A 922,746-nucleotide genomic window follows, 5' to 3' on the forward strand; every position below is an offset into this window, starting at 1 on the left:
GATACGGCTTTCAAAGCTCACGGTAATTACGGTGTTCACTACTATCTGACTTTACCTCTATATAACAACACTAGCAAAACGCAGCTGGTGGCTTTGAGTATTCAAACCCCAATTAAAGAAGAAAATTATCTCGATCGCTTGTTATTTGTTGAACCTGTCCAGGGACCAGTATTTTTCCGGGGTGCGGTACGCGTTACCTATCGTAACGCCCTGGGACGTACCGAGGAACGTTTTTTCCATCTCGTTCAACGGGAAGGACAACAGGGAGAAGCTTTAGTACAGGTGGAACTTCCCCCCGGCGCCCGACGCGACATTAATCTCGATTTTCTCTATCCCCCCGATGCCACCCCCCCCCAAGTTTTGAGCGTTAAAACTTTGCAATAGATAGTTTTTCTCGAAAAGTTAACGGCTGATTGTCGGTAAAAATAAGTAAGATAAGTAGGTGGGTATTAAAAACTTTCAGATGCCCCCCTTATTAAGGGGGGACTAAGGGGGGATCGAACCTAAAAGCCATTTTAAATTTAATTATAACCAGCTACTTACACTAAAATTAATCTCTCTGTGAATCGGCCGATGAATATTAGCAAAACTTGCTTTATTTTCTGCTTATTATCTCAATTCTTGGGCGATGCAGCCGCGAGTTTAGCCGTGACTAAACTCGATTTTGATGCCGGTCAACCCCTCACAAATCAAGTGGTTAGATCGGGGAAAATTAAGGTACAAGTTAGCTATCAACCTATCGACCTAAACGAGAAAGTTGATGATAATTCTGATATTAATAATGTTTCTTATCAAATCTTTTATAACGGGCAAATTTATCAGCAAAATAGCGGTTATAGTGCCTTTGGTTCCGGCTATGTTGAATTAAGAGATTTAGATAATAATGGCATTGATGAGATTATCGTCTCTACCTATAGCGGCGGCGCGCATTGCTGCACATCCTTGGTAATTTATACTTGGCAAAAAGATAAATTTATTAGAGAAGAAACGGGGTTTTTAGATGGTAGTGGAGGTTCCTTTGAAGATTTAGATGGAGATAATAATTATGAATTTGTTACCGTTGATAATGCTTTTTTATATGCTTTTAGTTCCTACGCTGCCTCTTTTCCTCCCTCGAGAATTTATACTTTTCAACAGGGTAAATTAGCAGATGTCACTAGAAAATATCCCCAAGAATTAAGGAAAACTTTAGCGGCAATGTTGAAAGCCTTGCAGTTAGCTAAAAAAGAAAAAGCCGAAGTTAACGGCATTTTTGCTGGTTATGTCGCCCAAAAAATTCTCCTAGGAGAATACGAAGAAGCTTGGCAATTTCTCCTCGCTAATTACGATAAAAACTCCGATTGGGGTCTCGATATCCATGGCGAAAGTACAGCGCTCGGCAAATATCCAGACTTTCCCGCTGCCCTGAGCGCTTTTCTCCTGAAAAATGGCTACTTAACCCCAGTTCGGGTTAAGTAGGACTTGCTGAATAATGGTAAAACCCTTTGAAAATAAGGCTTTTGACCTGTTAAAATCTGATGTTAGTGCAAGAAAATAGGATTGGGACATTCAAAAACCTTGCATTATTCTCCTCATAGTACATAAACTGGTACAAAAAAAGAGGGCAACAAAGCCTGAAACGACCGACTCCTGACGACCGACTCCTGACTCCTAACCCCACCAACAAACTTTTTGCCGCAAACCCTAAGTAGAGGCGATAAAATACCAGTGGTTGCTTTAATATCACCTGAATAGTCGGTTTCTTGTGTCTTTCCCCCGACTATCGGCTGCTACCACTGGTTTGCTGTTGTTTGTTGTTGTAATCTGAGGAAATATAGTTCTTGCGTTCCCAAGCGCCTGAACTGCATTTGTCTCTCTAGTAAAAATTGTAACAGACAATACCCATTTTGTGTAAAAAAAAGTAAACAATTTGGTAAAAAATTATTTTTTGCGGTAATCCTCAACCCTCTGAGGACAGCCCCAGATTACCGTTTCCTGTTTGTAAACCACCATACCGGGTTTGGCACCCTTGGGTTTATAGACGTATTTGGGACGGGTATAGACGACGGGAACCTGTTCACTATGGCGAGCGCGGCTATAATAAGCGGCGTAATCGGCGGCAAATTGCAGATCGGCGGCTTCTGGAACTGTACCAGGGCTTAAACGCAGTAAAACGTGACTACCGGCGATTTCTTGACTATGAAACCAAATATCGTAATCGCTGGCACTACGGAAAGTTAGCCGATCATTTTGACGGTTATTTCTGCCAATCCATAATTCTATTCCAGAGGGAGTAATAAAGCGCATAGGTTCCGATTCTTTATTATTCGTCCGATTACGCTGGTAATTGCTTTCTAGATACTTCTGTTGAATTAATTCTTCTTGTATCTCGTCTAGAGCCTGTAAATCTTCGCCGCTGCTATAATTTTCTAGTTGACTTACACTTGATCGCACTTGTTCGAGATAATTAATTTCACTGACCACTTCCTCTAATAAAGGTTCCACCGCTAACCGCGCCCTTTTTAATTTCTGATGTTGTTTATAAAAATATTGGGCATTCTGTACGGGATTTCTTTCGGGATCGAGAGGAATAATAACAGGTTTTCCTGTCTGAAAATCCGCCAAACTAATGCTAGTCATTCCCTGCTGTACTTGCTGGAGATTGGCCATTAATAAATCCCCTTGCTCTTTATAGCGATCGGCATGAGCGGATTCTGCTAGTCTTGTTTGAAATCCCGCCGCTTTGGTTTGCAGTTTAGTCAGTAAATAGATGACTTTTTGATTTAATTTTTGCTGTAGTTGTCGAAAGCTTTCTTGATTAATTTGGTCGCTATAATAACGGTTTAATAATTCTTGGACATTTTTAGCCGCTGCCAGCATCTCCCCACCGATCACTGTATAACCTTCGCTTGTCCATCCGGGTTGAAAGGTTTTATTTTCAAGGATTTTTAACCATTCTTGCCAGACTGAAAAAAGCTTTTCCCAATCATTAGTATCTAACTGATCGGTGTTTAATTTCGGGTTAATCTTGGCTTTTTGCAACAGCGATCGAGCGATAACTGGACTAACCCCACGATAGGTACTAACTAACTGTTTTTCGATAGTTTTAGGGATTAAACTAACTCTGGCTTGCCAACTGCTCAAGGATTCTTCTAAACTGGGATCTGTGGCCAATAAAACGGGGGGTAGTTGATAGATTTGTCCCGTTTGTACGGTGCGAACACTAGACTGGGTAGCATTGACTTGATGGGCAACGGTGACAATTTGATTGTCAGCCGCAGTTAAAATCACATTGCTATATTTGCCGATAATTTCTATATACAAATGCCACAGCGCCGGATCATCGGGACGTTTGGCAAATTGCAGATCGATGACTCTTTCCCACGGGGCCACAAATGCTAATTTCGTCAGCGCAAAACCATTGAGTTGATGACGCAATTGATCGCTAAAAGTGAAGGTATCGGGGATTTTCGGCGGCGGATCACCAATATGCAGCCGCGCCCCTTGGGGATGCCAAGAAATAATTAACCATCCCTTGCAATCAAAGGTTCGTAAATAGAGGGCGATCGTTTGGCGATCAATTTGATACACTTGTTCTAGTCTCGCCGGTAGCCAAGTGGCTGCAATTTCGGCACAAGTGGCGCTGAGGGTGGTAAAGTCTACGGATTGCATTTTCAGTTATCAGTTATCAGCTGTAGGGTGGGTTAGGCGACGGTAACTGCTACAGTTTAGTATTGATTTTGTGTTCGCCGTAACCCACCAAATTATTGCTCCTTTTTTCTCGGTGCTTTAGGTTGGTGCGTTACGCTGCGCTAACGCACCCTACTGGACTGTTTCAGCTAAAATAGGGCAATAGATTTCGGCTTAAAGTCTTAGATTATAGAATTTATAGCATTTTTCTAATACACCAAATTAGCTGAAACAAACCACTACTTTTTACTTTTGTAAAAGGGTTTTTTAACGACGGTAGCGGGGTAGGTGGTGCCGCGGATTTCCACTTCGATCGCCTGTCCGATCGAGGCGAAAGGTGTGGGAAGATAGGCTAAAGCGATCGCTGTGTTTAAAGTTGGTGATAAAGTGCCACTGGTAACTTTACCCACCGCTTCCCCGGCAAATACTACCGGATAATCGTGACGAGCGATATGTTTGCCGGACATCTGCAATCCCACCAAGAGGCGATTGACACCATTAAGTTTTTGGTCTTCAAGGACATCACGACCGATAAAATCGCCTTTTTCTGGCAGATGAACCAACCAATTTAAGCCAGCCTCTAGGGGACTCGTGCTATCGTCGATATCCTGTCCATAAAGGGCTAAAGCTGCCTCTAAACGCAGGGTATCCCGGGCCCCTAAACCGCAGGGAGTCACCCCTAAATTTAAGAATTCTGTCCAAAGTTGCTGTCCGATTTCAGGGGAGGCCATAATTTCAAAGCCATCTTCTCCCGTGTAACCGGTCCTAGCGATAAAAACTTTTTCCCCGAAAAGCTGGCTTTCCCAGTGATTAAATAGGCCAAAATCGCTTAATTTTTCCCCGATCAAGGGCTGTAAAATTGTCGCCGCCTTGGGTCCTTGCAGGGCGATTAAGACCCTTTCTCGCGATAAATCTTTTAATTTGACCCCCGACCCCTCTAAATTGCCTAAAATCCATTCTCGATCTTTATCGGTGGTTGAGGCATTAACAATTAATACGCCTTGGTTTTCGCTTTGGTAGTAAAAGATAATATCATCGATTATGCCACCGTCCGGGTTGAGTAAAACGCTATATTGTGCTTTTCCTGCCCTTAAACGGGCTAAATTAGAGGGAACTAGGGTTTGGAGAGATTGAACCAGATTATCGCCAGTTAAGATAAATTTGCCCATGTGGGAAATGTCAAACATCCCGACACCACTGCGGACAGCATTATGTTCGGTTTTTAGGCCGCTAAACTGTATCGGCATCTCCCAACCCGCAAAAGGGGTAAATTTGCTGGTTTGTTGGGCAATTAGCTCGTATAAGGGGGTACGAATAGCGGGGGAAGTTGCTTCTTGGTTAGCCACGGTGTTCTCGATCAAATGGTTTTCTGCCTAGAGTAGCATAGCAGTTATCAGTTATCAGTGACCAGTTATCAGTTATCAGTTATCAGTTATCAGTGACCAGTAAACAGTTATCAGTAACCAGTAAACAGTAAATAAGTAGGTAGGCGTTAAAAATTATCAGACACCACCGTTATCAAGGGGGGACTAAGGGTAGGGTTGATTCATGAATCAACCCTACTATGAATCAACCCTACTATGAATCAACCCTAGGACTAAGGGGGGATCGAACCTAAAATCCATTTTTAATTTAATTATAACCAGCTACTTAAGTAGTCATGCAAAATAAATTTCCTAGTGAAGACAGGCAAGAGGCAATAGGCAAGAGGCAAAAGCTTTATCGAAATGTGTAATTAATTTTGCTTAGGTACTTAGTAAACAGTAAACAGTGATAAATCATACTAAATCCGTTGAGTACAGGCTAGTTATGCGGAGAGGCAGTCATGCAAGAGGCACTCATGCAAAGGGGAATAAATAATCAGTTTTTAATAACCGGATTTAGGATCACTATCCACTGATAACTAATAACAAAGGCCGAAACTAAAACCTAATTTGTTAATCTAAAAGCTTTGATGTACTTAGTTTATAACCTTCTTGTTAGGTAGGAGAATTGCCAGATTCTTTCTTTTGCCTCTTGCCTTCAGAAGCTGATTACTGATTACTGTTCACTGATAACTGAAAAAGTTCCCCACTCCCCAATTCATCATTCATAATTTATAATTTATAATTCATAATTCATAATTCATAATTCATAATTGCCACTCCCTTAACCTTTCTCGCACTCTGTCAATGGGAATCGCGAAACCGCAGCCCAATCTAACGGCATTTTCTAGGGGTTTAGGAGTAGAGGGATTGGCACAAAATAAACTCGCTTGGGAAATCACTCCCACCACTTGATTTTTATCGTTTAAAACTGGACTTCCCGACTGTCCAGAAACGACAAACATGGATAAACTTAAGGATTTTTCGTTATTATCATTAACCGTGCCTTTGCTGACAGTCCAATCTTTTTGATTAAAAGGATTACCGATCGAGATTACTGGTTGATTAGCGGCAATTGGTAGGGGTGCTAAAGCTAAAGGTTTTAAATCTGGGGGGGGATTTTTTACCTCCAATACTGCTAAATCGAGCCAGTCGTCAGCGGGGGTAGTGTGGAGAATTTTAGCTTTTGAACGCTTGCGAATTTTTCCCTGGGGTGGTTGGCTATAATACTCCACAAAAATGCGGGACCCTGCATCGATTTCTTGACGGTAATTCGTCACCACATGGCGGTTAGTCACGATCCAAGCTGTATCTTGATCTCGTTTTAATAACCAACCAGTGCCGATACCATTTTTATTTTTGCCGCGCACGACAATTTTAACAATTGAGCGTTTTAAATTCACCAGAGGATCACTCTTAACACTGGGAATTATCTCTGGCATTTTTAATAATTCGGGATTGTCGTGAATTAATCGCCCCCGTTGAATTTCCTGTAAAATAAATCTAGCTTCTGATAAATTGGGATCAATTTCTACGGCCTGCCGACACCAATTTAGACCCTCATCGATCTGACCGCTATTGATATAGGTATAACAAAGATTTTCGTAAATATTAGCATTCTTGGGGCTAATTTGCCGCGCCTGTTGAAAAACTGCCATGGCTGCCCCTAGTTTTCCCTGTTCCGCTAAAGCTTTGCCCAGATAATTATAAATATCCCCATCTTTAGGAGCGTAAATTAAAGCCTGTCGATATATTTGCTCTGCTTCCTGCCATTTTCCCTGTTTTCCTAGGGCTTCTCCTAATTTTTTGTAGATTTCACCCTGACTAGGTATCAATTCTAGAGCTTGCTCATAGGCATAACTGGCCTCTTGCCAGAGTTGCTGTTCACTGTAGGCCTTTCCCAGATAAAAATAGGCTTTTCCCTGACTAGGATCGAGAAAAACCGCTGCTTGCAGAGCTTTCGCCGCCTCATCCCAACGTTGTAAACTATAAAGGGCTTTTCCTAGCTGAAATTGCGCTTTAAAAGTTGGTTTAATCATAATTGCTTTTTGGTAGGCATCGATCGCCTCTGACCATTTTTCCTCTTGGGCGAAGATATCCCCCAAAGCCACTAAATAATTACTTTGGGAGGGTTCCATCGGTGGTTTATCATTAACGATAAAGCCACGATTATATGCTTCTAAGGCTTCAGAATAGCGTTTTTGACTTTGCAAGACCTGAGCGATTTTTATATGGGCTTGAACTGAATTTTCGTGGAAAGATAAAACGGTTCGGTAAGCAGACAGAGCCGATTCCTTCTCCCCCGCGGCCAAAAGTCGATCGCCTTGCCAAAGATAAGCCAAGGCAATCAGATAAAAAATAGCAAAGGGAGCAGCGGCGACTGAGGCAATAATCACCAATATTTGCCAGGATTTGCCAAAATGGCGGCGACCGATTTTAACATCTTTTCTTTTCATTTCTTGGTTAGGATAGACAACAGGCTAGAGGTGTTTCGATAATCGACCTAGACCAATTTAGATGCGCGGGCCGCTTACACATATTTTTCCCTTTCCTGTTGCCCTTTCCGCAGTTCTGCTCCTCCTTCTTTCTAGGGTATGAAGGTAATTTTGTCCAACTACTTACCGATTACCGCTGCAAGCGCTGGGTAGGATTAACATAGCGTCACCGAAGGAATAGAAACGGAAACGTTCTTGGATAGCTGCTTGATACAATGCCAGTAGTCTTTCCCGTCCGACTAAGGCACTAACTAACATCATCAAACTAGACTTGGGTAGGTGAAAATTAGTGATCATGCCGTCGATAACTCGCCATTGATAACCCGGATAGACAAATAAATTGGTTTTTCCCTGAAAAGCGGTTAATTTCTGGCTCTTAGTTTCTTTGATTGCCCCTTCCAAAGCGCGGGCCACCGTCGTCCCCACGGCAATAACCCGGCCACCTTTGGCCTTTGTTTGGGCGATTTTTTGGGCAGTTTCGGCGGAAATCTGCAAAAATTCTTGGTGCATTATGTGTTCTGCAATATTTTCCACTTCCACGGGACGAAAGGTTCCCACCCCCACATGAAGGGTGATATAGGCGGTATCTATGGCCTTCTGGGCGAGCTTATGGAATAATTCGGGAGTAAAATGTAGTCCGGCCGTGGGAGCGGCCACAGAACCCTGTTTATCAGCGTAAACTGTTTGATAACGGTCTTCTTCTGCTTCCGATTCGGTGACGTAGGGGGGGAAAGGAATATGACCGTACTCTTCCAACATATCCCAAAAACTGCGCCCGGGATGAGGTTGAAATTCCAGCAGACGACCACCGGTATTCAGATCTCGGTCGATTATTTTCGCTAACCATAATTTTGCTTCGTCTTCCGTTCGCCCTGTTTTCGGATAAAAAAGGACTTCTGAACCGACTTTAAAGCGTTTTCCCGGTTTGACTAGGGATAACCAACGATGGTCATCCTGTTCTTCTAGTAGTAATATTTCTACGGGGGCACCCGTGGTTTTACGGCCAAATAAACGGGCCGGAATCACCCGGGTATCGTTGAAAACCAGCAAATCCCCCGACTCTAACCAAGTGGGTAAATCCCGAAAAATAGCCAAATTATGACTATTGGGAGAATCTACCACCAAAAGACGGGAACTGTCTCGGGGTTCTGCGGGATTTTGGGCAATTAACTCCGGAGGAAGGTGATAATCGTAGCTAGAGAGTAGTTGGTCAGGGGTCATCGTCATTGTCATCATAAAGATCTTCGCAAAAGTTGGGTAATCCTACCCAGGCGAACTTCACTAAATCGGGGATTTCTCCCCTTGGTATCGAGAACGGTCTATCGTCAGACTAGAGATATAACACTAATTGTGACTATTAGCCAATAGCCCGGCGGCCACTATGGACTATCTCTATTTTCTTGCTAATGCTAGTTTAACGCTACGAGTCACCGAATACCTGCGATCGATGACTCATCTGCCCTCCTCCGTCATGACGGTTATTCATCAGATTAACGGTTGGGTGGTCAAGATAAAGTTTAATCAAATGCTCACCCCTTGCCAACACGGTGATTTTCGCGCCTACATGAATGAGTTAGGGATTCCCTATCAACCGGAAATGCGTCTCCAGATGGTTTTTTGGAGTTTGGAAACGGGACAATCCCCCATTGATGTCATGCGTCGTTACCAGGTGGCGATCGTGTCCCATGGTACCCCGGATCAGCAAGATATAGAGGCTTTTCGGCAACAATTTACTAAGGGTTTAGGATACTGTCCGGAAACTCTGGCCTAGGGTTTATTTTCTTTCGGGATGCTCTTCGAGAGCAACTACAGGACTCAAATCGTTGATGTGAGCAATTAACTGATACAAGCGTCCGTAACTCTTGCCGTTAAAGTAAAAAACTAGACGGGGTAAATGGTGGCTGGAATCCCGACTCTCTCGTTCTAGAATTTGACTAGGTTCGATTTTCCCCTTAACTAGGATATCGCCGAAGTTTTGGTTAATTTGTTCGATCTGTTCCCCGCTTAGTTCGTGGTTAAGACGAATAACAAAGGATTCTCCCACAAAACGGCTGGAGTGATACACCCGATAGAAGTGGCGAATTGTTTGACAAGCGTAGTCTAGATCGTTGGTAATTGTATAAAAATTCCGATCTTCGGCGGATATCAGTCCTCTTTTTTGCAGATTTTCACTAATTTGTTCTTGCCAAGTTTGCCAGTAGTCCCCATCCGGCTCATCAATCAATACTAGGGGTGCAGGTCCGTATTTACCCGTTTGACAGAGGGTAAGCGTCTCAAAGGCCTCATCTTGGGTGCCGAAACCGCCGGGGAATAAAGCTACTGCGTCACTTTCCCGCAGAAAAAATAGTTTTCTGGTAAAGAAATATTTAAAATCGATTAATTTGGCATCATTTATGATATAGGGATTAGCCCCCTGTTCAAAGGGTAGCTGAATATTTAATCCGAAGGAATTTTCCCGTCCGGCGCCTTCATTCCCTGCCTGCATGATGCCACCCCCAGCGCCAGTTAACACCATAAAACCGTATTGACTGATACAGCGCGCGAATTCTACTGCCAGACGGTATTCACTGCTGTCAGGTTTGATGCGTGCCGAGCCAAAAATGGTCAGTTTACGAATGTGACGGTAGGGGTAAAATACCTGAAATCCCTTTTCTAGATCTTCGATCGCATAGGTTAAAATTTTCCAATCGAGGCGATCGATTTCCTCCCCGGCAATTCTGACTATTGCTTCCAGAGATCTTTGAATCCATTTACTATCTTTCGACTGTGGCAAGCGTTGCAGCAATTTCAGCAAGTCTTCCCTTAATTGAGAATAGGAGTTGTCCATTGGGGGTTGGGTTTTAGGGTGTTGTGGGTTGGGGTGTTGGGGTTTTAGGGTTTTAGGGTTTTAGTTGAAATTCCCCACTTCCCCATTTCCCTGTCCATCTGATAGTTAACTATTCAAATACTTAAAGATCACTATTCAGGATTATTTATTGCTTGATTAATTTGGGTGATTTGGGTTTGAAAATATTGTTCACGATAACGGATAGCTTGGGCTAATTCCGCACCTTTTTGGAAAGCGAGTAAAGCTTGGGGATAATTTTTTCTCTTTAGATAAATTTGACCGATTTGATCGTAGGTATTCATTAAACCGTAGTAATTATAGCCTAATTCATGGACTTTAATTGATTCTTGATAGATTTGTAAAGCATAATCTACCTGTTGATAACTTTTATAAAGTTCTGCCAACTTATTTAAAGCTTCTCCTGCCGTGCCGTACTGTTGTAAAGCCAAAGCGAGAGAATAGGCTTCTTGAAAGTTTTGGCTGGCTTTATTTGCATCTTTTAAAGCTTGGTAATCCAAACCAATTTGAATTTTTAGAGCGGGGATTAACTGTATTTGCTGATTTCTGATCTGGGTTTCAGCTATTTCTTCTTTAATTTTTACTGCGTTAGCTGGTTGTAGAGATTCTCGATAAATTTCTGCTAATCTTTGCAGATAAATTCCTTGCTTGAGCGAGTCATTCCGTGCTTTAGCTACTGCTAATAATTCCTCATAGACTGGGGCTGCTTTTTGATAATCAAAACGGGATAAATGAATTTGACCAAGTTGATTTAAATTTGCTTCTACTGCCAGATTATCCCCAGATTTTCTGGCAGTAGCTAGGATTTTATCATAGATAATTATCGCCTCATTAAAAGCTCGTACCTGTTGATAGGATGTACCTAATAATGCTAATAGTTCCTCCTCCATTGTCTGGTTAGTTTCTGCGGTTTGTTGCAAAGATTTTAAACGAGCAGTAATTAATTTAACATCCTCAGTTCGATCTCGATTCCAAGCTGCTAACCCCACTTTTCCCAAAGATTTTACTTCTTCTTTTGCTCCTAAATAACGATTTAATTTAATCACTTCATACCAGATGGGAAAAGCTTCCTCATTTAATCCCGCATCGTATTTAGCTTGAGCTTCAGCATCGCGTTGATCGATGTATAATAACAGTTGACGATGCTCCAAGGGAGTTAAAGGGCGATCAATTGCGGGTAATAAAGGACTTTTTAGGGGAGTTTCGAGGGGATTGGGTGCAGGGGTTTCTGTTTGTGCTAGGAGAGGAAGGGAAGTACCGATCAAACAGAGCCATAAACTGAGAGAAAAACGTAGCATAATAGATTGATAAGAGCGTAGTAGAGGGTTATATTTTGTGATCGATCGATTCTATAAGAGACTGACTGCCGAAAATTACCGTTTCCCAATTTTGGGTTTAATTGCTAGTTTGATTGTAACCTTTAGTCTGGCTGCCTGTGGTGTCTCCCCGCAAGTTTTGGCAGAACAACGAATGTTTCCACCTCTCTCGGTCGAGTTTCTGGGAGAATATCAATTACCAGAAGCAGATTATCAAGGGACAAGGGTGGGGGGATTATCGGCAATTACCTATGATCGCGCCAATAACCGCTTTTATCTCCTCAGTGATGATCGTTCTCAGAAAGCTCCGGCCCGCTTTTATACGGCTAGTTTGCAGATAAATGATGAAAAAATCGAAAAAGTGAATTTAGAGGCGGTTACGTTCCTAAAAGATGGCAAGGGAGAAACGTTTAAAAAGGGATCGATCGACCCGGAAGGTATCGCTTTTTCGCCCCGACAAACTTTGTTTATTTCCAGTGAAGGTGCGGTTAAAGAGGGAATTGCTCCTTTTGTGGCTGAATTTGATTTGCAGGGACAATTAAAGGAGTCTTTGTTAATTCCTAATCGCTTTTTACCGGATGATAGCAATCAAAAAGGAATCGGGGATAATTTAGGTTTTGAATCCTTAACTTTAGGGATTACCAGCACTCTTAAAGATGATCCTTTTCGTTTGTTTACTGCAACAGAAAGTGCTTTAATTCAAGATAGTCCCACGGGAAAAAGAGCAGAAAATCTCAGAGTGCGACTTCTTCATTATGTTATTGATCCGATTGGTGCGCCGGTGTTAGTATCAGAACAATTGTATGTGTTAGATGAGCCACCCAGTGGTGCGAGATACTACGGTTTAACGGAATTATTAGCTTTAGAAAAAGAGGGTTATTTTCTCAGTTTAGAGCGAACTTTTGGTTTAGAAGGTTTTGGAGCGAAACTCTTTCAGGTAGTTAACGCAAGCGCCACCGATACCTCGAAAATCGCCAGAATACCGGGGGAATTAGAAGCTTTACAGGTGCAACCCTTGCGGAAAAAATTATTACTAGATTTAGGGACTTTGGGGATTGATTTAGATAATTTGGAAGGAATGACTCTCGGTCCAAGATTACCAGATGGTAGTCGCTCTTTGATTTTAATCAGTGATAATAACTTTAATCCCAATCAGGTCAATCAGTTTTTACTATTTCGACTCAAGGAAAAATAAACAAGAGATGGTTAATTGCCTCACCTATCCCCTTCTGGGAGAGGGGTTGGGGTGAGGACTACCAATAAAGAAAAATAGGATAAATAGCTGGTTTAAAGACAAAACGGCCGGTTAATAATCACTTTTTTCGATATCTTTGCGAATATCATTCAGGTCAATATAGCGATCGGTGGCGTTGCGTAATTCCCTAGCGATCATCCCTTCCGTAGAAACTACGGTAATATGAGTATTTTTAGAGCGCAATAGTTCGATCGCTCGTTCAAAATCGCCATCACCGCTAAATAAAATCACTCGATCGTATTGATCGACAGTATTAAACATATCGACGACAATTTCGATGTCTAAATTAGCTTTCTGGGAAAAACGACCGGAACTATCATCATAATATTCTTTCAAAATTTTCGTTCTCACCGTATAACCCAAACTAATTAAAGCATCGCGAAAACCTCTTTGATCTTGGGAATCTTTTAAACCCGTGTACCAAAAGGCATTAATTAACATAATATTCGGGTCGTTGGTGAAGTAATTTAACACCTTGCGCGGGTCAAAAAACCAACCATTTTTTTGTTGAGCATAAAACATATTATTGCCATCCACAAAAATCGAAAGGCGATCTTTCGGACGGGTGCCACCATTACAATGACAAAGACCGGCTTCTGTCATACAAAATACATACCTAATTTTTTATAGAGTTTAACTATAAAATTACCTTTTAGTAATTTTACGGGGGAAAACGACTATTCTTTGGGGAATAGCGGTGATTTGAGAGCAAAAGGATAGCAACTAAAATAAAAATTAGCTTTTTTGTCTAAGTAGGGAGACACAATTATTTGTAGGATGGGTTAGCGGTAGCGTAACCCATGCGGGCGTTGGGTTTCATGCTTCAACCCAACCTACGTTTATCTTATATTTAATTCCACCCACCCACTTAGGAGACAAACTAGATAATAGTTTCGGAATAATTAAAAGTGATAATAGAGGGATTGTACAGTAATTAGGTCATTTTGATAATCTTTCTCGATAGATGGGTATCAATAGGGCCGGTTAGATCAGGTAGGAACACCAATCACTCCAACCTCCAGAATATAGCTTAACATTGTCGTATCCGGCTAGGGTAAGGGAAAGGATATTGACACAGGCTGTCACTCCCGAACCACAGTAGAGGATAATTTCTCGATCGCCTTGCCGCTCTTGCCAACGTTGTTTTTGCTCGGCCAGGGGTTGGGAAAAACCCTGACTATCGGTGACTTCTAACCAGGGATAATTAAGCGCCCCCTCAATGTGGCCGGCGATCGGATCGATCGGTTCCCTTTCGCCCCGATAGCGATCGCTTTCCCTAGCATCAATTAACACCACTCCCGCTTGCTCTTTTTGCCTTTTTAGCTGCTCAATTGTGACTACCCAATCCTCTTGAACTTGGGGGAGAAAAGCGCCGGTTTTTGGCACAGGTATCTGATTAGAGACGGGATAACCGGCATTTAACCAATTTTGCCAACCACCATCGAGAATGCTGACTCGTTCATGGCCCAGATAACGTAATAACCACCAGAGACGACTGGCAAAGGCAAAACGGGAGGCATCGTAGGCGATCACATGGGTTTGACCGGAAATCACCCCTAAAGAGCTTAATTTAGCGGCTATTGTCTGCGGATTCGGTAAAGGATGACGTCCGCCATGACGGGCAACGGGAGCCGATAAATCGCGATCTAGGTGTAAATAGAAGGCATTTTCAATATGATTGGCTAAATACTCTTGATAACCGAGATCGGGATCGTTTAATTGAAAACGACAGTCAATAACCATCAGATCGGGGCGATCGAGATTGTTCACTAACCAACTAGGAGAAACGAGGGGCGCGATCGGATTCATGGCGGGAAAATTGTTTAATAATTAACAGACAGTTGCGCTGATCTTCATTGTGAGTATAACTGAGTTGATCGGCGATTTTTTGCAGGATCGGCAGTCCTTGCCCATGACCTGAGAAACTATGGTCAAGATGGGCATTTTTCTCGATAAAGCCCTCTAAATCGAAGACGGAACCCCGATCCCAGATGCGAAGTTCCATCTGGGATCGGGTAATCTCGATTTCGATCTCGATCGGGATTTCGGGAGGTAGGTGTCGGTGAGCGTGACGGACAGCATTGGTAAAACCTTCGGCAAGAGCAAGCTGACACTGGAGCCAGTCTTTTTGGGCAATGCCCGCCGGTTCAAGTTGCTCAAAATATTTTAAAACGGTATCTAAGGACTTGAGATCGCTATCTACCTGAAAAGAAATCTTCACCCCCGGCTTACCTCTGCAATGCCTTACGCTAGAAGTTATACCATTTTTCCCCAACTATGACTGATGTGTTGGATCGATTCTGGATTTAATTTTTGGTTGAGGGACAAGCAAAGTCATCTGTCAGGGGGTCAGGAGTAGGCAGTAAGATTGAGATAGTCGAGTCACAAAAAAAATGGTACGAATTCTAGTAATTGATGATGATGGAGTAATTCAAACGTTTTTGAGCCGCGCGTTGCAGAAGGAATACGAGGTTTTTATTGCCGGTGATGGGGAAGAAGGATTAAAGCAAGCGGGGCAACTGAACCCGGCGATGATTATTTGTGATTGGATGATGCCGGGGATCGATGGGTTGGAAGTTTGCCGGCAAATTAAGCTCAATCCCCAACTGTCAACGACTTTTTTTATCCTTTTAACTTCTTTGGGATCGGTGGAGGATCGGGTGAGGGGATTGGATGCGGGGGCAGATGATTTTTTATGTAAACCGATCGAGATTAATGAGTTAAGAGCGCGGGTGCGGGCGGGAATACGTTTGTATCAATTAAGTCATGATCTGCAAGCGCAAAAACAATTACTAGAAATGGAGTTAGCGGAGGCTGCGGAATATGTGCGATCGCTGTTACCAGAACCTTTCATTTCTCCAAAACTTGCTATCGATTTTCGCTTCCTTCCTTCTCGTCGATTGGGGGGCGATGGCTTTGATTATTATTGGTTAGATAAGGACCATTTGATGTTATATCTTTTAGATGTGGCTGGCCATGGTTTGCGAGCGGCTTTACCTTCCCTTTCGGTGATTAATTTACTCCGTTCCCGCAGTTTAAGTCAGGTGAATTACTATCAACCTAATCAGGTTTTACAAGGGTTAAATCAAGTTTATCAAATCAGTCCTAAGAATGATAAATATTTTACTATTTGGTACGGAATTTATGATCGGAAACAACAACAGTTAACCTATGCCAGCGCCGGTCATCCCCCAGCAGTTCTCCTGACTCAAAAACCTTTTGGCCAGATGATTGAAACCAGACTGAAAGCCCCCGGTTTTCCCATCGGGATGTTTCCGGAAGCGGAATATATTAATCAGGTTAAATGCCTGAATTTCCCCAGTAGCCTTTATCTTTTTAGCGATGGAATTTACGAGATCGATTGTGCCGATGGTAGGATGTGGGGACTGGAGAACTTTATTCAATCTTTGCGAAATTATCATTGTAATTATGCTAAAAATCTCGATAATTTTATTGAAAAAATTCAAGCTTTACAATTTGATGGCAATTTTAGGGATGATCTTTCGATTATGCAGGTGGATTTTCGTTAAGTACCTAAGTAAAATTAATTACACATTTCGATAAAGCTTTTGCCTTTTGCCTCTTGCCTTTTGCCTATCCCAACCAATAAATTAATTTTTGCACGACTACTTAATTAACTTCCGAGGATTTTTTGTTCTAATTCTTCTCGGTTATTAAAAATTTCAAAAACTCGATCCATATCAGTCAATTCAAATAACATTTTTATCTGCTCATTAATCGAGCAGATTAATAGTTTACCCCCCGCAGAACGCACAGTTTTTAAGGATAAAACTAGCGCCCCTAAACCAGAACTATCCATAAAGGTGACATTCTGGAAATCAACGATAATAACCTCTGAACCTCCCTGCACGGCTTCGGCAATTTCTTGGCGAAATTGGCTGGCTTGGTTGCCATCTAAAATACCCGATGGTTGAATAACTTTAATCGCAGAACTCATAAAAAAAAGAAAAAATTAAAGGTTTTCTACCCGCTCACTGATAACTGCTCACTGAAATCTGCTGACGGCAGCGAATCTTTAACTATTTTTAACATATTAGGGTCAAGAAAAGCGCAAAATTAAAAATAGGAATTTTTGAAACTGCATGGAAAGTTACGATGTCATCCTCATCGGTGCGGGGCATAATGGTTTAGTTTGTGCCGCCTATCTCCTCAAAGCCGGTTATCGCGTCCTCCTTCTGGAACAGCGTAGCGTACCGGGAGGAGCGGCTACCACAGAAGCGGTTATCCCAGATCTAGCCCCCGATTTTAAGTTTAATCTCTGTGCGATCGATCACGAATTTATTTTTTTGGGACCGGTAATTGAGGAATTGGAGCTAAAACGCCACGGATTAGAGTATTTATTCTTCGATCCTACCGTTTTCTGTCCCCATCCCTCCGGCCAATATTTTCTTTCCTATCGCTCTCTGGAAAAAACTCACGCCGCAATTGCCCAGTTTTGTCCGCGAGATGCCGATCGTTACCTTCAGTTTATCGACTATTGGGGACAGTTGATGAATGCGATCGGGCCTTGGTTTAACGCTCCGCCCCAAGATTTGCTCAGAATCGCCCGCAATTATAACTCTAGTGCCTTAGCTAGTGTCTGGAAAGCGATCGGCTCGAAAAAGAAACTGCTCGACTTCATCCGCACGATGATTACTTCCCCCGAAGATGTCCTCAATGAGTGGTTTGAGAGCGAATTTGTCAAAGCACCCCTGGCTCGTCTAGCGGCAGAAATTGGCGCTCCTCCCTCCCAAAAAGGTATTACCTCCGGGATGATGATGATGGCGATGCGTCACTCCCCCGGGGTGGCTCGCCCTCGTGGTGGTACGGGCGCACTAACCGAGGCTCTGGTGAAATGTGTTGTCAGTCTCGGTGGGGTAATTTTAACCGAGCAGAAAGTTAAACAGATTCTAATTGAGGAAGGACAAGCGATCGGGGTTAGGGTGGACTCTGGACAGGAATATCTGGCAAAAGCAGCTGTTATCTCTAATATTGACGCTAGACGAGTCTTTTTACAGTTAGTCGCCCCCGCCGATGTGGATGCCGCTGATCCGGAATTGCGAGAAAGGGTAGAACGGCGAATTGTCAATAACAATGAAACAATTCTTAAAATTGATTGCGCCCTCGCCGAAGCGCCAAGGTTTGAGGCTTACGATCACAAAGAGGAGTATTTACAGGGAACGATTCTCATCGCCGATTCCGTGCGTCACGTTGAACAGGCCCACGCTTTAACGATTTTGGGGCAGATTCCCGACGAAAATCCCTCGATGTACCTAGATGTCCCCACTATTCTCGATCCCTCCATGGCTCCCCAAGGCAAGCATACCCTCTGGATCGAATTTTTTGCCCCCTATCAGATTGCCGGGGCCGAGGGAACGGGATTAAACGGCACGGGATGGACGGAAGAATTAAAAAATCGCGTGGCCGATCGAGTTCTTGATAAACTGGCCGATTATGCCCCGAATCTCAAATCCGCCATTATTGCTCGTCGGGTGGAAAGTCCGGCCGAATTAGCTAATCGTTTGGGTTCCTATAAGGGTAATTACTATCATCTTGATATGACCTTAGATCAGATGATTTTCCTGCGTCCTTTGCCAGAAATAGCTAACTACAAAACCCCCATTAAAAACCTTTATTTAACTGGGGCAGGAACTCACCCCGGCGGCTCAATTTCGGGGATGCCGGGGCGCAATTGCGCTCAGGTTTTCCTGCGGGATCAAAGCACTTTTCTGCAAAGATTATTTAACTAAATCCCGTCCTCCCCAAAATACCGATCCCTCGTGGGGTGACAGAGAGCCTGAAAAGGAGACGGGGTGCGTGGTGTAGGAGGTGGGGGGTAGGTAAAAATTTTTGACTTACCCTTACAGGTCAAAACGATCGATGATTGAGAAAAGAAGGTGATTGTTTTTCTTGATAAAAGTCATCCCGGACAAGATTCAGATCAAAAGCGATCGCTTTTGCTGTTTTAATAGGTTTGAGGTTGAAAATTATCGGGAATATCGAGTTCAAATACTTGGTCATGAATCCGAGCCACATAAAACCCTTCTTGCAGAATTTTTTCGCGTAATTCGTTCGATAAGTCAACCGATGCTAGTATGCCATAGAGTTTTTTATCTTTGTGTTCAGGAAAAAAGCGGCGAAACCGTTGCAAAATACTTTTTAATTGTGTAATAGACTCTTCTCTGGCATGACTTTTAACCTCAACGATATAGGCGGTATTTAGCTCACCATTGGTATAGGCAAGGAGATCAATTTCTAGGTGTTGTCCATCTTTACTGACTCGCACACTGGGACTGATAACTTCCATACCAAACCAGCAATTCTCATTTTGAAAACAAAAGAAGATAAAGTTCTCTATGTGAACAAGAGAACTTCTGTCTAATTATCATTTTTTTTCAAGATAATCATCATAATTAGCTTCAAGAGACAGTTTTAAAATATCTGCCCATAAAAAACTTATCTCAACTCATAAATTTAGCTGAAATTCTGACCTAATTTCTGGTTTTTTTCAATGAATAAAATAATCTTTCCTTCTCTCGAAAAATTGACATTTTTAACTAGAATTTATTTTTTTGAGCGGGACATATTCGGTAAGAATAAACAAGAAAAACTCTGACCAATTCTTAAACCAAAAATATTTTAATAAAGTACGAATATCATTAAAAAAACTGGTGCGAGTAACTAATAACTCACGAATCTTTTGATAAGTATGATTAACTAAATCTAAAACGGTATGAAATAAAAAAGCTAGTAAATTTAAAGACAACAAGAACTCGCATAAATGACTTTGACCATGACCAAAATTATGTTCTAAATTATAACCGTGATTTTTAAGAACGTTATTTCCTTCATTCTCAACTTTCCATCTGCTGCGTCCAGCTTTGACAATTTTTTCAACATTATTTTCAGTAATTTCATGATTGGTAATCCAATTATTTTGATAGATAATTTTCTGTGTTTTTTCATTAATGACCGTGACTTCACACCAATTAACTTCGAGACTTGACTCGACCTCTCTCAGAGGAACTCTAGAAACATAACGATAACGATAAATGAGATTCTTTCCTCCATCCCATTGTTTCTTTTCTACGGCTTTAACTTCTCCACTTTTTTTTAAAAATTCTAGCCATTCATATAAGGTTTTATGAGAAGTTTCAAGACAAACAAAAATAAAATTATAACCTTGTTTTAGAGCTAACTCACAGATAGGTTGGCGAGAGTATAAGTCATCTCCTAACAGGGTTACAGGATAACCATACTTCTTTTGATGATTCTTATCTAACCATCTTTTAACAGCCGCATTTTCACAATCTTGTTTTTGCTGCCCATCTTGTTTTTTAATAAATTCTGGTTCTAAATTAATCACTTGTTTTTGCTCAGGAGAAACCACAATTGGCGTGACGCAACCATGAAAATAAGTTGTCGTTCCATTACGAGCATTGCGGCAATTACAATGGGGACAACTAATTTTCTTTGAAGAAAAATATTCCGTACCATCTAAAGCTATTAAAATTTCCTCATCTAAGTAGAAAAATTTTTTAATAACTCCCTGTTTTTTTAACCATTGATAGACTTGTTGAAAAGAGCCAAATATTGTGGCAGCTGGGATAGGATCTAACAGGTTTCTGATTTGATTATCACAAGGTATTTTTTTGATACCAAATAAACTTGAAGCATTATCTTTTCCCTTACTACTTTTCATCAAACGTTGATGCTCTAAAAAAGAAGGTGACTGAGTAAAAAAAACCGAAAAAGCCGCCTTAACTGCATCTTCTACCTGATATTTGGTATTGTTTCCTGGTTTTCTGTCATCGGGTAAGTCATGTAATTCTTGAACTAAAAATTGTATTAATTCAGGAATTTCTAAAGTCACAGCCTTTTTCGTCATCGCAGAACAGTTTGATTAATTAATATTTCCAACTTAATAATTTTACCTCAACAGACAACAATCATCAATTTTTATTTGGTTCTCTTTCTGATGTAGAGAACTTTTGTTCTAGATTTCTCCCATCTTTCAAATATTTTGAGTATAAATACTCTATATACTCACTTCTCTGCGATGCAGTCGCACTCGCGGGAGCGCATTTTGTAGCTTGCTTAAAGCTTTGTTTCTGTCTGTATCACTTGTTACTTTTTAAAATGAGAATTGCTGATACCAAACCGTTGTCTGAGAATCGTTTCCATTGAAGGGAGAGCAAGTCCTTCGGTAAAGCTGCCGAATTTTGTCCCGAGTCCCCCAATTTGCTGACCTAATTCTTTGAGTTGTTTGTCAGTTTTCTGCTGTTGTCGGTCAGTTTCCTTGATTTGTTGGGCGTTTTCCTTCTGTTGTTGACTGACTTCCTTCAATAGTAGGTCAGTTTCCTTGAGTTGTTTGTCAGTTTCTTTTTGAGCAGCAGTCAATTCGGCTTGAGCAGTCGCTAATTCGGCTAAGAGTCTCCATACGTCTTCGGATGTAGTTGCCATAGATGATTTTTTCTCTCTAATTTGGTCTATTACTATTTTACTGAATTTTGCCGATTAATTAATAATTAATCATTGTTAATTAATGGGACAAGAATCACCGCCACCAGCCACTAACATCCCTAATACTTTGATACACTTCTCTTCAGGCAACCTCCCCCCAAAATGAAGGATTAAAGGGACTAAATTGGGAATAGAATTAACAATTATCTTCATTCTCTTTGATTTTTTGACTAATTCATGACTGGTTCGCTGAACGCTGGAAAATGCTAACGTTGATGGGTTATTCATTTGACAGATCATAGAGTTCTAAGCCTTTAATAAAACAAAAATCTCTCAAATTCAATGTATATAGCTTAATATTCTGCACTAATGCTGTTGAGGCAATGATAGCGTCAGGGATGTTGAGTTTGTGACTGAGGGAGTAGGTTTCCATTAAGTTAATAAATTGATTGGATATTGCGACATCTACAGGAAAGGTATGTAGCAATCCGAGATGTATTTTGATTTTGTTTAGTTCATTTTTATTGATTGCTCCATAATATAATTCGGCTTGAGTAATGGAACTAATGGCTAGTTGATTTAGTCCAATATGGCGAAGCTCTTCGATAATTCTATGGTTGTTTTTATAGAATTAAATGAGGATATTGGTGTCACATAAAATCATCGGTTTTCTTCTCGCCATGCTGCTTCACGGATAGATTTAGGGGTAATATCCCTGTCTTCCCACAATCCTGCTAGGGCAAAAAAATCTTGCTCGTTATCAGATAATGTTGTTTGATCTTCGATGATTTCTACGGAGTCAACAAAATCTAAAGCAGTTAAAATTTTAGAGAGTGTTTCTGCTTTTTCTTGGTCACGAATGTGTACGATTAGTTGTTTCATGGTAGTTTATTTTGTATTGATTTGGTATTAATGATCATTGTCTAATTCTGTTTTTAGCCAATTAAGAATCGGAGAACTAATACGAATTACATAATCAACTAACTGTTGTGATAAATCTAAAATTTCTTGTTTAGATAGATAACCTGCATAAAAACCAACCAAGAGAATTCCTAATGTTCCTTTGACGGTTAATTCCATAGCTTTGGCAACTCTTCTTGCTAATTTCTCATCTATAATTACCCAGTCTGGTTTGATTGAAATTGCCAAGAGAATAACTTCTAATTCTCCTCGATCTAATCCTAGTAATAGCGGTTCAAGAGGAGATGATGATGCAACTTCTTGAACTTGAATCCAATTGGCATTTTTGAGTTCTTTTGCCCCCGGTTTATTATCTCCAGCGATGACAATTTCTTGATAAACTGCCCAAGGAATAATCACTTCATTAAATAGCTGATTAAGAAGATCTAATTGATTAATCAAAGATAAGGCGATGATCGGTGTAGAATTAACAATTATCTTCATTCTCTTGGATTTTTTGGGCTAATTTACGGCTGGTTTGTATTTCTGATTCCCATTCTTCTGCTGTGTAATCAATAATGGAAAAACCATACTCAGAGAGAAGTGTATAAAATGTATATTTATCGCAGCCTAATACTTGTGCGCCGATTCCTGCTGAAATTTTTCCTTCTTGATAAAGATGCCCTAATGTATAAATGATAACTTTACGAGAGAAGGCTTCTTTTTCTTCTCTGGCGGCAATGAGAAGTTCTTCGGGAAATGTTACGTTAATGTTCATGAGTGTTTAAAAATAATTTGTTTTTCTTGATTTTAGCAGGAATAATATCGCTAATTAATTGATGGTTGATAATTAAGATTCTCTATATTTTTCTCTTTAGTTGTTTATAAATTTCATCATCGTTTCGTTTGTCAATCAGCAAGATTTCTAGTGTTTGCTCCTCAACACGATAAACGATTCGATATTCACCAATATCGGCTCTATGATAAGAGTATCCTTTTAACTTTAGAGAATCTTGGGGATAGGGATTTGTTCTCAGTTCGGTTATTTTTGTGGCTACTTGTTTGGCGTGTTTATCTGGCAGTTTTTTTAAGCGTTTAGTTGCCTGTCGAGATAGGTTAATCTTAAGCATTTAAAATTTCTGACAGTAAAGCCTCACTTTCTGTTGTTCCGATAAAACCTTCTTGATGAGCTTTTTCTGCCTGTAAAGCCAAAAGTTGATTTTCTAACTCGGAAAATCTCTCAAATTCCTCGATTGACAGCACGACTGCAACATTACGTCCCTTTTTTGCTATCTTTACTGGTTCTCTTCGAGCCAAGTCTAACAGTTCGCCAAAGCGATTTTTTGCTTCTGAGGCTCCTAATGTTTTCATAACTAACCTTTATAGAAACTAGCCATTATGACCATTTTAGCTATTATAGCAATTATTGACAGGGCAATCACTTCCACCAGCGACTGACATCCCTAATTCCTTGATGGACTTCTCTTAAGGCGACCTCTCCCCCAAAATGAAGGATTAAAGGGACTAAGTTGGGAATAGTTTCGAGGAAATTAGAACGAGTGAGAGTTCCCAAAGCATGAAGGGCATTTTCCCAGAAAGATAAGTCAACATTGGCAGGCGTTAAGGTGGCTGTTAATGCTTTTAATGCCTCTGCACGGTGGTATTCAGACCCAATCCCTCTGGCCGCTTCTAAGGCTTCGGGTAACAAACTTTCCGGTAAATGGGGAGCTAACCTGGTCAATGCCAATGCACGGCTATCTCCATCCCCAATCCCTCTGGCAACCGCTAAAGCTTCGGGTAACACTTCCGGTAAATGGGGAACTAAATTGGTCAATGCTCTTGCACGGTTATCTTCATCCCTAATCCCTCTGGCAACCGCTAAAGCTTCGGGTAACAAACTTTCCGGTAAATGGGGAGCTAATTTTGTCAATGCCAATGCACGTTTATCTTCATCCCCAATCCCTCTGGCAACTCCTAAAGCTTCCGGTAACACTTCCGGTAAATGGGAAACTAACTCGGTCAATGCCCATGCACGGGTGGATTCAGACCTAATCTCTTTGGCAACTTCTAAGGCTTCGGGTAACAAACTTTCTGGTAAATGGGGTGCTAACAAGGTCAATTCGTATGCACGGGTGGATTCAGACCTAATCTCTTTGGCAACTTCTAAGGCTTCGGGTAACAAACTTTCCGGTAAATGGGGAGCTAACTCTGTCAATGCTCTTGTACGGTCCTGTTCATCCCCAATCCCTCTGGCAGCTTCTAAAGCTTCGGGTAACACGGGAGCATCTCACTTATGCAATGAGTATTAATACTTATAGCAGTCAAAAACTAGAAAATCTTCAACTTGATCACAAAGAGAAATGAGATTATAATAGTTATAACTTACAATTCAGAATAGCTCTCGATGGGAGGAATAATTCAATGTTATCAGAAAATGAAAAAAGAATTAAAGAGTTATGTCAAGAGTTAGGGCAATGTCTCTATGAGCAATCCCAAATTAAGAAATTTAATAACTTGGGAGAGATAGAGGAGACAGTCAGAGATTTAATGATTCATTATGTTAACCCAGAAATCGGTATTTTTTTGTCAAAACAAGCACAGAAGAAACTGCCGGTCGGACGAGAAAAGTGAAAAGTATTTTGGGGGAATTACCAATTACAGAAAAACAAGCGAAAAAATTAGAAATAAAGTCTCGGACTCAGATGAGTCCAATGTTAGAGAAGAACTGTTTGCTATTAAGTGGCGATGAATCCTACGAAAAATCGGCGCAGAAAATCAAATCATTGACAGGGATTGCTGTTTCTCACAGTACCCAACAACGCCTCGTACATCGATATGCTTTTGAAGAATTACCGTCTAACCCAGAAGTGGAAGTGGAAGAAATGAGCCTAGATGGCGGTAAGGTACGACTAAGAACTGCCAAGGGAAAAGCCTTAATTTGGCGTGATTATAAAGCAGTGAGTTTTCATCAACTGGGGGTAGCGGCTTTTTTTCAAGATAACTCAGCTTTATTAGATTTGGTTAATTCTCAAGTTTTGGCCAAGCCTTTAATTTGTTTAGGAGATGGACATGATGGTATCTGGAATTTATTTCGTGAGATCGGAGAGAAACAGGAAAGAATTGAAATATTGGATTGGTATCATTTAATCGAAAACCTCTATAAAGTTGGCGGGTCATTCCAGCGAATTGAGGAGGTAAAATGTTTTCTATGGAAGGGGGACGTGGACGCCGCTATCTCTTGTTGTGAAGGATGGTCAGAGCCGCAAGTTGAGAATTTTATTACTTATTTAAACAAGCATAAACATCGAATTGTCAATTATGGTTATTTGCAGGCAGAGGGGATTTCCATTGGCTCTGGCTCCGTCGAATCAAAAATTAAACAAATTGCTCATCGTCTTAAAATTACTGGTGCAAGTTGGCAATCTTGTAATGTACCGCAAGTCCTTCGTCATCGCTGTGCTTATCTAAATGGTTGCCTTTTTTAACTTTTTTATTGATCTCATTAAGCATTTCTACTTATTGCAAAGGTGAGATGCTCCCGGGTAACACTTCCGGTAAATGGGAAACTAACTCGGTCAATACTGATGCACGGTCGGATTCATCCCTAATCCCTCTGGCAATTGCTAAAGCTTCTGGTAACAAACTTTCCGGCAAATGGGAAACTAACTCGGTCAATGCTGATGCACGGTCGGATTCATCCCTAATCCCTCTGGCAATTGCTAAAGCTTCTGGTAACACTTCCGGTAAATGGGAAACTAACTCGGTCAATGCTGATGCACGATAGTATTCATCCCCAATCCCTCTGGCAACTGCTAAAGCTTCGGGTAACACTTCCGGTAAATGGGAAACTAACTCGGTCAATGCTGATGCACGATAGTATTCATCCCCAATCCCTCTAGCAGCTTCTAACCCACATTCCGCACCCTAAGCTGTCACAGAGAGAAATTACGGAGAGAAAAAATCAAAGTGAGCATAAAAATAAACATAAGGAGCGAAAAAAGGCATTTGAGAAACAGTAAAGCACCAAAAATGGCATCAAAACCTATTCTCAATAAGGAGCAATAAGAATTAACACCACCTAGAGGAGTCAACAGATAAATAAAAGAAGAAATCCAAGAGATAAATCATAATTTAGACTAATCAATTAAAGTAAAAAACTAAATTATAGACATAGTAAAGTGGAGCTATAAATCAAAGATATTAGCTCATGTTCACTCATAGAAATTAAATTGATAGAGATAATAATTAGGTGGCTAATTGATAGTAACGTAAACAATCATCTGGTAAAAGACGCAAGATAAAATCTCTGTCCTTATTCCAATTAGAAATATGTTCCTCCTGATTAAGTGTAATCAAATGAATACAATGAAAGCATTGAAAAATCCAGCGTAAAGTAGGGGAATTAGTTGCTTTACCTAATTGATTTTTAATTGTTGATTTAGACTCTTTCAGAGCATTTCTAATTTGACGTTGAGCCAATGTATAAACCAAGAGACATAAACCCATAATCATTCCCATAGACTCTATTCTCTCAGGACTTTTAAGGAAAATACTATCGGCAAAAAATAATGGGTCTTTGAGAAAACCAAACCCCCGTTCACATGATTGTTGAGCTTTATATTCCCTGAGCATAGAATCATCACTAAGTTCCTGTGAATCTAAAACATTCGTAGCAATAATAAAACATCCTGCACTCAGCAATTCTGTATTAATTTTACTTTCATCCTGGCAGACTGTAGCTGATATTTGGTAGGATATTTCATTTAGAGAATCTTTTTTATTAGATTTGGCTGGAGTAACCTTACTTTCGTTAATTTGGTGATATTTGAACTGGGTTGATAATTTTGATAATGCCTTGATAGCATCTGCTTCACAAGCAAATCTCTCTTGTGATAACTTTTTCAAATCAAGAACCGCTTTTGATTCGGCTTTGGTAATTTTTTGGGTTAGTTTACGCAGGTCTGATTCTCTTCTTTCTTGACTTTGTACTACTAACCATCTTTGTTCTATTCCTGCATAATTTTCGGTTTTTGATACTAATTTATATCCTGGTATTGTACTATCAATAAATTCTGATTCTGGTATTGTTGATATTAATGATTTTGCTGCTTTTATGCTTAATGGTACTCGACATAACCACTGTAAATCTGACATCATTTTCAGGTTTGATTCTGTATATAAGGCAGAGTCAGCAACCATGAGACTATTAACTTCTAATTGTTTGTGATATTCTACTGCTATTTGACCAAAACATGATGAGTCTGCTTGGTTTCCTGATGCTAGTTTCAAAAATATTGGGATGTCTCCATCTCCTGAACATATCATTTCTATGATGAACTGTTTTAAGTCCGGCCGATGGTCACGAGAATAACCATAAGTGATGGTTATTTCTTTTGGTGATTTTACTGCTATTTCTTCTAATTCTTGGTTATTTCCTATTTTTTGATTCTCAAATATTACTTCTGGTAAGCTAGTGTTATACTGCCCATGTACGTGGATTGATGATGAGTCTAGATGTGATGTTGATAGTGATACTCCAAATTTTTGGGCGGCTTTTACTGCGATGATGAAAAATATTGTATCTAATCCTTTTATAAATAGTTTATCCATGACTCTCCCCAATTTATCGTCGTTGAGATATTCTGGTTTTACTCCTGTTCCTATTAGATGTTCACAGGCGATTGTTTCAAAATATTCGGGAAACATATATAAGGGTTTGGAAACAAATCCTAACCCGTTGATTATCATGGCTTTTACTACTTGACCTGCATTTACTTTTTCGTCTTTTTCGACTCCTATCAATTCGTTTATTATTTCTACTATTCCGATTGAGTCTATTATTCCTGCCACTATCCCTAGATGGTCTATGTTCTGAATTTCTATTTCTTGGGGTTTTAATTTCACAACAGATTCCTCCACTACTTCTAAGTACCTAAGCAAAATTAATTACACATATCTAACCCCGCTCTTGCCTCTTGCCTATCTTCACTAGGAAATTAATTTTGCACGACTACTTATTGTAATCAATTATTTCTTGTTTTCTGAACAATTATTTTTTTCTCTTGAATTTTCTCTTTCTCGCTCCATACCCCTTTTAATGCTATATATTCTCATTAACCCTTTTAACCTTTGAATTAATTTTAGTTATTATGTACTACTTTAATGGCTTTTTTGATCTGTGACAGTTGAGGGTGCGGAATGTGGGTTCTAAGGCTTCGGGTAACACTTCCGGTAAATGGGAAACTAACCCGGTCAATGCCCATCCACGATAGTATTCACCCCTAATCCCTCTGGCAATTGCTAAAGCTTCTGGTAACAAACTTTCCGGCAAATGGGAAACTAACTTGGTCAATGCTGATGCACGATAGTATTCATCCCCAATCCCTCTAGCAGCTTCTAAGGCTTCGGGTAACACTTCCGGTAAATGGGAAACTAACCCGGTCAATGCCCTTGCACGTTTATCTTCATCCCCAATCCCTCTGGCAACCGCTAAAGCTTCAGGTAACACTTCCGGTAAACGGGAAACGAACCTTGTCAATGCTGATGCACGGTCGAATTCATCCCCAATCCCTCTGGCAACCGCTAAAGCTTCGGGTAACACTTCAGGTAAACGGGAAACGAACCTTGTCAATGCCCATGCACGGTCTGTTTCCTTGCCTATCCCTCTGGCAACTTCTAAGGCTTCGGGTAACACTTCCGGTAAATGAGGAACTAACTCAGTCAATGCCCATGCACGGTCAGATTTATCCCCAATCCCTCTGGCAACCGCTAAAGCTTCGGGTAACACTTCAGGTAAACGGGAAACGAACCTTGTCAATGCCCATGCACGGTCTGTTTCCTTGCCTATCCCTCTGGCAACTTCTAAGGCTTCGGGTAACACTTCAGGTAAATGAGGAACTAACTCAGTCAATGCCCATGCACGGTCAGATTTATCCCCAATCCCTCTGGCAATTTCTAAGGCTTCGGGTAACAAAGTAGGAGTAAGATAGGGACTAATTGCTGTTAATCCTCCGGCTTGCTTCTCAGAATCTGGATTTTGCCGTACATAAGCCAAACCCTGAGCAGGTGTCCAGATTTCATGTTTAATCAGTAAAGCAATTAATTCTGGTGGAATATTGCCCGCCAAACTATTGAGGGAAGTAGTTATTAAGGTATAACGAACCTGTAACCCAATCGACTCACTGGGATTCTCAATAAAATGCTCCTCCGCCAATTGCCACGCCCGGGAAACATCCTTAATAAAAACTGCTGTTTTCCCTTCCCTTTCACACTGACTATACCAACCATTATGACCTTCTGCCGTTTCTTCCCTCAGTAATTGATGAATCTGGGCTATCTGTCCCGCTTTTTCTAAATGCCAGAGCAATTGATTATAAATGTAGCCATCATCCTCTAAACTGTGCCAGTTTGATCCCCCTAAATCCCCCTTAATAAGCTATCCATTAGTCACATCTTTCTTAACATAAAATTTGACAAAAAGAGAAAAGTGTGCCAGATGGCTCAAGGGGGTTCTATGGGGGAACTAATTTGATGAGACAGTTTCCAAGTCTCGCTGATATCATGTAACCTTCGCAGTCCCAACCAAATAGTTTTAACACCTGGTTCACCGTCACCTTTTCTACCTAAAAACCCCCCAAGAGAAGCAATCATTCTGACCGCTTCTCGAAAGGAGGGCGGCTTTTTAGGTGGCGGACTCTTTTTATGAATAGTGGCACACAAAGATTGCCATTCATGTTCTTCCAAAAAACTTTCACAACTCTCCTCTCCGTGTAAGCGTGCTTGATAGGTTAACCAAAGTAATCTCCAAGCTACAATTGAATAGGTAGCTAAGGCCATCTCAATTCTCCGACCCGTTTCTAATTGCAGTTTTTCTAATCCACAACCACTTTTTAAAACAAAATGATAGCGTTCTATTAACCAGCGATAACTATACCAGCGCACACAGGTTATCGCTGATTCAAAGCTACTAATGTCTAGGCTAGTTAAGAGGAGCCAACTGATAGGATTAACTCCAGGACGCGGATTTTCTTCTTCAGCTAAAATTACCTGTAATTTGACCGGTTGACGAGGGTTCGCTTTCGAGTGATGCTTAGGTACTTGTATTTCAAAACTGGCAAATCTAACTGTTAGTTTAGCTAGTCTAGCCTCGTGATTAGGATTGCGTTTTACTTGCACATCTAGGCTACCACAGGCTTTTATTTCTCTGATGGATTGATGTAAATATTTAGTCTCTGGATGCCCTGACCTTTGCTTGTCTTCGAGATAGTTAACTTTTCGGTTATGAGTTCCTCGAATTAATAAATGAGAGTTAGGATTTCTTGACTGGGCAAATAAATCAAATATGTCTGCCTCAGAATCTCCGATTGTTACTACTTGAATTTCTTCGGGTATTTGTTGTTGTGTTTCTGACAAAGAATCTAACCATCTTTGACTTTCTTTTTCTTGAGTTTCTCTTTTTTTTCTTTGCTTGGCAATCCCTAAATTCTTTTCTTCTCTTGCCCAGACATATTGATTAATCAGTCCTAAAGGTACTCCTTGCGCTGAGACTCCTAAGGTGGTATGAACTTTGAGACCAAAGGATGTTTTACAATCTAGATAACCCATTCCTTTTTTGGCTTTTTGCGTCGTAAAGTCTAAACTTGTTGTGTCTTGCACTGCCAAAACTATTGGATGTTCTTTGATTCTTTCTACTGTACTTTTAGCTTGGGCGGCAATTATATCTGAGGGGTGAAAATAGGGGGAATTCCAAAAGTCGTAGGTGGCACTGGCGGCGGCTAGATTTCCCGAAGCTTGTGGCACACTTGTACTAGGTTGGCTGGCCAAGTTTTCTACGATACTGATTAACCTTTTCTTTCTTCTGGTGTCCCCTAGGTCTGCATACTGTAATTCTTGGGCTGCCCATTTCTCCATTTTTTTGCTTACCTCCACCTTAATTCCTTCTTTCAAAACTATACCTATCAATCGTTTCCCCTTTTTTTAAGTTTCTTCTCTTTTTGTTAAGAAAGATCTGACTAATGGATAGCTTAATAAGGGGGACTTCCACCTCTTTTCCCCCCTTTTCAAGGGGGGTTAGGGGGGATCTCTCCTTTTCAAGGGGGACTTCCACCTCTTTTCCCCCCTTTTCAAGGGGGGTTAGGGGGGATCTCTCCTTTTCAAGGGGGACTTCCACCTCTTTTCCCCCCTTTTCAAGGGGGGTTAGGGGGGATCTCTTAATCTGTTTTTGATACCGTTGTAAAAGTTGCCCATGCGCTTCAGAAATCGACAAACCTAACCCCGGTAATTGATAATCCGTTTCAGGATGAGGAGACGCTAGGATCAGATTTCGGGCTAAATCATGTAACAAATCATGGACCCGATAACTCGTTAATAGTTCACTAGAAACCCCCGTTAATAATAAAGCCTTACTCCGTAAATATCTTAAAGTTTGTCTCGCTTTTTTAACCAGACAATCCCATAAAGTCGCCGCCATTTTTTCGGTAATGGTAACATCATCGGGTAACACCCCTAACCAGCTAAATTGTCTCAATCTTTGCCCATTTAACCGCTTTAAACTGAGATTAAAGCAAGCAATTAAACTATAATGTTTTCGTTTTTCTTCATTGGCAGTATCTCCAGCTTCCAAGCGATCTAAAATTTCTAAATGAGCGATTTCTGCTCGTAAATCTTCGATTAATTCAGCCCAAGGAATCCCATCTTCAATTTGTGCCGCCGTTAACTCCAATGCTAAGGGTAAATAACCGACAATTTTGGCTAATATTTTGGCTTGTTTCTGATCTGCTAAATTTAATTCATGCTTTAAATAACCCGTTAATAAGGCTAAAGATTGAGTTTCCGTCATCACATCCAAATCATAACGAATTGCCCCTTTAACGGGAACTTCCCTAGTGGTTACTAATAACTTACATTGATTTACTGCTACTCTAAAAGGATCAATATCTTCTACATTCCAGAGATCATCTACCACTAATAAAGCCTTTTTATCTGCCAATAAAGTCCTCAAGTGTAAGGATGCCGCATCAATACCCGTCGGCTTAAAATCATAATCTCCTAAAGCTTGAATCCAGCCATGAAGAAAGGATAAAATATCTGGTTGTTGTCCTAATGTTGCCCAGAAAATGCCATCAGGAAAAAAAGCTTGGACTTCTTTTTCTTGTGCTAATGCCGCCGCTAAAGTGGATTTACCAATCCCTCCTAATCCATAAATCGCACTAATAACTAATGTTCCAGTTTTTTCCGTTGTTGCTGACAATAAAAGTTTTTTTAACTCAATACTAACCTCTGGACGTTCGACAAAATAACTCGGTTTAGGAGGAGCTTGATTGCGATAGGAAGAAGATTTTAAAGAAGCGGATATAACGGGTTTAGGTTCAGGATCAATATCATGGTTTTCTAATATCTCACACCATTCGGGATTATCATAAACCCTGGCCAAAGATTCAGCTTCTAAAGATGCCGGACGATCTCTAATTGGCTGTTTAGATTGTACCCCAATCACTAACCCATAACAAACAATTGCTGATCCCGATGTTCCTTGCCAAGGTGACTGATCTTCTGCTAATCTTTCTAATTGTTCATCGGTGGGTTGTATGTCTTGACTATCTTTAATATTTAATAACAAACGGTGATGAGGAACACGATTAGCTACATCAATAGTTCCCTCAATATGTAACCCTGTGGCGTATTTTATCTCATCTTCAGCATACCGTAAAAATAAAGGAAAGCCCAAACAGTCAAATTTAACTTTTTTTGTGGTATTAGCATCAGGTAACACCCCAAAAACTACAGGATTACAAGTTTCGATAGTTTCTGGTAATTCAACTAAAGCTATATCGATATTATCGGGAGCTTTCCAAATTACTTTAGCGTCTATATCTTGCTTATCAGAATAGTTTGATGCTGATCTAAGTCGTACCTTACAGTCGTTACTATTATCAAATAGATGCCGACAAGTCAAGAGTAAACGTCCCCCAATTCGATAGGCAGTGCCATACTTAGGGGCAACAATTTCTAAAGCGCGATCGGGTTGGAATTGGGGCATAACTTATCGGATTGATGTAACCTATTCTTCTGGGATGGTGATGGGTTACGCTTCGCTAACCCATCCTACAAATTAACTGCTTTGAGCGCAAACATTGCGCTTCTAGGGGTATAAAATTCTAATCGGGAATATCATCACTTGCTGTCTTGATAGGTCCTCCATCTTTCCCAATGGGTTTAAGGGGAATTTTAATTCTATGGGTTATCGTATCTTTATTGGTGACACCCCCACCCATTTCTACTACCCAAAATTTCAGCCCACCTTTGCCTTCTTTCGACTGCTCAACCACAAATTGAAACTCTAATTCAATTTCACCCACTTCAAAGCGAATCTGCTCACCCTCAGAGGCTAAAATAGATTTACTCAGTTCAACCCGCAATGCTTCTAAGGTTTCTCGAAGTCCAACTTTATTGATGTCCATAATTCTCTAGTTATTTTTGAAGGATGCAGACAAAAACCCTTTCAATTCTATCGTTTTTCTGAAACTTTAGGGCAGAGAGATTGCCTTTCTCAAATGACATAATAGCCCAACCCGATCGCTAAGGTAAGCGCGGGTTGGGAAAAGAAATCGACCTAGTATTATCTCAAGACTAAAATGACAAATTGAATTAGTATCGAGCTATTTTGCCAATACAAGGTGTCAAGATCAAACTAAGGAGCTAAACGTTGCCTTTGCCAACTGCCATCTTCTTGACGATAATAACAGAGACGATCGTGGAGACGACTGGGGCGACCTTGCCAGAACTCGATTAAACTAGGAATTAGGCGAAAACCGCCCCAATGAGGAGGACGGGGAACTTCACGACCCGCATATTCTTCTTTTAGTTCTGCTAGGCGTTTTTCGAGGATATCTCGCCCCGAAATCACTTCACTTTGATTGGAGGCCCAGGCCCCTAAACGAGATTCCCAGGGACGGACAAAAAAGTAATTATCCGATTCCTCCTCGCTGATTTTTTCTACAGTTCCCTCGATCCTAATTTGCCGTTGCAATTCTCCCCACCAAAACACTAGGGCTGCATTGGGATTGGCGATTAATTCCTGTCCTTTGGCGCTTTGGTAGTTGGTAAAGAGAACAAAACCGCGAGGATCGAAGTCTTTTAACAGTACCATGCGGGCCCGGGGTTTACCCTCCGGGGAAATAGTGGCTAAAGTCATAGCGTTGGGTTCCAATCTTCCCGAAGATACCGCCCGTTCTAGCCATTGTTTAAATACAATGAAAGGATCGGCAGATGTTTCTGACTCTAGCAATTCTTCGAGATTGTAGTCCAAGCGCAGGTCAGCGATCGATATGTCCATGGTTTTGCTTGCTAAATTTTATCCTTTGAGATCCTACAAGATTCTACAATCATGACTATCACCTCGGCCAGTGATGCGATCGCCTCTCTTTTAGAAATGGCGGAACAGGGAGAAATTGACCCCTGGGATGTGCAGGTTATCGATGTGATCGATCGCTTTTTGGCAGAATTGGGGTTATTAAATGATCTAGATTTAGCCATGGCCCAGGCTAATTTACCCCAATCGGGACAGGCTTTTTTATGGGCTTCCATGTTAGTTTTATTTAAGGCTGATACCCTAGAAAGATTGTCTTTGGACCAGCAAGAAGAAAGTCTGATTGATGAGGAAATTAGCGAGTTAGAACGGGAATTAAGAACTTTACCCCGTTATCTAGAAAATCATATTCGCCGTCGTACTGCCGCCCCACCACCGCGAAAAAGACGGGTAACTTTGCAGGAGTTAATCACTCAATTACAACAGATTGCCCTAGAGATTGAAGCTTTACCGAAACTGCCTGTAGTTGTCCCGAAACCCCGGCCCCAATCCCGACGGGAAGCGGTACAAATTATCACGGAATTGGCCCACCAAGAAAACCTGACGGAATTGGCAGCGGAACTGGACTTTTTTTTGCAGAGAAAGTTTTTTCAATTAGAGAAAAATGAGATAGAGTTTGAGTATTTATTAGATTTATGGCAAGCGGAAAAGCCTTCTAGTCACTCGGCAACACAGGAAAAGGTGGCGATTTTTTGGGCTTTACTTTTACTGGCTTCTCAATCAAAAGTGGAGTTAAAACAGGAGGATTTTTATCAGGATTTAACTATTTGTTTGATTAGGGTTTGCTGAAAAAGTTTTTTCTAGAGGCAGGGTGTGCGGTGTCGGGTGTGGGGTTTTAAGCTAAGAGGCATTACAGCTTATTGACTCCTATCTCCCTGACTTCTTTAAACATTTCTTTTTTTCTCAAACCATGTTTGTAATAATTCCCCGGATTCCTTGGCTAAAATTCCCGCGATTACCGGTAAACGATGGTTAGAAAAAGGACTATCAATAAAATTAGCCACAGTGCGGATAACTCCTGTTTTGGGATCGTCAGCACCGTACACTAATAATCCTAATCTAGCCTGAATGATTGCCCCAGCACACATGGGACAGGGTTCGAGGGTGACGTAGAGGGTACAATCATTTAAGTGCCAATTGCCTAAAACCTGACTAGCGGCACGAATCGCCAGAATTTCAGCGTGAGCGGTGGGATCATGGTGTTTTTCCTTGCAATTAGCCCCTTGAGCGATTAAATGTCCCTCTTTATCCACGATAACCGCTCCCACAGGTACATCACCCCGATCCCCCGCAGTTGCCGCTAAATTTAAAGCTAACTGCATCCATTGCCGATGTTTCTCATAGGCTTTTTCATCAATAGACTTTAGATAGTCCCACATTTAGCCAGTAAATTATCTAATTTTTTCTGACCATCCAAAGCATACAAATCATCACAACCACCGATATGTTCATTATTGATAAAAATCTGTGGTACACTGCGTTTACCGTTGGACCGTTCGGCCATGGCTTGACGAGCGCTTTCATCCCCATCAATCTTGTATTCGGTGTATTTTACCCCTTTCCAACCCAGCAACCATTTGGCCCGAATACAGTAGGGACAAGTTGCCCAAGTGTAAATTTCCACATTGGCCTTGATATTCTCGTTATAACGCCCAAAAAGCGAGTTAAATAGATTTAGCATCTTGTGACTACAGAAATATTTATCTCTATTTTATGGATTCTGCTACCAAAAAAGCCCGATTACGCAAACAACTAATTGCCCAAAGACGATCGCTTTCTAAGCATATTTGGCAAGAAAATAGTCAGCAACTTTGCAAAAATTTACAATCTTTGCCCCTCTTTCAACACGCTAAAACCATTCTCGCTTACTTCAGTTATCGTCAAGAGCCGGATTTAAGTTCCTTATTTTGCCAACACCATCGCTGGGGTTTTCCTCGTTGTGACGGAGATAGCCTGACTTGGCACTGTTGGACTGCCGACGATCCCCTAGAATTAAATCGTTATGGCATCTATGAACCAACAGCGATCGCTCCTCTCATTTTACCAGCCGAAGTGGACTTACTATTAATTCCCGCCGTCGCTTGCGATCGCCAAGGTTATCGCTTAGGTTACGGGGGAGGTTATTTTGATCGTCTCTTACATTCCCCCGAATGGCAAGCTATCCCCTCGATCGGGATTGTCTTTGACTTTGCCTATCTCGATACCCTTCCCGTCGATACTTGGGACCAAAAATTACAGGCAATCTGTACCGAATCGAGAACCGAAATTTTTTAAGTAGGTAGGTATTAAAAACTTTCAGATCCCCCCGCCTATCGGCACCCCCCTTATCAAGCTATCCCTTATAGGGATCTTTCTTAACAATTTTTTCAGTAAGCACTCCAACCCTTATCCTGACTTGATTTCAGTTTTTTCCTTGTCAGTAAGGGTGTCAACAAGGAATATTACAGATTGTTAACCGAGTCTTGAAAGCCTTGTGCTACAAAGGTTTGAAATGTTAAGAAAGATGTGACTAAAGGACAGCTTATCAAGGGGGGCAGGGGGGATCGAACCTCAAACCCATTTTTAATTTAATTATAACCAGCTACTTAACAATTATTTCCTTTTGTGTGATCGGTTTAACTTATATGGGAGCGATCAATCTTTGTGTCCTTTGTGTCTTTGTGGTTCGTTCTGGTCGTTCGCTGGCACTGTATCTTAGAATACATTTTACCCACCGACTACTCATATATTAAGTTTTATTGAATCCGATCGACCCTTAAGATAGCTTTGCTAGGATGAAATTCACATCAGGAGATGTTTATAGTAATCACTGGAAAAAGTCAACAGGGAAGCAATGAAACACTTTCACGAACCATGGATTCAAGAATGGTGTCAAGAAAACGGCTGGACAGAGCTATTTCTCGAACGCTACAGTAATTATTGGGCATTCCCTCCCAATGCCGTGATGCCAGAACCAATTCCCACCAAAGTGTTACAAAAAATTAAGCGCCAAAAAGGTCTATCCCCTGCCGAAAAACTTTGGTTAGGAATGGCGATCGGATTGACTGTGACAGCCTTAATTCTCTGTATCACCCTCGCTTGTCCTATGCCTATAGTTCTCGCTTTCGCTTTTGATGCTGTCACCGCAGCGCGATTGGAAGTGGAATATTAACCCAGCAAAAATTGAGAAGTAAAAACCCAAAAAGGGGGAGATTTTTCCGAAAGTCTTCCCCTTTGCCGCTTTTTTCTGGACAGGTACGATCGATCTGTTCAACGAAACAGGGTAAAATCGGGCGATAATTTAAGAAAGTAGATTCATCGGCTTTTTAGCCGTCAGGAGTCAGTATTTAGGAGTCAGGAGATTATTTTTATTTATTCTCCCCACTTCCTTCTCCCCACTTCCCTCTCCCCCCACTCCCCAATTGAGCATCTCATTTATGCAAGTGAGTAATTATACTTATCCCTAAAACTGTTTTCTAGCAAGGCTTTCAAAATAGCTTGACATAAAAACCTGATTTAGGGGTTACAAAGGTGAGATGCTCCCCTCCCCAATTCATAATTCATAATTCATAATTCCCATGTCCGAATCTCGTCGCTTACAGTTTACCCCCGATCTGGAAATTTGCCGTATTTTGAACGGAATGTGGCAGGTTTCAGGCGCCCATGGTTCGATCGCACCCCAAAAAGCGATCTCTAGTATGTTCTCCTATCTAGATGCCGGTTTCACCACTTGGGATCTGGCCGATCATTACGGTCCGGCCGAAGATTTTATCGGTGAATTTCGTCGTCAATTAGTCGCCCAAAGGGGCATTGATGCCTTAAATAATCTGCAAGCTTTCACTAAATGGGTTCCCCGTCCGGGTAAAATGACTAAGGAAATAGTCGAAAAAAATATCGCTATTTCCCTACGTCGCATGGATGTGGATAGTCTCGATTTATTGCAGTTTCACTGGTGGGATTATTGCGATAAAAATTATCTAGATGCCTTATATTTTTTAGGAGAATTACAACAGGAAGGCAAAATTAAACACCTGGCCTTGACTAATTTTGACACGGAACATTTAAAAATTATTCTCAGCGCTGGGATTAAAATAGTCTCCAATCAAGTCCAGTTTTCCCTGATTGATCGCCGTCCCCTCGTTAAAATGGCGCAATTTTGCCAAGAACATAACATCTATCTACTCGCCTATGGTACTCTAGCAGGAGGCTTATTAGGGGCAAAATATCTCGGTCATCCTGAACCCAATGCCATGAGTCTCAATACCGCTAGTTTACGGAAATATAAAAACATGATCGATGCTTGGGGAAACTGGCAATTATTCCAAGAATTATTAACCGTTCTTAAAGCGATCGCTGATTCCTATCACGTCACCATTCCTAATGTGGCAGTGCGTTATGTTCTCGAACAAAAAGCAGTAGCCGGGGCAATTATCGGGGCGCGTTTGGGCGTTGCCGAACATATCGCAGAAAATGCCCGTATTTTCGATTTTCAATTATCCCCCCAAGACTATCAAAAAATTGATCATGTCTTGCAAAAATCCCGGGATTTATTGCAGCTAATCGGTGATTGCGGTGATGAGTACCGTCGTTAACTGAAAAGGTGAATAGTTCTATCCCTATTCAATCCCTATCTAGAGGAAAAGTTGTCGGCTCTACCGAAACTGTCATGTAAAACTATCAACAACTCATGCTTGTAAAGCTTGTATACTAAGACTTTAAGTTTTTGTTAGATTGATATTTATCAACTTTAGAGCATTGCTGGGCAGAGAGGGAGCTTGAGGAATTTTATACAGTGTAAGTTCGGAAGAACCAAGTTGTCTATAAGTAGGTAGGTGTTAAAAATTCTCAGCTTTCCCCCCTTATTAAGGGGGGACTAAGGGGGGATCGGCACCCTCCTTGTTAAGGACTGATAACTGATAACTGATAACTGATAACTGATAACTGATAACTGATAACTGATAACTGATAAGTGAAAAGAGGCTAATGATGAGATTTGAACAACCAATACCCGATGATCCCGCTAATCAATGGCGCTATCAATTAGATCAATTTGTGCAAGAAAATCAAAGAGAATTAGCCGGTTTAATGTGGGGGTTACTCTCGGAATGGGGAGAAGATGCTCAAGAAATCTTGGGCATTGATCTTAAACCTCAGCCCCATTTTGTCTGTTGTTCTAGGGAGGCTCTAGAGAAATTAAATCGCAAGGTTAATTGTAAAATTCAAGAGATGCTTGGGATTATCTATCGCTATAATCCCAGCGAAGAAGTGGCTATAGTCGCTATCGGTGATGGTCAGGTAAAATTGATTTATTTTCAACCCGATCTTTCCCCTCCTGAATGTTTTGATCGCCTCGAAGTCAATCTTGATACCCTTATTCAACAGTTAGAGGCCAAAATGCTGGCGGAAATCCAATCTTTCCCAATTTGATGCCGATTGCCAGCGCAAAAAGTTGGCAGGTTGTCCCACCGATAAACCCGCTAATCCGATCGCTTTTCTGGGGGATTCTGTCCCTAGAAGAATCGCCGTTTCTAAATCACATATTCCCCAGTTGACTAAATTGGCTACTCCTTGTAATAAGGGTAACGTTGTTCCCGCTAAAGTACCGTCAAAAAGTCTTGCTGTTCCCTGTTTAACTTCAATTTCTCTCTCGTCCCAAGGATAGACACCATCCCCTAAACCGATCGGCGCTAAAGCATCACTAACTAAGAAAATTCCTTGATCATAATTACTGGCTTTTAGTAATAATTCTATCATGGTTGGATGGATGTGTTGACCATCGGCAATTAACCCACAATACACCTCACAATTGATAATTGCTTCCCCTAATAACCCTGGTTGACGATGGTGTAAAGGAGGCATGGCGTTAAAGGCATGAGTAACCATTTTTGCCCCCTGTAAAAAGGCTTTTTTGGCTATTTCTTGATTCGCTTGCGAATGTCCTAAGCTGATGGTAATCCCTCGATCGCTTAGGTATTTAATCACCGTACCGCTACTATCTAATTCCGGGGCTAGGGTGATAATTTTTACGATCGATAAGTAGTCCCCAAAGAGTTTATCTACTGTTTCTATACTTGGGTTTAAAAGATATTGTCCCGGATGCGCCCCCCTTTTTTCATAGTTTAAAAATGGTCCCTCTAAATGTACTCCCAAAACCTGGGCGCTCGATCGATTTTCCTGTTGCTGTTTTTCGATATATTTGGCAATTACTGAGAGGGATTTTTGAAATTTCTCCACGGAGGTGGTGACTAGGGTGGGAAGATAACCATCAATGCCTTGATTCCCCAGATAATCGCTAATCTTATCTAATTTTTCTAGATCTGTTATTTCTAAGTCGGGAAATGCTAATCCTAACCCTCCGTTGATCTGTAAATCTACTCCTCCCAACGATAGCCAATCCCCTTCCATATCGATGATCTTTTCCCCTCTTGTCTTTCCCCCCATCTCCGTGATCCTCTCAATCTTTCCAGCAGCATTTATCTCTATTTGTTGTCGCTCCTGATGGGCGGGAATTCTAGCGTTAATTAGGGTTATCATAGCAGCAGAAATCTAATTTTTTTTTATTATAATCTCAAAAAAAAACTTTTTTTTTCATGATGCTTGACAAGGGGGCATTTTTTTGATATGCTTTTTTATATAATGGGAATCTTTGCGTTTAGATAAAAGTGCCTACATCCGATTATATAAAAACTGATCATAAAAAAATAATACCATAACCTGACCGCTCCCTGCCCAGAGATTGCCAAAATACTTTACAAAACAATTACAGCCTTTCTCTGGCGGTTCTTAGGGGGGAGTGACTGTCAGAAGGAAAGGCTTGTCCTATAATAAAATCAAGACCTTATAAAAACTACCTTTTTAGGGATAAAAGAGTAGCAATGTCAGTATTGTCGGCGATGAGGGAGGGGTGTGTGTTTTTTAGAAAAATAGGGGAACAGACTCAAGAACCGCGTCGTATTATTATCGGAGATGTCCATGGCAGTTTTCAGGCACTTTTGCGACTATTAAACCGAGTTGCCCCCGATAGTGAGGATGAGGTTTATTTTCTGGGGGATTTAATAGATCGAGGAGAGCAGAGCTTGGAAGTGGTGGATTTTGTCATCAAAAATAACTACCAATGTCTCCTAGGAAATCATGAATATATGCTCTTAAAAGCTCTGGCAGGAAAAGAAGTTTCTGAAAGATGGTTAAACGGTTGGATCGAGAGTGGCGGGGCGGCGACACTACTAAGTTATAATAACAATATACCCGCCGAGCATATCAATTGGTTCCAATCCCTACCCGCTTATTTAGACCTAGGAGATATTTGGTTAGTTCATGCGGGAGTACACCCAGAATATCCCCTTGAACAGCAAACAAACGAGGAGTTTTGTTGGATTAGAAACGAGTTTCATACCATGACCCAACCCTATTTCAAGGATAAACTAATTATCACAGGTCATACTTTAACCTTTACCTTTCCAGGTGTCAAACCAGGGCAACTAGCTTGCGGCAGCGGTTGGCTAGACATTGAAACTGGGGTTTATCATCCGCAAAGTGGTTGGTTAACTGCTTTAGATTGGACAAATCAATTAGTTTATCAAGTGCAGGCTCAAAATAAAAATTGTCGCACGATCCCTTTAAAAAAAGCAGTGGTTAATCTAGATATTGACAAGATTTCTCGTTACTCCTCCAGGGAAAGCTCATCTAAATCGCTGAATCTTTAATGTTGATCGGCAAAGAGAAGCAATAAAATCGTAAGGATCGGTTAAAATAGCTGATAATCTGATTAATACCCTTTTCTAATGACCCTTGAACTCTTATACCAGGCCTTCATCGAAACAATTCAACATCCTGACCCTGAGATAAATCTAGCTCGGGCAGCTCTACAAATAGCCAATTTTGAATATCCGCGCCTCAAGATTGATCACTATTTAAATAGGATAAACTTAATGGCTGAGGAGGTAAAAAAACGCTTACCCGATAGATTATATCCTTTAAAAATAGTCAAGGTTATCAATCAATATTTGTTTGAAGATTTACAATTTACCGGTAATACCCAAGAATACTATGACCCCCGCAATAGCTACTTAAATGACGTAATCGATCGCCGCACGGGTATTCCGCTCACTCTCTCGATTATCTATTTAGAGATTGCCAAACAGATCGATTTTCCCATGGTAGGAATTGGTATGCCGGGGCATTTTATTATCCGTCCCGATTTCGAGGAGGTAGAAATCTTTGTCGATCCCTTTCACGGTGGTGAAATCTTATTTAAACAGGACTGTCAAGAAAGATTAAGTCAAGTGTATCAACAGCCAGTTAAATTAGAAGAACATTTTCTCAATATTGCCACCAATCAGCAAATTTTATTACGTTTGCTGACTAATTTAAAATATATTTACCTGAATCGTCAACAATGGTCTCAGACAATTCGGACACTAGATCTGCTACTTTTGCTCATTCCTAATCATCCCCTAGAGCTACGCGATCGAGGTTTAGTTTACTATCAAATTGGACAACTCAGCCAAGCGCAACAGGATTTAGGCTTCTATCTCGCTCTCCTACCCAACGCCCAAGATGCGGAATCCATTCGACAATTATTGCAAAAAATTAACTCTTAAGTCATCCGTCGTCAGGAGATTATTTTTATTTGTTCTCCCCACATCCCAATTCATAATTCATAATTCCCCCACACCCCACCAACAAACTTTTTCAGCAAACCCTAACTAAAATGACTATTAGCCCTTCCCTAACCACAAAAAAACTCAAAATCGGTCAACTACGAAAAGTCCATCATATCGCTTTCAACGTCAAAGATATGGAGGCTTCTCGTCATTTTTATGGGGAAATATTAGGCTTAGAGGAATTAGTGGGGGAAAAAATTCCCACCACCTTAAAAGAATTAGTTGCCCAGGGAAAAGTGGCCAATTTTATCACCCCCGATGGTACAGTAATTGACCTATTTTGGGAACCAGATTTAAACCCTCCCGACGACAATCCTGAAATCGCTTTTACCCGTGCCAACCATTTAGCCTTCGATATTGCCACCGAAGGCTTCGATTTTGCCCTAGAAGTGCTACAAAGTCAGGGAATTATTATTGCTAGTGGACCCGTGACCCGGCCCACTGGCAGGGGGGTTTACTTCTATGATCCCGATGGCTTTATCGTCGAAATTCGCTGTGATCCTGCATCTTAACGACTCAGAGGACGAAAATTGCCACGAAAAACCAGAAAAGTTAGGGTAATCGCTAATATAATCGCCGTTACCGCAATTAGAGGCAGAGAAATCTGTTTAACAGCGATCGCCAAGAAAGCCCAGATAAACACCCCGATAAAAGCCCGATCTTTTCGGTTTAAACCGACTAAAATCGCGATTATTGCCCCGATAACCAGAATTATTACCGTCCAGATTTGGTCAGTTAGACCCCATCGCTGCCAGTCGATCCAATCTAGCAGCGAAGCGACGTTAACAATCGTGGCCACGGTAATCCAAGCGAAATAGATACTAATAGGAGCATTAACTAATAAACCCTGTTTACGATTGACAATAAAGCGATTAATTTCTAAGCGGAGATAAAGCCGGATGAGAGGAATTAAAATGCCTAGCATTGCCAGTAAAGACAGGGTAAAAAAACGCAATTGAAAGAGAATTACCCAGAGAATCTGACAAGCACTAGCGATGGCTAATTCGTAGCCTAACCGACGCAAACGCGGTTCAGTTTTATTGAAAGCCAAAGCTTGGTAAATTCCCAGACTAATTAAACCCAGATAAATTAATCCCCAGATCGCAAAAGCATAATTAGCGGGAACAATTAAGACATCTTGAAAAACTGTATTCGAGATAGCCCCGATATTTTCGCCCTTGAGAGGGAAAATATTAGCGAAAATATTGGTAATAAAAGCCCCTAGAATAGCAAATAAATTTAGTTCTTGTCGGAGACGATCTCGATCAAAATTCATAGGTCAATCAAAGACAGAAAACATCATTTCACCCTGGGCGGCCAATTGCCCATCGACTCTTGCTTCCCCTTGCATTTTAGCAATTTTATTCATCTTGAAGGATAATAATTCCACCGTCATGATCAATTGATCCCCCGGCACCACGGGACGACGAAAACGGGTTTTATCAATGCCTGCGAAGGCAAAAAATTTCCCTTTCATCCCGGGTAATTGGGTTAAAATCACTCCCCCCACTTGGGCCATAGATTCAACAATTAACACCCCCGGCATCAAGGGACGACTGGGAATATGACCGGGAAAAAAAGGCTCGTTGATCGTGACATTTTTGAGGCCAACGGCTTTTTTACCTGGTACATAGTCAATAATCCGATCGACTAGGGCAAAGGGATAACGATGGGGCAGTAGTTGGCGAATTTCCTCGACGGTGAAGGTAGTTTTTATGACTGGTTCCAACTCGGTTAAGGCTTCGGTAACGATGGTCATGCAAGTCAAAAATTACAAGTGAGATCAGACATTATCTCACAATCAGTTATCAGTTATCAGTTATCAGTTATCAGTGATCACTGATCAGATGAACGTAGGTTGGGTTGAAGCATGAAACCCAACGCCAGCATAGTTTACGCTACCGCTAACCCATCCTACAAATAATTGTGCCTCCCTACTTAGCTTAACCAATTAGGTTTTAGATTCGATCCTTGTTATCAGTTATCAGTTCACTGTTCACTGTTGACTGGAAATGGCTGACAGCCTTTTTAATTGGGCATTTCAGTTAGACGAGCATTTTGATAATAATGGCTGAGAATGCGGTCATAGGTCACCCCTTGGTCGGCGAGGGAAAAAGCGCCCCATTGACTTAAACCGATCCCATGACCGAAACCGCGACCATTAATGGCAAAAGTACCGTTATTAGCTGAAATCGTGAATAGGGTACTACGCAGCTCGAGGAATCGCCGTAATTGGGTATCAGAGATTAATTTAGAGCCTTGATCGCCCACTACACGCATTCTAATCACCCGTCCGTGGGGAGTGATCCTTTCGGGAGATAGCGATCGCACGCGACCGACACCACCGATTAAACGGCCTAATTCCCCGGCGCTAAAGTTTTTTGACCATTGGAATACTGGGGCGACTTGATCGTAATCGACGACACCGCGCAGGTAGGGTAAGGGGGAATTCCAAACATCCTCGACATTTTCCGTATGACCCCCGGAGGAGGAGTGAAACACCGCTAAAATCGGTTTGCCGTTGAAGCTCATAATTTGTCCGGCGGTGGCATTAACTGCCTCGTGGGTGCTAGTAAACTCGCTTTCTAGACCCTTATAAACTTGGGTGCGGGTGGTAGTATCTAGATCGTAGATGCGATTACCAGAAGTATTCATTTGGTAGAGAGCATAGGTGCGCGCCGCCACAGATTGGGCTTTTAAGGCCTCTTGCGGCCAGGAGGGAATCGCCTCCGCACCGACGACACTATAGAGATATTCCTCTAAATCGACTAAATTTAGGGCTGTCACCCCAGAACCTTGCCGAATGATCCTTGTGCGTCCTCGATACCAGCGATCATTAATCCAGACGTAACCATCATTCTCCGGTTCGATGATCAATTGACTGGCCTGCCAATCGGCCAAACCCACCGCTTTTCCTCTGGGATTAGCATTGAGGGCATTCATGGCGGTCAATTCTCCTAAGACTCTGCCGGCCCCATCTTTCACCACAGCATCGGTGGAACTGCCCACGGAGACGGCACTAACACCTTTACTGATGGCAATGCGTAATTCGACAGCAGCTTGGACTGGAGCGATAATCAAAGCCCAAAAAACTAGGACGAGCCAACTATGAGCAGGCAGGCGCTGCAGGTAACTACCCAGCAGCCTTGCTGTGTGTTTATTGGTCATGGGGGTCGGACTCCTCACACAATCGATCGATAATCAATTTTACCCGGACTGGGATTTTTTGGCTACTCTGGTTCGGAAAAATTTTTCCCCTGTCACTTTTTCCCGATTGTCTGACAATTTTTCTCTCCTAGGGACTCTGAATGGGCAAATTGCCCTATTTTGTCCGATTAATCGGGATTTATTCGAGTCATAAAAATCACCAAAAATAAGACCTCTTGTAAAAATCAAAAATTGTTGTTAGGGTTAGGAGTCAGGAGTCAGGAGTCAGTAGTCAGGAGAATTAAGAATGAATAATAATCAATTAAACGGTCTATAGCGTTTCTGATTCACAAGAGGTACATTCCCGATCCTGAACAGCTTAATCAGCAAAGGTTTGAGTGTGCCGCACAGATGCGAGAACCGCTATATGGCTCTTCTGGTTTCTGTGTGGAAATGAGGTCTATACTGATGGGTTTTTCCATAAAATAGTCCTAAAAGTGTTGCCTAGTAAGCATTTCACGATTCCATAAGCAAAAATTATCACACAAAGTCGAGAAGAGCCGCTATATTTACAGATTTTATGTAATTTAATCCTTGTTTTTGCCTTTTTTGAACCCTCAAAAATTAATTATGCAAGAGGTTTATACTTAATTGACTTAAGACAACTAAATAATTGTTTAATCGGTAATTCTTGAGGAAATCTAAAATCATAACCCAACCGGCAAAAAGGGTGAGAGAATAAAAACATAGTTCAGAGAGTAGAGGCTGTCAAGACAAGCTTTCCCGTCGTAAAATCCATAATTACTGCCCGTTGAAGGCTGATAACTAACTTTCAAAAAAGTGGCATTCAATTTAGTAGAAAAAATCGCAACAATCTGTCAATCTACTGAAAAAAGAGAGAAACCTTATGTTTTGTGAACAATGCGAACAAACCGCTAGTGGTAATGGTTGTCATCAGTGGGGGGCCTGTGGAAAAAGTCCCGAAGTCAACGCCGTTCAAGACTTATTAGTTTATTGTCTGCGGGGATTAGCATCGGTGGTTTTAAAAGCCAAAGAAGCGGCGATATCTACTCGCGAAGCTGATATTTTTACCTGTGAGGCCCTTTTCGCCACCATGACCAATGTTAACTTTGATCAACGGCGTTTTACTGATTATATTCAGCGTTGTTTAGAGATGCGGGAAAATTTAAAAGCACAATTGAGATCGCTGGACTGGTCTGCACTTGCTAACTATCAGCCTAATTTTAATGAGAGTCTAGTCAGCCAAGGTCAAGAAGTATCCTTAGAACTAATTGAAAAATTGCAAGACCTCGATATTTTTTCCCTAAAGTTAACCGCTATCTACGGAGTTAAAGGTCTGGCTTCCTATACTTTTCACGCTCAGGAATTAGGTCAAGAGGATGACTCAGTTTATCAGGTTATCCAAGAGACTTTAGCGGCAATTGATCGGGGGGATTTAAACCTGAATGATTGGGTGGCAATCTGTCTAAAAGTCGGGGCGGCAAACCTGCGGGCCATGGAATTATTAGATCAAGGTCATACGGAAACCTACGGTCATCCCATACCGACAAATGTTCCCTTAAATCCGCGTTTAGGTAAAGCCATTTTAGTCTCCGGCCATGATATTAAACAATTAGCGGCTTTACTGGCACAAACTGCCAATACTGGGATAACAGTCTATACCCACGGAGAATTATTACCCGCCCACGGTTATCCAAAACTCAAAGAAAAATATCCCCATCTCTACGGTCATTATGGCACCGCCTGGCAAAATCAAACTAAAGAATTTGCTAAGTTTCCGGGGGCAATAGTTTTAACTACTAATTGTCTCATGCCCCCCCACGAAAACTATGAAAGTAAACTCTTTACCCTCGGACCTGTGGGTTATGCCCATATTAACCGCTTAGAAACAGTTGACGGTGCGATCGATTTTAGTCCCGTGATTGCTAAAGCGCAGTCATTGCCCGGATTTACTGAAACAAGCGAACCTCGGCAGGTAATGGTGGGATTTGCCCACAATACCGTTCTCAGTGTCGCTGATACGGTGGTTGATGCCCTTAAACAGGGTAAAATCCGTCACTTCTTCCTAGTTGGGGGCTGCGATGGGGCAAAACCCGATCGCAATTACTACACCGAATTCGTGGAACAAGTCCCCGAAGATTGCATCGTTTTAACCCTTGCCTGTGGAAAATTCCGCTTTTTCGACAAACAATTAGGTAGCATCGAAGGATTACCCCGGCTAATGGACCTGGGACAATGTAACGATGCCTATAGTGCCATCAAAATCGCCCTAGGATTAGCCAACGCTTTTAACGTCAGCGTCAATGAGATTCCCCTCTCCCTAATTATCTCTTGGTACGAACAAAAAGCGATCGCTGTACTGCTCACCCTGCTACATCTAGGGATGCAAAATATCCGTCTGGGACCAACTTTACCGGCATTTATCTCCCCCAACGTCCTCAAATTCCTCGCCGATACCTATCACCTGCAGCCGATTACTACCCCCGCAAAAGACTTAGCCGATTGTCTAGGTTAAAACTTTCTGTAAAAATCCTACCCTTGGCCACAAACCGTGGCCTATGGAAGGAGAGGGATATTATCCTCAAGGAGAAGAATTTTTATGTCCGTAATCACTTTAAGTATTGATGGTAAAGATGTAGCGATCGAAGCGGGTTCGCGAGTTCTGGCGGCAGCTAGTCAGGTAGGAATAAAAATTCCCGCTCTCTGTCATCTCGATGGGGTTTCCGAAGTGGCCGCCTGTCGCTTATGTTTAGTAGAAATTGAAGGTATTAATAAATTATTACCCGCCTGTGTAACGGAGGTGGCGGAAGGAATGGTGGTTCATACCGACACCCCAAAACTGAAAGAATATCGCCGCATGACAGTGGAATTATTATTCGCTGAAGGCAATCACGTTTGTGCGGTTTGTGTGGCTAATGGTAACTGTGAATTACAAGATTTAGCCATCGAAGTGGGTATGGACCATAGTCGTTTTCCCTACCGTTTTCCCAAGCGAGAAGTGGATATTTCCCATCCTCTTTTTGGTATCGATCACAATCGTTGTGTTCTCTGTACCCGTTGTGTGCGAGTCTGTGATGAAATTGAAGGGGCGCACGTTTGGGATCTGGCTTATCGCGGCGAAAAAGATAAAATTATTGCGGGAATGGATCAGCCTTGGGGCAGCGTTTCTGCCTGTACTTCCTGCGGCAAATGTGTTGCCGCTTGTCCAACCGGGGCGATATTCCGCAAGGGTTCCGCCGTTTCTGAAAAAGAGGAAGATCGATCGAAGTTGGAATTTTTAGTTAACGCCAGGACTCAACACCAATGGACGCGTTAGCGAAAAATGGTAGATTCTCAAAACGCTCGTTGGGGACATCTAGGTATTTATGCCAAGTATCTGCGGGCGGAAATGGCTCTGTATGACGAGATTATGGGGATGAATGAAGATATTCGCTTGATTTCCGATTACTGCGGTATTTCTGCTCGGGAAACTCAACGAGCAAAGGACTACGCTTTCGGTAGCGGTGTCAGTCAGTATGAATTTTGGCCTAGTATTGATATGGCAAAGGCGTGGTTGAGGATGGCGCGAGGACAGGGAACGGCGATTGATCGTGTCTTTTTAGAACACGAAATCTTAGAATCGGATTTAGTGATCAATCAGGGTATGAATCAGCCTTCTGCTCACGAAATCGCTCAAGCTCAATATGGTTGGTCTGTCCTACTGCGTCAAGGGAATCAATAATGTTATGAATGATACAAATCTCGAACAGATCTTTCTGCAAGCCTTGGATCGCTGTCTATCCCTGCTGGATTATCAATCTCAACCAACCAATTTAGCTTGGTCCGCGATCGAACTTTTCGCCGAAGTTGGGCGATTTCCCCAGATGCTTCGCCAATTCTGTGATCAATACCGAGAGCGTGTGGCGGCGGCAGATCGGGCGATCAAAGATTACGCCAGTAGTGTGGATAATTGGACAGTCAAGGGGACTATTTTCGGGGCGCAGGATCAATGTAATATCTTGCATTTTTTTCTCAATGTCCACACGAAAAATTTTAAGTTTTTTAGAGGTGAAAATTGGACACCACAGCTGATCTGTGAATTTTTGCAAGAATGGAAGGGGATCGATCTTTTTTCTTTAATTGCAGATAATCAGGAACTTGTCGAGACAGGCAAAAACCCGCCCCTCGGTAAACAGCCGCTTTTCTATTAGCTAGTAATCACTATTGCCAAAACCTAACAAACAAGGAATTAAAATTATGTCTAAAATTCGCTTCGCTACTGTCTGGTTAGCTGGTTGTTCGGGATGCCATATGTCCTTCCTCGATTTGGATGAATGGCTGTTAGAATTAGCCGAAAAAGTTGACGTGGTTTATAGTCCTGTCGGCTGCGATCTGAAAACCTATCCGGAAAATGTCGATGTCTGTTTAGTGGAAGGAGCGATCGCTAATCAGGATAATTTAGAACTAATTCATCTAGTCCGTCAAAATACCAAAACCGTCGTTTCTTTTGGTGATTGCGCCGTGACTGCTAACGTTCCCGCTATGCGAAATATGTTAGGAACTGCCGATCCCGTGCTAAAAAGAGCTTATTTAGAGTTAGGAGATAACACACCTCAACTACCAGAAGAACCCGGTATCGTTCCCGAATTATTAGATCAAGTGCTGCCCGTCCATCAAGTCATTCCCATCGATATTTTTATGCCGGGTTGTCCCCCCGATGCGGACAGAATTCGCGAGACATTGATTCCGATTTTAAAAGGGGAATTACCGGTGATGGCAGGACGAGAAATGATTAAATTTGGTTAATTGAATCAGTTATCAGTTATCAGTTATCAGTTATCAGTTATCAGTTATCAGTTATCAGTTATCAGTTATCAGTTATCAGTTATCAGTTATCAGTTATCAGTTATCAGTTATCAGTTATCAGTTATCAGTTATCAGTTATCAGTTATCAGTTATCAGTTATCAGTTATCAGTTATCAGTTATCAGTTATCAGTTATCAGTTATCAGTTATCAGTTATCAGTTATCAGTTATCAGTTATCAGTTATCAGTTATCAGTTATCAGTTATCAGTTATAAGATTTGAGTTTTAAGATTTGAGTTTTAAGTTTTGAGTTTTAAGTTTTGAATGAGCAGTATGTATTAGGTGAGCCTGATCAAATGCCAGTTTGCTGCTGTCTTTTCGCTGATTACTGTTTACTGATTATACTAAATCTGCTGAGTATAGGCTACAGATCAGGAGAGGCACTCCTGCAAGCGGAGTGACTCCTAAATTATTACAGATGAGTCAGCGGCTGCGTGTAAGCATCCCACCGAAAAACTAATGCGCGGGGGGTTTGGGGGGTAGAACCCCCCAAAGGCTTGGATTGAGTGATAAAATCGAAAGTAATACTAAATCCGTTGAGTATGGGCCACATATCAAGAGAGGCACTCCTGCAAAACGGAGAATAAATAATCAGTTTTTAATAACTGGATTTAGTATTACTGATCACTGAACATCTAAATCAAGTTAAAATATCCGCTCCTAACATCCGTTGATATTTGGCTTCTAAAGCTTGTTTCAAATTGGGCAAAGTGATTAAATGGGGATCATCTAACATAATTTTTTCGGCGGCATCTCTTGCCAAAACTAACACCTCTTGATCCTCGACTAAACTAGCGAGGGCAAAATCTGGTAAACCCGATTGTCGTTGTCCTAAAACTTCCCCCGGACCGCGAAATCGCATATCCATTTCCGAGATAAAAAAGCCGTCTTGGGATTGTTCCAAAACCGTCAATCTTTGACGAGAATTAGCACTATTAGTGCCACTTAAAAGTAAACAATAGGATTGATGGGAACCTCTGCCTACGCGCCCCCGTAATTGATGTAATTGTGAAAGGCCAAAACGTTCGGCATTTTCAATTAACATCACCGTGGCATTGGGAACATCCACCCCCACTTCGATAACCGTAGTTGAGACAATAATTTGCAGAATATTATCGCGAAAAGCTGTTAAGATTTCCTCTTTTTCGGCGGAACTCATGCGACCATGGAGTAAACCGATATTAAAATTGGGAAAAATCTTTTCTGATAAATTTTGATATTCTTCCACTGCAGCCCTCACATCTAATTTTTCCGATTCTTCAATCAAGGGAAAAATCACATAAGCTTGTCTGCCTTGGGCAATTTCTCGGCGAATTAAATCATAGGCAGCCCTTCTTTGATTCCCATTTAAAGCGGTGGTTTGAATCGGTTGTCTGCCGGGGGGTAATTCGTCAATTTGACTCACATCTAAATCCCCATGTAGGGTTAAAGCTAAAGTACGGGGAATCGGTGTTGCTGTCATGGTTAAAACGTGGGGAGACTCTCCTTTGCTTAATAATCTTGCCCTTTGTTGTACCCCAAAGCGATGCTGTTCATCAATAACAACTAAACCTAATTTGCGGAAATTAACTGCATCTTGAATTAGGGCATGAGTTCCCACTAAAAGTGGTAATTCTCCTGTCTCTAATTGGGCGTGAATTTCTCGCCGTTTAGCGGTTTTTGTGGAACCAGTTAATAATTCTACGGGTAAATGTAAGAGATTAAACCAGCTAACTAACTTACGATAATGTTGTTCCGCTAAAACTTCCGTGGGAGCCATTAATGCCGCTTGATAACCGGATTGTAGGGCCGCTAAAATAGCATAAACTCCGACAATTGTTTTGCCAGAACCCACATCCCCCTGCACCAGACGATTCATCGGGGTGCTAGAATCTAAGTCCTCTAAAATTTCCTCAATAACTCGTTTTTGAGCATTGGTTAATTGAAAGGGAATTATCTGATTAAATTGATCGATTAATTGACCCCTAGCACTAAAAACGGCACTTTTCTGTGTCTGACGATACTGTTGCCGCCGCCGCAGAAAACCCAATTGTAAAAAGAAGAATTCATCAAAGACTAATCGCCGTCGCGCTTGACTGAGGCTCTCGGAATTATTGGGAAAATGAATGTTAGTAATTGCTGTTTTTAAATCGATTAATCCGTATTGTTTTCTTAGACCGAAAGGTAGGGGGTCTTTTATCGCCTCTACTGCCCCAAAAGCGGCGACTACAGCCTTCCTAATTAGGTCGGCTGGTACTCCATCGGTGAGGGGATAAACCGGCAGAATACGCCCGATTTTTAAGGACTCAATACTTGCCCCAGAACTGTCCAATAATTCAAATTCAGGATTTTCTAAAGTTAACCCATATTTTCCCGCTTTGACTAAACCACTAACCGCCACCACCGAACCGACGGGATAGAGTTTTTTTTGTCCTTCCTGCCAAGCACGATTAGTATAGCGAGTTCCCGCATAAAAACGGTTTAATTTTATCTGTCCAGTGCGATCCTGTAAGAGCAATTCAAAGATAGCTAACTTGGTATTTTTGGGGCTAGTAAAACAATTAGAGCGCTTGACATTCCCCACTAAAGTTACCGTTTCCCCCTCGGTTAAATTAGCGATATTGACTTGACGACTGTAATCCACATGATCCCGGGGATAATAATATAATAAATCTTCAACTTTGTGGAGGTTTAATCTTTCTAAAAGACTGGCTTTTCTCTCTCCCACTTCCGCTAGATATTTCAAGGGTTGTTCGAGGGTAACTTGCCGTGGAGAATTAGCCTTTGCCGTGATGGGAGTGGTATTAATAATTTTTGCCGCAGCTGGTTCTTTTGGGGTAGGGGTTGCTTCTAAAGTTTGCCGTAATTGTTGCAAAAAATTGCGAGTTTCGACGACTAATTGTTGTCTTTGTTTGGGATTAAATTGGGAATATTGGGCAAATTTTTGGGCTAATTCTCGCCAGCGATTTCTCTCACTGGTGGCAATTCCCACGGGAGGATTATCCCCGAAACTAAGACACAAAAACTCGCTAAAACGGTATTGATTTCCCTGAAGATCTGGATAACCTTTTTCCGCTTCCACAGATAAGGCTTTTTGTAATCTCACCCAGTCGGGTATTTCCCCTTTCATAATTGCCTCTTGACTCCAAATTTCCTAGTATTATGTTTCCCTAATACCTCTGTTTAATTATAACTGATTAATCATACCAACTACTGCGCCACGCCGCTTCCGCTTGAGCGATAGTATATTCTTTGCGAATACGATGATATTGTTCTCCTAGACGATTTAATTGTTCCCAAAGGGAGCGAATTTGATTTCTTTCGACACTTAAGCGAGCATCAGCAAATTCCAGTTCAGCCATTCGTAGATGAATTGCCGTTACTTTAGTAACTTTGCCGCTTGAAAAATCCTGATCATCCCCATCATTTTCATCTTCATCTTTTTCCTCCTCTGGTTCAGGGTTTTTAGCTTCCACTAGAATGTTTAACATATTATTTCCTCCCCCTAGAGACTGTCTTTCTTCTCCCGCTTCAATTGCCATATCGATAATTTGACTGGGTAGATGAGGGGGAAGAATATAAGCTTTTTGTAGTTGCTGATTAATTTGTTTAGAGAGATGATTGAGAATCTCGATACAGTTTTTTTCCAGCACTCGACAACAATGGAGTAAAATATCGGGGTTATTAATCTCTCCAGTTGCGGCTAGATTTTCCGGTTTGTTTAGAAAAAGTTTCAAGAAATCTGGGGTGTTAACTGTCTCTGCTGGACTTTTTGGCAATCCTACCCCTGAAAATGCCCCTCGATCGAAGCTCCGCTCACCCAATTGCTGTAAACTGGCTTTAGCCTCTTGTCCTAGAGTTTTGATCTCCTCTTGCAGTTTCTGACGATTGCTGTGGGAGAGAGCCAGAAATTCCCCCCCATAGTAACGGGTACAGATATAATACACTGCCCCGATCTCCTGTTTATAGAGAGATTCACCGAGTAAATCAAGATAAATTCGGTATTTTTCTCGCATTTTTTCGGCTAAATTTGCCACTTCCGTTTCTATGTTCTTTAAATCTTGTTGTAGCTTGTTCAGTCTTCCAGTCATAGAGATTTTACCGAGGGAGAAGTTAGCGATCGGCGAACTCTATTATAGCGACTCACTGTCAGCTATAGCGCCCTGACCAGGGGGAGATGTTCAGACGAAAAGAAGGTAAACTGGAATCTGTGCCGCGTTGATCGTCTTTAAATTTCACTAGCGTTTCTGATCAAGATAAAGTCTAACCTAATTTGCTATCGACCAGCGACTCGCCAAAATGAAAACTTCCTACCTCACCTATGACTAGCACTCCTTCAGCTTCTTTAAGATTAAAAAAAACAAAAATTACTGACACAAATATCACTCTCTCCCATGGCAGCGGTGGCAGCGCAATGCGGGATTTAATTAATGAGATATTCGTTAATAACTTTGATAATAACCTACTGGCAACCCTTGAAGATCAAGCCCGATTTGAAATTAAAGATTTAGCTGGAATAGGCGATCGCTTGGCATTTACCACCGATTCCTATGTGGTTTCTCCCCTATTCTTTCCGGGGGGTGATATTGGCAGTTTAGCAGTCAATGGAACTGTTAATGATTTGGCTGTCGGTGGGGCAATTCCTCTCTATCTCAGTTGTAGTTTTATCCTCGAAGAAGGTTTATCTATCGACACCCTAAAAACCATCGTTACCAGCATGAAAATAGCCGCCGAAAAAGCAGCAGTAAAAATCGTCACTGGGGATACAAAAGTCGTTCCCAAGGGACAAGGAGATCAAATATTTATTAATACCTCTGGAGTGGGAGTAATTCCGGCTGGAATCAATTCCGGGGCGAATAATTTACAAGTTGGCGATCGCATTTTGCTGAACGGTTTTCTGGGGGATCACGGAGCCGCCATTCTGATTGCTAGGGGCGAATTAGACCTGCAATGCACAATCGAAAGCGATTGTCAAGCCCTGAATTCTTTAATTTCTGCAATTCTGGCCGTTTGCCCGGAAGTTAAAGCGATGCGGGATGCCACTAGAGGCGGATTAGCCACGGTTTTAAACGAATTTGCCCAAAGTTCAGGGGTGGGAATACAGGTACAGGAAACGGCGATCCCCATCCGGGAAGAAGTGCGAGGAATGTGCGAATTATTGGGCTTAGAACCGCTTTATCTGGCAAATGAGGGCAAATTAGTCCTTGTCGTGCCTCCGGAGGCGGAAAATCGCGTTTTAGCAGTGATGCGTTCCCATCCTGACGGTAAAAATGCCGCTTCTATCGGGGAAGTCGTCGCTTCTCCCCCCAATTTAGTTTACTTAAAAACCCCTTTCGGCACTAAAAGGATTCTCGATATGTTAGTCGGTGAACAATTACCGAGAATATGTTAATTAGGGTTTGCTGAAAAAGTTTGTTGTTAGGGTTAGAAGTCAGGAGTCAGTAGTCAGGAGTCAGTAGTCAGGAGTCAGTAGTCAGGAGTCAGTAGTCAGTAGTCAGGAGTCAGGAGTCAGTAGTCAGTAGTCAGTAGTCAGTAGTCAGGAGTCAGTAGTCAGTAGTCAGTAGTCAGGAGAATTAAAAATGAATAATAATCAATTAAATGGTCTATTTACAGATTTTAGGCAATTTAATCCTTATTTTTGCTGTTTTGAACCCTCAAATAGTTGGGGTTTTGGGGTTTTAGTTGAAATTTCCTTGATAACTGATAACTGATAACTGATAACTGATAACTGATAACTGATAACTGATCACTGATAACTGATAACTGAAAATGCACGAACTAGGAATCACCCAAAATATTATCGAACTTGCCTTAGAACATTCCCGAGGAATGAAAGTTAAGCGCGTGGTGTTAGAGATTGGTAAACTAACGGCAATTATGCCAGAATCGATCGCTTTTTGTTTTGATACCTGTTGTCAAGGTACTAATATAGAGGGGGCAATGTTAGAGATTCTGGAAATTTCTGGTTTAGGACAGTGCCAAGATTGCGGAAATGAGCTAGAACTAGAATATCCCTACGGAATCTGCGATCGATGTGGTAGTCGCAATATAATCATTTTACAGGGACAAGAATTAAATCTCAAATCGTTGGAGACAGAATCCTTATGTGTGTAACCTGTGGTTGTTCTGATAACTCGGAAGTGACGGTAACTAATCCGCAAACGGGAACCCATGAACATATTTTAGCCGATGGTACTGTTATTAGTCATAGCCATCACGATCACGATCATGAGCATCCCCATCATCCCGCGGAAATTCACGCTCAAATTCATGGCAACATTCTCCAAGTTGAGCAAAATCTGCTGGCAAAAAATAATCTGTTAGCGGCACAAAATCGCGGTTGGTTGAAGGGGAGAAAAACTGTTGCTCTTAATCTGGTTTCTTCTCCCGGTTCGGGAAAAACTACCCTGTTAACTCGCACAATTGCCGATTTAAAAACCGCTATTCCTATCAGTGTGATTGAGGGAGATCAAGCAACTGCCAATGATGCCCAAAAAATTAGTGAAACCGGTTGTCAGGTTATCCAAATTAACACCGGAACAGGTTGTCATTTAGAAGCATCAATGGTAGAGAGAGGATTAATCGAACTCGATCCACCGATGAATTCTTTAGTCATGATCGAAAATGTCGGTAATCTAGTTTGTCCTGCTTTATTTGATTTGGGAGAAAATGCCAAAGTCGTCATTCTTTCCGTCACCGAAGGAGAAGATAAACCGATTAAATATCCCTATATGTTCCACGCTTCTCAAGTCATGATCTTGACAAAAATAGACCTACTACCCTACGTTAATTTTAACCTCGATCGCTGTTTAGATTATGCCTATCAAGTTAATCCCAATTTGAAAGTTTTTCAAGTTTCCGCTACCACAGGAGAAGGTTTAGATGCTTGGTACAGTTGGTTAAAATCGCTGGTTTAAGTTAAGCAGTAACACACCCAAAAAGTTCAGTCTAACCGAAAGAAAAATGACTCTAGCACTTGATGACAATATTTATAATCAACTGTTGACTAAATTTCAACCCAAGATTATTGAAAATGAAGAAGAATATGAGCAAGCGCGTCATCTTCTGCTTAATCTAATGAGTAAACAGGATCGACTACCAGAAGAAACCGCGATGGTTAAATTAATGGCGACAATTATTCAGGATTTTGATGTCAAACAACCTCAACCCGAACCAGCTTCACCACAGGAAGTATTATTACACTTAATGTCAGCTAACAACAGGAAACAAGCTGATTTAGTTGGTAAAATTGGTTCTAAGGGTGTGGTTTCAGAAATTGTTAATGGCAAGCGATAGATTAGTAAAGCTTAAGGTAAAATTTTAGGATAGATTTTCAATGTTTCCCCCAGTGTATTCATTTAAGTTGATATTAACTGCCAATGAAAACAATCGTCATTGTTCCACCGATTAAATGTTAAGGTATGAAAACTAAACTGGTATCATCGATCAAAAGTTTTGCTGATTCGCTAAACTTTTATCGCTGGATAGAACCCTTTTGTGGTCTGGGGTTGGTAGCTTTTAATTTACAACCCAAAAAGGCCTTATATTAAATATAGTTATTAAAAACTGATTATTTATTTCCCCTTTTGCCTCTTGCCTATTGCCTGAGTGCCTATCCTAACCAAAAAGTTAATTTTGTTCTAGTACCTAATCATATTCTTTTGCCGCTTGTACTAAGGATAAAAGTTGTCCGGTTTGATCGGTTCCCGATACTCCTAAATCACTGTGACAGAGTATAACTTTTTCGCTTACCCTTGCTAATAAATCCCTTAAAACTCTCTGTAAACGGGACTGATTTTCCTCTAATTCTGCTTCTGTTGTCCAGCGTTGATAGGGACTTTCTCGCCAAAAAATTGGCGCAGCAAAAAGAGTAGCAGCACCTCCTTGTTCCCAGAGTGGAGAGGAACAATCTAGCCAAAAATGCCAACGATGACTAGAACGAAAAGAACGATATTGAAAGATATTGCCTAGGGTAACTGCCGAGGAAGATTTAATAAATTGTCGCACAGGATAGGGATTAGCGGTAATTGTACCACGGCGCAAAAGTTGGATAAACTGACTAATAGTGTCGCTGGGACTTTGAAAAGAGGGTTCACTCTCACGCAAACGGCGATCAATCTCCCAAAAATGTTGGGCAGTTTCCATTAATTCTCGCAAAGCTGCCAAGTGATCGAAGGGCAAATTTTCCCCATCGTTTAATAATTGTTCGATCGCTTGATTTAAGACAAAAATCGGGAAAAGTTTCGCTTCTTGCTGCCGTTTTTTCATCCCTTCGATCCAGTGACAAATTCTTTCGTAGGCAGTACAAGCTTTTTGTCCTAAGCGATCCCAACGGGGAAAAGTTTCGCTCACTAATAAACGGGGATTTTCCGGATGCACTTGATAACAATAATCGGCAATTAATCCAGCGCGGACCGGATCGATATCGGGAATTAACTCTTCTTCATCCCAGCGATAACGGCTGAAAATCACCAGCATTTCCGCTAGGGCCTCTTGGGGGGCTAAACGCCCCAAATTTGGGTAAACAAGGGCGAGAAGGGTCAATAATGCTCGAATCAGAGGACAACTGATCAGGGGTCGTTGTTCGTTGAGGGGTTGAACGGCTATCCCTGCACCGGTTAAAATTTCCATCAGGCTATAACGGGCGATTTCGTCTAAACCGGGGGCAATAACGGCGATTTCTTCGGCTTTTACTGCTCCTTGCTTGACTGCTTGAATAATAGCTGTGGCTGTCTTCCGTAACAATTCAGCGCGAGAGGTGGTTTGCAGGGAGATGAATTGATCGGGAAGATTGCCAAGATAGTTACCGTCGCTGACTAAGGAGAGAATCGTCTCGCTAAACTGAGCAGCTAACCCCTTAGTGGTAGATAATGGCATAATTTGACAGCGTGTTGCTAATTTTTGTAGATAATCGGGATCGGCAGTTAATCCTAAGCGGATTTTTCCCTGGGGATTGTAGGTAAAAACGCTAAAACAATCATGATCGAGGAAAAAACTGAGTAAATCCTTGGCAATAGCCGGATAATCGTCCACATCGTCCGCAAAAACTGCCCGGAAGCGTTTTAATAGTTGCTGTTGATAACGACTATCAGGGAATAAATAGCGCCAATAGAGTTCGTAGATGATACCATAACTTAATAAACCACGTTCTAGAGACCAATCACGCCATTGAATGATTAATTCTCCCACTTTTTCTGGTGTTTCCTGCTCATTAATCGCTAAAACTCGTTTTAAATCTGTTTCTGATAATCCCTCGGCTAATCTTTCCGGTATCTTTTCTGCGGGAACACCACTAGCGCCGGCTAATTGTAACAGATCGAGAACTTGACGGACGAAACGATATTCATTTATGCTAGTAAGCTGGAAGAATTTAGCGATCGCTGGTTGCCAGAGACGGGTGGCGAGTTCCTGCTCCGTTTCTGGGCGTAATCGGCGGGGAAATTGCGCTTTTAGCCCCAAAAACTCGAAAATTAACGGCCAAAACAGGATGACTTCATCGGTGAGAAAACCTAAAGGGGTTTTGCAGAGAATCGGATAGCTACCCTTAACGGCAACGGCTAATTGATCGGCTAATTCCCGTTTATTATCATCGTTGGCAGCGAAAACTAAGATCGATCGGGGAAGGGGGGATGATTTTGAGCGCTCGCGAGACACCCAGCGCCGAAATTCCCCGACTAAAGCGGTGGTTTTTCCTGATCTCGTGCCACCTTCGATCCAAATTGGTATGATTGACATCGTTTTTTCTCGATTGTATTTGTTAAGATGACTGATCGGTACTCTAGCTTTTTTCCTTGTGGAAGTAATTGTTTTCTATGAATCTTAATCGGATTTTGCAAGGTGTTAATCAATGGTTATTACAAACTCCTGAACGTTCTTTAGATGAGGCGTATCATGCAGCTTTGAAGATTAAGGAGATAGAAGACAAGCATTTTCAAGGGCGAAAAGTGGCCAATGGGTTCTCGAATTATGGCACTACCACTAATTCCTATTTTATCGCAGAAGTTAAAGGTTATCTGCAAAAAATTAAAGTCAGATTGACTGAGTTTAAAGCTAGTCGCTCGATCGTTAATACTTTCGGACCCAATCAACCGACAATTAATAATGGGGTGATTACTGTCACCACAGATGTTTGTCTGAAAAAACTTCAGTTTATCGATAGTGTTATCGGAAAATATCAAGGTAATTATTGGCAAGAAGATCTTGAAGATGTCCCCAAAAGTCTCCAGAACCGAAATTTTGAGCAGGAAACAGACAAAAATAAGACTTCCAGAAATCGCTCTTTTTTAGCGGCCGGTAGTCCTGAAGAGGAGGAAATAATCAAAAGTAATAAATCCCAAAAAGCTACGGAAAAACCGGGGGTTTTACCCCGTTCTTTTGTCAATACTTTTAATCGCATTAAACAGGAAATCGATCCGCAAGCGGAGGAATCCGAGGAGGCAGTTTTAAAGAAATTTCGCAATTCTCGTTATAAAACAGCCATTTCTCTCAAGTTTATTTTACTGTTAATTATTGTTCCTTTATTAACCCAACAATTAACCAAAACTTTCCTGATTACCCCCTTGGTTAATAAATATTTCCAACGGCATGAACAGTTTATTTTTATCAATCAGGATTTAGAAGAAGAAGCTTTTTCGGAATTGAGAAGATTTGAAGAAGCTTTACATTTTCGAGGTATGATTGGTTTAGCACCCAAATTATCTAACGAAGAAATCGAGGGAGAAATTACTAAAAAAGCGGCGGTACTAAGTGAAGAATTTCGCCAACGAGGTTTAAATGCGATCGCTAATATTTTCGCCGATATTTGTTCCCTGATTGCCTTTGGTTTTGTTATCGCTTTTAGTCGTCGGGAAATCGAGATTGTCAAGTCTTTTCTTGATGGCATTCTCTACAATCTTAGCGATTCAGCTAAGGCTTTTTTAATTATTCTCTTTACCGATATATTTGTCGGTTTCCACTCTCCCCACGGTTGGGAAGTGATCCTAGAAGGTTTAAGTCGTCATTTCGGTTTGCCGGAAAATCGCGAGTTTAATTTTCTCTTTATCGCCACTTTTCCCGTTATCTTGGATACAGTCTTAAAATATTGGATTTTCCGTTATCTCAATCGCATTTCTCCCTCGGCAGTGGCTACCTATCGTAATATGAATGAATAGGGTAAAATCAGGGAGAAACTTGATAATTTATCCTTCTAATTTGGGGGGGATAATTTGGCTGCCGTCTCTTGTACTTTGGTAGATTCTAATTGCAAAGCAGTGGCAATCTGTTCTATACTTAAACCTAAAGCTAGTAAACCAGCGATCGCTTCAGTTTTAGCTTCTTCACGACCTTCTTCTTTAGCTTCTTGATAAAGTCGAGTCTGTCTGAGATCATCTAATCCGAACATAGCTTCTAACTCCGTGCGACTAAGATTAGTAAATTTATAGGCTAAGGTTCTTTCAATTAATTCTATAACTTTTTGCTGGAAAACTAGATCATCAATTTGAGCGATCGCTTTTTCTAAAAGTGGTTTTCCTCGTTGCTGTGCTAATTGGGGTGTAGCGACGATTAACTGAATAATTCCTAAACCCAGAGACAAATCTGGACTATCGATTAATTCATCTAAATAAATACGTCTGATCTGTCCCGTTATCTCAAATCCCCGCAGTTGATAGGGAAAATTATGATCGAGATCCCTGGAGGCAAATAAAGCTACAGCCATCCAATCCTGAACGGGTTTATACTGATTGAGATAGATGACAATTTCTGTTAAAAACCGCCAATAAAAATCACTTTTATCCTGAAATTGCACTTCAACAAAGTAAATAATTAGTTCCGGTGCTGCTGTGGTCGGTAAAAAAATACCGTCAAAACGACGAGCTAATTCTTTGATTTCTCGGGAGGAGAATTGATAATTTTCAGCTTTCTGGGTTGATTCTCCCAGTAATTCAAAAATTAAACCAGGAAAAGTTTGCAAGAGTTGATAAAAAATTGTATCGGTCTTCACAAGCTTAAAATAATCTAGATATTTACTAACAATTACTTACAAATCATCCAACAAGAGCGTAACTAACACCTTATCGACGCGATTACCGTCCATATCCACCACTTCCAAACGCAACCTTTGCCATTCAAAATGATCGGCAGCCCCCGGAATCCTGCCAAGATGGGTAATAATAAAACCCCCTAAAGTGTGATAATTGCCCTGTTTTTCCCCGGGTAATTCACTGATTTCAAATAATTCTTTAAAATCTTCGATCGCCACTGTGCCATCGATCAACCAAGAACCATCTTCCCGCTGCACGATCTGAGCATCTTCAATATTATCTAATTGGGGTAAATCGCCGACAATTGCCTCTAAAATATCCTTGCGCGTCACCAATCCTTGAATCACCCCGTACTCATCCACTACCAAGGCAATATGATGACCACTTTGCTGCACCAATTCTAAAACCTTTAAACCCCTAGTGCTTTCCGGCACAAAAAGCGGCTGCTGTAAATCCTTCGTTAGGTCGAAACTTTCACCGGTTAAACAATCCGCTAATAAGTCTGTGACTTCAATTACCCCCAAAACCTCATCTAAACTGCCCTGACACACGGGAAAACGGGTATGATTGCTCTCAATCAGCTTCTGGCGGTTAATTTCGGCACCATCTTCCAAATCTAGCCAAACAACATCCGGACGCGTGGTCATAATCTGACTGACTCGGCGATCGCCCAATCCTAACACCCTTTCCACCATATCCTGTTCTGCTTCCTCAAAGGTTCCCGCTTCGGTTCCCTGTTTAAGCATAATTTTCAATTCTTCCTCCGTAATTGGGGAATCATTATTATTACCGCTAATCCCCAACAAACCGAGAATCAGATTAGTCGATTGACTCAAAAGATGGACAACAGGCGAAACAATTTTCGATAAGCGATCGAGAGGACCTGCAACAAGGATAGCGATTTTTTCGGGATTACTTAAACCTAAACGTTTCGGCACTAATTCCCCCACCACCAGGGATAGATAGGTAATAATTAACACCACTAATCCTAATCCCAAAGCTTGATTGTAGGGGGCTAAAACAGGAACTTGCGCTAATAATTTCGCCACACTTGCCGACAAATTCGCTCCTCCGTAGGCCCCGGCAAAGATTCCCACGAGGGTAATGCCAATCTGCACCGTCGATAAAATTTGATTGGGATCATTGGCCAATTTTAAGGCCACCGCCGCCCGTCGATCATCTCTGGCTAATTGTTCCAAACGGATTTTGCGGGCCGAGACAATGGCAATTTCCGAGAGAGCAAAGACTCCATTGAGGAGGATGAGGAAGAAGATAACAAGAATTTCGGTAGTCGCCGAGAACATGGTTAGAATTTACAGGTAAAAGGGCGGATAGTTGTTTGGATCATAGTGCGAGGATCGGTTAAGTTCAGTAAAGAATCATCTTGATTTTTAACGAGTTACGAAGGCTTGTGTCGGGAGGGGGGGTACTCCCAGTATAAATGGGATAGGATAAAGTTCGCGCTCTTAGCTCAGTTAGCAGTGAACAGTCAAGAGTGACCTGTTGCCAGTAAAAAAAAGTTGTCCCTGGGAGAGTGGGGACAAACTATCTCAATCTATTCGCCTGAAAAATTATGATCGCTACACCCGTATCATCGAAATCGAACGCTATGACGGAAATCCGCCCCGGACTACCGACTATTTGCGGTTGGGAACAGGAAATCGCGGCGATTGTCAATCACGATGATCCGATCTTTTTACCGACGACAAATCTCAAATTAGACAATATTGAGGCTGGTTTTGCCTGTGCCTTGCATATGCACCAACCCACCATCCCCGCGGGTGTTAACGGTGAATTAATCTGCAATCTCCAGTATATGTTCGAGCATCAAGGGGATGGTGATAACCATAATGCCAGCGTTTTTGCCTGGTGTTACAGTCGCATGGGCGATTTTATCCCGGAATTGGTGGCGGAAGGCTGTAATCCCCGGATTATGCTCGATTATTCCGGCAATCTCCTCTGGGGTTTGGTACAGATGGGACGGCAGGATATCCTCGATAAACTCAAATTAATCACCTGTAACAGTCAATATCAACCCTATGTGGAATGGTTGGGGACGATGTGGAGTCATGCGGTAGCCCCTTCCACACCGATTCCTGATCTAAAATTACAGATGCAAGCATGGCAAACCTATTTTGCCTCGATTTTTGGCCCGGATGCTCTGAAACGAGTCAAAGGGTTCTCTCCCCCGGAAATGCACCTTCCTAACCATCCTGATACCCTCTACGAGTATATTAAAGCTCTGAAAGAATGCGGCTATCGTTGGTTATTGGTACAGGAACACTCGGTGGAAAATCTCGACGGTTCGGGATTGAGTCAGGAACAAAAATATATTCCTAATCGCCTGGTGGCCCGTAATTCTCGCGGTGAAGTGATTGCGATTACTGCTTTGATTAAAACCCAGGGTTCCGACACCAAATTGGTCGCCCAAATGCAACCCTACCACGAGGCCAAATCCCACGGTAAACAGCAAATCGGCGGCCTTTGGGTTCCTTCCCTTGGTTCCCAGATTGCCGACGGTGAAAATGGTGGCGTGATGATGAATGAATTTCCTCGCGATTTTCCCACTCCTTGGCGGGAAATGCGGGGAGGTTCCAGTGTGGCAGGATTTAACGGCACGGAATATCTGGAGTTAATCGAGGCCGCTGGTGTTAATCCCCAAGATTATCCGCCAATTCAAGCCGTACACCAGCATAAAATCTGGCAGCGAGTTAATCCCGATGCCGCTACCCCGGAAGCAGTGGAACAGGCGATCGCTGAGTTAAAACAGACCGACCACCGTTTTAGCATGGATGGGGCATCTTGGACAAATGATCTCAGTTGGGTGCGCGGTTACGAAAATGTCCTGGAACCGATGAACCAATTAAGCGCTCAATTCCACGAGAAATATGATCCTTTGGTACAGGCGGATTCTAGCTTCACCCGACGACCGGATTATCTGGAGGCACTGCTTTATAATTTGCTCCTGCAAACCAGTTGTTTTCGTTATTGGGGCCAGGGTACTTGGACCGATTATGCCCGCACTTTGTACGAAAGAGGCGCGGCCTTAACCCGCTAAGATGGTAAGGTATCTAGGGTGCAGATTCTGCGCCCTAGTAATACAAAAATATTACTAGGTGATGTTCCCCGATAACGACCGCTACCGGCATTGATCTCAAAAAGCTAGAAGATTTAATTAGGGTTAGCTGAATATAACTGGAAGCATTACTAGACAATGGTTTTGCGCTTTTTTAGCCAAAAAAGTCCCAGAAACAGACGTTATGCCACCATGAGAGGAAAAAAGGTAAGCTGTTCGTAATTTAAATTGCTTGTTGAGACGAGGCAAAAGGCAACAGTAAAGGGATTGGGGGAGGTTCGGCTAATTTAAAAATAAGCGGTTTAAATGCGTCTTAGCTTATCTCTTCTCGAATCTCGAAGATATTGAAACTATCTACCAATCTATCTGAACAGGATATTTTGCTAATATTGAATCATGGCTAATCAGTCTAGCATTTTCAAGATTAGCTTGAGTAACTAACAAGCGGTCAAATGGATCTTTATGGATGTTAGGTAAAGTATTTAAAGCTAAAACATGGCTGACTGTAATTGATAAAAGGCCAATTTGGTTAGTTTCCTGCTGAGTATTAATCATTTCTGCTAAAGGTATCTTGAGTGATAGTTTACCTAGTTGTAGTTTGATTTGCATTTCCCAAATACTTGTAATACTAAGTAATAGCGTATTACTAGGATCTCTACACAGTTCTAAAGCTCTTTGAGAGAGTTTTTCTGGTTCGCTATCCCACCAAATAAATGTATGGGTATCTAAAAGAAATTTCATGATTCACCTGTCCAAAATTCTTCAGGAAGTGGCTCATCAAAATCTTCGCTAGTCCCAATTTTTCCAGCGTGTAGTCCTGGTTGTCGTAACTTAGGAGAAGGAGTTTCAGACGTTGTTTTTTCAGTATCTCCCCAAGGAATTAGACGAGCTACAGGCTTGTTTCCTTCGGTTATAATAATTTCAGTATCTACCTTTATTAAGGCAAGTAGTTCTTGTAAAGTTAACTGTACTTGATTGAGATCAATAGTTTTGTTTGACATGAATAATTTTCTCTCTTTATTTACTTCACAAAATAAAACAGGATTCAGTGATAACTGCCTCACAAGTTAATAAAGGGTTGGCAACTTTTTCCCATTGCTGAATTGCCCAATTGTGATAATTATCACTCCGGTATGTCTTGGAATCGCAGATCTTTTATTTAATTGGGGGTTAAACCACCAAGAATGGCTAGGACTTGCTGAAAAAGTACGGGCGAAGCATTCGGGCAATAACTTATCGCTGAAACCGTAGATTTCCTATCCGAATGCTTCGCCCCTACAGGACGTGATCGATAAACTGTTTGCGTTTCATACAACAATTTTCTCTTCTTGGTAGTTTCCCTTTGTAGCGGCAATTGCTTCCTGTTTATTCAATTCTAATGCTTCGCTAAGAGTAATTTTTAGGGTTTCTAATAACTGATCACGAGATGCTTCTTGACAGTTAACTCCCGGAATTTCTTCTATCCAACCAATCCACCAATCTCCGTCTGGCTGAATGATAGCTGTGTAGGTGTTAGTCATAGAATATCTCCTTAGCTAAAATACAAATATATATTATTATACTCGATTTAGGAAACTCTGAAACCGCTCATCTCCCCGAATCTGCTCAAAATCTTTATCTGTTTTCGCCATATCCTGATATTTGACATCAAGATTGATGGCGCTTTGTAAGTTTTCGATAGCTAATTCCACATTATTTTGTAAGCCATAACAGCAAGCTTTATTGTAGTAAGTATTAGCATAATTTGAATTAATTTCTAAAGCTCGATCGTAGGATGCGATCGCTTGTTCAAATCTGCGTAAATTCCTTAACGCAATCCCTCGGTTGTTCCAAGCTTCATGCAAATCGGGTTTAATTTCTAAAGCTCGATCGTAGGATGCGATCGCTTGTTCAAATCTGCGTAAATTCCTTAACGCAATCCCTCGGTTGTTCCAAGCTTCATGCAAATCGGGTTTAATTTCTAAAGCTCGATCGTAGGATGCGATCGCTTCTGCAAATCTGCCTAAATCATCTAACGCAAACCCTCGGCCGTACCAAGCTTGATGGTAATCGGGTTTAATTTCTAAAGCTTTGTCGTAAGAGGCGATCGCTTCTTCTAATCTGCCTAAATTACCTAACGCAAACCCTCGGCCGTACCAAGCTTGATGGTAATCGGGTTTAATTTCTAAAGCTTGATCGAAGGAGGCGATCGCTTCTGCAAATCTGCCTAAATTACCTAACGCAAACCCTCGGCCGTACCAAGCTTCATGGTCATCGGGTTTAATTTCTAAAGCTTTGTCGTAAGATGCGATCGCTTCTGCAAATCTGCCTAAATTACCTAACGCAAACCCTCGGCCGTACCAAGCTTCATGGTCATCGGGTTTAATTTCTAAAGCTTTGTCGTAAGATGCGATCGCTTCTGCAAATCTGCCTAAATCATCTAACGCAAACCCTCGGTTGTACCAAGCTTCATGGTCATCGGGTTTAATTTCTAAAGCTTTGTCGTAAGATGCGATCGCTTCTGCAAATCTGCCTAAATTACCTAACGCAAACCCTCGGCCGTACCAAGCTTCATGGTCATCGGGTTTAATTTCTAAAGCTTTGTCGTAAGAGGCGATCGCTTGTTCAAATATGCCTAAAATATCTAACGCAACCCCTCGGTTGTTCCAAGCTTCATGCTTATCGGGTTTAATTTCTAAAGCTCGATCGAAGGATGCGATCGCTTGTTCGTATTCTTTTCCCATTGCATGAATTAGTCCTTTTTTATGCCACAATTCAGATGCTCGAACAGGATCGAGAGATGGGGAATCGCTTAAATAGGCCTTAATTTCGGCTAACTTTTCCTGTCGTTGTTGGGGAGTAAATTGCTGATAGGTATCGAGATCGCCGTCTAAATAAACCAGTCTTCTAATTTCTCTTTCCAATATGTCCTTATCCGTCGGAAATTCATAAACTCCCGAATACCAATCAAAAAAATCCGACGCACGACGAATAAAATACCGCAAGGCAAATTCCGGCAATAAGAATACTAAAGTAAAGGGAAATTGCCGCTCAAATCGCTCACGGGATAGGTTTAAATAGCCTAAAATCTTAGGAACTCCGGCCCAGGTTCCCCCATAAACTGGACTTTGACTCGATAAGAAATAGCCTTCACTTTCCGCTTCTTCGTAGCGCAGTAGTGCATTTTCTAAACCGCGCACGAAAAGAATGTTTAGATTGGTATGATTTGGTAGATCGACAATTTTCTCATACAAATTATCGGTTTCTGAATCAAGCTGCAGGACTTGAATATTTTTATTAGGTAAATCTTGACTGATTCCCCGAATAATCTCATCAGCTTGCACGGGAGAACAGCGAACAAAGAGTAAATTAAAGCCATTTTTTCGTCTCAGCGATCGCAGTAATGCTTGATAGGATTCTGCTGCTGTTAGGGGTTGCTCTTCTCGCAATCCTTCAAAATCCGATTCCTGAGAGTTAGTTAAGGGTTTTACTTTTGGGTTTGTCATTATTATATATAGCTGTATTCAGATTTATGAGGTACACTAATTTTCTCACCTGTTCCCTGTTTCCCGCTCCCCATTCATCATTCATAATTCATCATTCATAATTCATAATTCATCATTAAACTCCTTAATTTTGGTAATTAAAGGATGCACATCATACCAACTTTTCAACTCTGCATCTGCATCAAAATAAGCATATTGTAAAATACAACGATTGAATAATAATTTACGATGAGCTTCATCATTTTGAATTTCGTTGGTACGATATACCTTAGCCAGAATTTTCCACTGCTCATGTTCTACTGTTCTCTGATAGACATCTCTAGCTTGAGTTATTGCTCTTTGAGCAGCTTTTGCGGTAATAGGTAAAGCATCCACATGATCTAAAGCGGTTTGCATTAATAAAATTAGGTTTCGTACATGACCTCCAGTCATTAAACATAATCGCTCCAGAACTTCTTGACTTTCAAAAATATCTGTTTCTAGCTTTTTCTTCGGTAAAAATTGCTGCGTTCTTTTCTCAATAATAGCCTTAATTTTTGCCATACCATCAGGATTAATAGTACGATCAAGATTGCGGATCATAATCATCGGTAAAACCATCGGGTCATTATCATAAATATCGCGTAGATCATTGGCCCGATTAGAATAGGCCATTGAAATAGGTATAGTATAAATCAAATGACAATTTAACCCCTTTAATTGATTAGCTCGATCTAAAAAAATCTCATCATGATTAGTTTTATGATCTCGCCGATATATCGGTACAATGCGATCTAAGTTATCAACAATTACCACTAATTTTGTTGAATCATCTAAGACAGTTTTGCTATTATCAATAAACTCATTTAGTGCTGTTAACAGCGTAACAGTATGAGGATTGATTTTATTTCTTATTTCTTGTCTTTGACTGGGAATTGCCCGAATCGCCGCAGACATTTTACCAAAATATTTAATCAAGTCTCCCGTTTCTAATTTGACATCTTCCACTTTAATCTCTGTTAAAGCTAAATCAATTAAATCCTGCCAACGGGATTTTATCCAGTTTTTTAAGGGGGTTGAATTAGCCTGTTTTAGTTGTTCTAACAAATGGCGCGTACAGGCAATGAGAATATCTGTATATTGAGCATCTTCTGGATCGATATCGTCTTCATCTGCCGCAAAATAAACAACAAAACAATTTTTTTGCTCTAGATATTTTTTCAGCCGCAATAATTCCGTGGATTTCCCCCCTCCTCGATGTCCTGTGTAGAGTTGATGGGTGTAGTCTGTTGGCAGCGAACGAATAATTTTTATGCCTAAATCTTGACAAACATCAGCATCCGCTCTCACTGCTTTTAGATCCACATAAAAGGGACTACCAGCAGGTAAAGGAACTGGTTTAAAGGCATTAGCAAGATTAGCGATCAATTGTTCAGACATAGGCGACTATAGCTTAATTGATGTCATTATTATAACAATACTTATTGACAAGATGTTATACCGAATCCGCTTTTAATATTACGACTAACTCTCGATCGAACTTCAAAAACCCAGTTATGGATTTTTTCCCCCTACTCCCCACTCCCCAATTCATAATTCATAATTCATAATTCATAATTTCCCCACTCCCGATTAAAATTGAATTGCACTCATATCTAGGGATAAAAAGCGATCGAGTCCTAAATACATCCAATAAATAGAGTTTGGGGATTCCTGAATAGTTTTTTGAAATCCCAAGGCGGCGGCTAATTTCTCATAATCGGGATGAATAATCAAAGTATGTAAATCGCAGAGATTAGGAAAATCTAAGGTCATTCTCTGGAGAGTTTTTTGGGCATCTTGCAGGAAGATTAAACGATATTTTTCTAAATAATTAGCATCAATCATCCAACTGCGAATAAATACCGAAAGACAATTTTCATCTCCCACAGATGCCATTTTAAAAGGATCCTGTTCGTTGATCGCACTTAGATGTAAACTCTTGTTAGGAGAGGTAAAAAAATTCGCTTCCGACTCGTTTGCGGTGGGATAGAGGAGATAAAAACCGACGGGATTAAGATTATCTACCCGACGCAAAACTCGCATACCTGTGGTGTAATCTTTTGACCAACCCCGCAACAGACGAGAAATGCGATGGGGAATTGCTTCAGCATTGCGATTCATCCAGTTATAATTGCGTGTCAGCAAGTTAGCCACAGGAATCGCATCACAACGGGGATTAAATTGATCTAATTGCAATTCTACAGATGATTCCGAGCTATCAGGCTCTAAAATCCCCGTAATTGGCTTGATTTTAATTCTGGTTGTGTTGCCGTCAAAAATTTTTTCAATTAAACCAAGGGCCGCTAATTTATCTAACATCATACCCGCCGAGCGTTCGCTGCCCTGGTCCTGATCCTGATAAAATAAATCCGATGCTTGCCGATGGGTACATATAATGGCAGTGGTGGGAAAAATTAACTGGGATAAAGGGGGTTTTGCCTGTGCCTCCTTGGCGATCGCATAAATCCAGAGACGCAGAAAACAAGTGGCACGCACCCGGGTTAATCCCACTCTCCCCACTAAGCGCTCGATCATTTGTTCTTGTTTTTCCCAAGAATACCAAATTTTCAGGTGTTTGCTCTCCATCTTTTCGGTCCTAGATTCTGACAACGATTATACTTGATACTTCACCCCACTTCACCCCACTTCACCCCAGTTCTCAACCCTCCCCCTACTAGATAGCGCTCATTGTTGTTGCACCTCTAGAACCGACAAAATGGGTGTAGAAACATTTAGGAGACGATTATGAACGATAAAAAATACGGTACTGCTCCCAGTCATACTCAAGCGTGGATTTTTCAAACTTGGTTATCTTTTATTGTCTCTATTTCTGCCACTTCTTTAGGAGTTATTTATCTACCAGTAGATGCGTGGATTAAAGGTTATTTAGGCATGGGTTTACTATTTAGCGTCGGTTCGACCATTAATTTATCAAAAACTGTCCGCGATGTCGAAGAATCTAAACGCTTAATTAATCGCATTGACGAAGCAAAGTTAGAACGGATATTGAGTCAGTACGATCCCTATAAGGAGTAGTTTTTCCCAGTTATTGGTTATCAGTTTTTTCGATTATTTTCACTCTTTTTTCTGACTTAGGAGAGTTTATATGCTATTCACAACTAATCTACTCAGTGTCACCAAAGGAATAATTTCTCTTTTACAAAATCCCAGTAACATTCTGTCTGTATATGATATTGAAGATGGCTTAAAAGAGAGTTGGTTACAGCGATTATCTTTGCAATATGTTAAAAGCGATCGAGCTACTGCCCAAATGATTGCCCAAAGATATCTAGCCGCTAGTCCCTGTTTAGAAACCCTGCTAAAACTCCCTGAAGATTCCCTGGGTTATCATTATGCTACTCACCTAATTAGTCTCAATTTTGATCCTAATTTTTATCGGTCTATTCAGGTAAATTCTGATACAGATTATCTGCTGCTTCGCCTACGGCAAACTCACGATATCTGGCATATAGTAACGGGTTTTGGTGTCGATGGCATGGGAGAATTGCAACTGAAAGCTTTTGAGTTAAGTCAAACTCGTCGCCCTCTAGCTATTGTCATACTTTTAGGGGGATTATTGGGAGCTTTATTTTCTTCTCCATTTTCCTTACATTCTCTCTGGGAAGAGATTGTCATCGCCTATAATTTGGGCAAAAATACTCGACCTTTTTTGGCGCAAAAATGGGAACTAGCTTGGGAGAAATCCCTGCTAGTTTGGCGGCAAGAATTGGCGATTGTCTCCTCTAAAAACTAAACTAAGAGACAATACAGATAATTATCGGGCTGAAAAAATGGCTCTTCTAGGTTCTGTGTGATAAGTTTAACTTATATAGGATCGATCAATCTTTGTGTCCTTTGTGTCTTTGTGGTTCCTTCCACTCGCTCGCTAGGAAGAATGTATCTTAGAATACATTTTGCCCACCAAACCTAAGAGAGCCAAAAAATTTCAGCCTTTTTTTAGCAAAAGACTTGACAAACTCAAAAATTTTTGCTAACCTTTTAGTATGATGGGAATCCCTGTCAGACTAAGGACTCTCTCCACCATCAGGATTTAAGGCTGAAGCGGACTGAAAATTTAATTGTCTCTCAATCTTTCTAATAGTGCGGAGCGGGATAAATTCGCCAGAGAAAGAATTAACTCGGTGCGTTCCGAGATGGGAAGTTGGGCAATTCGTTCCACCAGAGCGGATAATTCCGAATCTAGAGTTCCGAACCTTCCTTCCAGAAGACTGGCTATCATCGATTGACGTTCTTCTAAAGTGCCTTCTTGTTTTCCTTCTTGTTTTCCCTCTTCTTTCCAATCTTCTCGCTGCTTTAGATAAGCTGGTGATAAGTTCATAATGACCTCCTGTTCCTCTGTACTTAAATTATCCCTCAACTCTAAATTCTTGCGCCAGTTGGCCAAGATTTCTAGTAAATTTTCTCGAAAAGGGTTAGGTTGGGGAAGTTCAACTAACTCTTCTACGGCTCGTTTCTGAGTTCCTCCTTTTCCTAAAACCCTCAACCATAAAGTGTCTTCATTCACCGGTAATTGATGGATGGCGACTATGGCTGTTTTGAGGAAGTCAGCTAAAAAGTAAACCCCTTTCAACCAATTACTCTCATCGCTGTCAGCCCTGAATCCTTGAATCATTCTAGCTGAAAAGGTGGGCGTTAAAATCCATAAAACTGGCAATTCTGCTGCAGTCAGAGCTTTGTTTGAGCGTTTCGCCTTCCTTAGGAGGTCATTATGAACAGTATATAACTTTGATATACAACTGCGAATCTCTATTTCTGAGGGAGAGTTGCGGAAAGGTTCAAACAAGCAGGAAGTCGCCGCCATTTTTCCGAGTAACCCTAAAGGGAGTTTATTCCTTGATGGTGAACTGGCCGGTTCAAACCAGACATCAATTTCTTGAACCTCACTTTTTACTTTCTTGCTCTTTCTAATTGTCCCTAGAGGTGCTAACAATTCCTCTAAATACTCCTTAGCAAATTGGTCGTGAATTTGGCGAGTCATTGCAATTGATAATCGAGCCGAAAAAGGACGGTAATAATCTTATTATATCGTCAATAATGAAAGGTTTAAATCGAACCGGAAGAATTAAGAGGTCTTTGACATCGCTTGAGAACAAAAAAGAAAGGCTGGGGAGAGTTTTTAAAATCCATAATTCCCAGCACCGTATTATCATCTACTTTCCGAAAAGAGTCATTAATCGGCAAATAATCATAAATCATCGTGGCGCTGACTTTGTCCCGATATTCCATCATTCGCAGTCTAGCCTGACTTGTCTCTGTTTTTAGCAAGGAGTTGGTCAGCATCAGTAAAGGTTTCAGAGAATTATTTTTCAGTATCGGCAGCTTAACAATCCAGTTCATGGCCGTGGGATTGGGTGCTACCTTAAAAATTTTTCCCTGACCATCTAAAAATAACAGGGGGTGGACATTCTCGGTATCGACAAACTCTTTACCATACCAATTAGATGCTTCTAATAAACCATCCATGGGGTGATTTGTCTGAAGTCCAGAACCTTGCCAAACACCGAGCATAAAGTCTAAACTCACGGGTTCGAGAGCGTCAAATAATTCTAACGCTCTTTCGGTCGTCGTTTGACCAGCTTTAAGAATCGACTGGCAGCTTTCTAATTCTAATGTTTCCATTGTCTCGCTCTCCTTGTGTCCTGACAATGATATTATAGCTTCTCAGCCAGAGGCTGGGGGATTGCCCCTCGGCTAAAATCACCAAACATCCCACATATCTTCACTCAATGGGTCATCGTATCACTCTAGGGTTTCCAGCCATTCACTCATTTCTTCCTTGATGGTTTCTTTAAGTTCTCGCAAATCATCTTTATCTATTAGGCCTTTTTCCAGTAAGAAAGTGTAGAACTTTTTCAGACTACCTGCGTTAGCCTTGAGGCTTGATTGACTGGCCCACAGGGCCTTTTTGATAAACCAATAACCCAAAAAGTCACCGACCATATCTACCCCGTCTTTAGCTTCTACTGCATCCTCATAGAGTAAATATTCGTTGATATAAAAATCTATATTTGAAATATGATTATTAATGGTTTTTTCCGACAAACCTGACGATTCTAGCCAACTCTCGAAATCCTTTAGTAATTCATGATTGACTTTTCTTATCTTTTGACAGTCAGCCTCATATTTCTGGGAATCATCCATCTCAAATTTCTCTCCTCTAAATCGCTGCTCGATGGTCAATAGGGTAATGAATCAAGTCTTTTTTTCCAAGCGTCTAAAGCCGCCATTTTCTCCTCAGGGTCAAGGTCGGCCAACCGCCTGAATCGCCTTTCTCTTTTCTGCTAAATAGCTTCAACGATGTTAGACTCAATTTGCTCAATGATGGCGGCCACATCTTCTTCTGTATCTCGAGGTTGGGTTAATTCCACATCCGTTGAGAAGAGGCACATTTGAGTCCAGTCTAAGTTTTCCAGTTCACACTGGTCAATCACCGAACTGGGGATGTTTTTCAGGGTGATGCTATCCCATTCAATGCCGATGAGATTGCTCTGCCGCTCAATTGTCACAATTCTTCCTTGCCAACCACCGATGTCAGTCCCCAAATCTGGGTCAAGTACACCCTGTTTGACGATGACCGAGTCGCCGACTTTGAAGGCAAACTCTGACTCGGAAAATTCGGGCGACAAGCTGGAGGCAACCGAGAGATGATACTCGCTTCCTAGCTCTTTTAACTCAAAATCCACAATCATCCGCTTGTTTTCCGAGAAATAACGGTTTTTCCTAGCGATTAGCTCCTCGATTAGCCCTTGAATATCCGCCTTGAGCCTTTTATCTCCTTTAAGAAGGTCTTTATTAAAAACTCGGTCTATCATCTCTTGCCGCTTTGATTCGGGGGACAACGCCAGATTCCAAGCGATTATCCCTATGGTCAGCAGTGTTCGCATAGATCCCTTCGTTTCATTGGATTTGCGGTAAGGCTCGATAAAATCCTCCAGAACTTCCGACATTGTGACTTCCCCAGAAGGAGAGACGACAATTTCCTTGAAAGCCGATGACTTTTCTCTTAATTTCTTCTCAAAGCTTTTCAAGGGTTTTTCGGATCCTTGGGACATTTTCTGCAGCCTGAGCAGTTCACTAAATGCCTTCGATTTTTTAGCCATGATTGAGCCAGAAAATATGTGTTATTAATCCTGTTGGGTTGCTGAACAACATTGGAATAGGGGAATTGTAACTGCTCTCAGGGAGCGATTGCGCTCTCATTATTAAATCTTAAAGTTCTGGTCTGAGTCGTCAGCTGTTGACTGCTATCCGATACTTTTTTGTTAACATAGATTAGCAATGCACTTTCAGAGATTCTCTTAAAACAGAGGATATCTCCTTCCCAAATCCCCCGCAAGGGAAAAATATGTCTCAAAAGCCGATTTATCTAGATTGCCACGCCACGACACCGCTAGAGCCGCAAGTTCTGGCGGCGATGTTGCCCTATTTTACCGAACACTTTGGTAATGCCAGTAGTATTAATCATGTCTATGGTTGGACAGCCGAGGCTGCGGTTAAACAGGCAAGAGAAACAATCGCCGCTGCTATTAATAGTAGTCCCGAAGAAATTATTTTTACCAGTGGAGCAACAGAGGCCAATAACCTGGCTATCAAAGGGGTTGCCGAAGCTTATTTCGCCAAGGGACGGCACATAGTTACGGTGGTGACAGAACATCGCGCCGTTTTAGATCCCTGTCATTATCTGGAAAAATTGGGTTTTGAGGTGACAATTTTACCCGTCGGTGCTGATGGACTAATTGACTTGGAACTACTAGAAAAATCTTTGCGTCCTGACACGATTTTGCTGTCAATTATGGCTGCTAATAACGAGATTGGGGTGATTCAACCTTTAGCGGCAATTGGGGCGATTTGTCGCCAGTATCAGGTGCTTTTTCATACGGATGCGGCCCAAGCAATCGGCAAAATTCCCCTAGATGTGGAGGAAATGAATATAGATATGATGTCCTTAACTGCCCACAAAGTCCACGGACCAAAGGGAATCGGTGCGCTGTACGTCCGGCGCCGAAACCCTAGAGTCCGTCTCGCCGCTCAAATTCAAGGGGGAGGACAGGAAAAAGGACTGCGATCGGGTACACTATTTACACCGCAAATTGTCGGTTTTGCCAAGGCGGTAGAATTGGGCATCAAAGCGATAGAACAAGATAATAGCCACTTAAATCAGTTAAAAGCCCGTTTATGGGAGATTATCAGTCAATTAGACAGAATTTATCTCAATGGTCATCCTAGCCAAAGATTAGCCGGAAATTTGAATATTAGTATTGAAGGGGTGGACGGTGCGGCGTTATTGTTAGGATTACAGCCAATAGTGGCGCTTTCCTCCGGTTCTGCCTGTTCTTCTAGCCATACCGCCCCCTCTCACGTTTTAACTGCCTTGGGTCGCCCCGAATCTCTCGCTTATGCCTCCCTGCGCTTCGGGTTGAGTCGTTTTAATACTTTAGAAGAAATTGAACTGGTGGGGCAACAGGTGGTTTTAACGGTTAATTCCCTCCGCAAGGCCAAAAATTTTTGACGTTTCGGCTCCTATCCACAAGTTAGTTTCGGTCTAGGTTGGAAAAATTCCGGAAAAGCTTTCTATGATTGCCTTTGACTGATTGCCGTGCCAGTTAATAACATTGATGCTTGGTTTTCACTCCAGTGAATCATCCAACTCGGTTGTAATCCCAAAACAATAATAAATAAAGCCAAAGCAATTTCGGGAAATCTTTCGGGCCAGGTACTGCGGGGAATGCGCGATAATTCAGGGGTTAAACGACCAAAGAAAACCCGATTAATCATCAGGAGAAAATATACTGCGGTTAAACCACTAGCGACCAAACATAAGAGCGTTTGTATCGGAAAAATCGGGAAACTGCCACGAAAGACCAAAAATTCGGCGATAAATCCCACCATTCCGGGGATGCCGGCGCTGGCCATGGCCGCTAAAATCATTAACATTCCCGTGATTGGTAAACCTCTTTCTGGATTTAATAAACCGCGTAGATAATCCACATCCCGGCTGCCGGTTTTTTTATACACTACTCCCACCAACAAAAATAACAAAGCGGAAATTAAACCGTGACTAATCATCTGCAAAATCGCCGCGGTGATGCTTAATCTGGTGGTGGCCGCCGCCGCTAGTAAAATATAGGCCATGTGGGAAATGGAAGAATAGGCGACTACTTTTTTCATATCCTTTTGGGCAATAGCGCAACTGGCCCCGTAGAGGGCGCTGATAGCTGCTATCGTTGCTAACCAAGGGGCGATAGTCACCCAAGCGTCAAGAAATAAACCGACTCCAAAGCGCAGCAGTCCATAGGTTCCTAATTTGAGTAATATTCCCGCTAAAAGCACAGAAACGGGGGTAGATGCTTCGACGTGGGCATCCGGTAGCCAAGTATGAAAGGGAAAAATAGGGATTTTGATGGCTAATCCAATCAGAAGGGGGATGAGGAGCAGTAATTGGGTTTTAACGTCTAAATTGTTCGATAAAAGGGGGTTATAGGCGAAATTATTAGCACCGGTTAGCCAAACTAAGCCGAGGAAAGAGATTAGCACTAAAAAGCCTGAAATTGCCGTGTATAATAAAAATTTCATGCCCGCATAACCGCGTCTTTGACCCCCCCAAATGGCAATGAGAAAGTAAAGCGGGACGATTTCTAATTCGTAAAATAGGAAAAATAGCAGTAAATCCTGCGCTAGAAAGGCCCCCGCTACTCCGGCATTGAGTAACAAGAGCAGAGAATAGTAAAATTTCGGTCGGTTAACCTCTGTACCACTAGCATAAAGAGCAATTATTGTCAAGATGCTGTTAAGAAAAAGTAATGAGAATGACAATCCATCAACACCGAGGGCATAATTGAAACCGAGGAAATTAATCCAAGGCAGGTTAACCGTGAACTGCATTTGCGGGTTACTAGGGTCAAATTGCCAGCCAAGGAGAATATTAAGCAGTAAGAGAACGACAGCAAGAGTTAGAGCTAATCCTCGCACTTTTTTCGCCTCTAGAGGCGTGTAGGCAATCAGTATCGCCCCTATAATCGGTAGCCAAATAAAAGCGTTGAGCATTCTTTAATGGGCATGATAAACCTTCCCATTATTGCCTGAGCGGTCAATCTTTAGCAATATAAACTGGTGAACATTTAAGTGGGTGGGTGGAATTAAATATAAAATGAACGTAGGTTGGGTTGAAGCATGAAACCCAACGCCCGCATGGGTTACGCTACCGCTAACCCATCCTACAAATAATTGTGCCTACCTACTTAACTTAACTAACGATGAAACAAGAAAAGATCACTCTCAGTCAACTCGAAGGCTTTCTATTTAAGGCGGCGGACATTCTTCGCGGCAAAATGGACGCTTCCGAGTTCAAAGAATTTATCTTTGGGATGTTGTTCCTCAAACGCTTGTCAGACGAGTTTGAGCGCAAGCAAGCGCAACTCAAGAAACAATATGCACACATCCCAGACCCGTCGCTGCTGGCCGAACTCCTAGAAGGCGAAACCTCCTATGGAGAAACATTTTTCGTACCTCCTCGCGCTCGCTGGCATCAATCTTGGCGCGACGAAAACGGCCAGGAAGTCCCGCCGCTCAAACACCTTAAGCAGGACATCGGCAATATGCTCAATAAGGCATTAGCGGCGGTAGAGGATGCTAACGATGCCTTGGCGGGAGTGCTGAAGAATAACATCGATTTTAATGCCACCAAGGGCAAAACCAAGATACCTGACCAAAAATGGAAGGATTTACTAGATCATTTCAATCAGCCCCAATTTGTGCTGGTCAACGATAATTTTGAGTTTCCCGACCTATTGGGTGCAGCCTACGAGTACCTAATCAAATACTTTGCCGATAGTGCCGGGAAGAAAGGGGGAGAATTTTACACGCCGGCCGAGGTGGTGCGGCTGTTGGTACAGTTGGTTAAACCCCAAGCGGGCCATACTATCTATGACCCTACCGTGGGGTCGGGCGGTTTCCTTATCCAGTCCTATCAATATGTGGAGGAACAGGGGCAAAACCCCCAGAATCTAGCACTCTATGGACAGGATTCTAACGGTACAGTCTGGTCAATTTGTAATATGAATATGATCCTCCACAACATCACCCGCTTCACCATTGAAAACGGGGATACTCTCGAAGATCCGCTCATTTTAGAAAACGGACAGATTCGCAAGTTTGACCGAGTTCTGGCTAATCCGCCCTTTTCCCAGGATTACAGCCGGGCTAATCTCAAGTTTACCAACCGCTTTCGCGAATTCTGCCCGGAAAAGGGGAAAAAGGCGGATCTGATGTTTGTCCAGCACATGATTGCCAGTCTTAAACCCGACGGCCACATGGCCACTATCATGCCCCATGGGGTGCTATTTCGGGGGGGGAAAGAGAAGCTGATTCGAGAGATCTTAATTGAGGATGATCTGATTGAGGCGATTATTAGTTTGCCCCCGGGGTTATTTTATGGCACGGGTATCCCGGCCTGTGTGTTGGTGGTGAATAAAAATAAACCTGATGAATTACGCGATAAAATCCTTTTTATTAATGCCGATCGAGAATATGCTGAGGGAAAGAACCAGAATAAATTGCGCCCCGAAGACATTGAAAAGATCGATTATGTCTTTACCCACAAGCGAGAATATCCCAAATATAGCCGCTTGGTAGATAAGTCGGAAATTGTCGAAAAACACGACTTTAATCTTAATATTCGCCGCTATGTGGATAATACGCCAGACCCGGAACCGGAGGATGTAAAAGCTCACTTGATGGGGGGTATTCCGCAGGCTGAAATTGCCGCACAACAGGATACTTTTGCTAAGTTTGGCATCAACACAAATACCCTATTTAGACCCCTACGCCCCGGCTATGCTAATTTTTGCCCAGAAATTGCCACGAAAGCCGCTATTAAAGAGAATCTGGAAGCTAATCCCGATTTACAAGCAAGGATAAGCGACCACTATACTACGCTTAAAAATTGGTGGCGAGAAGCGCGGGATGATTTTGCCAAACTGGAGGGAAATAATATTATGCCCCAAGTGCGGCAGCAATTACTGAGCAGCCTTAAACAGCAGCTGATTCCTTTGGGGGTTTTAGATGAGTTTAAATCGGCGGGGGTGTTTGTTAACTGGTGGCAGCAGATTCGCTATGATCTAAAGACTATTATTAACACTGGCTGGCATCATACTCTTATCCCTGATCAGTATTTATTAGCGGCATTTTTTCAGGCGGAAGAGGCGGCAATTGAGGAACTAGAAAGTAAGATTAGTGCAGTCCAAGGGGAGTTAAGCGAAGCGGTGGAATCAGCGCAGGAGGTGGCGAATTATGAACCGGAAGAGGAAGAAACTGTTAGCGCCGCATCGATTAAGAAAGGGCTTAAAGAGTTGATAGATGACCTGAAGCAATCCCAGGGCGATTCAGCAGCCAGAGAGCGCCAATATTACCAACAAGAATACAATGTTATTACTGACATTGAGAACCGGATCAAGTTACTTAAGAATACACTTAAGGAACAGCAGAGTCAGCTTGAGTTAAAGCTGCGCTTAAAACGGGTTGGGGATGAGGAATTTAAGGCTGAAACTATTGAATTACTTGAGCAGGTACAAAATCAGCTTATGGGGTTAAATGCAAGTAAAAAGGAAGAAAAGGCCAAGATTAACGCGCTTAATAAGGATAAGAAAGCCTTGGAGATTAAATTATCTTATCCTGAGGGATTACTGACTGAAATAGGAGGACAGTTAAGGGATGAAGAAGCGAAAAAATTGATTCTAAAAAAGCTCTATGATTGGGTATCGGAGCAGCTTACTCGTTACTTGAATGGGGAAAAGCGGGGACTTGTCGCTAAGGTTGAGAATCTTTGGGATAAGTATGCGGTATCAAGTCAGGAAATGGAGGCCCAGCGAGAGCAGACTTTAGGAGAATTAAATGAGTTTTTGGTTAAACTAGGGTATAGGGAATAACTTAAGTCAGTTAGGAGCAGGTTATGCAGTCTATTAAAAAGCAATTTGTCACAGATGAAAATCTGAAGCCAGTGGCGGTAATTATTAATTACCAAGATTGGCAAAAAATTGAGGCATTATTGCAGGAAGGTGAACAGGAAGATAGTACAGAGTCTTTTAAAGCACTCGCAGCTTATGCGGGTAGCATTCAACTAACTATCGATCCTTTAGAATATCAAAGTGAGATAAGGAACTCTTAAGTTTTTAAATGTTTTTTTGATTAAGTTGAGGTATTTGTTATGAATGAGCTTACTGGGCAGTTTCCAGCAGATTGGGAATTATTGAGACTTCCTGAAGTTCTCTTTTTTCAAGAAGGTCCAGGTATCACAAGTGATAAATTCACAAAAGAAGGAATTCCATTCATTAATATTCGTTGTTTTGTTAATGGTCGAATTGATAGAAGTTCATGTCAATTTATATCTCAAAAATTGGGAAATGGTGAGTATAAACACTTTCAATTAGATGTAAATGATTGGGTTTTTTCAAGTTCAGGAACAATAGGAAAAATTGCCCTTATTTTTGATGAAGATTTACCTTTGCTACTTAATACTTCAACTATCCGATTTAGGACTCAAGACGAAAAAAGGTTAGCAAATAATTACATAAAATTTTTTCTGGAGTCTTTTCACTTCAAAATACAGCATCAGCTTCAAACACAAGGAAGTGCTCAAGTTAACGTTGGACCGACGCATTTACAAAAAATGCACATTCCTTTGCCCCCAATTAAAGAACAAACCCAAATCGCCACCATCCTCTCAACAATAGACCGCGCGATTGAGCAAACCGAAGCCCTAATTGCCAAGCAGCAGCGCATCAAAACGGGACTAATGCAGGACTTGCTCACCAAAGGAATTGATGAAAATGGCAATATTCGCAGTGAAGAAACCCATGAATTTAAGGATTCACCGCTTGGGAGGATTCCGGTTGAGTGGGAGGTGAAAACAATTAATGATATTTCGATCAAGATTACAGATGGTGATCACCACACACCTAAGCGAAGTATTGACGGCATTTTTCTATTAAGTGCAAGGAACGTTTTAAATGGAAGTATTGATCTGTCAGATGTTGACTATGTGCCTGAATATGAATATCAGAGAATGATTAGACGATGCTATCCAGAATCAGGAGATATTCTCATTTCTTGTTCAGGAACTATTGGACGTGTGTGTGAGGTTCCCACATGGTTAAAGTGCGTATTGGTGAGAAGTGCAGCATTAGTCAAACTAAATAAGTCCGAGATTCAGCCTCGATTTGCTGAATGGGTTCTACAATCTGATTTGCTTCAAACACAAATACAAATTAGTCAACGTCAAGCGGCACAGCCTAATCTATTTCAAAGTGAAATTGCATCTCTTAATTTTGCAAAGCCAATGTTATATGAACAAGTTAAAATATCTAAAACTTTAGATCAACATCAATCATTAATTAAAAGAGAAACTTTATCTTTAGAGAAATTGAAAATATTAAAAACCGGACTCATGCAAGACCTACTAACTGGCAAAGTTCGAGTTACCGACCTCCTCAACCAAAAAACAGCAGCAAATTGATTCATCGGTCAAACCTATGCAACCAGAGCAAACACCCACAAATCACAAAAACTTAAACATATACCCAGACTTTGCCAAAAAAATGGAAATCGCTCGGCGTGGCATCAAAAAATATCGTAACGCCCTGATTGACCTCGCCAAGTCACCAAACTGCTCAGGCGATCTATATCCCATGATCTCGATATCAGACGATTCGCTAAACTAAACATAACTCCCTTGCCCATAGATTTACCATGCAAGCGATCGAATTTAAAACCATCCTAAAAAACGGCATAGTCACCATTCCCGCCGAATATTCTTCTGAATGGGAAGGTAAACAGATCCGCGTTATCTTGTTGGATAATGCAGAGAAGATATTACCCGTCGAAACCACTGATATCAATCCCCTCAAAGGAAGCGTGACATTTGATGAGTAGAAAACGGGTTTCTCGGAGAAACCCGTTTTCTGTGCGTTACTCAACGGATTTAGTATAAGACATTTAACCCCGTTCTCCATAGATACTTTCTCGGCTAATATCTTGATCAGATAATTGGGAAAAATTCTTATCTCTATGACTTTCTGCCCATTCTTCAAAAGCTTTTATCCATTCTTCAGGGGTAGCCGTTTGACAAAAAGATAATTTTTGATAGTCTTTTATTGCTTCTATTGCTCCATTAGATGTTAATTCTCTTTCTAGTTGTTGTTTTTCTTCTTCAGAAAGGGATATAATAATTTGTGCTAAAGTTTTAACCAGTTGGTTGTTCATATCCGTTAATGCTTAAATATTTTTTATGTATAATAACCTATTATAGCGTTTCTCATAAGTGGCTAGGTGTTAAAAATCATCAGATGCCCCCCTTATTAAGGGGGATCCCCCCGCCTATCGGCACCCCCCTTATCAAGGGGGGCAGGGGGGATCGGCACCCCCCTTATCAAGGGGGCTATCCCTTATAGGGATCTTTCTTAACAATTTTTTCAGTAAGCACTCCAACCCTTATCCTGACTTGATTTCAGTTTTTTCCTTGTCAGTAAGGGTGTCAACAAGGAATATTACAGATTGTTAACCGAGTCTTGAAAGCCTTGTGCTACAAAGGTTTGAAATGTTAAGAAAGATGTGACTAAAGGACAGATCAAGGGGGGAAGGGGGGATCGAACCTAAAATCCATTTTAAATTTAATTATAACCAGCTACTTATCAGAGAAGTACAATTTAACCCTGTTCCCTGTTCCCTCAAGAAGATTTAGACGAAAAACCTCATAAATACAGTTAAATAAAGGTTATCTGGTCATGAACAAAACACCTCAACCTATCAAACTCGATGAGCGCAACGGGGTCGAAAAGCCCTTACTTGATCAACTGTACGGTTTAGATTGGGAAATATTGGATTTAGAGACAAAACAAAAACCACAGGATACTTTTAGAGAAAGCTTTACCGAGGTGGTGATGCTGCCAGTGCTGCGAGAACAGCTTACAATCATCAACCCCTGGCTAGAAACCGACCAAATAGAAGAAGCCATCAAACAACTCACCGCCAACTTCCCCAGCACCAACTTACTGGAAAATAACCGCCACGTCTTTAAACTGCTTCAGGAGAATACCAGCGTCTCAGAGAACCGTAAAACAGGCGAAAAAAGCCCCACCGTCAGGTTTATCGACTTTGACCACCCAACTAACAACCGCTTCATCGCCGTTTGCCAGTTTAAGGTGCGGATTCTAGGCACAGAAAACCACATCATCCCCGATATTGTCCTCTTCCTCAATGGGCTGCCAGTGGTGGTCATTGAATGTAAATCTCCCAAAGTCAAAGAACCCATTGCCGAGGCGATCGAGCAACTCCTCCGCTACAGCGAACAGCGCGGCGCTAAGGGCGAGGGAAATGTCCCCCTCTTCTTCTATAACCAGTTTGTCGTAGCTACCTGCCGCAATCAGGCAAAATTTGGCACTATTACCACCCACACCGAAAAATACTTCTTCCGTTGGGCTGACCCCTATCCCCGCACCCTAGAAGAACTAGAACACGGCATTAGCTCCCCCAATGACCAGCAGCGACTGGTGGCGGGAATGTTTGCCCCCGATAACCTCCTAGAGATTATTCGCAACTTCACCCTTTTCTCCATCAACAACAAGGGAGAAACCATCAAAATCGTCGGGCGTTATCAGCAGTTTCGTGCCGTCAAGAAAGCCGTGGAGCGTCTCCTAGAGGGCAAAACCCCCCGGGAGCGCAGCGGCATCATCTGGCATACCCAGGGGTCGGGTAAGTCCCTTACCATGATGTTTATGGTGCGGGCCATGTACCGCCATAACAACCTTTCCCAGTGGAAAGTGGTATTTATCAGCGATCGCACCCAACTAGAGCAGCAACTCGCCGAGACCGGTCAAAGTGTTGGCTTTACCGTTAAGCCCGCCAATAGCATCGCCAAACTGAAGGAACTACTTCGCAGCGACTCCTCGGATCTGGTCATGGCCATGATCCACAAATTCCAAGAGCGGGAACTGCGGGAGACCTTCCCGGAGCTAAACCGGAGCAGCAACATCCTGGTGATGACCGATGAGGCCCACCGCTCTCAGTACAGCCTGCTGGGGACAAACCTCGACAAAGCTCTCCCCTACGCTTCCCGTATTGGCTACACCGGCACCCCCATCGACAAAACTGAGAAAGTTTTCGGGGACTACATCGACAAGTACACCATGGGCCAGTCCATCGAGGACGGCGTGACCCTAGAAATTGTTTACACCGGGCGCACTCATAACGCCGAGGTGTCTGATCAGACAGCTATGGATGCGGCTTTTGCCGATGTCTTCAGTGAGTACAACCTGCAAGAGCGGCTGCAGATTTTGGGCCATGGTTCGCGGGATGCCTACCTAGAAGCCCATCCCACCATCGCCGCTAAAGCCAAGGATATGGTGCAGCACTATCTCCAGTGCATCTTTCCCAACGGCTACAAGGCCCAGGTGGTGGCGACTTCCCGGGAGGCGGCGGTGCGGTACAAAGAGCATTTAGATGCTGCCCTGGCCGAGGAGATTGCCAAATTGGAGCAGGGGAATCCCCACCGGCTTAACCTCGATCGCCTGAAGCGACTTAAGACCGATGTGGTCATCTCCAGCAGTCATAATGACCTACCCCACCTCAAGCAATACAGCAACTCCACCCGCCACGATACTACTATTAAAAGCTTTAAACTGCCCTTTGACGCAAGGGATGAGGGGATTACTGGAGATGTGGGCATTGTCATCGTCAATAATATGCTACTGACTGGCTTTGATGCCCCAGTAGAGCAGGTGATGTATCTCGATAGGGTCATCCAGGCCCACAACCTCTTACAGGCGGTCGCAACGCGCTCGCTACGCGAGACCGCCCGTGTCAACCGAGTCGGCGGTGCGAACAAGGATAAAGGCTTTGTCGTGGACTATGTAGGCATCGGCCACCACCTGAAGCGAGCTATTGATAACTATGACGAGCGAGAGCAGCAAGAAATCGAGGAAACCTTAAGTTTTCCCCAGGACGAGATCCGTCAGCTTGAGGATGACCACCGCAAAATCCTCGCACTCTTGAAGCAACATGGACTCACCGACCTGAACGATCAAGATGCCTTTTTCGACCTCTTCTATGACGAGGATGTGCGATTCGAGTTCATGCTGGCCTTCAAGAAGCTGACCCGCAGCCTTAACTTGGTCTATCCCGCCAAGGAGGCCTTGAACTATATGAGAGACTACCAATCTCTCACCGCAGTGAATATACTAGCGGGGAAGCACTTCCGCGACGAGCGCCTGAGTATGAAGGGAATCCCACCCAAGCTGCGGGCCCTGACCGACCAGTATCTGCAATCAAGGGGAATCGACGAGAAAGTTAAACCGATCTCGATCTTGGATAAGGACTTTGAGAGTCATGTCCAGAAACACCAGCGAGTCAAAACAAAGGCCGCCGCAATCGAACACGCTCTCCGCCACTATATCGAGATCGATCTGGTGGACGATCCCGAACTGCAAGCCTCCTTTTCTGAAGCACTGAGAGCCATCTTCGAGGAGTTTAAAGACAATTGGGACAAGATTTACCAAGAACTGGAAAAACTACGCCAGAAGGCGAGAGAAGCAAAAAATGAGCCTACCTACGGACTGGACAGGAAAAAGCAGCTGCCCTTCTTTCGGATGTTCAAACGGGAGTGTTTTGGAGAAGCGGCATTAACTGACGATATGGTTTCTCAGATGGTCGCTCTCACTCAACAGGTATTTACCGTTGTTGAGCAGGAGTTACAATTAACTAGCTTTTGGGAGAGCATTCCCGCTCGCAAGAAACTTAGGGCAGAGATTCAAAAAGTGTTACTCTCTCCCGACTTTTTCCAAATTCCCAATCTTATGGACAATCGAGAACAGATTATCTCGCGGGTGATGGAAATAGCAGAGAAAAATAACGACCGAATTTTTTAGGCTGAATCGAGTAAAATTGAGCGACTTTTAATATGAAACTTGACTATAAAATCATTTATTCTTCCAGTCGTAAGACCCTGACCATTACCGTGGAACGTGATCGCTCGATCGTGGTCAGAGCGCCTACTGGTACTCATCCCGATAAGATCCAGCAAATAGTAGAGTCACGCAAGCAGTGGCTCTATGAAAAAATTCACCACGAGCAAAAGTATCGAGTCCCACTTCATCCTCCGGGTAAGGAACTGGTTAATGGCGAGTCGCTTCTTTATTTAGGGCGCTACTATCGTTTAGAATTGGTTGATGATCAGACAGAGATAAAGTTTATTAACAATCGCTTTCGAGTACCAAAGGCACTAACAGAGAATGGTGGCGAGATTTTTCAAGATTGGTATATTCAGAAGGCAAAAGAGAAGATACTTCCTCGTGTCAACCTTTATGCTAAAAAGCTTGGTGTCAGGTTTAATCAGGCTAAAATTACCGACAGCAAATATCGCTGGGGTTCTTGTACACCCCAAGACAATGTTAACTTTAACTGGCGATTGATCAAAGCCCCGATGTTCGTAATTGATTATGTGGTAGTTCATGAGTTAGCGCATCTGATTGAATCGAACCACACTCCACGATTTTGGCAGATTATCAGGTCGCAAATTGCTACTATGGATAAGGCCAAGCAATGGCTTAAAGAACACGGTCAGATGTTGGAACAGTCACTCTAATTTTGGAAAATAAACCTAATTTAAATCTGCTGGGATTAGCACCCATAGCCATTTTACCCGATTATATCGTCTCGGAGTCTCCCCAAAAGGAAAACCTCATAACTCACCATTAAGATAACTGCTATAATTATCGTCCGGGGTTTGACTCGGTGTCAAAACAAGTTTCAGCTAATTTAATTAAATTGGTTCGATTAATCTTACCCTGGGGACTTTTTGGTATCTCTGGTAATTTTATCCAATGTTTCGGCAGCTTATAATTGACTAATTTATCTTTAATCTGAGATTGAATAATTGTCTGGCCTATCTGAGAATTAACGGGGACATAAAAAGCGACAATTACCTGTCCCCATTTGACATCTGGCAACCCTAAAACCACCACATCTTTAACTAAATTAGTTTGTCTAATGGCAGTTTCTACCTCAAGAGGATAAACATTTTCTCCTCCGGTAATTATTTTTTGACTATCCCGACCAATGATATATAAATAACCACTTTCATCCAAGTAACCTAAGTCATCGGTCTCGAAGTAGCTTGCTTGATTAAGATGGGGATAATAGCCTAAAAATAAAGATTTCGCTTCAATAATAATTTTCTGGTTATCGGGATTAATTTTTATCTGAGCATGGGGTAATAGCTGTCCACTACTATTATTGCCTCGTCGAAAATCTTCTGGTTTAAGGGTGACAATTTGTGAGGCAGTTTCCGTCATTCCATAGGTAGGAGACAGAGAAATATTATATTCTCTAGCTTTTTCTAGTAAAGATGGCCATGCAGGGGAACCTCCTAGTAAAACTGTTTTAAAATTGGCTAACCAGCGAGGATCATTTTCTAGAAAAAATTGTAATTGACTGGGGACTAAGGAGATAAAATAATCTTGAAGATTGAGATTATTTACACGCTTTTCTTTGATTTTATGGTAAGGAATAACAGCAAAATCTCCCTCTGTTAAAAAACTTCTGAGAAACTGCATTAAACCACTAACATGATATAAAGGCAGTAGGCAAAAAGAGTTAACCTGCTTGACTTGAAAATATTCAGAGAAACCTTTAACAGAAGCAGTTAAAGTTAACCAGTTATGGATAGCAAAGCGAATTTTTCCCGAGGTTCCCCCTGTGGGTATCATCAGAGAATTAGTCAAAGGATTGACAGGAGGAGAATTATAGTTAAAAACCTTGATATTTTCGCCAAAAATATAATCGGGTTGCATCAGAGAGAAAACCTGTTCCCATTCGTTAGTTTTCCAGTCGGGATTAGCTAAAAATAGGCAACTTTTTGACCTGACGGCAGCCAAGAATATCGCTAAGAATTTAAGGGGATTGCCTTCAGCAAGCAGTATAGTTAATCGAGGATTATCTGCGGCGATAAATTTCTGAGAATAGAACTGATATAATTGATAAAATTTCTGGCTATTGTATCCATATAACCAATCTTTTTGACTGAGATATGCTAATTGTTCGCTGATGTCGTCCACAGTTTTTCTAACCAATCGGGGTCACTATTATTAAACCATTGTTGCACACCAAAACCTAAAGCTCGCTCCTTTTTGGGGTATTCTTGTGCTAGACGTAGAGCGGATTTTCTGCCGATATTAGTTTCTAAAACCGAGGAAAACACTAAATCTAAGGGATATTTTTCCCAGAGATGTCTTAACCCTTGGATTGAACCGGTAATAGCAGGTTTAATCACAAAAATTCCTCGCCATCCCCGTTGATAACATTCCTCTATTTGTCGAAGATTGCCTAGGGATTCATCTAAAGCAATTCCTGTGGTAAAATCTTGACTTAATTGCAACATTTCTAACCATTGAGACGGGGGTAAAGGTTGTTCAATAAATTCAATTATTTGACATTCATCGGCAATTTTTAACCAGATTTTACTCTCAGCAATACTTAATCCCCCATTGGCATCTAAACGCAATTTAATGTTCCTGGGTAATCGGTCAATTAATTTTTCAAATAAGGTTAACTCTTGCTTGAGAGAATTAACTGCAATTTTCCATTTATAAGTATTAGTTTGATTGACGGCTAAAATATCATCCAGACAGGGAAATACTGCCGCACCAGTGGGCAATAAATAACTATAATTTCTCGGTTCTAATTCTCTTGATTTATTCTCGATACTTAAATCTTCTAAAGCTGATTCAAAGGCAAATTGACAAGCGGGAAATTGTTCGGGAATAGAAAAAATTGAAGTTATTGATAGGGGATTTTCGAGACTTTGACAGAATAATATTGCTGCCGATAATGTTTCTGAACCAAATTCAGGTAAAGGAGCAATTTCTCCCCATCCTATACGTCCATCTTCCGCTTCTAAGCGAATAATAATTCCTTCCCTAATTTGCCAGAGTCCGTGATGGGTTTGTAGGGGACGCAGCAAAGGACGCTGATAAACACGAAATTGCCAGAAATACATGATTAACTATAAGTAGTCTTGAAAAGCTTAACATGAGCAGGCGTTGGGTTTCATGCTTCAAACCAACCTACGTTCATCTGATATTTAATTCTACCCACTTAGATAGTGGGACAGGCTTCTGATTCTTTGTATTTTATCTTTAATTGTAACCAGCTACTTAGTTGATAATAGGTAGTGCGTTACTTCAATCATGGTCCATCACACAATCACAGTCGATGATAGGTGGTGCGTTACTCCAATCATAGTCCATCACACAATCACAGTCGATGATAGGTGGTGCGTTACTACGGATTGTCACCTTCCAGTCAAAGCAGCAATTTTTGGCCGTCTAACGCACCCTACTGGACTGTTTCAGCTAATTTGATGTATTAGAAAAATGCTATAAATTGTATAATCTAAGACTTTAAGCCGAAATCTATTGCCCTATTTTAGCTGAAACAATTCACTACAAGCTGTATTAAGATTAAACTAATACAAGTATATCAGATGCGGTAAGAGTGGGTTTAGAACTAAGAGTTGCAATTTGAATAGCTGCTAGTGTACCTGTCCCGTCCCCATCAAAGAATAATCCTCCAGTGATTGTATTATAAATAAAGCGATTGCTGCCATTTAATGCAGTTGTTCCTAACACAAATTGAGCGGCTGTAATCGCAACTCCTGCGGCTAAACCACCGCCAAAACCCGCAGCAGAGACAGCAATTTTATCCCCCTGACTGGAGAGAAAATCAGTAATTGTGTCAATCCCTTCATTGCGGTTGTTGAAGGTGAATTGATCGCCACCCGCACCCCCTGTTATAGTATCATTACCTAAGCCACCAATTAGAATATCATTGTCCAGAGTACCACTGAGAATATTATTTTCTGATGACCCGATAATGGGTAAGGGATTACCAATCTTATTATCACCATTAAAGTCTTGTTTGAAATTGGTTTCTTGGTTGAAAGCTTGGGTTGAGTTTAATCCCCACCCTCCCTGGGAAGATTGCCAATTCCAATTGCTATCTAAATTCCATATATATAGAAGATTTTGTGATGTATTCCTCAAGAGGACTTGGTTAATTCCATTAACGTTTTCTGCTGCTAAGGTTTGCCAACCAGGGTAGGTATTTGTGGTAATCTGAGTGGCACCATTTTTGATGACAGTGGGGTTATTATTGCCAATTTGAGCATAGAGTTTATTAGTCGCATCTTGGACTAATTTGGTGTTACCGAAGGTTTCGATTGGGGTGAAGGGTTGACCGATGAATCCATCGCCATTAAAGTCTTGTTTGAAATTGGTTTCTTGGTTGAAAGCTTGGGTTGAGTTTAATCCCCACCCTCCCTGGGAAGATTGCCAATTCCAATTGTTATCTAAATTCCATATATATAGAAGGTTTTGTGTGGTATTTTTCAGAAGGACTTGGTTAATTCCATTAACGTTTTCTGCTGCTAAGGTTTGCCAACCAGGGTAGGTATTTGTGGTAATCTGAGTGGCACCATTTTTGATGACAGTGGGGTTATTATTGCCAATTTGAGCATAGAGTTTATTAGTCGCATCTTGGACTAATTTGGTGTTACCGAAGGTTTCGATTGGGGTGAAGGGTTGACCGATGAATCCATCGCCATTAAAGTCTTGTTTGAAATTGGTTTCTTGGTTGAAAGCTTGGGTTGAGTTTAATCCCCACCCTCCCTGGGAAGATTGCCAATTCCAATTGTTATCTAAATTCCATATATATAGAAGATTTTGTGATGTATTTTTCAGAAGGACTTGGTTAATTCCATTAACGTTTTCTGCTGCTAAGGTTTGCCAACCAGGGTAGGTATTTGTGGTAATCTGAGTGGCACCATTTTTGATGACAGTGGGGTTATTATTGCCAATTTGAGCATAGAGTTTATTAGTCGCATCTTGGACTAATTTGGTGTTACCGAAGGTTTCGATTGGGGTGAAGGGTTGACCGATGAATCCATCGCCATTAAAGTCTTGTTTGAAATTGGTTTCTTGGTTGAAAGCTTGGGTTGAGTTTAATCCCCACCCTCCCTGGGAAGATTGCCAATTCCAATTGTTATCTAAATTCCATATATATAGAAGGTTTTGTGTGGTATTTTTCAGAAGGACTTGGTTAATTCCATTAACGTTTTCTGCTGCTAAGGTTTGCCAACCAGGGTAGGTATTTGTGGTAATCTGAGTGGCACCATTTTTGATGACAGTGGGGTTATTATTGCCAATTTGAGCATAGAGTTTATTAGTCGCATCTTGGACTAATTTGGTGTTACCGAAGGTTTCGATTGGGGTGAAGGGTTGACCGATGAATCCATCGCCATTAAAGTCTTGTTTGAAATTGGTTTCTTGGTTGAAAGCTTGGGTTGAGTTTAATCCCCACCCTCCCTGGGAAGATTGCCAATTCCAATTGTTATCTAAATTCCATATATATAGAAGGTTTTGTGATGTATTTTTCAAGAGGACTTGGTTAATTCCATTAACGGTTTCTGCGGCTAAGATTTGCCAACCAGGGTAGGTATTTGTGGTAATCTGAGTGGCACCAATTTTAATGGCGATGGGATTGTTATTGCCAATTTGAGCATAGAGGTTATTAGTTGTGTCTTGGACTAATTTGGTGTTACCGAAAGCTTCGATTGGGGTGAAGGGATTACCAATCTGATTATCACCGTTAAAGTCTTGTTGGAAGTTGGTTTCTTGGCTGAAAGCTGGCGTTGAGTTTAATCCCCACCCTCCCTGGGAAGATTGCCAATTCCAATTGCTATCTAAATTCCATATATATAGAAGGTTTTGTGATGTATTTTTCAAGAGGACTTGGTTAATTCCATTAACGGTTTCTGCGGCTAAGATTTGCCAACCAGGATAGGTATTTGTGGTAATCTGAGTGGCACCATTTTTGATGACAGTGGGGTTATTATTGCCAATTTGAGCATAGAGGTTATTAGTCGCATCTTTGACTAATTTGGTGTTACCGAAAGCTTCGATTGGGGTGAAGGGATTACCAATCTGATTATCACCATTAAAGTCTTGTTGGAAGTTGGTTTCTTGGCTGAATGCTGGCGTTGAGTTTAATCCCCACCCTCCCTGGGAAGATTGCCAATTCCAATTGTTATCTAAATTCCATATATATAGAAGGTTTTGTGATGTATTTTTCAAGAGGACTTGGTTAATTCCATTAACGGTTTCTGCGGCTAAGATTTGCCAACCAGGGTAGGTATTTGTGGTAATCTGAGTGGCAGCAATTTTAATGGCGATGGGATTGTTATTGCCAATTTGTGCGTAGAGTTTATTAGTTGTGTCTTTGACTAATTTGGTGTTACCGAAAGCTTCGATTGGGGTGACACTGGTATTATCACCATCATCATTGGTAATTGTTCCTAATCCTTGATTATCTGTAATCAGCGCATTGCTAGGATTAGAAAGGTTAATCAAGAAAGTCTCATCCGGTTCAATTGCAGTATCACCATTGACGGAAATAATAATATCTTGGCTGATTTGTCCGGGGGTAAAGGTGAGAGTCCCTGTTTTGGCTGTATAGTCACTTCCTGCTGTTGCTGTGTCATCAGCAGTGCCATAATTTACGGTAATTGTTTGGGTACTTGTGGTTGACAATGTAACTTTAAATATCAGGTTATTTGTTCCTGAATTGTTTTCTACAATTGTCGGATTTGAGATAGTCAAGAATGGTTTATCCCAATCGGCTGCTGTCCAGGTAGTTGTTGCTTGCCAAGTTTGGGGTGTCCATTCATCAATACTTTTCCAAGCATCTCCTGACCATTTAGTTGTAGCTTGCCAAGCATTATTTCCCCAATCAGGTATGGCATCCCAAAAGTTATCAATTGTCTGTGATGCTGTAGCTGTTGTTGCTATTTGATAGCTATTTGTGTCCAGAAAAGATGATGCAAGCTTTAGCGTTGAATTGCTTTGATTTGCAGTTGATGGAGATAAACCAAGTTTCTTGTCAGACTGTCCAATAATCGCATTCCACGCATCTGAAGTCCAAGATTTAGCTGCGTTGTAAGCGGATGTTACTGCATCGGATATATTTCCAAGACCATCAATGGCACTTCCAATTGCTTTTCGATTCAGTTCAACGGTTCCACGATAAGTTAAAGCAGCACCCAGAATTGGACGTATTGCAGCAACGGCTGCTTGAAGAGCAAAATAATCAGCATCAGGCAAATATGTAAACCAGTAACTACTTAAATCATTAGTATTTCCGTTGGCAACTTTCCGAGTTAAATCTGTCGGTTTTGTATGTATCTTATTGGTTATCGTAACAGCTTGATTTAAGACGGGAACTGTATGTTTTTCAAGGGTAATTGCAGATGTTAGTTTTGAATATTTGTCTAAGTTCCAGACTCCATTTAGGTATGATGAACCTGCCATGCTAACCACATCGGCCGAAGTTATGTAATGAGTGACACCTAAGTTATTAGTAGCGTTGAAATTAATGCCGGGTTGTTGGGAAATACCCGGACTATTGAAAGTAACAATCTTTCCGAGTTGTCCTGTATAACTACCCCCTACCCATTGAGTTAATGCACCGCCTAAACTATATCCAGTAATATTAGGTCGTAGAGTCAATCCGCTTACAGGATTAGTTACTTCTGAAAGCCATTGATTGATTGCGTCTTTATTATTAGTAAATTGATTATAGCCAATTCCTTTAGGATTCAAATCACTTAATAGATCTTTTCCTTGGCTAAATCCACCCCGAATAGCTAAAACAGGAGGTTTAGCGAGGTCATAAATTGTGCCATTAGTAAAGGTATAGGATTGATTGGCGCTGGTGAGTTGGTTGATTAGATTCTGTCCAGCAGTATAGGCGGCGGTATTGTTACCGCCTGAAGTGTTGGCAATATCTTGCAGTAAGTTATTGCTATTGGATGTAAATTCATTGGCATTAAGGGGATTGGCTAAAACCAGAAAGAATTTTTCATCAGAAGTTAAACCAACAGCATCAAATCCTGTGGTAGAATCTTTGAAAACTTTATTGATACGATAGCCTTCGTAACCCAGGTCACTATAGTCATAGATCTTATCTACTTCTTTGCCTTTATCCGTATCTTTCCAAATATCACGAAAAGCAGTGTCTTTGGCAAAAATCTCAAAGGTTTGGTCGGTAGGAGGCGCACTTCCTAAAACGGTAATTTCTATTTGTTTGCTGGTTTGTCCTGGGAAAAAGGAGAGGGTTTGTTTGACAACATTGTTAAAATCTTTTAATTGGTTAGGGTCTATTGAATTGGCACTTCCATCAAGGGTATAGTAATCAACGGTTATGGGTTTATCATAAGCTGAGGACAGTTTAACCTCGAAAATAACCTTCCCTGTGGGAGCATCAAACCGCGCATTACTGACTGATATCGTTGGTTTAGGTGGAGAATCAGGTGTGGGTGGGAGTGCGGTAAAAGTGCCACTATCATATATATTTGGATATTTTGGATCTATTGGATTTGCTATCCATTTACCATTAATCCAGCTGGATTCAGATGTAGTTGAATCTCCATTTGAATCTATATACCAAACTTTGCTCGAAGTATTTCCACTAATAATACTATTTGAACTCCATGTACCATGATTGTAAATACCGCCACCGTAAAAGGCACTATTGCTAGTAATAATGTTATTCGTTAATGTTAATGTTCCCCGGTAGTCGTTGTAAATTCCCCCTCCTACAATATTAGACGTATTACCAGATATTGTATTGTTAGTTAATGTTAATGTTCCATAGTTCTCAATTCCCCCTCCAGAATGAGTAGCCGTATTACCAGATATTGTACTATCAGTTAATGTTAATGTTCCACCGTTGTAAATTCCCCCTCCCTGATGAGCAGTATTACCAGATATTGTACTGTTGGTTAATGTTAATTTTCCCCCGCTAACGCTAAAAATTCCCCCTCCCGTATTACCAGATATTGTACTGTTGGTTATTGTTAATTTTCCCCCGCTAACGCTAAAAATTCCCCTTCCCGTATTACCAGATATTGTACTGTTGGTTATTGTTAACGTTCCCCGAGAGTTGCCAATTCCCGTTCCAGTATTACCAGATACCGTACTGTCGGTTAACGTTAATGTTCCCGAGTTTTCAATTCCCCCTCCAGAATAGCGAGTAGCCGTATTACCAGATATTGTACTGTTGGTTAATGTTAATGTTCCCGAGTTTTCAATTCCCCCTCCGTCATAAGCAGCCGTATTACCAGATATTGTACTGTTGGTTATTGTTAATGTTCCATAGTAGTTGTAAATCCCCCCTCCCCAACTAGCCGCCGTATTACCAGATATTGTACTGTTGGTTAATGTTAATGTTCCCCAGCTATTGTTGTAAATTCCCCCTCCACTAGTAGCCGTATTACCAGATATTGTACTGTTGGTTAATGTTAATGTTCCCCAGTAGTAGTTGTCAATTCCCCTTCCTGCTTTGTTGCTGATATAGAGATTATTTAATGTAACTCCAAGTTTACTAGAGTTGTATATAATATAATTGTTATCATTCTGCCCAGAGATAGGACTAGCATTATTAACAATAGAAGCTAGTGCTGTTCCATCAGTTTCAATGGTAATCGTACCTTGTGTCTTCAAACTGCGATCGCCTGTTGTCGTATTATTAACATAAGTTAAAGCATAAGTCGTTCCTGATTTCAGCTTAATAATATAGGGAGTATTAGGACTTTTATTAGCAATTGCAACAGCATCCCGCAAAGACAAACCACTCCCAATAGTGGCACTACCATCATTCTCATCTATAGTAGTATTGACAATTAAAGTAATTGGTGCTGTTTGTTCAACCCCTATAAATTGTCCCCCTAAATCAATAACAGTACGATCATCTTCTGCTTGAATATAAGTTAACTCAGCCTCAGTTAAATTAACCCCTCTCACCAGATGAGAAAATAATTCTCCCTCATCCCCCACCGTATCCACCCTATTAATTTGAGCATCCAAAAAATGCCCAATTTCTTCCAACATCACCGCAACCAAAGCATCTGAACTAGCAGAAGCAAAAAAGCTTTCAGATAGATATATCTTATTGGTGCTAATCCCATAAGCGCCATTTGCACTACCTAAAACACTGCTGCTAACAACCTCAATCTCAGGAAGTTGACTGAAATTTCGGCTTCGCCACTGCTGTTGTAATTGCGTCGCTTTAACCACATCATAACTTGTGCCAAAAGCGATAGCCAAATTCGCCCAAAAACCATCAGATTGAGCGAAATTGAACAAAACATCGTCAACAGCAGGAAGAATCGGCAACAGTGAAGAAGTCATGACGTTAACTGCAAAGGTTTACTGCTAACAGTTTTAGCCTAACAATCCCCAATCTTTCAAGACCCCTGTAACAGAAATTAATATTTATACAGAAAACGGGTTTCTCAAAGGACAAGAAAACGGGTTTCTCAAAGAAAACGGGTTTTCTAAATAGTTTCTCAAAGAAACCCGTTTTCTCTGACAAATGGCCAAAAGGTGATCACTAACATAAACTAAGCAGTTAAAGTATTTAACCAATTGATTAAATCTTCAACCGTAGAGAAGTCGAATAAAGCTTCTCCTAATACTTCGACATTATCAATACTTAACTGCATGATTTTAGTTTCCAATGAAGGATTAATCTCCCCTAACTTGCGTTTAATTTGACGAAGAATCAATGTCTTTTCGCGTTCAATACCTTGTTCAATACCTTGTTCAATACCTTGACGCATCCAACTGGTGGTAATTTGCATAACTCCCTCCTGTACGGGTTGACTAAATGTGCTAATCTCTTGTTGAAATTGTATCTCTTCGACCGGATTTAGATTGAGATAAGTATCAATAAATCCAGAAATTAATTGCATTTTTGCAGGATTTAACTTTAAAGTAATTAACAAGCGCAGACATTCCGCCTTAACTTTTGCTCGCTCTTTCTCGGCAATGTTCATCTTCGCCATCAAAGCTGAAGCAACCGGATTCGGTTGATTAAGAAAATCTCGCCAATTTAATCGATTTAACTGCACTACTTGATAGTTAAATTCTAAGACCTTAAAATCGGGAAAATCGACTACATATTGACTAATTGCTTCTCTTTTTGGCTTTGAATAAGAAAAAATTACAATCGGATAAATCGGTAAGACAAATTTCTCATGAAAGCGAGCAAAATAAGTAAACATTCGCCGATTAAACCACTTGCGGGAACTTTCCTGCGCCTCGACATGAATCAGAAAAAACGATTCTTTTCCGCGAAACTTAACCTGTGCGACTAAATCGCTTTCATGTCTTTCTCCTTCCGTGACATCGGTAAATACTTCTTTGTCTAAAAAAGTAATCGAGTCCCTATCTAAATAATCGATTAATTGAGGAAAAAATAACTCAATAAATTCGACAAAAAAGGTGGAGATTAACTCCTTAAATAAGCGGTCATGGTCAATATTATTAGTCATGTAATATCATCTTAACTAATCTGAGTGATGAATGACTACTCTTCTGTATTGTATTCTGAAAAGTCGGTTTTGGCAACGGATTGTTATGACCTCACCCCCTTAACCTACAGCTATTGCCAAATTCGCCCAAAATCCATCAGATTGAGAGAAATCGAACAAAACATCGTCAACAGCAGGAAGGCTCGGCAACAGGGTAGAAGTCATGACATTAACTGCAAAAGTTTATTGCTAACAGTTTTAGCCCAACAATCGCCAATTTTTCAATACCCCTGTAACAGAAATTAATATTGCAAGAAAACGGGTTTCTCAAAGGACAAGAAAACGGGTTTCTCAAAGAAAACGGGTTTCTCAAAGAAACCCGTTTTCTCATTTGTTGCCAAGATGCGATCGCTAACATAAACTAGGCAGTTAAAGTATTTAACCAATTGATTAAATCTTCAACCGTAGAGAAGTCGAATAAAGCTTCTCCTAATACTTCGACATCATCAATACTTAACTGCATGATTTTAGTTTCTAATAAAGGATTAATCTCCCCTAACTTTCGTTTAAGTTGACGAAGAATCAATGTCTTTTCGCGTTCAATACCTTGTTCAATACCTTGTTCAATACCGCGTTCAATACCGCGTTCAATACCGCGTTCAATACCTTGTTCAATACCTTGTTCGATACCGCGTTCAATACCTTGTTCGATACCTTGTTCAATACCTAGTTCAATACCTTGACGCATCCAACTGGTGGTAATTTGCATAACTCCCTCCTGTACGGGTTGACTAAATGTGCTAATCTCTTCTTGAAATTGTCTCTCTTCCACTGGATTTAGATTGAGATAAGTATCAATAAATCCAGAAATTAATTGCATTTTCGCAGGATTTAACCTTAAAGTAATTAACAAGCGCAGACATTCCGCTTTTACCTTGGCTCGCTCTTTCTCGGCAATGTTCATCTTCGCCATCAAAGCTGAAGCAACCGGATTCGACTGATTGAGAAAATCTCGCCAATTTAATCGATTTAACTGCACTACTTGATAGTTAAATTCTAAGACTTTTAAATCAGGAAAATCGACTACATATTGACTAATCGCTTCTCTTTTTGGCTTTGAATAAGAAAAAATTACAATCGGATAAATCGGTAAGACAAATTTCTCATGAAAGCGAGCAAAATAAGTAAACATTCGCCGATTAAACCACTGGCGGGAACTTTCCTGCGCCTCCACATGAATCAGAAAAAAAGATTCTTTTCCTCGAAACTTAACTTGTGCGACTAAATCGCTTTCATACCTTTCTCCTTCGGTGACATCGGTAAATACTTCTTTGTCTAAAAAAGTAATCGAGTCCCTATCTAAATAATCTATCAATTGAGGGAAAAACAACTCAATAAATTCGACAAAAAAGGTGGAGATTAACTCCTTAAATAAGCGGTCATGGTCAATATTATTAGTCATGTAATATCATCTTAACTAATCTGAGTGATGAATGACTACTCTTCTGTATTGTATTCTGAAAAGTCGGTTTTGGCAACGGATTGTTATGACCTCACCCCCTTAACCTACGAAAAGAGGGGAATGCTTCCGGCAAAAAACCCCACAGAAAACGGGTTTCTTGAAGAAACCCGTTTTCTCGAGAAAAAAAACTGGAGCGAGCGCTTTTCGCCACCCCAGTGCTGTCACGGAATTCAATTCTGTATCTAAATTAACACATTATTGGCAGCAAGCATGATTAAGGAAATTGGAAATTTTTCCCAAAGGGGTTTCCAAAGGCTGTAACCTTGACTGACAGGGGATTTCGAGCCTGATAAGGCCAAAGTTTTTGGAGTCTATCCTCGAAAATTAAACCTCGGCGCTGAGATGTTCACCCAGATGAACGGTTTTCACCCATTTTAAACGTTTAGGACGCAAAGCCATCCGCAGGCTGACACTGGGAATAATAATAAACCAGTGCATCATATAAATCATGCCGCGAATGGTTTGAGCAAGGATGTCTAAACCGAGAGCGAAAGTGAATTTTCTACCCGTATTGACTCGGATTAATCCTGTCACCATACCCCAGAGAGAAAGGGAAAGAGCCAAACCAGTTAAAGGCGTTAAAATCGGAGCTTGGTGCTGGGTAATTGTGATTAAAAGATCGGGAATAGCGGCCGCAGGTAAGATATATTGAACGAGCAAAAAAGCAATTAAATCAAACTTTTTCGGCCAAGGCATGGGAGACTTTAAAATCGCTTTCCAATAGTCGAGATAACGCTGAAAACCACCTTCGGCCCAACGATTGCGCTGATGCCATAAAGCGATCGCAGTTGTCACCCCTTCTTCCGCTACTGCGGGAAAATTTAAGATATTAATTTTCCAATTATCGATATGGAGACGAATAGTTAAATCAAGATCGTCGGTGATCGTTTGTTCATTCCAACCCCCGCAACGATTTAAGGCACTACGACGGACAAATTGACCATTTCCGCGCAATTCTCCGATCCCTCCCACCGCGATCCGTTGCTGTTGGAAACAGCTATCAAAGATCATTTCTACCGCTTGTCCTTTTGTCCAGAAGTTTTCGGCAGCATTGGCGATCGCTTTTCGCACCTGTACCGCACCCACTTCTCGATCGTCGAACATCGGCACCACATGACGCAGTAAATCGGAGGATAATCCCGCATCGGCATCGAATACGCCAATAATTTCCCCGTTAGTCAGGGATAAAACCTGATTCAAGGCGCCGGATTTGCCACCTCCGGCATTAGCAGGACGATGGAGAATTTTTAATTGGGGATATTCTAAAGCAAGGCGATCGAGAATCGCACCCGTGTTGTCGGTGCTATAGTCATCGACGATCCAGACTTCTAACTTATCTTGGGGATAGTCTAGATGACAGAGATAATTAACCAGTTTCGTGATTACGGTTTCTTCATTTTTGGCCGCTACTAAGAGAGAAACCCTGGGGACAGAGGCTAAATCCTGATCCAGTAAGGGAATTGGCGGCGTTTCCGGTTTGGTGAACAGCAGCCGCAAAGCTTGCCCCGATAGTACCATAGTTAGGGCGATAATTGCCCAATAACCCCAACTAAGCCAATGAAGTCCGATAATTATTGTCCAGACCGCCATGAGGCTAAAAGCTGCTTTCTGTCTGCGTCCCGATCGGCCTTGAAAAATTTCGCTTCTAAATTCGTCCTCCTCGTCTTCGGGATCGGACCAGTCAGATAGGAGGGAACCAATCGGGTCTAATTCTTCATTATCATCCTCTTGCGACCAATAATTTTCTGCCATAATCGACTCAGGTTAAGTAACTTTTCAAGTAGACGCTTGTTTCTTGCTTTATCTTACCGAAAATTGTTAAAATTTTTAACAGAATCTTAAGTTTTTTCGGCAAAGAAACCCTAGTTTTTCAAGCTATTGGTTTTTTTTCCCCATAAATGCGCTTTTTCGGCTAAGATTGCTTTGTTTACATTCGTTGAGAAAATTTAACATTTATCCCCTATGTCAAACCTGCTCCTCTGTGTCGGACTGATTTGTGGCTCAATTATTTGGGTGGAGATCGTGCGTGATTGCTATCATGCCCTAGCTCACCATTGGCAGCCCCTTTATCGTCTGCACGTCTGGCATCATCGGGTTTTTCGTCCCGATCTGTCGGTAATGAGCGAGGAAATTTATCGTCGGGCCCACTGGTACAATGATGTACCAGAGGCCTTGGTGATGTTGGCTGCCAGTGTTTTACCTGTACTACTGGCCTACTCTTGGGGGTTCGATCGCCCTTGGTTAGGTTGGTTAGGTTCCCTTTATACTTTGGCTTTTCTCAGCACGGCGATCGGTCGAGGTTTAGGGATCGCTAATCTGGAGGAATTAACCGATTTAACCCATCGTCCGGGGCAATTTGAGAGTTTACCGGCTCAATGGCGCGTTAATCGTACCTACCACTGGCGACACCATTTTGATAACCAAAAGGCTTATTATTGTGGAACTTTCACCTTTATGGATAAATTGATGGGGACGGCACTTTCTCTCAAGGGCAAAACGATCGCCATTACTGGGGCGAATGGAACTTTAGGGCGATCGCTGTTAAAGTACCTACAACTGAAGGGAGCCAAGGTGATCGCGCTCACTTCTGGGGAGAATGCGATCGCCATTGAAATTAACGGCGAATCAGTACCTGTAAAAACCGTGAAATGGCAAATCGGCGAAGAAACGCAACTTGAGGACCTATTTAAGTCTGTAGATATACTGATTTTAAATCATGGCGTTAATGTCCACGGCCAAAGAACCCCAGAAGCGATCGAATTAGCCTACCAAGTGAATACTTTTTCCGTCTGGCGTTTAATGGAATTATTCTTCAAAACTGTCCGCACTAACGAGCAAATTGCCCGCAAGGAAGTCTGGGTGAATACCTCGGAAGCGGAGGTTAATCCTGCCTTTAGTCCCCTCTACGAACTCAGTAAACGAGCGATCGGTGATATGATTACCCTGCGTCGTTTAGATGCCCCCTGTGTGGTAAGAAAGCTAATTCTTGGTCCTTTTAAGAGTAATTTAAATCCTGTGGGTATTATGTCCGCCGATTGGGTGGCTAAACAGATTATCAAGGCGGTACAAAGAGATAGCCGCAACATTATTATTACTATTAATCCCTTGACTTTTATCACCTTCCCAATTAAGGAATTCTCTGTTTCTACCTACTTAAAACTATTTACTCGTTCCCCAAAAAATCAGGAAAAACCCTAACTATTTATCCTTAATCGGGGATCAGGACTATTTTTCCGCGCACTCTTTCCGATTCACTATAATTATGAGCTTCTACCACCTGGGAAAAAGTATAGGTGCGATCGATTCTAACAGTTAATTTTCCCGATTCGATCGCTTCTTTGAGAAATTGCCAGTCGGACGCTTGTGCTTGAGCAAAAAATATCAGTTTCCCTTTTTGGGGCAACCAAGCACCGAGATAATTTAAGAGGATAATTCCGGGATTTGGGAGGGTGGTTATATAGGTGCCTTGGGGTTTTAAAAGCTGACGACAGTGCCAAAAAGAAGACTTAGCCACAGCATCGAAGATTATATCATATTTCTGCTCAGTTTTTCTCCAATCTTCTTGGGTATAATCGATAACTTTATCGGCTCCTAAAGAGGTGACATAATCGATATTTTTGCTACTACAAACTCCATCTACTTGTGCGGAGAAAATTTTTCCTATCTGCACGGCAAAGCTACCCACTCCTCCCGATGCACCATTAACTAAAATCCGATTTCCTGCTTTAATATTGCCAAAATCGCGCAAGACTTGCAAAGCGGTAGAAGCAGCCAAAGGAGTGGCGGCAGCTTCAATAAAACTCTGATTAGGCGGTTTTTTAACTAATAGGGAAGCGGGAATAATTGCATATTCAGCATAGGTTCTACCCGGTAATTGATTGAGAAAACCAAAAACCTCATCTCCGATCTGGAATTGTTCCACCTGACTACCTTTTTCAACGATAATTCCCCCATAATCAAAACCTAATTGCAGGGGAAATTTATTACCTGTGGCTATTTTGAGCATTCCCCGACGAATCTTCCAATCAATCGGATTAATTCCCGCTGCCATAATCTTAATTAAGACTTCTTTCCCTTGGGGAATTGGCTTTTCTATGTCTGTGTATTGGAGAACATTACTATCGCCATAGCGATTAATGATAATAGCTTTCATAATTAAGAAAAAAGTTGATAAAATAGCAAAGGAGCAAAGGTAATGACCAAGAGAACAAAAATCCAAACTCGTCCCGCTAAAAGATTATAATCTTGACCTAATCTTGCCCAAGATTGACCGGCGATAAAATGGCCGAATAGAAACTCAAAACCCACTGTTAATAGTAACCAAATTAAACCGATAGTAATTGCTTGACCGGACGATTCTAGACCCAAAAAATAGACAAGAGTGCCAATATAAAGACTAAAAAAGAGGATTCCTGTCAGGGTAGAAATTTGATGAGCGCGTAATTCATTGAGATATTTTCCGTAGGTGGTTTCTCGGAGGATACCGTTACTAATTCCTATTACGATCATCGGGAGCCATGCGACAATGTAGCGACTAATCATAAGTTGTTGGTTTAGAACTCGCTCTAATTGGATTATAGCTATATTTGGCTGATAACTTGAGATATTTTGGTAAAAATTAAGATTGTTACTTGCCTAAATTTTCAGCAAGATAATCAACCAGCTTTTTCACTGTTGTAAATTCTTGGCATTTTTCTTCTGAAAGTTCAAGATCGAATTCTTCTTCTAAAGCCATGATTAATTCAATCGTATCAAATTCATCTCCTCCCCAATTTGAGACTAATAAACCATTACTACAAGAACTATAAGAACTATAAAAGCTAGAAGAACTATAACAACTATAAGAACTATAACTACCGACGTTTTCCTTAGATTTTAAATAAAATAGTTCATCATCAATAGGTATCTCAGACTTTTCCACATCTAATTGATCACTAATTATCTCTTGAACTTTGATAAAAATTGCTAATTTTCGTTCATTGTCTTGTGACGTTATTTTCTCGGTATCATCATTTTTTTTATCGTTAATAACAGCATTAGCTTTTTGTTCTGCTATTTTAATAGCTTTCTCTTCATTGATTCTCCTTGATTCCAATAGACTGGATTGACTGAAAAATAACTGATATCTCATAACTTCAATTCTAGAATTAATTAAGTTTCGTATTATATGAAATTCTACTTTATGACCACTTTCCTTGTAAATTCTTGTGGCTAAATCCCAAACAATCTGATCGCGGTTTGCTTCTAGCTGGTTTAATTTTTCTTCACTCAGAGATACCATATCATCCAAATACTGATTGATCATCATTGCCAGAATTTGCATCTCATAATTTTTGCTATCTTCATTCATTCGACTAGATCCTCTGCTGCAAAAAATCTCAACCGTATTATATCTCAAGATAAATACTTTTCTAAAAAATTTAGCTTATCAACACCGATCAAGCAATTTATTGGTTAAAACTATAAGTAGGGAGGCACAATTATTTGTAGGATGGGTTAGCGGTAGCGTAACCCATCGGGGCGTTAGGTTTCATGCTTCAACCCAACCTTGTATATTGAGAGAGGTGGTAGACCGTCCCAACCTTGGTCGGAAAAGACCGCTTCGTAGCAAGGGTCACCACCATAATCTCCCTGACAAAACTCGAACAGTCGCCGGGGTCGTGGCGAAAACAATCAATTGTTAAGCTAAGAGACCGTATCGGGCAAGGATGAGTAAAATCAAGGGGATGCTCTCCAAAAGAACCATTAATCCCGCCAATTTCTCAGGTTTAATCATGGAAAATATCTCTCAATGGGTAGGCATTGACATTAGTAAAGCGACCCTAGATGTTTACCTTCGTCCCCTCAGTAAAGCGATGAAAGTTGCTAACACAAAGGAGGACATATCTAAACTGGTCGAAACCCTAAAATCCTACACTGTCAACCTCATCGTTCTGGAAGCAACAGGAGGTTTAGAAACTGAACTGGTGATTCAATTACAAGAAGCGGATTTACCTGTAGCCTTAATCAATCCCCGTCAAGGAAGAGACTTTGCTAAAGCCACTGGTAAATTAGCCAAAACCGATGCCATTGACGCTCAAATTTTAGCTCATTTTGGCGAAGCAATGCAACCGCAAATATTAGCGGTTGAGTCGGAAGAATCTCGTCAATTGGGCGACTTAATTAGTCGTCGCCGGCAACTTGTCGAGATGCGGACTGCCGAAAAAAACCGACGGGAACGCGCTCGCGGTAAAGCTTTGGTCGATATCGAAGCCCATCTTGAGTATCTCGATAACTGCCTCGAAAAACTCAATCAAGAAATTGAGGAATTGACCCAAGCTAACCAACAATGGCTCGAGAAAGTCAATTTACTCAAAACCGTGCCGGGGATTGGTCAAGTAATTTCTACTACTCTCGTCTCCGACTTACCAGAACTCGGTCAATTAACCGCCAAACAAATCTCTCGCTTAGTCGGTGTCGCACCGATTAATCCTGATAGTGGTCAACATAAAGGTAAGCGAATGATTCAGGGAGGTCGCGCTCAGATTCGGGCGACTCTTTACATGGGAGCGGTGGTAGCTATGCGTCATAATCCGGTGATTAAAACCTTTTACGAACGCCTAGTCGGACGCGGTAAATCAAAAAAACTGGCTCTGACTGCTTGTGTGCGGAAAATCTTAGTTATTCTTAATGCAATGGTTCGCCAAAATCAGCCTTGGCAGCTTGCTGACAATTTACCACCTTGTTCCTAGAGATTCACACTTTTTGTTATCTCTGATCAAGGGTTGCGCTTGCTTTGGTTTAACCTGAGCGACTTAGTTTTTGCTGCGCTTTTTTCTGGCTTGAGATTTTAGGTTCGACAGCAACTCCTTGATTGTTTTTTGAGTTACCCCTTGACAATCAAGACAGTCGCTACGTTCATCTTATATTTAATTCCACCCACCTACTTAAATAGGGCGTTTCTCATAAAGATGAAGTATAAACCGATCGGGTATCGTCTCGGAGTCTCCCCAAAACGAAAACCTCATACCTCACCATTAAGATAACTGCCATAAGTGAGGACAGGGGTGACAGTGGGGTAAATTGTTAATTTTTTTGGGGATTTAGCTACATTATCCGAAAAATGTCACACTAGAGGTAGGGGATCATCAGCGATCGATCATCAGCTTTCAGCAATTTTTGGCTATTTCCCCAGGGTATTGCTGGCAGCCGGTGGGAAAAAAGATTAACTTCAACCCTGACTTTATCTGCTATCGAGGAGGTTAATTCGATGAATAATACGGAAACACTCTCAGTCGATCGAGATACCAACAAACTCTATAATAAAATTCTCGTGGCTGTGGATTATCAAGATGTCACTCCAGAGGTATTAAATGCGGCTATTCTCTTAGCGAAAACCTACGCTAGTGAGTTGCGGATTGTTTATAGTCTGTCTCAACCTTTGACTCCCTACACGGAAACTTTTATTTATGGTAATCTGATCGGTTATGGTGGCGGTTATCCCTCCGATATGGTCGCCTTAGAACAACAAATCACCGAAGAAATGCAGGCGGAATTACAAGCTTGGTTAAACAGTTTAGTCGATCGAGCTAAGGAGGATAATATCATAGCCCGGGCTGATTATTATATCGGTGATCCGGGACAGAAAATTTGTCAAGTTGCCCAGCAAGAGGGGGTAGATTTAATTATTGTGGGTCGTCACGGTCGATCGGGCTTATCTGAGTTAATCTTAGGTAGTGTCAGTAATTATGTGGTACATCATGCTCCCTGTTCAGTTTTGGTGGTACACATCACTCGTTAATTAGAAAGGGTTGAAATCCATTTTTTTCTGTCCATTGAATTGCTCCATCTCTTCCTGTCCAGTAAGTCTTAATCCCGGCCTTTCTCAGTTGATTTCTGACATTACGGGAGAGATTGTTAGTGATAGCGATCGCTGTTTGTGGTCGAATGGACTCTAACCATTGTTTATCTAGATTGCTTCCCTGCCATAATAACACTAGGGGGCTAAATTCTTGGGATAAATTAACGGGATTTTTCGGGTTGATAATCCAGAGCCAAGATTGATTTTTTACCTGAAATTTAAATAAATTTTTCTCGATCAATTGTCCAGTAATTTCGCCGAGATTAAATTTTTCTAACTGGGATAAATTAATAGTTTTTTGGATCGGTATGTCCTCAGTAATAGTTGAGAATTGCGCCGAATTATTAACGGTTATTGCCCCTTGTATTTGATTAATTCCCTCCTGTCGCAAAAAGGGCAAAACTGTATAACGGGCCGTTGCGGGTTCCTCTCCATTAATTAAGAGAGTATTTCCTCGATTTTGAATAATGATTACCGGTTGCGATTTGGTGGCTAAAACTGTCACCTGAGTTAAAGTTAAATGCTGATAAATAATCGGGATTAAAATTACAGCGAGAATAAATAAACCGATTAAATGCCACCGTTGACGAAACCAGATATTAAAGCAGATTAAGGTAAGGCAAATATAAATAATTAACATCACTCCTAAAGATAATTTACCTGTGGAGTAGGTACTAAAAGGAAGCAGACTAAAAAAGGTGGTAATTTGCAGTAATAACTCTAGAGGGTAATAGAGAATACTAGCGCCGATACTGCCCAAAGGGGGATAAATTAAGCCTAAAAAAGCAGTAAAAACTCCTCCTAAACTAATTAGGGTAACTAGGGGGGTTGTGATAATATTAATCGGGATATTATAAAGAGCGATCGAGTTAAATGTAAACATTAATAAAGGCATAGTCCAGAGACTAGCAGCTAGACTAATAGCTATAGGTTCAGTGATTAAATTAGGTAAATAGTCAATTTTATTTTTCAGTAAAGGAACAGTAATAATTAATCCCAAAGTCGCTAAAAAACTTAACTGAAATCCTAAATCCCAAATCCAGAGAGGTTGCCATAATAATAGAATGTTAGCCGCTAGTAACAGGGAACCTAAACTATTAACTTGTCGATTATAAAGCAGACCGATTAATGCCCCAATTCCCATCAAAATCGCTCGCAGGACTGAAGGTTGTAACCCGGTTAAAGTGCCGTAAATTATTAAGACAGTAAGGGCAATAATAAACTGTTGTTTGGGGGATAAATTGCGAGTAATAGTTAAAACAAATCCCAACAAAATAGCCACATGAAAGCCAGAAGCTGCTAAAATGTGAGCTAATCCAGTTTTAATAAATAAATCGGTGATTTTTGCTGGCAAATTAACCGCTTGTCGTCCGAGGGTAATCGAACTTAATAAAGTCCCTTTTTCTTGGCCTAGTCCTTGAATTTGTGCCTCAACAATGCGCTGACGAATCTGCCAAACTCCCCAATTTGGTGACTTTTTGTCGATAATTATTTCCCCTTTTAAACCAGCAAAAGCACCCCGATGCGCTAGATAATTAGCAAAGTCAAAAGCATTGGGATTATTGGCACGACGGGGACGATAAAGTAATCCTTTAACTGTTATTTCTTGTCCGGAATAAACCTGATTTTCTGCTAGATTTGGGAGAGTAACGTAGAGTTTACCTTCGGATTTTTCTGTGGGTAAATTCCTAAGGCTAAATTCCTTTACTTCTAACCAAAATTGTAAATTCTCTCGGCGATTGAGACGAACTTCTGAGCTAATACTCCCCGTGATTTTAATAGAGTTAACTACATTATTTTTTAAAAGATGACTGATATCGTTTGCGGTGGGGTAAGGAGTGCGAATTTCCAGATAAACAACGGCAAATATAGCTATTAATCCCGCTATCAGCCAAATTTTTTTCGGGGGACTTTGCCACCAAAAACGACGGATAAAAATTGTGGTTAACAGGGTAATTAAACCAAGAATAACAATCCTAATTACCACTTCTTGCCATCGGTTTAACTGGGGACTAAAATCTAGCAGACCTGTAGATAATAATCCCAGAATATAGGCTAAACCAAGAATAACGCTATTAGGGCGATTCATAGAAATTTTTGTCGTCAAAGAATTTCAGAATTAGGGAACATTATTTTTACATAATATCAGCGAAAATCGAGATTAAAAAGTAACTTAGCATAAACACTATGGGGATCGTTAAATGTAGGTAACTTCAATAATTCCTGCTGAAAATTTTGCCATTCCTGCGTCAAAGGGTGATTATTTTTAGTGAGAGGAGGAAGATAGGTTTGCAATAAATCAGAAAAAAGTTCTTCTTGCCAACTTTGCGATCGAGGATATTCTTTAAGACTCCAATCATCCCCTAATTTAGCTGTTTTGGCCGCATATTGTACTGCCGCTTCTAGACCACCAATTTGATCAACTAAACCAATTTTAACCGCATCTTTTCCCGTCCAGACGCGACCTTGGGCCACAGTTCTAACCTTGTCTGGGGATAATTTTCGCCCCCGGGCCACCGTCTCGATAAATAAATCATAGAACCGATTAACTGCCGCTTGATAAATTTCTAATTCCTGGGAATTTTTCGGTCTGGTAATAGTAGATATATCGGCCAATTTTCCAGTTTTCACCGTATCCCAATCGATGCCATTATTATTAGCAATTTTCTGAATATTTAACAATAATCCAAACACACCGATCGAACCAGTAATTGTATCACTATCGGCAAAAATTCTTTGACCCCCCATGGCGATCCAATAACCCCCGGAAGCTGCCACATCACCCATAGAAATAATTACTGGTTTTTTCGCATCTAAACGCTTAATTTCCCGCAGAATCACCTCAGAAGCAGTGGCACTTCCCCCCGGACTATTAATTCTCAAAACTACCGCTTTTACCTCTTCTTTCTCCTGTAATTTTCGCAGTTCCTTCGCCAATTTATCCCCACCAATTTCGCCTCTATCTCCCTGACCTTCTACGATTGTCCCTTCTGCATAAACTATCGCTATTTGATTGCTACTATCTTCCTCCTCATCAAGAGAACTAGCATAATTAGCTAAAGAAATCTGCGAAAAAGAGTCAGAATTTACCTCCTCATTAGTTTTATTTTTTGCTTCTCCTGTTAACTCCTTTGCTAAAACAATTACTCGATCTAAATAGGCCACTTCATCGACAAAACCCGCCGTTTTCGCTGTGGTGGCTTCCAGAACACCTTGAGTATCAGAAATAGTTTGCAGCTGTTGGGGGGTTAAATTGCGACTTTTGGCCACTGTGGAACTATAATTAGACCAAATTGTATCGAGTAGGGTTTGCAGCTGCTGACGATTCTGGACACTTAAATCCTGACGCGTATAGGGTTCCACCGCACCTTTAAAAGAACCCACTTTTACCACTTGTACCCCCACACCATATTTTTCTAGTGCATCGGCAAAAAAGGTTTGTTGACTACTTAAACCATTAATTTCCATTCTCCCCACGGGGTTAATAATCACCTTTTCAGCAACGGAAGCGAGATAATATTCCTTTTCCGTCCATTCCACATCGTAGGCGATAATTTTTTTACCTGATTGGCGAAAATTTGCCAAAGCTTGCCGCACTTCCGTCAGGGTAGCATAGCCATATTCACCGACAGTGCCGCGGCCGTAGAGTAACAGACCGACAATATTATCATCAAGGGTGGCCTTTTCGATCGCCGCTATTACCTGTCGTAAATTTAAAGTGGTCGCACTCTCACCGGTCAAACTATCGGCTAAACTGGAACTAGGGGGAGCATCGCTGATATTGGTGGCTAAGTTAAAAACTAAGACCGATTTTTCCTTAACTGAGGAGCTATCGCTAGACATAAGGGAAGAAAGCAGTAAAAATGCTAATCCCCCCACACCTAAGACCGAAAATGCCAATAATCCCAATAAAGTTCCCAAGCAACTAGCGAAAGTTTGTTTAAAAAACTGGCCCATCGGTTTTCATCTGCTACTAATTATCCTGTTTCCTATTGTAGGGATTCCCCGCCCAGAAACAAGTTTTTTATTTACGAACAAATGTACTTAAAGTCTTGGGGATAGTGACTGGAGTTGTGAGATGTCAAGGGATCGGCTAAGATTGTGATAGACAATTTCCAGTCAAAGAGATGAATCAATTAAATTGAAGATAGATTCTGTCTTTGATCCCCCCTTCCCCCCTTGATAAGCTATCCCTTATAGGGATCTTTCTTAACAATTTTTGCAGTAAGCACTCCAACCCTTATCCTGACTTGATTTCAGTTTTTTCTTTGTCAGTAAGGGTGTCAACAAGGAATATTACAAATTGTTAACCGAGTCTTGAAAGCCTTGTGCCACAAAGGTTTGAAATGTTAAGAAAGATGTGACTAAAGGACAGCTTGATAAGGGGGGTGTCTGGCAATTTTTAACACCTACCTACTTAAAAGAGATGAATCAATTAAAACCGAAACTCGTCAATTATCCAGATTGGGAGCGAAAAGAACAAATTAAACGAAATCGTTCGGCTTTGGCTATCTTAGAACAAAGACGACAAAAACGGTCACAAATAACCGATGAGCAAGACCAAGAAATTTCCCAGTGTTTGCTCAATTTTCAGACCGCGATTGATAATGCTCGTCCTTTAGGTTTAAAGCTTTATAGCCTTGGCTAGAAACTCTAAAGATTGGCAAACAAACGGCTGATAATTACAATATTGATGTGGATATTATTAAGTAGCTGGACACAATTAATTAGACATATCTAACTACCTCTTGCATGAGTGCCTTTTGCCTATCCTAACTAAGAAGTTAATTTTGTCCTATTACTTATTCTTGCTCATTGGCAGTTATAAAAAAACAATATCGGCTCTCTTATTCTTTGTGTGATAAGTTTAACTTATATGGTAGCGATCTTTGTGTCCTTTGTGTCTCTGTGGTTCCTTCCACACTACTACTAATGTCAAACATTTTCAGGGATTTGCAGAAGCTTTAAATTGGCAAGATATTAACATATAACAGCTTTAAGCTTGATCATTTTTTCACTTTAACTACTTAATCTTATGCAGTTTATTGATCGCGCCGAAATAGAAGTAGAGGGGGGTAAGGGAGGTGATGGAATTGTCGCTTTCCGTCGGGAAAAATACGTCCCCGCTGGCGGTCCGGCCGGAGGTAATGGGGGAAAAGGTGGTTCGGTGATTTTTGTGGCGACTCAGAACCTGCAAACCCTGCTAGATTTCCAGTATAGTCGCTATTTTAAGGCCGATGACGGTAAACGGGGCGGCCCTAACAACTGCACCGGAGCCAACGGTAGCGATCGCATTATTAAAGTTCCCCGTGGTACCGTGGTTTACGATCTCGATAGCGAGGAAATTATCGGCGATTTGGTCACTCCCGAACAGACTTTAATCGTGGCTGCCGGGGGAAAAGGGGGATTAGGCAACCGCCACTTTTTAAGTAATAATAATCGCGCACCCGAATACGCTTTACCCGGTTTAGACGGAGAAAAACGCCATTTACGCCTAGAATTGAAGTTATTAGCGGAAGTAGGACTGATTGGGCTGCCCAATGCGGGAAAATCGACCCTAATCTCCGCCGTTTCCTCTGCTCGTCCCAAAATCGCCGATTATCCCTTTACGACTCTTATCCCTAACTTGGGAGTGGTACGCAAACCCACGGGAGATGGGACGGTATTCGCCGATATTCCTGGATTAATCGAGGGAGCGCACCGAGGAATCGGCCTAGGACACGAATTTTTGCGCCATATCGAACGCACACGCCTGTTAATTCATCTTGTCTCTTTGACATCAGAGGACCCGATCGCCGATTATCAAATTATCCAAGGGGAATTAGCCGCCTATGGTCGAGGCTTAGAAAAGCGCTCGCAAATACTGGTTTTCAACAAAATTGATGCTGTGGACGAGGAAACGATAGATAACTATCAAAAGCAGTTTGCTAAAATAACCAATGCCGAGATTTTGACTATTTCCGCTGTTACGGGAGCCGGATTAACCACTCTACTCGCCAAAGTTTGGCAGCAATTAGAGCAACTGGAGAGGGTCGAGGTTGAAACCCCTTCCCTGTTTTCCTAAAATCGCTCGTTAGTTGTTGGGTTGCCGGGGTGCGGGTGGTCGGCGATTGCTCGGTCTTCTTTCCGTACCTTCAAAGTTACCATTAGAACGACGGGTGCGGCGCTGTTCGCCTTCATTTTCGGCCGCATAGACTTCTAGATAAACAGAGCGACCCGCACTCGCGGCCGCCATTTCTAGGGTAGTTCTAATCGCCTGTAAATTGCGTCCTCCCCGGCCGTAAACTTTGCCTTTATCGACATCATCGAAGGCTACACGCACCCAAAGACGTTCATTTTCCTTACAGCGCTCGATATCCAATCTCAGACTGGCTGGATCTTCCAAAAACGGCTCGATCATAAATTTCACCAGTTCGAGATAATTGGGGGTACTAGGCATTGATTTTCTCGAAAATTTTCTGTTTGGTGAGAATGCCGCGCACGGTGTCCGTCGGTTGCGCTCCTTGTTGTAAGCGTCGGATGATTCCTTCTTCATCCAGACGCACTTCATCGGTGCGAGGATTGTAAAATCCTAACTCCTCTAGGGGACGACCATCGCGACGACTGGTGCTAACGGCCGCAACGATACGATAACTGGCTTCGCGTTTTTTACCAAAGCGTTTTAGACGTAATTTGATCATGGTTACTCAAAAATTCTCCTTTCCGATTCTAACTCATCCCAGCGGTATTTCCACAAGTGGCGATCGAGGGAACGGTCGGCAGCCATTGGCTATTATTGAAAATAACGCCTATATCTTAATGGTGAGGTACAAAGTTGAAGTGTGTTAAGTAGGGAGGCACAATTATTTGTAGGATGGGTTAGCGGTAGCGTAACATAATCGGGCGTTGAGTTTCATGCTTCAACCCAACCTACGTTCATCCTAGATTTAATTCCACCCACCCACTTAGTTTTGGCTAACACACCCGAAATTATAGCGTTTCTCGCATCTGTGCGGCACAGTTAAACCTTTGCTGATTAAGCTGTTCAGGCTCGGGAATGTACCTCTTGTGAATCAGAAATGCTATAAGATTAAATTAAACCTCTTGCATAATTAATTTTTTGAGGGTTCAAAAACGTCAAAAATAAGGATTAAATCGCACAACATCTGTAAATATAGCGTTTCCTAAGCTAGTGAGGTACACATATTTTTCGGATCTTCTAGGTTCTGTGTGATCAGTTTAACTTACAATATGATCGATCAATCTTTGTGTCCTTTGTGTCTTTGTGGTTCGTTCCACTCACTCGCCAGCAGTACTGTATCCTAGAATACATTTTACCCACCAAACCTGGGAGAGCCTATTTTTCTTCCCTTTTGACTTTTGCCTCTTGCCTTTTGCCTAAAACCCATAACTTTTGTACCTCAGCAGACTGAAAAACGCTATAGACCATTTAACTGATTAATGCTCATTCTTAATTCTCCTGACTACTGACTACTGACTCCTAACCCTAACAACAATTTGTGATTTTTACAAGAGGTCTAGTTTTTACCCTTATCTAACCGTAAACTTTCCCATAATACTCTTGATATTCTTTGGATAACAAAGGTTGCCACCAATCCCGATGATCGAGATACCATTGAATGGTTTTTCTTAATCCCCCCTCTACCGTTTCTTGAGGTTGCCAACCTAATTCGGTGCGAATTTTACTGGCATCAATAGCATACCGGCGATCATGTCCAGGCCGATCCTTAACAAAAGTAATTAAATTCCGAGCGGGTTTCACGGGTAAATCGGTGGCCAATTCATCCATTAACTCACATAACATCCTGACTAAATCGATATTTTTTACCTCATTATTTCCGCCAATATTATAGGTTTCTCCCGCTTTTCCTTTGTGAATAACTGTATCTAAAGCTTGACAATGATCCCGCACATATAACCAATCTCGAACATTTTGACCATCACCATAAACGGGTAAAGGTTTACCCAAAAGAATATTAATACACATCAAAGGAATTAACTTTTCAGGAAAATGATAGGAACCATAATTATTAGAGCAATTAGTAATAATTGTCGGCATTCCGTAGGTATGAAAATAAGCTCTCGCTAGATGATCACTCCCCGCTTTTGAGGCAGAATAGGGACTATTAGGAGCATAGGGAGTAGTTTCGGTAAAAGCCGGATCATCTACTCCTAAACTACCATAAACTTCATCGGTGGAAACGTGCAGAAAACGATAGTTATCGGGTTGATGATTACTTAACCAATGTTGCCGAAAACTTTCTAATAGAGTAAAAGTTCCCACCACATTAGTTTGTACAAAAGCCCCAGGTCCAAGAATCGATCGATCCACATGGGATTCGGCAGCAAAATGAGCAACCGTATCGATATTTTCACCAGCAAATAATTGATCAACTAAAGCTCGATCGCAGATATCCCCTTGCAGAAAACGAAAATTCTTTCTATCTTTCAGTGTCGCTAAATTATTCAAATTGCCCGCGTAGGTAAGAGCATCAAGAACAATGACACGATCCTCAGGATAATTCTCGCACCAATGATGAACAAAATTCGAGCCGATAAATCCTGCTCCACCAGTAATTACTATGTTTCTAGCTTGATTTTCTGTCGCCATGGCCACCTCTAGCAAAAGTTCGCTACTTATTTTAGGCTTTTTTGCCTTACAATTCCTGCTCGAAAGTGATCTGATCGGAGCGATAATCCGGCGGTTCAACGTGAATTAAAATTCTCACAGGGCTAAATTGTTGGGTTAATCTTGCTTCTACCGCTTCCGTGATCCTGTGAGCAGTTTCCACATCTTGAGCGGAGACAACTAGGTGCATTTCTATAAATACCTGTCTTCCCACCACTCCCCGAGACGCGATCGCATGACAATTAAGCACCCCCGGCACCTCCATCACAATTTGATGAATCACTTCAGGAGCGATCGCCATTTCATCCACTAACAAAGGTAAATTCTCCATCAGGACTTTCCAACCACTGCTAAACACCAAAAAAGCGACGGGAAAGGACAAAATCACATCTAACCATTGTAATTGGGGAATATTAGCCGTATTGCCCACCCAAACCCCGACTAAACCCAATAAAACCGTAATTGTCACCCACACATCACTCATGGTATGCCTAGCATCGGCAATCAAAATCGCACTACCGACACGCTGCCCCACGGATCTCTCATAATAGGTGACAAAAATATTCACCCCTAAAACGATAATTAATAGCCATAACTCAGGACCTGCAATCTCGACAGGTTTTCCTCCTTTGATAATACGCATGATCCCCCCTTGCAAGATTTCAAAACAGGCAATCCCCAAAAAGGCGGCGATCGCCAAAGCTCCGATCGCTTCGTATTTTAGATGTCCGTAGGGATGATCTCGATCTGGATAGGGAGAGGAAAACCGCATCGCTACTAATCCCAAGACATTATTGGCACTATCGGTGACACTATGGAGAGCATCCGCTTGCAGACTTAAAGCACCAATCCTCAAACCCACCCCCGCTTTGATCGCCATAACCAAAATGTTCAGCAGCAGGGTGATCCAGAGAACTTTTTGGACGGTAGCCCGATTATCTTTTAAAACAGCCACAGGATTATCAGTTATCAGTTATCAGTTATCAGTTATCAGTTATCAGTTATCAGTTAAGTAGGGAGGCACAATTATTTGTAGGATGGGTTAGCGGTAGCGTAACATAATCGGGCGTTGGGTTTCATGCTTCAACCCAACCTACGTTCATCTTATATTTAATTCTACCCACCCACTTATCAGTGGGTAAGTTATCAGTTATCAGGGAAATTTCAACTAAAACCCCAAAAACCCAACTACTTGAGGGTTGAAAAAGGGCAAAAATAAGGATTAAATTGCCTAAAGTCGGTAAATAGACCATTTAATTGATTATTATTCATTTTTAATTCTCCTGACTCCTGACGACCGGCTACTGACTCCTGACCCTAACAACAATTTTTGATTTTTGCAAGAGGTCTGGTCATCAACAATTGATCAACTCCCGAAATAATAGACTACCATCGGTCAAATTGAGCAGCGGATCGGCGGCCCGCTCGGGATGGGGCATCATTCCTAGCACATTTCCTGCTTTATTGGTAATTCCTGCAATATTATTTAACGATCCGTTGGGATTTCCTGACTCATCAACCTCTCCTGTGGGAGTACAGTAACGAAAGAGAATTTGACCGTTATCCTCCAGAGATTTTAACGTATCTTCTGCGGCATAATAACGCCCTTCCCCGTGGGCAATGGGCAAATTAAGCACCTGTTGCGTTTGATAACCTCGCGTCCAGACAGATTGATTGTTTTCCACTTTTACTGGCACTCGATCGCAGATAAAATGTAAATCCCGATTACGAATTAACGCACCAGGTAGCAGCCCAATTTCCGTTAATACCTGAAAACCGTTACAGATGCCTAAAACTAATTTACCTTTTTCGGCTTCTTCTCGGACAGTTTTCATTGCTGGTGAAAATCTAGCGATCGCACCACAGCGCAAATAATCGCCGTAACTAAATCCCCCCGGCACCACAATCACATCCACATCCCCTAGCTCCGTCTCTTGATGCCAAACATAGCGGGTGGGTTGCTGAAAAATCCCCTCCGTCACCGTTGCCACATCTCGATCGCAATTCGATCCGGGGAAAACAATAATCCCAAACTTCATAATTTTTAACTTGGTTAATTCATTGTGCAGAAAGCTCTCATCAGATGGGTGTTGGGGTATTGGGGTATTGGGTGAATTTCCCCATTTCCCCATTTCCCTATCCCCTAATCTCTATCCCCTATCTACTGACAATGCAAATCAAAGCGATAATTTTCAATCACAGGATTAGCCAATAGTTGATCGCACATTTGATCCAATTGTGCGCGGGCGCTGGTTTCATCCGCTGCTGTCACAGTAAGCTCAATATACTTACCAATTCGCACCCCAGCCACAGTATCATAACCTAATTGCTTTAATCCCGACTCTACCGCCGTACCCGCCGGATCGAGAACCGAAGGGCGCAGGGTAACATAAATACAGCACTGATAATTTTTTGGCATAGAATTAAATTTGATCGCTGACCTTTTTGATATGAAATCCCAACGCACCCGATCGCAAGAGCGCATTATCCACTTACTCAAAACCTTAAATCGGGCAGTATCCGCTCAGGAATTGTTTGTGGAACTCCGTCAGCGTGACCAAAATATGGGGTTAGCCACTGTTTACCGCGCCCTAGAATCCCTAAAGCTACAGGGTGCGGTGCAGGTGAGAACCCTAGCCACAGGAGAATCCCTCTACAGTTCCGTTCAGCAGGACCAACACCATCTTACCTGTATTCATTGCGGCCGGTCTATCGTCTTTAATGAGTGTCCCGTTCATGAATTGGAAGAAAAACTCGAAAAATCCCACCAATTCAAGGTTTATTACCATACTCTCGAATTTTTTGGACTTTGCGATCGCTGTCACCCCAGTTAAGTAAGCTGTACTACATTTAAACTGCCTATCGGGTAAATTTAGTACAAACGCTCGGACTGGCAACTCCAGCCCTGCCAACTCCGGTAAAGTCCTACAGGGATTAAACTGTTGTTTGTCCTTGGGCTGTTTTCAGGGGGATTAACTCCGGTTGACTGTAGTGATGATGACTGTTGAGGGGGGATAACAAGGGAAAAAAGGGCTGATGTAAACTGATTAATTGGGCTAGGGTTTTCTTGAGATGGGGACGGGGAACGATCGCATCGACAAACCCGTGTTTTAACAAGTATTCCGATGTCTGGAAACCTTCTGGCAATTTCTCGCGCAAAGTCTGTTCAATTACCCGTTTACCGGCAAAACCGATGGTAGCCTTCGGTTCAGCGATAATAATATCTCCCAACATGGCAAAACTGGCCGTGACTCCCCCCGTGGTGGGATTAGTCAAGACGGGAATATAGAGTAATTTTGCTTCCCGATGCCGGTTAAGAGCGCCAGAAATCTTGGCCATCTGCATTAAACTTAACATTCCTTCCTGCATTCTCGCCCCGCCAGAAGCGCAGATAATCACCAGGGGTAAACTTTCATCGGTAGCTCGTTCCGTCAAACGACAGAGTTTTTCTCCCACCACCGATCCCATGCTACCCCCCATAAAACGGAAGTCCATCACCCCTAAAGCTAAGGGTAAACCGTCGATTGTCCCCGTTCCCGTTCGCACAGCATCCGTCAGACCCGTTTTTTCTTGGGTTTCTCGCAGGCGATCGCTATAACTTTTCCGATCGCGAAATTTGAGCGGATCCGTCGGTCGAATCTGTTCATCGAGGCAAGTCCAAGTATTAGCATCCACTAACTGGCGAATTCTTTCTTCACTTTCCACCCGATTATGATGACCGCAATCGAGACAAACCAGTTGATTAGCTAATAAATCCTTCGTATAGGCCAAAACGCCGCAATTTGGACATTTTGTCCACAAACCATCGGCTATTTCTCGTTCCTGTTGTTGTTGAACCTTGGGTTCTGTTTTTTGGCGATTTGCAAACCAATCAAATAGAGACATAGTTTAAAATAAAGACAATTTATCGACTTTCCTCTAGAGGACTTAATAACAAAAGTGCTGTCCAGCGATCTTGGGGACGCACTTGTAGGGCGGCCTGATGCCCCTGGCCGCAATAAATACCAAGGCCAATAGCGATAACGCAACTGGGGATGTGGTGAGCTTTGAGCATTTCCTGTAGCCAATCGGCTTACCCTAGACTGGGGGTTGTTCTAATCGTGATCCAAGACACGGAAGACTATTGTATCAAGATTTAATTACAAGATAGCTTTTTTACAACAAAGGGAAAAAAATGCTTTGATAGGCTGAGATGATCTTATCACTCCAAAAGACACTCATCAGAGCGCCGAGGGCAAGAAATGGCCCGAAGGCTATAGATTGTTTTTTGGCCATTTTACCGAGAAAAATGCCCGTCATACCGATCGCCGCCCCGATAGCACAGGCCAGAAAAGCGGTGACTATTAATGCTTGCCATCCTAACCAAGCACCGATCATGGCCGCTAATTTGGCATCTCCTCCCCCCATGGCCTGCTGTCCGAGGGCAAAACTCCCCCCCCACTGGATCAGATCAAATAACCAGACTCCTAAAACCGCACTAGCGATCGCTGAAAAGAGATAGATAACAGTTTGATTATTTTGCCAACCTAGGAAAGTCTGGAAAACTATCCCTAAAACTAATCCCGATTGGGTGAGGGAGTTGGGAAGCGTCATCGTGTCAAAATCGATCAAAGCTAAGGCTAATAACCAACTTAGCAGAATCCAATGGCCGAGGGTCTGCCAAGAAAAGCTAAAATCTCCTAAAACCAGACAAAATAACAAACCGGTCAAAGCTTCGACGGCTGGATAACGCACAGAAATCGGGGTTTTACAGCACCGACAGCGACCCCCTAGCCATAACCAGCCGAAAACGGGTATATTCTCGCTTTTACCTAACCTATGGTGACATTTCGGACAGTGGGAAGGAGGATAAACTAGAGACATCCCTTTAGGTAATCTATAGATGACCACGTTTAAAAAACTGCCCACCGAGGCACCAAAAGTGAAGACAAAGGCAAAAGTAACTAGATGAAAGAGGGTTTCCATCCTTAAACTGGCAGATAATTAATTAGTTTGTCATCGTCCATTATAGGGGATAAAGATGCCCCTGTCTCCCCTCTTAAGCATCCAGTAATAATACTTCAGTCTCATCCCTAAAGGTGAATTCTCTTCTGGGCTTTTTTAGTGGATAATTAGCGGATATCACCCTAGATAATGGGGGTAAAACCCCACTATCAGCCTCAAGGATAAACTGACAAAATTAAATCATCCCAGTCAACGAGGACAAATTAATGAAACCGATTGTTGAATCTTTTTACAACTGGTACAGCAGCAAAATCACCCACCCTAAATATCGTTGGATTATCATTCTGGGAACTATGGTTTATCTTTTTAGCCCCCTCGATATTTCTCCTGACATTTTCCCGATTATTGGTTGGATCGATGATGGTATTGTCCTCACCCTTTTAACTACGGAATTATCGCGATTAGTTCTTGATTATCGCACTCGCCGTCCAGGGAGAGTAAATAATCAAACTGAGGTTTCTTCCCCCACCAATACCGTTGATACCGATGCTGTGGAATTCTGAATTCAGGAGATTGCTTTTATTTATTCTCCCCATCTCCCCTCTCCCTGCTCCAGCACTCCCATCTCCCCCCGCAACGCGCAGGAAGTGGTCTCCCCCACTACCCCACTTCCCCATCTCCCCACTCCCTAATTCATAAGGCTCTTCGGTTTTTGTTATGCAATGGACGGGATTATAAGGAATGAAACCCTTATAGAGACAGACATTGCTGCTATTTTTGTCAACTGTTTTCGCTCTAGAGAGAACTAATCAATTAAATCTCTTGCCAGATAAGGATTGAGTCGATTTATGCCCCCCTATCGAACCATAGCAAGTAACGAAGAGCCAAGAACCATAATTCATAATTCATAATTCATAATTCCTTAAACTTGAATCAAAGAACTATCGACGCTGGCCAACAGTGTTTGCACTTCCTCATCGCTGGTTTGGGAAAAGTCCTCATACCAAAGAGAAATCGATCTCAATTCGTAGGGTTTATGTAGGCAAATTACTCGATCGACTAATTTTTCTAATTGCTCACACACTTCCACTGGCGCAATAGGAACGGCAATAATAATAGCAGCGGGGTTTCTAGCTTTCAGGGTCAGAATCGCCGCTTTGATCGTTGCTCCCGTAGCGATACCATCATCTACTAGAATAATCGTTTTTCCCGTCACGTCTGGAAAGGGTCGCTCCCCTCGATACAAGCGATCCCGTCGCTCTAATTCGATCATTTCTTCCTTTGCTACCCGTTCCATCATCGCCTGCGATAGGTGCAAGTCGTCAACGATACTTTCATTGATTACCCGCACACCATCTTGACCGATCGCCCCAAAAGCTAACTCTTTTCGCTCTGGTACACCTAATTTTCGCACCAAACACAGATCTAGGGGTAAATGTAACCTTTGGGCAATTTCAAAGGCGATCGGAACCCCCCCCCGGGGCAAGGCCAAAACCAGTGCCCTAGCACTATTGGTATATTCTGTCAAGTAAATAGCTAATAGTCTCCCAGCCGACCGCCGATCTTTGAGCAGATAAGTCATAATGCCCTCCTAGGGGTTAATCCCCGTGGGGATCCCTAGTCTCCCCTGCCTTTATTCTATATTTCTCCGCTCATCTCTAGCGGAAATGTTAAGAAATTTAGCGAAGGCTTGACATTTTTTCGGCTAACCGCAGTTTTTCCAGACCGGAGATCGGCTAAAATCTTAGGCAAAAGGGTTTTGTAAAGTTGGGTAACAAACATGAATCAAAGTTTAAGTGATGCGCTAGAGCCGATCGCCGCCGCCTTTCGCAGTCTCGGAACTCCCGAACCGATCGTTCATTGGGGACATCCAGTCATGATGGGAATTGTGGTTTTAGTTATGGGTAGTTATACTGCCTATGCCGGTTGGCAAAGCCGTTTAAGCCAAGATGGGGAAGTAGTGGCCAAAAATCGGGCTGATCACCGCAAACTCGCCCCCTGGCTGTTTTTATTTATCGCTCTCGGTTACACCGGCGGTATTTTATCCCTAGTCATGCAGAAACATCCCATCCTGGAAAGCAGCCATTTCTGGACAGGATCCGCCGCGATCGGTTTATTAGCTTTCAATGGATTATTATCCCTTACTGGCTTCGCTGGCGGCAAAAAAGAACTTTTCCGGACTATTCACGCCTATATCGGCAGTATTGCCCTGATTTTACTGCTAGTTCACGGTGTTTTTGGTCTTCAGTTAGGATTATCTCTCTAGTTGGTTTATGGCTTCGGGTGGGCCAATTCCCACCTGGAAATTTTTCACGGCGGCAGACTGTGGCCAAGGCCAATAATTGAAGAAATTATGACTTTAAGCGCTCTTGTCGGGATTCTGCGTTTAGAATTAACAGGTAATTTACCAAGAAAGTAAAGTATCGTCACGCAACGAGGAGATAGATATTTTGAAGAAAGTAGAAGCGATTATCCGACCCTTTAAACTTGAAGAGGTGAAAATCGCCCTAGTTAACGCGGGCATTGTCGGCATGACCGTCTCCGAAGTTAGAGGTTTCGGTCGTCAGAAAGGTCAATCGGAACGTTATCGCGGTTCCGAGTACACCGTCGAATTTCTCCAAAAACTCAAGATCGAGATCGTCGTCGAAGATAACCAAGTCGATATGGTCGTCGATAAGCTGATTTCGGCGGCGCGTACTGGTGAAATCGGAGACGGTAAAATCTTTGTCTCCCCCGTGGGACAGATCGTCCGCATCCGTACCGGAGAAAAAGACCTCGAAGCGATTTAACCCCCCGACAGGGGATGATAGTACAATGCTGTCATCCCCCCCCATTGACAGTGTTTCCCCTCAAGAATTGTAACCTAATTTGGTATCGACCACTGATTCCCCAAAACGAAAACTTTCTACCTCACTATTAAGATAACTACTATAATTAAATCTCTTGGCTCGGTCTGCTCCCATCGCTGGGGAAGACTGCTCACAGGTAATTTGACCAGACTAGCTCTGATCATTTCAGGTAACTAAAAAAACCTCTTGCCTAAAAAGTCACAAATATTATATAATGTTTGATCGTGGCCAAAATCGGTGTTAGGTGGTGCTAAAGGCACTGCCAAGCAGCGGCGTCTTGGCCAGTCGGTCTTCGCCTGGATACTGAAGATAAACCCTTTAAGTCCCGAAGAAACAAAGACCAGCAACAATCTAGGCAGAACCAGCAAACCTGTCTAGTCTCACTTACGAATTTAACGGGATGCCAGCTTAAATAACTCCAAAAAAGTCATTCAAGTTGGGCAGGCTGATAAAGCGGGAAAGATTTTTCCCGCTCCTATAGCCACGGCCACGTTATTTTTGATTGTCGTCTAGTAAAGATAAAGAGAACAATCCGTGTCTATCGGTATCCTCGGTACAAAACTGGGCATGACCCAAATCTTCGACAACAAAACGGGAGTCGCCATTCCCGTCACCGTCGTTCAAGCCGGTCCGTGTCCCGTCACCCAAGTCAAAACTAAAAAAACCGACGGTTATGAATCCATCCAAGTGGGGTACAAAACCGTCAAAGAAAAAGCCCTCAATAAACCGCTGCTGGGTCATTTAGCCAAAGCCGGTGTCTCCCCCCTGCGGCATTTAATCGAATACCGCCTCGAGGACGCATCCGCTTACACCTTAGGCCAAGAAATTACCGCCGACATCTTCCAAGAGGGGGATTTAGTCGATGTGGCCGGAACCACCATCGGACGGGGTTTCTCCGGCTATCAAAAACGCCATAACTTCAAACGCGGTAACATGACCCACGGTTCCAAAAACCACCGTCTCCCCGGTTCCACCGGTGCCGGTACTACCCCCGGCCGCGTCTTCCCGGGTAAGAGAATGGCCGGACAATACGGAGCCACCCAAGTGACCATCCGCAAATTGTCCGTGGTCAAAATCGATAGCGAACGCAACCTGATCCTGATCAAAGGAGCCGTCCCGGGCAAACCAGGAACCCTGTTAAACATCACCCCCGCCAAGAAATTTGGCAAATAGGGCAAGGAAAGATTAAAGCCATGGTTAACTACACAGTCAAAAATTGGCAAGGGGAAGAAGCGGGAACAGGCACCCTGGAACTGAAAACCGCTAAACCCGAAACCGCCAAACACCTAATTCACCGCGTCGTCATCAGCCATCTAGCGGCGGCCCGCCAAGGTAATGCCTCCAGCAAAACCCGCTCGGAAGTGCGCGGCGGTGGTCGCAAACCCTGGCGGCAAAAAGGCACCGGTCGTGCCAGGGCCGGTTCGATCCGTTCTCCCCTCTGGCGTGGTGGCGGTGTCATCTTCGGACCAAAACCGAGAGATTTTGAGGTTAAGGTCAATCGCAAAGAGAAAAGATTAGCCCTGAGAACCGCTTTGATCAGCCAGGCCGATAACTTTATCGTGGTTGAAAGCTTCGCCGAACAATTCTCCCAACCCAAAACCAAAGAACTCACCGCTGCCTTAAGTCGCTGGGGAGCCAGTCCAGAGGAAAAAATTCTGCTGATTTTGACGGAAATTCCCGAAAATGTCTATTTATCGGGACGTAATATCTGCAATCTCAAAATTATTCGCGCCGATAGTCTCAACGTCTATGATGTCCTCCTAGCCGATCGAGTTATCGCCACCGCCGCAGCCCTAGCCAAAATTGAGGAGGTCTATGGTGCTTAAAACTGAAGCCAGGCAACTCGCCGATCTGATCCTAAAGCCGATCGTGACCGAGAAAGCCACCCTACTCCTAGAACAAAATAAATACGTCTTCGATGTCGCCTTGAAAGCGACTAAGCCGGAAATTCAAGCGGCGATCGAATTGCTGTTTGACGTGAAAGTAACGAAAGTGAACACCAGCCGCCCCTCTCGTCAGAAAAAACGCGTCGGCCGTTTCCTCGGTTACAAACCCCAATACAAACGTGCGATCGTGACCCTAGCCGAAGGCGACTCGATCGCCCTCTATCCCGACGTATAACCACCAAGAAACCCGATAACGGAAAACTAAACTATGGGTATTCGCTCTTTTAGACCTTTAACCCCCGGGACAAGGCAGGCGGCCATCTCCGACTTTAAGGAGATCACCAAAACCGAACCGGAAAAGTCCCTAACTCATCACAAACACAGCAAACAAGGGCGTAATAATCGCGGTGTCGTCACCAGTCGTCACCGGGGCGGTGGCCATAAACGCCTCTACCGGATTATCGATTTTCGTCGCGATAAACGGGATATTCCCGCCACAGTAGCGGCGATCGAATACGATCCTAACCGTAACGCCCGCATTGCCCTGCTTTTCTACAAAGACGGGGAAAAACGCTACATCATCGCCCCCGCCGGTTTAGGCGTTGGTGATACCGTCATCGCTGGAGAAAACGCTCCCTTCGAGGTGGGTAATGCCCTCCCTTTAAGTCGCATCCCCCTAGGGACAGAAGTTCATAACATCGAACTCGTCCCCGGTCGCGGTGGTCAAATGGTGCGGGCCGCCGGTGGTTTCGCCCAAGTGGTAGCCAAAGAAGGCGATTATGTTACCATCCGCCTCCCCTCCAAAGAAGTACGCATGATCCGGCGTGAATGCTACGCCACCATCGGAAAAGTCGGTAACGCCGAAGCTAGAAACATCAGTCTCGGTAAAGCCGGTCGTACCCGTCACCGGGGTCAACGGCCTCATGTTCGGGGTAGCGTCATGAACCCAGTGGATCACCCGCATGGAGGTGGAGAGGGTCGCGCTCCGATCGGACGTTCTGGCCCGATGACTCCCTGGGGTAAACCCGCCCTCGGTCGCAAAACTCGCAACAAGAAAAAACGCAGTAGCGATCTGATCGTGCGCCGTCGTAACCAGGGTTAGAAATTATTACTTTACTTTTGACTGAAAATTATGGGTCGTTCACTGAAAAAGGGGCCGTTTGTCGCCGGCCACCTGATGGAAAAAATCGAAAAACTCAACGCCCAGGGCAGTAAACAAGTGATTAAAACTTGGTCCCGGGCCTCGACAATCATTCCCGATATGGTCGGTCACACGATCGCCGTTCACAACGGCAAACAGCACGTTCCCGTCTATGTTTCCGAGCAGATGGTCGGTCATAAACTCGGTGAATTCGCTCCCACCCGCACCTTCCGCGGCCACGCCAAGAGCGACAAAAAAGCAGGACGGAAATAGATCGGTGGGCGGTTATCTTAAAACCGTCAGCCCCCGGTCAGCGTTCAGATAACCATGAGATGGTGGGTTACGGCGACTAGATAAATTAATAACTAAGTCTTATAAGTTGTCGTCGCCTAACCCACCCTACCTAACTGATAACTGATAACTGAAATGACCATCGATACCTCTAACGAAGTCAAAGCGATCGCCCGCTATATTCGGATGTCACCCCTGAAAGTCAGACGGGTACTCGATCAGATCCGCGGTCGCTCCTATCGGGAAGCCCTAATTATTCTCGAATTCATGCCCTACCGGGCCTGTGACCCGATCCTGAAGGTCCTGCGTTCCGCTGTTGCCAACGCCGAAAATAACGAAGGACTCGATCCCGCCACTTTGGTGGTTAGCCAAGCCTTTGCCGATGGCGGTCCGACCCTAAAACGTTTTCGACCCCGGGCCCAAGGCCGCGCCTACCAAATTCGCAAACCCACCTGTCATATCACCGTCGCCGTCGCTCCTAGCAACAAAGACTAATCACCTTAACTAAAAAAACCACAATGGGACAAAAAATCCATCCCCTCGGTTTTCGTCTCGGCGTTATCAAAGATCACAAATCTTGCTGGTATGCCGACGCGAAACGTTACCCCGAATTAGTGCAAGAAGATCGCCGTATTCGTGATTACGTCGAAAAAAACCTCTCTAATGCAGGTATCGCCGATATTCGCATCGAACGCAAGGCCGATCAAGTAGATATTTCCATCCATACCGCTCGCCCCGGGGTCGTCGTCGGTCGTGGTGGCACGGGAATCGAACAGCTGCGCCTAGGTTTGCAAAAAGCCCTCGGTGGCCAGCGTCAAATTCGCATTAACGTCATCGAAGTGGCTCGCGTTGATGCCGATGCCAACCTGATCGCCGAATACATCGCCCAACAACTAGAAAGACGGGTTTCCTTCCGTCGTGTGGTGCGGCAAGCCATCCAACGGGCGCAAAGGGCCGAAGTCAAAGGGATCAAAATTCAAGTTAGCGGCCGTCTCAACGGGGCAGAAATCGCTCGCACCGAATGGGTGCGGGAAGGACGAGTTCCCCTGCATACCCTGCGGGCCGATATCGATTACTCCTATAAAACCGCCAGCACTATCTACGGGATTCTAGGCGTGAAAGTTTGGATCTTTAAGGGCGAAATTATCCCCGGCCAAGAAGAAATTGCCGCCGCCGTTCCCGCTCAAGCACCGCGCCGTCAACAGCGTCGCCGTCAACAGTTTGAAGATCGCTCTAGTGAGGGCTGATCCCTAATATTTATCAGTGGTAAATAGCTCATGTTAAGTCCCAAAAGAACAAAATTCCGCAAACAACAGCGCGGACGGATGCGCGGGCTGGCCACCGGCGGAAATACGATTAATTTCGGCGATTTCGCCCTGCAAGCCACCGAACCCTGTTGGATTACTTCCCGTCAAATCGAAGCGGCCAGACGGGCAATGACTCGTTATATTCGTCGGGGTGGCAAAATCTGGATCCGCGTTTTTCCCGATAAACCCGTCACCCAACGGGCCGCAGAAACTCGGATGGGTTCCGGGAAAGGTTCCCCCGAATTCTGGGTAGCCGTGGTTAAACCGGGGTTCATTATGTTTGAAATTGCCGGGGTAGCTGAACCAGTAGCCCGGGAAGCCATGCGCCTAGCGGCTCAAAAATTACCAATTAAGACCAAATTTATCACTCGCGAGGAGGATTTTGTCTAATGGCTCTACCAAAAATCGCCGAAGTGAGGAAGATGAGCGATGACGACATCGCCGACGCTATCCTCGATGCCAAAAAGAAACTGTTTGAATTGCGTTTGCAACAGGCCACCCGCCGCTTGGAAAAAACCCACGAATTCAAACACACCCGCCACCGTCTCGGCCAATTATTGACCGTAGAACGAGAGCGCCAACTAGCCCAGTCCACCCCGGAGGCATAACCCGCTATGGCAGTTAAAGAAAGAGTTGGGGTAGTGGTCAGCGACAAAATGGATAAAACCGTAGTGGTAGCCATTGAAAACCGCTCTCCTCACCCTAAATACGGCAAAATCGTCGTAAAAACCCAGAAATTTAAGGCTCACGACGCAGAAAATCAAGCCAAACAAGGCGATCGAGTTCGCATTCGTGAAACCCGCCCCCTCAGTAAAACCAAACGTTGGGAAGTGGCGGAAATATTAACCGATAGTTAAATTTCACCTAGGTAAAAACCGTGATTCAACAACAAACCTACTTAAATGTCGCTGACAATAGCGGGGCGCGGAAACTGATGTGTCTGCGGGTGCTGGGAACAGGTAACTGTACCTACGGTGGCATCGGTGACAAAATTATCGCCGTGGTTAAGGACGCTATCCCCAATATGCCCGTGAAAAAATCCGATGTGGTCACTGCGGTGATTGTGCGAACCCGTCAAACCGTCCGTCGCGATAGTGGCATGAGCATCCGTTTTGATGATAACGCCGCCGTGATTATTAATAATGACGGTAATCCCAAAGGTACTAGGGTTTTTGGTCCAGTCGCCAGGGAATTGCGCGATAAAAACTACACCAAAATTGTTTCCTTAGCCCCAGAAGTTCTCTGATCAAAGTGAAAAGTACCAAGGCAATTGGCTGATGGCTAGTCTAAAACTTTTCACACCTTGAGGTCAAAAAAAATGAGTAAGAAAAACATTCAAACCCCGCCCCAAAGGCAAAAAATGCACGTTAAAAAAGGGGATGTCGTTCAGGTAATCGCCGGTTCCGATAAGGGCAAAGTGGGCGAAATTTTACGGGCTTTACCCCAAGAAAGTACCGTGGTGGTCAAGGGAGTTAATATCCGCACCAAACACACTAAACCCCAACAGGAAGGGGAATCGGGTCAAATCGTTACCTACGAAGCACCGATTCACAGTTCCAAAGTGATGCTTTATTCCGAGAAGAAAAAAATCGCCAGTCGGGTGGGTTATACCTTTACCGAAGACGGTCGGAAAGTGCGGATACTGAAGAAAACTGGCGAAATTATCGATTAGTTTCCTATCAATTCTAGTTCCTGACCAAGCCCAGGAAAAGTAAGCAGCAAAACTATGAGCCAAAGACTAAAAACCACCTATCAAGAAACCATTGTTCCGAAACTGAAAGAACAATTTGGTTATACCAATATCCACCAAGTACCTAAAGTTATCAAAATTACTGTTAACCGCGGTCTTGGAGAAGCTTCACAAAATGCCAAAGCTTTGGAGTCTTCCAAGGAAGAACTGTCCACCATCACCGGACAACAACCAGTAGTGACTAGAGCTAAAAAAGCGATCGCTGGCTTCAAAATTCGCGAAGGAATGCCCGTGGGTGTGATGGTGACACTGCGCGGCGATCGAATGTACGCTTTTTTAGACCGTCTCATTAATCTGGCCTTACCACGCATTCGCGACTTTCGCGGTATCAGCGGTAACAGTTTTGATGGTCGTGGTAACTACAGTTTAGGCATTCGTGAACAGTTGATCTTCCCCGAAATTGAATACGACAAAATCGATCAAATTCGCGGGATGGACATCTCAATCATCACCACCGCTAAAAACGACGAAGAAGGACGCGCCCTCCTCAAAGAGATGGGAATGCCCTTTAGATAAATCAATCAAGAGAAAAGTAAACAGTGACCGGTAAATAAGTGAACAGTGAACAGCAAACAGTAAACAGTGAACAGCAAACAGTAAACAGTGATTCAGTGAAAAGACAGCAGGAAACTGCTATTTAATACTACTCACTTAATACTCAAATCTGATAACTGATAACTGATAACTGATAACTGATAACTGACCACTGATGTTGATCCCAATTTAGGAGAAAAACAGGTAATTCATGTCTGCTAACGATACCATATCGGATATGCTGACCCGCATCCGTAACGCTTGCGCGGTTCGGCAGACCACTACTCAAATTCCCACCACGCGGATGACGCGCAGTATTGCTCAAGTTCTCAAGGACGAAGGCTTTATTGCTGACTTTGAGGAAGTGGGTGAGGGGATTAAATCTCAATTAGTGCTTTCCCTCAAATATAAAGGCAAAAACCGTCAACCGATCATTACTACCCTCACCAGAGTCAGTAAACCCGGTTTACGAGTTTATTCCAACAGTAAAGACTTACCGCGCGTCCTCGGTGGCATTGGCATCGCCATTGTTTCCACCTCTAAAGGCATTATGACCGATCGCGAGGCCCGTAAACAAAACGTTGGCGGCGAAGTCCTTTGCTACATCTGGTAAACAAGGATAAGCTATCAGCCGTCAGCCTTTCCAAGTTTAAACCCGATAGCTGACCCACTGATAACTCTTCCGGGATATCTGACCCACTGATAACTGATAACTGTTATGTCTCGTATTGGCAAACGCCCGATTCCTATTCCCAATCAAGTCACCGTCGATATCGATGGTGCTACCGTGACGGTGAAGGGGCCTAAAGGAACTCTCCAGAGAACCCTACCCACCGCCGTCGCCATCAATAAAGATGGCGAAACCCTGCTCGTTACCCGTCAAGACGATTCCCGTACTGCCAGAGAACGCCACGGACTCTGTAGAACTCTAGTGGCCAACATGGTAGAAGGAGTCGCGACTGGTTTTCAAAAACGCCTCGATATCCAAGGGGTGGGCTACCGCGCCCAGTTGCAGGATGGTAAATTAGTTCTTAACGTCGGCTACAGTAAACCCGTGGAAATGGAGATGCCCGATGGTGTTTCCGTCGCCGTAGAGAACAGCACCCAAGTTATCGTCAGTGGCATCGACAAAGAAGCCGTCGGTAACACCGCCGCTAAAATCCGCGAAGTTCGTCCCCCCGAACCTTATAAAGGAAAAGGGATTCGCTATCTTGGTGAAGTCGTCCGTCGCAAAGTGGGTAAAGCTGGCGGTAAAGGCGGTAAAGGAGGTAAAAAATAAACCATGAAACTTAGTCGCAAAGAATCAGTCCGTCGTCGTCACCAGCGTGTGCGTCGCAAAATTAATGGCACTGCTGAACGGCCCCGTTTATCCGTATTTCGTTCTAATAACCACATCTACGCCCAAATTATCGACGACGTAGCCCAACACACCCTCGCGGCCGCTTCTACCCTAGAGGCCAGCTTGCGCGGGGAATTAGAATCCACCGCTACCCAAGAAGCTTCGGCAGCCGTGGGTAAACTGGTGGCCCAACGGGCCCTAGAAAGAGGCATCGAACAAGTGGTTTTTGATCGCGGTGGCAATCTCTATCACGGTCGCGTCAAAGCCTTAGCAGAAGCGGCTCGGTCAGCCGGTTTAAACTTCTAAAATATCCTTTCAACACTGATAAAACTATGGCAAAACGTCGCAAGGGCAACCGCGAAAAAGAAAAAGAAACCACTTGGCAAGAGCGGGTCATCCAGATTCGCCGGGTTAGTAAAGTGGTTAAGGGTGGTAAAAAACTCAGCTTCCGGGCTATTGTCGTGGTCGGTAATGAAAACGGCCAGGTGGGAGTGGGAGTTGGCAAAGCAGGGGACGTTATCGGGGCTGTCCGTAAAGGCGTGGCCGATGGCAAAAAACAACTAATTGAAGTCTCCTTAACTAAGGCTAGTTCTATCACTCACCTCACCCGGGGGGCTTCCGGTGGCGCTCAGGTGCTTATGCGTCCAGCTGCCCCGGGGACTGGGGTTATTGCCGGGGGTGCTGTCCGTACCGTTTTAGAACTAGCCGGGGTGAAAAATATCCTCGCTAAACAACTCGGTAGCGATAACCCCCTCAATAACGCTAGAGCCGCCGTTAACGCCCTGGAAACTCTCCGTACTTTCTCGGAAGTGGCCAAGGATCGAGGCGTATCTGTAGAACATTTGTACACCTAGAGAAATCACCATGAAACTCCACGAAATCGCCCCCCAACCGGGGTCAACTAAACGCCGTCGTCGTGTGGGCCGGGGTGTCTCGGCCGGCCAGGGCGCTAGTTGCGGTCTGGGAATGCGCGGACAAAAATCTCGCTCTGGGACGGGGACTCGTCCCGGTTTTGAGGGGGGACAAATGCCCCTCTATCGTCGGGTTCCCAAATTAAAGCATTTTCCTTTGGTTAACCCCCGTCAATACACGATTGTTAATCTGAGAAAATTGGCTTCTTTACCCGCTAATACGGAAGTTACCCTGGAAAGTCTGCTAAAAGCTAAAATTCTCACCAGTAATGACGGCCCTTTAAAAGTTTTGGGTGATGGTGAAATTACCGTTCCCCTCAAGGTGAAGGCCGCCGCTTTTAGCAATAGTGCTAAAGAGAAAATTACCGCCGCTCAAGGGACTTGGGAAGAAATTTAACGGAGACAGGAGACAGGAGACAGGAGGCAGGAGACAGGAGATAAAAGGCAAAAGGTAAAGGGCAAAAGGCAAAAGGTAAAAGGTAAAGGGCAAAAGGCAAAAGGCAAAAGGCAAAAGGTAAAAGGTAAAGGGCAGCTCTGTTCTCCCCACACCCTACACCCCACACCCGACACCCCACACCCGACACCCCACACCCTAACACCCAATCCCCAAGACCGGATTGCTATATCATAAGAAAGACAGGGGAAATCTTAAAAAAATCGAGAAAGTTTTCCCCCTCGATTACTTTTTCCCATAAAAAAACTGCACTAGAGGTAACTGTTAATGGTCGTCAGTCGTGATAAGGCTCCCACGGCACAGGAAACGTTTATGCAAATGGCACAGGCGGCTGGTTTACGCGGTCGCTTGTTGATTACATTGGGTTTACTGGTTCTGCTCCGTTTTGGGATGTTTGTACCGATCCCCGGTTTGGATCGGGCAAGATTAGCAGAAATTATTCAAAGTAACGCCGCTTTGGGAATCCTTGACCTGTTTACCGGGGGAGGATTATCGACGTTAGGGATTTTTGCCCTCGGCATTCTTCCCTATATCAACGCCTCAATTATCGTGCAACTGCTCACCGCTGCCCTTCCTTCTTTGGAAGATTTACAGAAAAATGAAGGAGAGGCAGGACGGCGAAAAATTGCCCAAATTACCCGTTATGTTGCCTTTGGTTGGGCAATTATTCAAAGTATCGGTATTACTCTCGGTTTATTGGTGGCTAACGGTGTTGTGGCTGGAACTTTACCCTCGATCGCCGCTACGGTTCTCGCTTTAGTGGCCGGTTCTATGTTCGTGATGTGGATTTCGGAACTGATCACAGAACGCGGTCTGGGAAATGGAGCATCTTTGCTGATTTTTGTCAACATTGTCGCCGTTTTGCCGAAAACCCTCGGTGATACGATTACTTTTGCTCAACAGGGTGGCCGACAAGCGATCGCTCAAGTGGTGATTCTCTTGCTGGTTTTCTTGGTGATGATTATCGGCATTGTTTTTGTTCAGGAAGGAACCCGTCGGATTCCTATTGTTTCTGCCCGTCGTCAGGTGGGTCGTCGTCTCTATCGGGAAAGAACCAGTTATCTACCCCTACGACTCAATCAAGGGGGCGTGATGCCGATTATTTTTGCCTCCGCAGTGTTGGTCTTACCTTTCCAATTGGTGCAAGCTTTACCCACGGATAACCCGGTCGGTCAGGTTTTAGTCCAGTTGGTTAATGCCCTGCGTCCCGATAGTTGGGGTTATGTGGCTTTTTATAGCTTACTAATTCTCGGTTTTAGTTTCTTCTACGCTTCCCTGATCGTTAACCCCAAGGATATGTCCCAAAACCTGAAAAAAATGGGGACCAGTATTCCGGGGATTCGACCGGGGACCGCTACTACTAATTATCTGGAAGGGGTGCTGAATCGTCTCACCCTTTTGGGCGCTCTCTTTTTAAGTTTGGTGGCTACTGTGCCGACTGTAGTAGAAAGCGCCACCGGTGTCACCACTTTTCGCGGTTTGGGGGCAACTTCCCTGTTAATTCTGGTGGGGGTGGCGATCGATACCGCCAAACAAATTCAAACCTATGTCATGTCTCAACGCTATGAGGACATGATTAAAAAGTAGTTAGATAGTTAGCCAGTGACCTTTTACCGGTTACTGGTTATTTTTTTCCTTAAAACCCTATATTTAATCCCATGAGCAAACGGATCGGTGTGATATTTTTGGGACCGCCCGGATCGGGAAAAGGTACTCAAGCGGCAAAATTAGCGGAATCTCTGACGATTCCCCATATTTCTACCGGTGAAATTTTACGTCAAGCAATTACAGAGAAGACAGAACTTGGTCAACAAGCACAAGCTTATGTGGAAAAGGGCGAATTAGTCCCCGATGAGTTGTTATTAGGTTTAATTCAGGAACGTTTAAAACAGCCTGACAGTGCTAAGGGTTGGATTCTTGACGGTTTTCCCCGCACGGTGGCACAGGCGAGCTTTTTAGACGCATTACTGGAGGAATTGGCCGATAGTTACACATTTGTGGTTAATTTGGCTGTACCAGATACGGTCTTAATTGAGCGTCTCATGCAACGCGGTCGTCAAGATGATACTAAAGAAACGATCGCCCGTCGCCTACAGGTTTATATCGACCAAACTGCCCCCGTTTTAGATTATTACGGTCAAAAAGGCACTCTTAACCATATCGACGGTAATCAACCGATGGACGCAGTTACTGCCGCTCTAACAGCAGTTGTGACTCCTGTTTAAAGTTTCTCTCAGATCATCAATTCAGTCATCAGTAATCAGTCATCAGTAATCAGTGATCAGTTATCAGTAATCAGTGATCAGTAGTTGGGTTGAAGCATGAAACCCAACGCCCGCATAGTTTACGCTACCGCTAACCCATCCTACAAATAATTGTGCCTCCCTACTTATACTAAATCCAGTTATTAAAAACTGATTATTTATTCCCTCTTTTGCCTCTTGCATGAGTGCCTGAGTAGAAAACGGGTTTCTCGGAGAAACCCGTTTTCTGTGCGTTACTCAACGGATTTAGTATTATAAGTTTTTTATATCAAACAGCCGTTAATAGTTGAGAATATTTAAATTTATATTTCGCAATATTTGTCTTTTCTTAAGAATTTATTGAAAAAAATTCTCATTTGTTTACGAGTTTGCAATACTTCCAGCGATTATGGTATAATTTCGCAGTATGAAATGATGGGATGTTCTGTGCTTTTTAGGGTTTTAGCTATCTGTTGATCCTGAAAACCCTTGCTAAATCTACACTCACCTATTCAGCAACAGCAATAAATGGCAGTTAAAGAGCCTTTTTTAAGCCAACCCGTTGATCAATTAATTGTGTAGTTTTGTTGCAAAGAGAAAGTTTTTTTGACAAAAAGAACAAAGTGTGCTGCCACTGGATTTAAAATAAACTCAATTGTCCTTCTTGTTTTAAGCGCCAGTTATCATCACCAACTCTCTGGGCAATATCTTCGAGGACGCTTAGAATCGTCTGATTTTCGGGAGTTGTGCCATTTTTTAACAGAGGTAATATATTAAAAACAATATCATCAAAACTAGAGCTTTTATTATCTCTTTCCATCCTTCTCAAATAGCTAATCAAATAGTATTTAATTCTCAATTTAACATCGATTTTTGACTTAAACTTACTGTCTTTTTTGATGGTATATAATTCAGTTTTTTCCTCATAATCAAAATTATCTAACAAAATTGGAGTCAAGTCTGAATACTCCTTGGCTAGTAAATCTAAAAACCCTAATTCCAAACCTTTAATAATCAATTCATCGTTAATTTGTTCTAGGGTTGCCCCATCATTTTTTGCAATAATTCCTTCAACAGTTTGCATGACAATCTCGGTAATATCCATGCCTAAGTTAGCTTTCATTACCGCTTTGGGAGTAGGAACTTTCCGAAAATTAATAATTAACTGTCCTGATAAAACTGTAAAGGGATTTTGCCGCTTTTTAAAGCTCGTTTGTCCATTTTTTTGTGGCACTGCTCCCACATATTCAAATCCGCAACTTTCTGCCGTATCTAAAATTAAATGCCAAAACTCAGGATCTTTGTGAGCAAAGACAAAGGATAACCATCGCTCAAATTTCAAAACCCGATACATTTCTCGAATACTTTGGGCAATTAATTGATTATATTCCTGTTTACTTTTTTGGATTGTTCCACCTTCAATAGCTTCTAATTGATAGTCCTTTTCCGTCACTTCTAAATCTAACCAAGCATTCCACATTATTGATAAATCTAAGTAGGGAATTTTCTTTCCGTAGGGAGGATCGGTATAAATATAATCAACGCTTTCATTTTCAATAAAACTTAAGTCTGTCGCTGTTCCTTTAACAATTGTTGCGTTATCAATAGTTTTTTTATTAAGATAAAACTCCATTTCTTGTTTAGCTGCAACAAGTTTTTTAAATTTAGTTTCAAAAATTTTTATTAAGGGCATTTCTCCAGGTTCATGAGCAATTCTATACCGATAATATCTAAATACAGAACTATCACCCCCCGCCGCACTTCTTGTGTAATGAAAAGTCAAATTATACTTATTGATTGTACTGGAAAAAACTAACAATAAAGACTCTCTAACATTCTCGTTTAGTTCTTGTTTAATCAAATGTTTTAATAAACTTAGTCGAGCTAATTGTTTGTTACTAAATAACTGTTCAACAGTAGCTACATCAGAACCTTTAGGCAGTTTCAAGCCTTCGGGATAGGGATAGGTATTGAGTGCCTTTGTTATTGCTTCTTTGGTTTGCGGTTCTCGCTCTTGGTAGGCTAATTTAACTCGTTCAAAAGCCTGACTTAAATCATCAAAATCAACGGGACTAATTAAAGAATTAACAAGAAAAATAGCCAGAGGGTTAATATCAATACTAATCGCTTTGCGGTTATTCATTAAAGCTTCAATTGCCGTCACTCCACTACCGCCAAAAGGATCAAGAATGACATCTCCCGGTTGACTGAAGTTTTTAATATATTCTGCCACCACATTCCATGCTTGTTTAGTAAAATATCCATGAACACCAAAATGTCTTTTAGCTTGTTGTTTTTTTACCTCAATTGGTTCTAACAAGGGACGACTTGAGTAGTCAAAAGTTTTGCGACTGATTGGGGAATGGCTTTGATAACTAAAACTTTTCCCCACTTGAAATCTATCTTGGGCTAAATACTGGGTCAACTCTTGCCAACTATCGGCAATTGCATCAAGAGAAAAATATAAGATAGGTGTACTGGTATCGAGGGTCTTAAATAAACTAAATTCTAGGCCATTACAAAGAGCAAAATAATTACTTCTGATTTCAGGATGACTCGCATAACTATAGACCTGTTCTACTGAATCACCTTCGTAGATATTTTCCGTTGGTTTTTTAGCCTCTAATACCCAAGCATAACTTTGATTAACTTTGAGAACATAGTCAGGAATTAAATTTATCGGACGTTTTTTACTGCCAACCTTTAAAAAGGGATGCCGTAGGGTTTTACTTCTTTCGATATTATCTTCTCGGTAGCCCAAACTTGTTAAAAGAGGCAAAATAATCACTTCTCTAACGCTGTCTTCCTTAAAGTTAGGGGTATTTTTAATTGCCTGAAAATCAATAGCAGAAAAAATATGATTCATGGGTTAGCATTGTTTGTGATAGTTTCGATAAATCTTCCTTACTCAGGGGAAAATCAGACCGATTAACTTTGAACACTTACCATTAACCTGCCGTGAAGTTGGGTAAGCTAAGACGCATCTTAACCGCCTATCCTTAGATGAGCTACATCTCGCCCACCCCCCCAACCCCGCCCCTGCCCTACCCGATGTCGGGGGGTTGGGGGGGCAGGGGTCTTGCCCCTTGCCTCATCTGAACAAGCAATTTAAATGCGCGGGCAGCTGATGACAGGATTTGACATTTGTTCTGGCGTTGCCCGTTCTGGCGGTTTCTCTAGACAAGGTGGATAGAGTATCTTTGACGATGCCTCAACAATATGAGTTAGACAGGCTTCCTAAAATATATCGTAATCGAGTAGAAGTCCAGTTTCAACCCGCTTCTAGTCATACAAAATCCGTTTTTAATAGTCTGATTAACTCCCAATCCAACTTTAAAAACCCACTTCTCACTCCCCCCACTCTCTTATACTTTTTAAACAGGATTTAGTATTATGATGACAGGCAAAAGTCACTCTTGCAATAGGCACTCTTGCAATAGGGGCAATAGATAATCAGTCTTTAATAACCGGATTTAGTATTAGATCTGCGGGGAGTCGATGAGAGATTCTTGGGGGAAGAACCTAGCTAAAAATACCCCCACGCAATCGGTCAACCCGATTACGTTAAAATCAAAAGCAGGATACTGTGTATGACGGAAAAACTCGATGAACTCAGTGATTAAAGCGGTACAAACTGCCTATTATGGGGATGCAGCCTATCGGACACCACCACCGGACTTAGAATCTCTCCTGCTCAAAGAGAGAATTGTCTATCTGGGGTTGCCCTTATTTTCCTCCGATGATGTCAAGCGCAATGTCGGGGTGGACGTGACGGAATTAATTATCGCCCAACTGCTCTACCTGCAATTTGACGATCCCGAAAAACCGATTTTCTTCTATATCAACTCTACCGGCACATCCTGGTACACTGGCGACGCGATCGGCTACGAAACGGAAGCTTTCGCCATCTGTGACACCCTCAACTACATTAAACCTCCCGTTCATACTATCTGTATCGGACAGGCCATGGGAACTGCAGCGATGATTCTTTCTGCGGGAACCAAGGGTTTTCGCGCCTCCTTGCCCCACGCTACCATTGTTCTCAACCAAAATCGCACCGGGGCCCAGGGACAAGCCACCGATATCCAGATTCGTGCCAAGGAGGTAATCGCCAACAAACAGACGATGTTGGAAATTTTCTCGAAAAATACGGGTCAAACCACCGAAAAACTGGCGAAAGATATGGATCGCACCTTCTATCTCACCCCACAACAGGCGAAAGACTACGGATTAATCGATCGCGTTCTCGAAAGTCGCAAGGAACTACCGAAACCCCTCGCCCAAGTTAGTTAAGATTTATTACAAATTAGCAGGAGTTGTTACCAATTATGCCTATCGGTGTGCCAAAAGTTCCCTACCGTCTGCCGGGTAGCCAATACGAACAGTGGATTAGCATTTACAGCCGTCTTTCGGTGGAACGCATTCTTTTTTTGGGGCAGGAAGTCACCGACGGGTTAGCCAATGCCCTTGTGGCCCAAATGCTTTATCTCGACTCAGAAGACCCCACTAAACCCATCTATCTCTATATCAACTCGCCGGGGGGTTCCGTTACCGCCGGTATGGCCATCTACGACACCATGCAGTACATCAAAGCGGAAGTGGTGACTATTTGTGTGGGATTAGCGGCCTCTATGGGGGCATTTTTACTGGCTTCTGGTAGTCCGGGTAAGCGTCTCGCCCTTCCCCACGCGCGGATTATGATTCACCAACCCATGGGCGGAACCGGGCGCCGGCAAGCGACGGATATCGACATTGAAGCTAAGGAAATCCTGCGTATTCGCCAGCAATTAAACGAAATTATGGCTAATCGCACTGGACAAACCATCGAACGCATCGAAAAAGACACTGACCGCGATTATTTCCTCTCCGCCGAGGAAGCCGTCGCCTACGGTTTAATCGATAAGGTGGTGGAGGGAAGACCGGCTTAAGTCAGTCAGAGGTTAGAACAGGCGAGAAACCTGTTCTAACTCCCAAATGAAGGGCGTACGCTATGGGTCCCTACCAATCACAGCAGCTGCAATGTAGGGGCGCAACGTGGTCAGTCAGTTTATCGAACTGCTTGCGCCCATAATGTGACATTGTGAACATTTTTCAGCCAAGGGCCAAGAGAGGCTCTTTTTTTTTCTGATATTGAGGGAATAAACCTGACTCCCATACTATAAAAAAACTAAAAAATCTGTATCAAAAGTAGCAGAAATTAGAAAAAAATAAACTCGCTTCTGTTGATTTAAGAGGGTATCTGTTGGGTTTCGTTCCAAGAGACCAACTTACTTAGGGTATGCTAAAAAAGTTTTTCAGCAAGCTCTAGATAGTCAACAGCTTATTACTTTCGATCGCCCATTGGGCCAATTCCGTGCGATTATGAAGACCGGTTTTATGAAGCATATTCGACACATGACTTTCGATTGTCCGTTGACTAACATTGAGTTTTGCGGCGATTTCCCGATTAGCCAGTCCTTGGGCGACCAATTGTACTACTTTCAACTCCGTTGGGGTTAATTCCACATTACCCTGGACTTGAACAGGGGTGACATCCGGGGAATGGATGCGGGTGCTGCGTTTCAGCAACCGGCCCGCTTGTTTAAGGGAAGACTCCACCCGGGCCACTAATTCTTCCGGTTCAAAGGGTTTGACCATATAGACATCGGCGGTTACACCTGTTACCTTGTCCTGACTGTCCCCCTCAGGGGAGAGAAAAATCACGGGAATGCCACTAAAACGACTGTCCCGACGAATTTTTTCGAGGAAGGCATAACCGTCCATTTCCGGCATGATCAGATCACAGATAATCATATCGGGGATTTCCGATGCTTTGGCAGTATTTGCCCCGCGTTCGAGGATTTCCAGGGCCTCAAGACCGTTTTCTGCGGTTGTCACCCTATAACCACGAAACTCTAGATAATCTTTCACCAAAAGTATTAAATTTGGGTCATCGTCGATTAATAAAAGTTGTTTATTGTCTTTGTTGGTCTCTTTCATCGCTATTTTCCGGGCTGCAGGGTTGGGGGAATGGAGACGGACAAAGGATCGATAGGCAAGAGGCAACAGGTAGTTAGATATGTGCAATTAATTGTGTCTAGCTACTTATCTTAATCGATCGAATCAGTGATTTCAGTTAGTTTTAACCCTGTTTTCCTCTATTGTTTCGGGTTCTTCTTCTGGACAGTTCAGAGAAATTGCTGGTAAATCGTGGCGAAGGAAAGCATATTCGGTGACGATTTGATTACCGATTAGGTGTTCTTGGATAATTCTTTCGATCGCTTCCTTGTTTACCCTTCCATACCAGACCCCTTCCGGGTACACTAATAAAATCGGTCCTTGGCTACAAACCCGCAAACAGTTGGCTTTAGTGCGAAAAACACAACCCGGACGGTCGGCCCTAGGACGATCGAGTTCTAATTCACTTAACCGCTTCTTTAAATAATCCCACACTTCTAACCCTTCTTGCTTGTCACAACATTTTGGCTTAGTCTGATCGCAGCAGAGAAATAGATGACGCTGGATCTGGGCCAATCCCAACTTAGCCACATTTTCCCCTAAGATATCTCTGGTGTCCGCTTCTTCCATAAATTTTTTTTATCAACTAAACTCTTGACATTGAACAGAAAATGTGCATGGCCGACTAAACTTTCGGTTTGAGGATGTAACGATAGATGAGATAAACGATAGCGGCGAGGATTAAAGCGCTTAAAACTGCGCTAACTAGCCGTAAAATCGCCGTTAAAATCGAAAGAGCCACAAAAACCCCCGCCACTGCCACCACTACCTGTGCCGGTGTGGACAGGCTGCCGTACCAAGTTTTCACTTTTTCGAGGGTGGCAGCGAAACTAACCGGGGTATCAAGGGGGGGAAAATCGTCGGTTTCGATTTCCACTTCCACTTCTTCTGGGGTATATTTAGTATCGAACGGTTCGGGAGACTGCATAAACACTCAAGCTAATTAACACTTCATCCCTATTTTATCGATGATTGGGGTTAACAGGGGTTGGCGCAGAATTAATGTAACATTGACATCCTCACCGCCGTAAACGGACGGCGATTCCCAAACCTCACGATTTGAGTTTCTGCTTCTGTCCCGAAGGATTTTTCGCACCTGCCTTAACAGATTTACTCTGTTCTGGTCTTATGGTCGCTCTACAGACTGACACCGCAAGCCCTGCGGCCAAAATATTTTTACTAGCGTTAACATCTCGGTCATGGTGTGTTCCACAGTCTGGACAGTCCCATTCTCGAACATTTAACGGCATTTTCTCAGCAATATACCCGCAATTACTACACCTTTTAGAGCTAGGAAACCATCTATCTATTTCGATGTAATTTCTGCCATACCAACGGCATTTATAGGCTAATTGTCGGGTGATTTCACCCCAGCTTACATCAGATATTGCCTGAGATAACTTGGGGTTTTTGACCATATTCTTGACGGCTAAATTCTCAACCACAATCGTTTGGTTTTCACGAACTAATTGAGTGGTTAGCTTATGTAAATGGTCTTTTCTGCTATCGGTGATTTGAGCGTGAATTCTGGCTACTTTGATTCTCGCTTTTTCCCGATTCTTTGAGTCTTTCTGTTTTCTAGAAAGGCTTTTTTGGGCCTTTCGCAGTCTCCGATAATGCTTTTTAAAATGCTTGGGATTAGACACTTTGTCACCATCGCTGGTAATCACGAGGCTACTAATTCCTAAGTCAATTCCGATGGCTTTATCTGTTACTGGTAGAGGCTTAATCGTTGGGTCATCAAATCTTATTGAAATATGCCAACGTCCAGAAGGATGTAATCTGACTGTTACTGTACTTGGGTCACAGCTTTCTGGTATTTGTCTTGACCATCGAATAGGTAAGGGTTCTGTGCATTTAGCTAAATAGATTTGTTTGTCTTTAAATTTAAAGGCTGATTTGGTAAATTCGGCACTTCCTCCTTGATGTTTTTTCTTAAAGTTAGGATACTTAGTACGACCAGCAAAGAAGTTAGTAAAAGCTGTTTGTAGGTGTCTTAACCCTTGTTGTAAAGGTACACAGCTTACCTCGTTTAAAAAGTTTAATTCTTCTTGTTTTTTCCAATGGGTTAGCATTGAAGAAGTTTGAGCGTAGCCTACTCTTTCTTGTCTTTCATACCAAGCTTGTGTTCTGAGATGGAGAGCTTTATTGTAAACTAATCTTACACAGCCCAATGTGCGCCGCAATAGCGACTCTTGTGTTGGTGTGGGGTAAAATCGAAACGAGTAGGCTTTTTCCATGTCTCACATTTTAGCATATATTTCGTAAATGTGCTAATATTTAACAGTAAAGCCGTCGTAGAACGACGGGGTTTCAGACCCAAATTTTTCGATGACCGGAATCTATGAGCCTATCGACTCCCACCGTTACCGCCATCAATTATCCCGATGCTACCATCACTAGGGCCGAACGCGCCCTCTGTTGTTCCCCTTTCCGTGTCACCCTATTCGCCGCTATGCTTGAGCAAAGTGTATCACTTTTAAGCATTCCGGGTGCTGGGGGTTTAGAGAAAGGTTATACTTCCCGACTGCTGACGGAAGCAGCAGCGGAAAGCTATCTTCTCTGGTTGATTAAGGTGGGAATTTTGCGGCGCGAAGTAGATGGACAGGGGATAACCGATAGTTTTCGTCTCACTCCTTTAGGGAGAAAATTAATAGAAAAATGGCAACCCCAAGGGGACTTTTTCCCTAAACCCACTTTCTGGCAAAGATTTTTAAATACTCTGCAACGTTGGTTTTCTTTTTAATGCTGTCGGGTGTCAGTTATCAGTTATCAGTTATCAGTTATCAGTTATCAGATGTGAGTTTTCAGTTATTAGCCTCTTGCATGAGTGCCTGTCCTTATAAGTAGCATATACTCAACGGATTTAGTATCAACTGATTACTGTTTACCGATTACTGTTCACTGAAAATACTCAATAAAAAAACTAGATGAAAGCAATTATGGTAGTGGGGACAACCTCCCACGCGGGTAAATCTTTTTTAACTGCGGCTTTATGTCGTTTATTCAACCGGAAAGGCTGGCAAGTAACACCCTTTAAAGGTCAGAATATGGCCCTTAATGCCTATGTTACCGCCGGAGGGGGAGAAATGGGTCACGCTCAGGCGGTGCAAGCATGGGCCGCGGGGACAATCCCCCGGGTAGAAATGAACCCAATTTTATTAAAACCCCAGGGAAATATGACCTCTCAGGTGATTATTAAAGGCAAGGCTGTGGGTGTCACCACGGCAGCGGATTATTATCAGAATTATTTTGACCAAGGTTGGCAAGCAATTAAAGAATCTTTAGCTAAATTATCAACAGAATTTGATCTAGTTGTCTGTGAAGGTGCGGGAAGTCCGGCGGAAATAAATCTCAAACATCGGGATTTAACTAATATGCGGGTGGCTAAATATCTCGATGCCGCTACTATTTTAGTGGTGGATATTGATCGCGGGGGGGCTTTTGCTCACGTCGTCGGTACGTTAGAATTATTAGAACCGGAGGAAAGAGCTTTAATTAAAGGTATTGTGATCAATAAATTTCGCGGACAAAAATCTCTCTTAGATTCGGGGATTACTTGGCTAGAAGATTACACAAAAATTCCCGTTTTGGGAGTTCTTCCCTATAGTGATATCTTTTTAAGTGCCGAGGATTCTCTTAGTTTACTCGATCGACCCGCCCAAAAACCTAAAGCTGAACTAAATATCAGTGTCATTCGTCTGCCTCATATCGCTAATTTTACTGATTTTGACCCTCTCTGTGGTGAAGCAACGGTCAATGTACGTTATCTAGAATTACAGGAATCTTTAGGTGATCCCGATGGGGTAATTATCCCCGGCTCTAAAACCACTGTTGCTGATTTAATTGCTCTTAATCAAAGTGGTATGGCTAATCAATTACAAGCCTATCACCAAAGGGGAGGTATTATCTTTGGCATCTGTGGTGGTTTGCAAATGTTAGGGCGATTAATTCTGGATCCTGACCATCGAGAAGGTCCCGATAGTGAGGCAGCTGGCTTAAATTTACTGCCCTTAAAAACGGTAATTACTGCCGAAAAAATTACCCGTCAACGACAGGTTTTATCTAATTATCCCCAAGCTGGTTTACCAGTAACAGGATACGAAATTCACCAGGGAATAAGCGAATGGGAAAGTCAATCAGGTTATCAAAAAATGTTCGAGGAAGATGCTAGTCTAGGAATTGTCAATGATTCTCTGTCAATTTGGGGCTGTTATTTACATGGTATCTTTGATAATGGTTCTTGGCGAAGAACTTGGTTAAATCATCTACGTCAGCGTCGCGGTTTATTGTCTTTGCCTACGGGAATTGCTAACTATAGTGAACAAAGAGAAATAACCCTCGATACTATGGCTAATTTACTGGAAGAACATTTAAATCTTAAACCTATTTTTTCTCATTTGTAAGGAGAAATTATGACTATTGCAGTGCATTTTTTACCCGATGATATCATCATAGAAGCGGAAACCGGAGAACTATTATTAGATGTGGCCAAAAAAGCAGGAATTGACATTCCTACCGGCTGTTTAATGGGTTCCTGTCACGCCTGTGAAGTAGAATTAGATGATGGCACTCAAATTTGTAGCTGTATTACTGGTATCCCCGGCGATCAAGATTCTTTAACCGTTCATTTATACTCCGATCCGCTCTGGTAATTGTTCGGGTTTTCTGATAACAGAATTCAGCTATTACTGTTAAGTTTCCGACTTCTAACTCGGAGAATACTGACTCGGAGACTTCTCGCCTAGGAGAAGGTTTTTAATTTTTGCACCATGTCCATTGATAATAGTATATGCAATATATTGACATTATAATATAATAGCTCGTATCAATGGGAGGTAAGAATAAATTTTACCAAACCCTTGACAAAAGTTACTTTTTGTAATACCCTGCGATAGTGGTGATACCATAGAAAACACTTACATATTAACTATTTTAGAATATGTCAGATTATTATCATTATCAGAATTCTTGCTGTGGGACTGCCCACGCTTATTTGCTCCCCTCTCTAAGTCAGATTTTTGCCGATCTTGCTCCTCCTGAAAAGCGTATTTTTGATCTCGGTTGTGGCAACGGTTCGATCGCTAATTGGTTATCAGAAAAAGGATTTCAAGTCAGTGGCTGCGATCCTTCCGAATCGGGGATAGCAGAGGCAAAAAAAGCCTATCCTGAGCTTGATCTACACGTTGGCTCGGCCTATGATGATCTGGCTAGTAAATTTGGTACTTTTCCGCTGCTAATTAGTTTGGAAGTGGTAGAACACGTCTATGCCCCGCGCGATTATGCTAAGACCGTTTATCATCTCCTGCAACCCGGAGGATATGCACTGATCTCCACTCCCTATCATGGTTATCTCAAAAATTTGTTCCTAGCGGCTATGGGTAAGATGGACGAGCATTTTACCGCTCTTTGGGATCACGGACATATTAAATTTTGGTCTGTTAAAACCATCACAGAACTGTTAACAGAAGCTAATTTATCGGTAGAAAAAGTCTATCCTATTGGTCGTATTGCTCCCTTAGCAAAGACGATGATTATTCTCGCTCGTCGGGGTCAATAAATCATACTAAATCCTATTTAAAAGGTATAGGAGAGGTGGGATCAGGGAATTTGAGCATTTGTACTAAAATTCCCAATACGCAGTTTAAATACAGTACAGCTTAGTCAAACTTGGGAACAATCCAAGCCGCTATAATAGCCAATAAAATAACAATCTCTAGGACTTTATATAAGTTAAGGGATTGTAGCCACTGCCAAGTATTGGCTAGACGCAAATTTAACCGCCATTGACGTAATTGAGATAACCATAATTTCGGATTATCTTGTTCACGAAAACGCCATTTAAGAATAGATAATAATAGGGGAATCCCTCCCACTTTAGCAGTCATGAGTAGGTGCAGGATCAGAACTACTACCATAATTAACCAACTGAGCAAATGGGCATAATACCAAAAGTGATTTAATTCCCCTTCCGGTAGCCATTCGGAATCCATCATCCGGCCACTATACAAGGCAAAAGTTAGGGCAAAAAGAGTCAAAGTATTGACTAAACGATGGAGACTGTACCACCAAATCGGCCGACCAAATTGGGTTAATTTGTTAAGAGAATCACTCTGAATTAATCTTTTGTTGCCCCGACGAAAAGCATAGATAGCAAAAACGGGAAAAATAATCAGAGTATAGAGGCCAAAAGTGCCATGAATACTTTCAATTTCTCGATATTCTGGTAAGGGCAGTTTTAACCAACGACCGTCAAAAGTATCATAAGTCCAATAGGCCGTAACCATGGCGGCAATGAGAGCAATTCCTGTTAATCCGTGCAGAATTCGCAGTAAAAGAGGTTGATAAGGTTGATTAGTTTTCATCGACTCGATCGATACAATAGGGGAGGTAAACTTTGCCCAGATACTATGTTAACTCATCCTTGGCTCGTCGCTATTCTTCTCAATACCGTCCTCCTCGGAATCGCTGCAATTGCCCCAAAAAAGCTCTTAACTCCGATGGGTTATCTCCATGCTTGGGTTTTAGGGGTAATTGTCTGGGGAAGCTTGGGATGGCGCGGTTATCTAATTGTTTTATTCTATTTCCTCGTCGGTTCTACTGTCACCCGCATCGGTTTAGCGCGCAAGGAAGCGGAGGGAATCGCCGAAAAAAGAGCGGGGGTACGCGGTCCGGAAAATGTCTGGGGTTCCGCTTTAGCGGGGGCAATTTGCGCTATCCTCAGTCTTTTTACCGCTTCTCCCTGGGATTACCTGTTAATACTCGCTTATGTGGCTAGTTTTAGCACTAAATTAGCCGATACTACTGCCAGTGAGGTGGGCAAAGCTTACGGTAAAACCACTTATCTGATTACTAATTTTAAATCCGTCCCCCGGGGAACGGAAGGGGCTGTTAGTTTAGAAGGAACGCTCGCCGGTTTGCTGGCAGCCACGGCTATTTCCCTGTTAGCATGGGGTATCGGTGCGATCGATCTTCTGGGTGTGTTATGGTGCGTAATTGCGGCATTTATCGCTACCAATATCGAAAGTCTCATCGGTGCTACCCTACAAACTCGCTTTCTGTGGTTAACTAATGAATTGGTCAATGTGATCAATACGGTTATCGGTGCGATCGTGGCTATCCTGTTAAGCTTGTTCTGGTCTTTCAGCTAAAATTAAGTGACTAAAGAAATATCTATGCTAAAGTGGCGTTTTTGTGCATTGTCCCTGCTGTTACTGCTAATTACTGCCTGTGGGACGGAAAATCAACCTAATTCTAGTTCTACCACCGCAAATAGTCCCGATGCGGGCCGCTTGCAAACGGTGAAAAATCGCGGTAAGTTAATTTGTGGCATTAACGGAGAAGTGCCGGGGTTTAGCTTTGTTAATGAAAAAGGCGAATATTCGGGCTTAGATGTGCAAATTTGCCGAGCTATTGCGGCGGCTCTCTTTAATGATCCCTCCAAAGTCGAATATCGTAAACTTAGCCCCCAAGAGAGATTTACTGCCGTACAGACGGGAGAAGTGGATATCCTCAGTCGCAACACCACCTGGACGATTAACCGGGATACCGCCCTGGGGATGGAGTTTATCACCCCGGTTTTCTATGATGGTCAGGGAATTATGGCCACGAAAGCCAGTAATATTAAGAAATTAGAAGATTTAAGCGGAAAGTCCATTTGTGTGCTATCGGGAACCACCACAGAACAAAATCTGGCCGATGCCATGGCAAAAGCGGCAGTGCAAGGTTATAAACCGATCGTTTCCGATGATGTGGAGGCCTTATATACAGCTTATCAGGCGGGGCGCTGTCAGGCTGTCACCTCCGATCGCTCCCAATTGGTGGCCCGGCGCTCGGTTTTTCCCCGACCACAGGATCATCAATTATTAGAAGTGGTAATATCAAAGGAACCCTTGGCCCCGGCCGTGGCCGATGGTGATCCCGCTTGGTCGAATGCCGTCCGCTCGATCGTTTTTAGTTTAATTCAAGGGGAAGAATTTGGGATTAACTCCCAAAATATTGCCACTTTTGCCGATAGCAAAGACCCCAGTATTCGGCGCTTTTTGGGTATCGATGAGAAGTTAGGCGAAGATATGGGTTTACCCAATGATTTTGCCCAAAGAGTCTTAAAACAGGTGGGTAATTACGGTGAAATTTATGATCGGGAAATCGGTAAACCCCTGCAACTCGATCGAGGTTTAAATAATCTTTGGACAAAGGGGGGTTTATTGTATTCTCCTCCTTTTCGTTAATTTTAAGATTGTGTTTCCTGACGGGGAATATAGACTCCTAAGGCCGCTGGAATAACTCGAAACATGGCGGGAGTAGTGCTAGTAATTTCGCCATCGGTGTTGATACTATGGGGTTTACGAGTCTGAATTTGAATTTCTTTCCCTTTAAGAGTTCTCACCCAAGATAATAAACCCTGTTGTCCTCGCGGTAATGTCCATAAAAGCGGGAAAATTTGCCACCAGTGTTGAATTTCTAGGCTATATAAATCTAATCTTTGATCGTCGATTTGGGCATCATGAGCGATCGGCATTCCTCCCCCATAATAACGGCCATTTCCGATCGCTATTTGTAGGGTTTTAACTTTGATATTTTGGCCATCAACACGGATCATAGCGGTAAAAGGACGGGTTTTACTTAATACCTGTAGGGCTGTCCAAGCGTAGGCAAAAATTCCCAAGCGTCGCTTTAAACCCTTGCTCAGTTTTTGGGTAATTTTCACACTTAATCCTAAACTAGCCACGTTGAAAAAGTATTTATTATTTACCCAACCTAAATCGATATATTTTAAGTTACCTTCCGCAATAATTCGACAGGCTTCGGCAATAGAATTCGGTATCCCTAAAGTCCGGGCCAAATCATTAGCCGTTCCCAAAGGTATAATACCCAGGGGCAGTTGAGTTTCTACCAACATATCCGCCATAGCATTGAGAGTCCCATCACCACCACCGACGATAACTAAATCAATATCATAGCGATATTTTTCCATCAAAAAAGGTATATCTTCTACCTTTTTCAAAGGGACGCTGATAATTTCAAAATCCCAATGATTGAGCAGATCGACAGTTTGAGCAAAGTTTTCTTTACCCTTGCGCGAGTGACGATTGATTAGTAGTAAAGCTCTTTTAGTCATAGGTAAGTTTCTCAGCAGTGCAGGGATAAAGGTTATGTAATTAAATCAGAAAAAATATCGGGTGATTGTCAATAATTTAGCCCCATTGATCACTAAATTTTAGTTTAATAGCCCTTTCTTGGAGAAAATGTTCTACCATTGCCTCTAGGTGGGGCTGCCTGAATAAATCTAAAAACCTTGTTGGATCAGACTTTTAGACTTTTTTGCCCTCAAAAAGTGCCAGCCATAAAACCCCACACCCCACCAACAAACTTTTTCAGTAAGTCCTATGTATAATAGCAAATTCAGACCCCTCAAGGCCATGAACCGAAGATAATGGCAGACAATTACTTGATTTTACTGATAACGGGCGTTTTTTCGGGCTTATTAGCGGGTTTATTTGGTATTGGGGGTGGCACTATCTCCGTGGCGATCCTGTTAAATTTGGGCTACAGTTACGGGGAATCGGTGGCTACCAGCAGTTTAGCGATCGTTTTCACTTCCCTAGGGGGTACGATCCAAAATTGGCGATTAGGTTCCCTCAAATGGCAGCGAGTTCTCCTCTTAGGTTTACCCGGGATTTTTACGGCATTTATCGGGGTCTATCTGGTCAAATCTAGCCCCAAACACCTCCTAGAAGCGGCTTTTGGTTGTTTTTTACTGCTCAATATCTATTTAACCAATCTCAAGCAAAATTTAAGCCAAAAAGAGCCAGTTTCTGCCCTTAGATTGCATCCTAATCTAGCCTGTCTGCTAACCGGAGGAATCGCTGGATTTCTAGCCGGTATTTTCGGAATTGGCGGTGGGGCGATCATGGTGCCACTACAAATGATTTTTTTGGCAGAAAAGATCAAAATCGCCATTGTCACCAGTTTAGGTGTGGTTTTACTCAATTCGATCGCCGCCTGTTTCGCTCATGCCCAAGCCGGTCATATTCTTTATCAAAAATTTGGGTTAAAACCCCGTCGTTTTACGACGGCTTTTCCTGATCTTTGATGTAGCACTTAAGAACTTCCAGTGGCGCACCTCTCAGTTATCAGTTATCAGTTATCAGTTATCAGTGGGTAAGTTATCAGTTATCAGATGTGAGTTTTTAAGTGTGCAGTATTAAATAGAAGTTTCCTACTGTCTTTTTACTGATTACTGATCACTGATTACTAACCGACTTGGCATTATTGACAGACCTAGTTAAAATATAGTACAAACACACACATCTTAACTCAATGAAAGCAAGGTATCAATACCGCATTTACCAAACAGACCAACAAAAGAGGTTTTTGTCTCAATTGTTCGGGTGTGTGCGCGTTGTCTGGAACGATACCTTATCTTATTGCCAAGAACTCTATCGACAAGGAGAGAAAAAACCTAAATACACTGAGTTATCTAAAAGACTAACTCAAGTCAAAAAAACAGAAGAAAAACAGTGGTTAACCGAGGTTTCTTCTATTCCTTTGCAGCAGTCCTTGAGAGACTTAGAGACTGCTTACTCTAACTTTTTTGCATCTTGTAAGGGAGAAAGGAAGGGAAAGAAAGTCAAACCGCCTAAGTTTAAAAAACGCAAATCTAAGCAATCAGCGAGATTTACCGATAACGGCTTTACCGTTAACCAACACCACGTTACTTTAGCAAAAATCGGTGATTTAAGAATTGTTTGGAGTCGTCCATTACCCTCTAAACCTTCTAGCGTCACCGTGATTAAAGACGCATCAGATCGCTATTTTCTTAGTTTTGTTGTCGAGATTCAGCCCGAAATACTTCCTGATAATGGGGAGTCAGTGGGAATTGATCTAGGGATTGCCACCTTTGCTACCCTCTCAACAGGGGAAAAGATAGACGCACCGAAACCGCTAAAGAAACGATTAAAACGACTAAGAAAAGCACAAAAAAACCTTTCTAGAAAACAGAAAGGAAGTAACCGACGGGAAAAAGCTAGGAAACGAGTAGCTAAAATCCATGCAAAGATTAAAGACACTCGCACTGATTTCTTGCATAAACTATCCACTAGAGTTGTTCGTGAAAATCAAACGATAATTTTAGAGGATTTAAACACATCGGGAATGGTTAAAAATCGTAAGTTATCCCGTGCCATATCAGACTTAGGATGGCGTTCTTTCCGAGATATGCTATCGGCAAAATCTGATAAATATGGGCGTGATTTTCGGATAATTTCCCGATGGGAGCCAACGTCTCAGCGATGTTCCTGTTGTGGGAATATCGGCGGGAAAAAAGCGTTAAATATCCGTGAGTGGGAATGTCTTTTTTGTGGAACTTTCCATGATAGGGACATCAACGCAGCAATTAATATCAAGGTCGCCGGTGGGCAATCGGAGACCTCAAAAAACGGACGTGGAGGAAAGTGTAAGACTTCTGTTAAAGAAGCAGCATCCCGTGAAGCGTCAACCCATCCGAAGATCGTTCAATTAAGTTTGTTCGATCTGCCGGGAATCACCGTCCGGCCCCGGCGGTGAGGATGTCAATTCTTCATCCGCGCTTGCTCTTAGACCGGATCAACGGACTGGTTAATTTCTAACCCTTCCACTCTCTCCCTGATGGGCTTTTTTCCGGATTCATCAATAAAAAACGGAGAATACTTGACAAATTCGGGGGGGGGGGTAGAATTATGATGCTTATTACTATTAAGCAATGATTTATGGGGTATAAATAGCAATTTTTCCCCATTCTTAGCCATGAAATTAACTTGTCAATCAATCAAAAATGACTAATCAACTGCTAAAAGCCCTTTGCCTTCCTGCGGTGACTTGTGCCGTTTTCAGTGCCATTCCCGCCCATGCCGCCATTTTTACCGCTACCTATACGGGTACTGTTTCACAAAACTTTGGTGTCGATAACGTTACTGCCGGTAATACTGCGGTTATTACCTATCAGCTTGACAATGGGGGAACTTCCCTGTTCAACCAAACATGGACCGCGAGTGACATTGTGAGTGTCACCTTCAATTTTGGTAATGGGAACCACGTTACCACCTTTAATCCTAATGCGGGTGATGGGTTGAGTAATAGTACAGGAAGCTTTGTCACCAATGCCTCAGGAACATTAACGGCTGTTCCTTCTAATTGGACCGATTACTCTAATGTCAAAGTCGTCTCAACCAATTCTGCACAAACACCTATCGTATGGGTAGTGAATGGAAGCAATGACGTTTACTTTACTAATAATTCCGGCACCTTTGTCCGTTTGACCAATGGATCAGGTAATATCGTTGCTGCTAACTGGACCATTCAAGGCACCCAGACACAGACAACCCCGGAACCAGGCACCGTTTTAGGTTTATTAGCGGTGGGTTCTCTGGGTGTATTGGCTCGCAAACGGCAATAAATGACCAATTCTATGGTAAGGAAGGTTTAAAAGCCTTCCTTTTTGGTTAGGGTGGCGGTATAGTGTTATCTCCCTTTTTGTATAGCTCTAACCTGTTTAACCTCTAATTCTAAGGCGGATGCGACTTGCTCAACACTTAACCCTAAGGCTAACAAACGGGGGACCGCCTCTAATGCTTTGTTTAGTCTGCCTTGCTCAATGCCTTCCTCGCGACCTTCCTCAATGCCTTCCTGACGACCTTCATGACGCGCTTCCTCGCGCACATCTTGAAAATACTGAGTTTGTTTTAATTCATCTAAACTAAACATAGTTTCTATCTCCCGACGATAGGATTAACAGGACCTCCTAGACATGAGGACAGAAGAAGATTATCTCCCTTTTTGTATAGCTCTAACCTGTTTAACCTCTAATTCTAAGGCGGATGCGACTTGCTCAACACTTAACCCTAAGGCTAACAAACGGGGGACCGCCTCTAATGCTTTGTTTAGTCTGCCTTGCTCAATGCCTTGCTCAATGCCTTGCTCAATCCCTTCCTCGCGACCTTCCTCGCGACCTTCCTGACGCGCTTCTTCGCGCACATCTTGAAAATACTGAGTTTGTTTTAATTCATCTAAACTAAACATAGTTTCTATCTCCCGACGATTGAGAAGCGGTAACTTATAAACGAGAATCGTCTCTATTAATTGTAAGAGTTCTTGCGGTTTTTGGTCGGGGGTTAATTCTTGCCTCACTCTTTGGATTAATTTTCGGGTGCTATCAATCGCTTTTGCTTTAGATAGGGTGATTAATTGCACTGTAGCTAAACCAATCGAAGTTTGAGGAATGTTTTCTAATTCATTCAGATAAATCCGTCTGACTCGCTCGGAGTTGAGGAGTTCCCGATAGCGTTGAACTTTATCGGTTTCTACTTGAGGGTTAGGATAGACAATCACACCCCGCCAATCATTGGTTAAGTCAGTTTTACTGAGATATAAGAATATTTCAGTGAAAAAGCGCTGATAAAAAGCCTCATCTTCTTGAAATTGTACCTCACAGAAGTAGATAGGAGTCTGGGGGTGATTATTTTGAGGCAGAAAGACTCCATCGAGACGAAAGGAAAGTTGTTTGACTTCCACTGAGTCAAAGCGGTAGTTATTGGCTTCGCTGATAGGGAGTTGAATTAATTCAAAGAAGATAGAGGGGAATGATTGAAAGAGTTGATAAAAAATCGTGTCAGTTTTCATGCTTTTATTTTACAAGGCGATCGCATTTTTTTATGTCCCTTTTTGTATAGCTCTAACCTGTTTAACTTCTAACTCTAACGCGGATGCGACTTGCTCAACACTTAACCCTAGGGCTAACAAACGGGGGACCGCCTCTAATGCTTTGTTTAGTCTGCCTTCCTGACGACCTTCCTGACGCGCTTCTTCGCGCACATCTTGAAAATACTGAGGGGGTCTGACAACTTTTAACACCTACCTACTTAAAACTGGCTAGGGGGTGGAACGAACCACAAAGACACAAAGGACACAAAGATTGATCGCTCCTATATAGGGTTTGCTGAATAAATCTAAAAACCTTGTTGGATAATATCTTTAGGCTTTTTTGAAATCAAAAAGTTCCGGGTCTGGGAGTGATCGGGGGGAAAATTTAGGCACTTTTTCCCTGAAAATTAGGTAATTGGCCACCTCAAAACCAGTAAAACCCTACACCCCACACCCTGTCCCCACGAAAAACTTTTTGCCGCAAACCCTACTTATAGCATCATTGGATTTTACTAACATTGAGAATACTTAAACCAATGATTTTATCCCCTTGATAACGAATAATCACATCATTATCTGTTAACTCGCTATCATCCGCCGGTAAAGATGGTTGATGAAAATTAATATACAAAACATCTGCTTTTGCATCATAAGCTGTCCAAAAATCTTGCTGAGGCAGAGCGTGAATCATCTTGGCGAAGTTAAGATAGGATTGAATATTAATGCTAGTTATGGCCATATTTGTTTCCTCTTGGTTAATTCACGAAGACGACGGGTTAAATAAGCAGTAATAATAAATCCCCCATCTAATAATTCTCGATAAACAACGATTAGATATTTTCCAGAAACTATTTGTTTAACTGCCAACAATTCCTGCTGGTTTCCTACTAGGATTTTCTCAGGATAGCGGATGGTTTCCAATATCTCCGCTTGATACGATACTAATTCACTATGTCCACTGATAATGTGTTTCCATCTCTCCTCTGTCAGACGAATTAAAACCCCATTCTGAGAAGTTGCATGAAGATTCATCGGTTCCGATTCAGTGCTAATAGACCTTTAAACCACACTTTTAACCCGATGAACCCTATTCCACCGTGACACTTTTGGCTAAATTGCGCGGCTGATCCACGTCTAAACCACGACGGGCCGCGATATGATAGGAGAGCAATTGTAGGGGAATTACTGTTAAAATTGGCGATAATAATTCCTCAACTTCCGGCACATACAACAAATCATTAAAGACTTTCGGTGCTTCCGTATCGCTGTCGGCAACTACTCCCAATAACCGCGCATCCCTGGCTTTTGCTTCCTGTGCATTGGAGAGAACCTTATCATAAACTATCCCCGGCATCGCAATCGCCACTACGGGAACTTTTGCATCTAAAAGCGCAATCGGTCCGTGTTTCATTTCTCCAGCGGGATAGCCTTCCGCATGAATATAACTGATTTCTTTGAGTTTTAAGGCCCCTTCCAAGGCAATGGGGAAATTAATCCCCCGTCCCAGGAAAATAAAGTCCTGGGTGTCATTAAATTCATGGGCTAATTCTTCGATCGCTTTTTCCTGTTTTTCTAAGACAGTTTCGATCGATCTTGGCAGCGATCGCATTTCATTAATAATTTGCTCGATTCTCTCTAAAGACAGAGTTTGACGACGATAGGACAAATCCAAAGCTAAGAGATAAAAACCCAATAACTGGGCGGTAAAACTCTTAGTTGCCGCCACCCCGATTTCGATCCCCGCTTGGGTATTAATAATCTGATCGACCATTTGTGCTAGGGTACTTTCGGGGCGATTAGTAATCCCGATAATCCGGGCCTGATATTTTTTTCCTAACCCTAAACGACGCTGTTTTTCTGTTTCCAACGCCGCTAAAGTGTCGGCTGTTTCCCCAGATTGTGTCACCCCGATGGTTAAAGTATTGGGCATCAGGGGGGTGGGGGCATAGCGAAATTCCGAGGCGTACTGTACCCTTGTGGGAATACCTGCCAACTGCTCAATCAAGTATTTCCCGACTAAACTGGCGTGCCAACTGGTTCCACAGGCTAAAATCTGAATATGTTCTAAATTTTCGTAAATTTCCTCAGAAAAATTAAGATTTATCGGGTTGACATTATCCCCATTTTGTGCATTCCAATGGGGATGCAGATAGGTCCCTAAACAGTCGCGCACCACTCCCGGTTGCTCGTAGATTTCCTTGAGCATGAAGTGACGATAACCCTGTTTTTCTACGGTGGTCGGACTCCAATCGAGAACTCTGGGGTTTTTACGGACTCTTTTCCCCTCAAAATTATAAATTTCTACTCCCAAGGGTGTTAACCGAGCGATTTCGCCATTATCCAAGGACAGCACCGCCCGGGTATGGGGAACTAAAGCACTGACATCGGAGGCACAGAAAAACTCCCCTTGACCGAAACCGATGATTAAAGGGGCGTGTTGCCGCACGACAATCAATTCATCGGGATAATCGGGACTAATCACCCCTAGGGCAAAGGCTCCCTCTAAACGTTGAATTGCCCTTAAAACTGCCTTGAGGAAAGGACTCACCCCCAAGTCTTCTTCATCGGTAGGTTTGGGTAGATAACTGGCGATTAGATGGGGAATAACTTCTGTGTCGGTTTCCGAGTCAAATATACAGCCTTTTTCCTTTAATTCTGTTCTTAATGCCTGAAAATTTTCGACAATGCCATTCTGTACCACTGCCACCCGTTGATTATTATCGGTGTGGGGATGGGCATTACTTTCTACGGGTTTGCCGTGGGTTGCCCAACGGGTGTGACCGATGCCAATTTGGGAGGGATTAACTTCCTGTTCTAATTTTTCCCGCAGATTGTAGAGTTTTCCCTGGGCGCGGACTCGATGTAATTCACCTTCGAGAATTGTGGCAATCCCTGCCGAATCATAACCCCGATATTCCAAACGTTCCAAACCAGCTAGGAGAATATCGATCGCTGTTTGGGTTCCGATATAGCCAACAATTCCGCACATTCTTTCGCTCACCCCATTTAGGCTAAGTCCGATCTATTCTATCGCAAGCGTGGCGCTTGTTTGCTTAGAGCCTAAAGACGCAGGGGTAAGGGTAAAGTTTCCCCTATAGGAGAGTGGGGTGTGGGGAGAATAAATAAAAGCAATATAGATCACCCAGCAGCATATTCTGTTCTTTTTGTCAAAAAAACTTTCCCTTTGCAACAAAACTACACAATTAATTGATCAACGGGTTGGCTTAAAAAAGGCTGTATAATCCCCAGTTATTGCTGTTGCTGAATAGACCCGTGTAGATTTAGCAAGGGTTTTCAGGATCAACAGACAGCTAAAAAGCCTAAAAAGCACAAAAAGACCCATCATTTCATACTGCGAAATTATACCATAATCGCTGGAAGTATTGCAACCTCGTAAACAAATGAGAAGTATTCTCAATAAATTCTGAAAAAATCATAAATATTGCGAAATGTAAATTTAAATATTCTCAATTATTAAAGCTTGTTTGATATAAAAAACTTATCAAAGGTAATTCAGTCACCGAATCTGCTGGGATGAGTCCAGAAAAGTTTTAATTTTTGCGGGCCTAAGCTAAGACGCATTTTAACCGTCTATCCTGAGATTAGCTGAATCTGACCCCCTTGCCCCCCGACCCCTAGGGTCGTTTCATTCTCTCAAATCCTTATCTGGCAACGTTTTTAGTCGATTTCTCGGAAATATATATCTGAAAATTTTTAAAAACGCCGTGCTTTGCTTGCCTCATAAGCGATTAAAGGTAGCAAAAAAAAGAATTAGATTCGGAGAATGAAACAGCCCTAGGGGTGTGGGGTGTGGGGAAGTGGGGAAGTGGGGTGTGGGGAAGTGGGGAAGTGGGGTGTGGGGTGTGGGGTGTAGGGTGTGGGGAGCTTTTTCAGTAAAAAGGCAGCTCCGAGCTTATGAGAGAAAATAGTGACCGGCAGATTTCTAGTCGATAATTAGGGAGATTTTCCCCGTCACCGAACCAGTTTCTAGCAATTGATGGGCGCTGATAGCTGCCGCTAAAGGGAAGGTTTGGGAGAGATGAATGGTTAACTTTTTCTCGTCAATTAAACGCGCCCCTTGTCTGAGAATTTCTGTGTGATATTTTTGCGCTTCTGGCAGTCCCATCAAAGCCGGGGTTAACATTAATTCTAAACTAATCCGCAAATTGCGATCGCGGGCTTCTTTCCAGCTGCCCGTAGGTTCCAAAATCGTCACCAGATCGCCGTACACTCGCACCGCTCGGCAGGTTTGCCCAAAAGTTTCCCCTCCCACCGTATCAAAAGCGATATCTACCCCTTTCCCTGCGGTTTCTTGAAGTATCGCCGCGACAAAATCGGTTTGTTTGTATAAAATCGGGTAATCTGCCCCTAATTGCCGCACTAAACGCTCTTTATCGCTATTTCCCACCGTCGTATAAACTTTAGCCCCCTTCAATTTCGCCAATTGAATCGCGACATGACCAACACCCCCGGCCCCGCCATGGATAAGGACGCTTTGTCCCGACTGGAGACGGGCGCGATCATAGAGTGCCTCCCAAGCGGTGATTAGAACCAAAGGTACAGCGGCCGCCTCGGCAAAAGAAAGAGATTTCGGCTTGTGGGCTAGATAATCCGCCTCGATTAGGGCATATTCAGCATAATTTCCCGTGCCGGCCCTGCCCAGTCCGCCGCTACAAAAGTACACTTCATCCCCGGGGCGAAAATCCTGCACCGCCGCCCCAACGGCCTCGACAATTCCCGCCCCATCACAGCCCAAAATGGCTGGCATTTGCTCGGGGTAAAAAGTGCCGCGTTTACGAATTTTTGTATCAATAGGGTTGACACCAGCCGCTTTTAATGCCACTAAAACCTGATGCGGTTGACTAATTTTCGGGGTGGCGACTTGCTGAAGCTGCAGCACATCCACGGCAGTCATGAGGATAGCTTTCATTCTATCTATTCGGGATTAACCCACATTAACGTCTGGCCAAATTCTACCGGTTCACCGTTAGCGACGGCGATTTCGACGATTTGCCCGGCCACTTCCGCTTCGATTTCGTTCATCAACTTCATCGCTTCGATGATACAGACCGTTTGCCCCACCCGAACTCGATCGTTTTTTTCCACGAAGGACGGTTCATCGGGAGCGGGAGCGCGATAAAAAGTGCCAACCATGGGAGAGGTAATCGCCAACCATTTTTTATCAATAGCGGCGGCCACGGGTTCGGCAGTGGGGGTTTCTGGGGCCGGGGTAGGACTGGCGGCCACCACTGGAGGGGCGACTGGGGCCGTCACCACCGGCAAGGGAGCGGGGAGAGGACTAAGGGCAGCATTAACGGTTCCTTTACGGATATTTAGCTCTAAATCCGTACTTTTCAGGCTAAATTCACTGATATCCGTTGCTGCCAGTGTTTTGATCAGTTCTCGAATTTCGTTGTAATCAATAGTCACCGCTCTGAAATCCCCCCGCAAATAAAAAGCAACAAATCCAAATTCACACCCACTAAACCGTCGATTTTTCCCATCTAGCGGCTAAGTTTTGGGAAACAGGCTCAGAAACACTGGCTTTAGTCCTAAACCCGTCCCTAATGCCCCATTTCTGGGCTTCTGATCACAATTATTCTCGTCCCAGATAGGAACCATCCCTGGTGTCCACTTTAATCCTTTCACCGATGGAAATAAACAGGGGAACCATCACCTGCGCTCCCGTTTCTACGATCGCCGGTTTGGTGCCACCAGTGGCCGTATCTCCCTTGACTCCTGGGTCCGTATCGGTGATTTCCAAGATTACCGAGGTGGGCAATTCCACATCTAACACTTGCTCATTCCAAAAGAGAATATTGACTTCCATTCCTTCTTTCAGATACTTGGCTCGATCGCCCATCTGTGCCGGGGTGAGAGTTGCTTCCTCAAAAGTCTCCATGTCCATGAAGACAAACTGATCGCCTTCTTTGTAGGTGTGCTGCATGGTCCGCTTTTCGATCGTGGCTGAGGGTAAGGTTTCCCCCGCCCGGAACGTCCGTTCTACCACGTTGCCGGTCTGAACATTTTTTAACTTGGTTCGCACGAAGGCCGATCCCTTACCCGGTTTGACGTGCAGGAATTCCACCACCCGCCAGACAGAGCCATCTATCTCAATGGTCGTGCCACTCCGAAAGTCGTTACTCGAAATCATGAAATGCTGTTTAGGCCAAGAAAGATCAACATTCCATTTTACATACTCGCCGTACCGAAAAAAACTTTTTTGCGGGAATTTGTCCCCATCGAAGCGAGGTGGACTAATACTAAATCCGTTGAGTGTAGGCTATATATCAGGACAGGCAATAGGCACTCTTGCAATAGGCAATAGGGGCAATAGATAATCCGGTTTTAATAACCGGATTTAGGATAGCCTAGGGGCAGCAGCTAAAAGTAAGTTAGAATTAATTGACTGACTGACATCTGAGAAGCGATAGCAACCATGACGGGTGTGGACTTACAGCAATTATTACTAGAAAAATGGGGTCGTTCCTACGATATCCAGCTGCGACGCATCAAAGATAAGGTTCATGTCCAGGTAATGTGGAAATATCTCGAACAAGCTTCTTTTCCCCTCTCCGAGTCTGAATATCTGGAACATCTCAATGCGATCGCTAATTATCTCCACGAATGGGGGGGTTTTAGTCAATTCCAAGCTTTTATCCGCGAAACTCGCGAGCGTCCCCGTCTCGGTAAAGCGGTTAGTCTGGCCTTAGATTTAGGTGAAAGGGCCTCGGAATGGCTGATCAGTGATCAGTGATCAATTTGAGATCAGGCAAGAGGCACTCTTGCAAGAGGCAACACCCCTCCTGGCCCCCCCCGATGTCGGGGGGGTTGGGGGGGCGGGGGAGATTCAGCTAATCTAAGGAGAGGCGGCTACAATGGGTCTTAGCTCACCAAATCCCTTTCTAAGGGTACCGATTAACTGCCAATCCAACCTGAAAAACCCTGTTATGTACTGTTTCTCCCCACTCCCCCACTTCCCACTCCCCCATCCCCTTCTCTAGACACAAAAAAGGCGTTAAGCTTAACCTCAACGCTTGCCTTTAATCTAATGACAGTGACTAGCTCTTGCGACGAACGAAAGCACCAGCACCGGCAACGGCTAAGACACCGAGGATAGCAGAAGGTTCGGGAATGGATTTTTGTCTGAAATCGTTGGTGATACTGTTAAGTGATCCGTTAACACTAGAGACAAAGAAAGTGTCTCTGACGTAAAGTTTCAGGATATTCGGATCAACTGGAACCGTTAGGCCAGGAGAGCCTATGCCACCAATATCAAGGCTTTTAGCCTCCGAGGTTCCGACCAAACTCGACCCGCCGAAAGCATCTGACCAAACCGTCTTGTTCAGAGAGACACCGGAATCAGTCTGGCCAGTTGTGGTATAGCCAGCGCTGAATGCTTCGAACATCTTCGTCAAAAGTTCGTTGACGTTGGGAGTGTCGGGGTCATCAACGATCTCGATCGTGTAATCTATGACATAAGGGCCAGCTAGACTGGTCAGAGGGGTAGCTGGGGTGAAGGTCACGGTGTGCAAATCGCCCAAGGGCAGCACGGTTTCCGTAATGGTCAGAAAATTGGCCGGGTCATTTATACCAATGCCAGTTGAGGAGATGTGTGTAAACAACTTGTCCCCTTTTCGGCAAGGATTGGTCTTGAAATTGTTGAAACTTTGTGGTAAACACACCGCCTGCGCCTGCACGGGGGCAGCACCAGCAAAGCCGAAAGCGGCAACGCTGCCAGCGATAGCAAGAGCGCCAGTGGTTAGTTGTCTAGATATGTTGGTGATCATTTTAAGTTGTTTGTCAATTTATTAATTAGGGCAGTAATGCGGATACCTCCGTAGTCTAGAATAGTTATGACCTGGGAGCATCTGCCCCTTGGCATAAGTAGAAATGCTTAATGAGATCAATAAAAAAGTTAAAAAAGGCAACCATTTAGATAAGCACAGCGATGACGAAGGACTTGCGGTACATTACCAGATTCCCAACTTGCACCAGTCAAGTTAATGAAATGAAAAGAAAGTGAGATGCTCCCCAGTAGGGTGCGTTAGCGTAACTCACCAAAAACCTTTCTTTGTGGTGCGTTACGGCAATATTCAGAGCTTGATTTTTGCCCTAAAAACAAGGGATTGCCTAACGCACCCTACCCAACTTTAAATGCGTCTTAGCTTATCAGTGACCAGTGGGATTGTTAAGTGAACAGTATACTGCATTTAAATTGCGTATTGGATATTTTAATACAAATGCTCGAACTCGCCACTCCCCCACTTCCCCATCCCCTTCTCTAGACACAAAAAAATGCGTTAAGCTTAACCTTAACGCTTGTCTTTGCTCTAATGGCAGTGACTAGCTCTTGCGACGAAGGAAAAAGCCAACACCGGCAACAGCGAAGATACCGAGGATAGCAGAAGGTTCAGGAACGTTAACAGTAAGACCGGATTTTTGGAGAGATAAATTATAGCTTTGGGAAACCTGACCACCAGTAACGCTTCTAGTGAAGCCGATGCTGAAAGTTCCGAAAAGATCAGGATAACCATTAGGCTCATCAAAAGTCATGTCGCCAGTTACCATGTAAGTTGTCGTGCTACCACCTATCCCAGTCATAAATGTACCGTAAGCCATGGTGGAAGTGATATTACCGATCACAATACCAGGACCAGGACCGATGGGATACGCTTGGTTCACCGTTATCTGAATAAAATTAGCTAGAGAAGAGGGAGCAGTAAACATGGACATCATACCACTACCGGTGCCAATTAATGCAAAACTAGCAGGAGTAGTAACGTTAGAAGTTGTCACACCGGTAAATTGACCCGTAGCACCGTTTATTGCGGTGACGTTCAAGGGTTTAAGCATTGGGTTAGGAGTTCCCCACGAGTCGATTTGTGCAGTCCCAGTGAGGGCTAAAGTACCGGAAAGTATTGTCGCAGCCTGAGCAGCACCAGCAAAGCTGAGAGCGGCAACGGTGCCAGCGATAGCAAGAGCGCCAGTGGTTAGTTGTCTAGAGATGTTTGTGATCATTTTGATTTGTAGTTGGTAATAGGGCAAAAAACGGAGATCGTTCAATAACAAACTTGCAAAAGATGGGCTGTAAAATATCACTATTGCACTTTGACAAATAGTAATACGGTATAGATTAGAAGCAGAAAGCAATCGCAATAATGTTATCTACTGCGACTATCATACAGCCCGTATCTAAAGACTTGTGTGATTTCATTTAGTCAAGGAAGTGTTTATGGTCACAGGTAAGCTGCAACGCAGATCATCATTGAACCTCGACATGATATTATGTCAAGACTAAACGTTTTTCTAGTTAAGAAATCTACCCAAATAAAAATGATTTTAATTGCCTGATATTTTTTCTGTGAAATTGAATTAGCAACGATAAGTAGGTGGGTGGAATTAAATATAAAATGAACGTAGGTTGGGTTGAAGCATGAAACCCAACGCCCGCATGGGTTACGCTACCGCTAACCCATCCTACAAATAATTGTGCCTACCTACTTAGATAGACATTTCAGTTATAGAACTATTTTGTTAGTACACAGCCGAAAAGGAAGCTGTGATTGGGTGACAATTTTTGCAGATGCCTATCGGGGTTTGCGGCAAAAAGTTTTTCCTGGGGGCAGGCCTCGGCCGTCGGGTTTTAGCCATTTTCAGGAGGGGAAAAAGCCTAAAAGTCTGATCCAACAAGGTTTTTAGATTTATTCAGTCAGTCCTAGATAAGCTGTTCCTAATTCAAATTGCTTGTTGAGACGAGGCAAGAGGCGCTCTTGCAAAAGGCAACTCTGAATGGGAGGGGAGGTCGGTGACGACCTTCTTCGACCCCTAATCCTCTGGAAATGCGTTGCAAGGGAGACCCTTGCAACGAGGTAAATAAAAACAATTATGACTATAGATAATAGTCTATTCTAGTTCCCGACAATCGGCCGGCAAAGAACTAAGATCAAGATTAAGGAACCCCCTACCGTTAAAGCTGATGAAATTACCCCGTCTTGCCACTTTAATCATTGGTCTGAGCTTTATTTTCGGATTAATGTTGTGGTTAGTCAACTCTATCTATCGTCTTTACATCCAGATCGCCTTTACCGCTCCTATCTTAGCTAATATTCTGCTTTTGCTCATTATCGGACTGCTGGGCTTGCTCATTTACGTTCTTTTATACTACTTTTATCTGCTGCCCCAGCACCAAAAAAGTCGCCGCGGGTTGCATTCTTCCTCCCGTCCACCCCTAAAATTACCAGTAGAAAAAACCGAGGCCGCCGGGGAAACCTTAAAAGCTATCCGGCAACAAGTGGAGCAAATTCAAGATAAAGTAACCCAACAGGTTTTTATTAAGCGTTCCCAAGAAATTGAGCGAAGTTTAGCCAGAAAAGAAGTTAAAATCATTGTTTTCGGCACGGGATCGGCGGGAAAAACCTCCCTAATTAACGCCCTCATCGGTCAAATGGTGGGCAATGTGGAGGCAACCATGGGAACCACGGAAAAAGGGGAAACCTATAGTTTAAAAATGAAAGGTGTGAATCGGGAAATTCAAATTACCGATACCCCCGGCATTCTCGAAATTGGTGCGGCCGGAGGTCAAAGGGAACAGTTAGCGCGACAATTAGCCACGGAAGCAGATTTACTTTTATTTGTCATCGATAACGATATTCGACAATCGGAATACGGCCCTTTATTGCGTTTAATTGATATTGGTAAACGTTCTCTCTTAGTCTTTAATAAAATCGATCTCTATAGCGACGAAGATCGAGAAATGATTTTAAAACAATTACGAGAACGGCTAAAAGGAGTGATCCTTTCCGCCGATATTATTGCCGTTACCGCTAATCCCCAACCAGTACAGTTAACCAGTGGACAAATCATCACACCAGAACCGGATATTTTAGCTTTAATTAAACGTTTAGCTTCAGTTTTACGGGCCGAAGGGGAGGATTTAGTGGCGGATAATATCCTCTTACAATCCCAAAGATTAGGGGAAGAAGCTAGGAAAATTATTGATCGCCAACGTCGTCGCCAAGCTGATAAAATTATCGATCGCTATCAGTGGATCGGTGCGGGAGTGATTGCGGTGACTCCCTTACCAGTGTTCGATCTGTTAGCAACGGCGGCGGTTAATGCTCAAATGGTCAGAGAAATTGGTCAAGTTTATGGCTGTGAAATTAACAGCGATCGAGGCAAGGAATTGGCTCTATCTTTAGGCAAAACTCTAGTTAGTTTGGGAGTAGTGAAAGGAGCAGTAGAATTATTAGCCAGAATCCTACAATTAAATTTTACTACCTATATAGTCGGTAAGGCAATTCAAGGGGTCAGTGCCGCCTATTTAACCCGCATTGCTGGCAAAAGTTTTATTGAATATTTCCGTCAGGATCAAGACTGGGGTGACGGTGGTATGACGGAAGTGGTACAAAGACAATTTCAACTCAGTCGCAAGGAAGAATTTATTAAGTCTTTTGTGGCCGATGCGATCGGTAAAGTGGTACAACCTTTTCAGGATGATTGGCAGCAAGAAGAAGTTTTAGAAGCTACTCGCGAGGATGATTGGTAAAGATCGAACCTTGAAGCGATAGGCAAAATTGTATAGTAATTGTTACAATCGTTTTGGGGTTCCACAAGGGCAAAAAAAGATGCGACAGCAAGTTATCGACTGGTTAAAAGAAAACGTCAACGAACACCGTCTGCGCCATATTCTCGGTGTGGAGACCATGTGTATTGATTTAGCTCGTCATCACGATCTCGATACCGTCCAAGCAGGGCAAGCCGGGTTAATGCACGATCTGGCTAAATTTTTCAAGCCCAAAAAACTGCTAAAAATGGCGGAATCGGCGGGAATAGACGTGGATAATATCTGTGCATCCCATCCCCACTTACTCCACGCCGACGTGAGCGCAATTGTCGCCAAAAAAGAATTTAACGTTACCGACGAGGAAATTCTCGAAGCAATTCGCAATCATACCCTCGGTAAACCCAATATGAGCGATCTTAGCTGTATAGTCTTTATTGCCGATGCCTTGGAACCCAATCGCGGCGATACACCCGAATTAAACGCCCTACGACAACTCAGCTATCAAAATCTCCATAAAAGCGTTCAACAAACCTGCGATTATTCCCTAAAATATCTTTTAAGTAGCCATTGTCCCATTCATCCCCGCACCGTGCTAACGCGCAACTGGGCGTTACAAATTGTTAAAGAACAACCAACAGAAACTAAAACCATTGATTAACATAATCTCAAGACTCGCTTACAACCACCTCAGCCAAAGGATAACCACAACCTGAATGACCAATCCCACTGGAATTATTACCCCCATCGCCGAAAATCTCAAGACCGAAAATTTTCTAGAGACAATTGTTACCGCTGCCGAGGACAAGAAAGCAGGGGACATCGCCATCCTGAAAGTCGCCGATATCTGTTATTTAACCGATTATTTTCTGATTATTACCGGCTATTCTACCACCCAAGTGCGAGCGATCGAGGATGCGATCGAAGCTGCTATGGAACTAGAATGGCAACAATCCCCCCGACAAGTGGAAGGAAAAAGCGAAGGTAGCTGGATCCTGATGGATTATGGCGCTATCATTGTCCATATCTTTTTACCAAAAGAGCGAGAATTTTATAATTTAGAAGCATTTTGGGGTCATGCTCAACGGATTCCTCTACCTAGCGACCATTTGGAGGAGTAGAATCCATGAAATCCTCCCTTGATTTCTGTCCCGTCCCGGAAGAACAGCAACCGGTTAACGAGTACGAACAATTAAAAGAATCTTGGTTTTTCCGTTGGGCGACGCTAGATGTAGCCCCTTATACAAAAAAAATTGTCTGGTTATGGTTATGGACATGGTTAATTGTCGGACCGATTGCCGCCGCTAGTTTTCCCCTCAAAAAAGCCCCTTTTCTCTTCTTCTGTGCGGGGATTTTTGGCTCGACAATTTTGGTAGGATTGGTGTTATTGCGCTTGTATTTAGGCTGGATCTACGTCTATGATCGCTTGCAATCGGAGAAAGTATTTTATGAAGAGTCGGGCTGGTACGATGGCCAAATCTGGACAAAAACCGCCGCCATTTTAACCCGCGATCGTTTAATCGTCTCCTATCAAATCCAGCCCATTCTCCAGCGTTTACAAAAAACCGCCCTGATTTTAGGGGCAATTGTCGCTATCAGTGGTCTTTTCTGGCTATTTTTCACTCACTAACCGCAACCAATCACCAATCTGAATGAATAGGGTAAAACGTTCACCAACCCACCGATTAGAAATTCATCTCCTCCGGGAAGGTATTATTGAATCGGTTCATCATGTCGAGGCCGCTATTTGCGATGACCGCGGCCGGGTATTATCCACCGCCGGCAGCGCCGAAACTAGCGCCTTTATTCGTTCGGCCCTGAAACCTTTTCAAGCACTGGCTGTCATCAGTACCGGCACCCTCGAACGCTACGATCTCAACGATAAGGATCTAGCCATTATCTGTAGTTCTCACCAAGGCACGGTGGAACACGCCCGTCAAGTCTTTAATATTCTCTGGCGCGCCGATATCGATCCCAATGCCCTGCAATGTCCCCTCCCCGAAGGCAAACCCAGTCGCTTGCAGTACAATTGTTCTGGCAAACACGCCGGGATGTTAGCAGTGTGTCAACAGCGTGGCTGGCCGTTAAATACCTATCTGCGGCGTTCTAGTCAGATACAAAAGCTAATTTTAAGCAAAATTGCCGAATTATTGGGAATGCCGGGGGATGAATTAATCAGCGCCCACGATGACTGCGGTGCGCCCACCTATTCAATGCAGTTGGGGCAAATGGCCCATCTCTACGCCCAGTTAGCCTCTGGCAACCGTTTAGACTTAGAAAGAATCGTCCGGGCGATGACCTATCATCCCCGCATGGTAGCAGGAGAAGGGGCTTTTGATACGGAATTAATGCAGGTTAGCCAAGGGGAAATCGTCAGTAAAGCCGGGGCCGAAGGGATTCAATGTATTGGGCGCGTCGGTGAAGGTTTAGGATTAGCAATAAAAGCTTTAGATGGTTCCAAACGGGCTAAATATGCCGCCGCTTTGCAAATTCTCAAACAGTTAGGCTGGATTACTCCCAATGTGGCCGAATCTCTCTCGGAAAAATTCCTTAAAATCGGCAGTTATACCCGCTTGGAAGTGGTGGGAGAAATGGCTTTGTTATAAATAGTGGGTTGACCAAGGGTAACACATCAAAAACTTTTCTTTTTGGTGTGTTAGGGCAGTATTTATCTCTTGATTTTTTTCCTCAAAAACTGAACTTCGGAGTACAATACCTATGACTAAATTAATTCAAGAAACTTTCGAGCAAATTGCACTGCTTTCTGAAGAACAACAAGATAGCCTAGCAACCTATCTAAAAAAACACCTAGCTGAATTTTTAGAAGAAGCGGAAAAAGAACGACGAATTGCAGAAGGGACTTATACCATAAGTGATTTTAACCAAAAAACTTAACAAGCTATTCAGAATATTGAAGAACAAAAAAACTTAACTGTTTGCAAGGATCAAGTTGAACTATATCAGCAGCTAAGAATTTAATGTTATTAACCATTTTTGAAAATCGCTTTAAGAAAGATATTAAACGACTGCAAAAACGGGAAAAAGATATGACCAAACTGAAAAATGTCATTGATAAATTACTTGAAAAGCAAGAACTAGAACCTAAATAGGGTTTGCTGAATAATGGTAAAACCCTTTTAAAATAAGGCTTTTAACAGGTCAAAACCCTTTTCTGCAAACGTTAGGACAGATGAACTTCTTTCTTGCCTTTGATCTCTGTTTTTACAGATAAGACTTAGCATTCGAGATTAGTCAAAAATAGTTTGACTAGAGAAAAAAGAGGTGTGTTAGATTTCATTAACTACCAGGGCGGCGATCGCAATTCAATTTATTTTAACCATACCTCTTGATTCAGGATTAAATCCTTCTGGAAAACCAGTGGAGCAAGGGTAACTCAAGGATAAGCTTTCACACAACTTGGGTGAAGTGCTTGCATCAGTGTATTTCGCATCTTGCAGATTAGCTCTGTATAGTGTTGCCATTTGAAGTTTTGCTCCGGCTAAGTCAGAAGATTGAAGATTGGCTTCAACCAAGCCAGCACTATGGAGGTTTGCTCCCCTCAAGTTTGCACCTCTCAAGTTTGCTCTAAACAAATCAGCTCCTGCAAGATTAGCAATACGTAACCTAGAACCTTGAAGATGCGCTGCTGCTAGGATAGATTTTTGAAGATTCGCTCCCTCCAAACTAGAGTTTTGAAGATTTGCCCCTCGTAAGTTGGCATTTTTGAGATTTGCTTGCCAGAGATCTGCATTAGGCAATTGAATATTTTGCAAAAAAGCGTTCGGAGCTTCTAAGCCTTGTAAACTCTCCGGGTTCCATGTCAACCAGAACCAAGGGAATCTGTGCCGTCCTGGAATGCCTGGAGAGGCATTTAATAACTCAAGGGCTTGAATTCGTCCTCCGCTACCTTTTTGCTCGTAAGCGGCAGTAATAACTGTCCACGCTTGAGTAACGTCGGAGTTACGCTGTTTTTGCTCCCCGTAAGTGAGATAAGTAATAGCGGCAATTAAAACAGCTAGATTTGATATTGGTCCTAACTGTTCTAACAGCTTCAAGGTCTTCTGACACGTCTTCTTAAGATGATCAATCATTTGCGCTTTAGCCATCAAAACTCCCGATTGCTTGAAGATTGCCCCATGAAAGCTTAGAACCTCGACTGCTACAAAAGTTAATTCAAATCAATTCCAATACCTATTCAGAAGTGGACTGAACTGGCATCACCAAAGGGTGAGCAGGCCAAATATCGATTATACAAAAACTTTCTCCATAACACTCCTGAGAGTAAAGATAATTGGAAACTTTCAGCATATCACCCCATTTTAGCACCATCGCAGCGAACTTTTCCGCGTATCATAACCAAAAGCGTATTAGCCAGATTAAACAACCTCTTTTAAGTAGATTCCTAACAACAAGCTGAAATAAAATAGACTTTTCGGGAAGTCTAGCACTAATTGCTTCAGTCCACCCCACAATTACCTAATTTTCGGGGAAAAAGTGCCAAAATTTTGCCTTTGATCGCTATTATGTCTGGCACTTTTTGAGGGCAAAAAAATCTAAAAATCTTAGCCAACAATGTTTTTAGATTTATTCAGCCAACCCTAAGTTAAATTTTGAGTTGATCGATTAAATCGCGCATAATTTTGGCCGAATTATGTAACTGTTCCGTTTCTCTGGGACTAAGAGCAAGATTCAGAGTTTTTATCACTCCTTTCTCGTTAACCACCGAGGGAATACTTAAACACACATCTTTGAGACCGTATTGACCATCGAGGAGAGTGCTAATAGTGAGAATTCTTTCTTGGGAACGTAAAATCGCTTTAACGATATCCGTGGTAGCTAAACCGATCGCATAGCTAGTATAACCCTTGCGTTTGATAATTTCATAGGCGGCGTTTTTAACCTGAAGAAAAATTTCTGTTAAGCTTTCTTGGTCGGTTGCGCTTAAATCCTGCCAATCTCCTTCTAGTAACCTTGCTCCTCCGATATTGGCCGAACTCCACACAGCAAGCTCACTATCCCCGTGTTCACCGATAATATAAGCGTGGACGTTACGCGCATCTACATGGAGTTGGGTGGATAAAAGAGAGCGTAAACGGGCAGAATCTAGCACCGTACCCGAACCAATCACCCTAGAGGGCGGAAAATGGGTGATTTTCAAGGTAACATAGGTCATGATATCGACAGGATTACTCACCACCAAAATCAAAGCACTGGGGCAGTAAACAGCCACATCCTCCAGAATACGGCGAAAAATCGCCACATTTCGCTCAAGAAGATGTAATCTGGTTTCTCCCTCTTTTTGGGCAGCCCCGGCAGTAATAATCACCACATCGGCATTTTGTCCCACATCGGCCACGGTTCCCATTTTCAAGTCTGTGGGTTCAATAAAAGGCATTCCGTGCCTTAAATCCATCACTTCCCCTTCGACTTTATCCGTGGCGATATCTTGCAGAATTAATTCATCAAAACAGTCTTGAATTAACATCGAGTAAGCGCAGGCCATCCCCACCTGACCAACACCGATAATTACCCCCTTGCGAGGACGCAGCGGCGCGGGTTTTTCAGCGTAGGGATTGGGAGTAAATATTTTATCTAGCATAGATTTTGGCAGTTATTGGCTCGGTAAGCCCATTTTAAAGGGAAATGGTTAATATCAGGTAAAAGGAGACTATAAAGAGATTTTGAGGACGTTATCGGCCATTTTTTTCTGGTCAGTGGTCGGACAAATTTCTTGTCTTTGATTCCCTGACCCCTAGTTTAAGAGAATTGAGGGCCGCTGACAGCTTCAGGCTATATCCTAAAATTAGGGATAAAGTGACAGTAGGAGGCGAACCGATGATCTATCACATCACTACAGAAAGAGGTTGGCAAATAGCTCGTGAAATGGGGGAATATCGGGCGTATTCCCTAAAAAATGAGGGATTTATCCATTGCTCCACCTTAGAACAAATTCCGAAAGTTGTGGCCGCTTTTTATCAAAATCAGCCAGATTTGCTGGTTTTAGCCATTTCTCTCGAACAATTGCAGTCCCCATTCAAATGGGAGCAGCCCCAGCATCCTAACCCAGAAAGTGCCACTTTAGAGCTAGAAAAAGAGACCTTTCCCCATATTTACGGTGCTATCAACCTAGAATCGGTGGTTTTTGTCAAACCCTTACAGGAGTTGCTCAATTCCTAAGTAGGGATGCACAATTATTTGTAGGATGGGTTAGCGGTAGCGTAACATGAGCGGGCGTTGGGTTTCATGCTTCAACCCAACCTTGTATATTGAGCTATCCATTAGTCAGATCTTTCTTAACAAAAAGAGAAGAAACTTAAAAAAAGGGGAAACGATTGATAGGTATAGTTTTGAAAGAAGGAATTAAGGTGGAGGTAAGCAAAAAAATGGAGAAATGGGCAGCCCAAGAATTACAGTATGCAGACCTAGGGGACACCAGAAGAAAGAAAAGGTTAATCAGTATCGTAGAAAACTTGGCCAGCCAACCTAGTACAAGTGTGCCACAAGCTTCGGGAAATCTAGCCGCCGCCAGTGCCACCTACGACTTTTGGAATTCCCCCTATTTTCACCCCTCAGATATAATTGCCGCCCAAGCTAAAAGTACAGTAGAAAGAATCAAAGAACATCCAATAGTTTTGGCAGTGCAAGACACAACAAGTTTAGACTTTACGACGCAAAAAGCCAAAAAAGGAATGGGTTATCTAGATTGTAAAACATCCTTTGGTCTCAAAGTTCATACCACCTTAGGAGTCTCAGCGCAAGGAGTACCTTTAGGACTGATTAATCAATATGTCTGGGCAAGAGAAGAAAAGAATTTAGGGATTGCCAAGCAAAGAAAAAAAAGAGAAACTCAAGAAAAAGAAAGTCAAAGATGGTTAGATTCTTTGTCAGAAACACAACAACAAATACCCGAAGAAATTCAAGTCGTAACAATCGGAGATTCTGAGGCAGACATATTTGATTTATTTGCCCAGTCAAGAAATCCTAACTCTCATTTATTAATTCGAGGAACTCATAACCGAAAAGTTAACTATCTCGAAGACAAGCAAAGGTCAGGGCATCCAGAGACTAAATATTTACATCAATCCATCAGAGAAATAAAAGCCTGTGGTAGCCTAGATGTGCAAGTAAAACGCAATCCTAATCACGAGGCTAGACTAGCTAAACTAACAGTTAGATTTGCCAGTTTTGAAATACAAGTACCTAAGCATCACTCGAAAGCGAACCCTCGTCAACCGGTCAAATTACAGGTAATTTTAGCTGAAGAAGAAAATCCGCGTCCTGGAGTTAATCCTATCAGTTGGCTCCTCTTAACTAGCCTAGACATTAGTAGCTTTGAATCAGCGATAACCTGTGTGCGCTGGTATAGTTATCGCTGGTTAATAGAACGCTATCATTTTGTTTTAAAAAGTGGTTGTGGATTAGAAAAACTGCAATTAGAAACGGGTCGGAGAATTGAGATGGCCTTAGCTACCTATTCAATTGTAGCTTGGAGATTACTTTGGTTAACCTATCAAGCACGCTTACACGGAGAGGAGAGTTGTGAAAGTTTTTTGGAAGAACATGAATGGCAATCTTTGTGTGCCACTATTCATAAAAAGAGTCCGCCACCTGAAAAGCCGCCCTCCTTTCGAGAAGCGGTCAGAATGATTGCTTCTCTTGGGGGGTTTTTAGGTAGAAAAGGTGACGGTGAACCAGGTGTTAAAACTATTTGGTTGGGACTGCGAAGGTTACATGATATCAGCCAGACTTGGAAACTATCTCATCAAATTAGTTCCCCCATAGAACCCCCTTGAGCCATCTGGCACACTTTTCTCTTTTTGTCAAATTTTATGTTAAGAAAGATGTGACTAATGGATAGGTATATTGAGAGAGGTGGTAGACCGTCCCAACCTTGGTCGGAAAAGACCGCTTCGTAGCAAGGGTCACCACCATAATCTCCCTGACAAAACTCGAACAGTCGCCGGGGTCGTGGCGAAAACAATCAATTGTTAAGCTAAGAGACCGTATCGGGCAAGGATGAGTAAAATCAAGGGGATGCTCTCCAAAAGAACCATTAATCCCGCCAATTTCTCAGGTTTAATCATGGAAAATATCTCTCAATGGGTAGGCATTGACATTAGTAAAGCGACCCTAGATGTTTACCTTCGTCCCCTCAGTAAAGCGATGAAAGTTGCTAACACAAAGGAGGACATATCTAAACTGGTCGAAACCCTAAAATCCTACACTGTCAACCTCATCGTTCTGGAAGCAACAGGAGGTTTAGAAACTGAACTGGTGATTCAATTACAAGAAGCGGATTTACCTGTAGCCTTAATCAATCCCCGTCAAGGAAGAGACTTTGCTAAAGCCACTGGTAAATTAGCCAAAACCGATGCCATTGACGCTCAAATTTTAGCTCATTTTGGCGAAGCAATGCAACCGCAAATATTAGCGGTTGAGTCGGAAGAATCTCGTCAATTGGGCGACTTAATTAGTCGTCGCCGGCAACTTGTCGAGATGCGGACTGCCGAAAAAAACCGACGGGAACGCGCTCGCGGTAAAGCTTTGGTCGATATCGAAGCCCATCTTGAGTATCTCGATAACTGCCTCGAAAAACTCAATCAAGAAATTGAGGAATTGACCCAAGCTAACCAACAATGGCTCGAGAAAGTCAATTTACTCAAAACCGTGCCGGGGATTGGTCAAGTAATTTCTACTACTCTCGTCTCCGACTTACCAGAACTCGGTCAATTAACCGCCAAACAAATCTCTCGCTTAGTCGGTGTCGCACCGATTAATCATGATAGTGGTCAACATAAAGGTAAGCGAATGATTCAGGGAGGTCGCGCTCAGATTCGGGCGACTCTTTACATGGGAGCGGTGGTAGCTATGCGTCATAATCCGGTGATTAAAACCTTTTACGAACGCCTAGTCGGACGCGGTAAATCAAAAAAACTGGCTCTGACTGCTTGTGTGCGGAAAATCTTAGTTATTCTTAATGCAATGGTTCGCCAAAATCAGCCTTGGCAGCTTGCTGACAATTTACCACCTTGTTCCTAGAGATTCACACTTTTTGTTATCTCTGATCAAGGGTTGCGCTTGCTTTGGTTTAACCTGAGCGACTTAGTTTTTGCTGCGCTTTTTTCTGGCTTGAGATTTTAGGTTCGACAGCAACTCCTTGATTGTTTTTTGAGTTACCCCTTGACAATCAAGACAGTCGCTACGTTCATCTAGAAAAAGAGACCTTTCCCCATATTTACGGTGCTATCAACCTAGAATCGGTGGTTTTTGTCAAACCCTTACAGGAGTTGCTCAATTCCTAGAACTAAATCATCTAACTCTTGGTAATCGGGGAGAGTAGTATCGATGCTCAACCCGCGCCGAATCACGAGGCGATCCCACTGTGGCCGCGATAATAGCTCGCTAAAGTAGCGAGCCTTGAAAATTAACAAATTTGCCTCTAGACCCGTCTTAATGCGCCCTAAATGGGGCAATCCGAGCAGATTTGCTGGGGTGAGGGTGACACTATTTACCCAGTCAGCGTAGGGTGTATCGAGATGAGCAATCCGCACCGCTTGGGTAAAGACTTCTAAACCATCGTGATCCCCAAAACCATAAAAGGGATCGCGACAGTTATCACTGGCAAAAGCAACCGGAATTCCCGCTTTTTTCATCTCTTTTATCTTAGTTGTTCCGCGCCAAAAAGGGGTTTTTTCCTCTTGACGATCCTGTAGGTAGAGATTGCACATCGGCAAGCTAACGATAGCAATGCCCGCATTTTTGACTAAATTTAGGGTTTCTTGGATTATTTCAGGGGATTGTACTGCTAAACTGCAACAGTGGCCACAGATGATTTGTCCAGAAAATTGCTCTTTGATGGCAGTACGCGCGATCGCTGCTAAACAGGTAGAATCGGAATCGCCGTTTTCATCCAGATGAAAATCGAGATTTAAACCCCTTTCTTGGGCTAATTTGAAGGTAATATCAATTTGTGCCTGTAAATCGGGATTTGTGTAGGCTACTCCCCCTAATATGCCCCCAAATTCGGCAATTTTATCGGCTAAGGCCGCTCCCTCGGAGGTTTGATAGTAGTCAAGGGAAACTAGAGAAACCGCTTGCAGGGTGATTTTACCGGCCCATTGTCGTTGCAATTCTGCCAAAGCGGTTAAGCTAATCTGGGCCTGTTGACCAAAAGAGTCGATATGAGTGCGAATAGCGGCGGTTCCGTGGGCATAACTGCATTTAACGCCGAATTCCATGCGACGATACACATCCTCTAAGCGCCACTCCCGTCGGGAATCCTCTAGGGCCATTTTTAAGGCACTGTCAAAAGTGCCATCATGGTTAGGACAACGCTGCCAACTATGACCTTTATCGAGATGGGTGTGCATATCGACAAAGCAAGGAAAAACAATCTTTTTTTTGAGGTCAATAACGGGAATATTATCTTCGGGGGGGATGGTTGAGGTGATGCAATTAATGTTACCGTCATTAATTTCCAGATTAACTAAGGTTAATCCCTCGGCGGTTTGGGGAGAAAACCCCTCATTTTCTAGCAGGGAAACGGGAATATGAGCATTTTTGAGCCAGTAGCGCTCGCTTGAGGGAATCATAAGACCTCTGGTAAAAATCAAAAATTGTTGTTAGGGTTAGGAGTCGGTCGTCGGTGCATCTCACATTTGCAGGAATACCGACAATCAGCAATTATCAGTAACTCTTAGATGATTACAAATGTATCAGCAGCTGCGTGTAAGCATCCCACCGAAAAACTAATGCGCGGGGGGTTTGGGGGCGGCGCCACGCCCCCAACGGGGGGTTTGGGGGGTAGAACCCCCCAAAAGCTTGGATTGAGTGATAAAATTCGGAAGTAATGCCCAATCTTAGCCGAGAGTTTCCCCGTAAAAATCCCAATTGGTAGATTTACAAAAATGAGATGCAGCCTCGGTCGTCGGTCGTTAGGAGAATTAAGAATGAATAATAATCAATTAAGGGGTATTAAGTAAGGAGTGTTCAATGGCATTAACAGTGCTATCTTTTCCCTGATTAATGTTTACTGATAAACCGGTAGGCGTGGCTTTAATTCCCAGCCATAAACTGCTAAAAATTCCTTTAATTTATCGGGGTGTAAATGGAGGTAATCGGGATTAACTTCATCGATAATGCCAATACCGCCTAAATCCCGCGCTCCTGCCGCTAAACAATCCAAGAGAAAAAGAGGATCGGGTACTAAATTCGGGGGAATTTGAATGACAATATCTGGGGGCAAAATTTCCCTAGCTTGTCTAACCAGATCGGGTAATTTTTGCAGCTCAAAAGGATTATTTTGCCACTGTTCTCTTTTGCCCGGATTGTAGGGTTGTAGGATCACTTCTTGAATATGTCCCCAACGTTGATGAAGAGCGGCAATAGTTTCTAAGGTTACTAAGCGATCGCATTCTGTTTCACCAATTCCTAATAATAACCCCGTGGTAAAAGGAATTCCTAATTCTCCCGCCCATTGTAACTGCTCTAAGCGCAGGGATGGCACTTTACTGGGGGCATGACGATGGACAGTATTTAATAAAGTCACCGTCATTTGTTCTAACATTATGCCCATAGATAGATTGACATTTTTTAGTTTTTCCATCTCGGCAAAAGTTAAAATACCTGCATTGGTATGGGGATAAAAACCCATATTTAAAGCCAATTCTCCCAAATTATAAATATGCCGAAACCATGACTCTCGATTGGCTGCTAAAGGATGAACTTCCCCGCTAAGAATTAAAATTTCCGTAATTTCCGAACCCTGCAAAGCAGTTAAAATCTCTTTGGCTTTTTCCAAACTTAACCAGCCATCAGTGCCTAAATCCCTGCGAAAATTACAATAACTGCAACGATTGAAACACTCGTAGGTAGGTACAAGGGTATGAGAGGGACTATAGGTGACAATTCTTGACATTTTTTTCAGAATTGGAGTTCATTACGAGCATTCAAGGCTCTTCTAGGTTCTGTGTGATAAGTTTAATTGACATAGGATCGGTCGATCTTTGTGTCCTTTGTGTCTTTGTGGTTCGTTCCACCCCCTCGCTCTTGAGAAATGTATCTTAGAATACATTTTACCCACCAAAGCTGGGAGAGCCCATTCAAGGGCGATAAAATTTGCTATCGTGGGAAGAATTGCTGTTTTATTGACTCAAAAACGCTCTCCCTTTTCGCTTCCTCCTATGATTTTCGATCCTGCCAGTCTTCCCTCCCATCGTCAAACGATTCGCCCGATTAGCGCCACGGCCCTGCACGGAATTGTATTTCAAGATAACAAATTAATCGCTATCGACGCAAAAAACGGCTATTTATACCAAATTGCCCTCGATACTGGTCATACAACCGTACTTAATTCCCATCGCTGGCAAGAATTCGTCGGGACGACGGGATTGGCAATCGATGATCAAAATCACCTCTGGTTTACCACTCGCGAAAATCTCTACTGCTGCACTCTCGAAGATTTTACCCCGAAATTTTTTACCCGTCTTCCCTACACCGCTAACGGAGTCGCCGTAACTGGTAACACAATTTATGTCACTTGTCAACGTTCTGGACAAATCTTTATATTTGATCGCCAATCGGGACAGGAAATTACTCGTTTGTACGCGCCTGGTATCGGCATCGAAAATATCACCATTCGCGGGGAAGAACTTTGGCTAACGGATACCCTAGAACAAACGGTTTACTGTCTCGATCGCGCCACGGGAGAACAGCTTTTTAGCATGATAACTCCTTTTGAGTCGCCGACGGGATTAGCATTTTATCGCGATGCTAACAGTGGCAAGGATATTCTATATGTGGCCTATGCTTTTCAGGAACCCTATATCCGCGATAATCCCAATTCCGAACAGGTTTACGAACTTAGTTATCGTCCGCGGACTTTTGTCCATCCTCTATATTTTCACTACGATCCCGCTAAAAAATACACCCTTTCTAACGGTTATCTGATTGAATTATCCTACGTCGAGGAATTGGAACCTCTCTATAATGTCGAACTCAAAAATGTGGAATGGCGCATCGCTTTACCCTTAGAAACACCGCGGCAAAAAATTCGCAGCGTCGAAGCGGTGGGATTGCCTTTTATTGAAGAAATTGAGGACGGGCAGCGGGTGGCAGTATTTAAGTTCGAGCAAATAACCGCCAAACAACGTCATATTTTTGGTTGGAAAGTACTATTAGAAGTGTGGGGAATTAAATACCAAATTACTCCCAAAGATTGCGAAGATTTACCCGACTTACCCGCCGATTTTCCCGATCGCTATTTGATCGATAATGATGACCTGGCCATGAATACAGAAATTATCCTCAATGCTGCCGAAGAAGCGACTGGTCGGGAAACCAATCTCCTCCGAAAAGTTTATAGTATTCGTAACTACGTCTATGATCAGCTTTCCTACGGCATCAAACCCCACATCGACACCCCCGATATTGCCCTGCGGCGCGGAGTCGGTTCCTGTGGGGAATATGTGGGTTTATTATTGGCTTTGTGTCGTCTCAATGGTATTGCCTGTCGCACGGTAGGACGCTATAAATGCCCACCCCATCCCCTCGAACGTAATTTACCCCTCGAACCGGATTACAATCACGTCTGGATGGAATTTTATCTGCCCTCTATCGGTTGGGTTCCCATGGAGTCCAATCCCGATGATATTTTTGAAGGCGGTCCCTATCCCAATCGTTTCTTTATGGGTTTAGCTTGGTATCATACGGAAATTGCCAAAGATATCCCCTTTGAACGAATGCTCAGTGAAGGACAACCGGTGTTAAAAACCCAAGTTCCCATCGGCGATTTAGCGATTAATCACGTTCAATTCATCATTCTTGAGGAATTAGCCCCAAAAGACTAGAATTCTGAGCCATCATCTAGGATGCCCATTTCTCTATCTCTTTCTTCTTTGAGTTCTTTGACCATTTGCAAACCCGCACCCACACAGAAGCCCAAGGCTGCCCCAGCACCGGCAAAATAACGTCTATAGATGATTTGATAGTTATAGGGATTTTTATAGTTGACTTGGCTGGGATTGCGTTCAATGCGGCTAATGCCATAACCGATACCTGCTCCGACTAAAGCGGTGACTAGGCCTGAAAATAGAACTAGACGAAGGTTCATGATCTTATCTCCCGATGGACTCTGACTTTAGATTATCGCTGAAAATTAGTTAATGGCAAGCGATCGCAATAATTCGTTATCAAGTGAACCAAATCGCCTACAAAGCTAGAACTGTGGATAGGAAACCATAGGATTTATCGAATCGTCAAAAAACCAATTTTTCCCTATAGGTAGTTATTGGTAAAAGTTAAGGTGATTTATCTATTACCAGACTTTTTTTACTCCTGTAGGTAAACCAACTCGCATAAAAAATCTAGCGAAAGCTTGAGATAAATGTTCACGATAGGGAGGACGTAAACGAAGTCGAGGTTCCTGTTTATTTTGCAAGAAGGATTCCAAAAAAGTTCTCGGTAAAGTGTACACATCATGAAAATCAACTATTCGATGAGTTAATTTTAGGTCGCCGATTTCTCCTTCGTTGAGCATAGAAAGATTCCATATATAACCATTTTTAATATCATCACAATATCTCCCCCACGCCTTGGCCGTAGGATTTTGTTTCATATTGTTCATGGCCTGTTCCCAATTTTCTTGATATTGGCTGAGAGCAAAGTGAGGGCAAAGGATGACATTGTTGACTTTCTTGTTTTCTAAGTCGCAGCCTTGAGTAATGACAACCACATCAATCTCAGCTACTTCCACTAAGGATCGAAGTGTTTCAATTTCTGTTTTATTGCTTACCTCAACAGGTTTAGAAGCCCAACGAACCACAGGACAATTAAGAATAATATCCCCTTGGGTCAACTCAACATTTGCATCTACCGCCTCATACCAAAGGTCATTAGTTATCATCTTCGAGTCGATAATTATCAATTACAACACAAGGTTTCCAAGTGGGTGTTTCCTGAGATTTAATATTCACTTCTTCAGAAAATAAGATTTTCGGTTGATGAGAAACTACAAAAACTCCTCTACAATCCAGTTCATCATCATTATCTTCTGCTGAGTCTATTGAGCAGGATTCTGATGATAAAGCTGTAGGTAATTTTACCACTTCTATCAAGGGTGGTTGTTCGTAGGAGGGTAATTGTTTACTGTCTGTTTCCACTTTCACGTTAACTGCCTCGTTGACTAAGTTGGGCGATTAATTAGGTTATACCTCAATATCTAGGCTAACTCAAGCCGGCGGGCTGATTTGCTCACACTTTACATCCCGTAAAATGGTAGCACTTCCCACCAATGGGGACGTTTTCCCCCTTACCAGCTAAATTGAGAATATCAGGGGCATTGATGCCTAAAGGGAGAGAAAATGTATTAGGCTAAAAACTAAACTATTTTGGCAAGATTTCTTTGAAGACCTCCTCAGCCTACTTATTGGTTTTCCACGGTAGTCGCGATCCGCGTCCAGCCATGGCGGTGACGCAATTAGCAGCCTTAGTTCGGGAAAAAATCAGTCAACCCACCGAAAGATTGGCAAGTAAATCGGAGTTTAGCCCATCTATAGCGGTTCTAGAAGCAGATAATCGTGTATTAGTAGGGACTGCCGCCCTAGAATTAGCGATAACACCGCTCCATCAACAAATAGAAGCTTTTGCCCAACAAGCACAAAGCCAAGGATGTAACCGATTGCAGATTATCCCCCTGTTTCTCCTGTCCGGGGTTCACGTTAAAGAAGATATTCCTGCGGCCGTGGCTAAAGTGCGATCGCCGATTAAGCTAGAGTTAAAGCCCCATTTAGGCAGTTATCAGGGCATACAATCGCTGTTATCCCGACAATTTGCCGATTTAAGCCCCCAAGATCGCATTTTACTGTCCCACGGTAGTCGTCGCCCCGGCGGTAATCGGGAAGTGGAAAATCTAGCGGCGTTTTCTGGAGCAATTACAGCTTATTGGTCGATAGAACCGAGTTTATGCCAACAAATCGAGAGTTTAATTGCTAAAGGTAGCCAAAAAATCGCTATACTGCCCTATTTCCTCTTTACTGGTGGAATTACCGCCGCGATCGAAGCCCAAGTTTTTGAACTATCACAAAAGCATCCAAATGTCAATATATCTTTAGGTAAATCTTTGGGGGCGACGGGGGAATTAGCCGAGATTATTGTTGAGGAAGGATGTGGATGAAGCGGGCAGCGATCGCTCTTGGTAGTAATTTAGGGGATTCGGCGACAATTTTAGGGCAAGCTTTAGGGGAATTAGAGCGAGTCAAAGGAATTAAACTAGAAGCTCATTCCCAATGGTATCAAACCGCGGCCGTCGGGCCGCCTCAGCCAGATTATCTCAACGGTGGCGCCATTGTGCAAGTGGATTTATCGCCCCTAGATTTACTGCATAAGTTATTAGAAATCGAGCGGTTATTCGGGAGAGTCCGACGGGAAAGATGGGGACCGCGTACCCTCGATTTAGACTTAATATTTTATGATGACCTGATCTTAGAAACACCCGAATTACAGATACCCCATCCCCGCTGCCGAGAACGGGCCTTCGTGCTGCTTCCCCTGGCAGAAATTGCCCCCGATTGGCGAGATCCCGTAACCGGAAAAACTATCCTTCAGCTATTGGGGCAATTGGGATTGGCGGAGTAGGATGTTAGGTGTTGGGGTTTTAGTGGAAAACTTCCCTAGTTTCTTTTCACTGATTACTGGTTACTGTTCACTGATCACTGAAAAGTCTTCCCCTAACCCCAGATAACCTCATCTCAGTTACCGCCCCGAAACTCTACAATAAAGGCAGCAGCATCAATAAACAGTTAAAAAATCAACCGTGACCAAGACCCCATCCCTCCAGGAAACTCATTACAATCAGGCTAAAGCTAGTTTACAACAGGCCTTAACTTGGTATGCCAGTTTTCGCCGCCATTGGAATTATCCCCCCGATCCCCAACTTCAGGCCGCCGTTAAAGAGGATTTGCAGTCCTTAAAATCGGCCTTGGATAAACTGGATGAAACGGTGATTCGGGTGGCAGCCTTCGGGTTAGTCAGTCGCGGTAAATCCTCGGTGGTAAATGCTTTAGTCGGTCAAAAAGTCCTGACAACTGGACCCCTGCACGGGGTGACACGCTGGCCGCGATCGGTACGTTGGATACCAGCCACGGGTAAAATTCAGATAGAATTAATCGATACCCCCGGATTGGATGAGATTGAAGGGGAAGCACGGGCGAATATGGCCAGAGAAGTCGCTAAAAGTGCCGATTTGATTTTATTTATCGTTGCGGGGGATATTACCCGCACCGAATACGAGGCCTTAGGAGAATTGCGCCAGGCTAAAAAACCGATTATTTTGGTGTTTAATAAGATTGATCTCTATCCGGAGGCTGATCGCCGTCAGATTTTTCAGCAGTTACAGAGATTAGGAACCAATCGGGACGAAAAAACGTTAGAAGATTTGTTAACTAGCGATGAGATAGTTATGGTAGCCGCCGAACCGCAACCGATTCCCGTCCGGGTGGAATACCCCGATGGGCGCGTGGTGACTGAGTGGGAAACCCCTCCCCCCCAAATTGAGGAGCTGCAAGATAAACTCTTAACGATTTTAAATCGGGAAGGGCGATCGCTGTTAGCCCTCAATGCTTTAGTGCAAGGGCAAGAAGCGGAGGAAAATATCGCTAGAAAAACCCTGGAACTCCGGGACAGTCAAGCGGAGGAAATTATCTGGCAATACGCGAAATATAAGGCTTTAGCGATTGCGGCCAATCCGATCGCTATTTTAGACCTACTAGGGGCTTCAATCGTCGATTTGACTCTAGTTCGGGCTTTAGCTCGTTTGTACGGCTTGCCAATTACCAGTCACCAAGCTGGTCAACTCTGGCGGACGCTACTTTTGAGTAGTGGGGGGTTGCTGGTGGGGGAAATCCTCGGCAGTGTGATTATCGGTTTGGGCAAAACGGCAGCGGCAGCGACGAGTATTTTTGAAAATCCCACCTCTTTAACCCTCTACGGTAGCACCGCTCTCCTACAGGGTGCAATTGCTGCTTATGGAACCTATATAATCGGGAAAGCCGCTAAAATCTATCTAGAACGCGGTTGTAGTTGGGGGGCATCCGGACCGAGTACGGTGATTAATCAAATTCTCGCTCAAGTTCATCCGCAAACTATTTTATATCGTTTACGTCTAGAGCTAGAACAGTGATTTTAAGGTAAAAAGGAAAAAAGGCAACAGTGATCAATTAAATATTTCCTACTGACTCCTGATGACCGACTCCTAATTTTAGAAACTTAATTTTTGACAACGACAACTAGCTAGAAATATTGAGAGAAAATCATGTCTGCTGCCCATAAGTCCTATATTCCCGTTCCCGTTTCTCGCCAAAAAAGCCAAGACAGTCAACACCGTCCCCAGTCACCAGTAAATCAGGCGACCCCAACGGTCAAACCGACAACTAAATCGGTGGTGAGAGTTCCCGTGGCCCCGACACAAAAACAATTAGCCTCGCGTCAATTACGTTCCCTTTGCCTCCTAGAAAGAATAGTGGCCGTGATTACTTTTTGTCTGTTGGGTTCGACTCTGGGAATATATGCTTGGACGGTATATATTCCCAAGGTTTGGGACAAAGAATTTGGTAAACTGGAAACACTGCAACGTCACGAGCGCCATCTTTTGGCCACCAATGAAACCCTTAAACATCAACTAGCTCAACAAGCAGAAAAACCCGAAACGGGATTAACTCATCCCCAACCCTTCCAAACTATCTTTTTACAGCGTAAATCTGCCCCGAATCTGAAACCGTCCCCCGCTTCTCAATCCCAATCTACCGTCATTTCTCGGCCCAGAAGTGCCTATTAACAGTTATCAGTTATCAGTTATCAGTGGGTAAGTTAACAGTTATCAGATGTGAGTTTTTAAGTGTGCAGTATTAAATAGGAGTTTCCTACTGTCTTTTCACTGATTACTGGTTACTGATCACTGCTCACTGGTTACTGCTTACTGCTCACTGATCACTGAAAGATACTGCTCATGACTGACACAAAAAGACCGCGATTTAGAAGCAAAGAAACTCGATCACCCTCCGGCAGGATCCGGGACAGAAAGTCCTATTTAAACGCCAAAAAACGGCAAAAACAGTTAAAAAATTTGCCTTTGGGTAACGGGCGATTGGTGGCGGTGTGGTTGATTTTAGTCATGGGTATTGTCGGGTTAGCTTGGCGACTGTACCAATTACAAATAGTCCAAGCACAGGGATTGCAAAAAAGAGCCAGACAACAGCAAACTACCAGTATTAGACCCTATATTCCCCGACGGGCGATCGTCGATAGTAATGGTAATGTTTTGGCGACCGATCGCTTAATTTATACTCTTTATGTACACCCAAAACTGTTTGCTATTCCGCCGGCAGAAGTGGCTGATAAATTAGCTCCTTTATTAAATATTCCCACGAATCAACTAATTCAAAGATTTAAAGAAAAAGAAACAGGAATTCGTTTAGCCAATCAATTAACCGAATCCGTGGCTAGGGGCTTAAAACAATTATCTCTTGACGGTGTAGAATTAGAGGAAAAATACGCTCGTTATTATCCCCAAGACGATGTGGCTGCCGACGTGATTGGCTATGTAGATAAAGAACATCGTGGCCAGGCAGGATTAGAGAGAGGTTCCAGTCAGTTATTAGAAAGAGATCCTTTTTCTGTCAATACAAGACGCATGGGAGACGGGCGAATTTTACCAGCTTTTGTTCCTGATGGTATCTTTCAGTTTGATGAATTACAGTTAGAAGTAACCCTCGATTTAAAACTACAAAGAGCCGCTCGCACCGCCCTACGAGAACAGCTAAAAAAATTTAATGCCAAACGAGGGGCTGTCATCGTCATGGACTCCCTTGATGGTTCTCTTTTAGCCCTAGTTTGTGAGCCAACTTTTAACCCCAATGAATACTATAAAGCCAATGTAGCCCTATTTAAAAATTGGACCGTAGCCGATCAGTACGAACCGGGGTCAACTTTTAAACCAATTATTGTCGCCTTGGCCATGGAAGCGGGGTCCATTAAAGCTAATACGGTAGTCAATGATCCGGGGGCAATTACCGTCGGTCCCTGGACGATTAAAAATGCCTCTAAACAGGGTTATGGGGCGCTAGATATGGCCCGAGTTCTGCAAACCTCTAGTAACGTGGCCATGGTGCAAATTGCCCAAAAAATGGGGCGAGTTGATTTCTATAAAAGTTTATTAGGATTGGAAATAAATCAAAGGGTTGGCGTAGATTTACCCGGAGAAGTGGCAGGATATCTCAAACCCGAACGAGAATTTCTGGATAATGCCATTGAATCGGCCACCGCTTCCTTTGGTCAAGGTTTATCCCTAACGCCCTTAAAATTAGTACAATTGCACGGTGCGCTGGCCAATGGTGGCACCCTGGTGACTCCCCATGTGATCAAAGGATTAGCCGACGACCGCGGCCGTTTGCACTGGCAGCCCGATTATCCCAGCAAAAAAGTCTTTTCTCCCACCGTGGCCAGGCAAGTGGTGGAAATGATGGAAACCGTCGTCAGCAAGGGGACAGGGGAAGCAGCCCAAATCCCCGGTTATCGCATCGGAGGCAAAACGGGAACAGCACAAAAAGCTAGTCCGACGGGGGGTTATCTACCTAACGCCAAAATTACCAGTTTTGTCGCAATTTTACCGATCGAATCGCCCCGTTATGTGGTTTTGGTGGTGGTGGATGAACCCAAGGGGGCGAATACTTTTGGTTCCACTGTTGCCGCTCCCGTGGCAAAAACGGTGATGAATACGCTCATTTCCCTCAAAGGTATCCCCCCCACCTCCAAGGTCGCTCCGGCGGGTTCTGCGACCAATAAACCCCCGCGGCACGATTAATTTAAGTCTTGAGGAGAAAAGCCGCTAAATTGTCCAGTAACCCCCATTCTACATGGGGCTTAATTATTTTTGGACTTGCCGATTTCAGAGCCGATTGGGGAGTCGGTGGTCGGTCAAAGAGGCCAACTCTAACGCGGTAAACAACCTAAACTCTGGCCAGTATTGGAGCGGGTGTAGGGGTTCCAAGTTCCTAACTCCCGGGAGGAACGACCACAGAGATAAGAGCGTTCTAAATCGCTCAATCCTTCCACCTGACTGAAATCGGCTCCTTCTAAATTCTGGATCTGTTCTAGAATTGCACCGGTTAAGTCCGCACCTCGCAGATCCGCAAACTGTAACTCGACCCCAACTAAACGAGCGTCCCGCAAAAAGGCCCCGGTTAAGGACGCTCTTTGCAAGTTAGCTCCGCTTAAGGCCGCAGCTGCCAGATTTGCTCCGGTTAGGTCGGCCCCGCTTAAATAAGCTCCCCGGAGATTAGCACCACTGAGGTCGGCAAATCTAAGATTAGCATTATTGAGATAAGCACCGGTTAAATTGGCTTTTGGCCCGATTGCTCCCGAATTTTTATAATCATAGCCTTCTGGCCAGCTGGTTGTCCCGTCGTAGACAGAGAGGGAAATTTTCGCACCAGTTAAGTCAGCACCCTGCAAATTAGCTCCACAGAGGATGGCGCGATATAGTAAAGTGTCTCGTAAATTGGCCCCCCAGAGATCGCTACCGCGCAGATTGGCCCGGCGTAGATCCGCAGCCTCTAAATTCGCCCCGGTGAGATTAGCCCCAGCTAAATCGGCCCCCAAGAGGATTGCCCCCGTAAAATCGGCGTTTTTCAAGTCCATTTGACTTAAATCGATCCCTTCGAGATTAGCGGCACTTAAACTTTGTCCTTTATCCCTGGCCTTGCGGACATCATCGGGACTAGGAGAAACAAAATTCAGACGAGCGATGAGGGGGTTCATAGGGGTCTGTACCGATACTCTTTAACTATCATACTTTAACAATGCACTTTTAGAGATTAGACCTCTTGTAAAAATCAAAAATTGTTGTTGGGGTTAGGAGTCAGTAGCCAGTAGTCAGGAGAATTAAGAATGAATAACAATCAATTAAATGGTCTATTTACAAATTTTATCTCATTTAATCCTTATTTTTGCTGTTTTTGAACCATGAAAAATTAATTATGCAAGACAGAGAAATATTATGGGGCTGTCATTGCCATCTGGCTCTATAGTGGGTTCAAATCTCGTATAACTCCTGTAACCATCTCAAAAAAATTGCCGATTGGGGATGGGAGCGATTAAGTATTTTTTGTTTGACTGCATCGTGAAGTTGTTTCCCCGGCGGATCTTGCCAAGCTAAATAGGTATGAATATTAGCCTTATCTCGATGATAATCCCTATAGGTTGCCCCTTGTTGTTTTGCTTCTATCACCTTGTTTTGTGTATATTGCCAAAGATTATTATCGGGAACTAAATAGGCTAAAAAAGTCTCTAACATTCCTCTAGATTGATTGTCAGGCATCATCCACACACCGAATTTTATCGCCGATTCTAGAGTTATAATTAATCCCGCTGCTGGTAAATTTTGAGGTAAGTTAGGTATATTTGGTGAACAGGTATTATATAAACTTTTCTAACGATTATCAGGTTCTTCGTCTGCATCTATAATAATTCCTAAATGAGTTAGTCCGTTAGGAGTTTTTAGTTGTGTAGAGATGTATTTAGGTTTTAGTAAATTTTCAACACCATCACAATTTATGATATTCAATGGCTCTTCCCCTCTATTCCAAGTAACTCCATTTGCTGCCATTAACTGGGGAATAACTCTCAATTCCTCCGCACCTTCCACTAATAACTTTTTTGTCTCTATTTTAGGCATTGTTACCGCACCTCAAGATTACTTGTAGCGGCAATAACAATTTCTTCTGGATCAAAGATTACAGATTGTCTTTTTTCCCTATCTAGGGCTTGCTGAATAAATCTAAAAACCTTGTTGGCTAAGATTTTTAGATTTTTTTGCCCTCAAAAAGTGCCAGACATAAGAGCGATCGAGGGCAAAATTTTGGCACTTTTTCCCCGAAAATTAGGTAATTGTGGGGTGGACTGAAGCAATTAGTCCTAGACTTCCCGAAAAGTCTATTTTATTTCAGCTTGTTGTTAGGGATATGCTCTGGCTAATACGCTTTTAGTTATGATACGCGGAAAAGTTCCGGCGATGGTGCTAAAATGGTGTGATAAGCTTTTACGCATTTAAGTTACATTGACAGCATTACCCTTATTTTTAAGTTTTCTACTCCATTTAATAATCAATCCCCCTTCATTTAAAAGCTGATTGACTACTTTTTCCAGTTCTTCTTTATTTTCAAATTCTCGATTAGCTATGTACTCTTTAGCGGAATGCCACACTAATTCTATTAGGTTGTAATCTGGACTATAAGCTGGTAAAAACTCTAGCCTAATATTGGGCAACTCTTTTTCCACCTGCTCAATAACATCTTTCTTTTTGTGATAACTAGCATTGTCTAATATGATGATAATTTTCGGTCTTTTTTCTCGAAAATCTTCGGGCAGATTTCCCAAGTTTATCCATTCTTGACGAATCTCTTCATGAAGTTTCTTTAATTGTTCATGGAAAGTTTCTGAATTTCCTTTTTTGATCATAAAACAGACTCGTTTTTTGTCATTATATCTTAAGGCTCCCATCACATTCACCCTTCCTCTTTTTCTTTGTCCATTCACTTTTTTTCGCTTTCCTTTTGGCTCTCTTAGGTTTGGTGGGCAAAATGTATTCTAAGATACATTCTTTCTGGCGAGCGAGTGGAAGGAACCACAAAGACACAAAGGACACAAAGATTGATCGATCCTCTGTAAATTAAACTTATCACACAGAACCTAGAAGAACCTCCTTTTTTTGTCCAAGCTCTCCTTCTTATTACTCTCAAACTAAATCCACACTCATGAGGGGAACCCTGTGGCGAACCTGCGTCGCCACCTTGAAAGCCCCGTCCCAAAACCATACCTGAATTGACTCTGGCTTTTCTTTAGCCAACCTTAAATATTCATCTAATTTTTCTTTAAATGCTTTTCTTAATTTCTTGTCTTGCTTATCTTCTAGACTATATTTCGCCCAGATATACACATACTTTTTTCTTCTCAATATTCTTCTCACTTGCGAGCCACTCAGTTTAATTCCTGTTTCCTTTTCTAGATGCTCTGCTAATCTTGCCGCTGTCCATCTCCCGAATTCATATCCAAATTCCTTCGGGTCTTCATCAACTATTTTCAATAGTAAATTAATATATTCCTCTGTGGCTTTTTTATGATTTCCATTTTTTCTACCATCTTCTAGACTTTCTAAATTGTTAGGATCGCCGTGAACACACCAAGGGGCGACCGTTTTGAGTGAACAGCCAATAAAGTCAGCTATTTCTCGTTGAGTTTTTCCGTCGTTTAGCAAGAGAAACATTAAAATTCTTTCCCTAACCTCTGCTCTTTCTTCTTCTTTAAGAGCTTTTTGTAAGTTTTTCTTTTCTTCTAAGTCTAGGAAATCTTTGGCTGGCATAAGTAGGATTTTTCTAAAATTACTATTTCTATTTTAGGTGGTTTAAGTGCGTTTTAGCTTACTAAATCCGTTGAGTATAGGCTACTTATGAGGACAGGCAAAAGGCAAGGTGCAAGAGGCAAAAGGGGAAATAGTCAGGAAATTGACAGTTATTTGGAACAACGCGACCAATAAGCTCAACAACTGAGACAACAACTCGCTAACTCAAAAACACAACTTAGTTGAGAGAATTAAGAATGAAAAATTGTAACCTGATCACTTATCTACTGCTTGCAAGCGCAGCTACCACTTTTTTCCCCTCTGTCGCAGTAGAGATTGACACCTTAGACAAAGGCCACCTAATTGTCCAATCTCGTCGCCAATATGAATGTTCAGAAAATGGAGTCAAACGTAGCATATCAGGTGCTATATATCAAGATGGATATTGCTTTATCCCTATATCAACGGGAAAATGTATCGCCATCCAAAATAAATACACTCGTATTTATTCCCCGCAACAAGGAGGCTGGCAAAAGTGCAGTGATGAGGATGTCGTAACAATTCCGACTACAGGGAAAAAATATTATAGATTTGGCGGCTTAATCAGAACTATATTTGTACTTGATTAATATGATTGTTATTGCATCGCATCCCCTGTAGTGTGATTGACGATATTGTAGAGTACTAGGTTAGGTTGCCGAAAAAACATCTAGCCTAGGATTCCTCTAGCGACTAGATGCCATGATCAAGTCATGTCTGTCCCTGACTAAAATAGAATTAGCGATTTCCCTAAGAGACCTAATTCCATGACGATTATCACTCTTTCACGTTATGTAACCAGAAACAATGAGATTTTAGGTGGAGAGCCAATTATTGAAGGCACTCGCACATCTATTCGCGCAATCGTAGGTCTGTGGCGATTAGGTGTGATGCCAGAGGAAATTCCAACTCATTTACCTCATTTGACCTTAGCACAAGTGTTCGATGCCTTGAGTTTTTATTTGGATCATCAAGCAGAAATTAACGAGTACATTGAACGTAACCAAGTCCCCGATGAGTTGGTGCATCCTTCTGTAAAGGCAGCTTTGGGTAAGCTATGAGCATATTTGCTTCGCTTTACATGGACGAAGATATGTCGGCGTTAGTTGCAACACTTCTGCGTTCTCGTGGTTTAGATGTCACCACTGTTCCTGAGCAGTCAACTTTGGGCAAAACTGACAGCGAACAATTAGAATTTGCAGCTTCTTTAGGTAGGGTTTGCTGAAAAAGTACGGGCGAAGCATTCGGGCAATAACCTATCGGTGAAACCGTAGATTTTTTATCCGAATGCTTCGCCCCTACAGGACGCGGGCCGATGAAGACGCAAGGTTTTGAAGCACGATTCTCTCAAAATCTTGCACCTGTTTCGCGAGAAAAGCCACAAAACCCTTACCTTGCCTACATTTCACCTTTATTCAGCAAGCCCTAGGTAGATGTCTTGTCACCCACAACCGAGTTGATTTTGAACGATTGCATCTTCAATTCATAGAGGAAGGCAGAGAACATTGTGGAATTATTGTTGTCCCTCAGAAAACTGCCTACGAGGTCGTGCAACGGGTTGGTGTTTTAGTCAACACGTTGACTGTTGATAGTATTAATAATCAGTTACTATACGCATGATTTCTCCGCAAACTTACACTCTAAGCACAAGCCAGCTAACACGATGAAGCGGCGATGTTCTAGTTCATTCATCACCGCTGACCATTGCTGTTAGACAGAAATCACAGAAATGTTCAATCTAATCTTTATAGTTCTTCGGTTTGTGTTAGGCCATGGACGGGTTATAAAGGGCGATTTTTGTCAATTGTTTTCGATAACGTTTTTAAAACCCGACACCCCATACCCCGTCCCCAGAAAAAACTTTTTCAGCAGACCCTGGTTATTCTACCGATAGGACGGGTTGGCCGGTAGAAATGGCTTTTTCGACGATATCGGCGGCCATTTTCACTCCTCCAGTCTTCTGTAGCGCTTTTTGCATTCTCAGGGCATTTTCTCGGTAACTGGGGAAGGATAATACCTTTTCAATGGCCTTTTGTAAACGGGGAACTTCTAGACGGGAAATCGGAATCACTTCCCCTGTCCCCGACCATTTTATCCGAGCAGATACCCCCGGTTGGTCGTTAGCGATGGGAATGGCCACCATCGGTACAGCTTGAGCAAGGGATTCTATGGTAGTATTTAAGCCTGCGGGGGTGATAGTCAGAGAGGCTCTGGTTAAAAGCTCTAATTGGGGAGCATAGGGAACAACTAGGGCGTTTTTGGTCGTTATTTGAATGTTAGAGTCGGTATTGCCCAAGGATAAAACTAATTGTACCGGCAAATCGGCACAGGCTTCGGCGATCGCATTAAAGGTCGATTGTAGGCGAGTTTGAATTGTACCGAGGGAAGCGTAAATCAAGGGTTGTCCGGTTAATTTTTCGTAGGGAAAAGGAATCGTTTTTCTGGTGGAGGAATCGTGAAAGGGACCCGTAAAGTGAAAGTGAGCGGGTAAATTTGACCGAGGAAACTCGAATTCGGCAGGTTGTTGGCTAATTTGGGCAAGGGGGGAATAGCGTTGATTGATGTTTTGATAGGGAATTAACCCCCATTCTTGACGCTGCCGGTTGATTAACTCATTCAGAGGACGCGTCAGAGAGTCAAGGAGTTTATAGCCAAATCTATTGCGAATAACCCCGATAAATGAGGGATTATAGTCCCAACTGGTCATAAAGGGCGGAATGAGCGGGTCACGATTTAAAACCAATGCCGAACAAAAACTGATAAAGGGAATAGCCAATTTTTCTGCGATTGTACCCCCTGAGGCGGAAACTTGATCGACAATTAGGGCATCAATTCCCAAGCGACGCATCTCTTGAGGGATAGTTTCAAAGAGGGTCGCTGTAGAATTAGTCACTAATTGTACCGTGCGTCGGACGGCGGCCGTTCCCCGTAATTGACCAATTTCGGCTAAATTTTGGGCTGATGTGCCTTTCGGATATTTGTCGGGTGCAATTGCCTGAAAATCTAACCCGGCTGCTTGCACCATTTCTTCACCATCAAGAGTTAAAAAACAGGTAACTTTATGACCGCGTTTTTGTAACTCTTTTCCTAAAGGTAGGAGAGAATAAATATGTCCAGAAGTTGTAGGACAGAGGAAACCAAAATGAGTCATTAAACACCTCCACAGGTTTTCTTTAATTCTTCTAGATTCCAGAATGCTCCACCCAAGGCAGAGAATTGTATTCCTTCAAAGCAGTTACGCACAGCCCCCAAAGCGAGGGGATTAACTAGATAAATAAACGGGACGTATTCCTGTTGAAGTTGTTGAATTTCATTATAGATAACTTTGCGCTTCTCAAAGTCTAATTCTTGGGAACCTTTGACGTATAAATCGGCGATTTTTTTCTCCCAATCCGCCGCTTGCCAGCCTTGAATTGGCGGGCTGCCGGGTTGAGGTTGTTGGTTAAAAGCGTGGAGATTTCCATCTACATACCAAATATTGGGGGCGTGGGGTTCGTTATCACCGGTAAAACCTAAAATATGGGCCTCCCAATCTAGACTATTACTCAGTTTATCAACTAAATTACTAAAAGCGATCGCTTGAAAATCCACTTGAATTCCTATTGCGGCTAAATCATTTTTAATTTGCGCCCCTATTGCTTCCCGGATTTTGTTACCCGCGTTAGTAATCAGGTTAAATCTAACGGGATTATTATCAGCATCGACTAGCAGATTATCACTATTATACTTAAATCCCGCCTCTAATAATAATTCTTTGGCTTTTTCGGGATTATAATCGTAACCTTTCAGGGTTTTATCGTAAAAAGGAGATTGGATAGAAAGAAAAGAGTTTTGTGCTTCTCCCAATCCTCGATAGATATCATCAATCATTCTTTGACGATTAATGCCGTAGGCAATAGCTTGGCGGAAATTTAAGTTATTAAACCACCTGGATTTAATTGGCTCTACTAGGGGTTTTCCGTCGCGTTTGCCTTGATTGAGATTAAAACCGATAAATTGGGTTCCGTAGGCAGGTCCCCCATTAAAAATAGTGAAATTTCCTCTTTCTTCTTCAGTTTTTAAGAGGGAGAAAAATTCGGGAGTTACCCCAATAGAATCTAAACTTCCCGAACGAAATTGTAGTAAAGTTGTATCCTGAGATTCAACAATTGCCCAAATTACTGAAGTTATATGGGGTAATTGTTGTCCCTGGTCATCTTTTTTCCAATAGTAAGGGTTATTCTCAAAAATAATCCTTTGTCCCGTGATATATTCTTTTAGTTTATAAGCACCATTAAAAACAATTTTATCGGGAGGAGTATCTAACCCCCAAGTGGAGAGAAATTCTAACCTACCATCGGGGCTTTTTTTCTGAATAGTTTTTTCTAAAGCGTGTTTAGGTAAAATCGGTGAACTGACAGCATCTAAAAAAGGAGCAAAAGGTTCGGGTAGTTTAAATTCGATTCTGCGATTATCTAGTTTAGTAATAACTGGAAATTCTTTTTTTAATCCTATTCTTAAACTATCGCGGTAGTTGTTAGGAATATCAGGATTTAGATATAAGTCTTTATAGGTAAAAACCACGTCATCAACGGTTAAGGGTTGACCATCTGACCATTTTAAACCCTCTCTGATAGTAAAAATAATGTTCAAATTATCATCGGAAATTGTCCAAGATTCTGCCAAGACCGGTTCTTTTTTGCCAGTAATGGGATTTTCTGTTAATAGTCCTTCGTAGGTTAAACCAAAAATATTCGGGGATTCGGCCGATAAAACAGCATTAAAGGTTTTTGGGTCACTTAATACCGATATGACCACTTGATTGCGTCTAACTTGATTACCACAAGCAGTTAGGGAAATCAGCAATAAACCAAAAATTAAAAATACCGTTAATCTGCACCAAAATTTCACCATAATCTTTAATATTTTTCTGTCCGACTATCTAGAAGTAAAGACCTTGTCTGGCTATATACACCGAAACTGACCAAGCTGAAAGCCGCTGGACTGTTTCCTTGCCCCATCAATATAACAGGAAATGAGACAAAAAATCTCGCCTAGGAAAGATTGACAAAGGCGAGAAACCGTGTTTCCATCAAGAATGGGAAATAAAATCTAAGAACGTTGTTCGATCGGTGTATAGGGGACTTCGTGTTCTCCAGTGTATATTTGGGTAGGACGGAAAATGCGGTTAGTATTTAATTGTTCTTTCCAGTGGGCCAACCAACCAGCCACCCGGGAGATGGCAAAAATCGGGGTAAATAAATCACTGGGGATGCCTAATTTCCGATAGACCAATCCCGAATAGAAATCCACATTAGGATAGATACCTCTTTCGCCGTAGATATCCACCACTGCCTGTTCTAATTCTAGGGCGATATCGTAGTATTCATCGGAACCTAATTCTGCGAATAATTGTTCGGCAAGATTTTGTAAAATCGTCGCCCGGGGATCCTTAACTTTATATACCCGGTGTCCAAAACCCATAACTTTTTGTTTATTGGCGATACATTTTTCCACATAGGGACGAACATTAGCCACCGAACCGATTTCCTCTAACATTAACAATACTTCCTCGTTTGCCCCACCGTGGAGGGGGCCGGCGAGAGTTCCCACTGCTGAAGCGATGACACCGTAGGGGTCGGTTAAAGTGGAAGCCGTCACCATGGCCGAAAAAGTCGAGGCATTCATGGTATGTTCGGCGTGGAGAGTCAAACAGACATCGAAAACCTTCGCCGCTAAATCCGTCGGTCGTCTTTCCGTCAACATATAGAGGAAATTGGCCGCATAATCAAGACTATCGTTGGGCTGAATGGGATGATTACCTTTGCGAATCAATTGAAACGCCGCCACCATAGTCGGGATTTTCGCTAATAGCCGGACTACTGCCTGACGGATATAGTCGGGATTATCCAGGGCCCGCCTGGCATAGTATAAACCCAAAGCCGCCGCCGAAGTTTGTAGCGCATCCATGGGATGGCCTTTTTCGGGGAAGCATTTCATCATGTCTTCGATACGGTACTTGATGCGTCGATGATAACGGATTTCATCGGCAAATTCTTCCAGTTCCGCCCCCGTGGGCAGAACACCCCAGATAAGGAGATAGGCGGTTTCGAGGAAGGTACTTTTTTCGGCGAGTTCCTCAATCCGAATGCCCCGATACTCTAAGATTCCCTTTTGCCCATCCACAAAGCTGATACTCGATTGGGCGGCGGGAATTCCTTCTAAACCTGGCCGATATTCACAAACTGTCATAGTTCTAACTTTCCGTGGCGAAGATTAAGCCCTAACGCTAACTTACTTGATCTTTCCACCCTTACCGAAATTTTATAGAAATTCTTCGGTTCTGCCTCTCCTGTTCAGGATTGGGGAGAAGTGGACGGAAATTACCCCTATTTAGCGATTGCTTCGTCGATTTAGTCAACCCTGCCCTAGCGCATTTTTTCTGGGCTTACTGTTCCGACTCTAGCTAGAGGACTTGATATTTATCTACTTTCATTGTAGCGAGACTATCTCGATCGATTGAGTAGATCAATAATTTTTTTTAAGTTTCTTCGGGATTAATATTTAACTCCCGCAGTTTTGCCGCCAATCGTTCGGCCCGTTGTCGTTCCGTTTCGGCCCGTTGTCGTTCCGTTTCGGCCCGTTGTCGTTCCGTTTCGGCCCGTTGCCGTTCTTGGTTGTAACTGGTGAAAGGTTGACCATCGGGATAATACAAGATTAACTCTGGTTGGGCCAATTGAAAACGGATGCCCAAGCGAGGACTTACCCAATTATCGAGATTTTCCAGACTTTCGAGCCGATTTTCCCGACGAATACAGCCACCTAAATCATTTTTATCGGGATTATAAATGTAGTATTCTTCCACACCATAACGGTCATAAAACAGTAGTTTTCTGGTCATTTCCGTTTGGGTATTACCCGGAGAGAGAATTTCAAAAACCACTTGCGGGGGGATATTTTCTTCTTTCCACTGTTGATAGGAACCCCTTTCCCCTTTCGGTCTGCCAAAAGCTACCATGACATCGGGTGCTTGTCGAGTCTTATTATCTCCCTCCACGGGATACCAGAGTAAATCACCGGCGACGAAAACATCGGCATTATTGGCAAATAACCAGTCTAAATTCGCTTTTATCGTCGTAATCCAGCGAAATTGTCTTGTATTGTCGGCCATCGGTTTACCGTCGCTATCGGGATAGACGATTGTGGTTTTCGGGCTGTCGTCGAGTTGTCTAACCATTGCTTAACCCTAGAATTTCGTCTTTGCTTCCTTAATAGTATAACCTTACTATAAAAAATCGGAGCAAATATTTAGGGATGGTCATGGTCCTAAATGCTGTTTAACAAGTATAGGAGAGTGGGAAGTGGGAAGCGGGTTTTTAAAGTTCGATTAGGAGTTAATCACACTATGAAAAACAGATTTGGTAGAATTAATCATAGAATTGGCGCTTGGTGCCTGGATTGTTAGTTTTATTTTTTTGACCGAATTACTAACCGCAAACACGCACTCTACAATTTACAATCATTGGTGAGCGCACCAATTAATTAGGAGTCTAACCCATGAGCGGCCCCACCATCGAAGTTCCCGCTTACAAACTCAACTGAAAACCAGAAATAATCAACCCTCATCTAAGAGATTGCTATTCCTAACCCATAAACGAAACTGTCGAGTAGAAAATTATCTACACACAGCCAGTAAAAGAGTAATAGATTGGTGTATTCGACCTCAAATAGGGACGTTAATAATTGGGCATAATGAGCGGATGAAACAATCTCTTAATCTAGGAAAAAGTAATAATCAACAATTGGTCAATATTCTCCATAATAGATTAATAGAAATGTTAACCTATAAAGCTCAATTAAAAGGGATAAAAGTCATAATAACTGAAGAATCCTATACCTCACAATCCAGTGCTTTAGATAGGGGTGAGTTACCTAAATATGGTGAAGAAAAACCATTATTTAAGGGAAAAAGGTTAGCTAGGGGACTTTATAAAATGGGAACAAATCAGTTGTTAAATGCCGATGTCAATGGGGCATTTAACATCATTAGAAAAGTAATTCCTGATGTCATTGACCAGGTAATAAAGGGGTTGCCGTTTAATCCGCTCCGTGCTTGATCCACTAGGAATGACTAAGCTTTCAGGCTTTTAAGTAAGTTTGAGTAAGTTTAGTTGAGCGGTTTGTTAAAAGATACGACGGTGACTTTCATCGGGAAATTTTCTTATGTGAAGTTAGGTTAAGTGAAGCCAAAAGATGCAGCGCACATTCGTACATTCTATTCTTTTTTTTGCCCATTTCTGCTAATTTTAATACAGTTTTTTTGAGTTTTTATGGCAGGGTAGTCAGTTTTATTGCCTCGATAATTGTCCAGATTTGGGACGGAATACCTCGTTGCAAGGGTCTCCGTGGCAACGCATTTCCAGAAGTTTCACCTCTTGCATAACCCATCAGGGAGGGAAGGGATACTCTCCCTTGTATCATTGCAAGGTAGAAGCTTGGAACGAGAAAAGAACCGGTTCCCAATCAATTTAATTTTTAGTCGGTCAAAATTACTTTTTAAGCTAGAGCTAGTAAATATAAATAGCACCCTGTTGATTGATGTTAAAAGTGGTATAACCAGGGGTACTCCCCGGAACTTTGGTGACAGTAATCGTGACTAAATTATCATCATTGACCTCGACGGCATAGATTAAACTAGAAGAATAGGAATCTGCGGCGGCATTAGCCCGATTAATCAGAATATATGCTGGAATTATCAAACCTCTTAGGGTTGTCTCCGCACTGGGAGATAATAATTGGGGAGAGGAATTAATATTGGCCGATAGGTCATAATTGAGGTCAATATCGGTTTGATTGATGATTTTGATCTGCACGGGACGACTGGTATTCACCCTAGCCACCGGCTGCCAAGGACCGGGTTGAAAGGTGGTAGCGGGGGGATTTTGAGCGGGTAGAGAGGGGGGAAAAGCTAATCCCAGACTTAACAGTAGGGAAAGAGTCAAAAAGCGATCGCATTTCATAGATGAATCCTGGTCTAGGGTTTTCATCCTATTTTAGGGGGGTATCTCCAGTGTTTTATACTTGAGTAGAAGCTTTTAAAATTGTCTATAGTGGTGAGTCATCAGCTATCGGGGGAATATCCTAAGCTTGCCCGATTTTGCTCTATAAACAAGGCTAAATACACCTTTTTTTCTCTAGAAGTTTCCCTAGTAACCCCTATCAACGGTTTAATTTAGGTTGAGATTGATTATATGGCAACCATCGACATATCGGGAGTATCCCACAGTTACGAGTTATTTTCGCCCCAAGCGGATAAACCGGTTTTAGTCTTTATACACGGTTGGCTGCTGAGTCGTCACTACTGGCAGCCTTTGGTAGATATTCTCTCCCCGGATTATCCCTGTCTAGTTTACGATCTCCGGGGCTTTGGCGACTCCCAAAAAATCACCTCTAACAGTCCTCCTAGCAGTTATAACCTTGAATCCTACTCCCAAGACGTTATTACCCTTCTTAACCGCTTAAACCTCGATGCTGCTTGGTTAGTCGGTCATTCCCTCGGTGGTAGTGTTGCTTTGTGGGCTGCAGATAGCTGTCCTGAACGGATTAAAGGGGTAATCTGTATGAATGCTGGGGGTGGCATCTATCTAAAGGAGGAATTTGAGCGCTTTCGAGAGGCCGGAAGACAGATTTTACAGAAAAGACCCTCTTGGTTGCCCCGTGTTCCCTTTATTGATCTTTTATTCTCGCGGATGATGGTCAAGCAAACCCTAGGTAAAAAATGGGGCAAACAGCGCGTGATTGATTTTGTCCGGGCCGATTACCAAGCGGCCCTAGGGTCACTTTTGGAAACTACTACTATCAGCGAAGTTCATCTTTTACCCCAGATTGTCTCCCGTCTCCCGCAACCGGTCTATTTTCTGGCGGGGAAAGAGGATACGATTATGGAGGTTAAGTACGTTAACCATCTGGCCAGTTTTCATCCTTTGTTTGAAACTGGCAGCAACGTGATTGAGTTATCCGATTGTGGTCATTTTGCCATGCTGGAACAAACAACTGCGGTAGCTGAAAAGATGATGGCTATTTTAAATCAGCATCGCGGTTAGAACCTGTAGGTAAGCGCATTCTTGAACTTTTCCAACAGTTTCTTAACTCCACAAACAGTGAGTTAAAAACTCAAATCTGATCCCTGATAGCTGTCTCGGAGTCTCCTACTTGGCTCTCCCAGCTTTGGTGGGTAAAATGTATTCTAAGATACATTTCTCAAGAGCGAGGGGGTGGAACGAACCACAAAGACACAAAGGACACAAAGATCGATCGATCCTATGTCAATTAAACTTATCACACAGAACCTAGAAGAGCCCCTACTTAATGTCTTAGTCCATAATTAAAACTCAATAGCTTTAACCAGAGGCGAGGATTGTCCTTTTCTAGCCAACTTTGCGAGTTTTTTAACCATTGGGGAAACCAGGAACCAAAAAGCAGATTTTTGACTCCATCAAGGCTAAAATCGAGATAGGAACCCAACCAACGAATTAAATCCTGACTGCCGGCCATTTCTGCTATCCATAACAGTAAAGCGGGGTTTTTTCTGGCCGCTTTAATTGCTAAACGGCTAAAGGTTAACCAATCGGTTTTATCCTTAATAAAGGTTTCGGAAACCTCCGGCGGTTCGTCGGCCAATAAACCGAAAAATGTGTTTAACATGGCGTTAATTCTTTGGGGTGGTAAGGTTTTTCCTGTGGGAACCATCATTCCTTTAGAAAATAACCAAGTTACCGCCACATTACTTTGATAGGCCCGCACATTTTCTAGGTCTTTAGCTGTTAGTAAATCGTGTTTCAATGCGGTATCCAAAAGATGGGTTAAGCGCTCTAAATTACGCACCAAAGAACCGAATCCAGTAAAGATTAAGGGTGATTGCAGGGAGGCGGCATCACCGATGGCCAAAATGCGGTCAAAGGAGACAATTCGATCTTTTTTTCCTGTGCTGAAATGCCCTGGTATATAACCAAAAGTTGGTTTTTTCCAAGTTAATTTTTCTGGGTCACACTGTCGATATTCTGGCAGAATAGTAAAGAAATCTTCGTACATTTCCAACAGAGAACCGGGGTTATCGGGATGGACTTGATGATAGTGAAATAGATAGAAAGTTAATTCTTTTCCTTCCCCCGGAAACAATTCCCAAATAAGTTGTCTGCCTTTAGAAATATCGCCATGGGAATTTAAGACATCGCCATAGTGAGAATCCCACACCACTGGCTCGAATCCTTCTACTACTGCCCCCACCGTCGGACAGACACTATCAAAGGCACGCACTCCGTTTAATTGCCAAGCGATGGGAGAGGCGGAACCCATAGCATCAATCAATAAACGGCCTTTGATCTGTTGAATTTCTCCACCATGATTGATGGTGATAGTAACACTATTGGCGGTAATATCAGCCTTGATAAATTCCGTTTGATCGAGAATTTTACCGCCATGATTCTGTATTTTTTTACCGCAGGATTGCAGCAATTGATCGGAATTAATGGCGATATTTAAAACCGTGGGAGTATGGAGAATTTGGGCTTTTAGATGGGGGGGATTATTGCCATCAAAAAACTTATTAAAGCCATCGAGGTATTCTTGGAAGATTAATTCCTCGAATTCCTCGGCGGTAAATAGGCCTAAATTAATTAAACTTTGAAACTCCGATCGAGAGATATTCCATTCCCGATTCATCCGTCCGAAAGGCAGTCTTTCTACTAGGAGGACTCGATAACCTAATTTGGCCATCTGTGCCGCATGAATTGCCCCCAAGGCACCACCAATATAAATTAAGTCGTAGGCGATGGGATGCTCATTTTCCTCACTGCTGGAGAAAATTACCGGCTGCGGTTGTTGGGGATTTTTGGCACTGTCGCGCCAACGTTTTTCCCACCAGTACAAGCGTCCTAAGTCCGCCTCCCCTTGGGGCATTTTGCGGAAGTAGTGAACCGTTAGGGGGTAGTCCGCTTCTAAATCTGTAAAAATTGAGTGATTTTTTTGATCGATGTTTGGTATCGTGTTATACTGCGGCGGGAAACGCTTTTGTAAAGCTCGATCAAGCTGCTGAGTCAGGGATGTTTCTTGATTATGCGATCGCTGACCCCAGCGGAAAACTTTTAAATAAGTAGTCCGTTGCAGCGTCCAGACAAAGATCGACAATTCGATCGCCTCCGATAAGCGCAATCTCACCCCGTTAGGTGTATTTGTCTTGACACCGCTGGCAGGTTGCCAATCGGATTGTAACCACTGACAAACGGCGATCGAGTCGGGAGTCGGAATTTCTCTGTAAAGGATTTCTCTCATCTTGATTTAGCTATTACACCCAAAAATCGTCTGATTACGCTAGACTACACAAAAAGTTTTCTGAAAAAAGTTAAAAAAACTTTACATATCTAGATTAATACACAGCCAGGACCATCTGATTATGAATTATCCTATCCCGACTACCCCCGAAGAAATTGCCGCCCTCCGACAGCGTCCCGTCGATGAGGAGATGATCGCTGCTGTGATTGCGGGAATTATTAGAATGGCCCGCGCTCAGGGTCAATCTCTAGATGATCTGACTGAAGAAATTCTCGCAGAAGACCCGATTTTAGATCAAGTGCAGCGACGTTGGTTAAGTCAGCTTTTGACTAATGCTTGGCAAAATTTAGCCGGATGGATGTAGTTGAGCGATGGAATGGCTAACAATCACTCTCGCTAGTGTTTTGACCCTGTTAACTCCCGCAGGGGCAATTATCGATCGGGTTTTAGCCGATACCCTTCGCTCGCAAGTGGAAAAAGTGGAACAATTAGCCGTGAGAGTCGATAACACTCCCAATTATCAGGCTCTGCAAGGCAAAATCGATCGAGTTCGCATTTCTGCACGGGGAATTTATCCCCTTGCTGATGTTCGCATTGAGAAGATCGAGCTAGAAACTGAGCCAATTAGCCTCGATTTGCGGCGATTACAGCAAAAAAACGGCAATTTAGCCGCCGCTCTGCGCCGACCGGCTGCGGGGGCGTTGCATCTTGTCCTCACGGAAACTAATGTTAATCAAGCTTTACAATCGGCAGCGGTCAAAGAACCAATTCAGACCCTGATTAATAATCTGATTCCCTCTAGGGAAGAATTGGGCAGCACAAAATATCAATTTAGTCAAGCAAATTTTAACTTTCTTAATAATAATCGAGTTGCCCTCAGCCTGCAGCTGGAGACCCAAAGACCGGACGGCCCGGCAGCCAGCCTCGATCTTAGCCTAGAAGTGGGATTTAAGCTAGTGCAGGGGCGAAAAATCGAGCTTATTGACCCCACAGCCACTCTTAATGGTCGTCGCATCTCCTCGCGCCTTCTCAAAGGGTTTGCCGAGGGTATATCCACTCAGTTAGATTTAAAAAACTTCGAGAAACAAGGAATTATCGCCCGCCTTCTACAATTGCAGATCGACGATGATAAGCTGAGTATAGCCGCCTTTGGCAGAATTGAACCTCGATCGGGGAACCCCAATTAAATTTAACGGTCGGAAAACAGGAGATCCGAAGTGGGAATTATGAATTATGAATTATGAAGTGGGGTGGTGGGGAAGTAGGGAGACCACTTCGTGCGCGTTGCGGGGGGAGAATAAAAGCGTTCGACTGATAACTGATAACTGATAACTGATAACTGATAACTGATAACTGATAACTGATAACTGATAACTGATAACTGATAACTGATAACTGATAACTGATAACTGATAACTGATAACTGATAACTGAATTATGCCTAGTTCTCGCTCTAGTGATAAAATCTCTTTGCCTTGGATAATTGGTATCGGCCTCGCTTTATTTACTGCTGGTGGGGCCACTGCTTGGTTTGCCGTCCATCACCTATCTTCCTCCCAGAAAACCAGTGAAAACCCGATTGAATCTCCCAGTCCGGTGCCGATAAGTCAATCACCAATTGTTGAACCGCTTTCTCCTGGTCCAGTGAAGACAAGTCCGACAGCAACTCCTGCAGCTATTCCTGTTAGGGAAACTCGACAGGTTTATTGGTTAAAAGTGACCGATACGGGTAATCAATTAGTCAGCCAAGAAATTACCGTTCAAAAAGCGGATAGCCGCGAGGGAGAGTTAACAGCAGTATTGAAGATTCTATTAGCTGGTCCAAGCAATCCTCAGGATATGACTACTATTCCCCCCGGGACTAAATTACTTGATTTAAAAGTAGATAAAACGGGAATTAAGATTAATCTCTCGCGGGAGTTTGGCAATGATGATGGACCTGATATGTTGATCGGTCGTTTGGCACAAATCATCTATACTACTACCGGCAAAGATCCCAATGCTAAAGTCTGGATTCAAGTGGAAGGAAAACCCCTAGAATTGCTAGGAGAAGGCCACGGTCTTGAAGTTGCTCAACCGATGACCCGTAAGTTTTTTGAGGAGAATTATCAGTTATAAGCTGCCCGGGCATTGAAATTTTTGGTTGCCATAGCAAATTGAGATTAACTAGGGGGATTAGTGGGGGGATAGGGAAAAAAAATCGGATAGGGAATTTTAATTCCTTCTTGCTGATAGCGTCGGTGTAGGAGTTTAATAAATTCGTGTTTAATGGTGAGGTGTTGAAAAAACTCCTCTTCTACCACCTTGAGATAAACCGTCAGCACAATGCTATAGTAATCGAATTTATGATAACGAATAAAGGGTTGATAGTCACCGAGTTGAGGTTGCAATAACTGGGCGATTTCTTGCATAACTTCTAGGGTAACTTTTTCGACTTTTTCTAAGTCACTATCGTAACTAATGCCCACTTCCACGGGAATCAGTAGGGAGTTATCCGGTAAACTATAGTTACGGAAACTAGAAGAAATGATCTGAGCATTGGGAATAACTAAAAGATTATTGGTAATTTCTTCGATGACTGTGCATCTTAAATCCACATCTCGCACATAACCAGCTTCTCCAGTTCTCAGTTCAATATAATCTCCCGGTCTAACTTTTTTAGAAGTGATAATATTAATCCCTGACATTAAATTAGCTAGGGTATTTTGGAGAGCTAAACCGAGGGAGACGCCCCCAATACCAAAGGCAGTAAGCATCGGAGTGATCGAAATGCCAATCGAGCTTAAAATAAGCAAAAAACCGCAGCTAAAAATCAGAACTTTGGCGAGAAATTCAAATAGGGAAGTTAGGGAAGAAATGCCATCATCTCCCGTGGTATAAAATCGTAATATTTCCACGGATAATTGAGCAATAACCCAAGTAGCCGAAGCTAAAAAAGCCACTAGCAGCAATTTTTTGCTCAGGAGAATCAGGTAGGGAAAGAGGGGAAGATTGGGAAGGGAGAGGGCAATATTTAAACCCAAAAGTCCGAACCAAAGTATGCTTAATCCACGAAGGGAACGTAAAACCCCTTCCGAGAAACGCAGGTTTTTTTCTCTGGCAATCGATAAAAGTTGACTGACAACGCGCTTTTCTACGAGCCATCCCAACAGCAGGAAACTGAGGACGATGGTGATAGGTAGGATAATATAGGGCCAATCTTCCAGTCTGGTTAATAGGTTCATTGCTAGAGGGTTAGAAAAAGATGTACTTTTGCCTTATATTATTCCCCATTTCCCTATCTCTAGCAGCGGTGGTGGAATTTTCGGGCAAAAAGTTGCAAAATGTAAAGAGAAACTCATCTTTCCTTTGGCGGCCTTCGTGAATAGTCAGTTACTTAAACCAAAATTCGGGCTTTATCGATTCTCAATGGTTATAATCGTGGTTTTGTTCCTGATTAGCACCTATTTAATCACCTTTAATCTGGCTAAGATGTCGGATCCCTACATTAAAGAGGTGTTATCCCTACAAGGTAATGTCAGTCGCGGTTACGAAATCTTTCAAATTAACTGTGCTGCTTGTCACGGTCAGTTTGCTGATGGTATCGTTGGACCAAGTTTAGAGGACGTTTCCCATCGAAAATCGAGAATTAGTCTGATTGAACAGGTAATTAGCGGTAAAACCCCGCCAATGCCGAAATTTCAGCCTGATCCTCAAGCTATGGCCGATTTATTGGTTTATTTAGAAAATCTTTCAAAAAACTGACTCTTGGCTGAGATTGATGGTAAGCTGGGACGCGTTGAAACTGGGTAGAGAGTGGGAAGTGGGGGAAGTGGGGAAGTGGGGACGGGGGGGGGACGTGGGGGAATGGGGGAATGGGGAATTTCAACTAAAATCCGAACACCCCAAAACCCTAACACCCCAAAACCCCCCGCGCAACGCGCACGCAGTGACCACCCCAAAACCCAACCCCTGAGCAACTGATAAATTTTACTTATATAGAAAAATTTTGCTTCTATTTGGGTACGCTAGTAGAGACACTTAAGGATAAATACTTATGTCTTGGCATTCCCAAGTTGAATCGGCAATTATCCAAGGGGATTTCTGGCAAGTTAGCCAGTTTTACGAAGAACTGATAGAAAGAGAACCCCTAGAAATTAGTCATTATTGGTATTAATGCCGGCATTAGTCAGGGTATAGCTTGGAGTGATGAAGAATATGTGCAGTGGGGAATTAAGTTAGGATTAGATCAAAATTTGCGGGAAGAAATTCGTTATCAATTACGTCAATCTCGTCATACATCTCCCCTCTGGAATGCCAAAAAATTTACCATAGATATGGAAAAAGCCTACAAAGAAATTTGGCAAAATAATCACGATAACTAGCTTATCTATAAATGAGCAAATTTATCGGTAGCCTCAATTAAAGCACTACGAATTCCCACTTCTGTCATCGAATGTCCCGCATCGGCAACAATGATCAATTCCGCTTCCGGCCAAGCTTGATGTAATTCCCAAGCAGAAATAATCGGACAAACAATGTCATAACGTCCTTGCACGATAACCGCGGGAATATGGCGGATTTTATCAACATTTTCGATCAGTTGGTTATCCGTTTCTAAAAAACCCTTATTGACAAAATAATGGCATTCAATGCGTGCAAAAGCTTCGGCAAAATTATCCTGACCGAATCTCTCGATTAAATTGTCCGCAGGAATTAATTTGCTGGTACTTCCCTCCCAAATTGACCAAGCTTTGGCAGCTTCTAGACGGATTTGGGGGTTATCGCTAGTCAGGCGCCGATAATAAGCTGTCAGCAAATCTCCCCTTTCCTCCGGGGGAATAGGTGCTAAATAATTCTGCCAAATATCGGGAAAAATATAACTGGTTCCCTCTTGATAAAACCATTTTAATTCTTTTTCTCGCAGTAGAAAAATTCCGCGCAAAATTAAGCCTAAACAGCGTTCGGGATGGGTTTGACTGTAGGCTAAAGATAGGGTACTTCCCCAACTACCGCCAAAAACTACCCAGCGCTCGATTTTTAATAATTCTCGTAGTTTTTCGATATCTGCCACTAACAGCCAGGTGTTATTTTCTCTTAACTCAGCGTGAGGGGTACTTTTACCGCAACCCCGTTGATCAAAAAGGACAATTCTCCATTTCTGCGGATCGAAATACTGACGATAAATCCCCTCAATACCACCTCCGGGCCCGCCATGGAGAAATACTACCGGTTTACCCTGGGGATTGCCCACTTCTTCATAATAAATTGTGTGGAGAGCCGATACTTTTAAGTAACCAGTACCATAGGGATCGATCGCTGGATATAATTCTCTAGTCATATTTACAGTCTTTCTCATTAAGATGAAGTCTAACCTAATTTGCCATCTCCCCACACCCCACACCCCACACCCCACACCCCGCTCCCCTGGTATTAGGCCCAGAGAGACCCTAATAGCTAAAGAAACTGCGCGATTAGATACCAAAGTCCCTCACAGATAGAAGATAATCAATATTTATCAGTATTGGAAGCCTTCAGCATGGTTCATTTAACGCCCAATCCTAGCTATAGTTTAAGTCTCAAGATAGAAATCCCCAATCAAGCGGGAACCTTCGCTTCTGTCCTCAATGCGATCGCCGATGTGGGGGGGAATTTAGGGCAAATTTCTCTAATCGAACGCAATTTAAAGATTAGCACCCGCGAGATTATGGTTGATGCCGCTAGTACCGACCAAGCGGAACAGATTATCGCCGCAGTTAAAGCTCTACCGGATGTTAAACTCCTGAAAGTTTCCGATCGCACCTTCGATCTCCATCGTCGGGGTAAAATCTCCATTGAAAGTCGTATTCCCCTCACCTCCCAAGATGACCTGGCCATGGCCTACACCCCCGGAGTTGGTCGCATCTGCACCGCTATCGCCCATGACCCCGAACAAGTGTACTCATTGACCATCAAGGGCAACACCGTCGCTGTAGTTACCGATGGTAGCGCGGTATTAGGATTAGGAAATCTCGGGCCAGAGGCTGCCTTGCCAGTCATGGAAGGGAAAGCGATGTTATTCAAGGAATTCGCCGGAATTGATGCTTTTCCCATCTGTTTAGCCACCCAGGACCCCGAAGAAATCATCGCAACCGTCAAAAGAATCGCTCCGGTTTTTGGGGGTATTAACCTAGAGGATATCGGCGCTCCACGCTGTTTTGAAATCGAGAAACGTCTGCGAGCGGAATTAAATATTCCCGTTTTCCACGATGATCAACACGGTACAGCGATCGTTTCCCTGGCTGCCCTGATTAATGCCCTCAAATTTGTCAAAAAATCGCTTGATACAGTCAAAATCGTCATTAATGGTGCAGGTGCAGCGGGAATCGCCATCGCTACCCTCTTTAAAACCGCAGGAGCCACAGATATAATCCTCTGTGATTCCCATGGTATCCTCTCCCAAAACCGGGACGATTTAACCCCAGAAAAACAAGCTTGGGCCGTGGCCGCCAGTGGTAAGCTAGGGGATGCTCTCAAAGGCGCTGATGTCTTCCTGGGGGTGAGCGCACCGGGGGTATTGACTCCCGAAATGGTTAAGGGAATGGCTAAAAATGCGATCGTGTTTGCCATGGCTAATCCCATTCCCGAAATTCAACCGGAATTAATCAATGATTTAGTGGCCGTGGTGGCTACCGGACGCAGCGATTATCCCAATCAGATCAACAATGTTCTCGCTTTCCCCGGATTATTTCGCGGGGCCCTGGACTGTCGCGCTAGGGCAATCACCGATAATATGTATCTGGAAGCGGCCAAAGCGATCGCTTCTTTGATCACTCCTGCTAATCTCGATCGAGAGAATATTATTCCCTCGGTTTTTGATGGTCGTGTAGTTACGGCTGTGGCCGCCGCCGTTCAACAGGCTGCTCGTCAAGATGGAGTGGCCGGGGAATAATGTAATTATCGTGCAGGAGGGCAAGTAAACCGTGAAACCGATCGATGATATTCCCGAAGCTTTGCGGGACAACCAGTACAGAAAAACTACTAATCCTAATGGTCTCATAGCGATCGCAAGCGGTTTACTTGCTCTGGTGGGAACTGGCCTAATTGCCATAGCAGTCTTGAATCGTCCCCCTGCTACCGTAAAAAAACCGGTTAACCCCTCCCCCCTGATTAAAGCCACTCCTAGCCCCATTGAGAACATTCTAGGTCATTTACCCTATCAAGAGGCCCCGGAGACGGAATTAGCCCCTATTACTGGGGATGGTGGTATGCGTTTAAGGAAGGCAGCAGCCAAGGCTTTTATCCAGATGCAGAGTGACGCGAGAAGGTCGGGGGTGATTTTAATGCCGATTTCCGCATTTCGATCGAAAGCAACCCAAGAAAAGCTCTTTTTTGAAGTTAAAAAACAACGCAATCAGCAAACCCGCAAACGAGCAGAAGTGAGCGCACCTCCGGGTTACAGCGAACATCATACCGGTTATGCGATCGATATTGGCGATGGTCGCGCTCCCGCAACTAATTTAAGTAGCAGTTTTGCTAATACTGCCGCTTTTCGTTGGTTGCAAAATAACGCTGCCCAGTATAGTTTCGAGTTATCTTTCCCTGAAAATAATCCCCAGGGTATTAATTATGAACCTTGGCACTGGCGTTTTGTCGGGGATAGTCACAGTTTAGAAACTTTTTATAAGGCCCAACAATTAGGAAAACAAAAATAGGATAACCTTATCGGCAATTGCGTCCTGTAGGGGCGAAGCATTCGGACAATAACCTATCGCTGAAACCAGAGATTTTCTATCCGAATGCTTCGCCCGTACTTTTTCAACTTTTTAGAAAAGCCAACAATTAGGAAAACAAAAATAAGATAACCTTATCGGCGATCGATGGCATTTTCTGGAATTAATTACTAAAATAGGATTATATTGTATTGTGAGTGTTTCTAATATGTCCAAGCCAGTAGAATACTTAACAAATGAGCAAGGGGAACGAGTTGGGGTTTTATTAGACTGGAACACCTATTCTCGATTTGCCAATTCATTAGGACTCGATGAAGATTGTTTGATTGGTTTGAGTGTGGATGAATTAAAAGCGCTGGCAAGTTGTCAATTGTCCCTAGTAGAGCAAACCCGTTTAGATGATTTAGTGACGAGAAATGCAGAATCTTTACTCTGCGCTGATGAAGTAGCTGAGTTAGATGAGTTGTTGGCAAAAACAGATCAATTAACAATTCTTAAAACTCGTGCCAGATATACGCTAAAGTGCTTGGAACAAGGTACGACAGCAGCGTGAGTGTTTATATTCGGATGGGGTTACAGCGACAAATTCGCACTCGCTTTGGTGATTGCTGTGCCTATTGCCGGACAGCAGAATTCCTAACGGCGATGACGTTTGAATTTGAACATATTCGCCCTCTTGCAGCAGCTGGGGAGACGGTGTTTGAGAATCTTTGTTTTGCCTGTCCATCTTGTAATCGTTATAAGGGCGATCGCCAGACTGCTATCGATCCAGAAAGTGAAGAAATAGTTGCATTGTTTCATCCCCAGTCGCAAGTTTGGGGGGAACATTTTGCTTGGAGTGAGAGCGGGACGGAAATGAGGGGATTAACAGCGATTGGTCGAGCTACAATCGCAGCCTTACAGATGAATCGTACCGCCTTGGTTCGGGCTAGGGTAATGTGGGTTAAACTGGGTGAACACCCGCCAGATTTCCCTTGATTGCAGGGGGTTCGCTACAAGATAAATGATTGACTGGACTCCCTATCTCAAATCAATCTCGGAAAAGTACGCCCAGTGGGAGACATTTTACACCCTCACGGACGTAGAGAGAAAAACACGCCCGTCGAAAACTGCACCTTTAATGGATTTGTGGGTACAGACGATTGAAAAAGAACCACAAAACCCACAAGAAAGACCAGAAAGACCGGAAAAAACCGAAAGATTCACGGTTTTAGCAAGATAAATGATTGACTGGACTCCCTATCTCAAATCAATCTCGGACTCGGAAAAGTACGCCCAGTGGGAGACATTTTACACCCTCACGGACGTAGAGAGAAAAACACGCCCGTCGAAAACTGCACCTTTGCTAAGGGATTTGTGGGTACAGACGATTGAAAAAGAACCACAAAACCGACAAGAAAGACCAGAAAGACCAGAAAAAAACGAAAGATTCACTGTTTTAGATGGTTTACGCAAGTATGCAACTAATCACGTTCTTTTAAAAGGTCGTCCCGGTTCAGGAAAATCGACCGCTTTAGCCAGATTATTATTAGAAGAATCCGTAGCGGTGCAAAGCTTGCGCCTAAATCAACAAAATCAAGCTAAAATCATTCAAATTCCCATTCTCATCGAATTACGCTTGTATGAAACCTCAATTCTTGATTTAATTTTACAATTCCTGAAACGCCATAAATTAATTATTGATAGTAATACCCTAGAAAGTTGGCTGTTAGAAAATCAGAATTTTAGACCATTATTATTATTTGATGGTATCAATGAATTGCCCTCAGATACTGCACGACAGAATTTAAAAAACTTTCGCCAGCAGTATGCAGAAATTTCGATGATTTTCACCACAAGGGATTTAGGCAGCGACGACTTAAACATTGAAAAAAAGCTGGAAATGCTCCCCCTGACTGGACGACAGATGGAAGATTTTGTCAAGACCTATTTGCCTGAAAAAGGCGAAGAAATGCTTAAACAGTTGGGAAATCGTCTCAAGGAATTGGGAGAAACCCCCCTGCTTTTGTGGATGTTATGTGAAGTTTTTAATGAGAAAAGCCAAATTCCTGCTAATTTAGGCTTAGTTTTTCGACATTTTACTGAAAAAGTTTATCACCACAAATTAAAAGCAGATGTTTCTACTTACCAAGAATCCCGGGATTGGTGGCGAGAATTGCTGCAAGTGTTAGCTTGGAAAATGACCCAAGGGGAGTCAAAAACTGAGATTCAGGTGGCTATTTCCCGAACAGAAGCAGAGGAAGAATTAAGCAAATTTATCAAAAATAAAGGATTCCCAGAATATTACAGTAAGCAGTGGTTAAAGGATTTACTGAAATATCATCTAATTCACCTAGAAGGTAATGATAAAATCGCTTTTCGCCACCAACTGATTCAAGAATATTACACGGCTGAGGAATTAAAGAAAAAGTTACCCCATCTCAGTGATGAGCAGTTACAGTGGGACTATTTGAATTATCTCAAATGGACGGAACCTATGGCGTTGCTGTTGGGGTTATTGGATAATGAAACCCAAGCAAAACGGGTGGTTAAGTTAGGGTTAGAGATTGATTTAAAATTAGGAGCGAGGTTAGCAGGAGAAGTCAACTTTGAGTTTCAAAAGCAGACAGTGGGGTTAGTGCTTGGGTTGGATGTACCAAAACGGTTTAAGGTGGAGTTATTGGGATTAACAAAGTCTAATGAAGTTGTTAATCAGTTAAGTCAAGCTTTAAAAGACTCTGATGGGGTTGTTCGTAGGAACGCAGCCTCCGTTTTAGGTAATATTAGCCCAGAAACAGCCATTGCGGAGTTACTCAAGGCTTTAGAAGACTCTAATAGCGATGTTCGTAGGCGCGCAGCCTTAGCTTTGGGTAAAATTGGCTCGGAAACAGCGATTCTGGGGTTACTCAAAGCTTTAGAAGACTCTGATGAGTATGTTCGTAGGAACGCAGCCTTAGCTTTGGGTAATATTGGCTCAGAAACAGCCATTGCGGGGTTACTCAAGGCTTTAAAAGATTCTGATGAGTCTGTTCGTGGGAACGCAGCCTTCGCTTTGGCTAAGATTGGCTCGGAAACAGCCATTGCGGAGTTACTCAAGGCTTTAGAACACTCTGATAACGCACTCGAGGCCTTGACTGAGATTGAGACAGAAACAGCCATTGCGGGGTTACTCAAGGCTTTAGAACACTCTGATGAGGGTGTTCGTGGGAACGCAGCCTTCGCTTTGGGTAAAATTGGCTCAGAAACAGCCATTGCGGGGTTACTCAAGGCTTTAGAACACTCTGATGAGGATGTTCGTTGGTACGCAGCCTTCGCTTTGGGTAAAATTGGCTCGGAAACAGCTATTCCGGGGTTACTCAAGGCTTTGGAAGACTCTGATGAGTATGTTCGTAGGAACGCAGCCGCATCCTTGGGTAATATTGGCACAGAAACAGCGATGACTGAACTTATCAAATGCCTGAAAAATCCTGATTTTGTCACATTAAATAATGGCAATACTCTCTTTAAAGCTATAGAAGCACTAGACACAATTCAAAACAAACTTAAATACTATCACCCCCTCTCCCAACCCATGAATCAACAAGTTTACATCTCCTACAACTGGCAGGAAGACAGCAACGAAATGGCTAATCAACTCGTCCAAGCATTTGCCGCTAAAGGAATTGAGATTATTCGGGATAAAACCCACACCAGCTATAAAGACTCCATCAAAAACTTTATGCGGCAAATTGGACAGGGGAAATGTGTCGTCGCCGTCATCAGCGATAGATACTTAAAATCAGAAAACTGTATGTTTGAATTAGTAGAAATTGCCAGAAATGGTGACTTTTATCAAAGAATATTCCCGATTATTTTACCAGATGCCAGAATTCATAAAGACTTGGAGCGCATAGACTACCTGAAATATTGGGAAGACGAAAAAGCAAAACTACAAGCCAAATACAAACAAATTGATTTAGCTAAAACTAATAGTATCCTAGAGACAGTAAACTTATATGATGAAATCAGGGGCAATATTGATAATCTAACTAACATTCTTAAAGATATGAATACTCTCAATATCGACTTACACCGCCAATCGGAATTTGCAGCTATGATTGAAGCAGTAGAAACTAAACTTGCAGAGGATGGTCAAAAATTATCTAATCAATCTCCAGTCAAGTCAGAATCTAAATATACTATCCATGCCAAAAACGTCCAGATTATTGAAAAAGGTGATGGACAGATTCAGGATTCTAGTTCGTAGTTGTGCTTAAGCGGGTGCGTCTCGCATTTGCAGAAATACCGAAAACTTTTCGCCTTAAAAGGCGAGGTTTTAAACCCGATTTTTTTGATAACTTTTAATTGCTGACATGACTAAATATCTAAACATTACTGAAACAGGACAAAAGCTGGTTGAATGGTCTGAGCAAATGACTGACGAACCTATTATTATTACCAAAGAAGGTCAACCCATTATGGTTGCCCTGAATTACGCTCAAATTGAATCTTGGTTGGAAACTCTTGATATTTTAGAAGACAAAGAGTTTGCCGAAATCCTATCTGAAGCGATTCAACAGGATCAATCAGGACAAAGAATTACTTGGGAAGATGCTAAAAAACAACTCGGTTAGTAACTGCTAAATCAATAGGTTTTTGCTGAATCGTGAGATATACACCTATTACTTTTTCAGAGATAGCCAGTTTTGGAGAGGATAGTCAAAATATTCCTAACTCTACTACAAAAACCTCGTCCTCATCATCTACTCAATCTCAAGGACTGTAGGATGCTATACTTCTCACAGGGATAAACTGGTAAATTGGAGGAAAAATCCATCAATAATGATACCCACCCCCCCAACAGATGCTTACTTGCCTTAGAATGTGTTAAACCCTGTCTAATTTCTATACCGATATTCATCTATTTCGCTGTGATGAAAAACGCAAGGAGATTTATATACTAGCAGGTGAAACTCTTAGCTTTATCATATTAACTAACGGAAATGTGGAGTTTGAAGATGAATCATCAACCTGATTTTTGCCAAATGTCTCGCCCCGAATTAAGAAAATATGTCCTCTCCCATCGAGAAGATGATGAAGCCTTAAGAATTTATATGGATAGAATGCGAACTGAACCAGGTGTAACTCGATTTACCCTGACTCCTAGTCCGGAAGATATGAAGAAATTAGAAGAATTTCTCAGGGCAAAAATTGATAAATAAAATCAATTTTTTTAACAACTAATCACCAAATAGAAAACAATATGATTAAAATTAATGAATATACCAAAATCGCCGTTAATTCCCTCTCTAAAAAACTAGATGATAACCACCCCGAAATTCGCGCTAAAGCGGCTGAATCTTTGGGGAGAATTGGCTCGGAAACAGCCATTCCGGGGTTACTCAAGGCTTTAGAAGACTCTGATGGGTTTGTTCGTATCAAAGCAGCCGAGGCTTTGGGTAATATTGGCTCGGAAACAGCCATTGCGGGGTTACTCAAGGCTTTAGAAGACTCTTATTTTGAGGTTTGTGGGTACGCAGCCGAGGCTTTGGGTAAGATTGGTTCAGAAACAGCGATTGCGGGGTTACTCAAGGCTTTAGAAGACTCTCATTGGAATGTTCGTATCAAAGCAGCCGAGGCTTTGGGTAAGATTGGCTCAGAAATAGCCATTCCGGGGTTACTCAAGGCTTTAGAAGACTCTGATGAGTATGTTCGTATGTACGCAGCCGAGGCTTTGGGTAAGATTGGCTCAGAAATAGCCATTCCGGGGTTACTCAAGGCTTTAGAAGACTCTGATGAGTATGTTCGTATGTACGCAGCCGAGGCTTTGGGTAAAATTGGCTCGGAAGCAGCGATTGCAGAGTTACTCAAGGCTTTAGAAGACTCTAATAAAGATGTTCGTAGGAACGCAGCCGAGGCTTTAGGTGAAATTGGACTAGAAGAAGCTATTCCCGCTTTAATCAATGCCTTATCCGATGAAGAAGATAGCGTTCGTTTCAGTGCCACCGATGCAATCGGTAAAATTGGTTCTCGTTATGCCTTAACCTAAAATGGCACTCAAGCCTGACTATTTACAGCTAGTTATTGAAGCCTTTTCCAAAAGGCTAAAACATTCCGATGCTCAAATGCGAATAAAAGCCGCTCAATGTCTCGGAAAAATGGGTGATGAATCAATAATTCCTCTCCTATGTCAGGCCTTAGAAGCAGAAAATGATCTCGCTGTTCAATTCTCTATTATGGATGCTATAGTCTTAATAGATAACTTAACTTCAGAAACACCTATGTCAGAAAATACTCAAGGCTCTAAATACAACATTGTTCAACCCCAAAACGTCCAGATTATTGAACAAGGTGATGGCATTATTCATAATTACGCCACACCCCAAAATTTAGCCGAAGCCGCCCAAGAAATCCAACAACTTATCAGCCAAATCACCCAAACTTATTCCACTAATACCGAAATTGAAAAACAAACTTTTGTCGCACAAGTTGACGCAGAAATCAAGAAAAATTCTCACCTAAGAAACATTTTAATCACGGGAGGAATTGAATTAATTAAAATTCTCTGTCCTCCCCTCGGTATTCCCATTGAAATGGGTAAAAAATGGCTAGAAACTGCTAATTTAAGTGATTAAACCTAGAGGTTTAATAATCTTCTAATGATACAAATCCCGAAGTCCGCCGCTGATGCGTTTCATTTTTGAATTAGCACAATTATAACCATAAGTCAAGCTTTTTTGATGATAATTAACTTTTTTGTTGGTGATATTTTGACCTTGTTCTGGTATTGGAGACAACCAGTATTTCTATTCTAATAAAGCATCTTTAATTGTTGTTAAAACTTTGCTATCTTTGACCATCCAAGCATGGAGCAATACGGGAATCGAAATTTCTTTACCCACCGATAAACGGGAACTATGGGCAGGAAATATCATTAAATCGTAGGGAGTCCAGATAATTGTGGTTTTAATTTTATTTAAAATTTGTTGACAATCTTGATTTAAATCCTCTAGAAATTGACTCCCGGGCTGCATTTGTCTAATCCCATCTAAGGGTAAACTATACGCGGTTAACGTGCCTCGATTCGGTGCAGAAATATTTAGGTAACGTTGCACTCTTGCCACTCCTCCCAATCTTTGCAGGTAGTAGCGGGTAATTAATCCTCCCATACTAAACCCAATCAGATCTACTTTCTGCTCTTTAGCAAAGTTTTTCTCGATATAATTCTCCACTTGACCAGCTAAAACTTCTAACTTTTTGTAACCATGATTGGGAATTAGGTTAAAACTATGCACCTGCCAACCATGATAGTTTAAATACTCGCTCATCGGTTTAAAAACAGCAGTAGTGTCCAGAAAACCATGCACCAAAACAACGGGATTCATAGATGAGATTTTATCCTTGAATTCTGAATCTATTCTAACGAATGATCGGGGTAATGAGCGAAAAATTTTGGGGAAGAGCCTATCTACTAGGTACGGCTACCGGCAACTTCTAAGGATTAGGGAAAAAACCAAAAAGTTTAGCGGCACCTCCTAAAATAGCGACCACCAATGCTATCAGAATTCCTCGATCGGTGAATTCCTGATAGGCAACCCTTGCAGTTAATCCATTGATTTTTTCGTCTAAAGCTTTAATATCTCCCTTGAGTTCGGCCTGTCCTATTTCTACTTTAGTTAACCGGTCTTCTACCTTGTCAAATCTCTCATCAATACGGTTTTCCAGAGAGTCGATTTTCTCATCAATACGTTTTTCCAGAGAGTCGATTTTCTCATCAATACGTTTTTCCAGAGAGTCGATTTTCTCGTCGAGGCGTTTTTCCAGAGAGTCGATTTTCCCCTCAATCCTTGTCAGGACAGCTTCTAGGGAATAAGTGACAGTTTCGTTAGACATTTTAAGCAACTCCAAAAGTCAAATCTTCAGGGGTAAATGCTGGAGGCTATATTTTACGGAAAAATCAGGGGTCTATAGGCGCACACGGATTCCCATTATAAGAAAATTATAAGTCAAGACTTGAGTTTTTGTCAAGCTTTTTTTTGACGGCAATCAATGGCAAGAATTTCGGGGAAGTATTTAGCCACCGATGCCTAACCGTCCCGCTAAACTAGGGCTTAAAGGAATCAGAGTCGCCAACATTAAAAAGAGTAGTAATAAACCCCAACCGGCGCGGGTGTCATCGGGTTCGGTTAACTCGTTTAAACTCGGTCTTTCCAACTCTCTTTGTAAAAAAGCGACTAAAATTGTCCAATAGAGAGGAATCGGATTACTGGGATTAACTAAGGAAATAATGCCCAAAATGACCAAAGTTGCCACAGTGGTGCGGCGGGCAATTTTGCGACCATAAATAGCCTGAACAATTCTGCCACCATCTAACTGTCCGGCGGGCAGTAAATTAAGGGCGGTAATCACCAATCCTAACCAACCGATAACAGTTAAAGGATGCACGGAGATAACAGCATTTCGTAACTCGTCGCCCAAAACTATCCGCGCTAAAGAACCCACTAAAATTGAACTTTGGAAAAAGTTACTAGGGATTTGAAAAAGGCTGGCCGAATTAGATAAAGTCAGTCCAACGATTAACAAGATTAAAGAAACCAAACCTCCCAAAGCAGGACCAGCGAAAGCTATATCAAATAGGACACTGCGGTTAGGTAATAAAGATTCAAAACGAGTAATCGCCCCAAAAGAACCAATCTGCCAAGTGGGAAGAAAATAGGGTAAACTGAGACGAACATTATGGCGTTTAGCGATAATTAGATGACCGATTTCGTGGGCAATTAATACCGACCATAAACCCAAACTCAGGGGAATTGCTTCTCGATATCTCTGCCAATTACCAAACAAATCAAAACCCAATAAAATTCCAGCCGCTTCTAAGCTGGTGACAATAGTGGCTACTAACAAAACTAAAGAGAGATTTTTTTGAGCAAGAGTGGCAGGACTAGGATCGTTAGTTTTGGGAAGGATAATTACCACAGGTTTTTCCTCGGTTCCTTCCACCAGAAATAAACGATATTTGTCGCCAAAATGATTAGTTAATTTCTGGGTTAAGCGAGAGTGAACGCTATCTGGTTCTCCCCGTAAATTGCCTTTAAAAATTGCCCCTTCCTGAAAAGAGATAGTCTCGGTGGCAAAAAAAGTATCTATCCCAAAAATACTCTGAATAACTTTTAGATCCTGTTCGGGAATTGGCATCACATCCGGCACAATTGCTGTCACCGCTGCCTGGATTTCTAGAGGAGTAACGGACTGGCTAACTGCCTGGTTAACTTTCGGTTCAATTATCTGATTGGTTTTGAGTAAGCGTAAACGGTTGCCCAAATAAATATAGATAATGGTGGAAGCAACCAGTAAAAAGAGAATTACCGCTAGATTGAGATAAATTCCCGCCGCAAATAGCCCGAAAAAAATTAACCAAGGAGCGATTAGTACCAAGGATTGTAACCAAGGTAAAATTCCCAGTTGGCCGTAGGGTTTAGCTCGATAAAAACTCCAAGTTAAGATAGCACCAGCGAAGAGGAAAATAACAGCGACCGCAGCAATTTCCGAAGAAATATTAACCATAGGAAAGTCAAAATCAATAGGTTTTTATCAATCAATTTGATTATAAGCTTGCAGGGCAGCCCGTAATTGCCCTCGATGCTTTTGTAACAATTCTTGTCCTGCCGCCGCCGAAAGTCCCGTTTTCTGCATTAACAAAGCCAGTTTAACCCGGCGGCCACTTTTTTCCAGCAAAATAGCCGCTTCCTCACGACTAATATCGCTAAGGTTACAGATAATCCGCAGGGCGCGGTCATGGAGTTTATGATTAGTAACAGCCACATCGACCATCTGGTTGCCGTACACCTTGCCTAACATTACCATTGTCCCTGTGGAAAGGATATTTAAAGCCATTTTCGTCACCGTTCCCGCTTTCAGACGGGTGGAGCCGGCCAGAAGTTCTGGTCCGGTCAATAAGCGGATATCCACATCCACCGCGATTTCCACCTGTTCGGCGGGGACACAACTAATGGCAATCGTCGTCGCACCTCGCTGTTTTGCCGCCTGTAAAGCCCCGTGAACGTAGGGGGTAGTACCCCCGGCGGTAATCCCCACTACCACGTCTAATTCGTGAATTTCTCGCTGGGCAATCACGGCCGCCCCATCTTCCGCTTTATCCTCCAAATCTTCGGAACTACGCACCAGCGCCGCCGCTCCACCGGCAATAATTCCCTGTACCAATTCCGGGGGAGTGCAGAAGGTGGGAGGACATTCGGCCGCGTCCAAAACCCCCAGCCGGCCACTGGTTCCCGCCCCAATGTAAAAGAGTCTGCCACCTTTAGCCAGAGCTTGACCGGTCAGGGAGATTGCTAGGGCCAATTCTTGCCGGGCCATGGCGATCGCTTTTAGGGTTTGGGCATCCTCGCGATTGAACAGATCCACCAATTCGAGCGGGTTTAATTGGTCTAAATTTAGGCTGTTTGGGTTAATTTGTTCGGTTAACAGGTGTCCTCTGCTTTCCCACTGTTCCATAACGGTTTAATTGAGCTTTTTGTAAGATTATTTTTAGTATATAGCGAATCGGTGGGCTAAAAGCTTGACAATTGCCCCCCGAATATTAGATGATAGTAAATTGTGTCAATTCCTGCTCGGATCAGGTGAAGACATTAGCACAAAAGCTGGAATTTTTTTCAGCTACCTGTACGGCAAAACGAGCGCAGAAAATTCATGAGTTACGCAATTATTGAGACCGGTGGCAAACAGATTCGGGTGGAACCAGGTCGCTATTACGATATCGAACTTCTTCCCGTCGATGAACAAAGTACCCATACCATCGACAAAGTGCTGTTAATCCATGATGAGGATGATATTAGCATCGGTCAGCCCTTTATCGAAGGGGCCACCGTCGAAGGCACTGTCATACAACATCGTCGGGGCAAAAAAGTTATTGTCTATAAAATGCGCCCGAAAAAGAAAACCCGTAAAAAACGCGGTCATCGTCAAGAAATTACCCGTTTTATGATTGATTCAATCAATTATAACGGTAAAACCCTAGTCGCCACTGCTGCTACCTCCGTCGCTGAAGTTGTAGAAAATAGTAGCGATGAAGAAGAATAACTTTTAGAATCAAAAAAGCATTTGGAGAGAAATTATGGCTCATAAGAAAGGTACGGGTAGTACCCGCAACGGACGCGATTCTCGTTCCCAACGCCTAGGCGTTAAGCGCTACGGTGGTCAAGTGGTAAAAGCGGGAAATATTCTCATCCGTCAACGGGGTACTAAAGTTCACCCGGGTAAAAATGTTGGTCGTGGTGGTGATGATACTTTATTCGCTTTAATTGATGGTGTGGTCAAATTTGAATACAAGGATAAAAGTCGCCGTCAAGTTAGCGTTTATCCTGCTGAAGTTAGCGCCAGTTAATCCCATCAACCCTGATTAATTTTTTCCCTGTAACCTCCTAACTCATACTAGGGGGTTTTTTCAGATAATTTATATCTGTTGACAGACTAGACCGAACACTCATAGATTAGAATAGTCCGAAAGTAGCTCGGAAAAGATGGACTCACCATGATTCTTAAAATTGCCGATATCTTAAAAAATTTTCCCTGGTCTTTCAATTCTACTGCCGAATTACCCTGGTTAGATCGATCGCGAGCCGAAAAATCCCTGCAAAAAGCTCGTCAACAACGGCGAATTTCCGAACGAGAATATCAACTCCTTGACCATTGGCGAGAATTGGGTTATTGTATTGTCAAAGATTTAATTCCCGCAACGGCGATCGATAATTTAGTAGCAGAATTAGCCGATTTATTTTTCCTAGAATCGGCTATCCCTGGATTAAGAATTGAAGGCATTCAAGCAGAAAATCTACCGGCGAGTTTAAGTCACGAGCAAGTTTTAGCCCTAGATATCGAGCAAAGAAAAGCCTTAGTCAATTCTATTTGGCGACTCCATGGCTTTCATGAGATTTCCCCCGCCGCTCAAGCAATTTTTGACAATCAAAATCTGAGAGATTTAGTTAATTTAATTATTGGCAAATCCTGCGAACCGAGATATTCCATCAACTTCCTGCACGGTACAGAGCAAGGACTGCACGAGGATATGGCAGTTTTTTATGTTCATCCTGCTAATCATTTAGTTGGTGTTTGGATTGCCTTGGAAGATATTTCCGCAGATGCTGGCCCGCTAATTTTTTATCCTAAATCTCATAAAAATATCAAAGTAACTGACTTTTTTCCAGACTATCCCGCCGTCAATCTTAAAAATATTACTGCCGCTCAAATTCCCCAATACCAAGATTATGTTAACCAGCGCGCTCAGAATTATGACTGTCAATCATTTACTGCTAAAAAAGGAGAGATTCTTCTCTGGCACGGAATGTTAATTCATGGTGGTGGGAAGATTAATAATACCCTGCTAACCCGTAAATCGATGGTCATTCATTTTATTGCCGAGGGTGGCGATTACAACGATCGGGCTTTGGGACCTTTTAATTGGTAGGATTAATTTACTACTAATAACTCGGAAATAATCGGACTAATACTAAATCCGTTTAGTATAGGCTACTTATGAGGAGAGGCAATAGGGGTAATAGATAATCCGTCTTTAATAACTGGATTTAGTATAACATCGGATTTTAACAGGTCAAAAGTCTTATTTTCAAAGGGTTTTACCATCATTCAGCCAGCCCTAAATATGACAAATGCCCCGCAACTATTCTGTTTTTTTTTCCCTTGACAATACTTCTTGTAGTTGTGGTACTAAGGTCGGCAAATCTTCTCGAATTGTTGCCCAAATTCTACTTAAATTAACTTGAAAATATTCGTGAGTTGCAACATTTCTCATTCCTGCCATTAAACGCCAAGGAATAAGAGGATAGCGAGACTGAATTTCCTTCGGTACATTTCTAGTTGCTTCTCCGATAATAATAAAATCATAGAGAACCGCTTTGATATTTGTTTGATTCTTGGCAAATTCCTCAAACGTCATTGCCTTTGTTCGCTGTTCAATTTCACTGATAGATTCTAAAATGTCTTGAAGGCGAAGTCGCCAATCTCTAGAAGGCATTGATCAGATCCTCAAGCACAGGTTCCCGTAAATGTTCTCTTAAGGCATCCTGAGTTCCTAAATCCACAGAGCATCCCAGAATATCTTCTAAATAATACTGTACTTGCAGAAGTTGAAAAAAACCACCTTGTCGATCGAATTCTACTAACAAATCTACATCACTATCGGCATCAGCTTCATCCCTGGCCACTGAACCAAATAAAGACAAAGATTTCACCCCTAGTTTTTGTAACTGTTCTCGGTGTGCCTCTAGAATTGCCAGCACCTCGTCCCGTTTCATTTGGTGTGTCTTTGAACCTGCCATCAATATTATAGCTTTGTCGGTGCAACCCTTAAACTGAAGCTGAAATCTTCCAAATCTACAAAACAAACTAATCACTGAAAACTCACATCTGATAACTGCTCACCGATCACTGATTAAGCTGTAGCCTCTAAAAATACGCCTAAATTGCGGAATTTTTGATAACGAGATTCGCGCCGTTGTTGGGGTGTTAACAAAGATAAAGTCTCTAAATTGTCACTAATAGCGGCTTTTAAATTGGCTGCCGCTTTAATCGGATCAGCATGGGCTCCTCTGGAGGGTTCAGGAACGATCTGATCGATAATATTTAACTCTTTTAAATCTTTTGAGGTAATTTTGAGGGCAACTGCCGCTTTATCGGATTTTTTGGCATCTTTCCAGAGAATGGCGGCACAAGCTTCGGGAGTCGCCACGGTATAGACAGAATGCTCTAACATTAATAGGCGATCGCCAACACCAATACCCAAAGCACCGCCGGAACCACCTTCGCCAATAACAGTACAAATGATCGGCACATCTAAACGGAACATTTCCCGAAGATTATAGGCGATCGCTTCTCCTTGACCTAATTTTTCCGCTTCCACCCCCGCCCAGGCGCCGGGGGTGTCAATAAAGGTTAAAATTGGCTGATTAAACTGATGGGCGTGTTCCATTAAACGCATGGCTTTACGATAACCACCGGGGGCAGCCATGCCGAAATTTCTAGCCACATTATCCTTAGTATCCCGGCCTTTTTGATGTCCGATAATCACCACGGGACGACCGTTAAGACGGGCAACACCACCCACAAGGGCAGGATCGTCGTAACCACAGCGATCACCGTGTAACTCGAACCATTCATCGGTGATGGCTTGAATATAGTCTAGGGTACTGGGGCGCCGGGGATGACGGGCTAATTGTAGCCTTTGGGAAGGGGTAAGATTGCTAAAAATTTCACGACGTAATTGATTAGCTCGTTCGTCTAGTTGACCAATTTGTTCCGAGACATCCACGCCATTTTCTTGGGCTAATTCTTTAATCTGTTCGATGCGAGATTCTAATTCGTAGAGGGGTTTCTCAAAATCTAGGAGAAAAATCTTTTTCTCGGTAGTCTCGTTTTTGCTCATAGGTTAGTGGCTAGAAGTTTACTGTTTGCTAATCTTTTCTAGCTTACCGTTTTTCAGCGATCGATTATCGGCAGCTTCGGGATTACCCGGAGATAATTTCAGGTTATCGATCGAATTTTGTCAATTGTTGTATAATGATGGATCGTGCCTTTTTCACCCCAAGGAGGATTAGTTATGGCAGGAAGTGAACTAAAAGCGGATCTATGGGTTAACGAATATATTACCCCCTGGGACATTTATAGTCATGGGGTTTCCAGGATTTTAGCCTACAAAAAAACCGCTTTTCAGGAGATGTATATTGTTGAATCGGGGGCCTATGGAAAAGCCTTGGTACTGGATGGGAAATGGCAATCTTGTACGGGGGATGAATTTATTTATCATGAAGCATTAGTGCAACCGGCAATGATTGCCCACCAAGAACCAAAAACTGCTTTAATTCTGGGGGGTGGTGAAGGTGCGACAACGCGGGAGTTATTGCGTTGGAAAACCATCGAAAAAGTGATGATGATCGATATCGATGGGGATGTGGTAGCAGCTTGTAAGGAACATCTTCCCGAAATGCACCAAGGCACTTTTGATGATCCTCGTTTTGAGTTAGTTGTGGCCGATGCTTTAGAAGTTTTAGACACCACTAACGATAAATGGGATATTATTATTTCTGATCTGGTTGATCCCATCGGAGAGGGTCCTTCTTTCCCCCTATTCACGAAAGAATACTTTGAAAAACTACAAAGAGTTTTGGCCGAAAATGGCATTGTTGTTGTCCAATCTGGCCCAGTTTCTCCTCCTTCGGTGATGTATCATGCGCGTTTGGTGAATACTTTAAAAGCAGTTTTTCCCTACGTTCATTCCTATTGCGCTCCTACTCCTAGTTATGGTTCCCCTTGGGGTTTTACTCTCTGTGCTAATCATCCTTTAAATACTCGTCCCGATCCCGAGGTGGTGGATGAATTAATCAGCGATACAACTACAGGAGGATTACGTTTAATTGATGGCATGACTTTGCTCGGAATGTTACAAACTCCTCTCTATATTCGTCAAGCAATCGCACAAAATACGGAAGTTTATACCCTGGCAAAACCTCCGAAATTCTTCGGTCAAGGAGTAATCAGTAATCAGTAATCAGTTATCAGTTATCAGTTATCAGTTATCAGTAAATAAGGGTTATAACTAGAAATCGATCGAGTCTTCATGATTGAGAATTGTTTGCAGTATTTCTAGGGGAACAGTAGCAAAGTATTGCTGGAGAAAGTTCTCTAGGGCTACCGCTTCTAGAAATTGCTCAATCTTATTAATTTTTGCCTCATAATTGACTAATTCAAAGGATAAATTTTCTTGATTTTTCTTGACTTTAAAGCCATTTGCTCCTAGGGAAATTAATCCTAATTCTAGGGTATGATAACTGAGGTTTAAGCGGTTTTGTAATTGTTGACGGGAAATACTGGTTTTAGTTCTAGCTAAATATTTCCCAATCCCCACAAGGTTTATCCATGTGGTGTGAGCGGATTTTTTTAAAGGACTAGCATAAGCAAGAACTAACTTTTTATCCTGTAAAATTGCCTGTTGATATTCCCTGGAAAGTTTTGTCCAATCCCGGGGACATTCCCAGAGAAAAAGGGGATTTAATTGGCTAACTTCTTGACTAATTTCTCGATGGCGATTGTCGATTAAAAAATCTTTTTTATTACTATAGCTTAAGTATTCTTGTTGATAGGTTTGCAGGGCAATTAAGCGCACTTCATAGCGATTTTTGTAGGTATTAAAATCTAATTCAACTACGGCATCATAACGGGTATCAGCAGCAATTTCGTCTTTGTGATGACCCCACCACATACCGGGGAAACCCTGCTCGATTGAACTATCCCAAATCTCAAAAGTTGTCCGGGGATAAGCGATTTTTTTGCCTTTGAAATCCTCAAGATTTTTATGCCAAAGATTGTGAAAATAACAATTTTGAATTAATAGCTTCGGTGTCGGATTACCCATCCCGCAGGGTTCCAGTAATTTTAATTCTCTAAATAGACTTTTTCCCAATTGGGAAACCGTCACCACCGCATCCACTTCTATCTGGGAAGAAAGGGAAGTTAAATCAATTCCTGTGCGTCGCAACTGTTGATTAATTCCCTCAATAAATAGTGGTAAATTTTCTATAGTTAAACTTAAACCCGCAGCCAAAGGATGACCACCAAAACGATGTAAAAGATGGGATTGAGAGGATACTAATTGATAAAGATCGATCTCGCGAATTGACCTAGCGGAACCCTTAGCAAAAGGTGGTTCACTGGTACTTAATAAAATTGTTGGTCGTTGGTATTCTTGGGCAATTTGTCCCGCAACTAATCCTAAAATTCCCGCCATCCATTGGGGATCATCTAAAATAATTACATTAGTGGTAGAAAGATCAATTTTCTCTAGTTTTTTCTGAACTTGTTTAATAATATCCCGTTGAATTTCTTGGCGACGAATGTTGGCTAATTCCGCTTGTTCAGCTAATTCGTGACAACGTTTTTCATCTTCACTGGTAAGTAATTCCACACAAAATCTAGCATCGCCATAAATGCGACTGACGGCATTAATGCGCGGTCCAATACCGAAGGATATATCCATCGGTCTATCTCCGGTTTTGTTACATAAATCGAGTAATTTTTTAACTCCCAAACGCTGAGTATTTTGCAGTTTTTGCATACCTTTTTGGGCTAAATAACGACATTCTCCCGTTAATTTGACTAAATCGGCAATTAAACCAATCGCAACTAAATCCAGTAAATTTTCTAGGGGTTTTCTGGGAATATCTGCCAGGGTTAAATACATCGCTTCCACTAATTTATAAGCAACGGCAACCCCAGAAAGATGATAGAAAGGATGGGTTTCCACAAAGTAGCGGGGATTAATCAGGGCAATCACCTCGGGGCGCTCGTCGGGTAGGGTATGATGATCGGTGATGATAATATCGATGCCTAGACTGTTTGCATAGTCAATTTCGGCGATATTCGTGCTTCCCGTGTCACAGGTGACGATTAAACTGGTTCCTTGATGCGCTAGTTTCTCGATACCAGGAGAATTGAGGCCGTGGGATTCTTTTTGGCGATCGGGTATGTAATAATCTAACTGTTGATAGGGTGGGAAAAACTGTCCCAATCCTTCCCAGAGGACACTGGTAGCGGTGACACCATCGGCATCGAAATCACCCCAAATAGTCACTTTTTCGCCTTTATTTAGGGCTTTTTCCAGTCTTTTGACGGCGAAGTTCATTTCTTGCCCAAAATCAAAGGGAGTTTTTGACTGATAAGCTTTCTCATCCAGAAACGTCCGCAGAGTCGCCTCATCTTGGACACCGCGATGCCATAATATTTGTGCGACGACGCTGCCATTCGACTCTGGGGTGTAGTCTTGGACTATTTTTAAAAACTCTTGGGGAAGAGACACCGATGGGGGAATTTGCCAGTTAGACACGGGATATCAGGGAAAAAGTAAAAAAGGTGGCAGTTTTTGTGATTTTCCCTATCTCCATTTAGGGCTTGCTGAATAAATGTGAAATGTAGGCAAGGTAAGGGTTTTGTGGCTTTTCTCGCTCCCACAGGTGCAAGATTTTGAGAGAATCGTGCTTCAAAACCTTGCGTCTTCATCAGCCCGCGTCCTGTAGGGGCGAAGCATTCGGACAATAACCTATCGGTGAAACCGTAGATTTTCTATCCGAATGCTTCGCCCGTACTTTTTCCGCAAACCCCATTTAGCCACCACTAACGGGGGGAATTAAAACTATCTCATCGCCATTTTCGAGGATTTTCTCTCCCGAAACAAACTGAAGATTAACTCCAAAACGAGTAACGTCGCGCCATCTTTCTAATTGGGGATAGGGGGCTATAATATAGTTTAACACTGCTGCCACGGAAGTGTGGGCAGGAAATTCGAGGTTTAATTGTGAAGTTTGATAGACTTCTTGATAAATAGCAAATAGTTTTACTGTGATCGTAATCTTTTCCATCTTTACATCAATATTTTTTCTAGGATAATAACATTAATTGAGAACCCTGTTCGGTTTTGCGGACTTCGATGCGGTGTTGAAAAGCTTCTTTAAATTGGGGCATATGAGTTACCGTCAAAATACAGGCAAAATCGGCGGATATAGCGTTAATTGCCGCAATTAAGCGCTCGCATCCCTCCGCATCCTGAGTTCCGAATCCCTCGTCAACAATGAGCATTTGTAAGGCTGTTCCGGCTCTTTGTGCCAATAATCTCGCTAAAGCTAATCGAATCGAGAAATTAATCCGAAAAGCTTCCCCTCCTGAATAGGTTTCGTAGGGACGGGATCCCCGGGTATCACCAATAATAATATCTAAAGTATCGATTAACTTTTGTTGCTGTTTCTTAGTACCTTTACCGCTTTTTTGGGTTAAAAACTGTACATGAAATTGATTACCAGTTAAGCGAGCTAAAATATGATTAGTTTGTGCTTCTAACTCTGGTAAAACATTCTCAATCATCAGAGTTTGTAAACCATTTTTGCCGAAAGCTAGGGCTAACTCTTTATAAACTCTATATTGTTGTTTAACTTTAGCTAAATCGCCCTCTTTTTCTGTCAGTTGTTTACCTAAAGTTTCTAGTTGATGTAATTTCTCCTCAACCCGACCTTTTTGGGAGAGTAATCCATCAATTATCTGTCTTCGCTGTTGAATATTAGTCGATAATGCGGCTATTTCTTGGCGATAGTCGGTCAAAGTACCAATCTTTTGACTAATATTTGCTAACTCCTGATTCAGCTTCTGGCGATCCTCATTTCGCACCTGTAATCTTTGCTCAATGTCAGCGATTTTAGCGGCTATTTCTGGATAATTTTTTTCTGCTTGTTGCCAGTCTTGATACTGTAATCTTACCCCCTGTAATTGTCGGATCAGATTTTGAATATTCTGATGTTCACCGCGATCATAATTCAAGTTTTGAATAAGCTTTTCTAAGCGTTCAATTTCCTGTTTAAGTGGGGAGTTTTGACCTAGTTCTTGTTTCTCCTGTTCTAGTCTAGCTAATCGATTAATTAAATTAGGTTTCTCGGCCTTGATATTAGCTAAACGACGGTTTGCTTGCTTAAGTTCTGATTCTTGAATTTCTGCCCAACGCCATCTTTTTTCTTCTCCTCTGACTAAAGCGTGACTTTGTTCATCATAGTTTAATAGGGCGATTTCTTGATTGACAATTTGCAATTCTTGCTGTAATTCTAGGGCATAATTGCCACTGCTTAAAAGTGCTTCTAACTGGACAAGTATCTCCTCGGTTTTTTCTAGTTCTATTTCCTTTTCTTCAATAGTTTCTAACTTAACTTCTAACTGCACATATTTTTGTTGTAGGCTCGATCTTGCTGGCAATTCTTGTTTAATTTGGGCTAATTCCTCCCGTAAACGTTTTAAATCTCGATCGCAGTCTGCCATCCTTTCCTGTAGGGACCAGATTTGCTCTTGAATTTGTTCTTGATGCTGATGGGTTTTTCTGATTACTTGATGACGGTGATGACTGTCTAAATTCTGTTCACACAAAGGACAAACCGAATCGGGAATATTTAATTTTTCCAATTTATCAGTTAACTCTAAAAGTTGTTCTTCATATCTTTTTTGTTGCTCCAATAAACTTTTTTTATCCACTTGTTTAAGAGTTTCCTTTTCTTCAACTCGTTCACAATAGGTTTGTTTTTTATCCAGTTCCTTAATCCGTTTGGCTAAATTGAGAGCTTCCTCTCTTAGTACAGGAATACGAGCGATTTCTGTCTCTAATTGTTGCCGATTTCTTTGCAGTTGTTCCCGACGAGCATTAATCCTGGCTTTTTCCCGTTCCAACTGCATATTTAAATCAGCTTTCCGGCTATTTAAAGGAGCATATTTTAAAGCTAATCTATCCAATTCCTGAAGACGTTGACGATGATAATTTAACTTCTCTAATCCTGCTTGAATATCCCCCGCTTGCTCGATAATTTTTTGAGTTTCTTGTTCCTGTCTTCCCAATTCTTCTAAACGAGCGCTCGTTTGTTGGATGGGAAGGGTAAATTCGTTAATTTTTTGCTGTAATTTCTGTTCTAATTGTTGTTTATCATACTGGGCCTGTTGCCAAGCTTGTAATTGACTTGACAAACTGGCCTCTTTCTGGTCTAAATTGATTAGGCGCTCGTGTGCGGTAATAATCTCATTTTTGCGATGAAGAATAGTCCTTATTTGATTTAATTGATTGTCTAGACTAACTTTTTCCCGGTCTAATCTCTCGATTTCTGCTAATAAAGCTCGCTCCTGTTCTCTTTGCCACTGCAGCTGTTTTTCCCAATTCTGACGCTGATTTTCTTCCCCCTGTAGTTGCTGTAAACGGCGATTATTTACCTCTTGTTCTTGATTAATTTGGTCAATTTGGGTGCTTAACTCTTGCAGCTGTTGCTGATAAGAATTTTTCTCCTGAAGACGGAGTTTGATAGTTTCTACCTGCTGCTCGATCTGGAGGGACTGTCCATCAAATTGTTTCGATATATCCTTAGCTTTATTCGCTAAAATTTCATAGCGATCGAGTTGTAATAATTCTGCTAAAATCTGTTTACGACCACTGGGAGGCTGTTTCATAAACTCGTCCGCTTGTCCCTGTCGTAAATAAGCAGAATTAATAAAAGTTTTATGGTCTATTTTTAGATAAGTATTAATCTGTGCTTGGGTATCTTTAATACTTTTACCCGATAAAGGACGAAAACTCTGATCATTGATCACCTGAAAATCTAAACCAGAAGCTTTTCCCCCCCGGTGACGACTACGGATAATTTTATAGATTTCTCCCCCATAACTAAACTCGAAATCTACCCGCGCATAATCGCTGCCCCCATGAATCACATCATCACCAATCGAGACGCGACTCTCTCCCCAAATTGCCCAAGTAATTGCTTCGAGTAAAGAGGATTTTCCTGCACCATTGGCACCACAAATACAGGCAGTATGTAATCCGCGAAAATCTAGCACTGCCTCGCGATAACTGAGAAAATTTTTCAGGGTTAATTGTAGGGGAATCATAAGCTGGGAGGAATTATGAATTATGAATTATGAATTATCAAGTGGGAGGTGGGGAAGTGGGGAAGTGAGGAAGTGGGGAAGTGGGGAAGTGGGGAGAATGCAGTACAAGGCATAATTAGCGGAAATTCTGTCACTCAGCCTCAGCAAAATATTGGTATCAAATAGATATTTAGCCATTAGTCATAGATAGTTTCACGCCCTAAGGCTTCATCGGGTAATCCGGGGGTATCCTTGGGTTGACTTTCCAGAAATTTTAGCCAATCTTCTGCTTTTTCGTGGGAGGTCATCTCTGCAATTTTTGGCGAAGTTATCTGAGTTAGAAATTGGCTGAAGTTTAAGACTTCTTGTTGTTTTTCTAAAGGAAGTTTTCGCAAGTTTTCGATAACGGCTTGTTCAATATTCATCGAAATTCAGCTTGTCGATTAATCGGCGTACTAAAAAGCATCAATGTCTTCAATACCTGCCCGTTCCCCATTATATCACCCCCCCCGCTCTGGCACTGACCAAATCCCCCCACTTGGCTGGGATATTATTCCTACGCAAGTACCTAACCGCTCAGGGTCCCTCGATTTGCTACTCTAAAGGAAAGATAACCGATTCTTAAGACCAAATCTATGAGCATTCCCGAAATTAGCGTCCATGAACTCGCTCTCCGTTTAGCCGATCATGATCCTAATTTACAACTTATTGATGTGCGCGAACCGGAGGAAGTTGCCATGGCATCTGTAGCCAATTTTACCATTTTACCCTTGAGTCAATACCAAGAATGGTCGCCCACTATTGCCAGCCAATTCAACCCCCAAGCGGAAACCCTGGTTATCTGTCACCATGGCATGAGATCCCTGCAAATGTGCCAATGGCTACAAAGTCAGGGTTTTACTAATGTTAAAAATATTAACGGCGGCATCGATGCTTATTCCCTCCTCGTCGATCCTAATATTCCCCGTTACTAATTTTGATCGCCTCCATCGGGAAAAGAGCGGGGTAAACTATCCCCCTTCTCCCCATTGATTACGGTCCTTCGGTTTGTCTTCTGCAATGGACGGGGTTATAAGGAATGAAACCCTTATAGAGACAGACATTGCCGCGATTTTTGTCAATTGTTTTTGATCTAGAGCGAACTAATCAATTAAATCTCTGGCCAGATAAGGATATAGTCGATTTATGCCACCCGATCGAACCATACCAAGTAACGAAGAACCTTGATGACTGATAACTGATAACTGATAACTGATAACTGATAACTGATAACTGATAACTGATAACTGATAACTGATTAAGCGTTATACTGTCTAAAAAAATGTTATAAATCTTTTGTTAAGATTATCCCCCTATGTCCGCTAGAAACCATCTCAGCGATCGCTATCAACATATCTTAAAGGCCACAATCCAACATTATATCGCCACGGCCGAACCGGTTGGCTCGAAAACTCTGCTGGAGGAGTACAAATTTACTGTTAGTTCCGCCACGATTCGCAATGCTCTCGGTAAACTGGAAAAAGAAGGTTTACTCTATCAACCCCACACTTCCTCCGGACGCATTCCCTCCGATTGGGGTTATCGTCTCTACGTCGATGAGTTAATGACTCCCGATGACCGTATCGGCGAAAAAATCGGCTATTATCTGCATCAAAAGGCTAAATCTCCCGCTTGGAGTCTCGAAAGTCTGCTGCAACGGGCCACCCAACTTTTAGCCGGTTTAAGCGGTTATATCGCTATCGTTACCCTCCCCCACACCCTCACCAATACCCTGCGTCATCTGCAATTAGTCCCCGTCTCGGACCGGCAGATCATGTTAATTATTGTTACAGATAGTTTACAAACACGCTCGGTTATGATAGAGATTCCTGAGTCTATGGCAACGGACAAGAAGGATGGATTAGCAGAAGAATTACAAATCCTCTCTAATTTTCTCGGGGAAAAATTAAAAGGTTATTGCTTGGCAGATTTAATTAACCTCGATTGGCAGCAAATCGAGCGAGAATTTACCCGTTATACCCATTTTCTCCAACAATTAAGCCAAGAAATCGGCGCTAGTCTCCAATCCACTGCCACGCCGGAGATTATCGTCCATGGTGTCGCTGAAGTCATTCGACAGCCAGAATTCGCCCAATGGCAACAAGTACAAATGTTACTGCATCTATTGGAAGCAGAACAGGATCGCCTTTTACCCCTGATTTTACAAAGACCAGAACCAGAAAAATCAGCTAAAAAAGTCAAAATCACCATTGGTTCCGAAAATCCTCTGGAATCCATGCGCCCTTGTACTCTTATCTCCGCTTTTTATAAACAGGGAGATACTCCCGTCGGTAGTGTTGGCATTATCGGACCGACGCGAATGTTATACGAAAATACTATTCCCCTGGTGGAATCCACCGCTAACTATCTCAGTGAAGCTATAAGTAAGTAGATATCCCCCGCAAAGGTTCGGGAATGGGACAATCGACAGTAAACTCTAAAATTGTCTCACCATCCCCCAAATAGCCAGAATTGGCAAAACAGAGCAACATCCGCACCAGCGCCACCCACACCTCCGCATCGAACTCCCAATCCTGTCCCCGACGCGCTCCACAGGCGATCGATTTTAGCGCCCAAAAATAACTATTTCTCACCACTGAACCGCCTTTTTTGTAAACCGGCACATCCTCATGGTGAATATAAAGAATATCATCTTTAGCGATCGCTCTCATTGGTGGCTAGGAAAGTTGCAGAAATTTTCAGTTGACTGTCCTAGATAATAACATCTTTAGCGATCGCTTGCGTCGCGCCAGAAAACCCACTAAGCTAAGACGCATCTTAACCGCCTATCCTTAGATTAGCTGAATCTCCCCTTGCCCCCCCGATGTCGGTAGGTTGGGGAGTTGCCCCCCGATGTCGGTGGGTGAGTTGCCCCCCCGATGTCGGTAGGTTGGGGAGTTGCCCCCCGATGTCGGTGGGTGAGTTGCCCCCCCGATGTCGGTAGGTTGGGGAGTTGCCCCCCGATGTCGGTAGGTTGGGGAGTTGCCCCCCGATGTCGGTAGGTTGGGGAGTTGCCCCCCGATGTCGGTGGGTGAGTTGCCCCCCCGATGTCGGTAGGTTGGGGAGTTGCCCCCCCCGATGTCGGTAGGTTGGGGAGTTGCCCCCCCGATGTCGGTAGGTTGGGGAGTTGCCCCCCCGATGTCGGTAGGTTGGGGAGTTGCCCCCCCCGATGTCGGTGGGTGAGTTGCCCCCCCGATGTCGGGGGGGTTGGGGGGGTAGGGTTGCCTCGTCTCAATTTTCTTTCTTTCTCACAAATATGAAGTATAATGTCATTGATAGCTAAACCGCACTAAAAATGAAATCCTATCCAGTAGAGTTCCGTCAGAAAATCCTCGACTGTTATTATAACGAACCCATCTCTCAAAGACAATTAGCGAAAAGATTCTGCGTAACCCTAAGTTTTGTACAAAAGCTTTTGAAACAATATCGAGACACAGGAGATGTTCGACCAAAGACTTATCGATGTGGACGTCATTTAAAACTCACGCCAGAACAAATGCTCGTCCTCGGTACGTTAATTGAGGAAAATAATGACGCAACTCTTGCTCAACTATCGAAACTATTCCTAGAAAGAACTGGTATAGTGTTAAGTGTGGCGACAGTGGCAAGAATAGCCGAACGCTTGGGAATAACCCGCAAAAAAAACTATACAACCACCCGCAAAAGAGACAGAAAAACTACAACAACTTAGACAATGATAAAAAGTAAGTGGGTGGGTGGAATTAAATATAAGATGAACGTAGGTTGGGTTGAAGCATGAAACCCAACGCCTGCTCATGTTACGCTACCGCTAACCCATCCTACAAATAATTGTGCCTCCCTACTTAGGGTTTGCGGCAAAAAGTTTTTCTTGGAGGCAGGGTGTAGAATGTAGAATAAGATTTCCCGGAAGCAATCTTTTTAATGTCTCATCGCTTCTATTATTTTCATGGTTTCGACGCTGACAGTACAGACTCGTTGTAATAAGTCAATTACTGTTTCTTTATAATCGACGAAGCGATAATTATTAAATCTTTCGGCGATGGTTTGATCTTTGGGTTTCTTTTCCTTATATTGATCTAAAATCCATTCTAAGGCCGAACGATTACCGAGTTTATATTCCCAGGCAATTTTGGGAATATCTTGTAGGAAAGTGACATCATCGAGGTTGATGGAATTTTTTTCTCGGTCAGCTTTTAGTTTAGTTTTCGGTTTGAGGTTATTATTAGTATCAATGCGGGTTAGTGGGTAGGGTGCGACGGTTTCATAGTTGATGTGTAATTCCATTAGTTTGCTTCCCCATTCTACCCATTGAGAGAAGTTATCATAAAAGGGAAGCCGGGGAAATTCTCGCTTGAGGTTTAATTCATATTTACTGCGATATTCTGGGTAGTGAAGGACTGCATAAGTGTAGTGGAAGATATCGAGTTTGGTGATGGTTTTATCGTTGTAATGTTTTTGGAATTGTTGCAATCCCCAATCGGTGATATTATCGATGCGGTTTCCTTCTTTGTCGTAGTAGTAGAGGGGGAGACATTGGGTACTACCCCCACTAACTAGCAAACAAGCAAGATCAATAATATGATTTGATACAAGAGATACAAATTTGTCTGAACCGACATTTAAGCCAATTATGATATTATTAAATTCATTGTTAAAAATATTAAACCATTGATAAGTCATTCCGTTGAAATGCTTGTCAAAATAGAGCCATTGTTTTGTATATGGACGATAATAACTCATCAACATATTAGCATCGTTAAATACCTTTGATATTCTTTTAGAAAGATACTTAGTTAATTCTCGATCCCATTTAATCTGATTTCGTTCTTGATAATTTTCATCTTTAAAAGTTCTCTGATAAACATCTACAAAAAACCTCATCTTTGCTTCGAGCGTATCTCTTGAAAAGTCATAAACCCACTCATCTCGCTGAGTTTTAAGTCCTGACGAAAACAACTTAAACACAGCTTTCTCAGACTTACCACTTTTTACCTCCTTATCAACCAAGGGTAGCAGTTGATCAAAGTCATTATCTGATTGATTGAGCCAATTATGTTTTTTATCTGGGATGATATGCTCAAAATCAAGCTGATTAAGTTTTGTCGATGACAAAAACTCTAATTTTTGCGCTGCTGTATCCAATTCAGGACGGCGAGTATATAAAATTTGACAAGGAAGATTATTACTTTCTCGCTTCACAATCAAACTAATCGCCACCCCCGTCTGAATACCGAAAACATTATGAGTTGTCCCTGAAAGTTTAGGATTTTTCCTGACATTACCACCTAAATCAATGATATAAATTTCACTAAACTCATTCTCTACTACTTTTCTAAATCCATCATAAGCCAACGCATCGATAAAAGAAGAGTTAGTAATAAACGCTATTATACCATTTTTATTTAACCGATCAGAAGCCCAACGAATAAAACGAGTGTACATATCATAGACGACAATTTGATTCTGTGCCTTACCTTCTTTGACATAACTATATTTAATGCGCTTGTCAATCGCTTCATAACTTCGATTTGCGGTAATGATTCGGTAGTAGTGGCGTAGCTCTCTTGCTTACCTGGTATGAATTGTGTAAAATATTTATTAATAAAAATAATTGGCTCGAATCAGTCTTTAAACCTCTAGCTTGATCATGACTTTTCTGATAAATATCTTTTTCTGGCTCCTGTCTGGCTTACTGAAATATCAGTCTAGCACCGAACAAAGTCCCCCCCCTAGTTCACCTCCGTTCCCCTGTCCTAATTGTGGTTCTCACCATACGATCAAGAATGGTTCTATTCATAATGGAAAACCCAAACGTCAATGTAAAGAATGTGGTCGTCAGTTTGTGATCAATCCCACTAATAAAACCGTCTCTGACGAAACCAAACAATTAATTGATAAACTCTTGCTCGAACGAATTTCCTTACGAGGAATTGCTAGAGTAACAGGGGTAAGTTGGTCATGGTTACAAAATTATGTCAACAATAAACTGGCGGCTGTCCCCCGTCAAATAAAGGTTTCAGACAAACCAAAAGGTAAATTGGTTATAGAATGTGATGAAATGTGGTCTTTTGTTTTTTCTAAGACGATAAAGGTCTATATTTGGCTGGCAATTGATAGAAATACAAGAGAAATTATTGGTTGCTATTTAGGAGATAGGAGTCGTCAATCAGCCAAAAAACTTTGGGCTAGTTTACCAGGTGTTTACCGACAATGTGCAGTTGCTTACACAGACTTTTGGGAGTCATATAAGACAGTAATTCCCAGTAAACGTCATCGACCAGTCGGGAAAGAAACTGGTCAAACTAATCATATTGAAAGATTAAATAATACCTTTCGACAAAGGATTTCTCGGTTGGTGAGAGAGAGTCTATCTTTCTCTAAAAAAATGGAGAATCACGTTGGGGCTGTTTGGTATTTTATCCATGACTACAATGCACAACTGGCAAAGGATTAAGCCGCCATCACTACTACAGAATCACCACCCGATTTGCATTATCTTGATTAAAATTTTCCTGCTTGGCATTATAAGGAGGATTACCAATAATTACAGAAATATTGCGGTCATTTTGATTTTGAATGCGTTGGGTATTCTCCACCGACATGGCAAACAAATCCATCTGCTTGAGATGAAAAGCAGCATGGTCCAGGGTATCCACAAAACAGATATGCTCAAACTCCTCATACTCACCCATCTTCTGCTTGTAGGTGAACTCAATATTCAAATTAGCAATATAATAAGGCAGAATTGCCACCTCATTACAGTGCATCTCATGCTTATACTTGTACCGTAACTTATCCTTCGGTAAATACTCAATCAACTCCGTTACAAAAGTTCCTGTCCCCGTCGCCGGATCTAAAATTTCTACTCCTGGATCCGCCAACAACTTACCAAAATGCTTGTGGACTAAATAATCGACACTTTCAATCATAAAACGGACAATTTCATTGGGTGTATAGACAATTCCCAACCGGTCCGCCGCTTTCGGATTGTATGCTTTATAAAAATTCTCATAAATCGCCTTGAGAAACTTCTGCTTTTCGTGGTGGTTATAAATATTCGCCGCTGTCCGCCGAATTACCGCATAATAACGTTCAATAGTCCCTAAAGTATTGCGCTTGGTATTACCAGTAAAGAAAGTTTCAATCACTCCCTGTAATTCCCTAGCGATATTATTTTCCCGGTGAAACTGGGACTCATTAAAAATATTGATAAAAATATCCTCTGTCAGGATGTGCTGAATAATCATCTCCCGCACATCTTCCAGACTAATTTCTGGATTGATTGACTTGCGACAAATCTCTAAAAAATTGTCCCGCGCTGTCACAAAATTCCGATTCGTCTCCGACTGCAACGCAATTAAATCCCGCAACGCTTCTAAAATTGTTGGTAAATCTTCCTTAAAACTATCAATCGCCTCTCGAAAATCGTTAACTTCTGGACGTACATAATTAATAAAAGCATTAATAATCCCATCCAAAGCCTCATCATCGCGCATCGAGACGCGCAGTCTTTCTTCTCCTCCTTGAATTAAAACCGCCGTCTGGGAATCTTCAAATAAAATATTGTCATTAGGGTAGCCTTTCGCTAACTTTTTCTCAATTTCTTCGTCTAAATTATCGTATTGATCCTTACTTTCCCAATATCCCCAATCTAACCGTAAAGCATCCTTAACCGTCCCGTCAGGATAGACAACTTTTCCCGACTTAGTGCGATAATCCAACTCCGGAATTAACAAAAAATCCTGCGCCTTGCAATAGTCATTTAATAAATTCTGAAAAGCGACTCTAATCGAAGTTTCCTTGCGACTGCCGCCATATTGGACAATCTTCTCAACTTCCGCCTGATACTGGCTGATTAATAATCTAGACATGGGCTTAGAGGAGGTAAATTAAGTAGTTAAGTAGGTAGGCACAATTATTTGTAGGATGGGTTAGCGGTAGCGTAACCCATGCGGGCGTTGGGTTTCATGCTTCAACCCAACCTACGTTCTACTCTAATCGAAGTTTCCTTGCGACTGCCGCCATATTGGACAATCTTCTCAACTTCCGCCTGATACTGGCTGATTAATAATCTAGACATGGGCTTAGAGGAGGTAAATAAGTAGTTATAATCAAAGAGAAGATAGATTTTGGACTCTCTTATTCTTGGTGTGATCAGTTTAACCCATATAGGAGCGATCGATCTTTGTGTCCTCTGTGTCTGGAGTGGTTCTTTCCACTCCCTCGCCAGCAGGACTATATCCTAGAATACATTTTACCCAGCAAACCCAAGAGAGCCTATTTTGCCTCTCCCCTTGATTGTCTTTAATCGGGATGACAGGATTCGAACCTGCGGCCCCTTCGTCCCGAACGAAGTGCGCTACCAAGCTGCGCTACATCCCGAAAGTTTTTAGCTAAATTATCATAGCATATTCGGCCTTGATTGGGTCGAGACTTGCTAGGATATTAGGGATATAGGCAAAAATTATCGGAGTAGTTCAGGCGTGACGGTCAAACCAGAGTGGTTACGGGTAAAAGCACCGCAATGGCAGCGAGTCGGCAGTGTTAAGGAGGTTTTACGCGATTTAGGCTTAAATACCGTTTGTGAGGAGGCTTCCTGTCCCAATATCGGCGAATGTTTCCACGCGGGGACGGCTACCTTTTTAATTATGGGTCCTGCTTGCACTCGCGCCTGTCCTTACTGTGATATCGATTTTGAGAAAAAACCGCAACCTTTAGACTCCACGGAACCCCTGCGACTAGCGGCAGCCGTGCAACGTCTTGATCTTAATCATGTAGTGATCACTTCTGTCAATCGCGATGATTTGGCCGATGGAGGCGCTAGTCAATTTGTCCGTTGTATCGAGGAAATTCGCCGCATTTCCCCAAAAACCACCATCGAAGTGCTGATTCCCGATCTTTGCGGCAATTGGGAGGCTTTAGCTTTAATTCTTGCCGCTAAACCTGAAGTTTTAAACCACAATACCGAAACTGTTCCCCGTCTCTACCGTCGTGTGCGTCCCCAGGGTGATTACCAGCGTTCTCTGGAATTATTGCAGCGCGCTCGCGCCATTGTTCCCGCTACCTACACAAAATCGGGCATTATGGTGGGATTGGGGGAAACCGACGAGGAAGTGCGCCAAGTAATGCGCGATTTACGGGCCGTTGATTGTGATATTCTCACCATCGGGCAGTATCTGCAACCATCGCCAAAACATCTCGGTGTGCAGGAATTTGTCACCCCCGAACAGTTCCACGCTTGGCGCGAATATGGGGAATCTCTGGGATTTTTACAAATTGTTGCGAGTCCCTTGACAAGAAGCTCTTATCATGCTGAACAAGTCAGAGCCTTAATGAATTTGTACCCGCGAGAGTCTTGAGATGGGGCAGCAATTGCTCAAAAGCTCGTCCTCGGTGGCTAATTTTTCTTTTTAATTCGGGAGGCATTTCCGCAAAGGTTAAAGCGTATTCGGGGACATAAAAAATCGGATCGTAACCAAAACCACCCTCACCCCTAGGACTGGTGAGAATTTCTCCCGTGCAGATTCCTGTGGCGCTCAAGGCAATCTCACCATCGGGACGGGCGATCGCAATTACACAGACAAAACGGGCCGAACGATCTTGATTATCTCCTAATTCTCTGACGAGGCGATCGATTCTTTCTCGATCATTTTCACCGTAGCGGGCCGAGTAAATCCCCGGGGCATTTCCTAACCCGGTTACTTCCAATCCCGAATCATCAGCGATCGACCATTCTCCCAAAGTTAGGGCAATTTGAGCAGCTTTTAAATAGGCATTTTCGGCAAAAGTCGCCCCGGTTTCCTCTATCTCTAAATCATCGGGTTTTAACTGCAATTCTAGGTCGATATCGGTTAAGTATTCCCCTATCTCTGCTAATTTACCCGGGTTACTCGTGGCTAGAATTAATTTTTTCATCGAAAATAATCGGTTTGAAACCCCGGCCTTTTAGGACGGCTTGACGTTGAGAATATTTCACTATACACTAAAGCTACAGTAAAAACTTTTAACTCCCTGACTGCTTTGGATCGGACGGACATTTCCCCCTGATTATTGCCAGGATTAAAGTTAAGTAGGGAGGCACAATTATTTGTAGGATGGGTTAGCGGTAGCGTAACATAATCGGGCGTTGGGTTTCATGCTTCAACCCAACCTACGTTCTGCTTTGGATCGGACGGACATTTCCCCCTGATTATTGCCAGGATTAAAGTTAAGGATGGGTTCCTTAAAATTCCCATTGACTGAAAGACTCAAAGACAAACAGATCAAGGAAGTACAAATACATCCAAAATACTCGGCTCGCTGGTTTGACAGCAATTGTCTTCTTGAAAAAATTTTCACCACCAGAGATGAAAGAGGTTTCCTTCCCCACACCCTACACCCCACACCCCACACCCTACACCCCACTTCCCCACTTCCCCCCCCCCAATTCATAATTCATAATTCATAATTCATAATTCCCATCTCCCCACCCCCCAATTCATAATTCATAATTCATAATTCCCATCTCCCCACCCCCCAATTCATAATTCATAATTCATAATTCCCATCTCCCCACCCCCCAATTCATAATTCATAATTCATAATTCCCATCTCCCCACCCCCCAATTCATAATTCATAATTCATAATTCCCATCTCCCCACCCCCCAATTCATAATTCATAATTCATAATTCGGCTCTTCTAGGTTCTGTGTGATAAGTTTAATTGACATAGGATCGATCGATCTTTGTGTCCTTTGTGTCTTTGTGGTTCGTTCCACCCCCTCGCTCTTGAGAAATGTATCTTAGAATACATTTTACCCACCAAAGCTGGGAGAGCCATAATTCCCATCTCCCCACCCCCCATTCATAATTCATAATTCATAATTCCCATCTCCCCACCCCCCAATTCATAATTCATAATTCATAATTCCCATCTCCCCACCCCCCCCACTTCCCCACTCCCCGATCCCCTCATCCATGACACCAGATAGTTTTCGCGTCAGTTTTGCTCCCTTATCTTTGCAGGAAGTATATCAATTAGCCGATGATGGGGCTAATGGTGCTGTTGTACTAATGAGTGGCACTGTACGGGAGCAAACCGACGGTAAACCGGTTATTTGTCTTGATTATCAGGCCTACGAACCCATGGCGATCGAGGTTTTCCGGCAAATTGCTCGGCAAATTCGGCAAACTTGGCCCGATACCAATCGAGTTGTCATTCACCATCGCACTGGTAAGCTACAAATCGGGGAAATTAGCGTCTTAGTAGCGGTGGGTTGTCCCCATCGCGGGGAAGCTTTCGCAGCCTGTCGTTATGCTATTGATACTCTCAAGCATAATGCCCCCATCTGGAAAAAAGAATACTGGTCTGATGGTTCTAGTCAATGGGTTAGTATTGGAGCTTGTGAAACGGCCCATTAGGTCTAATAACGCAAAATTAAGGCAATTTTTTGGTAATCGTTCAAGGAATCTTCATCGACTAAAGCTACACGTCCTCCCTTGGCCAATACCACTTCGATAATTTCATCCACTGCATCATCGATTACCTCCGTACCACCGACGTTTTCCACCAGTATCAAATCACCGTTTTCGCTTAAAACTGCGGGTACATGGTAATTTTTATCCACTAATAACAATTTTCCTCGACCTTCCTGCGCTAAACGCCACACTTCTCCCAGGGTAGAGATAACTTTTTGAGCGCTGACTGCCGCGTCCAAAGCTTGCAGGGCTTCAGTTTTTTGAGTCTGACGCACTGAATGCATAATCGGCAATACTTGCGGAATTAATTCTGGCAGTGAGGTTTTGTCAAAATTGCCGGTTAAAGTGCCAACAATTGCTGATGTGTACTGTGAAACTTCTTGAAAGAAGGAAATTTGACGAACCACTCCACCCACAATCAAAGGGGAAGAATCATCAATGTCAATGTATTCACCCAGAGCATTATCTACCTGCTGGAAAAATCGCCGGATTCTATCATCTAGATAACTGGTATCGGCATCAAAGGGCAGTGGTGCGGTGGCCCCCGGTCCAGTCATTTCTAAGGGAAAATTCTGATCGCGAATTTCTTCGAGAGTTTCTCCTGTAGCTGAGATTAAACGAGTAGAACCCTGACTTAATAGTAACAGCCAATAGGGTTGTTCTCGATGTAATCCATAAACTAAATCCCGTGTGGCAAAGGTTTTATCGATGACAACTCTTGCCTGGACAGAAAAAGGCAAGTTATAAAGCTTGGCAATATCCGGACCAATATAGAGAGCTAATCCATCTAGAGTATAAGGATAATCTATTTCAGCCACGAGACTATCGAGGCGCTCGAACAAAGGTTCGATTTCACGTTTAGAGAATTCTGCCGATAATCGGTGCTTTGCTTCATCGACCAAATTTTTAACGAGAATAGGGTCTTGTTTGTTATCCGGTGAGGTGCGATGGGTAGGTAAGAGAATGGAAAGGGCGGGTATTTGAGTTAGGGATTGTAGTTTCTTAAGTTCTTGACGAGTAATCATTGATTTTAGCTTGATTGATAGGGTTAAGGAGCTAAAAATACTGGCTTTATCCAGATTTTCTCGATTTACTCAGTATTCCAGCTAACATTTTAGGGAAAAAATGTAATTATATCTAGAAAATTAAGAATTTATACTGAATTGCTTTGGCAGAGATTGAGGGAATTTTTAACCAGAAAACTAGGAATATTATTGATTTATTGATCGTCCACCATCAGGACAGAAAATGTTCAGGATGGGTAAATAACCCATCCTCGGAATAATTAGGCCGCTATGGCGGTTTTTTCCGCTATTAATGCCTCTTGGCGTTGGAATTCGGCTAATTGTGCCGTAATTTCATCCCGGACAATCTGACGGTATTCCAGGAAATGCTCGTTGTGGGCGCAGACAGTGATATAGTGTTCGGCGTTGGCGGGATTATGGCGCAAAATACCGAATAAATTCTGCCAGAATTTCCAGCGCGTGGAACGTTTAAAGCCCTGTCGCCAGATAATTACCGCTAGGGCATAGAGATCGGCCCGTCGAGGCAGTTTAAAGGCTGGTTTCGCTTTAGGTGCGCCTAATTTCAGGAAACAGCGATAGGTGCGATCGAGAAATACCTCCGGATCGTACAATTTCCAGAAGGCTTCAATATATTCTGTGGCAATATCTTCGATCGGCCGGGTGGGAACGAAATTCATCAGGGTACTTTGGTTAATGTCCTGTTTCCCCGTTAATCGTAGTCGTCCTTCTTTTTCCAAGCGAGTCCATAGAGCGGTATTGGGTAAAGCTTGTAACATTCCAAATAGAGCCGTGGGAATGGCTGCTTCTTCGACAAAATTAATAATGCGATCGGCCGCTCCTTTTTTCTCGCCATCAAAACCGATGATAAATCCCGCCATGGGGCGCAATCCTGCTTTAATAATCTTTTCTACCGTCTCGGTTAACGAACTACGGGTATTTTGGAATTTTTTGGTTAATTGTAAACTTTCTTCGTCGGGGGTTTCAATACCTAAAAAGACCGCATCAAAGTAACAATCAACCATCATAGCCATTAATTCGGGATCGGCGGCTAAATCCACCGACGCTTCCGTGTTAAACCGGAAAGGGTACTGGTGTTCTTCTTGCCAAACCTTTAATTCTTTGAGGAGTAATTTAACGTTGCGCTTGTTGCCAATAAAATTATCATCCACCATGAACACGCCCCGACGCCAACCTAATTCGTAGAGATAATCTAATTCTTTTAATAATTGTGCGGGGGTTTTGGTGCGGGGTTTACGACCATAGAGAACGATAATATCGCAAAATTCGCACTGGAAGGGACATCCCCGCGAAAACTGCACCGACATGGAATCATAAGCTTCAAAATCGAGCAGATCGTAGCGTGGAACTGGGGTAATTGTCACATCGGGTTTTTCTGTGGTGCGGAAAACACCTTTGGTTTCTCCTCTTGCCAATGCTTCCACAAACATCGGAATGGTGATTTCTCCCTCATCGAGAATCAGAAAATCGGCCTCAGCCACTTCGTGGGGGATAGAAGTGGGATAGGGACCACCCACAGCCACCAGTTTACCCCGTTGCTTGGCTTCGTGAATTTGCTCGATTAAATCTTGACGTTGCACAATCATGCCGGAAAGAATCACTATTTCGGCCCAGTCCCATTCTGCTTCTGTCACCGCCCGAATATTGCGATCGACCAGTTTAAATTCCCATTCCTGCGGTAAAATCGCCGCCACCGTCACCATACCCAGGGGGGGAAGTAAGACTTTGCGATCAACTAATTCCAGAATTTTGTTATAGGACCAGAAAGTCGGCGGAAAAACGGGATAAATCAGTAAGGCGCGCATATTCACTCCTCGCTCGATGGCGATCGATTCTTGACCTTTCGCTTGATTGTAATCTTTTTCGGTCAGGGATGGGAAAACGGTTATTTAGTCCTACAACTGAGATCAGGCTTGATTTTTGGCCGCCATTGCCTACCCTTGACCCTACCCCCATAAAAGTTTATGGTTAACATCAATAAAATTTATGTAAAGAAATGTTGCATAGTCTGAAAAGTTATGTTACATTAAATATCAAGCACTTGACTTAAACGCAATTTTCTTATAGGAAGGCAATTCACCATGGATAAGCAAGAAAACAAACTCGGCTTCACCGCTTTCGCTGAAAACTGGAATGGTCGTTTAGCCATGCTCGGTTTCGTTATTGGCGTAGCTACGGAATACTTAACCCACAAAGGCATCCTTGCTCAATTAGGCTTGATGTAATTTCAGCCTCGATTGCTGTGCATCTACAATCAACTTGAATAAATTATCAAAAAAGGGAGGAGCATCGCTCTTTCCCTTTTTTAGTTGCAGGTTGGGGATGGGGGAGTGGGGTGATAGGGAAGTGGGGTGTGGGGTGTAGGGTGTAGGGTGTACGGTAGATGATGTGCGGGAAAATCTCTCAAGTAACCTTGGTTGAGAACAATTGTCGGCAATCCCTGTCCATGGTTAATTAAGAAAAATAAACTGTAGCGAAATATACTGTTTTTCCCGTGTTCTAATGGGGATAGATAGGGGGAAAAAAATCATGTCGAAATCACTCTTTACCGATGCCAGCAGTCGCCTAGAACGGGCCCTTAAGTATGTCTCCATTTCCGATGATGCGATCGAGCGGTTAAAATATCCCAAAGCTAGTCTCAGCGTCTCCATACCCGTCCGTATGGACAACGGCACTCTGAGAATCTTCCAAGGCTACCGCGTCCGCTACGATGACACCCGCGGCCCCGGCAAAGGAGGGGTGCGCTATCATCCCAACGTCAACATCGATGAGGTGCAGTCCCTAGCCTTTTGGATGACCTTTAAATGCGCCCTGCTGGATTTGCCCTTTGGTGGGGCTAAGGGCGGCATTACCCTCAATCCGAAAGAATTGTCAAAAGCCGAGTTAGAACGTCTTAGCCGGGGCTATATCGAGGGTATAGCCGACTTTATCGGTCCCGATATCGATATTCTTGCCCCCGATGTCTATACCAACGAGATGATCATGGGTTGGATGATGGACCAGTACAGCATCATTCAGCGTAAAATTAGTCCGGCGGTGGTGACGGGGAAACCTTTAACCATGGGAGGCAGTCGTGGCCGCGATACGGCGACGGGAACGGGAGCTTTTCATGTTATTCATTCTCTTTTGCCGAAATTAGACAAAAAACCCGCTAATACTACCGTAGCCGTTCAGGGATTCGGTAACGCCGGGGCCGTAGTGGCGGATCTCCTCGCCAAAGCCGGTTATCAAGTGGTGGCGGTAAGTGATTCCCAGGGCGGCATTTATCGGGAAAAAGGCCTAGATATTGCCAGCATTCGTGAGTATAAACAGGAACATCGCGGGATTACTGCTATTTACTGTGAGGGTACTGTGTGTAATATCGTCGAACACGAGGCGATTAGTAATGAAGAATTATTAGCCCTAGATGTGGATGTTTTGATTCCAGCTGCCCTAGAAAACCAAATTACCGCCGAAAATGCCGATCGCGTGCGGGCAAAATATATCTTTGAAGTGGCCAATGGTCCAACTACCTCAGAAGCCGATCGCATTTTAGAATCAAAAGGGATTCTCGTTTTCCCCGATATTTTGGTTAACGCCGGTGGGGTAACGGTGAGTTATTTTGAATGGGTGCAAAATCGCAGCGGTCTTTATTGGCGATTAAACGAGATAAATGAGCGCTTAAAAGAAAGAATGGTGACAGAAGCGGAAAAAGTCTGGTCTTTCGCCCAGGAGTTCGATATATCTCTGCGTAACGCCGCCTACGCCCAGGCCATTGCTCGTCTCGGTGAGGCCCTAGATGCCAAGGGAACCCGCGATTATTATCAAAATAAGACGAGAGCTTAAGGTCGTCAGTCGTCGGTCGTCGGTCGTCTGGAAATAAATAGGGTGATAGGGTTTTGGGGTGATAGGGTGATGAGACAGCTTCCCCACCCCCCAATTCATAATTCATAATTCATAATTCATAATTCCCACCCCCCCACTTCCCCACTTCCCCAATTCATAATTCATAATTCATAATTCATAATTCCCTAAATATTGGAGAGCATGATGCCAGTTCAATTATCATTGCCCTTGTATCATCAACTTTCTCAACCAGAGGTGATTGAATACTTGACCAGCGATGGGTCAGCGGGCTTATCAGCAGAAGAAGTGGCCAGTCGCTACGAAAAATATGGCCCGAATGAACTGCGATTTAAGCCGGGGAAACCAGCTTGGTTGAGGTTTTTGCAGCAATTTCATCAGCCACTACTCTATATTCTCTTGCTTGCGGGTACTATTAAGGCATTTTTAGGGTCTTGGACGAATGCCTCGGTGATTTGGGGAGTTACCCTGATCAATGCCATTATTGGCTATGTGCAGGAAGCTAAGGCGGAAGGTGCGATCGCTTCCCTAGCCAAAGCCGTAACCACAGAAGCGACCGTGTTGCGAGAGGGACAAACCCTGCGGATTCCATCTCAGGATTTGGTGCCAGGAGATATCGTTTTATTGGCATCGGGGGATAAAGTGCCGGCGGACTTGAGGCTGCTGAAAGTCCGCAATTTGCAGGTGGATGAGTCTGCCTTGACCGGGGAATCCTTGCCCGGGTCAAAAGCGATCGAACCCTTACCCGGGGATACGCCCCTAGCAGAAAGGACAAACATGGCCTACGCAGGGAGTTTTGTTACCTTTGGACAGGGCAAAGGGATTGTTGTCTCTACGGCCAATGCCACCGAAGTGGGGCAGATTTCCCAGTCGATGGAAAGCCGAGTCAGCCTTAGCACACCCCTGACCCGTAAATTTGCCCAATTTAGCCGCACCCTACTCTACGCAATTTTGACCCTAGCAACCTTGACCTTTGCCATCGGGTTAGGACGGGGGAAATCTTGGATCGATATGTTTGAAGCTGCCGTTGCCCTCGCAGTGAGTGCGATTCCAGAAGGGCTGCCGGCAGTGGTAACGATTACCTTGGCCATTGGGGTCAACCGCATGGCCCGTCGTCATGCGATTATTCGTAAACTGCCCGCAGTGGAAGCATTGGGGAGTGCGACCGTCATTTGTTCCGACAAAACCGGAACCCTGACCGAAAATCAAATGACTGTACAGTCCATTTATACTGAAGGGCAATATTACGCCGTTAGTGGTGGTGGCTATAGTCCCAAGGGCGAAATTAGTCTGATCACCGATGGCAACCCTGGCAGCCCCTTTGCAGAGGAATTACCGCCGGCCCTAGGGGATTGTCTGGTAGCTGGTTTGCTTTGTAATGACTCCGGGCTAAAACAAACGGGAGAAGATTGGTCAGTGGTGGGGGATCCTACGGAAGGGGCGCTGATTGCGGCCGCCGCCAAAGCAGGTCTCAGTCAATTGGGGCTATTGTCTTTAACCCCACGATTAGATGCAATTCCCTTTGAATCTGAGTACCAATACATGGCAACCCTGCATGATGGCATACCTCGCCTGATCTATGTCAAGGGATCGGTTGAGTCGCTAATGCGTCGTTGTTCCCAGATGATCGATCGCTATGGTCAGATGACCGCGCTGAACGCCCAACAGATCGAGCAAGCGGTAGAAACGATGGCAGAGCAGGGTTTACGGGTGCTTGCCTTCGCCAAAAAAGCAGCCGCGACCCATCAGCATTCTATCGACCATGAGGATATCGAAACAGGCTTGGTGTTTCTAGGATTACAGGGCATGATTGACCCGCCTCGTCCAGAGGCGATCGCTGCTGTTCATGCCTGTCAAAGTGCTGGGATTCGCGTCAAGATGATTACTGGTGATCATCTTGTCACGGCGCGGGCGATCGCGGAACGGATGGGCATTAAAACGGCAGCACAAGTCTTAGCATTTGAGGGAAAACAATTAGCGCAAATGGATAATCATCAACTGGCCCAAGCGGTGGTCGATGGATCGGTATTTGCCAGGGTTGCCCCTACCCAAAAACTGCAACTGGTGGAAGTACTCCAGTCCCAAGGAGAAATCGTGGCGATGACGGGCGATGGTGTTAATGATGCGCCGGCTCTCAAGCAGGCCGATATCGGCATTGCCATGGGGAAAGGAGGAACGGAAGTCGCCCGGGAATCTGCTGATATGCTCCTCACTGATGATAACTTTGCCTCGATCAAGGCTGCTGTCGAAGAAGGACGCACCGTTTATCAAAATTTACGCAAGGCAATCTCCTTTCTCTTACCTGTCAATGGTGGCGAATCGATGACGATTCTGATCAGTACTTTACTGGCGCGAGATTTACCCATCCTCTCCCTACAAGTACTCTGGTTGAACATGATCAACTCGGTCACGATGACTGTTCCCCTGGCCTTTGAAGCAAAATCCCCCGGCATTATGCAGTCACCACCACGCAATCCCAATGAACCTTTGATCACCAAAAAACTATTGCGCCGAATTTTGGCTGTTTCATTGTTTAACTGGATTCTGATTTTTGGTATGTTTGAGTGGGCTAAATCGACCACAGGAGATATTGCCGTTGCCCGCACAATGGCAATTCAATCCCTTGTGGCAGCACGGGTTATCTATCTGCTCAGTATCAGTCAATTAGGGATGAGCCTAGTTAACTACCTGCGTCGTCAGTCAACCTCGATTACTAATGCACCGATCCTAATTTTGGGGATTGTGGCTGCTGTTGCCCTACAAATTTTGTTTAGTCAATGGGGGGTGATGAACAGTCTGTTTGCAACGGCGACCCTAACCGGTCATCAATGGCTAATCTGTTTGTTGCCGATGCCGCTCATGGTACTTTGGGCAATTTTTGCCAATGTTATCGATCCTCCTCATTGTCATGGGAAATAACTAATCTTGAATTCTTGACCGCAACTACCAAGACTCGCGGTTTTTATTCCCCTAATTGCCAGCTTATCTCTTCACCCGCTCGTAACGGCACCAGTCCGGATTCGGGAAATGGCAATTCATCGGGAATACGCCAAGGGGTTTTGTTTAATGTGATTTGTTCGGTATTTCGGGGGAGTTGATAGAAATCTGGCCCGTGCAAGCTGGCGAACCCTTCTAGTTGCTCAAGCGCATCGACACTCTCAAAGGCTTCTGCGTACAACTCTAGGGCGTGCAGGGCTGAATAACAACCCGCACAGCCACAGGAACTTTCCTTGCTGTAGCGAGAATGGGGTGCGCTATCGGTCCCTAGAAAAAACTTGGGATTCCCCGATGTTGCCGCTTGCAAAAGTGCCAAACGATGATCCTCTCGTTTCAAAATCGGCAGGCAATAAAAATGAGGACGAATGCCACCGGTAAAGAGAATGTTTCGGCTAAACAATAAATGTTGGGGCGTAATTGTGGCGGCGACATTGTTGTTAGCAGATAGAACAAACTTGACCGCGTCGGCAGTGGTAATGTGTTCAAATACGACACGCAGTTTGGGAAATCTTGTTATCAGTGGGATTAAGTGCTTCTCAATGAACACTTTCTCTCGATCGAACACATCAATATCACCATCGGTAACTTCTCCGTGCAGTAGTAGCGGCATATCTACCTGCTCCATCGCTGCCAAAACGCCATCGCACCTACGAAGGTCCGTCACCCCCAAGTCGGAATTAGTTGTCGCACCGGCCGGGTAGTATTTCACCGCTTTGACAAACTGGGAGGCTTTCGCTGCCACGATTTCTTCGGGACTGGTATTATCGGTGAGATAGAGGGTCATCAGTGGCTCGAACTGTTGACCCTCTGGAACTGCTGCCAGAATGCGCTCGCGATAGGAGGCAGCATCAGCCACCGAGCGCACTGGGGGCTTTAAATTCGGCATGATAATGGCACGGGCAAACTGACGCACCGTATGGGGTAGAACCGCTTTCATTGCCGCACCATCGCGCAGATGAAGGTGCCAGTCGTCGGGTCGAGTTATTGTGATTCTTCGCATTGTTCAATCATACTACGGTTAGGGTTCCCACCTCACCCAAGATAACGGAGGCAGGGGGCAGGAGGCAGGAGGCAACCCTACCCCCTTGCCCCCCCGATGTCGGGGGGGTTGGGGGGGGAAATTCAGCTAATCTAAGGATAGGCAGTTTAAATGCGTCTTAAGTAGGGAGGCAAAATTATTTGTAGGATGGGTTAGCGGTAGCGTAACCCATGCAGGCGTTGGGTTTCATGCTTCAACCCAACCTACGTTCATCTTATATTTAATTCCACCCACCCACTTAGCTTAGTTTTAGTTGATTGGAAAGAACCTTTGATTTTAGCGGCGAAATTAATTTGACGGTGACGATAATTCCTCTTGACAAAATCCCAGCACTTGACATATACTTATTTATATAATGGGAATCCGTGCCTGCCTGCGACCCCCTCATTTTCAGGCAAGATGGACTTAAGAAAATTAAATTTTGAGCGCACAGGATGCGCTTGTTGTAATTAGTACAATCATATTATTCTCTGGAGCGATTGCATTCGTCCTCTTTAAGGGGGAATAATAATACAATTGAGAATGCAGTCAATCCCCCCAATCTCTATGGTCAATAAACTATACTACGGTGATAACCTAGAAGTGCTGCGGAAATATATCAAAGATGAGTCGATCGATCTTTGTTATATCGATCCACCCTTTAATTCTAAACGCAATTACAACCAAATTTATAACAACTTAGGTAAGGAAGATCAAGCACAAGCACAAGCGTTTGTAGATACCTGGACATGGGATAATCACGCTAACGAAGCTTTAGAAGAAATTCAAAGCAACTATCAGGGTAAATTTACCAGTCAGACTATTGATTTAATTGACGGTTTAACTAAAGTTTTAGGTAAAGGCAGTCTTCTCGCTTATCTGGTGAGTATGACTCTGAGGATCGTGGAAATCCATCGAGTTTTAAAATCTACTGGTAGCTTTTATCTCCACTGCGATCCTACTGCTAGTCATTATTTAAAAATAGTTTTAGATACTGTTTTTTGCTCTCAGGGGGGTGATTTTAAAAATGAGATTAGCTGGAAAAGACAATCGGCCCATAGTGACGCAAAAAAGAAATTTTGTGATATTGTCGATATAATTTTTTATTATGTTAAATCTTCTCAAGCTAGTTTCTATCCTCAATACGGAGAACACGATAGTAATTATGTTGATAAATTTTATAGACATGATGATAATGATGGGAGAGGAATGTATAGATTAAGTGATATGGCTAGTCCGAATCCACGGCCAAATATGATGTATGAATGGATGGGGTTTCCTTATCCTAGTAAAGGCTGGCGTTACCAAAAAGAAACGATGCAACAGTTACACGATCAGGGTAGAATATATTATCCTCGTCATTCCGATGGTCAATTTAACACAAAAAAACGGCCACAGTTAAAAAGATATATTAATGAGCAAGAAGGCTCTATTATTACCAATTTATGGACTGACATTCAATCTTTAAGTCCTCATGCTGCCGAAAAACTCGGTTATCCCACGCAAAAACCGGAGGCATTGTTAGAAAGAATAATCAAAGCAAGTAGTAATAAAGGAGACATAATTTTAGATGCCTATTGTGGGTGTGGAACGACTATCGCTGTAGCGGAGAGATTAGAGAGAAACTGGATTGGAATTGATATAACCTATCAGAGTATTAGCTTAATGTTAAAGCGATTAGAGGACTCCTTCGGTAAAAATGTTTTAGATAAAATTGAACTAAATGGTATTCCCAAAGATCTAGAATCAGCCAAAGCATTAGCCACTAAACCCGATGATCGTACCCGCAAAGAATTTGAGAAATGGGCGGTTTTAACCTATAGTAATAACCGGGCTGTGATTAATGACAAAAAAGGGGCAGATAAAGGAGTCGATGCTATTGCCTATTTTCAGGGAGATAAGGACAATCGGGAGAAAATTATTTTTCAAGTAAAATCCGGTAATGTCAAATCGGGAGACATCAGAGATCTACAGGGAACCATGACACTACAAGGGGCAGCCCTGGGTATATTTATCACCTTGAAACCCCCTAGCAAAGATATGATCCAAACAGCCAAATCTGCGGGAATTTATCGCGGTCGTTATATGAGTCAAAGTGTCGATAAAATTGAGATTGTGACGGTACAAGAAATCCTTGAACAAAAAAAACGTCTCGATGTTATCCTCACCTTTGAAGTCCTGAAAGCTGCCGAAAAACAAAGGGAAACCCAAGGACAACAAATGAGTTTAGATATACCCTTCCCCGAATAAAAATCCTTTGTTTAAGTAGCTAGGTATTAAGTAGCTGGTTATAATTAAATTGAAGATAGATTTTGGGTTCGATCCCCCCTACCCCCCTTGATAAGGGGGGATTGAGGGGGAATAGGGTGATAATTTTGTTAAAATATAGGTCAGCCTTAACCTATAATTGAATTGAAAATGTATGATTCTACCTGTAAATTTATCGCTCTTGAATATTCGAGAGACTTGGCCACTTGGTTACTGGGTAAACCCTTAGAATTAACAGAAATTAAACCCTCGGAATTATCCCTAGAGCCAATTAGAGCCGATACTTTAATCTTTTTAGAGTCGGAAGAATTAATCTTACATATCGAGTTCCAAACCGACCCTAAAGAAGATATTCCCTATAGAATGCTAGATTATGCCACCAGACTCTATCGACGCTATCCGCGTAAACCTATCCATCAAGTGGTTATTTATCTAAGGAAAAGTGATTCCCCCAAAGTCCGACAGAATGATTATAAACAAGGGAAAACCTCTCATCAATTTGAAGTGATTAGACTTTGGGAACAACCCTCGGAACCCTTATTAAAGGCCTCCGGACTGTTTCCCTTTGCCATACTCGCTCAAGCTGAGAAACAAGAAAACTTACTGCGGCAAATTGCCCAAGAAATCGAGCAAATCAGCGATAGTCGAGAACAAAGTAATCTGGCTGCATCTACCGCAATTCTAGCCGGGTTAGTATTAAAGAAAGACATCATCCAACGATTATTGAGGAAAGACATCATGAAAGAATCCGTTATCTATCAAGAAATCTGGTCCGAGGGTTTACAAGAGGGACGACAAGAGGGAGAAGCTAACCTAGTTTTACGTCAATTAAATCGGCGTGTAGGGGACATTTCTCCCGAATTATTGCCCAATATCCGCAGTCTTGACCTAGAACAGTTAGAAAACTTGGGAGAAGCTTTGTTAGATTTTCAGTCACTACAAGATTTAGAAGAATGGCTGGAAAATTGCCGAGCTAGTTAGTACAAGTAAACTAAATGCTGTCTATCCATTCCCATGGAAGCAGCAAGCTCTCAACTCCCTTGAGAGTAGTTCACATTTTAATCTATTCCCCGGTAGAGATCGGCGATGGCTAACTCTAGGTTAATACTTGACAGGATTACGCGATCGCCTGTCTCGTAAATAGTCGTTTCCCATGTCCCCAGAGAATTACGGCGACGGCATTCCACGCGCTGGATTTCTTGGGAAATTAATACATATTCTTCTAAAGTTTCTATCTGTTGATAATCTTGGAATTTTTCGCCCTTGTCAAAAGCCTTCGTGTTGGGGGAAAGCACTTCCGCAATTAGTTTCGGATAGCGTTTCAGATAACGATCTTGGCGATCGCGCGGATCGCAGGTAACAAAAGCATCGGGATAGTAATAAAACTGATCTTGATAGTTAACCTTGACATTACCCGAGTGAAACCGACAGTCTGTAGAGTCGCCGAAATGTTCGTCAATGACTTTGAGAAAATTGAAGGCGATGCGACCATGATTATCTGTACCGCCGGCCATCGCATAAACCAAACCACGTCGGTATTCATGACGGATCTGACTCTGGCGCTCGATAGCGAGATATTCTTGGGGACTGATGTAGTTGGGAACTGCGATCATAATCTCTAGGGGAAAGCCTACTATTAATCATAGTACGAGAATGGCTAAGGCTCTCCTATTCTTTGTGTGATCTCGCGTAGCGAGCGCGTTGCGACCAGTTTAACTTACATATCAGCGATCGATCTTTGTGTCCTTCGTGTCTTTGTGGTTCCTGACCCAGAGAGCCGATAAACCAGCGCAAGAGGGCAAAATCTTGATAAACTGAGGGGATAACTATCCCAGACAATCCCCATGACCACTCACTTTATTAGTGCCGAAATCGACCTACAGGAAACCCCGCAACAACTGGAGCAAGAAATCGAAAAAGAATTAGCCAAACGCGGTGAACCCTTGCGTTGGGCAATCACAGAAGTGGATACCGAGAATAATCAAGTCAAAGTCGAAGCGATTGTCACCACTGCCTCGTGAATTCCCGTCCCTATACCGCCGTACTAATTATTCCCACCGGCATCGGGGCAGCGATTGGCGGTTATGCTGGGGATGGCATTCCCGTGGCCAGAGCGATCGCCCAAGTTTGCGATCGCCTAATTACCCATCCCAATGTCCTCAATGGCGCCCAATTGTACTGGCCCCTAGCCAACACCTATTATGTGGAGGGTTACGCTTTAGATCGTTTTGCCCGGGGGGATTGGGGATTAAGTCCCGTCCATCAAAATCGCATCGGGTTACTATTCGATCGCGCCATTGAATTTGACCTCTTGCAAAGACACCTTCAGGCTGCCGATGCTGTCCGGGCTACCCTAGGCTTAGATCTCACCGATTACCTTGTCACCGATGCCCCCTTAAATGTGCAGTTGCGAGAGGCAGCCTCCGGGGCCAGTTGGGGAACAATTGGCAATCCCGACAGCTTGCTGCGGGGGGCAGAAAAACTGATTAAGCAAGGCCGAGCGGAAGCGATCGCCATTGTTGCCCGTTTTCCCGACGATCCCGATAGCATTGCCCTGGCTAATTATCGCCATGGTCAGGGGGTGGATCCCCTTGCCGGGGCCGAAGCGGTAATTTCCCATCTGGTGGTGCGACAATTCCAAATACCGGCGGCCCACGCTCCCGCTTTAAGTCCGCTGCCCCTCGATCCGCAACTTTCCCCCAAGGCCGCAGCCGAAGAAATCGGTTATACTTTTTTACCCTGCGTTTTGGTGGGTTTAAGTCGCGCCCCCCAATTGGTCAAGCAGCCCAGTCCCGATGCTATTTGGGGCCGGGAGGTGGACGCGCTGATCGTTCCCGCCAGTGCCTGCGGCTCTAGCACAGTTCTAAGTTTTTGTCAAGAAAAAACTGTACTAATTTCCGTACAGGAAAATAGTACAAGAATGAAGGTGGCCCCAGAACCTCTAGGGGTGAAAGCAATTAGGGTACACTCGTATATGGAGGCGATCGGTGCGATCGTTTGTCAACGGGCAGGGGTTAGCCTCGCATCTCTTCGCCCTAATTTAAACTCTTTACGCTGTTTATCCGAGAATCCGTGACTAATTCCCCTAATTCCGAATTTGATTCCCTGACACGCACACAAGTCCTCACCATTATGGCGGTAACGGCGATTATCCTGCTGGTAGTCGCCAAAGTTTGGCAATATTTCGGTGCGATCGCTATTCCCGCCATTCGCTGGACTCTCCCGGATTTCCTGTTCGGATTAGCCTTAGCGGGGGCAATTAGTGGAATTAGTGGGCTTCTCTATCGTTTTTGGTCTAGTTATCGCCATAGTGCTAACTCTTACTTAGAATTAGTCATTAAACCTTTAGCATGGCCCGATTTAATTTGGATTGGATTACTGCCGGGGTTAAGTGAAGAATTATTATTTCGCGGGGTGATTTTGCCAGCTTTGGGCTTAAATATCTTTGGTTTAACCGTTTCTAGTCTGATTTTTGGCATCCTCCATTTTAGCGGTTCCCAACAATGGCCCTATGTTATCTGGGCAACTGTTGTCGGTTTTGCCCTCGGTTATACCGTCATCATCACCGGTAATTTATTAATCCCGATCCTCGCTCATATTATCACCAATCTCCTCGCTAGTTTTCTCTGGAAATTACAGCATAGTAATCAGTAATCAGTTATCAGTGGGGAAGTTATCAGTTATCAGTTATCAGTTATCAGTGACTACTCCTGTCTCCTATAAAAAAAATGGAAGTGCAATTTCGCGAATTTAATCCTTTTGATGTCTGGTTTTGGCTGGAATTTTCGACGGTTCCCTCGAATATAGAACAGCAATATGTAGAAGAAGTTTTTGCCTCTTGGTTTTATTTGGGTAAATTAGGGGCTTTCAATGCCGAAAACCTACAGGTACAGGAGGTGGGAGTCGATATTAGTTATATGGAATACGATCCAGATATGGCCGAAAATGCCTTTATGTCACCGATGCACAATATGACCGATTTTGAATACTTAGGTACTTGGGGACGTTGTTGGTTTGATCTCGGTACTAGCGATCTTATTGCTTTGGATATTTTAATCAATGCCTTGACCCAATTAAGTAAGGATTTTGTCGATATTAAACGTTTAATTATCGGTGGAGAAAATCAAGATTGGCCTGTCAGTGATCGCAGCAATTATCTCTTTAGCGAATAATTAGGGTTTACTGAAAAAGTTTCTTGGTTGAGTCAGAATTATGAATTATGAATTATGAATTATGAATTATGAATTATGGTTCTTCCGAACTTACACTGTAGAAGATTCCTCAAGCTACCTCTCTACCCAGCAATGCTCTAAAGTTGATAAGTAGGTAGGCACAATTATTTGTAGGATGGGTTAGCGGTAGCGTAACCCATGCGGGCGTTGGGTTTCATGCTTCAACCCAACCTACGTTCATTTTATATTTAATTCCACCCACCTACTTAAATATCAATCTAACAAAAACTCAAAGCCTTAGTATACAAGCTTTACAAGCACGAGTTGTTGATAGTTTTACATGACAGGTTCGGTAGAGTCTGAATTCAGGATATTATTTTTATTTATTCTCTCTTTTCCCCTTTCCCCTTTCCCCTCTCCCTTATCCCCTCTCCCATCTCCCTTATCCCTTATCCCCTCTCCCTTATCCCTTATCCCTTCTCCCTTCTCCCCAATTCCTAATTCATAATTCATAATTCATAATTCCCACTTAAATCTATGCTTAATCTCGTCTCCCTTCCAGAAATTCCCGCCGCTGCTTGGAAACGTCCTCTGGGCAAAGGTTGGGAAAAACCCTACAGCGTCCGCTACGCCAGCAATTTAGATGATGGTCCTTGGCATGGGATGCCTCTGGGGGGATTTGGGGCCGGTTGCATCGGACGTTCCCCCAAAGGTGACTTTAACCTCTGGCATCTGGACGGCGGTGAACACAGTTTTAATAGCCTTGCGGCCTGTCAATTTAGCATTTTTGAACAAACAGAAGACGGAAGCGCCCAAGCCTACGCTATGGCGACGGAAAGCCCGACGGATGGAACGTTATCGCGCTGGTCGTGGTATCCAGCCGAAAAGGGAACATATTCTGCCCTTTATCCCCGCAGTTGGTACGAGTACAAAGATGTTTTTCAGACTCAATTAATTTGCGAACAATTCTCACCGGTTTGGGCGCATAATTATCAAGAAAGTAGTTATCCTATTGCCCTATTTGAATGGACGGCTCATAATCCCACCGATAAACCGATTACTATTAGTATTATGCTGACTTGGCAAAATACAATCGGTTGGTTTACTAACGCAATTAAATCCCCAGTGGTTAAGGTGAGAGATGATGGTAGTCCCGTCTATGAATATCAATCAAAATGGGGGGAAAGTGAGGGTAATTATAATCAATGGATTGTCGATAATTTCCGCGTTGGCTGTCTAATGCGTCGGGATTACGAAAACCCCGGGGAAGGGGATGGACAGATGGCGATTGCCACTATCACTAATCCGAGTCTAGAGGTATTTTATCGGGGTAAATGGAACCCTGCCGGCGATGGGGGCGAAGTTTGGGACTATTTCGCCATGAATGGCTCTTTACCGGATATTGAGGACGAAACCCCCGCCCAAAAAGGGGAACAAACGGCCACGGCTATGGCGATTCGTTTTACCATTCGTCCGGGGAAAACTCGCAAAATTCCTTTTATTTTAGCTTGGGATTTACCCGTTACCGAATTTGCCCAAGGAATTAACTATTATCGTCGTTATACGGACTTTTTCGGTCGAAATGGTCAAAATGCTTGGGCGATGGTACGCACGGCTTTAAAACACGGCGATACATGGCGAGAAAATATTATTAACTGGCAAAAACCGATCCTAGAACGCAGCGATCTGGCCGATTGGTTTAAAATGGCTTTATTTAACGAATTATACCTCCTAACTGACGGCGGCACTCTCTGGACGGCCGCCACGGAACAGGATCCGATCGGTCAATTCGGAGTGTTAGAATGTATTGATTATCGTTGGTATGAAAGTCTTGATGTGCGTCTCTATGGTTCCTTTGGGTTATTGATGTTATGGCCGCGCTTAGAAAAGGCCGTCATGGAAGCTTTTGCCAGGGCAATTCCCAGCAGTGACGACACTCCTCGAATTATCGGTTATAACCAAGCTAGTGCCATTCGTAAGGCTAAAAATGCCACTCCCCACGATTTAGGCGCACCCAATGAACATCCTTGGCAAAAGAGCAATTACACCAGTTATCAAGATTGTAATCTCTGGAAAGATTTAGGCAGTGATTTTGTTTTATTAGTCTATCGGGATTATTTATTAACGGGGGCTAAAGATGAGGATTTTCTGCGGGAATGTTGGCCGTCAATTGTTCTGACTTTGCAATATTTAAAAACTTTTGACCTTGATAACGATGGCATCCCCGAAAATTCCGGCGCACCAGACCAAACCTTTGATGATTGGCGTTTACAGGGAATTAGTGCCTATTGTGGTGGTTTGTGGATAGCAGCCCTAGAAGCGACGCTTAAAATTGGGGCAATTCTTGGAGAAGATACAGCAATTTTTGCTGGTTGGTTACAGCAATCTCGCGCTATTTATCATCAGACTCTCTGGAATGGAGAATATTATAATTTAGATAGTGGCAGTGGTTCCGATGTGGTGATGACTGACCAATTATGCGGTCAATTTTATGCCCGTTTATTGGCTTTACCGGATGTGGTAGAAAATCAATACACGCAATCAGCTTTAAGTAAGATTTATCAGGCTTGTTTTCTCAAGTTTCATGAGGGAAAATTTGGGGCAGCAAATGGGTTAAAACCCGATGGTACTCCCGAAAATCCCGAGGCAACTCATCCCTTGGAAGTTTGGGTAGGAATTAATTTTGGGTTGGTGGCTTTTTTGATGCAAATGGGAATGGAAAAGCAAGGATGGCAAATTACGGAAGCGGTGGTGAAACAAGTCTATGAAAATGGCCTACAATTTCGCACCCCGGAAGCGATTACATCGGTGGGAACTTTTCGCGCTTGTCATTATTTACGCGCCATGGCTATCTGGGCTATCTATGGGGTTTTGACGGAATTTCAGGGATAAGTAGGTAGGCGTTAAAAATTATCAGACACCCCCCTTATCAAGCTGTCCTTTAGTCACATCTTTCTTAACATTTCAAACCTTTGTGGCACAAGGCTTTCAAGACTCGGTTAACAATTTGTAATATTCCTTGTTGACACCCTTACTGACAAAGAAAAAACTGAAATCAAGTCAGGATAAGGGTTGGAGTGCTTACTGCAAAAATTGTTAAGAAAGATCCCTATAAGGGATAGATCAAGGGGGGCAGGGGGGATCGAACCTAAAATCCATTTTTAATTTAATTATAACCAGCTACTTAGTCTAAACGCTGTAGGCTGGAGAAACCTGACTCGATCGATGAGCGTCAGCTATACCATGAAAAGAACGATTTCCCGGATTGTCTGGATACTTCTCTCGCTGGCGGCGATCGCTCTAGCGGTTTTTCTGTTCAGTCCGCGCCCCGTGGAAGAAGCCAAGGCTGACTACTGGATCATGAGTCGGTTAGCGGTCAATCAACCGGGCTATTTTCCCCTAGAGCAATCCCTCGATCCGCGATGGTATCGCCCGATCGCCCCTTGGATCGGTCGCCTGATTTTGCCAAAACCGGAGGAATATTCCGCCACACCGGGGGAAGATTGGACTTGGTTGCAGGTTTACCAAGCACCGCAGCCAGATTTAGTCGGTCAAAAAGTTCGTTTAGGTTGGCGGCAATCCCCGGCACTGGCTCGATATTTAGGACTGGTTACTAAGGATATTCGCTTCACTCCAGAGGCGATCGAGAGTGAAAAACAGGGAAATATCCTACCGACTCGCTTGAATGGTCGTTCAGGGGTCGGACCACTGCAAGCGCTGGCCGGATCGCGACCGCTCGATGATGTGGTGGTCAGCTTTCCCGATGCAGAAATCGGGGAAACGTCATTACAAGTGGAGCGAATGCCCTTGATCGTTACTGGGCGCTTTGTGGCATTGGTGAAAATTATCGGCGAAGCTCCCCCCCGAACCCCCAGCGACATCCCCAAGGTTTGCCCCGGTTCACCCCCCTGTGGGAGCGAACTTTTCCGAGTGCAACACTATAACCGCGACAGTGGACAATTCGACGGCAGCTCGGAAGTGATCCGCATTCCCCAACAACCCTTAGTTTCCGGAGGACGTTTTATCTCGACCCCCCGAGAGTTAGCAGCGGCGAGGGAAGGAAAGGAGGGCTGGTATATCTACGGTGCGCGGGGACGCGATAACCTCTTTACCGTTCAAGCAATCAAACCTCGATCGCTGTTTCAACTGCAACCGACGGCAACCCTGACCGGGGTGCAATCGGGCCAAGATTACATCGCCCGCAGCACTTGGAACGATACCCCATCCCGCAAAGGAACCGCCAGTCGGGTAACAGTCCTGCCGGAGGGTGAAAAAAAATCATGGAAAGAGGGCGATAAAGGCATAGGAATTCATCTTTTCGGCGGAATCGGCGGTAAAAAAGGCGAATCAATACAATTGGGAACGGTAACGGGTCATTTTTCCTATTTTCTCTACGAAGTGATTCGGGATGCCCTGACGGGAGAGCTGCAGTGGCAGCTCGATTATGATCAGGTGTACGCTCACAATCCCCAGGGGATTTTATCGGGATATCAGAGTTGGGCGAACTATACGGGTAGTTTAGAGCGGGGATGGCTTAATTCCCGACCCCTATCCGATGCGATCGTGAAATTAGACCTCTTGGAGGATTACAACTTTGGCAGGGTTTCTCTGTCCCCCCTGACAGAATTCCACAAGCAGTTAGAGATCATGATGGCTCGCTACCGGATCGGGGACGGGACCGGGGTTTCTAGTGTTACCCCCGCGACTTCCTGCGTGCAGGACTCGAATCAGGCCCTTTATATCACGATCGCTACCCTGCGCCACCAGTTTGAAACCGATCCGCAGATCGCCGCTTGGTTGACAACCCATGCCGACGATCCGGAAACCTTGCGTTTTCAACGTTTGGGACAATTGGGCGATCGTTTAGAACAAGTATTAGCTCCCCGGGGGGTGATCCGGGCCGATTGGCGGCAAAACGCCGAAATTCTCGCCGGTATCACCGATAGTCGCGGAAAAGGCTTGATTCGGGAAAATACACTGGCCAACGCTCTACTAAGCTGGCGATCGATGTTACCGCGAGGCAGCAATGACGTGATCGGTGAGATTTTCTTGCGGTCAGGAGCAACTCTCTGGTTCCTCCGTACTAATCAGGTTGGGGGAGCGATGCCGGAGATTTTACCCCTCGCACCGACCAAGTTATTCGGGGAAATGCCGATGATCGCACCGATGCTCCGTCGCACTTTGGGCGCGCTCGTGCTGCCCCTTACCGGTCGGGATTGGGGGGTGACGGCGATCGGATTGGGATTATACGCCGCGATCGCCCTGACCATCGGTTTCCGGTCGGGTTTTTTACGTTGGCACTTCCCCGAACGGAGACCGTTAGAGATACTGAAAATGCTCGTCTTTTGTTTTTTCTTCCCGGCATTCTGGGAGGAATTCGTCTTTCGGGTGCTGTTAATTCCCCATCCGGAAACGGCAACTTCCACAGCTAACCTGATCCTCTCTGCTTTGGTCAGCATCACGCTTTTTACCGTCTATCATCCCCTCAATGCAATTATTTTTTACAAAAAGGGCAATCCGACTTTTTTTCAGCCTATTTTCTTGATTTTAGCGGCTTTATTGGGATTAACTTGCACCGTTGTCTATTGGCTGACTGGTTCTCTCTGGACGATCTCGGTGCTGCATTGGTTGGTGGTGGTGGTTTGGTTGCTGTTTTTGAACGGTCTATCTCGACTGACAAGGCGATCGAAGCAAGGCAGTTTTTAAATTTGCTCTCGGTCTAAAGTGGGAAAAACCATTTAAAATTGAAAATCAACAGGGATAGGGAAGCTCTGTAACCGCACGATCATGGCTAAAATTGTCGGTGTTCACGGTATCGCGCAAGAATTTAGGGGTAGCCACACGATTTGTGCTGAGTGGTTGCCAAGTCTCAAGGATGGATTGAAACTCGCAGGAACCGAGTTAAAGTCCGATACCGATTTTCGTTGCGCGTTTTACGGAGATATTTTTCGGGGAAAACCGAAAGCGCTCGGCATTCCGAACTACGATGTTAATGATATCGATTCCGATTGGGAAAAAGAATTACTCCAGTTGTGGTGGCAAGAAACGGAACGAGTGGAAAATAATCATCCCAATGCGGATAGCCTTTTGAGAGAAAAATCTACCCCAAAAATTATCCAGAGAGCTTTGTCGGGGTTAAGTGAATCTCGGTTTTTCGGTAGCATTGCCGAGAAATTGGTTATTTCTTATCTTAAGCAAGTGGGGAGCTATTTACACGATCAAGAGCTAAAACAGCAGATTCAAGAGCGAGTAATAAAATGTATCGATGAAGAAGATCCGCGGGTACTTGTAGCTCATTCTCTCGGTTCGATCGTCTGTTACGAAACTTTATGTCAGCATCCAGAATGGCCGATTAAAGTCTTTGTCACTCTCGGTTCTCCTTTGGGGATAAGACAATTAATTTTCGATCGACTGCAACCATCCCCCCGCAATAACCTGGGGTTCTGGCCCGGAAATGTGAAAAGATGGGTGAATATCGCAGACAATGGCGATGTGGTGGCGTTGACAAAGCAACTCAACCCTTTATTTGAGGGAACTATCGAGGATAAGCTAGTTTATAATGGTTGCGAGGCTCACGATGCCAAAAGGTATCTGACGGCGGTTGAAACTGGGGAAGCGATTCGATCGGGGTTAATCGATTGATGGGTAATGGTATGGATGAAGAAATCAAGTATTATCTAATCGCTTGTGGGACAAAGGATTACAAGAACTTAGACCCTGACAAGCAATTACCCAGCGTCGAGACGGATTTAGAACTGGTAGTCGATCTGTTTACTCGTGATTTTGGATACCAGCGAGTGTTAACCGATTTAGATATTAATCCGAAAAAAGACGAAATTCCTCTCAAATTTGCTCAATGGCTTCAACAAAATTGCCGTGAAACCGATATTGTCATTTTTTATTATTCCGGTCACGGCGAGTATATACTGGGGGATAGACATTATCTTTTACTGGAGGATACCGATCCTAAACTAATTGGACAAACGGCTCTATCGACCGAAGATTTAGTTCGTCCTCTCAATAATGATGGGGTTCGGATAGCGCAGATACTGTATATTATCGATACCTGTTGCTCGCAAATGGGAGCGGTGGAAGTTACAAAATTCGCTGCTGGCTCGATCGGGATATATCGATCGAGCAAAGAAAAAAATATTGCCGTTCACACGATCGCCGCTTGTCGTGCCAAACAAGAGGCTAAAGAGAGTGTATTCTCTACCGTTTTGGCAGCAGTTTTGAAAGATTTTTGTCAACAGTCTCGTAATCGATATATTTCCCCCGGTGAAATTGTAGGCAAAGTTAATGAAAAAATTCCCGACTCAATGCCACAAGACGTTGTACATAACCTGACGGGATCTGAAACGGTTGCAAAATTTTTTCCAGTTATTCCTAAAACGATACGAACTTGGGAAGAAAAACGCCTTGAATTGACAGAAGAATTATTGAATGAATTTAAAAAACATTTATCAAAAAATTTACTTTTTATCAATTCATTTTTATTAAATAGTAAATTTTTAGAAGAGTTTATTCTGAACGATCTAGAACTTAAAGAACAATTAAAAAAATTATCAAACAAGCCGGTTATAGAGGGTATCTGTCCTCTCATAGCTTGTTCCGAGTGGTGTCGAACTAGGTTATTAGAAGAAGATAGGAGTAACCCGTCGATTGATGCTATCGAAGCTTGGCAGTCTAGGGTTATTAAGTATCGAGAAAATGCGGATTTAGATAAAATACAAAATGAGGTGAGGCAGTCCTGGGAAAAATTCAAGGAACGTATTAATCGAGAAGAGCTGAGACTTCAAATTGAAATAGAACAGGATCTCGATAAAGATAATAATACTGGAAGGGTGTTCAACTCATTTCACTTAAGAATGAATCTTTGGATTAAAAGTCAACATCGCCCCTTAGGAAGATTTGCTGAAAACGAAAAAATTGAATTAAATAGCGAAATAGAATCTTGTCCAGAAAGCCAGACATTTCTCGCTAATTTAATTCGCAAAGCTCGTTATAGTTTGCCGAACAAAGTAAAGCTAAATCTCGAAATTTTTCTGCCAATAAAAGTTTTAAAATACCCTCTGGAAGAATTTCAATTTAAGCGGGGTACAATGTGGAGATCCCTAGGATACGAGTATCCTGTTTTTATTAACTCCTTCGATCGCTATTTTGATGAAGATTTCCGAGAGATACGCGACGAGATCGAGGAGATCAAGAGAGCTTTATGGGAAAATAATAGCGATCTTGACCAGAAAGATTACTACATCGGAACCGAACCATCGATCGCCGATCTGGAATATATCGTCGAATCCCTGCCGATCGCCGTCTGGAGTCGAAACGCCAACCAACCGATGACAGATAACGATCTAAAACCCTCGGAATGGAGAAACTGGCCCGATAATATCAAAGAATTACGCAGAAACAAGCGAAAAATCGCCCTTTTCTGGGACGATCTATACCCCAAACCCTCCCCGATACCAAGACCTCTAAACACGAGAGTGGTGGAATCCAATGGCCAATAAACCAGTTACCAAAGCAGAAGACCTTCGCATCTATCGGGGTTTGACCCTGAGCGCCGATAGTTTACCCACACCCAAAGAACAAAGAAAACACCTCGATCGCATCCCACCGCCACCCCCTTGGCGCAGTTTTAGCCTGTCCCCGGAAGAATGGACAAAAACGGCAAAATCGCAGAAAATACCGCCCGAACAGGGAAAAATCGACCCTAGGGCTTTAGGATTCGTCGCGGATAAGAAAGCGGTGGAATTGGTGAATGCTGCCCTCTGCTTGCGTCGTCCCCTACTGATCGAGGGCAACCCCGGCGCCGGCAAGACTTCCCTGGCCTACGCAGTGGCGCGGGAATTGGGACTACCCGGCCCCTACCGTTGGTCGATCGTTTCCCGCACCACCCTTAAAGAGGGTCTTTATGCCTACGATGCGATCGGACGGTTACAGGAAGCTTCCCTACAAAGACAGAAAGTGGGAGAGGGGGGAGAGTACGAGGAGCCGGATATCGGCAGCTATCTAAGATTAGGTCCCATGGGGATGGCTTTTTATCAATCCCTTCCCGGACGACCGGCGGTGCTGCTAATTGATGAGATCGATAAAAGCGACATCGATATGCCTAACGATCTCCTCCATATTTTCGAGGAGGGATTTTTTGAGATCCCAGAATTGACACGATTAAAAACCGGCGACCAATCCGTTCTTCCCTATCGCGGTCAACAGGATGACAGCGAGGAAAAAATCCCGATCGATCGAGGTTGTGTGTCTTGTCAGGAGTTCCCCCTAGTATTCATGACCAGTAACGAGGCCCGGGAGTTTCCCCCCGCTTTCCTGCGTCGATGTTTGCGTTTAAGACTAGAACAACCCAATAACGAGGATGATTTCTATCGGATACTAGAGCAACGTTTCCCCCCAGAGAGCCTAAATCAATTGGAAGAACCGGCCAGAGAACTGATCCAGAAATTTCTCGATCGAATCAAACGCAAAGACAAACTAGCCACCGATCAACTGCTCAACGCGGTCTATCTGTTACTACAGGGAAACGACCTCACCGACCCCGATAGCAAGCTGCTAGACACCATCTTTAAATCCTTGCAAGGGTAGGGGGAGAGATGGAAGGGAAAAAAGCCATCTGGTGGGAAGACGAGAGGGAAATGGCAGAACTGATCTGGTGCGCTGCTTACCTCGATCGAATTATCGCGCCTTGGTCGATCGAGCAGCCTGAACAGTCGGAAGCAACCTCATCTAATGATCAGGAGGATAACCAGTCATCCGGCAGCGGTGAAGAAACCCCTCCCCCCGGAGCGATCGAGCCAACGCTCCCCGTTGCCTATCCCGAAAACATCGATCGCCCGATGCAGACCTCCCGGAAGCGCGATTCGGTCGAGAGCGATCGTTCTTCTCCCGTTCGTGTCCCCGATCCCTTTCCAATACCCGAACCCACCGCCATCAGTAAGGCAATTCTCCCCCTAGCGCGTCGCGTGCCTGGATTACGGGCCGACGAGTTGGATATCGAGGTTACGGTGGAACGGACGGCCGAAGCGGGGGGATTACCGATGCTCGCTTTCCGTCCCCCCCTAGAACGTTGGTTAGAGGTTCACCTGTTGATCGATCGCTCTCCCCCGATGGAATTTTGGGGAGATCTAGCGGGGGGAATGACCACTCTCTTCCGTTGGCAAGGCTTTTTTAGGGACGTGCGGGTTTGGTGGTTCGAGACGGGTGAAAATGAAGCTCGTTTGCTTTCCGGCGCTGGGCAAATCGAACGGAACCCTCGCAGTCTGGTTGCACCCTCTGGAAATCGACTTTTTATTGTCCTAACCGATACTTTGGGGAAAGCTTGGCGATCGGGGTCTGCCTTCGCCACCCTAGCGGATCTGGGCAAAGAACACCCCGTCACCATTGCTCACATTTTCCCGCAGGAGCTATGGCAACGAACCGCTTTAGAGGGGGCGATCCTCCGGCCTTTGATCGCACCGGGTCCCGCTTCTGCCAATGCAATACTGCAAGTGGGGGAAAGACTCCGCACGAAGCAGATTCTCTATCGGTTCCCTATTTTCAATCTATCCCCCGCTCACTTTGCAACCTGGGCGAAATTTATCGCTGGGAGCGGTGGTAATTCCATTCAGGGGGTTTTAATGGGAGCAACCACTGCGGGGGTGAATATGGGTGAAACCGGAGAAGAAGAGGCAGCCGCTCCGGAAGCGGAACCCCCGGAAGAGTTATTGAGAGGCTTTTTAATCGATGCCAGTCCCTTGGCCCGAGAACTGGCTAAAGTGCTGGCGGCCGTTCCCCTGATTCCTCCGGTGATGCGATTGGCACAGCGGCGATTTTTACCCGATAGTAAACATTGGCATCTAGCGGAGGTCTTTTTTAGCGGACTGGTCGAAAAATCTACCTTTAGTCCGGAGGGAGCGACGGTTCCGGATGCTTGGTACGATTTTTACCCCGGCATTCGTCAGCTACTGTTGGCAGATAGTGCCAACCGGCGCACGATCGATATTTGGCGCGGCATCGGCGATTATATTCGTGACCATTACGGTGAATTTCGCGATTTTTCGGCTCTAATCCCCAATCCACAGGGTTCTCTAGCGGATGCAGTCAGCGATCGCTCTCTCTATTTCGCTGAGGTGGACGCGGCTGTTCTCCGCACTTGGGGGGGAGAGTACGCCGATATCGCCCAAAACATCGAGGAGAGAGTGAGGCAGCGAAAACAGGAAATCTTGACCCCGGAAAAACTCCTAAAATTCACCTTCGAGACCCTATACGTCGATAAACGGGGAGAAATTACCAAAAGAGAACCCCTGGAGGCCTACTACTACCAAGAACCCCTAGGCAAGGGAATCGAACCCCTGACCATGGTTGCTATCCCGGGGGGCGAATTCCTGATGGGTTCACCGGGAGAAAAGGAGGATAACGAGGATGAAAAACCCCAACACCCCGTGAGCGTCAGTGCTTTCTACCTGAGCCAGACTCCGATTACCCGGGCGCAATGGCGGTTCGTGGCCCACCTACCGAGGGAGGGAAAAGACCTCGATCCAGACCCCGCGCGCTTTAAGGAAAGCGATAATAACCCCGTCGAGCGCGTGAGTTGGTACGATGCGATCGAATTCTGCGCCCGTCTGTCCCGTCACACGGGAAAAAATTACCGTTTACCAAGCGAGGCCGAGTGGGAATACGCTTGTAGAGCGGGAACAACCACCCCCTTCCACTTTGGCGAGACGATCACGGCAGAACTGGCGAATTACGATAGTTCAAGCGTCTATCAACAAGAAAAGGCGAAAAAATCCCCAAACAGAACCACTCCCGTCCGCTCCTATCCCCCCAACGCCTTCGGGCTGTACGATATGCACGGGAACGTTTGGGAGTGGTGTTTAGATCCGTGGCACAGAGATTATCAAGGCGCACCGCCCACAGACGGGAGCGTTTGGGACGAAAAAAATATTGATAATCGTTATGAAAACTTATTAAATAGTATAAATAAACTATTGACAGATGACCGAGAATGTGTATTGCGGGGCGGTTCTTGGTTCAGCAATCCGAAGGGCTGCCGTTCCGCTTTCCGCAACGGTCGCAACCGCCGCGACGACTTCAGCGGCAGCCTCGGTTTTCGGGTGGTGTGCGGTGCTGGGAGGACTTTGTAACCCTTTTCCCCTTTTTTTCCTTTTTTTCCCTCATTCCCTTTTCTGGAATTTTTTTAGGCAGGCTATAGAACAAGTGTATTAGTTTAGGGGGTCAATTACCTGGGGGGTTTGATCCCCCCTGCCCCCCTTGATAAGCTATCCATTAGTCACATCTTTCTTAACATAAAATTTGACAAAAAGAGAAAAGTGTGCCAGATGGCTCAAGGGGGTTCTATGGGGGAACTAATTTGATGAGACAGTTTCCAAGTCTGGCTGATATCATGTAACCTTCGCAGTCCCAACCAAATAGTTTTAACACCTGGTTCACCGTCACCTTTTCTACCTAAAAACCCCCCAAGAGAAGCAATCATTCTGACCGCTTCTCGAAAGGAGGGCGGCTTTTTAGGTGGCGGACTCTTTTTATGAATAGTGGCACACAAAGATTGCCATTCATGTTCTTCCAAAAAACTTTCACAACTCTCCTCTCCGTGTAAGCGTGCTTGATAGGTTAACCAAAGTAATCTCCAAGCTACAATTGAATAGGTAGCTAAGGCCATCTCAATTCTCCGACCCGTTTCTAATTGCAGTTTTTCTAATCCACAACCACTTTTTAAAACAAAATGATAGCGTTCTATTAACCAGCGATAACTATACCAGCGCACACAGGTTATCGCTGATTCAAAGCTACTAATGTCTAGGCTAGTTAAGAGGAGCCAACTGATAGGATTAACTCCAGGACGCGGATTTTCTTCTTCAGCTAAAATTACCTGTAATTTGACCGGTTGACGAGGGTTCGCTTTCGAGTGATGCTTAGGTACTTGTATTTCAAAACTGGCAAATCTAACTGTTAGTTTAGCTAGTCTAGCCTCGTGATTAGGATTGCGTTTTACTTGCACATCTAGGCTACCACAGGCTTTTATTTCTCTGATGGATTGATGTAAATATTTAGTCTCTGGATGCCCTGACCTTTGCTTGTCTTCGAGATAGTTAACTTTTCGGTTATGAGTTCCTCGAATTAATAAATGAGAGTTAGGATTTCTTGACTGGGCAAATAAATCAAATATGTCTGCCTCAGAATCTCCGATTGTTACTACTTGAATTTCTTCGGGTATTTGTTGTTGTGTTTCTGACAAAGAATCTAACCATCTTTGACTTTCTTTTTCTTGAGTTTCTCTTTTTTTTCTTTGCTTGGCAATCCCTAAATTCTTTTCTTCTCTTGCCCAGACATATTGATTAATCAGTCCTAAAGGTACTCCTTGCGCTGAGACTCCTAAGGTGGTATGAACTTTGAGACCAAAGGATGTTTTACAATCTAGATAACCCATTCCTTTTTTGGCTTTTTGCGTCGTAAAGTCTAAACTTGTTGTGTCTTGCACTGCCAAAACTATTGGATGTTCTTTGATTCTTTCTACTGTACTTTTGGCTTGGGCGGCAATTATATCTGAGGGGTGAAAATAGGGGGAATTCCAAAAGTCGTAGGTGGCACTGGCGGCGGCTAGATTTCCCGAAGCTTGTGGCACACTTGTACTAGGTTGACTGGCCAAGTTTTCTACGATACTGATTAACCTTTTCTTTCTTCTGGTGTCCCCTAGGTCTGCATACTGTAATTCTTGGGCTGCCCATTTCTCCATTTTTTTGCTTACCTCCACCTTAATTCCTTCTTTCAAAACTATACCTATCAATCGTTTCCCCTTTTTTTAAGTTTCTTCTCTTTTTGTTAAGAAAGATCTGACTAATGGATAGCTTGATAAGGGGGGTGCCGATAGGCGGGGGGATCTCCCTTGATAAGGGGGGTTTGATCCCCCCTGCCCCCCTTGATAAGGGGGGTTTGATCCCCCCTGCCCCCCTTGATAAGGGGGGTGCCGATAGGCGGGGGGATCTCCCTTGATAAGGGGGGTTTGATCCCCCCTTAGTCCCCCCTTGATAAGGGGGGATCAAACCCCCCTTAGTCCCCCCTTGATAAGGGGGGCATCTGATAATTTTTAACGCCTACCTAGTTAGCGTCAGAACATCTATTGCTGCCGCAAAAGTCGTTCGAGTAGGCTGGGTGCAACCCAAAAGCCAGCTTCTTGGAGACGTTCAAAGGTTACTCTTAAATCGAGCAATCCGAATTGGGCAGCATCTTTGACAATGCCCAAAAGTCCAATAATTCTTAAGCCACGCTCCGAAGCAATTTGCCTCCCTGCTTTGTCATCTAAAATAATCAATTCAGCTTCAATTTGCTCTGCTAGTAAAATCGCTTCTTGCTCACCCGGATCGAGTTTTTCCAATCCTGACCTTGAGGATGTCCTAACAATTTCAATCCGGAGCCAATCAGGGGGGTTAGCAATCCAATTGCGAACGATAGATGGAGATTCTGAGGCCTTTAATTCATCAGCTACAGCTTCAGGAATGACCACAAGCTCATACAGTTCTTGTAGGATCATAATTTGGTCAATTAAGAGCAGGTAGCAAATCGGAGAAGTGTCAGAAACAACTATCATTTCGCTCTGAGTTCTTTGAGAGTTTGCAAATCGCGTTCTAGTTCAGTTTCATCATAATTCAGATAGACTCCCATCCGCTTTAAAAAGGCATGAGTTTCTAACCGAGAAGGTAATTGAAGGATGCGTCCAACTTCGGCCGTACTCAAGATACCGGCACGGTAAGCATCAGCAATAACCATTTCTAGCAGTTTATGAGCCAAATTATCGCCTGTTTGACCTAATCTCTGGGCGATTTCGTCGGGAATATCAACAGTGATTTGCATAAAATTATCGGAGTCGCTACCAGTTAGTTTTATCATAGGTGAAATAGATGGCTCTTCCAGTTTTTGTGTGGAAGGAAGAAGAATAGGGATAATTTGGGTGCATCTCTATTTGGTCGAATCTGAGATTAACCCTAGCCAAACTCATCCAACGCTCGCAAAGTTGGGAAGCGCACCTAGTCCAGGGAGATACCCACGGACTACGGCGGGATATCTTCGATTCTTACGAATTCACCAGAATATCGGATATTGTTGTGATCGCCGTCGTTCACTCACCGAAATACAGGTGAACCCGATTGCTCGTCCAGGTTGCCACGCCCGTGCCGAAAAAATCCGCGTCTTCCGTCCAGATCGGGCATTCCAGCAATAAAGCCAGCGCCACGACTGGCCAATCGTCCACATCCCGCGCGGCGATGCGTTTTCTAGCCTCCCCCTCGTAAGAAGCGTACAGGCTGTTATCCACGATCCGCACCCAACCGGTCAAACCTTCCAAGACTGCCATCGCGTCCTCGCTTCCTAGGTCGCGTTTCTCGAAAAGAATCGGTAAATATCGCCTTGCGTCGGCGTAACAGCGATCGGTCGTAAAAAAATCTACCGTGGGAGCGAACCGAGCGATCATCGGAAATTTTGGGTCTGAAACCCCGCCGTTCTAGGTTGGCTTTACGTTAGAATTAAAAGGCCAGTCTCGAAAACCAAGTGGACGGCGCAGCACCTTGAAAACTCGGCTTAGGGGGTTCCGACCAGAAAAGCTTGGCCGGGTAAAAAGTCGCGCGCAACAAGTACAAGAAGCTATAGGCGGTCAACGTACCGTGGGACACACGGAATCGGGCTTCTGAAATGGGGCGAAAGTCTGTGGACTCTGTGTAAGACAGTACATGGTTTTTTAACTGTGGTATGCGACGGTGGTGGAAGCAGAAACTTAAATCGTGAGGTTTAGGAATCGCCGCACTTTTAGGGCGGCGAGGATGTCAACTCCCGTACCTTTTTCCCCAACACGGCACGGATGAGAATATTGGCATCCAGAACGATTCTTTTCGTCATGGCAGAAAGCCTAACGCTCACCTTCGCGGAGTTGACGGAATTCGCGAACGAGCGCATCTTCAGAAAGTCCCTGTTCGCGTAAAAGCGCATCCAACCTCTCGGCGGCGCGTTTTAACCCGTCGATCTCCGCTTCCGATGGCTCCGGTCGTGCCGGTAAGAAATAACCCACCGTCTGACCCTGGCAAGTGACGGCGATGGGAGTAGTAGAACTCAAATATTTGGCGAGATGATCCCGGAATTCTCCCATTCCGATTTTTTCTAGCATAGACTATTGCTTTTCCCGCTTGTGTACTGTTGTGTAGATAATTTTAGCAGAAAAATCTTAGGTTGGGGACGTGCTAACTCGCTGATAATGTTAGTATCACACAGGAATGTCATTTAAGCTTTTTGCAAATGGATTAGAACGATCTTGGCGAGTAGGAACTTCTATAGTATAGTTTTCTTCAGCACAAATTTGTCGCAATTCTGCTAAAGCTTGGGATAGGTTATCAAAATTTGTTTGAGTTTCATGGGCAGCTAATTTCTTTTCTAAGAGCAATCTTTCTTCTTCAGAAAGGTATTGGATAATTTGGACGAGAGATTCAATCAATTTGGCATTCATGGTTTTTTCCTCTTTCCACTCATATTTCTGTTACCCAAAACGAAAAGATAACTGCTGTATTCAAATTTTTACAGTTTATTTTAAATAAATCAAGAGATTTAACCCCGGAATCGTGCGCGAGAGAGTCCAGATAAGGAGAGTAATATAAAAGATGCCGATACCCCATTGATACCAAACTAAAAAAGAAATAATAGCGGGTAATTCTCGATCGCGAACTCGCCAATCATTAAAGCCTAATTTTAGCAAATTATTGAGACTTAAATCGTAATAATTTAACCAATTCCAACGCTTTTGCCAAGGAATGGGAGTATAACGATCGCGAAAGAGGGGAAATTCAGGAACTACGGGTAAACGGGTGATTAATAAGCGTAATTGTCGCATACTGCCATCTTGCAGAAAATAGGAACTATCCATTAAATCGTGATAGCGTCCCCGACGATAAAGTTCGATAATTAAAATTAAGGGTAAGGGGACAAGAATTAGGGCAATAGCTGTTAAAGTTAGTAGGGGACGACTGGCAGATTGCAGGATATTAAACACACCAGAAAGGGTGAGAATAATATAGCTAGTTACCATACAAAAGATTTCATAACGACTAGGAATTACTGGTTTAGGAGTGAGACGACGCACGCGATCAATTAACCAAAATAAACAGCCAAAATAGGCAAAAATTATGATTCCTGTCCCGAAAACTAAACTAAAATTTGTACCATCTTGACTTAAGAGTAATAGTAAAGCAAGGAAAGAAGTATGCAGAAAATCAGCTACCCAAGTGAGGTTAATTAGGCGAATAACTGAGATATTATTCAGTTTTTGTTTTAACTGTTGTAATCGCAATTTTTCGGTTTTGTATTCAATTTGATTAGCATCGGCAATTTGTTCTAGGGAGCGAAAATTACGAACTAAATTTCTTAAAACTGTCTCATTTCCTGCTAGGTTTGGTAAATAAATTGCCTGACCAATTACTCCTCTATCTCCTAGGATTTTCGCTTTATCGGAATCAAAAGCTAATCCTGATACACTCAAATAACTATTGTTAGTAAAAGTGGAATTACTAAAATCTACCTGATCTAAAAGTTTCACATCTTGAAAACTAACCACACCATTAAAGTAACTAGACCGGAAAGCGCCTGATTTTTCAAAAGTGGCATTTCTAAAGGTTAATAAATTTAAAAATCTACTCTTAGAAAATAGCGGACGATCTCGCCATTGACTTTGGGAAAAATTGGCCTCTTTTTCCCAGAAAGTACGGGTAAAATCTGCGAGTTTATCGTATTTAGTTTGATCAAAATAAGCTTCGGCAGTAAAATGACTGCGATGGAAGTTAGTAATACTTTTAAAATGGGCCGTGCGAAAGATGGCTTTATTTAAAAATTGACTTTGACTAAAATTTACATCTCCCATAAAATTGGCTTTGGTAAATTTTGCCACCCTAGCAAAACGCGATTCTACCCAATTACTTTCACGACTAAATTTTGCTGCCATTGCTTCGACAATTTGCAGAAAAAAAGTCTTAGAAAAGTCCACTTCTCCCATAAATACCGTTCCCTGCAACTTCACCGGTCCACGAAATACTGTGACATTAAAAACCGGTTCATCGCTATCGAATAAAAAATTTTCGTCCTGTTGTAATAACTGTTCTTCCGTGGGTGATAACAAGGTAGCAAGGGCCACTTTTGTTAAAGGAGTCGGTAAACCCAGACGGGAAGCGATAAAATTGCCTTGAATTAAGGAATTACTAAAATCTAAACCTAGGGGTTGTTTAGCGCGATTAATTTGACCTTGAATCTGTTGATAAAATTGTTCTTGCAGTTCCTTATTTTCATCGCGGATATCGATAACTAAATTGGCTAAATCGATAGTAGTCATCCCTTCTTTAAGGACGGGTGCGCTTAAACGTTCCTGCAATAAAGTTACTGTTAAAGGAACCCTATCCATTACTGCCAAACTAGGGAGAGAATGTAAACAGAAAAACAGAAAAACAATGATTAGTAACCAGCAGCCTTTCAACAACGCACCCACGACAGTTATTTTCCTAAACAAGCTTGGATAGCCATTTCTAAATCCTCTTGGTTTAAATCGGTAATAACAAAGACTTCCTGAACACTTTTTCCTGTCCTCGCAATCAGCTTAAAACCACCACGAATTGGCACTGATATCCGCAATTGTAACCGCGGACAATGACCTTTTGAGCGAGAAAGTACCCCGGGGGTGACAGTGGTGATTCCCTGATAAGTAATTAACTTTTCTAATACCGCAATCAACCCCGGTATATGAGTAGAATGATTCCAAACTAAGCGACCATTATTCATAATTATGCGGCCTCTAGGGGAGCCATGGTTAATCCTTCCCGTCGCAATTGTTGGTGATAAAGTTCCGCTTGTTCTTGGGGACCTGTCCAGACAATTGCCTGTCCTTGGTAGTGAACTTGATTAGTTAATTCCCAAGCTCGATCGGTGGTCATATCCGGGATATATTTAATTAAACAATTGGCCACATGATCGAAGGTGTTAAAGTCATCGTTGAGAACAATAACTTTATAGTTGGGATAAGTCTTTTTCACCCCTTGGGTGGACTTATCTAAGGTGGTACTGGGTGCGCTGGCCATAAAAGTTACAATAGGTCAAAGTTTTTGCGGTTAAATTCGAGCATTTTGACAACAATTAAGCGGCAAAAGCCACAGAATTATTATTCAAAACTTGGTGATAGTAATTTAATAACTGTTTGGTGGCCGCTTGCCATGCCCATTTTTCCGCTTCTAGACGCGCATTCCGTCGTAATTCCTCTCTTTCTGCCTTGGCGGTTAGTAATCTTTGGGTGGCACTAATTAAACCTTTTTCATCCCTAGGATCGAAGAGATGACCATTAACTCCATCGGTGACAATATCGGGAATTCCCCCCGAATTTGCTGCCACTACCGGACAACCGGCAGCCATGGATTCTAAGAGTACCAAACCGAGGGTTTCTGTGCGTGAGGGAAAAAGAAAAGCATCTGCGGAAGCAAAAGCGGAGGCTAATTCTAACCCCTGTAAATAACCGACAAAATGGGTATTTGTGTCGGCAAAATGACTTGTTAAAGCTTCCCGATGGGGACCATCTCCCACAATGGCAAATCTTGCTTCGGGAATCGCTTCTAAGACTGGTTTAATGCGATCGATTTCTTTTTCGGCCGACACTCGACCAACGTATAATAAGAGAGGACTATCGGGGTTATTTTGGGATAATTTCAGTCTCATGGCCGGGGATTTTAAATGAGGTTGAAATAATTCCGTATCGACTCCCCTTTGCCAAAGCTCGACCTTTTCAATGCCACGACTAGATAATTCTTGTACCATAGCGGTGGAAGTGCAGAGATTTAAACTTGCTTGATTGTGGGCCAGTTTTAATAATTCCCAGAGTAATCCTTCTAGGGAACCTAATCCATAGTGTTGTAGGTATTGGGGGAGATGGGTATGATAGGAAGCGACGAGGGGAATGTTCATAGTTTTGGCAAAATAAATGCCTCCCACCCCTAAAATAGCCGGGTTAACCACATGAATAATATCAGGTTTAAACCTCTCTAAAGCTTGACCGACGGAAGGCCGGGGGAAAGCCATTTTTAATTCCGGATATAGGGGTAAGGGAATCCCTGTAACTCCATGAATTTTAGCACCTTTGTACTCCTTTAAACCGCCATCGGGAGAGAAAACTAATACCTGATGACCTAATCTTTGTAGGTGTTCCACGGTATGTTTAAGACGGGTGACAATGCCATCGATTTTCGGTAAGAAAGTTTCTGTAAAAAGAGCAATTCGCATAGAGAAAACAAGGTTAAGTAATAATTAAGGACAAGCTTTTTTTGAGATAGCTAGGAATAATTACTGAATTTCTCAAGGCAATTAACTCCCCAATTAATCATAGATCAGAAAGGCCAAAGGTTTTAATCACTCGATCGCTACCTTCGATAACCACCGTCGCTCGATAATTATCGCCGATTGCCGCTGTCCATAATTGCCATTCCCCCGCCACATTGTCTAATTTTAAGGGATTGAGGCCCACTTCCACTCGATCGAGTCCCCCGCTAATTCCCGTTCCCAGTGCCTTTAAATAAGCCTCTTTTGCCGTCCATAACTGAAAAAATAGCTTTTCCTTCTCTGCGGACTTTTCAACAAGCTCGTGTTCCCTAGCACAAAAAAACCTTTTTGTCAAGCTATCTAAATCTTTCACCTCGCGCATTTTCTCTAAATCTACCCCGATGCGAGCGGTTAAAGTCAAGCCACAGATGGCCATCTCCTCGGAATGGGAGAGATTAAACTGCAATTGGTAGTTAATACTCGGTTTTCCCCGTTCGCTGTAGATAAACTCGATTTTTTCGGGACTTATCGCCAAATATGACCCTAAAATCTCCCGTAAACAACCCCTCGCCACCAAAAAACGCCGCTTGTGTTGGGGAAAATGGTAACGATTAGCTCTAATTATTTCATCTTCCGAGAGCAAAGAAGCCAGTTTTTCTAGTCTATCCCCAGAGGGATCGAGACTGATAAAATAGAGATGAACCTCATCGGTAGATATAAACATTAAACTCAGAAGCGATCAAATAATTAATTATCGGTAAATTTTACCGTAAAATGAGAATTGCCGACTCAAGAATTTATCCACCTTCTAACTCTTGACTTTGCAGCACACCTATGAACTTTTTTCATACTGAAGACCATCTCCAACAGTTCGGTACAGATATTTTAGAAACAACTTGGCGAGCATTTCCCCAATTAGCTCAAGAACAAATTGCCCTAACTTGGATAGTATATGATCCTCCCGTTGTCGTCAACACGGGGGGAGCAATTTCTCACGAAGAATTCTGGAAATATTCCCCCCGTGGATTTAGTTATCGCGGACAAGAAAGAACCTATCCCGCTAGTTTAGTGAAATTGTTTTATCTGGTAGCAATTCATGAGTGGTTAGAGGGGGGAATGATTGCCGAAAGCAGCGAATTAAATCGCGCCATTCGTGACATGATTGTTGACTCTAGTAATGATGCTGCCAGTTTAGTTGTAGATCTGGTTACAGGAACCACTAGCGGTCCAGAAATTGCCGCCGGTCCCTTTGAAACTTGGAAGCAACAACGCAACATAGTTAATCGTTATTTTCAATCCTTGAATTGGCCAGAATTAGCGACAATTAACGTTAATCAAAAAACTTGGTCTGATGGTCCCTATGGACGTGAACGCGCTTTTTTAGGGGAATTAATGGAGAATCGCAATATGTTAACTAGCAATGCAGTGGCGCGTTTAATTCATACTATTATCGGGGGGATTGCGGTTTCTTCCCAACGTTCCCAGATGATGATGTCTTTACTAAAACGAAGTCTTAATCCTGCTGATTGGACAAGTCAAGGAGATGAGACACAAATTTTAGGATTTTTGGGACAGGGATTACCAGAAAATAGTCAAATTTGGTCAAAAGCTGGTTGGACAAGTCAAGTACGTCACGATGCAGCCTATATTGAAATTCCCCATCATACTCCCTATCTCTTGGTGGTATTTACCGAGGGAAAAGATAACAGTCAAAATCGCTCAATTTTACCTTTTATTTCCCAGAAAGTAGCCGAGAAAATTATGCAGCTCCATTAATTTAACCTGTGGGTAGGATGGTTTTCTCTGTCATTGTCAAAAGTGCTAGATAAACATCCTACTGCCATAGATATGTATATGTAAATTTACTCATGTGCATCTCAATATACAGCTTTTCTGGGATAGATTGGGTTTGTTCTTGCAGCTGAAATACTTGATTAAGTTTACTCTGTGCTTTACCTTGACGGGAAGGGCTGTCATCATTTAAACTAACAATAAGTTATTTTTAAGTATTTCCTCAAATATGTGACTTTCAATCCTCGCCATTGTCATAACGAAAGGGAAGTGGAGAGTAAACTAATTGTTCAGTATTTACTCCCCAAACTAGGCTACAATGCCGAACATTGGTATCAACAAGTTAGCTTCGGTAAAGTCCGCTTAGATTTCCTTGTTTCCGCTCAAAAACCTATCAATAAAAGGCAGTTTTTTGCCTCTCACTGTCTAATTATCGAGGCTAAAAACCCCAGAGAAAAGCTCATCAATCATCGTCACCGTTTAGGCTATTATCTCAACTACTTTAAAGTGCAGTGGGGATTATTAACCAACGGTGATGAGATTCAACTTTATCGAAGAAAACCCGATAAAATTTATTTAGTTTTTAGATGTTCTGGGTTAGAAATTGCCTCTCACTTAGAACAGTTAAAATCTCTGATTGGCTACGAAACTTTATCCCTGGGTATTCCACCGCTTAATTCTCCAACAATCAACAACAAAAATCCCATGAAAACCATCGCAATTTATCATCATAAAGGTGGTGTTGGTAAAACCACCGTCGCTACCAATCTAGCGGCAGCCTTGAGTAAAAAAGGCAAGCGAGTATTATTAATTGATATTGATGCTCAAGCTAATAGTACCTTTGCCGTTGGTTTAATTAAGTTTCAATTCGATGATGACGATGATTTAAAAGATAAAAATGTCTTTCATTTACTAGATAACAGTAACCGCATTTTTATTGAGAATATTGTCAGAAAGTCTCAAGGATTCAATCATCCAGAAATTGATGTTATTCCCTCTCACATATCTTTAATTGCTAACCAAGCTAAAATTAAAGATAATGCGGCGGTATTTGCTAGATTGGCCAGAAAATTAGAGAAAGTAAAGGATCAATATGATATTGTAATTATTGATGCACCTCCCGCACTTGATTTATATGCACGCATTGCTTTAATTGCAGCTGATTATCTGATAATTCCTTCAGATCTTAAACCATTTTCTAATCAAGGATTAGATAGCGTTAAAAACTTTGTTCAAGAAGAAATCAATGAAAGTCGTGGAGATTTGGGTAAACCAACCCTACAAATTTTAGGCGTTTTACCTTCCAAAATTTCCACCCATGCTCAATACTTAAGATTTAATTTTCCCAAACAAAAACAAGTGATTCCAGACAAATATAATTTACCCTTGATGGAATCAACTATCTCGGAAAGAATGCCTTTATCTCGCTGTATAAATCAATACGTTACCGTGGGAGATTTAGAAATTCCTGCTCCCCAATCTATAATTGATTATGCTGAACATAAAAGCGATGCGGGAGTATCAGCATCAGAATTTGAAGCCTTAGCAATCGAAGTTTTAGCGAAAATAGGAGTTAAATAAATGTGTAAATTTTTACGAGTCGATATTACTGATATTAATCCTTCTGTTCCCAGAGAAACCTTCTCTGAAACTGAATTAGAAAATTTAGCCAATCTTATTATTGAAATGGGTGGACTTATTCGCCCTGTTATTCTCAAAAAAGCTGATAATAAAAAAGTTGATGAACGTTATAATATTATCAGTGGAGATTTAGAATATTATGCTTCTGTCATCGCTAATCAGAAAGTTCCTGACATCGAGATGATTAACGCTTTTGTAGTTGATAAAGAAGCGGAGAATATCGCTTTACAGCAAATCCAGTTATTATCTCCTTCTCCTAGGTTAATTACCACGCCTGAAAAAACAGATAATCCTCTAGAATTGAGGATGAGTAATCTTGAAAAACGATTAGAAACCCAGTTACAAGCAATCCGAGAGGAGTACCAAAAAGAAATCAAAAGACTGGAAGAAAAAATTATTATTTCTCCTCCTCCTCCTGCTTCTCCTCCTTCTAAATCGATTTTAGAGCTTTTGAATAGCTGTGACGCTAATCAACTTAAAAAAGGGAGAATTCCACCTGCATCTGTTAATGACTTTCTGAAAAAACGTTCAGAAAAGCCCTTTGATTCTTTGGAAGATGTCCTAAATCGCCCGGTGTCAGGAGTTAAAGAGAAAAGATTAATTAAGCTTATAGATTATTTGTTAATTTCTAATTGATTTTTGTGGGTGTGTTGAGCTACTTTAACACACCCTACCGATGGGTGTTATAATAATGGAATATCAGGAGAAATTGCTGATCCGATAGCGGGCAAAGATTAACTAGAAGACGGGTGAAAAGAGAAAACTTATGACAACTACCCCAGTAATAGCTGCTTCTTTAACAATTCCTCCCCTAGAAAACGGCGATAAATTAACTCGATGGGAATTTGAACGACGTTATCAAGAGATGCCCCATCTCAAAAAAGCGGAATTAATTGAAGGAATTGTTTATATGGCATCTCCCCTCAGATTTGAAAGTCACGCCGAGCCTCATGCTAATATTATCGGATGGTTAGCTCTCTATAAAGCGGCGACTCCAGGTGTTAGATTGGGTGATAATGCCACCGTGAGATTAGATATTGATAACGAACCCCAACCGGATGCCCTATTAAGAATTGACAAGGGAGGACAATCAACAATTAGTCAAGATGATTATGTAGAAGGCGCGCCGGAATTAATTGTCGAAATTGCCGCTTCTAGTGCTTCCTACGATGTTCATCAAAAATTAAATGTTTACCGTCGCAATCAAGTCCAAGAATATCTAGTCTGGAGGTTTTATGAACAAGAAATTGATTGGTTTCGACTACAGGCAGGAGAATATATTAAACTAGAACCCGATAGTGATGGCATAATGCGCTCTCAAATCTTCCCCGGTTTATGGCTAGATAAAAACGCTTTATTAATGGGCGACTTAGGAAAAGTTTTAGTGATTTTGCAGCGGGGGTTAGAAACAGCAGAACATCGAGATTTTGTCAATAAATTAACTGCCAATCACAGCTAGATTGTAAAATTAGATAATTATTCTTGATCCACTGTCCTATAATTACAGAAAGAGTATTTTTGACTTGAATTTGTTCTTAACTGTACCCCCGTTTTACCCCAATAATCTCGCCCCTGATAATCTTCTCATCACCTTACTTTATGTCAAATCTAATCCTTTTCTGGCATCGTCGCGATTTACGTCTCTCGGATAATATTGGACTGAGTAAAGCTAGGGAGCGCAGTCCGAAAATTATCGGGGTTTTCTGCCTCGATCCTGCTATTTTAGAAGGGGATGATATCGCCCCGGCTAGGGTTGCCTATCTCCTCGGTTGTCTAGAGGAATTAGAAAAAAATTATCGCCAAAAAGGTAGTCAATTACTGATTATTCGCGGCAACCCCAGTCAAACACTGGTCAATTTAGCCAGCAATTTATCGGCAAAAGCAGTTTTTTTTAACCTCGATATCGAACCCTACGCGCGTCAACGGGATCAACAGGTAATCGCCGCTTTACAAACAAAAGGAATTGAAGTAGAAACTTTCTGGGATCAACTTCTCCACGCCCCCGGACAAGTCCTCACCCTCTCAAAAAGTCCCTACACCGTATATACTCCTTTTTGGAAAAATTGGAGCCAATTAGCCAAAGCCAGCCCCAAAACCCTAGAAAACCTGCAAGGATTAGACGAAAATGAGGGGGAGAAACTCGCAGAAACTATTAACTTACCAACCCTAGAAAATTTAGGTTTTACTTGGCAAAATCCCTTACCCCTCACCCCCGGAGAAAAAGCCGCTACTAGCAGATTAGAAGAATTTTGTCAAGGGGTTATTAACAATTATCAAGAAGATCGTAACTTCCCCGCTTTCGATGGGACCTCGCGCTTGAGTGCCGCTTTAAAATTTGGGGCGATTGGCATCCGCACAATTTGGACGGCAACCCTAGAATTATTAGAAAATTGCCGGGCAGAGGAAGCAAAAAATAGTATTATCACTTGGCAGCAAGAGTTAGCTTGGCGGGAATTTTACCAGCATTGTCTCTATTTTTTCCCAGAATTGGCGGTCGGTGCTTATAGAAAAGAATTTCGTCATTTTCCTTGGCAGGATAACGAAGAACATTTTCAAGCTTGGTGCCAGGGAAAAACCGGCTATCCGATCGTTGACGCGGCCATGCGACAATTAAATGAAACGGGATGGATGCACAATCGTTGTCGCATGATCGTGGCGAGTTTTTTAACCAAAGATTTAATTATTAACTGGCAAAAAGGCGAAAAATACTTCATGCAGAAACTTTTTGATGGCGATTTAGCCGCTAATAATGGTGGTTGGCAGTGGAGTGCGTCTAGTGGCATGGATCCGAAACCTTTAAGAATTTTTAATCCCGCTAGTCAGACACAAAAATTCGATCTGGAAGGGGAATATATTCGTCAGTGGTTGCCGGAATTAGCCTCCGTAGATACGGAATATCTAGTAACTGGGAAAATCCCCCGTTTAGAAAGACATCGTTGTGGTTATCCTGAGCCAATTGTCGATCATAATCAACAACAAAAAGAGTTCAAACGACTCTATAGTAATCAGAAGCCAAAACAATAACTAGGGTTTGTGGCAAAAAGTTTTTAGTGGGGACAGGGTGACAGGGTAACCATAAGGGTGCATCTCATTTTTGTAAATCTACTAATTTGGGATTTTTCAGGGGAAACTTTCTCCTAAAATTGGGGGTTACTTTCGGTTTTATTACTCAATCCAAGCTTTTGGGGGGTTCTACCCCCCAAACCCCCCGCACATTAGCTTTTCGGTGGGATGCTTACACGCGATTGTTCATATTTTTATACTAATTTAAGAGTCACTGATAATTGCTGATTCTCGGTATTTCTGCAAATGTGGGATGCACCCAACCCTAACTAAAGGGACGGTAAAACTAGCTACTTTTGACCGGCTTTAATCCGGTTCCAAACATCCTCTAAACTTAGATATAACACAGGCACAACAATTAAACTCAACAGGGAAGAAGTGACTAAACCTCCCACAATTACCATCGCCATGGGTTGCCGCAATTCCGCACCAGTACCCAATCCCAAAGCGATCGGAATCATGCCTAAAATTGTCGAACAAGTGGTCATTAAAATCGGTCTTAACCTAATCATTCCCGTTTCTAACACCGCTTCCTCCCGACTCCAACCCTGTTGACGCAATTGGTTAGTATAATCCAGCAATAACACAGCGTTTTTATCGAGTAATCCCAAGAGGAAGATAAACCCGATCAGAGAAATCATACTAAACTCACTACCCGTTATCAATAACCCCAACATTGCCCCCACAATCGCTAAAGGTAAACATAAAGCGATGACGATAGTTTCTAGCAGTCTTCTGAATAATAACCATAAAACTCCTAACATTAAAATCGTCGCTAGGATTAAAGTGCGACCAAAACTGCCCAAAACATCGCTACTTTGAGAAGAAGTACCCCAACGCTGTAAAGTTATCCCTTCCGGTAAAGGAATCCCTTCAATTTTAATCGCCGCATCTTCTAAGCCTAAATCCGGACTGAGATTAGCACTGAGAAAAATCGCCTGTTGACCATTTAAACGCTCGATCGCCAAAAAATCCCCCCGATCATTTAATCTAGATGATAGGGAAATATCCTTCAAACCGGCGATTTTAGCGGCCTCAACCCGCAATTTCTCGGCACTATCGCGCAATAGTGGCAAATTATCGCTTTTAATCGCAATTTGGATCGGCTTTTCCGCTTCCGTCTGCACAAAAGGAATGTCCTCGACACTGACATTCACCCCTCTAATTGTCGGTAAAATTTGCCGAATCCGTTGCTGCACGGCGCTGGTGTGAGATTTACGATCGCCCTTCAGTTTAACGTGAATTTTGCCACGATTCGGCTCACCGCGTAAACCGGCGATCAGAAAAGTCGATTCCACTTCCCCATCCCCCAAAATCGGCGCTTCTAATTTGCTGCCATCCCGGACAGTGCGACGCAGGAGAAAACTTTCGGGAGAACTCGCTAACTGAGAAATCCAAGCGAAACTATCAGTAGAACTCTTAGCCGTCGGTTTATTAGGGCTAATTTGCGTTATTTTCGGCAAAGGAGACGTATAAACTAGATTAAACTCGCCGCGATCGAGTCGGGGAATAAATCCCCTAGAAATAAAAGGAATCAGGGCAATACCCGCCAAAAAGGTAATTAGGGCAATAGCAATGACCAGCAAACGATGACGCAATGACCAGTTTAAGAGCCGTCGGTAGGTGTTCTCAATCGGTCGCTTTTGTTTCGTCATTTTTGCCCGTGACTGCGGTTTCAGCCAATATAATGCCAAAACTGGCGATAAAGTTCTGGCGATCAACAGAGAAAAAATCACCGCAGCCGAGACAGTTAAACCGAAGGGTTGGAAAAACTGCCCCACCGCACCCCCCATAAAAGCGACGGGTATAAACACGGCAACAATGGTTAAGGTGGAGGCGGTGACAGCTAATCCGATCTCCCTTGTCCCCTTGAGTGCCGCATTTTTCGGGGTTTCCCCCGCATCGATTAAACGGGAAATATTCTCCACATCAACGATCGCATCATCCACGACAATGCCAATCACCAAAGCGAGAGCCAGCAGTGTCAGGGTTTCCAGATTAAACCCATAGATGGCCATGATAATGAAAGTCCCCAAAAGAGATAGGGGGATAACCAGAGCAGAAATGACCGTAGCGGCGAAACTGCCTAAAAATATCAATATAACCAGCACTGACAGCAAAACTGCCAAAAGTAAATCATCGATCGTGCCTTGTAGGGCAGCGCGAATATATTCCGCTTGGGTTTCAGCTAAAATTATCTTGACATCGGGCAGTTTTTGTGCTATGTCTTTAACCAGTTTTTCTGCTTGAGCGGCCAGATCGAGACTATTGGCTGCACCTTTTTTGATTACCTGCACTGCGATCGCCTCTTGGCCGTTAAAGCGCACCAGCGTGGGCAATGGTCGGGTTAAGCTTTTATGGGGATTATCTTCTCTAACTGTACCTTGACCGAGTAAATTAACTTTAGCCGTACCTGGGAGAGCTTTTAAGGGCGGAATTAAATTATCTTGGGCGATTTGGCTTAATTCTTCTAGGGTTTTCTGCTCACTCACCAGCGTATATGTAACTGTTGCCGACTCATTTAAATCAACGGGGATAACTTCCGTAGTAGCTTGAGGGGGTAAAGGGACTTGCGAGATAGTCTGTTTAACTGCTGCGGTGGCTTTGTCTAAATTTGTGCCAATTTTAAAGAAAATGCTGATTACTGACTGTCCGGGGCCAGTAGTCGAGGAAACATCGCGACAACCGGGGAGAGAGAAAAGGGGATTTTCTAGGGGTTTAGTTAATTGCTGTTCCGTGGTGATAGCAGTAGCTAAATCCGCTTGAGCGTTAATTATTACGACTGGAAAGCTGATATCGGGGAAAAGAGCGTATTTTAGGGAACTAAAAGCCAAAATTCCCGCCACGGCCACCGCTAACCAGAAAGCAATGGTTAACCTCGGCGCATTAATCGCTATTCGAGAGATATTCAGACGTTCTCGCCATGATTCTTTCATCTTTTGATCATCTCTCATAAGTGGGGAGTGGGGAGTGGGGAGTGGGGTGTGGGGTGTAGGGTTTTAGGGTTTTAGGGTTTTAGGGTTTTAGTGGAAATTACTCTATCTCCCCATTACCCTATTCCCCCATTTTCCTATCCCCTTCTCACTGATAACTGATAACTGATAACTGATAACTGATAACTGATAACTGATAACTGATAACTGATAACTGATAACTGATAACTGACTCCTAACCCAATGGTAGATGTTGGATTTTTGCAGAAGTTCTATTTTCCGACAAAGATAAGCAAAAATTATTCATTGACTGCAAAAACTTGAGAATATTTAAATTAACATTCCGCAATATTTATAAATTCTTAAGAATTAATTGAGAAAGATTTTTATTTAACAACGATGTTATCATAGTTACAGCGATTTTACTGAATTTCACAATGGGTTATTCTGTGCTTTTTTGGGCAGCAATGCTTGAAACCCTTGCCACACCTAGAAGGTGATCCTAATTAAAACGGGTAAATCAGTCAATTTCACCCCTAACGATGATCTTTTTTTTATGTAGTTTTATTGCAAAAAAAAAGTTTTTTTGACAAAAAGCACAAAGTATGATATACACCAACCTATTTCTGGCTGGGAGTAATTATTGCAGAGTGGGGGAGTGGGGAAGTGGGGAGATAGGGAGAATAAATAAAAGCAATCTCCTGTCTCGGAGTCTCCTGACTTGAAAGAGGGTGTGGGGTGTGGGGTGTAGGGAAGGAAACCTCTTTCATCTGTGGGGGTGAAAATTTTTTCATCGAGACTAACCCCTGTGAACTGTACTAGGCGAGAAACTTAACCAACTCCTCTAATTTTTGCCAAGCTAACCCACTGGCTAAAATGTCGCGAGCGAGGGCGAAACCGGCGGCATGATCGCCAAAAGTGACCTTTTCTGCCACCTGTAGGGCAAGAGAGGCATTAATCGCCACAGCATCCCGTTGAGCCGGCGTTCCCCCTCCTTGCAGGACATTTTTGAGGATTTCGGCATTTTCTGGCACTTCCCCACCTTTAAGGGCATTTAAACTGGCTCTGGGGATAGCAATTGACAAGGGATCGATCGCCGCAGAAATCACCTCGCCATTATTTAATAAAGCCATATCGGTCAGGTCTCCTAACCCCACCTCGTCGAGTTTTTCCCGGCCGTGAACAATAATCGCCTTTGGGGTTCCCATTTGTGCTAAAGCCGTGGCCATGGGGGTGAGAAATTGCCGGTCATAAACCCCGATAACTTGACCTGTGGGACGGAGAGGATTAACTAGAGGGCCCAGAAGATTAAAAACCGTGCGAACTTTCAGGGTTTTGCGGAGATTAGCCACACTTTTCAGGGCTGGATGCCAACCGGGGGCAAAAAGAAAAGTCACTCCCACCCCATCTAGGGCCGCCGCCACCTTCTCGCTAGGGGCGCTCAAATTAACCCCAAGATATTCTAGAACATCGGCCGAACCGACCTTGCTGGAGGCAGAGCGATTGCCGTGTTTAGCCACTTTTACGCCCCCAGCGGCCGCCACAAAGGCCACGGCAGTGGAAATATTAAAGGTTGAGGCCCCGTCACCGCCGGTGCCACAGGTATCGATAACGGGAGTAGTATGGGGTTTAGGGTCTTCTAAGCGAGACTGTTGCCGTAAAACTCCGGCCATTCCCGCTAATTCCGCGGCCGAGACTCCTTTTGCTTGCAAAGCCGCTAAAATCGCCCCCGATAAAACTTCTGGAATCTGACCGTTTAACCATCCGGTCATTAATTCTTCAGCTTGGTTAAGGGAAAGGGATTTTCGATCGAGTAGTTGCTGCAGTAGGTTTGGCCAGTCTGGAGTGGTCATCGCTGTTCCATTGCTGTGGGGAGGGGGCGATATAATATCATAGCGGTTTGTCTGGGGAATCGATCGCTCCTAGTCATTTTTACTTTAAATCGAGCAAACCCTGTTCTTTTAACTTAGGATTAAAACGAATTTCCATCTGGACTCCCCGTTTTTCTAGGGTTGATAAAATATCATTTTCTACTCGTCTGGATACCTGTTTTAATAACTTCATTTTCCCTAATTCGTCAGCACTTTGATAAATTTCTTTTTCTATGTCAGTCATGGCTAATTTAGCATCAATTGGTTCTGTCCAGATTTTTTCATTGCCGATTACTGCCTGACTTTCTCTTAGCCAAGCTTGTTTAATCGATTCGAGAATAGTTCGATTAGGACGCTCAATCACCTGGATTTTTAGCCAATAACAAGCTTGAGGCTGTCGGGCAAGATGTTGTTTTAAACTGAGATAAATATCACGAGAATAGCCAACAAACTCTAGGACTTGCTCTCGATTAAAAATGGCATAAACCCCGATTTTTCCCTGGAAATCAACACAGATATTACCGGTGGCATCTAGGTAGGGAATATATTCTAATTGTTCGAGATTAGCAAAAGTATCAGGCTCGTTCATAATTAACTGTCGATAATTGGTTGGAGATAAGTAGGTAGGTGTTAAAAACTTTCAGATACCCCGCTGATCAAGTAGGGTTGATTCAAGGTAGGGTTGATTCATGAATCAACCCTACCCGTTTAAAATTGTACCAAAAAGTCTTAGGCTAAATTAGTCCCCAAAAATAATCAATTCTCAATGCCTACTGCTTCTCTTAACGAAATTGTTCACGCAGCTCTCAGTGGTCAAGTGGTTTCTTTTCCCACGGACACAGTTCCCGCTTTAGCGGTTTCTCCCCCCTATGCTGCCTTAATTTTTGCCGCTAAAAAACGGACTTTTGATAAACCCTTAATTCTCATGGCGGCCTCAGCAGCAGATTTATGGGATTATGTCAAGGGAAATCAGGAAGAAAGGGAAATTTGGCGGCAAATGACCGAAAAATACTGGCCTGGCTCCTTAACTTTGGTTTTACCCGCTTCTGAAAAAGTACCAAAAGTTCTTAACCCTAAAGATCCTAGCACGATCGGGATCCGAGTTCCCGCTCATGCGATCGCAAGAGAAATTCTCGGTCGAACTGGTGTTTTAGCGACCACAAGTGCTAATCTGTCAGGACAAGAGCCTTTATTAACTCCAGAAGCGATTATGACTACTTTTCCCTCGGTGACGGTGTTAGCGCCCACAGAAAGGCAAGCATGGGGAATAATCAATAGTGGACAACCCTCCACTGTCGCGCGTTGGCAATGTCAAGGATGGGATATCTTACGACAAGGGGCAGTTTTTCTGTAAATATGGACGATATTGACGCTTTAAAACGGGAATTACAGCAAACTCGCCTCGCTTATCAGATGGCCGTGGCAATTAATCACCTCAAAAGCAGTTTTTTGGGACGGGTTGCCCACGAATTGCGATCGCCATTGAGCAGTATGATCAGTCTCCATCAAATGATTCTCGCCGATCTTTGTGAAAGTCCGGCCGAAGAAAGGGAATTTATCGCCCAGGGGCAACTGGCGGGCTGTAAACTGATGGCAATGCTGGATGAGATGATTAATCTTTCTAAACTAGAGTCGGGTACTATACCCCTCGAGCAAGAAATTTTTTCTTTAACTAAACTTTGGGAAGATTGGGCAAGTTTAACCCATTTACAGGCAGCTAATCGCAATATTAAGCTTAAATTTAGCCCTTTAACCGATGATATTGCTATTATTGCCGATTATCAGCGTTTATTTTCTGCTCTTGTCCTTCTCGTCGATGCAGCGATCGCCAATCTAAGGAGCGGCTCTATTTGTATATCCGTAAGCGCTCTTGACGAAAAAAAAGTCACTATTACCCTAGAATTTACGGGGGAAATGGCTCTCTGGCCAATGCCAGAAATTTCATCCTTGAGTTTAGAATCAAAGCCAGAAGAAGTTAAACAATTTACTCAAGCTCTCGGTCTTTCTCCCGGTCTTAAATTCCAGTTAGCGAAGGGAATTATCGAAGTATCGGAGGGGGAAATGAGCTTAGATCAAATCGATAACAATAGTCAGGACAAGCTCACACGGATCGTTTTTTCTTTACCTCGATCGCCGGATAGGAAAAATCCTCGGGATAACGATTAAATAATACCATCGTCGTGGTGGCGTTGCTTTGGAAACCAATGCGCTGGTAAAAATTTTCTTGATTAGTAGTCATCAAATAGACTCTTTCCACCCGATTTATTCGGGGATGGGCCAAGACTGTTTCTACTAATTTACGCCCTAAACCCGCTCCCTGATAATCGGGATGAACGATCACATCCCAAATAGTGGCCCGATAAATGCCGTCAGAAGTGGCCCGAGCAAAACCAATTAATTGCCGCTCATTCCACACCGTCACCACCGGATCACTATAGTCAATTGCGGTTTCTAAATCTTCTAAACGGCGATCTATTGCCCAAAATGCGGTTAAATTAAATAATTCTCGTAGTTGCAATAGATCTATCTTGCTTTTATCCTCGTCAAACTGAATCTGACTACAATCAATCATGATATTTGCTTAGTCTACGACTAAAAAATAGGGAAAGATATTTGGCCGAGAAAGAGGATTCACGCTCGATCGGGCTGATTTATGAGCAATTTCCCCTAATCTATGTGTTTGATTATACTAAATGTCTAAGATAATCTCTAGTTGATTTATCGTGATTTCTTGACAAGCTATTAATCAGTAATCAGGAGTCAACAGTCAGGAGATAGGAGTCAGCAGTCAGGAGGAGATAGGGTGATAGGGTTTTGGGGTGATAGGGTGATGATACAGCTACCCCACTACCCCACTACCCTAGGGCTGATTCATTCTCTCAAATGTCATTCTCTCAAATCCTTATCTGGCAAAGTTTTTAGTCGATTTCTCGGAAATATATATCTGAAAATTTTTAAAAACGTCGTGCTTTGCTTACCTGATAAGCGATTAAGGGTAACAAAAAAAAGAATTAGATTCGGAGAATGAAACGACCCTACCCACTACCCCACTTCATAATTCATAATTCATAATTCATAATTCCCACACCAATGCTTAACAATCAAAGATCTTCGCCGGTGTCTGTCATTTGTTTAGGGGAAATCCTCTATGATCTAATTGCCGATCAAAGCGATCGCGCTATAGAGCAAGTGACTTCTTGGACAACCTACGCGGGGGGGGCGCCGGCAAACGTGGCCTGTGGATTGCGAAAATTGGGCATAAATTCGGCTTTTATTGGTTGTGTGGGCAAAGATCAAGAAGGAGAACAGTTAATCGCCTTGCTAGACGCTCTCGGAGTCGATACTACTGGTGTGCAGTATCATGCCACCCTACCCACCCGACAAGTTTATGTCACCCGCGATGCTGGGGGAGACAGACATTTTGCGGGTTTTGGCGGCAGAAAAACAACTGATTTTGCTGATACTGCCCTTAATGCTGACCTATTACCCGAAAATCTCTGGAAAAATGCCGATTATCTCGTGATGGGAACCCTAGGGTTAGCCTATCCCCCGGCGATGGCGGCGATGATGCGCGCCCTGCAATTGGCTAAAATTTACGCGGTGAAAGTATTGGTCGATATCAACTGGCGGCCGGTTTTTTGGCCTAATCTTGAGGCCGCTCCTGATATCATTCGAGATTTTATCGTCCAGGCCGATTTGCTCAAATGTAGCGAGGAAGAAGCAAGCTGGTTATTTGGCACTGATACCCCCGTCAGAATATCATCACAATACCCCAATTTAGGGGCAATTCTGGTTACTGGCGGCGCAAAAGGTTGTAAATATCATTTAGGCGAAAATAGCGGCACTGTCAAGGCTTTTCCTGGGGAAGTAGTGGATACAACCGGGGCGGGGGATGGCTTTGTGGCCGGTTTTTTAGCTCGTGCCGCTCTGGGAGGCGATCAAATCGGTAAAAACGCCGATTTAGCCCGTAAGGCGGTGATTTATGCCTGTGGGGTGGGGGCAATGGTGACAAGGGGAGCAGGAGCGATCGCATCCCAACCGACTCGGCAGCAGCTGGAGGAGTTTCTAGCGGCCTTTGACTCCTAGAAACTATACTAGGGTTTGCGGCAAAAAGTTTTTCGTGAGGGCAGGGTGTGGCCCCCGACATCGGGGGGGGCAGGGGGGTGTGGGGTTTTACCCATTTTCAGGGGGTCAATTACCTAATTTTCAGGGAAAAAGTGCCTAAATTTCCCCCCGATCACCCCAATGTCTGGCACTTTTTGATGGGAAAAAAGTCTAAAAGTCTTATACAACAAGGTTTTTAGATTTATTCAGCCAACCCTATACTAAATCCAGTTATTAAAAACTGATTATCTATTCCTCTCTTTTGCCTTTTGCCTATCCTGATATGTAACCTATACTCAACGGATTTAGTATTATTTTCCCGTTTTTTGGTCAAACCAGTCTAAAACCCGATTCCATGCCCACCAGCGATCGCTATCGCCCCACTGACGCTGACAGGATAAACTGCTGATATAACCCACATGACCGCCATGGTGGGTTAAGAGTAGATCCACGTGGGGATTATCGGCGATCGCTGCTTGCAGATCGGGAATAACTGCCGGGGAAAAGAGGGGATCATCGGCCGCGTAGAGGATAAAAGTGGGTTTAGTTAAATAGGGTTGAAAGGGCAAGGGACTACTAGCGGCATAATAGTCATAGACTGTCTCAAATCCTAGCTTTTTAATCACTAATTCTCGATCGAATCCTGCAATCGTGGTGGCGCGAGTAATTGCTTCGGGATCGATATGATCGGGATGAGCCTTATGGATGCGTTTGGCTAACTTGCGTAGTTCCCTGGCGATCGCTTTTTCCAAGTGTTTCCCCCAAGGATCCTGGACGAGATAGGATAAAGAACGATTAGAGTCTAAATTAGGGCAAATTACCGCACCACCGCCGATATGGGTGGGATCGATCCCCAGATCTTCCCGATTATCTGCCGATTTAATTCCCCAGAGGGCCAATTGCCCCCCCAGAGAGTAACCCGTGAACCAAAAAGGGGCAGGACAGCCCATTTTTTGAGCTTGGGCGGCAATATGAAGGAAATCTAGCCCTTCATAGATGCCATCGGAGGTGAGAGTCGGGGATAATTCGGCTGTCTTACCGTGGGCCCGCCAATCGAAGAGGACGACCGCGTAGTTTCTCGCTACGGCTTTTCTGCCTAAAATTCTTAAAAACCATTGATTATCTAAGTCTCCCGTGATGCCGTAGGTGCCGATAATGGTTCCTTTTGCTTGCGGGGGGATGGAAACAATCCCGTAGATGGGGACGGCATTGGCCCCGGTGAAAATGGTTTCTTGATAGACTGGTTCGGGAATAGCGATCGTATTTTGCCAGGTTTCTCGCGCTTTTAGGGACACATAGAGAGTCATGGCAAAACCGTTTTTCAGCAATGGGGGCGGGGTGTAGGTGAGATTATCGGTCTTCGTCCTCGGATGGGCAATCATGGCAGCACAGGGGAATCTAAAAGTCAAGAGTGGGAAACAAAAATTAACTTATGCCCACCGCTTTCTTAAAAATTGTAAAGCAAATTGTCCCAAGCGGCGAGCAACTCTGACAGGGCAGTGGCCGACCAATTGCCCTCACAACCGCGACCTTGATAGAGAATCAATCGCAGGGAATAATTATCGGGAAATCCTGCCGCTTCTAACCATAAAAGCTCGCTTTCCGCTTCACAAGCAATACTTTCTTCATCCATTAATTCTGTGGCCATGGCTGCCATAGTTGCGGTCAATTGTGATAGTAACCGACGCAAATCTTGCCACTCAGCCTCGGTTAATTCCATTGCCCAATCATCGCCACCAATTAATCCTTTATAAACGGCTGCCTTAGGATTCCAACCCAGGCGCCAACCCGAACCATATTTGAGAATTTTTTCCATAATTTTCTAGAATTTTAATAGGTCAGCATCTCCCGGTTTTGATAAGGAGGGACGAGGGGGAGAGGGACTAGGAGAAGGGTTAGGAGTGGGGGTTTCTTGGGGGAGAATAGCGGGGTTATAAATTTCGACTAGAAGGGTGACTAACTGCTGCCGTTGACGACGATTAAGGCTGTTCATCGCTTTGATATCGGCAGCCATGGGATTAACGGTAAGGGTTGCTTGTCCGGGATAGTTTTCTTCGCTGATTTTCTCGTTCACTCCTAGGTAATCCCCTAGGGTTAATTGCCAATCAAAACGGATGAGAGTAAATCTTTTTTTGGTATCTTGATGATAACGAAGAAAGCGACTGATTAAAGTATTATTCGGATCGATCACTCCTGTATCTCGACGGGTATAGTTGTTTTCTTTCGGTAAATCTGGCATTGCTTGGTAAATTTGTTGAGCAACTGTTTCGGGACGTTGAATTTGGCTCATCCCCAGGGATTGCCAGGATAACCACCAGAAAAATATCCCTATTACTAGGCAGAATAATAATAATATTATTCGCTGAATTTTCAGCTTTTGAGGGAATTTTAAGAGCATATTAATCAAGAAAAGATTGAAGTTAATTATCTAGCAACAGTGGGAATTTTTCAGGAACATTTCCAGAGGTTGGGAATGTTATAATTATCTAACAATCCCTAGATTAATCTAACTGTAGGAGCTAGGATCAAAATTACCCCAGTCATCCCCATCATAGCAAAGAGCGGACACGATCGAGAGGCCAGTAAACTTTATATGCTTGACCAAAGACATGACTTTCGGGCAAAAAACCCCAATCACGGGAATCAAAACTATAGTTACGATTATCTCCCAAAACAAACAGGGTTTTTGGGGGTACAGTCATCAATTCTATTTCATAATTGGTTAACTCGGCGATGTAGGGTTCCTCGATAACTTGCCGGTTGAGATAAACTTTACCCCTGCGGATTTCTAGGGTATCCCCAGCAACGGCGATGACTCGTTTGATAAAAAAATCTCCAGAAATAGGCTCTAGTTGCTTAAGTTTTTCGGGAGTTCTAAAAACAATTATATCGCCTCTTTTCGCTTGATAAGTACTGGATTGACTGACGAAAATGCGATCACCGACTGCGAGGGTAGGTAGCATGGATTCGCTCGGAATCTCGAAAAATTCTATTTTTTGATGTAACCAATCGGGAAAATAATTACAGATAATTCCCCAAGTAAAAATCACTGCCACCATCAGCGCCAAAATGGAACGATAGGTGTGACGATGGGGATGAAATTGATGGGGGAAAGTGTGGTAAACATGATAAATAGCACTCGCTGTAATTAAAGGGGTAAGAAAGAGGATATTGGCAAAAAAATCATCCATTCTCAGGGTAATTAGGGATATGGTCAGAAAAATTATCCCTAAGCTCACCTTATCGGCGTACAATTGCCCTAACCCCGGTATAATCCGGTTAGCGAAGACGGCAAACCAGGGGTTTTTTTGTTTCCGGGGAATTTTCTCTAAGCTGTTATTCTGTCTGGAATAATAAACAGTCCAGTGAGCATCAAAAATACTGCTGATGTAAACGATAACCAGCGCAACTATTCCCCCTAATCCCCAGCTTACAGGGCCATTGGGGCTAAAAATTGCCCAAATTGTCACAATTATTAATATTACTTGAGCGATCGCCCAAATGGTGGCTTTTTGGTTTTTGTTGGCATACCATTGTCCCAAACCGGGGAAGAACATCGAGAGATTGACAGCTAACCAGGGATCTTTTGCTGGGGAATTAGTCGCACAAAGACGAGAAACGGCCGAAAAAAGGGGGGGTTTGCCCATAGTATAGACCTATTGCCAATTCAGTAATCAGTAAACAGTAAACAGTAAACAGTGAAAACACATTAGTAATAATACTGCTCGCGTAATACATACTGCTCACTTAAAACTCACATCTGATAACTGGTAACTGATAAATGATGACTGATAACTGATAACTACTATAGCAACCAACAACACTTAATGCTTTTACTTCAATTTAGCACCTCTCATTACTGTCGCAAAGCTCGTTTAGCCCTAGGTTATAAGGGGATTGATTACCAAGTAGAAAATCTCACCCCCGGACTACATATTCTCAAACTCAGTCCCCTAACCAAAGGGTTAACCACTGTCCCGGTTTTAATGGCAGCGGATGAGATTATTGCCGATTCTACTGCCATTTTCAGATATTTAGAAAAAGTAGTTCCTTTCCCCTCTTTTATTCCCGCTGGAGAAAAGGAGCAAAATCAAGCTTGGTTACTAGAGGATTGGTTAGATGAAAGTATTGGAGTAGCCACTAGATTTGTCTATTATGATTATCGCGCTGGAGAGGGAAAAGCGATCGATCCTTCCCTGAGTAGTCAAATAATTATTAATATCGTGCGACAACAATATAAAATCAACCCAGCCAGGGTAAAATTAGCGGAGGAACGACTAGAAAATGCCCTAAAGATTCTAGAATACTGGCAAAATCAGCCCTATTTAGTGGCAGATAAATTAAGTGTAGCCGATATTGCCGCCACTGCCCTATTCAGTCCTCTGGCGCTAATTCCCAGTTATCGTCAAAAATATCCCTGGTTGTTTGTTAGAATCGGGGAAATTCATCAACAGTGTCGAGAAAAATTGCCCCCCGGTTTAAATTAAATGCAGCGAACGACAAAAATTATCATCCTCATCTTGATGGGTTTATTATCACCCCTAAAAGCCCTCGCTTTGCCCGCTCCTGAAGATATTCCCGAAGAAGTTTTACGAGCAGAAATTATCACTTCGGCTCGCTCGCCCCTTGATAATCAACCCCTAACTGCGGCCGAATATGCTTTACTAGAAGAACAATTAGCCACCAGCATTTATCCCCCCCAAATTAATCCCAAAATTCGACAATTAATTGCTCTGAGAAGATTGCAAAAACTTCTCCAGATATTGATACCTTTCTATCGTTAATATCAAAATGGTCAATCTTTTTAGTTAAGACTGATTAAGTCTTGACAAAATTAATGACACCAACGTTTAAAAAACCAGGATTTAGGATTAATCTTTGCAGAGAATTAAATGATTTTTCTCCGTTAATTTGGCCATCCAACCCGGTTCAATCACAATCGTGCTAATTTTTTCGATAATAATTGCCGGTCCTGCTAGACAATCAAAAGGTTGCAGATCTGAACGCTGATAAATTGGCGTTTCCCGCCATTGATTAGCCATAAAAACTGCTACTCGATCGAGCATAGTAGGTAATTCTCCCATCGGACGGGTGCGAGTTAAAATTGCTTCTTGGGGACTGTCCATAGTCTGGATCAATTCCACGGCAATCGACTCAACAATTAAAGCTTTTTGTTCTTGTTTAAACCCATAACGTCTTTGATGTTCCCGTTCAAAATCCTGACGCATTTGATCGCTAAAATTAACCGCTAAAGTAGCATCACTGCCTTGATATTTTAAACTGACTTGCTGCCGCACCTGATTATAAACCTCTAATTCCCGACCCGCTAAAACTTCTAATTCCTTCATTTCCGTGAGTAACTGCCCGATTAAATCGGCATTTAACGGCTGTTCGATCGCTTTTTCTTTAATTACCCTCAAATCAGCCAAACCCATGCCGTAGGCGCTTAAAACCCCAGCGTAGGGATGAAGAAAAATACTTTTCATTCCCAGAGTATCGGCAATTAAACAGGCCACTTGACCCCCGGCACCGCCAAAGGTACAAAGAGTATAATCACTGAGATCATAACCCTTTTGTAGAGAGATTTTTTTAATCGCATTAGCCATATTTTCCACGGCAATTTGAATAAACCCTGCAGCCAACATTTCAGGACTATTATTACCCCCCATTGTTGCCGCCAATTCTTGAAACTTGGTCAGCACAATCTCTCTATCTAGGGTTAAATTTTCCTCCTGTCCAAAAATAGCGGGAAAATAGGCGGCTTGAATTTTTCCTAACAAAACATTAGCATCGGTAATTGTTAAGGGTCCACCCCGTCGATAACAGGCAGGTCCCGGATTAGCTCCGGCACTTTCTGGCCCAACCCGAAAACGATAACCATCATAGACTAAAATTGAACCCCCACCAGCGGCCACGGTGTGAATACTTAACATCGGCGCTCGCATTCTTACGCCAGCAATTTCGTTATCTGTTTGGCGCTCGTATTCCCCTTGAAAATGAGAAACATCGGTGCTAGTTCCTCCCATATCAAAACTGATAATTTTGCTAAATCCTGCCCTTAAACTGGTTTGTACTGCCCCAACTATTCCCCCCGCAGGACCGGATAAAATGCTATCTTTACCCTGAAATTTATCGGCAGTGACTAAACCGCCATCGGATTTCATAAATAACAAGCTAGTTTTCGGTAATTGCTGGCTAATACTATCAACATAGCGGCGTAAAATTGGTGATAGATAGGCAGAAACTACTGTGGTATCTCCCCGGGATACCAGTTTCATTAAAGGACTGACTTGATGGGAAATGGCTAGATGAGTAAAGCCGATTTCTTCGGCAATAGCTGCCACTTGTTTTTCGTGGTTGGGATAACGATAGCTGTGCATAAAAACAATCGCACAACTGCGGATACCCGCTTGATAAACTGGTATTAAATCGGCTTTAACTTGGGCGGGATTAACGGCGATTAATTCTTGTCCTTGACTATCGTAGCGTTCGGCCACTTCGATAACTTGTTCGTATAATAAAGAAGGAAGAATAATTTGACGGGCAAAAATATCGGGGCGATTTTGATAGCCAATTCTCAAGGCATCTTTAAAACCTTTGGTGATTAACAAAACCGTGCGCTCTCCTTTTCTTTCTAACAGCGCATTGGTGGCTACCGTTGTTCCCATTTTGATCACTTCGATGTTATCTAGGGAACCGCTAATATCTTTGATCCCTTGAATGACTGCATCTGGGTATTTTTCGGGATTTTCCGAGAGCAGTTTATAGAGAACAATCCACTGTTGATCGGCAATGGGAACAATCAGAAATCTAGCGGCATCTCTAGCTAGTCTTTCCATAATTTCTGGTCGATCGATTATCGCCACGATATCGGTAAAAGTTCCCCCTCGATCGATAAAAAATTTTAACATAATCCCTTCCAGTTCTCAGAATCAATGAACAATTGCGCCTAATTCTTTTAAGATAAACTAGATTGATTTATCTGAGTAAGCAAAATGTCCACAGGAATCGCTATCTTAGGGGTAGGACGTTGGGGAGTCCATTTCGTCCGTCATTTTTCTCAACATCCCTCAGCACAAGTAGTGGCGATCGTTGATCCCTCCCCTGAAAAACTCCGTCTCTGTCGCGATCAATTTAATCTCGATACTAATAAAGTTATTTTAGCCAATGACTGGGAATCTATTCGCAATCACCCCGAAATCTCGGCTGTAGTCGTCGTTACTCCCGCCATCAGCCATTATCCCCTGATTAAAGATGCTCTTAATTTAGGTTATCACGTCCTCGCCGAAAAACCCTTAACCCTCAATCCCCAAGAATGTGCCGAATTAACAGCATTAGCGGCTAAAAAACAGCGTATTTTATTAGTTGATCATACCTATCTTTTTCATCCCGCCGTTATCACTGGACAAAAAGTCCTGCAATCCGGGGGTATCGGTAAACCTCTTTATGGTTATGCCACTCGTACCCACCTGGGGCCGGTCCGTCAGGATGTGTCCGCTTTGTGGGATTTAGCTATTCACGATATCTCGATTTTTAATCATTGGTTAAATAGTACACCAGTATTTGTGCAGGCGCGAGGAACGGTTTGGCTACAACCTAATCTAGCTGATTTGGTCTGGTTAACCCTGATCTATGGCGATGGTTTTCAAGCGACTATTCACCTTTGTTGGTTGAATCCCGATAAACAGCGACGCTTAGGAATAGTTGGCAGCGAAGGGACTTTAATTTTTAATGAATTAGACTCTCGATCGCCTTTAACCCGACAAAAAGGCCATTTTGAGCGTCAGGAAGCCTATTTTATTCCCCGGGGACAGGAGACGGAATCTATCCCTATTGCCGATGGTGAACCCCTAAAAGCATTATGCGAACATTTTTTAGAGTCAGTGGCTACGGGTGTCGATTCTCCTGTATCTTCGGGATCGGTAGGGACGGAATTAGTCAAAATTCTCCAGGCAGCAGAATTATCTCTAGCCAGAGGTGGAGAAATCCTGCGCTTAGAATAGGGATATCCAATCATTGTTTCTTCCCTATTATCCCACTATTACGCAACAAGTCTATTGTTTTAAGTCCGTAGTCTGATCGTGGGTGGGGTTGAACGATAGAGAAACCCAACATTTTTAAATAATTGGGTTGGGTTTCGTTCCTCAAACCAGCCTACTTATTGCTAAATTTGTTGGTGTAATTTCGGGTGTGGCTGTGACAGAAAACTATCAGAAAAAGGTTTTTCTGGCTTTTCCCCACGCTCGGCACAAAAAGCTAGGTAATCTTCCACTGAATCAGCAAAAGCCTGCTGCAATTCCGCTACACTCTCTCCCTGAAAAGTGATAACATCTCGGACGTTGGCCACCTCACCGTAAAAGATACCCGCCTCGTCATCAAAAAAAACTACTGCTTCGTAACCTTTACAATTCATTCTAAGTGATAATTGTTTACTGTTCACTGCTAAAGGGTAATTCCGAGAAATCTATCTCACCTATTTGATCGATTCCCCAGAGAGGATAGCAGTCATAATCTGCCATTAACTTAATTTTTTAAATTATTATCATTGGGGCAATGGTGGCAATAGAGACTGCAATTGTTCTAGCAAAGGAGAAAGTCTTACTGTAATAATATTCCAGACAATTTCTGGTTGAACCTGATCGTACTGATGGCTAATAATATTTCTGAGTCCAATAATTCCCCTCCAATCAATTTTGGTGTGTTTTTGTTGAAAAGTCTCAGGAATTCTACGGGCTGCTTCTCCTAAAATTTCTAATTGTCTTTCCACAGCACTTTGTAACAAAAGACTCTTGGAATATTCTTCCAAAGAAACATCTTTGAATAAATTCTTGGATATTAGTAATAGCTTCGACCATATCCCAAAGATATCCAGCCTCACGACTGTTCATGACGATAAATTAGCTGATGAGTTTTTAAAATTTCGTAACGACGATAGGGGTTTTTCAGTCCCTCTTGATTAACCAAGTCAACTTTGCGTCCGAATATCTCCTCTAATTCTTCTTTCATCTGAACAATATCAAACAAATCCCAGCCATGATTGGGAGCAAACCTATAAAGAACATCAATATCACTATCAACTCGAAAGTCTTCCCTTAATACTGAACCAAATAAAGACATTTCAAGAATTTTCCAATGTTGACAAAAATTAGTAACTTTGCTTAAGATAACTTGAGCTTGTTTTTTGTTAAAACCAGAATTTAACAAGATTTTTTCGGCCTTGTTGGTGGTTATTTTAACAACCTTCGCTGTAATAGCTTGTTTCATTGGTGAGCAAAATCCCCCAAATTATCCTTGACAAAACACTTGAGATCGTTAAGGTTACAGTAACCCGCCATGTAAAGTCGGCTGGTAGGCTACACCCACATTAACACACCCTAGGAGATCGGCGCTCACTTTTTCGTCCGTAGTCTGATCGTAGGTTAGGCCAAACGATAGTGAAACCCAACATTTTTAAATCATTGGGTTGGGTTTCGTTCCTCAACCCAACCCACGGCTTTTTAACAACCGATAACTGTTTCATTTTTTATTGTCCTTAACAAAATTTAACACTACCTCAATTTTTTCAAAAAAATCGACCCGCCGCTAGGCGGGAAAAAGAGAAAAATTGAAAAAAGTAAAAAAGGGTAAAAAGGGTAAAAAGAAAATAAGGGTTACAGAGTCCTCCCAGCACCGCACACCACCCGAAAACCGTCGTAGTCGTTGAAGTCGTCGCGGCGGGCGTTGACGCCGCGGTAAGCAGAACGGCAGCCATAAGGATCGTCGTACCAAGAACCGCCCCGCACTATTTGATAATCATTATCATTTGTCAGCCAAGCACTGCCATCCTTTGGCGCTCCGATATAGTTATCGTGCCAATCGTCTTCGCACCACTCCCAAACATTGCCACTCATGTCATAGAGTCCCCAAGCATTGGGCTTTTTCTGGCCCACAGGATGAGTTGTCCCCCGAGAATTTCCGTAATACCAAGCGTAATCTCCTAACTGATTAGCATCATCACCGAAATAAAAGCGAGTAGTAGTCCCCGCACGACAAGCATATTCCCATTCCGCTTCTGTGGGGAGACGATAGGTTTTCCCTGTTATCTGACTCAATTTCCGACAAAAGGCTTGAGCGTCATTCCAACTAACCTTTTCTACCGGATTTTGGGGATTATTTTTAAACCAATTTTTAAACCGAGAGGGATTGGTTCCCATTACCGCTTGATATTGTGCCTGAGTCACTGGATATTTCCCAATCGCAAAACTGTTGACTTTAACTTGGTGTTGAGGCTTTTCATGACTTTTAGCATCGCGATCGCTGTCAGGAGATCCCATGAGAAATTGACCTGCTGGTAAGCCTACCATTTCCAGTGTTATTCCCTTGGGTAGGTTTTCGGTAAATAGAGTTAGCTTTGCTGGGGGAGGTGGTGGCGAAGAGGGCGGTGGTGGCGCTACTTTAGATGACGGTGTAGATGTCACAGTAGCAATAGGTAACGGTGTAGATGTCACAGTGGGGACGCACACCACCCGAAAACCGACGTTGCCGAGGTTGAGGTCGTCGACGCGGCGGTCGCTGCGGTTGCGGAAAGCAGAACGGCAGCTAACTGGATTGAAGGACCAAGAACCGCCCCGCACTATTTGATAATCATTATCATTTGTCAGCCAAGCACTGCCATCCTTTGGCGCTCCGATATAGTTATCGTGCCAATCGTCTTCGCACCACTCCCAAACATTGCCACTCATGTCATGGAGTCCCCAAGCATTGGGCTTTTTCTTGCCCACAGGATGAGTTGTCTGCTGAGAATTTCCGTCATACCAAGCGTAATCTTCTAACTGATTGGCATCATCACCGAAATAAAAGCGAGTAGTAGTCCCCCCACGACAAGCATATTCCCATTCCGCTTCCGTCGGTAGGCGATAGGTTTTCCCAGTTATTTGACTCAATTTCTGACAAAAGGCTTGAGCGTCATTCCAACTAACATCTTCTACCGGATTTTGCGGATTATTTTTAAACCAATTTTTAAACCGAGAGGGATTTTTTCCCATTACTGCTTCATATTGTGCCTGAGTCACTGGATATTTCCCAATCGCAAAACTGTTTACTTGAACTTGGTGTGGAGGCTTTTCGTTCTGGTAAGCATCGGGATCGCTGTCAGGAGAGCCCATGAGAAATTGACCTGCTGGTAAGCTCACCATCTCCAGTGTTATTCCCTTGGGTAGGTTTTCGGTAAATATAGTTAGCTTTGCTGGGGGAGGTGGTGGCGAAGAGGGCGGTGGTGGCGCTACTTTAGGTAGGGGTGTAGATGTCACAGTAGCGATACTTTTACCCGGAAAAATATCAAAATTTAAATCACTAAATCGCTCACACCAATAACACTTTCCGTAACTGCGGTTGTAGTAATGATTATCAATTTTGCCACAGCGTATAACCTCTTTTAGTGCAGCTTCCAAAGTACCGCGCCATTCCTCAGCCGTCGGTCGTCTGTCGGGGAATTTATGTCCCTCATTGAAACAGCGCAAAAATAAGGCGTGTAAGTCGGGATGTAAAATATTTAATGGGATTGTCGTATTACTAGGTACAAGCAATTTATCCCCAGAAAAAGGCCAGAGTCCCCGTCGAATTAGTTCCGACTGTTCCAGGGAATCCCCTCCTCCTTGCCACAATCCCCGAAACGGCGGCCCGCCAAATAGTAGATAATAAATAACAACTCCTAATCGAAAGCGATCATGCACTTCTGTTTGATCTACATCTGCTAGATTCACTCCGATTAATTCCGCCGGTGTAAATCCTTCTGAGCCAACTAAACACCGATATATTTTACCGCTATAGGGATCTGGTACTTGAAATGAATCTGTATCAATAATTGTAGGCAACGCCCGATTATTCACTAAGATATTTTCTAGCTTGATATCTCCCAAAACATAACCTTTAAGGTGAATTGCTTGGATAATAGCGGCTATATTCCGCGCTACTACATGAAGAAAATACCAATTAGTTTCTAACTTGTATTTTCTTCTCATTATGGGCGTACAAAGCTTTAATAACGTTTCTGAACCCACCACTTCTGGCATTAAAAAACCAACGACTTTTCCCTGGTTATCTTCCAAGATAGAATAGGGCCAAGCGAAGGAAATATGGTTAAGATGAGCATTAGGATCCCCAGGACGATTTCTCACCATTAACTGTAATTTATCAACCCTTTCATTATGGGGATTGTGGTAGATTTTCGCTAAGTACCCATTAAAGTTAGTGTGCCATACTTTCGCCTCGCCACTGTTCGCCAGTTCTTGCGTCAGTGTAATCCAGCGATTCTGTAGTTGACAGCGATAAGTTAAAGACATCAAAAAATCTCCGAGTATTTGTGCTGTTCAGAAAAATTTATATAAGTAGCCTGTGAAAAATAATATTTATATCAATACCTTGTTGTTCATGGGAACTAGAGTTGGTAGTCAGGAACTGACCACTGATTCAAAAGGATTGATTATAGGAACTCCTGTGCCAGCGAAGTCACTCACATTACGGGTGACTAGGATTAAGCCGTAGGTGAGTGCAGTAGCGGCGATCATTTTATCTAGAGCATTATGAGGATTGGGAACGCGCAATTTGCCCCAAACTTGGGCTTCAAGTGCTGTGAAATCTAGAATATGGTCGGTGTAGTCTTCCAAAACAGTCTGCAACCAGGTTTCTAACAGTTCGGCTTGGTGTTGGTCGCCACGATGTCGAATCAGGTCAACTCCTCGCCGCAGTTCGCCAATAGTGATAACGCTAAGATAAAGCGGCGCGGATTGCTCGACAGCTTGCTGGAAAAATTGCAGGACACCGGGGTTGGCTGTGCTTTTTTTACGCAATTCGCTAATAATATTAGTATCAATCAAATACTGGTTTAGCTGTGTCATCTTGAACGCGATCAAAGTCTGAATCGTTGCCAACGTTGGGAATCTGGCGTAGCACCTCTGCTAGGGATTTTCGTTGCGGTTGCAGCAAGGCTTTTTCTAAGATTTGGCGGTGTTCGGCTTCGGCACTGATCCCGTGTTGGCTGGCTCGCTTTTTGAGAGCTTTGACGATGGCTTGATCGATATTGCGGACGATTAAATCTGCCATAGACGACATCCGTTTGAGAGTGGTATTGTATTCTCAACCATTTAAATGATAGCAATGATAGTCAATGATCTTATCCTAGGTTGGGTTGAACGATAGTGAAACCCAACATTTTTTAATAATTGAGTTGGGTTTCGTTCCTCAACCCAACCTACAGATTACTTTTGATAGATTTTTTGCTCACGATTGTTTGAGGTAGATGTAATCAAATCAGGTTCATTGTTTTTTACTGCTGCTGCTGTTCCATCACTTCCCGCAAAATGTAGTTAATTTGTGTCTCATATCCTTTCCCTTGAGCTTTTAACCATTCTAAGATATCTTGATCTAGTTGGATGGTTAATTGCTGCTTTGATGGCGAAAAAGATACTGTTTCTTGGGTAAGGAATTCATCACCTAACGGCGGAATATCAGAATAATCGATATTCTCATCCGTCATCGCATCAATTCTCTTCAAGTCGCTTTTGATAGATTTTTTGCTCACGATTGTTTTACCTAGGAACGCTATGATCCAGAAACCCGGTTTCTTAAACCCCTCAGCCTTAGTCCCATCGTAGGTTGGGTTGAACGATAGTGAAACCCAACACTTTTTAATAATTGAGTTGGGTTTCGTTCCTCAACCCAACCTACAGATTACTTTTGATAGATTTTTTGCTCACGATTGTTTTACCTGGGAACGCTATGATCCAGAAACTGGGTTTGTCAAACAAACCCGGTTTCTTAAACCCCTCAGTCCCATCGTAGGTTGGGTTGAACGATAGTGAAACCCAACACTTTTTAATAATTGAGTTGGGTTTCGTTCCTCAACCCAACCTACAGATTACTTTTGATAGATTTTTTGCTCACGATTGTTTTACCTAGGAACGCTATGATCCAGAAACCCGGTTTCTTAAACCCCTCAGCCTTAGTCCCATCGTAGGTTGGGTTGAACGATAGTGAAACCCAACACTTTTTAATAATTGAGTTGGGTTTCGTTCCTCAACCCAACCTACAGATTACTTTTGATAGATTTTCTGCTCACGATTGTTTTACCTGGGAACGCTATGATCCAGAAACTGGGTTTGTCAAACAAACCCGGTTTCTTAAACCCCTCAGTTTCTTAAACAAAAAGCTAGGAGTAAGGTTTTATCATCGGTTGTTAACTTATTTAAATCCTCCCGCTCTAAAAATTCTTTGAGGTCTTCTTGCAATGGCGTTTCTGTCTGTTGTAAATATTCCTCTAATGGCTGAAAAAAAGGCGGAAAAGGCTGCCAATTTTTATAATTGATCGATACCTTTTCCACTCCATCCGTCGCCACACAAATAAAGGCAACTGGCTCGGTTAAAATTTTTATTTGCATATCCTCCAAAGCATTACTAGAAGTAACAAAAGTGGTTTCATTGATGTATTCCCCCTTGTCAGGCTGAAACAATAACTGATAATTTCCTCCCAGAGGTTTGAACACAATAAAACCGTCTCCTATCTGCATCGCCGCTAATCGTTTTGAAGTAACCAAAACAACCAGTAAAGTTGTCGCCAGATCATTAATATCTAACTGTTCTTTTTCGGCTTCTTCTTGGAGAATTTGCTGAACATAAGCCAACAGTTGCCGGAATATTTCCTCTAATTCGGCTTCAGTTCCAGTGGCAGCTAATGCTGTTTTTTTGAGCTTATCCTCTAAAAATTGCAGCGCTGCTTTAACTGTTATTTTCGCCCCTAAATCCGAATGTTTGGCACTACCGGCCCCATCGGCTACGGCTCCAATCAAAACATCCTGACCCAATAATTTATAATCACCATAATCTTGACAGGGTAATCCCGTTTGGACGTGAAAACTACCGACCACCGACTGACATAATGTTCTCCACATAATTAACTGTCCTCTAGGTGGTGATTTGTCCCCAATTCACTGGTGGTAAAGCGATCGCCGCTCCAATTTTACCACCAGAAACTCGTTTCATTGAGTTACTTAACCACTGAAATAATTCCCGAAAATCTAAACCATTGAGTAACACGGGGGGATTATTAGAAATCTGTTTAAGCGTCTCCATATCAGCACCCTGAACACCTACAGAAAAAAATAAAACTCGATTTTCGGCTTCGGCTTGTTTTACCCGTTGCGCCGCCAGACTCCATTGATCCGTAGGCGCACCATCAGTAATTAAAAATATCCAAGGGCGATAATATTGGATACCATTATTTCTATAAATCGCTTTACGATCTTCGATTAAATCTAAGGCCAATTCAATCGCTTGTCCCATGGGGGTTAAGTCTCCTGCGCTTAAAGTAGGTGGCGTAAATTGGTCAATCCCGACAAAATCTTGCACGGTTTTAACCCCTCCCTTACCAAAGGTAACAATGGCGGTTTCTACGCTCAACGTCGCTTGGATATCCCGCATCACGTCCTTCTGAAAGGTTTTGATACCATCATTGAGAGCCTTAATCGGTTCTCCCTGCATTGAACCAGAGGTATCTAGTAGTAGTACCACAGGACAGCGATTTTCCTGATTTTCGACAAATTCAGCCACACCAATCGGCATTTTTTTCAAGCCTCCTAATTTTTTGAACTGGGGGAACTATGGGAGTTTTAGGAATTGGGATTATCTACTTTTTGTCCTATTATATTATCTCTGCCAGTCCCATCAGAGGCTCTCTTATTCTTTGTGTGATAAGTTTAACTTACTATAAGAGCGATCAATCTTTGTGTCCTCTGTGTCTGGAGTGGTTCGTTCCACTCACCCACCGGCCTTACCGTATCTTAGAATACATTTTAACCACAGAACCCATCAGAAAAGATATCTTTCCCTTAAGCTGAACGCGGGATTTGATTTTTGACTATTAGTCGCAGGGTTTGTTGCAATTCCTCGCGACTGTGAATTTCCTCCAGACGGTGAACCGGAACACCTCGATCGAAGAGAATTAAAGTAGGCAGACTACGCAGACGAAAACTATTAGCTAATTTAAAATTATTATCGGCATTGACACCGACTAATTGAATCGCATCTTGACAGTCATTTTGCCAAGACAAGAGGGTGGGTTGGATTAAACGACATAAACCACACCAAGGCGCCCAAAAATACACGAGAACCGGACGAGAAGACTCTAAAACTAGCTTAGGGAAGCTCTTTTCGTTGACAGATAGTATCATGTCTAAACGTATTTTATGAAAACTTTATTTTGATATATAAACCATTCTACACCAATCGGGATCAACAGGAAAGGGGTTGGGAGCAAAATCACCAATAAATTTTACTTGTTGCTTGCATTAGCCAAGGATGCGCCCACCAGAGGAGTAAAATAAACCCTGTTACTCCTAGATAGGCAGGACGAAGGAATTCTTGCCATTTCAGGCTTTGCCGACCATCGATAATCGCTAAAAAGGGGACCACTGAGGTGCGTTCTTTGATCTTTAAAAATGCCTCTCCGTAACGGTCTTCTAACCGGCGATCGCCATGCCAGACGGCAAAAAGATGATGAGCAATTAAACCCAGGGAAGTTAATAGGGTAAAGCTTGTCCCTAACCAGAGGGTGTGAGCAATACACCAGATCACCTGTCCTACCATCTGGGGATGACGGGTAACGCGCAGGATGCCGGTTTCGTAGAGATGAACCTGGGGTTTTTGGATAGCGGCGATCTCCAGCAGGTTAAAGGTGGCAGGATAGAGAAAGAAAAAAGAAATGGCCGAAAGTATCCAAACTAGGGTTTTTACTCCGGTTACTCCCTGTACTTGCCAGAGAAGCAAACCATCATAACGATGATTGAAGAAATAAACTACTAAAATTACGGCTAGAGGGATACTAACAAGGGCAAATAATACCCGATACAGTCGCGCACCGATGATGGCTTCTCCCCCCATTCGTAAACTGGCTAATCCGCTATGGGCAACAGCAAAACCCAATAATAAACCTAACATGATCCAATGACTAGCGAATGCCACTTTTACCCTCTTGATTGACTAAATTTCTCTCCGACCTCTATTTTAAGGATTGATGGTTAATTTTTCAGCCCCCTTTTTTGTAAGTACCTAAGCAAAATTAATTACACATCCAAGCCGTCACCCGTCAGCCAAAAGCTTTTTGCTGTGAGTAAACAGTGAACTAAAAATTCAAATCTGATCCCTGATAGCTGTCCCGGAGTCCCCCGTCTCCTGTCTCCTGTCTCGACTAGGAAATTAATTTTGCACGACTACTTATTGCCAGTATCGGGGATTCGGGGCAAAATAAAACTATGCTTCCCCAAAGCCACTCCCAGGAATATACCCGGGGAACTGTCTAATTTGGCCACTTTTTAGGTAATATGTCTTATCCCCAAAAGCGATTTGTGATGGTCTGTCAGCATTCTTCCTGTTTGGTGCAGGGTGCGTCCGAGCTTCTTTTAGCATGGCAAACGGCAGCTCTCCCAGAAGATGTCATCGTTATGACCAGTGGTTGTCAAGGACAGTGTAGCACTAGCCCGACGGTGAGGATTATTCCCGAGGAAACCTGGTACTGTCATGTTAAACCAGAGGATGTCAGTCAGATTGTCGAGGAACATTTAAAAAACGGTCAACCGGTCGAGCGTTTACTCCATCCACGCCTTCACGCTCAATGGCAGTAAACTTGATCATCAATTTTTAAGTGATGCTTCACTTGACGACTTAACAGAAAACCCCCAGCGAGCGCCTAATCGGTAGAACAAGACTTCGAGATAGCGGGTGCTAGATGGTGATTTTGTCCTTGCGTTTCCCAAAGATGGGCGTACTATGAAAGTAGGGGAAAAAAGATAATTTTAGCGATCGATTAACAATGACTAGGGATCTCTGTAGGATTTTATTGATAGAGGATGAACCGACGACTGTTAAATTAATCCAGAGATTGCTGTTAAAGGCCCCCCAATGTTCCCTGGCCGGGGGGTTGACTTTCACCCTCACCCAAGCTCAGGATCTACAGGAAACTGCCGAAAAACTGGCAGGGGAGAAATTTGATCTTATCCTCTTAAGCTTGGAAATCTCTGTCCCCCCCGGCTTAAATATTCTAGTCAAAACCAGAGAATTAGCCTCTGATATACCGATAGTGGTTCAAACTACTAGCAATGATGAGAAATTAGTCGTTAAAGCCTTTCAACTGGGTGCTGACGGTTATATTCAGTTAAATAATATCGATAGTAGTCTTTTAGTCTATCAAATTCGTGTGGCGATCGAGCGTCAGCAATATATTCTCAATCTTAAACATCAACAACAGGAACAGGAATTTCGCGAACTGGAACAGTTAATCAAGGGAGGACACACTAGCATTACGGCGAAAATGTTCGGTTCTGAGGCAATAAGGCAGAGTATCCCCGATATTTTTCAAGAATTAGTCCAAAATTACGGAGAGTTATTAGATTTAGCTTTAGAAGAACAAGCATACAAAGTGGAACATAATCTATCGGAACGACTGCGAAGCTTGGCCGATAAGTTAGGATTCTTAAAAGCTAGTCCTCGCGATGTGGTGGATATTCATACCACCACCCTACGCCAAAAAAATCAGGATGTCACCCTGGCCAAAGCGCAGGCCTACGTTAGCGAAGGTCGTCTCATGGTCCTGGAATTGATGGGTTATCTCGTCTCTTTCTATCGTAAATACTATATCGGTCTCAGCAACATTAAACTGTTCAATAACACGCAATCATGAGTCAATATCTTCTCAAACTCTATATTATGGGCGATTCAAGTAAATCCCAGAGGGCGATCGCTAATATTTTTCGTATCTGTCGTGAGGAATTATCTGATCTTTATACAGTAGAAATAATTGATGTTCTCGAACAGCCGCAATTAGCGGAACGGGATAAAATTCTCGTAACTCCTACTTTAGTCAAACAACTTCCCCCACCCCTACAAAGAATTATCGGCGATATGTCCAATACCCAAAAGGTTCTCCTCGGTTTGGATGTTATTCCCAAAGACTCCCATCTCAATTAGGATTCACCTAAAAATTCTTTTGGTTAGGTTTTTCCTCGCTAATAAGTAGGTAGATAGCCCCCTTATTAAGGGGGGATTAAGGGGGGATCGAAGGTAAAATCTATCTTCTACTTAATTAGAACCACTTACTTAATTTCTAATCTTGATTTTATTCAATCGCCTCAGCGATGTGTTTTAAAATCTGCAAAACCTTATATATTTCTTCTCTGGAAATAAAGGGAGCAAATACCCTAGATAGGGCATAATGATGGACATTAGCTCTCAATTTGACAAATAAAAGATCATCTCCATTGGTGACGAGAGCAAAGCTAGGTTTTTCTGGCCGGGGATTAGCCATCAAATAGGCCAGGGTTTGCGGTAAGGCAGTCCAAACCGATAGGGCGGTTTTTTTGGATTCTACAATTACCACCCAAAACTGATTTAACCAGACTAAAACATCGATTCTACCCGATAGTATTTCTTCCCCATCATCGACGGTTAAGCTTACCGATTCCTCTGCGCGTACTCGAAAAGGCGGATCGTAAAAACCCGCAATCGCTAGTAAGGGAGAAACTAACAATAAAGTCACGGTTCCTTCTAATAACTGTCCTGCCGATCTTTGGTATAAATATCTTTGTCTTAGTTCATCTAAACTCTTTTTTTCATGGCTAGATAGAGACAGTAAATCACTTTGCCATTCGGGAAAAAATGCCCTATCTTCTGTTAAGGAGAGATTAAATCTTGTCTCAGCTAGGGCAATAGTCGTGATAACATCAGTAATAGCACTCGACATAAAAATTAGCTCACCAATCTAGATAAAATTTCTCGATGAATTAAAGCTCGATCGATTAAAAAATATTTGCGATCGCTGGTTAATGCCTCTCCATTGGCATAAAAATTAATCCAAGTGTTACTAATATCATTAACTGCCTCTGGTAACTGATCTAATTCCCAACCCGGCATCGGTACTTCGGCAATTAATCGCGACACTTTCGGATCATAACTAAGGGCAAAACAACGACAATCTTCTGCCGCGGCCATAATCAAACTATGAAAGCGCATTCCGATCACCATTTCTACCCCACGAAATACGCCTTTTAACTGTCTTGGGTCCTCTAAACTAATGATTTGATAATTTTCCCTTAATTGACGGGCTACAGCTTCACAGAGGGGCAAATCCCGCGACTTTTGAAAAGGGACTAGGAGAATAAACGCTCCCGTACTGGTTTGTAAATCAATTAAAGCTTGGGTTAATTTATCTAATTTTGCCGGGGTTAATAGGGGATGGGGACGTAAATTGACGGCGATTCTTGGGGCAGGTAAATCCGATAATCCCTTGACTGATTGAGCTTCTAAGGCCCATACTGGATCGGGGGCAACAATGGGACTAATACCCCAATTGGCGACTAAATGAGCCGAAGTATCATCGCGCACACTAACTAAACTACATTGTTTTAAGACTTTTTTGGTTAACCAACGGGTAAAAGGTCTATTTAATGGTCCAATTCCCTGGCCCCAAGCAATAGTTTTTAAGCCCAATAATTGAGCAAGAGCCATTAAACCACCGTAATACATTGGACTGGCAAAACTGGTGACATCCTGCATTAAACTGCCGCCACCCCAGATAAATATATCCGCTTTTTTCATAGTTTGAAAAACTTGCCACCAATCCCGACTAGGACAGGTTTCCACTCCATAACGTTGACTGGTTTCTCTGGGATTATTTGACAAAACAATAGGTTTAATTTCTGACGGCAGCATCTGCAATAGAGACACTAATAATGCCTCATCTCCTCCGTTTCCTCTCCCATAATATCCACAAATTACTGCACGCATATATCAGTTATCAGTTATCAGTTATCAGTTATCAGTTGTCAGTCAGAAAAAGGCAAAAGTCAAAAGGCAAAAGGCAAAAGTATGGTAAATTTGTCTCCTGTCTCCTGTCTCCTGTCTCCTTTGTCCTCTTTGTTACTTTTTTCTTGAAAAATGTCTCTTAGTTTCTTAAGTTATGCTGTCAGCTACAAGTTAGCAGTGACCAGTTTTATTGGATTGCAGTTATCAGTTTATCTATTTTATTATTCCCACTCATAACTAATAGCTTAAACCTGATCAGTGATCACTGATCACTGATTTAGTCGTCCATTTGCCAGGGTTCGGTGATGTTTTTTTCATCGAGGATATTTTTTGCTCTTAAAATCAAGACCAATTCACCTAGTATGGTGACATCGGGGGAACTATCAAACCATTGTAAAAAGACGGAATTATCCCTCTCTACTAGATAATAATTGTTTACGTCCCATTCGGCAAAAACTCGATCGATCACTAATAACACTTCCTCGGATCTGGTGGCAATCGATCGAGGTAATTGATCACTGGGCCATAAAATAGCTACAGGATCGATCGCCTTGAGAATTGCTTGCCAACCGGGGAGAGGCACGATTGTTTGTTTATCCCCCACCGTTACCAGTCGAAAAGGTTCCTCGACGCTCAAACTTTCTGTGTGTTTTATATCAGTTACCGTCACCGGAAATCTTCCTACTAAAGGAATAATTCTGGCTAATTCGTCCTCATCCTGTAAACGATGGACGGGTAGCAACGGTGCGCTACGGGTGGGAGTAACGGTAAAATCTTGTAGTAAGGACTCGATCGCCTGTCTGGCCGAGTCAGAATGGGCAAATTTCAAACCTTTAGCGATTAATTTCGCTCTTTCGGCTAAATCCCGCTTTTGTTTGCCCCGTTTCCAACACTGGTAAGCGATCGCATCTCCAGGATGACGGGTAAATTCACTGGGAATCTGGGATAAACGGGAAAAATCTTGGATAGCTTTGGCGATATCGTGTGCTTCGGCCACCTCAATCCTTTTTTCTGCCGCTAATTTCGCTGCCCCCAATCTTTGTTCTTGGTTGAGAATACGCAATTCATATAGCACATCACTGCGCGGCCCGATGTAGTAACTTAACAAATCTTCATCTGCTCCCGCTTTGATTAAACTCTCAAAAACTTGGGCAGCGACAATAATTAAATTTTGTTGGGCATTTTGAAAACCGGTTTGTTCAAAAATTAACTGGGAATCGTAGCCAGCTTTTTGCAGTTTTTGACATTTTTGCCCCCAATTCACCCAATTTCCTTCCTTATGAAGCAGCGAGCGCATTAATTCGGTCGCTTCCGTTTCGCTGATTCGATCATCTGTACTGCGAGGCTGTTCTGTCATAGACAACTTGATCAAGCTACAATAACTAAAATTTATCTAATCCCTCAAAAATCTTCAATAGCAATTAAGGTTAACAGGATAGACTAGATAGTAACAGGATAGCTGACAATCACCCCCTTCGTACCTGTTAGGGCAAGTTTATCTTCAATGTCTAGATTAAGAGTTAATGGAAGCATTCCCCCCTCGTCCACAACTAACCCCAGTCAAAGGACGATGAAAACCAAGCGTCACCCCAAAGATAGTGCCTTGGGTTTAGTCTCTACCCTCAGCTTTCCGGCGATCGTCGGGACAGCGGATATGATGCTAAAATCGGCAGAAGTTACCCTCGTGGGTTACGAAAAAATTGGCGGTGGTCACTGTACGGCGATCGTGCGTGGTAATATTGCCGATGTGCGGTTAGCAGTGGAAGAAGGGGCAAAAACCGCCGCACAGTTCGGACAATTGGTATCTAAATCGGTTATTCCCCGACCGATGCCCAATTTAGAGGTAATTTTCCCCATTGGTAGCCGTTTAGCCGAAATTGCCCAAAGTCAACGGGGTTTCAGCAAACTGAGCAATATGTCGATCGGTCTCTTGGAAACCAGGGGTTTTCCCGCTATGGTGGGGGCAGCCGATGCCATGTTAAAATCGGCCGATGTGCAGTTAGCTTCCTACGAAACAATTGGGGATGGTTTGTGTACGGCCATTATCCGGGGTTCCGTCGCTAATGTGGCCGTAGCCATTGATGCGGGAATGCGGGAAGCAGAGAAAATCGGTGAACTGCACGCGGTGATGATTATTCCCCGTTTATTGGAAGATTTAGAACATACTCTACCGGTGGCCAGCTACTGGTTAGAAACCCCCGAACCTTTACCGATGTTGTTACCCAATACTGTCCGGGAAAAACAACGGGAATTGGTCGCGTTACCTGAATTGGAAAAAACCAAAATACCGATTCGTCGTCAAGAAATGCAGGAGAAAGTGTTAGAAGAAGTGATTCCCGTGGAAGTTATCACCGATGAGGACAGTTATTAATTTTTATTTTCAACTTTGCTCCTGTGCTGCTAAAAGTACAGGAGCAAAGGTTTGAATTAGGGTTTGCGGCAAAAAGTTTGTTGGTGGGTGTGGATTTCCAGGTAAAAAATCTTTACAGAAGACCCCGACAATTAAACGAATCGAATAATTATAAATTTTTGTCAAGAGGTGCGGTCAGATCAAATAATCGTCGCTAGAATCAGCCTAAATTGTCAGAAATTTATAGCGGTTCTCGCATCTGTGCGGCACACTTAAACCTTTGCTGATTAAGCTGTTTAGGATCGGGAATGTACCTCTTGCGAATCAGAAACGCTATAGTAAACAAAGAAGAACTAAAGACTGCTTCTTAAAAAGTTAAAAATGTGGAAAATGTGGAGAAAAGAGTTAGATGTATCCCACTGAACATGAAAAGTATCTGGCAGCTAGAGAAAAATGGGTTCATGAAGATAACCTAATAAACTATAGACTGTCTTGGCTTCTATTGTCACAAACCATATTATTTGCAACATATGCTGTTCTTTTGGCTGCCCAAAATACTGTTCCACAGTTTGAGCGAATTAATAAGCTACTTGTTATACTGCCTTGGATTGGTGTGGTAAATTTAATAATCGCCTACATATCAATTTTAGCAGCTCTCTCTGCTCAATATAAGCTCAAAGAAGCTATTGGACGCGAATTTGAAGTTACTCTTGGTACACTTACATTGGGTGGTTTTATTTTGGGTCATTTAGCTGCAATATTGTTGCCAGGGGTGTTTTTTGTAGCTTGGTTTGTTCTAATTATTCCTTGAAGGCCGTAGGGTGCGTTCCCTAAGGTGGCTTCTACTGCTCCATCGATCGATTTTGGGGAACGCACCATGCACATTGATTCAAGCTGTGGGTTAAAGTGCGATGTGGGCTAATCTGGCTAACAGGCTTTTGGGCGTGATATAGGGAAAAGTTCTGGTGATTGCTCCTAGATGGGGTGATATACCGAAAGTTGACCCATATCGTTACTCTGAGGAGTGTTATCCAGAAATTTTCCGTATAATTTTTAGTTATACATACATTATCTGTAGCTGAAAGTGGAAGATTTAAGTAAAGAAAAGGCACAATATGACTAAAAAGAATCAATCAAAAAGATTAACGAATCAACATAAAGAGTCCAAAGGTGTAGTTGGTATATTTGGAGATGAAGCAAAATCACACGACATAACTGTTGGAAAAATTTCACTTTTTGTAATTGAACAGCTTGAAAAGGAGTTTCCTCAATTATCTTTTCAATACAAAACGAGCATAAAAAAAGAAGAAATAAACGAAGCATTAAAGAAAATTGACCCAGAATTAGGACAAACACTTTTTGTATCAAATTCAAGTATTATACCCGATGGTGGAATAATAGAAGTAAAAGATGATAACGGTAATTGGAGAATCGTTTTAGTTTCGGAAGCTAAACATCAGGGGAAAGACATTGAAAACATCAAAGCAGGAAAACTTGTAGGAGCAAAAAATGATCAAGATTTGATGGCTGCCGGTAATGCGATAGAAAGATCGCATAAAAACATATCTGAAATCGCTAATTTGATGTTATCTGAATCTCATTTTCCCTATGTATTATTTCTGGAAGGCTCAAATTTTTTAACAGAAACTATTTCAATTAAAAGACCCGATGGAAGGGTTGTGACGCTTGAATACAATTCAGGAATGCTAAATAGATTAGATAGGTTAACTTCTGCAAATTATGGAATGCTCATTAATACCAATTTGTGTAAAAATAAGTTTGTCAAGCATAAAGATAAAACAATTATGCTTCAAGCAACTTCTATATACACACAAGGAAATAGCGAAAAATGGGATCTCAAAAAAATGTTTGATATTATGCTTGAAATTTCTAAAACCTCTCTTAAAGTATTAGGCAGTGAGATATTTAATCAGATAACCAAAAGTAAATAACTAAAACAAAGATTTATTAAATCAAAATAGGTTGAAAATGGCAAGAAATGCAACAAACGAATTATTACAAAAAGCTAAAAAATCAAAAAGTGATGAGTTTTATACACAGCTTTCAGATATAGAAAGCGAATTACAGCATTATAAAAGTCATTTTGAAAATCAAGTAGTTTATTGCAATTGCGATGACCCCCGAATTAGTAACTTTTTTAATTATTTTACCTCAAATTTTAATGAATTAGGTCTTAAAAAAATAATAACATCTTGTTATAGAGAGCAAGTAAAAAATTTATTTAATACAGAAGAAGATGAAAAAGGGTTTTTCTTTGAATATACAGGTACAGAAGGCGAAAAAAACAAACCAAGTTCAACTGACCTAGTTTACTTTAATGGAGATGGTGATTTTCGTAGTTCGGAAAGCATTGAACTATTAAAGCAGTCCGATATTGTTGTTACCAATCCCCCATTTTCATTATTCAGAGAGTATGTAGCTCAATTGGTTAAATACGATAAAAAGTTTTTGATAATTGGAAATATTAATGCAATAACCTATAAAGAAATTTTCAAACTTATTAAAGAAAACAAGGCGTGGTTAGGAATAAATCTTGGTAGAGGTATTTCAGGTTTTATTGTACCTGAAAACTATGAACTATATGGAACAGAAACTCGAATAGATAACTCTGGTAATAGAATAATCTCACCGAACAATTGTTTATGGCTTACTAATTTAGATAATTTTAAGCGGCACGAAGATATAAAACTTACAAAAAGATATTTTGGCAACGAACTTCAATATCCAAAATATGACAATTATGATGGAATTAATGTTAATAAAACACAAGAAATACCAATAGATTATAAGGGATATATGGGGGTGCCAATAACATTTTTACATAAATTTAATCCCGACCAATTTGAAATAATTAAATTCAGGAAAGGGAATGATGATAAAGATTTATCAGTAAATGGGAAATGTCCGTATTTTAGAATACTAATCAAGAATAAACGAATACAAACTGAATATATTGATTTAACTGACAAAGAAAGATAAGGTATAACAAATCGTTGTACCTGACATTGTTCCGCTACGATCCAAAATGTCGGTGAAATCGATCGTTATGCTCCAAAGCTAGTGCGATACCGAAGGCACTGGGTAGCCCCTCTAGATGGGGTTGGAGGGCTTGCTTTAGGGCGCGATACTGGGTTATAGGGGTTTTCAAGATTAGTGCTATTTCTCATCAAATCCTATGCTAGACTGGTGGTAGATTAGTTATCAACTACTACAAAAAGTTGAATTGGTAAAATACATGAGTACATCAGCAAAATCACTAGAAGAACTGGTGAGACAATTACCGCCCCAGTTAAAGGTTGAAGTACAAACGTTTGTAGAGTCACTTTTAAGTAAATCTAACCAACCTATAAAACGTAAACTCCGTCAAGACTGGGCAGGGATGCTTAAAACCGATTACACATCAATTGAGTTACAGCATCTTGCAGTTGAATGGAGAAATGGCTAGTGTTTCTTCTGGATACGAATATTTGGCTAGAACGCTTATTAGGACAAGGACAGGCTGAGGTTGTTGCGGAGCTACTTGATACGCTCTCACTCTCTGATATGTGTATGACTGATTTTACTTTACATTCTATCGGGGTGATCTGTAATCGGCTGAATCAACGAGAGGTTTTTATCAAATTTGTGGATGACGTTTTGATTGATGCTGGTTTTGTACTGGTCAGTATTCCTGCTAACCAAATGAAGAGAGTCGTAGAAATAATAGATCTCTTTCGCTTGGATTTTGATGATGCTTACCAATATGTTGCTGCCGAGCTTGAAAAAGCTACTATTGTGAGTTTTGATCAAGATTTTGACAGGACAGAGCAAAGACGTTTGACTCCTATGCAAGTGCTTAAAATTAGAAATTAATTGCTTGCTCCCGTCAGTGCGATGCCGAACGCAATCTTGTAGGGTGCGTTCCCTAATATGGCTACTGCTGCTCCACTAATAGATTTTTGGGGAACGCACCATGCACATTGATTGAAACTGTGGGTTAAAGTGCGATGTCGAAGGCACTGCCTAGAAGTACGCTGACGAGTGTAGGGTACGCTAATCAAATGTAATGCGCCATATTTTCATTGGTGAGGCCAGCAGAGTTGGGGGTGATATGATGGGAAAAGAGCGGCCACTCAATACCATTTGTAGCTAATCAAAACTATGTCACTGTATCCTGATAAGGAACCCGCAATAACTCGAACAGAGCGTGGTTTAACAATTTCGGCTCTTCGGGAATTGTTATGCAAATAATTAACTTATAGCAATTCCCCTAGTTGTGGGGTACAGAGTCTTAGGTTTTGAGGAGTCAGTAGCCGGTCGTCAGGAGTTAAGATTTTGGGGTACCTCATGAGATTGGGAAACGCTATATTCAGGTATAAACGTTTATTCAGTAAACAGTAAACAGTTATCAGTTAGATTGAAACAAGCGAAATCCAAAATCAAATTAGGTGTTTTTTTGATTTCAATAATATGTCCTTTAGATGTACGGCAGCTTATAGCGCTTTTCACGTTAGTGAGGTATCGACAAATTGTAGAAACTACTATTGAGAACATTTTCAATAATTAATTTTTTTCTCAGAAAAAAATTATAATTGTTCACCTTGATCAAAATCAATCATTCTAGTTATAGTAATTACTGACAATGGGTAGCAATATATTAGTAAAAATTATCAATTGAATGTTAAGCGGAAACTGGGATAGAGACCTTAATAATAAGGTCTCTAGATTCTCTAGAAAATGCTAGATTTACCAGCTAATTACTTTAACCGTTTCGTTAAATAAATTTGCTTCTAGGGAATCGGGGGAACTTGTCACCACACCCGCAATTAGATCTTGGGGTTTTATGGCTGCTTGTTTCATACAGGAGGGACAAATTAAGACTTTTCCCCCTTGACTGATGAAATCTACTAACATTGCTTGCAGGGTTTTACCAGTGATACCGTTAGTGTGTTGAGGAATGGTCGTCGCTGCTAGGTGTACCCCTGTAATATTCAAAAAAATGGTGGTTGAGTGACCTTTTTTCAGCATATTGGTAGCGACACCAATGGCCATTGCAGCTCGCCAAGGATCATCAGTGGTTAAATTAACAAATAAATCGGATTTTTGTTGACCGACTGCAATTATTGCTTCGTTAGTTTGTACTGGAGAAACGGAAGGATTAGCTAAGACTGGGACTGATGTAACTAAGGATAATCCGACAAGGGAACCAAGGGCTAAAGATTTTAATAACATTTTCTTGTCCTCTTGCTGCTGGGTGCAATGAAAACATTTTCATTATGATAACTTCTGGAAAATCTTGTCAACAGACAGCCTGTCAAACTTTAATTTTTGTTGCGGATAACAAAAACCATCTACTAATAAAAATGATAATTATTTACTTATCTAACATTTTATCTAATCTTTCCTGAATCAATAAAACCAGGGAAGAACGCAGAAAAAATAAACCAAATAACCCCGCTAGACTGAAGGGAATAATGGCTAGTTTGCTATAGTTACTGTCTAATAAAAATATGGCTGAGATAATGCTAAATCCCAATAAACAGACATTAATTAATACTTTAATTGCCAGATAAATTTTTTTCAGAAGTCGTTCATTTTCCCGTGACTTAACTTGAAAAACTAAATTTCCTCGCTCGATTTTTTCCTCTAATTGACGGATCATTCTCTCGTTTTTATTCCCTTTTTGCCATTGTTGTTTAAGAAAAGTGCGAGCTTGATTAGCTAGGGTAAGCATGGTGTTGCTAGTTCCTCCCGATACCGCTAGACTTTTCACAAAAGGTTGACTAGCTGCTAATAAATTATACTGGGGATCTAAAGAGCGGGCAATCCCATCCAAAGTGGTGACAGATTTAATAATAAAAGTCATTTGGGGAGGTAAGCGAAAGGGTTGCTGTTTAAACATTAAATACACTTGATCGCTAATTTGTTCAAAAGCCCTCACATCTACCGGTTTATCGCGAAATTCCTCTAGGAGAAACTCCAGGATATTTCGCACGGGTTGCAGCTCTCTAACAGGTTCAATTAACCCCATATAGATCAAGGTTTTTAAGACTGTTTCCGTATCCTTTCTCAAGACAGCAAAAAAGGTTTCGATCATTTGATCTTTAGCAACAGATTTTACCTCGAACATCGTGCCAAAATCGTAGAAAATTAACTCCCCTTCCTGACTAACTGCCATATTACCCGGATGGGGATCCGATTGGAAAAAACCATCCTGTAATAGTTGTTTGAGATAGGAACAGATCCCCAGTTCAATAATCCCATCTACGTTAATACCATTAGCTAGTAAAGTCTCTCGATCATCGACTTTAATCCCCGGTACATACTCCAAAGTTAATACCTTGCGGGTGGTATATTGCCAGTAAACTAAAGGGACTTTTACCTGGGGATAATTCTTAAAATTTTCCCGAAAGCGATCGGCATTTTTGCCCTCATGGATATAATCGATTTCTTGAAAGAGTAGTTCAAAGAATTCTTGATAGATAGCTTCTAAATTATATTTTTTCACCACGGGGAAAATATTTAACCAACGGGTGAGACGATGCAACACTTCAAAATCGAGATTAAATAGTCCTTCTAGATTCGGTCTTTGTACCTTAATAACGACTTCTTCCCCACTTAATAACCGCGCTCGATGCACTTGTCCTAAACTGGCACAAGCGAGGGGAGATAGGGTAAAACTTGCAAATAAATTATCTAGGGGTTGTCCTAATTCTGTTTCAATAACTCGGAGCGCTTCTTGACTATTAAATTCGGGAACTCGATCCTGTAATTGGCTTAATTGTTCGATATATTCGAGCGGAATTAAATCTGCTCGCGTCGATAAAGATTGTCCAATTTTAATAAAAGTTGGTCCCAAATTAATGAGGCGATCAACTAACCATTTCGCTCTCCTTTGCCGTTTTTTGCCCCTATTAGCCCCCGTTAAACGATCCCAGAGCAAAAAAGTCAAAAACTGCATTGTAAAGCTAAATATCTCCAATTGACGAACAATCGGCGCTCGCAAGCTTTGCTGCCAATGTAAAGATTTGGGGGAATCAAAGGGAGTAACCATCAGTTATCAGTCATCGGTTATCAGTTATCAGTTATCAGTTATCAGTCATCAGCAAAACCGATCTACAGCGTTTCTCATCAAGGTGAAGTATAAATTAAACCTTGCCGAAGTAAAAACTCCAGTCGCAAAAACGCGCTTCATCCATCTGAGAAACGCTGTCAAGTATTCCTTTCCGGTTTAAGAATTCGCCGGTAAAAATCCTAATTTTCAGCTTTTAATCTCTGGGACGGGGTAAACCCAGATCTACCGCTAGACGATGACTGCAAGCAAAACCAGAAAAGGCCACCGCGTTTAATCCTTGACCGGGGAAGGTACTATCTCCCACACAATAAAGATTAGGAATAGCTGTACGATTAAAGGGCATTCCTAATAAGCCTAACAGTTTTCTTCGCGGTATTGGGCCGTAAGTGCCATCGATTCTATTCAAAAAGCGGCGATGGGTGCGGGCTGTGCCAATTTCGATATAATCTAATCCTGTATCTAGTTTGGGAAAGAGTTTTTTCAGGCGCTCGATGAGACGATGAGCAGCGGCCTCTTTTTTATGTTGATATTCTTGGGGGGGCAGTTTTTGCCATTGATCAATCCAGCTAGGGGTGAAAGTATGAATGATATGATGGTCCGGGGGTGCTAGGGAGGGATCGAGTAAGGTAGGAATAGAAACAAAGATAGTTCCCTGTTCTGCTTCCATATTTTCCCAATCTTCTAGTAAAATATGGTGACATTCGCTTCCTGAGGGTAACACATCGGCCTTAACTCCCAGATGCAAACTCAGGAAACTGGGGGATTTTTGATAGCGTTTTTGCCATTTTTTTTCGCTGCCGGGGAGCGATTCCGGGGGGAGTAGTTTCTCGAAGGTATCCCAACGGGTGGCATTAGAAACAATCTTTTTCGCGTAATATTCCTTACCATTGGTCAATTTTACCCCGATCGCCCGTCCTGCATCTAAAATAATCTTAGTCACTCTCGCTTGATACTGGATTTCACCACCAGCTTTTTCCAATCCCTCGACTAACTTGAGAGCAATCTGTCCTACTCCCCCCCGGGGATAGTTAATTCCCCCGTAATGGCGATCGCTAAAGACCATTCCCGCATTAATCATCGGAGTGCGATCGGCGGGTACTACCGACCAACAATAACATTCCATGTCGATAAATTTCAATAATTTCGGGTCTTTAATATATTTTCTGGCCACATCTCCCGCATTTTGGGGTAAATACTTGACCAATCCCAAACAGGATAAAGGATGCTGGAAAAAAACCCTAGTCAGATAGCGGGGTTCTTCCAATGATAGTAAATCCATACTATTGAGGCAATTAAACACCTGCCAGCATTCATCGTAAAAGCGCCGGATACCAGTTTTTTCTGCGGGAAAATGGCTAATTAATTCCTGTAAAAATTGTTCGTAGTCACGATGAACTTTTAGGTCTAATCCGTCCGGGAGATGATAGTGGATCTGGACGGGATCGGCAATGGTTTCGATACTCATATCCACCGCTGCCAAAGCCTTGGTTAAGAGGTTAGTCGTCCCCTTTTTGCCAAAACCAAAAATCATCGAAGCACCCACATCAAAACGATAACCCTCTCGTTCAAAATAACTCGCGCTGCCCCCCGGAATCAGATAACTCTCTAAAACTAGGACTTTTGCCCCTTTTGCCACTAATTGCGTCGCTGTCACTAATCCCCCGATTCCCGACCCAATCACGATCGCATCGTACTGATTACTCATAACTTTAGTTGATAAATTTTTGTGTCAATTCTTGATTGTAACCTTGACTAGCGGTGATTTATCGGCTAGATATTTGGGAGCAGAAAATTTTTGGGGAGCGATGAAAAGTTGCTAAAAGGAAAAAAGTCCGGCTCTCTTATTCTTTGTGTGATCAGTTTAACTTACTATAGAAGCGATCAATCTTTGTGTCCTCTGTGTCTGGAGTGGTTCCTTCCACTCCCTCGCCAGCAAGACTGTATCTTAGAATACATTTTACCCACCAAACCGAAGAGAGCCAAAGTCCTGACAAATCGAGCCACTTGACATATTTAGACTTGGGTGATATCATCTGCGGAAAGACGAGCGGCACTACTGTTATAAAAAACATTGGTTCTTCTCACTTCTGTGTGGAAGCAAGAAGAATAGGGGTAATTTTCTGGAAAGATAGTCTTCAAAGCCTTGCTTAGGAAGACTCCTAATAACCATAAACACTGAGTACCAGACAAAGTCGAGAGAGGCCAAGTATTTACCTTAAGATTAATTAATCAATTGGATGATGTATAGAAAACTGGCGAACAATATCCTTAAATTGGCTAATTCCCTATCTAGGTCATCGAAGCGATCTCTTTTAATTGTCACCGATTGCCTGATTTTTAGTCTAACCATCTATCTAGCCTTCTCTCTCAGGTTGAATCTGAGCCTCGAATATCAGCAAATTAGAGCTTTTTTAGGGCAAATATTGGGATTAATTGCCATTAAAACTCTAGTTTTCTCTCTCAAAGGTATTTACAGTCCCGTAGTACGTTATACAGGATTAGAGTTTCTTTCGTCCGTACTGCAAGCGGTTCTCTATAGTTCAGGGGTTTTAATCAGTCTTGCCTACTTTCAAGGGGATGCCTTTTTGCCGCGTTCAGTCCTGATTATCGACGCATTGTTAACCCTAGTATTGGTTATCGGGGTGAGATTGTTGATTCGTTCTGTCTTTCACCGTCTGAATATTTACGTCAGTAGTGTCGATAGAGAACCGAGAATTGTTATCTATGGTGCGGGAATTGTGGGTTGTCAATTAGCACGTTCCCTACAAAATGACCCCCACTATCGTTTATTGGCCTTTGTTGATGATAATCCCAATTTGCAGCAGCGAGTTATCCAAGGCATTAGGGTTTATCCCCCCTCTCAATTGGCACCACTGCACCAAAAACGGGCCTTTGACTGGGTTGTTCTGGCTATTCCGAACCTAGACAAGGCCAGAAAGCGGCAAATCATCGAAAGTCTAGAAATTTTACCCATCGACATTAAAACCGTCCCTCCCATCTCAAAAATTTTATCGGGAGAAGCGACCATCAATCAGATTCGCAGTGTCGATGTCTCGGAATTATTAGGACGGGAAGAAATCCTACCCCATCCCGAACTTTTGGGAAAAAATGTCACCGGTAAAGCGGTGTTAGTTACCGGGGGTGGCGGTTCCATCGGTTCGGAATTATGCCGACAAATCGCTTTCCTCAAGCCAAAATGCTTGGTAATCTACGAATTAAATGAGTTTTCCCTCTACAAAATTGATCTCGATTTAAGTGAAAATTATAGGGATTTACGCAAGTATGCCTATCTAGGCAATGTTCTCGACCGCAATCATCTAGACCGGGTCATCCAACAACACCAAATTGAGACAATTTATCACACTGCCGCCTATAAGCACGTTCCCCTTGTGGAAGCCAATGCTAGTCAGGGGGTTTACACTAATGTTTGGGGCAGTTTAAATGTCGCTCAGACCGCGATCGAGAATTCGGTTAGTAATTTAGTTCTCATTTCCACCGATAAGGCCGTCAGACCGACTAACATTATGGGGGCCAGCAAACGCTGTGCTGAGTTAGTTATACAAGCTTTGGCCGCTTTACCCGACACTTCCACCTGTTGCGCTATCGTCCGCTTTGGCAATGTTCTCGATAGTAGCGGTTCCGTGGTGCCGCGTTTCCGGGAACAAATCGCCCAACGTAAGAATATTACCCTCACCCATCGCGATATTATTCGCTATTTTATGTCTATTCCGGAGGCGGTGCGTTTGGTTATACAAGCAGGAGCCATGGCTAAGGGGGGTGAGGTATTCCTGTTAGATATGGGTGAACCGGTAAGAATTTACGATTTGGCCCTACAGATGATTCGTTTAAGTGGCTTAGAATTAGGGCAAGATATCGATATTGAAATCACAGGATTAAGACCCGGGGAAAAACTCTACGAAGAATTATTAATCGATACCGATAAAGCTCTTCCCACCGCTCACCCAAAGATTTTTTGCGCTCATGAACACTTTCTTGCTTGGGAAAAATTGCAAATCAAATTAGAACAACTGCTTAATTATATTCAACTTAATGACCGTCAGGGCCTAGTTAAGTCCCTACAAGATTTAGTTCCCGAATACCGGCCCCCGCAGCAAATAGCCAGTAGTTTGTCAAGTCAAAAGTAAAGAAGAGGAGTTTTACCTCTCCTCTTGTTGCCAAAATTTATTAATCTAATTGAACCGAATGCTCTTGTTTTAACTGCTTTTGGATAGTTTTTACCGTCTGCTCAATTTTATTGATTCCGCGAGAAGAAGGGCGATTTACTCTATCAGCTAGAGGAGAAGTTTGTTGAATAGCAATGCTTAAATAAAGGGGAAAAGCGAGGGTAAAGGCTAAAAAAAGACGTTGTAACATGATCCACTCCCACAAAAGTTCTTCAGCGATTATTTTAGCTGGCTGAAACTTTTACCAGAATAACGACTAACTAGGAAAATTTCAGCTAGTTTGTGACAGTCCGGCAATTGGTGGGGCAATCCTAAAGAATTAGTGCTGAAACCCTCAACCCTAGACCGAGATTCTGATACATTGATCTAGAAACATGATCGATCGCTCTATCTATGCACAAAATTCCAGTTACTGTGATCACGGGTTTTCTGGGTGCGGGAAAAACTACCCTCATCCGTCATCTACTGCAAAATAATCAAGGCCGACGGGTGGCCGTTATGGTCAATGAATTCGGAGAAGTGGGCATTGATGGTGATTTATTGAAAAGTTGTCAGACCTGCGACGACAACCCCAACGATAATATTGTGGAATTGACCAACGGTTGTCTGTGCTGCACAGTACAGGAAGAGTTTCTCCCCACCATGCAGAAATTGCTGGAGCGACGGCAACAGTTGGATTGTATGCTGATCGAAACTTCCGGATTAGCTTTACCTAAACCTCTGGTTCAAGCTTTTCGCTGGCCGGAAATCCGCAACGGTGCCACGGTGGACGGGGTAATCACGGTGGTGGATGGTTTTGCTATCGCTAGGGGTCGTCTGGTGGCGGATTTGGAGGCTTTAACGGCACAAAGGCAAGCAGACCCCAATTTAGAACACGAAACCCCCATTGAGGAGTTATTTGAGGATCAGTTGGCCTGCGCTGACCTGGTACTCTTAACTAAAACCGATCTCATCAGCGAAATAGAATTAGAAAAAATTATTAATTGGCTGAAAACGCAACTGCGATCGACGGTAAAAATAGTTACTTGTGCTGATGGACAAATTAGCCCCGATGTGCTATTGGGATTTAATGCCGCCGTCGAGGATAATTTAGCTAGTCGTCCTAGTCATCATGATCACGAGGAAGAACACGATCACGATGAGGAGATCAATTCTGTGCAGTTTTGCCTCGATTCTCCCGTAGATGCCCAAATTTTGACCCAACGGATCAAAGAATTGGTGGCCCGAGAAGAAATCTATCGGGTCAAGGGATTTGTTAACGTGGCCCATAAACCCATGCGTATGGTGTTACAGGGAGTCGGCGATCGCTTTGATTCTTTCTTCGACCGACCCTGGCAATCCACAGAAATGCGGCAAACCCGCTTGGTCTTTATCGGCCGCTCCCTCGATAGTCAGAGAATCGAGCAGGCCTTAACTAGGGTTTGCTGAAGAAGTTTTTCCCAGGGACAGGGTGTGGGGTGTGGGAATTATGAATTATGAATTATGAAGTGGGGTAGATAGGGAAGTGGGGTGATGGGGTGTGGGCTTCGGCCGTGAGACTTCGGCGTGAGCTCAGTCTCACGGCCGAACCCTGCCCCCTGCCTGACCCCACCAACAAACTTTTTGCCGCAAACCCTATTTATTCTCCCCCCTCCCTTCTCCCTTCTCCCTTCTCTCCCTCTACAATAATTACTCGCAGCCAGAAATACGTTATGACACATCATACTTTGTACTTTTTGTCAAAAAAACTTTTTTTTTGCAATAAAACTACACAAAAAAAAGATCATCGTTATGGGTGAAATTAACTGATTTGACCGTCCTAATTAGGAACACCTTCTAGGTGTGGCAAGGGTTTTAACTATTGCTGCCCAAAAAAGCACAGAATAACCCACTATGAAATTCTATCAAATCGCTGTAACCCTTGTAACATCGTTGTTAAATAAAAATCTTTCTCAATTAATTCTTAAGAATTTGTAAATATTGCGGAATGTTAATTTAAATATTCTCAATCTTTTGCAGTCAATAGATAATTTTTGCTTATCTTTGCCCCACATTGGGTTAGGAGTCGGTCGTCAGGAGTCAGGTTTTAGGTGTTGGAGTTTTAGGGTTTTGGGGTTTTAGTTCAATTTCCCCACTTCCCCACCTCCCCACTTCCCACACCCCACACCCCACACCCCACTGATCACTGAAAAAGCTCCGGCAATCGATCGCCTGAATAGATGGTCAGGGATTTAGGTTAGGGTAGTAAAAGATACAGATTACTCACCCTTGCAGACCAACAATTATGACGAACACCAGTAACCCGCTGCTTGCCGGTCAAGGATTACCGGCTTTTGACCAAATCCAACCCGGCCTGATTGTCCCTGGCATAACGCAACTTTTGCAGGAACTGGCCAGAGAATTAACCGATCTAGAAGCGCAGATTGCCCCCACTTGGGAAAAATTAGTCGAACCCCTCACCCGGATCGAAGAACGTTTAAGCTGGAGTTGGGGGATTATCGGTCATCTGATGGGGGTAAAAAATAGCCCAGAATTGCGTCAAGCTTACGAAAGCGTACAACCGCAGGTGGTCGAGTTTATTAGCCGTTTAAGCCAAAGTAAACCCATTTATGAGGCATTTTTGTCCCTGCGCCAAGGAGAAAGCTGGGGGCAATTAGACGAGGCACAACAGCGCATTGTCGAAGCTTCCCTGCGGGATGCTCAATTGGCTGGGGTGGGATTGGTAGGGGAGAAAAAAGACAGATTTAACGCGATTCAACTGGAATTAGCGGAAATCACCACGAAATTTTCTAATAACATCCTCGATGCCACCAAAGCTTTTCAACTGAAACTAACAACCCCAGAAGATATCGCCGGTTTACCCCCTAGTCTCCTTAGTTTAGCCGCCCAAACCGCCCGGGGCCAAGGGGAAACTAACGCCAGCACCGAAACTGGCCCCTGGGTGATTACCCTCGATTTTCCCAGTTATTTCCCCTTTATGAAGTACAGCGATAATCGGGAATTGCGCGAAAAACTGTATAAGGCCTACGTTAGTCGGGCTGATCTGGGAGAATTGGATAATAATCCCTTAATCGATCGCATTTTGCAACTTCGTCAGGAACAGGCCCATCTTTTAGGTTATAGTACCTACGCCGAGGTCAGTCTTGCCAGGAAAATGGCCAATTCTGTGGATGAAATCGAGAAATTGCTTGACAATTTGCGCCAAGTCAGCTATGAAGCGGCAAAACAGGATTTAGAGGCCCTAAAAACTTTTGCCGGAACCGACGATCTCAAGCATTGGGATATAGCCTATTGGTCAGAAAAACAGCGTCAGGCCAAGTTTAACTTTAGTGCCGAGGAATTACGCCCCTATTTCCCCCTACCACGGGTTTTAGAAGGCATATTTAGCCTCGCTAAACGGATTTTTGGGGTAGAAATTATCGCTGCCGACGGTAAAGCACCTATCTGGCATCCCGATGTGCGTTATTTCCAGATTAACGACGAAAAGGGCGAAAAAATCGCCTATTTCTACCTCGATGCCTACAGTCGTCCCGCCGAAAAACGCGGCGGTGCTTGGATGGATGTCTGTATCGGTCGCGCCAAAACCGGCACCGAGGTGCGTTTACCTGTGGCTTATTTAATCTGCAATCAAACGCCTCCAGTGGACGGAAACCCCAGTTTAATGACCTTTGAGGAGGTAACTACCCTATTTCACGAATTTGGCCACGGTTTACAGCATATGTTAACCACTGTGGACTATTCCGGGGCTGCGGGTATTAATAACGTTGAGTGGGACGCGGTGGAATTGCCCAGTCAATTTATGGAAAATTGGTGTTATGATCGCCCTACTTTAATGAGTATGGCCAAACACTACCAAACCGGTGAAACTCTCCCCGAACATTACTATCAAAAACTGCTTCTAGCTAAGAATTATATGAGCGGTTCGGCTATGCTGCGTCAGCTACATTTGTCTTTAGTAGATTTGGAATTACACCATCGTTATCAACCGAATGGCGGCGAAACCCCTAAACAAGTTAGACAGCGTTTAGCGGCGACGACGACGATCATTCCTCCCCTACCAGAAGATGCTTTCTTGTGTTCTTTTGGACATATTTTCGCCGGCGGTTATGCGGCGGGTTACTATAGTTATAAATGGGCAGAAGTTCTCAGCGCCGATGCTTTTGCCGCTTTCGAGGAAGTGGGATTAGATAACGAAGAAGCAGTGAAAGCGATCGGTCGCCGTTTTCGCGATACTGTCTTAGCTATGGGGGGAAGTTCCCATCCTATGAATGTTTTTAAAGCTTTCCGCGGTCGCGAACCTAGTACCGAGCCTCTCCTCCGTCATAGCGGCTTATAAAAGTAGGGTGTGTTAGCGTAGCGTAACGCACCAAACACTTTTCTTTGTGGTGCGTTACGGCAATATTTAGCTCTTGATTTTTTCCCTAAAAACAAGGGATTGTCTGACGCACCCTACTTGAATATATGGTGATAAGTAGGTAGGAGTTAAAAGTTGTCAGATCCCCCCGCCTATCGGCACCCCCCTTATCAAGGGGGGCAGGGGGGATCGAACCTAAAATCCATTTTTAATTTATAGCAATTCTCTGACTCATGAGGTACAGTAGCAACAGTGAGTAAACCAATTGCGAATATCTTTTTGAGTAACTTCTAACATAGCTAATTCAATCCCTTCTATTAAGTCTTTGTAAGTTCTCGCCTTCAGTTTTCTTAATATCGCTTTGACTTTTGACCAAAAGTTTTCAATAGGAGAGAATTCGGGAGAATAAGGAGGTAAATAGATGAGTCTAGCTTTTTCTTGTTCAATTATTTCTCTGACCATTTCTCCGAGATGAATCTTGGCGTTATCCATGAGCAAACAGTCTCCTTCTTTAATTTTTGGCAGCACTTCCTTCAGAATAAATCCTTCAAATGTTACCGCATCCACTGCACCGTATATGTTGACTGATGCCACAACTTTTTCTAAGCTTATAGCACTAATTATTGAAATATTTCTCCCTCTTTTTTGTGGTTTTCTTCCCCGAGCTCTTTGGCCAATTAAGGCTCTAGCATAGAGTCTCAAAAGGGCTAAATTTACCCCCGATTCATCGATGAAAATTAGTTTTGATGCCTCAATTTCCCTAACTTCTGACCAGTATTCCACTCTTTTTTGCTGCACCCTGTCACTTTCTTTTTCCGCCGCGTGTAGTGTTTTTTTTTGAAACTGTAATTGAGTTTTTGCGTAAGCCGCCCCAGGGTGGCTCTACTGACTTTCACCTGTGTCTTTTCATATAGTAAGTCCGATAATTCTTCGAGAGTTGCATCATTGTTAGATTCGATGATTTCTATTAAAATTATCAGTTGTTCACTATTTAACTTGGTTGGCGGACTTCCCCCTTGTGGACGAGGACGGATATCCCCTGTTTCTTTATGTTGCTTCAATAACTTCTGAATAAAGCTTTTAGCCACGTCAAATCTCTGGGCTAGTCCTCGAATAGAAATTTTTTCTTTCTTCCAGACATCGATAATTTTTTGGCGAAAATCTACGGAATAGGGTCTCATAGGAAGCTGGCGAGTTCTATTATTTGTCTATTTGCTTTTCATTGTACCTCATAGCTCCAAGAAGTGCTATAATTATAACCAGCTACTTAGCATATCAGGAAAAAAAAGTTAACTAACAGGAGGAAACTGTAATGAGTATCGCATTTTTTCAAGATCTGATCGAATCGGTAGAGAGTCTATCCATTGAAGACCAAGATTATTTGTTTGAGCTAATTCGTAAAAGACGTATTGAGAAACGCCGGGAGGAGATGGCTAAAAATGGCGAAGAAACCTTAAAATCTTTAGCGATGGGAACAGCAAAAAAAGGCAGCGCTGAAGAGATAATGGCTTATTTGTTAGAGGATGAAGAATGAAATTAGTTGCTGACAAAAGCTTTAAAAGAGCTTTTCAACGCTTAATCAGCAAAAATCCTCAACTACAAAGCAAGATATCAGAGGTTCTACATTTGTTAGCAGATAACCCTTTCACCCCTTCTTTAAAATCTCATAAGCTGACAGGTAGATTAGAAGGTTATTGGTCATGTTCTGTTAGTTATGATTGCCGTATTATTTTTACTTTTCGTCAAGATACTGATTCAGGAGAAACTTTAATTGTTATAGTTGATATTGGCAAACACGATCAAGTTTACTAATTTATCTCTTGAATTTGTTCTTTCTTATCAATTGTATAATCATAGTCAGTCCAGTAGGGTGCGTTACGCTACGCTAACGCACCAAAAACCTTTCTTTGTGGTGCGTTACGGCAATATTTAGCTCTTGATTTTTTCCCTGAAAACAAGGGATTGCCTAATGCACCCTACTGGACTGCTTAACATTTTTGGTTCTTCGTTACTTGGTATGGTTCGATAGGGTAACATAAATCGACTCAATCCTTATCTGGCAATAGATTTAATTGATTAGTTCGCTCTAGATCGAAAACAGTTGACAAAAATCGCAGCAACGCCTGTCTCTATAAGGGTTTCATTCCTTATAACCCCCTCCATTGCATAGGACAAACCGAAGAACCACATTTTTTTCATAAATAGGCTCTCAAACTTGCTGTAAAAATAGAAATGATAAGTTACAATACTATTGTTCTATATATAACCAATCTAGCCTTTGATAAAATTTATGGAATCATCTCCTCTACCGATTCATAATCCAGCCGAACGTTTATTAATTATCCTACAAAGATGTTCTCAAGACGAAACTAACGAATCAGTTCAAGCAGTTTTAGCAAGAGCAATGGAAGTGAAAAATGACACTGATTCTGTTCAGAAAGGGTTGATTCAATTACTACAGCTTATTTATCACATAGAAGATCAACTACAATATTTTCCTTCAAGAAAACAGTCTTCCTATAAAAAACTTATGGAAAAAATTAAGTATAAATTAATTAGTTTATTGTCAAGAGTTCACGAGAATTGGTTAGGTTTCGGAGAGCCACTAAACTCTCCTGACTGGGAAGCTCTATATTGGCTTCCTTCTTGTGTAGAAGATTTTGAGGAAATATGTTTAAGCAAAGAGGATTTGAACAGGTTAAGGGAAGAAATATTAGGTTTAATTCAAATGATTGAAGATAGCAAAATTACGCAAGAGTTTAAACAATTTCTGCTGATTAAATTAAATGAAGTCCTGGAAGCTCTTAACAAATTTTACATCGTTGGCTATAATGGTCTTCGCAAGGAAATTTTGGCTACCCTCACCGAGGTGGGAATTAATGAAGTCGAAGGTGAAGATAAGGAAACCAAGAACAATATATCCCAAAAGTTATGGGAATTTTTCACAAAAATAGTTCCAGAAAAAGCACAAAAGATTAATCCGCCAATTAGTCTCCTTGTAAATAGTTATAAGCTTGCAGAAATGTTCAAAATTTTACCTCCAGGTAATTAACAAAAAAGGGTTGCTATCGTATTTAAATCTTAGATTTTGGTGTGTTACGCTTCGCTAACACACCCTACCATATATTTTTATTAAGAATTATCTGTCCATTGTAACATTAACTTTTAATTCTTAACAAATTACCATAGATTCTCAGAGAAAACCTGATTATAATAAAGGGAACTGAACAGAACTGCTCGATCAGTAGATAACTGATTAATTAAAGTTTTATTACTTTTGATGGCCTAGTATTAAGAGAAGTAAATTTATTCTCGATCGCCCCCCGAAAGTGAGAAGAAATAGTTTTAATAAACAAAGAGTTTTCAACTTGGCAAAAATCCTCTGGGGGCAATACACATGGAAGTTATAACCGAGACAATTAACCCAACTTCGATCGAACGGGAACCGATCCATCTCTATAACCGAATTCAACCGCACGGGGTGCTTTTAGTTCTCAGCGAACCGGAGCTAAAAGTCAGCCAAACCAGCAGTAATAGCCGCAGTTTATTGGGTATTTCTCCGGGGGAAATTATCGGTAAAACCCTAGAGGAAATCTTCGATCCCTTTCAGATCGATCCTCTAAAATCAGCCATAGAAAATAACGATTTTGATGCTATCAATCCCTCCAAAATTTGGGCGCGGGTTAAAGGGGATGATTTTGCCGTCTTTGATGCTATTTTTCACCGCAACGCCGAACAAATGCTGATTTTAGAGTTAGAACCAGCTATTTCCTATGAAAACATTCCTTTCCTGAGTTTCTATCACCTAGCCAAAACTTCGATCGATAAACTTGAAGCCACCCGTAGCCTGAAAGATTTCTGTAATATCATCGTTAAAGAAGTCAGAAAAATGACAGGATTCGATCGAGTTATGTTATACAAATTCGACGAAGAAGATAACGGTGATGTGATAGCAGAAGACAAAATAGAGCAACTAGAACCCTATCTCGGTTTACGTTATCCCGCTTCCGATATCCCTCTCCCGGCACGAAATTTATTAAGTGCTAATTGGATTCGACAGATTCCCGATGCTACCTCTGAACCCGTCGATCTAGTGCCTGTTCTTCATCCCGAAACCCAACAACCCTTAAATTTAACCCTGTCCAGTCTTAGAAGTGCTTCTCCCTGTCATTTAGAATACCTGCATAATATGGGAGTGGGAGCATCTCTAACCATTTCTCTGATTGAAAATAAACGTCTCTGGGGCATTATTGCCTGTCATCACCGTACCCCCAAATATGTACCCTACGAACTCCGTAAAGCTTGTGAGTTTTTAGGAAGAGTAATTTTTTCGGAAATATCGGCACGGGAAGAAACCGAGGATTATGACTATCGAGTGAAATTAAACTTTGTGCAATCGCAATTAATCGATTATATGGCGGAAGCTAATAACTTTATTGATGGATTAATTGCCCATAAACCGAATCTGCTCGATCTAACTAAAGCCACAGGATCCGCTATTTGTTTAGGCGGCAATTATACCTTAATTGGAGTAACACCGAGCGAAGAAGAACTAAATTATCTGATTACTTGGCTAGAAAAAAACGTCCATGAAGATGTTTACTATACCAATTCCTTACCGCGAATTTATGCCGATGGGGGTAAGTTTAAAGACATTGCCAGTGGTTTACTAGCAATTCCCATTTCTAAACGTAATTATCTCCTCTGGTTTCGTCCAGAAGTAATTCAAACCGTGAACTGGGGTGGTGATCCGGGTAAAGCGATCGAAACGACTGCCATAGATGGTGATATTCGTCTCTGTCCGCGTAAATCTTTCTCCCTCTGGAAAGAAACCGTTCGTCTCAAATCTTTACCCTGGAAAGCAGTAGAAATCAACGCCGCACTAGAATTACGAAAAGCGATCGTCAATATCATCTTAAAACAAGCCGATGAATTGGCCCGTTTGGCGCGGGATTTGGAACTATCAAACGCCGAATTAAAAAAATTCGCCTACGTCGCTTCCCACGATTTACAGGAACCCCTCAATCAAGTCGCCAACTATGTGCAGTTGCTAGAAATGCGCTACACCGAAGAACTGGACGAAGATGCTAAAGAATTTATTACTTTTGCCGTCGAAGGTGTCAGTTTGATGCAAACATTAATAGATGATGTGCTGGCTTACTCGAAAGTGGATATGCAGGCGGTAGAGTTTAATACCATTGATGCTAATCTGGCACTGGAAAAAGCTCTCGCTAACCTGAAAGGGAGAATTCAGGAAAGTCAAGCTATAATCACCGTTGATCCTTTGCCAATTGTCATGGCAGATAAAACCCAGTTAATGCAATTGTTCCAAAATCTCATCGGTAATGCCATTAAATTCCGGGGAAAAGCAACCCCCACTATTCATATTGCTGCCCAACGTCAAGAGGAGGAATGGCTGTTCTCTGTCACCGATAATGGAATTGGTATCGATCCCCGATTTTCCGAACGCATTTTCGTGATTTTCCAACGACTGCACACCCGCGACGAGTACCCCGGCACAGGTATGGGTTTGGCGATTTGTAAAAAAATTATCGAGTGTCATCGCGGACGAATTTGGGTAGAATCCCAATTAGGCAAAGGAGCGGTTTTCTATTTTACAATTCCCCTAGGAGGTAACGAGCGTGAGCGCTGGCGAGGACGTGCCACACAAAATTATCTTATTAGTGGAGGACAGCAAAGCTGATATTCGCCTCATCCAAGAGGCATTAAAAACTAGCACCGTCCCGCATGAATTAGTTATCGTTAGGGATGGTGTCAACGCCATGGATTATCTGCGTCGAGAAGGGGAGTATCTCGATTCTCCCCGTCCTAATCTGATTCTTCTCGATCTGAATTTACCAAGAAAAGACGGACGGGAGGTATTAGCGGAAATCAAAAACGATCCCAGTTTAAAAAGAATTCCTGTGGTGGTTTTAACCACTTCTCGCAACGAGGAGGATATTTTTTATAGCTATGAACTGCACGTTAATTGTTATATAACCAAGTCGCGCAATCTCAACGATTTGTTCAAAATTGTCAAAAATATCGAGGCTTTTTGGTTAGAAACCGCTACTTTACCCGGGGAGTGAATCGTTATCAGTTATCAGTTATCAGGAGTCAGGAGTCAGGAGTCAGGAGTCAGGAGTCAGGAGATAGGAGATAGGAGTCAGGGATCAGTGATCAGGAGATAGGATTCAGGAGTCAGGAGTCAGGAGATTATTTCTATTTATTCTCCCCACACCCCACACCCCACTTCATAATTCATAATTCATAATTCATAATTCCCCCTCCCCACACCCTACACCCCACACCCCACACCCCACCTCCCCACTTCCCAATCCCTAACCTCCCAAATCCCTAACCTCCCAAATCTCTTTAACTCTTGATTAAAAAATGGGACTCTCGCAGGATATAAAAGTTCTTTTAATCGAGGATAATTTAGCCGAAGCTCGATTATTAAAGGAAATTCTTAAGGGTAATGAAAAAAAAGAATTTCATCTGGTTAATGTGTCAAGACTGTCCGAGGCGATTTCTCTATTACAACAAACAAATTTTGATGTAATTTTATTAGATTTAACTTTACCAGATAGTCAGGGTTTGGAATCCTTAGCTCCCCTTTTGATTACGGCTCCGAAATTGCCAATCGTGGTTTTAACTAATACTAATGATGATAATTTAGCTTTGGCAGCACTACGTCAGGGAGCGCAGGATTATTTAATTAAAAGAGAAGTAAGTTTAGAAATTTTAACTCGATCGCTATGTTATGCGATCGAGCGAAAACAGATGGAGGAAGCTTTACGAGAATCCAACAAAGCTTTAAAAATGAGCGTGATTGAACGCACTAATCAACTGGAAAAAGCTCAGGAATTAAATCAGTTAAAAACTGAATTTGTTTCCATGTTATCCCACGATTTTCGCAATCCTTTAAATAAAATTTTACTCTCGGCTGGATTATTAGAAGAAAGTCGCGATCGGTTGACAAAAGATCAGCAAGTTAGCTATTTTCGCATGATTCGATCGGCCATTAAAGACATGGATCAATTGCTCACAGAAGTGTTATTAATTGGCCGGGCCGATTCCGGGAGATTATACTGTCAATTTGATCCGGTGGATTTACTGGATTATTGTCAGAAATTGGTAGAATCTTTTATTGTTAAGCCAGAGCTGCAATCAGCAATTATTTTTCAAGTTGAGGGCAGCTTAGAAAGAGGACTTTGGGATATTAATTTAATTAAACATATCTTGACAAATTTACTAGGAAATGCTCTCAAATATTCACCCGAAGGAAACCCCATAGAATTTAAGATTATCGTCGAATCTGAGCAGGTAGTCTTTCAAATTATCGATCGAGGAATTGGTATTCCCAGCAAAGATCAAGAAAATTTATTTAAACCTTTTTATCGCGGTAGCAATGTCGATAATATTCAAGGAACGGGATTAGGATTAGCCATTGTCGGACGCTGTGTGGAAGCGCACAAAGGACAAATTTACCTGGAAAGTGAGGAAGGAAAAGGCACAAAGATCACGGTAATTTTACCGATTATTACCGACATTGAACACCTAAATTGAGATGAACAAGAGGGTGGGGTCATAATTTTTTTTCTGCTGCTCTCGCTCCCTATCTACCTATTTCTTGGATCAAGGGAACGAACGACAAAAATACCGATGGCTTTGTCCACTTTAGTGATATATTTTTCTAGGTCTTTAGCAATGGTAACTTGACCAGCAGGAGAGGCATGAATTAAGCCAATTTTGCCATCGGGAAAGCGATAAACTAGACCGGTATGGGTGGTATCTAAACCAGGGATATTAGTCACGACACCGATAATATCGCCAGCTTGTAGTTGTGGGTAAATACCTTTAATATTAACGGTGGGAATATAGGTTAAGGATAAACTTTCTAATCCTCGTTCTACCTGTTGAATACAATCGTAATTACTTTGAGTTTTTAACTGGGGATATAGAGGGCAATTTTTGCTCATAAAATTGAGCTTTTTGTCAAGAGTAATTCCACCTAATTTTTGAGTAATATTTTCTAGATTGCCTCGTTTTTGGTTGTCATTAATCCAATCGGAAAAGTAGTGAAGACGACTACAATAACCATCGAGAATACCGTGGCGATAACGCTGATTTAAAACCTGTTGACTAAAAGCAGAATACTGATAATTTTTTAAAGCAAAATTGTGACTCAAAGCGAGAACTGTTTCCACAAAGAGGACACAATCAAACTCTTTTAAAGAGATAAATAATTTTTCTGTAGGAGAGCGATCGAGTAATCCTGCTTGATATTTTGCTCCTAAAAATTGAGCGGCGATATTCTGAATTATATCGGCCATGGCTAGGCGATCAAGTTGTTGATTTTGAGCGTACTGCACCAGTTTTTGATAATTAGGATCGCTGACTTCTCGAACAAGAACAGTTTCCGATCGAGCTATACTCAAGGGAATTAAAACAGGATTAATTAATAAATAGGGTAAAGTTAAGTAGGTAGGCACAATTATTTGTAGGATGGGTTAGCGGTAGCGTAACCCATGCGGGCGTTGGGTTTCATGCTTCAACCCAACCTACGTTCATTTTATATTTAATTCCACCCACCTACTTATCCAATTAAAAAACATTGTCGATCGATTACTGAAAATAATAGGATCTACGCCGATAAATTCCGTTATTTTAGTCCTAAAGGTCAGTTAATCCCAACACCGGTCGAAGCCGCTATTCTGGAGAAACACGCGAAAGAATCTGAACGTCAACAAAAAGAACTGGCTTTACAGCAAAAGGAACATGAAAGACAACAAAAAGAACTGGCTTTACAAAAAATTGAGCAATTAACGGCAAGATTAAGAGAATTAGGCATTAATCCCGATGAAACCCTCTAGGGGTGCAAGGTGGTCAGTGAGTTTATCGAACTGCTTGCACCCTCACCTCTCATTAACCCCGTTTCTTACCTCTAGAAGCCAAGGCACCCAACCCTAACCCCAATAGGGCCACAACGCCACCCGGTTCAGGGGTGGATTGTACCGGTACCGGACCGGGAGTACCCAGCGTGATGTCATACTCTGATACACCTGATAGGGGGTCTATAAGCCCAGCGTATAAAGCGCCAAGAGGCTCTAATTTATAACCATCAGCATTGACACTGCTCCGAAAGTTAGCATCAATAATTGTTCCTGTCCCGTCGGTGCGAAAGGCCCAATCGTTTAAATTAGCTAGGGTAAAGGTGGTTGTCGAGGGACTAGAGGCTAAACCCGTAAAGGTGAGGGAAAACCCTTGCAGGCCATTGACGTTACCAGGAAAATTGATATTTGTATTCGGTGCTAACAAACTATCATCGATGTCAAAATAACCAGTTCCCGCAGAACCGTAGGTCAAAGGAACACGAACGGTAGCGGCTTGGGCAGCCAAGGAAAGAGTACTTAAACCGATGGCGGTAGCGGCAACAGCTACAGAGGTTTTTAAGGACATACAAAACAAAGAAAAAAACATTATCAGTTGCGAAAAATAACATAGGGGGGGGTAATGTCAAGTATTTTCAAGAAAATTAATATAATTTAATTAATTACAGAGAATTATCAGATCCTAACCCTGATCATCTTTGAACAGGGACATCTCCTCCGAGTTGCTATTTGTTACCACTTTTTATTAAAAAAGTCAATAGATTAAATATTAATTTTTGTAAAGAAAAGCCTGAGCAGTTACTCAGAAAGCTCTTTACCATCTGTTACAAAATATGGCAAGATATTTATCAAATTGTGTCAAAACCCAGAGTAAATGCTCATTGGGGTGACATTTTCTGATACAAAACAGAAACATATATATCTAAATACCTTAAACAAAGGGCGATCGTCATCTGATGACGAAAATCACTTCATACCAGACTCAGCAATCCTAAGGAGAACCATCATATATGTTCACTCACGTCAAGTCCACCATTCGTCACATAGTTCCCGACGCGTTGAATGGTCGATCGCTGGTCAAGGTGGTCTATGTCGTGCTAGAACCTCAGTACCAAAGTGCGCTGAGTAGTGCGGTCAGGGAAATCAACGCTAACAACCGGAAACTAGCGATCGAAATTAGTGGTTATTTAATCGAAGAACTGCGCGATGGGGAAAATTATCGCAATTTTCAAGAGGATGTAGCCAAAGCTAATATTTTCATTGCTTCTCTCATCTTTATCGAAGATTTAGCCGATAAAGTTGTGGCCGCTGTCAGTCCCCATCGGGATAAATTAGACGCAGCGATCGTCTTTCCCTCTATGCCCCAGGTAATGCGCTTAAATAAATTAGGCAGCTTTTCCATGGCCCAATTGGGACAGTCTAAGAGTGTCATCGCTAATTTTATGAAAAAGCGCAGGTCAAACTCTGGCGCTGGTTTCCAAGATGCGATGTTAAAGTTATTGCGAACTTTACCGCAAGTCCTGAAATACCTCCCCATGGAAAAAGCTCAGGACGCACGCAACTTTATGTTAAGTTTCCAGTATTGGCTAGGGGGTTCGGCAGAAAATTTAGAGAATTTCCTGTTAATGTTGGCCGATAAGTACGTCTTTGATAACAAGGATGACAGTGTAGTTTACAAAGAACCGGTAGTTTATCCAGATCTGGGTATCTGGCATCCTTTATCCATGAAAATGTTCGAGGATGTCAAGGAATACTTCGCTTGGTACAATAACCGCAGTGATATTGCCGATGACCTCAAAGACCCCTTAGCTCCCTGTGTTGGCTTAATTTTACAGAGAACTCACCTCGTTACTGGTGATGACGCTCATTATGTCGCTCTCGTGCAGGAATTCGAGTCTATGGGTGCGCGAGTCCTTCCCGTTTTTGCTGGAGGATTAGACTTTTCCAAACCCGTAGAAGAATACTTCTGGGATAAAAGCTTAAAAGGAGTAGAAGCGGTTGCCATCGTTGATACGGTAATTTCCCTGACGGGATTTGCTTTAGTGGGAGGTCCAGCGCGACAAGATCATCCGAAAGCGATAGAATCCTTAAAACGTCTCAATCGTCCCTATATGTGCGCGTTACCGCTAGTTTTCCAAACCACTCAGGAATGGGAAGAAAGCGATTTAGGTTTACACCCGATTCAAGTGGCGCTACAGATTGCTATTCCGGAATTAGACGGTGCGATCGAACCTATTATATTATCAGGCCGGGATGGGGCTACGGGTAAAGCGATCGCTTTACAGGACCGGGTGGAAGCGATCGCTCAACGGGCGCTAAAATGGGCTAACCTAAGAAAGAAACCGAAACTAAACAAAAAAGTCGCCATCACCGTCTTTAGTTTCCCCCCCGATAAAGGGAATGTGGGAACCGCAGCCTATCTAGATGTGTTCGGTTCTATCTACGAAGTGATGCAAGCGTTACAAAATAATGGTTATGACTTGCAGGACTTACCCGCATCTCCCCGAGAACTGATGGAAGCGGTAATCCATGATGCCACCGCACAGTACCATAGTCCGGAGCTAAATATCGCCTATCGGATGTCTGTACCTGAATACGAACGTTTAACCCCCTATTCCGTCCGTTTGGAGGAAAATTGGGGACCACCACCTGGACATCTCAACAGTGATGGACAAAATCTATTAATCTACGGGAAAGAATTCGGTAATGTCTTTATCGGGGTTCAACCCACCTTCGGTTATGAAGGGGATCCGATGCGTCTGCTCTTTTCTCGTTCTGCTAGTCCCCACCACGGTTTTGCAGCCTACTATACCTATCTCAATCAAGTCTGGAAAGCAGACGCGGTTCTCCATTTTGGCACCCACGGTTCTCTAGAATTTATGCCGGGGAAACAGATGGGAATGTCTGGGGAATGCTACCCGGATAACCTCATCGGAATGATTCCCAATCTCTACTATTATGCCGCTAATAATCCGAGCGAAGCGACGATCGCTAAACGTCGTAGTTATGCGGAAACTATTTCCTATCTTACTCCTCCCGCAGAAAATGCTGGACTTTACAAAGGGTTAAAAGAACTGAGCGAGTTGATCGGTTCCTACCAAACCCTGAAAGATAGTGGGCGTGGGGTGCAAATTGTCAATACTATTGTTGATAAATGTCGCTTAGTCAATCTCGACAAAGATATAAGTTTACCTGATGGTGATACTGCCCATCTCAGTCAAGAGGAACGGGATAATATCGTCGGTTCAGTCTATCGTAAACTGATGGAAATTGAATCGCGCTTACTTCCCTGCGGACTTCACGTTATTGGGAAACCCCCCTCGGCGCTCGAAGCGGTGGCAACTTTGGTCAATATTGCCAGTTTAGACCGGGAAGAGGACGATTTACTTTCCTTACCCCGAATTATTGCCAACAGCATCGGCCGGGATCTAGAGGAAGTTTATCGCAATAGCGATCGAGGTGTGTTAGAGGATGTGGAATTACTGCAAAACATCACCCTAGCGACTCGCGCTGCTGTTGCCGCTTTAGTCAAGTCCCAAACCGACGCGGAAGGTCGAGTATCGATGCTTTCTAAGCTGAATTTCTTGAATATAGGCAAGAAATCGCCTTGGATCGAAACTTTACAGGAGATGGGTTATCCAAAAGTTGATCCGGTCGCGTTAAAACCCCTGTTTGAATACCTAGAATTCTGTTTAGAACAGGTCTGTGCCGATAATGAATTAGGGGCCCTATTAAAAGCATTAGAAGGAGAATATGTTCTTCCCGGTCCCGGTGGCGACCCCATCCGTAACCCCGGAGTTTTACCAACGGGTAAAAATATCCACGCTTTAGATCCCCAGTCTATCCCGACCCTAGCGGCGGTAAAATCGGCTAAAATCGTGGTGGATCGTCTGTTAGAGCGGCAAAAACTGGATAATGGCGGTAAATATCCTGAAACCATCGCTTGTGTTCTCTGGGGAACTGATAATATCAAAACATACGGGGAATCCCTAGCACAAATTCTCTGGATGGTGGGGGTTCGTCCTGTTCCCGATGCTTTGGGACGGGTGAATAAATTGGAATTGATCCCCCTAGAGGAGTTAGGAAGACCGCGCATTGATGTGGTGGTCAACTGTTCTGGTGTTTTCCGGGATTTATTTATCAATCAGATGAACTTGCTTGACCAAGGCGTAAAAATGGCCGCGGAAGCAAACGAACCGATGGAGATGAATTATGTCCGTAAACACGCTATTGAACAAGCAAAAGAAATGGGTTTAACGGTTCGACAGGCAGCCACCCGCATCTTTTCTAATGCTTCCGGTTCCTATTCTTCTAACATCAATCTCGCGGTGGAAAATAGCAGTTGGGAAGACGAAAAAGAGTTACAGAATATGTATCTCAACCGCAAGGGTTTTGCTTTCGACTCTGATAACCCCGGGATGATGGCCGATAATCGTCAGTTGTTTGAAGCATCTTTAAAAACTGCGGAGGCAACTTTCCAAAACTTGGATTCTAGCGAGATTAGTTTAACCGATGTTTCCCACTATTTCGACTCAGACCCGACAAAAGTTGTGGCTAGTTTACGCGATGATGGCAAAAAACCGGCGGCCTATATTGCTGATACTACCACCGCTAATGCTCAGGTGCGTACTTTATCGGAAACCGTGCGCTTAGATACCCGCACCAAGTTACTCAATCCCAAATGGTACGAGGGAATGTTAAGTCACGGTTACGAAGGAGTCCGCGAATTATCGAAGCGTTTGGTTAATACCATGGGATGGTCTGCAACTGCTGATGCGGTGGATAATTGGGTTTATGAGGATGTGAACACCACCTTTATTCAAGATGAGGAAATGTGTCAGCGTCTGATGAATCTCAATCCTAATTCTTTCCGCAAGATGGTGGGAACCCTGCTAGAAGTTAATGGTCGCGGTTACTGGGAAACTTCTCAAGAGAATTTAGACCGCTTACAGGAACTTTATCAAGAAGTGGAGGACCGTATCGAAGGAATCGAGTAGAATAGATAAATAAGACTTGAGAGACTGGCTAATCACCGGTCTCTTGAGTTTTGAACAAACATGAAAAATAACTTTTGGGGGTTAATTTGGTCTAGTTTTAACGAAATTCAAGGGGTTTTACTCGGTCTTCTTGGATTTTTAGGAGGTATTGCTTTAATTCGTTATCCCTTCAATACTTCTATTCCTCTAGATATAGTAATTGTTGTCAGTTTCTTCACCTTGCTGTTAATCGCTACTTTGTTAAGCGCTGTTAACACACTTCTTAGACAGAAACAAAAATTAGAGGCAGAAGTTAAGCAACTTCAGGAGGTAAACCAAAATTTAGAAAATATTATTAAACAGGGAATTACTCCCAGGATTTTGAGGTCTCAAAAGCAAGGAAATAATAATATTTTATGCCTTCTTGATTCCTCTAGTCTGTTTACGATCGAGTTACTTGTCTCTTTTTATTATACCGATGAAGATGGGTTGGAAAGATTAATAGGAGAGGGTTTTGTTGAATATATTAATCCAAAGGACGGCAAGATACACGCGATCATTGACAAACCTCAAACAATCTATCAGGTAATTCTAGATCGATTGGCGAGTAACGATTTAAAAATTATTCAAGAAACCAGAGTCAGACCTGGCGTTCTTAGAAAACATAGTTCACCATAGAGGAAAATATGGAAAATGTAGCCGAAAAACCCATTTTATCTCCTAAAGGAACCTTTCCCGCCAAAGTTGTCAAAGTTATTGACGACTATAAATTAGTGATCAATAGAGGTGAAATTAGTGGAATTCGAGAAGGTCAAAGAATGTTAGTTTACAATACCAGCGAAGAAGAAATAACAGATCCTCAGACTGGTGAGTCTTTAGGCTATCTTGACTTAGTGAGAGGGACGGGGACAATTACTTTTGTTCAAGAAAAAATATCGATTTTACAATCGGATAGAACCAATAATAAAGGATCTAGATTGCTGGAGTTATTGCTTAAAGAACAAGAAACCCCGTCCGATTTGATAGGAAAATTCTTAACAAGAGCCGTAGGAGCGAATTCTAAGAACGATAAAAAGCCAATATCCGAGCTAATAAATCGTGAGTTGTTAAATAAACTGCTAGTATGGGAATTATCTGAAACGTTACCTTTTGAAAACCCTCAAATTGGCGACTCGGTTAGACCTATTTAGACCTATCGATGGAACAACAAATATTAGAATACTTTTTATCTCTTAAATATCCGATTTCAATTTATCCCGAAGAAGAAGGAGGATACACGGCGTTAATTCCAGATTTAGATGGTTGTATTACTCAGGGGGAAACTTTAGAGGAAGTGATGATTAATATTGAAGAAGCGAGAGAATTATGGATAGAGACGGTTTATTTTAGTGGTAAAAAAGAAATTACCATGCCTTCTAAAAGATAACTCAAAAAATACCAGAAACTTTCGTTCTTTCGAGTATTGTACCCCGCTCTTGATCGGATTTATCGCTCTTTTTGCGTAGGCTGGATTGAACAAAGTGAAACCCAACAACTGAGGGTTTCTGTCGGGTTTCGTAGCCTCAACCTGACCGACGAATTTACCCCTAGTATGTTTATACGGGGGAAGTGCAGATATTAGACATTCGCATTACATACATAGCGGTAAATGTCAATTAAATTTTACAAATCTATACAAATCAACAGACAATTTATCTGGGGTTTGCTGAATAATGGTAAAAACCTTGTGGGGTGAGACTCTTCGACCTTTTTGTCAATCCAAAAGTACCTGGCATGGGAGTGATCGGGGGAAAATTCAGGGACTTTTTCCCTGAAAATTAGGTAATTGACCCCCTCAAAATCGGTAAAACCCTACACCCCACCTGCCCCCCCGATGTCGGGGGGGTTGGGGGGGCCACACCCTGCCCGCACGAAAAACTTTTTGCCGCAAACCCTAATTACTGTCGCGGTTGTACGGGGAAACCTTGACGCTGAAGCATTTCCGCCGCATCTTGGCCCGGTTGATAGTTGATGCCGAGGGTAGAGGTGGCCGTATCTTCGATGATTTTGGGAGTGAGGAGAATAATCACCTCCGAGCGATCATTGCGATTGGTACGACTGCGGAATAAAGCCCCTAAAATGGGAATATCGCCTAAAACTGGCACTTTTGTCTCAGAACTCTGTTGGCGCTCTTGGATAATCCCGGAAAGAATTAAACTCTGTCCATCCCGGAGACGAATTAAACCAGAAGTTAATTCCCGACGAATCAGAGGGGTAAGGGTGTTGACCGTGAGACCACCGCTATCAAATCGAATTGGAGACCCCGGAGAGGCGATGGTAGGGCTAACCGACAGGGAAATAAAACCGTTATCATCCACCTGATCGACGTTTACCGCTAAAGTTAATCCAGCATCGGCCAGTACAGGGACAGTGGTGCGTTCGCCACTGAGAGGATCTACCTTTGTCTCGACACTTTCTAGCACTTTCTCGGTGAGCTTAACGGTGGCCTGTTGACCTTCCTGCACCACCAGCGAGGGATCAGTAAGAATCTTGGCATTTCCTGTCTGAATTGATGCTTGCAGGGTCATCAGGAATTTTTGGGGATATTGGAATAGGGTCGGGGGTTCGTAGGTGAAGACATCTGGTTTACCAGGTGTAGTGACTCCGGTGATGGGATTGAACGTGGCTGGCTCGCCTGGTGTAAATTCACTCAATCCGGGCTGAAAAGGGTTATTAAAGCGGCCAAAGCTGGGGCGGGTGTAAGGACTTATACTTTGGCTAAATTGATTAAAACCTTGCACAATATTGCTAAAGGGTGCATTCTGAATGTCAAGAAAAGGTTGAATTTCTGCTGTCCCCGTACCCGATATGATATCGAAAATCGGCACAACAGGCTGTGCAAAAGCCCCCGGTTTGCTTACGGTCCCGGCACCTGGTGGGTTCATATTACCAAAGTTCAGCACTGCCGCCCCGTTATCTTGAACGAAGAAACCATCGTTAAACCCGAAGGAAAAACTACTGTTAAAACGGTCTGTATTGAGTAGGTTGATATCGATAACTTTGACATTAACCACCACCTGACGGCGACGGGCATCCAGTTGGGTTAATAGAGATGTGGCAATTTGGACTTGCCGCGCTTCGCCGATTAAATTGATAGAATTAAGGCGATCATCGGCGGCAATTCTTAAACCGGTTAAAAGTAGGGCAGCCCTTGAGCCTTCTGTATTTTGGGGTTTCAGTGCCTCTAGGGTGGCGGGAACATCCCGGCGACCGATGACTCGTCCGGTGAGGGGATCGACGATATCCTCGGTTTTGGTAACTAAACGCTGGTATTCTGCCCCTTGGGTGGCGAGGAAAGTGGCGGCATTAACGGCCTTAACTTGGTTGAGACGCAGGGTGCGGCTAATCAAATTACGAGCGCCTTGGGGTAATTGCGCCCCGACAAAGATAGTTGTCCCCTGACGGTTGGCCTGGAGTCCGGAAATTAACAGCACGGCGTTAAAAATATTTTCCACCGATTCGTTAGTAAATTCCAAGGAAACTGTCTGAGAAGTGGCGTTAGTTTCCCCCTGGGCGCTGGTGAAAACGACGTTATAACCGGCATAGTTAGCAAGGGTCATTAACACTTCTCTAGCGGAAGCTTCCCGCAATAAAACACGAGGTACAGTGATATTACGCTCGAATTTGACCTTTTCGGCACTAGCATCGATGTTAGAGATGGCAATGTCTCCCACCGGTGGGGCGACAGCCCGAGGCAGGGTGGGAACACCGGGGGCTTGGGGTGCGCCCTGAATGATAATTTCGGGGTTGGGGACAAGGGGCGCACTTTGGGCGAGCAGTTTTTCCCTGGCTAAAATGCGATCGCTGATTTCCTTTTCTACGGCCGCACTGGAAGGGACAAGCTGATTTGGCGATTTTTGTAAATTTTCTTGACTAAGCCCTTGGGAAAATTCAATTTTTGATGTATCCGATTTTAATTCTGAACCATGGAAGGATTCTGGGGTTGCGGCCAGGGCGCTCAGGGGAGCCATCAATAAAAACGAGGCAATTTGGGGGATAAACAGGGCATAACGGGACGGATTCACTTTAACTTCACTCCTCAACGATTAGGGGATTCAACGGACAAAAAACGCAATACTCACACCGGATTGAAGACTATTATGGGGACGGACTAGCGGGGGGTTTACCTTTGGCGGGGGGTTTACCTTTGGCGGGGGGTTTACCTTCAGCAGCTGGGGGTGGTACTAATTTCGCCAGTTCTTTGGCACTGAGAGGAATAATCACATCGAGAAGAAAAGTCGTGGTCACGGGTTGATCCGGTTCGGGGACGATAGTGGCTTTATTGTTACCGGTACTAACCACTTTAACCGCCGCTCCTTGCTTTTCCATCTGGGTATTGAGACTGTTTAGCAAAATCAGTGGCTGTAATCTTTCTAAATCCCGAATCACCTCTTGAGTGTTAGTATAGTTCCCCTCCATCTTGACGTTAAAAGTTTGACGTTTGAGCTTATTATTAGCCGCACTACCGAGGGAACCATCGGAGACCACCACCGGCTCTAGTCGTTGGGGTTGAAAACTAATCAGCTTAACATTGCGAGACTTAAAGATATTACTAATATCTAAGAGAATAGTGCTTAAGTCCTTTTCTTTAGCAAAAAGCGACAGTATTTGCCCTTTAATAGCTTCTTTTTCTTGCAACTGACTCTCTATTTTTTGGAATTCTGCGGCACTGAGACCGGTTTTTTGTTGATCTACCTGTTGTTGTTTGTCGGCTGCATCGTTTTGCAACTGTTGCAAGGCATTATAAGCAGGCATCACCCAGTTAAAAAGCAGATAGAAAGAGCCAAGTAAACCCACCACAGCGACAGCGATGCCACTATTGCGGGGAGTAAAAGTTATCCCGAAAGCGACGGGATACTCGTCAAATTCCTCTAATTCCCGATCCTCAAATTCTTCGGTAAAGGTCATGGTTGAATGGCTCCTTGGCGTTTGAGAGTATTAATCCTAGTGATAACTCCGATCGCTCCATTCCTGGCGAGATTGGGCAGTTGTTCAGTGGTGGGACTATCACTTAATTGGGCGATGATCACAAATTGAACCACTTGGGGGAAAGTAACATTAATATTTTTGTACTGATTGTCCACCTCTACGGGTAAATCGGCCAGGGCAGCACTTTCGATCACCGTTTGCCTACCCTGTAAAAAAGGAGAAGCTTGTAGGGTTAAGAGATAATCATTGACTGCTTCGTAATTACTGGCAAAACCACTGATTTTTAAGCGCGTAGCCAGATTCGGTTGCCCTTGATTGCGGACTGAGGGAAACTCCACCTGTTGCACACTGGTTAGCTGGACAGTAGGGGGAGTTTGTTGACGAATTTCTTGGAGAATGGCTGACCAAGGCCTAATCTGATTAAATACACCTACCAGAGCTTTATTGTCTCCTTCCACCGCCTTTAATTGCGCTCTCAGGTCTTCTAGCTTTTTACTTTGGACTTGCAGTTGACCTAATTCCCTGTCCAGTTGCTGAATTTTGGCCTGAGTTTCGCTGGTTTGCCAACCGACGATTAAACCGAGTGATCCCGTCAGTGCCAATAATCCGGCCCCCACTCCCACACCGATCAACAGGGGTGTTTGTTTACGCAGATTAATAGTGGTGGAAATCTTGGCCGCAGCGGTTTCTTTGCCCGTTTGGTTAAGATGGCGATCCTTAAGAAAATTAACGTCAAGACTATACATAATTTTTCTCTATAACTCCCGTAATCCTAAACCGAGAACTGTTCCTAATCCTGGTCTTTCGGTATTAGGAATCTCTTGAGTTGTGTCTAAGTTCAGTGATGCGATCGGATCGATGGCCATGGTGGGGACGCTGAGACGTTGAGTAAAATATTCGTCTAGTTGTGCTAAACCGCCCCCGGGACCGGCTAAAAGTAACTGGACGATTTCCAGTTCATCACTTTGGTTAAGATAGAAATTAATCGATCGCCGCAATTCATCGGTTAATTCCCCTAAAACCCGCATCAGTGCCGTCATCCCGGCGTTAGTAGCCGCTCCGGAAGTGCCGGTATTGCTGCTCAGACTATCAAAGGCAGTAATCGGGATTGTCATACCCAAAAGCACCTCAGGACTGCGGGAGGTGGGCAAATTCATCGCCCTAGAGAGGGCATTTTGTAGCTGGAAAGTGCCAATGGGGACAGTGCGGGAAAATTGGGGAACGCCGTCCACCACGATGGCAATTTCCGTGTTATCAAATTCTATATCAACAATAACGGCAGCTTCATTGGAACTAAACTGTCGCAAATGTTCGCGAATCGTCCGAATTAGGGCAAAACTATTAATTTCTAGCACATCTACCTGTAATCCCGCCTGTTGGAAGGTTTCCATATAGGCATCGGTAATCTCCCGACGAGTGGCTACCAGCAAAACCTGCACTTTTTCGATCCCGTCTTCATCCTGAAAGTAGCCCAGTTTTTGGTAGTCGAGATCCACTTCCTCGCGAGGATAGGGAAGGTATAAACTAGCCTCATGATTTAAGACCAGATCGCGCAATTCCTGATCGTCCAATTCCGAGGGAATCGGGATAATCCGGATAATTGACTCGCGCATCGGCACACCAGTGGCGACTCGTTTGCTGTTAATTTTATTTTCCTTGAGGACTTCTTGGATTAATTCCGCTAAAGCGGGAGAATCGACGATTTTTCCCGCCTCAAAGATGCCTTCCGGGATATCCGACCAGCAATATTTAACTAATTGATAATTTTGTCCCTGTTTGGCGATCTGAGCGACGTTAATCCGTTCTGGGGTAATCTCTAACCCAACACCTTGATTTTTTTTTGTCAATAGCTTCTTTAAAAAACTTACCATAGATTTTCTGGGGCAGACCTAAGGGGATTGGTGATTAACAAAGCCAATAATTTTTTGACCTGATTTTATCTAGGGTCGATCAAGGCAGTAAATCAGTCTATAAACGATCCTAACTGGGTAAATCAGCCAGAAAAGGTGAAAATCGAGGAGGAGAGCCGCTATTTCTGCACTAATATTAACCCGATTATCTCTGTTCCGATCGAGGTTAATCTTAACTGGATAGGAGAAGGGGAAGTGCTTAATGATAGTGATATTGTAATCAATTTTGCTGAAAGAACCAAGTCCACGTCAAAATTTTGCCATCATACCCCCCCTTTCCCTAGGGCTGATTCATTCTCCGAATCTAATTCTTTGGTTCTTCTGGTTTCTGTGTGGAAACGAGGTCTATACTGATAGAATATCTGCCAAATAGCGATTAAAGTCTTGCCCGATAAGCATTTCACCTTACATAAGCAAAAATTATCACACAAAGTCGAGAAGAGCCATTCTCTTCTTTATTTTTGCTACCTTTAATCGCTTATGAGGCAAGCAAAGCACGGCGTTTTTAAAAATTTTCAGATATATATTTCCGAGAAATCGACTAAAAACGTTGTCAGATAAGGATTTGAGAGAATGACATTTGAGAGAATGAAACGACCCTACCCCTTCTCCACACCCTGACTGGAAAGAGGTGTCGGGTGTGGGGTGTGGGGTGTAGGGAAAGAAACCTCTTTCATCTGTGGGGGTGAAAATTTTTTCATCGGGACTGCCTCCAGGAAAAACTTTTTCGGCAAATCCCTGGTTAGATTAGCCAATTATCTCGAGAAAATTGCCATTTTTCTAGGCACTATTTTTTCCTGACTCCTGGAAACCGGCGATCAAATGCTTCTGACGAGCGTGATTTTCCCGTATAATTAGGAGTTTGCACAGTGACAAAAGAAGTTAAGGAGCGAGTTCAATGGCACGAATGTACTATGACGAGGATGCCAATTTAGATTTATTAGCGGGAAAAACGATCGCTATTATTGGTTATGGTTCCCAGGGTCATGCCCACGCATTAAATCTCAAGGATAGTGGCGTTAATGTGATTGTTGGTCTATATCCAGGCAGTAAATCGGCCATCAAAGCCAAAGAAGCCGGTATTCCGGTTTATGATGTGGCCGAAGCCGCTAAAATTGCCGACTGGATCATGATCCTCTTACCGGATGAAGTGCAGAAAACGATTTATCTCAACGAAATTGCTCCCAATTTAAGCGCAGGCAAGGTGTTATCTTTTGCCCACGGCTTTAATATTCATTTTGGTCAAGTGGTTCCCCCGGCTAACGTCGATGTGGTTATGGTCGCCCCCAAAGGACCGGGCCATCTCGTCCGTCGCACCTACGAACAAGGTCAAGGAGTCCCCTGTTTATTTGCCGTCTATCAAGATGCTACCGGGCAAGCACGCGATCGGGCGATGGCCTACGCTAAAGGTATCGGTGGCGCTCGGGCCGGGGTTTTGGAAACCACTTTCCGCGAGGAAACAGAAACCGACCTTTTTGGCGAACAAGCAGTATTATGCGGCGGTTTAAGCGCTCTAATTAAAGCCGGCTTTGAAACCCTCGTAGAAGCCGGTTATCAGCCCGAATTAGCCTATTTTGAGTGTTTACACGAAGTGAAACTGATCGTCGATCTGATCGTCGAGGGCGGTTTGGCCAAAATGCGCGATAGTATTTCCAATACAGCCGAGTACGGTGACTATACTCGCGGTCCGCGGGTGGTGACGGAAGCGACTAAGGCCGAAATGCGAAAAATCCTCCTGGAAATTCAATCGGGACAATTTGCCAGAGAGTTTGTCCTCGAAAATCAAGCAGGTAAACCGGGGTTCACCGCTATGCGTCGTCAAGAAGCAGAACATTCCATCGAAGAAGTCGGCCAAGATCTGCGGGCGATGATGAGTTGGCTAAAACGCTAGTTCTCTTTTTTTTCCCTGGAGGTTGGGACGCAACCAGGCAATTCTTGCCCTTGCGTCCCTCCCGACACCCGATCCCCCAATCCCCAAAAGGAAAACTTCCTATTTAGTAGATCGCCTCCCGTGATTTGACCAGACCGATCGCCCGTAAACCGGCAATGACACCACAACCGATCACCATACCGACAAAGGAACGAATCAGATTTTCTACGGGAATGATCGGAATTAAAGCGATCCAGACTTCTTCGGGCCAGTTAAAAATCGAGTAGGTAATGGCCACGGCCCCTAAATGGGAGAGGCCGCTGGCGGTCCAAGTCCCCCCAAAAATTCCCGCCGCTACTAGGGCAAAATTGCTACCTTTGATCCAATGGGTAAACAGAGTCCGGGTTGGTAGGATAAATAATACCAAGGCCGACCAATCGACGAAAGCCCCAGCGATAAAGACTCGTGGCGAAATGCCATTCAGTCCGATCGCTCGGTTAGCGTAGATAAACAGGGGAATCAGAAAAATTAACGTTAATCCTAACCACCAATAACGGCGTTTTTTGCCGAAAACCATTGTTCCCGCCACAAAACTAGACAAAATCGCCCCAAAGACCGAAATAGCGGGGATTCCTGCCGTGTAGGGGGCAAGGAAAGCCCCAATTAAAGCCCCGATGCCACTAGCGATCGCCCCAGCGATCGGGCCGAGTAACCAACCCAAAAGGGGAAAAACCGCTTGACTGAGGGGCATACTACCGCCGGAAGCGAGGACAATGGAGAAGGGAATAAAAGAAAGGGTAGTGACAATGGCCGCTAAGACGACAATATAGGCGATCGGAGCCCCATCAATAGCGGCACTACTGACAGCTTCTACTTTGCGTTCTTCCCCTTCGGGGATAATATCTAAGGTCATAAGCTGTTAAGAATTTAAATTGCTTGTTGGGATCAGGCAAGAGGCAAGAGGCAACCCCCCCCGACGTCGGGGGGGGTTGGGGGGGCAGATTTCAGCCTATCAACCTCTGGTTTGATTTTCTTCGGGCAATGCTTGATTTTTTCGATAACAGCGCACGGTAATGTGATAGGGATGAAAAATCTCTAGGAAATCTTTTTGTAGGGTTTGAAAAAAGCTCTCAATAATTTTGGGATCGTCGAGATGAAAGGGATATTCTTGATTAAAACCTTTGAAAAAATACCAGTTAATAATTAGCTTTCCTCCCGGGTTTAACCAGTCATAAAACTTTTTAAGTTGGGCTGTAGGTGAGGGCAAATGCTCGATGACATCTAAACAGATAATCGTGTCAAATTTTAGCTGATCGGGAATTTCTGTATAGAATGAGAGCTTATTAGCATCGAGATTTAATTGCTTGGCACGAAAGCGAACAAATTCATGATGTAGGGGATTAAGATCGCAATAGATCACCTGTTCAACCCTAGAATTCATCGCAGCAGCTAGGGCATGAGTACCGATTCCGCCACCAAAATCTAAGACTTTTCCGCTACCGTAATCATCAATTAATCTCAGGGTTTCCCCGATATATTCTTGACTGGATAAATGCCAAGCGGATAATTCAAATAAATAGGTTTCTTTGACTTTTTCCTGATAGAAATAATCTGGATTTGTCCAAGAAAAGTCTTGATGAGCTAAGGCCGCTAAGGCATCTTTTGCTATGGCTAATTTTGTTTGTAAAATTTCTTGGTCTAATTGTAAAAAGTTTTGTAGATGTGACTCCAAATCAAAGGAATTGCGCTTGAATTCCGCCACCGAGGGGGATGATAGCAGGGAAGAATCTCGATTCATATATAAAGTGAGGCCGGGGAGAATTAACTAAAAAACAGTCTCTTATTATCCCACAATTTGCCCAAATTATACTGGCAAGTTTTCCTTAAAACAGTAGAGCCAGCTTTTGGCCTATCAGCCATTTAGGTTAATCCTGTCCCTTCTAAACAAGCTCGCTCGAAAATTGCCCCCGTGGTTACTGCCGAGGCTAAACTAGCACAAAGAAGATTGGCATCAGTAAAATTTGTTCCCCGTAAAACCGCCCCGAAAAAAATTGCTTCCTCTAAATCGGTGGCCGATAGATCTGCCCCAGACAGATTAGCGCTAGTAAAATCCGCTTGGGTTAAAATCGCCCCGACAAAACTCACTCCCCGGCCATCGACCCCGCGAAAATCCGCCCCGGACAAATCTAGATGATTAAAAACCGCCCCGGCTAAAAAAGCACCGGCCAAACTTGCCCCAGTTATGATCGCATCGAGGAGAATTGCCCCGCGTAAATCGGCATTCCGAAAATCTGCTCCCCTTAAATTTGCTCCTGTCAGGTCAGCACCGCGTAAATTTGCCCGTAAATTCGCCCCTGCTAGGTCTGCACCCGCTAAATCAGCCCCTGCCAAATTCATACCCGCTAAATCTTTTATCTGACCCTGACGAATTGCTAATAAATCAATACTGGGAAAAGTCATCTTCAGCCACGGTTAAACACTGTAAAAATATCTTAGAATATTCGTAAACCTTTGTTAAGAAAGCGCTCCATGTCCCTAGAGCTATTATCCCTAGAAAATATTGAAGAAATCGCCCACCAATACGGATACTGGGCAGTATTTATCGGCATCACCCTCGAAAATACGGGGATTCCCATCCCGGGAGAAACCATCACCATTGTCGGCGGCTTCCTTGCCGGCAGCGGTGATTTAAATTATTGGTTAGTTTTAGTCAGCGCAATTACAGGAGCAGTTTTAGGCGATAATTTTGGCTATTGGCTCGGTCGCGCCGGGGGTTGGCCGTTTTTGTTAAAAGTTGGCAAATTCTTTCGGATTCCCCCCCAAAAACTAGAATTAGCCAAGGATCAATTTAGTAAAAATGCACCCCGGGCGGTCTTTTTCGGTCGCTTCGTCGCCCTGTTAAGAATCTTTGCAGGTCCCATGGCGGGAATTGCCCGAATGCCCTACGGTCGCTTTTTTCTCTGTAATCTTGGTGGGGCGACGGTGTGGGCGACGATTATGGTGACATTATCTTTCTTTTTAGGACGTTTGTTCCCCTTGCACCAGTTAGTTAGTTCTATGGCTCGTTTTGGTATCTTGGCTTTAATTATCGTCCTTGCCTGGACAATCATCCACCCCATCCTTGAGTCACGGAAAACGGCGGTTTAAGGCCAGAAGAGAGCGGTTATTTCCGATAACCGCTTCTGGAATTTTCCAAGAATCTCTTTAACGTTCGCGGCGGCCGAAGTTTTTGCGCTCACCACCGCCACCACCGCCAAAATTATCTTCTTTGGGACGGGCTTTGTTGACCCTCATCTTTCGTCCCATCCATTCGGCCTCGTTCAGAGTTTCGATCGCTTTTGCTTCTTCCTCATCGGAGGACATTTCCACAAAACCAAAACCGCGCATTTTACCAGTTTCCCGATCTACGGGCAAGTAAACGCGAATAACCGTGCCATATTCAGCGAATACATCGTGCAAGTCCTCTTTCGTGACTTCATAAACCAGATTACCAACGTAAATCGTCATGGATTGTCTCCCAAGATCACAGCCATTTTGAGAAGGAGATCGGACACAACCCAGTCAAGGCCATCAGGGAAAAACCGCTTCTGTTTGAAACCAATGCTGCTACCGAACCTAACTACTCTCTTTAAACTAGCATAGCTGATCAGTGGGAGTATGGAGTATTAATAGCATTTTTCTTTATTCGTCGCCCTCCCCCTCTCCCTCTCCCTCTCCCTTTCTGGGAGAGGGAGAGGGCAATTAACCATCTCTGCCATTGCTTGCTTGTGAAAAATCGCGTTAGGCGGCATTATCTTGGGAATCTTTCATCCCTAAAGGCTGAGATTTTTTCTTGAATGTGGCCATGGCACCTCCAAGAGTTAAAATTGCCAACACTGTGCTAGGCTCTGGTATAGCTTGTGAACTGATACCGATACTTATTTCGTTTAAATTAGGTTCAAAGGCTTGTGAAGCGATACCTATACTTCTTGCGTTTAAATTAGGTTCAAAGGCTTGTGAAGCGATACCGATATTTCCTATAACGTTTAAATCAGGTTTAAATACTTGTGAACCAATGCTTTTTCCGTTTAAATTAAGAGAAGCAACAAACCCATCCCCTGCAACTAAACCATCTGTGTCCAATGACAAGGATAAATAGGCAGCTAGTATATCTGAACGGGTAATTTTGAAGTTAAAGGGTACAAAGCCATTGGTTATAGCAAAAGCATTGGAACCAGCTAAGGTCAGATCAATACCATCTGCTGGGATCGCGCCAGGGGGAGTTGTAAATTTAGAAGAGGATTGTGATGACAATTTTTCAAAGAACAATGTAATTATTATCTTCCCCCGAGGAGTCAGAACAATATATATGATCTTGTGAATACGAATTGGTCTCGGTCTTCGAGAATTATCAATTCTGAAACTTAAATCAAAAGTATCGCCAGGCTTAAAAGTAGAGGGCAAAAAGCGAGAAAACTCACTTTCGTAACTGACGATAGCCGCATCTGCTTTGGCACTATTAAGCAATGCTAAACTGACGCCCAATGCAACACCTAATGCAGGGAGTTTTTTCATGCTGATATGAAGTTTTTGTAAGTTGACGTGAAACGATGATAGGTATTTTTACTTGATCTGTCAAGCAATTTTTAGTAAGTTCAATATTTCTGATTGAATATCATTCTATTGATAAGATATATGGCATTGAAATTTTAATAGCAATTTCAGCGAGAAGATAGCCTGCGAGCCTGAATCTGAAGCGGCAGCCAAGCTTTTAGCTATCAGCCGTCAGCTTTTTTCTCCCCAACTTCCCCACTCCCCACTGATCACTGTTTACTGATCACTGTTTACTGCTCACTGATTAGGGTAGCCAAGGATATTGACTAAAATCGGGGGGACGTTTTTCCAGGAAAGCCTGTTTACCTTCGGCTCCTTCGGCGGTCATATAGTAGAGTAAAGTGGCATTGCCCGCTAACTCCTGTAAACCCGCTTGACCATCACAATCAGCATTAAAAGCCGATTTTAGGCAGCGAATCGCCAAGGGACTTTTTTCGAGGATTTCTAGAGACCATTTAATCCCCTCCTGCTCTAATTCCTCTACCGGGACGACATGGTTAACCAAACCCATTTCTAAAGCTTGTTGGGCGTTATACTGCCGACAAAGAAACCAAATCTCGCGAGCTTTTTTCTGACCCACTACCCGGGCCAGATAACTAGAGCCAAAACCGCCGTCAAAACTACCCACTTTCGGACCGGTCTGACCAAAAACGGCGTTATCCGCTGCTAAGGTTAAATCACAAACCAAGTGTAAAACATGACCGCCCCCGACCGCATAACCCGCCACCAGCGCGATAACTACCTTGGGGATGGAGCGAATTAATTTCTGTAAATCCAGCACATTGAGCCGGGGTACGCCATCATCGCCAATATAACCCGCCTGACCGCGCACCGTCTGATCGCCGCCAGAACAAAAAGCATATTTGCCGTCGTTGTGGGGACCAGCACCCGTGAGCAATACTACCCCAATGCGGGCATCCTCGCGAGCATCACAGAAAGCGTCGTAAAGCTCAAAAACTGTCTTCGGACGGAAGGCATTACGCTTATGGGGGCGATTGATGGTAATTTTGGCGATTCCCCCCCATTTATGGTAAAGAATATCCTCGTAGGTTTTGACGGATTGCCATTCAACGCTCATAGTCTCGGTTATAGGCACAGCTTTTTTACCTTACCTCATTTTGTCCCCCACTTTGAAGCCTGGAGCGCCCGAAGAGGGGAATGGATAGTTGACCGACAAGGTTTAAAGCTGATTCTCTTATTGATATTTTCTGAGTATTGATTGAAAATATATTGATACTATTTGCTAACTTTAAAGAGCTACAAATATGAGTACAATTAATAAAACTAAGCTTGAATCATTAGAGTTTTATTTGGAATTAAAATATCCAATAACAATTTATCCTTATGATGACGAGGGATATGTATCAGAAATTAAGGATATTCCAGGATGTTTCACTCAGGGAGAAACCCTAGAGGAAACCTTAATCAGTAAACAGTAATCAGTGAACTGAAAACTTACATCTGATAACCGATAACTGATAACTGATAACTGAATTAAAGCCATTCGATTTCTTTAGCTTTTTCGGGTAATTTAGCCGTGGACTGTCCTTGGCTGCGGGACTGAAACCCAATTAAATCGAGGGGAGTAGCCAATAAATCTACTATATCAGCCTTGCCAAACAGTAACTTGAGGGTATTTTTTGGTAGATCTTTTAATAACCAACGACCGAGACTAAAAAATAACTGTTGATTGGTTAAAGGTCGCATCAATTCGACCCCGTGCAATTCGTGAAGATAGCGATTTGATCGTCCGTAACGTTTTAATTGACTTCTTAAGTCCTCTAGGGTGGAACGATGACGATGATAAATAATTGCCTCCGGTGCGTAGGTTAATTGCCAGTCGGTTTGTTGTTGAATCCGCCAACAGATATCGGCATCACCACCAGTAGTTAAATAAGGACGAAATAAACCAACTTTTTGAAAAGCTTCTCGACGAATAGCGAGGTTAGCAGTTTGACCATAGGGACAAAAAGAATGTTCTAAAAGAAATTTTGGTGACATAAATTGACGACGTTCTGCATACTTTTCCAACCAAGTGGAACCAGTTAAGGCGGCAATTTCTCCCGCTACCAGACCGATTCTATTATCTTTAAAGGGTTGAACCAGTTCTGTCAACCATTGGGGTGCGGGACGACAATCGGCATCGGTGAAGGCCAGAAAAGGATAACGAGCGCTTTTGATCCCTTTGTTACGCGCGGCGTAGGAGCTTTGTATGTGATTTTCGCTTAAAATGATCAGGTTGAGTACCCGGTGTTCTTCTGCTGCCTTTCCTAATAATTCTGCCGTGCGATCGCTACTATTATTATCAACTAAAATATATTCAACTAATTGACGGGGATAGGTCTGTTTGGCTAAACAATCGATGAGAGGGGGTAGATCTTTTTCTCCGTTATAAATTGGCACGATCACGGATACTTCGGGTAAGAACTGTAAGGTAGTTGACATCGTTGGAGTCCAATAGGCGAAGGTTGAACTATTCGCTACAATACTACTATAATCAAGAGCAACCAAAAGTAAGTCTATTGTCATTTATTTTAGACCAACGATGAAAAGTTTCTTCCGAAAATTATTTTTCTATGCGGGTATTCTTTGGCTCTCCCCTTTAATCATTGCTTTTCAGGTAGCTAATAATCGAGAACTTATCTTAGGTGATGTGCGGCGTTGGGTGGAGTTATTAGGCTGGGAAAAAAGAGCAGATTGGTTACAATTATTAGCTCTGTGTCTGGAGGCAAAAGAATTTAGAAATTTATATTATTGTCGTCTTTTTCAAGGTGGCTCATTCAGCCGTTTTTTGATGTATATTCTTAGGTTTTTCTATCGAGAAAGTTCCTATTTATTTCTAGATTCTTCCTGTTCGATTGGCAAAGGATTATTTATTCAACACGGTTTTAGTACGATTGTTATGGCGGATTTGGGCGATAACTGTTGGATTAATCAACAGGTAACAATTGGCCATAAAGATAAAAGCGGCCGTCCCAAAATTGGCAATAATGTCAGGATTACCGCCGGCGCTAAAGTCTTAGGAAACATTACCATCGGCGATAATGTCACCGTGGGCGCAAATTCAGTGGTAGTCAAGGATGTTCCACCTAATTGTGTGGTGGTGGGTATTCCCGCTCGTATTATTAAACGGGACGGCGTTAAAGTAGATGAAAAATTATAAACGTTGACTTAAAATATATTCGGCAATTGCCAGATCCCCCGGGGTAGTAATTTTTAAGTTAGTTTCTTCACCGACGACAATTTTCACGGGAAAACCACATTTTTCTAATAAGGCAGCATCGTCGGTGACTTCCCAATCTAATTTTCGCCCCTGTTCATGACATTCTTTTAATAATTTTACCTGAAAACCCTGGGGCGTTTGGGCCGCCCACAACCGCGATCGATCCGGTGTATCCTCAATCCAGCCCTTGCTATCGACAATTTTAATCGTATCTTTTACCGGAATGGCCGCAATAAAACCCTGACAAGTGGCTAAAGCGGCCGCACAGCGATCGAATAATTCGGGAGTGGCTAAACATCGCGCCCCATCGTGAATTAAAACCGTCTCAGCCCCCTCTGGTAGGGCTTGTAAGCCATTATAAACTGATTTTTGTCTGGTTTCGCCTCCTTGGATGATTTGCACGGGTTTAAGGGCATTTATGGCGGTGATAATTGCTCGGATCTCCTCAAAGTCTTCTGGTTGTGCCATGATACCAATCCAGATAATTGCCCTGGATTGCATGGCAGCCAGTAAAGTCCAAGCGAGGAGCGGTTTTCCGTGCAGGGTGAGCAGTAACTTATTGCGATCGCTGCCCATCCGTTTACCCATTCCCGCTGCTGGAATTAACAAATACATATTTTTTTCAGGTAAAATTATTAAAAGAGTCAGGAAAGAGAAGGTCAGTGGATAGGAGTGGTTAACTTTTTGCTTGTTATTAGTAAACAGTAAAAACTATCCCTCTTAAGAAAATAAATCGAGGGGAAAGTGACCATAAGTACCGACTAATTGATCATTTTCTGATTGACAAGAAACCAGGACACCGCGATAGGTCCCCGTATAGGAATCGAGATAGGAAGCTTGTCTTTGGGTATTGTATTTAATATACACCGCTCCCTGTTCTGGTTGGTCTTCTGGGAGACTATTAGGTAGGGGATATCCTAGGGCTTGTAGATAACTTTTCAGGGCTTTAAATCCCTCTTCATTGTTATCGGCACAGATACCTAAATTAATTGATTCCGAACCTTGGTTAACTAATAAAATTGCCTGTCTTAGAGCTTCTTCTTCTTCGGGGGATTGGGCAATTTTTAGTTTAATACATCCATATTCTTTTAGGAGTTTCAAGGCTTCTTCCATAGACATGAGCGGTTAGATAGACGGGGCTAAAGATCAAAAATAAGCTGGTGCTGCTGTCCTTAACGACAAATTGCCAAGAAAAAAAGCCCTAAATCATTGAGATTTGGAGATAGGAAAATTCTGCATTGGTTTTAATCGTAAGCGGGGCAATTCCGATCATATCAGGTTGGGGACAGGAAAATTTATCGGGGTTGTTCGATCGCTCCGGGTTGTGCGTACATTTTACTCACTGCTTTTTGATAGCCGAAGTAAGCACCTATAATAATTCCAGCACCAAAACCAATCGCTAGGTAAGACAAAATTATACTGAGGGGACAAGGGGAATCTCTCCGATGAGATAGGGAAAATCCCTCACCAGTAGCCACAATATCCTCAGCAGCTTCAGGGAACTCCTCTGGTTTCTCTAGGGCTTTTTCTTCGGTTGTTTCAGAGTCTTCCAAAGCTTTTGGGTCGTCTTCTCGGTCATTTTCGGCGATTTCTGCGGTTATTATCGGCAAAGAGTTTAATTTGGTGACATGATTGACGATTAAATCATCTTGACTCAGGGTTATCGATTCTTGCCAAGCGGGGATATCGGATTCCTCGGTCATACCGTAAACGATCACTTGTTCTAATCCATCGATGCCCAAGCTTTTGATTTCTGCCGACAAAAAAGGCAATAATTTGTGTTGATTGGGTATCCTTTTGGATTGAACTTTGAGAGTCAGGGCATTTTCTTGTGAGGTGGCTTCAATAACCTCTATTTTTCTGGTTAAGAGACTTTGGTTAAGTAGGACAATAATAGCGGCTGCATCTTGCTGTTTAGCGGCATGGATAAGTTGTACCTGATTCATGGCCTTGAGGGACTAAAGAGAGGATATTATACTAAATACTTGGCCGAGTGGGAAGTAGGTTTTTACAGTCGGATTGGGGGTTAATCACACTATTAAAAGCGGATTTAGTATCGGTCTGTCCATCTCTCCCCCCTATGCCACTTAAATTTCCGCCACGGCTCTTTCGATTAAACGACGAGCCAGGGTTTGAATGCCAGTATGTTCATAGTAATTAGTCGTCATATCGAGGAATGCCCCGACATATACCAATTTATCGGCAGAAAAGTCGATAAATCCCTGGATTTTGCTCAATAATCCCTGCTGGCTCAAACTGCGCTCGCTGACAAAACCACTCATCCAACCTTTAGTGGAGTCGAAACTTTGACCGATAAAGTCTAATTTTCTGGCAGTATTTCCCCCCGGAATCAATTCTTTAATACTGCCGAAAGTGGAGTTAGATTCTAATTCTTCTGGCCTGAGAATGCTGAGGCCCGATTCCACTTTGCGGATAAAACTGCCCCCCAGGGGAATTAAACCATCCAAACAAACTAACGCCGCCATCCGCATCAGGGATTCGCCGCTATAATCTCCCAGAGAAGCGACGAAATCATCGATACTATCCCCCGGAATGCCATTAATTTGACAAAAAGCGATTAATTCTGTCACTAATTTCAGGGTTAGATCGATGGTTTGCGCTTTTTCGGGGGCAGGAGTTAATCTTTCGATTAAACCGCCCATGAGGGGAATTTTACCACCGACGGCATTGGCAAGAGAGGCGGTGGCTAGGGCATTATCGGCGCTGTCGATGGTTTGGTAGAGCCAGAGCGCCCGTTGATAGCCCTGGGATTTATCATTAAACAACCAAACGGCTCGATCGCCAATCTGTTGAATCATGCTTTCGTCGGTTTCGCCGGTGACTTTGATAATTGTATTTTTAAACCCGACTAGGTTATCCCACTGTCCCGGCACCACATAATCAAGGGTTTTGAGAACTTTGACGGTGAGATTATTCGTCGGTAATTCGTCCACCAGTTGAAAAATTGGCTTACTCACGGATGTCTCCTTACTTTAACTTTGCTAAACCATCTAAATCGAACTTAGCTAACCAAGTTTGGCGATCGCTGGCGGTAAAATCCGGCTCCCGCGATAAAACCTTGACTTGATAGCGATTATTGACTAAAACGGCGGTGGCGGTTGCACCCTGTTCGACAGAGGGAAAACCTTTAATTGTGGTTTGACTGTCTTGGAATTTATTGGCTGCGGCGGGATTATTGCTAATGTCAGATATGGCTAACATAGCCAGAACTTTGCCATCTTGCTTCAGTTTTGCCTCGGCAAAGCCTTTTTTCTCCTGGGTATAGACGCGCTCGTATCCTCCCCCAGAAGGCGGGAAAAACCGATTAAAACTGCCGCCAGAGGTGGATTCTTTCACCACTGCCGCCGCCCCGCGAGCGGTACTTTCTTGTTGCGCTTGGTCAAATTGCGAGGGAGCTTTAGCACAGGAAGTTACTAGCAAAAGTGTCGCTAATACCCCTGCTATCAAGATTTTGCCCAATCGAAAGCTCATAGTTATCTTAATTAAAACTTGCTCATGTTTGTTTGTAGTATATCTCTCGCTTATTGCTGATTATTGTTAAGTTTTTCTAGATGCTGTCACACTGGACCGAAAAAAAACAGAAAATCAGCAAAATACAAGTCATTAACGACGGCAGGAGGCAGTCCCGATGAAAAAATTTTCACCCCCACAGATGAAAGAGGTTTCCTTCCCTACACCCCACACCCTGCCCCCCGATGTCGGGGGGGTTGGGGGGGCTACACCCTGCCCCCAGGAAAAACTTTTTTGGCAAACCCTAGCTACAGTCCCGCAATTGCCCCTCGCGCCATAGATGCGATCGCTTGTTCCGTGGCCCGGGGTAGATGATAATACTTACCCCCGGCTTTTAGGGCTAATTCTTTGGCAAAACCAGTGGAGACGAATTTTTTCTCCGTATCGATAACCAGCAGTTTAATGCCTAAAGAGCGAATTTTAGCGGCAATATCGAGCAGTTCTGCCTTAATATCCGGTTTTTCCCCCTCTGGAATCGGTTCGCCTAGAGATTTCGCCAAAGGAATATTACTTCTCCCGTCGGTAATCGCCACAATCACCACTTGACCGATATCTCCCGATAAACGGGCATTCATCCCCACATGAACCGCTTGGGTTAAACCGTGAGCTAAGGGGGAACCACCGCCACAGGGCAGGGTTTCTAGACGTTTTTTCGCTAGGGTAATCGATTTGGTCGGCGGCAATAGTACATCTGCTCGCTCACCCCGGAAAGGAATCAGGGCAATCTGGTCGCGATTTTCGTAAGCTTCCGTTAACAGACGCATAACCGCACCTTTGGCCGACTGCATCCGATTCAGGGCCATGGAACCGGAGGCATCAACGACAAAGACAATTAAAGAACCGGCCTTGCGGGCCAGCCGTTTTGAGCGCAGATCCCCCTCTTCTATAATCACATGACGTTCGGGATTCCTTAAGCGACGGGCTTTTTGATAGGGGGCAGCCGCCCGGAGAGTGGCATCGACGGCGACTCTTTTTACCTTGCCCCGGGGTAACATCGGCTTAATATAACGTCCCCTATCTTCCGAGAAAATCAGGTTACGCGCCCCCGATTTCCCCTGACGCTGGGCCATCTGGGCAAAATACAACACACTGGGATCCAGTAAAACCCCTTCTGGGTCGAAAACAAATTCTTCCGGCAAATTATCGGGCTGTTCCGGTTCTTTTTCCTCCTCTTTCTCCTCCTCTTTTTCTTCCTGTTCCTGCTGGTTTTCGTCTTGGGGCGGTTCCGGTGGTGGCGGTGGTGGCGGTGGCTGTTGTTCCTGTTCTGGGGGTGGCGGCGTAATCAGCGATCGAGGTACAATAACTAATTCGACGGCTCTTTTTAAGTCATCGGCACTGACTAAATCCCGACCTTCTAAAGCGGCGGCGGCCTTGGCTACTCTCACGGCAAAAATCTCAGCGCGATGACCTTCTACCTTACCTCGCACTGCTTCCTCCACTAGATAACTAATTTGTTCGGGTTTAATTTTTACCTCTTTTAACCATTCCCTCGCCAGGATAATTTCGGTTTTTAGATCATCGATTTCTTGGGCATATTGGGCGATAAAAGCGGTGGGAGAAACAGCATACTCGATCGCCTGATTGACGGCGGTGACTCGTTGGTCTAAACTGAGGACACCATCGGCGGAAAGCGCAATGGCAATTCTATCTAATAAATGGGGTCGTAAATCCCCCTCTTCCGGGTTATAAGTAGCGATCAGGAGCGGTTTACAGGGATGTTGAAAACTGATGCCTTCCCGTTCGATTTGGTTGCGTCCTTCGCTTAAAACCGTTAGTAATTGGTTAGCAATTTGGTCATCAAGTAGATTAATTTCATCGACGTAGAGAATTCCCCGATGAGCGCTGGCTAATAAACCGGGTTGAAAGACTGGTTCCCCCCGTTTCACCGATTCTTCCACATCGACGGAACCCAATAAACGATCCTCGGTGACTCCTAGTGGAATCTGCACGAAAGGGGCCCGGATAACTTCCGTGGCGACCTCTCCACTGCTATATTCTTCTTTAGTGCGATCGTCCCATTCGTCGGGACTGTTGGGATCACAATTAAAGACATTACCTGCAATAATTTCGATCGGTGGCAGTAGGGAATGTATCGCTCGCGCCATGACTGATTTGGCGGTTCCCCGACGACCGGCAATTACCACACCCCCTAGGGCGGGATCCACGGCGGCTAAGAGTAGGGCTAATTTAATCGCTTCTTGGCCGACAACGGCAGTTAGGGGAAAATTGAGGGTCAGAGTGGGCATAGATCTAGATTCAGGCGGCCAAATTCTAGTGTAAAACAGAAGCTCCCAGGCCCGGCACTTTTCCTCTTTTGATTCCCGAACTCAGATTTTAGCTGCATCTCGATGGATTTCTTCATCCCCGAACCGATCGAGAAGTTACCGGGTTAATCTAGGATTAGCTCCTGATAACGGCTGTAGAGAGGAAAGAAATATGATAACGACAATAATCGATCGCCTTACGGAAACCAACCCGCAAATTATGCGAGAATGGCAAGGAAGATTAACCCCGAAAAATATCTCGATCGCCTCGGTTATCTCCCTAGTTGGTCAATTATTAGTTTACCTGTACTACAAGAATCTCTTGCCGGTAGGGGCGGGATTTAGTCGTTACTGTACTGCTAATCCCCCCAATAACAACGATTATTACCCCTATAGTGGACTTAAATACTGTATCCAAGACCTAAATGGTCAATGGATGATTATCTCCCGGTTATGGTGGTTAGATATCTTCACTTTTCTGAGCATTACCGGCATTTTCGCTCTTTTAGTGGTGGGAACCTATCAATTAATCGCCGATCTTTCCGGGGAAGAGCGCCGAGGTACACTTAATTTTATCCGTCTGAGTCCCCAACCCGCCAGAACAATTTTTATCGGCAAAATTTTCGGGGTTCCCATTCTCCTCTATCTCGTCTGTCTTCTCGCTTTACCCTTTCACTTGGGAGCGGGTTTATTAGCAGGTATTCCCTTTTCGTTAATTTTAGCCTTCTACGGGGTTCTAATCGCTAGTTGTGCCTTTTTCTATCATGCTGCCCTGAGTTTCGCTTTGGCCACGCCATGGTTAGGGGGATTTCAACCCTGGTTAGGCAGTGCTACAGTCTTAATCTTTGTGTTTTATAGCACTATTTTTACTTTATCGGGCTATGGCGGTTCCCGTACCCCCTTTGATTGGTTAATTCTCTTTAATCCTAGTTTTGTCCTTCCCTATCTAGTTAAATCTACTTTTCTCCCCCCCGATGCGGTACGCTATCTAGGAATCTCACAAATCTTTGATCTGCGTTGGTACGGTCAATCTCTCTGGCAATCGGTTATAATGGGTATTAGCTTAATTTTGCTCAATTTTGCCCTCTGCACCTGCGGTTTAACCAGAATTATCCAGCGTCGCTTCCATAATCCCCTCGCTACTCTTGTTAGTAAACCCCAAAGTTATTGGATTATGGGCTGTTTTAGTGCCATTAGCCTAGGTTTTGTCTTCCAAACTCTGGAACCGAGCTATCTTTTCGATAATTTTGCGATTCTTAGCGTTTTTGTGGCAATTTTCGGCTTGTTAATCCTTTTTGCCCTCACTCCTCCTCGTCAAACTCTTCAAGATTGGGCGCGCTATCGTCATTTGCAAGGAAAAACGGGCATTAGTCTGGGAAAAGCTTTAATCTTTGGCGAAAAAAGTCCTTCTACTCTAGCCATGGCTATTAACGTCGCCATTGCCATTTTATTCATTTTTCCCGCTATTTTTATCGCCCCTCTCCATCAATATAAACTAGCCACTGCAGCCGGGTTTCTCTTGGGAATGAACATGATTTTAGTCTATGCCGCTATCACCCAGTTATTGATGTTAGTCAGGACAAATAAACGCGCTTTGCTGGCAGTCACTAGCATCGGCATTTTGATTATTTTCCCCTTCCTCTGTTTCGCTGTCTTGCGAGTTAATCCCAGTCAATCTCCGCTGTTATGGTTTTTTACTTTTCTTCCCATTGCCGCTACTAAATACGCTACACTTCCCTCTTTCGCTTTGGCAATCTTCAGTCAGTGGTTGGGTTTAACCATCGTCGGGTGGCAAATTAATCGGCAATTAAATCGCCTTGGCGCCTCGGCAACTAAAGCGTTAATGCCAAGCTGAAAAATACCGACTCACAGGGGAGATTAAATAATATCTCTGCCGACAATTTTCTCCCCTTGAGTATCGGTTAATTTTTTTTCCCAAAAAAGCTTGACAAAACCCCACGACTTGACAGATAATTGCTTGTAAAATGGAAATCCGTGCCTGCCTACGAAACCCTTATTTTCAGGTCAAATAAAGCCCCAAAAAATTAACCCCAAAAAGTAGGCTGAGTTAATCTCAGTGAACTGATAACTGATAACTGATAACTGATAACTGATAACTGATAACTGATAACTGATAACTGATAACTGATAACTGATAACTGATAACTGATAACTGATAACTGATAACTGATAACTGATTTAACCCACCACTGATAAACTATCAACGATTAGCGAGGGAGTATAACAGGAACCATTCCATTGATTATCGGCCCCCAGAGCGATTAAATTTTGCAAAGCTGTATAAACATTTCCCGTCACCATTGTATCTTTAACTCGTCCGGTGATTTTGCCCTTTTCTATGCGATAACCCAGATCGACATTGACAGAAAAATCGCCCGAAATATCGGCCCCATGACCTAAAATTTGGTCGATAACTAGGCCCTCATCTATTTGCGAGATTAAATCCTCTAAAGTTCCCTCTCCCGGTGCCACGATTAAATTAACCAAATCCGGCATGGGATAAACCCCTAAACCGGGACGAAAACCGTTTCCCGTCGGAGTAGTTTTTAACAATCTGGCCGTGGTACGATCGCTATAGAATTCCTTAACTCTACCTCCCTCAATTAAAGATAAAAATTTGGTAGGAGTTCCCTCATCATCAAAGGGACAACTATAGGGTTCTCGCTGGGGTTGTTGGGATAGAGTCAACTTTTCCGACATCACCAATTGACCGATTTTATCACTCCAGGGCGAAGAATTTTCTAAGATCTGTTTCCCATTTAAAGCCATCTCCACCGTACCCCATAACAGTGTAACTGCATTAGAGGTCAATAAAATTGGTAATTTCCCCGTGGGACTATCCACATTATTGGCGGCCCATTGTAGTCGCTGCAATAACTGTTTAATTACCGTTTCGGGATGGGGTGTACTGCGAGTATATTCCCCATCATAAACTGCGAGAAAATCCTCCCCCCGCACCCATTCAATCCCCAGATAATAACTCAAAGCTGTATCGGTATATTGACAATATAAACCCTGGGAATTAGCCAAACGGGTGATTTCCTGTTCACATTCCCATTCACCACTACAAATAACTTCAGGATAAACTTGGCGAATTTGGCCAATCATTTGATTACCCATCTCGATTAAAGATTCTACCGCCACATCCTGGCCAATCGGGTCATAAATTGCCTGTCGTGGTGCCGAAAATTCGATTTCTTCCGGGGCATTGAGATAGGATAAATTTAACGCCGTTTCTACTAAAATTTCCGGTTCTACATCACCATAACCCACCGCTAACCCCGGACAACCCTGGCGCCATAATCTCAAGGCAGTTCCCACGGATTCGGAACTTTCTAACTGTTTAAGACGATTAGCCTCAAAAAAAACGGGATGGGAAAGGGAGGAAGATTGATAAACTTCGGCTGCCACCGCTCCCGATTGGAGAGCCAGTTCGATGAGTTGTTGCGGATCGATCGTCATGGTGATAGTTTTTGAGATGATAGCTATCTGATTATCTCAAGCCCCGGTACCGAAGCGCAAACAGGTAAGACTGGGGGGAATTAAAAAATTTGGCTCTCCCAGCTTTGGTGGGTAAAATGTATTTTAAGATACATTTCTCAAGAGCGAGGGGGTGGAACGAACCACAAAGACACAAAGGACACAAAGATCGATCGATCCTATGTCAATTAAACTTATCACACAGAACCTAGAAGAGCCAAAAATTTTTGCTTAAGAATCTACATAAAGCGATCGAGTTGGCAAAAAAGTTATCATAGGATCAATAATCAGCAAAAATCTGGACACTCCCACCTAGAGAGGCCGAAAAAATGACGATTGCCAAAAGCGACGAAACTGCCACCTCTCCGGCACTGATAGAAGAAGATTTCGAGGACTTTTGGGAACCACCCCCACCCCCCACAGACTTAATTTTTGATGATGGTGAACCCTTGGAAAGCAATCGACACCGCATTGCCATGAATGTCTTGATTCGCTCCCTACAGCAGGGTTACGGCGAGCGAGACGACTTCTACACGGGTGGCAATATGTTTATTTATTTCAGCCGCGAACAGGCGAAAAATCGCGATTTTCGCGGGCCCGATTTCTTCGCCGTCCTCAATGTCGATGGCAGCAGAGAGCGACAGGGTTGGGTAATTTGGGAAGAAGAGGGACGTTATCCTGACGTTATCGTGGAATTAACCTCTCCTAGTACCGCAAGAACCGATAAAGTGCGAAAAAAAGCCATTTATGAGGGAACCTTCCGCACGCCAGATTATTTCATCTACGATCCTTTTGATGGCAATTCTTTACAAGGATGGCATTTAGGGGCCGACCAACGCTACCATTCTTTAGAACGAAACGAGCGCGGCTGGTTATGGTGCGAAAGCTTAGGCTATTGGTTGGGAACTTGGGAGGGGACTATTGACCGAGAAACGGCAATTTGGGCGAGATTTTATGACCCAGAAGGCAATTTAATCCCCTTGCCAGAAGAAGCAGCCCAGGAGCAAGCAGCGGCGGCCCAGGAGCAATTAAATGCTACTCAGCAAGCGCTGGAAGCGGAAAGACAGCGTTCTCAACAGCTGGAGGCCCGTTTGCGAGAAATGGGGATAGATTTATAGTACAAGTGTGGGGAGCTTTTTGCCTGACTGACGGACATATTTTCAAGACAATAAGTAGGGTTGGCTGAATAAATCTAAAAACCTTGTTGGGTAAGACTTTTAGACTTTTTGTCAATCAAAAAGTACCAGGCATGGGAGTGATCAGGGGGAAAATTCAGGTACTTTTTCCCTGAAAATTAGGTAGTTGACCACCTGAAAATCGATAAAACCCCACACCCCACCTGCCCCCCCGATGTCGGGGGGGTTGGGGGGGGCCACACCCTGCCACCACCGAAAAACTTTTTGCCGCAAACCCTAAGTAGTCGTGCCAAATTAATTTCCTCAACCTTGAGGAGAAATTCTGTAAACTTCGATCAAAAGCTGCGTAAATTCTGTATTTTCTCTGGAAGTCTTAGATATAGCCTTTAGAATTGTGATCATAGCGGTAGGCTAATTCAGATCAATTAAACCTCTTCCTCACTCCCGACTTTGTTAGTACCATGAACCCTAACTCTGGCCGTAAACGGTTATTATCCCTGATATCTGCTGTTTCTTGTAGTTCCCTCTTGATTTTATCCCCTCTAGCCCAGAGAGCGCAAGCAGACGATATTACGGATGCCTTAGAAGCGGTAATTGAATATACGGCTCAATTACACCAGATCAATTTTAAGTATTTGTTAAGTAATGCCCCGATAACCACTCCCTGCGGCGTAATTTCCCTAGCGGCTTTCTGCACTGTAGATAATACAGTTTACGTCAATCTCCAGCAAGTCACTCGCATTAGTGATAATCCCCTATTTCCCCTTTACGCCGTCGCTCACGAGGCCGCTCACGCTGTTCAGTGGAATCGGGGTATCGGTGGCATCGATGAGGGTGGGATGACCATCGGCATTGAATTACAGGCCGATTGTCTAGCGGGAGATACCCTTTCCTGGTTATTTACCGAAGCGAGAGGTTTATCCAAACAGGATTATATAATAGCAGGAAAACTTCTGGCGGAAGCGGCCTCGGAAGTGGGCGATTTTGAGGCCCCCAATAACTCCCACGGCACACCACAACAGCGAGGTGATTCGGTCTTACAAGGATTCTACGGGGAAAATCATCAAGCCTGTATGCGTTAACTAACACTCAAGGCTGTATTTCCCCTAGAATGCCTAAAAAAGCCTAAAAAACTACTGTAACCCTAACCAAGATAGCAGACCTTGGCCAGTGAGATACTCGATCAACAGGGTGATCACAAAACCAATCATAGCAGCCCTACCGTTGAGGCGCTCGGCATAGTCATTAAAGCCAAATTTGGGGTCTTCTAATTTGGGGGTTTGAGTCGGTTGTGGTTCAGTCATGATCTTTACAGGCCGTTTACATTTCTTTACTATTCTAGCGGAGTTAGAACTTAGGGTGTAACTAATTTCTAACTCCTCCCTATTTGCCCTAATCCCGACCGTTAAGGGCGATTAAAAGGCGCAGAATAAAGATAAATAGGTTGATATAGGTCAAATACATCGATAAAGCAGCACTGAGATACTGTTCATCTCTGTAGGTACGGGGCAAGATGTAAAAGTCCACGACTGCGGAGCCGGCAAACAAGAAAACCCCGATGCCAGAAATAGCGATTTCTAACCAGGTGGGAGTACCGCCACCAAAGATAGAGAAAATTAGCTGACCAATGAGAACAATAAAAAGAGCGAGAATACCGATGCTCACGGTTTGAGTCAGCGCCAAACCATCTTTTTCCGACAGATTCGAGCCGATATTGCGTCCCAACACAAAAGCGAGGCCGCAACCGAGGGCAGCAATTGCTACACCTCGCAAACCGACACCGGAAGTACCTAGGGCCACATAGACGATTCCACTGAGAGTATAGCCAGAAAGAAGGCTATAGAGAGTCAGCAGGGGCAGAGCAGTGCTTTTATTGCCGCTTTCCGCACTACTACGCGCGACAAAAAATAAAATAATCTCGGCAACCAGGGCGACAAAGAAAGTCGGGAAGAAAATCTGGGGATAGGATTGGATCACACCTAAACCGCCATAGGTTCCCACCGCAGTCAAAATTAGACCGCCACCGAGATAGGGCAGGGCCTTGGGGATAACATTAGGGCCGATAAGTGCTTGGCTTTTAGCCTCGCGTAAAGCTTGACGAAAATTACTGGTATTACTCATGGTGACTAGGTTCGAGATACTTGTCTGAATCAATCTTGTTAAACAGAAACTATTCTTGATTAGTTCGTCAAGAATGCTGAATCGCAGGGAAGAAAAAAAGTAATCTTCTCCCCGGCATCGATTCCCTCTTGATTGTAACGAAAAGACTAGGGATCTAGCTAGAAGCCACAGTTTTCTCCCCTCTTAACCGTTTAAGTTACCTTAAACCGAAGACCGATTCAAGGCGATCCTCGCCCGTCAACTGGATATTTCCTGTTTTTATTAATTACAATCTTTTAGAGTATCCCCTGACCTAAAGCCAAACCTGTCACCAACATTCCTAACACTAGAAAAGGCTGGGCGCTGGCTTGATATTTGACATCATTTTTGAGCGGATCCCGCAGAAAATACATATCTTGGAAAGTGATCTGAGGGATAATTAATAACAGTAAAATAGCGGCATAAAGATTCTGATGAATACTGATGAGATAGCCAGCAATTCCCGCTTGAAAAACATCGATCATAATCACACAAATCCAAGCGGCAGTGGTAATTCCAAACATAACTGGCAAGGATTTTAAGCCTAATTTTTCGTCACCTTCCACACTTTTAAAGTCGTTAACTACAGCAATGCCTAACCCCGCTAGACTATAGATGAGAGTTAGGATCATAATTGTCCCATTTAACTGACCAAAAAGGGCGTGACCTGCCCACCAAGGTAATGCTATATAACTAGCACCGAGGGCATAATTTCCTAGCCAACCATTTTGTTTTAATTTTAAGGGTGGCGCTGAATAAATATAGGCAATAAAAGAACCAAATAGGGTTAAACAAAGCATGATCGGGAAATCATGACCGGCCCAGCGATCGAGAAGATAAGCTATTCCCAATCCACCCACTAATAAAACCAAAATCTGGCCGACCACTTGCGGAATAGAAATTGCCCCCGAAGGAATCGGACGATAGGGTTCATTAATTGCATCGATTTCTCGATCGTAAAAATCATTTAAAGTTTGGGTATAACCGGTCATCAACGGACCGGAAAGTAACATACAGGTGGCTGCTTTTAAGACATCTTCTAAAGACCAAGTATAATTACCCGATGAAGCAGCCCCACAGACAACCCCCCAAATCAGGGGAATCCAAGTGATCGGCTTCATCAATTGTAAGCGGATTTTCCAGAGGGAGGTTTCTGCCGATGAGGCCCCTTTCATGCCCAATAATTGGCGAGTTTTGGCCCCTCGCTCGTCCTTGTTTTCTATCTCGGTGTTTGACATAATCCCTTAAAAAGAAATAATTAAGTAACCTTCTTGGAATTTTGCCCCTTTTACCGATCTTCCGGTCAGAGGCGGTGGTACATCAATATTACGCCGTTGATCCCCGGCTTCGATGGTTAATTCTGGACCCGATTGCGTCAGTTTTACCTGTTTTTTCTCGAATCCGGGTAAATAAACCTTGACCTGAGCGGCTGCCGTATCGATTATTAACGGTTTGGGCGGCTGCACTGTGAGAAAATTGGGTAACTCGGCGATTAACTCCTGCCAATCTTCTCCTTGACGGTCGGGTAAAATCGCGGCTGGCAGCGGGGCAAAATCCTCCGTAGCACTCTGGCAGCGATTAAAAATCACTCCCCCCACATTTAAACCGATTTGCTGCGCCCCACCCCAAAGATATTTGGCCTCTGCGATCGCAATTGGATCATCATTGGTGACTAGATAGGCTAAAACTCGCCGAGGATCGGCTAAAGCGGAGCGCCCCTCGTCTAAAATGTTATTATCGCCCTTCTGACCTAAACCGTCGGGATTAAAGGAGAAATTCAGCACGGCAGCGGCAATCGGTTGGAAAAAGGGGGAAAGGGTGCGACCGATCTCTGAATCGCTGAAAACCTGCCGAAAACGCCGTGAATACCAGCTACCCACCTCGGGAATCCCCAACATTCGCAGACTGTTGATATCTCCGCTGCCGTCGTAGATGATGACATCGTAATTTCCGCTTTTATGCTGTTCCCGCAGGAAATTTAAAGCTAGAGCTTGGTCCATTCCGGGTAAAATGCCCAACTCTTGACCATAAACATTTTTCAAGGTGGGAGAACGCAAATACTGCTTTTCTAATTCCTTGACTTCTTCCCAACTTTTTTCCAGTAATTCTGTACTACTAAGCTGCACAACCGAGAGATTAGGGGCAATTTCCGTAATGGAGGAGCTAGGGGAGGCCTTGAGGAGTAATCCCCAAGCAGGGCCGGAATCTTGACCGATCAAGAGAACTTTTGACCCCAGACCAGCCATTTTCTTTGCCGAAGCGATCGCTATCGTACTGCGACCGCTGCCCCCCTTGCCCAAAAAGGTCAAAATTAAGGACATAATTAATTCCTAAGCGTTGTATTTAGATGAGTTTGAGTTCATCCTCAAAAAACCAAGTAGCGGTCTTATCATCGAACTGGACAACAGCACCAACACCGCTGCCATCGGTCATCTTAAAATTTTTGATGACACCCACTTTACCCAATTTACCCGCTACATCCGAGTTAACGCGGTCTCTTAAGCGACAGACCTTGACTTTTTGCCCGATTTCCATTACTTCCACAGTTTTAATAAGACGATAATTCAATAAACCAATCCTAAGTTTAATATAAATTCGTGTCAGATAAACCCCCCAATCATCTTCAGTTACTGGTCTTTCTCAGATCATCTGCACTTAGCGATCATATATACTAGCAAAAAGGTTTTATTTGGTTTCTGGGGCAGGATTTTGCCGATTTTCCAGTTGTTCCCTTTGCTTGCGTTTAAACTCCTCGGCCGCTTCGTTGATATTATTGAGGGTGTCTTCCTGAAATTCCGATCCGTCCCGGCTACGGCGAAAATTACTATTATGAATCAAGTCTAAAGGATTAAAACCACCGAGACCATCCCTGCCATCGGAACTACGTTCATTTTTTTGATAGTCCGGTTGACTGGGGTTCAAGCTTTGAGCTAACACTTGCGGACTAAAATCAGCCCCGACCAATAAAACAGTAGCTAGGAATAAAGACGATTTGAGCAACATTTTTTGAGTATTCATAATCTAACTAACTCCTCAGAAAATTAAGTGGGTAGGTGTTAAAAGTTGTCAGGCACCCCCCTTATCAAGGGGGGACTAAGGGGGGATAGGCACCCCCCTTATCAAGGGGGGACTAAGGGGGGATCGGCACCCCCCTTATCAAGGGGGGACTAAGGGGGGATCAGAGGCAAAATCTATCTTCAATTTAATTATAACTACTTACTTGTCTAGTTTTTGGTGGTGAGAAAGTTGTAGGCTTTTCAGTGAACAGTAAACTGATAACTTATAACTGATAACTGATTTAAGCAAAACGACGACGAAGTAAGGGCTGAATTGCTAAAAGGATTAGCAGATCAAAAGCTAAGAGCAGGGCTAAAACTGTCAAGAAATTGAGGTCAAGCCAAGGGGTTTGTAAGACTATGCTATCAAAAGACCAGTGCTGATTGAAATAAATATAACGGATCGGTTCGATCGCATAGGTAAGAGGGTTGAGACTAGCGATTACTTGTAACCAATCTGCCATAAAGTTTAAGGGAGCGAGGGCGGTACTGGCAAATAAAAGCGGTAAATTGGTGACGAAAATGACGGCGATTAATTCGATATGTCCGGGCAGAGCAAAGGTTAAACTGAGACTTAAGGCAGTCATCCCCAAAACTATTAGGAAAACAATCAAAGCGATCGCACCTAATCCGGCTAAACTAGGCAATCCTGCCCCTAAAAAGGCACTAGCGGCCACGATCGAGGCGGTTTGGATGAAACTGAGGGCGATAATATAGATGGTAGAAGCGGCCACGATCGAGTAACGAGTGGTTAAAGGTGCTACCAACAGACGGTTAAGAAAGCCAAATTCTCGATCGAACATTACCGGCAAACCAGCATTGAGGGCCCCAGAAAAAGCGGTAAAGACAATCACCCCGGGGGCGAGAAATTTAGCATAACTGAGATCGTTGCCGAATAGACCCTGGGGAGCCTTATAAAACAATGCCCCAAATAAAATCAGCCACATAAAGGGCTGAATTACCCCCGCGATTAGGGTTGAAGGACGACGTTGTAATTGGATGAACAGACGTTTAGTCATGGCCAGAGTTTCTTGCAGAAATTCCCCTAGCACATTTCCCCCATCGTCCACCGTTGCTGCTCTAGTGGGATTGGGGGCTAAACTAGCTTTTAAGGAAGAAGGTGTGATGGTTTGGCTCATGAAATATTTACCTCTAATGCAGTCTTAACGAGTAATTTAGATAGTCAACAGTTTATAAGTGATCAGATGGCTCTCTTGGGGTCCCGGTGATCAGCAAATCCTCTCGAAGAAAAGACTTACACCCTACCACTTCTCCAATATACAAGGGGCGCAAGCCCTGGGGGAGAGGAATGTAAATATTTATTAAATTGTAGCTTTTGATACAACGCGGGGGGGGGGAAGTGTGTACCCTCTTGAATGTTAGGTTCGCTGGTCATTGTTTTGGGTTGCCCTATTGCTTAACCCAAATCTAAATGTCCTAAGCACTCAAACCATTTACCATTAACCCTTTTCTTTTGATGAAAATAAAACAACTCGGCATTGTCTCCGCCGGGGTTGCCCTAGCAGCCACTCTAGGAACGGCTGGTGCAGCACAAGCTGCTTTGGTGGTCGTCCCTACTGACTTGCTCCCGGGCGATCAGTATCGTTTGGTGTTTGTGACTGCTGGCACGCGGGATGCAACTGCCCTCGACATCGGCCCCTACAATACCTTTGTCACCAATCAAGCCACAGGAGGAACCCCAGGGATTGATACGGCTCTCGATACAGCTTTAAATGGGGCAGGATTTGACCCGAACACGATTACTTGGAAGGCGATCGGTTCTACGAGCGCAGTCGAGGCCCGTAATAATACAGGTACTAATCTATACCTGAGTACGGGTGTTCCCATCTACCTGATAGATGGCAACCGGGTGGCCAACAATAATGCCGATTTCTGGGATGGGTCTCTCCAACACCCCATAAATCTACAACCTAACGATGTTACACCCGGGCTTGCAACTGTTTGGACAGGATCTTATACCAACGGTACCGGTGCCTCCTCCGGTTCCTCCTCATCTTTGGGCGGACAGTATTCCCAGTACGTGAGCGCGGGGCGGGCTGATCAGACCACCGGAGGATGGATCGCGTATTCATCTCCCGATTATTTCTCTAATTTGCGATTATATGCGATGTCGAGTGTGTTGACCGTGCCGGGCAACCAGCCGCCTGCGCCTGTAACTGTCCCCGAACCCTCTAGCCTTCTTGGTTTTATCACACTGGGCGGTTTAATGTTAGGAGGTGCTGTCCGCAAAGCGAGGAAATAATGCCCCAAGGGAGAGGAGACGCGGGTTTCCTCTCTCTTTTTTGGGGGGTTTTTGATACCTGGTTCCAAGGCTCTGCCTTGGAACCAAACATTTAGGCTCTGCCTAAATTTAAAAGTCAATCTGAGGAATAGTTTCAGGATCTATCCCTAATTCCCGCAATCGTGCCGCTAGTTGTTCTGCTCGTTGTTTGGCCACAGAAGCCTCTTGTTTGGCCACAGAAGCCTCTTGTTTCGCCGCAGAAGCCTCTTGTTTCGCCGCAGAAACCTCTTGTTTCGCCACAATTAACTCCTCATCGGCCAGGGGAATCAACTCTCCCTCCAGCGTCAACCAGCGCAACCATAGCCGCTCAATTCCCCGATAGGAACCTTGCCACAAACCCAAGCTCAATTCCAGTTGAGGAATCGGTAAGCGTCCCTCCACTAAAGTCACGGGTTGGTAATGACCATCTACCAGTTCAAACGCTTGAAGTTGGTTAGTATAGCGGCTAAAAACTACATAGTAGGGAACCTGCAAAATCTGTTCATAAACTGTCCACTTAGTTGGCGGTTCTTCTGGTTGGCGTAGTTCTTCGCCTAAATCTTGATTTTCCGTACCTGGAGACAATAATTCCACCACAATCGCAGGGGAAACCCCTTCCTGCCAAATCACATAACTTAAGCGCAGGTCATGGCCATCGTAGAGACGAGGAACACCGACCACCCCAAACCAATCAGGACGCTTGTACCATTGAGGGTGTCTGACATCGTAGTAAAGGTTAAGGTCAGCGGCGCTAAAAACTAGCTCTGGTTCCCAGTTGGGAGGCTGAAAAGTCAGCAGTAATAACTGAGGTTGTAATAGGTGAAATTCGTCAGGCAAACCGGGTTCAAGTGGATTATCACTAGGTAAATCGTACATCGTCGGCAGGGATTGCCGGGGGGAAAGGGAAGGGTCAGATTGGGGAATGGTGAAGGTAGGTGTAGTCATTTCAGTTATCAGTTATCAGTTATCAGTTACCACTCAGACCTCTCAAACATTGTAACTGTGATTACTGTAGCGGCGTCAGCCCTGGGGGAGAAGAATGTAAATATTTATTAAATTGTAGCGTTTGATACAATGCGGTGGGGGGGGGGAAGTGTGTATGCTCTCTTTGAGCATTTGCTTGTCATTGTTTTGGGTTGCCCTATTGCTTAACCCGAATCGAAATGTCGTAAGCACTCAAATTATCTACCATTAACCCTTTTTTTTTGATGAAAATAAAACAACTCGGCATTGTCTCCGCTGGGGTTGCTCTAGCGACTCTAGGAACGGCTGGTGCAGCACAAGCTGCTTTGGTGGTCGTCCCTACTGGCTTGGCTCCCGGCGATCAGTATCGTTTGGTGTTTGTGACTGCTGGCACGCGGGATGCAACAAGTACCAACATCAACGACTACAATACCTTTGTTACTAATCAGGTAACAGGAAGCGCTCTTGCAAATGCTCTTTCAGGTGCTGGACTGACGACCACTTGGAAGGCGATCGGTTCTACTTCCGCTACGTCTGCCAAAGTCAATACCGGTACTGATGGCACTCAACCAGATGTTCCCATCTACCTGATAAATGGCAACCGGGTCGCCAACAATAATGCCGATCTCTGGGATGGCTCAATACAAACGGCAATCTCTGTAACGCAAAATGATTCCGCCTCCTCGCAAGTGAAAATATACACAGGTACTGAAATCGACGGTAACGGTTATATGGGTGAGGAGTTGGGTGCTGGTAACATAACAGCAATTGGGGATGTACTGGCGACCGGTGTATATTGGGTATTCGTCGAAGGCTTAAGTAATGATAATTATTTTGGTTTTTATGGGATGTCGGGTGTGTTGACGGTGCCGGCGGCTGTAACTGTCCCCGAACCCTCTAGCCTTCTTGGTTATATCACACTGGGCGGTTTAATGCTAGGGGGTGCTGTCCGCAAAGCTAGAAAATAATGCCTACAAGGGAGAGGAGACGCGGGTTTCCTCTCTCTTTTTTGGGGGGTTTTTGATACCTGGTTCCAAGGCAGAGCCTTGGAACCAAACATTTAGGCTCTACCTAAATTTAAAAGTCAATCTGAGGAATAGTTTCAGGATCTATCCCTAATTCCCGCAATCGTGCCGCTAGTTGTTCTGCTCGTTGTTTCGCCACAGAAGCCTCTTGTTTCGCCACAATTAACTCCTCATCGGCCAGGGGAATCAACTCTCCCTCCAGCGTCAACCAGCGCAACCATAGCCGCTCAATTCCCCGATAGGAACCTTGCCACAAACCCAAGCTCAATTCCAGTTGAGGAATCGGTAAGCGTCCCTCCACTAAAGTCACGGGTTGGTAATGACCATCTACCAGTTCAAACGCTTGAAGTTGGTTAGTATAGCGGCTAAAAACTACATAGTAGGGAACCTGCAAAATCTGTTCATAAACTGTCCACTTAGTTGGCGGTTCTTCTGGTTGGCGTAGTTCTTCGCCTAAATCTTGATTTTCCGTACCTGGAGACAATAATTCCACCACAATCGCAGGGGAAACCCCTTCCTGCCAAATCACATAACTTAAGCGCAGGTCATGGCCATCGTAGAGACGAGGAACACCAACCACCCCAAACCAATCAGGACGCTTGTACCATTGAGGGTGTCTGACATCGTAGTAAAGGTTAAGGTCAGCGGCGCTAAAAACTAGCTCTGGTTCCCAGTTGGGAGGCTGGAAAGTCAGCAGTAATAACTGAGGTTGTAATAGGTGAAATTCGTCAGGCAAACCGGGTTCAAGTGGATTATCACTAGGTAAATCGTACATCGTCGGCAGGGATTGCCGGGGGGAAAGGGAAGGGTCAGATTGGGGAATGGTGAAGGTAGGTGTAGTCATTTCAGTTATCAGTTATCAGTTATCAGTTACCACTCAGACCTCTCAAACATTGTAACTGTGATTACTGTAGCGGCGTCAGCCCTGGGGGAGAAGAATGTAAATATTTATTAAATTGTAGCTTTTGATACAATGCGGGGGGGGGAAGGTGTGTATTTTGTCTTTGAGCATTCGCTGGTCATTGTTTTGGGTTGCCCTATTGCTTAACCCGAATCGAAATGTCGCGCACTTAAACCATTTACCATTAACCCTTTTTCATGAAAATAAAACAACTCGGCATTCTATCCGGGGTTGCCCTAGCAGCCACTCTAGGAACGGCTGGTGCGGCACAAGCTGCAAGCGTGACTGTCAATAATTTTTCCTTCGAGACACCATCAAACTCTAATTTTTCACCAGTTATTACCGGTTGGACTGTGAGTAGTGGCAATGCGGGGGTTCAGCCATTCAATGCGACTCAATTTACAAGCGGAGTACCCGACGGTTCGCAGGCGGCTCTTATTGCTTTCAATGGTGGATCGATCCGTCAAGATGTAGCCGCCACTTATCAAGCCGGAACTCGATACACGCTCAATTTATTTGCAGGTATTCGTCTAGATGAACCGGGCAACTTGACCTTGCCGAACAGTACAATTTCGCTTCGCCGGAGTGATAATAATACCGTTTTGTCAAGTTTTACATTCAATCAGAGTTCCTTTTCGTCAAGAGGAGTGTTCTTATCGTTCAACACTTCTTATCTGGCGGGGATTGCCGATCAGGGTGCGGGAATTCGCATCTCTATTGACCGTCCGAATAATGGGGGGACACAATTAGTTTTCGATAACGTTACACTTAATGCGACTCCTGTTCCCGAACCCTCTAGCCTTCTTGGTTATATCACCCTGGGCGGTTTAATGCTAGGGGGTGCTGTCCGCAAAGCGAGGAAATAATGCCTACAAGGGAGAGGAGACGCGGGTTTCCTCTCTCTTTTTTGGGGGGTTATGAGTAGCATCTCAGTCACGAATTATGCTAGGATTCGCCCTAGAATGATAAAAAATCATGACTACACAAGCAACAGTAATCCAAGGCACGGCCAGGGAAATTAGGGAAGCACTGGCGCTTATACCTTGGAGAAGTCAGAGCCTACATTTCATCGGGGTTAATTCCAAGCGCTCTGAGCCTTTCAGCCAGCCGGATGGCTTTTTGTTCAGCCTCTTGTTTAGCCAGACGTTCTTGAGCGGCGATCGCTTCAGCCTCTTGTTTAGCCAGACGTTCTTGAGCAGCGATCGCTTCAGCCTCTTGTTTAGCCAAACGTTCTTGAGCAGCGATCGCTTCAGCCTCTTGTTTAGCCAAACGTTCTTGAGCAGCGATCGCCTCTGCGTTCATCGCTCTTTCCTCAGCCGTTAGATAGCGATTTCCTGACTGGTCATACCAGTATAACCATTCCCGATACCAAGCAATATGTTCTCCTTTCTCATAACCCAGCGCCAAGCCAATTTCAGGCAACCAAACTCGATTATTCTCACTTTCTAGAAGCTCATATTTCCCTGAGATTAATTTATATACCTCTAATCTTTGTCGGTTTTTAAATCTTCCTCTTCTCCCACTCAAAGGATTGTAAATTACATAATACAGAATGCCCAGGGTTTGGTAATTTAAGAATTTTTCCTCATATTCACTATTATATTTCTCGGAAACCACCTCTAAAAACAAAATCGGCAAGATGTACTTTTCTCCCCACAAAACATAGCTTAACCGACCTCTTTCTCCCGTATCATGGTTGACTCCAACCGCTAAGAAACCATCGGGAACAAAAGCTGATTCCTCTGGATTATAATAGACAGCCATATCTACCCCAAAATACCAATCATCTCGACCGGTCCAAATCAAGGCTAATAAACTTAGCAGTAGGTTGGGAATATCATTTTGTAACTGATTGTCCACTGGAGTTTCGTCGGAAGAGGGTAATTCTTCGGCACTGGGAAGAGGGCAATTTTTGTTATAGGTGAGGTTAACCATAGCTCCGACAAGCGTGGTGTTTGATTACTGCTAATTCTAACGGAGAATCTTGTGCCTTGCTTTTTGCCTCATCTCCACAAGCAATTTAAATGTGCGGGCATAGCTTATCCAAAAAGGTTTTTAGATTGATTCAGCCAGCCCAATTTTAATGATCGCTGCCGTTTTCCTGTACCGATCCTAACTGTTGACGCACATCATCGATCGCTAGATTTAACTGGGCAATTTTATCTTCTAAACTGCGGCGGGCCATTTCCATGCCTTCCTCTGGAGTCAAGCGCCCATTGCGGATCTCCTCTAAAAAAGACTGATTGTCAACAGCTACTAAACCGCGGCGGCCGCGATTAGCCAACACTGTCCCCAAAACACCGCCCACTAAACCACCGACAATCGCACCAGCTAAAAAACCGCCCGCAAACCCATCTCGCTGACTCATAATCCCTTTTTCTCCTAATAGGTTCCAAAAGCTCGATCGCCGGCATCGCCCAACCCCGGCACGATGTAACCGCGGCTATTTAATCCTTCATCGATAATAGCCGTATAGATGTTCAAGCTGGGATAATTTTGACTCAATTTCTGTAAAGCCGGCGGGGCAGCCACCACGGAAATCACGCGAATCAGGTCAGGATCAACGCCTCTGGCGGTAACTTCTGCCATTGCCGTTGAAATTGATCCCCCCGTGGCTAACATCGGTTCCAGAATTAACACTCTCGTGGCCGGATCAAAACTGGCCGGTAATTTATTTAAATAACAACTTGCCTCTAGGGTTTCCTCATTTCTGGCTAAACCGAGGTGATAGGTTCTAGCTAGGGGTAAAAGGCTTTGGGCCCCTTCCAACAGGGCTAATCCTGCCCGTAAAATCGGAACTACGGCGATCGGTACGCTAGGATCGATAAAAGTAGCCGGACATTCCGCTAGAGGGGTTTTAACGCTAGTTTCCAGGGTCGGCAACCATTGCCGCGCCGCTTCGTAGGTTAACCAGCGCCCTAGTTCCGTCATCGCTGTTTTAAACAGTACCGAGGGGGTATTTTGATCGCGTGCGATCGCTAACCAGTGCTTAACCAGAGGATGTTCGGGAACGTAGACGCGCAGTTGTAAAACCATGAAAACACTAGAACTCGATCGAGGGCTAAACTTTATCTTATCAGCTTTTTTCTCCCCACTTCCCGCTTCCCAACCCCCAAAACAGAGGTTAAAATAAAAGCAAGCCAGAAGCTTTCGAGCGACTTCTGACTTGGGGAATTTTAACGACGACGGGTTCTTTGTCGTCTCCGGGCTACTGCTTTACGCTTTCTCTTTTCTTGAGGGGTTTCAAAAAATTGATGCTTTTTGATATCCGCATAAATTCCCGCTTTCGCTACCTGTCGCTTAAAACGACGCAGGGCCGATTCGATCGCCTCGTTCTGACCAACTACCACTTGGGTCATTAACCTAATTCACCTCCTGTAATCGCTCTCTGCCTAAAAAATGCCAACTTCTCATTATAGCACAATCTAGGGTAAAAAGCGATCCAGGGCGGCCTTTAATTCTTCAATTTCTGTCTCGATACTACCTTCCTGGGCAGCCCGGGCAATACATTCGCTCAGATGTTCGTCGAGGATCATTCTGGCGACGCGATCAATCGCTCCGCGAATAGCGGCAATTTGCATCAAAACTTCGGGACAGGGACGATTTTCCGATACCATCGTCTTGATGCCGCGAATATGTCCTTCGATCCGCGAGAGACGGTTAATAATTTGCTTCAGGGAAGCTTCGCTATGGACGTGGGGGGTCCCTTTTGACTCGTGGTCATGGCCCGTCTCGTCGTGGTTGTGAAGGGGGTCGAAAGGGGTAATTTGATTAGTCAAGGGCTTACCGTCAATTCAGTTCTACTCTCTAGTGTGCCACAGTTGCGAACCCCAGTCCCTAGGATGATTTTGTCTGGTTTGAATTTCCGTTTAGGGGTCTTCGGTTTGCCAATCGGGGCAATTTTCCTCTTGATTCCAACCGGAGGGATGAAATCCACAAATTAGACGCTGACGGGTTTCTCGACTCTGACCGTAGGACTGACCGTGGTAGTGACGACAACCGATGCAGGTTTGGGGACGGGAGGAAGGCACTTGATTAAAACCAAGTTGCGATCGCAAAATTTGACACCTGGATTGATAATTGTGCCAGTTTTTGTAAATCTCTCTTTGTCGGATAGAATTGGCCGTATTCATTATTATCAGTGAACAGTAACCGGCTACCGGCACTCCACACCCTACCCCCAAGAAAAACTTTTTCGGTCAACCCTAATTATATCAATTAGCTTTAGTGAACCTCTTGCATAATTAATTTTTCAGGGTTCAAAAACGGCAAAAATAAGGATTAAATTGTCTAAAATCTGTGAATACACCATTTAATCGACTATTATTTGATTCTCCTGACTTTCGATTAGGAGTGAGAGATTAAAGCTGGTGATGGGATTTGAACCCGCGACCGGCTGATTACAAATCAGCTGCTCTACCACTGAGCTACACCAGCATTTTTGACCAACCTATTATAACACAAATAGGGCTTGCCGAAAAAGTTTTTCCTGGGGCCGGGTGTGGGGTTTTAAGCTAAGACGGATTTTAACCGTCTGTCCCCGTCGAGCCTATTCACCAGGCTGCTTTCCTCTTCCCTAGTCCGCGACCGGAAGACTAGGGAGCGATACACAGAGGTTCAATGAGTCCACAGGGATGACCAATAATCAGTTATCAGTGACCATTGACCGTTTAATAAGAGCCAGATTAATCCCCCTATTCCCAAAAGAATAGTCAAAACATAAAACTGTGATTGACCAGAAACATTATACTTTAAGGCACTGCCGCTAAAAATCGTCGCTAAACTGACCAAATTAACCAGACCATCAATAATATAACGATCGAGCCAAGCGGTAATTTTTGACAGGCTGCCCACCGCTAAAACCACGGTAAACTGATAGATGCGATCGAGATAGAAGTCATAAGCGAACAAATCTTGCAGGAATCGCAGTATTAACCCAGTTGGTCTCGCCCAAGCTCGTCTTAACTCTACCATTAACCCAATAACTAGGCCAATTACCCCAGAGGCTATCAGTAAGGGAAAACCCCAGACAATAGTAAAACTCTGGTTATTAACGAGAGGATTGGTGAAAGATAGCCAAAAATCCCAACGTAGGGGAATAATCGGGGCCAATAAAACGATTAAAATCAACGATACCATGGGCAAAGCCATCGGCCAGGCCACTTCCGGGGTGCGATGGGTCTTACTTTGGGTTTGTCCCAAAAAGACTAAACGAAAGACCCGAGTAAGATTGACGATGCTAAGACAATTAACAAAGATTAAAACCGCTAATAACCACCAAGGAATCGCCCATTCGCCACTTAACCACCGTTTTAACGTCCAAAACATCCCTAGGGGCATTAAAACCGTCATCCCTGCGGAACCTCCTAAAAAAGCCATGGTTGTAGCCGGCATTCTTGCCCAAATTCCCCCCATTTCCGTGATATTTTGGTTACTGGTGGTGAGAATTAAGGCTCCTGCGCTCATAAACAATAAGGCTTTTGCCACCGCATGGGAGAATAAAATTAGTAAGGCGATATCCACATGACCTAATCCCACCGCAATAAAGACCAAACCGAGATAGGCGCTGGTGGAGTGGCATAAAACCCGTTTAATATCAATTTGGGACAAGGCCATCAGAGAAGTACCAATTGCCGTCATTGTCCCCAACACTATTAAAACATCAGCAGCGATCGGAGATAGGGTAAATACCGGCTGCAGCTTAATTAAAACATAGGCCCCCGCCGAAACCACGATCGAGTTCCGCAGGATTCCGGCTGGATTGGGTCCCTCCATCGCCTCATCTAGCCACAAATTCAGGGGAAATTGGGCGCATTTACCCGTTGGACCGGCAATAAGGGCTAATCCTAATAAAGTCGCCGTCAGAGGCGGTACAGGGTTATTTACCGCCCAATTTTCTAACTGAGAAAAACTCAATCCCTCCCCGTAACTGGACAGAGCCACCAACCCCATCAATAAAATAATATCGCCGACGCGCTTGGTTAAAAAGGCATCTCGGGCCGCGGTTACGACCAAAGGTTGGGCATACCAAAAACCGACGAGGAGATAGGTAGAGACCGTTAACATCTCTAGGAAGGCGTAACTGAATAGTAGGGAGTCACTCAGGGCAATTCCTCCTAAAGCTGCCTCAAAAAAGCCCATTAAGCCATAAAATCTCGCCAAAGACCAATCCTTTTCCATGTAGCCAAGGGCATAGATTTGGGCCAAGAGACTGATGAGGGTAATCACTTCCAGCGTCCCTAAACTGACGGGAGAAAGTTCGATCGAAAGGGATAAACTAAGATCGGCCACTTTTACCCATTCAAAAGCCAGTTTAATCGTCTCTCGATGCCAAATTTGATTAAAAGCGATCGATCCGTGTATTAACCCTAAGACGGTCATCAATAGGTTAATATAAGCTGCCGGCCGCGGACCGGTCCGACTAATAATGCCTAAAGACCAAGGTAGGGTTAAAATCGAACCAATTAAGCCATAAATGGGAATTAACCAGCAGGTGTAAAGGAATAAATCTTTCATTCAGAGTGTTGGGGTGTTGGGGTGTTGGGGTGTTGGGATGTTAGGGTGTTAGGGTGTTAGGGTGTTAGGGTTTTAGTTGAAATTCCCCATTCCCCCATTTCCCCACTTCCCCATTTCCCCACTTCCCCACTTCCCTGTTTTTGGCCATAAAAAACTAACACTCGATCGAGCAGGGATCGAGTTTAGTCAATTTAGGTATTTTACAGTTAATCCTGCGATCAGGCTAAATGCGCTGTAATAAAGATTTACCGTGGGAATCGGTGCTACAGGTGGCGAATAATTGATATTGACGACTAAGAGCGAGAGCTTGTTCGGTTTCCCGTTGACTGGGTAGCCAGGGTTTGGGATTGCCGTAGGCATAAAAAGCCTCAATCCCATCAATACCCAATTCTACCGCCGCCGCCACTAAATCAGCTGCGGGACGATGATAACGAAAGGGATGGGCCAGAACCACTAAAGCCCCCGCTTGCTGTAAACTTGTAATGACTCTAGAGGCCAAAGCGAGATCTCCTTCCGGTTTGGTTCTTTGCAGATAGGGAGTCAAGAGGGTGTGAGCGGGATCGAAACCATAGCCAAGAATATGCACTTCTGTCTCTAAGAGATTCGCCGTAATTTCTACCCCTGTCCAGAGATGGGGTGGAGAACTCTTTAAATGCTGATTTTCCAGCCAAATTTGCGCTTGTCGATAACCTTCGATCGAGTGATGATCGGTAATTGCTAATCCTTTTAGTCCGATGTCTAAAGCTTGTCTCATCAAGTCTTGGGGACTCATTTGACCATCGGAACAATGGGTGTGAAGATGGAAATTGTAATGGTGGGGACAACTATCATAGCCAATATTTGCCCACACCGCTTTCAGGGCGAGGGTATCTTGAGCTAGGGGTGGAATTGTAGCAGAGACGACCATGCAGTATTGAGGAACTTTCCCAAAGATTACAAATTGTTAACAATCAGGATAACAAATAACAAAAAGAACTGGGTAGCTGCTGTCACCGGTAATACTAAATCCTGTTTCAACGGTATGGGGAAGTGGGGAGAGGGGAGAGGCTGACAGATGTAAGTATTTTACAACTAAGAGGAACGGGAGTGGTAAAAAGCATTAACGAGGGTAGGAGGGAAAGAACTCCAACGATGAAGGTGAATCGACAAACCTTTTAGTAAATCAGCAATTAGGGTAATAGAACCCAGCAGAAAACCAGAAATCTGACCTAAGGGTTTGAGATGGAGAGTTTTTCTAAAGACAGTATGTTGGGGGGGGAAGTTGCGACAAATTGGCACTTCGGAAATTGATTTTCTGCTTCTCCACCCAGCATAACCATCCAGAGAGTGGCTACAGCCATAGTTAACCAAAGGCGTTCGGCAAGCTCTGGGTTAAGCAGGCCAGTGTTTTGCCTTTTGCAAGAGTGCCTCTTGCCTCGTCTGAAACTATGCACGACCACTGCTTGAGATATTTGTTTTTCAGCATTGCCTTTCACGAGGCTCCTCTAAATCTCTAGCTTGATAGTCTCACCCTGAGTGTGTGAGACTAAATCCTGTTTAAAAAGTATAGGATAGTGGGGTGTGGGGTGTCGGTAGAAACAATTCATAACTTGAGAGTTAATCACACTATTAAAAACGGATTTGGTATGACTGCTCACCTCTTTGTAATAAACCTACACCTGTCAGAACCTCCCACTCCCTTCGGGCCAGAAAAGGGGTAAGATAATAAGTTTAGTGATAAGATGACCGAATTGTAAGCGGGGACTTGATATGGCAGAAACCCTATTATTTAATGCTTTGCGACAGGCGATCGATGAGGAAATGGGCCAGGACCAGACAGTATTTGTTTTGGGTGAAGATGTGGGACATTACGGCGGTTCCTACAAAGTTACCAAAGATCTCTACAAAAAATATGGCGATTTAAGGGTTTTAGATACTCCCATCGCTGAAAATAGTTTTACGGGCATGGCAGTGGGGGCAGCCATGACGGGATTACGTCCGATTATTGAAGGCATGAATATGGGTTTTCTTCTGCTTGCCTTTAACCAAATTGCCAACAATGCCGGGATGTTACGTTATACTTCTGGCGGTAATTTTAAAATCCCTATGGTTATCCGCGGTCCGGGGGGTGTGGGCAGACAATTAGGGGCGGAACATTCCCAACGTTTAGAGGCCTATTTTCACGCAGTACCAGGCCTAAAAATTGTCGCTTGTTCCACTCCCTACAATGCCAAAGGTTTATTAAAATCGGCGATTAGAGATAATAACCCCGTGCTTTTCTTTGAACACGTTCTTCTCTATAATCTCAAGGAAAATTTACCTGATACCGAGTATCTTTTACCGCTCGATAAAGCCGAAATCGTTCGCAAGGGAGAAGATATCACCATTCTCACCTATTCGCGGATGCGTCATCACTGTTTACAGGCATTAAAACAGTTAGAAAAAGATGGCTATGATCCAGAAATTATCGATTTAATTTCCCTGAAACCCTTTGATATGGAGACGATTGCCGCTTCGATTCGCAAGACTCACAGGGTGATTATCGTGGAAGAATGTATGAAAACTGCGGGAATTGCTTCTGAGTTAATTGCTTTAATTAATGAGCAGTTATTCGATGAATTGGATGCCCCCGTGTTAAGATTATCTTCCCAAGATATCCCCACACCTTATAACGGTAATCTAGAAAGATTGACGATTATTCAACCTAATCAAATTGTCGAAGCTGTCCAAAAAATGGTCGGTGATCGCATTTAAAAAATTCTCCTTTTGATACTGAAGTTATGCAGAGACAAAATTGGTTATTGTTACTGATCATCGGCCTAGTTGTTGCCTCGATCATCATCCTGATTAAGTTACCCCTACAATTAGGTTTGGACTTGCGCGGTGGTAGTCAATTAACCATTCAGGTTAAACCCACTGAAACCGTCAAAACCATTCAACCTAATGATTTAAAAGCCGTACAAAATGTGATTGAAAATCGCGTTAATGCCCTCGGTGTTTCTGAATCATTAGTGCAGACTGTGGACAGTAAAAATCAGGTAATCGTGCAACTACCAGGGGTTACAAATCCCAAAGAAGCTGAGAGAAACCTAAATGTTCAGGCCCAATTAGAATTTCGTCAGCAAAAACAAGGTACAGAAGGAGAATTCCGGGCTGAATACTCGATTTTTCAACAAAAAAAAGCGGAATTAGCCGCCCTCAAAACTGAGAATAAACCCGAAAATGCCGCTAAAATTGCCGAACTAGAACAATCTCTGCAAAAATCTCAAGAGGCAATTTTAAATTTATTTGAATCGGTGGACTTAACCGGAAAAAATCTGCAAAATGCCACTATTAGTTCCACCCAAGGCACTAACTGGGAAGTGGCCATTACTTTCGACTCGGAAGGGGGCAATAAATTTGCCGAACTGACTAAAGTGATTGCGGGTACTGGTCGCAGTATTGGGATTTTCCTCGATAATGAATTAATTAGCGCCCCTGTAGTCGATGTGCAGTTTGCCCAAACGGGAATTACAGGAGGCCGGGCCGTGATTACTGGTAATTTTACCGCCGAAACTGCCAACGATCTAGCGATTCAATTGCGCGGTGGTTCCCTACCTTTCCCCGTCAAAGTGGAAGAAATTCGCACCGTCGGGGCAACTTTAGGGCAGGATAGCATCCGTCGCAGTATCTACGCTGGTTTAGTGGGTTTACTGTTAGTTTTAATCTTTATGGCGGTCTATTACCGTTTACCCGGGATTATTGCCGATATTTCCCTGATTATCTATACTATCCTTGCTCTGGGAGCTTTTGCCTTAGTGGGAGTCACGATGACGTTACCCGGTATTGCTGGGTTTATCCTCAGTATCGGCATGGCAGTTGATGCAAATGTACTTATTTTTGAGCGTACCCGGGAAGAATTAAGGGCCGGAAAATCCCTATTTCGGGCAGTAGAGTCGGGATTTTATCGGGCTTTTTCCAGTATTCTTGATAGTAATGTCACTACTTTAATCGCCTGTGCTGCCTTATTTTGGTTGGGTTCGGGATTAGTCAAGGGTTTTGCTTTAACTTTAGCCATTGGGGTAGCTGTGAGTATGTTTACCGCTTTAACCTGTAGTCGCACTCTCCTGTTAATCACTGTTTTAAACGTCCCCAGCGTCCGTCAAAAACCCCAACTTTTCTGCCCTAATTTACCGACAAATCAATAATCAGTTATCAGTTATCAGTTATCAGTTATCAGTTATCAGGAGTCAGGAGTCAGGAGTCGGTCGTCAGGAGGAGATAGGGTGATAGGGTGATAGGGTTTTGGGGTGATAGGGTGATGAGACAACTTCCCCACTTCCCCACTTCCCCACTTCCCCACTTCCCCACTGATTACTGCTTACTGATAACTGAAAAATCTCCCCACTCCCCAAATCCCTTTTTTCCTTTTTCCTTTTTCCTTTTTCCTTTTTACTTAATCGATATGGCATTTAACGTTACAAAACAGCGTAATTTTTGGTGGACAGTCTCGGCCTTGCTGACGATTGGTAGTATTTTGGCCATGGTGATTTCTTGGTTCACTATTCAAGCGCCTTTGCGACCGAGTTTAGATTTTGTTGGTGGCACGAGAATTCAGATAGAATTAGCCTGTGCTAAAAAGAATACCTGTGAGAAACCCTTAACTACTGCCGAAGTGCAAGCAATTTTAGAAGACGAAGGATTGGGTAACAGTAGTGTGCAGGTGTTGGATAAATATACTTTATCGGTGCGGACTAAAACCCTGGCAGAAGAACAGAGAACAAAATTACTCGACACCTTAAATCAGAAAATTGGCACCTTTGACCCCGAAACCGGTCAAATTGATACCGTCGGGCCCACCATCGGTCAAGAATTATTTAGGTCGGGATTTTTAGCTTTATTAGTGTCATTTTTTGGCATTGCCGTCTATCTAAGCTTCCGTTTTCAACGGGATTACGCTTTTTTTGCCATTGTCGCCCTGCTGCACGACGTTTTGATCACTTTAGGGGTCTTTGCGGTTTTAGGCTTAATTGCGGGGGTAGAAGTGGATAGTTTATTTTTGGTTTCCCTCTTGACAATTGTGGGCTTTTCTGTTAATGACACAGTGGTAATTTATGATCGCGTCCGGGAAAATTTTGCTAATACCCCCGAATTATCCGTGGATGAAATTGTCGATAATGCGGTGAGTCAAACCCTAACTCGTTCGATTAATACCACCCTGACCACTTTATTGCCTCTGGTGGCGATTTTTCTCTTTGGTGGCACGACCTTAAAATATTTTGCCCTAGCTTTAATTATTGGTTTCGTAGCGGGGGCCTATTCGAGTATTTTTATCGCTAGTACCCTACTAGCTTGGTGGCGCGGTCGTTCCCATCGACCCACACTCAATTACAGTTAGGATGCCATTGGTGAAGAATCAGTCGGTCTTGGATAGGTCGTAATAGTAATTTCAACCTGTTGATTGAGACGACCCAAAATTGATATCAAACGGTCAATAGTAAAGCGTTCCAAATTAGCATGGCGAATCTGAACAAATTCACTGTGATTAATTCCAGTTCGCACTTGAGCATCGCGGGTTGATAAGTCTTCCTTCTCCAGAACCTTGATAATTTCAGCAGCAAGCAGTGCTTTCGCTTGTCGCACGTCCGCATCTACATCGCCAAAATCGCGGTACACATTCCCGCTACCTTGTACCAGTTCAAATTGTTCTTCACTCATGAGAGTTCCTCCTTCAATCGCTTGAGCCGTGCTTTGATAACTTCGACTTCTTGCTGTGGTGTTTTGATCCCTTTTGGGGATTTTTTCTGGAAGGCATGAATCACCCAGATAGCCTCACCTAACTGGACAGCATAAATAGGGTCTGCTGAAAAAGTCATTGAAAAGTACAGGTCTCTTAATCAATGATTTCACTTAGCTACAAGCATAAGCTTTAGTTGTTGATTAATTTTTAAGTTATAACTTATCCTAATCATTGACCGAGAAAAAGTGCTGTTTTTCCATTTCAGACATAAAAAAGCCCAAAAAACCTGCCTCAACAGGTTAGAAAGATTCATGACTAAAAAAGTAATAGCAATCGCTGAAAAGGAAGTATGAGGAAGTTTAGCCATCACTTTACCTAAGCTAAATCTTCTTTTCCCCTGTCCAAATTTGCCCTCTATACAATTCCGAATCCTCTCATCATCGGTAGCTTGTTTCTTTTGTTCTTTACTAACATTTTTGGCTGGTCTTCCTAATGGGGGACCACTGATTCTGATTCCCCTTTCTTTACACCAAGCTCGGTTTTCTCTGGTTCGATAAATTTTGTCCACATGAACTGATTCTGGATAGTATCCTGTATAGTCATAATAAGCTTCTATTTGTGCTTTTAAATCTCCCGATTCATTAAAGTTATCCCAACTAATCCGGTCTAAAAATATGTAACCATCTATACAGCTTGCTGAGAATTTAGCCCCAAATTCTACGGGTTTTCCAGCTTTTCCTCTGACTATCGGACGGATATGGGGTTGAGTTAAGCTGACAATTCTGTCTTCAATACTCTGTTTGTTATTTTGGTACATCCAGAGTTGTTGGCGATAAACTTCTGTGACTACTAATAACAGTTTATAGTCTCTTTTTTTCAAGCTTTGTAGCGAGGCTCCTTCTGCTAAAAGTTGTTCAATATGGTCGAGATTTCTTTTTAGATATTGCAGTTGTCTTTTCAGAGCTTTTCGTCTTTGTTTGACGGTAGGTTTTCTTTTTTTTGCTACTTCTAAATAACTTTTTCTGGCTAGGAGACGATAGGTTCTCGGTTTTTGAACAAGTTTTCCTTTTAAAGTTTCATAGAGAATATCAATAATTTTTTCGGTTTGTTTTCTTCCTTGATTTAACAGGTTTAAATCCGTAGGATAACTAATATCTGCGGGCGCACAACTGGCATCTAAAATTAATTTACCTCGATTTTCTGGTTGACTTTGGGTTTCGCTCTCTAACTTTTTTTCGGTGTTTTCTTCTTCTTTTATTTCTCTCGAATTTTTGACCATAAAGCGATTCACTTTATTAATTAGTTCCAGAGTGATTCTTTCTCGAAAGTGAACCAACATTGACGCTTCAAACCGGGGTTCATTGCTGTAGGATGAAAACCCCAAGAAGTATTGTAAATAAGGATTTTCTTTGATTTGTTCTACCGTTTCTCTATCGCTTGTTCCTAATTTTTCTTTAATAATTAATGCTCCGAGTGCTGTCCTGAATGTTTTGGCGGGTGTGCCCATTTCTTCTGAAAAAAGTGATGCGTATTCCGCTTCAAATTCTGACCAGGGAATGAGGTTGGCCATAATTACCCAACGATTGTCTTGGGATAATTTCCCCTCAAAGGGCAGCTCGAAGTTTTCTGGTGGGGTTGAGGGTAACTCGCTTTTACGGTACATTAGCACTAATTAGAGAAGATGCAAGGGTGATGCAAGGGTGATGCAAGGGTTTTAAGAGATTCTAGCAGATTTAAGTGCATTTGGGAAGCTCTCAATCAAGCTAAAAGCCCTTTCCTGTAAGGTTTTTACCATTATTCAGCAAACCCTAAATAGTTCGATAGGCATCCCCCTTGAAAGGTAGAGCAATCTCGAACACACCAGAACCTATCCCCTTAAAAGGCTTGGTTAGGGATGATTTTGCCCCTTCTGCTGCAATAGTTAAAGCGTCAAGTACAATTTCTTGGGCTTCCTTGGGAAACTTTTGAAAATCTTTCCGTGCCGCTTTAATCCAAGATATAGGACGGGTATTACGCATTCGCTTATGGTGATATAACTGATACCACCTGTCAAGCCCCATTATAGTAAATCCAAAGATGGCTTTTAGTTGTCAGCTAAATTTTTTGACCAATTGGGTCAAATTGCTTCAAGAGATTTGATTGCGAACGCCACTAAAAGCGGCATAGGCGATCGCTATAGCATCTACAGCATCATTAATGGGCATTTTTGTCAATCCGAATAAATACTTAATTTGTTCGGCCACCTCCGCTTTAGTGGCCCTACCATGGCCCAGATGACATTTCCAACTAGCTTGATGGAGGAAAATCGGTTCAATTCCCCCATCGCGGCAGCTAACCAGATTGATAATTCCCAATGCTTGCAGGACTCCACCAGCTGCCTTGATTTGCCGGTTAAAAAAGGGCATTTCTACGGCAATTTCCCCCGGTTTATATTCTGCGATTAACTCCTTTAAATCCCGTTCAATTTCAATCAAACGCTGGGCAGTAGAAAGATTTTTAGAAGTTTCGATCGTGCCGTAATCGACTAAAATCGGCATTAACTCACCATTATCCCGGAGAATAGCCCAACCGACAATCGCTAATCCGGGGTCGATACCCAACCAAGTAGTCATAGATTAAGCCAAAAAATCTTGGACGATTTGGAGAATTCTTTGGGATGCTTGTCCATCTCCAAAAGGATTAATGGCATTAGCCATACGATCATAGGCGATTTTATCCCTTAATAATTCTCCCGCTGCGGCTAAAATTTGCCCTGGATTAGTCCCAATTAATTTTGCGGTTCCCGCTTGTACTGCTTCCGGTCTTTCTGTGGTTTCTCGCAATACTAAAACAGGTTTTCCTAAACTGGGGGCTTCTTCTTGAATGCCCCCAGAATCAGTTAATAATAAATAACAGCGTTGAATCGCCCCCACTAACTCGGCATAATCGAGAGGTTCGGTTAAAAATACCCTGGGATGATTGCCCAAAGCGGACTGAATTGGTTCTCGGACAGTAGGATTGCGATGCAGGGGTAATAATAGGGCTGTATCGGCATATTTTTCTAGTAACAAAGTGAATCCTTTGATAATATCCTGTAACGGTTCGCCCCAATTTTCCCGGCGGTGAACCGTGGCTAATAAAACCCGATAATCTGACCAATTCAAGCCCGCTATTTGACATTCTGGTGCGGTTTTTGCTACGGTTAATAAAGCATCAATAACTGTATTACCGGTGTGGTGAATATTGCCCGTAACCCCAGATTTTTGTAAATTTTCTACGGCTAAAGTAGTGGGAGCAAAATGTAGGGTCGTCAGTTGAGAAATTAGGCGGCGATTAGCTTCTTCGGGATAGGGATTATAGATATCATTAGTTCTTAATCCTGCTTCCACATGAGCGATAGGAATTTGTTGATAAAAAGCCGCTAAAGCAGCAGCAAAAGCAGTGGTAGTATCACCTTGCACAATAATTAAATCTGGTTTTATGCGCTCAAAAACTGTTTCTAAACCCCGTAAACTACGGCAAGTAATATCGGTTAAAGTTTGACGAGTTTGCATAATATCGAGATTTTCATCTGCTTTTAAAGCAAATAATTCCATCACCTGCGCTACCATTTCTTTATGCTGTCCCGTCAGAATTACATGGGTTTGAAACTGTTCCGATTCTTGAAAAGCACGAATAACGGTAGCTAATTTAATCGCTTCAGGACGAGTTCCAAGAGTAATACAAATTGATTTCGACATATTATTATCAGTTATCAGTTATCAGTTATCAGTTATCAGATGTGAGTTTTCAGTTCACTGATTACTGTTGAATGATCCATGAAAATCTATTGAATTGTGCTGTTTTGTCATTTTTCACCGGTGGGGGTTTGTTGAACGATAACTTGGGGATAGAGTTGCATTTGCTGAGGATTTAAAGGTCGAGAGATGGTCAAAACTTTTTGTTTAGCTAACTCTTGAGTCATGGTATCTAAAGTTTGAGCGATACGCAAATTATATTCTAATTGTTCCCCAGAAGAAAGCAGATTACTTAAGCCATCAATTAAACGTCTTAAATTCTCGCGAAATTGGGGATCACCGATTAACTCATCGATATCGGAGGTGATTTTTTGAGTATTTTCAAAAGTCACCCTAGCGGATTCAAGAGTTTTTTGCAGTACGACTATTGTAGCAGGATCGTTAATAGTTTTAGTAATTTCTCGTAAATTATTCGATGTTTCCACCGCATTATTTAAAATAGTCTCGATATTTTGCATTACTTGTTTAGTATCAATTTCATCTAAACCTGCATTCAACCTCAGGGCGGTATTATTGAGATTATTAGCGAGACTACCAATACCTAAACTAGCTTGATTAATATTACCGAGAGTATCAACAATTTGTCCGCGATTTTCGCTGAGAACAGCATTGATATTAGCGACTAATTGGGAAGATTGTTGAAAAGTTCTGCTGATTTGACTGCGGTTTTCCTGCACGGTACTATCTAAAGTATTGATAAAACGGGAGGCATTATTAGCTGTATTAGTGACCGAGCGACTGGTGGCAGCTAATTCCAAGGATAGACGAGAGAGTTCTCTTTGAGCATTACGGATAGTCTGGGAGGTATCATCGGATAAACGGGCGATTTTTTTGGCTGCTATAGCGGTATTTTTGGTGACATCATTGAGATTACCCACAAATTCAGGACTGGTAAAAGTATCCACTAAACGACCAACACTAGACATTAATTGTGTTCCTGTTGTCCCCTGTAAACGGCTATTATTGCAGAGAATTAGCTGTTGATCACAGTCGAGACCCAGAGGGTCGAGATTTTTGGCCTCAGCACTTAAAGAAACTAAGGGAGTAATATCGATGGCTGCCTCCCCAATTAATCCGGAAAGATTGGTAGTAACAGTTACCTTCCTAGGCATAACTAAGGTAGCAGAAGCGATTTCGGCAATAACTTCCACTTGATTACTCCCCGGGATAAAACTCGTAATTCTTCCCACTCTCACCCCGCGAAAACGTACCGGCGCCCCGACTTGTAACCCTTCCACGTCAGCAAACTCGAAGATTAATTGATAGGTTCTTTGACCAAATCCTCCCCCGCGAACCCAGATAGCGAGCGCCCCAAAGACCAATAATCCGCCTAGGGCAAATAAACCCAGTCTTCCTTCCCGTAAAGCTCGCGAACTCTGCATGATTTTTCTCTCATTCTCGATAGTTCTTAATTTAGCTTAATCTAGCTTAAACGATTGTCCTAATCGGGCCTTCAATGCTGGCGCTAAAAAATTGCCGGATCATGGGATGATCGGTACGATCGATATCTGCCACTAATCCCTGCCATTGCACTTTTCCCTGATAGAGAAATACTACTCGATCGGCGGTGCGTCGGATGGTACTTTGTTGGTGAGAAACCATCACATAAGTGTTCGCAGACCCCGATTTTTCATGGAGAGTCCGCACTAGATCCTCGATAATTGTGGAAGCTATCGGGTCTAATCCGGCGGTAGGTTCATCATACAGCAGTAATTCAGGATTATCAGCCAGATTATCGGGATTAGTGATAATAGCGCGGGCAAAAGCCACCCGTTTACGCATTCCCCCCGATAGTTCCGAAGGATAAAGGTCACTAATTCCCTGTAAACCGACCATTTCCAGGCTTTTTTCCACTAATTCCCTAATTCTGGCTTTTTTTAACTTAGTTTGTTCATAAAGATAAAAACCGACATTTTCCCCGACGGTGAGAGAATCAAACAGGGCCGTTTGTTGAAAAACCAAGGAAGTTCGCATCGCTTCTCGACCATCTTCTAGCAATCCCTGACGCAATTGACCTTTAATACGAATTTCTCCGCCATTTATCCCCGTTAATCCCGCAATTAACCGTAAAACCGTCGATTTTCCCGTTCCCGACGGACCGATAATTACTAGGGCCTCCCCTCGATAAATGGTTAAATCTAATCCGTCGAGAATAACATTATCCCCGAATCTTTTCGATACTCCTCTCAATTCAATTAACGGTTCTTTAATCATCGCTTAATTATCTTATAACCTCTGGAATTTTAGGGAGATGGGGAAGTGGGAAGTATTTTCAGTGAACAGTAAACAGTAATCAGTGAACTGAACTCTGATAACTGATAACTGATAACTGATAACTGATAACTGATAACTGACTCGATTCTGGCTGCTATAGTAGAAAAGCACCCATTGCTGACGCTATCTGAGGTAGATTGCCGTGACTATTGCTTTAGACCAACTGCTCACCCCCGACATTTTTCGACCGGCGCGTTATTTGGGCAACGAGTTAGGTGCTAAACATAAAGAATGGGCAAGTGCTGTGGTTCGTTGGGTGTTAACCTATCCGGAAGTGTACGAAGTGGGGGCATCTAACCTCGGCCATATTATCCTCTACAATATCCTCAATGCTCAACCCCGCCAACTTTGCGATCGCACTTATCTACCCGCACCGGATTTAGCCCAAAAACTCAAACAGACAAAAACCCCCCTATTTGCCCTAGAATCCCGTCGTTGCCTCACCGATTTTGATATTCTGGGTTTTAGTCTCAGTTACGAGCTAGGAGCCACCAATATTTTAGAAATGCTCGACCTAGCGGCAATTCCCTTGACTTGGAGAGCAAGAGACTCGGGTAACTATCCGCTAATTTTTGCTGGGGGACAAACTGCCACCTCTAACCCCGAACCCTACGCCGACTTTTTTGATTTTATCGCCCTCGGTGATGGCGAAGAATTATTGCCAGAAATCGGTTTAATTTTAGAAGAAGGTAAACTAGCTAATCTAAGCAAAGAAGAACTATTACTAGATTTAGCCCAAATTCCGGGGGTATATGTCCCCCGTTTCTACGATGTCACCCCAATCGGTGCAGTTATCCCCAATCGTGACGATGTACCGCAAAGAATTTTACGCCGGGTAGCCACTCCTATCCCAGCCTATTCTATCGGTTTAGTTCCCTTCGTGGAAACGGTTCACGATCGCCTGGTGGTGGAAATTCGTCGCGGTTGCACTCGGGGATGTCGTTTTTGTCAACCGGGGATGTTAACCCGTCCCGCGCGGGATGTGCAACCGGAAGCAGTCATCGAATCGATTGAAAAAGGAATGCGAGCGACAGGATATAACGAATTTTCCTTATTATCTCTCAGTTGCTCCGATTATCTAGCTTTACCTGCCGTGGGTATGGAGATTAAAAACCGTCTCCAGAATGAGAATATATCTCTATCCTTACCCAGTCAAAGAGTCGATCGCTTTGACGAAAATATTGCTAACATAATTGGGGGCAATCGTCAATCGGGTTTAACCTTTGCACCGGAAGCGGGAACCCAACGAATGCGCGATGTAATTAACAAAGGGTTAACCAACGAAGAATTACTCAGAGGGATAAAAACTGCCGTCGAACAGGGTTGGGATAAGGTCAAACTCTATTTTATGATCGGTTTGCCGGGGGAAACCGATGTGGATGTCATCGGTATCGTGGAAACGGTGCGCTGGTTGCGTCGGGAATGTCGTTTACCGAAGCGGAAACCCCTCGATTTTACCCTAACTATCTCGAATTTTACGCCTAAACCCCATACCCCCTTCCAGTGGCATTCCGTCTCCACGGCCGAATTTATCCGCAAACAGGAGTTATTAAAACAGGAATTCCAGGGTATGAGAGGGGTAAAAGTCAATTATACCGATGTCCGCATCTCGGCCATGGAAGATTTTATCGGTCGCGGTGACAGAAGTTTAGGGAAAGTGGTGCTGCGTGCTTGGCAATTGGGAGCGGGGATGGATGCTTGGTGGGATAATACAGAAAAAGCCTATCAAGCATGGTCACAGGCGATCGAAGAATCCGGTTTAACTTGGAAATATCGTCAGGTAGAACAGGGAGAATGGAATATTTTTGCCGATACAGACAAAGATATTTTAGAGCGTCCTTTGCCCTGGGATCATCTGGATACCGGTATCGATAAAAAATGGCTAGAGGAGGACTTAAAACGCGCCCTAGACGCGGCAACGGTTCCCGATTGTTCTTTTGAGGGTTGTTCCCATTGTGGCGTTTGTAGCGTCGATTTTGGCCATAATATCGTCATTGAAGCGCCTGCGATTCCCGCTTTTGCCGGACATTTTCAACCCAATCAAGAACGCGCCCAAAGAATTCGGGTTTGGTTTGGCAAAATTGGCGAAATGGCCCTAGTTAGCCACTTGGATCTGGTGCGTTTATTTGATCGCGTCGTCCGTCGGGCTGCTATTCCTATTTCCTTTACTGGTGGATTTCACCCCGGTCCGCGCATTTCGATCGCTAATGCTTTATCCTTGGGAGCAACCAGTAGCGGTGAGATTGTCGATTTTGAATTGACAAAAGTAATCGATTTAGAGACTTTTAAACAACAGTTAAGCGCGCAATTACCCGCAGATTTGCCGGTTTATCAGGTGGAAGAAATTCCCTTAAATGCTCCTGCTGCCACCCGTTTGTTAGAAAAAGCCGAGTATTTGCTCACTTTTAATAGCGAGGGAATTGACTGCCAACAGTGGCAAAATTGGCTCGAGGCAATTAAGCAAGCAACGGTGATGGAACGGGAAAAAACCACCAAATCCGGCAAAAAAGTCACGATTAATCTGCGAGAACAATTATATGAATTAGAGTTAAAAACTGTTGACAAAGAAGCCGTTTTGTGCTATGTGGGCAGTTGTCGCAATGATGGCACTTTACTGCAGCCCGATCATATCGTCGAGATGTTAGAACGGGTTTCTGGCCAAGAAATTTCGCTGCTTAATTTTCACCGTCAGCGCTTGATTTTAGGGACTTAACTAGGGTTTGCGGCAAAAAGTTGCCTGTCCTCATTCCTCTAAACTTATCCCAAGGCATCGAAGATTTTAAACATGGGCAAGTACATAGACAAAAGAATAGTTCCCACCATCCCGGCAATACCGACCATCATCAAGGGTTCAATGATACTGGTTAAAGCTTTAACGGCCTGTTCCACCTCATCTTCGTAGAAATCCGCCACTTTCATCATCATGGCATCTAATTCTCCCGTTTCCTCCCCAATACTAATCATTTGAATTGCCAAAGCTGGGAAAACATTGGCTTTTTGTAGAGCCAAACTCATCATTCCCCCCTGCTGAATTTCCGCCTTGGCACCAGAGATCGCATTGGCAATTACCTGATTCCCCACCGTATTACAAACGATATCAAGGGAACTCAAAATCGGGACACCAGAACGGGTCAGAGTCCCAAAAACCCGGCAAAATCTAGCCACAGCTGATTTTTCATTCAAATCACCAAAAAGAGGCATTTTAAGGAAAAACCGGTCAATTTGCAGACGACCCATCGGGGTTTTGTAATAGCGACGCAGTAAAAAAACCGTGGCAGTAATGGTGACAATCGGAATTAAAATCAACCAACTACGCATCACACCACTTAAAAAGAGCATAAATTGCGTTAAAGCTGGTAGTGGCACGTTTAAATCGGTGAAAATTTTGGCAAACACGGGAATTAAAAAGATGGTCATCCCGAAAAACACAATTATCGCCAAAATTCCCACCGCTACCGGATAGGTCATCGCTGATTTAATCTGGTTTTTCAAGCGGGCCATATCTTCCAAAAGTTTCGAGAGACGGTTCAGCACTTCATCAAGTACCCCCCCCGTCTCTCCAGCTTCGATCATACTGATATAAAGTTCATCAAAACATTCGGGATGTTTGGCCATCGCTTCCGATAACGGACTGCCTTGCTGTACCTCAGCACTAATCGCTTGTAGGGCTTTTTTCATCTTGGGATTACCGCATTGATCCCCCAAAACTCCCAAACATCTCACAATCGCCACACCAGCATTAATCATCACCGAAAATTGACGGGAAAAAACCGCTTTATCTTTGATGGAAATGCTGGAGAACATCAACTCTAAACTGGAAAGATCGATCTCTCCCCCCAGTTTTTTGATTTTACCGACGGCAGCATATTTTGTCTTCAGTATCCTCCGGGCCTGCTCGGGAGACATGGCCTCAATTTTCTCTTGGAAAACTTTTCCATATCTGTTTTTAACTTGTGCGACAAAAGTAGGCATAGGACAAATCAGTTATCAGTTATCAGTTATCAGTTATCAGTTATCAGTTATCAGTTATCAGTTATCAGTTATCAGTTATCAGATTGGAGTTTTAAGTGGGTAGATAGTGTTAAGTGAAAACTTCGGTACTTTCTTTTCACTGATTACTGTTCACTGATAACTGATAGGGGCTGACGAACGCTTAAAGGTTACTATTTGTTATTAAATCCGGGCTTTAGCGTTAACGCTGGCCCCAGCGACCAGACGTTGTAATTCATCGGGTTTACCACTTTTAGAAATTGCCTCTTCCAAAGAGACAACACCCCTAACAACTAAATTAGCTAATCCCTGTTCCATGGTTTGCATTCCTAACTTCATTCCCGTTTGAATGGCTGAGTAGATTTGGGGGGCTTTTCCTTCGCGAATTAGGTTGGCAATCGCTGGAGTTACCACCATGATTTCCTGTACCATTGCCCGGCCAAATTCCCCCGGTTTAGGATTTTTTTTCTTGACTAGGTTTTGACTAAAAACTGCTAGTAAAGAGTTGGATAACATGGCGCGAATTTGTGCCTGTTGGTTAGCGGGGAAAACGTCAATAATCCGATCCACTGTTCCCGCTGCCGAGCTAGTGTGTAGGGTTCCCAAGACTAAGTGACCGGTTTCTGCCGCCGTGATCGCCAAACTAATTGTTTCTAAATCCCGCATTTCTCCCACAAGGATAATATCAGGATCTTCCCGCAAAGCTGCCCTTAAAGCGTTAGCAAAACTCTTGGTATCTTCTCCTTTTTGTCGTTGGTGAAACAGGCTTTTTATATTAGGAAAAACGTATTCAATTGGGTCTTCTACAGTTAAAATATGTTCAGATCTGGTTCTATTAATTAAGTCTAAAATTGCCGCTAAAGTGGTAGTTTTACCTGAACCTGTTTGCCCAGTTACGAGAATTAATCCCCTCGGTCTTTCCGATAATTCTCGGACTATTGCTGGTAAATTTAATTGTTCAAAGTTAGGAATTTTAGAGGACAAAGCCCTTAAACAAGCGGCATAAGCCCCCCTTTCTTTATAAACATTGACCCTAAATCTTGCCAATCCCTTCACCCCGTAGGAACAGTCTAATTCCCAATTCTGCTCTAACTCTTTTCTTTGGGTATTATTGAGCATACTAAAAATCAATTTCTGACAATCTTGCGGGGTTAAAGATTCTTCATTAATCGGGGACAGTTTGCCACTAATACGAAAATAGACCGGCGCCCCGGACTGAATGTGCATATCGGAACCGCCCATCTCGACCAATTGTTCCATTAAATCTTCGATCATTAATTCCATAGGTTAAACCCCATCTATAAGGTAAAATCAGTGAACAGTAACCAGTGAACAGACATTAGGAAAGTGCTATTTAAGACTACTCACTTAATACTCCTTAGTTAAAACTCAAATCTGATCACTGATAACCGATAACCGATAACTGAAAAACTGTCTTAATCACTAAATCGCGGTGTCATACAATAGGGACAATCGAGCCATTCTGGTTGTAGTTCGGCGCGACAACCACGACAGATTAAACCGCTTTTACGTTTGGCTTTTAGTTCCGATTCCAGACCAGAATCGGTAAATGTCACCCGTTCCACCTCTTCGAGGGTGGTGTAACCCTCGCGCACCAGATTTAAACTATAGGCGAGGAGTGTCACCATGCCCTCGTCGACGGCCGCCTCCTTAATGCGATCGGTGGTTGCCCCTTGGTTAATTAACTGCTGCAGTCGTTCACTATTCTGCATTACCTCATAGACCCCGACGCGACCTTTATAACCGCTGCCGCTACATTTGGGACAAAGATTACCCTGTTTTCGCGCCTGTTGAATTTCCTCTAGGGTCAGGGTATTAGCCTTATAAAAGGTCACTTCCCGTTCATTGGCCGCGGCAAGACCGAAACGGGCCAATTCCCCTTGACCGGGGTGATAGGCGACTCGGCACTCAGTACAGACGCGGCGCACGAGACGCTGGGCCAAGACTCCCAAGAGGGAACCAGAAATCATAAACGGTTCAACCCCCATCTCGTCGAGACGAGCGATCGCACCTGCGGCATCGTTGGTGTGTAGGGTAGTTAGGACCAAGTGACCGGTTAGGGCGGCCTCGATCGCTGTTTTAGCCGTTTCCTTATCCCTAGTTTCTCCCACCAGAATCACATCCGGATCTTGTCGCAGGAAGGCCCGGAGAATCGAGGCGAAATCCATGCCCTTTTCCCGAATTACCTGCACCTGGGTGATACCCGGTAGAGAATATTCGATCGGGTCCTCGGCGGTATTAATATTAACTCCGGGGTAATTTCTTTCCGCTAAGACCGAGTATAAAGTGGTGGATTTCCCCGAACCGGTCGGGCCTGTCACCAGCAACAGACCAAAGGGACGACTAGCCATATCTCGGACGATTTGCAGGGTTTTTTGATCGGTGATTAGTTTATCTAAACCCAACTGGGTGGCCGAGTTGTCGAGAATCCGTAAACAGACTTTTTCCCCGTAGCGACTGGGCAGGGTATTAACCCGAAAATCCACTTTCCGCCCTTGATAGATCCGCCGAATTTTACCATCTTGGGGAAGACGACGTTCGGCGATATCGAGATCGGCCATGATTTTAAAACGGGCAGTGACCGCCGGGGTAATTTTTTTCGGCAGTGGATCAAAAGCTTGATGAAGAACTCCATCTTTGCGAAAGCGAATTTTCAGGAATTCTTCTTGGGGTTCGATGTGAATATCCGAGGATCCTTCCTGTAGGGCCTTAGCTAGAATTTTATTGACCAGGTTGATGACGGGGGCCTGATTAGCCTCCCCTTCCCCGAGATCATCGGCCGCTTCATCGTTAGCCGCACTGGAGGCCACCTCAATATTGCCGACAATATCGGTCAGATCCGAGAGTTTTTCCAGTTCTTTTTCTTTTTGCAGTCGGGCTTTTTCCTGGTCTAGTTCCGATTGGGCCCGATGGAATTTTTCCAGTAATCTTTCATAGTCCTCGCCGGTAATCACCAAACGCTGTAAACCTAAATCCCTGGGGCGGAGAATGCGGTTAATATCGTCGGAAGCCTCGAGGTTGTCGGGATCGACCATGGCTATCAAAATCGCAGCCGGCTCCCCTTCGATCTTTCGCAGGGGGATGAGACGATAGCGACGACAAAGATCGATCGGAATCAAAGAGTCGATCAATCGCGCTATTTCCATTTCATCCACATCGGTTAATTCGGGGTCGATCGATTCGACTCCGTAGAGAATTTTTAATTCAAATAACTGATTTTTCTTATACTGTCGCTGCAAATCTGGGGGCAAAGGGCGCCCGGTTAGTTGTTGTAATATTTCTACTAGCGATCGTCCCGATTTCCGTGTTTCCACTAGGGCCTGTTGCATTTGGTCGGCACCGATATAGCCCGACTGCACCAACTTGTTGCCAAAGGGGGAAAAGTAATTGCGTAGGGCAACGGCACGGGTTTTCTTGGCAGAAAATGTCATAGACGATTCTTAACCTCTCCACTACCCTTAAATGTTCCCAATCTTACTGATAAAATTTTATTCTAGCAAAAATTTTTCTAGATCACTGATTATCTATCGGGGTCGCTTATATCCAGTTACCCATCTTGTCCACAAAATGTTACATTAAAGCTTGAACCTTGATTATTAACTGGTACTTAAAGACCAAAATTAGCAGTAAATGGTCATATATCGCCAAATTACCAACTATAATTGTATACCATGAGTGCAGAACCGAATAACTCAACAATTTTCGACGAAAACCAAGAATCCTTTCCTAATTCCCCCGAATCCCTTAGCACCGAATCAGAAGCCAGTGTCACCGATGAAGCCAAAACGGTAACGGACAGGTCCGCCTCTAGCGAGGAATTTTCCCTCCTAGGCGGAATGACTATCGATGCTCTAGAAGAGGAAATCGACACTCTCAAACAGCAGTTAGAGGAGCAAACCCAACAGGTTGATGCCTACAAGAAACGCTATATCACTCTAGCGGCCGAGTTCGACAATTTTCGCAAGCGCACAGCCAAGGAAAAAGAGGAACTGGAAACAAAAATCAAGGGCAAAACCCTGATGGAAATTCTTGGCGTGGTGGATAATTTTGAGCGCGCTCGTACTCACATTAAACCGGCTAATGATGGCGAAACGGCTATTCACAGGAGTTACCAAGGGGTCTGTAAAACCTTAGTAGAGAGTCTCAAGCGTTTAGGCGTTTCCCCCATGCGTCCGGAAGGTCAACCCTTTGATCCCACCCACCACGAAGCGATGATGCGGGAGTACACCGATGAATATCCGGAAGGCACGGTGATCGAGCAGTTAGTGCGAGGATACACTCTCGGAGAACAGGTCCTGCGTCATGCTTTGGTAAAAGTGGCCGCCCCCAAAGAGACAGATCCTAACGCTGATCAGTCAGAATCTACTTCCATTCCATCCCAGGAATCGGTCTAAAATCTCCATGGGGATTAAACCAGTTCGAGGTTTAGGTATTAGCTGGTAGGGTCTGTATTCCCTCCCTGTCCCCTATCCCCACTGACTTGAAAGTGGGAAGTGGGAAGTGGGAAGTGGGAAGTGGGGAGAAGGTTTTTAGATTTATTCAGCAAACCCTCTGGATCTTTTAATTAAAAACGCTTCTATACCCAAGGCTTTTGCCCCTTGGTAGTCCTCTTTTTTACTATCGCCAATATGCCAAGCTTGTGCGGGAGGACAATCATGTTTTTGCAGGGCGATTTGAAAAATTTCAGGAGCGGGTTTAGCTGCTCCTACCTGAGAAGAAATCGTGATCGATCGAAAAAAATATTCTAAGCCTAATTCGGCCAAAACTTGGTAGATACGACTATCAAAATTAGAAATAATGCCCAACTCGATCCCCTGAATCTGCCAGAGTCTTAAAGCAGGAATGACATCCTCGTACAGCCCCCAAGGCTCGGCCGTGGCAAAATGACGGTAAAGTTCGCCAAAAAAAGCCTCAAAATCGGGAAATCTTTCCAGATAACCTAAATCATTAAAAACTGCTCCAGTCAGCGATCGCCACCAGCGATACTCTAACTCAGGAATTTGTGCCGGTTCAACCTTAGGAAAAGCCAGGGGGGGAGAAGTGGGGAAAATAGCCGAGAAAGATTGTTCTAGTCTCTCGGCCGCCACTTCTACCCCAAAATCCGCCGCTATTTGACTATAAATTGCTCCGACACTGCCTTTTACTCCAAAAATGGTCCCCACAGCATCGAGAAAAATAACTTGCGGTTTCTGCATGAGAGTTTTGTCTATAACCATCGAACTGAGGTTTTTAGGGTCGGCCTTTTAGCTGGCCTAACACACCTAACAATTGCTCATTTTAAAGGATTATGGCCGAAATTCTCGGATCGCTTCCCAAACCCTTAATGCCTCTGCCACCGTCCATGCTTGGGCAAAAGCTCCCCTAGGGGTAAAAGGGGCATTACCATCGAAAATTTCACTTAAATTACCGATACAGCTATCCCGAAGATGGTCGATCATCGGTGTTAAAAAACTCTCAGCTAGGATAGGATCGCGATAGACTTTCAGATGGGCTTCGATAAATGCCCCTAATAACCATCCCCAGACTGTCCCCTGATGGTAAGCACTATCTCTTTTTAGGCGATCGCCACTGTAAACGCCACGGTAATCGGGATGATCGGTAGTTAGCGATCGCAAACCGCGAGAAGTCAACAGTTTGACAGTACAAATATCGACAATGGCCTTTTTCTGTGGGAAATTTAATAACTCCTCCACCGACAAGGACACGGCAAAAAGTTGATTCGGTCGTAAACTGGCATCATTGCCCTTGTCCGTATCTAAAACATCGTAACAATACCCCAGAGAATCATCCCAGAAGCGAGAAAACCCTTTTAAGGTCATTTTTCTCATTTTTTCGTAATCAGTGGCATCCATGCCCAAATAATGGGCAAATTGAACCATAATTTTTAGGGCATTGAACCAAAGGGCATTAATTTCTACGGGTTTGCCGATGCGGGGAGTAATCACCAGATCATCAACTTTGGCATCCATCCAAGTTAACTGTACTCCCGTTTCGCCGGCATAGATCAAACCATCGTCATCTAGGTGAATATTGTAGCGAGTACCGCGACGAAACCAAGCGATCACTTCCTTTAAAGCGGGATAAATAGTTTTCAGAAACTCAAAATCTTGGCTTTGGTTAAAATAGGAACGAATGGCTTCAAAATACCAAAGAATAGCATCGACAGCGTTATATTCGGGCATTTCTCCCCCATCGGGCAGTAAATTGGGCAATAAACCCCGGTCTAGATAACGGGAAAAAGTTAGTAAAATCTGACGCGCGATCGCAGGTCTGCCTGTAGTCAAAGTTAATCCTCTTAGGGAGATCATCGTATCGCGACCCCAATCACCAAACCAAGGATAACCCGCGATTATCGTTTTGCCCTCCGGTTGATCCCGGAGAGGACGACTAACGATAAACTGGTCGGCAGCGAGGGTAAGTTGTTGAATCCATGGTGGCTGCTGGGGATTAATCAGACTATTCTCGTAGCGATAGCGAGACTCTAGAGAAGATTGACCGTCTAAATTCGGATCGGGACGGGTACTAGCGGCAATTGTCACCGATTCTCCCACTTTAAGAGTAGCCGAAAAACTAGCACCATGGAGATGATTTTCCCGATCGATTAAACCACGATAACGTTCCACGGCCAAATCAAAGCGATAATACCAGATATGAGCAGGAAAAACCTGTCCCTGACTGATTAATAGATAAAAAGGTACAGCATGGTCATAGGCAATCACTCTGACTCCTTTTTCCAGAGGACTAATATCCATTTGCCAGTTAAAACTCTGGGTATTGCCGTGAAAATCACGATAATTGACAAAAGCAGTCAGATTGAGAGTTAGGGGAGAATTGCCACGAAGGTAGGTGTAGCGAGCATAGGTGGTATTTTCTCCCTGTTCCATCCAGATACGCTTTTCTAGCAAGGCATCCCCGCAGGTAAAAGTCCAGACGGGAATTGTGCCTTCCAGATGAAAACTTTCGATATTAATATAGCCTTGCGGTTCGATCGTAGCACCTAACCAGCGATTGCTGGCCAGATGATAAAGTTTCTGGTTATATTGTACCGATTCATCGATTTTAGTCACTAGCAGCGTTCTTTTCGTCGGTGGAGCCAAAGCAGCGATCAACAGGCCATGATAACAGCGAGTTAGCAATCCGGCCACAGTTCCCGCAGCAAAACCCCCAATACCATTAGTGACTAACCATTCCCGCTTTTCAGCCACCAGCAGACAATTACAGATATCCCGACCGAAACGGAGCTTGACCATGAGCTTCCCAATTCCTAGTAATTTTGTTATAATCAAAAATTGTGTCTTTATATCTATAGAGTAACTCTATCTTAAGGAGGAAAATCGGCAGTGAGTAAACGTACTTTAGAAGGAACCACGCGCAAACAGAAGCGCACTTCTGGATTTAGAGCGAGAATGCGTAGCGTCAACGGACGTAAAGTCATTAAAGCTCGTCGGAAAAGAGGGCGCTATCGTTTAAGTGTTTAGGTTATTCTGGGAACCGACTAATTTTCGTGGGACTACCCCAAGTTCATCGCTTAAAACATCGACAGGATTTTCAAGCTGTCTATGGAAAAGGGAGGCGTTATCACGGTTCCCACTTAACCTTAATTAGTTTAGAGGATTCTTGCCCAGATGCCCCCGGCCCCAGTCGTTTTGGTATCTCGATTAGCAAGAAAGTTAGTAAAAAAGCGGTGGTTCGTAATCGACTAAAAAGACAAATACGAGCGGTAATTCGGCAGTTATTGCCAGAAATAGCGGCAGGATGGCGAGGGATAATCATTATCCGTCCAGGGGCGATCGAGTGCAATTATGAACATTTTTTGCGAGAATTAAAGCAGTTGTTAGTGAAGGCGAATATAATTCATGGGCATTAAAGAAGAAACTTTTTATGAAGGCGGTCCGCACATCGGCGACCTAATCATCAATATACTGCTAGGATTTACGGTGATTTGTTTACCTTTGACCGTTGGGGCAGTGGTACGGGCAATCTGGTTAAGATATAAGATAACCGATCGGCGGATTTCGATCACCGGGGGTTGGATGGGACGCGATCGCACGGATATTATCTATTCAGAAGTGGCAAAAGTGGCAAAAATGCCGAGAGGAATTGGTATTTGGGGGGATATTGTCGTAACTCTCAAGGATAGAAGTCGTTTAGAAATGCGCGCGATGCCGAAATTTCGTGAAATTCATGACTATATTGCCGAAAGAGTCGCCGATAAAACCGGTCGTCCCCTAGAATCGATCATCAGTCAATAAAACAAAATAATCGATCGCCTCGATTCGATAAATTAGATTTGTTACAGTGCCACCCCATTAAACGAGAAGACATAGATTAAACCCATGGATTTTGGAGTCGGATTTATTTCCACAAATATCATGTTGCCAATCCTAGATTTTTTCTTTCGGATTGTGCATAGTTACGGTTTCGCCATCATTGCTTTAACGCTGGTGGTGAGATTTGCCGTCTTTCCCCTCAGTGCCGGCCAGATTCGCAATATGAGAAAAATGCGAATCACTCAACCCTTGATGAAGGAAAGACAGGCAGAAATTCAACAACGCTACAAAAATGACCCGCAAAAACAACAGGAGGAAATGGGCAAATTAATGCAGGAGTTGGGCAATCCCCTGGCCGGTTGTTTACCCCTGCTATTACAAATGCCGATTCTTTTGGCTTTATTTGCGACGCTGCGGGGTTCCCCCTTCTCGGATATTAACTATACCGTCGATTTACAGGTGCTGCCGGCTGAACAAATCGCCCTCGTGCAGCGCCAACCCTATGCCACCAAACCCCAAAACGTCTATATTGACGAGTCTCTCCACTATCCCATTACCGCCTTTTTACCCCAAGGCAATAAAATCGCCCCGGGAGAACAGGTAAAAATCGACTTGCAAAACGACCAGGGCAAGTCTTTAAGCCAATTAGCCACGGAAGTACCCGAAAATAACCTAAAACCCACCTACGAGGTGCTTAAAGGGCAAGAACTGGTGCAGGTTAATGAAGACGGTTCCATCGTCGCTTTAGCCCCCGGAGATGCCAGTATTAAAGTTATCGTGCCGGGGATTGCCGCTAATACGGGTTTTCTCTTTATTGAGGCCCTGGGAAGAATTGGGGCAACCGGTGCCAATGGTGAAATTCACTGGGATATCTTGGCGATGGTGATCGCTTTCGGTATTAGTATCTATGTTAACCAAGAGTTATCCGGTGCCGGCGCACCTTCGGGGGGAGCAGCCCAACAACAGCAAACGGTGAATAAAATCACCCCGATAATTTTTAGTATGATGTTCCTGTTTTTCCCCTTACCGGCGGGGGTATTGATGTATATCTTAACCGCGAACATCTTCCAAACTATTCAAACGGTGATTTTGATGCGGGAACCTTTACCGGAAAACCTGCAAAAATTGGTAGCGGAACAGGAAAAAACGGAAAAATCCCGCGATGCTCTCCCCTTTGAAAAACGTTCTAGCAAGAAAAAGGAAAAAACATCGTAATGAGTATATGGGAGCAAAATAGCGAGAACGCTAAACAATGGCTGGAAAAACTGCTAAAGTTGATGGCCATGACCGCAGATGTCCAGATTGGAGTGCAGGAATTGGGAACTGGACCTTCCTCCTGTTGGTTAATTATTGATAGTAGTCAATTGAGTCCCCAACAAGTGGAACTCCTCCTCGCTAATAAGGGTGAGGGACTGGATGCGATTCAATCCCTAGCTAATACGATTCTGAATATTGGTGTCGAGTTGGCAGAACATCAGTTCTATATTGTCGAAATCAATGGCTATCGTCAACAAAGACAGTCAGAACTTTTCGACTGGGTGAATCAAGCGGCGACGCAAGTGCGGCAAACAGGACAGGAAATAGAATTAAAAGCCCTATCTTCGGCGGAACGTCGCCAAATCCATGCCTTTTTTCAGGAAGAAAACGATTTAACCACGGAAAGTCGCGGCGTGGAACCCGATCGCCGGTTAGTAATTCGTTTAAAGTAGGATCAAAGGGTGGGGTAAAACCTGCCCTCTTTTTTATTTTAGGCTTTAGCCTTCTTGCTCACTCTAAAATTGAGTTGAGAATTACCACAGCCAGGGAGATATAAAATTAGAAAATCCGACCACCTCGACGGTTGGGGGCTAAACCACGATTACTGGGTGTAAAGCAGTAGGCATCGCGATTGATTCGTCGAATATTCTCTTGTAAAAATCGATCACAATTGCCCTCTGGAACGATAATTGTTTGATAGAGCGATTTTCCCGATAGATTACTATAGTAAGGAATCCAAAGAATACCCAGATTTTGAAATTCATATTTGAAGTGTAGTTCTTCCCCGCGTTTCTTTGCTTCGTATTCGGTCTTCCAAGCTGACTCGGCAATTACTCGCAGACCTTCAAAATCGGCACTGTGCCAGTCAAGACGTGGAGCAGCGAAAACCTCACCGAAAAATGTACTCGAAAATGCCATGCACATCATCAATAAAGTGATTTCTTGTCTGATATTCATGAAAAATTGATAACTGAAATATTTTTTATTTTAACCTCAGTTCAAGATAAGCCGAAACCCTAATTTTACCTTAGCCAGTCAGTCCTATTCTTTCCTGAAAGTCATGGCAAAATCTGCTGGGTGCATCTCATGTTTGTAAATCTACCAAGTTGGGATTTTTACGGGGAAACTCCTCGATAAAATTGGGCGTTACTTGCGATTTTATCACTCAATCCCAGCTTTTGGGGGGTTCTACCCCCCAAACCCCCCGTTGGGGGCGTGGCGCCGCCCCCAAACCCCCCGCGCATTAGCTTTTCGGTGGGATGCTTACAGGCAGCTGCTGATACATTTGTCATCATCTAAGAGTCACTGATAATTGCTGATTATCGGTATTTCTGCAAATGTGAGATGCACCCAATCTGCTTAACCGAAACTGACGTTATTTTAGCCAGATATCTCCTTTCTCTTCTGTCTTTTCGCCTGTTTTTGCTCTCAAAGCTCTGGCAGCCAAAATTTTGTCATCGATTGACGTTGTTAATAGTGGGATTAACTCCCCATTCAACTTTAAAAACACCCCACACCCACGCAAAACTTTTTGCCGCAAACCCTAGTTAATAACTTAACTTCAGGGCATTTACAGGTACATCATCCCAAGATTCTACGGTTCTTAAAACTGCCACCCATCCCGCTTGTTTTTGTTCGTCCGTAAGACTGGTTAACCAACTTTGATGACAATCTTTTGCCGCTTGTTCGTCTTGACAGGCAATACAAGCTTGTACTAAACCGCAGGGGTCAATCTGTTCATTTACCCAAATAATCATAGTTAATAGCCCTACTTAACTTTGTTATTATACTCCATCGAGCGCCCACAGAGAAACTTTTGATATTGATAACCCGTTACATAATTGGAGGATAACTCTGAGAGTTGACAGTCCGATAGATCTATTGCAGAATGGAAATTAATTAGCCATAATTCAAAAGGGGGAGAAGATGACAGATTAAAATTTGGCTTTTGTTCTGAGTTAACTAAGAGAAACTTAGGGTTTTTATCGGGAAATCTTTGGTTAAATTCCCAAGCAATTCCCATCATTTCTCCCACCTGCACCAAACTCCTATAGCTAGTGGCAATTACTAACGTATAACGGCTATTATTTTCGATAGTGGTAACTAATTTATCTGGGCGATAATACTTACGATAGCCTAAATTAAAAGTAACACTTAGGGAACTAACTAAAGCCATGATAATTACAATAATTACTATTCTTTTCCGCTGCCTATGCCAACAATTATCTAATAAAATTGCTAGAATTAAAATTACCGAGGGAAAGTAAACAAAACTATATCTAGCTCCCCGGGTAATATCGATCGCAAGCAGATAGGTGATGACAAAGAAAATAGCAATTGAACTGAGGAAAAATGCCGAGAGAATGCCTAATTCTGGTTTATAGCAGTCTAGCCATGCTGTTTTTAATTGTGGGATAATCCAGAGAAAAAAACCGATCATTATTGCCCCAGAAATCAAGATAATTATTAAAGATTCTGATTCGACTGGGAGCAGGGAAAGCATAGTAATTAATGTTCCCAGCAATTGAAAAAAGGGGCTGATTACTGCCAAAAAACTATCATTCTCTCTCTGAATCCAACCGGTCATCTGATTGCCATAATCTTTGGGGACAACCGTGATAAACCAAATAATAATAAAGCTCAAGTTACCTAAAAAAACTAAACTTAAACGCCACCAATTAGTTATCCAAAAGTTTTTTTGTTTGATTTGATTGAATAAAATCCATAATAAAGTTATCGCTTCCGCTAGGATAGTTAAACTAAAAAAATAGTGAACTAATAACCCTAGACAGTTGACAATTAACCAGAAAAAACCCAAAGTATAGGATATTCTCTGACGGTGAACAATTTTGCCGCTTGCCCTCAGAAAACAGCCTAAAGATATGAGGACAAATACAACCGCTAGAGTATAATGGCGTGCTTCTTGGGAGATAAAAACTCCGTAGGGAGAAACCGCCATTAAAATCGCCGACAGAAAAGCGATCGAGCCAGATTTAAAGACCAATTTACTGATAAAATAAATTAGAGGAATCGAAATAACTCCCCAAAATACTGCCAGCGATCGCATTCCTTCTAAAGATACATATTCTCCCCGATCAAAGAATAATTTATTCCAGAGATAGGCGAAAATAAAATATAAAGGTGGATGATTGTCCTCCTGAATAACTAATTTAATTACATCGGCAATAGTTGCCTGATGGTTGCTCTGGAGAGGTGCTAATAAAGTGTCTAGGGAAATTATTTGATTTAACGGCACTATCTGGTAATTATTGCCAATACTAAAAACCATAGTGGCAAATTCATCCGTCCAGGGAGGTTTGCTCGTTAATTGTGTTAACCTAATAACCAGTCCCAAAATTATTACTAATCCTAACCAACAAAAATCAGACCAAGCTAACCGCTCCTTGCCTTTTTGTTGTAGATTAGAAATGACTGTAGATAAATTCAATTTAATTGTTATCTCCAAAAGATTCGATTATTTTAACCGCTTCCGATGGGGAAATATCTTGACGGCAATTAGGATAATCATAATCCTCCCGGGCAATTAATGCCCCACTGAGACGATAAAAATATTCTCCCATTTTCATCCAATCGGAATACAAATCGGGTTCGGGGAATTGTTGCCTTAATTCCGAGTCTTTGGGTGTACCATAATTAAGCCAGTATCCTTCTCCAAATAGTGGGGAATTGAGCGCTAGGGTTCCCTCTAATTCTAAACCATCATCGCCCCTGGCGTTTTCGATTCCTTCCACCAAAAAACAGCTATTCTCGGCATTTTCAAAGAGTACTGCGTATCCTTTCCCCTCTTCTGCGAGGATTTTAATCTCGCTGGCCTGAAATCCGGGGGGGATATAGTTAGGTAAAATAATCTTAGCATCTAGCGATCGCAGTTGTTGCCGTTGACTTTCGCTCAAAGTTACCGTTTCTGCTCTCAAATATTGCCCATTGTCAATAATAACAATAGATAATCCTAAAACTAAGGGCCAGGGAAATTTTATGGTCATAATCGCGGTTTTTAAGGTCATATTCTCGAGAATATCTGAGTTTTTAGGGAATTTACCGATTATTTATCCAGATTGACGACGAATATTGCTTTTTTACTGTTCCCGATTCCCTATTTACCGAAAAAAATCAAGCATCAGCTAAAAAAATTCTCAGTTATGATTAATCGGTGGAGTTTCCAGACAAGACTTTTCTCTCTGTCTGAACATCTATTCCCTCAATGGGCAGGTTCAGAAGGCTGTTTTTTCCGCTCGTGTCTCGTCAATTTGGGTTTAAAACCCCGTCGTGCTACACTGAAATTTATATCCGTCGTTTTAACCGAAAAAATCTGGGGGCCATTAAAATCATTTTTATTTGGGCAAGTTTCTTGTCTAGACAGAATTTTAGCCTTGAGATAATATTAGGCAGAAGTCCACTTATTCGTTAATATACAATTTTCGTTGCTCCAGGGCCAATTGCCGGAATTCCCCTTCCCCAAATTCTCCCTCTCTGGGACGGCGCTCTTCCTCGGACTCAATTAAATAGATATAATCACAATCAACCCCTTCTAAATTGGTATTTTCGGCGATTTTCCAGGCTTCGATACAAGCGCCCGTCAGGGTGGCTGCCTGTAAATTGGCTCTCATCACGTTACTATGGGCTAAATTAGCCCCTTCTAGATTAGCGTAGGCTAAATTTGCCTCGCTGAAATTTGCCCTAGTCAGGTTGGCATTTTTGAAGTTATACCCGTAAAGATTCAGTCCGCGAAAATTATAGCCAATATAAGCTTTATTTTCCCCTTGACCAGTCACCAGAAGATTTCTCATCGCAACTTCGGACAGAATTGTCTTTTCCCAACGCGCTCGCTCGATGCCCGATACCAGATAAAATCGAGTTCTAGTTAAATCTTTTGCCCTTAAATCAGTGGCTTTTAACTGCGCTCCCGTGAAATCCGCTTCTTGGAGATTTGCCCCGCAAAAATTTGTACCCTTACTGGCTAAAAAAGCAATGGCCATGGATTTCGCAAGCGTTTCTCTCGATTCTTCTAGGGATAACCAGGCCAGATAAGCGGTGAATAAAGTACCACAAACCCCAAAAATCAAAGCTATAGAAAAAGTTACATTCATCACAGCTATTCCTGCTAATGCCCCTTGAAAAGCTAATATAATTACTGTCAATAAAGTTAAAGTTAAGCTGATGACAATTGCTAGGGTAAAACTTATTGCTTGGCCAGAAATCAAGGATAAAACTAAGGGCAATCCCCCAACTCGCTGACGATAAAATATTCCGTAAATTAGAGATAAAATCGTGATTATACCCGCACCAATGATTTTAAATCCGGTTACATCTGTCACCAGCATTAAAGCTAGATAATAACCAGCTAATCCCCACACAAAGGCGCAGATAGCCGCTATTAACCAAGAAATTAAAATTAATTGTAGCTGACCGCGCCTTAGTAATCCTGCCCTAGCCTCGGTAAATTTAGTTTTCTCTAAAATAGCCCCTTGAAAATTAGTGCCACGGAGGTCAGCTTTACTAAAATTAGCCCCCGATAAATTCTTTCCTTGAAAACACTGTCCTTTTAATTTTACTCCTGTAAAATTGCGTTTGCCCTTGGCATATAAATCCAGTACCTCACTTGCTTTCATAAGACCTCTTGCAGAAATCAAAAATCGTTTTTAGGGTTAGGAGTCAGTAGCCAGTAGTCAGTAGTCAGGAGAATTAAGAATGAATAATAATCAGTTAAATGGTCTATTGACAGATTTTATGTTATTTAATCCTTATTTTGGCTATTTTTGAACCATGAAAAATTAATTATGCAGGAGGTTTATAGAAATTACGGAGATCTGTTTTTTGCTTGATTGATTAACTTAATTGATAACAACTATTATCTTTTTAAAATTGGCTTTGGTTATTTTTTGGCAATTTATACTAAATTGGTTTTTATACTAAATCCGTTGAGTATAGGCTAAATATCATCAGGATAGGCAAGGGGCAAGAGGAGGAATAGATAATCAGTCTTTAATAACCGGATTTAGTATAATACAGATTTAACTGGACAGATCCCTGGGGATGGGGGACTTTTTTAGGGGTAATCCACGGCAAAAACAGCCTCTAAAACTGATTATTGACCCGGACTTGGTGTTTCTATCGGGGACTCTGGGGAAAGGGGAGTTGATTCAACTATTGGCGCCGGGGCCGGAGGTTGGAGAATATTGCGCCAGCCTTGCATTTGGGAGCGAGCCGAACTGTAAGCCGTACTTTCCGGGGATACGGATTCAGCCAGGCCAATAGCTTCCAGATAACGGCCATTATTAGCCAGGTCCGTGGCTAAAGACAAAAGCTGATAACTCCAACGTTCCAGCAATTCAGTCCGTTGCACACCCGCATCGGTTTTAGTGGAAATATTGGTAACTAAAGCAATCGCCCGGGTTAAACCTTCTGGGGTTCCCGTCGCCGCTAATTGATTAGCCTGCTGGAGATTTTGACGGGCCCGCAACTCTCGGCGCCAAAGACGGATATTTTGGGACGCTTCCGAGGAAAGCGCTCGACCGGGGGGAATTTGATTGGCAGTTTCGATCGCTGTGCTATAGTCTTTGAGATTGGCCAAAGCTTGGGCCTGATCTAAAATGGGTTGATCCTCCATGCGTTCAATCCGCCCTTGCCAGCCGCCAATTTCCCGTTGAGCATCTCGGTATAGGGCCCGATTCTTGCCAATGGCCCGGGCCTGAATAATAGCGTTACTGAGGGAATTAATATCGCCGGGGATAGAGATTTCCCTGGCCCGTTCTAAAATCGGCCGGTCTTCAATCACTTGTATTTGACGATTCCAAGAGCCAATTTCCTGCTGTGCTTGCCACCAGAGGGGATTATCCCGGGGAACCTCGCCCGCTTTTGCGATAGCGGCGCTATACTGTTCGACCGTCCCAGCTTGTGCTAAATCCCTAGCCTCGGACAGTATTCTTAGATCCTGTACCTGTAACTGCCAGCGCTCCCTCATGCCTAGGGCCATTTGATGGAGGGGTCGAGAAGGGTCGATTTGTTCTAGTCCCAGTATGCCAGCTTCCAATCCGTCCACCGTGCCGGCTTCCGCATCTAAGGCCGCTTCAGACAAGACGGACCAATCGGTGACATCTTCTTTAATTTTGAGGTCTTTGGGGGTTTGGTTAGCCAAATCCCGGAGAGCTTGCCATTGCTTGCGCTTAATTAATCTTTCGGCGTATTCTTTTAGTTTATCCTCGGTTTTCCCGATTAATTTTTGTGCCTCCTGATGGGCATAACTGCTGGCTTGAATTTTTCTAGCTTCTTCGATGACTTTCAACCAATTGTCGAGACCGCCCCGGGCAAAGAGATTAAAGGCATTATCTAATTTACTGCTATCTTCCCGGGCGACGGTAATTTTAGCGAGCGCTTCATTATATTTAACCGTTGCCCAATATTCGTTATTTAAGTTCAATAAATCCACTGCCAGACGGAAAGATTGATTCCAGTTGGAAGCGCGGAGATTTTCCTCTAGTTTGCTTAAGATCTCGTTGCCTTCCGTCCAAGTTCCTTGCCACTTAGCGATTCTTTCTTCAATAATTGCCGCTACTGCCATATTATTGGGGATTTGACGAGCTTTAGTGATCGCTTGCTCTAAATTTCCCGCTTGATAGTCTTTTTCCGCCAAATTCAGGATATCTCGCGCCCATTCTTCCACCTGTTGATTAACCTGCGAGCGCAAGGGATGGTCTTCGGGTAAAGCTTCCACCAGGGCAATTGCCTCGAGTAAACCTGCCACGGTGCGACTATCGGCGGAAAGTTGAGCGCAGTAGAGACGCAGGGAGGCAGAAGCGATAGGCCAGAAGATTTTCGGGCAATTGGGCGACTTCTGCATATTGAATAACTGCCAAGTGGCGAGAAAGCCAACACCGCCAAAGACCACCACAAATAAAGCCGCCCAAACTTTCCAAGTGAAACGATGCTGGTATCGGTACCAAAGGAGAAAAAGAAAAGACTTAGTTTTTTCTGGCCAACGAGTCAGGGAGTCAATCGATTCTCGTTTGACTAGATTTTCGGTTAATTCTTTTCCTTTAGACATTCACTACTCCCCGGCAGATATTTTAGATAGATTTTACCCTAATGGCGCTCATTGCCCAACTTCTCAGCAAGATTCAGCTTGTAGGGACTCGACTAATTCGATTAATTGTCTCTCGTCGGCGCTATATACCTCCCGACAAAACTCACAGACGGCTTCCGCTTGTTTATCCTTTTCGATAATATCTTTTAATTCATCGACCCCGAGGAATTTTAAAGCTCCTAGGGCCCGTTCAAAAGAACAATCACAATCAAAACGCAGCAGCTGCACAGCCGGAAAAATTTCTAGACCCATATCTCCCAGAAGTTCCTGAAAAATATCTTCTAGACTTTTTCCCGCCCGTAAAAGGGGCGTAAATCCCGTTAATTTTCGCAATCTCGACTCTAAACGAGCCACTAAGACCTCATCCCGGGCCGCTTCTTTAGAGAGAACTTGTAATAAAATTCCCCCGGCTGCCGTCACTCCTGTGGTCGTACCGACAAAAACCCCCACTTGCAAAGCGGAGGGAATTTGTTCCGATTGGTCTAGATAGTAGGCGATATCTTCCCCCACTTCCCCAGAAACTATCTCGACGATGCTTTCTTGAAGTTCATTTCTCTCCTCGCCTTTTTCTTCCCGTAGGACTCGCACATAACCCTTGTTACCCACCGCGCGACCCACATCTAATTTACCCTTAGCATTGGGGAGTAATTCCACCTGGGGATAGTCCACATAACCCCGCACCGTGCCATCGAGTCCGGCATCAACTAAAACACCCCCCAGGGGTCCGTCGCCTTTAATGCGAATATTGACCCTAGAACCTGGTTTTTTTAAACTGGAAGCCAAGAGTAAAGCCGATGCCATCGTGCGGCCGAGAGCGGCGGTGGCTACGTTAGATAATTTATGTCTTTGGCGAGCTTCTTCGGTTAAACGAGTGGTAATCACTCCGACTACTCTAATTCCGCTATCGGCGGCCGTGGCGCGGATTAATTTATCTGCCATACTACTTACTGTTATCCTTGGAAAACGCTGTCCCGATTTTTAGTTATTCTTTAACTAACTTAACAAAAATTATCAGACAACAATATGTTCGGCAATTTTCAACAAAGTCAGCTGCGTATCGAAATCTCGGCCCGTGAACAGGCTATCCGGGATAGTTTGCTCAAAACTGCTCATCTCCGTCAATGGCTGTGGCCGCAAATGCTCTCGCCCAATCTACCCGATAAATTAGAGGAAGGTTTGACTTTTACCTCTTGGTTAGGTTTAATTCCCGTACAACATCAGGTTTTACTGGCCAATGACCAGTGTTTACGCTTGCTTTTGAGTCAAGGTATCGATGGCTATCACGAATGGTATTGGGGCGATGGTTGGTTACAATCGCGGTTAGAAGGCATTTCCCTCCTTCCCCTCAATCTCGGTCAAACTCTCAGTTTATTAAAATTACGACTATTTTTGAGCAATCAAAAGTTAGAATTGAAGGATTTAGAAGTGGCTGGTAAGTAAATCGCACTTTAAAAACCCAATTATCGATTGTTTCTCCCCGCTGCTCACTCTCCCACACCGGGAGATTGGCCGCACCATGCAAGTCCGAGACTAATGACAGGGTAAGAACGGGGGTCTTCCCCCGACATTTGAGATAAAATCGATCTAGTTAAAAATTTAATTCCGAAACTATGTTCGACGCACTGGCCGACCGCTTAGAAGACGCATGGAAAAAATTACGAGGTCAAGATAAAATCTCCTCGGCCAATATACAAGAAACCCTCAAAGAAGTCCGGCGGGCTTTATTAGAAGCAGATGTTAACCTACAGGTAGTCAAGGGATTTATTGCTGAGGTCGAGAAACAAGCCCTCGGCGCTGAAGTGATTTCCGGAGTCAATCCCGGTCAGCAATTTATCAAAATTGTCTATGATGAATTAGTTAAAATTATGGGGGAAAGCAACGTTCCCCTAGCTCAGGCCGATAAACCCCCCACCGTAATTTTAATGGCCGGGTTGCAAGGGACGGGAAAAACCACCGCCACCGCCAAATTAGCCCTATATCTCCGCAAACAGTCCAAAAGCTGCCTGATGGTGGCCACCGATGTTTACCGTCCGGCGGCCATTGACCAATTAATCACCCTCGGTAAACAGATAAATGTTCCCGTCTTCGAGATGGGTTCTCAGGCTAATCCCGTCGATATCGCCCGTCAAGGTGTGGAAAAAGCCAAAGAATTGGGCGTAGATACCGTTATCATCGACACCGCCGGTCGTTTGCAAATAGATACCCAGATGATGGGCCAACTAGCACAAATCAAGAAAATTGTCAAGCCCGACGACACTTTATTAGTGGTGGATGCGATGACCGGTCAGGAAGCGGCCAGTCTTACCAACACTTTTCACCAACAAATCGGCATCACGGGGGCGATTCTTACCAAACTTGATGGCGATACTCGCGGCGGTGCGGCCCTATCAGTGCGGCAAATATCGGGACAACCGATTAAATTTGTTGGGGTTGGCGAAAAAGTAGAAGCTTTAGAGCCATTTTATCCCGATCGCCTTGCCAGTCGCATCCTCAATATGGGTGATGTCCTGACGCTAGTGGAAAAAGCTCAGGAACAGTTAGACCTAGAAGACGCAGCCAAAATGCAGGCCAAGATTTTAGAGGCTAAGTTTGATTTTAATGACTTCCTCAAACAGATGCGGCTGTTAAAAAATATGGGTTCCCTGGGGGGAGTCCTCAAGTTAATCCCCGGTCTAGGCAAACTGAGCGGGACAGACATCGAAAAGGGCGAAAAAGAGTTAAAACGCACGGAAGCGATGATTAATTCCATGACCACGGAGGAACGCGCTAACCCCGATTTATTGGCTAAGTCTCCTAATCGTCGTCGTCGCATTGCCAAAGGTTCGGGACATCCGGAAACGGAAGTTAACAAACTAATTACTAATTTCACCAGAATGCGATCGATGATGCAACAGATGGGACGGGGACAAATGCCCGCTATGCCGGGGATGCCCGGGATGGGTGGCGGAATGTTTGGCGGTGGCAATCAACCGGGGTTCCGCGGTCAAGGTGGCAGCCCGAAAAAACCGAAGAAAATCAAGAAAAAGAAAGGTTTTGGCGATTTATAGAGGCTAAAAATGTTGAAATCCGGAGCTTAAACTGAGGTTTCTACCATCGGCTAATTTTATCTCTTTCCCGGGGACAATTTGACCGATTATCGCCCCCTCTTCCCCCACTTTCTCCAACAATTCTCTGGCACTGTCCGGGGGCAAAGACAAAACTAACTCAAAGTCTTCACCGCCGTATAAAGCCCATTCTAGAGCTTTTTCGGCTCCTACATATTCTTTCAGGGTTGGATGCAGGGGAATCCTCTCGATTTCGGCACCAACCCCACTACAGCGACAAATTTGCATGATGGCATCTGCTAACCCGTCACTGCTATCCATGCCCGCGATGGGAAATTGCTTGACAATTTTTTGTAAATGTGGTATGCAATCAAGTCTCGGTCGCGGCCGTTGATGGGCTTGGATTAATCGCTTTTTTTGGGCGGAATTTAAATTCCTCCCGGTTTCAGGGTGAAAGAGTAACTCTAATCCGGCCCGCGATAAACCGTGATAACCAGTAATAACGATACTATCGCCAACTTTTGCGTTAAAACGTCTAATTTCTTCATTTTTTGCCACTTGTCCCAGGGCGGTGATGCTGATGTTAATCTCCGTGGCCCGACAGACATCGCCCCCAACGATCGCCGTCTGATATACTTGCAGACAAGAGCTAAGACCCCGATAGAGTCCTTCTAGCCAATCGATGGCTAGATTGGGAGTTAAAGCCAATCCTACCGTAATTCCCAGGGGTTCTGCCCCCATAGCCGCTAAATCGGATAAATTAGCCGCCGCCGCTCGCCAGCCCACATCTTCGGGAGAGGTAGTAAGATCGCTAAAGTGGACGTTATTAACTAAAACATCAGTGGTGACAACGAGAGAGTAACCATCCTTGAGGCATAAAATCGCCCCATCATCACCGATAATCTCCGCAGGACAATATTTTTGCAGAATCGGTAGCAATCCCTGTTCACCCAAGTCTTTAACGGTTAAATTCATAATTTCTGGGAATTGAACGATACAGCTTCTAAAAAGTCGGCTCTCTTAGGTGCGGAACAAACCACAGAGACACAAAGGACACAGAGATCGATCACTACTATATAAGTTAAACTGACCACACAAAGAATAAGAGAGCCAAAAACCTTGCATTATCCTTCTTGTCGTACACAAGCTGATACAAAAAAGCAGGGCAACAAGGCCTGAAACTCCTGACTGACTGGAAAATAGAAACTGAAATAACGCAAATTCGTCAATCATACTAAATCCCTTGAGTATAGGCCACATATCAGGAGAGGCACTCCTGCAAGGGGAGTGACTCTTAAATTATTACAGATGCGTCAGCGGCTGCGTGTAAGCATCCCACCGAAAAACTAATGCGCTCCGGGGTTTGGGGGCGGCGCCACGCCCCCAACGGGGGGTTTGGGGGGTTCTACCCCCCAAAAGCTTGGATTGAGTGGTAAAATCGGAAGTGATACGGCCATCCGTTGAGTATAGGCTACATATCAGGAGAGGCACTCATGCCAAACGGAGAATAAATAATCAGTTTTTAATAACCGGATTTAGTACGACCACATGAAAATCGGTAAAACCCCACACCCCACACCCTGCCCCCATGAAAAACTTTTTGCCGCAAACCCTAGTTAAGAGGATTGGCGCTGATTTTTTCGTAGGCGCGATCGATAATTCCCCGACCGCGCAAAAAGCCAGTATTAGCTCCCGGACAAAGATAGGAGAGGGTTTCTGGACTAAAACGGTCTAAAATGGACTCTTGCGATCGCAATTGCCGCAGCCAGTGGAAAGTTTTCGCGGTCTGTAGGGGTTGCGGTTGACCCTTAGTGTCGGGGAGAAGATGACGACCGGTAAATAAAACCCCCCCATGACGGTTCCAGTAGAGACAGGAGGAGCCGGGAGAATGGCCAGGAGTCCAAAAACCGCTACAAGTGGGAGATAACTGGATTTGCTGCTGAAAAACGGTAATTTGACGGTGAGGAAGCAGATAAGCTTCCTGTTCCTGTAGAATAATCTCACAATCAAGTAAACTTTGCAGAGAATCGCTCTGTTTCCCCTGACCCCCGCGATGGGTAAAAAATAGGTAACGGACACCCTTTTCTCGGAGAAAATCCCGCTCGCTCTCCTCACAGCTAGGACAATCCACCAGAATATTGCCGGTATTTTCTACAATAAGATAAGAGGTTCCCCCTAGGGTTTCCCGATTAGGCGAGAAAGCGTATAAACCTTCTAGAATTAATCGAGGGGGTTTTGTGGTTTTGCTAACCTCTAAAGGAGACGATTCGGTTTCCGATCGCATGGTTTGCCTATCCAAATCACAATCAATGCGGTTTATAACTTAGCACGATCGATGACCGGGCGGGCTGAAATTAGCCGCTTTTTATTCAAGAGAAAAGAGCCGATATGGAAATGTGGTTGTTATTAGGGATTCTTGGTGGTTTCACTTATTTTATGGTCAAGCGTAGCGTGGCCAAAATCACGACAACACCAATATGGTTAATTTGGTTAGTCCTGATGACTCCGGCTCTAATTTGGACGGGCTGGACGTTAATCTATGGAGAGGATACCCCCATGCCAGCATTTCTGCTCATCGGTCCCTTTGTGATCTGCCCTTTCTTGTATTGGTGGCTAGTACATAAGGGTCGGGTTACTCCCCAAGAAGGCCCCCCATCACCACGGAAACAAGCGAATTTAGTCCTAGAAAATATTGATAATCCCGCACCTAAAACTGATTTAAAACCGATCACTGCCGAAGAGGAAAAATCCCTAAGAGATTGTTTTCCTTGGGGTATTTATTATCTGCAAAATATCGATTATCGTCCCCAAGCAATTCTCTGTCGGGGGAAATTGCGAGCGGTTCCTGAAGAAGCTTATCAAGTGATTAAAAACAATGTGGAAAAGGTTTTTGGTGATCGCTTTTTATTGCTTTTCCAAGAAAGTTTTCAGGGACAACCTTTTTTCGCTCTTGTGGCTAATCCCTGGCAGCAAAAAACAGAAACTATAGAAACTGAAAAAGTTACTCGCCCCTTTCTTGCCCTGGGTTTATTGTTATTAACTATCTTAACCACCACAGTGGTCGGTGCGGGATTAAGTGGCATTACGACCCAACAATTAGAAAATAATTCTAGTTTATTATTGCAAGGTTTACCCTACAGTTTGGGCTTAATTGCTATTTTAGCACTGCACGAATTCAGCCATTATTTGACCGCAGTTAAATACAAAATTAAAACTACTTTGCCCTATTTTATCCCCATTCCTTTCTTCCTAGGCACCTTCGGGGCTTTTATTCAAATGAGATCGCCTGTACCCACCCGCAAAGCTTTATTTGATGTGGCGGTGGCCGGTCCTTTGGGGGGTATAATTATCGCTATTCCTCTACTGTTTTGGGGGTTGTCCCTCTCGGAAATAGTTCCCCTAACTAATCAAAGCAGTTTATTAAATTTTCAGGCCTTAAATCCGCAGTTTTCTTTTTTCTTGTCTATCGTAGCTAAACTAGCTCTCGGCAGTAATTTAATCGCGGGAAAAGCCATCCATTTACATCCTTTAGCGGTGGCCGGTTATGTGGGAATTATCGTTACAGCCCTAAATTTAATGCCCGTGGGTCAATTGGATGGTGGTCATATTGTTCACGCCATGTATGGACAGAAAACCGCCGTAATTATCGGTCAATTAACTCGATTATTCCTGTTTATTTTAGCCCTAGTGCAACCGGATTTTTTACTCTGGGCGATTATTCTCTTATTAATGCCAGTCAGTGATCAACCGGCTTTAAATGATGTGACGGAATTGGATAATAAACGAGATTTATTAGGTCTATTTTCCCTGACTTTGTTATTAAGTATTTTGCTACCCCTTCCCGAAGCGGTGGCCCGTTGGTGGGGGATGTAAGCAACCGCATCAATCCACCTGAGTTCCAGAAAAATTATCGGTCAGTTGGGGAATAAAATCCTTATCTCCTACGTCAATGTGAGTTCGATGATCCTCACCCTCGATCACTTTAATCCACAAAGCTGAAGGCTGACAACCGCTCACCGATCACTGATATATGGTTCTCAAGGCTAATTCTCGCAGAAAAAAGCGAGTTTCTCCGCAAGGGAAGTTAGGCAAATCTAGGTTAAAATTGCTGGCTATTCCGCTAATTTTGGCGAGTTTAGGCTGGTTATACTACGATTTACGTCAGCAGTGGCTAAAACCAGAAGCGATTTTTGTTTTGGGAGGTCATGCCGATCGAGAACGTTTTGCGGCAAAATTGGCTAAGGAATATCCCGATCTACCGATTTGGGTGTCTTCCGGTAGTCCGCGACGATATGTGAGAAAGATTTTTAAAAAAGCGGGAATTTCTCCAGAACGTCTCCATCTCGATTACAATGCGCGAGATACTGTCACTAACTTTACTAGCCTAGCCGATCAACTGAAAGCCCGAGGTATTGATAGTGTCTATCTGGTTACTTCCGATAATCACATGAGAAGGGCGCGATTAGTGGGAGAAATTGTTTTTGGTAGTCGCGGAATTATGATTAAACCGGTGACTGTTCCCTCCCAATCACCCCCCGAACCCCTAGAAAAGTCGCTCAGAGATGGTTTTAGGGCAATATTATGGATAATAACTGGTTCTACTGGGGAATTTTGGCTAGAATCCGATTCCAGTCCCCTTTAGTTCCCGATCCGATCAAAATAAAATTATCTTGACAAAATTACCCACTTTATGTTAAGCAAAAATATCATTTTCGCCATCCTATTGATTTTTGTGCCTATATCGATCGCCGGTTCGGTGTTACACTGGGGCGGAACGGTAGTTTTTATCACCGCTTGTCTAGCCATTATCCCCCTAGCGGCCTATATGGGGGAAGCCACCGAAGCGATTGCGGTGGTGGTCGGGCCAAATATTGGCGGTTTGATGAATGCCACCTTTGGCAATGCCACAGAATTAATTCTTGCCTATGTCGCTTTGCGGGAAGGGTTCATCGATGTGGTAAAAGCGACGATTACTGGCTCAATTATCGGTAATTTACTCTTAGTTATGGGATTATCGATGTTTTTAGGCGGTTTACGCTTCAAAGAACAGGAATTTCAACCGATAACCGCTCGTTTAAATGCTTCGGCCATGAATTTGGCGGTGGTGGCGATTCTTTTACCCACTGCGGTGGAATTTACCTCCACGGGAGTCGGGGAAGCAGTCCTGCAACGTCTATCGGTGGCCGTGGCAGCGGTGTTAATTTTCGTCTATGGTTTAAGTCTCTTATTTTCCATGAAAACCCACACCTATCTCTACGATGTTGGGGTTGCCGGTATCGAGGAGGAAAGCACCAGAGAAAGCACCGCAAGGCCGAAAATCTGGTTTTGGTCTTTGATTTTATTGATCGTTACTATCGCCGTGGCCGTAGAATCAGAGTTATTGGTGGCATCCCTAGAGGAGGCTACGGAACAGCTAGGTTTAACGGCGCTGTTTACTGGGGTAATTCTTTTGCCTATTATCGGTAATGCGGCCGAACACGCTACGGCTGTCACCGTCGCTCTTAAGAATAAAATGGATCTATCGGTATCTGTGGCCGTCGGTTCCAGTATGCAGATCGCCCTGTTTGTGGCTCCGGTTTTGGTTATCATGGGTTATATTATCGGTCAGCCTATGGATCTAAATTTTAATCCCTTTGAGTTGGTAGCAGTGGCTGTAGCGGTGTGGTTGGCTAATTCGATTAGTAGTGATGGGCGATCAAATTGGTTAGAGGGAATGTTACTCTTAGCTACATATACTATCCTGGCCTTGGCTTTCTTTTTCCATCCTCTCACCGCTTAAAGTTATCCCTTAGAGATATATAGACAATGACGGATGCTTTGGCTTAAGGGAGTGGTAAAACTGGCAATTTCGAGGATTTTACCGCCAGCTTTCCCTAGATTCTCCTCTAAACTTAAACTATCCTGCGCGGACCACTGACCACGATAGAGAATAGCGATTCCGGTCTTTTTCAGGAAAGGCAAAGCATAGTTAACACAGATATCCACATTACCTACCGCTCGCAAACAGACGATATCGTAAGCACAGTTATGTTTAAGGTTTTTCCCGACGATTTCCGCCCGACCTAAACGAGTTTTCGTGTTATTTAACTCTAATTTGTCAATAACTTCTTCAAGAAAATTAATCTTTTTTTGGGTGGAATCCAAGAGAGTCACCGACCAATGGGGATATGCGATCGCAATTGGCACTCCCGGAAACCCGGCCCCGGTCCCCAAATCAATGACTGATAGGGATTTTGTCAATAGATCCGGCTGGGATTTTTGCAACCAAGCTAAACCCGATAAAGAATCCCAAAGATGTTTTTCCCAAAACTCCTCTGGTTGGGTAATTCGAGTGAGATTAAAACGTTGATTACCCTCTAAAATCAAGTCATAAAGTTGTTGAAATCGCGCTTGTTGGGCCCCATCGGGTTGCCATTCTAGGGTTTCTTGCCAAAGGTCAAATAATTCAGGAAGGATCATTAATTCGGGTTTGCTAAAAAAGTTTGTTGGTGGGGTGTGGGAATTATGAATTATGAATTATGAATTATGAAGTGGGGGAGATAGGGAAGTGGGGAAGTGGGGAAATGGGGGAATGGGGAAGTGGGTAATTTCAACTAAAAACCCCAACACTCTAAAACCCCAACACCCCAAAACCCTAAAATCTCAACTATCTGTTTTTTCACTTTATAATTCCCTCAAATGTCCTTGTTCAATTTTCCAGTGACGGTCAGCAATGGGGAGTAATTCTCCGGCATCGTGACTAACTACTAATAAAGTCCAGTGTTGTTTGAGACTAGCGAGAAGTTTAGCCAATTGACGACGCATCGACCAATCTAAACCGGCCGTAGGTTGATCAAGAAGTAACAGATTAGGCTGCCGGATTAACTGGACAGCGAGGGATAAACGACGCTGTTGACCCCCACTAAGATTGTGGGGAGGAGTATCTAGAGGAATATTTTCTAATCCTACCTCCTTAATCAGTTATCAGTAATCAGTTATCAGGTATGAGGGGAGTGGGGAAATGGGGGAATGGGGAAGTGGGGAAATGGGGAAGTGGGGAATTTCAACTAAAAAACCCCAACACCCCCCGCAACGCGCACGCAGTGACCACCCCAACACCTTAAAACCCCAAAACCCCAAAACCCCAACACCTCAACTATCTGTTTTTTCACTTTATAATTCCCTCAAATGTCCTTGTTCAATTTTCCAGTGACGGTCAGCAATGGGGAGTAATTCTCCGGCATCGTGACTAACTACTAATAAAGTCCAGTGTTGTTTGAGACTAGCGAGAAGTTTAGCCAATTGACGACGCATCGACCAATCTAAACCGGCCGTAGGTTCATCAAGAAGTAACAGATTAGGCTGCCGGATTAACTGGACAGCGAGGGATAAACGACGCTGTTGACCCCCACTAAGATTGTGGGGAGGAGTATCTAGAGGAATATTTTCTAATCCTACCTCCTTAATCAGTTATCAGTAATCAGTTATCAGTAATCAGTTATCAGGTATGAGGGGAGTGGGGAAATGGGGGAATGGGGAAGTGGGGAAATGGGGAAGTGGGGAATTTCAACTAAAAAACCCCAACACCCCCCGCAACGCGCACGCAGTGACCACCCCAACACCTTAAAACCCCAACACCCCAAAACCCTAAAATCTCAACTATCTGTTTTTTCACTTTATAATTCCCTCAAATGTCCTTGTTCAATTTTCCAGTGACGGTCAGCAATGGGGAGTAATTCTCCGGCATCGTGACTAACTACTAATAAAGTCCAGTGTTGTTTGAGACTAGCGAGAAGTTTAGCCAATTGACGACGCATCGACCAATCCAAACCGGCCGTAGGTTCATCAAGAAGTAACAGATTAGGCTGCCGGATTAACTGGACAGCGAGGGATAAACGACGCTGTTGACCCCCACTAAGATTGTGGGGAGGAGTATCTAGAGGAATATTTTCTAATCCTACCTCCTTAATCAGTTATCAGTAATCAGTTATCAGTAATCAGTTATCAGGTATGAGGGGAGTGGGGAAATGGGGGAATGGGGAAGTGGGGAAATGGGGAAGTGGGGAATTTCAACTAAAAAACCCCAACACCCCCCGCAACGCGCACGCAGTGACCACCCCAACACCTTAAAACCCCAAAACCCCAAAACCCCAACACCTCAACTATCTGTTTTTTCACTTTATAATTCCCTCAAATGTCCTTGTTCAATTTTCCAGTGACGGTCAGCAATGGGGAGTAATTCTCCGGCATCGTGACTAACTACTAATAAAGTCCAGTGTTGTTTGAGACTAGCGAGAAGTTTAGCCAATTGACGACGCATCGACCAATCTAAACCGGCCGTAGGTTCATCAAGAAGTAACAGATTAGGCTGCCGGATTAACTGGACAGCGAGGGATAAACGACGCTGTTGACCCCCACTAAGATTGTGGGGAGGAGTATCTAGAGGAATATTTTCTAATCCTACCTCCTTTAGGGCTGCCGTTAAGCGATCGCTTTGAATCTCTGGATGACCGAGACGCAACTCCTCAAGGATGGTTTTACCGCAAAAATGACGTTCGGGAAACTGAAAAACGATTCCTCCTAATTGTTGCAGGTGCAGCACCGTTAATTCTTGGTCGCGCCAGTGAATCGTCCCTCCTGTTTTATCGGCAAAGCCTGCTAGAATTTCCAAAAGAGTCGTTTTTCCGGAACCACTGGGCCCGACAATCAGACCTAATTCTTGGGGTGCTAATTCGAGATTAATCCCCTGTAAAATGGGATTGAGGGCAGCGGGAGGATGATAAACCACATCTTTGAGATAAAGCATTGACAAGAAAATAACTGGAAATTAAGTCTAGAAACCCGTTTCTATTGTGACAGATTTTTTCATTCGCTCAAGGAGACTTTTGACCATGGTGCTGAGGTTAGGTTTAACGAAAAAAATGGCGATCGGTGCTTCCCTAGCTGTTATGGTAGTGGTTAACTGGATTGGTCCGGGATTAGCCGGAGATCCTTTCCGCAAAACCAATCCCCGACCGATTGGTGATAAGACCGAGGCCGCTTTTAACGCTATTTTTAAACAAGGTAACTATCTAGAGGCAAAAAAATTAATTGTTGAGGCCACGGAAAAGGAACCCGAAGAACCTTTGTCCCATGCTATGCGTGCCTCTCTTGCTTTTACCGACCAGGATTGGAACACCCTAAAAACCTACTCCGAGAAAACTAAGGCAGCGGCCAAACAAATGCAGGACAGCGACCCTTTAAGGGGAAATTTGTATCTAGCGGTGGGGAGTTTTTTAGAGGGAACCTACGTTTTTCAAACCGAAGGAGCAGTATCGGCTATCCCCAGATTACAACAGGTGTTTCAGTATTTGGAAACCGCAGAAAAGGTTAATCCCACGGATCCGGAATTGAACCTGTTGAAGGGTTATATGGATTTGATTTTAGCGGTTAATCTGCCCTTTTCTAGTCCCCAAGAGGCAATTGAAAGGCTAGAAACCTACGGAAGTCCCGATTACTTGGTTGATCGAGGTATAGCTCTAGCTTACCGGGATTTAAAGCAGTACGATCAGGCTTTGCGGTTTATCGATAACGCTCTGAAAGCGACCCCCGAGAATCCGGAATTAATGTATCTGAAGGGTCAAATCCTGAGAATTCAAGGCAATACGGATAAAAATACCGGCTCTTTGAAACTGGCACTAGATTACTTTAATAATGCCCTGAAAAAACAGGAACAACTCCCCGAATCGGTCAAAAAACAGTTAAATCGCGAACACCGTAAGGTACAGGAGGAGATTAAATCCCTAGAAAACACCGCTAGTCGTTGAAAAACGCCTAAAAATAGTCAATATTTGGGCTTTTTATCGGTGATCAGTTGCTGAAGGCAAAAGGCAGGAGGCAGTCCCGATGCCAAAGTTGGCACCGCCAAGCCTGAAAATATGATAGGCTCCAATTAGGGCTAAGACAAAAAGGTTGTTCCTTCAATAGAGCTTTCTAGCCTGAAAGTCAGTCGAACCAGAATACCCAGAGGCATCGCCAATTGTCGCTACCAACCCTTTGTTAGCATATCTTTGATGTTACTCAAAGCCTTGCCTTTTAAGGGCATCCTCTCCCTCTATTGACTTGTGGATGGTTTCCTACTGCCCAGAACGGGCAGACTCATACTAAATCCGGTTATTAAAAACTGATTATCTATTACCTCTTTTGCCTATTGCCTTTTGCCTGTCCTCATAAGTAGCCTATACTCAACGGATTTAGTATCACTACCTCAGATGTACCAAGTCTAAAGCAGCAGGAAATGGCGCCACTCTAGGCATCTAGAGGACAGGACTAAGGTTATTACTAACCCGCACCTGTGGGGTTATAACCTTATCAAGGTACTACATTTACCAAGCGGCTAATCCTCTAAACGTCTTACCGTCTAGTTTCTAGCCAACGAATCGCACCACACCCTACACCCTCTTTCAAGTCGTGAGTCAGTAAGAATTGCGGCAATTTACATTTCTTAAGATAGACAACAGAATTTATGTCCGACTACTTAGGGTCTGCTGAAAAAGTTTGTTGGTGGGGTTAGGAGTCAGGCTTTGGCCGTGAGCTCAGCGTTCGACAAAAGCTCACGCGGCGGTTCGACAGGCTCACCGTCCGCTCGACTGAGCCCGCCGAACGTCCGAAATCTCAAGCCAGGGTCCGAACGGGTGTGGGGTGTAGGGAAGGAAACCTCTTTCATCTGTGGGGGTGAAAATTTTTTCATCGGGAATGACTCCTAACCCTAACAACAATTTTTGATGTTTACAAGAGGTCTAGTATAAACCCACTGATTATGATTTTTTCTGGCCACGATTTTTTTAGAAGCGACCAAAGATTTTAGACAAAGATTGAGCATAGAAACGGGACGATTTAGGCGCTCACTCAATTCTTGAACTGTGATTCCTTGCGGATAAAATTGCATAAGTTCAAAAATTTGTGCGCTAGTATTTAATCCTTTTGTTGGACTAATAATCTTAATAGCCAAGGCTAGTAATCGGGAGAAACAACAGGACATTAGACCCTTGTTTGTCGATGCTTTGTTCCGCTCGATCTAGCCTTTTTTTCGAGGAATTATCAGGGTTTAAAGTACTAATAAAAGCTTGACTAAAATAGAGATTAATTTGTTCCCATAATCTCTTGAATAGCAGATAAAAGGCGATCAATCTCCCCATCAGTCCCGATAGAAATCCGCACATAATTCTGAATGCGAGGATGTTTAAAATATCGCACTAATATCTGACGCTCTTTCAGTTGATTATATAACTCACTGGCACTAATGTGCGGGGGAGAAGCGAGGATAAAATTAGCTTCCGAGTCAAAAACAATAAATCCCAACTCGCGCAGAGAAGTAATTAAACGGCTGCGGGTTTGACAGACTTTTTGCCAAACTTGCTCAAAATAATTATGGTGTTTTAAAGCTGCTGTGGCTAAAGTTTGAGCGATGCGATCTAAATTATAGGAATCACGCACCTTATCCATCTGTTCGATAATTGCCCTGGAAGCAAAACCGAAACCGACTCTTAACCCCGCTAAACTATAACTTTTCGACATAGTGCGACTAATGATGACATTATCGTAACGGGAGAGAAAATCGAGATGATTGTCATCACTAAAATCCACATAAGCTTCATCAATTAATACCAATCCCGAGGCATTAGCACAGGTTGCTTCTAAATAGTCGCGATCAAGATGTTTACCGAGGGGAGGATTAGGAGAAGCTAGAAAAATTAATTTCGCTTCCGGACAAATAATCGGTCCTGCTAATTCAAATTTATCATTAGTGGGAAATTCGATAATATTTGCCCCGTGTACCCGGGCAATTGTCTCGTAAAGGGAATAGGTTAAATCCAAAAAAGCGACACTTTCGCAAGGGTTAACAAAAGTTCGCAGGGCGATATTAAGGATATCATCGGAGCCATTACCCGCGATTATCTGATCAGCTGTGATGCCGTATAATTCCGCCGCCGTTTGCCGTAACTCTTTGGAGATAGGATCGGGATAGAGTCGGACTTTCTCTAATTGCTCTGGCAGGTGGGCAAAAATTTCCGCCGGTGGGGGATAGGGATTCTCATTGGTGTTAAGTTTGGTAAATCCCGCAGTTTGGGGCTGTTCTCCCGGAGTGTAAGCGGGGGTTTGACGAACACAATCGCGTGTAGGTAGCATGGACTCTCTGGGTCGGCAATTTCTAGCAAGCTTTCCATTATAACAAATCCTCGCCGATGATCGGGGGTTGAACAGATGTCAACCCCTACCGGTAAAACTAATTAAGGTTCTACCCAACGGCCATCGGCTTTAATTAAATTAATCAACTCGGTTACACCTTCACTTTCGGGGACTCGTTTAATTTCCTCGCGACCGCGATAAAGGGCAATATAACCGGCCTGTTTCCCCACATAACCATAGTCTGCGTCGGCCATTTCTCCCGGTCCATTGACAATACAACCCATAACGGCGATATCGAGTCCGGTGAGGTGTTTAGTCGCTGCACGCACTTGCTGCAGGACATCTTCTAAATTAAAAAGAGTGCGACCACAGGAAGGACAGGCAACGTATTCGACCATGGTTTTCCGTAGTCCCAGGGCCTGGAGAATGCTGTAACAGACGGGAATTTCCTTTTCGGGAGCTTCCGTCAGAGAAACGCGAATCGTATCACCAATACCGTCTGCTAAGAGAGTGGCAATCCCGGCAGTGGATTTAATTCGTCCGTATTCCCCATCTCCTGCCTCAGTAACCCCCAAATGCAGGGGATAATCCATACCTAACTCGTCCATGCGCTTAACCATGAGACGATAGGCGGCCACCATCACCGGCACGCGGGAAGCTTTCAGGGAAACCACCAGATTGCGAAAATCGAGGGATTCGCAGATGCGGATAAATTCTAAAGCCGACTGTACCATTCCTTCGGGGGTGTCGCCGTAGGTAAAGAGCATTCTTTCGGCCAGAGAACCGTGGTTAACGCCGATTCGCATCGCTTTATCTTGATCTCGCAGGGAAATCACCAAAGGTTTCAGGGTTTCGGCAATTTTTTCGCCAATTTCATCAAATTCTGCTTGACTGTACTCGCTGCGGTCGGCTTTCGGTTTCTCGAAAACGTACAAACCGGGGTTAATCCGCACTTTATCGACGTGTTTGGCCACTTCTAGGGCGATTTTCATGCCGTTGTGATGTACGTCGGCTACTAACGGCACGGGTTGATAGGTGGCGAGCAGTTTTTCCCTAATTTTAGCCAAGGCGGTGGCGTGGGCCAGACTCGGCACGGTGACGCGGACAATTTCACAGCCGATTTCATGGAGGCGACGGATACCGGCCACGGAACCATCTATATCAAGGGTATCCTCGTTAATCATCGACTGCACGACCACGGGATGACCACCACCGATGGTAACGCTACCTACCCGGACGGGACGGGTTTTGCGTCGGTGAATCGTGGTGTCGAATTCGGAGGCAGTTGCGGGGGGTTTGAGCGTCGATTCCAAGGTTTGCATAGGACTATCACCAACAATCACTCTCCCTATTCTCTCAAAGAACAGGGACAGATTCTAGCCACTCCAATAAAATTGGGTTAAAACGGTCAGGACATTCATCCTGTAAACAATGACCGGCCCGGTCAAATTCTACATATTTAATCCTAGGATTAAGGAAGACAAAACCCTGAGCTAACTGGACGGGAACCATCCGATCTTGCTTGCCCCAACATAATAAAATCGGGATTTCTAAGCGTGGTAAAATTAACTTTGCTGGTGGACAATATTCGGGATGATTGACAGCTTGTGCTAGGGAAATAAAGGCCTCGGCTGCCCCCTCATCTAAGGTTGGGGCGGCGATAATTTGTACTAATTCGTCGCTGACTGCTTTCTTGTCTTCGTAGGCGATTCCTGTCCATTTTTTCAAGACTTGCGGACGACGCAGATAGTAAAAAATCGGTTTTAATAGCCAAGGAGAAGTGAAAAAGTTTTCGATGGGAGTGACGATATTTAATAACCAATCGGCGATCATTTCCCGCCGACGGCTGACATCGGGTAAACTGAGCATAACTAATCCGGCTACCATTTCTGGGTATTTACCCCCTAGGGCCATACTAACTAAAGAACCGATCGAATTTCCCACTAATACCACCGGTCTATTGATAAAAGTTTGCCAGAAATCGTGTATCTGTTCCACCCAGAGATTAACGGTATAGGGAACCTGCACTTTGCGCGAACCACCAAAACCTAATAAATCTACCGCATAAACTCGATGATTTTGGCTGAGGATAGGAATATTATGGCGCCAATGTTCGATCGCCGCTCCAAATCCGTGCAGTAAAATTAAAGGGGGATTATCGACATCTTGGGGGTTTTTTGCCGGCATAAAACTATAACGAATTTGCCAACCGCGCCACACCCAATCCCGTTGATAACCGATGCGTTCTGTCCAAGCTGGTGAAGTTGTCACTTAAGTCAAACAATTAAGAGGGTTTCAGGAAATATTACTCTAGTTTTATTATACGGGTTTCCCCCTGCCTAACCCACAACCGAATAACATTTTTGTACTACTTTTTCCAAATATATTTAGGTCTTGCTGAATAATGGTAAAACCCTTTTAAAATAAGGCTTTTGACCTGCTAAAATCCGACGTTCATGCTGCGAAAATAGGATTAAGACCTTCAAAAACCTTGTATTATCCTTACTTAAGTACACAAACTGGTACAAAAAAAAGAGGACAACAAAGCCTGAAACGACTGGCTACTGACTCCTGACTCCTAACCCCACCAACAAACTTTTTCAGCAGCCCCTATTTAAATCTAGGGTTGATCTAGCCTATGCTAAAAAGAGGGGGATTAAAATCGCTCCTAGACTTTAATTGCAAATTTAGGATACTGCACAGATGGGCAATCTATTTGATGATGTCAGTCGCTTTCTTGAAACCCAACTGGAAGAATTTCTCAGAAGTCATCCCCAATTAGAATTACAGGCGCTGGTGGAACAACTGTGCGAACAGGAGCGCGATACTGCTAAACTGATTACCGCCCTAGAAAATGAGCGTCAACGTCTCGAACAGCAAATTTTGGCCACTGCCCAAGATATCCAAACTTGGCACGCTAGAATTGATAAGGCTAAGGCTGCTGGACGGCAGGACTTGGTTAAGGCTGCTAGTGAACGCGAGGCAGCCCTCTTCCGTGAGGGTAATCAACTTTGGGGACGGATGGAAGGGGTGAAAAAACGTCTGACTCAATCCCAAGAGTTACTGCAACAAGTCCAACAACGTCGTCAAGAAGTGCAAATTAAAGCCGAAAAAGCCCCTAAAAATCAGTCCCGTGACTGGGAAACCACTTTTTGGGATCAACCCCAAGAATCGGACTATCAGCGCTCGAACTACGATAATCTCGATCTAAAATTTAAAGAATGGGAAATGGAAGAAGAATTGAAAAAATTAAAGCGAGAAATGGGACGATAATTTTTCAGTGAGCAGTGAACAGTAAACAGTAAACTGATAACTGATAACTGATAACTGATAACTGATAACTGATAACTGATAACTGATAACTGATAACTGATAACTGATAACTGATAACTGAAATCCCCAAAACCTAAAAAATTCCCCAGAATTGTTCCTCTTAGAAAACGATGGCATCTCAAGCACAAAATCCTGAAAATCAACCCTCCTCTACCCTCGAAGAAATCCGGGCCGCTCGTTTAGAAAAAGTGGCAGGATTGCAAAAAGCTGGCTTAAATCCCTACGCTTATCAGTGGAAATCTACCGCTCACGCTCAACAACTACAAGAGCAGTACGCTGACTTAGCACCGGGAGAAGAAATTAGCACAGAAGTGGCGATTGCTGGTCGGATTATTGCCCGAAGAATCATGGGTAAACTAGCCTTTTTTAACCTGCAAGATGAAACGGGAACGATTCAATTATACCTCGATAAAAAACGCATTAGTGAAACCATGGCCGCCGTGCCGAATGCCTTTAACACGGTGATTAAACTAACCGATACAGGCGATATTTTAGGCGCAAAAGGCACAATTAAACGCACAGAACGCGGCGAATTATCTATCTATGTAAATCAGTACGAAATTCTCACCAAATCCCTCTTACCTCTCCCGGATAAATGGCACGGTTTAACCGATGTAGAAAAACGTTATCGACAAAGATATGTGGATTTAATTGTTAATCCCGAAGTGCGACAAACTTTTCGCCGTCGCGCCCAAATTACCGCTGCTATTCGCAGATATTTAGACCAAGAAGGTTTTATTGAAATTGAAACTCCCGTGCTACAAAGTGAAGCGGGAGGAGCCGATGCTAGACCGTTTATCACCTATCATAATACGCTGGAGATGGAGTTATATCTCCGCATTGCCACCGAATTACATCTAAAAAGATTAATAGTCGGTGGTTTTGAAAAAGTCTTTGAGTTAGGCAGAATTTTTCGCAATGAAGGGGTTTCTACTAAACATAACCCTGAGTTTACTTCCATCGAAATCTATCAGGCCTACGCCGATTATTATGACATGATGGAGTTAACCGAAAACATTATTGTTAACGCTGCACAAGATGTTTTAGGTACGCTGAAAATCACCTATCAAGACAGGGAAATTGACCTAACTCCCCCTTGGCGACGAGTGACTATGCACGAATTAGTCCAAGAAATAACTGGGGTTGACTTGAATAGTTTTGAGGATTTCGAGTCGGCTCGTATTGCCGCAGAAAATGCCGGTATTGGCGTTCCAGAGGACTGTAAAACCATCGGTAAGCTCCTAAATGAAGCTTTTGAACAAAAAGTCGAAGAAACCCTAATACAGCCCACTTTTGTGCTAGATTTTCCCGTGGAAATTTCCCCTTTAGCTAAACCCCATCGCTCAAAAACTGACCTCGTGGAAAGATTTGAATTATATGTGGTTGGACGGGAATTAGCTAATAGTTTTTCTGAGTTAACCGATCCCATCGATCAACGGCAAAGATTGGAAGCACAGGCACTCAAAAAAGCGGCCGGAGACTTAGAGGCCCAAGGCGTTGATGAGGACTTTTTAACCGCTTTAGAATACGGAATGCCCCCCACGGGAGGCTTAGGAATTGGCATCGATCGCCTGATCATGTTATTAACCGATTCTGCCAGTATTCGCGATGTGATTGCTTTCCCCTTATTAAAAAGTCAAAGTACAGCGATTAAATCTTTTGACTACGATGAGGACAAAAAAATTCTGAAAGTGGAATTTAATCACGGTGGTATCTATCTTTATCATGATCTACCTTTGGCAGTATATAAAGACTTTCAGTCTGCACCATCGAAAGGACAGTTTTTTGTCGGACAAATTCGCGATAAATACAGTTTTGACAAGGAATTGTAAAAGTTAGGGTCACTTCAGTTATCAGTTATCAGTTATCAGTTATCAGTTATCAGTTATCAGTTATCAGTTATCAGTTATCAGTTATCAGTTATCAGTTATCAGTTATCAGTTATCAGTTATCAGTTATCAGTTATCAGTTATCATTCATGATCCCTTTTTACCTTTGACTTCCTGCCAAGTGTTACCAACTCCCTGTAAAACCCCGCGAACTACTAAACCAATACCGCGACCGATAACTTGGATAAGGATATAGACTACTCCCTTACCCACCACCCGAAAAAAAGCGCGTAAACGAGGAGATAAAGAGTCTCTTAATTCTAAGGCGATCGAAGCTAACCAGGGTATGCCTGTTAAACTGTTTAATTCTTCCTGTCGGGGGGAATAAATGGCTAGAGATTGGATTTCTCCCTCGCTATAGTGAAATAATTGATATTGACTTTCAAAGATATCTTTGGGTTCTTGCCAGTATTGTTGCCGTCGGTATTTCCAAGATAATTCATTGCGGATTTTAGCTAATTTTCTGGCGATGAGAAATTCCGACCGGTAAAGTTTTTGTTTGATTCTTTCCGATTCCGAGAAGTTATTGAGAATAATTACCGTCACTGCATTGGCAATATTATGAATGAGATTTTGCAGGAGAATTTCGGCTCTGGCGATAGTTTCAGGAGCATTAGCCCAGTATCCTACTCCGTCAATAGTTAAACTATTTTCGTACACTAAATAGGAAAATAAGTCAAGAGTAAAAGGAATTTTATTGAGGATTTCTGTTTGAATTGCCTCTCTTTCTTCCAGAATAATTTCGTTAAGTCTGCCTTTACTAATTTCGTCATAAACCGAGGTATTAATTTCTAAAAATTTACGGGTAACTTTCTCCCAGATATCGTAAATAATCAGATTTAAGCGACTGGTTAATTCCCCACTGCTAACCTGTAAATATCTCATTTCATCGACATTTTTACGAATTTCATCGAGAACTAAATACAATAATTCCCGTTGCCGATTATCCTGTAAAACATCAATTTCAAAACTAATCTTTGTTCTATTAATTAAAGGCGATCGAATAACTGCTAAAGTGGACTCAAAAACCGCCGAAACACAGAGGGGACGCTCGCGGCTTAAAATTGGTAATTCCCGATCGATATTGTTAATTATTATCGGAGGTGTCGCTGAAGCTGAATTGTAAGAGCTACCTTCCAGGGGAATTAGTTTTCTCACTAGCCATAGGGCTGCTAAAAGTTCTCGTTTTCTCCCCTGCCAATAAAAGCGATCAAAGCCGGATAAAGACTGTTGATTGAGATGGAGATCAATTAAATGTAATTCACTTTCGATGCGATTTAATCCCGTTCTTCCGGCAGCAATTAACCAATGGCTAGGAGCTAAACTTGGACGGGTAGCAATGGTGAGAGCAGAAGGGGCAACATCCGGGGATTCATCCCGGGAAATTTGTCCTAAAATAGTGATAAATTGCTCTAGGTTTGTGCCTTTGGGAATATAACCAGCGATGCCTAATTCTCTGGCGATTAGTTGCTGTCGGGAGTCGAGAGGAAAGGTTAATAGAACAATTTTACTTTCGGGATAGCGAGAGTGGAGAATTTCACAGTAAGACCAATCAAAGAGAGGATCGATAATAATAATTTCGGGGGAGGGATTCAGAGTCAAAGCGAAAATTGTTTCTAAATCCCCTTCGGTGACGATACTAATATTTTCTATCTGCGACAAGGCCTGCACCAGACCCAAGCGGAAAATCGGGTCATTATCGATGATAATTAGGGTGAGAGGGCGATCGATCACAAGAGTTGCAGCCTGTCAACGGATACTATTCACAGGGTCAATTATACAGTGATCCGGCTCATTTGTTTTGTTTATAGCCATAGAAATCGATGCGATAATCGGTAATTTTTACCCCCGTTGATGCCTCGACCTGTTTAATTAATTCTGGGGGAAGTTGGATATGCACATCGATGATTTCCTGACTGTCCAGACAATTGATGTGACTGTGGGAATCGCTGATGTTACCGTAGAGTCTGCCGTCCCAGCGTTCCACAGATTCGATAATGCCTTGACCCGATAGAGCCTCTAGGTTTTGGTACACTGAGGTATGACCGATGTTTTTTCCTTGCAGATTGAGACGATCATAAATTTCTCTCGCTGATAGGTGTTCCCGCGCTTGCCACAGCAATTCTAAAATATAGCGACGCTGACGACTAACCCGCATTCCTAAAGTTTGACACCTTTCGATCGCATCTTCTAAACACCGGATCGGTTTTTGTTTTACCTCCAAATTGTCCATAGTTGTGTCCGTTGACCTCCGCCCTAATACATAGTCATTACCAGTTTAGCTTAGTCTTTCGATCGATGTCCACATTGCCCCAGTTTTCAGCCCCTCTTCAAACTGAGATAAAAAATCAGCAGCGCCAGATTTGAGTAGATTTGCGGGGGAATGAGTGGAAAGAACCACAGAGGCACAAAGGACACAAAGATCGATCGCTACTATATAAATTGAACTTAGGGACTTGCGTGGGAATAATATCCCAGCCAGAAAATCACTCTGTAGAAGAATCAGACCAGCCAGATGGCATATTATCAAAGCGCAAGTCCCTTAGCTGCGGGGGTTCTCGAAGGCTCTCCCCCTACTTAGGGTGATCAGCAAACCTGAGCGCTCGGAGGGCGCAAGCATTGCGCCCCTACAGTAACGGATTTTGTCCACAATGTAGGGGCGAACTGCGTTCGCCCAAAAGGTACATTATCAAAGCGCAAGTCCCTTATCACACAAAGAATAAGAGAACCAACCATTTGCTTATTTCTATAAATAGGATTGAATATTTCTATACAAATCCTCTTGAAAAATATTTTGACCTACTGTACAGTTGGGCTGTAATTTAATTTATTTTTAGGGCCATGGCCACCAAATCGCCAAAATTATTCGAGTCATTGCGGTCTATGACCGCAATGACTGTCACTACTGTTGGCCTCACCCTAGCCGCTGCTTCTGGTGCTAGTGCCGCAACAGTGTCCGGTTTCCAAACTCCCTACGCTCCCATTAACTGGACATTTACCAATAGTAATGCCAACGGGTTCGTCAATACCAACGGCGCTCCCGCGTCCATTATCCTGACTGGGGGGGACAATGGTTCTGTCAAGTCTGGAACCACAGACTACACCACCACTGCGGCTGCGGCTGGGACGGTGACGTTTGATTGGAACTATTCGACTAATGATGGGCCTTTGTTAGATCGCTTCGGATATCTGCTCAACGGCAGCTTCACCCAAGTAACTAATAATGGGGGAGATGTTGACCAAAACGGGACATCGACGTTTAACGTCCTAGCTGGCGACAGCTTTGGTTTCCGTATTTTCACTACAGACAACACCGGCGGACGGGCTAGTGTGATGATTTCTAACTTTTCTGCCCCTGCCCCTGTTCCTGCCTCTGTTCCCGAACCCTCAACTGTGCTGAGTTTGCTGGTACTAGGAGGCTTAGGCGCTGGACTGAAGTACCTTAATCGCAATTGATGTCCTAAAAAACAGGGGACTAGGAGTTGACCTCTCCTCCTAGTTCCCAACTTGATTAGCTGTTGACTGTCTGCGAGTGCCGGAGTTTGGAGCGGGGAGAGTTGCACAATTCTGGCTTTAAGTCAATAGCCTTTACAAAACTTCAAAAATTGCAACATAAAAAAATGTCATCCCTATGGGCTTTTTTTGGGCAAGAGAATCGATATAGTCCCCTGATTGCCTTGGTTTTCCGTTGATTTAACGTTTAATGCTTAAACTAAGCCCACAGCATACCACGATCATACCATATTAATAAATGTAGGCAACCCAGATTTACAGCCAAATTTTGGCAAATTCTGGGAAAATCAAAATCTTGTAACTTACTTGTTACACTTGACTAATCGCCCCAAATATTTAAATATTTTAATTATTTAGCTTAAATTTATAATTTTTACTTATTCTTGAAGGCTGATTAACTAGGGTTGGGCAAAAAAGCTTGTAAGCTCTATTTAAAGTCAGTCGAATCGCTTAGTATCGGGAGACAGATGTGACTTGTATAGCTTCCCAGTTTTTGAGATTTGAAGACTTTTTAGAAGCATTTTGAAAGTGTCTTAGCTGATGGATTAAATATGAATTATCAGCCATAGAAATCTTCATCAAGAATCTGTTCTAAGGAAAAAGGGCAGTCTAAGGGATATGCTTCCTCTGGAGGAATCGCAATTCCAAAGTCAGCCAATTTACTTTCCTTGATGGCAATTTTGCGACCTTTAGGATAGGTTTTATCGATGGCGATTGCTAAATGAGATTTCAAAGAAGGGGTGTTTTCTAGTAAGGCGATAACTCGTTCCCTGTGTTGGACAATGGAGCTATACCAGCTAGATTTCATGCTTTCAGGGGCGGAGGATTGTACTTTTAATTTCAGTAAATGAGCCAGCAAAATCATTAAATTTCCTTCCAAGGCATTTTTATCTGATTTACCCAATTCTTTTAACTCCTCAACCAAATGAGATACATCTAATGCCTGAAAATCTCCTTGTTCTAACTGACCTATTGTTGTTATCAGCCATAATTGAAAATCTTGTTCATAGAGTTCTGATTTAGTTATCATAATTGCTTCGATAATAGTTAATCTAGATTGAATTGTACTCTATTTTGCAGATTTCGGATGTTTCTAGCGGTAAATGTTAAGTTTTATTACAGGATTTAACATCTGCGCCTATGCCCTATTCCCTTATCCTTAGGATAAGCGGTTAAAATACATCTTAGCTTAAGGACTAGAGAATGTTATGAGACTAGAAAAAGAAGATTTTGATTGGGCAGTACAACAAAACCTAATTACTGCCAGCCAAGCTGAAAATTTATGGACGGCTTTTTTATCCCGTTATCCCCAAGAAGATGAAGTTAATCGCCCTCGCTTTAATTTCGCTAATGTGGCCTATTATTTTGGGGCATTAATTGTTATCTCTGCCCTGGGGTGGTTTATGAACGAAGCTTGGGAGAGTTTCGGTGGTGCAGGACTATTTTTTATCGCCCTGTTTTATGCAGTTTGTTTTATTTTGACTGGAAACAATCTCTATTTTCAGCAAAATCTTAAAATACCAGGTGGCCTTTTATTTACCATGGCAGTGGCAATGACTCCCTTAGCAATCTATGGTTTACAACGCTGGACAGGATACTGGCAAGCCGGATATCCTGGCATCTATCGAGATTTCCATACATGGATTAAAGGCAGTTGGTTTTTAATGGAATTAGGCACGATTATCGCAGGATTAATAACTTTGCGATTTGTTAAATTTCCCTTCTTAACTGCACCCATTGCCTTTAGTCTGTGGTATATGTCAATGGACTTAACTCCTTTACTATTTGGAGAGAACGAATATACATGGAGACTGCGACTGTGGGTATCCTTTTGGTTTGGAATTGCCTGTTTAATAACTGCCTATTTAATTGATGTACGTCAGCGCCGTAGTCGGGGTGATTTTGCTTTTTGGCTGTACCTATTCGGATTGATTATGTTTTGGTTTAGTCTATCTCTCCTCATCGATGATAATGAAGCGCAACGATTTTTGTACTGTCTAATTAACTTGGGATTGATGTTATTATCCGTCCTGCTAAAAAGAAGATTATTTGTGGTTTTTGGAGGTATCGGAGTATTTGCCTATCTTTCCTATCTCTCCTATCGTCTCTTTGCCGATTCAATTTTCTTTCCCTTTGCCCTAACCGTCCTAGGACTTGGTATTATCTATATGGGAGTTTTGTATCAGCGTCATTACCAAACCATGGCTAGATTTCTTGAAAGTTATATCCCTCTCGAATGGCGCAATTTATTCCCCAAAGATCGATAATTAGGAGAAATGGGGACATGGGGATATGGGGGAAATGGGGAGATTCAACTAAAAAACCCCAAAACCCCAAAACCCCAAAACCCAACACCATCTTTTTTAATTTTATGAAAATACTTATCGTTGATGATGAAAAAGAATTAACCGAACCCTTAGAACAAATTCTTGCTCAAGAAGGCTATGAAGTTGATATTGCTGATAATGGTCGGACGGGTTTAGAATTGGCACAAGAGAATAATTATGACCTCTTAATTCTCGATTGGATGTTACCCCAGCAATCCGGATTACAAATCTGTCAATATTTACGCAATCAAGGGGACACCACTCCCGTTTTGTTTCTAACCGCTAAGGATACCATAGATGATCGAGTGGCGGGATTAGATGCCGGTGCTGATGATTATTTAGTCAAACCCTTTCAACTGCGAGAATTATTAGCGAGAGTCCGCGCTTTATTGCGTCGTTCTCCCAATTTTGAAGCTAGTAATAGCAGTAAATTAAAATTTGCTGATTTAGAACTCGATAGCGAAAATCAAGTGGCCTATCGTCACGGTCGCACGATTAGTTTATCAGCAAAAGAAGTACAATTGTTAACTTTATTTATGACCCATCCCGGGCAACTTCTCACCCATGAACAAATTTATCAGCATCTCTGGTCAGAAGGAGAGCAACCTAATAGTAATGTGGTTCCTGCCCTGATGCGCTTGCTGCGTCGTAAAATCGAAGCGGCTGGGGAAACACCTCTAATTAATACTGTCTATGGTAAAGGCTACCGTTTCGGGGAAAATTAGGGAATGGTGAAAGATAATAAGAATAAGTAACTGGTTATAATTAAATTAAAAATGGATTTTAGGTTCGATCCCCCCTGCCCCCCTTAATAAGGGGGGATTAAGGGGGTATCCCCCCTTAATAAGGGGGCATCTGATAATTTTTAACGCCTACCTACTTAGCAACTGATTACTGATTACTGATATATGTTATCCTGCCTACAAATTGAAAATTTTACCCTCATCGATCGCTTAGAATTAACTTTCGGCAGCGGATTAAATGTACTGACCGGTGAGACGGGGGCAGGAAAATCAATTATATTAGATGCGATCGATATTGTTCTCGGTGGTAAAGTCAATCATCGCGTCATCCGTCAGGGAAGCCAACAATCAACCCTAGAAGCGACTTTTTCTCTGACTCCAGAATTAATTGCTTGGCTAGAAAGTCAGGAAATTGACCCATTAGAGGATAATAGTCTGACCATCAGCCGGGAATTAGTGATTACTAATAATTCCTTGCGTTCTCGTTCTCGCATTAACGGAGTCGTCGCTAATCGCCAACAAATGGCGCAAATAAGAGATTTTTTGGTAGAAATCACCGCCCAAGGTCAAACAGTTCAGTTAATGGACGCTAATCGACAGAGGGAATTATTAGATCTCTACGGGGGTGAATCGCTGCTGCGGCAGCGGGAAAAGGTAGCCACAGCCTACCTTAACTGGCAAGAAAGCAAGAATATTTTAAATAATAGGTTGCAATCGGAACAAAATCGCCTACAGAGATTAGATTTACTAGAATATCAACTAAAAGAACTAGAATCAGCTAATTTAACTGACGCTGACGAGTTGGAACAGTTGGAACAGGAAAGAAACCGACTCTCCCACGGTGTCGATTTACAAAATTCCAGCTATCAAGTCTATCAACTCCTCTACCAAAATGATCGCGATCAACCGGCCGTCGCTGATTTGTTAGGAAAAGCTGAAAATATCTTGACAAATATGATGGTTTATGATATCAGTTTAGAGCCAATTTTAGAGATGGTGCGATCGGCATTAAATCAGGTGGTGGAAGCGGGACAGGAAATCAACGTTTATGGGGATAGTCTAGAGGCAGATCCGGAGAGATTGAACGAGATAGAAGAGAGAATCGTCCAACTTAAGCGCATTTGTCGCAAGTATGGCCCAAGTTTAGCCGAAGCGCTCGATTATTATCAGAAATTACAGCAGGAATTAGCGGAGTTGACGGGAGAAGGACAATCGATTGAGGAATTAGAAAAAATTTGTCAGCAACAGGAAAAAATCTATCGAGAAACTAGCACCCAGTTGACCTTTTTGCGACAAGAAACCGCTAGTCAACTAGAAAAACAATTGGTACAGGAATTAAAACCTTTAGCCATGGAAAAGGTGATTTTTGTCTGTCGGATTGACCCGGGTAATCCTAGCAGTCTGGGAGTCGATCAAGTGGGATTTTATTTTAGTCCCAATCCGGGGGAAAAAATCCAACCTTTATCCAGTACCGCTTCCGGAGGAGAAATGAGTCGTTTTCTCCTAGCTTTAAAGTCCTGTTTTTCCCAATCCCAATCAGCAGCCGCAACCCTGATTTTTGACGAAATTGACGCGGGAGTATCGGGAAAAGTTGCCCAGGCAATTGCCGATAAATTAGATCAATTAGGTCAACAATATCAAGTTTTGTGCGTTACTCATCAACCCTTAGTGGCTGCTTTAGCTGATCACCATTTTCGAGTTTATAAACAAATGATTGCCGAAGATAATTCCACTAATCTCTCGGAAATTCGCACGGTTGTCCGGGTTACTTCTCTCGATAATCGTCAGACGAGAAGGGAAGAATTGGCACAATTAACGGGAGGAAATTCGGCAGCGGATGCCCTCGCTTTTGCCGAGTCTTTATTGGAGAAAGCTGCTGCTAAAAAACCGCAGGATTTAACCTTGAAATTGACTGATTAAGCAACGTCCCACCTGACTTTGATCTCTGGTGCGTGCCTGTTGTAAAGCTGACTCTAAAACCGAGAGTTTTAAATTAGGTAAAACCTTTGATATATCAATTCTTTTGCTCCCTCGATCAATTATTTCAAAAGCAAATATTTGGGGATAATCGACGTTAACACTCCAGTATTCACTAACTCCTAATTCTTCGTAGAGTAAGCGTTTATTACCTAAGTCATCATTAAGGGTAGATTTTGAGATTTCAATGACTAAATCTGGTGGAGGATACTGATTTAAATCAATAATCGAAGTACCGTAGGGAATCAGATTAGCTTTGTCTGCAAAATAATAAGATATATCTGGTTGAACTTCTCGATAACCAGACCTGCGAAAACTGCAATTATCTTTGGCATTAAAGGGCAGATTTTTTAGGGTAGCATAGAGACTAACAGCGAAGATAAAAATAGCATGATCGCTGGCATGATCGTTACCAATAGGAGTTATTTCTAATCGATAATAGCCATTGTAATAATAACTTTTTCCTTGATTCTCTGGGAAATTTTTAATCGCTGCTAAGTATTCTTCCCAACTACCTCTAATCCATCGGTCAGTTATCCCCCTAGTTTCTAGCTGTTGCATAGTTATCCCATCCCGCTTTCAACTTTTTCTCTGATTATAGCAATTATTGATCAAATCAGAACTAGGGAACCGAGCAAGTATAATGATAGGATAGATTAATTTAGTAAAAATTAGCCCAATTATGACCACAACTTATGATTATATAATTATCGGTGGTGGTATCACCGGTTCCGCCTTAAGCTATGAACTAGCTAACCTAGGCAGTCGAGTTCTCTTATTAGAAAAAGAAACCCATCCCCTCAACGCCACTTTCTACAGTTACGGGGGTTTAGCCTATTGGTCGGCCACCACAGAAATTGAGAGAAAATTATATCAAGAAGGTCGAGAAATTCAGCGCAATTTATCCCAGGAATTGGGCATAGATAACGAATACCGGGACCTAGACTTAATTCTCACCGTGAACCCCGAAGATGATCCAGCTACTGTGGCCGAAAAATTTGCTATCTTTGCTATTACCCCCGAAATTCTCGATCCGCAGGCAGCGATCGCTTTAGAACCTTTATTAAATCCCGCTGCTATCTCCGGAGTTTTACGACTACCCCACGGTCACATTAACGCCGAAAAAACTAATCTTGCCTATCAACAAGCTTTTCTGCGTCTGGGAGGCAAGATTATTCGGGAAGCTGTCATCGAATTGATTGAAACTGCATCGAGGATGACCGGCGTAAAAACTCCTAAAGATAATTATTATGCCGGAGAAACTATCGTCTGTGCGGGGGGATTAACCCGGTCTTTACTGCAAAAATCCGGCATTACTACTCCCGTCTATTTTACCCATGCCCAGGTGATTAAAATTCCCCCCAGCGAAATCAAATTAAACACCCTAGTTATGCCCGCAATTCCTTCTAGATTGGTATTAGAGCAAAAAATCACCCAACTAGAAAATCAGGGCATTTGGCAGAGAGAAACCCCAGAAATAATTGCCAGTGTTTTAGAAACGGGGGCGGTACAATTCCGGGATCAAAGTCTTTATCTAGGGCAAATTAGCGCCATTATCACCGATCCTGGCGCGATTTTAAACCCTCTGGCCGGGGAAAAAGCAATCCGCACCGCCCTGGGGACATTGCTGCCCTCTTTAGCCGCTCTCCCCGGCAGCTGTCATCATTGCCTAGTGGCTTTTGCTCCCTCGGGACGGCCCCTAGTGGGAGCGATCGCCGACAAACTGGGATTGCAGGTATTTTCTGGCTTTACCAGTACACTTGTATCGGCTCCGCCCCTGGCCCGACGTTTTGCGCGTCATCTGCTGGGGGAAAATGACGAGATAATTACTAATTTACAAAAGTTAAGAGAGAAATTAACTGATGGTTGCAATTAATCCTAATCGACTTTTTCCAACTGCCAAAGAATTTGGTTTCCCTCCCGTCTGACCCGGGAGATTACCCAATTTCGCCACGGCCAATGGTCGCCGCGACTGGTAACGGCACCCGGATTAATATCCATTAAATCGGCCACTTCGGCGCTGGTAATCAAATAACCGCGATTGGCCACTTCATCGGCAATGCGTAGGGTTTCGATCAGATGTCTTAGCTGGTCAACTCTTTCTCCCCGGGGTAATTGGATTTCATCGCCAGCGCTATTAGGTGGTTCATTCATGGTGATGGTCTGGTCAAAGTTGATTAACAATAAAAATTGTCGGTTAAGGCAAACAATCAAGCTTCCCCTATCGTTATTCTATCGATTTCATCAATAATAGTCCCGATCAAAACAGTCCTAAGCTGTTCGTAATTTAAATTGCTTGTTGAGACGAGGCAAGAGGCAAGAGGCAAAAGTCAACAGTAAAGGGATTGGGGGCGGTTCGGCTAATCTAAGAGTAAGCGGTTTAAATGCGTCTTAGCTTATCTCCTCGAATCTTACCGTCACATCTTTACTAAAACCCTAAAAACCCCTTGACAAAAAACACAGAATATAGTATGGAAATCAGGGAAAGTGGTTAGCGGTCACTGATAACTGATCACTGATAACTGAGATAACTGATAACTGATCACTGATAACTGAAAATAACTGCTATAAAATTGGACTAGCCTTTTTCCCCAGAAAAAAAATTCCCCATCCATGACCTTAATCCTCTACAACACCCTCAGTCGTCGCGAAGAACCCTTTAGCCCCCTCATCCCCGGCATTGTCTCCATGTATTGCTGCGGCATTACCGTCTATGATTATTGCCATTTGGGTCATGCGCGTACCTGTGTGGTTTGGGATGTGGTGCGGCGTTATTTGGAGTATCTCGGTTATAAAGTGCGCTATATTCAGAATTTCACCGATATTGACGATAAAATTCTCAATCGGGCTAAAAATGAACATACCACCATGGCAGCCGTGGCCGAGAAATTTATCGAGGCCTACTTTGAGGATATGGCAAAATTAGGAGTCAGACCGGCGGACGCTTATCCCCGGGCCACTCATACCCTCGACGGCATCAAGCGCCTAGTCTATGAATTAGAACAAAAAGGCTATGCTTACCCCAGCGATGGCGATGTTTACTACTCCGTCCGTCGTTTTTCCGATTATGGCAAACTATCGGGGCGAAAACTCGATGATTTGCAAGCCGGGGCCAGCGGCCGGGTAGAAACCGACGACCCGGAAGCAATTAAAAAACAAGACCCCTTTGATTTTGCCCTCTGGAAGGGGGCAAAACCGGGGGAACCTAGTTGGGATTCTCCCTGGGGCCAAGGTCGTCCGGGGTGGCATATTGAATGTTCGGCCATGGTTAAAGAACAATTGGGAGAAACTATCGACATTCATGTGGGGGGAAGTGATCTAATTTTTCCCCACCACGAAAACGAAATTGCCCAAAGTGAAGCGGCTACGGGTAAACCTCTGGCCCACTATTGGTTACATAATGGCATGGTTAAGGTGGCCGGGGAAAAAATGTCAAAATCCCTCGGTAATTTCATCACTATTCGCGAGTTATTGGCAAAATATGACCCCTTAGCCGTGAGATTATTAATTTTAGGCGCCCAATACCGCAAACCGATCGATTTTTCCGATGAGGGATTGCAGGCGGCCACTAATGGCTGGCATACTTTACAAGAGGGTTTATCCTTTGGTTATAAGCATCTTCAGCAAGATAATCCCGGAATTACCGACCAAGAGCTAGAAAATCGCTTTCAAGAGGCAGTAAATCACGATTTTAACTTTGCCGGTGGTTTAGCGGTGTTATTTGAAATCGCTAAGGAATTACGCAAGGAAGGTAATAATTTAACCCATGCGGGTAAGACGGAGAGCAATCTGGCCCAATTGGCGGTAAAATGGCATACTTTGGTGAAATTGTCTAGGGTTTTGGGCTTAGAAATTGCCGCCGACCAGGGAGAAACCCCTGTTTCTGAGGGAATTAGTGCAGCGGATATCGAAAATCTGATCCAACAACGGACAGAGGCAAAAAAAGCGAAAAATTACGCCGAAAGCGATCGCATTCGCGCGGAATTAAAAGCCCAAGGCATTACTTTAATCGACCAACCCGGGGGAGTGACTAAATGGTTAAGAGAGGGAGACTAGAAATTCTTTGACCACTTCCTCTACTTTGCGATTGCGGCCATCCACCTGATAGTTTAATTTCTGCATAGCTGTGGAGGTAATTTTGCCGGTGAGTTTCGCTAAAACCTGTCGCAATTGCGGATATTTTTGCAAACTATCCCGGTTAAAAATCGGTACCGCTTCGTAGGGAGGAAAATAGCGTTGATCATCTTCTAGGATGACTAAATCTAGCACGGGAATTAAGCCATCGGTGGAATTTCCCGCCACTAAATCCACCTGTTTTTCGGCTAAAGCGCGGTACATTAACCCTAAATCCATCACTTTCGGGGGTCCGGCAAAATTTAGCCCGTAGGTCTTTGCTAATCCCTTGTAACCGTCTTCCCTTTCCAAAAATTCATAACCAAAACCCGCTTGCCAATTGGGGGTATATTTAGCCGCTTGCGAGAGAGTTTTCAGATTGTATTGACTGGCGGTTTCTCCCCGGATAACAATGGCGAAAGTATTCTCGAATCCTAAACTGGGAAAGACTTCTAGATTAAATTTTTCCGGATAAATCTCTTGCAGCTTTTCAGAGACTAATCGGGCATCGTTCAGGGGTTTTTCTCGCAAAATTCCCGTGAAAGCCGTGCCAGAATACTCCACATAACCATCGATTTTACCCGCTTTCACCGCTTCATGACAGATCAGAGTGCCACCGAGATTAAATTGACGCTCAACCCGTAAATTCGTCTCTTTTTCGATCTCCTGTGCCAAAATTTCCCCTAAAATCACCTGTTCGGTAAAATTTTTGGAACCGATCACCACTGTGCCGGGGGATGAATGGAAAATTTGAGTCAAGAGGAAAGATAGCAGGGCTAACCCGATTAAACCTAAGCCCCATTGCCATTTAGAGGGCTTTTTCGGACGTTGCGAAGGGGAAAAGGTCTTTTCTAGCCGACCGAGACTCCAATCGGCAACAAGGGCTAAAAAAGCGGCAGGAATTGCTCCCGCCAAAATTAACTGATTGTTGACCGTGGCAATACCGCGAAAAATAAACACTCCCAAACCACCGCCACCGATGGCGGCTGCGATCGTAGCCACACCGATAGCAATCACCGTGGCAATTCTCACTCCTGCCAAAATTGTCGCCCTGGCCAGGGGTAATTCGATATAGCGCAGGATTTGACCGTCGGTCATGCCTAGGGATAACCCCGCTAATTTTAATTCGGGATCAACTTTTTTGATGCCCAGATAGGTATTTAAAACAATTGGCAGTAAGGTATAGAGAGTTAGGGCAACAATAGCGGGAATTTTGCCGATTCCTCCCAAAAAAGGCACGGAAATTAAAAAACCAAATAGGGCTAAACTGGGGATAGTCTGTAGGGTGTTAACGATCGCTATAATTGGTTGAGCGAGAATAGCTTGACGACTAATTAAAATACCTAGAGGAATCCCGATTAAGCTACCCATAGCCATGGCTATTCCCGTCAAGAAAAGATGCTCTCCGGTGCGAAAAGCGATTTCCCCCGCATAATCTAGCCAAAAACTATCCATAAACTTCTCTTAAAGCTGCTGCTTCATCCTATTGTGTAGAATGAATGGGATCCATTAGTTCCAGTCTTTATTTAAAGATTATATCATCATCTTGACATTCCCTTGCTAAAGACAAATGACTAACAAATTTAATCCTCGGGCTAAAACTGTTGCCGATTGGGCCTATATCGGTATTGATAAACATTTTCATAAAGTTCTTAGACACGAAGGTGGGGTTTTACTCGATCAGGATACGGAAGAATTACATCAAATTCGTGTGGGAATGCGTCGTCTTCGCAGTACCTTAACCGGTTTTGCCCCCGCTTTAACCATGCCGAAATATGCCGATCAAAAACGGGTGGGTAATCTGGGCAGAATTTTAGGAGAATTGCGGGATTTAGATGTGTTAAAAGAGGCTTTTATCGGTCATTATCAACCAATTTTACCCCCGAAAGAACAGGAATTACTGAAGAAAGTTTTAGAAGTTCTCGAAAGCAGAAGAAAGAAGGCTTTTGCTAAGGTAGAAAAGCTGTTAAAGTCCGATAAATTTCTCGATTTTAAGGCAGATTTTGCCCGTTGGTTGGATAATCCCACCTATCAACCGATTGGAAAATTAGATATTGCCACAGTTTTACCAGACTTATTATTACCGCAAGCGAGTCGCTTTTTACTCCATGAAGGCTGGTTAATTGGGGTAAATTTAGAGGAAGATCAAAAAGTAGGAGAGTTTTCTAGTCAAGAAATTGATGACTTATTGGAAAAAGAAGGATTATTGCTGCACGATCTCCGCAAAGAAGCCAAGCGTTCCCGCTATAATATGGAGTTATTTACTCAGTTTTATGGCGACAAATATCAAGAGTATCTAGAGGATATTAAAAACCTTCAAGGTATTCTCGGAGAAATGCAGGATTGTTGTGTTCTCTCGGCTTTTCTTAGCCAAATTTTTCCCAATTGTCTTGCCAAGGAAATGCCCACTTTACTAGAAATTTTCCGAAATATCCGTCACCAAAAATGGCAAGAATGGCAACCACTACAAAAGAAATTCCTTGACGCTGACACCAGAAAAAGTCTGCACGAGACAATTTTACAGCCTATTTTTCGACCAAATAGTGTAAAATCAGGAACTAATCCAGAATCCTGAGATTAGGAACCGATGAATTTTTTTCAAAAGTTAAACCACGCCATTAGTCAAAACCAGACTCTACTTGTCCTCGGTTTAGATGCTAACCCCGAAATGATGCCCTCCACCCCGGGAGAATTAATCGTTAATTTAGAACAGTGGCTCAAGTTTATTATCGATGAAACTGCCCCTTTTGTCTGTGCCTACAAACCAACTTTAGGCTTTTATCAAGCTTTGGGAGCGGCAGGGTTAGAATTATTACAGCGAATTTTAACGGCAATTCCCCCTCATATCCCGGTAATTTTGGATGCTAAACACGGCGATATTAACACTAGCAGTGTTTTAGCCGAGACTATCTTTAAAACTTGGCAGGTGGACGCGGTTACTCTCAATCCCTACTCTGGACAGGATCACGTTGCTCCTTTTTTAGTTTACCCCGATCATGGCGCTTTTATCCTCTGTCATACTTCCAATCAAGGCGCGATTAATCTGCAAGAATTCCCCAGTCGCGACAATCCTTTTTATCTGCAAGTTGTCAAAGAAGCTTGCACTTGGGGAACTCCCGAACAAGTATTTTTAGAAGTGGGAACCACTCAACCGGAGATATTGAAAAAGATTCGCAATTTTGCCCCCGAAAGATTGATTTTATTACGCAGTATTTGGGAAGACAAAAGTAAATTCTCCGAGTTAATTACTGTGGGTTTAAATAGTCATGGCGAGGGTTTATTAATTCCTGTACCCCAAGACTTTTTATCTCAACCCGATTTGGGGGCAAAAGTGAAGGATTTACGCGAGGAAGTCAACAAAATTAAACAAAATCACCAGCAAGAATCAAGCCAAGATGAGACTTGGACTGCTAACGTTTGTCTTTTAAAACAACATCCTCATCAGGATTTAATTCTACAATTATTTGATATTGGCTGCTTGATGTTTGGCGATTATGTGCAAGCATCGGGAGAAACTTTTTCCTATTATATTGATCTGAGAAAAATTATCTCTAATCCTAATATTTTTCAGCAGGTAATTGAAGCCTATGGAGAAATATTAAAAACCTTGACATTTGACCGCATTGCTGGCATACCCTACGGTTCTTTACCCACAGCTACGGGTTTATCTTTATTATTAAATCATCCGATGATTTTCCCCCGCAAAGAAGTAAAAGCTCACGGCACAAGAAGAGTAATTGAAGGTAATTTTCAAGTGGGGGAAACTGTGGTAGTGGTGGACGATATTTTAATTTCTGGCAAAAGTGCGATCGAGGGGGCAGAAAAGATTAAATCGGCGGGATTATTAGTTAATGATATCGTGGTTTTTATCGACCATGGTGGCCCTGTTAAAGATAAACTTCGTAGCCATGGTTATCAACCTTATTCGGTTTTAACCCTAGCAGAAATTACCGATACTCTCTACGAAGCGGGAAGACTGACAGAAGCAGAATATAGCTGTTTTTTAAATCGCTCCCATTGATATTTAGCCATCAGTTATCAGTTATCAGTTACCAGTTACCAGTTACCAGTAGGAAAATAGAATATTAAGTGAGCAGTATTACGGTCTTTATCCTCAAGAGGAAGTTTAACCTAATTCGGTATTCATCCTGACTCCCAAAAACGAAAACTTCCTATCTCAGCCTTAAGATAACTGCCATAAGTAGCAGCCTTATGCTGTTTTTTCACTGTTTACTGATGACTGATGACTGATCACTGATTACCGATCACTGAAAATTGTTAAGAAACTTGACTGCGTAAGACCTTTAGGGTATTCAGGAGCTTGCTTTCTTCTTTTTCCTCAAAAATAGTTAAATCTTTCGGTTTACAACGTTTTATATGCAATTTAATCCCCTGCGCTCCTTCCGTTTTCAAATCCTCTTCGTAACCAGCTTGAGCGACCACAGCCTCGTCTTTAGCGAGAAAAGGACCGAAATAATAAGTACATCTGGGATAGTCGGTTTTAATCTCGACCCAGTAGGCTAATCCGAACCTTTCTAGTAAGCTAATCAAAAATTCTTTCATTTCGTTCCCCATCTAAATCTACTCTGGTGGTTTTGTTACGTTTGTTTACATTTCGCAAACTTCCTTCCTATTTTATTTATACTTTCTCCTTTTGGCTATTGGGAGTGTCGAAAAATACAGATTTTCAGTCGGGGGAATTTTGCCAGCGTTGCCGGTAAACCTCGTAAAGAGCCATAGCCGCCGCCACCGAAGCATTGAGACTGGGGGTTTTGCCTGGCAAGGGGATAGATACCAACTCATCGCAGGACTTTTGGGTTAACAGACTCAAACCCTCTCCCTCCGAACCTATGACCAATCCTATCGCACCCGTTAAATTGATTGTGTGTAAGGATTTACCACTTTTTGCCGCCGTGCCGTAGAGCCAAAAACCGGCCGCTTTTAATTCCTCTAAAGCACGATTGAGATTGACCACCCTGGCGACGGGTAAATATTCCAAGGCCCCTGCTGCCACTTTCATCACCGTCGATGTCACCCCAGCGGCGCGACGTTGGGGAATAACTACCCCCTGACAACCCATGGCCTCAGCGGTGCGAATAATTGCCCCAAGGTTATGGGGATCCGTGATCCCTTCAGCGATGACGATGACGGGGTGGCGACTTTTGCCCTTAGCTTTTTCGATCAGATCGGCTAATTCGATATAATCATAGGGGGACATTTGGGCGGCGATCCCCTGATGATTGGCCTTACTGGTAATCTGATCGAGACGCAGATCGTCCACCTCATCAATTACCGTGCCGTTGGCTTTGGCCTTTTCCAAGAGGGTATGATAACGGGGATCATAACGGAGTCGATTGACCACCCAAATCCGATTCAGTTGGCGCTCCTCCTCCATGGCCGTTAAAACCACCCGGCGACCGTAGAGCAGATCATCAGCTTCTTGGTTTTCTGGAGTTACTGCCGGGGATTTAGTCAGAATTGGCCCGGTTTTTGGCCGCGAGGGCCGGCGAAAATTACGATTATCGGACTTGCTAGGAAATGGTCGATCGCTCATGGTTGCATGGATTAATAATAGTAAGGCAGTCTGAAATCGTCCCTGAGGGCTATAATTCTAGTTTTTCTAATAGTTGATGTAATCTTGAGGGGTCTTGCAGATAAAGATAGCCAAACAGGGTTTCTAAACTGCTGGCCTGCTGATAGACTTGGGCTGTCAGACGACGGCGTTTTCCCGTGACCGCATTGCGTCCCCGGCGCAGAATTTCTTTTTCTTGGTCCGTCAGATAGGGCTGCAGTTGTGCTAAATCTAAAGCCTGTTGTTCGGCCCTGACCTTGCCTACCACCTGAGCGTGATAGTCCCCCAGACGCTGGGGCGGCAGTAAATAATAGGTGCGGATGTATAATTCATAAACAGCATCCCCCAGATAGGCCAGAGAAGCGGGCGATAATCGGTCAAGACCCTCTAGGATTGGTGAACCCTGGCCACTGACCTGTAAGCGAATTTTTTCGAGAGGAGATTCCACGATTTACGCTTTTTCTAGATATTTGATCGCCGCCTCTAGGGTGGGTTGCAGGGAAAAAAACTTCTCCAATCGCACCAGTTTTACGGTTTGAGTTACCCGGGGATTGGTAACAATTTGTAAACTGCCCCCTTCAGTTTTGGCCTTTTTCACCAATTTTACCAAAGCTCCTAAACCGGAGCTATCGATAAAATCAATCTGAGCGAGGCTAATAATCACATCCTTAGGGCCTTCCTCCACATAGCCTTCGATCACCTTACAAAAAGTCGGTTCGGAAAAGGCATCTAAAAGACCCGTCAAACGGAAAATTTGGTACTTATCTTTGACCTCACGGGTGCCTCGCAAGCTGACGGTCAAGTTAACTGCTTCTGGAATAATCGCCTCCTAGCCCTAGGGCTGTAAAAATCAAAACCCTAGTATATCCTAAAAATTTACGACCGATCCTTTTTTGCTTGCCGCATTAAATCGACAAATTTGCCAAACAGATAATCGGCATCGTGGGGGCCGGGACTGGCCTCGGGGTGGTATTGTACCGAGAAAAAGGGCAAGGACTTATGTTTTAATCCCGCTACGGTGCGATCATTGAGGTTGAGATGGGTAATCTCCACTTGCGGATTTAAAGAGCCTTCCTGCACGGCAAAACCGTGATTCTGACTGGTAATTTCCACCTGTTGCTGGAGTCCACAGGGTTGATTTAACCCGCGATGGCCAAATTTCAGTTTAAAGGTTTCTGCTCCTAGGGATAGGCCTAAAATTTGATGACCCATACAGATGCCAAAAGTGGGTTTTTCCCCTTGCAAAAGTTGCTTGGCTAGGGCAATCCCTTCGGTGACAGCCGCCGGATCTCCCGGTCCGTTAGAAAAGAAAATACCATCGGGATTATATTCGGCGATTTTTTCCGGGGGAGTGTCAGCGGGAACCACGATCACCCGACAACCGTAGCTGGCTAAACGCCGGAGAATATTGCGTTTGATGCCAAAATCGATCGCCACCACCGTTAACGGTTCTTGCTCACTATCAATGGGCGCAAATTCCCAAGCGGAGGGGGTGGGAGTTGTCCACTCGTACACTTCCTTGGTGGTTACTTCTTTGACGAGATTTAACCCCGCCATACTGGGGGCTGCCTGCACCAGCCGCAGTAAATCATGATAATCGAGTATTTCCGTAGAAATTGCCCCATTCATCGCCCCAACCGAGCGAATTTTGCGGGTCAGGGAGCGGGTATCGATGCCATAGATGCCAATAACATGATGAGCGGCCAGATAATCCGGTAGGGATTGGCTAGAACGCCAATTACTGGGCCGGTGGCAGATATTTTTGGCGATCGCTCCTTTCACCTGGGGACGAATTGACTCCTCATCCTCGGAGTTAACCCCCGTATTTCCCAATTCCGGATAGGTAAAAGTGACGATTTGACCGGCATAACTGGGATCGGTGAGGACTTCCTGATAACCGGTCATCCCTGTGTTAAAGACAACTTCGCCGACGGTGGTTCCCTTGGCTCCGAAGGAATAACCCTCGTAAACCGTACCATCGGCCAGAACTAATAAGGCTTTTTGACTAGCAGCACTGGATATCATCGTCAATTTTTTAATCTTGAGTAGTGGTGAGAAACAGAAGTCAAGGATAGACTAGAACAGGGACTAGAAAACGAATTGCTTAGTTTTAATTGGCTAGAGCGTTTTATGATTAAGAGTACATCCGCTCAAGGACAATAGTTCCCCCTGACTAGCCATCGGCAAGATCCTATCGCTTAAAAAATAACTATATAAGTAATATGAGTCCAAGAAAACTGACTGATGCCACGAAAAAAGAAATTCTTAAGCTTTATCGGGAAACGGAGGCCACCACTTCCACGTTAGCCGAGCGTTATGGCGTGAGTAGTTCTACGGTCAGTCGTTTTCTCAAAAATTCTTTTTCTAGCGAGGAATACGAGCAATTAATCCAGAAAAAACGCTTGGCCCGCAATGGTCGTGGCCTCGAAGATGAGGGAGCAGCGGCGGATTTACCAGAAGAAGCGAGCGAGGTGATTAGTTTTCGGGCAGCGCGCATCGCAGCTAAGGATGAGCAGGATTTTGAGCAACCGATCGCTTCTGTGGAACAATTAAGCCTGTTAATGGATACCTCTTACCCGCCGGAAGGAGATAATTCGGAATATATAGAAATTAATGGCGATAAACCACTAGAAGACGCTAATTTAACCGAGTTTTTCGTCGAAGCTATCGAGGAAGAGGAGGAGGAAGATGATCTGGACGAGGATTGGGATGAAGAGGAGGATAAAGATGAAGAGGAGGAGGAGGAGGAGGAGGAGGAACTAGCGGGCAGCTATTTAGGCCCGACTATCGTTAAAACCGCCCAACTACAGATCTTACCCCTCTCGGCGGCGGCTTTTCCCAAAACCTGTTACTTGGTGATTGATCGCGCTGCTGAATTAATCACCCGTCCCCTCAAGGATTTTGCTGAATTGGGTAAGGTTCCCCCTCAGGAAATCCAGCAGCGCACTCTCCCCATCTTTGAAAGTCATCGCATCGCTCGCCGTTTCTCCAAGCGCAAGGAAAAAGTGATTAAAGTTCCCGACGGTCGCCTGATCGAAAAAGCTCACGCTCAACTGGAAGCTAAAGGGATCACCCGTCTGCTCATGGATGGTCGTATCTACGCTTTAGAGTAGGGAATTAGACGATTAGCAGCGGTTGGGAGATGGGGGAAGTGGGGAAGTGGGGAAGTGGGGAAGTGGGGGAATGGGGGAATGGGGAAATGGGGAAGTGGGGGAATTTCAACTAAAACCCTAAAACCCTAACACCCTAAAACCCTAACACCCTAACACCCCCCGCAACGCGCACGCAGTGACCACCCTATCTCCTGCCTCCTGCCTCGGAGCCTCCTGTCTCCTAACCCCACCAACAAACTTTTTGCCACAAACCCTAAATATAATCGAGTTTAAACAATAGATAAGTTTTTTAACAAGAGTAGTGTTAGATACTAATTACCCGATGGACTGGGGTAGAATTGGAAAAACCAGTCCAACTGTTTTAGCCAAGCTACTTAACTATGATGAAAATTAACTTGCTGTTCGGGTTATCTTCCCTTAAAAAATCGATAAAAAACTTTACATAAACTCAAAGGAGACCCTCGTAAATTTCTCATCTAAAAGCGGAGTGAGTTATCGGACAAAGTTTTTAGGTGCTTTTGTTGATTACTTCTTAACCACCATCTTAAAGTAGAAGAAGGGAGATGAAAGTTAATCAGTTACTAAGACTCTACGAACAAGGAGAGCGGGATTTTTTAGGCATTGACTTGATGAGTCTAGATCTACAACAAGTGACTCTAATCGCTGTCAATTTTGCGGCGGCCAATTTGCGCGGAACTAATTTGAGTCGCTCTTTTTTGACTAAATCAAATCTGCGGGGAGCGAGTTTGAATTGGGCGAATTTAACCTATGCCAAATTAAGTCAAGCGCAATTAGTGGAAGCGGACTTAACCAAAGCCAATCTCACCGGGGCCTTTATGGTACAGGCAAACCTGCGTAACTCGCGATTAAGTGGGGCGGATCTTTCCCATGCTAATCTCCGGGGGGCGAATTTATGCGGGGCAAATTTATGCGGGGCGAATTTATACTTAGTTAATCTCTTGGAGGCAAACCTAGATAAAGTCAATCTCAATTGGGCCAATTTGCAGGAAGCGCGGTTAAGTGGGGCTAAATGCCGTCAGATTTCCGCAAGGGAAGCCAATTTTAGGGGCTCTTTTCTGAAAGAGGTGGACTTTCAAGGGGCCAATTTAGAAAGGGCTAATTTTAGTGAGGCACGTCTGACGGGTAGTGATTTACGCGGTGCCAATTTAGCGGGTGCTAATCTAGCGGGAGCGCGTTTACAAGAGGTAAATCTACAGGGAGCGGACTTGAGGGGTGCTAACTTGACGGGGACTTGTTTTGAGAGTGTCACTGGTTGGACAGAAATCGTCCAAGAAGATGATATTTTTCCCCTAGACTGGTTTCAGCCCCGTTTTGCCACTTAAAAGTCAATATATCCGCCGAAAGCCCCTGCTTTTCCTATCAATTAACGATTAGCTGGAGTGGTTAATCTTTGGTTAGGAATGGGGATTGGGGGAGCATTATTCGGCTCATCCTCGAAGGGTAAAGTAGGGGGAGGAGGAGGAGTGGTAGCGCCGGGAGACGCTGCTGGAGATGGACTGGGATTAACGGCAGCGGGGGGACTTTTCGGAGTGACGACGGGTGCGGGAGAGCTAAAACCGAGGAGAGCTTTGCCAAAGGGAAAAACATTTCTCCAGCGTTGAATATTGGGATGACCAAACCAATCTTGACGGGACACCTTCACCGAGAGCAAAGGTGCGATCGCACCTGATTTTTCGGCCGTTATTAATAAATCAATTTTATCAAGACCCTTTTGTTGATTAAAACGACTGATGATAGTTTTCTCTGCCAATTGCGATGCTCTAGTTAATAATCCTTCGTAGGATTCTCCCCGTTTAACTGCGATAGGAAGATTAACAGTGGATTGAGCAAAAACTACATCAACGGCAACAATTCCCGTCAGCAGCGTTAAAACAGTAATAGACTTGTACATAGGACAGACGGTTAAACAGATACTCCCTGGCTAGGATCGGCAGCTTCCCTCTCAGAGTTCCCCGATCGCCTTCTTAAATTACCATGATCGATCTCTGGCCACAATTGCCAATTTTCCGGTAGCAAAATCGCCCTTGGCTCCTAGCAATGGGCAATAGGAGAATGATTAGGGCTGGCTGAATAAATCTAAAAACTTTGTTGGATAATATCTTTAGGCTTTTTTGAAATCAAAAAGTGCCAGCCATTGGAGTGGTCAGAGGAAAAATTCAGGGACTTGTTCCCTGAACATGGGTAAAGCCCCAGACCCACACCAAAGAAAAACTTTTTTAGTATAACCTAATTATATTTGGCTATATCGACCCGAGGGTTTTAATTATGACACAAACTGGCGAAACCGTTACCTATTCTCTCGAATCTGTCCTGAAAGAAATTAAAGATAGCATTAAAGAGGTTAATCAGAAAATTGACTTTCTCCAAAGAGATGTTAATCAAAAATTTGACATTCTCCAAAGAGATGTTAATCAGAAAATCGACACTCTCCAAAGAGATATGGGTCAAAAATTTGACAGTCTCCAAAAAGATGTTAATCAAAAATTTGACAGTCTCCAAAAAGACGTTAATCAAAAATTTGACAGTCTCCAAAAAGACGTTAATGATTTAAAGGTGGAAGTCACAGAAATCAAGGGAGATATTAAAACTCTTGATCAGAAGGTCGAAACAATGGATAAACGACTAGAAAAAGTTGAAGATAGTTATGCAATCCTAGTTAAAGATATTGCTGACTTGAAAGGGTTTAAATCCCTGATTATCCCCATGGTTGTGGCTTTTTTAAGTGCCGTGGTAACTTTGGGATTGCGTGGCTTTTTTCTTGGCAATAAACCTTAAATTTTCATGGCAAAAAAGTAATTATCTGCAAGAGGGTTTTAACTATGACACAAACTGGCGAAACCGTTACCTATTCTCTGGAATCTGTCCTGACAAGGATCGAGAGTAAAATCGACATTCTCCAAAAAGATGTTAATCAAAAATTTGACATTCTCCAAAGAGATGTTAATCAGAAAATCGACACTCTCCAAAGAGATATGGATCAAAAATTTGACAGTCTCCAAAAAGATGTTAATCAAAAATTTGACAGTCTTCAAAAAGACGTTAATGATTTAAAGGTGGAAGTCACAGAAATCAAGGGAGATATTAAAACTCTTGATCAGAAAGTCGAAACAATGGATAAACGACTAGAAAAAGTTGAAGATAGTTATGCAATCCTAGTTAAAGATATTGCTGACTTGAAAGGGTTTAAATCCCTGATTATCCCCATGGTTGTGGCTTTTTTAAGTGCCGTGGTAACTTTGGGATTGCGTGGCTTTTTTCTTGGCAATAAACCTTAAATTTTCATGGCAAAAAAGTAATTATCTGCAAGAGGTTTTTAACTATGACACAAACTGGCGAAACCGTTACCTATTCTCTGGAATCTGTCCTGACAAGGATCGAGAGTAAAATCGACATTCTCCAAAGAGATGTTAATCAGAAAATCGACACTCTCCAAAGAGATATGGATCAAAAATTTGACAGTCTCCAAAAAGACGTTAATCAAAAATTTGACAGTCTCCAAAAAGACGTTAATGATTTAAAGGTGGAAGTCACAGAAATCAAGGGAGATATTAAAACTCTTGATCAGAAAGTCGAAACAATGGATAAACGACTAGAAAAAGTTGAAGATAGTTATGCAATCCTAGTTAAAGATATTGCTGACTTGAAAGGTTTTAAATCCCTGATTATCCCCATGGTTGTGGCTTTTTTAAGTGCCGTGGTAACTTTGGGATTGCGTGGCTTTTTTCTTGGCAATAAACCTTAAATATATCTGGTAATATTGTCATCATCAAGTTTATTTTGTACTCTACCAATAAAATCTATGAGTTTTTGTATTAATCCCCATTGTCCTAAACCGAAAAGTATCAAGGAGAGTCGTTACTGTCAATCCTGTGGTTCCGACTTGCTTTTAAATGGTAAATATCGAGTCACAAATTTATTGAGTGCCAAAGGTGGATTTGGTAATACCTATGAAGTGATAGATGAACATAAAATAACCAAAGTATTAAAAGTTCTTACCTACGATTCCAGCAAAGCTATTGATTTATTTCAACAGGAAGCCAATCTTTTAAAACAATTAAATCACCCCGGTATTCCCAAAGGAGAAAACTATTTTATTTATCATCCCCGGGAGAGTCAAACTGCTTTACACTGTTTAGTTATGGAGAAAATTGCTGGTATTGACTTAGAAGAACATCAAAAACAAAGAGGATTTAAACCGATTGATTATCATCTCGCTTTGGATTGGTTAACTCAGTTAGCTAATATTCTCCACGAGGTTCATAAACATAAATTCTATCATCGCGACATCAAACCCTCTAATATTATTTTAAAACCCGATGGTCAATTAGTTTTAATTGATTTTGGAGCGGCGCGACAGGTGACTAAAACCGTCCTAGCAGGAGGCAAAAATACAGGAATTTACACCCCTGGATATGCTCCTCCTGAACAATCTCGTGGTCACTCTGTTCCCCAATCAGACTTTTATGCTTTGGGCAAAACTTTCGTCTTTTTGTTAACCGGTAAAGAACCCAGTGACCCAAAAATTTATAATATCAATACCAATGAATTTAACTGGCGTAAATATGCCCCAAATATCCCTTCTAGATTAGCAGATTTTATCGATAATTTAATGGCAGAAAAGCCTATTGATCGACCTAAAGACACCAAAACTTTGCTAAAAATTATTACCGATATTAAAGCTAATCCCCAGCAAAACAAAAAAACTAAAAATTCTCCTCCCGAAAAAACTCAAGTTATTCTTATTCGGAATTCTGTATCTATTCCCGATTTACTTTCTTCCAGTTATGCTGGGTTTTGGCTCCGTTTAAAAGCTTCTTTAATTGATTCTTTTATCGTTATTATTATCGCCGCTTTATTGGGTGGTTACATCTGTTTTCGCTTACAACAATGGGCAACTTTTCAAGATTTAAATCTTAATTTTGATATTCCCAAAGAAATCTGGGTTTATTATGCCGCGGGATTAAGTGCAGCTGGAACAACAATTATCGGTTTTGCCTTATTTATAGCAGCAATTATCTATAATATTCAAGCCAAAATTAACTTTACTCACGAACATATTGCCATCCTGACCGCTCTTGGTTTAGGAATAGTTATTAAATGGTTATATTATGTTTTCTTAGAATATCTTTTTAAAGCCACTATTGGTAAAATGTTTTTTGATTTATCCGTCACCGATAGCCAAGGCCGACGCATATCTTTTGCAAGAGCCAATCGCCGCTACTTACTAAAATTTATCTCCACTGCTCCCTTATATTTGGGCTTTTTACTGGCAGCCTGGACAAAGAAAAAACGCGCCCTTCATGACATGATTTCTGGTACACAAATCCGCAAAAAACAGTAACCAGAACCTAGAAAAGTAGGGGGAGGGGAGTGGGACGATATGATAAAATCAACTACAATAGGGACAAGATATTCCCGCTCGGTAATTGGGGGATTGTTGATCTTTTTCATCGATGGGATGACCGCAAGCGGGACACATTTCATAATGTCCTACCTCTAAATTAGCTGTTAGGGCCACTCTTTGATCGAAAACAAAACATTCTCCTTGCCAAAGACTCTGATCGGGACTAACTTCGTCTAAGTATTTCAAAATACCTCCCTCTAGCTGATAAACTTGAGAAAAGCCTTGATTTAATAAAAAAGCTGCTGCCTTTTCACAGCGAATTCCTCCCGTACAAAAAAGAGCTATTTTTTTATTGTTAATACTATCAAAATTGTCGTGAATATACTCAGGAAATTGGCGAAAATGCCGGATTTCTGGGTTAAGCGCTCCTGCAAAAGTACCGATCGCCACTTCATAATTATTCCGAGTATCGATCACTACCACGTCCGGCTCTTTCAGTAATTGGTTCCACTGTTCAGCTTTGAGATGAATTCCTGTTTTTTCGAGAGGATTAGCCTTGGGTTGACCGAAAGTTACAATTTCCTTTTTTAAGCGAATTTTTAAGCGTTGAAAGGGCAAATAATCACAAACAGACTCTTTCACCTCTAGATGAGCTAAACGAGTATCGGTTTTTAACCAACTAATCACCTCGGCGATCGCTTGACGGTTCCCAGCGATCGTTGCGTTAATTCCCTCGGCTGCCAGAAGAATAGTTCCTTTAATTCCTCTTTCTTGGCAGTATTTTTGTATTTCTGGCTGTTTTTGACGATAATCTGACAAAGCCACAAACTGGTAAAAAGTGGCGACTAGATAAGACATGGCAGGCAAGGGAAAAATTAACTTGTAATATTTTTCACTATAGGTTATAATAACGAAAGTGTCTCAAAAACCAGATCGGGGGTTTAGCTCAGTTGGTAGAGCGCCTGCTTTGCAAGCAGGATGTCAGCGGTTCGAGTCCGCTAACCTCCATAGCATCTCCCCCATAGTTTCCCTTTTGCTTGGTGATTAGCTCAAGTCTTTTTGGCGAGACAATTAGCTAGTTAATTATTAAGTAGGTAGGCACAATTATTTGTAGGATGGGTTAGCGGTAGCGTAACCCATGCGGGCGTTGGGTTTCATGCTTCAACCCAACCTACGTTCATTTTATATTTAATTCCACCCACCTACTTAAATGATGTCTCGTACCTATCAAGCTACTGGAATCAATCTGCAAGGAATGGCCTTCGGAGAAGCCGATCGCCTCTTAACTATTTTGACCGCCGAGTATGGTTTAATTAGAGCCATTGCCCCCGGTGCGCGCAAGTATAAATCTTCCCTCCGGGGTAGAAGTGAACTATTTGTGGTCAATAATCTGTTGATAGTCGCCGGAAAATCCCTAGATAAGGTCGTTCAAGCTGAAACTATCGAATCTTATCCCAAATTAAGTCAAAATCTCGCCAAACTCACCGTTAGTCAATACCTCTGTGAACTGGTTTTGGCGATCGCACTGAGTGAACAACCTCAGAGGGAATTATACGAATTAATCTGCAGCCATCTGGCCAGAATTGAAGTCCTCGACGAGAACCAATACATACTTCCCTATCTTTGTCAAGCAATTTTTCATTTCTTAATAATTGCTGGTTTAGTGCCGCAAGTCCATAACTGCCTGTTGACGGGAAAAGCTTTAATTGGGAACAATTGCCTAGGATTTAGTTTCGAGGCAGGGGGAATAATAGATCTATCTGCCCTGACAGAAACCATCAACCCGCCCAAAATCGATAGTAAACTGACGTTGCAAGAACTGCAATTACTGCAATGCTTAGGAAAAACAGATTTTCCCCCACCAGAAAACCCTGCCTCAGAACTAGCTTGGATTAACCTCGATCGCCTGCTGCGCCGCTATACTCAATATCATCTGGGAAAAACTTTTCGCTCCTCGGCATTAGTTGAGGGTTTATCTCCCTTAGAATTTTAAACAGATAGCAAAAATCATCATAATGCAACTGTTTGACTCAGAAACTGGCGACGCTAATTCCAGCGACTCCTCCACTCCTATTTTTAATTCTTCCGATTCCTCACCGAGGCAATCCGACACAGAAACCATGAACCGCTTGCCTAAACGTGCGCCCAAATCCAGTCCTAGTCAGGGTTTTGCCCCAGTGCTAAAAAACCCGCGCTTTCTCATTCTCTGGGCGGGGGGAATTTTTTCCCAATTAGCGGATAAATTCTATTTAGTTCTGATGATCTCCCTAATTGCCACCCATTACCAAAAAGCCGATCAGTCGATTAGTGGCTGGGTATCGGCGATAATGATTGCTAATACAATTCCGGCGGTGTTAGTGGGTTCGGTGGCGGGTGTATATGTTGATAGATGGTTAAAAAAACAAGTTTTAGTTATTTCTAACCTTTTACGGGGGGCTTTTGTCCTGCTCATTCCCCTATTGTTATGGTTAGTGCGCGAGCAAACTTTAGCCATTCCCCTCGGTTGGCTGCCGGAAGGTTTAAGAAATTGGTATTACCGGCTACAGGGAGAATTTAATTTACCCCTCGGTTTTTTCCTATTGTTAGTCATTACTTTTCTTGTCTCCACCCTAACCCAATTTTTTGCCCCTGCCGAACAATCTACCCTGCCATTGGTGGTAAAACGTCGTCATCTTCTACCCGCTAATTCCCTCAATACTTTAACCACCATGGCAGTATTAATTATCGGTTTTGCCATCGGTGAACCTCTATTAGCTTTTGCCGATAGCATTTTCGGCACGAGAGCCGGACAATTTGATATTGGTAAAGTGATGATTGTCGGTACTTTTTATATAATTGCCGGTTTAATTCTAATTATCCTGCGAACTAACGAAAAATATGTTATTCCTACCGCAGAACAGCCCCATGTTTGGGAAGATATCCGCGACGGCATTCGTTACCTCAACAAAAATCATAAAGTTCGTAACGCTTTAATTCAATTAGTCATCTTATTCTGTATTTTTGCCGCTCTATCGGTATTAGCCGTCAGTATGGCCGAAAAACTACCCGGGTTAAAAGCTTCTCAATTTGGCTTTTTATTAGCCTCCTGTGGTGCGGGAATGGCAGTTAGTGCGATTACCTTGGGTTATTGGGGCCAAAAATTCTCCCACACCCAATTAAGTCTCTGGGGTTCCCTGGGTATGGCGGCAGCTTTAATCGGTTTATCCCTAGCAACAAAGAGTTTAATTTTAGCCTTCGCTATGACCGCTTTATTAGGGATTTTTGCCGCTTTAGTCGGGGTTCCCATGCAAACTACCCTACAGGCAGATACACCCCCCGAAATGCGCGGTAAAGTCTTTGGTTTAGAAAACAATGCCGTTAATATTGCCCTCTCTTTACCCTTAGCCGTGGCGGGTATCGCCGAAACTCAATTCGGACTCCGACCGGTATTATTAGCTTTAGCAGTTATGGCAGTCATCGGCGGTGGTTTTACTTGGTATGTTTCTGGGAATTTATCTAAAGATTAGCGGAACTTTTCAGTTATCAGTTATCAGCAAATGTTAGAATCTTCCCGACGGTTTTCGGTTGTTCTTATTGAGTTACTATCGTCTGAATTGGAGATAGCCGCTTAGATAAATATTAGACCTCCACCTAATATTATCTGAAGAGCAAAAGTCTTTCTAGTTAAGGAATCTAACTAAATAAAAATGATTTTAATTGTCTCATATTTGTCAGTAAAATTAAATTGGCAACGATAGATAGGGTTGGCTGAATTCGCCCCGACAGGACGCAATCGCCGCTCAAGATGCAAGGTTTTTGAGCCACTAGCTGGAAAATTTTGCAGCTGCTTCCCCACACAAGTCCCCAAACTTCTGGCTCTTCTAGGTTCTGTGTGATCAGTTTAACTTACTCTATGATCGATCTTTGTGTCCTCTGTGTCTGGAGTGGTTCCTTCCACTCCCTCGCTCTTGAGGAATGTATCTTAGAATACATTTTACCCACCAAACCTGGGAGAGCCAACTTCTTACCTCGTCTATATTTCACATTTATTCAGCCCACCCTAGATATACATTTCCGTCCTAGAACTATTTGGTTAGTACATAGACGAAAAGCAAGCTGTGATTGGGTTATAATTTTTGGAGATGTCTATTGTCTATTGTTTTTAAACTATGAAAACCAGAGAAATTAAGCTATTAACATAACTTAATAATATAAACATAGCATTACCGGTGGCAGCTGGACAATCTCAACAGTGATAAACCAGAATATAGAAATAATAAGCGGATGACTAATAGCTATATTTTCTAAAGTTGGTTAAGTTTTTATAAGATTTCTGTAAAGTTATTGAAACCTTCTTGACATATCTAGTTAATCTAGGCTAGGCTCGGAAAGTGGTCAGCGAAGCGATGTTCGCCCTAGCAGTAGCCGTTCCCCTCCCGCTAATCTGATTCTCGGTGGGAATACTGTGTGTTTGGCTGCGAATAGTCGCTAATCGCCCCAGTATTAACCTTGTTTGTGTTAGAGCTAAGGATATGAGTAATCCTCTGTCAGTACAGGAAACAGCAACTGCCACCTCTTCTTCGATGGTTCAGGAATTGGGTTGGGAACAATTAGCGGCAGTACCTTTCGACTACGGAGTTAGTGCTGGTGGCGGTCTCGCCACTGACGGAACTTATGTCTATGCCGCCGATTTTAGCGGCGATGGCAATGATGATTATATTGACTTAAATAGTAATTTGAGCGATGAGAGCGGGGAAAGTTTAGAAAATCTAGGTATTGCTAACGGTTCTGTCCGTTTTGCTCGCTATAATCCCGCAACCGATACCTGGGAAGATTTGCCGATATTAAATGGTGAAGGGGTGTCGGGGGATGCTTTCTCCGCCGGTAATTTAGTTAATCCTCTGTTTGTGGCGGGCAATAAATTATATTACTACCAATTCCGCTCAGGTCCACAAATAGCGGCTCTCTATTCCTACGATTTAAGCACCGGTACTAGCGGTACTTGGACGCAGGAATGGGAAAAAACCAGTACCAGTGAAGATTCGCCATTAATTAATGTTAATGCCGGAGTCCTTGGGCTAGATGTCAATGAAGAACCAGTAATTCTCCATCATACAGGAGGAGGAGATTACAATTTTGCTCGTACTGATAATGTTGGTGGTGGTGGAACTCATACCCAATTAACCCCTAATTGGAGTTTTGCCGGGGAGCATTTTCCCCGTAATGGAGATTGGGAGTACAATACAACTAATGATCGGTTATATCACCTCAGTGGCGATCAATTGGTGATGTGGACTCATGATGACTTCGCTTATCCGGGAGGAAGCTTCTTGACTTCTACTCCCAATGGTGAATCGCCTTTAGCCTCCCAAAGCACCTTAATTTACTCACTGAAAAATGATTTAGGCTGGACAAATAGCGGTACTGGGACAAGTTTATGGGGTAACTCTGTCACCGCAGTTAATGGAGACTTGTATCTATTAAGAGGAGAAACCAGTACAGATGGTTGGCCTTTTAATGAAGGACGGGGTTTAATTAACAATCGTAACTTTGCTAAAGTGGGGGCAAATGGCTGGTTAGAAACCCTTCCTGATGTGCCGTTCAATATTGGGAAAGGTAGTGGCGCTGTTTATCTAAATGGCTATCTGTATGTTACCCAGGGGGATACTCTGACTGTTTCAGATGATTACGGTAATGTCGTACCTCTCAATGGTGAAGGTATTCGTAGTCCAGGATTGGGTTTTGCTCGCTTTGCTATTACTAATAATCCGGGAACTACTTACACAGTTACTAATACCAACGACGATGGGGAAGGTTCTCTAAGGTGGGCAATAACTGAGTCTAATAATAATCCGGGTACAGATACCATTGTATTTAATATTGGTGAGGGTGGATACTATACAAATACCATAACTCCCTTATCGGCTTTGCCAGAAATTACATCCCCTGTCTTGATTGATGGTACCAGTCAACCGGGATACGCGGGAACGCCGATCATTCAAATTAGTGGTTATTATCTTACTTATTATCAACCAGATCAAGCAGTCTCAGGTCTAGTTATTAGTGCTGGTGACAGTACCGTCCGTGGCTTAATTATTACTCAGTTTAGTGGCTATGGAATACAATTAACTGACCAAGGTAATAATATTATTCAAGGTAATTATATTGGCGGAGTTAATTATATTATTAGCGAAATTGGCAACAATCTTGAGGGATTGGCTGGCCAATTTTTCTTTGGCAATGGAGAAGGGGGTATTTTAATTGAATCTGCCAATAATCTGATTGGGGGAGCGACTACCAGTGAAAGGAATATTATCTCTGGTAACACAGGAAAACCAGGTGTATTAATTAATGGTGAAACTGCAATTGATAACCGAGTCGTTAATAATTACATTGGTCTTGATTCATCGGGAACTTCATCCCGTCCTAATGGGGTTGGAGTCGAGATAGTTAACGGTTCCAATAATATTATTGACAAAAACATTATTGCTGGCAATACTAACACCGGCGTAAGTGTATTGTCCTATGGAAATATCGCCAATAATAATCAAATACTCAGTAACTGGATTGGTACTAGCAGCCAAGGCTACTATTTTTTAGGTAACGGGGATGATGGGATTGATTTAGCTGGAGCAAAAAATACCCTCGTGCAAGGCAATCACATCTATTATAATCAATCGACCGGTGTTGTTATTCGCGGAGCCGATGCCACAGGTAATCAAATTACAGGTAATTCTCTGTTTAATAATGCCGAGGGGATGAGTATCCAAGAAGAGGCACAAGGTAATTCAATTACAGGAAATACCATCAACCATAACAACTCTAACGGCATTTCCGTAGATAATTCTCAGAAAAATACTATTCAAGGCAATAGTATCTATGAGAATTATGGTTTAGGGATTGATTTAGGACGGGATGGAGTCACCGTTAATGATGAAGGTGATAGCGATACAGGAGCGAATGCTTTACAAAACTATCCCGTTTTCACCTCTGCTGAAGTTGTCGCAGGAACAGCCACCTTGATGGGTTATCTAGATAGTGAAGCCAATAAGGAATACAGGATTGAAATTTTTGCTAATCGTACACAGGATGCTAGTGGTAACGGAGAAGGAGAGGATTACCGTACCTATATCACTGTGACTACGGATGATAATGGTCGTGCTGATTTTACCCTTTCCTTGTCTGCCGAGAGACTGTATAGCTATATTACTGGCACAGCAACTAATCCCGATGGCAACACCTCAGAATTTTCTCCCTCTATCACCCTAACGGGAGAGTTACCCAATTTAATGATTACTGAGGCTACTGCTCCTACTAATGTGGGTTTAGAACAGTCTTTCACCGTGAATTGGACGGTTAAAAATCAAGGTACAGTTACCACCCCATGGAGTTCTTGGAGCGATGGCATTGTCTATTCTTCTGATAACATCTGGGGCAATGATAATGACTATTATATAAATAACTTTTGGATTGATTCATCTAATAGCAACGTACCTTTAGATCCCGATGAAACTTATACAATGACGGGCAATGTTACCTTGCCTAGTTATATAGCTGCTACGAGTGGCTATTTATTGCTGAAGACGGATCAATATAATTATCAAGCAGAAACCGATGATACGGATAATATATATAGTATTCCTATAGTCATTAGTCAACCCAATTTAATTATTACTGAAGTAACAGCACCGACTACGGCTACTGCTAGTCAGACTATTACCCTATCATGGACGGGGAAAAATGACAGTTCTGTTACTACGGGAAGTTCCTACTGGTATGATCAGGTAGTCTTCTCCACCAATGACATCTATGGGGATAGTGATGATATTTATCTTAATCAACAATATATCTCTAGTAGCAACGGATTACCCTTAGAACCGAATGAAACCTATACAGCAAGTAGTACCATCACCTTACCCAGTAATGCAGTAGGTAATGGCTATTTGCTATTTAAGACAGATGCTTACAACTACCAAACAGAATCCAACGAAAACGATAACGTTTATACTCAGGCGATTAATATTGCTGCACCCAATTTAATTATTACTGAAGTAACAGCACCGACTACGGCTACTGCTAGTCAGACTATTACCCTATCCTGGACGGGGAAAAATGACAGTTCTGTTACTACAGGAAGTTCCTACTGGTATGATCAGGTAGTCTTCTCCACCAATGACATCTATGGGGATAGTGATGATATTTCCCTAACCTGGTACTACTATATTGACAGCTATTATGGCTTACCCTTAGAACCGAATGAAACCTATACGGTTAATACCAGTGTCACCTTACCCAGTAATGCAGTAGGTAATGGCTATTTGCTATTTAAGACAGATGCTTACAACTACCAAACAGAATCCAACGAAAACGATAACGTTTATACTCAGGCGATTGATATTGCTGCACCCAATTTAATTATTACTGAAGTAACAGCACCGACTACGGCTACTGCTAGTCAGACTATTACCCTATCCTGGACGGGGAAAAATGACAGTTCTGTTACTACGGGAAGTTACTACTGGTATGACCAGGTAGTCTTCTCCACCAATGACATCTATGGGGATAGTGATGATATTTATCTTAATCAACAATATATCTCTAGTAGCAACGGATTACCCTTAGAACCGAATGAAACCTATACGGTTAATACCAGTGTCACCTTACCCAGTAATGCAGTAGGAAGTGGGTACTTACTATTTAAGACAGATGCTTACAACTACCAAACAGAATCCAACGAAAACGATAACGTTTATACTCAGGCGATTGATATTGCTGCACCCAATTTAATTATTACTAATGTCACCGCTCCCACTACGGCTACTGCTGGTCAGAGTCTTACCCTATCTTGGACGGGGAAAAATGACAGTTCTGTTACTACGGGAAGTTACTACTGGTATGACCAAGTAGTCTTCTCCACCAATGACATCTATGGGGATAGTGATGATGTTACAGTCATTAGTTATGAATATATCTCCAGTAGCTACGGCTTACCCTTAGAACCCAATGAAACCTACACAGTAAGTCGTAACGTTACCTTACCCGGCCAGGCGATAGGAAGTGGGTACTTACTATTTAAGACAGATGCTTACAACTACCAAACAGAATCCAACGAAAACGATAACGTTTATGCTCAAGCGATTGATATTGCTGTACCCAATTTAATTATTACTGAAGTAACAGCACCGACTACTGCTACTGCTAGTCAGACTATTACCCTATCCTGGACGGGGAAAAATGACAGTTCTGTTACTACGGGAAGTTACTACTGGTATGACCAAGTAGTCTTCTCCACCAATGACATCTATGGGGATAGTGATGATATTTATCTTAATCAACAATATATCTCTAGTAGCAACGGATTACCCTTAGAACCGAATGAAACCTATACAGCAAGTAGTACCATCACCTTACCCAGTAATGCAGTAGGTAATGGCTATTTGCTATTTAAGACAGATGCTTACAACTACCAAACAGAATCCAACGAAAACGATAACGTTTATACTCAGGCGATTGATATTGCTGCACCCAATTTAATTATTACTAATGTCACCGCTCCCACTACGGCTACTGCTGGTCAGAGTCTTACCCTATCTTGGACGGGGAAAAATGACAGTTCTGTTACTACAGGAAGTTCCTACTGGTATGACCAGGTAGTTTTTTCCAAGAATAATATCTATGGGGATAGTGATGATGTTACAGTCATTAGTTATGAATATATCTCCAGTAGCTACGGCTTACCCTTAGAACCCAATGAAACCTACACAGTAAGTCGTAACGTTACCTTACCCGGCCAGGCGATAGGAAGTGGGTACTTACTATTTAAGACAGATGCTTACAACTACCAAACAGAATCCAACGAAAACGATAACGTCTATACTCAGGCGATTGATATTGCTGCACCAAATTTGACTATTACCAGTGCGACTGCGCCTAGCACTGGTATTTTAGGGGGAGCTATATCAGTTTCGTGGACGGTACTAAATAATGGAACTGTTTCCGCGAATGCTGATTGGTATGATTCAGTTTATCTGTCTAATGATCAGACTTGGGATAGTGGAGATACATGGATTACTGCTTTCTGGGAAGCTGCAAGAAGTCCCCTCGCCGCTAACACAAGTTATACAGATACCCAAAATATTTCTATTCCTAATTATGCAGGCACCGGTGATAAATATTTGATCTTTGTTACGGATCAATACTCTTACTCCTACTACAACCAACAAGGAGAAACGAACGAAAACGATAATACTTATGCTGTTCCTATCACTTTAGGTGCGCCAGACTTAATCATATCTGGAGCAACTGCACCCAGTAGCGGGGTTGTGAATGGAGCGATCAATGTATCATGGACGGTGAAAAATCAGGGTACGACAGATGCACCGGCAGATTGGTATGATGTTATCTATCTCTCTCCTGATAATATCCCTGGTAATGGTAATGATATTTACATTATTGACCAACCAATAAGCACTCAAACCCCCTTGATAGCGGACGGTTCATACACGATCAATCGCAGTATTAACTTACCCAATGTTACCCCAGGAAATTATTACATCTTTTTCCGCGCTGATGCCTATAATTATCAAGGAGAAACCAACGAAAACAACAACTACAGTCAAGCTATTCCCATTACTATTGGTTCGCCGGATTTAATTGTTAGTAATGCTACGGCACCAGAGTCAGGAGCATTAGGAGGAACAGTCAGCCTTTCTTGGACAGTACAGAACCAGGGAACAGTAGAAGCTCCTGCCGATTGGACTGATTATATTTACTGGTCAAGTAATGATACTTATGACGGTTCTGATACCTTCATTACCAGTATTTCAGCCGCCGCACAAACTCCCGTTGCCGTCGGAGGAAGCTATAGCAAAACCGAAAATATTACCTTACCTAATCAAATAAACTTCGTTGGCAATGGTTACTTAATTGTCCGAGCAGATGGCAATAATGCACAGGGAGAAACGGACGAAAATAATAATGATCGTGCCATTCCTATCCGCATAGATGCACCAGATTTAATTGTCTCAAATGCCACTGCACCAGCATCGGTAACTGTAGGTGCAACGATTAGCGTTACTTGGGATGTGAAGAATCAAGGAACTGTTGCGGCTAATGCTGATTGGTACGACAGGGTTGTGATTTCTACTGACCAAATCTTCGGTAATAGCGATGATACTTATCTGACAGAAGTTTGGCAAGGTTCATTTACTCCCCTAGCAGCCGGAGCAACCTATAGCCGCACCCTCAATGTTACCTTACCCAGTACCGCTACTGGCGATCGCTATTTGCTCTTCAAGGCTGATAACTATAACTATCAAGGTGAGACAGACGAAAATAACAACGTCTATTCCCTACCAATTAATATTTCCGCTTCCGACCTCCAAGTTACAGCAACAAATGCTCCGACAAGTGCCATTTTAGGGGAAACAGTTGAATTAACTTGGACTGTCACTAATAACGGTACGGGAGCAGCAAGTCAGGATTGGTATGATCGAGTTTACCTCTCCAGTAACCAAACTTTAGATAGCAATGACGTTCAAGTTACTTCCGAATGGATAGCGACACAAACGCCTTTAGCTACTGGTGCAAGTTATACTATCAGCAAGAATGTCACCTTACCTAGTTTTACCCCCGGTAATCAATATTTACTCTTTGTTACTGATCGAGACAATTATCAAGGGGAAATAAATGAAAATAATAACCTGACTGCGGTTCCTATCACTTTAACCGCTCCCGATTTAATTGTTTCTAATGCTTCCGCACCTGCAACCGGAACAGTCGGTAAGAGTATTGAAGTTTCTTGGACAGTACAAAACCAAGGGACAAGCGCCGCTCCCACTGATTGGTATGATCGCATTTACCTCTCCAACGATGCTATTTTTGATGCTAATGCTGACACTTACATCACCCAAGAATTAATCTCCACTCAAACACCATTAGCCGCCGGTGCAAGTTACAGCATTACTCGCAATATCAACCTCCCCAACTTTGCCACAGGAAACCGTTATTTAATCTTTGTCGCTGATGGTTCGGGAGGTCAAGGGGAAACTAACGAGACTAACAATACTCGTGCTGTCGCCATTAATCTCAATGCTCCCGACTTAGTAGTAAGTGATATTACCGCACCAGTTGAATCCTTGTCTGGACAACCAATTGAGATCAATTGGACTGTCAAAAACCAAGGAGCAGCAACCGCAGAAGGAACTTGGTATGATTATGTGTCTTTAGTTAATACGGCGACCAATTCCACCCAGTATGTCGGAATTTTTGAATATTCAGGTAGCTTGGCCGCCGGAGCCTCCTTAAATCGGACTCAATCCTACAGCGTTCCCCTCAGTTTAACTGGTAACTATCGAGTGGTTGTAACGACCGATTTTTACGGACAACTTGCTGAAGGAACGCAGAACGAATCGAACAATACTACTACAGATGATCGTCCGATTTCCCTACAACTTGCTCCGGTTCCCAATCTACAAGTTACCGGGGTAACTGCACCATCGACGGCTTTTTCCAGTCAAGAAACCGTCGTACAATGGACAGTGAAAAATGTCGGTACTGGTGCCACTAATGCGCCTGTTTGGTATGATCGAGTTTATTTGTCTCTCGATACTGCTTATGACGATGCTGATACCTATTTAGGAGACGCAGTTAATCCTAGTTATCTCAACCCGGATGATAGTTATAGCAACAGCTTAACCGTAACCCTACCTCGCGGTATTGATGGCAATTACTATTTCCTTGTACAAACTGATGTTTATAACTACGTTACCGAAGTTGGTAATGAAGGAGATAATTGGGGATCTGGTGGGCCGACGGATGTTAATTTAACTCCACCCCCCGATTTACAAGTAACGGCGGTTAATGCTCCTAATGGAGCCTTCTCAGGACAACCAATGAACCTGAGTTGGACTGTCACTAATGCTGGTACAGGACGTACTTTAGAAACAGCTTGGTATGATCGCGTGTTGATGTCGGAGGATGCAACTTTAGATGCAGGCGATCGCTTTTTGGGAGATTTCTATCATAGTGGTGCGTTAAATGCCGGTGAAAATTATACCGGTTCAGCGACAGTTAATTTACCCATTGGTGTGGCGGGAAGTTTCTTCTTCTTTGTCCAAAGCGACATCTATAACAACGTTTATGAGCACGTTTTTGAGAATAACAATAGTGGCTACGACACCACAGCAACGAACATTACCCTAACGCCGCCACCAGATTTAGAGTTTGAATCCTTAACGATTCCGAGCAATGCTCGTTCTGGTAGCAGTTTAAGCATCAGTTATCGAGTCACTAACTTTGGAGCCACAGAAACCCCGAATTATTATTGGACCGATACCTTCTATCTTTCCAGCGATAATCAACTAAATACGGCAACGGACATTAATTTGGGTAGTGTCGGCCAGTATGGCGTTCTTTATCCAGGTGATGGTTATGATCGTACCGCTAACTTTGCCTTACCCAATACCTTAACTGGCACCTACTACGTCTTTGGTGTGACCGATAGCGGCGATCAAGTATTTGAATTAGATAATGTTAATAACGTCACTCAAAGTATCAATCAAGTACAAATTGTTTCCCAACCGGCGGATTTAGTTGTCACTGAAGCAATTATTCCAACTACGGGAGAAGCTGGTAAGACAATTCAAGTGCAATGGACAGTGAAAAACCAGGGAACTGGGGATACCATTGTTAACAGTTGGAGCGATCGCCTTGTAGTTTCTAACGATGAGGTTTTAGGGGATGCAGATGATCTGACCCTCGCCAGCTTCACCCGCACCGGACTTTTAGCTCCCAATGGTACCTACAGTCGGACTGAAAGTGTTATCTTACCCTTTACCTTAGAAGGCAATTATCAGCTATTTGTCGTCACTGATTCGGCTAATAGCGTTTATGAAGGTAGCAATGAGGGAAATAATGCCTCTAGTGCTTTTCCCCTCACCATCTCTCGTGATACTCCCGATCTCCAAGTTACTAGCATTACTCTGCCAAATACTGTGACCCCGGGACAGCCGCTGACCCTCAATTGGACGGTGGCGAATTTGGGGGTAGGACGGACTAATAGCAATTATTGGTACGATCAGGTTTATTTGTCTTTAGATAAAAATGTCAGCGGTGATGACATTAATTTAGGGTCGGTTTATCGTTCAGGAGCCTTAGAGCCATCAGCAAGTTATAGTGCCACGGGTACTTTCTCCCTTCCTGTTAATTTGAACGGTAGTTACTATGTTCTGGTGCAAACTGACCGGGATAATAACGTTATTGAAGGTACATTTGAGAATAATAACGTTTTAGCCAGCGATAGTACCAGTGGAGGCGGTTCGGGAACTGGAACTCTACCGATTACCCCCGCTCCTTCTGCTGATCTTGCCGTTACTTCTGTCGATGCGCCGGAACAGGGAATTGCCGGACAATCTCTGAGTTTGACTTGGACGGTTGTTAATAATGATGCCAATACGGGTCAAAGTTGGTATGATGCCGTTTATCTATCCCGCGACCAAGTATTCGATCGCACCAGTGATATTTATTTAGGCTATCGCAACCATACGGGGGGATTAAATGCAGGAGATAGTTATACTGCAACTCAATCTTTTAACATACCGCGAGGCTTAGGGGGACGTTTTTACGCTTTCGTGGTGACGGACGGCGGTAATGCTGTTTATGAACGGTTAGGAGAGATCAATAATGTTAATTATGACGGATTCTCAACGGAAATAATTTTGCCGCCTCCGGTTGATTTAGTAGTAGGGACAATTACTATTCCTGTCAATGGAACTCCTGGTCAAAATGCCACAATTAGTTATACCGTAAACAATCAAAGCACGAATGAGGCGATCGGCACTTGGGAAGATACAATCTATCTTTCTCGCGATAATCAATGGGATGTCAATGATGCTTTCTTCGGTCGTGTTTCCCAAACAGGACCAGTTGCTGGAGGCGGAAGCTATAGCAAGACAGTAACCGCTGCTTTACCAGGAATAGCAACCGGAGATTACTATGTAATTGTTCGCAGTGATATCCGCAACTACATACCAGAATCTAATGAAGCGAATAATATTGGGGCTTCTTTAGATGACTTTGCTGTTGATGTCGAGTCCTTAGAATTAGGTACGCCTGATACAGGGACTTTAGGACAAGGACAGTCAGTTTATTATCGGGTTGATGTACCAGCAGGAGAGACGCTGTTACTGAATTTTGATAGTCAATCTACTGCGGCGGCGAATGAGCTTTATATCCGTTATGGAGATATACCGAGTCGCGGTCAGTTTGATATCGGTTATTCCCAACCCTTTTCGCCTGATCAAGAAATAGTTATATCTAGTACTCGTGGCGGAACTTATTATGTTCTTGCCTACGGGGATAATGTAATCGGTGATGCGCCTAGCTATAGCATCAGAGCCGATGTTTTAGAATATTCTATTACCGATTTGGGAACAAATCTCGGTAGTAACAAAGGACAAACTACTGTCAGAATTTCGGGTGCAAAATTCACTCCCAACGATGTTGCTAGTTTAATTGGAGCGGATGGCACACAACGGCAAGCTAGTAAAATCTGGTGGAAAAATAGCACTGAATTATGGGCAACTTTTGACTTACAAGGACTAAGTACAGGAGCTTATGATGTCAAGGTCAATAATGCTACTCAGACTGCTGTTTTAGATGATGGGTTCACGGTAACGGTAGGGGACGAAGGCAGTCTGGAAACCCAATTAAACCTTCCCAGTGCTTTACGTCCAGGACAAGCAGGAATCGTGACGATTAACTATGCTAATGCCGGAGAAACCGATATTGTCAGTCCCTTGCTCGTTCTCAGTACACTTAACGCTAATTTACAATTATCTGATGGCAGTTCAAGTGATAGTTATCAATTCCTTGCCGTTGGTTCAGAAGGTCCAGCCGGAATCTTATCGCCTGGAGAACGCGGGACTTTATCACTCGTTTTTCAGCCTACGGTTAGTACGGGAGAAGTTAATCTAAACTTACGGAGTCTTTCGGCAGGGGAACAACCCTTAGATTGGTCCGAGATTAAAGATAATTCCCGCCCTAACTTTATTTCTGATGAAGCATGGGAAGGCATTTGGAATAACTTTATTGCCTCTGTGGGTACAACCCCTCAAGAATATGTTGCTGCGCTCGCCGATAATGCCAATACATTTAGTCAATTGGGGAGCTCTATCTCTAACGCATCTCAACTAATTGCCGCAGAGATTCAACAAGCTAGTAGTACTTTGTTAGGCAAAAATTTAACGAGTATTCTTGATGCAAGTATACCTAGTCCTGGATTGGATCTAAGTTTTGTACGCTTCTTCCAATCTTCCTTTGACGGACGACTCAAATTAGGAGCTTTGGGCTATGGCTGGACACACCTTTGGGATATTACTGCCACTGCCGATACCGAAGGAACGGTTACGATTCAGGAGTCGGGGAATATTCGTCTCTTTGAACGGCAAGCCGACGGCAGTTATATAGGTCAACCCGGAGACAATGCTACTCTAGCGCTGGTAGGGAATAGTTACCAGTTACGGGAATCTGATGGAACAATTTTAGCGTTTCGTGTCAACGGCAAACTGGATTATCTTGAAGACCCGAACCAAAATCGAATTACTGTAGGTTATACCAATGAACGCCTGACCAGTATCAACCATTCTAACGGCGATCGCTTGACGTTAGACTACAATAGTCAGGGACGTATTAGTCAATTAACCGATGCAACAGGTCAAGTAACAACTTATGCTTACAATGAAACAGGAGAACATCTGTTAAGTGTTACAAATTTTCAAGGAACCATCTCTTACACTTACAATAATAGTATTGATTTAGCCAAACAAAATGCTTTGGTTTCTATTACTTTACCAGATGGGACAATTACAGAGTTTAGTTATGATAATCAAGGACGTTTAACTCAAGAAAGTCTCAATGGCGTTCCTCAAATTAGTTATGGCTATGACACCAGTACAGGAATAATCATAACTGATGCAGCAGGAAAAGTTTCTAAATTGGTACTGAATGAATTAGGGCTAACTAATTATTCTGAAGATGCACTTAGAAGAATTACTCAATATCTTTATGATGAAAAAGGTAATTTAATTCAAGAAATTGCTAGTGATGGAACGATATCGAGTTTTGCCTATGATAGTCACAACAATTTAATAAAAAGTGTTGATGCTTTGGGTCAGAAAGTTGAATTTACTTACGAATCTCAGTTTAGTAACCTAACAGCGATCCAGGATCAACGAGGTAATCTCCTTACCTATGACTACGATACTCGAGGGAATTTAACGGCGATTACTTATGCAGATGGTAGTCAAGAAACTTTCACGCTTGATAGTCAAGGTAATATTATTTTATCCGTTAATCGTCGCAACCAAACTATTCAATACACTTATAATAATCAAGGATTATTAACCCGTAAGGATTATGCTGATGGGTCTAGTGCTAATTATACTTACGATAGTCGGGGCAATCTTCTCTCAGCTACTGATTCTGATAGCAGTATTACTTATACCTACGATACAACCGACCAACTTACAAAGGTAACAGACGGAGACGGACGCTTACTGGAGTTTAGCTATGATACGGCGGGTCGTCGTAGTCAGATGGTAGATCACAATGGCTTTACTACTAACTATAGCTACGACAATAATGGTCAATTATCTCGTTTAAGCGATGGTAATGATGTCACCATTGTTACCTATACCTATGACACAGTGGGACGTTTAATCCGTGAAGATAACGGAAATGAAACCTATACGACGTATGACTATGATGATGCTGGACAACTCGTGAGTCTGGTTAACTATTCTGGAGATGGAACTATTAACTCAAGCTTCGAGTACAATTACGATACAATGGGTCGCCGTACCAGCATGACGACCTTAGATGGAACAACGACTTATGGATATGATGGCATTGGTCAATTAACGTCTGTGATTCTGTCTAATGGACGCACAATTGAATATCGCTATGACGCGGCGGGTAATCGTATTTCTGTTCAAGATAGTGGAGTTACGAACAACTACAATACTAATAACCTCAACCAATATACTTCTGTTGGCAGCACAACCTATAGCTACGATTCCGATGGCAATTTAATTAGTAAAATTGAAAATGGGTTGACTTCTAGCTTTATATATGATGTAGAAAATCGTCTGATTAGTGTAACGAACTCTGATGGCAATTGGATTTATGAATATGATGCTTTAGGAAATCGGATTGCCAGTATTTTTGATGGTGAAAGAACCGAATATTTAATCGATCCAGCAGGATTGGTAGATGTGGTAAGTGAGTATGATAATTCAGGAAACTTGCTTGCTAATTACACCTATGGATTAGGATTAGTAGGTCGCGTGGATGGAACCAATACTGCTTACTACTATGACAGCGATGCCATTGGCTCAACTGTTGGCTTGACCGGGGCTACAGGTAGTTATCTTAATCGCTATCACTATCTGCCATTTGGGGAAGATTTAAGCAAAGTTGAGACGGTGACTAACCCCTTTGAATATGTTGGGCAATGGGGGGTGATGGACGAAGAGAATGGACTCAATTTCATGCGAGCGCGTTATTATGCTCCCTCTGATGGTCGTTTTACTAATCCAGATCCAATGGGAATTAAGGGAGGATTAAATTTATATAATTACGTCGAAAATGATCCTATTAATTTTATCGATTTATCTGGATATGGAAAAGGTAAAATTTTTGTCAAAATTGTAGAAGCAGTAATTGAAAAAAAACGAGGTCAAGTATTTAAAAAATTACGTGGTGTTGGTGAAGAAAGTTTTGAAAATTATGACGAAGCAGCAGATGCTTTGAGAAATCTAGGGAAGAGAGATGGTTTAGTTGCTCCTGCTGAAGACATATCTAAGATACGCCAAAAAACTAATGGATTTAATGAAACTGAATTAGGGGAAACCCACATTCATGCTCAAGGTCGAGAAGGTGGCCATGGTTTTAGACAAAGACAAAGAGGCTCAGCCTCAGTTGAAGTTGTTGCTAGTATTGCGGCAGGGCTGACAGCTTCTTATTGGGCTAGCCAGTTGTTTCCAGATAATTTCTGGGCTGAAACAGCAGGGGAAATCATCGATATTTTTAATCCTCTATCTCTGCCACAAGATTTACTCGATCTCTGGGATTGGTTAAACGATCAATCTGTACCTATCATCCGTCCCTCCGATCCCAACGATATCGTAGGACCAGCAGGATTTGGCGATGAAAAATGGATTGCCTCGCAAACCCTTCCCTATACCATTCGCTTTGAAAACCAAGCCAGTGCGACTGCACCTGCTCAAACTGTTTACATTACCCATCCCTTAGACTCTGACGTTGATTTCCGTACCTTCCGCTTAGGTAGTTTCGGTTGGAGTGGTTTAACCTTTAATGTTCCTGAAAACCGCTCTTTCTACAATCAGCGTGTGGATTTAACGGAAGAACATGGCTTCTTGGTTGATGTTTTTGCTGGTATTGACATCCAAAAAGGCGAAGCTTTCTGGACCTTAACCACTATCGATCCAGAAACAGGTGAAACTCCCGAAAACCCCTTAATCGGCTTCTTACCTCCCAATAACGAAGATGGAGTAGGCGATGGCTTTGTTACCTATAGCATTCGTCCTAGTCGCACGGCTGAAACAGGAGATGTCATCGATGCAGAGGCGACCATCATCTTCGATACGGAAGAACCCATCAGCACTCCACCTATTTTCAACACCCTTGATGTTGATAAACCTAGCAGTCAAGTTGATGCTTTACCCACCACGACGGATAACCCTGAATTTACCGTTAAGTGGACAGGAACAGATACAGGATCAGCTTTGGCAACTTATACTATTTATGTCTCTGATAATGGCGGTAATTATACAGTCTGGCTCAATAATACTGAGTTAACCGAAGCCACTTACACGGGGACAGCCGGACATACCTACTCCTTCTACTCAGTTGCAGTTGATAACACAGGTAATACAGAAGCAGCACCGACGACGGCAGATGCAACCATACAAATCGGTGGCGCAGTTAATCAACCTCCACAAATCTCGGTCAATGCAGGCTTAACTCTTGATGAAGGAGCTAATTCTGCTATTTCTAATAGTCTGCTTGCTGTTACAGATCCAGATAATACCGCGGATCAGTTAACTTTTACCATCAGTACGATTCCGACAAATGGGAATTTACAACGCAATGGAGTTACTTTAGCGGTTAATGAGACCTTTACCCAAGCCGATATTAATAGTGGCTTACTATCCTACATTCATAATGGCGGAGAAACGACCAGTGATAGCTTTAGCTTTACGGTAGCTGATGGAGTAGGTGGTAATATCAGTGTCACAAGTTTCGTCATCACAGTTAACCCAGTAGATGACGCACCAACCGTCCTCAATCCGATTACAGATGTCAATGTTGACGAAGATGCAGCCAATACCGTCATTAATTTAACTAATATCTTCAGTGACGTTGATAATGACCCGACTTCAATTGTTAAATCAGTATTCCTCAATGACAATACAGGATTAGTCACCGCTACCATCCTTGACAATCAATTAACTCTAGACTACCAAGACAATCAATCTGGTACGGCAAATATTACGATTCAGGGAACATCCAACGGTAAAACTGTTGACAATACTTTCCTAGTCACAGTTAACCCAGTAGATGACGCACCAACCGTCCTCAATCCGATTACAGATGTCAATGTTGACGAAGATGCAGCTAATACCGTCCTTGATTTAACTAATATCTTCAGTGACGTTGATAATGACCCGACTTCAATTGTTAAATCAGTATTCGTCAATGACAATACAGGATTAGTCACCGCTACCATCGTTGACAATCAGTTAACCCTCGACTATCAAGACAATCAATCCGGGATAGCTAATATTACAATTCGGGGAACATCTAACGGTAAAACTGTTGACAATACTTTCCTAGTCACAGTTAACCCAGTAGATGATGCACCAACTGTCCTCAATCCCATTACTGATGTCAATGTTAACGAAGATGCAGCTAATACCGTCCTTGATTTAACTAATATCTTCAGTGACGTTGATAATGACCCGACTTCAATTGTTAAATCAGTATTCGTCAATGACAATACAGGATTAGTCACCGCTACCATCGTTGACAATCAGTTAACCCTCGACTATCAAGACAATCAATCCGGGATAGCTAATATTACAATTCGGGGAACATCTAACGGTAAAACTGTTGACAATACTTTCCTAGTCACAGTTAACCCAGTAGATGATGCACCAACTGTCCTCAATCCCATTACTGATGTCAATGTTAACGAAGATGCAGCTAATACCGTCCTTGATTTAACTAATATCTTCAGTGACGTTGATAATGACCCGACTTCAATTGTTAAATCAGTATTCGTCAATGACAATACAGGATTAGTCACCGCTACCATCGTTGACAATCAGTTAACCCTCGACTATCAAGACAATCAATCCGGGATAGCTAATATTACAATTCGGGGAACATCTAACGGTAAAACTGTTGACAATACTTTCCTAGTCACAGTTAACCCAGTAGATGATGCACCAACTGTCCTCAATCCCATTACTGATGTCAATGTTAACGAAGATGCAGCTAATACCGTCCTTGATATAACTAATATCTTCACCGACATCGATAATGACCCGACTTCAATTGTTAAATCAGTATTCGTCAATGACAATACAGGATTAGTCACCGCTACCATCGTTGACAATCAGTTAACCCTTGACTATCAAGACAATCAATCTGGGACAGCTAATATTACAATTCGGGGAACATCTAACGGTAAAACTGTTGACAATACTTTCCTAGTCACAGTTAACCCAGTAGATGATGCACCAACTGTCCTCAATCCCATTACTGATGTCAATGTTAACGAAGATGCAGCTAATACCGTCATTAATTTAACTAATATCTTCACCGACATCGATAATGACCCGACTTCAATTGTTAAATCAGTATTCGTCAATGACAATACCGGATTAGTCACCGCTACTATTATTGACAATCAGTTAACCCTTGACTACCAAGACAATCAATCTGGGATAGCTAATATTACAATTCGGGGAACATCTAACGGTAAAACTGTTGACAATAGCTTCACCATAACAGTTAACCCCGTCAATGATGCACCCACATTACAACAGGAAATAGCCAATCAAACCGCCACCGAAAATCAACCCTTCAGCTTCACCATTCCCGCCAACACCTTCACAGACATTGACGGCGATAATCTCACCTACAACCTAGCAATAGTAACAGTCCTCCCCAGTGGCATCACCTTTGATAGCGCTACCCGTACCTTCAGTGGCACCCCCTCCGATACTGCCTCCGGCACCTATAACCTGATAGTAATCGCCAGCGACCCCGCCGGAGAAAAAGCCAACGATAGCTTTAGCCTCAACGTCCTCAACGCCATCAACGGTAGCAGTAGCAGTGAAACCGTCAACGGTACTAGCGGCGACGACCACATCAATGCTGGTGCTGGTAACGATAGCGTCAACGGCGGTGAAGGCAACGATATTCTCGATGGTGGCACAGGAAATGACCGACTCGCAGGCGGTCCCGGTGACGACACCTACATTGTCGATAGCAGCCGCGACGTAGCCATTGAAAATGCTGGCCAAGGACAAGACACCATCAAATCCTCTGTAAATTACACTCTCACCGTCAACATCGAAAATATCACCCTAACAGGTAACGCCAACATCGACGGCACAGGTAACAACCTAGATAATCTCATCACCGGTAACAGTGGCAATAACCTACTCAAGGGATTAGATGGCAACGACACCCTTATCGGTAGCGCCGGTAACGACACCCTGATTGGTGGAAAAGGAAATGATATTCTCACCGGCGGCGATGGCAGCGACTCATTCCTCTTTGGCAGTGGTGCTATCTTTAATACCAGTGATTTCGGAGTTGATAGCATCAGTGACTTTACTAAAGGAAGTGACAAAATTATCCTGAGTAAAACCTCATTCAATGCTCTTATCAGTACCATTGGCAATAGCTTACAAGCCGCCGAATTTGCTACTATTAACGATGCCGCCAACGAACTAGCCTTAGTTGGTTCTAGTAATGCTAAAATCGTTTACAATTTAGCCACAGGTAATCTGTTCTACAACCAAAATGGTGCCACAGCAGGATTAGGTAATGGCGGACTTTTTGCCACGCTTAATGGCATACCCAATCTAGAAGAAAATGATTCTCTCATCCAAAGTTAAGTCAGAAAATAGACGCAGGAGAATCCCCTCTCAAATTGACAATCTACACCCATACCATCGAAGAGCAAGTTTGTTTATGTTTAAACTCCCAACTTTAACCTTAATTACTGTTGCTGGTTTGTTAGTGGCGACGACAGAAACTTCCCCCGCCGCTGTTGTCAATGGAAGTTTTGAAACTGGTAATTTTTCTGACTGGAATACCAGTGGACAAACGAGCCTTGAAACTTCAAGTTTTGGCGTTACACCAGTTAACGGAAGTTATCAAGCAGTGTTACAAACTTGTTTTTTTACCGGTGCTTGTGATGACAGTCAATCTTTGACTAATGCTAATGATTTGGAATCATTTCTCGGCTTATCCGTTAATGAGTTAAGCAATCTAGGGGTGATTGAAGGCTCGGCCATCAAACAGACTATTACTGCTAATGCTGGCGATGTTTTCAGCTTTTCTTGGAATTTTCTGACCGATGAAGATGCGGCTAATGTAGATTACAACGATTTCGCTTTTTTTACCCTTAATAATACCTTATATTCTTTGGCGGATATTCAATCTATTTTTCCAGTTAATCCCTCTTTTTCCCATTTAAAGAAAGAAACAGGTTATCAAACCTACACGATACCAATATCGGTGACTGGAAATTATATTTTAGGGTTTGGGGTAGTTGATGTGGATAAGACAGGGGGAGGAGATAACACTATCAATTCAGCTTTATTAGTTGATAATATCAAGCTTACTAATATAGCCAAAGTTCCCGAACCTGATACTCTTTTCGGACTATTATTAACCCTAGGATTAGCCAGCAAGTGCAAGCGCAAGAATTGTTAACATCACCCGCTAAAATTGAGAAAAAGGGTTTCTCAAAGAAACCCTTTTTCTGCGTCAGTATATCACAAAAATTGCTTCGGTGCTTCAAGATAACTGATAACTGATAACTGATAACTGATAACTGATAACTGAAATGACTAACCCAAATACTGATTTTGATACTCCTTGGAAAGATGTCTTAGAAATCTACTTTGAAGACTTTGTTTCCTTCTTTTTTCCTCAAGCTCACTTAGCAGCCAACCGCAATCCTTTTGCTACAGTCGTGATGGCGCATCTCCAAGCTTTAGAAACTCGGCAAAACCGAAAAAAGCGCAAAGAAGCGAAATTAGCATTAACTAAACGGTTGTACGAACAGGGTTATCAACGAGAGGATATTATCAACCTCTTTAAGTTTATCGATTGGCTGATGAGCTTGCCCGCTGAATTAGAACAAGAGTTTCAACAGGAATTAAATCAGTACGAGGAGGAAAAACGAATGCCTTATATTACCAGTGTTGAAAGAATGGGAATGGAAAAAGGGATGATTCAAAAAGCTCGAGAATCTGTCATTGATGCCCTTGAGATTCGCTTTGAGAATGTGCCTTCTGAACTGGTTGATGAGATTAGCCAAGTTAAAGACACTTCTCTTCTAAAAAATCTCCACAGACAAGCGATTACTCTTGACTCAATCTCAGATTTTCAGGACTACTTAAATCAGTTAATCAAACCTGAATAATTCTGGTTTGTCGCCCAAGAAAACGGGTTTCTTCAAGAAACCCGTTTTCTGTGTTTAGTGACAGAGTAGCAGCTTAAATGTGTAATTAATTTTGCTTAGGCACTTATTAATCGCTACAGTTTCTCTTATCTAGTTACGAGCGGCTGAATGGGAGATACCAGCTTAGATTTTCCTCCTATTCACACAAGAGGATAACCATTGTTTTTAGACTATGAAAACCATAGAAATTACGCTATTAACACAACTTAATAATATCAACATCGCATTACCGGTGGCAGCCCAGATAATCCCAACAGTTATAACCCAGGATATAGAAGTAATAAGGGGATAGCCAATAGCTATATTCTCTAAATTTGGTTAAGTTTTTTTAAAGTTCCTGTGAGGTTACTGAAAATTTCTTGACATAGCTAGGTAGCTTAGGCTAGACTCGCGGATGAGTTTTTAGATCAATTTGATATTCCCTAACCAATTATTCTCCTAATCTCTCGATTGGCTTTGTTGTCCATTGGGATATTGTTGTGCAAATTTATCGATTTTGCCACCAAAATATCGCTGAATCCTGTTTAATTCTCTTTTTTATCCCCATCATCCCATGCCTAACACCCTTTACACCCTCGGAAATCACTTAACCCTAGAATCTGCGTTAACCCTCGATTCAGATATTGTTTATGCGCTACAACAGGCAACGCTGTTAATTTCTGGCAAATTACAACAGTTTGCTGATGATTCTGCCTTTGGCGACAAAATACAGGTAGCCTTTGGCACGGCAGTTAATACTGATGAATTACAAAGCCAGTGGCAAGCAGGCGATTTAAGTGGTTTTCCCCTTATTGAAATTGTTTCAGGAAATCACCTTAATGGGGCAAATGGGGCTTATGCAATAGCAAATAACCGAATTTACCTATCTTACGAGTTTCTGGGTCAGAATCAGGGCAATTTAGGGGCAATTGTGGCTTTACTGTTGGAGGAGTATGGCCATTATGTGGATGGGGTGTTGAATAGTACGGATGCGCCGGGAGATGAGGGGGCAATTTTTGCGGAGTTGGTGCAGGGAAATAGTCTGGATGTGGCAACCTTGGAGGTATTGAAAGCTGAGGATGATTCAAAGATAATTAATTTAAATGGGGAAGTAATTACAGTTGAACAGAATAAATTGCTTAAATCTGGCAAGATTATTGTTGCTAATGATGAATTTACATTAAGTGATTCTGGATTTAGTAATGCTCCCGACGATTCACTATTATTTGCTCAGAATATCGCTAATTATTTTGCTAATGGGAAGAAAGGCTCATTTCTTGCTTATTCCGATAACCTTGGTTTCACAGGATTTCAACTATCTAAAGCTTTAACTGATGCAGGACATCAATGGAAGGTTGCACCTAATTTGCCATTCACGTTAGAGACATTACAACAATATGATGGAGTTTTTCTTGGCGGATCCCCAGTAGATAATCAGGTATTAATTGATTATGTAAACAGTGGAGGAAATGTTTATCTAATGGCAGGAACTGGAATTACTGGAAGTTTTGATAGTGTTACGAGTGAGGCTAATGCTTGGAAGGATTTCTTGAATAATTTTGGGTTGTCATTGGCAAATCAATGGAATGAGTTTTACGGCAATATTCCTATTAACCCTTCATCTCATCCAATTCTTGCAAATATAGATCAATTATATCAACAGTATGGTCAAACAATTATTGATCTAAATGCTAATGACAATCAAGGAGTATTAATTGCTAAGAGCAATGATGGACAGGGACTTTATGCTATTTACGATCCTAATTTTCAAGTCAATCTAATCACTAATGGTAGTTTTGAAATTGGCCCAGATCCTAGTGGTTATTTACCACTTAACCCTGGTTCTACCGCAATCACAGGATGGACTGTTACGAGGGATCAAATTGACTATACAGCTTATTGGGTAGATGCAGATGGCGATCGCTCTCTCGATCTCAATGGTTCGCCTGGAGTGGGTGGTATAGCTCAAACTTTCAGCACTATTGCAGGCCAACAATACCTTGTCTCCTTTGCCTTGGCTGGCAATACTTATAGTGGAACTCCCATCAGACAACTAGGAGTTTCAGCCGCAGGCCAGTCCGAAGTTTTTTCCTTTGATACTACAGGGTTTAGTGATGATAATATGGGCTGGGTAAATAAGACCTGGGTATTTACGGCAACTGCATCCACAACGACCTTGGAATTTTATAGTTTATCTATTGAGCCAGAAAATGCTGCTTTTGGCCCCGCACTAGATAACATTTCCGTCATTTCTTTACTACCATCTATCACCTTAGCAGTAGCCCCAGTAAGTGTAACTGAAGACGGGACAGCTAATCTCATTTACACTTTCACTCGTACAGGTTCCACCACCAATCTTTTAACAGTTAACTACAGTATCAGTGGGACAGCAACCAATGGAATCGATTACACTTCTCTTCCCACCAGCGTCACCTTTGCTGCTGGTTCATCCACTGCTACTGTAGCAATTGACCCCACTGCTGACACAATAGTAGAAAGTAACGAAACTGTTATTTTAACCCTCGCTTCAGGGACAGGTTATACAGTTGGGACCACCACCGCAGTGACGGGAACAATCACCAATGATGATTTCCCTAGTATTACTCTTGCTATTTCTCCCAGCAGTGTTAGTGAAGATGGGACAGCTAATATGGCCTATACCTTCACCCGTAGCGGAGTAACCACTAATGCTTTAACGGTTAACTACACAGTCGGGGGGACAGCGACATTTAGTACAGATTACACCCAAAGCGGTGCCGCAACTTTCACCAGTACAACCGGGACAGTGACTTTCGCTGCTAATGCTACCACTGCTAAAGTCACAATAGACCCCGCTGCTGACACTACAGTGGAAAATGATGAAACCGTCGCTTTAACTCTTGCGACCGGGACAGGTTATACAGTTGGGACAACTACTCCAGTGACGGGAACCATTAATAATGATGATACCAGTGTCACTCTTGCTGTCTCTCCCAGTAGTGTTACCGAAGACGGGACAACTAATCTGGTTTATACCTTCACCCGTACAGGAGTAACCACTAATGCTTTGACGGTCAATTACAGTGTTGGTGGGACAGCAACCAATGGAACCGATTACACTTCTATTCCCACCAGCGTCACCTTTGCTGCTGGTTCATCCACTGCTACCGTAACCGTTGACCCCACTGCTGACACTACAGTGGAAAATGATGAAACCGTCGCTTTAACTCTTGCGACCGGGACAGGTTATACGATAGGTACGACCACCGCAGTTACTGGGACAATTACCAATGATGATTTACCTAGTATCACTCTTGCTGTCTCTCCCAGTAGTGTTACCGAAGACGGGACAACTAATCTGGTTTATACCTTCACCCGTACAGGAGTAACCACTAATGCTTTGACGGTCAATTACAGTGTTGGTGGGACAGCAACCAATGGAACCGATTACACTTCTATTCCCACCAGCGTCACCTTTGCGGCTAATTCATCCACTGCGACTGTAACTGTTGACCCCACTGCTGATACAACAGTAGAAAGTGATGAAACTGTTATTTTAACCCTTGCTGCGGGGACAGGTTATACCGTAGGGACAACCACAACAGTTACAGGAACCATCATTAATGATGTTTCCTCTGGCCTTGAGATTTACTCGAATAACTTTGAAACTAACGCAGGAAGTGAATGGTCAAATACAACCCGCTCAATGACTCCCTCTGGAGCCAGGAATTTTCTGGGACAGTTTTCCAATGATACAGTTAGTTTAACACTTAATGATCAACGATTAGCCAATACTAACGTAACTTTAGAGTTTGATTTATTTATTATGGATTCTTGGGACGGGAATAATACTTTTTACGGTCCTGATCAATTCAACTTAAGTATTGCTGGTGGAAATACCTTATTAAATACCACTTTTTCTAATATACAAGAACAAGAAATTGATGGCTATCCTCAAGCTTACCCCGGAAGCACAGATGCGGGTGATTATCCGGCGGGAGCGGGAGCAACCGAGATGGATACTCTTGGTTACACTTATTATGGAGATTCAGTTTATCATTTATCTTATACTTTTCCTAATGTTAGCAATTCAATCATTTTAAACTTTTCAGGAATTGGATTGCAAGGTATAGGAGATGAAAGTTGGGGTTTAGATAATGTGTCGGTTCGTGTATTTGTTGTTAGCGATGGATTGTCTCACGGTATTATTCAGTTCAGGAATGCTACTTACTCAATCAATGAAAATGGCACACCTGCCACTCAAGTTGCTCTGGATCGTACTAATGGAAGTGACGGGGAAGTTAGCGTTATTCTAACCCCTAGCAATGGAAGCGCAATCGCAGGAGACGATTACACTAATACCCCCATAACTGTCACCTTTGCTAATGGCGAAACCAGTAAAACCGTTACCATTCCCATCAATAATGATACCGTTTATGAACCTACAGAAACCGTTAACTTAACTCTATCTAGTCCTACAGGTGGCGCAACATTAGGAACCCAAACAACAGCAGTATTAAACATCATTGATAACGATGCAGTGCCGGGTGTATTAGCCTTCTCTCAGGCAAACTATAGTATTAATGAAGATGGCACTCCCGTAGTAGCTGTTACCGTTAACCGTACCGGAGGAAGTGATGGCTCAGTCAGTGCTACCATTAGCCTAACCGATGGAACAGCTACCCGTCCTGATGACTATATCAATACCTCAGTTACGGTTGATTTTGCCAATGGAGAAACCAGTAAAGTTGTCACTATTCCCATTGTCAATGATGGCGTATTTGAACCCAATGAAACCATTAATTTAACCCTAAATAACCCGACCAATGGGGCAACATTAGGAACCCAAACCACAGCAGTTTTAACTATTATCAACGATAATACACCTCCGGTTTTAACTTTATCCACCAATAAAAAAGTCATTGACGAAGAATTAGGGAATAACGCCGCTATTGGTACAGTTACTCGTAATGTCGTTACTAATCAAGATTTAATTGTCACCCTGACTTCTAGCAACACCACCGAAGCTACCGTTCCCGTTCAAGTTGTTATTCCAGCAGGGCAAGCTTCAGCAAACTTTGATATTAATGTCATTGATGATGGGATACCAGATGGGGATCAAAAAGTCACTCTAACAGCTACCGCCGGGGGATATGATCCAGTAACTTATGATGTCATCGTTACCGACTTCAAGATGCCCGATTTAGTGATTACGGAGTTTAGTAATAGTGAGACGCTATACACAGGTAAACAGTCTTTCTTTACTTATAAAGTTGTCAATAACGGGCTATTTACCGCCGACGCTACGGCTGATCCTTTAGTTGATCACATTTACTTGTCCAGCGATCCTAATTTAGATAAGAACGATAAGTTACTCGCTGATGTCAGTATTAACGGGACTATTTTAACTGGGCAATTCTATCAACGTAATCTGCCTTTCTTTGCACCGACAACACCGGGTAATTATTATCTAATTGCAGAAATTGATACCACTGATGTGGTCAATGAAGGGGTATTCGGGGAAACCAATAACCTTGTCGTCACACCGATTACGGTTCAAGCTGCTTATCGGGGAGTGGTTGCTACTGATGTGGAAGTAGGAATTGAAGAACAGTCAATTGTGTTGCGTGGGGAAGCATTAAGCAATGAGGATAATTCTCCTATTCCCTTTGAGTTTGTCACCATTGCCATCAAAAATAACGGTTTTGTGCGGGAACTTTCGGCATTAACTGATATTAATGGCAACTTTGTCAAGACCTTTAAACCCTTACCCGGCGAGGCGGGAACCTACGAAATTAACGCTTATTTCCCCGGTGTCCCCACAGAAGATGCTGCACCAGAAGATAGCTTTAAATTGTTGGGAATGCGCTTTACTGACAAGAGCATCTCTCAGAAAATTCTGGCAGATCAGACATTTACCGGACAAGTCACTCTACAAAACCTGAGCGATATCCCCATTAACGGTATTACCTACATCGTAGAAGGTGCGCCCAGTAATTGGCAGATAAAGGTCAATACTCCCTCTAATTTGGCGGGTTCGGGGCAAAATACCCTCACCTATACCATTCTCGCCCCCAATAATTCCACCGTCACCCAAGATAACTTTAATATCCGCCTCACCAGCACAGAGGGAGTCAGAGCGGTTTTACCCGTCACTATCAATTTAGAGCGTATTGTCCCCCGTCTGGTGGCTTCTGTGGATACTCTCACCAGTGGGATGTTACGGGGAGATCAGACCGCTGTAGAGTTTACTGTGACTAATACAGGTGGAGCGATCGCCAATAATATTAAAGTCTTATTACCTAATGCCCCTTGGTTAAAGTTAGCTTCCCCTGCTACTATCTCCAGCCTTGGCATCGGAGAATCCGCCAAAATCAGCCTATTATTAACCCCTGATGCCAATTTAGAGTTAGTTGAATATACAGGCAATCTCTTATTAGATGCAGATGGCAATGATGGCGATTTATCTTTGCCCTTCAAGTTCCGAGCGGTTTCTGATGCTGTGGCTAGTCTGCGGGTGAATGTGGAAAATGAGTTTACCTACTATGCAGAAGGCTCGCCCAAATTGGCAAATGCAACGGTGATCCTGCGCGATTACTTCACTTCTGCTGAAATTCGCCGCACAGTCACGGATCAAACGGGAATGGTGGCGTGGGATGACCTTCCCGAAGGCTACTACAAATTAGACGTTAAAGCCGAGAATCACCAATCCTTTAGCCAGAATGTCAAACTGGATGCGGGAGAAATTGAAACCATTACCTCTTTCCTATCCCGCCAAGCGGTGAGATATGTCTGGACAGTCGTTCCTACCGAGATTGAGGATGAGTATAAGATCACCCTCACTAGCGTTTTTGAAGCGGATGTTCCCCAGCCGGTGATCACCGTCGAACCCGAACAGATTGACATGGCGTACCTGCGACAGATTGGGAACATCAGTCAAATTGATCTGACTTTCACCAATCACGGGTTAGTTGCCTCTGAAACGCCCTATATGCTCGTATTTCCTGATACGGGCAAGTTTCCGCTCACTGAATTCTATGAATTCAAACCATTAATCGATACTATTGACCGCCTAGAAGCTAAAGAATCCCTAACCATTCCCGTGCGGATTACCCGCGTGTCGGACTGTACCGACGGCAATTGCTCGATTATCGATACTCCTTATCCCATACTCGGTGTACCCTTCTTTGGAACTTTCTTCCCCCTTTTCGAGCCTGCTATTGAATATCTCAACATTGAAGTTCCCAATGGGGGAGAAGGAGACTGGCCGGAGTTTAAATTTCCCTCACTAAACCTAGAAGGGCCTGATATCCCAATTGTCATACGAATCCCTAACAGTGATGCAACGGTTAAAATCCAGATCAATCAGCAAGCTTTGATGACGCGATCCGCCTTTGTAGGCACTCTTACCATCGACAATGGGAACGATTTTAGCCTCCAAAATATTAAGGTCAATCTGCAAATTGAGAATGCTCAGGGAAATATTGTCAACGATCTCTTTGGCATTACCCAACCGACGTTAATTAATCTTTCGGCGGTAGATGGGACAGGTATCCTCACTCCCGATGACCCCAATACTCCCCAAGATGAAGGGGTCGGCACTGCGGAGTGGACGTTTATTCCCACTAATCTCGCCGCACCGGAAGTTCCCCTGCAATACGCCATTGGCGGAACGCTTTCCTATATGGAAGACGGCAAAACCATCACCGTTCCCCTGATTTCTCCTCCTGTCACGGTTTACCCCCAAGCAGAACTCTACCTCGACTATTTCCAATCCCGTAATGTCTATGGGGACGATCCCTATACGGATATGGTGGAACCTTCTATACCCTTCTCCTTAGCGGTTTTAGTACGGAATGAAGGCAAGGGAGACGCAAAAAATCTCAGGATTACCTCCTCTGAACCCAAGATTATCGAGAATAAGAGTGGTTTACTCATTGACTTTAATATTATTGGTTCTCAGATCAATGGGGAAGATGCGGAACCATCCCTAACGGTTAATCTGGGCGATATTAAGGCGGGGGAGACTGCCGTTGGGGATTGGCTGCTGAAATCGAGCTTACAGGGCAAATTCATCGAATATGATGCCACTTTTGAGCACGTTAACAGCTTAGGCAAGCCAGAATTATCCTTAATTAAAGAGGTCAAAATCCACGAACTCATCCAGAAGGTACAGGCGGATGGGGATGATCTGCCCGACTTTTTGGTCAATGACATCGTTGACCCCAATGTTACCCCCGATACTCTTTATTTTTCTCAGGGAGGAACTGCACCGGTTAAGACTGCTACTAATGTCAGTGCCGATGGGGTGGTCAGTTTTAGCGATCGCACAGTCCAAGTCACGGCGACGGTAGAAAATGGCTGGACTTACCTCAATCTCCTCGATCCGGGTCAAGGCTTCTTTAATGTCAAGAGTATTACCCGCGCCGATGGGACGGAAGTGCCGTTGAACAATTACTGGCGCACCGATCGCACCTTCCCCGCGAGTTTGGAGTTCGAGGGAACGGAGATTATTTGGGACGTTAATAACGTAGATAACCCCATTTCTGTTCAAGAATATGACGATAAGCCGATTTATGAATTTAGGCTACACCTGTTAGACTATAACGCCACAGCCGGAGAGCAAACCTACACTGTCACCTACGCGACGGGGGATCAGACAGCGCCGAAAGTGCGAAATATGGTCTATGTGGATCCAGTTCAGCCCAATAGTTGGTTATTCCCGATTCCAGAGGAGTTGAAGGAAAAAGACAGCATTCAACTTCTCTTTACCGAACCGATTAAGCGAGAATCCTTCGATCTCAGCGATATTACCGTTACCCTTGATGGTGTTCCCATTGATAGCAGCGGTCTAAGCATTACCGTCCAGAATCCTGATATTCCCATCGCTTTCACCATCGGCAATATCGAGGGGATTAGCCAGAAGGTGGGGCGGTACGAACTGAGTGTGAATGCGGCGGGTGTGCAGGATTTTGAGGGCAATTTTGGGACAGGAGTAGTTAAGGAATTTTGGTCGGTTACAGGCGATCGCCCCTTTGTGGAATCTGTGAGCGGTTTTACTTCAAACCTGGTTACTAAGCCCATCACCCAAACCATTACCGTCAAGTTTTCCGAAGCGATTGAGCCGGGTACTTTTACTTGGGAAGATGTTTTCATCAACCGCAATGAGGAGGGCAATCTCACCAAGAATACGATTACTGTCACCCAAATTGACGAGAAAACCTATGAGGTTGGCAATTTAACCGATATTACCGATGTGGGTGGGGTTTATAACTTCCTAGTGGATGCTAAGGGAGTTGTGGATCTCGACGGCAACCGAGGGGTGGATGCCAAGGGCTTTACTTGGACGTTAGATGCAACGCCACTATCAATTGTCTCACTTACTGGTCTCAGCAGTTATCGCCGCACTAAGGTTTCTAGCCTTGATGTGAAGTTCTCCAAGGCGATCGATCCCAGTTCCTTTGATTTTAACGATCTGATTTTCACAGCTAATGGTGTGACGGTTCAACTTGACAGTAGTGTTACTGTTACGAAGCTGACGGATGTGAGCTATCGCCTTAGTGGCTTAACGGGTTTACAAGCTGGGGATGGCAATTACAGCTTAACGGTGGAGGGCAGTGGCATTCAAGATGACTGGGGCCGAGCAGGGACGAATGCTCGTGTTGTGAATTGGGCGATGGATACGGTTGCGCCAACAAAACCGACTAATCTGGTGTTTTCTCTAACGGATAATGTGCTTTCGATTAGTGGGGAGTTAGAGGAAACTGGTTTGCGGGTTTATGTGGTAGATCGGACAGATCGCCAGAGCTTAGGAGAGTTAAGCGTTATCGGAACTAGCTTTAGTGGCGACATTCAACTACCAAACGGCAATGATCGCACGATCGCCATTCAGGCATTTGATGGGGCTAATAATAGCGCCACCTCTCTATTTAAGATTGTGGGAGGCGCGATCGAGCCATACAATCCACCCAGTTTAGATCTAACTTCACTGAATCCATATTATTCCTATAGCTTTGTTGCCCAAACGGGTGACTTTCCTGACGATGGCTCCAGTGTTGATAATACTCAGTCTCAAATTAGTGCTTTTGGCACGAACGATGCTTTAGAAAAAACCGACTCATTTAATTCGTCTAGTAGTATTATTTCTCAAGGTTTCTCTACCCGAACTATTGAACTGCAAAATACAGAGCCTCCCGTTCCGGCACAAGTAGCGATCGGCTTCATTAAACCGGAAGTTTCCATTAATGATTTAGGACAAATTGCCTTTATTGGTGATGGTGCTGCGGGTGGTTTCACTGAAACATGGTTAGGAAGAACCATTAAAAAAGATACTATCTTGGTTGCAAACAGCGGCTTTGGTGTCAAGAACATAGCCCCGAATATGATCAAAAGCACTTTTGCCAATCCGAATTATGGATTTCTTCCCGACCCTAGCATTGTAACTTTTCTGGTGAATACAACCGCCCGGAATCCCGCCCGTATGTTTGATAATTTTTCTGACATAACGATTAGTGCTGGTTTGTCGAATCGTGAGTATGCGGGAGGTGTGCAGATTAATAATAATGGAGAGGTATTAGTTCGGCGTATCGAACTAGCAGAAGGACCTGCTATGCTGATGGCTTATTATCTCGGTAACTTCATTGCACCTTCTTTTATTGCTTCGGAATATATTAGTAAACCCTACTCATTCATTGAGAAATGGGATGCCAATAAAACCAACACTGTTACACCCGTGGCTCAGGGTTTTGTTCCTCTACTGCTCCTAAACGACCTCTCTTTAGCATTATCTGGTCTCACTGGTATGTATGGCGGATTGCTATTCCTTGGAGCTGTCCCCATCCTGCGAACCTACTCGCCAGACTACTACGGACTACTGAGTAATCCGAGTTTCAACAATAATGGTGATACTGTATTCAATAGTTTTCTTGAGGGTACTTGGCATCCTACGGCCTCAGCAGGACATTATTCAGCTTTAGATACTCCTAGTACCATACTGGGAGCCCCAACCATCTTTACTGAACAAAAGTATGATCCATCTGCTGGAGCACCGAGATTTTGGATGGCAGATAATGGAACTGTGGTGCGTTATTATCAAAACAAGATAGAACTTTTAGATGATAGTTTAAATGTCGTAAAAGATATTGCATCTGATTTTTCGAGTTTGGGACAAAATCCTCGAATTAGTGACGATGGAACGGTTGTAGCTTTTTACGGAAACTTGAGCGAAGGTGGCGCAGAAAAATATCAAACAACTCCGGGAGAAGGCATTTTTGCTTATCGTGTTGAAGATGGGGCTATCGAACGAATTGCTGGGATTTCGGGTAATGGCTATTTAGATCAGGGCGAAATCTGGGAAGACTACAATAAGAATGGCACGCTTGATCAAGGAGAAGACGAAGGCATTTTCAGCGGTTTTGATCCTGATTCACCAGTCGGAGTTAATACTCAAAATATCGGACATACTGTTGCTTATATTGGTTTTAATAAGCAAAACAACAAAGGCCTGTATTCAACTAATTTTGGTTTTTCCAATGATGAAAATCAGCTTCTTTTGCCATCATTGATAATTGAGCAGGGAAATGGAATCAGTGATGTGGCAATCTACGATCCGATAAATATAAACGGTGATATTGCTTTTTGGGTTGAGATGGAAGATGGGCGTGATGCTGTCATGACGGCTGAAGCGATTCCCAGTATCGGGATCGATCGTTGGTGGGCAACGGTGAATGATGATCCTATTGAGGTGAATCTTTATATTTCCGTTCCAGAAACAGGTGAATATATTTTGGATATAGACATAGAAAATCTTTTATTTCAAAAGTGGGATTTAAAAAGTGAACCAAGAATAATAATCAATGGAGATGTAAGTAAATCTATTTCAATTGATGGGACTGCAAGCTTAGGAGAGTTAAAGCCAGGCCGCTACCAACTAACAATTGATGGTTTTGAGGTTCCCAGTGAGCCTATTGTTGAAGAGATAAGTTTTACTTTACAAAAAGGCAATAGAGAAATTGATAAATTAGTAACTAAATTTGTTGCCGATCATCCTGAGCCAGATATAAGCCAAACTCTCATCGCGCAATATGCTCCTATTTTGCTGTTCGAGCAAGATGAAAAATATAACCTTCCTCTTGACCCCGATGGTTATAACTGGGATGAAAAGCTACAAAGACAAGAACCCAATCAAGATAAGCCTGTAAGATTGGGAGATGCGGAAACGATTGTAAATCTAAACCCTGATTCATTGCAAAGTTCGCCTACTATTTTTGCAACCCTTTTAGAGCAAAATGGTGAAATTGCTATCTCCTACTACTTTCATTTTGCTAAAAGTAATTGGGCGGATTTTGATGGAGCCAATACCCATGATGGTGATTGGGAAGGTATAACTGTTTTCTTAAAAAATGGAGAACCTGATCGAGTTGCTTTTAATCAGCACGTAGAAATCGCAGGATTTTTTGGTTCTACCTTTACCAATGAGGGTGATGGCGGAACAACGTATCGTTGGGAATATCTTGATTTTGATGAACAGACGGGAAGACCAAAAGTTTACGTTGGTTTAGGAGGACACGCCAGTTACGCGAAAAGTGGTCAGACTAACTGGTTGCCTTCAAATTTAGAATCTCATTTAGGAAATTGGGAGAGGAAAGCTCCAAATGTAAAATATTTACCTCGTGTGGGCAAGGGTTATATTGATGATGCAATTTCTACTGAAGATGGAAAGGCTCAAAAATGGTTATTATTTCCAGGAAAATGGGGAGAGCAAAATAAAGGCAAAGCTTCAATTTTTTCACTTGGAGATGATGGACCGGAAGGTCCAGTGTTTCAAAGATTAGAAGAATTTAGTGTGGACATTGGTTCATCAAATCGAGGCGAACGTTGGTTAAATCCTTGGTCTTTTACCGATGAATTTAATATCCCTTTAATTGCTCAAGATGATGATTTTACCATTCGTCAGCAAAGCATCTTTGTATTTGACAAAGAAGATTTTCTTGCAAATGATAATTATGACGAAAACCATAATATTTCATTTAAGATACCTGATTCTAGTTCTAAGCTATTAGGAAAAATCAGTGTTAATGATGATAAAATCACATACGAGTTGCCTACTGCAATTGATACTAATGCTGAATTCATAAGGGATAGCTTTGACTATTTATTAGTAGATGAAACATCAGAAGAGGAGACAAAAGGCACAGTTAAAATTAAAATAGAGAGGCCAAAGCTCTCCATCAATAATATCACCGTTGTCGAAGGCTTAGATAATAATGCAATCCTCACCGTCACGGTTGACAAACCAAGTCCAGAACAAATTACTGTCGATTATACTACTGCTCCTGTTAGCGCGACCGCCGATTTAGATTACACTAGCACAACCGGAACTTTGATCATTCCGGCGAATACTTCTACTGCTACTATTACCATTCCTATCCTCAATGATGATCTCGATGAAGAAAACGAAACTTTTGCGATTAAACTCAGTAATCCCGTCAATGCAATTCTTACCAATAATCAGGGAATTGTCACAATTATAGATGCGAAGCTTTCCATCAATAATATCACCGTTATCGAAGGTCAAGATAGTAATGCAATCCTCACCGTTACTGTCAATAATCCCAACCCAGAACAAATTACTGTGGATTATGCTACTGCACCTGTTAGTGCTACCGCCAATGTAGATTACATTAGCAAGACTGGAACTCTCACCATTCCTGCTAATACTTCAACGGCTACTATTACCATTCCCATCCTTGATGATGATATCAATGAAGAAAACGACGAAACTTTTGCGATTAAACTCAGTAATCCCGTCAATGCAATTCTTACCAATAATCAGGGAATTGTCACCATATTGACACCCAAGCTTTCCATCAATAATATCACCGTTATCGAAGGTCAAGATAGTAATGCAATCCTTTCCGTCTCCGTCGATAAACCAATTTCCAAACAAATTAGTGTTGACTATACTACTGTATCTTCTAGTGCTACCGCCAATGTAGATTACACTAGCAAAACTGGAACTCTCACCATTCCTGCTAATACTTCAACGGCTACTATTACCATTCCCATCCTCAATGACGATCTCAATGAAGAAAACGAAACTTTTTCGATTAAACTCAGTAATCCCGTCAATGCAACTCTTGACAATAATCAGGGGATTGTCACCATCATTGATTCCGTCACCGATAATATCATTTCCATCGAAACCACTAACAATAAATACGTCAACGTTGTCATCCCCAAAAATCAACCCCTAACCAACATTCGAGCCATCGTCAACCCCTCTCCCAGTAACGCCCCAGCCAACGTCAACTTCCCCGTCGGATTCTTTGACATTGACATCCCCCAAATCAGCCAAGGCGGTGCCACCACCGTTACCCTATACCTACCCGAAGGCAGTACCGCCAATGCCTACTGGAAATACGGCGCAACCCCCGACAATCCCACCCCCCACTGGTATAATTTTAGCTACGACCCCATCTCCAAAACAGGTGCAACCTTCCAAGACCTCAACAGCGACGGTCAAAATGAGATTATCCTTCACTTTGTCGATGGTCAAAGGGGAGACGACGACCTCACCGCCAACGGACAAATTGTTGATCCAGGGGCCCCAGCTGAATCCATCAATGAAACTCCCGGTAATCAAGCTCCCACAGATTTAGCATTAAGTGCCACTACAGTAAATGAAAATGTTGCCCCCAATACAGTAATTGGAACATTTTCTAGCACAGACCCCGATACTGGCAATACCTTTACCTATAGTTTGATAGCAGGAACAGGAGATACAGATAATACTGCCTTCTCGATTGTAGGGAATCAATTACAGATTAATAATTCCCCCGATTTTGAAACCAAGAATAGTTACAGTATTCGCGTAAAAACCACAGACCAAGGGGGACTAAGTTTTGAGAAAACCTTGACAATTGCGGTAAATAATGTTAATGAAAATCCTAGTAATCAAGCTCCCACAGATTTAGCCTTAAGTGCGACCACAGTAAATGAAAATGTTCCTGTTAACACAGTAATTGGAACATTTTCCAGCACAGACCCCGATACTGGGAATACCTTTACCTATAGTTTAATAGCAGGAACAGGAGATACAGATAACTCAGCATTCTCGATTGTAGGGAATCAATTACAGATTAATAATTCCCCAGATTTTGAAACCAAGAATAGTTACAGTATTCGCGTAAAAACCACAGACCAAGGGGGACTAAGTTTTGAGAAAACCTTGACAATTACTGTCAATGATGTTAATGAAAATCCTAGTAATCAAGCTCCCACAGATCTAGCATTAAGTGCGATCACAGTAAATGAAAATGTCCCTGTTAACACAGTAATTGGAACATTTTCTAGCACAGACCCCGATACTGGCAATACCTTTACCTATAGTTTAGTTACAGGAACAGGAGATACAGATAATACAGCATTCTCGATTGTAGGGAATCAATTACAGATTAATAATTCCCCCGATTTTGAAACCAAGAATAGTTACAGTATTCGGGTAAAAACCACCGATCAAGGGGGACTAAGTTTTGAGAAAACCTTGACAATTGTGGTAAATGATGTTAATGAAACTCCTAGTAATCAAGCTCCCACAGCCCTAATTTTCCAAAATGCTGTCACCGAGTTAGCTGAAAATGTCAATGTCACCCCAGAATTTAAAGTCGCCGACCTCCTGATTGAAGATGATGGTTTAGGAACCAATAATCTCTTCCTCACAGGACGGGATAGGGAGCGCTTCTTAATTCAGAATTCGGCTCTTTTCTATGTCGGTTTTACTCCTAATTTTGAAGCCCAAAATAGTTACGAAGTCACCGTCAATGTCGATGATACAACCGTTGGTGTCACCCCCGATCTCACCCAAACCTTGACTTTAAACATCACCGATGTCAACGAAGCTCCCACAGCCCTAATTCTGGCCAATAGCACCAATACGATCGCTGAAAATACCGATACCAGTCAAGGTGTCAAAGTTGCCGATATTCAGATCAGCGATGATGCCTTGGGGACCAATAGCCTTTCTTTGTTGGGGAATGATCAGAGCAGTTTCCAGATTCGTGGCCGGGAATTATTCTTCATCGGTAAGGCTGATTTTGAAGCCCAATCCCTCTATAATCTGACGGTGGCGGTAACGGATACCACCCTCAAACCGGCTCCCAATGCCACGCCAGACGCAACGGTTAATTTCACCCTAGAAATTACCAATCTACCCGACCAAGACGTTAATCCCCAGGCCCTTGAATTTAAAAATACGGGCAATGGACAGGGTTCTCTGGTTTTCAACTTCAGTAACTTGCCCGGTAGCATACAGGTCAAAGCCATTGAGGAAGGACTTAAACAGACGGGAGCTTTCTTCAATAACGTTGTCGGTCTCTATCCAGTGGCCGATGATAACGGAGCCGTTTTTGACAGCCTCGATTTAGATGGAGATGGCAACGTGACAGAGTTAATTCAACCGGGTCAAGCGGGTTATGCCCGTACCGCCTTAAGTCAAGCAGTGAATAACTTCATTTTGCGGGCCAGTGGGGAAGGGGTAAACCAAAGCACCACCGCCGCTGAATTTGGGGATGTGTTGTTGGAAGGGGGGCGACGCTACGCACCCTTTGTAATTGCCAATGGGGGCAATCTGGGAGAAAGTCTGCAAGGGAGTGTTCAGGCATTTTTGACCAAGAATCCCGATAACGTGGCGGCTACCCTAGAAAACTATATAAGTCATGAAGTGGCCTATTTCTCCTTTGGGTCGGCAAATCCCGATGGGGCGGAACATTTACGGTCAAGGGGGAATAATATCTTTGGCTTTGAGGATTTACCGGGGAACTTACCCAATATCAGCGATAACGATTTTAATGATGGGATTTTGGCGTTTAATTTTATTGCTTAACCCCAGTTCGGGTTAAACGGAGGGGGATAACTGGACTTCCCCGTTGACAAAAAGCCATAAGCTGTGCTGTAGAAGGGATTGGTAATGATTCGGTAGTAGTGGCGTAGCTCTCTTGCTTACCTGGTATGAATTGTGTAAAATATTTATTAATAAAAATAATTGGCTCGAATCAGTCTTTAAACCTCTAGCTTGATCATGACTTTTCTGATAAATATCTTTTTCTGGCTCCTGTCTGGCTTACTGAAATATCAGTCTAGCACCGAACAAAGTCCCCCCCCTAGTTCACCTCCGTTCCCCTGTCCTAATTGTGGTTCTCACCATACGATCAAGAATGGTTCTATTCATAATGGAAAACCCAAACGTCAATGTAAAGAATGTGGTCGTCAGTTTGTGATCAATCCCACTAATAAAACCGTCTCTGACGAAACCAAACAATTAATTGATAAACTCTTGCTCGAACGAATTTCCTTACGAGGAATTGCTAGAGTAACAGGGGTAAGTTGGTCATGGTTACAAAATTATGTCAACAATAAACTGGCGGCTGTCCCCCGTCAAATAAAGGTTTCGGACAAACCAAAAGGTAAATTGGTTATAGAATGTGATGAAATGTGGTCTTTTGTTTTTTCTAAGACGATAAAGGTCTATATTTGGCTGGCAATTGATAGAAATACAAGAGAAATTATTGGTTGCTATTTAGGAGATAGGAGTCGTCAATCAGCCAAAAAACTTTGGGCTAGTTTACCAGGTGTTTACCGACAATGTGCAGTTGCTTACACAGACTTTTGGGAGTCATATAAGACAGTAATTCCCAGTAAACGTCATCGACCAGTCGGGAAAGAAACTGGTCAAACTAATCATATTGAAAGATTAAATAATACCTTTCGACAAAGGATTTCTCGGTTGGTGAGAGAGAGTCTATCTTTCTCTAAAAAAATGGAGAATCACGTTGGGGCTGTTTGGTATTTTATCCATGACTACAATGCACAACTGGCAAAGGATTAAGCCGCCATCACTACTACAGAATCACCACCATGAATAGAACCATTCTTGATCGTATGGTGAGAACCACAATTAGGACAGGGGAACGGAGGTGAACTAGGGGGGGGACTTTGTTCGGTGCTAGACTGATATTTCAGTAAGCCAGACAGGAGCCAGAAAAAGATATTTATCAGAAAAGTCATGATCAAGCTAGAGGTTTAAAGACTGATTCGAGCCAATTATTTTTATTAATAAATATTTTACACAATTCATACCAGGTAAGCAAGAGAGCTACGCCACTACTACCGAATCATTACCCTAGGTTATAGTATTTATTGACCTTAAACTGATTAAGAATCTTGCCCACTCTCAAAGCTATCTTATCTTGGCCCTTTAAAGCTCTTTTCTCCCTTTGAGTCGCCTGAACAATCAAATCTAGTTCCTTCTCTACCGCTTCTAATAATGCCTCTCTTTGTAGTTGATTTTTCTGGGCGATTAAGGGATTCCGACAAGCAATTAATCTTTCTTCGGGATAATCTTCACTCTCAAATTCCACCAAGTTTACCTGATCAAATAATCCTAATTGAATCACTTCCACCTCAGCCAGTTTCCGAATTTGAGGCTTAGTTAAACCAGTAATATAGTCTAATCCTTCTATCGGTTTTACTAATTCCTTGATTTTCGAGTTGGTTAAAATTCCCCTATCACTTACCCAGACCACATTCTCAATCCCCCAACCCTTTCTGACTTTCTCAATTTGTCCGCTTAAAGTAGCACCATCTGAAGTGTTTCCTTCAAATACTTCTACCGCTTCCTTCCTTTTCTTTTCATCTTTTTTCTAAGGCTTTTTCTGCCCACTGAGGAACTTTTCTTGGTCTTCCTGTACTGACTTTTTTAGACAATAATTTTTCGAGTCCTCCTTGACGATATTTTCCTAACCAATCTTGTACAGTGACTCTATTTCTTCCTAGCATTTCCGCAGCTTCTGTCACCGTTTTTGCCTTTTTTGTCTTTAACAAGTACAATACTTGTATTCTTTCTTTTCCTGAACCAGTTTTTTCTTTTCTAAGCAGTTCCTTGAGTTTTGCTTCACTTTCAGATATTTCTATCTTATAAACTCCTGCCATATTTTTCCTTTAACTCTACTAATATAGACCTCTTGCATAAATCCGAAAACAAACGATAGAAACAATAATAGGAGGGACTTTCAGTTAATTATTTATTAGTAGTTGATAATCTTCAAAAATGTTGCTGTACAAGGATCGACTTAAGACTTTTGCAAGAGGTCTTATGATATTCTAGCCTATCTGTAGTCACATTTTGGCGAATTGGTATAATACTAAATCCGTTGAGTAACGCACAGAAAACGGGTTTCTCCGAGAAACCCGTTTTCTACTCATGCACTCATGCAAAAGAGGGAATAGATAATCAATTTTTAATAACTGGATTTAATATCAGTCTTTAATAACAAGATTTAGTATAAACAAAAAAAAGCTCGTGTTCAACACGAGCTAAATTAACTAACTTCAAGGAGTAACTAACCACCGACCTTAACTACCGGTTTAAAACTGGGAACAACCAGTTCACTATCCTGTTTAGTCAGCTTATTGTATAAGCGTTCCGTATTGGGGAAATTAGCAGCTGGTAGAGTTGGGAAACGACGGTAGGGAACCGTATCTTCACCAAATAATTGTAGGTATTCCATGCTATTAACCATGGCACCGATAAAGGCCTTTAATCCCTGAGTTGCCAGAATTTGGTTATATTTCTGGATTTCTTTTTGATTCAAGGGAGCGCGACCTAAGAAGTGCTTGGTTCCCAATTCAATTACTTTCGTATTCGGATAGGGAGCATAGAATTCTTTCAGGTAAAGATCCGAACCACCTAAACCCTCGATAAACTCTTTCACCGTGATCTCAGCATTGCTTAATTTACTCTCTAAAGCGGTAAATTCGGCATTGATGATATAGGGTTCGAGATCCCGTTCAAAAATCTGACGATAGGCGGCGCGAACAGTATTTTGTACGGCAACTTTATCCAGATTAGTTAACAGTTTAAAGACCTTAGTTTGTTCCCGTTGAACCGTGACACCTTGACCGACACGAGATTGAATATCCGGTTCAGTGCGAATCGAGACCGAAGGTGTACCCAATTCAATAAAGCGCGGGGTTTCCTCTTTATCAACTCTTTGGCCGATATCTTCGCGGAGATTACCCAAACGCACCATCCGTAACTGCATCCCTTGGGGAGTTAGATAGCGCTCGTAGGGAACCGTATCTTCGCCAAAAGCTTCCGTATATTCAGCACTATCGATCAGAGCATCGATTAAAGCATAGAAGCCTTTTTTCGAGCAGATATCGAAGTATTGATTCATTTCCTGACGACCGTAGGTGGGACGACCGAGCAGACGACGGTGAATATATTCGATCGCTTTCACCACATAGAGAGGAGTCCAGTAGATTTTCCGGAAAGTCTCGGATTTAGCTAGGGTTTTGATAAACTCCCGCAGAGTGATATCGCCATTTTCCAGCTTAATCTCGGCCACGGATAAACGCTGACCTTCGTAGGGCATTCGACCGAAAACCTGACGATAAGCCGCTAAAATCACTCTTTGGGTGGAACTTTCACCAAATTTAACGCTTACCCCATTACTAGAACCGGGTAACTCGTTATTGAGACGGAAAACCTTCGGTCCCAAAGTACCGGGGAATTCACCTCGGGCGCCGGGGTTGCTATTTTGGTTATTAGTAGCAGGTCCGCGGTGGATGAGGATACGTTTGCTATCTTTACCGAAGGGAGCGGGACTAGAACTAGGTTCGCGGGTTTCTTTCGGGAAAATTGCCCCAAATTGGATTTCTAGGGGGTCATTTCCAGAACCGTAAACGTGCTGATCCGGTAAGGGGCGATCGTATTTAGCAAAGGTGGTGATAAATTGGGGAACTTTGCGGAAAGGTGCGCTGTAGTTAAACAGGTCGATCTGCATCCCCCAGTTGCGACATTCCTGCGCTTCTGCACCCAAACCCCGGAGATAGGGAACGGTTTCTTCGCCGAAATAGTCGGAATATTCCTGAGAATCGACTAAAGCATCGATTAACGCCCCTAAACCGCCGCTAGAGACGATCGAGAAGTATTTCTGCACTTCTTCCCGGGAGGAAGGACCGCGACCGAGGAAATGACGGAAAGCCAATTCTAGGGCGCGACTATTGATAAAAGGTTCAAAGAACTGTTTGCGGTAGAGAGGCGATTTACCGAGACGACGGACAAATTCTTTCATCGAGATGTCGCCGTTTTTCACCTTCGATTCTAGGTCAGAAATGGACTGACTATAGGCGCGGGTGATGTCCCGTTCAAAAATTTGTCTGTAGGCGGCCTTGATAATCGAAGATTTTTCCGACTCCGATAAACCGGTTTTCATGACAAACTTTTGCCGTTTTTCGGCGGCATTGTAGTAGCTTTGGGGAAGACTTAAACCCTGTTGGTCACTACTGGGACGTTGACGCAGTTTATTAGAGGGAGTGGGGGCTTTTAATTCCCCCAGTAGGATATTGAAATAGTCACTGATTAAAGTGGCCGCATCCTTGTCTCTTTGGAAATACTCGATCGAAGCGGCCCGCATTTCCTGTAGGGCCACGATGGTCGCGTCAATGGAACAGGCATTTTCGAGAACTTCCCTTAAACCGCGGGTATTAACGATCAGGATACTGGTATCACCAGCCACGATCGCGTATGTAATGTAACGCAGGAACCAGGATAAATCCCGGAGGGACTTCTGCATATTGCTCGGACCGTAACGAGAGACGTTAATCGGTCGGAATCCGGGGGGAATCGGGCCGCTAGAGGCGAAAATCCCTTTTAAGCCACCGAGAAGGCCACTACCGCCACCCGACCCGCTTTCAGCGTAGGTAACGGTTCCTAATTTCATCCCTTCCCTGACGTTGATAGCTGTACCGGCACCCACCAGGGCCATTTCTTCCACGGGGGGTTTTTCTAGATAAGCCATGGGTGAACCACCGGTAAAAATCCGGTTAGCTGCCCGTGAGACGATCAGATCGGAGTTCCGGGTGAGGGTTTGGGCAATATCTAAGCGCTTGCTCCCCGATTGGAAGTAGGCGATCAGTTCATTGAGTTCGGGTTTATCGAGAAAGCGGTCTTGTTGTTCTGCTTGGGTAATGGCAGATACCGGGACGGTTTGATAGAGTTGGGGACGCGCTAAGGAGCTGCCACCGCTTGCCTTAAGACTCATTGGATTTTAACTATCTCCCTTGACGATGTGCTGAGTTCTCCAATCGTGGAGGCGATCGGTCTTAAAACCAGATGTTTAAACATTTAATCAGCATCTAGATTAAAACTTTTTGTGCTTCCTGAGATAGTTTATTAAGAATTATATAGATTTTTTTCGCTCCAGTTGCCGATTGGTCTATTCTGACACCCCACCTGTATGGGAGGCTAACCAGTCTAAATAGGTCTGAGAACCTGCCACAATCGGTAAAGCGATGATTTCCGGGACGGCATAGCTATGCAGTTCCTGTATCTTCGCCGATAACTGCTCAAACTGCTTTAAATCGGTTTTGATCACTAATTGCCATTCCCTCTCGTTTTCAATCTGTCCCTGCCAACGATAAATGGAACGAATCGGGTAAATACTGACACAAGCCGCTAGGCGCTCGTTCAGTAAGGCGATCGCTAGGTGTTCCGCTTCCGTTTCGCTGGTCGTTGTCACCAGCACCACTCCAAAACCGGTTAATTTTTCAGTCATAAGTAGTCGTGCAAAATAAATTTCCTAGTGAAGATAGGCAACAGGCAATAGGCAACAGGCAAGAGGAGGAATAGATAATCAGTCTTTAATAACCGGATTTAGTATGATAACTGATAACTGATAACTGATAACTGATAACTGATAACTGATAACTGATAACTGATAACTGATAACTGATAACTGATAACTGATAACTGATAACTGATAACTGATAACTGATAACTGATAACTGATAACTGAATTTAGGCGATCACTTTTTCTAAAGCGGCCAGATCGGGAATACAAAGAGAGTCCTGCTGTCGTTGAATCAGGCCTTTTTTCTGCAATTTGGTCAGGGATCGGGTCACGGTTTCCCGGGCCAGACCACTAATACTACTCAATTCCCGGTGAGGTAAATTAGGAATTATCGTACCCTGGCTGTTTTTTTGTCCTTGACCTTCGGCCAAAAAGAGTAAACTATCGGCGACTCTGGAGAGACTATCGGCCTCGCGCAAACGTAAACGCCGGTTAAGTTGACGCAAACGCTTGGCCATTAACTGAGAAAGACGAATTCCCGCTAAAGGTTCCGCTTTGAGCAGATTAAGAAAATCTTGGGCGGGAATACTGCTAATTGTGGCCGTGGTGAGGGTGATAGCATCAGTGGAGCGGGGAAATTCCTCTAAAGCGGCCATTTCTCCGACTATTTCCCCTTTACCGAGGATATTTAAGGTGACTTCTTTGCCCTCCACATTGTAAGTACGAATTTTCACCCAACCATCGAGAATAAAGTAAACCGAACCACCCCAATCATTTTCTAATAAAATCGCCCGATTAGCGGGATGGGTAAGGGTGACAGCATGAGAAATAACTTTATCGACGGTTTCAGGGGGTAAACCGACCAATAAAGTGGCTGTATCCAATAATTTTTGAATCTCTGCTGATTTTTCCGCAGGATAGCGTTTTTGTTCCATGGTTTAATATTTAAATTTTGTCCGTTTTAGGCGGGTGATTCTACAATAGAAAGTTGTGGGTATTTTTAGTGATCTAGTGACCGATAAACAGGATTTTTCCTCCCTACTGACCGAGATCGATCGGGTTCTTTCCAGGGTGATTTCGTCTCTAATTAACCCGCAAGAAGTTACTGCCGAGACAATTATCGCCACCCGTCAACAATTAGAATCGGCCAGAGCGCAGCTTTTTCCGTTATTATTCCCCGATCGAACCCCTGAAGTTGCCCGTTGGTCCCTGGGAATGGAGGTGCAACCAGAGGGGGTGAAAATCGTTTTTTTTCGGGAAAGCCAAGGACTGATCGATTTTTATCCTCTTTCTTGGAGTCTGGCAACGGGAACAAGCGATCGCTTACCCTGCCATCAGGTGGAAGAATATCTAATTAGCTGGCTATCTAATCGGGATTTTAGCACCGATTCTTGGCTCTGGGAAGCCCTGGAGCGATTAGAAGCTATCATTATCACCGATGACGGGGAAACCCCCACGGATGACCTAAAAAAAGCCCTTCTCACAGCGCAATTAATACCCCCCGATCGCCTCTCTAGTCTAGAAACAGCGATCGCTACTGCTCTGGCCTATATTCCCACCAGCGATCAACCGCAACCCCAAACCCTACTGGTGATCGAAGGGAAACGGGAAACCACCACTTTAGCGATAGTGGAAGTCCCAGCGCAAACTCGCTCTTTATGCCGTCAAGCGATCGCTCTGAGCCATTTTAACTACGGGGAAAACACCTATGAACAGGCGATACTCTCTCAGTTAATTTATCCTCTCTGGCGTTCTTTTTTGCCTCTTTCCCCCCGGGATCTCACCGATACTAATCCCTTAAAAAAATCTTTACTGGCAGCCGCTAGATTGACCAAATTAATCCTTCAAGAAGAAAGGGAATTTACCTCCTCTCTGGCCAGTCATACTTGGACGGTCAGTCGCACTGATTTAAATAAGAAGGTGATTATACCGTATCTAGATAATTTAAAACAGAAAGTTAATGATTTGTTAGAAAAACAGCAAAAAAGTCTTGAGGATATCGATCAAATAATTTTTAGCGGTAATTTTTTCTTGACCATTTGGCCTCATTTTCTAAGAGAAATACAGCAAGAATTTGGCGGTTGCCATCTAGAAGCCCCCAGTCAGGAAAACTTCTCACCGGCAATCTTGGGTTTAGGTCGTCTCTGTTTATTTTCGGCTCTTAGAGGTGAGAATGAAAATAATGCTTAAAAAAATCAAACAATTTAGGTGTGATACTAAGTAGCTGGTTATAATTAAATTAAAAATGAATTTTAGGTTCGATCCCCCCTGCCCCCCTTGATAAGCTGTCCTTTAGTCACATCTTTCTTAACATTTCAAACCTTTGTGGCACAAGGCTTTCAAGACTCGGTTAACAATTTGTAATATTCCTTGTTGACACCCTTACTGACAAAGAAAAAACTGAAATCAAGTCAGGATAAGGGTTGGAGTGCTTACTGCAAAAATTGTTAAGAAAGATCCCTATAAGGGATAGCCCCCTTGATAAGGGGGGTGCCGATAGGTGGGGAGATCCCCCCTGCCCCCCTTGATAAGGGGGGTGTCTGATAACTTTTAACGCCTACCTACTTAAATCCTGTTTAAAAAGTATAGGATAGTGGGGGGGTCACTGCGTACGCGTTGCGGGGGGAAGTGGGGAGAAACAATTGATAACTTGAGAGTTAATCACACTATTAAAAACGGATTTAGTCTTATAAATTTTTTGGTTACAGCCTTTCTCATCAACATAAAGTACAACTTCATTAGACCTCTTGCATAATTAATTTTTGATGGTTCAAAAACGGCAAAAACAAGAATTAAACTGCCTGAAATCTGTCAATAGACCATTTAGTTAACTATTATTCATTCTTAATTCTCCTGACTCCTGACTACTGGCTACTGACTCCTAAACCTAACAACAATTTTTAGTTTTCACAAGAGGTCTATTTGGTAAGTACCTAAGCAAAATTAATTAGGGTTTTAGGACGATTAAATTAAATTACGACGTTCCTTTAACATTCTCTAGGTTTGACTCCCGGAGCCATGGGGATAAAAAATTTATTCTTTTCTTGTCACCGCTAAATTATGCTCGCTAACTCGCCTATTCAGATAAATTTCTCCGAGAACAATTAATCCTAGAATCAGAGGTAAAGTCAGCCATGCTCCCAGGTTTCCCAAGTAGTTAACACTAATAGCAATCAGGAGAGTTACCCCCATATAAATAATTGCTACTTGTGGATGAGACAAGCCAGATTTTTGTAATCTTTGATAAAGGTGACTGCGGTGAGCTTGGAAGATATTTTCCTTTCTTAATAATCGACAAATCAGGGTATAAATAGCATCACCAATCAGAGGTAAAGTGATAGTTAAAGCTGACCAAGCTTGACTTTGATTGCCCTGGGAATTAAGTAAAACCATAGGGACAATTGCCCCTAGACTGGTGCTACCCACATCGCCCATAAAAATTTTCGCTGGCGACCAATTCCAGAGGAGAAAACCGACTAAAGCCGCCACTAAAAGCCATAAAATTGGTTGCTGAAAATAGAGAGCGAGAAATGCCAATTGTACCGCCGTACAGCCAGCCACCAAGCCATCGAGACCATCCATAAAATTATAAAAATTAATCATCGCAGTCAGGCCGATAATTGTGAGAACAATAGCCAAAATTTTGCCGCCAAAACCCAAATCTAATAGCCACGATTGGGGAAAAGCACCGAAAAAAGTGACCGCAAGACTAGCGGAGGATAACTGGACTAAATAGCGAATACTAGAGGGAATACCGCGACGATCATCGAGAAGGCCGATAATAATTAAAGGAGTCAGGGATAACCAGAGGGGAATAAAAGGTAGGGAAGGAGGAAGGAGAAAATAACCGAGGCCGCTGGTCAGAGCAAAAGCGACGACAAAACCGAGTCCACCCCCCCTAGGTGTGGGTTGACTATGGCTGCTACGCTCATTGGGAATATCTAACAATTGTTGGCTAAAACGTTGTTTAATCAGGGCAACCACCAGAAAACTAATCAGAAAACTGATGACTGAGAGTAGGGATAATAACATAGGGATTTTTGCGCTCAGATTAATTATCGATCCTACGCTGTTCGGTGACAAAAAGTGCCGATATTGCCATCATGGTTTTAGTCAGTGTCAGCATCCCAGTTCAAAAGCTAAGGCGCTCTGGCGTTTGGGGGATAGGAGCGGGAATTTTAGGTTTAACCTACTCCCGATCGCTTTTTACCTGACTGATGCGACGAACGTTTAAAACATCGCTCATTAGCTTAATTTGAGTAACACAGCGTTCAAATTGTTGCAGGTCTTTTACTTCAATTTTCAGGGAAATTAAAGCGGGTTTACCGAAATTAGTCTTAACTCCGGCATTGCGAACGTTAATATTTTGGTCACTTAAACGAGAGAGAATATCTTTTAAAACCCCGACGCGATCAATCACTTCAATCTGAATATTTACCGGATAAGTTGGATAACGTCCCTGGTCATCTATAGGATTCCAACTAACAGGAATTAAGCGTTCAGCTTCGGCTTTTTCCACATTCGAGCAGCCCTGACGGTGAATAACAATACCTTCCCCCGCATGGGCAACTATACCGGTAATATTTTCTCCGGGTAAAGGACAACAACAACCGGCTAAACGATAGACTAATCCCTCCACACCGGCGATCGGTGATTTACTGACGGGTAAAGCCCTTTGAACGGGAGAAGGTGGTAGAATCAATTGGGAATCAGTTAGGACATCGGGCGGATTTTTAGCTGTTAAAATTTCCTGTTGATTTTTAACTGTTTCTTGCAGACGATTAACCACATTTTTTAGGGTAACTTCGCCGTAACCTAAGGCCGCCAATAAATCCTCTACTGCCACATAATTGCACTGTTTAGCCACCGATTGCATTCGTTCCGATTTCAGCAGGGCATCGAAGCCAGTTTTACCCAATTCTTTCTCTAATAAATCACGACCCCGACTAATATTTTCTTCTCGTCGCGATTTTTTGTACCATTGCCGGATGCGATTTCTGGCGCTAGGAGTAACGACAAAATTTAACCAATCTAAACTAGGGTGACTATGCTTGCTGGTGAGAATTTCCACCAGATCACCATTTTGCAAGGGAGCATCAAGAACTGACCATTTACCATTAATCCTTGCCCCTTTCATCTGATTACCTACTTCGCTATGAATATGATAGGCAAAATCTACCGGTGTCGCACCTTGGGCCAGGGCTACCACATCACCCTTGGGGGTGAAAACATAGATATCTTCTTCAAAGAAATTATTTTTGAGACCATCCATGTATTCTTGACCATCTTTAAGGTCTTTTTGCCAGTCAAGAAGATTACGCAGCCAAGCGAATTTTTCATCCTCAGCGGTTAAAGTTGTGTGACTAGAACCGGTTTCTTTATACTTCCAATGAGCTGCAATCCCGTACTCAGCAACATGGTGCATTTCTAGGGTGCGAATCTGCACTTCTAGGGGGCGGGCATTTAAACCAACAACGGTGGTATGGAGGGATTGATAACGGTTAGCTTTTGGTAAACCGATATAGTCTTTAAAACGGTTGGGAATCGGGGTAAATTGGTCGTGAACTATGGCTAAACAACGATAACATTCCTCTTTAGTTTCGACGATAATGCGGACGGCGGCGATATCATAAATCTGCTCGAATTCTTTACCCTGATTGTGCATTTTATGATAAATGCCGTAGAGATGTTTGGGGCGACCTTGTAAATCAAGAACTTTTATGCCAATTTCTTGCAATTTTTCCCGCAATGTGTTAGTAACGGTTTCGATGCGGGACTCTCGATCGATGCGTTTTTCCGATACTAATAACTGGACTTGACGATAAGCATCGGGTTCGAGGTATTTAAAGCATAAATCCTCTAATTCCCATTTAAATCTGCCAATCCCTAAACGGTTAGCCAGAGGAGCAAAGATTTCTCTAGTTTCGAGGGCGATGCGTTGCTGCTGTTGCGGGGTGAGGTGTTCGAGGGTTTGCATATTGTGCAGGCGATCGGCTAATTTGACCACGATGACGCGGATATCTTGAGCCATCGCCAGGAACATTCGGCGAAAATTCTCCGCTTGCCGTTCAGTTTTGCTAGAAAAGTTAAATTTGGAGAGTTTTGTCACCGCTTCCACCAAATTACGCACCTCGACACCGAATCTAGCCTCGATTTCTTCGGGGGTGACTTCCGTATCTTCCACCACATCGTGAAGGAATCCCGCCGCGATCATTGCCCCATCACCCCCCAGATCCCGCAGTAATCCCGCCACGGCTATGGGATGGGCGATATAAGGTTCCCCGGATTTGCGATACTGGCCCTCGTGGAGTTTGTGGGCGAAATTAAAGGCCCGACAGATTAAATCGCTATCGGGATTCTGGGGGTCGTTTTCGTAGGTAATTAGGCATTCTTTCAGCCAATCAGGTAAAACTAACGCTTTTTTCGGTTGCGTGGCCCGGGGAAGGGCCGTGAGTATTTCTGGTTGGGTGGCAGTGATGGCGTTCATGGTTAGATCGGGGGGATAATAGGGGTGAAGGAGACGGGTAACTAGAAAATTATTAGGACCAAGGGATGCCAGATTACTTAACTCTCTAACACTAGAATCGGACTTAGCGGCGAAAAGGACGCGATTCTTTTAAGTTTTTGTCTCTGATTGGGAGGAGAGAGGACTTGCAACCGTGACGGCAAATCGTTAATCTTATGTAACAAATTCTAACGCGCTTTGTATTGGATGCTACCGACAAATTACCATCAAGCCTACAAATCTTTGTTAAGAAAACTGGAGGATTTCAGTCTTGCCCTTCTGGATGGGGATGCTTCCACGGGGTTACAATCTTTTCAAGCTTTACAAACCTGTCTAGAGGGGGAGATATTGTCACTAAATGATGACAATTTCAGCCCAGAGGTGGCTAATCGTTGGCGCGTAGTCCAGACGGAACTATATCGATCCTGGCGATTGCTGGAGACGGATTGGTTATTTTTGGCCTCGGCCCGGCAAGGACGGGAGAAACGTTTACAGATAATTAGCGAGCGAGTGGCGACTTTAAAGGGGTATTGTCGGGTTTTGTTAGGGGCAGTTGTCGATTAGTGATTAAATGCTCGATCGCCCTTTGTGTGGCATACTTGACCCTAAGTCCTAACTTTTATCGTTACCGATCGCGTCATGTTGGAAATTAAAGACCTAAAAATTGCCTACCCGACAGAATTAAGTTCTCCCGCTTGGGCGATCGATGGGGTATCTTTTAGTATAGGCAAAGGGGAAACTCTGGGATTAGTGGGTGAATCTGGTTGTGGAAAATCGACTATCGGTAAGGCTATTTTAAGGTTATTACCCAATCACACTCATGTGGAAGGTGAGATTAACTTTGAAGGGCGATCGCTTTTATCTTTGTCTAACAAACAGTTAGAAAAGTTTCGTGGGGAAGCGGTGGGATTAGTCTTTCAAGATCCGATGACGCGACTGGATCCGCTGATGACTATTGGCGATCATTGTGTGGAAACTTTGCAAGCTCATCGGGGAAATTTAACCTATCGTCAAGCTAAAAATCAAGCTTGTACTGTCCTAGAAAAAGTGAAAATTCCCGCTAATCGTTGGTCTCAATATCCTCACGAATTTAGCGGAGGAATGCGGCAAAGAGTGGCTATTGCTTTAGCTTTATTATTAAACCCTAAGTTAATTATTGCCGATGAACCCACCACCAGTTTAGATGTGACAGTTTCGGCGGAAATTCTGCGGGAATTAAAGCGTTTATGTAGCGAGGAACAGATGGGATTATTGTTAATTTCCCATGATTTAGCGCTGGTGGGAGAATATTGCGATCAATTAGCGGTAATGAAGGGGGGCAAAATTGTCGAATCGGGAGCGGTAAAAACAGTTTTTAATACACCTCAACACCCCTACACTCGTTCTCTTTTGGCCGCCGCTTTACACCTACAGCTACGGGAGGAAAAATCCACAGCAATTCAAGGCAAAGAAACGGTGTTAAAGGTGAATAATTTAAAGCAGTATTATACCCTAGAAGGTAACTTTTTAGATAGTTTTTTCAAAAAAGAAAAGAAATTTATTAAAGCAGTGGATGAAGTCAATTTTGAACTGTATCGAGGGGAAATCTTCGGTTTAGTTGGGGAGTCGGGGTGTGGGAAAAGTACCCTATCGCGAACCCTATTACAGTTAATTAAACCCACTGGGGGAAAAGTGGAATTTTTAGGAGAAGATTTAACCCCTTTGTCGGGGAAAAAAATGCGTCCCAAACGGCGCTTAATGCAGATGATTTTTCAGGATCCCCTCGCTTGTCTCAATCCTCTAATGACGGTGGGAGAAAGTATCGCCGATCCGCTTTTGATCCATCAAAAAATTAGTCTAGAAACGGCGAAAAAACAGGTTTTAGAAATGTTAGATCGAGTCGGTTTAACACCAACAGAGGAATTTTATCGACGCTATCCTAGGGAGTTATCGGGGGGACAACAGCAAAGAGTAGCCATTGCTCGCGCTTTAATTACTCGTCCGGAATTAGTTATTTGTGATGAACCAGTTAGTATGCTTGATGCTAGTGTTCAGACACAGGTTTTAGAGTTAATGTTAGAGTTACAAAAGTTATTTAATCTCACTTATTTATTTATAACTCATGATCTTTGGTTAGCGAGATTCCTCTGCGATCGAATTGCGGTGATGACTGCGGGTAAAATAGTTGAAATGGGTGACACTGAACAGATTTTTAGCCATCCCCAACACCCCTACACCCAAAAATTAATCGCCGCAGCCCCGAGAATTTATCCCGACAGCAACTAAAATCGCTCTAGGGGTTTATAATTGTTATTGTCTAGATATGGTTAGGAAAGAAAAAATGGCCAGACAACTTCAGATAACTCTCCCTGAAGATACCATGCAACTTCTCGATCGATGGTTGGCAAGTAGTGATTATCCTGAAAAAGAATATCATAATTTAATTAATGAAGCGATTAAATTATAAGTAGGGAGGCACAATTATTTGTAGGATGGGTTAGCGGTAGCGTAACCCATGCGGGCGTTGGGTTTCATGCTTCAACCCAACCTACGTTCATCTTATATTTAATTCCACCCATCTACTTATATTATGGAACCACAGAGAAACTACCTCAAGCAACAATTAAAGGAAGGAGCTATTGTTAGAGCAGAAAGAGATTTAAATTTAGCACAAGATTGGTTTTCTCTAGAGGAGTATTTATGGTAATAATGATTATTTTTAAAGTTAAAAAACTGCTTAAAAAATTTGTCTTTAGTCTCCAAGAGGAAGGATGGAAACCAGCACTCAAAAAGACGAAACAAAAAATTATTAAAATTCTCACAGGAAAGAGTTCCTCTGAATTTGAAGAACAGGTGATCGCAAGTGCTAAATTAGCCGAACTCCGGCCCCTAGAAATTGCCAGTAGTGACAATCCTTTAGTCTCGATTATTATTCCTGTTTATAACCAATTTGCCTACACCTTTAACTGTCTGGAGTCCTTGAGTGTTAACTTAAGTTCTGATTTAGCTTATGAAATAATTATTGTTAATGATGCTTCCAGCGATGAAACTTTAGAACAATTAGCAACTTTAGTTAAAGGAATTAAAGTATTAACTAATGCAGAAAACTCTGGTTTTATCCGTTCCTGTAATTATGGGGCTAGTCAAGCAAAAGGTCAATACCTATATTTTCTCAATAACGACACTAGAATTCTGGAAAATTGTCTAGAAAGTTTAGTAAAATTAATTATCAATAATCCCGGAGTTGGTGCGGTGGGTTCCAAGTTAATTTATGCTAATGGTAAACAACAAGAAGCGGGGGGAATTATCTGGAATTCTGCCGATGGTTGGAATTATGGACGCTTAGATAGTCCCGAGGAACCGGAATATAATTATGTGCGTCCCGTGGACTATTGTTCGGGGGCCAGTTTATTAGTTCCTACGGATTTATTTAAGCAATTAGGTGGTTTTTGTCAAGACTTTATCCCCGCATATTACGAAGATACAGACTTATGTTTTGCCATCCGAGAATTGGGTTATCAAGTCCTCTATCAACCCCAATCTAACGTCATTCACTACGAGGGAATTACCTCGGGAACAGACCTTTCCAGTGGGACAAAACAATATCAAATTATTAATCAAACTAAGTTTCGAGAAAAATGGTCAAAGGTATTAACTAAACACCTAGATAACGATGCTAATAATGTACCCAAAGCTGCCCGACGTTTACAAGGAAAACCAACAATTTTAGTCATCGATTCCTACGTTCCACTATACGATCGAGAATCCGGCTGTGTGCGTTTATTAAATATTCTTAAGCTACTGCTCAATTTAGGCTATTCAGTGATTTTCTTTCCCGATAATGGCTATCCTGAACAACCCTATACTTCCGTCCTGCAACAGCTGGGAATTGAAGTTATTTATGGCACACCGCAAAGATATAATCTAGAAGAAAAATTAATCAAATATTTACCTCTGATCGATGGAGTTTGGTTGTGTCGGCCCGAATTGTGCGATAAGTATATGGATTTAATCCGCTTAAAGACAAAAGTGCCAATTATTTATGATACAATTGACCTGCATTTTCTACGTTTAAAACGCCAAAAAGACTATCTCGATCCCAGTTATCAAAATACTAGCTGGAGTTGGCAAACCTATCAGAAATTAGAGTTAAACTATGCTAATCAAGCGGAAGCAACCGTGGTAGTAACGGAAGACGAAAAGCAGGTTTTATCCTCTTTAGGAGTGAAAAATGTTTGGGTAATCCCCAATATTCATGAAGAAATTTCCCCGTCTGAAAAAGTTGCCTTTGACCAGCGATCGGGTTTAGTATTTATTGGTAGCTACAATCACCCTCCTAATATTGATGCAGTTAAGTGGTTATGTTTAGAAATTATGCCCTTAGTTTGGGCATCCCGTCCCGATATTGCCGTTAATTTATTGGGAAGTAACCTCAAGGATGAAGTGAAGGAATTAGCCAATGATCAAGTGATTGTCACCGGTTATGTTCCCGAAGTAGAACCCTATTTCCAAAAGAGTCGCATTTTTGTCGCTCCCCTGCGATTTGGTGCGGGAATGAAGGGTAAAATAGGTCAAAGTCTTTCCCTCGGATTACCGACTATTACCACAAAAATTGGTGCCGAAGGTATGGGATTAATTGACCACCAAGATGTTCTAATTGCCGATACTGCTGAGGAATTTGCCCAAGCAGTGATCGAACTCTATGATAATAGGGAATTGTGGCAAAAACTCGCTGATAATTCCCTAGAAACTATTAAGAGATACCAACCCGCTACCGTGCAAACTAACCTGCAAGCTTTGTTATCGAATCTAGGAATTGTCGCTAAGGATAGTTAACAAGAAAAAAGCTCACTTCTCCCACAGGTCTATTCTATGTCACCGAAATCAAATAAACTATAAAATCTGCAATTTTGCAGAATTAAAAACCTATTTTGACCAAATTAACCCCGAAAACTACGATTTGTATTGACAAATTTTCTAAGATAAGCTAGAGTGAACCTAGACAAAAATTCAGACGGTGATTAATGAAATGAATAGTTATTGTCTTTGCGGTTTAGCCCTTGGCAAAAAGTATCGTTCTTGTGCAGTCAACGTAGCCCGGGATATGGAAAAATACCATCCCGGTATTCAATATCTGATATTGACTGACGAGCCAAGGGATTTTCAAGATTCAAGTAACGTAATTGCCATTAAACATATTCAGGATAGTATCATGTTTCCCTATAATGACAGGCGTTTTGCTATTGAGAAAGCCTTAGAACGCTACGACATGACTATTCAAATTGATACGGATATTCGATTAATAAAACCCCTAGGATTTCCTGAACAATTTAATAATCTTGACGGAGTTTTCGGCACAATCAAGAATCTAAAAGCTCATCTAACTCGTTATCAACCCGAAAATGTTCCTTATTATGAGAAAGTGGCGCAGAAGTTGGATATAGATTTTGAAAACGCTCCCTATGTTGGGGAATTTATCTTTGCTGTCGGAAAAAATCGGAAAAAAGAAGAAGAATTCATTTATTATTGGGGAATAATTGCCAAATATTTAGAAATACACCGCCTTCATGGTGCAGATGGTCCAGTAATGGGGTTAGCCGCGGCGAAAGCAGGTTTACCTACTTATCCTAGCGAATGGTCTCACATAATCGAGCGTGAATTTGTCGAACATCTTAAGTTTTCCTCTGGTAAAAACACAATTCAAAAAAGCGACTGGGAAAAGTTAAAGTTTCGTGTGGCCTATCATTATCGCTTAAATAAGCAGAGAATATTAGCATTGAAAGATTTCAACTTTTATTATAGTGATTAATGGGACGGTATATAGCAGTTATCTTAATGGTGAAGTACAAAGTTTTCCTTTTGAGGAGTCGGTCGTCGGCCGTCAATGTAAAATTAGGTTACACTTTATCTTTAAGATAACCGATGTATCAAGCATTTTTATAGGATCAATTGAGGACAATTTTTGATTTTTTTATTCTATAGACCTCTTGCATAATTAATTTTTGAGGTTTCATAAACGGCAAGAATAAGAATTAAATGGCGGCATAAAATCTGTAAATAGAGCATTTAATTATTCATTCTTAATTATCCTGACTCCTGACTTCTGACTCCTGACTGCTGACTCCTAACCCTAACAACAATTTTTGATTTTTACAAGAGGTTTTATTAATATGCCAACTTATCCTGATATCTCTAGTCAAGCTTTTAAACATCCCCTAGATCAGCAAGCTGAACAGGCCTTAAGATCAGTTCCGGGGTTTGACTTATTAGCGAAAAGTTTTTCCGAATATCTCTATGAACGTCCCCAGCAAATTTTATTAATGGGCAATGATCTAAAAGTCGGCCCGCGTCAATACGCCACTTTATACGGCATCTATCGCCAATGTCTGCGGGATTTAGATATGTCCCCAGAACCGAATCTTTATGTCAGTCAAAACCCTTTAGCCAATGCCTATTCCTTGGGTTCGGAACATCCCTATATTGTCTTTAATACTGCCCTTTTAGACCTCTTAGATGAAGAAGAAATTCGGGTAATTCTTGCCCACGAATTAGGTCATTTAAAATGCGATCATAGTATTTTAATTCAACTTTCTTTTTGGGTGATGGGGGCGGCTAATTTGCTTGGAGACATCACTTTAGGACTAGGAAAAGCCATTACTACTGGTCTAGTTTATGCCTTTTATGAATGGCGCAGAAAAGCCGAATTATCCGCAGACAGAGCCGCTTTATTAGTTACCGATGATTTAAATTTAGTCCTGAGAACTTTAATGAAATGTGCAGGAGGAAGTCAAAAATATCTGCATGAATGCAACTTAGAAGAATTTATTCGCCAAGGGGAAGCCTACCGACAATTAGACCAAGATAACTTAAACCAGATTTATAAATTTCTCATTTATAATGGCGGTAATGGTTCCTTTTTAACCCATCCTTTCTCCGTGGAAAGAGTCCAGTATCTACAGCAATGGTTTAACTCGGAATCCTATCGTCAAATTCGCCGGGGAAACTATGCCAAAACAGGGGTAAAAAGCTCAATTAATATTGATGCTAATGATAGGGAAAGCGAAAGATTGCAGCGACAAATAGCAGAACTACAAGCAGAAATTGAACGGGCAAAAAGACAAAGAAACCCTGAATAATCTATACGAAGGCGCTCATGCAAAAGGCGCTCATGCAAAAGGCGCTCATGCAAAAGGCAAAAGGCAGCTTTGTTCTCCCCACACCCCACACCCCACACCCCACACCCTTTACTGATCACTGAAAATTCTCTTGTCTGTGTTTTGCCGATTTGGTGAGTACAATAGAGGTATCGGGGACCGAGAATAGCAATTCTCCCTACGATGATCCATAAACACTTACCCCCACTCTCTCTTTTTTGTTCTACTGCCCATGCTCCAAGATACCCAATCCATTCGTTACTATCAAAGACTAACCGATGACATGGTGGATCTTTGGCACCGTGGCTCACGTTTTGATGAGATCCGGCTATATGTAGAAGGCTATTTAGCCTGTTTACGCGATTCTAGTTCCATAGAACCCTATCTAATTCATCGTCTCGAAGAAGAAATATTTCGCTTCTTGCGAGATCCCTCTAATTTTGAATATCTCTCCCCCCAAACCCAAACCCAAACTGAGGCAGATTATGGCTATTATTAACCTTTACTCTTGCCTCATCTCCACAAGCAATTTAAATGCGCGGACAGCTGATCAGGACAATTGGGGATTTTTACGAGAGATTTACTGAGCTTGACAGGAACGAGATTCGGTCATCTGTAGAACAATAGTATCGATCGCTTTCACCAGAGCCTGTCCCGAAACCCGTTGATTATTAACGATAATGCTAAATAACATCGGTCCTTGGTTGGGGTTTTCTAGATAACCCGATAGGGCCCGCACACCGGTAAGAGTGCCGGTTTTAGCGTAAACTGTGCCAGTAGCGGCCGTCTGACGCATCCGGTTTCTCAGGGTGCCACTAATTCCCGCTACCGGCAAGGAAGCATAGAAAGTGTCTCGATTAGGAGAATAATACATCACCCGCAAAATTTCCACGATCGAGCGGGGAGTAGCAGTATTACGGCGGGATAATCCCGAACCATCGGCTAGACGAAAACCACTGGGATTGATGCCCAATTGTGCCAAAATGGCAGTAACATTTTTAGCACCGCCGATAAAGCGAAAAAGAGTGTCAGCGTAGAAATTATTACTTCTCTGATTAGTGACATTAACCCAATCGCGCAGGGATTTTTTCTGAATTGTCGTCTCCGGGTTCATCACTTGTAAAGCGGCAGCCGTGGTAAATAACTTTGTATTAGAAGCAGGGATAAAATAGCGATCGGCGTTATGACTATAAATAACCGTTTGGCGATCAAGAGATTCGATTAATATACCCCACTGATTGGGAGCTTGACCGATAATTTTATCGATATTTGCCCCGATCAATTGAGTACAGGTATTATTGATATTATTGTTTTCCGGCGGGGGAACGTATAATTCTATGGATTCGTTCGACGAGGAAGGATGGGGATAAACGGAGAGATTAACTTGAGCGATGCTAGGGTAGGCCAAAGCGATAGTGGCGACACTGGCCACTGTCAGGGAATTAAGGCAATTGAGGAGTTGTTTCATGCTGTGTTTGTGTAAGAGTCTGGTTTCCGTAAGCGTTCGCACTATTGTACCAGTTGCCGCTCAAGTGTCAAAGTTACCTGTCTAACAGATTTTAGCGCCCGATTCTCACCAATGCCAGGGAAGAAAGCTTGTCATAGCCCGGAACTGCACTGATACCCCTTCTCAAGACCGGTTGGAATTTTTCTGGGTTCCAAAATCGTGCTATTTTGATAGCCGTGACATTACTGCTGACAATTTGGGAATAATAAAAGCAAAGTGTAGGAAAAGGGATGTAAAACCCATGTATTCTGTCTCAGATGACTCCAAAACAATGACGAATACCACCCGTCAAACTGTTCTAGAGACGTTAAACTTGCAAAAAACTTATCGGACGGGATTCTGGTTAAATAAAAAAATCGAATCCTTGAAAAACTGTACTTTAATTGTCCATGAGGGGGAAACCTTTGGATTATTAGGCCCGAACGGTGCAGGCAAAACCACGCTCTTAAAAACCCTTTTGGGGATTGTCCGACCCACTTCCGGACGGGCCTTGATTCTCGGTCAACCAATTGGCGATCGCTTGGTCAGGCAACGCATCGGCTATCTTCCCGAAAATGCCTACTACTACGACTATCTCACCGGCTGGGAATTCCTACAATTAATCGCCGGCATTTTTGAAATTCCCTCTTTTGTGCAAAAAAAACGCATTCCTGAATTATTGGATTTAGTGGGATTAGAGCGCAAAACCGCCCAGAAAAAGCAATTGCGTCAATATTCTAAGGGAATGATGCAACGGATCGGTATAGCTCAAGCATTAATCAATGATCCAGAATTAGTCTTTCTCGATGAACCGATGTCGGGACTAGACCCTATCGGTCGCTATCAGGTGCGGGAAATTATTCAATCCCTCAAACAACGGGGGAAAACCATCTTTTTTAACTCCCATATTCTCTCCGATGTGGAACAAATTTGCGATCGCATTGCCCTGTTGGCTCGGGGAGAATTACTCTGTGTCGGTTCCCTCGACCAAATTCTCGGTCGTGCTGATGTCTATCAGGTGATTGTTCAGGGGGGTAGGGAAGAGCAACTACAGCAATGGATACTCGGTTTACATTGGCGCGATAATTTTTGGCACGGACAATTACAGGGAGAACCCGATGCTTTTCTGGCTGCCCTGCCTAGTATGGATGCTCGCTTGATTAGTCTTAATTTAGCTCGTGCTTCCCTCGAAGAATTTTTTATCGACCAATTACGTCAACGCGGTATTACCTCCAGTCAATAGGCACTTTCATAAGACCTCTTGTAAAAATCAAAAATTGTTGTTGGGGTTAGGAGCCAGTAGTCAGTAGTCAGTAGTCAGGAGAATTAAGAATGAATAATAATTAATTAAATGGTCTATTTACAGATTTTATGCAATTTAATCCTTATTTTTGCCGTTTTTGAACCCTCAAAAATTAATTATGCAAGAGGTTTAAGACTTAGGACTCGCTTTATTAGATTTTGACACTTTGACAGATTTAGATAACTGGTTGCATCCGTGAGCAATGGCGATCCCATTGTCCATCCTTGATTATTCTATAGTTAAGGGGTCCACATCGATCGCCATACTTACCTTGGGTAAAACTAAGCTTTTCAGAGCAAGAAAAAGACGACCGATATCAGTCTTGTCTCCCGATAATTTTAACAGAATTTGCCAGCGATAACGGTTAGCCACGCGCATAATTGTTGCGGGTGCAGGTCCTAAAATATCCCAATCGGGACCGAAATTATTAACACATTCCTCTGCGACATTTTCGGCACTTTTCTGCACTGCTTCCCCATCTAAACCACTAAAGCGAATTAAGACTAAACTGCCGTAGGGAGGATAATTTAAACCCTCTCTCTGCATTAATTCCGTCTCGACAAAACCCTCATAATCGTGGGTTTGTACTGCTCTAATCACGGGATGTTCGGGGGTATAGGTTTGGATAATTACCTTTCCTTCTGTTTCTCCCCTTCCTGCTCTCCCTGCCACTTGAGTGAGGGTTTGAAAAGCGCGTTCGGAGGCGCGATAATCGGAGTGATAAAGTAAGCCATCGGCTGCCATTACTCCTACTAGGGTAACTCGATCAATATCTAATCCTTTGGTGAGCATTTGGGTTCCGACTAAGACATCGAATTCACCATCAGTAAATAGTTTTAATAGTTCCCGGGGAGCATTTTTGTTACGGGTGGTATCACTATCAAAACGCAAGCAACGCAAATCAGGAAATTCTTTGCTTAATTCTTGGGTGACTCGCTGAGTGCCAGTGCCGAAAAATTTCAGATAGGGAGAACCGCATTCAGGACATTGTTTCGGATGAATGCGACCATAGTTACAGTAGTGACAGCGTAGTAATTCTTGCGCTCCCGGTTCGGTGTGGTGATAGGAGAGGGAGACATCACAGTGGGGACACTCCAGCACATAACCGCAACTTCGGCAAGATACAAAGGTACTATGTCCCCGGCGACTGACGAATAAAATTGCCTGTTCTCCCTTGTCGCGCAGGGTGTCCAGAGATGAACGCAGGGATTGACTAAACAGGGAACGATTGCCTCGTTGCAATTCCCTTCGCATATCGACGATTTCCACCCGCGGTAAGGGGCGATTTTGGATGCGATCAGGCAAAGATAGGTAAAGACGGGGATTAGCTTGGGATTCTAGCCATGTTTCTAGGGATGGCGTGGCCGAGCCTAAAATTACGGGACAATGGTTTAATTGAGCGCGCCATTTAGCCACGGTACGCGCGTGATAGGTGGGGAGTAATTGACTTTGTTTAAAGCTGCTATCGTGTTCTTCATCGAGGATAATCATGCCTAGATGGGGTAAAGGGGCAAAAATCGCCGATCGCGTCCCGATAATAACTTGTGGGGTCCCTGTCAACATCTGTCGCCAAGTATCGTATCTTTCTCCTTGGGAGAGGGCGCTATGATAAACATAGACTCGATCGCCAAAACGGGCCACAAAGCGATCGGTTAGTTGCGGTGTTAATCCAATTTCGGGGACTAAAACCAAGGCAGATTTACCCGCTGCTAGGACTGGTGCGATCGCCTGTAGATAGACTTCTGTTTTACCCGATCCCGTCACTCCGTGTAAGAGAACGCTTTCACCACCTTTTAGGGTTTGAATGGCTTCTAGGGCTTGTTTTTGACTAGAAGTGAGTGTTTTTGGTTGATCCCTGCTCATAATCGCCGAGGATAAGCGCAGAAATTCCCGATCCTCAATCACCACATAACCCTTATCAATGAGCGGTTTAAAATGTTTGGTCCCCGCGAGTTGTGCCAATTCTGGCAGCCACATTTCTCCCCCCTGATGACGGAGAATTTCGACAATTTTGCGCTGATTTTCAGTTAAATCAGCAGGAAAGTCAGTTATTAGCAGGGTAATGGCTTTTTTTTGTTTAATATTAGGACTTTTGGGCGCTTCTAGATAACTTTCTACCCAACCGCGCTTAACTAAGTCTCGGATACCGTAATTAGCATTTTTTACTTTTTCTTGCAGGTATTTCGCCGAATAATCGCCTTCTTTTTGATTTTTTAGCAGGGATAAAATCTGACGGGAGAGGGGAGTACAAAAAACCTCCGCACCGGGGGGAATCGCTGCCGGTTTTAATCTGATGCGACGTTGGGAACTTCGCAGTAAACCCGTAGGTAAAGCGACGCGAACAACGGTGATTAAATCCGTTGCGTAGTATTGGGCGATTTTCGTTAATAACTGCCAATAATTATCGGGAAAAAAACCCTTAGCAATCACCTCTTCCACGGGACGAATTTGATTCTCTTCTAGTCCTGGGGGCAAATTTTCGAGAAATCTAAGAGCAATTCCCCCAATTACCTGAGAACCAAAGGGAACGCTTAAAATATCGCCGATTTCTACCGTTAAATCCCCGGGGATACTATAGGTTAATATTTGCTGATCCTCTTGACTATCTCTAGGATAAGGACGATCGACCAAAACCTCTAACCACGGTTGTCCAGTTGTGGTTAATTGGTAAGGTGTGGGAGGTTCCGCTACAGTCAGGGTAGCACAGCGATCGAGCATAGTCAGTGGGGAGATGGGGTGATAGGGAGATGGGGAGAATGGGGTATTTAAATTATAGTTTAAAGCTTGAGGGGAATAAAACCAGTTAATTTTCTCTAAAAACACTTTAAATATTGCTTTTTTGCCCACAAATTTTGATTTTTAGCCCGTGAAGTCTTCCCAAAAGAATTTTTATCCACCCTTAAGCATTGATAAAGTTAATGATAACTATTGACTATTAGCTATTAAATCCCAGTATAGTTAGTCAAAAGGTGAGAATGGTTCTCAATAGAAAAAGCTAAGAATAGTAATAAAAAGCTGACTGCTATCTTGATTGTTAAGAAGCGTGATCCTTACCTAGTCAAATACCAAAAACCTTAGTTAGAGTGTATAAGTGGAAACCGTGATAGTCTCCCCTATTCACCAGAAAATCTTATTGTCTGGTTCGGCGATTTGTAACCATCGACACAGAATCGCGCAATTATATCCCAGAAATTGCCGCCATTAATTAAGAAAACGTTTAAAAAATCTGCTCCCTGAAAATTCAATGTAACAATCAGCCCATTGGGGGAAACTGAGTTTTTCCCCGCTATTATAACCCCACTCCATCCATAACTGCTTATGAAAATCTCTAAACTAGCCTCTGATGATAATTTTAATCAAATCATTGCCCTGGAGACAAATCCTTTAGAACTAGACAGCGTGGATTTTGCTGAAAGAACTGACGAGGAGCTGACTGAACCTTTACCGGAAACCCTAAAAAACACTCGTGCAGGTAGTGGAACGGGATACGATAAAGGCAGCAATGAAGATACTGTTGGGGCATTTTTTAAAGAAATGGCCCGTTATCCCCTGCTTAATGCGGAAGAAGAAATTGAACTAGCCTACTCGGTTAAGTTTCTGATGGAAGCGGAAGAAGTGCGCCAAAAACTACAAGAAAATTTACATCGTCCTCCGACGAAAACGGAATGGGCGATCGCTTTAGAATTAGATAATGAACGTCAACTGGAAAACCGTCTTTATCGGGGAAGAACAGCTAAACGGAAAATGATTCGTTCTAATTTGCGCTTGGTGGTTTCTATCGCTAAACGCTATTTAAATCGCGGTGTTCCTTTCTTAGATTTAATTCAAGAAGGTGCGATCGGACTCAACCGTGCGGCCGAAAAATTCGATCCCAATAAAGGTTATAAATTCTCTACCTATGCTTATTGGTGGATTCGACAAGCAATCACCCGCACTATTGCTAATGATGCGCGCACAATTCGTTTACCGATTCACATTGTCGAAAAACTCAATAAACTCAAAAAAGCGCAGCGCATTCTCAAGCAAGATTTACAGCGCAATCCCAATGAACGGGAACTCGCAGAAGCATTAGAAATGACTCCCGAACAATTGCGGCAATTATTACAATTGCGTCGTCAATCTCTCTCTTTAAATCATCGTGTAGGGAAAGGAGAAGATACGGAATTAGTGGATCTGTTGGAAGATGATGATCTACAACTTCCCGAAGATAAAATGAATGAGATGATGATGCGTCAAGAAATTTTCGCAGTTTTAAGTGATGTTCTCACGGAACGGGAAAAAGATGTTATCTCCCTCCGTTATGGTTTAGCTACCAGTCAACCCTATACCCTAGAGGAAGTGGGGGGAATGTTCAATTTATCTCGCGAACGAGTACGTCAAATTCAAACTAAAGCGATGCGAAAATTACGTCGTCCTCAAGTTGCGCGTCGTCTGAAAGGATGGTTACATCAATAATTTTTTCTAACTCGTTCTCTCCTCTCTCCTTTTTCTGGGAGAGCTTTTTTTGTCGATATTTAGCTTAAAATTAAGATCAAGTTGATTTTCTCAGTAGATAGTCCTAATACCTATGAACCTACATCTTCCCCCACCACAAGAGCATCTAATCGAACAGAAAGTGAAAACGGGAAAATATCAATCTCCCGAAAATCATCCTCCCATAGATGGAGAAACTTTTATAACTGCAATTATCCATCGTTAATATACTAGCTAGTCAGAAGCTGAATACCATAGGCAATTTCTCAGCTATTTTTTCTAGTTCTCAATAAAATTAAATTAATTCAATATGTCTAAAAACTCTTGGTTAATTCCCGATAATATTTATTTTCTCAACCACGGTTCCTATGGTGCCACCCCTAGAATAGTCTTGGATTATCAGCAACAATTACGGGAACGAATGGAAAGACAACCTTTAGAATTTTTGGGGAGAGAATTAGAGGGTTTATTAGATATTGCTAGGCAAAAATTAGCGGATTTAGTGGGAGTAAATAGCGATGATTTAGTCTTTGTTCCCAATGCAACCACAGCAGTAAATGCGGTGTTAAATTCTCTCACTTTTCAGGAAAATGAGGAAATTCTGATCACCGATCAGACCTATAATGCTTGTGCTAATGCAGTTAAACATATAGCTAACAGATGGGGATTAAAGGTAATTATCGCTAAAATTCCCTTCCCTGTGCAGTCCCCTTTAGAAATTAGTCAAGCAATTTTAGCATCTGTTTCTCCCCGGACCAAATTAGTAGTTTTAGATCATGTCACCAGTCCCACGTCCTTAATTTGGCCAATCGCAGAAATTGTGCAAGAATTAAATAATCGAGGTATTGATACTCTCATCGATGGCGCCCATGCTTTAGGTTTTTTACCCCTGAATATCGGGGCAATTAATCCCACCTATTATACTGCTAATTGTCATAAGTGGTTATGTAGTCCCAAGGGGGCTGCTTTTCTCTATGTGCGCGGGGATAAACAGGCAATAATTCGACCTTTAACTATTAGCCATGGGGCCAATTCTCCTCGACAAGATCGCTCCCGTTTTCAGCTAGAATTTGCTTGGATGGGAACCGATGATCCCACCGCTTATTTATCAGTGCCAAAAGCGATCGAGTTTTTAAATTCTCTCTCTATGGATGGTTTACTGGGTCTGATGGCAAGAAATCGTAATTTGGTTTTAAAAGCCAGAAATTTGCTTTGTCGTGCCTTAGAGGTCAATTATCCCTGTCCAGAATCAATGATCGGATCGATGTCTTCAATTCTCATTCCTAGTTATGCTTGGGCAGCAGAAGATTTGTCTAGACAACTGTGGGAAAAATATCAGATCGAAGTGCCGATAATTCCCTGGGGAGAAGCATCATTAATTGTGAGAATTTCTGCTCACTACTATAATTCGATCGAGCAGTATAAATATTTAGCCGGGGTTTTAAATTACCTGCTATTTGGGCAAAGATAAGCTGAGAGCATCCCACTCTTAATAATGTTGTTTTTAAGAGTGGGATGCAAAAATTGAGTTTTTGAGGTTTTTTTCGGCGTTTTTCTGATTTTTTCGGATTTTAAGGGCTGAGAACCGATAATTTTGCTAAAATGCTTCTTGAACCATAGTTTCCTTGAGCATTTCTAAACCCTTTTTCAACCGACGGGAGACAGTGACAACACTAATACCTAATTGTTCCGCGGTTTCCCGTTGAGTAAGATCCTTAAGGAAGACAAATTCGAGAATATGACGGGTTTTGTCTTCTAATTGAGCCAGTGCCTGTTGTAAACGAATGCAATCCTCTTGACAAAGTTGAAAGCTGCGATAACGGGGATCGGGAACGATGTCTTTTAAACAAGTATTATTATCCTCATCGCTATTAACCGTCGCATCGAGACTAAGAGGTTCACGGTTTTGGAAGGCCAGTTTTACCTCTTGCCATTCTTCGATCGAAATATTTAAAGCGAGGGAGATTTCCGTATCATTGGGTTGACGATTGTGGACAGTTTGAAAATCCCGACGCACATTTGTTGCTTGTCTGCCTAAATCTAACCAACGGCGAGGAATCCGAACCGTGTAACCTTTATCCCGCAGATAGTGTTGAATTTCGCCGCGAATATAGGGAATAGCGAAAGAACTAAAAGCATGACCTTTGCTGCTGTCAAAACGACTGATCGCCTGAATTAGCCCCATACAGCCAACCTGCACTAAATCTTCGTAATTTTCATGGCATTGATTGACCCAATGATGAGCCTCCTTTCTGACTAATCCTAGGTTTAACCGGATAATTTGATCTCGGAACTTATTATCTTCTGTGTTTTGGTATTTTTGAAACAGGGTGAGAGTTTCCAGTTTAAGATTTTCTTTATTCAGGGCAGACATAGCACGCTAACAGACTTAAAAAATATGGACTGTAAAAGATCACTATTGCAATTAGCTTTGACCAATCCCAATACAGTCTCGATTAGAAGCGGCAAGCGATGGCAACAATGTAACTTACTACGATCATGATCATACGACCTTTACACAAGGTCTTGTGTGATTTGACGCGGTCAAGCCAGTATTTAAAGACAAGGGTAAGCTGAAACCCAGGTAATTAGGGTTGGCTGAGAAAGTTGTTCCTAGGGGCAGGGTGTGGGGTGCGGGGTGCGGGGTGTGGGGTGTGGGGTGTGGGGTGTGGGGTGTGGGGTGTGAATTTTCCCCCCCGCTCACTCCAATGACCGACACTTTTTGATTGCCAAAAAGTCTAAAGGTCTTAATCCAATCTAGAAAACTAGAACTCAAACAAAGGTAAACTCCGATCCTTATTTTTCGGCAATTTTGCCAGTAAACCTAAATGTTCGTAGGCGGCTGCCGTCACCACGCGACCCCGGGGAGTACGATTAAGATAACCTATTTGTAATAAATAAGGCTCATAGACCTCCTCGATCGTCTTGGCATCTTCCCCCGTGGCTGCTGCTACCGCTTCCAATCCCACGGGTTTACCTTGAAACTGTTCGATCATCGTCTTTAATACTAATCGATCGGTCCAATCTAAACCCATAGAATCCACATTTAATTGATTTAATCCCTCAGCGGCTAACTGGGGGGTGATCATAGTTTCTCCCTTCACCTGTACATAGTCGCGCACCCGTTTTAATAAACGATTGGCAATGCGTGGAGTTCCCCGACTGCGACGGGAAATTTCGATCGCACCTGCTTCAGTCATGGGAATATTAAAAATAGTGGCACTTCGGAGAATAATTGTGGTCAATTCCTCAACTGTATAGAAACGCAGACGTTGAATCATGCCAAAACGATCGCGCAAAGGGGAAGTTAAAGAGCCAACTTTGGTAGTAGCACCGATTAAAGTAAAGGGAGGTAAAGAAATACTGCGAATTTTCGCCGCTTGACCCTTGCCAATCGTCACATCCAGGCGATAATCCTCCATCGCGGGGTATAATAACTCCTCCGTTACCCGATTCAGTCGATGAATTTCGTCGATAAAAAGAATATCCCGGGGTTGAAGATTGATCAGGATGCCGGTAATGTCCCGGGGACGCTCTAAAGCGGGGGCGGCAGTAATGCGGCAATTTACTCCCATCTCAGCCGCTAAAATTAAAGCCATGGTGGTTTTTCCTAACCCCGGCGGTCCGTAGAAGAGCAAATGATCGATCGCTTCTTGTCTAGCTTTGGCCGCCGCGATGGTGACTTTTAGATTAGCTTTTAAGTCCTGTTGACCGATATAATCCTCTAGGGATTGCGGACGAATCTGCGCTTCTGCTTTTTCCGTTTCTTCTATAGTGGGATTGGGAGTGAGCAGATTTTCCTCGGCAGCCGGGGGGGAATTATGCGATCGTTTGATGGCCATTGTTACAATCAAGAGTCTAGGATATGTTAGCGAAGCGGATTTTGCCTTGTTTGGATGTCAATAAAGGTCGGGTAGTGAAAGGGGTTAATTTCGTCAATCTTCAGGATGCTGGCGACCCCGTGGAGTTGGCCCGCTTGTATAATCAGGCAGGGGCTGATGAGTTGGTTTTTCTTGATATTACTGCTACCCATGAAGATCGCGACACGATTATTGATGTAGTCTATCGCACGGCGGAACAGGTTTTTATTCCTCTGACCGTGGGGGGTGGTATCCAATCCTTAGAAAATATTAAAAATTTGTTAAGAGCCGGGGCCGATAAAGTCAGCATTAACTCGGCTGCCGTGCGGGATCCGGAATTGCTCGATCGAGCCAGCGATCGCTTTGGTAAACAGTGCATTGTGGTGGCGATCGATGCTAGACGACGTAAGGATGTGCATAACCCGGGTTGGGAGGTTTATGTTCGGGGTGGACGCGAAAATACGGGTATTGATGCTTTATTATGGGCCAAAGAAGTGGAAAAACGCGGGGCGGGTGAGTTGTTAATTACCAGTATGGATGCCGACGGCACGCAAGCGGGTTACGATCTGGCCTTGACAAAAGCGATCGCTGAAAGGGTGGAGATTCCCGTGATTGCCTCTGGAGGAGCGGGTAATTGTCAGCATATTTACGAAGCATTGACGGAAGGCCGGGCAGAAGCGGCTTTATTGGCTTCTTTACTCCATTATGGTCAATTAACCATCGCTGAGGTCAAAAATTATCTGCAAAATCAACAAGTACCCGTGCGTTAGCCCGGGAAAATGAGGGTCAGATTTGCAGAACTTAATCTAGGGATTGAGTCGGTTAATGCTATTAGTTACTGCCAATTTCTTCAGGCTGCAACCCCAGAAGAGCAAGGTTTAGACCTATTACTGAAAGCTAACGGCCGACGGCTGACAGCCCCGATCGAGAAACCGGCAAAAATCCCTGTTTTTAACTTCAGTCCGATTATCCCTGGGGAAAATTATGTATTAGAATAGAGGAAAGTTAACAAAATTTAAAATATGTTAGTTCCGATTCTCATCTTTGACCTCGGTCTTGTGGCCTGGTCATTGCATCTGATGCAGCAAGCGTTCGACCAGCAAGAGTTTTCCTTGATGCTGGCGGGAACCTTAGTAGCAGCGGCGGCAGCGGCTATGTTAGTAGTTTATTTCCTCATGGGTCACTGTTTAACCTATTTAACCCAAATTCCGGCTCCTGTCTAAATGGGGGCGATTGTTTTACCATTGTCTTAACAGCGATCGCCTTTTGTCTGACAAATTTTTTTCTCGTCCCCCCTTGACAAAATGATTCTATTTAAGCTATATTCAAAAATGGTCTTCGCGGGGTTATAGCTCAGTTGGTAGAGCACCTCAATGGCATTGAGGGGGTCAGCGGTTCGAATCCGCTTAGCTCCATAGGGTTAGGATAAGAGTTTCGGGATTACTTGAGACTAGAAAAGTAACGAGGAGATGCTAGATTGAAAGAGGATTTCTGGTTAGAAAAGTCTCTTTTTACCTCGATACTATCTCAGGACAAAATTAGTTATATGATAGAGCTTTTTAAGCAACTACCTCGTTGGTTGCGGCTAAGTCTAGTTTTTCCGCTCTTATTTCTCAATGGCTGGTTATTATTCCAATTATTTAGCTATCTAGAACCCTTAGTCAGTATTTTTGTCACTGCTAGTTTACTAGCTTTTGTCTTAGATGTTCCCATCAAACTGCTGCAAAGACGCGGGGTTAATCGCAGTGGTTCAATCGCTATTGTCTTTTTAATTGCCCTATTAATTTTGGGCGTTTTAGGTTTAATTTTAATTCCGCAGATTGTCGAACAATTAAGCAGTTTAATCAATAGTTTGCCCCAGTGGATCGAGTCAGGAACCGAACAGATACAAAATTTAGAAAAGTGGGATAAAACTCAGAAATATGCGATTTATATCGAGCAATCAATCACCCAGTTATCGGAACGACTCACCAACGTTTTACAAACTCTTAGCACTCAATTACTCAGCTTTGTGCTGGGAACTATCAACAGTATCCTAAACATTCTCTTTGTTCTAGTTCTCACCGTCTTTCTTGTTCTCTATGGCGAACAAATTTGGGAGGGAATTTTTAGCTGGATTCCCTCTCCCTGGAATTTCAAATTAAGAACGATTATTCGTCAAACTTTTGAAACCTATTTTGCCGGTCAAACCATTTTAGCGGGAATTCTCAGCCTTGCTCAAATCTTTGTTTTTGTGATTCTCAAGGTCGATTATGCCCTATTATTCGGGGTGGCGATCGGTCTAACTACACTAATTCCTTTTGCCAGTGCTTTTACCATTATTGGCATTAGTACCCTACTGATGTTTCAAGATTTTTGGTTAGGATTAAAAGTTTTGACCCTGACGGTTATTGTCGGTCAAATTAATGATAACGTCATCGCCCCTCGGTTAATGGGAGGTATGATCGGACTTAATCCCGTCTGGATTATTCTATCTCTTTTTATCGGGGGCAAAGTGGCAGGAATTCTCGGTTTATTGATAGCAGTTCCCATCGCTAGTGTGCTGAAAAGTACCATCGATATCATCCGCTCCCAGCAGCGGGAAAAAGAACCGGTAGTTTTCCTAGAAGAAACGGTGAAAAATTCCTCGGAGGAGAGCAAATAATAATAAATCCTGTTTTTTCAGTGAACAGTGAACAGTGAACAGTAATGAGTGAATTGAAAACTCACATCTGCTAACTGCTAACTGATAACTGATAACTGATAACTGATAACTGTTATGAGCGGCTAATTTCTTCGAGAATAGCCATCGCTTCTGTCACCCTATCCCTAGGGATAAATAAATGATCGTGATAATAACCGGAAATGACATTGACGCTAATTGCCGCTTCGGCCAGTTTCTTGCTAATCACCGCTAAAAATCCCACCGCCGCTAAACTAGAATGCACAGAAAGAGTAATTTGTCTATAAATACACTTGTACTGTAAGTCTCTGCGATCGGCTTGCTGACGGGGAATAATCACCGTTATGCCTTCCTCTTCCCGAAATTGGCAGATAGGGGTTAATTGTAGCTGTTCTAGTCCTGTGGCTGTGAGGGAAGAAAAAACGAATTCTTCGGTATTGAGGATTGGTTTCAGGGATTGGAGCAGAATATCGCCATTAGTTTCCCCTTCCTTGGCTTTTTCGGGCGATTTTTTCGCCGCATCCATACAGTGATTAGCAGCAGCGTCAGCCAAACTATTTTTAGCTCGTTCAATCCAGCGCCAGCTAATGCGATCAAATTGGGCGACTAATTGACAAGCACGCTGATAAAAGGGACGTAAACTATCGCTTTTTACCTTCCAGTCTCCCTTAACTTGATTGATGACTAATTGACTGTCTCCGCGAATTTCTAGGCTTTTTAAGCCTAATTCTTGGGCTTTTTCCAATCCAATAATCAATCCCGTGTATTCGGCCTCGTTATTAGTGGCTCTCTCCATATATCTAGTCGTAGTCAAGGAATTGCCCTCGGCTAAAACTATTACCGCAGCACCGGCTGCTCTCCCCGGATTGCCGCGAGAACCACCATCAAAATAGAGAACTGCTGAATTATCGTTTTTTTGAGCTTTTTTATCCATAATTTTCGTCAATAAATCTTGTTATCTCCATTTTTATCCCTTTGACAATTCTAGGCGGTAGGGATTCCTGTCGGCAAAGCGGACAAGCAAGATTTTAGCCGATCGCCGCTACCGGGTAACTTTTTTTCTTCGAGTTATTGACAATTATTTGCATTTGTCGGTTATACTGAAAACATCAGCCCAGACTTATATTGCTAATAGTTCTCAATTAAAAGCCCCATGAGTATAGACAAATGGCCATCGGAAGGTGAGAAAATCTTCCCTCTTAGTGCTTGGGATCGCTGGCAGCTCTACCACCGGCTCCAGTCCCTAGAAATTGAATGTAAATGCTGGCTCCATCAGCTTTTGCAGGTTCGCATCGATGGACCGGCTCAACTTTTACAGCTGTGGAGTGTCCTGCGACAGGTAGAGGATCCGAGGCTGTTTAATCGGTTGGCTGGAAACCTGTTGGCAGGCCTAATCCTTGATAAAAATTAGCAATTTGAGAGTAAAAAGTGAGAAAGTATGTCAAAATCTGCAACTACCATGGTTCCCTTTCAAGTGGTCGGTCAATTCCTCGGTTTTGTCCTCAAGGACGGATATAAGGTAAAATACCTGAGAATCAGTGTTGATAAACGGGAATATTGGTTTAAGCCCGAAAAACCACTGCGAGACCACATACCTCTGAATATTGCTCTCCACTCATGGCTAAAAGTGACGGGAGAAAGTAGTCTTTGTTCAAAAAAGGGAAAATTAAAACTGAGGGTACTAGGGATCGAGCATTTATCTGGCGAAAAAACCCCAGAAGTCGCCCCGGCAAAAGCTAAAAAAGCCACCGTCTTAATCTGTCAGAAGTCCGATTGTTGGAAAAATGGCGGTGCGAGAGTTTGCCAAAGGTTAGAGAGTGGTTTAGAGGAAAAAGGACTGGGAGAAGCGGTGAATATTAAATTAACCGGCTGTTTAAAACAGTGCAAAAAAGGACCAAATCTGGTGGTTATGCCCGATAAAAAGCATTATAATCAGGTGGCTCCCCAAGATGTCCCCTCTCTGATCGAGCGGCATTTTGCCACTTCTGAGCAAGGGAATAGCCTATCAGTTTAACCGGAAATTTAATCGGCGATCGCTATTGACAAAAGATCTTTTTTGTGTATCAAAGGGACGAAGTGCCTAAAATTGTAATAAATTAGGCATAGAAAAAGTCAATTCCTGCCGCCGATAATTTATGACTGCTGCCACTGCAACCTTGTTAATTTCTTGTCCCGACCAGATTGGTCTAGTGGCGAAAATCGCTAATTTTATCTACGCTAATGGCGGCAATATTATCCATGCTGACCAACACACGGATTTTTCGGCGGGATTGTTCCTGATGCGGATAGAATGGCAATTAGAGGGGTTTAATTTACCCCGTGGGATGATCGAACCAGCTTTCGCCGCTATTGCCAAACCTTTGCAGGCTAGTTGGTCCTTACATTTTTCCGATACTGTCCCGCGTCTAGCTATTTGGGTGACAAAACAGGATCATTGTCTCCTCGATTTATTATGGCGACAACAGGCGGGAGAAATTAGGGCAGAAATTCCTTTAATTATTAGCAATCATCCAGAATTACACTCAGTTGCCAATCAATTTGGTATTGATTTTTATCATCTTCCCGTTACCGCCGAAACCAAGATTGAACAGGAAGCCAGACAATTAGAGTTACTGCGGGAATACCGGATAGATTTAGGGATTTTAGCTAAATATATGCAGGTTCTCACCCCAGATTTTATTAACTTTTTTCCCAATATTATCAACATTCATCATTCTTTTTTACCAGCTTTTGCGGGAGCTAATCCCTATCAACGGGCCTACGATCGAGGGGTAAAAATTATTGGAGCCACGGCCCATTATATCACTGCCGATCTCGATCAGGGGCCAATTATCGAGCAGGATGTGGTCAGAGTTAGTCATCGCGATACCGTGGGAGATTTAATTCGTCAAGGTAAGGATTTAGAAAGGGTGGTGTTAGCGCGAGCGGTACGTTTACACTTGCAAAATCGCGTTTTAGTTTACGCTAATCGCACGGTAGTATTCGCTTAAAATGGGATAAGATGTACTTGACAAAAAAGAGAGCATGGAAGGTTAAAAATTAGGAAGTACCGGCGCAATTGACTAAAATAACAATAGACTAGATCGGAAGGAAACAATTATTTATGGCAACCACATCCGAAGACGTATGGCGACTCTTAGCCGAATTAACTGCCGCTCAAAAAGAAACTGATAAACAACTCAAGGAAGTTAGTCAACAACAGAAGGAGACTGAACTACTATTGAAGGAAGTTAGTCAACAACAGAAGGAAAACGCCCAACAACAGAAAGAAACTGACAAACAACTCAAAGAACTGGGCAAACAAATTGGGGGACTCGGTGCAAAATTCGGCAGCTTTACCGAAGGACTTGCCCTTCCTTCAATGGAAACGATTCTCAGACAAAGTTTTGGCATGGAAGTTATCAGTCCCAGTGTGCGAGTCAGTAAAGAAGGACAACACCTAGAAATTGATGTTCTTGCCTATAGCAATGGTGAGCTAAATACTGCTTATATCGTTGAGTTTAAAAGTCATGTTAGACAGGAAGATATTACTCAATTAAAAAGTATTTTGCAACGGTTTCGCCGCTTTTTTCCTGAACACAAGGATAAAAAACTCTATGGCATATTAGCAGCCGTTGATTTATCCCCGGAATTACGCGAAAAAATTCTGCAAGAAGGGTTTTATGTGGCTCGGATTCATGACCAAGTATTTGAATTAGATATTCCCGATAATTTTCAGCCTCAAACCTATTAAATAACCCTGTACTAGGAAAAACTTTTTCAGTAAGCTTTATTGTAATTGTCCGCGCAGAGCATAACGATCTTTTTCTAAACCGAAAGCGAAGAGAAAAGAATGGCTTATAGTGGGGTTAGAAAGAGTAAAAAAGAGAAAGAGAGCGATAACAGCTAATCCTGACGATAAACTAAACATAGTTTTGTAGGAAATTGCTAAAACCCCCAGAATTGGACCTGCTAAGGCCGTTCCCACATCAAAACCGCCGATACAGATAGAATAGGCCCGGCCGCGTTCTTGGGGCCTAGAGCGATCGGAGATTAAAGCCAGTAACATAGGGAATAAAATCCCCCCTCCCGTACCTTCGAGAATAGCGGCTAAAATTAAAGCGGAAGGAGATCGAGCAGAAGATAGAACCAACATGGATAAACCATAGCAAAAAACGCTAATAGTGATGAATAAACCCCGTCCATAGCGATCACTGGCTCCTCCCGACAAAATCCGTCCGATTACCCCCGATACTGCCGCACAACTGTAGAATAGACCGGCACTGAAAGGGATCTGATTTTCGAGGAGAAACAGGGGTAAAAAAGCGACTAAACCGCCGAATAAAGTGCCAACCAGCAGAAAAACTAAGGTAGGGACTAAAAAAGCCCGCTCTTGACATAATGCCCAAAAACTGCGCTCAATTGTCGGATTTTCTGCCTTCATTTCGGCTAATTTTTTCTTGAAGTCCGGTTCTTGAATGGAGAAACTCAGAAGAAAGGCGATCGCTCCCGAAGTGGCGGAAACTAGAAATAAACCGTCATAACCGATCGATTTGTAGAGATAACTGCCTAAAGCTGGACCGATTCCCATGCCTATGGGTGCAGTTAAGCTCATATAACCAATTATCTCTCCCCGTTGACGAACGGGGGAAAAATCCACCACTAGGGTACTGTAACCGGTGGTAAAAGCGGCGATACTGAGGCCATGGTAGGCACGGACGACGAATAAAGAGGAAAGATCGCGAAAAAATAGATAACCGAGGGGTGCGGTAGCGGCGACAATAGTTCCAAATAAAACCACTAATTTGCGACTGCGGCGATCAACTAGATTGCCTAACCAACTGCGCGATAAAATTAAACCGATGGCAAAGGCCCCCATGACAAAACCGATATCTTGTTTGCTACCGCCTAGGGAGTCAATATAGATGGGGAGAGTGGGGAGGAGAGTGGTGATACTTGTCCAGAAAAACAGCGCCGTGACGAAGAGGATGAGTAGTTGACGACGAGTTTCGGCAGTAAGCGATCGAAAAGTTTTGAAAGCGTTCACAACAGCGACCGTCACAGGCAACAAAAAGACCCGGAGATCACGCCAGTCACAAGCATCCCGTATTGCTGCTACCTTCCGGTCCTGACAAGGTTAAGGCGTTGCGATCGCATGAGTCCGAGTCTTTTCTATCATAACATCTTTTTCGGGGATACTGGTATTTTTTTCTGGACAATTTCCTCTCAATCTAGACTGGGAACAGAAATTTTCTCAACGAGGCGGTTTTTGCAATTGTTGTTGTAGAGAAATTTCTGGTTCGATCGCCAATCCGCTAAACTGTCGGATCAAGAGTGAAGGACTCTCGCTGGAATCGGCAGCGAGGAAAAATAACCAACGGCTGCCGGGGGTGAGTTGTTCGATGGAATTGAGGTTACTTGTCAACCAAATTAGCGGTAAATTAGGCAGATTGGCGTTTTTTTGACTAGCTTTTGCCTCTATACTGGCTAAAGTTTCTAAAATGACCCTTTCCCCTTGAATTAAACCCGTTTCACTGGTCCAGAGTTTCACATTTAATTGCCGACGATGGCCATAAAAATAGAGGGAAGCAGCGGCAATAATCGCCTGTTCAAAACTGTCTTCTGGCCAATCACAGAGGGTATCGAGACAGATAATCACTTCCTGTCCTCCCGTTAACACTTCTAATTCCCGAATTTGCAATTCTCCCAAACGGGCGCTAGTTTTCCAGTGAATTAAACGGGTAGAATCACCCTGGCGATATTGTCTCAGGTTACGGGTAAGTCCTTGACTCGCCCTTTGATAATAGCGATTATTTTCTAATTTTTGTGCCATCTCTTGACCGAGGGAATCGATCAGGGGACATTGTTGTAAGGGTAAAATTTGCGGATAAACTAAAGCTTTAGCCGCTGCTTGACTACAACGACGACACCAAAATAAACCGAGAGGGGCCGCTGTTCTTAATTGTACTTCTTGCCAGTGATAAACACCCCGTTTACTGGTGGGTAAATAATAGGTCCAACGATGGCTACTTTTGGGGGCAATCGCTTCTATTGGGGTTATTTTTGGCTGATCGAGAACAATTGGCAGCATATCTGTCACTTCTAACAGATTTATCGGCTGATTGCTGGTATTTTCTATCTCTAGGCTCATACTAAGATCGTCCCCCGCACTTACGGGTACAATGGCAAGACGACGCACTTTCAGAGGAAGAAGGGAACGACGGGGTAAAATTATCGATAAAATTAAAATGGCGATTGTCGTGCCACAGATAGCATACAACCATCCCGCCATGGTATTGGTCGCCGCCCCGAAAAAACAGAGGGTAATGCCAATGATTACCCCCCCACCGTAAGCGGGTAAAATACCGCGATCTTCTAACCAAGTTTTCATAGGGTTTAGTGGTTTTGTCGTCTTTGCTGGAAGGCTAAAAATCAGGCCCACACTTCTAGAATTATCCCAAAACCCTTGAGAAACTATCAAAGAAATCGGACTGATCTGTTCAGGGAGTTCTCTTCCTTGCCACTCTTAGGACTTTTCTTAACAAAACTTAACAATTGATGGCAAAATTTTGCTTGCTTTTGTGGGCAGATTTTGGGATAATATTTTTAAAAGAGTTTATTCATAATCGGAACCTAAGCAGTCAGAAATAAACACAAACATCCCACTATGAAACAAGCATAACCCAAGCCGCCGCTAAAGTCAAGCACTTACTCTAATTATTTTTCGCCTAAAACTTCTAATTCCGTGGTCGGTGGGGGGTTGGGGGTATTGGTTAAAAGGAGAACGCTTGATTGTGCATCAAGTACGATCGCTCTTGTTTTCGTTGATTTGTCGGATGATTTCAATCATTTGGGCGTGTCGATCATCCATTCTCTCTAAATGCCGGTAAAAATCGGCTTGAGTCTGATAAAAATCTGATTGTGCGCTGGCTATTCGAGCAAGGTAATCGTAAAGCCCTTTTTGCTCTTGTTTTCGTTCTTCTCGATCCCTAGCCACGGCATCGGCAAGAGCTTGAATTGCCCTAGCGTTTGATTCAACTATTTTCTCAATCCGTTCTAATCTATCTTCTGCCATTTCTGCCTCCTCTCTTTTGGGATGTTGCGATCGCTATGATGGGAACCCATTCGACAATATCGTTGACTCCGATCCCTTGATCCTTATATCTCTCAAGGATCAAGTCGAAAACTCTAGCACTAGGGAACTGAGAGGGATCATTTTTCAGTAAGTAGATATTATTCATGCTAAGACCAGTATCTTTGGCAAATCGGTAGGGAGTTATGCCAAGTCGCTTGATGAAGGAGTCGATCTTGTTTTTCATGACCATATAGGCATTATCCTTTTTACCCCTTGCCTTTCGCCTGTCCTGATCAGTAGCCCATACTCAACCGATTTAGTATTGTACACCATTTAAGTAGGGAGGCACGATTATTTGTAGGATGGGTTAGCGGGAGCGTAACATAATCGGGCGTTGGGTTTCATGCTTCAACTAGAATTACCCCAAAACCCTTGAGAAACTATCAAGGAGATCGGACTGATCTGTTCAGGGAGTTCTCTTCCTTGCCACTCTTAGGACTTTTCTTAACAAAACTTAACAATTGAGGGCAAAATTTTGCTTGCTTTTGTGGGCAGATTTTGGGATAATATTTTTAAAAGAGTTTATTCATAATTGGAACCTAAGCATTCAAAAATAAACACAAACATCCCATTATGAAACAAGCATAACCCAAGCCGCCGCTAAAGTCAAGCACTTACTCTAATTATTTTTCGCCTGAAACTTCTAATTCCGTGGGGGGTTGGGGGTATGAATTAAAATAACAAAGGTTGAAACCCGTGTTTGCGGGAAGCTGCACCGATTTGTTCCATTTTAGGGACGGTAATTTGATTGCGTCCCCAGGAAAAATTAGTTTGCCAACCCTCCAACTCCAATAAAATCGCCTCGGCAAAACAGGCAAACATTTGACGAGAGGGAATATCCATATTAACGATTTTCATAATTTTCCAGTCAATATCGAGGGAATGCTCGACAATGCCGCCCTTAATCACCGAAATATCGGGGGCATTTAATACCATGCCTAAATTTTTCGGATAACCACCATCAATAATAATACAGGGGCGCTTGAGTTTATCTGGATCAATTTCCACGCCTTTAGGCATACTAGCCACCCAAACAATGATATCAGCCAGGGGTAAAGCCTCCTCTAGGGGGAGAATTTTACCGCGTCCTAACTCCTCTTGGAGAGATTGTAAACGCTCTTGATTGCGTGCCACATAGATTAGTTCTTTTGTATCGGTTTTTTCATTTAACCAACGACAAACGGCGCTGCCGATATCTCCGGTTGCCCCGCAAACCACGACGGTGGATTGAGCTAAATCGATGTCCATTTTGTCAGCGAGGGTTTCCACCTGATTGCAGATGACGTAAGCGGTGTGGGTATTACCGGTGGTAAAACGGCCAAAATCTAGCTCGATATTCCGTACCTGTCGATTATCTTTGAGATTAAATTCCTCGAAAATAATCGAAGAAAAACCACCGAGTGCGGTGATATTGATATCACTTTTTTGAGCGAGTGCCATGGCATTTAGCACCTTACGAATAGCAGACTTTACCCAACGATTCGACAACATCTCTGGTAAAAAACAGGATTCGATATATTTTCCTCTGATGGTTTGCCCCGTGATGCTGGTGACATGAAAATCATCGACAATTTGCGGGGGGGCAGCACACCAAAAATCTAATCCCTGGTTAGCATATTCAGGATAACCTAGATCGTCGGCGACCGATTGGGCGTGTTCTAAACTGGTAAGATGACCTATAAGACCAAACATTGATTGTTCTTTCGTTAGACTAGATGGCACTAGATAAAAAAATGAGGATATTGCTAAGAAATCGTTAAGACTCTTAAATATATTACACAAAAGCGCCGCTCTGTGTTGAGCGGCAGCAGGGGAAAAACAGGAAATCTCGACGCTCAAGGTTTAGACGGCAGTTAATCCGTAGGCAGACATCCGCATAATATCACGGGTGCTGAAACCAATATTGCTTAAAGCTTCCCCGTAGCTAATCATAAAGTCTTCCACGAGGGCCTCTTTTTCCATACCGAGGACGCGAGCATCATCCTCGACTTGATTGAGCATTCTCCAGACAATGGGAAGATTAGCTCGATTTGCGGCTTCTAATTCCTTTTTAGCGGTTTCAAAGTTTGCTTTTAGCCATTCTTCGCCAAAATTGAGATGTAAATATTCGTCTTTAACTACGCCTTCAGTAATTTTACGAGCAAAAGGATCAGCAACAGGAATATAAATATTATAGGCAGCGATCGCGAAAGCTTCGATAATCAAAGATTGGATTAATAAACAGGTGACAACTTTACCTTCTGCGTAGGCAATTTGGAAGTTCTCGTGCAGAGAGGAAAAGAATTCTCTGGCATAATCCATATCAGGAGTGATTTGCAAATTTTGGCCGCAAGCTTGAAAACCTTTCATGTGACGGTTTTCCATTTTTGCCAGACGGTGTAACTCTTCTTTGTTATCGGCGAGGATGTCTGCTAATTGAATATAATTGCTATTGGCCTCGTATTCGCCTTCAATAACGATGGCATTAATGCGACTATAGGCTGATTTATAGGTTTCGCTGGTGAAATCAAGCTCTAATGGTACAGCAAGCTCTGGCATAAACTCGATTGACTCCTATTTCTGACGAGATTTTTCCGACGTTCTTTCCAGTCTAGGGTAAGCCTTCTAGATGGAGTTATCTTTTTACGAGTCTAGCTCGATCGGTCTTTTTTGTATAGCTTGGCTTGAGAGGCTGACTTGCCAAGTTAGCTATAGGGGTTATCTTTGGCCACTGAAAACAAGTTTAGAGGCAACCCCTTCTTAACAGAGGAGATTGCTGGCTGTTTACTCAAACCGTAGCCAAAGATTTCTGGCGCTCGGCCTGTTGTAAGATGGCCCTGGCTGCCTGTTTACCCGATAAAGTGGCTCCTTCCATGCTATCAATGTAATCCTGTTGGGTATAACTACCGGCAAGGAAAAAGTTAGGGATAGGAGTCGCTTGCGAGGGACGATAGACATCCATCCCCGGTGCTTCCCGATAGAGACTCTGGGCCAATTTCACCACACTAAACCAAGTCATCTTTAACTCCCGGGAGGAGGGAAATAACTGATGGACTTGCGCTAAAACGTGCTGGGCGATATCTTCATTTTTAGCTTTAATAAAAGGATCCCCGGGGGTTAAAACCAACTGTAATAAAGAACCTTCTCCGGGGCGATAATAATCCCTAGGACTGGTGAGAGCAAGATCTGCAAAACAGGAAAAATCCGCTTGGTGGGTGTACAAAAGATTGTCAATTCCCACCGCTTTTTGCAGTTGTCGGCGTTTTTCGGCATCATTTAACTCCGTCACCCAACCGTCAAAACGCAATTGTACCGTGGCGACGGGGACGGCTTCTAGTCGGAAAATATTGTCAAAAATCGGCATTTTTCGCCAATCTTGGGGAATGAGACGCTGAATACCGGGGACATCACCAGCGCAAACATAGGCATCTGCGGTGATAGTTTCCGTGGTTTCTCCGTTAGCGACGATCATGCCATTAACTTGCAGATTTTCGCCCTCTCCAGAATAGAGAATTTCCCGCACCTGACGACGGGTAGAGATTTTGGCGCCCCGTGCCTCCAGATAGTTAATAATCGGTTTATGTAGGTATTCGTGGGGGGAACCTTCCAACATCCGCAGGACGGAAGCTTCGGTTTTAGCGGCAAAAAATTGGAAAATCGTCAGCATACAACGGGCCGAGATATTTTCCGTATCGATAAATCCTAAGGCATAGGCGATCGGATTCCACATTTTTTTTAAACTGCCTTGATTACCGCCATGGCTACGAAACCAATCGGCAAAACTAATCGAGTCCAGATCCCGAATCGTTTTCATCGCTCCTTGGAAGTCTATCAGACCGCGGACGATGGGACTGGTACCTAAGGCCAGAGAATTAAAGATTTTATCGGCTGCCGAGAGTTGGGAGGAGGTAAAAAAGGCTTTTAAACCGTTAAAAGGCGCACCTGCGGCGAAACGAAAGTCTAATTCGCCGATTTTTCCCCCTTCGTTGATAAAAGTGTGGGTGTGTTCTTTGAGCAGTAGGGATTGAAAAGCGCCCACTTTTTTCATTAACTCAAAAAGATTATAGTAACAACCAAAAAAGACGTGCAAGCCCATCTCGATGTGATTACCGTCCGCATCTACCCAACTACCGACTTTTCCCCCGACAAAGGGACGAGATTCTAAGATTTCTACTGTACAGCCCGCATCGACTAGATCGATAGCTGTTGCCATTCCCGCTAACCCTGCACCAACGATCACCACTCGCATTTGTCAAGTTCCTGTTACAATTTTTCACTAAATCTTTATTTTACCCCGATCGGTCTGGTGTTTCTTGCTGGCGATTTTTTCAGGGTCGCTTGAGAGCGTGGCAGAATAATTGAGAGTTGCACTAGGGAGAAGTCATTTTGAAGCGATCGCTAGATGGGAGACAGGGATTAATTATTGTCAGTATTATATGGATATTGGGGATATTAGTCGATAGATTCTGGTTTAGTCTCGATCATACCATTCCTGCTTGGGATCAGGCCGATTATCTCAACGGTGGGATTATCTATACCCAAGCTTTCCAAAATCCTCGCTGGTTTGACGGGGATTGGTGGCGCAGTTTATGGCTAATGTCGCCGAAAATTCCCCCTTTAACCTATCTTGTAACGATTCCCTTCTTTAATCTCTTTGGTATTAGTCTTGATGCGGGTATGTGGGTAATGGCTATCTATAGCGCCCTACTGCTCTTTTCTGTGTACGGATTGGGAATTATCCTCTTTAATGGGACTGTGGCTTTATGGGCAGTCCTAATCTGTCAATTTCTCCCCGGTTTATACTATTATCGCCTCGAATATCTCTTAGACTTTCCCTTAGCGGCAATTGTAACGTTTTCTTACTTTTGCTTGACATGGTGGCGATTTAGTGGACAAGGCTGGCCAAAAGCGATCGCTTTCGGGATTTCTTTGGGTTTAGGGATGTTAGTCAAACAAACCGCCCTATTTTTCCTCTTTTTACCGATTTTGTGGGTATTGGGCGAAAATCTCCGGCGAAAACGTTGGGGCAATCTAGCGCAATTAATGCTCAGTTTTTTAACGGCAGCATTGTTAATGTTTCCCTGGTATCGGACGAATTGGTTATTAATGTTAACCGCAGGCAAACGTGCCACGGTAGATTCGGCGATTTTGGAGGGAGATCCGCCTCTTACCAGTCCAGATGCCTGGACGTTTTACGCCCAAGTTTTACCCTATTTTCTTTCTTGGGTATTGTTATTAGTTCCTGTGGTGGGATTATTAATCTCCTTACGTCATAGAAAAACCGAAGATAAGGTTAATCGTCCTGTGTGGATTTGGTTAGGAGTTTTTCTGCTGGGGGGATACCTATTATCATCCCTCAACATCAATAAAGATGCTCGTTATATTTTGCCGATTTTACCGACTTTATCCTTAATTTTATCCGTCGGTTTATTATCTTGGCGCGGTCGTTTTGCCCCCGCTATCCGTTGGGGAACGATAACTATTGCCGCTATCCTCACCAGCTTAAATTTATTCCCCTTGGGGGGAGATATAATTACTAACGTTTTCAGTCCCAAATTACAACACCATCCCTATTTAAAAACTGGCTGGCAAAACGAAGAAGTAGTTAAAGAGATTCTAGCCGATTCTCCCTATCTTCGCAGCACCCTAGGGGTTTTACCTTCCACCCCCGAATTAAATCAACATACTTTCTCTTTCTACGGTGGTAAACATAATTCCCAGGTTGCCGGCAGACAGGTGGGAGTTCGGGAAGAAGATATCGAAAAGGATGTCAATTCTTTAGATTGGTTTTTAACTAAAACTGGTGAACAGGGTTCCGTCCCCAATGTCCAGAAAAAAATTGTTAATCGAGTCGCCACTGGGCCAGATTTCCAAGTGGAGAAAACTTGGCAGCTACCGGATGATAGCACCCTGTCCCTACACCGAAAAATATATCCTTCCGTCACGGTTAAACCCCTTGAAAATCCGCCAAAACGGGTGGAATTAAGAGAGATTACCCTTGCCGAAAAAGCTTCTCCTAATCAACCCCTTCCCGTGGTTTATAAATGGGCCGGAGACTGGCAACAATTAAAGTCAGGGATAGTAATTTTAACCTGGCAAGAAGTGGACGGGAAGGATTATTGGATGCACGATCACGGTATGGCTATGGGGGGATTAGTGGCAGAAAAATTAACTTCAGAAGAGCAACAAAAGGGTTTTGAAGTCACTGAAAAAACCGCCATGCAGTCGGCAGCAACCCCCGGAGTTTATCGCTTATCTGCTGTCTATCTCAATCGGGAAACTGGCGAAACCTATCCGATTAAAACTAATGCTCAAATTACCATCGATCCTCAAGTTCCCAAGTTAGCAACGCCCCAATTAGATTTAGTCACCCAATTGCGCTTAAAGTCGGCTAATATTGGTCAAGGATTAACGGGGATTGAGCCAATTTTTGAGTTAACTAATCGTATCAATCAATACGATTCGATTCAGGATTATGTGCTGCAAGCAGACAAGGCTTTTTCCTATCGTTTACAGCAACAAAACCCCCCCGATAAATTATCTTTAGCCTACGGATTAGCAATTTCTAAGGTACTACAACAGGATGTGGCAGGGGCAATAAAAGCCACCGAGGAAATGATTAAAATTGACCCCCATAATCCCTATCATTATGCTTATCAAGGTTTTATTTATCTCTACGATTGGCAACCGCAAGCAGCCCAAAAAGTCTTAGATAAAGCTAGACAATTAAATCCCGATAGTGAGGAAATTAAGACTTTAAATGCAGTGGCTGCCTTGATGGGGGGAAATCTCGTTAAAGCTTGGCAATTATGGCGGTCAAATTAAAATAGAGTGGGAAGTGGGGTGTGGGGTGTGGGGTGTAGGGTGTGGGGTGTAGGGTGTGGGGTGTGGGGTGTAGGGTGTAGGGTGTAGGGTGTAGGGTGTGGGGTGTGGGGTGTGGGGTGTGGGGTGTAGGGTGTAGGGTGTGGGGTGTAGGGTGTGGGGTGTAGGGAGAAGCTTTTTTCAGTGATCAGTAAACAGTAAACAGTAATCAGTGAACTGAAAACTCACATCTGATAACAAGGGCCGAATCTCAGACCTAATTGGTTAAGCTAAAAGCTTTGATGCGCTTAGTTTCTAACCCTCTTTTTAGGTAGGAGAATTGTCAGATTCTGTCTTTTGCACGAGTGCCTGTTGCCTCTTGCCTTCAGAAGCTGATAACTGATAACTGATAACTGATAACTGATAACTGACTCCTGCCTCCTGCCTCCTATCTCACCCTTGAGACAACTACTGTAACAACTCCCTGGGATCGGTGACTTCCCCTTTAATCGCTGCTGCTACCACCATCGCCGGACTCATCAACAAAGTACGCCCAGAAGCGGAACCTTGACGACCTTTAAAGTTGCGATTGGAGGAGGAAGCGCTGATCTGATCTCCCTGCAATTTATCGGGATTCATGGCTAAACACATGGAACAGCCAGCCTCGCGCCATTCAAAGCCCGATGCTAGGAAAATTTGGTCTAATCCTTCCGCTTCCGCCTGTTTTTTGACTCTTTCGGAACCGGGGACGATAAAAGCTTTCACATGGGGGGCAACACGATGACCTTGGGCAAATTTGGCCGCTTCGCGCAGATCACTGATCCGGCCGTTAGTACAGCTACCGACGAAGCAGACATCGATTTTTGTGCCTTTAATCGGGGTGCCGGGGGTGAGTTTCATGTATTGATAGGCTTCCTCTGCGATCGCTCTTTCCGTTGCCGGTAAACTTTCGGGAGTGGGAATGACTTCGTTAACTCCGATTCCTTGGCCCGGAGTGATACCCCAAGTAACTGTAGGTTCGATTTCGCCGGCATCAAAGACCACCACATCGTCATAAACTGCATCGGCATCGCTTTTAATGCTTTCCCACCAATTAACCGCACTTTCCCAGTCTTTAGGCGCAAAATCAAGACCTTTGAGGTAATCGTAGGTGATTTGATCGGGGTTGATATAACCACATCGGGCCCCACCTTCGATCGCCATGTTACAAATCGTCATCCTTTCTTCCATGGACATCCGTTCAATTGTACTACCTGCGTATTCATAGGCATAACCAACACCGCCTTTAACGCCCAATTGACGGATAATATGGAGAATTACATCTTTAGCATAGACCCCGGGGTTTAAATCGCCGTTTACCTCCACTCGACGCACTTTTAATTTCGATAGGGATAGGGTTTGGGTAGCAAGAACATCGCGTACTTGGGAAGTGCCGATGCCAAAAGCGATCGCCCCAAAAGCGCCGTGGGTGGAGGTGTGGGAGTCACCACAGGCAATCGTCATCCCGGGTTGGGTTAGGCCCTGTTCAGGAGCGATCACATGAACTATGCCCTGATTACCAGAACCGATGCCGTAGAAAGGAATATGATTGCTTTGAACATTAGTTTCGATCGCCAGGATCATTTCCTCAGCCAAATCGTCAAGGAAAGGACGCGCCTGATTTTCGGTGGGGACGATGTGATCGACGGTAGCAATAGTCCGTCCCGGAAATAATACTTTTAAACCCCTTTCTCTCAGCATCGAAAAAGCTTGGGGACTGGTGACTTCATGGACTAGATGCAGTCCGATAAATAATTGTGTCTGTCCACTGGGAAGAATCTTAACCGTGTGTGCGTCCCAGACTTTATCGAATAACGTTCTTGCGCTCATTGACCTTGGAATGATAGTCATCTCCTTGATCATATCAGCTAACCTGGTCCGATAAATATTAATTTTTTCTTTTCTCTTGGTTAGGAGGGATAATAGGTAAATAGTTCTGTTTTTGCTGGATTAAAACCATCAGTTTTTGAGTGAAACAAAGGACTTTCTAGGAGAGTGGGAAGTGAGGAGAAACAATCAATTTAAAAACTGATTTGGTCTAAGAATAACAAATTGGCGAACATATAACTAGCTATGAGGGAGAGCTTATAGAGGAGTTCCGCTTCTGTGTATCTGCCTTAGTATTTGTCTAAATCTACACATTTATCTAAGGGTAAAACATCTAAAGCTATAGACTCAAATTCCGTACTAAGACACCTTTCCCTAGGGATGACTAATATCTTAATCCTAGAATCTTTTGGTAACATTCGATGTTGAATATTGTCTTCAAGGTTTTGTAATTGGTCAGTAGCCATGGTAAAATAAGCTTAAATTAGCCAATTAATGCAATTATGATCTATCCATCTAGAAATGTCATTCCTTTGGCTGTCCCCCACTCACCAACACCCAACCCCCAACACCCAACACCCCAAGGATCACAGAAAAAGCCTAGCTCAATCTGGAAATTTTGATTATGATCATTAAGTGATTGACTTGTATTGTGATATAGATTCAAAGGAGAGACACGGTGTCCACAGAAGTGATCGAAAAGCGTTCCACAGCGACAATCCGTAAACCAGCGCCTCGTTATCGCGTTTTACTCCACAATGACGACTTTAACTCGATGGAGTATGTGGTTCAGAGTTTAATGCAAACGATCGCCGGTATGACGCAACCCCAAGCAGTTGATATCATGATGGAAGCGCACACGAATGGTACAGCCTTGGTGATTACCTGCATCCAAGAACACGCGGAATTTTACTGTGAAACCTTGAAAAATAAAGGTTTAACCAGCAGCATCGAACCCGATGAATAAAAGATTACGGGTAATTGCCACTTACCCAGTCCCCCTGCGACTGGGAATTTTTATTTTGCTCCTACTTTTTCTCTGGTTGCCGATCGCACTTCCCCTCTATCACTTTTTTGCCACTAATGCTAATCTGGTCTCAATTTTGACCCTTTCTGTTCTCTACCTGGAATTTTTGGGGTTATCCCATTGGTGGGGACGGACAATTTATGGCGATGAGGGATTAGCCGATTATGGGTTGATTTGGCGAAGAAAAACGCCGATCGAGTTAATTAACGGGTTAGCGATCGGTCTATTTTTTACTTTCTCGCTTTTTCTGTTCCAAGCGTTCCTAGGTTGGTTAAATTTCTTACCTGCAAATCCCCAGATCAGCAAAATCATCCTGGAGGGGTTTTTAGTCGCTTTAGCGGTGGGTTTTGCCGAAGAATTGCTATTTCGGGGCTGGTTACTGGGAGAATTAGAAAAGGATTATCGTCCCGCTATCGCTCTAGTGATTAGTGCCTTAATTTTTGCTCTTGCTCACTTTATTAAACCTTTAGCCGAAATTATCCGCACTTTTCCCCAATTTCCTGCCTTAGTCTTGCTAGGATTGATTCTCGGTTGGGCAAAACGCGCCTGTGGTGGTAGTTTGGGTAAAAGTATCGGTCTGCACGCGGGTTTAATCTGGGCATACTATATATTAAATGTGGGTCAGTTAATTAAATACACTGGTACTGTTCCCGATTGGTTAACTGGAATCGATAAAAATCCTTTAGCGGGAGTGATGGGTTTACTTTTCCTGACAATTCTCGCTATCTGGATCAGAAAAAAAGCAGTTTTGAGTGAACGATAGGGGATTAAATCAATTACTATAAAGGGGAAATTGCCCATGAGAGTTATAGCCGATTTCAATTTTTGATGGGTTATTTTTAGTTTAATTCTCTGGCTAATGATTGGCAATCTCCTCTACTATATGCAAGTAATTGTTTTACGTCAAAAGAACCCACAGGTTAATTCCTCTCCTGTTGTCAGGAGTCAATCCTTCAATGTTTCTGACCTATTCTTTTTATTTTGGTCACGGGGAGGGGAAGGAATCCGAGTATCATTATCCGAGGAATTAACGGGTGGTAATGGAGTATTTAGTGATTAAAAAATTGATGTTTATTCAATAAGTTTTTGACAATCTAGATTATCTTGCAAAGCTCGATCGATATCCGATTTCCAAGCTCTGTCATTATACCAACGTTTTGCCCAAAATTGAGCTTCTTTAAAGTTATCAGAAGTTGGGGGGATTTTGCACAAAATTTCAAAAGCACCTTCTCTACCCGGCACATCAGCGACAAAATTATCGACAGCTAGTCCTATTGCTTGCTGAATTAACTTTAATTCAGTTAATTGAGTCCCACACTTGTAATAAAACTGATCACCTTGTTGCTTTTTCAAGTCTTGCAGTTGTTGAATATTCTTTTCTAAGCTAATATTAAAATCTCGTTTAGTACAAATTTCTGGAATACTAGGTGAGGGTTCCTTATCGGGAGTTCTTTGTGGTTGCAATGATAATAAGAACAAAATAATAAACGTACCAAGTAGTAATAGTACCGACGAAAAGGTAGAATCCTCCTCCTTAACTAATTTTTCTAATTCTTGTTTAACCCATTGAATATTAAATACCTCTTGATAAATTCGATTGGTCACTTCTAGATACTCATCATTTTTAATCACTAATTCTGCTTGCTGAAGTGCCAATTTTTCTGGTTTGTTATCAGCAAAGACTCTCCCCTGCAAAATTTCTTGATAGATTTCTAATCTTGACCTAACATTTTTATCAGGAGTTAAGAGACTGTTTTGTATTTTCTGGAGATGAGCTGCCGCTTTATTTTGTAACCAATTTTCTACAATATTTTTCTGAATCAATTGTTCAATTTTTGGTTTTTCTTGTCCTTCTCGTAACTCATTTTTATTGTCGATTAGCAAAAGGATAACTATTATCGTTAACTCCCAGTTACCACCTGTCCAAGCTGGAATTTCCTCAATTAAAGCTGCTCTTTGATTCTCATCAAATTCAGTCCTTAATAGTATTTTATCTAGTTGATCTACTTTTTCGTAGTATGCAGGGATTTTATTTAATTCCGTTGTCACCCAATTTTCATTAAAAACATTTCTATAAATCTTATTATAAACTTTTAACTTTTGTCGGTCTTGAACTACCAATCCCGTTAAGCGTAATTCTATTTGATCGGGACTACCATCATCGGTAATTTCACCATTTTTTAAAATTTCTAGGTAAAGCTTCAGCATTCTTCTACCCGTGACACGCTTATTTAATAAACGATTCCGAATAGTTTTTAGGTGTTCTGGACTATCTTGAGATACCCAGTTACTAATTACTTGCGACTGGATAAAATCGCCGACATTAATCGGGGTTGCTGGGGATTCCTTGCCAAATCCAGTGCGAGATGTGGAGATTAAACGACAAATTTTTTGAGTTAAAAATGGTTGTCCACCTGTCCACTCTATAACCTCCTCTAAAACCCCTTGTGGATTGGGAACTTTGTCCTGCAATCCCTCGGCAAGTTTTCTGGCATCCTTTAGAGTAAATCCAGATAATCGAATATCTTGACCAATATTAAAAGGATTACGATTATTATCTAGAATAAAGTTAGAAACTGCCGCTACCCCCAACATACAAAAGGTTAGACGTTGGTAATCCCTATTATGGGGACGTTTTTCATGACAGCTACGCAGCCAAGCAAAGAAATCATCTGTGGAAAATTTTAAACTCAGAACGCTATCAATTTCATCGAAACAGATAACAATAGGTCGGGATACTTCCCTTAAGAGAATTTCCTCAACAAATTCATCAAGACGATTAATAGCTGATTTATAGGCTCGTTCATCCCACCAAGTTTGCTCTTTTCCCCGAATAGAAAGATTGAAGCGTTTAACCAGTTGCTCAAATAATACTCGATACCAAATATCTTCGGAGATGTTTTTTCCTATACCACTCAAATGAATGGTAGCACAATCAATATTATCCTCTTGCAGTCGTTTTTGTGTCTGTACCCACAAACTTGATTTTCCCATCTGACGGGAATTTAACACATAGCAATACTGTCCATTTTTTAGATAGTCATAAAATATATCATCTGCTTCCCGCTTGATATAACTAGGTGCATCTAGGGGAACGCTGCCTCCAACATAATAAAAATTGGTCGCCATAGCATTAAAATTAGCAATTTGTCTGATTGGTTAAGTTCGATGAATAATTTAATCAAAGGTTATCTGTCCCTAAGCTAGTCCGCATTTAAGGTTCTGGGTTCGATGGGGGAACGGGGAACAGGTGAAAACGAATATTAGATTTAGATGTACAACAGTTTAACTAAATATATTGGATTTTAGGAGGATAGGCGATACCTAAAATAGTTGCTGTATAGTGGATAACGGGGTTGAACAGCATTCTGCACAAAGGTTACTAATCCTAAACTATGAAGTTGCCAATTAATTGTTGCACCTAAATCAACGGGAGAAGACGACTCTACAACCTTTTTCATTCCTGCTGCTAGGTTTGGATGTTCTTGTAAGTTTAACAAATGTCCTCGTAAATGATCCCCATAAATTCCCGCTTCCGTGGCTGCTGTCTCTAAAAAATCTGCTAAAGACATTTGTTTTTGGGTAATCCCATAAATCGCTTTTTGGATTAAATAGGGATGTCCCCCGACAAGATTAATTATTTTTTGCAGTTCATCTTCTCCCAAGTTAGCCTGATATTTATTGGCTAGAGTCAAGACCTGTTCTAGAGTAAAATCAGGTAACAGGATTTCTGTTCCTACATTCAAAGGAGATTTATTCAGGTCAGCAGGAACATAATTTTCTGTGGAGTAGGTGATAATTAAGTGTAACTTTTGCCAAGTATTATTATTTTTTGCCTCCTCGTGCCAAAGACGAAATAAACTAAGGAAATCGTCGGCAACGCTGGTATAGGTAAAGAGACTATCTATCTCCTCTAAAACTAAAATTAGGGGTTTATCCAGCTTTTTGAGCAAATGGTCTTGAAAATAGGCAGTACAGCTATAAAGTCCTAATCCTTCTTGCCATTTTTCCTGAAAGAGAGCTGCTAACCCTAATTTCTTGGAAATAATCAAAGCAAACCAAGAGAGCAATCGGTCTAAATCGCCGAGAATTCCTTTACTTGCCTGTAAAAAACTCAAACTGACAGTTTTATACTGTCTTTTGTCAACTTGACTCAAAATTCTATCGACTAATAGGGTTTTACCCATCCCCTTGGCTGATTTAATCCGCAATAATGAACCTGCTTGACTCACCGTCTCCAGACAAAGCTGTTCCACTGGAGGACGTTCAATATACTTGGAAAAATCCGCGGCCCGGTTTTCTCCCTCATCCTCAGACGTGGCAGCAGCTGTTTCCTCCAACTCATCCCAGTCAGCGATTTCTCGATAATCAAGGGCTAATTTTTGACAAATTTCAAAAAAATTGAGATTAGTAATCGATTTACCGTTAAGAAAAAGGCTAATAGTCGATTTTGCGAACCCTAACTCCTCAGCAAGCAGCTGTTGAGTTGCGTAACTATTGCGTTTAACTGCTTGTTTGACTCTAGGGATATATTCCGATTTTACTTTAAGCGATCGCCCCATAACCGTGAAGATTATTGAAAAATGAATGACAACCTAATCTTATCTCAAATAAATCAAACGTATCTCAGACATTTACTCAAACGTATCACAAAAAACTCAGACATATCTCAGACATTTTAAATTGTTCTATGAGAACCTAGAGATTCAGACACAAATTAGTCTTCAAATAAAAGTCAGACATAATATCACAATTCCCAGTCCTCGACTCACACTTCGATGCGTAAATATGAAGGATAGAAAAAAAACTATAGGGAGCAACGACCGTGCATTATCGAAAAATCAAAAAGCTGCTATCTTTAGCTCTAATCACTTTCGCGTTATTGCTGCCTTTTTGGGAAGATAGTCGTGTCCAAGAAGAAGCAAAACCAAAACTCGTCGATCTTATCGAAATCCTGATTCAAGCCACGAAAATCTTGGAGGAATAAGTACCTAAGCAAAATTAATTACACATATCTAACCACCTCTTGCCTCCTGCCTTTTGCCTTTTGCCTATCTTCACTAGGAAATTAATTTTGCACGACTACTTAAGTAGGGAGGCACAATTATTTGTAGGATGGGTTAGCGGTAGCGTAACCCATGCGGGGGTTGGGTTTCATGCTTCAACCCAACCTTGTATATTGAGAGAGGTGGTAGACCGTCCCAACCTTGGTCGGAAAAGACCGCTTCGTAGCAAGGGTCACCACCATAATCTCCCTGACAAAACTCGAACAGTCGCCGGGGTCGTGGCGAAAACAATCAATTGTTAAGCTAAGAGACCGTATCGGGCAAGGATGAGTAAAATCAAGGGGATGCTCTCCAAAAGAACCATTAATCCCGCCAATTTCTCAGGTTTAATCATGGAAAATATCTCTCAATGGGTAGGCATTGACATTAGTAAAGCGACCCTAGATGTTTACCTTCGTCCCCTCAGTAAAGCGATGAAAGTTGCTAACACAAAGGAGGACATATCTAAACTGGTCGAAACCCTAAAATCCTACACTGTCAACCTCATCGTTCTGGAAGCAACAGGAGGTTTAGAAACTGAACTGGTGATTCAATTACAAGAAGCGGATTTACCTGTAGCCTTAATCAATCCCCGTCAAGGAAGAGACTTTGCTAAAGCCACTGGTAAATTAGCCAAAACCGATGCCATTGACGCTCAAATTTTAGCTCATTTTGGCGAAGCAATGCAACCGCAAATATTAGCGGTTGAGTCGGAAGAATCTCGTCAATTGGGCGACTTAATTAGTCGTCGCCGGCAACTTGTCGAGATGCGGACTGCCGAAAAAAACCGACGGGAACGCGCTCGCGGTAAAGCTTTGGTCGATATCGAAGCCCATCTTGAGTATCTCGATAACTGCCTCGAAAAACTCAATCAAGAAATTGAGGAATTGACCCAAGCTAACCAACAATGGCTCGAGAAAGTCAATTTACTCAAAACCGTGCCGGGGATTGGTCAAGTAATTTCTACTACTCTCGTCTCCGACTTACCAGAACTCGGTCAATTAACCGCCAAACAAATCTCTCGCTTAGTCGGTGTCGCACCGATTAATCCTGATAGTGGTCAACATAAAGGTAAGCGAATGATTCAGGGAGGTCGCGCTCAGATTCGGGCGACTCTTTACATGGGAGCGGTGGTAGCTATGCGTCATAATCCGGTGATTAAAACCTTTTACGAACGCCTAGTCGGACGCGGTAAATCAAAAAAACTGGCTCTGACTGCTTGTGTGCGGAAAATCTTAGTTATTCTTAATGCAATGGTTCGCCAAAATCAGCCTTGGCAGCTTGCTGACAATTTACCACCTTGTTCCTAGAGATTCACACTTTTTGTTATCTCTGATCAAGGGTTGCGCTTGCTTTGGTTTAACCTGAGCGACTTAGTTTTTGCTGCGCTTTTTTCTGGCTTGAGATTTTAGGTTCGACAGCAACTCCTTGATTGTTTTTTGAGTTACCCCTTGACAATCAAGACAGTCGCTACGTTCATCTTATATTTAATTCCACCCACCTACTTAACAAAGAAAGTTGGTGCAATGTAGGGGCGCAACGTGGTCAGTAAGTTGATCGAACTGCTTGCGCCCATAATGTAAGATTGTGAACATTTTTCACCAAAAAGTAACTGGTGGGCATCATTCTATACTATAATCAGTACAGTCATGAACTAGGCTCCTGTCCATCTGACTTGATTGACGTTTTATCTAATTTGGTCTATACCCCTCAGCAACATTCCTAAATTTATTGGAATTTTATGGCTAAAACAACTGATACCAATTATTTAACCTCCGCGGAGAAGTCTCTTTTATCTGATTTACTCAAAGTTAATGCTGCCACTGTCTTGAGCTTTGAAATTGAAACAGATAGAATTGGAGAAGCTAACTTACAAGATAAATTAGAAAAACTAGCGGACAAAGGCTATATCAAAGTCAATGAAGAAGAAAGCTACAAAATCTTTACTCCCACTTGGAAAACTCGTCAGCTGAGGATAAATGGTATTTTGTAGTCAGTTTCTAACGGAATTAGACAAGTTTACTTTTTTCAGTTCATTCACCCATTACCTATTTTTGGTAGATTCTCAGACAACTGCTGCCACCGATCTTTTCAGCGAAATACGGAAACTTCTGGGAGGGGATCTGTGGCCTCTTATTTTGGCTGCGATAATTATTGGAGTATTATATGAAACTGGAATTAGCTATTTCTCAGCTTTTAGGATTCGTCATTTATTTCCCGATTTAGAAAAGGATTTTTTAAATACTTTCCTTTGTTTATTAATTGTCAAAATTTTTGTATCAATACTTTTATACCTTCTCATTCAACTTATATTTTCTCTATTAAGCTTGATCGAGGATAATGTTTTTTTTGGTTTAATCATTGCTCTGGTCTTCGGTCTTATTATGGGTTCCTTAAACCCTAATTTAGAACAAATCGACCAAGTAATGGGTGGATTTAGCTTATCGACAATTAATCCTGTCTCCAGTGGGATCAAAAAGATTTTAGAGCGGTACAAAGACTCTCAAATATCTATTATTAGTCCTTTAGACAAGAAATTGGTAATCAAGAAAATCAGCCTATATAATTCTATCAAGCCTAAATTTGATTGTTTTAAAAAAATAGTTACTATTCAGAAATGCACCCAAGAATTAATCGGTGGATTGACACTGAAAGAAACGCAAGAGAAATATCAAGGAAGATTAAACGCTATCATCGGGGGAAATTTTAGTGACGAGGATAAGAGAAAAAGATTAATATGGTTATTATTTGATATTATGAGTCCTGAAGAGATCAATAAAATTAGTGAGCACCCAGATCAATCAGAAATTTTAGAAAGACTGCGAGACATAGAACAGGAGAATAGTAGGATAAATTAAACTTCGGACTGTTAATTAAATACACTTGTACTGTCTCTAATCGATTAACTGGAATCGATAAAAATCCTTGAGCGGGAGTGATGGGTTGACTTTTCCTGACAATTCTCGCTATCTGGATCAGAAAAAAGGCAGTTTTGAGTGAACGATAGGGGATTAAATCAATTACTATAAAGGGGAAATTGCCCATGAGAGATATTTTTCTGAAGCTAGAAGGGTATATTAAGAAGGTAAGAGATTCCGATCAATGCTTATTGAGATCAACCTATTATGCTGATTTACTTTATTCATGGAGTGGCCACAAGAGATGCTAGTTATGCCAATAAATTAATTAAACTAATTGAAGAAGAATGTAAACGCAAAAATCTGATTATTCCCTACTGTTATGCAGGATTTTGGGGAAATGTCCTCAAAGTAACTGGAAAATTATGGCGAGATATCGAGCAAGAATTACAGACACAAAAACAGAAAAAATAGTAATTTTAACCAAGAGCAATCCTTTCGCTATCAAAATTTTAGAAAAGAGTATTTATCTTATTTTATCGGTGACGCATTTAGCTATTTAGGCAGTGATCGAGGAAACCAAATTCGCCGCATTATTGCCGATCAATTAATCGATCTCGTTCAAGCTTATCCCCAGGAAACCGAATTACATATAGTTGCCCATTCTTTGGGTACTGTAATCCTTTGGGATCTGTTATTTTCTGATCGTTTTGATCCTAAGGATCCCGCTCATGAAATTCGTGATCTTATCGGTAAAGAACGGGGGAAGCTTTCCCTATCTAGTGTAACAACAATGGGTTCACCGATCCCATTTTTAAATTTAACTTTAGGCATTGATACCAATCAAATTGAAAAATTTATTACCCAGCATCAAAGTCAGCGTTTGCTCTGGAATAATCTGATCAATTCCTCCGATATTATCGCTTATCCAATTCGTCCTCTTTTTGATTCTATAACCGATGTATCCAAGATTTTGATAAGCGATTATTATCTAGAAGCGACTGGCAATATTTTTGATTCTGTAGAAATTGCTGCCGTTGTCTTAAATTCCATTAATGCTCATACCTATTACCTAGCATCAGATAAAGTGGCCAAAAATATCGTAGAGACAATTTATTTTGATCAGCACGATTATAATAATGGCAATAGTTACGGCAATAACACCTGTGTTGAGCTTGCCATAGAAAGAATAGCTAAAATATCTGGAGTGACTAAAGATCTGGCAAAAATGAAATCTTTAAAAGAAAAAATATTACTAGAAGGTAAATTTAAAGATGCCAGTGGTTATATTTATTTAAGCTCAGATTTATATCGTGTTCATCATGTTTATATACAGGACAATCACCAAAATATTGTATATGCTGTATATGTGGGTTGGATTCATGTAGAGGGATTGAAAAATTCTGTCACCGAAATCATCAGACAGCTATGTTATGTGAACGATGAAGCAAAGAATAGCTAATAGCTGCGCTATACTGCCATTATTGAGATTAAACCAGCATTTATGAATCAATCCCCCCGCATTCTAGCACTGGATTTTGATGGTGTTCTTTGTGATGGCATGATCGAGTATTTTCAGATTAGCAAACGCACCTATGAAACCCTTTGGCCGGAAATAATTCCCGAGGATTTTTTCCCGAGGTTTTCGCAACTTCGTCCCGTTATCGAAACCGGTTGGGAAATGCCTTTACTGTTGCGATCGCTCGTTCTCGATATTCCCGACGGGGAAGCTTTAAATAATTGGCCGTCAATTCGGCAAAATCTGCTAGAAAGGGAGAAAATAGCGAAAAAAGTTCTCTCAAATGCCCTCGATGGTCTTAGAGATCGATGGATTGAGTCGGATCTAGAGTCTTGGTTAGCCTTACATCAATTTTATCAACCCGCGATCGATCGCCTAGCCTCTCTTTTAGACTCGGATTTTTTGGTTTATATCATCACCACCAAAGAAAGTCGTTTTGTCAAGCAATTGTTACAAAAAGTAGCAATTAATTTTCCTGCGGCGAGATTAATTGGCAAGGAAATTAAACAGCCAAAATACCTGACTATTCAGCAAATACTGGCTGATTTACCGGAATCCCCCGCCAATTTGTGGTTTGTCGAGGATCGTCTCGATGCGTTGGAATTAGTGGAGCAACAAGCAGATTTAAACGATGTGGGCTTATATTTAGCCGATTGGGGATATAATACCGCTCAAATGCGCCAAAAAGTCGCTCAAGATACCCGCATTAAGCTGTTATCCCTAGCTCAATTTGCGGCAGACTTTACCCACTGGGAAAGTCAGTGACGAGGAATATTCAAACTTCGTCCATTCTCCCATGAGCATTGTTAAGCTTTCTTTATACACTTGTACTAATTGTCAATTTCTTCTACAATGGCCATAGGTCGATATTCTAGAAATTTTGTGGAGCTATGATTGATACTAAATCCTGTTTAAAAAGTATAGGATAGTGGGGAAGTGGGGTGTGGGGTGTGGGGTGTGGGGTGTGGGGTGTGGGGAATTATGAATTATGAATTAGGGAGTGGGGAAGTGGGGGAGTGGGGGAGTGGAGCATTTGGATGAAATTTCCCTATCACCCTATCACCCCAAAACCCTATCACCCTATCTCCTGACTCCTGAATCCTGACTGCTGACTGCTGACTCCTGACTCCTGAATCCTGAATCCTGACTGCTGACTGCTGACTGCTGCCCTACGAACAGCTTAATTGCTTTCTCTCCCCAAACAATTGCGATTTTTTAACCAAATCGACCACTAATATATTCTTTTGTTTTCTCGTGAGTTGGTTCTTGAAACATAATTTTAGTTTGTCCAAACTCCATCAGTTCACCCAAATACATAAAAGCTGTGTAATCAGAAATCCGGGCTGCCTGTTGCATACTGTGGGTGACGATTAAAATGGTAACTTTTTCCTCTAATTTACCAATTAGTTCTTCTATACTATTAGTGGCGATCGGATCGAGAGCGGAAGTGGGTTCATCAAAGAGGATAATTTCAGGATCCGTAACTAAAGCGCGGGCAATACAGAGACGTTGTTGTTGTCCCCCCGATAAATCGTAGGCACTGGTGTTGAGACGATCCTTGACTTCATCCCACAAAGCGGCACCGCGCAAAGCTTGTTCTACTTTATAATCGATAAACTCCCGTTTTTTTTCACCCCTAACCCGCAAACCGTAGGCGACATTTTCGTAAACAGATTTCGGGAAAGGGTTCGGTTTTTGGAAAACCATACCAATCCGCATCCGCACCTCGATCGGATCGACCTTGTGAGCTAAAATATTGACTGTATCGATATAAATGCCCCCTTCGTAGCGATTAGCGGCATAAAGGTCGTGCATTCGATTAAAACAGCGCAAAAGCGTCGTTTTACCGCAGCCAGAGGGGCCAATTAGAGAGGTGACTTGTCTTTCGGGAATGGTGAGATTGATACTTCGCAAAGCGGGTTTATTGGTGCCAGCGTAGTAAAAGTCAAGGTTTCTCACCTCGGCTTTTGGTTGAAATTCTTTGATATTAGACATCATTGAGGGAAAAATAGAGTTTACCATTTGATACCTTTGCGGAAACGATAGCGGAGATAGATAGCTACAGCGTTCATACCGAGAGTCATCACAATCAACACTGTACCAGCGGCAGCCGCATTGACTTCAAATTCTGGCTCTGGACGAGAAACCCAGTTAAACATCTGAATAGGCATAACTGTAAAGGGTGCTTTCAGCCAATTAAAGTTAATAAAGGGAAAATTTGCTTGTAAAGGAGCATCGGGTAGAAAGGCAATAAATGTGAGCGCACCAATAGTAATCACGGGAGCCGTTTCTCCAATCGCTCTGGAAAGCCCGATGATCACACCAGTGAGGATACTACCGAAGGAGTAGGGAAGAATATGATCGGCCACTACTTGCCATCTACTTGCTCCCACGGCATAGGCCGCTTCCCGGAGACTGTTGGGTATTGCCCGAATTGCCTCTCTGGTGGTGACAATAACCACAGGTAGGATCAGCAAAGCTAGGGTTAAACCGGCGGCAATAATACTTTGTCCGAGATTGAATTGATAGACAAATAAACCGAGGGCGAGTAAACCATAGATAATTGAGGGAACACCCGCTAAATTAGTGACGTTAATCTCAATAATTGCTGAAAGCCAATTTTTCTTACTATATTCTTCCAGATAAATTCCCGCCGCAATACCGAGAGGAATCGCAATCAAAGCTGTTACCAACATCACTAGCAAGGTTCCCACCCAAGCGGAAAGAATACCAGCTTCTTCAGGGTGACGACTAGGAAAAGAAGTAAAAAACTGGGGGGTAATGCGCGGCAACCCTGCTATCATCATCTGGGCGATCAGGATAAAGAGAATTAGGGTAGAAACAAAAATAATCAACAACCCTAAGCCAGAAAATACCGTGCTAATCAGCTTGCGCCGTTCAATATTAGCTCTTAAATTCGATAATTGTTCTTGCTGCATGGTTAGTAAACCTCTCGATATTTTTTGGCGAGGAAATAACCGATAATATTAAAGATTAAAGTCAAAATGACTAGCATAATACCGGCGGCAAAAATTGATTGATACTCGATCGAACCGTGGGGTAAATCGCCTAAACTAACCTGAACAATATAAGCGGTAATGGTGGCCGCTTCACTAAAGGGATTGAAGGTTAAATTTGGCTGTAATCCTGCGGCGATCGCTACAATCATCGTTTCTCCCACGGCCCGGGAAACTCCTAAAATATAAGCGGCACTAATACCAGAAATAGCGGCAGGCAAAACCACATTTAAAGCAGTTTGTAAACGAGTTGCTCCGGTAGCATAGGAACCTTCCCGGAGGGTCAAAGGTACGGCACGCATGGCATCTTCACTGATGGAACTAATCAGGGGAATAATCATTAATCCCATGACCAAACCAGCACTGAGCATATTAAATGAAGGTAAGTCAGGCAAAAAAGTTTGTAGGAAAGGGGTGACATTTAAAAAGGCAAAATAACCATAAACTACTGTCGGTATAGCCGCTAATAATTCTAGACAAGGTTTAACCACTTCTCGCAGACGCGGGGGGGCAAATTCACTAAGATAAATAGCGGCAATTGTTCCCAAAGGAACAGCGACAAACATCGCCACGATCGAAGTGGTTAAGGTTCCCGAAAGTAGCGGTATAATACCATAACGAGGATCGGCAAAAAGCGGACTCCAAACCGTATCGGTTAGGAATTGAATCAGGGGAACTTTCTCGAAAAAATGCACGGATTCTACAATCAAAACCTCCATAATGCCGATAGTAGTGGCAACAGAGGAAAAAGCCGCCAAAAATAGAATAACTTCAATAATAGTTTCTTTGAGGTTGCGAATCTTTTTGGGAGTAGCTGCCTGAATCCAGACACTCTCTGATTTAATTTCTGGTTTAGTCATGCTTTAAATATCTAGTTGCTAGTTTTTTTAATTCAACTCCAAAAACGGGGAAGATAATCGCTTCCCCATTCCATTTATTGGCAGATAAGCAACTATTCTTTAGCTTCTAGCTGGACAATATCTTGGATGGTTAAACCCACCACATCTCGGCCAACGAATACACTCCCTGTTTTATTATTTCTAAAGTTTCTCATTACCGATTGATAGACATTAGCGGGTAGAGGCACATACTTAACTTCCCGGACTAATTTGGGAGCATTATTGATGAAAAATTCGACAAAACTTTTCACCTCTGGACGTTTAGCCGCATTAGCATTAACGTAGATAAAAACAGGACGGGAAAGGGGATTATATTTACCGTTGTTGACATTTTCTGCTGAGGGAGGTACGGCCCCTTTGCCGTTATCAATGGCTAGAGCTTTCAGACGACCTTTATTCGCTTCATAATAGGCATAGCCAAAGTAACCTAAAGCGTTACGATCTCTGATAACTCCCTGCACTAGAACGTTATCATCTTCACTGGGGGTAAAGTCGGTGCGACTTTTCTTCGATTCACCGACAATTGCCTCGGTAAAGTAATCGAATGTTCCCGAATCTGCACCTGGTCCGAACAGTTTTAGGTTGGCATTAGGCCATTTAGAATTAACTTGATTCCACTTAGTGATCTTGCCTTGAGCAGCGGGTTCCCACATTTTTTTCAGTTCAGAAACCTTGATGCTATTAAGGGGATTTTGTTTATTGACTACCACTGTTAAAGCATCAAAAGCGATCGGCAATTCTAAGAATTTAACGCCATTTTTAGCGCACAATTGACGCTCAGAATCCTTAATTGGACGAGAAGCATTAGAAATATCCGTTTCACCAGCACAGAATTTTTTAAAACCGCCACCTGTTCCCGAAATACCCACAGTTACCTGTGTCTGACGATTTATCTTTTGAAATTCTTCCGCTACTGCTTCTGTAATTGGGTAAACGGTGCTAGAACCATCAATTTTGATAGTATTGCGGCTTTGGGAATTAACCGCCGGGATGGTGAGAGCTAGGGCCGCTCCTACTGCCGCTAAACCAGCGCTGATTGTCCATCGATTTAGTTTGAATTGGAAATTCTGCATACTCATTTCGCTAATTATTGCTGATTCGGGAATAAAAAAATTAACTCTCAGGTTGGATTGTACATAAAACCCCAAAATTATGATCAATTATTTTAGTTAATTTAAGGTTAAGGTTAAGATTTAGTTTGGTTAAATTTAGTTTAAGTTTAGGTTAATTAAGCTTAACTTAAACAAATATCTCTCACATTTTTGGTTATTTAAATTAGTTGATGACCACCCTATTGCAAATTAAAGTCAGTCAAAACGCTCAATAATGTAGTTTTATTAGATAATAACAAGAAAAAATCAGAACAAGTTGATTAACTCATCCCGATAATTGATCTCAAAAAGACTAAAGTAATTAACCAAAACGACCGCTAACATAATCTCTAGTGGACTCTTGAGCGGGATTTTGAAAGATAACCTCGGTGCGATCATATTCCACTAAATAACCTACTTTACCCCCTTTTGGGGTCGGTTCAGCATTATAAAAAGCCGTTAAATCAGAAACCCGCGACGCTTGTTGCATATTATGAGTAACAATAACTATAGTATATTGGGTTTTCAATTCGTGAATTAATTCCTCAATTTTTAGGGTAGAAATTGGATCGAGTGCCGCACAGGGTTCATCCATTAAAACAACTTCCGGTTTAACCGCAATAGCGCGAGCAATACATAACCTTTGTTGTTGTCCCCCCGATAAAGCTAAACCACTTTCTTTGAGTTTATCTTTAACATCATCCCAGAGAACGGCTTTTTTTAAAGATTCTTCCACTAATTGATCCATATCACCGATGTAACCATTTAATCGCGCCCCAAAAGCGATATTTTCATAGATAGATTTAGGGAAAGGATTCGGTTTCTGAAAAACCATACCAATGCGACTGCGTAACCCGATAGGATTAACGGAATTACCATAAATATCTTGACCGCGAAAGGTAACTTTTCCCTCGATTTTGGCACTTTTAACTAGATCATTCATGCGATTAAAACAGCGCAAAACCGTACTTTTTCCGCAGCCAGAAGGACCGATAAAAGCGATCGCTTTTTTCTCAGGAATATCAAGGTTAACATCACGAACAGCAAGATTAGAACCATAGTAAACATTTAAGTTTTTGGTTCTCAAAACCGCATCGGTAACAACATCGGTACTATACATAATTTTCAAAGGAAATAAGGAGATGGGTGTTTTTTTTCAGTGACCAGTAAACAGTAATCAGTGAAAAGAAAACTCCAAACTTGCCACTTTATACTGATAACTGATAACTGATAACTGATAACTGATTTAGCCAAAACGTCCACTAACATAATCTTTAGTTGCTTTTTCTTGAGGATCACTAAAGATTTTGTCCGTATGATCAAACTCGACTAGATAACCGATTTTGCCACCTTTATCGGTGGGTTCAGCGTTATAAAAAGCGGTTAAATCCGCTACTCTGGTGGCTTGTTGCATATTGTGAGTAACAATGATAATTGTATAACGTTCTTTTAATTCGTGCATTAACTCCTCAACTTTTAAAGTTGAAATTGGATCCAGTGCCGAACAGGGTTCATCCATTAATAATACTTCTGGTTGAGCGGCAATAGCGCGAGCAATACATAATCTTTGTTGTTGTCCCCCCGATAGGGAAAAACCGCTTTCTTTTAGTTTATCTTTTACTTCTTCCCAGAGAGCAGCCCGACGCAAGGAAGTTTCTACTAATTCATCTAAATCGCCTTTATAACCATTTAATCGCGCTCCGTAAACCACATTATCATAGATGGATTTGGGAAAAGGATTAGGGCGCTGGAACACCATACCGATGTATTTTCTGACTTCGACAGGATCCACCTCTTGAGAGTAAATATCTTGGTTATGATAAAAAACTTTGCCGTCAATACGAAAACCGTGGATTAAATCATTGAGACGATTAAAACACCTGAGAATGGTACTTTTTCCACAGCCAGAGGGTCCGATAAAAGCGGTGACTCTATTTTTGGGAATATCGATGGAAACGTCCCGCACTGCTCGATAATTACCATAGTAAATATCAGCCTTATCGACCTTTAAAACGGTTCCTGTAGAATGGGGGTTAGAATTAGTTAGCATAAATTATTTCAATTGAATTTGGATAATTGAGGAATTGGAAAGATAGGTAGATTTTTACTTAAATATCCCTTTTTACTTTTTCCTTGACTTAAGTAGGGAGGCACAATTATTTGTAGGATGGGTTAGCGATAGCGTAACATAATCGGGCGTTGGGTTTCATGCTTCAACCCAACCTACGTTCTTTTTCCTTGACTTAATAGGTTTTCTGGCGCGTGGCTAAACGGGATAAAATGTTAGTTACCAACACCAAAAACACCAGAATTAAAGCCCCTGCCCAAGCTAATTGCTGTTGGGGGGCAAAAGGGGCAGTAGCAAAGTTGAAAACCAGGACCGAAAGGGTGGCAATCGGTTCAAAGACACCCCGGGGCCAAAAGTTAGAGAATAATGCCGTAAAAATTAAAGAGGCCGTTTCTCCAGCCGCCCTAGCAATTGCTAAAGTAACACCGGTCAAAATAGCGGGAACTGCGGCAGGAAGGACGATTTTTAGGACGGTTTGGTAGTTATAGGCCCCTAAACCCATGGCCGCCCAGCGGATGTCTTGGGGAACGATTTTTAAAGCCTCATCGGTGGTTCTAATAATAGTCGGTAACATTAACACCGCTAAACCGATCGAACCGGCAAGGGCAGAAAAGCCTAAAAGGGCTGTTCCTTCGCCAAATAATGGCGCAACTAGCAAACCGTAGGCGAAAACCCCGACAATAATCGAAGGGACACCCGCTAAAACGTTGGTAGCAAAGCGCACACCCTGGGCAAGTTTGTTATCACCGCTAAATTCCGAGAGATAAACCGCCGCTAAAACGCCAATGGGAACTGCGATCGCCGTAGCGAGGGCAACGACGATAATTGTGCCTAAAATGGCGTTAGCGATGCCTCCCCCTCCTAACCCCGGCGGTGGCGGTAATTTGGTAAAGAGATTGGCGTTTAAACGGCCCACCCCTTGCACAAAAACGAAGCCTAGGACGGCAAAGAGGGGAATCACAGTAACAGCTAAACATAAAGCCGAGAGAACGGTCATAATTGTCCCCAATAGCGATCGAGGACTACTCGGTTTCTTTTTGAGATTATTGCCTAAATTCGCACTATCCATATCAGTTATCAGTTATCAGTTATCAGTTATCAGTAAACAGTAATCAGTGAAGAGTGAACAGTAAACAGTAATCAGTAAACAGTGAACAGTAATCAGTGAACAGTGAAAAGACAGCAGTAAACTGCCATTTGATGATGAACACTTAATACTCAAAACTCAAAACTGATAACTGACGGCTTAATACTTAGCTTTGACGCGATTAACGATTAATTCGGCGAAGATATTGACTACTAGGGTCAAAACCAAGAGAACAAAACCAGCATACATGAGCGCTGATACTTGCATTCCCGATGCTTCGGCGAATTGATTAGCCAATAAGGAAGCGATCGTGTTAGCGGGGGCGAGAATAGAGGCACTAATGCGGTTAGAATTGCCGATAATCATCGTTACTGCCATGGTTTCCCCTAAAGCACGCCCTAAAGCTAACATAATCCCCCCGACAATCCCGGAAAAAGCGGCAGGAATTAATACCCGAAAAATCGTTTCCCAACGGGTGGCCCCCAAACCTAGGGAAGCTTGTCGCAAATCTGGCGGTAAAGCGGCCAAAGAGTCGCGAGAGATAGCGATAATAATCGGCAGGATCATAATTGCTAAAATAACCCCCGCCGGTAACATTCCAGGACCCCCTAAAGGAGTACTAAACAGAGGAATCCAACTAAAATTAGCATTTAACCAGTTACCAAGGGGTCTGAGGATAGGAATCAATACAAAGATACCCCATAATCCGTAAACAACACTGGGAATAGCGGCCAAAAGTTGTACGAGAAAAACCAAAATTGTCCGCGCATTTAAGGGAATAAAATCTTCGCTTAAAAAAATGGCTGAACCGATACCGAGGGGAACGGCAATCAGGAGGGCAATCAGAGAACTAACGAGAGTTCCGTAGATAACGGGCAGAACTCCGAATTCTTCCCGACCGCGCACGGGATTCCAAGCACTACTGGTCAAAAATCCCAGACCAAAGCTTTGAATCGCTGGTAAAGCCCGAATAAAAATAACTAGAGCAATCAGGAGCAAAATTAGCCCAATAGCGATGGCAAAGGCGGTGGTTAACCCAACAAAGCCTTTATCAAGGATTTTTTCCGATTCTGGACGTTCTTTAAAATTTGAGTCGGGTGGAACTGTGGGCGCACTCATGATTAGGGTTTAAATCCAGCTAGTTTGCGGTAGCTAAGGGAGAAATTGGCCTTTCTCCACTACTATTGTAACTTTGAATACATTTTTTCGGCGACTAATCCACCCTGATTGTGTAATCGGGATAGATGACATCGGCAGCGGCGGCTACTCGTTCCCGGACGTTTTTCGGTAGGGGAATATAACCAAGGGCGGCGGACTGTTCCTGTCCCTGATTGAGTCCAAATTCGATCATCGCCTCCATAGCTAAAGCTTTTTGGGGATTGTCGTATTTTTTATAAACCAACATCCAACTATAGGTGACAATGGGGTAGGAATTTTCCCCCGGGGGATCGACGATAAAAGCGCGTAAATTTTCAGGCAGTTCAACGTTAGCGAGGGTAGCAGCGGCGTTGGTTTCATCGGGAATGACAAATTTACCCGCCTGATTTTGCAGGGCGGCCATGGGCAGGTTATTATTTTTAGCGAAACCGTACTCAATATAACCGATCGAGCCTTGATTTTGTTGAATTAGGGCAGTTACACCCTCATTGCCCCTACCGCCGAGAAATTTACCTTTTTTGGTCGGCCATTGTACGGCTTTTCCTTCCCCGATGCTTTTTTTCCATTCGGGACTAACGGCGCTTAAAAACTTAGTAAAAACTCCCGTTGTTCCGCTACCGTCTGCCCGGTGAACTACGGTAATTTCTTGATTGGGTAGTTTTAAATCGGGGTTATCGGCGGCAATTTTGGCATCGTTCCAACGGGTAATCGTGCCTAAAAAGATGCCTACATAGGCTTCCCTGCTTAGTTTCAGCCCTTCTACTCCGGGCAAATTATAAGCCATAACGATGCTTCCCGCCGTCATCGGTAGCAGTAAAACCCCGCGGCTAACTCTGGCCATATCCTCGTCACTCATGGCCACATCGGAAGCGCCAAAATCGATCGTACCTTGGATAAATTGTTCGACTCCCGCCCCGCTACCGGTAGATTGATAGTTAATTAGCAGTTTAGAAAATAGTTGATTAATGGTGACAAACCAGTTTTGATATAGGGGTGCAGGAAAAGAAGCGCCCGCACCATTGAGAGCGACCTCTCCTTGCAGAGGAACCTGGGCGATTCTATTGCTTCCCTCTCCGCCGGTTCCCGCCGTATCGCCGCCCCCACAAGCGGTTAAAGTCGCTGTTAGAGTCGCTAGGGATAAGGCTGTTAGTAAATTGGTCTTGTTTCTGCTGGCCATAGGATTAATTTTGATCCGTAAACTGCCTTAAATCTTACGCTAAAAGTTACCACTGCTTGGTAAAGAATAGGTTAAGAAGTGAATAAAAGAACATAATGTATTGTCAAGAAAAATTTTCTCGATAACTAGACAAAAATCTCAACTTCTTTTACTATTTATTTTGACTAAACATTAGTTTTAAGTAGGGAGGCACAATTATTTGTAGGATGGGTTAGCGGTAGCGTAACATAATCGGGCGTTGGGTTTCATGCTTCAACCCAACCTACGTTCTTCTTTTACTATTTATTTTGACTAAACATTAGTTTTAAGTCGCGGGTAAAGCCGCTAACTTTTCCTGTTTAGATAGGGGGTTTCTCTTTCTCTATCATTATAGGGACGTAAAAACAACAAAGAAAAGATTAAGGTTTTTAGTCATCATCCCTCAGCCTTGAATCAGTTATCAGTTATCAGTTATCAGTTATCAGTTATCAGTTATCAGATGTGAGTGGGAGCATCCCAATTATGTAATGAGTATAAATGCTCGGAAGGGGGAGAAGGCTTTTGTAGTAACGATTCTGGTTTGAATCACACAATTTAGAGAACCGTTAAAAATCTATGAACTCCCGAAAAGGCTTGCCATCTAAGCATTTCGCATCTAAGTACAATTTCTTATTGCAAAAGTGGGATGCTCCCGATGTGAGTTTTCAGTTCACCGATTACCGATTACAGCAAAAAACTCCCCACTACCCCACTACCCCACTGATAACTGAAAAGTCTCCCCAATACCCGTTTTTACTTTCTCCTTTTTACACCTATGCTAGAAATTTTTACTCAGCTATCTCGTCCCACCAAAGTAGTGGCAATTGTCCTGGGTACTGCTCTAATTTTACCCGCCTGTGCCAATATTAATCCTCAAGACCTCAAACCAATTAAAATTGATGGTTCGAGTACCGTAGCACCAATTACCAACAAAGTTCTCGAAGATTTTAAAGCCAATCCTCCCCACAAAGCTTTGGCTGATGTTAAAGTTGACGCTAATATTTCAGGAACCGGCGGCGGTTTTAGAAAATTTTGTGCGGGAGAAACCGATATTAATAATGCTTCTCGGCCGATTTCTGTGGAAGAATTAAAAAAATGTGATGCTAATAAGGTAAGATTTATTGAACTACCGATCGCTTTTGATGCTTTAACCGTGGTAGTCAATCCCCAAAATAACTGGGTTGATGATATTTCCACCACAGAATTAAGAACTATTTGGGAACCAGCAGCCGAGAATAAAATCAAACGTTGGAATCAAATTAATCCCGCTTGGCCCGACCGACCGATTACCCTTCACGGGCCAGGTAAAGATTCCGGAACCTACGATTTTTTTAGTGAGGTAATTAACAGCAAAGATGCCAGTCGTGGGGACTTTAATTTTAGTGAAGATGACCAAGCTTTAGTTAATGCCGTCAGTCAAGATGCCAACGCTTTAGGCTATTTTGGCCACGCTTACTATGAACAAAATCGGGATAAATTAAAAGCGTTAAAAGTTAACGGTATTGAACCAACTCGCGGCAATGTTGAGGATAGTAAATATCAGCCTTTATCTCGTCCTTTGTTTATTTATGTTAATGCCCAAAAAGCCCAAGAGAATCCCGCTTTAGAGAAATTTGTCAAATATTATCTCGATCGAGTTCCCAATTTATTAGATACTATTGGTTATATTCCCCTACCCGATGAGGCCTATCATTTGGCACGGGTACAGTTGCAAAAATTTGAGGTAGGAACGGTTTTTGAGGGCAGACCCCAACCCAATTTAACCATCGGGGAATTACTTCGTAAACAAGCCCAATTTGAAGCTAAGTAACGATTCCCATCTGGAAGGAAAATATATAAGAATTTTCCTGCTGCCATCTGCCTCCTACTATAGCAAGAGGTTGGCCAATTTCACCCAACAGAGATAGATAAAAAAAGAGGGGATAAACCCCCCATTCGTATCGAGAAACTTGTTAATTAACCTTTCGGTGTTGCGCCAAATTGTTCGATGAGGATAGAAGTTAACAGCGATTTTAGATCCTCACAGGGAATCCCTTTTTGTACACAACTTCCCAGGTGGGCATCTTTACCCACTTTACCCCCCATGTAGAGGTCAACTCCCTCCACGGTTTTGCCGTCTTTGCGTGCTTTTGTCCCCATCAAACCGATATCGGCCACTTGGGGTTGTCCGCAGGAGTTAGGGCAACCGGTCCAGTGAATCCGCACACCCTGGGGGATATTTAATTCAGCATCTAACTGACTAATTAAGTCCACAGCCCTGTTTTTGGTTTCAATCAGGGCAAAATTGCAGAATTGAGCCCCCGTACAAGAAACGAGCGCTCGTTGCAAAGGAGTAGGATTGGGGGTAAACTTAGCCAGTAAAGGCTCGGTTAAAAGAGTTGGCATATTTTCAGCCGCTATATTGGGAATAATCACGTTTTGTTCCACGGTTAAACGCAATTCTCCGCTGCCATACACTTCAGCAATCCGGGCCAAATCGAACATATCATCGGCAAATAGACGACCAACGGGAACACAAAGACCGATATAGCTCAATCCCTCCTGTTTTTGCGGAAAAACTCCTAAATGATCCCGTTTTTCCCAGTCGATTGCGTCTTTTTCCGCTGCCGTTGCCAAGGGATAACCTAAGTGATTAGCCACCCGCGTGCGGAATTCCTCGATTCCCCACTCATCAATTAACCACATTAAACGGGATTTTTGACGATTGGCGCGTAATCCGTTATCGCGGTAAACTTCCAAAATTCCTCGGCATAAATCCACCACCTCCTGATTCGGTCTCACCCAAACATTCATAGGAATTGCCGCTTCACAGCGTTTAGCCGAGAAAAAGCCACCTACCACAACATTAAAGCCTAATTCTCCCTCTTTATAGGCAGGAACAAAGGCAATATCGTTAATTTCCGCATGAACCGAGTTATCCCGGCCCCCCTCGATGGCAATATTAAATTTGCGGGGCAGATTGGTAAATTGATAATTACCTTGACCGTAGTTGGTAATCATATCTTGGACTTTTTGGACTAATTCCCTGGTGTCAATTAATTCATCTGCGTCTAGTCCCGCCATGGGTGAACCGGTAATATTTCTGACATTATCCATACCCGATTGTACCGAAGTCATACCCACGGATTTTAGTCGTTGGAAAATATCGGGAATATCTTCGATGCGAATACCGCGTAATTGTAGGTTTTGACGAGTAGTAATATCGGCATTGCCATCATCACCGTAACGCTGCACGATTTCCCCTAAAACGCGCATTTGCTCACTGCTAAGAATGCCGTTAGGAATCCGTAAACGCATCATGAATTTGCCCGGGGTGACGGGACGATAAAACACCCCCACCCATTTTAAGCGATGTTCTAAATCGGTTTTATCCATCGCTTCCCAACCGATTTGGGCAAAATGATCTAGTTCATCTTTGATGGCTAATCCGTCTTTTTCGGCTTTAAATTTCTCGAATTTATTGAGAGTTGTTCCATCTTTTTCAGGTGCTTGTACCACGAATCTATCTCCTTACTGATCTGTAGGTGCAATTGTTCTAGTTGGTGCGGGTTAGAAATGAAGAAATCGGGATTTAACAATAAGTATTCTTTAAAATACCGTCGTCATTAGCAAAAATTTAGTAATTTACCTAGTCTCTATTTGTTATTTAATTCGTTTTAAGTTGGATAATTTTGTATTGTTTGTAACAGAAATCCGCTCACCATCGTGTTTAGGCATTTATATCATGCAGTAAGTGCATTGAGGGGGGGTGTGGGAATTATGAATTATGAATTATCAATTAGGGTTGGCTGAAAAAGTAGGGGCGACCGCTGGTCAAAATGCAGGGTTTTTGAGCCACTAGCTTGAAAATATTGTAGCTGCTTCGCCAAACAAGACCCCAAACCCCTTACCTCGTCTATATTTCACATTTATTATTCAGCCAACCCGAATTAGGAAGTGGGGAAGTGGGGGAGAAGGGAGAAGGGAGAATAAATAAAGGTTGGCTGAATAAATCTAAAAACCTTGTTGGATAAGACTTTTAGACTTTTTTCTCCTCAAAAAGTGCCAGCCATTGCGGGGATCGAGGGGAAAATTCAGGGACTTTTTCCCTGAAAATTAGGTAGTTGACCACCTGAAAATCGATAAACCCTAAATAAAGGCAATCTCCCGACCCCTCAATACTGGCTCGGAGTCTCTTGCCCTTGCCTAGCGGTTCAGGGGGTATTGTGTAAAAATAAGAAAAGATCGGTTTTTTTTTACTAAACCTATGGCCACTTCTTCCATTGCCGTTAGAGAATTACCCCTCTTTCCCCTACCCGAAGTTGTTTTATTCCCGGGTCGTCCCCTGCCCCTGCACATCTTCGAGTTTCGCTATCGGATTATGATGAATACGATATTGGAAGAAGATCGCCGTTTTGGGGTCTTAATGGTAGATCCGGCCACGGGAGAAATCGCTAAAGTCGGCAGTTGTGCCGAAGTTGTCCGTTGTCAACGTCTCCCGGACGACCGGTTAAAAATTCTCACCATCGGTCAACAGCGCTTCCGTGTCCTAGAATACGTCCGGGAAAAACCCTATCGTGTCGGTTTAGTGGAGTGGATTGAAGATGTCCCCACCACCCAAGATCTGCGACCTCTGGCCAAAGAAGTGGATCGACTGCTGCGGGATGTGGTTCATCTCTCAGCCAAATTAACCGCTCAAAAAATTGAACTCCCCGACGATTTGCCTAGTCTTCCCCTGGAATTATCCTACTGGGTGGCGGGTAATCTCTACGGTGTGGCCGGGGAACAACAGGCTTTATTGGAAATGCTCGATACAGTTAGTCGTCTGCAACGAGAATCGGAAATTCTCACCTCGACTCGCAATCATCTGGCCGCTCGCACGGCTCTTAAAGATGCTTTAAATTAATAATCTTGAGGTTTTTCAGCTGCGGGAGAGGGAAATGGGGAAGTTATTTCAGTGAACAGTGAACAGTAATCAGTAATCAGTGAACTGATAACTCATACTAAATCCGTTGAGTATAGGCTACTTATGAGGACAGGCAATAGGCAATAGGAGCAATAGATAATCAGTTTTTAATAACCAGATTTAGTATCACATCTGAAAACTGATGGCTCTTCTAGGTTCTGTGTGATAAGTTTAATCGACATAGGATCGATCGATCTTTGTGTCCTTTGTGTCTTTGTGGTTCGTTCCACCCCCTCGCTCTTGAGAAATGTATCTTAGAATACATTTTACCCACCAAAGCTGGGAGAGCCAACTGATGACTTACCCACTGATAACTGATAACTGATAACTGATAACTGTTAATCTGGGGATTACCTAATGTTTACCTTGATACAGTAAAGTGGGGTTAAAATTGCTATTCCTTCACCCAGGAGAACTTCGATCATGTTGCTGACCTATAATCCCAATGTCTCACCCTTCCGAGAAGACTATAGCGAGAGTCGTCGGCTGCATTTTTATGATCGCGGGGAAAATATTCCTCTGGTGGTTGATGGAGTCTGGCAAGTTTATCGGGGTATGGCGCAACTAAGTCAAGTATCTGAGAGTGGAGAGGAAATTTTACTAGGCTGGGCCCATTCATCCCACTTTTTTGGCTTAAATTTGACCCATCTGGAATCCTATCACGCCAGGGCCTTGTCGGAACTGTACCTAAAATGGTACACGATCGCCGAAGTGGAAAACTCGGTGGAATTAACTAGGATGATGTTAAATCAAATGATCCGTCGTCAACAACAAACGGAATCGCTACTGGCGATCGCTGGAATCAAACGAGTGGAGGAACGTCTCCAGCAGTTACTACAGTTATTAAAGCGGGAAATGGGAGAACCAATCGCCCAAGGCAGTCGTTTAAAGATCCGTTTAACCCATCAAAATCTCGCCAATGCTATCGGTACCACCAGGGTAACGATAACCCGTTTATTAGGGGAATTTCAGCGTCAGGGAGCGGTGAGCAGCGATTGCGATCGCCATTTAATTATTCACGATTAAGTCAGTCCCCCCCCATAATAGACTCCCCGCGGCAGTCCACTAATTGCCAAGCTAATTTAGCAGCCCCCACCATGCCGGCGCGATTACCTAACTCGGCCGTTAATACCTCTAATCCTTCTCTGGAACTAGGTAAAACCCGTCTTTCGATTTCTGTGAGCAGAGAGGGAAAGAAAAACTTAGCACTGGCGCTAATGCCGCCGCCGATAATTACCGCCTCTGGGGTGAGAACATAGAGTAAACTGGCAATACCAGCCCCCAGTAAACAACCGTAACGCTGCCAGAATTCTAAAGCCTCTTGATCGCCTTTTTCGGCCAATTCTGCCAATTGCTTCGGTTCTTTGCCGGTCATCCGGCGAATAGCTTGCCGGGAGACGTATTGTTCCAAGGAACCCTGATTCCCGCTATTGCACAATGGACCGTCAAAATTGAGGGTTATTAAGCCTAATTCTGCGGCTGTTCCCTTGCTGCCCACAAATAAGTTACCATCGAGGATAATTGCCCCTCCTACTCCCGTCCCCAAGGTCAACAGGATGAGGTTTTGAAAGCGTTTGCCCGCTCCTAACCAAGCTTCCCCTAAACCGGCACAATTGGCATCGTTGGCTAAAATTGTCGGCATTCCCGTGCTTTCTTCTAACCAATCGGCGAGGGGAATATCCCGCCATCCTGCCAAATTAATCGCTATTTTGGCAATTCTTCCCTGAGCATCCGCCGGCCCCGGCGTTCCCACACCGATGGCTTGACAACTTTTATCTAAATTTACTTGACAAATGCCTTGATGTATGGTATGGGCAACTTCTTTGGGTGTAGCGGGTTGGGGAGTGGGCAAGGTGAGAGATTCGAGACAATTGCCCTCTTGGTCAAATTTACCAATTTTAATCGCAGTTCCACCTAAATCGACACCTATTACTGTTTTCACCATCGGGCTTTCCTTGTTACTCTGGGAGTAGCTAGGTTTATTATCACTCTTTTTGGCGGTTTTTTCGCAGTTAGATGTGATTGAGAGGATAATTCGGCTAAACTGGCAAAACTAGCTAATTGATTAGCCCCAAATTTCTTCTATAGTTTAGATAAGTACCTAAGCAAAATTAATTACACATCCAAGCCGTCACCCGTCAGCGAAAAGCTTTTTGCTGTGACCAGTAAACAGTAAACTAAAAATTCAAATCTGATCCCTGATAGCTGTCCCGGAGTCCCCGTCTCCTGTCTCGACTAGGAAATTAATTTTGCACGACTACTTACCTGCAGCTTAACTCCTGATTTTTTCCCATTTCAAAAATGATCAAAGTTACCATCCCAAATCTCTACGATAGCGATTATCAGCTTTGGCTAGAAAATACTATCAACCAATTACGTCAGGGGGATTTTCAAGCGGTAGATTGGCCGAATTTATTAGAGGAGTTAGCGGATTTGGGAAAAAGTGAACGACGAGCATTAGAAAGTTTATTAACTCGACTTTTAGAACATTTACTGAAGTTAACTTACTGGCAATCCCAACGAGATTATAATCAAGCTGGATGGAAAAAAGAAATTCGCAATTTTCGGATTCAGATCAAAAAAATTCTCAAAGATAGTCCCAGTTTAAAGTCCTATTTAAGGGAAATTTTGCAGGAATGTTATCTCGATGCTCGCAATCTGCTTATTGACGAAACCCAATTAGATGCTAGTATTTTCCCCGGGGAAGTGTTAGCTAGTCTAGAGGAGATTCTCGATGAAAATTGGTTGCCTAATTGGGAAGCTATCAGCAATAATTCTGAACAGTGAAATTAAGGAGTAAAAAATCATGAATATTACCATCCAAAATCTCTACAATAGCGATTATCAACTTTGGTTAGAGTCCACTATCAACCAATTGCGTCGGGGGGATTTTCAAGCGGTAGATTGGCCGAATTTATTAGAGGAGTTAGCAGATTTGGGTAAAAATAATCGACGAGTATTAGAAAGTTTATTAACTCGACTTTTAGAACATTTACTGAAGTTAACTTACTGGCAATCCCAACGAGATTATAATCAAGCAGCATGGAAAGGGGAAATTAGAACCTTTCGGAAACAAATCAAGAAAATACTGAGAGATAGTCCCAGTCTCAAACCCTATTTATCCGAGATACTTGAGGAATGTTACAGCGATGCTCGGGAGATAATTATTGATATAACCGAATTAGATGCCAGTATTTTCCCTGGGGAAGTGTTAGCTAGTCTAGAGGAGATTCTCGATCAAAATTGGTTGCCGGATTGGGAAGCTATCAGCAATAATTCTGAACAGTGAAATTAAGGAGTAAAAAATGATGAATATTACCATTTCAAATCTCTACGATAGCGATTATCAACTTTGGTTAGAGTCCACTATCAACCAATTACGTCGGGGGGATTTTCAAGCAGTAGATTGGCCGAATTTATTAGAGGAGTTAGCAGATTTGGGTAAAAATAATCGACGAGTGCTTAAGAGTCTCTTAACTCGACTTTTAGAGCATTTACTAAAGTTAACTTACTGGCAATCGCAACGAGATTACAATCAAGCAGCATGGAAAAAAGAAATCAGAAATTTTCGCCTACAAATTGCCGATCTTTTAGAAGATAGTCCCAGTTTAAAGTCCTATTTAAGGGAAATTTTGCAAGAATGTTATCTCGATGCTCGCCATCTGCTTATTGACGAAACCCAATTAGATGCCAGTATTTTCCCCGGGGAATTGTTAGCTAGTCTAGAGGAGATTCTCGATGAAAATTGGCTGCCGGATTTTCGGGAGACATAAACAGCGATAAATCTTCTGAGACAAACTAAAGATTAGCTTCACCTACCCGGTTTACAGACATTATAATCCTCGTGAGAGATCACCGCTTCCGGGACGAGAAGATTGCCGTGGTCGCGACAGATGAGGCGATAATTGCGGGTAACGGGGATACTGATAATAAAGCGATCGTGTCGCAATCGTTTACCATGGAAATCTCGATAATTGCGGTGATTTTGCAATCCTTGCAGGATTTCCCTGGCTTTAATTACCACATTTTTCGGCAATTCCCGCAAATCGATTGGATCCTGGGAAAAAGTGGCTTCCCAGGCATTTTTTTGGCGTTTTCTTTCTTCCCAAGCGGCATCTAGTTGAGCGCAATGATGGCAGACTTGGCCATAACCCTTATGACCACAGGGAAACTTCTTCTTTCTTCTAGACATAATACCATCTGTCTGTGAGGCTGTCAGGGAGTATTCAAAAGCGGTAAAGCTCGCTTCACTTTTGGCAGATGAAGAAGAAAATCTTTACCTAGTGATTATCTATACTTACCAGCATACAGGGATCGATCCCCGGTTTGGCGATTGACCAGCAAGAAAGTTTATCTTCGTTAGTTGAGGCTGCTGTCACCGACAAGATTAAGGCTGCTTAGAATAATTCCCATTCTTGGGTTCTTAAACGCTTGAGAATGGCCAAACGGCTACTAAAATAATTGGCACAGAGACGACTATAATCGGTTAAACGCAGATTATTTAAGCTAATTGACCAAGACCAAATATAGGCCGCTTGGGTGAGATACTGAAGACAAGATAATTCACCATCGGTTAAAGGTACTGTTTCATCGTAACCTTGAATAAAACCATGGCGAACCCGGCGATTTAAACCAGATTGTAGGGAAACTTGCAGAAATTTAGCGATATCGAAAACTCGCCAACCATAACCGCACTGATCGAAATCAAATAGGGTCATCTGATTATCAGGGGTGATGTGTACATTACCACTATGGGGATCGCCCCAACAAATGCTCCAATAGGGAGATTCGGTCGGTAATTTAGCGGTTTCTTCCTCTATTTCCCCAATGGTTTCTAAGACACACTCTAGGTCGCTCGGTCGTTGGTGCAGAAAAGGTGCGATAATTTGCAGGGAATCCTCGAGAAGATATTTGAGGTTGAGGGGATGACGATAGGCTAGGGTTTGAAAATCTGCTGTCACCCGATGTAAATTAGCCACGATCGCCCCTAAATGATAGGCTTGTTCTATATCTATGTCGCCAATGGCAATTCCTCCAGGAGCATAGGGAAAAAGGACGGCGTAACGTTTTCCTTCCGGAGCCTTAATTTCTACGGATAAATCACCGTTTTTGGTGCGAATTGGCGCGGCGACGGGAACCTGAGAGCGATCAAGATAATCTAATAATTCTAACTCGAAGTCGATTTCCATTTTGCTGCGCCAATGGCAGTGAGACACGCGCAAAATGTAGGGAGTAGTCAAGGTTTCGAGGAGATACACATCACTTAAACCCCGATGCCAAAATTGACAATTTTTCGGCACTTCAATCTCGTAACGAGAAAAAACTAAATCTGCTAGGGCAGCGGGAGCCAGAGTCGAGTAGAGTGTGGGAAACGTCCATTCCCCGGTCTGAAGATTAGCAGCGGGATAACTCGAAAGCGGTAAATTGAGCGAAGCCAGAAAAGTCGTCACGGTTCCCTCCCGATGCAAGTATGGACTAGGCTCGCATCATCCTATTCTATAGGCCACATATATTACAAATTGGCTCGATCGCTCCGTATATTTCGCTACATTCCTCTGACTGGAAAGTGGGTGTAGGGTCTGGGATCTGGGGTGTGGGGTGTGGGGAAAGAAACCTCTTTCATCTGTGGGGGTGAAAATTTTTTCATCGGCACTGACTCCTTACCCCACAGTTAACTTTACTTTTGTCCAACTACTTATCAGTACCCCAAAAATTAATATAGGAGCTGCTGAAAAAGTCTTGGAGTGGGAACGCCAGAACAGTTTTTGAGGCTTTAACACCTACTTACTAACCGCCGATTCTAACATAGTAATTGTTCCCTGATTAGCATCAAATTCTACTGCAATACCAATAGCCAGAGTCTCGATAATCTCCAAATGTCCGATCATTAAACCTAAACAAGCGGGAATTTTTAAGGGTTGAATATATTCTCGGATCACTTCTTCTAAAGTCAGGGAACCATAGTTACTATCGGCGCTACAATTGCTACATTGACCGAAGATAAACCCCGCTAAATTATCGAAAATTCCCGCTAATTTTAATTGATTTAACAGGCGATCTATTTCATAAACATCTTCACCAATATCTTCTACAAATAGGATAGCTCCGGTAAAATCTGGTAGATAGGAAGAACCTGCGATCGAGGCTAAAGTGGTTAAATTACCACCGATTAATTTACCTTTTGCTTGACCTTTAGTAATGGTTTGAATTCGATTTTTTACCTGCATTAAACGATTAGCATCATCGGGATCAGGAAGATTTCTAAAAGTCAACTTTTCCCCAGAAAATAACACTTGTCGAAAGCTTTCAGTTTGAGCAGTGCGCCAACTAGAAAAGCCATTGGGAGCATGGAAAGTAACTAAACCAGTTTTGGCATAAATAGCCAATAATAAAGAGGTTATATCACTGAAACCACAGATGATTTTAGGATGACGACGAATTAAATCGTAGTCGAGATAAGGTAATAAACGAGCGCTGCCCCAACCGCCACGAATTGGTAAAATTAGGGCAATATTATCATCGGCAAAAAATTTATTTATATCCGACGCTCGCTCCCTATCTTTACCAGCTAAATAACCATAACGATCTAAAGCGTATTCACCAACTTGTGGGACTAATTTTAGGGATTTAACTGCTTCGATAACTATGTTCAAATCATCTTCTTTAAAAGTTGCCCCCGCCGGACTAATAATACCCACTCCGTCCCCTGGTTGTAGATTTGGCGGTTTAATCAGAGGAAAATTAGTGCTAACAATTTTTCTAGGAATTAGGGAAAAACTAACAGCAGTTAGGGCGGAATTAGTGAGAAATTGACGGCGCTTCATCCTGAGGGTTTTTAGAGAAATTGCAAGGGAAATAAGAATTTAGAGATTAGCGCTCAGAAAAAAAGTTTTCACAATTGCTGCAGCTAGGGGGACAATTAATGCCCAAACCTGATATTTTTGGTTTCCTTCTAATGAGTTTAGTCGATTTTCTATTCCCTCAACTTTTCCCGTTAACACTGCTTGTCCTACGTTTAAATCCGTCACATCTTTTTGTAAAAAATCGATTTTTCCCTCAATCCGCAGCAAGATAGTTTCTAGGGAATAAGTAACCGTTTCCTGAGATTGATTCATTTGTCCAAGACCTGTTAGTTAATTGTTGCCCTAAAAAAGCAATTATGCTTCCGATTTTGCCATATCGCGAATGATATCGCCGCGGGTGATAATACCGATTACTTTGTGGGTTTCTTCCTCAATCACCGGTAAACGACGCACATGACGATCATACATTAACGAGGCCGCTTCTTTCAAAGGGCGATCAGCTGTGATACTAATAGGTTTATCGGTCATTACTTCCCCCACGGTTTGACCGAGAGCTTTATGGAGTAATTTCTCGTGACGGCTAGGATTTTGTAGATAGATGACGCTATCGAGGAGCATAATGTAAGGAGGAGCTTCTACTCCCGTTTCCTGCCACATAAGGTCAGTTTCGGAGATAACCCCAATCAGTCGCATATTGTCATCTACCACGGGTAAACCACTAAAGCGCTTTTCGGCCAAAATCTTCACTGCTTCGGATAGAGAAGTGTTAGCGGTGACGGTGATGGGATTGGGAGTCATGATATGGGCAACTGTTTTCGTCATCTTAGCGACCTGCGACAATAATGCTTTCTCTCTCCATCTTATCATTAGGGTAATCAGTCACCGCTTATAGCAGTCGTCTTAGTGGCGAGATACAAAGTTTTCGTTTTGGGGAACCAGTGTTCGGTCGTTAGGAGTCGATACAAAATTAGGTTACACTTCATCTTTATGATAAACACTGTATTTAGTTGACAAGGAAAAAGAAAAATGATCTCTCAACCTCAATACCCAGAAAGAATGACCACGGAAGAGTATCTAGGATGGGAGGCTACACAGGAATTGCGCCATGAATACATTGATGGGGAAATTGTCGCCATGACTGGGGGTAGTCTGGCTCATAATGATATTACCTTGAATTTTTACAGAACTTTATATTCTCATCTCCGTCCGCGAGGTTGTCGGGTGAATGTATCTGATGCGAAGGTACAAGATAATAATGGTCGTTATTTTTATCCCGATTTGGTGATTAGTTGCGATTCTAGGGATAGAGAATCTCGTAATTTTATTCAACATCCACAAGTGATTATTGAAGTGCTTTCCCCTAGCACAGGAAACTATGACCGCACTAAAAAGTTACAATATTATCGTCAGATTGCCAGTGTACAAGAATACGTTTTAGTCGATGTCGAATCGATCATTGTTGAGGTTTATCGCCGCGGTGAAGGTAAAATTTGGTTTTACTGCGCTTATAGTCAAGGGGAAGAAATTATTCTATCTAGTCTCGATTTTCACTGTGCGATCGAGTTAATCTATGAAGGGATAAGTTTCGATTAAAAAAAGTTTACAAAAAGGTCAAACCTTCCTAGACTTAAAATAAATACGTCCCGATTGTTTCGATAAATCCTATGTTACCGCCCCTATTAGTCCTTGATCCCTTGTTAGAAAACTGGTTACGAGAAGATCTCGGTAGAGGCGATCGCACCACCCAAGCAATTTTCTTCGGTCATGCTAAAATCGGTCAAGCCACTTGGATTGCCAAGGAAGCGGGTGTTATTGCCGGTTTACCCGTAGCTGAACGCGTTTTTCAACTGCTTAACCCCACTATTCATTTTACCCCCACCGTTGCCGAGGGGGAATTCTGCCCTAAGTCTAAGGTTATTGCCGAGATAGAAGGTTCTTTCGATGCGCTGTTAATCGGGGAAAGAGTCGCTTTAAATCTTGCCATGCGCTTGAGTGGGATTGCTACTGCCACTCGTCAGTATGTGGAGAAAATTGCCGATTTATCGACAAGATTGGTGGATACTCGCAAAACTACTCCCGGATTGCGAATTTTAGAAAAATATGCCTCCAGTATCGGTGGCGCAATCAACCATCGTTTGGGGTTAGATGATGCAATTATGATTAAAGATAATCATATTCAAGCAGCCGGCAGCATCGAGGAAGCAGTGCGTCGTGTACGGCAAAATATGCCCTATCCTCTCACAATTGAGGTAGAAACCAGCCAATTAGAAGAAGTGAATCAGGCCCTGCAGCAGGAGGTAGAGATCATTATGTTAGATAATATGGATTTAGAAATGATGCAAACTGCTGTGGAGATGATCCGCAAGTTTAATAGTAAAACCAAAATAGAAGCATCGGGAAATATTACCCTTGATCGCATTCGCAACGTTGCCGAAACAGGAGTAGATTATATTTCTACTAGCGCCCCGATTACCCGTTCTACTTGGTTAGATATTAGTATGATAATTGATTAAAAGGCTCTATCAGTTATCAGTTATCAGTTATCAGTTATCAGTTTTGATCACTGACTCCTATCTATTCTAACCTCGATCGCATCGCCAATATTTAGGTGTAATTGCTTTTGAGCGCTGCCACTATTGACGGCAATTTCTAACCCCCCGTGACTACCGATAAAAGCGACTATTTCCCCCGAAGCAACATCACTGTAGGTGTTTTTTGCGGGGATAATGTTTGGTCCTAACTGCACCGACCAATTTTTTCCTTCTAGGAGATAATCGGCAATATTGCTGATTAAATTGCCGAAAATGTCAATATATTGAATTTGACCCCTAATTTTATCTTCCTCGATTTGCGGAACAGCGATCGCTAATTGTTGCAAGCTATCGGGATCAATAATCTCACCTAACATTTCTAGGGGTACTCCCCGGGCTAAATAAGCGGCCACAGCAGCAAAAATATCACGACCGTGAAAAGTAGTGCTAGGGTTAGGGGTGCGCCAATAGGAAGAATTATTGAGATTAACGGCAGATATAGCGGGAGATTGGCTTAAAATGCCACTAAATAAACCATTATCTGGCCCGACTAAATAACCACCGGCAAAACGAATCCCTACCCCGCGTCTTTTGCTTCCTACCCCCGGATCTATAACTGCCAGATGAATAGTGCCTTGGGGAAAATATTGATAGGCATTCAGGAGAATAAAACGACCAGCGTAAAGGTCTTGGGGCGAAATTTGATGATTCAGGTCGATCGTGCGAGCATGGGGGGCAATTCCTGCGATTACTCCCTTGATAATCCCCACATAACCGTCCTGTAGTCCAAAATCGCTAGTAAGGGTTATTATTGCCTTTTCCGTCATCGACTTGTCCCTAGGGTGGCCAACACTGTTAATAAATCTTAACGCTAAATTCAGTAACTAAAGATACAGTTTACCAAGGAGAATGTTATGATTTAGATATAAGGTAAGTGAAGTCGCTCAAAAGTCTGTCCATCATGAACAAAAATCGTCAGCAAGTCCTAACACAGGCCACCGTCGCTCATAGAGAAACACTCCGCAGAAATTTACAACACCGACTGGAAGTAGCTAGAGCGCAGGGAAATGAGGCTCTAGTGCGTCAATTGGAGGCGGAGGCGGCCTATTTGCACCTTCGTTAGATTTAATCGGTGTTTAGTCATAGTCTAGTTGTCGGTTTTTGGTGATCGGTATGCCGGTCACTTTTTTTTAGACGAATTTTTAGGAAAAAAAATTGCTGATATCTCCGCAATCCCTAAAATAGAAAGAACAGCAGTTTAGAGATCAAATAATTATGGCTTTTTTCCGGCAATATATCGCCCCGCTCCTGACTATCTTAGTGTTTTTAGTGGCTCTGGCTGCTACTGGCATCCGGATTTTTTTACCGGCAGATTTAGCGGCACCCGCTCCGATCGAGCCATCCCTGGGCATAATTTTCTCTTATCCTTGGCATGGCTAACCTTCCCGAAAATTATCGGCTGCGACTGGGAAAAGCGGGCGATCGCTATCTACTCATTAATTTTCTGACCCGAACCTATGAAGAATTTTTTCCCGAACAAAAAAACCTCTCCCATCTAGCTGATACAGTCAGACAGTTTTTTGGCCTCGATACTCCCCTGTGGATCGTCGAAGCACAACAAACGGCGATCGCTTGTCTCTGGATGGGGAGCGCCGTCGATCAGGTGACAGGCGATCGCTATGGTCATATTTTCCTAATTTACGTCGATCCCCAGCATCGTCGCCAAGGTATCGCCAGCGCACTCATCGATGAAGCTAAGGATTGGGCAAAAAGTCGCGGACAAACCCACATCGGTTTACAAGTTTTCATCAATAACGACAATGCTCTCAATCTCTACCAAAATCTCGGCTTTCAAACTCGCTCTTTGCTGATGTGGAAAAATATTTAAAAACTGTCAGGAGACAGGGGACAGGAGATAGGGTGATAGGGTGATAAGCAGGGTCAGCGCATCTCAAAACCTATTGACAGCTAGATTGTAGCTCTTGAGTGCAAGCAGGTAAGCCAGCCACCAGCAGGGTAAGCATATAATCATACTAAATCCGTTGAGTACAGGCTAGTTATGCGGAGAGGCACTCATGCAAAGGGGAATAAATAATCAGTTTTTAATAACCAGATTTAGTATCATTATCCATCGCTGCCCGCTTTGACTTCTGCCTGAGGCTGCGCTTGAAGGTAGATTCTCGGTTGAGGGTATTGACAGCAAAACGCCGCACCAGTCCCAGATTGTCTGGGACCTGCCGAGAGCGGACACGACAAGCATCTTCCCCAAAAGTGACATTGAGCGTCCAATGTCAGGAATTTTCAATACCCCAGTGCAGGCGAATAGCCAGGGCAATTCTGGGACTATAGTCAGGTAAACTGCTCAGGTAAAACTGAATTTCGTGGGTGGGAGCAAATCCTTGGAATATGAGAGGATCGCGAATCAGTGGGACAACAACTATCATTCTCTAAAAGTCCTCTCCAGGGAAGGAAAGCTGACAAATTGTCATGCCTCTTGCCCACACCTTATACTAAATCTGGTTATTAAAAACTGATTATTTATTCCCTTTTGCATGAGTGCCTTTTGCCTATCCTCCTAAGTAGCCTATACTCAACGGATTTGCTATTATTACTTGTCTTAAATGTCTGTATAATTCGCTACATTTTTAGATGCGCTTACCCTAGGGTTTATTGATGGCCGTTTGCAGATTTTAACTGGCTAAATTGTCTGGGGGTTGATGCCTAATTCTCGTAATTTTGCCGCTAATCTTTCCTTGGCTTGTCGTTCTTGTTCTTTTTCTAAAAGAGCCTGTTCTTTTGCCTGTCGTTCCTGTTCCTTTTCTAAAAGAATCTGTTCCTTTTCTAAAAGAATCTGTTCCTTTTCTAAAAGAATCTGTTCCTTTGCTTGTCTTTGCTGTAATTCAGCTTCTTGGGGAGTGGGAACCAATTGACCATCGGCGGTAAAATAACGCAGTTTACGGTCAAATATGCCTAAATATAATCCTAACTGTTCACTCCATAGATAACCCCGGTCATTGGGAGAAATAGCTTGATATTGTCCCTCAAGTATCGTAAATCCTTGGAATTCTAAGGTATTAGGATCGAACCAAAAATAATTAGGAGTGCGAAAAGTATTTTGGTAGAGAATTTTCTTTTTAGTGCGGTCAATATTGGCCGTAGAATCGGAAATAATCTCCACGATCACATTGGGATATTTACCCTGTTCTCCCCAAACCACCCAACTTTTGCGGGGACGTTTTTCTGTATCTAAAACCACAAAAAAATCTGGACCGCAGAAATCGCGCTTTTTCAGTTGTTCTTCGTTATAGTAGATAGTCAGATTACCAGAAGCGTAGTAATCGTTTTTCTCTTGCCATAATAATTCTAGACAATTGAGGAGAATTATGATCTGTTGCAGGTGTAAATCACTTTCCAAGGGTGGTTCATCACTCCATAAATCGGTGGGGGGACAGTTAACTTCTGGTAAAATGTCGAGAGTTGTCATAGTTTTTCCCCTGGCTGGGAGATTTATTTAATTAGGGTTTACTGAATAAATGTGAAATATAGACTAGATAAGAGTTTTAGGATATTTTTTTGCGAAACAGGTGCAAGGTTTTGAGAGTCCTGTAGGGGCGAATCATTTGGGCATAACCTATCGCTGAAACCGTAGATTTCCTATCCGAATGCTTCGCCCGTACCCCAAATTTTTCTCTAGCAACGCACCAAATAAATTAATGATAGGTGTGGTGCGTTACGACGGATTGTTAGATTCAAGTTTAAGCAAAGATTGTCGCCGTCTAACGCACCCTACATTTTACTACATTTTACTTGCAACAAGGAAATAATTCATAATTTAAGGAAGTCCCAGACAATAGAACGCCCCCCAGTAACGATAATCCTGAAAAGGCACTGCGTCGGGAGCAAAATTGCCAAGCCACTTGATCAATTCGCCGATTTTCTGATAATTGGCTTGAGCAGTATCGGCGTTCGGATCCTTAGTTTGGCGCATTTGTCGCCAAGTCTGATAAGCCTGCTTCAAATCGGCATCTAAACGGTCCCGCCAGTCTTTTTGGCAAGTCTCCCGCAACGCTTGACGAGCCTGATGTAGAGCCGTTAAACGTTCCTCTCCCGCCCGCCTGGCGCGATGGTACTCCCGGGAAAACAGCGCCGTAGCTAGATCAGTCACCGCCCAATGACTACTAATCACAGCACGAGCGCCCCCCAGCAGAAAGCCTGTACCTAAGCTGAGGGGTTCGTCCAGTAATTCCCGTCGCAGGTTTCCCTCTTCATCTCGGGAAGTGGCAAAACTGAGACCGGTTTCACAACAGGAGAGAAACACTTCCGACAATTCGGGAAAACGCCACAGGGGACTAAGTAAATCCCGGAGGGTGACTTTTTGCTCCCCGTCTAGGACGAGGTGGGAGTTGAGGGGATCATCGGGGCGGCTGGTGGCGTGGTGGCTGGAGAGCAACGCCTGCACTTGTTTCAGCAGTTGCAGATAAGAGTCGGGGGTGACAGTGCGCCCCTGTAGCCGCCGTTGGCGAGGCACATTCCAGGTTTGGGCGACCCACTCACACTCTAGGGGAGTATAGGGCAAATCCTCTGTGGTGTTTTCCACAATCCCCAGGGTGTCGGGAGTCGGTTGCGATCGCTCTTGGCACAGTCCGAGAATTTTCGTACTGGGGACAAACTGAAGGCGAAAGCGATCGCCCAGTAGTTGACCTTGGGCGGTGGGTAGAAGGTCGAAGGGAATTTGGTGGAGGAACAGGTGGGGAATCAGAATTAACTCAGTGATGCCCTGGAGGTGCTGTTGGATGAGGGTGTCGAATTGCAGGCGGGTTGCCAGTTCTTGCAGACGAGTGGCCATAGCTTGGTGCCACTCATGCCGACGCTGCTGGCGGGATTGGGCGGTCTCTGCTTGATTAATCTCAATGTAGGGGTTAACCCAGTTGACGACCAGCCAGTTTTGCAAGTCGTTGGCGGACTCCGGGGGATTGGGAATAGTGTGGCAGTTGACCCCTTCCCCGCCATCCCGGGAGGGGCGACGCAGGACAAAGATGTGGGTATGGGTGGCGGTGGTGTAGAAGCTGAGGAGGGCGGTCTGGGGAGATGGAAGCAGCGCCGTTAGCTCATCGAGTCGGGGTTGGGGTTGGGGTTGCTGAAGTTGGGCGGTGATGGCATCAAAGCGGTAGAGAGCGTCCCAGGCTTGACGTTCAGCGGCTTCGGCGGCCTGGAGTTGTTCCGTGGCAAAGCTGGCGCGGGTGTTACCGATGGGGTAGGGTTGGGGCTTCTGGGTGAATCCGGGCTGGTCGAGGGGTTTTTGACGGAGTTGGGATTGGATCTGACGGCTATCCTTAACCTGCTGATACCAGGCTTGGATTTCTGGGGGAATGCGCCCATCGGCGTAGAGGTCGCCCACAGCGATGAGGTCGGCGAGGCGTTTGGAGCGGGAACGTTCGACGGTTCGCAGCGCCAGGGAGAGGTCGCCTTGGTTAACGGCGGCTTGGATTAGGTTTTCATAAACGCCGATAGACTCGCGGACAATCTCTTGGCGACGGGCTTCACTGGTTGCCCAGGCGCGCCTTTGTTCAACGGCTTCCACGGCGACGGTGTAGCCTTCGATGGCAATGTCCCACCAACCCTGCTGGAAACCGATATCGCCTAAGTTGCGCCCAGTTCTCAGGGTGTCAGCCGGTAAGAGAGCGGGGTTGAGAAAGGAAAGTGCTTCTCGATAATTGGCGATCGCCCGTTCTAGGTTGGCCACTGGCTCTTTCCCTAGTCGGGCCTGGGTGCGGTAGGCATTGCCCAGATTAGTGAGGGTTCCGGCTAAATCCCTTTCTAATCCCGGTTGGCGGCGGATGGTGGTGGCTTCGGTGTAGGCGGCGATCGCCCGTTCTAGGTTGGCTACCGGCTCTTTCCCTAGTTGGGCTTGGGTGAGGTAGGCATTGCCCAGATTAGTGAGGGTAGAGGCTAAATCCCCTTCTAATCCGGGTTGGCGGAAGATGGTGGTGGCTTCGGTATAGGCGGCGATCACCCGTTCTAGGTTGGCTACCGGCTCTTTCCCTAGTTCGGCTTGGGTGAGGTAGGCATTGCCCAGATTAGTGAGGGTAGAGGCTAAATCCCCTTCTAATCCGGGTTGGCGGAAGATGGTGGTGGCTTCGGTATAGGCGGCGATCGCCCGTTCTAGGTTGGCTACCGGCTCTTTCCCTAGTCGGGCCTGGGTGCTGTAGGCAACGCCCAGATTATTGAGGGTTTTGGCTAAATCCCTTTCTAATCCGGGTTGGCGGAAGATGGTGGTGGCTTCGGTATAGGCGGCGATCGCCGGTTCTAGGTTGGCTACCGGCTCTTTCCCTAGTTGGGCTTGGGTGCTGTAGGCTAGGCCCAGATTATTGAGGGTTTTGGCTAAATCCCTTTCTAATCCGGGTTGGCGGAAGATGGTGGTGGCTTCGGTATAGGCGGCGATCGCACGTTCTAGGTTGGCTACCGGCTCTTTCCCTAGTTGGGCCTGGGTGCTGTAGGCTATGCCCAGATTAGTGAGGGTTTGGGCTAAATCCCTTTCTAATCCGGGTTGGCGGCGGATGGTGGTGGCTTCCGTGTAGGCGGCGATCGCCTGTTCTAGGTTGGCTACTGGCTCTTTCCCCAGTTGGGCTTGGGTGCGGTAGGCATTGCCCAGATTAGTGAGGGTTTGGGCTAAATCCCTTTCTAATCCCGGTTGGCGGCGGATGGTGGTGGCTTCGGTGTAGGCGGCGATCGCCCGTTCTAGGTTGGCCACTGGCTCTTTCCCTAGTTCGGCTTGGGTGACGTAGGCTACGCCCAGATTATTGAGGGTTCCGGCTAAATCCCTTTCTAATCGCAGTTGGCGGTAGATGGTGGCGCAAAATTCGTATCCATAGACGGCAATGGCTAGGTTAATGCCTGGATTACCTTTAGGAAATTCATGAAAAGCATAAGCAAGACCAAAGAGGAGTGCCGCTAGTCCGTAAGTTTCCTCTGGACTGACTTGTTCCTTGGTATCATTTCCCCAAGCACGGAGGAGGTTAACTAAGTTTTCATCTAAGAGATGGAGGTTATTGTCAAGCAGGGGATAAATTACTTGGGGGTTTCCGTCACTTTCTACGACAGTTTGCAGTAGGGTTTGTAAAAAACTGATGTAGGGGTTTTGGTTATCTCTTGGCGGGTCTAAAATTTGCTCTAACTGTTGCGCCATATTCAGCAACCATCTCCCTTCATTGCTTTGTCCTTGCTGTTCTAAGAAGCCTGCATACTGCTTCATCACAGCGACTAAGCCTGCATCAAGTAATTCCGCGTTAGCCTCTAATAGCGCTGGTTCCTGACCATTTTCGCACTGGAAGAGCGCTTGGATTAGGGCTAAGTAAGCTTCTATTCTTGCTTCGTTCATGATTGTTTTTAGGTTTTAGTAGGGTGCGTTAGCGATAGCGTAACGCACCAAATAAATTAATGATAGATGTGGTGCGTTACGACGGATTGTTAGATTTAAGTTTAAGCAGAAATTGTCGCCGTCTAACGCACCCTACATTTTACCATTTGGGGATGGGGAGTGAGTGCGATTATCTGTAGTGCGATCATGGATTTTAAGCTATAATCAAAGATGTTGATTTATCCCATGAAGTTTTTAGTAGGGTGCCCCCTTCGATAGCGTAACGCACCAAACAAATTAATGATAGATGTGGTGCGTTACGACGGATTGTTAGATGATTGAGTAGGGGCGAAGCATTCGGACAATAACCTATTACTGAAACCCTAGATTTCCTATCCGAATGCTTCGCCCGTACCCCGAATTTTTCTCTAGCAAACTCAATTGGGGATGGGGGGTGAGTGCGATCATGGATTTTAAGCTATAATCAAAGATATTGATTTATCCCATGAAGTAACAATGTTATCGATTAATCTAGATCGAGAAACCGAGAACTATCTAGCAGACATCATTTCCGAAGAGAATATTAGCTCAGAAGAACTTCTGAAAAAACTCATTTACGAACATTGGCAAAGCTTAAAACCGCGTAAAACTTTATTACAACGCCGGGGAGGTCATCCTCAGCATCTTTTAGAAAATGCTCCACCTGATTTATCATTGCGAGAAAACCGCAAAAAAGTAGTGGCAGAATATATACAAAACCATCATCAGCAACATCATTTATGACAAATTATCCCCCAAAAATTATTACATAATCAATCAACCAATTCTCTAACTTCAAAGCAGGCACACGCTCAAATTCACGAGTATTTGCGGTAACAAGAGTCAGATCAAGCGCTAGAGAATGAGCAGCAATCAGTAAATCATTTGGACCGATTGGGGTTCCTGCTTGCTCCAAATGTTTACGAATTAGGGCATAGTGCTTATCTACAGTTGATTCTAATGGCAAAACTGTCAAGAACTCCAGGATGCGTTCTAGTTGCTGCACCAGACGGGAGGAACCACTTTTAACCACTCCAAATCTTAATTCACACGCCACAATGATGCTCGTACAAACGCTTTCTTCGCCCACATCCACAATATGCCGGAAAACCTGACCTTGGGGATACTTGATCAAATGTGATAGGATGTTAGTATCAAGCAGATATTGATAGGTCATTGGGTGGTACTAAAATGTAATGTCATCAAGGGGAAGCAACCCTTCATCTATATCAGGAAAATTGTCTGTAATGTCTGGCAAAGTAGTCAGCAAAGAAATTAGAGAACCGGAAGAAATCGGCTCAATGATTAAGCGATGACCTTCTTTGCGTAACAAAACCTCTGTGCTTGATAGGGCAAGTTCAGGAGGAATAGTTAAGACTTGCTCTTGTCCACTTGTTAGTAAAGAAACCTGACGTAAGTTTTGCATCTGTTGACCTCTTTGTTAATGATCACCTTACTATAATAGACGCTTCTAAGACAGAATATTCAGTATCTAAAACTTCTACTCCAAAGGTTTCAATATGAAAACGGAGTGCTGATTTCGCATCTTCTAGCACTTCTTGATATGATTCGCCTTCGCCAATGACAACACCTTCAATACCTAAAGGATAAGCAATATAGCCATCTGGGTGTTTTTCGACAATTATTTTAATACTTTTCATGATTATTTTTTAAACAAATTTTCCCAATTCATCAAGCAAATCCATCGCCACATCCAGCCAGTCCACCGCACCCTCTGAAGACGGCTCAGGCGTTGCTTCCCTTACCCCTTCTGGACGCGAGACTAAGGGTTTAAAATTCTCATGATTCTCGTTGGCCTTCTCTTCTAAAAACTCCTTTAATAGCGTCGGACGCTCATAGTCCTGCCGATAGTCCCAGACCCAGTTTAACACTGTGATTACCTCCGATCGCTGTTCCACTGACCAGCCTTGTTTATCGATATACTGCGCCATGATTTGCTGACAGTTTTCCCACCGACGGTAAGCCTCCCACAGTGCCGATATAGGTTTCCTCATCGCCAAGGACACCGCACCGCCTTCTGGGAAATCCTGGCGCAGGTCGGAACTCAACAGAACCCCAGTTAACCAAGCTCCCCCTTCCCCTAACTCGACTAAAATATAGGCTAGGGTTGCCGGATTTAGGTCAATTTCGACCCTAACTTGGCTTAAATCCAACGGTTCTCCATCAGAGTCTTGAGGAATCAATACAGCTTCCAGTTTACCTAGCTTGGGTAGTACCACATCTGCTGTTGGATTGAGTAGTTGTAGCACCGCTTGAGCGTGGTCAGCCGCCGCCGCATCTACCTCTATCCCATGCCCTTCTAAATAATATGTCAGCACCGCCGCCGCTAAGGTGTTCTGACGAATCAATTCCCCAAAGCTGGGATTAGGGTGAGCCAGGGCCAGTTTATTGGCTCGCTTTTGAGCCGCTGCGTCCCAGGGAACCCAAACAGAAGTTGTGGCTAAATCCCTTTCTAATCCCGGTTGGCGGCTGATGGTGGTGACTTCGGTGAAGGCGGCGATCGCCCGTTCTAGGTTAGCCACCGGCTCTTTCCCTAGTTCGGCTTGGGTGAGGTAGGCATTGCCCAGATTATTGAGGGTTTGGGCTAAATCCCTTTCTAATCCGGGTTGGCGGCGGGAGGATGCTTGTCCGGTGCTGTCCTCCTCCTCCGTTGTGTCTGCGATCGCTAACCACGCCTGAAACTCAGGATCGTTTTCCAGTTCGTCATCGTCAATCCAGTCCTCTAGGGGGTTGAGAGGTTCATTGACATCTGAGGTTGAGGTAGAGATAGACATAATTTTCTAGGAGGGAACGGGGGACATTAGAAAAGGGGTTTATTCGAGAAACTCCTTTTCTGGGTTAACTTCAGTCTTCCGAGAGAAGATCTTCTGCGGAAAAATGTTTTTGGAGCCAAGGACAACACTTGTCATTATAGAACCGGCGAATTGTGGTGTCGTCGCACCCCCACTGTTGTGCCATTTCCTCCCAAGGGACGGATTCTGGGGGTAAGAGATTTAAGATCACCAGTTGGGCGTTAATGTGCCTTAATGCTTTGCTTCGGGGCTGAATCTGTTGGAGTTCTCTAGCACAGGGACCCTCCACTGCTTCTCTGATCTGCTCCCACCACGCTTGAGTCGAGGACTTAGCCTCAATGTTATCTAAAGGATCAATGGTTTGATCTGCATCATTGGGGTTAATTCGGGGATTCGCCCTCAAGCGTTTCTTGTCGGCTTTTCTGATAGCTACTTCCTTCAGTTCGGAATAGATGCGTGTTCCTAGCCACCCTTTAACGGTACACTGTCCACTCTGTTGTCGGTAATGGGGATTAAAGACAGAATCCCTACCCCTGGCGGTCGGTTCGCCTTTTAAGCTCAGGCTAAGATAGCGCCACACCTGGAATTGCGCTTGATTAATGTCCTCTTGCTCAAGTTCCTGTTTATCTTTGGCACTAATCTTCCCTTTAATCCAGGGAGCAGAGATCCAGTTTTTGATTTTAGGATCTAACTTCCTGCCAATGTCATCCTTAAGAGTATGCCAGAGGCGATCGAGTTGCTGCCAAGTTGGGTTATCCTTTGCCCGATAGTAAGGAGATTCGGGTATGACGCACTCATTGCTACTGGGATGACGGTTATCGAGGACAATCCGCACAAGAGCGCATAAGGGGAGGAGAATCTCTAGCGGTAGGCTGGTTAGCGCCCTTGGGGAGTTGAGAAATTGAATAATGTTATCTATACATTCATAAAAGCGCTTTTCCGCTTGTAACCACTGCTCACTCCCTGAGGGGAGAAAGTTAGAGTCATTTTCTTCAAGGGGTTGGTTGGTTTCCGGCACAACATTACGGAGTCGTAGCCGCCAGTAGGTTGCCACCTTGACTAGGGGAATAAGCTCGTCGTTCACGGCATTGTCTTTTCCTTAAAATTATTTTTTCCACAACTGCAAAAAAAGTCTAGTGGCTCTCATTAGTTAAGTAAGCGGACGAAAAGCCGCAATAACTTAACAAGGAGTTGACTGATGGCAGCAACAATTCTAGCACCCTCGAAGCCGGATTTTTCCTCGATCGGAACTGAGCAAAAATCATTATTCGATCGGGTTATCAATCCCCAAGCCCTGTATAATCGTTTCGGATCTTCGTCTCAGGCATTGACCGCCCAGAATGAATTTAGTACTTCTGGACGCGGCGAAGATTATCTGGAAAGTATTCGGCTGTTTCCAGATGTTCGCTCTGAAGGAACCCTTGATTTATTGAGGCTGGCTCACCCCCAGGGTTCCCTGGAATTTGACGGTGACTATATTATCGCCGATCTTCTCGCTGGCGATGGCTATATCGAAGAAACGTCCAAACGTCATGTATCTTTTGCCCCGCTTTTCGTGAATTCCGATAGCTCTCCTTTCATGGTGCAGCAGTGTCGTAAGAAGGAGATGTTCGCAGTTTGCGAATTCGCTCAGGATTTGTTTTGGCTTAAGGATCAGTCAGTCGATGCCACAATTTTCGCTTATGGCACACATCATATTCCGCAAGAATTTCGCAGTCAAGCAGCGAAAGAAGGAGCGCGGATTCTCAAGTCTGGTGGGCGTTGGGTTTTGCATGATTTTGAGGAAGATGGCCCGATGGCTCGGTTTTTTGGCGAGGTAGTGAATGAATACGGCAAGACGCGCCACGATTATCCGCATTTTACCCGTCAGGAGATGCTTAATCTTGCTCAAGATGCAGGGCTTTCTGATATTGCCATTGAACACATTGCCGACCCTTTTGTTGTCTGGGCCCCCTCGAAACTTGCCGCGAAGCGTTTGCTTTGCAACTACGTTATCAAGATGTATGGACTGAGCGGTTTAGAGAATGAACTTGATTTCACTTTTCACCTGCTCGAACAGTATTTTAGCGTGAATTTGACTGAAAATCTCTCTGGCTATGAAGCTCGACTGATCCGCAATGCTTTAGTCTGCCACGGGACTAAATAGTTGATTCGCCCCCTGACTTCTCCAGGGGGCTTGCTCACTCACCCATCCTAGAAATTTATGACTGACAATCTGACTTTTAATCAAGCGCCAACTGTGCGCGATTCTTTGCCTTCGCCGAATCGGTCGGGAGTAAGGAAAGAAATGGAGGCTTTACCCAAAGTTCTTCAGCCATTTTTAACCTGGGTTGTCGGTGTCCCCGCTACCGATGAGACTCTACCTCAACCCAGACCGCGCCGCTATTTAGCCAAGGTTTGCGGTTTACTGTTGCTGGGGATTTCCCTCAGTTGTTGGGCTTTAGTCCTTCAAGGGTGGGGTTATCTATGGTTGATTGTCGGTTGGAGTCTCACTGTTTCCGCCTCTCGACAACTGCAAGTGGTCATCGTTCACCATTGCGCCCACTCTAATTTCACAGGTGATCGATTCTTCGATCAATACCTTGGACGGTGGATTTCCGCCTTAATGTTGATTCTCAGCTTCGATCAATATCGAATCCGCCATCGTAAACATCATCAAGATCCCTTGCTTGATGATGATGAGACAGTGGAAGCGCTTCGTCTTCGGGCGGGAATCCATCCTGGTTTGAGTCGAGAAGCGCTATGGCGACGGATGATCATTGGTTTGTTTTCCCCTCTCTTTCATGGCCGCTTCTGGATTGATCGAGTACGCTCAAGCCTATTTTCGAGCGATCGCGCCCATCAACTACGCAGTGGGTTAGTGGTCTTGGCCCAGTTAGGTTTGGTCGGGTTCGGTCAATGGTGGCTCGCCTACGGGGTGGCTTGGCTGTTCCCTGTGATCCTGTTGCATCAGATGAGTACCTTAATCCGCCAATGTTCAGAACACCTTCACCCCGCGCCCGAAGCAGATTTGAAAAAGGGCAAGCGTTATTATGCCCGGGCAACGGTGGGGATATTTTTGGGAGATCCTCTACCCAGGGCGGATCAACCCTTTGGCTCTAAATTCTGGCAATGGTGCGTTTGGTGGTTGAGGTTAGGGATGATCTATGTTCCGATTCGCTTGCTGATTCTAGTGGGGGATACCAGTTGTCATGACTACCATCACCGTCACCCCGGTGTCGATCAGTGGCTCAATGCGGCGATCGCCCGACAACGGGATGTGGACGCGCATCATCCGGGCTGGCCAGTACCCTATCAAGAAGTATATGGGCTATGGCGGGCGATCGATCTGTCGTTTACAAGTTTGAGCCTAATGCCAGTGCAAGAGTAAGCCATAGAACATTTGTATTAGTAGTTGAGGCAAGGAAACGGGCAACAGGCAACAGGCAAGAGTAAGGGTTTTCGCTTGTTTTTCCAATTTTGACAATATGGAATTTCAATCCACAACAGCTTACTTGTTATTTACTTTTGCCCGTTGCCTATCCCCAATTCCCAATTCATCATTCATAATTTCCCAATTCATCATTCATAATTCATAATTCCCAATTCCCAATTCATAATTCATCATTCCCAATTCATAATTCCCAATTCCCAATTCCCAATTCATAATTCATCATTCCCAATTCATAATTCATAATTCATAATTCATAATTCCCAATTCCCAATTCATAATTCATCATTCATAATTCATAATTCCCCAAGGAGTTGACATCATGTTGTGTATAGTAGTTGAAAAATACGGACCCCCCGACCAGCTTCAATTGCAAATCCTGCCAACGCCGACGGTAGCGCCTGATCAAGTCTTGGTCAAGGTGAAGTATGCTGGAGTTAATTTTGTCGATATCTATGAACGCTCTGGGGTCTATTCTACGCCTCTGCCTTTGATTCCGGGAAAGGAGGGAGTTGGCGAGATTGTGGCCATGGGATCTGGGGTCAAAGCCTTCCATATCGGGCAACGGGTAGGATTTCCATATATGGAACAGGGAGCTTATGGGGAATATATCGCCCTATGCGCCGATGGGTTAGTGTCGTTACCAGAGTCTATCTCCGATGAAGTAGCGGCATCGGTTTTGTTGCAGGGACTGACTGCGTTGTTTCTCTCCCATGAGACTTTCCCTCTCAATCAACAACATACGGTGCTGATTCATGCCGCCGCTGGTGGAGTGGGTTTTCTGCTGGTTCAAATGGCAAAGTTGCGGGGAGCGAGGGTGATTGGTACTGTTTCTTCGGCAGCCAAGGCTCTGCTGGCGTTTCAGGCTGGTGCTGACAAGGTGATTCGATACGACCGCGAGAGTTTTGTCGATGGGGTGATGGATTTCACGGCGGGTCAAGGGGTTGACGTGGTCTATGATTCGGTGGGTCTGAGAACCTTTGAAGATAGCTTAAAAGCCTTAAAAAATCGCGGTTTGCTGGTTGCTTGTGGGCAAGCGAGTGGAGAAGTGCCGCCGGTAGCCTTGAATCGTCTGCTAGGGTGTCGCACTTCTGAGCGAGGCTCTTTTTATTTGACTCGCCCGGTCATTCGCCATTATATTTCGGATCCCATGGCTTTGAACCAACAGGCATCTTTATTTTTTGACTATTTAAGCTTAGGAAAGATTCAGCCTCCCTGTTATCAAATCTATTCTTTAGAGCAAGCAAAAGAAGCCCATTACGCCTTGGAAAGTCGGCAGGTTACGGGGAAGTTACTACTGAAGAGTTAAGCAATTGATACTAAATCTAGTTGTGATCCCCCACTTTTGTGTATATTGTTGACATTTGAGTTGTGGACAGTTGAAAGCACAATGGGTAATATAGCAGTTATCTTAATGGTGAGGTACGAAGTCTCTGGTTTTAGGGAACAGGCAACACTGTTATATTATAGAAAAATATTTCTGAGATTTTTCCTATGCCTCTAATTAAAATTCAAACTTCTGTCACCTCCCTCGATGATGAGACGGTTAATCAACTTTTGCAGAGTCTTTCGGCTAAATTAGCTAAACATCTGGGAAAACCCGAATCCTATGTGATGACAGCTTTAGAATCGGGGATAAAAATGACTTTTGCTGGCACTTTTGAGCCAGTGTGTTATGTGGAGATTAAAAGTGTTGGTTCTATTTCCGCCGCTCAAACTAAAAGCATGAGTAGTGATTTTTGTCAAGAAATTGAGGCTTATTTAGGAATACCGAAAAATCGCATTTATCTAGAATTTGCCGAGGCGAAAGGTGATCTTTGGGGATGGAATGGCACTACTTTTGGTTAATTTATGCCAAAATTATCGGAGATAGGGCTTATTTTAACTCTCTGGTTAAGATTTTCGCCTGTTCAATCCAAGCTAACATCACCGCAATATCGGGACATAAATCGCGTCTTTGCAGATTAGCCACCTGAAAATTGATGTTTGTGCCAATTGCGGGGATGAGCCTTTTTCTGTCAACTCTTGAGGTTGACGCGTTTCATTTTTGAATTGGCGGATGGTATAAAAGTAGAATAGAGAGATTATACTAAGTATAGAAAAATTACAGCTTTGTTTCTAAAGATGAAGTGTAACCTAATTTGGTATCGAATCCTGACGACCGGCTCCCCAAAACGAAAACTTTGTACTTCACCATTAAGATAACTGCTATAAGATGAATTTATTAGAAGAAGTTAAGGCAAAAACTAAAGAATTTCGTACCGATAACTATCCTATGTCAATCGGAGAGATTATTAGTCTTTATAATAACAAAGAAATGACAATTAATCCAGATTTTCAAAGATATTTTCGTTGGACAATAGCCCAAAAAAGCCGATTCATAGAATCGATACTATTAGGAATTCCTATTCCCTCTATTTTTGTCTATCAGAGAGAAGAAGATAGTGTTTGGGAATTGGTGGATGGATTACAAAGGATTTCAACAATTTTGGAATTTGTTGGCGATTTAAGAGATGAGGACGATGAAACTAAGAAAAAACCGAAACTGGTGCTTCAAGGTACTAACTTATTACCTAGCTTAAACGGAGTTATGTGGGAAGGTGCAGAGGAAGGAGAGTATAATTTGCCACCATCTCTAAAAATAGATTTCAAAAGAGCGAAAATACAGGTTCAGATTATCCAAAAAGAATCGGAAAAAATGCTAAGTTTGAAGTTTTTCATCGTTTAAATACTGGTGGCTCTTTTTTATCTTATCAAGAGGTGCGTAATTGTCTTTTGATTATGCTAGATAAAAGCCTATATAAGTGGTTAGAAGACTTGGCAGAAAATGAGAACTTTAAAAATTGTATTTCCCTATCCGAGCGATTAAGACAAGAACGCTACGACTTGGAACTAATTCTTAAATATTTTGCCCTGTCTTCTCCCACATTTGGTCAAACATCATTGAACAAAAAAGAGGTTAATGAATATTTGACTGACTATTTGATAAAATTATGCAATTCCATCACTTTTGATCGTGTGTTAGAGCAAGAAAAATTCGCTAAAATGTTTTTATTGCTTGATCAAGCGACGAATGAAGATACTTTTACCAAATATGATGAAACAAGATTCAAGGGGAAATTTCTCGATTCTGCTTATGAAGCGATCACTACAGGATTACGAGAAAATATTGATGATTACTCTGCTCAAGATATTGAACTGCTAAAAACAAAAATTCAGGAAATGTGGTCAGAATCTGACTTTATTTCTAACATCGGTACAGGATCGAGAGCTAGAACTAGAATGCACAAAATGATTGAATTTGGCAAAAAATATTTTAAAAAGTAATGAGTAAAGATAATAGAACTATCGAAATTCTCCAGAAAAACTTAGATGAAGATATGGCATGGCGAATCAGAGAACTTAGTATTTTAAAAACTAAAATTCCTCCACAAAAAGGAACTGAGCAAGATGTATTAATTAGAGCCGGAATAACCACTCTCTATGCCCATTGGGAAGGTTTTATTAAATATGCAGCAGAATGTTATTTGCAGTTTGTTTCCTTAAGAAAATTAAATTATCATGAACTGGATTACTGTTTCGTTGCCCTTAGTTCTAGAAAATCTATAAATGAGTTAATAAAAACCAATAAATTTAAGTTACAAAAAGAGATGATCAAAAATTTACTTGATAACCTAGAAAATAGAGCTTATATACCCTACGAAAATATTATTAACACCAAATCTAATCTCAATTTTGAAGTTTTCACTGATATCTGTACTATTCTAGGAATTGATGATAGTGATTATCAACTGAAGCAGAAAGCTATTGATGAACAACTTCTCACCCAAAGAAATAAAATTGCTCATGGAAAGTATTTAACTAAGTAGGTGGGTGGAATTAAATATAAAATGAACGTAGGTTGGGTTGAAGCATGAAACCCAACGCCCGCATGGGTTACGCTACCGCTAACCCATCCTACAAATAATTGTGCCTACCTACTTATCGATTATGAAGAATACATCAGTATTTATAATTTAGTAATTGAATTAATCAGAAATTTTAAAGATGATCTATTAAATGCCGCCGTGACAGAACAGTATAAAAAAGTCAAAAGTATATAGGGTTAATAAGCTATTATAAACATAAAAAAAGTTGATAGAACCAAAACGGTCTATCAACTCTTAAAATTATCTATTCAAGAACTAAAAATTAACGTTCTTGAAAGACGATTTTTTTGTCCAGGGAAGGACGGTTATTCGACTTAGAGGGATACTTATTACCACCACTGCGGGGAGTTTTATTAATCACAGGTTTACTGCTGGCCGCTGCGGGAACTTCCCAATCGGTTTTCATCCACTGGGGACAATTTTGATCGTAGATCATTTGCAGGGCAGCAGCCGCGATCGCTTGGGGATCGTATTCTTCACTTAAATCCCGCACTAAAGGCAAGAAAGAAGCCATCCGTTCCCCCGATAAAGCCTCTTTTAGCTGATTTTGCAGCTTGGCCAGACGTTTTGCTTCTACTTCGGTCCGACTAGGAATGGGACTAGATTCCAGACGTTGACGCAGACGCTGTTCAATCTGACGCAACAAACGCCGATCGATCGGTTCTACTAAGGATATAGCAGTTCCTGTTTTACCAGCGCGGCCGGTGCGGCCAATGCGGTGAATATAGGTTTCGGCATTATCTGGCAGATCATAGTTAATAACGTGGCTGAGATTTTCCACATCTAGACCGCGGGCCGCGATATCTGTGGCTACCACTAATTTAATTTTGCCCTCGCGGAAACGTTGCACCAGTCGTTCCCGTTGCACTTGGCTTAAGTTACCGTGGTATTCATCCACCGTTTGCCCCGCTTCTTGCAGTTTGCTGGTTAATTCGGCCGCGGTTTGCTTGGTGCGGACGAAAATAATCGCCGATTCTAGGGGTTCGATCTCTAACAGGGGTTGCAGGACTTTTAATTTCGTCCAACCGCGAGGGATCAGATAAATTTTCTGCTCGATCTTAGCAGGAGCGGCCTGGGGTTGAGAAACCGTCACAGAAACGGGAGATTTCAAGAAATTAGCGATTAAATCGCGGATTTCCCGGGGCATAGTTGCCGAGAAACAGGCGGTTTGACGGGTGGAGGGGGATGCTTGCAGAATTTTCTTAACATCATCGATAAAACCCATACTGAGCATTTCGTCCGCTTCATCGAGGACTACCCAGTTTAGGGATTCTAGATGGAGTTTTTTGCGATCGAGCAGATCGATTACCCGGCCCGGAGTCCCAACCACAATCTGGACACCTTTTTCCAGACTGCGGATCTGACGTTCCATGGATTGACCACCACAGACTGTCAGGATAAAGAGACGACGGTCATCAGAGAAATCCTTGATGGCGCTGGCCACCTGTTGGGCTAATTCCCGGGTGGGAGTGAGGATTAAAGCTTGAACGTTAGGATTTTTGGTGTCCATGCGTTCCAGTAAAGGCAGGGAATAGGCGGCGGTTTTGCCGGTTCCCGTTTGCGACATTCCTACCATGTCATGCCCTTCTAGAAGGAGAGGGATGGCTTTGGTTTGAATTTCGGTGGGGGTGGTGAATCCAAGCGTTTCTAGGTGTTGAAGACGGCTATCGGATAAACCTAAATTGTTGAAACCAGTGGTCATAGGGATTGTTTTGTGGGAATTAAATTAGAAAAATGGAAAAATTAGACTATTTCGCCGTAGAGATCGTAGGTATCGGCCGAAGTGATTCGGACCTGCACGATCGCACCTAGAATCGCCTCCCCTGTCACATAAACCAAGCCATCCACTTCCGGGGAAAAACGAGCGGAACGCCCGATTAATTCTCCTGTTTCCGGGTTTTCCTGTTCGATGAGAACATCGACAGTGTGACCGATATAAGCTTGATTTTTGCGTTCCGAGATCGGTTGCTGAGTTAACATCAACCTTTCGCGGCGTTCTTCCATAATTGCCTGTGGCACTGGATTGGGCAGGTCAAAAGCGGCTGTACCTTCTTCGGCGGAGAAGGTAAACACCCCGACGTGATCGAACTCATGACGCTTGACAAATTCCAGCAGATGGCTGAAATGTTCCTCGGTTTCTCCGGGGAAACCGACGATAAAAGTCGTTCGTAAAACCGCGTTCGGGATAGCTTGCTTGATCCGCTCGATAATGCCATCGTTGACTCGTCCTTGCCAGGGACGGTTCATCGCCCGCAGGATGTGGGGATGGGAATGTTGTAGCGGCAAGTCTAGATAGGGTAAAACATTCGGGGTCTCTCGGATCGCCTCGATAACCTTTGGCGTTAACCCGGTCGGGTAAGCGTAGTGAACGCGAATCCAAGGTATATCGACTTCTCCCAGCGCTCGCAAGAGTTCCGCTAATTTGGGTTCGCCATATAAGTCTAACCCATAATTGGTTGTTATTTGCGAAATGAGAATTAATTCTTGGACTCCTTGGCTGGCCAATTGTCGCGCTTCGGCCACAATCGACTCGATCGAACGGGATCTTTGATCGCCGCGCAGGTGGGGAATAATACAGAAAGCACAGCGATAATCGCAGCCTTCGGCCACCCGCAGATAGGCGACTCCTTCGGTAGTGGTGCGATAACGGGGCAGATTTTCATCGGCGATAAAAGTGGGATCGGTGCTGACTTCTTTGACTCGTTCTCCCGTCTCTACCCGTTCGACGATCTCGACGATTTTCTGATAATCCCCTGTACCGACAATGGCCACGGCTTCCGGCAATTCCGTCAGCAGTTCATCTTGGAAATGTTGGGCCATACAGCCGGAGATAATAATTTTTTTATTAGCTTCCGCCAGTTCCACGAGGGTGCGAACGGATTCTTCTCTAGCTGCTTGAATGAAACTACAGGTATTAACGATAACGTAATCGGCCAACTCCTCGTCATTATCTACGGGATAGCCGGCCTTGGCCAGCAGTCCTAACATATGCTCGGAGTCGATCCGGTTTTTCTCACAGCCCAGGTGTGAGATAGCGATGGTTGGCTTATTGCCCATGCGATCGAGTATCAACCAAATCTTAAACTTATTTAATGTTAAGACATTTTAACGGATTCCGGACTTGATAAAATCATTAGCAGTTAAAATAATTTCCCCCCGGGGGCCCGTGGCTAGGCCTTCACCCTGTTAAAATGGGTGGGCGGCGCATGGTTGGGTACGCTAAGAGTAGTAGACGCTGTGAACTTAATTGCAACTTTCAAGACAAAAAACCCGATTATTGGCGTGGTTCATCTCGCCCCCCTGCCCACTTCCCCCCGTTGGGGTGGTAGTCTCAAGACGGTGATCGAGCGGGCTGAACAGGAGGCGACGGCTTTGGCTGCCGGTGGTGTTGATGGTTTGATTATCGAGAATTTTTTTGATGCCCCCTTTACTAAGCAACAGGTGGATCCAGCCGTGGTTAGTGCCATGACTTTAATTGTTGATCGCATTAAAAATCTGGTGGTCTTACCGATTGGTCTTAATGTTCTCCGCAATGATGCCCATAGTGCCTTAGCGATCGCTACCTGTGTTAATGCCCAATTTATTCGGGTTAATGTGCTAACGGGGGTTATGGCCACTGATCAGGGCATTATTGAGGGTCAGGCCCACGAACTCCTGCGTTATCGCCGCGAATTGGGGTCTGAGGTCAAAATTTTAGCGGATGTTTTGGTTAAACACGCCCGCCCCTTGGGAACCCCTAATCTGACCACGGCGGTGCAAGATACGATCGAACGGGGACTGGCAGACGGGGTGATCCTCTCTGGTTGGGCCACCGGTAGCCCCCCCAGTTTTGAGGATTTGGAACTGGCAGTGGCGGCGGCCAAGGGAACACCGGTTTTTATCGGCAGCGGGGCTGATTTGGACAATATCGGGCAGTTGCTGCCGGCTGCCGATGGGGTGATCGTGGCTAGTTCCCTCAAGCGTCATGGCAAAATTACTGAACCGGTGGATCCGATCCGGGTGTCGCAATTTGTGGAAACGGCCCGGCAGATCAACGATCAAAAGGCAAAAATTAATAATTCTCTGCCTTCTTTGCCTCTGTCCACATAACCCCTTGCTAGAATGGCGAATAGTTTCAGGGGATAGCTATCCTAAGTTTTTAGGAATTGAAAATGTCCTAATTAACGCGATATCGTTACGGAATTTTTCCTTTCGACAAAGTACATTTCGATTTACCTCCTGACTTCTGACTCCTGAATTCTGCTGTAATTTAATCTAAATAATATTATGCGTCGTCGTTCTGTACCTTGGATTCATCGCTACTCCCGGCCTCTAATTGGGGGCGTTTCGATCGTGGGGGCGATTCTGACTGGCTATTTAACCATTACCAAACTGACGGGAGGGGCTGCGGCCTGTACCGCCGGGGCTAGTGATGGGGCTGGTTGTAGTGGTGTTCTTAATAGTCCCTACGCTACGGTTTTCCGGCTGCCCTTGAGTTTGTTCGGTTTTTTGGCCTATATTGCCATGGCGGTTTTTGCCCTCAGTCCTCTATTTATTAATGGGGAAACTCAGAAAAATCTCCGCAAAAGTTTAGAAAATAATACTTGGTTATTGCTGTTAGCGGGGGCGACGGCGATGGCGGTATTTAGTGGTTATTTAATGTATGTTCTAGCCACGGAATTAAAGGAATTGTGTCCCTACTGCATCACTTCCGCTTTGTTCGCTTTAACCTTATTAATTCTCACAATTGTCGGTCGCGAATGGGAAGGTTTAGGACAAATTATACTGCCGATGGTTGTAGTGGCAATGATTACTTTTGTGGGAACTTTAGCGGTTTACGCAGGAGTAAATTCCCCCACGGTCGCAGGAGGAAAAGAAGAAATTACCCGGCCAATGACAGCGGCTAAACCTCCCTACGGTTGGGAAGTAACCACGGTTTCGGGAAAAGCAGAAATCGCCCTGGCTAAACATTTAAAAGCAATTGGTGCGAAAGAATACGGGGCTTTTTGGTGTCCCCACTGTTACGATCAAAAACAGTTATTTGGTAAGGAAGCGGGAGAAATCCTCAAAAAAGAAGGGGTTTATATCGAATGCGATCCCCAAGGGGTTAATGGTAATCCCCAAGCTTGTCGCGATGCCGGAATTAAAGGTTTCCCCACTTGGATTATTAAGGGTCAAGAATATTCGGGAACCCAAAGATTAGAGAAATTAGCGGAGGTTTCTGGTTATACCGGCCCGATGAATTTTAAATATACAGTTCCGGGTCGCAAGTAGGAAAATATTGAGGGGTTGAACTTTGTTCAGCCCCGACATTTTATAGTGTTTGTTCTCCAGATAAAGTAGAACTTTAATTTTGTTCTTAGCAAGAGAGGGAGATTGAAAGTTGCCAGATTTTGATCAACCTATACCCCAAGAAAAACTTGACATTATTGAGAAAACTAGAGCCAATTTATTTGTTTGGCGAGGTCAGTTTTCACCCCAACTGATAGAGACTATTTTAAGTTTCTATTGCCCATCTAATTCGGTCATCCTCGATCCTTTTGTGGGTAGCGGAACTGTTTTGCTAGAGGCAAGTTATTTATCCCTAGAAGCTTATGGATTTGAGATTAATCCCGCTGCTTATATCATGAGTCGTACCTATGAATTTATCAATGATTCTCAAAAAAAAGAAGTTCTTAAAAACCTGAGAAATATCCTCGATCAAGAATTTCCTTTGAGAATTTTTGAAGTCAGTGACCAAGTAGAAAATTTAGTAGATAAATTGCAAAATACTAGGAATATGCTACCGGATCGGTCAAAGGTTTTATTTGATGCTTTGGTAATCATTCTTGATGTGTGTAACAATAAAATTACTCAGGAATTTATTCAGAAAAAATTTTTACATCTTAGCAATATAATTACTAAGCTACCTTACTCTCAAAAGCCGATCAGGGTTGGATTATCTGATGCTCGTTCTCTACCACTAAAAAATAATCAGATAGATTTTGTTGTGACTTCTCCACCCTATATAAATGTTTTTAATTACCATCAAAATTATCGTCAATCTGCTGAAATATTAGGATGGGATTTACTCAAGATAGCCAAGTCAGAAATTGGCTCTAATAGAGCAAATAGGAGTAATCGTTTCTACACTGTAGTACAATACTGTTTAGATATGGGTGACATTTTAAAGGAACTGGCAAGAGTCAGCAAGCAGCAAGCAAGAATTGTTTTAATTGTAGGACAAGAATCTAACGTTCTTGGCGTACCTTTTTATAATGCTGATATTATTGAAAAAATAGGTATCAAAGCCAAACTATTTCAGAAAGTATTAAGACAAAAAAGAAAATTTAAGAATAAATTTGGTAAAGTTATTATAGAGGATATAATTAATTTTATCAACCTAAATAATCAAGTTAGCCAAGAGGTAATAGAACAAATTTCTAGAGAGGTAGCATTCGAGGTATTGGAAAGCAGTAGGCTTTTTGTGTCTTCAGAAAACCAGCTATGTTTAGAATCAGCAATTGCCAAAGTCAATAATATTCAAAGAACACCAATTTTAGATAAGAGATTATATATTGACCCTGTTAATATTTAATTTTAACGAATTGAAAAGATTTGATGCTTTTTCACAATTTATTGACTATTGCTATAGTTGTAATTAAACAGTAAACAATCCCAACCCAGCAACTAACTAGGGTCTGCTGAAAAAGTTTTCCCTGGGGGCAGGGTGTGGGGTGTGGGGTGTGGGGTGTAGGGTTTTACCGATTTTCAGGTGGTCAACTACCTAATTTTCAGGGAAAAAGTACCTGAATTTTCCCCTCAATCACTCCAATGGTCGGCACTTTTTGAGGTCAAAAAAGTCTAAAAGTATTATCCAACAAGGTTTTTATATTTATTCAGCAAACCCTAACTATAATGAGCTATTTATACTCTTATCGCCATAACTTGACCCAATTATTAGAAGAAATTAATTTACAGAAACCTTCGATCAAAATTCCTACCTTTGTTACTCATGACTTGGTAGATACTTATCAAATTTGTCGTCTAATTGATGATTTCATTTTTGAATATTTTCAAGAAAATAGAAAAACAGACACAGACATTGCAGACAATAGGGATCAAAAAATCGATGATGCTTTGGATGAGTTCCAGTCTAAAGTAGTTGAAAAAATCCTGAAAGAAAAACAGGATTTTAAAAATATATCTCTCAAAAAGAAGAAAGGATTTAAAAATATTTTTGAGTTTGCTCAATGTGAAAACTTGTACTTATCGAATAAATATGTCAATCTTATCTCGGAAAGTCTAGGTCATACTTTAGAAGAAATTGCTTCTATTAGTTCACAGGTTTTTGTACCAGAAAAAATTCTAAATTTTAAAATCAAAGGTGTGGATTTAGTAGTTTTTAATCAAGGAATAATCAAATACACTCAATTAAAAACTAAAAAAGATACTCTTACTGGTAGCCAGAGTGATCGGAGTATCAATGAATTAAAAATACATCCTAACTCAGTTTTTGCCGCTGCTTTAGATATGGGCAATTCTTGGACAATTAGCAAAACCAAAGCTAAAGAGAATAATATTGAGCTATTAGCAGGGCAAGCTTTTTGGTCAATGTTGGACTTAGATTATGAAACTATCCTGAATAAGTTAAAGATGACAGTCAGGAAAATCGAAAAAAAACTTTATCAAGTTTAGCTACTTTGATGTATAATAGAGAGGTAGAGAAGTTGCTAATTATTGGTTATGACTCAGGTAAATCTACAAAAAGCCGCTAATATTCTCGGTGTAACTACCGCAGAAATACTAACATGGCAAAAGAAAAAATTAATCAAAGGTCAGAAAATCAATCAAGTTGATTGGTTATTTGATCTCGAGCAATTAACCAATCTTAAAAATAACCAATCCCCCAGAGAATTGAAAATCTTACAAACTGTTGAGCCAACTAATTACACAGTTATTGAATTATTTGCTGGTTGTGGTGGTATGGCTTTAGGTTTAGAAAATGCGGGACTAAAAACGCAATTACTGGTGGAAATTAATCAAGATTGTGTTAATACTTTAAGACTTAATCGACCGCAATGGAATGTTATAAATCAAGACATAAAAAAGATTAAATTTTCCAATTTTAGAGACAAAATAGATATTGTAGCTGGAGGTTTTCCCTGCCAACCTTTTAGTTATGCTGGGTTAGGAAAAGGATTAGAAGATTTGAGAGGAAGCCTATTTTTTGAATTTGCTCGTTGTTTACAGGAAGTGCAACCTAAAATCGCTATAGCCGAAAATGTTCGAGGATTATTAAGCAATAAAAAAGGAGAAACTCTGCAATTAATGCTGGAAGCTTTACAGGAAATCGGTTATTATGCTGCTTATCAAGTTTTATCGGCTCAATTTCTTGATGTTCCCCAAAAAAGAGAAAGATTAATTATTATCGCCACCCGTCAAGACCTAAATATTAAACCCATTTTTCCCCAATATAAAAACTATACTATTTCTCTGAAAAAAGCTCTAGAGAATTGTCCAAGTTCTCCAGGAGTAGAATATAAAGAAAGAAAAAAAGAGATTATGTCCTTAGTTCCCGCAGGAGGAAATTGGCGGAATTTGCCGATGGATATTCAAAAAGAATATATGAAAAATAGTCTCAAAAATCACGGCGGACGGACAGGATATGCTAAAAGATTATCCTGGGATGAACCGGCTTTAACTATTACCTGTAGTCCGGCACAAACCCAAACAGAAAGATGCCATCCCCAAGAAACTCGTCCTTTGACTGTGAGAGAATATGCACGAGTGCAGTCCTTTCCCGATGATTGGCAATTTACCGGTAATTTAACCTCTCAATATCGACAGATTGGTAACGCGGTTCCCGTGAATATGGCCTATCATCTTGGTGGCTGTTTAATTAATATGTTGCAAGGGGATTATATCGGGGAAACACAGCCAAAAACCGAACAGTTAAGCATTCCGGGGTTAGAAGTTAATTAATTTTGACTAAAAGTAAATAGCGCTTGCTGAATAAATGTGAAATGTAGGCAAGGTAAGGGTTTTAGGGATCGTCGCCCGTACTTTTTCAGCAAACCCTAACTATTCGTAATCACTGACACGCAAAAACTATTGATTTAGGATAAGTAGGGAGGCACAATTATTTGTAGGATGGGTTAGCGGTAGCGTAACCCATGCGGGCGTTGGGTTTCATGCCTCAACCCAACCTACGTTCTGACACGCAAAAACTATTGATTTAGGATAACAAATACAATTATAATACTTTTGAATCACCGATAACTGTTTCAGTTTTATTGTTAGATGGTATAGGGAATCTCAATAAATGGATGTTGATTGAGATCAAAATCTTGGGTATTACGAGTGACTAATTTGAGATTATAGTAAAGGGCGATCGCTGCTTGAATGGCATCGGGCAATTTCCATTGAATAACCTTTTTGTTAGGCTGTTTGGTTGCCTTTTTTTTGATTTGTTCACGACGGATTTGAATGACTAAATCAGTGATGTTGATATCTAAATCTATCAGGGAAAAATGGCTTAACAACTCTCCTGCTTTGTCAAAGGAATTATCATCATCAAAACCAATGAGAACTTCGGCTTTAGTAATGACAGAAGTGAGCTTTTAGATAAACTGTAGCTTGGGTAATACCATTAAAATGGTCGATTAAAATACAGGAGTCTATTAATCGTTTCATATCCACTCCTCCCGAATTTTTTGCTGATATTCTAAGCCATCTCCTTTAGTCCAGATTGCCTGGGTTTTATCTAATAAGGCTTCAAAATCGGCTTCTGTCTTTTCATCCTCAACTACTTGAATGTTAATGGCTAACTTTGTTCCTGCTTTAAAGGGTAAGTTAGAGAGGATAATCTTCTGAGAATGATCGATGGTTAAATAGGTTTGATAACTATTCATAATTATTGACAAGCAAAAACTATTGATTTAAGTAGGTAGGCACAATTATTTGTAGGATGGGTTAGCGGTAGCGTAACCCATGCGGGCGTTGGGTTTCATGCTTCAACCCAACCTACGTTCATTTTATATTTAATTCCACCCACCCACTTAAGACAACAAATACAATTATAATACTTTTGATTTTTATATCTCGTTCCCAGGTTCTACCTGAACTAATAACTGTTCACTGAATCAAGGGTTCTCTCTGAATATTACTTTAAGGCAGAGCCTTAAATATTCTGTTCCAAGGCAGAGCCTTGGAACAAGAGAAAAACAAGAAAAAATTTAGGGTAGGGGCGAAGCATTCGGATAGTAAATTTACGGTTTCAGCGATAGGTTATTGCCCGAATGCTTCGCCCCTACAAGCATTATGGGTTTGATAACTATTCATAATTATTGACACGCAAAAACTATTGATTTAGGATAACAAAGACAATTATAATACTTTTGAATCACCGATAACCGTTTCAGTTTCATTGTTCTTAACAAAACTTAATATACTTCAATTTTCTCAAAAAAATTGACCCGCCTAACGGCGAGAAAAAAGTCAAAAAGGGGGAATAAATAATCAGTTTTTAATAACCAGATTTTGTATGACGGAGAGGAGTGTAAATATTTTAAAAATGTAGCTTAGAATACAGTTGTGGGGGGGGGGAATGTGTATCATTCCGCTATCTGCTATTACGGTTGGGTTGGGCTGTTGCTTGACTTGGACTACGGGATCGAGAAATGGAGGAGGCTACTTTGTTAGGATTTTACCGGCAAATAACTGGCACATTTTGTTACCTAAGTCAACTGCGATAGCTTGATGATTTGCCGAAACACTTGAGTCAAATTTCTTGAAAACTGAGGGAAACAAATTGATGCTGATGAGCAACAGTTTTCCAATCCAAAATTGAAGCGATGTAGTGCAACTTCAAAATTTTCAACAAATTATTAGGAGGTTATCAATGAATTCTCAAAACACTGTACGTCTTGGCTGGAGTGTAATGATTGGCGTAATTACACCTTTGATTGTGCCAAACTTAGCTGAAGGTGCAAATTTACGAACTCCTATGATCAAAGAAGGTTATCTTAGCTTCCGGCATTCTGGTCCGACATTTAATGGCGAAGAGCGAACTGGTTGGACGGATGTACGTCATCCTGCTTTAGATGGAACTGTTGACAATGTGCGGGGTTATGACTGGAGTGATAACCTAGTTAGGGTTTTGACACATAATGTGAATGCTCCAGGTGGGAACTCGAATGTAAATCCAGATCTCAGACGGCAAGATTTTGATGTTGCTAATGCGATCTACGCTCAGGCTGGCATCACAATTCTGCAAGAAAACAATATCACTATCCCCGGTAACGATATTGTCACCAGCATGATAATGCCGCCTGGCAGTCCTGTTGGAGGTTCGACAGTAGAGCCAAGCCTATCAATGCTTTTCGGAAAAAACCGTAGCGCCAATACTGACACTGTAAATCAATATTATGTTGATGATATTCCAGTAGCTGAAGGCTACACTTTACCTCCTATCTATGCTTCTCGAGGTGGATTTGCATTTGGTGGAAATAATACTAATCCACTTCCACCAGGAACTCCAAACTTCAACAATGGTTTTGCTATTGCTGATACCAGTCGTTCACTACCTAACGGAGGTTCATCTACTTTTGCTCATGAGCTAGGTCATTTTCTTATGGATGACAACCGCTTTACTTCTGGCGATCCCTTTCATTCTAGACTAGCTGATGACCTGATGAATGCCAACCCAGACGATCCGAATCCCACCGCTTATAAAATACAAGCAGAAATGTTTGGACTAAGGGAGCCAGGTCAGCGAATAGGAAACATTGGCACTAAAAGTCATTTTGGTGAAAATGTCACGAACTTGGCTGGTGGAGCAGCTATTACCCAGATCGAAGCTTTACACCGTAGCCCATTTGTTAAACGCGATGACAACGGCTTTACCCATGGAGATCGCGCTGATTTTGACTGGGTTGAAGACAATATACCCTTAGAATTAGCAACCCAAACTGGAGACAATCATTCTGGTATTGATTTTTTGACATGGGAAATTGCAAATATTGCCCCTTCACAACACCTATGGGAGCATCCCTCAGCTTCGACGCTTAACATCGAGCATCAACATGATAATTGGTTGACGGGGGATAGACCAGAGCTAACTCTCGGACGATTTAATGGTAATACATTTCAAATTGTCGATGTGATATCTCAGATTGCCCGTTATGCGGATATGGATGTTGGCGCTTCCGGTAATTGGTCTCCTCGTGAATCAGCCTTAGATTACATCATAGAGTTTTCATCTGATAGCATTAACTGGGTACGCGGCACGCTGAATTCAGTATTTGAGGATGGTTGGACTCTCGCTAGTAAAGCTGAGGACTATGTAGCTCGATGGTTTTCTGACGTACAGGCTAAGTTTGTACGAATTGCCGCTCAACCATTAGGAGGCAATCACGATGGAAATACCCAAATTGATGCCATAATTGCTGGTACAGCTAAAGACTTTGGAGATGCCCCTGATAGCTACAAGACCCTACTTGCGTCAGATGGCCCTCGTTATGACGAAGGTAATCTTCAAAGGCTGGGATCGCAATGGGATAGTGAAATTGATGGACAACCGACAATCCTAGCAGATGGGGATGACAAGAGTATCTTGGGAGGATTTCCTACCCCAGTTGATGATGAAGACGGCGTAGTCTTCGGAGATAGTTGGGTAGATGTAACTTTCAACATTTCTCGTCCAGATCCTAATCCTTATCAACTTCGTGCATGGTGGGACACTAATTACAATGGAGTCTTCGACCACACATCAGAACTCTACATTGATGATTTACTCACCCTAGCACCAGGCATCTTTACCAAGCGTTATAATCTAGGATTCAATCCCAAAGCAGATGGTCTTTATAGTCGCTTCCGCCTCACTTGGGACCCGTTAGATTTGGACGTGAAACCGTTTGGCGAATATTACTCTAAAGCAGACTGTAACACCACTGATGCAGCAGCAGGAAACTGTGTCTCTCACGGAGAAGTAGAAGACTACGTTCATGTTCCCGAACCCAGTTCTATCTTTGGACTTCTGGCTTTTACAGGACTCGGATTAATGGGACTTCGCAAGAAACGTTAATCCAATAGTTAGGGTTTGCCGAAAGAAGCTAGATACAATTGAGTAACGCACAGAAAACGGGTTTCTCGGAGAAACCCGTTTTCTATTCATGCAAAAGGCAAAACGGAGAATAAATATCAGTCTTTAATAACCAGATTTAGTATAACCACTTCTTGCATGAGTTCCTATCCTCAGCCTGAAATTGATTTTGTCCGATTTTATTGTCCAGGATCTGTAGGGTTGATTCATGAATCAACCCTACCCCACCAGAAATTGATTTTGTCCGATTTTACTGTGCGGGGGGAATAACTTCTAACGGAATACTTTCAGTTTCTCCATCTTTAGATGGATTGACATCGGGACTTTTTTCTGCATCTGGAGTTTTTTCCACCGCTTTGGTTTCTGAGGTGGGGGGATTTTCGGGGGGTACTTCTGGACTGGGGTTCTTTTCCGGGATGGGGGTGAATTCCACCGGGGTTTCGCTTTCAGGAGACGGGGAAACTTCGGGGGAAGGTTCGCTATTACGGGTAGTTTCCGGGGGAGTTTCTTCTATCCGGGGAGATTCTGGGGTAGTTGCGGGGGTAGTTGCGGGGGTATCTGGGGGGGTGTCTTCGCTGATGTTTTGTTCTTCCCGGGGACAGGCTGCCGATTCTAAACCGAGACGACATCGGACTTCCTCCCGTCCCAAAGACACGGCAATTCCCGACACCGACATTAACAAAGCTAGGATGGGTAAGATATTGTTCATAAAATTAGACTTGATTCTACTCCTCGACATCACATTATCTATTTTAGATAGGATCGAATTGATATTGAGAACCCTTTGGCCCCTCATTGCCGCGATTAGCACGCACCAGGGGAACTTGATTAAAAATCTTAAAATCCGTGGTGCTTCCCTGCAAGGTGATTCCTCGATTTAAAGTTTCGACTACAGTAGCACGGTCAGAACTTTTAGCGATCGCTTCTCCTAATACTTTCATGCTATCGTAGGCGGTAGCAGTACGCCAACTGACGCGACCGCGCCAACTTTTCAGCGCATCTTTGGCAAAAGGATCCGTTGCTTGGAAACTCCAAGGTACTGCTAGAACTAATCCGTCGATGCTATCCGCTCCTTGAATAAGTATATCGGGTGTATAAAGTTCATTTCCGCCTAATAAGAGCATTCCAGACGATTCTTGGGCAATAGCCACGGCTTGATCTATGCGATCGCCGTCTTTACTCAGGGCCAAAAATACCACCTTAGCGCCGGCTTGTCTTGCCTGATCTATGGCGGTTTTAGCGTTAAAATTGGCTTTGGTGGTGTCTATTGCCTTAACTATCTTGCCTCCCGGTTCCTTTATCGCTTTAGCAAAGGAATCCTTTAATTTTTGACTATAGGGACTATCGGAATTATAAAAAAGAACCACTGACGGAGAATTCTCTTGCTGACTAGCATAATTAGCCAAAGTTTTGGCCACTGCTTCCAGATAACTGCCTAAAACTTCCTGAGATTTATCCTTAAGGGGAATGGTTTTCAGGGTTGCATTTCCCGTTTGACTAACACTGGTAGTCAGGGGAGAGAGAATCGCTAATCCTTCTTTTTCGTAACTTTCAATCGCTTTTTGACTAAAAGGATCGATTCCGTGGCCCATAACTGCTAAAACTTGACCGGATTGAATCAGATCATCAGCGATCGCTTTTGATTGTAACCCACCGCCATCATTAGCGATGACTATTTCCAAAGGATTACCCGGATTAGAATTATTAAACTCCTCTTGATACCTGGCCACACCTCGGAGAATTTCCTTAGCGCTGTTGGGGTCGTTAGCGATGGGGACAACGACGGCTATAGTATTTTGATTACCCTTTTGTCTGGCTTTGGCGTTATTGTAATAGATTTTGCCCTCCGGATCGTTTGCTTGGGGAGTGGCTGCTAGTTGGTAAGCTGCGATCGCATTTGCCCAATCTTCCTTTTTAAAGGCCGCTGCGCCTTTTTCTTTGTTAGGAGTGGAATTAAGCAGTATTTTCTCACCTTGGCTAAATAAATCGGGATTTTTAGCCGTATTACTCACAAAAGTTGCCTTGGGTTGCTTGTCTGGGGTTTCTTCTGGTGTAACTTGGGAAGTATCGGGTTTGGGAATGAGCATTTGCAATAGACTCCAACCCCCTAAACCTGCGGTTAAAGCGGTAATTATCAAAGCGAAGGGAAGTAACCAGTTCGATTTTCGGCCGACTTTAGTTGTACCCCCCGGGGAGACCACCACCGTGGTTTTAACCGTCGTTGTGACGGGATCCATCGCTTCCCTAGGTAGGCCACAGATAGGACAATCAGGAGTAGTATTTTCGCAGGGTTCATGACCTCCCGCAATCGCTTGCGGATAAGTTTTACCATCTTTAGGGATACCGTCACATTGCCAAGTAGTCATAATCAGTTATCAGTTATCAGTTATCAGTTATCAGTTATCAGTTATCAGTTATCAGTTATCAGTGGGTAAGTTAACAGTTATCAGATGTGAGTTTTTAAGTGTGCAGTATTAAATAGAAGTTTCCTACTGTCTTTTTACTATTTACTATTTACTGATTACTGTTTACTGGTCACTGGTCACTGTTTGAGGACGTTGTCGTAAGCTTTGGAAATAGAGGCCACCGATAAGCAGTAAAAAGAGGATATAAGCAACAATTTGACTGATATAGAGGTTTTGACGATAACCAAACAGAGATTTAAGGAGGAGTCCGGGGAAAGTGCGATCGCTCAAAATTTGGGAACCGTCCCAAACTTGAAAACCGAGAAGACAGGAGGAGGGGAGAGAAGGACAGAAATTGCGATAAAAAGGGTCAATTTCACTTAAAAGACTGATTCCTGCGTCGATATGTTTCAAAACACCGATGAGTAATCCCGCAACGATTAAGAGGAGGAAAGTCCCCATAATTTGGAAAAAGAGACGGATATTAATTTTTACTCCCCCTGCAAATAGGAGAGTTCCCAACAAGGTTGCGACACTTAACCCCGCTATCGCACCGAAGGTTTGTATCTGCCAATCTTTTTGGAATTGGGCCAGGATAAAGAGGACAGTTTCAAATCCCTCCCGCAAGACAGCGATAAAAACGAGCAGAAAAATCGCTTTTCCTGCCCCATTTTTCGCTTTTAAACCCGCTTTTACCGCACTTTCTACCTCAGATTTCAAAGATTTGGCCTGTTGAGTCATCCAAATTAACATCCAACTCAACATCAAAACGGCAATCAGTCCAAAAGTGGCGGCCAGTAATTCCTTGAGCATTGGTACGAATGGACTAGGAGAGGCATCCACTTGCAAAAGGATTCCCCCTAGCAAAATACCGACTAAAACACTAGCGACCACTCCCGCACCAATACCACGATACACCCATGAGTTAAGTTGCGATCGACCCGATTTTTGTAAACAAGCGAGGACAATTCCCACCACTAAAGCGGCCTCGAAACCTTCCCGGAGAGTGATGATAAAAGTGGGTAAAGCGGAACTAAGATTCATAAGCTAGTGGATAAACTCTAGCTTTGATCCTAGCTCAAGCAAAATCCCGCAGCATCTTGCGAATTTCCAGATTGTGTAATTCTTCTTGTCCGATCATACCGCGAGCGAATTCTTCTAGGTAAATACTGGCATCTTCGACGGTTTCTAGGAGTGCTTTGTACAAATCAAGGGATTTTTTCTCATGATTGAGGCTCTCACTCAAGATTGCTTTGATATTGTGTTCATAGCTTTCCTCGATTGGGGCAATTTTTAAGCTAGGATGACCTTCTAAACCGGTGAGAATTTCCCCAACTTGTTGCGCGTGGGTGAGGGACTCCGTGGCCTGAGTCTGGAAAAATTGGACGATGGGGATGCGATGGGGACCTGTCACCATCAGGGAATAGTGGGTGTAACGGACAACTCCCGCTAGTTCAAATTCCATGATTTCGTTCAGTTGTTCGATGGTTTTGTCTCTGTCTAGTTCTCGCATAAGATTCTCAATAATTTTTCTCTAATTGCAATTGTAGCTAATCCAAACCGGCTAAATGAATCTAAAAACCTTGTTGGCTAATATCTTTAGGCTTTTTTGTCGTCAAAAAGTGCCAGCCATTTGAGCAATCCGGGGGAAGTTTTAGGCACTTTTTCCCTGAAAATGCCTAAAATCCCACACACCCCAGGACAAACCCTTTCAGCAAACCCTAGGTGCTGCAAAAAGACTTTAGCTGGGGGAATAGCAACTCAAGAGGTCATTAAAGGTTTCATTTTGCCTTAAACCATCGAAAACAAAGTTATTACGCGCTAATTCGCCACATATATCCGGTTCTATGTCTAGAGCTTCCCGTAAACAGTTGATCGCTTTTTCTTGTTGACCGAGGGCGGCATAACAGCAGGCGAGATTATACCACGCATAGCGATCATCTTGATCGATTTTTAACAATTCTTCATAACAGGCGATCGCTTCTGGTAAACGCTGTAATTCCTGTAGGATCACACCCTGTTGATACCAGGACCAGTAATCTTGCGGTCGGATATCGAGGGCGGTACGATAATTAAATAAAGCCTCTTGGGGATTGCCCCAATCCCGGAAAGCGTCGCCGCGACGATACCAGGCCCAATAATCCCGGGGTCGCGCCCCTAGGGCCAAGTCATAAAAAGTGATAGCGCGTTCGTAATTTTTCAGCAATCGATAGGCCTCCCCTTGCCGGTAGGCTGCCCAATAGTCTCCCGGACTATGACTTAGGGCCCGTTGAAAACAAGCGATCGCTTTTTGGTAGTCCTTTAATTCCTGTAGATAAACACAACCTTGGTCGTACCAAGCCCAATAGTTATCATCCTTCACCTGTGCAGCGTTAGCGTAACTTTCAGCCGCTTCTTCATACATTCCCAAGTCTTCTAGTATCATACCCCTTTTGTACCATGCCCAATAATCATCTGGATAATATTCTAAGGCTTTTTCGTAGCTGATTAAGGCTCCAAAATAGTCCATTCTTTCTTTTAAAATATTGCCTTGGTCATACCAGTCCCGATAGGTATCTGGACGGCATTCGAGCGCTCGATAGACAGTGAGTAGATAGGTCATAGTTATTAATCTTTAACGGAGGCAGGAGTCAGGAGTCAGGAGGCAGGAGAATTAAGAATGAGCATTAATTAGGGCTGGCTGAATAAATGTGAAATGTAGGCAAGGTAAGGGTTTTGTGGCTTTACGAGCGAAACAGGTGCCAGATTTTGAGAGAATCATGCTTCAAAACCTTGTGTCTTCATCGGCCCGCGTCCTGTAGGGGCGAAGCATTCGGGCAATAACCTATCGGTGAAACCGTAGATTTTCTATCCGAATGCTTCGCCCCTACTTTTTGCCGCAAACCCTAATTAGAGCCGTCAGTCTTATCAGTTATCAGTTATCAGTTATCAGTGGGAGTGTTGGGTGAGCAGTGGGTGCTTTTTCCCTGAAAATTAGGTAGTTGACCACCTGAAAATCGATAAAACCCCACACCCTACACCCCACACCCCACACCCTGCCCCCAGGAAAAGCTTTTTGCCGCAAACCCTAGTTATACTTTTAGAACAGATTCAGATCTGTTAAAGCGCCGAGACTGCTAGAGGAGACTAACTTGGCGAATTTGCCGAGAATTCCCGTTTTATAGCGTGGGGGGCGCGGTTGCCAATGGTTACGACGACGGGTTAATTCTTCCTCCGATACATTTAAACTCAAGAGACGCTGACGAGCATCAATAGTGATTTGATCCCCCTCCTCGACTAGGGCAATTGTACCACCCACCGCCGCTTCTGGAGCGACGTGACCGACCACCATGCCATAGGTTCCCCCGGAAAAACGACCATCGGTAATTAATCCCACGGAATCCCCTAAACCGGCGCCGATAATTGCCGAAGTGGGGGCTAACATTTCCCGCATACCCGGTCCGCCTACTGGTCCCTCGTAACGGACAACCACCACATCCCCGGCTTTAATTTTTCCGGCTAAAATTGCCTCTAAACAGGTTTCTTCCGACTCAAACACCCGCGCGGGTCCGGTGATGACCGGAGTTTTCACGCCGCTGATTTTGGCCACAGACCCCTCCGTGGCCAGATTTCCTTTTAAAATGGCTAAATGACCCTCTTTATAGACAGGATTGCTAAAAGGACGGATAACATCTTGGCCTGAGGGCGGTTGGTCGGGAATATCGGCTAAAATCTCGGCGATAGTCTGACCGCTAATGGTGAGGGCATCCCCGTGCAGTAAACCATTAACCAGGAGAATTTTCATCACTTGGGGAATACCGCCGGCTTTATGCAGATCTACGGTAACGTAACGCCCGGAGGGTTTAAGATCGCAGATAACTGGTACACGCTGGCGGATGGTTTCAAAATCATCGATCGATAATTCTACCCCGATGGTGCGGGAAATGGCTAAAAGGTGCAGGACAGCGTTAGTGGAACCTCCCACCGCCATAATTACCGAAATGGCGTTTTCAAAGGCTTTACGGGTCAAAATTTGGCTAGGGAGAATCTGTTTTCTAACCGCCTCGACCAAAACCTTGGCCGATTCTTCGGTACTATCGGCTTTTTCCGCATCTTCGGCGGCCATGGTCGAGGAATAGGGTAAACTCATCCCCATGGCTTCAAAAATGGAAGACATGGTATTAGCAGTAAACATTCCACCACAGGAACCGGCCCCGGGGCAAGCGTTGCGTTCAATTCCGATGAGGTCTTCTTCACTGATTTTACCGGCGCTGTACTGTCCCACGGCTTCAAAGGAACTGACTACGGTTAAATCGCAATCTTTGTAGCGCCCCGGTTTAATCGTGCCACCATAGACGAAAATAGCGGGAATATTCATCCGGGCCATGGCAATCATTGCCCCCGGCATATTTTTGTCACAACCCCCAATAGCGAGGACTCCATCGAGACTTTGACCATTACAGACGGTTTCAATGGAATCGGCGATTACCTCCCTAGAAACGAGAGAATATTTCATCCCTTCTGTTCCCATGGAAATACCGTCACTAATGGTGATAGTCCCGAAAAGTTGCGGCATTCCCCCCGCTAATCTGGTGGCTGCTTCGGCACGCATTGCTAAATCATTAATTCCCATGTTACAGGGGGTAATGGTGCTAAATCCGTTAGCGATGCCGATGATTGGTTTGCTAAAGTCCTCATCCCCAAAACCTACCGCTCTTAACATGGCCCGATTCGGACTGCGTTGGGTACCTTGGGTAACAATGCGACTTCTGTAGTTATCTGCCATAACTTTATCTTTCTCCAATGGCGGCTTATGTGTGCGATCGCTGCTCAAGTTCTCCAATCGCACCTTTATTTCTATTTTCTGACTTTTGGCCGCTCTGAGCAGGTTTTAGGACAGCCCATCTCTAAAGAAAATATAAAACTGCGGGATGATTCAGGGGACAGCTATCGGAAATCAGGATTATCGCAACCCTAAATTCGTGTCAGCCACCGATCTAACCAGACGCGAGGATATCGCCCCCCTCGACAACCCGGACGTATTAGCCCAACTGCTTGCGGCCAAGCGCTCGCCCCGGACGCGACACGCTTATGCGGGGGATTTAAACCCACATTCCGCACCCTCAACTGTCACATAAGCTGTCCCCCTCCAGAGACTTGAGTAAAAATACTTAGCTGGTGAAGGTTTTCTCGGTGGCCGCTAGGGGGGTCTTGAGACCCATAATTATGAAAAAATAGGAATTGTTGAAAAACTTAGGCAGTGGGCTGTTCGACCATGAATCAATCAACAGAAATTGAAGTCAAAAATCTAGACCATCTGGGATTAGTAGCCGGAATTATCGATGAAATAGGAATCGTTGAAATTATCAACGAACAAGTCTCAATTGAGCGAGGAGAAATTGTCACAGCGGGCTGAGAGGGGGACAAGCGAGCTAGAAGGTAGATAGGGCAAGCGATATCGCTCTTTGTCCTTTGATGTAATCCTTCAACCGATAGCGGCTAATTTGCATTAGCTCTTCTATATTTTTTGGGAACATTTGATGTAGCTGGAGCCAATGATAGAGATGTTGACCCACATAAAAACTGCTGTGTCTGCGTTGACCTTTATATCTTTTTTCAGGTCTTGTAACATATTTTTGGATTCCCATATCCTTAATTTTTTTACCTTGCATTGTGGCACTTGTATAGGCGATAGCTATAACAATTATCAGCTTTGATAAGTATTGCGGTGCTAATTGAGAACCTTCTAAGCTATAGCCTCCCGACTTAAAATCTCGGAACATCTCCTCAATATCAAATCTTTTTTGATAGGCAATTATTGCCGTCTCTAAATCCCCAAAATTTGTCAGAATATACCAAGGTTCTTTTGTTTTAAAACCCCCATAGGTTTTTTTCCACTTACCAGCTAAGTTAAACTGTCCAAATCCCTGCTCTTTTGTGATATTGACATCATTCAAAAATAGTTGAGTTCCTGGACTTAAACCTAACTCTCTCATTTCTTGATAAATTCCTTCTTTTGTCTTGACATTTGTACTTTTTTTTGTCTTAAACAAAAGTATAAACTCTGCTTCTGAAGCCACTTTCCAAGACTGACCGAGCAAAATTCTCTATCTCCTAACACCACGATTTTATGACCTGATAGCACCGTCAATATTTTCCCCAATACTCGCTGCTGTTCTTCGAGATTACTACTTCCTTTTTTATCCAATATCTCCCAATAGATTGCCATGGCTCTCTTGTCATAAATTAGACTCACCATCAAGATATTAATTGCTCCCCAACTCGTTCGGTCTATGGCAATATATACTAATCCTTTTGTTGTGAATCTCTCCTGCTGTTTTAACATCTCTTTTAGGCAGGGAAACCAGATTTTTTCAATATTCAGAATTTCCAGCTTTAAAAATATTTTTAGTTTTTTTATCCGACTCTCAAACAGGATCGGTATTGGCAGTGCTTCTGCTAATATCTCTAACTTAGCTTGCTTTAGTATTTGCAAGGTTCCAACTATCATTAACAACAGTAGATATCTGGCTCGTCCCAGTTCATTTTCTAACACTTTCTGGTATAATTCACTTATCATTTTTGTTCTCTAGGTCATATTTACTATATATGACCTATCTTTTTGGCTCTCCCAGCTTTGGTGGGTAAAATGTATTCTAAGATACATTTCTCAAGAGCGAGGGGGTGGAACGAACCACAAAGACACAAAGGACACAAAGATCGATCGATCCTATGTCAATTAAACTTATCACACAGAACCTAGAAGAGCCTCTTTTTTTGGAGTCTGTGTCTGTATTTTATGCTACATAAGCTTTTCAGCTTGCTTGTCCCCCTGTCAGAGGATTTTCTTGCGAGCGAGCAATAAAGCCAAACACTTCATCCGTCGTGATAATATCTTTAAGACTTTTCCAGAATTGCTGTATATTTATATTGTTCAAATTACCTGGTTTTAACAGTTCAAGCCACCACCATTGAGGAAAAAAAGAAGCTTTTACAGCGATTATACTTTTTAGAGCTTTTCCAAAACCGATTAAGTTTTTCAAAATCAGTATTTTCACTGTTTTTCTTTTGACATTCGGTTCTTCGGTTTGTGTTATGTAATGGACGGGGGTTATAAGAGATGGAACCCTTATAGAGAAAGACATTGGACGATTTTTGTCAATTGTTTTTGATCTAGAGCGAGCTAATCAGTTAAATCTTTTGCCAGATAAGGACTTAGTCGATTTATGCCCCCCTATCGAACCATAACAAGTAACGAAGAGCCTGACATTCTAAACTATCCATTTCCAGATCAGCAAATTCTTCCGAGCCTGTGATAACAGTTGGAAGTTGACTTTCTTGTTGTAATGCTTTATTGGTATCCCAGACTTCATATTCGTTATAAGCAGCGGAGATTAGATTTGCTAATTCCATAGCCACCTTGCGATTAAAACCAGTACCTTCTGGGATTTGAATTTTTTTGACAGAGACCATACAAATAACTCCTTAAGACAATTGTAAGTGAACAAAATTGAAACCAAGCTCATACATAAATACCCGGAGCTTGTAGAGCGATCGCCATTGCATTGCTGTTGTTCGTCAAACCTTCATAAAAGAAAAAGATTTGACCCCCCAAACCTTGGCTACGGTTGTATTTAATAGATTGTACGACATCATTAGTCGTTAAGGTTGTTCGGCTGGCAGTAAAAGCAATTCCAGGTGCGATTTTTTTAAGTTGACTAGCCGTAAGCCGTGTTTTCAGGCTATCTACTTCTGTTTTATAGTTAGCAAAGCTGGTTCGATACAGTTGAGGATGCAAAAAATCTACGATCTCTTGCTTAACCCATACCTCTGAATCCTGCATCAAATTATTTAGCCCAAAAGGAAATGGTGAAGGCGACATTGAAACGATGCAAGTAGATTTTGTACTCTTAATTTTCTCAAATATACTTGCTAAGTATTTAGTCAATATATCGGCTCGGAATTTAATCCAAATGGGGTCTTTGCCATCACTGGGAGGATTAACCCCATGTTTGGCTTTATACTTATCTTTAGTCGCTTGATCATAGCCGCCATTAAAAGGAATAGCAGGAAAGCGATCGCATCCCTGAATTCCATCCACATCGTAGGTATTAACGACTTCTAAAATTAAATCCAGCATAAATTGTTGAACCTCTGGATTTAAGGCATTCATCCAAGTTAATCCGCCATGTTGAACTTTATTGCCTGAACTATCTAAAGCTGACCAGTTAGGCTTAGTCTCCAAAATATGACCGCCATCAGCATCGGGTGAAGCCGCGAATCCATATTCAAACCAAGGAAAAACCATCATTCCCCGACTTTTGCCCTGTTTAACAATCTCCCTTAAAGGATCAAAACCTACATAACCAGGGTCTTGATTAGGGAAACCATTCTTCGTCATTACAGTACTTGGAAAAGCGGTAAATCCTCGATTCCAAACCGCAGGACAAACAGTATTAAAGCCATTACGTTGCAAAAAATTGAGAGCGTTACTAATGGTTGCCGGAGAAGTTAAAACAGAACTGTGAGTACGGTCAACAATCCAAACTCCTCGTACTTCTGTTGTGATTGATGGTGGTGGTGGCGGCGGTGTAACAGGAGCGACCCAAGCGGCGGCGATAAATCCAGTGTCAGTTCCAACTGTAACCTGATGCCAATCATTACGAGTCCCCCCCCCAAAAGTATAATTACTACCGGCAACGGTTTTGATAATCTCAACCAAAGTTCCTGTCGGTAGTGACTTAATAATGTTACTATCCGTGCTGGAATTGGGTTGACTTCTTAAGTTGAGAGAACTTGCCGTAATTTTGCCTTGAGCCATGATTGTAACCTTAAAAGAAATTAGACAATATAGAGAGAGCGAATTTTATCCTCCTTATTCAAAACAAGAGGGATATTTGAAAAAGATTAACCCTTAAAAGTAAAAAACTTAGTGGAGCTTAAAGCACTACCGAAGCCATCACTTAAGGCTAAATTATTGCTACTAACACGACCTGCTTGAGCAATTCTGACACTAGCAGAGCTATCAGGGCGAACAATAGCAATATGACCTTGACGACTACCGCGCACTCCAGGAAAAGAAGCAACCACAACTTTATCACCCTGGGCAATGCTGATAGCCGCACTTTGGGCGGAGGCTTTATCGGCGGTATCAGAGCTAACTAATTTCCATTTTCCCAATGAACTTGCATTTTGATTTTGAAAAAAAATAAACAGAGCTTCCGCCGAAAAGGGTTTAAAAGGAGTGTTATTACCATAAACGGGATGGGGTTCTACATAGGAGCCAGCACTAGAATCTAAACGAGGAAGATCAATCCCTAATTGATCCAAAACATCGGCGGCAAACCAATTACAAAAAGTTTCAGCCCTGCCATCTCCAGTAATATCTTTTGCTCGGTAATAGATGTGACCAGCATTAACTTTGAAAATTGCGTCAAGAACATTGCTAGTCCCGTCTGGATTCCCCGTATCAATAATAAATGCTGCGGCTAAAAAACCTTCTTGTCCAGCAACTTTTACTTTGTGCCATTGATTTGAGGTTCCCCCCGCCGGTAAACTGTAACTTACGCCGGTTATGGTATCTAAAATTTCGGCGAGAGTTCCCGTAGGAAAAGCAGATAAAATAGTGCTTGAAGTATTGGGAGATGTGCGTAAATTAAGGGTACTTGCGGTAATTTGTCCAGTACGAGCCATTGGTTTACTCCTGAATTGAATCAATGAAAAATTGAGGGATTGAAAAAAAACTAGCGGCTTAGCCAAATCACTTGACCACCGAGGCTGTCTGTTTGGGTCTCGTCGTAATCAATGTGAATACCATGCCTTAGTTCACCCATCGGAGGATTAGGGATGGTTTGAATTAGCTGATAACCCCGCCCTGGAATACTTGGAACTGTACTTCCTGATTTCCAGTAATGTTGAAACTTTAAATTAGCTAGTTGAGTTCCTGTGAGAATTGCATTTGCACCAACATAAATACCAGGAACATAACCTTTGGCCGCAACTTCATTAAACCAATTATTGCAATAGGCAATAACATTACTTGCAGAAGTCCCTGACTTCACGCCCTCTAAATCTAACCAAACATTAATTCCTGCCGGAAAACCGACGGAAACTGCATTATTAGCAGCATTTTGACCTGTCGTCGTTCCTAAAGAACCTGTCGGAATCCAACCTGATGTGCGGACTCGCTGAACGGGACTAAGAGCTAATCCTGATGCTAAAATGTCTTCCGCTTCTTGACGGCTTAAATCAACATTTGTTTGTTGTGTTCCTAAAGAAAGATAGCGCAAACAATAACGAAAATTTTTAGGGTCATTGGCAAATTTACTAATTAATGTCGGATTTAACTTGCTTGCACAATCAAAACCAATTAATCCGGGGGGAGCCAATTCAATATTGCCTTGTAAGGTTCCGGGGGGAGCCAAAGGTTGAATAAAGGCTGCGGCTACAAAACCTGTTTGGCCATCGACACGAACATTATGCCATTGATTGGAAGTTCCACTACTTCCGGGGTAATTGCCTCCTGTAACGGTGCTAAGAATATCAACAACCTTTCCTGTCGGTAAACTTGCTAAAGTGCTACTTGCTGTGTTAGGAGCCGTGCGTAAATTTAAAGTGCTGGCTGTAACTTTTCCCTGTGCCATAGGACTAATTTCCTTAAAAATCAACAAAGTTAAAAAAGTAACTAAACTGGAGCCAAATAACTAGCAAAAGCAAAGCCATCAATAACTCCATCGCCTTGCAAATCTACTTCAACCCATTCGCCCTGTCTTTTGCCAACAAAAACGAGACGACCAAGGGGAAGTAACTCAATGGTATCAAAATTAGTGCCAGGCCCAGAGCGGAGTCTTAAACCCGATCGAGCATTAACTCGGTATTGTTGAGTATTGGTGGAGCTACCTTTGGCTAATTGCAAATACTCCCAGATATACTCACCGTAATACTTGCCACTGCTATCTTTATGGCCTTGTTTAAAGCCTCGGCTAAAATCAACACTTCCCCTGTTATAAGCAATAGCTACATAGACCATTTCTTTATCAGTCAAGCTGGTTTTATCCTTGCCATAAGTGCTGATTAATTTTGAGTTTAATTCCTCAACACATCGGGCTAAACATTGATCAAATTCGTACCACTGTTTTTCTAAAAAATAATCTGGATTGGTTAAGAAAAATTGTAGGTCATATTGAAAGATGCCGAAGCCTCGACAAAATCTATCTGGGTTTCTGGCGGCAACTTTGAAGTCATGATTGTACAAGGCAATATCTTCAAGTGCTTGACGAGCAACTTGAAACATCTCTTTGCCTTTCGGTTTTGCTTCCAGTGCCGCTCTATCAACTGGAAAGGCGGTTCTATCAGGCGCACCGATTGTGTCTCCAACACAAAGCTCTAGGGTTCTTGCTACACTTTCTCTTTTGTAAATATTACGCCAGAGATAGCCAGTTTCTTGTAAGGCGATCGCCACTAATAGTTCAAGGCGGAAAGGTGTATTATCAATAGCGGCGATGATATCTGATTGAAATTGGTCTTTAAACCAAACAATGTCGTCTTGAATACTCATAGCAAAAATGGACTAAAGGCTGGTAAAATTTACAGTTATAGTTGACAAGAATTTGTATTACCTAAAATGGCAATAGTGGCGAAAACTAGCTTTCACTACTTAGATAACATTACTTACTCCTCTGTGAAACCTTGTGGATTATCCGCAGCACAACCTTCTTCCTCTTCTTCAATGTTTGCCTGATCTGAAAAAGCCATCACTCGCAGTGATCCCTCTTGCACTGGTTTTAAAAATGTTCTGAATACATAGCCATCGATAACGCCATCGCCCTCAAGATCAACTTGAGCCCATTCTTGATCTGCTCCATCAAATCCTTGTATCGTAAGGATAGTCCCTAAGGAAAGTGTTCTAATAATTTTAAAGCTTTGGCTAGGGCCAGATCTGAGATTTAGCCCACTACGTGCGTTAACTGAAAACAGAGATGAACCATTTTGAGGGTTTGGGAAGGAAAGTGGGTTATTCCAACCTTTTGTAGCAGCATTTTCTAGCCAACTGGGAGCCGCTCCTCTGCCAGCATTTCCTCCCCAAGTAGCACGGCTCCCAAAGCCAACATGAATTCTTGTTGGCCCCATATAACCAACATCTCCACCGATTCCAGTAGCACCAAAACTTGCCGCAGCTTCAACAAATGCCTCAAATAAAGGCAAATCATTTGAATCAGTAAATTTAAGAACACGACCATCTTTTATCAGGTCTAAGTCAGCAGCATTGCCTAAGTCATGTCGAGTACTCCCTACCCGCTTACTACAAGTACCGATTGCACATTGACCACCTGACTCAACTCTAACCTCGTCAATTCCAGCCACAGAGGCAGCAAATGATAATATTTGCTTGAGGCGTGAAGCAATTGGCAAATCTCTTGTTTTGCCTGCGGTATTTTCAACTACACGAACCATAACAATAACTATGTCCTTTAATGAGAATTAGACGATTAACAAACTGTTTATCAATGGAAGAAGTCTTGAGACAAACCTTAACCTTAACCTTAACCTTAAGACAAGGATTGATTGTAAATAGAGGGAGTCTTCTAAGAAACTAGAATTTTAGGCAGAGTCAGACTGGGTTTCCAAGATAATCCTAGCACCTAATTTCTGGGCTTTGCGTTGCAAATTGTGAAGAAGTCGCTGACGATACCGTTCATCCTCCTGTTCTGGTGGAATAGCAGAGAAAGGCACTTGATGCCTCAGCATATGGTAAACAATACGTGCCAGTTTATGGGCTGTGGCGACTACTGCTTTAGGGGTTCCCAGCTTGGTTTTCATCCGTCGATAAAAACTCCCTAATGCTGTCTGACTGCGTCCTAAACTGGCGGCGGCTTGTCGAAATGCCCTGACAGGGGGACAAGCGATCTAGAAAACTTGCTAACAAAGGCTTCTGGCTTCTCTCATTAGAAATAGATCTAGCGATTCTAGGCAAAAAGCTAACGAAAGAACTAGGGATAGGAGCGAGCTTACTAGGAATTATTATTAATAAGTGAGAGATGGTGCGGCAAACTTTTTCGAGTTAAAACCATGAAAAGCTTACGATATATGGATTTCAGCCTTCTTGTCCCCCTGTCAGCAGATATACACATACTTTTTTCTTCTCAATATTCTTCTCACTTGCGAGCCACTCAGTTTAATTCCTGTTTCCTTTTCTAGATGCTCTGCTAATCTTGCCGCTGTCCATCTCCCGAATTCATATCCCAATTCCTTCGGGTCTTCATCAACTATTTTCAATAGACCTCTTGCATAAATCCGAAAACAAACGATAGAAACAATAATGGGAGGGACTTTCAGTTAATTATTTATTAGTAGTTGATAATCTTCAAAAATGTTGCTGTACAAGGATCGACTTAAGACTTTTGCAAGAGGTCTAATAGTAAATTAATATATTCCTCTGGGGCTTTTTTATGATTTCCATTTTTTCTACCATCTTCTAGACTTTCTAGATTGTTAGGATCGCCATGAACACACCAATGGGCGACTTTTTTGAGTGAACAGCCAATAAACTCAGCTATTTCTCGTTGAGTTTTTCCGTCGTTTAGCAAGAGAAACATTAAAATTCTTTCCCTAACCTCTGCCCTTTCTTCTTCTTTAAGAGCTTTTTGTAAGTTTTTCTTTTCTTCTAAATCTAGGAAATCTTTGGCTGGCATAAGTAGGAATTTTCTCAAGTTACTATTTCTATTTTAGGTGGTTTAAGTGCGTTTTAGCTTAATACTCGGCGGTATCGCAACCGATCGCAAAACAGTTAATTTTGGATATTTCCCAAAATTGTTTAAGTTCCCTTCGGTTATATTCCTCTCTAGAACCCAACCTATAATTCTCCTAAAATTACACTATTTAAACCGATTAAAGGTGTGTTCCTAGAGTTAGACCATGTTCACATTCTTTTAACTTACCCGCCTCATAAACTGTTAAGTGGATTAATAGCCAACTTAAAGTCAACCTCTTGCAAACTTATGTGGGACAACTACCCTGACCATTTGAAAAAGATATATGGTCAAGACAAGCGAGTATTATGGACGGGGGCGTATTTTGTGGCTAGTTGTGGTGGTGTCACAATAGACCAAATTAAAAAATATGCCGAATCAGGATTCCCCTGAATATTAGTTGTGCTTCGTGCTACTGAGCCTTTACATTGAGCCTTTACATTGAGCTTGTCGAAATGTGTCGAAGTGCTGTTTTATATTGGTCGGTTTTTCATCTCCGAGGTGAAACCGAGGGTTCCTTCAAGTCGACATTTTGAGGTAAAATGTTCGTGGATGTCGAATTATTTTAGGGGTTTTAAGAGCTACAGGAGAAATATAGCGGTATAATGAAGATAAAAGAATTCAAGATAATTGCCATGGAATTAGTGACGCTTGATCGAAGTAGATGTATTCAAATTCCTGAAACTTTGCTGGAACAACTAGGCATTGAATATGATAGTCAATTTCAGGTAGAAGTTCAAGATGGTAAGCTAGTCTTAAATCCAATTAAGGAAGAGCCAAAGGTTTATTACGAGAATGATGTTTTGGTTGTTGGCAGCCAATTGCTAGTTAATCCTGAAGCTTTTATCGAGGAGCTTAGACAAGAAAGAATGAATGAATGATCTAATGTTGTGATTAAAGTTTTATTCGATACGTCGGTTTTGGTTGCATCTATTTTAGTCAACCATGAACAGCACTCAGCTTGTATTTCTTGGTTAATCAGAGTTAAACGAGGCGAAATTCAGGGTTATATTGGAACTCATACTCTTGCAGAACTCTACGCAATTTTATCGGCTTTTCCCGCAAAACCTCGTCTATCTCCTCAATTGGTACAACAATTAATTAAAGAAAATTTAGATTCCTTTGAGATTATTTCCTTAACAAGCGATGATTATAAAGCTGTAATTAATCTTATGGTAACTTTAAATTTAAGAGGAGGAGCGATTTATGATGCTTTAATTGCTTATGGTTCATTAAAAGCGGAAGTCGATCATTTATTAACTTTGAATCTCAAGCATTTTATCCGTTTTGGCGGGAGAATAGAGAAAATTTGGCTCTTCTGGTTTCTGTGTGGAAACGAGGTCTATACTGATGGTTTCTTCGTCAAAATAGCCCTAAAAGTCTTGCCCTATAAGCATTTCACAATTCCATAAGCAAAAATTATCACACAAAGTCGAGAAGAGCCAAAATTTGGAACCGCGATAACCTAACTAGCATATTATAGCGGTAAGCTCTTGAGTGAGATACAGACCAAGCTTTGCCTAGCATGGTTTATAGCTCGTGATACTGTACCTCATACGACTGCACACCGCTATAAACATCGCCTTCAAAGTCTCTCTACTCGCGCTTAGAAATCAGTTGAGCGGTCAACGGAAGTCAACTCGTCCCACAATAGAGAGGTCATCGCGCCCGATTCCCCATGAAACTACCTTACCTATTGATACCGCTCGGCTTCATCGCCCTAACCGCTCTAGTGATCGGGGTCTATCAAGCTTCTAGCACTCCCCTACCCGCAGGATTTCCGACCCCGACCCCGAACGGACGGATCGAGGTGAAGAACTATCCCGCCTATCGCGCCGCTACTTACCGCTATCGGGGTCAACTTTCCGAGGCGGCGAACCGGTCGTTTTATCCCCTGTACCAACACATCAGTTCCAACGAGATCTCGATGACCGCACCCGTTGAAACCCGTTACCCCGCAGACACGGGAGCGACATCGGGAGAGGCCGAAGTTTCCTTTCTCTACCGCGACACCGACACTTACCCGAAAGAGGTGGCCGATAATATTCGGATTGAGGATGTACCACCCATGACGGTGGTGAGCTTGGGATTACAGGGAGGTTACGATTTTGACAGTTACCAACAGGGATTGACCCGACTGAACGAATGGCTGGCAGAACATCCGAGCTACCGGGCGATCGGTTCCCCCCGTCGCTTTTTCTATGATGGTCCCTACGTTCCCGATCCCCTGAAACGGAGTGAAATTCAAATACCCGTCGAGGCGGTATCGTCGAATCGTTGAACTTAGGGCCAATCCTGACTGGTATCGCAGAGGAAATGGTCGGTTATGATGTCCTCGAAGGTGAAAAGACAGTGAGAGGGAAAAGTCCGTATCGGTAAGTCCGTGTCTCGCAAAGCCAAATCGACTCCGGCCTCGAAAGCATCGGATAAAGCCGTCGGTATCCGGGATTTTAAACTAGGATTGCCCTGTAGATGCCGTCTGATCGCTCGTCTCTGTTCTCTAATCGTCAAAAACCAACTACGAGAACGTTTATCTGGCTGATATTCCCATTTGAGAAGATGTCCTACCAAAACGGTTAGACGGCTCACCAGTTCTCGATATTCTTGTTTACCCAAGGAAATTACTTCCTCCCGCAAGTTTTGCCAGTCCAGAGCTTCTACCTGTCGGGTGGCCAGAGCTTTCGCTTGTAGCTCTGTCCACCCGTAGAAGTCGGATTCATACAGGGCATTCGCTTGATCTGACTTATTGGAACTCATATCTGACCATATTTGTACTGGAACTGGATAATACGTTGATTAACATTTTGATTTTGACAAAATGGCTATTCGGCGGGGAATGTCCCCACCAATAAAGTTTACCGAAATTTTGGGTTAAAGCCCCGTCCTTTTAGGACGGCTTTTTAAACTATATCTTGTTAACTTAACTTTTATTGTGCTATACTGATTTTGTCTAAGTCCCCCCTGCGTAAAATGTTTGTCTTAGAGTTTAAAGTTAAAGCTAAAACTCAACAGTATCAAGCCATAGACGATGCTATTCGTACTGCTCAATTCATCCGTAACAAATGTGTAAGGTTATGGATGGATACAAAAGGTACGGGTAAGAACGATTTATACCGATATTCTAAAGAATTAGCTCAGGACTTTAAATTTGCCGATGAACTTAATTCAACTGCTAGACAGGCAAGTGCTGAACGTGCTTGGAGTTCAATTAGTCGTTTTTACGACAACTGTAAACGTAAAGTATCAGGCAAAAAGGGGTATCCTCAATTTAAAAAATCTCGCTCTGTTGAATACAAACAATCAGGATGGAAGCTTCTTAGCCCTAAAACTGTTAAGTTCACTGACAAGAAAAACATTGGTGTTCTTAAGTTGGTAGGAACTTGGGATTTAGGTTACTTTCAAGAATCCGATATTAAACGGGTTAGGTTGATTCGGAGAGCGGACGGTTATTATTGTCAATTTGTCCTTTCTTGTGACGTTAAAGAAGATGTTAAACCATCAGGTAAGTGTATTGGCTTAGATGTAGGTTTGGCTTCTTTCTATACAGATAACAATGGCAACAAGGTTGATAATCCTCAATTCTTGAGAAAGTCCGAGAAACGATTAAAACGACTTCAAAGGCGATTATCTAAAAAGAAAAAGGGAAGTAAAAATCGTCAAAAAGCTAGACAAAGATTAGCTAAAGCTCACCTTAAAGTAAATAGGCAACGTCAAGACTTTGCTGTGAAATTAGCAAGGTGCGTAGTTCACTCTAGCGATGTGATAGCCTACGAGGATTTAAGAGTTAAGAACTTAGTCAAGAATCATTGTCTAGCTAAATCGATAAATGATGCGGCCTGGTATCAGTTTCGGGAATGGATAGAGTATTTTGGGGTTAAATTCGGCAAGATAACGATTGCTGTCTCACCGAATTATACAAGCCAAAACTGTTCAAACTGTGGTGAAACTGTCAAAAAATCTTTATCGACTAGAACCCATCAGTGCAAATGTGGATGTGTTTTGGATAGGGATGAAAACGCCGCAATCAACATCCTTAAAAGGGGACTAAGTACGGTAGGGCATCAAGGGGATTGGTTGAGAGAAGCGACTAGCGAGCAGAATTGAATAAACTCCTGTTTACTCATTCCATTTTTTGCTAGATTCGCTCTATCTGACACCCACTCAAGATTCGTCAACTCTTTAGCAAGGTCTGGTCTATTCTTCTTAGATTCGATGTGGTCAATATGCGTGTTTACTCCCAAAACCAGTTTTTCGCCTGTGTAAGGACAGTAAGGATGATCGTGGAATTTGGATTTCAAAATCGCTACGGTTTCTTTATCGCATTTGCCGATAGCGCACTTGACCGCATTTTGTATGTAATGATCTTCGCAAAGTTGATTGCTGTTAAGAAGTCTTGGTCTAATGCAAAAACGGCAAAGACCTTTTTCGATACGATTTCTTCTTTCTTGAGCCTGATTTTTTCCCATACCAATATTATAGCGTACGCTATTAATAACGTACGCTTGTTGGGTACGGCAGGGCGTGTCGGAACCTTTGGGTTCGATCCAATAAACGCTTGGGGAGAGAATACCTCTACTTTTTCAGAAGCAATTCTGTCTAAGCAAGTAATCTCTGTGAACCAAGAATCCCCGTCTCTTTAGAGCGGGGAGTGTCAAAGTCAGAGTTGGCAGGTGGGAATCTGTCAAGAGTGCGCCAGAGAGTTCAGCCTTTTCCTGAGATGCTGGTAACGGTATCCAAAAATCAAACTGGGTTGGGGAGCTTGGTAGGGTAAAACCGAACAGTTTTCCAGCCCTCCACTAATATTTTGGGAACTAGAAGCGTGAAAACACTGCAAGTAAAACGCCAAAGCCAAAAGTTTCGAGGCTATAGAGACTATATTGATGGTGTCCCCTTAGAAATGGTCTTGATTCCCGATGGAACCTTCACTATGGGTTCACCAGAGACAGAAGAAGGGAGCCATGCTGATGAAAGACCCCAACATCATGTAACCATTACCTCGTTTTTGATGGGACGTTACCCCATTACTCAAGCACAATGGCAAGCGATCGCTGCTAGAACCGATTTAAAAATTAATATAGACTTAGATGAAGACCCCTCTTATTTTAAAAAACCCTATCAAGATCAAGATAGGGAAATAGATAGATGGCAAAGACCCGTAGAACAAGTAAATTGGTATGGAGCAGTAGAATTCTGTGGGCGACTCTCTAAGCTAACAGGAAGAACTTATCAGCTACCATCAGAAGCCCAATGGGAATATGCTTGTCGAGGTGTGACAACACCCTTAAATCTAGAAAAAGGGGAATTTTATCCACCGTTCCACTTTGGGGAAACCATTACAACAGATTTAGCCAATTATCAAGGGGAAAAATCCTATGGCAAAGGGACACAAGGAGAATATCGCGAACAAACAACACCTGTAGGTTATTTTCAAGTCGTCAACGCCTTTGGACTCAGCGATCTGCACGGAAATGTCTGGGAGTGGTGCGCTGATGACTGGCATGGTAATTATAAAGGAGCGCCTACTGATGGCAGTGCATGGCTTGATAGTAATCAAGAGAAAAAAGTCAAGTCTGAAAATGAACCATATTCTGGCAAAAATGATGATATTTCGCTAAATAGTGTCCTGCGGGGCGGTTCTTGGGGCTTCAATCCTAGTTGCTGCCGTTCCGCGTTTCGCTACGACTACGACCGCCGCGGCAACCGCAGCAGCTATCTCGGTTTTCGGGTAGTCTGCGTATTCGGGAGAACTCTCTAACCCTTTTTCCTTTTTCCCCTTTTACCCTCATTCCCTATTTTTTCTCTTACCCTAACGGAAAATTCGTTAAGTGAAGATGGGTCGGTTAAATCTACTCGGTTGACCGTGGGAAATTCCGTCACCGTTACCGGTGAGCATCCCAGAAAAGGACAGACGGGGGAAATAACCGCGTTGCCCAATCCCTACGCGGCCATCATCCTTTTCGACGATGGCAACAGGGAAATGTTAGGTTCGGACTTCCTTTCCCCAAAAACCATCGATGTGGCCGCTAAATTTCAAGTCAAGGAAGGGCTGAATTACAGGGCGGGTAACGGCTGTGAGTGGTATGTCAGGGTAGAACAGGCTACTTGGGAGCGGCTGCTAAGATACCGAAATCGCGTCGGTACGGCAACCATCGATGGGGCTATCAAACGAATGTTAGAAAGTATCGAGAACAGCCCACCCTAACGGAACCTTAACCCAGTTTGAGCTGCTCACTTAACGAATTTTTCGAGGTTCTCACTTAACGATTCGTTAAGTGAGGGGAGTGGACACAACCCGCTCCTTAGAGAGCGATCGATGACGAAAGATTAACAGAAACGTAAGAAAGTATCGAGAACGGCCAACTTTAATCAAGGTCAATATTCTGTTTAGATGTTAGTCACGACGATTGAAAATTGGGATATAATTCAACTAATTACAAATCGTTATCTTGAGGGGCTTTGCCATCGGGAGTGCAGATGACTTACCTATCCCAAAAACCTCTGATATTCGAGGATTTTTTACAAAAATATGGCAATGAATTTCGCTATGAATTAGCCGATGGAGAATTAATCGATATGGAACCGACTGGGCTGCATGAAACGGTTAGCGGTAAAATAGCGACCCATATCGGTATGGCTTTAATTAAAGCGCGAAAACCTTGGTTCATTCCCCGAACCTGTCTGATCCGCCCTTTTACCGACGTGGCCACGGCTCGTCGTCCTGATGTTGTCGTTCTCGATGAGACCGTTCTCGCCCTAGAACCCCTGTGGTACAAAGAACCTGTAATTACCCTACCCCGATCGATTCAATTAGTTGTCGAGGTGGTCAGTAGCAATTGGGAGACCGATTACGCTCGTAAGGTCGAAGAATACGCGCTTTTTGGAATTCCTGAATATTGGATCGTCGATTATCGCGGATTAGGAGGAATTGCCTTTATCGGCAAACCCAAACAACCCACTTTTACCGTCTGCCAACTACTTGATGAAGTTTATCGGCAACAACAATACCGTTTGGGAGAATTGATTTCCTCTCCTATTTTTCCCGATCTTCAACTTTCTCTCAACGATGTTATGCCTCGTTGATTTGACACTCCCGTTACACGACATAAATTTACCATCCTTTTACCGAAATTCCTCCTTACAATGATAGTTAGAAATTAGGAGATTTATCCTTATCATCGAGAAGTCAGTTAATTTTTATTTATGATTTAATCGAAGAATGGAAATTTGAGATGGTCTGGAAAAATGTAGCCCCTCTAAATGAAGAAAATCAAGAGCTTGTCCTACTGAATTAGTAGGGCAACCTCCTGAACAGTATGGAGATAAAAATTATTAAATTTTATTCTATTTTGATGTCAACTCTTATCAGGGAATTTCTCTGTGAGAGTTTTGCCAAAATAATATTGACACCAAAACTCAGCAATTTCTGCGACTAAAGGAGCAGATTCAGAAGTTAGTCCACTGCCACAACTTGAGTTATAGCGTTCAGCATAATCTCTCGCCATTTGGTAACTCCAATAAGGATAATCTGAACTTGTCATACAGCGCAGGGCATCTTCAATTATTAAGGCATATTTGTTATTGATGACACGAATTGGTGTTCCAAATCTTATGTGTCTTTCCCAACCTTGAATTTGTTCTAGTTGGGTTAACAATGTATGCAAATCCTGCCGTTTATCTGGAGTTGGATATTCTAGGTAATCTTCCATTTTTTCAACAGCATGGTTAATTAGTTGGCAGTGTTCTGTCCAAGCTTCTTCTCCAAGAAAAGACCTAGTAGTTTGATTAGATTCTATCTGTTTGACTACCAGTTTAGCTAGGTACACCGCAAAATTAGCGGCAGCTTCCTTTTCTTGGCAAAGACTTTTGAGACTGGTGAGCCTTGTGACATTGAGGGCATATTTGGTTTGGTATAGTTCCCTCGCTGTCTCAACCAATTTGCGAATTTTAGGAGCAATATTCTTATTAGTTTTAGTATCCATTATTTGTTTCTCATTATTTTTATTATGCCTTCTTAACGGTTCTTAGTTACTTGGTATGATTCGATCAGGGGGCAGAAATCGGCTAAATCCTTATCTGGCAAAAGATTTAATTGATTAGTTCGCTCTAGACAAAAATACTTGATAAAAATCGCTAAATGCCTTTCTCTATAAGGGTTTCATCTCTTATAACCCCAGTCCATTGTACAACACAAACCGAAGAACCTGTTACATTTGATAAATTGAGGAGTTGATTAAAATTTATCCATATAACCGACCTACTGTTCTGTATTATCATTATACCATTTTCACACAGAACCTAGAAGATACTCCAATTTCTCAAGTCCTTACCTAGCTTACTCTTGAGTGGCTTTATTCTAAACTCCAGTCTCTATCCGAATAAGGAAGGGGTTGATTAGGGAAAGAGGTCATTCCGAGAGATTTATAGAATCATCTTGATTCTATTTTTCTTGGGATTTGCCTGATGATAACCATCGTTAACGATTTTCTCAATTTGTCTAACTTCCAACAAGCTTGGTTGAAAGTCAAAGAAAATAACGGTTGTGCGGGAGTTGACGCTGAAACCATTGATGATTTTGCTCAAAATCAAGATTTTAATCTTGTTCAATTAAGAGAAGCAGTCGCTAATAGCACTTATTGCCCTCACCCTTACAAACAAGTCAAAATTCCTAAAGAAGGAGGTAAATGGCGAGAATTAAGAATTCCAACCGTTAGAGAACGAATTGTTCAACAAGCTCTTTTAAATGTGCTTGCTCCTCTGGTTGAACCTCATTTTTCTCCTTGTAGTTTTGCTTATCGTCCTAATCTATCTTATATTCAGGCGGTAGAAAAAGTCGCTGATTGGCGTGATCTCGGATATCGATGGGTGTTAGATGCAGATATCGTTCAGTATTTCGATAATATCGATCATCAGATATTGCTTGTCCAATTACGTCAATATATCGATCACCCTGGTATTTTATGTCTGATCAAAGCTTGGATTTCTTCAGGCATATTAAGCGAGAAAGGATTGAAATTACCAAAGAAAGGAATACCTCAAGGCTCGGTTATTTCTCCTTTGCTTGCTAATATCTATTTAGATAAATTTGATCACACTATTGCTAATTCGGATATTAAATTAGTACGCTATGCAGATGATTTTTTAATTTTAGCTCGTACTCAAGAAAGAATTAGACAAGCTTACTCGGAAGTTGTTGATCTACTTGATTCTCTTAAGCTCAATATTAATCGTGATAAAACCCAAATTACTGACTTTGAACACGGGTTTTGTTTTTTAGGTCATGGCTTTTTAGAAAATGCTATCTTTCCTGTAGATAAACCCAAGAAAAAACAAGGAGATCGGAAAACACAGAGAGTCGGCGAATATTTATCAACTGGAAAAAAAAAAGTTCAGACGCAGAAGAGTTACAACCAGAAAAAGAAGAAATATCTCAGCAATTAATCATGTCTTCTGTGGAAATTAAAACCCTCACTAATACTTCCAATCCAAAGCAACAACAAATACAAGTTGCGCCACGTCCTCAAAAAAATGTTTGGAATCAGACAATGGCTACATTATATTTACTAGAACAGGGAACAAGCTTGTTGAAAGAACAGTTTCGGTTTCTTATTCATGTACCAGACAAGGATAAAATAGAAGTCCCCATTCGAGATGTGGAAAGAATTCTTCTGTTTGGCAATATTAATTTATCTACTCCAGCGATCGCTACCTGTTTAGAATCACGAATTACTGTCTTGTTCCTCAGTCTTTCTGGGCGATATAAAGGACACCTTTGGAGTAAAGAAGCATCTAATTTGAATGTGGAATTACTACAGTTTCAACACCAGAATGATCACCAATTTCAATTGAATACATCCAAAGCTATTGTTCGAGGCAAGTTAATCAATTCTAAACAATTATTACTAAGATTAAATCGTCAGCGCAATATTTTAGATAAGCTAAAACGCACTTAAACCACCTAAAATAGAAATAGTAATTTTAGAAAAATCCTACTTATGCCAGCCAAAGATTTCCTAGACTTAGAAGAAAAGAAAAACTTACAAAAAGCTCTTAAAGAAGAAGAAAGAGCAGAGGTTAGGGAAAGAATTTTAATGTTTCTCTTGCTAAACGACGGAAAAACTCAACGAGAAATAGCTGAGTTTATTGGCTGTTCACTCAAAACAGTCGCCCATTGGTGTGTTCATGGCGATCCTAACAATATAGAAAGTCTAGAAGATGGGAGAAAAAATGGAAATCATAAAAAAGCCACAGAGGAATATATTAATTTACTATTGAAAATAGTTGATGAAGACCCGAAGGAATTTGGATATGAATTCGGGAGATGGACAGCGGCAAGATTAGCAGAGCATCTAGAAAAGGAAACAGGAATTAAACTGAGTGGCTCGCAAGTGAGAAGAATATTGAGAAGAAAAAAGTATGTGTATATCTGGGCAAAATATAGTCTAGAAGATAAGCAAGACAAGAAATTAAGAAAAGCATTTAAAGAAAAATTAGATGAATATTTAAAGTTAGCGAAAGAAAAGCCAGAGTCAATCCAGGTATGGTTTTGGGACGGGGCTTTCAAGGTGGCGACGCAGGTTCGCCACACAGCCCCTCATGAGTGTGGATTTAGTTTGAGAGTAATAAGAAGGAGAGCTTGGACAAAAAAAGGAAAGCGAAAAAAAGTGAATGGGCAAAGAAAAAGAGGAAGGGTGAATGTGATGGGAGCCTTAAGATATAATGATAAAAAAAGAGTCTGTTTTATGATCAAAAAAGGAAATTCAGAAACTTTCCATGAACAATTAAAGAAACTTCATGAAGAGATTCGTCAAGAATGGATAAACTTGGGAAATCTGCCCGAAGATTTTCGAGAAAAGGGGCCGAAGATTATCATTATATTAGACAATGCTAGTTATCACAAAAAGAAAGATGTTATTCAGGGTAAGAGCATCTCAATTAGGCTTGACAAAAGGCTTTCAGCACAGCCATCATATAGTTATTATCCATGGCCGCCCGTTTACTTTTTTGTGCCAGACTACGTCGGTAAGTGGATTCCTGGTTAAGAGCGTTAAGTGCTACTCGTCTCAAGAAGGCAAAATTACGAGGGCTGTGACCAGAGCGAATCCGACATTGATCCTCATTAAAAGTAACATCTAAAATCCAATGAGCCTGATTTTCAATGCCCCAATGTTTACGAATAGCATTACCTATTTTTTGAGCATCAGCAGGGAGAGAACTGAGATAAAATTGGACTTCACAAGTGGTTTTATTCCAAAGATGACGAACTCGTTTAACCATGATAATACTTTGAAGTCCTTGCCATTGAGCCTGTTGATAAAGACCGCCGAAAGCTTCTAAAGGTACAGCCCAACACCAACGTTTTTCGAGGCGATGATGACCTTTTTCCAGACGGTAATCATAACTAAATTGAATACCATCAAATTGATGTGCTTGAGCTTGCTCAAACCAGTTTTTGACCTGAGTATAAAGAGTCGGATGATTAGCTTTAAGGGCGACAACGTAGTCAGCTTTTTTGGCTTGAATATGATTAATAATCGCCGTTTGAGTTCCCATAGCATCTAGGGTGATAATTGCCCCTTGAAGGTCTAACAGTTCTAGTAAAGCGGGAATAGCAGTAATCTCATTGGATTTATCTTCCACCTTGACTTGTCCTAAAACTAATTTCTGCTCCCCCGCCCAAGCCGTCACTAAATGCAAGGCTTTAATTCCTTGATTACGGTCGTAAGAACCTCTGAGACTTTTCCCGTCTATGGGAACTATTTCCCCCGAAAGAGAACCGATTAAATGGGGCAGCCATTGAGACAAAACTTTGTCCAAAACTTCCGGGTTAATCCGTTCAAAAACCCGCCGAAAAGTGTCATCAGAAGGAATGCCATTAGGTAATTCTAAAAACTCAGATAACCAAGACTGCTTACTGAGTCCATAATTTTCCATGTCTTCCCAACCTTTGGCTCCTGCTATAACTGCTAAAACAGCAATGACTAAAATATCAGTTAATAAATGTTTTTGGGTTCGGGACGCTCTTGGGTCAGGAATATCTTGAAGATAAGTCAATAAACTAGCTTGAATTTCATTTATTGATGTTAAAGGAAGCTCAGGTTTTAGTTGAGCTTTATTTCCGGTGGGGAGAACGGGAGCAAAACCTTTACCCATGAGCTATTTCCTCATTAATTTTCATCAACAACAGTGAGACTAAGGCTAATTATAAATTATACAGAGGTAGCAGCGGCTAAGTCTGGGTACTGGCAGTGCGGGACGGTGCTATGGCGATTTGATTACCCTATTCAGAAATCTTTGTCAAGTACAATTTATACCAAATTAGATGAGCTTACCCTGAGATGTTATTGAGCAGGTGGAAAAAGAGTTGCCCAATATTAGGCTAGAGTTTTTACCAGCTTATAGTCCAGATTACAACCTAATAGAATTAGTGTGGCATTCCGCTAAAGAATACATAGCTAATCGAGAATTTGAAAATAAAGAAGAACTGGAAAAAGTAGTCAATCAGCTTTTAAATGAAGGGGGATTGATTATTAAATGGAGTAGAAAACTTAAAAATAAGGGTAATGCTGTCAATGTAACTTAAATGCGTAAAAGCTTATTAGGTTGAGAAGAACCGTTTTTTATTGAAAAAACTGCCAGGGATTGAATCTCACTAAAATCCTAGTAAATCCTGTTTTGAAAAGCTGATAACAATCAATGACAAGTTAGCCAATGATAGTTAGTCAAGCTTTTAATTTCATTTATTATAAGGGGATTTAAGTAGTTAGTCGTTAAAAATTATCAGATCCCCCCGCCTATCGACACCCCCCTTATCAAGGGGCTATCCATTAGTCAGATCTTTCTTAACAAAAAGAGAAGAAACTTAAAAAAAGGGGAAACGATTGATAGGTATAGTGTTGAAAGAAGGAATTAAGGCAGCAATTCTCATTTTAAAAAGTAACAAGTGATACAGACAGAAACAAAGCTTTAAGCAAGCTACAAAATGCGCTCCCGCGAGTGCGACTGCATCGCAGAGAAGTGAGTATATAGAGTATTTATACTCAAAATATTTGAAAGATGGGAGAAATCTAGAACAAAAGTTCTCTACATCAGAAAGAGAACCAAATAAAAATTGATGATTGTTGTCTGTTGAGGTAAAATTATTAAGTTGGAAATATTAATTAATCAAACTGTTCTGCGATGACGAAAAAGGCTGTGACTTTAGAAATTCCTGAATTAATACAATTTTTAGTTCAAGAATTACATGACTTACCCGATGACAGAAAACCAGGAAACAATACCAAATATCAGGTAGAAGATGCAGTTAAGGCGGCTTTTTCGGTTTTTTTTACTCAGTCACCTTCTTTTTTAGAGCATCAACGTTTGATGAAAAGTAGTAAGGGAAAAGATAATGCTTCAAGTTTATTTGGTATCAAAAAAATACCTTGTGATAATCAAATCAGAAACCTGTTAGATCCTATCCCAGCTGCCACAATATTTGGCTCTTTTCAACAAGTCTATCAATGGTTAAAAAAACAGGGAGTTATTAAAAAATTTTTCTACTTAGATGAGGAAATTTTAATAGCTTTAGATGGTACGGAATATTTTTCTTCAAAGAAAATTAGTTGTCCCCATTGTAATTGCCGCAATGCTCGTAATGGAACGACAACTTATTTTCATGGTTGCGTCACGCCAATTGTGGTTTCTCCTGAGCAAAAACAAGTGATTAATTTAGAACCAGAATTTATTAAAAAACAAGATGGGCAGCAAAAACAAGATTGTGAAAATGCGGCTGTTAAAAGATGGTTAGATAAGAATCATCAAAAGAAGTATGGTTATCCTGTAACCCTGTTAGGAGATGACTTATACTCTCGCCAACCTATCTGTGAGTTAGCTCTAAAACAAGGTTATAATTTTATTTTTGTTTGTCTTGAAACTTCTCATAAAACCTTATATGAATGGCTAGAATTTTTAAAAAAAAGTGGAGAAGTTAAAGCCGTAGAAAAGAAACAATGGGATGGAGGAAAGAATCTCATTTATCGTTATCGTTATGTTTCTAGAGTTCCTCTGAGAGAGGTCGAGTCAAGTCTCGAAGTTAATTGGTGTGAAGTCACGGTCATTAATGAAAAAACACAGAAAATTATCTATCAAAATAATTGGATTACCAATCATGAAATTACTGAAAATAATGTTGAAAAAATTGTCAAAGCTGGACGCAGCAGATGGAAAGTTGAGAATGAAGGAAATAACGTTCTTAAAAATCACGGTTATAATTTAGAACATAATTTTGGTCATGGTCAAAGTCATTTATGCGAGTTCTTGTTGTCTTTAAATTTACTAGCTTTTTTATTTCATACCGTTTTAGATTTAGTTAATCATACTTATCAAAAGATTCGTGAGTTATTAGTTACTCGCACCAGTTTTTTTAATGATATTCGTACTTTATTAAAATATTTTTGGTTTAAGAATTGGTCAGAGTTTTTCTTGTTTATTCTTACCGAATATGTCCCGCTCAAAAAAATAAATTCTAGTTAAAAATGTCAATTTTTCGAGAGAAGGAAAGATTATTTTATTCATTGAAAAAACCAGAAATTAGGTCAGAATTTCAGCTAAATTTATGAGTTGAGATAAGTTTTTTATGGGCAGATATTTTAAAACTGTCTCTTGAAGCTAATTATGATGATTATCTTGAAAAAAAATGATAATTAGACAGAAGTTCTCTTGTTCACATAGAGAACTTTATCTTCTTTTGTTTTCAAAATGAGAATTGCTGGAATTAAGGTGGAGGTAAGCAAAAAAATGGAGAAATGGGCAGCCCAAGAATTACAGCCCACATTCCGCACCCTCAACTGTCACAGATCAAAAAAGCCATTAAAGTAGTACATAATAACTAAAATTAATTCAAAGGTTAAAAGGGTTAATGAGAATATATAGCATTAAAAGGGGTATGGAGCGAGAAAGAGAAAATTCAAGAGAAAAAAATAATTGTTCAGAAAACAAGAAATAATTGATTACAATAAGTAGTCGTGCAAAATTAATTTCCTAGTGAAGATAGGCAAGAGGCAAGAGCGGGGTTAGATATGTGTAATTAATTTTGCTTAGGTACTTAGAAGTAGTGGAGGAATCTGTTGTGAAATTAAAACCCCAAGAAATAGAAATTCAGAACATAGACCATCTAGGGATAGTGGCAGGAATAATAGACTCAATCGGAATAGTAGAAATAATAAACGAATTGATAGGAGTCGAAAAAGACGAAAAAGTAAATGCAGGTCAAGTAGTAAAAGCCATGATAATCAACGGGTTAGGATTTGTTTCCAAACCCTTATATATGTTTCCCGAATATTTTGAAACAATCGCCTGTGAACATCTAATAGGAACAGGAGTAAAACCAGAATATCTCAACGACGATAAATTGGGGAGAGTCATGGATAAACTATTTATAAAAGGATTAGATACAATATTTTTCATCATCGCAGTAAAAGCCGCCCAAAAATTTGGAGTATCACTATCAACATCACATCTAGACTCATCATCAATCCACGTACATGGGCAGTATAACACTAGCTTACCAGAAGTAATATTTGAGAATCAAAAAATAGGAAATAACCAAGAATTAGAAGAAATAGCAGTAAAATCACCAAAAGAAATAACCATCACTTATGGTTATTCTCGTGACCATCGGCCGGACTTAAAACAGTTCATCATAGAAATGATATGTTCAGGAGATGGAGACATCCCAATATTTTTGAAACTAGCATCAGGAAACCAAGCAGACTCATCATGTTTTGGTCAAATAGCAGTAGAATATCACAAACAATTAGAAGTTAATAGTCTCATGGTTGCTGACTCTGCCTTATATACAGAATCAAACCTGAAAATGATGTCAGATTTACAGTGGTTATGTCGAGTACCATTAAGCATAAAAGCAGCAAAATCATTAATATCAACAATACCAGAATCAGAATTTATTGATAGTACAATACCAGGATATAAATTAGTATCAAAAACCGAAAATTATGCAGGAATAGAACAAAGATGGTTAGTAGTACAAAGTCAAGAAAGAAGAGAATCAGACCTGCGTAAACTAACCCAAAAAATTACCAAAGCCGAATCAAAAGCGGTTCTTGATTTGAAAAAGTTATCACAAGAGAGATTTGCTTGTGAAGCAGATGCTATCAAGGCATTATCAAAATTATCAACCCAGTTCAAATATCACCAAATTAACGAAAGTAAGGTTACTCCAGCCAAATCTAATAAAAAAGATTCTCTAAATGAAATATCCTACCAAATATCAGCTACAGTCTGCCAGGATGAAAGTAAAATTAATACAGAATTGCTGAGTGCAGGATGTTTTATTATTGCTACGAATGTTTTAGATTCACAGGAACTTAGTGATGATTCTATGCTCAGGGAATATAAAGCTCAACAATCATGTGAACGGGGGTTTGGTTTTCTCAAAGACCCATTATTTTTTGCCGATAGTATTTTCCTTAAAAGTCCTGAGAGAATAGAGTCTATGGGAATGATTATGGGTTTATGTCTCTTGGTTTATACATTGGCTCAACGTCAAATTAGAAATGCTCTGAAAGAGTCTAAATCAACAATTAAAAATCAATTAGGTAAAGCAACTAATTCCCCTACTTTACGCTGGATTTTTCAATGCTTTCATTGTATTCATTTGATTACACTTAATCAGGAGGAACATATTTCTAATTGGAATAAGGACAGAGATTTTATCTTGCGTCTTTTACCAGATGATTGTTTACGTTACTATCAATTAGCCACCTAATTATTATCTCTATCAATTTAATTTCTATGAGTGAACATGAGCTAATATCTTTGATTTATAGCTCCACTTTACTATGTCTATAATTTAGTTTTTTACTTTAATTGATTAGTCTAAATTATGATTTATCTCTTGGATTTCTTCTTTTATTTATCTGTTGACTCCTCTAGGTGGTGTTAATTCTTATTGCTCCTTATTGAGAATAGGTTTTGATGCCATTTTTGGTGCTTTACTGTTTCTCAAATGCCTTTTTTCGCTCCTTATGTTTATTTTTATGCTCACTTTGATTTTTTCTCTCCGTAATTTCTCTCTGTGACAGCTTAGGGTGCGGAATGTGGGTTACAGTATGCAGACCTAGGGGACACCAGAAGAAAGAAAAGGTTAATCAGTATCGTAGAAAACTTGGCCAGCCAACCTAGTACAAGTGTGCCACAAGCTTCGGGAAATCTAGCCGCCGCCAGTGCCACCTACGACTTTTGGAATTCCCCCTATTTTCACCCCTCAGATATAATTGCCGCCCAAGCCAAAAGTACAGTAGAAAGAATCAAAGAACATCCAATAGTTTTGGCAGTTCAAGACACAACAAGTTTAGACTTTACGACGCAAAAAGCCAAAAAAGGAATGGGTTATCTAGATTGTAAAACATCCTTTGGTCTCAAAGTTCATACCACCTTAGGAGTCTCAGCGCAAGGAGTACCTTTAGGACTGATTAATCAATATGTCTGGGCAAGAGAAGAAAAGAATTTAGGGATTGCCAAGCAAAGAAAAAAAAGAGAAACTCAAGAAAAAGAAAGTCAAAGATGGTTAGATTCTTTGTCAGAAACACAACAACAAATACCCGAAGAAATTCAAGTCGTAACAATCGGAGATTCTGAGGCAGACATATTTGATTTATTTGCCCAGTCAAGAAATCCTAACTCTCATTTATTAATTCGAGGAACTCATAACCGAAAAGTTAACTATCTCGAAGACAAGCAAAGGTCAGGGCATCCAGAGACTAAATATTTACATCAATCCATCAGAGAAATAAAAGCCTGTGGTAGCCTAGATGTGCAAGTAAAACGCAATCCTAATCACGAGGCTAGACTAGCTAAACTAACAGTTAGATTTGCCAGTTTTGAAATACAAGTACCTAAGCATCACTCGAAAGCGAACCCTCGTCAACCGGTCAAATTACAGGTAATTTTAGCTGAAGAAGAAAATCCGCGTCCTGGAGTTAATCCTATCAGTTGGCTCCTCTTAACTAGCCTAGACATTAGTAGCTTTGAATCAGCGATAACCTGTGTGCGCTGGTATAGTTATCGCTGGTTAATAGAACGCTATCATTTTGTTTTAAAAAGTGGTTGTGGATTAGAAAAACTGCAATTAGAAACGGGTCGGAGAATTGAGATGGCCTTAGCTACCTATTCAATTGTAGCTTGGAGATTACTTTGGTTAACCTATCAAGCACGCTTACACGGAGAGGAGAGTTGTGAAAGTTTTTTGGAAGAACATGAATGGCAATCTTTGTGTGCCACTATTCATAAAAAGAGTCCGCCACCTGAAAAGCCGCCCTCCTTTCGAGAAGCGGTCAGAATGATTGCTTCTCTTGGGGGGTTTTTAGGTAGAAAAGGTGACGGTGAACCAGGTGTTAAAACTATTTGGTTGGGACTGCGAAGGTTACATGATATCAGCCAGACTTGGAAACTATCTCATCAAATTAGTTCCCCCATAGAACCCCCTTGAGCCATCTGGCACACTTTTCTCTTTTTGTCAAATTTTATGTTAAGAAAGATGTGACTAATGGATAGTATCAAGGGGGCAGGGGGGATCGAACCTAAAATCCATTTTTAATTTAATTATAACCAGCTACTTAGTATTAATTGTACTATATGCTAAAATCTGGACGCTAAGAGCTAACTTATCCCTCTTCTGTCAGAGGAGGAGCGTTAGAATAGAGAGAAAAGCCCTCAAAGCGAGAGTTGATATATGGTTAAGCCAATTAAAGGTTCGCTGCTATGAAATTTCGTCAATTGATGCGAGCAACAGAAAATAAATACAATCGGCTGCTGGCAAATCTAGTCTTGCTCTACATTATTTACCCATTTTTAGTATATCTACCCCTGGGAGATTTGCTGATTTTCTTTTTCTTCTCCCTCTCCCTGATCATCGCCGTCTATCAGATCGATCGCAGTAAATTGGCTTTAAGATGTAATATCGGTCTGTTTGTAATTGCACTTATCCTGCGAGTATTCGGCACGATTATCCCTATTTATAGCGATTTAACTGGTTGGTTCGATCTGTCTAGTACATTAATTTCTCTAGCTTTTATTGGTTTATGCGTGTACTCGATTTTACGAGAATTAATTCTCGCCGAACAGGTGACATCCGATATCATCAAAGGGGGAATTTGTGTCTATTTTCTCCTAGGATTTTTCTGGGCATCGGCTTACAGTATTGTCCAGATTTTCGACCCCGATGCCTTTAGCTCCGCCGCTAAAACCGTCAACCAAGCGGATATAATTCATTTCAGCTTTACTACCCTGGCCACGGTGGGCTATGGTGATATCGTTCCTACCAGTAAAATCGCTAGAGTTCTGGCCAATTTAGAAGGAATGACTGGAGTTCTCTATCCCGCCGTTTTTATTGCTCGTTTAGTCAGTTTACACAATGGTCGTTAACCAAAACAATCCATCGCCTTGGAGGAATATTAGATGATTATGCCTCGCTTCATGCCGATTCTTTCTTTACTTTTGCCTTGGGTCACTGCCGCAGGAGTCTTGGCGGAAATACCGACTCTATCCCAGGAAATCCGCCCAAAAACGGCGGAACAGGTGATCGAGCAACTCTGTGCTAATTTAACCAAACAGCGATCGTTCACCGTCCATATGGATGTCACCTATGACGATATACTCGACTCCGGGGCGAAAGTTCAGTACAGTGCCTATCAAAACATCTGGGTAGAAAAACCCGATCGCCTGCGCTCGGACTACACTGGGGATGAACGAGTTACCCGCTTTTTTTACGACGGTAAAACCTTCACCCTCGCGGATCTGGAACGGGATCTATACGTCACGAAACCGGCACCGAATACTCTAGATGAAGCCTTAGACCAAGTAGAGCAAAGGTACGGAATCACCATTCCCATGTCAAATCTGGCAGCGAACGATCCCTGTGCAGATCTAATGGCCGATGTCGGGCAAATTATTTTTATCGGCAACAACATGGTCAATAGCGAACAAATGTATCATCTGATGCTGATCGGTAGCGATCGCGATTATCAAATCTGGGTCACGCAGGATGCCACCCCCCTACTGAGGAAAGCGATTATCACCTATAAAACTCTACCCGGTTCACCCCAGTACACGGCAATATTATCCGACTGGAATTTTAATCCCAGTACACCCGCCGATACTTTCACTTTCCAACCGGGATCAGAGTCGATCCCTATCGAACTTCTACCCCCTAGGGATAATCAATCCCAGCCATAAAAAAATCAAGGAGTCCGGGCCATGAAAAGATCTTTATGTCAAAACTTATGTGTTCTTGCCGCCCTCCTCTTGGGTACAAGTTTACTGATCACCGATGATGTGGACGCTCGCGGTGGCGGTGGTGGCGGTAGTCGTGGCGGTGGTGGCGTTAGTCGTGGCGGTGGTGGAGCTTCCCCACGGGTTAACCGCAGTAGTGATCTGCAAAACCGAGGGAATTTTAGTAATCGTTCCCAACCCTCTAGAGATTTTTCTGGAAGACAGGGGGAACGGCAAACCAATCAACAAACCCGTCAAGGGGAACGACAGGGGGAACGGCAAACCAGTCAACAAAACCGCCAAGGGGAACGCACGGAAAGACAGGGAGAACGGCAAACCAGTCAACAAACCCGTCAAGGGGAACGCACGGAAAGACAGGGTGAACGGCAGGGGGAACGCACCGAAAGAACCGATACCCGTCAAGGGGAACGCAGCGAAAGACAGGGTGAACGGCAGCAGCAGGTTAGCGCTCGCCAACAGAACCGTCAGAACTTTATTGACGATAATCGCAACGGTTACTGGCGTGGTGGCGGTTGGTACGGTGGCGGTTATTATGTCCCCCCGGGTTGGGGTTGGGTGGGGTTAACCACTGGCCTAGTCATCGGTTCAGCGATCGCTACTCTCCCCCCCTACTACAATACCGTCTATGTGGGTCCCACTTCCTACATTTACTCGGACGGCATCTATCTTCAGCCTAGCGGTAGTTCCTACACGGTGGTGGCCCCGCCAATCGGCGCAATTGTCACCTATATCCCAGACGGCTGCACCACAATCACGACTGACAATACACTTTATTACAATTGTAGCGGTATCTACTATCAGCCCCTGTTTGAGAATGGTTCCACGGTTTATCAGGTGGTTCGCTTCTAATCGGTTTCTTCTTCATCAATAATTGCCGATCGATCTAATAATAATAAATCTCGCAGGCGATCGGTATCTAATTCTGTTAACCAATTTTCCCCGGCATCTACGGTTTGTTCCGCTAATTGTTTCTTGCTTTCGATCATCTCATTAATGCGTTCCTCTAGGGTTCCCGTACAGATGAATTTATGTACCTGAACATTGCGTTTTTGTCCGATGCGGAAAGCGCGATCGGTGGCCTGATTTTCTACGGCCGGATTCCACCAACGATCGATATGAAAAACGTGATTAGCGCGGGTTAAATTTAATCCTGTTCCCCCCGCTTTCAGGGAGAGAATAAAAATCTTTGGTCCTTGGGGATCATTTTGAAAGCGCTCGATCATTTCTACCCGATCTTTTGCTTTGGTAGAACCGGAGAGAAATAATATTTCCTCGGCTAATTTTTTCTGGAGATGGGTTTGTAGGAGTTTTCCCCACTCGGCAAATTGTGTAAAAATTAAAGCTCGATCGCCTTCTGCTATCACTTCCTCTACCATGGCTTCTAAACGTAATAATTTTCCCGATCTTTGACTGGTTTCTAAACTATTTTCTTTCAAAAAATGCCCGGGATGATTACAAATTTGTTTTAGTTGCATTAGCAAGGTTAAAATTAATCCATGTTTCTGAATTCCTTGAGTTTCTTCAATTTTTTGGAGGGTTGTCTCGACTAATTGTTGATAAAGTTGTCCCTGTTCTTTTGATAAACCACACAGGACATTCATTTCCTGTTTTTCTGGTAAATCTTCGATAATAGTTTTATCGGTTTTTAATCTCCGTAAAATAAAGGGACGGACAAGGGAACGCAAATTATGCAGGGATTCTTGATCGCCGTATTTTTCAATGGGAAGGGCAAACCGACGCTGAAAAAAGGCTTGAGTTCCTAAAAAATTGGGATTGAGAAAATCCAAAATTGACCATAATTCTGTCAGGCGATTTTCTACGGGAGTTCCCGTTAAGGCAATCCGAAATCCTGCCGGTATTTTTCGCACTGCTTGGGATTGTTTAGCCGTAGAATTTTTGATATTTTGAGCTTCATCTAAAACTAAACCTTGCCATTGTACTGCTTCTAAACTGGACAGATCGCGATAGATTAAAGGATAACTGGTAATAACAACCGATTTATTTTTTACCTCTTGAGCAAAAGCTTGACCTTTTAATCTTTTTTCGCCATGATGCACAAAAACCGCCAGGGTGGGAGCAAATTTTCTTAACTCATGTTCCCAGTTATTGACCACAGAAGTGGGAGCAACAACTAGCACGGGATTAACTAACATATCCTGTTCTTTTAATGCTAGTAAAAAAGCGATTAATTGCGGGGTTTTTCCTAAACCCATATCATCGGCTAAACAAGCACCTAAACCCCACTTTTCTAGGAAAGCTAACCAACTAACTCCCTTGATTTGATAGGGACGTAATTCCCCCCGAAACTCCCGGGGGGGGTTGATTAATTGAATCCCTTGATTGTTATTTAAATTGTCAATTAATTCCTTTAATGCTCCCTCCGCTTGGAAATTAACTACCGGCAGTTTAGCAATTAGATTATTATCTCCTGAACTCAAGCGCAGGGCATCCTCCACCGAGAGATTCAGGGGAGCGATGGTATTATTTAAAATTGCCTGAGCTGCTTTGACATCCGTAGGTTGTAGGATTAACCATTTGCCCCCCACTTCCACCACTGGCGATTTTTTCTCTAATAACTTATCAAAATCTTTTTTCGATATTTCCTGTTCCCCTACCACTAATTTAAGCTGAAAGTTTAACAAACTGGTTAAACTTAATCTTTCTCCTTTTTTGGGAGTTACACTGGCAGCAATCTTAATTCCTAATCTTTGTTCATTACTACCGGCAGTTAAACCCGTTGGCAAAATTACCCCTAATCCCTGATCTTCCAATTGCCAAGCGATCGAGCGAATAAACTGATAAACTTCGATCGAATCAAGAGAACATTCCTCCGGGTGTCTCTGCTCTAAACTAATTCTAATCGGTTCGTACAATCGCGCTGCTAATCCCAATCCTTTTAAGAGAATTTCCTGGGGATTATTGACAACTCTTTGATAACTATGATAACTTTCTTTCCCCTCTAACCAAATCAACTTGGCACTAATGAGAAATTCGGGATCATCTAACGCTTGTAAATAATAGGTGAGTTTCCATACTGTTCCTAAACTGGGAGGTTGTAAGGATAGACAGACACGGTATTGATTCTCAATTAATTGGCGATTATTGCCATTAACTAAACTTTCTTGGATAGGAAACACCCAGTTATTATAAGCATTTTCTAGACGCTGTAAATTCTTGGCTTCTAAAGCAATGTCATGATGCTCACCGCTTAAAGATTGTAGCCAGGGTTTCACCATCAATGAGGGGGAAATATTAACACTACTATCTATCTTTTGTCGCAAACGAGCATCGACAATATTTTTTAAGCAATCGAGAATAATTGTTTGTGGTTCGCTATTTTCTTGATAGGCAAGACAGACTGGGGGGATGGTTTGGATAAACTTAGCTAAACGAGTGCGATCGATGGTACTATCTAGCAGGGGATACCAGCAACTTTCACCCTGATTTATTCCCGCTAAAAATTTCCCTCTTGCTAATAAATCTAAACTCCAACGGTGCAAATACAGCCAAAATCGTAGATCATTGCCGATAAATTCGGCCTTAGCTAGGGGTAATTTCTCCCATAACCGCACTATCATCCCCGCAGAAAAAGTTAATCCCGATACCTGCCATGGTTGCCAAGACAAGGATTTAGTTGAGGGTTCGAGAATTTGCCCCGACAGCAGCGGTAAAAAATATTTTTTCCTAGGGGGGGAATAACTAGGCAAACTGAGCTTGATTGATTCTGGAGAATAGCAGTCAAGCTGAGGGGAAAATTTCTCGATAAATTGGGCTAATGCCCCGGATTCTAGACAAAAAGGATGATTTTCCTTTGTTTCACTTAATTCTTTCCCTTGCCACTGTTCACCCCAAAGAAAAAAAACACTATCTTGCGAACCAATCAGCCAATTACCGTGTAGAGTAGTCATTATGAAATGGGGAAATTCCTTTAAAAAAACTTGCTGTTGAAAAGGTAACAAATCTCGATTTTGTCGCTTCTTCTGACCTTAAGAGCCTCTAATCTTCTATTTTAGTTGATAAGGGCTGATTTCTCAAGCAGAATCTAGTTGAGCGATTAGCCCTGATCGAATGGTTATTATCAATAATAATAAATAGAGTTATTTTTAAACTATGTACAAATCGATCGCCCTAACCCTCGTCCTCAGTCTTCCCCTGAACTTCTCCCTAGTTGGTCAGACGGAAGATCTAAACCACCTACAGCAATTATTATCGACCCGAAAATGTCCCCAATGCGATCTGAGCGGTTCGGGGTTAGTGCAATCGAATCTAGTCGGGGCAAAATTAAATGGGGCCAATCTCGTCGGGGCCAATCTTAGTCAAGCTAATTTAAGTGGAGCGGATCTGAGTGGGGCAAATTTAACCGGCGCCTCTCTTTTTGGTGCTAATCTGACTGGAGCGAACCTAACTGGGGCAATCTTGACGGGTGCGGATTTAAGAGGTGCTTATCTCAATAATGCTAACCTCGACAACACTAAACTAGACACTGCATACGTGCAGGGTGCGGTGGGAATTCCCAGTAGTGCCGGTACTCCCGAACTATTCTATGGTCTAGGAATGGTGGAAGGAAAACAGGGACGCACCAGCGCCGCTATAGAAAATTTTAATAAAGCCTTGACAATTAACTCAGAATATGCTCCAGCTTATCTGGCCCGGGCCATGGCTCACTATCGTCTGGGACAAAATGCTCTAGCGGCCCAGGATGCTCAAATGGCTTCGACTCTCTTTGAACGACAAGGTAATACCCCCGGTTACGAAGCGGCAGAGAATTTTATTAAAGGCATGGAAATCGCCCTAAAACCGCGAGAACAAGGTGGTGGCAACGCTCAATTAGACCAAATGGTGCAGGGGATTGGTTCTCTGCTCTTACAGTTTGTTTTACCCGCTTTGGGACTGTTTTAGTCCTCGTCCGCTGGCTCTTCTAAATGTTCCGAGACCGCATAATAAAGGTCAAGAACATGATGATCGGCAAGACGATAAAAGACTCTCCGTCCCTGTTTTTGGTATTTAACTAATCTTAAGGCTCTTAGGGTTCTTAACTGGTGCGATACGGCCGATTCACTCATCCCTAAGTCGTCGGCTAAGTCACAAACACATAATTCTTGTTTGGCTAAAAGCGACAGAATTCTGAGGCGGTTGGCATCCCCCAAAAGGCTGAAAAATTCGGCCATTTTTTGGGCTTTTTCGATTTCTAATCCCTGCAAGTGCTGGAATTTCGCCTCTTGGTGATGGGATTCCCCACAAACCGGCGCTATTTTCTCTATGGCCATGTTTTTTCCTGATCGGTTATTAAGGGAAAGTTGAGAAAGGGAGGTATCGATCAAATCTTCCATGCCGATACTTGTCCCCTTCTCCCCAATAACTAAATTTGACTGCAAGAACAGCCCTGGTGTCCACCGCCTTTCTCGTTCTCGTTAACGTGACCATTGGCACAAGCTTGGCAACAGTAGTATTTATCGTTTTTTTTGATGGCATCGGCGATCGATACTTGACACGTACAGGATTCACAAGCACATTTCATGGTGGTGACAGCGATCATGGTTACTACCTCTGAACTTCTTTACTGACTTTAGTATAACATCTGAACAGATGTTCATGGATTGAATAAAGTTAAATTTTTCTAAAATTCAGACGGGTGGGAAGTTCTCCTTGATCAGTGATCAGATTTGAGTTTTCAGTTTGCATATAGAGCTTTTCACGTTACTGAGGTATCGACAAGTTTTGCCAACAAAGAGTTTAAGCCCCTTGCCCATGCCTCATTCTGATGAAAACTGCTATATAATATAATCTAAGGTAGAAAAAAGTTAAATACTGACTAAACCGCCCAATCATAACAACTGAGCCGACAAATTCTGATGTTATTAGCATTAAAACAACTAACTGTTACCCCAGGCGATCGCCTGTTGTTAACTTCGCTCACTTGGCAAGATTATGAAAAAATTCTTGACGAATTGGGAGATAGACGGTCAATTCGTCTATCTTATAGTCAGGGAAATTTAGAAGCAATGACTCCTCTTTTTATTCATGAAAATACCAAAGTTTTAATCGGGGATTTGGTTAAAGTTCTCCTGGATGAATTAGAGTTAGACTATGAACCCGCTGGATCGACAACCTTTAAAAATCAACAAATGGATCAAGGAATAGAACCAGATGAGTCTTTTTATATCGAAAATTGTGCTGCTGTTAGGGGAAAAAAGCGCCTTGATCTGGCTATTGATCCCCCTCCCGATTTAGCGATTGAGATTGATATTACTAAGCGAACCCGATTTAATAATTATGAGCGATTGGGTGTTCCTGAATTGTGGCGATATAATGGAGAGAGACTGGAAATCAGTGTTTTACAAGGATCGGAATATGTTGAATCTTCCCAAAGCCGACTATTTTCTCAATTTAATCTAATAGAAAAAATTCCAGAAACGCTACAAAATAGTCAAAAAATAGGTAGTGCAATGGCATTAAAACAATTCCGAATTTGGGTCAAGCAAACGCTTAATCCCTAACTTTAAATGGACAACCAATTCAGGGAACTTTTGCCGATGATAATTTAGGGGTTACAGTTTTCGCTTTAAAGCTGCACCTATTCCTAATACTCCTAAACTCACTATTCCTAGAATTGATGAGGGTTCGGGGACATTTATTTGACTGGTGCTTGCGATAGTAAAATCATCCAATGCTAAACCATCATCAGTATTTAGATTTCTGATGAAGGAAACAGAAATAAATGGATTGTTAGTGTCTATTACACCGAAATAAGTGACTGAACCTGTATTATTTGCACCACCCGTACCCGCTTGCGTGGGAACAGGGCCGTCTATGGTAGATAAACCGTCACTTAATAAAAATCTGAGACTAAGATTATTAGGTATCTCCACATCAGTGACATAAAAACCGAATGCTTTCTGTGGACTACTAAAATCAATACGAAATACTGTGCTAGTACCAGTATTAGTTCCAACTGTCTGATTACCAGAAATAGGAAACGTTCCATTTAATGTACCAGTTGGTATATTGACTACTGGAAGTCCCGGTGACAAAAACGCTGTATCTGTTCCAAAATTTAGTGTAGTGATGATAGAATTAGGAGCAAAAGTCTCAAATGTTTCTGTTTTTACGCCTTGCAGGTTCGAGAAAAAGGCGTTGCGTGCTATGTCAGCATTGGGGTGAGGAATCCGTACTGCGTTCTCGTTATTTCCAGTCGCCGTGGTGTTGATATCTTCACCAAAAAAAATTTGAGCAGCATAGGCTGCTTGAACAGATACTATCGTTAGGGTACTAATAGCAAAAACAGAGGAGGCGATCTGCTTGCAGCAGTGCTTCGCTATCGCTATCTTTAATAATTTATTCTTACCTCTCCCCCGAAAATCAATCAGTTTTACTAATGTCATGATTGAAAAGCCTCTGGAGAATTAGATTTGAGTGATTGTTTAGTTGTATAGTAGTATAGTAATGAAGCTTTCTGGATTGCTCAGGGGAAATTTAAGGAAGTCTTTGAGATCGCTTTAGGAAAGTTAATCATTGGATAAAATCAATGCTAGGGAATATTTAAGGATTTTTTGAGGGCAGTTTGAACTTGGTTTAGGATGTCTGAGGGTAAAATGCCTAGTTTCTGTTGAAAAACGGACTGGTTGACCGTCGCAATCTTGTCAGTTCTAATTACAGAGGTCTTTTTTAAGCCTGTTTGTGAGAAGTTGGGATGTTGGGATGTTGGGATGTCCTTCCCTAACCAGTATCCAAGTTTCCCACCACTCTCCAGGGGGGATTTTGGAGAAGATTCCCAGGATGATTTGTTCTTCTCGATGTACAGCTAAAACTAGCGCGGGTCTGAGTTTTGTGGTGCTAAGGTCGCTGAAGGGAAAGCGAACTAACCAAATTTCGGCAGCTTTAGGTTTGGACATTGTAAATATCTTCCTCTGGGTCGTTCCATTCTGGAAAGCCTGTTTCTGCTAGTTTCATGAGGGTGAGGGTTTCTAGCTTGTCTTCGAGGTCTTCTAAGAGAGAAATTTGTTCTGAGAGGGGAAGTTGATAGACTAGGGTTTTGATTTCTTCAAGGGTTAGGGTGGAAATCATAAGACTCTGGGGTTGTCGAGATATACATTTATGTCAAGCAAACGCTTAATCCCTGACTTTAAATGTACAAGGAAGTCAGGGAACTTTTGCCGATGATAATTTAGGGGTTACAGTTTTCGATTTAAGGCTGCACCTATTCCTAATTAAATAGAAGTTTCCTACTGTCTTTTTACTGCTCACTGCTCACTGTTTACTGCTCACTGTTTTTAGACGCGGAACAGCCTACCAGCGATCGCCAGCCTCATAAATTGCTAAACGTCCGACTCCTAGATATAATCCGGGAGAATTCTCCCCGGGGGGATAGGCAGTAATTCCAAACTGATAGACACCACCATAATCGGGATTTCGTACTGGTTTCAGACCGATGGAAACGGTATTACCGGGGGGGACAGGAGGATCAAAAATGACCGTAATCGTCTGAGTATTGGGGTTAAAAGTAGTGGATTTTAGGGTTAATTTTTCGCCTCGCTGATTGCGATCGCCAAGAAAAGCAAAGGTTTGATCGCCAAGAAAAGCAATAGTTTGAATATTAGGCTGCTGTTGTATGGTTACTTTACCCAAGGGCGCCCCGAGAGACGGCGGTAGAGCGATGGTAAGATAGTATTTGACACCCCAAGTACGCACGGATTGAAAAGTAGCGGAGAAATTAACCAGAGTGGGAGAGCGCTCAAAAAATATGCTGCCATCGGGAAATTGTCCAGCGAGGGAAACAGAAGCATCAAAAGCGAGTATAGCCATCAAAGCGAGTTTAGATAGACTTTCAGTCTGTTTTAAAGGCAAAAAGGGAATTTTCAAGGTAAAAGCTGCTATAAAATACTGATTGTCAAGGGGAATTATAGCAAATTCACTTAACCCCAAACCCCTGCCATTGTCAGTGATCAGTTATCAGTGATCAGTTATCAGCTTTTTTCTCCCCACTTCCCCAACACCCCACACCCCACACCCCAATTCATAATTTATAATTCATAATTCATAATTCATAATTCCCCAACCCCCAACTTGCAATGTATCTAGAACACCTGCACCTTCACAGTTTTAGAAATTATGCCGAACAGGTGCTAAAATTCGAGTCCAAAAAAACAATATTATTGGGTAATAATGCTCAGGGAAAATCTAATTTACTAGAAGCGATCGAACTTTTGGCCACTCTCAAGAGCCATCGAGTTAGCAAGGATCGGGATCTGGTGCTAGAATCGGACTCGGAGGCGAGAATTTTTGCTAGGGTTAATCGTCTTTATGGAGCATCAGAATTAAGTTTAATTCTCCGTTCTTCCGGTCGTCGTACCGTGATCCGCGACCGTCAACCCCTACGCCGTCATCTTGACTTTTTGGGCGTGATTAATGCGGTACAATTTTCTAGTCTCGATCTGGATTTAGTGCGCGGTGGTCCGGAAGCTCGCCGAGATTGGTTAGATACTTTGTTAATTCAATTAGAACCCCTATACGTTCATATTTTACAGCAATATAATCAGGTTTTACGACAAAGAAATGCCCTCTTAAAAGAGATTCGTAAACAGGAATTAGAGGGAAAAGTTTATGCGGATTTATCCCAACTAAAACTCTGGGATTTACAACTAGCAGAAACCGGTTCAAGAGTAACGAGAAGAAGGGCGCGAGTCCTGCAAAGATTAATTCCTTTAGCCCAAAAATGGCACGAAAGTATTAGCGGAAAAACTGAATATCTAGAATTACAATATGTTCCCAATGTGCCTTGGATAGAAGATGATGTCAATGAGGTACAAAGGGCTTTTTTAGATAAGATTGAAACCCGTCGTTTGGCAGAGAAACAACTAGGGACATCGGTAGTCGGTCCGCACCGGGATGAAGTGGATTTTTTAATTAACCAAAACCCCGCTAAATCCTACGGTTCCCAAGGACAACAAAGAACCTTAGTTTTAGCCTTGAAATTAGCGGAATTACAGTTACTAGAGCAGATTATCGGGGAACCTCCCCTACTGCTCCTCGATGATGTTTTAGCGGAATTAGATATCGAGCGACAAAATCAATTATTAGATGCGATCGAAGACCGTTTTCAAACTTTAATTACCACCACTCATCTCAGTTCTTTTGAGTCCCGTTGGTTGCAATCTTCCCAGGTATTTTCTGTCAAAAAGGGACATATTTTTTATTAACCTATAGCCCTCTCCTTATTTTTCTCTTTGTCTATATACACCCATAATAATAAAACAGGCTGCAGTCCTGTTTCACTATTAGCTTAAGAATAATTAAGCCTACCTAATCTCGCGCACTACCGGCTTACCGTCGATAATTTCACCGACGAGAATCAGATCAGCAACCCCGACAAATAAACCATTTTCTAAAACCCCCGGCATATTATTAATAGTTCTTTCCAAATCAGCCGGATCATCGATACTATCAAATTTAACATCGATAACTAAATTGCCTTGATCTGTCACCACGGGGCCGGCTTTTTTCACTCCCATGCGCAGGGAAGGTTTACCACCGAGGGCCTCTAATTTCAGCATAACTGGAGTCATGGCCATGGGTAACACTTCCACCGGCAAAAGAAAAGTCGATCCCAACTTATCCACCAGCTTATTGCCATCCACTACCACGACAAAAATATCGGCGAGACTATCGACAATTTTCTCCTGAGTATGGGCAGCACCGCCGCCTTTAATCAGGTTTTTCTGGGGATCCACCTCATCGGCCCCATCGATAGCGATATCCATCTTGGCGATGACATCGAGGGTGGTGAGGGGAATTCCGTACTTCCTAGCCAAAACTTGCGCTTGAAAAGAAGTGGGAACCCCGACAATATTGCTGATTTCCCCGCTTTGCAGTCTAGCGCCCAGATATTCGATCGCGTAGGCCGTCGTTGAACCAGTTCCCAATCCCACGACCGAATTAGATTGAACTAGATTAGCGGCGGCCTTACCGACCTCCTGTTTCATGATAATGATCGGATCGATTGCTGTCATGATGCACATTCCTAAAAGCGATGTTTTGAACCTCTTAGTTATCGGTCATCCCTTGCCCTCTTGTCAATGGAATTAGGGATTAGTGGCCTGAGCGGCTAACATTTCCTTGAGTTTAGCCAATTCATTGGCCCAACGGGGATCTGGCTGTAAAGCGTCACCATCGCCGGTAACTTTCGGGGTACTACTGCCACCCCGTTCAGCCTTGCGTTTTTTGCCGCCGCCACCACCACTGGATTTGCGCGGTGCTGCTGTCGTCGGTTTCGGAGTCGGTCTTTCGACTTTTTCTGGGGTTTCTACGCTGGCCTCCGTGCCTTCTGCTTCTTCTCCTTCTTCTTTACCTCCCTTGCTGCGGGGGAGAGCTTTCTCGATTTTGATCGGGTTTTCCATGAAGGATTGGCCGTTGTATTTTTCGATAAACTGGTCGGCTAGTTCATCGCTAGGGACGGTAACGAAGGCAAAACCGCGACATTTGCCGGTTTTGCGGTCTTTGATGACTTTAGTGGTAATCGTATCCCCTTCATCGGCAAAAAGCGCCTGTAATTTTTCGCGCTCGACGGATTCTTTGGGCAAATTACCAACGTATAGACGAACGGACATGATGGATTCCTCCAAGTATAGGTTGATGTAAAAACTTGTGCGACATTCCGTGCCTGTATCCTGATTTTTTTAAGGCAAACAGAGCTAAGGAAGATGTTTCCCAGCGATAGGCTTGTAGTTTCTGCACGATAGCGGCTGTGGCCGTCAATTTCGACTATCCTTAACGATTTCAACGAGAGGAACGGAATCTAGGGGTTACGTTTTTAGCTGTTAACAGGGCTAATCATTCAACTTACCCGATTTATGTCGCTCTCTTCGATTATTACAGAATCTTTACACAATTTGTCAAATATTTTCTCTCGCTCTGGTCGGACCTGGGGAAAAATAAGTATAACTACTTAAGTATTTGTTCACAGTAAGCAAAATTTTATTAAAACTCTTGCTAAATGTATCATTATATGCTTCTTTCCTTTTGGCGGCGGGGTATCCTAGCTAACAGGAGGGAAAAAGCAAAACCCTCTTTACAGATACATTGACACTTTGTCAAGTATTTGTTACATTAGTTAAAGAAAAGAGGTGATACCAATCACCCATCTCGCTTGTTATCAACCACTGTCTTCATCGAGGAGGAACACCATGTCTCAACCGATCGAACTTTCCTTAGAACAACAGTTCAACATTCGTTCTTTTCAGACTCAGGTAGAAAAAATGAGTCAGGAGCAAGCGCAGGATTTCCTGATCAAGCTCTACGAACAAATGATGGTCAGAGAAAATATGTACAAAGCTTTTCTCAAACACCAGTGGGGTCTAGATTCTAATCCCTGGGCCTCCCAGTAACTCATTTCACCCCTGCGGGCGACCTCTTTCTCCGGCTGGGTTTCTGCGGAAACGAGCTAGGGATGCGGGGCGCATTTCTTCACCTTTTTAGTTATTCTTAGGGAAGAATAACCGAATTGCTAGGGGTTAATTTATGTTCGAGCGCGCTTTGATCTGTACAGATCTTTTCGATGGTCTCCATCGTCTTGTCCATTGTGTGCCACACTTAGCCCTGAGCGGCTTAAAACAAGTTATCTTCCTCCACAGTATTCCGGTTTGGGAACAACCCACCCTAGCTGCCGTAGATCAAGGAAAAATTGATGCGGCTAAAGAAAAATTATCCCCAGCTTTAGCAAATATTCCCGACGGCATGACAGTTATTGTCGAAATCTCTAACCGTCGTCCCGTGGATGCCGTGCGGGAAATCCTCGCGCATCACTCTATTGACGTGATTTTGATGGGCAATCCCATGCGCGGTGCTGTCCAAGAAAAATTATTCGGTAGTACCAGTTTAGCGATCGCAGGTATAACCGATATTCCGCTGCTGATTTTCCGACCGCAATTATTATCAGTTTATACTCACGATGAATTAGCCCTGCGCTGTCAGCATCTCTGGAAACATTTATTAATTCCCTACGATGGCAGTCCCGACGCAATTTATCTAATTGAACAGATGGAAAAATACGCTCAAACCCGCACCCCTGGCTCTTTTGAGCAATGTCTCCTCGTCCGGGTAGTGGAAAACATCAGTCGCGATCCCAGTGTCACCGAATACCGTTTAAATGATGCCCGTCGGGAATTAGAATCGGTACAAGCGCAACTAGAAAAACTCGGTTTGCAAGTAGAGAGCCAAGTGCGACAGGGAACACCTGTATTAGAAGTGTTGACGGCAGCGGAAGAAGATGACATCAGTGCCATCGCAGTGGCTACCTGCCATCGTTCCAATATGTTGGAATGGTTAGCCGTGCGTCGGATTAATGAAGATATTCTTCATCAACTGTGGTTCCCCTTATTATTTTTCTCCCCCAAGGGATAGACTGGAAAAAAGAGCCTCTTGGGGATAAACCACAAAGGCACAAAGGACAGAGAGAGGAAGATAGATTTAATCGCTAAAATCGATCACACAAACGATAAGAGAGCCGCAAAAATTTGGGAGAAATTAACTTAAGTAAGTAGTTATAATTAAATTAAAAATGGATTTTAAGTTCGATCCCCCCTTAGTCCTAGGGTTGATTCATAGTAGGGTTGATTCATGAATCAACCCTACTTATCAAGGGGGGTGTCTGACAACTTTTAACACCTACCTACTTAACTAAAGGGATTAATAATCATCAATTGATTCTCGATTCGCTGACCATGTTGTAAATCTTCACTGTAGAGAATTTGACAGCCCGCTTCCAGAGCGCTGGCCAGTATTAAACTATCAAAAAAAACTTTATCGGGCATTAGCCTCGTCCCGATCGAATGTAAATCCCCGTGTATTTAAAGAAATCGCCTCGAACATCGTTTTTTCAGTTTTCTGGCTCGGATCGGGGACGATTTCCGAGTCATCCAAAACAATCACCCGCATCATCTTACCTTCCCATCGAGAAGAATATCGGGGGGGAACGCTCACCCGACCCTTATGAATAACCGTCCTAAATTCGATCGCTTCCATACATGGCTCCAATTAAACCCTATCTCTACTTTAGCTCTAGAGTCAAGCTATCATAGCTCGGACGTATTTTAGAAACTAGAATAAGGTTAAAAATCGCTTGGAGGGTTTACGGTGATGGAAGGAAAAGAAACAGGACTAAATGAACGGGAACTAGAGGAAATTCTGGAAATGGCGCGGGATGCGGCGGAAAAAGCCCGATCAATGTGCGAGGTAATTACAGAAAATTCAAAAAAATGGCGAGAAAGAGCAGAAAAAATCAATCGAACGGGATCGAGATAGCGATCGAGTATTTCTTCGATTATAGGAGCGATCGAACTTGTATCGGAAAAGCGATCTCGATCAGGGGGTAAAGCAGCGAGAGGAACCCTTGTCACATCGAAACATTTCCTTAAGATATAAGACCGAAGGTCCAGTCTGGATACAAAATTGATATACCTAGAATCGCTACTCTGGCTCACCCTCTAGGCCATTCCCTTCCAGACTGCTAGGCTATTAGACAAGATGAATAACAATCAAACTCCACGGAAACAAGGACTATACGATCCCCAATTTGAACATGATGCTTGTGGTGTCGGTTTTATCGTTCATAAAACGGGGAAAAAGTCCCACGATATTGTTGAACAGGCCTTAACAATTTTATTAAACCTCGATCACCGTGGCGCGTGCGGTGCGGAAAAAAATACCGGAGATGGGGCGGGTATTTTATGCCAAATCCCTGACCTATTTTTCCGGAAAGTGACCAGTAATCTAGGTTTTACCTTACCAGCAGCCGGACAATACGGGGTAGGAATGCTCTACACGGCCCCTGATGCCGAAATTCGCGGGAAAAGTCGCCAGGAATTCGAGAAAATCGCCGCCGAAGAGGGGTTAAAAGTTCTCGGTTGGCGTGATGTTCCCACGGATAACTCTAGTTTGGGCAATTCGGCCAAATCTACCGAACCCTTTATCGAACAGGTTTTCATCGAACGCGATGCCCATTTAAGCGATGATCTGGCCTTTGAACGCAAATTATACGTTATTCGCAAGCGTTCCCACCTCAGTCGTCAATCTTTTAATCGTTACTGGTATCCTTGCAGTATTTCTAGTCGTACCATTGTCTATAAAGGGCAATTAATGCCGGTACAGGTGGGTGACTATTTTCCTGATTTACACGACCCCGACTTTCAAAGTGCTTTAGGATTAGTCCATTCTCGTTTTAGTACCAATACCTTCCCCAGTTGGGAACGCGCCCACCCTTACCGTTATATTGCCCACAATGGCGAAATTAATACCCTGCGAGGTAATATTAACTGGATGCACGCCCGTCAGTCGATGTTTGCCTCACCCTTGTTCGGGGAAGACATCAAAAGAATCCAGCCGGTTATTAATATCGAGGGTAGTGACTCCTTAATTTTTGATAATGCCCTAGAATTAATGGTTTTATCGGGGCGTTCTCTTCCTCACGCTGTCATGATGATGATTCCTGAACCCTGGGCAGCCCACGAATCGATGAGTGATGAGAAAAAAGCCTTTTATGAATACCATTCCTGTTTGATGGAACCCTGGGATGGTCCGGCCTCGATCGCTTTTACCGATGGTACGATGATGGGAGCAGTGTTAGACCGCAATGGTTTACGTCCTTCCCGTTACTATGTCACCAAAGATGACCTAGTAATTATGGCATCGGAAGCGGGAGTTTTACCCATTGAACCGGAACGCGTCGCTTTTAAAGGTCGTCTGCAACCCGGCCGGATGTTCCTTGTGGACATGAAAGAAGGTCGTATCGTGGCCGATGAGGAGATAAAAGAAGCTATTGCCAAAGCTCATCCCTATCGCCAGTGGTTAAACGAAAATTTAGTCAATTTAGATGATTTACCGGCCGTTGAAACTGCCCCGCCGGAAACTTCTGTTTCCCTAATTCAACAGCAAACCGCTTTCGGTTACACTTTTGAAGAATTACGTCTTTTATTAGCCCCCATGGGCCGGGATGGAGTGGAAGCAGTGGGTTCCATGGGTTCCGATACACCCCTAGCCGTCTTGTCCGATCGCCCAAAACTGCTTTATGATTACTTTCAGCAGTTATTCGCCCAAGTCACTAACCCCCCGATTGACTCAATTCGCGAAGAAATTATCACCTCTCCCATCACCACTATCGGCGCGGAGAGAAATCTCTTGGATCCGCAGCCGGAAAGCTGTCACCTGATTAAACTTAACTCTCCCATCCTCACTAATGCCCAATTAGCGCGTTTACAAGGCAATAGCGAATTTAAAACCGTGACTATTCCCATTCTCTTCGATCCCACTTCGGGAGTCGAGGGGATGCGTAGCACAATTGAGGCAATTTGTCAAGAGGTGGACGAGGCAATTTTAGCGGGCGCGAGCATTATTATTTTAAGCGATCGAGGTATCGATAAAAATCACGCCCCGATTCCCTCACTGCTGGCGGTTGCCGGTTTACACCATCATCTCATCCGGCAGGGAACCCGCACCAGAGTCGGCCTTGTCCTGGAATCCGGCGAACCCCGGGAAGTGCATCACTACGCCCTTCTCCTCGGTTATGGTTGCGGTGCGATTAATCCCTATCTAGCCTTTGCCACCCTCGGCAGTATGATCGAGGAAGGATTATTGGTAGGAGTTGACCACCAGAGTGCCTGTAAAAACTACATAAAAGCCGCCACCAAGGGCGTAATTAAAGTGGCCTCTAAAATTGGCATTTCTACCCTGCAAAGCTACCGTGGGGCGCAAATATTCGAGGCTATTGGCTTAAATCGATCGGTAGTTGATCACTATTTTACTTGGACAGCTTCCCGCATTGAAGGGGCCGATTTAGAAATTATTGCCAAAGAATCCCTACTCAGACACGGCCACGCTTTCCCCGACCGGGATGTTAATGTGCATACCCTCGATATTGGCGGTGAATATCAATGGCGTAAGGACGGGGAAGCCCATCTTTTTAGCCCAGAAACCATTCATACCCTGCAACAAGCGGTAAAATTGGGCAAATACGACCTCTTTAAGAAGTATTCCCAACTGGTCAACCAACAGAATCAAAAATTCTTCACCCTGCGGGGACTATTAACCTTTAAAAACCGGGAAAGTATCCCCATCGAAGAAGTGGAACCGATTGAAGCGATTATGAAACGCTTTAAAACTGGGGCCATGAGTTACGGTTCCATTTCCAAAGAGGCCCACGAATCCCTCGCTATTGCCATGAATCGTATCGGTGGCAAGTCGAACACCGGGGAAGGCGGCGAAGATTCCGAGCGCTACACTTGGACAAATGAACGGGGAGACTCGAAAAATAGTGCCATTAAACAGGTGGCTTCCGGCCGTTTTGGTGTCACCAGTCTTTACCTTTCCCAAGCGCGAGAATTGCAGATAAAAATGGCCCAGGGGGCAAAACCTGGCGAAGGCGGTCAATTACCGGGTAAAAAAGTCTATCCTTGGATTGCCAAAGTCCGTCACTCCACCCCCGGAGTTGGTTTAATTTCTCCCCCACCCCACCACGATATCTACTCGATTGAAGACCTCGCGGAGTTGATTCATGACCTAAAAAATGCCAATCGTGCGGCCAGAGTGAGCGTAAAACTGGTTTCTGAGGTGGGAGTTGGCACAATCGCCGCCGGAGTCGCTAAAGCTCACGCCGACGTGGTTTTAATCTCTGGTTTCGATGGTGGGACCGGTGCCTCACCCCAAACCTCGATTAAACACGCGGGTTTACCCTGGGAGTTGGGACTAGCAGAAACCCATCAAACATTGGTGTTAAATAATCTTCGCAGTCGCATTGCGGTGGAAACCGATGGCCAGATGAAAACCGGCCGCGATGTGGTGGTGGCAACCCTATTGGGGGCCGAAGAATTCGGTTTTTCGACCGCGCCACTGGTAACGTTAGGCTGTATTATGATGCGGGTTTGTCATCTTAATACCTGTCCGGCGGGGGTAGCGACCCAGGATCCGTTATTACGGCAGAATTTCATCGGGGATCCCGAATATACGGTGAATTTCATGAAATTTATCGCCCAGGAAGTGCGGGAAATTATGGCCGAATTGGGATTCCGCACCTTAAATGAAATGGTGGGGCGAACTGATGTATTAGAGCCAAAACAGGCGGTAGAACATTGGAAAGCGAAAGGAATTGACCTAACTCCAATTCTCTATCAACCGGAGGTAGATGCAGAGGTAGGACGCTATTGTCAGATTCCCCAGGACCACGGTTTAGATAAGTGCTTGGATATAACCGTTTTACTGGATTTATGCAAAGATGCCATTGAAAAAGGCGAAAAAGTCAAGGCGACACTACCGATTAAAAATATTAACCGCGTGGTGGGGACGATTTTAGGCAACGAAATCACTAAACGTCACTGGGAGGGTTTACCCGAAGATACCGTACATCTCCATTTTCAGGGCAGCGCGGGGCAGAGTTTCGGTGCTTTTGTTCCCAAAGGAGTGACACTGGAGTTAGAAGGGGATGCCAATGATTATGTGGGTAAAGGTTTAAGCGGTGGCAAAATCATCGTTTATCCGCCCAAAGGTTCCACTTTTGTGGCCGAGGATAATATTATCATCGGTAATGTGGCTTTATACGGTGCAACCAGTGGTGAGGTGTATATTTCTGGGGTTGCTGGGGAACGTTTCTGTGTCCGCAATTCTGGAGTTAATACGGTGGTTGAGTCCGTTGGCGACCATGCTTGCGAGTATATGACGGGGGGTAAAGTCGTTGTTTTAGGGCCCACCGGTCGCAATTTCGCCGCCGGGATGAGTGGTGGTGTCGCCTACGTCCTCGATGAGTCGGGGGATTTCGCCACTCGTTGCAATACCCAAATGGTGGCTTTAGAGGCGCTAGAAGGGGAAGAAATCAACGATTTACGCGAGTTAATTCAACGCCATGCTGATTACACCCAAAGTCAAAAAGCGGCACTGGTTTTAGCAAATTGGTCGGAAATGTTGCCCAAGTTTGTTAAGGTAATGCCCAAGGATTATAAGCGGATGTTGCAGTGTATTAAAGAGGCGTTAGATTCTGGTTTAACCGGCGATTCTGCCCTCGATGCGGCTTTTGAAGCCAACGCCCGCGATGTGGCAAGGATTGGCGGTAGTTAAGTAGTACAAAATTATTGTAGGTTAACATAAAGTTAACCTACAATAAAACTACTATAATTAATCCTTATGCAAAGGAAAATTTGAAATGTTAAAATGGTTAACAAAAGCTATAAGCATAATAATAAGTTTAGAAAACTATGCTGCTTTTGCTAATTCATGTCCAGAGGACTGGCCCCAGAGATTAGTCAATAATACTTGGTTTGAAGCAAGTGGTTTTATCGAAACTCAGCAAGGAAAATATAATTGTCAAGTTTTAGAATCAGGAATTACTAGCGTTTTTTTCGCTATTAAGTGTAATAATGGTTCGGTTATCTATAAAACCGAAGATTTTTGTTATGAAGATGATCCATCTAGAGACAATCCTAATAGAAGATGTGCTGATTTTATATTTCTAATTGATAAAAATGGTTCTGAATTTAAAATGAATTATGAAATAATAATGAATCAGATTTGTAACAATGGGATAATGACTCAGCAACTCAATTTTATTGCTTTTCAATCAAGCTTTAGGTTTAGTGGTTCTGTTATTATCAAATTACGTTATCGTCCTGTCTTAAAGCCAGAAGGTTTTTAGGAAGTTGATGGGTGCTGCTACTGAGTCGGGATTCCTTGAGTGTGTAACAGAGCAGAGTATGGCTATCGATTAGACATTTCAAAGCAGATACTCCGAGAAGTCTTGTAAGTGTTCTTTATCATCGGCTTAATTTTGCCAGTGGGAAATTATTATCGGTAATTAACAATTTTTTTGTTCCTGTGGTTATTCTGATAAATTGTTAGTATTCAACCTTCCTTTTCGCTTTGGTATTGAAAAGGTAAAGCAATTCTGCCATGAAAATTATAAAATCTTTTAGAAAAATGTTCTAGATAAGGACTACTTAATATCGTTCTTCGTTTCGCCATACCAATTTCTAGTTGACGATATATTGTTTTAGAATCTAGCCCAAAAACCTTTTTAAAGTCAGCCGTTAGTTCTTGAACCCCTTCATTTTGTAGATCACAGTTATTAGGAATTTTTTCAAAAAAATAATATCTTTCATCTCGCTGAGTTTTTATTAAGTTCCACGCGTCAGTCTTCCTAACTATATCTTTAATTTCTTGTGCTGACGATATCTCACAAAAGATTATAGAGTTTAGTAACTTATGAGGCTGATTAATATCAGGCTGTCTAGCTTGGTAATCCCAATCTAAATCACAATCTTGAGAGACTACAATGACAAAAGGATGTAAAATAGGATCAAAAGCAACATCTTCTGATTCTTGAGATAGATCACTGGCAACTGGATTATATTGAATTACATCAGTAAGTATTTCTCCTTGTCTCAACGCACTTCCTTCAATCGATTTTTTATAAATGATGTGATCGGCCATAAAACATCCAGACTAACAAATTATGGTTCTAAAATAATAGGTTGTCTAATCTGTATCGCTCTCAATTTACCTCTAATACTACTGGCTGGAATTACAGGTACAATTTTCTCAGGACTAAGATTAGAATAAAAACTCGCAATGTCTTCCAGTTGTGTTACCGATTCATCTAACGCATCTTCAGGAAGAGACTGTAATATTAACAGACATTTAATAAGTGCAATTAATTTGTCTTGAGGAAATTCTCTCCAATGAGTTGTTAAAGACAAGGAAGAGTCAGACATCGTGAGATCGAAACTAGGATAGTTTCCAGTTATCGTTCTACCAGCTTTTCTATCAATTAACAAATTTACTAGAAAATCACCAGTTGAGGTTTGACTTTTGTTAGGACGGATCGACATTGGTCGGTCGTAATGCGTCGTGGAGAGTTTCGCTAATACTGCACCGGAAGAGCTTTCTGGCGGATTTGTTGAAGCTATCGAGTATGTTCCAGACATTTTCATCCCTCGCTATTTTTCTTTCTGTGTAAAAATCTGCATCTAATAGATAGGCTTCCTCTTCATCATTTGCTTTAGTATTTTCAACATATACTAATCCATGATTAAAATTCACCTGTCCATTATCTACTTTCAAAACCAAACTCTTGTTTATCGATTGAATAGATGCAGAAAAATCAGAATCGTAAAGTTCTGAAGCAATTCTTCTTGTGATTAGCTCTGACCACTTTTTACTCTCTAATTGTAGTTCGGAACGTACAATTAAATTTCGATATCTCAATCCAACTCTTGTGTAAAAAGATGGTTTATATATTCTTTCAAAAATTGTAACTGCGAACTCCAGTTTTTCCCTGAAATATTCGTATCTTTCGTATGCAGATGTCGTGAGCGCAATCAAATCTTTATCAACAGCTAACTTCCATTTTTGATCTTCTGATTTAAAAATATAGGCACTATTGTTAGGTAGCGGCAAATTAAATTGTTGAACGACCTTGGCAATTTCAGGAGGTATCTGTGGTTGAGTACGTTCAACAAGTGGATATTGAAATCTGATCTCATCTTGAAATTCAACAGGTTCTTGATGAGATATTTTTAATATAGGTGGAAAGGTCAATTGACAAACCACCTCGAATAATGGATTGTACTCGTAAATGACACGATCAAACTCTGGTAGTTTCATTGACTCATGCTAATCTATGTAATGCTTGCATCGCAATTATACCATAAAACGACAACGATTGACAATATTTAGTTATATTTTAATAAAATGGCAGCGGTTTCGCCTGTATTATATCTATCTTTACACAAATAAACCCAAATAATTTTTTACATCTAATTGTCTGAATATTTAACAATCAATATTTAAAATATGTTAAAAAATTTGAATAAAAATTGAAAAGACGACTTGTGCTATAAAAACTCAAAAGGGATGATAGTGTCGGATTTTTCGAGAGGTTGGGAAAAACGATTACTGTTGTCAGCATGGCCGAAAATTCCCTCCAGTTCCCCGCCCCGCTAAGGACTCGTGTTAAACTGATTAATCATGCTATTGTCTAGAAGCGACCTATGCCGAACTTAACCTTAAGCAATGAACAAGTGATCGACTTATTCAAACAACTCCCCGAAGCACAGCAACAGGAAGTTTATAAAATTCTCATCCTCAGTCAGTGGAGACAGTTGGAACCAGTATTTAATGAAGGAGCAGAAAGAGCTAGAATCGTAGCCAAAGAACGCGGTTATGATTGGGATACCATGACGGAAGACGAAAGAGAAGAATTTATCGATGAAATCGTTCACGAAAAATAGTGACCTATGTAGTTGTTTTTGATACAAATATATTAATCTCTGCTTGGCTGTCTAAAAACAGCCCTACATTTTCCTGCTTATCGTTAGCGAAGACGGGATCGGTATCTTCAGTAACCTGCCAAGAGATTTTAGACGAATTAACCGAAAAACTTCAGCAGAAATTTCAAATATCTGAACGGGGACTTAGAGAATATATCGCGGAAATTCGTCAATTTTCTAGCCTTGTTCCGATAACAAGACAACTGAGAGCGGTTCCCAACGATCCCGATGACGATATGATCATAGAATGTGCAATCGCTGGCAAGGCTACCCATATTATCACGGGAGACAAACATCTTCTTTCACTGGTTGAATATCAAAATATTCAGATCGTGAAAGCAAAAGACTTTTTGGACTTTTTAGATCGAAATAATAACCATGAATTATGAACTTTACTCAATGGGATTTTATTAAAAGATATTCGCGAAGCAAGATTATCCGCAGGAGACGTGGGAAATTGGTAGAAAAACATCAAATCGAGGGATTAGAAAGGGGTTATAGTGTCGAGTTTTCCGATAGGTTGAGAAAAACGATTACTGTTGTCACCATGGCCGAAAATTCCCTCCGTTTCCCCACCCCTCTAAGGACTCGTGTTAAACTGATTAATCATGCTGGTGTCTAGAATTGACCTATGCCGAACTTAACCTTAAGCAACGAACAAGTTATCGAATTAGTCAAACAACTCCCCGAAGCACAGCAAGGATGAGCCTTAATAATATGAGCAAAATTTCGATCGAAGTCAGTCCCGAAGCGGCAGAAGTCTATCAATCCGCATCCCCGGAGGAACAAGAACGCGTCCGGGTTCTTGTCGATTTGCTAATTAGAAAGCCAGTTAACAGCGATATCGATTTCTTGAGAAAACTAATGGACGAAATTAGTGATGAGGCGGAAGCTAGAGGATTAACCCCCGAAATTTTAGAATCTTTACTAAATGAGCCTTGAATATTCTTTTATTCTCGATACCAACGTTTTAGTAAGCGCGCTTCTGTCGAAAAACGGCAAAGCTCATCAGGCATTAGACAAAGCCCAAAATATCGGCAAGCTTTTAATGTCCGAATCTACTTTGTTAGAATTGATCACTGTTTTCAATCGTCCCAAATTCGATATTACACAGGAGCATATTTTACCATAAATATTACCTTAAATCCCGAATTATAACAATTAATTAACTCTCAATTAGCGACAGGAAATTATAACAGCGTTGAAGATTTATTAAAAGACGCTTTGTTAAATTTAGCAGACAAACAAAACCGTCAGATTTTAAGCCAAAAAGTTAAAGAACTCTTTGATAAAACTCAATCCTTACCCGGCGTTCAGGATATTACCGAAAAAGATATCGCCGCAGAAATTGAAGCGTACCGAAGAGAGGACTTAAAAGAAAAATGGACTAAATGGTTTCAAAAAGTGGAAGAAAGGGAAGAAATTATGGGCGAATCAGTCATTAATCAGGACATCTGGGAAAAAGGAAGAGGATAAGAAGCGGTTTCTTTGATTCTAAGGCTACTTAACCCTCGTTGAGGTGAAATATCCTCGACTTTAGGCCAACAAATCCAAGAACTATCTCTAGAACAATTAGAAACTTTAGGAGAAGCGCTGCTCGATAGAAGATGTCTGCTCGTCCTGCGTTAAATTTTTAAATACCGGCTTTTTTTGTACTGATTTAACCATGGCTACCAGCGATATCTCCAATTCTACTCACTCATCCCCAAAACCCCTGCCAAAACTGGGACTTTTCACCATGTTTCGCTTAGGACTTTTTCAAATGGGACTAGGTATTATGTCCCTGCTGACTTTGGGGGTTCTCAATCGGATTATGATCGATGAGTTAAAAGTTTTACCCTTTCTCGCCGCAGCTGCGATCGCTATGCACCAGTTTGTTAGTCCGGCGCGCATCTGGTTTGGGCAAAGATCCGACGGTAAAACTATTTTCGGTCATCATCGCAGCGGTTATGTCTGGATTGGCGCGGCAGTTTTTACCGCTTTAGCTTTTATTGCTTTGCAGGTAGTCTGGCAATTGGGACTTAGTATTCAAACTTCGGGATGGAATACCATTTCCTACGCTTGGATTGCCCTCTTAGCCTTAATTTTCGCCCTCTACGGACTCGCTTTAAGTGCCAGTTCCACCCCTTTTGCTGCCCTCTTGGTGGATGTATCCGATGAAGATAATCGATCGCAATTAGTTGCTATAGTTTGGTCAATGCTGATGGTGGGAATCGTCGTCGGGGCGATCGTTAGTTCTCGTTTGCTGGATACTCCCAATATCTGCGGTACAAATATTTTGACCTATGATCCGACTCAATCAGCCCCTATAGCCAATATTCCGCAGCTACAGGCGAGTATTAACCCCGTGTTCGCGATTATGCCCGCTATCGTTTTCGTTCTCTGTATTTTAGCGACTTTTGGCGTAGAAAAAAAATATTCTCGTTTTAGTAGCCGGTCCACTCTTGTGCAAAGAGAGGATCAAATTACCTTCAAGGATGCGTTACAGGTTCTCACCGCTAGTCGGCAAACTGGTTTATTTTTCACCTTCCTGCTGATGATGACTTTGAGTTTATTTATGCAGGATGCAATTATGGAACCCTTTGGCGGCGAGGTTTTTGGGATGTGTATCGCCCAAACCACCCAATTGAACGCTTTTTGGGGAACCGGAACCCTTTTTGGTATTGCTGCCACGGGATTTATGCTCATTCCCCGCATCGGTAAACAAAAAACCACTAAATATGGCTGTATTTTTGCAACAATTTGTTTTATTCTGTTGATTTTTGCCGGCTTTTCTGCTAATCAAAGTTTATTAAAATCAAGCTTGCTCTTTTTCGGTTTAGCTTCGGGAATGATTACCGCCGGAGCTACCAGTTTAATGTTAGATTTAACCGCCGCCGAAACCGCAGGAACTTTTATCGGCGCTTGGGGATTATCCCAAGCGATCGCCCGGGGATTAGCCACGGTTTTAGGCGGTACGATTTTAAATATCGGTAAAGTTGTCTTTTCTAGTCCGGTTTTAGCCTATGGCTTAGTTTTCCTCGTGCAAGCATTGGGAATGATCCTAGCAGTTTGGTTATTAAGTCGCGTCGATGTCAAGGAATTTAAGGAAAATGCCCGAGCAGCGATCGCAACAGTGATAAAAGGAGAGATCGACTAGCAAAAGCAAGCAAAAGTGAGATAACAGGAGAATTAGCCCGATCGGGGGAAGTTGGTTAGCAGCTTTTTTCCTATCCTAAAAGTAGAGAAGAAAACGAAGGAGGAGGCGAAAACGATGAAAAGGACTTTAATGATTACCCTAGGTTCCCTAGCCTCCTTACTGCTGATTAACCCCGTCGGTGCGGAAAATCCCCAACAGGTACAACAATTATTGAATACGCGGGAATGTCCGGGCTGTGATCTCCGCGGTGCAGATTTAAGAGGGGCGCATCTAATCGGCGCAGATTTGAGAAAAGCGAATTTACAGGGAGCTAATCTGGAGGAAGCTAACTTAGAAGGCGCAGATTTGACCGATGCTAACCTAGAAGGCGCGAATTTAACCGCAGCTTTTCTGACTAATGCAAGTTTCAATCAAGCTGATCTCGATGGAGTCAATTTCACCAGCGCCGTGATTTATGATGCCGATGTGACAGGTGCATCGATGGAGAGAATTAACTTGACAAATGCTCAGATTTATGGCACTGGCATTGCTGTCGGTGGTGGCAATCCCTAGATAGGGTATGCTGAATGAATCTAAAAACCTTGTGGGTTGCGACTTTTAGACTTTTTTTATTAACGATCGCTTTTGATCATTTCCCCGATTGACTCTCATCAGGATTTTGGGACATCCGGCGCGAGAATCATCAATTGTCCTTCCTTATCCTCGCGAATGGCTAGAATCGCCGGACGTTCATTTTCTGCCGACTGAGGAGATAACCCGCGAAAAACATAGATCCAATTGTTATTTTGGATTAATAACCGCCAAACTCGCGGGGGATTGACTTTACTATCATTCGTTTCTTTTCCCCGCAGCTCTTCGAGTAATTTGGTCTCACCGATAATTCGATAACCTTTGAGAGAAGGATCGGTAAAAACATCATCAGGATTGCGACCGATCGCTATCTGTTTTTCTGGTAAAACTAAAGTGATAACTGGTAAGGTAGAACTATCATTAATTGCATCGCGACGGGCATCGATCGATCCCTGAATTCGAGCTAACCAAAAAAGAATAATTAATAGCCAAATAACAGCGATCAAATCTTTTCGGAGAGATTCGGGAATTCCCCGAACTAATAAACTTAGGGGTTGAAATTTTTGATGAAATTTCCGTTTAGATTGACTGACAATTGAATAGGATGGCAGGGGAGACAAAATCCAGAGAGTAAATTGAATCGCAAAGGCAACGGCAACCAGCGCCAGAAACGTTCGCAGCAACGCCCCGAAATCGCCACAGAAGACCTGTATCGGCACGAAAAGGAAGGAACGCAAGGGCAAGTCCAGACGGTTAATCTCAAGGCTAAACCAGCCGAAATAGGCCCACCGATAGATCCATCCTGTAAAATAGAGAAAAATCCCCAGCAAACCGAGAAGACTGGCGAAGGTTCCTAGTATCTGTGTTCCGGGAGGGGGAGAATTCGGAGCGCTCACGGCAAAATGTCCCTGATTGGCGTTTTCGATCGCTATCCTACTCGATCGACCGGGTTCTATCGCCAGTTCTTTGTATTTTATCAAGGAGAATAACCATGTCCATCGACGATCCCCGACAAGTTCGTTTTTTAATTGAGAAAATGGAAGCAAGTTTACCGATCCCTGTGCGTGCAACTCCCGAAACGTTAAAAATAGCTGAAACAAAAGGCGAGCGATACAAACCCGATCACCAGTTTTCGATCGATAAAATTTTCTACATGGGAGACGAGGGGGGAATTATTTGTTCCCTAAAAAACGAATCGGGAAAACAAACGAGTCTTGTCTGTTCTTTAACCCATCTACGCATCGATAACTCTCATCCGTTAGCGGCGGATATTCAATCCTACCAGAAAAAGCGATCGATGCGGATCGCACTACAGGATGGTAAAACTGGAAAAGCCCTCCGTATTGCCAAACAAAACCGCCCGAACAAAGGTTTCGGAAAGTAAAAATATATTGACAAAAACCGCAGGTTGGGTTAGGAGTAGCGCTAACCCACTGCATCCAAGATCGAAAACAGAACCAACTAAATCCCGATCATTCAGGCAAGGTAAAGATGAAAAAACTCTACCCAATAATAACCGCAACTAGCCTAGTTTTGATCGCCTCTCTTGCTGGCTATCATCTACCAGCCACCGGCGATCGATCTCCCGTAATCCCCGTATTCATACCAGATGATACGAAAGTATCTTTAAAAAATGGCACTTCTCTATCTGGGAGATTAATCAAGTTCGATTCCCAAGCAAAAATGATCGCTTTAGGGAGAGAATCAAAAACAAAAGAAGTGGCAATGAAAGAGATCAAACAGATAGAGTTTCAAGGCAAGGTTATTATCAAAAGCGGAACGCTTGTTATTCGTGGGGAAGGGGGATCAAGCAATCCAAAAGAGAATAGAGAACGCTGGCATGAACCCCTACAGAACTTCAAAATTGTTGATGTTAATGAATTTTTAACGCCTACCTACTTAGTAATTATAATCTTTTGGTAACTGTCCGTTTTGAACGCCGATTAAAGGGGAAACTATGAAAATAGACTATGATCGAGCCGCTAATGCTGCTTATATTCGTCGTTTTGAGGGAAAGGTTATTGATTCTGAGGAAGTAGCGCCGGGTATTGTCTATGATTACGATGAGACGGATAGGATTGTAGGGATTGAGATTTTAGGAGTCAAACAGAGAACGGCCGAACAATTCAAAAATAGGGAGCATCTCACCTTTGCAATAAGTAGAAATGCTTAATGAGATCAATAAAAAAGTTAAAAAAGGCAACCATTTAGATAAGCACAGCGATGACGAAGGACTTGCGGTACATTACAAGATTGCCAACTTGCACCAGTAATTTTAAGACGATGAGCAATTTGTTTAATTTTTGATTCGACGGAGCCAGAGCCAATGGAAATCCCCTCTGCCTGCAAATAACCATAATTGACAATTCGATGTTTATGCTTGTTTAAATAAGTAATAAAATTCTCAACTTGCGGCTCTGACCATCCTTCACAACAAGAGATAGCGGCGTCCACGTCCCCCTTCCATAGAAAACATTTTACCTCCTCAATTCGCTGGAATGACCCGCCAACTTTATAGAGGTTTTCGATTAAATGATACCAATCCAATATTTCAATTCTTTCCTGTTTCTCTCCGATCTCACGAAATAAATTCCAGATACCATCATGTCCATCTCCTAAACAAATTAAAGGCTTGGCCAAAACTTGAGAATTAACCAAATCTAATAAAGCTGAGTTATCTTGAAAAAAAGCCGCTACCCCCAGTTGATGAAAACTCACTGCTTTATAATCACGCCAAATTAAGGCTTTTCCCTTGGCAGTTCTTAGTCGTACCTTACCGCCATCTAGGCTCATTTCTTCCACTTCCACTTCTGGGTTAGACGGTAATTCTTCAAAAGCATATCGATGTACGAGGCGTTGTTGGGTACTGTGAGAAACAGCAATCCCTGTCAATGATTTGATTTTCTGCGCCGATTTTTCGTAGGATTCATCGCCACTTAATAGCAAACAGTTCTTCTCTAACATTGGACTCATCTGAGTCCGAGACTTTATTTCTAATTTTTTCGCTTGTTTTTCTGTAATTGGTAATTCCCCCAAAATACTTTTCACTTTTCTCGTCCGACCGGCAGTTTCTTCTGTGCTTGTTTTGACAAAAAAATACCGATTTCTGGGTTAACATAATGAATCATTAAATCTCTGACTGTCTCCTCTATCTCTCCCAAGTTATTAAATTTCTTAATTTGGGATTGCTCATAGAGACATTGCCCTAACTCTTGACATAACTCTTTAATTCTTTTTTCATTTTCTGATAACATTGAATTATTCCTCCCATCGAGAGCTATTCTGAATTGTAAGTTATAACTATTATAATCTCATTTCTCTTTGTGATCAAGTTGAAGATTTTCTAGTTTTTGACTGCTATAAGTATTAATACTCATTGCATAAGTGAGATGCTCCCCAAAAATATTGATTTTCCGTTGGAAGAGAGTGAAAAACAAGAGATTAGACAATGGTTCGGAAAGTTAATACTAAATTGTTAAGTGATGTGAGAAATTCAGGAAATATGGGAGGTGCTATAATTGACATATTTACTCAGTCAAAAAACGATGATTAAGTTAAAAGTCACAACGGTAGGGAACTCTATGGGGGTGATTTTCCCGAAAGAGTTGGTGGAGAAGCTGCGCCTTAGTAAAGGCGATATGCTCTACGTCTTGGAAACGCCGAATGGCTTTGAGCTTACACCCTACGACCCCGAATTTGTCCAGCAAATGGAAGTGGCGGAGGAAGTGATGCGCGAAGACTGGAATGTTTTGAGAAAGCTGGCAACTTAGGCTCATGAACCAGCTAATCTGGATAGCTGATGGGGTAGCTCTCGCGATTCATCACCGCCAAATAGCCGAGCATGGTGGATTAGAGGGTATTCGAGATGAGGGGTTGCTAGAAAGCGCACTTTCCCGACCGCAAAATTTTCTGGCTTATTCTGAGTCGCCTCCTGACATGGCTTCTTTGGCAGCAGCCTACGCTTATGGGATTGTCAAGAATCACCCTTTTGTAGATGGGAATAAGAGAACGGCCTATGTAGTGACGAGGACTTTTCTCAGGCTCAATGGCTACGATGTTCAAGCTTCTAGTCAAGAAAAATACCAGATATGGATCGATCTTGCTGTTGGTAAGCTTTCAGAGGAAGAATTAGCTGATTGGATTAGGAAACGTTTATTAAAGATTCCTCTAATGTCGGGTTAGCGAGGGGAAAAATCATGTCATTGATTAGATCTTCGTACTTAAATAAGACTGTTATCGCATTAAATTTAACAAGGGAGTTCAATATGATTACCTTTGAAAACGCGCTGGAGTTGGTTAGTCAATTACCCAGGGAACAGCAAGAAATGTTAATCGAGTCAGGGGAGAATATCAGGAATTGAGAGCCTGTTCCTGTAGTTATGATTGCCGCATCATTTTCTATGGCTCTTCTGGTTTCTGTGTGATCAGTTTAACTTACATTATGATCGATCTTTGTGTCCTTTGTGTCTTTGTGGTTCGTTCCACTCACTCGCTAGGAGTAATGTATCTTAGAATACATTTTACCCACCAAATCTAAGAGAGCCTTTTCTATTTAGAACAAGACGAGAAAATTCCAACAGATAGAATAGTTTTGATTAACATTGGAACTCATGATGAGGTGTATTAACTAATAACTGATAGCGGAAATAACTATGAATCCCAAAATTTACGCCTTACTTACCCTTTCTCTAGTGGCTACCGTCACCCTACCAGTTGTTAACGGGAAGCTACCCCCTCTCATCCCTGCGGTGATGGCGCAAAATACAAACGCGAGGAAAGCCGAAGCAGATAGGCTTAATGAGCGAGGTATTCAATTACTATTAGTGGAAGTAAAGATGAAAAGTTCAGTAGTCATTGCACAGACAATAGAAAATCAAGCTGTTGAGGCAGAACAATTATATCAGGAGTCAGGAAAGCAATTCTATTTAGGTAGAACTCAAAAAGCCCTAGAAATGCTTGAACAAGCTCTATATCTTTATATAAAAATCGGCAATCGCACCAGAGAAGGAGAAACTCTTACCAATATAGGTTTTGTTTACGGTAGTATCAGTCAGTATCGAAAAGCCCTAGAATTTTATCAGCGAGCTTTAGTTATTAGTAGAGAAGTTGGCAATCGATTAGGAGAAAGTACTACGCTCAATAACATTGGATTTGCTTATGGCAATCTTGCTCAATATCGAGAAGCATTAACATTTTTTCAGCAAGCCTTAGCTATCAGCAGAGAAATAAGTGATCGTAATGGAGAAGGCATTGCTTTTAGTAATATTGGGTTAATTTATAATTATCTGGGGCAGTATCAATCTGCAAGAGAATCTTATCAGAAAGCCTTAAATATTCGTCGTGAACTGGGCGATAAACTGGGAGAAGCTATTACTCTTACTAACCTTGGGCTATTATCAGAGAATCTGGGAGATTATAAAAGTGCATTACAGTTTTATGAGCAAGCTTTAACTCTTAGCAGAGAAATTGATGATAAATCAATAGAGACTACTACTTTAAATAATATTGGCAATATTTACAGTGACATTGGATTGAATCAAGAAGCATTGAAATCCTATCAGCAAGTTTTGGCTATTTGCAGGGATATAGGTAATAGTTGTTCTATGGAAGGAACAATCCTTACTAATATTGGTTTGTATTACGATAATCAGGGTCAATATCAAGAAGCACTTAAGTTCTATCAGCAATCTTTAGATATTCGTATAAAAAGTGGCGATAAAAGAGGGAAAGGAATTACCTTAAACAATATTGGTGTTGTTTATCGGAAAATCAATCAATATCAAAAAGCACTAGAGTTTCATCAGCAAGCTTTAGCCATAAGGAGAGAAATCGGCGATCGTGCTGGAGAATCCGCATCTTTAAATAATTTAGGAATTGTTTATCGAGATACTAATCAACCCTCGGAAGCAATAAAAAATTTAGAAGCATCCCTTAAAATTATCCTAGATATGCGTGGAGGATTATCCCGCGACGACCGCAAACAATTCTTAGCAACCAATGAAGGAACCGTAATCACTCTCGCCGAAGTCCTCATCCAGCAAAACCAACCAGAAAAAGCCTTTCAATGGCTTAACCTCGCCACTACCGCCGATCTCGCCGATTACAATCGCCTGATCGATGCCAAAGTTGCTGATCCCGATGCACAAAAAGCACTTGATAACTGGAACACCGACAATCAACAACTCGAAGGAATGCGCCGACAACTACAGGATAAATACTCGGAAGAACTAGCAAAAGATATCCGACAATTCGAGGAGAAAGTCTATAAAAATGCGGAAATTATCGGAGAAAAATATCCTGAAATTGCTGAACTTTTTGAAACTAAACCCACCGACATCGCCCAACTCCAGAAAAATATCGCTCCTGATACCCTCGTCATTCAACCCGTTCCCCTCCGCGATGAAGTCGCTCTATTTCTCGTTACCAGAGAAAAATTAATCGTTATTCAAAGTGATACAAAACGCGAGGAATTGAATAAACTCGTCAGCGAATACCGTACCCAATTAGCCGATCATAAAAATAGCGATGTGGATGTTACCGGTGGCAAACTCTACGAGATTTTAATCCGTCCCATTGAATCACAAATCGCCACCAGTTCCCCGAAAAATATCGCTATTATCGCCACTGGACAACTGCGCTATATTCCCTTTGAAACTCTCTACGATAAGAAAAATGACCAAGTTCTCCTAGAAAAATATCCAATTTATTATTTAACTCGCATCTCCACATCTACCCCTCCCGCGACCGAAAGAAAACCCTTACAAGGCCTAGCATTTGCTAACCCTAAACCCACCCAAGAAGAACTTAAAGGCACAGAAATAGAAGCAGAAACTATCAGCAAAATCTTTCCGGGAAGTGAAAAATATCTCGGTATAAACGCAACTCTAGATATATTCAAAAAACAAGCCTTTCGCTTCTCGATTTTACACTTAGGAACTCATGGATGCTTTAATCTTGCTGGCTGTCCTAATTTGGGTATGCAAGCTAATACTATTCTTTTCGCCAATAAAGAGCAATATAACATCGCTGATGCCGCATTATTAGGCTTAAAAAATACCGAATTAATCACCCTGAGTGCCTGTCAAACCGCCAAGGAAGCCAACGCAGACGGCCAGGAAATTTCAGGACTTGCTTACGTCTTAGAAAGAGCCGGTGCTAAATCAGTAATTGCCAGTCTTTGGAATGCTGAAGATAATACCAGTGCCGAAATTATGACCCAATTTTATCAAAATCTCAAGAATGGTATGACTAAAAGTGAAGCCATGCAAAAGGCCAAACTGAGTCAAATTAAAAGCCATCCTTATTTTTGGTCGCCCTTTATTTTGATTGGGTCTGCTAATTAAGTAGGTAGGCACAATTATTTGTAGGATGGGTTAGCGGTAGCGTAACCCATGCGGGCGTTGGGTTTCATGCTTCAACCCAACCTACGTTCATTTTATATTTAATTCCACCCACCCACTTAGGGTTTGCTGAAAAAGTACGGGCGAAGCATTCGGATAGAAAATCTACGGTTTCACCGATAGGTTATTGCCCGAATGCTTCGCCCCTACAGGAGGCGGGCCGATGAAGACGCAAGGTTTTGAAGCATGATTCTCTCAAAATCTTGCACCTGTTTCGCGAGAAAAGCCACAAAACCCTTACCTTGCCTACATTTCACATTTATTCAGCAAACCCTAATTAAGCAGCCGATGATAACTCTCGATCGCTGATAATCAGAATTATTTGCTAACTTTTAACTGCCGACATCTGCCGCATTTCTAAATACACTAATAAAGCGTTGATATCGGCAGGATTGACTCCGCCAATTCGCGAGGCTTGACCGATGGTGGCGGGTTTAATTTTTGTTAATTTTTCCCGCGATTCCATTGACAAAGTTTCGATTTTCATGTAGTCAATATCGGGGGATAAATGACGGTTACTGTGGCGACTAATTTGGTCAATTTGATTTTGTTGTCGTTTCAGATAACCGGAATATTTAATTTCAATTTCTACCCCTTCTCTTTCGGCTAAATTTAACTCGGGATTACCTAAACCATAGCGATCAAGATCGAGATAATGCAAGCTAGGACGACGCAGTAAATCCGCTAAAGAGAGAGAACCTTTGATTTTTTGTTCCGTATCCTTAACGATGGCAATTGCCACCTCATCCCGTTCTTTAATTCTCGTTTCGTGTAGGCGTTCTTTTTCAGCGATAATATTAGCCTGTTTAGTTTGGAATAATTGCCAACGCCGGTCATCAATTAAGCCAATTTCTCGCCCTAAAGGTGTTAATCTTTGATCTGCATTATCCGATCGCAATACTAAGCGATATTCGGAACGACTGGTTAACATTCGATAGGGTTCCCGCAGATCCTTGGTACACAAATCATCGACCAAAGTTCCTAGATAACTTTCCTCCCGGGGAAAAACAATTAACTCTTTTCCTAAAGCAAACCGGGCCGCATTAATCCCCGCCACCAGTCCCTGGGCTGCCGCTTCTTCATAACCGGTTGTCCCGTTAATTTGTCCCGCACAAAATAATCCCTCAATCTTCTTCGTCATCAGGGTTGGATAACACTGAGTTGCTGGTAAATAATCATATTCCACTGCATAGGCAGCACGCAACATCACACAGTTTTCTAAACCGGGTAAAGTCCGCAGCATTGCTAATTGAACATTTTCCGGCAGTCCGGTTGAAAAGCCTTGGATATAAAGTTCGGGAATATCGCGCCCTTCCGGTTCGATAAAAATTTGATGACTTTCTTTATCGGCAAAACGGACGATTTTATCCTCAATACTAGGACAATAACGCGGCCCTTTGGAGTCAATAAAACCGCCATAAATGGGGGATAAATGTAAATTATCTCTGATTAATTGATGAGTGGCCGCCGTGGTGCGGGTGAGATGACAGTTCATTTGTTCCCGTTCGATCCACACCTCCGGATCAAAACTAAACCAACGCACCTCCTCATCAGGCGGTTGCGGTTCCATGCGGGAGTAATCCACTGAACGCTTATCCACACGGGCAGGAGTGCCAGTTTTTAGGCGACCGGTCTCGAATCCGAGACGATTTAGGGTTTCTGTTAAACCCACCGCCGCAAATTCGCCCGCGCGTCCGGCGGCCATGGATTTGCCGCCGATCCAGATTTTGCCGCCTAAAAAAGTGCCAGTGGTTAAAATGACGGCTTTAGCGGCGAAACAAGTGCCGAAATAGGTTTCTACCCCTAAAACTTGCTCATTTGCCCCTAAAATCAGGTCTGTGGCCATGCCTTCCCGAATAACCAGATTGGCTTGGGTTTCGACGATACCTTTCATCACCGCCGCGTATTCCCGTTTATCGGTTTGGGCGCGTAGGGCCCAGACTGCCGGTCCGCGAGAGGCATTAAGAACCCGTTTTTGCAGATAGGTGCGGTCGGCCATTTTGCCAATTTCGCCGCCTAAAGCGTCCACTTCGTGGGTTAATTGGGATTTAGCTGGACCACCGACGGCGGGGTTACAGGGTTGCCAGGCGATTTTATCGAGATTAAGGGTGAGGAGAAGGGTACGACAACCGAGACGGGCGCAAGCTAGGGCCGCTTCACAGCCGGAATGGCCCGCCCCGACGACGATGACATCAAATTCATCTTGAAAGTCTGCGGCTGAGGAGAAAGTCATACTCGATCGAGGGGAAAATTAATTAATCAGGCTAATATTCTAGCAATTTTTCTGAGTTTTCCCCCCAATATAATACAAGAATACTAACTAAGTCATTGACTAACACCAAAGCGATCGCATAAATCTAAAAACAATCTATATAATCCCTATTTACCCTTGCCTTTTCAGGGCATTACTGGCTAAGTATTATAGGTGCTTATCATATCTTCACGATCGTTTAAAGATTGTAATCATGGATTTACTTGCCAATCCCGTTGCTTTGTCGCGGATACAATTCGCCATCACCGCTATCTTCCATATGCTTTGGCCGGTGTTAACCACTGGTATGGGCATTTATCTAGTCATTGTCGAAGGATTATGGCTAAAAACTCGCAATCCTGACTACTATCATCACGCTCGCTTCTGGTCAAAACTCTACATTCTCAATTTCGGCATTGGAGTTGCTTCTGGTTTACCCATGGCCTTCCAGTTTGGTATGAATTGGGCGCCTTTTTCGGAAGCAGTGGGGGACTTTTTCGGAACTATCCTCGGTTTCGAGGGAACCATGGCCTTTATGCTAGAGGCTAGTTTTCTAGGAATTATGTTGTTTGGTTGGGGACGAGTTCCCCCTTTAATTCACTTCCTAGCGACAATTCTCGTCGCTTTCGGGGCTAATCTTTCCACTTTCTGGATTTTAACCGCTAATTCTTGGCTGCAAACCCCCGCCGGCGGCATTTTCGTGGATGGTAAATTTATCGTTCAGGATTACCTACAAGCGATTCTCAATCCCTTCATGGTTAATAGTTTCCTGCATATGTTTTTCGCTACTCTGGAAACTTCTCTTTTCGTCATTGGTGGGATTAGTGCTTGGTATTTGCTCAATAAACGTCACATTAGCTTTTTTAGTCGTTCTCTCAAAATTGTTCTTACTCTAGCGATTGTTATTGCTCCCTTGCAAATTTTTGTCGGTCATCTTAGTGCTGAACAAGTGTATCACTATCAACCGGCTAAATTAGCCGCCATGGAAGCGCAATGGGAAACCATTCCTGCGGGAGAAACTGCCGGTTGGAGTTTGGTTGCTTTACCCAAGGATAAAGCGGAGACAAATAGCTGGGAAGTGAAGATTCCTAATGCTTTGGGTTATCTTTTGGAATTAAAACCCAAGTTATCGGAACCTGTTCTGGGCTTAAAAACGTGGAAATACGAAGACAGACCGCACATGGTGGGGCTAATCTATTATTCCTTCCGGATTATGGTCGCTATCGGTCTTTTTCTCGCGTCTTTAATGGCTGTAACTGTCGGGCAATGGCTGCGCGGTCAATTATCTAACGAAAAAATCGACAGTCAAAAATGGTTACTGCGCGCTTGGGTTTTTGCAGCCCCTCTGGGTTATCTTGCGGTTGAAACCGGTTGGATTGTCCGTTGTGTCGGTCGTCAACCCTGGACAGTTTACAATCAAATCCGGACAGTGGATGCTGCTTCTAAACTGCCCGCAGGCGAGATTTTAACCTCTTTAATCGGAATTACGGCGATTTATGTCGTTTTCTTGGTTTCTGCTCTCTATTTCGGTAGTCTTATTATCCGTCAGGGACCAAATCTTAACTTACCACTGCCGGGGACTCAACAGGAAAAAGTGACCTCACCAGAACTAAATCCTCGTTCCCTAGAAGCGCAACAATAGGAGGAACTATGGAACCGTTACAGTATTTTTTGCCGCAAATTTGGTTTTTTATTCTGGGATTATTTCTGTTTCTCTACGTCCTTCTCGATGGTTTTGACTTGGGGGTGGGAATTCTTTCCCTGACTTCCTCCTCCGAGAAGCGTCGCAGTATTTTAATGACCAGTTTGGGCAATGTTTGGGATGCTAACGAAACTTGGATTGTCTTGATGGGTGGTTCCCTGTTTGGGGCGTTTCCCCTAGCTTACGGGACAATTTTAAACGCTTTATACCTGCCAGCAGTGATTATGGTGGTGGGGCTGTTATTTCGGGCTGTTTCCTTCGAGTTTCGTGAACATTCTCGTCGCAAGTTGTTCTGGAATTATGCCTTCGGACTCGGCAGTTTTTTGGCCGCTTTGGGGCAAGGATTCGCCCTCGGTGCGGTTTTTGAGGGCATTAAAGTGGATGAATTGGGTCATTTTGCCGGCGGCCCCTTTGATTGGTTAACATGGCGATCGATTCTAGTGTCTCTAACTTTAATCCAAGCTTATGTTTTAGTGGGTTCCACTTACCTAATTTTGAAAACTACGGGTAATTTACAGGAAGTTCACTATAAAACGGCAAAAATTGCCGCTATTACCACTTTTATCGGTGCTGTCTTTATCACCATCAGTACGCCGCTGCTTTCTGACCATATCCGTCAGCGTTTATTTGACCCTCGACTAATTTACATCTTTATCCTCATCCCGATTTTAGCTGTGGTCTTACTGGGTTTATTACTGCGGAGTTTGCAACTAAAGGAAGAAAACACCCCCATGGTCTGGACAGTATTGCTGTTTATGCTCTCTTTTATCGGTTTGGGATTGTTGATTTTCCCCGATATTATTCCCCCGTCCGTGACAATTTATCAAGCGGCGGCCGCCCCTAGTTCTTTGGTGTTTATGCTGACTTTTGTTGGTTTTTTAATCCCAATTTTACTAGCCTATACAGTTTATAATTACATCGTTTTTCGGGGCAAAATTACTGCTGAATCCTACGGAGAATAGATGGCGTTGCCGATTTCAGATATGAATCTTCTTTGGTGGTATTTTTAAGGGGAAACTCTCTACCGCTGATGCTAAACTGAATTTATTCTAGGAGGTCTTTGGGGGTAATTAACTCGTAACGCTCGAAGGGTTGATGAATCCAAGGATTATCGGGGTAATATTTCACATAATAGTCAGGTTTGATTCTTGATGCCGCTTTGTACCAGATCACCGCAGTTTTGATATTGGTAATCCCGTATTTTTCCTGCAATAAAATCGAGGTTTTTTGGAGGGTGATTCCCGAATCGACTAAATCATCCACTAATAACAAGGGACTCTTTAATTTGGCTTCGATCATGGCTAAATTCGAGGAAATAGTTAATTCTCCCCGAATTTGATGATTTTGCCCCCCGTAGGAAGCAGCGTAGAGAATGGCTAGGGGTTGACGAAAAAGACGACAGAGAATGTCACCGACGCGCAATCCTCCCTTAGCTAAACAGACAATCTGAGCAAATTGCCAACCAGAATGATCGATTTTTACTGCTAATTTTTCGATCAGACGATGGTATTCATCCCAAGAAACATAAACATCGGCCATATTTTCGATTCCCGATTGAGAATTACTTATTTTCGGCAGGTCGATCACTACTCCAGGCCCACCAAACTCGATCGCATTGACAATGATAGAATTCCTGCCATTTACGACGGGAATCTTCTCCTAAAACGGGAGCGCGGCGATTGATCCAAACGGCCTGAGCTTCTTTAGCTTTTGCCCCACAGTAAGGACAACAAAAATTGTAGGCGTGAACAGCATTCTCTGTCCAGTCAGGGGGAAAGGGACTAAAAGCATCCATAATCTCTGGTTTAAGGGGGTTAACAGTCAAAAAGGGGCTTCCATCGCTGGTATTTAGGCTATAGTTCTCAATTTCTGCTGCGATAATTTTTACAGCGTTTCCCATAAAAATGAAGTGTAACCTAATTTGGTATTGACGACCGACTCCCCTAAAGGAAAACTTTGTACCTCACTATTAAGATAAATGCTACCATAGGTTTTGACAAATCGCGATCGGGAATATTTTCATGAAAACGAAGATTAATACCCAGAAAAACTGACTCAATAGATAATCTCCTTGTTTACTCTATCACTAAAAAAATATGGCTAAAGGGGATCAAATATACGCCTATCGGGAATTGCTCAATCTTCGGGGTGTTTATGCCCATCATGGCATCGATTGCGGTGATGGTAGCGTCATTCATTACCGAAAACCGAGCGAGATTGTGGAACGAACTTCCCTAGAAACCTTTGCTAGGGGGGGTAAAATCTATGTGGTGCGCTATGTAGAGGTGGGATTTTCATTTATCCCCGATGTGGTGGTAGAAAGGGCGCTAAGTCGTCTGGGGGAGCAGAAATATAATCTTCTTTTTAACAACTGCGAACATTTTGCCACTTGGTGTAAGACCGGTATTAGCAAAAGTCAACAGATAGAAGAATTTATCCCGATTATTACCCATTTACAAGCGGTCGGACTCTACGAACCTCTGAAAAAATCCCTGATCGGAGCCGACCCCAACAATGCCCAAACCCTGTTAACAGGGGCTTTAAGCAATCTTAAGGTGAGTTGGGATGAAATTCAACCCCAGTACAAAAAAGCCATTCAAGAAGCAGAAACATGGAATCGAGTAGCGATCGAAGCTTTAAGCAGAAATCGCGATGATTTAGCCCGGGAAGCCCTGAAACGCAAGGTAGAAGCCAAAAAACAGGCAAAACGCCATCAGGAACAATTGGATCAAATAGCGGCCATGACCGAAAATGTTCTTAAAAGTCTGGTGATTGCTAACGGTTAGTCTGGATGTCAGTAAACGGTTCAGTATCTAACCCTCTGCCGATTGCCTCAGTTGATTCCCATCCACATCAGGTAATTTTAGTTGCTCGCTATGGAAATCTGGATTATTTTACGTTTTTCAATCGCCGCTGCCATTATCGCTTTAGTTTGCTGGTCTTTAACCAGTGCCGTGCGCGATAGTTGGCAAGTTGCGCGACGGATGCACTCTATCCCTTGCTCCCACTGCCGCTACTTTACCAACGATTATCGCCTCAAATGTAGTGTACAACCCAGGAGCGCCAACACCGAACAAGCGATCAACTGTGGCGATTATTTTCCCGATGCCTAGTTTGCCATAATACCGAAAAGCTTTTCGAGATGGTGCGAAATTTGCTAGTCTAGGCTAAATAGGTCTGAAATAGTATAGAAACGTGGATACAATTATTGGTCGGGGCAAAACAGCCCGTAGAGCTTACGGTATCGATGAAATCGCACTTGTACCCGGAGTGCGAACCCTCGATCCTAGTTTAGCCGATACCCGTTGGTCTCTCGGCAATATCGAGCGGGAAATCCCGATTATCGCCAGCGCTATGGATGGGGTGGTGGATACTAAAATGGCCGTCCTTCTCTCCGAGTTGGGGGCGCTAGGGGTACTAAACCTCGAAGGTATTCAAACTCGTTACGAGGATCCTAACCCGATTCTCGATCGCATTGCGGCGGTCGGCAAAGCAGAATTCGTCGGTTTAATGCAGGAACTCTACGCAGAACCGATTAAACCGCAACTAATCGAGCTTCGTATTCAAGAAATTAAAGAAAAAGGCGGTATTGCGGCAGTTAGCCTCACCCCTGCCGGTGCCGTCAAATACGGTGCTATCGTTGCCCAAGCAGCGGCCGATATTCTCTTTGTCCAAGCAACGGTTGTTTCCACTGCCCATTTATCCCCGGAAGCTATCACCCCCCTCGATTTGGTGCAACTGTGCCAAGAAATGCCCATTCCCGTGGTTTTGGGTAACTGCGTCACCTACGAAGTCGCCCTTAACCTGATGAAAACCGGGGCAGCTGGGGTTTTAGTCGGTATCGGTCCGGGGGCTGCCTGTACTTCTCGCGGCGTTTTAGGAGTGGGAGTTCCCCAAGCCACTGCTGTGGCCGATTGTGCCGCCGCTAGGGACGATTTTTTCCAAGAAACCGGTAAATACGTCCCCGTTATTGCCGATGGCGGCATTATTACCGGCGGTGATATCTGCAAATGTATCGCCTGTGGTGCTGACGCGGTGATGATTGGTTCTCCCATTGCCCGGTCATTGGAGGCCCCTGGCCGCGGTTTTCACTGGGGTATGGCCACACCTAGTCCGGTTCTACCCCGGGGGACCCGAATTAGTGTGGGCAGTACGGGAACTATTGCCGAAATCCTCGTTGGACCGGCAAAATTAGATGATGGTACTCATAACCTCCTAGGGGCGCTGAAAACCAGTATGGGAACTTTAGGTGCTAAGAACTTAAGAGAAATGCAACAGGTGGAAGTGGTGATTGCTCCCTCGCTGCTGACGGAGGGGAAAGTCTATCAAAAGGCCCAGCAGTTAGGTATGGGTAAATAAAAGTTATCGGTGAACAGCGATCGGTTATCATCAGTGTTAAGTTTTTTATTTTTGCTGGAGATGGGTTTTCTGCTTGGGATTACCATCACCTTCAGGTTCGGTTCTACCGACTCCCACTATTTCAAAAAACTGTTAGATTGGAAGAACCAAAAGGGTAATTTAAAAAAATTGAGTTAAGGAGATCAAAGGTGTATAGAGAAAACGATCGCCATCACAATTTATTTGGTACCGATAGCGAATTTTCCGAGAGTTTGTGGCAGTATGTGCAGACCCTAAGTCCAGAAACAATCGCCCAACTCTCGAAACCGGAGTCCCCAGAGGTTTTCCAGGTGATGGAACGCAACATTATCGGACTTTTGGGCAACCTTCCCTCTGAACATTTCGGGGTCACTATCAGTACCAGTCGCGAACATCTAGGCCGGTTATTGGCCTCGGCAATGATGAGTGGTTACTTTCTCCGCAATGCCGAACAGAGAATGAATTTTGAGAAATCCCTCGCTACTCTCCAGAGCGGTTCTAGCGATGTTTAAAGTTGAGCGGTAGTTAGTGGGAAAGGGAAAAAGATGACTTGGATCTGGCTAATAAATAATAAATGATGACTGATGACTGATAGCTGATTAAAGACAATTGGCTCTTCTAGGTTCTGTGTGATAAGTTTAATTGACATAGGATCGATCGATCTTTGTGTCCTTTGTGTCTTTGTGGTTCGTTCCACCCCCTCGCTCTTGAGAAATGTATCTTAGAATACATTTTACCCACCAAAGCTGGGAGAGCCGACAATTTTGCTGCCAGAGTAGTTCTTTTTCAATTGCCTGTTTTTCTCCGGGAGGGACAGTCCTTTCTGGCATAATATAAAGTCCCAGGGATTTAATCTGTTGATCCCTGCCGTGCTGCTAATTCCAGTTTTGACAGAGATACTGACCAAACTCTCCATATCAAATGGCAGTAAGTACCTAAGCAAAATTAATTACACATATCTAACCACCTCTTGCCTCTTGCCTATCTTCACTAGGAAATTAATTTTGCACGACTACTTAACATTGCTGTCTTTTCACTGATTACTGATCACTGATTATCGGGACGGGGAAGAATTGATCGAGGGTAAAGAAGGAGAAATTTCACCACCTCGATCAAATATTTCCAGATTCCATTGACCGAAACGATTACTTTCAAAAGCAATAAAACGACCGTTACCACTAATCGTCGGACGACGCACTTCTCCTAAAATATTTTCGGTGAGATTTTTGGTTTGCAGAGTTTGTCGATCATAAATATATATATCGGGTTTACCGGACTGTTCCGACACATAAACAATATAGCGACCATCGGCACTAATATCCGGTTGATCTTGATAGGTTTTTGCTTGATTTAACCCGGGTAGGGGAACTAAACGATTAGCCACTCGATCGAATAAATAAATCGTTCGTTGACCCCTGCGATCGGAGGCAAAGACCAGATAACGACCATCGTAGTTAAAACGGGGATTATCTTCAGAGGAAGGGGTATTTAAAGTATTTCCTAAAAGCTGTTGGGGAGGGGTGACAAAACCCGCATCACTACATCCCCCCAGACTGATGATATTAACCGCAAGCAAAAGTCCCAGAAGTTTAGGAAACCTGATCATCGGTCGGCACCGGGGAAGGAAGGATACAACAATTAATATCATCTAGACAAACTTTACCCCAATGCAATGCCCAACGCACCAACTCCACCCGATTATCGGTTTTTGTTTTCGTCAAGATGTTACTAATATGATTATCGACGGTACGCTTACTAATCTCTAGCTTTTCCGAGATTTCTTGATTAGTTAAACCATTAGCCACTAAATCGAGTATTTCTAGCTCTCGATCAGATAATGAAGCGGCTGTTTGAAACTTCCCAGCAGACATGAGTATAATTCCTCTAGTATATCTACTTATCATTCTAGAAGAATTTTTTCTTCTAGGAATCGATAATCAGTAATCAGTGATCAGTAAACAGTAATCAGTGAAAAGACAGCAATGTTACTGCCATTTAATCATGCACACTTAATAGATACTGCTCACTTAATACTCAAAACCTGACAGGGGGACAAGCTGGCTGAACTCTTTACAGTACAAGCTTTTTGGGGTGTTCGAGCCAAAAAGTTCGATGCAGCTGATCCCCAGTTGTTGATCAAGATTTCTAGTAAGCTCGCCCAAATCCCTGATTCTCTCCTTAGCTTTTTGGCTGAAAGCGATGTATCTGTTTGTAACTGAAGAGCCTCAAAACCTTTGTGGACAATGCTTTGAGAGGGATTGTTCCCCTGTCAGACTCCAAACTGATCACGGATAGCTGACGGCTGGTACTATATAATGAAAAACGCTCCTTAGTTAGATATTGAGAAAAACATGGAAGTTATCCCCGCTATTGATATTCTCGATGGCAAATGTGTGCGACTTTATCAGGGAGATTACCAACAATCGCAGGTTTTTAACGATAATCCCGCAATAGTGGCGCGAGAATGGGTCAATCAGGGGGCAACCAGATTACATTTAGTTGATTTGGATGGAGCTAAAGAGGGTAAATCGGTTAATTTGTCAACTATTGAAACAATTCTTAATGATATTGCCATCCCGGTGCAGGTGGGGGGTGGACTGCGAGATCTAGAAACGGTGAGTAATCTCCTAAAAATCGGGGTAGAAAAGGCGATTTTAGGGACAATAGCCGTAGAAAAGCCAGAATTAGTCAGCGAACTTTGTCAAAGCTTTCCGGGGCAAATAATTGTTGGTATTGATGCTCGCGATGGCAAAGTAGCCACTCGGGGTTGGTTAGAAACCTCCGAGGTAGAAGCGATCGCTCTTGGGCAAGATATGGCAAAAAGAGGGGCCAGCACGATTATCTACACTGACATTCATCGAGATGGCACGCTTTCTGGCCCTAATCTCGCCGCTTTGCGAGAATTAGCCGAATCTGTCGAAATTCCCGTGATCGCCTCCGGGGGTATTAGTTCCCTGACGGATCTACTGAGTTTATTGTCTTTGGAACCTTTGGGAGTAACGGGAGTAATCGTGGGCCGCGCCCTTTATACCGGTGCAGTTAACCTCTCGGAAGCGATTAACGCCATCGGATCGGGCCGTTGGCAGGATGTACCCCCGAATTTTTTCGCTTAACGGACTTGTTTGAGAGTATCCACCTGTTTGTTGAACATATCGGTAAATAGTCCCAAAACAGTGCGATTTTCATTGACTTTGATGTTGACGCTCACGGACATCCCCGATTGCAGGGGTAGAGTGGATTGATCTTTCAAAACTAAATCTTGACTGTTCAAGCGTACCCGGACGGGGAACCGATAAAAACGGTGATTTTCGTCGGGAGGTAAAGCATCGGAACCGATCGAGATTACTTCTCCCTTAATATCGCCGTATTCACTGTAGGAAAAGGAATCAATGCGAATATCGGCTTTTTGTCCCACGCGGACAAAACCGATGTCTTGGTTAGTCACGTCCACCTCTGCCACTAAACAACCTTTAGCGGCATCTTTGACCTGGGTGGGACAGCCATCGGGAACAAGTTTTAATAATGCCTCCGCTTGACTCGGTTGGGGAACAAACCCCGGCCGCGCCTTGAGATCAAAGACCACACCATCGATGGGGGCGGTAATTTTTTGATATTTAATCGTCTGTTGTGCTTGACTAATTTGACTGTCTAGTTCAGCAATGCGCTTGTTATTATCAATGATAATGCGACTGATCTGACTATCGATTTCAGCGATCCGTTTGTGATTGTCCGCCATTTTATCGCGCACATCTTTTTCCGTGATTACCGTGGTATTAATCAGCTTTTCTCGCGCTTGGGAGATCAACAGGAAATAACGCTTTTCCTCCTGTTCCAAACGGGAAATTTCGGCGATGCCGGTTTGTACTTCTTTCTCTTGTTTTTCTTGATCGATTTTGCCATTAGCCTCTTGCTGCAGCAGTTCATTTTGACGGTCAGTAACCGATTGTTTTTGCTTGTTGATCTGATAACGAGCCACTGCTCCTTCTTCTGCCAACGGTTCAATATCGTTAAGAATATTGCGCTCGATATCCAAGCTTTCTTGGCCCTGTTTCATGGCATTGGCATTACGAGTCTTAATTTCTTCTAAGACGAAGCGATCATTAATTAATTGCGAGCGGGCATCGGCCAACTGTACCCTAGTTTGGGCCAATTGTTTTTCTAGTTGTTCCATTTCCAATCTAGCGGCCGCTTGTCGAGAATCGGACTCCCGTTGGGCCGCCTCTAAACGGGCTAATTGATCACCTTGTAAAGAAGATCTAGAGGCACCTTCATTGACCTGTGCTTGATAAAGTTGATTTTCTGCCACCAAAGCGGCACGATTACGGGCTAAGTCGGCGATTTCACTCGGTAATTTTAATTGAGCGATCGAACTTTCCACTGCTGCCGGTGTCAGATCCTGCGCCATTAAGAGACGATAGAATTGATTTTCCTTCTCAGCACTGGTGCGAATTTTTCTCAAGGATTCTAACTGCACTTTCGAGGCACTGGAATCCATTAAAACCAGTACATCACCTTTGTTAACTCGATCGCCGTCTTTAACTTTAACTTCCTGTACTACCCCATTCACCGGTGATTGTACTTCTTGCACTTTGCCCTGGGGTTTAAGTTGTCCTTGGGCGCCCACCACCTGCTCGATTTTGGCGAACGCTGACCAAATTAAAGCGGCAGTGGTGACACTCATTAATGTCCAGATAATCGTCCGCGACCAAATGGGCGATTGTTTCAGGATCACCGATTGTTCCGGTGGGCTGAAAGTGGGTAAGGAAGGGGTAATACTTTTATTTTTCGTGGTAGTGGCCACGTTTTTACCCGCTTGGGTCAGTTCATCGCTTTTACCGTTGCCGTTGCCGTTTTGACCGTTGTTAGAATTACCATCCATGAAGATTCTCCTATATTTATTTTTTCAGTGTTGCCAAAGGCACGGCGTAGCCGTCCAGTGAACAGTAAACAGTAATCAGTGAACCGATAACCGTTTACTGATCACTGATAACTGATAACTGATAACTGATCACTGATCACTGATCACTGATAACTGACTGACTAGATTTGCGAATCCTGTTGTTTATAGAGAGTATAGTAAAGGCCTTTTTTGGCCATTAATTCCTCGTGGGTGCCTTCCTCCGCTACTGTCCCTTTATCCATCATGACAATAATATCGGCGGATTTGATCGAAGCTAGACGATGGGTGATAAAAAAGACCGTATGATCCTTGAAAGCTTCTTTGAGATTCAGACACACTTGCCGTTCGGTGTTATAGTCGAGGGCGCTGGTGGCCTCATCAAGAATGAGAATTTGCGGTCTTTGCAGGACGGAACGAGCGATGGCAACCCGTTGTCGTTGTCCCCCCGATAGGGATGCTCCCCGTTCACCGACACGGGTATTATAGCCATTGGGCAGGGTCATAATAAATTCGTGGGCCGCCGCTGTTTTCGCTGCCGAGACAATTTCCTCCACAGTAGCATCTGGGTTAGTCAGGGCGATATTTTCCTGTACCGTACCGTCAAATAATAGGGTTTCTTGGGGAACCATGCCGATTTGACGACGCAGGGAATAGAGTTCCACTTTATTGATATCATAGCCATCAATGAGAATCCGTCCCGATTCTGGTTCGTAGAGACGGGCTAATAGTTTAGTGATGGTACTTTTCCCGGCACCACTTTCTCCCACCAAAGCGACAAAAGTACCGGCGGGGAATTCTAAATTGACGTTGTATAGTTGCAGGGCGCCGTGGGGATTGAAGCGGAAAGCGAGGTTTTCGTAGGTGACATGGCCTTTAATTAAGGGCATGGGTATATTTTGGCGATCTAGTTCCGCTTCTTGGGGAGTATCGACGATATCGGCCAATCTTTCCAGGGATAAGCCGGTTTCTTGGAAGTTTTGCCAGAGTTGGGTCAAACGCAGAATCGGCGAGGTAACGTAGGAAGAGATAATCCGGAAGGCGATTAATTGACCGAGAGTGAGTTTTCCGTCTAAAACTAAGGCTGCTCCCACCCACAGCACTAATAAACCCGATAATTGGTTAAAGAAGTGACTAAAGGAACCGGCCAAAGTTGAGGTCATGACCGTTTGAAAACCTTCGGCCACATAGCGCGCATAACGCTCTTGCCACTGCCAACGGGAACGCAATTCGATATTCTGTGCTTTCACGGTTTGGATTCCCGTCATTACCTCCACTAGATAGGATTGGGTTTCGGCGTTTCGTTCCGCTTTTGCTCGCAGTTGTCGCCGCACGATCGGTGCGAAAATAGCTGTGGAGAGAACTAAAATCGGCACGACTCCCAGGGCCCAAACGGTTAGGATCGGGCTATAGATCAACATAACCACGATGTAGATAACCGAGAAAATGGCATCTAATACCACCGTTAGGGCTGTACCTGTTAAAAATTGCCGAATATTCTCTAATTCGTTGATTCTTGTCGAAATTTCCCCCACAGGTCGCCGTTCAAAGTATTTCAGCGGTAAGCGCAGCAGGTGATCGATAATTTCCGAACCGAGGGTCATGTCGATGCGGTTAGTGGTATCGACAAAAAGGGATGTCCTCAAAAAGGTTAAAATTCCCTCAAAAACGGCAATTACTAAGAGGAAAACCCCGAGGGTGTTCAGAGTTTCCGGGCTATTCTGCACGATCACTTTATCGATGATCACCTGAATCATCAAGGGATTGGCTAGGGCAAACAACTGCACGAAGAAAGAAGCGATAAAAACTTCTATTAAGACTCGTTTATGTTTCTTGACAGAGGGCCAAAACCATGATAGGCCAAAACGCTGTTGCTGGGTGTGTTTGGTGGGTTTGAGCAGAATTACTTCCCCTTTTTCGCCCCAAGATTCCAGAAATTCGCTGGTTTTGCGTTTAATTATCCCCCGTTCGGGAACGGCGATCGTGGTTTCCCGTTGATTAATTTCGTAGAGGATAACGATGGTGTCTTGCCAGCGAATTAGGGCAGGAGGGTTGATATTGGGCAAGGAAGTAGCATTTAGGGGTACTAATTGGCTATGGAGTCCCACTACCTCAGCCACAGCCCCACACAGGGGCAGGGAAAGGCTGCCAGTTCTTTGCAGTTGATCCCTTAGTATGCGTTGGATCACGTCCTTGCGAAAGGGGATATTAAAATATTTGCAGATCATCTGAAAACAGGCACTCACCGCCTCTAGTTCCGTTTTTCCCCTGAAAAAAGGATAGGATTTCTGGTTTTTCTGGACAGTTTTTTCAAGGTCGATATCGCTGGTGATGTCGCTTATTCTTCCTTGGGGGATATCCAATACCTGGGTGGGTTTATTTCCTTTGATGACTTGGGTTTCCCAGATATCATCCGTTTCTGTTGCTGCGGCCGCTTCGGTGGCAACTGTCAGGAATTCGTCTAACTGATTGGAGGAAAGACCTAATAAGCGGGCGTTAGTCGGATTATTCTGGGTGATAACTGTGCCGATAGGATAATTATCGGTATTTTCGCTGACTAACCAGAGATAATCATCGTTAATCTGGTTGTAGGACACACAAGCTTTGTTTAAAAGAGCCTGAGCAATTTCTTTCAGGTCCCCCCCACCCCAGGCCTGTTGATTAAGATAGGAGCCTAGGACAGCATAAACTTCAGCGATTGAGGTTTCTTTAAAGAAATGTTCCTTAAATTCGGGGTAATTATTGATTAAATACCAAAAATCCTCTTCTTTTAAGGTTAAACAGATCGTGACTTCCGAAGAAGCGATCACCGTTTCACAGGGGCTACCGCGCAGAAGACTAATCCACCCGAATAAATCGGCCGGCTGCAATTTAGCCAAAGTAACCGGCAACGGATTGTTAACCCTAGCATCGTAACCCAAAAGTCTGGCCTCTCCCTGGTAGAGAAGAACGAGGTGAGAGGGTAAGCGGTCGCACTTGAGTATGGCATTGCCCATCTCATAGCGAAAGGGTTGTAATTTCTGGCCCAGAGAACGTCTAACCTCGACGGGCAGGCGATCAAAGGGCTGTACAGTCTCCAGAAAGGCGGTAAAATCTAAAGTGGTGTAACTCATTAGCTAGGCGAAAATTGACTAAGTTGGCAAATAATTAAGCGAAAAGACTGGGTTTACCCAGCTTTGCAAGGGATGCTATATAACCGATACCTGCTCGCTATTGACTGGGGTTGATTCGGAGATAAATTTCACTGTTTGCATTTGAGTCATTAACCATTGTTGGAATAAATCATTGCGTAAGCGTTGACGGGTGGGAGTATCCAGTTCACAGGATAAATATTTTTCTAACCGGACAATCACGACCCATTCTCCCACTTGCGTCGGTGGCCACAGTTGCCCCGGTTTACTTGCTTTGAGAATTTGCCCGATCTGGGGATGGGGGACGCTCAGTTCCACCGGTCCGAGCAGTCCTCCGGTTTCCGCTTCTGATCCTTGGGAATATTTTTTGGCTAGTTCAGCGAAGCTATTTTCTCGATCCTGTATCCGGAAAAATAGTTCCTGGGCAATGCCGAGATTTTTTGTCCGAATCAGCGAATAAACCACCTTATCCAATTGATTTTTGACTTGCAAGAAGTAGGATTCTACTTTGTTATCCCAAGTCTCCTGTTTAAATTTTTCCAATTTAATGTCCCGAAGAATTAGATATTCTAGTTGTTCGGAATCCATCCCGTTTTGTCGTAACCAAGATTTCATTTGTTCATCGTTGGCAATTTGATTATTTTGATAGAAACGGGAATAGGCGGCGTTTCTTTCTTCAGGATTGCAGCTGCTATTGGCGATCGCTTGCTCGATAATTACTTCCCGGATTAACTGCGGTAACATACCATATTTGGTCAAAAGAGGCAAGACCTGTGAGTCGCTAATTTTTTGCTCGCCGATTTCAATAATTGAACTCATAATAAATACATTTTCCCCACAGAAAGGTTTAAAACTATAAACTCTAGAAGCTTCTAAATTTTATTGAGGTGATTATACGTCAAAACAGCGATTTCAAGACACCCCCCCATTTTAATTGTAGTTTTCCCCCATGAAAGCCGAAGATTACAGAAATTAAAGAAATAAGTCGGTTCTCTGGGTGGGGATGGTGAGGGGAAGTAGCTCTGGTCTGGCCGATCGTCCCCCCAAAATCCGGCTCGGAAACCCCTAATTACGCCTCTAATTAACTAGAATAGACTTCTTGAAGAAGTGGGGGAAGGGGGGAAGGGGAAATTTTAACCTTTAACCCTGCCCTTTTCCCTACATTTGCGGAAAAAATTTTTTTTGATTTATGCAAGAGATGTAATGATAGGATATAGGTCTGACTGCCTTGGAGAGGTGGCAGAGTGGTCGATTGCGCTCGACTTGAAATCGAGTAACCAGCAATGGTTCGTGGGTTCAAATCCCACCCTCTCCGTACTCAACCAATCAAATTGGCGCTCAGGTGTCCCGATTGTTGGTAGGGAGGGGAAAATAAAATATACTAGGCTAAAAGGATAATATTGAGGCGATAGCCCCCTGGCATGGTTTTTTGGAAAAGATTGTTTAATAGCTCGGAAGTCACTGCACCACCTGACTATTCGGGAGACTTGGTAGAGGTTGCCCAGAATGACCTCGGACAGACACGAGTGTTTTTTAGTACCGATCGAGAGCTAGACCTATATGAGTTAGAAGAACTTTGTGACTCGGTAGGTTGGGCCCGTCGTCCTTTACGCAAAGTTAAAAAGGCGATCGAATGTAGTTTTTTAGTGGTGTCGATGTGGGAAGTGCGAGGTAATCGTCGTCGTTTAGTGGGTTTTGCTCGTGCCACTTCCGATCACGCTTTTAATGCTACGGTCTGGGATGTGGTGGTTCATCCTAACTATCAAAGTAAAGGCTTTGGTAAAGCCTTAATGAAATTTATGATCAGGAAGTTGCGAGGTGAGGACATCAGTAATATAACTCTTTTCGCCGATCCGCAGGTGGTGGATTTCTATCGTCGTCTCGGTTTTGTTCTCGATCCCGAAGGTATTAAAGGGATGTTTTGGTATCCCGATTAAGAACGCCGCTCTTAGGCTATACTAAAAAAAGAGTTCACTTCGGGATGTAGCGCAGCTTGGTAGCGCGCCTGCTTTGGGAGCAGGATGCCGCAGGTTCAAATCCTGTCATCCCGACTTAAGAGAAAATTCGGAGAAGTAGGAGATTCTTGGGGAATCATCAGGGTTTTTCTCTAGAAAAATTGCCCTGGCCTCCCCATGTCTCCCACTGCTGCTTGTAATATCTCGACCGAGGATTATTCTTCTTCTTCGTAATCCTCCTCGAAATCGTCCTCCTCTCCTTCCTCATCAGCTGCTGACCAGCGATCGCTGATAGGTGGGCGACTAAAGCGACTGCTGCCGCGGGAGGAGAGGAAAGCCATTTCATCATCCTCTAAATCGACCACATCACCCTCAGCGTAGGCGCGAGCGGTTTGATCGTCAAGAATCATATCGCTATCGTCACTACTATCGCCGAAACCGGGACGGGGGGGGAGTCCGATCCCGCCGGGGGCAGCGTAATAGCTACGATTGTTGTAGTTATATTCCTCCTCTGGGGGGGGGTAATCGCCGATCCCCGCCGTGTTTTCGTGGGCATTGAAGCCAGTACCTGCCGGAATCAGACGACCGATAATCACGTTTTCCTTGAGACCGCGTAACCAGTCGGACTTGCCTTCGATCGCCGCTTCGGTGAGAACGCGGGTGGTTTCTTGGAAGGAGGCGGCACTGATAAAGCTATCGGTATTCAAGGAGGCCTTGGTGATTCCCAGTAGTACAGGCGTATATTTAGCCGCCGCCCCGCCGGTGATCGACATGGCTTCGTTGACCGTCTCCACCTGTCGCAGTTCCAACAATTCCCCGGGTAACATACTGGTATCGCCGCCGTCATCGATCCGCACCTTAGAGGTCATCTGACGCACGATCACTTCGATGTGTTTATCGGCAATATCGATTCCCTGGGATTGATAGACCGACTGTACCTGATCAACGAGGAACATCTGGGTTTTTTCTAAGGCCTTCAGGGCTGCTTCGTAACTGCCCAGGCTATCCACATAATAATTAAAGAACACCTCTAAAATCTCGTGGGGATTAGCCTGACCATCGGTTAACGCCTGACCCACATCGATACGCTGATTATCGCTCACCAGAGGATTTTGACTGCCTAAAAGCGGATATTCACTGATCGTGCCGTCATCTTCGACCACCTTAATATCGACAATCTCAGAATCTTGGTACTCCACTTGACAAACTCCCGGTTTGCGTGCTAGGACACAAGCCTCTTTCGGTTTGCGTGCTTCGAGCAGTTCTTCGATTCTGGGTAAACCTTGAATGATATCCCCAGTTTTCGAGCGCTCAAACACCAACAGCACCAAATTATCGCCCCGTTGGACTAAATCCCCCTCATCGATGTGCAGAATGGCCCCCGCCGATACTCGGTAGGGTCGGGCGCTACGCAGACGGATATCATAGCCAGTGGCGGTTTTGTCAACGGCCAACACTTGACCGGAATTGGGGGCTAAAACTCCGGCACCGATCTCGGTTTCGGCGATTACCAGATCCCCGGCCTTGACGGTGGCAGCAACAGAGATCGGGAGAATAAACTCGTCACTGGTACGCACGATTAAAAGACGGCGCACCGCTTCGCTCCCCTTGCGAATCCCGCGAATTTCTCCAGTTTCCTTACACTGGATCTCGGTGCGGGCTACCACTGCCCCCGGTGGAATTTCATCGCCATCTTGGACGAGAACGCGAGTCTGAATATTACCCCCTAAAGGATCACCATCGCTATCCCGACGCAGCACCAGAGATTCCAGAATAACTAACTGTAAACGCTGACAATCGCTGTCCTCAATCGGTTCTAGCTCGATATCAGCCGTCAGATGGGAGACCGATTCTGGTTCTTCGCTAGAAATTTCTAGGACTAATTGGGTGCTGATCAGTTGACAACCCTCGACGGATTTAACTCTTTCCCCGTCTTTAAAGAAGATGCGCTGCACCGATCGCAATTCGATATGCCGTCCCCCTTCTTGGTTAGCGGACCCTTGGGTCGGAGAAGTGGATTGGTCATCGACGGTGAACTCCTGTACTGGTCGCAGTAGTAGCCCCAAACCCTCGTTAGTTTCCACCCATTCCGCTTGCCGTAACTCTTCGATCGTGACTTCGGGAGTCAACTGTGTTCCAGGGTAAATTAACTGTTCTTGGGCAATTCCGGAGGATTCCGGTTCGAGATCCATAAATAACAGCCCCGGTTTGACAATAATCTCCCGGAGGATGTCATTTTTCTGGATCACTTCCACCACACCGCTAGAGTTACAGAAGATGTCTTTAACCACTTCTTCCCCTGCTTCCACATACTGCCCATCTTCCACCTGTAAGAGGGAGATATCTTTATTAACTTCGTGAGTTTCTTCGGGAATCCAGAGGATCGTGCCGCCTTTGGTGATTTCATAACCCTGTTTGCGGCTGCCTTTGGAGACTTCGATATCGACGTATTTAATCATGCCGCCGGTGTGGGTTTGATAGCGATCATCGATTAACTCGGCGACAATGGCATGATTCTGTACTTTTGTCCCCGGAGTGGTTTTCAGCAGGAAGCGTTGACCATCTCCGGTATGAATAATAAATTGTTCCCGACCGGCACTACTTTCTACCTTTACTTCGGCCTGATCCAAAGACACGGAAGCGGTGACGATATCGATTTCCCGGCTATTGGGGGCTAAACGCACCAAACCGCCGTTAGTGGATACCAACTTAGTTTCCGCCAGAACATCCCCCACTTGTACTTGATCGCCGTTACTGACCACGGGTTCGGCCCCTGGGGGCAAGTTATACACTTCTCCGGAGAGAATCCATAGTAATCCCCCCCGTTGGGCGATGCGGGTGGTGTTGCCTTGGCGATCAGTTTTTTCTTCTGGCACTAATTGGGAGAATAGCACCTCACCAGCTAAGTCACTGGTTACGTCTTTTGTGGCTTTTTCTGTCGATTTTTGGACTTTATCGGAGGTAATTTCCGCTAGTAACTGTTCCTCGCTTACTGTTGCCCCATCGGTGACGAATAGCAGTGAACCAGGAGTCAAAGAGTAGGTGACAGTTTCTTTAGTTTTATCCCTGGGTGTTAATTTAATTTCCCCTGGGGCCTCCACTTGATCCCGTTCATCTCCGTGGCGGGTTCGCACGTTACGGATACTTAACCCCGGCAGAAAACGCACAGTTCCCTCGAAGGGACTCCGCACTTGCCGGGCTACTTCTCCGGTAAATACGCCCCCGGTGTGGAAGGTCCGCATGGTTAACTGAGTCCCCGGTTCCCCGATCGATTGGGCGGCAATAATTCCCACTGCTTCCCCCATATCCACTGGATGACCGTGGGCGAGACTCCAACCGTAACAGGTTTGGCAAACCGAGCGGGCTGCTTCACAGGTTAAGGGGCTGCGGACCTTGATTTTATCGACCAGTTTGCCCAGTTTTTCCGCCGTTTCGTCATCGATAATCTGGTTACGGGTGGCGATCACTTCTCCCTTGACCACCACATCTTCGGCCAGGGAGCGCCCTAATAGGCGATCGCTTAAGGGAATTAACACGCGATCGCCATCGGTCATGGCGGTTAATTCGATGTAACGATTGGTGCCACAATCGGCCTCGCGGACGATGACATCTTGGGACACATCGACGAGACGACGAGTCAAATAACCGGAATCTGCCGTCCGTAGGGCTGTATCAACTAAACCTTTGCGCGCCCCGTAGGAGGAAATAACGTATTCGGTAACGGTCAATCCTTCCCGGAAGTTAGTCTTAATCGGGAGGTCGATAATTTCCCCCTGGGGATTAGCCATTAACCCCCGCATTCCCACTAACTGACGTACTTGGCTCATATTACCCCGCGCTCCGGAGAAAGCCATCATATAGACGGAGTTGAGGGGATCGGTAACTTGGAAGTTGCGAATTACTTCATCTTTAAGCGATTCAGATGTACTATTCCAAGTGTCAATTACTTTTTGGAAGCGTTCCACTTCGGTGATTTCCCCGCGCACATAACGCTGTTCGGTTTGCCGGATTTCCTGTTCGGCACTTTCGATCATCTGTCGTTTAGCCGGCGGTACGGTTAAATCATCCACACTAATGGAAACCCCTGCTTTGGTAGCGAAACGAAAACCGAGGTTTTTCAATTCATCGGCCATTTGTGAACAGCGCGCCGAACCGTAGTTTTGATAGGCCCAAGCGATCAGTTTTTTTAGTTTTCCTTTGTCAACAGTTTGGTTATAAAACATCTCGATCCGGGTAACAAGTAAACAGCTATTAGCTATCAGCATTCAGCATTCAGCTATCAGTTAGAAAAGGGAACAGAAAACAGGGAATAGGGAACGGGGAATAGGCAAATTTTTACTTTACTGTCCTTTTTTTTGCTTTTTCCTGGAAAATTCTCTCCTGTCTCCTGACTGGAAAGAGGGTGTAGGGTGTGGGGTGTGGGGTGTGGGGAAAGAAACCTCTTTCATCTCTGGGGGTGAAAATTTTTTCATCGGGACTGACTCCTGACTTCTCACTGATAACTGATAACTGATAACTGAAATTACACTTCCGATTCTTCTTCCTCAAGGTCTTCCGTGGTTAAGGATTCGTAGGTGGGGCGAGAGGGGGCGCGACGGCCGACATCGACCATCAGATCCACCTCCACATCGCGGGAAGTACCATCGGGGGCATTTTCCACCTTGTGAACGGCGATATCGAGGCCGAGGGATTGCAATTCTCGCATCAAAACCTTAAAGGATTCTGGCGTACCCGGGCGGGGAATCGGCTTACCTTTTACGATCGCATTTAAAGCCTCATTCCGTCCTTGCATATCATCGGATTTCACCGTTAGCAATTCCTGCAAAGTATAGGCCGCCCCGTAGGCCTCCAGGGCCCAGACTTCCATTTCTCCGAAGCGCTGTCCCCCCTGTTGAGCTTTACCGCCCAAGGGTTGCTGAGTAACCAAGGAGTAGGGACCGGTAGAACGGGCGTGAATCTTATCATCAACCAGGTGAACCAGTTTTAACATATAGGCCATACCGACGGTAACGGGACGGTCAAAGGGTTCGCCGGTGCGACCATCATAGACGGTAACTTTGCCGGCGTGTTCTTCCTTGAAAACCCAATCGCGATTAGGTTTTTTCGAGGCATTTTCGAGCAATCCGTGGACGGTTAAACGGCTGGCTTCCTCCCCGTACATTTCGTCAAAGGGAGTAATCTTAAAGCGCACGCCCAGATTTTCGCCGGCCCAACCCAGTAAACATTCAAACACCTGACCCACGTTCATGCGACTGGGAACCCCTAGGGGATTGAGAACGATATCGACGGGACGACCATCGGGGAGGTAGGGCATATCTTCTAGGGGCAGAATCCGAGAAATAATCCCTTTATTGCCGTGACGACCCGCCATTTTATCGCCCACTTGGATTTTGCGTTTTTGGGCAACGTAGACCCGCACCACCATATTGGCCCCGGGGGGTAATTCATCCCCCTGTTCGCGGGTAAATACCCGCACATCCACTACCCGGCCTTTTTCGCCGTTGGGGACGCGTAGGGAGTTATCCCGTACATCCCGGGCCTTTTCGCCGAAAATTGCCCGCAGTAGTTTTTCCTCAGGGGGTTGGTCTGATTCTCCTTTCGGGGTGACTTTGCCCACGAGGATATCGCTGGCTTCTACCCAAGCACCGATGCGAATAATGCCGCGTTCATCGAGGTTTCGCAGGGCATCTTCACCGACGTTGGGAATTTCCCTGGTGATTTCCTCAGGTCCAAGTTTAGTTTGACGGGCTTCGATTTCGTATTTTTCGATGTGGATACTGGTATAGACATCTTGAGCCACCAGTCTTTCACTGATTAAAATCGCGTCTTCGTAGTTATAGCCTTCCCAGGGCATATAGGCGACGAGGATATTCTGTCCGAGGGCGATTTCTCCTCCTTCGGTGGCGGAACCATCGGCGAGGATCTGCCCGGGGACAACCTGTTCCCCTTGATAGACTAAAGGACGCTGATTTAGGCAGGTATCTTGGTTAGAGCGTTGATATTTCTGAATTTCGTACTCGATCTCGCTCTTACCAAAAATCTCTTTGTCTTCATCCGCCACTTTGATGCGAATCCGGTTAGCATCGACGTAGGAAACGACCCCATTGGTACGGGAAACGATGACCATGCCGGAGTCGCGAGCGGCCTGTGCTTCCAATCCCGTTCCCACAAGGGGACGTTCGGGACGCAGCAGGGGAACCGCTTGTCGTTGCATATTAGAACCCATGAGGGCGCGGTTAGCGTCGTCGTGTTCGAGGAAGGGAATCAGGGAAGTGGCCACCGAGACAATTTGCACGGGGGAAACACAAACGTAGTCCACTTGTTCGGGGGAAGTGGTGGAGAATTCCTGCCGATAGCGCACGGGGATAGTTTCGCCGAGGATATAACCATTTTCATCGGTGGCTACGTCTCCCGGTGCGACTCTGAGATCGTCTTCTTCGTCGGCGGTGAGGTATTTAACGGGGAGATCATAGCGGACTCGGCCATTTTCCACCACATAACAGGGGGTTTCAATAAAACCGTAGTCGTTGACGCGAGCGTAGGTGGCCAGGGAACCGATTAAGCCGGCGTTGGGACCTTCGGGGGTTTCCACCGGACAGATGCGGCCGTGGTGGGAGGGGTGAATGTCGCGCACGGCAAAACCGGCCCGTTCCCGGGTCAGACCGCCGGGTCCAAGGGCGGAGATACGGCGTTTATGGGTCAATTCCGCTAGGGGGTTGGTTTGATCCATGAACTGGGAGAGTTGCGAGGAACCAAAGAATTCTTTAATGGCCGCTACTAGGGGTTTCGGGTTGACTAGGGAAGCGGGGGTGAGGTTTTGGGATTCGCTGACGGTCATCCGTTCCCGAATGATTCTTTCTAAGCGGTTTAAACCTACTCGCACTTGGTTTTGTAGCAGTTCACCCACGGAACGGACGCGACGGTTGCCGAGGTGGTCGATGTCGTCGGTGTTGCCGATGTCAAATTCGAGGTTAATTAGGTAGTCGATCGCCGCTAAGATGTCGGTGGTGGTGAGAACGCGCTGGTTATCGGGGACGTTGAGGCGTAGTTTTTTGTTGAGTTTATAACGACCAACGCGACCGAGATCGTAGCGTTTATTGTCAAAAAAGCGCGATTCGAGCAGTTGTTGTCCGCCGGTGACGGTGGGAGGTTCTCCGGGGCGTAGTTTGCGGTACAGGTCGAGGAGGGACTCTTCTTCGCTGGGATTGCCTTCTTTGTCGAGGGTTTTTTGGTAGAATTCGGGATGGCGTAGGGAGTCAAAGATTTCGTTATCGCTCAATCCGATCGCTTTCAAGAGAACTTGGGCGGATAATTTGCGAGTTTTGTCGATTCTGACCCAAACTAAGCCGTTTTTGTCGGTTTCAAATTTTAACCAAGCTCCTCGGTTGGGAATCAGGGAAGCGGAGTAGGTACGGCGACCGTTTTTGTCGATTTCGGCTTTGTAGTAAACACCGGGGGAACGGACGATCTGATTGACGATGACTCGTTCGGCCCCGTTAATGATAAAGGTTCCCCGTTCGGTCATCAGGGGTAAATCGCCGATAAAGACTTCCTGTTCGATGTTTTCTCCCGTTTCTTTGTTGATTAAACGGGTGGGAACGTACATCTGAACGGAATAGCTGCTATCGCGTCGTTTGGCCTCATCGACGCTGTATTTTGGTTCTTTGAGTCTGTAGTCCTGGCCGAGGAAATGTAGTTCTAATTTACCTGTATAGTCGCTGATGGGGGAAAAGCTATTCAGTTCCTCGATTAGTCCTTCTTCCAAAAACCACCGAAAACTGGAGTGTTGGATTTCGATGAGGTCAGGTAAGAGGTTAAAGGTCAGATTGTTCATAGGGTTACAAGGGCTGATGACACGATAGCGACGGTCGGATATCAGTGAGCAGTGAGGGGTTGGGTGTTGGGGGTTGGATGTTAGGGTTTTAGGGTTTTGGGGTTTTGGGGTTTTAGGGTTTTAGTTGAATCCCCCCATTTCCCCATTTCCCCCCGCAACGCGCACGAAGTGGTCTCCCCATTTCCCCATTTCCCCATTCCCTGCTCTGTGCTAATAAAATATGTTTTTTAACTGGGGAGTTGAAATAAGTTGCGGGCGTTGTGGGTGGTTTGTTCGGCTAGGGTTTCGACCGGATAGCCGCGCAGACGGGCGACGGTTTCGGCCACATGGAAGACGAAAGAGGGTTCACAGGGTTTACCTCGGTGGGGATTGGGGGAGAGAAAGGGGCAATCGGTTTCGATCAGTAGGCGATCGCTGGGGACAATTTGGGCGGCAGCTTGCACGGTTTTACTGTTTTTGAAGGTGACAATGCCGCTAAAGCTGATGTAAAAACCCAAATCTAAAAACCATTGAGTTTCTTCGGGGTTGCCAGTCCAGCAGTGCATCACGCCGCGAATTTGTCCCACTTGTTGCCTAAAAGCGCTGATTTCCTCCCGCATGACCGGGGCCGCATCTCGACAATGGATAATCACGGGTTTATCGAGACGATGGGCGATTTCTAATTGCGTCCAAAAGACCTGTTTTTGCTGCTCTTGATTATCCGCTTTATAGAAGTCTAAACCCATTTCCCCGATCGCCACGACGCGCCGATCAGATCGGGCTAGGGATTCGATCTGATCGGCACTATTATCTCGCCATTTTTGGGCATCTAGGGGATGTAAACCGACGGCGAAGGAAATTTCCTCAAATTGATCGGCAATGGCTTTAATCGCCGCAAACTCTTCTGGTTCGACACAGGAGTGAACCAGATGAACGACTCCCACACTTCGCCAACGTTCGGAGATAGCGGGCAAGTCGGCTTGCAAAACGTCAAAGTTCAAATGAACGTGCGTATCTATTAATTGCATCGACCCCCGATCGCTTGTTGCGTCTGTCCTGATTACAGCTTACTTGTTTCTTAGGAAGCTTGGCTAACTTTTTGCAAAGCCTTGGCTAAACCAGCTTTTTTTCTAGCGCCGTTGTTCCGGTGCAAGACGTTGCGCTTGACGGCTTTATCGATTTTACTGTAAGCTTCCGATAGAGCTTGTTGGGCGCTTTCTAAGCCTTCTGGGCTGGGGTTGGCTCCGTAGGCCGAGACAGCGACAAGACATTTTTTGATCAGGGTTCTTACGGCTGACTTGTACGCTTTGTTGCGTAGTCGATTTCTTTCGGAGATTTGGACTCGTTTGAGTGCAGACTTTGTATTAGCCACAGTCGTTTCTCGTTCTCAATACTGGTATGGTTAATCGGGACACAGACAAACCATGATAACAGATTTGTGTTATTTGTTGCAAGAGTTTTCCAGACAAGTTAGGTTCCCCAGAGATGGGTAAGGATTGAGGATTAAGAGGTTGAGGCGATTTTGCCCTAACTGTGCCGATAACTAAGGGCTAAACTTGTCCTGAGCGGCTAAACCGTAGGTAATGCCCATCCATATTACCTAGATTAAGTACCTAAGCAAAATTAATTACACATATCTAACTAACCACCTCTTGCCTCTTGCCTTTCTTCACTAGGAAATTTATTTTGCACGACTACTTAGCAGATTTCCGGCTCTTCTAGGTTCTGTGTGATAAGTTTAATTGACATAGGATCGATCGATCTTTGTGTCCTTTGTGTCTTTGTGGTTCGTTCCACCCCCTCGCTAGGATAAATGTATCTTAAAATACATTTTACCCACCAAAGCTGGGAGAGCCGATTTCCTTCCCCCCTGAACAGTTACTATTGATATTTTCAGGGAAAAAGTACCTAATTTTCAGGGGAAAATTAGGTAATTGACCTCCTAGAAATCGGTCAAACCCTACACCCCACAAGAAACTTTTTGTCGCAAACCCTAGATATTTCTGCAAAGACCACCAGAAAACTGAGCCTCAAGGAGACCCAGTTGCCAGTTTTTTGAGAGCGGGAAATTAACGAATGTACTCTTTGAGGATACTATTACGGTTAGGGTGACGCAGTTTCCGCAGAGCCTTGGCTTCTATTTGACGAATGCGCTCGCGAGTGACGTTGAAGATTTGGCCGATTTCTTCGAGGGTTTTCATCCGGCCGTCATCCAAACCGTAGCGCAGACGCAGCACATCGCGTTCACGAGGACTAAGGGTATCGAGGACATTTTCTAAATCCTCGCGTAATAAATTTTTAGAAACTTCATCTTCTGGGGTTTCCCCATCCGCTTCGATAAAGTCTCCTAAACGGGAATCTTCTTCTTTACCGATGGGAGTCTCTAGAGAAATAGGTAATTGGGCAGATTTGGCAATAAAACGCAGTTTTTCAATGGTCATCTCCATCTTGGTGGCGATTTCTTCCTCGGTGGGTTTGCGACGCATTTCCTGAGAAAGAATCTTGGTGGTTTTTTTGATCCGGGAGATGGTTTCGTAGAGGTGGACGGGGAGACGAATGGTGCGGGATTGATCTGCGATCGCCCGGGTGATGGCTTGACGAATCCACCAAGTGGCATAGGTGGAGAATTTATAACCCTTTTCGTGGTCGAATTTTTCGGCGGCGCGGATCAAACCGAGCGAACCTTCTTGAATTAAATCTTGGAAGGAAAGACCGCGATTCATGTATTTCTTGGCGATCGAAACCACTAAACGCAGGTTCGATTGTACCATTTTTTCCTTAGCGCGACGACCATGGTACAATCGACGCTTAAAGGCCGATAAGTATTCCTTTGATTTGGCCAGCCATTCTTCCACCAGGGGAGCCGTTAGCTCCGTCTTACCTAAATAAGCCTTAATATCCGATAATTTCGGTTCTTTTTCCGATTTTTCAACGATAATTTTTTCGATGCGCTCGAACAGGAAAACCTGTTTTCCCCATTCAGCATCGGTATAGAGGCGAAAATCTTCGCGAATGCGCTCTAATTTCAGTAGATCGGCGATTTTTCTCGCTAATTCGATCTCCTCCTCCGCTCTCAATAACCGAATCCTGCCGATCTCTTGCAGATAAATCCGAATCGAATCTTCCGTATAGGGTTTTTTTCTGGCCGCGTCGCGACGACGAGCGCTGGCAAGGCGGCGGTTTTTTTTGCCATCGTTGCTATCGCTGGTTTCTTCTAGCTCTAACTCGATATCCTCATCATCGAAGTCTTCGTCTAGGTCAATCAAATCTAAATCCAATTGCGGCTCGGTAAGGGTTAGTACATCGTGGGCCTGCGTCATGCCGTTTTCCTCTTGCTCCTTCTGTGCAAAACTAGAAGATCGAATCTCAATCTAGGTGATACTGAACGAATTTGTGTCTCAAATCCGAGACGGGGAAAGACTTTTCCGATTGTAGCTTTAATTACAACAAATGGGAGAAGATCTTTGCTTAAATTCTCTTGTGTCGATGCGATTTTAGCGACACGGAATGCTGTTTTAGCTCGGTCAACTCATAATCTGGCTCCTGCAAAAATTGGGTAAATGGCTGGAAGACCGAAATCCGATCGCCGGTTTGTCTGCGGTGTTGACCAGATAGCTAACAATCAAAGGAATTATCGGGCGGGTTAACTGTTCCCACTGGCAAGGGGAAAATAATCCCTATTTCCCTTGGCTAATTCCTTTAGTCCTTAGCTATTGTATTTAATTTGATCGGATTCTTACGGATAAATTTCATCCCTCATTGCTTTTACGGGAATCTTATTTTGGTACATTCGCACCACGATCATTAGAGCGCAAGCTCATACTATTAACTTAGCAACATTTTAGAAATTTGCGAGACAAATTTAAGATTTTCTCCAACAGCGACGTGGGGTGTGGGGTGTGGGGAGATGGGGAAGTGGGGTGTGGGGTGTGGGGAAGTGGGGTGATGGGGGAATTTCAACTAAAACCCTAATACCCCAACACCCTAAAACCCTATCTAGACTTGTAGCATTTCTGAGGTTTTTTCCTTCTGCTGCAGTGCGACGTGGAGACGGTTTAAGGCACTGACGTAGGCGCGAGCGGAGGCGACAATAATATCGGTATCGGCCGCGCGAGCAGAATAGGTGCGTCCTTCGTAACGGAGACGGATAGTCACTTCTCCTAAAGCATCGATTCCCTCGGTAACTTCTCGCACCGAGAAAGAGATTAATTCGTTCGGAATCTGCACCACTCGATCGATCGCTTTGCAGAGAGCATCCACTGGGCCTGTACCAATGGCCGCATCGGATAACTCGCTACCGTCGGGAGTGCGAATCGTTACCGTGGCCGTGGGTCTGGCACTATTGCCACAGGACACTTGTACTAACTCAAGGCGGAAGTGATCGGGAACCGTATCGATTTCATCGTTAACAATCGCTTCTAGATCGCGATCGGTGATTTCCTTTTTGCGATCGGCCATTTCCTTAAACTGGATAAAAGCGTTATTAAGTTCCGTTTCCGAAAGCTCAAAACCCAATTCCTGTAAACGAGAGCGAAAAGCGTTGCGTCCAGAGAGTTTACCGAGAACGATCTGATTATGGGTCAAACCGATCGATTCTGCATCCATAATCTCATAGGTGAGTTTATGTTTTAACACCCCGTCCTGATGGATTCCCGACTCGTGTGCGAAAGCGTTAGCACCGACGATCGCCTTATTCGGTTGCACGATCATGCCGGTAAGATTAGAAACTAGGCGAGAAGTGCGATAGATTTCCTTGGTGTTGATCTTGGTTAAAGGTTCCGTGGACTCTGCTGGACGACCGAGGAAAGGATTAAAATAGGAGCGCCGGACATGAAGGGCCATCACCAACTCTTCTAGGGAAGCATTACCGGCACGCTCACCGATACCGTTAATGGTACATTCCAACTGTCGAGCGCCATTTTTAACTGCTTCGAGGAAATTAGCCACCGCTAACCCTAGATCATCGTGACCATGCACGGAGATAATCGCTTGGTCGATATTGGGGACATTTTCCTTAATACCCCGGATTAAAGCCCCAAACTCGCTGGGGGTGGTGTAACCGACGGTATCGGGAATATTAACGGTGGTGGCTCCTGCGGCGATCGCTCTTTCGAGGACTTGGTAGAGGAATTCCGGATCGCTGCGGCCGGCATCTTCGGGGGAAAATTCCACATCATTAAGGAAGGATTTGGCATAGGCCACCATTTCCGGCACAATCTCAAGAACTTCCTGACGAGTCTTCTTAAGTTTGTATTGGAGGTGGATATCAGATGTGGCTAGGAAGGTGTGAATTCTGGGCTTGGCGGCGGGTCTGAGCGCATCGGCTGCTGATTTAATATCTTTTTGGGTAGCCCGGGCTAATCCGCAAATAATCGGGCTATCAGCTTCGCTGCCGACGCTGGCGGCAATTTTCTGTACAGCTTCAAAGTCCCCCGGACTAGCGTGGGGAAAACCTGCTTCAATGACATCAACTCCCAGTCGTGCCAGTGCGCGGGCTATGGTTAGCTTCTCATCCACATTTAAAGCGGCACCCGGGGACTGTTCCCCATCTCGAAGGGTGGTATCGAAGATAATCACACGGTCTGGACTGGTATTCATAGTTTTTTTGTACCGTTAACGAACTTGGGAGTTGTTCCTCTGATTATAGCAGCCGAGGCCGAGGGGGTTGTTAAGGAAAATTGCCCTGAGAATTTCTCGACTTGCTCGCGCTTTTCCAGCTTGCCCTCTTTTTGGCTACCATAGAGGATATAGATAAATTGGCGAGGGAGTTAACAATGTTTGGCAAACCAGCGAAAGAACCGAACCCACCGGAGGTAAAAGACTTACAGGAGGTGATGTTTTCAATTAAGCAAAATCTCGAACCAGATCAGGATAAAACTGATATTAATCTTGTTGAGACTCCCCCGCCAGAGGTGGTTACTGTAGTTGAAAATATTAGTAAAATTCTCTCTCCCTATTTTATAGTTTTGGTGGGTTTATTTCTCTATGATCGGAATAGTTTTATCGGTTTTTTGTTAGTTTTTACGGGAGTTCTAGCGATTTTTGGGGTTTCTCTCAAGGATATTAATAAACTTATTGAAGAAGGGAAAAAGTTTTTCCAATCTAAGTAGTTTTATTCTCTAGATATAGCAATTATCTTAATGGTGAGGTAGCAAGTCTCCACTGTTAGGAAACGGCTAGAAGGGAGTTTTTTTCAGTGATCAGTAAACAGTGATCAGTAAACAGTGAACTGATAACTGATAACTGATAACTGATAACTGATAACTGATAACTGATAACTGATAACTGATAACTGATAACTGATAACTGATAACTGATAACTGATAACTGATAACTGATAACTGATAACTGATAACTGATAACTGATAACTGATAACTGATAACTGATAACTGATAACTGATAACTGATAACTGATAACTGATAACTGATAACTGATAACTGATAACTGATAACTGATAACTGATAACTGATAACTGATATAAGATTATGTCTTTAGTTGCATCTTTACTCGATCGAGTATCTCCTCAGAGTTTACAACAATTGCGGGCCAGCGATCGAGCTTGGCAAGCTTTGCGTTTAGAAAATCCAGTTATTCCCACGGTAATTAATCAAAGTCAAGAATCTTTAGGAGAGACGGATTTTGATCTAGTTATTGCCGGGGGAACTTTGGGAATTTTCATCGGGGCTGCTTTGCAAACTAGGGGCTGGCGTGTGGCATTATTAGAAAGAGGTATTCTGCGCGGTCGTGAGCAGGAGTGGAATATTTCACGTTTAGAATTAAGCAGTTTTTTAGAGTTAGATTTATTGACCGAAGCTGAATTAAATCAATCGATAGCGACGGAATATAATCCTGGGAGGGTGGGATTTTATCAAGGTTATGAACTTTGGGTCAGAGATATTTTAAATATTGGTGTTGATCCGGTTTATTTGCTAGAGACTTTAAAAACTAAGTTTTTGCAAGCGGGAGGAAAGTTATTAGAAAATTCGGGGTTTAGTGGGGCGATTATTCATCCCGATGGCGTAATGGTTAAAACGGGAGAAATGACTTTAAAAACCCGTTTATTAATCGATGCCATGGGTCATTTTTCGCCAATTGCAAAACAGGCAAGAAAAGGAGAAAAACCCGATGGAGTTTGTTTAGTGGTGGGTAGTTGCGGTCAGGGTTTTCCCAGTAATGAAACTGGTGATTTGATTTATTCTTTTACCCCAATCTTGCACCAATGTCAATACTTTTGGGAAGCATTTCCCGCTAGGGATGGTCGGACAACTTATTTATTTACCTATCTCGATACCCATCCCGATCGCTTTAGTTTAGAATTTTTGATGGAGGAGTATTTAAGATTACTGCCGGAGTATCAAAAGGTGGATTTAGAAGCGGTCAAATTTCAGCGTTTTCTAGCGGGTTTTTTCCCGGCCTATCGTCAAAGTCCTCTAAAAATGCCCTGGTCAAGAATTCTGGCAGTGGGAGATAGTAGTGGTAGTCAATCTCCAGTAAGTTTTGGCGGTTTTGGGGCAATGGTCAGACATTTAAAAAGGCTAACTTTCGCCATCGAGGAAGCTTTACAAATCGATGCTTTAAACCGAGAAGATTTAGCCCTTTTACAACCTTATCAACCGAATATATCGGTAACATGGCTATTTCAAAAAACCATGAGTGTCCCGATGTCTGCTAACCCTAATCCCAATCAAATTAATGACTTAATGAGTGGAGTTTTTCGGGTAATGGATAAGTTGGGAGATGAGGTCTTAAAACCGTTTTTACAGGATGTGGTGCAGTTTTCTTCCCTCTCAAAAACTTTGCCTTTGGTTAATCCTCAATTAGTTTTACCGATGATTCCGCAAGTGGGTATCAGTCCTTTTATCGATTGGACGGGACATTATTTTAATTTAGGTTTGTATAGTGGTTTATATCCCTTAGCAACCACCTTAAAACCTATTTTAGAAAAGTTACCCGACAGGCAAAAATATCTTTATCATCGTTATTTAGATAGTTGGAAATATGGCTCTGGGGGAGATTTTATCAGTAATCAGTGATCAGTGATCAGTAAACAGTGAACAGTGAACTGATTACTGATAGGGTAGATCTCTTATTGGTGACATTCTCTCACATATTGGTGAGCAGCAGAAGTTATACTAAATCCCTTGAGTATAGGCTACATATCAGGACAGGCACTCATGCAAGAGGCAAGAGGCAAAAGCGGGGATAAATAATTAGTCTTTAATAACAGGATTTAGTATGATAACTGATAACTGATAACTGATAACTGATAACTGATAACTGATAACTGATAACTGATAACTGATAACTGATAACTGATAACTGATAACTGATAACTGATAACTGATAACTGATAACTGATAACTGATAACTGATAACTGATAACTGATAACTGATAACTGATAACTGATAACTGATAACTGATAACTGATAACTGATAACTGATAACTGATAACTGATAACTGATAACTGATAACTGATAACTGATAACTGATAACTGATAACTGATAACTGATAACTGATAACTGATAACTGATAACTGATAACTGATTTAATCTTTATCTTGAAAAAATTGTTGATCGAGATAATTAACTTTAGCATAGGGTTCTAAAGCAGAGAGAATTTGTCGGCCATAACTGCGGGCATTGACACGATTATCGAGGACAGCCACACAACCTTGACACTCCCGGAGAGACTGAACAGATTGCTGAATTTCCCTTACTGCTGTGGGTAAAAGATAGGCACGAAACCAGTCGAGATGTTGTCGTTTATAGTAAGCAATTTTGCCAGCAACAAGAGGATTTTCGGGGGAGGGTAAGGGTAAAGTAGCGATAATTAATAAACTGGGAGTCGGAAATTTTTCTTGATGGGTTTGCCAGAATTGCCAACCACACACCAGAATAGTATTACTATTAATCCCAGTTTTTTCCACTTGCACTCGCGAACCGTAATCGGCTGCGATTTGGGTGGCAATTTGTGCCTTGAGGGGAACATCTTCAATCAGGATTACTATCGGTTGTTCACTGGTATGATTAGCACTAACTAATTCCCGCACTTGCTTTAATAACATCGGTTGAAATTCGGGCGTATTGGGGGCGCTGATGCGATCGGGTAGATATAAATGAATATATTCACTTTCGCGATCGGCTGCAAACTTTAAAGTTAAAATTTCTCCGATACCCTGATTTTGACGGTATAAATTAGCGGATTTTTCGCTATCTAAAAAACTGCCGATTAAAACAAAGGGTTGCTGCTGCCAAATCGGTTTGAAAAAACTAGCCACCTCCAAAGGACTGATTTTTAGGGTAAATTCTTCTCGATCTCGATCTACTGATGTCCAGAGGAGATAATTATGCTCGGGGATTTTGGCCGCTAAAAGTTGCCAAACAGAATCAGTGGTTAAGTCTTGATCCAAGCGTTGCAGGAGAGCAATTATATATTCTTTTTCTTTGGCATCAATAAGATAGCAATTATAGGGATTTATTGGATGACCAAGAATACTTTGGCTAAGTTGTGCTTTAATTAAGTCTATAAACTCTCTATGCTGGGGATATGCTGACCCTAAAGCGAACCATTGTTCGGGAGTAATGGTGACGGTGAGATAATCTACTAGACAAGTTTCTAAATCTTCGGCTCGATCGATTATCGTGGGGATATTCTGGGGAAAATGACCGAGATTGCCCAATTTATCCTCTAACCATTGTTGGGGTGTGGTGAGGAGTAAACCGGTAAAATTAGCGGGAAAGCGATCGCTTTTGAGGATATCTCGTTGAGTTTGTAACCATGCTTGCAGATGGGGGATTTCCACTTCTAAAAGTAGGTTTACTTCCGACTCTGGAGCAACAATCAGAACGGGTGTATTACCTAAAAGAGCCGGGGTGAGATAACTGAGACAATAACGGGACAGAGTCGTTCCAGTTTGCATGAGAGAGGAACGTTTTAAGCGTAAAGCTCTAGCCACCAGTCGCCCCATAGTGAGATGATGAGACCAGTAAAAGCGCCCTTGTTCCCGTAAAAAAGCGCGTAGGGAAGAATGAACCGCCGCTTCTAATAAAACCATCTCATCTCAGTTATTGGTTATCAGTGATCGATCATAGCCTTGATTTTGCCACTGATTGCACTGGGAGAGTCCTGAAGGGGTGATTGAGACCATTTTTCAAGAGTAATGGCAGAGATGGTTAATTGCCCTCATCCCCAGGGGTGAGGGTGCAAGAGTGCCTCATCTCCACAAACAATTTAAATTCGCGGGCAGCTTAGGATTTTTTACCAAGGAGAGATAGTAAAATACCGATGGCACCGATACCGAAAATACCCAGTTTCATCGATGGTTCGGGGATGGGAGTGGTAGTGATCTTAAATCCACTGGTGATAAACATTCCGAAAACGTTATCATCATCACTGGGATTCCGTGTTGCTAAACTGAGGAAAGTATCTCCTGGCAAGATGAAAGGAGTAGTATTGGCACTGTTACCAAGAGCAAGGTTATAGTATTCGTCGTCTGGATTAGTGCCACTAGGTCGAGCGGTTGGATCTACGTTAGCAGGATTATCACCTATCCCCCCAACAGTGATCAAGTTTCCATTGTCTGAGTTTTCCCCGCTCGTGCGGTCATCTGCCCCCCCTGCGCTCCTAGTTAAACGTCGATTATTAGTTGAATTAGTAGTTACGTCAACCACAGTGACTTGATGCTGACCCATGACTGGCTGTTTGCTAAAACTAGAAGCGAGTGAAACCAGAAAAACTCCTCCAATGTAAGGATTAGCAAAATTAAACCGAATTGTATCTCCCCCGGTGGAAAGTTCTCCGTCTAGGATAACCGAGGTAAAGCCTTGGGTAGAAGAATTGCTATAGGCAACGACAAGAGCTGCACCATCGTTTTGTCCATTCTCAGTGATACTAAAGTCTTGTAATCCTTCCTTAAAAGAAGAAGCGATGATACTGGTGACATCCCAACGGGCGGTGGTGGCTGGGTTGCTATTCGGACCAAGAATAGTTGCTGAACTCAAGGGAAGTGTATTCCCATTAAAAGTTACTCCGTAAACTGGGTTATCCCAGACGGAGGCGGCATAAAGATAAGCTTTCTGAATTGTAGAATTTGCTGGTATATCGGCTTGGATAATTCCAGTATTAGTTGTACTTCCAAAACCGTCAATAGAAAGGGCAGCGTTGGAAATGACTTCTCGTACCAGCAAACTAGCGGAAGCGGGGGCAATGTTTAGGCAAAGTCCAACAGTAATCCCCAGGGGTAGCAATGAATAAGCAAGTTTTTTCATGATAGGCAGTTGGCAATTTTTTTCAAGTTATAGTTGGTATGTCCATTAATAGTCTGTTTAAGTCACAGTGCTTTATTACAGCCGAAATACCTAATTAAATAGCAAGGATCAGAAGGCCGTAAATTGCATTTCCTACTAATACTATTTTTCAAAAGTAATGGCAGAGATGGTTGGTTATACTCACCCCAAAAATTTCGCCCAGAACTTGGTTTTTGGCGGTTTTTGAAACAGAATGAGAGTTTCTAGCTTAAGATTTTGTTCACTTAGGATAGACATAGCGTGCTAACACATCTTAAAAAAATTGGACATAAAAGATCACCTTTGCCATTAGCTTCGACAAATCTCAACACAGTCTCGATGAGAGGCGGTAAGCAATGGCAACAATGTAATTTACTTCGATTATGATGGTATAGCCTTTATATAAATATTTGTGTGATTTCAAGCAGTCAAGGAAGTATTTAAAGACACAAGTAAGCTAAGGCACAGGTAAGTAGTCGTGCAAAATTAATTTCTTAGTCGAGATAGGAGACAGGAGACAGGAGATGGGAGACAGCCATCAGGGATCAGATTTGAGTTTTCAGTTCATTGTTTACTGGTCACTGAAAAAGCGTTCGGCTGACGGCTTAGATGTGTAATTAATTTTGCTTAGGTACTTAACACCAAATCTGTTTTTAATAATATGATTAACTCCCAATCGAACTTTAAAAACCCGCTCCCTGCTCCGGCGCTCCCCACTCTCCTATACCTTTTCCACAGGATTTAGTATCATTAGTCAGCGCAACCAAAAGTTTTAATTGCGAAGGGACAGAACCCTGACAGGGGCTGTATTATAGAGGGCATGGAAATTAACGACCCACTAGAACGCCAGAACTATTCGCTCAAATTAGTTCTCCCAGAGAACCAACTTGAGCCACATTGCACACTTTTGTCTTTTTGTCAAATTTTATGTTAAGAAAGATGTCACCAATGGATAGGCCTGCCACGAATAGGGCTAAATGGTATTGGTATTGATATTTTGAGCTTATGCTGTCCCATCTGCTTTTTACTTGCGACTTGGTGTGAGATGATCTAGAAATGTCTATTTTATGAGAAGGATAAAGAAAAGTAATGGCAGAAATTCAGTTTTCCAGGGGACTAAAAGAACCGGTTGTTCCCAATATCCGCTTAAGTCGCACTAAAACGGGAGAGAAGGGATCGGCAGAATTTTATTTTGAGCAACCGACTATCCTGGGAGATCAACAAACCGAGGAAATAACGGGGATGTATCTTATCGATGAGGAAGGAGAAATCGTCACCACGAAAGTAGAAGGCAAATTCATCAACGGTAAACCCATGGCGATCAAAGCTACGGTTATTTTTAATTCTCCCGCAGAGTGGGATCGTTTTATGCGTTTCATGGAACGTTACGGTAGCGAAAACGGTCTCGAATTTACTAAATCTTCCTGATACCATTTTTCTAAAGTAATGGCAGAGATGGTTAATTTCCCTCAACCCTTGCCCCCCACCCCCCCGACATCGGGGGGCAAGAAAGGAGTAGAATGTCTGCCACGAATAAAGAAAAATGGTATGATTTGGCCTTTATCTTCCAGCAATACGTCAAAAAACCCGCATTCAGAAGAGATGCGGGTAGAGGTGAAAAATCAGAGGAAAAACCTATTTAACTCCCAACAGTTCCACATCGAAAAGTAAAGTCGCGTTGGGAGGAATTACCCCACCGGCACCCCGCGCACCATAACCCAATTCTGGGGGGATAATTAAGGTACGCTGCCCACCGACTTTCATCGATGCGACTCCCTCATCCCATCCTTTGATCACTTGACCCACTCCAATGGTAAAGGTAAAAGGTTGATTGCGATCCTTGGAACTATCGAATTTTTTGCCGTCTGTCAGGGTTCCCGTGTAGTGAACAGTCACTTTTTGACCTTTTTGGGGACTTTCTCCAGTTCCTTCCACGATATCGATGTATTTTAGTCCCGAATCGGTGGTAACTGCTTGATCTAAATCCATGGAGATGATTTCCTTATTAATAGTTTGAGTGATAGCGGGTGGATCGATTTCTGCGGCGATCGCATTGGCTTTTTCCCCTCCACCAAAGAGTGAAGCAACGATTAAAAATAAGCCACAAACCGCAATGATAGCAAAACTGAGCAAGATTTCGCGCATTGATTTCATAGTTCCCTAACGCCAGAGTTTATTCTCTAAGTCTCTCACCTGCCGTTCTAATCTATCAATCCTTCCCCGCAGTTCGTCCATTTCCGATTGTCGGGGAACCCCTAAATCCTGCAAGATATTGCGGATATAGCGTTCTAAGTTATTCTCGAAGCTCCCTTGTTCAGACTTCATCTGTGTCATCAGATCATCGACAAAGTTTTTAGCCTGATCGGAATTGATTTTACCGTCTTTTACTAATTCATCGCTCACTTCTTTGATCTTTTCTGCCACCATGGAAGTAGTACCAATACCCATCAGCAGCAGTTGTTTAATCCAGTCGCTATTATCCATTGTTTTCACACTTTTCAAGGAGACGGGGATAAAAATATCCCTATTCCATTATGGACTTTTGCGGCGGTAACGGCAGAGCGATCGAGCAGATAACCCGCCAAGGCTATCCCAGTCGAACTACCCCCATCTAGGTTTAAACCGTCCTTTGCCGCCATTAACAGCAAAATTCGGGCTAATTCGCCTAAAGTTGCCCCCCTTCCCCCGACACGATTATGGATAGCAACTAGCAAAATTTTTCCTTCTCGGCTAACTGCGATCGCACTGCGGGAAGCTTGTTGATTTTGGAATGCCGGACTAAATTTTTCGGCATTTCCATCTAAAACTATGCGTCCATTCTGCAATAATAGGGGGCCAGCACCTAAAATCTGGGGATAATCAGCAAAATCTCTCGGTAGGGTGACGCTATCGAGGTTGACTGTCTCACCAATCTTTAAATTAATATCTGTCTTTCGGCAGATGACTAAATAGCCATTTTCCGGTATGTCTATACTATCCTGTGGCAAAAGATTATTTAATTTCTCCGTTATGCGATCGCCTTGCACGACTAACCCGGTTTCCCGCTCGGTGAGGGGATGATAATTACTTCCCCAATCGCGAGTATAACGACTGCAGCCGGCTGCTACAAAGGCACTATTTAAATGGGTTAGGGGAAAACGTTGTCCGGTGGCAGTAATGAGAGTTTCCTCTAAACTAAGGCGATCGATCCTGATTTTACCACGATTATCCCATGCGATCGCTCCTCGGTTTAAAATTGGTCCAGATAACCATTTGCCATCCACACGAATTGCTCCCAAAGGTAACTGATTATTACGATTAAAAAAGCCGCCATTAATCATCGCTACCGCATTACTTTCGCTATTAATCGTGATCAGGGGATTAGTGCCGCGCATTGAGGTGGAATTAGCGGTAATTGGTTTAATAGTTATCTGAGGATTTCTGGGATCGATTTCTAACCAAGTCACGGGAAACCAATCTTTGTCTAACTGGATATATTTTTGATTCCAGATTAACCCTGGTTGCCAAACAATGCGCTTTTCATCCATAGCATCGGGACGAGAATCAATGATAATTCGGGGAGGATTATCCACACTGCTGATCTGTAATCCGTAGGCAGTGGGAAGGTTAATTTTTAAACGACTGATCACCCCATTATTTTCTAAGGAAGTGATCTGAGTGGGTAAGTTATTATTGGAGTTGCCTAGATCATCTTCATCGTTATTTTGATTACTGTTGCTGATAGTTTGGGGTTGAAACTTAGAGATAAGCGATTGCTGGGCATTTCCTTCTAGGGTAATCACTGCTTGATTTTTTGCCTGACTAACTTGCCAAAAGGTCGGGCGATCGAGTTGAATAATAATCCGTTGTACTGCTCCATAATTTTCTAGCTGAATATCTTGCATCTGGGCAGCAGGAAAGTTAATAGTTAAACTATCGCCATTAATTGTGGTTGTTGCCCCCATTGTTAGTAAAATATCCGTAACGTCCAGCCAGCGATCAGAGTCGATTAAATTAGCCGATAAAGTTTGTAAATTAAACCAGTTTATCGGTTGCTTTTTTGGATCATTTGTGCTAAGAAAATCCATGCCAAATAATTGTCTTGCTCCCGTGTCACCCATGGCGATTCTGGTACTATTTGCTGCTGTCCACTGTCGCCAAGAAACGGGCAAAGAACGACCATTAAGAATAATTTTTTTTCCCTGTTGCTGGGTTGATAAATCCCTAGAAGCTAAAGTTATTGGTGATCTGTGATCGGCTAAAGATATAGCTGGACTGCCAAGAATTATCAAGGAAATTACCGTTAAACAGATAGATTTGATAGTAAGGGAATTTATAAGCATAAGTTTTTGTGATGATTATCACCTAGAATTTACATTAGGGAACCCAAACAAACTTGATAAAATTATATAAGTAACAAAGCCGTATCAGTATCACAAAAATTAATAGCATTTCCTTGATTATTAGTAATTAATGTATTGAGTTTCAGCAAATCTTCATCTACTGAAATAAATACTTCTGCGTTAAAGTGAATAGCCGTCGCTACATGGAGCGCATCAGCAGCTCTAATACCTCTCATTTGTAGTTCCAAACAATTTAATTGTAATTCTACGATTGTAGAAGTAAGATCGAGAGCAGTGATTCCGAAAAACCTCACTACATTAAAAGTTTGCACTACAATTGAACGAGCAGCTAAAACCCTAAAGTTACTAGCATTTTCCATCCCTATAGTCACAGAAGTAAATTGCTTAAATAGTGCTTCTTCGACTTCATAGTAGGTCAGACTGGATGTTGCTGCTAAGTGTGAAGAAGCGATTTTTTTAAGTACACTTTCGGCATCTTGAGATAGTTGAGCAGGAGTGCGACCACGGCGATTTGTAGGACGTAAATTTATTCCTCCCAAGATCAAGGGACTCAGGTAATCAATAAAAACACCTGTATCTAAATAGATTTTCAATTTTGTCAACCTTTACACTAAACTTTACTTTCAAGTTGAGCTAATAATTCTTCAGGTGTTACTACCATCGGTTTAGAGTTATATAGATAACTAGAGGCTTTTTTAAGTTTTTGATCATAGGTAACTAAATAATCACAATTAGCGGCACTACTTAAAATTAAAACATCATTCGAGTGTACCAAAATATTGCGAATATCTCTAGCATTTTGCCAATATTGATCAAGTTTTACTAAATCAAAATCCAAGATAGTCACCTTTTCTTGAATCCGATCGACTATTTCAGGATGATTACGAACTTCTGCCAAAAATAATAACTCTTGTAAAACGATCGCATTAATAGCAAGACAAACGCGATCGAGTATTTCTCGATCAAATAAATGCACACTGGCAAGATCTCCTCGTAGATAAGAAATCAAAACATCAGTATCTAAAAAAACTAGAGGCTTCTCCATTGATTTTCTTCTCCTTGATGATAAAGAGCAATGATTTTTTCCGTGACTTCTGTAATAGTGAGATGATCGGTATTAACTTCGATCGCATCTGCGGCTTTTCGCAGGGGTGCTAGGGAGCGATTACTATCCAAATAATCCCTTTTTTCAATCTCTTGGGTTAATTCTGCGAGACTAATCCCACCATTTCCCTGCGCTTCTAAGTCTTTTAATCTCCTTCTGGCTCTTTCTTCGGGTGTCGCTGTCAAGAAAATCTTTAATTCCGCTTCTGGGAAAACATTAGTACCAATATCCCGACCTTCCACAACTATTCCCCCCGACATTCCCATCTGTCTTTGCAGGGTGACTAACTGCTGTCTCACCGCTTTTTGAGCGGCAATTCTGGACACTTGCGAGGTAATTGCGGGAGAGCGAATCTCTAAAGTCACATCCTGCCCGTTAATCTTCACTATAGTCACATTTTCGGGATTATCGGCGGGGATTATTTCTATCTTCGCTAAAGATAATAACTCGGCGATGGCCGCTTCTGCGGACAAATCCAGACCGGAATTCACCACCAACCATGTCACCGCGCGATACATCGCACCGGTATCGAGATAGGTTAACCCCAATTTTTCGGCTACTAAGCGCGTTACCGTCGATTTTCCTGCTCCAGCAGGTCCATCAATAGCGATAACTGCCCGACGTTGACGCAAGATAATATTATCAATTAAACGGGTTTGACCGATCAATCCAGCGATCGCTAACAAGCCCTCTGTCTCGATCTGCTCGATCGGTTGTAAACTCTGGGGATGGACTAAATCCAGATACTGAGGGCGAAATTCTGGCACTCTGTCGAGATTTTTTTGCACAATAGCCAGTAGTTTTTCCCTTTGTCTTTCCCCTAAACGAAAACTTTCGAGGGCTAATTGCAAACTTTGGGCGATAATTGTCGCTTTTTCCCTTTCTGTGGCCGATAGATACTGATTGCGAGAACTAACTGCTAATCCCGATGTTTCTCGCACTGTAGCACAAGCGCGAATCTCGATCGCTAAATTTAAATCCCTGACTAATTGCCGGATAATCGCTAACTGTTGGGCATCCTTTTCGCCAAAATAGGCGATCGTCGGTGCAATAATATTAAACAACCGCGTGACAATTGTGGCTACTCCCTGAAAATGTCCTGGACGAAAAGCACCACATAACCCGCTAGTCAGAGAAATCGGGGGAACAACTGCGGTTATCTCCTCAGAATTACCAATTCCTAAAGTTTCCGCACTGGGAGCAAAAATAGCAGCAACTCCCAAAGATTCACACAATTGGCGATCGCTGTCAAGGCTGCGGGGATAGCGAGAAAAATCCTCTGTGGGGCCAAATTGTAGAGGATTAACAAAAATACTGACCACAGTTACCTCCGCTTCCGTCACTGCGCGTCGAATTAGACTAGCATGACCTTTATGGAGAGCGCCCATGGTTGGCACGAGGGCAATACTGTGATCATGGCGATAATCAGCCAAAAAAGTGCGTAAACCGGGGATTGTTGTGAATATTTGCACAGGGTTCACTCCTTTAATAGCCTATTCCACTACTATTCGCCAGGGGATGCTGCCCGATGATCAATTCGGCTGCTTCCGGGGAATCGGCTTTAAATAATAACATCCCATCGCCTCTTTCTGTCCAATAACTCGTTTTTGTCTCCTGTCGGCTCTCTTGAGTTTGGTGGGTAAAATGTATTTTATAAGATATATTCCCGCCAGCGAGCGACTGGAACGAACCACAAAGACACAAAGGACACAAAGATTGATCGGTTCTATATAAGTAGGTGGGTGGAATTAAATATAAAATGAACGTAGGTTGGGTTGAAGCATGAAACCCAACGCCCGCATGGGTTACGCTACCGCTAACCCATCCTACAAATAATTGTGCCTACCTACTTAAGTTAAACTGATCACACAAAGAATAAGAGAGGCTCCTGTGCTGTCTCGGTTGACCGCTGCATATATGCTTGTTTAACAAACTGGGGCATAATTTTTTTCAGGACAATGACTGGTGAGCAGCCCGACAATTATATAGATTAATGGCAAAAAAGACTTGACAAAATCCCTCGATTTGACCTATACTTTCTAGTATAATGGGAATCCGTGCCGAAATATATATAAGCCTTTTTACTTCCGCTATAAGTTTGTCCGAGAACCAATCGAGAAAACCATAAACGGGTCATTGGAGGAGCCTTATGCCAGAATCTAGATCTGAGATTATTTCAGTTAAAGTTAAAGAAAATGTCACCATGTTAGTGGAAGCGAGAAGTTTCGGTGGTGAACGGGAAGTATCCGATCAAATATTTGACTTTCAAAGTGTGGCTGATACAATTGAGGCAGTTACTGAATCGATCGCTGCTACGATAAGTAAAGTGCAGCCCAAAAAGGCTACCGTAGAATTTGGGGTAGAAGTCAGGGTAAAATCCGGTAAACTAACCGCTTTAATTGTGGAAGGTGAAGGAAAGGGAAATTTAAAAATTACTCTGGAATGGGGAGGATAAATTGATTAAATGCTTACCCCGGAATCTCTACCTCCGTACACTGTCAGGTTAAAGTTAATCTATGGGTCAGGAACAGGCTTTTTTGTGGGACAAGGGTTAATTTTGACCTGTCTTCATGTGGTAAAAGATGCGCGGGATAATCGCGAGACTATCGAGATAATTTGGCAAGGTCAAATTTCTATGGCTAAAATTATCAACTTACCGAATCTAGATGGGATCGATCTGGCTCTTTTACAATTAAACTCGTCTTTAGATCACAAATATGTCGATTTTGATCACGATTTACAATTAACAGATAAATTATACACTTTCGGCTATACCAACGAGTATCCGAACGGTGATCCTAGTGACTTTGAGTATATAGGTTTAACGGGGGATGAAAACCCCTTAATCAAGTTTAAATTAGGGCAAGTACAACCCGGTTTTAGTGGTTCACCTCTGTTAAATTTACGCACGGGGAAAGTGTGCGGAGTGGTGAATAAAACCAGAGATGAGTACAGTGATTTAGGAGGAAGAGCGATTCCAGTTCAGACTATTTTTAAATATTTTCCGCAATTACAACCCCAAAAAAATGCCCATAATCCTTTTAAACCCACTTCCGGAGGTATTGAAGAAATTCAGCAGATTTTTGGCCGGGAACAAGAAATTAAAGATATTTTTGAGGTTTTAAATTCCGGCAGTAGTGCTGCTATTATCGGGGAAAGGGGAACGGGAAAAACCACCCTGCTTTGGGGAATTTACCATCAAGCAAGGGAGTATTTACTTAGTCATCGACAACCCTTGTATCTAAACTTAGAAGGATTAGCAGGAGATAAGGATTTTTATTATGAATTATGTAATCAGATTGGTATAGCTGCGAATTACGATAAACCGCTCAAAGGAACTAGATTAACTAGGGAATTAGAAAAATATAAAATCCTGTTATTATTGGATGTGGTAGATAATATGACTCAAAAATATTTCAGCTATCAGCTTAGAAGTCAATTAAGAGAGTTGGCTAATCGTCCCGATCCACCTTTAAGATTAGTAGTAGCGGCTAATCGTTCCCTTGATGTTTTATTTCCTGATAATAAAGGAGGTGATTCACCTTTCGAGGGAATTTGTCAACAATTTCCGATTAAATTATGGGATGAAGCTAAAATTAAAGAGTTTATTAGTCATCGTCTAAGTCAAACTGGAGTGACTTTTACTGAGGAGGAAATAAGTTCTCTTGTTAGGCAAAGTCAAGGAAAGCCGCGAGAGGTGATGCAAAATTGTTTTAAACTTTATCAAACCAAAGTCAATAACTCAGCATCCCGAACTTAGGTTATAACTAAACAATAAGTTGATTTAATTTTGGGTTTGATCCTACCTTGATAAGGGGGGTTTGATCCCCCCTACCCCCCTTGATAAGGGGGGTTTGATCCTACCTTGATAAGGGGGGTTTGATCCCCCCTGCCCCCCTTGATAAGGGGGGGTTGATCCCCCCTGCCCCCCTTGATAAGGGGGGTTTGATCCTACCTTGATAAGGGGGGTTTGATCCCCCCTGCCCCCCTTGATAAGGGGGTTTTGATCCCCCCTGCCCCCCTTGATAAGGGGGGTTTGATCCTACCTTGAGTAACACCTAACTACTTAATAAACCATCACCGGGTAAATAGCTAGAGATAAAAATTATGAAGGAAAGCACCGTCCCCAGAATTAATCTCGCTCCTAAACTCAAACGCGATTTATCTTTATGGAATCCCTTTGATTATCTTTTGCTGTTGTACTGGGTGTTTTATTTTCCCCAAGCAGTGCGCTGGTATGTGGAAACGAGAGGCGGCGGCGATAAATTAACAGAACAGAAAACATGGCGCGATAGAATGCAATTTCTCCGCGACCATCCCGTACAATTGCGTCTAGGGATTCAGGGTCTTCTCTTAACTGTAATTACCCCTCTGATTATCTTTAGCATAGCGGCAAATTTAGGACTTTCTGTTGATTGGGTGGGCGTGGTGTTGGGCGTGGTGTCGGGCGTGGGGTCCGGCGTGGTGTCGGGCGTGGTGTTCGGCGTGGGGTCCGGCGTGGTGTTGGGCGTGGTGTTCGGCGTGGTGTGGGGCGTGGTGTCCGGCGTGGTGTGGGGCGTGGTGTTGGGCGTGGTGTACGGCGTGGTGTCCGGCGTGCTGTTGGGCGTGTGGTTGGGCGTGGTGTACGGCGTGGTGTCCGGCGTGCTGTTGGGCGTGTGGTTGGGCGTGGTGTACGGCGTGGTGTCCGGCGTGGTGTACGGCGTGCGGTTCGGCGTGGGGTCCGTCGTGGGGTTCGGCGTGGGGTGTATATTCGCCTTTTTCCGTCCTGATAATTGGCTAATCGGGCTTTTTGCTGGCCCTCAAGGGCGACTTTTTCCCCGTATTACCTTTCTACCGCTGCCGGGGTTAACCTCGACTCTACAACAATGGTTACAGCAAGACTGGGAAACGGCTATTAATAACCTCAATCAATACCTTCGGTACAGCTGCCAGTTTATTCCTGTCCTTGTCGCCGTTAACCGCGTTTTACCGCAATTCCCAGAGGCAGAAATTATCTATCGCATCTCCCGTCTGGCAGAAAATACCTCCGATTGGCAATTGTTAAAATATGCGTCCGCGAAACCGTTTTCTTTTCCTCGCAGCAAAATCCGTCTAGATACCCCTGCTCGTGCCGCCGCCGCCGGTTTTTGGTATCTTCGCCAACAGGACACCGAAAAAGCCGAAAAAGCCTTTGCTGTGGTACGTTCCCTCACCTACGGGGAAGAAATGTATAGCCTAGCCCAAACTTTACACCGATTTAGTCTGGCAGCAACTCCCGATAGTATCGCTTCCCTGAAGGTTGCCCCCATTGCCCCAGAACCGTCATTACGTCCGCAAACTTGGCAAGCTATCAGCAGTTTAAATCTAGTTATCACAGAAATGGCTTTAGTCCAGAGAAGTTACTCCCAACAGGTCAGATCCCTCGCTCTTAATCGGATTATCGGGGAATTAATCGATATAGCCGACCAACAGGCGGCTACTTTACCCCAAGCAGAAAAAGAATTAATCCTTTCTATCGCCGAAAAATGGGCAGAAATTAGCGCATCCATCGCGGGAACGGTGGGAACGGTAACTATTACCCAACCGATTCCTAATCCCTACATTATCGGTGATCCGGTGATCGGTCAACGCTTTGTTGGTCGTGAGGATATCCTGCGGGAACTTCAGTCAATGTGGTCCGGAGATAACCTATCCTCCGTGGTTCTCTATGGTCATCGTCGCATGGGTAAAACTTCGATTCTACGCAATCTGGAGGCATATCTTCCACCAGATGTCTCCGTTATCTACATTAATTTACAGCGCTTGGCCACAGTAACCAGCCTAGCCGAAGTTCTCCTGACTATGGCTGAGGAAATCGCCCAAACTTTGGCAATTGATGCCCCAGAAGAGGAAAAAATCTCCCAACATCCAGAAATGTATTTTAATCGTTATTTAGACCGTCTGATGCGCCAGATTCTGCCGGAAAAAGCTAAAACCGGTTTAATTATTGCCCTCGATGAGTTCGAGATAATTGAGGATTTAATCGAAGCGAATACCCTCCCCCGGAATTTCCTCGGCTATCTGCGTTCCCTTGTCCAGAGTAGTCCGCGTCTAGCTTTTGTTTTTGCCGGATTACATACCCTAGAGGAGATGACTGCCGATTATTTTCATCCTTTTTTTGGCAGTATTTACCCGATTCCAGTTAGTTTCCTCTCTCCTGAGTCCACTCGCGTTATCCTCGCTAATCCCGTTGGGGAAGACGAGGATTTTCCCCTAGACTATACCCCATCCGCTTTGGACAAAATTTATCAACTTACCCACGGTCAACCCTATTTAGTACAACTGATCGGCTTTCATCTGGTACGTTTTTATAATAAACAGGTCTTTGAGTTGCAACGTCCCCAAGATATTCGTTTTCAGGTGGAAGATGTGGAAAAAGCCATCGATGCTGAGTTTTTCCAAAGGGGGAATTATTATTTTACGGGTGTCTGGAAACAGGCTAAACAAGATGCGGCCGGACAACAGGAGATTTTAATAGTTCTTTCTCCCCATCTGCAAGGATTAACCCGGGGAGATTTACTGTCCAGCACCGGACTAACTGCCACAACTCTCGACTGGGCCCTAAAAACCCTTGAAAATCATCATGTCATCGAATGCCAAGACTCCCGTTATCGGATTGCTGTGGAATTATTCCGTTGTTGGGTATCGGAAACGAAACAAGAAACAATGACCTAAATTCTTTTGTTATATTTTTGGCTAATATCTCAACCCAGAATGGGGCTTGCTTAATAAATGTGAAATGTAGGCAAGGTAAGGGTTTTGGGGGCTTGTCTTGCGAAACAGGTGCAAGGAGAGAATCGTGCTTCAAAACCTTGCGTCTTCATCGGCCCGCGTCCTGTAGGGGCGAAGCATTCGGGCAATAACCTATCACTGAAACCGTAGATTTTCTATCCGAATGCTTCGCCCGTACCTTTTCAGCAAACCCAAAATAAGGGGGTTACAGGGCAGCACGGATTCCCACTATAACAAAATAATAGAGCAAATCTGGAAATTTGTCAAGGCCTTGGCAATTTTCCGGTTAAAATTGTTTGTTGAGATGGGGTCAGGGACAAGACCCCCCCAGCCTCGACGAAAAACTTTAGTATAATCAAGAACACTGAGTATTTATTAGCTTTTCTGTCTAAGATTGATGTTAAAGGCTGTTCTGTTCGATTTTAATGGGGTGATCATCAATGATGAACCGATCCATCAAGAGTTAATCAATGAAATCTTGCTCGGGGAAAATTTGCTGCCCCTAGGGTCGGAATTTGCGGAGTTATGTCTGGGAAGAAGCGATCGCGTCTGTTTGCGTAATGTTCTCACCCGTCGCGGTCGTCAAGTGACCGAGGAGTATCTGACTAAGTTAATTAACAAAAAAACCAGTTTATACCGAGAAAGATTAGGAAAATTAGAGAAACTTCCTATTTATGAAGAGATATACTCTTTTTTAAAACGGGTTAAGGCCAGGGATCTACAAATCGGTTTGGTGACGGGAGCAATACGCTCGGAAGTAGAATCGATCTTGCAACAGACGGGCCTTGGGGATTATTTTAGTGTCATTGTCACCGGGGATGAGATCAGCACCAGTAAACCCCAACCGGATGGTTATTTACTGGCCGTAGAAAGATTCAATCGTTGGAATTTTAATCTGCAATTGCAACCCTGGGAATGTCTGGTGATTGAAGATACTTTTGCCGGTTGCGAAGCGGCAAAAAGAGCGGGAATGCAGGTGGTGGGAATCGCTCATACCTATCCCTTCCATTTTATGCAGAGAGTGTCCAACTGGGCGATCGATAATTTCTCCCAACTAGACCTCGATCGCGTGGAAGAAACTTTTAGCCAAATCGGGGATAAAAAGGAGCGATCGGGATTTTTAGGCGATCTATGACCATCTAGGGGCGATTCACAAGCTGAAAGACCCTACTTGTAAAAATCGGCAATTCGTGTTATGCTAACGAAAGTGCTAAGAAAATGCGGGTGTAGTTTAGTGGTAAAACCCTAGCCTTCCAAGCTAATGATAGGGGTTCGATTCCCCTCACCCGCTTAAGTTGTTGTGCAGTCACACATTATCTGTCGTCTGATGGATAAGGGTTTTCGGCTATTGTAGTAGATATGTATGGGAGAAGTTCAGTGAGTAACGCACAGAAAACGGGTTTCTCGGAGAAACCCGTTTTCTACTCATGCAAAAGGCAAAACGGAGTTTGGTTCTCACAAGATATCTATAATCTTAGAGGAGTTGGAAGTATTGGAAAAATTTTGAGCCGGTTGGACTAGGATAGTGAAAGAATACCGAGAGGACGTGAGCATGACACCAACAACCACGAAAACGCTCTACGATACCGATTTCGCTCTCTGGATCGACGAAACAGTAGATCGATTAAAAGCCGGAGATTTCGCTGCGATCGATCTGGACAATTTAATCGAGGAGGTGGAATCCTTGGGAATTAGTCAGCGTAAATCGGTTCATAGTTTTCTGGTTCGTTTACTGGAGCATCTCTTAAAACGGTGTTATGTCGCTCTCCCGGATTGTTATCGGGGATGGGAGGTCGAGATCCGGAATTTTCGCAACGAGTTAAAAAAAGAGTTTAAATACTCACCGAGTTTAAAAAGCTTTCTAGTCGAGATCTTTGGGGAATCCTACGGGGAAGCTTTAGAGTCGGTGCGCGAGGATTATCCTGATACCAGTTTTCCTGATGTTTGTCCTTTTGCGAAGGATTTGGATACTCTGTTAACTGAAAAGTTTTGGCCAGAGAGGAAATAACTATACTGAAAAACCTAATCACTGGATCAGACTTACCGAACCACTCGCAAAGACAAAAAAATCTCAATGGATAAAACCCCACACCCTAACCCCACCAACAAACTTTTTCAGCAGACCCTACATTATAGGTCTAATAAAGTTGTTAAGTATTGCCGTTATCGATCGAGATCGGGTTAGCTTGGAGATAGCAGTGAGCATTCAGCTTTAAACACTTAAGAACTGCTAACCGAATCATTGATAAGGGGGTTTTTTCATGGCTTTTAGCCGTTCTAGCGGTATTTTGCTTCATCCCACCAGTCACCCCGGTCGTTACGGGATTGGAGAACTAGGTAGGGAAGCCTATCAATTTATCGATTTTTTGGCTCAAAGTGGTCAAAAACTCTGGCAAATTCTCCCTTTAGGCCCCACAGGGTACGGTAACTCTCCCTACATGAGTTTTAGTGCCATTGCCGGCAATCATCTCCTGATTAGTCTCGATCTTCTTCGGGAGAAAAACCTGCTTAGTGAGGCAGATTTCGAGGATATTCCCGATTTTCCCCTCGATCAAGTGGATTTTGAGCGATTGATCGCTTGGAAAATTCCCCTACTTAGAAAGGCGGCGAGCAATTTTGTCAAGGGTTCTGACACAATTCTTTACAAACAGTTTGCTGGCTTTTGTGCTGGCAATGCTGATTGGTTAGAGGATTACGCCCTATTTATGGCTTTATCCCACGCTTACCAGGGTAAAGCATGGATGGAATGGCCGACAGAAATTCGCGAACGTCATTGGGGTGCGTTGGAAACACCGAAACAGGAGTTACAAGAGGAGATTTTTCTGCACAAATTCCTGCAATTTGAGTTTTTTGAGCAGTGGTTAGCCCTAAAACGCTATGCTAACTCCCTCGGTATCGAGATTATCGGTGATATCCCCATTTATGTCTCCCATAATAGTGCCGATGTTTGGGCAAATCCGCAGGTTTTCCGACTGGATCCGCAAACCGGTAATCCCTTGGAAGTGGCGGGGGTTCCCCCGGATTATTTCTCAGAAACGGGGCAATTATGGGGAAATCCTCTTTATAACTGGGATTATCTCAAAAATACGGGCTTTGACTGGTGGGTACGCCGTTTAAAAGCGGTTCTTTCCCTAGTCGATATCATCCGTATCGATCATTTTCGCGGATTAGAGGCCTATTGGGCGGTGGCTTTCGGCCAGGAAAATGCTATTAATGGTCGTTGGCTCAAGGCCCCGGGTTATGATCTCTTTAATACTATTGGCGCTCGTTTAGGTAAATTGCCGATTATTGCCGAAGATTTGGGCGATATTGACCAAGCAGTTCTAGATTTTCGCGATCACTTTGCCTTCCCGGGGATGAAGATTCTCCACTTTGCTTTTGGGGGTGATGCGGGTAATCCCTATCTTCCTTTCAACGTCGAACGCAACTGTGTGATTTATACCGGCACTCACGATAATAATACTACTGTGGGCTGGTTTCAGGATAACGCCAATGACTACGAAAAAGCGCGACTTTATCAATATCTTGGCGCTCCCAGTGGTCAGGGAGTGGCTTGGGATCTGATTCGACTGGCCTATAGTTCCGTGGCTAATCAGGCGATCGTACCGTTACAGGATGTGTTAAGTTTAGGATCCGATGCGCGTATGAATACCCCCAGTGTCCCAGAAGGCAATTGGTCATGGCGCTATCGTCAGGAAGCTTTAACCGGAGAATATAGCGAGAGATTGCGGGATTTAGTCAATCTTTTTGGCAGAAATCGTTAAATCCCAATCCTTTTTTCGAGACGTTACCCCTAACGTCTCTTTTTGTCCGGTTAATGTGAGGGAGAATTTTTTAGCAATCTTTGCCGGATGCGATCGAGATTTTCTTGACTATTGACGGGTAAATGGGGTAGGGGTAATTCTAAATTGGGCCAATTACTCAAATCATGGCAGGGACAGGATAAACCCGATTGGCCCAGCACTTCAATTGGTACAGGTATAGTACAACGAGCGCAGGGGTGAAATTCCCATTGAGGGGAAAGTAAGTCTTGGATGGTTTGTTGAGTACCTTCTAGGTAACAATCGCCACTTTGAGGATCAAGCATTTTTTGCCAACAATCCTCAAACTCCGACGAATAGCGATCAGCATTGAAAATTGGCAGCGGAAATAGCATAGCTTGGTTTTTGGGACAAATAACTTTTTTTCCCAATTGAAACCAATGGGCGAGATATTTTTTAACGGCGGAGGTGTCTGACATATAGTTAGGTGTGGAGGCTGCCCTGATTATTGCTCTTACCATCAATCCTAGCGTTAACTTCTGGTGTCGGACAGGTCTTAGGATGATTGATGATCGAGTTTAATAATTATTTTAGTAACTGAGCATCTGCAGCTAGATTAATCCCAATAAACTCACCATTAAAGCTTTTTGGGCGTGCATCCGATTTTCCGCTTGCTCCCAGACTTTTGATTGTACACCCTCGATCGCCCCGTCGGTAATTTCTTCGCCCCGGTGAGCAGGTAAACAATGGAGAATAATCGCGTCTTTGTCAGCGTGACTCATTAGCTGTTCGTTGACTTGGTAGGGCTGAAAAACGGGAATTCGGGCATCAGCGAGGCTTTCCTGTCCCATACTCGCCCAGACATCAGTATAAACCACCTGAGAGTCTTTTACAGCAGTAACGGGATCGTCGGTAATTAAGATTTTACTACCGGTTTTCTCGCCAATAGCCTGGGCGCTGGCGACAATTTCCCCATCGGGTTGATAGTTTGCGGGGGAGGCAACCCGCACATTTAACCCCATCAAAGCACCACCCAAGAGGAGAGAATTAGCGACATTATTACCATCCCCCACATAGGTGAGGTTAATTCCCCGTAAAGTCTGAAAAGTCTCTTGGATAGTCTGTAAATCGGCTAATATCTGGCAGGGATGTTCTAAATCCGTTAAAGCGTTGATAATCGGGATGCGCGAGTAATTGGCAAAAGCTTCTAAATCCTCTTGTTTAAAGGTGCGAACTGCGAGAATATCGAGATAGCGATCGAGTACCCGGGCTGTATCGGCTAAGGGTTCCCCGCGCCCCACTTGGGTTACACTGGGATTAAGATCGATCACCTGTCCCCCTAACTGGTACATGGCGACGGTAAAGGAAACCCGGGTCCGAGTGGAAGCTTTATAAAATAGCAATCCTAATACTTTGTTGCAGCTAGGGTTAAGATTACCAGCTTTAAGCTGTGCCGATAGATTGAGTAGGGCGCTGATTTCTTCGCTACTCATGTCGGTTATTCTTAAAACATCTCGTCCTTTTAAAGTGGCTACCATTGGTTTTTCTCTCGATAAACAGGGGTCTTGATTGGGTTTTATGGCAGTTAGCGATTAGCAAAAATCTTGAGCAAAGACCTTATTATAATCCAGTTTTTTCGTTATTAGGCAATTTTTCCCGAAAATTTTCATTGTGGGGGATGTTAGTCCAGCTAACACCCCCACTTTTTCTGTTAAATTAGGTAGGTGTTAAGTAGTCGTGCAAAATTAATTTCCTAGTGAAGATAGGCAAGAGGCAAGAGACAAGAGGCAAGAGGTGGTTAGATATGTGTAATTAATTTTGCTTAGGTACTTAAAAATTGTCAGATTCCCCCCTTATCAAGGCGGATCCCCCCGCCTATCGGCACCCCCCTTATCAAGGGGGCTATCCCTTATAGGGATCTTTCTTAACAATTTTTGCAGTAAGCACTCCAACCCTTATCCTGACTTGATTTCAGTTTTTTCTTTGTCAGTAAGGGTGTCAACAAGGAATATTACAAATTGTTAACCGAGTCTTGAAAGCCTTGTGCCACAAAGGTTTGAAATGTTAAGAAAGATGTGACTAAAGGACAGATCAAGGGGGGCAGGGGGGATCAAACCCAAAATCTAATTTCTACTTAACTAATTTTGCGCCACACTTAGAACAAAAATTAGACGAGGGCGGGTTTTTGTGTCCACAATTACCGCAGATAATTAAAGCTGGGTTAGCCACTTCCGTCACCGGAGAAAGAGGAATTTCTCCACCGCTATCCAACTTATAGTTATCGATTAACTGCAAAATAATTGCATCTTCCCGTTTATATTCTGTATTATCTTTTCCTCCTGTTAACTCCTCGGAACGTTGTTGTAAATATTGGATAAAAGTCCGATACAAAGCTTGTTTTTTCTCGGGAGTGGCTGCAGCCTGTAACTTAGCTGTCACCTGACTTTGAATTTTTTCCTTATCTTCGCGACAAGCTTTTACTTCTAACACCTGTACCGCATCTTCCCAACTGGTGGCGATATCGACTTTTTTTAATCCCGTTGCGGTTTTAATTTCATAGCGAATTGTTTTCTCATTAGTGACTCGATTGACTTCTGGAAAAAGCACTTTTAAAGCCCGGGCTGTCACCACCAATTGATAAATACTCGGATCTTCGGGAAAAACATCCCAGAAAGGAGGTTCCTTTTGGATATGCACGGGGATGGGTAAATCGCGATTTTCCCCCATTTGTTGGGCGCGTTTAGCGAGAATAAATTCCCCTTTCCAGTCCTGATAGGATTGCCGCAGTTCTCGCATTCCCTCGAGACAACGTAGGGAAAAACCGCCAATTTCCTGCACGAAGACAAGACGATATTTTTCCACGTCTCCCAAGGGTTTAATATCGTCTTCGTTTGCAATAAATTCCCGCAGTTTCGGAATAATTTTTTGGGCTGCTGGGTTACTGGTATTTCTTCCTCCAATCAGGGCAACATTTTGATTTAATTGAGGCGTAAAACCCGCATCTTTTCCTCGCAAAACCGCAGGATTGAGCATAATTAGGGGGCGCGATTTTTGGTAAGCAATGCGAAGATTATTGATAATATCGGCATCGTTGTTATAGATTTTTAACAAGCGATCGCAAGCGGCTAATTCCTGCTGAATTCGACTACTAGCGGGAGCATTTTGTAGGAGTTGATTAGCTTGATTTAGGATAACTTTTTGAAAATCTCCTTGACGAATATCGGCAATCTCGGTGATGTCAAATAAACGCATATTTTCGTCGGCACGGCGAGTTTCTTTCCAGAGGGGGCTAGATTGCTTTAAAATCTCTTCTGAGAGGGGTAAACAAAGGTTATCCATACCCGTATCGTAGGCGTTTTTGTTACCGACAATCCCAGAGGCAAATTGTTCGATAAAGTCTTGATAAAGACCATTTAATTCTTGTCTGTCAAATAATTTAATCCCATTAATTAACAAAGCATCGGCACTATCGATCTGTTGATTAGACTGGAGATTAAATAGATCGCGACTTTGAATTACTTTCTGACGAAAGCGATTAAAACGGCTTTCTAATTGATTAAGATGTTCCAGTAAACGGTTAATAACCTCTACTCCTGCACCTCTGGTTTTTCGTTGAATATTGGCCATTAAATGGCCTTCCAATCCCGTTAAAGCTTGTTCACAATATTCTTCCATCTTATCTTTTTTCGAGATATGAAGTTTATCTTTCAGATCATTAATTTCTGCCAAGGCTGTGTCGTATTCCCGTTGACGTTTACTTTCGTTTTGACTCCAAACCTGTTCTTGATCGCGACGGAATTTTTCGGCTATGTCGGTGAAGATTTGTCGTACTGAAACAATAAAACTCTCGGCAAATTTTACCCCACGGTTCCGATCTTCAAGGATATTATAAAACTCCATTTCTAGGGACTTTTTACCCCGTTGAATAATTTCATCCCGGTTACTATAAATCTTTTTCAGGTAATCGCCGTGCAGCCGTTCATCGGGACTCAATTCTAGTAAATGATTGCGTTTAAATTCCTCGACTCTTGGCGTTAAATAATCATCAATAAATTGCAGAATTTTTCCCTGTTCATTGCCTAAAATATTAACACCCTGCTTTGTACAAGATAGCCAATTATCTTGATTGATTTCCTGACGAGTTTCGTTAATCCATTGGGAGATTATGGCAATTAAAGAGCGATCCTTGTCGGCACATAAATCCATAATTAATTCCCCTTCGCTCAAGCGCATTCTTTTGAGGATATCACTTCTGACTAACTCCAACATTTGAGCGGGTAAAATCACTGCATCATTCAGCCACCAATTAATTAAATCTTTGGCTAAACGTTCCGATAAGGAGGCACGAATTTGGGCAATAGGAATTTCAATAGTTGATAGCCCAAAACTCATAAATTGCTTAGGATAACCGCGACCTCCCGGGTCAGCTTGCGCCCAAGAACCCTTAATATTATCTCTAATGGAACGCTTATGGGGGGCAAAATCAGAGGTCATATCTAGGAAGATATTTTGGGCGATCATTTCCCTAATTTGACCAAGTTTAAAATCCCCTTCGCCGTTTTTTGTCCCCACTAAATAGGTAAAATCAAAGGGGGGTAGCTTACTAACAACTTCATCGACTAAACCGCTGCTAAACTGTTGATGATATTCGGTTCTGTAGTCAGAAAAGTAATTTAATTCCATCAGGGCAGCGTAACCATTAGCCAAAACTCGATCGCCGACACTAATCCCCGCAAATGCTTCAGGAGTGGGAACAATTGCCGTACTCAAAGGACTACTTTCCCCGCGCAACCAATTACGAATACAGTAGCCTAGATCGATTAACATTCCGCTACCTGTACCACCGTTTAAAGAACCCGTAGTAAAGACATTAATAGCAGTATTATTAACTTTAATTCCATAGCGATCGAGCATAAAGTTTTCTTGTCCTTTTACCCGTCTCACTGCGTCCAGAAATTTTCTTTGGATCTCATGATAATTGCAAAATAAAGCAAAACGGCCACAGGCGCGAATTTGTCCCGCTCCCGCTTCCAGGGAAGTAATATTTCTCTCTAATTCCGGGGGAAACCAACTATTAATCCAGGGATATCTATCCATGTCAGATACCATCTCCTGTACCTGTTTTCCACTCACCCGGGCCCAGTGTTTTTCGTTATCTTTAAAAGCACTGCCGGCAGCTTCAGGATTACTGATTTTATAATCCTTATCCGTATCAACCACCAAAAAACTGACAATCGGAAAATTGCTCAAACTGCCATAACTTTCCTCGATTAAACGACGCAAGCGCGATAAAATCTCGTTACCCGTGCCACCAATACCCACTAAAACCGTGGGAACCATGCTTTTTTCTTCTACTGCTGCTGGCATAATTATTTAACTCCTAAGGCCATTTCTTGACGGTTGCGAGGGACTTCGTAGGTGAGGAAATCGTAGGCTAATTTAGTGTTAGGAAAAATCGCCCGCGCTTCCTCTAACAGATTGGAAATATCCAGAGAATTCCCCGGTAGATAACGGGGGCTAAAATGGGTCATTAATAACAATTTTACCTGGGCTGCCAAAGCCACCTGGGCTGCCATCGTCGAAGTGGAGTGAACACTTTCAAAGGCTAACCCGGCATCTTGGTGTGCAAAAGTCGCCTCATGAATTAGCACATCTGCATTCTGTGCCAATTCGATCGAGCCTTCACAGAAAATAGTATCGGTACAATAGGCAATTTTACGGCCGATTTCCGTTTCCCCGCAGAGGGACTGACCGCGAATTTTTCTGCCATCGGGAAGGGTGACAGTTTCCCCCTTTTTCAGCTTGCCGTAAATAGGTCCGGGGGGAATACCCAAAGCGTTGGCTTTTTCCACATCAAAACGTCCAGGACGGTCTTTTTCGGCGATGCGATAACCGTGGGCGGGAATACGATGTTTTAATAGCTGACAGGAGACGGTAAATTCTTCATCTTCGTAGAGTATGCCGGGGGAAAGGGGATGGACACGCACCCGATTGGCGAAATTAGTATAGGAATACTTAGCACAAGCGCGCAGATAGTCCCCTAGTCCGGGGGGTCCGTAGATATCAATATCCTGAGCAGAACCGGCTAATCCGATACTGGCTAACAATCCCATTAAACCAAAGATATGATCGCCGTGCATATGGGTGATAAAAATGCGTCGAATTTGGGAACTTTTTAGGTCGCTACGCAGTAACTGGTGTTGAGTTCCTTCTCCACAGTCAAACAGCCATATTTCCGCCCGTTGCGGCAAACGAAGGGCGATACTAGAGACATTGCGGGAACGAGTGGGAACCCCAGAACTGGTTCCTAAAAAAGTAATCTCCACAGGATAGCTGTCAGGATAGAGGATTCTTTTTCTAGTCTAGGCTGTTTTTATCGATTTCTCGATCGAATTGCTGCTTTTCTGTATTTGATCTCTTGGAAACAGGAAATCCCCTGATTTTAACCTAACTCTGCAATAATTAATCGCAGCCGGAAATAGGTTGGCGCACATATCATACTTTCTGCTTTTTGTCAAAAAAACTTTTTTTTTGCAACAAAACTACACAAAAAAAAGATCATCGTTGTGGGTGAAATTGACTCATTTACCTGTCTTAATTAGGATCACCTTGTAGGTGTGGCAAGGGTTTCAACCATTGCTGCCCAAAAAAGCACAGAAAAACCGATTATGAAATTCAGCAAAATCGCTTATCAGTTATCAGTTATCAGTTATCAGTTATCAGTTATCAGTTATCAGTTATCAGTTATCAGTTATCAGTTATCAGTTATCAGTTATCAGTTATCAGTTATCAGTTATCAGTTATCAGTTATCAGTTATCAGTTATCAGTTATCAGTTATCAGTTATCAGTTATCAGTTATCAGTTCACTGAGAAAACACCCCACTTCCCCACTTCCCCACTTCCCCACACCCCACTTCCCCAATTCATAATTCATAATTCATAATTCATAATTCCCACACCCTACTTATCTAGAACGATCTTTGGGACAAGATTAAGTTTAAAATCTGAAATAGATGATTTTTTTGAGGATCGAGTCAAGTTTATGGCAGATATTGTCGATATTGCGGTCAGTGCCGATAATTTTAAAACTCTAGTGACGGCGGTACAAGCCGCTAGTCTTGTGGATGCCCTAAAAAGTCCCGGCCCCTTCACGGTTTTTGCCCCCACCGATGAAGCTTTTGCCAAATTGCCCCCCGGTACGATTACAACCCTAGTGCAGAATATCCCCCAATTAACCCGAATTCTCACCTATCACGTCGTTGCGGGCAAATATATGCAGGAAGATTTAGCAAAATTGGCTGTAGTGACTTCTCTAGAGGGTTCACCGATTCCCATCGATTGTAGCGAAGGTTTTGAGGTGAAAAATGCCACGGTGGTCGCGGGTAATATCGAGGCGGATAATGGTGTGATCCACGTCATCGATAGGGTGATCCTGATGGGTTAGTTTTTGACCGGCTTTTCCCCGGGCCGCATCCAGGGCAAATCTGTCTTATTTAGTAACCAAATATACAGATACTTTTGCTTGTTTATGGTTTCGATGATCGACGGAGGAAAATGCCCACTTTCTGCACTTTCTTGTCTGTACCTGTTCAGACCATCTAATGGCTTTGCTACCATAAATATTAACGAAAAAGTAAGGAAATATTAAGGGAGATGAAAAATGGTTAACCAGTTTCTCCCCCTGATTAATTTTCGCCTTAGAATGCCGGTTTATCCACGTCGGTCAATATTCCGGCTCTTCTAGGTTCTGTGTGATAAGTTTAATTGACATAGGATCGATCGATCTTTGTGTCCTTTGTGTCTTTGTGGTTCGTTCCACCCCCTCGCTCTTGAGAAATGTATCTTAGAATACATTTTACCCACCAAAGCTGGGAGAGCCATATTCCTTTGAGAATGATCGTTTACCAGAAAGTTTTGTTCATATCGGTAGTCTCGCTGAATTAGCTCACCAACGACAAAAATATATTCTTAGCCATCTCGACAGTAATGGCAACGTGGAAGAACTCGCTCAAGAATGGGTGCAAACACTGCTCGCTAATCTAACAACTTAATAGTTTCTGGAAAATTCAGCCAAAAAAGAGGCCACTTTCCGCAAGATGGCCTCTAAATTTTTTTGTTAGGGGTTAGTCAGTTATCAGTTATCAGTTATCAGATGTTAGTTTTCAGTTCACTGTTTACTGTTTACTGGACGGCTACGCCGTGCCTTTGGCAACACTGAAAAAAGCTTACCTATTCCCCAGAAGCATGAGGACCGATTTTGAGAACTAAAACCCCTAAAGGTGGTAAACAGAGATCGATCGAGTGGGGGCGGCTATGATAGGACCATTCCTCCGACCATTTACCTCCGAGGTTGCCCATATTACTACCGCCATATTTACCCGCATCGCTGTTAAAGATTTCCTGATAAAAACCGGGATGGGGTACACCAACGCGATAATGGCTGTGGGGTTGGGGAGTAAAATTACAGACCACCACCAGAAACTCCTGCCAATTTTTGCTCCAGCGCAGGAAAGAAACGACGCTATGACTATTATCACTACAGTCGATCCACTCAAAGCCATCTTGACCAAAATCCTGGGTATATAGAGCAGGTTCACTCTTATAGGTGGCGTTCAAATCCGAGAAAAATCGTTTTAGCTGTTGATGGGGTTGATACTGCAAAAGACCCCACTCCAAATCACCCCAAACATTCCACTCACTCCACTGGCCAAATTCCATGCTCATAAACATGGTTTTCTTGCCGGGGTGGGTAAACATATAACTAAATAGGGCCCGGACATTGGCAAATTTTTGCCACTCATCCCCCGGCATTTTGCCAATCATATTACTTTTGCCGTGAACCACTTCATCGTGGGACAAAGCCAGCATATAATTCTCGCTGTGGTTATACCACATACTAAAAGTGACATTATTTTGATGGAATTGACGGAACCAGGGATCCATGCCGAAATAATCGAGCATATCGTGCATCCAGCCCATATTCCACTTCAAATTAAAGCCTAAACCGCCCATATAGGTGGGCCAGGACACCATCGGCCAAGCGGTGGATTCTTCGGCAATAGAGAGAATTCCGGGGAAATAGCTAAAAATTACATGATTGACTTGACGCAGGAATTCGGCGGCCTCTAAATTTTCCCGGCCACCGTACTCGTTAGCCACCCATTCCCCATCTTTACGACAATAATCGAGATAGAGCATAGAAGCCACCGCATCCACGCGAATACCGTCAATATGGTACTTATCGAACCAAAATAGGGCATTAGCCACCAGGAAATTTCTGACTTCATTGCGACCGTAGTTAAAAATTAAGGTTCCCCATTCCTTGTGTTCCCCCTTGCGCGGGTCACTGTGTTCATAAAGATGAGTCCCGTCAAAGAAAGCTAACCCGTGACCATCTTTGGGGAAGTGACCCGGAACCCAATCCACTAGCACACCAAGCCCATTTTGGTGACATTGATCGATAAAATACATGAAATCTTCAGGATTGCCGTAGCGACTGGTGGGGGCAAAATAACCCGTCACTTGATAACCCCAAGAACCATCAAAAGGATGCTCGGCGATCGGTAATAATTCGATATGGGTGTAACCTAATTCTTTAACGTAGGGAATTAGTTTTTGGGCTAACTCGTAGTAACTCAAAAAGCGCGCTCCAGTGTTCCATTCCGACACGGGAACCGCTTCTCCTTCCCCGGAAAGTAAACGGGGGGGTTCGGCACTGGAAGTGTGCAGCCAAGAACCGAGGTGTAATTCGTAAACGGAAACCGGTTGAGTTAAAGGATCGCTATGGCGGCGTTTTTCCATCCAATCGCTATCATCCCAAGTATAGCTATCTAAATTGGCCACGATCGAGGCGGTTTTCGGGCGTACTTCTTGGGCAAAACCGTAGGGATCAGATTTTTCGTAAATATGACCTTCCCAATTTTTGATCTCGTATTTATATTTAGTGCCAACACCGATTTCCGGGATAAACAATTCCCAGACCATATTATTACGTTTCCGCATTTGGTGATCCCGACCATCCCAGCTATTGAAATCACCAATAATCGAGACGTTGCGGGCATTAGGAGCCCAAACGGCGAAATAAACCCCTTTAATACCCTCGATTTCAGCTAAATGCGCCCCTAATTTTTCATAAATGCGGTGATGGTTGCCCTCCCCAAACAGGTGTAAATCAAAATCGCTGAGTTTGGCAGAACGGAAGGCATAGGAATCATAGATGACCCGTTCCTGTTCTCCCTCGTGAATGCGTAATTGATAATTGTTCAGTTCACCGATATCGATGACGCACTCGAAAAAATGGGGATGATAAGCGGTCGTCATGGGATATTCTTGTCTTTGGGACGGTAAAATAACCCAAGCGGCCGTGGTTTTCGGTAAATAGGCTCTGACAACCCATTTATTTACTTTTCCTTCTTCTTCTAGGGGATGGGCCCCCAAAACCTCAAAGGGATCGTGATGGAGGTTGTTGACGATTTGATGGACTTGTTCGGGGGATACCACTATAGACATTCAGTTAACACTCTTGACATCTACAATACTTATAGCAAGGAAATAGTCATTTTTTCCTTGCCTTCTGGGAATTCTCAAACTAATGATATATTCTGCCTACTTAGGGTCTGCTGAAAAAGTTTTTCGTGGGGGTAGGGTGTAGGGTGTGGGGTGTGGGGTGTGGGGAAGTGGGAAGAATAAATACAATAATCTCCTGACGACCGACTCCTGACGACCGGCTCCTGACCCTAACAACAATTTTTGATTTTTACAAGAGGTCTATGGTAAAACTGCCAATTTAATCTCGATCTGGTCATTCTCGATGTTAATCTAGCGGATAGCCTCGAATTTGACCTACACTACATCTCTACACGGTTCTTAACTGGAACGAGTTTGATCCCTAGTAGATTGACTTTCTTCTAATTCAGCTTTGATTTTTACCGAGTCTTCAATCTGCTGGGCTTCTCGCTTAAATTCACTTTCAAATTCCTTTGATGCTTCTTGAAATCCTCGAATCGTTTTGCCTAAACTGCGACCGATTTCTGGTAATTTTTTTGGTCCGAAAACTAGCAGGGCAATCAAGAGAATTAACCCCATTTCTGGCAATCCAATCCCAAAAATATTCATGTTTTTGCTCCTAATAAAAAGCTCGCGGTGGGCAATAACCCACCTGCCAAAGTCCACGGGACAATTGTGCCGCCAAAAATGCCGACAAGATTGTTGGAATCTGCTTACTGACCCCAATCTACATTAAATCCTTCTAAAATTAGGGAGGAGTTGTAGATCTGTAAAATAATCAGCAAAAAGACTAAAAACAGAGCCATAAACACTCCCATCAGCAAGGTAGTTCCCCAACCGGGAGAAACTTTACCATATTCTGAGTTGAGGGGACGAAGGATTTCACCTAAGCGTGTACGCTGTGCCATAAGTTACCAAGAAAGATCTGTAAATGATAATTTTGTATTGATCCGTAATTTGACGAACTGCCAACCGATCAACCCAGTGAGATAAAATCTACTGCTGTTGCCAGTGGAGCTTTTTTGGTCTAATTCCGAACGGAATCGTTTTTCGCCTGCCCTGCCACGCCCACAAGAATCTGCAAGCGCCTACAGTACGGGAATTATTCTAACATTGTTTGGTGATCTTCTCAGGATTTAGCAGACGGTCGATGGGAGGATTTTTCAGTTATCAGTAATCAGTTATCAGTTATCAGTCAGGGGTTGGGGTTGAGGTGATGGGGGAGAAAAAAGCTGATCAGTGATCACTCAATCAAGTCTCCTTCGGTGCTATGATCGAGGATGTAAAGTTTTATCAAGACTACCTTAAACAAGCTCTCAAGAGAGGATATCAAGAACAACAGATGGCTTACACACTTCCCGCTTTACCCTACGATTACACTGCCTTAGAGCCTTGCATCACCAAAAGTACCCTAGAATTCCACCACGACAAGCACCACGCCGCTTATGTCAATAACTATAACGGTTTGGTCAAAGATACGGAACTCGATGCTCTCTCTTTAGAAGAAGTTATCGTTAAGGTGGCCGGTGATGCCTCTAAAGCTGGGGTTTTCAACAATGCCGCCCAATCATGGAACCATAGTTTTTATTGGAACTGCATGAAACCGGGTGGTGGCGGTGCGCCTACTGGTGCTTTAGCCGCTAAAATTAACGCAGATTTCGGCAGTTTCGAGAAATTTGTCGAAGCTTTCAAAACTGCGGGTGCTACTCAATTCGGTAGCGGTTGGGCTTGGTTAGTTCTCGATAAGGGTACTCTCAAAGTTACCAAAACCGGCAACGCTGACAATCCTTTAACCGCCGGACAGGTTCCCCTCCTAACTATGGATGTGTGGGAACACGCTTATTATCTCGACTACCAAAATCGTCGTCCCGATTACATCAGCGACTTTTTAACTAAGTTGGTTAATTGGGATTTCGTGGCTGCTAATTTAGCGGCGGCCTAAAAATTTGGCTCAGTTAATTCAGTTATCAGTTATCAGTTATCAGTTATCAGTTAGGCTGCCCGCGCATTTAAATTGCTTGTTGAGATGAGGCACTCTTGCACTCTTGCAACAGTAAAGGGAGCGAAGCAGATGCAGCTAATCTCAGGATAGTCGGTGAAAATGCGTCTTAGCTTATCAGTTATCAGGGGTTGGGGAGCAGGGAGAAACCATCCATAGGTTGGGGGTTAATACTACTCTTAAAATTGGCAAATCTCTCTAATATTAATTATCCTTAAATATAGATAACCAGAAAAAACTTTTTTAACATCGATCGCGCTGCTCGCACAATGGAACAACCTGTCAGTTGGATTATTCCCCGTCATCCCCGTCCCGATTATCCCCTGTTTGTATTTTTACCCGGAATGGATGGCAGCGGCCAACTATACCATCGTCAGATTAAAAACCTAGCCCCTTACTTCGATCTGCGTTGTTTGGCGATTTCCCCGCAATATCTCGGTGATTGGGAGGAATTAAGCACCCTCGTGATCGCTTTATTGGCCCAGGAATTAAAGCAACAATCGAGAAAAGTCTATCTCTGCGGTGAGTCTTTTGGCGGCTGTTTAGCCTTGAAAATAGCGATAAAATCACCAAAATTAATTAAAAAACTGATTTTAATTAACCCCGCTTCTTCTTTTAATCAAAGACCTCTTTTAAGCTTGGGAATCGGTATCACCCAGATGATGCCCGATTTCATCCACAGCAGCTCGGCCCTAACTATTTTACCCTTTCTGGCCGCTCTGGGTCGAATGTCTAGGGAAGATCGCCGCTCTCTCCTCAAAGCCATGCAATACGTCCCACCGAAGACGATTAGCTGGCGTTTATCCCAGTTACAACGGTTTCAGGTTAGTGCCAGCGAGTTAAAAGCTCTGCAATTGGAGGTGTTAGTGATAGCCAGTCAAGGCGATCGACTGTTACCATCGGTAGCGGAGGCTAAACGCCTAATTCAGCAGTTACCCGCCGCAAAATTGACGATTCTACCCAATAGTGGTCACGCTTGCCTGCTGGAAACCGATATTCACCTCAAAGACATTCTCCATCACCATGCTTGTCTCCCCCGAAGCTTACCCGCAAAAAGTCACTGAGGATGGTTCTTATACCTTTTTTTCGACCGAATTCGGCGAATGTTATCATTCTACCTCCGGGGCAAGGGAAGAAGCCGAGAAAAAATTTATCCTCTCCAGTCGTCTGGCAGCAAAAGCAGACCAGAGCAATAATCTAAAAATTCTTGACATTTGTTACGGCTTAGGGTATAATGCCGCCGCAGCCTTAGCGGCCATTTGGCGAGTTAGGGGAGATTGTCGGGTAGAATTATTAGCTTTAGAAAGCGATCGAGTGGTTCCCCTAGCGGCTATTAGAGAAAATCTCTTAAATAGTTGGAGTCAACCAATTCCCCAATATTTAAATGATTTTGCCCATAATCACCGGCTAGACCTGCCTAATCTCACGGCTAAACTGTTAATCGGGGATGCGCGACAGACGATAACCAGGGTGATTGACGCGGGTTTTCAAGCAGAGGCAATTTTTCTCGACCCCTTTTCCCCGGGTAAATGTCCGCAACTGTGGACGGTGGAGTTTTTGGCTTTAGTGGCCAAATGCCTGAGTCCGACGGGTTATTTAGTCACCTATTCCTGTGCTGCCTCGGTGCGAAGGGCTTTACAATTAGCAGGATTGCAGATTGGGGCCACCGATAGCGTCGGTCGGCGATCGCCGGGGACAATAGCCAGTTTTTTGTCCTTACCCCCATCTCTATCGGCACAGGAACGGGAACATCTGCAAACTAAAGCCGCTATTCCCTATCGAGACGCGACTTTAACCGACCCAGCCGAAGTTATCATACAACGTCGTCGCAGCGAACAGGCTCTCTGTGACTTAGAACCGACTAGCCACTGGAAAAAACGTTGGCAAAGAGCGGTGAGTTCGATCGCAATCTCGGAATGAGAATATGTAGTTAAATGCCTGAGAATTCGGGCTTTTTGTTTAAGAAAAATTAAGCATCCTGCTGATCGGCTTGTTTTTTTTGGGCTAGTTAGATAGCATGGGTGCAGACAGGACGTTATCTGCATAAAAAAGGTTCCCCGGCCAGATAGATTTTTTTGTTAAACCAATTCAGCCTTAAGGCGATCAAGAGCGACTCTTCTTAACGATCAGTTTGCCGATCTAGTATTAACCGGAGGACAGGAAAATGAGTAATAAGAACGACCCAAAATATCAAAAAATTAAAGGTAAACTGGAAAGAATTATCCCCTTGCCAGAACCGCAGCAAAGTCTGGCTCTACATCGTATAGCCAGAGAGGAGCAAGAAAGTTTTGACAAGATCGAAAAATATTTTAATCGGCTTATATGGGAAAAGATTCATGAAAAATTAGACCGAATTAACAATGAAAGAGATAATATTGAAAAGTTAAGGCTTTTAAAAGAACTGTCAGAGTCTAATTTTTTGGGTTTTTCTTTAGATGAATATAAGAACTTACTAAAACAAACCAAGATTTTATCGGAAGAAGAAATTAGAAAGAGAATAAAAGAAATTAAGCAAAAAGCGAAAAACCCTATTCAAGAAGCCATCTACTTACAAAAGCTATCAGAAGATAGTGGCTTATCCCCGGAAGAATGCAAAAATTTATTAAATGAATACCGATTTGATTGGACTGATTTTGAGCTGATCCTCAAAATAGCTTCAATTGTTACCGCTTTAGGCATTTTTGCTGGTGTAATCACCTATTGGTGGGAAACGGATAAACGACGAGCGCAAGAGAATAATGATGCTTGGACTGTTCTCCGTTCAGCAAAAGAAGATCCTGCTAGTAACGGAAGAATTGATGCCTTGGAGTCTCTCAGTAGTGGTTGTAAAATGCCAGAAAATATATTCACTTGGCTATTAACAAAAGTTGGCCTGCAAGAGGATTGTGTCAAATTGGTGGGGGTAAATCTCAAATCAGCTAATTTACCTGGAGTCGATATGCCAAATAATGATCTATCCAAGGCACAATTACAGAATGCCAATCTTGACGGAGCAAACCTAAAGAATGCCTATCTAGACGGGGCCGATTTAACTGGAGCGAGTCTCAGAAAAGCTGACTTAACAGGAGCCGATTTAAGAGGGACAAATTTACAGGATGTTAACCTGTCCAATGCCATTTTAAATGGAGCAAATATCACCAATGCTAATCTAGAGGGAGCTAATTTATCTAATGCAGATTTGAGAAATACTAATCTCCTGAATACTTCTTTAAAAGATGCACGTGTTGAAGGGACAATATATAACTTTAATACTCAAACTTTTGATTGGTTTAAATCACAAGAAGACACCCATTTAATCTGTGATCGTGAAAAAGATATTAAAGATGAATGTAATTCTCTGCAATTAAACCAAGCAGATTTAGAGGAAGTAGATCTGAGCAACACCTATTTACAAAAAGCGAATCTAGGTCACGCTAATCTCATAAATACCAGGTTAATTAATGCTGATTTGAGGGACGCTGATTTAACTCATGCAGATATCCGAGGGGCTGATTTTACCGGTGCTGTCTTGACAGGTGTTAAGATTGATCATGCGATCTATGATGATCGTACTAAACTCGATCAAAGTATCTTTTCAAATTCGACAAAGTTTTACAAAATTAGCCTTTTTAATCGCCTAAAAAGAGACTTGCAGCCAGCACAGAAGGACTTAAAAGATGCCGATCTAACACGCGCAGATCTCCGAAAAGCTGATTTAAGAGGAGTGGATTTAACAGGTGCAAATCTGGAGGATGCTGATTTAAGAGGAGCGAATTTAGAGGGGGCCATATTAGATAAGGCTAAATTAAAGGGTGTTCTTTATGATAAAGAAACGAAACTAGATAATGGTGATCGTCAAAAATTAATAGCTGCTAAAGCTTATTATATTGAAAATAAAAATCCCAACAATCCAGGTGATTTAGTGGCAATAGATTTATCTAATCGAGATTTGGAAAAAACTGCTTTACGAGAAGTCAACCTTAGGGGTGCTAAATTGGAGAAAGTCAACCTGATTAGTGCTGATTTAGGGGGAGCTAATTTAAGTTCTGCTACACTGGTAAAAGCCGATTTATCCCGTAGTAATCTTAGTCAGTCTTACCTGAACTTTGCCAACCTTGAAGGTGCTAACTTAAGTGGTGCTGATCTAAAAAAAGCTGACCTGATCGGAGCTAATCTTAAAAATGCTCGTTTAAAAAGCTATCTAGATGCTAAAACAAATCTAGAGGATGCAGTTTTAATTAAGGCAATTTTAGAATCAGCAGATTTAAAAAATGTATTGTTAATTAATGCTAACTTAATGATGGCAAATCTCAAAGAAGCTAACCTAAAACAAGCGGATTTAAGACAGGCTAACCTAGAACAGGCCGACTTGAGAGCTGCCGATCTTACGGAAGCGGATTTAAGCGGTGCTAACTTAGCAAATGCTGACTTAAGAGGAGCAAATTTAATCAAGGTTAAAGTTGATAGCAGAACTAATTTTAAGGGAGCATTAATTAATGAAGAAACCAAGTTAGATTTTGATAGACCCAACAGTAACTTTAATCAAGTTGCCAAAATGTATGAAGAATTTTCAAAAGTAGTTTATTTTATTACTCGACAGCGGCAATCTTATCTAATTGTTAAAAATCTATCGAACCAAAAAATAGAAACCATAAGTTGGTTGCCGACATCGAACAGTTATCAAGGATTAATTGATTTACCAAAGAATCTTAAGGATTGTTCAGCTAATAATTTAACCAGAAAAATCGACTTAATCGGCATCGACTTGTCCGATCGAGATTTAACTAAAGTCAACTTATCCTGTGTAGATTTAACCAAGATTAGTCAGAAAGGATTGAAAAATACTATCCTAGAAAAAGCTAATTTAATTGGAGTTAATTTAAGAGGTGTTAGTTTGGAGGGAGCGAAATTAGATAAAGCCATTTACGATCAGAGAACAATTAACACGGTGGATCTAAAATATCAAAGCTTATTTAAGCGAGCTTATAAAATTGAACCTAAGTCAGATTTGTCTGAAGCTGACTTATCCGATCAGGTTTTAGATGGCTTAGATTTACAAGGTGCTGTTTTAGAAAAGGCAGAATTGCCAAGAGCGCATTTAATAGGCACACAATTACAAGATGCAATTTTAAAAGATGCCAATTTAACCAGTGCAATTTTAAAAGATGCCGATTTAACCGGTGCAGATTTAACCGGTGCAAAGCTACAAGAAGTGATCGGATTAACAGTTGAACAACTGGAAACTGTTAAAAGTCTCAAAGACGCTCAATTTAGTCCTGAATTGTGTCAAGCTGTTGGAGAGGAACTCAAAGAAACTAAGGGTAAAATTGCCGATTGTCCCCAATAACCTAGTTAGGGTTTGCTCAATAAATCTAAAAACCTTGTTGGGTAAGACTTTTAGACTTTTTTCCCATCAAAAAGTGCCAGACATTGGGGTGATCGGGGGGGGGAAATTTAGGCACTTTTGCCCTGAAAATTAGGTAATTGACCCCCTGAAAATGGGTAAAACCCTCACCCTACACCCTACCTGCCCCCCGATGTCGGGGGGGTTGGGGGGGCCACACCCTGTCCCCAGGAAAAACTTTTTCAGCAAACCCTAACTAAAGACTTCAACGGGATTAATTTGACAGCACAAGCTTTTAATTCTGGTTGTAGGGAAATCGGACAAGCAGCCGGATGGGTGAGACTATTAGCCTCAGCATTTTCTGCCCATAAAGCCCCCCAGTGCATCGGCACAAAGACACAATTAGGAGCAATTGCTTTGGTAATTAAAACGGGAAAACGGGCAGAACCGCGACGAGAACGCACTTCCACCCATTCCCCAGCTTCTATGTCCAATTTTGCCGCATCTTGGGGATGAATTTCCAGAAAAGGTGCGGGGTGCATTTTGACAATTTTCTCGATGCGGCCGGTGCGAGTTTGGGTGTGCCAGTGACCGTACAAACGCCCCACGGTCAAAACTAGGGGATAATCATCGTCGGGGGGTTCCGCTAAACCTTTACTGTGGTAAGCGGCGAAAACAGCACGACCATCGGCAGTATTAAATTTACCATCGGTATAAAGGCGTTTTGCGGCTGTTTTTTGGCTTTTATGGTCATCTTTAACTAAATTACCCAGTAATTCCCCAGAATTAGCGGTTTTAGGGGCGGAAATTTCATCGATGGAATCGGGCCACGGTCGGGGAGTCTCGGCCAGGCGCTCATAATTAATCGCCGTCATATCACAAGGACGTTTATATGTCAACCGGATAAACTCGGAATGTACCTCGGCCGAATCCTTAAAATTAAATTGTGCCTGAAAACCCAAACGGCGACCAACTTCGGCAAAAATTTGCCAATCGGCCTGAGCTTGACCGACGGGAGGGCGAAAAGCCTTATTTAACGTCACCATACGCTCAGAATTGGTCATTGTTCCCGTTTTTTCGCCCCATTGGGCTGCTGGCAGTAATAAATGGGCATAGGCGCTGGTTTCCGTCGGATAGTAGGCATCCTGATGGACAGTAAAAGGTGATTTTAACAGGGCTGCCTGGGTGCGTTTTAGATCAGGCATACTAACAGCCGGATTAGTGGCAGCAATCCAAAGTAATTTCACCTCTCCCGTCTCCAAACCGGTAATCATACTCCAAGCATCGCGACCGGGGACCGGAGAAATCCGACCGGCGGGTAAACCCCAAGCTTGTTCCACTTCGGCCCGGTGTTGGGGATTTTTGACGGAACGATAACCGGGGAGAAGATGGCAGAGGCCGCCGGCTTCCCTTCCTCCCATGGCGTTGGGTTGTCCGGTTAGGGAAAAAGGACCGGCCCCCGGTTTACCGATATTAGCCGTCATTAGGTGTAAATTGATTAAAGTGCGGGCTTTGGCCGTGCCTTCCCTAGATTGATTGATACCCATCGACCAGAGGGAAAGCACTCTTTTCGATTCGGCCCAGTAGCGGGCAGCCTGTTCTAAATCCTCGATGGGGATACCGCATTTAGGGGCGACTATTTCCGGGGGATAATGGCGGATAATTTCGGTGTATTTGTGGAAATCCCTGGTGCATTGATCGATAAAATGGCGATCAATCGCCCCCCAATTCAGTAACAGGTAAGCAATACCGTTAAATAGGTCAATATCGGTCCCCGGGTTAATGGCGAGGTGGAGAGTAGCGGCCTCGGCGGTTTTGGTGCTGCGGGGATCGACGACGATTAATTTCGCTTCTTTGTTACCTTTGAGATACTTGTGCAGACGGTTAAAGATGATGGGGTGACATTCGGCCGTATTTGTCCCCACCAGAAAGGCACAATCGGTTAATTCTAGGTCATCGTAACAGCAGGGGGGACCGTCAGACCCGAAACTATTAAGGTAAGCGGCCACGGCCGAAGACATACAGAGACGGGAATTAGCATCAAAGTTATTGACTCCCAGACAGCCCTTGACCAGTTTTTGGGCGATGTAGTAATCTTCGGTGTGAAATTGTCCCGAACCGTATAAACAGATACTTTCCTTTTCCCCCTGAGCGATTAGAGTTTGGATGCGGTTAACGATGCGATCGAGGGCCTCTTCCCAAGTACAAGGACGAAATTGCTCTTGGAGAGAATCGCGGATCATCGGGGTTTTGAGGCGATTTTTATCGATTGATTCCGCTACTGTGGCCCCTTTAACACAGACCATACCTTGACTGGAGGGGTGGGACTTGTCCCCGAAGACTTTCCATGCTTGTCCGGCCGACGCGGGGGGGGTGACTGTCAAACCACAACCTACTCCACAGTAAGGACATTGGGTTTTTGTAGATTCAGTCATAAGCGGTTGGTCTGATTAGTGGCGCTGTCTTTAGGCATACTAAGATAGTCGGCAGATTTTCTCGGCAAAATTGTAGTTATTAATACAATTTATTAGAAGCCTTGGCCAAATTGCCATTTTCGCGATGCAAATCGCGCATTAAACCTGTCTAGATCAAAAGCATACACTTGTTCTCGTGCCGAAAAAGAATCGGCATAGGATAATAGTAGTCTCTAGGGTGGGGAAAAAGTTTTCAGCCAGTCATGACCTACGAACCTCTACATCATAAGTATCGTCCCCAAACCTTTGCCGATTTGGTGGGACAATCAGCGATCGCCACGACCTTGAGTAATGCCTTAATCAGTGAGCGAATCGCTCCTGCATACCTATTTACTGGACCCAGAGGCACGGGGAAAACCTCCTCGGCGCGAATTTTAGCCAAATCCCTCAACTGTCTGTCTAGTGACCATCCGACACCGATTCCCTGCGGTAAGTGTTCCGTCTGTCAAGCGATCGCCAATGGTTCGGCCCTAGACGTGATCGAAATTGATGCCGCGAGTAATACCGGTGTGGATAACATTCGGGAAATTATCGAGCGATCGCAATTTGCCCCCGTCCAATGTCGTTATAAAGTCTATGTCATCGATGAATGCCTGACTGGGGATAGCCTTGTTTTCACCGAAACGGGATTAATCCCCATTAATCATCCTGAGATTCTCGGAAAACGAGTTCTCAGTTACAACGAGAGCAGCGGAGAGTGGGAATATAAAAAAGTCCTGCGATGGCTAAACCGAGGCGTAAAAGCAACTTTAACCATTCAAACCAGAAATCGGAGGATTAATTGCACTGGTAATCATTTGATTAGAACAGAAAAAGCATGGATACAAGCAAAAAATCTCAAAATCGGCGCTCAGATCCTATCACCTGTGAATGTGGCTGCGGTGCAATACACGCCTAGTATCATAAAATCCCCTCAATGGCTTACAAATTTCGAGGAAGTGATAGGGATTCAAGAAGGTGACACAGAAAGCGTCTATGACCTAGAAGTGGAGGACAATCATAATTTTGTTGCCAATGGGTTATTAGTTCATAACTGCCATATGCTCAGTACGGCGGCCTTTAATGCTTTGCTGAAAACTCTGGAAGAACCGCCAGATCGAGTGATTTTTGTGCTTGCTACCACGGATCCTCAGCGTGTCTTGCCTACCATCATCTCCCGTTGTCAACGCTTTGATTATCGCCGTATTCCCCTCGATGCGATGGTGGCACACCTGCAAAAAATCGCCCAAATAGAAGCGATCGATATTAACCTAGAAGCATTAACCCTAGTGGCTCAGATCGCTAACGGTGGTTTACGCGATGCGGAAAGTCTCCTCGATCAATTAAGTTTACTCGCAGGAACGATTACGGCCGAGCGAGTCTGGGATTTAGTCGGTGCAGTCCCCGAAAGAGACCTCTTAACCCTACTTAAAGTCATTCATAGCAATATTCCCGATCAAGTTATCGAACAATGTCGCCATCTGATGAATCGCGGGAAAGAACCTTTAATCGTCTTGCAAAATCTAGCGGGATTCTATTTAAACCTACTTTTAGCCAAAACCGCCCCTAATCGTCCAGAAATGGTGGCTGTGACCGCTCCCACTTGGCAGGAACTGTGTACGGAAGCGCGTACTTGGTCTTTAGAGGAAATTCTCCGCGGTCAACAACTGCTTAAAGACAGCGAAACGCAACTAAAAAACACCACTCAACCCCGTCTCTGGTTAGAAGTCACTCTCTTGGGACTGTTACCGCAAGCACAGGTGATTCCTCTAGTTGCCACGGCAGCGCCTTCCCGTCCCCAAACCAGCGTCGAGAGGCCCCCAGAAGTGATCACAGCGCCGGCGCCGGTTAATGAACCGATAAAACCGCCAGTTATCCCCCCGACAACTAGGGTCGAAGTGCCGAAAACTGAGGTTAAAACTGTTGCCAGTGATGACAATCATGAACAAATTTGGCAGCAGGTTTTAGAAGTAATGGAACCCCCCACTACTCGCACTCTCCTACGTCAGCACGGCAGTCTTTTTAATATGGAAGAATCGAGCGCTTATTTAAGTATATCTTCGGAACAATTATTAAAAATGGCCCGGCTGCGCTTGACTAATATTGAGTCAGCTTTCGAGGCAGTTTTTCAGCGCCGGATTAAAGTTCATTTACAGGTAGGTTCCGCCACTGCTGCCACGGCTGCGGAGGTTTCCCAATCCCCGGCAGCCAAGATGCAACCACCACCGGAAACCGCACCAAACCCACCAATAACTCCCGAAAATAAAGTTATGACCGTGGTGGATATTCCCCCGGTCAAAGAAGCAAAGATCACTGCATCGGGAACCCCAAAAACTCGTAGCACAGAACTGCCCCAAAAAATATTAAATTTTGATTCATCTTTGGAGACATTAGATCAAGATGTCGATGTTAGCGAAATTTTGGCGGCCGCTCAAAAGTTAGCGAAATCTTTTGATGGTGAAGTGGTCAATATGGGTTATTCACTGCCGGAAAATTCGGCCGCAGAAACTAAAGTTAATAAGTCTGTGGAAAATATGACTATCGTGCGCGGGAGACCTGATGTTAACGAAATTTTAGACAGTTTGGAGGAGGACGAAGACCTTCCTTTTTAAAGCTATCCCAACGGCTTGTGCTAAACTAATAGGATATGCCACGTCTCAGGATTGGCTATTCTTGCTCAAATTCTAGCTACTAGACCTATGACACCCGAAACTAAGGCCAGAATCGATCAATTAGTCCAGAATAACAAAGTTCTTGTGTTCATGAAGGGCAATAAATTAATGCCTCAGTGTGGTTTCTCGAATAACGTCATACAAATTCTCAATATTCTGGGGGTTTCCTACGAAACTGTCGATATTCTGCAAGATCAGGAGTTAAGACAAGGAGTTAAGGAGTATTCCAATTGGCCGACTATTCCCCAAGTCTATATCAACGGTCAGTTTATTGGTGGTTCCGACATTATGATCGAACTCTATCAAAATGGGGAACTACAACAAATAGTCGAGGTAGCCTTAGCTTCCTAAAAATTTTCTAGGTTAGGTTAGCTATCCTAACCTAGTTTAAAGTTGCCCAACTAGCAATCTTGGCAGAGGTGATGATTGTGACAATTCGAGAAACTGCAATTTCTAAGCTAGATCAACTCCCTGAAGTCCTTGTTCAGGAAGTAAGCGACTTTATTGATCTTCTCGATCATAAATATCGAGTCAAAACCTTTGACACTCAGCCTGATGGAAAACTGATAGAAAGATGGTTACAATGGTTTGAAGCCGTAGATGGCTTAACTGTCAATTCACCGGAACCAATAAACGACTACCAGCAACTGCTGCTCGAAAAATATCGGCAACAAGGACTAGAGCTATGATCCTGTGTGATGCAGGAGTGCTGCTTTGTTTGGTTGATCGCACCCAACCCCAACATAAAGCCTACAGAAATACAGTAATGCGTTTAGCAAAGCCTCTCGTCACAACTTGGTCATGCCTGACCGAAGCCATGTACTTGGCGCTGCATCGGGGGGGTTGGCAAATGCAAAAACAACTGGGACAACTTCTTTTAGATAAACTGCTGGTGGTTTACAATATTCAGGAAAGTGATTTCAGTCGCTTGTTGGGGTTGATGGAGCAATACCGCGATCGACCGATGGACTTGGCAGATGCAACCCTAGTTTTAGTAGCTGAAAAGACTGGGTATCGGCAAATTCTCACCCTCGATGCGGATTTCCTGTTTTATCGGATTCAAAACCAAGGAAGCTTTGATATTATTCAAGGATAGTCATGGAAAATCTGCTTTCAACGGCCTATAACTCCACCGATAGAAAATGCTCCCCTTTAAAACTGTCCCTTGAATTGTTCTCTATCTTGTGCTATCAGGAAACTTTGTTGGGGAATACCGATGTGAATTCCCTTCTCCTCAAAAGCAATTTTTAGACGACGACGATACTCTCTTTCTATGTCCCATTGTCGTAATCTTTTGACGACAATTCTGAGCATAATTTCCATCCCCGTGTGAGAAACCCGACTAACACCAGCAACCTGCACAGGATTGATGATGTCTTCTTGCCATTGTGGATCTACAGCCATATTTTCAGCGATGGCTGCCATTAAAGCGATCGCCAGATCTGGCTCGGTGTCATAGGCAACTTCGATGGTAAAATCGACCCGCGCCCAATCTTTACTGAGGTTGTGTGAGCTAATAATTTGGTTATGGGCAATAGTGATTAAACGTCCATCAGCAGCCCGCAATTGAGTCGCTCGCAAACTCATATTTTCCACCAAACCAGTAAACTCCTGAAACTGGACCATATCACCGACAGTGTATTGGTCTTCAAAGACAATCAGAAAACCGTTAATCCAATCTTTCAAAAGATCCTGAAAGGCAAAGGTGAGCAATGCTCCCACTAAACCGGCTCCCGTGAGTAAAAAGGCGAAAGAAAGACCCATCCAAGCCAAAAAACCAAAAATTCCCAGAAAAATAGCGATAAATGTGATAATTTCTCGCCAAACCTCCAATAAAGTGGGAGCGCGCAGAATCCTCCTTTCCAAATTTTCCGAAAAAACCGCTCCTTCCTCTACCCACTCGCGTAGCCGAAAATTAACGTAGAGATTAACCATATTGCTCACTGATGTCAGCAGCAACCAGATAATAAAAATCCGCAAAGGAATACGAATTATTCCGCGTCCTTCTAGCCTAGTTTCAGGAAATACATACAAAATCGCCGCTATTCCGCCAAACCAAAGCAGTATCAGTCCAATAAGAGCCAGTCTTTTCCAGAGAATATTTAGCGTTAGTTGTCGCTGAATATCGGCCTGTTGACGGAAATTAGAGGAATCTTCTAGAGAGGCTAAAATCGGTTCTTGGGAGCGATCTTTTCTGGGGGGGGAATTTATGGGTAAATTTTGATCGGATTGCCTTTTAGCTTGTTTTTTGAGGAGATTAAAGCGATTTCTTAGGTGTTTCTGCCACCAAATTGATACCCAGCTTAAGAAAGTTAGCCCCAAAATAATTATAGTGGCAGTCATTACCTGTTGCCGACGAGGGGCGGGCTGACGTTCTTGCCAAGCTTGGAGCAAAGCTGTTTGGATGATTTTAACCCATCTGTCCGCTAAATCGCCAACAGAAGAAGAATCGATCAGGGCATCAACTTCTGTCACTGTCAGAATTACCTGTTGCGGTAAATTCTGGTTATCCTTGGCCACAATCACGGTTAAATTATTCAGAGTCGCCGTACTTACTTGCAGGGTTGTCGGATCGAAACCCCGATTGATAATATTATTTAAACCTCTTTCAATGCGCCTAGCCCGTCTTTCTACCGGGGAGAGTTCCCGGGACTCAGAAGCGGTAAAATCTTGGGAGGCAATCTGAAATAAGGCAAATCCATCTAAATGCACGGAAGCATATTCTATATCCCCGGCTACAAAAATCCTTGTTCCCGTGGGAGATACAAATGGAACCAGAAAATTTTGGCCTAGGGATGGCGGGGAATTAAGAACAAATATACTAATTAACAGGCAACTCGCCAATCCTTGAATGACCAGATTGAAAATTTTTCCCCGTTGCCGTCGTCCCATTGCCCAAGTTTCCTTTTTGATTAACAATGATCTTGAGTCGCTTTCTCAGCTTATGACAGTTATCTTAAGGGTGAGATCAAAAGTTTTCGTTTTGGGGAGTCGGTCGTCTCTCTCCCTTCTCCCCTCTCCCCACTGATAACTGATAACTGCAATCCCCAAACCCCAACATTAGTTAACTTCTCATGTCCAATATACCCCCACAGTGGCGCGAGGAAATCACCTCTTTACCTCCTTGGTTACGGCGTTCGCTCGGCAAATCTAGCGAAATCTCCACAGTTCAGCGCATTATCAAACAAAGGAACATTCATACTATCTGCGAGGAGGGTCGCTGTCCCAATCGCGGCGAATGTTATGCCCAAGGTACGGCGACTTTTTTGTTGATGGGGCCCACCTGTACCCGATCCTGTGGTTTTTGTCAAGTGGATAAGGGTCATGCACCCATGCCTCTCGATGTGGAGGAACCGCAAAAAGTAGCGGAAGCGGTGCAATTGTTAAATTTAAGTTACGTTGTCTTGACTTCTGTAGCTAGAGATGACCTCGAAGACGGCGGAGCCAGTTGGTTTGTGCGGACGATGACGGCCATTCGCGAACTCAATCCCCACACTTTAATTGAAGTGTTAACCCCAGATTTTGCCGGAGGCAAGGGAAGTCAACAGGAACGGGTGGCGACGGTGGTGGGGGCAAAACCCGCCTGTTACAATCACAATATCGAGACGGTGCGCCGTTTGCAAAAGCCGGTTAGACGCGGGGCTAAATACGATCGCTCTTTGGCGGTTTTGCGTTATGTTAAGGAAATCGATCAATCAATTGCGACGAAATCCGGCTTAATGGTCGGTCACGGTGAGACAAAAGAGGAAATTATCGAGACTTTGGCAGATTTACGGGCGATCGACTGCGATCGAGTTACTATTGGTCAATATATGCGTCCTTCTCTGGAACATTTGCTCGTACAGAAATATTGGACTCCCGCAGAATTTAGCGAGTTGGGAGAAATTGCCCAAAAAATGGGTTTTTCCCAAGTTAGATCTGGACCTCTAGTCCGCAGTTCCTATCATGCCGGAGAGTAAATCAGTTATCAGTTATCAGTTATCAGTTATCAGATGTAAGTTTTAAGTTAATTTTTGTAAATCTACCAAGTTGGGATTTTTACGGAGAAACTCTCGGCTAAAATTGGGCGTTACTTTCGATTTTATCACTCAATCCAAGCCTTTGGGGGGTTCTACCCCCCAAACCCCCCGTTGGGGGCGTGGCGCCGCCCCCAAACCCCCCGCGCATTAGTTTTTCGGTGGGATGCTTACACGCAGCTGCTGATACGTCTGTAATAATTTAAGAGTCACTGATAATTGCTGATTGTCGGTATTTTTGCAAATGTTAGATGCACCCTTCCTAATTCCCACTTCCTAATTCCCACTTCCCATTTCATAATTCCTAATTCCCACTTCCCATTTCATAATTCATAATTCATAATTCATAATTCCCTGATCAAGATGAATTTAGAAGCAATCATCCTAGAGGAAATTAAACAATCAGCGGCGGGTCGAATTAGCTTCGAGCGCTGGATGGATTTAGCTCTCTATCACCCCGATTATGGCTATTACACCTCTGGAAAAGTAGAAATTGGCTCAAAAGGAGATTTTTTTACTTCCTCGTCCCTAGGGGCAGATTTTGGTGAATTGTTGGCAGAGCAATTTGTCGAGATGGCGGAATTTTTGGGCAATTCGCGAGGATTTACTTTAGTGGAAGTGGGAGCAGGTTCGGGAATTTTAGCCAAGGATATCCTTGATTATTTAAGTCATAGCTATGCTGATTTTTATCAAAATCTCAGTTACATAATTATCGAACAATCTCAGAAACTCAGGCAAAGACAACAGGCAACTTTAGCGGGATATTCCCCGGTATCTTGGCAAAGTTGGCCGAATTTAGACGATAATTCCCTTGTGGGTTGTGTGTTTAGTAATGAGTTAATCGATGCTTTTCCTGTCCATCGAGTTGTGATTGAGTCAGGAGAATTGCGAGAAATTTATCTAGGATTGGGGGAACCTTTTCAGGAGATTATCGCAGATTTATCCACCGATAGAATCAAAGATTATTTTGATTTAGTGGGGATAAATATTCCCTCCCCACTTTATCCGGAGGGTTATCAAACCGAGGTAAACTTATTAGCTTTGGACTGGTTAGAAACGGTTAATCGGAAACTCGATCGAGGTTATATCTTAACCATAGATTACGGTTACACTGCCGAAAAATATTATCATCCCCAAAGAAGTCAAGGAACCCTACAATGTTATCGACAACATCAGCGTCATGATCATCCTTATTTGTGGGTGGGAGAACAAGATATTACCACTCATGTGGATTTTACTGCTTTACAACGTCAAGGGGAGAAATTAGGCTTAAAAAATCTCGGTTTTACTCAGCAAGGATTATTTTTAATGGCTTTGGGATTAGGGGATAGATTAAATGAACTTTTTCAAGGAAAAATCGATATATTGACTATATTTCAGCGTCGAGATGCCTTACATCAATTAATAAATCCCACTGGTTTAGGAGGATTTAGAGTGTTAATTCAGGGAAAAGAAGTAGAGGAAAGAATACTTAAGGGATTAAGCAAATAACTAAAAAAATAGGGCTGAATGCTGTTAACTTTCAGCCCCAAAAATAATTAAGCTCCTACAGATTCTTTAGCGGCATACATTACCTCTAAAGTTATTTCACCAATCCCTCGCTCCCGGGCGAATTTTTCGGTATTTCGTTTGACTTTTCCGCGCACAAAACCGGGTATTTTCTGTAATTCTGTCGTAGCTTCCTTATTCCAATTTAGGTCAGAATCTGCCGAAATACCCTTAGTAATTACCTCTTTGGTATCATGACCACCGAATATCTCTAATAGGTGATCTTCCATACCCAAAGTAAAGGAATTATAGACCAAATCGGCGATCTGATTAGTGCCTTCGTAACCCAAGAAAGGTTTATAACCGAGGGGGAAATTTTGGATATGAATAGGTGCGGCAATTACTCCACAGGGAATATCTAAACGTTTGCCAACATGACGTTCCATTTGAGTACCAAATATCGCCGCTGGTTCTAATCGAGCAATAGCATCTCCTATCGCGCCATTATCATCGCTAATTAACACTTCATCGCAATATTCACTCACTTGTTCCCGGAACCAATCCGCGTCATACTTACAATAAGTACCCGCTAAAACCACATGAATTCCCATCTCCCTTGCGAGAATTTTTGTCATAGCGGCTGCGTGGGTATTATCACCAAAAACCACCGCTTTTTTCCCCGTTAAATTCTGACAGTCAATGGAACGAGAAAACCAAGCAGCTTGGGAGATATGCAGAGTTTGTTCATTGATAAAATCTTCGTAATCTACTGCCGCACCTTGGTTATTAATTACCTCTTGAATTTGGCGAATACAGCGGGCTGTTTCCACCACTCCCATGGGGGTAATATCAACGTAGGGCATGGCGAATTCACTTTCGAGATATTTGGCTGTCATTAATCCCACTTCTCGATAGGGAACCAGATTAAACCAAGCGCGGGGCAGATTCTTTAAGTTTTCCACCGAGGCAGCTTCGGGAATAATTTCGTTAACTTCAATGTCCAAATCTGCCATTAACCGCTTTAATTCCGTGCGATCATGTTGGTTATGGAAACCGAGGGTGGTAATACCGATAATATTAACCGAAGGTTTGGGGGTTTTCTCCGAGATAATTTCCCCTCTTCTCTGGGCTTTATCGAGGTAATATTTGATAATTTGATAGAGGGTTTTATCGGCCGCTTGTAGTTCATTATAGCGATAGTGGTTAACATCGGCCAGCAGCACATCCCCCTCGGCATCCTGTCGCGCTCTTTCGACAAAGTTTTGTAAGTCCTCTTGGAGAATGCTGGAGGTACAGGTGGGGGTTAAAACGATTAAATCGGGACTTTCTTCGCGATCTTTGCGAACAATATTATCGACGACTTTTTCTTGGGAACCCCGGGCTAAAACATTACGATCGACAATACTAGCAGTGACGGGGGTAAAATTACGCTCCCTTTCCAGCATCGAGCGCATGACGTTAAAATAATCGTCTCCCAGAGGAGCGTGCATGATAGCATGAACATTTTTAAAGGAACTGGCGATCCTTAAAGTGCCAATATGAGCGGGACCCGCATACATCCAATAGGCCAATTTCATAGAGGGTTCTCCTACAGTCAGACTTTTTTGATTGTCTCAGACTTTACGGATTTAGGAGTGAACGCTTAACGGAAGATTACAAAAAGTCCCCATGCAGATTAAGTATCTTTTCGGGGAAAAATGACACAAATATTAATGTTAACTTTTTTAACAATTTATGTCATGACGGCAAAAATTTCTTTACCGACCGCTTGGTAACAAAGCCAACCGAAATTCGACCGGGGGTCGGGATAATCTTTGACGATGACTCCCTTTTCGGCCGCTCGTTCAAAAGCCACTAAACGGGGAATTTCTCGCTTAAATAGCGGTAATTTTGCTTCTTCTAGAGCTTTCCGCGCTTCCCGTCCTGTTTTTGTCCGTGAATCCACTTGGGTTAAAAGAACTCGATAATTATCGGTCATCGTGGACAGCAATTCTACCGCTTTAATGGTGACATCGATATCGAGATGATTGGGAGTGGTGGGTAAAATTAATAAATCGCTGCCCTGGGCCAAATCTTTTAACTCGTCTGGCTCTGGTCGGGCCTGGGTATCGACGATAATATGAGTGTATTGTTTCACCAGTCCCGTCGCTCCAGCTTGGGACGCTACCATAAAAGGAAGGGTATCTTCCCGGGACCAGTGGAGAGCCGAACGATTTTTATCCGCATCAATCAATAGGGTGGGCGCTTTTTCTTGAAAATAGGCGGCCAGATGAATCGATGTGGTGGTTTTCCCGACCCCTCCCTTCAGTGCTACGACGGAAATAATCATGAACGGCTCGATCGAATAAGTGAGTATTTTCTAGTGTACTCCCAGACGGACTGAAAACCTGCTAAGTTTCCCTCCGTCAGGGCTATCAGTCAGGATTCTAGATTTTTGAGCGTGGCTCTCTCGATATCATATCGATAACTTTTTCCCCTTTAACGCACACATCTATTATCTTGGCGAATATCCCAACTACCATCAACACGAAATAAAAATAAACAGCGTTTGTCGGGTGTACCAGAAGCAACTAAAGTAATTCTGCCTAACTGTCCCCAAGAACCCCCTAAACCCCCCTTTGTATCGGCCCAACTAGCGCGATAAATTTTGCCTTTATTACCCGCCGGTCCACTAACTCGGCGTAGGGTAGAATTATTAGTATCGATGCTAACGCCGCGAGTGATCGGGATCCAATCGGTGACATTTTCACAGCGGCCTCCTTGTACTTTGGCGACTTTAATCTGTTCGGGTTCACTTGCTGTCATACACAAAGATAGGGGGTGAGAACCTCCTCCTGTGGCTTGATAACGGGTATTTTTCCACTGTTGTGATATTTCAAAGGTGGCGAGATTTAAGCGAATCCAAGCCATTAAACGATGATAAACAGAAAGGGCAATGGTTAAGAGAATTGCTAATAAAATTAGGGTAACTAACATCTCGACTTGAGTTAAGCCAGAGGTGGATTTTTGCCGATTAAAAAGCTGTAACTTGCGAAAAGTATTAGGAGAAAGGTCGAAGATATTCATGAGACTAATCTTGCCTTTTTATTTTCAATAAATTATGGGATTAGAAAGGAGCAAAAATTAATTTGCGCTAGGATAATCCACATAATTTCTTGCTGTTATTACGGACAAAATTGACGGCGATCACTATTTTGCTGCTCCGGGCAAAAATCAGCTAAATAAAAGCAATTTTCTAATTTTTGGGTCAATTCAGTCTATTGGCTCTGTTTATATAGCAAAATGTCCCGCTAACGAATAAATCCCAATTGTCGTCTGGCCTCGAATAATCCGATCGCCACACTAACGGAAAGATTTAAACTTCTCACCCCCGGTTCCGCCATGGGAATATAAACTGTATCATCACATTGATTTAATAAATCTGCCGGAATACCGTCGGTTTCACTGCCAAAAAGTAGCCAATCTCCGCTTTGATAGCTGTATTCCACATAACTACTGCTGCCGCTCACGCTAAACCCGATCGCCCTTCCGCCGCTCTTTTGTTGATATGCACAAAAGTCATCTATTGTCAAGTGGTACATAAGTTTTACATAGGGCCAATAATCTAAGCCGGCCCGCTTCAGATAGCGATCGCTAATTTCAAAACCCAAGGGACCAACTAAATGCAATTCTGTCCTCGTTGCGGCGCAAGTACGGGCAATATTCCCCGTATTTGGCGGAATTTGCGGATTAATTAAAACCACTCGTAAAATCGCTTCAGTCATCAGTTATCAGTTATCAGTTATCAGTTATCAGTTCAGTGTTCACAGCAAAAAACTCCCCACCTCTCAATTCATAATTCATAATTTATAATTTATAATTTCCACCTCTCAATTCATAATTCATAATTTATAATTCCCACCTCTCAATTCATAATTCATAATTTATAATTTATAATTCCCACCTCTCAATTCATAATTCATAATTTATAATTCCCACTTCCCATCTCCCTTGGGTGAGGACTAACTATACTAGATTCTGCCCCACCCTAGTCAAACTTATTTTAATTTAATTGGGATAACTATCCATACTCAACGGAACTAAATCGCCATGGATGGTCAAACCTAACAATATTGTTTCATTAGCGGGGATTAACTTGCCTGTGAGAGCGCAAATCTCATTTTTTCTAGCTGTAGCGTTAAATACTGCCCTTATATCGGTGGCACAAAACTGAGGTCGATAATCTCCTGATTTCTGCTGAACGAAATTCCATAGGACATCGCGAATGAGTGCTTGATAACCTTGATTGCCGGAAATCTCTTTCAGCTTGTCCTTAAGGACTCTTTCCAGACGAATGCTGGTGACTTCCATATCGGTAGTGGTGGTGCGTGTGATTGTCCGCATAATTTTTTCTCCCGAATACTAAACCTATTGGTGTTACAAGTGTAGTATAAGAAAGATACCTTTAACCAGCAAAACTGGCGAAACCATCACCTCTGCTGCTCTTTTATTGTTACCTCTAAGGAAAAACCGCGTCTAGTCAGAATCCTATTTTGGTGCTAGAAAAAACATTGCTTATAGCCTATTTATCAAGAAAATTTTAGGTAGAATGCGTTAGGTAATCTCTCATTGTTAGGAAAAAAATCAAGCTCTTGTTAAGGAACGGATATTTAATGAGTAAGTAGGGAGGCACAATTATTTGTAGGATGGGTTAGGGGTAGCGTAACATGAGCGGGTGTTAGGTTTCATGCTTCAACCCAACCTACGTTCTATTTTTCCCATTTTTGAACTCTCGAAAATTAATTAGGCAACAAATCCACTGTTAATCCAGTTAGAGTCGAGCATAAACAGCAGGGTAAGAGCATCTCAATTAGGCTTGACAAAAGGCTTTCAGCACAGCCATCATATAGTTATTATCCATGGCCGCCCGTTTACTTTTTTGTGCCAGACTACGTCGGTAAGTGGATTCCTGGTTAAGAGCGTTAAGTGCTACTCGTCTCAAGAAGGCAAAATTACGAGGGCTGTGACCAGAGCGAATCCGACATTGATCCTCATTAAAAGTAACATCTAAAATCCAATGAGCCTGATTTTCAATGCCCCAATGTTTACGAATAGCATTACCTATTTTTTGAGCATCAGCAGGGAGAGAACTGAGATAAAATTGGACTTCACAAGTGGTTTTATTCCAAAGATGACGAACTCGTTTAACCATGATAATACTTTGAAGTCCTTGCCATTGAGCCTGTTGATAAAGACCGCCGAAAGCTTCTAAAGGTACAGCCCAACACCAACGTTTTTCGAGGCGATGATGACCTTTTTCCAGACGGTAATCATAACTAAATTGAATACCATCAAATTGATGTGCTTGAGCTTGCTCAAACCAGTTTTTGACCTGAGTATAAAGAGTCGGATGATTAGCTTTAAGGGCGACAACGTAGTCAGCTTTTTTGGCTTGAATATGATTAATAATCGCCGTTTGAGTTCCCATAGCATCTAGGGTGATAATTGCCCCTTGAAGGTCTAACAGTTCTAGTAAAGCGGGAATAGCAGTAATCTCATTGGATTTATCTTCCACCTTGACTTGTCCTAAAACTAATTTCTGCTCCCCCGCCCAAGCCGTCACTAAATGCAAGGCTTTAATTCCTTGATTACGGTCGTAAGAACCTCTGAGACTTTTCCCGTCTATGGGAACTATTTCCCCCGAAAGAGAACCGATTAAATGGGGCAGCCATTGAGACAAAACTTTGTCCAAAACTTCCGGGTTAATCCGTTCAAAAACCCGCCGAAAAGTGTCATCAGAAGGAATGCCATTAGGTAATTCTAAAAACTCAGATAACCAAGACTGCTTACTGAGTCCATAATTTTCCATGTCTTCCCAACCTTTGGCTCCTGCTATAACTGCTAAAACAGCAATGACTAAAATATCAGTTAATAAATGTTTTTGGGTTCGGGACGCTCTTGGGTCAGGAATATCTTGAAGATAAGTCAATAAACTAGCTTGAATTTCATTTATTGATGTTAAAGGAAGCTCAGGTTTTAGTTGAGCTTTATTTCCGGTGGGGAGAACGGGAGCAAAACCTTTACCCATGAGCTATTTCCTCATTAATTTTCATCAACAACAGTGAGACTAAGGCTAATTATAAATTATACAGAGGTAGCAGCGGCTAAGTCTGGGTACTGGCAGTGCGGGACGGTGCTATGGCGATTTGATTACCCTATTCAGAAATCTTTGTCAAGTACAATTTATACCAAATTAGATGAGCTTACCCTGGCATAAACAGCGATCATATTGAGCGAATAATAACTATTCTTGATATAGCCAAACCCCTAGAAAAAATTGTTATTGTTCCTCAGATTGACAATAACTCTAATTGTCTCCCCTGTAAATCCTTAACCCTAATATTTTCTTGAGAATCTCTGGATAAATCTAAAGCTTTAATCACCTCTTTTGCCACCGCTTTTACCACGGGAATGGCCACAGAATTGCCGAACTGTTTATAAGCTTGGACATCGCTAACAACAATCTGAAAACTATCGGGAAATCCCTGTAATCTTGCCCATTCTCTAGGGGTCATTCTGCGGACGAATAATTTATTTACCTCTCCCTTAATGCGAGTAACCGGAGTAAAATTAGTCAGTCTTTGATCGATAACTAAATTTCTTTCTTTTCCCATACCTCCCACCACAATAGCATTAGCGATACCATCGGGAGAAATAATCTCATAACCGAACCCATTACCTTTATTTTGGTGTCTGGCCCTGTGTTTAAACAAAGTTTCTAAATACTGATTAGAGAGATAATATTTAACGCTGACTTCCTTTTCTTCTAGGATATCTTTGAGACAAGTTTCTTGATGGGTTGGTTGAGGATAGGAAAAATGGTAAATATTTAAATCTTCTCGAAAACCGACGATAAAAATTCGGGGACGGTTTTGAGGAACCCCAAAATATCTGGCATTTAAAATCTGGGGACTAGGGACAAAATAATGCAGATCCTTTTCTAGTATATCTAAAATAGTTTTTAAAGTTTTCCCTCGATCGTGGTGAACTAAACCCTGGACATTTTCTAAGATAAAAGCTTTCGGTTTCTTTTCGTGTAGGATCCGGGCAACTTCAAAAAATAAGGTTCCGCGTGCATCTTCAAAACCGTGTTTTCTGCCAGCGATACTAAACGCTTGACAGGGAAACCCGCCGCACAGTATATCATGATCGGGGACAGTTTTTACCTCTAATTTTCTGATGTCTTGATTATCGGGTAAATGACCATAGTTAGCTAAGTAAACCTTTTGGGAGTGAGGATCGATTTCCGAAGAAAAAACGCATTGACAACCGAGATTCTCTAGGGCGATTCTAAATCCTCCTATACCGGCAAATAAATCAATAAAAGTCCACATATTTTCTCTATTCTAAGCTTCCGTTTTGATCCCTGAGACGATATTATACCGGCTAAGTACCTAAGCAAAATTAATTACACATCCAAACCGTCAGCAGTTACTCCGTCAGCTTTTTGCTGTGATCAGTAAACAGTGAACTAAAAACTCAAATCTGATCCCGTCTCCTGTCTCCTGTCTCGACTGGGAAATTAATTTTGCACGACTACTTATCTTAGATTTTAGTATAAATTCTCGAATCTTTCTGGCCATCTCCCCCCGCAACACCAGGGAAGTGGTCTTCCCTGTCTGGGTAATTTTTTTCTCCCCAATACTAAACGGATTGGTGTTACAAGTGTAGTATAAGAAAGATACCTTTAACAAGCACAACCTAGAAACGGTTTTAGGGTTACTGAGTTTAGAAGTATTAGGAATAGGTGCAGCCTTAAACTGAAAACTGTAACTCCTAAATTATCATCTGCAAAAGTTCCCTGACTTCGTTGTCAATTTAAAGTCAGGGATTAAGGGTTTGCTTGACCCAAATTCGGAATTGTTTTAATACTAAAGCGACCATTACTGGTAGATTTAAAAGCCTATTTCTCATTAATTTCTCATGATTTCCCTGGAGATATTTTAAGGAAGCAAATAAAGTGGGTATTAAGTATTGAGTTAATTCTTCTACCATTTGAGGAATTGCCAAGGCGGGGGACTGACATTGAGAGCGTAAGTCCGGATTCCTCTCTTTTTTCGGTCGTTGCTTAGAGTGCGTTTTCCCTGACTCACCTCTGACCTCTCCGCTTTATTTTACCATTTTTTACTTTTTTTCTCTTGGATAATCAGCTAATCTTGATAATTGAGCTTCTTGCTTAAGTTGACACCAATGACCGCGTGCGGCCAAAATGTAATAGATAGATATTTGTCCAAAATTGAGATGCACCCGTTTACTGTTTACTGATTAAGGTTATCAAATGAACGAGACAATAACTTTTCGGATATCACCAATAATTAGGGTAACTTTATTAAGTTTATACATAGCGTTAACTATCCCCTTACCCTTTTTAGCAAAAGTCACTAATTCCCCCGTTAATCCCCATCTTCTCTGGGTAGGGATTAGCTTAGGATTAATCGCTTTATACGGAGCTTTAAGTGAAAGAGTGATTTTATCAGAAACAGGGATACAAGTTACCTATCCCCAATGGTTTCCCGCTTTTCTTCGCTCTGGTTGGTGGTTAAATTGGACAGATATAAAAGAACTTAAATGTCGCAGTACGGGACAGGGTGGTTTAGTTTATTATTTCCTTGATCGCTCCTCGGAAAAAGCCTATTTATTGCCGATGCGAGTAGTGGGATTTAATCGCATGGTCAAAATAATCGAGGAAAAAACTAACTTGGATATGACTGATATTCGCCCCCTTTCTCAGCCTTGGATGTATGGAATTCTTTTTACTCTCACCCTATTTTTATTATTAGTCGATGCTTGGACTATTGCGACGGCGAGAACTATTATTCCCTAATAAATTCGGCTCAAAACGTAATCTACTAGCTCGATTAACACATCTTTTGAGGGAGAAGAAGCTAAACAGTCAAGGTGTTTTAAGGCACTTTGACCGTATTGATTGGCTAACTCTTTTGAGCGAGGAATCCCTTGGCTAGAGTGAATAAAATCAAGAGCTTTTTCTAGGTCTCCTTCCTGACTAAATTCCCGTTCGATTAACACTTCTATATAGGGATTTTCCTCCATGGCAAAGAGAGCGGGAGCGGTGATATTACCACTGATCAAATCGGAGCCAGAGGGTTTTCCTAAGACTTCCGTGGGGGAGGTAAAATCAAGAATATCATCGACGATTTGAAAAGCTAATCCTAAATCACGACCATAATTATATAAATGATGATTAACTTCGGCCGATTGCTCGCTTAATACCCCAGCGGCTTTGGCACTGTTGGCAATTAAAGAAGCAGTTTTGTAGTAACTTTTTTCTAGATAAGCTTCTAAGGAGATACTGGTATCAAAGCGATTAATTCCCTGTTGAATTTCCCCTTCAGCAAAATCGCGAATCACTTCCGAGAGCAATTTTACCACTTCTAAATTATCTAAATTAGCTAGATACCAAGAGGATTGAGCGAAAAGAAAATCCCCCGCTAAAACCGCCACGCGATTGTCAAATAAACTGTTAACGGTGGGAACACCGCGCCGCAATTCTGCCTCATCTACCACATCATCATGGACAAGACTGGCAGTGTGGATCATCTCGGTGATTTCCGCTAACCGACGATGACGGGGAGTGATATCCCGGTCTAACATGGTAGCGCGAGATACCAGCAACACGATCGCCGGTCGAACGCGTTTACCGCCAGCCTCGAACAAATGTTCTGCCGCCGCCGCTAAAATGGGATGACGAGCGCCGACGAGGTTTTTTAAGTTATCGGTCAAAAGACGGAGATCATCGTCAACGGGTGCGAATAAAGAAGTTGTTGGGATCATTGGTTAGCCAATTGGCGAGATAGTTACGAAAGTTTACATATCCTTACATTTATTTTAAGCTAACCGTCCAGACTAGGGAAGGGGAAGCATCAGTAATCAGTAATCAGTAATCAGTAATCAGTGAGGGATTGGGGGTTGGGGTTTTAGAGTTTTAGGGTTTTAGGGGTTGGGGTTTTAGGGTTTTAGGGTTTTAGTTGAAATTTCCCCACTTCCCCACTTCCCCACTTCCCCACCTCCCCACTTCCCCACTTCCCCACTTCCCCACCTCCCCACTTCCCCACTTCCCCCCACACCCCACACCCCACTTTCCACACCCCACTTCCCTCATCCCTAATCTTTTTCCCGACAAAACCCTTGTCATTGTCAAGACTCTAGGGTAACTTGTATATAAAAATTAATAAAGCGAGAAGTATTAGAACGATGTTGAGACTAATTAGCGACTTTGACGGCCCGATAATGGACGTATCGGAGCGATATTACCAAGTTTATCAATACTGTTTACAGAAAACCGCCTATAAAGGTCAAATTATCGGGGAATTATCGAAAGCGGAATTCTGGCAGTTAAAACGGGATCAGGTTTCTGAGAAGCGTATCGGGGAAATGTCAGGATTAGATGAAGATCAGGCGCGTAAATTTGCTCATCTTCGTCGTCAAACTGTTCATACTTTACCCTATCTTGTCCACGATCGCCTGGTGGTTGGTTCTTTGGAAACTCTCCAGAAAATCCAAGAGTTAAAGATCGATTTAGTCGTGATGACGATGCGGCGGGTATCCGAGCTAGATCATGCCTTTAATCGCCACGATATCGGTCGTTTTTTCGCCGCTAATCGTCGTTATTGTCTAAATAACAATTACACCAAAACCAACGACGTGCGCGACAAAACCCTGCTTATGGCTAAGGCCGCTAAGGAACTGCCGGCGGCTGCCGATACTTGGATGGTGGGGGATACGGAAGCGGATATTGCCGCCGCTAAGAGCCAAAATATTAAGGTTATTGGCGTATTATCGGGGATTCGCAGCCGTTCCCGTTTAGAGAGCTACGAGCCTGATTATATCGTCAATAACCTTGGGGAGGCAGTGGACGTGATCTTAGGATCCCTACGAGCGATTGGTTAACGGAAAAAACTACTAATCACCCAAAAGATCAGAAAAGTGACGAGCGCATAAATTTGGCGATCGCCAAAAATATTCAAATCAGCCTTGGCCGCTAAACTGGCTAATCCCGCTCCCAGAGCGACTCCTAGCACTAAACCAGCGAGAGTGAACAGTAAGGCGCGGCCAAAACGTTTTTCTTTGCGGTTGAAAAAATAGATATTAACGAAAACGCCAAAAGCTAAGAGCAGCGGTAAGAGGGAGCCACTGGGATCGGGAACTAACAGCGTTATTGCTCCTAAACAAGCGTAAATCACTGCTGGTACGCCGATATCCTGTGCAGAAGGTGTATCGATTGAGCTTTTCCACCAGTTAGGAGATTTACTGCTAGTAACTGGTTTACTTTCCACCGGAATCGTCAGACGTTCGGGAAAACGAATGCGATCGGGTACTTTAATTCTACCCTCCTGTCGCATCCGCAGTCGATCCATGAGGACAGAATCGTAGGCCGCCTCGATCAATTCGACAATTTTGCTATCATTCTGATACTGTTGCACCAGTCTTTGTTTGGCCTCTTGAATTTCTTCAAAAGAGGATTCTTCAGTAACCCCAAGTTGTTCGTAGGGATTCTGTTCACTCATGAACATACCTCCTTAATTATGCTCCCGATAGTCATGATCTTAACCCTATGTTCTGTAGTTTAACTTGAGAGCCAAGCTTATTTAAATTAATTAAGTTTAGCGAAAATCTGAGCAGAATCGATCGCTTCGTAGGGATAACCACTGGCATCTAAAAGGCTTTTTTCGGCGATTTCTCCTTCTTTAACGATAATTAAGCGGTTTTTGCCACCGTAGGCTTTAATTGTGACAATTTCTAAAGCAAATAACCCCGGAGAGAAACGGGGATTTAAGGCCCCATCGTACTCGAATTTACTCTGCATTAACTGCAAAGCATAGACGCTACTGCTATCAAAGGGTGCTGCCTCTCCCATCGTTTTGGCGCGCACCACCGGGATTAAATCGCGAAAGGGAATAGAAATCGTTTGCTGGGTGCGATCAAGTGTATCAAAAGAATAACAGTAACCGATGCCATCCCAACGTCCTTCACAGCGCAGAATTAATTTATAGCGTTTTCCGTCCCCTTGTACCTGTAATTCTATTCCCTCGTAGTTAGATAAATTTAGGGGAGGATTCAGGTTTCTGGTACGAACTGAGGCAAAACCACCGTTATTTTCGGTTCTAACGATACCAGAAAAGAGAGCGCGTCCTCCAGTTAGGGTTATCTGACTCTCACTCACTCCTCCCATTACCACATCATCCACCGCACCCCAGATTTCTTTTATATCACTGCTGGGATTGCTAAAGTCAAAGAGGGTTTTTTCGGCGGTTATTCCGGTATTTTTCAGTAAATCGAGTAAATTAGCTAAACTATGGCGGTTATTCTCCCCTTGACAGTAGATAATCTCATCAATCCCCGTGAATAATTGCGGGGTTTGCAGAGCGAATAAATCGACATTTTCGCCGAATAATTGACGAGCATCATCAATATTATCGACTAAAGCGCGAATTTGATAGTTTTGCTGCTGTAGTTGAGCGATTACCTTTCTAACGATCGCGTTTTCACCACCAATGACTAAAATAGTCTTCATGCCTTGCTCATTTGTTAGCTGAATTTTTTTATCTTCCCCGAAACCGAGCAGCTTTTGCAGACAACTCCAGAGGGGAATACTATCAAAATAGTCGAGAGTTTGCCAAAATCTCTGAAAATCCCAGTTTTTTGATTCAGCCATAACTTTTCTCTCCTTACTGCCGTTAATTTTTATTTTATCGAGTTAGTTTGGCTGTTTGAGACCAAAGAGTCTCAAAACTAACCAGATCAAAGGGGGTTTTAATGGTAATTACTGACAATTGCCGAAAATATAGCAGTTATCTTAGTCGCTGGTCTTCGATCGTCAACATCAAGTTAGATTATACTTCATATTTGTGAGAAACGCCATATATTTACTGTCAATTTTTTTATGATCATGCCACAAAAATCTGGCTCTTCTAGAGCGATGATATATTGATATAAAATAATCGCATCAAGCTTTGCCAAGTAAAATTTATCAGAATTTAAAAAGCAATTTTAATAAAAAATATTTTTACTTTGTACAATTCTATACTATCTAAGTTTTTAAGCTCATTAAAACTAATAATTTGCCATAACCAGTCTAGGATAGCCAACGGCAGGAAGTCGCAAAAGTTGTGGAGTCAATTAACAATCAGCCCCGAAAGTGTCTTGACTATCTAACCCCCTTTGAGGTATTTTATTAAATATGATCGGATAGTGATGCAATTCAGATTTGAGTTTACTACAAATTTTTTTAATCATCATGCCACAACAATCCTTAATCCCTAAAACCCCAACAGATCAAGCCCTGGCCACTCCTCTAGCACAAAATAGTTTAAATGTCAAGCTTTTGAAAAAAATATTTTTATTGTCTCCCCTGTTGTTTTGGGAATTATTTGGTTTAGAAGTTAGCTCGGTTAAAGCAGTAGAAAACCTGCAATGTCCTGTCATTTCTAGGGAAGAAGTTGATACTAATGCTCTGAAAAGAGAAATTGCTAATTATTCGGCCACTCTGCGAGTCTATCCTAGTGATCCTAGTACGATTAGACTTTATCTTCAACGGGGAATGGCGCGAGAAAAAATCAACGATCAAAAAGGTGCGATCGATGATTTCAGTCAATACATTTGGTATAGTAATTATAATGCTCCCGGATTCAAAGATCGAGAGTTACTAGCCCAAGCCTATTATCAAAGAGGTGTGTTAAATTTAGCCATGGCCAAGGAGCAGCGTCAGCTAAAATTATTAGAAGCTGCTCGATCAGATTTTCAGCAAGCCTTTAAATATAATCCCAATAAAAGCGAAGTTTACTTTAACCTAGCAGTTATTGCCTCTTTGCTCGGTCATCAATCCTTGGCTTTAGATTATTACCAGCGTTTCATCGGTTATGAAACTGAAAATTATCGCGGCTATTATCATCGAGGAAACCTTTACTCTCACTTAGGCAATTATGCGGCGGCCATCAAAGATTATGACCTGGCTATTTCATACCAACCCGATCTAATTGAAGGCTATTATAATCGGGCCATAGCATTAGAAAAGATAGGCGGCAAAAGAGAAGCTTTTAAGGATTACAAAATCGTCTTAAAATGCTCACCTAACTTATTTTTAGCCAAGAATGCTCCTAGCAGTTATCAAAACCGTGCTAGAGTACAAATTGAAATCGCTGACGAGGAAGTAGAATTAGCCAACTTATCTTCTAATTCCCCCCAAGGGTATCAAACAGCGATCGAGTATTATAATGGAGCCATCAAAGATTTAGCACTTGTCATTCGTATTAATCCCAACTACGATAAACTTCCCCATGCTAGAGCATTTCTTAAACGGGGTTATGCTCACCTAAGACTCAACAATAATCAAGGGGCAATTCAAGATTATAACCAAGCAATTTATCTGCAACCCCAAGACGCAAAAGCTTATGTATATCGGGGGTTAATGCGGGCCAATAAATATCAAGAATACGCAGGAGCTTTAGAGGATTTTACTGCGGCAGTGGCACGAAATCGTCATGATGCAGCCGCTCACTATCATCGGGGATTAGTGCTGTATAAATTGGGGCGTTATCAGGAGGCAGTAGATAATTATAATATTGCCTTAGCCCAAGATGATCGTATCAATACACCTAGTTTTACTTCTCGCTCTGTCTGTAGCGAAAATATCCGAGAATCTGCCGACAAAAATTATTTTTATAACTCCAGAGAAACCGATTTTCGTCCTAATTATAACCTCTCTTGTCATGCTCAAGCCCGGGGAGATGCTTATTTTGCTCTGAAAAATTTTGCTGCGGCCGAAAGAGATTATACTACTTATATAGTTGCCTATCCTAACGATCCAGAAGGGTATCATAAACGGGCCAATGCGCGTTTTGAAAAAGGGGACAAACAGGGAGCGATCGAGGATTATAATGTATTCCTACAAAAAGTCCGTGATGCGAGAATTTTCTATAGTCGTGGTAATAGTAGCGCTGACGTGGGAGATGACCAAGTAGCGATTACAGATTACCTGCAATCTTTGAGCATTAATCCTATCGATGTGACAGCGTATAGTAATCGGGGAAATGCACGCACTGATACCGCTACTATTCCCGATAATGTACAAGTAACACCGAGAATATCGGAGAATCCGATCGCCTATAATAATCGTGGTATTATTCGACGACAAACTGGGGATAAGGAGGGTGCTTTAGAGGATTTAGATAAGGCAGTTAGCTTGAATTCCAATAATCCTATTGCCTATAATAACCGGGGAGTTATTCGCTTTGATTTGGGAGATAATGCCAGTGCTTTGGAGGATTTAAATATGGCTATTTCTCTCCAGTCTAACTATGCTGAAGCTTACTATAATCGAGGTTTAGTTAAGGAAAAAATGGGCGATAAGAAGGCAGCGATCACCGATTATCAATTAGCAATTACTTATCAGCCAAATTATGGCGAAGCTTATTATAATTTGGCGCTTGCCACCTACGACGATAAAAATCCTAGTAGTCGAGTAGCGAGCCTTAACTATTTGCAAAAAGCCGCTAATGCTTTGATAAAAACTGGTAATTTAGAACTTTATGAACGCGCGGTAGAATGGATGTTAAAAATGCAGTAATTTCTCGAAAAAATAAGCTAATTTTTGACAAAGACTTCAAGACTTGGCTATTTCAAGCCTTCAAAGAGCGGGGGAGTCTCTTATTGCCGATCAATTAGCCGCTAATCATCATACAAGGTTGGGTTGACGTAAGGAAACCCAACCATAGACCCAAGGAAACTACCGTAGGTTGGGTTGACGTAAGGAAACCCAACAATAGACCCAAGGAAACCCAACAAAAAGATTCAGACGGATTTAGGTGTTGGGTGTTGGGTTTCGCTTTCCCTGAGAATTGAGAGGTTTTCTTTAACATATTTATTCGCTCAACCCAACCTACGAAACTTATCCCCCTAATTGTTGTAAAATCTGCATCACCTTTTCATAAGCAGCCATATTATTCTGTTGGAGGAATAATATAGCTGCTTGTTGTAGATCAATTTTTGCTTTTTCGGGTTGTCCTAATATGGCATATAAACCACCACGACCTAAGTAAGCTTGAGCCAAATTAGGATTAATTTCAATAGCTTTGCTGTAGTCAGAGAGGGCTCAATCGTATTTCTGCAAGTTATAGTAAAGAAGCCCCCGATTGTAGTAAGCTTGAGCATAATTAGGATTAATTCTAATAGCTTGGTTGTAGTCAGCTAAAGCTAAATCGTATTTCTGCAAGTTATAGTAAACAACCCCCCGATTGTTGTAAGCGTCAGCATAATTAGGATTAATGTCAATAGCTTTGCTGTAGTCAGAGAGGGCTAAATCGTACTTCTGCTGGTTATAGTAAAGAAGCCCCCGATTGTAGTAAGCCATAGCATAATTAGGATTAATGTCAATGGCTTTGCTGTAGTCAGCTAAAGCTAATTCGTATTTCTGCAAGTCAGAGTAAAGAAGCCCCCGATTGTAGTAAGCATTAGCATAATTAGGATTAATGTCAATGGCTTTGCTGTAGTCAGCTAAAGCTAAATCGTATTTTTTTTGGAGACGGTAAAGCTCCCCCCGATTGTAGTAAGCCACAGCATAATTAGAATCAAGTTCAATGGCTTTGCTGTAGTCAGCTAAAGCTAATTCGTATTTTTCTTTGTTTTCGTGAAGAATACCCCGAACGAAGTAAAAGTGACTAAAATTTGAATTAAGTTCAATAGCTTTGTTGAGGTCAGCCAAAGCTAAATCATATTTTTGTTGGCGATGGTAAAAAATCCCCCGATAGAAGTAAGCCGAAAAAACATCATCAGAATTAATGTCAATAGCTTTGTTGTAATCAGCTAAAGCTAATTCGTATTTCTGCAAGTCAGAGTAAAGATTCCCCCGACTGGCGTAAGCACCAGCATCATTAGGATTAATGTCAATAGCTTTGTTGTAATCAGCTAAAGCTAATTCGTATTTTTGTTGGCGACGGTAAAGATTCCCACGATTCTCGTAAGCCTTAGCAAAATTACGATTAAGGTCAATAGCTTTGTTGAAGTCAGAGAGGGCTAAATCGTATTTTTGTTGGTAAGAGTAAAGATGACCCCGAGCCTCGTAAGCCACAGCATCATTAGGATTAATGTCAATGGCTTTGTTGAAGTCAGCTAAAGCTAAATCGTATTTTTGTTGGAGAAGGTAATTAAGCCCCCGCCCTCTATAATATAAACCATAATTAGGATTAAGTTCAATAGCTTTGTTGTAGTCATCTAAAGCTAAATCGTATTTTTGTTGGGAGGAATAGTGCAACGCTCGAACAGAGTAAGCCATAGCATAATTAGGATTAAGTTCAATAGCTTTGTTATGGTCATCTAAAGCTAATTCGTATTTTTGTTGTAAGAAATAGTACCTCGCTCGAATCACATACCACAAAGCACGAGGAGCGAGATCAATTGCCTGATTAATCGCAGCTAATCCCTCATCATAGCGTTCTAAACTATCTAATACTGACCCTTTCATTATATAGGATTTAGGACTATTGGGAAACAGAGAAATCGCCTGATTAATCACGGTTAATGCTTGCTCATAATTTTCTCTGGCTTCTCTTTCTCTACCAGCACTTTTTGAGAAGCCACCTAAAACGGCATAAACATTACTTTGCAGTTGTAAAATACTACTGTGAAACTCCTTTAAATCTTCCCCTTTAGGTAAGGTATTAATCGCTTGTTGCAAAGCTTCTATAGCTGGTTGATGTTCGCGTAATTGAAATAACGCTAATCCCTTCCCATACCAGGCTAAATAGACATTATCGGGGTCATTTTGCTTAATCGCCTCATCAAAGGCTTTAATTGCTTCCTCAGACCTCCGTAACCGCCATAATTGTCCCCCCCTTTGTATCCAAATATCCGCCTTCGCATTGGTATTAGGGACAATAACACCAGCAATCGCTTGAATAATTTCTTGTTGTTGTTGCGGACTAACTTGGGGTTGAGCAGTGGTTAATAATTGCGGTTTTACCTTCAATCTTTCTTGCAATCCGATAAAAGTGCTAATGGGAATCCCCAAACTAAACCCTAACTGAATTTTCCCCCCCCCTGCTCCTTCTGAACGTCCATGAATCCCTATTACTCTCCCCTGAGAGTCTAAGACTGCACCACCACTCATTCCCCCAAATGTGATGCTAGTATAAACTAATTCATACCCTCCAGTTAAAGAACTGACACTTTTTAATACTGCCCCTTGTTCATTGCTTAAGTCATTTTGGCGGGTTCCTAATAATCCCATTTCTTGATCTTTGATTCTACCTCCACTAAACAACCATTTCGAGGGATTGTCGCCAATTTTGGGGAAGCCTGCCGCAAAAACAAAATCATCGGTATTTGGGTTATAATTCGCTATTTCCGCAACGGGATAATTGTCCAGGCTTTCAAACTGAAAAACTGCTAAATCTACCCCTTCCTGCCGGATGATGGTGCTTTTCTCGATGTTTCGAGTTTTGCCGTCGCTGGTGACGACGGTGTAGGTGTTATCGGGACAAGGTTTACTTGCAGCATCTTGACTTTCTTCCTTCTCACATAATACATGGTCTGCGGTTAAAACCGTGTAAATATTGCCTTTTTTAGCAATAATTACGCCACTTCCATTGGCTGTACTGCTACTATCAATCCGGACGGTGAAACCCTTCGCTTTCGCTTCTAATTTGGCGATATAACCAGTATAGACGGTGGTTTCTATATCGGGGTTCACCTGCGGTAGGGGTAGGTTATAGGCGCTGAGGATTTCGGGACGGATGTAGGTTAATAGGGTATGAAGGGGAATGCCCCAGTTAACCGCTCTCATCTGTTGGATTTCTGCGTCTGTGGGTTTTGTACCGTCTTCGTAGATGTAGTTAGAGAGAATCGGATGGGCCGATCGCCCGTTAATGCCGATTAACTCATCCTCGAAAAAGATACCACCGCCGCTCATTCCCTGCACGATATCGCCACTATAACCGACGCTGTAGCCCTCCCGGAGGGGTCGATCGCTTGTTTGTTCAATTTTCCCGTTATCGGTGGTGTACTGCCCCGTTTCTGCGGAATAACCGGTTACGGTGATATCTAGTTCCGCATCCGGGGAAATGGCGCGAATTTTAGCGATCGGATAATCCCGGGTATCGCTAAACTCCACCAGGGCCAGATCCTTATCTTTTAAAAGGGAATTCGGCGCGATCGAGGCTGTGCGGGTTTGGCCGTCGTGGGTTTGGATCTGTAGGGTGGTCGCGCCGCGGGTAACGTGAGCGTTGGTCAAAACGAGGTATATACTGCCTTTTTTCCCGATAATGATTCCCGATCCCCGATTTATCTCGCTAGTAATCTTAACAGTGACTTGACGGATCGATCGCTCGATCTGCGCGTTTGGGCTGTCTTCCGCCACGATCGCCGGAGCAGAGAAAGGGGATAGCGCTTTAACCGGTACGACGGGCAGAAGTAGGAGGCTTAGGAGTAGGGGAAAGGGTTTCAACATGGTTATTATGGGGAAATTCGGGGTAAAACAGCGAAAATTCTAGCGGGTGGGAACGCAATTATTTTGCGGGCCAGCAGATCTCGTACCACAGGGTGCGTCGCGATCGGCGAGTGGTGCTTTGGCGAAAAACTCCGTCATCGAGATATAGGTTTTATCTCCGGAATTCTGGAGGAGCATATCCGAGCTTTTCCCCTCTAGGATGTCCATGAGTTGTTGCAAGACTAAATCTGGATTATCGTGGGGTTTAAGGGTAAAAAGTTGGCTATTACCATCGCAGGGATCGCCGGATCGTGAAACGCTGCAGATGATCGGGTATCCCTTCGCCCGGCCGGTGGTGAGATAGTTAAAACGCCCTTGATTATATGCTTCCTGGAATTTTTTCGTGACTTCCTCGCAACGAACCGGGGAACGTTTGGAGAAATATTCCGATTTCCAGCCGATAATCCGCACATTGCCGCTCCTTTGGGGAATCCAAGCCAGGGTAGCGGGTATTTTTCCTCCCGATGCGCGATCGAACACCTCTTTACAGAAGAAGGTGACGCCATTCGGGGTGGTCGATTGGCTGAAACCGGGGGCGATACCACCGAGGAGGACAGTGGCGAGGAGGCCGACGCAAGCGAGACGGTGGGAAATATGTCTAGAGTTCATAGGGATAGTTCCTCAGAAAATAGGGATTAGAATCGTGATTAGGGTCAAAATGGGATTATTTAAGGGTTAGCGGCGGCGTTGAGGGTGTAGCGACCCGATTCACCCCCTTCGCGAGAGGTAGCCACTAGGATATAAACTCCATCGGCGGGTAATTCGGTTACAAGTCGAGCGTTAAAATCCCCGGGGGCGCGATCAACACGCTGGTCACTACGGGCGACCTGTGGGTATTTTGTCCCCTCGGAAGATTGGAGAACGCGATAGAGGACAAGATAGGGAGCGATCTCGTTGCTGTTCATATCCAGAACGATTTTCTGTCCGGCACGACCCTCGAACCCGTAATATTGCTCGTTTTGGTCTTTGGTCAAGTTGCCTTGAACGGTCTGACCGTTAAGAGGGAGGGCGAGTAACTGTATCCGATCGTCCTGTCCTAATGTTGAGACGGTGGAGACATCACCTGTTTTAACTGCGGTGAGGAAAGCTTGCAGGCGATCGAGGGAAACGGCGAAATTAATGCCGCTCTGGGTAAGGCCGATCGGGTTTCCCGCACCGTCGTAAACGTAACTCCCGATATCGCCTGCGACGTTAACCCCCACCACTTCCCCCCGTGAATTCAAAAGCGGCCCGCCGGAATTGCCTTTGTTGATATTAGCGTTGTGTTGCACAATGCCTTTTTCGGGGTCGAGACGGCTGATAATGCCCTGGGTGAGGGTGTTTTGATAGTCCTCGTTTAAGGGTGTGCCGATGGCGAAAACGCTTTCGCCGACTTTGGCGGAGTTCGCACGGGCGAGGGGAAGATAGGGCAGGTTTTGGCGGTTATAAATCCGCAGGACGGCTAAATCCACGCCATTTTTAGCGAAGCCGATCACGTCTGCCGAGGCCTGCTGTCCGTTGGAAAATTTCACCGTCACCACCCGCGGTCCGTCCGCAACAACGTGGGCGTTGGTAATGATGATACCGTCGGGACTGACGAGAAAGCCGCTACCGTGGCCGCTGCCATTTTTGACGGTGACGACGGCGGGGCTGGCTTTCTGATAGACTCTAGAAGCGGTCTGCTCCTGCGCGAGGATGGGTGGAATGTTTTCCATCAGGAAGCCTCCGGGTTGAACGAGTAGGCCAGTGGTGGCCAGTAGCACCGATAGGGTGAAAGTAATTGGTTTCATCGGGTTGGCTCCTCTTTAGTCGAGGGATACTTGCAAGGATGTTATCGTTGGTTTTTTCCCAATTATGCGATCAAGTTTTAAGTCCTCAGGTTGCTTTTTTCACAAAAGTTTAGAGGGGGAGAGCGATCGCTCTCCCTTGCAACTTACGCACCTATCTGCCGTAGTGCTTCTATGGCGCTGTTGTACATTTCTGTGTTTCCCTGCTGGCGAAATAATTCGGCGGCCGTTGTTAGATCGGCGATCGCATTTTGTCTCTGGTTAAATGCGAGATGGACGTATCCGCGGAAATGGTAAGCGTAGGCAGCGCGGGGGTTTAGTCGGATCGCGGTGTTCAGGTCTTGAAACGCCGGTCGCCATTGTTCGCGAATCGTGTAAATCATGCCCCGACCGAGGTAAGCTTCGGCATAGTCCGGATCGAGTTCGATCGCTCTGGTGAATTGAGCGACGGCGAGATCATATTTTTCCTGTTGGATGTAGTTAATTCCCCGGTTAAAGTGGGCGATCGCTTCTTTGTAGTTCGTTTGAGCGATCAGGGTTTCGGCTGGTTGTCGGCTCTCTAGGGCGATGACGGGGCGAACAGTCGCGAGGGTGGAGAGGCCGATTAGACTGACGGTGGTGAGAAGGGCAAAGGATTTCATGGGTAGTTCCTCGGTGAGGGTGATTTGAGCTTCTACCTAATTCATCGGTTGCTTTTTTGGAAATATGCAGGATAGGGCGATCAATTTTTTTGGCGTTGTCAGATCAGAATAGGAAAGATGCCATGCAATCCTTGCTATCAAAGTAAGGAAACCCAACAATAGACCCAAGGAAACCCAAAAAAAAGATTCAGACAGATTTAGATTTTGGGTGTTGGGTTTCGCTTTTCCTTGAGAATTGAGAGGTTTTCCTTAACATATTTATTCGCTCAACCCAACCTACAAAACTGTAGTAAGGAAACCCAACAATACACCCAAGGAAACTAAAGTAGCGACTGTCTTGATTGTCAAGGGGTAACTCAAAAAACAATCAAGGAGTTGCTGTCGAACCTAAAATCTCAAGCCAGAAAAAAGCGCAGCAAAAACTAAGTCGCTCAGGTTAAACCAAAGCAAGCGCAACCCTTGATCAGAGATAACAAAAAGTGTGAATCTCTAGGAACAAGGTGGTAAATTGTCAGCAAGCTGCCAAGGCTGATTTTGGCGAACCATTGCATTAAGAATAACTAAGATTTTCCGCACACAAGCAGTCAGAGCCAGTTTTTTTGATTTACCGCGTCCGACTAGGCGTTCGTAAAAGGTTTTAATCACCGGATTATGACGCATAGCTACCACCGCTCCCATGTAAAGAGTCGCCCGAATCTGAGCGCGACCTCCCTGAATCATTCGCTTACCTTTATGTTGACCACTATCATGATTAATCGGTGCGACACCGACTAAGCGAGAGATTTGTTTGGCGGTTAATTGACCGAGTTCTGGTAAGTCGGAGACGAGAGTAGTAGAAATTACTTGACCAATCCCCGGCACGGTTTTGAGTAAATTGACTTTCTCGAGCCATTGTTGGTTAGCTTGGGTCAATTCCTCAATTTCTTGATTGAGTTTTTCGAGGCAGTTATCGAGATACTCAAGATGGGCTTCGATATCGACCAAAGCTTTACCGCGAGCGCGTTCCCGTCGGTTTTTTTCGGCAGTCCGCATCTCGACAAGTTGCCGGCGACGACTAATTAAGTCGCCCAATTGACGAGATTCTTCCGACTCAACCGCTAATATTTGCGGTTGCATTGCTTCGCCAAAATGAGCTAAAATTTGAGCGTCAATGGCATCGGTTTTGGCTAATTTACCAGTGGCTTTAGCAAAGTCTCTTCCTTGACGGGGATTGATTAAGGCTACAGGTAAATCCGCTTCTTGTAATTGAATCACCAGTTCAGTTTCTAAACCTCCTGTTGCTTCCAGAACGATGAGGTTGACAGTGTAGGATTTTAGGGTTTCGACCAGTTTAGATATGTCCTCCTTTGTGTTAGCAACTTTCATCGCTTTACTGAGGGGACGAAGGTAAACATCTAGGGTCGCTTTACTAATGTCAATGCCTACCCATTGAGAGATATTTTCCATGATTAAACCTGAGAAATTGGCGGGATTAATGGTTCTTTTGGAGAGCATCCCCTTGATTTTACTCATCCTTGCCCGATACGGTCTCTTAGCTTAACAATTGATTGTTTTCGCCACGACCCCGGCGACTGTTCGAGTTTTGTCAGGGAGATTATGGTGGTGACCCTTGCTACGAAGCGGTCTTTTCCGACCAAGGTTGGGACGGTCTACCACCTCTCTCAATATACAAGGTTGGGTTGACGTCAGGAAACCCAACAATACACCCAAGGAAACTAAAGTAGGTTGGGTTGACGTAAGGAAACCCAACAATAGACCCAAGGAAACCCAAAAAAAAGATTCAGACAGATTTAGATTTGGGAGCATCTCACTTATGCAATGAGTATTAATACTTATAGCAGTCAAAAACTAGAAAATCTTCAACTTGATCACAAAGAGAAATGAGATTATAATAGTTATAACTTACAATTCAGAATAGCTCTCGATGGGAGGAATAATTCAATGTTATCAGAAAATGAAAAAAGAATTAAAGAGTTATGTCAAGAGTTAGGGCAATGTCTCTATGAGCAATCCCAAATTAAGAAATTTAATAACTTGGGAGAGATAGAGGAGACAGTCAGAGATTTAATGATTCATTATGTTAACCCAGAAATCGGTATTTTTTTGTCAAAACAAGCACAGAAGAAACTGCCGGTCGGACGAGAAAAGTGAAAAGTATTTTGGGGGAATTACCAATTACAGAAAAACAAGCGAAAAAATTAGAAATAAAGTCTCGGACTCAGATGAGTCCAATGTTAGAGAAGAACTGTTTGCTATTAAGTGGCGATGAATCCTACGAAAAATCGGCGCAGAAAATCAAATCATTGACAGGGATTGCTGTTTCTCACAGTACCCAACAACGCCTCGTACATCGATATGCTTTTGAAGAATTACCGTCTAACCCAGAAGTGGAAGTGGAAGAAATGAGCCTAGATGGCGGTAAGGTACGACTAAGAACTGCCAAGGGAAAAGCCTTAATTTGGCGTGATTATAAAGCAGTGAGTTTTCATCAACTGGGGGTAGCGGCTTTTTTTCAAGATAACTCAGCTTTATTAGATTTGGTTAATTCTCAAGTTTTGGCCAAGCCTTTAATTTGTTTAGGAGATGGACATGATGGTATCTGGAATTTATTTCGTGAGATCGGAGAGAAACAGGAAAGAATTGAAATATTGGATTGGTATCATTTAATCGAAAACCTCTATAAAGTTGGCGGGTCATTCCAGCGAATTGAGGAGGTAAAATGTTTTCTATGGAAGGGGGACGTGGACGCCGCTATCTCTTGTTGTGAAGGATGGTCAGAGCCGCAAGTTGAGAATTTTATTACTTATTTAAACAAGCATAAACATCGAATTGTCAATTATGGTTATTTGCAGGCAGAGGGGATTTCCATTGGCTCTGGCTCCGTCGAATCAAAAATTAAACAAATTGCTCATCGTCTTAAAATTACTGGTGCAAGTTGGCAATCTTGTAATGTACCGCAAGTCCTTCGTCATCGCTGTGCTTATCTAAATGGTTGCCTTTTTTAACTTTTTTATTGATCTCATTAAGCATTTCTACTTATTGCAAAGGTGAGATGCTCCCTTTAGATTTTGGGTGTTGGGTTTCGCTTTTCCTTGAGAATTGAGAGGTTTTCCTTAACATATTTATTCGCTCAACCCAACCTACAAAACTGTAGGCTGGGTTGACGTCAGGAAACCCAACAATACACCCAAGGAAACTAAAGTAGGTTGGGTTGACGTAAGGAAACCCAACAATACACCCAAGGAAACCCAAAAAAAAGATTCAGACAGATTTAGATTTTGGGTGTTGGGTTGCGCTTTTCCTGAGAATTAAGAGGTTTTCTTTAACATATTTATTCGCTCAACCCAACCTAAGAAACTGATTCTAGATGCCTTAAAATCTGTTCTTTCAAATCATCCAAATAATTTTCTACCACCTCCCAAACTGTATTAAGGTCAATTCCCCCGGGAGCATCTCACTTATGCAATGAGTATTAATACTTATAGCAGTCAAAAACTAGAAAATCTTCAACTTGATCACAAAGAGAAATGAGATTATAATAGTTATAACTTACAATTCAGAATAGCTCTCGATGGGAGGAATAATTCAATGTTATCAGAAAATGAAAAAAGAATTAAAGAGTTATGTCAAGAGTTAGGGCAATGTCTCTATGAGCAATCCCAAATTAAGAAATTTAATAACTTGGGAGAGATAGAGGAGACAGTCAGAGATTTAATGATTCATTATGTTAACCCAGAAATCGGTATTTTTTTGTCAAAACAAGCACAGAAGAAACTGCCGGTCGGACGAGAAAAGTGAAAAGTATTTTGGGGGAATTACCAATTACAGAAAAACAAGCGAAAAAATTAGAAATAAAGTCTCGGACTCAGATGAGTCCAATGTTAGAGAAGAACTGTTTGCTATTAAGTGGCGATGAATCCTACGAAAAATCGGCGCAGAAAATCAAATCATTGACAGGGATTGCTGTTTCTCACAGTACCCAACAACGCCTCGTACATCGATATGCTTTTGAAGAATTACCGTCTAACCCAGAAGTGGAAGTGGAAGAAATGAGCCTAGATGGCGGTAAGGTACGACTAAGAACTGCCAAGGGAAAAGCCTTAATTTGGCGTGATTATAAAGCAGTGAGTTTTCATCAACTGGGGGTAGCGGCTTTTTTTCAAGATAACTCAGCTTTATTAGATTTGGTTAATTCTCAAGTTTTGGCCAAGCCTTTAATTTGTTTAGGAGATGGACATGATGGTATCTGGAATTTATTTCGTGAGATCGGAGAGAAACAGGAAAGAATTGAAATATTGGATTGGTATCATTTAATCGAAAACCTCTATAAAGTTGGCGGGTCATTCCAGCGAATTGAGGAGGTAAAATGTTTTCTATGGAAGGGGGACGTGGACGCCGCTATCTCTTGTTGTGAAGGATGGTCAGAGCCGCAAGTTGAGAATTTTATTACTTATTTAAACAAGCATAAACATCGAATTGTCAATTATGGTTATTTGCAGGCAGAGGGGATTTCCATTGGCTCTGGCTCCGTCGAATCAAAAATTAAACAAATTGCTCATCGTCTTAAAATTACTGGTGCAAGTTGGCAATCTTGTAATGTACCGCAAGTCCTTCGTCATCGCTGTGCTTATCTAAATGGTTGCCTTTTTTAACTTTTTTATTGATCTCATTAAGCATTTCTACTTATTGCAAAGGTGAGATGCTCCCATTCCCCCTAAATAATCATGTACTAAAATATTCCTAAAACCAGAAATATTACGCCAGTCAACATTGGGAATATTTGCCTTTAATTCCTCCGAAAGCCTTTGAGTTGATTCTGCCAAAGTTTGTAAGCGTCTAATGATAGCATCGCTGATCATTGAATTAGCAAAAAACTCCTGTTTTCCTCCTTGGGAATAGTCCTTAATTTTATCAATACAGTCTAAAATATATTCAAGATAAACTTGATCTTCATTCATAACTTAATTGCCTCCTTTAAGATTCGCTGTTTAATTAGATGATGAAGGCTTTTTTCAGTTACTACATCCACTTTACACCCTAAGAGAGCCTCTAAATCAACTAATAATCCACCGGGAAACCAAGGGGACGTTTTAGCTAAATCATAATCAATTAAAAAATCAATATCACTATTTTCGGTTTCCTCTCCTCTAGCAACGGAACCAAATACACGCACATTAAAAGCACCATGTTTGGTGGCAATTTTTAGTATATCCTCTCGTTTGTCTTGTATGAGTTGTTTTAAGGTCATAAAATAACATCCCTCCCGAAGGTTTTTAATGAACAATTAACAGACTAGACTAGAAAAAACTAAATACTGATAACTCACCCCCCCACTTATTGCCCTAATTGCTGCAAAAATTGCATCACCTTTTCATCAGTTGCCATATTATTCTGTTGGTGGAATAATATAGCTGCTTGTTATAGATCAATTTTTGCTTTTTCGGTTTGTTTTAATTTGGCATATAAAAGACAACGACTACTGACTTTATGAACGGTGGCTAAATAAGTAATCATTGATTTCTCATTTCAGGTTCGCATTAGATTATATTCTTCGCGGATTGATGAAGTTAGAGATTCCAATAAGATTAATTTTTCCTCAATTGACAGGTTTTTTCCTTGTTTAATTAATGTTTGTAAAGGCATTTTTCTTAAATCAAATTCAGGCACAAGTAGAGCCAATTCTTGTGTTTGTTGATTTTGTAAGTCAGTAATTAATTCTTGTAAAAATAAAGAATCATTACTTAAGTCCGAAATTTCATCTTCATAGTTTTCGAGAGCTTCTATTTGTTGAATACGGTCACTATAATTTTTGAGAAGGGATTCGAGAGCTTCGATAATAAATTGGATGTCTTTAAATGATAGAGTTTTCATAGTTTACCTCAACTTACACGATAAAAAAATTCACCAATTACCCTTAAGGCTTGTTGATAGGTTTCTATTGACATAGGAAATAAGGGTTTCCATAACCAGTGATTACCGGCTCTTCGTTACTCTTTATGCTAAATCAACAGACAAGATGCCAAGACAACATACTTCTAACCCAAAAATTCCGAAAGTTTCTAAAGCCATAGCCTCTCCGTTTTATTAGTTTAAGTTTATTGTTGATTCCCTCGACCACCCCATTCGTTGTCCTTCGCTCAAAATAACTAATTATTTCTCCAAACCAGTTTCGGATTGTTTGACAACTCTTGGTAAAAACACTGGAGGATTTTGCCAACCATTCCGAGATGGATAGCATTCCCTCTGTCGGATTCTCTGAGGTTTCATAAATATTTCTAAATTCTTCCTTTAATTCCTGCATCTTTTTCAAATTTGGAAAAGTTTCTTTGATAGCTTCTAGTTTGATTTTTTGGGGTTCCGTTAAATCTTTTTCATTTTTTAACAAGCTATATTTACTTCGCTTTAAAACTTCTAGCTTCGCTTCTTTTTCCGCTTTCTGTTTTTTATTTTTCTGCGCTTCTACCGCTCTTTTTTCTGCTCTTCTCTGTTCGTCTAACTCTTGATTAATTTGTTTCATTACATGGAATCTATCAGCGACTACCTCGGCCGATGGCATCAATTCTTTCACCAGATTTTTATAGGGCAACCAAAGGTCTATGCTCACTTCTTCAATTTGCTCTAACACCTCTTTTCCCCATCCCGTAAGCGTTTCCCTCAACTCTTCTTGTGTTCGCTTCTCTAGAATAGCTATTAGTTTTCCCGTATCTAAATTTACTAAAACTGCACAGTAATTTTTTTGCCCTTTGACTAGAGCGATTTCATCAATTCCTAGTCTTTTTAATTCCGATAGGTCTGGCTCTGTAATTTCTTCGGCGATGTCCTCTATCATTCTTTGAATCTCTTCTTCCGTTACGTCATTTCTTCGGCTAACATTTAAAATATCTCCTTCTTTTAATTGTTCGAGTATATTCTCGGCTAGTCTTTTCGTATAGGTTCGTTTCTTGGCGACAAAATCTAACTCTTCACTAAAGGGTTTTCGACAATTATCGCACTTAAATTGACGACGATTAACCTGTAGGTACACTGGTTGTCCTGAGATTGGTAAATCTTTGACTAAATGTCGATGATTTTGGTGGAGTTTATCGCTCTCTAACCCACAATGAGGACAGGTTGCTTTTTGATTTTTCGATTCGATTCGGCAAACTATACCGATATTTTCTAGGTGTAGATAGCCTTGAATAGACGTTCCTTTTAGGTTCAAAAATTTGTCAAGTATCATAAGTAAAATACTCTGGTTTTTGGCTATTATATCAAATCTTAACTCAATTGTCTATCTTTTGGCATTAACCTGTTTGTGCCTTAAGTCCTTCCCCGTATGGATTTCAGCTACTTTTGAGATTAAGTACTCTCATCGAATTTTATTTTAAGTTAATTATTTGCATCACAATTCCCAAAGAGCCAGATTACCTCGATCATTAATTAATTCTAGCTCACTGGGAATAGAAATTCCCCGATCTAGTTTCCACCAGTTGTTTCCTATTCCCTGAACGGAAAAGGTCGAAATTCCCCCCGGTGTTTGTCCATCAACAAGGGTTTCTTTTACCCATATTTGCCCATTATTTTCATAGATAGCAATATCTTTGTTAGGACGAACATGATCCATTCTGGGAGATGTAGCATTACCTCTACGGTATAAATCAATGGGTGTTTTTATCATTTGTCACCTCCCTAATTTGCGTAAAAGTTGCATCACCTTTTCATAAGTTGCCATATTATCCTGTTGGCGGAATATTATAGCTGCTTGTTGTAGGTCAATTTTTCCTTTTTTGGTTTGTTTTAATTTGGCATATAAAAGACCACGACTATGGATTATAGTAATCATAGCAATTATCGTCGATTGGGTTGACCCAAGGAAACCCAACAAAAAGATTCAGACAGATTTAGGTGTTGGTTGTTGGGTTTCGCTTTTCCTGAGAATTGAGAGGTTTTCTTCAACATATTTATTCGCTCAAACCAAGCTAGGGACTGCACCTAGTAGAGCATCAATTGGGAGCATCTCACTTATGCAATGAGTATTAATACTTATAGCAGTCAAAAACTAGAAAATCTTCAACTTGATCACAAAGAGAAATGAGATTATAATAGTTATAACTTACAATTCAGAATAGCTCTCGATGGGAGGAATAATTCAATGTTATCAGAAAATGAAAAAAGAATTAAAGAGTTATGTCAAGAGTTAGGGCAATGTCTCTATGAGCAATCCCAAATTAAGAAATTTAATAACTTGGGAGAGATAGAGGAGACAGTCAGAGATTTAATGATTCATTATGTTAACCCAGAAATCGGTATTTTTTTGTCAAAACAAGCACAGAAGAAACTGCCGGTCGGACGAGAAAAGTGAAAAGTATTTTGGGGGAATTACCAATTACAGAAAAACAAGCGAAAAAATTAGAAATAAAGTCTCGGACTCAGATGAGTCCAATGTTAGAGAAGAACTGTTTGCTATTAAGTGGCGATGAATCCTACGAAAAATCGGCGCAGAAAATCAAATCATTGACAGGGATTGCTGTTTCTCACAGTACCCAACAACGCCTCGTACATCGATATGCTTTTGAAGAATTACCGTCTAACCCAGAAGTGGAAGTGGAAGAAATGAGCCTAGATGGCGGTAAGGTACGACTAAGAACTGCCAAGGGAAAAGCCTTAATTTGGCGTGATTATAAAGCAGTGAGTTTTCATCAACTGGGGGTAGCGGCTTTTTTTCAAGATAACTCAGCTTTATTAGATTTGGTTAATTCTCAAGTTTTGGCCAAGCCTTTAATTTGTTTAGGAGATGGACATGATGGTATCTGGAATTTATTTCGTGAGATCGGAGAGAAACAGGAAAGAATTGAAATATTGGATTGGTATCATTTAATCGAAAACCTCTATAAAGTTGGCGGGTCATTCCAGCGAATTGAGGAGGTAAAATGTTTTCTATGGAAGGGGGACGTGGACGCCGCTATCTCTTGTTGTGAAGGATGGTCAGAGCCGCAAGTTGAGAATTTTATTACTTATTTAAACAAGCATAAACATCGAATTGTCAATTATGGTTATTTGCAGGCAGAGGGGATTTCCATTGGCTCTGGCTCCGTCGAATCAAAAATTAAACAAATTGCTCATCGTCTTAAAATTACTGGTGCAAGTTGGCAATCTTGTAATGTACCGCAAGTCCTTCGTCATCGCTGTGCTTATCTAAATGGTTGCCTTTTTTAACTTTTTTATTGATCTCATTAAGCATTTCTACTTATTGCAAAGGTGAGATGCTCCCCATCAATTTTGTTTTGAGGGATAAAAAAAGAGCTAATCTGGAAGAAGTTATCCAACTTCAGACAAAAAAATGCCGAAGAAAAAATATATTGTAGATCTAACAGACTCCGAAAGAACTGAACTCGAGCAGCTAACCAAGAAAGGAAAAATAGCAGCTTACAAAATGAACCATGCCAGAATACTGCTTTTAGCAGACGTCAATCAACAGGAAGGTGGTTGGACTGACTCGAAAATTAGTGAAGCCTTAAATGTTGCTCAAGCCACCATTGAGAGAGTACGACAAAGATTTGTCGAGTCAGGAATTGAATCATCATTAACTCGAAAAAAGCAAGAACATCGCCGTGCCAAAATTATCGATGGGGAAAAGGAAGCAGATCTGATTGCCATCGCTTGTAGTGAAACACCAACGGGACGAGCAAAATGGACACTTCAAATGCTGGCAGATAAAATGGTCGAACTTGAATATGTGGAAAAAATATCACGAGAAACCATCAGAAAAACCTTAAAAAAAATGAATTGAAACCATGGCTGAATCAATCATGGGTCATTCCCCCAAAAGAATCAGCGGAGTTTGTCTGTGCCATGGAAGATGTCTTGGATATTTATCATAGTGAGTATGACCAGCAAAATCCCTGGCTGTGTTTTGATGAGAGTTGTAAACAATTAGTCAAAGAAACAAAAGAGAAAATACCAGCCGAACCGAGAGAACCAGAAAGGTATGACTATCAATATGAGCGTAATGGTGTAGCCAATATGTTTATGTTTTTTGAACCATTACAAGGTTGGCGACATGTAGAAGTTACACAACAAAGGACGGCGAGCGATTATGCACACCAAATGAAATATTTGGTTGATGAGCGTTATCCGGATGCCCAGAAAATTAGAGTAATTCAAGACAACTTAAATACTCATGTAAAAGCCTCATTATATAAAGCCTTTGAACCGGAAGAGGCCAAGAGAATTTTAGATAAACTCGAATTTCATTACACTCCCAAACATGGCAGCTGGTTAAATATGGCAGAAATTGAGTTGAGCGTTTTGAATCGTCAATGTCTCGATCGTCGTATCCCAGACATGGATAGTTTAAAACAAGAAATTAAGGCATGGGAAGAAAATCGAAATGAAAAGTCAAATTCAGTTGACTGGAGATTTACTAATGCTGATGCTCGTATTAAATTAAAAAAACTCTATCCCTCAATTCAAACTTGACAGACTACTAGTTTTTTACACACAATTCCTGATGGTTTAAAATAGCTTCTGATACCTCAATGAGTAGAAAAGCGATCGCATCTTGATGATCCGCGTCGGTTAAAATGGTTTCGAGGGTGCTAGGGGTGGGAATTTCGTCCCCATCTGCCAACATAAAGGAAATATGACCTTTTAAGGCTTCAGTTGCCATTTTTTTCGCTTCTTCGATGGTTTCTCCTGCACTAATAAGCTTTTACGCATTTAAGTTACATTGACAGCATTACCCTTATTTTTAAGTTTTCTACTCCATTTAATAATCAATCCCCCTTCATTTAAAAGCTGATTGACTACTTTTTCCAGTTCTTCTTTATTTTCAAATTCTCGATTAGCTATGTATTCTTTAGCGGAATGCCACACTAATTCTATTAGGTTGTAATCTGGACTATAAGCTGGTAAAAACTCTAGCCTAATATTGGGCAACTCTTTTTCCACCTGCTCAATAACATCTTTCTTTTTGTGATAACTAGCATTGTCTAATATAATGATAATCTTCGGCCCCTTTTCTCGAAAATCTTCGGGCAGATTTCCCAAGTTTATCCATTCTTGACGAATCTCTTCATGAAGTTTCTTTAATTGTTCATGGAAAGTTTCTGAATTTCCTTTTTTGATCATAAAACAGACTCTTTTTTTATCATTATATCTTAAGGCTCCCATCACATTCACCCTTCCTCTTTTTCTTTGCCCATTCACTTTTTTTCGCTTTCCTTTTTTTGTCCAAGCTCTCCTTCTTATTACTCTCAAACTAAATCCACATTCATGAGGGGCTGTGTGGCGAACCTGCGTCGCCACCTTGAAAGCCCCGTCCCAAAACCATACCTGGATTGACTCTGGCTTTTCTTTCGCTAACTTTAAATATTCATCTAATTTTTCTTTAAATGCTTTTCTTAATTTCTTGTCTTGCTTATCTTCTAGACTATATTTTGCCCAGATATACACATACTTTTTTCTTCTCAATATTCTTCTCACTTGCGAGCCACTCAGTTTAATTCCTGTTTCCTTTTCTAGATGCTCTGCTAATCTTGCCGCTGTCCATCTCCCGAATTCATATCCCAATTCCTTCGGGTCTTCATCAACTATTTTCAATAGTAAATTAATATATTCCTCTGTGGCTTTTTTATGATTTCCATTTTTTCTCCCATCTTCTAGACTTTCTATATTGTTAGGATCGCCATGAACACACCAATGGGCGACTGTTTTGAGTGAACAGCCAATAAACTCAGCTATTTCTCGTTGAGTTTTTCCGTCGTTTAGCAAGAGAAACATTAAAATTCTTTCCCTAACCTCTGCTCTTTCTTCTTCTTTAAGAGCTTTTTGTAAGTTTTTCTTTTCTTCTAAGTCTAGGAAATCTTTGGCTGGCATAAGTAGGAATTTTCTCAAGTTACTATTTCTATTTTAGGTGGTTTAAGTGCGTTTTAGCTTACAACCCGGAAAGTCATAAAATTGTACCCCATAATCACTATGGTTATCTTTATGAACGGTGGCTAAATAAGTAATCATTTATTTCTCCTTTATCATAATTTAATACTGGCTTGTTTTTCGATACTGATTAGGGTTTTAAGGGGAATATCCTTTTTAGGGTGAGGAACAGTCACTTTCCCTTTTTTATGGGGATGTTTAAAATGATGATGACTTCCTGTTGTACCTACTTGATACCATCCCTCATCCTTCAGTTTTTTGATAATTTCTCGACTTTCCATAATTGATGATTTCTATTTCACCCCCCTAATTGTTGTAAAATCTGCATCACCTTTTCATAGGCAGCCATATTATTCTGTTGGCGGAATAATATAGCTGCTTGTTGTCGGTCAATTTTTGCTTTTTCGGTTTGTCCTAAGATGGCATATAAAAGACCACGACTACGGATTATAGTAATCATAGCAATTATCGTCGATTGGGTTGACCCAAGGAAACTACTGTAGCGACTGTCTTGATTGTCAAGGGGTAACTCAAAAAACAATCAAGGAGTTGCTGTCGAACCTAAAATCTCAAGCCAGAAAAAAAGCGCAGCAAAAACTAAGTCGCTCAGGTTAAACCAAAGCAAGCGCAACCCTTGATCAGAGATAACAAAAAGTGTGAATCTCTAGGAACAAGGTGGTAAATTGTCAGCAAGCTGCCAAGGCTGATTTTGGCGAACCATTGCATTAAGAATAACTAAGATTTTCCGCACACAAGCAGTCAGAGCCAGTTTTTTTGATTTACCTCGTCCGACTAGGCGTTCGTAAAAAGTTTTAATCACCGGATTATGACGCATAGCTACCACCGCTCCCATGTAAAGAGTCGCCCGAATCTGAGCGCGACCTCCCTGAATCATTCGCTTACCTTTATGTTGACCACTATCAGGATTAATCGGTGCGACACCGACTAAGCGAGAGATTTGTTTGGCGGTTAATTGACCGAGTTCTGGTAAGTCGGAGACGAGAGTAGTAGAAATTACTTGACCAATCCCCGGCACGGTTTTTAGTAAATTGACTTTCTCGAGCCATTGTTGGTTAGCTTGGGTCAATTCCTCAATTTCTTGATTGAGTTTTTCGAGGCAGTTATCGAGATACTCAAGATGGGCTTCGATATCGACCAAAGCTTTACCGCGAGCGCGTTCCCGTCGGTTTTTTTCGGCAGTCCGCATCTCGACAAGTTGCCGGCGACGACTAATTAAGTCGCCCAATTGACGAGATTCTTCCGACTCAACCGCTAATATTTGCGGTTGCATTGCCTCGCCAAAATGAGCTAAGATTTGAGCGTCAATGGCATCGGTTTTGGCTAATTTACCAGTGGCTTTAGCAAAGTCTCTTCCTTGACGGGGATTGATTAAGGCGACGGGTAAACCCGCTGCTTGTAATTGAATCACCAGTTCAGTTTCTCAACCTCCTGTCGCTTCCAGAACGATGAGGTTGACAGTGTAGGATTTTAGGGTCTCGACCAGTTTAGCTCTGTCCTCCTTTGTGTTAGCAACTTTCATCGCTTTACCGAGGGGACGGAGGTAAACATCTAGGGTCGCTTTACTAATGTCAATGCCTACCCATTGAGAGATATTTTCCATGATTGAACCTAACTAAAGCAAGCAGAATTGATGGTTATTTTGGAGAGCATCCCCTTGATTTTACTCATCCTTGCCCGATACGGTCTCTTAGCTTAACAATTGATTGTTTTCGCCACGACCCCGGCGACTGTTCGAGTTTTGTCAGGGAGATTATGGTGGTGACCCTTGCTACGAAGCGGTCTTTTCCGACCAAGGTTGGGACGGTCTACCACCTCTCTCAATATACCTATCCATTAGTTACATCTTTCTTAACATAAAATTTGACAAAAAGAGAAAAGTGTGCCAGATGGCTCAAGGGGGTTCTATGGGGGAACTAATTTGATGAGATAGTTTCCAAGTCTGGCTGATATCATGTAACCTTCGCAGTCCCAACCAAATAGTTTTAACACCTGGTTCACCGTCACCTTTTCTACCTAAAAACCCCCCAAGAGAAGCAATCATTCTGACCGCTTCTCGAAAGGAGGGCGGCTTTTCAGGTGGCGGACTCTTTTTATGAATAGTGGCACACAAAGATTGCCATTCATGTTCTTCCAAAAAACTTTCACAACTCTCCTCTCCGTGTAAGCGTGCTTGATAGGTTAACCAAAGTAATCTCCAAGCTACAATTGAATAGGTAGCTAAGGCCATCTCAATTCTCCGACCCGTTTCTAATTGCAGTTTTTCTAATCCACAACCACTTTTTAAAACAAAATGATAGCGTTCTATTAACCAGCGATAACTATACCAGCGCACACAGGTTATCGCTGATTCAAAGCTACTAATGTCTAGGCTAGTTAAGAGGAGCCAACTGATAGGATTAACTCCAGGACGCGGATTTTCTTCTTCAGCTAAAATTACCTGTAATTTGACCGGTTGACGAGGGTTCGCTTTCGAGTGATGCTTAGGTACTTGTATTTCAAAACTGGCAAATCTAACTGTTAGTTTAGCTAGTCTAGCCTCGTGATTAGGATTGCGTTTTACTTGCACATCTAGGCTACCACAGGCTTTTATTTCTCTGATGGATTGATGTAAATATTTAGTCTCTGGATGCCCTGACCTTTGCTTGTCTTCGAGATAGTTAACTTTTCGGTTATGAGTTCCTCGAATTAATAAATGAGAGTTAGGATTTCTTGACTGGGCAAATAAATCAAATATGTCTGCCTCAGAATCTCCGATTGTTACTACTTGAATTTCTTCGGGTATTTGTTGTTGTGTTTCTGACAAAGAATCTAACCATCTTTGACTTTCTTTTTCTTGAGTTTCTCTTTTTTTTCTTTGCTTGGCAATCCCTAAATTCTTTTCTTCTCTTGCCCAGACATATTGATTAATCAGTCCTAAAGGTACTCCTTGCGCTGAGACTCCTAAGGTGGTATGAACTTTGAGACCAAAGGATGTTTTACAATCTAGATAACCCATTCCTTTTTTGGCTTTTTGCGTCATAAAGTCTAAACTTGTTGTGTCTTGCACTGCCAAAACTATTGGATGTTCTTTGATTCTTTCTACTGTACTTTTAGCTTGGGCGGCAATTATATCTGAGGGGTGAAAATAGGGGGAATTCCAAAAGTCGTAGGTGGCACTGGCGGCGGCTAGATTTCCCGAAGCTTGTGGCACACTTGTACTAGGTTGGCTGGCCAAGTTTTCTACGATACTGATTAACCTTTTCTTTCTTCTGGTGTCCCCTAGGTCTGCATACTGTAATTCTTGGGCTGCCCATTTCTCCATTTTTTTGCTTACCTCCACCTTAATTCCTTCTTTCAAAACTATACCTATCAATCGTTTCCCCTTTTTTTAAGTTTCTTCTCTTTTTGTTAAGAAAGATCTGACTAATGGATAGCTCAATATACAAGGTTGGGTTGAAGCATGAAACCCAACGCCCGCATGGGTTACGCTACCGCTAACCCATCCTACAAATAATTGTGCCTACCTACTTAATTGGCCACCTCAAAACCGGTAAAACCCCACACCCCACACCCTGCCCCCACCGAAAAACTTTTTCAGCAGACCCGAATTAAGCTTGTTGGTAGTGAGGATCAATTGCGATTAATTTATTAACAGTTTGATAGAATTCCTGCTGATAAAATTCCCGTTGATTGCCGTCGAGAGCATTAATTAATTGTTCTTGACAGTAACGACGATATTCCATTAAACTAATTTTTTCCATAGCTATAATAGCATTTTTGATCTGTTCTTCTGGCTGCAAAATTTCCCGACTGGTATTCTCATTTAAGTGAAATAAAGAATTAAAATCACGATTTTTGTCTGCGGTGATCATCAATAAATGATTCTGTAAAGCTGACATCAAATCTCTTGGTTTAGTAATTTGGGTTTCTAACTCTAGAATTACTTGCCATAACCAACGATAATCAGGGAGATTAAAAATTAAATCTTTTTCATCCAAAAGTTCACAAATGAGCCTCCGATATTCGGGGGAATGTAGATAGATTAATAATAATAACCATTCGGCTTTTTCTGTGCCATTTTTTTCCGATTTATCTAGAATATTTTTCCTCTTAATTGTTGGGGATTTTCCTTGAGGTTTATTAACCTGTTTAGAGAGATTTTTAAAAATATAAGGCAAACGAGCGGCATCTTTTTGAGCCAAAATTTCAGCACAATAATCTAGATAAAAAGTCCGTTGATTGCCGTCGATTAACTTTTGCAGCAAACTGACCATACTACTAGACACTTGTTGAAAATGTAGTCCCTGTTTTAAATCTTTGTTAACCAACATTTGCGATATTTGCCAATCAATCCAAAAAGGAGATTTTTCGATTAGTTCTCGATAACTATTCACCCCGTCAGCACGAGATTTAAGAAATTCATCGGCATCTTTACCATCGGGAAGATTGAGGATTTTTAGGTTAACTTGTCCTGAATAAACTAGGGAGTTAATTTCCTCGATCGCCCTTTGTGTGGCTTTAATTCCCGCTTGATCGGCATCAAAATTAAAGATTATTTGTTTACTTTCACTGTAGCGCAAAAGTAGCTTAATTTGCTCTTGACTTAAGGCTGTTCCTAAACAGGCAACCACATTAGTAATACCGGCAGCATGGAGAGCAATCGCATCAAAATAACCCTCCACAACTATCGCTAAATCTTGCTGAATAATTGTCTGTTTAGCTCGATGGAGAGCAAAGAGAGTTTTTCCCTTTTCAAATAGAGGAGTATCGGGAGAATTTAGATACTTTGGTTGTTCATTACCTAAAGTGCGACTACCAAAAGCGATCGCTCGTCCTTGGCTATCAAAAATAGGAATCATTAAACGATCTCGAAATTGATCGTAATAACCACTACCATTTTGACGCGCTTTAATTAATCCTGCTTGTGCCACTAAAGCCACAGGATAGCGCTTCTGTTCCACCAAATAACGATAGAGAGTTTCCCAACCTTGGGGAGAATATCCCAGTTGAAAATTAGCGATGGTTTCCGCGGTTAGTTGTCGTTGTACCTTGAGATAATCTAACGCTTTTTCCCCTTGAGGTTGACTAAGGGCGTGTTGATAAAAACTCACCGCCACGGCCATTATTTCGTATAATTGTTCCTTGAGGGATAATTTCTGTTCTAATTCCTGACGCTGTTCTACTGCCAGAGTTTTAATCGGGATTTGATACCTTCTAGCAAGATCGAAAACCACCTCACTAAAAGATTGTTTTCCCACCTCCATCAAGAATTTAATCCCGTTTCCCCCCGCACCACAGCCAAAACAGTAATACATTTGTTTGGCAGGACTAACCGTAAAACTGGGGGATTTTTCCTCGTGAAAAGGACATAAACCGACGTATTCCCGTCCCCTTTTTTTGAGGACGACTCTCTCGGAAATTAAATCCACAATATCAATTCTTTGTTTAACTTCTTCGATCGTATCCGGATGTAGTCGCGGTGTATCCATAATCAGTTATCAGTTATCAGTTATCAGTTATCAGTTATCAGTTATCAGTTATCAGTTATCAGTTATCAGTTATCAGTTATCAGTTATCAGTTATCAGTTATCAGTTATCAGTTATCAGTTATCAGTTATCAGTTATCAGTTATCAGTTATCAGTTATCAGTTATCAGTTATCAGTTATCAGTTATCAGTTATCAGTTATCAGTTATCAGTTATCAGTTATCAGTTATCAGTTATCAGTTATCAGTTATCAGTTATCAGTTATCAGTTATCAGTTATCAGTTATCAGTTATCAGTTATCAGTTATCTCAGTTATCAGTTATCAGTTATCAGTTATCAGTTATCAGTTATCAGTTATCAGTTATCAGTTATCAGTTATCAGTTATCAGTTATCAGTTATCAGTTATCAGTTATCAGTTATCAGTTATCAGTTATCAGTTATCAGTTATCAGTTATCAGTTATCAGTTATCAGTTATCAGTTATCAGTTATCAGTTATCAGTTATCAGTTATCAGTTATCAGTTATCAGTTATCAGTTATCAGTTATCAGTTATCAGTTATCAGTTATCAGTTATCAGTTATCAGGAGATTTGCTTTTATTTATTCTCCCCGTCTCCCCAATTCATAATTCATAATTCATAATTCCCACTCCTTCTCCCCCATCTCCCCACTGCGATGGCGGCATTTTGTCCTCCGAACCCGAAACTAAGACAGAGACAATTATGCAGGGAAAAATTAACAGCCGATCTAGTTAAATTTAATTGAAAAGGCGACTCGCGCACACCCACACAGGGGGGAATTAGCTGATTTTTCAGAGCCATTAAACAAAAAGCCACACCTAACGCCCCCGAAGCCCCTAAAGTGTGTCCTGTTGCGCCTTTTGTCGAGCTTACAGCCACTTGCGAGCCAAAAATGCTGGCGATCAGGTTTGCCTCCCGTTCATCGTTTAAACGGGTGCTAGTGCCGTGGGCGTGAATGTAATTAATTTCATCTTTTCTTAATTGACTTCTGTGCAAACATAGTTCTATGGCTTTGGTAGCACTATGATTATCCACCGCCGGGGCGCTAACATGATCGGCATCGCAGGTAAAACCATAGCCCAAAATTTGCCCGTAGATGGGGGCATTTCTGCTTAAAGCCAGTTCTTCCGATTCAAGGACTAAAATCGCCCCACCTTCCCCCAAAACCAAGCCTTCTCTAGCTATATCAAAAGGATAACAGCCCGTTTTCGCCAAAGCTCCCATCTGTTCAAATCCCACCAAAGTTAAGGGAGTGATCGGAGTTTCGATCGCCCCTGCTAAAACTCGGTCGCATTCTCCCATTTTAATTAATTCTACACCCTGGGCGAGCGACCAGATGCCCGTCGCACAGGCCGCCATGGGTGCTAAGACTGGGGCGCCGGTTTCTATCAATCTAGCGGTCAATACCGAGGTGCGATCGGGTAAACTGTCTAACCAGTTTTCTACTATTCCCGTCGCTGCCATCCGTTCCCATAAACCCTGACAACCGCGACTAGAACCGATAGTGACAGCACAATCCTTTAAGGGAGTCGTTAACTTCGCATCTTCAAGGGCGGCAATTAGGGCAATTTTGGTTAAATCCTCTAAAAATGCGGGTTTGTGACCGATTAAACCCAGGGGTAAAGCGGGTAAATCAGAGAAGGGTTGTTGCCTAGTTATACCAGTTTTGCCCTCTAGTAATCTTTGCCAACTCTGACTTAAATTTCCCAGAGAACTGATCAACCCAATTCCCGTCACCACAACATTCATTTATCATTTATCAGTTATCAGTTATCAGGTATCAGTGATCAGTGATCAGTTATCAGTTATCAGTTATCGGAATATTAAATGATTGGGGGGGGGGACGGCGAAGATTAAATTATCGAAAAAATCGGGTCTAAAACCTCGCCTTAAGGCGAAAAGTTTTTGGAGCGGGGCATAAATCCCCGTTACAAAAACGGACTCCTGCCCCCTGCCTCCGTTAACGTCGTGCGAACCCACCCTAACCGATCGCTATTTTTTCAGATTTTCTGCACCGGAAATAACTTTGGCCGAGTCAATTTTATCCCCTTGTTTGATCGTATCGACCACTTCCATTCCCTCAGTTACATAACCAAAAACGGCATAATCACCATCGAGGAAATTGATATCCGACAGGGCAAAATAAAACTGAGAAGAAGCGGAATTAGGCTGTTGAGAACGGGCCATGGCAATCGCACCGCGTTTATGGGGTAAAGCGACCATAGGAGTGCGGGCCGTGGCCTGTTGACCGATTGCTTGCCCATAAATCGGCTCTTTTTCGTCTTTGAGGAGAATTTCCAGGGGAACATAACGGGATTGCTTGGTTTCTGGATCGACAAAACCACCGGTTCCGCGACCTTGGGGATCACCCCCTTGGGCGACAAAAGGCTGCGGTTCTGTAACCACGCGATGGAAAGTTAAACCATTATAAAAACCTCTCCCCACCAGATCCACAAAGTTACCTGCGGTAATTGGGGCCGCATTGCCATCAATTTCGATCGTTACCGGTTTACCTTTGATGATCATCTCGACGACGGCAGTTCCATCTAAGCGGGGTTTGTGATTATCCATGTTGACACTGCCCGAACTGGCAGGTTGAGAAGTTTGGGTGATACTAGAATTATCGGGGGTGGAGTTAGCTTCTGGGGAAGAACAGCCGAAAAGTGTCGTCGTTGTGATCAAAAAAACACAAACCACAGACAGCCAGCCAGATTTTCTTATCTTCATCATTATTTTATAGCCAAAAAGAGCGAAAAAAGGACTACAATCCCTCTAGAGGAATTTCCAGAAAACGAGCGAGTTCCGCTCCTTGATTTTCCAATTCCGAGAGGGACATGGGATCACCGACGCGAGTTAAAGGGATATCACGACGCTGTTTAATCCGCAGGAATAGTTCCCGTTTTGGGTTGAGTCCTTCTCGCACTTCGGCCCGCACAGCTTGCACATCTTCGAGAGGCCAATCGAGATCAATGCGACGATTTTTGCCGGGGTAGCCCCAACGAAAGATTTTAACTTTGCCGGTTTCCTTGTTAAACTCGTTATAACCACCTCCGACATTCCAGAGGAGAGATAACCAGAGATAGATGGCTAAAAGCGTCCCCGCAGTGCCATAAAAGAGGAGAGCGACTCCTTGGGGAATAAATTGTAAGGAACTGGTATCGCTAACGAGAAGTAGATTGACCTTCAAATAACTGGAAAGACCAGCGAGGAGAAACCCTAGACCGCCAATAGAGACGATTACAGCCCAAAAATAGTTACTAGGGCGACGGGAACCCACTACTTCTCGCCGTAGGATCAGGCTATCTTTACTTGTTGTTTGCGCTTTCATGAATTCTTTTTAAGGTTGCCTAGAGTTATTTTACCAGCTTTTTTCTCCCCACTTCCCCAACCCCGACCTAGGGTGTTGATTGGGAGCGGAATGCCGCCAAAATCACTCATACACTTTTTCTCTGATTAAGATCAAGGGTACTCTGTACCGGCGATTGCCTTCCAGAAAAGGTGATAACCTTCCAGAAAAGTTATCGAAAATTTAGTTGGTTAATGCTTCGATTTCTTTGATTGCTTCGTCAATTCCTTCTTTAACTTTGCTCAATCCAGTTAAAAAGTATTGCCAATGACCGTGTTTGCCGTCGGCATTAATGGCATTACACCAGCGTTTAGCGGCTGCTTGCTTGACTTCCCTCAGTTCGTCCCATCCTTTAGTTTCTAGGATTAAATAGTTAGATTTAGCGGTCTTCAGACGGATAATAAAGTCTGGGATATAATCGTGGTCTTCCCCATTATGAAAATAGGGAATAGTAAACCCTAAGCGTTCATTTTTAACAAAGGCTGCAGTGGCGGGATGATTGTCAATAATATAGGCGGCTGCCTGTTCCCATTGATCGGTATCAGCCACCACACAGTTAAGGTGAGACTTGACTACCTCTCTCACAGGTTTGCCGGTGAAGAAGTTAATATCATCGGTTGAACCGTTGCCTAGATGTGCCTCAAATTTGGGGATTTCTGGGGCTTCTCCGGCGCCGGTATCGGGATAAATGGACTCCGAGAGTTTTTCAATTACCCAACCGTAATAGGGGGAAAGAAACAGATCGAGAATGTGAGCGGGTTCTACTACTTTAACCTTTTCAGTTAGGTAGCGATCGCAGATTTTTCTTAATTGGGGAAACAAGACATGAGGGGGTGCTTGACATTGCTCGGTTTGGCAGTAAGTTTGGGTTAAATCAGCAGCTAATTCAAAGACTAATTCCTGTAATCTTTTTCCCTGACGGTAAGGGTTGAGGTCAAGGCTTTCCAGTTTGCCCGGACCAGATAGGCTATGACGACCTTGGTTATTAGCTAGAGTCGCTTTAACTTGGACTTCGGGGGCAATTTTGAAGGGGTTAATTTCTAAAGCGGCGATGGTTGTCCAATCAACGGTGACTCGGTTTTGTACGGCTTGGGTATAGCCTTTAACTCTGGGAAATTCTAGGCGATATTGGGATTTTTGCGGCACTGAGTAAACATGATAGCGTTTTTCTGGCTGAGGTTTTGCCCCTTGGGGATTAGCTTTAAAGGGAACAACTTCAAAGGGAACTCCGAAAATTGTTGAAGTTTCTTCGGCAAATTTGTTATCCTCGGTGAGGTCATAACTGCGCCTTCTTAACCGGGAGCATCTCACTTACGCGATAAGTAATTATACTTAGCCTAAAAGCCACTCTTAATCGTGTCTTGGAACGAAATAGAGGCTTTTAAAGACTGCGTACATGGAGAATTAAAACAAGAATTACCCTCGAAAAGCCTATTTTTCCACTAAGTATTTATGCTCATTGCAAAGGTGAGATGCTCCCTTCTTAACCCCCTACCTACCACCTGCTCACAGAGTAATTGGGATTGAAAGGGACGAATCCCAATAATATGTTTTACGGTGGAACAATCCCAACCCTCCGTAAGCATTCCTACAGAAATTACACATTTTATATCGCGACCGGGGGGGTGAAACGGTCTAGCTAATTTCTCAGCTAGTTGGGCAAATCCTTCGGGATAAATATCGCGTCCTTGATCATCTTTTGTCCATTGAGTCTTACCAATGGTGTCTAAAGTAAAGCGCATCCATTTACTTTCATCGGATTTACTTTCACCCGATTCTAATTCTTCAACTACCTTAGAATCGACTCTAATCGTGTTAGTTTCTCCCTCGGTATTACGGAGCGATCGCAGGTTAGAGGAGGGTAAATCATTCGGTCTGATATCTTCTGCTATCCATTCATAGAGACATTTAGCAATCTTGGTATTCTTACAGACAATAATAAATACAGGCGGTCTGGGATCATCGGAGGCTGCCCATTCTTGTTTAATTTGTTCCCACTGTCCCCCTAATAAGGTGATGGGATGTTGCACATATTTGAGGATAGCTTCCGGTGTAGGATTTATTCCTTTACCCCGTTCAGATCGGGTCATTTTCTTCATTAACCATTCCCAGATATTAAAGTAAGCTAAATCTGAAACGGCTGCGCCGGTGGTATCTCTAACGGGTAATTGAGGAATTTTCACTAAACCTGCTTCAATGGCATCCATTAAACTAAAATCACTGACGACCCACTCAAAGGGTTTATTAGTATTTTGTTTGGAAGATTTTAAGTAATAGGGAGTAGCGGATAGATCTACACAGAAATTAATGCCTCGATATTTGTTAATTCTATCTAAACCCTCAAGCCAAATCGTGGCTTCTTTTTCTTGATATTTTTCCGATTCTTGCTCATCGCCAGCATCATTATTATCCGAAGATAACCGAGATATCCGATAAGCATGATGCGCCTCATCATTAAAGACTAAAATGTTACCTTTATTCCCCACTTCTTGGGTTAAGATTCGTTTAATCCAAGCGGCATCACTTTCTAAATAGCGGGTAATTTCTACCTTGACTTCTTTAAGATTTCCCTGTGTATCATATTTCTCCCCTCCTTCAGCGACTTTTAACCGACCTAATGCGATTTGCTGTCCTAAAGTTTCTTGGGTTAGATATCTTGTTCCCCTAGCAGTTTCGTTTTTAGCGGCAATCTTAATCACTTCGGCGGCGGTGGTTTTGACTCCCACTTTCACCACTTTGGCAGTGTCATTACCGGCAGTGGCAGGCGCTCGCTTTTCAAAAATATGCCAATTTGTCACCAAGACTTTACCCTGTCTCAGTTTATCCATCAGGTGAGAGGGTACGAGGTCACGGGTGCGATATAAAGAAGCTTCGCCGTTGTCGGGGTTGAGTTCCTGCAATCTGCTTTTAATGGTGATATTGGGACAGATAATCAGGACAACATCGGAGAATTTAGCGTTACTGCGATCTGCTACTTTATTGAGGATGGACCATGCTGCTAACATCCCCATCACTGTTGTTTTGCCGCTTCCAGTTGCCATCTTACAGGCGTAGCGGATGAAAGCTTTTAGGGTGGTGTCAATGGGGGTGTCTTGGGGGATATGAATCCCTTGGCGAAAGTCGGCCCGTGATTCAATCAGGAAAATGATGGTTTCTACTGCTTCTTTTTGAGCAAAAAATAGGCGATGTTCTCTTCCTTCTCGGTTCCAATAGTCCAATAGTTCTAAGGTAGTACGACTGACACCGGGATAGTTTTCGTTTCTCCATTCTTTGACTTTGTTCCTGATGTGGTTAACCAAGGTCATTTCATAACCAGGGAAAAATTGATCGGGGGGTGAAAGTTTGAGAACTTTTCCTAATTCCCATTCGCTGTCACCTTCCCGGGGGGGATAGACAATAGCCGGTCTTCTCCCTTCTTTTAATTCTGGTTCATAACCTTCTCGGATGAACCAATAACGGGAGGGTTCATCAAAGGGTGAGTTGAGAATCGGTTCGTTGACTTCGTAGGACATAGGGTTATTTAGGATTTTTTTCTTATGTATTAACTCAAGGCAAACTCGGTTAAACTACGTTTATAGGGAGCCTGAAAACCTAAGACTATATCTTGTTTAGGAACACCAGCAGCGATTAATTGATTGGCAATGCCGATTTCTGTTCCATCTCTTTGAATCCAGATTTTGTCATCTTTTATGTCAAGATGAATAATCACACCATAGATTCGCTTTTGCTCTTTCCACCCAATATTTAAGACTTGGTAATGATGGCGTTTTGTGTCAAAAACAAGTTGAGTTTCTGTGTCATTTTTGCTGTCATTAACTGAATGTTGGGTGAGAATGTCTTGAATCAGTTGAGAGTAGTTTATTCTTTCCATAATACCGCCTCTTGTTTGAGAGAATTAAAGATTAAGAGTTTATTTTATATTCGGCTACAGCGTCTTGAATAAATTGACGAGAGAAAAAGTCCTCATAGGTATCTTGAGGAATGGCTAGATAAAGAATCCTTTCGGGTTGTTCCTGTTTTAATGCTAACCGATAATTGAGGATTTGTCCTAATGCGAGATGAAATTCGGTGACTTCTGATGCGCCTAAAAAAGATTTAATCTCTAGGGCAATTTTTTGACCTGCCTTTTCGGCGGCAATTAATCTTTCCGCGCCTAAGTCGATGTAAAATTCTACGTCATTGACTTTAAGATAAAGGGGATCATGGGTGATATTCCAGCCATCTTTTTCGAGGGCAATACACACGGATTGATTAAAAATATCTTTGGCTGACATAGAATTTTCTAAGTATAAGCAAGCTCGATAAACGGCTGATTTAACTTCATCAAGGGTTCATCAAAAGGTGAGTTGAGAATCGGTTCGTTGACTTCGTAGGACATTTCGATTTTTGATTTTGGATTGATTAATTTTCTAATAAATCTTGAGGTTGAATGATGGTGATGTGAGGAACAAGGATGAAATCATCAGGATTAAAGGTTAGTAAATGAGTAATATTATGGGATTGCATTACGGCTAACAGCCTGATGTCATGGGTTCGTTTTCCTTTAATGTTATGATTAACGACCAGTTGAAACCAGTGGAGAAAAATCTCTGGGGTTTCTTCTAATAAAGAGAATTGAGAAAGAAGATTGTTAATTTCTTGTTGCGTTTGTTGTGGATTCCAACCTAGACCATTAACATCAAGTGGACGAGTAGCAACTACCCAAAATTCAATTAATACTTGAGAGGTAATCAAACAAGTGTCACCGTGTTGAAGGATATAGTTAATAGCATCTCTAACCAGAGAATACTGAGAGGAATTCCGGTCACTGCCTCGTAAAAGAATGTTGGTATCCAGTAAATATTGAGTCATTCGTCTTCGTACATACTGTCTCGGTGTAAGGCTTCATCGGGTAAGGGAGGATTAGAGGATTTATGACTATCAACCCATGCTAACCAATTAGCAGATCGTTGTTCTGGGGTTAAATTAGGATTGGGTTTAGGCAGGGTTGACTTTTGGCTCAGGAATTGGGTAAAGTCTAAGACTTCCTGTTGTTTGTCTGGGGGTAATTTTCGGAGATATTCTATAACATTTTTTTCGATATTCATAGAGTTATTTTATTGAACATTAAGTGTAACTTCTCACTCTTTAATATTAAATCCTATATTTCGATTGGGTTATTTTCTGAATGGCTCTCCCAGGTTTGGTGGGTAAAATGTATTCTAAGATACATTCCTCCTAGCGAGGGGGTGGAACGAACCACAAAGACACAAAGGACACAAAGATCGATCCTATGTAAGTTAAACTCATCACACAGAACCTAGAAGAGCCTCTGAATTAGTCATAACTCTACCTCTTACAAACTTTTAACCACTAACAACTCATTCCCCCGGTCATCAATCACCTTAACGGCAATTTGCCGATGTTCTCCCACGGCAAAAGGTGCGCTGGTTGTCCCTGCTAGATGTTCCCAGACTGATTCCTCATAGGTTCCCTTTAAAGCTTTCTTAATCGAATCCCAAGCGCCGGTACGGGGAAAAAATGCCTGATTGACGTGGAAACATAGGCCGTTGTAGTCAGTATCGAGAAACCAAGCGGGGACATTCTTACCCGGTTCTGAGTCCACTTTCATTGTAACCGGGTCAAACACATCCAAACCCAATAACTCCACTTGATATTTACCCTCAGGGATGGGATTAATCCTAATCTCTGGCAGTCCACAGACGCTGAATATCTGGGAACTCCTCATGTTTTTGAGTAAATCCCCCATCAGCAGGTCTGGAGTTGCTTGGATGTAAGTCGCGGGAATCCCCACCGTATCCTGACAGTGTTCTACAAACTGACGAGCGCTAGGAGCGATCGCAAAGCCAAGGACGAACAGATGAGCGTATTGTTTATGATAGGCTTCCCCAGCCGCTCTGTAAATCGGCTGTTCTGCGATCGCTCCGTTCTCTGGTCCGAATAGAAACGCCACCGGTTTCTGGGAGAGGGGAAGCTGATTCAGGTTTGCTTCTAGGGCCTCATCTACCACCTCCCCCAAGGTAGCACCTTCTAAATCACTAGCTTTGACCATTGCTTCGGCCGATAGATTCTGGGTTCGCGTCGGCTGTCGCACGTTGTTTAGGGTGATGGTGCGGTTCCCAGACAGACGCAACACGGGAGATTTCCGCAGAATTTCCAACATCCGTTCTTCATAGGGACCGCTATTGTCGATTACCACCGCTGCGCTTTCCGGTTCGTCTTCCATCTCCACCGGAGGCGGTATGGTTCCCTCGATGGTGAAGGGACTACACACCCGCACAATACTGTTATCTACTTCGGGACGGTCAACTAAGATTTCCGATTCGGGGGGTTCATTGTTAGCGATACTTTTCAGGGTGATGTGTGGGACTATTCCCCCAATTTCTTCCCCTTTACTGTTCTGTTTTCTCTTGTAGATAAAACCCCCCGTCGGTGAGTTATTATCTTTCAGTTGATACCAAGGAAAGGTGGCGGTTAATAGTCTCTGTCTGGCTAAGGCTAAGGGTACTCTACTGACATCACAGGTTATCCATCTTCTCCCCCATTGTTCGGCAACGTAGGCGGTTGTCCCACTTCCACAATTATGAACGGTACAAACTTCAGTAATAAAAGAGTGGACAGTTTCAATCTCTAAATCATAGACTGTTTCCGTCGTTATTTCCGATTCTAAATCTTTAATTTCACAGGGTATTTGTTCCCTGCCAAAATAAACAATATCACCGATTTTTAAAGTATCAGCCCGTCGCCATTCTTTGTAATGATCTTCTGAAGGTTCAACCGCAGCCAATGTGGCTTTAATTGTCTCTAATACTCCCGTCAAATTATGATAAATTTCTTGATTATTGAATCGCAAAATATTTAATCCCAAAGAGTTTAAATAAGTATCTCTTTCTTGGTCATAAACTGTCGCATCTGGCCTATAATGGCTATCTCCATCTACTTCAACAATACAACCCTTTTCTCTTGCATAAAAGTCGGTAATATAACGTCCAATAGGATGTTGACGGCGGAATTTAACTCCTAATTGATTTCCTTTGATTTCTTGCCATAATTTAGCTTCGGCTGGAGTCGCTTCTTTTCTCATTTCTCTAGCTAAACCAAAATTATTTTTAGGAATATGTTCCCAATTGCGATCGCCTCCATAACTGGTTGTCCGTTTTTGACATAAGACTCGATGATCTCCCGTTACCCAGAGGATTTGCTGACAAAGGTGGTGACGAATCCCGATCATTTTCCCTTGATGGGTTTTGCTGATAGTACGAAGAATCCGATGAGGTTGCAGATCATGTCCGATGACATAATCTCCCGGTTGTAATTTTTCTATTTCTAAAGCCCCCCCTTGCCCTCCTAAAGCCCCCCCGATGTCGGGGGGGTTGGGGGGGTAGCTCCCCGGTATCTGAGATTTTACCCCCCCCTGCCCCCCTTGCCCTCCTAAAGCCCCCCCGATGTCGGGGGGGTTGGGGGGGTAGCTCCCCGGTGTCTGAGATTTTACCCCCCCCTGCCCCCCTTGCCCTCCTAAAGCCCCCCCGATGTCGGGGGGGTTGGGGGGGTAGCTCCCCGGTGTCTGAGATTTTACCCCCCCCTGCCCCCCCTTCAAAGGGGGGGAGTTAGTTGGTTGGTGGGGAATAAGGATTTTTGTACCTTTTCTTAGACAGGTGATATCTAATACTAAATCGCCGGGGTCGGTGGTCATTAATAGACAGCGTTGGATGACTTTATTTGATGTTTGAACTACATAACTAGCTTGATATGCACCTTCTGTATCATTCCAAAAATTAGTAATTCTTGAAACTGGATAATCATCATGATACAAAACATAAGTCAAGGCTTTACTTGTTTCATAAAGACGATTATATTTAGCTAAATTATCCATTCCTTCTTTATTAGTGCGCCAGCTTTTTCCTGTACCAGGCGAATATTTAGTTCCGTTAAATTCAAAAACAAAATCACCAGTAGTAAAATAACCACTTGGCCTTAAATCTAAAGGGATAAAAACTTTACTACCTTCAGGTATTGTATCAGGAGTATTTCTTTCTTCTGTTGTCATTGTGCGTCTTTCTCCATTAGGTAACTCGATATATCTCCAATGATGATCTTCTCGCCAGTCTTTAAAAGCAAATAAAGAATGACATTTTAAATTTTTAATACATTTTGCATAGAAAATAATATGATCCCCTACTGTTTCAATAGTAGATGTATTACCCATTGTCATTTTTTTTGTTTTATAAGTAATATTTGCTACAAAATTCTCCCCACCAAAAACCTCATCCATCAATTCCCGAACATGATGAACATTCTCATCGGAAATCTGCACAAAAACACTCCCGCTATCAGTCAACAACTCCCGGGCCAACAACAAACGATCGCGTAAATAACTCAGATAGGAATGTAACCCTAATTCCCAAGTATCTCGATAAGCTTGCACCATCTCCGGTTCGCGGGTGAAATCATCGTCATCGTTGTGTTTAACGTCGCGTTTTCTCACAAAAGGCTGAAAATTAGAACCAAATTTTACCCCGTAGGGAGGGTCAATATAAATCATCTGCACCTTACCCCCCATCCCCTCATATTGTAGTAGGGAGTTCATTGTCACCAACGAGTCACCGAGAATCATCCTATTTACCCATTTATCGTGGTACTCGTAAGCTCGGAGAATCTGGTCAGTAATTGACCATTTAGGGTCATTAAATAGATTCAATTGTTCCCCTTTTTCCACCTTGTGGGATTTCAGGGTTTCAATAATTGCCCTAGTGGATAAACGTTCATGGACAAATAGAGGTAAAGTTGGCACTTGAAAAGATAACCTTTCGGCCTTTCCTGTCCAATTTAAAAACGGTTCACCGATTGCCTTGAGTTTACGCGCTGCTATTTTGGCGGTTTCTAAATCTTCTGCCGCGAGAATTTGCTCAATTAAGGCCTCAGCTTCTTCTCGTGCGGGGTTTTCATCCCAGTTTAACTCTGGGGACAAAGAGGAATCATAACGATAGGTGACAGGGGGTTTCTTTTTCTTGAAGTGGGGTTCCGTGCCAATATCGGGGCGCTGGGGATGTTCCTCGCCATGGTTGTAACTTTTGGCTTCCGTTTGCTTGTTCGTCTTCTTGGGCATTAGCAACTCTTCCTCCATGGCGAGGTCAATCTTTATTGTAACCCTTTAATAACCCCAAGAGAGCCGAAAAAAAGCGAACTTCTCTGGGGAGAAATTCGCCTTAATTTCCAGAAATTCTGAATTTATTAATTAGGCACGAGCTTCGAGACGACCGTAGAAAATGCCGCGAATTTTCACTTCTTCAGCATCTTTTGCGCCTAAATCGGTGTCGGAAGGCTGTTCACTTTCAAAAACACCAGCAAACTCGCCGGTAGAAGCGTCAACTTTAGTTACCTGTAAAGACATAGTACCTTTACCCAGTTCCGTCGCTTTGACGTTAGCGCGCTGGAAATCTTGACTATCAGCACTAGCGGGTAAAGCGACAGCATTATCATAACCCGTTACCACACCCCGACCTTTGGGATCTAAGAAACCAGCGCCACGATAGGAGGGAACTTTAAAGTCGCCTTCAAAATCGGTGGAACTGTTAATCGAGTTAAATCCGGCTTCGGTTTTGCCAGTGAAACCTTTAATGGTAAAGAAGAGGGGAACTCTTTCACCTCCGGGTAATTGTACGGTAATGGGTTGGAAATCGATACCGTCTTCTTCCTTGAGGGTTAAAACACCGTCTTCGCCTACGCTTAAACTCGCTGTCATCTGTTCTAAACTGGTGGTATCTCTGGTTAAGAGTTTACCCGGGATAAAGGTGGCCGCTTCCCGCTTATTAACGGGTTCACCCTTGACAAAATATTCTTGGGGTTCCAAGCATAAATCCGTCACCACATAACTTTCGCCGCGTTCTAAGGGGAGAGTACCCCGGGTGAACTCGGAAATCTGCGGACATTTGTTAGCTAATCCCGTGTTTAAAATTTCATCATAGGTTAGCTCGTTTCTATTCAGGACGGCACTAGGCGCGTCGCTACAAGCTGTCAATACCCCTAAGCACAAGGCTAAAAAGGCAACTAACAAGGCACGAAATCTCATCTATGTCAACCTCTCTTTGTCAATCTTTACAATTACTACCCTTGATCCATAGCCTGATGAATTATCGAATCGGTTGCGCCAATTCACCGAAACTCAGTTTATCAAAGATCAGTGACCATTGAGAAGATGGGAGACAGGGGACGGCAGGCAGGGGATAGGAGTCAGGAGATAGGAGTCAGGAGACGGGAGGCAGCCGGCAAGAGGCAAGAGGCAATAGGCAATAGGCAGGAGGCAATAGGCAGGAGGCAGGAGGCAATAGGCAGCTTTGTTCTCCCCACTTCCCCACTTCCCCACTTCCCCACTTCCCCACTTCCCCACTTCCCCACTTCCCCACTTCCCCACTTCCCCACACCCTCTTTCAAGTCAGGAGGCTCTAAGTAACTGATAGCTGATGACTGATATGATCGGTGTGACTGTTTTCAGATGCAAAAATTTCGATGAATAGCCGATTGCCGGGAGATAATAGCCAATTAGATAGCCAACTGCATTCCCTTGTAACGACGGTGACAGCGATCGCCCAAGAACAGCAGGGAGATTGTAACGGTTTGTTAATGTTGCTGCGAACTTTAGAAAATTTACATCGGCAAATTCGCGAGCAGATGTTCGAGCCGTCTTTACCCAATACCCGTAAGGACTTATACGGATTACTCCGGGATATCGAGGAAACCGGGGGATGGCCCTATATAGAACGGATGAAGTTACAAATGTTAATGGAAAAATTATTAGCCAGTGAAGTCGGCGCGCTCGATTCGGCGGCAAAAAGCGATGATCGGGAAAAATGAAAAGGTGTTGGGTTTTTAGGGTGTTAGGGTGTTAGGGTGTTGGGGTTTTAGCTGAAATTCCCCATTTCCCCATCTCCCCATCTCCCCATCTCCCCATCTCCCCATTGCCTATCGCCAAGGGGTACGGAGCGGGTTACAGTATTGGGAAAATGGATATTTAAGGGTAGTTCGTAAATCATGACCACCGTGAACCCGATTAAATTTGGAACCGATGGCTGGCGCGGGATTATCGCCGCCGATTTTACTTTCGATCGAGTCGCTCTGCTCGCTCCCTTGGCGGCTCAAGTTTTAGCGGATAATTATGGTCGGATCACGGGTTCGCGGACGATGATCGTCGGCTATGATCGGCGGTTTATGGCGGAGGATTTTGCTCAAACTGCGGCGGAATCGCTGCAAAAAGCTGGTTTTGATGTGCTTCTCTCCCAATCCTACGCTCCCACTCCCGCTTTTAGTTGGGCAGCTCGATCAGAAAATGCTCTCGGTGCGATCGTGTTAACCGCCAGTCATAACCCAGCTAAATATCTCGGTTTGAAGGTTAAAGGTTATTTTGGTGGTTCTGTCTCGCCGGAAATTACCCAACAAATTGAAGCTTTATTGTCTAATCCGCCGCAATTTAAGGCCAATGCAGGTAAATTAAGCACTTTTGAACCGTGGTCGGGTTATTGTCAGGGTTTACGCCAAAAAGTTAATATTGCCGCTATTGCCAACGCGATCGAATCGGGACAACTAAAAGTTTATTCCGATGTCATGCACGGTGCGGCGGCTACCGGTTTAGAGCGTCTTTTGGGGGTGGGAATCACGGAATTACGCGGCAATCGCGATCCTTTGTTCGGTGGCGGCTCTCCGGAACCTTTGCCGAGAAATTTGACGGAAATCATCGATAAGCTGGCTCACAGCGCAAATTTAGCCCCTTTGCGAGTAGGTTTGGTCTTCGATGGCGATAGCGATCGAGTGGCGGCGATCGATGGTCGGGGGAATTTTTTAAGCACCCAAAATCTCATCCCGATTTTAATCGAGCATTTAGCCGGCAAAAAAGGAATGAGAGGGGAAATTGTGAAAACGGTGAGCGGTTCCGATTTAATTCCCAAATTAGCCAGTTTATACGGTTTATCGGTCTTTGAAACCCCGATCGGTTATAAGTATATCGCCGATCGAATGTTGACCACTCCTGTGTTAATTGGTGGGGAAGAATCGGGAGGTGTCGGTTATGGTAGTCACATTCCCGAACGGGATGCTTTATTATCAGCTTTATACGTTTTGGAAGCAGTGGTAGAATCGGGCCAAGATCTAAGCGATCTTTACGCGCAATTACAGGATAAAACTGGTTTTTATTCTCAGTATGATCGTATTGATTTGCCCCTAGCTAATATGGCAGCTCGCCATCAGTTAATTACTGCTTTGGATCAGGAACCCTTAAGGGAAATTGCCGGTAAACAAGTGACTGATTGTAATCCTATCGACGGTTATAAATTCCGTTTAGAAGATGGGAGTTGGTTGTTAATTCGCTTTAGTGGTACAGAACCAGTTTTGCGTCTCTACTGTGAATCTTCAACCCTCGATCGAGTTCATGAAATTCTCGCCTGGGCAAAATCTTGGGCTACCTAAATAGAAACCCGTTTTCTTGAAGAAAACGGGTTTCTATGTTATTTTTTAACGCATTCAATAATACAAATATCTTCTTGAGTCGGAATAATTCGATTTAATTTTAAACCAGTTTGGCTCAACAATTCCTCAAATTCTTCTGCGGTTCTTTCTTTACCTCCCGGACACATAACTAACATATTTAGGTCTAACATTTTAGCGGCCGAAGGATTATTACCCGCAGGAACAACCATTTCCAAGACTAAAACTTTCCCATCGCTATCTAAAGCTTGACAACAGTTTTTCAAAATAGCAATCGCTCGTCGATCATCCCAATCATGAATAATATGTTTTAATAAATAGCCATCTCCTCCCGACGGTACGGATTCAAAAAAACTACCTCCAACGGTTTGACAACGATCAACAATACCGTGTTTTTCTAAAGTGGGTTGACAATGGGAAATTACATATTCTTCATCAAAAAGAATCCCTTTTAGTTGGGGATATTGCTCTAAAATTGTCCCCAACATCTCACCGTACCCACCACCCACATCTACTAGGGTTTGAAATTCCGAGAAATCATACACAGCTAAAATAGCTTTCTCCTCCGACAAAGAAAAACTATTCATCGACTGTTCAAAAATCTCTGCATCTAGCGGATGAGTTTGAAAATATTCAAAGACCCCCATCCCAAAGACATCATCAAAGGATGGTTGTCCCGTTTTAATACTATGTAACACATTTCCCCAAGCTTGATAATGGGGGGCTTCTCCTAACATAATCGCTGTCGCTTTTACTGACCGGGGATGGTCACTAGATAAATGTTCAGCTAAGGGAGTTAGTATAAACTGTTGAGATTCAGTTTCTTGAAAAATTCCCACACTAGCTAACCCTCTCATCAGTCGGTATAAAGCAGCAGAATTGGTCTCAGTTAGGGAGGCTAACTCTTGACAAGATTTCGCTCCTTCCCTATTTTTGGACGGGAGCTTATTTCCTGTCCAGTTGTGGCGGCGTTACCGTCGAACCACTAAAAAAATACGTCGAGAACCAAAACTCCCGGAAAGTGGAAATGCTACCGCGTTAGTTTCATTCTGGTCGCGATTCATCTCCCGTTAACCGCTACGCGGTTTAACGGGAGTCATCTCGCTCCATCGAGATAGAATAAATCTGCTGCAAAAGCAAGTTATCGAGGCGGTATCGGGTCAAAATATCTAAAACTTAGGATAAATTTGACATAATCTTCGGTTTTATGGATCGGATAGTTGTCTCTTGTCTTTTTTCTCCTCCAGTCGCCTGTTTCGGACTCTCCTTATCTAAGGAAAGATTCTTGATTTTTGCAGGAGATATAATAAATCTATCGATTTTGACCCCTAAAAGCGGACCGCGGACGGCGCACATTGATTACGGCAAAAAGCGCAAAAATGATTACAATCGATCCAAAATATCAACGACTAGGATTAAATGGCTACTCATATTGTTACTGGTGTCGCAGGTTTTATCGGTTCTAACTTGGCAGAAAAGCTGTTAGAACAAGGAGATCAGGTGATCGGTATCGATCAATTTAACGATTATTACGACCCCAGTTTAAAGCGCAAAAATGCTCATATTCTAGCAAAATATCGCGAATTTAAGTTAATTGAAGCGGATATACAAGCCCTCGACTGGCGACAACTGTTGCAAGGAGTAGAAGTATTATTCCATCAGGCAGCCCAAGCGGGAGTCAGAGCAAGCTGGGGTGATGGATTTCGTCAATATACCGAAAGGAATATAAATGCTACTCAAATCATTCTTGAGGCCGCTAAGGAAACCCCGTCTTTACAAAGGATGGTTTTTGCCTCCACTTCCTCGGTATATGGCAATGCGGAAACGATGCCGACTCCCGAAACCCTTTGTCCCCAACCGGTTTCACCCTACGGCATCACCAAATTAGCGGCAGAAAGACTCTGTTGGCTATATCACCAGAATTTTAACGTTCCCGTCACTGCCTTGCGTTATTTCACCGTTTATGGACCGCGGCAACGTCCCGATATGGCTTTCCATAAGTTTTTTCAAGCAGCGATCGCAGGTAAAGCCATCGGCATCTACGGGGATGGCAAACAAACCCGCGATTTTACCTTTATTAGCGATGCTGTAGCCGCTAATTTAGCCGCTGCCGTAGTGCCGGAAGCGGTGGGGGAGGTGTTTAATATTGGTGGTGGTAGTCGCGTGGTTTTGCTGGATGTCTTGGATACCATGGCAAAAGTCATCGGTAAACCGATCGAGCGATCGCATCAAGGACTCGCCCGGGGAGATGCCCGTCACACCGCCGCCGATGTCACCAAAGCCCGTACTATTCTAGGTTATGACCCCCAAGTCTCTTTAGCCGAAGGATTAGCCCAAGAATGGCAGTGGATTCAGGAGTTATATTGTTAATGGTTAGGGTGTGTTAGGGCATCGTGACACACCTAAAAATCCCATCACGGGAGCAATTGCTTAATAATCAAAAAATCTCCCTTTTATGGGGAGATTTTGGACAATATCTAGGGTTATACCCCGACAAATTACACCAATTTCAGATCGGGATAATTGGCGAGAATGTCGTCTTGACTGAGAATATCACCCTCGCTTTGGGGAGTCCAAATCACTTCTACCGCTAAAAGTCGATCGCCTCCCATACTACCAATTTGTTGCAGGGCTTGTTTCAAGTCTTGGGAATCATTAATTTTGGCTAGAGAAAATTTACCGACAATGCCAGCTAAAATAGTCACCAAAATATAGCCTTCCGGTGCGGTTTTAGCTAATTCTCCAGCCGATTCGGGTAAAGTATTTTCCCTAGAACCTTGACGCAGTTGATTATTGTAATTAGTTAAGGTTTCCGCCGTTAGTTTACCGCGTTCGTTGAGAGACCACTGATTAAACTTCGCTTCTGCACTGCTGAGGCTGGTTTGTTGGCAATCGACGTTACCATAAACCCAGTATTCCGGATGACGTAACAGGGCGAGGGCCGATTCTTGTAAGACTTCGACGCGTCCCTCGGAGGTGCTAGTATCCACAGTTAGGGCGATTTGATTTAATTCTTGTTGCAGATAACGGGCATTAGCCAACAAACCCACCTGTACTTTAGCCACGGAGACGGTTTCATAACCGGATTCTATCGTCATACCATTCTCATCACTGCCTCCACCATTACGGAAAGCATTAACGAGGAAATTGGCAATAGCAAAAAAGATTAACAGAGAAATTAAGCCACCGCCACCACCACCCCAAAAGAAGGGTAAAAGGAAGGGAAAACCAATACCTCCACCGTAACCGGGGGAACTGTAACCACCACCTCTAGAAGGGCTAATACTGCGACTAGGGGCGCGAAAACTACCGCCCCCCATTCTACCCCCCGATGCCGCCAAAGCACTGGAAACATTGCCTAAAATCAGCGTTGTCACTAATCCTAGAACTAATAGCGGCTTGGCAAGCGATCGAACTTTAGTTAAAATTTTGTCAATCATAAGAACACCGAAGCAACCCTTTATTTACTAGGATAACCAGTTTCTCCCTCAGGGATAGACAAACCCCGAATAGGGATAACCGAATCAGTTATCAGTGATCAGTTATCAGTTATCAGTGATCAGATTTGAGTTTTCAGTTCACTGTTTACTGTTTACTGATCACTGACAAAACCCCCACCCCCAAATTTATGACTTGGAATTTCTCCTCTCCCACGGATTCACCCTTAGGCGATCGCGAAGTACCCTTAGAAAATCATCATCTCTGGGGTAAACGGATTGCTTTACTGGTAACGGGAGGGATTGCGGCCATGAAAGCGCCACTAATTGCCCGCTCTTTGCGGAAATTTGGGGCTACAGTCGTGGCTTTTGTCTCGGAAGAAGCTTTAAGATACGTCACCAGGGAAGCTTTGGAATGGAGTACGGTTAATCCCGTAATTAGCCAATTAACGGCAAAAGCAGAACATTTAAGCGATCAATCTCCCTTTGATCTTTATTTAGTCGCCCCCGCTACCTATAACACGATTAATAAGTTTCGTTACGGAATCGCTGACGGAGTGATCACTTCATGCTTGGCCTCGGCCTTGGGACGACAGGAAAAGGGAAAAACTAAAATTCTGCTTGTCCCCACCATGCACGGCAGTTTACATAATGCTATTCTGACTGAATCTTTGCAAACTCTCGATCGCTTGGGAGTCGAGATTATGCCACCCCGCGATGATTACGGTAAGCACAATCTCCCCGGGGAAAAAGAGATTACCGTGGCAGCCTGTGGGATTCTCAGTAATTCTGTCCTGAAAAATATGCCGATTTTAGTCACTGGTGGACCCACACCCGTGATTATCGATAATATCCGTCGCTTAACTAATCGTTTTACTGGACAATTAGGGGCCGCTATTGCAGAAGAATTATACCTGCGCGGGGCAAAGGTGCAGTTAATCCACGGACGGGGCAGCTATACACCCCCCGCTTATTTACCCCATGAAATTATTGAAACTTATGACGAGTATCTAGGGAAGGTTATGGGAGAATTAGAGAGTAAAGATTATAAATTTGGGATTTTTTCGGCGGCAGTGGCCGATTATCGCTTAGAAAGCCCTTTTTATGCTAAGATTCCCAGTGGAGGGCAGTTAAATCTTAATTTTGTGCCGACGGAAAAAGTGATTGACAAGGTGAGAGAAAAATTTCCCGATTTAGAGATGGTGACTTTCAAGTATCAGGAGGGAGTCAGTCAGGAGGAGTTGCTGGAAATCGCCCGTAAACGCCTAGAAAAGGGCTATCAGGCCGTCATTGCTAATAGGGGTGAGGAAAAGGGCGATCAAGGGGAACAGGTGGCTTATTTGGTCACAAAAGCGGCATTGGGGAAATTTATCGGTAAAAAAGCGATCGCTATTGGCATCGCCGAATATTTAGAAGAGCGAGCCAAAAATGTTACAATCAAAAAAATTTAATATTTTTTAATATTAATTTGCAAAAATTTAGGGTAAGACAGTCATGGGTAACATCAACTTCGTCAAAGAGAATAAGATCGTGGTAGCGGCAGATGGAGCGAATTTACGAGAGAAAGCAATCCAGAATGGCGTTGATATCTACACTTTTGGCGGTAAATTGATGAATTGTGGCGGTTACGGTCAGTGTGGTACTTGTATAGTGGCAATTGTCGAGGGGATGGAAAATCTCTCGGCTAAAACCGACTTTGAACAGCGCTGTCTGAAGAAAAAACCCGAAAATTATCGTTTAGCCTGTCAAACCATCGTTAATGGCCCTATTAGCGTCCAAACTAAACCAAAATAGCCTTTAAGCGTCAGTCCCCACCCTCAGCAACGCACCGGTGGGGAAGGTGCGGGGAGCGGCCATTGACGGGTTCGATAGGGGTGAAAATTGCCAGACAATATTACTTGAGTGCCAAATGCTTGGCATTTAATAGCATAATTCCCTGCGCGACTTTTTCAGCCAACCCTAATTTAAGGAGATGTCTTGGGAAGACATCTCCGCTTTCCCTGGCCAAGCACTGACAATCAAGAGGTTTGCCAGAAAATATCAGCTTTACTGCCTTTAAACTAAGTATTGGACATTTTAGTACAAATGTCCGAACTTCCTCTGATACTAAATCCCTTTTTTTTAATAGTGTGATTAACTCTCAAGTTATGAATTGTTTCTCCCCACACCCCACTATCCTATACTTTTTAAACAGGATTTAGTATGACTACTCTCTTCACCGCTCAGATAGCGATCGCTATCTGAGAAAATTGCTCATTTTGTCATCTAGATTGCATCCCGATCGGAAACCTTTGGGTAATCTATGAGTACAGATACTCAAACCTCCCCTTCCTTGCGGCGTTGCTGATCGGGATAATTTTTTTCTCATAAACTTTACAATATTTAATAATTGTTGTAATATTAGTTAAATAACCAAGGTTCTCACTACTTGCCATTTATGCCCATAAACTCTACATATAGCTAAAAACAGGACTATAGAGCCAATTAAATCCTCAATTAGATTTCTCTCTATCCTTGAGTAATCACTCACCAATCTCTTTACAAAACTAGAAAAAACTCCGATAGCATCTCCTTAACTGCCCCTGGGGAAGCGATCTGAAAAACGCCATCAATCCCTGCATATCAACCCTCAACCGACGCGCACTCATGAAAACCTCGAAAAACCCCACCGATCCAGTTCGCTCCTATCTCAGAGAAATTGGCCGAGTTCCCCTTCTCACCCATGAAGAGGAAATTCTCTACGCGAAACAGGTACAAAGATTAATTTTTCTGGAAAAAATCAAAGAATCCCTAAGATCTCAACTCGGCAGGGAACCCAGCGATCGCCAGTGGTCAGAAGCGGCGGAAATTAGTGAAGAACAACTACGTCGAGAATTAGGGGCGGGGGATTTCGCCAAGCGCAAGATGGTAGAAGCGAACCTGCGTCTAGTGGTTTCCGTGGCTAAAAAATACCTAAAACGCAATCTAGATCTATTAGACCTGATCCAAGAGGGAACCATTGGGATGCAAAGAGGTGTGGAAAAATTCGATCCCACCAAAGGCTATCGCTTTTCCACCTATGCCTATTGGTGGATTCGCCAAGCCATCACCCGGGCGATCGCAGAAAAAAGTCGCACCATCCGTCTGCCCATCCACATCACCGAAAAACTGAATAAAATCAAAAAGGCCCAGCGTCAACTAGCTCAAGATAAGGGTCGCGCTGCCACCATTGCCGAATTAGCCGAGGAATTAGATCTAACTCCCAAACAGGTGCGAGACTACTTGGAAAGGTCCCGTCAACCCCTTTCCCTTGACTTAAAGGTGGGGGACAATCAAGACACGGAATTAGGGGAACTCTTGGAAGATACGGGACTTTCCCCCGAAGATTACACTGCCTATTCTTCCCTGCAAGTGGATTTGGAAAAACTGATGGCAGACCTCACCCCTCAACAAAAAGAAGTGATTTGTCTGCGTTTTGGTTTAGATAATGGGCAGCCCCTCACCCTAGCGAAAATTGGCGTTCGACTCAATATCAGTCGTGAACGCGTCCGTCAGATCGAACGAGAAGCGATCGCTAAATTAAGAAAACGCAGGGCTAACATCAGAGAATACCTAGCTAGTTAGGGTTTGCGGCAAAAAGCTGTTCGTGGGGGCAGGGTGTGGGGTGTAGGATGTGGGGATAACAAAGCTGCCTTTTGCCTTTTGCCGACCGTCCCCTGCCTCCTGCCTTCGTTAAGGGTCAAATTGAGCGTCTGAATAACAGCGAGAAAAATGGCCCATTTCTAGATTTATCGGCCACTTTTCTCGGCTCTTATTTCTCTACTTCTTCAAGATATTTTTGCAACAGGAGAGCTAATTTTTCTTTAGTGGCGACGGGAACAGAATCTAGACGGGTAAGAATAGCGTATTTAAGGGCAGAATGAGCGACGGAAACGGGAGGATTAGCTGCCAGACGACGCACCGTTTCTTGGATGACTTTTTGGGCATTAATAGCGTTATGGTGGAGATTTTCGATCACCATTTCTACGGTGACATGATCGTGATCGGGATGCCAACAATCGTAATCGGTAACTAAGGCTAAGGTAGCGTAGGCAATTTCCGCTTCTCGCGCTAATTTAGCCTCGGTTAAATTGGTCATACCGATCACGGTTGCCCCCCAACTTCTATAGAGATTTGATTCCGCTTTAGTAGAAAAAGCCGGCCCCTCCATACAGAGGTATGTACCGCCCCGATGCAGGGTAACTTCCGGTAGGTTTAAACTGGCGACGGCATCCCCTAAAATGCTGGCTAATTGGGGACAAATGGGATCACCAAAGGCAACGTGGGCAACAATTCCCTCCCCAAAAAAAGTCGCTATTCTCTCTTTAGTTCTGTCAATAAATTGATCGGGAATGACTAAATCTAGGGGTTTAACTTCCGCTTTGAGGGAACCAACGGCCGAAGCGGAAATAATATATTCAACCCCTAATTGTTTGAGAGCGTGAATATTAGCTCGAAAGGGTAATTCGGTCGGTAAAAAATGGTGACTTCTGCCATGACGCGCTAAAAAGGCAACTTCTGTTCCGTCTAAAGTACCGAGAATTAAAGCATCGGAAGGAGAACCAAAAGGAGTATCGAGGGATACTTCCCGCACATCCTTGAGGGCATCCATTTTATACAAACCACTGCCGCCAATGATGCCAATTTTTACCGTCGTCATAGTCTTGGAAAGAATTAGTTATCGTTGCCTTGATGTTACCACAATTGAGCGATCGAACTGTGATAATTTTTCTGTCAAGGCCTTACTTTTTCTTTTTCTTGCCTTTGAGGGAACCATTAATTACACCATTAAAGCCATAAATTTCTTCAGTTCCCGCAATGGCAACTAATTCCACCTCTTTCGTGTCTCCCGGTTCAAATCTAACGGACGTACCTGCGGGAATATTCAGATGGGTTCCTTTGGTTAATTCGCGCTGGAACTCCAAGGCCTCGTTAACTTCATAAAAATGATAGTGGGAACCCACTTGAATCGGTCGATCACCTGTATTGGCCACAGAAATACGCAGGGTGTCGCGACCGACATTAATCTCAATCTCCCCAGATGGTGTGATAATTTCTCCCGGAATCATAACTGCTAAAAATCTCCTGTTAATGAATGGGATTGTGAACGGTAACTAATTTAGTACCATCGGGAAAAGTCGCTTCGATCTGCACTTCCGTAATCATTTCCGGGATGCCTTCCATTACCTCCTCGCGGGTTAACAAAGTGGTGCCGTAACTCATCAATTCAGCGACGCTACGACCTTCCCTCGCACCTTCGAGGATGGCGGCGCTAATATAGGCGATCGCTTCGGGATAATTTAACTTGATACCACGGTTTTTGCGTCTTTCGGCGAGCAGTGCCGCCGTGAAAATGAGTAATTTATCTTTTTCTTGGGGCGAAAGTTGCATAGATGGGTCTTTTTTTCACACAGATGCCTAGGGTTATTGTAGTTCTTGGCGGGATAGTTGTAGCGATCGAGTTGTGAAATTTTATTTACTTAGCCTGCTTTATTGATGAAGATTTGGGAAGATACTTAAAATTCTTGCTAGGAAAGTCCTTCAGCGATCTGGCTAAAAAACGGCTGGCAATTGGTGAATAATTCAGGCTAGTGTCTCGTTCTTATTTGAAATAACTATAAATCATTGCTGGATTGGAAGCCAGCCATGCCACCATTAATCGGGAACGGCAATGAGTTCTGTGGGGCGACAAATGACGGTGATTCGCAGTTAGAAAAAGACAACCACCGGCAACTCCCAGAGGAAATAGTTTATCAAACCAGCAAAGGACGATTAAGCAATAAAATTAAACGCCAAAATCCCATCATTAAAATCGTTATCGCTGATATTGGGTAAGTTCCCCGGTAAATCCTCAAAGCCAAAGATATTATTCCCCCTTGACCGTAAATGTTCCGCCCCATCGGGATTTGCCGACCCAAAGGAGAAATAGGCCACTTCATGACTTATATAGTTTTCTAGGGTAGCCGCCACGTTATCGGGATTCTTGGTCAAAAATGCCTGAACACTCCCTTGCAGACTTTCTCCCAGATTGCCCCCATTGGCAATTACAAAGGGTGCGTAGCGTCGCCCCCCTTCCAACAACACATCCCCAAATTCAGCGGCGGTGGTGCTTTGGTTTACCCCTTCCCCACTGGCCCGCAAAATGAAGTTATTCACTGCTTGACTTAAGGCGCTACGGGCATAACCCGCTTGACCGGGTTGAATTAACTCTGTCACGTTGCCATCTCCATCTAAATCGAGGCTGTCAAAAACGGCTCCGTTATCATCGGCCACTGGATAGAGACCGACAACGTTATTGAAGAAAGCTCCCGTCTGTTGGAGTCCCTCCTCAATGGCTGTCACCTGTATGCTACTGGGCAAGTTACTGAAGTTGAAAACCAGAGAACCCTGTCCATTGCCCGTATTTTTAAATTCAAGGGCCTGGGGATTAACGTCTTGGTCGGGTAGATTGGTAATTTCTAGGGTGAAATTAACCGTTGCGTCTGGCGTGGCATTGGGAGCCGGGTTGAGGGTGGTATCCGTTACCGCCACCGTCAGATTATAGAGGGATTGGGCTTCAAAATCAGCCTTACCGATGAAGAATAATTCCCGGCCACGAATCTGGAAACTGCTCTGATCATTCCCCAACAAAGAAAGGCTATTTGTCCCCAAGGCATCATCGCTGATCTGAATATCGGCAACTTTGACACCTTGACTGGTATCGGTATTTTCAGCGATCGTATTGGTGCTATTAGCAAGAATTAGGGCTGTGGGAGCTTCGTTGACATCGGTGATGTTTAAAGTTAAGGTTTGGGTGAGATCGGGGGTGACACCAACGGTTGTATCATCGACATTGACGGTGACTTCGTAACTGTTTTGAGCTTCAAAATTAGGAGTAAAACCGACATAGAAAAGAGCCGAATTCTGAATTAAGAAGCGCTCCCTATCCCGTCCCGTGAGGAAGAGATTATTGGTTCCTAAACCATCATCTTCAATCAGGAGATCGGCGACTTTAAATTCTGGTGTGACATTGACATTTTCAGCTAACTCGGTGACAGCATTTTGGAAAATTAGGGCTGTGGGAGCTTGATTACTAGGTGTTTCATTAACATCATTTACCACAATTGTCAAGGTTTTCTCAAAACTGAGTCCCCCTTGGTCGGTGGTTTTTACCCGAATACTGTAACTATTCTTGGTTTCAAAATCCGGGGAATTATTAATCTGTAATTGATTCCCCACAATCGAGAATGCTGAGTTATCTGTATCCCCTGTTCCTGTAACTAAGCTATAGATAAAGCTATTACCAGTATCGGGGTCTGTGGTAGAAAATGTTCCAATCACTGTATTAACAGGGACATTTTCATTTACTGTGGTCGCACTTAATGCTAGATCTGTGGGAGCTTGATTACTAGGATTTTCATTAACATCATTTACCGCAATTGTCAAGGTTTTCTCAAAACTTAGTCCCCCTTGGTCTGTGGTTTTTACCCGAATACTGTAACTATTCTTGGTTTCAAAATCTGGGGAATTATTAATCTGTAATTGATTCCCTACAATCGAGAATGCTGAGTTATCTGTATCTCCTGTTCCTGCTATTAAGCTATAGGTAAAGTTATTACCAGTATCGGGGTCTGTACTGGAAAATGTTCCAATCACTGTATTAACAGGGACATTTTCATCTACTGTGGTCGCACTTAAGGCTAAATCTGTGGGAGCTTGATTACTAGGATTTTCATTGGTGCCAATAGTGACAATAACTGAAGCTTGATCGTCTTCATTGGGATTATTGTTATTGGGAGTAGAATCAGGATCAGGTTCAGCTACTGCAATCACTTCAGCAGTATTAGAAAGACTTCCTCCAGAAGTAACTTTGGTAACGATATCTACGAAAGCTTGATTATCCTTGGCGATATTCCCTGCTTCCCAAATGCCAGATGTGGAGTTGTAAGAACCTTGCTGAGGATTTGACGAAACAAGAGTTAATCCTTGAGGCAAAACATTTTTTACCTGAATTGATGTTGCAGCCCCTAGACCTTTATTGGTTAGAGTTATTTTGAAAGTAACTAGGTCATCAATATTCGCTGTCGTTTTATCTGAAGTTAGAGAAAGTTCCAAATCAGCAGGTTGAATTGTACCAGGTGCAACGTTGAAACGCTGTACTACTGAGTCATTGTCTGGATTAAAGTCTGCTTGTGCGCTTGAGACTTGAATCAAACTACTGGTTGAACCCGAACCAACCAATCTGCCTGAAACAACTACTGTTGCTGATTCATTGACGTTAAGGCTGCCAATATTTGCAGTAATTGCACTGCTAGAAATACTTCTCGTACCTTTACTGGCAACAGCAGACACATCAAGGATATTTTCAAGGGGCAAGTTATCGCTGAGTGTGACTCCTGTTGCATTAGAAGCACCGATATTTTTAACGGTAATGGTGTAGCTGACTTGATCTCCTAAAGTAAGAGAATTAGTTACTGGAGTCACACTCACTTGTAGATCTACTCCAGTGGCTGCTGTTGGTGTGAGAGCAAGATTGTAGGTGGTGTCACCTTCGTATTGGGATACTTTTACAAAGTAGTCTCCTGCGGGTAATGCCGTAATATTAATATTTTCATCTTGATTGTCTGTTCCTTCAGAAAGCTGAATCACTTCATCAGAAGAGATTACACCGTCTCCATCTTTATCTTGAGACAATTCTAAATCGGCATCTGCTGATAAGCCACTAAGATTGAGGGTAACTCCACTAGGATTTGTCAGGGTAAAGCGGTAATAGTCAATCGGATCAACATTACCAACAAAATCGTTTTGGGTGGAAGCAGTTAAAGTGCCAAGATTGAAGGCAGTGGCAATAGTATTACCAGCTTTGTCTGTAGGAATGACTGATGGGGTTGCAGAAAGGTTGAGGTTGTAGTCTGTATTGCCATTATTACGAGAAAGCCAAATTATGTAATCTCCTATAGCTAACCCATTAACATTAATTGCTTCGGGTTCGTTGCCCTCATTGTCTGATATGGCAATAGTTTCATCAAAGTCAATCAGCCCATCATTGTTAGAGTCTTGTCCTAAATAAACAAATAAATTTCCTTGATCTAATCCATTAATTTCTAAACTAAAATCACTCACTTTATCCAAAGTAAAGCGGTAATAGTCATCGGAATCAACTGCACCAATAAAGTCCGAACGAGTAACATTGCCATCGAGTATCCCTAAATTCTCAGCATTGTTAGCAGTATTACCTGCATTATCTTGAGGTACTGGCAAAGGGGGGACTGTTAAAGCAAGATTATAGGTTGTGTCACCACTTTTTTGGAACACTCTGATGTAATAAATATTTTCTGGCAAGCCTGTGAGATTGATGGATTCTGAGCCATTTCCTATTCCCTCTGAACTGGTAATTACTTCTTCATCTTGACGAACTCCATCCTCGTTGTAGTCTCGAATTAACTCTATATCAAGATCATCTGATAATCCGTCTAGAAAAACAGAAAAATTCCTCAAAGTCAGGTAGTAATCCCCCTCAATTTCTGATTCACTAACAGGAGTACCGAGAACAAGTCGATAATACTCTTCTGGTTTGGCGGCGTTAATTATTCCGGTTAAATTCAAATTTCCTGCAACTGTTCCGAGATCGATTGCATCCAGTAAAGAAGAACTATTATTGAAAATAACTGTATTTTCAAAGTTTTCTGCAATGATTGGTGTATTGAAGGGAACAAGTTGAAAACTTCTCTGATTCTGAAGTAAAGTAGCTTGTGCTGGAACGGGTACTTCAAAGTGAATGTGTCCCCAGTGACCTGGACTAAATCTAGCTCCATCTGCCCATGTGCGAGGATCATTAAATAGTATTTCTTGAACGCCTTGTCCTCTAAATGCGTTAATGATGTTAATAGCATCTTGAGGGTTATAGCCAGCATTATTAACCAACAAAGTAGATATTTGTGGAAGTATGGTAGAACCGTTAGGAACTAAAAAATTGGTGGTCAGCCCACGGTTAAGATCAGCATTATCGTTAGGATTTCCTGCCCTATAAACATCACCATCTCTGATAATGATCTGATTGTTTGCGGTGGCGACATACCACGTGCCATTGATTCTCCTTTCCCTAAAAAACAATTGACCGTTAGGTATAATAAATGTACCAGGTACCTTTCTATTTCTAACAATTTCTCGTCCAGGCGTCTCTATATCAACTCCTCTACCTCCATCGTGTGTTGAACTTTCACCTCCTGAACCTTTATTTTCACTAACACCCGTTGATTTTATTTCTTTGCCGATAGTAGTGATCGCACCCTGAATAACATCACCAGAGAAGTTAGCCCCAAACCTCCTTTGTGTCTCTACAAATGTAAAGTTGGCAATTCGTTGATCTAAACTTACCCACTCAGGAGCATTGGTAGCATTAATGTATGCTTTGAGCGTTTTACTCTGTCCTGAGATCCGACCTCTCTCAAGTAGAGACTTTCCATTAACGACAATATTAAAAAGTTGAGTTGCCCATTCAGTGTTCCCTCCAGACTGTCCATTAACATTTAAGGGGTTGCCACTGCTGTCAGGAAACCCAAGATAAGCTAGACGTTGTTGTTTGCGATAAATATCAAGTTTATCGGTTCCAAATGTTACTAAATTGGTGCCAGAAGTAGAGAATCCGTCAGTAACGCTGACTTTGACATTCAAAGATTTCTGATCCTGATCCTCAACATCAAAAGTGACTTGCTCCAAACCAAGGTCTCCCGACCGATCTATTCCATAATTTTGGATAGCCCCAGTTACTTTAGGAACATAGTATAAAACCTCGTATGTATTTCCTACAGTTGCATTTTCTCCTTTCCCATCAATCAGTTTTCCCTTAGAAGCATCTGGAAGCGATCTTAGGGTGAGGTTGCCTCTTTGCTTAGTTAGATCAGCATCAGCTATTTTGACGACATCGCCTAACTTCCCATCTACATTAATTTCGGCAGTTTTATCAGAAACCGTGAAATTCCAAGCTGTACCTTCTTGTGGTGCTATCACCTCAATATTTACAGTATCTTGTCCTTGAACTTGCTTAAAGACTACAATGCCAGCCTTACTGCCTGAAACGGGCTTCTCGGTACTGAAAAGAGGGTCTTTACCTTTACCGTACCTTAATTCAAACTGGTCGGGAATGGAGAAATGTTCATACCGATAAGTCAAAGTAACGTTTCTTTCTGTTGTCCCTTGTGGTAAAGGATCTAGAGTAAAAACTTTTAGCTTGTTTCCTCCTTTACCACCACTTTCTGAAACAGGCTGCGCTTGCTCAATCGCTACTAATTTCCCATCCAAAGAAACAATCGCATGATCATCCTCAGCCTTCAACAATTTTAGCTGCTCAGACTCAAACACCTTACCCTGCACAATCCCCGAAAAAATCTCACCCTCATCACCAGCAGAATCCTCAGCATTCACTTGAGCATCCACAAAATGCCCAATTTCTTCCAACACCACCGCAACCAAAGCATCTAAACTAGCAGAAGCCAAAAAGCTTTCAGATAGATATATCTTATTAGTGCTAATCCCATAAGCGCCATTAGCCGTCCCTAAAACTGCGCCACTGACAACCTCAATCTCAGGAAGTTGACTAAAATTTCGACTTTGCCACTGCTGTCGTAATTGCGTCGCTTTAACCACATCATAACTTGTGCCAAAAGCGGTTTCTAAATTCGCCCAAAAACCATCAGATTGAGCGAAATTGAACAAAACATCGTCAACAGCAGGAAGAATCGGCAACAGGGTAGAAGTCATGACATTAACTGCAAAAGTTTATTGCTAACAGTTTTAGCCCAACAATCCCGAATTTGTCAAGACCCCTGTAACAAAAATTAAGATTATACAGAAAACGGGTTTCTCGGAGAAACCCGTTTTCTAGATATTAGGATAAGATTATTGGATTCTTGCCAAAGACTGCTTAAATTCTGCGAGAGAATTAGCGGTAGCTGCTAATTTTAGTAGCTCTTCTAAGATAGTAGGGTTAGTGATTTTGCCGATTATCTCTTCAATTTCTGAATAAATCTCGCCAAACCGCACAGTTAAAACTGTTTTTATGGCATCGCGGCTTTTTTCTAACGCGCCAATTTCTTTACCAATTTCCTTACCAATTTCCTTACCGCGTTCCATCCCTCGTAACTCCCCAATTTCCTTACCAATTTCCTTACCGCGTTCTATCCCTCGTAACTCCATATTACTCATTAAAGGCATGGTTCTTTCCTCCTCAAATTGTTTGATTTTACTCTCTAAACTTGACTGCAATTCAGGGGATAAAGTCATCATATTGTCGATGATTTCAAACAGTTTACTAAGTAAGGTAGGTATTACCCACACTACTTATTTATGATGATACTAAAAGACTTCCTACACTCCTCAAAAGAATTTACTATAAGTGCGGCTTTTAACATCTCTTCTAAAACCGAAATAACTGAAGCATCATTGAGACATTGTCCAATATCTCCAGGGATATCGCCTAGTCGGTTTTCCAAAACTTTTTTCACAAAATCACGAGCATTTTCTAACGCTCCAATTTCCTTACCAATTTCCTTACCAATTTCCTTACCGCGTTCGATTCCTCGCAATTCCATATTACTGATTAAAGGCATGGTTCTTTCCTCCTCAAATTGTTTGATTTTACTCTCTAAACTTGACTGCAATTCAGGGGATAAAGTCATCATATTGTCGATGATTTCAAACAGTTTAATTATCTGTTCTCTCTCGAACTCCTTCTCATACAATCCCCTGATTAACTTCCACTTCCACTGTTCCCGTTGTGGCAGCTTCCCAGTAGTCGCTTTTGTTTTCAGGTGTGCCATCACTATTATAGCAAAGGGATTGCTACTTGCTTCTAGTTCTGTCCATCTTTCCTCATAGTCCAGTAATTTGACTGTTGGGAATTTCAGACTCACTTCACAGCCGGCGATAGTATAATTATAGGAATCTGGTCGCCAATTTACTCGTTCATCTCCTAATATAGCGAGACTGATAACTGGTTTCTGATACAAATCAAAGGCCCGATAGTTATAAATATACATCCTCTGAGGGAAATTTTCTTCGTACTGGCTTTGAATTTCAATATGAATCAAAATCCAGATTTCTTCACCCCTGAGTAACCAGACTTTATAAAGTTTGTCAGCGAAACGTTTTTTTGTCTTAGCTGAAGCGGTAATCCGTTTGAGTTCTTTTTCCAGGGATTCGGGAGTTTTTGTCCAATCAATTAGTTGGTGAACTTCGGGAAAAAAGAAGCATAAAAACGCTTCAAAATACTCGGTTAATGCTTCTTTCCAGGGTTCATCATAATTGGCGGTTGTTGGGTTCATTTGAGTTGTTTGCTTACTCGTAGGCTGTGAAGCGCGATAGCGTAACGCACCGATTTAATAATAGAGGTGAATGGTGGTAATCTGGGGATTTTGTGGTAAAAAAGCGGATATTTGTTCGATTCCGTCTTGATTGGGAGTGAGAATAACGGTGGCGACTTCTGGAATTACCCCAGCTTGGAGACTTTGATAATCGGCAACACCAGCATCGAGGAAAACTACGGTAGCGGTTAAACGCTGATTTCTCACACTATCCACCTGATTAGCTTGACTCAAGCCATCAGATTGAGCAAAATTGAATAAAATATCGTCAATAGCAGGAAGAATCGGCAACAGTGAAGAAGTCATGACACTGACAGCAAAGGTTTATTGCTAACAGTTTTAGCCCAACAATCCCCAATTTTTCAATGGTGCTGTAACAAAAATTAAGATTATACAGAAAACGGGTTTCTCAAAGAAACCCGTTTTCTCATTTGTTGCAAAGATGCGATCGCTAACATAAACTAAGCAGTTAAAGTATTTAACCAATTGATTAAATCTTCAACCGTAGAGAAATCGAATAAAGCTTCTCCTAATACTTCGACATCATCAATACTTAACAGCATAATTTTAGTTTCCAATGAAGGATTAATCTCCCCTAACTTTCGTTTAATTTGACGAAGAATCAATGTCTTTTCCCGTTCAATACCCCGTTCGATACCTTGTTCAATACCTTGTTCAATACCTTGTTCAATACCTTGACGCATCCAACTGGTGGTAATTTGCATAACTCCCTCCTGTACGGGTTGACTAAATGTGCTAATCTCTTCTTGAAATTGTCTCTCTTCCACCGGATTTAGATTGAGATAAGTATCAATAAATCCAGAAATCAATTGCATTCTCGCCGCATCTAACCTTAAAGTAATTAACAAGCGCAGACATTCCGCTTTTACCTTGGCTCACTCTTTCTCGGCAATGTTCATCTTCGCCATCAAAGCTGAAGCAACCGGATTCGGCTGATTGAGAAAATCTCGCCAATTTAATCGATTTAACTGCACGACTTGATAGTTAAATTCTAAGACTTTAAAATCAGGAAAATCGACTACATATTGACTAATCGCTTCTCTTTTTGGCTTTGAATAAGAAAAAATTACAATCGGATAAATCGGTAAGACAAATTTCTCATGAAAGCGAGCAAAATAAGTAAACATTCGCCGGTTAAACCACTGGACGGAACTTTGCTGCGCCTCCAGATGAATCAGAAAGAAAGATTCTTTTCCTCGAAACCTAACTTGTGCTACTAAGTCGCTTTCATACTTTTCTCCTTCGGTGACATCGGTAAATACTTCTTTGTCTAAAAAAGTAATCGAGTCCCTATCTAAATAATCTATCAATTGAGGAAAAAATAACTCGATAAATTCGACAAAAAAGGTGGAGATTAACTCCTTAAATAAGCGATCATGGTCAATATTATTAGTCATGTAATATCATCTTAACTAATCTGGGCGGTGAGTGACTAATTTTCTATATTATATTCTCAGAAGTCGGTTTTGGCAACAGATTGTTATGACCTTACCCCTTTAACCTAATTTCAGAAAACGGGTTTCTTGAAGAAACCCGTTTTCTAGGTGACTTAAAGAAAGTTAGGTATATAAATTATGAATGGGGAATGGGGAAACAGGGAAGTCGAAAACCTCAAGCTAATTGGGAATAATAATATTAATGGTACAGGTAACGCTGGTGACAATAAAATGACCAGTAATAGCGGTAACAATATCCTCGCTGGCGCTAATGGTAACGATATTTACTGTTTTAATGTTTCAACCCCATCAGGAAGCGATACCATCTAAGAAACTACCACCGGCGGTATCGATACCCTCGACTTAACTGGGACAAATACCGCAGTACGAGTAAACTTAGGGGTTCCTACAACCCAAACCGCCGTCACCAATCATCTAAAATTGACTTTTTCCGCAAATAACACTATTGAAAATATTATTAACCATACCAGTAATGCTCGACTAACTAGAAATAGCCTTAATAATACTCTAACTGGTGGTGATGGCAATGGATCAATTAACCGGCCAAGACGGAAACGATAGTTTAATTGCTGGTTGAGGTGATGATTTACTCACCGGTGGTAATGGTAGCGATAATTTTATCTTCAACAGTAGCAATTTGGCAATCGAGGCGATCGGCGATTTCAGCCCGGGGAGTGATAAAATAGTATTGAGTAGAGCCATATTTACCCCCTGACAAAAAGATGAAGTATGCTTGGATTTGACATCATTTCTGGAAGACTGGCTACCGTTCCCTGTTCTCCAAAACCAGAGACTTCCTACCTCACCATTGGGATAACTGCTGTAACTGAAATAACAGACTAATGAAAAAGATAATATTGATTTTACTATTAGCTTGGCTTTTAGTTGCTAACCTGAATACCCAGGGGGTTTTAGCAGTGACGATCGATTTTCAATGGTTGGGAAATCAAGGTTATACAGCTAAAGGTTCTTTTAGTTATGATGAAAAAACGGCCCCGACTATCTTTTCAGAACAAGGTTCGGGAAAAATGCAAGTTTTAGAAGATTTTCAGGTATCTTTTTATGATAACAGTGGTCAAGAGATCGCTAAATACGATAATGTTAGCGAGGGAATTTCCTCAGCTAATTATTTTCAGTTTAATTTTAATACAAAAACCGGTCAAGTTTTTGGCTCGATCGATCTTGGGGGTGAAGGGATGGGGGAAATCTATCTTCAAGGGGTGGTTAAGGATAATTTGGCACTGTTGCGGGTGGAGTCGGTAGATCTGGTCATCGATGAGGATGATTCACCGGAAATTATCACTCAGTTTTGACTAAATCGATCGGGAAAATAGGGATTATCCTAGCCTAATTTTTCCGCTAATTCTAACCAGCGATCGGTTAAAGTATCAATTTTTTGACTCAATTGAGCTAATTCTTCGGTCAGCGCGGTTATTTTGGTAAAATCTTCTAGGGGTTCTCCATAAAGTACCTGTTCAATTTCAGCTTTTTTTGCTTCTAAAATTGGTATTTGTTTTTCGATGTCTTCGTATTCTTTTTTCTCTTTAAAAGAGATTTTCTTATTGACGGGTGACGGAGAAGCTTTAACAGTTTTTGGGGTGACTCTTTTTTCTTTGGGTTCCTCCTCCTCTTTTTTCTGATCGAGATAAAGGGAATAATTACCCGGATATTGACGGATATTACCCCCGGTTTCAAAGGAAAAAATAGTATCAACTACTCGATCGAGAAAATAGCGATCATGGGAAACAACAATCACACAACCGTTAAAGTCCTCTAAATATTCTTCTAAAATTGCTAAAGTCTGCACATCGAGATCATTGGTGGGTTCATCTAAGATTAAAACATTAGGCGCACTCATCAAAACTCGTAGTAAAAATAAGCGTCTTCTTTCCCCTCCAGAAAGTTTATAAATTGGTGCATACTGTTGATCGGGAGGAAAGAGAAATTTTTCTAACATCTGGGAAGCGGTGATGACGCTGCCGTCTAGGGTTTTAACTAATTCGGCCACACTTTTCAGATATTCGATTACTCTTTGATTTTCGTTAATATTGAGATCATCGGATTGTTGATCGAAGTAACCAATATGAATAGTGGAACCGATGTCAACTGTGCCTGAATCGGGGAGAATTTTCCCGGTAATAATATCCATGAGAGTAGATTTTCCTACCCCATTACTGCCAATAATACCGATGCGATCTTCGGGAGTAAAAATATAGGTAAAATCTTTAATTAAAGTGCGATCTCCGTAAGCTTTCGAGATCTTTTCTACTTCAATAACTTTTTTGCCGATGCGTCTTCCTGCGGTGGCAATATCGACTTTTCCCTCCACCTGTTTAAATTCCTTATTACCCATTGCCTGAATGCGATCAATCCGCGCTTTTTGTTTGGTACTGCGCGCTTTTGGTCCCCGGGATAACCATTCTAATTCCCGTCGCAAAACTCCCGCGTGTTTGCGTTGACTACTGGCGATCGATTCTTCCGCTAAGGCTTTTTTTTCTAGATAATAGGCATAATTACCAGAATAAGTAGATAAATCTCCCCGATCGATTTCAATGATGCGATTAGTCACTCGATCGAGAAAATAGCGATCGTGAGTAATTAATAATAATCCTCCCCGAAAACGGGACAAATAACTCTGTAACCACTCCACGGAAAGCGCGTCTAAATGGTTGGTGGGTTCATCCATCAATAAACAGTCAGGATCGGCTAAAAGTGCGGTAGCGATGGCGATTCTTTTGCGATATCCCCCCGATAAATCTCCCACGCGAGCATTAAAATTATCGATACCCAGTTTACTTAAAATAACTTTAGCATTGGTTTCTAAATCCCAGGCGGCAAGTTTATCAATTTGTTGCGAAACCCTTGACAAACGCTCCATAATAGTATCCAGATTTTCTGGCTCATGGACAAGGCGATCGGACAATTCCTCGTATTCCTTAATTAAAGTCATACTTTCGCCACTATCGGCGAAAACCTGCTCTAAAACCGTTTTATCATTGTCTAGATCGGGTTGCTGGGGTAAATAGACGATTTTCATCCCGGAATTGATTTGAATTTCGCCACCATCGATCGATTCTAAACCGGCGATCATTTTCAATAGGGTCGATTTTCCCGATCCATTCGTACCGATCAGGCCGACTTTATCGCGATCATCGAGGCTAAAACTGGCATCTTTGAGAATTTCCTTGATACCGAAGTCTTTTTTGAGCGATCGAACCGTCAGCAGTGTCATGATTTCTGGGAATAATCCTTCTTTTCTAGTTTGACATACTCCCACCGTCAAGCTAGGCTGTGACGGGGGATTCTTTCTACATTGTTGTTAGAAATTCCGGCGTTCCTGATTTGAGGTATGAATCTTCGGCTCTCTTAGGTTTGGTGGGCAAAATGTATTCTAAGATACATTCTTCCTAGCGAGCGAGTGGAAGGAACCACAAAGACACAAAGGACACAAAGATTGATCGATCCTATATAAGTTAAACTTATCACACAGAACCTAGAAGAGCCAATCTTCTTTGGTAGAATTTCTTAAAACCTAGACCCAAACTAACTTTTGCACGGGAACCTGAACAGTTGGCATTCATACCTTGATTCAGCAACGCCCTGCCGAAAAAGTTTTTCCCGAGGAAAAAAAACCTGCCCCTAATGCCGACGATAACGAGAAAAGGGACAGATTGGCTCAATTGAATGAGATTATTTTCATGGGCTAGACGGCATTAGGAATTACATCATGCCCATGCCGCCCATGCCACCCATGCCGCCCATGCCGCCCATGCCACCCATGCCGCCCATGCCGCCCATATCGGGGGCTGCAGCTTCTTTAACGGGTTTTTCGACCACGAGGGCTTCCGTAGTTAAGACCATACCGGCGATGGAAGCGGCGTTTTGAACGGCTGACCGCACCACTTTAGCCGGATCGATAATTCCGGCGGCGATTAAGTCTTCGTACTTGCCGGTGAGGACATTGTAACCGACGCTAAAAGCGGTATCGCGCACACCTTCCACGATCACATCGCCTTCCACACCGGCGTTATTAGCTAACTGACGCAGGGGGGCTTCTAGGGCTTTAGCGACGATATCGGCGGCGACTTTTTCCTCATCGTTAGTCAAAGAAGCTTTGAAAGCCTTCACCTTAGAAGCCAGATGAATCAAGGTTGTACCACCGCCCGGGACGATACCTTCTTCCACGGCGGCTTTGGTGGCATTGAGGGCATCTTCGATGCGGAGTTTGCGATCCTTGAGTTCGGTTTCTGTGGCTGCCCCGACCTTTATCACGGCCACACCGCCGGCTAATTTAGCGATGCGTTCCTGTAATTTTTCCTTATCGAATTCAGAATCGGTTTCTTCTAACTGTTTTTTCAGTTGGGCGAGACGTTTCTGCACATCGGCCTTATTGCGGCTGTCCCCGGAGGCGACAATAATTGTATTGTCTTTTTCTAGGGTGATTTTTGCCGCTTGCCCTAGCAGATCGAGGCTAACGGTGTCAAGACTTAAGCCCACTTCTTCGGAAATCAGACGACCGCCGGTGAGGATGGCGATATCTTGTAAAACCGCCTTGCGACGTTCCCCAAAACTGGGGGCTTTGATGGCGACGACATTTAAGACACCCCGGGCCTTGTTGACCACTAGAGTGGCTAAGGCTTCGCCGTCCACATCTTCGGCGATAATTAATAGGGGACGACCTTGACGGGCAACGGCTTCGAGGACGGGGACTAATTCAGCGATCGCACTGATTTTTTTATCGGTAATCAGGATCAGGGGGTTGTCGTACTCGACGATCTGTCTTTCTTGATCGGTGATGAAATAGGGAGAGATATAACCGCGATCGATCTGCATCCCTTCCACTACTTCTAATTCGGTGGTTAGGGATTTCGATTCTTCCACGGTGATTACGCCATCGGTGGTGACTTTTTCCATGGCGGCGGCGATCATTTTTCCCACTTCTTCGTCGTTGCCGGAAGAAACGGTGGCCACTTGAGCGATCGCATCTCCAGCGATCGGTTTAGCGACGGCGGCGATTTCTTCCACCAGATAGGCGATGGTTTTGTCTAGTCCGCGTCTTAAAGCGACGGGATTGGCCCCGGCGGTAACGTTTTTCAGACCTTCTTTAATTAAAGCCTGGGCGATGATGGTGGCGGTGGTGGTGCCATCTCCCGCTAAATCTTTGGTTTTTGCCGCTACTTCCTGAATTAATCTCGCCCCGGTGTTTTCGAGGGGATCGGACAATTCGATTTCTTTGGCCACGGTGATGCCGTCATTAACGATCTGGGGGGCGCCGTATTTCTTTTCTAACAAGACATTGCGTCCTTTCGGACCGAGGGTGATTTTTACCGCATCGGCCAAGGCGTTGACACCTCTTTCTAGGGCGCGACGGGATTCATCTTTGAAGGCAATGATTTTGGACATGGTATCGCTGTTGTGATAGGACTCCTTATAGTTAATTTAGCACTCTTAGGGCTTGAGTGCTAAGATGCGGCCGCGGTCATTGAGGGGATAACGATGTTGAGGAGATCAGGGTGTGATGTCCCCACGGCAGACTGAATTGAGTTAAAAAAATAAAAATTCATCAAGATTTATTAATAATTGCAGAAAATGAATGATAAATATTGTAAAATCAGGAGCCTGACAGAATTTTAGCCCATTTTCGCCAAGGGATAGATGAATATCCTGCCTAGATTATTGTGGCTGATCAAGCCCTATTTCGGCTCTTCTAGGTTCTGTGTGATAAGTTTAATTGACATAGGATTGATCGATCTTTGTGTCCTTTGTGTCTTTGTGGTTCGTTCCACCCCCTCGCTCTTGAGAAATGTATCTTAGAATACATTTTACCCACCAAAGCTGGGAGAGCCCTATTTCTTTGTTCATGTTCCACGAACATTTGAGATATCGTCTGATTATTCTACCTAGTCTCAATTTTCATAACAGTAGGATGGATCGGGAAATAATGCAGTTTTTTTATCCTCAGATTTTTTTTAGGAGAAGACAATCATGATTAATCTTAATCCTACTATCGAACAAAAAATTAATCAATTTATTCTGGAAACCCAAAATAAATTTAGTCAGGATAAATCAGCTACCCTTGCTAGTTACCAAACAGAAGCCAAAACAATCACTCAAGAGACTAATAATTTAAGAGATGAACTTATTCAAAAACTAGGTGAATTAACTTTTTCAGACCCTTTACCTAGCAGAGGAGAATTAGAAAAACAAATAATAGCTCATACCGATCAGCTTGTGGAGACAATCAACCTTTTATCTACGGGTAAAATTTCAGGAATTTCTCTTGATACTTTAAGCCAAAAAATTGATGGTTTAGTTGCAACAATTACGATTGTATTTGATGCTAATGCTAACGATGCAAACTTGCCAGAACTTGAGCAAAAACTAACTGCTTGGCAAACAAAAATTAAAAATACTTTAGTTAAATTTTCTGCCACTGTGGAATTACAACAGAAAAATGAGTCTTTGATTGCTGAACTGAAGGATAACTTAGACAAATATAGTTCAATTCCTGAAGTAGATGAACCCTTTGAAAAGTTAGTCAAGGAATTTAAAGATAATTTTGCACAACTAAAAGAAGCAAGTGTTTTATTTAAAATTTTAGACGATTTAATCAATGAAATTAAAGCTAGAGATGAGGTAATTAAACTCAATCAAAGAATTGATATTTTGCTGGAAAAAACCCAAGAACAAGTCGCAGGATTCACTCAAGAATTAGACCGGGAAGTACAGGGAGAATTAGCTAGATTAATTACAATACTAGGGATAGCGCAGGTGGAACTCATGAACATTTCAAAACCTGGTGATATCATGCAAGTAAAGTCGGTGGTAGATGCTGGAGAAATTGCGATTAAATCTTTAATAGGTAAACCGAATATTATTTTGGCACAAAGATTACGCTATGCCGCCAGAACGGGATTGAGAGAAATCCAGAAAGGTATTGGGTTTACTCTACTAAATGTCAGAGATAATTTTTACCATTCTTTCAAAATACCTACAAAAGTTTTAATTGGATTAGTGTTAGCTGTCCCTTTGAATTGGTTGATTATGAACTCCCCTCCAGTGAAGGATTTGCTTATGTCTTTACCTCCAATCATAAATTCTAGTAACCAAAATACTGAGGGTAAAAGTAACCAAAATACTGAGGACAAAGCCATAAATTTTAGACTCTTGATATTGATATTGATGACAGGCACTTTAGGGGGAGCAGTTAGTCTTCTAACTCGTTTGCAAGATTTTGATAATCCCAAAAACCAAAAATATGACGATGACCTATTGCCATTTTTAATTGGTCTAACTAAGCCCATTTTAGGAGGAAGTTTTGCTTTCTTTATTCTACTAATTCTTAACTCTAACATTTCTCCCTTAGAAATTCGGGGTGGCACTGGAAATAAGGGGAATGACACCTATTTATATGGACTTTTGACAATGGCTTTTGTGGCTGGATTTAGCGAACGTCTTATTCCCGATTTAATTAATCAAGTAGAGAAAAGGGTAACTGTAGAGGCTAGTTCCACTGGACAGGGACTACCTCCAACGATTTTGATCGCTCCGTCTAGCGCAGCTTTAGCATTCAATGGAATCCAGGAATTTAGCATTAACCCCGTTGGTAACTACACCATCACAATCTCACCGCCAGAAAGCGGTAAAATTGATAAAAATACCACTGATGCCAAATTTACCTACACTGCACCTGCACAAGGAAATGCTGGGGATACAATTACTATTACTGCCACTTCTGATTCTGGACAAACTGCCAAGGCTACGGTCACTTTAACTGCATAAAAAAAGACCAAGAGAGCCTTCTAGTTTGACAAAAAAGGATAACTCTCATTTACCCCGAATTTCGGGTTAATCGGAATAGCCAATGCTTGAACTTGAATTTTTTTTAACTCGGAAACTAATCGAATCGCCTGCTGTTCGTAGAGGGGGGCGCCGAGAGTCGCCGGCAAATTTTCCATGAGATCGCTGGCGGTTTTCAGGGGACAATTAGAAAAACGACTGATCACGGTGGGTGCTTCCGCGGCAATATTGCGGTTAAAGGCTTTTTCTACCCGCACGCGCCAAGTTTTGGGAGTGCGACGACCCTGTTCCACCCGTCGCAGTCCGTTGATGGTGGCCAGCACCACAATGCGATCGCCGATGCGTAAATTGAGATAATCTTCGGGCATTAATTTCGTGGTTTCCCGTTCTCGTTGGTGTAGGATCGGCACGACTCGATAACCGTAGGCAATATCCCCGATCGAGCTACCATTGAGAGTATCTCCAGCTTCGATCTCGTATTCTGTCACCAGAATCGTTTTTTGCGCCCAACGGAACAGATAGATGATATTTTCTCCGAAAGCCGCTCCCGTAAAGGCTTCTGCCGCCACGGTGTTCGTCCCTAAAATGTGAGATTGGGGCAGAATTTGACTTAATTGTTGACTAAGGTTGTCGTCGGTGGTGCGGATGACTAAGTAGCTTTGGGGATTGAGTTTGCGGGTGGTTAGGGCCACTTCTAAATTGAGGATTTCGTCATCGGTAACAATCGCTATACTTTTAGCCCTATCTAAATTGACATTTTTTAAAGATTCTTCGATATTTCCCGTCATCAGGGGCATTTTTGGCAGGATAGTTGCATCAAAATCCCTATTTAAGCTCACCCCAACGATCGCCTGTTGCATTTCTAGTAATAAATTAGCCACTTCTCTGCCGACTCGACCTAAGCCCACAATAACGATATGATTCTGTTGGGGAACTGGGGGACGGTTAGGGATAAATTGAAATTTTGATGATAATAAAGTTTCTGTCAAAAGGGCATAGAGAACCCCGATAAAAGCGGTTCCAGCTAAGGTTAAAAAGAGACTAAATAGCTGCATCCACCAGGGAATTGCATTTAAATCTTCGGGGTTAGAGGCACCGAAAACATCGCCGTAACCACCTAATAAAAGGATCGCCGTTCCTGAAAGAGAGGAAATAAAGGAAGCTCTCGGAGCGTAGAGATGGAAAAGAAAAGTCCCGATAATTACTAGGAGGATAATGATAAATACTGACATGAAAGCCACCCGGTGAATTTGCTGCTGAAAACTCAATTGCCAGAATTGTTGGATTTCTTTGAGCAATTTTTGCCAAAAATCCCGCAACTTCTGGGGAGAATTTGACGGTTTCTGGCGGGTAGAATCGATGTTTTGATAGGTAGTTTCGATGGTGGTAATGGTATCACCAGCCCGGATAGTGGTGGAGGGAGACCATTGATAAAATCCAGCCCTTAAAGGTTCATCGGGGGCTGTGTGTGCTAATAGACGACGGGTGGGGGTATTTAAATCACCTAAAAAGCGATCAAGTAAACCATCTTCGGGGCTAATTTGTCTCTGGATAATCCGCAATTTCTGACCGTCGAGATGCAAAAAACCGAGGGTTTCCGTGCCTAATGTGGCTAAAGCAAAGGCATTGGCGGGTAGTTGGGTGGGTTCATAGGCGATAAAATTGCCTAAAAGTTCCTTGAGTAGCTGATTGAGATTATCTTTAGAAGAACGCACCACTAAGCGAGTAAGGGGATTTAATTGCCGAATAATTAGGGCAGTAGTGGCATTAATTCGCTCATCACTGGTGACAATTAAAGCAGCCCGACAGCGATCGATTCCCGCTCTTGCTAAAATGTTTTTTTGACGACAATCACCGATAATTATTTCCTCTAATAAATCGGGAAAATCATTAATTTCCCAACTGGGAGGCTGTATTAGTTCGATACCGACAACGCTAACCCCAAACTCTTTTAAAGACTTGACGCAGTGTTGTCCGAGACTACCCAATCCACACACTAAAAAGCGATCGGCTAACTTGACATTCCCATGGACAAAGCTGAGAGATTCTTGGTTCATAGATTCTGCTTGTCTTAAAAAATAGAATGCTTTTTCAAACTTCTGATCCCCCCTGCCCCTAGGGCTGTTTCATTCTCCCATCAGAATATCAAAAGTAAAAGCGATAACTATCAGGTAAAATGAGAAGTGACCGCCAACTTTTGAAATATATGTTGAGCTTAATACAAAAACTGAAACAAGTCAAGGACTTTAGGAAAGATCAAGGAAAAAGACACCCTTTATGGATAGTATTAGTAGTAATAATACTGGTTCTTCGTTACTTGGTATGGTTCGATAGGGTAACATAAATCGACTCAATCCTTATCTGGCAATAGATTTAATTGATTAGTTCGCTCTAGATCGAAAACAGTTGACAAAAATCGCAGCAACGCCTGTCTCTATAAGGGTTCCATCCCTTATAACCCCCGTCCATTGCATAACACAAACCGAAGAGCCAGAAATAGTTGGGGTATTAACGAATCAACGGCGTATAGAATTGTTAGGAAAGTAGAGAATATTCTCATCAAATCAGGTCTGTTTAATCTACCTGGAAAAAAAGCCCTCTTAGAAAGTAATAGTGAAATAGAAGTAATAGTGGTGGATGTGTCAGAACAGGAGATAGAAAGACCCAAAAAAAAACAGAAATCATACTATAGTGGCAAGCAGGGATACCACACATTAAAGTCGCAAGTCGTTGCCGATCTCGCGCAGCGAGCGCGTTGCGACCAAAAAAGCGAGCAGGTAATCTGTGTCCGTTGTGAGAAAGGAAGAGTCCATGATTTTCGACTGTGGAAAGAGAGCAAAATAAGGTTAAATAAGAAAATAAAAATATTAGGGGATAAAGGCTATCAAGGAATTCAGAAGCTCCATCAAAACAGTCAAATTCCTCATAAAAAAAAGAAAAAAGAAAAACTAAGTAGGGCTTGCTGAATAATGGTAAAACCCTTTTAAAATAAGGCTTTTGACCTGTTAAAGTCCGATGTTAGTGCAAGAAAATAGGATTGGGACTTTCAAAAACCTTGCATTATCCTTCTTGTAGTACATAGCTTGGTACAAAAAACAATGGCAACAAAGCCCGAAACTCCTGACTCCTGACTCCTGACTCCTACCCCCAGGAAAAACTTTTTCAGCAGACCCTAAGTAAAGAGCAAAAAAAGCCAATCGTCAGTTATCACAACGGCGCATAGTTATAGAACATATTCATCGTCGTCTCAAAATATTTCGGATACTTTCATCAAGATACAGAAATCGCAGACGGCGATTTGGTCTGAGATTGAATTTGATTGCTGGTATCTACAATTACGAACTTCGTTACCGACAAAAGGATATATCTTGATTGCTTTTGCAAGAGATCTAATAGAAGTATCCTTTTTTGGATGATAGGCGATCGCTTTTCTAATTTGTACCTAGTGAGCGGTCGCTTTTGGTTTATATCATAAGTATATATTTAAATCTAGATAGCTGTCAATACATAATATATATAGGTTTTTTATAGACAGTGACTTTATTTAAAAGATTTTCTTATATACAGGACAATAGATTAAAGTCTATAATTTATACAGTATAGACAGCAGTATAGAATATGGCTAAAAATAAGATTCTGGCAACTTTCAGAGTAGATGAAGATGATTGGGAAGCATTTAAGCAGTGGTCTGAGAAGCGCGGTAATAGTGCAAGCGGGGAACTGATCCGATTTATTGAATCAGCATTAGGGAAAGCAACCCTAGACGATATGGACACAGTAGATAAAAAAATAGAAGCGGCGATCGCTTCCCTTCGGGCCGAACTGGTAAGAGAAATCGCATCAACAAAAAGATAGGAGTTTAGCCGATGCCTAACGAAACCGTGACCTATTCCTTAGAGGCTGTTCTGACAAGGATTGAGGGGAAAATAGACAGCTACCAGAAAGATGTTAGCCAAAAATTCGACAAAATCGAGGAACGTCTTACAAAGTTAGAAATCGGGCAGTCTGAGTTAAGGGGAGATATTAAAGCCTTAGATTCTAAGGTAATAGAGACAGAAAAGCGCATTAATGACCTAAATGGACGGTTGAATGTTACAAGCAATGCTTTTCTTGGCATTGTCGGAATTTTGGTGACAGGAATACTGACCATACTCGGAAAAATAGTTTTTTTTTCTAACCCCTAACCCTACTGCTAACCCGTGAACCCTACGGGTTTTTTAGCGTCGCTGACTTGATAAAACAAAAATCTCTGAAATAAAAAAACTAATTTAGCAATAATACTTTTACCAGTGGACTGTTCACCGATGATAACATTAATTTTTTTATCTCTATTTCCGCATACTTAATAATCAGAAAATTTTCAATAATTAAGGATTCCATTATATCTCTCTTATGTCCAGTCTCATAACAATACTAGCAGGTTAGGGGGAGATTTTCAATTACTGTCAGTTGTTAACCTGTTTATTCTAATCTACCCTCCTATGGATAGATACCTAAGTCAAAAAGTCAGCAATTTAGCTACAGCGTTTCTGATCAAGATAAAGTGTAACCTAATTTGACATCGGGACTGACTCCTGACTCCCCAAAAGGAAAACTTATATTTTTTTAAAGTATCCCTGCATTTTTATTGCGTACCCGTTGATATATTTCTTCCATTACCTCGATAAAGGAGGTATCCTTATCCCAAAATGCCGGATAATCACCAGCTTTTTTAATGACAATTGCGGGAATAGTTGCGGCTTTAACTAACTGAGGATTTTCTGGTAAACGGTGATGAGAGTGCCAAAATTCTTTGAGATCAATTGTTTCTGATGCCGGTATGGTTTCGGGTTTAGTGTGATAGGAGGTAACCGGGTTAAGAGGAATTTTTTCCTCTTGGATGGAGGAGGAAAGCAGCTTACCGAGGGGAGTTTTTGCTAATTCTTGCAGTAATTTTTGACGAGAGATACCCCGTAATTCAAATAAGAGGAAAGGATCCTGATCTAATTGGGAAGCAACGAGGTAATAAACTCCAGCAATATGTTTACAGGGATTTTCCCAATCGGGACAGGAACAATTGGTGATAAAATCCTTTTGACTGTGGGGTAATAAGTGTAGATTCAGATCGCTAAATGCTTCATCAATATTATCGGGAACTTCTTTGAGCAGCAGTTTAGAGATCATACTCGCTCTTGAACCAAGATTATATAAAGCTTGTGACCACTCTGCTTTAGTAATTGGTTTAATCTCGATACTCACCTTATACAAAGGTTCTTTGTAAACTCCAAAGTAGGGATTAATGGAACCTCGCACCTGAGCAGTAATTAAATTACCGTCAATTTTATAATTCTTGACTTTATCATTTTTAGCGTAGGAACGTCCTCGACTCAAACGCGATGAGTCGGTAAATTCCTCTAATGCTTCTATAAAGCGTTGTCCCCACCAAGTTTTACTAAATTTATTCATGGGTTTACCTCGATTAAATAATTGTCTGTTTATTCAATGCGATTAACTGACGAAAACTTTCGTTATCTAATTCCGTTAACCAGGATTCATCATTACTAACAATAGCATTAGCTACCTTTTTCTTTTCCTCGATCATTTCATCAATTCTTTCCTCTAAGGTTCCCAAAGTGACAAATTTATGCACGAAAACATTTTTTTGTTGACCAATTCTAAAAGCGCGATCGGTGGCTTGATTTTCCACCGCAGGATTCCACCAACGATCGAAATGAAAAACATGATTTGCTTTAGTTAAAGTAATCCCCACTCCTCCAGCTTTTAGGGATAAAATAAATACAGAAGGTTCTGTTTCGGGATGTTGAAATTCTTCGATCATTTGTTCTCGTTTTGGTTGGGAAGTCCCACCGTGAAGATAATAGGTATTGTAGCGAAAAGTTTGTTTGAGGTACTTTTGTAAGGAGTCACCGATTTCAGTAAATTGAGTGAAAATTAGCAGACTATCTCCCTCTAAAATTACTTCTTCTAGCATTTCTCCCAAACGCTCTAACTTATGCGATCGCTCAGGGGTAAAAGCGCTGTTATCCTGTAAAAATTGACGGGGATGATTACAAATTTGTTTCAAGCGCATCAGGGTAGATAAAATTAATCCTTTGCGTTTTATTCCCTCCGCTTCTTCTAATTGTTTTTCCACTTCTTTGATGACAACTTCGTAGAGAGAAGCTTGTTCTTTAGTTAAATTACAATACTGTTTGTTTTCCACTTTATCTGGTAAATCTTTAATTATCTGCTTATCGGTTTTTACCCGACGCAGAATAAAAGGTTCCACTAATTTTTTGAGAACCGTGGACTGGAGACGATCATTTTGTTTTTGGATTGGCACTTCAAACGCTTTACGAAATTGAGTTTCTTTGCCTAAATAACCGGGGTTAAGGAAGTTAAAAATTGACCATAAATCAAGCAGTCTATTTTCCACAGGAGTTCCCGTTAATGCGAGACGATGTTGTGCAGATAAACTCAAGATTGCTTTAGTTTGTGCTGCTTTAGGATTTTTGATATTTTGTGCTTCATCAATTACCAAACGTTGCCAAGATTGCGAGTTAAATAATTTCAAATCCTTGCGAACTAAGGTAAAGGAAGTAATGACGATATCCTTGTGACTAGCTACTGTCTGAAATTCGCTCTCATCTTGATAGCGCTTACTACCATGGTGAATTAAAACCTGAAGATGGGGGGCAAATTTTTCAATTTCTTTTGCCCAATTTCCCACCACAGAAGTGGGTGCGACTAGCAGAGTTGGTAAAACATTATTATCTCCCTCTCTTTCCCCAACCAATCTAGCAATTACCTGTAGGGTTTTTCCTAATCCCATATCGTCAGCAAGACAACCATTTAAACCCAATTGTTCCAGGTATTGAATCCAAGCAACCCCGCGCTTTTGGTACTCCCGCAGCGTTCCTTGTAATTGGGGAGGATTTTCGATCGGTTCTAGTTGACTAGGATTTTGTAATTTATCTAGCATTGAACCCAAAAAATCATCGGTTTCAACAATAATATCCTCTGGGTATTCGGCAGCTTTTTTCATTAATTCAATCAGATTCATTTCAGGATTTTCCTGCTGATATTTCTGCCAAAAATCCAGCATTTGCTGCATTTTATTTTGTTCTAATTCTACCCATTGACCTCGAAATTTAACTAGGGGGGTTTTGGTATTAATTAATTGTTGCCATTCCTCTTGGGTAATAGTTTCTTCACCGATGGCTAGTTCATATTGATATTCAATGATGTTTTCGAGGCTAAAAATCCCTTTACTAACGGGGGTAGATTTGCCCGATTTAGAAGTAGTTTTTAGCCGAACTTTGGCGCGCTGACGACCTTGGGGAGTCCACCAAGCGGGAATAATAACTTTATATCCAGCATCTTCTAAAATCCAAGCAGTTTCTTTTAAGAAAGTAAAAGCTTCTGTAAGGTTGAGAGAAAATCCCGTCGGTTTATCCGTTTCTAATCCTTGCCAAATGGGGGGATAAATACGGGCAGCATAACCCAAACTTAGTAAAATATTTTTGTCTAAATCTTGACCAAAATGCGCTTGTATGCTTGTTCTAGTTTCGGGGACTGCATACCAATATTGGTCTAATTCTAATCGCAGGGAGGGGTCTTGTTTAGAGATGAGGATAAAAGTAATTTGCCACTGTTCAATATTATTTTCTGGCGCTTCCGTTAGTTTAAAACCAAGGCTAAAACTAGATATATTTTGGTCTCCTAGTAATTGCTGTCTCCAAGTTTGCCACTGTTGATATTTTTCTAAGGCAGCGGCAGTTTGCAGAAATCCAGCAGCTTTAGTCACAGAGAAGCAATCACCTATAATTGTTTCGCTAATTTTTTTCTCAAAACTGGCAGGAATTGCCGTATTAGTGACAATTTCATTGAGGAGACATTCCGAGAAGTGCCGGAGTAGGGTTTTGGGGTCGTATAATTGTGGTGAAGCATGGGTATTTTCAGCACCAGCAAGACAAATGCGGGGAAGATATTCGAGATAGCGATCAAGATTGGTTTCGTAGGTTGCTGATATAATTTCCCAAAGAGGATAGATGGCAAAGTCAGCAGTTTTCTTGTTCTTTGTGGCTAATTCTCGATATTTAAAAGCAGGAATATAGTTATCTTTGATAATTATTTCTTTAAAAGCTTGACTGTAGTGATACCAAAAAAGTAGATCTGCACCTAACTGAATCTCTGAGGAGTTGTAAAGACAGATAAAGTGCAGATCATTGAGTAGTTTAAGTACGGGATTAAGGGGATAACAATCAATGTGCCAAGATTGCCATTGGCTATTTTCTGGGGGTTCTTTTTCTAGATAACGCAGTAATTCTAAGGAGGGTAAAGGTTGATTGTCGTGACTAGGTAAAAGAAAGTAGCGGGGGACAAATTGCCGACTAAGAGGATTATAATTCGATTGAACTATTCCTAACTCTCCGGTGAGAAAGCTAGTTAATTCTTCTTTGCTTAACTGAAAAGGATGATAATTATCAGCAGTGGTGCGACTCTTTTTCGGGGTGCTAGTTTCTCCCCAAAGATAAAAGCTACCCTTCTGAATAAATTCATCCGTTGATTGAGGAATCCAAGTACCGTGAAGAATTTTCATGGTTTTTAATAAGTACAAAAGAACTTAAATGAGGGCAATACTTAGCCTCTAGAAAAATTGTAGCGATTATGGGAGAATTCTCCACACTTTTTTGTCCCTTTGCGAACCCAGAAGTCCTCTGGATAAGAGAAAAAGGTTAATAGAGCTTCTAGGATAAAAAACCATTGAGAAGACGTGATCAATGGTTTTTTTGAGCTTAAAGCTTATCCCTACATGGTTTGAAAGCTATTTTTGTTCTAGGTTTTGTTGAGGTTCCACTAAGAAGGATGGCTAATTATAGCAATTCCCCAAAATCCGGCTACAGGAGTTCGATCCTCCTACCTTCGGCATCTCCCTTAAAAAGGGGAACTTAAATTCGATAATTCGATCTCTAGTTTTTATGGGTGAGAATTGGTATTAATTAACTTTTACCCAAATACTGCGGAAATATTTTTCGGGATTATTTTTATCGATAATATCTTTACAGGGAGTATTACCAACTCGCTCGATTGTACCATCATCGCTTAAAATCTGAAAGCGATCTGGGAAATGGGGATAAAACAACAAAGCTTCTGGACGAAAACCTTCAGGGAATTGCAGTGATTCTATCTTTTCTGGTGCATCTTCTTTTTTTCCTGACCAAGTATAGAAAACAAATTGATCGCCTCCATGAAATTCTCCAGCAATAATTAAATATACTTCTAAAGCTGGCCAAAATTCAATGCTACGAATTCCTAATCCTCCCAAATCTAGCAGGATAGGATCACCAAATTCAGCTTTAGCCGTGGTTGAATTAGTAACTAAACTCTTGGGATTTTTTAGGGGTAATAAAAGAGCTTTATCGTTGGGGACAGGATTACGAAAACCGATTAAGATATTTCCGTCTGGAGTTGCCGTTAAACCTTCAATATTTAATCCTACTTCAGCTTTGGGAGCTTTGGTTTCTGCTGTTTTGAAATCAAATATTTTAGCCAATTGAGAGTCTTCGATAATATCACGCAAGACTAACTGAGTATAAGACTTACCCACTTGAACTATACTAGAGCCGTCATCGTTAATTTTACTGGCAAAAAATTGATGACGAGGGATTTTTCGTTTAGCATCTTTATTGCGTCCATGGGAAGTAATCCAATAGATTATGTCATTGAGTACAGTTACCCCCTCCAAGTCGATTTCTTTATTTTCAGGATTGTTTTTCAGCCAACCATTAATGTCAATTGTTTCCAGTGCTTTTCCCGACTCTTGAGAGGAATAAATCCAGAGAATATTACCTAATTCTGGATCTGCCTCATCATTACCAACAACAAATTTATTTTCTCCTAAAGCAGTGGCTGCAGAAGCATCACAAATTCCTTGATGTTTGATTTCTTGGATAATAGAAAAGTTGAGAGGTTTCATGATTGTATTCTCCTTGTTAACTGGAAAAGTGAGGATTGAAAAAATTATAGGTAATAAAAGAGAAAAAGACAAGAAATGACTAGAAATAATCTGAGAAAGGATTGGTTTGAATAACTAATTTCTCCTAAGTTCAAAAGTTTGTCGAGTCTCATAATTTGTGTTAGTCCCTCCAAGACCCGATGACTCCTGCCATTGACCTAATGCCAAGGCAAAAGGTTTTGGGATTAAAGATCGGTTGGTTAGGGAAATAATTGGGTAACACTTTTAAGTTATTCGATGATAACCATAGATAAGCAAAAAAAATACTTAAATGTAACAAAAAAATACATAAGTGGGGAGGTGTAATTAAATATCAGACTTATCGAGGTTGAATTGAGGCACGAACCCCACAACTGGCATAGGTGATCAACTACACTAACCTATATTACAAATCATTAAACCGATTGACAGTTTTTCCGATCAAGATGAAGTGTAACCTAATTTGCTATCGACTACCGACTCCCCAAAAGCAAAACTTTGTACCTCACCATTAAGATAACTGTTATCAAAACGCGGATATCACTGCCAATAGAGTTCGGTTTTACCGTTATGGGATGAGCATTGACGGGGGTACTATTCTAGGTAAGGAATTTGTATCTAGTCAGTGATGAAGACGATGTTAAAGGGGTCTTTACCGAAATTAAGCGATATTTTCCCGCCAACTGACCATCAGGACCGGGAAACTTTCACCCCGAATGCTTTTTATCCTAATTTATCGGAATGGCTCAAGCGCTCGCAACTGAAAGCGGAAAGTGAATGGTTTGCAGCGATCGCATCCTTAGAAAATATCTTATTACAAAACCAAAATAATGCTGCTGCCGGTCGGGGTTTAATTCTCTCCGGTCCGACGGCTTTAGTCAGAGAAAGCAAGGCTCTAACGGGTTTTGAATTTGGTGTTTTTACTGTTAAAGCTTTAAAACATTTACAATGGCCGGGTTTTCAATTGCCTTCTCAGGAAAAATCCGCCGCCGATGTTTCCCCGACGGAGATTCATGAATTGCCTCTCTTGCCAACGGATCCGATTGCTAATGAAAGATTTTGTCTAGTTTTTAGTGAAAGTTTCGCTCTTTTGCTGGTTTTAGGCGAGGATCAGTGGGGTTTGTCCTCTTTTCAATTTTCCTTTGATCCCGTCCTCACTCAGCAAGCCTGGCAGCAGTTGCGGCAACGATTAGTTAATCTGCGTTATCCGCAAATCGGGACTTTAGAGGCAATTATCAAAGCTAATGGCAGTCCCTCGCCGGATTATCGTCTAGTTAGCCAATTTAGCCGCCAATTACTGCAAAATTTACCCAACCAGTCCAATTTAGACCCGAAAAAAACGAAATCGCCTATCAATGCCGAAATCACTCCCCCAAAGGAAGATAATTCTAATTTAGAATCGGGTTGTGATTTGGAGTTATTGCGAGCTTTAACCCACGAAATTCGCACCCCTTTAACCACCATTCGCACCATTACCCGATTATTATTAAAACGGGCAAAAATAACGGAAGATGTGGAAAAATATTTAGAAACAATCGATTTAGAATGTAGTGAACAAATTCAGCGCATGGAATTAATTTTCCGAGCTGCAGAATTGGGGATTAATCCTCTGGGAGATAAACCGATTCAATTAATTCCAATTGCTCTAGAAAAAGTCTTTCAAGATAGTATTCCCCGGTGGCAAAAACAAGCTAAACGGCGCAATGTCAATTTAGAAGTTAATGTACCGAAAAAATTGCCTTCGGTAATTAGTGACCCGAATTTATTGGATCAAATGTTAAATGGAGTCGTGGAAAAATGTACTCGCAGTATGGCTAGTGGTGGCCTGTTGCAGGTACATATATCAACGGCAGGAAATCAATTAAAAATGCAGTTCCAAACTCAGGTAAAATCGCCTAATCTTACTTTCAAAGCTTTGGGAAAAGTTTTAATGTTTCAACCAGAAACGGGTAGTTTAAGCCTGAATATGAAGGTAACTAAAAACCTTTTTCAAGCTTTGGGAGGTAAGTTTATTGTGCGTCAAAAACCCGAAGAAGGCGAGATTTTAACCATTTTCTTGCCCCTAGGACGCATTAAATAAGTTGGGATTATTCTAAAATTTTCATCTTGAAAAATAGGGAAACTTGCCAAAAGGATGCTATACTAGGGCAAACATTATTAATAGTTGCCATGGAAAAAACTGTTTTAATTTTAGGTGGCACTGGTCGCATTGGTCAAAGTGTCGCCCTAGATATTATTAATCATACTGCAGCTAAAATTATTATCACAGGACGCAGGGAAAAAGCGATTAAATTACTGCCAAGAATGCAGTTTTTAGCTTTAGATTTAGAAGAAATAGACAAGCTTAGACAGGCAATTAAAAACAGTGATTTAGTCATTCATTGTGCTGGTCCCTTTCATTATCGCGATGGCAGGGTAGTAAAAATTTGCATCGAAGAAAAAGTCAATTATATTGATGTTAGTGATCATCGTTCTTTTTATCAAAAGTTAATCCCCTATCGAGAATTAGCGATAAAAGCGGGAATAACTGCCGTGGTTAATACGGGAATTTTCCCGGGTATTTCTAATAGTATAGTGCGGGAGGGAGTCGAACAGTTAGATAGGGTAGAAACGATCCGTTTAAATTATGCCGTAGCCGGTTCCGGAGGTGCGGGATTAACCGTAATGCGGACAACTTTTCTCGGTTTAAAAAAGCCTTTTTTAGCTTGGATTGAGGGACGATGGCAAGAGATTGAACCCTATACTGCTAGAGAAGTAATTGACTTTCCCGCTCCTTTGGGTAAAACTGGTGTTTATTGGTTTGATATGCCAGAAACCTATACTTTCGCCGAATCTTTTCAGGTGCAAAATGTGATCACAAAATTTGGTTCTATTCCCGATTTTTATAATCATTTAACTTGGATTACTGCCCATATCTTCCCCGATGCTTGGGTAGAAAGTTCTCGGGGAATCGAGTTTTTTTCCCAAGTTAGTTATCGCATGACAGAAGTAACCGATAAATTTTCGGGAATTGGGGTAGCAATGTTAGCCAAAGTGGCCGGATGGCAAGGGCAGCAAAAAGCAGTTTATCAAGCGACTATGGTTCACGAGAACACTGCTCAAGCAGCTGGCTGGGGAACTGGCAGCGTGGCAGAATTAATCTTAGCGGCAAAACTCGAAAAAGCCGGGATTTATCCGGTGGAACAGGTGCTATCCACAGAACTATTCCATGCTACGATGAAAAAAAGAGGTATTAAACTCGATCGCTCCTGTACAATTGTGGCTTAGAAGATGAAAAAAATCTGGCGTTACCTAGGACTGTTTTGTTTAGTTTTGTTACTGACTTTATCCCCTATCTTCATGATAGCAGCCCAGAATAATCCTGCTAAACAGGGACAGGAAACACCCCTGGAAACTTTGGGAGAAGTTTTTCCCGTCATGCTTGATAATCAAGAACTTTTTACGATTCGGCAAGGAATAGGTTCTTTTTCAGCGCAAGAAAGAGCGAAATCGATTACAGACAGAATTGAAAAAATTGCCGATGACGATGCTCTTTCTCCTGAAGATTTAACTATAAAAATTGATCCTGAAGACAAAAACCCTTCGATTATTTTGGGAGATACGGTTATTGCTACTATTACTTCTAGAGATGCCAAATTACACGCGGTCAGTCAAGAAGTATTGGCCGAACGAGCTTTGGCAAAGATGAAAGCAGCCATTGTCCGTTATCGTCAAGAACGTCAACCAGATAACCTCTTCAAAGATGCAGTTTTGACGGTAAGTGCTACCTTGGCCACGGTCTTAATTTTCTGGGTAATAATTTTTATATCTTCGCGGGTTTTTCCCCAGATTCAGAGATTAATCACCTCCCTAGTTCCTGGGGTCGTATTCCAAAATTTTGAGATTATTAGTTCCCAGACAATAGGAATTTTTTCCCTAAGAGTTTTGCAATTTATCCGAACTCTAATTATTTTAACTATTCTCTATTTTTATTTAACTTTTGTCCTTCGTCTTTTTCCCTGGACTAGAAAATTTGGTGATGGTTTTCTGCAATACTTTTTTAGTGCTTTGGAAGTTATTTCCCAAGAGATAGCAAAATATTTACCCAATATTTTTATTATACTGATAATTGTTTTTATAACTCACTATCTGTTGAGAGCAATTAAACCATTTTTCACTGGATTGGAAAGAGAAAATTTAGTAATTAATGGTTTCTATCCCGATTGGGCAAAACCAACCTATAATCTACTGTCACTGCTGATAATTGCCTTAGCTATAGTCATCGCTTTTCCCTATCTACCCGGATTTAATTCTCCTGCTTTTCAGGGGGTGTCGGTATTTTTAGGGGTACTATTTTCCTTGGGTTCCACCTCTGCTATCGCTAACGTGGTGGGGGGAATTATCCTCATCTATACCCGCTCTTTTCAACTAGGAGATAAAATTTCTATTGGTGATGTTATTGGAGATGTGATTGAAAAAGGATTATTAGTCACCCGTATTCGCACACCAGCTAATAGAATTATCACGATTCCTAATTCATCGCTGTTAAACACCAATGTGATTAACTTTAGCGTTTCTCAACGGGAATTTAAACAGCCTTTAATTTTGCAAACCACGGTCACTCTTGGTTATGATTTACCTTGGCGTAAAGTTCACGCAACCCTGAAAGAAGCAGCCTTAGCCACTAAATTTATTGTCTCAGAACCTGCTCCTTTTGTCTTGCAAACCAGTCTCGATGATTTTTATGTCAGCTATCAGCTAAATGCCTACACTGATCATCCTAGCAAAATGGTGTATATTTATTCTGAATTACATCAAAATATTCAGGATAAATGTAACGAAGTTGGCATCGAAATTATGTCTCCTCACTACAAGGCTCTCCGGGATGGCAATCACAGCACTATTCCTGAAAATTATCTGCCGGAAGATTATCAAAGTCCTGCTTTTGGTATTCAGTCAAATTCTCAGAAGTAATAATTTTCTTAATAGCTTTAATCGCTTTTGTCAAGCCCTTTTGAGTTATTGTTGATAATTCTTCACCAAATTCACAATTAATAGCAGGAATAAATATTCCCCAGGTCCTGGGAGTTTGTTGATAAATTGCTTGAGTTAATGCTAATAAAGAAGCGGGACTTTCTGCATGACCGAAATTATTCCATTCGGTAACTGCCGCTAATTTTTCTATCCGGATATCGGTTTGATTAGATAATACCGCATCAACAAAAATAACTAGGGAAGCATCAGCTATATCGGCTGCTAACTCAGGAGTCAATTGATGGGTAGCGATGACTTGCACATTAGGCAAATTCTCCTCGGCGATAATTTCGGCTATTCTCACTCCCACTCCGTCATCATTTCTTAAAGTATTACCGTAACCGATGAGCAGTATTTTAAAATTATTCATGGTTAAATAGAGGAGACAGGAGTGGGAGGATTTACTTCGTTGCCATGAAAGACGCTGTCAGCGGGAAAAATTAGTTTAAATACTAAGTAGGTGGGTGGAATTAAATATAAGATGAACGTAGGTTGGGTTGAAGCATGAAACCCAACGCCCGCTCATGTTACGCTACCGCTAACCCATCCTACAAATAATTGTGCCTCCCTACTTATAAAAATCTTCGAGATGTTGTTTTAGTTGACGAATTGCCATACTACTATTGCGATTGTCGGCAATTTCTCCACAGAAAGAAACTAGATTTTGTAGGTTAAAGTTAGGAAAATATTGACTTTGATGGCGAGGGATATACTCTTGATTCTCTAGCCAATAAATATAGAGAGTTTTCTGACGATACAACCAAATTTCAGGCACTTGATAAGGCAGATAGTCATCCACATTCGAGTAACTGGTGACATCAATTTCTAATACTAAATCGGGAGGAGGATCATTTACCCAGTCAATTCTGGCTTTCCCTGCTATAGCCGGCCAATGGTCAATATAAAAACTATAATCTGGTTCAATACCACTTGTTTCTGGTAATTCCATGGTTACGGGAGTAAAAGCCTCGTACTCACGCCCCAGATAATCCAATAAGGTGATGATAATATTAGCAATTAAATGGGCATCACGTCCATGCTTAGGAAGTGGAGACATAAGCAAGACTTCTCCATTGTGATATTTGATTTTAGGCTGAGAATTGTCGCCCCTTTGCCGAGACAAAGTTTGATAATCTAGCCAAGTGGCAGGTAATCTCACTAAGGATCCCACCGGTAGCTCGATTTTATCTAGTGAAACTAAGGCAAACATGGCGCAAGGTTCCAGGTAAATGATCAGAAACGCTGTAAAATAAGTATAGGATATCTTCGATGCTCTCGATACAAAGCTTAACCTAATCGATAAATTAACTGAGTCTGCTAAAAAAACTTAAGCGTTGATAGTAGTTTCTTGATGAGCCAAAAATTATGGTATCGACTAACACAGTTTCCTCTAATATTATTCCCCCTCTCGAAAATGGTGATAGATTAACTCGTCCCGAATTCGAGCGCCGTTATCAAGCAATGACGCCGCTAAAAAAAGCTGAATTAATCGCAGGAGTTGTTTATATGGCAGCCGCGGTGAGAGCCAAAAAGCACGGTAAACCCCACGCTAATATTATCGGTTGGTTAACTGCTTACGAAGTGGCGACACCTGGAGTAGAAACACTGGATAATACTACTGTGCGACTGGATGGGGAGAATCAACCACAACCAGATGCTTTATTAAGAATAGAAACCGGTGGACAATCAAGCATTAGTGAAGATGATTATGTAGAAGGCGCGCCGGAATTAATCGTGGAAATTGCCGCCTCTACTGCTTCCTACGATTTACACGAAAAACTCAAAGTTTATCGTCGCCAGGGAGTGCAAGAGTATATTATCTGGCGAGTAGATGACCAAGAATTGGACTGTTTTCGCTTAACTGATGGAGAATATTTACCCCTAGAATCAAATCAAAATAACATTTTTTGCTCTCAAATATTCCCTGGATTATGGCTGGATAAAAATGCTTTATTATCGGGTAATTTAGCCGAAGTTTTGGAGGTGTTAAAGCAAGGAATAGCTAGTCAAGAACACCAAGAGTTTTGTCAAACTTTGGCTAATAAATAACCCAGACAAACTTGATTTTTTTGTTAGTTGCCTGGGGATGGCTCAGAAAGATTAGTTGATTTTTCTTGCCAATCTTGACCGATTTTAATCGTCACATCAGAAGCGAGATTACCCGTACTTTCCACCAAAACTTCCCCGACACCAAGGCTATTATGCAGGGCAGCAGCCAGGGAATCATCCCCTTTTTGAGCAATAATTTTGGTAGTTTCTAGAATTGGCGATGAAGACTTAGAGACAAAAACATTTTCATAACCAAAGGAGCGCAGATATCTAACTAGAGCTTGCACCGCTTCTGGATTATCGATGCTATCTTCCACAGCTATGCGAGTCGGTTGCCTGTTTTCCTCGATGTCAGCCATAAAAAAGCCGTGGTTAAAATGTTGAGCCACTAGCTCTTGAATTTTACTTTGATTGGGCAACCAATAACTGATCCCTTGCCGACCATCACCATTAAAGTCTCCGGGTAGCAGTAGCATTTGCACATCAGCGCGCTCAGTTTTGGAGGCAAAGCCGGCTAGGGCGAGTAACTCCTCTAAACTGAGATTAGTATCGATATGGGTACGGATAACCTCGATAATATCGGGAATTTTCAGTAAAGTTGCTGGTTTTAGAGTTTGTTCTACTAAAGACCGCATTAATTGCTGTTGTCGTTGGATACGACCGATATCGCCGTTAGCATCGTAACGAAAACGGGCAAACTGGAGGAATTTCTCACCGTTAAGGTGTTGTTCCCCTTTTTTCAGGTCAATGTAGAGGTGTTGACTAAAATCTTTGTACTTCATGTCTTTGGGAACATATACCGTCACCCCCCCCAAAGCATCAATTAATTTTTCCACACCCTGCACATTAATGCGAATATAGCGATCGATAGCGACTCCGTCTAAAAGATGACTAACCGTTTCCGCCGTTAAAGCAGGTCCGCCAAGGGCGTTAGCTTCATTGATTTTTTTCTCCCCGTAACCCTCGATATCGGTGCGGGTATCCCGGGGGATGGAAAGCATAGTTAACTTCTGTCTTTGGGGGTCAAAACGCAGTAACAGCATGGTATCGGTTAAACCCTCTAAGGAATTAACCGGGGCATGATAACCCAGATCTGGGCTTTTTGTCTCCTTGACATCGGATGTCAACACTTTCGCGCCGACTACCAGAATATTAACGGGACGGTTGAGGGCGGGAAGTTGCAGATTTTCATAGGATATGGCCTGCTGATTGTTAAAGGCGGCCGCTTCTTCGGGACTAAGGGCAGCTTGTCGCAAAGGTGTGGAGGAGAGAGACACGGCCAACATCGCCCCCGCCGTGGCGGAAACTAGGGCGCAGCCGGTTAAGCCTAGGGCTGTCAGGAACCATTTACGGGACAATCGCCGCTTTTTCACAGGTTTAGCTGCTAATTTCCCTGATTTTCCGCTTTTAAGCCTTGATTTCGTCTTGTTAACCACAAATTGCCTCACACAATCACTAAATATCTCCCTCAAACCATATTTTAAAGGGATGAACTATTTTTTTTCTCAGATACCCGGAAAAGATTATTAAACTAATTGGGTTTTTTAGAGAGTTAGCAGATAATATAGCAGAATTTTTCCTTATCGTTGTTCTGCATCGCAATTTTGCAGAAATATCTATACTAGGGTTTGCTGGTGGGGTGTGGGGTGTGGGGAAGTGGGAATTATGAATTATGAATTATGAATTATGAATTATGAATGGGGGAAGTGGGGTGTGGGGAAGTGGGGAAATTGAACTAAAACCCCAAAACCCCAAAACCCCAACCCCCAACACCTAAAACCTGTCTCGGAGTCTGGGAGTCTCCTATCTCCTCATTGGCTGATTTTTTTGTGCAGAAATAACTTTTGTGGTCGATTAAATAACCAATTAATCAACCAACCGTCGGTTTTTTGGAGACGATAACCGCTACTTAAGTACAGTGACCGGGCCGCTAGGTTATTATCGAGAACATGGAGGGAAAGTTCCTCAAAACCCCATTCTCTAGCGATCTGTTCACACTTGAGCAGCAATCTCCGGGCCAGACCGGCACGCCGGCGATCGGGACTAACGGCTAAATTAGAAATATAAGGAATGGGAACGGCTAAAAAAGAACTGGATTTTAAGCTGATTTCCGCCGTAGCGACAATAATTTCCTGAGGACCCGTGACGGTGACGCTGGTTTGACTGACTACCAGACAGTGATAGTAAGGGGTATCGGCGCGCAATCGTCCCCGTAAGTCCTCGTAAATGCCTAATTTAAAGATAGGACGCAGAAAAGACCAATAATTGGCCGTGGGGAAAAAACTATCGGTGAGAATTTCCGCCAAGCTTTTGAGATCTTGGCTTTGGGCCAAACGCACCTCGACGGTAATGGCGGCATTGTCACCGGTCGCTTCCGAGTCGGAGGGATTAGACAATAGGTATGAGATAAAACAGGAGTCCACTTTAATCACAGGAGTCGGCGGGGAAGGTGGGGATGGCAGTCCTTATCCGGGAAAGGTAAATAGGGGTGGGAGCTAGTTGGGAGAATCAAGCATCTATCTTAAGGAGAATACCGCAATTTTTCAAGACTACTGAATCAAAATCTCATCCATTCTACTGCCTATAGCCCCAGTTGGGGGAAAGACCGCTATTTTTCGGTAATTTTTTTTGATCGCCGGGCAATGGTTAAGAGGGGATGATGCTGGTCAGAACTAATCTCTTTCTTTTTGGGTCAATTAACTATATTCTTTAATCTAATCTATCCTCCTATCCCCCCTCCATGATCAAAGAAATTTCCGCTTATTTGCAAGTGTTCCGCAGTCAAAAAATGGCGGCTTTGTTATTCTTAGGTTTTGCTTCCGGATTGCCCTTGTTGCTCACCAGTCGCACCCTGCAAGCTTGGATGACCACCGAAGGAGTTGATCTGAAATCGATCGGTTTATTTAGTTTAGTCACCCTCCCCTACTCTCTCAAATTTCTTTGGTCTCCCTTACTTGATCGCTATGTTCCCCCGCTGCTTGGTCGTCGTCGCGGTTGGATTTTCATCGCTCAAATTTGTTTAACTTTAGCGATTGGTTGCATGGCTTTTCAACAACCAAAACAATCTTTGGAATTATTGGCAATTAATGCCCTACTGATCGCTTTTTTTAGTGCCAGCCAAGATATTGCCTACGATGCCTATCGCACAGATATTTTAGAAAAATGGGAGATGGGTGCTGGGGTGGCGATCGGGTTTTTAGGTTATCGTTTGGCTTTAATTTTAATTGGTTCGATCGCTTTAATTTTAGCCGATCACTTTCCCTGGCCCCTCGTCTATCTCTTCCTAGCCGGATTGATGGCTTTAACAATTATTTGGTCTTTTTTCGCCCCAGCTACTCCCCCTAGAGATGATACTCCCCAAACCCTTTTAGAGGCGGTTTGGTTGCCTTTCCAAGAGTTTTTTCAACGCTATCGATTCGGTCAAGGAATCGGCATTCTCGCCTTTATTGTTCTCTATCGTTTAGGGGATGCTTTAGTTAATAATATGGTGACTCCTTTTCTCTTAAAAACTGGTTTCAGTCAAACCGATATCGGGGCGATTCAAGGCGGCATGGGCATGATAGCAACTATGGTGGGAGTTTTATTAGGTGGTTTCCTGTTAAGTCGTTGGGGAATTAATCGATCGCTCTGGATTTTTGGCGGCTTGCAAGCTATTAGTAATTTGGCCTATTTTATTTTAGCAAATTTAGGGCAAAATTATCCTTTTATGGTCTTAGCTATTAATATTGAAAACTTCTGTGGTGGCTTAGTCACTGCCGCTTTTGTGGCTTTTTTAATGAGTCTTTGTAATGCTCGTTTTATCGCTACTCAGTACGCCCTTTTATCGAGTTTAATGGCTTTTAGTCGCGATATTTTGGTGGCTCCCGCCGGAGTTTTAGCTGCAGCGATCGGTTGGCAGTGGTTCTTTTTAATCACGGTAATTGCTGCTTTACCTGGGTTAGCTTTATTGCCTTTATTTGCTCCTTGGCAAGAGGAGAATTGAGCTAATTGATGATTTATTCCTCCGATTTCACTCGCATAACTACTAAAGTCATATCGTCACTACTGTCATTTCCTAAACCGGTAAAAGCGGCAACTTTCCCGAATAAATATTCGAGAATTTGTTCGGGATCGGTGTACTGTTGACAGGCTTCTTTAACTGCCGATAGCCAATTTTTCTGATCAAATCTTTCCCCTTTCGAGTTAACTGCATCGGTAAAGCCATCGGTATAATAGATCAGCGTATCTCCTGCTTCTAATTGCACTTGGGCATCGTCATAGATAGAATCGGCCTCTAAACCAACTAATGTCCCTTCCGTGTCGAGAGACTCTAAATCTCCCGTTTTGGCCCGCCACCAGAGGGTGGGATAATGGGCAGCATTACTGTAGCCAAGACGGCGCGTCAGGGGATCATACTCGGAATAAAATAATGTCACGAAACGATGAGAATTATCGAGATCGGCATACATAACCCGATTGAGATGACGCAAAATCTGGGCCGGGGAGTGGCGATTTAACACTTCCGCTCGCAACATTCCCCGGGTCATGGTCATCAATAATCCTGCCGGGACACCTTTACCCATGACATCACCGATGACTATACTCCAAGGGGCGGTACTAGCTTCCATTTCCGCCTCCGTTGCTGGTTTAAATTGATCGTAGTTGCAGGGGATAAAATCATAATAATCGCCACCAACGCGATTGGCTGTTTTGCAGTGGGCTGCCAATTCTACCCCCTGAATTTTCGGACATTGCCGGGGTAAAAGACGATTTTGGATTTCGGAAGCGATTTCTAACTCTCGATCCTGACGTTCCTTAGCCCGTAATTCGATCGTTAATTCATTATTAGCTATAGCCACCGCCGTTTGATCGGCCACTAGCTGCAGCAGTTTACGACGGGTGGGTGTCCAACCATAATCGGGATCACGACTGAAAACGTATAAACGTCCCCGCTCACTATTTTTTACCAAAACAGGCGTACTATAAACCTGCGTACCCTGTCCGAGAGTTTGCCGGATTTTATGGTCGAGACTGTCGAGAAGCGATCGATTATTTTTATTCTCAAGTGCCGGTTCTTGGTTTAATTGTCGGATAATTGCCTCTAATTGTCGGCGTAGTTCCCCATTAATTTGATTATCTTGGCAATGCAGTTGATCGAGGGCCACTTGACCGTTATTTTTGCTCAAAATCAACGCCCCTCCCTCCGCATCCGCCACTCGTGCGGCCATCAAGGGAGTGAGATCGAGGAATTGGTTTAAATTATTGAAACTCCGCAGGGCAAAACCGAGGGAACTTAGGAGATTTTGAACTTTGTTTTGTTCCCGATATAAACTGGCCACCAACTCTTTTAAGGCTAAAATTGGCTTGATATCGGCACTTGCAGGGCCTGTATTGACGGTGGGAGTGGTGAGGGTGTCCCTCGGTTCCGGCTCAGAAAGCATAAAATGATCTTTGTGGCGGTGACATGATTATAGCTAGATGGTCATTGGGTTATGACCTGTTTAAGTTTAACAGTATAGTCGATCTTTTCCTGACTGCCACAATTTAACCCTGATGTTTTACTATTTCTGTTTTTTCACACCTAAGACTGAGGCTGATAGCTTGACCTTATAATAATTAGAAGTATTTAACTTGATCCATTGACTTTATGACCTTGCCTCTCGATGTTCCCACGGCGATTAATCAACGTCGTTCTATTAAAAATTTTACCACCGATCCGATCGCTCCGGAACTGCTGAAAACCCTGGTAGAATTAACCGTTGCTGCACCTAGTAGTTTCAACATCCAAGATTGGCGAATTATTTTAGTACAAGATGAGGCACAAAAGGCCGCTTTAGCCGAGGCCGCTTGGGGACAAAAGCAAATTATCCAAGCGCCGGTTACTTTTGTTTTCGCTGCCGATGCTGCCGCAGGAGGAGGAGATCTAACTCCTATCTATGAACAGGCTCTCAGTACAGGTGCCTGGAGCGAAGGCACGGTAAAATATTTTAAACAGGCAATCCCGGGATTTCAAAAGGCTTTAGGCGAAAAAACCCGGGAATACGCGATTAAGGATGCCATTATTGCCGCTACTCATCTGGTTTTAGCTGCCGAAAGTCTCGGTTTATCTAGTTGTTTTCTCAACGGTTGGATCGAGGACAAGGTAAAAGCTGTCATTGGTGCTGCCGATCATCCCCATCTGGCGATCGCTGTTGTCGTTCCCATCGGTTACGCAGCGGAACCGCGGCTTAATCCGGGGCGTTTACCCTTAGATTACAATGTTTTTGTGGATCGCTTGGGTAATCCCTATCAAGTCTAAACTCTATTCTCGTTTCGATCGCTGTTTTGGCCGGTAGTTGAGGAGTTGCCATCGGTTTCGGTTGGCAGGGGTTGGCGTTGCTGATTTGAGATAGGAAGCTTCTGGCAAACTAACTTTTAGATAGGATGGCACGGTTGGCATTCATAGCTTGATTCAGCAACGCCTTGTATTGTGGCAAAATTAACAATTTAATCTGCATCAAGCTGCGCTAATACTGCCGACATCGATCTTAATTTTTTGAAAAGATATAAGGTTAATTATCACATCCCAGATTATCATGTCTAGGATTGACCATCTTTTAGCCTTATCAAGGGATTTCTATGATGAAAAAATACTCATGGTGGCGACCACTGACGATTTTATTTGTCATCAGCTGTGGAGTGATCTTAATTTTTGGGAAAACTTTCGCCCAATCCCCAGGGATTAGCCATCCTCTCGACCCCCTCACAGAAAATGAGATTAAAATGGCGGTAACTGTGGTGAAAAAAGACAAATCCCTGACAGAGTTCGCCAGATTTCCTAATATTTCTTTACAAGAACCCGATAAGCAAACTGTTTTAAACTTTAAAAAAGGAGATGCTATTGCTCGTCAAGCTTTTTTAGTAATTCTGGAACCCAGACTGAATAAAACCTATGAGGCTATTGTCGATACCAAAGTGAGTAAAATTCTCTCATGGCAAGAAGTATCGACGGGACAACCACCATTGTTAGATGAAGAATACGAAATTCTTGATCAAGTAGCTAAAGCTGATATTCGTTGGCAAGAAGCTATGAAAAAACGCGGGATTACTGACTTTGAAAACGTCATCATTGACGGTTGGGCTACTGGGATGATGAGCGAGAAAGAACAAGCATCGGGAAAGCGCTTAATTCGCGGGATTACTTACTATAAAGGCAAGGATCGTAATAATTATTATGGCGCACCGATCGAAGGTTTGTCAGTGACGGTAGATTTAAATAATCGCCAAGTATTTGAAGTGCGAGATACTGGGATTGTACCTTTCTCAAAAGCCAATTTTGATTACGATGAAAAAAACCTTTCACCCCTTCAAAAAGCCCTAAAACCTTTAAGAATTCAACAACCGCAGGGGACAACTTTTCAGATTAAGGGTAACGAAGTTAGCTGGCAAAATTGGAAATTTCGTTATCTCATGCACCCAAGAGAGGGGTTAGTTCTTTATCTAGTTACCTACAATGATAAAGGTAAAGATAGAATGATTTTGTATCGTGGAGGACTGTCAGAAATGCTAGTTCCCTACTCCGATACCTCGCGAGAATGGGCGGTTCGTAGTGCTTTTGATGTGGGAGAATATCGTTTTGGTTGGTTATCTACTCCCTTGGATAAAGGTAATGATGTTCCCGAAAATACTGTCTTGTTAAATACCTTATTTGCTGATGATAATGGGGAACCTTATCTCGGGGAGAATCTCATCGGTATTTACGAAAAAGATGCGGGAATTCTCTGGCGACATTATGATTTTAACACGGAAACTTTTGAAGGTCGTCGCGCCCGTCAATTAGTGGTTAATACCGTGGCTGCTATCGGTAATTATGACTACGGAATTAACTGGATTTTTCACGAAGATGGTACTTTAGAACAGCGCAGCGATTTAACGGGAATTATGTTAGCTAAAGCGACTACTGATCTCACTAATTCTCATGATCATGGCGATAAATTTGGGACATTAGTAGCGGCAAATGTGGAAGCAATTAATCATCAGCACTTCTTAAATTTTCGTCTCGATTTTGATGTGGATGGGGTGAAAAATTCTGTTACTGAAATGAAGGTTTCTACTTTATCACCAGAAAAAAATCCCTTTGGTAATGCCTTCACTATGTCAGAAAGAAATCTTCGGCAAGAATCCGAGGCAATTCGTGATGTGAATTTAGCTGAAAGTCGCGCTTGGATGGTAATGAATAATAATCAGAAAAACTCCCTCGGAATGCCGACAAGTTATATGTTAATGCCATCGGCCAATTCAATTTATTATCCCAATTTCCCAGCGGATTCTCGTCAACGGGGTGAATTTGCTACCCATCATTTTTGGGCAACTCGTTACAAAGCGAACGAACTTTATGCAGCGGGAGATTATCCCAATCAAGGCAAAAAAGGTCGAGGTTTACCGCAATATACTGCTGACAATGAATCTCTCGAAAATGAGGATTTAGTCGTCTGGTACACCTACGGTGTTACCCATATTCCTCGTCCTGAAGAATGGCCAATTATGACCGTACATCCAGCAGGTTTTAAGATTATGTCTTGGGGTTTCTTTGACCAAAATCCTGTTTTGAATGTCCCGAAAAATAACCTAGAGAATTCTTAAACAATCTGGGGGAATGCCTTACTGGCTGCATCCTTGTATGTTGGCAGTGGAGGGAAAGGGGTTATCCTAATCTCAAGAAGCAATGGTTTCCTCAGAATCGGGATCGAAACTGGAAATGCTGTACTCGTTTGCCGATTTGGTTATCCTAGATAAAACCTCTTTCGGTAAGATCCCTCCTATAGAATTACCGATTTTTTGGAGTGTTAAAGTTGTCATAACTTATTTCTTCTCTTTATTTTTGGCAATTAAATGTTATAATAGATTACCTGTTTGATCTCAGCAAAGGACAAAACCATTGAAAGTGTTGCAGAGCAACACTTGGGGGAATAATCACGAAACTGTTTCCAGATAATGCCTTGGTCTATTTTTACCAGAGAAAAAACTATCGTCATAATGGCATTTTCTAACCTGAAGATTAATCTTCAGTTTGCTAGGCTAAAATCCGAAAGAATAACCAATTTTTAGCTTTAATTGACTTTGATCATGGCCATTAGTGGCAATATCTCCCTCGATACCCCAATCGATCACACCTTGGCGATTAATTTGCTGACGAATTCCCATACCAGTGCGAATTAAAACGCCACCATTACTATTATCGCCGGTAATTACGCCCAATTCTGCTAAAAAAGTGCGATCAAAACGTTTCGGATAACCAATCGGTCGCGAATAACCGAGAATTGCAGCGGGTAAAAAAGAGCGATCGCCGTTATCGGGATCGGTTTTTATGTTTAAATTGAGATTAAGATGCAAGCGATCAAATTGACCAACAGTTTTACTGGCAATTCCCCGCAGACGAAAATCTAATCCCCTAGAATTATTTCCCGTCGGTAATCCTAAATCAGTACGAATAGCAAAAGCGGGAACATTATCGTATTCACGATTGAAATTATAGAAAAAACCTACAGATAAATTTCCCAGATCAAAACCTGTATCATCACTATTAACTCGTCCTCCCAGTTGCGGATCGATGCCGATAATAATATGACCATTACGAATAATACCGTTGAGGTATTCAATATCAAACTCACCACCGAGATTACTATTTTCAGGAAAGACTAGACTTCCTCCAAATTCTATCGATTGTTCCCCAAAACCGAGACTTTCAGCATCATCAAAAGAAAGGGGACGACCAGAATCCAGATTATTATGATCGTTGGCAAAAACTGGATTAGTAAAACTAACGACTAAACTCACAGCAATTAATAAAAATCTTCTCATTTTTTGGGTTCCTCTTGATGATTGCTGTCGTCAGGTTTTTTCTCCGTATTAGGAGGGTTTTCCGGAGAGTGATTTTCGTGGTTATGGTGTTGGTGATCTCCTCCCTCATCTACTTGAGAATCATCAGGTTTTTTCTCGGAATTATCAGGATTGTCGTGATTATGACCTTCGTGAGAAATATCTGCTGGCATTAATCCCATCCCCGGAATTCCTGACTGAAAACGATGATCGTGTAGTCCTTCACCACCATAATTTTTTCCTGCTTCCATTTCCCGATGATTAGCAGCCATTACTAACCAAATAGCGCGGGTAATTTGTTCGTCTTTTTGTTGGGGAGTTAGCCAATCGGAAGCCAGAATATCATTAACCATATCGTGCAACATATGCAGGTTATCAAAGGTGTTAGATATTGCGGGAAAGCGTCGGGCAAACTTGGGACTAAGTTCGGCAAACATGGGCATAAAAGCTCGATCGGTGCGATACAATTCCTGACTATGGTATTGTTTTCCCACCTGTTTATAAGCTTGTTTTTGTTCTTCTAGCGTCTTTTCATAGAGTAAGTCATACATTGTTCCTTGTAACCAATGGTAGCCCCAAAATAAGCCATTAACTTTCGGATATTTCTGCCGAAAAGCTTTAGAATAGGGCTGGGAATCCAGATAGCCCATATTCATGGGTAATCCGGTAATAGCATAGGGAACTTTTGTCAAGTAAAATTGATATAATTTTTCAATTTCTGCTTCTTTTTCATCATTAGTTAATTTGCTGCTGGCTAAAACATCAACGGTTTGAGCATGGAAAATATGCGCCCACTCGAAGACCTGTTCTAAAACGCCGTATTTTCTGCCAAAAGTTGGGGAAATATTGCCCTCGTCGGGCATAAATTTAGGCGGATTTTTTAAAACCCAATTAATTTTTTGGTATGTCTTAGTTTCTAAATCTTTCGCTTTTCCTGTTACGATATCTTCGTAGGCAAAGGCATGACCAACAGCGATCGCATTCAAGTCTAAAGATAAATCTCTGACATTATAAATGGCATTATTATAAACCCCTCTTTGGGGATAAATATGATTACGTTGCTTGTTATACATCCAAGCTGGTATATTGTCAGGAATTGCTTGTAAAGTCTGAGTTTGAGGTGACTGAGTATGTAAATGTTGAGCAATGACAGGAGTAGAAATCAGTGCTACAGTTACCAATAAAATTAACTTTTTCATGATAGTTAAACCTTGAGATTAGGGCAAATAAATTGATCGTCTTTTGCTGGTGTATCCGTCCATCCTTGCAGGGTTTCGGTTAATTGTTGACGCAATAAAAGCAATTGTTCCACTTGTCGATCGATCTCAGCAATATGTTTAATTAATTTTTCCTGAATATCTCCACAGGGTAACTCACCCTGGTCATGAATCACTAAACATTCGCGGATCTGTTGCAGACTCAAACCCAAGGATTGCAATCTCTTGACAAATAGCAAGCGATGGACAGTATCGGGAGAAAATAGGCGAAATTGTCCCTCTGTCCTCTCAGGGGACTGAATTAATCCTAATTCCTCGTAATAACGAATCGTTTTAATTGAAACACCACTTTCTAGGGAAAGTTGACCGATTTTGAGCATTATTTTTGCTCCTTAATCCTATGGTTTCTCCATGATAAAATCTCCCCTTGACTGGAGAATCAAGGGGGGAGAAGAAATATTTTTTTTAACTGACTTTACACTCAACCCCAAAACCGACCAAGAGAACTTTTTCTAAGGGTTCTCCCTCCTGGGGACGTTGATAGTTAATAATTTTGCGAATTCGCAGGTCTGGATTAATTAAAGTAATTGAATCCACGGAAACACTGCGAGTATAATTGGTGGTCATCAATAACTCTCTGGTAGTGGAATCAAAGCGAAAAGCGGAGATAATTGGTCTTGCTTCTTCGTAGGCGCGATCGCGAAGATAATCTCCTTCTAAATAACCATTATTTTCTGCTTTAACCACAAATAAAAGATTAAGATTTTGTCGCACTTCTTCCCCTTTTTCCGAGATGGTATAAAAACCCAAATTAAACCCGGGGATACTTTCTAAATCCGCAATATCAGCATAGTTATTATCTCTGAGAACTTTCTGTTTGATCTCCCTAGTCAGGGGTTGAATGAAGAATTCAGTACGGGAACGTTCCACTTCTTGAGCAGCTAGATAATGATAGGTTCTTTCCGTTTGCCAACTACCGACACAATAGGCAAAAAATTGCTGAAAAACTTCGGTATTCATAGATTTAATTCTCCTTATTGTCAGTATCTTAATTTTGAGTTATTGGATCGATAACTTCTTCCCGATTTTCAAAACCATAACAATCTCGAACCAGATAAAGTGGCCGGCCTTTTACTTCCTCATAAACCCTGCCAATATATTCGCCAATAATACCAAGAGTGAGTAATTGAATTCCTCCTAAAAATAAGACAGCAACCATCAGAGAAGCGTATCCAGGTACATCGATTCCTAAAATAATAGTCCTGAGCATTAAAAAACTAGCATAAACAAGACTAACAAGTGCAATGATAAATCCCACATAAGTCCAGACTTTCAGAGGTAAAAAACTAAAGGAGGTAATACCATCGATGGCAAAATTCCATAATTTCCAGTAATTCCATTTAGTTTGTCCTTGATACCGGGGTTCTCGATTGAATAAAATTGATGTCTGTTTATATCCCACCCAAGCAAATATTCCTTTCATAAATCTTTGACGTTCGGGCATTTTTTTAATTGATTCTACCACTCGACGATCGATTAAGCGAAAATCTCCGGTATTAGGGGGAATAGTAACCCGACTTAATTTATTTATGACTTGATAGAAACCTTCTGCGGTGAAACGTTTCAACCAACTTTCGCCAATTCTAACCCGACGGGACGCATAAACCACATCATAACCCTGCTGCCATTTTTCGATCATTTCGGCAATTAATTCGGGGGGATCTTGTAAATCAGCATCAATAGGAATAACTGCCATCCCCTGACTGTAATCAATGCCTGCTGACATGGCAATATCTTTGCCAAAATTACGGGATAAATTAACCACTTTAATTTGTGGGTAACGTTGATGATATTCCAGGAGATTTTTGAGAGTATTGTCACGACTACCATCATTGACGCAAACGATCTCATAACTACTATTTAGTCCCTCTAAAACCGCTAAAAGTCGTTGAAAAAGAGCAGCGATATTTTCTTCCTCGTTATAGAGAGGAACAACAACAGATATTTTCACTGGTACTTTATTTGATAGCATATTAATTGACAAAAAACCAGAGAAATTTCCTAACAAATATCAGCGACTAAAACTTGTTCGTACTTAGCCGCTGCTTGCTGCCAAGTATAATTATCTTCGATTAATTTGCGAGCATTTCTAGATAATTTTTCTCGCAAATCTGCCGATTCAAAAAGACTACTAATCGCCCTACAATATTCCTCAATACTATTAGCCCTTAAGGCTGCTAAAGGAACATTATTTCCCTCCACAGTTAATCCTTCTAAACCTCGATCGCTGGCCACCACCGGCACCCCCGCAGCCATGGATTCTAGGGTTTTGAACTTCATTCCAAAACCCGTTCTTAGGGGAATAACTGCCACAGTTGCCCGATGGAGATAGGTGGTCATTGATGGTACTCTTCCCGTCACAATGACTCCTTTTAACTTAGTTAATTCTTGCACTTCTAGGGATGGATTAGCACCGACTAAAGTTAAAGTAGTATCGGGGTAAGTAATTTGAATACGAGGTAAAATTTCTCTAGCTAAAAAACAGGCCGCATCGACATTAACCCAATAATCTAAGCCACCGATAAACACTAAATTATGTCCAGAAGGAGCCTGGGAACGATAGGGAAACAAATCTAGATCTACTGCATTAGGAATTAAATAAATCTCTCCATTGGGGGCAAATTCTTCCATTTGTTTTTGATCATCATCGGTGGTGACGACAATTTTTGAAAATTTCTGCACAGTTTTTTGTTCGTAGCGACGCATGAGAGGAAGGTAGAGACGATCCCGTAGTTCTTGACTAGAAACCCCAACTTCTAATTGACTTTTGCAGGTTTGATAGAGGGAACTATGCACATCAATTACTGTCCTAATTTGCTGTTGCCATTGGGGACGAATATAAATTTCATTAACACTATGTTCACTGGTGATTACTGAGAATTTTTGACTCTTAACTGCCCTATCTATCCAGTTCTGCATCTCTTGAGAATAGCCAAAAAGTACATTGGGAGGGGTTCCCGTTTGCAGGAATTGAGCTAATCTTTGCAGTTTAGCAATTATTCCAGTTTTGGCATCTCGAGGACGGGGAAAAACTACCAATTCACTAACAAAGTTACCTAACTTTTCTATCTCCTCATCGCTGACATCAGCACCACGTTGAACGAGGAGAGTAATATCATGATTTTTGCTGAGATACTTAAGTAAATTAAAAGTTCTGCCCTGAGTTCCCCCTCTGGTGGGGGGATAGGGAAAGGCGGAACTAATCATTAAGATATTCATAGCTATTCCTCTAAACGATTTTCTAGCATCATGGGGACAATATCGGTCATTTTGTATCGTGCTTGCCAACCTAATTTTTCCTTAGCTTTGCGGGGATTGCCGCGACTAATGGCTAAATCTGTTGGTCTTAACAAACTTCGATCGGAAATTACATGATCTGGCCAATTTAAGCCCACAGTAGCAAAAGCTGTGGCGACAAAATCCTCCAGTTTTGAACTTTCTCCCGTGGCAATGACGTAATCATCGGGTTGCTCCTGTTGCAGCATTAAATACATCGCTTCAACGTACTCCGGCCCCCAACCCCAATCCCTTTGAATATCCATATTTCCTAAGTGTAAAGTCTCGGTACTTCCCCGGGCAATTCTAGCCACGGCAGCGATGATTTTTTGAGTAACAAAGCGCTCGGGACGCAGGGGAGATTCATGATTGAAAAGTATGCCTGAACAGGCAAAAATTCCGTAGGCTTCTCGATAATTAGCCACTTCCCAAAAAGCCGCCGATTTGGCCACAGCGTAGGGACTGCGAGGACGAAAAGGGGTATTTTCGTCGGCAGAATTATCGCCGATATCCCCGAAACATTCACTCGATCCCGCATTATATAATTTAATCTTTGCCCCAGTAAATCGAATTGCTTCTAAGAGATTTAAGGTTCCCGTGGCAATACTTTCTAAGGTTTCCACTGGCTGCTCGAAGGATAAACCCACAGAACTTTGTCCAGCCAAATTATAGACCTCATCGGGCTGAATTTTAATCAACACCTGTAGGACACTGCGAAAGTCATTCAGTGCCATTGATTCTAGTTTGACCTGTTCCTTGATTCCCAAACGTTTCAGGTTACTAAAAGAGGACATTTGGGCATCCCGGGAGGTCCCACAAACTGTATAGCCAGCTTTTAACAGTAATTCGGCTAGGTAGGCTCCGTCCTGCCCCGATATACCACAAATTAACGCTTTTTTACCCATTTATTTACAATAATTTACTTTTGAGGGTTTAACATCGCTTTGGCGGCTTCGCTTAAATAACCGATTTGTCCGTAGGCAAAGAGAAGATTATCAAAGCTTTTAGCAGGATCATTGATAAATTTGACTGATTTCACTAATCCTCTCGCCAAACGTTCACCTCCTCGCCCAAATTGAGCCAATCCCGTCCTTCCTGCCACTTCTTCCCGGTAGTGTTCGCTGATGCCTTGCCACCAACTGCGACGCATAAACCATTGACGATTGATTCTTTCTGGGGCAACATTGTGTTCCACCAGTGCTTCGGGAAAATAGCCCACTTGCCATCCCTGGGCGATTGCCAGTTCTGTAGTGTATAATTCCTCGTTAGAGAGAAGTTTTTGGCCAACTCTTCCCAATTTAGGGTCAAAACCGCCAATTTTCTCCAAGAAATCTCGCCGAATTGAGTAATTAACCCCTCGCGGAGTTAAATCCGCTTGGCTAATATATATCACATTGTCGCCCAAATCGAAAGCCCCTAAACCCGCTGCTAAATCATCGGATAACCAATTGGGTTGACTGTAGCCTTGCGGCCAAATCAGGGTAACTTTACCCCCCGCTACTGCCAGTTTTTCGTTATTTTCGTAGGCATTTAACAGAATTTGCAACCATTGAGGACTTGCGATCGCATCGTCATCCAAATAAGCTAGGATCGGCGCTCTAGTTTCCTTCGCCCCCCGATTTCTGGCGGTAGATAGCCCTAAAATAGGTTCGTAAACATATTTTAGCCGCCCATCTCCCAGACGAGACTCGACCACTTGACGGGTTTTATCGGTAGATGCGTTATCAACCACTAAAATCTCGCAATCTGGGCAGGTTTGCGCCAAAAGACTATCGATCGCTCCTTCTAGGTAGTGATCGCGGTTGTGGGTACAGATAATCCCTACTATCTTAGGAGCCATGGCTATCAAGGTTACTCATTCAATACCCTAAAACTTAACATTCCTTTGGAAAAATGTAAAAATACTTTTAAAGCCGTCAGCCGTCAGCCGTCAGCCGTCAGCTAGACAATAGTGATGATAACTAGAAAAATGACCAATTAATTGCCGGTTCTTCGGTTTGTGTTATGCAATAGACGGGGTTATAAGAGATGAAACCATTATAGAGAAAGACATTTGGCTATTTTTGTCAATTGTTTTCCATCTAGAACGAATTAATCAATTAAGTCTCTGGCCAAATAAGGATGTAGTCTATTTATGCCACCCGCTCGAACCATACCAAGTAACGAAGAGCCTAATTGCCTTTCTCAAGTAACAAGCTGATAAGTGGGTGGGTGGAATTAAATATAAGATGAACGTAGGTTGGGTTGAAGCATGAAACCCAACGCCTGCATGGGTTACGCTACCGCTAACCCATCCTACAAATAATTGTGCCTCCCTACTTAACTGATAACTGATAACTGATAACTGATAACTGATAACTGAAATATTATGCCAAAAGTAACTGTTTGTATTCCCACCTATAACCGCGCCGATTATCTCAGCTATTCGATTAATACTGTGTTGCGGCAGACCTATGAAGATTTTGAGTTAATTGTCTGTGATGATGGTTCTTCTGATCGTACCCCAGAAGTGGTGGCAGCATTTGAGGATTCGAGAATAATTTATCTGCGTCATCCTCAAAATATGGGCAGAAGTTTAAATATGCGATCTGGTTTTACTGCTGCTCGGGGAGAATATTTTATTAAATTCGATGATGACGATGGACTAACTCCTGAATTTTTAGCGAAAACTGTCCCTATTTTAGAGCAAGAAAAAAACGTTGATTTTGTCTGTACCGATCACTGGATCATTGATAGATTTGGACAAAGAGTTGCATCGGCAACAAAAAAAAATTCGGCGAAATGGGGCAAAGATAGATTACAACTAGGAATTATTCCTGATTTAGAAAGAGAAACTTTTTCCTATCAAAGTTTACAGGTGGGTTCGACTCTTTTTCGTTATCGATCTTTGGCTGATGTGGATTATATGCGCCCTCAGGCGGATGGTTGTGAAGATTTTGATTTATTAGTGCGTTTAGCTTTAGCGGGAAAACAAGCTTATTTTCTGCCAGAATTATTAATGGAATATCGTTTTCATGGAGGTCAAACTAGCTTAAAACAAGCGGTTCACTTTTTGCAAGCTAACTTGTTTTGTACAGAAGGTTATCACTTTAACGATGTAAAATTAGAAGAAGAAAGAGTGAAAAGGACGGCTTTTTTACAGGAATCTTTGGGAATAAAATTAATTGAAAAGGGAGACAGCGAAGCTGGGCGAGTTTTAATAGAAAAAGCTTCAAAATTGTCAGGAAAATCCCAACGGGCCAGACTGGGTTTACTGCTTTCCTATTTACCTCTCAACTTGAGACAATTAGCTTTTCAAGGTTTCCGTCAACTACGCCCCAAAGATTACGTCGAACAGGTGAGAGCCGTATAAACTATAATTTATAGCAGTTATCTTATGTCGATACCAAATTGGGTTAGACTTTATCTTTGTGGGAAACGCTGCCAGTTTTTTAATTTAACTATCTATGGATACTATTCACGTTACAGGAATTCGTGCCTACGGTTACACAGGATATCTGGCCGAAGAACAGGTTTTAGGTCAATGGTTTGAGGTGGATTTATCCCTGGAAGTTGATATCAGCATTGCTGGCAAAAGTGACGCGATTGAAGATACCCTAGATTATCGACAGGCGATCGAAATTGTCAAACACCAGATTGAAACCAGCAAATTTGCCCTCGTGGAAAAATTGGCCACAATTATCGCCGAGGATATCCTCAAAATCGAGCGAGTGCGACAGGTAAGAGTACAATTATCGAAACCCGCCGCCCCAATTCCTAATTTTACCGGTAAAATCACCATTGATATTACTAGATCTCGTTGAGTTTACGGGTATTATTGACTAAACTTTGCGCAAAAGCGTCAAAACGTTGGGAAAGCTTCTCATCAAGGATTTTTCCTTCTTCGTTGAAGACTTGCCACGCTTGTCCTAAGCTAATTTGTTCGGGAATTACCCAAGCATGAACCCAACGGAGAATAATTCTTAAATCATTGAGGGCGTTACTATTGGATTGGCCGCCTAAAACACTGATTAATCCGGCAACCTTTCCCGATAACTCCTCAAAACTCATTAAATCTAGGGCATTCTTCATCACACCACTGACACTGCCATGATACTCTGGTGTCGCCAAAATTAACCCCGCTGCCGATTTAACCGTTTGCTGCATTTTGGCCACATCGGGATAGTCAGAATAGTCATCTCCCCCGTTACAGAAGGGTAAAGAGAGTTTTCTCAGGTCAATTATCTCCGTTTCTACTCCTAACGCCCCTAATCGACTGATAGCAACTTCTAACGCCATCGCACTATAGGAGCCAGGGCGTAAACTGCCATTAATACCAACGATTTTGATCATAGAACTTATACAAACTCATAACGACTACATATAAGCTAACAAAAAAAGAGGTAATTGGGGCAAGCTTACTTAAAAAAATATGTCGATGGGGCGGGGAGAGCGATCGATCTAAGTTTTAATGGGAGTAGAAAGAACGATTTATTCCATTTCCCCTGATTGCCATGCCAGAATTTCTCGATTTTCTCAAACATAAATATGCCTATGTGGCTATTGGTGAATTCAAACCGGGGTGTTTTTCCGAGGCCCAAAAACTCTACGAAAAAGCCGTTTCCACCTATTCCACAGGATTCCAGGGGGCTTTTCTGTTGCAAAAACCCGGAACCGACGAAGGCATTGCCGTGATCATCTGGGATAAAATCGATGATATGGAGGCAAATAAAAGCGAAGCCCACGAATTATTGCTGAAATCCATGGCGCCTCTGTTTGCGAAACCTCCTGTCACCGATTTTTACGAAGTATGTAGCGAGATAGAAGGTTCCCCCATTTAGGAATAATGTTTCTTTTCGGTGGCGATTAATTTGGCGGCTAAAACCCCGCCTAGAAAACCGAATAAATGTCCTTGCCAAGAAATCCCCGGACGGGAAGGCAAAACGCCCCAAATTGTGCCACCGTAGAGTAAAAAGACTAGAATTGACAAGAGTATAGAAGGAATATTTCTCTGGAAATAGCCCCGCAGTAATAAAAAACCTAAATAGCCAAAAATCAAGATACTTGCCCCGATATGGATGGATCCGGGAGCAGCAAATAACCAGACTCCTAACCCCCCCACCACCATGGTCAACCCAGTCACAATAAAAAAGTCACTGGTTTCCTGTAACATCACCAACCAACCGAGAATTAGGAAAGGAACCGTATTAGCAATAAGATGGGAAAAGTCCCCGTGTAGGAAAGGTGCGAAAAGAATACCCCGCAATCCGATGACTTGATGGGGAATAATCCCGAAATAGTCTAAACTGCCCCGAAAAACAAATTGATCTAAAATCTCTAACAGCCAAAAAATTGCCACAAAGGTAGCGAGGATTATTGCTTGGGTTTTTATTTCTTGCCGTGATCCTTGACTCATAAGATTGATGGATGAGTGATTTTTTCCCATTATAGCCCCCCAGATCAGTTATCAGTTATCAGTGATTCAGTTATCAGGTGTGAGTTTTCTGTTTACTGTTTGCTGTGGGACAAAGAGGGGCTAATTGACAGGAAAAACAAGCGGGATTTCTTGCTTTACAAACCGCCCGGCCGTGGTAAATAATACTAATAGAAAAAGTTTCCCAATCTGGTTGAGGTAGTAAAGCCATTAAATCCCGCTCAATTTTCACCGGATCGTTATTAGTAGTTAAACCCAAACGATTACTTAAGCGCTTAACGTGGGTATCTACTGTCACCCCTTCAATAATCCCGTAAGCGTGAGCAAGTACCACATTAGCGGTTTTTCTAGCTACCCCGGGTAAAGTTAATAATTCCCCCATTGTCTTGGGTACTTCCCCCTGAAAATCCTTGAGAATTTTTTGACAAGCACCCTGAATATTTTTAGCTTTATTGCGATAGAATCCCGTGGAACGAATTAGGGTTTCTAACTCCTCTCGCTCGGCAAAAGCTAAGGATTTAGCATCGGGAAAACGGGCGAATAAAGCAGGAGTCACCTTATTTACCCGCTCATCAGTGCATTGTGCCGAGAGAATCACTGCCACCAATAACTGCACGGGAGTTTGATAATTTAAGCTACAGGTTGCCTCTGGATATAATCGCTTTAAGTTGCTTAAAATCTCTAGGGCGCGTAGTTGAAGCTTAGTTTTTTTTCGCGGGGCCATCACTGGAATAAATCCTGAAAAACTGCTAGGTTAACCGTATCGCGCACGATCAAGAAAACTCCTAATCCTAGGAGTAAAACTAGACCTGTTTGCATGATGTTATCTTGCAGTTTAGTTGGGAGAGGTTTACCTACTAAAGCCTCGATTAATAAAAATACCAATTGACCACCATCAAGGGCAGGTAAAGGCAGAATATTAATCACCGCTAAGTTGATACTAATTAGGGCGGCAAATTGAAAAAGATTCCCCGCATCATTACGAGCGATCGCCGCTCCGTATTCAACAATTTTAACCGGTCCTGCTACCTGTTGAACATTTTCTTTAAAGTTACTAACTAACTGCCCAAAACCTTGCACGGTTAATAGGGTTAATCGTTGAAATTCCCTCGCACCCAAGCCAAAAGCTTGCCCAAAATTATCGGCTTTCAGGTGAGTTTCTTCACCGTTGGGAGCCAATCTAACCCCAATTTTACCCTGACCATCACTGCCCAATTCAGGAGTAACGATTAAATCGAGCGTTTCTGTGGGGCGTTTGATGGTTAATTTTAGGGGTTGATCGGGGGAAGATTGAATAATGTCACGGAAGTCAATAATGGCATTTTGAGAAGCAGTAAGGGGCTGATCATTGACAGCAAGAACGATATCCCCCGCTTTCATTCCCGCTTGTTTGGCGACGGAATTTTCAGCAGTGAAAACCTCTGGAATAATTACCCCTTCTTGATAGTTAATTTGGGTAAAACCCACCGTAGCAGCTTGGGTAACAAGCAAAAAATAGGCAAAAATTAAATTAGCAATTACTCCCGCACTAATGACGATAGCTCGATCAAAAACAGGACGATTGCGTAATAAATCAGGATCGTTATTGGGAATTTGACTATCGGGATCGTCATCGGGAAAACCAACGTAACCCCCTAAAGGAATGGCGCGGAGGGCGTATTCCGTTTCTTTACCTTGATATTTAGCTAAAGCTGGACCAAAACCGATGGAAAAGCGATTAACATGGATAGATTGCCCACGAGCGGCGGCAAAATGACCTAGTTCGTGAACGACAATTAATAGGGCAAGTACACCGATCGCTATTAAAACTGACATGATGATCAAATTATAATGATTTAGCTTTTGTTTATTGTAAGCGATCCTCCCGGGCAGATTGCAAAAAATCTTTAGTTATCGCTAATTTTTCGATCATTTATGGTAAAAGAGATCTTAACCGCCTAATCTGACCCGACGGAGAGCGATCGATGCCTTTGAGTGAGCGCGCCCAGCAATTAATCCCAAAAGCGAGAATCATTAGTTTCGCTAATTGGCCCTATCAGCAAGCAGCGATCGCTGTTTGGCAACAAGCGGATGATCAAACTCGCTATCTCAGCGACAGCGATTTAGATACTATCGTCAATTTAGAGCCTGATTTACTCGTTTCTATTCAGCAAGCTCGAAAACTGCGGCATAATGCTAATATTATCGTCGATAACGCTCGTCAGGCTTTATTAAGCCAATTTCCTACCATTTTTCAACCCGGGGGTGCTCTTCATCCACCCTACCGCGCCGAAGCTTGTTGGCGTGATTTCTGGAACTTTTTACGTTGTATTACCTACGGTGTCGCCGGACAGCAGATTCCCTATACCAGTGCCGAGGGATTGGAAAATATGCGTCTTCTTTACCAAGAATTACAAGTACCATTAGGGGCGATGATTTCGGGATTAGAAGCCTTAAAACAATACAGTTTAGATTATTTTAGTGACTCAGAAAAAACCGCAATTGCTCCCTATTTTGATCACTTAATTACGGTTATGAAAAAGTTTTAAAACCGCGGCATTTAATCCGTGTTAAAATAGTGAGGCCAACAGTTAAAAATGCCGCTCACTGAGGTTAAAACTCTGTTGAACCCATGAAATCATCGGCGCGGGTGAGCCTGTTAGGGCCACCAAAAACCTCGATCGAGTACCTAGCGGGTCGAGGTAGTTTATAAAAGTAAGGGAGATTAAACCTCTTGCGTAATTAATTTTTGAGGGTTCAAAAACGGCACAAATAAGGATTAAATTGCATAAAATCTGTAAATAGACCATTTAATTGATTATTATTCATTCTTAATTCTCCTGGCTACTGACTACTGGCTACTGACTCCTAACCCTAACAACAATTTTTGATTTTTACAAGAGGTCTATTCTATGGATGTCAAAGCGAAATTACTAGAATTGATCGCTGGTAGAAATCGCGGACTCCTGGCCACGGAAAGCGACCGCGTGCGGATTTTAGCGGCGATCGAACAATTGGAGGACCACAATCCCCATCCTCATCCCCTGGAAGTTAAACAACTATTAGGGGGCAATTGGCGTTTACTATTCACCAGCAGCCGCGGCATTCTGGGACTAGATGGCCTACCTTTTTTTCAATTAGGGCAAATTTATCAATATCTCGACCTGAACAAGTCAAAACTTTACAATATCGCCGAAATTATCGGCTTACCTTGGCTAGAAGCGGTAGTAATCGTCTCCGCTACCTTTGAACCCACATCCGAGCGTCGGGTAATGGTCAAATTTGAGCGCTCGATCCTCGGTCTGCAACGTCTTCTCAATTATCATTCTCCCCAAGAATTTATCGAAGCGATCGAAAGTGGCCAAAAATTTCCTCCCCTCGATTTTTCCTTCAATAATCGCCCACAAACAGGTTGGCTCGATATCACCTATCTCGATGAAGATCTCCGCATCGGCCGCGGCAGCGAAGGCAGCGTCTTTATCCTCGCTAAGGAAAAAACCTAACTTAAGAGCTATTCAGGAGACTCCGAGACTCCGAGACAGCTTTTATGTATTCTCCCCACTACCCCACTACCCCACCTCCCCACTACCCCAGTACCCCAGTACCCCACTTGTTGCTCCCTTGCTCCCTTGCTCCCTGAGATCAATGCCCCGATCGGTTAGAATCAAAATATGGGAAAAAAATTCTTTAATTTCGGGAACCTTTGCTGACTTATCCCGTCCTCAAGCCCTGAGTGAGGAGTTTATATCCTTAGAGGAAATCCCATGAGTCAATCGATTCCAGCATCTTGGTCACTTGAGGCCAAAAAGTCTCAAAACCCCGTGTCACCTGACAAACTCTCCAACTATGATCTGATTGCACGCTGTCAGGAAGGGTGCCTGCCTGATCGAGCAGCCTTTGCGGAACTGCTGCGGCGCTATCAGGCTCATGTTGATAAATTACTCTATCATTTGGCTCCCGATTGGCAAGATCGCGCTGATTTGGCTCAAGAGGTCTGGATTCGCGTCTATCGCAATATTAACCGTCTCCATGAACCCCTCAAGTTCCGCGGTTGGTTGAGTCGCATTGCTACTAATCTTTTTTACGACGAATTGCGGAAACGCAAGCGGGTTAATCACCCCATTTCTCTCGATGCTCCCCGGCGCGTGGAAGATGGCGAAATCGATTGGGATATCGAGTCCGATTACCCCAGTCCCGATGAACATCTCACCACCCACGAATTCTACGATCAATTACAAGCGGCGATCGCTGATTTACCAGAAGCTTTTCGGACAACTATTATTCTGCGAGAAATTGAAGGTATGGCCTACGAAGAAATTGCCGAGATCACGGGAGTTTCTTTAGGAACTGTTAAATCTCGCATTGCTCGCGCTCGCGCTAAATTACAATCTGTTTTACAGCCCTATTTTACGGAAGGCTAAAGAAAATTGTGGTGATTCGGCACTAACGGTCGAAGTGAGGAGTCGTTAAAGTTAACTAGCTCCGTGCTGGTGAAAAGTGATTGCATACCGATCGCTTCTGGTCGAGGTCAACCATGAATAATTATCAACCCGAAGACGTTCAATGGATCAAGTCTTTGTTACGTCACGATGAGGGGGATTCCCAATCCGCAACCGAGGATATTTTATTCTTAGATGAGGATAACGAAGCAGCTCATCGTTTCGATTTAATTAGCGCCTATATTGATAACGAAGTAACGGTAGAGGAAAGGAAGCTAGTTCAGCATTGGTTAGACCATGATGCTGCCGCTAAAAAACTCTATCGGCAGCTCTTGGGATTACAAACTAATTTAAGGCAGATTCCCGCACCGGTTACTATTGCCAGCGACCGATTGGCAGAACAGGTGTTCAGAAAAGTCGATGGTCAGCGTCGTCGGCAATATTGTGTTTATGGTGGCGCAATTTTAACGGCTATGGCGATCGCTGTTGGCTCCTACTTCGTCTCGGGACGCAACGATCCCCTCTCCCAAATGGCCAGCAGTCCGAGCAGTATTAGCCAAGAGGGAGACCATTTGATGATTGCTCTTAACCATCCAATTATGGAGATTCCCACAACGGAAGAGCCAAAAGAGAATGGCCAAAGGTAAGGTCTATGGGGATAAATGCCAGCATTCTCGTGCGATCGCCCAATCTTCCGCCGTAGCAATTACCATCACTCTTACTTTAGATGTGTCGGTGGCGATATCCTCATCCCGGGGATGGGCGGCATTTTTAGCCAAATCTAACTCTAAACCCAAAAAAGACCAGCCTTGACTGGCTTTTTCCCGCACTAAAGCTGAATTTTCGCCGATTCCTGCCGTAAATACCAACACATCTAACCCCTCTAGAGAAGCGATCATCGATCCGATTAAACTTTTCAGACGATGAATATACATCTCAAATGCTAATTTTGCCCTCTGGTTGCCTTCGGCCATTGCCGTCGTAATTGCCCGCATATCCCCAGAAATACCCGAAATTCCCTTTAAACCCGATTCTTTATTCAGTAAACTATTTAAACTATCGGGATTGTATTGATATTCTCGCTCTAGATAAATCAGAATCGCCGGATCGATCGAACCGCTGCGGGTTCCCATCATCAATCCCTCTAGGGGAGTAAATCCCATAGTAGTATCAATACTTTTACCCCCTTTGACTGCCGATAGGGAAGCACCATTACCCAGATGACAGACCACCATTTTCAACGATTCTAGGGGTTTTCCCAACAATTCGGCGGCCCGTTGGGAGCAGTACTGATGACTGGTGCCATGAAAACCATAGCGACGGATTCCCAGTTCACTCCATTGGTAGGGAATGGGATAAAGAGAAGACTGAGGAGGGATAGAACGATGAAAAGCGGTGTCAAACACTGCTACTTGAGGAACATCACCCAAAACTTGCTCGATCGCTTCAATTCCTTCTAAATGAGCGGGATTATGGCTAGGAGCAAGGGGGATCAGCTTTTTAATCGTTTCTTTGACTGGGGGAGTGATCATGGTTGCCTGGGAATATTCCGTGCCACCATGGACAACTCGATGACCGACTATACTAATGTCGGTGAGATTGGCCACCACCTTAGTTGTTCCAGTTACTAAGGTATCTAACATCCGAGCAATTGCCGCCGGACGATCCTGACTAGAAAGATTAATTTCCTGTTTAATTCCCTGAGCTTTTACCGTTAAAACCCCGTAATCAGGGTTAACCGTCCAATCGATCCCCGCTGCCCAAATTGGTTGGGGGGGATGGGAGGGGAGAAGCTCTAAATCGTATAAACAACTTTTTTGACTGCTCGATCCTGCATTTAAGACCAGAATTTTCATAGAAAAGCTCAATTAGGAGGTGGCTTGTGCTGATCATAATCAAACTCAGGTTAAGCCTAGATAAAATCGATTACTTTTGGGGTTTTTCTTCAGGAAAATTTTATCTGGCCGCCATCACCCATCCCTGACTTGAAAGAGGGTGTAGGGTGTGGGGTGTGGGGTGTAGGGAAGGAAACCTCTTTCATCTCTGGTGGTGAAAATTTTTTCATCGAGACTGACTCTGGCAATATTACAAAACTTTATCAAAAAAAAGTCAAAATAGAGCCTCTAGGGTTATAAAATACAAGAATGCCCCTTGTGAAATTGATCCAAGAAGCTACCTCTGATGCAAGTTAAGGCCTCTAAAGTGGATTTAGAGCTAGTTCTCGTCCTTTTCACCAGTGGAATATCAACATCGCACCACGAATCTCTAGAACGGAATTTTTGCGTATTCTAGATAACCGTGATTACTAGAGGATTTCTTAAGTATGTCAGAGGTTACTGCCGTTACAGATGCCACCTTTAAAGATGAAGTTTTAGATAGTGCCGACCCTGTCCTAGTGGATTTCTGGGCTCCCTGGTGCGGCCCTTGTCGAATGGTGGCTCCTGTTGTCGAGGAAATTGCCAAACAGTTCGAGGGGGAAGTCAAGGTGGTGAAACTCAACACCGACGAAAACCCCAATATCGCTAGTCAGTACGGGATTCGCAGTATTCCCACTCTGATGATCTTCAAAGGAGGTCAAAAAGTCGATATGGTGGTCGGGGCTGTACCTAAAACCACTTTAGCTAATACCATAGATAAACACCTGAAACCTGATGATCCTCAAAAGGGGTCAAAAAGTTGATCTAGTGGTCGGGGCTGCACCGAAAACTACTTTAGCTAATACCATAAATAAGCATTTGGGGGTTAACTAGGTTTTCTGGTAACGCATACCGGGTAACTGAGTCACTAAACCTATTAATTCTAATTCCAATAAGATCCCCGCCACTTCTGAGGTGGGGATTTGCATTTTTTGAACAATAATGTCAAACAACAGGGCATCTCTGTCAAATAACTGATACACTTGTGCTAGTCTAGGTTCTAGATTGACTGGAGGAGCAGCATTAACGACCGAGGATGTGTCTGGAGGAAGTGAAGGGGAGAGATTAACCGGTGCGGATTGGTTCGTGGTGGGAATTGCCCCCAACATTTCTAATAATTTCTCCTCAGAAACGATAATTTCTGCCCCCTGATGAATGAGTTGTAAACAGCCCCTAGCGGCGGCAATATCGGGAGAATTGGGTAAAGCATAGATATCGCCGCCAAATTCGTTAGCATAACTAGCTGTAATCAGGGAGCCAGACCTTTCGGGGGCCTCGATAACAATCGTCGCGCGACTTAAACCGGCGATAATGCGATTACGACTGGGAAAATGGGCTTTATTCGGCTGAGTTGCGGCGGGATGTTCACTAATGACTAAACCCTGCTTTTGGATGTCCGCCTGTAGCTGCCGATGACGACTAGGATAAACCACATCGACCCCCGTTCCCAAGACGGCAATCGTTCTTCCCCCTGCTTTTAAACAGCTTTGGTGTGCCTCGCCATCAATTCCTTCGGCCATGCCAGAAACAATAGTAAATCCCTGTTGGGCCAAAAGGGTACTTAAGCGCCGCGCCCAGCGCCTGCCGTGATCCGTGGGGTTACGAGTACCCACAATGGCGACGGTGGGGATATTTCCCTGATTTTCCTCTAAATTGACCTTTCCTTGATAGTAAAGTAAGGGGGGAGGACTGGGAATTTCCCAGAGAAAGCGGGGATATTCTGGGTCGCTAGGAGTCCAAAAAAGGGGGTTTTTCTGGATATGTTCGGCGAAAAGAGCTTCTGGGTCAATTTGCGCTCGCCCTTCCCGTACCGCTACCATTGACTTTTTGCCAAATCCCGCCACTTCTGCGATTGCAGTATCGGTGGCATTCCAGGCCACAGCGACACTGCCAAAATGTTGATAGAGTCGCTTTAGGGAAATTGACCCAACTCCAGCAATACTTGACCATGCTAACCAATAAACGCGCTCGTCTGTCAATTTAAAAAGCTCCTCAGACCAAGTAATATTTTCAGTCAGTTTTAACCGACTGCGGCCAGATGACCCTAATTTATTTTAATCTTGCCGGAATCCCTTCCATTAGTTGTTGAGGTATTGTTGAGCCTCGTCCATGTCTTTCACTTTTTTAACAGGTGAATAAGTTGTTCTTGATCTTCTGGGGGAAGTTGTTCGGTTGCCTCTAGTATTTCTGCAAAAGTGGCTTGAGTCATGGTTTTAGTTGGTTATAGTGGTCTTTGGAGCCAATTGTAGCAGTAAGGGTAGAATATCTTAGCATAGCGTAACGGATATAACAGACAAATTTATTGTAATTTAAAGCTAAAAACTGCGTTAAATAATGCCCCCGAAGAAATCAGTGATCGTATTTTTTTTAAGAACGTAGAATATCGGACAAAATATCTACAATTAAGGTTTGGGTTTTTAATGATAATGAGCCTAGTTCACGCTGAATCAGTGAAGAGCGAAGTGTTACTAAATGATCAAGTCTGATGGCTGACGATTGGCGAAGACCACTGATCATAAAATCTGGATTTTCTGGTCTCAGAATAATATCTGTATGAAGGGGATTTTCTGGAATACGACTGGTAATTAGGGCAAAGATAATGTGTTGATAGCCTCCAATTTGATTGGTTAGGCAATAAGCAGGACGAACCTTACTGGAAGATAAATCGTCGAAGGGAAATTGAATTAATACAATTTTACCCTTCATTAGTTACAGGTTGTCCATCGTTAAGAGTATAAATATCTTCTTCGGGATCTTGCAGAAAAGCAAAGCTAGGGTTATGGGAAACGGCATCTAGCCAGTTTTTTTCGTTCAGTTCATCCTCCGACATCAAAAGAATGACGCGCACAAACCGATCTTTTTCTTGGGGAATAGGATGATCAAGTTGAATTTGTCCTTGGGTATTGAGGATACCAGTGGTTTCAATCGCACGCATAGCAAAACCTAAAAGAAGTGATTCGATTCTAACATTAAAGTAACCATAAAAAGCGGTGACGGGCAACTACAGCGATCGCTATTCTCAGGCTCCCCCTATGGCTCTCCTCGACTTTGTATGATAATCATTGCTTATCATTCCTTGTAGTTTTGCCAGACAAGGGTTTAAAGACTATATTTCCAGAAAATTATCGGCTGCATCTCCTATTTGTGACTTTCCCTCACCTATAGGTGAGCAGTAGAAGTTATTCAAAGAGGGCGAATGCAATTCGCCCCTACAATAATATTATTACGCCAATGGTGGCTCCCAACTGATAAAAGTTAACTGTTAACTGATTAGGGGAGATCGCACACAACACGAAAACCGATATCGTTGCGAATATCGGCAACGCTTCTGCCTCGATACGCTGAGCTATAGGCCAAAGGGTCGCGGCACCACGAACCGCCACGCCGTATTATTGATGACTTATTAGTTATATTGTTATCTCTCCATGCAAGACTGCCATTTTCTCTAATATTGTCTGGTTTGCGAGCATAACTTTCATGATTTTGATCAGCACACCATTCCCAAACATTGCCGTCCATATCATAGATTCCCCAAGGATTAGGCCGCTTTTCCCCAACAGGATGGGTTGTATTATTTGAATTACCATCAACCCAGGCATAATCTCCTAGTTGCTCTTTATCATCGCCAAAACTAAATCGGGTTTTTGTACCAGCGCGACAGGCATATTCCCATTCTGCTTCTGTAGGCAAACGGTAGTTTTTTCCGGTTAACTGGCTCAATTTTTCACAAAACTCTTGAGCATCAAACCAATTAATGGTTTCTACCGGGTTCTGGGGATTTCCTGAAAACCTGGAAGGATTATATCCCATCACCGCTTGATACTGTGCTTGGGTGATAGGATATTTGCCTATCTGAAATGCTGGCACAATTACTTCATGTATCGGTTTTTCATTCTCATTCTCATTAGAACCCATGTTAAATTTACCAGCGGGTATATCCACCATTTCTGGGTTAAAGTTTGGTAAAATTACAGTTTCAGTTTGCCGAATTATCTTGGGCGATACTTGTAATAACTTATCAACATTTACCTTCGCCAAGCTGAATTTGGGGTTAATTTGTAAGACCTCCTCGGTTGTCGATTTTTCATAACCGTAAGCCATTAAAGCTTTAAGCTTAGTATGACTACCCCAATAGCGAATCGACTCCTCTTCATTTGGTGGACTCCACTCTCCCCGTGCAAATTTTTCTAATTTTGCTAAAATTTGCTTATCATTTTCCAAATCTGATAATAACAATGGCCATTTTAAACTAATCGCAGTAAATTTGCCTAACTGTTCAAAAGTTAGAGAAGGAACTGACAAATTATCATTCTCATCTCGCTCCTCAAAAAATAAACCAGTTTCATTAGCGATATAAACCTTGAGACGAAAGACATTGATAAAGTGTTTAATCCGTCGCGGATTGTAATCCAATGCAGGAGCCACCATCATAATGACATTCCGCACTGTTGGGGAATCTTTATCAAAATTGTTGACTTGAATCGCTTCTAATCGCTTAATTACAGCTGCTTGTGCTTTCTGTTTTTCGGTTTGTTCGGATTCTATCGAAGGATTATCTAGAGACAAGTTTTTTAAATCACTTGTCTGATTACTTGTTGCAGAAGTGAGATGCTTTTGCGAATTATTTCTCTGGGGTAAAGCTAACTTAAACTTACTCCAGAATGACTGAAAAAATTTAGAGGAGGATTTATCTGGCGGTAAATGCGGAGGCTGTGGAGTAGCAATCTTAGTCAAAAAACGCTCAAAATCTGACTGGGATGGTTGGGGAACTAAAAAGGGAAGCTGGACAAACTTTTCAATGAAAGTATAACCATAAGCTAACCCTTTATTAGCACTATGTCTGGCCAAAATATCAGGATCAATTTCTGTGGTTTCCGACGGTAAATACTTGAGAATGTTTTCGTATTTTACCGCTAAACTAGCGGCTACTTTTTCTCTGTCCATTCCTAAAATAAACACCACTGAAGGATCATCAGCAATCATCAAATTAATCGCCTGCATCAAGTCCGCTGATTTTGGATGTTCACAACGATCTAAATCGTCAATAAATACATATACCCGATCATTGCCAATATAAGCATCAACAATTTTAGCAAAATCTTCATGAAATTCTTCTACAAATGCCGATTGTTTTTTATAATCTGGGGCTTCTATGTATTTAATTAGGTTGTTTTTGGGGTTTTGGAGTAATCTTTGAAAATTTCTCAATAAACTCTTAATACCAGAGAAAATACCTGCTCCTGATAAGGTTAACCCGACCGCAGTAAATAATAATTTAAAAACTGAATTAATTTTGCTCCACAAAATATCTTGAGAGGTTGTTGCTCTGATTAATTCGTTAATTCCTTCAACTCCATAAATGATTAAAATAAAAGGAATGGCAATTGAGGCACAAATCACAAAAATTATTAATGGTAAAGCTTTAATTAATTCAAATAAGCCTTTTTCTAAGTTAAAACGCAATAATTGTAATTTAAAATATCCTAGGATAATTCGAGGTAAATCTCGCCAATTTTTGGGCGTAGAAATCTGCTTAATAAAAGACAGCGCAAAAGCTGCCCATACCGACTCCGCTTTATCGTGTCGCCAAGCATTAAACCAAACCGTCCGACCTCCCTTTTTTCGTAAATATTCCTCTAACATTTTCATAAAAGAAGACTTGCCACTACCCCACTCTCCCTCAACCGATAAAGTTAGGGGTGGTTGTGTCTGCTCATGCAACAAAAATTCAGCGATCGCTATTACATAAGGCTCAAATCCGAGAGCATCATTATTAGTCGCTTGATCGCTGACGCTAGTATTGCGGATAGATTCAGGAAAATCGGACATGGTAGTTATTTTTAGGTGACAGAGAACGGAGAAGAAAATAGATTACCTTATCAATTCGAGAAACGCTGTATATAACCCCCTATGCAACAAAAAAAGCAACGAAGAAAAGACATTTTCATAATATTATCTAAACCCTATAGGTTCTGTCAGTTAGGGGATAGAAGATTTAACTTAGTGTCTATAGAGTTATTGGGGTTTAGTTTTACTAGGAATCAGAATTAATGACCAGTAAGTAGCAGCCTCTGGATCGACTTCTGTAATCGGAATAATTTGCTGATTGGGTAAGGTTGCTCGTTCGATGTAGAGGGCGCGTTCTAATAATCCTAATTCCTCGAGAATATTGCGAACTTTAGCGAAATGTCTGCCTAATTTAATAATCGCTGCTGCATCAATAAAGGCTAGGCGATCCCGCAATATTTCCGCCTCTAAAGTAGCGGGCATAATACTAAATACGTCATTTCGATAAGTGATAGGTACACCCAGCATTGCTGCACTTGCCATCACTGAAGAAATACCCGGCACGACTTCAATGGAAAAGCGATCGCACAAGCGATTAAAGATATACATAAACGTGCCATACAACATCGGATCGCCCACACATAGAACCGCCACATCTCGACCTAAGTTTAACTGTTCGGCGATATTTTCGGCGGCAATATCATAATGAGGTTGAGAACTGCGCTCGACACTAAAAGGCAAAGGCATGGGAATTTCTATCTGCTCGGGACGGATAAAATCCGAGACAATTGCCCGTGCCAAAACTTTGCCACTTTCTAAGGTAGGATAGGCAATTACCGGAACAGTTGTGAGAATCCGGTGTGCTTTTAGCGTCAACAATTCGGGATCACCAGGCCCGATTCCTAATCCATAAAGTTTGCCTAATTTATTCATAATTCGTTCTCTTTTGCTAAAGCATTGACTGCTGCTGCTGCGATTGCGCTGCCTCCCCTACGTCCGTGCAGGGTAATAAATGGCACACCACGACTATTAGTTGCTAATTCTGTTTTCGACTCTGCCGCTCCCACAAATCCCACGGGAAAGCCTAAAATCAAAGCCGGTTTATCTACATTTTGATCGAGCAATTCTAGCAGGCGAAAAAGTGCGGTTGGTGCATTACCAATGGCCACCACTGCTCCAGCTAAATGAGGTCGCCAAAGTTCTAAAGCGGCAGCGGAGCGGGTATTATTAATTTGCCGTGCTAACTCGGTCACTTCTGGATGATTGAGGGTACAAATAATCGGATTATCTTTAGGTAAACGCGCTTTGGTAATGCCATTAGCGACCATTTGAGAATCACAGAGAATTGCTGCACCCCCAGCGAGGGCATTTCGTCCGATTTTAACTGCATCCGGTGATGCTTCTAAATCTTCTGTTATGTCTGTCATCCCACAGGAATGAATTAGACGAACCGCCACATGAGCTAAATCATCGGGGAGATTTTTCCAGTTAGTTTCAGCCCGAATAATAGCAAAAGATTTGCGGTAAATTTCCTCGCCATTCTTAATGTATTCCATTCTATTCATCTAAATTTTTCGATTTTTGGGAGCTTAAAATTTGGGCTATGAGGGGGGGAATCTTGGTAAATTCTCCCTCAAATATGGGTGTTTCTAAGAACTTTTGACTATCACCCACATAGACTTGATAAGCTTCTAGTATTTGGCCATTTTCCTCGATGGTAGTTCCTAAAAGGGTAATTTCGGCTGGACCCGGTTGAGCGCAGGATTTAGCACAACCCGTCAAATGAATATTAACAGGAGAATTGCAGGTTAAGCGTTCTTTCAAATAATCTGCCAAGAGAGAAGCATGAATTTGAGTTGCAGTGGCCGCCGCTGCACAGCCCGGTTTACCGCTACAGGCAACTATCCCCGCATCCCATCCAAGAGAAGCGGATAATCCTAGTGATGCCAGTTTTGGCAACAATTCTGAGACTTTTTCATCGGGAATATCGGGTAATATAACAGTCTGCCAAGGGGTTAATCGTAACTGACCACTGCCAAAAGTTTCTGATAGTGCCGCTAATCCCCATAGTTGATTAGCCGTCAATTGTCCTAATCTTAATGATAGACCAATATAAGATAATCCTGGTTGCTTTTGAGGATGAATTCCCAGATGAAAATAGGGTTGAGTAGAATGGGCAGCCTGCTGGTATTCTTGCCCTTGTATTATGCCGGTAGAAGTCCGATGTAATTGGCAGTTAACTTGTTCGAGATATTTGGCTAATCCCCAATCTTTGAGCAGGTGTTTCATCCGAGGTTTTTTACCCTTGATATTGGGGGTTTGTTGAACATAATCGATATAAACCTTTACTAAAGCTTTGACCACAGCTAAACAGTTTTCTGGCTCAATTAATAAGTCCGTATCATAGAATTGTTTATCTCCTCCGAGGGCTAATCGAAAGCAAACAAGAGAAGTTAAATTTGTCGGATTATTGACGGTAATTGCCGATAGCTGAATCTCGTTATAGCGGTGTTGCCAGGCCATAGTTGAACCGGTGCCAATTCCCACTGCACCACCGCCATCGATCCCGATACTAAATTTAGGACTTAGTTGGGCAATTGATGGATAATTTTGGATAAAATTATCTAATTCTTGGACTAATGAACGGGTATCGATCGATTCTTGACAGTCAATTCCAGCCGTGGGACTGGACATGATATTACGCAAATGATCGATACTGGGATTATGGGCAGCTAACCCTAATTTTTGCAGGGTTTGAAATTCTTCTAAACTGGGGGATTTTTGCAGTCCGCGAATTTGCAAATTTGCCCGATTGGTAACTTGTATTGTCGTCTGCCATTGTTCGAGCCAAGTGGCGATCGCTTTTCCCTGTGGAGAATTGAGCCATCCACCGGGGGTGCGGAGACGAATTAAAAACCCATCTTGGGCAGCAGTTCCATAAAATAAACCCGGACAAGCATTTGCTTCAACTAACCAATTCACCGTTGTTTGTTCTCCATGCGACGCAGAGAAGTAGTTAGAAAATTATTTGTCTATCTACCGATTAAAAACTTGTAATTGGCATTCTGACTCGCAAGGAAAAAGGGAAGATGTACTCTTTTTACTTTTTACTTGATTACAGCTGCGGCACAGTACCAGAATTGCACTGGACTTTCCCAAAGACAAGTTTAAGGATTATACCACGTTTTTGGTTGAAAATCAGTATCGTTAAGAATTGCTACATTTTCACCCCTTTGTGCCAAGACAAATAAACCTTGACGATAGGCATATTTATCCGCTCCTTCTTCGATTTCAATGCCTGCTACTGCCCCATATAATTGTTTCTGGTTATATTCTGGGAAAAATTGCCTAAATTTTGTTAGATTCTTGATTAATTCTTTGACATCATCTACACTTAAACTACTTTTGACTTCCACTACCAGCACATGATTCTCATTAGTTACTAACACATCAATTTCTAGGGTTTTACCGTCGAGACGTTTTCTGACTCTTTGACTAACTTGATGTACGGGAATATCACGATTTAAAAATAAAGTCTCACAAGCTGGAGCTACCATATTTTCGACAAAACGTCCCCATTTACCTCCAAGATTACCAATTTCTTTACTGAGTCTAGTAATTTGGCGATCGGTTTTTAAAGATTGTTCTTTGAGAATCCGCTCGGTTTCTAAAGATTGTTCTTTGAGAATCCGCTCCGTTTCTTGAAAGCGTCGCTCGGTTTCTTGAAAGCATCTTTCTGTCTCTTTTTGAGCTTCTACTAATTCGGCTAATAATTTCCAAACATCATCGGCGGTAGTGGTCATAATTTTTCCTCTGAATTAACTTGATACTAACCCGATTATATCTTGTTTTTAAAGCCCCTACCACGTTTTCGGTTGAAACTCAGTATCGTTAAGAATTGCTACATTTTCACCCCTTTGTGCCAAGACAAATAAACCTTGACGATAGGCATATTTATCCGCTCCTTCTTCGATTTCAATGCCTGCCACTGCCCCATATAATTGTTTCTGGTTATATTCTGGGAAAAATTGCCTAAATTCGGTTAGATTCTTGATTAATTCTTTGACATCATCTACACTTAAACTACTTTTGACTTCCACTACCAGCACATGATTCTCATTAGTTACTAACACATCAATTTCTAGGGTTTTACCGTCGAGACGTTTTCTGACTCTTTGACTAACTTGATGTACGGGAATCTGACGATTTAAAAATAAAGTCTCACAAGCTGGAGCTACCATATTTTCGACAAAACGTCCCCATTTACCGCCAAGATTACCAATTTCTTGACTGACTCTGGTAATTTGGCGATCAGTTTTTAAAGATTGTTCTTTGAGAATCCGCTCGGTTTCTTGAAAGCGTCGCTCAGTTTCTTGAAAGCGTCGCTCGGTTTCTTGAAAGCATCTTTCTGTCTCTTTTTGAGCTTCTGCTAATTCGGCTAATAATTTCCAAACATCATCGGCGGTGGTGGTCATAATTTTTCATCTTAATTAACTTGGCACTAACCCGATTATATCTTGTTTTTAAAGCTCCTACCACGTTTTCGGTTGAAACTCAGTATCGTTAAGAATTGCTACATTTTCACCCCTTTGTGCCAAGACAAATAAACCTTGACGATAGGCATATTTATCCGCTCCTTCTTCGATTTCAATGCCTGCTACTGCCCCATATAATTGTTTCTGGTTATATTCTGGGAAAAATTGCCTAAATTCGGTTAGATTCTTGATTAATTCTTTGACATCATCTACACTTAAACTACTTTTGACTTCCACTACCAGCACATGATTCTCATTAGTTACTAACACATCAATTTCTAGGGTTTTACCGTCGAGACGTTTTCTGACTCTTTGACTAACTTGATGTACGGGAATCTGACGATTTAAAAATAAAGTCTCACAAGCTGGAGCTACCATATTTTCGACAAAACGTCCCCATTTACCGCCAAGATTACCAATTTCTTGACTGACTCTGGTAATTTGGCGATCAGTTTTTAAAGATTGTTCTTTGAGAATCCGCTCGGTTTCTTGAAAGCGTCGCTCAGTTTCTAAAGATTGTTCTTTGAGAACACGCTCGGTTTCTTGAAAGCGTCGCTCGGTTTCTTGAAAGCATCTTTCTGTCTCTTTTTGAGCTTCTACTAATTCGGCTAATAATTTCCAAACATCATCGGCGGTGGTGGTCATAATTTTTCATCTTAATTAACTTGGCACTAACCCGATTATATCTTGTTTTTAAAGCCCCTACCACGTTTTCGGTTGAAACTCAGTATCGTTAAGAATTGCTACATTTTCACCCCTTTGTGCCAAGACAAATAAACCTTGACGATAGGCATATTTATCCGCTCCTTCTTCGATTTCAATGCCTGCTACTGCCCCATATAATTGTTTCTGGTTATATTCGGGGAAAAATTGCCTAAATTCTGTTAGATTCTTGATTAATTCTTTGACATCATCTACACTTAAACTACTTTTGACTTCCACTACTAGCACATGATTTTCATTAGTTACTAACACATCAATTTCTAGGGTTTTACCGTCAAGACGTTTTCTGACTCTTTGACTAACTTGATGTACGGGAATCTGACGATTTAAAAATAAAGTCTCACAAGCTGGGGCTACCATATTTTCGACAAAACGACCCCATTTACCCCCAAGATTACCAATTTCTTGACTGAGTCTGGTAATTTGGCGATCAGTTTTTAAAGATTGTTCTTTGAGAATCCGCTCGGTTTCTTTTTGAGCTTCTGCTAATTCGGCTAATAATTTCCAAACATCATCGGCAGTGGTGGTCATAATTTTTCATCTTAATTAACTTGGCACTAACCCGATTATATCTTGTTTGAAGGATAGAGCCTGATGGCAGATAATGAAATAGTAGCGATTTTTTTTAATATGGCGGATCGCAATTGTAAGTCGAAATGGCTATCGATCATAGGAATTGGTGAAGATGGCTTAGAAGGGTTAAGTTCAGTGGGGCGAAGTCTGCTTTCTTTAGCATCAGTTATCGTCGGTGGTGAACGTCATCTGGCAATGTTACCCCCAGAGGATCAACGGCAAAAACTGCTCTGGACTTCTCCTATTCAAGACTCTGTTAACGAGATTATCCGCCGTCGTGGTCAATCCGTCTGTGTTTTGGCCAGTGGTGATCCCATGTGCTACGGGATTGGTGTCACCCTTACCCGCCAGATTCCCCTTGAGGAAATGACGATTATTCCCTCTCCTTCTGCCTTCAGTCTTGCCTGTAGTCGTTTGGGTTGGCCTCTGAGTGAAGTGGAAACTTTGAGTTTGTGCGGTCGGCCTCCGGCTTGGTTGAATGGGGTGCTTTATCCCGGCGCTAAACTGCTGGTACTGAGTGCCGATGCCCAGACTCCAGCGATCGCTGCTCGGCTGCTCCGGGAGGGAGGTTTTGGCGAGAGTCCCATCACGGTTTTAGAACATCTAGGGGGAACCCTAGAACGCCACATTCAAGGCATCGCCAACGATTGGCAGTTTACAGAGCTGGCGGATCTAAATGTCATCGCCATTAGCTGCATCTCCTCCCATCCCCCCACCCTGGCGCCGCGCCTTCCAGGACTGCCGGATTCTGCTTACCATCATGACGGCCAGTTGACAAAAAGAGAAGTTCGTGCTATCACGCTGAGTAGATTGGTTCCCCTGCCTGGGCAATTGCTCTGGGATGTGGGGGCGGGTTGTGGTTCCATTGCCATTGAGTGGCTGCGGAGCGATCGCCGTTGCCAGGCTATTGCGATCGAACATCATCCCACCAGATTACAATACATTGCCGATAATGCCGCCGCCCTGGGAACGCCCCACCTGCAAATCGTCGCCGGAATCGCACCGAGCACCCTAGAAGATTTACCGCAACCGGACGCTATTTTTATTGGTGGCGGTATCACCACACCCCACCTATTGGAAACCTGTTGGTTAGCCCTGCGCCCCGGGGGTCGTCTTGTTGCTAACACTGTTACAATTGAAAGCGAATTAGTCCTCTTGCAATGGCATAGTAAATTAGGAGGGGAACTGCTGCGAATTGGCATTGAAAAAGCCGAACCAGTCGGCAAGTTTTTAGGTTGGAAAGCAATGGCCACCGTAACCCAGTGGACTGTTCTGAAACCGAGATTGTAAATCCTTGATTTTCTCCTTGATCTCTCTTGCAAAAGTTGTCAATAGAACTTTTTGGGTATTCTTTTCCTCTCTAATTAGTTAGGTGTTAAAAATTGTCAGATCCCCCTTAATAAGGAGGGATCAAAGCCCCCCTTATCAAGGGGGGCAGGGGGGATCGAACCGGAAATGTCGCTTTTTTATCCCGATGGACAAGCTTTCACTAGCTATAATCAGGAAAAACAACGAGCGGAACGATTAATAAACTGCGGGAATTAGGCCTTAATCCTGACGAAATCTAAGTTTATCTCTTAATCGCAGTTTAAAGTTAATCTTTGTTAAGAGACAACTAAAAAATAGCCATAGTGGGCTATATGTATTTTCAGTATGATGAAGTTAGTTGGCTTAGTACAAAAAAAGGTGGGCAAGTCCCACCTTTATCACTAAACTATTGTCCTTGCTCCACTGCTGCCACCATCAATAAAGTCTTGAGGACAGAATCAGGATTAAGACTGATAGAATCGATGCCTAATTCCACTAAAAATTGAGCAAATTCGGGATAATCACTGGGAGCTTGACCACAGATACCGATTTTGCGATTTTGGGCTTTAGCGGTTTCAATGGCCATTTTCACCATGCGTTTAACTCCCTCATTCCGTTCATCAAAAAGATGGGCAACCAGGGCAGAATCCCGATCTAATCCTAAGGTTAATTGGGTCAAATCATTAGAACCGATCGAAAATCCGTCAAACACCTGAGCAAATTGGTCGGCAAGAATTACATTACTTGGTAACTCACACATCACATAAACTTGCAAACCATTAACCCCGCGTTCGAGACCATTTTTCGCCATTTCTTCGAGGACTCTCATCCCTTCTTCGGGGGTACGACAGAAAGGAATCATCGGAATCACATTAGTTAATCCCATTTCTTCCCGGACCATTTTCAGCGCCCGACATTCCAAAGCAAAAGCCTCGCGATAATTAGGATCAGTATAACGGGAAGCGCCGCGCCAACCGATCATCGGGTTTTCTTCCTTGGGTTCAAAGGGTTTGCCACCCAATAAATTAGCGTATTCATTGGATTTAAAATCGGACATCCGCACAATTACATCTTTGGGGTAGAATGCGGCTGCAATCATGGCAATTCCCCGGGCCAATTTATCGACGAAAAATTGGGGTTTATCCTCGTAGTGTTTGGTTAATTCGGCGATTTGGTCTTTTACGTCCCCTTCTTCCAGTTCGTGGAATTTCAGCAAGGCGCTGGGGTGGGCCTGAATATGGTTAGCGATAATAAACTCTAGACGTGCTAAACCAACTCCTTGGGCAGGAATATCGGCAAAAGCGAAGGCTTTTTCGGGATTACCGATATTCATCAGGATTTTTGTCCGAGTTTGGGGCAAATTGTCCAGGGGAGTTTCAATAATTTCAAAGGGTAGCAATCCGAGGTAAACTTTCCCCTCATCCCCTTCAGCACAGCAAACTGTGACTTCCTGACCAGTTTTAATCGTTTCCGTGGCATTATTGCAACCCACGATCGCCGGAATGCCCATTTCTCGCGCGATAATAGCGGCATGGCAAGTACGACCACCCTGATTAGTAACGATCGCGCTTGCTTGTTTCATAATCGGTTCCCAGTCGGGATCCGTGCGATTGGTGACGAGAACTTCTCCCGGTTTAAAGTTGTTGATTTTATCTACACTGAGGATGACTCTGGCTTTTCCTTGACCGATTGCCGCACCTACACTCCGTCCCACCGCTAAAACTTGACTTCTTTCTTTAATTTCGTAGGATTTAAGGATATTAGCTGCTTTTTGTGATTGTACGGTTTCTGGGCGAGCCTGAACGATAAACAGTTCTCCCGTGATCCCATCTTTTGCCCATTCGATATCCATGGGGGTGTAGGTTCCGCGTACTTGCGAGTAATGTTCCTCGATTTGGGTCGTCCAACGGGCTAAAGTGAGGATTTCTTGGTCGCTAATGCAGAATTGATCCTGTTCTAGCTTGTTAACTCGGATATTCTTGGTTAGACGCGATCCTCCATCATCGTAGATCATCTTGATGGCTTTACTGCCGAGGCGTTTGTCGAGGATGGGTTTGTAGCCGTTTTTAAGAGTGGGTTTAAAAACCAGATATTCGTCGGGGTTAACGGCACCTTGCACGACATTTTCCCCTAAACCGTAGGCTGCGGTGATTAAAGTGGCATTTTTGAACCCTGTTTCCGTATCGATGGAAAACATCACCCCGGAGGTGGCTAGATCTGAACGCACCATTTTTTGGACACCGACGGAAAGGGCGACGGAAAAGTGATCGAAACCGTTATGATGACGGTAGGAAATAGCACGATCGGTGAATAAAGAGGCAAAACATTTATGGCAAGCTTCTAAAACTCCCCTCACCCCTTGCACGTTGAGATAGGTTTCCTGTTGTCCGGCAAAACTCGCTTCTGGTAAGTCTTCGGCAGTGGCGCTCGATCGAACGGCCACATCAATGGAATGATAGAGATCATCGCCATAACGTTCACAGAGTCGGCGATAGGCAATAGCGATCGCATGACTTAAATCATCGGGGAACGGTGTATTGAGGATTAATGTGCGCGCTTGTTTACCTTTTTCTTGCAAGTTCTGCACATCATTTTCGTCTAAATCTTGGAAAATTTGTCTTAATTGTGCGTCTAGTCCGGCTTTTTCGAC

General features: G+C 42.9%; 825 protein-coding genes, 7 tRNA genes, 1 other RNA gene, 42 pseudogenes and 1 riboswitch (2 of these 876 running past the window's edge). Of the genes and pseudogenes, 403 read left to right on the plus strand and 472 right to left on the minus strand.

Annotated features, from left to right (window positions below; genetic code table 11):
• Window positions 1–384, plus strand: partial view of a DUF3370 domain-containing protein gene (locus tag B5D77_RS18380; RefSeq protein ID WP_106909392.1) — the 3' end only. The gene continues 981 nt to the left of window position 1, outside the view; the window shows 384 of its 1,365 coding nt (coding positions 982–1,365); the start codon falls outside the window, past its left edge; it ends in the stop codon at window positions 382–384.
• 189 nt (window positions 385–573) lie between these two features.
• Complete coding sequence (locus B5D77_RS18385) at window positions 574–1,458, plus strand: hypothetical protein (protein ID WP_106909393.1); 885 nt, start codon at window positions 574–576, stop codon at window positions 1,456–1,458.
• Window positions 1,459–1,920: 462 nt separating this feature from the next.
• Here the strand turns inward: B5D77_RS18385 and B5D77_RS18390 are convergent, their stop codons facing one another.
• The 4 genes from B5D77_RS18390 to queA all read right to left on the minus strand — a co-directional run bounded on the left by B5D77_RS18390 (window position 1,921) and on the right by queA (window position 8,749).
• Entirely contained in the window at window positions 1,921–3,651 is a 1,731-nt protein-coding gene (locus B5D77_RS18390; RefSeq protein WP_106909394.1) for an NFACT family protein, read from the minus strand.
• A 257-nt stretch (window positions 3,652–3,908) separates the two neighbouring features.
• Window positions 3,909–5,015 (minus strand): glycine cleavage system aminomethyltransferase GcvT, encoded by a 1,107-nt coding sequence (gene gcvT, locus B5D77_RS18395; protein ID WP_008203658.1) that lies wholly within the window; start codon window positions 5,013–5,015, stop codon window positions 3,909–3,911.
• Between the two features lie 785 nt (window positions 5,016–5,800).
• Window positions 5,801–7,489 carry a serine protease gene (locus B5D77_RS18400; protein WP_008203660.1) on the minus strand — a complete coding sequence of 563 codons (1,689 nt, stop codon included), beginning with the start codon at window positions 7,487–7,489 and terminating at the stop codon, window positions 5,801–5,803.
• 162 nt (window positions 7,490–7,651) lie between these two features.
• Complete coding sequence (queA, locus tag B5D77_RS18405; RefSeq protein WP_106909395.1) at window positions 7,652–8,749, minus strand: tRNA preQ1(34) S-adenosylmethionine ribosyltransferase-isomerase QueA; 1,098 nt, start codon at window positions 8,747–8,749, stop codon at window positions 7,652–7,654.
• Between the two features lie 160 nt (window positions 8,750–8,909).
• On the opposite strand from queA, the gene B5D77_RS18410 reads away from it, so the two are divergent.
• Window positions 8,910–9,299, plus strand: a complete 390-nt coding sequence (locus B5D77_RS18410) for a hypothetical protein (protein ID WP_106909396.1) — start codon at window positions 8,910–8,912, stop codon at window positions 9,297–9,299.
• Window positions 9,300–9,302: 3 nt separating this feature from the next.
• On the opposite strand, the gene B5D77_RS18415 is transcribed toward B5D77_RS18410, so the two are convergent.
• Together B5D77_RS18415 and B5D77_RS18420 are read right to left on the minus strand one after the other, a co-directional pair.
• Entirely contained in the window at window positions 9,303–10,355 is a 1,053-nt protein-coding gene (locus B5D77_RS18415) for an LOG family protein (protein ID WP_106909397.1), read from the minus strand.
• A gap of 131 nt (window positions 10,356–10,486) precedes the next feature.
• The gene (locus tag B5D77_RS18420) at window positions 10,487–11,671 is read right to left on the minus strand and encodes a lipopolysaccharide assembly protein LapB (protein WP_008203666.1); all 1,185 of its coding nucleotides are present in this window, start codon (window positions 11,669–11,671) and stop codon (window positions 10,487–10,489) included.
• A 37-nt stretch (window positions 11,672–11,708) separates the two neighbouring features.
• On the opposite strand from B5D77_RS18420, the gene B5D77_RS18425 reads away from it, so the two are divergent.
• Window positions 11,709–12,884 (plus strand): esterase-like activity of phytase family protein, encoded by a 1,176-nt coding sequence (locus B5D77_RS18425; RefSeq protein ID WP_008203668.1) that lies wholly within the window; start codon window positions 11,709–11,711, stop codon window positions 12,882–12,884.
• Between the two features lie 111 nt (window positions 12,885–12,995).
• Here the strand turns inward: B5D77_RS18425 and B5D77_RS18430 are convergent, their stop codons facing one another.
• The 3 genes from B5D77_RS18430 to B5D77_RS18440 all read right to left on the minus strand — a co-directional run bounded on the left by B5D77_RS18430 (window position 12,996) and on the right by B5D77_RS18440 (window position 15,165).
• Window positions 12,996–13,547, minus strand: a complete 552-nt coding sequence (locus B5D77_RS18430) for an NYN domain-containing protein (protein WP_002751943.1) — start codon at window positions 13,545–13,547, stop codon at window positions 12,996–12,998.
• A gap of 381 nt (window positions 13,548–13,928) precedes the next feature.
• Window positions 13,929–14,753, minus strand: coding sequence for a sulfurtransferase (locus tag B5D77_RS18435; protein WP_008203670.1), 825 nt, complete (start codon window positions 14,751–14,753; stop codon window positions 13,929–13,931).
• On the minus strand, window positions 14,722–15,165 hold the full coding sequence (locus tag B5D77_RS18440) for an ATP-binding protein (RefSeq protein WP_008203672.1): 444 nt from the start codon (window positions 15,163–15,165) through the stop codon (window positions 14,722–14,724). Before B5D77_RS18440 ends, B5D77_RS18435 begins: the two co-directional genes overlap by 32 nt.
• 172 nt (window positions 15,166–15,337) lie before the next feature.
• Here B5D77_RS18440 and B5D77_RS18445 point away from each other — a divergent pair, with 172 nt between their 5' ends.
• Entirely contained in the window at window positions 15,338–16,474 is a 1,137-nt protein-coding gene (locus tag B5D77_RS18445; RefSeq protein WP_106909398.1) for a PP2C family protein-serine/threonine phosphatase, read from the plus strand.
• Window positions 16,475–16,578: 104 nt separating this feature from the next.
• Here B5D77_RS18445 and B5D77_RS18450 read toward each other — a convergent pair whose 3' ends face one another.
• Entirely contained in the window at window positions 16,579–16,902 is a 324-nt protein-coding gene (locus B5D77_RS18450) for an STAS domain-containing protein (protein WP_106909399.1), read from the minus strand.
• Between the two features lie 145 nt (window positions 16,903–17,047).
• On the opposite strand from B5D77_RS18450, the gene crtO reads away from it, so the two are divergent.
• Window positions 17,048–18,694, plus strand: coding sequence for a beta-carotene ketolase CrtO (crtO, locus tag B5D77_RS18455; protein WP_008203680.1), 1,647 nt, complete (start codon window positions 17,048–17,050; stop codon window positions 18,692–18,694).
• A gap of 215 nt (window positions 18,695–18,909) precedes the next feature.
• On the opposite strand, the pseudogene B5D77_RS18460 reads toward crtO, so the two are convergent.
• The 11 genes and pseudogenes from B5D77_RS18460 to B5D77_RS27410 form a co-directional block, all read right to left on the minus strand.
• Window positions 18,910–19,257: pseudogene (locus B5D77_RS18460) on the minus strand (DUF3782 domain-containing protein); the annotation flags it as partial.
• A gap of 326 nt (window positions 19,258–19,583) precedes the next feature.
• Window positions 19,584–20,832, minus strand: a pseudogene (locus B5D77_RS18465) (ISNCY family transposase).
• 263 nt (window positions 20,833–21,095) lie between these two features.
• Window positions 21,096–21,407: pseudogene (locus tag B5D77_RS18470) on the minus strand (DUF3782 domain-containing protein); the annotation flags it as partial.
• 75 nt (window positions 21,408–21,482) lie between these two features.
• The gene (locus tag B5D77_RS26300; RefSeq protein WP_173915172.1) at window positions 21,483–21,695 is read right to left on the minus strand and encodes a hypothetical protein; all 213 of its coding nucleotides are present in this window, start codon (window positions 21,693–21,695) and stop codon (window positions 21,483–21,485) included.
• Window positions 21,688–22,017 carry a type II toxin-antitoxin system VapC family toxin gene (locus B5D77_RS18475; protein ID WP_371515170.1) on the minus strand — a complete coding sequence of 110 codons (330 nt, stop codon included), beginning with the start codon at window positions 22,015–22,017 and terminating at the stop codon, window positions 21,688–21,690. The genes B5D77_RS26300 and B5D77_RS18475 overlap by 8 nt, the downstream gene beginning before the upstream one ends.
• Before the next feature lie 50 nt (window positions 22,018–22,067).
• On the minus strand, window positions 22,068–22,289 hold the full coding sequence (locus B5D77_RS18480) for a hypothetical protein (RefSeq protein ID WP_002780145.1): 222 nt from the start codon (window positions 22,287–22,289) through the stop codon (window positions 22,068–22,070).
• 27 nt (window positions 22,290–22,316) lie between these two features.
• Window positions 22,317–22,811, minus strand: coding sequence for a DUF3368 domain-containing protein (locus B5D77_RS18485; protein ID WP_106909401.1), 495 nt, complete (start codon window positions 22,809–22,811; stop codon window positions 22,317–22,319).
• Entirely contained in the window at window positions 22,795–23,085 is a 291-nt protein-coding gene (locus B5D77_RS18490; protein ID WP_079206348.1) for a UPF0175 family protein, read from the minus strand. Before B5D77_RS18490 ends, B5D77_RS18485 begins: the two co-directional genes overlap by 17 nt.
• 82 nt (window positions 23,086–23,167) lie before the next feature.
• Window positions 23,168–23,437: a type II toxin-antitoxin system RelE/ParE family toxin gene (locus tag B5D77_RS18495; RefSeq protein WP_106909402.1), complete on the minus strand. Its 270-nt coding sequence runs from the start codon at window positions 23,435–23,437 to the stop codon at window positions 23,168–23,170.
• Window positions 23,430–23,678, minus strand: a complete 249-nt coding sequence (locus B5D77_RS18500) for a type II toxin-antitoxin system Phd/YefM family antitoxin (protein WP_002739617.1) — start codon at window positions 23,676–23,678, stop codon at window positions 23,430–23,432. The genes B5D77_RS18495 and B5D77_RS18500 overlap by 8 nt, the downstream gene beginning before the upstream one ends.
• A 67-nt stretch (window positions 23,679–23,745) precedes the next feature.
• Window positions 23,746–24,585 carry an apoptotic protease-activating factor gene (locus tag B5D77_RS27410; protein ID WP_254052988.1) on the minus strand — a complete coding sequence of 280 codons (840 nt, stop codon included), beginning with the start codon at window positions 24,583–24,585 and terminating at the stop codon, window positions 23,746–23,748.
• A 143-nt stretch (window positions 24,586–24,728) separates the two neighbouring features.
• Between B5D77_RS27410 and B5D77_RS18510 the strand changes: the two genes are divergently transcribed.
• Window positions 24,729–25,792 (plus strand): ISKra4 family transposase gene (locus B5D77_RS18510; RefSeq protein WP_106908108.1). Its coding sequence is split into 2 segments (ribosomal slippage): window positions 24,729–24,885 and window positions 24,885–25,792, totalling 1,065 coding nucleotides; the frame shifts between segments, so codons are not numbered across the junction.
• Window positions 25,793–25,823: 31 nt separating this feature from the next.
• Here B5D77_RS18510 and B5D77_RS18515 read toward each other — a convergent pair.
• The 7 genes from B5D77_RS18515 to pdxH form a co-directional block, all read right to left on the minus strand.
• On the minus strand, window positions 25,824–26,168 hold the full coding sequence (locus B5D77_RS18515; RefSeq protein ID WP_106909403.1) for a hypothetical protein: 345 nt from the start codon (window positions 26,166–26,168) through the stop codon (window positions 25,824–25,826).
• Between the two features lie 384 nt (window positions 26,169–26,552).
• Window positions 26,553–28,211 carry an IS1634 family transposase gene (locus B5D77_RS18525; protein WP_104395285.1) on the minus strand — a complete coding sequence of 553 codons (1,659 nt, stop codon included), beginning with the start codon at window positions 28,209–28,211 and terminating at the stop codon, window positions 26,553–26,555.
• A 250-nt stretch (window positions 28,212–28,461) separates the two neighbouring features.
• A complete protein-coding gene (locus tag B5D77_RS18530; protein WP_216824526.1) occupies window positions 28,462–29,673 on the minus strand; it encodes a hypothetical protein in 1,212 nt (403 codons plus the stop codon).
• A 134-nt stretch (window positions 29,674–29,807) separates the two neighbouring features.
• Window positions 29,808–31,217 (minus strand): IS4 family transposase, encoded by a 1,410-nt coding sequence (locus B5D77_RS18535; protein WP_106909948.1) that lies wholly within the window; start codon window positions 31,215–31,217, stop codon window positions 29,808–29,810.
• A 19-nt stretch (window positions 31,218–31,236) separates the two neighbouring features.
• Window positions 31,237–33,345 (minus strand): NB-ARC domain-containing protein, encoded by a 2,109-nt coding sequence (locus B5D77_RS18540; protein ID WP_254052989.1) that lies wholly within the window; start codon window positions 33,343–33,345, stop codon window positions 31,237–31,239.
• 118 nt (window positions 33,346–33,463) lie between these two features.
• Complete coding sequence (locus tag B5D77_RS18545; RefSeq protein WP_106909404.1) at window positions 33,464–33,766, minus strand: trypco2 family protein; 303 nt, start codon at window positions 33,764–33,766, stop codon at window positions 33,464–33,466.
• A gap of 230 nt (window positions 33,767–33,996) precedes the next feature.
• Window positions 33,997–34,641, minus strand: coding sequence for a pyridoxamine 5'-phosphate oxidase (gene pdxH, locus B5D77_RS18550; RefSeq protein WP_002787824.1), 645 nt, complete (start codon window positions 34,639–34,641; stop codon window positions 33,997–33,999).
• A 51-nt stretch (window positions 34,642–34,692) separates the two neighbouring features.
• Here pdxH and B5D77_RS18555 point away from each other — a divergent pair, with 51 nt between their 5' ends.
• Window positions 34,693–35,463: a segregation/condensation protein A gene (locus tag B5D77_RS18555; RefSeq protein ID WP_106909405.1), complete on the plus strand. Its 771-nt coding sequence runs from the start codon at window positions 34,693–34,695 to the stop codon at window positions 35,461–35,463.
• A 95-nt stretch (window positions 35,464–35,558) separates the two neighbouring features.
• Here B5D77_RS18555 and tadA read toward each other — a convergent pair whose 3' ends face one another.
• Window positions 35,559–36,053: a tRNA adenosine(34) deaminase TadA gene (gene tadA / locus B5D77_RS18560; RefSeq protein ID WP_106909406.1), complete on the minus strand. Its 495-nt coding sequence runs from the start codon at window positions 36,051–36,053 to the stop codon at window positions 35,559–35,561.
• Entirely contained in the window at window positions 36,038–36,355 is a 318-nt protein-coding gene (gene grxC / locus B5D77_RS18565) for a glutaredoxin 3 (RefSeq protein WP_002751734.1), read from the minus strand. Before grxC ends, tadA begins: the two co-directional genes overlap by 16 nt.
• Before the next feature lie 32 nt (window positions 36,356–36,387).
• Here grxC and B5D77_RS18570 point away from each other — a divergent pair, with 32 nt between their 5' ends.
• The 4 genes from B5D77_RS18570 (at window position 36,388) to B5D77_RS18585 (ending at window position 40,080) form a co-directional block, all read left to right on the plus strand.
• Window positions 36,388–36,948 carry a 5-formyltetrahydrofolate cyclo-ligase gene (locus B5D77_RS18570; RefSeq protein ID WP_106909407.1) on the plus strand — a complete coding sequence of 187 codons (561 nt, stop codon included), beginning with the start codon at window positions 36,388–36,390 and terminating at the stop codon, window positions 36,946–36,948.
• 559 nt (window positions 36,949–37,507) lie between these two features.
• Entirely contained in the window at window positions 37,508–37,825 is a 318-nt protein-coding gene (locus B5D77_RS18575; RefSeq protein WP_008203728.1) for a hypothetical protein, read from the plus strand.
• Between the two features lie 406 nt (window positions 37,826–38,231).
• Window positions 38,232–39,245 (plus strand): aldo/keto reductase, encoded by a 1,014-nt coding sequence (locus tag B5D77_RS18580; protein ID WP_008203731.1) that lies wholly within the window; start codon window positions 38,232–38,234, stop codon window positions 39,243–39,245.
• 394 nt (window positions 39,246–39,639) lie between these two features.
• On the plus strand, window positions 39,640–40,080 hold the full coding sequence (locus B5D77_RS18585; protein ID WP_039900266.1) for a hypothetical protein: 441 nt from the start codon (window positions 39,640–39,642) through the stop codon (window positions 40,078–40,080).
• On the opposite strand, the gene nagA is transcribed toward B5D77_RS18585, so the two are convergent.
• Complete coding sequence (gene nagA / locus B5D77_RS18590; protein ID WP_008203734.1) at window positions 40,036–41,187, minus strand: N-acetylglucosamine-6-phosphate deacetylase; 1,152 nt, start codon at window positions 41,185–41,187, stop codon at window positions 40,036–40,038. The genes B5D77_RS18585 and nagA overlap by 45 nt on opposite strands.
• Window positions 41,188–41,561: 374 nt before the next feature.
• Between nagA and B5D77_RS18595 the strand changes: the two genes are divergently transcribed.
• The 3 genes from B5D77_RS18595 (at window position 41,562) to B5D77_RS18605 (ending at window position 43,828) form a co-directional block, all read left to right on the plus strand.
• Window positions 41,562–42,356 (plus strand): metallophosphoesterase family protein, encoded by a 795-nt coding sequence (locus B5D77_RS18595; RefSeq protein WP_106910026.1) that lies wholly within the window; start codon window positions 41,562–41,564, stop codon window positions 42,354–42,356.
• A gap of 78 nt (window positions 42,357–42,434) precedes the next feature.
• Complete coding sequence (locus B5D77_RS18600; protein WP_008203739.1) at window positions 42,435–43,253, plus strand: SirB1 family protein; 819 nt, start codon at window positions 42,435–42,437, stop codon at window positions 43,251–43,253.
• A 110-nt stretch (window positions 43,254–43,363) separates the two neighbouring features.
• Window positions 43,364–43,828, plus strand: coding sequence for a VOC family protein (locus tag B5D77_RS18605; protein WP_106909408.1), 465 nt, complete (start codon window positions 43,364–43,366; stop codon window positions 43,826–43,828).
• Here B5D77_RS18605 and B5D77_RS18610 read toward each other — a convergent pair.
• The 3 genes from B5D77_RS18610 to B5D77_RS18620 all read right to left on the minus strand — a co-directional run bounded on the left by B5D77_RS18610 (window position 43,825) and on the right by B5D77_RS18620 (window position 46,484).
• Window positions 43,825–44,592, minus strand: a complete 768-nt coding sequence (locus B5D77_RS18610; RefSeq protein ID WP_008203744.1) for a tryptophan-rich sensory protein — start codon at window positions 44,590–44,592, stop codon at window positions 43,825–43,827. The genes B5D77_RS18605 and B5D77_RS18610 overlap by 4 nt on opposite strands.
• Before the next feature lie 3 nt (window positions 44,593–44,595).
• The gene (gene fabZ / locus B5D77_RS18615) at window positions 44,596–45,075 is read right to left on the minus strand and encodes a 3-hydroxyacyl-ACP dehydratase FabZ (RefSeq protein WP_002734156.1); all 480 of its coding nucleotides are present in this window, start codon (window positions 45,073–45,075) and stop codon (window positions 44,596–44,598) included.
• A 269-nt stretch (window positions 45,076–45,344) separates the two neighbouring features.
• The gene (locus tag B5D77_RS18620) at window positions 45,345–46,484 is read right to left on the minus strand and encodes a SpoIID/LytB domain-containing protein (protein WP_002780197.1); all 1,140 of its coding nucleotides are present in this window, start codon (window positions 46,482–46,484) and stop codon (window positions 45,345–45,347) included.
• 886 nt (window positions 46,485–47,370) lie between these two features.
• Here B5D77_RS18620 and hcp point away from each other — a divergent pair.
• The 6 genes from hcp to B5D77_RS18655 all read left to right on the plus strand — a co-directional run bounded on the left by hcp (window position 47,371) and on the right by B5D77_RS18655 (window position 51,557).
• Window positions 47,371–48,999 carry a hydroxylamine reductase gene (gene hcp, locus B5D77_RS18630; RefSeq protein WP_008203751.1) on the plus strand — a complete coding sequence of 543 codons (1,629 nt, stop codon included), beginning with the start codon at window positions 47,371–47,373 and terminating at the stop codon, window positions 48,997–48,999.
• Between the two features lie 84 nt (window positions 49,000–49,083).
• On the plus strand, window positions 49,084–49,800 hold the full coding sequence (gene hoxU / locus B5D77_RS18635; RefSeq protein ID WP_002760545.1) for a bidirectional hydrogenase complex protein HoxU: 717 nt from the start codon (window positions 49,084–49,086) through the stop codon (window positions 49,798–49,800).
• 6 nt (window positions 49,801–49,806) lie between these two features.
• Complete coding sequence (locus B5D77_RS18640; RefSeq protein WP_106909409.1) at window positions 49,807–50,205, plus strand: hypothetical protein; 399 nt, start codon at window positions 49,807–49,809, stop codon at window positions 50,203–50,205.
• Window positions 50,206–50,209: 4 nt separating this feature from the next.
• Window positions 50,210–50,674, plus strand: coding sequence for a hypothetical protein (locus B5D77_RS18645; protein ID WP_232306211.1), 465 nt, complete (start codon window positions 50,210–50,212; stop codon window positions 50,672–50,674).
• A gap of 46 nt (window positions 50,675–50,720) precedes the next feature.
• Window positions 50,721–51,269: an oxidoreductase gene (locus tag B5D77_RS18650; protein WP_002740992.1), complete on the plus strand. Its 549-nt coding sequence runs from the start codon at window positions 50,721–50,723 to the stop codon at window positions 51,267–51,269.
• A complete protein-coding gene (locus B5D77_RS18655) occupies window positions 51,270–51,557 on the plus strand; it encodes a hypothetical protein (protein ID WP_216824527.1) in 288 nt (95 codons plus the stop codon).
• Between the two features lie 411 nt (window positions 51,558–51,968).
• Here the strand turns inward: B5D77_RS18655 and recG are convergent, their stop codons facing one another.
• On the minus strand, window positions 51,969–54,437 hold the full coding sequence (gene recG / locus B5D77_RS18660) for an ATP-dependent DNA helicase RecG (protein WP_008203765.1): 2,469 nt from the start codon (window positions 54,435–54,437) through the stop codon (window positions 51,969–51,971).
• A 67-nt stretch (window positions 54,438–54,504) separates the two neighbouring features.
• The gene (locus tag B5D77_RS18665) at window positions 54,505–55,398 is read right to left on the minus strand and encodes a hypothetical protein (protein WP_008203766.1); all 894 of its coding nucleotides are present in this window, start codon (window positions 55,396–55,398) and stop codon (window positions 54,505–54,507) included.
• A 230-nt stretch (window positions 55,399–55,628) separates the two neighbouring features.
• On the opposite strand from B5D77_RS18665, the gene hypE reads away from it, so the two are divergent.
• The 5 genes and pseudogenes from hypE to B5D77_RS18690 all read left to right on the plus strand — a co-directional run bounded on the left by hypE (window position 55,629) and on the right by B5D77_RS18690 (window position 58,857).
• The gene (gene hypE, locus B5D77_RS18670; RefSeq protein WP_106909411.1) at window positions 55,629–56,699 is read left to right on the plus strand and encodes a hydrogenase expression/formation protein HypE; all 1,071 of its coding nucleotides are present in this window, start codon (window positions 55,629–55,631) and stop codon (window positions 56,697–56,699) included.
• Window positions 56,700–57,076: 377 nt separating this feature from the next.
• Entirely contained in the window at window positions 57,077–57,421 is a 345-nt protein-coding gene (locus B5D77_RS18675) for a hydrogenase maturation nickel metallochaperone HypA (protein WP_002732104.1), read from the plus strand.
• The gene (gene hypB, locus B5D77_RS18680; RefSeq protein ID WP_002796462.1) at window positions 57,412–58,224 is read left to right on the plus strand and encodes a hydrogenase nickel incorporation protein HypB; all 813 of its coding nucleotides are present in this window, start codon (window positions 57,412–57,414) and stop codon (window positions 58,222–58,224) included. The genes B5D77_RS18675 and hypB overlap by 10 nt, the downstream gene beginning before the upstream one ends.
• Before the next feature lie 46 nt (window positions 58,225–58,270).
• A pseudogene (locus tag B5D77_RS18685) lies at window positions 58,271–58,618 on the plus strand (type II toxin-antitoxin system HigA family antitoxin).
• Between the two features lie 110 nt (window positions 58,619–58,728).
• A complete protein-coding gene (locus tag B5D77_RS18690) occupies window positions 58,729–58,857 on the plus strand; it encodes a DNA adenine methylase (RefSeq protein WP_232306212.1) in 129 nt (42 codons plus the stop codon).
• A gap of 97 nt (window positions 58,858–58,954) precedes the next feature.
• Here the strand turns inward: B5D77_RS18690 and B5D77_RS18695 are convergent, their stop codons facing one another.
• Window positions 58,955–61,042 (minus strand): hypothetical protein, encoded by a 2,088-nt coding sequence (locus B5D77_RS18695; RefSeq protein ID WP_008203774.1) that lies wholly within the window; start codon window positions 61,040–61,042, stop codon window positions 58,955–58,957.
• A gap of 77 nt (window positions 61,043–61,119) precedes the next feature.
• Here B5D77_RS18695 and B5D77_RS18700 point away from each other — a divergent pair, with 77 nt between their 5' ends.
• Entirely contained in the window at window positions 61,120–62,457 is a 1,338-nt protein-coding gene (locus B5D77_RS18700; protein ID WP_106909412.1) for a proton extrusion protein PcxA, read from the plus strand.
• A gap of 35 nt (window positions 62,458–62,492) precedes the next feature.
• On the opposite strand, the gene B5D77_RS18705 is transcribed toward B5D77_RS18700, so the two are convergent.
• Together B5D77_RS18705 and B5D77_RS18710 are read right to left on the minus strand one after the other, a co-directional pair.
• Window positions 62,493–63,287, minus strand: a complete 795-nt coding sequence (locus tag B5D77_RS18705) for an Rpn family recombination-promoting nuclease/putative transposase (RefSeq protein WP_008203779.1) — start codon at window positions 63,285–63,287, stop codon at window positions 62,493–62,495.
• A 36-nt stretch (window positions 63,288–63,323) separates the two neighbouring features.
• The gene (locus B5D77_RS18710) at window positions 63,324–64,631 is read right to left on the minus strand and encodes a hemolysin family protein (RefSeq protein WP_008203781.1); all 1,308 of its coding nucleotides are present in this window, start codon (window positions 64,629–64,631) and stop codon (window positions 63,324–63,326) included.
• Between the two features lie 269 nt (window positions 64,632–64,900).
• On the opposite strand from B5D77_RS18710, the gene B5D77_RS18715 reads away from it, so the two are divergent.
• Complete coding sequence (locus B5D77_RS18715; protein WP_039900272.1) at window positions 64,901–66,385, plus strand: glycosyl hydrolase family 57; 1,485 nt, start codon at window positions 64,901–64,903, stop codon at window positions 66,383–66,385.
• A 372-nt stretch (window positions 66,386–66,757) separates the two neighbouring features.
• Here the strand turns inward: B5D77_RS18715 and B5D77_RS18720 are convergent, their stop codons facing one another.
• The 6 genes from B5D77_RS18720 to B5D77_RS18745 form a co-directional block, all read right to left on the minus strand.
• The gene (locus B5D77_RS18720) at window positions 66,758–67,144 is read right to left on the minus strand and encodes a type II toxin-antitoxin system VapC family toxin (protein ID WP_106909413.1); all 387 of its coding nucleotides are present in this window, start codon (window positions 67,142–67,144) and stop codon (window positions 66,758–66,760) included.
• Window positions 67,141–67,404 carry a type II toxin-antitoxin system Phd/YefM family antitoxin gene (locus B5D77_RS18725; RefSeq protein WP_002796475.1) on the minus strand — a complete coding sequence of 88 codons (264 nt, stop codon included), beginning with the start codon at window positions 67,402–67,404 and terminating at the stop codon, window positions 67,141–67,143. The genes B5D77_RS18720 and B5D77_RS18725 overlap by 4 nt, the downstream gene beginning before the upstream one ends.
• Window positions 67,405–67,710: 306 nt before the next feature.
• Complete coding sequence (locus B5D77_RS18730; protein WP_002780190.1) at window positions 67,711–67,923, minus strand: hypothetical protein; 213 nt, start codon at window positions 67,921–67,923, stop codon at window positions 67,711–67,713.
• 36 nt (window positions 67,924–67,959) lie between these two features.
• A complete protein-coding gene (locus B5D77_RS18735; protein ID WP_106909414.1) occupies window positions 67,960–69,888 on the minus strand; it encodes a tetratricopeptide repeat protein in 1,929 nt (642 codons plus the stop codon).
• Between the two features lie 102 nt (window positions 69,889–69,990).
• A complete protein-coding gene (locus B5D77_RS18740) occupies window positions 69,991–71,307 on the minus strand; it encodes a P-loop NTPase fold protein (RefSeq protein WP_106909415.1) in 1,317 nt (438 codons plus the stop codon).
• A gap of 192 nt (window positions 71,308–71,499) precedes the next feature.
• Entirely contained in the window at window positions 71,500–72,495 is a 996-nt protein-coding gene (locus tag B5D77_RS18745; protein WP_106909416.1) for a hypothetical protein, read from the minus strand.
• Between the two features lie 159 nt (window positions 72,496–72,654).
• Here B5D77_RS18745 and B5D77_RS18750 point away from each other — a divergent pair, with 159 nt between their 5' ends.
• Window positions 72,655–72,945 (plus strand): YiaA/YiaB family inner membrane protein, encoded by a 291-nt coding sequence (locus tag B5D77_RS18750; protein WP_106909417.1) that lies wholly within the window; start codon window positions 72,655–72,657, stop codon window positions 72,943–72,945.
• Window positions 72,946–73,015: 70 nt separating this feature from the next.
• Window positions 73,016–73,663, plus strand: a complete 648-nt coding sequence (locus B5D77_RS18755; protein WP_008203806.1) for a Coq4 family protein — start codon at window positions 73,016–73,018, stop codon at window positions 73,661–73,663.
• A gap of 321 nt (window positions 73,664–73,984) precedes the next feature.
• Here B5D77_RS18755 and B5D77_RS18765 read toward each other — a convergent pair whose 3' ends face one another.
• The 4 genes from B5D77_RS18765 to B5D77_RS18780 form a co-directional block, all read right to left on the minus strand.
• Window positions 73,985–74,908, minus strand: coding sequence for a hypothetical protein (locus B5D77_RS18765; protein WP_008203808.1), 924 nt, complete (start codon window positions 74,906–74,908; stop codon window positions 73,985–73,987).
• Window positions 74,909–74,973: 65 nt separating this feature from the next.
• Window positions 74,974–75,549, minus strand: a complete 576-nt coding sequence (locus B5D77_RS18770) for a DUF4334 domain-containing protein (RefSeq protein WP_008203810.1) — start codon at window positions 75,547–75,549, stop codon at window positions 74,974–74,976.
• Window positions 75,550–75,669: 120 nt separating this feature from the next.
• Window positions 75,670–76,071, minus strand: coding sequence for a phage integrase SAM-like domain-containing protein (locus tag B5D77_RS18775; protein WP_002740193.1), 402 nt, complete (start codon window positions 76,069–76,071; stop codon window positions 75,670–75,672).
• Window positions 76,072–76,211: 140 nt separating this feature from the next.
• Complete coding sequence (locus B5D77_RS18780) at window positions 76,212–77,030, minus strand: hypothetical protein (protein WP_008203813.1); 819 nt, start codon at window positions 77,028–77,030, stop codon at window positions 76,212–76,214.
• 245 nt (window positions 77,031–77,275) lie between these two features.
• Between B5D77_RS18780 and B5D77_RS18785 the strand changes: the two genes are divergently transcribed.
• Window positions 77,276–78,439: a cysteine desulfurase family protein gene (locus B5D77_RS18785; protein ID WP_106909418.1), complete on the plus strand. Its 1,164-nt coding sequence runs from the start codon at window positions 77,276–77,278 to the stop codon at window positions 78,437–78,439.
• 62 nt (window positions 78,440–78,501) lie between these two features.
• On the opposite strand, the gene B5D77_RS18790 is transcribed toward B5D77_RS18785, so the two are convergent.
• Window positions 78,502–79,974, minus strand: coding sequence for an NADH-quinone oxidoreductase subunit M (locus tag B5D77_RS18790; protein ID WP_072924681.1), 1,473 nt, complete (start codon window positions 79,972–79,974; stop codon window positions 78,502–78,504).
• A 209-nt stretch (window positions 79,975–80,183) separates the two neighbouring features.
• Here B5D77_RS18790 and B5D77_RS18795 point away from each other — a divergent pair, with 209 nt between their 5' ends.
• From B5D77_RS18795 to B5D77_RS18815, 4 genes are all read left to right on the plus strand, one after another.
• Complete coding sequence (locus tag B5D77_RS18795) at window positions 80,184–82,853, plus strand: type I restriction-modification system subunit M (protein WP_106909419.1); 2,670 nt, start codon at window positions 80,184–80,186, stop codon at window positions 82,851–82,853.
• A 23-nt stretch (window positions 82,854–82,876) separates the two neighbouring features.
• The gene (locus B5D77_RS18800; RefSeq protein ID WP_106909420.1) at window positions 82,877–83,092 is read left to right on the plus strand and encodes a hypothetical protein; all 216 of its coding nucleotides are present in this window, start codon (window positions 82,877–82,879) and stop codon (window positions 83,090–83,092) included.
• A 39-nt stretch (window positions 83,093–83,131) separates the two neighbouring features.
• Window positions 83,132–84,439, plus strand: coding sequence for a restriction endonuclease subunit S (locus B5D77_RS18805; RefSeq protein WP_106909421.1), 1,308 nt, complete (start codon window positions 83,132–83,134; stop codon window positions 84,437–84,439).
• Window positions 84,440–84,672: 233 nt separating this feature from the next.
• Window positions 84,673–84,855: a hypothetical protein gene (locus B5D77_RS18815; RefSeq protein WP_016516247.1), complete on the plus strand. Its 183-nt coding sequence runs from the start codon at window positions 84,673–84,675 to the stop codon at window positions 84,853–84,855.
• 63 nt (window positions 84,856–84,918) lie between these two features.
• On the opposite strand, the gene B5D77_RS18820 is transcribed toward B5D77_RS18815, so the two are convergent.
• Window positions 84,919–85,185, minus strand: a complete 267-nt coding sequence (locus B5D77_RS18820) for a hypothetical protein (protein WP_008203828.1) — start codon at window positions 85,183–85,185, stop codon at window positions 84,919–84,921.
• A gap of 521 nt (window positions 85,186–85,706) precedes the next feature.
• On the opposite strand from B5D77_RS18820, the gene B5D77_RS18825 reads away from it, so the two are divergent.
• A complete protein-coding gene (locus B5D77_RS18825; protein ID WP_106909422.1) occupies window positions 85,707–88,844 on the plus strand; it encodes a type I restriction endonuclease subunit R in 3,138 nt (1,045 codons plus the stop codon).
• Between the two features lie 32 nt (window positions 88,845–88,876).
• Window positions 88,877–89,560, plus strand: coding sequence for a M48 family metallopeptidase (locus tag B5D77_RS18830; protein WP_002779991.1), 684 nt, complete (start codon window positions 88,877–88,879; stop codon window positions 89,558–89,560).
• A gap of 127 nt (window positions 89,561–89,687) precedes the next feature.
• Here the strand turns inward: B5D77_RS18830 and B5D77_RS18840 are convergent, their stop codons facing one another.
• The 5 genes from B5D77_RS18840 to B5D77_RS18875 all read right to left on the minus strand — a co-directional run bounded on the left by B5D77_RS18840 (window position 89,688) and on the right by B5D77_RS18875 (window position 101,804).
• Window positions 89,688–91,031: a 2-succinylbenzoate--CoA ligase gene (locus B5D77_RS18840; RefSeq protein ID WP_106909423.1), complete on the minus strand. Its 1,344-nt coding sequence runs from the start codon at window positions 91,029–91,031 to the stop codon at window positions 89,688–89,690.
• Complete coding sequence (locus B5D77_RS18845; RefSeq protein ID WP_106909424.1) at window positions 91,007–91,972, minus strand: o-succinylbenzoate synthase; 966 nt, start codon at window positions 91,970–91,972, stop codon at window positions 91,007–91,009. The genes B5D77_RS18840 and B5D77_RS18845 overlap by 25 nt, the downstream gene beginning before the upstream one ends.
• Before the next feature lie 463 nt (window positions 91,973–92,435).
• A complete protein-coding gene (locus B5D77_RS27415; RefSeq protein WP_254052990.1) occupies window positions 92,436–99,218 on the minus strand; it encodes a right-handed parallel beta-helix repeat-containing protein in 6,783 nt (2,260 codons plus the stop codon).
• A gap of 212 nt (window positions 99,219–99,430) precedes the next feature.
• Entirely contained in the window at window positions 99,431–100,363 is a 933-nt protein-coding gene (locus tag B5D77_RS18865; RefSeq protein WP_106909425.1) for a DUF4351 domain-containing protein, read from the minus strand.
• 400 nt (window positions 100,364–100,763) lie between these two features.
• Complete coding sequence (locus B5D77_RS18875; RefSeq protein ID WP_106909427.1) at window positions 100,764–101,804, minus strand: DUF4351 domain-containing protein; 1,041 nt, start codon at window positions 101,802–101,804, stop codon at window positions 100,764–100,766.
• A 27-nt stretch (window positions 101,805–101,831) separates the two neighbouring features.
• On the opposite strand from B5D77_RS18875, the gene B5D77_RS26720 reads away from it, so the two are divergent.
• Window positions 101,832–102,050 (plus strand): hypothetical protein, encoded by a 219-nt coding sequence (locus tag B5D77_RS26720; RefSeq protein ID WP_106909428.1) that lies wholly within the window; start codon window positions 101,832–101,834, stop codon window positions 102,048–102,050.
• A 138-nt stretch (window positions 102,051–102,188) separates the two neighbouring features.
• Here B5D77_RS26720 and B5D77_RS18885 read toward each other — a convergent pair whose 3' ends face one another.
• Window positions 102,189–103,616, minus strand: coding sequence for a glycosyltransferase family 2 protein (locus B5D77_RS18885; protein WP_106909429.1), 1,428 nt, complete (start codon window positions 103,614–103,616; stop codon window positions 102,189–102,191).
• Between the two features lie 210 nt (window positions 103,617–103,826).
• On the opposite strand from B5D77_RS18885, the gene B5D77_RS18890 reads away from it, so the two are divergent.
• Window positions 103,827–105,062 (plus strand): bifunctional sterol desaturase/short chain dehydrogenase, encoded by a 1,236-nt coding sequence (locus B5D77_RS18890; protein WP_106909430.1) that lies wholly within the window; start codon window positions 103,827–103,829, stop codon window positions 105,060–105,062.
• A 10-nt stretch (window positions 105,063–105,072) separates the two neighbouring features.
• Here the strand turns inward: B5D77_RS18890 and B5D77_RS18895 are convergent, their stop codons facing one another.
• The 3 genes from B5D77_RS18895 to B5D77_RS18905 form a co-directional block, all read right to left on the minus strand.
• On the minus strand, window positions 105,073–106,017 hold the full coding sequence (locus tag B5D77_RS18895; protein ID WP_106909431.1) for an NAD(P)-dependent alcohol dehydrogenase: 945 nt from the start codon (window positions 106,015–106,017) through the stop codon (window positions 105,073–105,075).
• Window positions 106,018–106,019: 2 nt separating this feature from the next.
• Window positions 106,020–106,406 (minus strand): hypothetical protein, encoded by a 387-nt coding sequence (locus B5D77_RS18900; RefSeq protein ID WP_106909432.1) that lies wholly within the window; start codon window positions 106,404–106,406, stop codon window positions 106,020–106,022.
• An 85-nt stretch (window positions 106,407–106,491) separates the two neighbouring features.
• The gene (locus tag B5D77_RS18905) at window positions 106,492–107,214 is read right to left on the minus strand and encodes a phosphopantetheine-binding protein (RefSeq protein ID WP_106909433.1); all 723 of its coding nucleotides are present in this window, start codon (window positions 107,212–107,214) and stop codon (window positions 106,492–106,494) included.
• A gap of 424 nt (window positions 107,215–107,638) precedes the next feature.
• On the opposite strand from B5D77_RS18905, the gene B5D77_RS26725 reads away from it, so the two are divergent.
• Both B5D77_RS26725 and B5D77_RS18910 read left to right on the plus strand, forming a co-directional pair.
• Window positions 107,639–108,595: an IS110 family transposase gene (locus B5D77_RS26725; RefSeq protein WP_216824542.1), complete on the plus strand. Its 957-nt coding sequence runs from the start codon at window positions 107,639–107,641 to the stop codon at window positions 108,593–108,595.
• A gap of 518 nt (window positions 108,596–109,113) precedes the next feature.
• Entirely contained in the window at window positions 109,114–109,644 is a 531-nt protein-coding gene (locus tag B5D77_RS18910) for a universal stress protein (protein WP_106909434.1), read from the plus strand.
• On the opposite strand, the gene B5D77_RS18915 is transcribed toward B5D77_RS18910, so the two are convergent.
• Both B5D77_RS18915 and sppA read right to left on the minus strand, forming a co-directional pair.
• The gene (locus tag B5D77_RS18915) at window positions 109,634–111,793 is read right to left on the minus strand and encodes a ComEC/Rec2 family competence protein (RefSeq protein WP_106909435.1); all 2,160 of its coding nucleotides are present in this window, start codon (window positions 111,791–111,793) and stop codon (window positions 109,634–109,636) included. The genes B5D77_RS18910 and B5D77_RS18915 overlap by 11 nt on opposite strands.
• 56 nt (window positions 111,794–111,849) lie before the next feature.
• Window positions 111,850–113,661: a signal peptide peptidase SppA gene (gene sppA / locus B5D77_RS18920; protein ID WP_008197279.1), complete on the minus strand. Its 1,812-nt coding sequence runs from the start codon at window positions 113,659–113,661 to the stop codon at window positions 111,850–111,852.
• A 469-nt stretch (window positions 113,662–114,130) separates the two neighbouring features.
• On the opposite strand from sppA, the gene B5D77_RS18925 reads away from it, so the two are divergent.
• Together B5D77_RS18925 and obgE are read left to right on the plus strand one after the other, a co-directional pair.
• Window positions 114,131–114,352 (plus strand): hypothetical protein, encoded by a 222-nt coding sequence (locus B5D77_RS18925; protein ID WP_253257691.1) that lies wholly within the window; start codon window positions 114,131–114,133, stop codon window positions 114,350–114,352.
• Window positions 114,353–114,739: 387 nt separating this feature from the next.
• Entirely contained in the window at window positions 114,740–115,768 is a 1,029-nt protein-coding gene (obgE, locus tag B5D77_RS18940; RefSeq protein WP_106909437.1) for a GTPase ObgE, read from the plus strand.
• Between the two features lie 9 nt (window positions 115,769–115,777).
• Here obgE and B5D77_RS18945 read toward each other — a convergent pair whose 3' ends face one another.
• Together B5D77_RS18945 and rpsP are read right to left on the minus strand one after the other, a co-directional pair.
• Window positions 115,778–116,143: a KH domain-containing protein gene (locus B5D77_RS18945; protein WP_106909438.1), complete on the minus strand. Its 366-nt coding sequence runs from the start codon at window positions 116,141–116,143 to the stop codon at window positions 115,778–115,780.
• Entirely contained in the window at window positions 116,136–116,384 is a 249-nt protein-coding gene (rpsP, locus tag B5D77_RS18950; RefSeq protein WP_002780060.1) for a 30S ribosomal protein S16, read from the minus strand. Before rpsP ends, B5D77_RS18945 begins: the two co-directional genes overlap by 8 nt.
• Here rpsP and B5D77_RS25955 point away from each other — a divergent pair.
• Entirely contained in the window at window positions 116,383–116,532 is a 150-nt protein-coding gene (locus B5D77_RS25955; protein WP_157221709.1) for a hypothetical protein, read from the plus strand. The genes rpsP and B5D77_RS25955 overlap by 2 nt on opposite strands.
• A 706-nt stretch (window positions 116,533–117,238) precedes the next feature.
• Here B5D77_RS25955 and rfbB read toward each other — a convergent pair.
• The 4 genes from rfbB to purS all read right to left on the minus strand — a co-directional run bounded on the left by rfbB (window position 117,239) and on the right by purS (window position 120,752).
• Window positions 117,239–118,315, minus strand: a complete 1,077-nt coding sequence (rfbB, locus tag B5D77_RS18955) for a dTDP-glucose 4,6-dehydratase (RefSeq protein ID WP_008197275.1) — start codon at window positions 118,313–118,315, stop codon at window positions 117,239–117,241.
• Window positions 118,316–118,361: 46 nt separating this feature from the next.
• Window positions 118,362–119,288: a cation diffusion facilitator family transporter gene (locus tag B5D77_RS18960; RefSeq protein WP_008197274.1), complete on the minus strand. Its 927-nt coding sequence runs from the start codon at window positions 119,286–119,288 to the stop codon at window positions 118,362–118,364.
• A 400-nt stretch (window positions 119,289–119,688) separates the two neighbouring features.
• The gene (purQ, locus tag B5D77_RS18965) at window positions 119,689–120,372 is read right to left on the minus strand and encodes a phosphoribosylformylglycinamidine synthase subunit PurQ (protein WP_008197272.1); all 684 of its coding nucleotides are present in this window, start codon (window positions 120,370–120,372) and stop codon (window positions 119,689–119,691) included.
• A gap of 122 nt (window positions 120,373–120,494) precedes the next feature.
• Window positions 120,495–120,752 (minus strand): phosphoribosylformylglycinamidine synthase subunit PurS, encoded by a 258-nt coding sequence (gene purS / locus B5D77_RS18970; RefSeq protein ID WP_008197271.1) that lies wholly within the window; start codon window positions 120,750–120,752, stop codon window positions 120,495–120,497.
• 31 nt (window positions 120,753–120,783) lie between these two features.
• Between purS and B5D77_RS18975 the strand changes: the two genes are divergently transcribed.
• Window positions 120,784–121,167, plus strand: coding sequence for a Fur family transcriptional regulator (locus B5D77_RS18975; protein WP_008197269.1), 384 nt, complete (start codon window positions 120,784–120,786; stop codon window positions 121,165–121,167).
• 100 nt (window positions 121,168–121,267) lie between these two features.
• Here the strand turns inward: B5D77_RS18975 and accD are convergent, their stop codons facing one another.
• The 3 genes from accD to B5D77_RS18985 form a co-directional block, all read right to left on the minus strand.
• A complete protein-coding gene (accD, locus tag B5D77_RS18980; protein ID WP_008197268.1) occupies window positions 121,268–122,218 on the minus strand; it encodes an acetyl-CoA carboxylase, carboxyltransferase subunit beta in 951 nt (316 codons plus the stop codon).
• A 19-nt stretch (window positions 122,219–122,237) separates the two neighbouring features.
• Window positions 122,238–122,387 carry a hypothetical protein gene (locus tag B5D77_RS26305; protein WP_008197267.1) on the minus strand — a complete coding sequence of 50 codons (150 nt, stop codon included), beginning with the start codon at window positions 122,385–122,387 and terminating at the stop codon, window positions 122,238–122,240.
• 101 nt (window positions 122,388–122,488) lie between these two features.
• Window positions 122,489–123,298, minus strand: a complete 810-nt coding sequence (locus B5D77_RS18985; protein ID WP_106909439.1) for an A24 family peptidase — start codon at window positions 123,296–123,298, stop codon at window positions 122,489–122,491.
• A 245-nt stretch (window positions 123,299–123,543) separates the two neighbouring features.
• Between B5D77_RS18985 and B5D77_RS18990 the strand changes: the two genes are divergently transcribed.
• On the plus strand, window positions 123,544–123,840 hold the full coding sequence (locus B5D77_RS18990; RefSeq protein WP_008197265.1) for a YkvA family protein: 297 nt from the start codon (window positions 123,544–123,546) through the stop codon (window positions 123,838–123,840).
• Between the two features lie 359 nt (window positions 123,841–124,199).
• On the opposite strand, the gene B5D77_RS19000 is transcribed toward B5D77_RS18990, so the two are convergent.
• Window positions 124,200–124,859, minus strand: coding sequence for a phosphoribosyltransferase (locus tag B5D77_RS19000; RefSeq protein ID WP_106909440.1), 660 nt, complete (start codon window positions 124,857–124,859; stop codon window positions 124,200–124,202).
• 198 nt (window positions 124,860–125,057) lie between these two features.
• Between B5D77_RS19000 and B5D77_RS19005 the strand changes: the two genes are divergently transcribed.
• From B5D77_RS19005 to B5D77_RS19110, 22 genes are all read left to right on the plus strand, one after another.
• Window positions 125,058–125,543: a DUF4079 domain-containing protein gene (locus B5D77_RS19005; RefSeq protein WP_008197262.1), complete on the plus strand. Its 486-nt coding sequence runs from the start codon at window positions 125,058–125,060 to the stop codon at window positions 125,541–125,543.
• Between the two features lie 184 nt (window positions 125,544–125,727).
• Window positions 125,728–126,066, plus strand: a complete 339-nt coding sequence (locus B5D77_RS19010; protein WP_008197259.1) for a P-II family nitrogen regulator — start codon at window positions 125,728–125,730, stop codon at window positions 126,064–126,066.
• Window positions 126,067–126,660: 594 nt separating this feature from the next.
• Complete coding sequence (gene rplC / locus B5D77_RS19015) at window positions 126,661–127,299, plus strand: 50S ribosomal protein L3 (protein WP_002796429.1); 639 nt, start codon at window positions 126,661–126,663, stop codon at window positions 127,297–127,299.
• Window positions 127,300–127,319: 20 nt separating this feature from the next.
• Window positions 127,320–127,952 (plus strand): 50S ribosomal protein L4, encoded by a 633-nt coding sequence (gene rplD / locus B5D77_RS19020; protein ID WP_008197253.1) that lies wholly within the window; start codon window positions 127,320–127,322, stop codon window positions 127,950–127,952.
• Window positions 127,942–128,247, plus strand: coding sequence for a 50S ribosomal protein L23 (locus B5D77_RS19025; RefSeq protein WP_002746599.1), 306 nt, complete (start codon window positions 127,942–127,944; stop codon window positions 128,245–128,247). Before rplD ends, B5D77_RS19025 begins: the two co-directional genes overlap by 11 nt.
• Before the next feature lie 33 nt (window positions 128,248–128,280).
• On the plus strand, window positions 128,281–129,114 hold the full coding sequence (gene rplB, locus B5D77_RS19030) for a 50S ribosomal protein L2 (RefSeq protein WP_002771036.1): 834 nt from the start codon (window positions 128,281–128,283) through the stop codon (window positions 129,112–129,114).
• A 30-nt stretch (window positions 129,115–129,144) separates the two neighbouring features.
• Window positions 129,145–129,426 carry a 30S ribosomal protein S19 gene (rpsS, locus tag B5D77_RS19035; protein ID WP_002753908.1) on the plus strand — a complete coding sequence of 94 codons (282 nt, stop codon included), beginning with the start codon at window positions 129,145–129,147 and terminating at the stop codon, window positions 129,424–129,426.
• A gap of 153 nt (window positions 129,427–129,579) precedes the next feature.
• Complete coding sequence (rplV, locus tag B5D77_RS19040) at window positions 129,580–129,939, plus strand: 50S ribosomal protein L22 (protein ID WP_002746605.1); 360 nt, start codon at window positions 129,580–129,582, stop codon at window positions 129,937–129,939.
• 23 nt (window positions 129,940–129,962) lie between these two features.
• Window positions 129,963–130,691: a 30S ribosomal protein S3 gene (rpsC, locus tag B5D77_RS19045; protein WP_008197249.1), complete on the plus strand. Its 729-nt coding sequence runs from the start codon at window positions 129,963–129,965 to the stop codon at window positions 130,689–130,691.
• A 30-nt stretch (window positions 130,692–130,721) separates the two neighbouring features.
• The gene (gene rplP / locus B5D77_RS19050; RefSeq protein ID WP_002734310.1) at window positions 130,722–131,141 is read left to right on the plus strand and encodes a 50S ribosomal protein L16; all 420 of its coding nucleotides are present in this window, start codon (window positions 130,722–130,724) and stop codon (window positions 131,139–131,141) included.
• Window positions 131,141–131,359, plus strand: a complete 219-nt coding sequence (rpmC, locus tag B5D77_RS19055) for a 50S ribosomal protein L29 (protein WP_002746608.1) — start codon at window positions 131,141–131,143, stop codon at window positions 131,357–131,359. Before rplP ends, rpmC begins: the two co-directional genes overlap by 1 nt.
• Before the next feature lie 6 nt (window positions 131,360–131,365).
• Window positions 131,366–131,608, plus strand: a complete 243-nt coding sequence (gene rpsQ, locus B5D77_RS19060; protein ID WP_002734070.1) for a 30S ribosomal protein S17 — start codon at window positions 131,366–131,368, stop codon at window positions 131,606–131,608.
• Window positions 131,609–131,628: 20 nt separating this feature from the next.
• Window positions 131,629–131,997, plus strand: a complete 369-nt coding sequence (rplN, locus tag B5D77_RS19065) for a 50S ribosomal protein L14 (RefSeq protein WP_002732358.1) — start codon at window positions 131,629–131,631, stop codon at window positions 131,995–131,997.
• A gap of 72 nt (window positions 131,998–132,069) precedes the next feature.
• Entirely contained in the window at window positions 132,070–132,423 is a 354-nt protein-coding gene (gene rplX, locus B5D77_RS19070) for a 50S ribosomal protein L24 (protein ID WP_002733835.1), read from the plus strand.
• Window positions 132,424–132,477: 54 nt separating this feature from the next.
• Complete coding sequence (rplE, locus tag B5D77_RS19075) at window positions 132,478–133,017, plus strand: 50S ribosomal protein L5 (protein WP_002780091.1); 540 nt, start codon at window positions 132,478–132,480, stop codon at window positions 133,015–133,017.
• Window positions 133,018–133,246: 229 nt separating this feature from the next.
• Window positions 133,247–133,648: a 30S ribosomal protein S8 gene (gene rpsH, locus B5D77_RS19080; RefSeq protein WP_002734721.1), complete on the plus strand. Its 402-nt coding sequence runs from the start codon at window positions 133,247–133,249 to the stop codon at window positions 133,646–133,648.
• A gap of 105 nt (window positions 133,649–133,753) precedes the next feature.
• Window positions 133,754–134,314: a 50S ribosomal protein L6 gene (gene rplF, locus B5D77_RS19085; RefSeq protein WP_008197245.1), complete on the plus strand. Its 561-nt coding sequence runs from the start codon at window positions 133,754–133,756 to the stop codon at window positions 134,312–134,314.
• 3 nt (window positions 134,315–134,317) lie between these two features.
• Complete coding sequence (gene rplR / locus B5D77_RS19090) at window positions 134,318–134,680, plus strand: 50S ribosomal protein L18 (protein ID WP_008197243.1); 363 nt, start codon at window positions 134,318–134,320, stop codon at window positions 134,678–134,680.
• Window positions 134,681–134,706: 26 nt separating this feature from the next.
• A complete protein-coding gene (rpsE, locus tag B5D77_RS19095) occupies window positions 134,707–135,228 on the plus strand; it encodes a 30S ribosomal protein S5 (RefSeq protein WP_002757584.1) in 522 nt (173 codons plus the stop codon).
• 10 nt (window positions 135,229–135,238) lie between these two features.
• Window positions 135,239–135,682, plus strand: a complete 444-nt coding sequence (gene rplO / locus B5D77_RS19100; RefSeq protein ID WP_002780095.1) for a 50S ribosomal protein L15 — start codon at window positions 135,239–135,241, stop codon at window positions 135,680–135,682.
• Window positions 135,683–136,006: 324 nt separating this feature from the next.
• Window positions 136,007–137,326 carry a preprotein translocase subunit SecY gene (secY, locus tag B5D77_RS19105; protein ID WP_008197232.1) on the plus strand — a complete coding sequence of 440 codons (1,320 nt, stop codon included), beginning with the start codon at window positions 136,007–136,009 and terminating at the stop codon, window positions 137,324–137,326.
• A gap of 71 nt (window positions 137,327–137,397) precedes the next feature.
• The gene (locus B5D77_RS19110; protein ID WP_002753892.1) at window positions 137,398–137,964 is read left to right on the plus strand and encodes an adenylate kinase; all 567 of its coding nucleotides are present in this window, start codon (window positions 137,398–137,400) and stop codon (window positions 137,962–137,964) included.
• Window positions 137,965–138,622: 658 nt separating this feature from the next.
• Here B5D77_RS19110 and B5D77_RS19115 read toward each other — a convergent pair.
• Complete coding sequence (locus tag B5D77_RS19115) at window positions 138,623–140,848, minus strand: DNA methyltransferase (RefSeq protein WP_106909441.1); 2,226 nt, start codon at window positions 140,846–140,848, stop codon at window positions 138,623–138,625.
• Between the two features lie 740 nt (window positions 140,849–141,588).
• Between B5D77_RS19115 and B5D77_RS19125 the strand changes: the two genes are divergently transcribed.
• Both B5D77_RS19125 and B5D77_RS19130 read left to right on the plus strand, forming a co-directional pair.
• Window positions 141,589–142,275, plus strand: a complete 687-nt coding sequence (locus B5D77_RS19125; RefSeq protein WP_002746650.1) for an ATP-dependent Clp protease proteolytic subunit — start codon at window positions 141,589–141,591, stop codon at window positions 142,273–142,275.
• A 35-nt stretch (window positions 142,276–142,310) separates the two neighbouring features.
• Window positions 142,311–142,910 (plus strand): ATP-dependent Clp protease proteolytic subunit, encoded by a 600-nt coding sequence (locus tag B5D77_RS19130; protein ID WP_002734165.1) that lies wholly within the window; start codon window positions 142,311–142,313, stop codon window positions 142,908–142,910.
• Window positions 142,911–143,286: 376 nt separating this feature from the next.
• On the opposite strand, the gene B5D77_RS19135 is transcribed toward B5D77_RS19130, so the two are convergent.
• The 4 genes from B5D77_RS19135 to B5D77_RS19150 form a co-directional block, all read right to left on the minus strand.
• Window positions 143,287–143,961 carry a response regulator transcription factor gene (locus tag B5D77_RS19135; RefSeq protein WP_008197207.1) on the minus strand — a complete coding sequence of 225 codons (675 nt, stop codon included), beginning with the start codon at window positions 143,959–143,961 and terminating at the stop codon, window positions 143,287–143,289.
• Between the two features lie 132 nt (window positions 143,962–144,093).
• Window positions 144,094–144,549: a ferredoxin gene (locus B5D77_RS19140; RefSeq protein WP_106909442.1), complete on the minus strand. Its 456-nt coding sequence runs from the start codon at window positions 144,547–144,549 to the stop codon at window positions 144,094–144,096.
• A gap of 55 nt (window positions 144,550–144,604) precedes the next feature.
• Window positions 144,605–144,907: a hypothetical protein gene (locus tag B5D77_RS19145; protein ID WP_002801943.1), complete on the minus strand. Its 303-nt coding sequence runs from the start codon at window positions 144,905–144,907 to the stop codon at window positions 144,605–144,607.
• Window positions 144,908–145,031: 124 nt separating this feature from the next.
• A complete protein-coding gene (locus B5D77_RS19150) occupies window positions 145,032–146,219 on the minus strand; it encodes an RNA-guided endonuclease TnpB family protein (RefSeq protein WP_106909443.1) in 1,188 nt (395 codons plus the stop codon).
• 104 nt (window positions 146,220–146,323) lie between these two features.
• Here B5D77_RS19150 and B5D77_RS19155 point away from each other — a divergent pair, with 104 nt between their 5' ends.
• The 4 genes from B5D77_RS19155 to B5D77_RS19170 all read left to right on the plus strand — a co-directional run bounded on the left by B5D77_RS19155 (window position 146,324) and on the right by B5D77_RS19170 (window position 149,539).
• Complete coding sequence (locus B5D77_RS19155; protein WP_008197193.1) at window positions 146,324–146,725, plus strand: Npun_F0494 family protein; 402 nt, start codon at window positions 146,324–146,326, stop codon at window positions 146,723–146,725.
• Window positions 146,726–146,909: 184 nt separating this feature from the next.
• Window positions 146,910–148,385, plus strand: a complete 1,476-nt coding sequence (cobQ, locus tag B5D77_RS19160; RefSeq protein WP_008197190.1) for a cobyric acid synthase CobQ — start codon at window positions 146,910–146,912, stop codon at window positions 148,383–148,385.
• Between the two features lie 9 nt (window positions 148,386–148,394).
• A complete protein-coding gene (locus B5D77_RS19165) occupies window positions 148,395–148,634 on the plus strand; it encodes a 2Fe-2S iron-sulfur cluster-binding protein (protein WP_008197189.1) in 240 nt (79 codons plus the stop codon).
• A 287-nt stretch (window positions 148,635–148,921) separates the two neighbouring features.
• Window positions 148,922–149,539: a bifunctional 2-polyprenyl-6-hydroxyphenol methylase/3-demethylubiquinol 3-O-methyltransferase UbiG gene (locus B5D77_RS19170; RefSeq protein ID WP_106909444.1), complete on the plus strand. Its 618-nt coding sequence runs from the start codon at window positions 148,922–148,924 to the stop codon at window positions 149,537–149,539.
• Between the two features lie 100 nt (window positions 149,540–149,639).
• Here B5D77_RS19170 and B5D77_RS19175 read toward each other — a convergent pair whose 3' ends face one another.
• Entirely contained in the window at window positions 149,640–150,344 is a 705-nt protein-coding gene (locus tag B5D77_RS19175; protein ID WP_106909445.1) for a cytochrome b/b6 domain-containing protein, read from the minus strand.
• Between the two features lie 45 nt (window positions 150,345–150,389).
• Here B5D77_RS19175 and B5D77_RS19180 point away from each other — a divergent pair, with 45 nt between their 5' ends.
• Together B5D77_RS19180 and B5D77_RS19185 are read left to right on the plus strand one after the other, a co-directional pair.
• Window positions 150,390–151,130 carry a TIGR00297 family protein gene (locus tag B5D77_RS19180; RefSeq protein ID WP_008197184.1) on the plus strand — a complete coding sequence of 247 codons (741 nt, stop codon included), beginning with the start codon at window positions 150,390–150,392 and terminating at the stop codon, window positions 151,128–151,130.
• Window positions 151,131–151,154: 24 nt separating this feature from the next.
• Window positions 151,155–152,210 (plus strand): amino acid ABC transporter substrate-binding protein, encoded by a 1,056-nt coding sequence (locus B5D77_RS19185; RefSeq protein ID WP_008197182.1) that lies wholly within the window; start codon window positions 151,155–151,157, stop codon window positions 152,208–152,210.
• 2 nt (window positions 152,211–152,212) lie between these two features.
• Here the strand turns inward: B5D77_RS19185 and B5D77_RS19190 are convergent, their stop codons facing one another.
• Complete coding sequence (locus B5D77_RS19190) at window positions 152,213–153,100, minus strand: lipid kinase (protein WP_008197180.1); 888 nt, start codon at window positions 153,098–153,100, stop codon at window positions 152,213–152,215.
• Between the two features lie 315 nt (window positions 153,101–153,415).
• Here B5D77_RS19190 and B5D77_RS19195 point away from each other — a divergent pair, with 315 nt between their 5' ends.
• The 3 genes from B5D77_RS19195 to B5D77_RS19210 all read left to right on the plus strand — a co-directional run bounded on the left by B5D77_RS19195 (window position 153,416) and on the right by B5D77_RS19210 (window position 156,415).
• Entirely contained in the window at window positions 153,416–154,075 is a 660-nt protein-coding gene (locus B5D77_RS19195; RefSeq protein WP_002800879.1) for a sulfite exporter TauE/SafE family protein, read from the plus strand.
• 227 nt (window positions 154,076–154,302) lie between these two features.
• A complete protein-coding gene (locus tag B5D77_RS19200) occupies window positions 154,303–155,547 on the plus strand; it encodes an RNA-guided endonuclease TnpB family protein (protein ID WP_106909446.1) in 1,245 nt (414 codons plus the stop codon).
• A gap of 247 nt (window positions 155,548–155,794) precedes the next feature.
• A complete protein-coding gene (locus B5D77_RS19210; protein WP_106909448.1) occupies window positions 155,795–156,415 on the plus strand; it encodes a PEP-CTERM sorting domain-containing protein in 621 nt (206 codons plus the stop codon).
• A 65-nt stretch (window positions 156,416–156,480) separates the two neighbouring features.
• On the opposite strand, the pseudogene B5D77_RS19215 reads toward B5D77_RS19210, so the two are convergent.
• From B5D77_RS19215 to efp, 9 genes and pseudogenes are all read right to left on the minus strand, one after another.
• Window positions 156,481–156,741, minus strand: a pseudogene (locus B5D77_RS19215) (flagellar assembly protein H); the annotation flags it as partial.
• A 42-nt stretch (window positions 156,742–156,783) separates the two neighbouring features.
• Window positions 156,784–157,638 (minus strand): Rpn family recombination-promoting nuclease/putative transposase, encoded by an 855-nt coding sequence (locus B5D77_RS19220; RefSeq protein ID WP_106909450.1) that lies wholly within the window; start codon window positions 157,636–157,638, stop codon window positions 156,784–156,786.
• A 30-nt stretch (window positions 157,639–157,668) separates the two neighbouring features.
• Window positions 157,669–157,869, minus strand: a complete 201-nt coding sequence (locus B5D77_RS19225; RefSeq protein WP_106909451.1) for an aspartate aminotransferase — start codon at window positions 157,867–157,869, stop codon at window positions 157,669–157,671.
• Between the two features lie 289 nt (window positions 157,870–158,158).
• Entirely contained in the window at window positions 158,159–158,398 is a 240-nt protein-coding gene (locus B5D77_RS19230) for a DUF2283 domain-containing protein (protein ID WP_002794713.1), read from the minus strand.
• Complete coding sequence (locus B5D77_RS19235; protein ID WP_008197156.1) at window positions 158,389–158,691, minus strand: hypothetical protein; 303 nt, start codon at window positions 158,689–158,691, stop codon at window positions 158,389–158,391. Before B5D77_RS19235 ends, B5D77_RS19230 begins: the two co-directional genes overlap by 10 nt.
• A gap of 55 nt (window positions 158,692–158,746) precedes the next feature.
• Entirely contained in the window at window positions 158,747–160,648 is a 1,902-nt protein-coding gene (gene glmS / locus B5D77_RS19240) for a glutamine--fructose-6-phosphate transaminase (isomerizing) (protein WP_008197154.1), read from the minus strand.
• Window positions 160,649–161,602: 954 nt separating this feature from the next.
• The gene (locus B5D77_RS19250) at window positions 161,603–162,589 is read right to left on the minus strand and encodes a zinc-dependent alcohol dehydrogenase family protein (RefSeq protein ID WP_008197152.1); all 987 of its coding nucleotides are present in this window, start codon (window positions 162,587–162,589) and stop codon (window positions 161,603–161,605) included.
• Between the two features lie 5 nt (window positions 162,590–162,594).
• The gene (accB, locus tag B5D77_RS19255; RefSeq protein WP_008197151.1) at window positions 162,595–163,089 is read right to left on the minus strand and encodes an acetyl-CoA carboxylase biotin carboxyl carrier protein; all 495 of its coding nucleotides are present in this window, start codon (window positions 163,087–163,089) and stop codon (window positions 162,595–162,597) included.
• A gap of 166 nt (window positions 163,090–163,255) precedes the next feature.
• Entirely contained in the window at window positions 163,256–163,813 is a 558-nt protein-coding gene (gene efp / locus B5D77_RS19260) for an elongation factor P (protein ID WP_008197149.1), read from the minus strand.
• Window positions 163,814–164,098: 285 nt separating this feature from the next.
• Here efp and B5D77_RS19265 point away from each other — a divergent pair, with 285 nt between their 5' ends.
• Window positions 164,099–164,416 (plus strand): DUF3067 family protein, encoded by a 318-nt coding sequence (locus B5D77_RS19265; RefSeq protein WP_002756874.1) that lies wholly within the window; start codon window positions 164,099–164,101, stop codon window positions 164,414–164,416.
• A gap of 304 nt (window positions 164,417–164,720) precedes the next feature.
• On the opposite strand, the gene B5D77_RS19270 is transcribed toward B5D77_RS19265, so the two are convergent.
• A complete protein-coding gene (locus B5D77_RS19270; RefSeq protein ID WP_106909452.1) occupies window positions 164,721–165,449 on the minus strand; it encodes a PEP-CTERM sorting domain-containing protein in 729 nt (242 codons plus the stop codon).
• Between the two features lie 556 nt (window positions 165,450–166,005).
• The gene (locus B5D77_RS19275; RefSeq protein ID WP_106910028.1) at window positions 166,006–166,680 is read right to left on the minus strand and encodes a PEP-CTERM sorting domain-containing protein; all 675 of its coding nucleotides are present in this window, start codon (window positions 166,678–166,680) and stop codon (window positions 166,006–166,008) included.
• A 958-nt stretch (window positions 166,681–167,638) separates the two neighbouring features.
• Between B5D77_RS19275 and B5D77_RS19285 the strand changes: the two genes are divergently transcribed.
• From B5D77_RS19285 to B5D77_RS19315, 7 genes are all read left to right on the plus strand, one after another.
• Window positions 167,639–169,207, plus strand: coding sequence for a YcjF family protein (locus tag B5D77_RS19285; RefSeq protein ID WP_106909454.1), 1,569 nt, complete (start codon window positions 167,639–167,641; stop codon window positions 169,205–169,207).
• A 79-nt stretch (window positions 169,208–169,286) separates the two neighbouring features.
• The gene (yqeK, locus tag B5D77_RS19290) at window positions 169,287–169,883 is read left to right on the plus strand and encodes a bis(5'-nucleosyl)-tetraphosphatase (symmetrical) YqeK (protein WP_008197136.1); all 597 of its coding nucleotides are present in this window, start codon (window positions 169,287–169,289) and stop codon (window positions 169,881–169,883) included.
• A 55-nt stretch (window positions 169,884–169,938) separates the two neighbouring features.
• Window positions 169,939–170,343, plus strand: coding sequence for a ribosome silencing factor (gene rsfS, locus B5D77_RS19295; protein ID WP_008197135.1), 405 nt, complete (start codon window positions 169,939–169,941; stop codon window positions 170,341–170,343).
• 5 nt (window positions 170,344–170,348) lie between these two features.
• The gene (locus tag B5D77_RS19300) at window positions 170,349–170,852 is read left to right on the plus strand and encodes a CGLD27 family protein (protein WP_079205364.1); all 504 of its coding nucleotides are present in this window, start codon (window positions 170,349–170,351) and stop codon (window positions 170,850–170,852) included.
• 22 nt (window positions 170,853–170,874) lie between these two features.
• The gene (locus tag B5D77_RS19305; RefSeq protein WP_008197132.1) at window positions 170,875–171,828 is read left to right on the plus strand and encodes an asparaginase; all 954 of its coding nucleotides are present in this window, start codon (window positions 170,875–170,877) and stop codon (window positions 171,826–171,828) included.
• Between the two features lie 112 nt (window positions 171,829–171,940).
• Window positions 171,941–172,117 carry a hypothetical protein gene (locus B5D77_RS19310; RefSeq protein ID WP_008197130.1) on the plus strand — a complete coding sequence of 59 codons (177 nt, stop codon included), beginning with the start codon at window positions 171,941–171,943 and terminating at the stop codon, window positions 172,115–172,117.
• An 83-nt stretch (window positions 172,118–172,200) separates the two neighbouring features.
• Window positions 172,201–172,332, plus strand: coding sequence for a type II toxin-antitoxin system YafQ family toxin (locus B5D77_RS19315; RefSeq protein ID WP_008197128.1), 132 nt, complete (start codon window positions 172,201–172,203; stop codon window positions 172,330–172,332).
• A gap of 213 nt (window positions 172,333–172,545) precedes the next feature.
• Here B5D77_RS19315 and B5D77_RS19320 read toward each other — a convergent pair whose 3' ends face one another.
• Window positions 172,546–173,328 (minus strand): pentapeptide repeat-containing protein, encoded by a 783-nt coding sequence (locus B5D77_RS19320; RefSeq protein WP_008197125.1) that lies wholly within the window; start codon window positions 173,326–173,328, stop codon window positions 172,546–172,548.
• 497 nt (window positions 173,329–173,825) lie between these two features.
• Entirely contained in the window at window positions 173,826–174,821 is a 996-nt protein-coding gene (locus B5D77_RS19325) for an L-lactate dehydrogenase (protein WP_002773766.1), read from the minus strand.
• A 236-nt stretch (window positions 174,822–175,057) separates the two neighbouring features.
• On the opposite strand from B5D77_RS19325, the gene B5D77_RS19330 reads away from it, so the two are divergent.
• The 4 genes and pseudogenes from B5D77_RS19330 to B5D77_RS19340 all read left to right on the plus strand — a co-directional run.
• Window positions 175,058–175,399: a DUF952 domain-containing protein gene (locus B5D77_RS19330; protein WP_008197121.1), complete on the plus strand. Its 342-nt coding sequence runs from the start codon at window positions 175,058–175,060 to the stop codon at window positions 175,397–175,399.
• A gap of 206 nt (window positions 175,400–175,605) precedes the next feature.
• On the plus strand, window positions 175,606–177,015 hold the full coding sequence (locus B5D77_RS19335; protein ID WP_106909933.1) for an IS4 family transposase: 1,410 nt from the start codon (window positions 175,606–175,608) through the stop codon (window positions 177,013–177,015).
• A 289-nt stretch (window positions 177,016–177,304) separates the two neighbouring features.
• Window positions 177,305–178,261 (plus strand): IS110 family transposase, encoded by a 957-nt coding sequence (locus B5D77_RS26730; protein WP_216362947.1) that lies wholly within the window; start codon window positions 177,305–177,307, stop codon window positions 178,259–178,261.
• A gap of 167 nt (window positions 178,262–178,428) precedes the next feature.
• Window positions 178,429–178,524, plus strand: a pseudogene (locus B5D77_RS19340) (DUF952 domain-containing protein); the annotation flags it as partial.
• Here B5D77_RS19340 and B5D77_RS19345 read toward each other — a convergent pair.
• Both B5D77_RS19345 and cofG read right to left on the minus strand, forming a co-directional pair.
• Window positions 178,501–179,814, minus strand: a complete 1,314-nt coding sequence (locus B5D77_RS19345) for a cytosine deaminase (RefSeq protein ID WP_106909455.1) — start codon at window positions 179,812–179,814, stop codon at window positions 178,501–178,503. The pseudogene B5D77_RS19340 and the gene B5D77_RS19345 sit on opposite strands and share 24 nt — an antisense overlap.
• Before the next feature lie 437 nt (window positions 179,815–180,251).
• Complete coding sequence (gene cofG, locus B5D77_RS19350) at window positions 180,252–181,139, minus strand: 7,8-didemethyl-8-hydroxy-5-deazariboflavin synthase subunit CofG (RefSeq protein ID WP_106909456.1); 888 nt, start codon at window positions 181,137–181,139, stop codon at window positions 180,252–180,254.
• A 265-nt stretch (window positions 181,140–181,404) separates the two neighbouring features.
• On the opposite strand from cofG, the gene B5D77_RS19355 reads away from it, so the two are divergent.
• Window positions 181,405–183,069, plus strand: a complete 1,665-nt coding sequence (locus B5D77_RS19355; RefSeq protein WP_039899484.1) for a transglutaminase domain-containing protein — start codon at window positions 181,405–181,407, stop codon at window positions 183,067–183,069.
• Here the strand turns inward: B5D77_RS19355 and B5D77_RS19360 are convergent.
• The 3 genes from B5D77_RS19360 to B5D77_RS19370 form a co-directional block, all read right to left on the minus strand.
• On the minus strand, window positions 183,066–183,332 hold the full coding sequence (locus B5D77_RS19360) for a hypothetical protein (RefSeq protein ID WP_008197109.1): 267 nt from the start codon (window positions 183,330–183,332) through the stop codon (window positions 183,066–183,068). The genes B5D77_RS19355 and B5D77_RS19360 overlap by 4 nt on opposite strands.
• A gap of 204 nt (window positions 183,333–183,536) precedes the next feature.
• Entirely contained in the window at window positions 183,537–184,124 is a 588-nt protein-coding gene (locus B5D77_RS19365; protein ID WP_008197107.1) for a hypothetical protein, read from the minus strand.
• Window positions 184,114–184,386 carry a hypothetical protein gene (locus B5D77_RS19370; protein ID WP_008197103.1) on the minus strand — a complete coding sequence of 91 codons (273 nt, stop codon included), beginning with the start codon at window positions 184,384–184,386 and terminating at the stop codon, window positions 184,114–184,116. Before B5D77_RS19370 ends, B5D77_RS19365 begins: the two co-directional genes overlap by 11 nt.
• 296 nt (window positions 184,387–184,682) lie before the next feature.
• Between B5D77_RS19370 and B5D77_RS19380 the strand changes: the two genes are divergently transcribed.
• From B5D77_RS19380 to B5D77_RS19400, 5 genes are all read left to right on the plus strand, one after another.
• Window positions 184,683–185,393 carry a sirohydrochlorin chelatase gene (locus B5D77_RS19380; RefSeq protein ID WP_106910029.1) on the plus strand — a complete coding sequence of 237 codons (711 nt, stop codon included), beginning with the start codon at window positions 184,683–184,685 and terminating at the stop codon, window positions 185,391–185,393.
• Window positions 185,390–185,854 (plus strand): 2-amino-4-hydroxy-6-hydroxymethyldihydropteridine diphosphokinase, encoded by a 465-nt coding sequence (gene folK / locus B5D77_RS19385; RefSeq protein ID WP_008197098.1) that lies wholly within the window; start codon window positions 185,390–185,392, stop codon window positions 185,852–185,854. The genes B5D77_RS19380 and folK overlap by 4 nt, the downstream gene beginning before the upstream one ends.
• A 178-nt stretch (window positions 185,855–186,032) precedes the next feature.
• Entirely contained in the window at window positions 186,033–187,397 is a 1,365-nt protein-coding gene (locus B5D77_RS19390; RefSeq protein ID WP_008197096.1) for a GTP-binding protein, read from the plus strand.
• A gap of 132 nt (window positions 187,398–187,529) precedes the next feature.
• Entirely contained in the window at window positions 187,530–188,051 is a 522-nt protein-coding gene (locus B5D77_RS19395) for a hypothetical protein (protein WP_106909457.1), read from the plus strand.
• A 171-nt stretch (window positions 188,052–188,222) separates the two neighbouring features.
• Entirely contained in the window at window positions 188,223–190,076 is a 1,854-nt protein-coding gene (locus B5D77_RS19400; protein WP_008197090.1) for a penicillin-binding protein 2, read from the plus strand.
• A 128-nt stretch (window positions 190,077–190,204) separates the two neighbouring features.
• Here the strand turns inward: B5D77_RS19400 and B5D77_RS19405 are convergent, their stop codons facing one another.
• From B5D77_RS19405 to B5D77_RS19420, 4 genes and pseudogenes are all read right to left on the minus strand, one after another.
• Entirely contained in the window at window positions 190,205–191,032 is an 828-nt protein-coding gene (locus tag B5D77_RS19405) for a pentapeptide repeat-containing protein (RefSeq protein WP_106909458.1), read from the minus strand.
• A gap of 274 nt (window positions 191,033–191,306) precedes the next feature.
• Window positions 191,307–191,948 (minus strand): annotated as a pseudogene (locus B5D77_RS28185) (DUF3226 domain-containing protein).
• Window positions 191,949–192,319: 371 nt separating this feature from the next.
• Window positions 192,320–192,826: pseudogene (locus B5D77_RS19415) on the minus strand (IS630-like element ISMae23 family transposase); the annotation flags it as partial.
• Between the two features lie 152 nt (window positions 192,827–192,978).
• Window positions 192,979–193,631 (minus strand): annotated as a pseudogene (locus tag B5D77_RS19420) (IS630-like element ISMae23 family transposase); the annotation flags it as partial.
• Between the two features lie 236 nt (window positions 193,632–193,867).
• Here B5D77_RS19420 and B5D77_RS19425 point away from each other — a divergent pair.
• From B5D77_RS19425 to B5D77_RS25960, 3 genes are all read left to right on the plus strand, one after another.
• Window positions 193,868–194,239 (plus strand): hypothetical protein, encoded by a 372-nt coding sequence (locus B5D77_RS19425; protein ID WP_106909459.1) that lies wholly within the window; start codon window positions 193,868–193,870, stop codon window positions 194,237–194,239.
• A gap of 177 nt (window positions 194,240–194,416) precedes the next feature.
• Window positions 194,417–194,710: a DUF433 domain-containing protein gene (locus tag B5D77_RS19430; protein WP_002794978.1), complete on the plus strand. Its 294-nt coding sequence runs from the start codon at window positions 194,417–194,419 to the stop codon at window positions 194,708–194,710.
• Between the two features lie 32 nt (window positions 194,711–194,742).
• Window positions 194,743–194,874 carry a hypothetical protein gene (locus B5D77_RS25960; protein ID WP_253852114.1) on the plus strand — a complete coding sequence of 44 codons (132 nt, stop codon included), beginning with the start codon at window positions 194,743–194,745 and terminating at the stop codon, window positions 194,872–194,874.
• Between the two features lie 654 nt (window positions 194,875–195,528).
• Here B5D77_RS25960 and B5D77_RS19440 read toward each other — a convergent pair.
• The 4 genes from B5D77_RS19440 to B5D77_RS19455 form a co-directional block, all read right to left on the minus strand.
• Window positions 195,529–196,800 (minus strand): glycosyltransferase, encoded by a 1,272-nt coding sequence (locus tag B5D77_RS19440; RefSeq protein ID WP_106909460.1) that lies wholly within the window; start codon window positions 196,798–196,800, stop codon window positions 195,529–195,531.
• Window positions 196,800–198,542, minus strand: a complete 1,743-nt coding sequence (locus tag B5D77_RS19445) for an ABC transporter substrate-binding protein (RefSeq protein WP_106909461.1) — start codon at window positions 198,540–198,542, stop codon at window positions 196,800–196,802. Before B5D77_RS19445 ends, B5D77_RS19440 begins: the two co-directional genes overlap by 1 nt.
• 198 nt (window positions 198,543–198,740) lie before the next feature.
• On the minus strand, window positions 198,741–199,880 hold the full coding sequence (locus B5D77_RS19450; protein WP_008197070.1) for a citrate synthase: 1,140 nt from the start codon (window positions 199,878–199,880) through the stop codon (window positions 198,741–198,743).
• A gap of 289 nt (window positions 199,881–200,169) precedes the next feature.
• A complete protein-coding gene (locus tag B5D77_RS19455) occupies window positions 200,170–200,865 on the minus strand; it encodes a Uma2 family endonuclease (RefSeq protein WP_106909462.1) in 696 nt (231 codons plus the stop codon).
• A gap of 397 nt (window positions 200,866–201,262) precedes the next feature.
• Here B5D77_RS19455 and B5D77_RS19460 point away from each other — a divergent pair, with 397 nt between their 5' ends.
• Window positions 201,263–201,745 carry an IS200/IS605 family accessory protein TnpB-related protein gene (locus B5D77_RS19460; RefSeq protein ID WP_253257670.1) on the plus strand — a complete coding sequence of 161 codons (483 nt, stop codon included), beginning with the start codon at window positions 201,263–201,265 and terminating at the stop codon, window positions 201,743–201,745.
• A gap of 450 nt (window positions 201,746–202,195) precedes the next feature.
• Here B5D77_RS19460 and B5D77_RS19465 read toward each other — a convergent pair whose 3' ends face one another.
• Window positions 202,196–202,648, minus strand: coding sequence for a hypothetical protein (locus B5D77_RS19465; protein WP_008197050.1), 453 nt, complete (start codon window positions 202,646–202,648; stop codon window positions 202,196–202,198).
• 231 nt (window positions 202,649–202,879) lie between these two features.
• Here B5D77_RS19465 and B5D77_RS19470 point away from each other — a divergent pair, with 231 nt between their 5' ends.
• Complete coding sequence (locus B5D77_RS19470; RefSeq protein WP_008197048.1) at window positions 202,880–203,731, plus strand: alpha/beta fold hydrolase; 852 nt, start codon at window positions 202,880–202,882, stop codon at window positions 203,729–203,731.
• Window positions 203,732–203,993: 262 nt separating this feature from the next.
• On the opposite strand, the gene B5D77_RS19475 is transcribed toward B5D77_RS19470, so the two are convergent.
• Window positions 203,994–205,958 (minus strand): hypothetical protein, encoded by a 1,965-nt coding sequence (locus tag B5D77_RS19475; RefSeq protein ID WP_008197047.1) that lies wholly within the window; start codon window positions 205,956–205,958, stop codon window positions 203,994–203,996.
• Window positions 205,959–206,079: 121 nt separating this feature from the next.
• Here B5D77_RS19475 and B5D77_RS19480 point away from each other — a divergent pair, with 121 nt between their 5' ends.
• Together B5D77_RS19480 and B5D77_RS19485 are read left to right on the plus strand one after the other, a co-directional pair.
• Window positions 206,080–206,322, plus strand: coding sequence for a hypothetical protein (locus B5D77_RS19480; RefSeq protein ID WP_008197045.1), 243 nt, complete (start codon window positions 206,080–206,082; stop codon window positions 206,320–206,322).
• A 7-nt stretch (window positions 206,323–206,329) separates the two neighbouring features.
• Entirely contained in the window at window positions 206,330–207,145 is an 816-nt protein-coding gene (locus tag B5D77_RS19485) for a DUF2993 domain-containing protein (RefSeq protein WP_008197044.1), read from the plus strand.
• A 51-nt stretch (window positions 207,146–207,196) separates the two neighbouring features.
• Here B5D77_RS19485 and B5D77_RS26310 read toward each other — a convergent pair whose 3' ends face one another.
• Complete coding sequence (locus B5D77_RS26310) at window positions 207,197–207,481, minus strand: hypothetical protein (protein WP_173915173.1); 285 nt, start codon at window positions 207,479–207,481, stop codon at window positions 207,197–207,199.
• Between B5D77_RS26310 and B5D77_RS19490 the strand changes: the two genes are divergently transcribed.
• A complete protein-coding gene (locus tag B5D77_RS19490; protein WP_106909463.1) occupies window positions 207,396–208,076 on the plus strand; it encodes a GerMN domain-containing protein in 681 nt (226 codons plus the stop codon). The two genes, B5D77_RS26310 and B5D77_RS19490, sit on opposite strands and share 86 nt — an antisense overlap.
• A gap of 44 nt (window positions 208,077–208,120) precedes the next feature.
• Here B5D77_RS19490 and B5D77_RS19495 read toward each other — a convergent pair whose 3' ends face one another.
• Window positions 208,121–209,182, minus strand: a complete 1,062-nt coding sequence (locus B5D77_RS19495; RefSeq protein WP_106909464.1) for a mechanosensitive ion channel family protein — start codon at window positions 209,180–209,182, stop codon at window positions 208,121–208,123.
• Window positions 209,183–209,366: 184 nt separating this feature from the next.
• Between B5D77_RS19495 and B5D77_RS19500 the strand changes: the two genes are divergently transcribed.
• Together B5D77_RS19500 and B5D77_RS19510 are read left to right on the plus strand one after the other, a co-directional pair.
• Window positions 209,367–209,702: a cytochrome c gene (locus B5D77_RS19500; RefSeq protein ID WP_008197037.1), complete on the plus strand. Its 336-nt coding sequence runs from the start codon at window positions 209,367–209,369 to the stop codon at window positions 209,700–209,702.
• 410 nt (window positions 209,703–210,112) lie between these two features.
• A pseudogene (locus tag B5D77_RS19510) lies at window positions 210,113–210,322 on the plus strand (hypothetical protein); the annotation flags it as partial.
• Between the two features lie 5 nt (window positions 210,323–210,327).
• Here the strand turns inward: B5D77_RS19510 and pip are convergent.
• Window positions 210,328–211,278 carry a prolyl aminopeptidase gene (gene pip, locus B5D77_RS19515; protein WP_106909467.1) on the minus strand — a complete coding sequence of 317 codons (951 nt, stop codon included), beginning with the start codon at window positions 211,276–211,278 and terminating at the stop codon, window positions 210,328–210,330.
• Between the two features lie 198 nt (window positions 211,279–211,476).
• Here pip and B5D77_RS19520 point away from each other — a divergent pair, with 198 nt between their 5' ends.
• The 11 genes from B5D77_RS19520 to B5D77_RS19565 all read left to right on the plus strand — a co-directional run bounded on the left by B5D77_RS19520 (window position 211,477) and on the right by B5D77_RS19565 (window position 220,242).
• Entirely contained in the window at window positions 211,477–212,868 is a 1,392-nt protein-coding gene (locus B5D77_RS19520) for an NAD-dependent malic enzyme (protein WP_008197030.1), read from the plus strand.
• A gap of 31 nt (window positions 212,869–212,899) precedes the next feature.
• Window positions 212,900–213,631 (plus strand): D-alanyl-D-alanine carboxypeptidase family protein, encoded by a 732-nt coding sequence (locus B5D77_RS19525; protein ID WP_106909468.1) that lies wholly within the window; start codon window positions 212,900–212,902, stop codon window positions 213,629–213,631.
• A gap of 226 nt (window positions 213,632–213,857) precedes the next feature.
• On the plus strand, window positions 213,858–214,202 hold the full coding sequence (locus B5D77_RS19530) for a hypothetical protein (RefSeq protein WP_002754005.1): 345 nt from the start codon (window positions 213,858–213,860) through the stop codon (window positions 214,200–214,202).
• Entirely contained in the window at window positions 214,199–214,627 is a 429-nt protein-coding gene (locus tag B5D77_RS19535; RefSeq protein ID WP_106909469.1) for an HNH endonuclease, read from the plus strand. Before B5D77_RS19530 ends, B5D77_RS19535 begins: the two co-directional genes overlap by 4 nt.
• 25 nt (window positions 214,628–214,652) lie before the next feature.
• Complete coding sequence (locus B5D77_RS19540; protein ID WP_106909470.1) at window positions 214,653–214,871, plus strand: hypothetical protein; 219 nt, start codon at window positions 214,653–214,655, stop codon at window positions 214,869–214,871.
• Window positions 214,872–217,874, plus strand: a complete 3,003-nt coding sequence (locus B5D77_RS19545; RefSeq protein WP_106909471.1) for a HEAT repeat domain-containing protein — start codon at window positions 214,872–214,874, stop codon at window positions 217,872–217,874.
• A gap of 106 nt (window positions 217,875–217,980) precedes the next feature.
• Window positions 217,981–218,241 carry a type II toxin-antitoxin system Phd/YefM family antitoxin gene (locus B5D77_RS19550; protein WP_106909472.1) on the plus strand — a complete coding sequence of 87 codons (261 nt, stop codon included), beginning with the start codon at window positions 217,981–217,983 and terminating at the stop codon, window positions 218,239–218,241.
• A 260-nt stretch (window positions 218,242–218,501) separates the two neighbouring features.
• Window positions 218,502–218,642, plus strand: coding sequence for a hypothetical protein (locus B5D77_RS28190; protein WP_371413466.1), 141 nt, complete (start codon window positions 218,502–218,504; stop codon window positions 218,640–218,642).
• On the plus strand, window positions 218,626–218,829 hold the full coding sequence (locus B5D77_RS19555; RefSeq protein ID WP_002760296.1) for a hypothetical protein: 204 nt from the start codon (window positions 218,626–218,628) through the stop codon (window positions 218,827–218,829). Before B5D77_RS28190 ends, B5D77_RS19555 begins: the two co-directional genes overlap by 17 nt.
• Before the next feature lie 41 nt (window positions 218,830–218,870).
• Window positions 218,871–219,656 carry a HEAT repeat domain-containing protein gene (locus tag B5D77_RS19560; RefSeq protein WP_106909473.1) on the plus strand — a complete coding sequence of 262 codons (786 nt, stop codon included), beginning with the start codon at window positions 218,871–218,873 and terminating at the stop codon, window positions 219,654–219,656.
• 1 nt (window position 219,657) lies between these two features.
• Window positions 219,658–220,242 carry a HEAT repeat domain-containing protein gene (locus tag B5D77_RS19565; protein ID WP_106909474.1) on the plus strand — a complete coding sequence of 195 codons (585 nt, stop codon included), beginning with the start codon at window positions 219,658–219,660 and terminating at the stop codon, window positions 220,240–220,242.
• A gap of 171 nt (window positions 220,243–220,413) precedes the next feature.
• Here B5D77_RS19565 and B5D77_RS19570 read toward each other — a convergent pair whose 3' ends face one another.
• The 4 genes from B5D77_RS19570 to murQ all read right to left on the minus strand — a co-directional run bounded on the left by B5D77_RS19570 (window position 220,414) and on the right by murQ (window position 224,119).
• Window positions 220,414–220,992, minus strand: a complete 579-nt coding sequence (locus B5D77_RS19570; RefSeq protein WP_106909475.1) for a triacylglycerol lipase — start codon at window positions 220,990–220,992, stop codon at window positions 220,414–220,416.
• Between the two features lie 109 nt (window positions 220,993–221,101).
• Window positions 221,102–221,500: a DUF4164 domain-containing protein gene (locus B5D77_RS19575; protein WP_106909476.1), complete on the minus strand. Its 399-nt coding sequence runs from the start codon at window positions 221,498–221,500 to the stop codon at window positions 221,102–221,104.
• A 180-nt stretch (window positions 221,501–221,680) separates the two neighbouring features.
• Window positions 221,681–223,171 carry a site-2 protease family protein gene (locus B5D77_RS19580; protein ID WP_106909477.1) on the minus strand — a complete coding sequence of 497 codons (1,491 nt, stop codon included), beginning with the start codon at window positions 223,169–223,171 and terminating at the stop codon, window positions 221,681–221,683.
• Window positions 223,172–223,198: 27 nt separating this feature from the next.
• Window positions 223,199–224,119, minus strand: coding sequence for an N-acetylmuramic acid 6-phosphate etherase (gene murQ / locus B5D77_RS19585; RefSeq protein ID WP_008196984.1), 921 nt, complete (start codon window positions 224,117–224,119; stop codon window positions 223,199–223,201).
• Window positions 224,120–224,314: 195 nt separating this feature from the next.
• On the opposite strand from murQ, the gene rplU reads away from it, so the two are divergent.
• From rplU to B5D77_RS19600, 3 genes are all read left to right on the plus strand, one after another.
• Window positions 224,315–224,704 (plus strand): 50S ribosomal protein L21, encoded by a 390-nt coding sequence (rplU, locus tag B5D77_RS19590; RefSeq protein ID WP_106909478.1) that lies wholly within the window; start codon window positions 224,315–224,317, stop codon window positions 224,702–224,704.
• A gap of 34 nt (window positions 224,705–224,738) precedes the next feature.
• Window positions 224,739–225,008 (plus strand): 50S ribosomal protein L27, encoded by a 270-nt coding sequence (gene rpmA, locus B5D77_RS19595; RefSeq protein ID WP_002744094.1) that lies wholly within the window; start codon window positions 224,739–224,741, stop codon window positions 225,006–225,008.
• Between the two features lie 147 nt (window positions 225,009–225,155).
• Entirely contained in the window at window positions 225,156–226,088 is a 933-nt protein-coding gene (locus B5D77_RS19600) for a phytanoyl-CoA dioxygenase family protein (protein WP_106909479.1), read from the plus strand.
• Window positions 226,089–226,301: 213 nt separating this feature from the next.
• Here B5D77_RS19600 and B5D77_RS19605 read toward each other — a convergent pair whose 3' ends face one another.
• From B5D77_RS19605 to accA, 3 genes are all read right to left on the minus strand, one after another.
• On the minus strand, window positions 226,302–226,655 hold the full coding sequence (locus tag B5D77_RS19605; protein WP_008196973.1) for a DUF86 domain-containing protein: 354 nt from the start codon (window positions 226,653–226,655) through the stop codon (window positions 226,302–226,304).
• Window positions 226,645–226,935, minus strand: a complete 291-nt coding sequence (locus B5D77_RS19610; protein WP_002736589.1) for a nucleotidyltransferase family protein — start codon at window positions 226,933–226,935, stop codon at window positions 226,645–226,647. Before B5D77_RS19610 ends, B5D77_RS19605 begins: the two co-directional genes overlap by 11 nt.
• Window positions 226,936–227,072: 137 nt before the next feature.
• A complete protein-coding gene (gene accA, locus B5D77_RS19615) occupies window positions 227,073–228,062 on the minus strand; it encodes an acetyl-CoA carboxylase carboxyl transferase subunit alpha (RefSeq protein WP_008196969.1) in 990 nt (329 codons plus the stop codon).
• A 174-nt stretch (window positions 228,063–228,236) separates the two neighbouring features.
• Here accA and B5D77_RS19620 point away from each other — a divergent pair, with 174 nt between their 5' ends.
• The gene (locus tag B5D77_RS19620; RefSeq protein WP_106909480.1) at window positions 228,237–229,184 is read left to right on the plus strand and encodes a fused MFS/spermidine synthase; all 948 of its coding nucleotides are present in this window, start codon (window positions 228,237–228,239) and stop codon (window positions 229,182–229,184) included.
• A gap of 48 nt (window positions 229,185–229,232) precedes the next feature.
• Here B5D77_RS19620 and recJ read toward each other — a convergent pair whose 3' ends face one another.
• The 4 genes from recJ to B5D77_RS19645 form a co-directional block, all read right to left on the minus strand.
• Window positions 229,233–231,515, minus strand: a complete 2,283-nt coding sequence (recJ, locus tag B5D77_RS19625) for a single-stranded-DNA-specific exonuclease RecJ (protein WP_106909481.1) — start codon at window positions 231,513–231,515, stop codon at window positions 229,233–229,235.
• A 277-nt stretch (window positions 231,516–231,792) separates the two neighbouring features.
• Window positions 231,793–232,047 (minus strand): MoaD/ThiS family protein, encoded by a 255-nt coding sequence (locus tag B5D77_RS19630; RefSeq protein WP_008196963.1) that lies wholly within the window; start codon window positions 232,045–232,047, stop codon window positions 231,793–231,795.
• 19 nt (window positions 232,048–232,066) lie between these two features.
• Window positions 232,067–235,090: an exonuclease subunit SbcC gene (gene sbcC / locus B5D77_RS19635; RefSeq protein ID WP_106909482.1), complete on the minus strand. Its 3,024-nt coding sequence runs from the start codon at window positions 235,088–235,090 to the stop codon at window positions 232,067–232,069.
• 176 nt (window positions 235,091–235,266) lie between these two features.
• Window positions 235,267–235,494: a hypothetical protein gene (locus B5D77_RS19645; protein ID WP_052275324.1), complete on the minus strand. Its 228-nt coding sequence runs from the start codon at window positions 235,492–235,494 to the stop codon at window positions 235,267–235,269.
• A gap of 210 nt (window positions 235,495–235,704) precedes the next feature.
• Here B5D77_RS19645 and B5D77_RS19650 point away from each other — a divergent pair, with 210 nt between their 5' ends.
• Both B5D77_RS19650 and hrcA read left to right on the plus strand, forming a co-directional pair.
• On the plus strand, window positions 235,705–236,043 hold the full coding sequence (locus tag B5D77_RS19650) for a rhodanese-like domain-containing protein (protein WP_002760272.1): 339 nt from the start codon (window positions 235,705–235,707) through the stop codon (window positions 236,041–236,043).
• Window positions 236,044–236,423: 380 nt separating this feature from the next.
• Window positions 236,424–237,500, plus strand: coding sequence for a heat-inducible transcriptional repressor HrcA (gene hrcA / locus B5D77_RS19655; protein WP_106909483.1), 1,077 nt, complete (start codon window positions 236,424–236,426; stop codon window positions 237,498–237,500).
• On the opposite strand, the gene B5D77_RS19660 is transcribed toward hrcA, so the two are convergent.
• Entirely contained in the window at window positions 237,487–237,780 is a 294-nt protein-coding gene (locus B5D77_RS19660; RefSeq protein WP_002760270.1) for a hypothetical protein, read from the minus strand. The two genes, hrcA and B5D77_RS19660, sit on opposite strands and share 14 nt — an antisense overlap.
• A 623-nt stretch (window positions 237,781–238,403) precedes the next feature.
• Between B5D77_RS19660 and B5D77_RS19665 the strand changes: the two genes are divergently transcribed.
• On the plus strand, window positions 238,404–238,799 hold the full coding sequence (locus B5D77_RS19665) for a hypothetical protein (RefSeq protein WP_008196953.1): 396 nt from the start codon (window positions 238,404–238,406) through the stop codon (window positions 238,797–238,799).
• 209 nt (window positions 238,800–239,008) lie between these two features.
• On the opposite strand, the pseudogene B5D77_RS19670 reads toward B5D77_RS19665, so the two are convergent.
• Window positions 239,009–240,622, minus strand: a pseudogene (locus B5D77_RS19670) (type ISP restriction/modification enzyme); the annotation flags it as partial.
• Window positions 240,623–240,737: 115 nt separating this feature from the next.
• Between B5D77_RS19670 and B5D77_RS19675 the strand changes: the two are divergent.
• Window positions 240,738–241,544, plus strand: coding sequence for an IS1 family transposase (locus B5D77_RS19675; RefSeq protein WP_254052957.1), 807 nt, complete (start codon window positions 240,738–240,740; stop codon window positions 241,542–241,544).
• A gap of 28 nt (window positions 241,545–241,572) precedes the next feature.
• Here the strand turns inward: B5D77_RS19675 and B5D77_RS19680 are convergent.
• Both B5D77_RS19680 and B5D77_RS19685 read right to left on the minus strand, forming a co-directional pair.
• Window positions 241,573–242,961 (minus strand): annotated as a pseudogene (locus tag B5D77_RS19680) (N-6 DNA methylase); the annotation flags it as partial.
• Between the two features lie 437 nt (window positions 242,962–243,398).
• Window positions 243,399–243,472: transfer RNA gene (locus B5D77_RS19685), tRNA-Pro, on the minus strand.
• A 71-nt stretch (window positions 243,473–243,543) separates the two neighbouring features.
• Between B5D77_RS19685 and lipA (B5D77_RS19690) the strand changes: the two genes are divergently transcribed.
• Window positions 243,544–244,449: a lipoyl synthase gene (lipA, locus tag B5D77_RS19690; protein ID WP_071988975.1), complete on the plus strand. Its 906-nt coding sequence runs from the start codon at window positions 243,544–243,546 to the stop codon at window positions 244,447–244,449.
• Here the strand turns inward: lipA (B5D77_RS19690) and rdgB are convergent.
• A complete protein-coding gene (gene rdgB / locus B5D77_RS19695; protein WP_106909484.1) occupies window positions 244,412–245,005 on the minus strand; it encodes an RdgB/HAM1 family non-canonical purine NTP pyrophosphatase in 594 nt (197 codons plus the stop codon). The genes lipA (B5D77_RS19690) and rdgB overlap by 38 nt on opposite strands.
• Before the next feature lie 1,042 nt (window positions 245,006–246,047).
• On the opposite strand from rdgB, the gene B5D77_RS19705 reads away from it, so the two are divergent.
• A complete protein-coding gene (locus tag B5D77_RS19705; protein WP_008196947.1) occupies window positions 246,048–246,491 on the plus strand; it encodes a molybdenum cofactor biosynthesis protein MoaE in 444 nt (147 codons plus the stop codon).
• Between the two features lie 2 nt (window positions 246,492–246,493).
• Here the strand turns inward: B5D77_RS19705 and B5D77_RS19710 are convergent, their stop codons facing one another.
• Window positions 246,494–247,573 carry a hypothetical protein gene (locus B5D77_RS19710; protein WP_008196944.1) on the minus strand — a complete coding sequence of 360 codons (1,080 nt, stop codon included), beginning with the start codon at window positions 247,571–247,573 and terminating at the stop codon, window positions 246,494–246,496.
• A 260-nt stretch (window positions 247,574–247,833) separates the two neighbouring features.
• Window positions 247,834–249,396, minus strand: a complete 1,563-nt coding sequence (locus tag B5D77_RS19715) for a B12-binding domain-containing radical SAM protein (RefSeq protein ID WP_008196943.1) — start codon at window positions 249,394–249,396, stop codon at window positions 247,834–247,836.
• Between the two features lie 276 nt (window positions 249,397–249,672).
• On the opposite strand from B5D77_RS19715, the gene B5D77_RS19720 reads away from it, so the two are divergent.
• From B5D77_RS19720 to B5D77_RS19730, 3 genes are all read left to right on the plus strand, one after another.
• Window positions 249,673–249,816, plus strand: a complete 144-nt coding sequence (locus B5D77_RS19720; RefSeq protein ID WP_002734821.1) for a high light inducible protein — start codon at window positions 249,673–249,675, stop codon at window positions 249,814–249,816.
• 304 nt (window positions 249,817–250,120) lie between these two features.
• Window positions 250,121–251,416, plus strand: coding sequence for a Glu/Leu/Phe/Val dehydrogenase (locus B5D77_RS19725; RefSeq protein WP_216644389.1), 1,296 nt, complete (start codon window positions 250,121–250,123; stop codon window positions 251,414–251,416).
• Window positions 251,417–251,620: 204 nt separating this feature from the next.
• Window positions 251,621–254,353 carry a cation-transporting P-type ATPase gene (locus B5D77_RS19730; RefSeq protein ID WP_106909486.1) on the plus strand — a complete coding sequence of 911 codons (2,733 nt, stop codon included), beginning with the start codon at window positions 251,621–251,623 and terminating at the stop codon, window positions 254,351–254,353.
• A 43-nt stretch (window positions 254,354–254,396) separates the two neighbouring features.
• On the opposite strand, the gene pyrC is transcribed toward B5D77_RS19730, so the two are convergent.
• A complete protein-coding gene (gene pyrC / locus B5D77_RS19735; RefSeq protein WP_106909487.1) occupies window positions 254,397–255,431 on the minus strand; it encodes a dihydroorotase in 1,035 nt (344 codons plus the stop codon).
• A 585-nt stretch (window positions 255,432–256,016) separates the two neighbouring features.
• Here pyrC and B5D77_RS19740 point away from each other — a divergent pair.
• A complete protein-coding gene (locus B5D77_RS19740) occupies window positions 256,017–257,699 on the plus strand; it encodes a DNA methyltransferase (RefSeq protein ID WP_106909488.1) in 1,683 nt (560 codons plus the stop codon).
• Between the two features lie 168 nt (window positions 257,700–257,867).
• Window positions 257,868–258,698 carry a DUF4351 domain-containing protein gene (locus B5D77_RS19745; protein WP_008196921.1) on the plus strand — a complete coding sequence of 277 codons (831 nt, stop codon included), beginning with the start codon at window positions 257,868–257,870 and terminating at the stop codon, window positions 258,696–258,698.
• A 77-nt stretch (window positions 258,699–258,775) separates the two neighbouring features.
• Here the strand turns inward: B5D77_RS19745 and B5D77_RS19750 are convergent, their stop codons facing one another.
• A complete protein-coding gene (locus B5D77_RS19750; protein ID WP_106909489.1) occupies window positions 258,776–259,330 on the minus strand; it encodes a Uma2 family endonuclease in 555 nt (184 codons plus the stop codon).
• A 231-nt stretch (window positions 259,331–259,561) separates the two neighbouring features.
• On the opposite strand from B5D77_RS19750, the gene B5D77_RS26315 reads away from it, so the two are divergent.
• The 4 genes from B5D77_RS26315 (at window position 259,562) to B5D77_RS19765 (ending at window position 261,889) form a co-directional block, all read left to right on the plus strand.
• Complete coding sequence (locus tag B5D77_RS26315; RefSeq protein ID WP_008196917.1) at window positions 259,562–259,738, plus strand: hypothetical protein; 177 nt, start codon at window positions 259,562–259,564, stop codon at window positions 259,736–259,738.
• Window positions 259,735–260,793 (plus strand): DUF3326 domain-containing protein, encoded by a 1,059-nt coding sequence (locus B5D77_RS19755; protein ID WP_106909490.1) that lies wholly within the window; start codon window positions 259,735–259,737, stop codon window positions 260,791–260,793. The genes B5D77_RS26315 and B5D77_RS19755 overlap by 4 nt, the downstream gene beginning before the upstream one ends.
• Window positions 260,790–261,371 carry a CPBP family intramembrane glutamic endopeptidase gene (locus B5D77_RS19760; RefSeq protein ID WP_008196914.1) on the plus strand — a complete coding sequence of 194 codons (582 nt, stop codon included), beginning with the start codon at window positions 260,790–260,792 and terminating at the stop codon, window positions 261,369–261,371. Before B5D77_RS19755 ends, B5D77_RS19760 begins: the two co-directional genes overlap by 4 nt.
• Window positions 261,372–261,445: 74 nt before the next feature.
• Window positions 261,446–261,889, plus strand: coding sequence for a DUF3531 family protein (locus B5D77_RS19765; RefSeq protein WP_002782647.1), 444 nt, complete (start codon window positions 261,446–261,448; stop codon window positions 261,887–261,889).
• A 336-nt stretch (window positions 261,890–262,225) separates the two neighbouring features.
• On the opposite strand, the gene B5D77_RS26320 is transcribed toward B5D77_RS19765, so the two are convergent.
• A complete protein-coding gene (locus B5D77_RS26320) occupies window positions 262,226–262,402 on the minus strand; it encodes a hypothetical protein (protein WP_172970092.1) in 177 nt (58 codons plus the stop codon).
• Window positions 262,403–262,426: 24 nt separating this feature from the next.
• Between B5D77_RS26320 and B5D77_RS19770 the strand changes: the two genes are divergently transcribed.
• The 6 genes from B5D77_RS19770 to B5D77_RS19795 all read left to right on the plus strand — a co-directional run bounded on the left by B5D77_RS19770 (window position 262,427) and on the right by B5D77_RS19795 (window position 274,026).
• Entirely contained in the window at window positions 262,427–264,781 is a 2,355-nt protein-coding gene (locus B5D77_RS19770) for a GH116 family glycosyl hydrolase (protein ID WP_106909491.1), read from the plus strand.
• Between the two features lie 333 nt (window positions 264,782–265,114).
• A complete protein-coding gene (locus B5D77_RS19775; RefSeq protein ID WP_106909492.1) occupies window positions 265,115–267,595 on the plus strand; it encodes a type II CAAX prenyl endopeptidase Rce1 family protein in 2,481 nt (826 codons plus the stop codon).
• A gap of 81 nt (window positions 267,596–267,676) precedes the next feature.
• Entirely contained in the window at window positions 267,677–268,531 is an 855-nt protein-coding gene (locus tag B5D77_RS19780; RefSeq protein ID WP_106909493.1) for a hypothetical protein, read from the plus strand.
• A gap of 11 nt (window positions 268,532–268,542) precedes the next feature.
• Complete coding sequence (locus B5D77_RS19785) at window positions 268,543–270,402, plus strand: caspase family protein (protein ID WP_254052992.1); 1,860 nt, start codon at window positions 268,543–268,545, stop codon at window positions 270,400–270,402.
• Window positions 270,392–271,489, plus strand: a complete 1,098-nt coding sequence (locus B5D77_RS19790; protein WP_106909495.1) for a MoxR family ATPase — start codon at window positions 270,392–270,394, stop codon at window positions 271,487–271,489. The genes B5D77_RS19785 and B5D77_RS19790 overlap by 11 nt, the downstream gene beginning before the upstream one ends.
• Before the next feature lie 8 nt (window positions 271,490–271,497).
• Complete coding sequence (locus tag B5D77_RS19795; protein ID WP_106909496.1) at window positions 271,498–274,026, plus strand: formylglycine-generating enzyme family protein; 2,529 nt, start codon at window positions 271,498–271,500, stop codon at window positions 274,024–274,026.
• A 200-nt stretch (window positions 274,027–274,226) separates the two neighbouring features.
• Here the strand turns inward: B5D77_RS19795 and B5D77_RS19800 are convergent, their stop codons facing one another.
• The 11 genes from B5D77_RS19800 to B5D77_RS19860 form a co-directional block, all read right to left on the minus strand.
• Window positions 274,227–275,636 carry an IS4 family transposase gene (locus tag B5D77_RS19800; protein ID WP_106910030.1) on the minus strand — a complete coding sequence of 470 codons (1,410 nt, stop codon included), beginning with the start codon at window positions 275,634–275,636 and terminating at the stop codon, window positions 274,227–274,229.
• A 381-nt stretch (window positions 275,637–276,017) separates the two neighbouring features.
• A complete protein-coding gene (locus tag B5D77_RS19810; protein ID WP_052275698.1) occupies window positions 276,018–276,488 on the minus strand; it encodes a DUF3368 domain-containing protein in 471 nt (156 codons plus the stop codon).
• On the minus strand, window positions 276,485–276,787 hold the full coding sequence (locus B5D77_RS19815) for a UPF0175 family protein (protein ID WP_081106738.1): 303 nt from the start codon (window positions 276,785–276,787) through the stop codon (window positions 276,485–276,487). Before B5D77_RS19815 ends, B5D77_RS19810 begins: the two co-directional genes overlap by 4 nt.
• Before the next feature lie 229 nt (window positions 276,788–277,016).
• Window positions 277,017–277,367 (minus strand): PIN domain-containing protein, encoded by a 351-nt coding sequence (locus B5D77_RS19820; protein ID WP_008196899.1) that lies wholly within the window; start codon window positions 277,365–277,367, stop codon window positions 277,017–277,019.
• Window positions 277,368–277,799: 432 nt separating this feature from the next.
• Complete coding sequence (locus B5D77_RS19830) at window positions 277,800–278,054, minus strand: hypothetical protein (protein ID WP_002782656.1); 255 nt, start codon at window positions 278,052–278,054, stop codon at window positions 277,800–277,802.
• A 96-nt stretch (window positions 278,055–278,150) separates the two neighbouring features.
• Window positions 278,151–278,390, minus strand: a complete 240-nt coding sequence (locus tag B5D77_RS19835) for a hypothetical protein (RefSeq protein WP_106909497.1) — start codon at window positions 278,388–278,390, stop codon at window positions 278,151–278,153.
• 75 nt (window positions 278,391–278,465) lie between these two features.
• On the minus strand, window positions 278,466–280,412 hold the full coding sequence (locus B5D77_RS19840; RefSeq protein WP_106909498.1) for a pentapeptide repeat-containing protein: 1,947 nt from the start codon (window positions 280,410–280,412) through the stop codon (window positions 278,466–278,468).
• A gap of 5 nt (window positions 280,413–280,417) precedes the next feature.
• Entirely contained in the window at window positions 280,418–280,702 is a 285-nt protein-coding gene (locus B5D77_RS19845) for a DUF2103 domain-containing protein (RefSeq protein WP_002732155.1), read from the minus strand.
• Window positions 280,703–280,704: 2 nt separating this feature from the next.
• Window positions 280,705–280,998 (minus strand): ATP-dependent Clp protease adapter ClpS, encoded by a 294-nt coding sequence (gene clpS, locus B5D77_RS19850; RefSeq protein ID WP_002758084.1) that lies wholly within the window; start codon window positions 280,996–280,998, stop codon window positions 280,705–280,707.
• A 55-nt stretch (window positions 280,999–281,053) separates the two neighbouring features.
• The gene (locus tag B5D77_RS19855; RefSeq protein ID WP_008196868.1) at window positions 281,054–282,187 is read right to left on the minus strand and encodes a glycosyltransferase family 1 protein; all 1,134 of its coding nucleotides are present in this window, start codon (window positions 282,185–282,187) and stop codon (window positions 281,054–281,056) included.
• 97 nt (window positions 282,188–282,284) lie between these two features.
• Window positions 282,285–282,947 (minus strand): 4'-phosphopantetheinyl transferase superfamily protein, encoded by a 663-nt coding sequence (locus tag B5D77_RS19860; RefSeq protein ID WP_008196866.1) that lies wholly within the window; start codon window positions 282,945–282,947, stop codon window positions 282,285–282,287.
• 110 nt (window positions 282,948–283,057) lie between these two features.
• Between B5D77_RS19860 and B5D77_RS19865 the strand changes: the two genes are divergently transcribed.
• From B5D77_RS19865 to B5D77_RS19885, 5 genes are all read left to right on the plus strand, one after another.
• Window positions 283,058–283,999, plus strand: a complete 942-nt coding sequence (locus tag B5D77_RS19865) for a serine hydrolase (RefSeq protein WP_106909499.1) — start codon at window positions 283,058–283,060, stop codon at window positions 283,997–283,999.
• Window positions 284,000–284,245: 246 nt separating this feature from the next.
• Window positions 284,246–285,595: an AAA family ATPase gene (locus B5D77_RS19870; protein ID WP_008196863.1), complete on the plus strand. Its 1,350-nt coding sequence runs from the start codon at window positions 284,246–284,248 to the stop codon at window positions 285,593–285,595.
• On the plus strand, window positions 285,596–286,291 hold the full coding sequence (locus B5D77_RS19875) for a hypothetical protein (RefSeq protein WP_039899419.1): 696 nt from the start codon (window positions 285,596–285,598) through the stop codon (window positions 286,289–286,291). It abuts the gene before it with no gap.
• Window positions 286,292–286,421: 130 nt separating this feature from the next.
• Window positions 286,422–287,114 carry a Uma2 family endonuclease gene (locus B5D77_RS19880; protein ID WP_172456620.1) on the plus strand — a complete coding sequence of 231 codons (693 nt, stop codon included), beginning with the start codon at window positions 286,422–286,424 and terminating at the stop codon, window positions 287,112–287,114.
• Between the two features lie 140 nt (window positions 287,115–287,254).
• Window positions 287,255–288,679 carry an FAD-binding domain-containing protein gene (locus B5D77_RS19885; RefSeq protein ID WP_008196853.1) on the plus strand — a complete coding sequence of 475 codons (1,425 nt, stop codon included), beginning with the start codon at window positions 287,255–287,257 and terminating at the stop codon, window positions 288,677–288,679.
• Between the two features lie 329 nt (window positions 288,680–289,008).
• Here the strand turns inward: B5D77_RS19885 and B5D77_RS19890 are convergent, their stop codons facing one another.
• The 3 genes from B5D77_RS19890 to B5D77_RS19900 all read right to left on the minus strand — a co-directional run bounded on the left by B5D77_RS19890 (window position 289,009) and on the right by B5D77_RS19900 (window position 294,111).
• Window positions 289,009–291,654 carry an efflux RND transporter permease subunit gene (locus B5D77_RS19890; RefSeq protein WP_106909500.1) on the minus strand — a complete coding sequence of 882 codons (2,646 nt, stop codon included), beginning with the start codon at window positions 291,652–291,654 and terminating at the stop codon, window positions 289,009–289,011.
• A gap of 815 nt (window positions 291,655–292,469) precedes the next feature.
• Entirely contained in the window at window positions 292,470–293,504 is a 1,035-nt protein-coding gene (gene trpD / locus B5D77_RS19895) for an anthranilate phosphoribosyltransferase (RefSeq protein WP_008196843.1), read from the minus strand.
• Between the two features lie 79 nt (window positions 293,505–293,583).
• Complete coding sequence (locus tag B5D77_RS19900) at window positions 293,584–294,111, minus strand: GIY-YIG nuclease family protein (protein WP_008196841.1); 528 nt, start codon at window positions 294,109–294,111, stop codon at window positions 293,584–293,586.
• 177 nt (window positions 294,112–294,288) lie between these two features.
• On the opposite strand from B5D77_RS19900, the gene B5D77_RS19905 reads away from it, so the two are divergent.
• On the plus strand, window positions 294,289–294,876 hold the full coding sequence (locus B5D77_RS19905) for an L-threonylcarbamoyladenylate synthase (protein ID WP_008196839.1): 588 nt from the start codon (window positions 294,289–294,291) through the stop codon (window positions 294,874–294,876).
• Window positions 294,831–295,688 carry a sensor histidine kinase KdpD gene (locus B5D77_RS19910; RefSeq protein WP_008196837.1) on the plus strand — a complete coding sequence of 286 codons (858 nt, stop codon included), beginning with the start codon at window positions 294,831–294,833 and terminating at the stop codon, window positions 295,686–295,688. The genes B5D77_RS19905 and B5D77_RS19910 overlap by 46 nt, the downstream gene beginning before the upstream one ends.
• Here B5D77_RS19910 and B5D77_RS19915 read toward each other — a convergent pair.
• Window positions 295,624–296,094, minus strand: a complete 471-nt coding sequence (locus B5D77_RS19915) for a GNAT family N-acetyltransferase (RefSeq protein ID WP_008196836.1) — start codon at window positions 296,092–296,094, stop codon at window positions 295,624–295,626. The two genes, B5D77_RS19910 and B5D77_RS19915, sit on opposite strands and share 65 nt — an antisense overlap.
• Window positions 296,095–296,612: 518 nt before the next feature.
• Between B5D77_RS19915 and B5D77_RS19920 the strand changes: the two genes are divergently transcribed.
• Window positions 296,613–297,608, plus strand: coding sequence for a carbohydrate kinase (locus tag B5D77_RS19920; protein WP_106909501.1), 996 nt, complete (start codon window positions 296,613–296,615; stop codon window positions 297,606–297,608).
• A gap of 329 nt (window positions 297,609–297,937) precedes the next feature.
• On the opposite strand, the gene B5D77_RS19925 is transcribed toward B5D77_RS19920, so the two are convergent.
• The 4 genes from B5D77_RS19925 to lepB all read right to left on the minus strand — a co-directional run bounded on the left by B5D77_RS19925 (window position 297,938) and on the right by lepB (window position 301,273).
• Window positions 297,938–299,008 carry a YheT family hydrolase gene (locus tag B5D77_RS19925; protein ID WP_008196832.1) on the minus strand — a complete coding sequence of 357 codons (1,071 nt, stop codon included), beginning with the start codon at window positions 299,006–299,008 and terminating at the stop codon, window positions 297,938–297,940.
• Between the two features lie 65 nt (window positions 299,009–299,073).
• Entirely contained in the window at window positions 299,074–299,442 is a 369-nt protein-coding gene (locus B5D77_RS19930) for a DUF1818 family protein (protein WP_106909502.1), read from the minus strand.
• Between the two features lie 6 nt (window positions 299,443–299,448).
• Entirely contained in the window at window positions 299,449–300,024 is a 576-nt protein-coding gene (locus B5D77_RS19935; protein ID WP_106909503.1) for a hypothetical protein, read from the minus strand.
• Window positions 300,025–300,175: 151 nt separating this feature from the next.
• Window positions 300,176–301,273: a signal peptidase I gene (gene lepB / locus B5D77_RS19940; protein WP_106909504.1), complete on the minus strand. Its 1,098-nt coding sequence runs from the start codon at window positions 301,271–301,273 to the stop codon at window positions 300,176–300,178.
• 180 nt (window positions 301,274–301,453) lie between these two features.
• On the opposite strand from lepB, the gene B5D77_RS19945 reads away from it, so the two are divergent.
• Both B5D77_RS19945 and B5D77_RS19950 read left to right on the plus strand, forming a co-directional pair.
• Complete coding sequence (locus tag B5D77_RS19945) at window positions 301,454–302,113, plus strand: glutathione S-transferase family protein (protein ID WP_106909505.1); 660 nt, start codon at window positions 301,454–301,456, stop codon at window positions 302,111–302,113.
• Window positions 302,114–302,410: a hypothetical protein gene (locus B5D77_RS19950; RefSeq protein WP_008196816.1), complete on the plus strand. Its 297-nt coding sequence runs from the start codon at window positions 302,114–302,116 to the stop codon at window positions 302,408–302,410. It abuts the gene before it with no gap.
• An 87-nt stretch (window positions 302,411–302,497) separates the two neighbouring features.
• Here the strand turns inward: B5D77_RS19950 and B5D77_RS19955 are convergent, their stop codons facing one another.
• On the minus strand, window positions 302,498–304,537 hold the full coding sequence (locus tag B5D77_RS19955; protein WP_106909506.1) for a hydantoinase/oxoprolinase family protein: 2,040 nt from the start codon (window positions 304,535–304,537) through the stop codon (window positions 302,498–302,500).
• 84 nt (window positions 304,538–304,621) lie between these two features.
• Between B5D77_RS19955 and B5D77_RS19960 the strand changes: the two genes are divergently transcribed.
• Window positions 304,622–305,629 carry a Gfo/Idh/MocA family protein gene (locus B5D77_RS19960; RefSeq protein WP_008196813.1) on the plus strand — a complete coding sequence of 336 codons (1,008 nt, stop codon included), beginning with the start codon at window positions 304,622–304,624 and terminating at the stop codon, window positions 305,627–305,629.
• A gap of 161 nt (window positions 305,630–305,790) precedes the next feature.
• Here B5D77_RS19960 and B5D77_RS19965 read toward each other — a convergent pair whose 3' ends face one another.
• The 11 genes from B5D77_RS19965 to B5D77_RS20025 form a co-directional block, all read right to left on the minus strand.
• On the minus strand, window positions 305,791–306,039 hold the full coding sequence (locus tag B5D77_RS19965) for a type II toxin-antitoxin system HicB family antitoxin (RefSeq protein WP_008196811.1): 249 nt from the start codon (window positions 306,037–306,039) through the stop codon (window positions 305,791–305,793).
• A 129-nt stretch (window positions 306,040–306,168) separates the two neighbouring features.
• On the minus strand, window positions 306,169–306,432 hold the full coding sequence (locus tag B5D77_RS19970; protein WP_253257690.1) for a DUF86 domain-containing protein: 264 nt from the start codon (window positions 306,430–306,432) through the stop codon (window positions 306,169–306,171).
• Between the two features lie 68 nt (window positions 306,433–306,500).
• Window positions 306,501–306,890 carry a nucleotidyltransferase family protein gene (locus B5D77_RS19975; protein WP_106909507.1) on the minus strand — a complete coding sequence of 130 codons (390 nt, stop codon included), beginning with the start codon at window positions 306,888–306,890 and terminating at the stop codon, window positions 306,501–306,503.
• Window positions 306,891–307,276: 386 nt separating this feature from the next.
• Window positions 307,277–309,946, minus strand: coding sequence for an SUMF1/EgtB/PvdO family nonheme iron enzyme (locus tag B5D77_RS19980; protein ID WP_106909508.1), 2,670 nt, complete (start codon window positions 309,944–309,946; stop codon window positions 307,277–307,279).
• Between the two features lie 108 nt (window positions 309,947–310,054).
• Window positions 310,055–310,501: a type II toxin-antitoxin system VapC family toxin gene (locus tag B5D77_RS19985; protein ID WP_106909509.1), complete on the minus strand. Its 447-nt coding sequence runs from the start codon at window positions 310,499–310,501 to the stop codon at window positions 310,055–310,057.
• Complete coding sequence (locus B5D77_RS19990; RefSeq protein ID WP_106909510.1) at window positions 310,473–310,706, minus strand: DNA-binding protein; 234 nt, start codon at window positions 310,704–310,706, stop codon at window positions 310,473–310,475. The genes B5D77_RS19985 and B5D77_RS19990 overlap by 29 nt, the downstream gene beginning before the upstream one ends.
• 223 nt (window positions 310,707–310,929) lie before the next feature.
• Complete coding sequence (locus B5D77_RS19995) at window positions 310,930–311,139, minus strand: BrnA antitoxin family protein (protein WP_106910032.1); 210 nt, start codon at window positions 311,137–311,139, stop codon at window positions 310,930–310,932.
• 652 nt (window positions 311,140–311,791) lie between these two features.
• Entirely contained in the window at window positions 311,792–312,550 is a 759-nt protein-coding gene (locus tag B5D77_RS20005) for a PP2C family serine/threonine-protein phosphatase (RefSeq protein ID WP_106909512.1), read from the minus strand.
• Window positions 312,551–312,563: 13 nt separating this feature from the next.
• The gene (locus tag B5D77_RS20010; protein WP_106909513.1) at window positions 312,564–313,220 is read right to left on the minus strand and encodes a VWA domain-containing protein; all 657 of its coding nucleotides are present in this window, start codon (window positions 313,218–313,220) and stop codon (window positions 312,564–312,566) included.
• Between the two features lie 266 nt (window positions 313,221–313,486).
• Window positions 313,487–313,828: a co-chaperone YbbN gene (locus tag B5D77_RS20020; protein WP_008196782.1), complete on the minus strand. Its 342-nt coding sequence runs from the start codon at window positions 313,826–313,828 to the stop codon at window positions 313,487–313,489.
• Between the two features lie 88 nt (window positions 313,829–313,916).
• Complete coding sequence (locus B5D77_RS20025) at window positions 313,917–314,618, minus strand: NnrU family protein (protein WP_008196780.1); 702 nt, start codon at window positions 314,616–314,618, stop codon at window positions 313,917–313,919.
• A 359-nt stretch (window positions 314,619–314,977) separates the two neighbouring features.
• Between B5D77_RS20025 and B5D77_RS20030 the strand changes: the two genes are divergently transcribed.
• The 3 genes from B5D77_RS20030 (at window position 314,978) to B5D77_RS20040 (ending at window position 316,619) form a co-directional block, all read left to right on the plus strand.
• Window positions 314,978–315,277 carry a ferredoxin gene (locus tag B5D77_RS20030; RefSeq protein WP_008196778.1) on the plus strand — a complete coding sequence of 100 codons (300 nt, stop codon included), beginning with the start codon at window positions 314,978–314,980 and terminating at the stop codon, window positions 315,275–315,277.
• Between the two features lie 188 nt (window positions 315,278–315,465).
• Entirely contained in the window at window positions 315,466–316,332 is an 867-nt protein-coding gene (locus B5D77_RS20035) for a response regulator (protein WP_008196776.1), read from the plus strand.
• Window positions 316,329–316,619 (plus strand): circadian clock KaiB family protein, encoded by a 291-nt coding sequence (locus B5D77_RS20040; protein WP_008196774.1) that lies wholly within the window; start codon window positions 316,329–316,331, stop codon window positions 316,617–316,619. The genes B5D77_RS20035 and B5D77_RS20040 overlap by 4 nt, the downstream gene beginning before the upstream one ends.
• A 148-nt stretch (window positions 316,620–316,767) precedes the next feature.
• Here the strand turns inward: B5D77_RS20040 and B5D77_RS20045 are convergent, their stop codons facing one another.
• Together B5D77_RS20045 and csaB are read right to left on the minus strand one after the other, a co-directional pair.
• Complete coding sequence (locus tag B5D77_RS20045; RefSeq protein WP_172456627.1) at window positions 316,768–317,391, minus strand: type I restriction endonuclease subunit R; 624 nt, start codon at window positions 317,389–317,391, stop codon at window positions 316,768–316,770.
• Window positions 317,392–317,396: 5 nt separating this feature from the next.
• Window positions 317,397–318,434: a polysaccharide pyruvyl transferase CsaB gene (gene csaB, locus B5D77_RS20050; RefSeq protein WP_106909515.1), complete on the minus strand. Its 1,038-nt coding sequence runs from the start codon at window positions 318,432–318,434 to the stop codon at window positions 317,397–317,399.
• Here csaB and B5D77_RS26325 point away from each other — a divergent pair.
• Window positions 318,380–318,595, plus strand: coding sequence for a hypothetical protein (locus B5D77_RS26325; protein ID WP_173915174.1), 216 nt, complete (start codon window positions 318,380–318,382; stop codon window positions 318,593–318,595). The genes csaB and B5D77_RS26325 overlap by 55 nt on opposite strands.
• 134 nt (window positions 318,596–318,729) lie before the next feature.
• On the opposite strand, the gene B5D77_RS20060 is transcribed toward B5D77_RS26325, so the two are convergent.
• A complete protein-coding gene (locus tag B5D77_RS20060; RefSeq protein ID WP_002785058.1) occupies window positions 318,730–319,809 on the minus strand; it encodes a RuBisCO accumulation factor 1 in 1,080 nt (359 codons plus the stop codon).
• 213 nt (window positions 319,810–320,022) lie between these two features.
• Between B5D77_RS20060 and B5D77_RS20065 the strand changes: the two genes are divergently transcribed.
• The 6 genes from B5D77_RS20065 (at window position 320,023) to B5D77_RS20085 (ending at window position 324,675) form a co-directional block, all read left to right on the plus strand.
• Entirely contained in the window at window positions 320,023–320,823 is an 801-nt protein-coding gene (locus tag B5D77_RS20065; RefSeq protein ID WP_002775137.1) for a carbon dioxide-concentrating mechanism protein, read from the plus strand.
• A 388-nt stretch (window positions 320,824–321,211) separates the two neighbouring features.
• Window positions 321,212–321,613: a hypothetical protein gene (locus tag B5D77_RS25965; RefSeq protein ID WP_008196748.1), complete on the plus strand. Its 402-nt coding sequence runs from the start codon at window positions 321,212–321,214 to the stop codon at window positions 321,611–321,613.
• Window positions 321,614–321,917: 304 nt separating this feature from the next.
• Window positions 321,918–322,754, plus strand: a complete 837-nt coding sequence (locus B5D77_RS20070; RefSeq protein ID WP_106909516.1) for an EcoRI family type II restriction endonuclease — start codon at window positions 321,918–321,920, stop codon at window positions 322,752–322,754.
• A 37-nt stretch (window positions 322,755–322,791) separates the two neighbouring features.
• Window positions 322,792–323,802, plus strand: a complete 1,011-nt coding sequence (locus tag B5D77_RS20075; RefSeq protein ID WP_106909517.1) for an adenine-specific methyltransferase EcoRI family protein — start codon at window positions 322,792–322,794, stop codon at window positions 323,800–323,802.
• Window positions 323,803–324,058: 256 nt separating this feature from the next.
• Window positions 324,059–324,268, plus strand: a complete 210-nt coding sequence (locus B5D77_RS20080) for a DUF2281 domain-containing protein (protein WP_008196743.1) — start codon at window positions 324,059–324,061, stop codon at window positions 324,266–324,268.
• On the plus strand, window positions 324,268–324,675 hold the full coding sequence (locus tag B5D77_RS20085) for a PIN domain-containing protein (protein ID WP_198285273.1): 408 nt from the start codon (window positions 324,268–324,270) through the stop codon (window positions 324,673–324,675). Before B5D77_RS20080 ends, B5D77_RS20085 begins: the two co-directional genes overlap by 1 nt.
• An 873-nt stretch (window positions 324,676–325,548) precedes the next feature.
• On the opposite strand, the gene B5D77_RS20100 is transcribed toward B5D77_RS20085, so the two are convergent.
• From B5D77_RS20100 to B5D77_RS26735, 4 genes are all read right to left on the minus strand, one after another.
• On the minus strand, window positions 325,549–326,034 hold the full coding sequence (locus B5D77_RS20100) for a DsrE family protein (RefSeq protein ID WP_008196739.1): 486 nt from the start codon (window positions 326,032–326,034) through the stop codon (window positions 325,549–325,551).
• A gap of 142 nt (window positions 326,035–326,176) precedes the next feature.
• Window positions 326,177–327,856 carry an AarF/ABC1/UbiB kinase family protein gene (locus tag B5D77_RS20105; RefSeq protein ID WP_106909518.1) on the minus strand — a complete coding sequence of 560 codons (1,680 nt, stop codon included), beginning with the start codon at window positions 327,854–327,856 and terminating at the stop codon, window positions 326,177–326,179.
• A 214-nt stretch (window positions 327,857–328,070) separates the two neighbouring features.
• On the minus strand, window positions 328,071–329,582 hold the full coding sequence (gene crtH / locus B5D77_RS20110) for a carotenoid isomerase (protein WP_106909519.1): 1,512 nt from the start codon (window positions 329,580–329,582) through the stop codon (window positions 328,071–328,073).
• A 308-nt stretch (window positions 329,583–329,890) separates the two neighbouring features.
• Complete coding sequence (locus B5D77_RS26735) at window positions 329,891–330,067, minus strand: hypothetical protein (RefSeq protein ID WP_216824529.1); 177 nt, start codon at window positions 330,065–330,067, stop codon at window positions 329,891–329,893.
• A 50-nt stretch (window positions 330,068–330,117) separates the two neighbouring features.
• On the opposite strand from B5D77_RS26735, the gene B5D77_RS20115 reads away from it, so the two are divergent.
• Window positions 330,118–332,022 (plus strand): nucleoside-diphosphate sugar epimerase/dehydratase, encoded by a 1,905-nt coding sequence (locus B5D77_RS20115; RefSeq protein ID WP_106909520.1) that lies wholly within the window; start codon window positions 330,118–330,120, stop codon window positions 332,020–332,022.
• Window positions 332,023–332,062: 40 nt separating this feature from the next.
• On the opposite strand, the gene B5D77_RS20120 is transcribed toward B5D77_RS20115, so the two are convergent.
• The gene (locus B5D77_RS20120) at window positions 332,063–332,251 is read right to left on the minus strand and encodes a hypothetical protein (protein ID WP_002784873.1); all 189 of its coding nucleotides are present in this window, start codon (window positions 332,249–332,251) and stop codon (window positions 332,063–332,065) included.
• A gap of 203 nt (window positions 332,252–332,454) precedes the next feature.
• Between B5D77_RS20120 and cobW the strand changes: the two genes are divergently transcribed.
• Window positions 332,455–333,489, plus strand: a complete 1,035-nt coding sequence (cobW, locus tag B5D77_RS20125; RefSeq protein WP_008196725.1) for a cobalamin biosynthesis protein CobW — start codon at window positions 332,455–332,457, stop codon at window positions 333,487–333,489.
• An 835-nt stretch (window positions 333,490–334,324) separates the two neighbouring features.
• Window positions 334,325–336,376: a M3 family metallopeptidase gene (locus B5D77_RS20130; protein WP_008196723.1), complete on the plus strand. Its 2,052-nt coding sequence runs from the start codon at window positions 334,325–334,327 to the stop codon at window positions 336,374–336,376.
• Between the two features lie 249 nt (window positions 336,377–336,625).
• Here the strand turns inward: B5D77_RS20130 and B5D77_RS20135 are convergent.
• Window positions 336,626–337,575, minus strand: a protein-coding gene (locus B5D77_RS20135; RefSeq protein ID WP_106908656.1) for an IS630-like element ISMae26 family transposase whose coding sequence is annotated in 2 segments (ribosomal slippage) — window positions 336,626–337,233 and window positions 337,233–337,575 — 951 coding nt in all. Because the reading frame shifts where the segments join, the coding sequence is not laid out codon by codon here.
• Window positions 337,576–337,706: 131 nt separating this feature from the next.
• Here B5D77_RS20135 and B5D77_RS20140 point away from each other — a divergent pair.
• From B5D77_RS20140 to B5D77_RS20170, 6 genes are all read left to right on the plus strand, one after another.
• The gene (locus B5D77_RS20140; RefSeq protein ID WP_008205031.1) at window positions 337,707–337,928 is read left to right on the plus strand and encodes a hypothetical protein; all 222 of its coding nucleotides are present in this window, start codon (window positions 337,707–337,709) and stop codon (window positions 337,926–337,928) included.
• The gene (locus B5D77_RS20145; RefSeq protein WP_008205029.1) at window positions 337,925–338,206 is read left to right on the plus strand and encodes a type II toxin-antitoxin system mRNA interferase toxin, RelE/StbE family; all 282 of its coding nucleotides are present in this window, start codon (window positions 337,925–337,927) and stop codon (window positions 338,204–338,206) included. Before B5D77_RS20140 ends, B5D77_RS20145 begins: the two co-directional genes overlap by 4 nt.
• A gap of 478 nt (window positions 338,207–338,684) precedes the next feature.
• The gene (locus tag B5D77_RS20150; RefSeq protein ID WP_008196710.1) at window positions 338,685–339,446 is read left to right on the plus strand and encodes a hypothetical protein; all 762 of its coding nucleotides are present in this window, start codon (window positions 338,685–338,687) and stop codon (window positions 339,444–339,446) included.
• A 345-nt stretch (window positions 339,447–339,791) separates the two neighbouring features.
• The gene (locus B5D77_RS20155) at window positions 339,792–342,098 is read left to right on the plus strand and encodes an ATP-binding protein (protein WP_008196709.1); all 2,307 of its coding nucleotides are present in this window, start codon (window positions 339,792–339,794) and stop codon (window positions 342,096–342,098) included.
• On the plus strand, window positions 342,037–342,483 hold the full coding sequence (locus B5D77_RS20160) for a response regulator (protein WP_002758488.1): 447 nt from the start codon (window positions 342,037–342,039) through the stop codon (window positions 342,481–342,483). Before B5D77_RS20155 ends, B5D77_RS20160 begins: the two co-directional genes overlap by 62 nt.
• Before the next feature lie 304 nt (window positions 342,484–342,787).
• Window positions 342,788–343,963 carry a hybrid sensor histidine kinase/response regulator gene (locus B5D77_RS20170; RefSeq protein WP_106909521.1) on the plus strand — a complete coding sequence of 392 codons (1,176 nt, stop codon included), beginning with the start codon at window positions 342,788–342,790 and terminating at the stop codon, window positions 343,961–343,963.
• Between the two features lie 53 nt (window positions 343,964–344,016).
• Here the strand turns inward: B5D77_RS20170 and B5D77_RS20175 are convergent, their stop codons facing one another.
• Together B5D77_RS20175 and B5D77_RS27430 are read right to left on the minus strand one after the other, a co-directional pair.
• Window positions 344,017–344,889, minus strand: coding sequence for an N-acetylmuramoyl-L-alanine amidase-like domain-containing protein (locus tag B5D77_RS20175; protein ID WP_254052993.1), 873 nt, complete (start codon window positions 344,887–344,889; stop codon window positions 344,017–344,019).
• A gap of 433 nt (window positions 344,890–345,322) precedes the next feature.
• A complete protein-coding gene (locus B5D77_RS27430; protein WP_039899372.1) occupies window positions 345,323–345,856 on the minus strand; it encodes a PEP-CTERM domain protein in 534 nt (177 codons plus the stop codon).
• 442 nt (window positions 345,857–346,298) lie between these two features.
• Between B5D77_RS27430 and B5D77_RS20190 the strand changes: the two genes are divergently transcribed.
• The 4 genes from B5D77_RS20190 to B5D77_RS20205 are packed head-to-tail and all read left to right on the plus strand — an operon-like array spanning window position 346,299 to window position 351,690.
• Window positions 346,299–350,285 carry a magnesium chelatase subunit H gene (locus tag B5D77_RS20190; protein WP_008196692.1) on the plus strand — a complete coding sequence of 1,329 codons (3,987 nt, stop codon included), beginning with the start codon at window positions 346,299–346,301 and terminating at the stop codon, window positions 350,283–350,285.
• A 60-nt stretch (window positions 350,286–350,345) separates the two neighbouring features.
• Window positions 350,346–350,942, plus strand: coding sequence for a hypothetical protein (locus B5D77_RS20195; RefSeq protein ID WP_106909523.1), 597 nt, complete (start codon window positions 350,346–350,348; stop codon window positions 350,940–350,942).
• An 8-nt stretch (window positions 350,943–350,950) separates the two neighbouring features.
• A complete protein-coding gene (locus tag B5D77_RS20200; protein WP_106909524.1) occupies window positions 350,951–351,454 on the plus strand; it encodes a hypothetical protein in 504 nt (167 codons plus the stop codon).
• Window positions 351,455–351,462: 8 nt separating this feature from the next.
• Window positions 351,463–351,690, plus strand: coding sequence for a type II toxin-antitoxin system HicB family antitoxin (locus tag B5D77_RS20205; protein WP_008196685.1), 228 nt, complete (start codon window positions 351,463–351,465; stop codon window positions 351,688–351,690).
• 511 nt (window positions 351,691–352,201) lie between these two features.
• Here B5D77_RS20205 and B5D77_RS20215 read toward each other — a convergent pair.
• The 4 genes from B5D77_RS20215 to pilM form a co-directional block, all read right to left on the minus strand.
• Window positions 352,202–354,328 (minus strand): secretin N-terminal domain-containing protein, encoded by a 2,127-nt coding sequence (locus B5D77_RS20215; RefSeq protein WP_106909525.1) that lies wholly within the window; start codon window positions 354,326–354,328, stop codon window positions 352,202–352,204.
• Window positions 354,329–354,401: 73 nt separating this feature from the next.
• The gene (locus B5D77_RS20220; protein WP_008196681.1) at window positions 354,402–355,211 is read right to left on the minus strand and encodes a hypothetical protein; all 810 of its coding nucleotides are present in this window, start codon (window positions 355,209–355,211) and stop codon (window positions 354,402–354,404) included.
• Window positions 355,208–355,978, minus strand: a complete 771-nt coding sequence (locus B5D77_RS20225) for a PilN domain-containing protein (protein ID WP_008196679.1) — start codon at window positions 355,976–355,978, stop codon at window positions 355,208–355,210. Before B5D77_RS20225 ends, B5D77_RS20220 begins: the two co-directional genes overlap by 4 nt.
• A 9-nt stretch (window positions 355,979–355,987) precedes the next feature.
• On the minus strand, window positions 355,988–357,103 hold the full coding sequence (gene pilM / locus B5D77_RS20230) for a type IV pilus assembly protein PilM (RefSeq protein ID WP_008196678.1): 1,116 nt from the start codon (window positions 357,101–357,103) through the stop codon (window positions 355,988–355,990).
• 937 nt (window positions 357,104–358,040) lie between these two features.
• On the opposite strand from pilM, the gene ilvC reads away from it, so the two are divergent.
• Complete coding sequence (gene ilvC, locus B5D77_RS20240; RefSeq protein WP_008196674.1) at window positions 358,041–359,033, plus strand: ketol-acid reductoisomerase; 993 nt, start codon at window positions 358,041–358,043, stop codon at window positions 359,031–359,033.
• A gap of 103 nt (window positions 359,034–359,136) precedes the next feature.
• Here ilvC and B5D77_RS20245 read toward each other — a convergent pair whose 3' ends face one another.
• From B5D77_RS20245 to B5D77_RS20255, 3 genes are all read right to left on the minus strand, one after another.
• Window positions 359,137–359,925: a hypothetical protein gene (locus B5D77_RS20245; protein WP_008196672.1), complete on the minus strand. Its 789-nt coding sequence runs from the start codon at window positions 359,923–359,925 to the stop codon at window positions 359,137–359,139.
• Window positions 359,926–360,024: 99 nt separating this feature from the next.
• The gene (locus B5D77_RS20250; protein WP_008196670.1) at window positions 360,025–360,810 is read right to left on the minus strand and encodes a bifunctional 2-polyprenyl-6-hydroxyphenol methylase/3-demethylubiquinol 3-O-methyltransferase UbiG; all 786 of its coding nucleotides are present in this window, start codon (window positions 360,808–360,810) and stop codon (window positions 360,025–360,027) included.
• 122 nt (window positions 360,811–360,932) lie between these two features.
• Window positions 360,933–361,472, minus strand: a complete 540-nt coding sequence (locus B5D77_RS20255) for a pentapeptide repeat-containing protein (RefSeq protein ID WP_008196668.1) — start codon at window positions 361,470–361,472, stop codon at window positions 360,933–360,935.
• A 69-nt stretch (window positions 361,473–361,541) separates the two neighbouring features.
• Between B5D77_RS20255 and B5D77_RS20260 the strand changes: the two genes are divergently transcribed.
• Entirely contained in the window at window positions 361,542–362,159 is a 618-nt protein-coding gene (locus B5D77_RS20260; RefSeq protein WP_002734739.1) for a DedA family protein, read from the plus strand.
• 57 nt (window positions 362,160–362,216) lie between these two features.
• On the opposite strand, the gene B5D77_RS20265 is transcribed toward B5D77_RS20260, so the two are convergent.
• The 3 genes from B5D77_RS20265 to menB all read right to left on the minus strand — a co-directional run bounded on the left by B5D77_RS20265 (window position 362,217) and on the right by menB (window position 364,683).
• Window positions 362,217–362,519, minus strand: coding sequence for an RNA-binding protein (locus B5D77_RS20265; protein ID WP_008196662.1), 303 nt, complete (start codon window positions 362,517–362,519; stop codon window positions 362,217–362,219).
• A gap of 273 nt (window positions 362,520–362,792) precedes the next feature.
• Window positions 362,793–363,566, minus strand: coding sequence for a PEP-CTERM sorting domain-containing protein (locus B5D77_RS20270; protein ID WP_008196640.1), 774 nt, complete (start codon window positions 363,564–363,566; stop codon window positions 362,793–362,795).
• Between the two features lie 283 nt (window positions 363,567–363,849).
• On the minus strand, window positions 363,850–364,683 hold the full coding sequence (gene menB / locus B5D77_RS20275) for a 1,4-dihydroxy-2-naphthoyl-CoA synthase (RefSeq protein ID WP_008196637.1): 834 nt from the start codon (window positions 364,681–364,683) through the stop codon (window positions 363,850–363,852).
• Window positions 364,684–364,870: 187 nt separating this feature from the next.
• Between menB and B5D77_RS20280 the strand changes: the two genes are divergently transcribed.
• Window positions 364,871–365,044 (plus strand): type II toxin-antitoxin system HicB family antitoxin, encoded by a 174-nt coding sequence (locus B5D77_RS20280; RefSeq protein ID WP_106909526.1) that lies wholly within the window; start codon window positions 364,871–364,873, stop codon window positions 365,042–365,044.
• A gap of 55 nt (window positions 365,045–365,099) precedes the next feature.
• Here B5D77_RS20280 and B5D77_RS20285 read toward each other — a convergent pair whose 3' ends face one another.
• Window positions 365,100–366,050, minus strand: a complete 951-nt coding sequence (locus B5D77_RS20285) for a glycosyltransferase family 2 protein (RefSeq protein WP_106909527.1) — start codon at window positions 366,048–366,050, stop codon at window positions 365,100–365,102.
• A 100-nt stretch (window positions 366,051–366,150) separates the two neighbouring features.
• Here B5D77_RS20285 and B5D77_RS20290 point away from each other — a divergent pair, with 100 nt between their 5' ends.
• A complete protein-coding gene (locus tag B5D77_RS20290; protein ID WP_106909528.1) occupies window positions 366,151–366,768 on the plus strand; it encodes a serine O-acetyltransferase in 618 nt (205 codons plus the stop codon).
• Here B5D77_RS20290 and ispD read toward each other — a convergent pair.
• The 6 genes from ispD to bchD form a co-directional block, all read right to left on the minus strand.
• Window positions 366,763–367,443, minus strand: coding sequence for a 2-C-methyl-D-erythritol 4-phosphate cytidylyltransferase (gene ispD, locus B5D77_RS20295; protein WP_106909529.1), 681 nt, complete (start codon window positions 367,441–367,443; stop codon window positions 366,763–366,765). The two genes, B5D77_RS20290 and ispD, sit on opposite strands and share 6 nt — an antisense overlap.
• A gap of 105 nt (window positions 367,444–367,548) precedes the next feature.
• Window positions 367,549–367,947 carry a DUF1824 family protein gene (locus tag B5D77_RS20300; RefSeq protein ID WP_008196620.1) on the minus strand — a complete coding sequence of 133 codons (399 nt, stop codon included), beginning with the start codon at window positions 367,945–367,947 and terminating at the stop codon, window positions 367,549–367,551.
• A 176-nt stretch (window positions 367,948–368,123) separates the two neighbouring features.
• Window positions 368,124–368,774, minus strand: a complete 651-nt coding sequence (locus B5D77_RS20305) for a hypothetical protein (protein ID WP_106909530.1) — start codon at window positions 368,772–368,774, stop codon at window positions 368,124–368,126.
• A 141-nt stretch (window positions 368,775–368,915) separates the two neighbouring features.
• On the minus strand, window positions 368,916–369,806 hold the full coding sequence (locus tag B5D77_RS20310; RefSeq protein WP_008196616.1) for a hypothetical protein: 891 nt from the start codon (window positions 369,804–369,806) through the stop codon (window positions 368,916–368,918).
• 10 nt (window positions 369,807–369,816) lie between these two features.
• The gene (locus B5D77_RS20315; RefSeq protein WP_106909531.1) at window positions 369,817–370,320 is read right to left on the minus strand and encodes a hypothetical protein; all 504 of its coding nucleotides are present in this window, start codon (window positions 370,318–370,320) and stop codon (window positions 369,817–369,819) included.
• Between the two features lie 287 nt (window positions 370,321–370,607).
• Window positions 370,608–372,605 carry a magnesium chelatase ATPase subunit D gene (gene bchD, locus B5D77_RS20320; protein ID WP_106909532.1) on the minus strand — a complete coding sequence of 666 codons (1,998 nt, stop codon included), beginning with the start codon at window positions 372,603–372,605 and terminating at the stop codon, window positions 370,608–370,610.
• Window positions 372,606–372,795: 190 nt separating this feature from the next.
• Here bchD and B5D77_RS20325 point away from each other — a divergent pair, with 190 nt between their 5' ends.
• On the plus strand, window positions 372,796–374,478 hold the full coding sequence (locus B5D77_RS20325; RefSeq protein ID WP_106909533.1) for a hypothetical protein: 1,683 nt from the start codon (window positions 372,796–372,798) through the stop codon (window positions 374,476–374,478).
• A 190-nt stretch (window positions 374,479–374,668) separates the two neighbouring features.
• On the opposite strand, the gene B5D77_RS25975 is transcribed toward B5D77_RS20325, so the two are convergent.
• Both B5D77_RS25975 and B5D77_RS20330 read right to left on the minus strand, forming a co-directional pair.
• Window positions 374,669–374,848, minus strand: coding sequence for a hypothetical protein (locus B5D77_RS25975; protein ID WP_159036979.1), 180 nt, complete (start codon window positions 374,846–374,848; stop codon window positions 374,669–374,671).
• Window positions 374,823–376,106, minus strand: a complete 1,284-nt coding sequence (locus B5D77_RS20330; RefSeq protein WP_106909534.1) for a TldD/PmbA family protein — start codon at window positions 376,104–376,106, stop codon at window positions 374,823–374,825. Before B5D77_RS20330 ends, B5D77_RS25975 begins: the two co-directional genes overlap by 26 nt.
• 347 nt (window positions 376,107–376,453) lie before the next feature.
• Here B5D77_RS20330 and B5D77_RS20335 point away from each other — a divergent pair, with 347 nt between their 5' ends.
• Together B5D77_RS20335 and B5D77_RS20340 are read left to right on the plus strand one after the other, a co-directional pair.
• Window positions 376,454–377,242: a Uma2 family endonuclease gene (locus B5D77_RS20335; protein WP_106909535.1), complete on the plus strand. Its 789-nt coding sequence runs from the start codon at window positions 376,454–376,456 to the stop codon at window positions 377,240–377,242.
• 479 nt (window positions 377,243–377,721) lie between these two features.
• Window positions 377,722–378,342: a hypothetical protein gene (locus B5D77_RS20340; protein WP_008196592.1), complete on the plus strand. Its 621-nt coding sequence runs from the start codon at window positions 377,722–377,724 to the stop codon at window positions 378,340–378,342.
• 51 nt (window positions 378,343–378,393) lie between these two features.
• Here B5D77_RS20340 and B5D77_RS26330 read toward each other — a convergent pair whose 3' ends face one another.
• The 7 genes from B5D77_RS26330 to B5D77_RS20370 all read right to left on the minus strand — a co-directional run bounded on the left by B5D77_RS26330 (window position 378,394) and on the right by B5D77_RS20370 (window position 383,594).
• Window positions 378,394–378,564: a high light inducible protein gene (locus B5D77_RS26330; RefSeq protein WP_002742489.1), complete on the minus strand. Its 171-nt coding sequence runs from the start codon at window positions 378,562–378,564 to the stop codon at window positions 378,394–378,396.
• Window positions 378,565–378,652: 88 nt separating this feature from the next.
• Entirely contained in the window at window positions 378,653–379,381 is a 729-nt protein-coding gene (locus B5D77_RS20345) for a Bax inhibitor-1 family protein (RefSeq protein WP_002776167.1), read from the minus strand.
• A gap of 275 nt (window positions 379,382–379,656) precedes the next feature.
• Window positions 379,657–380,637 carry a chlorophyll synthase ChlG gene (chlG, locus tag B5D77_RS20350; protein WP_106909536.1) on the minus strand — a complete coding sequence of 327 codons (981 nt, stop codon included), beginning with the start codon at window positions 380,635–380,637 and terminating at the stop codon, window positions 379,657–379,659.
• A gap of 6 nt (window positions 380,638–380,643) precedes the next feature.
• Window positions 380,644–381,720 (minus strand): ArsA family ATPase, encoded by a 1,077-nt coding sequence (locus B5D77_RS20355; RefSeq protein WP_106909537.1) that lies wholly within the window; start codon window positions 381,718–381,720, stop codon window positions 380,644–380,646.
• Between the two features lie 22 nt (window positions 381,721–381,742).
• Window positions 381,743–381,934, minus strand: coding sequence for a DUF2862 domain-containing protein (locus B5D77_RS20360; protein WP_002742483.1), 192 nt, complete (start codon window positions 381,932–381,934; stop codon window positions 381,743–381,745).
• Between the two features lie 150 nt (window positions 381,935–382,084).
• On the minus strand, window positions 382,085–382,417 hold the full coding sequence (locus B5D77_RS20365) for a hypothetical protein (protein ID WP_008196562.1): 333 nt from the start codon (window positions 382,415–382,417) through the stop codon (window positions 382,085–382,087).
• A 280-nt stretch (window positions 382,418–382,697) separates the two neighbouring features.
• The gene (locus B5D77_RS20370) at window positions 382,698–383,594 is read right to left on the minus strand and encodes an ABC transporter permease (RefSeq protein WP_106909538.1); all 897 of its coding nucleotides are present in this window, start codon (window positions 383,592–383,594) and stop codon (window positions 382,698–382,700) included.
• A gap of 338 nt (window positions 383,595–383,932) precedes the next feature.
• Here B5D77_RS20370 and B5D77_RS20375 point away from each other — a divergent pair, with 338 nt between their 5' ends.
• Window positions 383,933–384,718, plus strand: coding sequence for a PEP-CTERM sorting domain-containing protein (locus B5D77_RS20375; protein WP_106909539.1), 786 nt, complete (start codon window positions 383,933–383,935; stop codon window positions 384,716–384,718).
• Between the two features lie 108 nt (window positions 384,719–384,826).
• Here the strand turns inward: B5D77_RS20375 and B5D77_RS20380 are convergent, their stop codons facing one another.
• Complete coding sequence (locus B5D77_RS20380; protein WP_008196556.1) at window positions 384,827–385,681, minus strand: Uma2 family endonuclease; 855 nt, start codon at window positions 385,679–385,681, stop codon at window positions 384,827–384,829.
• 263 nt (window positions 385,682–385,944) lie between these two features.
• On the opposite strand from B5D77_RS20380, the gene B5D77_RS20385 reads away from it, so the two are divergent.
• The gene (locus B5D77_RS20385) at window positions 385,945–386,667 is read left to right on the plus strand and encodes a PEP-CTERM sorting domain-containing protein (protein WP_106909540.1); all 723 of its coding nucleotides are present in this window, start codon (window positions 385,945–385,947) and stop codon (window positions 386,665–386,667) included.
• 109 nt (window positions 386,668–386,776) lie between these two features.
• Here the strand turns inward: B5D77_RS20385 and B5D77_RS20390 are convergent, their stop codons facing one another.
• Window positions 386,777–387,568, minus strand: a complete 792-nt coding sequence (locus B5D77_RS20390; RefSeq protein WP_106909541.1) for a Uma2 family endonuclease — start codon at window positions 387,566–387,568, stop codon at window positions 386,777–386,779.
• Between the two features lie 254 nt (window positions 387,569–387,822).
• On the opposite strand from B5D77_RS20390, the gene B5D77_RS20395 reads away from it, so the two are divergent.
• Window positions 387,823–388,491, plus strand: a complete 669-nt coding sequence (locus B5D77_RS20395; protein WP_106909542.1) for a PEP-CTERM sorting domain-containing protein — start codon at window positions 387,823–387,825, stop codon at window positions 388,489–388,491.
• A 193-nt stretch (window positions 388,492–388,684) separates the two neighbouring features.
• Here B5D77_RS20395 and B5D77_RS20400 read toward each other — a convergent pair whose 3' ends face one another.
• From B5D77_RS20400 to B5D77_RS20450, 10 genes are all read right to left on the minus strand, one after another.
• Complete coding sequence (locus B5D77_RS20400; RefSeq protein WP_008196551.1) at window positions 388,685–389,560, minus strand: Uma2 family endonuclease; 876 nt, start codon at window positions 389,558–389,560, stop codon at window positions 388,685–388,687.
• A gap of 145 nt (window positions 389,561–389,705) precedes the next feature.
• Window positions 389,706–389,993 carry a hypothetical protein gene (locus B5D77_RS20405; RefSeq protein WP_008196548.1) on the minus strand — a complete coding sequence of 96 codons (288 nt, stop codon included), beginning with the start codon at window positions 389,991–389,993 and terminating at the stop codon, window positions 389,706–389,708.
• A 14-nt stretch (window positions 389,994–390,007) separates the two neighbouring features.
• Window positions 390,008–390,661 (minus strand): uracil phosphoribosyltransferase, encoded by a 654-nt coding sequence (gene upp / locus B5D77_RS20410; RefSeq protein ID WP_008196546.1) that lies wholly within the window; start codon window positions 390,659–390,661, stop codon window positions 390,008–390,010.
• A 140-nt stretch (window positions 390,662–390,801) separates the two neighbouring features.
• Window positions 390,802–390,984: a 30S ribosomal protein S21 gene (gene rpsU / locus B5D77_RS20415; protein WP_002738938.1), complete on the minus strand. Its 183-nt coding sequence runs from the start codon at window positions 390,982–390,984 to the stop codon at window positions 390,802–390,804.
• Between the two features lie 66 nt (window positions 390,985–391,050).
• A complete protein-coding gene (locus tag B5D77_RS20420) occupies window positions 391,051–391,404 on the minus strand; it encodes a metal-sensing transcriptional repressor (RefSeq protein WP_002781887.1) in 354 nt (117 codons plus the stop codon).
• 90 nt (window positions 391,405–391,494) lie between these two features.
• Window positions 391,495–391,758: a hypothetical protein gene (locus B5D77_RS20425; protein ID WP_106909543.1), complete on the minus strand. Its 264-nt coding sequence runs from the start codon at window positions 391,756–391,758 to the stop codon at window positions 391,495–391,497.
• Between the two features lie 232 nt (window positions 391,759–391,990).
• Window positions 391,991–392,062: transfer RNA gene (locus tag B5D77_RS20430), tRNA-Thr, on the minus strand.
• 180 nt (window positions 392,063–392,242) lie between these two features.
• On the minus strand, window positions 392,243–394,141 hold the full coding sequence (locus tag B5D77_RS20440; protein WP_008196518.1) for an NAD(P)H-quinone oxidoreductase subunit F: 1,899 nt from the start codon (window positions 394,139–394,141) through the stop codon (window positions 392,243–392,245).
• Between the two features lie 223 nt (window positions 394,142–394,364).
• Entirely contained in the window at window positions 394,365–395,048 is a 684-nt protein-coding gene (locus B5D77_RS20445; RefSeq protein ID WP_008196516.1) for a PHP domain-containing protein, read from the minus strand.
• Between the two features lie 164 nt (window positions 395,049–395,212).
• Window positions 395,213–395,491: a transposase gene (locus tag B5D77_RS20450; protein ID WP_253860510.1), complete on the minus strand. Its 279-nt coding sequence runs from the start codon at window positions 395,489–395,491 to the stop codon at window positions 395,213–395,215.
• A 399-nt stretch (window positions 395,492–395,890) separates the two neighbouring features.
• Here B5D77_RS20450 and B5D77_RS20455 point away from each other — a divergent pair, with 399 nt between their 5' ends.
• The 3 genes from B5D77_RS20455 (at window position 395,891) to secF (ending at window position 399,497) form a co-directional block, all read left to right on the plus strand.
• The gene (locus tag B5D77_RS20455; protein ID WP_008196512.1) at window positions 395,891–396,874 is read left to right on the plus strand and encodes an alpha-ketoacid dehydrogenase subunit beta; all 984 of its coding nucleotides are present in this window, start codon (window positions 395,891–395,893) and stop codon (window positions 396,872–396,874) included.
• Window positions 396,875–396,900: 26 nt separating this feature from the next.
• A complete protein-coding gene (gene secD, locus B5D77_RS20460; RefSeq protein WP_106909544.1) occupies window positions 396,901–398,307 on the plus strand; it encodes a protein translocase subunit SecD in 1,407 nt (468 codons plus the stop codon).
• A gap of 257 nt (window positions 398,308–398,564) precedes the next feature.
• Window positions 398,565–399,497, plus strand: coding sequence for a protein translocase subunit SecF (gene secF / locus B5D77_RS20470; RefSeq protein ID WP_106909546.1), 933 nt, complete (start codon window positions 398,565–398,567; stop codon window positions 399,495–399,497).
• Here the strand turns inward: secF and B5D77_RS20475 are convergent.
• The 9 genes from B5D77_RS20475 to B5D77_RS26740 all read right to left on the minus strand — a co-directional run bounded on the left by B5D77_RS20475 (window position 399,494) and on the right by B5D77_RS26740 (window position 406,000).
• The gene (locus B5D77_RS20475) at window positions 399,494–399,817 is read right to left on the minus strand and encodes a helix-turn-helix transcriptional regulator (RefSeq protein ID WP_008196506.1); all 324 of its coding nucleotides are present in this window, start codon (window positions 399,815–399,817) and stop codon (window positions 399,494–399,496) included. The two genes, secF and B5D77_RS20475, sit on opposite strands and share 4 nt — an antisense overlap.
• Complete coding sequence (locus B5D77_RS20480) at window positions 399,814–399,975, minus strand: type II toxin-antitoxin system RelE/ParE family toxin (protein WP_254052994.1); 162 nt, start codon at window positions 399,973–399,975, stop codon at window positions 399,814–399,816. Before B5D77_RS20480 ends, B5D77_RS20475 begins: the two co-directional genes overlap by 4 nt.
• A 30-nt stretch (window positions 399,976–400,005) precedes the next feature.
• Window positions 400,006–401,502: an IS5-like element ISMae6 family transposase gene (locus tag B5D77_RS20485; RefSeq protein WP_046660474.1), complete on the minus strand. Its 1,497-nt coding sequence runs from the start codon at window positions 401,500–401,502 to the stop codon at window positions 400,006–400,008.
• Between the two features lie 145 nt (window positions 401,503–401,647).
• Window positions 401,648–401,899, minus strand: a complete 252-nt coding sequence (locus B5D77_RS20490) for a type II toxin-antitoxin system RelE/ParE family toxin (RefSeq protein WP_254052995.1) — start codon at window positions 401,897–401,899, stop codon at window positions 401,648–401,650.
• Between the two features lie 66 nt (window positions 401,900–401,965).
• Window positions 401,966–402,451 carry a crossover junction endodeoxyribonuclease RuvC gene (locus B5D77_RS20495; protein ID WP_008196503.1) on the minus strand — a complete coding sequence of 162 codons (486 nt, stop codon included), beginning with the start codon at window positions 402,449–402,451 and terminating at the stop codon, window positions 401,966–401,968.
• Between the two features lie 3 nt (window positions 402,452–402,454).
• Window positions 402,455–403,558 (minus strand): non-hydrolyzing UDP-N-acetylglucosamine 2-epimerase, encoded by a 1,104-nt coding sequence (wecB, locus tag B5D77_RS20500; protein WP_106909547.1) that lies wholly within the window; start codon window positions 403,556–403,558, stop codon window positions 402,455–402,457.
• A gap of 107 nt (window positions 403,559–403,665) precedes the next feature.
• Window positions 403,666–404,997, minus strand: coding sequence for an MlaD family protein (locus B5D77_RS20505; RefSeq protein WP_008196499.1), 1,332 nt, complete (start codon window positions 404,995–404,997; stop codon window positions 403,666–403,668).
• A gap of 46 nt (window positions 404,998–405,043) precedes the next feature.
• Window positions 405,044–405,826 carry an ABC transporter ATP-binding protein gene (locus B5D77_RS20510; protein ID WP_149978782.1) on the minus strand — a complete coding sequence of 261 codons (783 nt, stop codon included), beginning with the start codon at window positions 405,824–405,826 and terminating at the stop codon, window positions 405,044–405,046.
• A gap of 15 nt (window positions 405,827–405,841) precedes the next feature.
• Entirely contained in the window at window positions 405,842–406,000 is a 159-nt protein-coding gene (locus B5D77_RS26740; protein WP_216644833.1) for a hypothetical protein, read from the minus strand.
• Window positions 406,001–406,031: 31 nt separating this feature from the next.
• Here B5D77_RS26740 and B5D77_RS20515 point away from each other — a divergent pair, with 31 nt between their 5' ends.
• Window positions 406,032–408,602 carry a TIGR03960 family B12-binding radical SAM protein gene (locus B5D77_RS20515; RefSeq protein WP_008196496.1) on the plus strand — a complete coding sequence of 857 codons (2,571 nt, stop codon included), beginning with the start codon at window positions 406,032–406,034 and terminating at the stop codon, window positions 408,600–408,602.
• A 44-nt stretch (window positions 408,603–408,646) separates the two neighbouring features.
• Here the strand turns inward: B5D77_RS20515 and B5D77_RS20520 are convergent, their stop codons facing one another.
• A complete protein-coding gene (locus tag B5D77_RS20520; RefSeq protein ID WP_008196494.1) occupies window positions 408,647–409,861 on the minus strand; it encodes a type II secretion system F family protein in 1,215 nt (404 codons plus the stop codon).
• Here B5D77_RS20520 and B5D77_RS25980 point away from each other — a divergent pair.
• Window positions 409,794–409,964, plus strand: a complete 171-nt coding sequence (locus B5D77_RS25980; protein ID WP_159036980.1) for a hypothetical protein — start codon at window positions 409,794–409,796, stop codon at window positions 409,962–409,964. The two genes, B5D77_RS20520 and B5D77_RS25980, sit on opposite strands and share 68 nt — an antisense overlap.
• 98 nt (window positions 409,965–410,062) lie before the next feature.
• Here the strand turns inward: B5D77_RS25980 and B5D77_RS20525 are convergent, their stop codons facing one another.
• The gene (locus tag B5D77_RS20525; RefSeq protein WP_008196492.1) at window positions 410,063–411,163 is read right to left on the minus strand and encodes a type IV pilus twitching motility protein PilT; all 1,101 of its coding nucleotides are present in this window, start codon (window positions 411,161–411,163) and stop codon (window positions 410,063–410,065) included.
• A 152-nt stretch (window positions 411,164–411,315) separates the two neighbouring features.
• A complete protein-coding gene (locus B5D77_RS20530; RefSeq protein ID WP_008196489.1) occupies window positions 411,316–413,331 on the minus strand; it encodes a GspE/PulE family protein in 2,016 nt (671 codons plus the stop codon).
• Window positions 413,332–413,571: 240 nt separating this feature from the next.
• Between B5D77_RS20530 and grpE the strand changes: the two genes are divergently transcribed.
• Window positions 413,572–414,294 (plus strand): nucleotide exchange factor GrpE, encoded by a 723-nt coding sequence (gene grpE, locus B5D77_RS20535; RefSeq protein ID WP_106909549.1) that lies wholly within the window; start codon window positions 413,572–413,574, stop codon window positions 414,292–414,294.
• A gap of 141 nt (window positions 414,295–414,435) precedes the next feature.
• Here grpE and B5D77_RS20540 read toward each other — a convergent pair whose 3' ends face one another.
• On the minus strand, window positions 414,436–415,095 hold the full coding sequence (locus B5D77_RS20540) for an HAD-IA family hydrolase (protein WP_106909550.1): 660 nt from the start codon (window positions 415,093–415,095) through the stop codon (window positions 414,436–414,438).
• Window positions 415,096–415,185: 90 nt separating this feature from the next.
• Window positions 415,186–417,150 carry an amylo-alpha-1,6-glucosidase gene (locus B5D77_RS20545; protein WP_106909551.1) on the minus strand — a complete coding sequence of 655 codons (1,965 nt, stop codon included), beginning with the start codon at window positions 417,148–417,150 and terminating at the stop codon, window positions 415,186–415,188.
• A gap of 90 nt (window positions 417,151–417,240) precedes the next feature.
• On the opposite strand from B5D77_RS20545, the gene rpmH reads away from it, so the two are divergent.
• The 5 genes from rpmH to B5D77_RS20570 all read left to right on the plus strand — a co-directional run bounded on the left by rpmH (window position 417,241) and on the right by B5D77_RS20570 (window position 419,879).
• On the plus strand, window positions 417,241–417,378 hold the full coding sequence (rpmH, locus tag B5D77_RS20550; RefSeq protein ID WP_002739276.1) for a 50S ribosomal protein L34: 138 nt from the start codon (window positions 417,241–417,243) through the stop codon (window positions 417,376–417,378).
• Window positions 417,379–417,404: 26 nt separating this feature from the next.
• Window positions 417,405–417,767 (plus strand): ribonuclease P protein component, encoded by a 363-nt coding sequence (gene rnpA / locus B5D77_RS20555; protein WP_106909552.1) that lies wholly within the window; start codon window positions 417,405–417,407, stop codon window positions 417,765–417,767.
• Complete coding sequence (locus B5D77_RS20560) at window positions 417,757–418,152, plus strand: PH domain-containing protein (RefSeq protein WP_002763099.1); 396 nt, start codon at window positions 417,757–417,759, stop codon at window positions 418,150–418,152. The genes rnpA and B5D77_RS20560 overlap by 11 nt, the downstream gene beginning before the upstream one ends.
• Window positions 418,153–418,236: 84 nt before the next feature.
• Window positions 418,237–419,385: a membrane protein insertase YidC gene (yidC, locus tag B5D77_RS20565; protein WP_008196477.1), complete on the plus strand. Its 1,149-nt coding sequence runs from the start codon at window positions 418,237–418,239 to the stop codon at window positions 419,383–419,385.
• Window positions 419,385–419,879 carry a R3H domain-containing nucleic acid-binding protein gene (locus B5D77_RS20570; RefSeq protein WP_106909553.1) on the plus strand — a complete coding sequence of 165 codons (495 nt, stop codon included), beginning with the start codon at window positions 419,385–419,387 and terminating at the stop codon, window positions 419,877–419,879. Before yidC ends, B5D77_RS20570 begins: the two co-directional genes overlap by 1 nt.
• A 106-nt stretch (window positions 419,880–419,985) precedes the next feature.
• Here B5D77_RS20570 and B5D77_RS20575 read toward each other — a convergent pair whose 3' ends face one another.
• From B5D77_RS20575 to hslO, 7 genes are all read right to left on the minus strand, one after another.
• Complete coding sequence (locus B5D77_RS20575; RefSeq protein ID WP_008196473.1) at window positions 419,986–420,384, minus strand: hypothetical protein; 399 nt, start codon at window positions 420,382–420,384, stop codon at window positions 419,986–419,988.
• A 590-nt stretch (window positions 420,385–420,974) separates the two neighbouring features.
• Window positions 420,975–421,184, minus strand: coding sequence for a hypothetical protein (locus B5D77_RS20580; protein ID WP_002739214.1), 210 nt, complete (start codon window positions 421,182–421,184; stop codon window positions 420,975–420,977).
• 11 nt (window positions 421,185–421,195) lie between these two features.
• The gene (locus B5D77_RS20585; RefSeq protein ID WP_106909554.1) at window positions 421,196–422,875 is read right to left on the minus strand and encodes a glycosyltransferase family 39 protein; all 1,680 of its coding nucleotides are present in this window, start codon (window positions 422,873–422,875) and stop codon (window positions 421,196–421,198) included.
• 1 nt (window position 422,876) lies between these two features.
• The gene (locus B5D77_RS20590) at window positions 422,877–423,452 is read right to left on the minus strand and encodes a hypothetical protein (RefSeq protein ID WP_008196448.1); all 576 of its coding nucleotides are present in this window, start codon (window positions 423,450–423,452) and stop codon (window positions 422,877–422,879) included.
• 393 nt (window positions 423,453–423,845) lie between these two features.
• A complete protein-coding gene (locus B5D77_RS20595) occupies window positions 423,846–425,057 on the minus strand; it encodes a pentapeptide repeat-containing protein (RefSeq protein ID WP_008196445.1) in 1,212 nt (403 codons plus the stop codon).
• A gap of 476 nt (window positions 425,058–425,533) precedes the next feature.
• Window positions 425,534–427,489 carry a chromosome segregation ATPase gene (locus B5D77_RS20600; RefSeq protein WP_106909555.1) on the minus strand — a complete coding sequence of 652 codons (1,956 nt, stop codon included), beginning with the start codon at window positions 427,487–427,489 and terminating at the stop codon, window positions 425,534–425,536.
• 63 nt (window positions 427,490–427,552) lie between these two features.
• The gene (gene hslO, locus B5D77_RS20605; RefSeq protein WP_008196441.1) at window positions 427,553–428,467 is read right to left on the minus strand and encodes an Hsp33 family molecular chaperone HslO; all 915 of its coding nucleotides are present in this window, start codon (window positions 428,465–428,467) and stop codon (window positions 427,553–427,555) included.
• Between the two features lie 84 nt (window positions 428,468–428,551).
• On the opposite strand from hslO, the gene B5D77_RS20610 reads away from it, so the two are divergent.
• The gene (locus tag B5D77_RS20610; RefSeq protein ID WP_106909556.1) at window positions 428,552–428,968 is read left to right on the plus strand and encodes a hypothetical protein; all 417 of its coding nucleotides are present in this window, start codon (window positions 428,552–428,554) and stop codon (window positions 428,966–428,968) included.
• 170 nt (window positions 428,969–429,138) lie between these two features.
• Window positions 429,139–430,575 (plus strand): signal recognition particle protein, encoded by a 1,437-nt coding sequence (ffh, locus tag B5D77_RS20615; RefSeq protein WP_008196438.1) that lies wholly within the window; start codon window positions 429,139–429,141, stop codon window positions 430,573–430,575.
• Between the two features lie 3 nt (window positions 430,576–430,578).
• Here ffh and thiL read toward each other — a convergent pair whose 3' ends face one another.
• The gene (gene thiL / locus B5D77_RS20620) at window positions 430,579–431,547 is read right to left on the minus strand and encodes a thiamine-phosphate kinase (protein ID WP_008196436.1); all 969 of its coding nucleotides are present in this window, start codon (window positions 431,545–431,547) and stop codon (window positions 430,579–430,581) included.
• A 637-nt stretch (window positions 431,548–432,184) separates the two neighbouring features.
• Window positions 432,185–432,856: a hypothetical protein gene (locus tag B5D77_RS20630; protein ID WP_008196433.1), complete on the minus strand. Its 672-nt coding sequence runs from the start codon at window positions 432,854–432,856 to the stop codon at window positions 432,185–432,187.
• 104 nt (window positions 432,857–432,960) lie between these two features.
• Here B5D77_RS20630 and B5D77_RS20635 point away from each other — a divergent pair, with 104 nt between their 5' ends.
• The 3 genes from B5D77_RS20635 (at window position 432,961) to cax (ending at window position 436,351) form a co-directional block, all read left to right on the plus strand.
• A complete protein-coding gene (locus tag B5D77_RS20635) occupies window positions 432,961–434,445 on the plus strand; it encodes a site-2 protease family protein (protein WP_106909557.1) in 1,485 nt (494 codons plus the stop codon).
• A 157-nt stretch (window positions 434,446–434,602) separates the two neighbouring features.
• The gene (locus tag B5D77_RS20640) at window positions 434,603–435,214 is read left to right on the plus strand and encodes a YdcF family protein (protein WP_008196429.1); all 612 of its coding nucleotides are present in this window, start codon (window positions 434,603–434,605) and stop codon (window positions 435,212–435,214) included.
• 48 nt (window positions 435,215–435,262) lie between these two features.
• Window positions 435,263–436,351, plus strand: coding sequence for a calcium/proton exchanger (gene cax / locus B5D77_RS20645; RefSeq protein ID WP_008196426.1), 1,089 nt, complete (start codon window positions 435,263–435,265; stop codon window positions 436,349–436,351).
• A gap of 2 nt (window positions 436,352–436,353) precedes the next feature.
• On the opposite strand, the gene rsmG is transcribed toward cax, so the two are convergent.
• The 5 genes and pseudogenes from rsmG to B5D77_RS20680 all read right to left on the minus strand — a co-directional run bounded on the left by rsmG (window position 436,354) and on the right by B5D77_RS20680 (window position 439,357).
• The gene (gene rsmG, locus B5D77_RS20650) at window positions 436,354–437,031 is read right to left on the minus strand and encodes a 16S rRNA (guanine(527)-N(7))-methyltransferase RsmG (RefSeq protein WP_106909558.1); all 678 of its coding nucleotides are present in this window, start codon (window positions 437,029–437,031) and stop codon (window positions 436,354–436,356) included.
• Between the two features lie 204 nt (window positions 437,032–437,235).
• Window positions 437,236–437,529: pseudogene (locus B5D77_RS20655) on the minus strand (ATP-binding cassette domain-containing protein); the annotation flags it as partial.
• A gap of 195 nt (window positions 437,530–437,724) precedes the next feature.
• A pseudogene (locus B5D77_RS20665) lies at window positions 437,725–438,018 on the minus strand (ATP-binding cassette domain-containing protein); the annotation flags it as partial.
• 209 nt (window positions 438,019–438,227) lie between these two features.
• Window positions 438,228–438,521, minus strand: a pseudogene (locus B5D77_RS20675) (ATP-binding cassette domain-containing protein); the annotation flags it as partial.
• Between the two features lie 209 nt (window positions 438,522–438,730).
• Window positions 438,731–439,357: an ABC transporter ATP-binding protein gene (locus tag B5D77_RS20680; RefSeq protein WP_106909561.1), complete on the minus strand. Its 627-nt coding sequence runs from the start codon at window positions 439,355–439,357 to the stop codon at window positions 438,731–438,733.
• Between the two features lie 85 nt (window positions 439,358–439,442).
• Between B5D77_RS20680 and B5D77_RS20685 the strand changes: the two genes are divergently transcribed.
• Complete coding sequence (locus B5D77_RS20685; RefSeq protein ID WP_008196414.1) at window positions 439,443–440,357, plus strand: Sll0314/Alr1548 family TPR repeat-containing protein; 915 nt, start codon at window positions 439,443–439,445, stop codon at window positions 440,355–440,357.
• Window positions 440,358–441,298: 941 nt separating this feature from the next.
• On the opposite strand, the gene B5D77_RS20690 is transcribed toward B5D77_RS20685, so the two are convergent.
• The 4 genes from B5D77_RS20690 to B5D77_RS20710 form a co-directional block, all read right to left on the minus strand.
• Window positions 441,299–441,571: a hypothetical protein gene (locus B5D77_RS20690; protein WP_008196411.1), complete on the minus strand. Its 273-nt coding sequence runs from the start codon at window positions 441,569–441,571 to the stop codon at window positions 441,299–441,301.
• A 101-nt stretch (window positions 441,572–441,672) separates the two neighbouring features.
• Window positions 441,673–442,719, minus strand: a complete 1,047-nt coding sequence (hisC, locus tag B5D77_RS20700; RefSeq protein WP_008196407.1) for a histidinol-phosphate transaminase — start codon at window positions 442,717–442,719, stop codon at window positions 441,673–441,675.
• Between the two features lie 101 nt (window positions 442,720–442,820).
• Complete coding sequence (gene ispG / locus B5D77_RS20705; RefSeq protein ID WP_008196405.1) at window positions 442,821–444,041, minus strand: (E)-4-hydroxy-3-methylbut-2-enyl-diphosphate synthase; 1,221 nt, start codon at window positions 444,039–444,041, stop codon at window positions 442,821–442,823.
• Window positions 444,042–444,075: 34 nt separating this feature from the next.
• A complete protein-coding gene (locus B5D77_RS20710) occupies window positions 444,076–444,990 on the minus strand; it encodes an alpha/beta fold hydrolase (protein WP_008196403.1) in 915 nt (304 codons plus the stop codon).
• A 432-nt stretch (window positions 444,991–445,422) separates the two neighbouring features.
• Between B5D77_RS20710 and B5D77_RS20715 the strand changes: the two genes are divergently transcribed.
• Window positions 445,423–445,992 (plus strand): TIGR04376 family protein, encoded by a 570-nt coding sequence (locus tag B5D77_RS20715; protein WP_008196401.1) that lies wholly within the window; start codon window positions 445,423–445,425, stop codon window positions 445,990–445,992.
• Window positions 445,993–445,996: 4 nt separating this feature from the next.
• On the opposite strand, the gene B5D77_RS27795 is transcribed toward B5D77_RS20715, so the two are convergent.
• A complete protein-coding gene (locus B5D77_RS27795) occupies window positions 445,997–446,122 on the minus strand; it encodes a hypothetical protein (protein ID WP_256386889.1) in 126 nt (41 codons plus the stop codon).
• A 40-nt stretch (window positions 446,123–446,162) separates the two neighbouring features.
• On the opposite strand from B5D77_RS27795, the gene lysS reads away from it, so the two are divergent.
• A complete protein-coding gene (lysS, locus tag B5D77_RS20725; protein WP_106909564.1) occupies window positions 446,163–447,884 on the plus strand; it encodes a lysine--tRNA ligase in 1,722 nt (573 codons plus the stop codon).
• A gap of 144 nt (window positions 447,885–448,028) precedes the next feature.
• On the opposite strand, the gene B5D77_RS20730 is transcribed toward lysS, so the two are convergent.
• Window positions 448,029–449,675 (minus strand): DUF3685 domain-containing protein, encoded by a 1,647-nt coding sequence (locus B5D77_RS20730; RefSeq protein ID WP_106909565.1) that lies wholly within the window; start codon window positions 449,673–449,675, stop codon window positions 448,029–448,031.
• A 58-nt stretch (window positions 449,676–449,733) separates the two neighbouring features.
• A complete protein-coding gene (locus tag B5D77_RS20735) occupies window positions 449,734–450,174 on the minus strand; it encodes a Fur family transcriptional regulator (RefSeq protein WP_002782820.1) in 441 nt (146 codons plus the stop codon).
• Window positions 450,175–450,833: 659 nt separating this feature from the next.
• On the opposite strand from B5D77_RS20735, the gene B5D77_RS20745 reads away from it, so the two are divergent.
• Entirely contained in the window at window positions 450,834–451,397 is a 564-nt protein-coding gene (locus tag B5D77_RS20745) for a PEP-CTERM sorting domain-containing protein (protein WP_106910034.1), read from the plus strand.
• A 616-nt stretch (window positions 451,398–452,013) separates the two neighbouring features.
• On the opposite strand, the gene B5D77_RS20750 is transcribed toward B5D77_RS20745, so the two are convergent.
• The gene (locus B5D77_RS20750) at window positions 452,014–452,484 is read right to left on the minus strand and encodes a DUF29 domain-containing protein (protein WP_106909567.1); all 471 of its coding nucleotides are present in this window, start codon (window positions 452,482–452,484) and stop codon (window positions 452,014–452,016) included.
• A 178-nt stretch (window positions 452,485–452,662) separates the two neighbouring features.
• On the opposite strand from B5D77_RS20750, the gene B5D77_RS20755 reads away from it, so the two are divergent.
• The 3 genes from B5D77_RS20755 (at window position 452,663) to recN (ending at window position 456,444) form a co-directional block, all read left to right on the plus strand.
• Window positions 452,663–453,721: a DUF2157 domain-containing protein gene (locus tag B5D77_RS20755; RefSeq protein WP_106909568.1), complete on the plus strand. Its 1,059-nt coding sequence runs from the start codon at window positions 452,663–452,665 to the stop codon at window positions 453,719–453,721.
• A gap of 104 nt (window positions 453,722–453,825) precedes the next feature.
• Complete coding sequence (rppA, locus tag B5D77_RS20760) at window positions 453,826–454,506, plus strand: two-component system response regulator RppA (protein WP_106909569.1); 681 nt, start codon at window positions 453,826–453,828, stop codon at window positions 454,504–454,506.
• Between the two features lie 183 nt (window positions 454,507–454,689).
• Window positions 454,690–456,444 carry a DNA repair protein RecN gene (gene recN / locus B5D77_RS20765; protein ID WP_106909570.1) on the plus strand — a complete coding sequence of 585 codons (1,755 nt, stop codon included), beginning with the start codon at window positions 454,690–454,692 and terminating at the stop codon, window positions 456,442–456,444.
• Here recN and B5D77_RS20770 read toward each other — a convergent pair.
• Window positions 456,421–457,062, minus strand: coding sequence for a Uma2 family endonuclease (locus tag B5D77_RS20770; RefSeq protein ID WP_106909571.1), 642 nt, complete (start codon window positions 457,060–457,062; stop codon window positions 456,421–456,423). The genes recN and B5D77_RS20770 overlap by 24 nt on opposite strands.
• 121 nt (window positions 457,063–457,183) lie before the next feature.
• Here B5D77_RS20770 and B5D77_RS20775 point away from each other — a divergent pair, with 121 nt between their 5' ends.
• Window positions 457,184–458,377 carry an FAD-binding oxidoreductase gene (locus B5D77_RS20775; protein ID WP_106909572.1) on the plus strand — a complete coding sequence of 398 codons (1,194 nt, stop codon included), beginning with the start codon at window positions 457,184–457,186 and terminating at the stop codon, window positions 458,375–458,377.
• 2 nt (window positions 458,378–458,379) lie between these two features.
• Here B5D77_RS20775 and B5D77_RS20780 read toward each other — a convergent pair whose 3' ends face one another.
• On the minus strand, window positions 458,380–458,655 hold the full coding sequence (locus tag B5D77_RS20780) for a hypothetical protein (protein WP_002732855.1): 276 nt from the start codon (window positions 458,653–458,655) through the stop codon (window positions 458,380–458,382).
• Between the two features lie 459 nt (window positions 458,656–459,114).
• Between B5D77_RS20780 and cysS the strand changes: the two genes are divergently transcribed.
• Window positions 459,115–460,557, plus strand: a complete 1,443-nt coding sequence (gene cysS / locus B5D77_RS20785) for a cysteine--tRNA ligase (protein WP_106909573.1) — start codon at window positions 459,115–459,117, stop codon at window positions 460,555–460,557.
• Here cysS and B5D77_RS20790 read toward each other — a convergent pair.
• Window positions 460,540–462,069: a glycine betaine ABC transporter substrate-binding protein gene (locus B5D77_RS20790; RefSeq protein WP_106909574.1), complete on the minus strand. Its 1,530-nt coding sequence runs from the start codon at window positions 462,067–462,069 to the stop codon at window positions 460,540–460,542. The two genes, cysS and B5D77_RS20790, sit on opposite strands and share 18 nt — an antisense overlap.
• 115 nt (window positions 462,070–462,184) lie before the next feature.
• Here B5D77_RS20790 and B5D77_RS20795 point away from each other — a divergent pair, with 115 nt between their 5' ends.
• Window positions 462,185–463,189 carry a CHAD domain-containing protein gene (locus B5D77_RS20795; RefSeq protein WP_106909575.1) on the plus strand — a complete coding sequence of 335 codons (1,005 nt, stop codon included), beginning with the start codon at window positions 462,185–462,187 and terminating at the stop codon, window positions 463,187–463,189.
• Window positions 463,190–463,201: 12 nt separating this feature from the next.
• On the plus strand, window positions 463,202–464,635 hold the full coding sequence (locus tag B5D77_RS20800) for a bifunctional orotidine-5'-phosphate decarboxylase/orotate phosphoribosyltransferase (RefSeq protein WP_106909576.1): 1,434 nt from the start codon (window positions 463,202–463,204) through the stop codon (window positions 464,633–464,635).
• Window positions 464,636–464,892: 257 nt separating this feature from the next.
• Here the strand turns inward: B5D77_RS20800 and B5D77_RS20805 are convergent, their stop codons facing one another.
• The 5 genes from B5D77_RS20805 to carA all read right to left on the minus strand — a co-directional run bounded on the left by B5D77_RS20805 (window position 464,893) and on the right by carA (window position 468,211).
• On the minus strand, window positions 464,893–465,189 hold the full coding sequence (locus tag B5D77_RS20805) for a DUF1816 domain-containing protein (RefSeq protein ID WP_008196354.1): 297 nt from the start codon (window positions 465,187–465,189) through the stop codon (window positions 464,893–464,895).
• A gap of 112 nt (window positions 465,190–465,301) precedes the next feature.
• Complete coding sequence (gene rlmB, locus B5D77_RS20810; protein ID WP_008196352.1) at window positions 465,302–466,168, minus strand: 23S rRNA (guanosine(2251)-2'-O)-methyltransferase RlmB; 867 nt, start codon at window positions 466,166–466,168, stop codon at window positions 465,302–465,304.
• A gap of 49 nt (window positions 466,169–466,217) precedes the next feature.
• Window positions 466,218–466,634, minus strand: a complete 417-nt coding sequence (locus tag B5D77_RS20815; protein ID WP_008196350.1) for a Mini-ribonuclease 3 — start codon at window positions 466,632–466,634, stop codon at window positions 466,218–466,220.
• A 3-nt stretch (window positions 466,635–466,637) separates the two neighbouring features.
• Window positions 466,638–466,988, minus strand: coding sequence for an STAS domain-containing protein (locus B5D77_RS20820; protein WP_008196348.1), 351 nt, complete (start codon window positions 466,986–466,988; stop codon window positions 466,638–466,640).
• Window positions 466,989–467,062: 74 nt separating this feature from the next.
• Window positions 467,063–468,211, minus strand: coding sequence for a glutamine-hydrolyzing carbamoyl-phosphate synthase small subunit (gene carA, locus B5D77_RS20825; protein ID WP_008196345.1), 1,149 nt, complete (start codon window positions 468,209–468,211; stop codon window positions 467,063–467,065).
• Between the two features lie 197 nt (window positions 468,212–468,408).
• On the opposite strand from carA, the gene B5D77_RS20830 reads away from it, so the two are divergent.
• Both B5D77_RS20830 and B5D77_RS20835 read left to right on the plus strand, forming a co-directional pair.
• Window positions 468,409–469,299: a helix-turn-helix domain-containing protein gene (locus B5D77_RS20830; RefSeq protein WP_008196343.1), complete on the plus strand. Its 891-nt coding sequence runs from the start codon at window positions 468,409–468,411 to the stop codon at window positions 469,297–469,299.
• Window positions 469,300–469,862: 563 nt separating this feature from the next.
• On the plus strand, window positions 469,863–470,642 hold the full coding sequence (locus tag B5D77_RS20835) for a pentapeptide repeat-containing protein (protein WP_106909577.1): 780 nt from the start codon (window positions 469,863–469,865) through the stop codon (window positions 470,640–470,642).
• 41 nt (window positions 470,643–470,683) lie between these two features.
• Here the strand turns inward: B5D77_RS20835 and B5D77_RS20840 are convergent, their stop codons facing one another.
• Window positions 470,684–471,211 (minus strand): hypothetical protein, encoded by a 528-nt coding sequence (locus B5D77_RS20840; RefSeq protein WP_008196339.1) that lies wholly within the window; start codon window positions 471,209–471,211, stop codon window positions 470,684–470,686.
• 374 nt (window positions 471,212–471,585) lie between these two features.
• Here B5D77_RS20840 and B5D77_RS20845 point away from each other — a divergent pair, with 374 nt between their 5' ends.
• From B5D77_RS20845 to B5D77_RS20860, 4 genes are read left to right on the plus strand one after another with little or no spacing between them, the layout of a single operon-like run.
• Window positions 471,586–472,095 carry a hypothetical protein gene (locus B5D77_RS20845; RefSeq protein ID WP_106909578.1) on the plus strand — a complete coding sequence of 170 codons (510 nt, stop codon included), beginning with the start codon at window positions 471,586–471,588 and terminating at the stop codon, window positions 472,093–472,095.
• Between the two features lie 44 nt (window positions 472,096–472,139).
• A complete protein-coding gene (locus B5D77_RS20850; protein ID WP_106909579.1) occupies window positions 472,140–472,595 on the plus strand; it encodes a shikimate 5-dehydrogenase in 456 nt (151 codons plus the stop codon).
• A gap of 44 nt (window positions 472,596–472,639) precedes the next feature.
• Entirely contained in the window at window positions 472,640–473,062 is a 423-nt protein-coding gene (locus tag B5D77_RS20855) for a shikimate 5-dehydrogenase (RefSeq protein ID WP_106909580.1), read from the plus strand.
• 57 nt (window positions 473,063–473,119) lie between these two features.
• Window positions 473,120–474,661: an RDD family protein gene (locus B5D77_RS20860; protein ID WP_008196328.1), complete on the plus strand. Its 1,542-nt coding sequence runs from the start codon at window positions 473,120–473,122 to the stop codon at window positions 474,659–474,661.
• Between the two features lie 48 nt (window positions 474,662–474,709).
• Here the strand turns inward: B5D77_RS20860 and B5D77_RS20865 are convergent, their stop codons facing one another.
• Complete coding sequence (locus B5D77_RS20865) at window positions 474,710–475,522, minus strand: rhodanese-related sulfurtransferase (protein ID WP_008196325.1); 813 nt, start codon at window positions 475,520–475,522, stop codon at window positions 474,710–474,712.
• A gap of 77 nt (window positions 475,523–475,599) precedes the next feature.
• Between B5D77_RS20865 and B5D77_RS20870 the strand changes: the two genes are divergently transcribed.
• The 9 genes and pseudogenes from B5D77_RS20870 (at window position 475,600) to B5D77_RS21020 (ending at window position 517,275) form a co-directional block, all read left to right on the plus strand.
• Window positions 475,600–475,672, plus strand: a tRNA-Ala gene (locus B5D77_RS20870).
• 202 nt (window positions 475,673–475,874) lie between these two features.
• On the plus strand, window positions 475,875–476,657 hold the full coding sequence (gene recO, locus B5D77_RS20875) for a DNA repair protein RecO (protein WP_008196313.1): 783 nt from the start codon (window positions 475,875–475,877) through the stop codon (window positions 476,655–476,657).
• A gap of 22 nt (window positions 476,658–476,679) precedes the next feature.
• Window positions 476,680–478,170, plus strand: coding sequence for an MFS transporter (locus tag B5D77_RS20880; RefSeq protein ID WP_008196312.1), 1,491 nt, complete (start codon window positions 476,680–476,682; stop codon window positions 478,168–478,170).
• 365 nt (window positions 478,171–478,535) lie between these two features.
• A pseudogene (locus B5D77_RS27440) lies at window positions 478,536–478,726 on the plus strand (hypothetical protein).
• A gap of 449 nt (window positions 478,727–479,175) precedes the next feature.
• Window positions 479,176–497,856 (plus strand): CARDB domain-containing protein, encoded by an 18,681-nt coding sequence (locus tag B5D77_RS25990; protein WP_159036982.1) that lies wholly within the window; start codon window positions 479,176–479,178, stop codon window positions 497,854–497,856.
• A gap of 76 nt (window positions 497,857–497,932) precedes the next feature.
• Window positions 497,933–498,679, plus strand: a complete 747-nt coding sequence (locus tag B5D77_RS20985) for a PEP-CTERM sorting domain-containing protein (RefSeq protein ID WP_106909581.1) — start codon at window positions 497,933–497,935, stop codon at window positions 498,677–498,679.
• Between the two features lie 133 nt (window positions 498,680–498,812).
• Complete coding sequence (locus B5D77_RS20990) at window positions 498,813–499,394, plus strand: hypothetical protein (protein WP_008196297.1); 582 nt, start codon at window positions 498,813–498,815, stop codon at window positions 499,392–499,394.
• 592 nt (window positions 499,395–499,986) lie between these two features.
• Window positions 499,987–516,273, plus strand: a complete 16,287-nt coding sequence (locus tag B5D77_RS27445; protein WP_254052996.1) for a choice-of-anchor C family protein — start codon at window positions 499,987–499,989, stop codon at window positions 516,271–516,273.
• A 195-nt stretch (window positions 516,274–516,468) separates the two neighbouring features.
• Window positions 516,469–517,275: an IS1 family transposase gene (locus B5D77_RS21020; protein WP_254052957.1), complete on the plus strand. Its 807-nt coding sequence runs from the start codon at window positions 516,469–516,471 to the stop codon at window positions 517,273–517,275.
• A 23-nt stretch (window positions 517,276–517,298) separates the two neighbouring features.
• Here B5D77_RS21020 and B5D77_RS26005 read toward each other — a convergent pair.
• From B5D77_RS26005 to B5D77_RS21045, 7 genes and pseudogenes are all read right to left on the minus strand, one after another.
• Window positions 517,299–517,454: pseudogene (locus B5D77_RS26005) on the minus strand (ISNCY family transposase); the annotation flags it as partial.
• A gap of 116 nt (window positions 517,455–517,570) precedes the next feature.
• Window positions 517,571–518,062 (minus strand): annotated as a pseudogene (locus tag B5D77_RS21025) (tail length tape measure protein); the annotation flags it as partial.
• A gap of 16 nt (window positions 518,063–518,078) precedes the next feature.
• Window positions 518,079–518,378 carry a helix-turn-helix domain-containing protein gene (locus B5D77_RS21030; RefSeq protein ID WP_253257806.1) on the minus strand — a complete coding sequence of 100 codons (300 nt, stop codon included), beginning with the start codon at window positions 518,376–518,378 and terminating at the stop codon, window positions 518,079–518,081.
• 410 nt (window positions 518,379–518,788) lie between these two features.
• On the minus strand, window positions 518,789–521,494 hold the full coding sequence (locus B5D77_RS21035; RefSeq protein ID WP_008196286.1) for a phycobilisome rod-core linker polypeptide: 2,706 nt from the start codon (window positions 521,492–521,494) through the stop codon (window positions 518,789–518,791).
• Between the two features lie 174 nt (window positions 521,495–521,668).
• Complete coding sequence (gene cutA, locus B5D77_RS21040) at window positions 521,669–522,007, minus strand: divalent-cation tolerance protein CutA (RefSeq protein WP_106909582.1); 339 nt, start codon at window positions 522,005–522,007, stop codon at window positions 521,669–521,671.
• A 78-nt stretch (window positions 522,008–522,085) separates the two neighbouring features.
• Complete coding sequence (locus B5D77_RS26010) at window positions 522,086–522,292, minus strand: hypothetical protein (RefSeq protein ID WP_159036984.1); 207 nt, start codon at window positions 522,290–522,292, stop codon at window positions 522,086–522,088.
• Window positions 522,250–522,957, minus strand: a complete 708-nt coding sequence (locus B5D77_RS21045; RefSeq protein WP_008196282.1) for a Crp/Fnr family transcriptional regulator — start codon at window positions 522,955–522,957, stop codon at window positions 522,250–522,252. Before B5D77_RS21045 ends, B5D77_RS26010 begins: the two co-directional genes overlap by 43 nt.
• 55 nt (window positions 522,958–523,012) lie before the next feature.
• On the opposite strand from B5D77_RS21045, the gene B5D77_RS21050 reads away from it, so the two are divergent.
• On the plus strand, window positions 523,013–524,212 hold the full coding sequence (locus B5D77_RS21050; protein ID WP_106909583.1) for a hypothetical protein: 1,200 nt from the start codon (window positions 523,013–523,015) through the stop codon (window positions 524,210–524,212).
• A gap of 843 nt (window positions 524,213–525,055) precedes the next feature.
• On the opposite strand, the gene B5D77_RS21055 is transcribed toward B5D77_RS21050, so the two are convergent.
• Both B5D77_RS21055 and B5D77_RS21060 read right to left on the minus strand, forming a co-directional pair.
• On the minus strand, window positions 525,056–526,054 hold the full coding sequence (locus tag B5D77_RS21055) for a glycosyltransferase family 4 protein (RefSeq protein ID WP_008196273.1): 999 nt from the start codon (window positions 526,052–526,054) through the stop codon (window positions 525,056–525,058).
• Window positions 526,055–526,211: 157 nt separating this feature from the next.
• Window positions 526,212–528,509 (minus strand): bifunctional (p)ppGpp synthetase/guanosine-3',5'-bis(diphosphate) 3'-pyrophosphohydrolase, encoded by a 2,298-nt coding sequence (locus B5D77_RS21060; protein ID WP_106909584.1) that lies wholly within the window; start codon window positions 528,507–528,509, stop codon window positions 526,212–526,214.
• Window positions 528,510–528,734: 225 nt separating this feature from the next.
• Between B5D77_RS21060 and patD the strand changes: the two genes are divergently transcribed.
• The 7 genes from patD (at window position 528,735) to B5D77_RS21090 (ending at window position 536,159) form a co-directional block, all read left to right on the plus strand.
• Window positions 528,735–529,091, plus strand: coding sequence for a heterocyst frequency control protein PatD (patD, locus tag B5D77_RS21065; protein WP_008196268.1), 357 nt, complete (start codon window positions 528,735–528,737; stop codon window positions 529,089–529,091).
• Between the two features lie 75 nt (window positions 529,092–529,166).
• Window positions 529,167–530,792: an ABC transporter ATP-binding protein gene (locus B5D77_RS21070; RefSeq protein ID WP_106909585.1), complete on the plus strand. Its 1,626-nt coding sequence runs from the start codon at window positions 529,167–529,169 to the stop codon at window positions 530,790–530,792.
• A gap of 55 nt (window positions 530,793–530,847) precedes the next feature.
• The gene (locus B5D77_RS27800; RefSeq protein ID WP_256386890.1) at window positions 530,848–530,973 is read left to right on the plus strand and encodes a hypothetical protein; all 126 of its coding nucleotides are present in this window, start codon (window positions 530,848–530,850) and stop codon (window positions 530,971–530,973) included.
• Window positions 530,974–531,206: 233 nt separating this feature from the next.
• Window positions 531,207–533,342, plus strand: a complete 2,136-nt coding sequence (locus B5D77_RS21075; RefSeq protein WP_106909586.1) for a glycosyltransferase — start codon at window positions 531,207–531,209, stop codon at window positions 533,340–533,342.
• 193 nt (window positions 533,343–533,535) lie between these two features.
• Window positions 533,536–534,315, plus strand: coding sequence for a hypothetical protein (locus tag B5D77_RS21080; RefSeq protein WP_149978168.1), 780 nt, complete (start codon window positions 533,536–533,538; stop codon window positions 534,313–534,315).
• Between the two features lie 361 nt (window positions 534,316–534,676).
• Entirely contained in the window at window positions 534,677–535,642 is a 966-nt protein-coding gene (locus tag B5D77_RS21085) for a M48 family metallopeptidase (RefSeq protein ID WP_008196257.1), read from the plus strand.
• Between the two features lie 250 nt (window positions 535,643–535,892).
• Complete coding sequence (locus tag B5D77_RS21090) at window positions 535,893–536,159, plus strand: DUF6761 family protein (protein WP_002739044.1); 267 nt, start codon at window positions 535,893–535,895, stop codon at window positions 536,157–536,159.
• A gap of 81 nt (window positions 536,160–536,240) precedes the next feature.
• Here the strand turns inward: B5D77_RS21090 and dacB are convergent, their stop codons facing one another.
• Window positions 536,241–537,128: a D-alanyl-D-alanine carboxypeptidase/D-alanyl-D-alanine-endopeptidase gene (gene dacB, locus B5D77_RS21095; RefSeq protein ID WP_106909588.1), complete on the minus strand. Its 888-nt coding sequence runs from the start codon at window positions 537,126–537,128 to the stop codon at window positions 536,241–536,243.
• A 280-nt stretch (window positions 537,129–537,408) separates the two neighbouring features.
• On the opposite strand from dacB, the gene B5D77_RS21100 reads away from it, so the two are divergent.
• Complete coding sequence (locus B5D77_RS21100; RefSeq protein WP_008196239.1) at window positions 537,409–538,389, plus strand: ABC transporter ATP-binding protein; 981 nt, start codon at window positions 537,409–537,411, stop codon at window positions 538,387–538,389.
• 288 nt (window positions 538,390–538,677) lie between these two features.
• Here the strand turns inward: B5D77_RS21100 and priA are convergent, their stop codons facing one another.
• On the minus strand, window positions 538,678–541,167 hold the full coding sequence (priA, locus tag B5D77_RS21105) for a primosomal protein N' (RefSeq protein ID WP_039899232.1): 2,490 nt from the start codon (window positions 541,165–541,167) through the stop codon (window positions 538,678–538,680).
• Window positions 541,168–541,767: 600 nt separating this feature from the next.
• On the opposite strand from priA, the gene B5D77_RS21110 reads away from it, so the two are divergent.
• The 3 genes from B5D77_RS21110 to B5D77_RS21115 all read left to right on the plus strand — a co-directional run bounded on the left by B5D77_RS21110 (window position 541,768) and on the right by B5D77_RS21115 (window position 544,393).
• Window positions 541,768–542,904, plus strand: a complete 1,137-nt coding sequence (locus B5D77_RS21110) for an RNA polymerase sigma factor, RpoD/SigA family (protein ID WP_008196229.1) — start codon at window positions 541,768–541,770, stop codon at window positions 542,902–542,904.
• Window positions 542,905–543,016: 112 nt separating this feature from the next.
• On the plus strand, window positions 543,017–543,148 hold the full coding sequence (locus B5D77_RS27805) for a hypothetical protein (protein ID WP_256386891.1): 132 nt from the start codon (window positions 543,017–543,019) through the stop codon (window positions 543,146–543,148).
• Window positions 543,149–543,232: 84 nt separating this feature from the next.
• A complete protein-coding gene (locus tag B5D77_RS21115; protein WP_106909589.1) occupies window positions 543,233–544,393 on the plus strand; it encodes an aminotransferase class V-fold PLP-dependent enzyme in 1,161 nt (386 codons plus the stop codon).
• A 126-nt stretch (window positions 544,394–544,519) separates the two neighbouring features.
• On the opposite strand, the gene B5D77_RS21120 is transcribed toward B5D77_RS21115, so the two are convergent.
• Together B5D77_RS21120 and ruvB are read right to left on the minus strand one after the other, a co-directional pair.
• The gene (locus B5D77_RS21120) at window positions 544,520–545,296 is read right to left on the minus strand and encodes an RNA polymerase sigma factor SigF (RefSeq protein ID WP_008196211.1); all 777 of its coding nucleotides are present in this window, start codon (window positions 545,294–545,296) and stop codon (window positions 544,520–544,522) included.
• Window positions 545,297–545,687: 391 nt separating this feature from the next.
• On the minus strand, window positions 545,688–546,764 hold the full coding sequence (gene ruvB / locus B5D77_RS21125) for a Holliday junction branch migration DNA helicase RuvB (protein WP_106909590.1): 1,077 nt from the start codon (window positions 546,762–546,764) through the stop codon (window positions 545,688–545,690).
• Window positions 546,765–546,787: 23 nt separating this feature from the next.
• On the opposite strand from ruvB, the gene hisF reads away from it, so the two are divergent.
• From hisF to B5D77_RS21150, 5 genes are all read left to right on the plus strand, one after another.
• Complete coding sequence (gene hisF / locus B5D77_RS21130; RefSeq protein ID WP_106909591.1) at window positions 546,788–547,552, plus strand: imidazole glycerol phosphate synthase subunit HisF; 765 nt, start codon at window positions 546,788–546,790, stop codon at window positions 547,550–547,552.
• A gap of 9 nt (window positions 547,553–547,561) precedes the next feature.
• On the plus strand, window positions 547,562–547,780 hold the full coding sequence (locus tag B5D77_RS21135; RefSeq protein WP_008196204.1) for a hypothetical protein: 219 nt from the start codon (window positions 547,562–547,564) through the stop codon (window positions 547,778–547,780).
• A gap of 24 nt (window positions 547,781–547,804) precedes the next feature.
• Window positions 547,805–548,005, plus strand: coding sequence for a hypothetical protein (locus B5D77_RS21140; protein WP_008196202.1), 201 nt, complete (start codon window positions 547,805–547,807; stop codon window positions 548,003–548,005).
• Window positions 548,006–548,124: 119 nt separating this feature from the next.
• Window positions 548,125–548,197: transfer RNA gene (locus B5D77_RS21145), tRNA-Ala, on the plus strand.
• Between the two features lie 131 nt (window positions 548,198–548,328).
• Window positions 548,329–549,426, plus strand: a complete 1,098-nt coding sequence (locus B5D77_RS21150) for an AI-2E family transporter (protein WP_039899222.1) — start codon at window positions 548,329–548,331, stop codon at window positions 549,424–549,426.
• A gap of 112 nt (window positions 549,427–549,538) precedes the next feature.
• On the opposite strand, the gene B5D77_RS21155 is transcribed toward B5D77_RS21150, so the two are convergent.
• Complete coding sequence (locus tag B5D77_RS21155; protein WP_008196196.1) at window positions 549,539–550,378, minus strand: ACT domain-containing protein; 840 nt, start codon at window positions 550,376–550,378, stop codon at window positions 549,539–549,541.
• A gap of 219 nt (window positions 550,379–550,597) precedes the next feature.
• On the opposite strand from B5D77_RS21155, the gene B5D77_RS21160 reads away from it, so the two are divergent.
• The 4 genes from B5D77_RS21160 to B5D77_RS21175 all read left to right on the plus strand — a co-directional run bounded on the left by B5D77_RS21160 (window position 550,598) and on the right by B5D77_RS21175 (window position 553,177).
• On the plus strand, window positions 550,598–550,855 hold the full coding sequence (locus B5D77_RS21160) for an Asr1405/Asl0597 family protein (protein ID WP_106909592.1): 258 nt from the start codon (window positions 550,598–550,600) through the stop codon (window positions 550,853–550,855).
• A 27-nt stretch (window positions 550,856–550,882) separates the two neighbouring features.
• Complete coding sequence (locus B5D77_RS21165; RefSeq protein WP_008196192.1) at window positions 550,883–551,458, plus strand: (2Fe-2S) ferredoxin domain-containing protein; 576 nt, start codon at window positions 550,883–550,885, stop codon at window positions 551,456–551,458.
• A 121-nt stretch (window positions 551,459–551,579) separates the two neighbouring features.
• Complete coding sequence (purU, locus tag B5D77_RS21170) at window positions 551,580–552,434, plus strand: formyltetrahydrofolate deformylase (protein ID WP_002792831.1); 855 nt, start codon at window positions 551,580–551,582, stop codon at window positions 552,432–552,434.
• Between the two features lie 113 nt (window positions 552,435–552,547).
• A complete protein-coding gene (locus B5D77_RS21175) occupies window positions 552,548–553,177 on the plus strand; it encodes a DUF3782 domain-containing protein (protein WP_106909593.1) in 630 nt (209 codons plus the stop codon).
• A gap of 36 nt (window positions 553,178–553,213) precedes the next feature.
• Here the strand turns inward: B5D77_RS21175 and B5D77_RS21180 are convergent, their stop codons facing one another.
• The 8 genes from B5D77_RS21180 to zds all read right to left on the minus strand — a co-directional run bounded on the left by B5D77_RS21180 (window position 553,214) and on the right by zds (window position 560,786).
• Window positions 553,214–554,485, minus strand: a complete 1,272-nt coding sequence (locus B5D77_RS21180; RefSeq protein WP_008196189.1) for an MFS transporter — start codon at window positions 554,483–554,485, stop codon at window positions 553,214–553,216.
• A 9-nt stretch (window positions 554,486–554,494) separates the two neighbouring features.
• Window positions 554,495–554,591: signal recognition particle sRNA small type (gene ffs / locus B5D77_RS21185), an RNA gene on the minus strand.
• 86 nt (window positions 554,592–554,677) lie between these two features.
• Entirely contained in the window at window positions 554,678–555,814 is a 1,137-nt protein-coding gene (locus B5D77_RS21190) for a DUF58 domain-containing protein (RefSeq protein WP_106909594.1), read from the minus strand.
• 408 nt (window positions 555,815–556,222) lie between these two features.
• Window positions 556,223–556,498 (minus strand): hypothetical protein, encoded by a 276-nt coding sequence (locus B5D77_RS21195; protein ID WP_008196184.1) that lies wholly within the window; start codon window positions 556,496–556,498, stop codon window positions 556,223–556,225.
• Window positions 556,485–556,742, minus strand: a complete 258-nt coding sequence (locus B5D77_RS21200; protein WP_149979267.1) for a helix-turn-helix transcriptional regulator — start codon at window positions 556,740–556,742, stop codon at window positions 556,485–556,487. Before B5D77_RS21200 ends, B5D77_RS21195 begins: the two co-directional genes overlap by 14 nt.
• 488 nt (window positions 556,743–557,230) lie before the next feature.
• Window positions 557,231–558,250, minus strand: coding sequence for a long-chain acyl-[acyl-carrier-protein] reductase (locus tag B5D77_RS21205; RefSeq protein WP_008196181.1), 1,020 nt, complete (start codon window positions 558,248–558,250; stop codon window positions 557,231–557,233).
• Window positions 558,251–558,400: 150 nt separating this feature from the next.
• The gene (locus B5D77_RS21210; RefSeq protein ID WP_008196179.1) at window positions 558,401–559,096 is read right to left on the minus strand and encodes an aldehyde oxygenase (deformylating); all 696 of its coding nucleotides are present in this window, start codon (window positions 559,094–559,096) and stop codon (window positions 558,401–558,403) included.
• A 229-nt stretch (window positions 559,097–559,325) separates the two neighbouring features.
• Entirely contained in the window at window positions 559,326–560,786 is a 1,461-nt protein-coding gene (zds, locus tag B5D77_RS21215) for a 9,9'-di-cis-zeta-carotene desaturase (RefSeq protein ID WP_106909595.1), read from the minus strand.
• A gap of 137 nt (window positions 560,787–560,923) precedes the next feature.
• On the opposite strand from zds, the gene B5D77_RS21220 reads away from it, so the two are divergent.
• Window positions 560,924–563,362 carry a glycosyltransferase family 39 protein gene (locus tag B5D77_RS21220; RefSeq protein ID WP_106909596.1) on the plus strand — a complete coding sequence of 813 codons (2,439 nt, stop codon included), beginning with the start codon at window positions 560,924–560,926 and terminating at the stop codon, window positions 563,360–563,362.
• A 444-nt stretch (window positions 563,363–563,806) separates the two neighbouring features.
• Here the strand turns inward: B5D77_RS21220 and leuC are convergent, their stop codons facing one another.
• Together leuC and B5D77_RS26015 are read right to left on the minus strand one after the other, a co-directional pair.
• Window positions 563,807–565,207, minus strand: coding sequence for a 3-isopropylmalate dehydratase large subunit (leuC, locus tag B5D77_RS21230; RefSeq protein WP_106909597.1), 1,401 nt, complete (start codon window positions 565,205–565,207; stop codon window positions 563,807–563,809).
• Between the two features lie 287 nt (window positions 565,208–565,494).
• Window positions 565,495–565,671: a hypothetical protein gene (locus B5D77_RS26015; protein WP_008196171.1), complete on the minus strand. Its 177-nt coding sequence runs from the start codon at window positions 565,669–565,671 to the stop codon at window positions 565,495–565,497.
• 212 nt (window positions 565,672–565,883) lie between these two features.
• Between B5D77_RS26015 and clpS (B5D77_RS21235) the strand changes: the two genes are divergently transcribed.
• From clpS (B5D77_RS21235) to B5D77_RS26745, 3 genes are all read left to right on the plus strand, one after another.
• Entirely contained in the window at window positions 565,884–566,171 is a 288-nt protein-coding gene (gene clpS, locus B5D77_RS21235; RefSeq protein WP_002738526.1) for an ATP-dependent Clp protease adapter ClpS, read from the plus strand.
• A complete protein-coding gene (locus B5D77_RS21240) occupies window positions 566,164–566,994 on the plus strand; it encodes a CPBP family intramembrane glutamic endopeptidase (RefSeq protein WP_106909598.1) in 831 nt (276 codons plus the stop codon). Before clpS (B5D77_RS21235) ends, B5D77_RS21240 begins: the two co-directional genes overlap by 8 nt.
• 96 nt (window positions 566,995–567,090) lie before the next feature.
• Complete coding sequence (locus B5D77_RS26745; protein WP_106909599.1) at window positions 567,091–567,291, plus strand: hypothetical protein; 201 nt, start codon at window positions 567,091–567,093, stop codon at window positions 567,289–567,291.
• A gap of 11 nt (window positions 567,292–567,302) precedes the next feature.
• Here the strand turns inward: B5D77_RS26745 and B5D77_RS21250 are convergent, their stop codons facing one another.
• Both B5D77_RS21250 and B5D77_RS21255 read right to left on the minus strand, forming a co-directional pair.
• A complete protein-coding gene (locus B5D77_RS21250; protein WP_106909600.1) occupies window positions 567,303–569,360 on the minus strand; it encodes an AAA-like domain-containing protein in 2,058 nt (685 codons plus the stop codon).
• A 176-nt stretch (window positions 569,361–569,536) separates the two neighbouring features.
• Window positions 569,537–570,793: an AAA-like domain-containing protein gene (locus B5D77_RS21255; RefSeq protein WP_106909601.1), complete on the minus strand. Its 1,257-nt coding sequence runs from the start codon at window positions 570,791–570,793 to the stop codon at window positions 569,537–569,539.
• Window positions 570,794–571,056: 263 nt separating this feature from the next.
• On the opposite strand from B5D77_RS21255, the gene B5D77_RS26335 reads away from it, so the two are divergent.
• The 6 genes and pseudogenes from B5D77_RS26335 (at window position 571,057) to B5D77_RS21280 (ending at window position 576,418) form a co-directional block, all read left to right on the plus strand.
• A complete protein-coding gene (locus B5D77_RS26335) occupies window positions 571,057–571,218 on the plus strand; it encodes a hypothetical protein (protein WP_172969774.1) in 162 nt (53 codons plus the stop codon).
• Between the two features lie 411 nt (window positions 571,219–571,629).
• Window positions 571,630–572,586 carry an IS110 family transposase gene (locus tag B5D77_RS26750; protein ID WP_216824542.1) on the plus strand — a complete coding sequence of 319 codons (957 nt, stop codon included), beginning with the start codon at window positions 571,630–571,632 and terminating at the stop codon, window positions 572,584–572,586.
• Window positions 572,587–573,017: 431 nt separating this feature from the next.
• The gene (locus B5D77_RS21260; RefSeq protein WP_106909602.1) at window positions 573,018–573,269 is read left to right on the plus strand and encodes a hypothetical protein; all 252 of its coding nucleotides are present in this window, start codon (window positions 573,018–573,020) and stop codon (window positions 573,267–573,269) included.
• Entirely contained in the window at window positions 573,256–574,134 is an 879-nt protein-coding gene (locus B5D77_RS21265; RefSeq protein ID WP_106909603.1) for a hypothetical protein, read from the plus strand. Before B5D77_RS21260 ends, B5D77_RS21265 begins: the two co-directional genes overlap by 14 nt.
• A 267-nt stretch (window positions 574,135–574,401) precedes the next feature.
• A pseudogene (locus B5D77_RS21275) lies at window positions 574,402–575,596 on the plus strand (hypothetical protein).
• 42 nt (window positions 575,597–575,638) lie between these two features.
• Window positions 575,639–576,418: an HAD family hydrolase gene (locus B5D77_RS21280; protein WP_008196136.1), complete on the plus strand. Its 780-nt coding sequence runs from the start codon at window positions 575,639–575,641 to the stop codon at window positions 576,416–576,418.
• Window positions 576,419–576,868: 450 nt separating this feature from the next.
• On the opposite strand, the gene pstB (B5D77_RS21285) is transcribed toward B5D77_RS21280, so the two are convergent.
• From pstB (B5D77_RS21285) to pstS, 9 genes are all read right to left on the minus strand, one after another.
• Window positions 576,869–577,675, minus strand: a complete 807-nt coding sequence (gene pstB, locus B5D77_RS21285) for a phosphate ABC transporter ATP-binding protein PstB (RefSeq protein WP_081504635.1) — start codon at window positions 577,673–577,675, stop codon at window positions 576,869–576,871.
• Window positions 577,669–578,592, minus strand: a complete 924-nt coding sequence (gene pstA / locus B5D77_RS21290) for a phosphate ABC transporter permease PstA (RefSeq protein WP_008196133.1) — start codon at window positions 578,590–578,592, stop codon at window positions 577,669–577,671. Before pstA (B5D77_RS21290) ends, pstB (B5D77_RS21285) begins: the two co-directional genes overlap by 7 nt.
• A 2-nt stretch (window positions 578,593–578,594) precedes the next feature.
• Window positions 578,595–579,530, minus strand: a complete 936-nt coding sequence (gene pstC, locus B5D77_RS21295) for a phosphate ABC transporter permease subunit PstC (RefSeq protein WP_008196131.1) — start codon at window positions 579,528–579,530, stop codon at window positions 578,595–578,597.
• Window positions 579,531–579,622: 92 nt separating this feature from the next.
• On the minus strand, window positions 579,623–580,648 hold the full coding sequence (locus B5D77_RS21300) for a PstS family phosphate ABC transporter substrate-binding protein (RefSeq protein ID WP_008196130.1): 1,026 nt from the start codon (window positions 580,646–580,648) through the stop codon (window positions 579,623–579,625).
• Between the two features lie 334 nt (window positions 580,649–580,982).
• Entirely contained in the window at window positions 580,983–581,780 is a 798-nt protein-coding gene (pstB, locus tag B5D77_RS21305; protein ID WP_008196127.1) for a phosphate ABC transporter ATP-binding protein PstB, read from the minus strand.
• 126 nt (window positions 581,781–581,906) lie between these two features.
• On the minus strand, window positions 581,907–582,710 hold the full coding sequence (gene pstB / locus B5D77_RS21310; protein ID WP_008196122.1) for a phosphate ABC transporter ATP-binding protein PstB: 804 nt from the start codon (window positions 582,708–582,710) through the stop codon (window positions 581,907–581,909).
• A 193-nt stretch (window positions 582,711–582,903) separates the two neighbouring features.
• Window positions 582,904–583,797 carry a phosphate ABC transporter permease PstA gene (gene pstA / locus B5D77_RS21315; RefSeq protein ID WP_008196120.1) on the minus strand — a complete coding sequence of 298 codons (894 nt, stop codon included), beginning with the start codon at window positions 583,795–583,797 and terminating at the stop codon, window positions 582,904–582,906.
• 177 nt (window positions 583,798–583,974) lie between these two features.
• The gene (gene pstC / locus B5D77_RS21320; RefSeq protein WP_008196118.1) at window positions 583,975–584,934 is read right to left on the minus strand and encodes a phosphate ABC transporter permease subunit PstC; all 960 of its coding nucleotides are present in this window, start codon (window positions 584,932–584,934) and stop codon (window positions 583,975–583,977) included.
• A 94-nt stretch (window positions 584,935–585,028) separates the two neighbouring features.
• Window positions 585,029–586,150, minus strand: a complete 1,122-nt coding sequence (gene pstS / locus B5D77_RS21325; protein WP_106909604.1) for a phosphate ABC transporter substrate-binding protein PstS — start codon at window positions 586,148–586,150, stop codon at window positions 585,029–585,031.
• A 793-nt stretch (window positions 586,151–586,943) separates the two neighbouring features.
• Between pstS and B5D77_RS21330 the strand changes: the two genes are divergently transcribed.
• Window positions 586,944–587,978, plus strand: coding sequence for a PstS family phosphate ABC transporter substrate-binding protein (locus B5D77_RS21330; RefSeq protein WP_008196114.1), 1,035 nt, complete (start codon window positions 586,944–586,946; stop codon window positions 587,976–587,978).
• 146 nt (window positions 587,979–588,124) lie between these two features.
• Here the strand turns inward: B5D77_RS21330 and B5D77_RS21335 are convergent, their stop codons facing one another.
• On the minus strand, window positions 588,125–589,666 hold the full coding sequence (locus B5D77_RS21335) for a ferredoxin--nitrite reductase (RefSeq protein ID WP_008196112.1): 1,542 nt from the start codon (window positions 589,664–589,666) through the stop codon (window positions 588,125–588,127).
• A 748-nt stretch (window positions 589,667–590,414) separates the two neighbouring features.
• Here B5D77_RS21335 and B5D77_RS21340 point away from each other — a divergent pair.
• On the plus strand, window positions 590,415–591,053 hold the full coding sequence (locus B5D77_RS21340) for an LON peptidase substrate-binding domain-containing protein (RefSeq protein WP_002739408.1): 639 nt from the start codon (window positions 590,415–590,417) through the stop codon (window positions 591,051–591,053).
• 483 nt (window positions 591,054–591,536) lie between these two features.
• Window positions 591,537–592,139: a Crp/Fnr family transcriptional regulator gene (locus B5D77_RS21345; protein ID WP_008196089.1), complete on the plus strand. Its 603-nt coding sequence runs from the start codon at window positions 591,537–591,539 to the stop codon at window positions 592,137–592,139.
• Between the two features lies 1 nt (window position 592,140).
• Here the strand turns inward: B5D77_RS21345 and B5D77_RS21350 are convergent, their stop codons facing one another.
• Window positions 592,141–593,058, minus strand: coding sequence for an ROK family protein (locus tag B5D77_RS21350; protein ID WP_106909605.1), 918 nt, complete (start codon window positions 593,056–593,058; stop codon window positions 592,141–592,143).
• A gap of 356 nt (window positions 593,059–593,414) precedes the next feature.
• On the opposite strand from B5D77_RS21350, the gene B5D77_RS21355 reads away from it, so the two are divergent.
• Genes B5D77_RS21355 through B5D77_RS21365 form a run of 3 tightly spaced genes read left to right on the plus strand, consistent with a single transcriptional unit; the run spans window position 593,415 to window position 594,886 of the window.
• Window positions 593,415–593,900: a DUF29 domain-containing protein gene (locus B5D77_RS21355; RefSeq protein WP_008196086.1), complete on the plus strand. Its 486-nt coding sequence runs from the start codon at window positions 593,415–593,417 to the stop codon at window positions 593,898–593,900.
• Window positions 593,901–593,916: 16 nt separating this feature from the next.
• Complete coding sequence (locus B5D77_RS21360; protein ID WP_106909606.1) at window positions 593,917–594,402, plus strand: DUF29 domain-containing protein; 486 nt, start codon at window positions 593,917–593,919, stop codon at window positions 594,400–594,402.
• Between the two features lie 19 nt (window positions 594,403–594,421).
• Complete coding sequence (locus tag B5D77_RS21365; protein ID WP_039899187.1) at window positions 594,422–594,886, plus strand: DUF29 domain-containing protein; 465 nt, start codon at window positions 594,422–594,424, stop codon at window positions 594,884–594,886.
• A 38-nt stretch (window positions 594,887–594,924) separates the two neighbouring features.
• Here the strand turns inward: B5D77_RS21365 and B5D77_RS21370 are convergent, their stop codons facing one another.
• The 5 genes from B5D77_RS21370 to B5D77_RS21390 all read right to left on the minus strand — a co-directional run bounded on the left by B5D77_RS21370 (window position 594,925) and on the right by B5D77_RS21390 (window position 598,738).
• Window positions 594,925–595,305: a hypothetical protein gene (locus tag B5D77_RS21370; RefSeq protein WP_008196079.1), complete on the minus strand. Its 381-nt coding sequence runs from the start codon at window positions 595,303–595,305 to the stop codon at window positions 594,925–594,927.
• Window positions 595,306–595,510: 205 nt separating this feature from the next.
• Window positions 595,511–596,563, minus strand: a complete 1,053-nt coding sequence (locus tag B5D77_RS21375; protein ID WP_008196077.1) for a phosphotransferase — start codon at window positions 596,561–596,563, stop codon at window positions 595,511–595,513.
• Between the two features lie 330 nt (window positions 596,564–596,893).
• Window positions 596,894–597,937: an LD-carboxypeptidase gene (locus B5D77_RS21380; protein ID WP_008196075.1), complete on the minus strand. Its 1,044-nt coding sequence runs from the start codon at window positions 597,935–597,937 to the stop codon at window positions 596,894–596,896.
• 39 nt (window positions 597,938–597,976) lie between these two features.
• Complete coding sequence (locus tag B5D77_RS21385; protein WP_008196073.1) at window positions 597,977–598,228, minus strand: hypothetical protein; 252 nt, start codon at window positions 598,226–598,228, stop codon at window positions 597,977–597,979.
• 42 nt (window positions 598,229–598,270) lie between these two features.
• Window positions 598,271–598,738 (minus strand): CBS domain-containing protein, encoded by a 468-nt coding sequence (locus B5D77_RS21390; protein ID WP_008196071.1) that lies wholly within the window; start codon window positions 598,736–598,738, stop codon window positions 598,271–598,273.
• A 204-nt stretch (window positions 598,739–598,942) separates the two neighbouring features.
• Between B5D77_RS21390 and B5D77_RS21395 the strand changes: the two genes are divergently transcribed.
• Both B5D77_RS21395 and nadC read left to right on the plus strand, forming a co-directional pair.
• On the plus strand, window positions 598,943–599,509 hold the full coding sequence (locus tag B5D77_RS21395; RefSeq protein ID WP_106909607.1) for a Uma2 family endonuclease: 567 nt from the start codon (window positions 598,943–598,945) through the stop codon (window positions 599,507–599,509).
• A 71-nt stretch (window positions 599,510–599,580) separates the two neighbouring features.
• Window positions 599,581–600,429 carry a carboxylating nicotinate-nucleotide diphosphorylase gene (gene nadC / locus B5D77_RS21400; protein WP_008196068.1) on the plus strand — a complete coding sequence of 283 codons (849 nt, stop codon included), beginning with the start codon at window positions 599,581–599,583 and terminating at the stop codon, window positions 600,427–600,429.
• Window positions 600,430–600,476: 47 nt separating this feature from the next.
• Here the strand turns inward: nadC and B5D77_RS21405 are convergent, their stop codons facing one another.
• The gene (locus B5D77_RS21405) at window positions 600,477–601,274 is read right to left on the minus strand and encodes an S-adenosyl-l-methionine hydroxide adenosyltransferase family protein (protein WP_106909608.1); all 798 of its coding nucleotides are present in this window, start codon (window positions 601,272–601,274) and stop codon (window positions 600,477–600,479) included.
• A gap of 134 nt (window positions 601,275–601,408) precedes the next feature.
• On the opposite strand from B5D77_RS21405, the gene B5D77_RS26340 reads away from it, so the two are divergent.
• The 3 genes from B5D77_RS26340 (at window position 601,409) to B5D77_RS21410 (ending at window position 602,335) form a co-directional block, all read left to right on the plus strand.
• Window positions 601,409–601,570, plus strand: coding sequence for a hypothetical protein (locus tag B5D77_RS26340; protein WP_002733724.1), 162 nt, complete (start codon window positions 601,409–601,411; stop codon window positions 601,568–601,570).
• 152 nt (window positions 601,571–601,722) lie between these two features.
• On the plus strand, window positions 601,723–601,887 hold the full coding sequence (locus B5D77_RS26345) for a hypothetical protein (protein ID WP_008196036.1): 165 nt from the start codon (window positions 601,723–601,725) through the stop codon (window positions 601,885–601,887).
• Entirely contained in the window at window positions 601,880–602,335 is a 456-nt protein-coding gene (locus tag B5D77_RS21410; protein WP_008196035.1) for an N-acetyltransferase, read from the plus strand. Before B5D77_RS26345 ends, B5D77_RS21410 begins: the two co-directional genes overlap by 8 nt.
• A gap of 214 nt (window positions 602,336–602,549) precedes the next feature.
• Here B5D77_RS21410 and B5D77_RS27455 read toward each other — a convergent pair.
• The 3 genes and pseudogenes from B5D77_RS27455 to B5D77_RS27460 form a co-directional block, all read right to left on the minus strand.
• A pseudogene (locus B5D77_RS27455) lies at window positions 602,550–602,834 on the minus strand (ISAs1 family transposase); the annotation flags it as partial.
• A 311-nt stretch (window positions 602,835–603,145) separates the two neighbouring features.
• Window positions 603,146–603,931 (minus strand): Uma2 family endonuclease, encoded by a 786-nt coding sequence (locus B5D77_RS21415; RefSeq protein WP_106909609.1) that lies wholly within the window; start codon window positions 603,929–603,931, stop codon window positions 603,146–603,148.
• A gap of 348 nt (window positions 603,932–604,279) precedes the next feature.
• The gene (locus B5D77_RS27460) at window positions 604,280–607,825 is read right to left on the minus strand and encodes a CHAT domain-containing protein (RefSeq protein ID WP_254052998.1); all 3,546 of its coding nucleotides are present in this window, start codon (window positions 607,823–607,825) and stop codon (window positions 604,280–604,282) included.
• 495 nt (window positions 607,826–608,320) lie between these two features.
• Between B5D77_RS27460 and B5D77_RS21425 the strand changes: the two genes are divergently transcribed.
• Complete coding sequence (locus B5D77_RS21425; RefSeq protein WP_106909610.1) at window positions 608,321–608,587, plus strand: hypothetical protein; 267 nt, start codon at window positions 608,321–608,323, stop codon at window positions 608,585–608,587.
• Window positions 608,588–608,591: 4 nt separating this feature from the next.
• On the opposite strand, the gene B5D77_RS21430 is transcribed toward B5D77_RS21425, so the two are convergent.
• The 5 genes from B5D77_RS21430 to B5D77_RS21450 form a co-directional block, all read right to left on the minus strand.
• On the minus strand, window positions 608,592–609,020 hold the full coding sequence (locus B5D77_RS21430) for a type II toxin-antitoxin system VapC family toxin (protein ID WP_106909611.1): 429 nt from the start codon (window positions 609,018–609,020) through the stop codon (window positions 608,592–608,594).
• A 9-nt stretch (window positions 609,021–609,029) separates the two neighbouring features.
• The gene (locus B5D77_RS21435) at window positions 609,030–609,269 is read right to left on the minus strand and encodes an antitoxin (protein WP_002793069.1); all 240 of its coding nucleotides are present in this window, start codon (window positions 609,267–609,269) and stop codon (window positions 609,030–609,032) included.
• Between the two features lie 22 nt (window positions 609,270–609,291).
• Complete coding sequence (locus tag B5D77_RS21440) at window positions 609,292–609,504, minus strand: type II toxin-antitoxin system HicB family antitoxin (protein ID WP_002753241.1); 213 nt, start codon at window positions 609,502–609,504, stop codon at window positions 609,292–609,294.
• Between the two features lie 9 nt (window positions 609,505–609,513).
• Window positions 609,514–610,638 carry a DUF1822 family protein gene (locus B5D77_RS21445; protein ID WP_254052999.1) on the minus strand — a complete coding sequence of 375 codons (1,125 nt, stop codon included), beginning with the start codon at window positions 610,636–610,638 and terminating at the stop codon, window positions 609,514–609,516.
• A gap of 70 nt (window positions 610,639–610,708) precedes the next feature.
• A complete protein-coding gene (locus B5D77_RS21450; RefSeq protein ID WP_106909612.1) occupies window positions 610,709–611,740 on the minus strand; it encodes a hypothetical protein in 1,032 nt (343 codons plus the stop codon).
• A gap of 114 nt (window positions 611,741–611,854) precedes the next feature.
• Between B5D77_RS21450 and B5D77_RS21455 the strand changes: the two genes are divergently transcribed.
• The 7 genes from B5D77_RS21455 to B5D77_RS21485 all read left to right on the plus strand — a co-directional run bounded on the left by B5D77_RS21455 (window position 611,855) and on the right by B5D77_RS21485 (window position 617,955).
• Complete coding sequence (locus tag B5D77_RS21455) at window positions 611,855–612,802, plus strand: class I SAM-dependent methyltransferase (RefSeq protein WP_106909613.1); 948 nt, start codon at window positions 611,855–611,857, stop codon at window positions 612,800–612,802.
• A 57-nt stretch (window positions 612,803–612,859) separates the two neighbouring features.
• On the plus strand, window positions 612,860–614,026 hold the full coding sequence (locus B5D77_RS21460) for a fatty acid desaturase (RefSeq protein WP_106909614.1): 1,167 nt from the start codon (window positions 612,860–612,862) through the stop codon (window positions 614,024–614,026).
• Window positions 614,027–614,408: 382 nt separating this feature from the next.
• Entirely contained in the window at window positions 614,409–615,395 is a 987-nt protein-coding gene (locus B5D77_RS21465) for a quinone oxidoreductase (RefSeq protein WP_106909615.1), read from the plus strand.
• Between the two features lie 185 nt (window positions 615,396–615,580).
• A complete protein-coding gene (locus B5D77_RS21470) occupies window positions 615,581–615,934 on the plus strand; it encodes a phenylpyruvate tautomerase MIF-related protein (RefSeq protein WP_002734736.1) in 354 nt (117 codons plus the stop codon).
• A gap of 367 nt (window positions 615,935–616,301) precedes the next feature.
• Window positions 616,302–616,814 carry a DUF262 domain-containing protein gene (locus B5D77_RS27465; RefSeq protein ID WP_253257761.1) on the plus strand — a complete coding sequence of 171 codons (513 nt, stop codon included), beginning with the start codon at window positions 616,302–616,304 and terminating at the stop codon, window positions 616,812–616,814.
• Between the two features lie 53 nt (window positions 616,815–616,867).
• The gene (locus B5D77_RS27470) at window positions 616,868–617,413 is read left to right on the plus strand and encodes a hypothetical protein (RefSeq protein WP_254053000.1); all 546 of its coding nucleotides are present in this window, start codon (window positions 616,868–616,870) and stop codon (window positions 617,411–617,413) included.
• Complete coding sequence (locus B5D77_RS21485; protein WP_253257759.1) at window positions 617,413–617,955, plus strand: MAE_28990/MAE_18760 family HEPN-like nuclease; 543 nt, start codon at window positions 617,413–617,415, stop codon at window positions 617,953–617,955. The genes B5D77_RS27470 and B5D77_RS21485 overlap by 1 nt, the downstream gene beginning before the upstream one ends.
• A gap of 322 nt (window positions 617,956–618,277) precedes the next feature.
• Here the strand turns inward: B5D77_RS21485 and B5D77_RS21490 are convergent, their stop codons facing one another.
• Both B5D77_RS21490 and rimO read right to left on the minus strand, forming a co-directional pair.
• Entirely contained in the window at window positions 618,278–619,717 is a 1,440-nt protein-coding gene (locus tag B5D77_RS21490) for a DEAD/DEAH box helicase (RefSeq protein ID WP_008198520.1), read from the minus strand.
• Window positions 619,718–619,758: 41 nt separating this feature from the next.
• Window positions 619,759–621,072: a 30S ribosomal protein S12 methylthiotransferase RimO gene (gene rimO, locus B5D77_RS21495; protein ID WP_106909616.1), complete on the minus strand. Its 1,314-nt coding sequence runs from the start codon at window positions 621,070–621,072 to the stop codon at window positions 619,759–619,761.
• A gap of 180 nt (window positions 621,073–621,252) precedes the next feature.
• Between rimO and btpA the strand changes: the two genes are divergently transcribed.
• From btpA to B5D77_RS21525, 5 genes are all read left to right on the plus strand, one after another.
• Window positions 621,253–622,104 (plus strand): photosystem I biogenesis protein BtpA, encoded by an 852-nt coding sequence (gene btpA / locus B5D77_RS21500; RefSeq protein WP_008198523.1) that lies wholly within the window; start codon window positions 621,253–621,255, stop codon window positions 622,102–622,104.
• Window positions 622,105–622,281: 177 nt separating this feature from the next.
• Window positions 622,282–623,268, plus strand: a complete 987-nt coding sequence (locus tag B5D77_RS21505) for a vitamin K epoxide reductase family protein (RefSeq protein ID WP_106909617.1) — start codon at window positions 622,282–622,284, stop codon at window positions 623,266–623,268.
• Window positions 623,269–623,377: 109 nt separating this feature from the next.
• A complete protein-coding gene (locus tag B5D77_RS21510) occupies window positions 623,378–624,571 on the plus strand; it encodes a DNA methyltransferase (protein WP_106909618.1) in 1,194 nt (397 codons plus the stop codon).
• Window positions 624,572–624,891: 320 nt separating this feature from the next.
• Window positions 624,892–625,671: a hypothetical protein gene (locus tag B5D77_RS21520; protein WP_106909619.1), complete on the plus strand. Its 780-nt coding sequence runs from the start codon at window positions 624,892–624,894 to the stop codon at window positions 625,669–625,671.
• 48 nt (window positions 625,672–625,719) lie between these two features.
• Window positions 625,720–626,958, plus strand: coding sequence for a DNA cytosine methyltransferase (locus B5D77_RS21525; RefSeq protein ID WP_106909620.1), 1,239 nt, complete (start codon window positions 625,720–625,722; stop codon window positions 626,956–626,958).
• A gap of 314 nt (window positions 626,959–627,272) precedes the next feature.
• Here B5D77_RS21525 and B5D77_RS21530 read toward each other — a convergent pair whose 3' ends face one another.
• On the minus strand, window positions 627,273–627,581 hold the full coding sequence (locus B5D77_RS21530) for a PIN domain-containing protein (RefSeq protein WP_369751897.1): 309 nt from the start codon (window positions 627,579–627,581) through the stop codon (window positions 627,273–627,275).
• Window positions 627,582–627,665: 84 nt separating this feature from the next.
• A complete protein-coding gene (locus B5D77_RS21535; protein WP_002776915.1) occupies window positions 627,666–627,887 on the minus strand; it encodes a hypothetical protein in 222 nt (73 codons plus the stop codon).
• 989 nt (window positions 627,888–628,876) lie between these two features.
• Here B5D77_RS21535 and B5D77_RS21540 point away from each other — a divergent pair.
• On the plus strand, window positions 628,877–631,060 hold the full coding sequence (locus B5D77_RS21540; RefSeq protein WP_106909621.1) for a PEP-CTERM sorting domain-containing protein: 2,184 nt from the start codon (window positions 628,877–628,879) through the stop codon (window positions 631,058–631,060).
• A 268-nt stretch (window positions 631,061–631,328) separates the two neighbouring features.
• On the opposite strand, the gene B5D77_RS21545 is transcribed toward B5D77_RS21540, so the two are convergent.
• The 6 genes from B5D77_RS21545 to ilvD all read right to left on the minus strand — a co-directional run bounded on the left by B5D77_RS21545 (window position 631,329) and on the right by ilvD (window position 638,248).
• Window positions 631,329–631,787 carry a hypothetical protein gene (locus B5D77_RS21545; protein WP_106909622.1) on the minus strand — a complete coding sequence of 153 codons (459 nt, stop codon included), beginning with the start codon at window positions 631,785–631,787 and terminating at the stop codon, window positions 631,329–631,331.
• 43 nt (window positions 631,788–631,830) lie between these two features.
• Window positions 631,831–633,444, minus strand: a complete 1,614-nt coding sequence (locus B5D77_RS21550) for an ABC transporter substrate-binding protein (protein ID WP_106909623.1) — start codon at window positions 633,442–633,444, stop codon at window positions 631,831–631,833.
• 162 nt (window positions 633,445–633,606) lie between these two features.
• Window positions 633,607–634,527 carry an FTR1 family protein gene (locus B5D77_RS21555; protein WP_106909624.1) on the minus strand — a complete coding sequence of 307 codons (921 nt, stop codon included), beginning with the start codon at window positions 634,525–634,527 and terminating at the stop codon, window positions 633,607–633,609.
• Window positions 634,528–634,561: 34 nt separating this feature from the next.
• On the minus strand, window positions 634,562–634,996 hold the full coding sequence (locus B5D77_RS21560; protein ID WP_002731529.1) for a bacterioferritin: 435 nt from the start codon (window positions 634,994–634,996) through the stop codon (window positions 634,562–634,564).
• A 228-nt stretch (window positions 634,997–635,224) separates the two neighbouring features.
• On the minus strand, window positions 635,225–636,085 hold the full coding sequence (locus tag B5D77_RS21565; RefSeq protein WP_106909625.1) for a lipopolysaccharide assembly protein LapB: 861 nt from the start codon (window positions 636,083–636,085) through the stop codon (window positions 635,225–635,227).
• Window positions 636,086–636,562: 477 nt separating this feature from the next.
• Window positions 636,563–638,248, minus strand: coding sequence for a dihydroxy-acid dehydratase (gene ilvD / locus B5D77_RS21570; protein WP_106909626.1), 1,686 nt, complete (start codon window positions 638,246–638,248; stop codon window positions 636,563–636,565).
• A gap of 489 nt (window positions 638,249–638,737) precedes the next feature.
• Here ilvD and B5D77_RS21585 point away from each other — a divergent pair.
• Window positions 638,738–638,875 (plus strand): annotated as a pseudogene (locus B5D77_RS21585) (DUF4277 domain-containing protein); the annotation flags it as partial.
• Window positions 638,876–638,894: 19 nt separating this feature from the next.
• Here the strand turns inward: B5D77_RS21585 and B5D77_RS27475 are convergent.
• The 12 genes and pseudogenes from B5D77_RS27475 to B5D77_RS21640 all read right to left on the minus strand — a co-directional run.
• Complete coding sequence (locus B5D77_RS27475; RefSeq protein ID WP_254053001.1) at window positions 638,895–639,563, minus strand: hypothetical protein; 669 nt, start codon at window positions 639,561–639,563, stop codon at window positions 638,895–638,897.
• Window positions 639,455–640,042, minus strand: coding sequence for a hypothetical protein (locus B5D77_RS26760; RefSeq protein ID WP_216824530.1), 588 nt, complete (start codon window positions 640,040–640,042; stop codon window positions 639,455–639,457). Before B5D77_RS26760 ends, B5D77_RS27475 begins: the two co-directional genes overlap by 109 nt.
• A 235-nt stretch (window positions 640,043–640,277) precedes the next feature.
• Window positions 640,278–640,520, minus strand: coding sequence for a hypothetical protein (locus B5D77_RS21595; protein WP_173915175.1), 243 nt, complete (start codon window positions 640,518–640,520; stop codon window positions 640,278–640,280).
• Between the two features lie 166 nt (window positions 640,521–640,686).
• Complete coding sequence (locus B5D77_RS21600; RefSeq protein WP_106909629.1) at window positions 640,687–640,935, minus strand: hypothetical protein; 249 nt, start codon at window positions 640,933–640,935, stop codon at window positions 640,687–640,689.
• A 49-nt stretch (window positions 640,936–640,984) separates the two neighbouring features.
• A complete protein-coding gene (locus tag B5D77_RS21605) occupies window positions 640,985–642,283 on the minus strand; it encodes a family 10 glycosylhydrolase (RefSeq protein ID WP_008198571.1) in 1,299 nt (432 codons plus the stop codon).
• 86 nt (window positions 642,284–642,369) lie between these two features.
• Window positions 642,370–643,155 (minus strand): SH3 domain-containing protein, encoded by a 786-nt coding sequence (locus tag B5D77_RS21610; RefSeq protein WP_106909630.1) that lies wholly within the window; start codon window positions 643,153–643,155, stop codon window positions 642,370–642,372.
• 50 nt (window positions 643,156–643,205) lie between these two features.
• Entirely contained in the window at window positions 643,206–644,105 is a 900-nt protein-coding gene (locus B5D77_RS21615; protein WP_008198574.1) for a glycoside hydrolase domain-containing protein, read from the minus strand.
• A 41-nt stretch (window positions 644,106–644,146) separates the two neighbouring features.
• The gene (locus tag B5D77_RS21620) at window positions 644,147–645,019 is read right to left on the minus strand and encodes an SH3 domain-containing protein (protein WP_008198575.1); all 873 of its coding nucleotides are present in this window, start codon (window positions 645,017–645,019) and stop codon (window positions 644,147–644,149) included.
• A gap of 113 nt (window positions 645,020–645,132) precedes the next feature.
• The gene (locus B5D77_RS21625; RefSeq protein WP_008198577.1) at window positions 645,133–645,915 is read right to left on the minus strand and encodes an SH3 domain-containing protein; all 783 of its coding nucleotides are present in this window, start codon (window positions 645,913–645,915) and stop codon (window positions 645,133–645,135) included.
• 147 nt (window positions 645,916–646,062) lie between these two features.
• Window positions 646,063–646,281 (minus strand): hypothetical protein, encoded by a 219-nt coding sequence (locus B5D77_RS21630; protein ID WP_008198579.1) that lies wholly within the window; start codon window positions 646,279–646,281, stop codon window positions 646,063–646,065.
• Between the two features lie 300 nt (window positions 646,282–646,581).
• Window positions 646,582–646,740, minus strand: a pseudogene (locus B5D77_RS21635) (winged helix-turn-helix domain-containing protein); the annotation flags it as partial.
• Between the two features lie 140 nt (window positions 646,741–646,880).
• Window positions 646,881–647,153, minus strand: a pseudogene (locus B5D77_RS21640) (helix-turn-helix domain-containing protein); the annotation flags it as partial.
• 204 nt (window positions 647,154–647,357) lie between these two features.
• Here B5D77_RS21640 and tnpA point away from each other — a divergent pair.
• The 4 genes from tnpA to B5D77_RS21665 all read left to right on the plus strand — a co-directional run bounded on the left by tnpA (window position 647,358) and on the right by B5D77_RS21665 (window position 649,491).
• Window positions 647,358–647,603, plus strand: coding sequence for an IS200/IS605 family transposase (gene tnpA / locus B5D77_RS21650; protein WP_157221723.1), 246 nt, complete (start codon window positions 647,358–647,360; stop codon window positions 647,601–647,603).
• 212 nt (window positions 647,604–647,815) lie between these two features.
• Entirely contained in the window at window positions 647,816–648,091 is a 276-nt protein-coding gene (locus B5D77_RS21655; RefSeq protein ID WP_081504654.1) for a hypothetical protein, read from the plus strand.
• 9 nt (window positions 648,092–648,100) lie between these two features.
• A complete protein-coding gene (locus tag B5D77_RS21660; protein ID WP_008198612.1) occupies window positions 648,101–648,622 on the plus strand; it encodes a PIN domain-containing protein in 522 nt (173 codons plus the stop codon).
• A 266-nt stretch (window positions 648,623–648,888) separates the two neighbouring features.
• Complete coding sequence (locus B5D77_RS21665) at window positions 648,889–649,491, plus strand: heme-binding protein (protein ID WP_106909631.1); 603 nt, start codon at window positions 648,889–648,891, stop codon at window positions 649,489–649,491.
• A gap of 2 nt (window positions 649,492–649,493) precedes the next feature.
• Here B5D77_RS21665 and B5D77_RS21670 read toward each other — a convergent pair whose 3' ends face one another.
• The gene (locus B5D77_RS21670) at window positions 649,494–649,967 is read right to left on the minus strand and encodes a DUF29 domain-containing protein (protein WP_106909632.1); all 474 of its coding nucleotides are present in this window, start codon (window positions 649,965–649,967) and stop codon (window positions 649,494–649,496) included.
• 213 nt (window positions 649,968–650,180) lie between these two features.
• On the opposite strand from B5D77_RS21670, the gene B5D77_RS21675 reads away from it, so the two are divergent.
• From B5D77_RS21675 to B5D77_RS21695, 5 genes are all read left to right on the plus strand, one after another.
• Window positions 650,181–651,314, plus strand: a complete 1,134-nt coding sequence (locus B5D77_RS21675) for an RNA-guided endonuclease TnpB family protein (RefSeq protein WP_016516871.1) — start codon at window positions 650,181–650,183, stop codon at window positions 651,312–651,314.
• A gap of 170 nt (window positions 651,315–651,484) precedes the next feature.
• Complete coding sequence (locus B5D77_RS27480) at window positions 651,485–651,850, plus strand: hypothetical protein (RefSeq protein ID WP_254053002.1); 366 nt, start codon at window positions 651,485–651,487, stop codon at window positions 651,848–651,850.
• Between the two features lie 179 nt (window positions 651,851–652,029).
• Window positions 652,030–652,965 (plus strand): formylglycine-generating enzyme family protein, encoded by a 936-nt coding sequence (locus B5D77_RS21685; protein WP_106909633.1) that lies wholly within the window; start codon window positions 652,030–652,032, stop codon window positions 652,963–652,965.
• A gap of 105 nt (window positions 652,966–653,070) precedes the next feature.
• Window positions 653,071–653,412, plus strand: coding sequence for a hypothetical protein (locus B5D77_RS21690; RefSeq protein ID WP_106909634.1), 342 nt, complete (start codon window positions 653,071–653,073; stop codon window positions 653,410–653,412).
• Between the two features lie 272 nt (window positions 653,413–653,684).
• The gene (locus tag B5D77_RS21695) at window positions 653,685–654,290 is read left to right on the plus strand and encodes a Uma2 family endonuclease (RefSeq protein ID WP_106909635.1); all 606 of its coding nucleotides are present in this window, start codon (window positions 653,685–653,687) and stop codon (window positions 654,288–654,290) included.
• 272 nt (window positions 654,291–654,562) lie between these two features.
• Here the strand turns inward: B5D77_RS21695 and B5D77_RS21700 are convergent, their stop codons facing one another.
• Window positions 654,563–655,189 carry a hypothetical protein gene (locus B5D77_RS21700; protein WP_106909636.1) on the minus strand — a complete coding sequence of 209 codons (627 nt, stop codon included), beginning with the start codon at window positions 655,187–655,189 and terminating at the stop codon, window positions 654,563–654,565.
• Between the two features lie 481 nt (window positions 655,190–655,670).
• Between B5D77_RS21700 and ltrA the strand changes: the two genes are divergently transcribed.
• The 3 genes and pseudogenes from ltrA to B5D77_RS21715 all read left to right on the plus strand — a co-directional run.
• A complete protein-coding gene (gene ltrA / locus B5D77_RS21705) occupies window positions 655,671–656,648 on the plus strand; it encodes a group II intron reverse transcriptase/maturase (protein ID WP_106909637.1) in 978 nt (325 codons plus the stop codon).
• Window positions 656,649–656,650: 2 nt separating this feature from the next.
• A complete protein-coding gene (cas1, locus tag B5D77_RS21710) occupies window positions 656,651–657,160 on the plus strand; it encodes a CRISPR-associated endonuclease Cas1 (protein ID WP_216824531.1) in 510 nt (169 codons plus the stop codon).
• 42 nt (window positions 657,161–657,202) lie between these two features.
• Window positions 657,203–658,183 (plus strand): annotated as a pseudogene (locus B5D77_RS21715) (IS630 family transposase); the annotation flags it as partial.
• Here the strand turns inward: B5D77_RS21715 and B5D77_RS21720 are convergent.
• Window positions 658,143–659,360, minus strand: a complete 1,218-nt coding sequence (locus B5D77_RS21720; RefSeq protein WP_254052976.1) for an ISAs1 family transposase — start codon at window positions 659,358–659,360, stop codon at window positions 658,143–658,145. The pseudogene B5D77_RS21715 and the gene B5D77_RS21720 sit on opposite strands and share 41 nt — an antisense overlap.
• A 184-nt stretch (window positions 659,361–659,544) precedes the next feature.
• On the opposite strand from B5D77_RS21720, the pseudogene B5D77_RS21725 reads away from it, so the two are divergent.
• The 7 genes and pseudogenes from B5D77_RS21725 to B5D77_RS21760 all read left to right on the plus strand — a co-directional run.
• Window positions 659,545–659,790: pseudogene (locus B5D77_RS21725) on the plus strand (transposase); the annotation flags it as partial.
• 596 nt (window positions 659,791–660,386) lie between these two features.
• Window positions 660,387–661,635: pseudogene (locus B5D77_RS21730) on the plus strand (ISNCY family transposase).
• A 681-nt stretch (window positions 661,636–662,316) separates the two neighbouring features.
• A complete protein-coding gene (locus tag B5D77_RS21735) occupies window positions 662,317–663,975 on the plus strand; it encodes an IS1634 family transposase (protein ID WP_104395285.1) in 1,659 nt (552 codons plus the stop codon).
• A gap of 336 nt (window positions 663,976–664,311) precedes the next feature.
• A pseudogene (locus tag B5D77_RS21745) lies at window positions 664,312–665,697 on the plus strand (IS4 family transposase); the annotation flags it as partial.
• 272 nt (window positions 665,698–665,969) lie between these two features.
• Window positions 665,970–666,632 carry a potassium channel family protein gene (locus tag B5D77_RS21750; protein ID WP_008198676.1) on the plus strand — a complete coding sequence of 221 codons (663 nt, stop codon included), beginning with the start codon at window positions 665,970–665,972 and terminating at the stop codon, window positions 666,630–666,632.
• Between the two features lie 33 nt (window positions 666,633–666,665).
• On the plus strand, window positions 666,666–667,442 hold the full coding sequence (locus B5D77_RS21755) for a DUF2092 domain-containing protein (RefSeq protein WP_008198678.1): 777 nt from the start codon (window positions 666,666–666,668) through the stop codon (window positions 667,440–667,442).
• Between the two features lie 21 nt (window positions 667,443–667,463).
• Window positions 667,464–668,348, plus strand: a complete 885-nt coding sequence (locus B5D77_RS21760; protein ID WP_106909638.1) for a DUF6515 family protein — start codon at window positions 667,464–667,466, stop codon at window positions 668,346–668,348.
• Here the strand turns inward: B5D77_RS21760 and B5D77_RS21765 are convergent.
• Window positions 668,345–671,407 carry a DEAD/DEAH box helicase gene (locus tag B5D77_RS21765; RefSeq protein ID WP_106910042.1) on the minus strand — a complete coding sequence of 1,021 codons (3,063 nt, stop codon included), beginning with the start codon at window positions 671,405–671,407 and terminating at the stop codon, window positions 668,345–668,347. The two genes, B5D77_RS21760 and B5D77_RS21765, sit on opposite strands and share 4 nt — an antisense overlap.
• 202 nt (window positions 671,408–671,609) lie before the next feature.
• On the opposite strand from B5D77_RS21765, the gene B5D77_RS21770 reads away from it, so the two are divergent.
• Window positions 671,610–672,398: a pentapeptide repeat-containing protein gene (locus B5D77_RS21770; protein WP_008198683.1), complete on the plus strand. Its 789-nt coding sequence runs from the start codon at window positions 671,610–671,612 to the stop codon at window positions 672,396–672,398.
• On the opposite strand, the gene B5D77_RS21775 is transcribed toward B5D77_RS21770, so the two are convergent.
• Both B5D77_RS21775 and B5D77_RS21780 read right to left on the minus strand, forming a co-directional pair.
• Complete coding sequence (locus tag B5D77_RS21775) at window positions 672,395–672,766, minus strand: metalloregulator ArsR/SmtB family transcription factor (RefSeq protein WP_106910043.1); 372 nt, start codon at window positions 672,764–672,766, stop codon at window positions 672,395–672,397. The genes B5D77_RS21770 and B5D77_RS21775 overlap by 4 nt on opposite strands.
• A gap of 92 nt (window positions 672,767–672,858) precedes the next feature.
• On the minus strand, window positions 672,859–673,035 hold the full coding sequence (locus tag B5D77_RS21780) for a metallothionein (RefSeq protein ID WP_106909639.1): 177 nt from the start codon (window positions 673,033–673,035) through the stop codon (window positions 672,859–672,861).
• Window positions 673,036–673,351: 316 nt separating this feature from the next.
• On the opposite strand from B5D77_RS21780, the gene B5D77_RS21785 reads away from it, so the two are divergent.
• Entirely contained in the window at window positions 673,352–673,996 is a 645-nt protein-coding gene (locus tag B5D77_RS21785) for a Uma2 family endonuclease (RefSeq protein WP_106909640.1), read from the plus strand.
• 51 nt (window positions 673,997–674,047) lie between these two features.
• Here the strand turns inward: B5D77_RS21785 and B5D77_RS27485 are convergent, their stop codons facing one another.
• From B5D77_RS27485 to B5D77_RS21805, 4 genes are all read right to left on the minus strand, one after another.
• Window positions 674,048–674,881 carry a PEP-CTERM sorting domain-containing protein gene (locus B5D77_RS27485; RefSeq protein WP_254053003.1) on the minus strand — a complete coding sequence of 278 codons (834 nt, stop codon included), beginning with the start codon at window positions 674,879–674,881 and terminating at the stop codon, window positions 674,048–674,050.
• Between the two features lie 146 nt (window positions 674,882–675,027).
• A complete protein-coding gene (locus B5D77_RS28195) occupies window positions 675,028–675,300 on the minus strand; it encodes a type II toxin-antitoxin system PemK/MazF family toxin (RefSeq protein ID WP_306343380.1) in 273 nt (90 codons plus the stop codon).
• A 77-nt stretch (window positions 675,301–675,377) separates the two neighbouring features.
• Entirely contained in the window at window positions 675,378–675,563 is a 186-nt protein-coding gene (locus tag B5D77_RS21800) for a hypothetical protein (RefSeq protein WP_008198687.1), read from the minus strand.
• 222 nt (window positions 675,564–675,785) lie between these two features.
• Window positions 675,786–676,358 carry a DUF2808 domain-containing protein gene (locus tag B5D77_RS21805; protein ID WP_039899621.1) on the minus strand — a complete coding sequence of 191 codons (573 nt, stop codon included), beginning with the start codon at window positions 676,356–676,358 and terminating at the stop codon, window positions 675,786–675,788.
• Between the two features lie 209 nt (window positions 676,359–676,567).
• On the opposite strand from B5D77_RS21805, the gene recF reads away from it, so the two are divergent.
• Window positions 676,568–677,695, plus strand: a complete 1,128-nt coding sequence (recF, locus tag B5D77_RS21810) for a DNA replication/repair protein RecF (RefSeq protein ID WP_106909641.1) — start codon at window positions 676,568–676,570, stop codon at window positions 677,693–677,695.
• Between the two features lie 99 nt (window positions 677,696–677,794).
• Here the strand turns inward: recF and rpiA are convergent, their stop codons facing one another.
• Both rpiA and B5D77_RS21820 read right to left on the minus strand, forming a co-directional pair.
• Window positions 677,795–678,505: a ribose-5-phosphate isomerase RpiA gene (rpiA, locus tag B5D77_RS21815; protein WP_008198690.1), complete on the minus strand. Its 711-nt coding sequence runs from the start codon at window positions 678,503–678,505 to the stop codon at window positions 677,795–677,797.
• Window positions 678,506–678,577: 72 nt separating this feature from the next.
• A complete protein-coding gene (locus B5D77_RS21820; RefSeq protein WP_106909642.1) occupies window positions 678,578–679,102 on the minus strand; it encodes an RNA-binding protein in 525 nt (174 codons plus the stop codon).
• Between the two features lie 576 nt (window positions 679,103–679,678).
• Here B5D77_RS21820 and B5D77_RS21825 point away from each other — a divergent pair.
• Together B5D77_RS21825 and B5D77_RS21830 are read left to right on the plus strand one after the other, a co-directional pair.
• Window positions 679,679–679,879, plus strand: coding sequence for an NblA/ycf18 family protein (locus tag B5D77_RS21825; protein ID WP_002791926.1), 201 nt, complete (start codon window positions 679,679–679,681; stop codon window positions 679,877–679,879).
• Between the two features lie 133 nt (window positions 679,880–680,012).
• Window positions 680,013–680,894, plus strand: a complete 882-nt coding sequence (locus B5D77_RS21830; protein ID WP_106909643.1) for a universal stress protein — start codon at window positions 680,013–680,015, stop codon at window positions 680,892–680,894.
• 272 nt (window positions 680,895–681,166) lie between these two features.
• On the opposite strand, the gene B5D77_RS26350 is transcribed toward B5D77_RS21830, so the two are convergent.
• Together B5D77_RS26350 and B5D77_RS21835 are read right to left on the minus strand one after the other, a co-directional pair.
• Window positions 681,167–681,304: a PIN domain-containing protein gene (locus B5D77_RS26350; RefSeq protein WP_162496092.1), complete on the minus strand. Its 138-nt coding sequence runs from the start codon at window positions 681,302–681,304 to the stop codon at window positions 681,167–681,169.
• The gene (locus B5D77_RS21835) at window positions 681,294–681,515 is read right to left on the minus strand and encodes a hypothetical protein (RefSeq protein WP_008198698.1); all 222 of its coding nucleotides are present in this window, start codon (window positions 681,513–681,515) and stop codon (window positions 681,294–681,296) included. Before B5D77_RS21835 ends, B5D77_RS26350 begins: the two co-directional genes overlap by 11 nt.
• Before the next feature lie 114 nt (window positions 681,516–681,629).
• Here B5D77_RS21835 and B5D77_RS26355 point away from each other — a divergent pair, with 114 nt between their 5' ends.
• The 3 genes from B5D77_RS26355 to B5D77_RS21845 all read left to right on the plus strand — a co-directional run bounded on the left by B5D77_RS26355 (window position 681,630) and on the right by B5D77_RS21845 (window position 687,165).
• Window positions 681,630–681,794, plus strand: coding sequence for a hypothetical protein (locus tag B5D77_RS26355; RefSeq protein ID WP_008198700.1), 165 nt, complete (start codon window positions 681,630–681,632; stop codon window positions 681,792–681,794).
• A 222-nt stretch (window positions 681,795–682,016) separates the two neighbouring features.
• Window positions 682,017–686,591, plus strand: a complete 4,575-nt coding sequence (gene gltB / locus B5D77_RS21840) for a glutamate synthase large subunit (RefSeq protein WP_106909644.1) — start codon at window positions 682,017–682,019, stop codon at window positions 686,589–686,591.
• An 85-nt stretch (window positions 686,592–686,676) separates the two neighbouring features.
• Entirely contained in the window at window positions 686,677–687,165 is a 489-nt protein-coding gene (locus B5D77_RS21845) for a hypothetical protein (protein ID WP_106909645.1), read from the plus strand.
• A gap of 206 nt (window positions 687,166–687,371) precedes the next feature.
• Here the strand turns inward: B5D77_RS21845 and B5D77_RS21855 are convergent, their stop codons facing one another.
• Genes B5D77_RS21855 through B5D77_RS21865 form a run of 3 tightly spaced genes read right to left on the minus strand, consistent with a single transcriptional unit; the run spans window position 687,372 to window position 689,132 of the window.
• Window positions 687,372–687,959, minus strand: a complete 588-nt coding sequence (locus B5D77_RS21855; RefSeq protein WP_012264320.1) for a hypothetical protein — start codon at window positions 687,957–687,959, stop codon at window positions 687,372–687,374.
• Between the two features lie 20 nt (window positions 687,960–687,979).
• Window positions 687,980–688,357: a hypothetical protein gene (locus B5D77_RS21860; RefSeq protein WP_012264321.1), complete on the minus strand. Its 378-nt coding sequence runs from the start codon at window positions 688,355–688,357 to the stop codon at window positions 687,980–687,982.
• The gene (locus B5D77_RS21865) at window positions 688,341–689,132 is read right to left on the minus strand and encodes a TIGR04255 family protein (protein ID WP_106909646.1); all 792 of its coding nucleotides are present in this window, start codon (window positions 689,130–689,132) and stop codon (window positions 688,341–688,343) included. Before B5D77_RS21865 ends, B5D77_RS21860 begins: the two co-directional genes overlap by 17 nt.
• Window positions 689,133–689,518: 386 nt before the next feature.
• Between B5D77_RS21865 and B5D77_RS21875 the strand changes: the two genes are divergently transcribed.
• The 9 genes from B5D77_RS21875 to B5D77_RS21915 all read left to right on the plus strand — a co-directional run bounded on the left by B5D77_RS21875 (window position 689,519) and on the right by B5D77_RS21915 (window position 693,488).
• Complete coding sequence (locus tag B5D77_RS21875) at window positions 689,519–689,758, plus strand: hypothetical protein (RefSeq protein WP_002777102.1); 240 nt, start codon at window positions 689,519–689,521, stop codon at window positions 689,756–689,758.
• Window positions 689,758–690,186 carry a putative toxin-antitoxin system toxin component, PIN family gene (locus B5D77_RS21880; RefSeq protein WP_106909647.1) on the plus strand — a complete coding sequence of 143 codons (429 nt, stop codon included), beginning with the start codon at window positions 689,758–689,760 and terminating at the stop codon, window positions 690,184–690,186. Before B5D77_RS21875 ends, B5D77_RS21880 begins: the two co-directional genes overlap by 1 nt.
• Complete coding sequence (locus B5D77_RS21885; protein WP_253852052.1) at window positions 690,183–690,419, plus strand: DUF4926 domain-containing protein; 237 nt, start codon at window positions 690,183–690,185, stop codon at window positions 690,417–690,419. Before B5D77_RS21880 ends, B5D77_RS21885 begins: the two co-directional genes overlap by 4 nt.
• A 95-nt stretch (window positions 690,420–690,514) precedes the next feature.
• Window positions 690,515–690,739, plus strand: coding sequence for a hypothetical protein (locus B5D77_RS21890; RefSeq protein ID WP_002748889.1), 225 nt, complete (start codon window positions 690,515–690,517; stop codon window positions 690,737–690,739).
• On the plus strand, window positions 690,729–690,929 hold the full coding sequence (locus tag B5D77_RS21895; protein ID WP_253852053.1) for a putative toxin-antitoxin system toxin component, PIN family: 201 nt from the start codon (window positions 690,729–690,731) through the stop codon (window positions 690,927–690,929). The genes B5D77_RS21890 and B5D77_RS21895 overlap by 11 nt, the downstream gene beginning before the upstream one ends.
• 92 nt (window positions 690,930–691,021) lie before the next feature.
• A complete protein-coding gene (locus B5D77_RS21900; protein WP_008198716.1) occupies window positions 691,022–691,273 on the plus strand; it encodes a hypothetical protein in 252 nt (83 codons plus the stop codon).
• Window positions 691,274–691,321: 48 nt separating this feature from the next.
• Window positions 691,322–691,426, plus strand: a complete 105-nt coding sequence (locus B5D77_RS27495; RefSeq protein ID WP_255348747.1) for a DUF4351 domain-containing protein — start codon at window positions 691,322–691,324, stop codon at window positions 691,424–691,426.
• 37 nt (window positions 691,427–691,463) lie between these two features.
• Window positions 691,464–692,936 carry a BCD family MFS transporter gene (locus B5D77_RS21910; RefSeq protein WP_106909648.1) on the plus strand — a complete coding sequence of 491 codons (1,473 nt, stop codon included), beginning with the start codon at window positions 691,464–691,466 and terminating at the stop codon, window positions 692,934–692,936.
• Window positions 692,937–693,050: 114 nt separating this feature from the next.
• Window positions 693,051–693,488: a pentapeptide repeat-containing protein gene (locus B5D77_RS21915; protein WP_002758200.1), complete on the plus strand. Its 438-nt coding sequence runs from the start codon at window positions 693,051–693,053 to the stop codon at window positions 693,486–693,488.
• A gap of 98 nt (window positions 693,489–693,586) precedes the next feature.
• On the opposite strand, the gene B5D77_RS21920 is transcribed toward B5D77_RS21915, so the two are convergent.
• On the minus strand, window positions 693,587–694,486 hold the full coding sequence (locus tag B5D77_RS21920; protein ID WP_106909649.1) for a hypothetical protein: 900 nt from the start codon (window positions 694,484–694,486) through the stop codon (window positions 693,587–693,589).
• Window positions 694,487–694,497: 11 nt separating this feature from the next.
• Between B5D77_RS21920 and B5D77_RS21925 the strand changes: the two genes are divergently transcribed.
• The 3 genes and pseudogenes from B5D77_RS21925 to B5D77_RS21935 all read left to right on the plus strand — a co-directional run bounded on the left by B5D77_RS21925 (window position 694,498) and on the right by B5D77_RS21935 (window position 695,679).
• Window positions 694,498–694,890 (plus strand): hypothetical protein, encoded by a 393-nt coding sequence (locus tag B5D77_RS21925; protein ID WP_008198724.1) that lies wholly within the window; start codon window positions 694,498–694,500, stop codon window positions 694,888–694,890.
• 107 nt (window positions 694,891–694,997) lie between these two features.
• A pseudogene (locus B5D77_RS21930) lies at window positions 694,998–695,387 on the plus strand (hypothetical protein); the annotation flags it as partial.
• A gap of 76 nt (window positions 695,388–695,463) precedes the next feature.
• Window positions 695,464–695,679, plus strand: coding sequence for a DUF2283 domain-containing protein (locus B5D77_RS21935; RefSeq protein ID WP_106909650.1), 216 nt, complete (start codon window positions 695,464–695,466; stop codon window positions 695,677–695,679).
• A gap of 17 nt (window positions 695,680–695,696) precedes the next feature.
• Here B5D77_RS21935 and B5D77_RS21940 read toward each other — a convergent pair.
• Window positions 695,697–696,760, minus strand: a protein-coding gene (locus B5D77_RS21940) for an ISKra4 family transposase (RefSeq protein ID WP_106908108.1) whose coding sequence is annotated in 2 segments (ribosomal slippage) — window positions 695,697–696,604 and window positions 696,604–696,760 — 1,065 coding nt in all. Because the reading frame shifts where the segments join, the coding sequence is not laid out codon by codon here.
• A 144-nt stretch (window positions 696,761–696,904) separates the two neighbouring features.
• On the opposite strand from B5D77_RS21940, the pseudogene B5D77_RS28200 reads away from it, so the two are divergent.
• From B5D77_RS28200 to B5D77_RS21960, 4 genes and pseudogenes are all read left to right on the plus strand, one after another.
• Window positions 696,905–696,985 (plus strand): annotated as a pseudogene (locus B5D77_RS28200) (DUF2283 domain-containing protein); the annotation flags it as partial.
• 66 nt (window positions 696,986–697,051) lie between these two features.
• Window positions 697,052–697,276 carry an AbrB/MazE/SpoVT family DNA-binding domain-containing protein gene (locus B5D77_RS21945; RefSeq protein ID WP_012267820.1) on the plus strand — a complete coding sequence of 75 codons (225 nt, stop codon included), beginning with the start codon at window positions 697,052–697,054 and terminating at the stop codon, window positions 697,274–697,276.
• 4 nt (window positions 697,277–697,280) lie between these two features.
• Window positions 697,281–697,688, plus strand: coding sequence for a type II toxin-antitoxin system death-on-curing family toxin (locus B5D77_RS21950; RefSeq protein ID WP_106909651.1), 408 nt, complete (start codon window positions 697,281–697,283; stop codon window positions 697,686–697,688).
• Between the two features lie 470 nt (window positions 697,689–698,158).
• A complete protein-coding gene (locus B5D77_RS21960; RefSeq protein ID WP_106909652.1) occupies window positions 698,159–700,849 on the plus strand; it encodes a tetratricopeptide repeat protein in 2,691 nt (896 codons plus the stop codon).
• Between the two features lie 382 nt (window positions 700,850–701,231).
• On the opposite strand, the gene mnmG is transcribed toward B5D77_RS21960, so the two are convergent.
• Window positions 701,232–703,139 carry a tRNA uridine-5-carboxymethylaminomethyl(34) synthesis enzyme MnmG gene (gene mnmG, locus B5D77_RS21970; RefSeq protein WP_106909653.1) on the minus strand — a complete coding sequence of 636 codons (1,908 nt, stop codon included), beginning with the start codon at window positions 703,137–703,139 and terminating at the stop codon, window positions 701,232–701,234.
• Between the two features lie 232 nt (window positions 703,140–703,371).
• On the opposite strand from mnmG, the gene B5D77_RS21975 reads away from it, so the two are divergent.
• On the plus strand, window positions 703,372–704,799 hold the full coding sequence (locus B5D77_RS21975; RefSeq protein ID WP_106909654.1) for a cytochrome ubiquinol oxidase subunit I: 1,428 nt from the start codon (window positions 703,372–703,374) through the stop codon (window positions 704,797–704,799).
• A gap of 8 nt (window positions 704,800–704,807) precedes the next feature.
• Window positions 704,808–705,821, plus strand: coding sequence for a cytochrome d ubiquinol oxidase subunit II (cydB, locus tag B5D77_RS21980; RefSeq protein ID WP_002753098.1), 1,014 nt, complete (start codon window positions 704,808–704,810; stop codon window positions 705,819–705,821).
• Between the two features lie 82 nt (window positions 705,822–705,903).
• Here cydB and B5D77_RS21985 read toward each other — a convergent pair whose 3' ends face one another.
• On the minus strand, window positions 705,904–706,398 hold the full coding sequence (locus B5D77_RS21985; RefSeq protein ID WP_044034776.1) for a phosphoribosyltransferase: 495 nt from the start codon (window positions 706,396–706,398) through the stop codon (window positions 705,904–705,906).
• Between the two features lie 22 nt (window positions 706,399–706,420).
• On the minus strand, window positions 706,421–706,654 hold the full coding sequence (locus B5D77_RS21990; RefSeq protein ID WP_002771307.1) for a hypothetical protein: 234 nt from the start codon (window positions 706,652–706,654) through the stop codon (window positions 706,421–706,423).
• A 301-nt stretch (window positions 706,655–706,955) separates the two neighbouring features.
• Between B5D77_RS21990 and B5D77_RS21995 the strand changes: the two genes are divergently transcribed.
• The 4 genes from B5D77_RS21995 (at window position 706,956) to B5D77_RS22010 (ending at window position 709,748) form a co-directional block, all read left to right on the plus strand.
• Window positions 706,956–707,645, plus strand: a complete 690-nt coding sequence (locus tag B5D77_RS21995) for a lecithin retinol acyltransferase family protein (protein ID WP_008198756.1) — start codon at window positions 706,956–706,958, stop codon at window positions 707,643–707,645.
• 90 nt (window positions 707,646–707,735) lie between these two features.
• A complete protein-coding gene (locus tag B5D77_RS22000) occupies window positions 707,736–707,972 on the plus strand; it encodes a hypothetical protein (protein WP_039899623.1) in 237 nt (78 codons plus the stop codon).
• Window positions 707,973–708,054: 82 nt separating this feature from the next.
• Window positions 708,055–709,218: a GuaB3 family IMP dehydrogenase-related protein gene (locus tag B5D77_RS22005; protein WP_008198757.1), complete on the plus strand. Its 1,164-nt coding sequence runs from the start codon at window positions 708,055–708,057 to the stop codon at window positions 709,216–709,218.
• Window positions 709,219–709,406: 188 nt separating this feature from the next.
• Window positions 709,407–709,748, plus strand: a complete 342-nt coding sequence (locus B5D77_RS22010) for a DUF760 domain-containing protein (RefSeq protein ID WP_008198760.1) — start codon at window positions 709,407–709,409, stop codon at window positions 709,746–709,748.
• A 542-nt stretch (window positions 709,749–710,290) separates the two neighbouring features.
• On the opposite strand, the gene B5D77_RS22020 is transcribed toward B5D77_RS22010, so the two are convergent.
• Together B5D77_RS22020 and B5D77_RS22025 are read right to left on the minus strand one after the other, a co-directional pair.
• Window positions 710,291–710,842 carry a TolB family protein gene (locus tag B5D77_RS22020; protein WP_008198763.1) on the minus strand — a complete coding sequence of 184 codons (552 nt, stop codon included), beginning with the start codon at window positions 710,840–710,842 and terminating at the stop codon, window positions 710,291–710,293.
• Complete coding sequence (locus B5D77_RS22025; protein WP_002754772.1) at window positions 710,826–711,107, minus strand: helix-turn-helix transcriptional regulator; 282 nt, start codon at window positions 711,105–711,107, stop codon at window positions 710,826–710,828. Before B5D77_RS22025 ends, B5D77_RS22020 begins: the two co-directional genes overlap by 17 nt.
• A gap of 480 nt (window positions 711,108–711,587) precedes the next feature.
• On the opposite strand from B5D77_RS22025, the gene hisA reads away from it, so the two are divergent.
• Entirely contained in the window at window positions 711,588–712,349 is a 762-nt protein-coding gene (gene hisA, locus B5D77_RS22030; protein ID WP_008198767.1) for a 1-(5-phosphoribosyl)-5-[(5-phosphoribosylamino)methylideneamino]imidazole-4-carboxamide isomerase, read from the plus strand.
• On the opposite strand, the gene B5D77_RS22035 is transcribed toward hisA, so the two are convergent.
• The 3 genes from B5D77_RS22035 to B5D77_RS22045 all read right to left on the minus strand — a co-directional run bounded on the left by B5D77_RS22035 (window position 712,346) and on the right by B5D77_RS22045 (window position 718,083).
• Window positions 712,346–714,115, minus strand: coding sequence for an HlyD family efflux transporter periplasmic adaptor subunit (locus tag B5D77_RS22035; RefSeq protein ID WP_106909655.1), 1,770 nt, complete (start codon window positions 714,113–714,115; stop codon window positions 712,346–712,348). The genes hisA and B5D77_RS22035 overlap by 4 nt on opposite strands.
• Before the next feature lie 161 nt (window positions 714,116–714,276).
• Entirely contained in the window at window positions 714,277–717,246 is a 2,970-nt protein-coding gene (locus B5D77_RS22040) for a peptidase domain-containing ABC transporter (RefSeq protein ID WP_008198778.1), read from the minus strand.
• 75 nt (window positions 717,247–717,321) lie between these two features.
• A complete protein-coding gene (locus tag B5D77_RS22045; protein WP_008198780.1) occupies window positions 717,322–718,083 on the minus strand; it encodes a peptidylprolyl isomerase in 762 nt (253 codons plus the stop codon).
• A 411-nt stretch (window positions 718,084–718,494) separates the two neighbouring features.
• On the opposite strand from B5D77_RS22045, the gene B5D77_RS22050 reads away from it, so the two are divergent.
• The 3 genes from B5D77_RS22050 to B5D77_RS22060 all read left to right on the plus strand — a co-directional run bounded on the left by B5D77_RS22050 (window position 718,495) and on the right by B5D77_RS22060 (window position 719,315).
• Window positions 718,495–718,579 (plus strand) — tRNA-Ser (locus B5D77_RS22050).
• 106 nt (window positions 718,580–718,685) lie between these two features.
• Window positions 718,686–719,201 (plus strand): GNAT family N-acetyltransferase, encoded by a 516-nt coding sequence (locus B5D77_RS22055; RefSeq protein ID WP_106909656.1) that lies wholly within the window; start codon window positions 718,686–718,688, stop codon window positions 719,199–719,201.
• Between the two features lie 40 nt (window positions 719,202–719,241).
• Window positions 719,242–719,315, plus strand: a tRNA-Pro gene (locus B5D77_RS22060).
• Between the two features lie 119 nt (window positions 719,316–719,434).
• Here the strand turns inward: B5D77_RS22060 and B5D77_RS22065 are convergent.
• The 6 genes from B5D77_RS22065 to B5D77_RS22090 all read right to left on the minus strand — a co-directional run bounded on the left by B5D77_RS22065 (window position 719,435) and on the right by B5D77_RS22090 (window position 732,630).
• Complete coding sequence (locus B5D77_RS22065; protein ID WP_106910045.1) at window positions 719,435–723,442, minus strand: DNA-directed RNA polymerase subunit beta'; 4,008 nt, start codon at window positions 723,440–723,442, stop codon at window positions 719,435–719,437.
• A 299-nt stretch (window positions 723,443–723,741) separates the two neighbouring features.
• Window positions 723,742–727,053 carry a DNA-directed RNA polymerase subunit beta gene (gene rpoB, locus B5D77_RS22070; RefSeq protein ID WP_106909657.1) on the minus strand — a complete coding sequence of 1,104 codons (3,312 nt, stop codon included), beginning with the start codon at window positions 727,051–727,053 and terminating at the stop codon, window positions 723,742–723,744.
• A 227-nt stretch (window positions 727,054–727,280) separates the two neighbouring features.
• The gene (locus B5D77_RS22075; RefSeq protein WP_008198789.1) at window positions 727,281–728,060 is read right to left on the minus strand and encodes a TatD family hydrolase; all 780 of its coding nucleotides are present in this window, start codon (window positions 728,058–728,060) and stop codon (window positions 727,281–727,283) included.
• A 50-nt stretch (window positions 728,061–728,110) separates the two neighbouring features.
• Window positions 728,111–728,404, minus strand: coding sequence for a 30S ribosomal protein S20 (gene rpsT / locus B5D77_RS22080; protein WP_002737368.1), 294 nt, complete (start codon window positions 728,402–728,404; stop codon window positions 728,111–728,113).
• Window positions 728,405–729,101: 697 nt separating this feature from the next.
• Entirely contained in the window at window positions 729,102–730,352 is a 1,251-nt protein-coding gene (gene rpoD / locus B5D77_RS22085; protein WP_008198793.1) for an RNA polymerase sigma factor RpoD, read from the minus strand.
• 676 nt (window positions 730,353–731,028) lie between these two features.
• Entirely contained in the window at window positions 731,029–732,630 is a 1,602-nt protein-coding gene (locus tag B5D77_RS22090; RefSeq protein WP_008198795.1) for a 2-isopropylmalate synthase, read from the minus strand.
• A 176-nt stretch (window positions 732,631–732,806) separates the two neighbouring features.
• Here B5D77_RS22090 and B5D77_RS22095 point away from each other — a divergent pair, with 176 nt between their 5' ends.
• Together B5D77_RS22095 and B5D77_RS22105 are read left to right on the plus strand one after the other, a co-directional pair.
• Window positions 732,807–733,142 (plus strand): hypothetical protein, encoded by a 336-nt coding sequence (locus B5D77_RS22095; protein WP_002783895.1) that lies wholly within the window; start codon window positions 732,807–732,809, stop codon window positions 733,140–733,142.
• Window positions 733,143–733,519: 377 nt separating this feature from the next.
• The gene (locus B5D77_RS22105) at window positions 733,520–735,067 is read left to right on the plus strand and encodes an FAD-dependent oxidoreductase (RefSeq protein WP_106909658.1); all 1,548 of its coding nucleotides are present in this window, start codon (window positions 733,520–733,522) and stop codon (window positions 735,065–735,067) included.
• A gap of 184 nt (window positions 735,068–735,251) precedes the next feature.
• On the opposite strand, the gene B5D77_RS27500 is transcribed toward B5D77_RS22105, so the two are convergent.
• The 3 genes from B5D77_RS27500 to B5D77_RS22120 form a co-directional block, all read right to left on the minus strand.
• Window positions 735,252–735,632, minus strand: a complete 381-nt coding sequence (locus B5D77_RS27500; RefSeq protein WP_159036986.1) for a hypothetical protein — start codon at window positions 735,630–735,632, stop codon at window positions 735,252–735,254.
• Complete coding sequence (locus B5D77_RS22115; RefSeq protein ID WP_008198803.1) at window positions 735,583–737,091, minus strand: helicase C-terminal domain-containing protein; 1,509 nt, start codon at window positions 737,089–737,091, stop codon at window positions 735,583–735,585. Before B5D77_RS22115 ends, B5D77_RS27500 begins: the two co-directional genes overlap by 50 nt.
• Window positions 737,092–737,284: 193 nt before the next feature.
• Window positions 737,285–738,304 (minus strand): PEP-CTERM sorting domain-containing protein, encoded by a 1,020-nt coding sequence (locus B5D77_RS22120; protein ID WP_008198804.1) that lies wholly within the window; start codon window positions 738,302–738,304, stop codon window positions 737,285–737,287.
• Window positions 738,305–739,411: 1,107 nt separating this feature from the next.
• On the opposite strand from B5D77_RS22120, the gene psb28 reads away from it, so the two are divergent.
• Window positions 739,412–739,750 (plus strand): photosystem II reaction center protein Psb28, encoded by a 339-nt coding sequence (psb28, locus tag B5D77_RS22125; RefSeq protein WP_008198805.1) that lies wholly within the window; start codon window positions 739,412–739,414, stop codon window positions 739,748–739,750.
• A gap of 92 nt (window positions 739,751–739,842) precedes the next feature.
• Entirely contained in the window at window positions 739,843–739,965 is a 123-nt protein-coding gene (locus B5D77_RS27810) for a hypothetical protein (RefSeq protein WP_008198807.1), read from the plus strand.
• Here the strand turns inward: B5D77_RS27810 and B5D77_RS22130 are convergent.
• The 6 genes from B5D77_RS22130 to B5D77_RS22155 all read right to left on the minus strand — a co-directional run bounded on the left by B5D77_RS22130 (window position 739,958) and on the right by B5D77_RS22155 (window position 745,242).
• On the minus strand, window positions 739,958–740,476 hold the full coding sequence (locus tag B5D77_RS22130; RefSeq protein WP_008198809.1) for an FKBP-type peptidyl-prolyl cis-trans isomerase: 519 nt from the start codon (window positions 740,474–740,476) through the stop codon (window positions 739,958–739,960). The genes B5D77_RS27810 and B5D77_RS22130 overlap by 8 nt on opposite strands.
• Window positions 740,477–740,482: 6 nt before the next feature.
• Entirely contained in the window at window positions 740,483–740,806 is a 324-nt protein-coding gene (locus B5D77_RS22135; protein ID WP_002758682.1) for a phasin family protein, read from the minus strand.
• A gap of 14 nt (window positions 740,807–740,820) precedes the next feature.
• Window positions 740,821–742,644, minus strand: a complete 1,824-nt coding sequence (locus B5D77_RS22140) for a phosphodiester glycosidase family protein (RefSeq protein WP_106909659.1) — start codon at window positions 742,642–742,644, stop codon at window positions 740,821–740,823.
• A 62-nt stretch (window positions 742,645–742,706) separates the two neighbouring features.
• Window positions 742,707–743,258 (minus strand): PIN domain-containing protein, encoded by a 552-nt coding sequence (locus tag B5D77_RS22145; RefSeq protein ID WP_002796199.1) that lies wholly within the window; start codon window positions 743,256–743,258, stop codon window positions 742,707–742,709.
• A 17-nt stretch (window positions 743,259–743,275) separates the two neighbouring features.
• Window positions 743,276–743,710, minus strand: a complete 435-nt coding sequence (locus B5D77_RS22150) for a PIN domain-containing protein (RefSeq protein WP_002773869.1) — start codon at window positions 743,708–743,710, stop codon at window positions 743,276–743,278.
• A complete protein-coding gene (locus B5D77_RS22155; protein WP_106910048.1) occupies window positions 743,695–745,242 on the minus strand; it encodes a bifunctional pantoate--beta-alanine ligase/(d)CMP kinase in 1,548 nt (515 codons plus the stop codon). Before B5D77_RS22155 ends, B5D77_RS22150 begins: the two co-directional genes overlap by 16 nt.
• A gap of 677 nt (window positions 745,243–745,919) precedes the next feature.
• On the opposite strand from B5D77_RS22155, the gene B5D77_RS22160 reads away from it, so the two are divergent.
• From B5D77_RS22160 to malQ, 7 genes are all read left to right on the plus strand, one after another.
• Complete coding sequence (locus B5D77_RS22160) at window positions 745,920–746,225, plus strand: CU044_2847 family protein (RefSeq protein ID WP_002762380.1); 306 nt, start codon at window positions 745,920–745,922, stop codon at window positions 746,223–746,225.
• 9 nt (window positions 746,226–746,234) lie between these two features.
• Window positions 746,235–747,530, plus strand: a complete 1,296-nt coding sequence (locus B5D77_RS22165) for a serine protease (RefSeq protein ID WP_106909660.1) — start codon at window positions 746,235–746,237, stop codon at window positions 747,528–747,530.
• 347 nt (window positions 747,531–747,877) lie between these two features.
• Window positions 747,878–750,463 carry an ATP-binding protein gene (locus B5D77_RS22170; protein WP_106909661.1) on the plus strand — a complete coding sequence of 862 codons (2,586 nt, stop codon included), beginning with the start codon at window positions 747,878–747,880 and terminating at the stop codon, window positions 750,461–750,463.
• 454 nt (window positions 750,464–750,917) lie between these two features.
• A complete protein-coding gene (locus tag B5D77_RS22185; protein WP_106909663.1) occupies window positions 750,918–751,655 on the plus strand; it encodes an HAD family phosphatase in 738 nt (245 codons plus the stop codon).
• Window positions 751,656–751,740: 85 nt separating this feature from the next.
• Window positions 751,741–751,811, plus strand: a tRNA-Gly gene (locus tag B5D77_RS22190).
• A 261-nt stretch (window positions 751,812–752,072) separates the two neighbouring features.
• Window positions 752,073–752,528, plus strand: a complete 456-nt coding sequence (locus B5D77_RS22195; RefSeq protein ID WP_008198834.1) for a DUF29 domain-containing protein — start codon at window positions 752,073–752,075, stop codon at window positions 752,526–752,528.
• Window positions 752,529–752,781: 253 nt separating this feature from the next.
• Window positions 752,782–754,284, plus strand: a complete 1,503-nt coding sequence (gene malQ / locus B5D77_RS22200; protein WP_008198836.1) for a 4-alpha-glucanotransferase — start codon at window positions 752,782–752,784, stop codon at window positions 754,282–754,284.
• 50 nt (window positions 754,285–754,334) lie between these two features.
• Here the strand turns inward: malQ and B5D77_RS22205 are convergent, their stop codons facing one another.
• The 4 genes from B5D77_RS22205 to B5D77_RS22225 form a co-directional block, all read right to left on the minus strand.
• Window positions 754,335–754,760 (minus strand): hypothetical protein, encoded by a 426-nt coding sequence (locus tag B5D77_RS22205; protein ID WP_106909664.1) that lies wholly within the window; start codon window positions 754,758–754,760, stop codon window positions 754,335–754,337.
• Window positions 754,761–754,892: 132 nt separating this feature from the next.
• Window positions 754,893–755,819 carry an ornithine carbamoyltransferase gene (gene argF, locus B5D77_RS22210; RefSeq protein ID WP_106909665.1) on the minus strand — a complete coding sequence of 309 codons (927 nt, stop codon included), beginning with the start codon at window positions 755,817–755,819 and terminating at the stop codon, window positions 754,893–754,895.
• A gap of 592 nt (window positions 755,820–756,411) precedes the next feature.
• Entirely contained in the window at window positions 756,412–759,648 is a 3,237-nt protein-coding gene (locus B5D77_RS22220) for a tubulin-like doman-containing protein (RefSeq protein ID WP_008198851.1), read from the minus strand.
• A 2-nt stretch (window positions 759,649–759,650) separates the two neighbouring features.
• Complete coding sequence (locus tag B5D77_RS22225) at window positions 759,651–760,607, minus strand: ribonuclease Z (RefSeq protein WP_008198852.1); 957 nt, start codon at window positions 760,605–760,607, stop codon at window positions 759,651–759,653.
• A gap of 342 nt (window positions 760,608–760,949) precedes the next feature.
• Here B5D77_RS22225 and B5D77_RS22230 point away from each other — a divergent pair, with 342 nt between their 5' ends.
• From B5D77_RS22230 to B5D77_RS28205, 3 genes and pseudogenes are all read left to right on the plus strand, one after another.
• The gene (locus tag B5D77_RS22230) at window positions 760,950–761,225 is read left to right on the plus strand and encodes a hypothetical protein (RefSeq protein WP_106910049.1); all 276 of its coding nucleotides are present in this window, start codon (window positions 760,950–760,952) and stop codon (window positions 761,223–761,225) included.
• Window positions 761,226–761,324: 99 nt separating this feature from the next.
• The gene (locus tag B5D77_RS22235) at window positions 761,325–761,726 is read left to right on the plus strand and encodes a fasciclin domain-containing protein (RefSeq protein ID WP_106909667.1); all 402 of its coding nucleotides are present in this window, start codon (window positions 761,325–761,327) and stop codon (window positions 761,724–761,726) included.
• 307 nt (window positions 761,727–762,033) lie between these two features.
• Window positions 762,034–762,226: pseudogene (locus tag B5D77_RS28205) on the plus strand (hypothetical protein).
• A 285-nt stretch (window positions 762,227–762,511) separates the two neighbouring features.
• Here the strand turns inward: B5D77_RS28205 and glgB are convergent.
• The 3 genes from glgB to psbH all read right to left on the minus strand — a co-directional run bounded on the left by glgB (window position 762,512) and on the right by psbH (window position 765,696).
• The gene (gene glgB / locus B5D77_RS22240) at window positions 762,512–764,791 is read right to left on the minus strand and encodes a 1,4-alpha-glucan branching enzyme (protein ID WP_008198860.1); all 2,280 of its coding nucleotides are present in this window, start codon (window positions 764,789–764,791) and stop codon (window positions 762,512–762,514) included.
• Window positions 764,792–765,148: 357 nt separating this feature from the next.
• Entirely contained in the window at window positions 765,149–765,397 is a 249-nt protein-coding gene (locus B5D77_RS22245; RefSeq protein ID WP_002735474.1) for a TatA/E family twin arginine-targeting protein translocase, read from the minus strand.
• A 104-nt stretch (window positions 765,398–765,501) separates the two neighbouring features.
• Complete coding sequence (gene psbH / locus B5D77_RS22250; protein WP_002736544.1) at window positions 765,502–765,696, minus strand: photosystem II reaction center phosphoprotein PsbH; 195 nt, start codon at window positions 765,694–765,696, stop codon at window positions 765,502–765,504.
• Between the two features lie 434 nt (window positions 765,697–766,130).
• On the opposite strand from psbH, the gene B5D77_RS22255 reads away from it, so the two are divergent.
• The 5 genes and pseudogenes from B5D77_RS22255 to B5D77_RS28210 all read left to right on the plus strand — a co-directional run bounded on the left by B5D77_RS22255 (window position 766,131) and on the right by B5D77_RS28210 (window position 771,998).
• Window positions 766,131–766,730 carry a superoxide dismutase gene (locus B5D77_RS22255; protein WP_039899642.1) on the plus strand — a complete coding sequence of 200 codons (600 nt, stop codon included), beginning with the start codon at window positions 766,131–766,133 and terminating at the stop codon, window positions 766,728–766,730.
• 326 nt (window positions 766,731–767,056) lie between these two features.
• A complete protein-coding gene (locus tag B5D77_RS22260; RefSeq protein ID WP_008198868.1) occupies window positions 767,057–767,851 on the plus strand; it encodes an alpha/beta fold hydrolase in 795 nt (264 codons plus the stop codon).
• On the plus strand, window positions 767,811–768,707 hold the full coding sequence (locus B5D77_RS22265) for a tRNA (5-methylaminomethyl-2-thiouridine)(34)-methyltransferase MnmD (RefSeq protein WP_106909668.1): 897 nt from the start codon (window positions 767,811–767,813) through the stop codon (window positions 768,705–768,707). Before B5D77_RS22260 ends, B5D77_RS22265 begins: the two co-directional genes overlap by 41 nt.
• Window positions 768,708–769,617: 910 nt before the next feature.
• A pseudogene (locus tag B5D77_RS22270) lies at window positions 769,618–771,873 on the plus strand (pentapeptide repeat-containing protein); the annotation flags it as partial.
• On the plus strand, window positions 771,849–771,998 hold the full coding sequence (locus B5D77_RS28210; protein WP_371515171.1) for a pentapeptide repeat-containing protein: 150 nt from the start codon (window positions 771,849–771,851) through the stop codon (window positions 771,996–771,998). The pseudogene B5D77_RS22270 and the gene B5D77_RS28210, both read left to right, overlap by 25 nt.
• A 354-nt stretch (window positions 771,999–772,352) precedes the next feature.
• Here the strand turns inward: B5D77_RS28210 and B5D77_RS22275 are convergent, their stop codons facing one another.
• Window positions 772,353–774,545, minus strand: a complete 2,193-nt coding sequence (locus B5D77_RS22275; protein ID WP_106909670.1) for a molybdopterin oxidoreductase family protein — start codon at window positions 774,543–774,545, stop codon at window positions 772,353–772,355.
• A 242-nt stretch (window positions 774,546–774,787) separates the two neighbouring features.
• Here B5D77_RS22275 and dnaX point away from each other — a divergent pair, with 242 nt between their 5' ends.
• The 4 genes from dnaX (at window position 774,788) to B5D77_RS22295 (ending at window position 778,331) form a co-directional block, all read left to right on the plus strand.
• Window positions 774,788–777,175 carry a DNA polymerase III subunit gamma/tau gene (dnaX, locus tag B5D77_RS22280; RefSeq protein ID WP_106909671.1) on the plus strand — a complete coding sequence of 796 codons (2,388 nt, stop codon included), beginning with the start codon at window positions 774,788–774,790 and terminating at the stop codon, window positions 777,173–777,175.
• Between the two features lie 87 nt (window positions 777,176–777,262).
• Window positions 777,263–777,586 carry a Grx4 family monothiol glutaredoxin gene (grxD, locus tag B5D77_RS22285; RefSeq protein ID WP_002761995.1) on the plus strand — a complete coding sequence of 108 codons (324 nt, stop codon included), beginning with the start codon at window positions 777,263–777,265 and terminating at the stop codon, window positions 777,584–777,586.
• Window positions 777,587–777,657: 71 nt separating this feature from the next.
• Window positions 777,658–777,924, plus strand: coding sequence for a DUF2281 domain-containing protein (locus B5D77_RS22290; protein ID WP_002761993.1), 267 nt, complete (start codon window positions 777,658–777,660; stop codon window positions 777,922–777,924).
• The gene (locus B5D77_RS22295; protein WP_061430883.1) at window positions 777,921–778,331 is read left to right on the plus strand and encodes a type II toxin-antitoxin system VapC family toxin; all 411 of its coding nucleotides are present in this window, start codon (window positions 777,921–777,923) and stop codon (window positions 778,329–778,331) included. Before B5D77_RS22290 ends, B5D77_RS22295 begins: the two co-directional genes overlap by 4 nt.
• 56 nt (window positions 778,332–778,387) lie before the next feature.
• Here B5D77_RS22295 and B5D77_RS22300 read toward each other — a convergent pair whose 3' ends face one another.
• Entirely contained in the window at window positions 778,388–780,127 is a 1,740-nt protein-coding gene (locus B5D77_RS22300) for a mechanosensitive ion channel family protein (protein WP_106910050.1), read from the minus strand.
• 182 nt (window positions 780,128–780,309) lie between these two features.
• Here B5D77_RS22300 and lipA (B5D77_RS22305) point away from each other — a divergent pair, with 182 nt between their 5' ends.
• Both lipA (B5D77_RS22305) and B5D77_RS22310 read left to right on the plus strand, forming a co-directional pair.
• The gene (gene lipA / locus B5D77_RS22305; protein ID WP_008198884.1) at window positions 780,310–781,194 is read left to right on the plus strand and encodes a lipoyl synthase; all 885 of its coding nucleotides are present in this window, start codon (window positions 780,310–780,312) and stop codon (window positions 781,192–781,194) included.
• A gap of 420 nt (window positions 781,195–781,614) precedes the next feature.
• Complete coding sequence (locus B5D77_RS22310; protein ID WP_106909672.1) at window positions 781,615–782,742, plus strand: class I SAM-dependent methyltransferase; 1,128 nt, start codon at window positions 781,615–781,617, stop codon at window positions 782,740–782,742.
• 47 nt (window positions 782,743–782,789) lie between these two features.
• On the opposite strand, the gene bchB is transcribed toward B5D77_RS22310, so the two are convergent.
• The 8 genes from bchB to B5D77_RS26040 form a co-directional block, all read right to left on the minus strand.
• Window positions 782,790–784,316 (minus strand): ferredoxin:protochlorophyllide reductase (ATP-dependent) subunit B, encoded by a 1,527-nt coding sequence (bchB, locus tag B5D77_RS22315; protein ID WP_008198899.1) that lies wholly within the window; start codon window positions 784,314–784,316, stop codon window positions 782,790–782,792.
• Between the two features lie 155 nt (window positions 784,317–784,471).
• On the minus strand, window positions 784,472–785,068 hold the full coding sequence (locus B5D77_RS22320) for a ParA family protein (protein WP_106909673.1): 597 nt from the start codon (window positions 785,066–785,068) through the stop codon (window positions 784,472–784,474).
• A 149-nt stretch (window positions 785,069–785,217) separates the two neighbouring features.
• Window positions 785,218–785,805, minus strand: a complete 588-nt coding sequence (locus B5D77_RS22325) for a hypothetical protein (RefSeq protein WP_008198902.1) — start codon at window positions 785,803–785,805, stop codon at window positions 785,218–785,220.
• Window positions 785,806–786,029: 224 nt separating this feature from the next.
• On the minus strand, window positions 786,030–786,503 hold the full coding sequence (locus B5D77_RS22330; protein ID WP_106909674.1) for a tRNA (cytidine(34)-2'-O)-methyltransferase: 474 nt from the start codon (window positions 786,501–786,503) through the stop codon (window positions 786,030–786,032).
• 283 nt (window positions 786,504–786,786) lie between these two features.
• Entirely contained in the window at window positions 786,787–787,122 is a 336-nt protein-coding gene (locus tag B5D77_RS22335) for a hypothetical protein (protein WP_106909675.1), read from the minus strand.
• Between the two features lie 466 nt (window positions 787,123–787,588).
• Window positions 787,589–788,806 carry an ISAs1 family transposase gene (locus tag B5D77_RS22340; RefSeq protein WP_254052976.1) on the minus strand — a complete coding sequence of 406 codons (1,218 nt, stop codon included), beginning with the start codon at window positions 788,804–788,806 and terminating at the stop codon, window positions 787,589–787,591.
• Window positions 788,807–789,068: 262 nt separating this feature from the next.
• Entirely contained in the window at window positions 789,069–790,112 is a 1,044-nt protein-coding gene (locus tag B5D77_RS22345) for a DNA cytosine methyltransferase (RefSeq protein ID WP_008198908.1), read from the minus strand.
• A gap of 490 nt (window positions 790,113–790,602) precedes the next feature.
• A complete protein-coding gene (locus B5D77_RS26040) occupies window positions 790,603–790,788 on the minus strand; it encodes a hypothetical protein (protein ID WP_039899645.1) in 186 nt (61 codons plus the stop codon).
• Between the two features lie 268 nt (window positions 790,789–791,056).
• Between B5D77_RS26040 and B5D77_RS22350 the strand changes: the two genes are divergently transcribed.
• Window positions 791,057–791,602: a hypothetical protein gene (locus tag B5D77_RS22350; protein ID WP_008198914.1), complete on the plus strand. Its 546-nt coding sequence runs from the start codon at window positions 791,057–791,059 to the stop codon at window positions 791,600–791,602.
• Here B5D77_RS22350 and sds read toward each other — a convergent pair.
• Window positions 791,599–792,570: a solanesyl diphosphate synthase gene (gene sds / locus B5D77_RS22355; protein ID WP_008198915.1), complete on the minus strand. Its 972-nt coding sequence runs from the start codon at window positions 792,568–792,570 to the stop codon at window positions 791,599–791,601. The genes B5D77_RS22350 and sds overlap by 4 nt on opposite strands.
• Before the next feature lie 420 nt (window positions 792,571–792,990).
• Here sds and B5D77_RS22360 point away from each other — a divergent pair, with 420 nt between their 5' ends.
• Window positions 792,991–793,686 (plus strand): HAD family hydrolase, encoded by a 696-nt coding sequence (locus B5D77_RS22360; protein WP_008198917.1) that lies wholly within the window; start codon window positions 792,991–792,993, stop codon window positions 793,684–793,686.
• On the opposite strand, the gene B5D77_RS22365 is transcribed toward B5D77_RS22360, so the two are convergent.
• Complete coding sequence (locus B5D77_RS22365) at window positions 793,683–794,303, minus strand: CPP1-like family protein (RefSeq protein ID WP_008198920.1); 621 nt, start codon at window positions 794,301–794,303, stop codon at window positions 793,683–793,685. The genes B5D77_RS22360 and B5D77_RS22365 overlap by 4 nt on opposite strands.
• Before the next feature lie 86 nt (window positions 794,304–794,389).
• Complete coding sequence (locus B5D77_RS22370) at window positions 794,390–795,451, minus strand: CIA30 family protein (protein WP_106909676.1); 1,062 nt, start codon at window positions 795,449–795,451, stop codon at window positions 794,390–794,392.
• Between the two features lie 582 nt (window positions 795,452–796,033).
• Here B5D77_RS22370 and B5D77_RS22375 point away from each other — a divergent pair.
• Window positions 796,034–798,361: a tetratricopeptide repeat protein gene (locus B5D77_RS22375; protein WP_106910051.1), complete on the plus strand. Its 2,328-nt coding sequence runs from the start codon at window positions 796,034–796,036 to the stop codon at window positions 798,359–798,361.
• A gap of 321 nt (window positions 798,362–798,682) precedes the next feature.
• On the opposite strand, the gene B5D77_RS28215 is transcribed toward B5D77_RS22375, so the two are convergent.
• The 6 genes from B5D77_RS28215 to B5D77_RS26775 all read right to left on the minus strand — a co-directional run bounded on the left by B5D77_RS28215 (window position 798,683) and on the right by B5D77_RS26775 (window position 806,129).
• Window positions 798,683–798,862, minus strand: a complete 180-nt coding sequence (locus B5D77_RS28215; protein WP_371515172.1) for a hypothetical protein — start codon at window positions 798,860–798,862, stop codon at window positions 798,683–798,685.
• A 24-nt stretch (window positions 798,863–798,886) separates the two neighbouring features.
• Window positions 798,887–802,237, minus strand: coding sequence for a serine protease (locus B5D77_RS22385; RefSeq protein WP_216824533.1), 3,351 nt, complete (start codon window positions 802,235–802,237; stop codon window positions 798,887–798,889).
• Window positions 802,238–802,276: 39 nt separating this feature from the next.
• Window positions 802,277–802,885 (minus strand): COP23 domain-containing protein, encoded by a 609-nt coding sequence (locus B5D77_RS22390; RefSeq protein WP_041803654.1) that lies wholly within the window; start codon window positions 802,883–802,885, stop codon window positions 802,277–802,279.
• 59 nt (window positions 802,886–802,944) lie between these two features.
• Window positions 802,945–804,045 carry a S1C family serine protease gene (locus B5D77_RS22395; protein ID WP_002736123.1) on the minus strand — a complete coding sequence of 367 codons (1,101 nt, stop codon included), beginning with the start codon at window positions 804,043–804,045 and terminating at the stop codon, window positions 802,945–802,947.
• Between the two features lie 143 nt (window positions 804,046–804,188).
• Window positions 804,189–804,683 carry a tetratricopeptide repeat protein gene (locus B5D77_RS22400; protein ID WP_052275774.1) on the minus strand — a complete coding sequence of 165 codons (495 nt, stop codon included), beginning with the start codon at window positions 804,681–804,683 and terminating at the stop codon, window positions 804,189–804,191.
• A 489-nt stretch (window positions 804,684–805,172) separates the two neighbouring features.
• Window positions 805,173–806,129, minus strand: a complete 957-nt coding sequence (locus tag B5D77_RS26775; protein WP_216362947.1) for an IS110 family transposase — start codon at window positions 806,127–806,129, stop codon at window positions 805,173–805,175.
• Between the two features lie 495 nt (window positions 806,130–806,624).
• Here B5D77_RS26775 and B5D77_RS22405 point away from each other — a divergent pair.
• Window positions 806,625–807,688, plus strand: a protein-coding gene (locus B5D77_RS22405; protein WP_106908108.1) for an ISKra4 family transposase whose coding sequence is annotated in 2 segments (ribosomal slippage) — window positions 806,625–806,781 and window positions 806,781–807,688 — 1,065 coding nt in all. Because the reading frame shifts where the segments join, the coding sequence is not laid out codon by codon here.
• Between the two features lie 583 nt (window positions 807,689–808,271).
• A protein-coding gene (locus B5D77_RS22410; protein ID WP_106908108.1) for an ISKra4 family transposase occupies window positions 808,272–809,335 on the plus strand; the annotation gives its coding sequence in 2 pieces (ribosomal slippage) (window positions 808,272–808,428 and window positions 808,428–809,335; 1,065 coding nt in all).
• 54 nt (window positions 809,336–809,389) lie between these two features.
• Here B5D77_RS22410 and B5D77_RS22415 read toward each other — a convergent pair.
• The 6 genes and pseudogenes from B5D77_RS22415 to B5D77_RS26360 form a co-directional block, all read right to left on the minus strand.
• Window positions 809,390–809,641: pseudogene (locus B5D77_RS22415) on the minus strand (DUF86 domain-containing protein); the annotation flags it as partial.
• Window positions 809,638–809,931 carry a nucleotidyltransferase family protein gene (locus tag B5D77_RS22420; RefSeq protein ID WP_002763046.1) on the minus strand — a complete coding sequence of 98 codons (294 nt, stop codon included), beginning with the start codon at window positions 809,929–809,931 and terminating at the stop codon, window positions 809,638–809,640. The gene B5D77_RS22420 and the pseudogene B5D77_RS22415, both read right to left, overlap by 4 nt.
• A gap of 278 nt (window positions 809,932–810,209) precedes the next feature.
• Window positions 810,210–810,554 (minus strand): hypothetical protein, encoded by a 345-nt coding sequence (locus tag B5D77_RS22430; RefSeq protein WP_106909679.1) that lies wholly within the window; start codon window positions 810,552–810,554, stop codon window positions 810,210–810,212.
• A gap of 133 nt (window positions 810,555–810,687) precedes the next feature.
• Window positions 810,688–811,902 (minus strand): ISL3 family transposase, encoded by a 1,215-nt coding sequence (locus B5D77_RS22435; protein WP_106908196.1) that lies wholly within the window; start codon window positions 811,900–811,902, stop codon window positions 810,688–810,690.
• A gap of 162 nt (window positions 811,903–812,064) precedes the next feature.
• Window positions 812,065–812,340, minus strand: coding sequence for a hypothetical protein (locus B5D77_RS22440; protein WP_106909680.1), 276 nt, complete (start codon window positions 812,338–812,340; stop codon window positions 812,065–812,067).
• A 3-nt stretch (window positions 812,341–812,343) separates the two neighbouring features.
• Entirely contained in the window at window positions 812,344–812,505 is a 162-nt protein-coding gene (locus tag B5D77_RS26360; protein ID WP_173915188.1) for a hypothetical protein, read from the minus strand.
• Between the two features lie 309 nt (window positions 812,506–812,814).
• Here B5D77_RS26360 and B5D77_RS22445 point away from each other — a divergent pair.
• Together B5D77_RS22445 and B5D77_RS26045 are read left to right on the plus strand one after the other, a co-directional pair.
• A protein-coding gene (locus tag B5D77_RS22445; protein ID WP_106908108.1) for an ISKra4 family transposase occupies window positions 812,815–813,878 on the plus strand; the annotation gives its coding sequence in 2 pieces (ribosomal slippage) (window positions 812,815–812,971 and window positions 812,971–813,878; 1,065 coding nt in all).
• Between the two features lie 124 nt (window positions 813,879–814,002).
• A protein-coding gene (locus tag B5D77_RS26045; protein WP_159036943.1) for an IS630-like element ISMae29 family transposase occupies window positions 814,003–815,141 on the plus strand; the annotation gives its coding sequence in 2 pieces (ribosomal slippage) (window positions 814,003–814,435 and window positions 814,435–815,141; 1,140 coding nt in all).
• A 7-nt stretch (window positions 815,142–815,148) separates the two neighbouring features.
• Here the strand turns inward: B5D77_RS26045 and B5D77_RS22460 are convergent.
• The 8 genes and pseudogenes from B5D77_RS22460 to dnaG form a co-directional block, all read right to left on the minus strand.
• A pseudogene (locus B5D77_RS22460) lies at window positions 815,149–815,367 on the minus strand (type II toxin-antitoxin system HicB family antitoxin); the annotation flags it as partial.
• 14 nt (window positions 815,368–815,381) lie between these two features.
• On the minus strand, window positions 815,382–816,539 hold the full coding sequence (locus tag B5D77_RS22465) for an IS630-like element ISMae23 family transposase (RefSeq protein ID WP_106908062.1): 1,158 nt from the start codon (window positions 816,537–816,539) through the stop codon (window positions 815,382–815,384).
• 60 nt (window positions 816,540–816,599) lie between these two features.
• Window positions 816,600–816,677, minus strand: a pseudogene (locus B5D77_RS22470) (HicB family protein); the annotation flags it as partial.
• Between the two features lie 14 nt (window positions 816,678–816,691).
• Window positions 816,692–816,877 (minus strand): type II toxin-antitoxin system HicA family toxin, encoded by a 186-nt coding sequence (locus B5D77_RS22475; protein WP_106909681.1) that lies wholly within the window; start codon window positions 816,875–816,877, stop codon window positions 816,692–816,694.
• A 17-nt stretch (window positions 816,878–816,894) separates the two neighbouring features.
• A complete protein-coding gene (locus tag B5D77_RS26365) occupies window positions 816,895–817,056 on the minus strand; it encodes a hypothetical protein (RefSeq protein ID WP_172456648.1) in 162 nt (53 codons plus the stop codon).
• Window positions 817,057–817,260: 204 nt separating this feature from the next.
• Window positions 817,261–818,217, minus strand: a pseudogene (locus B5D77_RS26780) (IS110 family transposase).
• A 291-nt stretch (window positions 818,218–818,508) separates the two neighbouring features.
• Complete coding sequence (locus B5D77_RS22480; protein WP_106910052.1) at window positions 818,509–819,918, minus strand: IS4 family transposase; 1,410 nt, start codon at window positions 819,916–819,918, stop codon at window positions 818,509–818,511.
• A gap of 286 nt (window positions 819,919–820,204) precedes the next feature.
• A complete protein-coding gene (gene dnaG / locus B5D77_RS22485) occupies window positions 820,205–822,085 on the minus strand; it encodes a DNA primase (protein WP_008198952.1) in 1,881 nt (626 codons plus the stop codon).
• Here dnaG and B5D77_RS26050 point away from each other — a divergent pair.
• A complete protein-coding gene (locus B5D77_RS26050; protein ID WP_159036988.1) occupies window positions 821,994–822,710 on the plus strand; it encodes a hypothetical protein in 717 nt (238 codons plus the stop codon). The two genes, dnaG and B5D77_RS26050, sit on opposite strands and share 92 nt — an antisense overlap.
• 1 nt (window position 822,711) lies before the next feature.
• On the opposite strand, the gene B5D77_RS22500 is transcribed toward B5D77_RS26050, so the two are convergent.
• The 11 genes and pseudogenes from B5D77_RS22500 to B5D77_RS22560 all read right to left on the minus strand — a co-directional run bounded on the left by B5D77_RS22500 (window position 822,712) and on the right by B5D77_RS22560 (window position 835,517).
• Window positions 822,712–823,851, minus strand: coding sequence for a beta-ketoacyl-ACP synthase (locus tag B5D77_RS22500; RefSeq protein WP_008198984.1), 1,140 nt, complete (start codon window positions 823,849–823,851; stop codon window positions 822,712–822,714).
• A gap of 243 nt (window positions 823,852–824,094) precedes the next feature.
• Window positions 824,095–824,832 (minus strand): peptidylprolyl isomerase, encoded by a 738-nt coding sequence (locus tag B5D77_RS22505; RefSeq protein ID WP_106909682.1) that lies wholly within the window; start codon window positions 824,830–824,832, stop codon window positions 824,095–824,097.
• A gap of 31 nt (window positions 824,833–824,863) precedes the next feature.
• The gene (locus B5D77_RS22510) at window positions 824,864–825,430 is read right to left on the minus strand and encodes a photosystem I assembly protein Ycf4 (RefSeq protein ID WP_008198988.1); all 567 of its coding nucleotides are present in this window, start codon (window positions 825,428–825,430) and stop codon (window positions 824,864–824,866) included.
• A gap of 201 nt (window positions 825,431–825,631) precedes the next feature.
• The gene (locus B5D77_RS22515) at window positions 825,632–826,759 is read right to left on the minus strand and encodes a hypothetical protein (RefSeq protein WP_216824547.1); all 1,128 of its coding nucleotides are present in this window, start codon (window positions 826,757–826,759) and stop codon (window positions 825,632–825,634) included.
• Between the two features lie 131 nt (window positions 826,760–826,890).
• The gene (locus B5D77_RS22520; protein WP_253882703.1) at window positions 826,891–828,960 is read right to left on the minus strand and encodes a DEAD/DEAH box helicase family protein; all 2,070 of its coding nucleotides are present in this window, start codon (window positions 828,958–828,960) and stop codon (window positions 826,891–826,893) included.
• Between the two features lie 29 nt (window positions 828,961–828,989).
• The gene (locus B5D77_RS22525) at window positions 828,990–829,319 is read right to left on the minus strand and encodes a XisI protein (RefSeq protein ID WP_106909683.1); all 330 of its coding nucleotides are present in this window, start codon (window positions 829,317–829,319) and stop codon (window positions 828,990–828,992) included.
• Window positions 829,307–829,722 (minus strand): annotated as a pseudogene (locus B5D77_RS22530) (XisH family protein). The gene B5D77_RS22525 and the pseudogene B5D77_RS22530 overlap by 13 nt, the downstream one beginning before the upstream one ends.
• 127 nt (window positions 829,723–829,849) lie before the next feature.
• Window positions 829,850–830,299, minus strand: coding sequence for a type II toxin-antitoxin system VapC family toxin (locus tag B5D77_RS22535; protein ID WP_008198999.1), 450 nt, complete (start codon window positions 830,297–830,299; stop codon window positions 829,850–829,852).
• Window positions 830,296–830,535: a DUF2281 domain-containing protein gene (locus B5D77_RS22540; RefSeq protein ID WP_008199001.1), complete on the minus strand. Its 240-nt coding sequence runs from the start codon at window positions 830,533–830,535 to the stop codon at window positions 830,296–830,298. The genes B5D77_RS22535 and B5D77_RS22540 overlap by 4 nt, the downstream gene beginning before the upstream one ends.
• Window positions 830,536–830,783: 248 nt before the next feature.
• Entirely contained in the window at window positions 830,784–834,554 is a 3,771-nt protein-coding gene (locus B5D77_RS27505) for a DUF559 domain-containing protein (protein ID WP_254053006.1), read from the minus strand.
• Window positions 834,555–834,683: 129 nt separating this feature from the next.
• Complete coding sequence (locus B5D77_RS22560) at window positions 834,684–835,517, minus strand: photosystem II manganese-stabilizing polypeptide (RefSeq protein ID WP_008199011.1); 834 nt, start codon at window positions 835,515–835,517, stop codon at window positions 834,684–834,686.
• A gap of 437 nt (window positions 835,518–835,954) precedes the next feature.
• On the opposite strand from B5D77_RS22560, the gene B5D77_RS22565 reads away from it, so the two are divergent.
• Together B5D77_RS22565 and B5D77_RS22570 are read left to right on the plus strand one after the other, a co-directional pair.
• The gene (locus B5D77_RS22565; RefSeq protein ID WP_008199013.1) at window positions 835,955–836,299 is read left to right on the plus strand and encodes a hypothetical protein; all 345 of its coding nucleotides are present in this window, start codon (window positions 835,955–835,957) and stop codon (window positions 836,297–836,299) included.
• A gap of 177 nt (window positions 836,300–836,476) precedes the next feature.
• Window positions 836,477–837,904 carry a phosphoglucomutase/phosphomannomutase family protein gene (locus B5D77_RS22570; RefSeq protein ID WP_008199015.1) on the plus strand — a complete coding sequence of 476 codons (1,428 nt, stop codon included), beginning with the start codon at window positions 836,477–836,479 and terminating at the stop codon, window positions 837,902–837,904.
• Between the two features lie 38 nt (window positions 837,905–837,942).
• On the opposite strand, the pseudogene B5D77_RS22575 reads toward B5D77_RS22570, so the two are convergent.
• Window positions 837,943–838,848 (minus strand): annotated as a pseudogene (locus tag B5D77_RS22575) (methyltransferase); the annotation flags it as partial.
• Here B5D77_RS22575 and B5D77_RS22580 point away from each other — a divergent pair.
• Both B5D77_RS22580 and B5D77_RS22585 read left to right on the plus strand, forming a co-directional pair.
• Window positions 838,848–838,964, plus strand: a pseudogene (locus B5D77_RS22580) (transposase); the annotation flags it as partial. The pseudogenes B5D77_RS22575 and B5D77_RS22580 sit on opposite strands and share 1 nt — an antisense overlap.
• A 377-nt stretch (window positions 838,965–839,341) precedes the next feature.
• A complete protein-coding gene (locus B5D77_RS22585; protein WP_106909685.1) occupies window positions 839,342–840,292 on the plus strand; it encodes an NAD-dependent epimerase/dehydratase family protein in 951 nt (316 codons plus the stop codon).
• Between the two features lie 128 nt (window positions 840,293–840,420).
• Here the strand turns inward: B5D77_RS22585 and B5D77_RS22590 are convergent, their stop codons facing one another.
• On the minus strand, window positions 840,421–841,362 hold the full coding sequence (locus B5D77_RS22590) for a DUF1517 domain-containing protein (RefSeq protein ID WP_008199022.1): 942 nt from the start codon (window positions 841,360–841,362) through the stop codon (window positions 840,421–840,423).
• Between the two features lie 188 nt (window positions 841,363–841,550).
• On the opposite strand from B5D77_RS22590, the gene B5D77_RS22595 reads away from it, so the two are divergent.
• From B5D77_RS22595 to B5D77_RS22605, 3 genes are all read left to right on the plus strand, one after another.
• Complete coding sequence (locus B5D77_RS22595) at window positions 841,551–842,810, plus strand: phosphopantothenoylcysteine decarboxylase (protein ID WP_106910055.1); 1,260 nt, start codon at window positions 841,551–841,553, stop codon at window positions 842,808–842,810.
• A gap of 43 nt (window positions 842,811–842,853) precedes the next feature.
• The gene (locus tag B5D77_RS22600; RefSeq protein ID WP_008199024.1) at window positions 842,854–843,153 is read left to right on the plus strand and encodes a 2Fe-2S iron-sulfur cluster-binding protein; all 300 of its coding nucleotides are present in this window, start codon (window positions 842,854–842,856) and stop codon (window positions 843,151–843,153) included.
• Between the two features lie 852 nt (window positions 843,154–844,005).
• Window positions 844,006–844,962 carry an RNA polymerase sigma factor, RpoD/SigA family gene (locus B5D77_RS22605; protein WP_008199027.1) on the plus strand — a complete coding sequence of 319 codons (957 nt, stop codon included), beginning with the start codon at window positions 844,006–844,008 and terminating at the stop codon, window positions 844,960–844,962.
• 187 nt (window positions 844,963–845,149) lie between these two features.
• Here the strand turns inward: B5D77_RS22605 and B5D77_RS22610 are convergent, their stop codons facing one another.
• The 8 genes and pseudogenes from B5D77_RS22610 to B5D77_RS22645 form a co-directional block, all read right to left on the minus strand.
• Window positions 845,150–846,037, minus strand: a complete 888-nt coding sequence (locus tag B5D77_RS22610) for an S-methyl-5'-thioadenosine phosphorylase (RefSeq protein WP_008199029.1) — start codon at window positions 846,035–846,037, stop codon at window positions 845,150–845,152.
• 82 nt (window positions 846,038–846,119) lie between these two features.
• On the minus strand, window positions 846,120–846,446 hold the full coding sequence (locus B5D77_RS22615; protein ID WP_008199032.1) for an urease subunit beta: 327 nt from the start codon (window positions 846,444–846,446) through the stop codon (window positions 846,120–846,122).
• A gap of 19 nt (window positions 846,447–846,465) precedes the next feature.
• On the minus strand, window positions 846,466–846,768 hold the full coding sequence (gene ureA / locus B5D77_RS22620; protein ID WP_002738360.1) for an urease subunit gamma: 303 nt from the start codon (window positions 846,766–846,768) through the stop codon (window positions 846,466–846,468).
• A gap of 381 nt (window positions 846,769–847,149) precedes the next feature.
• Window positions 847,150–853,002 carry a pre-peptidase C-terminal domain-containing protein gene (locus B5D77_RS22625; RefSeq protein ID WP_371515173.1) on the minus strand — a complete coding sequence of 1,951 codons (5,853 nt, stop codon included), beginning with the start codon at window positions 853,000–853,002 and terminating at the stop codon, window positions 847,150–847,152.
• A gap of 252 nt (window positions 853,003–853,254) precedes the next feature.
• Window positions 853,255–853,665: pseudogene (locus tag B5D77_RS22630) on the minus strand (hypothetical protein); the annotation flags it as partial.
• 26 nt (window positions 853,666–853,691) lie between these two features.
• Window positions 853,692–854,678, minus strand: coding sequence for a hypothetical protein (locus B5D77_RS22635; protein WP_106909688.1), 987 nt, complete (start codon window positions 854,676–854,678; stop codon window positions 853,692–853,694).
• A gap of 54 nt (window positions 854,679–854,732) precedes the next feature.
• Entirely contained in the window at window positions 854,733–855,023 is a 291-nt protein-coding gene (locus B5D77_RS22640; protein ID WP_254053007.1) for a DUF4347 domain-containing protein, read from the minus strand.
• 155 nt (window positions 855,024–855,178) lie between these two features.
• Window positions 855,179–856,135: pseudogene (locus B5D77_RS22645) on the minus strand (Rpn family recombination-promoting nuclease/putative transposase).
• 204 nt (window positions 856,136–856,339) lie between these two features.
• On the opposite strand from B5D77_RS22645, the pseudogene B5D77_RS27510 reads away from it, so the two are divergent.
• A pseudogene (locus B5D77_RS27510) lies at window positions 856,340–856,501 on the plus strand (hemolysin); the annotation flags it as partial.
• A gap of 280 nt (window positions 856,502–856,781) precedes the next feature.
• On the opposite strand, the gene B5D77_RS27815 reads toward B5D77_RS27510, so the two are convergent.
• Window positions 856,782–856,913 (minus strand): hypothetical protein, encoded by a 132-nt coding sequence (locus tag B5D77_RS27815; RefSeq protein ID WP_008199062.1) that lies wholly within the window; start codon window positions 856,911–856,913, stop codon window positions 856,782–856,784.
• A gap of 124 nt (window positions 856,914–857,037) precedes the next feature.
• On the opposite strand from B5D77_RS27815, the gene B5D77_RS22655 reads away from it, so the two are divergent.
• Window positions 857,038–857,508 carry a hypothetical protein gene (locus tag B5D77_RS22655; RefSeq protein WP_106909689.1) on the plus strand — a complete coding sequence of 157 codons (471 nt, stop codon included), beginning with the start codon at window positions 857,038–857,040 and terminating at the stop codon, window positions 857,506–857,508.
• A 29-nt stretch (window positions 857,509–857,537) separates the two neighbouring features.
• Here B5D77_RS22655 and B5D77_RS22660 read toward each other — a convergent pair whose 3' ends face one another.
• Together B5D77_RS22660 and groL are read right to left on the minus strand one after the other, a co-directional pair.
• Entirely contained in the window at window positions 857,538–859,427 is a 1,890-nt protein-coding gene (locus tag B5D77_RS22660; protein ID WP_106909690.1) for an ABC-F family ATP-binding cassette domain-containing protein, read from the minus strand.
• A 488-nt stretch (window positions 859,428–859,915) separates the two neighbouring features.
• Window positions 859,916–861,598 (minus strand): chaperonin GroEL, encoded by a 1,683-nt coding sequence (gene groL, locus B5D77_RS22670; protein ID WP_002797729.1) that lies wholly within the window; start codon window positions 861,596–861,598, stop codon window positions 859,916–859,918.
• 582 nt (window positions 861,599–862,180) lie between these two features.
• Here groL and B5D77_RS22675 point away from each other — a divergent pair.
• Complete coding sequence (locus B5D77_RS22675; RefSeq protein ID WP_106909692.1) at window positions 862,181–863,977, plus strand: hypothetical protein; 1,797 nt, start codon at window positions 862,181–862,183, stop codon at window positions 863,975–863,977.
• A 20-nt stretch (window positions 863,978–863,997) separates the two neighbouring features.
• Here B5D77_RS22675 and B5D77_RS22680 read toward each other — a convergent pair whose 3' ends face one another.
• Window positions 863,998–866,052, minus strand: a complete 2,055-nt coding sequence (locus tag B5D77_RS22680) for a TrkA family potassium uptake protein (RefSeq protein WP_106909693.1) — start codon at window positions 866,050–866,052, stop codon at window positions 863,998–864,000.
• 411 nt (window positions 866,053–866,463) lie between these two features.
• On the opposite strand from B5D77_RS22680, the gene B5D77_RS22690 reads away from it, so the two are divergent.
• The 4 genes and pseudogenes from B5D77_RS22690 (at window position 866,464) to B5D77_RS22705 (ending at window position 868,179) form a co-directional block, all read left to right on the plus strand.
• Entirely contained in the window at window positions 866,464–866,961 is a 498-nt protein-coding gene (locus B5D77_RS22690) for a transposase family protein (protein WP_253257640.1), read from the plus strand.
• A 220-nt stretch (window positions 866,962–867,181) separates the two neighbouring features.
• Window positions 867,182–867,367, plus strand: a pseudogene (locus B5D77_RS22695) (transposase); the annotation flags it as partial.
• A 246-nt stretch (window positions 867,368–867,613) separates the two neighbouring features.
• The gene (locus tag B5D77_RS22700) at window positions 867,614–867,850 is read left to right on the plus strand and encodes a hypothetical protein (protein ID WP_008199081.1); all 237 of its coding nucleotides are present in this window, start codon (window positions 867,614–867,616) and stop codon (window positions 867,848–867,850) included.
• A gap of 11 nt (window positions 867,851–867,861) precedes the next feature.
• Window positions 867,862–868,179: a hypothetical protein gene (locus B5D77_RS22705; RefSeq protein ID WP_008199082.1), complete on the plus strand. Its 318-nt coding sequence runs from the start codon at window positions 867,862–867,864 to the stop codon at window positions 868,177–868,179.
• 421 nt (window positions 868,180–868,600) lie between these two features.
• Here B5D77_RS22705 and B5D77_RS22710 read toward each other — a convergent pair whose 3' ends face one another.
• From B5D77_RS22710 to B5D77_RS22720, 3 genes are all read right to left on the minus strand, one after another.
• Entirely contained in the window at window positions 868,601–869,440 is an 840-nt protein-coding gene (locus tag B5D77_RS22710; protein WP_008199085.1) for an SWIM zinc finger family protein, read from the minus strand.
• A 13-nt stretch (window positions 869,441–869,453) separates the two neighbouring features.
• A complete protein-coding gene (locus tag B5D77_RS22715; RefSeq protein ID WP_008199088.1) occupies window positions 869,454–872,576 on the minus strand; it encodes a DEAD/DEAH box helicase in 3,123 nt (1,040 codons plus the stop codon).
• A gap of 396 nt (window positions 872,577–872,972) precedes the next feature.
• A complete protein-coding gene (locus B5D77_RS22720; protein WP_106909694.1) occupies window positions 872,973–873,953 on the minus strand; it encodes a DUF3616 domain-containing protein in 981 nt (326 codons plus the stop codon).
• A gap of 655 nt (window positions 873,954–874,608) precedes the next feature.
• Here B5D77_RS22720 and B5D77_RS22725 point away from each other — a divergent pair.
• The 3 genes from B5D77_RS22725 (at window position 874,609) to B5D77_RS22735 (ending at window position 878,924) form a co-directional block, all read left to right on the plus strand.
• Entirely contained in the window at window positions 874,609–876,051 is a 1,443-nt protein-coding gene (locus B5D77_RS22725; protein ID WP_008199092.1) for a sensor histidine kinase KdpD, read from the plus strand.
• An 89-nt stretch (window positions 876,052–876,140) separates the two neighbouring features.
• Window positions 876,141–877,238 (plus strand): saccharopine dehydrogenase family protein, encoded by a 1,098-nt coding sequence (locus B5D77_RS22730; RefSeq protein ID WP_106909695.1) that lies wholly within the window; start codon window positions 876,141–876,143, stop codon window positions 877,236–877,238.
• A 3-nt stretch (window positions 877,239–877,241) separates the two neighbouring features.
• Window positions 877,242–878,924: a mechanosensitive ion channel family protein gene (locus B5D77_RS22735; RefSeq protein WP_106909696.1), complete on the plus strand. Its 1,683-nt coding sequence runs from the start codon at window positions 877,242–877,244 to the stop codon at window positions 878,922–878,924.
• On the opposite strand, the gene B5D77_RS22740 is transcribed toward B5D77_RS22735, so the two are convergent.
• Window positions 878,851–879,354, minus strand: a complete 504-nt coding sequence (locus B5D77_RS22740; protein ID WP_008199097.1) for a hydrogenase maturation protease — start codon at window positions 879,352–879,354, stop codon at window positions 878,851–878,853. The two genes, B5D77_RS22735 and B5D77_RS22740, sit on opposite strands and share 74 nt — an antisense overlap.
• A 198-nt stretch (window positions 879,355–879,552) precedes the next feature.
• On the minus strand, window positions 879,553–880,194 hold the full coding sequence (locus B5D77_RS22745; RefSeq protein ID WP_008199099.1) for a Uma2 family endonuclease: 642 nt from the start codon (window positions 880,192–880,194) through the stop codon (window positions 879,553–879,555).
• A 155-nt stretch (window positions 880,195–880,349) separates the two neighbouring features.
• Between B5D77_RS22745 and B5D77_RS22750 the strand changes: the two genes are divergently transcribed.
• Window positions 880,350–881,033 carry a Uma2 family endonuclease gene (locus B5D77_RS22750; protein WP_008199101.1) on the plus strand — a complete coding sequence of 228 codons (684 nt, stop codon included), beginning with the start codon at window positions 880,350–880,352 and terminating at the stop codon, window positions 881,031–881,033.
• A gap of 23 nt (window positions 881,034–881,056) precedes the next feature.
• Here B5D77_RS22750 and B5D77_RS22755 read toward each other — a convergent pair whose 3' ends face one another.
• Together B5D77_RS22755 and B5D77_RS22760 are read right to left on the minus strand one after the other, a co-directional pair.
• The gene (locus tag B5D77_RS22755) at window positions 881,057–882,469 is read right to left on the minus strand and encodes an LCP family protein (RefSeq protein ID WP_008199103.1); all 1,413 of its coding nucleotides are present in this window, start codon (window positions 882,467–882,469) and stop codon (window positions 881,057–881,059) included.
• A gap of 375 nt (window positions 882,470–882,844) precedes the next feature.
• Window positions 882,845–883,465 (minus strand): GNAT family N-acetyltransferase, encoded by a 621-nt coding sequence (locus B5D77_RS22760; RefSeq protein WP_008199116.1) that lies wholly within the window; start codon window positions 883,463–883,465, stop codon window positions 882,845–882,847.
• Between the two features lie 308 nt (window positions 883,466–883,773).
• Here B5D77_RS22760 and B5D77_RS22765 point away from each other — a divergent pair, with 308 nt between their 5' ends.
• Window positions 883,774–885,015: an AmpG family muropeptide MFS transporter gene (locus tag B5D77_RS22765; protein WP_106909697.1), complete on the plus strand. Its 1,242-nt coding sequence runs from the start codon at window positions 883,774–883,776 to the stop codon at window positions 885,013–885,015.
• Between the two features lie 13 nt (window positions 885,016–885,028).
• Here B5D77_RS22765 and B5D77_RS22770 read toward each other — a convergent pair whose 3' ends face one another.
• The gene (locus tag B5D77_RS22770; protein WP_008199119.1) at window positions 885,029–886,453 is read right to left on the minus strand and encodes a PP2C family protein-serine/threonine phosphatase; all 1,425 of its coding nucleotides are present in this window, start codon (window positions 886,451–886,453) and stop codon (window positions 885,029–885,031) included.
• A 206-nt stretch (window positions 886,454–886,659) separates the two neighbouring features.
• Between B5D77_RS22770 and B5D77_RS22775 the strand changes: the two genes are divergently transcribed.
• On the plus strand, window positions 886,660–887,310 hold the full coding sequence (locus B5D77_RS22775; RefSeq protein WP_008199121.1) for a nitroreductase family protein: 651 nt from the start codon (window positions 886,660–886,662) through the stop codon (window positions 887,308–887,310).
• 3 nt (window positions 887,311–887,313) lie between these two features.
• On the opposite strand, the gene B5D77_RS26375 is transcribed toward B5D77_RS22775, so the two are convergent.
• Complete coding sequence (locus tag B5D77_RS26375) at window positions 887,314–887,451, minus strand: hypothetical protein (protein ID WP_172969749.1); 138 nt, start codon at window positions 887,449–887,451, stop codon at window positions 887,314–887,316.
• A gap of 179 nt (window positions 887,452–887,630) precedes the next feature.
• On the opposite strand from B5D77_RS26375, the gene B5D77_RS22780 reads away from it, so the two are divergent.
• A complete protein-coding gene (locus B5D77_RS22780) occupies window positions 887,631–889,634 on the plus strand; it encodes a primary-amine oxidase (RefSeq protein ID WP_106909698.1) in 2,004 nt (667 codons plus the stop codon).
• A 72-nt stretch (window positions 889,635–889,706) separates the two neighbouring features.
• Here the strand turns inward: B5D77_RS22780 and B5D77_RS26380 are convergent, their stop codons facing one another.
• The 9 genes from B5D77_RS26380 to B5D77_RS22820 form a co-directional block, all read right to left on the minus strand.
• The gene (locus B5D77_RS26380) at window positions 889,707–889,850 is read right to left on the minus strand and encodes an addiction module antidote protein (protein WP_039899673.1); all 144 of its coding nucleotides are present in this window, start codon (window positions 889,848–889,850) and stop codon (window positions 889,707–889,709) included.
• A 219-nt stretch (window positions 889,851–890,069) separates the two neighbouring features.
• A complete protein-coding gene (locus tag B5D77_RS22785; protein ID WP_008199130.1) occupies window positions 890,070–890,852 on the minus strand; it encodes a hypothetical protein in 783 nt (260 codons plus the stop codon).
• The gene (locus B5D77_RS22790; RefSeq protein ID WP_008199132.1) at window positions 890,849–892,069 is read right to left on the minus strand and encodes a hypothetical protein; all 1,221 of its coding nucleotides are present in this window, start codon (window positions 892,067–892,069) and stop codon (window positions 890,849–890,851) included. Before B5D77_RS22790 ends, B5D77_RS22785 begins: the two co-directional genes overlap by 4 nt.
• A 5-nt stretch (window positions 892,070–892,074) precedes the next feature.
• Window positions 892,075–892,467: a MerR family transcriptional regulator gene (locus B5D77_RS22795; RefSeq protein ID WP_008199134.1), complete on the minus strand. Its 393-nt coding sequence runs from the start codon at window positions 892,465–892,467 to the stop codon at window positions 892,075–892,077.
• Between the two features lie 85 nt (window positions 892,468–892,552).
• Complete coding sequence (locus tag B5D77_RS22800) at window positions 892,553–893,107, minus strand: phycobiliprotein lyase (protein WP_008199137.1); 555 nt, start codon at window positions 893,105–893,107, stop codon at window positions 892,553–892,555.
• Between the two features lie 28 nt (window positions 893,108–893,135).
• Window positions 893,136–894,119: a glycosyltransferase family 2 protein gene (locus B5D77_RS22805; RefSeq protein ID WP_106909699.1), complete on the minus strand. Its 984-nt coding sequence runs from the start codon at window positions 894,117–894,119 to the stop codon at window positions 893,136–893,138.
• Window positions 894,120–894,148: 29 nt separating this feature from the next.
• Window positions 894,149–895,366 (minus strand): glycosyltransferase family 4 protein, encoded by a 1,218-nt coding sequence (locus B5D77_RS22810; RefSeq protein WP_008199140.1) that lies wholly within the window; start codon window positions 895,364–895,366, stop codon window positions 894,149–894,151.
• Between the two features lie 2 nt (window positions 895,367–895,368).
• Window positions 895,369–896,328: a GDP-mannose 4,6-dehydratase gene (locus B5D77_RS22815; protein ID WP_008199142.1), complete on the minus strand. Its 960-nt coding sequence runs from the start codon at window positions 896,326–896,328 to the stop codon at window positions 895,369–895,371.
• Between the two features lie 14 nt (window positions 896,329–896,342).
• Window positions 896,343–897,263, minus strand: a complete 921-nt coding sequence (locus B5D77_RS22820; RefSeq protein WP_039899667.1) for a glycosyltransferase family 2 protein — start codon at window positions 897,261–897,263, stop codon at window positions 896,343–896,345.
• Between the two features lie 157 nt (window positions 897,264–897,420).
• Between B5D77_RS22820 and B5D77_RS28220 the strand changes: the two genes are divergently transcribed.
• From B5D77_RS28220 to folB, 3 genes are all read left to right on the plus strand, one after another.
• Window positions 897,421–897,615 (plus strand): hypothetical protein, encoded by a 195-nt coding sequence (locus tag B5D77_RS28220; protein ID WP_008199145.1) that lies wholly within the window; start codon window positions 897,421–897,423, stop codon window positions 897,613–897,615.
• 176 nt (window positions 897,616–897,791) lie between these two features.
• Window positions 897,792–898,775 carry a glycosyltransferase gene (locus B5D77_RS22830; RefSeq protein ID WP_008199147.1) on the plus strand — a complete coding sequence of 328 codons (984 nt, stop codon included), beginning with the start codon at window positions 897,792–897,794 and terminating at the stop codon, window positions 898,773–898,775.
• Between the two features lie 94 nt (window positions 898,776–898,869).
• Window positions 898,870–899,226 (plus strand): dihydroneopterin aldolase, encoded by a 357-nt coding sequence (gene folB, locus B5D77_RS22835; protein WP_008199150.1) that lies wholly within the window; start codon window positions 898,870–898,872, stop codon window positions 899,224–899,226.
• Here folB and B5D77_RS22840 read toward each other — a convergent pair.
• Window positions 899,213–899,755, minus strand: a complete 543-nt coding sequence (locus B5D77_RS22840; protein WP_008199152.1) for an NADPH-dependent FMN reductase — start codon at window positions 899,753–899,755, stop codon at window positions 899,213–899,215. The two genes, folB and B5D77_RS22840, sit on opposite strands and share 14 nt — an antisense overlap.
• Window positions 899,756–899,916: 161 nt before the next feature.
• Here B5D77_RS22840 and B5D77_RS22845 point away from each other — a divergent pair, with 161 nt between their 5' ends.
• A complete protein-coding gene (locus tag B5D77_RS22845) occupies window positions 899,917–900,243 on the plus strand; it encodes an antibiotic biosynthesis monooxygenase (protein WP_002759792.1) in 327 nt (108 codons plus the stop codon).
• On the opposite strand, the gene B5D77_RS22850 is transcribed toward B5D77_RS22845, so the two are convergent.
• The 3 genes from B5D77_RS22850 to rseP are packed head-to-tail and all read right to left on the minus strand — an operon-like array spanning window position 900,240 to window position 902,651.
• On the minus strand, window positions 900,240–900,848 hold the full coding sequence (locus B5D77_RS22850; protein ID WP_106909700.1) for a rhomboid family intramembrane serine protease: 609 nt from the start codon (window positions 900,846–900,848) through the stop codon (window positions 900,240–900,242). The two genes, B5D77_RS22845 and B5D77_RS22850, sit on opposite strands and share 4 nt — an antisense overlap.
• Before the next feature lie 43 nt (window positions 900,849–900,891).
• Window positions 900,892–901,560 carry an endonuclease III gene (gene nth / locus B5D77_RS22855; protein WP_106909701.1) on the minus strand — a complete coding sequence of 223 codons (669 nt, stop codon included), beginning with the start codon at window positions 901,558–901,560 and terminating at the stop codon, window positions 900,892–900,894.
• Window positions 901,560–902,651 carry an RIP metalloprotease RseP gene (gene rseP, locus B5D77_RS22860; RefSeq protein WP_106909702.1) on the minus strand — a complete coding sequence of 364 codons (1,092 nt, stop codon included), beginning with the start codon at window positions 902,649–902,651 and terminating at the stop codon, window positions 901,560–901,562. Before rseP ends, nth begins: the two co-directional genes overlap by 1 nt.
• Window positions 902,652–902,800: 149 nt before the next feature.
• On the opposite strand from rseP, the gene B5D77_RS22865 reads away from it, so the two are divergent.
• From B5D77_RS22865 to B5D77_RS22885, 4 genes are all read left to right on the plus strand, one after another.
• On the plus strand, window positions 902,801–903,364 hold the full coding sequence (locus B5D77_RS22865; RefSeq protein ID WP_008199161.1) for a phycocyanin: 564 nt from the start codon (window positions 902,801–902,803) through the stop codon (window positions 903,362–903,364).
• A gap of 363 nt (window positions 903,365–903,727) precedes the next feature.
• Window positions 903,728–904,318 (plus strand): PAP/fibrillin family protein, encoded by a 591-nt coding sequence (locus tag B5D77_RS22875; RefSeq protein WP_106909704.1) that lies wholly within the window; start codon window positions 903,728–903,730, stop codon window positions 904,316–904,318.
• Window positions 904,319–904,579: 261 nt separating this feature from the next.
• Window positions 904,580–905,236, plus strand: a complete 657-nt coding sequence (locus B5D77_RS22880) for a sigma-70 family RNA polymerase sigma factor (protein WP_008199166.1) — start codon at window positions 904,580–904,582, stop codon at window positions 905,234–905,236.
• 113 nt (window positions 905,237–905,349) lie between these two features.
• Window positions 905,350–905,901 (plus strand): anti-sigma factor, encoded by a 552-nt coding sequence (locus B5D77_RS22885; protein ID WP_106909705.1) that lies wholly within the window; start codon window positions 905,350–905,352, stop codon window positions 905,899–905,901.
• Window positions 905,902–905,904: 3 nt separating this feature from the next.
• Here the strand turns inward: B5D77_RS22885 and B5D77_RS22890 are convergent, their stop codons facing one another.
• Entirely contained in the window at window positions 905,905–907,110 is a 1,206-nt protein-coding gene (locus B5D77_RS22890) for an acetate kinase (protein ID WP_106909706.1), read from the minus strand.
• Window positions 907,111–907,577: 467 nt separating this feature from the next.
• On the opposite strand from B5D77_RS22890, the gene trxA reads away from it, so the two are divergent.
• Window positions 907,578–907,934, plus strand: a complete 357-nt coding sequence (gene trxA / locus B5D77_RS22895) for a thioredoxin (RefSeq protein WP_002774616.1) — start codon at window positions 907,578–907,580, stop codon at window positions 907,932–907,934.
• A gap of 66 nt (window positions 907,935–908,000) precedes the next feature.
• On the opposite strand, the gene dprA is transcribed toward trxA, so the two are convergent.
• The 11 genes from dprA to B5D77_RS22950 all read right to left on the minus strand — a co-directional run bounded on the left by dprA (window position 908,001) and on the right by B5D77_RS22950 (window position 918,746).
• Window positions 908,001–909,149, minus strand: a complete 1,149-nt coding sequence (dprA, locus tag B5D77_RS22905; protein ID WP_106909707.1) for a DNA-processing protein DprA — start codon at window positions 909,147–909,149, stop codon at window positions 908,001–908,003.
• A 388-nt stretch (window positions 909,150–909,537) separates the two neighbouring features.
• Window positions 909,538–909,876: a type II toxin-antitoxin system PemK/MazF family toxin gene (locus B5D77_RS22910; RefSeq protein WP_002759771.1), complete on the minus strand. Its 339-nt coding sequence runs from the start codon at window positions 909,874–909,876 to the stop codon at window positions 909,538–909,540.
• Window positions 909,866–910,105: a hypothetical protein gene (locus B5D77_RS22915; protein WP_002750429.1), complete on the minus strand. Its 240-nt coding sequence runs from the start codon at window positions 910,103–910,105 to the stop codon at window positions 909,866–909,868. The genes B5D77_RS22910 and B5D77_RS22915 overlap by 11 nt, the downstream gene beginning before the upstream one ends.
• Window positions 910,106–910,440: 335 nt before the next feature.
• On the minus strand, window positions 910,441–912,999 hold the full coding sequence (locus B5D77_RS22920; RefSeq protein ID WP_008199176.1) for an SUMF1/EgtB/PvdO family nonheme iron enzyme: 2,559 nt from the start codon (window positions 912,997–912,999) through the stop codon (window positions 910,441–910,443).
• A 186-nt stretch (window positions 913,000–913,185) separates the two neighbouring features.
• A complete protein-coding gene (gene cobI / locus B5D77_RS22925; RefSeq protein WP_002765815.1) occupies window positions 913,186–913,890 on the minus strand; it encodes a precorrin-2 C(20)-methyltransferase in 705 nt (234 codons plus the stop codon).
• Window positions 913,887–914,513, minus strand: coding sequence for a precorrin-8X methylmutase (locus B5D77_RS22930; RefSeq protein WP_039899671.1), 627 nt, complete (start codon window positions 914,511–914,513; stop codon window positions 913,887–913,889). The genes cobI and B5D77_RS22930 overlap by 4 nt, the downstream gene beginning before the upstream one ends.
• Before the next feature lies 1 nt (window position 914,514).
• Entirely contained in the window at window positions 914,515–915,939 is a 1,425-nt protein-coding gene (gene cobG / locus B5D77_RS22935; RefSeq protein ID WP_106909708.1) for a precorrin-3B synthase, read from the minus strand.
• 55 nt (window positions 915,940–915,994) lie between these two features.
• Window positions 915,995–916,156: riboswitch (cobalamin riboswitch) on the minus strand.
• Window positions 916,125–916,760 (minus strand): DUF3782 domain-containing protein, encoded by a 636-nt coding sequence (locus B5D77_RS26055; protein WP_149977874.1) that lies wholly within the window; start codon window positions 916,758–916,760, stop codon window positions 916,125–916,127. It overlaps the preceding riboswitch by 32 nt.
• Window positions 916,761–916,817: 57 nt before the next feature.
• Window positions 916,818–917,432: a DUF3782 domain-containing protein gene (locus tag B5D77_RS22940; RefSeq protein ID WP_106909709.1), complete on the minus strand. Its 615-nt coding sequence runs from the start codon at window positions 917,430–917,432 to the stop codon at window positions 916,818–916,820.
• A gap of 57 nt (window positions 917,433–917,489) precedes the next feature.
• Window positions 917,490–918,137, minus strand: coding sequence for a DUF3782 domain-containing protein (locus B5D77_RS22945; RefSeq protein ID WP_106909710.1), 648 nt, complete (start codon window positions 918,135–918,137; stop codon window positions 917,490–917,492).
• 57 nt (window positions 918,138–918,194) lie between these two features.
• Window positions 918,195–918,746 (minus strand): NERD domain-containing protein, encoded by a 552-nt coding sequence (locus tag B5D77_RS22950; protein WP_106909711.1) that lies wholly within the window; start codon window positions 918,744–918,746, stop codon window positions 918,195–918,197.
• A gap of 63 nt (window positions 918,747–918,809) precedes the next feature.
• Between B5D77_RS22950 and cbiE the strand changes: the two genes are divergently transcribed.
• A complete protein-coding gene (gene cbiE / locus B5D77_RS22955; protein WP_106909712.1) occupies window positions 918,810–920,078 on the plus strand; it encodes a precorrin-6y C5,15-methyltransferase (decarboxylating) subunit CbiE in 1,269 nt (422 codons plus the stop codon).
• A gap of 424 nt (window positions 920,079–920,502) precedes the next feature.
• Here cbiE and ppsA read toward each other — a convergent pair whose 3' ends face one another.
• Window positions 920,503–922,746: the 3' portion of a phosphoenolpyruvate synthase gene (gene ppsA / locus B5D77_RS22960; protein WP_008199212.1), read on the minus strand. Its footprint extends 198 nt past the window's final position; only the last 2,244 of its 2,442 coding nucleotides appear in the window; its start codon lies off the right edge, out of view; it ends in the stop codon at window positions 920,503–920,505.

The organism is Microcystis sp. MC19 (assembly GCF_003019735.1).
GTDB lineage: Bacteria > Cyanobacteriota > Cyanobacteriia > Cyanobacteriales > Microcystaceae > Microcystis.

What these genes read in the sequence shown, in the direction of transcription:
- secD (WP_106909544.1), top strand. Translation starts at nt 396,901, where the DNA reads ATGCAGAGACAAAATTGGTTATTGTTACTGATCATCGGCCTAGTTGTT.
- B5D77_RS22245 (WP_002735474.1), bottom strand. Translation starts at nt 765,397, where the DNA reads ATGAATATTTTTGGGATTGGATTGCCAGAAATGGGGTTAATTCTCTTG.
- B5D77_RS20860 (WP_008196328.1), top strand. Translation starts at nt 473,120, where the DNA reads ATGAGTTTTTGTATTAATCCCCATTGTCCTAAACCGAAAAGTATCAAG.
- menB (WP_008196637.1), bottom strand. Translation starts at nt 364,683, where the DNA reads ATGAGCGTTGAATGGCAATCCGTCAAAACCTACGAGGATATTCTTTAC.
- B5D77_RS22745 (WP_008199099.1), bottom strand. Translation starts at nt 880,194, where the DNA reads ATGTTTGCCTTAGTTTCACTAGATAAAATCGAGCTACCGGTGGGATCC.
- B5D77_RS19810 (WP_052275698.1), bottom strand. Translation starts at nt 276,488, where the DNA reads ATGATAGTTGTTTCTGACACTTCTCCGATTTGCTACCTGCTCTTAATT.
- B5D77_RS19235 (WP_008197156.1), bottom strand. Translation starts at nt 158,691, where the DNA reads ATGAATCTTCATGCAACTTCTCAGAATGGGGTTTTAATTCGTCTGACA.
- B5D77_RS22035 (WP_106909655.1), bottom strand. Translation starts at nt 714,115, where the DNA reads ATGGATGGTAATTCTAACAACGGTCAAAACGGCAACGGCAACGGTAAA.
- B5D77_RS22875 (WP_106909704.1), top strand. Translation starts at nt 903,728, where the DNA reads ATGGATGTCAAAGCGAAATTACTAGAATTGATCGCTGGTAGAAATCGC.
- B5D77_RS21555 (WP_106909624.1), bottom strand. Translation starts at nt 634,527, where the DNA reads ATGAATCTTAGTTCCGCTTTACCCACTTTTATCATCACTCTCCGGGAA.
- B5D77_RS19930 (WP_106909502.1), bottom strand. Translation starts at nt 299,442, where the DNA reads ATGGAAAAAATTCTCAAATATGGTTCGGGTTGGCGCCTGGGTTGGAAT.
- B5D77_RS22800 (WP_008199137.1), bottom strand. Translation starts at nt 893,107, where the DNA reads ATGAATACCGAAGTTTTTCAGCAATTTTTTGCCTATTGTGTCGGTAGT.
- B5D77_RS20120 (WP_002784873.1), bottom strand. Translation starts at nt 332,251, where the DNA reads ATGTTACAACGTCTTTTTTTAGCCTTTACCCTCGCTTTTCCCCTTTAT.
- B5D77_RS20010 (WP_106909513.1), bottom strand. Translation starts at nt 313,220, where the DNA reads ATGCCGATTGGTGTGGCTGAATTTGTCGAAAATCAGGAAAATCGCTGT.
- B5D77_RS19550 (WP_106909472.1), top strand. Translation starts at nt 217,981, where the DNA reads ATGACTAAATATCTAAACATTACTGAAACAGGACAAAAGCTGGTTGAA.
- B5D77_RS20080 (WP_008196743.1), top strand. Translation starts at nt 324,059, where the DNA reads ATGAGTACATCAGCAAAATCACTAGAAGAACTGGTGAGACAATTACCG.
- hypB (WP_002796462.1), top strand. Translation starts at nt 57,412, where the DNA reads ATGTGTGTAACCTGTGGTTGTTCTGATAACTCGGAAGTGACGGTAACT.
- B5D77_RS21340 (WP_002739408.1), top strand. Translation starts at nt 590,415, where the DNA reads ATGGCCACTTCTTCCATTGCCGTTAGAGAATTACCCCTCTTTCCCCTA.
- B5D77_RS26055 (WP_149977874.1), bottom strand. Translation starts at nt 916,760, where the DNA reads ATGACCACTACCGCCGATGATGTTTGGAAATTATTAGCCGAATTAGTA.
- B5D77_RS27430 (WP_039899372.1), bottom strand. Translation starts at nt 345,856, where the DNA reads ATGTCCTTAAAAACCTCTGTAGCTGTTGCCGCTACCGCCATCGGTTTA.
- rpsH (WP_002734721.1), top strand. Translation starts at nt 133,247, where the DNA reads ATGTCTGCTAACGATACCATATCGGATATGCTGACCCGCATCCGTAAC.
- rpmA (WP_002744094.1), top strand. Translation starts at nt 224,739, where the DNA reads ATGGCTCATAAGAAAGGTACGGGTAGTACCCGCAACGGACGCGATTCT.
- B5D77_RS21055 (WP_008196273.1), bottom strand. Translation starts at nt 526,054, where the DNA reads ATGTTATTATCCCTACTCTCAGTCATCAGTTTTCTGATTAGTTTTCTG.
- B5D77_RS22040 (WP_008198778.1), bottom strand. Translation starts at nt 717,246, where the DNA reads ATGAGTTACACCACTTTAGATTTTACCGCCTTTCTGGAGACTGTACAG.
- B5D77_RS20375 (WP_106909539.1), top strand. Translation starts at nt 383,933, where the DNA reads ATGAAAATAAAACAACTCGGCATTGTCTCCGCCGGGGTTGCCCTAGCA.
- B5D77_RS19580 (WP_106909477.1), bottom strand. Translation starts at nt 223,171, where the DNA reads ATGGTTAATATTTCTTCGGAAATTGCTGCGGTCGCTGTTATTTTCCTC.
- B5D77_RS21260 (WP_106909602.1), top strand. Translation starts at nt 573,018, where the DNA reads ATGGCTAAAACAACTGATACCAATTATTTAACCTCCGCGGAGAAGTCT.
- B5D77_RS18925 (WP_253257691.1), top strand. Translation starts at nt 114,131, where the DNA reads ATGAATCAATTAAAACCGAAACTCGTCAATTATCCAGATTGGGAGCGA.
- B5D77_RS22505 (WP_106909682.1), bottom strand. Translation starts at nt 824,832, where the DNA reads ATGATGAAGATAAGAAAATCTGGCTGGCTGTCTGTGGTTTGTGTTTTT.
- B5D77_RS22865 (WP_008199161.1), top strand. Translation starts at nt 902,801, where the DNA reads ATGCCTTTGAGTGAGCGCGCCCAGCAATTAATCCCAAAAGCGAGAATC.
- B5D77_RS20800 (WP_106909576.1), top strand. Translation starts at nt 463,202, where the DNA reads ATGAATTTTTTTCAAAAGTTAAACCACGCCATTAGTCAAAACCAGACT.
- B5D77_RS22430 (WP_106909679.1), bottom strand. Translation starts at nt 810,554, where the DNA reads ATGAAAACTCTATCATTTAAAGACATCCAATTTATTATCGAAGCTCTC.
- B5D77_RS19275 (WP_106910028.1), bottom strand. Translation starts at nt 166,680, where the DNA reads ATGATCACAAACATCTCTAGACAACTAACCACTGGCGCTCTTGCTATC.
- B5D77_RS18605 (WP_106909408.1), top strand. Translation starts at nt 43,364, where the DNA reads ATGACTATTAGCCCTTCCCTAACCACAAAAAAACTCAAAATCGGTCAA.
- B5D77_RS19915 (WP_008196836.1), bottom strand. Translation starts at nt 296,094, where the DNA reads ATGATTGATTGTAGTCAGATTCAGTTTGACGAGGATAAAAGCAAGATA.
- B5D77_RS22585 (WP_106909685.1), top strand. Translation starts at nt 839,342, where the DNA reads ATGGCTACTCATATTGTTACTGGTGTCGCAGGTTTTATCGGTTCTAAC.
- B5D77_RS21670 (WP_106909632.1), bottom strand. Translation starts at nt 649,967, where the DNA reads ATGAGTTCCAATAAGTCAGATCAAGCGAATGCCCTGTATGAATCCGAC.
- B5D77_RS22195 (WP_008198834.1), top strand. Translation starts at nt 752,073, where the DNA reads ATGACACCAACAACCACGAAAACGCTCTACGATACCGATTTCGCTCTC.
- B5D77_RS21600 (WP_106909629.1), bottom strand. Translation starts at nt 640,935, where the DNA reads ATGGTCTCTGTCAAAAAAATTCAAATCCCAGAAGGTACTGGTTTTAAT.
- B5D77_RS21890 (WP_002748889.1), top strand. Translation starts at nt 690,515, where the DNA reads ATGAGCAAAATTTCGATCGAAGTCAGTCCCGAAGCGGCAGAAGTCTAT.
- pstB (WP_008196122.1), bottom strand. Translation starts at nt 582,710, where the DNA reads ATGCTAACTAATTCTAACCCCCATTCTACAGGAACCGTTTTAAAGGTC.
- hisA (WP_008198767.1), top strand. Translation starts at nt 711,588, where the DNA reads ATGGAAGTTATCCCCGCTATTGATATTCTCGATGGCAAATGTGTGCGA.
- B5D77_RS19770 (WP_106909491.1), top strand. Translation starts at nt 262,427, where the DNA reads ATGCTTAATCTCGTCTCCCTTCCAGAAATTCCCGCCGCTGCTTGGAAA.
- B5D77_RS21915 (WP_002758200.1), top strand. Translation starts at nt 693,051, where the DNA reads ATGAAAAGGACTTTAATGATTACCCTAGGTTCCCTAGCCTCCTTACTG.
- B5D77_RS21425 (WP_106909610.1), top strand. Translation starts at nt 608,321, where the DNA reads ATGTTATCGATTAATCTAGATCGAGAAACCGAGAACTATCTAGCAGAC.
- B5D77_RS21265 (WP_106909603.1), top strand. Translation starts at nt 573,256, where the DNA reads ATGGTATTTTGTAGTCAGTTTCTAACGGAATTAGACAAGTTTACTTTT.
- B5D77_RS19820 (WP_008196899.1), bottom strand. Translation starts at nt 277,367, where the DNA reads ATGATCGCTCGGTTCGCTCCCACGGTAGATTTTTTTACGACCGATCGC.
- B5D77_RS19430 (WP_002794978.1), top strand. Translation starts at nt 194,417, where the DNA reads ATGACGATTATCACTCTTTCACGTTATGTAACCAGAAACAATGAGATT.
- B5D77_RS21490 (WP_008198520.1), bottom strand. Translation starts at nt 619,717, where the DNA reads ATGACCACTGGTTTCAACAATTTAGGTTTATCCGATAGCCGTCTTCAA.
- B5D77_RS21565 (WP_106909625.1), bottom strand. Translation starts at nt 636,085, where the DNA reads ATGACCTATCTACTCACTGTCTATCGAGCGCTCGAATGCCGTCCAGAT.
- gltB (WP_106909644.1), top strand. Translation starts at nt 682,017, where the DNA reads ATGAATAACAATCAAACTCCACGGAAACAAGGACTATACGATCCCCAA.
- B5D77_RS27465 (WP_253257761.1), top strand. Translation starts at nt 616,302, where the DNA reads ATGAATTTATTAGAAGAAGTTAAGGCAAAAACTAAAGAATTTCGTACC.
- B5D77_RS21465 (WP_106909615.1), top strand. Translation starts at nt 614,409, where the DNA reads ATGTTGTGTATAGTAGTTGAAAAATACGGACCCCCCGACCAGCTTCAA.
- B5D77_RS22710 (WP_008199085.1), bottom strand. Translation starts at nt 869,440, where the DNA reads ATGAATAAATTTAGTAAAACTTGGTGGGGACAACGCTTTATAGAAGCA.
- B5D77_RS20750 (WP_106909567.1), bottom strand. Translation starts at nt 452,484, where the DNA reads ATGATAACTAAATCAGAACTCTATGAACAAGATTTTCAATTATGGCTG.
- B5D77_RS22340 (WP_254052976.1), bottom strand. Translation starts at nt 788,806, where the DNA reads ATGGGTAAAGGTTTTGCTCCCGTTCTCCCCACCGGAAATAAAGCTCAA.
- B5D77_RS22000 (WP_039899623.1), top strand. Translation starts at nt 707,736, where the DNA reads ATGGAAATCTGGATTATTTTACGTTTTTCAATCGCCGCTGCCATTATC.
- secY (WP_008197232.1), top strand. Translation starts at nt 136,007, where the DNA reads ATGGTCGTCAGTCGTGATAAGGCTCCCACGGCACAGGAAACGTTTATG.
- B5D77_RS21350 (WP_106909605.1), bottom strand. Translation starts at nt 593,058, where the DNA reads ATGGTGAAAACAGTAATAGGTGTCGATTTAGGTGGAACTGCGATTAAA.
- clpS (WP_002758084.1), bottom strand. Translation starts at nt 280,998, where the DNA reads ATGGCCAGCGCACCCAGTACCACCTTAGATAAGTCCACCCAAGGGGTG.
- B5D77_RS20260 (WP_002734739.1), top strand. Translation starts at nt 361,542, where the DNA reads ATGTCCCTAGAGCTATTATCCCTAGAAAATATTGAAGAAATCGCCCAC.
- purS (WP_008197271.1), bottom strand. Translation starts at nt 120,752, where the DNA reads ATGCCAAAAAATTATCAGTGCTGTATTTATGTTACCCTGCGCCCTTCG.
- B5D77_RS21090 (WP_002739044.1), top strand. Translation starts at nt 535,893, where the DNA reads ATGCTCCAAGATACCCAATCCATTCGTTACTATCAAAGACTAACCGAT.
- B5D77_RS22075 (WP_008198789.1), bottom strand. Translation starts at nt 728,060, where the DNA reads ATGCAATTAATAGATACGCACGTTCATTTGAACTTTGACGTTTTGCAA.
- B5D77_RS22205 (WP_106909664.1), bottom strand. Translation starts at nt 754,760, where the DNA reads ATGTCAGACACCTCCGCCGTTAAAAAATATCTCGCCCATTGGTTTCAA.
- B5D77_RS20595 (WP_008196445.1), bottom strand. Translation starts at nt 425,057, where the DNA reads ATGAAAGCAAGTGAGGTACTGGATTTATATGCCAAGGGCAAACGCAAT.
- B5D77_RS19720 (WP_002734821.1), top strand. Translation starts at nt 249,673, where the DNA reads ATGGATAAGCAAGAAAACAAACTCGGCTTCACCGCTTTCGCTGAAAAC.
- B5D77_RS18410 (WP_106909396.1), top strand. Translation starts at nt 8,910, where the DNA reads ATGGACTATCTCTATTTTCTTGCTAATGCTAGTTTAACGCTACGAGTC.
- B5D77_RS19310 (WP_008197130.1), top strand. Translation starts at nt 171,941, where the DNA reads ATGACTAAATTAATTCAAGAAACTTTCGAGCAAATTGCACTGCTTTCT.
- B5D77_RS19445 (WP_106909461.1), bottom strand. Translation starts at nt 198,542, where the DNA reads ATGGTGAAATTTTGGTGCAGATTAACGGTATTTTTAATTTTTGGTTTA.
- B5D77_RS18445 (WP_106909398.1), top strand. Translation starts at nt 15,338, where the DNA reads ATGGTACGAATTCTAGTAATTGATGATGATGGAGTAATTCAAACGTTT.
- B5D77_RS20485 (WP_046660474.1), bottom strand. Translation starts at nt 401,502, where the DNA reads ATGTACCGTAAAAGCGAGTTACCCTCAACCCCACCAGAAAACTTCGAG.
- zds (WP_106909595.1), bottom strand. Translation starts at nt 560,786, where the DNA reads ATGCGAGTGGTGATCGTTGGTGCAGGGTTAGCGGGAATGGCAACAGCT.
- ffh (WP_008196438.1), top strand. Translation starts at nt 429,139, where the DNA reads ATGTTCGACGCACTGGCCGACCGCTTAGAAGACGCATGGAAAAAATTA.
- B5D77_RS22090 (WP_008198795.1), bottom strand. Translation starts at nt 732,630, where the DNA reads ATGAATACCAGTCCAGACCGTGTGATTATCTTCGATACCACCCTTCGA.
- B5D77_RS18570 (WP_106909407.1), top strand. Translation starts at nt 36,388, where the DNA reads ATGGATTCTGCTACCAAAAAAGCCCGATTACGCAAACAACTAATTGCC.
- cydB (WP_002753098.1), top strand. Translation starts at nt 704,808, where the DNA reads ATGGAACCGTTACAGTATTTTTTGCCGCAAATTTGGTTTTTTATTCTG.
- B5D77_RS26015 (WP_008196171.1), bottom strand. Translation starts at nt 565,671, where the DNA reads ATGGCTACTGACCAATTACAAAACCTTGAAGACAATATTCAACATCGA.
- B5D77_RS19480 (WP_008197045.1), top strand. Translation starts at nt 206,080, where the DNA reads ATGAATTATCCTATCCCGACTACCCCCGAAGAAATTGCCGCCCTCCGA.
- B5D77_RS22840 (WP_008199152.1), bottom strand. Translation starts at nt 899,755, where the DNA reads ATGATCAAAATCGTTGGTATTAATGGCAGTTTACGCCCTGGCTCCTAT.
- B5D77_RS21540 (WP_106909621.1), top strand. Translation starts at nt 628,877, where the DNA reads ATGAATTCTCAAAACACTGTACGTCTTGGCTGGAGTGTAATGATTGGC.
- B5D77_RS20035 (WP_008196776.1), top strand. Translation starts at nt 315,466, where the DNA reads ATGACTAGGGATCTCTGTAGGATTTTATTGATAGAGGATGAACCGACG.
- B5D77_RS19815 (WP_081106738.1), bottom strand. Translation starts at nt 276,787, where the DNA reads ATGATAAAACTAACTGGTAGCGACTCCGATAATTTTATGCAAATCACT.
- B5D77_RS21200 (WP_149979267.1), bottom strand. Translation starts at nt 556,742, where the DNA reads ATGAAAAACAAGATCGACTCCTTCATCAAGCGACTTGGCATAACTCCC.
- B5D77_RS18695 (WP_008203774.1), bottom strand. Translation starts at nt 61,042, where the DNA reads ATGTCAATCATACCAATTTGGATCGAAGGTGGCACGAGATCAGGAAAA.
- B5D77_RS19200 (WP_106909446.1), top strand. Translation starts at nt 154,303, where the DNA reads ATGAAAGCAAGGTATCAATACCGCATTTACCAAACAGACCAACAAAAG.
- B5D77_RS22170 (WP_106909661.1), top strand. Translation starts at nt 747,878, where the DNA reads ATGAAGGAAAGCACCGTCCCCAGAATTAATCTCGCTCCTAAACTCAAA.
- B5D77_RS18700 (WP_106909412.1), top strand. Translation starts at nt 61,120, where the DNA reads ATGAATCTTAATCGGATTTTGCAAGGTGTTAATCAATGGTTATTACAA.
- B5D77_RS19165 (WP_008197189.1), top strand. Translation starts at nt 148,395, where the DNA reads ATGACTATTGCAGTGCATTTTTTACCCGATGATATCATCATAGAAGCG.
- B5D77_RS18480 (WP_002780145.1), bottom strand. Translation starts at nt 22,289, where the DNA reads ATGAAACAACTAATCGTACACATTCGTGACCAAGAAAAAGCAGAAACA.
- B5D77_RS26300 (WP_173915172.1), bottom strand. Translation starts at nt 21,695, where the DNA reads ATGAATAACCCATCAACGTTAGCATTTTCCAGCGTTCAGCGAACCAGT.
- B5D77_RS18765 (WP_008203808.1), bottom strand. Translation starts at nt 74,908, where the DNA reads ATGACTCGCCAAATTCACGACCAATTTGCTAAGGAGTATTTAGAGGAA.
- glmS (WP_008197154.1), bottom strand. Translation starts at nt 160,648, where the DNA reads ATGTGCGGAATTGTTGGCTATATCGGAACCCAAACAGCGATCGATATT.
- rpoD (WP_008198793.1), bottom strand. Translation starts at nt 730,352, where the DNA reads ATGACGCAGGCCCACGATGTACTAACCCTTACCGAGCCGCAATTGGAT.
- B5D77_RS20100 (WP_008196739.1), bottom strand. Translation starts at nt 326,034, where the DNA reads ATGTTATTAAAATCTTTAGCCCTTGGTTCCCTTGTCGGATTATCCTTA.
- B5D77_RS18905 (WP_106909433.1), bottom strand. Translation starts at nt 107,214, where the DNA reads ATGAATGAAGATAGCAAAAATTATGAGATGCAAATTCTGGCAATGATG.
- B5D77_RS21210 (WP_008196179.1), bottom strand. Translation starts at nt 559,096, where the DNA reads ATGCCAGAGCTTGCTGTACCATTAGAGCTTGATTTCACCAGCGAAACC.
- B5D77_RS26750 (WP_216824542.1), top strand. Translation starts at nt 571,630, where the DNA reads ATGGAAAATATCTCTCAATGGGTAGGCATTGACATTAGTAAAGCGACC.
- B5D77_RS22525 (WP_106909683.1), bottom strand. Translation starts at nt 829,319, where the DNA reads ATGGAAAGAATAAACTACTCTCAACTGATTCAAGACATTCTCACCCAA.
- recF (WP_106909641.1), top strand. Translation starts at nt 676,568, where the DNA reads ATGTATCTAGAACACCTGCACCTTCACAGTTTTAGAAATTATGCCGAA.
- B5D77_RS20640 (WP_008196429.1), top strand. Translation starts at nt 434,603, where the DNA reads ATGGTTCTCAAGGCTAATTCTCGCAGAAAAAAGCGAGTTTCTCCGCAA.
- B5D77_RS20250 (WP_008196670.1), bottom strand. Translation starts at nt 360,810, where the DNA reads ATGAATCGAGATTCTTCCCTGCTATCATCCCCCTCGGTGGCGGAATTC.
- B5D77_RS20835 (WP_106909577.1), top strand. Translation starts at nt 469,863, where the DNA reads ATGAAAGTTAATCAGTTACTAAGACTCTACGAACAAGGAGAGCGGGAT.
- B5D77_RS20845 (WP_106909578.1), top strand. Translation starts at nt 471,586, where the DNA reads ATGACACAAACTGGCGAAACCGTTACCTATTCTCTCGAATCTGTCCTG.
- rpsP (WP_002780060.1), bottom strand. Translation starts at nt 116,384, where the DNA reads ATGATCAAATTACGTCTAAAACGCTTTGGTAAAAAACGCGAAGCCAGT.
- B5D77_RS21615 (WP_008198574.1), bottom strand. Translation starts at nt 644,105, where the DNA reads ATGGCACAGGGAAAAGTTACAGCCAGCACTTTAAATTTACGCACGGCT.
- B5D77_RS21385 (WP_008196073.1), bottom strand. Translation starts at nt 598,228, where the DNA reads ATGAATCAATCTCAGGAAACGGTTACTTATTCCCTAGAAACTATCTTG.
- rimO (WP_106909616.1), bottom strand. Translation starts at nt 621,072, where the DNA reads ATGGGCAATAAGCCAACCATCGCTATCTCACACCTGGGCTGTGAGAAA.
- B5D77_RS19115 (WP_106909441.1), bottom strand. Translation starts at nt 140,848, where the DNA reads ATGAATCATATTTTTTCTGCTATTGATTTTCAGGCAATTAAAAATACC.
- B5D77_RS19405 (WP_106909458.1), bottom strand. Translation starts at nt 191,032, where the DNA reads ATGAACCCCCTCATCGCTCGTCTGAATTTTGTTTCTCCTAGTCCCGAT.
- B5D77_RS18400 (WP_008203660.1), bottom strand. Translation starts at nt 7,489, where the DNA reads ATGAAAAGAAAAGATGTTAAAATCGGTCGCCGCCATTTTGGCAAATCC.
- B5D77_RS20205 (WP_008196685.1), top strand. Translation starts at nt 351,463, where the DNA reads ATGGAACAACAAATATTAGAATACTTTTTATCTCTTAAATATCCGATT.
- rplD (WP_008197253.1), top strand. Translation starts at nt 127,320, where the DNA reads ATGGTTAACTACACAGTCAAAAATTGGCAAGGGGAAGAAGCGGGAACA.
- B5D77_RS22700 (WP_008199081.1), top strand. Translation starts at nt 867,614, where the DNA reads ATGGCTAAAAATAAGATTCTGGCAACTTTCAGAGTAGATGAAGATGAT.
- B5D77_RS22235 (WP_106909667.1), top strand. Translation starts at nt 761,325, where the DNA reads ATGGCAGATATTGTCGATATTGCGGTCAGTGCCGATAATTTTAAAACT.
- B5D77_RS19645 (WP_052275324.1), bottom strand. Translation starts at nt 235,494, where the DNA reads ATGAATATTGAACAAGCCGTTATCGAAAACTTGCGAAAACTTCCTTTA.
- B5D77_RS20865 (WP_008196325.1), bottom strand. Translation starts at nt 475,522, where the DNA reads ATGTCTTATCTAGTCGCCACTTTTTACCAGTTTGTGGCTTTGTCAGAT.
- sbcC (WP_106909482.1), bottom strand. Translation starts at nt 235,090, where the DNA reads ATGATTCCCCTACAATTAACCCTGAAAAATTTTCTCAGTTATCGCGAG.
- lipA (WP_008198884.1), top strand. Translation starts at nt 780,310, where the DNA reads ATGTCCAATATACCCCCACAGTGGCGCGAGGAAATCACCTCTTTACCT.
- B5D77_RS22055 (WP_106909656.1), top strand. Translation starts at nt 718,686, where the DNA reads ATGGTTTTTTGGAAAAGATTGTTTAATAGCTCGGAAGTCACTGCACCA.
- yqeK (WP_008197136.1), top strand. Translation starts at nt 169,287, where the DNA reads ATGCGACAGCAAGTTATCGACTGGTTAAAAGAAAACGTCAACGAACAC.
- B5D77_RS20610 (WP_106909556.1), top strand. Translation starts at nt 428,552, where the DNA reads ATGTTCGGCAATTTTCAACAAAGTCAGCTGCGTATCGAAATCTCGGCC.
- B5D77_RS20340 (WP_008196592.1), top strand. Translation starts at nt 377,722, where the DNA reads ATGAACCCTAACTCTGGCCGTAAACGGTTATTATCCCTGATATCTGCT.
- B5D77_RS22725 (WP_008199092.1), top strand. Translation starts at nt 874,609, where the DNA reads ATGTTAAAGGGGTCTTTACCGAAATTAAGCGATATTTTCCCGCCAACT.
- B5D77_RS18845 (WP_106909424.1), bottom strand. Translation starts at nt 91,972, where the DNA reads ATGTATTTCTGGCAATTTCGTGTTTATCAGCGTCCTTTGCTGCGTCCC.
- B5D77_RS19925 (WP_008196832.1), bottom strand. Translation starts at nt 299,008, where the DNA reads ATGATTGCCCATCCGAGGACGAAGACCGATAATCTCACCTACACCCCG.
- B5D77_RS22715 (WP_008199088.1), bottom strand. Translation starts at nt 872,576, where the DNA reads ATGAAAATTCTTCACGGTACTTGGATTCCTCAATCAACGGATGAATTT.
- B5D77_RS19485 (WP_008197044.1), top strand. Translation starts at nt 206,330, where the DNA reads ATGGAATGGCTAACAATCACTCTCGCTAGTGTTTTGACCCTGTTAACT.
- B5D77_RS20505 (WP_008196499.1), bottom strand. Translation starts at nt 404,997, where the DNA reads ATGCAGAGTTCGCGAGCTTTACGGGAAGGAAGACTGGGTTTATTTGCC.
- B5D77_RS19005 (WP_008197262.1), top strand. Translation starts at nt 125,058, where the DNA reads ATGAATCAAAGTTTAAGTGATGCGCTAGAGCCGATCGCCGCCGCCTTT.
- B5D77_RS21755 (WP_008198678.1), top strand. Translation starts at nt 666,666, where the DNA reads ATGATTATGCCTCGCTTCATGCCGATTCTTTCTTTACTTTTGCCTTGG.
- B5D77_RS20840 (WP_008196339.1), bottom strand. Translation starts at nt 471,211, where the DNA reads ATGTACAAGTCTATTACTGTTTTAACGCTGCTGACGGGAATTGTTGCC.
- rpmC (WP_002746608.1), top strand. Translation starts at nt 131,141, where the DNA reads ATGGCTCTACCAAAAATCGCCGAAGTGAGGAAGATGAGCGATGACGAC.
- B5D77_RS20325 (WP_106909533.1), top strand. Translation starts at nt 372,796, where the DNA reads ATGATAACGACAATAATCGATCGCCTTACGGAAACCAACCCGCAAATT.
- B5D77_RS27470 (WP_254053000.1), top strand. Translation starts at nt 616,868, where the DNA reads ATGCTAGATAAAAGCCTATATAAGTGGTTAGAAGACTTGGCAGAAAAT.
- B5D77_RS19855 (WP_008196868.1), bottom strand. Translation starts at nt 282,187, where the DNA reads ATGCGAATTGCTCTTTTTACAGAAACTTTCTTACCGAAAATCGATGGC.
- B5D77_RS20770 (WP_106909571.1), bottom strand. Translation starts at nt 457,062, where the DNA reads ATGCAACAGCTAGAAACTAGGGGGATAACTGACCGATGGATTAGAGGT.
- B5D77_RS19345 (WP_106909455.1), bottom strand. Translation starts at nt 179,814, where the DNA reads ATGATTCCCTCAAGCGAGCGCTACTGGCTCAAAAATGCTCATATTCCC.
- B5D77_RS19675 (WP_254052957.1), top strand. Translation starts at nt 240,738, where the DNA reads ATGACTTTTCTGATAAATATCTTTTTCTGGCTCCTGTCTGGCTTACTG.
- B5D77_RS20680 (WP_106909561.1), bottom strand. Translation starts at nt 439,357, where the DNA reads ATGCTTTATCTCAAAGATGTGGTTTATCATCCTCCCGCTGCCCTCAAT.
- B5D77_RS20385 (WP_106909540.1), top strand. Translation starts at nt 385,945, where the DNA reads ATGAAAATAAAACAACTCGGCATTGTCTCCGCTGGGGTTGCTCTAGCG.
- B5D77_RS19490 (WP_106909463.1), top strand. Translation starts at nt 207,396, where the DNA reads ATGCCTAGTTCTCGCTCTAGTGATAAAATCTCTTTGCCTTGGATAATT.
- rpsE (WP_002757584.1), top strand. Translation starts at nt 134,707, where the DNA reads ATGGCAAAACGTCGCAAGGGCAACCGCGAAAAAGAAAAAGAAACCACT.
- B5D77_RS22950 (WP_106909711.1), bottom strand. Translation starts at nt 918,746, where the DNA reads ATGACCACCACTGCCGATGATGTTTGGAAATTATTAGCCGAATTAGCA.
- ilvC (WP_008196674.1), top strand. Translation starts at nt 358,041, where the DNA reads ATGGCACGAATGTACTATGACGAGGATGCCAATTTAGATTTATTAGCG.
- B5D77_RS20225 (WP_008196679.1), bottom strand. Translation starts at nt 355,978, where the DNA reads ATGTATAGTCTTGACGTTAATTTTCTTAAGGATCGCCATCTTAACCAA.
- B5D77_RS27505 (WP_254053006.1), bottom strand. Translation starts at nt 834,554, where the DNA reads ATGCCCAAGAAGACGAACAAGCAAACGGAAGCCAAAAGTTACAACCAT.
- B5D77_RS27445 (WP_254052996.1), top strand. Translation starts at nt 499,987, where the DNA reads ATGCCTAACACCCTTTACACCCTCGGAAATCACTTAACCCTAGAATCT.
- glgB (WP_008198860.1), bottom strand. Translation starts at nt 764,791, where the DNA reads ATGTCTATAGTGGTATCCCCCGAACAAGTCCATCAAATCGTCAACAAC.
- B5D77_RS21390 (WP_008196071.1), bottom strand. Translation starts at nt 598,738, where the DNA reads ATGACGAAAACAGTTGCCCATATCATGACTCCCAATCCCATCACCGTC.
- B5D77_RS20315 (WP_106909531.1), bottom strand. Translation starts at nt 370,320, where the DNA reads ATGAGCTTTCGATTGGGCAAAATCTTGATAGCAGGGGTATTAGCGACA.
- B5D77_RS18830 (WP_002779991.1), top strand. Translation starts at nt 88,877, where the DNA reads ATGAAACTTGACTATAAAATCATTTATTCTTCCAGTCGTAAGACCCTG.
- B5D77_RS18640 (WP_106909409.1), top strand. Translation starts at nt 49,807, where the DNA reads ATGGTAGATTCTCAAAACGCTCGTTGGGGACATCTAGGTATTTATGCC.
- rpiA (WP_008198690.1), bottom strand. Translation starts at nt 678,505, where the DNA reads ATGACAGCAATCGATCCGATCATTATCATGAAACAGGAGGTCGGTAAG.
- B5D77_RS19175 (WP_106909445.1), bottom strand. Translation starts at nt 150,344, where the DNA reads ATGAAAACTAATCAACCTTATCAACCTCTTTTACTGCGAATTCTGCAC.
- B5D77_RS19560 (WP_106909473.1), top strand. Translation starts at nt 218,871, where the DNA reads ATGATTAAAATTAATGAATATACCAAAATCGCCGTTAATTCCCTCTCT.
- B5D77_RS22360 (WP_008198917.1), top strand. Translation starts at nt 792,991, where the DNA reads ATGTTGAGACTAATTAGCGACTTTGACGGCCCGATAATGGACGTATCG.
- B5D77_RS19400 (WP_008197090.1), top strand. Translation starts at nt 188,223, where the DNA reads ATGACTGACACAAAAAGACCGCGATTTAGAAGCAAAGAAACTCGATCA.
- B5D77_RS20130 (WP_008196723.1), top strand. Translation starts at nt 334,325, where the DNA reads ATGACGAACACCAGTAACCCGCTGCTTGCCGGTCAAGGATTACCGGCT.
- B5D77_RS21115 (WP_106909589.1), top strand. Translation starts at nt 543,233, where the DNA reads ATGTCTAAAAACTCTTGGTTAATTCCCGATAATATTTATTTTCTCAAC.
- B5D77_RS18745 (WP_106909416.1), bottom strand. Translation starts at nt 72,495, where the DNA reads ATGGAGAGCAAACACCTGAAAATTTGGTATTCTTGGGAAAAACAAGAA.
- B5D77_RS22310 (WP_106909672.1), top strand. Translation starts at nt 781,615, where the DNA reads ATGAATTTAGAAGCAATCATCCTAGAGGAAATTAAACAATCAGCGGCG.
- B5D77_RS20395 (WP_106909542.1), top strand. Translation starts at nt 387,823, where the DNA reads ATGAAAATAAAACAACTCGGCATTCTATCCGGGGTTGCCCTAGCAGCC.
- B5D77_RS21085 (WP_008196257.1), top strand. Translation starts at nt 534,677, where the DNA reads ATGCCAACTTATCCTGATATCTCTAGTCAAGCTTTTAAACATCCCCTA.
- B5D77_RS19305 (WP_008197132.1), top strand. Translation starts at nt 170,875, where the DNA reads ATGAATAGGGTAAAACGTTCACCAACCCACCGATTAGAAATTCATCTC.
- B5D77_RS20400 (WP_008196551.1), bottom strand. Translation starts at nt 389,560, where the DNA reads ATGGTTAACCTCACCTATAACAAAAATTGCCCTCTTCCCAGTGCCGAA.
- B5D77_RS21985 (WP_044034776.1), bottom strand. Translation starts at nt 706,398, where the DNA reads ATGGCCGATGTTTATGTTTCTTGGGATGAATACCATCGTCTGATCGAA.
- bchB (WP_008198899.1), bottom strand. Translation starts at nt 784,316, where the DNA reads ATGAAATTGGCCTATTGGATGTATGCGGGTCCCGCTCATATTGGCACT.
- rplO (WP_002780095.1), top strand. Translation starts at nt 135,239, where the DNA reads ATGAAACTCCACGAAATCGCCCCCCAACCGGGGTCAACTAAACGCCGT.
- B5D77_RS22635 (WP_106909688.1), bottom strand. Translation starts at nt 854,678, where the DNA reads ATGAACCCAACAACCGCCAATTATGATGAACCCTGGAAAGAAGCATTA.
- B5D77_RS20790 (WP_106909574.1), bottom strand. Translation starts at nt 462,069, where the DNA reads ATGGATAGTTTTTGGCTAGATTATGCGGGGGAAATCGCTTTTCGCACC.
- B5D77_RS20040 (WP_008196774.1), top strand. Translation starts at nt 316,329, where the DNA reads ATGAGTCAATATCTTCTCAAACTCTATATTATGGGCGATTCAAGTAAA.
- cobQ (WP_008197190.1), top strand. Translation starts at nt 146,910, where the DNA reads ATGAAAGCAATTATGGTAGTGGGGACAACCTCCCACGCGGGTAAATCT.
- B5D77_RS21610 (WP_106909630.1), bottom strand. Translation starts at nt 643,155, where the DNA reads ATGGCTCGTACTGGACAAATTACCGCAAGTACCCTTAATTTACGCACA.
- B5D77_RS21665 (WP_106909631.1), top strand. Translation starts at nt 648,889, where the DNA reads ATGAAACTACCTTACCTATTGATACCGCTCGGCTTCATCGCCCTAACC.
- B5D77_RS21765 (WP_106910042.1), bottom strand. Translation starts at nt 671,407, where the DNA reads ATGACTACTCTACACGGTAATTGGCTGATTGGTTCGCAAGATAGTGTT.
- B5D77_RS21960 (WP_106909652.1), top strand. Translation starts at nt 698,159, where the DNA reads ATGAATCCCAAAATTTACGCCTTACTTACCCTTTCTCTAGTGGCTACC.
- B5D77_RS18800 (WP_106909420.1), top strand. Translation starts at nt 82,877, where the DNA reads ATGCAGTCTATTAAAAAGCAATTTGTCACAGATGAAAATCTGAAGCCA.
- pstS (WP_106909604.1), bottom strand. Translation starts at nt 586,150, where the DNA reads ATGGCCAGCAGAAACAAGACCAATTTACTAACAGCCTTATCCCTAGCG.
- ispD (WP_106909529.1), bottom strand. Translation starts at nt 367,443, where the DNA reads ATGTATTTGTTAATTCCAGCAGCGGGAATGGGTAAACGGATGGGCAGC.
- B5D77_RS21845 (WP_106909645.1), top strand. Translation starts at nt 686,677, where the DNA reads ATGTTAAAATGGTTAACAAAAGCTATAAGCATAATAATAAGTTTAGAA.
- B5D77_RS18890 (WP_106909430.1), top strand. Translation starts at nt 103,827, where the DNA reads ATGTCAAACCTGCTCCTCTGTGTCGGACTGATTTGTGGCTCAATTATT.
- B5D77_RS19520 (WP_008197030.1), top strand. Translation starts at nt 211,477, where the DNA reads ATGGTTCATTTAACGCCCAATCCTAGCTATAGTTTAAGTCTCAAGATA.
- B5D77_RS20170 (WP_106909521.1), top strand. Translation starts at nt 342,788, where the DNA reads ATGGGACTCTCGCAGGATATAAAAGTTCTTTTAATCGAGGATAATTTA.
- rplV (WP_002746605.1), top strand. Translation starts at nt 129,580, where the DNA reads ATGACCATCGATACCTCTAACGAAGTCAAAGCGATCGCCCGCTATATT.
- B5D77_RS25980 (WP_159036980.1), top strand. Translation starts at nt 409,794, where the DNA reads ATGGCCTCAATTTTCTCTTGGAAAACTTTTCCATATCTGTTTTTAACT.
- B5D77_RS19555 (WP_002760296.1), top strand. Translation starts at nt 218,626, where the DNA reads ATGAATCATCAACCTGATTTTTGCCAAATGTCTCGCCCCGAATTAAGA.
- B5D77_RS20880 (WP_008196312.1), top strand. Translation starts at nt 476,680, where the DNA reads ATGCAACTGTTTGACTCAGAAACTGGCGACGCTAATTCCAGCGACTCC.
- pstC (WP_008196131.1), bottom strand. Translation starts at nt 579,530, where the DNA reads ATGACTAAACCAGAAATTAAATCAGAGAGTGTCTGGATTCAGGCAGCT.
- yidC (WP_008196477.1), top strand. Translation starts at nt 418,237, where the DNA reads ATGGATTTTGGAGTCGGATTTATTTCCACAAATATCATGTTGCCAATC.
- B5D77_RS20570 (WP_106909553.1), top strand. Translation starts at nt 419,385, where the DNA reads ATGAGTATATGGGAGCAAAATAGCGAGAACGCTAAACAATGGCTGGAA.
- B5D77_RS22130 (WP_008198809.1), bottom strand. Translation starts at nt 740,476, where the DNA reads ATGAAATCAATGCGCGAAATCTTGCTCAGTTTTGCTATCATTGCGGTT.
- B5D77_RS19885 (WP_008196853.1), top strand. Translation starts at nt 287,255, where the DNA reads ATGTCAAATCTAATCCTTTTCTGGCATCGTCGCGATTTACGTCTCTCG.
- B5D77_RS18555 (WP_106909405.1), top strand. Translation starts at nt 34,693, where the DNA reads ATGACTATCACCTCGGCCAGTGATGCGATCGCCTCTCTTTTAGAAATG.
- folB (WP_008199150.1), top strand. Translation starts at nt 898,870, where the DNA reads ATGGATACTATTCACGTTACAGGAATTCGTGCCTACGGTTACACAGGA.
- nadC (WP_008196068.1), top strand. Translation starts at nt 599,581, where the DNA reads ATGTTACCGCCCCTATTAGTCCTTGATCCCTTGTTAGAAAACTGGTTA.
- B5D77_RS18865 (WP_106909425.1), bottom strand. Translation starts at nt 100,363, where the DNA reads ATGACTAATAATATTGACCATGACCGCTTATTTAAGGAGTTAATCTCC.
- B5D77_RS22610 (WP_008199029.1), bottom strand. Translation starts at nt 846,037, where the DNA reads ATGACGACGGTAAAAATTGGCATCATTGGCGGCAGTGGTTTGTATAAA.
- trpD (WP_008196843.1), bottom strand. Translation starts at nt 293,504, where the DNA reads ATGACCACTCCAGACTGGCCAAACCTACTGCAGCAACTACTCGATCGA.
- B5D77_RS20445 (WP_008196516.1), bottom strand. Translation starts at nt 395,048, where the DNA reads ATGGTCGTCTCTGCTACAATTCCACCCCTAGCTCAAGATACCCTCGCC.
- B5D77_RS21775 (WP_106910043.1), bottom strand. Translation starts at nt 672,766, where the DNA reads ATGGCCATAGAGAAAATAGCGCCGGTTTGTGGGGAATCCCATCACCAA.
- B5D77_RS19500 (WP_008197037.1), top strand. Translation starts at nt 209,367, where the DNA reads ATGGTTATAATCGTGGTTTTGTTCCTGATTAGCACCTATTTAATCACC.
- B5D77_RS20455 (WP_008196512.1), top strand. Translation starts at nt 395,891, where the DNA reads ATGGCAGAAACCCTATTATTTAATGCTTTGCGACAGGCGATCGATGAG.
- B5D77_RS18450 (WP_106909399.1), bottom strand. Translation starts at nt 16,902, where the DNA reads ATGAGTTCTGCGATTAAAGTTATTCAACCATCGGGTATTTTAGATGGC.
- B5D77_RS19795 (WP_106909496.1), top strand. Translation starts at nt 271,498, where the DNA reads ATGGAAGGGAAAAAAGCCATCTGGTGGGAAGACGAGAGGGAAATGGCA.
- B5D77_RS18820 (WP_008203828.1), bottom strand. Translation starts at nt 85,185, where the DNA reads ATGAACAACCAACTGGTTAAAACTTTAGCACAAATTATTATATCCCTT.
- B5D77_RS18900 (WP_106909432.1), bottom strand. Translation starts at nt 106,406, where the DNA reads ATGATTAGTCGCTACATTGTCGCATGGCTCCCGATGATCGTAATAGGA.
- B5D77_RS21440 (WP_002753241.1), bottom strand. Translation starts at nt 609,504, where the DNA reads ATGAAAAGTATTAAAATAATTGTCGAAAAACACCCAGATGGCTATATT.
- rsfS (WP_008197135.1), top strand. Translation starts at nt 169,939, where the DNA reads ATGACCAATCCCACTGGAATTATTACCCCCATCGCCGAAAATCTCAAG.
- B5D77_RS26775 (WP_216362947.1), bottom strand. Translation starts at nt 806,129, where the DNA reads ATGGAAAATATCTCTCAATGGGTAGGCATTGACATTAGTAAAGCGACC.
- B5D77_RS22540 (WP_008199001.1), bottom strand. Translation starts at nt 830,535, where the DNA reads ATGAATATCGAAAAAAATGTTATAGAATATCTCCGAAAATTACCCCCA.
- B5D77_RS18985 (WP_106909439.1), bottom strand. Translation starts at nt 123,298, where the DNA reads ATGGAAACCCTCTTTCATCTAGTTACTTTTGCCTTTGTCTTCACTTTT.
- B5D77_RS20245 (WP_008196672.1), bottom strand. Translation starts at nt 359,925, where the DNA reads ATGACCTTAGATATTATCCCCGAAGGGGAAGAACGCAAAGTAGAAGCT.
- B5D77_RS18730 (WP_002780190.1), bottom strand. Translation starts at nt 67,923, where the DNA reads ATGACTAACACCTACACAGCTATCATTCAGCCAGACGGAGATTGGTGG.
- B5D77_RS22910 (WP_002759771.1), bottom strand. Translation starts at nt 909,876, where the DNA reads ATGAAGGGTAAAATTGTATTAATTCAATTTCCCTTCGACGATTTATCT.
- B5D77_RS18715 (WP_039900272.1), top strand. Translation starts at nt 64,901, where the DNA reads ATGATCGCTACACCCGTATCATCGAAATCGAACGCTATGACGGAAATC.
- B5D77_RS21100 (WP_008196239.1), top strand. Translation starts at nt 537,409, where the DNA reads ATGTATTCTGTCTCAGATGACTCCAAAACAATGACGAATACCACCCGT.
- cax (WP_008196426.1), top strand. Translation starts at nt 435,263, where the DNA reads ATGTTAAGCAAAAATATCATTTTCGCCATCCTATTGATTTTTGTGCCT.
- B5D77_RS19990 (WP_106909510.1), bottom strand. Translation starts at nt 310,706, where the DNA reads ATGGCAGATTTAATCGTCCGCAATATCGATCAAGCCATCGTCAAAGCT.
- B5D77_RS22730 (WP_106909695.1), top strand. Translation starts at nt 876,141, where the DNA reads ATGGAAAAAACTGTTTTAATTTTAGGTGGCACTGGTCGCATTGGTCAA.
- B5D77_RS22705 (WP_008199082.1), top strand. Translation starts at nt 867,862, where the DNA reads ATGCCTAACGAAACCGTGACCTATTCCTTAGAGGCTGTTCTGACAAGG.
- B5D77_RS22500 (WP_008198984.1), bottom strand. Translation starts at nt 823,851, where the DNA reads ATGAATGTTGTGGTGACGGGAATTGGGTTGATCAGTTCTCTGGGAAAT.
- B5D77_RS18495 (WP_106909402.1), bottom strand. Translation starts at nt 23,437, where the DNA reads ATGCTTAAGATTAACCTATCTCGACAGGCAACTAAACGCTTAAAAAAA.
- B5D77_RS19875 (WP_039899419.1), top strand. Translation starts at nt 285,596, where the DNA reads ATGTGTAAATTTTTACGAGTCGATATTACTGATATTAATCCTTCTGTT.
- B5D77_RS22600 (WP_008199024.1), top strand. Translation starts at nt 842,854, where the DNA reads ATGGGTAACATCAACTTCGTCAAAGAGAATAAGATCGTGGTAGCGGCA.
- B5D77_RS21300 (WP_008196130.1), bottom strand. Translation starts at nt 580,648, where the DNA reads ATGAGTATGCAGAATTTCCAATTCAAACTAAATCGATGGACAATCAGC.
- B5D77_RS21885 (WP_253852052.1), top strand. Translation starts at nt 690,183, where the DNA reads ATGAACTTTACTCAATGGGATTTTATTAAAAGATATTCGCGAAGCAAG.
- hslO (WP_008196441.1), bottom strand. Translation starts at nt 428,467, where the DNA reads ATGGCAGATAAATTAATCCGCGCCACGGCCGCCGATAGCGGAATTAGA.
- tadA (WP_106909406.1), bottom strand. Translation starts at nt 36,053, where the DNA reads ATGTGGGACTATCTAAAGTCTATTGATGAAAAAGCCTATGAGAAACAT.
- B5D77_RS19920 (WP_106909501.1), top strand. Translation starts at nt 296,613, where the DNA reads ATGCTTAACAATCAAAGATCTTCGCCGGTGTCTGTCATTTGTTTAGGG.
- B5D77_RS19900 (WP_008196841.1), bottom strand. Translation starts at nt 294,111, where the DNA reads ATGAACGAGCCTGATACTTTTGCTAATCTCGAACAATTAGAATATATT.
- B5D77_RS20830 (WP_008196343.1), top strand. Translation starts at nt 468,409, where the DNA reads ATGAGTCCAAGAAAACTGACTGATGCCACGAAAAAAGAAATTCTTAAG.
- B5D77_RS19325 (WP_002773766.1), bottom strand. Translation starts at nt 174,821, where the DNA reads ATGCTAGATAAAATATTTACTCCCAATCCCTACGCTGAAAAACCCGCG.
- B5D77_RS26725 (WP_216824542.1), top strand. Translation starts at nt 107,639, where the DNA reads ATGGAAAATATCTCTCAATGGGTAGGCATTGACATTAGTAAAGCGACC.
- hcp (WP_008203751.1), top strand. Translation starts at nt 47,371, where the DNA reads ATGTTTTGTGAACAATGCGAACAAACCGCTAGTGGTAATGGTTGTCAT.
- rplX (WP_002733835.1), top strand. Translation starts at nt 132,070, where the DNA reads ATGAGTAAGAAAAACATTCAAACCCCGCCCCAAAGGCAAAAAATGCAC.
- B5D77_RS20255 (WP_008196668.1), bottom strand. Translation starts at nt 361,472, where the DNA reads ATGACTTTTCCCAGTATTGATTTATTAGCAATTCGTCAGGGTCAGATA.
- B5D77_RS21760 (WP_106909638.1), top strand. Translation starts at nt 667,464, where the DNA reads ATGAAAAGATCTTTATGTCAAAACTTATGTGTTCTTGCCGCCCTCCTC.
- B5D77_RS21415 (WP_106909609.1), bottom strand. Translation starts at nt 603,931, where the DNA reads ATGACAACTCTCGACATTTTACCAGAAGTTAACTGTCCCCCCACCGAT.
- B5D77_RS21195 (WP_008196184.1), bottom strand. Translation starts at nt 556,498, where the DNA reads ATGGCAGAAGATAGATTAGAACGGATTGAGAAAATAGTTGAATCAAAC.
- B5D77_RS18535 (WP_106909948.1), bottom strand. Translation starts at nt 31,217, where the DNA reads ATGGAGAAATGGGCAGCCCAAGAATTACAGTATGCAGACCTAGGGGAC.
- B5D77_RS22780 (WP_106909698.1), top strand. Translation starts at nt 887,631, where the DNA reads ATGATGAAAAAATACTCATGGTGGCGACCACTGACGATTTTATTTGTC.
- B5D77_RS20690 (WP_008196411.1), bottom strand. Translation starts at nt 441,571, where the DNA reads ATGTCCTGTTGTTTCTCCCGATTACTAGCCTTGGCTATTAAGATTATT.
- B5D77_RS22320 (WP_106909673.1), bottom strand. Translation starts at nt 785,068, where the DNA reads ATGATTATTTCCGTCGTAGCACTGAAGGGAGGGGTCGGGAAAACCACC.
- B5D77_RS18740 (WP_106909415.1), bottom strand. Translation starts at nt 71,307, where the DNA reads ATGTCTGAACAATTGATCGCTAATCTTGCTAATGCCTTTAAACCAGTT.
- B5D77_RS22915 (WP_002750429.1), bottom strand. Translation starts at nt 910,105, where the DNA reads ATGCGTGCGATTGAAACCACTGGTATCCTCAATACCCAAGGACAAATT.
- pilM (WP_008196678.1), bottom strand. Translation starts at nt 357,103, where the DNA reads ATGGTAAGTTTTTTAAAGAAGCTATTGACAAAAAAAAATCAAGGTGTT.
- B5D77_RS22165 (WP_106909660.1), top strand. Translation starts at nt 746,235, where the DNA reads ATGCTTACCCCGGAATCTCTACCTCCGTACACTGTCAGGTTAAAGTTA.
- B5D77_RS22940 (WP_106909709.1), bottom strand. Translation starts at nt 917,432, where the DNA reads ATGACCACCACCGCCGATGATGTTTGGAAATTATTAGCCGAATTAGCA.
- rplE (WP_002780091.1), top strand. Translation starts at nt 132,478, where the DNA reads ATGAGCCAAAGACTAAAAACCACCTATCAAGAAACCATTGTTCCGAAA.
- B5D77_RS22785 (WP_008199130.1), bottom strand. Translation starts at nt 890,852, where the DNA reads ATGAGAAGATTTTTATTAATTGCTGTGAGTTTAGTCGTTAGTTTTACT.
- B5D77_RS20590 (WP_008196448.1), bottom strand. Translation starts at nt 423,452, where the DNA reads ATGACCTTAAAAACCGCGATTATGACCATAAAATTTCCCTGGCCCTTA.
- pstB (WP_008196127.1), bottom strand. Translation starts at nt 581,780, where the DNA reads ATGTATAGTACCGATGTTGTTACCGATGCGGTTTTGAGAACCAAAAAC.
- crtO (WP_008203680.1), top strand. Translation starts at nt 17,048, where the DNA reads ATGGAAAGTTACGATGTCATCCTCATCGGTGCGGGGCATAATGGTTTA.
- sppA (WP_008197279.1), bottom strand. Translation starts at nt 113,661, where the DNA reads ATGGGCCAGTTTTTTAAACAAACTTTCGCTAGTTGCTTGGGAACTTTA.
- B5D77_RS25990 (WP_159036982.1), top strand. Translation starts at nt 479,176, where the DNA reads ATGAGTAATCCTCTGTCAGTACAGGAAACAGCAACTGCCACCTCTTCT.
- B5D77_RS18650 (WP_002740992.1), top strand. Translation starts at nt 50,721, where the DNA reads ATGTCTAAAATTCGCTTCGCTACTGTCTGGTTAGCTGGTTGTTCGGGA.
- B5D77_RS21505 (WP_106909617.1), top strand. Translation starts at nt 622,282, where the DNA reads ATGCGTCGTCGTTCTGTACCTTGGATTCATCGCTACTCCCGGCCTCTA.
- B5D77_RS26720 (WP_106909428.1), top strand. Translation starts at nt 101,832, where the DNA reads ATGAATGACTACTCTTCTGTATTGTATTCTGAAAAGTCGGTTTTGGCA.
- B5D77_RS22510 (WP_008198988.1), bottom strand. Translation starts at nt 825,430, where the DNA reads ATGAAAGCGCAAACAACAAGTAAAGATAGCCTGATCCTACGGCGAGAA.
- B5D77_RS27800 (WP_256386890.1), top strand. Translation starts at nt 530,848, where the DNA reads ATGGCCAGACAACTTCAGATAACTCTCCCTGAAGATACCATGCAACTT.
- B5D77_RS21995 (WP_008198756.1), top strand. Translation starts at nt 706,956, where the DNA reads ATGGCTAAAGGGGATCAAATATACGCCTATCGGGAATTGCTCAATCTT.
- dnaX (WP_106909671.1), top strand. Translation starts at nt 774,788, where the DNA reads ATGACCTACGAACCTCTACATCATAAGTATCGTCCCCAAACCTTTGCC.
- B5D77_RS21365 (WP_039899187.1), top strand. Translation starts at nt 594,422, where the DNA reads ATGAATATTACCATTTCAAATCTCTACGATAGCGATTATCAACTTTGG.
- B5D77_RS21875 (WP_002777102.1), top strand. Translation starts at nt 689,519, where the DNA reads ATGCCGAACTTAACCTTAAGCAATGAACAAGTGATCGACTTATTCAAA.
- B5D77_RS22140 (WP_106909659.1), bottom strand. Translation starts at nt 742,644, where the DNA reads ATGCTTATAAATTCCCTTACTATCAAATCTATCTGTTTAACGGTAATT.
- B5D77_RS27805 (WP_256386891.1), top strand. Translation starts at nt 543,017, where the DNA reads ATGAACCTACATCTTCCCCCACCACAAGAGCATCTAATCGAACAGAAA.
- B5D77_RS19150 (WP_106909443.1), bottom strand. Translation starts at nt 146,219, where the DNA reads ATGGAAAAAGCCTACTCGTTTCGATTTTACCCCACACCAACACAAGAG.
- B5D77_RS20045 (WP_172456627.1), bottom strand. Translation starts at nt 317,391, where the DNA reads ATGTCGAGTGCTATTACTGATGTTATCACGACTATTGCCCTAGCTGAG.
- B5D77_RS22660 (WP_106909690.1), bottom strand. Translation starts at nt 859,427, where the DNA reads ATGACACTGCTGACGGTTCGATCGCTCAAAAAAGACTTCGGTATCAAG.
- B5D77_RS22850 (WP_106909700.1), bottom strand. Translation starts at nt 900,848, where the DNA reads ATGGGAAAAAATCACTCATCCATCAATCTTATGAGTCAAGGATCACGG.
- B5D77_RS19145 (WP_002801943.1), bottom strand. Translation starts at nt 144,907, where the DNA reads ATGCAGTCTCCCGAACCGTTCGATACTAAATATACCCCAGAAGAAGTG.
- B5D77_RS21460 (WP_106909614.1), top strand. Translation starts at nt 612,860, where the DNA reads ATGACTGACAATCTGACTTTTAATCAAGCGCCAACTGTGCGCGATTCT.
- B5D77_RS22945 (WP_106909710.1), bottom strand. Translation starts at nt 918,137, where the DNA reads ATGACCACCACCGCCGATGATGTTTGGAAATTATTAGCCGAATTAGTA.
- B5D77_RS21620 (WP_008198575.1), bottom strand. Translation starts at nt 645,019, where the DNA reads ATGAGTATTCAAGACGACATTGTTTGGTTTAAAGACCAATTTCAATCA.
- B5D77_RS20070 (WP_106909516.1), top strand. Translation starts at nt 321,918, where the DNA reads ATGACTAAAAAGAATCAATCAAAAAGATTAACGAATCAACATAAAGAG.
- obgE (WP_106909437.1), top strand. Translation starts at nt 114,740, where the DNA reads ATGCAGTTTATTGATCGCGCCGAAATAGAAGTAGAGGGGGGTAAGGGA.
- B5D77_RS21120 (WP_008196211.1), bottom strand. Translation starts at nt 545,296, where the DNA reads ATGTCTGCCCTGAATAAAGAAAATCTTAAACTGGAAACTCTCACCCTG.
- B5D77_RS18780 (WP_008203813.1), bottom strand. Translation starts at nt 77,030, where the DNA reads ATGGCTAAAAAATCGAAGGCATTTAGTGAACTGCTCAGGCTGCAGAAA.
- B5D77_RS21975 (WP_106909654.1), top strand. Translation starts at nt 703,372, where the DNA reads ATGGATTTACTTGCCAATCCCGTTGCTTTGTCGCGGATACAATTCGCC.
- B5D77_RS21560 (WP_002731529.1), bottom strand. Translation starts at nt 634,996, where the DNA reads ATGCGAGAACTAGACAGAGACAAAACCATCGAACAACTGAACGAAATC.
- B5D77_RS22765 (WP_106909697.1), top strand. Translation starts at nt 883,774, where the DNA reads ATGATCAAAGAAATTTCCGCTTATTTGCAAGTGTTCCGCAGTCAAAAA.
- B5D77_RS18485 (WP_106909401.1), bottom strand. Translation starts at nt 22,811, where the DNA reads ATGAAGATAATTGTTAATTCTACACCGATCATCGCCTTATCTTTGATT.
- B5D77_RS18790 (WP_072924681.1), bottom strand. Translation starts at nt 79,974, where the DNA reads ATGCTCAACGCTTTTATTTGGCTACCGATTATAGGGGCGATACTGATT.
- psb28 (WP_008198805.1), top strand. Translation starts at nt 739,412, where the DNA reads ATGGCAGAAATTCAGTTTTCCAGGGGACTAAAAGAACCGGTTGTTCCC.
- B5D77_RS18545 (WP_106909404.1), bottom strand. Translation starts at nt 33,766, where the DNA reads ATGGACATCAATAAAGTTGGACTTCGAGAAACCTTAGAAGCATTGCGG.
- B5D77_RS20285 (WP_106909527.1), bottom strand. Translation starts at nt 366,050, where the DNA reads ATGTCAACTACCTTACAGTTCTTACCCGAAGTATCCGTGATCGTGCCA.
- B5D77_RS21165 (WP_008196192.1), top strand. Translation starts at nt 550,883, where the DNA reads ATGTCAAAATCTGCAACTACCATGGTTCCCTTTCAAGTGGTCGGTCAA.
- B5D77_RS19575 (WP_106909476.1), bottom strand. Translation starts at nt 221,500, where the DNA reads ATGTCTAACGAAACTGTCACTTATTCCCTAGAAGCTGTCCTGACAAGG.
- B5D77_RS21830 (WP_106909643.1), top strand. Translation starts at nt 680,013, where the DNA reads ATGTTCGAGCGCGCTTTGATCTGTACAGATCTTTTCGATGGTCTCCAT.
- B5D77_RS20270 (WP_008196640.1), bottom strand. Translation starts at nt 363,566, where the DNA reads ATGAAAAAACTCCCTGCATTAGGTGTTGCATTGGGCGTCAGTTTAGCA.
- B5D77_RS19440 (WP_106909460.1), bottom strand. Translation starts at nt 196,800, where the DNA reads ATGACTCATTTTGGTTTCCTCTGTCCTACAACTTCTGGACATATTTAT.
- B5D77_RS22330 (WP_106909674.1), bottom strand. Translation starts at nt 786,503, where the DNA reads ATGACTGAAGCGATTTTACGAGTGGTTTTAATTAATCCGCAAATTCCG.
- B5D77_RS20575 (WP_008196473.1), bottom strand. Translation starts at nt 420,384, where the DNA reads ATGAATATCAGACAAGAAATCACTTTATTGATGATGTGCATGGCATTT.
- B5D77_RS22065 (WP_106910045.1), bottom strand. Translation starts at nt 723,442, where the DNA reads ATGTTTTATAACCAAACTGTTGACAAAGGAAAACTAAAAAAACTGATC.
- cutA (WP_106909582.1), bottom strand. Translation starts at nt 522,007, where the DNA reads ATGACTGAAAAATTAACCGGTTTTGGAGTGGTGCTGGTGACAACGACC.
- B5D77_RS19230 (WP_002794713.1), bottom strand. Translation starts at nt 158,398, where the DNA reads ATGGCCATAACTAGCATTAATATTCAATCCTATCTTAACTTCGCCAAG.
- lepB (WP_106909504.1), bottom strand. Translation starts at nt 301,273, where the DNA reads ATGGGCAAACCCCCCCTTTTTTCGGCCGTTTCTCGTCTTTGTGCGACT.
- B5D77_RS20630 (WP_008196433.1), bottom strand. Translation starts at nt 432,856, where the DNA reads ATGCGATCGGAAACCGAATCGTCTCCTTTAGAGGTTAGCAAAACCACA.
- B5D77_RS19985 (WP_106909509.1), bottom strand. Translation starts at nt 310,501, where the DNA reads ATGACACAGCTAAACCAGTATTTGATTGATACTAATATTATTAGCGAA.
- B5D77_RS21020 (WP_254052957.1), top strand. Translation starts at nt 516,469, where the DNA reads ATGACTTTTCTGATAAATATCTTTTTCTGGCTCCTGTCTGGCTTACTG.
- B5D77_RS26320 (WP_172970092.1), bottom strand. Translation starts at nt 262,402, where the DNA reads ATGAATTATGAATTAGGAATTGGGGAGAAGGGAGAAGGGATAAGGGAT.
- grpE (WP_106909549.1), top strand. Translation starts at nt 413,572, where the DNA reads ATGAGTGCAGAACCGAATAACTCAACAATTTTCGACGAAAACCAAGAA.
- B5D77_RS18645 (WP_232306211.1), top strand. Translation starts at nt 50,210, where the DNA reads ATGAATGATACAAATCTCGAACAGATCTTTCTGCAAGCCTTGGATCGC.
- B5D77_RS20030 (WP_008196778.1), top strand. Translation starts at nt 314,978, where the DNA reads ATGTCTTATCCCCAAAAGCGATTTGTGATGGTCTGTCAGCATTCTTCC.
- B5D77_RS19250 (WP_008197152.1), bottom strand. Translation starts at nt 162,589, where the DNA reads ATGAAAGCTATCCTCATGACTGCCGTGGATGTGCTGCAGCTTCAGCAA.
- B5D77_RS18750 (WP_106909417.1), top strand. Translation starts at nt 72,655, where the DNA reads ATGAACGATAAAAAATACGGTACTGCTCCCAGTCATACTCAAGCGTGG.
- B5D77_RS19220 (WP_106909450.1), bottom strand. Translation starts at nt 157,638, where the DNA reads ATGAAAACTGACACGATTTTTTATCAACTCTTTCAATCATTCCCCTCT.
- fabZ (WP_002734156.1), bottom strand. Translation starts at nt 45,075, where the DNA reads ATGACCATCGTTACCGAAGCCTTAACCGAGTTGGAACCAGTCATAAAA.
- B5D77_RS18585 (WP_039900266.1), top strand. Translation starts at nt 39,640, where the DNA reads ATGAGATTTGAACAACCAATACCCGATGATCCCGCTAATCAATGGCGC.
- purQ (WP_008197272.1), bottom strand. Translation starts at nt 120,372, where the DNA reads ATGAAGTTTGGGATTATTGTTTTCCCCGGATCGAATTGCGATCGAGAT.
- B5D77_RS21950 (WP_106909651.1), top strand. Translation starts at nt 697,281, where the DNA reads ATGAACCAGCTAATCTGGATAGCTGATGGGGTAGCTCTCGCGATTCAT.
- B5D77_RS22020 (WP_008198763.1), bottom strand. Translation starts at nt 710,842, where the DNA reads ATGATCAGGTTTCCTAAACTTCTGGGACTTTTGCTTGCGGTTAATATC.
- B5D77_RS22845 (WP_002759792.1), top strand. Translation starts at nt 899,917, where the DNA reads ATGCCAGAATTTCTCGATTTTCTCAAACATAAATATGCCTATGTGGCT.
- B5D77_RS18690 (WP_232306212.1), top strand. Translation starts at nt 58,729, where the DNA reads ATGAAAACTAAACTGGTATCATCGATCAAAAGTTTTGCTGATTCGCTA.
- B5D77_RS26355 (WP_008198700.1), top strand. Translation starts at nt 681,630, where the DNA reads ATGGAAGGAAAAGAAACAGGACTAAATGAACGGGAACTAGAGGAAATT.
- B5D77_RS19170 (WP_106909444.1), top strand. Translation starts at nt 148,922, where the DNA reads ATGTCAGATTATTATCATTATCAGAATTCTTGCTGTGGGACTGCCCAC.
- lysS (WP_106909564.1), top strand. Translation starts at nt 446,163, where the DNA reads ATGGCATCTCAAGCACAAAATCCTGAAAATCAACCCTCCTCTACCCTC.
- B5D77_RS21155 (WP_008196196.1), bottom strand. Translation starts at nt 550,378, where the DNA reads ATGGATAAAAAAGCTCAAAAAAACGATAATTCAGCAGTTCTCTATTTT.
- cas1 (WP_216824531.1), top strand. Translation starts at nt 656,651, where the DNA reads ATGTCTTCTGTGGAAATTAAAACCCTCACTAATACTTCCAATCCAAAG.
- pyrC (WP_106909487.1), bottom strand. Translation starts at nt 255,431, where the DNA reads ATGCGAAGAATCACAATAACTCGACCCGACGACTGGCACCTTCATCTG.
- B5D77_RS19195 (WP_002800879.1), top strand. Translation starts at nt 153,416, where the DNA reads ATGGCAGACAATTACTTGATTTTACTGATAACGGGCGTTTTTTCGGGC.
- B5D77_RS18815 (WP_016516247.1), top strand. Translation starts at nt 84,673, where the DNA reads ATGCAAGCGATCGAATTTAAAACCATCCTAAAAAACGGCATAGTCACC.
- cbiE (WP_106909712.1), top strand. Translation starts at nt 918,810, where the DNA reads ATGGCAGATAATGAAATAGTAGCGATTTTTTTTAATATGGCGGATCGC.
- B5D77_RS21190 (WP_106909594.1), bottom strand. Translation starts at nt 555,814, where the DNA reads ATGAAAACTTGGTTAGAAGATCGCGGTATTTTACCCGCTTACGGTGGG.
- B5D77_RS19425 (WP_106909459.1), top strand. Translation starts at nt 193,868, where the DNA reads ATGAAAAATTGTAACCTGATCACTTATCTACTGCTTGCAAGCGCAGCT.
- B5D77_RS20335 (WP_106909535.1), top strand. Translation starts at nt 376,454, where the DNA reads ATGACGATTGCCAAAAGCGACGAAACTGCCACCTCTCCGGCACTGATA.
- B5D77_RS19905 (WP_008196839.1), top strand. Translation starts at nt 294,289, where the DNA reads ATGCCTACTGCTTCTCTTAACGAAATTGTTCACGCAGCTCTCAGTGGT.
- B5D77_RS22295 (WP_061430883.1), top strand. Translation starts at nt 777,921, where the DNA reads ATGATCCTGTGTGATGCAGGAGTGCTGCTTTGTTTGGTTGATCGCACC.
- B5D77_RS22890 (WP_106909706.1), bottom strand. Translation starts at nt 907,110, where the DNA reads ATGAAAATTCTGGTCTTAAATGCAGGATCGAGCAGTCAAAAAAGTTGT.
- B5D77_RS20265 (WP_008196662.1), bottom strand. Translation starts at nt 362,519, where the DNA reads ATGACGATTTACGTTGGTAATCTGGTTTATGAAGTCACGAAAGAGGAC.
- B5D77_RS20805 (WP_008196354.1), bottom strand. Translation starts at nt 465,189, where the DNA reads ATGGGGAACGAAATGAAAGAATTTTTGATTAGCTTACTAGAAAGGTTC.
- B5D77_RS26325 (WP_173915174.1), top strand. Translation starts at nt 318,380, where the DNA reads ATGCCTCATCTCCTCCGTTTCCTCTCCCATAATATCCACAAATTACTG.
- B5D77_RS27810 (WP_008198807.1), top strand. Translation starts at nt 739,843, where the DNA reads ATGTCTGCCACGAATAAAGAAAAATGGTATGATTTGGCCTTTATCTTC.
- ilvD (WP_106909626.1), bottom strand. Translation starts at nt 638,248, where the DNA reads ATGGCAGATAACTACAGAAGTCGCATTGTTACCCAAGGTACCCAACGC.
- B5D77_RS22260 (WP_008198868.1), top strand. Translation starts at nt 767,057, where the DNA reads ATGGAACAACCTGTCAGTTGGATTATTCCCCGTCATCCCCGTCCCGAT.
- rpsC (WP_008197249.1), top strand. Translation starts at nt 129,963, where the DNA reads ATGGGACAAAAAATCCATCCCCTCGGTTTTCGTCTCGGCGTTATCAAA.
- B5D77_RS22595 (WP_106910055.1), top strand. Translation starts at nt 841,551, where the DNA reads ATGACTTGGAATTTCTCCTCTCCCACGGATTCACCCTTAGGCGATCGC.
- rpoB (WP_106909657.1), bottom strand. Translation starts at nt 727,053, where the DNA reads ATGAACAATCTGACCTTTAACCTCTTACCTGACCTCATCGAAATCCAA.
- B5D77_RS21865 (WP_106909646.1), bottom strand. Translation starts at nt 689,132, where the DNA reads ATGAAACTACCAGAGTTTGATCGTGTCATTTACGAGTACAATCCATTA.
- B5D77_RS18540 (WP_254052989.1), bottom strand. Translation starts at nt 33,345, where the DNA reads ATGCCCCAATTCCAACCCGATCGCGCTTTAGAAATTGTTGCCCCTAAG.
- B5D77_RS22640 (WP_254053007.1), bottom strand. Translation starts at nt 855,023, where the DNA reads ATGACTTCTTCACTGTTGCCGATTCTTCCTGCTATTGACGATATTTTA.
- B5D77_RS20850 (WP_106909579.1), top strand. Translation starts at nt 472,140, where the DNA reads ATGACACAAACTGGCGAAACCGTTACCTATTCTCTGGAATCTGTCCTG.
- B5D77_RS18420 (WP_008203666.1), bottom strand. Translation starts at nt 11,671, where the DNA reads ATGCTACGTTTTTCTCTCAGTTTATGGCTCTGTTTGATCGGTACTTCC.
- B5D77_RS21455 (WP_106909613.1), top strand. Translation starts at nt 611,855, where the DNA reads ATGGCAGCAACAATTCTAGCACCCTCGAAGCCGGATTTTTCCTCGATC.
- B5D77_RS19125 (WP_002746650.1), top strand. Translation starts at nt 141,589, where the DNA reads ATGAACTCAGTGATTAAAGCGGTACAAACTGCCTATTATGGGGATGCA.
- hrcA (WP_106909483.1), top strand. Translation starts at nt 236,424, where the DNA reads ATGTCCGCTAGAAACCATCTCAGCGATCGCTATCAACATATCTTAAAG.
- B5D77_RS26350 (WP_162496092.1), bottom strand. Translation starts at nt 681,304, where the DNA reads ATGCCCGATAAAGTTTTTTTTGATAGTTTAATACTGGCCAGCGCTCTG.
- recN (WP_106909570.1), top strand. Translation starts at nt 454,690, where the DNA reads ATGTTATCCTGCCTACAAATTGAAAATTTTACCCTCATCGATCGCTTA.
- B5D77_RS18665 (WP_008203766.1), bottom strand. Translation starts at nt 55,398, where the DNA reads ATGACTGGAAGACTGAACAAGCTACAACAAGATTTAAAGAACATAGAA.
- B5D77_RS19785 (WP_254052992.1), top strand. Translation starts at nt 268,543, where the DNA reads ATGGATGAAGAAATCAAGTATTATCTAATCGCTTGTGGGACAAAGGAT.
- B5D77_RS21785 (WP_106909640.1), top strand. Translation starts at nt 673,352, where the DNA reads ATGTTATTAGCATTAAAACAACTAACTGTTACCCCAGGCGATCGCCTG.
- B5D77_RS19610 (WP_002736589.1), bottom strand. Translation starts at nt 226,935, where the DNA reads ATGAAACGGGACGAGGTGCTGGCAATTCTAGAGGCACACCGAGAACAG.
- B5D77_RS18500 (WP_002739617.1), bottom strand. Translation starts at nt 23,678, where the DNA reads ATGAAAACATTAGGAGCCTCAGAAGCAAAAAATCGCTTTGGCGAACTG.
- B5D77_RS18430 (WP_002751943.1), bottom strand. Translation starts at nt 13,547, where the DNA reads ATGACAGAAGCCGGTCTTTGTCATTGTAATGGTGGCACCCGTCCGAAA.
- B5D77_RS22230 (WP_106910049.1), top strand. Translation starts at nt 760,950, where the DNA reads ATGAAATTCAGCAAAATCGCTTATCAGTTATCAGTTATCAGTTATCAG.
- B5D77_RS18390 (WP_106909394.1), bottom strand. Translation starts at nt 3,651, where the DNA reads ATGCAATCCGTAGACTTTACCACCCTCAGCGCCACTTGTGCCGAAATT.
- B5D77_RS21625 (WP_008198577.1), bottom strand. Translation starts at nt 645,915, where the DNA reads ATGGTTCGTGTAGTTGAAAATACCGCAGGCAAAACAAGAGATTTGCCA.
- B5D77_RS20425 (WP_106909543.1), bottom strand. Translation starts at nt 391,758, where the DNA reads ATGAATACGGCCAATTCTATCCGACAAAGAGAGATTTACAAAAACTGG.
- grxC (WP_002751734.1), bottom strand. Translation starts at nt 36,355, where the DNA reads ATGCTAAATCTATTTAACTCGCTTTTTGGGCGTTATAACGAGAATATC.
- B5D77_RS21835 (WP_008198698.1), bottom strand. Translation starts at nt 681,515, where the DNA reads ATGGAAGCGATCGAATTTAGGACGGTTATTCATAAGGGTCGGGTGAGC.
- B5D77_RS20440 (WP_008196518.1), bottom strand. Translation starts at nt 394,141, where the DNA reads ATGAAAGATTTATTCCTTTACACCTGCTGGTTAATTCCCATTTATGGC.
- B5D77_RS22290 (WP_002761993.1), top strand. Translation starts at nt 777,658, where the DNA reads ATGATTGTGACAATTCGAGAAACTGCAATTTCTAAGCTAGATCAACTC.
- B5D77_RS22395 (WP_002736123.1), bottom strand. Translation starts at nt 804,045, where the DNA reads ATGAAACCAATTACTTTCACCCTATCGGTGCTACTGGCCACCACTGGC.
- B5D77_RS22135 (WP_002758682.1), bottom strand. Translation starts at nt 740,806, where the DNA reads ATGGATAATAGCGACTGGATTAAACAACTGCTGCTGATGGGTATTGGT.
- B5D77_RS19130 (WP_002734165.1), top strand. Translation starts at nt 142,311, where the DNA reads ATGCCTATCGGTGTGCCAAAAGTTCCCTACCGTCTGCCGGGTAGCCAA.
- B5D77_RS19135 (WP_008197207.1), bottom strand. Translation starts at nt 143,961, where the DNA reads ATGAAAGAGACCAACAAAGACAATAAACAACTTTTATTAATCGACGAT.
- B5D77_RS21205 (WP_008196181.1), bottom strand. Translation starts at nt 558,250, where the DNA reads ATGTTTGGTCTTATAGGTCATCTTACCAGTTTAGAACACGCCCAATCG.
- B5D77_RS18725 (WP_002796475.1), bottom strand. Translation starts at nt 67,404, where the DNA reads ATGTCAAACAAAACTATTGATCTCAATCAAGTACAGTTAACTTTACAA.
- B5D77_RS26745 (WP_106909599.1), top strand. Translation starts at nt 567,091, where the DNA reads ATGATTGGCAATCTCCTCTACTATATGCAAGTAATTGTTTTACGTCAA.
- B5D77_RS22885 (WP_106909705.1), top strand. Translation starts at nt 905,350, where the DNA reads ATGAATAATTATCAACCCGAAGACGTTCAATGGATCAAGTCTTTGTTA.
- ureA (WP_002738360.1), bottom strand. Translation starts at nt 846,768, where the DNA reads ATGCAACTTTCGCCCCAAGAAAAAGATAAATTACTCATTTTCACGGCG.
- B5D77_RS21160 (WP_106909592.1), top strand. Translation starts at nt 550,598, where the DNA reads ATGAGTATAGACAAATGGCCATCGGAAGGTGAGAAAATCTTCCCTCTT.
- B5D77_RS18915 (WP_106909435.1), bottom strand. Translation starts at nt 111,793, where the DNA reads ATGAATCGCCCTAATAGCGTTATTCTTGGTTTAGCCTATATTCTGGGA.
- B5D77_RS22720 (WP_106909694.1), bottom strand. Translation starts at nt 873,953, where the DNA reads ATGAAACCTCTCAACTTTTCTATTATCCAAGAAATCAAACATCAAGGA.
- B5D77_RS20115 (WP_106909520.1), top strand. Translation starts at nt 330,118, where the DNA reads ATGTATAGAAAACTGGCGAACAATATCCTTAAATTGGCTAATTCCCTA.
- B5D77_RS21525 (WP_106909620.1), top strand. Translation starts at nt 625,720, where the DNA reads ATGACTCAGGTAAATCTACAAAAAGCCGCTAATATTCTCGGTGTAACT.
- B5D77_RS19475 (WP_008197047.1), bottom strand. Translation starts at nt 205,958, where the DNA reads ATGAGAGAAATCCTTTACAGAGAAATTCCGACTCCCGACTCGATCGCC.
- B5D77_RS20060 (WP_002785058.1), bottom strand. Translation starts at nt 319,809, where the DNA reads ATGACAGAACAGCCTCGCAGTACAGATGATCGAATCAGCGAAACGGAA.
- B5D77_RS19465 (WP_008197050.1), bottom strand. Translation starts at nt 202,648, where the DNA reads ATGAAATGCGATCGCTTTTTGACTCTTTCCCTACTGTTAAGTCTGGGA.
- B5D77_RS19790 (WP_106909495.1), top strand. Translation starts at nt 270,392, where the DNA reads ATGGCCAATAAACCAGTTACCAAAGCAGAAGACCTTCGCATCTATCGG.
- B5D77_RS21135 (WP_008196204.1), top strand. Translation starts at nt 547,562, where the DNA reads ATGAGGGTCAGATTTGCAGAACTTAATCTAGGGATTGAGTCGGTTAAT.
- B5D77_RS20600 (WP_106909555.1), bottom strand. Translation starts at nt 427,489, where the DNA reads ATGTCTAAAGGAAAAGAATTAACCGAAAATCTAGTCAAACGAGAATCG.
- B5D77_RS21545 (WP_106909622.1), bottom strand. Translation starts at nt 631,787, where the DNA reads ATGAACAATATCTTACCCATCCTAGCTTTGTTAATGTCGGTGTCGGGA.
- pstC (WP_008196118.1), bottom strand. Translation starts at nt 584,934, where the DNA reads ATGAGTGCGCCCACAGTTCCACCCGACTCAAATTTTAAAGAACGTCCA.
- B5D77_RS19740 (WP_106909488.1), top strand. Translation starts at nt 256,017, where the DNA reads ATGGTCAATAAACTATACTACGGTGATAACCTAGAAGTGCTGCGGAAA.
- B5D77_RS21380 (WP_008196075.1), bottom strand. Translation starts at nt 597,937, where the DNA reads ATGAAGCGCCGTCAATTTCTCACTAATTCCGCCCTAACTGCTGTTAGT.
- ispG (WP_008196405.1), bottom strand. Translation starts at nt 444,041, where the DNA reads ATGCAAACCTTGGAATCGACGCTCAAACCCCCCGCAACTGCCTCCGAA.
- B5D77_RS22045 (WP_008198780.1), bottom strand. Translation starts at nt 718,083, where the DNA reads ATGAGTTCAATTATTGAAATCGGCGAGCAAAAAATTAGCGACTCACAG.
- B5D77_RS26305 (WP_008197267.1), bottom strand. Translation starts at nt 122,387, where the DNA reads ATGCTCAAAGCTCACCACATCCCCAGTTGCGTTATCGCTATTGGCCTT.
- upp (WP_008196546.1), bottom strand. Translation starts at nt 390,661, where the DNA reads ATGGTTTTACAACTGCGCGTCTACGTTCCCGAACATCCTCTGGTTAAG.
- psbH (WP_002736544.1), bottom strand. Translation starts at nt 765,696, where the DNA reads ATGGCACAGCGTACACGCTTAGGTGAAATCCTTCGTCCCCTCAACTCA.
- nagA (WP_008203734.1), bottom strand. Translation starts at nt 41,187, where the DNA reads ATGATAACCCTAATTAACGCTAGAATTCCCGCCCATCAGGAGCGACAA.
- B5D77_RS27460 (WP_254052998.1), bottom strand. Translation starts at nt 607,825, where the DNA reads ATGAACGAAGCAAGAATAGAAGCTTACTTAGCCCTAATCCAAGCGCTC.
- B5D77_RS20390 (WP_106909541.1), bottom strand. Translation starts at nt 387,568, where the DNA reads ATGACTACACCTACCTTCACCATTCCCCAATCTGACCCTTCCCTTTCC.
- rpsU (WP_002738938.1), bottom strand. Translation starts at nt 390,984, where the DNA reads ATGACCCAAGTGGTAGTTGGTCAGAACGAGGCGATCGAATCGGCCCTG.
- dnaG (WP_008198952.1), bottom strand. Translation starts at nt 822,085, where the DNA reads ATGGATACACCGCGACTACATCCGGATACGATCGAAGAAGTTAAACAA.
- B5D77_RS22475 (WP_106909681.1), bottom strand. Translation starts at nt 816,877, where the DNA reads ATGGAAAGTCGAGAAATTATCAAAAAACTGAAGGATGAGGGATGGTAT.
- priA (WP_039899232.1), bottom strand. Translation starts at nt 541,167, where the DNA reads ATGCTCGATCGCTGTGCTACCCTGACTGTAGCGGAACCTCCCACACCT.
- B5D77_RS21435 (WP_002793069.1), bottom strand. Translation starts at nt 609,269, where the DNA reads ATGCAAAACTTACGTCAGGTTTCTTTACTAACAAGTGGACAAGAGCAA.
- B5D77_RS19470 (WP_008197048.1), top strand. Translation starts at nt 202,880, where the DNA reads ATGGCAACCATCGACATATCGGGAGTATCCCACAGTTACGAGTTATTT.
- B5D77_RS20365 (WP_008196562.1), bottom strand. Translation starts at nt 382,417, where the DNA reads ATGAATACTCAAAAAATGTTGCTCAAATCGTCTTTATTCCTAGCTACT.
- B5D77_RS21250 (WP_106909600.1), bottom strand. Translation starts at nt 569,360, where the DNA reads ATGGCGACCAATTTTTATTATGTTGGAGGCAGCGTTCCCCTAGATGCA.
- B5D77_RS21605 (WP_008198571.1), bottom strand. Translation starts at nt 642,283, where the DNA reads ATGGCTCAAGGCAAAATTACGGCAAGTTCTCTCAACTTAAGAAGTCAA.
- B5D77_RS19995 (WP_106910032.1), bottom strand. Translation starts at nt 311,139, where the DNA reads ATGACGGATGAGAATATCGATTATTCTGATATTCCGCCGTTAGGTGAT.
- B5D77_RS19960 (WP_008196813.1), top strand. Translation starts at nt 304,622, where the DNA reads ATGTCCACAGGAATCGCTATCTTAGGGGTAGGACGTTGGGGAGTCCAT.
- B5D77_RS21695 (WP_106909635.1), top strand. Translation starts at nt 653,685, where the DNA reads ATGACTTACCTATCCCAAAAACCTCTGATATTCGAGGATTTTTTACAA.
- B5D77_RS21520 (WP_106909619.1), top strand. Translation starts at nt 624,892, where the DNA reads ATGAGCTATTTATACTCTTATCGCCATAACTTGACCCAATTATTAGAA.
- B5D77_RS21910 (WP_106909648.1), top strand. Translation starts at nt 691,464, where the DNA reads ATGGCTACCAGCGATATCTCCAATTCTACTCACTCATCCCCAAAACCC.
- rplF (WP_008197245.1), top strand. Translation starts at nt 133,754, where the DNA reads ATGTCTCGTATTGGCAAACGCCCGATTCCTATTCCCAATCAAGTCACC.
- hisF (WP_106909591.1), top strand. Translation starts at nt 546,788, where the DNA reads ATGTTAGCGAAGCGGATTTTGCCTTGTTTGGATGTCAATAAAGGTCGG.
- B5D77_RS20190 (WP_008196692.1), top strand. Translation starts at nt 346,299, where the DNA reads ATGTTCACTCACGTCAAGTCCACCATTCGTCACATAGTTCCCGACGCG.
- B5D77_RS19530 (WP_002754005.1), top strand. Translation starts at nt 213,858, where the DNA reads ATGTCCAAGCCAGTAGAATACTTAACAAATGAGCAAGGGGAACGAGTT.
- B5D77_RS26345 (WP_008196036.1), top strand. Translation starts at nt 601,723, where the DNA reads ATGGCTTTTTTCCGGCAATATATCGCCCCGCTCCTGACTATCTTAGTG.
- pstA (WP_008196133.1), bottom strand. Translation starts at nt 578,592, where the DNA reads ATGCAGCAAGAACAATTATCGAATTTAAGAGCTAATATTGAACGGCGC.
- B5D77_RS21800 (WP_008198687.1), bottom strand. Translation starts at nt 675,563, where the DNA reads ATGATTTCCACCCTAACCCTTGAAGAAATCAAAACCCTAGTCTATCAA.
- B5D77_RS20545 (WP_106909551.1), bottom strand. Translation starts at nt 417,150, where the DNA reads ATGGTCAAGCTCCGTTTCGGTCGGGATATCTGTAATTGTCTGCTGGTG.
- B5D77_RS21485 (WP_253257759.1), top strand. Translation starts at nt 617,413, where the DNA reads ATGAGTAAAGATAATAGAACTATCGAAATTCTCCAGAAAAACTTAGAT.
- B5D77_RS19890 (WP_106909500.1), bottom strand. Translation starts at nt 291,654, where the DNA reads ATGAAAGAATCATGGCGAGAACGTCTGAATATCTCTCGAATAGCGATT.
- B5D77_RS19140 (WP_106909442.1), bottom strand. Translation starts at nt 144,549, where the DNA reads ATGGAAGAAGCGGACACCAGAGATATCTTAGGGGAAAATGTGGCTAAG.
- B5D77_RS19300 (WP_079205364.1), top strand. Translation starts at nt 170,349, where the DNA reads ATGAAATCCTCCCTTGATTTCTGTCCCGTCCCGGAAGAACAGCAACCG.
- B5D77_RS19780 (WP_106909493.1), top strand. Translation starts at nt 267,677, where the DNA reads ATGGCTAAAATTGTCGGTGTTCACGGTATCGCGCAAGAATTTAGGGGT.
- B5D77_RS20065 (WP_002775137.1), top strand. Translation starts at nt 320,023, where the DNA reads ATGAAAACCAAGCGTCACCCCAAAGATAGTGCCTTGGGTTTAGTCTCT.
- B5D77_RS19190 (WP_008197180.1), bottom strand. Translation starts at nt 153,100, where the DNA reads ATGACTAAAAGAGCTTTACTACTAATCAATCGTCACTCGCGCAAGGGT.
- B5D77_RS21345 (WP_008196089.1), top strand. Translation starts at nt 591,537, where the DNA reads ATGTTGCTGACCTATAATCCCAATGTCTCACCCTTCCGAGAAGACTAT.
- purU (WP_002792831.1), top strand. Translation starts at nt 551,580, where the DNA reads ATGACTGCTGCCACTGCAACCTTGTTAATTTCTTGTCCCGACCAGATT.
- B5D77_RS21355 (WP_008196086.1), top strand. Translation starts at nt 593,415, where the DNA reads ATGATCAAAGTTACCATCCCAAATCTCTACGATAGCGATTATCAGCTT.
- B5D77_RS19265 (WP_002756874.1), top strand. Translation starts at nt 164,099, where the DNA reads ATGACGGGTGTGGACTTACAGCAATTATTACTAGAAAAATGGGGTCGT.
- B5D77_RS20525 (WP_008196492.1), bottom strand. Translation starts at nt 411,163, where the DNA reads ATGGAATTAATGATCGAAGATTTAATGGAACAATTGGTCGAGATGGGC.
- B5D77_RS20140 (WP_008205031.1), top strand. Translation starts at nt 337,707, where the DNA reads ATGAGTATCGCATTTTTTCAAGATCTGATCGAATCGGTAGAGAGTCTA.
- B5D77_RS19980 (WP_106909508.1), bottom strand. Translation starts at nt 309,946, where the DNA reads ATGTCTTTAACTTATCGCTGTCAACTACAGAATCGCTGGATTACACTG.
- B5D77_RS22185 (WP_106909663.1), top strand. Translation starts at nt 750,918, where the DNA reads ATGTTAAAGGCTGTTCTGTTCGATTTTAATGGGGTGATCATCAATGAT.
- B5D77_RS19380 (WP_106910029.1), top strand. Translation starts at nt 184,683, where the DNA reads ATGGCGGTGACGCAATTAGCAGCCTTAGTTCGGGAAAAAATCAGTCAA.
- B5D77_RS19710 (WP_008196944.1), bottom strand. Translation starts at nt 247,573, where the DNA reads ATGATTACTCGTCAAGAACTTAAGAAACTACAATCCCTAACTCAAATA.
- rpsQ (WP_002734070.1), top strand. Translation starts at nt 131,366, where the DNA reads ATGGCAGTTAAAGAAAGAGTTGGGGTAGTGGTCAGCGACAAAATGGAT.
- B5D77_RS18775 (WP_002740193.1), bottom strand. Translation starts at nt 76,071, where the DNA reads ATGGATGATTCCCAGAAATATGAGGCTGACTGTCAAAAGATAAGAAAA.
- B5D77_RS26315 (WP_008196917.1), top strand. Translation starts at nt 259,562, where the DNA reads ATGACCACTCACTTTATTAGTGCCGAAATCGACCTACAGGAAACCCCG.
- B5D77_RS21770 (WP_008198683.1), top strand. Translation starts at nt 671,610, where the DNA reads ATGTACAAATCGATCGCCCTAACCCTCGTCCTCAGTCTTCCCCTGAAC.
- B5D77_RS21675 (WP_016516871.1), top strand. Translation starts at nt 650,181, where the DNA reads ATGTTTGTCTTAGAGTTTAAAGTTAAAGCTAAAACTCAACAGTATCAA.
- B5D77_RS20380 (WP_008196556.1), bottom strand. Translation starts at nt 385,681, where the DNA reads ATGACTACACCTACCTTCACCATTCCCCAATCTGACCCTTCCCTTTCC.
- B5D77_RS21080 (WP_149978168.1), top strand. Translation starts at nt 533,536, where the DNA reads ATGAATAGTTATTGTCTTTGCGGTTTAGCCCTTGGCAAAAAGTATCGT.
- rpsS (WP_002753908.1), top strand. Translation starts at nt 129,145, where the DNA reads ATGGGTCGTTCACTGAAAAAGGGGCCGTTTGTCGCCGGCCACCTGATG.
- B5D77_RS18610 (WP_008203744.1), bottom strand. Translation starts at nt 44,592, where the DNA reads ATGAATTTTGATCGAGATCGTCTCCGACAAGAACTAAATTTATTTGCT.
- B5D77_RS21030 (WP_253257806.1), bottom strand. Translation starts at nt 518,378, where the DNA reads ATGGCAGGAGTTTATAAGATAGAAATATCTGAAAGTGAAGCAAAACTC.
- recG (WP_008203765.1), bottom strand. Translation starts at nt 54,437, where the DNA reads ATGAAAGGGGAAATACCCGACTGGGTGAGATTACAAAAAGCCTTATCT.
- B5D77_RS22275 (WP_106909670.1), bottom strand. Translation starts at nt 774,545, where the DNA reads ATGACTGAATCTACAAAAACCCAATGTCCTTACTGTGGAGTAGGTTGT.
- ltrA (WP_106909637.1), top strand. Translation starts at nt 655,671, where the DNA reads ATGATAACCATCGTTAACGATTTTCTCAATTTGTCTAACTTCCAACAA.
- B5D77_RS22370 (WP_106909676.1), bottom strand. Translation starts at nt 795,451, where the DNA reads ATGGCTGAATCAAAAAACTGGGATTTTCAGAGATTTTGGCAAACTCTC.
- B5D77_RS22390 (WP_041803654.1), bottom strand. Translation starts at nt 802,885, where the DNA reads ATGAACTCTAGACATATTTCCCACCGTCTCGCTTGCGTCGGCCTCCTC.
- B5D77_RS22740 (WP_008199097.1), bottom strand. Translation starts at nt 879,354, where the DNA reads ATGAATAATTTTAAAATACTGCTCATCGGTTACGGTAATACTTTAAGA.
- B5D77_RS20520 (WP_008196494.1), bottom strand. Translation starts at nt 409,861, where the DNA reads ATGCCTACTTTTGTCGCACAAGTTAAAAACAGATATGGAAAAGTTTTC.
- B5D77_RS21075 (WP_106909586.1), top strand. Translation starts at nt 531,207, where the DNA reads ATGGTAATAATGATTATTTTTAAAGTTAAAAAACTGCTTAAAAAATTT.
- efp (WP_008197149.1), bottom strand. Translation starts at nt 163,813, where the DNA reads ATGATTTCGAGTAACGACTTTCGGAGTGGCACGACCATTGAGATAGAT.
- B5D77_RS26365 (WP_172456648.1), bottom strand. Translation starts at nt 817,056, where the DNA reads ATGATTACTATAATCCGTAGTCGTGGTCTTTTATATGCCATCTTAGGA.
- B5D77_RS21035 (WP_008196286.1), bottom strand. Translation starts at nt 521,494, where the DNA reads ATGAGTCTTAAGGCAAGCGGTGGCAGCTCCTTAGCGCGTCCCCAACTC.
- B5D77_RS22105 (WP_106909658.1), top strand. Translation starts at nt 733,520, where the DNA reads ATGTCTTTAGTTGCATCTTTACTCGATCGAGTATCTCCTCAGAGTTTA.
- B5D77_RS19450 (WP_008197070.1), bottom strand. Translation starts at nt 199,880, where the DNA reads ATGACAGTTTGTGAATATCGGCCAGGTTTAGAAGGAATTCCCGCCGCC.
- malQ (WP_008198836.1), top strand. Translation starts at nt 752,782, where the DNA reads ATGGCTTTTAGCCGTTCTAGCGGTATTTTGCTTCATCCCACCAGTCAC.
- accA (WP_008196969.1), bottom strand. Translation starts at nt 228,062, where the DNA reads ATGAGCAAAAACGAGACTACCGAGAAAAAGATTTTTCTCCTAGATTTT.
- B5D77_RS20490 (WP_254052995.1), bottom strand. Translation starts at nt 401,899, where the DNA reads ATGGGGCTTGACAGGTGGTATCAGTTATATCACCATAAGCGAATGCGT.
- B5D77_RS20990 (WP_008196297.1), top strand. Translation starts at nt 498,813, where the DNA reads ATGACTAACCCAAATACTGATTTTGATACTCCTTGGAAAGATGTCTTA.
- B5D77_RS22565 (WP_008199013.1), top strand. Translation starts at nt 835,955, where the DNA reads ATGAATAGCCGATTGCCGGGAGATAATAGCCAATTAGATAGCCAACTG.
- B5D77_RS19955 (WP_106909506.1), bottom strand. Translation starts at nt 304,537, where the DNA reads ATGTTAAAATTTTTTATCGATCGAGGGGGAACTTTTACCGATATCGTG.
- B5D77_RS20530 (WP_008196489.1), bottom strand. Translation starts at nt 413,331, where the DNA reads ATGACATTTTCTGCCAAGAAAACCCGTGCCGTTGCCCTACGCAATTAC.
- B5D77_RS19185 (WP_008197182.1), top strand. Translation starts at nt 151,155, where the DNA reads ATGCTAAAGTGGCGTTTTTGTGCATTGTCCCTGCTGTTACTGCTAATT.
- B5D77_RS20300 (WP_008196620.1), bottom strand. Translation starts at nt 367,947, where the DNA reads ATGTCTATGGAAGAAGCCTTGAAACTCCTAAAAGAATATGGATGTATT.
- B5D77_RS22420 (WP_002763046.1), bottom strand. Translation starts at nt 809,931, where the DNA reads ATGACCTTAAAACAACTCATACAAGACAAACGAGAGGATATACTAAAA.
- B5D77_RS21855 (WP_012264320.1), bottom strand. Translation starts at nt 687,959, where the DNA reads ATGGCCGATCACATCATTTATAAAAAATCGATTGAAGGAAGTGCGTTG.
- B5D77_RS21395 (WP_106909607.1), top strand. Translation starts at nt 598,943, where the DNA reads ATGATCTCTCAACCTCAATACCCAGAAAGAATGACCACGGAAGAGTAT.
- B5D77_RS19330 (WP_008197121.1), top strand. Translation starts at nt 175,058, where the DNA reads ATGATCTATCACATCACTACAGAAAGAGGTTGGCAAATAGCTCGTGAA.
- B5D77_RS22790 (WP_008199132.1), bottom strand. Translation starts at nt 892,069, where the DNA reads ATGAAAAAGTTAATTTTATTGGTAACTGTAGCACTGATTTCTACTCCT.
- B5D77_RS19600 (WP_106909479.1), top strand. Translation starts at nt 225,156, where the DNA reads ATGATTCTTAAAATTGCCGATATCTTAAAAAATTTTCCCTGGTCTTTC.
- nth (WP_106909701.1), bottom strand. Translation starts at nt 901,560, where the DNA reads ATGGCCCCGCGAAAAAAAACTAAGCTTCAACTACGCGCCCTAGAGATT.
- B5D77_RS22590 (WP_008199022.1), bottom strand. Translation starts at nt 841,362, where the DNA reads ATGATTGACAAAATTTTAACTAAAGTTCGATCGCTTGCCAAGCCGCTA.
- B5D77_RS19880 (WP_172456620.1), top strand. Translation starts at nt 286,422, where the DNA reads ATGACAACTACCCCAGTAATAGCTGCTTCTTTAACAATTCCTCCCCTA.
- B5D77_RS19860 (WP_008196866.1), bottom strand. Translation starts at nt 282,947, where the DNA reads ATGTTTATATCTACCGATGAGGTTCATCTCTATTTTATCAGTCTCGAT.
- B5D77_RS19965 (WP_008196811.1), bottom strand. Translation starts at nt 306,039, where the DNA reads ATGAATTGTAAAGGTTACGAAGCAGTAGTTTTTTTTGATGACGAGGCG.
- B5D77_RS20075 (WP_106909517.1), top strand. Translation starts at nt 322,792, where the DNA reads ATGGCAAGAAATGCAACAAACGAATTATTACAAAAAGCTAAAAAATCA.
- B5D77_RS20405 (WP_008196548.1), bottom strand. Translation starts at nt 389,993, where the DNA reads ATGAGTCAGCGAGATGGGTTTGCGGGCGGTTTTTTAGCTGGTGCGATT.
- B5D77_RS20355 (WP_106909537.1), bottom strand. Translation starts at nt 381,720, where the DNA reads ATGTCCTTAATTTTGACCTTTTTGGGCAAGGGGGGCAGCGGTCGCAGT.
- B5D77_RS20155 (WP_008196709.1), top strand. Translation starts at nt 339,792, where the DNA reads ATGGAAGTTATAACCGAGACAATTAACCCAACTTCGATCGAACGGGAA.
- B5D77_RS19545 (WP_106909471.1), top strand. Translation starts at nt 214,872, where the DNA reads ATGATTGACTGGACTCCCTATCTCAAATCAATCTCGGACTCGGAAAAG.
- rplP (WP_002734310.1), top strand. Translation starts at nt 130,722, where the DNA reads ATGTTAAGTCCCAAAAGAACAAAATTCCGCAAACAACAGCGCGGACGG.
- B5D77_RS20345 (WP_002776167.1), bottom strand. Translation starts at nt 379,381, where the DNA reads ATGAGTAATACCAGTAATTTTCGTCAAGCTTTACGCGAGGCTAAAAGC.
- B5D77_RS19845 (WP_002732155.1), bottom strand. Translation starts at nt 280,702, where the DNA reads ATGAATAATGGTCGCTTAGTTTGGAATCATTCTACTCATATACCGGGG.
- B5D77_RS20795 (WP_106909575.1), top strand. Translation starts at nt 462,185, where the DNA reads ATGACTAACAAATTTAATCCTCGGGCTAAAACTGTTGCCGATTGGGCC.
- B5D77_RS22815 (WP_008199142.1), bottom strand. Translation starts at nt 896,328, where the DNA reads ATGGGTAAAAAAGCGTTAATTTGTGGTATATCGGGGCAGGACGGAGCC.
- B5D77_RS22400 (WP_052275774.1), bottom strand. Translation starts at nt 804,683, where the DNA reads ATGAAATCCTTTGCCCTTCTCACCACCGTCAGTCTAATCGGCCTCTCC.
- wecB (WP_106909547.1), bottom strand. Translation starts at nt 403,558, where the DNA reads ATGTCGAAATCAATTTGTATTACTCTTGGAACTCGTCCTGAAGCGATT.
- B5D77_RS22795 (WP_008199134.1), bottom strand. Translation starts at nt 892,467, where the DNA reads ATGCTCAAAATCGGTCAACTTTCCCTAGAAAGTGGTGTTTCAATTAAA.
- B5D77_RS18825 (WP_106909422.1), top strand. Translation starts at nt 85,707, where the DNA reads ATGAACAAAACACCTCAACCTATCAAACTCGATGAGCGCAACGGGGTC.
- B5D77_RS20540 (WP_106909550.1), bottom strand. Translation starts at nt 415,095, where the DNA reads ATGCAGAAACCGCAAGTTATTTTTCTCGATGCTGTGGGGACCATTTTT.
- accD (WP_008197268.1), bottom strand. Translation starts at nt 122,218, where the DNA reads ATGTCTCTATTTGATTGGTTTGCAAATCGCCAAAAAACAGAACCCAAG.
- B5D77_RS22300 (WP_106910050.1), bottom strand. Translation starts at nt 780,127, where the DNA reads ATGGGACGACGGCAACGGGGAAAAATTTTCAATCTGGTCATTCAAGGA.
- B5D77_RS20020 (WP_008196782.1), bottom strand. Translation starts at nt 313,828, where the DNA reads ATGATACTATCTGTCAACGAAAAGAGCTTCCCTAAGCTAGTTTTAGAG.
- B5D77_RS20495 (WP_008196503.1), bottom strand. Translation starts at nt 402,451, where the DNA reads ATGACTACTTGGTTGGGTATCGACCCCGGATTAGCGATTGTCGGTTGG.
- B5D77_RS20105 (WP_106909518.1), bottom strand. Translation starts at nt 327,856, where the DNA reads ATGGTTACTCCCTTTGATTCCCCCAAATCTTTACATTGGCAGCAAAGC.
- B5D77_RS21430 (WP_106909611.1), bottom strand. Translation starts at nt 609,020, where the DNA reads ATGACCTATCAATATCTGCTTGATACTAACATCCTATCACATTTGATC.
- B5D77_RS19570 (WP_106909475.1), bottom strand. Translation starts at nt 220,992, where the DNA reads ATGAATCCCGTTGTTTTGGTGCATGGTTTTCTGGACACTACTGCTGTT.
- B5D77_RS20560 (WP_002763099.1), top strand. Translation starts at nt 417,757, where the DNA reads ATGGGCATTAAAGAAGAAACTTTTTATGAAGGCGGTCCGCACATCGGC.
- B5D77_RS22150 (WP_002773869.1), bottom strand. Translation starts at nt 743,710, where the DNA reads ATGGAGAAGCCTCTAGTTTTTTTAGATACTGATGTTTTGATTTCTTAT.
- rsmG (WP_106909558.1), bottom strand. Translation starts at nt 437,031, where the DNA reads ATGATCCTTCCTGAATTATTTGACCTTTGGCAAGAAACCCTAGAATGG.
- B5D77_RS18675 (WP_002732104.1), top strand. Translation starts at nt 57,077, where the DNA reads ATGCACGAACTAGGAATCACCCAAAATATTATCGAACTTGCCTTAGAA.
- sds (WP_008198915.1), bottom strand. Translation starts at nt 792,570, where the DNA reads ATGATCCCAACAACTTCTTTATTCGCACCCGTTGACGATGATCTCCGT.
- B5D77_RS19320 (WP_008197125.1), bottom strand. Translation starts at nt 173,328, where the DNA reads ATGGCTAAAGCGCAAATGATTGATCATCTTAAGAAGACGTGTCAGAAG.
- hypE (WP_106909411.1), top strand. Translation starts at nt 55,629, where the DNA reads ATGACTAGCACTCCTTCAGCTTCTTTAAGATTAAAAAAAACAAAAATT.
- B5D77_RS21150 (WP_039899222.1), top strand. Translation starts at nt 548,329, where the DNA reads ATGATAGAGCTTTTTAAGCAACTACCTCGTTGGTTGCGGCTAAGTCTA.
- B5D77_RS19660 (WP_002760270.1), bottom strand. Translation starts at nt 237,780, where the DNA reads ATGAGAGCGATCGCTAAAGATGATATTCTTTATATTCACCATGAGGAT.
- B5D77_RS19745 (WP_008196921.1), top strand. Translation starts at nt 257,868, where the DNA reads ATGTATGATTCTACCTGTAAATTTATCGCTCTTGAATATTCGAGAGAC.
- B5D77_RS22750 (WP_008199101.1), top strand. Translation starts at nt 880,350, where the DNA reads ATGGTATCGACTAACACAGTTTCCTCTAATATTATTCCCCCTCTCGAA.
- B5D77_RS19620 (WP_106909480.1), top strand. Translation starts at nt 228,237, where the DNA reads ATGGCAGGAAGTGAACTAAAAGCGGATCTATGGGTTAACGAATATATT.
- B5D77_RS22820 (WP_039899667.1), bottom strand. Translation starts at nt 897,263, where the DNA reads ATGGCTCCTAAGATAGTAGGGATTATCTGTACCCACAACCGCGATCAC.
- B5D77_RS18885 (WP_106909429.1), bottom strand. Translation starts at nt 103,616, where the DNA reads ATGGCAGAAAATTATTGGTCGCAAGAGGATGATAATGAAGAATTAGAC.
- B5D77_RS22735 (WP_106909696.1), top strand. Translation starts at nt 877,242, where the DNA reads ATGAAAAAAATCTGGCGTTACCTAGGACTGTTTTGTTTAGTTTTGTTA.
- B5D77_RS22265 (WP_106909668.1), top strand. Translation starts at nt 767,811, where the DNA reads ATGCTTGTCTCCCCCGAAGCTTACCCGCAAAAAGTCACTGAGGATGGT.
- B5D77_RS22335 (WP_106909675.1), bottom strand. Translation starts at nt 787,122, where the DNA reads ATGCGGACAATCACACGCACCACCACTACCGATATGGAAGTCACCAGC.
- B5D77_RS19865 (WP_106909499.1), top strand. Translation starts at nt 283,058, where the DNA reads ATGAACTTTTTTCATACTGAAGACCATCTCCAACAGTTCGGTACAGAT.
- B5D77_RS21820 (WP_106909642.1), bottom strand. Translation starts at nt 679,102, where the DNA reads ATGTCCGTTCGTCTATACGTTGGTAATTTGCCCAAAGAATCCGTCGAG.
- B5D77_RS27500 (WP_159036986.1), bottom strand. Translation starts at nt 735,632, where the DNA reads ATGCTAAAGTTAATTATCTCGATCAACAATTTTTTCAAGATAAAGATT.
- thiL (WP_008196436.1), bottom strand. Translation starts at nt 431,547, where the DNA reads ATGAATTTAACCGTTAAAGACTTGGGTGAACAGGGATTGCTACCGATT.
- B5D77_RS22115 (WP_008198803.1), bottom strand. Translation starts at nt 737,091, where the DNA reads ATGGTTTTATTAGAAGCGGCGGTTCATTCTTCCCTACGCGCTTTTTTA.
- rplB (WP_002771036.1), top strand. Translation starts at nt 128,281, where the DNA reads ATGGGTATTCGCTCTTTTAGACCTTTAACCCCCGGGACAAGGCAGGCG.
- B5D77_RS20145 (WP_008205029.1), top strand. Translation starts at nt 337,925, where the DNA reads ATGAAATTAGTTGCTGACAAAAGCTTTAAAAGAGCTTTTCAACGCTTA.
- chlG (WP_106909536.1), bottom strand. Translation starts at nt 380,637, where the DNA reads ATGTCAAACACCGAGATAGAAAACAAGGACGAGCGAGGGGCCAAAACT.
- carA (WP_008196345.1), bottom strand. Translation starts at nt 468,211, where the DNA reads ATGATATCCAGTGCTGCTAGTCAAAAAGCCTTATTAGTTCTGGCCGAT.
- B5D77_RS20290 (WP_106909528.1), top strand. Translation starts at nt 366,151, where the DNA reads ATGAAAAGTTTCTTCCGAAAATTATTTTTCTATGCGGGTATTCTTTGG.
- B5D77_RS18435 (WP_008203670.1), bottom strand. Translation starts at nt 14,753, where the DNA reads ATGAATCCGATCGCGCCCCTCGTTTCTCCTAGTTGGTTAGTGAACAAT.
- folK (WP_008197098.1), top strand. Translation starts at nt 185,390, where the DNA reads ATGAAGCGGGCAGCGATCGCTCTTGGTAGTAATTTAGGGGATTCGGCG.
- B5D77_RS18755 (WP_008203806.1), top strand. Translation starts at nt 73,016, where the DNA reads ATGCTATTCACAACTAATCTACTCAGTGTCACCAAAGGAATAATTTCT.
- B5D77_RS19365 (WP_008197107.1), bottom strand. Translation starts at nt 184,124, where the DNA reads ATGATAACTAATGACCTTTGGTATGAGGCGGTAGATGCAAATGTTGAG.
- B5D77_RS22615 (WP_008199032.1), bottom strand. Translation starts at nt 846,446, where the DNA reads ATGATTCCGGGAGAAATTATCACACCATCTGGGGAGATTGAGATTAAT.
- B5D77_RS19395 (WP_106909457.1), top strand. Translation starts at nt 187,530, where the DNA reads ATGTCTGCTGCCCATAAGTCCTATATTCCCGTTCCCGTTTCTCGCCAA.
- B5D77_RS19285 (WP_106909454.1), top strand. Translation starts at nt 167,639, where the DNA reads ATGAAATTACCCCGTCTTGCCACTTTAATCATTGGTCTGAGCTTTATT.
- grxD (WP_002761995.1), top strand. Translation starts at nt 777,263, where the DNA reads ATGACACCCGAAACTAAGGCCAGAATCGATCAATTAGTCCAGAATAAC.
- B5D77_RS21045 (WP_008196282.1), bottom strand. Translation starts at nt 522,957, where the DNA reads ATGGAACAAAAACGCTATCCTGCGGAAAAATCAGCAGAGATTCAAAAA.
- B5D77_RS20715 (WP_008196401.1), top strand. Translation starts at nt 445,423, where the DNA reads ATGGGCAATCTATTTGATGATGTCAGTCGCTTTCTTGAAACCCAACTG.
- B5D77_RS20580 (WP_002739214.1), bottom strand. Translation starts at nt 421,184, where the DNA reads ATGATTATTTGGGTAAATGAACAGATTGACCCCTGCGGTTTAGTACAA.
- leuC (WP_106909597.1), bottom strand. Translation starts at nt 565,207, where the DNA reads ATGAGCGCAAGAACGTTATTCGATAAAGTCTGGGACGCACACACGGTT.
- trxA (WP_002774616.1), top strand. Translation starts at nt 907,578, where the DNA reads ATGTCAGAGGTTACTGCCGTTACAGATGCCACCTTTAAAGATGAAGTT.
- B5D77_RS18415 (WP_106909397.1), bottom strand. Translation starts at nt 10,355, where the DNA reads ATGGACAACTCCTATTCTCAATTAAGGGAAGACTTGCTGAAATTGCTG.
- B5D77_RS26380 (WP_039899673.1), bottom strand. Translation starts at nt 889,850, where the DNA reads ATGACAACTTTAACACTCCAAAAAATCGGTAATTCTATAGGAGGGATC.
- mnmG (WP_106909653.1), bottom strand. Translation starts at nt 703,139, where the DNA reads ATGACTTTCTCCTCAGCCGCAGACTTTCAAGATGAATTTGATGTCATC.
- B5D77_RS22920 (WP_008199176.1), bottom strand. Translation starts at nt 912,999, where the DNA reads ATGTCCGATTTTCCTGAATCTATCCGCAATACTAGCGTCAGCGATCAA.
- B5D77_RS20370 (WP_106909538.1), bottom strand. Translation starts at nt 383,594, where the DNA reads ATGAGCCAAACCATCACACCTTCTTCCTTAAAAGCTAGTTTAGCCCCC.
- B5D77_RS21175 (WP_106909593.1), top strand. Translation starts at nt 552,548, where the DNA reads ATGGCAACCACATCCGAAGACGTATGGCGACTCTTAGCCGAATTAACT.
- B5D77_RS18805 (WP_106909421.1), top strand. Translation starts at nt 83,132, where the DNA reads ATGAATGAGCTTACTGGGCAGTTTCCAGCAGATTGGGAATTATTGAGA.
- B5D77_RS18600 (WP_008203739.1), top strand. Translation starts at nt 42,435, where the DNA reads ATGACCCTTGAACTCTTATACCAGGCCTTCATCGAAACAATTCAACAT.
- B5D77_RS19830 (WP_002782656.1), bottom strand. Translation starts at nt 278,054, where the DNA reads ATGCTAGAAAAAATCGGAATGGGAGAATTCCGGGATCATCTCGCCAAA.
- B5D77_RS22675 (WP_106909692.1), top strand. Translation starts at nt 862,181, where the DNA reads ATGATTAATCTTAATCCTACTATCGAACAAAAAATTAATCAATTTATT.
- B5D77_RS27415 (WP_254052990.1), bottom strand. Translation starts at nt 99,218, where the DNA reads ATGACTTCTTCACTGTTGCCGATTCTTCCTGCTGTTGACGATGTTTTG.
- B5D77_RS22095 (WP_002783895.1), top strand. Translation starts at nt 732,807, where the DNA reads ATGTTTGGCAAACCAGCGAAAGAACCGAACCCACCGGAGGTAAAAGAC.
- B5D77_RS21780 (WP_106909639.1), bottom strand. Translation starts at nt 673,035, where the DNA reads ATGATCGCTGTCACCACCATGAAATGTGCTTGTGAATCCTGTACGTGT.
- B5D77_RS26330 (WP_002742489.1), bottom strand. Translation starts at nt 378,564, where the DNA reads ATGACTGAACCACAACCGACTCAAACCCCCAAATTAGAAGACCCCAAA.
- B5D77_RS22120 (WP_008198804.1), bottom strand. Translation starts at nt 738,304, where the DNA reads ATGAAAAAACTTGCTTATTCATTGCTACCCCTGGGGATTACTGTTGGA.
- B5D77_RS20780 (WP_002732855.1), bottom strand. Translation starts at nt 458,655, where the DNA reads ATGAATGAACCACCTAATAGCGCTGGCGATGAAATCCAATTACCCCGG.
- groL (WP_002797729.1), bottom strand. Translation starts at nt 861,598, where the DNA reads ATGTCCAAAATCATTGCCTTCAAAGATGAATCCCGTCGCGCCCTAGAA.
- hoxU (WP_002760545.1), top strand. Translation starts at nt 49,084, where the DNA reads ATGTCCGTAATCACTTTAAGTATTGATGGTAAAGATGTAGCGATCGAA.
- B5D77_RS20735 (WP_002782820.1), bottom strand. Translation starts at nt 450,174, where the DNA reads ATGGACAATTTGGAGGTAAAACAAAAACCGATCCGGTGTTTAGAAGAT.
- B5D77_RS18385 (WP_106909393.1), top strand. Translation starts at nt 574, where the DNA reads ATGAATATTAGCAAAACTTGCTTTATTTTCTGCTTATTATCTCAATTC.
- rppA (WP_106909569.1), top strand. Translation starts at nt 453,826, where the DNA reads ATGAAAATACTTATCGTTGATGATGAAAAAGAATTAACCGAACCCTTA.
- B5D77_RS19605 (WP_008196973.1), bottom strand. Translation starts at nt 226,655, where the DNA reads ATGCCTTCTAGAGATTGGCGACTTCGCCTTCAAGACATTTTAGAATCT.
- B5D77_RS21280 (WP_008196136.1), top strand. Translation starts at nt 575,639, where the DNA reads ATGAATCAATCCCCCCGCATTCTAGCACTGGATTTTGATGGTGTTCTT.
- B5D77_RS18990 (WP_008197265.1), top strand. Translation starts at nt 123,544, where the DNA reads ATGAAACCGATTGTTGAATCTTTTTACAACTGGTACAGCAGCAAAATC.
- B5D77_RS20635 (WP_106909557.1), top strand. Translation starts at nt 432,961, where the DNA reads ATGGAAATGTGGTTGTTATTAGGGATTCTTGGTGGTTTCACTTATTTT.
- B5D77_RS19765 (WP_002782647.1), top strand. Translation starts at nt 261,446, where the DNA reads ATGGAAGTGCAATTTCGCGAATTTAATCCTTTTGATGTCTGGTTTTGG.
- B5D77_RS22930 (WP_039899671.1), bottom strand. Translation starts at nt 914,513, where the DNA reads ATGGAATACATTAAGAATGGCGAGGAAATTTACCGCAAATCTTTTGCT.
- B5D77_RS22025 (WP_002754772.1), bottom strand. Translation starts at nt 711,107, where the DNA reads ATGTCTGCTGGGAAGTTTCAAACAGCCGCTTCATTATCTGATCGAGAG.
- B5D77_RS21895 (WP_253852053.1), top strand. Translation starts at nt 690,729, where the DNA reads ATGAGCCTTGAATATTCTTTTATTCTCGATACCAACGTTTTAGTAAGC.
- B5D77_RS21825 (WP_002791926.1), top strand. Translation starts at nt 679,679, where the DNA reads ATGTCTCAACCGATCGAACTTTCCTTAGAACAACAGTTCAACATTCGT.
- B5D77_RS18945 (WP_106909438.1), bottom strand. Translation starts at nt 116,143, where the DNA reads ATGCCTAGTACCCCCAATTATCTCGAACTGGTGAAATTTATGATCGAG.
- B5D77_RS20330 (WP_106909534.1), bottom strand. Translation starts at nt 376,106, where the DNA reads ATGACGATCGATCCGCAACAACTCATCGAACTGGCTCTCCAATCGGGA.
- B5D77_RS19775 (WP_106909492.1), top strand. Translation starts at nt 265,115, where the DNA reads ATGAGCGTCAGCTATACCATGAAAAGAACGATTTCCCGGATTGTCTGG.
- B5D77_RS22375 (WP_106910051.1), top strand. Translation starts at nt 796,034, where the DNA reads ATGCCACAACAATCCTTAATCCCTAAAACCCCAACAGATCAAGCCCTG.
- B5D77_RS21630 (WP_008198579.1), bottom strand. Translation starts at nt 646,281, where the DNA reads ATGAAAACCAAGCTGGGAACCCCTAAAGCAGTAGTCGCCACAGCCCAT.
- B5D77_RS19715 (WP_008196943.1), bottom strand. Translation starts at nt 249,396, where the DNA reads ATGCGCGCCTTACTGATTTATCCCGTTTTTCCGCCGACTTTCTGGTCC.
- B5D77_RS19835 (WP_106909497.1), bottom strand. Translation starts at nt 278,390, where the DNA reads ATGAATGCCAAATTGATTGAATCTCTCGTCCAAATTATCCAATACCTT.
- B5D77_RS21945 (WP_012267820.1), top strand. Translation starts at nt 697,052, where the DNA reads ATGATTAAGTTAAAAGTCACAACGGTAGGGAACTCTATGGGGGTGATT.
- B5D77_RS21935 (WP_106909650.1), top strand. Translation starts at nt 695,464, where the DNA reads ATGAAAATAGACTATGATCGAGCCGCTAATGCTGCTTATATTCGTCGT.
- B5D77_RS22465 (WP_106908062.1), bottom strand. Translation starts at nt 816,539, where the DNA reads ATGCCAGCCAAAGATTTCCTAGACTTAGAAGAAAAGAAAAACTTACAA.
- cysS (WP_106909573.1), top strand. Translation starts at nt 459,115, where the DNA reads ATGACCTTAATCCTCTACAACACCCTCAGTCGTCGCGAAGAACCCTTT.
- B5D77_RS20150 (WP_008196710.1), top strand. Translation starts at nt 338,685, where the DNA reads ATGGAATCATCTCCTCTACCGATTCATAATCCAGCCGAACGTTTATTA.
- cobW (WP_008196725.1), top strand. Translation starts at nt 332,455, where the DNA reads ATGCACAAAATTCCAGTTACTGTGATCACGGGTTTTCTGGGTGCGGGA.
- B5D77_RS21655 (WP_081504654.1), top strand. Translation starts at nt 647,816, where the DNA reads ATGAAGATAAAAGAATTCAAGATAATTGCCATGGAATTAGTGACGCTT.
- B5D77_RS21925 (WP_008198724.1), top strand. Translation starts at nt 694,498, where the DNA reads ATGTCCATCGACGATCCCCGACAAGTTCGTTTTTTAATTGAGAAAATG.
- B5D77_RS25955 (WP_157221709.1), top strand. Translation starts at nt 116,383, where the DNA reads ATGGTTACTCAAAAATTCTCCTTTCCGATTCTAACTCATCCCAGCGGT.
- B5D77_RS19975 (WP_106909507.1), bottom strand. Translation starts at nt 306,890, where the DNA reads ATGAAACAAGCTATTACAGCGAAGGTTGTTAAAATAACCACCAACAAG.
- B5D77_RS18580 (WP_008203731.1), top strand. Translation starts at nt 38,232, where the DNA reads ATGTCCGAATCTCGTCGCTTACAGTTTACCCCCGATCTGGAAATTTGC.
- B5D77_RS21070 (WP_106909585.1), top strand. Translation starts at nt 529,167, where the DNA reads ATGTTGGAAATTAAAGACCTAAAAATTGCCTACCCGACAGAATTAAGT.
- murQ (WP_008196984.1), bottom strand. Translation starts at nt 224,119, where the DNA reads ATGGAACAGTGGGAAAGCAGAGGACACCTGTTAACCGAACAAATTAAC.
- recO (WP_008196313.1), top strand. Translation starts at nt 475,875, where the DNA reads ATGATGTCTCGTACCTATCAAGCTACTGGAATCAATCTGCAAGGAATG.
- rplU (WP_106909478.1), top strand. Translation starts at nt 224,315, where the DNA reads ATGAGTTACGCAATTATTGAGACCGGTGGCAAACAGATTCGGGTGGAA.
- B5D77_RS22655 (WP_106909689.1), top strand. Translation starts at nt 857,038, where the DNA reads ATGAAAAAGATAATATTGATTTTACTATTAGCTTGGCTTTTAGTTGCT.
- B5D77_RS18710 (WP_008203781.1), bottom strand. Translation starts at nt 64,631, where the DNA reads ATGTTCTCGGCGACTACCGAAATTCTTGTTATCTTCTTCCTCATCCTC.
- rlmB (WP_008196352.1), bottom strand. Translation starts at nt 466,168, where the DNA reads ATGAGCGATCGACCATTTCCTAGCAAGTCCGATAATCGTAATTTTCGC.
- B5D77_RS22880 (WP_008199166.1), top strand. Translation starts at nt 904,580, where the DNA reads ATGAGTCAATCGATTCCAGCATCTTGGTCACTTGAGGCCAAAAAGTCT.
- B5D77_RS19270 (WP_106909452.1), bottom strand. Translation starts at nt 165,449, where the DNA reads ATGATCACCAACATATCTAGACAACTAACCACTGGCGCTCTTGCTATC.
- B5D77_RS20200 (WP_106909524.1), top strand. Translation starts at nt 350,951, where the DNA reads ATGGAAAATGTAGCCGAAAAACCCATTTTATCTCCTAAAGGAACCTTT.
- B5D77_RS22440 (WP_106909680.1), bottom strand. Translation starts at nt 812,340, where the DNA reads ATGATAAAAACACCCATTGATTTATACCGTAGAGGTAATGCTACATCT.
- B5D77_RS22810 (WP_008199140.1), bottom strand. Translation starts at nt 895,366, where the DNA reads ATGAATATCTTAATGATTAGTTCCGCCTTTCCCTATCCCCCCACCAGA.
- B5D77_RS20475 (WP_008196506.1), bottom strand. Translation starts at nt 399,817, where the DNA reads ATGAGTGAAGAACAATTTGAACTGGTACAAGGTAGCGGGAATGTGTAC.
- B5D77_RS19000 (WP_106909440.1), bottom strand. Translation starts at nt 124,859, where the DNA reads ATGACTTATCTGCTCAAAGATCGGCGGTCGGCTGGGAGACTATTAGCT.
- B5D77_RS22770 (WP_008199119.1), bottom strand. Translation starts at nt 886,453, where the DNA reads ATGCTTTCTGAGCCGGAACCGAGGGACACCCTCACCACTCCCACCGTC.
- B5D77_RS19335 (WP_106909933.1), top strand. Translation starts at nt 175,606, where the DNA reads ATGGAGAAATGGGCAGCCCAAGAATTACAGTATGCAGACCTAGGGGAC.
- B5D77_RS19945 (WP_106909505.1), top strand. Translation starts at nt 301,454, where the DNA reads ATGCTTTTACTTCAATTTAGCACCTCTCATTACTGTCGCAAAGCTCGT.
- B5D77_RS21060 (WP_106909584.1), bottom strand. Translation starts at nt 528,509, where the DNA reads ATGAACGCCATCACTGCCACCCAACCAGAAATACTCACGGCCCTTCCC.
- B5D77_RS22560 (WP_008199011.1), bottom strand. Translation starts at nt 835,517, where the DNA reads ATGAGATTTCGTGCCTTGTTAGTTGCCTTTTTAGCCTTGTGCTTAGGG.
- B5D77_RS18975 (WP_008197269.1), top strand. Translation starts at nt 120,784, where the DNA reads ATGAAATCCCAACGCACCCGATCGCAAGAGCGCATTATCCACTTACTC.
- B5D77_RS19180 (WP_008197184.1), top strand. Translation starts at nt 150,390, where the DNA reads ATGTTAACTCATCCTTGGCTCGTCGCTATTCTTCTCAATACCGTCCTC.
- crtH (WP_106909519.1), bottom strand. Translation starts at nt 329,582, where the DNA reads ATGAGTAATCAGTACGATGCGATCGTGATTGGGTCGGGAATCGGGGGA.
- pip (WP_106909467.1), bottom strand. Translation starts at nt 211,278, where the DNA reads ATGACTAGAGAATTATATCCAGCGATCGATCCCTATGGTACTGGTTAC.
- B5D77_RS22570 (WP_008199015.1), top strand. Translation starts at nt 836,477, where the DNA reads ATGACCACCGTGAACCCGATTAAATTTGGAACCGATGGCTGGCGCGGG.
- B5D77_RS21535 (WP_002776915.1), bottom strand. Translation starts at nt 627,887, where the DNA reads ATGAATAGTTATCAAACCTATTTAACCATCGATCATTCTCAGAAGATT.
- B5D77_RS18910 (WP_106909434.1), top strand. Translation starts at nt 109,114, where the DNA reads ATGAATAATACGGAAACACTCTCAGTCGATCGAGATACCAACAAACTC.
- B5D77_RS25965 (WP_008196748.1), top strand. Translation starts at nt 321,212, where the DNA reads ATGTATCCCACTGAACATGAAAAGTATCTGGCAGCTAGAGAAAAATGG.
- B5D77_RS19210 (WP_106909448.1), top strand. Translation starts at nt 155,795, where the DNA reads ATGACTAATCAACTGCTAAAAGCCCTTTGCCTTCCTGCGGTGACTTGT.
- B5D77_RS22520 (WP_253882703.1), bottom strand. Translation starts at nt 828,960, where the DNA reads ATGTCCTACGAAGTCAACGAACCGATTCTCAACTCACCCTTTGATGAA.
- B5D77_RS20280 (WP_106909526.1), top strand. Translation starts at nt 364,871, where the DNA reads ATGAGTACAATTAATAAAACTAAGCTTGAATCATTAGAGTTTTATTTG.
- B5D77_RS22365 (WP_008198920.1), bottom strand. Translation starts at nt 794,303, where the DNA reads ATGAGTGAACAGAATCCCTACGAACAACTTGGGGTTACTGAAGAATCC.
- B5D77_RS22255 (WP_039899642.1), top strand. Translation starts at nt 766,131, where the DNA reads ATGGCTTACACACTTCCCGCTTTACCCTACGATTACACTGCCTTAGAG.
- B5D77_RS18795 (WP_106909419.1), top strand. Translation starts at nt 80,184, where the DNA reads ATGAAACAAGAAAAGATCACTCTCAGTCAACTCGAAGGCTTTCTATTT.
- B5D77_RS21720 (WP_254052976.1), bottom strand. Translation starts at nt 659,360, where the DNA reads ATGGGTAAAGGTTTTGCTCCCGTTCTCCCCACCGGAAATAAAGCTCAA.
- B5D77_RS21470 (WP_002734736.1), top strand. Translation starts at nt 615,581, where the DNA reads ATGCCTCTAATTAAAATTCAAACTTCTGTCACCTCCCTCGATGATGAG.
- B5D77_RS20220 (WP_008196681.1), bottom strand. Translation starts at nt 355,211, where the DNA reads ATGACCTTTACCGAAGAATTTGAGGATCGGGAATTAGAGGAATTTGAC.
- rseP (WP_106909702.1), bottom strand. Translation starts at nt 902,651, where the DNA reads ATGTCAGTTTTAATAGCGATCGGTGTACTTGCCCTATTAATTGTCGTT.
- B5D77_RS22325 (WP_008198902.1), bottom strand. Translation starts at nt 785,805, where the DNA reads ATGAATATCTTCGACCTTTCTCCTAATACTTTTCGCAAGTTACAGCTT.
- B5D77_RS21990 (WP_002771307.1), bottom strand. Translation starts at nt 706,654, where the DNA reads ATGGATGCTTTTAGTCCCTTTCCCCCTGACTGGACAGAGAATGCTGTT.
- B5D77_RS18785 (WP_106909418.1), top strand. Translation starts at nt 77,276, where the DNA reads ATGTCTCAAAAGCCGATTTATCTAGATTGCCACGCCACGACACCGCTA.
- B5D77_RS18490 (WP_079206348.1), bottom strand. Translation starts at nt 23,085, where the DNA reads ATGAACATTAACGTAACATTTCCCGAAGAACTTCTCATTGCCGCCAGA.
- B5D77_RS20005 (WP_106909512.1), bottom strand. Translation starts at nt 312,550, where the DNA reads ATGTGGAGAACATTATGTCAGTCGGTGGTCGGTAGTTTTCACGTCCAA.
- B5D77_RS21410 (WP_008196035.1), top strand. Translation starts at nt 601,880, where the DNA reads ATGGCTAACCTTCCCGAAAATTATCGGCTGCGACTGGGAAAAGCGGGC.
- secF (WP_106909546.1), top strand. Translation starts at nt 398,565, where the DNA reads ATGGCATTTAACGTTACAAAACAGCGTAATTTTTGGTGGACAGTCTCG.
- csaB (WP_106909515.1), bottom strand. Translation starts at nt 318,434, where the DNA reads ATGCGTGCAGTAATTTGTGGATATTATGGGAGAGGAAACGGAGGAGAT.
- B5D77_RS19455 (WP_106909462.1), bottom strand. Translation starts at nt 200,865, where the DNA reads ATGGTTAGACAACTCGACGACAGCCCGAAAACCACAATCGTCTATCCC.
- ruvB (WP_106909590.1), bottom strand. Translation starts at nt 546,764, where the DNA reads ATGGCCATCAAACGATCGCATAATTCCCCCCCGGCTGCCGAGGAAAAT.
- B5D77_RS21255 (WP_106909601.1), bottom strand. Translation starts at nt 570,793, where the DNA reads ATGGGGCGATCGCTTAAAGTAAAATCGGAATATATCCCTAGAGTCAAA.
- rplR (WP_008197243.1), top strand. Translation starts at nt 134,318, where the DNA reads ATGAAACTTAGTCGCAAAGAATCAGTCCGTCGTCGTCACCAGCGTGTG.
- B5D77_RS22480 (WP_106910052.1), bottom strand. Translation starts at nt 819,918, where the DNA reads ATGGAGAAATGGGCAGCCCAAGAATTACAGTATGCAGACCTAGGGGAC.
- B5D77_RS22680 (WP_106909693.1), bottom strand. Translation starts at nt 866,052, where the DNA reads ATGAACCAAGAATCTCTCAGCTTTGTCCATGGGAATGTCAAGTTAGCC.
- B5D77_RS21860 (WP_012264321.1), bottom strand. Translation starts at nt 688,357, where the DNA reads ATGTCGATCCGTCCTAACAAAAGTCAAACCTCAACTGGTGATTTTCTA.
- B5D77_RS20685 (WP_008196414.1), top strand. Translation starts at nt 439,443, where the DNA reads ATGGTGCTGAGGTTAGGTTTAACGAAAAAAATGGCGATCGGTGCTTCC.
- B5D77_RS20755 (WP_106909568.1), top strand. Translation starts at nt 452,663, where the DNA reads ATGAGACTAGAAAAAGAAGATTTTGATTGGGCAGTACAACAAAACCTA.
- hisC (WP_008196407.1), bottom strand. Translation starts at nt 442,719, where the DNA reads ATGCTACCTACACGCGATTGTGTTCGTCAAACCCCCGCTTACACTCCG.
- pstA (WP_008196120.1), bottom strand. Translation starts at nt 583,797, where the DNA reads ATGGATAGTGCGAATTTAGGCAATAATCTCAAAAAGAAACCGAGTAGT.
- B5D77_RS20775 (WP_106909572.1), top strand. Translation starts at nt 457,184, where the DNA reads ATGACCACAACTTATGATTATATAATTATCGGTGGTGGTATCACCGGT.
- B5D77_RS18770 (WP_008203810.1), bottom strand. Translation starts at nt 75,549, where the DNA reads ATGGAAACATTAGAATTAGAAAGCTGCCAGTCGATTCTTAAAGCTGGT.
- queA (WP_106909395.1), bottom strand. Translation starts at nt 8,749, where the DNA reads ATGACCCCTGACCAACTACTCTCTAGCTACGATTATCACCTTCCTCCG.
- B5D77_RS25960 (WP_253852114.1), top strand. Translation starts at nt 194,743, where the DNA reads ATGTCGGCGTTAGTTGCAACACTTCTGCGTTCTCGTGGTTTAGATGTC.
- B5D77_RS22805 (WP_106909699.1), bottom strand. Translation starts at nt 894,119, where the DNA reads ATGCTATCAAATAAAGTACCAGTGAAAATATCTGTTGTTGTTCCTCTC.
- B5D77_RS20305 (WP_106909530.1), bottom strand. Translation starts at nt 368,774, where the DNA reads ATGAATCAGGTACAACTTATCCATGCCGCTAAACAGCAAGATGCAGCC.
- B5D77_RS20195 (WP_106909523.1), top strand. Translation starts at nt 350,346, where the DNA reads ATGAAAAATAACTTTTGGGGGTTAATTTGGTCTAGTTTTAACGAAATT.
- cofG (WP_106909456.1), bottom strand. Translation starts at nt 181,139, where the DNA reads ATGTCAAGAATTGTCACCTATAGTCCCTCTCATACCCTTGTACCTACC.
- B5D77_RS18720 (WP_106909413.1), bottom strand. Translation starts at nt 67,144, where the DNA reads ATGAAATTTCTTTTAGATACCCATACATTTATTTGGTGGGATAGCGAA.
- B5D77_RS19025 (WP_002746599.1), top strand. Translation starts at nt 127,942, where the DNA reads ATGGTGCTTAAAACTGAAGCCAGGCAACTCGCCGATCTGATCCTAAAG.
- B5D77_RS22435 (WP_106908196.1), bottom strand. Translation starts at nt 811,902, where the DNA reads ATGATACTTGACAAATTTTTGAACCTAAAAGGAACGTCTATTCAAGGC.
- B5D77_RS18875 (WP_106909427.1), bottom strand. Translation starts at nt 101,804, where the DNA reads ATGACTAATAATATTGACCATGACCGCTTATTTAAGGAGTTAATCTCC.
- B5D77_RS22605 (WP_008199027.1), top strand. Translation starts at nt 844,006, where the DNA reads ATGAAAACCTCGAAAAACCCCACCGATCCAGTTCGCTCCTATCTCAGA.
- B5D77_RS19950 (WP_008196816.1), top strand. Translation starts at nt 302,114, where the DNA reads ATGCAGCGAACGACAAAAATTATCATCCTCATCTTGATGGGTTTATTA.
- B5D77_RS18575 (WP_008203728.1), top strand. Translation starts at nt 37,508, where the DNA reads ATGAAACACTTTCACGAACCATGGATTCAAGAATGGTGTCAAGAAAAC.
- B5D77_RS20360 (WP_002742483.1), bottom strand. Translation starts at nt 381,934, where the DNA reads ATGGAAATCGGGCAAAAAGTCAAGGTCTGTCGCTTAAGAGACCGCGTT.
- B5D77_RS19495 (WP_106909464.1), bottom strand. Translation starts at nt 209,182, where the DNA reads ATGAACCTATTAACCAGACTGGAAGATTGGCCCTATATTATCCTACCT.
- B5D77_RS21550 (WP_106909623.1), bottom strand. Translation starts at nt 633,444, where the DNA reads ATGACTACTTGGCAATGTGACGGTATCCCTAAAGATGGTAAAACTTAT.
- B5D77_RS26375 (WP_172969749.1), bottom strand. Translation starts at nt 887,451, where the DNA reads ATGCCAACCGTGCCATCCTATCTAAAAGTTAGTTTGCCAGAAGCTTCC.
- B5D77_RS22160 (WP_002762380.1), top strand. Translation starts at nt 745,920, where the DNA reads ATGCCAGAATCTAGATCTGAGATTATTTCAGTTAAAGTTAAAGAAAAT.
- B5D77_RS19705 (WP_008196947.1), top strand. Translation starts at nt 246,048, where the DNA reads ATGACACCAGATAGTTTTCGCGTCAGTTTTGCTCCCTTATCTTTGCAG.
- B5D77_RS19315 (WP_008197128.1), top strand. Translation starts at nt 172,201, where the DNA reads ATGTTATTAACCATTTTTGAAAATCGCTTTAAGAAAGATATTAAACGA.
- B5D77_RS18895 (WP_106909431.1), bottom strand. Translation starts at nt 106,017, where the DNA reads ATGAAAGCTATTATCATTAATCGCTATGGCGATAGTAATGTTCTCCAA.
- B5D77_RS20480 (WP_254052994.1), bottom strand. Translation starts at nt 399,975, where the DNA reads ATGACTTTTTCAGCAGACCCTATTTATGCTGTCCAGTTAGGTGAGGCT.
- B5D77_RS19155 (WP_008197193.1), top strand. Translation starts at nt 146,324, where the DNA reads ATGAGCCTATCGACTCCCACCGTTACCGCCATCAATTATCCCGATGCT.
- B5D77_RS18620 (WP_002780197.1), bottom strand. Translation starts at nt 46,484, where the DNA reads ATGACCAATAAACACACAGCAAGGCTGCTGGGTAGTTACCTGCAGCGC.
- pstB (WP_081504635.1), bottom strand. Translation starts at nt 577,675, where the DNA reads ATGGTAAACTCTATTTTTCCCTCAATGATGTCTAATATCAAAGAATTT.
- B5D77_RS26340 (WP_002733724.1), top strand. Translation starts at nt 601,409, where the DNA reads ATGAACAAAAATCGTCAGCAAGTCCTAACACAGGCCACCGTCGCTCAT.
- B5D77_RS21370 (WP_008196079.1), bottom strand. Translation starts at nt 595,305, where the DNA reads ATGTCTAGAAGAAAGAAGAAGTTTCCCTGTGGTCATAAGGGTTATGGC.
- B5D77_RS21240 (WP_106909598.1), top strand. Translation starts at nt 566,164, where the DNA reads ATGAATAAAAGATTACGGGTAATTGCCACTTACCCAGTCCCCCTGCGA.
- B5D77_RS19730 (WP_106909486.1), top strand. Translation starts at nt 251,621, where the DNA reads ATGCCAGTTCAATTATCATTGCCCTTGTATCATCAACTTTCTCAACCA.
- B5D77_RS26360 (WP_173915188.1), bottom strand. Translation starts at nt 812,505, where the DNA reads ATGATTACTATAATCCATAGTCGTGGTCTTTTATATGCCAAATTAAAA.
- B5D77_RS19360 (WP_008197109.1), bottom strand. Translation starts at nt 183,332, where the DNA reads ATGAACCTTCGTCTAGTTCTATTTTCAGGCCTAGTCACCGCTTTAGTC.
- B5D77_RS19630 (WP_008196963.1), bottom strand. Translation starts at nt 232,047, where the DNA reads ATGGAAAAGATTACGATCACAGTAAAACTATTTGCTATTTATCAAGAA.
- B5D77_RS19355 (WP_039899484.1), top strand. Translation starts at nt 181,405, where the DNA reads ATGATTTTCGATCCTGCCAGTCTTCCCTCCCATCGTCAAACGATTCGC.
- B5D77_RS19935 (WP_106909503.1), bottom strand. Translation starts at nt 300,024, where the DNA reads ATGCTCTTAAAATTCCCTCAAAAGCTGAAAATTCAGCGAATAATATTA.
- B5D77_RS22775 (WP_008199121.1), top strand. Translation starts at nt 886,660, where the DNA reads ATGACCTTGCCTCTCGATGTTCCCACGGCGATTAATCAACGTCGTTCT.
- B5D77_RS19565 (WP_106909474.1), top strand. Translation starts at nt 219,658, where the DNA reads ATGGCACTCAAGCCTGACTATTTACAGCTAGTTATTGAAGCCTTTTCC.
- pdxH (WP_002787824.1), bottom strand. Translation starts at nt 34,641, where the DNA reads ATGGACATATCGATCGCTGACCTGCGCTTGGACTACAATCTCGAAGAA.
- B5D77_RS21140 (WP_008196202.1), top strand. Translation starts at nt 547,805, where the DNA reads ATGTTAGTTCCGATTCTCATCTTTGACCTCGGTCTTGTGGCCTGGTCA.
- B5D77_RS19725 (WP_216644389.1), top strand. Translation starts at nt 250,121, where the DNA reads ATGTCGAAATCACTCTTTACCGATGCCAGCAGTCGCCTAGAACGGGCC.
- B5D77_RS21405 (WP_106909608.1), bottom strand. Translation starts at nt 601,274, where the DNA reads ATGACGGAAAAGGCAATAATAACCCTTACTAGCGATTTTGGACTACAG.
- B5D77_RS22535 (WP_008198999.1), bottom strand. Translation starts at nt 830,299, where the DNA reads ATGACTCAATATTTACTGGATACCAACATTCTTTTACGAGGCAGTGAC.
- B5D77_RS21445 (WP_254052999.1), bottom strand. Translation starts at nt 610,638, where the DNA reads ATGTCTATCTCTACCTCAACCTCAGATGTCAATGAACCTCTCAACCCC.
- bchD (WP_106909532.1), bottom strand. Translation starts at nt 372,605, where the DNA reads ATGCCCACTCTGACCCTCAATTTTCCCCTAACTGCCGTTGTCGGCCAA.
- B5D77_RS20985 (WP_106909581.1), top strand. Translation starts at nt 497,933, where the DNA reads ATGTTTAAACTCCCAACTTTAACCTTAATTACTGTTGCTGGTTTGTTA.
- B5D77_RS20855 (WP_106909580.1), top strand. Translation starts at nt 472,640, where the DNA reads ATGACACAAACTGGCGAAACCGTTACCTATTCTCTGGAATCTGTCCTG.
- B5D77_RS21700 (WP_106909636.1), bottom strand. Translation starts at nt 655,189, where the DNA reads ATGGATACTAAAACTAATAAGAATATTGCTCCTAAAATTCGCAAATTG.
- B5D77_RS22830 (WP_008199147.1), top strand. Translation starts at nt 897,792, where the DNA reads ATGCCAAAAGTAACTGTTTGTATTCCCACCTATAACCGCGCCGATTAT.
- B5D77_RS27480 (WP_254053002.1), top strand. Translation starts at nt 651,485, where the DNA reads ATGATCGTGGAATTTGGATTTCAAAATCGCTACGGTTTCTTTATCGCA.
- B5D77_RS20745 (WP_106910034.1), top strand. Translation starts at nt 450,834, where the DNA reads ATGACTGTCACTACTGTTGGCCTCACCCTAGCCGCTGCTTCTGGTGCT.
- B5D77_RS19800 (WP_106910030.1), bottom strand. Translation starts at nt 275,636, where the DNA reads ATGGAGAAATGGGCAGCCCAAGAATTACAGTATGCAGACCTAGGGGAC.
- B5D77_RS22350 (WP_008198914.1), top strand. Translation starts at nt 791,057, where the DNA reads ATGAACGAGACAATAACTTTTCGGATATCACCAATAATTAGGGTAACT.
- B5D77_RS26760 (WP_216824530.1), bottom strand. Translation starts at nt 640,042, where the DNA reads ATGATAAGTGAATTATACCAGAAAGTGTTAGAAAATGAACTGGGACGA.
- B5D77_RS22385 (WP_216824533.1), bottom strand. Translation starts at nt 802,237, where the DNA reads ATGTTGAAACCCTTTCCCCTACTCCTAAGCCTCCTACTTCTGCCCGTC.
- dacB (WP_106909588.1), bottom strand. Translation starts at nt 537,128, where the DNA reads ATGAAACAACTCCTCAATTGCCTTAATTCCCTGACAGTGGCCAGTGTC.
- B5D77_RS19110 (WP_002753892.1), top strand. Translation starts at nt 137,398, where the DNA reads ATGAGCAAACGGATCGGTGTGATATTTTTGGGACCGCCCGGATCGGGA.
- patD (WP_008196268.1), top strand. Translation starts at nt 528,735, where the DNA reads ATGCTACCGACAAATTACCATCAAGCCTACAAATCTTTGTTAAGAAAA.
- B5D77_RS19910 (WP_008196837.1), top strand. Translation starts at nt 294,831, where the DNA reads ATGTCAAGGATGGGATATCTTACGACAAGGGGCAGTTTTTCTGTAAAT.
- B5D77_RS21750 (WP_008198676.1), top strand. Translation starts at nt 665,970, where the DNA reads ATGAAATTTCGTCAATTGATGCGAGCAACAGAAAATAAATACAATCGG.
- rdgB (WP_106909484.1), bottom strand. Translation starts at nt 245,005, where the DNA reads ATGAAAAAATTAATTCTAGCCACGAGTAACCCGGGTAAATTAGCAGAG.
- B5D77_RS19750 (WP_106909489.1), bottom strand. Translation starts at nt 259,330, where the DNA reads ATGATCGCAGTTCCCAACTACATCAGTCCCCAAGAATATCTCGCTATC.
- B5D77_RS21110 (WP_008196229.1), top strand. Translation starts at nt 541,768, where the DNA reads ATGAAAATCTCTAAACTAGCCTCTGATGATAATTTTAATCAAATCATT.
- cobI (WP_002765815.1), bottom strand. Translation starts at nt 913,890, where the DNA reads ATGAATAAATTAGGCAAACTTTATGGATTAGGAATCGGGCCTGGTGAT.
- B5D77_RS19650 (WP_002760272.1), top strand. Translation starts at nt 235,705, where the DNA reads ATGAGCATTCCCGAAATTAGCGTCCATGAACTCGCTCTCCGTTTAGCC.
- B5D77_RS26730 (WP_216362947.1), top strand. Translation starts at nt 177,305, where the DNA reads ATGGAAAATATCTCTCAATGGGTAGGCATTGACATTAGTAAAGCGACC.
- B5D77_RS22345 (WP_008198908.1), bottom strand. Translation starts at nt 790,112, where the DNA reads ATGTGGACTTTTATTGATTTATTTGCCGGTATAGGAGGATTTAGAATC.
- B5D77_RS19540 (WP_106909470.1), top strand. Translation starts at nt 214,653, where the DNA reads ATGATTGACTGGACTCCCTATCTCAAATCAATCTCGGAAAAGTACGCC.
- rfbB (WP_008197275.1), bottom strand. Translation starts at nt 118,315, where the DNA reads ATGGCGACAGAAAATCAAGCTAGAAACATAGTAATTACTGGTGGAGCA.
- B5D77_RS22220 (WP_008198851.1), bottom strand. Translation starts at nt 759,648, where the DNA reads ATGCCAGCAGCAGTAGAAGAAAAAAGCATGGTTCCCACGGTTTTAGTG.
- B5D77_RS21330 (WP_008196114.1), top strand. Translation starts at nt 586,944, where the DNA reads ATGCTAGAAATTTTTACTCAGCTATCTCGTCCCACCAAAGTAGTGGCA.
- B5D77_RS19665 (WP_008196953.1), top strand. Translation starts at nt 238,404, where the DNA reads ATGAAATCCTATCCAGTAGAGTTCCGTCAGAAAATCCTCGACTGTTAT.
- argF (WP_106909665.1), bottom strand. Translation starts at nt 755,819, where the DNA reads ATGGTAGCCACTTTAAAAGGACGAGATGTTTTAAGAATAACCGACATG.
- B5D77_RS27485 (WP_254053003.1), bottom strand. Translation starts at nt 674,881, where the DNA reads ATGACATTAGTAAAACTGATTGATTTTCGGGGGAGAGGTAAGAATAAA.
- B5D77_RS18735 (WP_106909414.1), bottom strand. Translation starts at nt 69,888, where the DNA reads ATGACAAACCCAAAAGTAAAACCCTTAACTAACTCTCAGGAATCGGAT.